Raw genomic sequence first — 922,746 nt, 5'->3', positions numbered from 1 at the left:
GATATTGGTCAAGGAAATAATACCGGTTATCCGCTTCGTTACGGCTTCGTGAAAAATGAGAAACACAGTGATTTTAGATTTGTTCAATATTTTTATGGCACTGGAAATGAATCTGGCAGTTACATTGATAGTACTGGTACATGGATACGGCACTGGTGGAGTGGGTCAGGCTGGACAGCTTGGCATAAAATTTCTGGATTTGCTCATGCAAATATAGGAACTACAGGCATACAGTATTTGGATAAAAAAGCCCACACAAAAATTCAATTTAACCGCAAAAGAAAAGATAGTCACAATGCATTTGATACAAAAAATAGTAGATTCGTTGCTCCTAATGATGGAATGTTTTTAGTAGGAGTGGGGCTGTATATGATAAATACACCGGCTTACATCAATTTTCATCTGAAACTCTATCTAAATGGATCATTGTATAAACCAATTGACCATTTGAGGGGGATTTTAATGATAAGGAAAGTGAAATGAACCTTGACTTAAATGGTACTGTAACCGTTCCTATGAACAAAGGTGATTATATAGAAATCTATTGCTATTGCAATTATAGCGGTGATGATAGAAGAGGTGTATCCGATTATAACGAGGCATACAACTATATAGACATTCAAGAACTTGGAGGGCTTAACTATCCTACAGTATAAGTATAGGAGGAAAAACGATGATCGCAGAAGCAATCATGTATAAATACCCCAATGCAGATCCAACAAAAGATTTTATCGTTCAGAATGACGGGGAAGGGTCTTATATAGCTGAATGGAACCTGCGCTCGCCAATCCCAACACAAAAAGAACTCGAAACCTGGTGGGAAGAGCTGCAAAAAAACCCGCCGTACGAGCCGCCTGATCAGGTGGAGCTTCTCGCTCAAGAATTGTCACAAGAAAAGCTGGCACGCAAGCAGCTTGAAGAATTGAACAAAACTTTGGGAAACGAGCTGGCAGGTATAAAGCTTTCACTACTTTCTTTGAAAGGAGATTACTCTGAATGAATTATTGGGTGCTTGCCCTCTATTATGAGTGGGCGACAGCAGATATGGTAAAACAAGCATTAGCATATAAAGACTGTTCAATTGAGGATCTGGCAGAGGGTGTGAACAAAAAGCTGATCACAGCTGACCAGTATAAAGAAATTACCGGTAAAGCCATGTAAGGCTTTTTTATTTTGCCTGTTTTTAGATCAAAGGAGGATGAAGATATTGAAGTATCAATATGAATTTCCTCTCGATAAGGCTGGAAAAGCCGGCGCTGTAAAGCCCTATCGAGGAGGAAAAAATGATTTTGTGACACCTGTTTCGAATTTGTCAGGCGTAGCGGAGATTTTAACAAATGCTGCTTTAAAGGCTACTGAGGCATACAGTCAGCTCGGGCAGGATAGGCTTGGCGCAGTTCTGATTTCGAAAGTGAAGGGCTGGGCGTATGCAGATCGTGAAGGTACGCTCTTTATAGAAGAAAGTGACAATAACAATGTTTGGACAACGACAGCAGCAGTTAATGTCGCAGCAGGTGTCCTGACAGCGACGGACTGGGTATATCTTTCTAAACGCTATTACCGTTTCCGCTATGTGAACGGGAATCTTCAGCAATCTGAGTTTGTATTATACCAATCAGTCGGTGCGGGTGAGATGGATGTGCGTGTCAATGGAAAAACGCCTTTACAGATTGACTTTGCGGAGAATCAAACACACGATGGACGGCTGAAAGTCGAGGCTCGCAAAACATTTGACTTTGTCTTTCATGAAAATGCAGAGTCCGCCGGCGAGGGGGCAGCTTTACCTGTTGACGGTGCCGCGCATTTACTCGTTGAAATCTACGGCACAGCGGAAATGAGCGAAGTCAAATTTTGGGGCAAATCGGTGTCAGGACAGAAACTGCCGATCAGAGGCGTGAAAACTGATGATGCCACCTCTGCTTTGAGTACATTAGGAAAAGCTGAGACATGGGCCTTCGATATTAAAGGGTTTAAGGAGATCATCATGGAGATCGTCAGTATCACCGGCGGTACTCTCTCGGTAAAAGGGACCGCTGTTTCATAACAGTTTTGGCCCTCGGAAGGGAGGTGATCTGCATGTAAAGGAGGAGTGAATAATGCAGCAAGAGGCAGATGTGAATGTGTTTCAGCAGGACTTAGCAGACATAAAAGGCGAGCACAAAGCACTTGAGCAGAGGGTTTCCGCATTAGAACGCGTGTCTGACCGTCAAGACCAGCAAATCATGACGCTGAATGAGAAATTAAACAAAATTGAAGAAAACACAACGTGGATTAAACGCACCATCACAGGTGCCATCATTACAGCAGTGTCTACAGGCATCATTGGCGGAGCCATCGCCATTATGTACAGCCTGCTGCAGCATTAAAGGGGGATTTTCATGAACACGTTTGACAAGGGCACGGTCATCAGGACGGTGCTTCTTTTAATTGCTTTAATCAACCAGACCATGCTGATGCTCGGCAAATCACCATTGGACATTCAGGAGGAGCAGGTCAATCAGCTCGCTGACGCTCTTTATTCAGCCGGTTCCATCGCATTTACAATTGGAACGACACTTGCCGCTTGGTTTAAAAACAACTATATAACAGAAAAAGGGAAAAAACAGCGCGACTTGTTAAGGGACAATAATCTGACGAAATAAGGAGAGATGAAAATGATTAACATTATTCAAGACTTTATTCCGGTTGGCGCAAATAACCGTCCAGGCTACGCAATGACGCCGCTTTACATTACGGTGCACAACACAGCGAATACCGCAGTAGGAGCAGATGCTGCAGCGCATGCCCGCTATTTGAAAAATCCTGGTACGACGACAAGCTGGCATTTTACAGTTGATGATACAGAAATTTATCAGCATCTGCCTTTAAATGAAAACGGCTGGCATGCGGGAGACGGAAATGGCAGCGGCAACCGGGCTTCTATTGGAATTGAAATTTGCGAAAATGCCGATGGCGATTTTGCAAAAGCAACAGCAAATGCCCAGTGGCTCATCAAAACATTAATGGCTGAACATAATATCAGTCTCGCCAATGTCGTCCCTCATAAGTATTGGTCAGGGAAGGAATGTCCACGAAAATTGTTAGATACGTGGGATTCGTTCAAAGCAGGAATTGGGGGAGGCGGCAGCCAAACTTACGTCGTGAAACAGGGCGACACACTTACATCTATAGCGAGAGCATTTGGTGTTACGGTTGCTCAGCTGCAAGAGTGGAACAATATCGAAGACCCGAATCTTATTCGCGTTGGTCAAGTATTAATTGTAAGTGCTCCATCGTCCGCTGAAGAACCCGAGCTCTATCCGCTCCCTGATGGTATCATTCAATTGACAACACCTTATACCTCAGGAGAACACGTCTTTCAGGTGCAACGAGCACTTGCGGCTCTGTATTTTTACCCTGATAAAGGCGCTGTTAACAACGGAATTGACGGCGTTTACGGACCGAAAACAGCTGACGCAGTTGCCCGTTTTCAGTCTGTTAACGGTCTAACTGCTGACGGTATCTACGGGCCTGCGACGAAAGCGAAGATCGCAGCGCAATTAAGCTGATCACAGACCATAAAAATCCCGGAGCTGCTCCGGGATTTATTTTTTCTTCTTCAACTTTTTAATAATTCCAGCACTGCGCTCCCTCACCCGAAGCGAGTACCCGGAAAGCCCAAACCTTCCGTAAGCAACAAACTTCACACGCCTCACCAATTTTTTCACTGTATCACCTGACATTATCCTCTGTTTGTATTTATTATATGTAACCCTTTAAGAAAAGGAATAAGGACAAGAGCTGTTTTCCCTTGTCCTTTTAGTGTGATCATGCTTTTTTTCGTTTATACTCGTCAATCAGCCGTTCGTTTTCTTTGAAGATTCTTGCTGTATGCGGACTGACTTGATAGCTTGCGACACTGGTGGTTGAACGTTTTTTCAGGATTTTAAACGGCTTCGCCGCTCTGGGCTCGCATCTGTTTTGAAACGCACGTTCCATTATCCTTCACCTTCCTCCTCAATTGGCAGCACCAAATCATATATGCTCGTTAATGACGTAAATAGCAAATAATCAAATTCCGTGACAATGCTGTCAGACGTCAGCTTGATGACATAGTTCTGTGTCTCGATGGTAAAAGGGATGAGAACCACTTTTCCGTATTGGTCGTAATAAACATCCTTTCGATCGAGCCGTGTTTGTACATCTGCCGGATCATCCATATGCTCGGTTAACCGGTCTTTATCAGCCTGTGTCGAATAGTGGCAAAGAGAAGCCGTTAAGTTCATTTTATCAGCATAGGTTTTCAGCAGCTTATCAATACCTTCAGCATAAGCATCTATACTTCCATAATAAACATGGATCGGCTCGTTTTTCAATAGGTATTGGTATGTTTTCAGCCGATTGAGATACATGTGGAGCATTTCGTTGTTTTCTTCAAGAATTTCTCTTGTGTCTGTTTCAAGCTCGCTGCCGGCCAGTTTTTTGACGTATGCACTTAAGAAGATAAAAGCATCAATCAAAGCAAAACTGACTGCGACAATGAGATACCGTTCCCAGTGGGTAAATAGGGAAGTGGGCTCATATGTCCAGTATACCATAGCGCCTAGAACAAACAGCAAATACCAAGTTTTCCGGATGGCGGACATTTTTTCTTTGACCTTCGCTTCGAAACGCCACGTGGCATATACGTATAACCCCAGTCCGGCCACGATGCACCAGACCATGATCTGAAAGAATAAAACCATATTCGAATCCCTCACATTTGAAATAGGTTCTGCTTATTGTATTCGAGAGATCCGGATGGTTTTCCTGTTCCATCAAAAAAACCGCTCCTTTGACAGAAGCGGTGTGACATTAAAATATCATATTTAAAATAAAGTAGGCGATGGCACCAAGTGTCGCTGAAATCGGAAGCGTGATGACCCATGTAATGAGCATTCGCTTGGCCGTACCCCAGTTTACGCCTTTTACGCGGTGGGACGCACCGACGCCAAGAATTGATGAAGAAATGACGTGGGTTGTACTGACCGGCAAATGAATAAACGTGGCGCCGAAAATAATGGCTGCTCCGGTTAAGTCAGCGGAAACACCGTTTACCGGACGGATTTTCATGATCTTTCCGCCAACGGTTTTGATGATTTTCCAGCCGCCGATTGATGTTCCGAGACCCATGGCTGTCGCGCAGGCGAATTGCACCCAGGTAGGAATATCATTAGCAGAAGTATGTAAATTCGCTGTGATGAGAGCCATTGTGATAATTCCCATTGCTTTTTGCGCATCGTTTGTTCCGTGTGTATACGATTGCAGGGCAGCTGTTACAATCTGCACTCTGCGGAATTGCTTATTCGTTTTCGCCAAGTTGCTGTCTTTGAAAATCAGCTTAACGATGCTATAAAGAATAAAACCAAGGACAAAGGCAATAATTGGTGATAGGATCAGTGCTTCAATGATTTTAATGAAGCCCTTATAGTTTAACGCTGCAAATCCGGCTGCCGCAATGGCTGCACCGGCAATAGCGCCGATGATGGCATGGGATGAGCTGCTTGGGATACCGTAGTACCATGTGATAAGGTTCCAGGCAATTGCAGCGAGTAGCGCAGCCAAAATGACAACAGAGCCATTTTCCAGCGTATAAGGATCTACGATGTCTTTCGTAATGGTTTTGGCAACACCTGTAAACGTCATTGCTCCGACAAAGTTCATCACAGCCGCCAATATAATGGCATGGCGCGGTTTTAACGCTTTTGTTGATACCGAAGTCGCAATTGCGTTTGCCGTATCATGAAACCCGTTGATGAAATCAAACGCCAGAGCACAAATGACTATTAGTATCGTTAATATTAATAGAATATCCATTTTTACCCCTCGTTACGCGTTTTTCATAATGATGGTTTCAAGATTATTGGCAACACTTTGACAAGAGTCGGCGATTTCTTCAAGCGTTTCGTATATTTCACGATATTGAATGACTTTGATTGGATCTGTTTCATTTCCGAAAAGATTCTTTAATGATTTTCTGTGCAAGTTGTCACAACTGTGCTCATACTCTTTAATTTTGATTGCGTGAGGCTGAATATCCTTTAAGCGATTTTCTGCCAGCAGCTCGATCGTAATCAAAATCTCTTTCGCACATTCTCTGATGTATCCGCTGAATTTATCGATATGCTCGTCTGATGAAGTAATTGAGAAAATCTCCATCATGGCAGAGAAATGTTCGATTCCGTCAAGCACATCATCCAAGCTGTTTGTCAGCTGAAGGATATCTTCGCGCTCAATAGGAGTGATGAACGCTTTGTTAAGCTCTTTAATCATGACATGAACATGATTGTCACCTTTTGTTTCATATTCCTTTAACGTATCTGCAAATTCTTTAAGAGTCGTTTGGTTAGTGACCTTAAAATTCACAAAATATTCTGCAGTTTCGTCTATGTTCTTTGCAATTTCTGTTAAAAGGAGTGAGAACTTATCTTTTTTTCTTCTTATCATTAAAAACCCTCCATAGTTTGAATGAACAATGCACACATCAAATTATTATATAGCCTTTTGTCGAAAAAAAACAGGTAAAGTCGAAAAAAACGTATCTTGACTTTTTTGATAAATCGTGTCTCCTTATTTTGACCTACTTCGCTTTAAAAAAACGACCCAAGTTTGCAAAAACTTTCTGCTTAACGTAAAAAGTATATCAAAAGTTGTGTTTTTCCTGTCAACTTTTATCTTCTGTTTCACCAAAAAACGGTTCCCTAAACAAGGGAACCGTTTTATCAGCTTGCTTTTCGTTTTTTCATCCCGTAATAGACAGGCAGTCCGGCAAGGCCGATGAGGATGGATAATCCGCAGCTCATTGTATCTGTAATGAGTGTGCTGCCTAGCACAAAGAAGGAGCCCGCGATTGCCAGAATTGGCATAAATGGATAAAGCGGAACACTGTAGGCGCGCTTTTTTCCCTTTGCTCGCTTGCGGAGAATAAACACTGCAAAAAAGGCCATCACATAAAAGATGTAGATCATGAAAATGGAGATTTCTGAGAGCTTATCAGGGTTGCTGATCAGCATCATAATCAAAGCTAAAGCAATTTGAAAAGAAATTGCAATCCATGGTGTGCGGAACGACGGGTGTACATGTGACAGTTTTTCAGCAAATGGAAGCTGTTTGCGTTCCGCCATTGCAAATGAAACACGCGGGAAAGAAAGCACCTTTCCATTTAAGCACCCAAAGATGCTGACGATAATCCCTACACTGATCAGCTTTCCGCCAATTGACCCGAACAGCATGGTTGCAGCGGTGCTTGTCGCATTTTCACCAAGCGTGACAATTTCGTTCGCTGACAGGATGTGAAGCAATGCAAAATTAATGAAAATATAGATCGCCGTTACAATTAATAATCCGCCCGTCATAGCGCGTGGAAGCAGCTTTTCGGGATTTTTCATTTCTCCGCCGAGAGCGGCAAGGAGAATCCATCCGTCATAAGCAAACAACGTAGCTAAAATAGCCGCCCCGAAGTTCATATCGGAAATGCTTTCGTTTACTGCTGTGAAGATGTGCTGATCGCCTTTCCAAAGGCCAAAGATGATGATGCAGGCAATCGGAATCAGTTTTCCGATCGTTGTCAGCGTTTGGACAAAACCGCCATATTTTGTACCAATAATATTAATGACGCATAAAAAGAGAACTGCTATGATTCCAATGACTTTTGATAGTCCAGATCCCCAGCCGAAAAGATTCGCCATTAAAGATCCAAAATATAAACCCAGCGCGCCGATAATCGCCGGACCGTAAATGATAATCTGCACCCAGCCGCACAAAAATCCCCAAAACTCGCCGTACACTTCTTCAAGGTACGTATAAAGCCCGCCGGTTTTTGGAATCTGCGTTCCGATTTCCGCGATTGTCAAACCGCCCGCCAGTGTTAAAATACCGCCTAACAGCCAGGCGAAAAGCGCCGTTTTTGAATCACCTGAATAAGCAAGCACAGCGCCGGGCTTCATAAAAACACCAGAACCGATAATGGTTCCAATGACAAGAGTAAGGGCAAACAAGAGGCCTATCTCTTTTTTCAAACCGTTGTCTTCAGTATGCATGTCTTTAACCTCCTATGATGTTGAAGCTTCATGTTGAAGAATCTATTTTTTCATATTGTAAACCCTATTTTAGAAAAGTGAAATAAAATAAATTTTCTGATTTCCGAAATTTGCTTTGTGTACAGCAGATAAAACTGTAAAAACGCCTGTTTTAACGATCTATAAACGAATGAACTTCATGATTTTAATTTGTAAAGTTCGTGTTTTATGTTTTGGATTTTAGCTGGTACGGAGGGGAGATGAGAATTCAGAAAATGAACGAACCTTCGGTGAAGCTGATATGTTGACTTTCTCATGCGAATAAAATACTTTGTTATTAGAACAATAAATATACAATTATGATATGATATCTCGAAATCGAGATAAAATAACCTGGAGGGACAGCATATGAAAGTTAACGGCATTCACCACGTATCGGCATTAACGGCCGACGCACAAAAAAACTTGGATTTCTATAAGAAAGTATTAGGATTAAAGCTCGTCAAAAAATCCGTCAATCAGGATGAACCGACCATGTACCATCTGTTCTACGGAGATGAAGTGGCAAACCCGGGAACTGAGCTGACATTTTTCGAGATTCCCCGCATTGCACCGTTTCATGCGGGAACAAACAGTATTTCTTCTATTGGATTGCGCGTTCCAGGTACAGAAGCCCTGCATTACTGGAAAGAACGTTTTGAAGAGCAGCAAGTAACGCACAGCGGCATCTCCAAAAGAGCCGGACGTGACATATTGGCATTTCAAGATCATGAAGGGCAGCGACTTGTGCTGACTGCTGATGAGGAAGGAAAAGGATATGGCCTGCCTGTTGAGCAGAGCGGCATTCCGGAAGAATTTTCGTTTCGCGGGTTAGGGCCGGTTGAACTGACTGTGCCATATGCTGAACCAACTTTACACGTATTGACGAATATTCTTGGATTTACAGAAATCAGCCGTGAACCAGTCGAAGGGCAAGGAACCGCCGTTATTCTGGAATCAGGAGAAGGCGGTGCTGCAACGGAAATCCATTTAATAGAAAGAAACGATCTTCCGCGCGAGCGTCAAGGCAAAGGGAGTGTTCACCACGTCGCATTTCGGGTAAGAGATGAAGAAGAACTTGCCGGGTGGCACCGGATCATCAGCCGCGAAGGCTTTAGCAATTCAGGCATAGTTGAGCGCTACTATTTCAAGGCGCTGTATTTCAGAGAACCGAACGGCATTTTGTTCGAGTTATCAACAGACGGACCGGGCTTTATGGTAGATGAAAATCTTGATGAGCTTGGCCAAACGATTGCTCTTCCGCCATATCTAGAGCATCGAAGAGCAGAAATTGAAGCGAAATTGAAACCGATCCAATAAATTGTGATTCATTTGCCTTCCGGCGCGCCGGAGGGCTTTTTTATTTTGGGAAAACGCATCGCCGATTACGATTTGGAGAAAGGGCTAGAAACCAGCTGTATATAGGATGATTGGCATGAAATGGTCTCGGCAAAAATATTGTCTTTGTTTATTAATAGTTTATTCATATTTGCTTGTTACACTATTTCCAAGTTAGCCAAAAGGAGTGAAAAACACGTGGAAAAGAAAAAACGCGAGCTGGATATTTTCCTCATCCTCATTTTGCTCGCATCTGCATTCTTAAATATCTATAACATCTGGAATGATGATACGGTGAATCCTTATTACACCGCTGCAGTCACAAGTATGATGCAAAGCTTTCATAATTTTTTCTATGCCTCATTCGACGCGGCGGGGTTTATAACGGTTGATAAACCGCCTATTACGTTCCAGATACAAACCATCAGCGCACTTATATTCGGTATGCACGGCTGGAGCGTCATCCTGCCTCAGGCACTTGCTGGTGTAGGTTCTGTCCTTTTAATGTATCTGTTAATAAAACCGACATTCGGTAAGACAGCAGCAAGAATTGCCTCTTTCATCATGGCATGTACACCGATTGCTGTAGCTGTAGCACGTACAAACAATGTTGATGCATTACTGGTATTTTTCTTATTGCTTGCTACATGGCTTCTCTTTAAAGCGATCAGAAAAGGAAAGCTGATCTGGCTGTTAGCGGCGTTTTTCGTTGTTGGAGTAGGTTTTAATACAAAAATGCTGCAGGCTTACATGATTTTACCGGCTTTCTTATTGTTCTATCTGATTGCGGCAAACGCCACAATCAAGAAAAAAATCGTTTCATTGGTAAGTGCGTTAGCCGTATTAGCAGCCGTTTCGTTATCGTGGCCGCTCATTGTCGACAATATCCCTGCAAGCAAGCGGCCTTATATCGGAAGCAGCCAGACCAACTCTGTTTTGGAATTGGCTTTCGGCTATAACGGAATCCAGCGGCTGACAGGCCAAAATTCAGGCGGCGGCCAGGGTGCGCCAAACAAAGACGCTTCAAAAGAAATGTCTTCTTCTGATAACACTCAAGCACCGCCTAATCAGTCATCAGGCAGCAGCTCATCAAGCGATGGTAAATCCTCAAATGGCAATATGGAGGCGCCTCCATCCAATGGCCAAATGCCAAGCGGCGGTCAAGGAGGCCCTCCAAGCGGCGGAGATGGCGGCCAAGGCGGACCCGGCGGAGACGGAGGGAAAGGCGGTACAGGAACCGGTTCGAAAATGCAATCAGGTTCAGGGATGTTTGGAACGGGAACACCTGGTCCACTGCGGCTTTTCCAACAAGAGTTATCTGATCAAATCAGCTGGCTTCTGCCATTTGCGATATTTGGAATCGCAGGCTTACTGATCGCTGGCGCAAGAGAAAGAAGAAGATTATCTGCAGAGCAGAAGGAAACGGTGTTCTGGGTTGCGTGGCTTGTACCGATTGCCGGATTCTTCAGTGTCGCAGAATTTTTCCATCATTATTATCTCATCATGCTGGCACCGCCAATTGCGGCTCTTGTCGGTGCGGGGTGGGTTGCTCTTGTTCATCTGTATCGCAATCAGACAGGCTGGAAAGCATGGCTTTTGCCGGGAGCAATTATTGCGACAACTGGATTTGAATTGTTTATTCTCAGAAACTACAACGATCAAATCGGTGTTGGATGGAGTATCGGGGTAGGTGTTATCGGCGTGTTGTCAGCGATTGCTTTGCTGCTGTTTAAACAGCGCCAAAAACCGTTCAGTTATTATGTTTCACTTGCAGCTCTCCTCGCATTGCTGGTGATGCCGATTTATTGGGCAAGTACGCCACTTCTATACGGAGGCAACAGCTCACTGCCTGAAACAGGCCCTCAGCTCGCATCAATGGGCGGAAAAGGCATGGGAATGTCTGATGCGACTGTAAATGAAAAACTGATCAAATATCTAGAGGAGAATAACTCCGGAGCTGAATACCTATTCGCCACAACCGATTCGAACACAGCGGCACCATATATCATTAAAACGAAAAAAGCTGTCATGGCTATTGGCGGATACAGCGGTTCTGACCCGGCGATCACACTGACTCAATTCAAAAAACTTGTAAAAGAAGGAAAAGTGAAATACTTCTTGGCTTCTGGAATGGGAAGAGGCGGAAACAATGACATTGTTGAATGGGTTGAGAAAAATGGAAAAGAAGTAGCATCAGAAAAATGGCAATCAAGTTCTGATCAAAAAACAGAAAATACTGATTCGGCTGATACATCAAGCAGCAAGGCTTCAGGTGAAAACGGCAAAATGGGCGGACCTGGCGGAATGAATCAGTCAGCAACATTATACGAACTACATGCTGATGAATAGGAGGCAAAAACATGAGCAGACATATTCAATATTCAATTGTTGTACCTGTGTATAATGAAGAGCTTGTCATTCATGAAACCTATCAGCGCTTAAAAGAGGTCATGGATCAAACGAAGGAAAACTACGAGCTGCTTTTTGTCAACGATGGCAGCAAAGACCGCAGTATTGAGATTTTAAGAGAGCATAGCCTGATCGATCCGAGAGTGAAAATTATTGATTTTTCAAGGAATTTTGGACACCAGATCGCCATTACGGCGGGTATGGATTATGCACAGGGGAATGCAATCGTCGTCATTGACGCCGATTTGCAGGACCCTCCTGAACTGATTTTAGATATGATTGAAAAGTGGAAGGAAGGCTACGAGGTCGTGTACGCCGTGCGGACTAAACGAAAAGGGGAAACCTTTTTCAAAAAACAAACCGCGGCTATGTTTTACCGGCTTCTCAGCGGTATGACAGATATTGATATCCCGATTGATACGGGGGATTTTCGTCTCATGGACAGAAAAGTCTGTGATGAAATGAAAAGATTAAAAGAAAAAAATCCATTTGTCAGAGGGCTAGTCAGCTGGGTGGGTTTCAAACAGACAGCGGTCGAGTATGTACGTGATGAAAGGCTCGCCGGAGAAACAAAGTACCCGCTCAAGAAAATGCTGAAGCTGTCAATGGACGGCATCACGACATTTTCACATAAACCGTTGAAGCTGGCAAGCTATGCGGGGATTTTAATGTCAGGTGCTGGATTTCTGTATATGTTTATCGTGCTGTATCTGAAACTATTCACAGACAGCACGATTACCGGCTGGTCATCACTTATTGTGATCCAGCTCCTGTTCAGCGGCATTGTCCTTCTGATTTTGGGCGTGATCGGCGAATATATCGGCAGAATCTACGATGAAGCCAAAGACAGGCCGCTTTACATCGTCCAAAAATCGTATGGAATTGAAAATAAAAGACTCTATAGAGACCAGCATATGTCATAACCTCAAACCCCCTGTCCGTAATGGACAGGGGGTTTTTATGCTCTGAGCCCGATCTAAAGCAAAAGATGCTGATAGATATATGGAAATTGGGTAAAGAAGAGATTGTGAGCTTGTACTGCGGTTCAGTCATGCCGAAATAAAAACAGCAAAACTTAAAGATTTCGTCATCGGCTTTGCTGCATGTCAGCTGTTATATTGGGGGGCTTTTAAGAAACGCATGATTAGAGCCGTACCAGTTATGTTTAATAGAATACTGGTACCCAATACAATTCTCCACGTCAACGTCGATTCAGAGAGAAGAAAGCTCAGCAAAAGAAAAGCCAATCCTGCGCAGATCATACTAAGTCCCACGGTTTTCATGTTCATGCCTCCTAGCAAACGATGTTTCTAACATCTGATGAGAATGATGTCAATCTGTATGATATACGGATATCTCGTCAGAAAGTTTCATAGAACAATTAGGTCTTTTATCTAATAAAAAGCCTCAGACCGCTTTTGCGGCCTGAGGCATTATGTCTTACGAAGTTTTCTCTTCTTTTTGATCAAGTTTAATTTTTTTCGTCATTTCTTTGCCGTTTCGGAGAATTTTCACTTCAACGGTATCACCGATCTTTGCGTCTTTATATAAGATATTGCGCAATTCACTGCCTGTATCAATTTCTTTACCTTTTAGGCCGATGATAATATCCTCCGCTTTTAATCCGGCCTTTTCAGCAGGAGAGCCTGAAGCGACCTCACGGATGTAAACACCTTTATTCAGCTGGCTGCCGAACAGGCCGAGTGTGCCTTCTTGGTAATTTTGCGGCACTTGTTCCAGATCAAGCATGCTGACACCGATATATGGACGTTCAATTTGGCCTTTAGACAGCAGTTCTTCAGCAATCGGTTTTACGTCATTGCTTGGAATGGCAAATCCGATACCCTCAACATCATCCTCACTGATTTTCATACTGTTAATGCCGACAATTTTGCCGTCTGTATTTAACAAAGGACCGCCGCTGTTACCTGGATTAATTGCTGCGTCTGTCTGAATGACGTTAATGCTCGTTTCGCCGGCTGATGTAGACATTGAAACCGTTCTGTCCACGCCGCTTACAATTCCTTGTGTTACTGTGCGGGACAGGTCTTTTCCAAGCGGATCCCCAATCGCAATAACGGTCTCGCCTGTTCTAAGATCAGATGAATCACCGAAGTTTGCCACTTTTGTGACGTGGTCATCACTGATTTGGAGGACGGCTAAATCAGTTAACGAGTCACTGCCTACCAGCTTTGCAGTAACCTCAGTGCCGTCATATAAAGATACCTTCAGTGATGATGCCCCTTCTACGACGTGGTTATTTGTAATGATATAAGCCTTGCCATTCTCTTTTTTGAAAATGACACCTGACCCTGAACCGCTTTCTGTATCTTCGCTGGAATCAGAAGAACTAGAGCCGAACAAAGAGCTGTTTGATTGTGCCTGAAGATTTGTAATACCGACAATCGCTGGTGAAAGGTCTTCTACCATATCTGAGATTTTAGAAGAGTCCTCGCTCTTGAATGCAGATGAGCTGCTTGAGCTTGATGAGCTTTTTTTAGATTCAGAGGAGGTGCTTGTTGCTGTAACAGATTGCGTTTGCTGCTGGCTGGATGATTGTTTTGCAGTGTCCTGAGAATCATGGTCGCCAAGCGGTGTAAACGTGTAAATGCCAAGGGCAAGACTGCCGCCGATCACTCCGCCAAGCAACGGTCTGAACCATCCGAAGCCTCGTTTTTTCTTCTCCTGATCATGAATGACATTGCGGGCCGAGTAGGAGGTGCTCTGATCGTTCTCTTTCGTTAAAAAGACCTCATTCTCATTACCTTTCGTTCTGTTTTCATCACGATAGTTATCCATCATGTTCACTCCGTTTCTCTATTTTCACATGTCTATTTATATTGATAGGTTTATGACTTGAGTTTATCATAAACAAAAACTGTGGGATAAAAATGAAAAGATTATGGGAAATTGTGAAAAAGTGCGGAAAACGGTACACTTCATATTGTATATGAAAGGACTGAGTCGATGGAACAGATTGGATTGATTGGATATGGCAGCATGGCGGATATGATCGCCAGACAGCTGTTGAAACATGAACAAATAAAAGAGAATGAGCTATTTATTGAGACGAGAACGAAGGGGGAGCGGCTGCGGGCACTCATGTCAGATTATCCAAACGTATCGGCTGATCCGTTGGAGAATTGGGCAAATACGTGCCAATTGATTTTGATATGCGTCCCGCCGCTCCATGTCATCGAAACAATGCGCCGTCTGCACCCGTATGTGAACAGAAATACTCACATCGTATCCATAGCTGCCGGTGTGCCGCTGCGTCTTTTGGAGGCAGAAACAGAAGCCGGTATCTCACGTGTTATTCCTGCCATTACGTCCGAAGCAGAAGCTGGCATCTCACTTGTCGTTCACAGTGAAGCACTGGCTGCAGAGAAAAAAGAACGTCTGAATGAATTGTTATCGGTTTTCAGCCGTGTACGAGAAATCAAAGAATCGAATTTAGATGCGGCCAGCAATTTAACGAGCTCGGCACCGGGATTCATAGCGGCAATCTTCGAAGAGCTGGCACTGTCTGCGGTCAGAAGCAGCAGCTTGTCCAAAGAAGAAGCCTTTGATTTTCTGATTCATTCGCTATACGGAACTGGCAAGATGCTGATCGAAAAAAATATGTCTTTCGAGGAGACGCTGGAACGTGTCGCAACCAAAGGCGGAATAACGGGAGAGGGAGCTGAGGTGATACGCGCCTCTGTGCCAGACGTTTTTGATGAGGTGTTTGAAAGAACCCTGAAAAAATATGAACTGCTTACAGAACAGGTTGGTAAACAGACATGAATCCTTGAAAGAGGATTCTTTTTTTATCACTGAATGGTTGAGATTTTCCCCAGTTATATTGCATTTTTCCTCTTTTTTTAATATAATTTGTTGGAATATTCATAATTTAGTAAAAAAGGAGGAGCGTTATGAAATTGTACATGTCAGTAGATATGGAAGGTATTTCGGGTCTTCCGGACGATACCTTTGTGGATTCCGGCAAGCGGAATTATGAACGCGGACGGCTTATCATGACTGAAGAAGCAAACTACTGTATTGCTGAAGCGTTTAACAGCGGGTGTACCGAGGTGCTGGTCAATGACAGTCATTCGAAGATGAATAATCTGATGGTTGAAAAGCTTCACCCTGAAGCAGACTTGATTTCTGGTGACGTCAAACCATTTTCAATGGTGGAGGGACTGGATGATACGTTTACAGGCGCTTTGTTTCTCGGTTATCATGCGAGAGCCTCGACTCCCGGTGTCATGTCACACAGCATGATTTTCGGCGTCCGTCATTTTTACATAAACGATCGGCCTGTCGGTGAGCTTGGATTAAATGCATACGTTGCCGGTTATTATGATGTCCCGGTATTAATGGTAGCCGGGGATGACCGGGCGGCGAAGGAAGCGGAAGAGCTTATCCCGAACGTGACGACAGCCGCAGTCAAACAAACCATTTCAAGATCCGCAGTGAAGTGCTTGTCCCCTGCGAAAGCCGGACGGCTGTTGACAGAAAAAACTGCGTTTGCCCTGCAAAACAAGGACAAAGTCAAGCCGCTCACCCCGCCTGACAGGCCAGTTCTGAGCATTGAATTCGCCAATTATGGCCAAGCAGAATGGGCGAATCTGATGCCGGGAACGGAAATCAAGACGGGAACTACAACCGTTCAATTTCAGGCGAAGGACATGCTTGAAGCCTATCAGGCGATGCTTGTCATGACTGAGCTTGCGATGCGGACATCATTCTGCTAAAGGGGTGTTTTAGGCTTTGGCGCGATACATGATAAAGCGTTTTTGGGCAATGGCAGCTACAATTTTGGTGATTACCACCCTGACTTTTGTTCTCATGAAGGTCATTCCCGGATCTCCTTTTAACGAGGAGAGAGGCACAAATGAAGCCGTTCAAAAAAATCTCGAAGCCTACTATCACTTAGACGATCCTCTCATTTTCCAATACATTTTCTACTTAAAATCCATCATTACATTCGATTTCGGACCTTCAATTAAAAAACCGTCGGACAGCGTAAATGATATGCTGGAACGCGGATTTCCCGTTTCCTTTGAGCTTGGGATGACAGCGATTGTCATTGCTGTGATTTCTGGGCTGGTGCTGGGCGTAATCGCTGCACTCCGCCGCAATGGCTTTTTGGACTACGCCGCGATGAGTCTTGCAGTACTCGGCATCTCCATCCCGAATTTTATTCTGGCAACATTGCTCATTCAGCAATTTGCTGTCAATCTCAAACTATTTCCTGCTGCGACATGGACGAGCCCGATTCATATGGTGCTTCCGACCGCAGCGCTTGCTGTAGGGCCAATGGCGATCATTGCCAGGCTGACACGGTCGAGCATGGTCGAAGTTCTGACACAGGATTATATCCGCACAGCAAAAGCAAAAGGGCTTTCTCCATTCAAAATTATCGTAAAACACGCACTCAGAAATGCACTCATGCCCGTCATTACCGTCCTGGGCACACTCGTCGCCAGCATCTTAACAGGAAGCTTTGTCATTGAAAAAATCTTTGCCATTCCGGGAATGGGAAAATATTTTGTTGAAAGCATTAATCAGCGGGACTATCCCGTGATTATGGGAACGACCGTTTTTTACAGCGTCATTCTGATTATCATGCTGTTTTTGGTCGATTTGGCCTACGGTCTCTTAGACCCGCGCATTAAACTGCATAAGAAAGGGTGAAGCGTGTGAATCTCCCTGTACAAACGGATGAACGCCAGCCAGAACAGCACAATCAGGTGCCTGATGAGTGGTTTGTCTTGAATCAGGAAAAAAATCGGGAAGCCGATTCGGTCAAGCGGCCGAGTTTGTCATACACGCAGGATGCCTGGAGGAGGCTGAAAAAAAATAAATTAGCGATGGCCGGACTCTTTATTCTTTTATTTCTTTTTGTCATGGCAGTTATCGGGCCCTTTTTATCGCCCCATAGTGTCGTACGCCAATCGCTGACAGAACAAAATCTTCCGCCCTCAGCCGATCATTGGTTCGGCACCGATGAACTCGGCCGGGATGTGTTTACCCGAACATGGTATGGCGCGAGAATCTCGTTGTTTGTCGGCGTGATGGCAGCACTGATTGATTTTTTGATCGGTGTCATTTACGGAGGCGTTGCCGGCTATAAAGGCGGCAGGGTTGACAGCATTATGATGCGGATTATCGAAGTACTGTACGGCCTGCCGTACCTGCTTGTTGTCATTTTGCTGATGGTGCTCATGGGACCGGGACTGGGCACGATTATTGTGGCGCTGACTGTGACCGGGTGGGTCGGCATGGCGAGAATTGTAAGAGGCCAGGTGCTTCAGATTAAAAATTATGAATATGTACTCGCCTCGAAAACCTTTGGCGCGAAAACCTTTCGCATCATCCGAAAGAATTTGCTGCCGAATACTATGGGGGCGATCATCGTACAAATGACATTAACCGTACCTGCCGCCATATTCGCAGAATCATTTTTAAGCTTTCTCGGCCTCGGCATACAGGCTCCGTTTGCAAGTTGGGGCGTGATGGCGAATGACGGCCTGCCCACGATTTTATCTGGGCATTGGTGGCGCCTGTTTTTTCCGGCCTTTTTCATATCTCTGACGATGTACGCGTTTAATGTGCTGGGGGACGGATTGCAGGATGCGCTTGACCCTAAGCTGAGGAGGTAGCTGTATGGAAAAAGTTCTGTCAGTCCAAAATCTGCACGTGTCTTTTACGACTTACGGCGGGACGGTTCAGGCGGTCAGAGGGGTGAGCTTTGATTTGTATAAAGGAGAAACCTTTGCGATCGTCGGCGAATCCGGCTGCGGCAAAAGCGTTACCTCCCAAAGCATCATGGGCCTGCTTCCGCCTTATTCGGCGAAGGTGACAGACGGCAGCATTCTATTTAAAAACAAAGACCTTTGCCGTCTCTCTGACAAAGAAATGAGAGGTATAAGGGGAGCCGACATTTCTATGATTTTTCAAGACCCGATGACGGCGTTAAACCCTACGCTGACTGTCGGCGACCAGCTGGGGGAAGCGCTATTGCGCCACAAAAAAATGAGCAAAAAAGCGGCACGGAAAGAGGTGCTTTCCATGCTGTCATTGGTTGGTATTCCAGATCCCGAAGAGCGCCTAAAGCAATATCCCCACCAATTCAGCGGCGGCATGAGACAGCGGATTGTCATTGCGATGGCGCTGATTTGCGAGCCTGACATCTTAATTGCGGATGAACCGACCACCGCCCTGGATGTAACCATTCAGGCACAGATTTTAGAGCTGTTTAAAGAGATTCAGAGAAAAACGAATGTGTCTGTCATCCTGATTACACATGATTTAGGGGTCGTTGCCCAGGTAGCTGACAGAGTCGCAGTCATGTATGCCGGGAAAATGGCGGAAATCGGCACGAGAAAAGATATTTTTTATCAGCCGCAGCACCCTTATACAAAAGGACTGCTGGCTTCTGTCCCGCGGCTGGATTTAGATGGAGCGGAGCTGATCCCGATCGACGGAACGCCGCCGGATTTATTTTCGCCTCCGCCGGGCTGCCCGTTTGCCGCCCGCTGTCCGAACAGGATGGTTGTGTGTGACAGGGTGTACCCGGGCCAGACGATCAGATCTGACTCGCACACCGTCAACTGCTGGCTGCAGGATCAACGAGCAGAGCATGCGGTGCTGTCAGGAGATGCGAAGGATTGAACATGAAAAGGGGGAAGAGGATGAAACGAGTGAAAAAGCTATGGGGCATGGGTCTTGCATTAGGACTTTCGTTTGCGCTGATGGGGTGCACAGCAAATGAACAGGCCGGAAAAGAAGGCAGTCATGACAAGGCAAAAACCAGCGGAGAAAAGGTGCTGTATGTAAATAATGAAAATGAACCGACTTCATTCGATCCGCCGATCGGCTTTAATAATGTGTCATGGCAGCCGTTAAATAACATCATGGAGGGGCTGACGCGTCTTGGCAAAGATCATGAGCCCGAGCCGGCAATGGCGGAGAAATGGTCTGTTTCGAAAGATAATAAAACTTACACATTTACGATTCGGGAAAATGCGAAATGGACAAACGGAGATCCTGTAACAGCCGGAGACTTCGAATACGCGTGGAAGCGGATGCTTGATCCGAAAAAAGGCGCTTCATCGGCATTCCTAGGTTATTTTATTGAAGGCGGCGAAGCATATAACAGCGGGAAAGGGAAAAAAGACGATGTGAAGGTGACGGCAAAGGATGATCGAACCCTTGAAGTTACACTGGAAGCACCGCAAAAATATTTTCTGAGCGTTGTGTCCAATCCTGCGTATTTTCCGGTAAATGAAAAGGTCGATAAAGACAATCCGAAGTGGTTTGCTGAGGCAGATACATTTGTCGGAAACGGCCCGTTTAAGCTGACGGAATGGAAGCATGATGACAGCATCACAATGGAGAAAAGCGACACGTATTGGGATAAAGATACAGTGAAGCTTGATAAGGTGAAATGGGCGATGGTCAGTGACAGAAATACAGATTACCAGATGTTTCAATCAGGGGAACTTGATACCGCTTATGTCCCTGCTGAGCTGAGTGATCAGCTGCTTGATCAGGATAACGTCAATATTGTTGACCAGGCGGGTCTCTATTTCTATCGATTTAATGTCAACATGGAGCCATTCCAAAATGAAAACATCAGAAAAGCCTTTGCGATGGCTGTGGATCAAGAGGAAATTGTAAAGTACGTCACGAAAAATAATGAAAAACCGGCGCGCGCCTTTGTATCGCCTGGGTTTACGCAGCCTGACGGCAAAGATTTCCGTGAAGCAGGCGGAGACTTGATCAAGCCTAACGAAAGCAAAGCGAAGCAGCTGCTAGAAAAGGGCATGAAGGAAGAAAACTATAATAAGCTTCCTGCGATCACGCTTACTTACAGCACAAAGCCGGAGCATAAAAAGATTGCCGAAGCTATTCAGCAAAAATTGAAAAATAGCCTTGGAGTCGATGTAAAGCTGGCCAATATGGAATGGAACGTATTTTTAGAGGATCAAAAAGCGCTGAAATTCCAATTCTCTCAAAGCTCATTTTTGCCTGATTATGCGGACCCTATCAGTTTTCTGGAAGCCTTTCAAACGGGTAATTCGATGAACCGCACAGGCTGGGCCAATAAAGAATACGATCAGCTGATCAAACAGGCGAAAAATGAAGCCGATGAAAAAACACGGTTCTCTCTTATGCATCAAGCTGAAGAGCTGCTCATCAATGAAGCGCCGATCATCCCGGTTTATTTTTATAATCAGGTTCACCTGCAAAATGAACAAGTAAAGGGAATTGTCCGTCACCCTGTCGGCTATATCGACTTAAAATGGGCAGATAAAAACTGATGGCGGTGATTGAGGAAATACTGCTTCTTTATGCGAAGGAGCGGTATTTTTTCTCTTTCTTGCACGTATACGTAGGGTGCAGAGCAAATGAAAGGAGTGTTTTCGTTGAATTACAAGCCGAAAGCGTTGAACAAGGGTGATACAGTCGGAGTGATCGCGCCCGCAAGTCCGCCGGATCCAAAAAAGCTTGACACCGCGCTTTTATATTTAGAAGAGCTCGGTCTTCAGGTGAAGTTGGGCAAGGCGCTGAAAAACCAGCACGGCTATTTAGCGGGACAGGATGATGAGCGGCTGGCGGATCTCCATGAGATGTTCAGAGACGATGAGGTAAAAGCAGTGTTGTGCGCATGCGGGGGTTTTGGGACAGGACGTATCGCCGCGGGCATTGATTTCAGCTTGATCCGCAAACACCCTAAAATCTTTTGGGGATACAGCGATATTACGTTTTTACATACTGCCATTCATCAAAACACAGGTCTTGTCACTTTCCATGGCCCGATGCTCAGCACGGATATTGGCCTTGACGACGTTCACCCGCTGACAAAAGCGTCATATAAGCAGCTCTTCCAGGAGACGGAATTCACCTATACAGAAGAGCTTTCTCCGCTGACCGAGCTTGTTCCTGGAAAAGCGGAAGGCGAGCTTGTCGGGGGAAATCTGTCTTTGCTGACGTCTACACTGGGCACGCCATTTGAAATTGATACGAGAGGAAAGCTTCTGTTTATTGAAGATATTGACGAGGAGCCTTATCAAATCGACCGGATGCTGAATCAGCTGAAAATGGGGGGGAAGCTGACGGACGCGGCGGGAATTCTAGTTTGTGATTTTCACAATTGTGTCCCGGTGAAGCGAGAGAAGTCTCTCTCGCTTGAGCAGGTGCTGGAAGACTATATTATTTCTGCGGGCAGGCCTGCTCTGAGAGGATTTAAAATCGGCCACTGCTCGCCAAGTATTGCCGTTCCGATCGGTGCGAAAGCTGCTATGAATACAGCAGAAAAAACAGCCGTAATAGAGGCGGGCGTTTCAGAAGGGGCGCTGAAGACATGAAAATCATTCGAATCGAAACAAGCCGAATCGCTGTCCCGCTGACAAAGCCGTTTAAAACCGCACTTCGCACTGTGTATACGGCTGAATCAGTCATAGTAAGGATTACTTATGACAGCGGTGCAGTCGGATGGGGAGAAGCACCCCCGACGTTAGTGATTACAGGAGACAGCATGGATAGCATTGAAAGTGCCATCCACCATGTGTTGAAGCCGGCATTGCTTGGAAAAAGCCTGGCGGGCTATGAGGCCATTCTGCACGACATCCAGCATCTTCTTACAGGAAATATGAGCGCGAAGGCTGCTGTAGAAATGGCTCTATACGACGGCTGGGCGCAGATGTGCGGGCTGCCGCTTTATCAAATGCTTGGCGGATATCGAGATACGCTGGAAACAGATTATACTGTCAGTGTCAACTCACCTGAAGAGATGGCAGCTGATGCCGAGAATTATCTCAAACAAGGCTTTCAAACGCTGAAAATAAAGGTCGGAAAAGATGATATTGCAACAGATATCGCCCGTATCCAGGAAATCAGAAAACGTGTCGGATCAGCTGTGAAACTGCGTTTAGACGCTAATCAGGGGTGGAGGCCGAAGGAAGCGGTAACTGCCATTCGGAAAATGGAGGATGCGGGTCTAGGCATTGAGCTTGTCGAGCAGCCTGTCCATAAAGATGATCTCGCTGGGCTTAAAAAGGTGACAGATGCAACAGATACGCCGATTATGGCTGATGAAAGTGTTTTTACACCGCGCCAGGCGTTCGAAGTTCTGCAAACCCGGAGCGCAGACTTGATCAATATTAAATTGATGAAAGCGGGCGGCATCAGCGGAGCAGAGAAAATTAATGCCATGGCGGAGGCCTGCGGGGTGGAGTGTATGGTCGGCAGCATGATCGAAACGAAGCTGGGCATTACGGCCGCGGCGCATTTTGCGGCAAGCAAGAGAAACATCACACGCTTTGATTTTGACGCGCCGTTGATGCTGAAAACAGATGTATTCAAAGGCGGCATAACATATAGCGGCAGCACGGTTTCGATGCCTGGCAAACCGGGCCTCGGAATCACCGGGACTGCGCTTTTGAAAGGGGAAAAAGAGCAATGATGCACACTGTCATATCAGCAGTGGCCAACATCTGGACAGCGCCTGTTTCACCGCGTCCGTCTGATCAATTCATGCTTCAACCGACTGTAAGGATCAGAGACTGGCTGGAGCGCATGACGTATGATGAACGGCTTGGATTATGTACAGACAATGTAATCCAAACTCAGGTTCTCTTTGGCGAAAAGGTACTTGTGACAGCGGAACAGGAGGAATGGGTTTCTGTGATCGTGCCTAGCCAGCCATCCCGAAAGGATCCGCGCGGATACCCGGGCTGGATGAAAAAGAACCAGCTGGAAAAAACAAAGCCCATCCATACACAACACGATGTGATGATCAGCAAACCTGCTGCCTTTTTGTACAGAAGCAATGGGGAAAAGGAGATCGAATTAAGCTTTTTGACGGTTCTCCCCTTCATTGCAAAAGAAAACGGATATTTTAAGGTTTCGACTGTTTTGGGAGAAAGGTTTGTGAAGCAAAGTGATGCAGTGCCTGTCAGCCAACAGAAAGGGACTGCTGAAGACATCATTCAAACGGGTGCGTTTTTCCTTGGCCTTCCCTACCTGTGGGGAGGGATCAGCGGGTTTGGGTTTGATTGCTCCGGATTTATGTACAGTATATTTAAGGCGAATGGATACAGCATCCCCCGTGATGCGGGAGATCAGGCTAAGGCGGGGAAGGGTGTCCCGCTTGATGATATGAAAGCCGGTGACCTGCTGTTTTTTGCTTATGAGGAAGGAAAAGGAGCGATTCATCACGTCGGTCTGTATGTAGGCGGCGGGAAAATGCTTCATTCTCCAAAGACAGGAAAATCAATCGAAATCCTCACATTAAAAGAGACAATCTATGAAAAAGAACTTTGTGCGGTGCGCCGCTGTTTTTCAGAATAAGGAGGGAGACAAATGACGCCACTGCCTTTGTTAGAGGTCAGCCAGCTGAAAATGCATTTTGACGCAGGGAAAAAGCGGACAGTCAAAGCCGTCGACGGGGTCACCTTTCAGATTCGTGAAGGAGAAACGTTCGGGCTAGTCGGGGAATCAGGGTGCGGGAAATCAACCTTGGGGAGAGTGCTGATGCGCCTTTATCAGCCGACAGAAGGAAGCGTGACATACCGCGGCACAAATCTTCATGCACTAAGTGAAAAAGAGCAGTTTGCCTTCAACCGCAAACTGCAGATGATTTTTCAGGACCCTTATGCTTCACTTAACCCGCGCATGACCGTTCGAGAAATTATTTTGGAGCCGATGGAGATTCACAATCTCTACAATACCCATAAAGCGCGGCTTCTCGTCGTGGACGAGCTGCTTGAGGCAGTTGGGCTTCATCCCGATTTTGGCAGCCGTTATCCGCATGAATTCAGCGGCGGGCAAAGGCAAAGAATCGGGATTGCGAGAGCACTGTCGCTGAATCCTGAATTTATCGTGGCGGACGAACCGATTTCTGCACTTGATGTCTCTGTTCAAGCGCAGGTGGTCAACCTGCTGAAGCGGCTTCAAAAAGAGAAAGGGCTAACGTTTTTATTCATTGCCCATGATCTTTCGATGGTGAAGCATATCAGTGACAGGATCGGTGTTATGTACTTAGGGCACATGATGGAAATTACAGAGAGCGGCACCTTGTATCGTGAACCGCTTCATCCCTATACAAAGGCGCTTTTGTCCTCGATTCCGATTCCGGATCCTGAATTGGAGGACAAGCGTGAGCGTATTCTCTTGAAAGGGGAGCTGCCGAGCCCAGTGAATCCGCCGAGCGGCTGCGTGTTTCGGACCCGCTGTCCGGAGGCGATGCCTGAATGTGGAGAATCTCGTCCCCAGCTTCAAGAAATCGAACCCGGCCGTTTTGTCGCTTGCCATCTGTATCGAAATGCTGAAACGAAGGAAAAAGTGAGATAAATAAAAAGAGTGGCTCCTTTTTACTAGAGCCACTCCATTTGTTTATACTTGATGTAAAAACTTTACACAAACCGGGTAAGGGACAGAAACCGTTGATGGGAGGAGTGTCAATCGGCCGGTTTCTTTGTCTCTTTCAAACAAGACAAGGTTGCCTGTTTCTTCATTTGAAGCAACGAGGAACCCTTCCGTTGGGTCAAATACAAAGTCACGAGGCCAGTTTCCTTCTGTCGACACTCTTTCTACGAAAGCCAGCTCTCCTGAATATTGATTCACTTCAAATACGGCGATACTGTCATGGCCGCGGTTTGCGACATAAACAAAACGTCCGTCCTGCGTGACATGAATTGCGCTTCCCTGGCTGTTATCTGTAAAATCATCAGGGATGGCAGAAACGACTTGGATTTCTCTAAATTCGCCGGCTGTCGGGTTGTATTCAAGCGCAATCACTTCATTGCTTAATTCTGTCACGACATAAGCGTATTTTTCTTTCGGATGAAAAGCGATATGGCGAGGTCCTGCACCGGGAGCGAAGGAATGGCTTCCGGATTCAGTCAATACGCCGCCTTTCAGCTTATAGGTGTACAGCTTATCTATACCTAAATCAACCGCTACCACATAATTGTGTTCAGGTGTGAACCCTGCGTAGTGTGTATGCGGTTTTTCTTGTCTTTCGTGCGGCCCTTTTCCTGTGTGAGCGGCCTCTGAAACAGGTGATTGCAAGCTGCCGTCTTCCTGAACCGGAAAAACGTGTACCTTCCCGCTGTGATAATTGGCAGTCAGGACGAATTGATTTTGATCATCAATGCTTACGTGGCATGGCGAAGGGCCATCAATTAACTGATGATTCAGAAATGTCAACTCGCCGCTGTTTTTATCGATTTGATAGGCAGCAACTCCGCCTTGGCCGTCTGCTTTTTCGATGGAATAAAGGATGGTGTTGTTTTTATTCGGCGCCACATATGTCGGGTTGCCCAGCTTAGCGGCCAGCTTTGGCTCGCTGAGTGCTTTTTTCTCAGTATCAAGCTCAAATGAATAAATTCCTTCGCTTCCGCCTTTTGTATATGTTCCCACATATCCTATGTATTTTGTCATGCGATTTCCCCCTTAAAAATGATGTCACCTCTATATTAACGTATCTTGATAAAATAAGCTGTTCAAAACATGAAAAAGGGGAAGATTCTTCATTCGCCTCGAATCAGCGGCATTGTGCAGCACCTGAAGGAGCCGCCTGATTTAATAATTTCTGACAGGTCAATTTCGATAATGTGATAGCCTCTTTTCGATAGCTGTTGATTGACATGGCGGTTGCCAGGGAGACTGATGATCGTTTTTTTTCCGATTGAAAGGACGTTGGTGCCAAGCGTAAATTGTTCGTCCTCGGGCACCTCAATAAGATCATAACGTTTTGCCAGCATATCGGCTGCATCTGGCTCAATGGCCTGTGGATAAATTAACGCTTCGCTTTCAGATACAATGTTAAATACGCAGTCCAAATGCAAAAATTTTTCATGAAGCTTCACTGGAACGATCGTATATTCAGGAAGTGCCTCTTCCAGCTGGCCGATAGCTGAAATGTCGGTGCGCTGGCTGATTCCGACATAGACAATGTCATCATCGATAATGACGTCTCCGCCTTCAATACTCGTATCAAGCATGCGGGTGTAAGAGATACCTTGGCTGTGAAAAAAATCTTTTATAACGGCTTCTTCTCCTTGGCGAATCGGTTCAGTCATGCTTGACAGAAAGGCTTTTTCTCCGATGACAAATCCTATATCCCTAGTAAAAACCTGCTCTGGTAGTCCGTCGCGAACGGGCAAAAGGACGACCTCAACGTTGTGTGACCTAAGTGCCTCCACTAAGCGGCTGTGCTGGTCGTTAGCGGTTTTTACATGAATATTGTCATCTTCAAAATGTTTTTGTGTTTCGTTTATAACATCTTTTATGGTCATGTGCTCAGGTTTGCATAAGATCACTTTTTGAAGTGTGCCGTATTCCGTTCGGCATACCGTTTTGTGCTGAGATTTCGGGATGGATACGTCCATTTGTTTTTCCTCCTAAAGTGTGAAGAATACATTTATTATTCCCTCATCATGAAAATCATTAAACCATTTTAAATTTTAGACAAATGGAAGAGAATATTGTTTAATAGGAGAATATAAGTGCATTTAGCTAAAAGATCAGACATCAAAGGGGAGAAAGGTATGGAAACACCGGAAACAAGATTTTGTAAAGAGTCAAAGGTTGTGAAAACCAGCAGGGTGTTCCCGCTTGACACGAACAACCATAATACGCTGTTTGGCGGAAAATTAATGAGCTACATAGACGACATTGCCTCTATTTCAGCGGCGCGCCATTGCAGACGTGAAACGGTAACAGCTTCAATGGATTCTGTAGATTTTTTAAAGCCGATCGGGCAAAAGGATTCTGTCTGCCTAGAGTCATATGTGACATGGGTCGGCACATCTTCCATGGAAGTATTTGTGAAAGTTATTAAGGAGCATTTGATGACTGGCGAACGGGAACTCGCTGCCACATCCTTTTTGACATTTGTCGCATTAGATTCAAATGGCAAGCCGGTGCCTGTACCGAGGATTGTACCGGAAACAGAAGAAGAAATCATGCTGCATAATACAGCTGTACAGCGTGCTAATGAACGTAAGAACCGCAAGAAACACAGCCAGGCGCTTGCGAATGCGCTTGGAACTGATAAGCCTTGGTGAACGTTAAACCCAAAACATAAGTTGTTTTGGGTTTTTTTTTGTACTTTTCAATGGTGATTATTGCAATGGTTAGTCCGTTTTTGCTAGGGGATTCTATAAAAAAGCAACAAATGTCATGTTAAATTGATAATTTTGTGACAACTTTATTAAAGATTCATTTTAGATATATCTTTTATTCGTAAGATCATGTATTTTAAAGATATATTATGAATACATCTTTTCGAAAGGATTGTTTATAAAATGTTAGATAACAAAACAATCGAAATTATTAAAAGCACTGTACCCGTATTGCAACAGCATGGAGAAACAATCACTGGCCGTTTTTACGATCGGATGTTTCAAGACCATCCAGAGCTTTTGAACATTTTTAATCAAACAAACCAAAAGAAAAAAACACAGCGAACTGCACTGGCAAATGCCGTTATTGCAGCTGCGGCAAACATTGACCAATTAGGAAACATCATTCCGGTTGTCAAACAAATCGGCCACAAGCACCGCAGTATCGGAATTAAGCCTGAGCACTACCCAATCGTCGGTAAATATTTGCTGATTGCGATTAAAGATGTATTGGGAGACGCTGCAACTCCTGACATTATGCAGGCATGGGAAAAAGCGTACGGAGTCATTGCTGACGCGTTCATCGGAATTGAAAAAGACATGTATGAACAGGCTGAAGAGCAAGCCGGCGGCTGGAAGGAGTATAAGCCATTCGTTATCGCAAAAAAAGAGCGGGAAAGCAAAGAAATTACATCCTTCTATTTGAAACCGGAAGACGGCAAGCCGTTACCTGAATTCCAAGCAGGGCAATATATCAGCATCAAAGTGCGGATTCCTGATTCTGAATATACGCATATCCGCCAGTACAGCCTGTCTGATATGCCGGGAAAAGACTATTATCGAATTTCAGTGAAGAAAGATGGTGTCGTGTCTTCCTACTTACACGATGGGCAGCAGGAGGGAGATTCAATAGAGATCAGCGCACCGGCAGGGGACTTTGTTTTAGATCATGCATCACAAAAAGATCTCGTTTTGATCAGTGCCGGAGTTGGCATTACACCAATGATCAGCATGCTGAAAACATCTGTTTCCAAACAGCCTGAACGGCAAATTCTGTTCATTCATGCGGCGAAAAACAGTGAATATCATGCATTGCGCCATGAAGTAGAAGAAGCAGCAGCAAAACATTCTGCTGTTAAAACAGCATTTGTGTATCGCGAGCCGGCAGAGGAAGACCGTGCAGGTGATCTGCATTTTCATGAAGGACAGATTGATCAGCAATTCCTCAAAGAACTGATTGCCAACACAGATGCGGATTACTATATTTGCGGTTCACCGTCGTTTATTACGGCAATGCATAAGCTTGTATCAGAGCTCGGATCAGCGCCGGAATCTATCCATTACGAGCTATTCGGCCCGCAATTAAGTTTGGCCCAGTCCGTTTGAACACATACATGAAACTCTTCTCCTTTCAGAGAAGAGTGTTTTATTGAGATATAAGAAGGTAGACAAGCGCCGGTTTCTACATCCGGACAATCACAGACCCGCCGCCATTTGTGCATACACGGTTTTGCTGTTCTTGCATTGTTCTCAGCAATTCATTGTTTACCTCAATTGCTCTAATTAGTTGCTCCATCCTTAGCTCTAAAGCGGCCAGCCTGTCGATTGTTTGCTGCTGGTAGCCCTCGGGTTGGGGAGCCAATGGCAGATCAAAGGGTATTCGACTTCTGATTTTTCATATTGCGTATTGCGCCTCCAATCGGTGTCACTTTCTATTGTGTTATGTTCAGTCGATGTGCACGTTCGCCTAGACACTGATGCATAGAGGGCCTGCCACGGGGCACAATAGGCTCAATATGACCAGCGGATGGAGGTATAGATCGGTGTTATGGATGATATGGGTATTTTTACTGAAGCCAGTTATCGTATTTTCGATTGCATATATTTTATTTCGGCTTGCCGGTAAAAAAGCTGTGTCACAAATGAACAATTTTGATCTGCTTTTGACCTTCGCAATCGGAACCATTATCAGTGAGCCGATCCTTACATCCAAGCTGCCGATGTCAATTTATTATGCGGGTGCTTTTTTGGTGCTTTATCTTATCATGAGCAAGCTCTCTTTATCTAATAAATGGCGATGGCTCCTAGTCGTGAGCCCGACTGTCCTAATCCGAAACGGGGATATTGATGAACGCGGCCTTCGTAAAGAAAGGCTGACTGTTAATGAACTGCTCGGAAAGCTGAGGGAAAAGGGCTATGCCGACCCGGCTGACATTGATCTTGCTATCATTGAAGAAACGGGAGAAGTAAGCGTCATCCCGAAAGAGGAAGCGAGAGCGGTGCAGGTGCGGGATTTGAATATGGAAGCTGAACGGAATTTTATCCCGATTCCGCTCATACTGGATGGCGAAATCCTTGATCATAATTTGAAATATCTCCAAAAAAACCGATCCTGGCTGTTTGAGAAGCTTGAGGAAAAAGGGTACAGCCCCAAACTGCTGTCTTCGGTTACCCTTGGCACGATGAATGCACGGGGTGATATATCCCTTGATTTAAATACCGCTAATGAACCGCAGCATGATCCTTACTTATATAAACCGGGAAATAACAATTAAGATGGCTCTCTCTTGTAATGAGAGCTTTTTTCTTTTTTAAAGGGAATTTTTGTTTGGTGTCAAATGTACCTAGTTAGGAGGGGAACTGAACATGAAGGACTTATCCATAAGAAACGACATGGCGCCAACGGTCAGTTTGCTGTATTCCGCAGTGGAAGAAAACAGTCTCCGTCTGGCTTCCATCGTAAGCCATATGACACACAGTGAACTTTACTATAAGGGGCGCTGCCAAACAAAAAACAGCACGGCTCAGCTTTTGCACCATATCACAAATGTTGATATCAGATGGGTCTGGCGTATCAAGGAAAATCGGATACCGGACCATATTGAACAGGCATACGGCCCGATGACAGATGAAAGCGGACGGCTGCCTGAACCGGTGAATCAGCCAGACTTAGATGAACTCCTGAAAAGACATCAGCATGTAGTAGACGAGCTGAAATCGGTATGCTTCACTTTAACTGAAAATGCTTTGAACCAGCCGCTTTCCTTCGAAGGTGACACCGCGACGATACGATGGGGAATTTGGCATATGGCAGATCATAACCGCTATCATCAGGCACATATTGAAGCTCTCAAAAAAGAATGGAAGCAGGATGTGGCGAAGTATGAATGCTAAAACGAAGCTTGTGACTGATCGAATTCGTTTGCGCTGTATGGAAGATCGGGATCAAGCCACTTTGTTTGGGCTGCTTTTTAATGATCCTGACGTCATGACATATTATTCCGGTTTAAAAGATAAGAGGCAAATCCGCGAGTGGGTCAATTGGAACCAACGAAATGAAAAAGGGTACGGCGTTAGTCTGTGGATCGCCGAAGATAAGCGGACAGGGGAGTTTTTGGGGCAATGCGGCATCGTTCCCCAGCAGATCGAAAATCAAACCGTAATGGAAATTGGATATATGTTTGCCCGCCGCCACTGGGGGAACGGCTATGCGCAAGAAGCGGCTCGGGCTTGTCTGGACTATGGCTTTAACGAGCGGCAGTTCGGCAAAATGACGGCTTTGATTGATCCGGGTAACAAAGCGTCCATACGGGTAGCGGAGAAAATCGGCATGCATTACAGCAAAACGATCAGAAAATGGAATAAACCGATCGCGGTATATGAAAGAAAATCTTACAATTGAAAGATAGAGCTCAGTTTAGTATCATGATATCATGTAAAGTTTTCTAGGGTTCCGCATGTCAATTGACATGGACTGGTCCGAGAGAAAACACATACGCGTAAATAGAAGCGCGTATGCACACGGAGGGAAAAAAGCCCGGGAGAGTCAATCTCATGTGAGACGACTGTCCGGGGTTTTTTTGTTTTCGGAGAATCTTAATAGATAGAAAGGAATGACTCAAAATGAAATGGGGATTGGTCGTGCTTGCCGCTGTTTTCGAGGTTGTTTGGGTGATAGGCTTAAAGCACGCTGACTCAGCCTTAACATGGAGCGGCACTGCCATCGGCATCATATTTAGCTTTTACCTTCTAATGAAGGCGACTCACAGTCTGCCTGTTGGTACCGTGTATGCCGTCTTTACCGGGCTCGGCACAGCGGGAACAGTACTTAGTGAAATCGTTCTTTTTCATGAACCGGTTGGATGGCCGAAGCTATTGTTAATTGGCGTGCTCTTAATCGGTGTAATCGGGTTGAAGCTTGTGACACAGGATGAGACAGAGGAAAAAGGAGGCGAGGCATAATGCTGCACTGGATCAGTTTATTGTGCGCGGGCTGTTTAGAAATGGCCGGCGTGGCCCTTATGAATCAATATGCGAAAGAAAAAAGCGTGAAATGGGTGCTGTTGATCATTGTTGGTTTTGCCGCTTCATTTTCCTTGCTGTCGTACGCAATGGAAACCATTCCGATGGGAACGGCTTACGCGGTCTGGACAGGAATTGGCACCGCCGGAGGGGCGCTTATCGGCATCCTCTTTTACAAGGAGCAGAAAGACGCCAAACGGATCTTCTTTATCGCGTTGATTTTATGCTCAGCAGTTGGTTTAAAAATTCTGTCATAAATTGATTTTTATCAAATCTTCAGTATAATGGATAAATAGTTTAGACTTACAAAGATAAGAGGGATTATTCATGAAATCATATATGACTCAGCGGTTGGACGAATACCGTGACGGAAATGAGGATAAAGGTCGGCTCTTGGTCAGCTGCCCCGATCAGCCGGGTATCGTCTCTGCAGTTTCCGCGTTTTTATTTGAACACGGTGCCAATATTATAGAATCAAATCAATATACGACAGACCCTGAAGGCGGCCGGTTCTTCCTGAGAATCGAATTCGACTGCGCAGGCATTCGTGAGAAAAAAACATCTCTTCAGGCGGCGTTTGCCTCTGTAGCGGAAAAATTCGACATGACATGGAGCTTAACTTTGGCAAGTGAATTGAAGCGTGTCGCCATTTTTGTTTCAAAGGAGCTTCATTGCCTGCATGAGCTGATTTGGGAATGGCAAACCGGCAACCTGATGGCGGAGATCGCTGTTGTCATCAGTAACCATGAGGAAGCGAGAGAGCTGGTTGAGCGCCTGAACATTCCATTCCACTATATGAAAACGAACAAAGACATCAGAGCGGAAGTCGAAAAGAAGCAGCTTGAACTGCTGGAGCAGTACGATGTTGATGTCATCGTTCTCGCACGCTATATGCAGATTCTAACTCCTGATTTTGTTTCGGCTCATCCGAATCGCATCATCAATATCCACCATTCATTCCTGCCAGCTTTTATCGGTGCGAATCCGTACAAACGGGCCTACGAGCGCGGCGTGAAACTGATCGGTGCGACATCTCATTATGTGACAAACGATCTTGATGAAGGGCCGATCATTGAACAGGATATTGAGCGTGTGGACCACCGCGATAATGCGGAAGCGCTGAAAAACATCGGAAGAACAATTGAGCGCAGCGTGCTTGCCCGTGCTGTGAAATGGCATTTGGAAGACCGTGTCATCGTTCATGAAAATAAAACAATCGTCTTTAACTAGACTGCAAGAGGCCCGCGCAATGCGGGCTATTTTTGATGACAAAAAACCTTGACAAGTGTCTTTTTTCTTTGCATAATATAAAAAAATCATTGAGCGTTGAAGAGGATTAGTAAGCAGACCTTTCTGTGACAGAGAGCAAAATGAATCGCTGAAACATTTTGCCGCATGAAACCTGCCGAACCTGCCTTGGAGTCCTAGGGGGAAAACCTAGGCGCATAACCTGGCGTTACAGGAGAGCGGAGCGTGCACAAGCGCGTTCAATCAAGGTGGTACCACGGAAACCCATTTCGTCCTTATGAATCAGGATGAAATGGGTTTTTTTATTGTAGAAGAGCCGCGGAGGAGAATAAATGAAAAAACAAAGAATAGTAGTGAAAATAGGAAGCAGTTCGCTCACGAATAGCAAAGGAAGCATTGATGAGGCAAAAATCAGAGAGCATGTTCAGGCGATTTCCGTGTTAAAAAAAGCGGGGCATGAAATGATTCTGATTACCTCGGGTGCCGTAGCGGCGGGGTTTTCCAGCCTCGGTTATCCGTCCCGTCCCGTTACCATCAAAGGAAAACAGGCGGCTGCCGCGGTCGGACAAACACTGTTAATGCAGCAATATATGAATCAATTTAAACAATACTCACTGACTCCGGGACAAATCCTTTTAACGAGAAATGATTTTTCGAAAAGAGAACGGTATCGAAACGCGTATGCTACGATAATGGAATTATTGGAACGCGGCGTCATTCCGATTATCAACGAGAACGATTCTACATCTGTTGAAGAATTGACATTCGGAGATAATGATATGCTTTCTGCGTTAGTCAGCGGATTGATTCACGCAGACCAGCTCATGATTCTCACCGACATTAACGGACTGTATGATGCCAATCCAAATGAAAATCCTGAGGCGAAACGATTTGATTATTTGCCTGAGATCACGCCTGAATTGCTTGGATATGCAGGTTCAGCCGGATCAAAGGTCGGAACCGGCGGAATGAAATCAAAGCTGTTAGCCGCACAAACCGCGCTGTCTCTGGGAGTGAAAGTATTCATTGGAACTGGCAGCGGAGAGCAAAAACTTGCGGACATTTTGGACGGCAGGGGAGACGGCACTTATATCGGAGACAAAGAACTATCTTCGGTTAACAACACAAGGCAGTGGATTCAGTTCCACTCGCCGATATCGGGAGAAATTATCATTGATGCGGGTGCCGAAGAGGCGATGATCCATAATGGAAGCAGCCTTTTGCCCGCTGGCGTTGTGGGTGTGAACGGAAGCTTTCCGAAAGGGGCGGTTGTGGAAGTCAGGGGACCGGGCGGCGTGATCGGCAAAGGCCAAACCCATTACTCCTCTGAGGAGATTATGGAGGCCAAGGGCAAACGCAGTGACGAACTTGATTTTGAGAAAACGTTTGAGGTTATTCATAGGAATGACTGGGTCAATGTAAAAGACTAGGAGGCGGAAAAATGAGTGAAGTTTCTGTAAAAGCGAAGCTGGCGAAAGAAGCAGCAGCCGAAATGATCATGAAAACAACAGCCGAGAAGGATGAGGCGCTCAGCCTCATTGCAAACGGACTCCGCAAAGAACTGGATTTTCTCTTGGCGGAGAATGCAAAAGACATTGTGAACGGAAAAGAGAATGGTTTAACACCGGACATCATTGACCGTCTCACATTGGATGAGAAACGTATACGCGATATCGCGGACGCGGTGGAGCTCTTAATCGACTTAGCGGACCCGGTCGGCGACTCTCTTGAAACGATTGAAAAAGAAAACGGCCTGTTTATTGAAAAAATCCGTGTGCCGCTCGGTGTCGTAGGAATGATTTATGAGGCGAGGCCAAACGTCACAGTTGATGCGGCTACCCTTTGCCTGAAGACAGGGAACGCGGTTGTGCTGCGGGGAAGCTCCTCAGCCATCCACAGCAACAAAGCGCTCGTCAGTGTCATTCACAGAGCACTTGAGCAATCAGCGCTTCCGATTCACGCTGTGCAACTGATTGAGGATACGAGCAGAGAGACAGCAAAAGAGCTCTTTACGTTAAATGATGGCTTAGACGTATTGATTCCGCGCGGAGGCAAGAAACTGATTGATCTCGTTGTGAGAGAATCAACAGTTCCTGTATTAGAAACGGGAGCAGGAAACTGCCACATATTCATTGACGAAACAGCCAAACCGCAAATGGCAGAAAAGGTTGTCGTAAATGCCAAAACGCAGCGCCCTTCCGTATGCAACGCGATTGAATCATTGCTGATTCACAAGGCTTGGGCAAGACAGCACGGGAAAGAATTGCTGGACCAGCTGGAAAACGCGGGAGTTGAAATTCGCGGTGATGAATTGGTATGTGAACTCCATCCTTCAAGCAAACAAGCATCAAAAGAAGATTGGGAAACCGAATTTTTAGCGCCTGTCCTCAGCGTAAAGACGGTTGAAAACGTCCAAGAAGCTGTGAAGCATATCCAACAATACGGCACCAATCATTCGGAAGCGATTTTAACTGAAAATGACAAAAACGCGGTATATTTTCAAACGGCTGTCGATGCTGCCGCTGTCTATCATAACGCGTCAACCCGTTTTACCGACGGCTTTGAATTCGGCTACGGAGCCGAAATCGGCATCAGCACGCAAAAGCTTCATGCAAGAGGACCGATGGGGCTTCCTGCACTGACTTCTACAAAATACATCATTAAAGGAACTGGGCAAATCCGTGAATAGCAGGGCAATGTTCAATGAAAAAGCTTATCTCATTACGAGATAAGCTTTTTTATACGAGAAAAATTGACATTTCAAATTTAATTGTGTACAATTTAATTGTATAAAATATATTGGGGGAATGAAAAATGAGTCAGCCATTATTTACAGCAACTGTTTCAGCGGTAGGAGGAAGAGAAGGAAAGGTCATTTCATCAGACCGCGTTCTTGAGCTTGATGTCGCAATGCCGGGGACACCGAGAGCCAAGAAATTAGAAAAAGCGACAAATCCAGAGCAGCTGTTTGCAGCAGGTTATGCAGCTTGCTTTGACAGCGCCCTGCAGCTTGTCGCAAGAACAGAACGGGTAAAAGTAGAGACAGAGGTTACAGCGAATGTTAGCCTGTTAAAGGATGAAGCGGACCAGGGCTATAAGCTGGGTGTGACGCTGCAAGTAAAAGGAGAAGGAGTCAGTGCATCAGAATTGGAGGCGCTTGTGAAAAAAGCGCACGGCGTCTGCCCGTACTCAAAAGCAACCTCCGGAAATATTGATGTGACACTTGAAGTTGCTGAATAAATAAAAAGAGGATGCCTGTACAAGGCATCCTCAATTTTTTTGATGAAGTGTTTCCAGCAATGTATATAGAGCGGATTTTAACTGTTTGAGATCCTCCCCAGACTGCTTTGAGAGCCCCAGAATTGTCTCTGGAATGTCAACCGCTTTTTCTTTTAATAACGCTCCGTCCTCTGTCAGGCTGATCAACACGGACCGCTCATCCTCTTCAGATCTTTTTCTCGTAATCAAACCCTGATGTTCCATTCGTTTAAGCATCGGAGTGAGCGTCCCTGAATCTAAATACAGCTGTTCGCCCATTTTTTTGACAGTAAGCGTTTCATGTTCCCATAACAAAAGCAAAGCCAAATATTGAGGGTATGTTATATTCAGCTTATCAAGCAGCGGCTTGTATTGCTTTGTCATTTCCCGCGAACTCGCATATAGCAAAAAACAAAGCTGATTCTCCAATTTCATATGATCAAATTTATTTTCCATTTTGTTCACCAACTCTTTTTTGTCATTCGATTCTATTGTATCTGAAAAACCTCACTTTTCCTATTCTCGGCAAACATAGCATGTTTAAAAAGATCAGAAAGGGAAATATAACAACTAGATACAAATAAGGAGGTTGGGAAATATGGCACTATTTACAGCAAAAGTAACCGCGCGAGGCGGACGGGCAGGACATATTACATCAGATGACGGTGTTCTTGATTTTGATATTGTCATGCCAAATGCCAAAAAAGAAGGACAAACCGGCACAAATCCGGAACAGCTCTTTGCGGCAGGGTATGCTGCATGCTTTGGCGGCGCGCTCGAACACGTAGCCAAAGAGCAGAATATCGAAATTGATTCGGAGATTGAAGGGCAGGTCAGCCTCATGAAGGATGAGAGCGACGGCGGCTTTAAAATCGGTGTCACACTTGTTGTGAACACGAAAGATTTAGATCGGGAAAAGGCACAAGAGCTTGTCAACGCCGCTCATGAATTCTGTCCTTACTCAAAGGCAACCAGAGGAAATGTTGATGTAAAACTAGAATTAAAATAATGATCGGCATCCTGAGTGTTCTCAGGATGTTTTTTGGTGTCGGAGCGGGTCGAGGTGTGAAAACTGTAGTATAGATGGATTCAGAATTTGGAGAATATTAAAAGGATCAGGCCGTGCATGCCTGATCCTTTTAATATTCTTTCTTATTGGCGAAGTTCCGCCATGCTTGAAACGGGGATAAATGCTCTGTTAGTGTCACTTGATAAAAGGGGATCGTTCTTTCTTCAGCAGGTTTATCAATTTCTTTATAAATGAATGAATCATCAAACCCGGCTTCGGCAGCGTCTGTGTGCTCAGCTGCATAGAAAACGGCTTTAGGCCGGGCCCAGTAGATGGCGCCCAAGCACATTGGGCATGGTTCACAGCTCGTATACAAAATGCAGTCATCAAGCTGGTAGGCTCCTAGCACCTTACAGGCTTTCCGAATAGCTGTGACTTCCGCGTGGGCAGTCGGATCATTGCTTGTTGTGACGTTGTTCTGTCCCTCTGCAATAATGGCTCCGTCTTTCACGATAACGGCTCCAAAAGGCCCGCCGATTCCTGCATTCACTCCTTCACATGCGAGAGTGACAGCCCGTTTTAAGAACGTTTCATGATTCATCCCAATCCCTCCTGTCAATAGAGTGTTATTAGTATAGCCGAAAAGAATGCAAAGAACATTCTTAAAAAAGTGCAAAATAAACAAAGTAATTGGGGGATTTGCTAAATAAGAAACCGATTGTGGCTGTATTATAGAAAAAAACCATCTGCCAAATGCAGATGGTTTTTTCAAATTATACTAGCTGTGTCTGCTGTGCTCTTGCCTGTTTTGCGGCTTCAACCATGTTTTTCAATGCTGCAACCGTTTCTTCCTGCTGTCTTGTTTTCAATCCGCAGTCCGGATTTACCCAGAAGCGGTCAGTCGGACAGACGGCAAGCGCATCAACGATAATATTGTACATTTCTTCAGTTGACGGCACACGAGGGCTGTGAATGTCATATACACCAAGGCCAAGCCCTTTCAAATACGGGTGGTTTTTTAAGTAATCTAAAAATCCTCCGTGGCTTCTGCTATGTTCGATTGTAATCACATCGGCATCAAGATCATTGATTGTATCAACGATATCTTCGAAGTTGCTGTAGCACATATGTGTATGAATTTGTGTATCGTTTTTCACGGAAGAAGTGGTTAATCTGAAAGCTTCTGCCGCCCAAGTCAAATACTCATCCCAATCGCGGGTTTTCAATGGAAGGCCTTCACGCAGCGCTGGTTCATCGACTTGAATGATTTGAATGCCTGCGTCTTCAAGCGCTTTAACTTCTTTGCGAAGGGCAAGCCCGATTTGGAAGGCGATTTCTTTCCTCGAGATGTCGTTTCGAGGGAAAGACCAGTTTAAGATTGTAACCGGGCCCGTCAGCATTCCTTTCACATGCTTGGAAGTCAATGACTGTGCGTAGACTGTGTCTTTCACTGTCATCGGTTCAATAAATTCAACATCTCCGTAAATGACTGGCGGGCGGACACAGCGTGAGCCGTATGATTGAACCCAGGCATATTTAGTGAAGGCGAAACCGGCCAGCTTTTCACCGAAGTATTCGACCATGTCTGTCCGTTCAAATTCGCCGTGAACAAGGACATCAAGCTCCAATTCTTCCTGAATATCAATCCATCTTTTTGTTTCCGCATTGATAAAGTTTTGATACTGTTCATCGGACCACTCAGCTTTCCGCCATTTTTGGCGTGCGCTCCGCACTTCAGCAGACTGCGGGAAGCTGCCGATCGTTGTCGTCGGCAAAAGCGGAAGGCCGAGAGATTCATTTTGCAGGGCTAAACGTTCTTCAAACGGAATCGGACGCTTGAAGTCTTTATCAGTTAATTGCTCAAGCTCTTTCTTTTGTTCAGAATTGGCGCCTGTTGCAAACTGTTTAAGCGCCTGGATATCAGCCTTAGCCTGCTGAATCTCTTCGCTGATCGCCGCTTTTCCTGATACTAAACCTTCTTTCAAAGCTGTCAGCTCGGCCAGCTTCTCTTTTGCGTAGGATAATCCGTTCAATAGGTCTTTTTCCAAATGCTCATCAGGGTGTTTCGCTACTGGAACATGCAGCAGGCTGCTGGAAGGCTGAATCCACAGTTCATCAACTTTTGCAATGCTGAGAATATCAAGAACGGCATCGAGACGCTCTTCAAGGTCCGCTTTCCAAATGTTGCGTCCGTCGATAACGCCGGCTGCCAGCACTTTGTCTGTCGGAAAGCCATGTGTTTTAAGCTGTTCCAGGTTTCTGCCTTTGTCGTGAACGAAATCAAGGCCAATTCCCTGAACCGGGTAAGAGATCAGCTCTTCATAAGCATCAACAGAATCAAAATACGTCTGCAAAAGCACATTCAAGGATGAAAGCTCACTTGTAATGCTTTCAAATAATTCTTTTGCGCCGCGGACATCTTCACTAGAGGCAGTAACGAGCGCCGGCTCATCGATTTGAACCCATTTTACGCCTTCTTCTTCAAGCTCTTTCAAAAGCTGTACATATAATGGCACAAGGCGTTTTTGGATCGCTTTTGCTTCAGACGGTTCATAGCCTTTAGCAAGCGTAACGAACGTATAAGGGCCGACAATCACAGGCTTTGTTTCCACACCGTACTCCTGTTTGATCCGGCGATAATCTTCGAGTTGTTTGTTTCTTGTCAGACGGAACTCAATGCTCTCGTCATATTCCGGAACGATGTAATGGTAATTTGTATTAAACCATTTTGTCATTTCACTAGATACAGCGTCTTTGATTCCGCGGGCGATAGCGAAGTATGTATCGGTAGCGTCAGTCAAATGTCTGAACCGTTTCGGGATCCAGTTGAAGCTGACTGCTGTGTCGAGTACATGGTCATACTGTGTGAAATCAGAAACAGGCACAACATCAATCTGCTGGTCAATTTGTGTTTTTACTGCGGATAAAAATAGTTCGTCGATATGCTTCAAAAACGTATCTTTATCAGTACTGCCTTTCCAATACGCTTCAAGTGCTTTTTTCCATTCCCGGTTCAGTCCGATTCTCGGAAATCCTAAATTCGATGTTTTGATGGTTGTCATTGTTTCTCCTCCTTTATATGTAAAACACTCTCTTTCACCCGCGGATACAGGCTGCTAAGAGGTTTTCTCACAACAAAAAGCCTCTTTCCCATGAGAGAAAGAGGCTTTTCTACGTAAAACACTGCCTCTCTCATCTCTCAGACACAATCTGATGGAATTAGCACCGTGCCCTATGAGACATCAGTCTCGGCGCGAAAAGCAGTGCGCCCCATTTCACAATGGTATTACGGTCGGTTGCTGTTGGGGTCAAAAGGCCAATCCCTCGCCCAACTCTCGATAAGAGAAAATGTTATTAATTTTTTGAAAAGTTGAATCATTTGTTGGTAATCTTAACAGTAATTCAAATTCATTGTCAACATAGAATTTGAAATTTTTATTTACATGATGTGGCGTATATTATATAAGAAAAATAATCTTATAGGGTCAACAAATGTGATTGCTCTGCTTTTTCTGCGAGCTCATCAGGAGCTGTTAAATACAGGAATCCATTGCCTGCCAGCGTTTTTGCAATATCAAGAGGAAGTGTCCTGCGGATTAGCTGTGCGAAAACCTCAGATTCAGAAAGCTTTCTTTGAAATGATTCTTCTTCATAGCTTTTGATTAAAGCAAGCGCACCGCTGACATGAGGGGCAGCCATTGAAGTGCCGGTCAGCTTACCGTACTTCTTGTTGGGAAGGGTGGATAAGATGTTTTCTCCTGGTGCCACAAGGTCAATCTCTTTATTTGCGTTAGAAAATTCTGATAATTCTCGTGCTACTGAAACAGATCCAACTGCAATGACTTCGTTATAAGCTGCGGGGTAGGAAAGCTCTTCTGTGCGTTCGTCGCCGTCACCCTCATTTCCCGCTGCACAAACGACAAGCACTCCGTTTTTGACTGCGTTTTTCACTGCTTCTTCCAGCTCTGGCACATCGCTTGGCCCTCCAAGGGACATTGAGATGATGTCGACTTTCTGTTCCACCGCGTAGTTGATGCCGTTGATTATCCATTCGTATTGTCCGCTGCCGTTCTCGCCGCCAAGAACCTTCACAATCAATAGGCTTGCCTCAGGCGCGACTCCGGCAATGCCTCCGTTTGAATCATTAGCTGCAATCGTTCCGGCGACGTGTGTGCCGTGTCCGTTGTAGTCGGAAATCGCATCTTCCTTGCCGCCGTCGTCATCCGTGAAGTTCTTTCCGCCGATGATTTGATTTTTTAAATCAGGGTGGCTTGTGTCGCAGCCCGTGTCTAATACAGCAACTTTAATATTTTTGCCTTTTACCCCTTTTGCCCACATTTCTGGCGCCTTAATCACTTTAATGCCCTCAGGAAGCTCGTTTACATCCATGATCTTCTCATTCGTCACATACGGGATCAAGCGGATTTCACCATTCATAAAAAAGCCCTCCTTTTTTATGCTTGCAAGTGGATTCAAGGGTGTTGCCTCATATTATATGAAAAAAACAAGCGCTCGGACAGAGCCATTTGAAGCATTTTGAAAAAATAGGATACACACCAAAGAATTAGTAATTTTCAAAATATTGGATGGCTTCGGCGTGTATGACTGGGATTCAACTGTAAGTCAAGTTATAATAGTGTTGGGGAAAGGAGCAGTGTCATGAAACTGAATGAAAAATTATATGCATTTTTTTCAGAGCATGTGGAACAAATGGCCGAGGAATGGATTGAAACGATGGAGGAAAGTGATCCGAATTCGCTTTACGCCCTACATAATGCAACAGTAACGGAAGAATTGAAAGAGCAGGACAGAGAATTTTACCGGCATCTGAATTACATGTATGTTTTACCGGAAAAACAATTTCTCGAAGAGTTTCAAGAGTGGGTCATTGAGCTGACCAACGATCAAAAACATCTCGACACACCGGTTCAGTATGTCATTCGGGAGTTTATGAGAAACAGGAGATTATATACGAAGTATTTTGAGAAGTTCGCAGAAGAAAATGAATCAGCGTTTGAACCGGGAGAGAAGCAAAAATGGGCAGATTTGATTGTAAAAGTATTTGATTTCACCATTTATACATTCGTTGATCACGCTGAAATGAATGCCAAGCAGCAATTAAACGCCCAAAGAGAAATGATATTGGAATTAAGCTCACCTGTCATTACCCTGAGCAAATCAACAGCTTTGCTGCCCCTTGTCGGTGACATTGATACCGAACGGGCGAAGTTTATTCTGGAAAACACGCTTCAAGCTTGTGCGAAAAGACGTGTGGAGCATCTGTTAATCGATCTGTCAGGTGTTGTTGTGGTGGATACGATGGTGGCGCACCAGATCTTTAAATTGATTGAGGCGCTTAATCTGATCGGTGTCCGGTCAACCCTGTCAGGAATCAGGCCTGAAATTGCGCAAACTGCTGTACAGCTGGGGATTGACTTTTCGAATATTACCATTAAAACCAACCTTGCCCAAGCATTAAACTATCATCAATAAAAAAATCCGCTATCTGTGATAGCGGATTTTTTATGATGCGAAACATAAAGATACGAGAAAGGATCCCGCGAATAATAAGAGGACGAGGCAAAAGAACACCCAGTCGCGCCGGTTCACGCTCAATTTCCTATAATATGTCCGGTTTCTGCTTCCTGTAAAACCTTTCGATTCCATCGCAAGCGCTGTCCGTTCCGCTTTTCTGATGGCGCTTGCCAATAGCGGTATGGTATATCGTTTTAACGCACTGATTTTATTCATGATGCCGCTCTCCGCCGCTCCTCCTCTGATTTTATGAGCCTGCTGAATCAGCTGGATCTCATCCTTTAACAGCGGAAGAAAGCGAAAGCCTGCAATGACACCGTACGCGAGCTTTGGTGAGAGCCTGCACTGCTGGACAAGGCTCAGCATAAATAAAATCGGATCGGTTGTAAAAACAAACATCATCGATAAGGCGGAAAAGCATAAAATACGAAACCCGAGAGAGATGCCGACAGACACATTATCGCTGTTAATTGAGATAGGGCCTGCTTGAAACAAAAAATTATCCGGTGTTGTCGGCACTTTTCCAAAAACTGCGGCTGTCCACACGCATCCGAATGCTAAAATCAAAAACGGAATCGTAAACAACAACCATTTTTTCAATGGGATTCCGGCCGCCAGTAGAACGCCCGCAACGATGATGATATAAAAACATGCCGGAGTGTATGGGTTGTAAATAAACGACAGCATGACGACACAACAAAAAACCGCCGCCGCTTTCACAGTCGGATTAATGAGATGTAACGGCTGCTTCATCACGCACCTCCTCTTGAAATGCCATCCATTCATATAGAAGGGGAAGGGTGAGCTTTGCTTTTTGAACAAGCCCTGTTTCTTGAGAAAACAACTGCGCTGGAGATCCGTCAAAGGCCAGGCCTGTATCGTGAAGCACAAGCACGCTGTCAGCATACGAAGAGACTAGCTCCATATCGTGTGTAATCATAAGGACAGCGGTTCCCTCTGCCTTGATACGCTGAATCATTTCCATGCATTCAGCCGCCGTGCGGGCATCCTGGCCAAAGGTTGGTTCGTCTAATAATAAAACCTTTACGTCATGCATGAGCATAGTAGCAACGCTCAGTCGCCGTTTTTGCCCTTGGCTGATCGCAAACGGATGATGATCAGCCAAATGCGCAAGACCAAAACGCTGCAGCAGGTGTTGCGCTTTTTTCTCAGTTTCAGCATTTGCTTTCTGGCCGAACAGAAGCTCGTCATACACCGTATCGGTGACGAATTGATGCTCAGGGTTTTGAAAAACAAATCCCATCCGTTTACGCAATTCTTTTTCTTTATATTTCTGCAGCGGCTGGTCATAAAGAAGGATTTTGCCGCTTTGCGGTTTCATGAGACGGGCCAGAACTGATAAGAGCGTCGATTTTCCAGTGCCGTTCGGACCGACAAGCGCCGTTAAGGAGCCTTCGCGCAACGAAAAGCTGATGTCATTGAAAATCGCCTGCTGTCCTCTCGCGAACGAAAGGCTGCTGACTTCAAGCACACTCTCCCCAGAAGGGGCTTTCTTCTTTTTGACATGCCCGGCAGGAATAGGCTCTTTGAACAGCATCTCTTTTGATAAAGTAAACGGCATCCTCAGCTTTTTCTGCAGATGACAGACCTTTGGAATGGGGATGCCCAATTTCTTTAGTGTTTCCGCTTCATGCTGAAATAGATTTTTCGTCAGGCCATCCAGCGCCTTTTTGCCTGATTTGTCGAGTACGATCGTTCTCTCAATCCAAGGCGCCCATTCATCAAGCTGGTGCTCAATGACGAGGAGGCTGAAACCTTTTTCCCGCTGAAGATCTTTCATCAGATGAACGAACTCCCGCGCTGAGAAAGGGTCTAAAAGAGAGGTCGGCTCATCTAAAATAATAAGCTCAGGCTCCATCGCCAAAATACAGGCGAGAGCCACTTTCTGCTTTTGTCCTCCTGAAAGGGTTGAGATCATTTTTTCTTTTAAATGGGTAATGCGTAATTTTTCTAATACGGCGTTGATTTTCTCTGTCATTGCTTCTTTTGGAATTTGCAGATTTTCCAGCCCGAACGCAATTTCGTCCTCCACCGTCAGCATGCAGAACTGCTGATCAGGATCCTGAAAAACGACCCCGGCATGCTGAGCAATCGTTTCGGAGGTTTCAGCATCTGTGACCGGCTTTTGAAATAGAAAGACATGTCCGGACTGAATGCCGTCGCAAGCCTCCGGATATAGACCGTTTAAACAAAGGGCGAGCGAGCTTTTACCGCATCCGCTCGGTCCTAATAATAAAACACATTCTCCTTTTTGAAGCCCAAACGAAATGTCTTGAAAAACCGGTTTCTCGTCTTCTTCATAAGAGAAGCTGAGCTGCTCAACCGTCAGAAGCTCATCAAAGGCTTGCATGTTCTGACGCCCGCTTCCGTTTCTTTTTCAGTTCCTTTCCGAGTGCCATTCCGTTTAACACACCTGTATAAGCGAGAGAGTCGCTGACAGCTTTTCCGAGAAGCCCCGCCAAAAGCGCGCCGGAAATGAGACGGATCACAAGCATAATGAGCAGATAACCTGGTGAATAGGCTGCATAGCCAGAAACAAAGAGATCATAGATAAAGCTGGCTACTGAAGACCCCATACCGGCCAGCATAAGGACAGGGAGAGAGTATGCTTTCCAGCGTGTTGCAAGAAATACAGCCTCAGCCCCGAGCCCTTGAACAATGCCAATGACGATGACCATCGGGCCAGACGGATTTCCCAGCAGGCACTCAACGAGAGCGGCAATGATTTCAGAAACGAGCGCCGCACCCGGTTTTCGAATCATGTACGCGGCGATTACAGAAACGATAAACCAAATGCCGTAAATCGGTTCATAGGCGATTGGCCCAAACATACCTGCAAGCACGTTTCCGAAATGTGTAAATAATAAATAAACAACGGCAAATACGATACTGATAACGGACATGATGACAATTTCTTTTACTTTCCAGCTTTTCATTTTATCCCTGCTTTCTGTTTTTTCTTGATGGACTGTTAGCCGAAAGATTCACAGTCATGGTGATGTGGTTTGTTTGCTGCTCAGCCATGCGGAAAACGGCTTCCAATGTGCTGAATACGTCATGCGCATCCCCGTCAAGCTCGCTCGTGTAATGGACACCCTGTACGAAAGTGCCTCGGGCTTTTGCAATGTCGACCGCCTTTTTAATCAATCCCATATAATCCGGCTCGTTCATTGGATAAAGGGCAAATTGGCACGGCGCTTCCGCCTTCAAGCCTCGGACAGCATCTTCATTGACACGCTTATCACCTTTGGAAAGATATGTATCCCCCTGTGTGTCACCCGGGCATCCAATGGAAAACGTGCCGTTCATGACGATGTGTTTTTCGCTGTTTGCTGCATGAAGGTAAATGGCTTTTGCAGCATCGAATACATGATCAATCGATCCGCGTAACACCGTGCTGATATGGTCGGTTTTCGTCCATACCTTGGATGTATCTGTTTTTTTCAGCGCAGACTTGATCACACTGATAAAATCATCCGTCATCGGATATAAAGAGAAGCGAAAACCGGCGATTCTGCTTGTACCGCAAATATGCTCCATTTCTCCGACCTCCTGTTTTTTTGGTAAAATAAAAAACTGCATATCCTAAGGGAATATGCAGTCATAGATCGATTAAGCGCACAAAAAATACACCATTCGGTCAACCTGCACTTCCCCACGCTGGTATTATCCAGATCGGGTCATAAGGGATCAAAGCGCGTTTCTTTCGCGCTTTATCTCAGCCAAAACAGCACCCCTAGTGCTTTCCGTATACAATTTTTTATTTTGACATCATAATAGATGATAAGAATCATTTTGTAAACAACGAAATCATTTTTTTCAAATAGGGACGGGAGAGGATGATCAAATTTGGAAAAAGGACACATATTAATTGTGGAAGATGAAGAAAAAATCGCCAGGGTTCTTCAGCTTGAATTGGAATATGAAGGATACAGCGTCACCATCAAACAAAATGGCACAGAAGGTCTGGATGCGGCAGCGGAGGGCGGGTATTCCTTGGTGCTTCTTGATGTCATGCTTCCGGGGCTTAGCGGACTGGAAGTGCTGCGCCGCTTGAGAAAAACGGATTCGCAGACACCGGTCATATTATTAACGGCGCGAGACAGTATTCCTGATAAGGTAACAGGTCTGGACATCGGTGCAAATGACTATGTCACCAAGCCGTTTGAAATCGAGGAATTGCTTGCGAGAATCAGGGCGGCGCTGCGACAAAATGGAACAAAAACTGAAGATATCGGCACCTTTCTTACATATGACGATTTGCGGGTGAACGAAAAAACCCGTGAAGTGAGACGCGGAGACAAAGAGGTGGAATTAACGCCGCGGGAATTTGATCTGCTCGTCTATATGCTAAAGCATCCGCAGCAAGTGCTGACACGGGAGCAAATTCTAAGCTCGGTATGGGGATTTGATTATATCGGTGATACCAATGTCGTGGACGTCTACATAAGATACATCAGAAAAAAACTGGACTATCCTTACGAAAAACAGCTGATCCATACGATTCGCGGGGTCGGCTATGCCATTAAGGGGTAAACGATGAAGCTGAAGACCAAGATTCATCTATACACTTCGCTATCACTGTTGATTTTATTAATTTTGGTTCATACCGCAGTATATCTCATTTTTTCGTCTGCGCTGACATCAAAGGATGCGGCCCGGCTTGCTGATGAGACGGATAACATTGCCGAAGCGCTGCGTGCCGCTGAAACAGAAGGAGTGGCTTTGCAGGATATGCTGCAGGCCTATCTTCCGGCAAATGGCATGGTGCGTGTAGTGAATGGTGATCAAAAAGCCGTTATGACGATCACAAAAGAAAAAGCCTATAAAGATTTTCCTCTCTCTTTTCATAGCGGAGAAACGGCAGATGTGAGGAAACATGACGGCAAGCTGTTTGCCGAGGCTGCTGTTCCGGTGATTTGGACCGATGGACAAGTGGTGTCTCTTCAGCTGGTTGAAAGGCTGGAGAACACAGAAGAGAGTCTGTTTCTGCTGAAAATCATCTTAATCGCTGCAAGTGCTGCTGTCTGCATTGCTTCTTTTTTTGCAGGCAGCTTGCTTGCCCGCCGTATCATCAATCCGATCAGACGATTAATGATCACAATGAAAGACATACAGCGAGACAAAGAATTTAAAACGATTTCTTTAGAAGGACAGTCCAATGATGAATTGTATCAAATGGGGCTGACATTTAATGAAATGGCAATGATGCTGAAGGAGCACTATGATAAACAGCAGCAATTTGTTCAAGATGCTTCACACGAATTGAAAACGCCGCTCACCATTATAGAAAGCTACAGCAGCCTGATGAAGCGGTGGGGGGCAAAAAAGCCGGAAGTGCTTGATGAGTCGATAGAAGCCATTCACTCAGAAGCGGTGCATATGAAAAAACTGACCAATCAGCTTTTGGCGCTGGCCAAAAGCCATCAAGGACTCGAGGTTGATCTGAAAACAATCGATCTGATTAAAGCGGCGCGCGCGGTTATGCAAACGCTCCAGTCCGTTTATCAGCGTGACATATTGCTTGAAACAGATAAAGAGAGCCTGCTTGTAAAGGCTGATGAAGAACGCATCAAGCAGCTGTTGACCATTTTGCTTGATAATGCAATAAAGTATAGTGAAAAGCCTATTGAGATGTCAGCCGGAACGAGGAATGGACGGCCATTTCTGTCAGTGAGGGATGAAGGCATCGGAATACCTGAGGAGCATATCCCGCATTTGTTCGAACGGTTCTACCGGGCAGATGAGGCACGAAACAGAAAAACAGGCGGAACGGGTTTAGGCCTTTCCATTGCCAAGCAAATCGCCGATGAGCATGGCATTGAGCTGTCTGTCAAAAGCAAGCCGGGACGAGGAACAGCTGTCACCATGCAATTCAGCGAACAGAATGGGGGAGGCCGATGACTAAAACAATAAAAACAGTATCTTTTGCCGCAGCAGCCATTTTAGTTGTCATCATCTGTACGTTTCTCATCATTCGGCAAACCCATGAGAACGTATTGTCAAAGGAGACTGTCGTAAAAAAAGTCGAATCTTCTTATGAAGGCAAGGTCACGAAAGCAACACAATCAAAGGATAAAAAAACATATGATATAACGCTTGAAAATCAAAAGGGAACTTACTTTGTAAAAGCAGACGCAATATCGGCTGACATTCTTTCAATGAATAGAGTAAAAGCAGTGAATCCATCTGCCATGACAGAAAAAGAAGCCGAGCATCTCGCGCTTGAGCGGGTGCCGGGAACGGTCAAAAAACAAACACGACAAAGTCGAGTTGCCACTTATACCATACAAAAAGAAGACGGGAAAACATACGAAGTGAAGGTAGACATGCAGGCAAAAACAGTCTTGTCTGCCGATCAAATCAGCAGCAAAGATCAACAAAAAACGCCGATTACGAAAAAAGAAGCCAAAACAATTGCTGAGCGAGAAACGGGAGGAACAGCGGATGACGCAGATCTCGAAGAAAGTGAGGGCACTCTCATCTTTGAAGTGGACGTTGATCTTCCTGATAATAAGGAAGCGACAGTGAAAATCAATGCCTACACAGGAAAGGTAGCTAACATTGTGTATGAAGACTGACGGTTTCTCATCAAATTCTCATCTTGCTCTCGTTTTCCTTTCATGTTGAGTGTGTAAACTGTACTCATACAAAACAAAGGAGGACTCACAAATGCTCAAGAAAAAATGGATGGTCGGTCTTTTAGCAGGGTGCCTAGCGGCCGGAGGATTCAGCTACAACGCGTTTGCCAAAGAAAACAATGAAAACAGACAGGCTTCTTCTAAGACGGATGCACTCACTGAACAAGAAGCAGAAGCAATTGCTAAAACAGTTGTTGATGGCACAGTAGAAGACATTGACAGAGACCTTTACAACGGCAAAGAAGTCTATGAAGTGGAGATTGAAAAAGAAGGTGAAGACTACGACGTTTATGTAGATATTCATACAAAACAAGCGCTTAATGACCCGTTAAAGGAGAAAGCAGAACAAGTCGCCATAACCAAAGAAGAAGCTGAAGAAATTGCTTTAAAGCAAACAGGTGGAACCGTAACAGAAAGTAAGCTTGACGAAGATGACGGTGCTTACATCTATGAAATGGAAATCCAAACGAAGCAAGGAACTGAGACAGAATTTGAAATTTCCGCAAAAGATGGACGCATTATCAAACAGGAGATAGATGACTAATCAAAACCCCCGCTGCAGCGGGGGTTTTTCATGATAAGAAACCTTCTTTTGGACAATCTAAGTAGAAAAGGAGGCGAAACGCATGGAAAAGAAAGAGGAGCAATACATCAATCAGGCTGAATATGTCCCTCATCCGACGAAGGAAGGAGAGTACGCCTTATTTCTTCATGAAACGTATCATTTGCTTTCTGAAGATGACGAGACACAAACAACAGAATAAGGGCTTAGGCCCTTGTTTTGTTCCGTAATTGTGATGTAAGCGCATTTATTACTTTTTTGAGTTGACACAGCTTGTTTTTTTCTGTAATCTCAGTGTGTCAATTCAATTAGGAACTTCGTTAGGTGAGGCTCCTGTATGGAGATACGCTGCTGCCCAAAAATGTCCAAAGACGCCAATGGGTCAACAGAAATCATCGACATAAGGTGATTTTTAATGCAGCTGGATGCTTGTCCTATGCCATACAGTGCTAAAGCTCTACGATTGAAGGCGCCCGCACGCTTTTTTTGCCGTGCTTCTTTCACCTTCAATCCCGAAGGCTTTTTTTATGCCTTTAAAACGAAACCAATCAAAGGAGGTGCGGAGTATGGATTCTCCCCATTCGAGTCAATCTGAAGAAGTACCCATATACTATGACAGCAAGACAATTGATTACACGATGAGGAGACGAACTGCCGCACCTTCTGGTGGGGCCGGCACGTCTCCGTAGAGGAGGTACGAGTCCCGATGGTTCAAAACATGACCTATGACGAACTCATTTTACGCATCATTATTTTACTGCGAGACGGGAAAATCAGGGATTTCAGAAATGTTATTGATGAGCTTCAGCCCTATGACATGGCATTTATTTTTAAAGAAATGCCGGAAAAACACCGTGCCCGCTATTTATCTTATTTAACTGTAGACGATATCACTGATATGATCGGGGAGCTGGAACGCGAATTTCAGCTTGTCGTCTTAAATAAAGTCGGAAAAACAAAAGCAACACTGGCGATGAATAAAATGGACAACGATGACCTCGCTCAATTGCTTGAAGAAATGGACGAAGAACTGAAGGAACAGCTTTTGTCCAGCATGGAAGCGTCAGAGTCAAAAGCTGTACAGCTCTTGATGAATTACCCGGCTGATTCAGCGGGACGCATGATGACAAACCGGTATGTGTGGATCCCTCAGCATTACACGGTAAAAGACGCGGTCGTCAAACTGAAAAGCTTCGCTGAAATAGCTGAATCGATCAACTACTTATATGTTATTAATGAAAGCAAACAGCTGGTTGGGGTTCTTTCCTACCGCGATTTGATTCTGGGTGAACCTGAAGAAAAGGTGCAGGATTTAATGTTTACCCGCGTCATATCAGCAGATGCTCTTCAGGACCAGGAAGAAGTTGCCCGCCTGATAGAACGTTACGATTTTTTGGCAATACCGGTTGTAGAAGAAAACAACGTGCTTGTCGGCATTGTGACGGTCGATGATATTATCGACGTCGTTATTCGGGAAGCTGATGAGGATTACGAAAAATTTGCCGCTTCCGGTAAAGACATCACCTTTGACACAAAAGCTTACGTGGCGGCATACCGGCGCCTGCCATGGCTGATTTTACTCTTGTTTATCGGACTGATTTCAGGAAGCATTATCAGCTATTTTGAAGATGCGCTGAAGCAGGTTGTCGCGCTTGCGTTTTTCATGCCGATGGTGTCAGGGATGACAGGAAATACGGGAACACAATCTCTCGCGGTTGTCATCAGAGGTTTGTCTAAAGAAGAAATGAACAAAAAAACGATTGTGCGCCTGATCTTCCGGGAGTTCAGAACAAGCATTTTTATCGGAGCGGTTTGTTCTGTGCTGATTGCGATTGTCTCCATCATATGGCAGGGGAATGCGCTTTTGGGATTTGTTGTCGCCTCTTCACTGTTCTTAACCTTAATCATCGGCACGATGTCAGGAACGATTATCCCTATTATTTTGCACAAACTGAAAGTAGACCCGGCGATTGCTTCTGGACCGCTGATTACAACGTTAAACGATATTTTATCTTTATTAATCTACTTTGGCATTGCCACTGCATTCATTCACTCATTATAAACGTAAAAAGTCCGTCTCAACTGCGAGCCGGACTTTTATTATTTAACGGTTTTTGTACCGAAAGTGAGCATTAAGCTGCCCCTCCAGCATTTTTTTCCGCACTTGCGGATCGTTTTTTAACATCTGTTCTTTTTTGCGCATATCCTTTAAAATCTCTGCCGTCTGTACGCCGTCTTCACGTTTATTGGCGATATCCATCAGCCGCTCTACATCAGCAAAGGAGTATTTTCTTGTCCCCCTTGAAGAACGCTGCGGGTAAATGAGCTTTCGTTCCTCATAATACCTGATCTGTCTTACGGACAATCCTGTCAATTCACTCACAATTCCGATTGAAATCACTTTTTTGTCTTTATAAGAATGATCTTCTGTGGTCATTTTTCCACCCCTGGATGTCTTTTGATAATAGTATATAAAAAACAAAGAGAAAAAACCTGACGCTTGTCATATTTTCTAACATCAAATAGAAGATTTTTGAAAAAATACGGAAGAAAAATTAACAAGAATAATGCGTAACACCCAAGCGCGTTTTATCCTTTATGTAACGAATCAAACGAGGAGGAAGGATAATCATGGAGGAAGAAAAAGCAGTCTCACTGGCAAAAGAAATTATAGAGTTGGATATCAAGCGTGATGAAATGCTGGAGACGTTTATGCAGCTTGCCGGAGAACAGGCTTTTCAATTATTAAGATCGGTTCAAAACGGACAATACCGAAAATCTTCGTAAACATAAATTCTTTACATTAGATTCATACCACGTTCATTTAAAAAGAGTATCTTTTGTATAGGATACCTCAAAATGAAGGAGGACGCTATGAGTAATTTATTGAAATCCGCTTTAGAAAAAGAACGACGCCATTATTCTGAAAAACTCTATCAGATAGGGGTTTATAATAAAGAGGTCATGAACAAAATGACGATTTCTGAGCTTCGGAAAGAATACGCTTATTTCTTTCGAAGCATTACAAATCATAAAAATTATCCTTATACAAGATAATGTATAAGGATTTTTTTGCTTTTAGAAGGAATTTCTCGAATTATAGCGAATACGTATAGTAAGGGACTGAACTCTTATTATATGTAAGGGTTTTCATTATTTTTTTATAAAAATCCTATATACGAGGTAGATATGATGAGATTATCGTTTAACGAAGAAGAAGTTGAGCGTGCGATGAATTTGTACAGAGTTTTTGCAAGGGCTTTCAAAAGTGTGTCCGAACATAGTATCCGTGATAGCAAAGAGCACGGTTTTAATCCCACTGAATTTGCTGTACTGGAACTCCTGTACACAAGAGGCCCGCAAAAATTACAGCAAATTGGGTCGAGACTTCTGCTTGTAAGCGGAAACGTCACATATGTTATTGACAAACTAGAAAGAAACGGGTTTTTAGTAAGGGAGCAGGACCCGAAAGATAAACGCTCTGTTTACGCACATTTAACTGACAAGGGAAATGAGTATTTGGATAAAATTTATCCGATTCATGCACTGCGTATTGCGAGAGCGTTTTCAGGTCTTTCGCCTGATGAACAGGACCAGCTGATCGTCCTGCTCAAGAAAGCAGGCATACACAGCCAGCATTTGCTGTTTCGTTAACTATTCTACACTCTCTATTTCAGGAGAGTGTTTTTTTGTTTCCATATGATTCTTTTTAAAACATCTTTAATCTTCCTATCAGACATTTCGCCAAGGTATCCATTGACGTGTTTTTTATACTCCTTCATCTGTTCGTTCGATTGAAAAAATGCCGCGATATACTCTTCTGCTTTCTGCATGTCCCAGTTTCTCATATCTGTGACGAGTTTCCTTTCATGTAGAAGGTTTAAATTCATTTCCTCCTGTCCCGGCAGTGCATGATAAATAAATACCGGAAGCCGTTTCTGTAAGCATTCACTGATGGTCACGCCTCCGGGTTTAGTCATGATGCCTGTCGCCTGTTCGTACAAACGGTTCATCTCTGCTTTGCTGTGAAGGTAAGGAATCGCCTCAATCAAGGGGTGGTGTAAACTTTTGACATAGGAGTAGAGCTTTTCGTTTCTGCCGCATAATATTTTGTATAAGATCTTTCCGCCTGGCGACAGTTCCTGCACCCATTTTAAAATCCCACCGACCCCCATACTGCCCCCTGTGATGATGATGGTATATGGCGGGTGGTGCTGCAAGGTATCTGCTGATTCCATTTCAAAATTTTGGTGAACTGGAATGCCGGTCAAGTATATGTTGTTCTGATCGATACCCTCTGATATTAGCTGCTTCTTTACTTCCGTGCTCGGAACAAAATGGTAATCAATGTTCTTCCGTCCCCATAATTGATTCACGAAAAAATCAGTGTATACATTCACAACCGTCAGATTCGGATATTCAGGCTTTAGTCGGTTCAGCAGATAAGAAGGCAGCGCATGTGTGCAGAAGGCGATATCAGGCTGTTTTTCTTGGAGGATGTGCCTCATTTGCTGTGTGAACAGCCATTCGTACATGAAATAGCGTTTGTCATGCTGAAATTCTCCGCAGGCGAGGAGCCTGTAAATGCCGCTGTACGTTTTCGGGAAATATTGAATCCATTTTAAATAAGCCACGGAGGACAATTTTTCTAACCGCCTATACGAATGTGAAAAGATATCAATCTTTTCAGCTGCCAGCCCTTGAGACTCTAATTCAGCCTGCAATGCATCAGCCACATGATGATGGCCGGTGGAAATGCTTAAAAAAGGAAAAATGAGAATGTTTTTCATGACAGTCCTCCTAAAAAAATATGGCAACTATATTTTGAGGAGAACGTTCACAAAATATAAGGGTGTTTTTGATCATAAGGAAGGTGAAAAGATGAAAACTTGTTTCCTTTCCATATGGAGAGTGGTTGATCCGATTTATTTCTTTTTTTCAAGGCTAAGCTTGATTGACAACGATCAAAAAAGCGTTTTTCGAGTCAGGCTGACGAAGTACAAAGGACATCATGTCGTGCTTAGCGACGGAACGCATATAAGAAAAAATGATGTGCTCGTTAAAATCCACCTGCATAACATAAAGCTGATCAGGGAGCTGCAAAGCATTGAGAGCGCGGTCAGAAAGGGAATCATTATTTATCAGAAAGTATATCAATCGATGCCGCTTCTTCTTGACTATATCAACAATCATAAAAAAAGCGAGAAAATCAAAGGAATCATTGGGATTACAATGCTTGACAAAGGTGTGGAAAGGCTCGGCTTTGATGTGATCACCCCGGTGAACCCTTTTTACAGATGCTTTAAAAAAGTGTCTCATGTGCCGATTTTATATTTGACTTCAAAGCCTGTGAGCTTGCGGCATTTACCGAATTCATCCTATTTGTTTATCTCAAAAGAAAAGCTGCAGAAAACCTATCAAAAAAAAGACTGATGCCTCGGTCAGCACAGTCTTTTTTGATTAAATCTGATGAAATGTCACTTCAGGGCGGCTTCCGACACGGATATTTACGCCGGTTTGTCCCAAGCCCTCGCTGATATAAAATGGTTTATCGTGATGATAATGAAGGCCTTTAATCATGTTCATTCGCACGAGCTTTCCCATTTTCACCAAATGATACGGTTTTGGCCAGTGAATTTGCCCGCCGTGAAAATGCCCTGACAGCAGGTAATCATAATGAACATCTTTCATATCCAGAATAATATTTGGGTCATGTGTTAAGACAAGATGATAGCCATTTTCCAGACTTTGATAAGAGCCGGTGATATTACTCCGATTCGTACTGTAATCATCAATGCCGATAATATTGACTGGTCCTGCAGCCGTCTCGATTCGAACATGTTCATTTTGCAGCGTGATACAGCCGTTTTCCTCTAAAACTCGCTTCAATCTCTGAAAGTCCTCTTCTTTCAATACATAATCGTGGTTACCGAACACCGCGTACATTCCATATGCAGGCTTTAGCTTTTGCAAGGCGTTCAAGTAACCTGCCAGTTTCGGAATATTACGTTTCCGATCAAGAAAATCCCCGGTAAGAGCAATGATGTCCACAGGCTGATCTTTTGTTAAATGATACAGCTCCTCAGGTGAGACTGAAATGTTTTCCAAGTGAAGATCAGATAAATGAAGGATATTTAATTTTTTTCTGGCTGGAAGGCCGTCTTTTTGGTCGATTGAAATGGTGTTGACTTTCACATCTTTTGTATTGCGGTTCGCTTTATATAGAAATGGCACAAATACGAGTATGGCCAATGAAAGTAAGATTGTAAACAAAATATATCCCCTCCCTTCTATCAGTATAGTAAGTGATCAAGCCCTATGGATAGCGGGAATTAATGGGTAGAGACAGGTTGAAAAACGGATTGTCATATGATGAATGATTTGGAAGGGAAAAGGGATAATAAATTTTGACACATGAGGCAGAACATGCCGACGGAGTCAGAATAACAAATGGATGTGTAAGCAATGTTACGATTGATGAGACAACAAAAAAAAGAAACATATTATCTCTGGATCGCATTATTTCTTCTTTTATTGTATGTATCCCCGCTTTTTATTTTAAAGGAAGATGCCCATATCCGGGTCCACGATAATTTAGATTCCAACATCGCTTGGTACAAGGTTCTGGCCGATAGCGGAGAAATCGTCGGCAAGGTTGACGCTGCCATTCCGCAAATCATTAACGGGCTGCCCCGGGATGCCTTTGGCACCGAGTGGAGCGGAATTGTTTGGCTCCATGCTTTCTTTTCTTCCATGACCGCCTATGCAATAAGCCAGACGGTTACAAGAGTTGTCGCTTTTTTTGGAATGTATGTGCTGCTGAAGAAACATATAATCCCGGAACCAAAAGCGGCTTTCATCCGAATTGGCGTATCGCTTGCATTTGCCTTAACACCTTTCTGGCCCTCGGGAATGCTGAGTACGCTTGGGTACCCTTTGGCACTGTGGGCTTTTTTAAATATCCGAAAAGGGGATATCTCATGGAGAGAGTGGCTGACGCTGGGCTTGCTCCCTCTATACTCAAGCTTTGTTCTAGGCTTCTTCTTTTTCCTGGCAGGGATGGCGTGTTTTTGGCTGTATGATGCCATTACAAAAAGAAGATGGAATTTGATGTTCTTAGGCAGTATTGCATTTATGACGAGTATCTATCTTTTCGTTGAATATCGGCTTGTCTATTCGATGCTGTTTGAGCACGCACCGATGCATCGTATCGAATTTATCTCATCTAGGCATGACGTTTGGCATTCTCTTCGACTATCCATAAAAAACTTTGTCTATGGCCATAATCATGTGATGACCGTTCATACCGTTGTCATCCTTCCGATCCTGATGGTCGTATTTGCTGCTCTGCTGTTCAAACGAAATCGGACAAAGCCAGAAAATGTTTATCTGTTTTTATGTGTGCTTAATTACGGGTTGTCATTATGGTATGCGTTTTGGTTCAACAAAATTTGGGCTGTTCCAAAGCAGAAATTTGCTTTTTTAGCAGAATTTAATTTTGCCCGTTTTCATTTTCTTCGGCCGCTTGTTATATACGTGAGCTTTGCGCTTGCTTTATATCTCATTTGGCGGATGGGGAAAGGATGGAAATGGCTTGTGTACGCCGCAGTCGCTGCACAGCTGATGGTGTTGGCGCCTTTTAATGAAGAATATACGTATGGTGTTCATTACAACGCGCCGACATTCAGGGAGTTTTATGCATCAGAGCAATTCAAAGAGATTAAGGAATATATCGGACGTCCGCAAGATTCGTATAGGGTGGCGAGCATCGGACTGCATCCGTCTATCGCCCAATATAACGGGTTTTATACGTTAGATACGTATAACAATCTGTATCCGCTCTCATATAAATATGAATTTAGAAAAATCATCGAAAAAGAGCTGGAAAAAAATTCTCGGCTGAAACAATACTTTGATGAATGGGGCAGCCGCTGCTACCTTTTTGTCGATGAACTCGGTAAACGATATGATTTCAAAAAGAACTCGAAGAAAACGATCAACAACCTTCAATTAAATACAGATGTATTTAAAAAAATGGGTGGACGGTACATTTTTTCTTCAGTTCCGATCATGAATGCTGAACAAAACCATCTCGCGCTCGTAAAGACGTTTGACCATAAAGATTCCGCCTGGCGCATTTATTTATATGAAACAAGATAAGGAGGATATCGATTGAAACAGTCACAGCCAGTATTAACCATCGTCGTCCCGTGTTTCAATGAAGAGGAAGTGTTTCAAGAAACAAGCCATCAGCTGACAGAGGTTGTAGATGATTTAATTGAAGAAAAATTAATTGCTGAAGACAGTAAAATTCTGTTTGTCGATGATGGCAGCAAAGACCGCACTTGGGCTTTGATTGCTATGGAGAGCATAAGAAACAAGAAGGTTACCGGCTTAAAATTAGCCTGCAATGTCGGCCACCAAAAAGCGCTTTTAGCCGGATTGCATAAAGCGAAGAATAGGTCAGACTGCGTCATTTCGATCGATGCTGATCTTCAGGACGACATCTCTGTGATCCGGGATTTTATGCTGAAATATCATGAGGGCTGCGAGATCGTTTACGGTGTACGCCGGAGCAGAAAAACCGATACCTTTTTCAAGCGCACGACCGCGTTAGGGTTTTATCGTCTCATGAATAAACTTGGGATTAAATTAATTTATAATCATGCTGATTTTCGTTTAATGAATAAAAGGTCCCTTGAAGAGCTTGAGCGTTATCCGGAAGCGAATCTGTTTTTAAGAGGTATTGTCCCCATGATCGGCTTTAAATCGGCCGAAGTTTTGTATGACCGCAAGGAACGCTTTGCCGGCAAAACGAAATATCCGCTGAAAAAGATGCTATCCTTCGCTTTTAACGGGATTACTTCATTCAGTGTCGCACCAATTCGATTCTTTACGCTTTTAGGGTTTGTTTTGTTTTTCCTCAGCGCTGTGGCAGGGATTGGCGCGTTTATTCAAAAGCTGCTCGGCCATACGAATGCAGGCTGGGCGTCTCTTATCATATCCATTTGGTTTTTGGGCGGGCTGCAATTGATGGGAATTGGAATCATCGGAGAGTATATTGGAACGATTTTTTCTGAAGTGAAAAGACGGCCGAAATACGCGATTGATATTGATTTGTATAATGAACAGCTGAGCCCGCTTCAGCGCCAGGAAAAAGAGCGGTTAGAAAAAAAGTACAGTTAAACACGGAAAGAGCTGACTTCATTAGTCAGCTCTTTTTCTTCAACTGATGCAATATAGCGCTAAGCGGTTCGTCTTGCGGGTTGCGGTAAAAATCAAAAAATGGGCAGCCCTGCTTCTTAATTCGATCGATGACCGTATCAATTGTAAACAGAGCGGGTGTTAAAGATGATTGCACCTCATGCCAGTAGAGCGGGGCTGCAACAGTCCCAAGCTCATTTCCTCTCGTTGAATAGGGACAGATAATCGTTTTTCCTTCTGCATGCTGCAAATAATCAAGATACAATTTGCAGTGTCTGTTTTTAATCAAGCGTTCAGTGGTAAAGAGCTCGGGAAATGCATTGGTGCAGTACTCTGCGATCAGCTGCGTAAATTGGCGTGTTTCTTCATACGTAAATGCCTCGGGAGACAAGGGAATATAAAGCTGGATGCCTTTGTTGCCGGACAGCTTCGGGTACGATGTGATGCCAAAGGAATCCAACAGCCGCTTCAGTTCATTTGCGGCCTGCACGGCCATAAGAAAGTCATCTCGCGAAGGCGGGTCTAAATCAATGACAATCTCAGCCGGACGCCTGCTTTTAATGGTTTGAAAAGGAACGTGAAACTCCAAAGCAAGCTGGTTGCAAAGCCATAGCAATGTAGACATATCCTCACAGACAATATGTTCATGGCTTCCATCATAGAAAGACTGAACAAAATCCGGCGCATAGTCCGGCTTGTTTTTTTGGAAAAATGATTCGCTCCTAGATCCATGCGGATAGCGGATGACGGTGACAGCCCGGTTTTTCAGAAATGGGAGCAGGTAGTCACTGACTTCAATCATATACTGAATAAAATCTTCTTTTGTTTTTTTATTCTTTTCAAATATGATTTTATCCAGGCTTGTGAACTGGAGCTTTGGGTGAACCGGTTTGGAGTGTCGTATGACTTGCGCATACGTGCATTCGGTCCAGTCCATTTGGAATTCGAAACCGATAAACGATACCTCTCTTAATGTGCCTTGGAGAATTGTTAAGTATTGAACAGCTGCACAAATCGAAGGTTCAAGCGTAAATTCGCCTGAGGGTGTTTGATGTCCGTGCTGTTCCATAATCTCGCGTATAGCGCTTTTTTCCTCATCACGCATTCCGTGCGAGACAGAGGCAATCGGTGTCATTATTCCGTTTTTTAACACCGATACCGTCAGAAACCCGTTGTTAGGGTTGAACCCTGTTATGCAAACATAAGCTTGTTTAAAGTTTTTATATTTGAGCCAATCGGACGACCGCTTCTTTTCAAGCCATTTGCTGTTTGTTTTCTTCGCTACAATTCCTTCTCCGTCATATTTTATTACCATCTCCCAGAGTTGATCAAAATGATCATAACAGGGAATGGATTGAATGGTTTCTTTTGCGTAAGGATCTGGAGATGCAGGAAGCTTTGCTGCGGATATGAGTTCACGCAGCGATTTTTTGCGGTCCAAATACGAAAGAAGCGTTACATCTTCTCCGCTTCGCTCTAACAAATCAAAGGCGAGAAAGCAGCACGGCCGCGCGTTTGCCGATTCCTGAATCTTGTCTGGCCTTTTCAAACGCCCCCGCACTTGAAGGTGTTCAAAATCTGCACGACAGGGATTCACCAAACATACGATTTCACCGTCAAGTGTCAGCGGAAGCTCTTTTTCTAGGTGCTGAAAGGCAGTTTTGGCGAATTGTGTGATTTCAGGGAAGGTGCTGCTGAGCTCCACACCATTTCTGCTGGTTAAGGTCACACCTGAAGAATGGATGCGGAGAATACAGCGGTACCCATCATATTTTACTTCGTAACGCCATTCTGCTCCGATTGGCGGTGACGAAGTTAAGACCGGCTGCATGGTAAACGCCATGCGCTATGATGTGCCGGAGGCTTTTTTTCTAGTTGTTTTTTGTTTTTTATCTCCGGCTCCTTTCGGTTCAGCGGCTTGTGCAGGTGCGGCAGCCGGTGTCTCCCGGTTCGGCCTTCTGGTTCTGTCGATGCTGGCTTGCAGAGCGCTTACCAGGTCAATGACATCTTCACGAGGTGGCGCTTTATCAGGAGTGACAGCCGTTTCTTTATTTTCTAGCTTGTCGTTGACTCTTTGCAGCAGCGCCTGTCGGTACGTGTCTTCATATTTCTCAGGCTCAAACTTAGCAGTCAGTTCATCTATTAATGTGATAGCAGTTTGCAGTTCCTTATCGTTTACATTCGATTGATCAGGTACACCTGGGACTTGAGCGGCGCTTCTGACCTCATCGGGATAATGGATAGACTCCATGACGATACAATTTTCATAAACGCGGAGAATCGCCAGCTGCTGCTTTGACCTGATTGTCATATTGGCGATACCGATCTTTCCGGTTGAGCGCAGCGCCTCACGCAGCAGGGTATAGGCCTTCGTCCCATTATCCCCGGGGCCGACAAAGTAGGAGCGGTTAAAATAAATCGGATCAATTTCCTGAAGCTGAACAAAGTCAACAATCTCAACTGCTTTCTCCTCATGCTCCTGTTTTAAGCTTTTTAAATCTTCGTCTGTCAGCACTACATATTTTCCTTTTACATATTCATATCCCTTCACAATTTCATCAGGACTAAGAGTTTTTTCGCAATTTGTGCAAACTTTCTCGTATTTGATTGGTGCGTGATCCTCTTTATGGAGGCTGCGCAGTTTAATATCTTTATCTTCTGTGGCCGCATATAGCTTGATGGGGATGTTTACTAATCCGAAGCTGATCGATCCCTTCCACATTGTATGCATATCGATAAACCCCTTTTTTTCTTTAGTGTGAAGAGAAGGAGTACGATTCATGTGTAGTAACTTATGGGTGAAAAAAAGCCGGCGCTGTTATTGCGACGGCTGTTCAATAATGAATTGTTCGAATTGTTCCGGAGGTATTGGCCTGCTGAAAAAGAAGCCCTGCAAATGGTCGCAGCCTTTTTCAAAAAGAAGCTGCTTTTGAGCTGCATTTTCCACACCTTCGGCAATCACCTGCAAAGACAGCTGATGTCCCATGGCAATAATAGCTCCGGTAATTTGCTCTGATTTAGGATGGGTCTGAATATCGTCAATAAATGATTTGTCAATCTTCAGCCTGTGAATCGGGAAGTCCTTCAAATAGCTAAGAGAGCTGTGACCAGTACCGAAATCGTCAATACTGATTCTGATTCCTAATTCTGTTAGGGATGACAAAACCTTTTTGGAGTGATCGAGATTGTCCATTGTCATGCTTTCCGTCACCTCCACTTCAAGAAGCTGCGGAGGAAGCTGGTACTTATTAAGCGTATCCTTGATGAGGGGAATCAGATCTTTAGATTGAAACTGTCTGGCGGAAATATTAATGGCGACAGAAAGATCATAGCCTTTGTCATGCCAAATCCTTGCCTGCTTGCATGCTTCATCTATAATCCACTTTCCGATATCAATAATAAGTCCCGTTTCTTCTGCAACACCGATGAATTCTCCGGGCGGACGCAGTTGCCCGTCTGGTGTCACAAGGCGTATCAGTGCTTCTGCTCCTGTCATTTTTTGTTTTTTCACACTGAATTGCGGCTGATAATGCAAGACAAATCTATCGTTTTCGATTGCTTCTCTGAGTACCATCTCTTGGTTAAGCTTAACGGTTTCTTTGTTGCCGATTGAAAAAGAATAGTATCTGTATTTGCTTTTGTTTCGTTCTTTAGCCGCATACATCGCCATATCAGCCTTTTTCATCAATTCAAGGCCATCCGTCCCGTCTTTTGGAGATATCGCAATCCCGATACTGACAGATGTGACAAGGGTGTGATCTTGAATTTTGAAAGGTTTTTTGAATTTTTGGATAATTTTTCTTGCTAAAACATCTGCTTCGCCTGTTCCTGTATTGGCGTCTGTTAATATAATAATAAATTCATCACCGCCAAGACGGGCGATAAATCCGTTATCAGGGACTACAGATGACAGGCGTTTAGCTGCAAACTGAAGCAATTGATCACCGACATTATGCCCTAATGCATCGTTAATCACTTTAAACCGGTTTAAGTCAAGAAAGAATACAACAGTGTTATAATGCAAGGAATGCTCGCGATTCAGCACCTTTGTTAGATGAGAGATGGCATGCCTTCTGTTAGGTAAGTCTGTAAGCGAATCATAATGAGCCATTCTATGGATTTCTTTTTCTGCTTTGTACTGCTTCGTCATGTCTTTACAAATGACATAAATGCTGTCTAGTTCCTGATTGACCTCAACAGGTATAAGCGTAATATTTAAGTGAAACTGGCCTTTTTCAGTGATAAGATCGCTATCGCTGTTCATCGCTTGTTTATCTTTTTTAACTTGCTCAAAAAGGCGCTTAATCTTCTGTGATGTGTAATTCCTCCAGTCATGCATGCTGAAGCCAAATTTGCTGATCATTTCCTCACCAGCGTGATTGGAAGATATTATGTCTCCTTCTAATGATAAAATAAAGATTGCATCAATATTGTGGACGATTAAAGACTGAAATCGCTGTTCGTTATCCTTTATGCGTTCGCTCTGTTTAATAAACTTTCGATCTGCATGGGAACTGAATAACAATAACGTTTGGATACAAAAAATAATTAAAGTAACAAAAATTGACCAATGAAACGTTTGCACCTCCATATGGCTTCCGGGCGGAGCCATGTCCTTATGGAAAGTTGCCGCAAGCATCCCTGTGTAGTGCATGCCCGAAATCCCAATACCCATTACAATTGAACTGACGACTTTATAGAATATAAGATGCTCAGAATGTTTTTTCACGGCCAAGTCAAAGAATATTTTTAACGAGACGAAAGAGGCTGCAATCGCAATGATAATTGAAACTGTAAATAAAATCGGTTCGTAAACAATCATTACCCGGGAAATGGCAGACATTCCGATATAGTGCATAGAAGCAATAGATGCGCCAAGCACAACTGATCCGGTAAGCAGTCTGTAATATGTAAGAATGTATCGGCTGACAAAATATAATGACACAAATGATCCCGAAACAGATGCGCCAATGGCTGCCATTAATGGCATGAATTCATATTCCATCGGCATTTCCATATGGACGGCCATCATCCCTACAAAATGCATTGACCAAATACCGAATCCCATAATAAGTGAGCCGCCGATCAGCCAAATTTTACTTTTTAATCCTGTATTGATGGTGACTTTCCTTGATAGTTCAAGGGAAATATACGAGGCGGTACAGGCAATTAGAATAGATAAACATATGAGCGTCGTATTATATGTAACGTGTATTTCCAAATGGAGATTCCCCCCGTATCGTGTGTTCCAGTCTTGTTGACTCTCTTTATTATCGGCTGCTTAACCGCAGAGTTTCAGCCTTCAAAACGATAGAAATACGAGGGAGATCTATTTTTAGTTCAACTGACCGTGAAAAATGTGTTAAAATCATCTTGACGTTTTCCGAAAAAACAAAAATGTATAATACATAAACATGAAACAAGGGAGTTGGTGGCTATCGAAGAGCTGGTTATGTCATGGATAGAAGCATTTAAAAGCTTATCTTATTTTGGAATATTTCTAGCGCTCAGTATTGAGTTTATCCCGGCCGAAGTCGTCTTGCCGCTTGCGGGCTATTGGGTATCTAAAGGCGATATGACACTTGCCGGCGTTGTTTTGGCAGGATCGCTTGGAGGAGTGGCCGGTCCGCTTACGCTGTATTGGATAGGCCGGTACGGAGGAAGGCCGTTTCTTGAACGTTTTGGGAAGTATCTCTTTATTAAACCTGAAGCGCTTGATAAGTCAGATAAATTTTTCAAAAAACATGGTGGCTTTGTCGCGTTCAGCGGCCGTTTCTTGCCTGGCATCAGGACATTGATTTCCATACCGTGCGGAATTGCAAAAATGAATGTTTGGGTGTTTTCGCTTTATACATTCATTGCTATGCTTCCGATTACATTTGTATATGTTTATCTCGGTGTGAAGCTCGGTGAAAATTGGAAGGAAGTCGGCTCTATTCTTGATCAATATATGCTTCCGATCGGGATAGCCATTTTGGCGCTTTTCCTGCTCTACTTACTGATGAAAAAGAGGAAGAAACGCACGCACTCCGAACAATTATCTGTATTTTTGAAAAATAAACGTTGACAAATCATTGCGCTGCGCATATCATTGACGTATAAAATCATATTTCTTGAAATCCCAAAGGGGAGTAGCGTCCGGAATGTATTCCGGAAACAAAGTCGTCATTTCATGGATTGTATCCATCGGCTTTGTTGGCATGCCTGAATTCATGTCTAGCAAGACCTTTGCCTTATGTCGGCAAAGGTCTTTTTTGCATGGTCCGGCCGGCATAAGATCGGATGAAGAGAAAGAAAACAACTTTTTTGGGAGGGTATCATTTATGGATGCAGCATTATTATTAGAGTATGGTTGGGTTCTTCTCGTCTTGATCGGGCTGGAAGGGATTTTAGCCGCCGATAACGCGCTGGTTATGGCGGTAATGGTAAAACATTTGCCGGAGGAAAAAAGAAAAAAAGCGTTATTTTATGGATTGGCAGGGGCTTTTGTTCTGCGATTTGGCTCTTTATTTGCAATTTCTTTCTTGGTCAACGTATGGCAGGTTCAAGCGATTGGCGCGATCTATTTGCTGTATATCTCAGCAAGCCACTTATTGAAAAGATATGTATTTAAGAAAGAAGACACACATAAAGAGACGAAGCAAAGCGGTTTTTGGCCGACTGTTTTAAAAGTTGAGCTGGCAGATATCGCGTTTGCTGTTGATTCCATCTTAGCAGCAGTAGCGCTGGCGGTTACACTTCCTGGGACATCACTCCCGAAGATCGGCGGACTTGACGGAGGACAATTTCTCGTCATTTTGGCCGGCGGTATCATCGGACTGGTGATCATGCGGTTTGCGGCTTCCATGTTTGTGAAGTTATTAAAGGAACGTCCAAGCCTAGAAACAGCAGCCTTTGTGATTGTCGGCTGGGTCGGAGTGAAGCTTGCTTTATATACGCTTGCCCATCGCGACATAGCGGTTGTTTCTGAGCACTTTATTCATTCTGGAACATGGAAGCTAATATTCTGGGGTGTCTTAGCAGCAATCGCGGTTTGCGGCTGGTTTATGTCAGGTGGGAAAAAACAGCCGGAGGGCGCACAAAACGAACAAAGAAACAGCACCCGTGAACGGGCGTAATCTGAAAGACTCTGCTTAAAAGCAGAGTCTTTTTGTGTTTGAAGCGTTTTCATAAGCGAAATAAAATAACATTTTTATAACATCTTTGTTACAAAAAACACGCATAAAACCCCCTTAATTCTATAGAAAGGCACGAAATCATGTATAGGACGTCAGAATGGTTTGTCATAATTGAGACATTGGAAATCAATATTTCTTTTTCTCCTTTGCGAATCCCTATCAAATTAGCTATCATTAATGAGTAGTTATAGGGAGGAACTGAGGTGAAACCAGTGCTTAGCCTTTTGTTTAAATTGGGAAAAAAGAAGCAAACACTTGAAAAAGCTGTTGAGAGTATACAAAAAGGCAATAAAGATCTGCAAAATGAATTAATACAGCAATATAAGCCATTTATCGCAAAGACGGTTTCATCCGTTTGTAAACGATATATAGATGAAAAAGACGATGAGTTCAGTATTGGACTGATCGCGTTTAATGAAGCTATAGAAAAATATTCACCTGAAAAAGGAAATTCTCTGCTCGCATTTGCTGAGCTTATTATAAAAAGAAAAGTCATTGATTACATTAGAAAAGAAGCCAGAAGCGCACAAAATATAAATATCGATTTACAGGAAGGAGACGATCAGGAGTCATCACAAAGCCTGATTGAAGCCGAGCTTTCCATTGATGAATACCGCCGTCAGATTGAACAGGAGCAGAGGCGGGAGGAAATCCTCTATTTTCAAAAGCAGCTCAAGGATTATGGTTTATCGTTTAAAGAACTGCTTGAAAATTCTCCAAAGCACACGGATGCAAGGCAAAACGCCATAAAGGTGGCAATGACGCTTGTTGAACATGAAGAATTGGCCGCTATCCTGTATACAAAGAAGCAGCTTCCGGTCAAACAGCTTGAACAGCTTGTCTCTGTAAGCCGAAAAACGATTGAGAGAAACAGAAAATATATTATTGCGATGTGTATTATCATTACGGGTGATTATATTTATTTAAAAGATTATCTTAAAGGGGTGCTGCACTCATGAGAAGAGGGATTATAGTAGAGAAAAATAAAAAATTCGTCACGTTGCTGACCCCTGACGGACAATTTTTAAAAGCCAAAAATGATCGACACAGCTATGAAATCGGAGAAGAAATCATGCTTCCGAGTGAAACACGCATGGGCAGAAGGGCCAGCTTTTTTGATTTTTTTAAACTGCGCCCTTTCAAAATGGGGATTTTTACGATGACTGCTATTATGCTCTTTATTTTTATAGTTCTCCCCGTTTTTTCTAATAATAAGGCCTATGCGTATATGACAATCGATATCAATCCAAGCGTCGAAATGGCGTTAAACAGCGATTATGAAGTGATTGAACTGACGCCTCTAAACGATGAGGGACAGAAAGTCGTGAATGATATAGATGATTGGGAGAAGACTGATTTTAAAAAGGTGATTGACGATATTATAACCGACTGCAGTGAACACGGGTATGTAAAAAAATCGAAAGAAATATTGATTTCCACTGTTTATGAAAACACAGAAGACAATACATATAAAAAGGCTGTGAAAAAACAGCTGAATGATGTGACTGAAAAATATAAAACGACATACCGCATGGAATCTCTCGAGTCAGATATGCAAACGAGGGAAAAAGCGAAGAAAGAAGGCGTCTCAACAGGCAGCTACATCAAATCAAATGAAAAGAATGACAATAAAGATTTAAAAGATGACTCCAGCAAACCATCCGGGGAAGAGGATCAAAAGAGTGATGAAAATGAGGATGAAAACACCGATCAAACTGACACCCAGGACAGCAAGCAAGGAGATAATGAACAGCTGAATGATGCGGATTCCGGAGACCAGAAAGAAGAGAAAGCGGATGACCAGATTGATGATAGTGACAAAGATAAAAAAATAAAGGAATCAGATGAAAACACAAATACCGAAAAAGATGGGGACCATGAGCAAACCCCAATACAAGATCCTCAAGATAAAGGAAATGAAAATAACGGCGCTGACAAGGGCCAAAGCCAATATCACAGGGACTGGAACAATGGTGAACAAGGCAAGAACCGTTCTTCGTCCAGAAGGGATAACGCTTCAGACCGACGTAATCCAAACGGCTACAGCAGTGATAATAATTCAGCTAAAAATGAAGATTCGCCGAGTGCCCCCGGCGAATAAAGACCTGAATTTATTTAGTTGTGCCATTTAATTGTGATTGTGCTTGCTGTACCAGCCGCTTTGTCATTTCTCCGCCTACAGAGCCGTTAGCGCGTGCGACTGTATCAGAACCAAGGTTCACACCGAATTCTTGAGCCACTTCGAGTTTAAATTGGTCTAGTGCCTGCTCCACCCCTGGAACAACGAGTTTATTTCTGCTCGCCATCTTTTTCATCTCCTTTTTCGATAAAGAAATTCTTAACGCGTATTTAGTTTGAAATATACGGGGTTTATTTATGCTGGCAATTGTTGTGGAGAAAAATAAAACCCCGGCCTCTGAGCCGGGGTGGCGCAGACTATAGAATGTCTGCTGTCATTTTATGTGCGGTTGCCTGAATATGGAATGTCAAAATGGAGAGGACTGTAATGGCGATAATCTGTCTGATTTTAAGCCATTGGCTGTCATTCAGTTCTTCAAAACGGTGACGGAGACGCTCTGTCTCCTGTTCGGCGATCTCCTGCAGATTTGATTCTTTCATAGAAGGAGTATCTTGGTGATGGATGGCATCAAGCACATATGCGCAGCTTTCATAATAAGCAATCGGGCTGATGACATCATCAGATCTGTCTGAGATTGTGTTAAAGGCCACTTTTAAAATAGCCCGTATGTGTTCAAAGTCATAAATGGATTTTAAATCACGTACAATTAAAAGAATAACTGCCTGTTCAATTGAGTATTTTTTGCCTAGCTCAGGGTGTCCGATCAGATCTTTGATATCACGCTTTACCCAGTTTTGAATCGCGGTTGACTTTAACGAAGTCAGCTCGCATAAGTTGCCAAGCTCTACGATTTCATTTGTAGACAGTCCGTATTCTTTTTTCTGTTTTTTTCGTTCATATCTTGTAAGAAATTCAGGAATTTCTAGATGATTGGCTGCTTTTTCTGCTGACATGTTCGCTGATTGGACGAGAATGTCGAGCGGGCTATGTTCTCCTTGTCCTTTTAGGGAATAGAGCAGCCGCACCATATCGGTTCGAGAGAGTTTAAAAATGTTCATTGTTCACCTCTTTAAACAATTTGACGCGGATATAGGTCTATGTATAAGTTCAAAATTCAAGCGTCAGCAAATTACATTAACATCATACGTCGAATTCCTTGCATTTTCAAATGGATGTTTTATAATTTAAATATACAGGTTCTTTTGAACTTAAAATAACGGAGGTTGTTATGGCGAAAAGAATTTTTCTGTTTATTCTAACGAATATTTTGGTGCTTACAACAATCGGGATCGTTTTGTCTGTTTTAAGCTCTGTTACAGGAGTCGGGACGTACTTTACAGCTGATGGCGGTATCGATCCAATGGCGCTTCTTGTGTTCAGTTTAGTCGTTGGATTTGTCGGTTCCTTTACGTCTCTTGCGATGTCCAGATGGATGGCAAAGACGATGATGGGTGTCAGAGTGCTGAATCCGAAAAAACACTCGCTCAGCTATGAGGAACAGCAATTGGTTGATCGTGTTCACAGATTAAGCCGCTCTGCCGGTTTAACGAAAATGCCGGAAGTCGGGATTTACCGTTCACCTGAAGTAAACGCGTTTGCGACTGGACCGTCAAAACGCCGTTCACTTGTCGCAGTATCGTCAGGGCTGCTGGAGCAGATGGATGACGCAGCAGTTGAAGGTGTGCTTGCCCACGAGGTCGCGCATATTACAAATGGTGATATGGTAACAATGACGCTTTTACAAGGCATCGTTAATACCTTTGTCTTCTTTTTATCGCGTATCGCCGCTTGGATAGCAAGCCGTTTTGTCAAAGAAGATCTAGCGCCGATCGTTCATTTTATTGCAATAATTATTTTTCAGATTGTCTTTTCGATACTTGGCAGCCTGGTTGTGTTTGCGTATTCACGCCATCGTGAATTCCATGCTGACAGGGGAGGAGCGGATCTTGCCGGCAAGGACAAGATGATTCATGCGCTGCGGACGCTTAAAAGCTATTCTTCCCGGATTATGGAAGACGATCAGACAGCTGTCCAAACGTTAAAGATTAATGGCAAGAAGCGCTCTTCGCTTTTCTCTACTCACCCTGATTTAGATGAGCGAATCAGGCGGCTGGAAGCTAAATAATACAAACACATTGTTCCTCTGAGAGAATTCTCAGAGGTTTTTTATTTTATCCATTGACTAAAATCATAAAAAAATAAGCAAGTTAAGAAAATGTTTCGTAAAAGCCTTTAAAAATGGACCTAATATCTTTAGAATAATTACCGTACTTAAAAAGAGAGGCAGAAGGATTTTACATGAGATTAAAGTTTGGAAAATTGATACAGGCCTTGTCACCGGCCCAGCTGATCGCATTATATTATTTTCTTGCAGTTACTGTGGCCGTTATATTGCTGAGTTTGCCGGCGGCCCATAAACCGGGGGCGGATTGGACGTTTATTGATGCGCTTTTTACAGCTGTCAGTTCAGTCAGTGTAACAGGGCTGACAGTTGTTGATACAGCTGATACATTCAGCACAATAGGGATTTTTATATTAGCATTTGTTCTGCAATTTGGCGGAATCGGAATTATGACGCTCGGAACATTCATTTGGCTGATCATGGGAAAACGTATCGGGCTGAAAGAACGGAAGCTGATCATGGTTGATCAAAACCAATCCCAGTTTTCAGGAATTGTCAATCTGATGAAGCAGGTACTGTTTCTGGTCTTGTGGATTGAATTTTTTGGCGGGCTGATTCTCGGCACATATTTCTTAACCTACTATGACTCCTATCAGGAAGCTTATTTACACGGATTTTTTGCCAGTATCAGTGCAACGACAAACGGCGGATTTGATATTACCGGTAATTCGATGATTCCATTTCGCCACGATTACTTTGTGCAGTTTATTACAATGCTTTTAATTATATTTGGAGCGATTGGATTTCCCGTGCTTGTTGAAGTAAAGGATTTCCTGTTTTCAAAGCATCGGCGTTATCCATTTACGCTTTTTACAAAGATCACGACGATTACGTTCGGCTCACTTGTCTTGTTTGGAGCCATTGGCATCTTTGCCCTGGAAGCAAACCATGCGTTCGCAGGAAAATCATGGCATGATATTTTGTTTTTGTCCCTGTTTCAATCAACGGCAACCCGAAGCGGGGGACTGGCAACAATCGATATCAGCCAATTATCAGATTCCACACTCTTTTTTATTTGTGCGCTGATGTTTATCGGAGCGTCGCCAAGCTCAGTCGGGGGAGGCATACGGACAACGACTTTTGCTTTGAACCTTCTTGCGCTGTTTCATTTTGCCCGCGGCAATAAGGCCGTAAAGGTATTCAAACGGGAGCTTCACCCTGCTGACTTGATGAAGTCGCTTGTTGTCACGATGATGGCGATCCTGCTCGTTTTTGGCGCGACACTCATTCTGACCATTACAGAAAAACATTCCCTGCTGGAGCTTTTGTTTGAAGTGTGCTCGGCATTCGGTACAACCGGCCTGTCGCTTGGAATTACGGCAGATTTGAGCAGTGTTGGAAAATGCGTCATTATGATTGTCATGTTTATCGGGCGAATCGGCATCCTAACCTTCCTGTATCTGATCGGAAGAAAGGAAATTGAAGCGAACTATCACTATCCGAAAGAAAGAGTGATTATCGGATAGGCAAAACACCGCATACTTTGCGGTGTTTTTTGATTGCCAAAAAAAAGATGTGTGCCTCCTGTTCAGTTGGAGAACCTAACTTCGACAGGTGCAATTTACGCTCCTGCATCTTAAAATGTCTGAAAACTGGCGAGGAGGATTCGTATGAAGCGTAAAGCTGAAGTGAATGAAGCCATTAAAAATAACAATACACCTACCGAGAGCATGGACCCCAATTCATATAAGACACAATATCATGACGACCCCAATTTTAGAGGGGCAAACCGCAATTCCAAACAGGGCCAGCAGGGAGGCATGTAGTTGTGAAGAAAAACCGTCATAGCAGAGACATGCAAAATCATAAAAAGCCTATGAATAAAAAGGTGCTGGAGGAAGAGTTCTCAAGTGAACTTGGGGATTACAATGCCGGGAAGATCATCGAAACGCTGGAAGTCACCAAGCCTGAAAAGAAAAAAGAAAAAAACAAAAATAAAAAACAAAAATAAAAAAGACCTCTTAGGCGGCGTCCGCTTAAGAGGTGCTTTTTCTATTTTAAATAAGCATTTTTGCCCGTTCCTCTGACAAATTGCAATAAGCTGGTCATCCTCAGCTCAATGAAGGGCTGAGCGACTGTCTTAACAAAGTTGCTGGAGAGGACTGATGTCAGGGCTGCTGTTAAAAGCAAGAGGATCACTAAGCTTTGATAGTCAGTAAGCCAATCCTCAAGCCCGACCTGTCGTAATGTCTTAATAATAAACCCGTGAAGCAGATACACGTAAAATGTCCGGGTTCCCCATTTGGTAAAGAAATACCGTTTTTGCGGAACAAGCGCTAAAAAGCTGAAGGTTGCCCCAAAGGCGAGTACATACCAGCCGATTCGGGATAGTCCGCTTACCAGGGTAACGTCTCCAAATGAAGAATACGGTTTTGAACCAAACAGAAAAGAATAGTCAAAATCGATGCCCCAGCAGATGACGAATACTGCGGCAAGCACTCCGAGCGCAATTTGTTTGCCGCGTTTTGATCTCAATAAATCAAAATGATGTTTATTTAAATAAAAACCGACAAGGAACATCGGTAAGAATACGAATGTCCGTGACAAGCTCAGCGTGCTGCTGACAAAGTCCAGATAACCGATCAGCACGGCGATTCCGCAGCTGACAAACAGCGCCCACTGCTTTGAAAGCTTTGAAAAAGGATATAGGAGCAGGTTCCAAAAGAATAAGCTTACAAGAAACCATAACGACCATTGCGGATCAATCGGGTTCACATTTGCCATGCTTTCATCTTGCATAATGTAATAAAAGACGGAATAAATGATTTGGAAAATCAAATACGGAATAATCAGCTTGACCGCCAGCTTTTTTACATATCCCGCCCGTTTAAAGCCTTTCGCGAAATAACCGGATACAAGAATAAATGCAGGCATATGGAATGTGTAAATGAACTTGTAGAGGTAGAGCATAAAATGATTATCATTAATAAAGGAACGAAGGATATGACCGAATACAACAAGGAATATCAATAAAAATTTTGCGTTATCGAAATAACTGTCCCGCGATTTACTCATAGCATCACCTTCTCTTTCATCAGTCACTAAGAGATTATTCCCTGCTGGTACATATTTTAAAATAAAAGATGAAAAAGGAATCTAAAAAAATGCTGATTGTTAGGTCGATGTAAAGTGATGGTAAGGATCGTAGAAAATGTCTTCGTAATGTAATGGCGCTGAAATTTTCTGAAATTTATAGGGCAAATGAAGGAAGTTCCCGCATTTTGTAGAAATATTGAGGGATAGGTTTTGAAGAAGGAGTGTACATGCATGGAAACTCTTGGTGTCCAGACAAACTCGGAGCTGCGAGAGGAACTGAATCGCCTCAAAGAAGAAAACGCGCGACTGAAAAAGGAATTGAATCAGCATCAAGTGATTGTCAACAATACGCTCGATGCTATTTTTATTTGTGATAACGAAATGCGGATTGTTCAGGCAAATGAAGCAACAGAAAGGATGCTTCAAGTTGACTCGGAGGATTTGAAAAAGCGTTCTGTTTTGGATTTTTTGTTTTCAATCCCAAAGGATGAACTGAATCTTTCCGTAAAGAAGTTTTTTAAAAAAGGCTTTCTGTGGAAGGAGGTTCCGATCAGGCTTGATTGCGGGGCAACAAAATACATAGAGTTTCTGGCCAAAAGAGGCATTGGTGAGGATTTCTTTTTTGTTGTCATGAGGGACATATCTTCTAAGAAGATTCTGGAGCGGGAATTCTCTATGAATGAACAGCTTTTTAAGGACTTGTTTGACAGAGCAGTTGACGGAATCGTCCTGTTTGATAAAGATGGCGGTTTTATTGATGCCAATTTGTCCTTTTGTAAAAGCTTTGAAATCAATCATAATGAGCTGTCTCATTTATCTTTGTATGAGTTCATAGACAGCGGCTCACGAAAAGATTTCGACAATATCTGGAAGGCGCTCAACCGCAAGGGAAAAGCGAAGGGGGAGCTGCCTGTCAAGCTTCGTTCAGGAGTTCAAAAACTATTTGAATTCACGATTACATCAAACATCATCAGCGGTTTTTATATGTCCATTATGAGGGATATCACAGAGAAGCGGTCTATGGAGCTGCAGCTCTTTAAAAGTGAGGAGCGCTTCAGAGAAATCTTTGAAAATGCAATGGACGCCATCATCATCTGGTCGAATGACGGAAGAATCGTAAAAGCGAATCAATCAGCCTGTAAAATTTTTGAGCTGCCGATGAATTTGCTGTTGAAAAGAAAGCTGTGTGATTTTCTCGTTGACTCGCAGCAGAAATACAGCATAACGAAGAGGAAATACGCAAAATACGGAGAGATCAGAGAAGAGCTGCTGTTTCAAATGGGGAACGGCCAATTCAAAGAGCTTGAATTTACTTCAAAACGGACAATCCTTGAAAATCAGCATTTGACGATCTTAAGAAATGTAAGCGACAGAAAGCGGATGGAAAAGGAGCTTCGGGAAAGCGAGCTGAAATTCAGAAAAGTGTTCAACGGCTCAATGGACGGCAATGTATTGTTCGACAATCAATACAGGATCATTGACGCCAACCCGTTAGCAAGCCATATTTTGGGACTGTCACATGAAGAGATAAAACAGCACAGCTTGTTAGATATTATTTCTGCTTATGAAATAGAAAATCTGGCATCACCGGCAAGGCAGATTAATTTTGATGAAATGGACAACGAAATTCCATTTTTGCTGAGCAGCGGTGATAACAGAAAACTCGAATTCTCATTTAAACGGAATATTATTCAAAATATGAACTTGGCTATCTTTAAAGACGTAACAGAGCGAAAAGAATTGGAGGAACGCCTGCGCAAATCAGATACCCTTCATGTTGTCGGCGAACTCGCAGCCGGCATTGCTCATGAAATCAGAAATCCGATGACTGCTCTTAAAGGCTTCATTCAGCTTCTGAAAGGGAGTGTCGAGGGAGACTACGCCCTTTACTTCAACGTGATCACCTCAGAACTAAAGCGCATCGAATCCATTATCACCGAATTCTTGATTTTAGCTAAGCCCCAAGCCATTATGTATGAGGAAAAACATGTTACCCAAATTATGAGGGACACGATAGACCTTCTAAATGCGCAAGCCAATCTCAGCAATGTACAAATGCAACTTGATTTAATTGACGACATTCCCCCGATTTACTGTGAACCGAATCAGCTGAAACAGGTTTTTATCAATATATTAAAAAACGCCATCGAAGTGATGCCTGACGGCGGAAATATTTTTGTAACGATAAAGGCATTGGATCAAGATCATGTTCTAATCTCCTTAAAAGACGAGGGAATCGGAATGACAGAAGATAAATTAAAGCGACTTGGTGAACCGTTTTATACGACAAAGGAACGGGGAACTGGACTTGGGCTTATGGTAAGCTATAAAATTATTGAAGAACATCAAGGCGAAATTATGGTAGAAAGTGAAGAAGGGAAGGGCACCGTTTTCCATATTACGCTTCCTGTCAGACAGAATGCTGAAGAAAGAAGGAATGATGAATGAACTACTATACGACAGCCGAAACGCCGCTCGGTGAACTTATCATTGCCGAAGAGGATGACCGGATCACTCGTCTATTTCTCAGTCAGGAAGATTGGGTGGATTGGAAAGAAACGGTTCAGAATACTGAGCACAAGGAAACATCTAATCTTGCAGAAGCGAAACAACAGCTTCAAGAATATTTCGCAGGCGAAAGGAAGACATTCTCCCTGCCGCTCAGCCAAAAGGGCACTCCTTTTCAGCAAAAAGTGTGGAAGGCGCTGGAGAGGATTCCATATGGTGAATCCCGAAGCTATGCAGATATTGCCGCTGCGGTCGGCAGTCCGAAAGCGGTGCGCGCTGTCGGACAGGCTAATAAACGGAACGACCTGCCGATTTTTGTCCCGTGCCACAGAGTGATCGGCAAAAACAGTGCGTTAACAGGATACGCCGGAAGCAAAACGGAGATCAAAGCATTTTTGCTAAACATCGAGCGAATCTCCTATAAAGAAAAATAAAACATATGGCACGTTCCCTTTTTTCACGGCCGACATATCATTTTATTAAGTTAAAAAAGTTGGTCTGATGAAAAAGGAGGACAAAGCAATTGAAGCCGAGCCGCTCTGAGAAACTTGCCGTTTTTGCCGAACTGTTTGTGAAACTGCATATCTTATCAAGCGCTCAAAAAGATGAAATCATCAATGTTAACAAAAAGAAACAAAAAAACCGCTGACTCGGCCCAAATGAGCAAAGTCCAGCGGTTTTTTAATGCACCTTTTCTCCTTTAAACAGCTGTTCAATCTCTTCTTCATAGTTTCCGGTCATAATCCCTTTTTCTGTGATGATTCCTGAAATGAGATCATGAGGTGTAATGTCGAAAGCGGGATTAAAGACAGGCACATTGGATGGAGCGGTCCGAACTCCGGAAATCTGCCTGACTTCCTCGGGATCCCGTTCCTCTATCGGGATATCAGCGCCGCATTTGACCTTTGTATCAAATGTAGATAAAGGTGCGGCGACAAAAAACGGAATGTCAAAGGCGTTTGCTAAAATAGCAAGACCGTATGTGCCGATTTTATTTGCCGTATCACCGTTCTTTGCAATTCGGTCGGCTCCGACGATAACAGCGGAAATTTGTTTTTCCTTCATCGTATGGGCGGCCATGCTGTCTGTGATCAGAGTGACATCAATGCCCCCCTGCATCAGCTCCCAAGCAGTAAGGCGTGAACCTTGCAGGACAGGCCTTGTTTCACAGGCATAAATGTGCAATCCCAAATCTTTTTGTTTGGCCAAGTAAAACGGAGCTAGCGCCGTTCCATAGCGGCTTGTCGCGATTGAGCCGGCATTGCAGATCGTCATGATCCTGTCGCCTTTTTTGAAAAGCTGCAGGGCGTTTTGGCCGATCAACCGGCACGTTTCCTCATCCTCGACCTGAATCTGAATTGCTTCATGGACAAGGTTTGTTTTTGCTTCATTTACGGAAATCGCGTTTTCGACCGAATGACTCAGTCTCTCAAGCGCCCATGACAAATTAATGGCGGTAGGCCGTGAGCTGTTTAAATATTGTTTGATGTCTTCCAGTCTGCGGCGGAATTCCGTGACATTATCTGTTTCAATGTTTTTGGCAGCAAGCGCCAGTCCGAAGGCAGCCGTAATGCCGATCGCCGGAGCGCCCCTTACTTTGAGCGTGACAATCGCATCAAATACATCCTCTTTCGTCGTCAGCTCCAAATATTCCGTCTCATCAGGAAGCTTTTGCTGATTTAAAATGGTAATAGCTGTTTCTTTCCATTCAACAGAACGTGGAACAGCAAATGAATGGGTCATGAATGGATCATTCCTTTACAAGTAACTTAAATAATTCAATAACATCTGTTATCGTTTTGAATTCCGAACGTTTTTCGATAAAGGCTGTGCCGGTTTCGAGCGCCAAGCGTTTTCTGCCGATTCGTTTATCAAACGGCACGATCGTATCCAGGTCAGCTACATGGGCAAGGCCGATCGTGCGTCGTATCAGCTCACAGCCCGCAAATCCGATTGCTTCTTCAAAAATATGGCTGAGCGTATCAGTGAGGTAACCGTCGATATTGGCGTAAACATCCAGACTGTCCTTCTGCCAGGCTTCACTAAACGTCTCTTCAAACGTTTCCCAGACCTGGTTGACATGTTCATATAACGGCTCTCTGTCAGCCCCGTCACGGCTGAGTGCGTTCAAAAATAAGTTGGCGATAAATTGCCCTACATCAAAGCCGATCGGTCCGTAAAAAGCAAACTCAGGATCAATCACCTTTGTTTCGTGCTCACTTGCGAAAATGCTTCCTGTATGCAAATCACCATGAATCAACGTTTCTGCAGACGTTAAAAATGACTTTTTCAGCTTAGCGGCTTCGATTTTAACGCTGTCATTATTCCAAAGCTTTTCGACAAAAGGACGAAGCTCTTCTTCAAAATCATTTGTGTCATGGTCGAAGAAAGGATCTGTAAAAACAAGTCTTTCCGTAATGTCGCATAGCTCTGGATTTGTAAACTGTTTAACAAGCTGTTTTTTTACCTTAGGTTCAAGCGCGTAATCTGATGAGTAGAAAAGTGTTTTTCCTAAAAATTCACCGATGTGCTGCGACAGATGAGGATAGTTTTCACCCTCAATGAGTCCTTTTCTTGCGATCTTGAGGTGAGAGAGATCCTCCATGACGGTAACCGCCATTTCCGTATCAGAATAAAACACTCTTGGAACCAGGTGAGGCACATGCTCGCCCTGACGGATGAGAGCGCTGCTTTCGATTCTTGCACGGTCGATTGTCAGCGGCCAGCTTTCTCCCACCACTTTTGCATACGGAACCGCCTGTTTAATGATCAATGCTCTGTCATGTTCTTGATCATAAATATGAAAAACGTAATTTAAGTTGCCGTCTCCGATCTCCTGGCATGTCAGCGTGCTTTTGCTTGGAAATAGGCCAAGCTTCACCGCCAACGCCACAGCGGAGCTTTCATTTAATGTTTCGTATAAAGGTGTTTTTGTGACTCCCATCATCATAACCTCCAATTATGTAATCACTTAATATGTGGCCGTAAAAAAGCCTCCTTCTCAGAGAGAAGGAGGCTTAACATCTATGTCCGCCTCTCTTATCTCTCAGATCAGATCTGAATGGAATTAGCACCGTGCCTTAAGAGACCAGCGTCTCGGCGCGAAAAAGATGCGCCCCATTTCACAATGGAATTACGGTCGGTTGCTGTTGGGGTCAAAAGGCCAAATCCCTCGCCCAACTCTCGATAAGAGAATATATTCACTTGTTTGACAATTCTAATTTATCAGTTGATGAACATGGTAACAGGTAATTTAGTTAGTTGTCAATATTTTTTTAATATAAATCTTTTCTGATATCATCGAAAACAGGAATGCTCTCCCGAACTTCTGCGCTTTCTTGAAGGTCGATTTCCGCTCGGACTATGCCTTCTTCCCGGCCGCCTTCAGCAAGTACACGTCCCCATGGATCAATAATCAGGCTATGTCCTGCAAATTCATTATCCGGATTTGAACCGGTACAATTGCAGGCTGCGACAAAGCATTGGTTTTCAATGGCCCGCGCAATAAGCAGGCTTTTCCAATGATCAAGGCGGGGAAGAGGCCATTCCGCAGAAATAAACAGCACGTTGGCGCCTTTTGTCGTATGTTTTCTGATCCATTCCGGAAAACGGATATCGTAACAGATCAATCCAGAGCTTTTGACGCCGTCAAGCTCAAAGTATCCGTCTTCGGAACCGGCTGATAAATACAGATGCTCATCCATCAGCTGAAAAAGATGGGCTTTTCTGTACTCTTTAATGATTTGCCCTTCCTTATCCGCAATGTACATTGTATTATAAACATCAGAATTCTTCCTGACAGCGACCGACCCGGCGACAATATGAACACCATGTTTTTTTGCCGTTTTCTTCAGCCAGCTCTGAGCGGAGCGCCCGTCTTCGTCAGCGAGTTCATCAAGATTGGCCAGATCATATCCGGTCGTCCATAATTCAGGCAGAACAAGAACATCAGCATGTTTGCTTTCTTTTTCGATGAAAAATTCAGCCTTTTTTATATTTTCCGAAGGTTTGCCGTATGAAATATCAAATTGAAGACAAGATATCGTCCATTTCATCTTTTTAACACCCCAAATTTTTCTTTACTTTTTTCATTTAACCATATATGATGATGGACTATCATTTCAAGATTTTTTTAGAAGGTGAGAATAGATGAAATTTGAACAGTCTCATGTATTGAAGGAATTGCCTAAACAATTCTTCGCTTCTCTGGTGCAGAAAGTGAACCGAAAGCTCGCAGAAGGACATGACGTTATCAATCTAGGACAGGGAAATCCAGATCAGCCGACTCCTGAACATATTGTCGAGGAGATGAAACGAGCTGTTGCTGATCCTGAGAATCATAAATATTCTTCTTTTCGCGGCTCATACCGTCTGAAGTCAGCGGCTGCTGCATTTTACAAAAGAGAATACGGCATTGATCTGGATCCGGAAACCGAAGTCGCTGTATTATTCGGCGGAAAAGCCGGTCTAGTCGAGCTCCCGCAATGCTTGTTGAATCCCGGTGATACGATTTTAGTTCCCGATCCGGGTTATCCTGATTACTGGTCGGGTGTCACACTTGCAAAAGCAAAGATGGAAATGATGCCGCTCGTAAAGGACAGGGCGTTTCTCCCTGATTACAGCAGCATAACCGCTGAAGTAAGGGAACAGGCGAAATTGATGTATTTGAATTATCCGAATAATCCGACCGGAGCTGTTGCTACTTCCGAGTTCTTTGAAGATACCGTGCGTTTTGCGACTGAAAACGGAATCTGCGTCGTTCACGATTTTGCTTACGGCGCTGTAGGATTTGACGGCTGCAAGCCTTTAAGCTTTTTGCAGACTGAAGGTGCGAAGGATATCGGAATTGAAATTTACACGCTGTCAAAAACGTATAATATGGCAGGATGGCGGGTTGGCTTTGCCGTCGGAAACGCTTCGGTCATTGAAGCGATCAATCTTTATCAAGACCATATGTTTGTCAGTCTTTTCAGAGCGACTCAGGAGGCTGCAGCAGAGGCACTGTTAGCCGATCAGACGTGTGTGGCAGAGCAAAATGCCAGGTATGAGAGCAGGAGAAACGCTTGGATCACGGCATGCCGGGAAATCGGCTGGGATGTAACAGCTCCCGCAGGTTCTTTTTTTGCATGGCTGCCTGTGCCTGAAGGCTATACTTCTGAGCAGTTCTCAGATCTTTTGCTGGAAAAAGCGAATGTGGCGGTTGCGGCTGGAAACGGCTTCGGTAAATATGGCGAGGGCTACGTCAGAGTCGGACTTTTAACAAGTGAAGAAAGACTTAAGGAAGCCGCTTATCGAATTGGCAAACTGAACCTGTTTACCCAAAAAAGCATTGACAAGACCTTATAACGATGGGATAATTCAAAATAATTTATAAAATCTATATTTTCTTATCAAGAGCAGGCAGAGGGACGAGCCCGATGAAGCCCGGCAACCGACTTATAAAGCACGGTGCTAATTCTTGCAGCTAGCGGCTGAGAGATAAGATTCGGACGAGAAACGAAACCTCTTTAGACGCGATTGCAGTTTGAAGAGGTTTTTTGATATGGATGAAAATGAAAGGAGCTCTGGCATGAGTGAGTTATTAGCGACATATCTCCTGACCGAACCGGGAGCCGATACAGAGAAGAAAGCAGAACAAATCGCAACAGGATTGACAGTAGGCTCCTGGACTGATCTGCCCCTTGTAAAACAGGAGCAAATGCAAAAGCATAAGGGGCGGGTGATAAAAGTTGAGGAGAGAGAGGGAACTCCTGCATCAGCAAAACAAGCGGTCATCACAATTGCCTATCCTGAAATCAATTTTTCTCAGGATATTCCGGCTTTGCTGACAACAGTGTTTGGCAAGCTGTCCCTGGACGGAAAAATCAAATTAATCGATCTTCACTTCTCTGAAGCATTTAAGCGTGCACTGCCGGGACCGAAGTTTGGCGTATACGGCATCCGAAAGCTGCTGGGAGAGTTTGAGAGACCGCTGTTAATGAGCATATTTAAAGGCGTAATCGGAAGGGACCTGAGTGATATTAAAGAACAGCTCCGGCAGCAGGCGCTTGGCGGAGTTGACTTGATTAAAGACGATGAAATTTTCTTTGAGACTGGTCTAGCGCCTTTTGAAACAAGAATTGCAGAAGGAAAGCAAATATTGAAAGAAACGTATGAACAAACCGGTCATAAAACGCTGTATGCGGTGAATTTGACCGGACGTACGGCTGATCTGAAAGACAAAGCGAGACGCGCCGCCGAGTTGGGAGCGGATGCGCTTTTGTTTAATGTCTTCGCTTACGGCTTGGACGTTATGCAAGGCCTTGCAGAAGATCCTGAAATCCCAGTTCCGATTATGGCGCATCCAGCAGTGAGCGGAGCGTTTACGTCTTCTCCGTTTTACGGTTTTTCTCACGCTCTTTTACTCGGAAAATTAAACCGATATTGCGGTGCTGACTTCAGCCTCTTTCCGTCTCCATATGGTTCGGTTGCGCTTCCAAGAGCAGATGCACTGGCGATTCATGAAGAATGTGTGAGAGAGGATGCTTTTAACCAAACATTTGCTGTTCCGTCAGCAGGCATTCATCCCGGCATGGTTCCGCTATTAATGCGTGATTTCGGCATAGACCACATTATTAACGCCGGAGGAGGCGTACATGGACATCCGAACGGTGCCCAAGGCGGGGGGCGAGCGTTCAGAGCCATTATTGATGCGGTCCTAGAGGCCCAGCCGATTGATGAAAAAGCCGAACAATGCAAGGATCTTAAGCTTGCGCTAGATAAATGGGGAAAGGTTGAAGCCGTATGACGACTCGAAAACCTTTTATTATTTGTGATTTTGACGGAACAATCACGATGAACGACAACATTATAAATATCATGAAAACATTTGCTCCCCCAGAGTGGGTGGCATTAAAAGACGGCGTACTTTCCAAAACGCTGTCGATCAAGGAAGGTGTCGGGCGGATGTTCGGCCTTCTGCCCAGCCGTTTAAAAGAAGAGATTACAAGTTTTGTATTGGAAGATGCAAAAATCAGGGAAGGCTTTCGGGAATTTGTAGCATTTATCAATGAGCACGAGATTCCGTTTTATGTCATAAGCGGTGGAATGGACTTTTTTGTATATCCTTTGCTTGAAGGCATTGTGGAGAAAGACCGCATTTATTGCAACCATGCTTCATTTGACAATGACTATATCCATATTGACTGGCCTCATTCCTGCAAGGGCACATGCAGCAATCAATGCGGGTGCTGTAAGCCGTCGGTCATCCATGAACTTTCTGAACCGAACCAATATATCATCATGATCGGTGATTCGGTTACAGATGTGGAGGCAGCAAAGCTGTCTGACCTATGCTTTGCAAGGGATTATTTATTAAACGAATGTCGGGAGCAAAACCTCAATCATCTTCCGTATCAAGATTTTTATGAGATCAGAAAGGAAATTGAGAATGTAAAGGAGGTACAGGAATGGCTGCAAAACAAGAACGCTGGCGAGAGCTCGCTGAAGTAAAACGGGAATTGGCAGAGAGAGATTGGTTTCCGGCGACTAGCGGTAATCTATCAATTAAGGTTACAGATGAGCCTTTAACATTTCTCGTCACTGCAAGCGGAAAAGATAAACGTAAAGAGACGGTTGAAGATTTTCTGCTGGTCGATCAAAACGGAGAGCCTGCTGAAAGCGGGCATTCTCTGAAACCGTCAGCAGAAACGCTTTTGCATACACATTTGTACAATAAAACCAATGCCGGATGCTGCCTGCATGTCCATACGGTAAACAATAATGTGATTTCAGAGTTATACGGAGACCAAAAGAAAATCACATTCAAAGGCCAGGAAATTATAAAAGCACTCGGCTTGTGGGAAGAGAACGCAGAAGTGACCATTCCGATTATAGAAAATCCGGCACATATCCCGACGCTTGCGGCACTGTTTGCGGAAGAGATTTCAGAAGATTCAGGAGCTGTTCTGATCCGAAATCATGGTATTACGGCTTGGGGGAAAACAGCATTTGAGGCAAAAAGAGTGCTTGAAGCGTATGAATTTTTGTTCAGCTACCATTTGAAATTGAAAACACTCCAGCATCAGCTGGTTAAATAAAAGGAGGAATTGAAATGGCTACAATTCGAATTCATGATGAGGCAAATACAACGATTGAAAATCAAGAGGAAGTGGCAAGCTTTCTGGACAGTCAAGAGGTTATTTATGAGCAATGGGATATCACGAAGCTTCCGGAACATCTCTCAGAGAAATATGACCTGACAGAAGAAGAAAAACAGCAAATTCTTGATACCTTCGAAACTGAAATTAAAGATATCTCAACCCGCCGCGGCTATAAAGCCCAGGATGTTATTTCATTGTCAGACAGCAATCCGAAACTTGATGAACTGCTTGAAAACTTTAAAAGAGAGCATCACCATACAGACGATGAGGTTCGTTTTATTGTAAGCGGACACGGTATTTTTGTCATTCAAGGCAAGGACGGCACGTTTTTTGATGTCCGTTTAAACCCTGGAGATTTAATCTCCGTGCCTGAGAATATCCGCCATTACTTCACGCTTCAGGAGGACCGCAAAGTTGTCGCGGTGAGAATTTTTGTCACAACTGAAGGCTGGGTTCCGATTTATGAAAAAGACAGCGTGAATCAATAAGCATGAGATAGCCCCGTTCATCGAACGGGGCTTTTTATATTTATTGCAAACGCCACTTTTCATATTGTGACAGTTCTTTTTTAATCAGTGTCCAAATCAAACCTAAAACAGCTGCATCGTCAATGAATCCAAGACCGAGGATTACGTCTGGAATGATATCGAGCGGCATGACGATATACAGGATTGCGGCAGTTAACAGCAAAAGTGTTTTAACCTGTGAACGAGGGTAGTCGCCATTTCGCCAATCGCGAAGCATCTGAAAAAAAATAGTGATGTGCTGAATACATTTTTTTCGGTTTTTCCTCTTCAAAATTGCTTTTCCGCCTGCCGCTCCGAGCATAATTGCTTTCTTTTTCTTCATTGGGCATTCCTCCTGCCTGGCGGCGTGTTTAAGATATTCTTCACCTGGGTATTGTTCTTCTAATCCTATCAATATATCTATTATACCTGAAAAATTAACTTATTTAATGAAAATATGTTTACAAATAAAGTATAATCTGTAATAATGCACAATAACCCAATCAAACTTGTTTCCTATTTCTTAGCGGCGAGGGGTGAAGTGAATGGGCGGTTCTTCTGAACAAGAAAGATTGTTGGTGTCTATTGATGAAAAAAGAAAGTTAATGATAGATGCCGCTAGAAAGCAGGGATTTACAGGGCATGACACGATCAGGCACAGTCAGGAGCTGGATTGTTTAATAAATGAATATCACCAGCTTATGCAAGAAAACGAACATTCCCAAGGGATTCAAGGCCTTGTAAAGAAATTAGGCTTGTGGCCCCGCAGAGATGTTATGCCAGCATATGATGCAAATAAATAGCGGCCTATCAGATGCATATATAAAGAGAGAGCTTTTCGGAAGCGCTCTTTTTTTCTGGGAAAAATTCATATGAAAGAGGGAACTAATGAAAGAACTGGCGATTCTCATTACCGAAATGGTCAATCAATTTCATGATGCTTTTATTTCCTTATGCGGAATATTTGGCATTCATTTAACTGACAAAGAAATGCATTTTTGGGTGATCGGCATTTTTGGCATATTCTTTTTCGGCGTCACTCACGCTGTGTTTACATGGCTTTCTAAATGGAGTATGACAGCCTTGTCCTTTATCTATACCGTTACAGTCATCATTGTCATCGTATTTGCGATTGAGATTCAGCAAAAGGTGACGGGGAGAGGGAATATGGAGTTTTTAGATGCCACGGAAGGTATAAAGGGTTTTTTAGTATTTTTTATGTTTTTTTTACTTTTGAAAATGCTGTTGCGTTTCATCAAAGTCCTTTTTTCTGGAAGACCAGCAAGCAAATCGAATGGCAATGCCCGATCACGAAGATAAAAAACCCTCCTGACATGGTCAGGGGGGCTATGAAGCGGATACAGGGAGGGTGATTGTCACCTCTGTGCCTCTTCGAACTTCACTTTCAATATGAATAGAGCCTCCGTACATCAGTACGATCCGTTTACAAACAACAAGGCCGAGCCCGGTTCCTTTTTCTTTAGAAGTAACAAAGGGGAGGAAAATGTGATCCAGCATTTCCTGAGAAATCCCTTCACCGTTATCCACAACTTTGATTATGGCTTTTTTATCTAAAGCTCCCAGGGAGATCGTCAGTTTGCCTCCTTCAGGCATTGACTCGAGGCCATTTTTTGCTACATTTAAAATCACTTGTTTAATATGATCTTTTGTACATTTTACGAGTAAGGGCTGCTCGGTTAAATACTGTAATTCGACTTCAACATTGTATAGATTGCCCTCAGAATAAATGATCGGCATAATTTCTCCGATAATGTCCTGAAGTGAGTTCAGCTCCCATTTTTCAGCTGTCGGCTTGCCGAGAACAAGAAACTCACTCACTATTTGATTGATGCGCTTTATCTCCTGTTCGATAATGGAGAAGTAAAGCTGATCTTCCTCACCTTTATATTTCTTTTGCAACAGCTGAATAAAGCCGCTTATGCCGGTGAGGGGGTTACGGATTTCATGGGCTGTGCTGGCAGCAAGCGTCCCGATCAGCTCTAATTTTTGCGCCTCATTTTCTGAGCGCTCCAGCTGGGTCTGCCGCTTCAGCAAATAATACAGCACGAGAATAAATAGGATATTCAGCAGAACAATAATACATGAAAGCGGAAGCACTAGGCTTTTCGTCAGTTCTTCTATGGTGACCGGGTTCGGATAGACTTTCATATTCCAGCTGATATCATCCAGATATCCGCTGACAGGTTTCTGATCCTCTGCATGAGAGGCTTGTCCGCTCGCAAAAATCATTTTCCCGTCTTGGTTCACAACTTCAATATAAACATCAGGGCTTAGTAAGTTAATGAGATTTTTCAAATAATCAATTTGAATAGCTGCGACAAGATAATCTGTCACATTACGTTTTGAGTCCAAAACAGGGACACAAATTGTGAAAATTGGCTGACCAGTAATTCTGCTCGAATAACTATCTGAAATGACTGTCTTTTTAGTTTCCTTTGCTTTTGTAAAAAAAGATCTGTCGGCCAGGTTTACTTTCGTTTTTAATTCGGTTGTGCTTGCGGTGACGTCTCCTTTGGCATTGAGAAAATAGAGACCGGAAAATCTCGGCTCTGAATCAAAGGTCTTTTCCAAAATTGATTGCATTTTCTTTATATCAACCGGTCTGTCGATGGCGATGGACAAGGAGGTCATTCTCGCCATTGTTTCTCCGATTAAATAATTGATTTTGTTGCGGTGAAGGTTTAGCAGGACACTTGCTTCTTGTTTATGTTCTGCAGCTATTGTATCTTTTTCTTTTTCATATACGAAAAAGCTGATGACGATTGCCGGAATCACGACCAGTATGATATAAAGTTTGACTCTCCCGCAGGCGCCTTTTAGTATTTTCAATTTGCATCGCTCCAACATACACCTGATTAGAGGTATTATATCATTGTTTCTTCTTCTTTAATAAGAAAAAATAACCAAAAAAATTAGAAAAAGGTGTTGGCAAGCTTACATTTTAAAAAAGAAGAGAAATATTGGAAAGATTTTTATTGACATTTTGGTCTTTGTTTATTAATGTTTCTCTGTAACGGTTTCTAAAAGGATGATTGAGACATGACAGAAAAATCACTGAAGTTATTTATCGTGCTGTCGCGTGCGTATCGGTCTATTAACGATCATATGAATAAGCATATTCATAAGCATGGGCTGAATCCGACTGAATTTGCTGTGCTAGAGCTTTTGTACCATAAAGGCGATCAGCCGCTGCAGCAGATAGGAGATAAAATTCTCTTGGCTAGCGGGAGCATCACATACGTTGTAGATAAGCTGGAGCAAAAAGAACTTCTCATTCGGAAAGCGTCTCCTACAGACAGACGAGTGACATTTGCGCAAATTACTGAAAAAGGCATCGGTCTTTTGAACGATATTTTCCCTGATCACGCTGCTGAAATTGATGAAATGATCAGCGTATTAAGCGAAGAAGAGGTAGAGATGTGCACCGAAATGTTAAAAAGAGTAGGGTTAAACGCAAAACAGTTTCATAATAAGTAAAAAAAGGAAGCCTGATATGTCACAAGGCTTCCTTTTTTGCTATTTTTCATTTGTTTCCGCTGCGCCTCTCGGCAAAATGAGAACTTCAACCCGCCGGTTTTTGCTTCGGCCTTCCGCAGTTTTATTGGAAGCCACCGGTTTATACTCGCCATAACCCTTGGCGCTGAACACTTTTGCATCGAGCTTGGGGTTTTCAATCAGGAGCCCCATAAAGTTTACCGCTCTCATGACGCTTAAATGCCAGTTTGATTGGAATTCAGAATTTTTAATTGGCATATTATCAGTATGTCCGCTGATAATGATATTTCTTGGCGGGTTAATCACAAGAAGATTTGAAATCTCTTTTGCAAGCGGCACATCTTCCTTACGGATGGTCGCTTTTCCAGAATCAAAGAAGATGCTGTCTTTAATCGTAATCAGAAGGCCTTCACTAGTCATCTTCGTCTCCAGCTGATGTTCCAGCTTTTTATCTTTGATAAACTTTTCCACCTGGCTCTTCACATTTTCAAGTTCTTCTTGATCAGCTGCTTTTTCTTTTTCTTTCTTGTTTTTCTCTTTCTCTTCTTTTTCCTTTTTCACTTCATCGATGCCGTCTGACTCGTTTTCAGGAGGAGTGACACTGGAGTAGTCCAGTACACCGGTGCCGCCTGTAAAGACTTCATTAAATGATTTTGAGAGCATTTGAAACTTAGCTGCGTCAATCGAGCTGCTCGCGTACAGCACAATAAACAATGCCAGGAGAAGAGTAAGGATGTCGGCGTAAGGAACGAGCCATGATTCATCAACGTGCTCGTCCTCATGCTTCTTCTTCTTTTTTCTCGCCATTTTGCGCCTCTCCTTGTTCTGCAAATTTCAAGCGGTCCTTCGCAGGAAGATACATTAAAAGCTTTTGTTCGATGACTTTCGGTGCCTGTCCTTCTAAAACGGATAAAACACCTTCAATCATGACCTCACGCAGTTTTACTTCTTGTTTTGATTTTCGTTTTAATTTATTTGCGAAAGGATGCCATAACACATACCCTGTAAAGATACCGAGAAGTGTGGCAACAAAGGCGGCACTGATGGCGTGTCCAAGCTCATCTGTATTGTCCATATGAGAGAGAGCGGCAATCAGCCCGATTACAGCGCCGAGTACTCCAAGTGTCGGAGCGTACGTTCCTGCTTGTGTAAAAATAGCGGCTCCGGCTTGGTGCCTGTCCTCCATTGCTTCGACTTCCTCTGTCATAATATCTCTGATAAATTCCGCGCTTTGCCCGTCAACAGCCATGCTGAGCCCGTTTTTCAAGAAAGCATCATCTACATCCTCAATGCTTGCTTCTAAAGCAAGCAGACCTTCGCGGCGTGCAAGCTGAGCCCATTCAGAGAACATAGGAATGAGTTCCTCTATTGTGAGCTGTTTATTTTCCTTAAATAACACTCGAAACAGCGCAGGCACTTTTTTAATTTCTTTTGTTGGGAACGCAATAACGACTGCTGATATTGTCCCGGCGATAATAATTAAAATGGCAGCGGGGTTTGCAAGGGCGCTGAAACTGACGCCTTTCAGAACCATCCCGACGCTCAATGCCACAAAAGCAAGAATAATACCGATTAACGAAGTTTTATCCATAGTTTTTCACCAAATCCTTTTTTACTAGCTTGTCTATGGTTAATATCGGTTTTGGTGCCCGGAACTTTAGGGAGATTGTGAATTTGTTCATGAAATATTCAAGGAAGAGGCATAGAAGGGAGAAATAAACAAAAACGGGCTCTCCAAAATTGAAAAGCCCGGGTGTCTACTGAAATTAGCAGCTTGCTTGCAAGCTGTCCTTCAGATGGTATTCATATAATAGTAGAAATACATATTCACTGTATATAAACATGTTCCATCCCTCCTTAAAAAAAGTGTAAAGGATGAAGGGAAATAGCGCTTCAGGGGAAGGGACGGTATTTTCTAAGTCAAGAGTATGAAAGCATAAAAAAAGCGGCTTCCTAAAAGGAAACCGCTGATTGTTATTTCGCTCGCACTTTGATTTTATCATCTTCTAAAATCACGTGAAAACTTGTGATCTCGCCATTATCAAGCAGCAGATCAGTCATTTCATCCTCAACCCATTCTTGGATGGTTCTTCTTAGCGGACGTGCACCGAATGAAGGGTGGTAGCCCAGCTCAGCGATTTTTTCTTTCGCTTCATCTGTCACATTCAAGCTAATGCCCCGTTCAGCCAATGTTTCTTCAAGTTCTCCAAGAAGAAGGCTGACGATTTTTACAAGATGTTCTTTTTCCAATGAGCGGAACTCAATAATGCTGTCAAAACGGTTGAGGAACTCAGGTTTAAAGAACATGCTCAGTGAATCAATCAATGTTTGTTCTTCGATGACACTGTCATCTGATTGGAAACCGACTTTCGTTTGTTTCTCACCAGCACCCGCATTACTTGTCATGATGATCACAGTGTCTTTGAAGCTTACGGTTCTGCCTTGGCTGTCTGTCAGACGGCCATCTTCCATAATTTGCAGGAACATATGCTGAACGTCTGGGTGTGCTTTTTCAATCTCATCCAGCAACACAATGCTGTAAGGATTGCGGCGCACTTTCTCAGTTAATTGTCCAGCTTCCTCATGGCCGACATATCCAGGCGGTGAACCGATAATTTTAGATACGGCGTGTTTCTCCATGTATTCGCTCATATCGAGTCGGATAATAGCGTCTTTTGTGCCGAATAATTCATCTGCCAGTGTTTTAGAAAGCTCTGTTTTCCCTACGCCGGTAGGACCGACGAAGAGGAAGGAGCCGACTGGTCTGTTTTTGGATTTTAATCCGGCGCGGCTTCGTCTTACCGCTTTTGCCACTTTTTGAACAGCGGCTTCTTGTCCGATCACGCGTTCATGAAGTTTTGCTTCGAGTTCTTTCATTTTCGTTTGTTCGTCTGCCTGCAGTTTGCCGACAGGGATGCCTGTTTTTTGTTCAACAATTTCCTGAATGTGCTCAGCTTCCACAGTGACAGCGGTATGAGCGGAGGAGCTGTTCAGTTTTTTCTCCAATGCGAGTTCTTCATCACGGAGTTTTGCCGCCAGTTCGTAATTTTCTTCTTCCAGGGCTTTTGTTTTTGCGGCTTCAATTGCAGTTAAGCGTTCAGCGGCATCCTCATCATTCAGTTCATCAATTAACAGGTTGGCTTTTGAACCTGCTTCATCTAATAAATCAATTGCTTTATCCGGCAGGTGTCTGTCCTGAATGTAGCGGGATGATAAAGTGACACACGCTTTGATTGCTTCATCACTGAATGTTACGCCATGGTACGCCTCGTATTTGTTTTTAATCCCTTGCAGAATGAGGATAGCCTGTTCAATTGAAGGCTCCTGCACCATGACAGGCTGAAAACGTCTTTCCAGCGCGGCATCTTTTTCGATTTGACGATATTCTTTCAGTGTTGTCGCGCCAATGACTTGCAGTTCGCCTCTGGCTAGGGCCGGTTTGAGAATGTTGCCGGCGTCCATTGATCCTTCTGCAGAGCCTGCGCCGACGAGAAGGTGAATTTCATCAATGAACAGAATGACATTTTTTCGTTCTTTCAGCTCAGTGATCAGCTGTTTCATTCTCTCCTCAAATTGGCCTCTGATCCCTGTGTTTGCAACAAGGGATGCAACATCAAGCAAATATAGCTCTTTGTTTTTCAGTTTGTTTGGAACATCACCTTCAGCAATTTTTAAAGCGAGTCCTTCAGCGATGGCAGTTTTCCCTACACCCGGCTCACCAATGAGAACCGGATTGTTTTTGTTTCGGCGGTTTAGAATTTCGATCACTCGCGCCACTTCATCATCACGGCCGATGACGGGGTCAATGAGACCAGCTTTTGCACCGTTTGTAATATTTTGAGCCAGCTCATCAAGCAACCCTTTTTTTCCGCTTTGTTTTGCTGCGCTTTGTTCTTTCGGCTGGAATGCCTGTTCAAACGGAAATCCAAAAGATTGAGGACCCATACTCATTGAAGGTTTACGGGTCAGTTCGTTATAGCAAGTTTCACAAAGAACCATCTGTTTATGAATTGAATTTATTTGCATGTTAAGGCGAATCGTCGCCTCGTTTTGATGACAATGTTGACAACGCATTTGCCAAAACCTCCTTAATAATTTGATCTTCTTTGACCAATGAAAGTGAATAAAAAGGTCTATTGGATTTGACCTTCTTTGACTATTAGTATACGGCAAACTTAGCGGCATTCAAACCAATATGCTCAAAGCAGACTGAATATTTGACTATCTTTGACCAATTGATTTTTAAAAAAGGCCGGTTTGTTTGACCAACTTTGATTAATAGTATACTCTGACTATCTTTGACTTTCAAGTCTTATGCACAAAAAAATTTTGATTTGTTACAAAGTAAAACATGTTTTCTTCGTCTTTTCAAGGAACTTGTCTCATAGGTTATAAAAAGGCATATATGGACAAAACTGCGGTTCGTTCGGAGGGAAGAAATGGAACAATCAAAAGGGTCTGCAAGTCAGCTTGCTTTTGTGTATGTCGGCACAGTAGTCGGAGCTGGATTTGCGACTGGGAGGGAAATTGTTGAGTTTTTTCTGAAGTTCGGCTGGTTCGGTTTATTCGGCATTCTCGTCAGCGGCGGAATGTTTACGTTTCTGGGCGCCAAGCTGATGATCATTTCAAAGCGAATCAATGCCAAGTCATATCAAGAAATGAACATCTTTTTGTTCGGGGCGGCGGCTGGGCGGATTATCAATGTATTTATGCTGTTTGTTCTCCTCGGAGTTACATCTGTCATGCTTTCAGGGGCAGGGGCGCTTTTTGAGGAACAGCTGGGGATGTCCGCTCAGATTGGGATGCTTATTACAATCGGTCTGAGCTTAATTGTGATGACTAGAGGAGTAAAAGGCATTTTCGGTGTCAATGTGTTTGTTGTTCCCCTTTTAATCCTCTTTTCAATGATTGTAGTGGCCGACTCTTTTATATTCAGCGAATCACGAAACGCAGCTCAGTGGGTCTGGCCGCATCGCTGGGATTGGCTGTTATCAGCCTTTTCTTACGGGGCTTTGAATTTATCGCTTGCCCAAGCAGTTTTGGTTCCGCTGGCGAATGAAATGTCCTCGGAGAAAGTGATCAAAAAAGGCGCTTTAATCGGAGGGACGATGCTGACGATTGTGCTGTCCGCGAGTTTTCTGTCTTTGTCAACTCTTCCGGATGTATTTTTGTATGATATACCGATGGCACAAGTGGTTTATCTCTTTGCACGATCTGTCCATTTGATTTATTTACTCATTATTTTCGGAGAAGTGTTCACATCAGTTATCGGTAATCTATATGGATTAGAAAAACAAGTGCAAAGCTTTCTTCCAGTGAAAAGCAAATATATCTTTGCGGCCATTATGATCACGGCTTATATTACGAGCCAAATAGGGTACGGCAGGCTTATTTCAACGATTTATCCCTTGTTTGGCTATGTGAGCCTGGCCTTCATAGGCGCTTTGCTTTGCAAAAAAGCTCCTCGGCGGCGCAGTTTATAAATATATATAATGAAACGAACCGTCACTATAGAGCGATAATTGATCTAGGAACCGGGGACTGACTTTTTTATTGTCAAGAAAAACATCATTATGGTAAGATAGCAGAAGTGAAAAAATTGAAGAAAATCCGTGCGATATGCGGGAGAGGTTCTAGCTACACCCTCTATAAAAAACTAAGGACGAGCTGTATCCTTGGATACGGCCTTTTTTATGTTTTTCTAGAGCACCTTCCGAAAAAAGGTGTTTTTTTGCGTGAATTAGCTGTAGCGATGTCTCTCGCCGGCGTTTTTATTGCGGAGAAGGAGAGGAATCATGAAAAAAGAAAAAGCAATTGTCGTATTTAGCGGCGGCCAAGACAGCACAACATGCTTACTGTGGGCCTTAAAAGAATTCGAAGAAGTCGAAACGGTGACTTTTCATTATAATCAGCGACATTCGCAGGAAATTGAAGTGGCAAAATCCATTGCGGAAAAGCTTGGTGTGAAAAATCATTTGCTTGATATGTCACTTTTAAATCAGCTTGCACCGAATGCCCTGACTAGAAATGATATTGAGATAGAAGTAAAAGACGGCGAACTGCCATCCACATTCGTTCCAGGCCGCAATTTGGTATTCTTATCCTTTGCGTCTATCCTGGCTTACCAAATTGGCGCGCGCCACATTATTACAGGAGTTTGCGAGACAGACTTCAGCGGTTATCCTGACTGCCGTGACGAATTCGTGAAATCTTGCAATGTCACGGTAAATCTGGCAATGGAGAAGCCGTTTGTGATCCACACGCCTCTCATGTGGCTCAATAAGGCGGAAACGTGGAAGCTTGCAGATGAGCTTGGCGCGCTGGATTTTGTGAAAAACAACACGCTGACATGCTATAACGGCATCATCGCAGACGGCTGCGGCGAATGTCCGGCATGTCACCTTCGTTCAAAAGGTTATGAAGAATATATGGTGATGAAAGGAGAGCGTGCATAAATTGTTATCTCAAATTTATCCGCAGGCCCAGCATCCTTATTCGTTTGAACTGAATAAGGACATGCATATCTCAGCCGCTCATTTTATCCCTCGGGAAAGTGCGGGAGCGTGCAGCAGGGTTCACGGGCATACGTATACCGTAAATATAACCGTTGCCGGCGACGAACTTGACGATTCAGGCTTTCTTGTCAATTTCAGCGTACTCAAAAAACTGGTGCACGGAAACTATGATCACACGCTATTAAATGATCATGAAGATTTTTCTCAGGACGACCGGTATTCGCTGCCGACAACTGAAGTCGTGGCGAAAACGATTTATGACAACGTACAGGCTTATTTAGACACTTTGGAGAATAAGCCGACCTGTGTACAGGTGTTTGTCCGTGAAACACCGACAAGCTACTGTGTCTACCGTCCGAAAAAGGGTGGTTTGAATGGCTAAAGGAATTCCTGTATTAGAAATTTTCGGCCCGACGATTCAAGGAGAAGGCATGGTGATCGGACAGAAAACGATGTTCGTCCGGACAGCCGGCTGCGATTATTCCTGCAGCTGGTGTGACTCCGCTTTCACTTGGGACGGGTCTGCTAAAAAAGATATTCGCTGGATGACGGCGGAGGAGATTTTTGCGGAGCTTAAGGACATTGGGGGAGATGCGTTTTCTCATGTGACGATCTCAGGCGGCAACCCGGCTCTGTTAAAACAGCTGGATGCTTTTATTGAACTGCTGAAGGAAAATAACATCCGTGCAGCGCTTGAAACTCAAGGGACCGTTTATCAGGATTGGTTTACGCTGATTGATGACCTGACAATTTCTCCAAAACCGCCAAGCTCAAAAATGGTAACGAACTTTCAAAAGCTTGACCACATTTTAACTTTACTTCAAGAGAATGATAGACAGCATGCTGTCAGCTTGAAGGTTGTCATCTTTAATGATGAAGATCTGGAATTTGCCAAAACTGTGCACAAGCGGTATCCGGGAATCCCGTTTTATTTACAAGTCGGAAATGATGACGTGCATACGACAGATGATCAGTCACTGATTGCACATTTGCTTGGAAAATATGAAGCGCTTGTTGATAAGGTAGCTGTCGATGCGGAGATGAATCTCGTCAGAGTGCTCCCGCAGCTGCACACCCTGTTATGGGGCAACAAACGCGGAGTATAATAGAAAGGAAGATGAACATGACGACAAGAAAAGAATCAGAATTAGAAGGTGTAACATTGCTAGGCAATCAAGGTACAAATTATTTGTTCGAATATGCACCGGACGTGCTGGAATCCTTCCCGAATAAACATGTAAACCGTGATTACTTTGTAAAATTCAATTGCCCGGAATTCACATCTTTATGTCCTAAAACAGGCCAGCCTGACTTTGCGACAATCTACATCAGCTACATTCCTGATGAAAAAATGGTTGAAAGCAAATCATTAAAGCTGTATCTATTCAGCTTCAGAAACCATGGTGACTTCCACGAGGACTGCATGAATATCATCATGAATGACTTGATTGAATTAATGGACCCGCGCTACATTGAAGTATGGGGCAAATTCACGCCAAGAGGCGGAATTTCCATTGACCCGTACACAAACTACGGAAAGCCTGGCACGAAGTATGAGAAAATGGCCGAATACCGTATGATGAACCATGATTTGTATCCGGAGACAATTGATAATCGTTAATTATTCCGTTGTGTGATACGGAGTGTGAAACGAAGTGGAGTCACAGTAAAATCCGAACATTCAGCGTTAATTTTCAGCGGAATTGTAACCGAGTCACAGCGAAGTGTGACCCGCACTAAGCTCAATAAAAGTGTGACCTGAGGTGCAACCTGAACTGTGACTTTTATGCAGTGAAAAATTGATAGTACAGAAGCAGATTAAGGCGTACAATTTGTACGTCTTTTCTTTTTTATCCGAAAGAAAAAATGCCTATCTAGAGATCATAGGCATTAAATATTATTATCAATATCTTCATTATTTTTTGGCTAAGTTTCTGAACCTTCTCTTTAACATTTGAAACAGCTCTTTTTTGAATTTCATCAAAGTTCTCCTGAATATAGTCGATGACACTTCTTATTAGAACTTCACTTTCAAAATTGAATATCTCATTTATTTCTGACTGTTCTTCATCTGTTAGGTGATGGTATTGAAGTTGTTTAGCATTTACTTCAGCAGCTACATCAATCCTAACTTAGTTGTTCTGGTTGTACAATTTCATATTCACCTTCTGCATACTCTTGCTCCGCATAATGGCCTCCCCATTGACAGAGCTCCTGCAAGATAGGTTTAAGAGATTCTCCAAGTTCAGTGGATGAATATTCAACCTTCGGCGGTACTTGATTATACATCTTTCTGCTCACAAGTCCACTGGCTTCAAGCTCTCTAAGTGTTTGAATCAGCATTTTCTGAGTTATATTTGGGATAATGCGCTTTAATTCACTCGTTCTCTTTGGTCCATTCATTAAAAAGTATAATACAAGGCCTTTCCATTTTCCTCCAATAACTTCCTTTGTCACTTCAAACCCACAGCTAAATTTTTTCATGTCTAAAGCTCTCCATTCCACATTTATTACTTTTTAGTTACTATATCACAAAAAAGTGGGTACTTCCGATAATGTGCTTACTGAAGGATACTATATCTTGTAAGTTGTTCTTCAAGTACTTAAAGGTACTAGACATAAAATAATATTAATTCTAAAGGAGTGTTAAGTATGGGTAAATTTGAAGGTAAAATAGCGCTTGTAACGGGTGGAACAAGTGGGATTGGTCTTGCTACAGCACAAAAATTTGTAAACGAAGGTGCATATGTTTATATCACGGGACGTAGACAAAACGAACTTGATAAAGCTGTTAACCAAATTGGCAAGAACGTAACCGGTGTTCAAGGTGATATTTCTAAGCTTGAAGACTTAGACAAACTATATGACATTATAAAGCAGGAAAAAGGTAAGTTGGACATTCTTTTTGCTAATGCAGGCATCGGCAACTTCCTTCCATTAGGTGAAATTACTGAAGAGCAGGTTGATAGAACGTTCGACATTAACGTTAAAGGAACCATCTTTACTGTTCAAAAAGCGTTATCACTATTCCCGGACAAAGTAGGTTCTATTATTGTAACGGGCTCTACTGCTGGATCAATTGGCAACCCAGCGTTTAGTGTATATGGAGCATCTAAAGCAGCATTAAGAGCACTGGTTCGCAACTGGATTCTTGACCTAAAAGGTACTGAAATCCGTGTAAATGTGGTTAGTCCAGGAGGTATTCTTACACCTGCCTACGATGAGCTTTTTGGTGATGCACTTGAAGAGGTACTGGAAAATAGCAGAAATACTGTTCCAACTGGAAAAGTTGGGACACCTGAAGAAGTAGCAAACGCTGTATCTTTCCTTGCTTCAGACGAAAGCAGTTACTTGACGGGTGTTGAATTGTTCGTAGATGGTGGGCTAGCACAGGTATAATTTCACTGCGCAGAGATTACAAATAGTCCCCAAAAAAGGTTAATGGGGATTTACTTGAAGAAGTCGTATAAAAAAGTCGTTTTCCTTAAAGGACAGGGAATTCGACTTTTTTATATTTGAATTTGATTAACGTTGTAAATTCGCATTTTCCTGGGGCTACTACTAAATGACCTGTAAAAAAGATTACACTGTGAATAAATGTACTTAAAGTAACGGGGGCTCTTGACTTTTAATAAAAAATAATATCCCTGTCCTTGTATTCTAATACTTTTAAAAATATTTAAAGGAATCCTTATGTCCTGAATAACCACATAGGAAAATATGTTGTAGGTTGCTTTCTTTTTTTGTGGGGCATCCCACACAAGCTATCTCGTGATCTCACACCTGAACGTTTTTTATAGACTAGTACCGCGACAAGTTATATTACATATACATACCAATAAAGTAGACATTAAAAAGTGAAAGAGAGGATGGAAATGTGTGAAAATTCTTTTCCTTGAGAGTCATCCCATGTGGCTCTATGGTTTACCGAATGGGTTTAGGGAAGCAGGACATACCGTAATGATTTCCGGTCCTGTAAGTCGGGAAAATATAACTGAAATGATAGACGAATTTAAACCAGATCTAATAGTATCTATGGGATGGACACCAGAGCATTCAAGGGAAAAGCAGGCCTGGATTCGCAACGCTACTAAAAAGGTGAATATCCCTCTCGTTTATTGGGCAACTGAAGACCCGCTGCACACTCAAAACTTTACTATCCCGTTAATTAAAAAGATGAAACCGGATTTTGTTTTCACGGTTACGCCTTCTCTGTGTAAAACTTATGAAAGCATGGGGATTAAAGCAGCTCACTTAGACTTTGCATTTCACGAAAGTATACATCACCAGATTAAACCATTAGCGAAATACAGTTGTGATATAGCAGTGGTGGCTAATGCTTACCCTAATTTTCTTGAAGAACATCCGGAAGTGTTCCGTTCGTCCTCTTTAAAAACGCTTATTCGTCCTCTTATACGGAAAGGTATTCGCATTGATTTTTGGGGGAGAAACTGGGAAAAAATGAGTAAATATATAGGAAGAGAAATTCCCCCCAATTGGATCCATGGATACCTTGATTATACTGAAGCATATAAAGTTTACAGTTCAGCAAAAGTCGTTATCGGTTTGCAAAACTGTGAAAGCCAACTTACGCAACGCACCTATGAGATTCTTGGTTCCGGGGGGTTTTTATTGACATCGGATACACCAGCAGTTCGAGGTAAATTCAAACCTGGCCGCGATCTCATCGTTTCTTCCTCCCCAAAAGAAACATTGGAAAAGGTTAAATACTATTTGAATCATGATAGCGAGAGAAAAAAGATTCAGATAAACGGTAAAAAGGCTGTAAAGAATGATTCCTATCGGCATAGAGCCGAGAGAATGCTTGAGGTGCTAAAAAGCAGAGGAATTATAAGAAACTTAGGGGAAACCATTCATTATGTAGATGTTCTCAAAGAAAAATACCTGATCCATCATGTTACTCCCGGTGAAACATTATCAATAATTGCCAGGAAGTATAATGTTTCCCTGCAGCAACTCATGGAGCTTAATCATTTCAAATCAGATCAAATATATGCTGGACAAATCATTAAGATTAGAGAGAAACTGTTTAGAAATATTAATAACAAATTTTTCTAAAGGAGAGTAATATGAATGAAGGAGAGAATACCAAAAAAAGGAAATAGAGCGAATAAAGTAAAAAGAACGCCTCGTTATATGGAATTTCCCGTGACATACGAAGTATATCATGTGGAATCCGGCGATACATTATGGACGATTGCCAAATCCTTTAAAATTCCGGTACAACAACTTATGAATCTTAATAAGCTTTCTTCAGATAGAATTTATCCTGGACAAATTATAAAGATAAGAGAAAGATAATCTTTGAGGTTTCGGAAACGAATCAAATTGAAATGACAATCCTTATTTTTTTATTTGTGGGGAACTTGATATTTTTGGGGATGAAGGGGTTATGAGATGTTTCAAATGAGCTATTTCTATTCTGGATTAGGATGGGATTTTATTCAACACGTTGATCAAACGAACGGAGTATTAAATGTTGTGTCTCCTGATTTTTTCTATATCAGAAAAGATGGATCATTACTTCTCCGTTCAGCTAATCCCGATGTGATTAAAGCTCTTCATAGAAGAAAATTAAAAGTAGTTCCTTTTCTAAGCAATCATTGGGATCAGGATTTGGGACGATTTGCATTAATGAACCGAGTTCGTTTAGCTAAACAAATTTCTCATGCAATAGAAGAACTGGATTTGGACGGAATTAATATCGATATAGAAAACCTTACAGAAAAAGATCGGAATCTATTTACAGATTTTGTTAGATTGGTAAGGGAAAGTATTCCTAGACATAAAGAAGTATCAGTTGCAGTGGCGGCAAATCCTTTTGGCTGGACGAAGGGCTGGCACGGATCATATGATTACGAGTATTTAGCTAAATATGCAGATTATCTTATGGTTATGGCCTATGATGAAAGCCGCCTTGCTGGGCCTACCGCAAGTGTAGGATGGGTGGAAAAGTCCATTCAATATGTTCTGACCCAAAAAATCTCTCCTCAAAAACTAGTTTTAGGATTGCCATTCTATGGCCGCTGCTGGATGGAAGGCCAATCTGCCTCTCAAGCCATTCCCCTTTACCTTGTTGACTCATTAGTAAAAAGGCATAGCGGAACAATTATTTTTGACACCAAGAGTCAATCTCCAAAAGCTATTTTTACTGTCAATCACGATAACAAGGGGCCGTTGCCTTCGGGAACATATACATTATGGTTTGAAAATGAACAGTCACTCAGAGCAAAAATAAAACTCGCTCAAAAATATAATCTGAAAGGTCTTGGCAGCTGGAGTCTTGGACAAGAAGATGCGTCAGTCTGGAATACAGTGTTTAAAAATATATAATGATTTATAGTTCAGAACAAAATTCGAAGATAATTGCAATGAATCTCTAAATGGACATACTGAAAGGAGTTTATTACGAGTGTGGGTAAAACAGTGTGGGCATTCCATAGGCCCTTCTCCCGGAATGTTCTATACGAGGCATTACATTGGGCTTGAAATCCCCATTCAAACTTATGTTATAGTACGCATTTCAAGTAATTACGGATGTGTTGAATTTATTCTGCTTCCATGATTTAAGTCATACACATGCTACCTTAATAGCAGGATTATTGCATTTCATTCAGAATTGTTCAGGATCGATATGGAAGCGCACGACTAACTAGAACTTTAAAAACATACACTCATATACTTCCTGAATGGATGCTGGTTTATCTAAAAAACATGATGAGAATTGATTGGCCGCTCTCATTAAAGGATGGGGAAATTCAAGGCGCCAAGGTACGCATGGTGAAACATGACTTGTTGATAATCGACCATATAGTTTCTCCTTAGAAATGAGGGGGTTTTTACATAAAAAAGACGAGCGAATCCGGGGGGGAATTCCACTCGCCGCTTTCTAATGAAAAGACGGGATGCTGGATGGCAGCTCGTCTGTTTTATTATAATTTAACGAACGTATGTTTGTGAAGATGTCTTTTCGAATGAATTGGTTCATATAACCGTTAAGAACAGATTCATTGTAAACATTCGCTAAGGTATGCTAAGATGCATGGACTATAAAGGAGTGATATGAAGTGAAGACATTGCGGTTAAACAATGTAACGTTAGAAATGGCTGCATATCAAGAGGAGAGCGAGCCGAAGCGAAAAATTGCATTTACCTTAAACGTTACGAGTGAGACTTACCATGATATCGCTGTCCTGTTGTATGAAAAAACGTTTAATGTCGAGGTTCCGGAACGCGATCTTGCCTTCCGGGGGGAAATGACAAATTATTCAACATCATTGACCAACCTGTACGAACCAGGGGCCGTCAGCGCGTTCTATATAGAAATAACGGAAATAGACAAAAACGCCGATTCATGATCGGTGTTTTTTATGTAAAAAAGCTGCCGGCCGGCAGCTTTTGAGAAAGCGAATTTCATATGTAAGGTGTTAAATTGTCCGTCTTGCAGTTTTTTGAATAAATGTGGAAATAAGGAGGTTTTAATAGGAGTCTCTGATGATCTTATAATTTTTATGATTAACAACTGTCAATGAATCTAACTCAAGATCCCGATAGTTATCCATGATCGTCACATCAACGATAACAGAATTCTCATTTACTTTTTCAACAACACCGGTTAATCCGTTTTTAAATTCAATGACATTCCCAACCTTAGCGATTTTCACAAGCTTCCTCTCCTTTAAACATAATAATGCCTTTTGAAAGTATTTTGCAGTATTTTCATTGAGAAGTAAAGCGATAAGGAGTTTTATCTCCCTTATGAATTGTTCTGTCGCTATAAAGATGATATATTGATTTTCGTCAATAGAAAGAAAAGGGGGGAATTTTTGTTGCGTCCCGAAGAAATAACAGAAATGATTGAACAGCTGCGCACCGGCGCCATAAACGAACTGAGAGTCCAGAAAGAGCATTTTCTTGATTTCAGGGCCGTGTTATCTAAACAAGATGATTTTAAACATTTCCGAGGAATTGCCCAGCAAGGCGGAGATGTTATCTTTCAATACTTAGAACAGCCAAGAAGCTGAAGGTTTCTCATACGTGAGAAGCCTTTTTATCATATATGACAGAACACAAGCCTTTTATTACAGCTGTCTGTAACAGGTGTAAATAAAATGTAAAGTGTCAAAAATGGATAAACATGTTTTAATTTGACAATATTTATAGAATTTCAAACTGTTTTTTTGCCATTAAGCAGTGAGTCATCCTCTTTATTCCATCCTGATACCTCCTTGGGAGAGTTGGAAAATCTTTTTCCGTGAAAATGAATGGATCTCTTGTTAAGGTTATGAAGTGTTTTTTGGAGCACTTTAAGGAGGAAACTGTATGACAACGAAATTCACTGCTCTGGCTGTTTTTCTTCTTTGTTTCATGCCTGCAGCCAAAATTGAGCATACACAAGCTTCACTACTGAGCGCAAAGAAGACAAAACATGAAGAAGCGAAATGGCTTACACATATAGATCGAAATACGAATGAATCTTTCCCTTCACTGTCTGCTGATAAAGACAAGAAAATAAAACCGATTAAGCTATCAGCACACACCGAAAAGAAAGAGAAAGATAAACCGGACAAAACAAATGATGAGAAAGAAACATATACACAGTCTGAAAAAGAGTTGCTGTCCCGTCTCGTTCACGCAGAGGCCAAAGGAGAATCATATAAAGGCAAGGTCGCTGTAGCAAGCGTTGTACTGAACAGAACGGAGAAAAAAGGTTTTCCTGATACGATAAGAGGAGTTATTTATCAGAAAAACGCCTTTGAACCGGTCGCAAACGGGAGCATTAACCAAAAGCCTGATAAAGAATCGATTGAAGCTGCCGAAGAAGCGCTGTCCTCAAAAAATAGAGAAACAGATGCCATATTCTTTTATAATCCGAAAACAGCGTCAGATAATTGGATTCGTTCAAGAAAAATTGTAGAAAAAATCGGCAGACACGTTTTTGCCGTCTAAGCATAGAAGAGACAATTTGTCTCAGCTGTGCTTTTTTTCATATAAAGAGTAAAAATAAAATAATTTTTGAACTTGTCTCATATGATGTTGGTAGTACAAGAGACAAGGAGAGACATCATGAATCGATTTGTGAAAGGGATCATTCTTTTATCCATTGCCGCCTTTTTCGCTGAATGCCTTGAATTTGTCGTCAATATGATTTTGGCGCGGGAGCTTGGCGAGCATGGGATGGGGCTTTACATGAGTATTTTGCCCACGATCTTTTTAATTATTGTCATCGCGAGCCTGGAACTGCCGATATCCATTTCTAAATTCATTGCCGAGTCAAATCCTAAGCTTCATGAAAGCATGCTGAGGCACGCTTTCAGAATGACAGCCATTTTTACTGCTTTTTCTACTGCCGCCGCTAGTATTGCGCTTCCGTTTATTCCGGTATTTGATACATACCACCCGTTTATTAAAGGGATTGTCATCGGCTTAATTCCTGTTGTCGCCTTTACTTCAATCGCCAGGGGCTACTTTATGGGTGTGCAGAAAATGGGGAAGATCGCAATTGCCAATGTGCTGAAAAAAATCATTCAGCTCTTGTGCTTATTCCTCTTTTTTCAATGGTACTCATTTGAATTGGACATGGCTGTGCTGATTTCCTTGTTTGTTCTAGTCGTGAGTGATGTGGTCGTGCTTGTTTATTTATATTCACAATTTATCATGGCAAGGCGGGCGTTATCCGGCCAGCAGCACATTCATTTGCGCGGAAAGGATGTAAGGAAAAGACTGCTTGCTGTTTCAATTCCTACAACAGGACTGCGCATTTTTCATGCGGTTGTCAATGCAATTGAACCCTTTTTAGTAAAAGGAGCTCTTTTGGCTGCGGGCGTTGCCGGGACAGCGGCGATCGATCAATACGGAATGCTGGCAGGAGTGGCTGTGACGATAGGGTCGTTCCCTGCTTTTATTGCCCATTCGTTAATGGTCGTCATGATACCGAGTATTTCGGAAGCTTATGCACTTTCTCAGTATGACATCGTGTTAAAAAGGCTGAAGCAGTCGATTTTCATTACATTAGGTTACGGTATACCTGCCGTCTGGGTCATGTTCCAGTTTGCGGGACCTCTCACGCATTTGTTTTTTCACTCTCCTGAAGCGCAGTATTATTTGCAGCTGTTGTGGCCTTACTTTCTCTTTCATCTGTTTGTCATGCCGCTGCAGGCGTGCTTAATCGGGATGGGTTTTGTGAAAGAGGCTTTTTATCACAATGTATGGAGCTATATCGTTGCGCTAAGTATGATGTATGTACTGGGATCAATGGAGAATCTGCAAATGCTCGGGATTATCCTTGGAATGAACACTGGCATGATTCTTTTGACGAGCCTGCACTATGCCACGATCTGCAAAACATTGAAGGTATCCGTATTCCTTACGGGAGGGACCAGAACGCCGCGAATTGAAGGATGATATAGGAACTGCAGGGGCAAGCTAATTGAAAAGCATGAAAGGAAGATTCCATGTTGACGAAGCGCTTGCTTACTATATACATTATGTTATTAGGGTTGATTGCATGGTTTCCATGTGCGGCACAAGCTGAGGAAAAACAGCCTGCTGTTCCCGCTGTTTTTCTTATGAAAACGATAGAAGGGGAGGACATCTCGATTCCGAATAAAGGGCAAAAAACAATTCTCCATTTTTGGACGTCATGGTGTCCGCCCTGCAAAAAGGAGCTTCCCCAGTTTCAATCGTTTTATGATGCCCATCCATCAGACAGTGTAAAGCTGGTAACGGTGAATTTAGTGAATTCGGAACAAAATCAACAAGTCGTTGAAGATTTTATTAAAGTAAACAAGCTGACGTTCCCGATTGTCCTTGACTCAAAAGGGGAATTGATGAAGGAGTATCATATCATTACGATCCCAACATCATTTTTGCTGAATGAAAAGGGAGAAATTGAAAAAACAAAAATTGGCCCGATGACAGCGGAACAACTGAAGGAATGGACGGAAGAATAGCTGAGAGCATAGACTCTCAGCTTTTTTCATATAGAGAAGAAGTGAATAAACATTAATGATAATTATTATCAAAAAGAAATTAAAATAATTATAATTGAAATTCTCTTCGTGCGTGCTATAATAAAGGAAGACATCAAGAAATAACTGACGATAAAGCTGCCTTTTGGGCAGCGATTTTGTTTTTATAAGAGAAATGAAGATGATTTACGTTCTCAATTAGAGAGGAGAATTCGATATGAATGAACAAGTTATCGTTCAACGCGACCCGCATGAGCCATTGAAAACAGACAAGAGGGAAAAAAACTGGGCACAGCACGCGGAGCTTATTGCAGCACTTGTATCAGGCGCTCTTATTTTGGCAGGCTGGCTCTTATCCGGATATCAGGTATTATCCATAATACTTTTCTTGCTGGCTTTTGTGATCGGCGGATTTGCTAAAGCAAAGGAAGGAATCGAAGAAACACTCGAATCCAAAACGCTGAATGTAGAACTTTTAATGATTTTCGCTGCCGTTGGTTCCGCCTTGATCGGATACTGGGCAGAGGGTGCTATTTTAATATTTATTTTTTCCTTAAGCGGAGCTTTAGAAACATACACGATGAATAAAAGCAGCAGAGATTTAACGTCTTTAATGCAGCTTGAGCCTGAAGAAGCGACATTGATGGTCAATGGTGAAACCAAAAGAGTTCCGGTTTCAGACTTGCAGGCCGGTGATATGATCGTGATCAAACCTGGAGAACGCGTAGCGGCAGACGGTATCATTGAATCGGGCTCGACAAGTCTTGACGAGTCGGCTTTAACAGGTGAATCAATGCCTGTAGAAAAAAACACAGGCGACACTGTATTCACAGGAACGGTGAATCGCAATGGCTCCTTGACTGTCCGTGTCACGAAAGCAAATGAAGATTCGTTATTCAGAAAAATTATCAAACTGGTTGAATCAGCGCAAAATAGTGTTTCACCCGCTCAGGCTTTCATCGAACGATTTGAAAATGCTTATGTGAAAGGTGTGCTAATTGCGGTGGCGCTCCTTTTATTCGTCCCGCACTTTGCGCTGGGCTGGAGCTGGAGTGAAACCTTCTACCGCGCAATGGTGTTTATGGTTGTCGCGTCACCTTGTGCGCTTGTCGCCTCTATTATGCCAGCGGCGCTGTCCCTGATTTCAAATGGCGCCCGCAACGGTATGCTTGTGAAAGGAAGCGTCTTTCTTGAACAGCTGGGCTCAGTGCAAATGATCGCCTTTGATAAAACCGGCACTGTAACAAAAGGCCAGCCTGCCGTAGAGACGATCAGAATAGCAGAAGGATTCAGTGAAGCGGAAGTTCTTGAGGCTGTCTATGCCATCGAAACGCAATCAAGCCATCCGCTCGCCCAAGCCATAACGGCGTACGCTGAAAGCCGCGGCGTGAATCAGTCCGGCTACATATCTATAGAAGAAACCTCAGGGTTTGGCGTTATGGCAGAAGTGTCGGGTGCGAAATGGAAGGTCGGTAAAGCAGGTTTTATCGGCGAGGAAATGGCAGCACAATTTTTGAAACAAACAGCATCAGATGTCATTCAAAGCGGTCATACAATTGTATTTGTGAAAAAGGATGATCAAATAGCAGGCTGTATCGCACTGAAGGACCAAATCAGGCCTGAAGCAAAAGAGGTCATGGAAGAACTGAACCGACTTGGGATTAAAACGGCCATGCTGACAGGAGATCACGAAGACACGGCTCAAGCGATTGCCAAGGAAGCAGGCATGACAACTGTCGTGGCAGAATGCCTGCCGGACCAAAAAGTGAATGAAATCAAACGGTTAAAAGAAGAATTCGGAACGATTGCAATGGTGGGTGACGGAATCAATGATGCGCCGGCACTCAAAGCGGCGGATGTCGGCATTGCGATGGGCGGCGGAACAGATGTAGCACTTGAAACCGCTGATATGGTCCTCATGAAAAACGATTTGAAAAAGCTCGTAAACATGTGCCGCTTGTCTCGGAAAATGAACAAGATCATCAAACAAAATATCGTGTTTTCTCTAGCTGTAATCTGTCTGCTGATTTGTGCAAACTTTTTGCAGGTGATGGAATTGCCATTTGGCGTGATTGGTCATGAGGGCAGCACGATTTTGGTCATACTAAACTGTTTAAGACTCCTAAAATAAAACCAGCAGCCCTAATCAGGCTGCTGGCTTTTTATGTATCAAGCTTTCCCTTCATTTTTGTCTTTTTCAGATCTTTTCATAACCAGGATGAGAGCGAGGATGCAGCAAAGGAAACCCGCTGCACAGCCTATGATAGAGCTGTAATAATAAAAGCCCACCATCTTCATCCCGATAAAAGGAGCGGAAATTCCCAAAACCGTTAAGAGCATAACTGCTTTTCGTCTGAAAAAATTCATCAGCAAACGGAACAACCCCCTGCGATTGAACGTTACTGTCAGTATACAGGAAGAGGAGCAGGAAATAAAATGCATTAGAAAATGAAGGCGTCGTGAAAGGCAAACACCGGTAAAACCTGTTACAATGGAAGACAGAACAATGCATTGCAAATGGCAGGGAGGAACAAGAAGTGAATAGAATACAACGCGTCTCTTCATGGCTGAAGGAAGCGGGGCATACTGCCGCATTTATTCATACAAAAGAAAATGTTTTTTACTTAACCGGTTTTTACACAGAGCCGCATGAAAGATTAATGGGGTTATTTATTTTTCAAGAAGAGGAGCCTTTCTTTGTTTGTCCAGGAATGGAAGCAGGACAGGCCCGCAACGCAGGCTGGAATCAAGAAATCATTGGCTATGCGGATCACGAAAATCCGTGGGAGCTGATAGAGAAGGCCTTGAAAAAGCGAAATATCAGCATACATACGCTTGCGGTAGAAAAGGATTCAATCTCGCTATCACGTGCAGAACAGCTGAAGCATGCGACTGGCGGGGCTCAATTTGTTTCAGCAGAAGAAACACTCAATCAATTTCGCCTGATTAAAGATGACAATGAGATTCGTTTGCTGAAAGAGGCGGCAAAGCTTGCAGATTACGGTGTTGAAGTCGGCACAGCCGCTTTGCGTGAAGGCATCAGTGAAGTGGAAGTGCTCGCTCAAATTGAGTATGAGCTGAAGAAAAAAGGAATTCAGGGCATGTCTTTCTCTACAATGGTTTTATTCGGAGAAAAATCTGGCCAGCCTCATGGAAATCCTGGTACAGCCACGTTGAAGAAAGGTGATTTTGTTTTATTTGATCTCGGTGTTATTCTTGATGGCTATTGCTCTGATATTACAAGAACGTTTGCATACAAAACCATCAATCCGAAGCAGGAAGCCATTTACGAGACTGTGCTTCAAGCGGAAAAAGCCGCGATTGAGGCAAGCAAACCCGGTGTGAGAATCGGAGATCTGGATTTAACTGCCCGCGGAATCATTGAAAAAGCGGGATACGGTGACTATTTTCCTCACCGGCTTGGGCATGGACTCGGAATTTCTGTCCATGAGTATCCATCAATGAGCCAGGCCAACGATACACTGCTGCAGGAAGGCATGGTCTACACGATCGAACCGGGGATTTATGTGCCTGAAATCGGCGGCGTGCGCATTGAAGATGACGTTCACGTAACAAAGGACGGAGCAGTTGCTCTGACCCAATATCCAAAGGAATTAATCATACTGCCGTAATAGAAATAAAAAAGGACTTTGTTCTCGACATCGTCCTTTTTTATCTGCATTAAATAAAAAAATCATCAAATGTTCGAAAGGGTTTAATTTCATGTTTTTGGTTGAGAGGTTTTACAGCAAGACAGCTGCCACCGAGAACAGTGAGACATAACCCAATTAAAATGAAGAAACCCATGTGATCTTCTCCTTTCAGCTTAAAACACAAAAAGATATCTGGTACGTCCATATCATATTGTATGAAACGCATTCCAGATCAAGGGGATTTAGAAAGAAGGGAATCTATGGCTAATATTAAAGACATTGCAGAAAAAGCCGGTGTCTCTGTTACAACGGTTTCCCGAGTCATAAACAATCATCCATACGTCAGTGAAGACAAACGAAAAAGAGTGTTTGAGGCAATGGAATCATTGGAGTACACGAGAAATATTCACGCTGTACATTTGTCGAAAGGATTTTCAAACATGATTGGTGTTGTCTTGCCAACGGTTAATCTGCCATATTTTGCAGAGCAGATTGCAGGAATAGCCGACGCAGCCGCGGAATCCGGGGTTCACCTCTCTTTATTCCAAACAAACTATGAGGTACAAAAAGAAATCTTTGCGCTGTCCCAATTAAAGCAGCGCCAGGTTGACGGCCTGATTTTTTGCTCAAAGACGCTTGCTGATGAGAAACTCATGGAATGGGAGGGCCCGATTTTGCTTTGCCAGAATTCAGATAATGCCCGCTTCCCAACCATCAGCATTCCTCACCAAGAAGCATTTCGGAACGGCTTGGACTATTTAATTGCCAAAGGGCACAAAAAAATAGCCATCTGTTTGGCAAGAAAAAAAGGCATGAACAGCCATTTTCGAATCAAAGCCTATAAAGAGGCATTGGAAGAGATCGGTGAGGCATTTCGTGAAGACTGGGTAGTTGAGAAAGCGATTACAATCAATGATGGGAAGGCGCTTTTTCATAAATGGAATACGTGGAAGGAAAAGCCGACGGCTATTTTTGTTGCCAATGACCAAGTCTCAGCAGGGCTTTTTCTTGAAGCAAAGAACCAGCGGGTGTCAGTACCGGGTGAGCTTGCAATCTTAAGCGTTGATAACCACGAAATCAGCCAAGCGCTTGGAATCACAACGATCGATATTCAGACAAGGGAAATGGGAAAGCAGGCATTTGCCATACTGGAAAAAAGAATTCAAGGACAGCCGATTGAAAGGAAAGTTCTGGATTACCGTCTCATCGAAAGATCGACTGTTTAGTGAATGCATTGAAAAAAGGTTTGACGTGCATTCTGTTCGTTATGTACGATATGAGGTATTGAATGACAAAGGAGCTGAGGATCGTGAATGGGTCCTTCACAGTGAAAAAGGTACTGAATAATAACGTATTAATTGCTTCTCATCATAAATACAGCGAAGTCGTTTTAATCGGAAAAGGTATTGGTTTCGGAAAAAAACAAGATGATGTCATTGAAGATAAAGGCTACGATAAAATGTTCATTTTAAAAGACGAGAAGGAACAAAAGCAGTTTAAAAAGCTCCTTGACTATGTTGATGAAAAGCTCGTTGATATTTCAAACGATGTCATCTATCACATAAGCAATAGGACTAATCACTCATTAAATGAACATATTCACATTGCGTTGACAGACCATATCGCATTTGCGATCAAAAGGCAGCAGCAGGGATTTGATATGAAAAATCCATTTCTAATGGAGACTCAGTCACTATATCCTGAGGAGTACCAAATTGCCAAAGAAGTCATAGATATGATCAATGAAAAAGCGGGAATCTGCCTTCCGGAAGGGGAGATTGGTTTTATCGCTCTGCATATCCATTCAGCGTTGACAAACCGTCCGCTGTCCGAGGTCAATCAGCACTCTCAGCTCATGGCGCAGCTTGTCGAGGTGATTGAAGACTCATTTCAAATGAAAGTAAATAAGGAAAGTGTCAACTATTTGCGGCTGATCAGGCATATCAGATTTACAATAGAAAGAATTAAAAAAGAAGAACCGACTAAAGAACCAGAAAAATTAATGTTGTTATTGAAAAATGAATATCCGCTATGCTACAATACAGCTTGGAAATTGATTAAAATCTTGCAGCAAACATTGAAGAAACCAGTTCATGAGGCGGAAGCGGTTTATCTGACGCTTCATCTGTACCGATTAACCAATAAAATTTCATAAATTCAGTTTATCCTTATAACGTGTTACTGATTCGATCAGGCATGAGTGATTGAGGGAAAAAAACGGGAAGTTCATTCTCGTTCTTTTGCGCACCCAATTTTGCTCATGCCTTTTTGTTGTGTAAAAGGGCAAATGTAAACGGTTAAACTGGAAGACTTACGCCTGTGAATTCGTTGTCATGATTTTTAGCTGTAAGGTCAGACTAGTAAAAAGAGGAGGTCAATTCTTATGTTTAAAGCATTATTCGGCGTTCTTCAAAAAATTGGGCGTGCGCTTATGCTTCCAGTTGCGATCCTTCCGGCTGCGGGTATTTTGCTTGCGATCGGGAATGCGATGCAAAATAAGGACATGATTCAGGTCCTGCATTTCTTGAGCAATGACAATGTTCAGCTTGTAGCAGGTGTGATGGAAAGCGCTGGGCAGATTGTTTTCGATAACCTTCCGCTTCTTTTCGCAGTAGGTGTAGCCATCGGGCTTGCCAATGGTGATGGAGTTGCAGGGATTGCAGCAATTATCGGTTATCTTGTAATGAATGTATCCATGAGTGCGGTTCTTCTTGCAAACGGAACCATTCCTTCGGATTCAGTTGAAAGAGCCAAGTTCTTTACGGAAAACCATCCTGCATATGTAAACATGCTTGGTATACCTACCTTGGCGACAGGGGTGTTCGGCGGTATTATCGTCGGTGTGTTAGCTGCATTATTGTTTAACAGATTTTACACAATTGAACTGCCGCAATACCTTGGTTTCTTTGCGGGTAAACGTTTCGTTCCAATTGTTACGTCAATTTCTGCACTGATTCTGGGTCTTATTATGTTAGTGATCTGGCCTCCGATCCAGCATGGATTGAATGCCTTTTCAACAGGATTAGTGGAAGCGAATCCAACCCTTGCTGCATTTATCTTCGGGGTGATTGAACGTTCGCTTATCCCATTCGGATTGCACCACATTTTCTATTCGCCGTTCTGGTATGAATTCTTCAGCTATAAGAGTGCAGCAGGAGAAATCATCCGCGGGGATCAGCGTATCTTTATGGCGCAGATTAAAGACGGCGTACAGTTAACGGCAGGTACGTTCATGACAGGTAAATATCCATTTATGATGTTCGGTCTGCCTGCTGCGGCGCTTGCCATTTATCATGAAGCAAAACCGCAAAACAAAAAACTCGTTGCAGGTATTATGGGTTCAGCGGCCTTGACATCCTTCTTAACGGGGATCACAGAGCCATTGGAATTTTCTTTCTTATTCGTTGCTCCAGTCCTGTTTGCGATTCACTGTTTGTTTGCGGGACTTTCATTCATGGTCATGCAGCTGTTGAATGTTAAGATTGGTATGACATTCTCCGGCGGTTTAATTGACTACTTCCTATTCGGTATTTTACCGAACCGGACGGCATGGTGGCTAGTCATCCCTGTCGGCTTAGGGTTAGCGGTCATTTACTACTTCGGATTCCGATTTGCCATCCGCAAATTTAATCTGAAAACACCTGGACGCGAGGATGCTGCGGAAGAAACAGCAGCACCTGGGAAAACAGGTGAAGCAGGGGATCTTCCTTATGAGATTCTGCAGGCAATGGGTGACCAGGAAAACATCAAACACCTTGATGCTTGTATCACTCGTCTGCGTGTGACTGTAAACGATCAGAAAAAGGTTGATAAAGACCGTCTGAAACAGCTTGGCGCTTCCGGAGTGCTGGAAGTCGGCAACAACATTCAGGCTATTTTCGGACCGCGTTCTGACGGGTTAAAAACACAAATGCAAGACATTATTGCGGGACGCAAGCCTAGACCTGAACCGAAAACATCTGCTCAAGAGGAAGTAGGACAGCAGGTTGAGGAAGTGATTGCAGAACCGCTGCAAAATGAAATCGGCGAGGAAGTTTTCGTTTCTCCGATTAGCGGGGAAATTCACCCGATTACGGATGTTCCTGACCAAGTCTTCTCAGGGAAAATGATGGGTGACGGTTTTGCGATTCTCCCTTCTGAAGGAATTGTCGTATCACCGGTTCGCGGAAAAATTCTCAATGTGTTCCCGACGAAACATGCGATCGGCCTGCAATCCGACGGCGGAAGAGAAATTTTAATCCACTTTGGTATTGATACCGTCAGCCTGAAGGGCGAAGGATTTACGTCTTTCGTATCAGAAGGAGACCGCGTTGAGCCTGGACAAAAACTTCTTGAAGTTGATCTGGATGCAGTCAAACCGAATGTACCATCTCTCATGACACCGATTGTATTTACAAACCTTGCTGAAGGAGAAACAGTCAGCATTAAAGCAAGCGGTTCAGTCAACAGAGAACAAGAAGATATTGTGAAGATTGAAAAATAAGGGTGTTAGTACGCCGTGCTTGTCAGATGACAAGTACGGTTGTATGATATAATATTGTGAAGTAATTAAGCTTTAAGTTAAAAGGAGAATGATAAAAATGGCACAAAAAACATTTAAAGTAACTGCAGATTCTGGAATCCATGCTCGTCCTGCGACAGTTCTTGTACAAACTGCTAGCAAATACGACGCTGACGTTAATTTAGAATATAACGGCAAAACAGTTAACCTTAAATCTATTATGGGTGTTATGTCTTTAGGTATCGCTAAAGGCGCTGAGATCACAATCTCTGCTTCCGGAGCTGACGAAAACGATGCTCTTAACGCTTTAGAAGAAACAATGAAAAGCGAAGGACTCGGCGAGTAATGCAAGAATTAAAAGGGATTGGTGCTTCAGCCGGCATCGCGATTGCAAAAGCATACCGGCTTGAAGAGCCAGATTTAACGGTTGAAAAGAAAAACATCTCTGATTCTGAAGCGGAAGTAAGCCGTTTTGATGAAGCGATTGCACGTTCAAAAGAAGAGCTCGAAAAAATCAAAGAGCACGCTTTGAAAGAACTGGGTCAGGATAAAGCTGATATTTTTTCTGCTCACCTTTTAGTTCTCAGTGACCCTGAGCTTCTGAACCCTGTGAAAGAAAAAATCAGCACTGATTCAGTGAACGCTGAATTCGCTTTAAAAGAAACGTCTTCTATGTTCGTTACCATGTTTGAATCTATGGACAACGAATATATGAAAGAGCGTGCGGCAGATATCCGCGATGTAACAAAACGCGTAACCGGCCACCTGCTTGGCGTTGAAATTCCAAACCCAAGCATGATCTCAGAAGAGGTTATTATTGTAGCTGAAGACTTAACACCGTCTGACACAGCCCAATTAAACCGTGAGTTCGTAAAAGGATTCACTACTGATATCGGCGGACGCACATCTCACTCTGCCATCATGGCACGTTCTCTTGAGATTCCAGCAGTTGTTGGAACGAAAGCGGCTACAGGCACGATCCAAAACGGCGTGACTGTTATCGTTGACGGTATCAATGGCGATGTCATTATTGACCCATCTGCGGAAACTGTAAAAGAGTATGAAGAAAAACATAATGCTTATTTGGCTCAAAAAGCTGAGTGGGCGAAGCTTGTCAATGAACCGACTGTCTCAAAAGATGGACATCATGTAGAGCTTGCAGCGAACATCGGTACTCCTGATGATGTAAAAGGTGTTCTTGAAAACGGCGGAGAAGCAGTTGGCCTTTACCGTACAGAATTCCTTTACATGGGAAGAGATCAGCTGCCTACAGAAGATGAGCAGTTTGATGCTTACAAAACGGTTCTTGAGCGTATGGAAGGAAAATCAGTCGTCGTGCGGACACTTGATATCGGCGGAGACAAAGAGCTTCCTTACCTGCAGCTTCCTAAAGAAATGAACCCGTTCCTGGGATATAGAGCGATTCGTCTTTGCCTTGAAGAGCAAGAAATCTTCAGAACACAGCTTCGCGCGCTGCTTCGTGCAAGTACATACGGAAACTTGAAAATCATGTTCCCTATGATTGCGACAGTTAACGAATTCAAAGAAGCAAAAGCGATCCTTCTTGAAGAGAAAGAAAAGCTCGTAAAAGCGGGACAGGCTGTATCTGACGATATTGAAGTCGGAATGATGGTTGAGATTCCGTCAACTGCAGTCATCGCTGATCAGTTTGCTAAAGAGGTTGATTTCTTCAGTATCGGAACAAACGATTTGATCCAATACACAATGGCAGCTGACCGTATGAATGAACGTGTATCTTACCTGTATCAGCCATACAACCCGGCAATCCTTCGCTTAATTACACTCGTAATTGAAGCAGCACACAAAGAAGGAAAATGGGTTGGCATGTGCGGAGAAATGGCAGGAGACGAGATTGCGATTCCGATCCTTCTCGGCTTAGGCTTAGATGAGTTCTCAATGAGCGCAACGTCTATCCTTCCGGCAAGAACACAAATCAGCAAATTGTCTAAACAAGAAGCTGAGTCATTCAAAGAGAAAATCTTATCTATGAGCACGACAGAAGAAGTTGTCGCGTTCGTAAAAGAAACCTTCAAGTAATGTACAAAAACCAGACGGCCTCCGGCCTGTCTGGTTTTTTTCATAAGTAAGGGCATAGAAGGACACAATAACATGGCTAGGAGGGATAGTATGTCAAACCAATTTAACGCAGGAGATACTGTTTATGTGATCTACAGAAATCCGCACGCTGCCAATGTAGCTCACATAAAGGAAGCCGAAATTGTGCACCATCCATACCATGAAGGCGAGCTTTCCCTGTTTATTTATGAAACCTATCATCCGTTCGCAGAGGACGATGCTGTGTTTGCAAGCTATGAAGAAGCTAAATCGCTTTACAAAGAACTGTTTGATATTGATCCGTATGAGTAACAAGGAAATCATTACAACTCATATCCTTTCCGCCTAGTGAGAAAAGTAACGTTAGTAAAGGAAAAGGATGTGGCATCATGCAGAACCCATTTGTTCCGCAGCTTGTGTATATAGAACCGAGGGCGCTGGAATATCCGCTGGGCCAAGAATTACAAGATAAATTTGAGAATATGGGTATTGAAATCAGAGAAACGACATCCCACAATCAGGTGCGTAATATCCCTGGGAAAAATCATCTTCAGCAATATCGCAATGCGAAATCAACTTTAGTTATCGGTGTCCGGAAAACATTAAAGTTTGATTCATCCAAACCCTCGGCCGAATATGCCATTCCGTTTGCAACAGGCTGCATGGGGCATTGTCATTACTGCTACCTGCAAACAACCATGGGATCAAAGCCGTATATCAGAACTTATGTAAACGTCGAAGAGATTTTAGATCAGGCAGATAAGTATATGAAGGAGCGCGCACCAGAGTTCACAAGGTTCGAAGCATCATGTACGTCAGACATTGTAGGAATTGATCATCTGACACACACGCTGAAGCGCGCCATTGAACATTTTGGCCAAAGTGATCTCGGAAAGCTCCGATTTGTAACGAAATTTCATCATGTCGATCACCTATTAGACGCAAAGCATAACGGGAAAACGAGATTCAGATTCAGTATTAATGCCGACTATGTGATTAAAAACTTTGAGCCGGGAACTTCACCTCTTGATAAGCGGATAGAAGCGGCAGTAAAAGTTGCAAAAGCAGGCTACCCGCTAGGCTTTATTGTTGCTCCGATTTATATTCATGAAGGCTGGGAAGAAGGATACAGACATCTGTTTGAAAAGCTAGATGCTGCTTTGCCGCAGGACGTTAGACATGACATTACGTTTGAATTAATTCAACACCGTTTTACAAAACCGGCCAAACGAGTGATAGAGAAAAATTATCCGAAGACGAAGCTCGAATTAGATGAAGAAAAGCGCCGTTATAAATGGGGCCGTTACGGGATCGGAAAATATATTTATCAGAAAGATGAAGAGCATGCACTTCGAGAGGCACTTGAATCCTATATTGATACCTTTTTCCCTAACGCAAAAATTGAATATTTCACTTAAACGGGCTGTTGTGATCAACAGCTCGCTTTTTTATAAAAAGGATTTTTCCATTCCATCAAAACGCCGTAATTCAATGATTCTTTATCCTCCAAATAATTGCTGACTACACGAATAGGTGAACGCCCGCAACGGAGGAGAAAGGACAGCACAGGGTCGTTTTTCCTGCCTTCCATCACATCTTCAACGTACTGAACAGCGCTGATCTCGTGTGCGTATTTATAATACAAAGGAATGCGGCCGCCGCCGAGAAGGCGTTCCAGTCTTTTATCAACAGTCAGCTCATACATCGTATTCATCAGCCATTTTCCGATTCCAAGCTTTCGATAATGAGGAGAAACAGAAATATCCACTACATATAAAGTATTTCCATGAGGTTCATGATTTTTAATCGATCCGTTGTCAGTTGCTTGTGCCCATGTATGATCAGGAGATTCAGGCTCAAATTGTACAATAAGAGCAGTCATGGAACCGATAATTCTGTCATTGATGAGCGCGCATAAAGCGCCTTCCGGAAAGGTTTTGATATGGCTGGCAAGCTGGTCCTCTGACCACAGCAATTCCTGGGGAAACGGAGGAGGGAAACATTCTTCTTGAAGAGAAATCAGCCTCTCGATGTCAGTCTCAGTGTAGTTTCTAATGGTCAGAGCCTCAAATTTTCTGCCGTCATGCACATACATTTGTTTTAGTATGATCATCACTCTCCTTATGTTGTTTCATTATAACGAAGATTGAATTTTCAGTAAATATATTCCGATTTTCTTATAATTTATTTTTTGATTATTCATTTTTCAAACGAAAGGGCCGATATAGAAATTAGGAGGGGATTGGTTTGTTTAAAAAACTTCACATGAAGATTGCTGTTTTTGTTTCGATTATGTTAATCATCACAGTTGTTCTTTTAATGCTGTCTTCTTATTTGACGCTAAAACCGATGATTACAGAGGATGGGAAAAATACAACTCAAAACGTGACGCAGTCACTTGAACAAAATATTGAATTGCAATTAAAGAGTTATGCCATTTCGTTATCAAGATTGGCTAATGGGGAATTAACGCATACATTTGTAACGAAACCAAGTAAAGAAGCTTCTCGGCTGTTTCACGATGACATTAAGCAAATCAAAGATAACGATGATTATGTTGCGATGGCTTACATAGGCACCGCAAAAAAAGAAATGTTTACATATCCAAAAGCGGATTTCGCTGAGGATTACGATCCAACATCAAGACCATGGTATAAGCTTGCAGCTGAAACCCCGGATCAAGTTGTTTGGACGGAACCTTATAAAGATGTCGTGACAGGAGACATGATTGTTACTGCATCGAAAGCGATCTTAGACGGGCAAAAAGTGATAGGGGTTGCCAGCTATGACTTGAAACTCTCTGCTATCCAGAGTATGGTCAATAAACAAAAGGTGCCTTACAATGGATTTGCCTTTTTAGCTGATGCGAGCGGCAATCTTTTAGCCCATCCGTCAAATCAAGGAAAAAATATATCAAAGGATCAAACACTGCAAACCATCGCATCCGAGAAAAAAGGGATACAAGATGTGAATGGGAAAATGGTTGTGTACCAAACGATTGGCGAAACGGGCTGGAAGGTCGGAACGCAGTTTGATACCGATCAATTAATGTGGATTTCAGATAAAATGAATCGGGCAAATCTTTGGATATCATTGATTGCGCTTATCATAACAATTATTCTCAGCTACTTCCTGGCCAAAACGATAACCGGCCCGATACAGCAGCTGATCGCAAAAACGAAAGCTGTTTCCGCAGGCGATTTAACAGTGCGCGCGGAATCAAAATCCAAGGATGAAGTCGGTATTTTAACAAGAGACTTTAATCTGATGGTTGAAAATATGAAGGAAATGGTTGAGCAAGTCAGACTCTCTTCAGGGAAAGTATCTGACACCTCTGAACAATTAACGGCTGTCTCTGCCGAAACAAATGAAACAAGCGGACAAATTGCAAAAGCGATTGAAGAAGTAGCCGCAGGGGCATCGGAACAGGCTTCTAAAGTTGAAACCATTAATGAAAAATCGGAAAGCCTGTCAACGAAAATCAGGCAAATCGCTGAGGAGGCAGGCGGAATTAAAGAACGATCAAAATCGTCCGAGGATGCAAGCTATAAAGGACTTGACGCGCTCGGCCAGCTGCTGATGAAATCAAACGAAGCCAATATGGAAACGAAAAAGGTTGAAACGATGCTGCTGGATTTGGAAAATCAAACTAAGAATATTGAAGAAGTCGTTACAGCGATTTCAAACATATCTGATCAAACCAACTTGCTTGCCTTAAATGCCAGTATTGAGGCAGCCAGAGCCGGAGAAAGCGGGCGCGGTTTTGCCGTCGTAGCCGATGAAGTGCGGAAGTTAGCTGAGCAATCAGCCCTTTCTACAAAGCATATCAGCGAGACTGTGAAGCTTATCCAGCTTGAGACAAAAGAGGCCTCTCACGCGATGGTTGAGGCAAGCAGAATGAATGATGAACAAAACAGTGCCATTCACGAAACTGGAGAGGTATTAAATACGATAACTGCAGAAATGCAGTCACTGGTACAAGGTATTGATCACATTTACGCGGAAATTCAAAGAATGAGTGAAGAACAGCTTGCGATATCTGAAGCTATTCAAAGCATTTCAGCCATATCACAGGAATCAGCTGCCGCAGCAGAGGAAGTGAACGCATCAACCGATGAACAGCTTGTCACCCTTGAGAAAGTCAAACACTCAACGGAAACACTAAAACATGCAAGCCAAGAGCTTATGAACACAATTGCAAAATTCACATTGTAATCCAATTACATCCCCAAACATCATTTGTTTTGGGGATTTTTTATTTTATAAGATGAATAGATATGGTAGTCTAGAAAATGAAGGAAAAATGATAAATTTTAACTAAAATCTAAACGAAACATCTGGGAGGAATGACCTTGAAAAAAACAATTGGTTTTATCGGTCTTGGAGTAATGGGAAAAAGCATGGCATCACATATTCTCAATGACGGCCACCCTGTTTTGGTGTACACCCGGACAAAAGAAAAAGCAGAAAGCATACTTCAAAAAGGCGCGATCTGGAAAGATACGGTCAAAGATCTTTCGAAAGAAGCGGATGTTATCATCACAATGGTCGGCTATCCCAGTGATGTTGAAGAAGTGTATTTCGGAAGCAATGGAATTATTGAAAACGCAAAAGAAGGCGCATATCTTATTGATATGACGACATCTAAGCCTTCGCTTGCGAAGAAGATTGCTGAAGCGGCCAAAGAAAAAGCATTGTTCGCTTTAGACGCTCCTGTTTCCGGTGGAGACGTCGGTGCACAAAACGGAACACTCGCAATTATGGTCGGTGGAGAAAAAGAAGCTTTTGAAGCCTGCATGCCGATTTTCTCTTTAATGGGAGAGAATATTCAGTATCAAGGACCGGCTGGAAGCGGACAGCATACCAAGATGTGCAATCAGATTGCAATTGCAGCCGGTATGATCGGTGTTGCTGAAGCGATGGCTTATGCCCAAAAATCAGGCCTAGAGCCGGAAAATGTTCTGAAAAGCATCACAACGGGCGCAGCCGGAAGCTGGTCATTGTCAAATCTTGCTCCCCGTATGCTGCAAGGCAACTTTGAACCGGGATTTTATGTGAAGCATTTTATTAAGGATATGGGAATTGCACTAGAGGAAGCAGAATTAATGGGGGAAGAAATGCCAGGCTTGTCGCTCGCAAAATCCTTATATGACAAGCTAGCTGCTCAAGGTGAAGAAAACAGCGGAACACAGAGTATATATAAGCTTTGGGTGAAATAAAAAAAGATTGCCTGTACGAAACAGGCAATCTTTTTTTATTATTTTCCGATGAATTGTTGTGTCCAGATGCTTCCAGACTCAACGTAGCCAACACCGATGTGAGTAAAGTTAGGGTTTAGAATGTTTTTTCTGTGTCCTTCACTGTTCATCCAAGCTTTTACTACTTCTTCTGGTGTCTTTTGGCCCTTCGCAATGTTTTCACCTGCTGTTTTGTAGCTGATTCCGAAAGATTTCATCATATCAAACGGTGAGCCGTATGTTGGGCTTTGGTGATCAAAGTAGTTTTTGTCCTTCATATCCTGAGATTTTGCGCGTGCAGATTTGCTTAACGTTTCATCAATTTGAAGCGGCTTTAATCCTTGTTTTTGTCTTTCTGCATTTGTAAGTTCAACAACTTTTTTCTCATATGCACTTACAGATGAAGGTGCAGATGTTGTTGTGTTTGTTTTTTCAGCAGTTGCAGGTGCTTTAGAAGCAGTGTTTTGATCAGCAGCTGCTTTTTCAGTAGTCTTTTGTGCAGGTTTTGCCGTTTCTGTCTTTTGAACATCCTGAACTTTCACGTTAGATTGCTTCGCATGTTTTTGAAGAAGCTGCTTAATCTCTTCTTCGTTTGCAGCGTTTAACGTTTTGATATTTGTGTTAATATGCAGTTTTTTCACTGCATCGTTAAGTGACATGTTTTGTACTGTGTTCCCCGTTTTTACTGTAACCACAGCCTGGCAGGAGAGTTCTTTCGCTGATGCTTGCTGTACGCCCCCGAATGTGAATAATCCAACCGCAGCGGCAGCAGATAAAATAAATGCTTTCTTCATTAGTTCGTAACCTCCTAGAGTTGTTTGTTTCTACAGAAAAATCATAACATAGCTTTTTTGTCATAAAGATTCCAGCACTTTCCTTTGACAAATAGAGATTGTCATTTTCGTAAAGTAAATCCGTTGAATCACTAAGAATAAGGGAATCAGCGGTATATATGATTTTATCGTACCGTTACATAGCTTCCTTTTTTTTGAACCGTTAGTTATATTTTAATGTGTTTTTATATTGACAGCTTTTTTTACTCCTTTTCGCTGTAACAACTATTACAAAGGTGTTACAATTAATCTCAGTATATGTAAATATATTGAATGATTTGAGAGGGGTAACCAGAAGTGACTGAAATAGGACGTGAACCAAAGAAAAAGAGCAAAGGAAACAGAGCAATCAGAATGAACCTTTTTTTCCTAGCTGTCTTTGTTCTATTCACTGCATTAATTTTTAAGCTCGGGGTTGTTCAAATTGTTGAAGGCGAACAGCATGAAGAAGACGCTGAGAAATCAAATGCAAAAACAGCTTACTATCCTGCGCCTCGCGGGAAGATGTACGACAGAAACCAGAAAGTTGCTGTCGACAACCAGAGCGTTCCAGAAATTGTGTATGTATCAACATCTAGCACAAAAACAGAAGATAAAATCAAAACAGCGAAGCGTCTTGCTTCTTTCATTCATATTGATACCGAATTTTTGAAGGAAAGGGATCTTCGTGATTATTGGATCGCAGCTCATCCGAAAAAAGCCGCCGCTCTGCTTAAGGAATCAGAAAGCAATCTGAAAGGAGACCAGGCTTACAAGCTTCAAATAGAGCGTGTTCCAGATCAAGAATTAAAGGCTATTCAGCAAGATGACGATGAAATGGAAACTGCTGCGATATATACAAGGTTTTCAAGCGGGAATGCTTACGAACCTCAAATCGTAAAGGCAATGAATCCAAATAAGAGCAATAGCAATGGAAAAAACGGAGCGCTGCTTGATGAGAAGAAAAACTCCTCGCAAAGACCAAAAAATGACTTAACATATGATGAAATTTCCATTGTTTCTGAGCATTTAGAAGAACTTCCGGGAATCGATATCGTAAACGATTGGACACGAAAATATCCTTATGACAAAACCCTTTATTCTGTTTTCGGGGGCGTCACGACACCTGATCAGGGCCTGCTGAGCGACCGGAAAGATTTCTACTTAACAAGAGGCTATGCGAATAATGACAGGGTGGGAAAAAGTTATTTAGAGTATCAATATGAAGAATATTTAAATTCGCATAAAGAAAAAGTGGAATACGTAGAAGATAATAAAGGAAATGTCGTCAGCCAAAAAACCATTGATAAAGGCAGCAGGGGATACGATCTTCAGCTTTCTTTTGACATGGAGCTTCAGGCAAAGGTAGAAAAGATCATTGAAGAAGAAGTAAGAAACAGCCGTGCACGCGGAAATTACATGCTTGACAGAGCCTTTGCCGTGATGATGGACCCGAACAACGGCGATATTTTATCGATGGCAGGGAAAAAGATAGATCTAGAAACAAACAAAATTCAGGATTATGCGATAGGGGCATTTACAACCCAATATGAAATGGGTTCAGCAGTAAAGGGTGCCACCGTACTTGCCGGCTATCAGGACGGAATCCCGCATTATAAATATTTTGTTGACATGCCACTGTATTTTGCAGGAAACGGTAATAAGCCTAAGAAGTCCTATATGAATATGGGAACTATTAATGAATTAACGGCATTGCAAAAAAGCTCAAACGTATACATGTTTAATGTCGCCATGCACATTGCCGGTGTCACATACAAGCCGCATGGACCTCTTCCTGCTGACCAGAAGGATTTAAACAAAATGAGAAATTACTACAGCCAATTTGGCCTGGGAGTAAAGACAGGTATCGATCTGCCGCAGGAATCAGCCGGTATGCAAACTACACCTGATGCGGTAGGGGGGTTAATTTTAGACTTGGCCATTGGACAATACGATACATATACACCGCTTCAAATGGCTCAGTACATCTCATCAATTGCCAATGGGGGGTACCGCATTCAACCAAGAATTGTTACAAGTGTTCATGAGCCCAGCAAAAAAGAAGGCCTTGGGAAGACCATTGAACAAAGAAAGCCAAACATTCTCAACAAAATTAACAACTCAGAAAGTGACATTCAGCAGGTGAAGACTGGAATGAAGCTAGTTACCACTTCGGGAACAGCTAGAAATACGTTTGCAGAGGATGTTTCCGGAAAAACAGGAACTGCTCAAACATTTTATTACGGAACAAATCGTAATTGGTGGGGAAAAAGCACGTACAATCTAACTTTTGTCGGCTATTATCCGTCAAAAAATCCAAAAGTGGCTTTCAGTGTTGTTGTTCCTTCTGTAGCGAACGACCACGACCCGATCAACAAACTCATTGCCAAAAGAGCTATCCACGCCTACGCAGAGCTCGAAAAAAAACACAGTAAAAAATAAAAAACAGGGTGCACAACGAAAAGATTGTGTGCCCTTTCTTTTATTCAAAAATTGACGTTCACCATAAGAATAGAAGGAGAATACTCATTTTCTAGCGAATCATACTAGGTAAAAGTCAATCTGTATATGTCGAAACACGATGATCATGCAAAGGAGGGATTCTGTGGAACAGGATACGCAGCATGTTAAACCACTTCAAACAAAAACCGATATTCATGCAGTCTTGGCCTCTAATGGACGCATCATTTATATATCTGCCAACTCCAAACTGCATTTGGGCTATCTCCAAGGAGAGATGATCGGATCATTCCTCAAAACGTTTCTGCATGAGGAAGACCAATTTTTGGTTGAAAGCTATTTTTATAATGAACATCATCTGATGCCGTGCACCTTTCGTTTTATTAAAAAAGATCATACGATTGTGTGGGTGGAGGCTGCGGTAGAAATTGTTACGACAAGAGCTGAGCGGACAGAACGGGAAATCATTTTGAAAATGAAGGTTCTTGAAGAAGAAACAGGCCATCAATCCCTAAACTGCGAAAAACATGAAATCGAACCTGCAAGCCCGGAATCGACTACATATATAACGGATGATTATGAACGGTTGGTTGAAAATCTCCCGAGTCCGCTATGCATCAGTGTCAAAGGCAAGATCGTCTATGTAAACAGCGCGATGCTCTCAATGCTGGGAGCCAAAAGCAAGGATGCTATTATTGGTAAATGGTCCTATGAATTTATTGAAGAAGAATATCATGATATCGTGAAAAACAGGATTATACGAATGCAAAAAGGAATGGAAGTCGGAATGATTGAACAGACGTGGAAAAGGCTTGATGGCACACCTGTTCATTTAGAAGTGAAAGCATCCCCGACCGTCTACAAAAACCAGCAGGCTGAGCTGCTGCTGCTGATCGATATCTCTTCAAGGAAGAAATTCCAAACCATCCTGCAAAAAAGCCGTGAACGATATCAGCTGCTGATTCAAAATTCCATTGATACCATTGCGGTGATTCACAATGGAAAATGGGTGTTTATGAATGAATCGGGAATTTCCCTGTTTGAAGCGGCTACCTATGAGGACTTAATTGGCAAAAACATATACGATCAGCTGCATCCTTGCGATCACGAGGATGTAAAAGAGAGAATCCAAAACATCGCCGAGCAAAAAACAGAATCTGAAATTGTCAAGCAATCCTGGTTCACCTTTCAGAACAGGGTCATTTATACGGAGATGGTCTGCATTCCGACGACCTTTTTTGGTGAAGCGGCCGTCCAGGTCATTCTTCGGGACATCTCAGAGAGAAAACAAACAGAAGAATTGATGCTGAAATCGGAAAAATTATCAATCGCAGGGCAGCTCGCGGCGGGAATCGCCCATGAGATCCGCAACCCTCTTACAGCGATCAAAGGATTTTTACAGCTGATGAAACCGACAATGGAAGGCAACGAACATTACTTTGATATTGTGTTTTCTGAACTCAGCCGTATCGAATTAATACTCAGTGAATTGCTCATGCTGGCGAAACCTCAGCAAAATGCTGTCAAAGAATATTTGAACTTGAAAAAATTAATTGGTGAGGTTTCAGCCCTGTTAGAAACGCAGGCGAATTTAAATGGCATTTTTATCAGAACAAGTTATGAAAAAGACAGCATTTATATAAACGGGGATCAAAACCAATTAAAGCAGGTATTCATTAATTTAATCAAAAATGCAGTTGAATCAATGCCTGATGGGGGAACAGTAGACATTATTATAACCGAAGATGAGCATTCTGTTCATGTTACTGTCAAAGACGAAGGGGAAGGTATACCTGAAAAGGTACTAAACCGGATTGGAGAACCATTTTTAACAACAAAAGAAAAAGGTACGGGGCTTGGATTAATGGTGACATTTAATATCATTGAAAACCATCAGGGAGTTATACATGTGGATAGCCATCCTGAAAAAGGCACAGCGTTTAAAATTTCATTTCCAAAAAAATAAAACAACGGCTTAAACGCCGTTGTTTATCGTCTGCATTGCTTCACGTTTTTTTAATACAAATAATTCTAAACGGTCCAGGCCTTCTCTCAGCGTGTCCAGCGAGTACGCAAAAGACAATCTTACATATCCTTCACCATATGTTGAGAACGAGCTGCCCGGCACGAGTGCCACACCAGCGTCTTCCAAAAGAGCCATACTAAAATCAAATGAAGTCATTCCAAATGATTTAATAGAAGGGAAGATATAAAACGCACCGGACGGTTTAACTACGTCAAGTCCCATGGAAACAAGACGGTCATAAACATAGTCGAGACGTTTTTTATATTGTTCTCTCATAATTAGTGCATCGTCAAAGCCGTTTGTGACAGCTTCAAGCGCGGCTTTTTGAGAAATGGATGAGGCGCACGACACATTGTATTGATGAACCTTTAAAATGTGCTTTGCAATGTCTTTCGGTGCAAATAAAAATCCAATTCTCCAACCGGTCATGCTGTGTGATTTTGACAACCCGTTAATGACAATTGTTTGATCCCGCAAATGGTTTGCGATGGAGTAATGCGGTCTGTCATATGTTAATTCACTGTATATTTCATCGGACAATACGAAGACATTTCTGCCTTTTAAAAGGGCTGCGATGCTTTTCAGTTCTTCTTCAGATAAAGTCACGCCGGTAGGGTTTGACGGATAAGGAAGCACGACACACTTGGTGTTGGGTGTCAGAGCATCTTCAATCAGCCGGGCGGTAAGCTTAAAGCCGTGTGACGTAGTATCAACAATGACAGGCTTGGCCCCGCACAAATTGATAATAGGTTCATAGCCCGGATAAATAGGCCCTGGCATAATGACTTCATCACCGGGAGATAAAATCGTCCGGAATGCAGCATCAATGGCTTGGCTTGCGCCTGTTGTGATGATAATTTCAGATTCAGCATCATAGTTGAAATCCGCTTTTTTCTTCATATAAAGCTGCACAGCTTGTCTCAGCTCCAGGTAGCCGGCATTCGGAGTATATGACGTCACGTTTTCATCAATGGCTTTTTTTGCGGCAGCTTTCACATGATGCGGTGTGAAAAAATCAGGCTGGCCGATTGTAAGTGAAATGACGTCTTCGTGTTGGGCTACAAGATTCGAGAATTTGCGTATTCCTGAAATTTCGATCTCTCTTGCTTTCGGATTCAGCAAATGTTCCATAATTCATCACCTTAACAAATATAATGAGTTTATCCTATTTTACCACTAGCTGATCATTTGTCACCTTTTTAACTGATATATTTCGATTGTATGCGCCTTTTTTCTAAACATACCTTTCTTTTCAGAAAAAAAGAAGACAACCAGCGATTTGATTGTCTTTATTGTATCATGTTCTATTATTGTTTATATGTGCCAATTTCATTAATAGCCATAATCAAAATGAAGGTCTTCGTGCCAAATCAGATACGGAGGATGCTCTTCTTGAAGGTCAGCTGATTCTTTCTTCATATTCAGGTAAGTTTCTTCACTGATATCCTCTAAAACAGTCATTTCGTTTTCTTTAAATATTACTAAGGTACCCATTATTTACACCCTTCTTTGGAAAAATCCTTGACTATTTTATCACTGTTAGTTGGAAAGTCAATGGTTATTAGGAAAAAAGTTTCTTTTTTGAGGAACGCGGCTTGTTGCCTTCGGAATTCGATTTTGAAGAGCTGCCATTCACTTTTTACAAATTACGCCGATATATACAGTACAATACTGAATGCGAATAGCGAGGGATTGAATTGTCGTTACAACAATACGAAATTTTATTGGATTCTGGTACAAATGAATTAGAAATTGTGAAGTTTGGCGTGGGTGAAAATGCTTTCGGAATTAACGTCATGAAGGTAAGAGAAATTATTCAGCCTGTCGAGGTGACATCAGTGCCTCACTCCCATCAGCATGTAGAAGGAATGATTAAACTCAGAGGAGAAATCCTCCCTGTGATCAGTCTCTTCTCATTTTTTGGAGTAGAGCCTGAAGGATCAAAAGATGAGAAATATATCGTGACTGAATTTAATAAACGGAAAATTGTTTTTCATGTCGGCTGTGTTTCTCAAATTCACAGAGTATCCTGGGAAGCGATTGAAAAGCCGACATCGTTAAATCAAGGAATGGAGCGGCACCTTACCGGGATTATTAAGCTCGAAGACCTGATGATCTTTTTGCCTGACTATGAAAAAATTATTTATGACATTGAATCAGATTCAGGTGTAGACACGTATAATATGCATACCGAGGGCTTCGATGAAAGAAGAACTGATAAAAAGCTTATCATTGTAGAGGACTCACCGCTTTTGATGCGCCTCTTGCAGGATGAACTAAAAGAAGCAGGGTACAACAATATCGCTTCGTTTGAAAATGGAAAAGAGGCATATGAATACATTATGAACCTTGCTGAAAACGAAACTGATTTATCAGAACAGATTGATATGATCATCACTGATATTGAAATGCCAAAAATGGACGGACACAGGCTCACAAAGCTGCTGAAGGAAAATCCGAAAAGCTCAGATGTGCCGGTTATGATTTTCTCATCGTTAATTACGGATGATCTGCGTCACCGCGGCGAAGTTGTAGGCGCAGATGAGCAAATCAGCAAGCCTGAGATCAGTGATTTGATTAAAAAAGTGGATACGTATGTTATTGAATAAATAAAAACAGCCGTTGCCAGAAAGAGGCACGGCTGTTTTTATTTTAAAAGTAACTCTCGCCAAGTTTTTTAAAGACCGGTTTATGGTAAGCTGGCTGCTGGCGATTTGGCACTAGCGGCTTTTCTTTCATGCCGACATATTCTTGCAATAGGTGTTTCGCTTTTGTTAAAGACATTTGAGCTTTAGGATTTCGGTACGATTGATTAAGTGTACCTAAATGCGGAAGATGTTCGAAGTCTTCTTTAGTTGGAGGCATGTGAAAATAGTAGTCTCCGATTGAGATAAGCACGTCCGATTGCTGTTGGCTGAACCTTGGATTTTTTGAAAAATGAAGCCCTATTTTCTTTCCTTTACCTTCTTTGACAAGCTTTTGCAAAGCCCGTTTTTTCAGCAGATATAGGTATTTAGGGTTGGGGGCGGTTTTTGCATGGCGGTTCACAGTGTAAACTGCTTTTGAAAGATTTTCTACGGTTGGCTGCAGATCTTTCGTATATGCATGGTCGTCCATTATTTCTCTCCTTTGCTCTTATCAATTTCTATATGTTTAGATTATACTTTTTTAAAGTTGAAATGCAAATATTGAATGTAAAAATGCGCTTTTTTCTAAGAAAAAAAGCGCATTTTTAACCTGCATTATACAGATCTTGCCTTCTTTTTCGGCTGTTCTTGAAATGCTTCCTGAACATTCACTTCCACAGCCTGAGCACTGTATTTTGGCAGTGCAATAAAATAAAAAATAAAAACGAGCAGGATAATAACACCCATCCCGTAATAAAGATAATCAATGTTTGAAACAAACTTAGGGAATAACAGTGCGACTAAGCCGAGTGTCAAAGACTGTGCAAACATCATAAAAGGGTCCTGCATGCCGCTTACACGTCCCATCAGTTTTGGATGAACAATTTTTGGCATCCACCCTCCGATTGCAATGTTGATCGGTCCGATGCACATTCCCAGTGCAAAAGCTGCCGCGTAATACACCCATAAAATATTGGTGTAGCCGAGGACGAAGATCAGCAAACCTGCAATGAAAATCGGTATCGACATTAAAAAGTGCGGCTTCACTTTTTTAGAGATGATCGTGCCGATTACGCTGCCTGCCAGCAGCCCAAACCCGAGTGCGATCGTAAATACAGACGTATGCCACTCATAACGGTCAGGCGCCAATCCATATTTCATTGTAAACATCGGCAAAACGGCGAATCCTCCATTGACAAATCCAAAAATGAAGAAGCCAAAAATAAGAGATGCCAGCAATTTGTTTTTTAAAATATAGAGGATGCCTTCTCTAAAGTCATTTATTGAATCCTTAACAGAAGTCTTTCTCCAGCTGAATGCACCGTTTGGCTGTCGGGCTTCTTTTGGAATCCGGCAGCTGCGGATCAGCAGCCCGGAAATGATAAAGCTGACAAAATCAAGAATAATGGCGCCTTCAATACCGATGGTGTTGTACATAAACGCGCCTATACCGACCCCAAACACCATAAAAATGCTAAAAAGCATCTGATTAAGTCCTGCCGCTTTCACATAATGCTCCTTCGGCAGAATGGCTTGTACCAAACTGTTTTCTGCCGGAAAGAAAAACTTTGTTACAGCGCTTCTGATAAATAAGATACAAAAAACAAGAGGAATATTGCCGGTAAATAAAGTGAAAAAAAGCACGACAGTCAGGCCTGCTCTGATCCAATCACAATTTTCTGCCACCTTTTTTCTGTCAAACCGGTCCGCGACGACTCCCACGATCAGAAATACAAATATGGTCGGAAGAGAATACATCAGCTCCGCCAAGGTCGTATATGAAGGCTGGCTGCTGAATCGGTCCAGCAAAAAAAAAGCAAAGGCCATGTTGCCTACTGTCGTGCCCATTTGAGAAGCGAGTGCTGCGAAAAATAGACGAACAAAATTACGATTTTTAAATATATCCATAAAAACGCTCCTTACCCTAAAGGTCCCACTTTATCATATTATAAACCGCCTGTTTTTGAAACAAATAAGAAAACATTACCGGTTAATCGTGACTCTCGTTCCGTTTGGCACAATTGAAGCAAGTTCGATCACGTCTTTGTTATGCATGCGAATGCAGCCTTTAGAAACAGCCTTACCAATCGAAGCGGGATTATTCGTCCCATGTATTCCGTAGTGCTGCTTTGAAAGGCTCAGCCAATAAGCGCCAAATGGGCCGCCGGGATTGCGCTGGCGGTTAATAATGTAAAACTCGCCAGTAGGCGTTTGCGTTAGTATTTTACCAACGGCGATGGGATAGGTTTTCATTACCCGATTATTTAGGAACAGCGTAAGGGTCTTCGCTCCGATTGAGACTGCGATATGATACGGAATTGTATAAGGGTCCGGCAGTCCGGGGATGACTATGGACTGTCCTGCGGTGAGCCCTGCCTGCAGTGACGGATTAGCCTGGAGTAATGCAGCCGTGCTGATTCTGAAATCAGCCGCGATGCTGTTCAGTGTATCACCTTGCTTCACCTGGTACGTAAGCAGTTTCCTCATCCTCCTTTTTTACTTATAAGTATTGATGGGGAGCCCATCCTGCTACATTAATTTGCTTTTTAAGGTGAAGACAGTGATTTCAGGCTTGGCCAGAAACCGCAAAGGCAGCCTGGTCATCCCGAGGCCTCGGTTTACGTAAATATGAGTGCTGCCCGTTTGATACATTCCCTCTGTGTAGACTTTTCCATATGGAGGCGTAATAATCGGTCCGTAAAAAGGCAGCTGAATCTGGCCGCCGTGTGTATGGCCGGAAAGCTGAAGGTTCACGGGATAATCTGTTGTTTTCAAGGCCGCATCAGGTTCATGGACGAGAAGAATGGAAAAAAGTCTGTCGCTCAGCCTTGAAAGGGTGCCTTCATAATCTGGGTTTCCCAGCATTAAGTCATCAAGCGAAGCAATCTCGATTTTGCTGCCATCTGCGAGTGACAATGTTTGATAGCCATTGCGATATACCGTGAAACCTCCGGCCGTCATCAGGCTTTTGTAAACGGCAGTTCCATAGCCTCCGTGATCATGATTGCCGTAAATACAAAGCTTGCCGAAGGGAGCATTAAGCTTTCTCAATAATGGAATGACTGCCTGGTGGTGCTGATACGTATCAGGATTATCAATAATATCACCTGTAAAAACAATGAGATCAGGTTTAGATTCATTAATTGTAAGAATGACAGTTTTTAAATCTTCGAGAGTAAAGTAATCACTCAAGTGTGCATCGCTGAACTGCACGATTTTAAAACCGTCAAATCCGTGCGGGATGAGAGAGCTTTTTATTGTGTGTTCGGTTGTCTCGATCATATGCGGCTCGAGATACCTGGCATAGCCATATCCCCCGCCGGCCGTTAAAGCCCCGGCAGCAAGAGCGCCGAACATTCCTTTTAGAAATTGTCTTCTGGACATCTTTTTCATTTCAAACCAACCTTTAATAGAGTTTTTCTATTATATCATCTGTATCTGATAAAAATCTCATATGAGCATGTGCTGACAGAGGCAGGGATATAATGATAGAATATTATTGAATGAATACTCATTCACAATTGGAGGGATAAACATGGAAAAAAAGGCGGTAATTATTACCGGCGGGTCAAGCGGAATGGGAAAAGCGATGGCAAAAAAACAGGCTGAATTAGGGTGGCACGTTATGGTGACAGGGAGGAACCATGAAGCACTTGAGGAAACAAAAAAAGAAATTGAGACCTTTGAGGGGCAGGTCGCTTGTTTTCAAATGGATGTCCGTTCCGATTCCGCCGCTTCAGACATGATAAAAGAAGCGATAAAAGCCTTTGGCCAGCTTGACGCGCTAATTAACAACGCGGCCGGAAACTTTATTTGTCCGGCAGAAAAGCTGACGCCCAATGGATGGAAAGCCGTTATTGAGATTGTTTTAAACGGCACATTTTTTTGCAGCCAAGCAGCGGCAAGGCATTGGATTGACCAGAAGCAGCAGGGTGTCATTTTAAATATGGCAGCCACGTACGCTTGGGGAGCGGGAGCGGGGGTCGTTCATTCCGCTGCAGCCAAAGCGGGGGTATTGTCATTGACAAGAACGCTGGCCGTTGAATGGGGGAGCAAATACGGCATTCGCACAAACGCGATAGCCCCCGGACCGATTGAACGAACAGGCGGTGCGGAGAAGCTATTTGAATCGGAAAAAGGGATGGCCCGCACGATGAACAGTGTGCCGCTCGGCCGATTGGGCACACCGGAGGAAATCGCCGCTTTGGCAGCGTTTTTGCTTTCTGATGAATCATCCTATATAAACGGGGATTGTATCACAATGGACGGAGGGCAATGGCTGAATCCTTATCCGTTTTAAAGAATATTAATCTTTGGATTCAATGTGGTATAATCAGACAAAGATAGAGAAGCAGGTGATAACATGTTGGATCCACTTGATATTTTAACGAACATTGATGATGTCCTTCCATATTACCAGGCGATTTTTAGTGCCGAGGAGCAGAAGGTTGTCGGATATGAGGTGCTTGGACGAATTTTGGCAGATTCAGAAATCCAAAGTCTCGGGCCCTTCTTTTTAGATGCGGGGATACCCGAAGAATATAAATTAGAGGTTGATAACAGAATTATCCGCCAGGCTCTTGACCGCTTTTTAGAGTCGGATTCTGATCTGCTGATTTTTATGAATCAGGATGCCAATCTGCTGATGCTGGATCATGGTGAAAGCTTTCTGGAGCTTCTGAAAGAATATGAAGCGAAGGGAATCGAACTCCACCGTTTTGTGCTTGAAATTACAGAGCACAATTTTGAAGGGGATATTGAGCAGCTCTACCATATGCTTGCATACTATCGTACATACGGAATTAAAATCGCAGTTGACAACATCGGAAAAGAAAGCAGCAACTTGGACAGAATCGCGCTGCTCTCACCAGATCTGTTAAAAATCGATTTGCAGGCGCTGAAAGTGTCACAGCCGTCACCGTCATATGAGCATGTGCTGTACAGCATATCTTTATTAGCAAGAAAAATCGGTGCGGCGCTGCTGTATGAAGACATTGAGGCGAACTTCCAGCTTCAGTACGCCTGGAGAAACGGAGGCCGCTATTTTCAGGGCTATTACTTGGTGTCTCCATCTGAAACGTTTCTAGAGAGAGATGTATTGAAACATAGACTTAAAACTGAATTTCACCAATTTATCACACATGAGAAAAAGAAACTGGAAACCGTCTATGAGCACTCTGAACAGTTTTACAAACGAGTGCATCAGGCTGTGACCTCTTTGAGAAAAAACAATCTGTCTTCTGATGATGACTTTATTAAAAAGCTGGCGGAAGAGCTGACAGATTGCAGCTTCAGGATTTACATGTGTGATGAAGAAGGCGATCAGCTGACGGGAAATGTGTTTAAGCAAGACGGAGAATGGATTTATCAGCCGGAATATGCGGAAAAGAACTGGAGCTGGCGCCCTTATTTTCTGGAGAACATTATGAGAATGAGAAATCTCAGAAAAGGTTTTTTCAGTGATCTGTACAGTGATTTGGAAACAGGTGAAATGATCAGAACGTTTTCGTATCCGATGGATGATCAGATGTATTTATTTATAGACTTGCCTTATTCTTATTTATATGAGCAGGACGGACTGATTTAACGGCTGAAAGGCCGTTTTTTTTTATGAATTGAAAAAAATATCAAAAAACGATTGACATTGATACTGAGAATCATTATCATTTAATTATAGAGAGAAGCTACTCTCTGTTCCCCAACCCCTCTATCAGATCAAGATCCGAAAAAACTTGGCGCTACCCCCGCCAAGTTTTTTATTTGTCAAAGCATAGGACAATCCAATGAAACAATAAACCTAACTAGTGGTAAACGTTTAACACTGGGAGAAACATTCAGTGCCGAACACCCCTGACACTGCTGCACGGGTGAGGAGGAAAATTCGTTCTGAAATGTTTATTTCAGTTCCGTTGTTTGCCTCTATCCAGCATGACTCCCATTGATTATGGCCACGCGGGACTTCACCATAAAATTCAAAAGAAGGTTTTGACAAAGTTGCAAAAAGGCATTCTTAATGCTGCCAAAGATTCGAAAAAAATTATAATTGTGTGCATGACATTCAAAAAAAGCCTCAAACTAAAGAAAAATAGTTTTTTTCACTTTTTTTCTTTGCTTAAATTCAGCAGTGAAAATGCCATCCTGTCCGACTTTATGGTATGATGCTCAATAGAACTTGTATTATAATAAATACTTGTTGATTTGAAGTTGCTTTTTGAAAGGAGTCTTTTTTTAGAATGTCACAATTAATGGGTATCATCACACGGCTGCAAAGTCTGCAAGAAACAGCGGAAGCGGCTAACGAGCCAATGCAGCGCTATTTCGAAGTGAATGGTGAGAAAATATGCAGTGTTAAATATTTCGAAAAAAATCAAACGTTTGAACTGACGGTTTTCCAAAAGGGTGAAAAACCTAACACATATCCGTTTGATAATATCGACATGGTTTCCATCGAAATCTTTGAACTTCTTCAGTAAGATTCCTGAAATAGGGGGAACAAGCTTCCGCCTTTGCAAAAGTAATCGAAATAAACGGTAAGGAACATACTTGTTTCATGGTTGTAAATCCTTGAAAAGGAGTGTCGTGATGGCTGATTCTTTTCTGTTTTATAATCTTTCAGAAGCACAGATGACCTTTCAAGATGTGATGGAACGGCTTAAAGCCTTTGTTCAAAAGGACCCCCGTTCTTCTTATGTGTTATCGATCGGAACCGATTCACAGGTTTACCGCGACTACACAAAGTTTATTACCGCATTGCATTTGCATCGTACAGGCAAGGGAGCTTGGGGCTGCTTGAAAAATCATACAGTCGACAGACCCATACATAGCCTTCGGGAGAAGATTTCGTTAGAAACGGCGTACAGCCAAGAAACGGCCGCTCATATTCTTGATGGACACTTAATGGATATTACCGATCTGCTCCTGCCCTTTACCGGTGAGGGGGCGGATCTTACCTTTGAAGTTCACTTGGATATTGGGAAAAAAGGGCTTACAAAAGATCTGATCCAAGAAATGACTGGACGTATTACCTCCATGGGGATTGAGGCCAAAATAAAGCCGGATTCATACACTGCCTTCAGCTATGCAAATCGTTTCACAAAATAATTTGGCTGAAAAAGCCAAGGTAAATGTCGAATTATGCGGTTGACGTTTGTTATCTGATTACTTATTCTAGCGGTAGAGCTGAAAGTAAGTTGTCTTGCTTTCAGAGGTATTCAGTATAAAACAGGGGGCCTGATTGCGAATGAGTCTTATCGGTGAACGATTTACAGAAGAAGAACAAAAACTTCTGCTGAATATCCTGATCAACCATGAGTATGCCATCGAGCTATTAAGCAGTGAGATCAACGATATAGAGACAGGGACCAAAAACGTTGACGGAACCACCTATAAAAAACTTGTAACGCTATACGACCGATTTCGATTTGAAAATTAATGGGACACCCTATAATTGATACTCCACAAAGAGTATCTTTTTTATTGAAAGGAAACTTTTCGACAAATACTGATAAAGTTTATATTATTGCAATATAGGGAATGTATTGATGATGAAAATGAAAAGGGGTCGAAAACATGATAAGCTTACAATCAGATCAACTTCTTGAGGCAACAGTCGGACAATTTATGATTGAGGCGGACAAAGTAGCGCACGTGCAAGTCGGAAATAACCTTGAGCACGCATTATTAGTATTGACAAAAACCGGATACACAGCCATCCCGGTTCTGGATCCTTCCTACCGTTTACATGGCTTAATCGGGACAAATATGATCATGAACAGTATTTTTGGACTTGAGCGAATTGAGTTTGAAAAGCTTGACCAAATCACTGTTGAGGAAGTCATGCTGACCGACATTCCGCGCCTTCATATCAATGATCCGATTATGAAGGGATTCGGCATGGTCATTAATAACGGATTTGTCTGTGTTGAAAATGACGAGCAGGTATTTGAAGGGATTTTTACGAGAAGAGTCGTTTTAAAGGAATTGAATAAGCATATACGCTCGTTGAATAAGTAGGCTGTACGGCCTATTTTTATTATAGCTAGAGCGAAAAAGAAAGCGCATACATAATTTAAACGAGAATAGGGCTTGAATAAGAAACTAAGATTTTATTAGAATGGGAGATAAGAAAAACTTATTGATAACAAAAAGGAGGACGACATGCAGCTTCAAGAGCTTCATATGCTCGTAGTTTTAGCTGAGGAATTAAATATGAGAAAGGCGGCAGAACGGCTTTTTGTATCTCAGCCGGCTTTATCTCAGCGCTTACAAACCATTGAAAAGGCGTGGGGAACAAAAATCTTTTTAAGATCCCAAAAAGGATTAACGGTAACGCCCGCCGGTGAGAAAATCATTCAGTTTGCGAATGATGTGACATTAGAGCAGGAAAGAATAAGAGAAAATATTGACGAGCTTGAAGGTGAAATTCACGGCACATTGAAGCTTGCCGTCGCCTCCATAATCGGTCAGCATTGGCTCCCTAAAGTCCTGAAGACGTATGTTGAAAAGTATCCGAATGCAAAGATCTCGCTCATAACCGGGTGGAGCAGCGAAATGCTGAAAAGCTTGTATGAGGATCAGGTTCATATCGGCATTATAAGAGGCAACCCTGAGTGGAAGGGGCGCAAAGATTACTTAATGACAGATCATCTGTATTTAGTGGATACTGAAATTTCCTGCATCGAAGATATTGCCCATACAGAACGGCCGTTTATCCAGTTTAAAAGTGACAGCACTTATTTTCAGGAAATTCAGCACTGGTGGCATCAAAAATTTAAAACGTCGCCGAAACAGACGATATTGGTTGATCAGATTGAAACGTGCAAACAGATGGCACTGCACGGAATCGGTTATGCCATTTTGCCGTCTGTTACCCTTCAAAATGAAGATAAAGTGAATAAAATGCCTCTTTTAGACATGAAAGGGCATCCGATCGGTCGGGATACATGGTTATTAGGTTATGAGCCTGCCTTTGAACTGAAACAAGTTCAAGCTTTTGTACAAGTGATAAAGGATATGCTGGACCAGGAAAATCCATTTTAAAGACAGCGAGGTGCTGTCTTTTTTTTTATTTATCTGTTGACAATGAAAATCATTATCATTTAAAGTGATACATATGATATTGAAAATCATTATCAATTAATGGGGTGATAACATGGCTAAAGCCTTGATTACATATGCCAGCATGTCAGGAAATACAGAAGACATTGCCTTCATAATAAAAGATACGCTTCAGGAATATGAGTTGGATATCGATTGTGTCGAGATAGATGATGTGGATGTGTCTTGCTTAACCTCCTATGATTATGTACTGATTGGCACCTATACATGGGGGGACGGCGATTTGCCCTACGAAGCGGAGGATTTTTTCGAAGAGGTCAAACAGCTTCAGCTTCATGGTTTAAAAACAGCCTGCTTCGGGTCTGGCGATTATTCTTATCCAAAGTTTTGCGAAGCGGTGAATTTGTTCAATGCCATGCTGCAAGAGGCGGGAGCTGCTGTTTACCAGGAAACACTAAAAATTGAATTAGCGCCTGAAACAGATGAAGATGTGGAAAGCTGCCGAGCGTTTGCGAGAGGTTTTCTTGCATGGGCAGATTATATGAACAAGGAAAAAAGCCATGTTTCATAAAGGGGCAACTGCTGTTACGGCATCGGCGTTTTCTGGATATTTTGTGGCGGTACAAAGAGAAGGCATTTTTCATTACTCTTTGGAGCAGGGCTGGAGAAAGCTTTTTCGTTTGAAAAGTAAGATACACTGTATCAGCTACATAGGGCCTTACTTATTTGGCGTTGGTGAAAAGGGAACAGTCATTCGTTCGGCTGATGAAGGGAAAACCTGGACGATGTCGAGCTTTCCGACAAATGCAACAGTGTGGGCGATTACCGGCAGAAACAACGGGTTTGTCTGCGCCCACGGTAAGCATTGTATTTATGTATCGGATGATTTTGGTGTCTCATGGCGCGTAGCCAAACCTTTTGCCGAGTTTCATAATCCCCCTGTTATCCGGTCGTTATGCCTTCACGGGGGCAATCTTTTTATCGGCACGCAAATACACGAATATTTTGGCGGCATTTGGGCTTACGACATTAAGCGTGACACTGTCCAAGTTGTCAAAAAAGAAAAAAACCGGATGACGGCATCCATGCTCGTGTTTAATGAAAATTGGCTGGTGGCGGCGATGGGTTCTGTGAAAGGAAAGCACGGTGCTGTCACTGTAAGGAATCTTTTGAATGGTGAAGAATTTATCATTCAATCCAGCATGATCAGAAATGAAGAATCATTTCTTGATCTTTCAGAGGATGATGGCATTATATATGTCACTACAACACAAGATGAAAATGGTTTTTCGAGAATTTACCAGGTTGATCTCGAAGCCCGGTCGTTAAAATGGTTCGATACCATTAAGGGACATGGATGGAGAGTGGCCAATCAGAAAGAGAATTTCTTTTGCGCAGGCTTGTATGAATGTAAATTTGTCCAGCCGTACGAAGTTTCAGCAATGATTCATTAGAGGAGGAACAAGGAATTGGCGAAGATTTTGCTCGTTTATGCAACAATGTCAGGCAACACTGAAGCTATGGCAGATTTGATTGAAAAGGGGCTTCAGGAGGCGTTAGCAGAAGTAGACCGTTTCGAAGCAATGGATATTGATGATGCCCAGCTGTTTACCGATTATGACCATATCATAATGGGAACCTATACGTGGGGAGACGGAGATCTGCCTGATGAATTTTTAGATCTGGCTGAAGACATGGAGGAGATTGATTTTTCCGGTAAAACATGCGCTGTATTCGGTTCTGGTGATACAGCATATGAATTTTTCTGCGGAGCGGTTGATACGCTCGAAGCAAAAATAAAAGAATGCGGTGGCGACATTGTGCTGCCTTCGGTAAAAATCGAAAATAATCCAGAAGGTGACGAAGAGGAAGAATTAATAAACTTTGGGAGACAATTCGCAAAGAAAAGCGGATGCGCTGTCTGATCACTCACTGGGAACTGCTAAAACGGCTGTTCCTTTTTTTCTTGTCTTTGTATCTTTCCTTTGATACAGTAATGAGGTAGAAAATCAGGAGGAGGACTATACATATGAAAATGATGGACGCAAATGAAATTATTTCATTTATTCAAAATAGTACAAAATCTACACCTGTAAAGGTTTACGTGAAAGGTGAGCTGGAAGGAATCAATTTCGGCGAATCTGCGAAAGCTTTTATCAACGGAAACACTGGTGTCGTTTTCGGTGAGTGGAGCGAAATCCAAACAGCAATCGAAGAAAACCAAAGCAAAATCGAAGACTATGTGGTTGAAAATGACCGCCGCAATTCTGCGATCCCAATGCTTGATCTTAAAAACATCAAAGCGCGTATCGAGCCGGGCGCGATCATCCGCGACCAAGTTGAAATCGGTGATAACGCAGTCATCATGATGGGTGCTTCTATTAATATCGGTTCAGTCATCGGCGAAGGCACAATGATTGATATGAACGTTGTGCTTGGCGGACGAGCTACTGTCGGAAAAAACTGCCATATCGGCGCGGGTTCTGTACTTGCGGGCGTTATTGAGCCGCCATCCGCTAAACCGGTTGTGATTGAAGACGACGTCGTAATCGGCGCAAATGCTGTTGTGCTTGAAGGTGTAACAGTAGGTAAAGGAGCTGTTGTTGCTGCGGGAGCGATCGTGGTAAACGACGTTGAGCCATACACTGTCGTTGCAGGCACACCAGCTAAAAAAATCAAAGACATTGATGAAAAAACAAAAGGCAAAACTGAAATCAAGCAGGAATTACGCCAGCTGTAAGGAAAAGTTTGATAAAAAAGGCGTGGATAATATATCCACGCCTTATTCGTATAGGCAGGAGGAATAGAAATGAAGAAAGAGGAGCTCATCGCAATTCGCAGAGATCTGCATCGTATACCGGAGCTTGGATTTCAGGAGTTCAAAACCCAGCAGTATTTATTAAATGTCTTGGAACAATATCCGCAAGACAGAATTGAAATTGAGAAATGGCGAACAGGGCTTTTTGTAAAAGTGAACGGGACGGCGCCGGAAAAAATGCTGGCGTACAGAGCGGATATCGATGCGCTTTCTATAGAAGAGCAAACTGGTCTTCCATTCGCATCAGAGCATCACGGCAACATGCACGCCTGCGGTCACGATTTGCATATGACGATTGCACTCGGCATTATTGATCATTTTGTTCACCACCCAGTCAAACATGATTTGCTTTTTCTGTTTCAGCCGGCAGAGGAAGGGCCTGGCGGTGCGGAACCAATGCTTGAGAGCGATGTATTAAAAAAGTGGCAGCCTGATTTCATCACTGCGCTTCATATTGCTCCAGAGCTTCCGGTAGGCACCATTGCGACAAAAAGCGGCCTTCTATTTGCGAATACATCAGAGCTAGTCATCGATCTGGAAGGCAAAGGGGGACATGCGGCATATCCGCATTTGGCTGAGGATATGGTTGTAGCAGCAAGTACACTTGTCACCCAGCTGCAAACGATTATCTCTAGAAACACAGATCCGCTAGACAGTGCTGTTATTACAGTTGGTACCATTACCGGAGGCTCGGCACAAAATATCATTGCAGAAACGGCCCACCTGGAAGGCACGATCCGCACGCTTTCTGAAGAATCGATGAAACAAGTAAAGGAACGGATTGAAGATGTAGTGAAAGGAATCGAAATCGGATTCCGCTGCAAAGGAAAAGTGACATATCCGTCTGTATATCACCAAGTTTACAATACGAGCGGATTAACAGAAGAATTTATGTCTTTTGTTGCTGAACATCAACTGGCGACAGTAATTGAAGCAAAAGAAGCAATGACTGGAGAGGATTTTGGCTACATGCTGAAAAAATATCCCGGCTTCATGTTCTGGCTCGGCGCTGATTCTGAACATGGGCTTCATCATGCTAAGCTGAATCCCGATGAAAATGCGATAGAAACAGCGGTTAATGTCATGACAGGTTATTTTTCTGTTTATGCCAATTAAGTACAAATGAAAGAATAAAATTCCATAAAATGAGCACTCTAGTAAACGGAGGTGTTCAAAAATGGCTAAAAAAATAGGAATTGAACAATCATTATCAGATGTAGAAGCTGCTTTAAAAGAAAAAGGATATGACGTTGTAATGATGAAAAGCCCTGCTGATGCTCAAGGCTGTGACTGCTGTGTCGTAACAGGTCTTGATAATAATGTGCAAGGGATAGCCGATACGGTAACACAAGCACCTGTCATTACAGCTTCCGGGATGACGGCTGAAGAAATTTGCAGCGAAGTTGAAAGCAGAATTCAGTAATATAAAAACCGAAGCAAAAAGCTTCGGTTCTTTTATTTATTCTGTTTCTTTAGGGAAAGCGCGGTCGAACGCGTTCTTTATTTCTTTTCTCAACACTCGTTCGACTCGCCACTGTTCCATATTTTCTGTTTTGGCAATGACCCTGATTACAATTTCAGAAGTCCCCAGTTCTTGAATCCCGATGACATTTGGTCCTTCTTTTATTTGTGGAAGAGCCGCTGCCGTTTCATCACAAACCTGCTGTAAAATATGAATCATTTCATCAATATTTCTTTCAGCCGGCACTTTAATGTCAACAAGAGCCTGCATGGTACCACGAGAATGATTGCTTACGTTTGTGATGTTTCTGTTGGGGATGTAATGCAGTGTTCCGTCAAAGCTGCGGATTTGAGTTGTCCTTAAGCCAACCTGCTCGACAATTCCGTCAAAGGTGGAAACGGTAATATAATCTCCGACATCCAATTGTTTCTCAAGCAAAATAAAAAAACCTGTCACGATATCACTGACAAGCCCTTGGGCGCCAAATCCGACAGCCAGGCCGACGATTCCTGCCCCCGCTAAAAGAGCGCTTGGATCATAATGAAACAAATCTAGAACCATGACGAAAAATATGAAAATCAATGTATAAGCAAATATGTTAAGAGTCAGGCTTCGGAGCGTATGTGCACGTCCGATAGACAAGCTATTCTGCTCCTCGAATTTTGCAAACAGATGTTTAATGATTTTCATGCCTAATGATCGAACGATAAAATAGAGCAATATCATAATGGCGAGTTTAATGAGCAGAACACCGGCATTTGTAATCAGTCCCGCCCAATCATATTGTTTAATAAAGTCCATGTTGAGCTCCTTTTCTAATTGATTGCTGCACATTGAGACTAGTTACCCTGTACATGACCATGTTAAACGTTTTATTCAAAAATGTCGAAGCCAAAGACATACATGATTTGTTAAAAATTGACTCAGGAAATCTGCTTTTATATAATGGCATTGCAATATAACTAAAAATGGTTAATCACCCTTTATTTTCATGCGATTTTGACCTTTAAGCCAAACAATAAATTGGAGGGATACATATGGCAGAACGTATGGTAGGTAAACAAGCTCCTCGTTTTGAAATGGAAGCAGTCCTTGCAAGCAAAGAATTCGGCAAAGTAAGTCTTGAGGAAAACATGAAAAACGACAAATGGACAGTGCTATTCTTCTATCCAATGGACTTCACTTTTGTTTGTCCGACAGAAATTACAGCAATGTCTGACCGCTATGACGAGTTCGAAGATCTTGATGCAGAAGTCATCGGGGTTTCAACTGATACCATCCATACTCATTTAGCTTGGATCAATACAGACCGCAAAGAAAACGGTCTTGGCCAGCTGAAATACCCGCTTGCTGCTGATACAAACCATGAGGTATCCCGGGAATATGGCGTTTTAATCGAAGAAGAAGGTGTGGCTTTGCGCGGATTGTTTATTATTAATCCTGAAGGGGAGCTTCAATATCAAACTGTTTTCCATAACAACATTGGGCGTGATGTTGATGAAACGCTTCGTGTTCTCCAGGCGCTGCAAACTGGCGGACTCTGTCCGGCTAACTGGAAACCAGGCCAAAAAACACTTTAATTCTTTCCAAGAACGAAAAGCGGTCTAGCATATTCGTTAGGCCTCTCTTTTAAAATAGGAGGGAAAAAGCAATGAAATTACGTCAGCCCATGCCGGAATTGACGGGAGAAAAAGCTTGGTTAAATGGTGAAGTGACGAGAGAGCAATTGATTGGGGAAAAGCCGACGCTTATTCATTTCTGGTCCATCAGCTGCCACTTGTGCAAAGAAGCGATGCCGCAAGTGAATGAATTTCGTGATAAATATCAAGATCAACTGAATGTTGTAGCTGTACACATGCCCCGTTCCGAAGATGATCTTGATCTTGGTAAAATTAAAGAAACAGCTGCTGAACACGATATCACCCAGCCGATTTTTGTTGACAGTGACCATGCTTTAACCGATGCATTTGAAAATGAATACGTACCTGCGTATTATGTGTTTGATAAAACAGGACAGCTCCGTCACTTCCAAGCCGGCGGGAGCGGTATGAAAATGCTTGAAAAACGTGTGAACCGCGTTCTGGCTGAAACGGAATAGGTATCTGACTAAATAGTATTTCCTAAAAACCTGATCACATCAGGTTTTTTATTTGTGCAAAAAGCAATGGAAGAAGAGTAAGAAGCTTATTTTTCCAAATTTGGGTATAGGAATTGATGGTTTGTTTGATTGATACGCTAGAAAACACAGCTAATTTTTGATGTTTTTCCTCAATTTTAGATAAATCTCATATCTCATAACTCGAAAATTGTAGATATTACACTAAATTTCTTTAAAGAAGTAAGTAAAATATATATTTTCAACATTATACCAAATAAACTAGAAAGCCCCTTAATCCCTTGAGAATAAAGGACTCTTTTGAAAAATAAAACATTTTCAGAAAATAAGGAATTTTTCATAGAGTAAATATAATAGTAAAATGCTAAAATAATAGTTGATAAAATTACTTTTGTAATCTAATATCTTAATTAAAGATGTTAATTTTGATAGGGGGTACATTGAGGAATGTTTAATGAAAGAGAAGCTTTGCGCTTGCGGTTAGAACAATTAAATGAAGCTGAAGTGAAAGTCATTCGTGAATATCAAATTGAACGTGATAAAATATACGCAAAATTAAGAGAGCTGGACAGAAATGGAAGCCCTTCCGAAATCAAAAAGGATTTCCGTTCTGAAAAAAAACCTGACTCTCTGCCGGTTCTCGCTGAGCTTGCGGCTCAGGAAATCAGAAGCTATCAGCCGCAATCACAGCAGCAGTCTGTCCAGCCTCAGCTTCAATCTATTTCCTCTCTTCCTGCCGGTATACCAGACGGAACAACACGAAGAAGAAGAGGAACGGCAAGACCGGGATCAAAAGCAGCTAAGCTGCGTGAAGCTGCTATTAAAACATTAAAACGCCACAACGCGGCGATTAAGAGCTCGGAGCTTCAAAAAGAGATTGAAAAAGAAAGCGGTCTTGAAATCCCTAATATGACAACGTTTATGCAAAGCTTAATTAAAATGTACCCGGAAGTGAAAAAGCCATATCGCGGGCAGTACATTTTAGAGGGTGAAATCGAATCTGCAGAATCAGCAAATGAATAAATATAAAGAAAAACTGCTTGGCATCGCTCAAGCAGTTTTTTTATTGAGGTTTTTTCTGTGAAGGTTTGTTTTCTTTTTCAAGATTAAGCTTATACACCCACTTTTGATAAGGCTTTTCTTCAGCGGCTCTGTTTCTCAGCTCTTCGATTGTATGGCTCTTGGCCTGGTCTGATGATTGGGCGTGGGCAAGCTGTTTTTGAAGCACATGTATCTGTTTGGTGACATCTTCAAGGATAGTCTCTACATGATTTGGCTGCGCGTAGGCCGCTGGAGCTTCTTCTTCCGTTTTTTCTTTTTGTTTCGTGCCGCCATCAATATCGGCAAAATGAGAAGCAATCCAGGCATCGCTTTCATCAAGTTGCCGTTTATACGATATAATAGTTTCGTGAAATAATTTTTCTTTCGTTTTTTCTATGTCTAGCAGTCTTTCTTTCGTTTCTATGATTCGATCTTTCATATGATCAACTTCTATTTTAATATGTTTTAGCTGATATTCTTTTTCTACCATTTGCTCTTTTAGACGCCCGTTTTCGGCTTTTATCAATTCGGCTTGCTGTTTTGCCTGAAGCAGTGCATTTTGTTCCTGCTCAATCGAGGCTTGAAGTTCGCTGATCCGTTTATGAAGATTTTTATTTTCTTCTTCGATTTTGACTTTAGCAATATGAAGTTTATGTTTTTCTTCGATTTCGGCTCTGCGTTTATAGGTTTCAGCAGATAGAAGCTCCTGCAAAACAACGATTTTATCAAGCAGTTCAGCTCTTATTTGATGCAGGGTTTGGCTGGTGTGGGAGGCATGTTTTTCTTTTGTTGACATATGTGTTAATTCGGCAGACAGCTGCTGGAGTTTTTCTTTCATATCGGTATTTTCTTTGAGCAGTTTGTTATTTTTCTGATGAAAGTAGCTTGCTTCAAGTTCAGCAATCAGCTTATGGCACCTTGAAAGCTCGGATTTTAAATAAAGGTTCTCCTGAGACACGTCGTGGAAAAAAGGACCTGATCTTTTCATTCGAACCATCTCCCTCATGATGTTAACACTACAATATGCAAATACTGAACAGCTATTCCTCTTTAATAAACAGACAAGCAGTAGCGTTGAGCCTTTGCTTTTGCTATGCTTTTAACGAAACTAGAGGTGAGATGATATGAAGCATGTAAACGTACTGTTGGCAGGGGGAGCCTCACGTCGCTTTGGAGAACCGAAGGCGTTTGTCAAATGGAAGGGCAGGATGCTTTACGAATGCGCTAAAGAGGCACTTGGAGAACAAACGGTTATCATCAGCCGTCCCGAATTTATTGATAGATTTCAAGAAAACGGTGAAAATGAAGTGTATCAAGATGCTGAGCCATTTCAAGGCATGGGGCCATTGGCTGGTATATATACCGCTTTTAAAAAGACAGACGGTGATCTTTATACTGTTCTTTCCTGTGACACACCGCTGATACAAAGAAGGACGATACTGGAGCTCAAACGTCTGATGACTGCCGGTGCTGACGCGGTAGTCCCAATTTCAGACGGACAAGTGCAGCCATTGATTGCGATTTACCACAAACGTATCATGCCAGTTCTATACGATCAGCTTTCTGAGAAGAGGTTGAGAATATCAGATTTATTAGGCAGAATTTCGGTTTGTTACGTACAGGCTGAAAATATCGGAGCAAACCCGGCAGAGTTTATCAACATTAATACACGTGATGATTTTAGCTGTTTGGAAGAAAAATCGAACTCCCTCAAGCGGGACTGACGGGGCAATAACATGATAAGATGACATAAAAGATAAGGAGAACAGGTTTGATGGAGGAACGTTATTCACGGCAAATCAGATTTAAGCAAATTGGGGAAGAGGGTCAGAAAAGACTGGCAGACAGCCATGTGCTGATTGTCGGAGCGGGAGCGCTCGGCACTGCAGGAGCTGAAGGGCTTTCGAGAGCGGGAGTCGGTACGATTACCATTATTGACCGTGACTATGTGGAGTGGAGCAATCTTCAAAGGCAGCAGCTTTATACAGAAAGCGATGCCAAACTCCGCATGCCGAAAGCCATGGCTGCCAAAGAGCATCTATCAGCGATTAACAGCGAGATACATATTGAGGCGTATGTTACCGAAGGAACAGCCGAAACGCTTGAGCCGCTGATTGAAAAAGCAGATGTCGTGATCGACGCGACAGATAATTTTGAAACCCGCATGCTGATAAACGATCTTGCCCAGAAAACAAAGACACCTTGGGTCTATGGCGCCTGTGTAAGCAGCCAGGGAATGTTCATGACTGTCATTCCCGGAGAAACCCCTTGTCTGTCTTGTTTGTTTGAGCAAATTCCTGTCGGCGGGGCGACGTGTGATACTGCCGGCATTATTCCGCCTGCTGTGCATATCGTTTCAGCATATCAGCAGGCTGAGGCATTTAAGCTGTTAACCGGCCAAATAGAAGCAATACAGCGGGGTTTTGTGACATTTGATGTCTGGAACAATTCGCATATGAAGATTAACGTTAATCATGTACGCCGTGAGGATTGTCCATCTTGCGGAGCAAATGCGGTATATCCTTATCTTCAGGATTGGAATACACCAAAAGCTGCTGTATTATGCGGCCGTGATACAGTGCAGGTAAGGTCAGAATCATTAAAAAGAATCCCGAAACAGGAACTCATTAAGCGGCTGAAAACAATCGGCAAGGTCGAGGCTAATGCGTTTTTGCTGCATATTTTTTACGAGGATTTCAGAATTGTCATTTTCAATGACGGACGGGCACTGGTGCATGGAACAAATGATGTGAAAGAAGCCAACTCCGTGTTGGCAAGAGTGATTGGACTGTAACAACAGGAGGGGTCAGAATGCTGGAGAAAAGAACACCGATACCGGTAGACGAGGCAGTTCGGCGTGTCTGCCATTTTCAAAAACAAGGTGAAACAGAATGGGTGGCGCTTGAAGACAGCCTTCATCGGTTTTTAGCCGAAGATATAACTGCGGATCACCACGTCCCTGCGTTTGACCGTTCGCCATACGATGGTTTTGCTGTCAGAGCGTGCGATACGGCATATGCATCACGTGAAAACCCAGTTCGGTTTGAAGTTATTGACCATATTGGAGCGGGAGCAGTATCTGAAAAAAAACTTGGCCCGTTTCAGGCCGTGCGGATTATGACTGGCGCGCAAATCCCTGTAGGGGCAGATGCAGTCGTCATGATTGAACTGACTCAAACCTTTGAGGAGAATGGGAAGTCATTTATGTCTTTAAAACGCCGCTTTCAGACGGGGGATAATATTTCAAAAACAGGTGAGGACGCTCAAAAAGGGAGTGTTTTACTGACAAAGGGCACCCGGGTGACACCAGGAGTGACGGCTCTTTTGGCAACATTCGGATACGCATCTGTGCCTGTCGTGAGAAAGCCTGTAGTCGGGATTATCGCAACCGGTACCGAATTGCTGAATGTCAGTGATCCGCTGGAACCGGGAAAAATCCGCAACAGCAATGCGAGTATGGTATATGCGCAAGCGATAGAAGCAGGCGCAACACCGCTTTATTTAGGGAAAATCTCTGATGAACTGGATAAAAGCTTTGCTGCAGTTAAAGAAGCGATGAAAAAAGTGGATTTCCTGATCACAACTGGCGGTGTGTCAGTCGGTGACTTTGACTTTTTGCCTGCGATCTATGAAAAACTCGGAGCGGACGTGCTGTTTAATAAAGTTGCCATGCGCCCGGGCAGCGTGACAACGGTGGCGCATGCAAACGATATGCTGCTGTTTGGCCTTTCAGGTAATCCGTCGGCATGCTATGTCGGTTTTGAACTGTTTGTCAAACCGATAATCCAGACATGGCTGCTCAATGAAACACCGCATTCAATTTGTGCGGAAGCAGTTTTGACCAAGGATTTTCCGAAGCCGAACCCATTTACCCGATTTGTTCGTGCGCTCGTGCACCATCAGGAAGGGAAGCTGTTGGCGACACCCGTTGGTTTAGATAAGTCGAGCTCTGTCACATCACTTGCAGATGCCAATGCATTTATTATCCTGCCGGGCGGCACGCGAGGCTACGAATCTGGCAGAACGGTTCAAGTGCTGCTCATCAGAGAAGAGAATGGAAGTGAATGGCCTTGGTCCGTCCTTTCCCGATCGTCCAAGTTGTAGGATTTCAAAACAGCGGGAAAACAACGTTTATTGAGCGCATTCTTGAAAAAGCCTCTGAACAGGGAGTCCATTTGGGCTGCCTGAAGCACCATGGTCACGGCGGTGAACCGCAAACGCTCACGGAAGGAAAAGACACGGACCGTTACAAGGCGGCAGGTGCTGATGTAACAGCGGTAGAAGGTGCTGGTGTGTTACAGCTGACTGCCCGCCGCAATTGGGATTTGGCACGGCTGGTCGAGTTATACCAATTTCTCGAAACAGACTGTCTTCTGATTGAAGGCTTTAAAAAAGCCCCTTATCCTAAAGTGGTTATCCTAAGTGAAAAGGAAGATCTGGAAGCGCTGCAAGCAGTAAATATAATCGCCATCATCTATAGAAAAAAAGAGCATATGACAGAGCATCAGGGATTACCCGTTTTTCATGCGGATGATCCGGTTGCCGTGGATTTTGTGCTTTCACAGCTGAAGGGGGAATCTGCATAATGGAACGGTTTGAGATTACGAAAACACCCATTAATACTGAAGACATCATTAAAAAAGTGGAGAAACGGGAAGCAGGAGCCATTACGACATTTATTGGTACGGTTCGGGAATGGACAAACGGAAAAAGAACGGTTCGGCTTGAATATGAGGCATATGAACCGATGGCCGTGCAAATGCTTGCTCAAATCGGCGCTGAAATCGAAGAAAAATGGGAAGGTGCCTCAGCTGCGATCACGCACCGTATAGGTGTGCTCGATATCGGTGAAGCAGCGGTAGTGATTGCTGTATCTTCTCCCCATCGAAAAGCCGCATATGAAGCCAATGAGTATGCGATTGAACGCATTAAACAGATTGTGCCGATTTGGAAAAAAGAAATTTGGGAAGACGGTGAGCAATGGATCGGTGACCAGCTAGAAACAACAGCTTATCCGAACGGAAAACCAGACCTAAGCGAGGGAGAGCAGCATGATTAAAATTCTTTTATTTGCAGGACTGGCTGAACAGGCCGGTACACAAGCAATAGAAATAGATGTGGAACAAGCAACCACAGATGAAATAAAAGCGAGTCTAAAAGAACAATACGGTCTTGAATCTATTGATACGGCTATGATTGCCGTTAACGAAAGCTATGTAAAAGAAAATACCTCTGTATCTTCGGGTGACACGGTAGCCATCATACCGCCGGTCAGCGGGGGATGAAAACCGGACGGCATTTCAGCCGTCTGGTTTTTCTGTATTTCATTGGCATATCCCCAAGTATCCTCAGCATACAATGATTTTCTGTAAGCGTTTATTCTACATATGTTACTCCCTATAAAGTAAGAGACTCACTCCATAATTAGACTGAAATTTTGAAAAATAATAGAAATTTATTTCGGGTATCGATATAGTGAAGATGATAAATGTTGGAAAGGTGCTGGATATGGAGACATTTAAAAGATTAAAAATGTATTATTGGCCGTACAGAAAAGTGTTTATGTGGTCGCTTCTAGCCATGCTTTTGATGACTGCAATTACTGTCGTTTATCCGATTATCCTGCAAATTACGATTGATGAGATCGTGCTTGGAAGGCAGTATCAGCTTGCGGCGTGGGTCAGCTTAGGATTTATTGCGGTAATGGTTTTGAAAGGAACGGCTACCTTTTTTCATCAGTATTTAGGTGATATGTTCGGGATCAAATCCGTTTATCGGCTGAGAAATGGTCTGTATGAAAAACTGCAGCGGCTTTCTTTTTCTTACTATGATAACGCGAAAACAGGAGATTTGATGTCCAGGCTGACTGCTGATGTTGAAGGGCTTCGTTTTTTCTTATCGTACGGTCTCGCTGAGCTCATTCGCTTCGGCCTGCTGGTAGCCATCAGCCTGTCGGTTATGTTTTACTATTCTGTTCCTCTCACGCTTGTGACAATAGCTGTTCTGCCATTTCTCGCGGTTGCGGTATACCGGTTTGACAAAAGAGTCCATCCCGCCTTCAGAGGCATCCGCAAATCGTTTGCGAAACTCAATACAAAAGTTCAGGAAAATATCAGCGGCATTAATACGGTTAAATCTCTTTCCAGGGAAGATTTTCAGATCAGCACTTTCAATAAAGCCAATGCAGAATACAGGGCGCAGTATTTACAAACATCATCCATCTGGTCTGCGTATTTCCCTTTAATGGAGTTCATTGGTAACATTTGTATTGTAGCTCTCCTCTCATACGGCGGTTACTTGGTTATGCAAAATCAGCTCAATCCCGGCGAGCTCGTTGCTTTCTTCAGCCTTGTCAATTATATGATGTGGCCCATTATGAACTTAGGTTTTGTCATCAATATGTTCTCTCAAGCAAAAGCGTCAGGGGAACGCCTGCTCGACATTCTGGAAAAAGAAGAAGACATTACAGATCATCCTCATGCTTTGCATAAACAAAAATTAACCGGAGATGTCCATTTCAAAAATGTTTCTCTTGCATACGGGAAAGAACAAACAAACGCGCTGTGCAATGTAAGCTTTGAGGCAAACAGCGGGAAGGTAATCGGACTGTTGGGCCCGACAGGTTCAGGCAAAAGCTCAGTGACACAGCTTCTCACCAGATTTTACAGTCCTGTTGGCGGAATGATTACCATTGATCACAAACCAATCACGGATTATTCGTTAAAAACCCTTCGCTCCAATATCGGGGTCGTACTTCAAGAATCCTTCCTGTTTTCATCTACGATTAGATCAAATATTTCGTATGGGCGGCCGGATGCCTCAATGGACGACGTCATCGAAGCGGCAAAAAGGGCACAGGCTCATAACTTTATTGTGGAGCTTCCTGATGGGTATGACACCATGCTGGGAGAGAGGGGAATGGGGCTTTCCGGCGGGCAGAAACAGCGTATTGCCATTGCGAGAGCCATCTGCTTGAACCCGAGCATTTTAATATTGGATGATGCCACAAGCGCAGTAGATATGCAAACGGAGCACAGCATACAGCTTGCCTTAAAAGAAGTCATGAAAAACCGCACAACCTTTATCGTCGCTCACCGCATTTCTTCACTGAAACACGCTGATGAAATTCTCGTTTTTAATAAAGGACGCATTCGTGAAAGGGGAACACATCATGAGCTTCTTAAAAAAGGCGGCTACTATAAAAAGATTTACGATTTGCAATACCGTGATGTCAAAATGATTAATGAGCCGCATGAGGTCGGATAGGGAGGGGCCAAATGAAACAAGCGAAAAAACAGGGGATTTTAGAGCGTTTCTATTACTCTTCAGATGAAATCATTGAAAAGCCGTTTAACTGGGCTCAAATGTGGCGGCTGCTGAGCTATGTCAAACCATATCGAAAAACAATTTTGCCGCTTTCTTTTCTCACCGTATTAATTGGCACTGCTGTGAAGCTTGTGATCCCCATTTTGATCGGCGTTTATGTTCTTGATCAAGCGATTACAGGGAGAAACTCGGAGCTGCTGATTCAGCTCATTTTTATTATTAGCGGTTTATATGTCCTCAATTACGCCGCCAATGTGTTAAGAATCAGGTGGATGAATCAGCTTGGCCAGCATGTCATTTACGATTTGCGACAGCATTTATTTACCCATGTGCAGCGCTTATCCCATCGATTTTTTGATCAGCGGTCGGCGGGATCGATCTTAGTCAGGATCATGAATGATATTAACTCTCTTCAGGAGCTCTTTACAAGCGGAGTCATCAATTTGTTGACCGACTTGCTGCTTCTGGCCGGCGTGATTATCATTTTGTTTACGCTGAGCCCTGAGCTGACTATAGCCATCATGGTGACATTGCCGATTATGTTTTTTATTTCAACAAGTCTCAGAAAAAAAATACGCCGATCCTGGCAAACGGTACGGCTGAAGCAATCGAAGCTCAACTCTCATCTAAACGAAAGCATTCAGGGCATCCGGGTCACGCAGGCATTTACGCAGGAAGAAGAAAACATGGCGTATTTTGACGGTGTCAATCAGGAGAACTACGAATCATGGCGGGAAGCAACTAGAAAAAATGCCATGTTCCGTCCGCTTGTAGAAATGACGAATGCGATTGGGACGGCTGTCTTGATTTGGTATGGAGCCACACTCATCATGAATGAAACCATTACGATTGGCGTCTTCGTTTCTTTTGCTTTCTATCTGGGAATGTTTTGGGAACCTATTTCGAGACTGGGTCAGGTCTATAATCAGCTGTTAATGGGGATGGCATCATCAGAACGGATTTTTGAGTTTCTGGACGAACAGCCAAATGTCAAGGAGAAGCCGAATGCCATTCAAAATGAAAAGATAAATGGGGAGATCAGTTTTGAAGAGGTTGAATTTTCGTATGATGAAAAACGAAAAGCCCTTCACGCCGTTTCTTTCTCTATTCCTGCGGGCTCGACGCTTGCGCTTGTCGGGCATACAGGGAGCGGGAAGACGACGATTGCCAATTTAATCAGCCGTTTTTATGATGCGACCGGAGGCACCATTAAAATAGACGGTATACCGATTAAGGATCTTTCCCTTGCCAGTCTGCGCTCTCAAATCAGCATTGTCCTGCAAGATACATTTATTTTCTCTGGGACCATCATGGAAAATATTCGTTTTGGAAGGCCAAATGCTTCGGATGAAGAAGTGATGAAAGCCTCCCAAGCGGTCGGAGCGGATGAGTTTATTTCCGATTTAGCGGAAGGATACGCAACAGAGGTAGAGGAAAGGGGCAGCGTACTGTCTGCCGGTCAGCGTCAGCTTATTTCATTTGCAAGAGCATTGCTCGCCGATCCGGCTATTATCATCCTTGACGAAGCAACGGCAAGCATTGATACAGAGACAGAAGTAAAAATTCAGCAAGCGTTAAAAACGCTTCTGAAAGGGCGTACAGCAGTGATGATCGCTCACAGATTGTCTACGATCCGCGACGCCGACCGCATCATTGTTCTTGATCACGGCAGGAAAATAGAAGAAGGGAACCATGATCAGCTGCTCGCTAAAGGAGGCATTTATGCCGGGCTTGTGAAAGCGCAATACAGCACAGCGATAGAATAATATGAAAAGCCTTCAATATTGAAGGCTTTTGGAAATTTATTAGAAAAACATGAAACTTTTTGATATCCTTCCCGTACTATTTGTTAGATATTCTCAAGGAGGTTTTGAAATGGAAACGAATGTAGAAAAAAACAGCGGAACAGCGACTGAAAAGCCTTCACTTTTCGGAGTAATCACAAGTCCGTCCGTTCAATTTGAAAGAATAAGAGAAAGGCCGGCTGTATGGGGACCGCTTTTGATTGTTGCAACAATTATCATCGTCGGTGCCGTGCTGCAATCACTCGGTACGGATTATAGTGAGCTTTTGAAAAGCCAGGATACGCAAGGGCTATCTGCTGAACAAATGGAAACTGTCGCAACAATAACCAAATTTGGCGGAATGGCAGGCGCTATTATCGGCGGTATCGCAGCATTATTTATTGCCCCTCTTATTTATTGGCTCTGTGTAAAAATATCAGGCGGAGTTACGACATATAAAAAAATGCTTTCTCTCGGTCTGTTTGTCTCTTTGATTAGCAGTCTCGGATTATTGGTTAATGGAATCGTTGCTTTTACGACTGACGTGAATCCTCTTTACAGCACGACGTCACTGGCAGGGATTATCCCATCTGACGGGGCTCTTGCCAGCGTGTTAAATACCTTTGAAATTTTCAGCATCTGGAGCTTTGTATTATTAGCAATCGGACTTCACAAAACGGGAGGCATCTCCAAAAAAGCCGGGTGGATTTCAGCAATCATTCTATTCGGAATTTTAGTTGTATTTTCGCTTTTTTCAGGTTTAATCAATTCTGTGGCGGGTGCATAAGCTCATGAAAAAAGTCTGGATCGGAATTGGAATCGCAGTTATAGTCGCTCTTTTTGTTGGAATCAATATATATCGGTCTGCCGCTCCAACAAGCGGCAGCGCCGGCAAGGAGATACAGACGGGGAGCGTTGAAGAAAATGAAATCTCATCAACGGTTATGGTTCCTGGCACGCTAAAATTTTCAAATGAACAGTATGTCTTTTATGAAGCGGATAAAGGGACATTAGAAGACATTAAAGTTAAGGAAGGCGATAAAGTTAAAAAGGGCACGCCTTTAGTCACCTATACAAATGAGCAGCTGAGCCTGGAAAAAGAACAGAACCAGTTAACGTCTGAATCCAACCGGCTTCAAATTGACCAAATTCAAGAAAAGTTAAAAGCCTTAGACAGCAAAGAAAGAGAACTGGAAAAACAGGTAGGAAAGAAAGAAGCAGAAAAACAAATCGAATCTGAACGGACAGAGCTTCAAATGCAGAAAAAAACAGCGGAGATCGAATTAAAACAAACCGAGCTTCAGCGGCAGTCACTTGCCAACCGGGTATCAGATCTTGAAGTGAAAAGCGAAATTGAAGGCACCGTTATTTCTGTCAACCAAGAGGCGGCATCCAAAAAGTCAGATATTCAAGAGCCTGTCATACATATCGGCAACCCAAAAGACCTTGTCGTCTCAGGGAAATTGTCTGAATACGATACATTGAAAGTCAAAAAAGGCCAGAAGGTCACACTCACTTCAGATGTAATACAGGGTAAAACATGGAAAGGCACGGTTTCCGCAGTCGGGCTTGTTCCGGATCAGCAGGAGAGCGCTGCGGCACAAGGAACAGAACAGGCGGTCCAATACCCGCTTCAAGTGAAAATAAAAGGAAATCTTCCAGAAGGAAAGCCAGGCTTTAAATTTATCATGAATATTGAAACAGATAAACGGAAAGCAAATACGCTTCCTTCAAAGGCAGTCAAAAAAGAAGATGACCAATATTATGTGTATACAGTAAAAGACGGAAAAGCAAAGCGAATTGATGTCAAAATCGGCGAAGTGACAGATGACCTGACAGAAATTAAAGAGGGGCTTACCCAAGATGATCAAGTCATTTTGAATCCATCTGATCAGGTGACTGACGGAATGGAAGTGAAATCCTAAATGATTCAGCTTTCTAATGTGCGAAAAAGCTACCAGATCGGAAAGGAAACGTTTGATGTTCTCCATTCTATTGATTTGGACATTCATCAAGGTGAATATGTCTCGATTATGGGGCCGTCAGGATCAGGAAAATCGACGATCATGAATATTATCGGCTGTCTTGATCGGCCGACTTCCGGTACATATCAATTGGACGGCGAAGACATTTCTTCATATAAAGATAAAGAACTGGCGGCAGTCCGTAACCGGTCCATCGGTTTTGTATTTCAGCAATTTCAGCTTCTTCCGCGGCTGAACGCAAAAAAAAATGTCGAGCTGCCGATGATTTATTCCGGGATAGGCAAAAAGGAACGTCAAGAGCGGGCTGAGAGAGCATTGGAAAAGGTCGGGTTAGCCGATCGAATGCTCCACATGCCCAACGAGCTGTCGGGCGGGCAGAAGCAGCGGGTGGCGATTGCGAGGGCGATCGTGAATGAGCCGAAATTGATTTTAGCTGATGAACCGACCGGCGCCCTGGATACGAAAACAAGCGAGGCGATTATGGATCAGTTTACAGCATTAAATGCCGAGGGAACGACAATCGTTCTGGTTACTCACGAGTCTGAAGTAGCAGATTGCACGAATCGGATAATCATGGTGCGTGACGGAAACATTGTTCCTGCCAGCTCCGGACAAAGGAGTGTGGGAGAATGAGCCTGTTGGAAAACATCAGAATGGCTCTAAGCTCTGTCCTTGCCCATAAAATGCGTTCGATCTTAACGATGCTCGGCATTATCATTGGTGTAGGCTCTGTCATTGTTGTCGTTGCGGTAGGACAGGGCGGCGAGCAAATGCTGAAGCAGTCGATCAGCGGCCCGGGAAATACTGTGGAGCTGTACTATATGCCTAGCGACGAGGAGCTTGCAAGCAACCCGAACGCCGCAGCTGAATCTACGTTTACAGAAAACGATATTAAAGGTTTAAAAGGAATAGAAGGCATTAAACAAGTCGTTGCTTCGACTTCTGAAAGTATGAAAGCGCGTTATCACGAAGAAGAAACCGATGCTACGGTTAACGGAATAAATGATGGATACATGAATGTCAATTCTTTAGAAATCGAAAGCGGCAGAACATTTACCGACAATGACTTTCTTGCGGGGAATAGAGCCGGAATCATCTCTCAAAAGATGGCTGAAGAACTGTTCGATAAAACCTCTCCTTTAGGTGAAGTTGTCTGGATAAACGGACAGCCCGTTGAAATTATCGGCGTGCTGAAAAAAGAAACAGGCTTGCTTTCTTTCGGTTTAAGTGAAATGTATGTGCCATTTAATATGATGAAATCCTCTTTTGGCACAAGTGATTTCAGTAACGTATCATTGCAGGTCGAATCAGCAGACGACATAAAATCGGCTGGAAAAGAAGCGGCACAGCTGGTAAATGACAATCATGGCACAGAGGATTCGTATCAAGTGATGAACATGGAAGAGATTGCGGCCGGAATTGGCAAAGTAACTGCAATTATGACGACGATTATCGGCTCAATTGCAGGTATTTCCCTTTTGGTCGGCGGAATCGGTGTCATGAATATTATGCTCGTATCAGTCACAGAACGGACGCGGGAAATCGGAATCAGAAAATCACTTGGTGCGACGAGGGGACAGATTCTGACTCAGTTTTTAATTGAATCAGTCGTATTGACGCTGATTGGCGGTCTGGTCGGGATTGGTATTGGATACGGAGGGGCCGCGCTTGTTTCAGCCATTGCGGGCTGGCCGTCACTCATATCCTGGCAGGTTGTATGCGGGGGCGTGCTGTTCAGTATGCTCATTGGTGTTATTTTCGGCATGCTTCCTGCAAATAAAGCCGCAAAGCTTGATCCCATTGAAGCGCTGCGTTATGAGTAGCCTCATGCAACATGCATGAGGTTTTTTTATGTTTAGTGATTTCTACTATGAATATAAAAGACTTTTTTCATTAAAATAAGAAGAAAATGTCGTACAATTGTCCTTATTTTTGTCGAATTTACAGTTTACAAACCCTATAGACATACGTTAATATGGAGAAACGTGAAAGATTTTGATAGTTATTGAATGAATTTGAATGATTTTAGTTGCCTAAACCGAAAATAGCGTTTACAATGAAATTGTATTCAAAATGAATACGTTTTCATTAGGAGGTGAAGCATGCTAACTCCTGAACGGCATCAATTGATTATTGATCAAATAGAAAAGCATGATGTGGTAAAGATTCAAGAGCTTATAAATCTGACTAATGCTTCTGAATCAACAATCAGAAGAGATTTATCGACACTTGAAGAACGCGGTTTTTTAAAGCGCGTTCATGGTGGAGCGGCCAAGCTTTCCGATATCAGACTTGAACCCGATATGCTTGAAAAATCATCCAAAAACCTTCACGATAAATTGAAGATTGCTGAAAAAGCAGCTTCTCTTTTAGAAGAAGGGGATTGCATTTACCTTGATGCAGGCACGACGACATTGCACATGATTGATTTTATGGATAAAACCAAAGATATTGTCGTTGTCACAAACGGGGTAATGCATATCGATGCATTAATAAGGAAAGAAATTTCTTTTTATCTGCTTGGAGGATACGTAAAGCACAGAACGGGCGCGATTATTGGAGGCGCTTCATTGATTGCCATGGACCAGTACAGATTTGACAAGAGTTTTCTGGGGACAAACGGTGTCCATACAGAGGCTGGATTCACAACGCCGGACCCTGATGAGGCCCTTTTAAAACAGAAAGCGATCAAACAGGCAAAACACGCATACGTCTTAGCAGACCCTTCGAAGTTCGGAGAAATTTCATTTTCGGCATTCGCCGGAATAGGCGACGCAACAATCATTACGACTGACGCTGAAGAGCTTACATTCGATAATTACCAAGAAAAAACTGTCGTAAAGGTAGTGAAACCATGATTTACACTGTAACACTTAATCCATCTGTCGATTATATTGTTCACGTTGAAGATTTTACTGTAGGAGGCCTGAACCGTTCTTCGTATGATACCAAGTATCCAGGGGGCAAAGGCATCAACGTATCGAGACTGCTGAAAAGACACCATGTGGCGTCTAAAGCGCTCGGATTCGTCGGCGGATTTACCGGAGAATATATCAAAACATTTTTACGGGAAGAAAACCTGGAAACAGCTTTTTCTGAAGTAAAAGGGGATACCCGTATCAATGTAAAGCTGAAAACGGGTGATGAAACTGAAATTAACGGGCAGGGACCGACAATTTCGGATGAAGATTTCAAAGCCTTTTTAGAACAGTTCCAATCTTTGCAAGAGGGAGATATCGTCGTTCTTGCAGGAAGCATTCCATCTTCACTCCCTCACGATACTTATGAAAAAATCGCAGAGGCCTGCAAACAGCAGAACGCACGAGTTGTTCTGGATATCTCAGGCGAGGCTCTTTTGAAAGCAACAGAAATGAAACCATTTTTGATGAAGCCAAATCATCATGAGCTTGGAGAAATGTTCGGCACGGCCATTACATCTGTTGAGGAAGCCGTTCCTTATGGGAAAAAGCTTGTAGAACAAGGCGCTGAACATGTAATCGTATCAATGGCCGGAGACGGAGCGCTTCTGTTTACGAACGAAGCTGTTTATTTTGCTAACGTGCCAAAGGGGAAATTGGTAAACTCAGTCGGAGCAGGGGATTCCGTTGTTGCAGGTTTCCTTGCCGGAATTTCCAAACAGTTGCCGCTTGAAGAAGCATTCCGCTTAGGAGTTACTTCAGGCAGTGCTACCGCGTTCTCTGAAGAACTTGGAACAGAAGAATTTGTCCAGCAGCTTCTTCCTGAAGTTAAGGTCACACGTCTATAGAGGAGGAAACACAAGTGAAAATAACTGAGCTTTTAACGAAGCATACGATAAAGCTTAATATTGAGAGCAAAGAAAAAGAAAATGTTATTGACGAAATGGTCACTGTTCTTGATAAGGCTGGAAAGTTAAATGACCGACAAGCCTATAAAGAAGCCATTTTAAATCGCGAAAGCCAAAGCTCCACGGGTATCGGTGAAGGAATCGCTATCCCCCATGCGAAAACGGCAAGCGTTATCAACCCGGCGATCGCGTTCGGACGTTCAAAAGACGGCGTCGATTATGAATCATTAGACGGCCAGCCGGCTCACTTAGTGTTCATGATTGCGGCGACTGAAGGCGCAAACAACACTCACCTTGAAGCATTGTCAAGACTTTCAACGCTGTTAATGCGTGAAGAAATCCGTAAGCAGCTCCTTGAAGCTGAGTCTGAAGATGCCATCATCGACATTATTAATCAGCACGATAAAGATGATGACGAAGAGGAAGAAGAAGAAGCGGCACCAGCACCTGCCGGAAAAGGAAAAATTTTAGCGGTTACTGCATGCCCGACAGGTATTGCCCATACATTCATGGCTGCGGATGCCCTTAAAGAAAAAGCGAAAGAGCTTGGTGTGGAAATTAAGGTCGAAACAAATGGGTCAAGCGGCATTAAGCACAAGCTCACTGCCCAAGAAATCGAAGATGCACCTGCAATCATTGTCGCAGCGGACAAGCAGGTTGAAATGGAACGTTTTAAAGGCAAGCGCGTACTTCAAGTTCCTGTAACGGCGGGTATCAGACGTCCGCAAGAGCTTATCGAAAAAGCGATGAATCAAGATGCGCCGATTTATCAAGGCAGCGGCGGCGGTTCAGCAGCTTCAAACGATGATGAAGAAGCGAAAGGCAAGTCTGGAAGCGGTATCGGAAACACGTTTTATAAGCACCTGATGAGCGGTGTCAGCAACATGCTTCCGTTCGTAGTCGGCGGCGGTATTCTCGTTGCGATTTCATTCTTCTGGGGAATTCACTCTGCTGATCCGAATGATCCTAGCTACAACACGTTTGCAGCAGCATTAAACTTTATCGGCGGCGACAATGCATTAAAACTGATTGTTGCAGTTCTGGCCGGTTTCATTGCGATGAGTATTGCAGATCGTCCTGGTTTTGCGCCTGGTATGGTCGGCGGATTTATGGCAACTCAAGCGAATGCTGGATTCTTAGGCGGCTTAATTGCCGGATTCCTTGCCGGTTATGTCGTGATTTTACTGAAAAAAGTATTTACGTTTATCCCTCAGTCACTTGATGGATTAAAACCTGTTTTGATTTACCCGCTGTTCGGTATTTTTATCACTGGTGTATTAATGCAATTTGTCGTCAATACACCTGTAGCAGCTTTTATGAATTTCTTAACAAACTGGCTTGAAAGCCTTGGTACTGGAAACCTTGTGTTAATGGGTATTATCTTGGGCGGCATGATGGCGATCGATATGGGTGGCCCGCTTAATAAAGCAGCCTTTACGTTCGGTATCGCCATGATCGATGCAGGCAACTATGCGCCTCATGCAGCAATCATGGCCGGCGGTATGGTTCCTCCGCTTGGTATCGCACTTGCAACAACCATTTTCAGAAACAAATTCACTCAGCGTGACCGTGAAGCTGGTATTACATGCTATTTCATGGGAGCTGCTTTCGTAACAGAGGGAGCGATCCCATTTGCTGCGGCTGATCCGCTTCGCGTCATACCAGCTGCTGTAGTCGGTGCAGCTGTTGCCGGCGGATTAACTGAATTCTTCCGAGTAACGCTTCCGGCGCCTCATGGAGGAGTATTCGTAGCTTTCATTACAAACCATCCGATGCTTTACCTTTTAAGTATCGTGATCGGTGCTGTCGTGATGGCAATTATCCTCGGTATCGTCAAAAAACCTGTTACAGAAAAATAAGAAAAAAAGCGTCCTTGGTTCGAAAGGACGCTTTTTCTTATCCGGCCGGCAGGGAGCGCGGTTAAGTTATGTATTTTATTCTTTTTTATGATAAAGTAAAAGAAGAGAAACAACTGACATAGCAATTGTCTAGGAGGAAACACTTTGACCGAGGAAAAAAATACGAATACTGAGAAAACGGCGAAGAAAAAAACCAATACGTACCTGGAATGGGGTAAAGCGATTGTCATCGCTGTTCTGCTGGCTCTCCTGATCCGTCACTTTTTGTTTGAACCGTATTTAGTTGAAGGTTCATCTATGTATCCCACATTACATGACGGAGAAAGGCTGTTTGTGAATAAAACAGTCAACTATATCGGCGAGCTGAAGCGCGGAGATATCGTTATTATCAACGGTGAAACTTCTAAAATCCATTATGTAAAAAGATTGATCGGAAAGCCTGGAGAAACCGTTCAAATGAAGGATGACACGCTTTATATAAACGGTAAAAAAGTAGCCGAGCCTTACTTGTCTAAAAACAAGAAGGAAGCAGAAAAACTTGGTGTCAGTCTGACAGGAGACTTTGGACCGGTTAAGGTTCCGAAAGGCAAATACTTTGTCATGGGAGATAACCGGCTGAATTCTATGGACAGCCGAAACGGGCTGGGACTGATCGCGGAAGATCGAATTGTCGGCACATCGAAGTTTGTCTTTTTCCCGTTTAACGAAATGCGTCAAACAAAATAAAAACGCCTTGCTGGCCTAGGACAGCAGGCGTTTTTATTTTGAAAAAGAAGCGACCAATGCAATGCATAAAACCGTGATGAACACTGAACCGATAATAGCTAGCACACTGAAGAAAAGGTGAACCTGTTTGTTCTCTTTTCCGCGCTTTTCTAAAAGCCGTTTAGAAAAAATGTGCGAAAATATGTAAATAAGGGCTATGCCTATATATAAGCCGATATCTTTGGCGGTAAAGCCTGTTACGGCAAGGTAAAAGCCCGTAAAAAAGATCAGTAAGCAATATTCAGTAAGTGTTAAAAGCCTCAACGTGTTCCTCCATGAGAGTGTGTAATTTTCCGAGCGGATGCATTCTCTCTCTTTAATTGTAACACAGCTGGCTGGTTTGGGTGTATAAGTGTTTTCTCTCTGTTTTATCAGGGAATCATTTCTCTTGCCCTGCTTTCATGGTATACTTTTATTGATGATAGACATGATGGAGGATAATAAATGATTGCTGTAAATAATGTAAGCTTGCGGTTTGCGGATCGCAAGTTATTTGAAGATGTTAATATTAAATTTACCCCAGGCAACTGCTATGGGTTAATTGGTGCAAACGGTGCCGGTAAATCAACGTTTCTAAAGGTGCTGTCAGGCGAAATCGAGCCTCAGACAGGCGACGTGCATATGAGTCCTGGTGAGCGTCTTGCCGTCTTGAAGCAGAACCATTTTGAGTACGAAGAGTATGAAGTGCTGAAAGTGGTCATTATGGGCCACAAACGCCTGTATGAAGTCATGCAGGAGAAAGACGCTATTTACATGAAGCCTGATTTCTCAGATGAGGATGGGATTCGTGCTGCTGAGCTAGAAGGTGAATTCGCGGAACTGAACGGTTGGGAAGCGGAAAGTGAAGCTGCGATCCTGTTAAAAGGCCTTGGTATCTCAGAAGATCTGCACACAAAAAAGATGGCAGACCTCGGCGGTTCGGAGAAGGTAAAAGTTCTCTTGGCACAGGCATTATTCGGCAAGCCGGATGTTCTGCTGCTCGATGAGCCGACGAACCACTTGGACCTTCAGGCAATCCAGTGGCTTGAAGAGTTTCTGATTAACTTTGAAAACACAGTTATTGTCGTATCCCATGACCGTCACTTCTTAAATAAAGTATGTACGCACATTGCCGACCTTGATTTTAACAAAATTCAAATCTATGTAGGAAACTATGATTTCTGGTACGAGTCAAGCCAGCTGGCGTTAAAGCTTTCTCAAGAAGCGAACAAGAAAAAAGAAGAGCAGATTAAACAGCTTCAAGAGTTTGTCGCTAGATTCAGCGCCAATGCGTCTAAATCTAAGCAGGCTACATCAAGAAAGAAACTTCTCGAAAAAATCACGCTGGATGATATTAAACCGTCTTCCCGCCGCTATCCTTATGTTAACTTCACGCCGGAACGGGAAATCGGAAATGATGTTCTTCGCGTGGAAGGCTTAACAAAAACAATCGATGGCGTAAAAGTGCTTGACAATGTCAGCTTTATTATGAGTCGAGAAGATAAAATTGCTTTCACTGGCCGAAACGAACTTGCTGTTACTACGCTGTTTAAAATCATTTCCGGGGAAATGGAAGCTGACAGCGGAACGTTTAAATGGGGTGTTACCACATCTCAAGCGTATTTTCCAAAAGACAACAGCGAATATTTCGAAGGCAGTGATCTGAACCTTGTAGACTGGCTTCGCCAATATTCTCCGCACGACCAAAGTGAGAGCTTTTTACGCGGTTTCTTAGGACGCATGCTGTTCTCTGGAGAAGAAGTCCACAAAAAAGCAAATGTACTTTCCGGGGGAGAAAAGGTCCGCTGTATGCTGTCGAAAGCGATGCTTTCTGGCGCCAATATTTTAATTTTGGATGAGCCGACTAACCATTTAGACCTGGAGTCCATTACAGCGCTCAATAACGGCTTAATCAGCTTTAAAGGCGCTATGCTGTTTACTTCTCATGACCATCAGTTTGTGCAGACCATTGCCAACAGAATTATAGAAATTACACCTAACGGCATCGTCGATAAGCAAATGAGCTATGACGAGTTCCTTGAAAATGCTGATGTGCAGAAAAAATTGACTGAACTATACGCGGAATAAAAAAGCAGAGATTTCTCTGCTTTTTTTGATACCTAAATATGAAAGGAGATCACAACATGAAATTTTTGGTTGTCGGAGCAGGTGGAGTAGGTGGGTATATTGGCGGACGGCTTTCGGAGAAAGGAAATGATGTGACATTTCTCGTGCGCCAAAAACGAGCTGAGCAGCTTAAAAAAACCGGGCTTGTCATCCATAGTGAAAAAGGGAATGTATCATTTCAGCCCGAACTAATCAGTGCCGGAGAAACAGGGCAATTTGATGTCGTTATCATTGCTTCTAAAGCATACTCGCTTGGTCAAGTGATAGAGGATGTCAAACCATTTATCCATCAGGAATCTGTCATTATCCCTTTTTTAAATGGGTACCGCCACTATGAGCAGCTATTTGCGGCATTTTCAAAAGAACAGGTGCTGGGCGGCCTGTGTTTTATAGAAAGTGCTTTAGACAACAAAGGAGAAATTCATCATACGAGCGCATCGCATCGTTTTGTATTTGGAGAATGGAACGGCGAGCGTACGGAGCGGATAAGAGCGCTTGAAGAGGCATTTTCAGGTGTGAAGGCTGAAGTCATCATTAGCGGGCATATCGAGAAGGACATTTGGAAAAAGTATCTCTTTATTGCAGCGCAAGCGGGGATCACAACGTTATTTCAACGACCGCTTGGCCCAATCCTCGCCACAGAAGCCGGACGTCACACGGCCCAAACTCTTATTGGGGAAATTTGCGCTGTTTTACGAAAAGAAGGTGTTCCGGCTGATCCGGATCTTGAGGAAGAGAGCTTTCGTACGATGACCAGCATGTCTTACCATATGAAGTCCTCCATGCTTCGGGATATGGAAAACGGCCAAACGACTGAAGGAGACCACCTGCATGGATTTTTGCTTGAAAAAGCAAAACGTTTATCTCTCGCTGCACCAGTATTAGAAACCGTTTATGCGAATCTGCAAATGTATGAAGCAGAAAAATAAAAAAAGGAGGCGAAAAAGCCTCCTTTTATTTACTTAAAAAGCCCAATTTCCGTTTCTGAAGATAGGCTCTCTTTTCCCGTCTGCCGTAATTCCGTCAATATTCATATCCTTAGAACCGATCATAAAGTCCACGTGTGTAATGCTTTCATTTAGGCCTTCTTTGACAAGCTCTTCACGAGACATCTGCTTTCCGCCTTCAATATTAAAGGCATAGGCGCTTCCGATCGCCAAATGATTTGACGCGTTTTCATCAAACAGCGTGTTATAGAAAAGAATGTTTGATTGTGATATAGGTGAATCGTAAGGAACAAGTGCCACTTCACCTAAATAGTGAGAACCTTCATCTGTTTCCACCAGTTCTTTTAAAATATCCTCACCTTTTTCAGCTTTAATGTCGACTATACGGCCATTTTCAAACGTCAGGGTGAAATTTTCAATAATATTTCCGCCGTAGCTTAATGGTTTTGTGCTTGATACCACTCCGTCAACCCCGTCTTTTTGCGGCAGCGTGAACACTTCTTCTGTCGGCATATTGGCCATAAACTCATGGCCGCTTTCATTCACGCTTCCCGCACCTGCCCAAACATGCTTCCTAGGCAGCTTAATTGTTAAATCAGTTCCTTCAGCTTGATAATGTAAGGCAGCGTAATGTCTCTCGTTCAAATGGTCAACTTTTTCATGAAGATTCTGGTCATGATTGATCCACGCCTGAACCGGGTTGTCTTCATTTACGCGCGTCGCTTTAAAAATTTCTTCCCACAGAAGGTGGATCGCTTCCTCCTCTGATTTGCCAGGAAACACCTTGTGAGCCCAGCCTGCTGATGCCGCACCTACGACAGTCCAGCTGACTTTGTCTGATTGAATATATTGTCTGTATGTATGTAATGCTTTGCCTGCTGCTTTTTGGAATGCCGCAATCCGTTTGGAATCTATACCTTTTAGCAAGTCTGGGTTTGACGACACAACAGAAATGAAAGCAGCTCCATTTTTGGCAAGCTCTTCTCTGCCTTTTGCTTCCCATTCAGGATATTCTTCAAATGCTTCAAACGGCGCAAGTTCGTATTTTAATTTGGCTACTTCGTCATCCTGCCAATTCACGGTGACGTTTTTTGCGCCCTTTTCATATGCGTGTTTTACAATTAAACGGACAAAATCCCGAACGTCTGTTGAAGCATTTACGACTACATACTGGCCTTTTTGGACATTAACGCCGACTTCTACCGCCAGCTGTGCATATGTATTTAATTTCTGTGAAAATGAATCCATGAATCATTCCTCCAAGCTTTTTTCTCATCATATCAAATATGATCCTATAAAGGAAAGAAGGAGCCCAAAGTGAAAAACCCAAAACGACACGTCTTGGGTTTTTCAATATTATGGATGATTCAGTTTTACAGTGCCGCCTGCAGGCGAATGGGGCATATTTGCCAAAGAAATGCTCATGCCTCCAAGAATAATTCCGCTTAAAATGGCTGCGATCGCTACTCTTCTTCCTAAATCTCTTAGCATCTGTTTCCTCCTTAACGTTTCTCCATTTCCCACAATATGAAGGAAGTGAGGAAAAAAGAAGCAAGAAATTTGCCGCGTGTGAGAATTTTGCGGGTAAAGACTATTTAATTGCCTTTTGCAGCTTATCAATCACTTCTAAAGAACGGCCTGTGCCGATTGCTACAGATTCAAGCGGGTTTTGCGCCACGTGTACAGGCACGACAATCTCTTCTGCGAGCCATTCTTTAATTCCATTAAGGAGCGCACCGCCGCCTGTTAAAATAACGCCGCGATCAACAATATCTCCGCTCAATTCAGGCGGACAGTCCTCAAGTGTCGCTCTGATGGCTTCAAGAATATGCAGGAGGGATTCACGCATTGCATCTTGAATTTCGTTGGATTGAAGCATAATGGTTTTTGGAAGACCTGTCACGAGGTCGCGTCCCCGAATTTCCATTGCCTCTGGTATATGTTCAATCAGAGCATGGCCAATTTCCATTTTTACCTGCTCAGCTGTGCGTTCGCCGATCAGCAAATTGTATTTTTTACGGACGAAAGAAACGATATCCTCATCAAGCTGGTCTCCGCCGATCCTGATAGAATGGCAGGAAACAACGCCACCGAAGGAAATAATAGCGACCTCTGTCGTCCCTCCGCCGATATCTACTACCACATTGGCAACCGGCTCATCAACCGGTAAATCCGCTCCGATGGCGGCTGCAACTGGCTCTTCGATTAAATGAACGTTTTTCGCGCCGCAATTTTTCACCGCATCACTGATGGCGCGGCGTTCTACTGCTGTTGAGCCTGATGGTGTGCAAACGACTACGTTCGGTTTTCTGAACGACATGCCGATGCTTTTTGCTGCTTTTTTCATAATGTGCTTTAGCAGGTCAGTTGTCATATCATAGTCTGCGATCACGCCATCTTTCATCGGTCTGACAGCGACAATTTTTCCCGGTGTTTTACCGATCATGTTTTTCGCGTCAGCTCCGATTGCAAGCACTGCTTTTGTCGTCGTATCCACTGCGACAACAGATGGTTCATTTAGGATAATCCCTTTATTTTTGCTGTAAACAAGTATATTAGCTGTTCCTAAGTCAATCCCGATTTCAGTTGATTGAAACATGTTTTCACCCAATCTCTATCCTAATTTAATATGATTCTACATTTAAAGTTTCTCAGAAATACTGCGATTTTTGGGGGTGTGCGTCGGTAAAGAAATGTTTTTGTAAAAAATCAAGGAACTGTGTAACAGAAGTAATACATTTTTCGGTTTTATGGAAAAAATATCTTGTAATTCTTATAGAAAGCGGGAAACTTTTTCAAAGTTTCATTCGTCTACGATATATTGAGGTACATCCTTAAAACATTACATGAGAAAAGAAACATTTAAAGGAAGAAGGGTTTTTATGAAATCAATAGGTGTTGTGAGAAAAGTAGATGAATTAGGCCGCATTGTCATGCCGATTGAGTTGAGACGGGCATTGGATATTGCCATAAAAGACAGCATTGAGTTTTTTGTTGACGGAGATAAAATTATCTTGAAAAAGTACAAACCTCATGGCGTTTGTTTAATGACTGGAGAAATCACTTCAGAAAATAAAGAATACGGCAACGGTAAAATTACGCTAAGCCCTGAGGGTGCACAGCTGCTTCTCGAAGAAATTCAAGCCGCTTTAAAAGAATAAAATTATGCTAAAAAAGGCGGAGTGATATCATCTCCGCCTTTTTTGCGTGCCAATTTTTGATTACCGCCGCCTAAGATAAGACATCAAGATATTTGGTAATGAATGATTTGGGATACTTTACATATTTTACTCAATTATTTGTCGAAGAATGGTACAATAAGTAGAGAAACACAAGCGGCAGGTGGTCATATGAGAAAATATCAAGCTCGTATCATTTCCATCATTTTGGCAATGATTTTTATAATGTTTTGGGATTATTTATTTTATTTTATAGGCAAAAACCCGATTAATTGGCCTGTTGATATTGTGTATACTGCAGTCACGCTGGTAAGTGTCTGGATGTTGGCTTATTATATTGATGAGAAACAGCAGCTGGTTAAGAAAATGAAGGATAACGAATGGAAGTATAAACAGCTTTCTGAAGAAAAAAACCGCATCATGGATAATTTGCAGGAAATCGTATTTCAAACAAATGCAAAAGGCGAAATTACATATTTAAACCAAGCGTGGGCATCTATAACCGGGTTTTCAATCAGTGAATGTATGGGAACAATGTATAACGATTACTTCATAAAAGAAAAGCACGTAGCCGACCACATTAACACCCAAATCCAAAACAAAGCGTCTTCTGGCATGTTTACGGCAAAATACGTGACAAAGAACGGCACGATTTTTTGGGGAGAAGTTCATTATAAACTTTACTATGACCGGGATGACCAATTTACAGGCAGCCTGGGTACAATGTCAGATATCACTGAGCGGAAAGAGGCTGAAGATGAGCTCATTGAGATTAATGAACGGCTGGCGAGGGAATCCCAGAAACTATCAATCACAAGTGAACTTGCCGCAGGTATTGCTCATGAGGTCAGAAACCCTTTAACATCTGTCAGCGGTTTCCTCCAGATTATGAAAACACAATATCCGGACAGAAAAGACTATTTTGACATCATCTTTTCAGAGATTAAAAGAATCGATTTAGTGCTCAGCGAGCTGCTGCTGCTTGCAAAACCGCAGGCAATCACATTTAAAACACACCAGCTTAATGAGATCTTGAAACAAGTCACGACATTGCTTGATACCAATGCCATTCTGTCCAATATCGTCATAGAGAAAAATTTCAAAGAGACAGATGGCTGTATGATTAATGGAGACGAAAATCAGCTGAAGCAGGTCTTTATCAACATCATTAAAAACGGAATTGAGGCAATGCCAAAGGGCGGTGTCGTCACCATTTCAACTGCTAAAACCGCCTCTCATGCAGTGATAAGCGTAAAGGATGAAGGAAACGGCATGCCGCAGGAAAAGCTGAAGCAGATTGGCAAACCTTTTTATTCAACAAAAGAAAAGGGCACTGGACTGGGACTTCCCATTTGTTTGAGAATCCTGAAGGAACATGACGGGGAATTGAAAATCGAAAGTGAAGCTGGAAAAGGCAGCGTCTTTCAAGTGGTTTTGCCTTTAAAATCAGACAGCTGAGAGGAGAAAAATAAAGTGAACTCGCTTCTGTTTGTATACGGGACATTAAGAAAGCATGAAAAAAACCATCATTTGCTGGCACAATCGGCATGTATCAATGAGCAGGCGAGAACAAAGGGAAGTTTGTTTGCTGCAAAAGAGGAGCCCACAGCTGTTTTAAATAGTGAAGGCTATATATACGGCGAAGTATATGAAGCAGATGAATTGTGTATACATAAGCTCGATCAATTTTTTCAAGGATATCATAAACAAACGGTGTTTGTAGAAACGGATGTCGGGATTAAAAATGCGCTTATTTATTTTATGAACAAAGACGGGTGTGCCGGTTTTACGAAAATAAGCAGCGGCGACTGGAAAGAACATCAGATGATCAGCAAATCGAAAAATCCCATTTATTATTTTGCCTACGGATCATGCATGGATAATGCCCGCTTTCAAAAAGCGGGAGTCGATCACTATTTTCAAGATCCAGTAGGAAGAGGTGTTTTAAAAGGATACACAACTCGCTTCACGCTAAAAAGGGATGACGGTTCAAGAGCGGACATGTTGGAAGACGGAGGAACAACAGAAGGCGTTTTATACCGTATTCCTTATTCTGCTCTCTCCTATCTATATAAAAGGGAGGGTGTCGAATCTCTTACGTATCGGCCGGCATTTGTAGACGTTGAAGCTGGCGGAAGGCACTACAAAGACTGCTTAACCTTTCTCGTCCTCCAAAAAGAAGCGGAAATTGCCCCGCCTCAGCACTATCAGATTGAAATCGAACGCGGAGCGGAGCTGTATTTGTCGCCTGAGTTTACTGAAAAGCTCAAGCGGCATATGAATTCGCTGCCAAAAGGATAACACTGTAACAAAAGAATATGATAAAATTTGATCAATATCATGTCATATAAAGGAGCACCACGATGAAAAAAGAATTTGCGGTAATTGGGCTGGGCCGTTTTGGTGGCAGTATTTGCAAAGCATTAAGCGAAGAAGGCGTCGAGGTTATGGCAATGGATATCGATGAAGATAAAGTCAACGAGTATGCCAAGATTGCATCTCACGCAGTTATCGGTGATTCGACAGACGAATCTGTCCTGAAAAATTTAGGCCTGCGAAATTTTGACCACGTTATTGTAGCAATCGGGGAAAATATTCAAGCGAGTATTTTAACGACACTCATTCTGAAAGAACTTGGCGTCCATACGATTACAGTTAAAGCGCAGAACGATTATCACGAAAAAGTGCTGTCTAAAATTGGCGCGGATCACATCGTCCACCCAGAACGCGATATGGCAAAACGAATTGCGCATAATATCGTGTCCAACAATGTACTTGACTATTTGGAGCTGTCTGAAGAGCATAGTCTTGTTGAAATCGTAGCTAACAGCCGCCTGGCTGGAAATACACTTCTCGATTTAGATATTCGCGCAAAATACGGTATTAATATCGTAGCCATAAAAAGGGGCAAGGAAGTCATCGTATCACCGCTTGCAACCGAAGTCATCCACCAAGAAGATATACTCATTGTTATTGGATCAGTTACAGACATCTCCCGTTTTGAAAAAAGAGTTCTTCATACTAAATAGCAGTCAAATAAGCCGTCCTCAAAGGGCGGTTTTTCGTATTATCAGAATATAACAACTTTAATGAACTGAGCGCCAATTTCTTAAAATTTCATTGACTAAGCACAGGCGTTCCGATAGCATATTGTACCATATAATAAAAAAGAGGAGGGGCCTATTTGAATAAAGAAGCGCTAGTCAATAGGCTGAATGCTTCAGCCAAAAGACAAAAAGCTGATATCGTCATTAGGAACGGAAAAATCATGGACGTATATAATCAAGAATGGATATATGAAGATATTGCGATTACAGATGGAGTTATTGTAGGCCTCGGTGAGTATGAAGGTGAAAATACCATTGATGCAGAGGGACAAATGATTGTTCCGGGTTTTATTGATGGACATGTACATATTGAGTCGTCAATGGTTACACCGATTGAGTTCGCTAAAGCAGTGTTGCCTCATGGCGTGACGACGGTTGTTACAGATCCGCATGAGATCGCGAATGTGTCTGGTGAAAAAGGGATTGTGTTTATGCTTGAACAAGCTCAGCATACACCGCTGAATATCCATTTTATGCTTCCTTCCAGTGTGCCTGCCGCAAGTTTTGAGCGATCAGGCGCAATTCTCAAAGCTGCCGATCTCAAGCCTTTTTATGAAGAAGAAGAAGTATTAGGGCTGGCTGAAGTTATGGATTATGTGTCGGTTCAGCAGGCTGAAGAAGACATGGTTCAGAAACTGCTCGATGCCCGTGTGGCAGGAAAACGGATAGACGGTCATTTAGCTGGTTTATCAACAGACCTCATTAACATTTACAGAACCGCCTTTGTCTTAAACGACCATGAAGTAACATCGAAGGAAGAAGCCCTTGATCGTATCAGAAGAGGCATGTATGTCATGATGCGTGAAGGATCAGTCGCCAAAAACACGCTCAATGTGCTGCCGGCGGTAAATGAAAAGAACGCACGCCGGTTCTTTTTCTGTACGGATGATAAGCATGTGGATGATTTATTGTCAGAGGGAAGTGTAAACCATCAGGTGAAAATGGCGATTCAAGCCGGACTTGATCCGTTTTTAGCCTATCAATTAGGAAGCCTCAATGCGGCCGAATGCTACGGATTAGATACAAAGGGAGCGATTGCCCCGGGTTTTGACGCTGATTTGCTCTTTGTATCTGATCTGGAAAATGTCACTGTCACAATGACGATGGTAAAAGGGCAGACTGTTGCTGAAGACAGCAAAGCGGTCTATCAGGATCATGCTTCAACTGCAGCACCAGATCAGGCACTGCTTGATTCTGTTAAGCTTGCTGCTCCTCTTAACAAACAGGATTTTCATATGCCAATCGATTCAGAGCAGCAAATCAATGTCATTCAAATCATACCAAATCAGCTTGAAACACGATTAGTACAAGTTCCGGCTCCTGTTGCCCGCGAATTTGAGCCTGACACTGAGTTTGATTTGTTAAAGATTGCAGTTGTCGAGCGGCATAAAGGATTAAAAGAAACCGGACTTGGTGTTGTGAAAGGTTTTGGATTCAAGAGCGGAGCGATTGCCACAACCATTTCACACGACTCCCATAATATTATTGCTGTCGGAACGAATGATGAGGATATCGCGGCGGCAGTTAATAAGCTGCAGGAAATTGGCGGAGGATTAACGATTATAAAAAATGGGGAAGAGCTCCATTCAGTACCGTTGCCGATTGCAGGGTTATTATCCGACCAATCTGCAGAGCAAGTGAATCAAAGCTTGCTGACGCTTCATGATAAATTGCCGTTAATCGGTTTCACAGGCGGATTTAATCCATTTTTGACATTGTCGTTTTTAGCTTTGCCTGTCATTCCTGATATTAAAATGACGACTACGGGATTATTCGATGTAAAATCATTTCAACACATATCACTGCAATAAAAAGAGGCACTCCCTTAGGGAGTGCCTCTTTTTTTAAACCTCCATAATGATCGGCAGGATCATTGGACGGCGCTTTGTTTTTTCGTACAAGAAAGGCGCAAGAGTGTCTGTAATCTCGTTTTTGATTTCAGACCATTGAGTCGTTTTTCGTTCCATTACTTTTTGTAAGTGATTTGAAATGAGCTCTTGAGCGTCGTTGATCAAGTCGCCAGATTCTCTCATGTACACAAATCCTCTGGAAATCAAATCTGGACCCGCTGAAATCTTGAAGTCGTCCATGTCAATGCTGACAACAACGATGACAAGTCCTTCTTCAGAGAGAATTCTGCGATCACGAAGTACGATATTGCCAATATCACCGATACCGCTTCCGTCAATGTACACTGAACCGGACGGGATTTTTCCTGCAACTGAAGCCTCATCGCCTTTAAGCGCTAATACTTCACCATTATCCATGATAAAGCAGTTTTCCTCTGGGATGCCACAATCTGTTGCAAGCTTGACATGCATCTTTTGCATTCTGTACTCACCGTGAATCGGCATGAAGAATTTAGGCTTGATTAAACGAAGCATCAGCTTCTGTTCTTCCTGTCCGCCGTGACCGGATGTATGGATATCGTTAAGAGGGCCGTGAATAACCTCAGCACCCGCACGATACAGCTGGTTGATTGTTCGACTCACGCTGATTGTGTTGCCTGGGATAGGGGATGAAGAAAATACGACCGTATCCCCAGGATTGATTGAAATTTGGCGGTGTGTGCCGTTTGCAATTCTTGATAACGCCGCCATTGGTTCCCCTTGGCTTCCTGTACATAAAATTGTTACTTTATTAGCAGGCATACGATTGATTTCGTTATGCTCAATAAACGTATTTTTAGGACAGTTAATATAACCGAGTGTCTGTCCAATTTCGATAGCCGATTCCATACTGCGTCCAAATACGGCAACTTTTCTTCCATTTTGTACAGCAGCTTCAATTACCTGCTGCAAGCGGTGAATATTCGACGCAAATGTAGCAAAGATAATTCGGCCGTCCACCTTGCGGAAAATGTCATGAATGCTTTCTCCTACACGACGCTCAGACATGGTAAACTCCGGATTTTCACTGTTTGTGCTGTCTGAAAGAAGGCACAAAACGCCTTCTTTACCGATTTCGGCCATTTTCGTTAAGTTTGCCGGCTCGCCGACTGGAGTAAAGTCGAATTTGAAATCCCCAGTATGTACAATGTTTCCGGGCGGCGTTTTTACAACAATGCCGTAGGAATCCGGAATACTGTGTGTTGTTCTGAAGAATGACACAGCCGTTTTGCGGAACTTTACAATATCATCCTCGCCGATAATGTTCAGTTTCGTCTGTCTCAATAATCCATGCTCTTCAAGTTTATTCCGAAGTAAGCCGATCGCGAGTTTTCCGCCGTATACAGGAATATTCACTTGTCTGAGCAGGTATGGAATACCGCCGATGTGGTCTTCGTGCCCGTGGGTGATAAAAAGCCCTTTAATTTTATCTTCGTTTTTGACTAAATACGTATAATCAGGGATGACGTAGTCAATTCCGAGCAGTTCGTCCTCGGGAAACTTGATCCCCGCATCAATCAGTACAATTTCATCCTGGAATTGCACCGCGTACGTATTTTTACCGATTTCGCCCAAACCTCCGAGGGCGAAAACAGCAGTCTGATCATTTTTTACAAATTTCATACCGCTCATAACTCCAATACTTTAAAATTTTCGCTCTGTTGTTCATATTCTAAGAATGCACCATCAACAGGTGTAATAAACTCAATATTAAATTTCTTTTCTTTCAGCTTTGTTCTGACGTCACGCTCAGATACGCCTTCAATATAAAGTGAATCTGTCTTTTCCCGAACAGGTACTTCGTCAGCCTTCTCTTGATAAAATACCTTATAAATCATTCCAAATCTCTCCTTAAATGCCGTATGTTAGACTCGCTCATTCTATTATATTCGAAAACGGAATATAAGGAAAGCCTTGAGCAAAATAAGGATCTCTCAAAAAGTGAAAGATCCCTTGTCAGGCAATTGCTTTCTTACGGAGCATTCCGTTCCATTGTCTTCTGAGTTTCTTTCTTAATTTACGCAGCATTAGCCAGTCCCTCCTTTAATGAAAAATTTGTCCCAGAGTTCTTTTATACAAATAGTATACGGAGATTGAGGAAGACTTTTCGTGGTTATTAATGGAATTTAATATGATTTTTGAACGAAATTGTTTGCTGAATGACAATCTTTTTGTATGATGAGGGTGGGAATTGCAGACCAAGACGATAAAGGGGAAGTTGCGATGGATTCTAAATTAATCTTTTTTGATATTGACGGCACAATATATGATCATGATAAGAATATACCGGAAAGTACGAGAAAAACCGTGGCGGAGCTGCAGCGCCAAGGGCATCATGTGTTTATTGCCAGCGGCCGGTCTCCATTTTTGGTTAAGCCGATTTTGGAGGAGCTGGGCATCCACTCATTTATTTCCTACAATGGACAGTTTGTTGTCTTTGAAAATCAAGTGATTTATAAAAATCCGCTGCCTAAAGATGCAATCAGGCGATTATTAAAGCAGGCGGATGAAGGCAAGCATCCTGTTGTGTTTATGGCTGAGGACACGATGAAAGCGACTGTTGCGGATCACCCTCATGTTCTCGAGGGAATCGGCAGCCTTAAAACCGATTACCCAGAGACCGATGACCTTTTTTATGAAGGAAAAGAAATTTTTCAGCTTCTTTTATTTTGTCAGGATGAAGAAGAAAAAGCTTATGCCGCTTTTCCTGAGTTTGATCTAGTTCGCTGGCATGAGCTATCGACTGATGTTCTGCCGCACGGAGGTTCGAAGGCAGAAGGAATCAAAAAAGTGATTGAGCGTCTTCCGTTTGATATCGGCGATACATATGCTTTCGGCGACGGATTAAATGATCTGCAAATGATTGAATATGTTGGGACAGGCGTTGCTATGGGAAATGCTGTTCCCGAACTGAAAGAAATCGCGGACTTTGTAACAAAACCGGTGGACGAGGATGGAATTGCATACGCTGTCAAAGAATTGGGCCTTTTAAAATAAAGAAACGGCTGGCATTGTGCCAGCCGCTTTTTCTATTAGCGCTCAATTGCGAGTGCATTTTCAGGTTCTTTGAAAGGATTTTCCTTATCAATATGATCATAGAACATAACGCCGTTCAAATGATCGATCTCATGCTGAAACACAATAGCCGGAAATCCTTTTAAACGAATATCAATATTTTCGCCTTCTAGTGTTGTTCCTTTTACTCTGATACGAGAATAGCGGGGAACATAACCGGGAATCGCTTCATCCACAGAGAGGCAGCCCTCGCCGCTTGTTAAGTAGCTTTTTTCAACTGAATGGCTGACGATCTTAGGATTAAACAGAGCATAGCTGTATAATTTACCGGAAGCATCTTCCGCATGAACGGCGATCATTCGTTTTTTGATATTAATTTGAGGAGCTGCGAGCCCTACGCCAGGGCGCAGCTTGTATTTTTCGGCTAATTCAGGATTTTGGCTGTTTTTAACAAATTCGATCATGTCGGCCAGCTGCTGTTTTTCTGCATCAGTTGGAGGCAGCTCAACAGGTTCGGCAGTCTCTCTGAGGGCTGGATGGCCGTCACGTACGATGTTTTCCATAGTAATCAAGAAACTTCACTCCTAAAGCTTAATATGTAAATTATATCGGATTTCTTCACAAAGGTGCAACGAAACGAATGACCAGCCGTATATGGCTGGTCAATTTCATGCTGTGTGGTTAGCAACAGCCTCCGCCTAAATAAGCAGCTCCGACAATGATTAACAGAATGAATAAAACAACGATTAGCGCAAAGGTGCGGCCGTATCCATATCCGCAGCCACCATATCCGTAACCACCATAACTGCAGCAGCCTCCGCCGTAACCATATCCATACATATTACATAACCTCCTCTTTTAATTACGCCAGAGCCTTTATAAGTAGGCATAGCGTCTAATATAACCTATGTAAAAACAAAAAAGTTGTATGGTCATCTGTCCTGATTTTTCACTTTTTTGATTTAATTTCAGTATTGCATTAATACAGCACGACTATTGCCAAATGTCCCCATGGATTCTATAGTGGAAATTGTCAAGATTGGGGGATTTAACGTGAAAGACGCAATAAAACGGCGGCCTGGAATGAAGATCGGAGCTTTTTGTGCCATGGCACTGATATTAACAGGATGCATGGGACAGGACCCGGTTGATTCACTTCATCATTCGTTAGAAAAAGCCGCGGAATCGGAAAAGCCGTTTCAAGAAGAACAAAAAACACTCAAAGAATTAGAGGCCAAAGAAAATCAGCTTTACGATAGTGTTATGAAGCTCAATATGGATGATTATAAAAAAATTGTTGCTTTATCTAATAAGGCGCTTGAAAATGTCAGCAAGCGCGAAGAACACCTAAAGCTTGAAAATGACAGCATGAAAAAATCGGAAACAGAATTTGAGGAAGCAAAAACGTCAGCGGAACATATTAAGGAAAAAGACATAAAAGAAAAGGCCGATGCTGCAGCAAACCATATGGAGAAAAGATATACATCATATGGCACTATGTATAAAGAGTATAAAAAAGCGCTTGAGCTTAATAAAAAACTGTATATGCAGCTGAAAGACAAAGACTTGACAAGAGATGATCTGGATCAGCAGATCGATAAAGTCAATGCTTCTTATGAAAAGATCCTTAAATATAGCGGAGAATTTAATGAACAAACCGAAAAATACAATAAAGCCCGGGAAGATTTATATGATGCTGCAGGCTATCGTGTGAAAAAGAGCTGACTCGATCAGCTCTTTTTTGAATGAAATGCGATTCGGATTTCATTCAAAATTTTCATTTCTATTGTAGTACAGCATAGTAAGGTATACTAGTACAGTTTTGGGCGCGGTTGGCATCTGTTTTTTTGTTGAAAATGTAAAGCGAATACATTTATTGAAAATCAGCGATGAAAACGATTGACGGTTCTTCTTTATTTGGTGTAAACTAATCCATGTTAAGCGGTGTTGTATTAGTTTTTTACAACTTCGAAATAATACAGTTCAAAGCAGAGTGTAACTATCCTACATAAAAGGTTTTGGCAAACTGGGGATCGGCTAAAATATAATACGACTTACTGCTGATACTTTAGGGTACCCTAAGTTTGTATGTATAAAAGGAATGCACGTCTAATGACTGTTTAAAAGAAAGGAAGAGGTGACTTAGTATGGCTGCAAAAACGAAAAAAGCTATCGTTGACAGTAAGAAGCAATTTGATGCCATTAAAAAGCAGTTCGAAACGTTCCAAATTTTAAATGAAAAGGGAGAAGTCGTGAATGAAGCGGCGATGCCTGATTTAACTGATGATCAATTAAAAGAGCTAATGCGCCGCATGGTATTTACGCGTGTGCTTGACCAACGCTCTATCTCATTAAACCGTCAAGGACGTCTCGGATTTTACGCTCCTACTGCGGGTCAAGAAGCTTCTCAGATTGCAACGCATTTCGCGCTTGAAAAAGAAGACTTTGTTCTTCCTGGATACCGTGATGTGCCTCAGTTAATTTGGCACGGCCTTCCATTATATCAAGCGTTTCTTTTCTCTCGCGGACATTTCAGAGGAAACCAAATGCCTGATGATGTGAATGCCCTTTCTCCACAAATCATTATCGGTGCTCAATACATTCAAACGGCCGGTGTTGCGCTAGGTCTTAAAAAACGCGGTAAGAAAGCTGTCGCAATCACTTACACTGGTGACGGCGGAGCTTCTCAAGGGGACTTCTACGAAGGAATTAACTTTGCCGGAGCTTATAAAGCACCTGCAATCTTCGTGGTACAAAACAACCGTTACGCGATTTCAACTCCTGTTGAAAAACAATCTGCAGCTGAAACAATTGCACAAAAAGCTGTAGCTGCCGGTATTGTCGGCGTACAAGTAGACGGAATGGATCCGCTTGCTGTATACGCAGCAACTGCTGAAGCACGCGAGCGCGCAATCAACGGCGAAGGTCCAACACTAATTGAAACACTTACATTCCGTTATGGCCCGCACACAATGGCTGGTGACGATCCTACTAAATATCGTACAAAAGAAATCGAAAATGAGTGGGAACAAAAAGATCCGCTTGTACGCTTCCGTGCGTTCCTTGAAAACAAAGGCTTATGGTCTGAAGAAGAAGAAGCAAAAGTAATTGAGGATGCGAAAGAAGAAATTAAGCAAGCGATCAAAAAAGCTGATGCTGAACCGAAGCAAAAAGTAACTGATTTAATGAAAATCATGTACGAAAAAATGCCTCACAACCTTGAGGAGCAATTTGAAATTTATACACAGAAGGAGTCGAAGTAAGCCATGGCGCAAATGACAATGATTCAAGCAATCACGGATGCGTTACGCACAGAACTGAAAAATGACGAAAATGTCTTAGTTTTCGGAGAAGACGTTGGTGTAAACGGCGGCGTATTCCGTGCGACAGAAGGATTGCAAAAAGAATTCGGTGAAGACCGTGTGTTTGACACGCCACTTGCTGAATCTGGTATCGGCGGTCTTGCCCTTGGTTTAGGCTTAAACGGCTTCCGTCCGGTAATGGAAATCCAATTCTTCGGATTTGTTTATGAAGTAATGGATTCAGTTTCTGGCCAAATGGCTCGTATGCGCTACCGTTCTGGCGGACGCTGGACTTCACCTGTAACAATTCGTTCTCCATTCGGCGGCGGTGTTCATACTCCTGAACTTCACGCTGACAGCTTGGAAGGTCTTGTTGCACAACAGCCTGGTATCAAAGTTGTGATTCCATCAACTCCTTACGATGCCAAAGGACTTTTAATTTCTGCGATCAGAGACAATGATCCTGTTGTCTTCTTAGAGCATATGAAGCTTTACCGTTCTTTCCGTCAGGAAGTTCCTGAAGAAGAATACACAATTGAGCTTGGAAAAGCTGACGTGAAACGTGAAGGTACTGATCTTTCAATCATCACTTACGGCGCAATGGTTCATGAATCATTAAAAGCTGCTGATGAGCTTGAAAAAGACGGCATTTCTGCTGAAGTTGTCGACCTTCGTACAGTAAGCCCACTTGATATCGATACAATTATCGCCTCTGTAGAAAAAACAGGACGCGCGATTGTCGTTCAAGAGGCACAAAAACAAGCCGGTATTGCTGCAAACGTAGTAGCAGAAATTAATGACCGTGCGATCCTGAGCTTGGAAGCACCTGTACTTCGCGTTGCAGCGCCAGATACAGTATTTCCTTTCTCTCAAGCGGAGAGCGTATGGCTTCCAAACCATAAAGACGTTCTTGAAACAGCAAGAAAAGTGCTTGAATTTTAATCAAACTGAATAATCGAGAGGGAAGATGAACGTTTTCCCTCTATTATATATCTGTTTTCAATGCTTACGATGTAAACTTTAAAATTGCTTAATCAAACTAGGAGGTCGAGAACTGTGGCATTTGAATTTAAACTTCCAGATATCGGGGAAGGTATCCACGAAGGCGAAATCGTAAAATGGTTTGTCAAGCCTAACGACGAGGTAGACGAAGATGATGTACTGGCTGAAGTCCAAAATGATAAAGCAGTAGTAGAAATTCCTTCACCTGTTAAAGGAAAAGTATTAGAATTAAAAGTTGAAGAGGGAACGGTTGCAACGGTTGGACAAACGATTATTACGTTTGATGCACCTGGTTACGAAGATCTTCAATTTAAAGGCAGCGACGAGTCTGACGATGCGAAAACTGAAGCACAAGTTCAGTCAACTGCAGAAGCTGGACAAGACGTTGCGAAAGAAGAGCAAGCTCAAGAGCCTGCAAAAGCTACTGGCGCAGGACAGCAGGATCAAGCTGAAGTTGACCCGAACAAACGCGTGATCGCTATGCCTTCCGTACGTAAATATGCTCGTGAAAAAGGCGTAGACATCCGTAAGGTTACTGGTTCAGGCAACAACGGACGTGTTGTAAAAGAAGATATCGACAGCTTTGTAAACGGAGGAGCGCAAGAAGCTGCACCGCAAGAAACAGCTGCACCACAAGAAACAGCTGCTAAACCGGCTGCTGCACCAGCTCCAGAGGGCGAATTCCCAGAAACACGCGAAAAAATGAGCGGTATCCGTAAAGCAATTGCAAAAGCGATGGTTAACTCTAAACACACTGCTCCTCACGTAACGTTAATGGACGAAGTGGACGTAACAAACCTTGTTGCACATCGTAAACAGTTCAAACAAGTTGCTGCTGATCAAGGAATCAAGCTGACTTACTTGCCTTACGTTGTAAAAGCTCTTACATCTGCACTGAAAAAATTCCCTGTTTTAAACACGTCAATTGACGATAAAACAGATGAAGTCATCCAAAAACATTACTTCAACATCGGTATCGCTGCTGACACTGAAAAAGGCTTGCTTGTACCGGTTGTGAAAAATGCAGATCGTAAATCTGTCTTTGAAATTTCTGATGAGATCAATGGCCTTGCAACAAAAGCTCGTGAAGGCAAGCTTGCTCCAGCTGAAATGAAAGGCGCATCTTGCACAATTACAAACATCGGTTCTGCCGGCGGACAATGGTTCACTCCGGTTATCAACCATCCAGAAGTTGCGATTCTTGGTATCGGACGCATTGCAGAAAAAGCGATTGTTCGTGATGGCGAAATCGTAGCAGCTCCAGTCTTAGCTCTTTCTCTCAGCTTCGACCACCGTATGATCGACGGAGCAACTGCGCAAAATGCATTAAATCACATCAAGCGTTTACTGAACGATCCACAATTAATTTTAATGGAGGCGTAATGTTATGGTAGTAGGAGATTTCCCTATTGAAACAGATACTCTTGTAATTGGTGCGGGACCTGGCGGCTATGTAGCTGCCATCCGCGCTGCACAGCTTGGACAAAAAGTAACAGTCGTTGAAAAAGCAACTCTTGGAGGCGTTTGTCTGAACGTTGGATGTATCCCTTCAAAAGCGCTGATCAATGCAGGTCACCGTTATGAGAATGCAAAACATTCTGATGACATGGGAATCACTGCTGAGAATGTAACAGTTGATTTCACAAAAGTTCAAGAATGGAAAGCTTCTGTTGTCAACAAGCTTACTGGCGGTGTAGCAGGTCTTCTTAAAGGCAACAAAGTAGATGTTGTAAAAGGTGAAGCTTACTTTGTAGACAGCAATTCAGTTCGTGTTATGGATGAGAACTCTGCTCAAACATACACGTTCAAAAACGCAATCATTGCTACTGGATCTCGTCCTATCGAATTGCCAAACTTCAAATATAGTGAGCGTGTGCTGAATTCAACTGGCGCTTTGGCTCTTAAAGAAATTCCTAAAAAGCTCGTTGTTATCGGCGGCGGATACATCGGAACTGAACTTGGAACTGCGTATGCTAACTTCGGTACTGAACTTGTTATTCTTGAAGGCGGAGATGAAATTCTTCCTGGCTTCGAAAAACAAATGAGTTCTCTCGTTACACGCAGACTGAAGAAAAAAGGCAACGTTGAAATCCATACAAACGCGATGGCTAAAGGCGTTGAAGAAAGACCAGACGGCGTAACAGTTACTTTCGAAGTAAAAGGCGAAGAAAAAACTGTTGATGCTGATTACGTATTGATTACAGTAGGACGCCGTCCAAACACTGATGAGCTTGGTCTTGAGCAAGTCGGTATCGAAATGACGGACCGCGGTATCGTGAAAACTGACAAACAGTGCCGCACAAACATACCTAACATTTATGCAATCGGTGATATCATCGAAGGACCGCCTCTTGCTCATAAAGCATCTTACGAAGGTAAAATCGCTGCAGAAGCTATCGCTGGAGAGCCTGCAGAAATCGATTACCTTGGTATTCCTGCGGTTGTTTTCTCTGAGCCTGAACTTGCATCAGTTGGTTACACTGAAGCACAGGCGAAAGAAGAAGGTCTTGACATTGTTGCTGCTAAATTCCCATTTGCAGCAAACGGCCGCGCTCTTTCTCTTAACGAAACAGACGGCTTCATGAAGCTGATCACTCGTAAAGAGGACGGTCTTGTAATTGGTGCGCAAATCGCCGGAGCAAGTGCTTCTGATATGATTTCTGAATTAAGCTTAGCGATTGAAGGCGGCATGACTGCTGAAGATATCGCGATGACAATTCACGCTCACCCAACATTGGGCGAAATCACAATGGAAGCTGCTGAAGTGGCAATCGGAAGTCCGATTCACATCGTAAAATAATTTTCATATCAAAAACAGCCCTCTCTCAAAGCGGGGCTGTTTTTTTATTTTGACAGCACATGCTGTAATGGTTTAATGATGTCTTCTTTCTTTTTCACACATCCCTCGATTTTCACCACGACATGGCGCTGATCAACAACCATAAGGGTAGGGACAGTTTCAATCTCATCTTCCCAGCCTTCTTTTTTATCATAGACCTTCATTTTATCTATTTGCTCGGGATAATCTTTTTCTAAATCAAGCAGTGCATCGTAATAAGGCGCTTCCTGATCTATTTGGTTCTCATCAGAAAAAAACAGGATTTGTGTATGGTGAATGTTGTCAATCCGGCTTTTTTTCATCGGATTGATGGTGGAAAGCGTACAGCCCGATAAAGCAAATACTATTATCAGCATGGGGAATACCGCGCGATATCGCATCTATCTTCTCCTCTGTATAAACAGTAGTTAACTAGCTTTAGTTTATCACGAGAGGCGGCTTAATCTGCTTCTTGTTACCTAATTGTTATATAATTGAAACCGTTTTTAAAGTGAGATTACATATTATATCAATCGTTTAAAATAGCAACCTGGGGTATATTGAATTTTTTGCTGCATTCTTGGATGAAAGTTCAAGAAAACGTGAAATTACATTATGTGCTGTGGCATATATATCGAGTAAAGCTTCTGTATGAAGAAGATATTGTATGAGGGAAAATGGAAAAGCACGGTCTATATGACGATCTAAAATTAAATGTGTTATACAGTTTATTGTTGACATTTTAAATGTGACATATTAATATAATAACAACAAAAGAAATTAAGCGTTTTCAAATTTCAAAGAAATGGGGAATAAGAGATGGGTACGATTGTTTGCCAAGATTGCAACGAAGCCATTCATTACTTTGAAGATGAGAAAGTGACAACATTATATGGAACTTGCTGCGGACAATGTCAATGTCCTGTTGATGAAGAGTAAAAAAAAGCATGCGGCTTAAAGCCGCATGCTTTTTATTTTTTATTGAATTGCTTTTTGTTCTTTGATGACCCGGATCATATGTAAAGTCGAGTCCTCAGGTCCTTGAACAGGGAGGCCTGCGTCAAGGTTTTTAAAAATGTAGCTGATGTTTTCTTCTGTAATAATTTCTCCTGGAATGAAGATTGGAATACCAGGCGGATATACCATGACAAATTCAGCAATAATCCGTCCGGATGCTTCTTTTAATGGGATGACTTCCGTATTTGCATAAAAAGCATCACGCGGAGTCATTGCCAATAAAGGTATTTCTGGAAGCAGAACCTCAGTTTGCTGATGTGTTACATCTTGTTCTGACATTTGCTGTGCGATCTCAGTTAAAGCCTCTACAAGCCGGTCTGCATCATTTTGGCTGTCACCAGGAGTGAAAATACACAAAATATTGTACAGATCAGAAAGCTCAACCTCAATATTAAAGGATTCACGAAGCCATTTTTCCACGTCATGCCCTGTCAGGCCAAGACTTTTCACAGAGATAATCAATTTTGTCGGATCATAGCTGTAAGCTGCTTTCGAACCAAGAATCTCAGAACCGACACAATAAATGCCTTCAATCTGGTTGAGGCGATCTCTCGTCTGATTGGCAAGCTTGAGTGTTTCCTCAGCAAGCTGGTGGCCTTCTGTTGCAAGGCGTTTTCTGGCAACATCCAAAGAAACGAGAAGCAAGTAAGAAGTTGACGTAGTTGTCAGCATGCTCAGGATGGATTGCACTCTGTCTTTTGATACAAGGCCCTCTCTCATGTTTAAAATCGAACTTTGCGTCAGTGATCCGCCCAGCTTGTGTACACTTGTCGCTGCTATGTCCGCTCCTGCCTGCATAGCCGATAGCGGCAATTCGTCGTGAAAATGAATGTGAACGCCGTGTGCTTCATCCACAAGCACTGGCACATCAAACGAATGAGCGAGTTCTACGATGCTTTTTAAGTCGGCTGCAACACCGAAATATGTCGGGTTGATGACGAGAAGCCCTTTTGCATCCGGATGCTCGGTAAGCGCCCGTTTAGCAGATTCAAGTGTAATTCCGTGGGAGATGCCCAATTCATTGTCAATTTCAGGATGAATAAAAATTGGAACCGCTCCGGAAAATACAATAGCTGTCATAATTGATTTATGAACATTTCTTGGAATAATAATTTTATCGCCAGGTCCGCAAACAGCCATTACCATTGTCATAATGGCGCCGCTTGTTCCTTGAACAGAAAAAAATGTATGATCCGCTCCAAATGCTTCAGCAGCCAGATCTTGTGCTTGTTTAATAATGCCTTTTGGCGCGTGCAGATCGTCTAATGGTTCAATATTAATCAAATCTATGCTTAACGCGTTTTCACCGATAAATTGTCTGAATTCTGGGTCCATTCCTGCCCCTTTTTTATGGCCGGGAATGTGGAATTGAACAGGCTGTCTGCTTGCATGCTTTTTCAGTCCTGTGTATAAGGGTGTTTCATGTTGCGACAATTGTTTTCCCACCTTTGTAATCATACCTATGCATAATAGTGTGTATTAAAATCAGTTTCTCAACCGTTTTTTAGACGTAAAACAAATGAATTATATTATGAACTTGAAAGAATGTAAAGAACAATTTATGATCAAATGAAGATGCTTTCTCTTAAGGGAATTAAATCTACAAGGAGTGAAGAAAATGGAGTATCAATATCCGATGAATGAAGATTGGACAACCGAAGAAGCAGTGGATGTGATTGCATTTTTCCAGCAGGTTGAGCTTGCATATGAAAAAGGGGCGGATCGTGAAGAACTGCTTAAAGCTTACCGCCGTTTCAAGGAAATTGTACCGGGGAAGGCCGAAGAAAAAAAGCTATGCGGCGAGTTTGAGGAACAAAGTACATATTCTCCTTATCGCACGGTCAAACAGGCGAGAGAATCTGATCACGCGAAGATTAAGATGTAAGAAAAAGAGCCGGGGGATATCCCGGCTCTTTTTTATGCTTGTGATACTTTTTGGGTGAGACGGTACAGAAAAGCAAGCTGCTTAAAGGCATCGTCGATACGCTGAAGGAATTCCTGGTTATTCATATTCAGCACTTCTTCTTTTTGGAGCTGGATGCCGCATAACAGCTCAGCTTTCTTTACAGTCTGCAAACGCTCAAACAGTGTCTTCAGCTGTTCCTTGTCCATTTCAGACTGTTTATGTACTCCCGGTTTTGTGTGATCTGCAGACCAAACGAAGCTGTCAGGGATATTTTTCGTAATGGTTTCTTGGTTCATTTCAAGCAATTTGCCGTATTCTTCTTTGATAGGGGATTCATAAATAATCGCAAACCACACAAAGACGTAGCTTTCCCATAAACCAATTTGGAAATGTGGCAGTTTTTTATAGCCTCTTTTGCTGTTTGCGAACGCCACCCAGCTGTCAGCAGGGGGATTGACGGATCTTCTTGCATGCTTTGCCACATGCGGAAATATTTCATCTCCGGTTAAAGCTGATAAAGTTGGGGCAAAATGTTCGCCTAGAGCTGTAAGCTTCGGACGGACCGTCTCTTTTAATACTTCCATGCGCGCGTCTAAGCCTTCTATTGTAAATGTGTTAAAGTCCTCTTCAGTGAAACGCATTTGTGTCATGATTTTCCTCCTTCATGCTAAGTATACATATTTTATCACAGTTCATACGAGCTTCAAAAAGATTGAGCGCGTTTGAAGTAAGGGGAAATGTGGTAATAAACGAGTAGGTAAACACACAATTTTCAGAATCATGTTGCGCGTAAATAGAACAATCATACGATATAAGAAGTAATCATTGTTGAATGGCAAAATGGGATGCTTTTTTACAAACAAATGATCTCTGGAAGGGGCGAAAGACAATGAGGCAAGTTGTAAAAGAGGGATTTAAGGAAGAGAAAAACAATCGTGTTGCTGTCTGGAGACTAGAGGTTGATTATGAATTGGCAACCCTATATGAAGCAATGCAGAAAGAAAATGAAGAGCAGATTGAACAAAGCAAAAACAAACTTGAGCGACTTAGAAAAGAATGGATTCGTCTTAACGGGTAAAAAAGCGATAGTGAAAACGAACCGCATGAATGGTTCGTTTTTACGTGAGAAGGGATATTTTTCATTTTCCTTGCTTTTTCATTGCCGTTATCAGTATCCTATAAAATAAAAGGTCTACATAGAAGAGAGGTACGAACGAATGACAAATTGGACGGAAATTGATGAGATTGCAAAGAAGTGGATAAGAGAAGCAGGCGCGAGAATTACACAATCCATGCATGAAAGCCTGACAATTGAAACGAAATCAAATCCGAATGATTTAGTCACCAATATTGACAAAGAAACCGAAAAGTTTTTCATTGATCGAATTCAAGAAACATTTCCGGGACATCGGATACTCGGTGAAGAGGGGCAAGGAGACAAAATCCACTCACTTGAGGGAGTCGTATGGATTATTGATCCGATTGATGGGACGATGAATTTTGTGCACCAGCAAAGAAATTTTGCGATTTCCATTGGGATTTTTGAAAACGGTGAAGGGAAAATCGGTTTAATTTATGATGTGGTGCACGATGAGCTGTATCACGCATTTAGCGGCAGAGGGGCTTATATGAATGAAACGAAGCTGGCTCCTTTAAAAGAAACCGTCATTGAAGAAGCGATTCTTGCCATTAATGCAACATGGGTAACGGAAAACAGAAGAATTGATCAAAGTGTGTTAGCGCCACTTGTGAAAAGAGTCAGAGGCACACGCTCCTACGGTTCTGCCGCTTTAGAGCTGGCAAATGTCGCGGCAGGAAGAATAGATGCTTACATCACGATGCGGCTTGCGCCATGGGACTACGCAGCCGGCTGTGTGCTGTTAAATGAAGTAGGAGGCACCTATACGACCATTGAAGGAGAGCCGTTTACCTTTTTAGAAAACCACAGTGTGCTAGCCGGAAACCCATCTATACATAAAACGATATTTGAAGAGTATCTTCATGCTCGGAAGTAGGCCATTTGAGCAGGATGATCTCAGCTTGTTAGAAAAGCTCGCGGAGGCTCATCCTGTATGGAAAGAGGAGGAGTTTGGAGATAAAGATGCAGAAGACTATATCATTTCCTACTCCATGTACAACGGTTCATGGCTTGTATGGGAAAAAGACGGTATGCCTGTTGCCGCCAGCTACCATCTCGAGTGGTCTCCTTCAAACGGTAAGCCGTGGCTCGGAACGGTCCTGATTGACCCGGCTGAAGAAAAAAAGGGACATGCGAAGATGATCATTGAACAGATCAGCAAATTGCTTAGAGCGAAACATAAAGCGATGTTTGCGGGAGTTCCCATTGAGCGCAGGGAATGGATACTGTTTTTAAGCCAATGCGGCTTTGAACAGCTGAAAACGGAAAAAGATGAGAAAGGCAAATCATTTATGATCTTGGTGAAGCCTTTAGCAGAAGCTGCCGTATGATAACGACAGCTTATTTGCTGCATGCGGGTTCAAATAAAAAGCCTCTCAAACATTGAGAGGCTTCTGATGATTTGAAAATTATTTTTTTACCGCATGAATATAATGAATCGTTTCAAACGCTGACAAATTGTCTTTTCGATTACTAAAGAAAAGGTCATTGATGTCGTCTGGTGATAGATGTTCATAGATCAGTAAACCAGATGACTCTAACAGATGTTCAATCTCTTGATAAGTGAAACATGATTTCATCGGTTCCCCGCTTGCGGCAGCCATCTTCACCATATGTTCAACTCGATTCGACGTCCCTTTTGCTGTAAAAAGTGTTTCGTCCGCATAATCAAAAACAATAGAGCTTCCAGGCGGGACATCAGAAAATAAATTGCTGATCAAACTTGCATTTTCTTCCCGTGTTACATAATAAGACACTCCGAGAAGGCTGAAGAATGTTTTTGTGTTCTTAAATCCTTCATCTAAGAGAGGGTCATACGAAAACGTTTTGGTGAAATCCATAGGAACAAAATGAAGATGACCCGGAATTGTCAAATTTGCATCCTTCAGCTTATTTTTTTTGAATTGCTGTGTAGCCGGATGATCAACCTCGAAAACCTGTAAGCTATTTTCTAATTCTGGATGCCGAAAGCAGAAAGTATCAAGCCCCGCGCCAAGAATGACATACTGTTTTGCTCCCAGGATTAATTCGTTGTGCAAGACTTTTTCACAATAAGAAGCACGTGCTAGGGGCGTGGGAGACAGCTGGATTTGTGCAACCCATTTTAATATTTTTTCAGGATCATTTTGAAGACGTTCGCCGATCTCTTTGTTGAAAAACGATATTCCTTGAATCATATTTTTACTGATGTCGATAAACTCTTTTTCGTTAATGAGATCTTTTGCGATAAAATCATCAAAAATAAGAGGTGTGTCATATTTGCTGTGATAAGCACGGGCAAAAGCTGAAATCAAAGACGTTAAGCTGGACTCATTTTTCCTCATGAAATGATCCTCCACAAAAAATAAGATTCTCCTGGCCAGGAGAATCTTATTATACATACAAATATATTAATAGTAAATTTTAGCATAAATAATTTTTTTTGTCAATGTTTTTGCTCTTAACTGGACGCGCGATCCTTCACATAGCCACGTGACCTGTAGCAGAATTCGTCTATCAATTATGTGGACTGAATCATTAGCTTTTATAAAATGCGCACTTGCGGCTGCATCCCTCTTTTTGCAAATCAGAAGCCGTTTCTGTCTCATGGCAGCATCTTTTCGTCATTGCTGCTGAAGAGAGTAATCAAGATATGTAACGAAAAAAAAGCCTGAGATTTCTCAGGCTTTTTCTAATATTACAATCCAACAGCATTCCAGGCTGCTTCAACTTTAGCGGCATCAGTTGAGCCGTAGAGGTCACGGGCAGACTGAATGAGAGCTGCCTTGGCATCTTTGAACGTGGAAGAAGGCGTGAGGTACGTTGTTAACGCACGGTAATAGATTTGCTGTGATTTAGATACACCAAGTTTTGTGATGGTGTTGTAAGCGGCTTTGTTTGGAATTCCGCTGTTTGTGTGTACACCGCCATAATCGCCTTCATCTGTGTTTGGAAGGTTTCGGTAATTGGCGTAATTGTCAGGCTGGTTGTATTTTGTAGGGTTGGACAGGCTGCGAAGAGCAGGCTGGCTGACCGTAATGTCTTCACCGATGTCCCAGTCTTCTGTATCGTTAAAATACCCGAATACGTCAGAGAAAGACTCGTTTAATGCACCTGGCTGATTTTCATAAATCAAGTTGGCTGTTTCTTGGGTGACGCCATGTGTCATTTCATGCGCTGTCACATCTAATGAGCCGGAAAGCGGAGAGAAGAATGAACCGTCGCCATCACCGTAAATCATCTGGTCTCCTGTCCATGCAGCGTTATTGTATTGAGTGCCGTAGTGAACGGAAGAAACGATTTTACTGCCTTTGTTATCATAGCTGTTTCGTTTAAAGTTTGAATAAAAATAATCGTACACTTTACCGAGGTTATAGTGTGCGTCAACGGCTGCCCGCTGTGATGAAGATGTAAATGTTTTCGTTGTGCTTGAGACAAGCGTGCCCGGAAGGCGGCTTTGTCTGTTTTGCAAATCATATGTGATGATTTGGGTGCCTGTTGGTTTTGAAAGATCTCTTAGAACATATTTTCCGCCTTCATAAGAGATGTTCAAAGGAACAGTTGCGCCCTTTAGAGTTGTTCCGCTTCCAGTGGCGGCGGCATGTTCTACTTTATTTTGCTGTTTTAAAATGCTGCCTGTTTCGGCGTCAACTAAGACTTCCCAGTTTGCAGGTTCAGGCTCGACATAGCGAATCGTCACGTCGTAAGCAAGACGATAGCTGCCGTCTTTTGTTTCTATCGCTTTTAATTCGGCTTTATTGCTGTTTTTGGCCGCTCCGTTAGAAACAGCGTCTGGTGATTTGCCGATAGCTTTGAAAGCGAGTGCCAGCGCTTTTTCAGAAGAGACTTTTTGGCTGTTATCTGTTTTTGCAGCAGATTGATTGTGTAATTCACCATTGACCGCATAGACATTATCGGATTTATCGACGTGAACGATCACTTGCGAATCTTTAATTGGCACTCCGTTAACGACAGGCGCATATCGAAAGTGCTTGTATCCAAGGGCATCAGTCGTGCTTTCAACAAGCTTCAGCCTTTTGGAAGGGTCACCTTTAAAAATGTTGCTGTTCTTTTTCAAAAACTGCTTGACAGCCTTGTCATTTGGTGCGGAGAGTTCTGATTGCGCAATTGCATTTTTGGAGAGGAAATTTGTTTGATTCTCTTTAAGCTGATGACCTTCAGCAGCCTGAACACCTGGCAGGCTGATTGATAAACTCATAAACGAAGCAGCGACAGCAACAGACAATTTCTTACCTAAACCCACAATAAATCCCCCTTTTTGAAAATACTGAAAACTTTATATTGTTATATTAAACTAGCATTCTGGAATACTCAACAAAAACTAACATAACTAGACAAAATTGATAGTATTGTCCTGTGTTTGTTTTTGTTGAATAATATCAAGATGAGTCAAGTGTCATGTGATGGTTCACTCAAGAGTTATGTTTTTTACATATCAAGGGGAAGATGAGATATTTTTGTTTCATCTTGAAACTTTTTGAAAAGTCCGCTGTCTAACCGAATGAGGCCTTAATAAGAAGTAAAGGATTGTTGTTCGTGTTGGAGTTATTCAGTCATTATGTATTGCATTTCGAACGTTATTTAATATTAAGCAGACAAAGCACCCTGCTGATTCAATGGTCAATTGTTGTTCTGGCGGGCTTATATCTTTTGGTGCATCATCCCAAAATAAACCGGCAGCGCACAATGTTCTTGGCGGGTGTTATATTGCGGATTGTGCTGCTGGCGGGAGTGTCTGTTGAACTTATTCACCAGGTGCAATCAACAAACTTCACCAGCGCTTACTTAAGAGAGGACGGAAAAGAACTGCTGCCGCTGCTGCATTTTTTGTTATACGGATATGTGCTGCTGACGGCTTTTCACTATATGCTGATGCCGCGTGATCATGGCGGAAAGGGTAAGTTTTATACGTTCGACCTTGCCGTTGTCAGTTTGCCGATCGTACAAATGATTTTTAGTTTCTTTTCGTATTGGAAGGAATACCCGGATGGGATGGAGCCGATTGCATTCGTGTTTCTGTTTTTCATCATCACTCTTCCCATTGCGTTGAATGTAGTGTTTTTCAAGCTGTATTGGAGAACGGATAAGATCTTACTAGGCTTATTTTATACGCTGATTATCGGACTGCTTGTCTTGCTGCTTGCGCCATATCCCAATCAAATCTCAAAAGATTATGGTGCAGTAATGCCATATACGATTTATTTGGCAATGGCGGGATTTTTGATGAGCTATCATCTGTTCCAAAAGTCAGGAAAGGTTTATGTGCGTGTGAATAAGTGGGTGACGATGGCTGTCCTGGTGTTTTTTGTCCTGCTGTTAAATCCGATATATAACATAGGAACGGCTGCTTTCGCTGTATCAAAGCCAGCAAATGTCCATGATTCATTCAATTTTGTCGGGGAGCACATTTCATCAGAAAAAGCGGAACAGATACTAAAGTCATTTTTTCCTACGGATGAAACACTTTATTTGCATGATACAAACATGGATGTGCATTATTTCTACTCATTTGAAAGCAAAGGTTACAAAGCTGAGGTAGATGAAGTATCGCAGCTGATTCGTAATTATGAATACTTACAAAAAGCACATGGGAAAAAGCTAACGAATCAGGAGTACAAGCGGAAGTCCATCGCTTTCCTTGAGCGACACGGACGTGTGTTACATAAGGATCATATCGAAACAAAGGTATCAAATGAGGACGGCCAGACAGTCGTACGTATATACCTGAAAAACCAGCTTCATAAAAAAGATCATGCTGATGATGGCGCGGTATTTTATTGGGAAAAGGAAACCTTAATGGGTTTTAGTGAAGATCCATCGATTTACCAGCTTGACTCTCTTCTGCATGTTCATATAACGGAACAAGACATTCAAGACAAAGTGGAACAAATGTTTACAGCGCTGAACATCTCAAAACAGCCTTATCAGATCACTGATATTGAAAGCAATAGCCTGCTCGGAAGCATGGTGAGAGTGGAAACAAAAGGTGGAATTGTTTTGGAATTTGAGGGCGAATCAGGTTGTTTACATAGTCTTTCGCTTCCGATGAAAAAGAATATCTCAATGGCTAACAGCCGGATGCAGCATCAGATATTATCGATCTTCGATGCTCGTGGATCAGAAAAGAAGAAAAAAAGCAGTCAGGGTGACATGGTGATGTATACTGATTCTTCTAAAACATATGAGTTTTTTGAAGATCAAGGTCAGCTAAACGTTTATGTATACAGCGATACACCTGATCAGTCATTCCCTTATACGTATCGTAATGGAACATTGGCTTATGAAAAGGTAGCTTCTCTATATCAGGATGTTATTTACAAAAAGCGTATGCGTCCGATTATCGTTCAAAGAGGGGATGAACGGCATTATGCATGGCTGATCATTATTCAGCCGTTTGGTTCAAATCGCCATGATGCCTATGTAGTGGATGGAGAAACACAAGAGGTGAAAAGTCTTTATGAATCATAAAGAAAAAGAGTCTGTTTTTGTAGACTTATACGACCTGTATAAAGAAGGAGAGCTAGAGGATGAATCAATGGAATGGATGAAACAGCATGAATCCCTATTTCAAAAGAATGCGGAAGACTTAAAGAGTAAAACTTGTTTAAAGAGAAGTCCCGGTGCTGAAGAAGAAAGCCAAATCAGATATATGAAAGTATACCTGTCTTCCATGTATATCTGTTTCATTTTATTGGCCATTTGGATGACGGTGTGGTTTTACTTTTAATGAAGCATAGGGATTCCATTGAGGACTTGTATCGGCAGTATTATCAAGAAATTTTAAATTATTTATTCAGAAGGACTCATCATCTTGAAACAGCCAAGGACTTAGCGCAGGACACGTTTGTAAAAGCTCTTAACGGTCTGGCTTCGTTTAGGGGGCATTCTTCCATCAGAACATGGCTCTACACCATTGCGCATCATACCTTTATCAATTGGTACCGAAGGGATGTCAAATACCAATTTACTGAAATCAGCAAAAATGAAGGGTTAACGCAAACAACTTATGAGCAGCCTGAACAGTATCTGTCACGAACGGTGAAAAGCGAAACACTGCGGCAGGAGCTCCTGAAGTTAAAAGATCAGCATCAATCCGTTTTGATTTTAAGAGAATTCCAAGAGCTTTCTTATGAAGAAATCGCTGAGATATTGGGATGGAGTCTTTCTAAGGTGAAAACCACATTGCACCGGGCTAGATTAGAACTTAAGAAACACATGACGAAAAGTAGAGAGGAGGAGCGGATATGACCTGCTTTCTAGTAAGAGACCTGCTTCCTCTGTATCTTGAAGGTGATTGTAAAAGAGAAACGGAACACGTTATAGAAGAGCATTTAAAAATGTGCAGCAGCTGCAAAGACATGTATGACACGATGGCTGAGCCATTTGAATTGGAAAGCGAGCAGGCCGTTGAGGAGGCTTATCTGCCGGAAGAAGAACTGCGTTTTAAACAGAGGTACTATGGATTACTGATCATGAAAGCTGCCTGCTGGTTTGGAGCGGTGGTTGCCATGATGCTGATCATCAAACTGCTGATATAAAAAAAGCGCTTGTCCGATTCCGGCAAGCGCTTTTTTACATTAAGCCTGGGGATGAATCATATCGTAAATAGCGGCAAGCTGTTCTTGTGACAGGGCACTGAAGAGTTTTTCATAAACGTCAGCTTGCAGTGGCGTTGCACCTGCTTGTAGCGCTGCGTCTTTATCATAGCTGTACACATCATCTTGTAGCACAATGGCTGCTTGAAGAATGTGAATCTTGAGAGAAACAGCGGAGAAAAATTGTTCAAGTGCAAGTGCTTCTTTTTCTGTGAAGCCAAGTTCAACTGCTTTTTCTGTATCAAATTTGTAATTTCCATCCTCGAGATACACACATTGTGAAACAATGCTGAAAAATTCTGATGTCGATTCCCAGAGTGTAGCAATTACCTGAGCCTCTTCTTTTGTCATTCCTAACTCGACAGCTTTTTCGCTGTCAAAATAATATACACCGTCTTGTTCGTAAATACATTGATTTAATATATCAATGAATGTATTGAGATCTTCGTTAGTGCTCGCCTGATGCTGGAGTTGAACAGCAGTGTTATCAACCGGTGTTTTTGCGCTGGCTGCATCAGGACCGAACGTTAATAGAGCAGCTGAGGTCATTGCGGCAGTCGTTAACATAGCTTTTTTTACAAATGTTTTCTTCATGTTTCTTCTCTCCCTTTTATGAATTGTGCTACAAATTCCATTATAGGGAGTAGTTTCCGGTGGAGGAATAGGCGCTATGGTATTTTATGTGTATCGTTGCCGAACTACTTTTTGAAGGCTGCACGTGTGATCGTTAGAACGATTGTCTATGTATGAAGGCTGTTTTGCATCTTCCTGACTAAGAAACAGGGGAGATAAGGCTTAAAGAAATGAAAAACACCGCTTTCTTTGCGGTGTTTTTTGATTACAATGTCGCCGGCGGGGCAATGCTTTTAATCAAGCAAGCCTTGTTCGCGCATTTTCTTTTTTAATGTAAATCCCCCGCCCATGACAGCGCAAACAAGTACAATGCTGGCGATAATGCCTGCAGGGCTTTTTTCAGCGATAAAGACGCCGATCAGCATAATGCTGAAAACCGCTGCAAATGCAAATAATAGTAAAAGCCAATTCATTTTTTTCATAATTTCCATCCCCTTTTACGTCTTATATTAAGTTTACAGAAAAACGTGACGCTTTTAAAGAGGATGTGTGATATAATATGAAAGTTATCTAATTTTTTTAGGAGATGAAAAAGTGAAACTTCGAAATGATCTTCGCAACATCGCGATTATTGCCCACGTTGACCATGGGAAAACGACTCTAGTCGATCAGCTTTTACATCAGGCTGGTACGTTCCGTGCCAACGAACAGGTTGCTGAACGCGCAATGGACTCTAATGATCTTGAACGCGAACGCGGCATTACAATATTGGCGAAAAATACTGCGATTAACTATAAAGATACACGTATCAATATTTTGGACACCCCTGGACATGCAGACTTTGGGGGAGAAGTAGAACGGATTATGAAAATGGTTGACGGCGTAGTGCTTGTCGTTGACGCATATGAAGGCTGTATGCCTCAAACTCGTTTTGTTCTGAAAAAAGCTCTTGAGCAAAACCTGAACCCTGTTGTTGTTGTAAACAAAATTGACCGTGACTTTGCTCGTCCAGAGGAAGTTATCGATGAAGTTCTGGATCTGTTCATTGAGCTTGATGCCAATGAAGAGCAGCTCGAGTTCCCAGTGGTATATGCTTCCGCGATTAATGGAACAGCGAGTCTTGATCCGAAACAACAGGATGAAAACATGGAAGCTTTATATGAAACCATTATTAAGCATGTTCCGGCACCTGTTGATAATGCAGAGGAGCCGCTTCAATTCCAAGTTGCCCTTCTTGACTACAACGACTATGTAGGCCGTATCGGAATCGGACGCGTATTCCGCGGCACAATGAAAGTCGGACAGCAGGTTTCTCTTATGAAGCTTGACGGAACGGCAAAGTCATTCCGTGTTACAAAGATTTTTGGTTTCCAAGGCTTAAAGCGTGTGGAAATTGAAGAAGCAAAAGCGGGAGACCTCGTTGCGGTTTCCGGGATGGAAGATATCAACGTTGGTGAAACAGTATGTCCTGTAGACCATCAAGATCCGCTTCCGGTGCTTCGCATTGATGAGCCGACACTTCAAATGACATTTGTCGTGAATAACAGTCCGTTTGCAGGCCGTGAAGGCAAATATGTAACGGCCCGCAAAATCGAAGAGCGTCTTCAATCACAGCTTCAGACGGATGTGAGCTTGCGTGTTGAGCCAACAGCTTCTCCTGATGCTTGGGTTGTTTCAGGACGCGGTGAGCTGCACTTGTCAATTTTAATTGAAAATATGCGTCGTGAGGGCTATGAGCTTCAAGTGTCAAAACCTGAAGTTATTATCAAAGAAATCGACGGCGTACGCTGTGAGCCTGTTGAACGTGTGCAAATTGATGTTCCTGAAGAGCATACTGGCTCTGTCATGGAATCAATGGGTGCCCGCAAAGGCGAAATGGTTGATATGATCAACAACGGAAACGGCCAAGTCCGTCTCATCTTTACAGTTCCTTCCCGCGGATTGATCGGTTACTCTACAGAATTCCTATCATTAACACGCGGATTCGGTATTTTGAACCATACGTTTGACAGCTACCAGCCGATGCAGGCGGGCCAAGTCGGCGGACGCCGTCAAGGTGTACTTGTGTCAATGGAAAACGGAAAAGCAACATCATACGGTATTCAAGGAATTGAAGACCGCGGTGTCATCTTCGTTGAGCCGGGTACTGAAGTATACGAAGGAATGATCGTTGGAGAGCATAACCGTGACAATGACCTTGTTGTTAACGTCAGCAAAATGAAACAGCAAACAAACGTCCGTTCTGCGACAAAGGATCAGACAACTACAATTAAAAAAGCGCGCATCATGTCTCTTGAGGAGTCTCTAGAGTACTTAAACGAAGATGAATATTGTGAAGTAACACCTGAATCCATCCGTTTAAGAAAGAAGATCCTCAATAAGAACGAACGTGAAAAAGCAGCTAAAAAGAAAAAAACAGCAGGATTGTCTTAATCTCGTGCAGAATTTGAAAAGATAGAACCCGTACGTTTACAGGGGAGGGAATCTTTTTGAATGACGTAAGCGAACGTCTGTCGTTCTTCGCCGCTCTATATCAAGTAGACCGGCAGCCTGCGGCAGGCATGTGGCTGCTGTACGGCACGATTTTTGTGTTGGCCGTTATTGTATTTAAGCTTGGATTTGCTAAACGGCTTCCTGTATTAAAATCTGCAGTGGTGTATGTATTTTTGGCTTTGGGCTGCACTGTTTTGACTTTTTTAGGGGTGTTTTTGCCCGTGGCAGAAGGATTGGTCGTCGCTGCGCTGATTTTAATCATTTACAAAATCCGGCTGTATCAGTCGAAAAAAGGACAGTCTGCAAAATCATAAAAGACTCAGCTGAAAGCTGAGTCTTTTTTGTGTTCTGTATGGTTAAGCGGCCGCTTTATTTTTTGACTTTTTCTTTTTTCTGCTGTCCCGGGTGAAAAGTAAATTTTCCCGTTTTCAGCCGTTCCTCTGTTTTTTTGGCAATCCGATCGTGGCATTCCTGGCACATATATGTATGGATCGGGCGGTTTCGAAGCCGTTTCGCGATCAGGGTATCATCATCAATTGTTTCAATTTTATCGCAAATAGAACATTTGACCCTCATCATATCACCTCTTTCACTAACATGTATTATAGCACGGATCAGAAGCTGTCCAAAATAAGAAAAAGCTAAAGCGCAAGGCTATAGCTTAGTCATTGTTGTTCTTTTTCATATGATGATCAGATTGATCGTTTTGCTCCTTCTCCATTTCCTGCTGCTGTTTTCTATTTAATTGGTCATTTTGCTGCTTTGTTTGCGGTTCGTCTTCATTGTCAATCACGTCGTTAGGCACTTCGGGAAGCACTCGGCCGACAATTGCAGCTAATTCATCCAGTATGCCTGTTACCGGATGGCCCTCGCTGATTTCTCTGCTCATCTCACGAAGGCGGCTGACCGTATCGGGATCAGCAATGACCACTGCGTTAGCGCCATATCGATCATTCTTTAGCGCCTGAGCTACAGAATATTTAATGGTTTCCACTTTGCTTCTGTCCAAAGTATCATCGACATCAATCCCAACAACAGCATAACCTCCCAGCACAACGGCTGTTGCATCCTTGACGTCGGGGTTTTTTTCAGCAACGCTGACAAGATGCTTGGCAATATCCGTTCTTGTTCCATTGTCTTTTGTTTCTTGAGTTGTGTCCTTTACGTGAATCGGTTTAGTCTCCTGCTGTCTTGTTGATTCTTTTTCAACATTCTGGCCCTGTTTTCCTTGTTGATAGGCACAAGCGGACAGGATAAGTGTCAGCTGTATGATAATGAAAAGAATTCGCACTTGCGGGTTCCCTCCTTAAAATGCTTTCATTAATTTTATTGTTGAATTAACCTTCTATCTTTATGCACAAAAACATATATTTTAGCAGGCATTCACCTTTTTCATCAAAAGAGAAGCAGGAAGAACTTTGACCCTTATATCAGGAGGCTGAGACTTGAGTAAAATTTATGTGTTAGATACGAATGTGTTATTACAGGATCCTAACGCGATATTTTCTTTTGAAGAAAATGAGGTTGTCATCCCTGCTGTCGTTTTAGAAGAGGTTGATTCAAAAAAACGGTATATGGACGAAGTTGGGAGGAATGCAAGGCACGTATCTAAGCTAATCGATGCGCTAAGACAAAAGGGCAGGCTGCATGAGCATGTACCGCTTGACACCGGCGGCACACTGAGAATTGAACTGAATCATCGTTCGTTTCACCAGCTGCAAGAGATCTTTATTGAAAAGACGAACGATAATCGCATATTAGCCGTTGCGAAAAACTTAAGCCTCGAGGAAGAAACCAAGGAAAATGGCAGGCCGGTTATCCTTGTCAGTAAGGATGTACTGGTCAGGGTTAAAGCCGACGCAATCGGACTGCTTGCTGAAGATTTCTTGAATGACCGTGTTGTGGACAATGATGAAATGTACAGCGGCTATAAAGATTTATATATCAGCCAGCAGCTGTTCAGCTCTTTTTACGGGAAAAATCAAATTTCAGTAAACGATGTGAAACAGCATGCGTTTTATCCGAATCAGTTTGCTTTAATGAAGGATGAGCTAGGAGGGTCCTCCTCGGCAGTCGGAATTGCAGACAAAACCGGAACGGTATTAAAAAGACTCGTATTTGATGATGAACATATATGGGGAATCAGGCCGAAAAATGTACAGCAGACAATGGCATTAGAGCTTTTGCTACGGGAAGATATTCCGCTTGTCACTCTAATCGGCAAAGCGGGAACCGGCAAAACGCTCTTAGCTTTGGCGGCAGGGCTATTACAGACAGAAGACTTGGGAATATACAAAAAGCTGGTCGTCGCAAGGCCGATTGTTCCTGTTGGCAAGGACATCGGGTATTTGCCAGGCGAAAAAGAGGAAAAGCTAAAGCCTTGGATGCAGCCGATTTTTGACAACTTAGAGTTTCTGTTTAATGCGAAAAAACCAGGGGAGCTTGATGCTATTTTGGCGGGAATTGGCTCAATTCAGGTAGAGGCGCTGACTTATATCAGAGGGAGAAGCATTCCAGATCAATTTATTATCATTGATGAAGCGCAAAATTTGACCAGGCATGAGGTGAAAACTTTGCTGACGAGAGTCGGTGAAGGCAGTAAAATTGTCTTAATGGGTGACCCTGAACAAATTGATCACCCATATTTAGACAGTCTGAACAATGGTTTGGCCTATGTGGTTGAGCGGTTTAAAGGACAACCCATCTCAGGCAGCGTGAAGCTATTAAAAGGTGAGAGATCAGGTCTCGCCCAGCTCGCAGCTGATTTGCTGTAACATTTAAATGATTTCGATCTCTTTTACATCGGTAATCGGCTGTTTGTGATGGACCGGACCTTCAAAGTAAATATGCACGGGGCCGCCTTCTTGAATCGGCTTGCCTGCCTCACTGAAATGGACAATACTGTTCAGAGCGGTTTCCAGAGAAACGGCGGCCTTTCCCGAACTTGTGACAAATACACATTGTGTCGCAGAGCTGTTCGGCTCAGCATTTTTCAGGACAGTCCCAAGTCTCATTGCGAAACTGCCGTTCATCAGTTTTTGCTTCTCATATTGTTTTTCCGTCTTTAATGTAGGCGGCGCAATTCGCCCCTCTCTGATGACGCGTTCCGGATCAAGGTCGGATTCATCCCCGGCTGATTGTAAATATGTGTCTTGACTGTCCCCTTTGCGGTCAAACGAAAATTTGCGATCATCAAAAATCCATACGCTTGGATCAATGGTAATTGGATATGTAACATTGCCTTTTACTTGGATAACGCTCATGATATGACCCCCTTCTCTCAAAATTATAAAAGTTTTCGCATGAATTGTCACTTTGTGTACAAATTATGTGTATTGAAATGCTGAGGGAACGAGGGTGTTTGCATGGTATGCCGGCATAATGATGAGCTTGAAGCCTTAGTGAAAAAGGCGAAAAAAGTAACGGACAAGGGGGAGGTAGCCAGCTATATTCCCGCCTTGGCAAAAGCTGATAAACACGACCTGTCAGTGGCGATTTATTATTCCAATAATGTTTGTCTGTCAGCAGGTGACGTAGAAAAAACATTTACGCTTCAAAGTATATCGAAAGTCCTTTCCCTTGCTTTGGTGTTAATGGAATACGGCAAAGATAAGGTCTTCAGTTATGTTGGACAGGAGCCGACCGGTGATCCGTTTAATTCAATTATCAAGCTCGAAACAGTGAATCCGAGCAAGCCGTTAAACCCTATGATTAATGCCGGGGCATTGGTAGTGACAAGTCTGATAAGAGGAAGAACGGTAAAAGAGAGACTTGATTATTTGCTTTCTTTTATCAGAAGGCTGACAAACAACCAAGAGATTACATACTGCCGGGAAGTGGCTGAATCTGAATACAGCACTTCAATGATTAATCGGGCGATGTGTTATTATATGAAGCAGTACGGCATTTTTGAAGATGATGTAGAGGCAGTAATGGATTTATACACGAAGCAATGCGCGATTGAGATGAACAGCTTGGATTTAGCGAAAATCGGATCTGTATTTGCATTGAACGGCAGACATCCAGAGACTGGGGAGCAAGTCATCTCAAAAGATGTCGCTAGAATTTGCAAAACATTTATGGTGACGTGCGGAATGTATAATGCAAGCGGGGAATTCGCAATTAAGGTCGGAATTCCTGCGAAAAGCGGCGTATCCGGCGGGATTATGGGCATTTCGCCTTACGATTTCGGGATCGGCATATTCGGCCCCGCATTAGACGAAAAAGGGAACAGCATTGCAGGTGTAAAGCTTTTGGAAATAATGTCTGAGATGTACAGGCTGAGTATTTTTTAATTTATGTCATATGCTTAAATCCTCTTGCATTTTCTGTTGATACCCTTTATGATAAATAGAAGAATTAGGTACTCGCCTGGGGAACGGAGGGATACTTTTGGCTTCAGAGATGATAGTTGACCATCGGCAAAAAGCTTTTGAACTCTTAAAAGTGGACGCTGAGAAGATTTTGAAGCTGATCCGAGTACAAATGGATAACTTAACGATGCCTCAATGTCCTCTATATGAAGAGGTTTTAGATACTCAAATGTTCGGGCTTTCGAGGGAAATCGATTTTGCTGTCCGCCTGGGATTGGTTAATGAAAAAGACGGTAAAGACCTTTTATACACATTGGAGCGCGAATTGTCTGCTTTGCATGACGCGTTTACAGCTAAATAAATGATAAAACTCAAACTTATTAACAGTTTGGGTTTTTTTATAACCGCTATTTTTCTCTCATCTCATAAAAGACGGTCTTTTTTTACACATTCCTTCCGAATCGTATAGAGATTCTTCGTCTCGTTTGATAAATTGTAGTAAAATAAAAAAGATAAATACATAAAAACCATAGATAATGGAAGTTAGAAGCAGGGAAGAGGATGTTATGTTAAAAAAAATGCTAAAATCTTATGATTACTCACTGATATTCGCAATCGTTTTATTATGCGGATTCGGTTTAGTGATGGTATACAGCTCAAGCATGATTACGGCTGTCTCCCGGTATGGAGTAAGCAGTAATTTTTTCTTCATGCGGCAGCTGTTTGCTTTAATTGCGGGTGGCGCTCTATTTATTCTCATGGCGTTGTTTCCTTATAAAGCACTGGCCCATCAAAAGTTTCAGAAGGGGATACTGCTTGTATCTGTTCTTGCGCTTATCTCACTGTTTGTTTTCGGGCATGTTGCCGGAAACGCGCAGAGCTGGTTTAAAATCGGCGGAATGAGTATTCAGCCGGGGGAGTTTGTGAAACTGGTCGTGATTTTATACCTTGCAGCCGTATATGCCAAAAAACAAAGCTATATTGACCATCTATTAACAGGTGTGGCTCCTCCCGTAGTCATGACGCTTGTGATTTGCGGGTTAATTGCCATGCAGCCTGATTTCGGTACAGCCATGATTATAGGGCTGATTGCGACGTGCATGATCTTGTGCTCCGGCTTCAGCGGAAAGACGCTGGTGAGGCTGCTTTTGCTCGGCGGAATTGTTTTCATTTTAGTCAGCCCGATTCTCTATTTAAATCAGGATCAAATTTTAACCAAGGGCCGTTTGGCGCGTTTTGAGAGTCTTGAAGACCCATTTAAGTATGCAAATTCATCAGGTTTGCAAGTGATCAATTCTTATTATGCGATCAGCTCAGGCGGCATTTTCGGCCTGGGGCTCGGTGAAAGTATCCAAAAATACGGATATCTGCCTGAATCACACACTGACTTTATTATGGCTGTCATTGCAGAAGAGCTCGGCATTTTTGGGGTATTGTTTGTGATTTTCTTATTGGGTTTTGTCGTCATAAAAGGTTTTTATATTGCCAGAAAATGCGAGGACCCCTTTGGAAGTCTTCTGGCGATCGGCATTTCAAGCATGATTGCCATACAATCGTTTATTAACCTTGGCGGTGTCAGCGGATTAATTCCGATTACAGGGGTTACGCTGCCATTTATCAGTTACGGGGGCTCTTCTTTGGTGCTGCTGCTGGGAAGTATGGGGATATTAGCGAATATCAGCATGTTTGTGAAATATTCAGAGAATAAGAAAAAGAAAGAGCCCTTGGCGCCGAAGGGAATGAAAAAGAAACAGCTCAAAAAAACTGTTTATCAGTAAAAAACAAGTGTGTACAGGGGAAGGATATTCCGCTATGATAGATTATATTCCATTCGGGTAAGGGGGAGAAAAGTTTGTCTCAGCAATCGATACAAAAAGTATTAGTAGCAAACAGGGGAGAAATTGCAATCCGAATATTCCGGGCGTGTACCGAGTTGAATATTCGTACAGTTGCGGTCTATTCAAAAGAAGATTCCGGTTCCTACCATCGGTACAAAGCGGATGAAGCATACTTGGTCGGTGAAGGGAAAAAACCGATTGATGCTTACCTGGATATTGAAGGTATCATTGATATTGCGAAAAGAAACAAAGTCGATGCAATTCATCCGGGATACGGTTTCTTATCTGAAAATATTCATTTTGCGAGACGATGTGAAGAAGAAGGCATCGTATTCATAGGGCCAAAATCCGAGCATCTCGATATGTTTGGTGACAAGGTAAAAGCGCGTGAGCAGGCAGAAAAAGCGGGAATCCCCGTGATTCCGGGAAGCGACGGTCCTGCCGAAACGCTTGAAGCCGTCGAACAATTTGGACAAGCTAACGGTTATCCGATCATCATTAAAGCCTCGCTTGGCGGCGGCGGCCGCGGTATGCGGATTGTCAGATCTGAAAGTGAAGTCAAAGAAGCATATGAGCGTGCTAAATCAGAGGCGAAAGCAGCCTTTGGCAATGATGAAGTTTATGTAGAAAAATTAATTGAGAATCCGAAACATATTGAGGTTCAGGTCATTGGAGACAAGCAGGGAAATGTCGTCCATCTTTTTGAGAGGGATTGTTCCGTTCAAAGACGCCATCAAAAGGTCATTGAAGTGGCGCCGAGTGTCTCGCTGTCACCTGAATTAAGGGATCAAATTTGTGAGGCGGCAGTTGCGCTTGCTAAAAATGTAAACTATATAAATGCGGGGACGGTCGAATTCCTTGTTGCAAACAACGAGTTCTACTTTATTGAAGTAAATCCTCGCGTACAAGTTGAACACACGATAACAGAAATGATTACTGGTGTCGATATTGTTCAAACTCAGATCCTTGTTGCCCAAGGGCATAGCCTTCACAGCAAAAAAGTAAATATTCCTGAGCAAAAGGACATTTTTACAATCGGCTATGCCATTCAGTCACGGGTTACGACTGAGGATCCGCAAAATGACTTCATGCCTGATACAGGAAAAATCATGGCTTACCGCTCAGGCGGCGGTTTTGGTGTCCGTCTTGATACCGGAAACAGCTTCCAGGGCGCCGTGATCACACCATACTATGATTCACTTCTCGTTAAGCTTTCAACTTGGGCTTTAACGTTTGAACAGGCAGCTGCCAAAATGGTACGAAACCTTCAGGAGTTTAGAATCAGAGGCATAAAAACGAACATTCCGTTCCTTGAGAACGTTGCAAAACATGAGAAGTTCCTGACAGGGCAATATGATACGTCTTTCATTGATACAACGCCTGAATTATTTAAATTCCCTAAACAAAAAGACCGCGGAACGAAAATGCTCACTTACATCGGCAATGTGACAGTGAACGGCTTCCCTGGAATCGGGAAAAAAGAAAAACCGGCGTTTGACAAACCGTTAAGCGTAAAGGTAGACGTTGATCAGCAACCTGCCAGAGGAACAAAGCAAATTCTTGATGAAAAAGGTGCAGAAGGGCTTGCAAATTGGGTTAAGGAGCAGAAATCTGTCCTTTTAACTGATACGACATTCAGGGATGCCCACCAATCGTTATTGGCAACTAGAATCAGATCGCATGATTTGAAAAAAATCGCAAATCCGACGGCTGCGTTATGGCCTGAACTATTCAGTATGGAAATGTGGGGAGGCGCGACCTTCGATGTAGCCTACCGATTCCTGAAAGAAGATCCGTGGAAGCGTTTGGAAGATCTTCGCAAAGAAGTGCCGAATACCTTATTCCAGATGCTGCTTCGCTCATCAAATGCGGTCGGCTATACGAATTATCCGGACAATGTGATTAAAGAATTTGTGAAGCAATCAGCTCAATCCGGTATTGATGTGTTTCGTATTTTCGACAGCTTAAACTGGGTAAAAGGGATGACGTTAGCCATTGATGCTGTTAGGGATACCGGCAAAGTGGCAGAAGCTGCGATTTGTTATACGGGAGATATCCTTGACAAGAACCGGACGAAGTACGACCTTGCATATTATACATCGATGGCGAAGGAGCTTGAGGCGGCCGGAGCCCATATTCTCGGGATTAAAGATATGGCAGGGCTGTTAAAACCGCAGGCTGCATATGAACTCGTTTCTGCGTTGAAAGAAACGATCGACATTCCGGTTCACCTTCATACGCATGATACGAGCGGAAACGGTATTTATATGTATGCGAAAGCTGTTGAAGCCGGCGTTGATATCATAGACGTGGCGGTCAGCTCAATGGCGGGATTAACGTCACAGCCTAGCGCGAGCGGATTTTATCATGCGATGGAAGGCAACGACCGCCGTCCGGAAATGAATGTCCAAGGCGTTGAATTGCTGTCCCAATATTGGGAGTCGGTGCGTAAATATTATAGTGAATTTGAAAGCGGAATGAAGTCTCCGCATACTGAAATTTATGAACACGAAATGCCAGGGGGCCAATACAGCAACCTGCAGCAGCAGGCCAAGGGAGTAGGCCTTGGCGACCGATGGAACGAAGTCAAGGAAATGTACAGACGCGTGAACGATATGTTCGGTGACATCGTCAAGGTAACGCCTTCCTCAAAAGTTGTCGGAGATATGGCACTTTACATGGTGCAAAACAATCTGACTGAAAAAGACGTTTACGAAAAAGGCGAATCTTTAGATTTCCCTGATTCTGTCGTGGAGCTTTTCAAAGGAAATATCGGCCAGCCTCATGGCGGATTCCCGGAAAAACTGCAAAAGCTAATCTTAAAAGGGCAGGAGCCGATTACAGTCAGACCGGGCGAACTGCTTGAGCCGGTGTCATTTGAAGCGATCAAACAGGAATTTAAAGAGCAGCATAACTTGGAAATTTCAGATCAGGATGCTGTGGCATATGCCCTTTATCCTAAAGTCTTCACTGATTATGTGAAAACGACAGAAAGCTATGGAGACATCTCGGTATTAGATACACCGACATTCTTCTACGGCATGACATTAGGTGAAGAGATAGAAGTTGAAATTGAGCGCGGCAAAACGCTGATCGTTAAGCTGATTTCAATCGGTGAGCCTCAGCCTGATGCCACCCGCGTCGTTTATTTCGAACTCAACGGGCAGCCGCGTGAAGTAGTCATTAAAGATGAAAGCATTAAGTCTTCCGTTCAGGAAAGGCTGAAAGCAGACCGGACAAATCCAAGCCACATCGCAGCTTCCATGCCTGGAACAGTTATTAAGGTATTGGCTGAAGCAGGCACAAAAGTCAATAAAGGTGATCATTTGATGATTAATGAAGCGATGAAAATGGAAACAACGGTTCAGGCGCCTTTCTCAGGAACAATCAAGCAGGTTCATGTGAAAAATGGTGAGCCGATCCAAACGGGAGATCTGCTCCTTGAAATTGAAAAAGCATAATAAACAAAGAGTGTATATCATTTGATATACACTCTTGTTTTTTTATATAGAAAATGTGGAGTGAAACAGATGGTTAGAAGAGATATAAGGGGACTTCAGAGATTATACAATACTGTCACAAGCCCAAAATAAATAGAGGCTTATACAGCCAATATTTTAGATGCTTTGTAGTATGCCGTGCATATTTCTTTAAGCACTATCTGATTTAAAAGGCTTTAATACTTATGTTCGCGGGCTATAGATGCATATGAAATTTCTATAATCACGATGAGAAAGGGGACAGCCCGAAGTGAGCCGCTCACTGATCATCAAGTTCAGCGAAGGCTGGCGATTGAAACAATAAAGCGCCAAAACAAGACCTGAAAAAAGACCAAAGCCGCCTAAGGCTTTGGTCTTTAGTCCTTATGATTGACTAGATTCGTAACGGAAACGAGCAATCAATAATAAGAAGTAGCATAGAACGCCAAACAGACAGGCAATAAAGAACGAGTGGGCAAGTGCAAAGCCCAGAGCCAGTTCAGAGTATACGATCATAATCCCGGACAGTGCCTGTAATGTAATGAAAATAAGACATGAGATCCATCCCCAAAAGATCTGTTTTTGATCTTTATAGGAGATAATAGCATGAACAGCGGCAACAATAATCCATACAAATAACAGTAAGGCTGCTGCTCTGTGGCCCATTTGCACCCATTCATGGAATTGGGTCGGAAGCCCATTGTTCAGCGGGCTGCACAGCGGCACATCAGGACATGCCAGACTTGATTCAGTGTGTCTTACATATGCGCCTGTATACACAACGATATAGGAATATATTAAAATTCCTATCATGTGAAATTGCATCTTTTTGCCGATTTGAAGCGGCTTAACCAGTGTTCTGACTGATTTATCAGCTTCAAATATGAGCAATGTTAAAATAAGCACTGAAGCAAAAGAAATTAATGAGATGCCGAAGTGAAGCGCCATAATCAGCGCGTTCGAACCGAATACGACAGCCAATGCGCCAAGCAATGCCTGAAGAAATAAAAAGATAATTGACATGATCGCGAGAAACGTTGTTTCACGAAAAATCGGCGTGATTTTTCTCCATGACCAAAACGCAAGGCTTAACACAAGGACAATAGAGATTCCGCTTGCGAATCGGTGGCTCCATTCAATAATTGAAGCCGGATTCAGTTCAGGGAAAAAACGGCCGTGACACAGCGGCCACTGTCTGCCGCATCCTTGGCCGGAACCTGTTTTTGTAACGAGGGCACCCCCGATTAAAACAATTAGCATGACAAATGTCGTCAGAACACCGAGAGCTTTTAATGCTTTATTCATACAATATTCACCTTCTTAACATACTGCTGCAATTTTATATACGTTCCAAGTGTAAGCGAATATGTGTTTTGTGGCAATTCCCAGAGCCTTTTGTTCACAAAAATATAATAGAATGACGGCTTCTGGAAAATGTACACTTGATTATTCATGCCGGGTCTGATAGAAATAAGGTAAACGCAATGCCGATTTGGAGATTGCCTTCATCTTTGGTAAAATTCATAAAAAGTTCACAAATAAATTCCTGTTTGTCGTTTAATATTTAATAGGATGTTTTTTTACAAGATGTTATCTTGTATGATAGAGTTGCAGGTTATTTTATTCTCCTGCGTTAGGTTTGTAAGGGAGGTTTACGTTATGGCTAACTCCAGAATCTTAAATGATACAGCTATAGACGGACAAATTGAAGAAACAACGGCATGGAAAGATTTTCTGTCCCTTATTAAAATAGGGATCGTCAATTCTAACCTCATCACGACTTTCACTGGAATGTGGCTTGCACTGCATATATCCGGTTTAAGTTTTTTAGGCAATATAAACACCGTTCTTCTTACGTTAATCGGGTCTTCACTGATTATTGCGGGCTCCTGCGCGATCAATAACTGGTATGACCGGGACATTGACCATCTTATGGAGCGTACGAAAGTAAGACCGACGGTTACGGGTAAAATTCAGCCGAGTCAGGCGTTATGGTCTGGAATTTTGCTGGTTGCTTTAGGATTGATCATGCTGCTGATGACAACTGTCATGGCTGCTGTTATCGGTTTTATCGGAGTCTTTACGTATGTTGTATTGTACACAATGTGGACGAAACGCCGCTATACGATTAACACAGTAGTAGGAAGCGTTTCCGGTGCAGTGCCGCCGCTTATTGGATGGACGGCAGTGGAAGGGAATATCGGTGTCGTAGCATGGGTGTTATTCATGATTTTATTTATTTGGCAGATTCCTCACTTCTTAGCATTGGCTATTAAGAAAACAGAGGATTACAGAGCTGCAAATATTCCGATGCTTCCTGTCGTATACGGATTTGAAGTGACAAAAAGACAAATTATTGTGTGGGTTGCGTGCCTGATGCCGCTTCCGTTTTTCCTTGGTAGCCTGGGTCTTCCGATTGTGATTCTCGGCTTGCTGTTAAATATCGGCTGGCTGATTCTTGGCTTAATGGGATTCCGCTCCAAGAATATCATGAAGTGGGCAACACAAATGTTCGTTTACTCGCTTAACTACATGACAATCTATTTCGTTGCCATGGTTGTCTTGACGCTTTTCTAAAAAATAGATATGATGCTTGTTTTATCGCTTCAAAATAAACGATGACAACTAGTAAATGCCGCCTTGACCTCTTGTTTAATCAGGCGGCTTTACTTTTATACATAGATGGCATTTTGAGTAAAAAAACTCATAATTTAAGAGAAGAGGAAATGTAAGTGCTTTATTGGTGATAGGTTGGATGGCGATAGATTTCGATCCGCTTTCCGCCTTTGTATTGACCAGAAAAGGGGTTGGGTGAAATGGTAAAGCATTGGCGTCTTATTTTATTATTAGCCTTAGTGCCGCTTCTATTAAGCGGATGTGGAAAACCTTTTTTATCCACGCTCAAGCCTGCTGGCGAGGTGGCTGATAAACAGTATGACCTGACAGTGCTCAGCACATTGATTATGGTGGTTGTTGTTGCAGTAGTATCTGTTATCTTCTTTTATGTGATTGTGAGATTCAGAAGATCACGGGTCGGTGAGAACACGATACCGAAACAGGTAGAGGGGAATAAATTTTTAGAAATCACATGGACCGTGATCCCGATTTTGCTGCTCATTATTCTTGTGATTCCTGTTGTATTATATACGCTGGAGCTAGCGGACACATCACCAATGGATAAAAAAGGCCGCAAAGCTGAGGATGCTCTTGTAGTCAATGTTAGGGCAAATTTATACTGGTGGGAGTTTGAGTACCCTGATTACGGCATTATCACAAGCCAGGAGCTGATTGTACCGACAGATCAGCGTGTATATTTTAATTTAAAAGCCTCTGATGTAAAACATTCCTTCTGGATTCCTTCAGTTGGAGGAAAACTTGATACGAATACGGATAATGAAAATAAGTTCTTCCTGACATTTGATTCAAAACGAAGCAAAGAGGCAGGAGATATGTTTTTTGGGAAGTGTGCAGAGCTTTGCGGCCCTTCACATGCGCTGATGGATTTTAAGGTGAAGACAATGTCTGCAAAGGAATTTCAGGGCTGGACAAAAGAAATGAAAAACTATAAATCTACAGCAGAGAGCGATTTGGCTAAGCAGGGTGAAGAACTGTTTAAAGAGAAAAACTGCCTGAGCTGCCATGCGGTAGAGCCGAATGATAAGCGTGCAGAAGCCGCTAGAACGGCACCCAACCTGGCGACCTTCGGTGAAAGGACAAAAGTGGCAGGGGTGAAAGAGGCCAACAAAGAAAATGTGAAGGCTTGGCTGAAGGACCCTGACAGCATAAAGCCGGGGAACAAAATGACAGGCACATATCCAAAGCTCTCAGACAGCGAAACAGATGCGCTTTATGAATACTTAAAAGGCTTAAAAGCGGAAAGCAAGTAGGGAAGAAAGGGAGATATTGGGGGAGGTCACATATGTTGAATGCGCTTACAGAAAAGCGGACGCGCGGATCTATGCTTTGGGATTATTTGACGACGGTGGACCATAAAAAAATCGCGATTCTTTATTTAGTGGCAGGGGGATTCTTCTTTCTTGTCGGGGGAATTGAAGCGATGTTTATCAGAATTCAGCTTGCAAAGCCGGAAAATGCGTTTCTCAGTGCTCAAGCGTACAATGAAGTAATGACTATGCACGGAACGACGATGATCTTTCTGGCTGCGATGCCGCTCTTATTTGCCTTGATGAATGCGGTTGTGCCTTTGCAGATCGGGGCTCGGGACGTTTCGTTTCCATTTTTAAACGCGCTTGGTTTTTGGCTCTTCTTTTTCGGGGGCATTTTCTTAAATCTAAGCTGGTTTTTGGGCGGAGCGCCAGATGCGGGCTGGACGTCATATGCCTCACTTTCGCTTCATTCTAAAGGACACGGCATAGACTTTTTCGTCCTCGGACTCCAAATATCGGGGCTCGGGACGCTGATAGCCGGGATTAACTTTTTGGCTACGATTATCAACATGAGGGCTCCGGGCATGACGTATATGAGGCTGCCTTTGTTTACATGGACGACATTTGTGGCCTCGGCATTGATTTTGTTCGCGTTTCCGCCGCTTACGGTTGGATTGGCTCTCATGATGCTGGATCGGCTGTTCGGAACCAATTTCTTTAATCCGGAGCTTGGCGGAAATACGGTCATTTGGGAACATTTATTTTGGATCTTCGGCCACCCGGAGGTTTATATCCTAATTTTGCCTGCATTCGGTATTTTTTCTGAGGTCATCCCTGTGTTCGCCAGAAAGCGTTTGTTTGGCTATTCTTCAATGGTTTTTGCAATCGTGCTCATCGGCTTTCTGGGCTTTATGGTTTGGGTGCACCACATGTTCACGACTGGTCTCGGCCCGATTGCAAATGCGATTTTTGCGGTTGCAACAATGGCTATCGCGATTCCGACCGGGATTAAGATTTTTAACTGGCTGTTGACGATTTGGGGAGGAAATGTGAAGTATACAACCGCTATGCTGTATGCTGTCTCATTTATTCCATCCTTTGTGCTCGGCGGTGTGACGGGAGTCATGCTGGCAGCTGCTGCGGCTGATTATCAGTTCCATGATACGTATTTTGTGGTTGCGCACTTCCACTACGTCATTATTGGCGGCGTTGTATTCGGCCTTTTAGCCGGTGTTCATTTCTGGTGGCCGAAAATGTTCGGTAAAATTCTGCATGAAACGATGGGGAAAATTTCATTTGTATTGTTTTTTATTGGCTTTCACCTCACGTTTTTCATTCAGCATTTTGTCGGCTTAATGGGGATGCCGCGCCGGGTTTATACGTTTTTGCCAGGACAGGGTCTGGAAACCGGCAACTTGATCAGTACAATCGGGGCGTTTTTTATGGCGGCAGCTGTTATTCTTCTGCTGGTCAATGTCATATGGACATCGGTAAAAGGTGAATATGTAGGTGCTGATCCATGGCATGACGGACGTACGCTGGAATGGACCGTTTCTTCACCGCCGCCGGAGTATAACTTTAAACAGCTTCCTTTTGTCAGAGGACTTGATCCGTTTTGGATTGAGAAGCAGGCAGGGCACAAATCAATGACGCCGGCGGAACCGGTTGATGATATTCATATGCCAAACGGCTCGATCCTGCCGCTCGTCATTTCCTTCGGCCTTTTTGTCGCAGCGTTCGGGCTGCTGTACAGAAGTGATTACGCTTGGGGCCTGCCGGTGATCTTTATCGGGCTCGGCATCACATTTATTACGATGCTGCTTCGTTCAGTAATTGATGATCACGGCTATCATATTCATAAAGAGGAACTGCCGAACGATGATAAAGGGGTGAAGGCATAATGCAAGTTCAAGAAAAATTCACCGCAGAAACCTTTCCAGCTTCTCCTGAAAAAGTAACCCTGGAAGGGAAAAATAAATTTTTAGGCTTTTGGCTTTTTCTTGGCGGAGAGACTGTTCTGTTTGCGTCTCTCTTCGCCACGTTTCTTGCGCTTCGGAATTCAAATGCCGGTGATCCGCCTACGACGGAAATGTTCGATGTGACACTTGTATTCATTGCCACAATGCTTCTATTAACGAGCAGTTTAACGAGTGTGTACGCGATGTACCACATGAAGAACTTTTCCTTCGGCAAGATGCAGCTTTGGCTGGGAATTACGATTTTATTGGGGGCGGGCTTTTTAGGACTGGAAATCTATGAGTTCAAGCATTACACCCATGAATTTGGCTTTACCATCACAAGCTCTGCCCTTGGTTCTGCGTTTTACACGCTTGTCGGTACACACGGCGCCCACGTGGCATTTGGGCTTATGTGGATCAGCACGCTTATGATCCGCAATGCCAAGAGAGGGCTGAATCTGTATACGGCGCCTAAGTTTTACGTTGCCAGCCTTTATTGGCACTTTATTGATGTCGTGTGGGTCTTCATCTTTACCGTTGTATATTTAATGGGGATGGTGGGATAAACATGGTCGATAAAAAAAGCAGAGGGCATATCAATAGCGACCTTGAATTTAAGAAAAAAAAGCATGCCCGGGAGATGAAATATCAAGTCCTGTCTTTTGGTTTAATGATCGGTCTTACGATTGTTGCATTTCTGACTGTGGCCACGGACGGTGTCGGCAGCTGGTTTACGATTCCTTTCATTATTTTGCTAGCTGCAATTCAAGTCATTTTTCAGCTGTATTATTTCATGCATATGAATCAGAAAGGGCATGAGGCGCCTGCACTGTTTTTGTATTCAGGAGTGTTTGTCGCGTTTATCACTGTGCTTGCGTTTGTGACAATTATATGGTGGTAATTTGAAACAGCCGCCGGAGGTGAAGAAATGAATCAGTTGGAGATATTCGGGTTTCGCGCGATGTGGAGCCCTTATCTTTTTTGTATCCTGTTAGGCATTACGGCGCTTTATCTCTATTTTTACAGGCGAATGTCTTCAAAGCCAAATCGAATAACTGGTAAAGAGATGGTGTGCTTTCTGTCGGCGATGCTGTTTTTATATGCAGCCGAGGGAAGCCCGGTTGATCTGCTCGGACATATTATGTTCAGCGCACATATGGTGCAGATGGCCGTCCTGTATTTGGTTGTCCCGCCGCTGTTAATCGCGGGAATTCCTGCATGGCTCTGGGAAAAAATCATTTTCAGGCCTTCAATCAAACCGGTTTTTTCCTTTTTTACGACGCCTTTAATTGCTTTGCTTTTGTTTAACGGCATTTTTTCTTTATATCATGTACCGCTTATATTTGATACTGTCAAAACGGATCCGTTTTACCATACATTAATCACTTGGCTTATCTTTGTGCTTGCGTTCTTCATGTGGTGGCCGCTTGTTCATAAGGTTGAGCGTCTACGGCAGCTCAGCGGCTTGATGAAGCTGGGTTATATTATGGCGGACGGTATGCTGCTCACACCTGCTTGCGCCTTGATCATGTTCAGCGGTGCACCGTTATATGCCACCTATACAGATCCGGCTGTATGGGCTGAGGCAATGAGGCTTTGTGTGCCAGCGGATATGATGGGGCAGGTCCCATTAACAGGGCCAGAGATGTTGAATACACTGCCTTTGTTAGAGGATCAGCAGCTCGGAGCAGTCATGATGAAAATCATTCAGGAAATTGTGTACGGTACTTTTTTGGCCATTATTTTTTTCCAATGGGTGAAGAAAGAAAGGGAAAAGGACGGGCAGGAGGAGCCGCCGTATATTCAGCAGACGATATCATAAAAGGTACAGCGAAATATGCTGTACCTTTTCGTTACATTTGAACTGTTTTTAACATGTTGGCTATGTCCTGAATCAGTGCCTTGCTTTTTGTCACAACCTGTACGGGAAACTCTTCCGTTTCTCCATATTCTACTCCATGAGGGTAGTAATGCTTTCCTAGGAGAGGGGACATTAATTGAATCACGGCGCGCCCGCTTCCGACATCGCCTTCTGCCGCAATACCTTGTATCCGCAGGTAAAACGTACCCTCAATCGTCGAAAACTTCTTGTCATAGGTGACTCTCTCGTAATCCCATTGACCCGCTCTGATAAGACCTTTGCTTTCCATTAAGTCGTCTAGCCAGCTGAGCTCAGCCTTAACCCCTTCAAGTCCGCTTTCAGTAAACTTCAACACTGACCCCTCCTTATAAAAATAACCTTTCCTGACAATCATAGTATGAAAGCGTTAAACTTTCAATGAATCTTCTTCTTTTGAAAGTATGCAAAAATTAAATTTTGACGACAATAGCACTAGACTAAAGGAGGTTAAACGGATGACAAAAATAAAAGATCTGATGACAGCCGACTTGCAATATTGCACGGTATTAGATAATGTATATGAAGCTGCAGTAAAGATGAAGGACGCAAATGTAGGAGCGATACCGGTAGTTGATGAGGACGGGGAAACATTGGTCGGCATCGTAACCGACCGCGATCTCGTATTAAGAGGAATCGCCATCAAAAAACCGAACTCGCAAAAAATCACTGACGCGATGACTGAAAAACCTGTCAGTGTGGAGGAAGATGCTTCAGTCGATGAGGTTCTTCATTTGATGGCATCGCATCAGCTCAGAAGGATACCAGTTACAAAAAATAAAAAACTGACTGGAATTGTCACGCTTGGTGATCTTTCTTTATCTGAGCAAACGAATGAACGTGCCGGCAGCGCCTTATCGGATATTTCCGAAGGGGATAATAGAGAAGAAGGCTTTTTTCATTAACACATAAATCTTTGACATGTTAAATAGGCTGTATTGTAATGGGATGTAAACAAGAGATTGTGAATCGCCACGGGGGTGATAGATTGAAAAATATATTGAGAGCAATGGTTATCCTTTTGATTATCTGCGGAACCTATGTTCTGTTTATTCAATATGGATCTGTTCCTGAAAAGAAATCAAATGACAGCGAGCCTCAGGTGTCGAATGAGGAAGCGCAAAGCGGCAAACGAATACATATGCCGACTTCAGGGTTATTGTCCTTCATGGGCAAGCCCGCCGATGAAGTAACGAAAAAGCTTGGGGAACCTGAACGTATTGACCCTTCGGCTTATGATTACGATTGGTGGGTATACAATCAAGGTAAGGATCAATATATCCAAATCGGGGTATTAAACAATAAAGTGGTCACATTATTCGCGTCGGGTAATGATATTAACGCCAAGCCTTTCAAAATTGGAGAATCAACTGGCGAAGTATTTAAGACCACCCAGGTGGCACCATTTGTGAATGTAGAGTATAAAGGAAATTCCTATCGGTTTGAATTTTCTGAAGAAGATATCAATACAAGACCGACTGTAAAGGTAGGAAAGATGTATGTCCAGCTGTATATGGACAAATTTGAGGGGAAGCTATCCAGCATCAGGGCGTTTGATGCGCAGACCTTTGTAAAGCAAAGACCTTATGAGGTAGTGTACCGCGGGGAATTAATTAAACCGAAAGCCGTTTCAGATGAGAAATGGAAAAAGATCCAAACAACGAGCGAAAAGCAAATCCTTGATTTGACGAATGTCATACGCGTTAAACATGGACTTGCGAAGCTTGAGTGGGATCAGCCAACGGCGGAAGTGGCATTTGGGCATAGTGAGGATATGAAGGAAAATAATTATTTCTCCCATGTCTCTAAAAAATACGGCTCGCTGAAAGACCGCTTAGAAGAAGGGCATGTTGATTTTCAGCAAGCGGGAGAAAATATCGCATACAATTATGTGGACGGTCCGGCTGCTGTAGAAGGCTGGCTGAATAGCGAAGGCCATCGAAAAGCGCTTCTGAATTCAGATTATACGCATCTTGGTGTCGGAGTAGACCGGAAATATTACACCCAAAACTTTATTAAGCGATGGTAATGAAAGCCGCGGACGAATGGTTCCCGGCTTTTTCTATTTCCATACAAGCCGGTCTGAATGAATGTGCTGATAGCTTACAGATAAGGCCGTTTCCCATCCCTTCAGTCAGGCTTTTTCACCAGTGTATAGGGATATCGCTAAAAATTCATTTGGGAATGAATATAGGCGAACACAATGCCCGACAAAACGATACATTGTAGTAGGTAACGATTTTCGGAGGGGGTGAGGATTGTGGCGAATCAACATGCCAATCATTCAATCAATGACTTTAAACAATTCGTCAAAAAGCATCCCAAGCTGATAAAAGAAGTGCGCAAAGAACAAAGAAGCTGGCAGGACGTATATGAAAATTGGGTCCTCTTCGGGGAGAGCGACCCGATTTGGGATCCATATCGGGAACCGGAAGAAGCTTCTGAAGCTGTGCCTGAAACACCGCAAAAAAATGATTTTGTCTCGAAAATGGTGACAGCGGTGAAAAAGATGGATGTCAATCAAATGAACGAACAAATCAATAAAATGAGCCAGTCGATCTCATCGTTGCAAAGCCTTCTTAATACATTTTCCGGAAGCGGACAGAAGCATTCTCAGCCAGGCTCTGGACAGCATCCTTTTTCTTTTCGAAAGGATTAAAAAAGGGGAGCTCATATGCGCAAAGAGGTTCAGGAATATATTTTAGCAAACGAAGAACGGAAACGATTCATCAGAGAACAGCCGATATGGTACCGCAGGCTTTCAAGAAAACCGGATGATCTGTCCTCCTTTCAGCTTGAAATGATGAATTTTTATGAAAAAACCATTCCGCATCGGGTGAATCAGTTTACGAACGGGATTCAAATGGCGCAAATGATGATGCAAATGTTTCAAGCGATGCGGACAAAAGATTAAAAGGCCCCGAAAAAGGGTCTTTTTTCATGCGGACATAAGGTTTTGTATACGGCTGCGGTTAAGCATTTTCCAATTGGCTGGTTTCATGGTAAACTAACAACTGGAGGTGCATGTTATGTATGCGACGATGGAATCCGTGCGGCTTCAAAGTGAAGCTCAGCAGCTTGCCGAGATGATTCTGCAGTCGGAGACGGCTGAGAACTACCGCAATTGTTACAAGCGTCTCCAGGAAGATGAAGAGGCAGGTCGGATTATTCGTTCTTTTATCAAAATAAAAGAGCAGTATGAGGATGTACAGCGTTTTGGCAAATATCATCCTGACTATAGAGAAATATCCCGGAAAATGAGGGAGATCAAACGTGAGCTGGACCTGAACGATAAGGTGGCTGACTTCAAGAGAGCTGAAAATGAGCTCCAGTCCATTCTTGATGAGGTCAGCGTTGAGATTGGGACAGCTGTTTCGGAGCATGTGAAAGTTCCGACTGGGAACCCTTATTTTGACGGTTTGTCTTCATGCGGAGGCGGTTGCGGTTCAGGCGGAAGCTGCGGATGTAAAGTGTCCTGACGAGACTGGCCGTCTCGTCTTTTACATATAAGAGAAAACAGGCAGGTGATTGTATTGGAGAATAGGCGCCAGGGCATGGTTGTGTATCTGCACTCCCTAAAGCAGAGCAAAATGCTGAGGAAGTTCGGGAATGTGCACTATGTATCAAAACGATTAAAATATGTCGTACTGTACTGTGATATGAACCAAATTGAAAAAACAATGGACAAGATTGCGTCTTACTCATTTGTGAAAAAAGTGGAGCCTTCTTATAAACCGTTTTTAAAATTGGAATTCGAGTCAAAGCTTGATAAGGCAAAAGAATACGATTATAAAATCGGCATATAGCTATAAAAAAATCCCCGCAGGCATCTGCGGGGTCCTTCTATTCCTTAATATGTTAAGGAGAAGGCAAAGGGAGAGGAGAAACCGGAGGAAGAACTTATGGGGAAACGTAAGTCTTCTCCGCGGTTGGCAACAACATCCTCTAGATGCTGTTGCTTATAGTATGGACAAGGATCATGCTGCCTATACACCTGTTTATCAAGATTAGCGTTCATTGTTTGGAAGAATGCTTTATGTTAAGATAGGATTGATTTTTTTCTATGTACATAGCGGCGTCCGGCCGAATAAAGAAACAAAATAGCTTTTAGAAAAAGTGGTGTGGAACATGAGAGTAATTTCTGGATCAAAAAAAGGCCGTTCACTAAAGGCTGTACCCGGAACATCAACAAGACCGACAACCGACAAAGTGAAGGAATCCATTTTTAATATGATCGGCCCTTATTTTGACGGGGGCAGGGGACTTGACTTATTCGCAGGGAGCGGAGGTCTTGGAATCGAAGCGCTTTCACGCGGGTTTGAGCATTGTATATTCGTTGACCGTGATTTTAAAGCGATTCAAACGGTAAAATCTAATTTGAAAACGCTGGAGCTTACAAAACATGCACAGGTATACCGCAATGATGCGGAACGTGCTTTGCACGCTGCTGCTAAAAGAGAAAGCGGCTTTCGCGGAATTTTTCTCGATCCGCCGTATAAGGAACAAAAGCTGAAAGCACTTTTAACGCTGATTGACGAATATCAAATGCTGGAAGAAGACGGCTTTATCGTCGCTGAGCATGACAGAGAGGTCGAGCTTCCCGAAACCGTAGGAGATCTTGTGATGACAAGAAAAGAAACCTATGGGTTAACAGGTGTGGCGATTTATAAAAAGAGGGGGTAGTGAGGTGGCGAGTATAGCTGTCTGTCCCGGCAGTTTTGATCCGGTGACCTACGGGCATCTGGACATCATCAAACGCGGGGCGCATATTTTTGAACAAGTGTATGTATGTGTGCTGAATAATTCTTCAAAAAAGCCTTTGTTCAGTGTGGAAGAACGGTGTGAGCTTCTGAGAGAAGTGACAAAAGACATTCCGAACATAACAGTTGAAACATCGCAAGGCCTGTTAATTGATTATGCAAAAAGAAAAAATGCGAAAGCGATTTTAAGAGGCTTGAGAGCTGTATCTGATTTTGAATACGAGATGCAGGGGACATCAGTAAACCGGGTGCTTGATGAATCTATTGAGACGTTTTTTATGATGACAAACAATCAATATTCGTTTCTAAGTTCAAGCATCGTAAAAGAAGTGGCAAGATACAACGGCTCGGTATCAGAGTTTGTACCGCCGGAAGTAGAGTTGGCGCTTCAGCAAAAATTCAGACAAGGATGAGGGTTTTGACTCATCCTTTTTTTGTTCCGTTTGTCAGTCTGTAAGAAAAAATGATAATGTACGTAAACAGCGCGCATAGTGTGACAGCAGGTCCGATCTGCACAAGCAGATTCCAGCCGTTTATAAAGGCAGTTGACATGTCACTGCTGTTAAGAGATTTAAATACATACTGATACGGATCATGCCATGCCGTGTAAAGAGGTTTCCATAAAAACATGACGAAGACAGCTGCATAAACGCCCTGCAGCAAACGTGCGATAAAGAATGGTTTAAATCTAATGTCGGTTTCCGATAAAATACCTGCCACCTGAGCTTGTACGGAAAAGCCGCTAAACCCGAGAATAAAGCTGACGATAATGGCTTTTTGCAGAAGAGAAACATCTGTCTCGCTGACAAGCTTGCTGCCTAATGTAATTTCAAACATCCCTGATAAAAGCGGAATGTCCAATTGAGTCGGAAGCTGAAACAAAGTCAGTGCTCCTTTTGTGAAAACAGACAAAACATCAGTCAGCTGGACCACTGACAACAGCCGATTGAAGACAGAAAATAAAATAATAAAGCCGCCTACCATAAGAAGCGTTTGAACAGAAGACGTCACGGCGTCGCCTAAAATTTTACCCAAGGGCCGTTTTTCTGCAAGTCTGGCGGTATGAAGAGCGTGTAAAGCATCTTTGACTGAAGGGAAAGGTATCGTTTTCTTTCTTCTGAGATGCTGCTCTTCCTTGCGGCCATAGGAACGCATTGTTAAACCGACAGCCAGATTCCCCAAATAGTGTGCAGAAGCTAATAAAATGCCTAGTGACGCGTTTTGAAAGAAACCGACGGCAACAGCGCCGAAAATAAAGAGCGGGTTTGAAGAATTGGTAAACGACGCGAGCCGTTCTGCTTCTACTCTTGAAATCTGATTTTCCTGCCGCAGACGGGCAGTGAGTTTTGCGCCCGCTGGGTTTCCTGATGCCATTCCCATAGCGAGAACGAAGCCGCCGACACCCGGGACGCGAAAGATCGGCCGCATAAAAGGCTCAAGCAAAACACCGACAAACCGCACAATGCCAAAGCCGATTAAGAGTTCGGACAGAATAAAAAATGGCAGCAATGACGGAAACACAACCTCCCACCACATAGACAGCCCGGTTTTAGAGGCTTCGAATGAGGCCTGTGGATGTGAGATGACAGTCGCTGTTAAAAAAAGAAAAAACGAGGCAATCAAAAGTGTATTAATCTTCGACAAGTTCATTCTTACCTCCCCGATGCTAAAAATGCCCAATGACATGTATATCATGATAAAATAATGTATGATGTAAAACGGCCAAGCAGTACCTGTCCTCTTGATTCTTTGTACTAATATACGAGCATAGGGGTTCAGTTTAGACCATAGAATTCGGTATACAGGGAATTCAGGCAGGAGGTTAACGCTTTGGCCAAACCTAAAATCGGGTTAGCGTTAGGATCGGGAGGGGCCAGAGGGCTCGCTCATCTCGGTGTGCTTTCCAGTTTACATAAGCACCAAATTGAAGTGGATATGATTGCAGGAAGCAGCATGGGCGCTTTGGTGGGCAGTTTTTATGCCGCCGGACATGACGTGGCAACGATGAAAAAAGTAGCCAAAGCCTTTAAACGAAGGCTTTATGCTGATTATACGGTGCCGAAGCTCGGTTTTTTAAAAGGTGACCGCGTCAGACAGCTTGTGCATGCTTATACATTCGGAAAACCGATTGAAGAGCTCCAAATCCCGCTGGGCATTGTTGCGTGTGATTTACAGACGGGAGAAAAGGTTGTGTTCCGAAAAGGATCAGTGTCAGATGCAGTGAGGGCCAGCATCAGCATCCCGGGTATCTTTATTCCGCAGCGGCTGGACGGACGCCTTCTTGTAGACGGCGCGGTCGTCGATCGAATTCCGGTTTCTGTTGTGAAAGACATGGGAGCTGATATTATCATCGCTTCGGATGTTTCCAGGGTTCGAAAAACTGAAACAGCAGTGCATATTTTTGATGTGATTATGCAAAGTATGGATATACTGCAAAATGAATTAGTGCGGCATCAAACAATTGCCGCAGATATCATGATTCGCCCTTCCCTTGAAACATACAGCTCAAGCTCGTTTGCCAATATTGAAGAAATGATATCGGCAGGCGAAGAGGCGACAAACCGAATGATCAGCAAGATAAGAAAAGAAATAGAGAATTGGGAGGGCTCATAATTTGCTACGTAAAAAACATTTTAGCTGGATGCTCGTCATCCTCATACTGATCGCCGTTTTATCATTTATAAAACTTCCATACTATATTACAAAACCGGGAGAAGCGACAGAGCTTGCTTCATTGATAAAAGTGGAGGGAGGCTACCCGGAAAAAGGAAGCCTGTCCTTAATGACTGTTAAAGTGGGACCGGCTAATCCGTTTACATATGTGTGGGCAAAGATGCACCCTTATTATGAAATTGTTCCCGATGAGAGCATTAAGGAGGAAGGCGAGTCAGATAAGGAGTATATGAAAAGACAGCTCCAAATGATGAAAAGCTCGCAAGAAAATGCGGTTATAGCCGCCTATCAAAAGGCAGGAAAAAAAGTCAGCTATTCCTTTAACGGCATATACGCAAGCTCTGTTGTAGAAAACATGCCGGCAAAAGGGAAAATAGAAGTCGGTGATAAAATCATCAGCGCAGACGGCAAAAACTATCAGTCTGCTGAAAAGCTGATTGATTTTATCAGCAGCAAAAAAGCGGGAGATAAAGTCACGTTAAAGATCGAAAGAGAAGAAAAAGAAAAGCGTGTCACCCTTACGTTAAAACAATTTCCTGATGAGCCGGATCGGGCAGGAATCGGAGTTTCGCTTTATACAGACAGAAACGTGAAGGTAGAGCCTGATATTGATTTTGAAATTGAAAATATTGGCGGCCCATCAGCAGGGTTAATGATGTCCCTTGAAATCTATAATCAGCTGACAAAACCAGACGAAACAAAAGGCTACGATATTGCGGGAACAGGTACCATTGATGTTGATGGGAAAGTAGGCCCGATCGGCGGCATTGATCAAAAAGTCGTCGCCGCAGACAAAGCCGGAAAAGACATTTTCTTCGCGCCAAATCAAAACGGCGCCAGCAATTCCGATTATAAGAACGCAGTAAAAACAGCAAAAGATATTGATTCAAATATGAAGATTGTGCCTGTTGATACCATGCAGGATGCGATTGATTATTTGAATAAGCTGAAAGCGAAAAGCACCTGATTCTCAGGTGCTTTTTCTATACATTTAAAAAGTGTTGTTCATCTTCGTCATATCGAATCGGTGCATGTCCGTATTCCTGTAGGTCAAACTCAGTTCTCAGCGGCTCTTCTATCGGCAGGCTGTAAATCCTGCTTGCTTTTACGTCCAGATCGAGAGCTGGATGGGAGAAAGAGGACAGTTTGCTGACAAGCGGAACAGACAGTGCTTTTTTCTTTTCGGATAAATAAGCCTGTCCTTTTTTCGTCATGCCGAGAAGCCTGATATACGGCGCCTTATCGTTGTCAAGCAGCTTTTGCATATCCTGTTTTTTTGTTCTGGTTAAAATGTGTGTATTCATCCGCTGGAGCCTTGTCCACGTATAGCGTTTTGTTTTCAGCAGTTCCATAAATTCCTGATAGGAGCTGGATTTTCTGATCGAACGAATAATTCTGTGCTCTAAACCTTCCTCCACCTCGTATACTTGCTGTAATTCCCGTGCCGTTACAGTTGAAAGGCTGTATTTTAAGTAAGAAAAGTAGCTTTCAGGTGTATGCCACAATCCGAAAGATTTGCGGTAAGCTGCTAATTCACGTGCAGATGCAGCAGGGAGAAAACGAAGGCAGGCTTCGAGATTCTGGCCAATCATCGCTTTTCTAATGCTTGTGGCACTTGCTATATGGTTTTCGCCTTCAGGGAGATCGGCATCATGATAGTCCGAAGAGATTCGTGCCGTAGTATAAGGTTTCATAGGATATCCCCCGGTTAGAATCGAGGTCACATACTGGTATCCCAAAATGTTATTTGGTTTTGACAAGTCAAGTGCACTTTCAGTATGCAAAATGGAGCTGAAGGCGATAGCCGCCGCTGCTGGGTAACTGGCCCCCTTTTTAAGTTCTTCTTTAATTCGGTCATTCAATATATGTTTATGCTCATCAATAAGCTGTGCTGTTTCTAAAAAAGGCTTGATATCCCCATTTTCACTCCCGAAAAACAGCGCCTCACATTCAAGTTCGTTCAGGATGGAAACACTGCCGCGTGCAAAAATGTCTGCTTTTTGCACGGCATAAAGATAAGGCAGCTCAATGACAAGATCAACTCCGCTTTGCAGCGCCATTTTTGTTCGGGCCCATTTTGATACAACAGCGGGTTCCCCGCGCTGTAAAAAATGTCCGCTCATGACCGCGACAGCCGTGTCACATCCGGTTTGCAGCTTTGCTGTTTGGGCATGATAAAGGTGACCGTTATGAAAGGGATTATATTCAACCACCAATCCGACAGCTTTCATATTTTTTCCGCCTTTCTTGCTATGTTTAAAAACGTATGGTACATTTGCAAATGAAAACTCTTACGCCTTATTTTTGTTTTAAGTGTATGCATAGCATATTCCGCTGTCAACGATACTTCAATGGCAGCATTATGCTGTAAAGAAAAAATATTGACAAAAACAATCTTAAAAGCTATAATCATGTTTGTTGCTTTCCTGAGGTGATACAAATGAAATGGACGATTTATCAGCTGCATCAAATGCCAAAACAAAGTTTTGAGTTTGATGAAACAGTTGAGTTAAATGAGCTGACAAAGCTGAATTCTGACATTCGCCGCATTTCTCCCGTCCGGGTGAAGGGCAGAGCGGATATCAAATCCAAACAGGTTTCGTTTGATTTTACAATTTCAGGCGAAATGATTTTGCCATGCTCAAGAACACTCGTTGATGTCCCGTATCCATTTGAAATTTCAACAAAAGAACTGTTTATATTTCATCACACGGATGATATAGAAGATGATGACGTTCACATTGTTGAGGACGATACTATCGACTTAACTCCGATCGTGAAAGAAGAAATTCTTTTAGAAATCCCTATGCAAATCTTTTGTGAATCTGAACAAGAAAAAGGAGCTGCTCCTCAAGAAGGAAAGGATTGGCAAGTCATTTCGGAAGAAGACAAGAAGAATCAAGTTGATCCGAGACTTGCAGCCCTCGAAAAGCTCTTAAAACAAGATGATGAATCTTAACTCTTTAAGGAGGTGGGAATAATGGCTGTACCTTTTAGAAGAACTTCTAAAATGAAGAAAAGATTGCGCCGTACACATTTCAAACTTAATGTACCTGGTATGACAGAATGTCCGTCATGCGGAGAGATGAAGTTGTCTCACCGTGTATGCAAAGCATGCGGATCATACAACGGCAAAGACATAAATGTAAAAAGTAACTAATAAGAAAAGCGCGGGGTGAAAGCCCTGCGCTTTTTCTTTTTCTCTTCCTGTCAGCTTGCGGAAAATTTGTGAGTGCAAATAGTCTATCTAATCTATTACCGGCATATGTATGAGATAAATAAGCTGACATGGAGGGAGATTGAATTTGACCATTACAAGACAAGATGCTTGGACTCAGGATGAGGATTTGCTGCTGGCAGAAGTGGTGCTTCGTCATATTCGAGAGGGAGGAACACAGCTTTCAGCCTTTGAGGAGGTTGGAAGGGCGCTGACCAGAACCGCGGCAGCCTGTGGTTTCAGGTGGAACTCGTATGTGAGAAAACAATACCAGTCAGGTATAGAGCTTGCAAAAAAGCAAAGGAAAGAACTGAGAAAGCAAATCGGCGTTCATTCGGTCAATATGCCGAATTCCATGAAGCAGACTGCCTCGGCATCGTCGGAAGGAAAACGAGATTTGTCCATTCAGGATGTCATCCAATTTCTCGAACAATTCAAAGAAGCGCCGTCTGCACAAGAATTTCAGCTTGAAAGGGAAAAATTGAAGGAGCAAATCCAATCGCTGCAAAAAGAGCTTGAGGATTTGCGGAGTGAAAATCAGACATTGCGGAATCAGCTAGAGATGACAGAAGAGGATTACAAGGCACTGATCGATATCATGGATCGGGCCAGAAAAATGGTTGTTTCGAAGGAAGACGGAAGAATGAAAAAAGCGGCTCAAGAAACGTAAAGAAACGCCTGAAATGAACCGGCCCTATAGTAAGAATAGGCCGGTTGTTTTGATTTCTATGCAGACTCTCCTGGTGTCATTTCGTGATCCATATCAGGATGCCAGATGAGCGGGTTTTCCCCTTTGTCCCTCGCCATATCATACTTAACAGTTTTAAAGTTCATTTTGTTCCAAAATTCCGCTGATTTCATTCTCGGATTTGTCCGGATCGGCATTTTGAATGATTTTGCAAATTCAACCAAGGCTCTCCCGTATCCCCTGTTCTGGTAGCCCGGAAGAACCTCAAGCTTCCACAGCTCCAAATAATCCTGGCGGTTGTCAAAATAGGGATTCGATTTGCCGTTAACTTGATACAGACTCATTCGTGCTACAAGTTTATCGCCAAAATAAATCCCGTAAAAAGGCGAGGTGCTGTCATTTTCAATAATATTATCCTGTAGTTCTTCAAGCATTGAAAGCTCCTGAATGCCGTATTCTTTGAATTTCTTGAATTCTTCCAGCGTTTTATAGTTGATAAGCAGACGTTCTACCTTTGTCAAACAAATCTCCCCCTTTGTTGTTTCTACATATATTGTAAACGCTTTATTTAAAAAATCCAAATATTTAAACTTTAATTTTAAGCACATGGGATCTTTGAGAAGTAATTTCTTCTTACTTCTGCTATGATAATACGTAAATGCTAAATTGGGTGTGACATCATGAAAATTGGAATTATCGGCGGAGGCTCCGTCGGTCTTTTATGCGCCTATTATTTGTCACTTTATCACGACGTGACTGTTGTGACGAGGCGGCAAGAACAGGCTGCGGCCATTCAGTCTGAAGGAATCCGGCTTTATAAAGGCGGGGAGGAATTCAGGGCTGATTGCAGTGCGGACACGAGTATCAATTCGGACTTTGACCTGCTTGTCGTGACAGTGAAGCAGCATCAGCTTCAATCTGTTTTTTCGTCGCTTGAACGGATCGGGAAAACGCATATATTATTTTTGCAAAACGGCATGGGGCATATCCACGACCTAAAAGACTGGCACGTTGGCCATTCCATTTATGTTGGAATCGTTGAGCACGGAGCTGTAAGAAAATCGGATACAGCTGTTGATCATACAGGCCTAGGTGCGATAAAATGGAGCGCGTTCGACGATGCTGAACCAGACTGGCTGAACATCTTGTTTCAGCATAACCATTCGGATTTTCCGATTTATTATGAGACGGATTGGTACCGTCTGCTGACGGGCAAGCTGATTGTAAATGCGTGTATTAATCCTTTAACTGCGTTATTGCAGGTGAAAAATGGAGAACTGCTGACAACGCCAGCCTACCTGGCTTTTATGAAGCTGGTATTTCAGGAGGCATGCCGCATTTTAAAACTTGAAAATGAAGAAAAGGCTTGGGAGCAGGTTCAGGCCGTTTGTGGACAAACGAAAGAGAATCGTTCATCCATGCTGGTTGACGTCATTGGAGGCCGGCAGACGGAAGCTGACGCCATTATCGGATACTTATTGAAGGAAGCAAGTCTTCAAGGTCTTGATGCAGTCCACCTAGAGTTTTTATATGGCAGCATCAAAGCATTGGAGCGAAATACAAACAAAGTCTTTTGAGCTTTTTCGGTAACATGCTATACTCATTTCGGATCACTAACTATTTATTGGAGAAAGGAAGTTCTAGAAGATGCAGCTAACTGAACTTTCCATCAAAAATCAGAATGTGTTTGTACAGCACTATATAGATGGCAAAGAAGAAATGTCTTCTTTTTTTGATTACAGTATTCATCATAAGGACATGTGGCGAGAAAGACTGGAAGACTTATCTTCTCGGTTTTTCGCAAGAGAGGAATTGGCGGCGTACTTAACCTCTTACCATAATAAATTCGGTTCAAGTGCGATGCAGTCTGCTATTGAGAAGCTGAAGGACCCGTCAAGTGCCGCTGTAGTCGGCGGACAGCAGGCAGGACTTTTAACAGGACCGCTTTACACCATACATAAAATCATTTCAATCATTGTTTTAGCAAAGCAACAAGAAAAGGAACTGCAAGTGCCTGTCATACCAATCTTCTGGGTGGCTGGAGAAGACCACGATTTGGATGAGATTAATTTTGTTCACACATCTGAAGAGAATGGGCCTGTGAAAAAAAAGCTGCCTCAGTCTTATTGGAAGAAATCATCAGCAGCGAGTACATCGCTTGATCAGGAAAAGTGTGCCGCGTGGATAGATGATGTTTTTGCCGCTTTTGAAGAAACAGACCATACGAATACACTTCTCGACAATGTGAAACGATGTTTAAGGGAATCTGTTACGTTTACTGACTTCTTTGAGCTGTTGATCGCGGATTTGTTCCAAGAAGAGGGCTTAGTTTTATTAAATTCTGGAGATCCGGGGATTAAAAAGCTGGAAACGGCCATGTTCCAAAAGATTCTTCGAGAAAATGATGAACTCGCCCGCGCTGTATCAGATCAGCAGGCCTTCATGCGTCAAGCAGGCTACAAACCGATTATCGAGTCCGGAAAAGAGCAGGCGAATCTGTTTTATGAATACGAAGAAGAGCGTTTTTTAATTGAAAAAGATAACGACCGATTTGTCATCAAAGAGCTTGATCTAGGATGGACGATGGATGAACTTCATACACATATGGAAGAACATCCAGAGCGTTTCAGCAACAATGTTGTAACGAGACCTTTAATGCAGGAATTTCTCATTCCGACTTTAGCATTTATTGCAGGGCCTGGAGAAATCAATTATTGGGGCGAACTCAAACAGGCTTTTGCGGTGATGGGCTTCAAAATGCCTCCTGTCATGCCAAGGCTGAACATTACGATACTTGAGCGGCATATTGAGAAAAAACTGGCTGAACGGAATATCTCATTACAAGACGCGATTGAGCGCGGAACGGAGAATCAAAGAGAGTCATACTTCGAGCGCCAAATTCCGGAAGAGTTTACAGCGGTGATGGATCAGGCGAAAAGCCAAATTGAAGCGATACACAAAACGGTCAGGCAGGAGGCGTTAAAGGTTGATCAAAGCATGGAACCTTTACTCCTGAAAAATGCCGCTTTTATTCAGGATCAGCTTCAATTCTTAGAGCGCACGGTGATGAAGCGAATTGAAGAAAAAGAAGGCTACGTCTTGAAGGATTATGAAAGAATTCAAAATAGCATTAAGCCGCTTCTTGCGCCGCAGGAACGGATTTGGAATATCATGTATTATTTGAACAGGTACGGTCCAAAATTCTTCACGACATTCAAGAATCTGCCATTTTCTTTTCAAAATCAACATCAAGTTGTCAAACTTTGAAATAAAGTTTTAAAGAACCCTGACTAGTTCAGGGTTTTTTTTTATGGGTAAACAGTGTAAAATGAAGTTGTGGAGCGAAGTGGTGAATAGTGGTGAGTTAAGGAGAGAAAGTGGGGCAAGAGATCATGTTTATGGGTGAATATCAGCATACCATCGATGCGAAAGGCCGCATGATCGTACCCGCTAAATTCAGAGAAGGCCTAGGTGAGCAATTTGTGCTGACTAGAGGACTTGACCAATGTCTCTTCGGCTACCCTATGCACGAATGGAAACAAATTGAAGAAAAACTAAAAGCTCTTCCTCTCACAAAGAAAGATGCCCGCGCGTTTACCCGTTTCTTCTTTTCAGGGGCGACTGAATGCGAACTGGACAAGCAAGGCAGGGTAAATATTGCATCATCTCTATTGAATTACGCCAAACTGGAAAAAGAATGTGTTGTTATCGGGGTTTCTAATCGAATTGAATTGTGGAGTAAAGTAATTTGGGAACAATACACAGAAGAGCAAGAAGATTCATTTGCTGAAATTGCTGAAAACATGATTGGGTTTGATATATAATGATTCTTCGTGTATAACACTCTAAAAACAATTTCAATTCATCCTGATAAAAGGTGGGACCAACACAATATGTTTCAACACAAGACAGTACTTCTTCGTGAAACCGTAGACGGACTCAATATTAAACCAGACGGTACATATGTAGACTGCACACTCGGCGGAGCTGGGCATAGTACATACTTATTGCAGCAGTTATCCGAGAAGGGGCGTTTAATCGCTTTTGACCAAGATGATACGGCATTACAGCATGCTAAAGAAGTGTTGTCCGATTATAAAGGACAGCTCATTCTGATTAAAAGCAATTTCAGGTATTTAAAAGAATGTTTGAATGAACAAGGCATTACAGAAGTAGACGGCATTTTATTTGATTTAGGGGTGTCCTCTCCGCAGCTGGATACACCGGAGCGCGGATTCAGTTACCATCATGACGCACCGTTGGACATGAGGATGGACCAGTCGGCTACGCTTTCGGCGAAAGAAGTCGTTAATGAGTGGCGCTATGAGGATCTCGTCCGTATTTTCTTTAAATACGGAGAAGAGAAGTTCAGTAAACAGATCGCCAGAAAAATTGAGGAGGCAAGAATGAAGTCTCCTATTCAAACTACGGGCCAACTGGTCGATCTAATAAAAGACGCGATTCCCGCTCCAGCGAGAAGGAGCGGCGGACATCCCGCTAAACGCGTGTTTCAGGCAATCAGAATTGCCGTAAACGATGAACTTAGGGTGTTTGAAGAAGCTTTGGAGCAGGCAATTGAGGTTCTGAAGCCAGGGGGCAGGGTATCAGTCATTACCTTCCACTCGCTAGAAGACAGAATTTGCAAAACCACTTTTAAAGAAAAGTCGTCGCTTCCGGAACTTCCTCCGGGGCTTCCTGTTATACCGGAAGAGTTTGAACCGGAGCTGAAGCTCATCACACGAAAACCGATTACGGCATCTCAAGAAGAGCTTGAAGAGAACAACCGGGCTCGTTCTGCCAAGCTTCGGATTGCTGAAAAAAGAAAATAACGAAACGCGAACGCAAAATTAAAAGGAGGTCATCAGCCTATGAGCAATTTAGCTTACCAACCAGAGAAACAGCAGCGGCATGCGATCAGTCCTGAGAAAAAAGTGATTGTCAAGAAAAGGGCTTCCATTACTCTCGGAGAAAAAGTGCTTCTTGTCCTCTTTGCTGCGGCGGTGCTCAGCGTATCGCTTTTGATCGTATCGAAGGCGTATGCGGCATATCAAACCAATATTGAGGTGCAAAAGCTTGAGGAGCAAATTTCATCCGAAAATAAGCAAATTGGTGACCTCGAAAAAAGCGTTGCTGATTTAAGCAAACCGCAGCGCATTATGGACATTGCGAAAAAGAACGGCTTGAATTTAAAAGATAAAAAAGTGAAAAACATACAGGAATGATTCAAATGCCAAAAAAGAATAAATTTATGAATAGAGGAGCAGCGATTCTAAGTATTTGTTTCGCTCTCTTTTTCTTTGTCATCCTGGGGAGAATGGCATATATTCAAATAACCGGAAAAGCGAATGGCGAAGTGCTTGCGACAAAAGCGACAGAGCAGCATGAAAAGAAACGGACCATCGAAGCGAGCCGCGGCTCGATTTTAGACCGAAAAGGAAAAGTCATTGCAGAGGACACAGCGACGTATAAACTGATTGCGATTCTCGATAAAAAAATGACCACTGATGTCAAGCATCCTCAGCATGTTGTAAACAAAGAAAAAACGGCAGAAGCATTGTCTAAAGTGATAAACTTGGACAAGGCCGACATCCTTGATATCTTAAATAAGGAGAATGCAAAACAAGTCGAGTTTGGCTCAGCTGGCCGGGATATTACGTATTCACAAAAGCAAAAAATTGAAAAAATGAAACTCCCGGGCATTTCATTTTTGCGGGATACAAAACGCTACTATCCAAATGGTATTTTCGCATCCAATTTAATCGGCTATGCCGAGGTTGATGAAGAAACAAATGAAATTTCCGGCGCGATGGGATTAGAAAAAGTGCTGGATAAGTATTTGAAGGAGCGCGACGGATATGTGACATATGAAAGCGACAAATCCGGCTGGGAGCTCCCGAACAGCAAAAATAAAATTACAGCGCCAAAAAATGGTGACAATGTATATTTAACCATTGACCAGAAAATTCAAACCTTTTTGGAAGACAGCATGACAAAAGTAGCGCAAAAGTATAATCCGAAAAAAATCATGGCCGCAGTTGTCGATCCGAAAACAGGCAAAGTCCTTGCCATGGGACAGCGACCAAGCTTTGATCCGAACAAGCGCGATGTGACAAACTACTATAATGATTTGATTTCATATGCGTATGAACCCGGATCAACGATGAAGATCTTTACACTCGCTGCTGCGATGCAGGAAAACGTGTTTAATGCGAACGAACAATACAAATCAGGTACGTTTGAAGTTGGCGGAGCACCTGTTAGGGATCACAATAACGGTGTTGGCTGGGGTCCGACAACATATCATGACGGCGTCCTAAGGTCATCGAATGTCGCTTTTGCGAAACTGGCGAAAGAAAAGCTGGGATATGACCGTCTCAATCAATATTTGCACAAGTTCAATTTTTACCAGAAAACAGGTATTGATTTGCCAGGAGAAGTCTCCAGTAAAATCAACTTTAAATATGAATTTGATAAGGCGTCAACTGCATACGGACAAGCGTCTGCGGTCACACCAATTCAGCAGCTTCAGGCCGCGACAGCAATTGCAAATGACGGCAAAATGATGAAACCTTATGTCATTGACCATATCGTTGACCCAGATAAAGATAAAACTATTTATCAAAATAAGCCGGAATCAGCCGGAACTCCAATTTCTGCAAGTACTGCGAAAAAGGTGCGGGATATATTGGGAGAAGTCGTTACATCGAAGATCGGAACAGGGCAAGCTTATAAAATCGAAGGTTTTGATGTTGCCGGGAAAACAGGTACTGCGCAAATAGCCGGTAAAGGCGGATATTTAGACGGCACAGATAACTATATCTTTTCGTTTATGGGTATGGCACCAAAAGATGATCCTGAGCTTTTAATTTATGTTGCTGTACAGCAGCCGCAGCTAAAAGCAGGTCAGAGCAGTTCAGAACCAGTATCTGAAATCTTCAACCCAACAATGAAAAATAGCCTGCACTACCTGAACATTGAACCAACTGAAAAATCTGACTCAGATAAGGAAGAAACAAAAGCGCAGACAATGCCTGATTTAACAGATCAAACGGTAGCTGCTGCTCAAAAGAAAGCAAAAGAGGAGAATCTCACACCAATTGTCATCGGCAGTGATGTCGCTGTAAAAGAACAGTATCCGAAAGCGGATGAGGAAGTTCTCACCAATCAAAAGGTCTTCCTGAAAACGGGCGGCAAAATCAAAATGCCTGATATGACAGGCTGGTCGAGAAGAGAGGTTCTGCAGTACGGCGAGCTCGCGGGAATTCATATTGAAGTAAACGGGCAAGGCTACGCTGTCAGCCAAAGTGTTAAGAAAGACAAAGAAATCAAAGACAAAACCGTAATCAAGGTTAAGTTTAAAAATCCTGATTAAAAAGAAAGCTTGCGTTATGCAGGCTTTCTTTTTTTATGCCTTCAGAGGAGCATCGTTCTACCTGTCCAATTTCAGGCATAAAATGAAACAAGCCTAAATAAGGAGTGAACGGTCTCTTGCGCGTCTCGAATGTAACGGTTAGAAAACGTTTATTATTTGTTTTGCTTTTTGGCGTGATCGTGTTTCTGATCATTGATACAAGGCTGGGGTATGTTCAGTTTGTGATGGGCGAAAAACTGACTTCGCTGGCGAAAGATTCCTGGAGCCGTAACTTGCCGTTTGAGCCGGAGAGAGGCGAGATTCTGGATCGGAATGGTGTGAAGCTCGCAACAAATAAAAGTGCGCCGACCGTATTCGTCGTGCCACGCCAAGTTCAGAATCCGATGAAAACGAGCAAGCAGCTTGCGGCGGTGCTCAATATGTCAGAAGAAAAAGTATATAAACATGTGACAAAAAAAGCGTCAATCGAAAAGATCACTCCTGAAGGGAGAAAAATTTCAAATGAGAAGGCGAAAGAAATCAAAGCGCTTGATTTAAAAGGTGTGTATGTTGCGGAGGACAGTATCCGTCATTACCCGTTCGGCAGCTTTTTATCTCATGTGCTTGGATTTGCAGGAATTGACAACCAAGGGCTCCTTGGACTTGAAGCCTATTACGACGATGATTTAAAAGGGGAAAAAGGTTCTGTTAAGTTTTATACAGATGCCAAGGGGAAGAAGATGCCTGATGAAGCGGATGACTATACGCCGCCTAAGGATGGGCTTGATATGAAGCTGACAGTTGATTCAAAGGTTCAGACGATAATGGAAAGAGAGCTTGATAACGCTGAGGCCAAATATCATCCGGACGGCATGATTGCCGTAGCCATGAATCCGAAAAACGGAGAAATTTTGGGGATGTCTAGCAGGCCTGACTTCGACCCTGCTGATTACCAATCTGTTGATCCGTCCGTCTACAATCGAAATCTGCCAGTATGGAGCACGTATGAACCGGGATCTACCTTTAAAATTATTACACTTGCAGCAGCCCTTGAAGAGCAAAAAGTAAATTTGAAACGGGATCAATTTTATGATAAAGGGCATGCTGAAGTGGACGGAGCGAGACTGCGGTGCTGGAAAAGAGGCGGGCACGGGCTGCAGACGTATCTGGAAGTTGTGCAGAACTCCTGCAACCCGGGGTTTGTTGAATTAGGCGAGCGCTTAGGAAAGGAAAAGCTTTTCAAATATATCAAAGACTTTGGTTTTGGACAAAAAACGGGGATTGATCTCCAAGGCGAGGGAACAGGCATCTTATTCCCGCTTGAGAGAGTGGGCCCGGTGGAGCAAGCAACTACGGCTTTCGGACAGGGAGTATCCGTCACGCCGATTCAGCAAGTTGCAGCAGTATCCGCCGCTGTAAACGGAGGAACGCTCTATACACCTTATATTGCAAAGGAATGGATCGATCCTGTTACGAAGAAAACGGTCAAAAAACAATCACCAATCGCAAAGAAACAAGTCATTTCTGAGGAAACATCCAAACAAATCCGCTATGCTCTAGAAAGCGTCGTCGCAGAAGGAACCGGCCGCAATGCATTTGTAGAAGGATATCGTGTCGGAGGAAAAACTGGAACTGCACAAAAGGTTAAAGATGGAAAATATCTTGAAAACAACCATATTGTATCATTTATCGGTTTCGCGCCAGCTGATGATCCGAGTCTAGTCGTCTACGTTGCGGTGGATAACCCGAAAGGCACGATTCAGTTTGGCGGAACGGTGGCAGCGCCTATTGTCGGAAATATTATGAGAGACAGTCTGCCGGAACTTGGTGTGAAGCCCCGGAAAAATCAAATCGAGAAAAAATACCAATGGAACGACACAAAAACAATAGAAGTTCCGAATGTTGTAGGGATGTCTGTCTCAGATCTTGAGTCACTATTGGTGAATCTCAATGTGGATGCTTCCGGGAAAGGGAGCAAAATCGTTAAACAATCGCCAGCTGCCGGAACGAAAGTAAAAGAAGGCTCAAAGATACGCGTGTATTTGACTGAAGAAGATGAAAAGGAGGCAGCCGATTGATTCGGGCTGCCTATTCTTTTATTGCAGAAAAAATGCTGATATCTTTCAAGATTAGCTGGATGTATCCTTTTATTTACGCTAAAATATGAACTGTATGCTTAAAATCATTACCACATCATTTGATGTGACTTCAATGATAAAAAGAACGAATTAGAATGTTGAGAGGTTTGATACGATGAAACTTACAAAGCTGCTTACATACTTAACAACCGAACCTTCTGTAAACGACTCACAAGACCCTGAAATAACTTCAATTGAGATGGACTCCAGGGAAGTAAAGAAAGGGAGTCTTTTTGTATGTGTAAAAGGGTATACGGTGGATGGCCACGATTTTGCGCAAAAAGCAGTAGAAAACGGTGCAGCGGCTATTGTGGCAGAAAGAGAGGTCGATGTGAATGTTCCTGTTATTATTGTCCGGCAGTCACTTCGCGCGCTCAGCGTTTTGTCTGATGCGTTTTACGGACAGCCGACGAAGAAGCTTCAGCTGATTGGGATAACAGGGACAAACGGCAAAACATCAACGACCCACATGGTCGATGAGATTCTGAAAAAAGCGGGAAAACGCACAGGCTTGATCGGTACAATGTATATGAAAATCGGAGACGAAACACTTCCTGTTAAAAACACGACTCCGGAAAGCGTCACGCTGCAGAAAACGTTTAAGAAAATGAATGACAAGCACGTTGACACTGCAATCATGGAGGTTTCTTCCCACGCTTTGTCTTTAGGACGCGTCCATGGCTGTGATTATGATATTGCCGTGTTTACGAATTTAACACAGGACCATCTGGACTATCATAAAACGATGGATGAGTACCGGCATGCAAAAAGCTTGCTCTTTTCCCAACTTGGCGGGGCTTTCAACCATGAACATCCAAAGCGTGCCGTCCTGAATGCTGACGATGAGGCGAGCGTTTATTTTGAAAAGGTAACAGCTGCGCATATCTCTACATACGGAATTAAAAACGATGCTGATGTGATGGCGAAGAACATCAGTATCACTGCACAGGGCACAAGCTTTGATCTCGTGACAAACAAAGGCACGAAGCACATCACGATGTCTCTCGTCGGACAATTTAATGTGTATAACGTGCTGGCCGCTGTTGCGACATGTATTGCAGCAGGCATACCGTTTGAAATCATCACTGAGGCTGTTGAAGAATTGCATGGTGTAAGAGGCCGTTTTGAATTGGTCAATCAGCAGCAGGAGTTTCCTGTCATTGTAGACTACGCGCACACACCGGACAGCCTTGAAAATGTGCTGGAGACATGCAGAGACATGACGGAAGGAAAGCTATTTGTCGTTGTCGGCTGCGGAGGAGACAGAGATAAGACGAAGCGCCCGAAAATGGCTAAAATTGCTGTGGAGCTGGCTGACGAGCCGATTTTCACGTCAGATAACCCGAGAAGCGAAGATCCTCGCGCGATTTTAAGAGATATGGAAGCCGGAGTAGAGAACGCATACTATCACAGTATTGCAAACCGCGAGCAGGCGATCTTTTTCGCAATTGCCAATGCCAAAAAAGGCGACGTTGTCCTCATTGCCGGAAAAGGACATGAAACCTATCAGCAGATCGGAAATGAAACTTTCGATTTTGATGATGCTGAAGTAGCGGCGAGAGCCATTGTTGAACTCAATAAGAATAAGACGAATTCATAGGAAAGAGATGTTACTGAATAATGGAGCTTGAAAAGATTTTTCATATGGAAAAAAATCATGAATATGATAACTACGTATGTCGTTTGAAAGAAACAGGAGGAGAAAAGGACAATGCTTGAGCAAGTCATTCTGTTTACAATTTTAATGGGGTTTTTAATTAGTGTTCTGCTCTCTCCGATTCTTATTCCGTTTTTAAGAAGATTAAAATTCGGCCAGAGTATTAGAGAAGAAGGACCGAAATCACATCAGAAAAAATCAGGGACACCGACAATGGGCGGGGTCATGATCATACTTTCTATCATAGTGACAACAATTGTTATGACACAGAAGTTTTCAGAAATAAGCCCCGAAATGGTGCTGCTTCTGTTTGTTACGCTAGGCTACGGTTTGCTTGGCTTTTTAGATGATTACATCAAGGTTGTCATGAAGCGCAATCTTGGATTGACATCAAAGCAAAAGCTGATCGGACAAATTATTATTGCAGTTGTATTTTACGCCGTGTATCATTACTACAATTTTGCGACGGATATTCGCATTCCTGGAACTGACTTATCATTTGATCTTGGCTGGGCTTACTTTATCCTTGTGCTCTTTATGCTTGTCGGCGGATCAAACGCAGTTAACCTGACTGACGGCCTTGACGGGTTATTATCCGGTACTGCGGCGATTGCCTTTGGCGCCTTTGCCATTCTGGCATGGAATCAGTCTCAATATGACGTAGCGATTTTCTCAGTTGCCGTTGTCGGTGCAGTTCTGGGCTTCCTTGTATTTAATGCTCATCCGGCCAAAGTTTTTATGGGAGATACGGGATCGCTTGCATTGGGAGGAGCAATCGTTACCATTGCCATTTTAACGAAATTAGAGATCCTGCTGGTTATCATCGGCGGTGTATTCGTTATCGAGACATTATCTGTTATTTTGCAGGTCATCAGCTTTAAAACGACAGGTAAACGAATCTTTAAAATGAGTCCGCTTCATCACCATTATGAGCTTGTCGGCTGGTCTGAATGGAGAGTAGTCGTGACGTTTTGGGCTGCGGGACTTTTGCTTGCCGTTTTAGGAATTTACATCGAGGTGTGGTTATAAGTGGAAAATGATCAATTTTTACAGAAACAGCATTTTTTAATCCTTGGGCTTGCGAAAAGCGGATATGCGGCGGCCTCCATTCTTCATGAAAAAGGCATTTATGTTGCAGTCAATGACCAAAAGCCTTTTGAAGAAAATGAACCGGCACAAAAGCTTTCTGAAAAAGGAATCGAAGTTGTTTGCGGAGAGCATCCAGTTTCTCTGTTCGATCAGCATCAAATCACGATTCTGATCAAAAACCCGGGAATTCCTTATGAAAATATTATGGTTCAGGAAGCGGAGAAAAGAGGCATTCCGGTTTGGACGGAAATTGAGCTCGCTTACTACCTGACCAGCGCCAAGTTTATCGGGATTACCGGATCGAACGGTAAAACGACCACGACAACGCTAATTTACGAAATGCTCAAAGCTGGCTCGCAAAAAGCACTGATTGCCGGAAACATCGGCACAGTCGCAAGTGAGGTTGCCTATCATGCTGATGGAGATGAATGGATCGTTACTGAACTGTCTTCGTTTCAGCTGATGGGAACACACGCTTTCAGACCGGAAATCAGCCTGATTTTAAATGTATTTGACGCCCATCTGGATTATCACCATACGCGCGAAAACTATGAAAAAGCGAAACAGAAAGTATACCTTCATCAGACTGCTTCAGATAAAGCTATTGTCAACCAGGATGATGAAACCGTCGTGCGTCTTGCTGAAGCCGGAAAAGCCGAAATCGTCCCGTTTTCAGTCAGCAAAACGCTTGAACAGGGCGCATATGTAAAAGACAGTATGATTATGTTTAACGGCGAAGCCATTCTTCCTCTGGAAGAGGTTGTACTGCCCGGTGCTCATAACCTGGAGAACATTTTAGCAGCTATTGCAGTTGTGAAAACGGCAGGAGCATCCAATGAGGCGGTTAAAAAGGTGCTGACAAGCTTTACTGGTGTGAAGCACCGCCTCCAATATGTCACAACTGTGAATGGCCGCAAATTTTATAACGACAGTAAAGCAACAAACATTCTGGCGACAAGCAAGGCGCTTTCAGCTTTTGATAAGCCGGTCATTCTGCTTGCGGGCGGACTGGATCGCGGAAATGGTTTTGATGACTTGAAACCTTATATGAAGCATGTCAAAGCAGTGCTTACATTTGGCCAGACGGCGCCAAAACTCGAGAAACTCGGCAATGAACTGGGAATACAACATGTCAAACGTGTCGATAATGTTGAACAAGCAGTATCTGCGGCGTTTGCGCTCTCAAATGAAGGAGATGTCATCCTGCTGTCACCCGCGTGTGCGAGCTGGGATCAATTCAAAACATTTGAAGAACGCGGTGACATGTTTATAGATGCCGTGCATATGCTTAAGTAAGGGCTTGTCTTGAAGTAAATCGGCAGCCCTAATGACTTTAAGCTTGGGGTGTCGATTGCTTTGACTACTAAAAAAACATCGCCTGATTTGTTATTGGTCATCATTACGTTATTATTATTAACAATCGGATTAATTATGGTGTACAGTGCGAGTGCGGTATGGGCGGATTATAAATTTGACGACTCATTCTTTTTCGCGAAACGGCAGCTTTTGTTTGCGGGAATCGGCGTCATTGCTATGTTTTTTATCATGAATGTTGATTATTGGACTTGGAGGACATGGTCCAAATTGCTGATGGTTATCTGCTTTTTCCTTCTGGTGCTTGTTTTGATACCGGGCGTCGGAATGGTGCGGAACGGTTCAAGAAGCTGGATCGGAGTCGGAGCATTCAGCATACAGCCTTCAGAGTTTATGAAGCTTGCGATGATTGCATTCCTTGCTAAATTTCTCTCTGAAAAACAAAAAAACATCACATCGTTCAGACGGGGGTTCGTCCCTGCACTTGGCATCGTGTTTTCAGCATTTTTGATTATCATGTGCCAGCCTGACCTCGGAACGGGGACAGTAATGGTCGGAACTTGTATTGTCATGATTTTTGTAGCCGGCGCACGGATCGCCCATTTCGTCTTTCTCGGGCTGATCGGCCTCAGCGGATTTGTCGGGCTCGTACTATCGGCTCCATATCGGATAAAGCGGATTACCTCATACTTAAATCCATGGGAAGACCCGCTCGGAAGCGGATTTCAGATCATTCAATCGCTTTATGCAGTGGGGCCCGGCGGGTTGTTCGGAATGGGGCTCGGACAAAGCAGACAGAAGTTCTTTTATCTGCCTGAGCCGCAAACAGACTTTATTTTCGCCATCTTGTCAGAGGAACTGGGCTTTATCGGGGGAACACTTATTTTGCTCCTCTTCAGCGTCCTGCTGTGGAGAGGAATCAGAATTGCGCTTGGTGCCCCTGATCTGTACGGAAGCTTTGTCGCAGTCGGCATTATTTCAATGATTGCCATTCAAGTCATGATCAATATCGGCGTAGTCACGGGCCTGATTCCTGTAACAGGCATCACGCTCCCGTTTCTGAGCTACGGAGGCTCTTCATTGACTCTAATGCTGATGGCAGTTGGTGTGCTGCTGAATGTAAGCCGCTACTCGAGGTATTAACGAATGTATGTCCAAGCTTCCTGTCTAACATGAAGCTTGGAAACAATTGATGCGATAACCCTGTCCAACAAAACAGGGTTATCGTTATGTTATAGAGAAACTTAGACTGGGGGAAAAGAAATGCGAATTGCAATAAGCGGAGGCGGTACAGGGGGACATATTTATCCTGCGCTTGCTTTTATTAAAGAAGTGCAAAGACGTCATCCTAATGTGGAATTTTTATATATCGGAACAGAAAACGGGCTGGAGAAAAAAATTGTTGAGCGGGAGAATATACCGTTTCGTTCAATTGAAATTACAGGATTTAAAAGAAAATTGTCATTTGAAAATGTCAAGACTGTGATGCGTTTTCTGAAGGGCGTCAAAAAGAGTAAATCGTATTTAGCGGAATTTAAGCCCGATGCCGTAATTGGAACGGGCGGTTATGTATGCGGGCCGGTTGTCTATGCCGCTGCGAAAATGGGAATTCCGACTATTGTCCATGAACAAAACAGCCTGCCGGGCATCACGAATAAGTTTCTTTCAAAATATGTTAATAAAGTAGCGATTTGTTTTGAAGAAGCGAAATCACATTTTCCTAGCGAGAAAGTTGTATTTACGGGAAACCCGAGAGCCTCTGAAGTCGTCTCAATAAAGACGGGACGATCAATGGCTGAATTTGGGCTTTCTGAAGACAAAAAAACGGTCTTAATTTTCGGCGGAAGCCGAGGCGCTGCACCGATTAACCGCGCTGTCATTGACATGCAGGATGCGCTGAAAACAAGAGACTATCAAGTGCTGTATATCACCGGTGAAGTTCACTATGAAAAAGTAATGAATGAGCTGAAAAGCAAGGGTGCCGCTGATAATATGGTCACAAAGCCGTTTCTTCATCAAATGCCTGAGTATTTAAAGGCCATTGATGTCATTGTGGCCAGAGCCGGTGCGACAACGATTGCCGAAATTACTGCTCTCGGAATCCCAAGTGTTCTGATCCCAAGTCCATATGTGACAGCGAATCACCAGGAGGTCAATGCGAGATCTCTTGGCCAGCATAATGCGGCGATTGTACTGAAAGAAACAGAGCTCAGCGGGGAGAAGCTGATTGAAGCGCTAGACCGGATTGTACTGAATGAGCAAACGTTAAAGGAAATGAGCGAACGAACAAAGTCACTCGGTGTTCCTGACGCGGCTGCCCGTTTATACAGCGTACTCGAGGAATTAAAAAAATTGTAGAAAAGCAAATGGAATGCGGAGGTTTACGATGGAGAAAGTGATACAGGAATTAAAAGAACGCGAAGTCGGCAAGGTTCTTGCAAATGAACCGCTCGCGAATCATACAACGATGAAAATCGGCGGACCTGCGGATGTATTGGTCATTCCAAGCAGTGTAGATGCTGTTAAAGACATCATGGACGTGATTAAAAAATATGATGTGAAGTGGACAGTCATCGGCCGCGGATCAAATCTTCTTGTTTTAGATGAAGGAATTAGAGGCGTAGTAATCAAGCTGGGTGCGGGTCTTGACCACTTGGAGCTTGAAGGGGAGCAAGTAACAGTCGGAGGCGGTTATTCAGTGGTCCGCCTTGCTACATCATTGAGCAAAAAAGGCCTGTCCGGTTTGGAATTTGCTGCCGGCATTCCAGGATCAGTCGGCGGAGCGGTTTATATGAATGCCGGCGCTCACGGTTCTGATATGAGCGAGATCCTCGTCAAAGCGCATATTTTATTTGAAGACGGAACGATTGAGTGGCTGACAAATGAGCAGATGGATTTCAGCTACAGGACATCTGTACTGCAAAAGAAACGCCCGGGCGTTTGCCTTGAAGCTGTTTTGCAGCTGGAGCAGAAGGATAAGGAATCAATCGTTCAGCAAATGCAAAGCAATAAAGACTATAGAAAAAATACACAGCCGTATTCAAGCCCTTGTGCGGGAAGCATATTCAGAAATCCGCTTCCGAATCATGCCGGGAACCTTGTAGAAAAAGCAGGCTTGAAAGGATATCAAATCGGCGGTGCAAAGATATCGGAGATGCACGGAAACTTCATCGTCAATGCGGGAGGAGCATCAGCAAAAGATGTGCTTGATCTCATTGACCATGTGAAAAAGACAATCCGTGAAAAATACGAGATTGATATGCACACAGAGGTTGAAATCATCGGCGGAAATCGCTGATTCAAGTTCTGACTGAAGCTGTTCATATGATATACTGTAAGCAAACGACAAACGGCATCATAGTATGCCGTTTGTTTTGGAATAGACAGACTTTTAACAGCTGTTTCATTTGAATGAGGTGAACAGGCAATGAACCCGGGTCAAGACCGAGAAAAAATCGTTAACATTGAAGAGCGGATCCCTAAAATTAAAGAGCAGAGGAAACAAAAGGCAAACCGCCGTCTCATTTCATTTATTATGCTCTTTTTTATTATGGTGCTGATCATTGTGTACCTGCAAACACCAATCAGTAAAGTATCAACAATCTCTGTTACAGGGAATGAAAATGTATCAAAAAAGGAAATTATCGACCTTTCCGATATTAACAGCGGGGATACTGAGTTTTGGAGTTTGGACAAGCAAAAAACAGAAAAGAAGATTCAGCAAAATAAATTAGTGAAAAAAGCGGAGATCAGCAAATCGCTTCCTAATAAAATCAACATTGCAATCGAAGAATATAAAGCGATTGCTTATTTAGAAAAAGACGATGTGTACTATGAAGTGCTTGAAAACGGCTCAGTTCTGCCAAACGAAGTAACGCCAGATGATGCCGGACCGATTTTAGTGAATTGGACAAACGCGAAGAAGCGGTCTCAAATGGCCAAGCAGCTCGATGCGTTGTCAAATTCGTTAAAACAGTCGATTTCAGAAATTTATTATACGCCTGTAAAAATGGATGAAAACCGTATTAAGTTGTACATGAACGACGGTTATGTTGTCACTGCATCTATTAAAACGTTTGCAGACCGAATGAAGACGTATCCTTCTATCATTTCTCAGCTAAGCAGCAATAAAAAAGGAATCATTCATTTAGAAGTTGCCACCTATTTTGAAGAGTTTGGGAAAAACGATAAGGCTGCTAAAAAGGAAGATGAAAATTGAGGGGCAAATCAGCAGTCCTTCTTTCCTTGATTATGCTTATCGCAGGCTTTTTGATTTCATTTTCTTTTCAAATGACAAAAGAAAACAACAAAAGCGCGGCTGAGACGGAAGAGTGGAAAAAAGAATATGCGCTGAGAGATGAACTTCTGAAACAAGAGAAAGAAAATAAGAAGCTTGAAAAAGAATTATATCAAAAGCAAAACAAAGTCCGCCAGGCGGAAAATAAGCTGAAGAAAGAGAAGTCGGAATACTATAATGTCCTCGAAGATACAGAAAAATACAGGATGTATATTGGGGAAGTCGGTGTGCAGGGAGAAGGCGTTGAGGTGACATTGGAAGATGCGTCATACATACCGGAAGGGGAGAATGTGAATAGTTACATCGTTCACGAAAGCCATATCTTCCAAGTAGTAAACGAAATGTATATCTCAGGAGCGGCAGCTGTCGCCGTTAATGGACAGCGTTTGACGCATGATTCGTATATCAAATGCAATGGTCCTGTGGTAACGGTAGACGGGGTGCAGCATCCCGCTCCATTTACGGTATCCGCTATTGGAGATCCAGATGTCCTGCTGCCCTCGTTAAATATCGCTGGAGGCCTAATTGATCAGCTGTCAATGGATCATATTTCTGTGTCGGCAGAAAAAGAGAAAAACGTACAAATGAAACCGATTCTGAAAACGAAGGAATGACTGAAAAAGCGGGTGAAATAGATTGAAAATAAAGCGTTCCTTCATAAGCATCAGTGTGCTTATGGTCATCTTCGGCCTGATGATATCTGTTCAGTTTAATTCGTTAAAGCACCCCAAAGTCCGGGATACAAGAGATATGTGGGATATTAGGGAAGAGCTGACATCAGAGCAGAAGAAGCAGGAAAAGCTGCTGTCTGAAATAAACAAATATGACAAACTTCTGAATAGCTATTCGCAAACGAAAGAAATGACAAAAGAAACCGCGCTAAATAATACCTTGCAATCCTTAAAAAAAACAGCCGGCATGACCGATATAACAGGTAGCGGAATTGTCATTACGATTTCCCCGCTTTTTTCTGAAAGCTTAACAGGAGAGCCGGTCGAAAATCCGCCTCCGGATTTGCTGAAAAAGCTGATTAATGAACTCAACTCATACGGTGCAGAGCATATCTCGATTAACGAGCGAAGAGTTGTGAATCATACAGTCATCAGAGATATAAACGGCACTACAAAAATAGACGGATACGCCCTTGACGATTATCCTTTAACAGTAAAAGTGCTTGCCAAAGATCCGGACATGTTACACAGCAGAGTGAAGGGGTCAGGCCTTGAGGATCTTTTTGCATCTGAAAATTTAGCATTAAAAGCCGGTAAATCTGAAAGCAAACTAACATTAAAAGCATATGACAGACCACTGGACGTACAACAGCTGAAACTGCTTAAAGACTGAAAAGGAGGAGAATTGTCATGTGGCTGCCCGTGTTGGGACTGGTGCTCGGAATAGCGATTGGACTAATGACAAACTTAACGATACCGAGTGAATACTCAAACTATTTATCGCTTGCGGTGCTTGCCGCACTTGATACATTAATCGGCGGAATCAGGGCGCATTTACAAGGTACATATGATGAAATGGTATTTGTTTCCGGTTTCTTTTTTAATATTATATTGGCAATAAGTTTAGCTTTTCTGGGAGTCCATCTTGGTGTAGACTTGTATTTAGCAGGTATATTCGCATTTGGAGTCAGATTATTTCAGAATATAGCCGTTATCAGAAGAAATCTACTAACAAAGTGGACTCTTTCTAAAAAAAATAAAAAAAATGTGATATAAAAGAGGATATACATAGGATATAACGAATATTTTCAATAAACATAAAATGTGAAAAACACATAAAAATATTCTGTTGTTATTTTTTGTTACACACTTGTAAAGCCACATTCATTGTATTGTTGTTCCGCAAATAATAGAATAGAAATGATCGAAATGTGAGGAGGTGCCATAGAATGAACAACAATGAACTTTACGTCAGTCTTGACATCGGTACGTCCAATACAAAAGTGATCGTCGGAGAAATGACAGATGATTCCCTTAATATTATCGGTGTGGGAAATGTACCGTCTGAAGGGTTGAAAAAAGGCTCAATCGTTGATATAGATGAGACCGTTCATTCTATAAGAAAAGCGTTTGACCAAGCTGAAAGAATGGTAGGTTTTCCGCTTAGAAAAGCTATTGTCGGCGTTAATGGAAATTATATCAATATTCAAGATACAAACGGTGTTGTAGCAGTTTCCAGTGAAAATAAAGAAATTCAGGTTGAAGATGTACGCCGTGTCATGGAGGCGGCACAGGTTGTTTCAGTACCGCACGAACAGCTGATTGTTGACGTCATTCCTAAACAGTTTATCGTAGATGGAAGAGATGAAATCACCGACCCGAAAAAAATGCTGGGTGTGCGTTTAGAAGTAGAGGGCACCTTGATCACCGGTTCAAAAACAATCTTACATAACTTACTCCGCTGCGTTGAAAGAGCTGGTATTGAAATAACTGATATTTGCCTTCAGCCGCTGGCAGCCGGTTCTGCTGCATTATCAAAGGACGAGAAAAACCTTGGTGTGGCTCTCATTGATATAGGGGGAGGGTCAACAACCATTGCCGTATTCCAGAACGGACATCTCACTTCTACCCGTGTCATTCCTCTCGGAGGCGAAAATATCACCAAAGATATCTCCATCGGATTGAGAACGTCAACAGAAGAAGCAGAACGCGTGAAAAAGCAATTTGGACATGCCTACTATGACGAAGCCTCGGAAGATGAAATATTTGAGGTAACCGTTATAGGCACCAATCAAAAACAAACATTTACACAGCAAGAAGCAGCGAATATCATTGAAGCGAGAGTAGAAGAAATTCTTGAAATTGTTTCAGAAGAGCTTCGCAGTATGGGAATTACCGATCTGCCGGGAGGCTTCGTGCTGACAGGAGGACAAGCAGCTATGCCGGGTGTCATGTCTTTGGCACAGGATGTGCTGCAAAACAATGTCAGAGTGGCAAGCCCGAATTATATCGGTGTAAGAGATCCTCAATATATGACGGGAGTGGGCCTGATCCAATTCGCCTGCCGGAATGCAAGAATCCAAGGCAGAAAAATAGGCTTTAAGATGCCTGAAGAAGCGATACAGGAAATCGCAGTCTCATCATCTGAGGAACAAGAGCAGCATCATCACCAAAATGAGGTGCAGCAGCGGCCAAAAGGAAAACAAAAAACACAAGCCGAACATAATAAACAGAGCAAAATGAAAAAACTATTAAGCATGTTTTGGGAATAGATAGATAGTCATTCGGCAGATTAGGAGGATTTAGCATGTTGGAGTTCGAAACAAACATAGACGGCTTAGCATCAATTAAAGTAATCGGAGTAGGAGGCGGTGGTAACAACGCCGTTAACCGAATGATTGAAAATGAAGTGCAAGGAGTAGAGTATATCGCGGTAAACACGGACGCTCAAGCTCTTAACCTGTCAAAAGCAGAAGTGAAAATGCAAATCGGCGCAAAGCTGACTAGAGGATTGGGAGCAGGTGCGAATCCAGAAGTCGGGAAAAAAGCCGCTGAAGAAAGCAAAGAGCAGATTGAAGAAGCACTTAAAGGTGCTGACATGGTATTCGTGACAGCTGGTATGGGCGGCGGAACAGGAACAGGTGCCGCACCGGTTATCGCACAAATCGCGAAAGACTTAGGCGCATTAACTGTCGGCGTTGTGACAAGACCGTTTACCTTCGAAGGACGCAAAAGACAGCTTCAGGCTGCAGGCGGAATCTCGGCAATGAAAGAAGCGGTGGATACACTGATCGTGATCCCGAACGACCGTATCCTTGAAATTGTTGATAAAAACACACCGATGCTTGAAGCATTCCGTGAAGCGGATAACGTACTTCGCCAAGGGGTTCAAGGTATTTCTGACTTGATTGCTACACCTGGTCTTATCAACCTTGACTTTGCTGATGTGAAAACAATCATGTCAAACAAAGGATCTGCTTTGATGGGTATTGGTATTGCTACTGGGGAAAATCGCGCGGCAGAGGCAGCAAAAAAAGCAATTTCCAGCCCGCTTCTTGAAGCGGCCATTGACGGTGCGCAAGGCGTCCTCATGAACATCACTGGAGGAACAAACCTCAGCCTATATGAGGTTCAGGAAGCAGCAGACATTGTCGCTTCGGCGTCTGATCAAGACGTAAACATGATTTTCGGTTCTGTTATTAATGAAAATCTAAAAGATGAGATTGTGGTGACAGTGATTGCAACCGGCTTTATCGAACAAGAGAAGGACGTGACGAAGCCTCAGCGTCCAAGCTTAAATCAAAGCATCAAAACACACAATCAAAGTGTTCCGAAGCGTGAGCCAAAACGTGAGGAGCCTCAGCAGCAGAACACAGTAAGCCGTCATACTTCACAGCCGGCTGATGATACGCTTGACATCCCGACATTCTTAAGAAACCGTAATAAACGCGGCTAAAGTAAAGGACAAAATCGTTTTCGATTTTGTCCTTTTTTGTTTTTCTCTTCACACTTTCCTTCTTATAAAGTCTTTTTCCCTATTGCTTCCTTCGCTTAGTAACAAAACAGATAATTAGACCTATTTATTTTTGTGACATTTCTATCATTTTCATATATATGGAAATTGAATGACATGAAACGACAATATCTGTAATTCAGATTGTCTACAGTTAATATACAGCGATGTTCTGACAAACCATTCATTATTAAAAGGAGGGACGACACTTTTTTTAAAAAGCATGTTGAAAAAGGGGGATGAAAATGAAGAAAAAAACGAAAAACAGACTCATCAGCTCTGTTTTAAGTACAGTTGTCATCAGTTCACTGCTGTTTCCGGGAGCAGCCGGGGCAAGCAGTAAAGTCACCTCACCTTCTGTTAAAAAGGAGCTTCAATCTGCGGAATCCATTCAAAACAAGATTTCGAGTTCATTAAAGAAAAGCTTTAAAAAGAAAGAAAAAACGACTTTTCTGATTAAATTTAAAGATCAGGCTAACACAGAAAAAGCGGCAAAAGCGGCTGTTAAAAAAGCGAAATCGAAGAAGCTGTCTGCTGCTAAGACGGAATATCAAAAGCGTTCTGCTGTTGTGTCATCTTTAAAAGTCACAGCCGATGAATCCCAGCAAGATGTCCTAAAATACTTGAACACCCAGAAAGATAAAGGAAATGCAGACCAAATTCATTCTTATTATGTGGTGAACGGGATTGCTGTTCATGCCTCAAAAGAGGTTATGGAAAAAGTGGCGCAGTTTCCCGAAGTGGAGAAGGTGCTTCCTAATGAGAAACGGCAGCTTTTTAAGTCATCCTCCCCATTTAATATGAAAAAAGCACAGAAAGCTATTAAAGCAACTGACGGTGTGGAATGGAATGTAGACCAAATCGATGCCCCAAAAGCTTGGGCACTTGGATATGATGGAACTGGCACGGTTGTTGCGTCCATTGATACCGGTGTGGAATGGAATCATCCGGCATTAAAAGAGAAATATCGCGGGTATAATCCGGAAAATCCTAATGAGCCTGAAAATGAAATGAACTGGTATGATGCCGTAGCAGGCGAGGCAAGCCCTTATGATGATTTGGCTCATGGAACCCATGTGACAGGCACGATGGTGGGCTCTGAACCTGATGGAACAAATCAAATCGGTGTAGCGCCTGGCGCAAAATGGATTGCTGTTAAAGCGTTCTCTGAAGATGGCGGCACTGATGCTGACATTTTGGAAGCTGGTGAATGGGTTTTAGCACCAAAGGACGCGGAAGGAAATCCCCACCCGGAAATGGCTCCTGATGTTGTCAATAACTCATGGGGAGGGGGCTCTGGACTTGATGAATGGTACAGAGACATGGTCAATGCCTGGCGTGCGGCCGATATTTTCCCAGAGTTTTCAGCGGGGAATACGGATCTCTTTATTCCCGGCGGGCCTGGTTCTATCGCAAATCCGGCAAACTATCCAGAATCGTTTGCAACTGGAGCGACTGATATCAATAAAAAGCTCGCTGACTTTTCTCTTCAAGGGCCATCTCCATATGATGAAACAAAGCCGGAAATATCTGCACCGGGCGTAAATATTCGTTCATCCGTTCCCGGTCAGACATATGAGGATGGATGGGACGGCACATCAATGGCAGGGCCGCATGTATCCGCTGTTGCTGCACTGCTAAAACAGGCGAATGCCTCACTTTCTGTTGATGAGATGGAGGATATATTAACCAGCACGGCTGAACCGCTCACGGATTCAACATTTCCTGATTCACCGAATAACGGATATGGCCATGGTCTGGTGAATGCTTTTGATGCTGTATCCGCTGTTACAGATGGTTTAGGGAAAGCGGAAGGACAAGTTTCTGTAGAGGGGGATGACCAAGAGCCTCCTGTCTATCAGCATGAGAAAGTAACTGAAGCTTATGAAGGTGGCAGCCTGCCATTGACTTTGACAGCTGAAGACAATGTGAGTGTGACATCTGTAAAGCTGTCCTACAAGCTTGATCAAGGTGAATGGACAGAAATAACGGCTAAACGAATCAGCGGTGATCATCTAAAAGGAACGTATCAGGCAGAGATCCCAGATATAAAAGGAACTAAACTAAGCTATAAGTGGATGATTCACGATTTTGGCGGTCATGTCGTTTCGTCTGACGTATACGATGTAACAGTGAAACCAAGCATCACGGCGGGATATAAGCAGGACTTTGAAACTGCACCCGGCGGCTGGGTTGCGAGCGGAACAAATAATAACTGGGAATGGGGAGTTCCGTCAACTGGCCCAAATACAGCAGCATCTGGAGAAAAAGTATATGGAACGAATTTGACAGGAAATTATGCCAACTCAGCAAACATGAACCTTGTTATGCCTCCTGTTAAAGCACCTGATTCAGGAAGTCTGTTCCTTCAATTTAAAAGCTGGCACAATTTAGAGGATGATTTTGATTACGGCTACGTTTTTGTTCTTCCGGAAGGTGAAAAGAATTGGGAGCAGGCTGGTGTCTATAACGGAAAGACATCAAGCTGGACGGACGAAGAAATTGATTTATCGGCTTATAAAGGCCAAAACATTCAAGTGATGTTTAACCTTCAATCTGATGAAAGCATTGCAAAAGAGGGCTGGTATATTGATGATGTAGTGCTTTCTGACAAATCAGCCGGAAAAACAGTCAAAAAGAATAAGCTGGGCGTCGAAAAGCCGTCTGGAAAGCAAAAGAAAAAGCCAGTAAATCCGAAAAAGGCTAAGCCATCTGCAAACACAGCGGTAAAACATCAGAACAAGGCTATACAGCCTCAAGTTTTGCCGCTCAGGGCACAAGTCAGTGTAGTGGAAACAGGAAAATCAACATATTCAGATCAATCCACAGGGCAGTACACGCTGAAGCACAAAGCGGGAGACTATACGCTTATGGCAGAAGCATATGGTTATCAGTCGAAAACACAAAAAGTATCTTTAAAGACGGATCAGACGACACAAGCTAATTTTACGTTAGAAGAGATGAAGAAGGGCACATTAAAAGGCACGGTCATCAATAAAACGACAGGAGAGCCGGTAACAGGCGCTTCCGTTTATGTTGTAGAGGATGCTGCGGTGGAACCGGCTATGACAAACGACAAAGGTGAATATACGCTGGAGGCCTATGAAGGCGCTTATACGATTAAAGTCGCTGCACCGGGTTATTACAGTGATGAATTTTCCGTTGAGTTAAAAGGTGATGTTACAAAAGAAACTGCATTGAAGCCTTTCGTCGGTTATCCGGGTGAAATTGCATATGATGACGGAACAGCGGAGAATGCCAATTCCTATTTTGCTGCCGGTAACGGATGGGCGGTAAAAATGACGCTCGCTGACGGCAAGGACAAAGGCATGCTTACAGGAGGGCTGTTTAGATTCTGGGATACAGAGTTCCCAGATCCGGGCGGCACAGAGTTTAAGGTTGAGGTATACGATGCCACAGGAAAAGACGGAGCACCGGGCAAGAAAATTGCCGGGCCATTTAACGCTGAAGCTCTTCGCAATGGCGAGTGGACTAAGGTAGATCTCAGTTCAAAAGGGATTATGGTCGATAAAGACTTTTATCTCGTATATATCCAGTCGAAACCTGACCCGTATTCACCTGGACTGGCAATGGATGAAACCGGCAAGAATTCCGGCCGCAACTGGCAGTATATAGGTGGACAATGGGAGCCGGGTGACAAAGCAGACGGCAACTATATGATTCGCGCATTAGTTGATTACGAAGCTGCTGTACCTGAGATTACTTCACCGACAGACAAATCATACACAAATAAGGATAGCGTCACTGTAAAAGGAAAAGCTTCTCCTGGTACAACGGTACACATTTATAATGGAGAGAAAGAGGCAGGAGAAACGAAAGCCGCTGCGGATGGCACGTTCCATGCAGGCATCACACTCAACAAGGGTGAAAATGAGCTGACGGCAACTGCATCAACTGACAACGGAACAACAGATGCCTCCAGCCCAATCACGGTCACGCTTGATCAAGAAAAGCCTGAGTTAACGCTGGACAATCCAAAGGATGGCGGGAAAACAAATAAAGAAACGCTGACTGTCAAAGGGGCTGTATCCGATGACAATCTGAAAGACGTCAAGGTGAATGGCAAAAAAGCAACAGTAGCTGATGGTTCATACTCAGCCCGTATTCTTTTGGAAAATGGAAGAAATGAAATCAAGGTGATTGCTACAGACTTGGCAGGCAACAAAACGACGAAAAAGACAGTCATTGATGTGAACTTTGACAAGCCTGTCATTTCCGGCTTAATTCCGGGAGAGGATAAAAACTTAAAAGTCGGTGAATCTGTGAAAATCGCTTTCTCAAGCGCTGAGGATTTGGATGCAACGTTTATCATTCGTATGCCGCTGACGAATGCAAGAGCGAGTGTGCAAAACGCCACCGAACTCCCGTTAAGAGAAATCTCTCCGGGGAGATATGAAGGCTATTGGACAGCCACTTCTTCTATTAAAGCAAAAGGAGCAAAAGTAGAAGTGATCGTACGAGATGATTATGGAAATGAAACTAGAAAAACTGCGAATGGAAAACTTAATATCAACACAGAAAATTAAGTGGAAAAAAGCTGCCGTCATTGGCAGCTTTTTTATATATCCTCTCATTACACTTCCTCGACAAATTAAGCAGATTTCCCTGAAAAATTGTATTTTCCTCTCAACATTAATTGACAGACTTTCCCACAGAGCTTGCTTTATACTTATGAAGCAAGAAGGGGAACAGCGTGAGGCAAGAAAGAAAGGAGTCAGATGTGAAAATCTATTTAGATGTCATTTGGCTGTTAAACTTTTGTTTTGATGCACTTTTGCTTTTGCTCACGGCATTTATTTTAAAACGGCATGTAAAAAAAAGAAGACTGGTAGGCGGAGCGTTCATCGGTTCCAGTATTGTCCTTTTGATGTTTACTCCTTTTTCGCCGATTGTTGAACATCCGGCTGGGAAGCTAGCTTTTTCAGTTGTGATTGTGGTGGTGACATTTGGCTTTAAAAGATTTCGGTTTTTCTTTCAAAATTTGTTTTCCTTTTATTTTGCCACTTTTTTAATGGGGGAGGAATTATCGGAGCCCATTCTTTGCTGCAGTCAAATTCTATTGTTCAAAACGGTGTCATGATTACCAATCAAACAGGGTTTGGAGACCCGATCAGCTGGTTGTTTATTGTTGGTGGCTTTCCAGCATTATGGTTTTTTTCTAAAAGAAGAATTGAAGATATTGAAACAAAAAACATTCAATATGAGGAACGAGTCAGCGTGCAGGCAGATTTGGGCAGCCAAACACTTCATGTCAGAGGCCTGATTGATTCCGGTAATCAGCTGTACGATCCTCTTACAAAAACACCGGTAATGATCATTTACATTGATAAACTGGAGCCGATTTTCGGAACAGCCGAAACGATGATCATTCGAAACACAGACCCATTGGAAGCCATCGAACAGCTCGATGATTCCTTTCGCTTTTTAGATAAAATGAGATTGATTCCATACAGGGGAGTTGGTCAGCAAAATCAATTTTTATTATGCGTTAAACCGGATCACGTAACGATTATGACAAAAGAAGAAATGATTTCTGCAGATAAATGTTTAATCGGCATCAGCACAACAAAGCTGTCGGCAGATGGAGAGTTTGACGCGATTATTCATCCGAAAATGCTTTCGGGCAAGGCTGTCAAACACGTTTCATAATGTTCGCAAATGTCCGTTACTTATCATACTCAAACGGCGTGACATTTAGAAGGGAGAGGAAGATGAAAAAACTGAAATTACGGTTGACGCACCTCTGGTATAAGCTGCTGATGAAACTTGGGCTGAAAAGTGATGAAGTCTATTACATAGGCGGGAGTGAAGCCCTGCCGCCTCCATTATCTAAAGATGAGGAGCAGGTTTTGTTAATGAAGCTCCCAAACGGCGATCAGGCGGCGCGCGCCATTCTAATTGAACGCAATTTGCGTCTGGTCGTATATATCGCCCGTAAATTTGAAAATACGGGAATTAATATAGAGGATTTAATCAGCATCGGTACCATCGGTCTAATCAAAGCTGTGAATACATTCAATCCAGAAAAGAAAATCAAGCTTGCTACCTATGCCTCCCGGTGTATAGAAAATGAAATCCTGATGTATTTAAGAAGAAATAACAAAATCCGTTCAGAGGTTTCCTTTGATGAACCGCTTAATATTGATTGGGACGGCAATGAGCTTTTGCTTTCTGATGTGCTCGGCACTGACGATGACATCATCACTAAAGACATAGAAGCTAACGTCGATAAAAAGCTTTTGAAAAAAGCGCTTGAACAGCTTAATGAGAGAGAAAAGCAAATCATGGAGCTGCGGTTTGGGCTTGTCGGTGAAGAAGAAAAAACCCAAAAGGATGTAGCGGATATGATGGGGATTTCTCAGTCTTATATTTCGCGGCTTGAGAAAAGAATTATAAAAAGGTTGAGAAAAGAGTTCAACAAAATGGTGTAAAAAATTTTATGGTTAGAACCCCTTGATTTTACAGGGATTTCCTGATTTCGACAGTTTTTCGGTCTGAGTGCAGTGCATATTTTTCCCACCCAAGGAGATACTTAACGTTGTACAGCAGCTCCTGTAGGGAGGGAAAAAAGTGTCGAGAAATAAAGTCGAAATCTGCGGGGTGGATACCTCCAAATTACCAGTACTCAAGAATGAAGAGATGAGAAGGCTGTTTAGGCAGCTGCAGGATGAAGGCGATGATTCAGCAAGAGAAAAGCTTGTAAACGGGAACTTGCGTCTTGTCTTAAGTGTCATTCAACGATTTAATAACAGAGGGGAGTATGTTGATGACTTATTTCAAGTCGGCTGCATCGGACTAATGAAATCCATTGATAATTTTGACCTAAGCCACAATGTTAAGTTTTCAACATACGCTGTACCTATGATTATCGGAGAGATCCGCAGGTATTTACGCGATAATAACCCGATCCGTGTCTCAAGATCACTCCGGGACATCGCTTACAAGGCGCTTCAGGTAAGAGAGCGGTTAATCAGTGAGACAAGCAAGGAGCCGACTGCAGAAGACATCGCAAAAGTTCTTGAAGTACCGCATGAGGAAATTGTATTTGCGCTTGATGCCATCCAGGATCCGGTTTCTCTATTTGAACCGATCTATAACGACGGCGGAGACCCGATCTATGTGATGGACCAAATCAGTGATGAGCGTAATACAGATTCACAATGGATTGAAGAGCTGGCTTTAAAAGAGGGCATGAGAAGGCTGAACGATAGGGAAAAAATGATTTTGAGAAAGCGATTCTTCCAAGGGAAAACCCAAATGGAAGTCGCCGAGGAAATCGGAATTTCTCAGGCGCAGGTGTCCAGACTTGAAAAAGCGGCTATCAAACAAATGAATAAAAATATTCATCAATAATGAAAAGCCTTTAAAACGATGTTGTTTTAAAGGCTTTTCTATTGATTACGGATGGTTTACGTTTTGGAAAAAGTAAGGTATCCTAGTTCGTACAAAGTTTTATGAAAATTAAAACAATTATAAAAGGCAATAAAGAGGAGGACCACGATGATTTTGCAGCTTGACAATGTCTCACTAAAACGGAATGGGAAATGGATACTGAGAGATATTCATTGGAAGGTGGAAGAAAAGGAAAATTGGGTGCTTTACGGCCTAAATGGCGCCGGGAAGACGGCGCTGTTAAATATGCTTTGCTCTTATTATTTTCCAACATCAGGCGAGATGCAGGTGCTTGGCCATGAATTTGGCAAAACAGAGCTTGGGGAAAAGCTCAGACGTAAAATTGGCCTCGTCTCAGCAGCTCTTCAGCAAAAATTGTATCCGGCAGATTCAGCCTTTGAAATTGCTTTGAGCGGAGCTTACGCTTCGATTGGGTTATATGAAACGCCAAGTAAGGAAACCAGGGAAAAAGCGATTGGTTTGTTAGAGGACTTGGGAGCAATTGAATATGCCGATCGCCGCTATGAAACCCTTTCTCAAGGGGAAAAACAAAGAGCGTTGATTGCTAGAGCACTAATGGCCGATCCGGAGTTGCTGATACTGGATGAACCAGTCACAGGACTGGATTTTATTGCCCGGGAAAAGCTGTTAGATACGATTACATACATTGCAAACAAAGAAAATGCACCATCTATCCTTTATGTGACTCATCATGCTGAAGAAATTTTGCCTGTCTTTGATAAAGCCCTTTTATTAAAACAGGGAGAGGTCTTTGAATCCGGAGAAATAAAGGAAATGCTTACTGATCAAATACTTTCCGCTTTTTTTGATACGCCAATCCATGTATTATGGAATCAGGATCGGCCGTTTTTAACAAGAGCTGAGCCGATAACGAATGCCTGACAAACATATATAGATTCATCCTAGGGGTGCTTTGCGAAGCTGAGAGAGACTTTGTCTCAACCCTTTTGACCTGATCTGGATCATGCCAGCGGAGGGAAGCGGTGAAAAGCGGAGTACATCGGACTCCGTTTGTTTTTATTAAGCCGTTTCATCACATTTGAAACGGCTTTTTTGATTTTAAAGAATAGGAGCGGATTTACATTGGATCAACAAATAGACTCTTTGCAAAAAAAAGTGGAAGAACATAAGGAGGAGCTTATTCAGCTTGCGAAAACGCTGATTTCTTATCAAACACCTGCTCCGCCTGCAAGAAATACAGAGGGCATTCAGTCTTGGATTGCGGGATATTTAAATGAATTGGGATTCTCGATCGACAAATGGGATGTGTACCCTGGAGATCCCAATGTTGTAGGGAAGCTAAAAGGAACAGATTCAGCTGATTATTATAGCCTGATTATCAATGGCCATGTAGATGTGGCAGAGGTAAAAGAGGATGAAGAATGGGAGCATGATCCATTTCATCCCATTGAAAAAAACGGTCTCTTAATCGGTCGAGGCGCTTCCGATATGAAGGGCGGAATGGCGTGTGTGTTGTTTGCTGTCAAATTGATTCGTGAAGCAGGCATTGAACTTCCAGGTGATCTGATTCTGCAATCGGTTATTGGGGAGGAAGTTGGAGAAGCCGGCACACTTGAATGCTGCAAGAGGGGCAACCACGCTGATTTTGCAATTGTCGCGGATACGAGCGATATGCATATTCAAGGCCAAGGGGGTGTCATTACAGGCTGGATCGAAATCAAAAGCAGTCAAACATTTCATGATGGAACGAGACGGAATATGATTCACGCAGGCGGAGGAACATTCGGAGCAAGCGCAATTGAAAAAATGGCAAAAATCATTGCGGGGCTCGGTGAACTTGAGCGCCACTGGTCTATTATGAAAAGTTATCCCGGTTTTAAACCAGGCACAAATACGATTAACCCGGCAGTTATAGAAGGCGGCAGACATGCGGCTTTTATAGCGGACGAATGCCGGCTGTGGATCACAGTCCATTTTTATCCGAATGAAACCCATGACCAAGTGGCAGCGGAAATAGAGGATTACGTCAATCGGCTGAGTGACAGTGATATTTGGCTTAGGGAAAACCGCCCTGTATTCAAGTGGGGAGGCTCATCTATGATAGAAGACAGAGGAGAAATTTTTCCGGCATTGGAAGTTGACCCTGGCCACCCAGGCGTCTTAGCGCTAACTGCCTCTCATCAGAAAGTGAAACGGGAGTGTCCAATTATTGACGTTTCTCAATCAGTTACAGATGGCGGATGGCTGTATGATGCCGGTATTCCATGCGTAATATACGGTCCTGGAGATCTGCACAATGCACACTCTGTGAACGAGAAGGTATCGATTGAGCAGCTAGTAGAGTATACAAAAATTATACTCGATTTTATCATCAGCTGGTGCAGCCGGAAAAAAGAACAATGACATGAAAATTTCTTCTTGCTGACAAGGTTCAGCCTGCCCGTTCATATACTTGAACAAAAGGACGGAAAAAGGACGTGATGGAATGATCAGCATTTCAGAATTTCAGGTAAAAGATGTTGTCAATGTCTCAAACGGAAAAAAGCTGGGGAGTATTGGTGATATTGATATCAATGTGACTACTGGAAAAATTCAGGCGATCATACTCGGAGGAAATGGGAAAGTTCTCGGATTTTTTGGAAAAGAAGAGGAATTGGTCATTCCATGGCGAAATATAGTAAAAATCGGGGAAGATGTAATCTTAGTCCGATTAAGTGAACCACATGCATAAACCTGCTTGTCTGCCGCAGATTGGCAAATGCCGGAAGTCTCGATTCTTCCGGCACATTTCATTTAGAAATATGCAAATCGGCGCTCAACGAATGCAGTAAGATGTGGTAAAATAAGTGGGAAATTCCGCTTTTTTAAATGTTTGTCGAAAGGTTGGATCATCATGAATACATATCACCCATTCAGTCTTACCACACCCTCGACACTCATGATACAAGACTGGGTTCAAACGAATCAAAACAACAAAAAAGTCATTGCCGGATTTACGACAAAAAACGGCGGTGTCAGCCAAAAGCCTTTTGAATCGTTAAATACAGGATTGCACGTTCATGACAAAGATGCAGATGTAGTTAAAAATCGTGAATATATTGCCGATATGTTTAATACTGATTTGCAGTCTTGGGTATTCGCTGATCAGACACATGATAATCGCGTTCAGAAAGTGACGCAGAGGGATAGGGGAAAAGGCGCCCGTGAGTATCACACGGCTCTAAAAGCAACGGACGGGCTATATACAAATGAAAAAAATGTATTTTTAGCATTATGCTTTGCTGATTGTGTGCCTCTTTTCTTTTATGATCCGGTTAAGTCGCTTGTCGGAGTCGCCCATGCCGGGTGGAAAGGCACCGTCAAACAGATTGGCAGAGAAATGGTGAAGCAATGGATTGAGAAGGAAGGTTCAAATCCCTCAGATATTTACGCTGTTATTGGCCCGTCTATCAGCGGTGCATGCTATACGGTAGACGACCGCGTCATGGATGCTGTCCGCGCATTGCCGGTTTCAGCAGACCTTGCCGTTAATCAGACGGCAAAGGCACAATATCAGCTTGATCTGAAAGAGCTGAACCGTCTTATACTGATGGACAGCGGTTTGGCAAGTGAACAAATTTCTGTCAGCGGTTTATGCACGGAAAGCGAGCCGTCTCTTTTCTATTCTCACCGCCGCGATCAGGGGAAAACTGGACGGATGATGTCCTTTATCGGAATAAAGGAGGCATAAAAGATCTTGCGTGTTGTTGATAATTTACGACATATAAACGAACGAATAAACGAAGCATGTAACAGATCGGGCCGCAGCTCCGATGAAGTTACGGTTATTGCAGTCACTAAATATGTATCACCTGAAAGAGCACAGGAGGCAGTAGATGCTGGCATCACCTGCCTCGGAGAGAATCGGGATGCGGAACTGCTCCGCAAACAGGAATTGATGAAAGGGAATCCGGAATGGCATTTTATCGGCAGTCTGCAATCAAGAAAAGCAAAATCTGTCGTCAATGCGGTTTCCTATATCCATTCCCTAGACCGGCTCTCATTAGCGAAAGAAATTGAAAAACGGGCTGAAGGTACTGTACGATGCTTTGTGCAGGTCAATACCTCTCTTGAGCCTTCTAAACACGGCATGAAAAAAGAAGAAGTCATTCCATTCATACAGGAGCTTTCCGGTTTCGAACATATCCTTGTTGCCGGGCTGATGACAATGGCTCCGCTGACTGATGATCAAGATCAGATCAGAAGCTGTTTCAGGTCGCTGAGAGAACTCCGTGACCAGGTTCAGAAGCTGAACCAGCCGAACGCTCCGTGTACTGAACTGTCGATGGGCATGTCAAATGATTTTGAAATTGCAATTGAAGAAGGAGCTACTTATATTAGAATCGGCTCATCGTTAGTCGGAAATGAAACAGGGGGTGTACAGCAATGAGTATGAAAAATAAACTGAAAAACTTTTTCTCAATGGAAGATGAAGAATACGAATATGAATATATTGAGACAGAGCGGGAATCTCATGAGGAGCATGAGCAAAAAGAAAAGCCGGCTTATACGGGGAATAAACCTGCAGGCAAACAGAATGTAGTGAGCTTGCAAAGTGTTCAGAAATCCTCTAAAGTGGTGTTGAGTGAGCCGCGCGTTTATGCGGAGGCGCAGGAAATAGCCGACCATTTGAAGAACCGGCGGGCAGTTGTCGTCAATCTTCAGCGGATACAGCATGACCAGGCGAAGCGGATTGTTGACTTTTTAAGCGGAACCGTTTATGCCATCGGCGGCGATATTCAAAGAATCGGCTCAGATATTTTCCTCTGCACGCCTGACAACGTAGATGTATCAGGCACAATTTCTGAGCTCATATCTGAAGACGAACATCAGAGGTGGTAAAGCGAGATGATCCTTTATCAAGTTTTTTCGGTTTTAAACTTATTAATCACAATATACTCATTTGCCCTGATCATATATATTTTTATGTCATGGGTGCCGAGTACGAGGGAAACAGCAGTCGGACGTTTTTTAGCTTCGATTTGTGAACCATATCTCGAACCATTCAGAAAAATCATCCCTCCGATTGCAATGCTGGATATTTCACCAATCGTAGCAATACTTGTGCTTCGGTTTGCGACAACCGGCTTGTGGGGGCTTTATCGCATGATTGCGTTTTAATGTGACAGTTTGATAGGGGCTTGGCAGCAGCCAAGCCTCTTTACATAGAAGGGAAAGACGATGAGCGATATATATCAGCACTTCAGAAAAGACGAGCGGGCCTTTATTGATCAGGCGCTCGAATGGAAAAGAATTGTCCAGGAGCAGTACCGGATGAAGCTGACCGACTTTTTAGACCCCCGAGAGCAGGTCATCCTCTCTGCTGTTACGGGACAGGCAGATGTCGGGCTTGCCTTTTCCGGCGGCTATGACAGAGCGGAGCGGAAACGGGCGATTCTGTTTCCAGAGTACATTACTCCGGAAGAATCGGATTTTGAATTGCAGGCGTTTAACGTCCGTTATGCTGACAAGTTTGTCTCAGTAGATCATCGTTCTCTGCTTGGTGCATTAATGGGCATAGGATTAAAGCGGCAAAAATTCGGTGACATCGTGTTTTCTGAGACAGCAGTGCAATTGATTGTCTCAGCCGATACCGCTGATTTTGTGGCTGCACAGCTGACCCAAGCAGGCAAAGCGGCGGTCAGCCTAGAGAAAATTGACTTGTCAGACCTTAACATTCCAGCAGTTGATGTCGAAATAAGAGATGACACGGTTTCTTCTTTAAGGCTTGACGCCGTCTGCGCCTCTATGAGCAGGCAATCCCGCCAGAAATCACAGACGCTTGTGAAAAACGGCCTTGTGAAAGTGAACTGGAAGGTGGTTGAAGATCCTTCATACATAGTCGCGGAAGGGGACATGCTGTCAATCAGAGGTTTTGGCCGGTGCAGCTTAACAAAAATCGAAGGAAAAACCAAAAAAGACAAATGGAGAGTGACGTTTGAACGACAAAAATAGTCGGTTTTTCAGTTTTTTTCTCCATCTGTGCGAAATTTGTTTTATAATGTGAACTAGATAACCGTACTGAAATGTAAAAATGGAGGTGGCATCATGCCATTAACGCCAAATGATATTCACAACAAGACGTTTACAAAAAGTTTTCGCGGATATGATGAAGATGAAGTAAATGAATTCCTAGCCCAAGTCAGAAAAGATTACGAAATTGTTCTCCGCAAGAAAACTGAGCTTGAAGCGAAAGTCAATGAGCTTGATGAAAGAATCGGACACTTTGCCAATATTGAGGAAACATTGAATAAATCAATTTTAGTTGCTCAAGAAGCGGCTGAAGACGTAAAACGCAATTCTCAAAAAGAAGCAAAGCTGATCGTTCGGGAAGCGGAGAAAAACGCTGATCGCATTATCAACGAATCGTTATCAAAATCAAGAAAAATTGCAATGGAAATTGAAGAGCTGAAAAAACAGTCTAAAGTGTTCAGAACACGTTTCCAAATGCTGATTGAAGCTCAGCTTGATCTTCTGAAAAATGACGATTGGGATCATCTCCTTGAGTATGAAGTCGACGCTGTATTTGAGGAAAAGGAATAAATTCTTTGATTATCTTGACATTTTCTTAGCTTGTCGAATATAATACGTTCATAAATTCAGATGAAAAAACGGTTGAAAGGGACAGTCATGTTTCCTTCAGGCCTTCATAGCGACCCGGAGATGGTGAGAGTCCGGGATGGCCGGAATCATGTAGATCAGCCCTTTAGTTTCCTTGCTGAACTCACAGTAGGTTAGGACGTTCATCACGTTACGATGCTCAAGAGGAAAAAGTGTATGCTTGCTTTTTCTAAAAGGGTGGTACCGCGAGATAAGCTTTCTCGTCCCTTATGGGATGAGAGGGCTTTTTTTATTTTCTGAAAAAATGCAGTGGAGGAATGAAAATGGATTTTAAAGACACGCTCTTAATGCCGAAAACAGATTTCCCGATGCGTGGAAATTTGCCAAACCGTGAGCCTGACATTCAAAAAAAATGGGAGGAAGAAGATATCTACCGTCTTGTTCAGGAACGGACGAAAGACCGCCCGAAATTTGTTTTACATGACGGACCTCCGTATGCAAACGGCGACATCCATATGGGCCATGCACTTAACAAGATTTTGAAAGACTTCATTGTCCGCTATAAATCAATGAGCGGCTACAACGCACCGTATGTGCCGGGCTGGGATACACACGGATTGCCAATTGAAACAGCTCTGACAAAAAACAAAAAGGTCAACCGCAAAGAAATGTCAGTAGCGGAATTCCGCAAACTGTGCGAAGAGTACGCTTGGAAGCAAATCGAGGGACAGCGTGAGCAATTCAAACGTCTTGGTGTCCGCGGTGACTGGGAAAACCCATATGTGACATTAAAACCGGAATACGAAGCGCAGCAAATCCGCGTATTTGGTGAAATGGCAAAACGAGGCTACATTTACAAAGGCCTTAAACCGGTTAACTGGTCGCCTTCAAGTGAGTCTGCTCTGGCTGAAGCCGAGATCGAATATCAAGACAAACGTTCAGCATCTATTTACGTCGCTTTTGGTGTAAAAGACGGAAAAGGCGTTCTTGAAAACGGCGAGCGCATCATCATTTGGACAACAACGCCTTGGACAATTCCGGCGAACCTCGGAATCTCAGTGCACCCTGATCTTGAGTACAGCGTGATTGCAGTAGGTGAAGACCGCTTTGTCGTAGCAAGTGCCTTAGTCGAAAATGTTGCATCGGCATGCGGATTTGATCAGTATGAAGTGACAAGAACGGTCAAAGGAAAAGACCTTGAGAACATTATCGCTGAACACCCGCTATATGGCAGAGACTCTCTCGTTATGCTTGGTGAACACGTAACAACTGATGCCGGAACAGGCTGTGTTCATACAGCGCCTGGACATGGGGAAGATGACTTTATCATCGGCCAAAAATACGGTTTAGATGTGCTTTGCCCGGTCGATGAAAAAGGTGTAATGACAAGCGAAGCTCCTGGCTTTGAAGGCATGTTCTATGATGATGCAAACAAAGCGATCACACAGCAGCTTGATGAAAAAGGCGCACTTGTGAAGCTTGAATTCATTACTCATTCTTATCCGCATGATTGGAGAACAAAAAAACCAACCATTTTCAGAGCGACAGCGCAATGGTTTGCGTCTATTAAAGATTTCAGATCAGACCTGCTGGATGCCATTAAAGAAACCAAATGGGTTCCTGAATGGGGCGAGCAGCGTTTGCACAACATGGTTCGGGACCGCGGAGACTGGTGTATTTCCAGACAGCGTGCGTGGGGTGTACCGATTCCGGTATTTTATGCTGAAAACGGAGAACCGGTTATTACAGATGAAACCATTGAACATGTTTCTGAATTGTTCAGACAGCACGGATCAAACATTTGGTTTGAAAAAGAAGCAAAGGATCTTCTTCCGGAAGGCTTTACGCATCCTGGCAGCCCGAACGGCACATTTACAAAAGAACAGGATATCATGGATGTTTGGTTTGATTCAGGCTCTTCACATCAAGCAGTGCTTGAAGAACGTGATGACCTCGTTCGCCCGGCTGATTTATACCTAGAGGGATCTGACCAATATCGCGGCTGGTTTAACTCTTCTCTTTCTACAGCAGTAGCCGTAACAGGGAAAGCGCCGTATAAAGGTGTGCTCAGCCATGGGTTCGCACTGGATGGAGAAGGACGCAAGATGAGTAAATCAATCGGTAACGTTGTTGTTCCGGCTAAAGTCATGAAACAGCTTGGTGCCGACATCTTAAGATTATGGGTATCTTCAGTGGATTATCAGGCGGACGTTCGCGTGTCTGACGCCATTCTGAAGCAGGTTGCGGAAGTATATCGTAAAATCCGCAACACGTTCCGTTTCCTTCACGGCAACCTTTTCGATTTTGATCCAAAAACAAATGCGGTGGCTGTCGAAGATCTTCGTGAAGTGGATCAGTATATGCTGATTAAGCTGAACAAGCTGATTGATAAAGTGAAAAAAGCGTATGATGAGTACGAATTTGCGGTTGTGTATCACAGCATTCATAATTTCTGCACAATCGAATTGAGCTCATTCTACCTTGATTTTGCAAAAGATATTGTCTACATCGAGCATGCGGATCATCCGGATAGACGCAGCATGCAGACAGTATTCTACGAAACGCTTCTTGCTTTAGTGAAGCTTTCAGCGCCTATCCTTCCACATACGGCAGACGAATTGTGGTCTCATTTAACATTTGTTGAAGAGCAGAGCGTTCAGCTGACCGATATGCCGGAAACAATCGCGGTTCCAAACAGTGAAGCGACTGAAGAAAAATTTGACCGCTTTATGGCTCTTCGTGATGACGTGCTAAAAGCATTAGAAACTGCGAGAAATGAAAAAATTATCGGTAAATCTTTGGAAGCAAACCTGAAGTTGTATCCAAACAAAGAAAACAAGGAGCTCTTGGCTTCCATAAAAGAAAACCTTTCTCAGCTGTTTATTGTGTCTGAACTGACAATCAGCGAAGAAAATGAAGCGCCGAACGATGCGCAAAGCTTTGCGACGGGTAAAATCGCTGTCGAGAAAGCGGAAGGCGAAATGTGTGAGAGATCTCGTGTGATTTCAAAAGATGTAGGGGCAAATCCGAAATATCCTACACTTTCATTACGCAACGCTGAAATCGTTGAAAAATACTATCAAAAATAATGCAAAAGAGCCCGGCTTAAAAGCCGGGCTTTTTTTGTGCCAAGAGTGACATCCTTTAGAACGACAGGAAAAATCTTATGGGCTTTAGATCATCATTCACAGGCAACAATAAAGATACTACGTTAAGAGCAGGAGTTGTGAAGAATGAATGATCAACTGACCGCAATTTATACGGAACTTCTTCTGATGAAAGAAGAATTACAGTCCAGATTATTTGAGTATTCTTGCTTTCAGGTTTCTACAAGCCCGCAAGCAGCAATCAATCAAAAACAAAAAGCAACTCTGATCTATCATATTAAAGAAGAACTTCAAGACGTTCTCCTTGCATTGTCCAAAATCGAAAACGGCACATTCGGATACTGTGAAGACACCGGGGCTCCCATTCCTCTTGCAAAGCTGGCAGTGCTGCCGACGGCCCGAACAGCAAACGATTTTCTTTATTCTGTCCAATTTGAGAAAAAAACGCTTCCGATATGGAAATCAACGGATATCGAATATGGTCAGGCACTGTATGAATAACAGTGTCTGGCCGGTTAATATGCCTGATATTTCTTTACTCCAGTGCTTTTTATTGATAAAATGCATAATGGATTAAAGTAACCGTAAACTGGAGGAACGTTTGTGCTGTATTATATGATTGCACTACTTATTATTGCAGCCGATCAATTGACAAAATGGCTAGTTGTTAAGAACATGGAACTTGGCCAAAGCATTCCGATCATTGATCAGGTATTCTATATCACCTCCCATCGCAATACGGGTGCTGCATGGGGGATATTAGCGGGTCAAATGTGGTTTTTCTACCTCATAACAACCGCTGTTATTATTGGTATTGTTTATTACATACAGCGTTATACAAAGGGACAAAGGCTTCTTGGCGTTGCCCTCGGACTTATGCTTGGCGGTGCCATCGGCAACTTTATCGATCGGGCTGTCAGACAGGAAGTTGTGGATTTTATCCATGTTATTATTGTCAATTACAATTACCCGATATTTAACATCGCGGACTCTTCACTATGTGTCGGCGTAATGCTTTTATTTATACAAATGCTGTTTGACAGCGGGAAAAAGAAAAAGGAGCAATAGCATGAATCAAATTGATATAACCGCTTCAGAAGAACAAAAAAGTGAGCGGATTGATAAATTTTTGGCATCGACTGAGAATGATTGGTCAAGAACCCAAGTTCAGCAATGGGTAAAAGACGGACAGGTTGTCGTGAACGGAAGCGCGGTGAAAGCGAATTATAAAATTCAGCCGGGTGATCAGGTGACCGTCACTGTACCCGAACCGGAAGCGCTCGACGTCTTGGCAGAACCTATGGATCTGGATATTTATTATGAGGACCAGGATGTGCTGGTCGTCAACAAACCTCGCGGAATGGTTGTTCACCCAGCACCCGGGCATCTTACGGGCACACTTGTAAACGGCCTTATGGCTCATTGCACAGACCTTTCCGGAATAAATGGTGTGATGCGTCCGGGTATTGTTCACAGAATCGATAAGGACACGTCCGGGTTATTAATGGTGGCGAAAAATGATATGGCGCACGAGTCACTCGTAAACCAATTGGTCAACAAAACGGTCACCCGAAAATATACGGCCGTTGTCCACGGGCTTATTTCTCACGATGACGGAACAATTGACGCGCCGATCGGACGAGATAAGAAAGACCGTCAAAGCATGACTGTGACACGTGATGGCAAAAACGCTGTCACTCATTTTCATGTACTAGAGCGTTTTCAGGATTTTACGTTAGTGGAATGCCAGCTTGAAACAGGGAGAACCCATCAAATTCGTGTTCATATGAAATATATCGGATTCCCATTAGCAGGCGATCCGAAATACGGCCCAAGAAAAACAATCGACTTTAATGGCCAAGCGCTTCACGCGGGAGTTTTAGGTTTTGACCATCCACGAACAGGAGAATATGTCGAATTTGAAGCGCCGCTTCCTGAGGATATGGCAGAATTAATCGAAAACCTCAGAAAAAACGGTTGACAGAGGGTTTCTTTTCTGAAATAATAAACGAAGCTGAATAGATTCTTTAAAACAGTCCAGAGAGGCTGAGAAGGATAACGGATAGACGGGATGCGTGTACAGGCGCGCACCTTGTCCTAAAACCCCTCTATGCTCTGGCAGGAGGGGTTTTTTCTTCTATATGAACTGTGAGGTGTCACACATTGAATCAAAAAGCTGTCATTCTCGACGAACAGGCAATCAGACGGGCGCTGACCAGGATTGCTCACGAAATGATCGAACGCAATAAAGGAATGAATAACTGCATTCTTGTCGGTATTAAGACAAGAGGGATTTACCTGGCAAAACGCCTTGCGGAACGCATTGAACAGATTGAGGGAAATCCTGTTACAGTCGGTGAAATTGATATTACTCTTTACAGAGACGATCTTTCTAAAAAAACGAGCAACGATGAACCGCTTGTAAAAGGTGCAGATATTCCGGTAGATATTACAGATCAAAAAGTCATTCTCGTTGATGATGTTCTGTATACCGGAAGAACAGTCAGAGCAGGAATGGATGCGCTTGTTGATGTAGGCAGACCTTCCTCCATTCAGCTTGCAGTGCTTGTGGACAGAGGACACCGGGAGCTGCCGATCCGAGCGGATTATATCGGGAAAAACATCCCGACATCAAAGTCTGAAAAGGTTATGGTTCAGCTTGATGAGGTAGACCAAAACGATCTCGTCGCCATTTATGAAAACGAATAATAGATCACCTTTTTAAGGGCAATCCAGAGAGGTTGCAAAGAGGTGCACAACAAAGGCCCAAAAAGCATTCGGCAGGTCTTTGTATGCCTCTTTGCGTAAAAAAGCAAAGAGGTTTTTTTATACAGTCATTGAGTCATCCTAAAATGAAAGTCAACAATCAGGGGGAAATCATCATGAGTAAGAAAAAAGTAAATTTAGGGGTCAGGGATGTCCCGACACCTTTCTCTTGGGTTTCATTCAGCCTTCAGCATTTGTTTGCCATGTTTGGCTCAACCATTTTGGTTCCGAAGCTCGTCGGAATGAGTCCTGCTGTGGCGTTGGTGACAAGCGGCATCGGAACACTGGCGTACCTTCTTATTACCAAAGGACAAATTCCGGCGTATCTCGGTTCATCCTTCGCCTTTATTTCTCCGATCATTCTGGTAAAAGCGACCGGCGGGCCGGGAGCGGCAATGGTTGGAGCATTTCTTGCAGGGCTGGTGTACGGGCTGATTGCCTTATTGATCAGGCAGCTTGGAACAGGATGGGTGATGAAGATTCTCCCGCCTGTAGTCGTAGGGCCTGTTATTATCGTCATCGGGCTGGGACTGGCAAGCACTGCGGTAAACATGGCGATGTATGCTGATCCAAACGCGAGTGAGTTGGTCTACAGCTTAAAGCACTTTAGTGTCGCAGGAGTTACGCTGGCAATCACGATTATTTGTGCGATTTTCTTACGAGGATTTTTAAGCCTGATTCCGGTTCTGATCGGAATCATCGGCGGATACCTGTTTGCCCTTACTCAAGGGATTGTCAACTTCCAGCCGGTGCTTAACGCGAAATGGTTCGCAGTGCCTGAATTTATCATTCCGTTCAAAGATTATTCACCGTCAGTTACACTCGGCATCGCAGCCGCAATGGTTCCTGTCGCATTTGTCACAATGTCAGAGCATATCGGCCACCAAATGGTGCTGAGTAAGGTTGTTGGACAAGATTTCATTAAAAAGCCGGGACTGCATCGCTCCATTATGGGTGACAGCGTGGCGACAATTCTTGCTTCCCTGATCGGCGGCCCGCCGACAACGACTTACGGAGAAAACATTGGCGTGCTGGCCATCACAAGAGTATTCAGCGTCTTTGTCATAGGAGGCGCGGCAGTGATTGCCCTTTGCTTCGGCTTTATCGGCAAAATTTCAGCGCTGATCAGTTCAGTGCCGTCAGCGGTCATGGGAGGCGTCTCCTTCCTGCTGTTCGGAATCATTGCTTCAAGTGGCCTGAGAATGCTGATTGACAACAAAATTGATTATGAAAACAACAGAAACCTCATTATTACATCAGTTATCCTTGTCATCGGTGTAGGAGGCGCTTTTATCCAAGTGTCTCAAGGCGGATTCCAAGTGTCAGGAATGGCGCTTGCCGCAATTGTCGGTGTCATCTTAAACCTGATTCTTCCGCAGGCGAAGGAAGAGCAGGCAGACACATCTGAACAACATCATATCTAAAACCTTTTAATGAAAGTCCAGAGAGGCTTGGAAGGGTTATGAAGAGAAGGAAGCTTCAATGCTGCCCTCTATTTAACCGTACCCCGAGTCTATCTTAGACCGGGGTTTTTTTCAGCCTTAAGTTGAAAAGAGAGGGGAAAGAACATGAAGCATTTAACGACGATGAGTGAACTCAGCACTGAGGAAATCAAAGATTTGCTTCAAACAGCACAAGAGCTCAAAAGCGGAAAAACAGACAATCAGCTTACAGGAAAGTTTGCCGCAAACCTGTTTTTCGAACCGAGCACGAGAACGCGGTTCAGCTTTGAGGTCGCAGAAAAAAAGCTGGGCATGAATGTGCTAAACCTTGATGGAACAAGCACAAGCGTGCAAAAAGGCGAAACCTTATATGACACGATCCGGACGCTCGAATCAATCGGTGTGGACGTCTGCGTCATCAGGCACAGTGAGGATGAGTATTATGAAGAGCTTGTCAGCCAGGTGAACATTCCGATTCTGAATGCGGGAGACGGATGCGGCCAGCATCCGACACAATCACTGCTTGATTTAATGACGATTTATGAAGAGTTCAATACGTTCAAAGGGCTTACCGTCTCCATTCACGGTGACATCAAGCATAGCAGAGTGGCAAGGTCAAATGCGGAAGTGTTGACAAGATTGGGTGCCCGGGTCCTATTTTCCGGCCCTTCGGAATGGCAGGATGAAGAAAATACATTCGGCACGTATGTCTCAATGGATGAAGCAGTTGAGTCTTCCGATGTTGTCATGCTGCTGCGCATTCAAAATGAACGACATCAATCCGCTGTCAGACAGGAAGGCTATTTAAACAAATACGGCTTGACCGTAGAACGGGCTGAGCGTATGAAGCGGCATGCGATCATCATGCATCCTGCTCCGGTAAACAGAGGAGTGGAGATTGATGACAGCTTAGTAGAAAGCGAAAAATCAAGAATCTTCAAGCAAATGCAAAATGGCGTATTTATCAGAATGGCAGTGATACAGCGTGCCTTACAAACCAATGTGAAAAGAGGAGAAGCAGCGTATGTCATATCTCATTAAAAACGGCTGGATACTAAACGAAAATGGTGAAAAAACAGAAGCGGATATCCGAGTGACTGGAGAAACCATCACCGCAATCGGCAAGCTTGATGCAACGGATAATGAAACGGTAATTGATGCAAAAGGTTTGCTCGTTTCACCTGGGTTTGTTGATCTCCACGTGCATTTCAGAGAGCCGGGCGGAGAGAAAAAAGAAACTATTGAAACCGGGGCCAAAGCGGCGGCACGCGGCGGCTATACTACAGTAGCAGCAATGCCGAATACGCGGCCGGTTCCTGATACAAAGGAGCAGATGGAATGGGTGCAAAACAGAATTAAAGAAACTTCATGCGTCAGAGTTCTTCCATATGCATCCATTACGATCAGGCAAATCGGCGATGAAATGACAAACTTTGAAGCGTTAAAAGAAGCCGGGGCATTTGCTTTTACAGATGACGGTGTTGGTATACAGACAGCAGGAATGATGTATGAAGCGATGAAACGGGCAGCTGCAATTGACAAAGCAATTGTTGCACATTGCGAGGACAACTCCTTAATTTACGGAGGAAGCGTACATGAGGGGACATTCTCCAAAGCGAACGGGCTAAACGGCATTCCTTCTGTGTGTGAATCGGTTCATATTGCCCGCGATGTGCTGCTGGCTGAGGCGGCAAACTGCCATTATCATGTATGCCATATCAGCACGAAAGAATCTGTCAGAGTTGTACGCGATGCGAAAAAAGCGGGAATCAGAGTGACAGCAGAAGTGTCGCCGCATCATTTGCTGCTTTGTGATGAGGACATCCCGGGGCTGGACACAAACTATAAAATGAATCCGCCGCTCCGCAGTGCAGAAGACAGAGCTGCTTTAATTGAAGGTCTTTTAGACGGAACAATTGATTTTATCGCAACAGACCATGCACCGCATACGGAAGAAGAGAAAAACACAGAAATGAAACTGGCGCCATTCGGAATTGTCGGCTTAGAAACAGCATTCCCGCTTCTTTACACACACTTTGTCAAAAATGGCAGCTGGTCGCTGAAGCAGTTGATTGACTACATGACAATCAAGCCATGCGAAGCGTTCGGTCTCCCATATGGAACATTACAAACGGGGCAAGCTGCGGACATTACGTTAATCGATTTAGAAAAAGAAGCAGTTATAGACAAAGAGACATTTTTATCAAAAGGAAAAAATACACCATTCAACGGCATCAGCTGCACCGGCTGGCCGGTCGCTACAATTGCGGCAGGGAAGCTTGCTTATGAAGAGGGGAGACTTGTCAAATGAAGAGACGATTAGTACTGGAAAACGGAGCGGTATTCGAGGGAGAAGCCTTCGGAAGCTTAGAACACAACATGGGAGAAGTCGTTTTTAATACTGGGATGACAGGCTATCAGGAAATTTTATCTGATCCTTCTTACTGCGGACAGATCGTAACATTAACATACCCGCTTATCGGAAATTACGGCATTAACCGTGATGATTTTGAATCCATTACCCCTTTTGTCAAAGGGCTGATCATCAAAGAATTATGTGAGCTGCCTTCCAACTGGCGTTCAGCATACACCTTAGACGAGTATTTAAAAATGAAAAACATTCCCGGACTCCAGGGAATTGATACAAGGAAGCTGACAAGAATGATCCGCACGGCAGGCGCGCTAAAAGGAACATTCGCTTCATCTGATGAAGATATCGAAGCAGTGCTGAAAAGACTGAACGAAACGGAATTGCCAAGAAATCAAGTATCCCAAGTATCAGCAAAAACAGCATATCCGAGCCCGGGAAGAGGCAAACGCATTGTCTTGGTTGACTTCGGCATGAAACACGGGATTCTAAGAGAGCTGAACAAACGGAAATGTGACGTCATCGTTGTGCCTTACAACATTACAGCGGAAGAGGTGCTTCAGCTGAAACCGGACGGTATCATGCTTTCTAACGGACCTGGAGACCCGAAGGATGTGCCTGAAGCGATTGAAATGATTAAAGGTGTTCTTGGAAAAGTGCCATTATTCGGAATATGTCTCGGCCACCAATTATTCGCGCTGGCGTGCGGGGCGAATACTGAAAAAATGAAATTCGGCCACAGGGGCTCAAACCACCCGGTAAAAGAGCTGGCTACAGGAAAAGTTGCCTTAACATCTCAAAACCATGGATATACAGTTTCGTCTATCAGTAAAACAGAACTGGAAGTGACGCATATCGCAATTAACGACGATACGATTGAAGGGCTGAAGCATAAAACATTGCCGGCATTTACGGTTCAATATCATCCCGAAGCCTCACCTGGTCCTGAGGATGCCAACCATCTATTTGACAGATTCATCGAAATGATCGAAACAACAGAGAAAGAAGGGGAAGCGGTATGCCAAAACGCGTAGACATTAACAAAATTTTAGTAATCGGATCTGGACCGATCATCATCGGTCAAGCAGCAGAATTTGACTATGCGGGAACACAAGCCTGTCTTGCTTTGAAAGAAGAAGGCTATGAAGTCATCCTTGTCAACTCAAACCCTGCCACGATCATGACAGATACAGAAATGGCTGACCGGGTTTATATCGAACCGCTCACACCTGAATTCCTGACACGAATTATCAGAAAAGAGCGCCCGGATGCTATTCTTCCTACACTCGGAGGCCAAACCGGTTTGAATCTTGCGGTTGAGCTTTCTGAAAGAGGTGTTCTGGCAGAATGCGGCGTCGAAGTGCTTGGCACAAAACTGTCTGCGATTCAGCAAGCTGAAGACCGTGACTTGTTCAGAACATTAATGAATGAACTGAACGAACCGGTGCCTGAAAGTGAGATTATCCACTCCCTTGAAGAAGCAGAAAAATTCGTCAGTCAAATTGGATTCCCTGTCATTGTCCGCCCGGCATATACATTAGGCGGAACAGGCGGAGGCATCTGCTCGAATGAAACAGAGCTAAAAGAAATCGTTGAGAACGGCTTGAAATTAAGCCCGGTACACCAATGTCTGCTTGAAAAAAGCATCGCCGGCTATAAAGAAATCGAGTATGAAGTCATGAGAGACAGCCAAGATCACGCCATTGTCGTTTGTAACATGGAAAACATTGATCCGGTTGGAATCCATACTGGAGACAGTATTGTTGTCGCGCCAAGCCAAACGCTCAGCGATCGCGAATATCAGCTCTTGCGGAATGTATCGTTAAAACTGATTCGCGCGCTTGGAATCGAAGGCGGATGTAACGTCCAGCTTGCCTTAGATCCAGACAGCTTCCAATATTACATTATTGAAGTAAATCCGCGTGTCAGCCGTTCATCTGCCCTTGCATCAAAAGCAACGGGATACCCGATAGCAAAGCTCGCTGCTAAAATTGCAGTCGGCCTTTCATTAGATGAAATGATGAACCCGGTAACAGGAAAAACATATGCAGCTTTTGAACCTGCTCTTGACTATGTCGTATCCAAAATTCCGCGCTGGCCGTTTGATAAATTTGAATCAGCAAACAGAAAGCTTGGCACGCAAATGAAAGCGACAGGTGAGGTCATGGCAATCGGCCGCACGCTTGAAGAGTCATTGCTGAAGGCAGTGCGATCACTGGAAGCGGATGTGTATCATCTTGAATTGAAGGACGCCGCTGACATTTCAAATGAGCTTCTTGAAAAGCGAATTAAAAAGGCCGGTGATGAACGCTTATTCTACTTAGCTGAAGCGTACAGAAGAGGCTACACGGTAGAAGACCTCCATGAATTTTCCGCTATCGATGTCTTCTTCTTGCATAAGCTGTTCGGAATCGTACAGTTTGAAAAAGAACTGAAGGCGAATGCGGGCGATACAGATGTGCTGAGACGGGCAAAAGAACTCGGCTTCTCTGATCAGTACATCAGCCGCGAGTGGAAAATGAAAGAATCCGAGCTTTACAGCTTGAGAAAACAAGCGGGGATTGCTCCTGTATTCAAAATGGTAGATACATGTGCGGCGGAATTCGAGTCAGAAACGCCATACTTCTATAGCACATACGAAGAAGAAAATGAATCTGTCGTTACAGATAAGAAAAGTGTGATGGTGCTTGGTTCGGGTCCGATTCGAATCGGTCAGGGTGTCGAGTTCGACTATGCGACGGTTCACTCTGTATGGGCAATTAAACAAGCAGGCTATGAAGCCATTATTGTCAACAACAACCCGGAAACCGTTTCAACAGACTTCAGCATCTCAGACAAGCTGTATTTTGAACCGCTTACGATTGAAGATGTTATGCACATCATTGACCTTGAACAGCCAATGGGCGTTGTCGTACAGTTCGGCGGACAAACTGCGATTAACCTTGCTGACGAGCTTTCTGCACGCGGAGTGAAAATCCTTGGAACTTCATTAGAAGATTTAGACCGTGCAGAAGACCGGGATAAATTTGAACAAGCGCTTGGAGAACTTGGTGTTCCTCAGCCGCTTGGCAAAACAGCGACATCAGTTGATCAGGCGGTAAGCATCGCGAGTGATATCGGTTATCCAGTACTGGTGCGTCCTTCCTATGTACTTGGCGGCCGGGCGATGGAGATTGTGTATCATGAAGAAGAGCTGCTTCATTACATGAAAAACGCAGTTAAAATCAATCCACAGCACCCTGTATTAATTGACAGATACTTGACAGGAAAAGAAATTGAAGTCGATGCAGTATCCGACGGTGAAACAGTCGTCATTCCGGGAATTATGGAGCACATTGAACGTGCGGGCGTTCACTCCGGAGACTCGATCGCTGTTTATCCGCCTCAGTCTCTCACAGAGGACATTAAGAAAAAAATTGAACAATACACGATCGCATTGGCTAAAGGGCTGAATATTGTCGGTTTGCTCAATATTCAATTCGTCTTGTCGCAAGGCGAGGTGTACGTGCTAGAAGTGAATCCGAGATCAAGCAGAACCGTACCGTTTTTAAGCAAAATTACGGGTATCCCAATGGCGAATCTCGCAACAAAAATCATTCTTGGTCAAAAGCTGGCTGCGTTTGGCTATACAGAGGGCCTTCAGCCTGAACAGCAAGGTGTATTTGTAAAAGCGCCGGTTTTCTCCTTTGCCAAGCTGAGAAGAGTGGACATTACGTTAGGGCCTGAAATGAAATCAACCGGTGAAGTCATGGGGAAAGATTCGACACTTGAAAAGGCGCTCTACAAAGCCTTGATTGCTTCAGGTATTCAAATCCCGAACTACGGTTCCGTGCTTTTAACAGTAGCTGATAAGGACAAAGAAGAAGGGCTTGCCATTGCTAAGCGGTTCCACGCGATCGGCTACAACATTTTAGCGACGGAAGGAACGGCAGGCTACTTGAAAGAAGCTTCCATTCCAGCGAAGGTCGTCGGAAAAATCGGTCAGGATGGCCCGAACTTGCTTGACGTCATCAGAAACGGAGAAGCGCAGTTTGTCATCAATACGCTGACAAAAGGAAAGCAGCCGGCAAGAGACGGTTTTAGAATCAGACGTGAATCAGTAGAAAATGGTGTTGCCTGCCTAACATCTTTAGATACGGCAGAGGCGATATTGCGAGTGCTGGAAAGCATGACATTCCGTGCTGATCAAATGCCGGCAGTCAACACAAATCAGGAGGCGGCAGTCACTATATGAAAAAAGCGTATTTGACAGTATGTTCTAACCAGCAAATTGCAGACCGGGTGTTTCAAATGGTTCTGAAAGGGGAGCTTGTCCAAGGGTTTACAACCCCTGGACAGTTCCTTCATCTTAAAGTGAGCGAAGCGGTTACGCCTCTTTTGAGAAGGCCGATCAGCATCGCAGACGTCAACTTTGAAAAAAATGAAGTCACCATCATTTATCGGGTAGATGGGGAAGGGACAAGACTCTTGTCACTGAAGCAGCAGGGAGAACTTGTGGATGTCCTCGGGCCTTTGGGAAATGGCTTTCCTGTTAATGAAGTTCAACCCGGAAAGACGGCTTTGCTGGTAGGAGGCGGAGTAGGTGTGCCGCCTCTCCAAGAGCTGTCGAAACGCTTGATTGAAAAAGGGGTAAATGTCATCCACGTTTTAGGATTCCAATCGGCAAAGGATGTTTTTTACGAGGAAGAATGCCGGCAGTACGGAGACACGTATGTGGCAACAGCTGACGGAAGCTACGGGGAAACCGGATTTGTCACAGATGTGATTAAACGGAAAAATCTAGAGTTTGATATCCTCCTCAGCTGCGGGCCGACACCGATGCTCAAGGCGTTAAAACAGGAATATGCCCATAAAGAAGTATATCTGTCCATGGAGGAACGAATGGGCTGCGGAATCGGCGCATGCTTCGCGTGTGTGTGCCATACAAACGAAAGTGAGACGTCCTATGTAAAAGTATGTCTCGACGGGCCTGTATTTAAAGCTCAGGAGGTGGCGCTGTAATGCTAGAGGTGAAATTGCCGGGACTTGATTTGAAAAACCCAATCATTCCTGCATCAGGCTGCTTCGGTTTTGGAAAAGAATTTTCACGTTTTTATGATTTGTCTTGTCTTGGAGCCATCATGATTAAGGCTACGACAAAGGAGCCACGCTTTGGGAATCCGACGCCGCGGGTAGCTGAGACTGGTGCTGGAATGCTCAATGCGATCGGTCTCCAAAATCCGGGGCTGGATAGTGTGTTGCATAATGAGCTGCCGTGGCTTGAGCAGTTTGATACGCCGATCATTGCCAATGTCGCAGGTTCTCAAGTCGAGGATTATGTTGAAGTCGCAGAGCATATCAGCAAAGCGCCTAATGTTCATGCTCTTGAATTGAATATTTCCTGCCCGAATGTGAAAACAGGCGGAATCGCTTTTGGCACGAATCCTGAAATGGCTGCCGATTTGACAAAAGCGGTGAAAGAGGTTTCGAATGTACCCGTTTATGTGAAGCTTTCTCCGAACGTGGCCAATATCACAGAAATTGCCTTAGCGATCGAGGAAGCGGGAGCGGACGGTCTTACGATGATCAACACACTAATCGGCATGAGACTCGATTTAAAAACCGGCAAACCGATATTAGCGAATAAAACAGGGGGACTTTCAGGCCCTGCTGTGAAGCCGGTTGCCATTCGCATGGTGTATGAAGTCAGCCAGATGGTCAACATCCCGATTATTGGAATGGGAGGCGTGCGAACGGCTGAAGATGCCCTGGAATTTCTTCTCGCGGGAGCAAGCGCAGTCGCTGTCGGAACAGCAAATTTTGTGAATCCTTTTGCATGTCCAGAGATTATTGAACAGCTCCCATCTGTTTTGCGCCAATACGGCTATCAATCAATTGAAGAATGCATCGGAAGGAGCTGGAATCATGAAAAACAACCTGCCCATCATCGCGCTTGATTTTGCATCAGCTGAAGAAACACTCGCGTTCTTAGCTCCTTTTCAGCAAGAACCGTTATTTGTAAAGGTTGGAATGGAGCTTTTTTATCAAGAAGGGCCATCGATCGTGAAACAATTAAAAGAAAGAAACTGCGAGCTGTTTTTAGATCTAAAGCTTCATGACATCCCGACTACTGTAAACAAAGCGATGAAGCGCCTTGCCAGTCTCGGAGTAGATCTCGTCAATGTTCATGCTGCTGGGGGCAAAAAAATGATGCAGGCAGCTCTCGAAGGCTTAGAAGAAGGTACGCCGGCTGGAAAAAAACGTCCGTCACTGATCGCGGTAACCCAGCTGACAAGCACATCTGAACAAATCATGAAAGATGAACTGCTAATCGAAAAATCTCTGATTGATACGGTTGTGCACTACAGCAAACAGGCGGAAGAGAGCGGACTGGATGGAGTGGTCTGCTCTGTTCATGAAGCAAAAGCCATTTACCAAGCGGTGTCGCCTTCATTTCTGACTGTCACTCCGGGGATCAGAATGTCTGAGGACGCTGCGAATGACCAAGTCCGCGTAGCGACGCCTGCTATTGCAAGAGAGAAAGGTTCATCAGCGATTGTAGTAGGACGCTCGATTACAAAAGCGGAAGACCCGGTAAAAGCCTATAAGGCTGTCAGACTTGAATGGGAGGGAATCAAATCTTGAAACAAATCATCGCAAAACATCTATTAGACATCCAAGCTGTATTTTTACGCCCGAACGAGCCGTTCACATGGGCAAGCGGCATTTTATCACCAATCTACTGTGACAACCGCCTTACGCTATCTTTCCCAGAGGTCAGAAACGATGTCGCCTCAGGTATCAGCAAGCTTGTCAAAGAGCATTTTCCTGAAGCTGAAATGATTGCGGGAACAGCAACTGCCGGTATTCCTCATGCTGCTCTTGCGGCTGACCGTTTGAATCTTCCGATGTGTTATGTGAGGAGCAAGCCGAAGTCGCACGGAAAAGGCAATCAGATTGAGGGAGCTGTGCAAGAAGGGCAAAAAACAGTCGTCATTGAAGACTTAATCTCCACAGGAGGCAGCGTGCTTGAAGCTTGTGCAGCTTTACAAGCGGCCGGCTGTGAGGTGCTTGGTGTCGTCTCAATCTTTACGTACGGACTTCCTAAAGCGGAGGAAGCCTTCGCAAAGGCAGAACTGCCATACTACTCATTAACCGATTATGATACGCTCACAGAGGTCGCGCTTGAAAATGGAAATATTCATTCAGATGATCTAAAAAAGCTGCAAACATGGAAACGAAATCCCGAGTCGAAAGATTGGTTTAAAAAATAAAAAATAAATTCAAATGATGTAAAGAGGCTTCAAAGCCTTGATGTACTTGAAAACAGGCTGTGAGGCCTGTTTTTTTATTAATCCTATAAAAAAAGTCGGGTTGACTTATGTTAGAATTGTGCTAAAATTTACTACAAATCTAAAAACTTATCAAGAGCGGCTGAGGGACTGGACCTATGAAGCCCGGCAACCTGCATAGTTTGTAAGGTGCTACTTCCAGCAAAATGAATTCCATTTTGAAAGATAAGGGCTACATGCTGTTCCTGTCTTTCTTTCCGCCGGATTGAAAGTTTTTTATTTTAAGAGGTAAAAAGGCTATCTGTATATCAGCAGCCGCGAATCACATTACATGGGAAAAGACAACCGGCAGAAAGCTACTGTTTGTTTGTCTCCGAAAGGAGGAAAGAAGAAATGTTAACGTATGATAATTGGGAAGAACCAACGATTACATTTCCGGAAGACGATCCTTATAAAGGAGCGCTGTCAGTTTTAAAATGGGCATACGGCCATTACGGCAATCAACTTGTTTATGCCTGCAGTTTCGGAATTGAGGGAATCGTTCTGATTGACTTAATTTATAAAGTGAAAAAAGACGCAGAGATTGTGTTTCTTGATACAGGACTTCATTTTAAAGAAACCTATGAAACAATTGAACGAGTGAAAGAGCGTTATCCGGGTCTTAATATCATCCTGAAAAAACCAGACCTCACCCTTGAGGAACAAGCCGAAGAACATGGTGACAAACTGTGGGAAAGAGAGCCGAATCAGTGCTGCTATCTTAGAAAGGTCGTTCCTTTAAGAGAGGCGCTTTCAGGACATCCAGCCTGGCTTTCCGGCCTGCGTCGTGATCAAGGGCCAAGCCGTGCCAATACGAATTTCTTAAACAAAGATGAAAAATTCAAGTCAGTAAAAGTTTGCCCGCTTATCCATTGGACTTGGAAAGACATTTGGAGATACACATCCCGGAATGAACTGGACTACAATCCGCTTCATGACCAAGGATATCCAAGTATTGGATGTGCGCCTTGCACTGCTCCCGCTTTTACAGCAGAGGATTTGCGCTCAGGCAGATGGAATGGTATGGCGAAAACAGAATGCGGACTGCATGAATAAGGAGCTGCAAAATGGAATTAGCCGCTATTTTATTTAGCTTGTTTTTCGCGATGAATATTGGTGCAAGCGGCGCTGCAGCTTCGATGGGGGTTGCTTACGGCTCCGGAGCCATCAAAAAGAAAACCTACGCTTTGATCCTATGCGCAGTCGGTGTCTTTGCCGGGGCGGTCATTGGCGGAGGCGAGGTTGTAAAAACAATCAGCTCCGGCATTATTCCTGAGCAGACGATTACACTGACGATTGTTTGCATCATTATTGGAGCTGCTGCCCTGTCGCTCTTTACTGCTAATCTGCTCGGCATTCCTTTGTCGACAAGTGAAGTAACAGTCGGCGCGGTTGTCGGCGTGGGAGTGGCTTATAAAGTATTGTTTGTGAACAATCTTCTGATCATTGTGTCATTTTGGGTTTTTGTCCCGCTGTTCGCTTTCGGCTTCACCTATTTCGTATCTAAGCTGTTTCGTTATTTTAAGATTGAAGTAAAATCTTCTAAAAAGCAAAAAATCCTCGGCGTTGTTTTGTTAGTTGCCGGATTTTTCGAAGCATTCTCTGCCGGCATGAATAACGTGGCGAATGCTGTTGGCCCGTTAGTAGCTGCCGGTGTGCTTGATGTCGGAAAAGGAACCTTGTATGGAGGAGCTTTTGTTGCTCTTGGCGCACTGTTATTAGGCCGGCGTGTGCTAGAAACAAACGGGAAGAAAATTACGAGATTCTCCAAAGGGGAAGGCATTCTCTTATCCGGTACAGGAGCCGGACTGGTGATCATCAGTTCTGTATTTGGGATGCCGGTGCCCTTGGCGCAAGTCACGTCATCGTCTATTATCGGAATAGGCATGGCAAAAAACGGTCCGAACGTGTTCCATAAACAAGTTGTTCAAACGATGCTGAAGGTATGGATCGTATCGCCGTTTTTATCTTTATCGATTTCTTATCTGCTTGTATCCTTGTTTTTAAAAGCAGATTATTATTCGATCTTTATCATGGTAAGTGTGCTTTTAGCGGCGGGCGGTGCCGTCAGCCTGACAAAGACCATTCGTAAAGAGAGACGCTCAGTCCACGAACAAGGCGGGGGAATCTGATCATTAATCTGAGTAATTTTATAAGTTAACTAGGAGGAGATGGCTATTATGAGCTTAGCACCACACGGAGGAACATTAGTAAACAGAGTAGATGAATCATATGATGTGAGCGGCATTCAAAAAGAAATTGAACTTGATTTAATTTCTTTCGCGGATTTGGAATTGATCGGTATCGGTGCATACAGCCCGATTGAAGGTTTCTTTAATGAAAAAGATTACGTATCTGTAGTCGAAAACATGCGTCTTTCTTCCGGCGTTGTCTGGTCTCTTCCAATCACGCTTCCGGTCGATGCGCAAAAAGCAGCGGAACTGTCACTTGGTGAAACGGTAAAGTTAACGTATGAAGGAGAAACATACGGCGTTATCCAAATCGAAGACCTGTACGTGCCTGACAAACAAAAAGAAGCTGTCAATGTGTACAAAACAGATGAACAGGAGCATCCTGGTGTTAAAAAGCTGTTCAGCCGCGGCAATACATATGTCGGCGGGCCGATTACGTTGATTAAAAAAGCTTCAAAACAGTTCCCTGAATTTACATTTGAACCGTTAGAAACGAGACGCCAGTTTGCGGAAAAAGGCTGGGAAACCATTGTCGGTTTCCAAACAAGAAACCCTGTTCACAGAGCGCATGAATACATTCAAAAAACGGCTCTTGAAACAGTAGACGGCTTGTTCTTGAATCCGTTAGTAGGTGAAACAAAATCTGATGACATTCCAGCTGATGTACGGATGGAAAGCTACCAAGTGCTTCTTGATCATTATTACCCGAAAGATCGCGTTTTCCTTGGTGTCTTTTTAGCGGCGATGCGTTATGCAGGCCCGAGAGAAGCAATTTTCCACGCGCTTGTCAGAAAGAACTACGGCTGCACACATTTCATCGTCGGCCGTGATCATGCAGGTGTAGGCGACTATTACGGAACATACGAAGCACAGGAGCTGTTTGACACATTTAAACCTGAAGAACTCGGAATTACACCGCTGAAATTTGAGCACAGCTTCTTCTGTAAAAAATGCGGAAATATGGGAACAGCGAAAACTTGCCCTCATGGCAGAGAGCATCACGTCATTTTATCAGGCACTAAGGTAAGAGGTATGCTGAGAGACGGTGTGCTGCCGCCTGCTGAATTCAGTCGAAAAGAAGTCGTAGAAGTGTTAATCAAAGGGATGAAGAAAAAAGAAGAAGTAGGCGTATCTTAAGGAGGACTGGCAGTGACAAATCGCGATATTGTATGGCATGAAGCCTCTATCACAAAAGAAGAGTACCAGCAAAAAAACAAGCATAAAAGCTCCATTCTCTGGCTGACAGGGTTAAGCGGCTCAGGCAAATCAACGATTGCCAACGCCGCTGCGAGAGAATTGTTTGAGCAAGGCTACCAAGTGATTGTGCTTGACGGGGATAATATCCGTCACGGCTTAAATAAGGATCTTGGTTTTTCTGATGAAGACCGAAAAGAAAACATCCGCCGAATCGGAGAGGTGGCAAAGCTTTTTGTTCAGCAGGGAACCATTGTGATTACTGCTTTTATCTCTCCTTTCCGCGAGGACAGGCAACAGGTTCGCGAGCTTGTGGAAGCGGGCGAATTTAATGAAGTCTACATTAAATGCGACCTTGATATTTGTGAACAAAGAGATCCGAAAGGGCTTTACAAAAAAGCAAGAAACGGCGAGATTCCGTTCTTTACAGGAATTGATTCTCCTTATGAAGAACCGGAAGCTCCAGAGCTCGTTCTTGAATCAGGACAGCATGACCGTGAAGCGTGTAAAAATCAGCTGATCGAGTTTGTTAAACAAAAATTGAGCTGAATATGATCTGCTGCGTTCTTCTCAGATGCCGGAATGCAAGCGAGAACATCATCACAGCGAATGCTCTGGAAGAACTCGAATAGATCGGGGGAAATACGATGGGGAAAGTATATATTGTAGGAGCGGGTCCCGGTGACCCTGATCTGCTGACAATTAAAGCGCTGAAAGCCATTGAAAAAGCTGATGTCATCTTATATGACAGATTAGTAAATAAAGAGATTTTACAATATGCCAAAGAGCAAGCAGACCTGATCTACTGCGGGAAGCTTCCAGATTTTCATACGATGAAGCAAGAAACCATCAATCGGTTTCTTGTAAAGTATGCGCAAAAAGGGAAAACCGTTGTCAGGCTGAAAGGCGGAGACCCTTTTGTGTTCGGCAGGGGGGGAGAAGAAGCGGAATGTCTCTCTGAAAACGGAATTCCGTTTGAAATCATCCCCGGCATTACGTCTGGAATCGCGGCAGCCGCTTATGCCGGGATTCCTGTTACTCATCGGGAGGCGGGCTCTAACGTCGCTTTTGTAACGGGTCATTATAAAAAAGAAGAAGATTTTGAGGAAAAGTGGAAAGCGCTGGCTACAGGAATTGATACACTTGTCATCTATATGGGTATCAAAAACGTGCAGCAGATTGAAAGAAAACTCCTTGAAAACGGCCGGGACGGTTCTACGCCGGCAGCCTTTATTCATTGGGGAACAACGGACAAGCAAAAATCTGTTTTTTGTACAGTTGACACCCTTTCAGAAACGGTGATAAAAGAAAACATTACAAATCCGAGTTTAATTGTCATTGGAAATGTTGTAAATTATCACTATAAGCTGGAATGGTTTGAATCTGAACTGAAAAAACAAGATTTAAGCGAGGCGTTGTAAAAATGAAACAAGCAATTTTATATGTCGGCCACGGCAGCCGGGTCAAAAAAGCACAGCAAGAAGCCGCAGCCTTTTTGGAAGGATGCAAGGCCCACATCTCTGTGCCAGTACAAGAAATCAGCTTTTTAGAGCTTCAGGAGCCCACAATTGAGACAGGATTTGAAGCATGTGTGAAGCAAGGCGCCACTCATATCGCAGTGGTGCCTCTGCTTCTTTTAACAGCTGCGCATGCAAAACATGATATTCCGGAAGAAATTGCCCGTGTTGCATCCCGATATCCGTCAGTCCGCATTTCATACGGAAAGCCGATCGGGATTGACGAAGAAGTAGTCAAGGCTGTATATCACCGAATGAAAGACATAGGTGTTCCATATGAAAATGCCAGAGTGGTACTCATCGGAAGGGGAAGTTCAGATCCAGATGTCAAAAGAGACGTAACCGGTATTGCTAATCTTCTTCAGGAAATAATTCCAGTCAAGGAAGTCATTCCGTGCTTTTTGACAGCATGCGGCCCTAATTACAAAGAGGTTTTTTCAGAACTTAAAAAAGATGACGGCATAACAACCTTTATCGTTCCATATTTGCTTTTTACGGGTATGCTGATGAATGAAATCGAACGAGAGGTTCAGAAATTAAAAGCCCATAATCCGAACGTCTACCTCTCTTCCTATATCGGTTTTCATCCTCATGTGAAAAACGCATTTTTGAACCGTGTGAGAGAAACTGCGGCAAATTCTGAGGGACAATTTGATTTTGATGGAGGTTCATATGCTTCCGCTGCACATTAGCCTGGAAAAGAAGAAGGTTGTGATTGCGGGGGGCGGAAGCATCGCTCTCAGAAGGCTGAAAACGGTGATTTCTGAGGGAGCTGATATAACGCTTGTCAGTCCGGATGTGGAACCGGAAATCAAGCAAATGGCAGAAGAGCGGCGTATCAAATGGGAAAAACGGACAATTGAAAAAGAAGATTATCTCAATGCTTTCTTCATTATTGCTGCGACGGATAATGCGGCAGTGAACAAAGAAATTGCCCAATCCGCTTCGCCTTTTCAGCTTGTCAATTGTGTCAGTGACGCTGAGCTTGGCAATGTATATATGCCGAAAATCGTAATAAGAGGGCATGTCACTGTGTCTGTTTCTACAAGCGGAGCCAGTCCAAAGCACACGAAAGAGCTTGCTGAAAACGTGGATAAGCTGATTGACGGCGATTTTGTTGCTGAAGTGAACAGGCTTTATCAGGTGAGAAGAAAGAAATAAGCCAGAGCACAAATGCTCTGGCTTTTCTTTATGCGGCTCAGCTTTTTTTGAGCTTGATGACAGTATCAGCATCAGGCGTGACAAAGACGGTATGCTGGCTGTCATAAGTGACGAAACCGGGTTTCGCGCCGTTTGGTTTTTTGACATGCCTGATTTTTGTATAATCTACAGGCACTGAACTTGAATCTTTAGCTTTTGAAAAATAAGCTGCAATTGTCGCGGCTTCCATGATTGTTTGCTCATCAGGTTCGCTGCTCCTGATCACAACATGGGAGCCGGGAATGTCCTTCGTGTGAAGCCAGATATCGTCTCTGGCCGCCGCTCTGGTCGTTAAATATTCATTTTGGCGATTGTTCTTACCCACTAAAATAGTCAGGCCTGAGGTGGATTCATATGTTTCTAACACCGGATTGTGCGGTTTTTGCTTTTTCTGGCCTTTTTGCTGCTTAGGGCGTAAATATTTGCCCTCTACAAGCTCTTCCCTGATTTCGCTGATATCCCGGGGAGAAGCGGACGAAAGCTGCTGAATCAGCTGATCAAAATATTCGATCTCTTCCTGTGCCAGCCTGATTTGCTCCTCGACAACTGCGACCGAATTTTTCGCTTTCTGATACTTCGTGAAATAGGCCTGTGCGTTTTCAGAAGGCGTTTTGTTTGGGTTTAAAGGAATCGTGATTGTCGGGCTTTCTTCATCATAATAATTGATGACCTCAGCCTGTTTATCACCTTTTTTTAGCATATATAAATTAGCGGTTAAAAGCTCTCCGTAAAGCTGAAATTCCTTCGCGTTTTCCGAATACTCCAGGGTTTTCTCTAATTTTTTGATTTTGTTGGCATTCTTCTTCCGTTCGTTCACAACAAAACGCTCAAGATCCTGAGCCTGTTGCTTGACCCGGTCTCGTTCAGCTTTTCCGAAATAAAAACGGTCGAGCAGTTCGCTTAATGAATCAAAACGGCGCGCTTCGCCCTTTAGATGAGTCAGCTCCAGCAGATAAAAATATTCCTTTCCGTTTACAGTCGTAATGTTGGGAATGAAACGGTGCTCTTTCACTTCGGCAAACAGTGCCAGCAACGCTTTTGGCAGTGTGACTTTGTTGGCAAGGCCTGCTCTGTGAACCGCTTCTTTGGCGAAAAGCGGAGACACGCCTGAAAAGTGGTCGACAATTTGTTTATCAAGCCTTCCTTCTTGAAAGCTGAGGTGACGCAAAATATCATCTTCTGACGCCTCAAGAGGCGATATTTTGTCCTGAGCAGGCGGAAGCTTATAATCTTGGCCGGGCAGTACTGTACGGTAGCTGTTCATTGACGGTGATAAATGCTTAAGTCCGTCGATGATCACATTTTCTGCTGCGTCAGTCAAAATGATATTGCTGTGGCGGCCCATAATTTCTACATAAAGCTTTCGTACGGTTTCATCGCCAATTTCGTTTCGGCTTTTGATATGAAAAATCATAATGCGGTCTAAGCCCGCTTGTTCAATTTTCTCAATGAATCCGCCTTCGATATGCTTTCTCAGCAACATGCAAAACATTGGCGGTTCGCTTGGATTTTCATAAGCTTGTGCCGTGATATGCACCCGTGAATAGCTCGGATGTGCCGATAATAATAGTTTTTGGTTTTTTCCCTTGGCACGGATGTGGAAAATCACATCGTGCTTATATGGCTGATGGATTTTTGTAATTCGTCCGCCCATTATTTTATCGTTAAGTTCGTGTGTCATTCCGTATGTAAACATGCCATCAAACGACATATGCAATACACCCTCTCATTCTTCCTGCATTCGATAATTATAGCATGAAATGGGACGAGTCAGAATAAGCATGCTTATAGAGTGATATCTCTATAAGAGAGCAGGGGAGTGGACGAGCGGAATGAAGTTTCATGAAATGGGACAAACAGATTTACTAGAGGCAACCAATACGTCCATGAAACAAGGATTAACAGAAAAAGAGGTAAAAAAACGCCTTGACAAGCATGGACCAAACGAGCTGCAAGAAGGGAAAAAAACTTCAGCGCTTCTCTTGTTTTTCGCGCAGTTCAAAGATTTTATGGTGCTTGTGCTTCTGGCGGCAACGTTAATCTCAGGATTTCTTGGTGAATATGTAGATGCGGTTGCGATTATTGCGATTGTGTTTGTGAATGGCATACTCGGTTTCTTTCAAGAAAGGCGTGCTGAGCAATCTCTTCAGGCTTTAAAAGAGCTTTCAACACCGCACGTCATGGCACTCAGGGAAGGAAGCTGGACAAAGATTCCTTCTAAGGAACTGGTGCCGGGTGATATTGTGAAATTTACGAGCGGGGACAGAATTGGCGCAGACGTTCGAATTGTTGAAGCGAGAAGCCTTGAAATAGAAGAATCAGCGCTAACCGGGGAATCAATCCCGGTTGTGAAGCATGCTGATAAATTGAAAAAACCGGATGTTTCACTCGGCGATATTACCAATATGGCATTTATGGGTACGATTGTGACCCGCGGCAGCGGTGTCGGGGTTGTCGTCGGGACAGGAATGAATACGGCTATGGGGAAAATTGCCGACATGCTTGAATCGGCAGGGACATTGTCAACCCCGCTGCAAAGAAGACTGGAGCAGCTCGGGAAGATTTTGATTGTTGTTGCATTGCTTCTGACCGTACTTGTCGTTGCTGTCGGTGTTATTCAGGGTCATGATCTGTACAGTATGTTTTTAGCAGGTGTCTCGTTAGCGGTAGCCGCTATTCCGGAGGGGCTGCCGGCGATTGTGACAGTGGCGCTTTCGCTTGGTGTACAGAGGATGATTAAACAAAAATCCATTGTTAGAAAGCTTCCTGCTGTTGAAACGCTTGGGTGTGCGTCTATCATTTGTTCAGATAAAACAGGGACAATGACCCAAAACAAAATGACGGTGACACATGTCTGGTCCGGAGGGAAAACATGGAGAGTGGCAGGGGCCGGCTATGAACCGAAAGGAAGCTTCACACTAAACGAAAAAGAGATCAGTGTCAATGAACATAAGCCGCTTCAGCAGATGCTTCTGTTCGGAGCGCTTTGTAACAACTCCAATATTGAGAAAAGAGACGGCGAATATGTGCTTGACGGAGATCCGACAGAGGGAGCGCTGCTCACCGCGGCAAGAAAAGGCGGTTTTTCAAAGGAGTTTGTTGAATCAAACTACCGGGTGGTCGAAGAATTTCCGTTTGATTCTGCACGGAAAATGATGACTGTCATCGTAGAGGATCAAGACAGAAAGCGCTATATCATTACAAAAGGTGCACCGGATGTACTGATGCAGCGATCTTCCCGTATTTATTATGACGGCTCAGCGGCTCTTTTTTCAAATGAAAGAAAAGCAGAAACAGAGGCGGTATTAAGACATTTGGCATCACAGGCACTCAGAACGATAGCGGTCGCCTACAGGCCGATAAAAGCAGGCGAAACACCGTCAATGGAGCAGGCGGAAAAAGATCTGACCATGCTTGGCCTTTCAGGTATCATTGATCCCCGCGGCCGGAAGTCAGGCAGGCGATAAAAGAATGCCGTGAAGCAGGAATTAAGACCGTTATGATTACAGGTGATCATGTAGAAACCGCTAAAGCGATAGCGAAAGACTTGCGCCTCCTTCCGAAAAGCGGCAAAATCATGGACGGCAAGATGCTGAATGAACTTTCTGAAGAAGAGCTTTCTCATGTGGTGGAGGATGTATATGTATTTGCCCGCGTTTCCCCTGAACATAAACTAAAAATTGTAAAAGCCTATCAGGAGAACGGGCATATTGTGGCGATGACGGGAGACGGCGTCAATGATGCTCCTGCCATTAAACAAGCTGATATCGGCGTCTCTATGGGCATTACCGGGACAGATGTGGCCAAAGAAGCATCATCTCTTGTTCTCGTGGATGATAATTTTGCGACGATTAAATCGGCGATAAAAGAAGGCAGGAACATCTACGAAAATATCAGGAAGTTTATCAGATACCTGCTGGCGTCTAACGTCGGAGAAATCCTTGTCATGCTGTTTGCGATGCTGCTCGCCCTTCCTTTACCGCTCGTTCCGATTCAGATTTTGTGGGTCAACTTGGTGACGGACGGATTGCCGGCGATGGCGCTCGGCATGGATCAGCCGGAAGGAGACGTCATGAAGCGCAAGCCCCGTCATCCGAAAGAAGGGGTATTTGCCCGCAAGCTAGGATGGAAGGTCGTTTCCAGAGGATTTTTAATCGGAGTTGCCACTATTTTAGCGTTTATCATTGTGTACCACCGCAATCCGGAAAACTTAGCTTATGCCCAGACGATCGCGTTTGCCACATTGGTGCTCGCTCAGCTTATTCACGTGTTTGACTGCCGCAGCGAAACTTCTGTTTTCTCTAGAAATCCGTTTCAAAACCTGTATTTAATCGGCGCGGTATTGTCATCCATTTTGCTGATGCTTGTAGTAATCTACTATCCGCCGCTTCAGCCGATTTTCCATACTGTAGCCATCACGCCGGGGGACTGGATGCTCGTCATCGGTATGTCCGCCATCCCTACTTTTTTGCTGGCGGGGTCACTTTTAACAAGAAAAAAATAAATTCATATGATATAATCTTAGGGGTAATAGCGTGTCTATTGCCCTTTTATTATGAGAACAGGGAAGAATTGGGTGTTTTAAAATGATACGAAGTATGACAGGCTTCGGCAGTGCAAGCAAAACACAAGACGATCTCTCTGTAAGCGTTGAACTTAAATCTGTGAACTACAGATTTAAAGAAGTGAACGCTCGTTTGCCAAGGCCTTTGCTATATTTTGAAGATAAGCTGAAACAGACCATTCTGCAGCATATTCAGCGCGGAAGAATTGAGCTTTTCGTATCCGTTGACAGCGATATGCTTGTTGAGAAAAGGCTTGAAATTGATTGGCCGCTGCTCGATGAGTTTGTCGCAGCCGCGAGAGATATGAAGAAGCGGTATCAATTGTCTGCAGAGCCCGATGTAATGGATTTCTTTAAGCTTGATCATGTCGTCCAGGTTCATGAAGAACAGACGCAAAATGACAAGCTGGAGGCGTTGATCATCGATGCTGCAGAAGAAGCGGTAAAAGGTCTCTGTGAAATGCGTGAAAAAGAGGGGCTGCTCTTAGCGAAAGACTGCCTGATGCATATTGATCAGCTTGAAGAGCTGGTGAGAGAAACTGAATTGCTGGCTGCAGATGTCGTATCTCGTTACCGGGAACGGCTGTACGCCAGAATCAAAGAATGGACTGAAGACGTATTAGACGAGAGCCGGCTTGTAACAGAATGCGCTATTTTTGCAGACCGCTCTGATATCACTGAAGAGATTACAAGGCTGAAGAGCCACTTCGCCCAGTTTCGTGATATATTAGCTAGTGGCGGAGCTGTCGGGCGCAAACTCGACTTTCTTGTTCAGGAGCTCAATCGGGAAGCAAATACGATTGGCTCAAAAGCAAATGATCATCAGATCACAAAGCTTGTCGTTGAAATGAAAAGTTCTATTGAAAAAATAAAAGAACAAGTGCAAAATATAGAATAGTGACTGTGCGTATTGTTTACAGACGGTCTTACTAGGCTAAACTAGAGACGTCTATTTTACAGGGGGAACGTAGAAGATGACGATTAAACTGATTAATATCGGATTTGGCAATATCATCTCCGCCAATCGGATGATTTCGATTGTCAGCCCGGAGTCTGCGCCAATCAAACGGATGATTCAGGATGCAAGAGACCGCGGAATGCTAATTGACGCTACATACGGACGAAGAACCCGTGCAGTTGTCGTCATGGATAGTGATCACATTATCTTATCTGCCGTCCAGCCTGAGACAGTTGCACACAGACTTTCTGTTAAAGAAGAAATTATGGATGAAGGGCAGGGGTAATTGCCGCATGAAAGAAAGAGGGTTATTAATCGTTCTCTCAGGTCCCTCAGGAGTTGGTAAAGGAACGGTTCGACAAGCGATCTTTTCGCAGGAAGACACAAAATTTGAATATTCGATTTCAGTAACCACAAGAAGTCCAAGAGAGGGCGAAGTGAACGGAGTCGATTATTTTTTCAAAACAAGAGACGAATTCGAGCAAATGATTGCGGACAACAAGCTGCTTGAATGGGCAGAGTATGTCGGCAATTATTACGGCACGCCAGTCGATTATGTTGAACAGACGCTTCAAGATGGAAAAGACGTCTTTTTAGAAATTGAAGTTCAAGGGGCTCTTCAAGTGAGAAATGCTTTCCCGGAAGGCCTATTTATTTTCCTTGCGCCTCCAAGCCTTTCTGAACTGAAAAACAGAATCGTGACACGAGGCACAGAAACAGACGCTCTGATTGAAAATCGAATGAAAGCCGCAAAAGCTGAGATCGAAATGATGGATGCTTATGACTATGTCGTTGAAAACGATAATGTCGAAACGGCTTGCGATAAAATCAAAGCAATCGTTCTTGCTGAACATTTGAAGCGTGAACGCGTTGCACCAAGATATAAGAAAATGCTGGAGGTTGAATAATCAATGTTAGATCCGTCAATTGATTCTTTAATGAATAAATTAGATTCAAAATATACGCTGGTGACTGTTTCTGCGAGACGCGCACGTGAAATGCAAATCAAAAAAGACCAAATGATTGAACATACGATTTCACACAAATATGTAGGCAAAGCTTTAGAAGAAATTGATGCAGGCCTGCTTTCGTTTGAAAAGGAAGACCGCGAATAGTAGCACAAGTAGCAACCTATATCAGATGTAGGTTGTTATTTTTTTCCGTGCGGTTTTGTAAAGTGCAGAGGGGGAGAATTCATTGCTAAACAATCGAAATGTGTTACTTTGCGTGAGCGGAGGCATCGCTGTTTATAAAGCCTGTGCGTTAACGAGCAAGCTGGTTCAGGCAGGAGCAAATGTCAAAGTGATTATGACTGAATCCGCTTGCCGATTCGTTTCACCGCTGACATTTCAGGCATTGAGCCGCCACGAAGTCTATACAGATACATTTAAAGAACAAAATCCAAGCGTTATTTCTCATATTGATGCCGCAGACTGGGCCGACTTGATTATTGTAGCGCCGGCTACGGCTAATGTGATTGGAAAACTGGCAAACGGCATCGCTGATGATATGCTGACGACAACATTGTTGGCAGCAACGGCTCCCGTTTGGATCGCGCCGGCGATGAACGTTCATATGTATGACCACCCGGCAGTCAAACGAAACATTTCTGTTCTTTATCAGGACGGTTATCGTTTTATTGAGCCAAGTGAGGGCTATTTAGCATGCGGTTACGTAGGAAAAGGCAGATTGGAAGAGCCGGAAAACATCGTAAAGCTGGCCGAAAAACATTTTGCTGAAGAAACATCCGCTCCTTTAGAAGGCAAGCATGTGGTCATTACAGCCGGTCCAACGCGGGAAGCGATTGATCCTGTCCGGTTTTTTACCAATAAATCGACGGGCAAAATGGGCTACGCACTAGCGGAGGCTGCTGTTCAGCTCGGCGCACGGGTAACCTTAATTTCTGGGCCTGTTTCACTTGATCAGCCTAAAGGCCTTGCTGAGTTTATCCCTGTTCAATCGGCTGCGGATATGCGCGAAGCTGTGCTCTCTGTGTATGACGCAAGCGATATAGTCATTAAAACAGCTGCGGTAGCCGATTTTACGCCGAAAACAGTATTTGACCATAAAATGAAAAAACAAGACGGCGGCATGACCTTAGAACTGAAAAGAACAGTCGATATTTTGAAAGAATTGGGCGAGAAAAAGAAAGAGCAGATTTTGGTCGGATTTGCCGCCGAAACACAAGACATTGAACACTATGCACGTAAAAAGCTCGCCGCTAAAAACCTTGATTTGATTGTGGCAAATGATGTGAAAGCAAATGGGGCCGGTTTTGGTGCTGATACGAATATCGTGACAATCTTTTTCAAAGACGGGCATAAACGCGAACTCCCGATCATGTCTAAGCTCGATGTTTCTTTTGAGGTCCTTCAGGAGATCGCAGCCCTCTCAAAACAAACCGGAGAGCGCTCATGAATTTTGCAGAAGTCATCGTTGATGTCAGCACCAAAAATATAGACAGGCCTTTTGATTATAAAATCCCAGACCATCTCAAGGGCATGATCAAAACGGGGATGCGGGTCATTGTTCCGTTTGGCCCCCGTAAGATTCAAGGGTTTGTGACAGCAGTCAAAGAAGCATCTGACCTATCGGGAAAATCTGTCAAGGAAGTAGAGGATTTATTAGATCTTACACCTGTTCTGACAGAGGAGCTTATGATTCTGTCATCATGGCTGTCAGACAAAACGCTGTCTTTTAAAATAACGGCGCTTCAAGCAATGCTGCCTGCCGCCTTAAAGGCGAAATATGAAAAAGAATTAAAAATTGCACACGGAGCCGATCTTCCGCCGCAAGTGGAACGGCTGTTTTCTGAAACAAAGACGCTGCTGTATTCAGATATACCCGATCATGAGACGCTGAAACTGATTCAAAGGCATGTTCAAAAAGGGGACATTGACGTGACGTATAAAGTCGCGCAAAAAACCAATAAAAAAATGGTCAGGCATATTCAGGCAAATGCGAGTAAAGAAGAGCTTGCTAAGCAGGCTGAGGGATTGTCCCGCCAAGCAGCAAAACAGCAGGCGATTCTTCACTTTCTCATCTCTGAGCCGGAAGGTGTGAAAATTCCTGCGGCGGAATTGTGCAAAAAAACGGATACGAGCTCTGCAACCATTAAAACCCTTATCCAAAAAGGGCTTTTGAAGGAAAGCTATGAAGAGGTTTACAGAGATCCCTATCAGGACAAAATGTTCAAAAAAACAGAGCCCCTGCCGCTGACAGACGAACAGAGGGCTGCCTTCGAGCCCATACGCGAGACATTGGACAGCGATGAGCATAAAGTGTTCCTCCTTCACGGCGTGACAGGAAGCGGAAAAACCGAAATTTATCTGCAATCAATTGAAAAAGTACTGGCGAAAGGAAAAGAAGCCATCGTCCTCGTACCGGAAATATCGCTGACGCCGCAAATGGTCAACCGCTTCAAGGGCCGCTTCGGCTCCCAGGTGGCAGTCATGCACAGCGGTTTATCCACAGGAGAAAAATATGACGAGTGGCGTAAAATCCACCGGAAGGAAGTACGGCTTGTCGTCGGTGCCAGATCCGCCATTTTTGCTCCGTTTGAAAATCTCGGAATGATAATCATCGATGAAGAGCACGAGTCTTCCTATAAACAGGAAGAAATGCCGCGCTATCATGCGAAAGAGGTGGCAATCAAGCGGGCTGAGCATCACAGCTGCCCGGTTGTATTAGGGAGTGCTACGCCGACATTAGAATCATATGCTAGAGCGCAAAAGGGCGTATACGAGCTTCTTTCACTGAAGCACCGTGTTAACCATCGGGTGATGCCCGAGGTTTCGCTTGTCGATATGAGAGAGGAGCTTAGAAACGGCAATCGCTCGATGTTTTCAGTTGAATTGATGGAAAAGCTTGAAGAAACGATTGCCAAGGGTGAGCAGGCGGTGCTGTTTTTAAATAAGAGGGGCTACTCTTCCTTTGTGATGTGCAGGGATTGCGGCTATGTCCCGCAATGCCCGCACTGCGACATTTCCATGACGTATCATCGTTACGGCCAAAGGCTGAAATGCCATTATTGCGGACATGAAGAGCCTGTTCCGCACACTTGTCCTGAATGCGCAAGCGAGCATATCCGCTTTTTCGGAACGGGAACACAGCGAGTGGAGGAAGAGCTGACAAAAGTGCTGCCAAGTGCGAGAGTGATTCGGATGGATGTTGACACGACATCACGGAAAGGCGCCCATGAAAAATTACTGTCAGCTTTCGGAGAAGGAAAAGCGGATATTCTTCTCGGAACGCAAATGATCGCGAAAGGGCTTGATTTTCCGAATGTCACGCTTGTCGGAGTGTTAAGTGCTGATACAACACTTCATATTCCTGATTTCAGATCGGCTGAAAAAACATTTCAGCTGTTAACGCAAGTCAGCGGCCGGGCAGGCAGGCATGAAAAGCCCGGCCATGTCATCATTCAAACGTATACACCGTCTCATTACAGTATCCAGCTGACGAAAACACACGATTATGAAACGTTCTATCAGCATGAAATGGCGCACAGGAGAGAGCAATCCTATCCGCCATACTACTATTTGGCTCTTGTGACTGTTTCTCATGAGGAAGTGGCGAAAGCAGCGGTTACAGCTGAAAAAATCGCTCATTTTTTGAAAGTAAACTGCGGAGCTGACACGAAAATTCTCGGACCAAGCGCGTCGCCGATAGCCAGGATCAAAGATAGATATCGCTATCAATGCGTGATAAAATACAAACAGGAAACCCAGTTATCCGCTTTATTGAAGAAGATACTGGAACATTATAAACGCGAAATTGAACAAAAACATGTAATGATTTCAATTGATATGAATCCTTATATGATGATGTAAGATCTCACGTCTTGGAGGGTAACAAATTGGCAGTAAAAAAGGTCGTCACACATCCTGCGGAGGTTTTGGAAACACCTGCGGAAACCGTGACTGTTTTTGATAAAAAGCTAAAAAAACTGCTTGATGATATGTACGACACCATGCTTGAAATGGATGGTGTCGGACTGGCAGCGCCGCAAATCGGCATTTTAAAAAGAGCGGCCGTCGTAGATATCGGGGATGACAGAGGGAGAATTGATCTCGTTAATCCTGAAATTTTAGAAAAAAGCGGCGAGCAAACCGGAATTGAAGGATGCTTGAGCTTTCCTAACGTCTATGGTGATGTCACACGTGCCGATTATGTCAAAGTGCGTGCGTTTAACCGTCAGGGAAAACCGTTCATTCTGGAAGCGCGAGGCTTTTTAGCAAGAGCCGTGCAGCATGAAATGGACCACTTAGACGGTGTGCTGTTTACATCTAAAATAAGTAAATACTATACAGAAGATGAACTAGCGGATATGGAAGGATGATTTGATGACGAGAATCGTATTTATGGGAACGCCGGATTTTTCAGTTCCTGTTTTAAGAACCCTGATAGAGGACGGATATGAAGTAGTGGGGGTCGTCACACAGCCGGACCGTCCGAAGGGCAGAAAAAAAGTACTGACACCTCCTCCGGTAAAGGAAGAGGCATTGCGCCACGGCATCCCGGTTCTTCAGCCGGAAAAAGTCAGATTGACAGAAGAAATTGAAAAAGTGCTGGCATTAAAGCCTGACCTGATTGTAACGGCGGCATTCGGACAAATTTTGCCTAAAGAGCTTCTCGACAGTCCAAAATACGGCTGCATTAACGTTCACGCATCCCTTTTGCCGGAACTGCGCGGCGGTGCTCCGATCCATTATTCCATTCTGCAGGGAAAGAAGAAAACCGGGATTACCATTATGTATATGGTAGAAAAATTGGATGCGGGCGATATGATCTCAAAAGTGGAAGTGGACATTGAAGAAACCGACAATGTCGGAACACTGCACGATAAATTAAGCGTTGCTGGCGCGAAGCTATTGTCTGAAACGGTTCCAAACGTTATTGCCGGCAGCATATCACCTGAAAAGCAGGATGAAGAGAAAGCGACGTACGCGCCTAACATTAAAAGAGAGCAAGAGCTGCTCGACTGGTCCAGAACGGGCGAAGAGCTTTACAACCAGATCCGCGGCTTAAATCCATGGCCTGTTGCTTATACGACTCTAAACGGACAAAACTTGAAAATATGGGCGTCGAAAAAAATAGCGGCACCAACAACAGCTGAGCCCGGCACAGTCGTTGCAGTTGAAAAGGAAGGAATTATCGTTGCCTCAGGTAACGAGACGGCTCTGTTATTAACCGAACTCCAGCCGGCAGGCAAAAAACGAATGAAAGGCGAAGACTTTGTGCGAGGCGCTCATGTTGAAGCCGGTGATGTGTTAGGAGTAAACAATGAAAAAAACTAGTGTTCGTGACATCGCCCTTGAGGCGCTGATCAAATTAGAACAAAACCAGGCATACAGCAACCTGCTGCTGAAATCGGTCATTAAATCAAATGAACTGAGTGATCAGGACAGAGGGCTTTTGACTGAACTTGTCTATGGTACATTACAAAATAAGATCGCGCTTGATTATATGCTTAAACCGTTTATCAATAAGCCTCAAAAGGTAAAGCCGTGGGTGATTCAGCTTCTTCGCCTATCCTTATATCAAATGGAGTATTTGGAGAAGATTCCAGACAGGGCAGCCATTCATGAAGCGGTTGAGATTGCTAAAATCCGTGGACACAAAGGCATTGCTTCATTTGTCAACGGCGTGCTCCGTTCTATTCAGCGCGAAGGTGTTCCATCCTTTGACGCGATCGAAGATCCTGTCCGCCGGCTGGCGACAGAAACAAGCCATCCGGAATGGCTTGTGAAAGAGTGGGCGGATGCGTATGGATTTGAAGCTGCGGAAAAGATTTGCCGCATCCATCTCATTCCGCCGAAACAGACGCTGCGTGTCAATCAAATGAAAGCAGACAGAGCTGAGCTGCTTGACCAAATGGCTGCTGAGGGAATCGAAGTTGAAAAAGGCGACCTCGCTGAAGATGCTGTGAAGCTCTTAAAGGGAACAATTGCCGGAACTCATTTCTTCCAAAACGGCGAAGTTTCTATCCAGGATGAGAGCTCCATGCTCGTCGCCCGCGCCCTTGATCCTAAGTCAGATGAAACAGTGCTTGACGCGTGTGCGGCGCCTGGCGGAAAATCGGCTCATATCGCAGAATTAATGAAGAACAAGGGGAGCGTTACGTCGCTTGATCTTCACAAACATAAAGTGAAGCTGATCAAAGAAGCGGCAGATCGGCTTGGCCTGACAATCATTCATGCGGAAACAATGGATGCTAGAAAAGCGGGGGAAACGTTTGAAAACGAACAGTTTGACCGAATATTGGTCGATGCCCCGTGCTCAGGTTTCGGTGTTATCAGAAGAAAGCCGGACATGAAATACACGAAAAAACCTGACGACAGCGCCCGTCTAGCTGAAATCCAGCTGTCGATCTTGAGGGAAATCGCACCATTAGTAAAAAAAGGTGGCACTCTTGTCTACAGTACGTGTACAATGGACCGGACAGAAAATGATGAAGTAATACATGCGTTTATACAAGAACATCCTGATTTTGAACCCGATTTGTCTCTTGAAAAGCGGCTGCCTGAAAAGGTGAGACCCTTTGTTCGGGATGGAAGGCTTCAAATCCTTCCTCATTATTTCGGAACAGATGGTTTCTTTATTTGCAGCATGAGAAAGAAGGGATAAGCAATGGCAGAACTTAATAAAACAAAAGTAAGAAAAGAATTGCGGACAGAGCGTCCGTCTATTTATTCTTTTGAATTAGATGAAATCAAACAATGGCTGACAGACAATGGAGAGAAACCGTTCCGTGCAGCCCAGATCTTTGAATGGCTATATGAAAAACGCGTATCTTCTTTTGAAGATATGACAAACCTCTCAAAGGATCTGCGTGAGAAATTAAACACTCACTTTGTGTTAACAACGCTGAAAACGGCTGTTAAACAAACCTCTCAAGACGGTACGATGAAGTTTTTGTTTGAGCTTCATGACGGTTATACCATCGAAACCGTTTTAATGAGACACGAGTATGGCAATTCTGTATGTGTAACGACACAAGTCGGCTGCCGTATTGGCTGCACATTCTGCGCGTCAACGCTTGGAGGCTTAAAACGAAACCTTGAAGCAGGGGAAATTGTCGCTCAAGTAGTCAAAGTGCAAAAAGCTCTTGATGAAACGGATGAACGCGTCAGCTCTGTCGTGATCATGGGAATCGGCGAACCTTTTGATAACTTTAACGAAATGCTCGCTTTCTTGAAAATCATTAACCATGACAAGGGCCTGAATATCGGTGCTCGCCATATTACGGTCTCTACGAGTGGGATCATCCCGAAAATTTACGAATTTGCTGATCAGCAAATGCAGATTAACTTTGCAATTTCTCTGCACGCGCCGAACACAGAAATCAGAAGCCGTTTGATGCCGATTAACAGAGCATATAAACTGCCTGATCTAATGGAAGCCGTTAAATATTATATTAATAAAACGGGACGCCGCATCAGCTTTGAATACGGGCTGTTCGGAGGCGTAAACGACCAGGTGGAACACGCCGAAGAGCTTGCCGACTTGCTGGAAGGAGTCAAATGCCACGTGAACTTGATTCCGGTAAACTACGTGCCTGAACGGGACTATGTGCGCACACCGCGTGATCAGATTTTTGCTTTTGAAAAAACGCTGAAATCCCGCGGAGTAAATGTCACAATCCGAAGAGAGCAAGGACATGACATTGACGCAGCCTGCGGTCAGCTTCGCGCGAAGGAGCGTCAAGACGAGACGAGGTGATGAGGGTTGTTAACAGCCTTAAAAACAGATACAGGAAAAATCCGCCAGCATAATGAAGATGATGCGGGGATATTCAAGGGGAAAGATGAATTTATATTAGCGGTTGTCGCTGATGGCATGGGCGGCCATCTTGCTGGAGATGTTGCGAGCAAGATGGCTGTGAAAGCCATGGGGGAGAAATGGAATGAAGCAGAGACTATTCCAACTGCGCCCTCGGAATGTGAAAAATGGCTCATTGAACAGATTCTTTCGGTAAACAGCAAAATATACGATCACGCTCAAGCCCACGAAGAATGCCAAGGCATGGGGACGACGATTGTATGTGCGCTTTTTACGGGGAAAACGGTTTCTGTTGCCCATATCGGAGACAGCAGATGCTATTTGCTTCAGGACGATGATTTCGTTCAAGTGACAGAAGACCATTCGCTTGTAAATGAACTGGTTCGCACTGGAGAGATTTCCAGAGAAGACGCTGAACATCATCCGCGAAAAAATGTGTTGACGAAGGCGCTTGGAACAGACCAGTCAGTCAGCATTGACACCCGTTCCTTTGATATAGAACCCGGAGACAAACTGCTTCTATGTTCTGACGGACTGACGAATAAAGTGGAAGGCACTGAGTTAAAAGACATCCTGCAAAGCGATTCAGCTCCTCAGGAAAAAGTAAACCTGCTTGTGGACAAAGCCAATCAGAATGGCGGAGAAGACAACATAACAGCAGTTTTGCTTGAGCTTGCTTTACAAGTTGAAGAGGGTGAAGATCAGTGCTAATCGGCAAGCGGATCAGCGGGCGTTACCAAATTCTCCGCGTTATAGGCGGCGGGGGAATGGCCAACGTGTATTTAGCTGAGGATATCATTCTAGACCGTGAAGTCGCAATTAAAATCCTGCGGTTTGACTATGCAAATGACAATGAATTTATCAGGCGTTTCCGCAGAGAAGCCCAATCCGCATCAAGCCTCGATCACCCGAATATTGTCAGCATTTATGATTTGGGCGAGGAAGATGATATTTATTATATTGTCATGGAATACGTTGAAGGCATGACGCTTAAAGAATACATAACAGCAAATGGGCCGCTTCACCCTAAAGAAGCGCTGAACATCATGGAGCAAATTGTCTCAGCCATCGCTCATGCCCATCAAAACCAGATTGTTCACAGAGACATCAAGCCGCATAACATTTTGATTGATCATATGGGAAATATCAAAGTAACGGATTTTGGAATTGCGACGGCACTAAGTTCGACCACAATCACCCATACCAATTCAGTTCTGGGCTCGGTCCATTACTTATCACCTGAACAGGCCCGGGGCGGCTTAGCCACAAAAAAATCGGATATTTATGCGCTTGGAATCGTTCTATTTGAGCTTTTAACCGGCCGTATTCCGTTTGATGGAGAGTCAGCAGTCAGCATCGCCTTGAAGCATCTTCAAGCGGAAACTCCTTCGGCAAAAAGGTGGAATCCATCGGTCCCCCAAAGCGTTGAAAACATCATACTCAAGGCAACTGCCAAAGATCCTTTTCATCGCTACGAAACGGCTGAAGACATGGAAGCAGACATAAAAACAGCTTTTGATGCCGACAGACTCAATGAAAAGAGATTTACGATTCAAGAAGATGAAGAAATGACAAAAGCGATACCTATCATTAAAGATGAAGAACTTGCTAAAGCTGCTGGCGAAAAAGAAGCTGAAGTGACAACCGCACAAGAAAACAAAACAAAGAAGAACGGCAAAAGAAAAAAGTGGCCGTGGGTTTTGCTCACGATATGCCTCGTTTTTATCACAGCTGGAATTCTTGCTGTCACTGTTTTTCCGTCGCTTTTCATGCCTAAGGATGTCAAAATACCTGATGTCTCCGGAATGGAATACGAAAAAGCCGCAGGGCTCTTGGAAAAAGAAGGTTTACAGGTTGATTCCGAGGTGTTGGAAATCTCAGATGAAAAAATTGAAGAGGGCCTGATGGTAAAAACGGATCCTAAAGCGGATACCACAGTCAAAGAAGGCGCCACGGTCACCCTTTATAAGAGCACCGGAAAAGCAAAAACGGAGATCGGTGATGTGACAGGCCAAACGGTCGACCAGGCAAAAAAAGCGTTGAAGGACCAAGGGTTTAAACATGTAACGGTAAATGAAGTGAATGACGAGAAAAACGCGGGCACTGTCATTGACCAAAATCCTTCAGCAGGGACTGAGCTTGTCCCGAGTGAAGATCAAGTCAAACTTACAGTCAGTATCGGACCCGAAGACATTACGCTTAGAGACTTGAAAACCTACAGTAAAGAAGCAGCGTCTGGATATCTGGAAGACAACGGATTGAAGCTTGTAGAAAAAGAAGCATACTCAGATGATGTTCCAGAAGGACAGGTTGTCAAACAAAAACCAGCAGCAGGTACGGCAGTAAAGCCGGGAAACGAAGTTGAAGTGACATTCTCTCTCGGACCAGAGAAAAAACCTGCGAAAACAGTGAAAGAAAAGGTCAAGATCCCCTACGAACCAGAAAATGAAGGGGACGAGCTTCAAGTGCAAATCGCGGTTGACGATGCGGATCACAGCATCTCTGACACTTACGAAGAATTTAAGATAAAAGAGCCGACTGAACGAACGATCGAACTAAAGATTGAACCCGGCCAAAAAGGGTACTATCAAGTAATGGTAAACAATAAAGTTGTCAGCTACAAAACCATTGAGTATCCAAAAGATGAATAACAAGGAGGGAAAATATGCCTGAGGGCAAAATTATTAAGGCGCTAAGCGGCTTTTACTATGTACTGGATGAATCAGAGGATTCAGATAAAGTAATACAATGCAGAGGAAGAGGCATTTTCAGAAAAAACAAAATTACCCCTCTTGTCGGTGATTACGTTGTGTATCAAGCTGAAAATGACAAAGAAGGATATCTAATGGAAATTAAAGAAAGAACCAACGAGCTTATCAGGCCGCCAATTTGCAACGTTGATCAAGCGGTCCTGGTTTTCTCAGCGGTTCAGCCTTCTTTCAGCACGGCATTGCTCGACCGCTTCCTGGTTCTCGTTGAGGCCAATGATATTCAGCCGATTATATGCATTACTAAAATGGATCTGATTGAAGATCAAGATACAGAAGATACGATACAAGCCTATGCAGAAGACTATCGGAATATTGGTTATGACGTATACCTTACCTCCTCTAAGGACCAAGACAGTTTAACGGACATCATCCCGCATTTTCAGGATAAAACAACGGTATTTGCCGGTCAGTCCGGTGTTGGGAAATCCTCGCTTCTCAACGCGATCAGTCCGGAGCTTGGATTAAGAACAAACGAGATTTCTGAGCATTTGGGCCGCGGGAAACACACAACCCGCCACGTGGAGCTGATTCATACGTCCGGAGGTTTGGTTGCAGATACACCAGGATTCAGCTCGCTTGAATTTACAGACATTGAGGAAGAAGAGCTGGGCTATACCTTCCCTGATATCAGAGAAAAAAGCTCTTCATGCAAATTTAGAGGCTGTTTACATCTGAAAGAGCCGAAATGCGCGGTGAAACAAGCTGTTGAAGACGGAGAATTAAAGCAGTATCGCTATGACCATTATGTTGAATTTATGACGGAGATTAAAGACAGAAAGCCGAGGTATTAGCATAATGATAAAGGTTGCACCATCTATTCTTTCCGCTGATTTTGCCGCTTTAGGCAATGAGATTAAAGATGTAGAAAAAGGCGGAGCCGATTGTATTCATATTGATGTTATGGACGGCCGTTTTGTCCCGAATATCACAATCGGTCCGCTGATTGTAGAAGCGGTCCGGCCGGTAACGGATCTGCCGCTTGATGTCCATTTAATGATAGAAGAGCCGGATCGTTATATCCCGGCTTTTGCGAAAGCAGGCGCAGATATCCTGTCTGTGCATGCTGAGGCATGTCCGCACCTGCACCGTACCATCCAGCTCATTAAAGAGCAAGGAGTGAAGGCCGGAGTAGTTCTAAACCCGCATACCCCTGTACAAGTCATCGAACATGTTTTCGACGATCTTGATCTTGTTCTTTTAATGACGGTGAACCCGGGCTTCGGCGGGCAGAAATTTATTCATTCAGTCCTTCCTAAAATAAAAGAGGTTAAGCGAATGGCGGATGAAAAAGGAAAAAAAGATCTGTTCATTGAAGTAGACGGCGGCGTCAACAAAGAAACCGCTCCGCTCGTCATTGAAGCGGGCGCAAATTTACTCGTTGCCGGTTCAGCTGTTTATGGCCAGTCTGACCGCAAAAAAGCAATTTCTGAAATCAGAGGAAGTAAATAAGCAGCTTTAGAAAAGAGCTGGGCATACAATAGCCTAAGCTCTTTTTCCTGTATGCAGAGAAAGGAATCAGAGATGAAAACAATTAATATCGTTGCGGGAGGCCCGAAAAATCTCATTCCCGATCTAACCGGCTATACGGATGAACACACGCTTTGGATCGGTGTTGACAAAGGCACCGTCACTCTCTTAGATGCCGGGATCATTCCTGTTGAAGCCTTCGGAGATTTTGACAGCATAACGGAGCAAGAACGCCGGCGAATAGAAAAAGCCGCTCCCGCCCTTCATGTGTATCAAGCAGAAAAAGATCAAACAGATTTAGACCTCGCCCTTGATTGGGCGCTGGAAAAGCAGCCGGATATTATTCAGATTTTCGGCATTACAGGCGGCAGAGCTGATCATTTTTTAGGAAACATTCAGCTACTGTATAGAGGTGTAAAAACGAACATAAAAATTAGGCTGATAGACAAACAAAATCATATTCAAATGTTCCCTCCTGGTGAATATGATATTGAGAAGGATGAAAATAAGCGATATATCTCCTTCATACCGTTTTCCGAAGACATACATGAGCTGACCCTGACCGGTTTTAAATATCCTCTAAATAATTGTCATATTACGCTCGGTTCAACACTATGTATTAGTAACGAACTCATTCATTCACGAGGTACTTTTTCGTTTGCAAAAGGCATATTAATAATGATAAGAAGCACGGATTAAGCATGTGCTTTCATTCAATTGCTAAAAACAATGAACAAGGCGGTTACGGGACGTTATAGGAGGGGACAAAAATGAAATTTTACACCATTAAATTGCCGAAGTTTTTAGGAGGAATTGTCCGGGCGATGCTGGGCTCATTTAGAAAAGATTAATGCCCAGGGGTTCAAAGCCCTCTTTCACCACATAAAAACGCCTGCCACATATCGGGGCAGGCGTTCATTTTGTTATACACGCTCAACTTTACCGGATTTCAAAGCTCGAGCAGATACATATACTTTTTTAGGTTTTCCGTTCACAAGGATACGAACCTTTTGAAGATTCGCGCCCCAAGTGCGCTTAGAAGCGTTCATTGCGTGAGAACGGTTATTCCCAGCTGTTGTTTTTTTACCTGTGATAACGCATTTACGTGCCATTTGTTTCCCTCCTCACTTGCACAAAACATCTACTTTTTAACATTCATATAATCTTAGATGCTTTCGATATGGATACTTTAAATAATTTACCACAGCTAAAAAACGTTTGCAACTATTGTTTCATCATCTTTCAAGAAAATTCACTTGACATCTTGCGGAAACAGCAGCGCTATAGTATATGTAGAGGTACGGCCAGCGATTATTGCCTGGTCTTTTCATAATGGAAACCATATAGTAGAATAGCTGTAACTCTATGCATTCGAAGGAGGAACTAGTGTGTCCATTGAATTAAGAACGAAGTACGGACAGATTGATATATCTAATGAAGTCATCGCGATGGTTGCAGGAGGCGCGGCGGTTGACTGTTACGGCATTGTCGGTATGGCCTCTAAAAACCAGATTAAAGACGGACTGACTGAAATCCTTCGGAAAGAGAATTTCAGCAGGGGTGTCCAAGTTCGCCAAGAAGGAGAACAGATACATATCGACATGTATATCATTGTCAGCTACGGCACGAAAATTTCTGAAGTGGCACATAATGTCCAAACAAAAGTAAAGTACACAGTAAATCAAACCATCGGACTGGCAGTGGATTCTGTCAATATTTATGTCCAAGGCGTACGAGTGACGAACCCGTAGTTAGGAGGAGTAGGATTGTCTATCAGAACATTAGACGGCAGAACCTTTGCCGAGATGATTCTTGCGGGAGCGCAGAATCTGTCTCAAAACGCCAGTGCAGTTGATGCACTGAACGTGTTTCCGGTGCCGGACGGTGATACGGGAACAAATATGAACCTGTCGATGACTTCCGGAGCAAGAGAAGTTGAACAAATGGATACGGATGATATCGGGAAGGTGGGCTCCGCGTTATCTAAAGGGCTGCTCATGGGAGCACGCGGAAATTCAGGAGTTATCCTATCCCAATTGTTCCGCGGATTTAGCAAAAGCATTGAAACGAAAAAAGAAATTAATGCACTTGAGTTTGCCGCTGCGCTGCAAGCAGGTGTAGACATGGCGTATAAAGCTGTCATGAAACCTGTAGAGGGCACCATTTTAACAGTTGCAAAAGACGCTGCAAAAAAAGCGATGATCTTAGCAGAAAAAGAAACCGATATCACTGCGCTGATGATTGCAGTGACAGAAGAAGCAGAGGCGTCTTTAAACCGCACCCCTGAATTGCTACCTGTCCTAAAGGAAGTAGGAGTTGTCGATAGCGGGGGCAAAGGCCTGCTCTGTGTGTATGAAGGTTTCCTTGCTTCATTAAAAGGTGAAACTGTACCTCAGAAAGCAGTTCTTCCGTCACTTGACGACATGGTCAGCGCAGAGCATCACAAGAGCGCGCAAAGCATGATGAATACCGAAGATATTGAATTTGGATTCTGTACCGAAGTGATGGTTAGGCTTGATCAGACAAAAAGAGAGTTCGACGAAGGCACGTTCAGGCAAGACCTCAGCCAGTTCGGAGATTCTCTGCTTGTGATTGCGGATGAATCGCTGGCGAAGGTTCATATTCATGCTGAAGAGCCGGGAAACGTGTTAAACTACGCCCAGCATTACGGTGAATTGATCAAAATAAAAATAGAAAATATGAGAGAACAGCATACCTCTATCATCAGTCAAGAAAGCAAACCTGCAGACAACGAAATACCGCCGGCAAAGCAGCCGTATGGCATTGTGACTGTGGCGATGGGAGAAGGAATTTCAGACCTATTCAAAAGCATTGGCGCTTCTGTTGTGATTGAAGGCGGCCAGACCATGAACCCAAGCACTGAGGATATTGTTGATGCCGTGAAGTCTGTAAATGCAGATACGGTATTTATCCTGCCTAACAACTCCAACATTATCATGGCTGCTAACCAAGCGGCCAGCGTAGTGGATGAACAGGTTTTTGTCATTCCTGCTAAAACGGTTCCGCAAGGGATGTCAGCCCTGCTGGCTTTTAACCCGGATCAAGAAGCTGAAGCGAACGAGGCCAATATGCTAAGCGCCATTCAGCAAGTAAAAAGCGGACAGGTGACGTTCTCAGTCAGAGATACTCATATTGACGGTAAAGATATTAAAAAAGGCGACTTTATGGGCATTCTGAATGGAACGATTATCGGCACTTCTGAAAATCAGCTGTCAGCCGCGAAAATGCTGCTGTCAGAAATGATCGGAGAAGATGATGAAATCGTGACCATTCTATATGGTGAGGATGCGTCTCAGGAAGAAGCTGAGCAGCTTGAAGCGTTTCTCAGTGAAAAGTACGAGGAGATTGAGGTTGAGATCCACAATGGGAAACAGCCTCTGTATTCGTATATAGTTTCTGCAGAATAGAAGGGCAATTTGCCCTTCTATTCTTATGTCTGCTTTTAAGTGCGGCAGCGCTGTAACGCGCCCGCTTGCCATTTTATATCTGATCAATTAGTCTAGAAGCAAAGCGCTAATAAGCTCTGGTTCATAAGGAGGAATAGCATGAAATACAGAAGCGTTTTTGATATTATCGGCCCGGTTATGATCGGTCCGTCCAGCTCTCATACAGCGGGAGCTGCTAGAATCGGGAGAGTGGCCAGAAGTTTATTTGGCAGAGAGCCTGAGCGCATCATTGTATCTTTTTACGGCTCGTTTGCGGAAACGTATAAGGGCCACGGCACAGATGTCGCGATTATCGGCGGATTGCTTGATTTTGATACATTCGATGAACGGATTAAAACCGCTATACAAATTGCAGAAGCTAAAGGAATTGATATAGAGTTTCGGGTAGAAGACGCAGTCCCGGTCCATCCGAACACAGCAAAAATCACCATTTCTGATGAAAAGGGTGAGCTTGAACTGACGGGTATTTCGATTGGCGGAGGAAAGATTGAAATCACAGAATTGAATGGTTTTGAGCTCCGGCTGTCAGGAAATCATCCGGCCATATTAGTTGTTCATAATGACAAGTTTGGCACAATTGCCGGTGTTGCCAATGTTCTGGCGAAATTTTCAATCAACGTAGGACATATGGAAGTAGCCCGGAAAGATATCGGCCAGCTTGCGCTGATGACAATAGAGGTCGACCAAAATATTGACGACCACATTCTCGACGAGCTGTCGAAACTGCCGAATATTATTCAAGTGACAAAGATTGCTGACTAGCGAAAAGGGTCAGGAGGAGCCAGTTATGTTTCGTAATGTAAAAGAATTAATTGAGATTACTAAAGAAAAACAAATATTGATCTCTGATGTGATGATAGCTCAAGAGATGGAAGTAACAGAAAAAACAAAAGAGGACATTTTTCAGCAGATGGATCATAACCTGTCTGTTATGGAAGCGGCGGTTCAGAAAGGACTCGAGGGAGTTACGAGCCAAACGGGCTTAACAGGCGGAGATGCCGTTAAATTGCAGGCCTATATTCGATCAGGAAAAAGCCTGTCTGGCCCGCTGATTTTAGATGCTGTATCGAAAGCCGTTGCAACAAATGAAGTAAATGCAGCCATGGGAACCATCTGTGCGACACCGACTGCAGGTTCTGCCGGTGTGGTGCCCGGTACGTTATTTGCTGTAAAAGAAAAGCTGAATCCAACAAGAGAACAAATGATCCGCTTTTTGTTTACAGCCGGGGCTTTCGGATTTGTCGTGGCCAATAACGCAAGCATTTCCGGCGCCGCCGGAGGATGTCAGGCAGAGGTTGGATCAGCTTCAGGCATGGCGGCTGCGGCTATTGTTGAAATGGCAGGAGGAACACCCGAACAAAGCGCGGAAGCCATGGCCATTACATTAAAAAATATGCTAGGCCTCGTGTGCGACCCTGTTGCAGGGCTTGTTGAGGTGCCTTGCGTGAAACGGAATGCGATGGGCGCGTCAAATGCAATGATTGCCGCTGATATGGCATTGGCGGGCATTACAAGCCGTATTCCATGTGATGAGGTTATCGATGCCATGTATAAAATAGGCCAAACGATGCCAACTGCACTTAGAGAAACAGGCCAGGGCGGTTTAGCGGCAACACCGACAGGAAGAGAATTAGAGAAAAAAATTTTCGGAGGAGCGCTAGGTTCACGTGAAACAACATCAGCAAACTAGTATAGCTAACATTAAGGGTATTGGGCCGGAAACAGAAAAAACATTACACGAACTCGGTATTTATGACATTTCTGATCTTCTGAATTATTTCCCTTATCGCTATGATGACTACGAGCTGAGGGATTTAGAAGAAGTAAAGCATGATGAAAGAGTCACAGTCGAAGGGAAGGTTCATTCAGAGCCTTCTCTTACCTATTACGGAAAAAAACGAAACAGGCTGACATTCAGGCTTCTGGTCGGCCACTATTTAATCACAGCCGTATGTTTTAACCGGCCTTATTTGAAGAAGAAGCTTTCGCTCGGCTCTGTGGTGACGGTTTCAGGTAAATGGGACAAGCACCGCCAAAACATCTCTGTTCAGGAGTTGAAAAACGGGCCGCATCAAGAAGACAAAAGCATTGAACCAGTGTATTCTGTGAAAGAAAATGTTACCGTCAAAATGATGAGGCGCTTTATTCAGCAGGCGCTGACCCAATATGCAGACTCACTTCCTGATCCTCTTCCGGAAAAGCTAAGAAAAAGCTATAAACTGCCTGACTATTATCAAGCGTTAAAAGCAATGCACCAGCCTGAAACAAGGGAAGCATTAAAGCTTGCCAGACGGCGGTTTGTTTATGAAGAATTTTTGTTGTTTCAGTTGAAAATGCAGGCGTTCCGAAAGGCGGAAAGAGAGCAGACACAAGGGATACGGCAGCGTTTTTCAAACGAAGAACTCATGAGATTTATCAAAAGCCTCCCGTTTCCCCTCACAAACGCCCAGTCACGCGTTCTTCGCGAAATAACAGCAGACATGTCTTCTCCATACAGAATGAACCGCCTTCTTCAAGGGGACGTTGGATCAGGAAAAACGGCAGTCGCCGCCATTGCACTGTATGCCGCGATCCTATCCGGATACCAAGGAGCGCTCATGGTGCCGACAGAAATTCTGGCCGAGCAGCATGCTGATTCGCTCGTTTCGCTATTTGAAAAATGGGACGTCAGCGTTGCTCTTTTGACAAGCTCTGTTAAAGGGAAGCGGCGAAAAGAACTGCTTGAGCGTCTTGCGGCGGGTGAGATTGATATTCTTGTAGGAACCCACGCTTTAATCCAAGACGAGGTGGAGTTTAAGGCGCTGAGTCTCGTTATTACAGATGAACAGCACAGATTTGGAGTTGAGCAGCGCAAAAAGCTTCGGAACAAAGGGCAGGATCCCGATGTTCTCTTTATGACAGCCACTCCAATCCCAAGAACATTAGCGATCACAGTGTTCGGTGAAATGGATGTATCTGTCATTGATGAGATGCCGGCTGGACGAAAGAGAATCGAAACCTATTGGGTAAAACATGACATGCTGGATCGTATATTGGCATTTGTCGAAAAAGAATTAAAGCAAGGCAGGCAGGCTTATATCATCTGTCCGCTGATTGAAGAATCAGACAAGCTTGATGTGCAAAACGCTATTGACGTGTACAATATGCTTTCTGATATTTTTCGGGGAAAATGGAATGTCGGCCTTATGCATGGAAAGCTGCATTCCGATGAAAAAGACCAGGTCATGAGAGAATTCAGCGCAAATCACTGTCAAATTCTCGTATCAACCACTGTTGTGGAGGTTGGCGTGAATGTTCCGAATGCAACAATTATGGTGATTTATGACGCCGACCGTTTCGGGCTATCACAGCTTCACCAGCTGCGCGGCCGTGTTGGACGGGGTGAGCATCAATCTTTCTGTATTCTGATGGCTGATCCAAAATCAGAAACAGGGAAAGAACGGATGAGGATCATGTCGGAGACCAATGACGGTTTCGAGCTGTCTGAAAAGGATCTGGAACTGAGAGGTCCCGGTGATTTCTTCGGGAAAAAACAAAGCGGAATGCCGGAATTTAAAGTGGCGGACATGGTTCATGATTACAGAGCGCTTGAAACGGCAAGGCAGGATGCTGCGAATCTTGTGGCTTCTGACGCGTTCTGGAAGGAGCCGGAATACGCTGTGTTAAGAGATGAATTGCTGAAGAGCGGAGTAATGGACGGGGAAAAATTAAGCTGAGTATCAGAAGTTTTTGGTGTTCAGCCAGAAACAATCGTTGCATTCCAATCTATGAAATTATATACTACTATTAGTACCTAGTCTTAATTGTCCGGATGGTGTTTAGATATGAGAAGAAATAAGAGAGAACGCCAGGAATTACTTCAGCAGACGATTCAAGCAACCCCCTTTATTACAGATGAAGAATTAGCGGGTAAATTTGGGGTGAGCATCCAGACGATACGTTTGGACCGCTTAGAGCTTTCCATACCTGAACTGAGAGAAAGAATTAAGAACGTGGCAGAGAAAACACTTGAGGACGAAGTGAAGTCCCTGTCACTTGATGAAGTTATCGGAGAAATTATTGACCTTGAGCTGGATGATCAGGCGATATCCATTTTAGAAATAAAACAGGAGCACGTGTTCAGCCGGAATCAGATTGCGAGAGGACACCATTTATTTGCACAGGCGAATTCTTTGGCCGTTGCAGTCATTGATGACGAGCTGGCGCTGACTGCAAGTGCAGACATCCGCTTTACAAGACAGGTAAAGCAGGGTGAACGTGTCGTAGCAAAAGCGAAAGTGACGGCTGTCGAAAAAGAAAAAGGAAGAACGGTTGTCGAAGTGAACAGCTACGTTGGCGAAGAAATTGTTTTTTCTGGACGCTTTGACATGTATCGTTCAAAACATTCATAAAGGTGGAGCATGCATGAGAATAGCTGTAGATGCAATGGGAGGAGACCACGCTCCCAAAGCTGTTATTGACGGAGTTATAAAAGGTATAGAGGCATTTGATGATCTCCATATCACACTTGTCGGTGACAAAACAACGATAGAATCACATTTAACAACTACATCAGATCGCATCACGGTGCTGCACGCAGATGAAGTGATTGAGCCTACGGATGAACCGGTCCGTGCCGTGCGAAGAAAAAAGAACTCATCTATGGTTCTTATGGCGCAGGAGGTTGCGGAAAACAGAGCTGACGCCTGCATTTCAGCAGGAAATACCGGTGCATTAATGACAGCCGGTCTCTTTATTGTCGGAAGAATTAAAGGAATTGACCGTCCGGCGCTTGCCCCGACACTTCCGACTGTTTCGGGAGACGGATTTCTTCTCCTTGATGTCGGCGCCAATGTCGATGCCAAACCGGAGCACCTTGTTCAATATGCCATCATGGGTTCTGTTTATTCTCAGCAAGTGCGCGGTGTCACTTCACCGAGAGTCGGACTTTTAAATGTCGGAACAGAAGATAAAAAAGGAAACGAACTGACGAAGCAGACGTTTCAAATTTTAAAAGAAACAGCAAACATCAATTTTATCGGAAACGTGGAAGCGCGAGACCTTTTAGATGATGTGGCGGATGTTGTAGTAACAGACGGCTTTACTGGGAATGTTACACTCAAAACGCTGGAAGGCTCTGCGTTGTCAATTTTTAAAATGATGAGAGACGTAATGACGTCTACTTTGACATCCAAGCTTGCAGCAGCTGTGCTGAAACCAAAATTGAAAGAAATGAAAATGAAAATGGAGTATTCGAATTATGGCGGAGCAAGTCTTTTTGGCTTAAAAGCGCCTGTGATCAAAGCGCACGGCTCTTCAGATTCAAATGCTGTATTCCATGCGATTCGGCAAGCAAGAGAGATGGTCAGCCAAAATGTGGCTGCGCTCATTCAGGAAGAAGTGAAAGAAGAAAAAACAGATGAGTAGTCTGGAGGTTTTTACATCATGAGTAAGATTGCATTTTTGTTCCCGGGTCAGGGATCACAATTTATCGGCATGGGAAAAGAGCTTTATGAGCAGGTGCCTGCTGCAAAGCGTCTGTTTGATGAAGCCGATGAAACATTAGAAACAAAACTCAGCTCGCTTATTTTTGAGGGTGCTGCTGAAGAATTAACACTTACATACAATGCGCAGCCTGCTTTGCTTACGACAAGCATCGCTGTTCTTGAGAAATTTAAAGAATCTGGCATTACACCTGATTTCACAGCAGGACACAGCCTTGGTGAATATTCTGCACTGGTTGCGGCTGGCGCTCTGTCTTTCAAAGATGCTGTTTATACCGTCAGAAAACGCGGAGAGTTTATGAATGAAGCGGTACCGGCTGGCGAAGGAGCAATGGCTGCGATTCTCGGCATGGATGCTGAAGCATTAAAGCAAGTAACCGATAAAGTCACAGAGGAAGGCAACCTTGTACAGCTTGCGAATCTCAACTGTCCTGGCCAAATCGTCATTTCCGGAACAGCTAAAGGGGTTGAGCTTGCATCTGAACTGGCAAAAGAGAACGGCGCAAAACGCGCAATTCCGCTTGAAGTAAGCGGTCCGTTCCATTCTGAACTGATGAAACCGGCTGCTGAAAAGCTGAAAGAGGTATTGGACGCCTGTGACATAAAAGACGCTGACGTTCCGGTCATCTCAAATGTTTCTGCTGGCGTGATGACTGAAAAAGCAGATATCAAAGAAAAACTTATTGAGCAGCTTTACTCTCCGGTTCGTTTTGAGGAAAGCATTAACAAGCTGATCGCAGAGGGTGTTACGACTTTTATTGAAATCGGTCCCGGAAAAGTGCTTTCAGGCCTTGTGAAAAAAGTAAATAGACGGTTAAAAACAATTGCTGTATCAGATCCGGAAACGATCGAGCTGGCAATTCAAACGCTTAAGGAGGAGAATGATAATGCTTAATGATAAAACGGCTATTGTCACTGGCGCATCCCGCGGAATCGGCCGCTCAATCGCCCTTGATCTGGCAAAAAGCGGAGCAAATGTTGTCGTGAACTACTCCGGCAATGAAGCGAAAGCAAATGAAGTGGTAGATGAAATCAAATCAATGGGCAGAAAAGCAATTGCTGTCAAAGCGGATGTATCAAATCCCGAAGATGTACAAAACATGATAAAAGAAACGCTATCAGTTTTTTCTACGATTGACATTCTGGTTAATAATGCCGGGATTACAAGAGACAATCTCATCATGAGAATGAAAGAAGACGAATGGGATGACGTTATTAACATTAACCTGAAGGGTGTTTTCAACTGCACGAAAGCTGTTACAAGACAAATGATGAAACAGCGTTCAGGCCGCATTATTAACGTATCGTCTATCGTCGGCGTCAGCGGAAACCCTGGACAAGCCAACTATGTGGCTGCAAAAGCCGGCGTCATCGGTTTAACCAAGTCTTCTGCTAAAGAGCTCGCCAGCCGAAATATTACGGTAAACGCAATAGCGCCAGGATTTATCTCAACTGATATGACAGATAAACTTGCAAAAGACGTTCAAGACGAAATGCTGAAACAAATTCCGCTTGCGCGCTTTGGTGAACCTAGCGATGTCAGCAGTGTTGTCACGTTCCTAGCTTCAGAGGGAGCTCGTTATATGACAGGCCAAACGCTTCATATTGACGGCGGAATGGTGATGTAAGTTTTTTCTCGAAAATTTCATCGTAGTTTCTCTAGTTTTTTAAAAACGAATCCACTATAATACTTGAGGGGAGGTGAATTGCTATGGCAGACACATTAGAGCGTGTAACGAAAATCATCGTAGATCGCCTTGGCGTTGATGAAGCAGACGTCAAACTTGAAGCTTCTTTCAAGGAAGACTTAGGTGCTGATTCCCTAGATGTAGTTGAGCTTGTTATGGAACTTGAAGACGAGTTTGATATGGAGATTTCTGACGAAGATGCTGAAAAGATTGCAACAGTCGGCGACGCTGTGAACTACATACAAAACCAGCAATAAGCTGATGCTAAAAGTCCCGCCGAAACGCGGGGCTTTAGCCCTTTATTCGTGCAGTTATTACAGCATGCCGCTTTTACGCGCGCTGTATCCGGTTTAGTCAGAGAAGCGCGGTGAACCTGATGTGCCTATGGAGGTTACTATGTCAAAACACTCACATTATAAAGATAAAAAAAAGTTCTATAAAAAAGTAGAACAATTTAAAGAGTTTCAAGAACGGATTTCGGTTCACTTTCAAAATGAAAAGCTTTTGTATCAAGCATTTACACATTCATCTTATGTGAATGAGCATCGGAAAAAGCCGTATGAAGATAATGAAAGGCTTGAATTTTTAGGTGACGCTGTTTTGGAACTGACGATCTCCAGATTCTTATTTGCCAAATACCCGGCTATGAGTGAAGGAGATTTGACGAAATTGAGAGCCGCAATTGTTTGCGAACCGTCTCTCGTTTCATTGGCTCACGAGCTGTCATTCGGCGATCTTGTCCTGTTGGGTAAAGGCGAGGAAATGACAGGCGGAAGAAAGCGTCCTGCTCTATTGGCGGATGTTTTTGAGGCATTTATCGGAGCCTTGTACCTTGACCAAGGATTAGAGCCGGTCGAAAGTTTCTTAAAAGTTTATGTGTTCCCTAAAATTAACGATGGTGCTTTTTCTCATGTGATGGATTTCAAAAGCCAGCTGCAGGAATACGTGCAGCGGGACGGCAAAGGCTCTCTGGAGTATAAAATCTCCAACGAAAAAGGACCTGCGCACAACCGTGAATTTGAAGCCATCGTATCTCTAAAAGGTGAACCACTCGGAGTCGGAAACGGCCGTTCAAAGAAAGAAGCCGAACAGCACGCTGCTCAGGAAGCTTTAGCTAAATTGCAAAAACACCATACGAAACAATAAAATCCCCCTTATGACTCAGGGGGATTTCAGTATGTATGCCGTCTTATTTGACCAATGTTTATGATAGAATTGAAATACTTATTACATAAGGAGGATCGCTATGTTCCTCAAACGTTTAGACGTTATAGGATTTAAATCATTTGCAGAACGGATTTCCGTAGACTTCGTTAAAGGCGTGACAGCAGTTGTCGGGCCGAACGGAAGCGGAAAAAGCAACATCACGGATGCCATTCGCTGGGTTCTCGGCGAACAATCGGCACGCTCTCTTCGCGGCGGAAAAATGGAAGACATCATTTTTGCCGGGAGTGATTCAAGAAAGCGATTAAATCTAGCTGAAGTTACGCTTACTCTTGATAATGATGATCATTTCTTGCCAATTGACTTCCACGAGGTGAGTGTCACAAGACGTGTGTACAGATCAGGTGAGAGTGAGTTTCTGATTAACAATCAGCCATGCCGCTTGAAAGATATTATTGATTTATTTATGGACTCTGGGCTTGGTAAAGAAGCATTTTCTATTATCAGCCAAGGGAAAGTGGAAGAGATCCTGAGCAGTAAAGCGGAGGATCGCCGCAGTATCTTTGAAGAAGCGGCCGGGGTGCTTAAATATAAAACGAGAAAGAAAAAAGCAGAAAATAAACTGTTTGAGACACAGGACAATCTAAATCGGGTAGAAGATATATTACATGAGCTTGAAGGGCAGGTTGAACCTCTTAAAATTCAAGCTTCAATAGCGAAAGACTACCTTGAGAAAAAGAAAGAGCTGGAGCATGTTGAAATTGCGCTGACTGCCTATGATATCGAAGAGCTGCATGGTAAATGGTCGACTCTTAAAGAGAAAGTGCAGATGGCAAAAGAAGAAGAGCTTGCTGAATCGTCTGCTATTTCTGCGAAAGAAGCAAAGATTGAGGATACAAGGGACAAAATACAAGCGCTTGATGAGTCAGTAGATGAGCTCCAGCAAGTTTTACTGGTAACTAGTGAAGAGCTGGAAAAGCTTGAAGGCCGTAAAGAAGTCCTGAAAGAACGAAAGAAAAACGCTGTGCAAAACCAAGAACAGCTTGAAGAAGCCATCGTTCAGTTCCAGCAAAAAGAAACGGTTCTGAAAGAAGAGCTTTCGAAGCAGGAAGCTGTCTTCGAAACGCTTCAGGCTGAGGTGAAGCAGTTAAGGGCGCAAGTAAAAGAAAAACAGCAGGCTCTCAGTCTTCACAATGAAAATGTCGAAGAGAAAATCGAGCAGCTGAAAAGTGATTATTTTGAGCTGTTAAACAGCCAGGCTTCGATACGCAACGAACTCCAGCTTCTTGATGACCAGATGTCCCAATCCGCTGTCACATTGCAGAGACTCGCGGACAACAATGAAAAGCACCTGCAGGAACGGCGTGATATTTCTGCGCGTAAAGCCGCATGTGAAACGGAATTTGCCCGAATTGAGCAGGAGATTCACAGTCAAGTCGGTGCATATCGTGATATGCAGACAAAATATGAGCAGAAAAAGCGCCAATACGAAAAAAATGAATCCGCTCTGTATCAGGCATACCAATACGTTCAGCAAGCGAGATCAAAAAAGGACATGCTTGAGACGATGCAGGGAGATTTCTCCGGCTTTTATCAAGGTGTTAAAGAAGTGCTAAAAGCGAAAGAGCGCCTTGGTGGAATTCGCGGAGCGGTTCTTGAGCTGATTTCTACAGAACAAAAGTATGAAACGGCCATTGAAATAGCGCTCGGCGCTTCTGCTCAGCATGTCGTGACCGACGATGAACAATCTGCCCGAAAAGCGATTCAATATTTAAAGCAGAATTCCTTCGGCCGGGCGACGTTTCTGCCTCTTTCTGTTATTAGAGACCGCCAGCTTCAAAGCCGTGACGCGGAAACAGCCGCCCGGCATTCATCATTTCTCGGGGTTGCCAGTGAACTTGTCACATTTGATCCTGCGTATCGAAGCGTCATCCAGAATCTTCTTGGAACCGTTCTGATCACAGAGGACTTAAAGAGCGCAAACGAGCTTGCGAAGCTTCTCGGGCACCGGTACCGCATCGTAACCCTTGAGGGAGATGTTGTGAACCCCGGTGGTTCAATGACGGGCGGCGCGGTTAAAAAGAAAAATAACTCCCTCCTCGGAAGAAGCCGGGAGCTAGAAGATGTGACGAAACGGCTCGCTGAAATGGAAGAGAAAACAGCTCTGCTTGAACAAGAGGTCAAAACCCTTAAGCACTCCATTCAGGATATGGAGAAAAAACTGGCTGACTTAAGAGAAACCGGGGAAGGCTTAAGGTTAAAGCAGCAGGATGTGAAAGGCCAGCTGTACGAACTTCAAGTTGCCGAGAAAAATATCAATACCCATTTAGAGCTCTATGACCAAGAAAAATCTGCTCTGTCAGAAAGCGATGAAGAGAGAAAAGTGCGCAAACGCAAGCTTGAAGAAGAGCTCTCTGCCGTATCTGAAAAGATGAAACAGCTTGAAGAGGACATAGACAAACTGACAAAACAAAAACAAACGCAATCCTCAACGAAAGAGTCTCTCTCCAACGAGCTGACTGAGCTGAAGATCGCTGCGGCCAAAAAAGAGCAGGCATGCAAGGGGGAAGAGGACAACCTTGCCAGATTAAAGAAAGAGCTCACTGAAACAGAGCTTGCGTTAAAAGAAGCAAAAGAAGACTTAAGCTTCTTAACGTCAGAGATGTCATCTAGCACCAGCGGCGAAGAAAAGCTGGAAGAAGCAGCAAAACATAAATTGAATGACAAAACGAAAACGATCGAACTGATTGCATTAAGGCGCGATCAGCGCATCAAGCTTCAGCATGGGCTTGATACGTATGAGCGTGAGCTGAAAGAAATGAAACGCCTGTATAAACAAAAAACAACGCTCTTAAAAGACGAAGAAGTCAAACTTGGACGAATGGAAGTCGAGCTTGATAATTTACTCCAATACTTACGGGAGGAATACAGCTTGTCCTTTGAGGGGGCAAAAGAGAAATATCAGCTTGAAACTGATCCAGAGGAAGCCAGAAAGCGCGTGAAGCTGATTAAACTCGCAATTGAAGAGCTGGGTACCGTGAATCTCGGAAGCATAGATGAGTTTGAGAGGGTCAACGAACGGTACAAGTTTCTGTCGGAACAAAAAGAAGATTTAACAGAAGCGAAAAATACCTTGTTTCAAGTGATTGAAGAAATGGATGAAGAAATGACGAAGCGCTTTAACGACACATTCGTCCAAATCCGCTCACACTTTGATCAAGTTTTCCGCTCCTTATTCGGAGGAGGGCGAGCTGAACTGAGGCTCACCGATCCTAACGATCTGCTTCATTCAGGAGTCGAGATTATCGCTCAGCCGCCGGGGAAAAAGCTGCAAAACTTAAATCTCCTGTCAGGCGGAGAGCGTGCGCTTACTGCTATAGCGCTCTTATTCTCAATCCTAAAGGTTCGTCCAGTGCCGTTTTGCGTCCTTGACGAAGTTGAGGCTGCGCTCGACGAAGCGAATGTGTTCCGATTTGCGCAGTATTTAAAAAAATACAGCAGTGATACCCAGTTTATTGTGATTACCCACAGAAAAGGAACGATGGAGGAAGCGGATGTGCTTTATGGCGTAACCATGCAGGAATCCGGTGTTTCCAAGGTAATCTCCGTTAAGCTGGAAGAAACAAAAGAATTCGTTCAGTAACGAGGAAAGAGGTTAAAAGATGAGCTTTTTTAAAAAATTAAAAGAGAAAATCACAAAACAGACAGATTCCGTATCTGAAAAGTTTAAGGATGGCCTTGAAAAAACAAGAAACTCCTTTCAAAACAAAGTGAATGATCTTGTATCCCGTTACCGTAAAGTGGATGAGGATTTCTTCGAAGAGCTTGAAGAGGTTCTTATCAGCGCGGATGTCGGTTTTACAACCGTTATGGAATTAATAGATGAGCTGAAAAAAGAAGTCAAACGCAGAAATATTCAAGATCCAAAGGAAGTCCAGTCAGTGATTTCTGAGAAACTGGTCGAGATTTATAACAGCGGAGATGAGCAAATTTCAGAACTGAACATCCAGGATGGGCGTTTAAACGTAATCCTTCTGGTAGGTGTAAACGGTGTCGGGAAAACAACAACGATCGGAAAGCTTGCTCATAAAATGAAACAAGAAGGAAAATCTGTCGTACTTGCCGCCGGAGACACTTTCAGAGCGGGAGCCATTGAACAGCTGGAAGTATGGGGAGAGCGTACAGGAGTGCCTGTCATTAAGCAGACGGCCGGAAGCGATCCGGCAGCTGTCATCTACGATGCTGTTCATGCTGCGAAAGCAAGAAATGCCGATGTATTAATTTGTGATACGGCAGGGCGTCTCCAAAACAAAGTAAATCTCATGAAAGAGCTTGAAAAAGTAAAACGTGTTATCGAAAGAGAAGTTCCTGAAGCTCCGCATGAGGTGCTGCTTGCCCTTGATGCCACGACCGGCCAAAATGCAATGGCTCAGGCAAAAGAATTCTCTAAAGCAACAAATGTTACCGGCATTGCTTTAACGAAGCTTGACGGTACGGCAAAAGGCGGTATCGTCCTTGCGATTCGCAACGAGCTTCACATCCCGGTTAAACTAGTCGGTTTAGGAGAAAAAGTTGATGACCTTCAGGAATTTGATCCAGAATCCTATGTGTACGGACTCTTTTCAGATTTAGTGGAAAAAGCCGACGATTAAGAAAAAGGCCCCAACATCTTGGGGCCTTTTTCTTTTTTATCTTCTTACTTGATAGGCGAAATGATAAAGGCTGTTATCAGTGGATACCAGTCTTGACTCACCAGAAAAAACTCTGAATGGGATGATGTCATAGTAATGAACGGAAACAGATGTGTAATACGTATAGTAACCAGCAGCTGGCCCCAAATACATTGGAACCTCAAATGTTCCGTTTGCATCAGTCGTTCCTGAAGCAGTTTGTGTTGTGTTTCCGACCTTCGTGTCCGCTTCAAATCTTACGGGCGCGTTTGGCACTGGCTGTCCGTTTTGGTCGAGTAATTTGCCGCTTACTGTAATATTGTACTTGACTCGCCAATATTGACCTTGTCCGTAATTGATTTTACCGTATACCCCTCCATCTGTGCTGATATTTGTGATTGAGGCCTTATAAGGTGCCTCAGCAGCGTCTGCTTGCTGTGCCGGGAAACCTATTGTAAACAGGGCTGCCAGACATAACATAAACAATAAACCGATTTTTTTCATAAAAATCCTCCTTAAAATAGGGTTCATATACAATATCGGAATAAATTGGATGATATTTAGCGTATTTTGGAAAAGTTAATCGCGGCTTTGACAAGATAAAAACTTGACAGTGTCATTAAAACCGTGTAAACTAAGTTATCGTAAAGGGATTTGACTTAACAAAGGGGAGAGCTCAAATGTCACTCGAAAAGACAACGAGAATGAATTATCTGTTTGATTTTTATCAGTCGTTGTTGACGTCAAAACAGAAGAGCTATATGTCGCTTTATTATTTGGACGATTTCTCCCTAGGCGAAATAGCCGAAGAATATGAGGTTTCAAGACAAGCTGTTTATGATAACATCAAACGAACAGAAGCAATGCTTGAACAATATGAAGAAAAGCTGCTCCTTTTGAAAAAGTTTCAGGAGCGTAAAGAGATGTTTAATAAGCTGAAGGAGCTTGCTTCCGGTTCAAAAGAAGAGGAAGAAATTACAGCTCTGATTGAAGCGCTTGAGAAATTAGATTAGGAGGCGGCAAACTATGGCATTTGAAGGATTAGCCGACCGACTGCAGCAGACGATTTCTAAAATCCGCGGAAAAGGGAAAGTCAGCGAACAAGATGTAAAAGAGATGATGCGTGAGGTCCGTCTTGCGCTGCTTGAGGCTGACGTTAACTTTAAAGTAGTCAAGGATTTTGTCAAAAAAGTAAGTGAACGCGCTGTAGGCCAAGACGTCATGAAAAGTCTGACGCCCGGCCAGCAGGTCATTAAAGTTGTTCAAGAGGAACTGACTGAGCTGATGGGCGGCGAAGAGAGCAAAATCGCCGTCGCAAAAAGGCCGCCGACTGTTATTATGATGGTCGGTCTCCAAGGTGCCGGTAAAACGACAACAAGCGGTAAGCTTGCGAATCTGCTGCGCAAAAAGCATAATCGCAAACCGATGCTGGTTGCTGCCGATATTTACCGCCCAGCCGCAATTAAGCAGCTGGAAACACTCGGCAAACAGCTTGATATGCCTGTTTTCTCTCTTGGCGATCAGGTCAGTCCTGTAGAAATAGCTAAACAGGCTATTGAGAAAGCCAAGGAAGAACATTATGACTACGTCATTTTGGATACGGCAGGGCGCTTGCATATCGACCATGAACTGATGGATGAACTGACCAACGTCAAAGAAATCGCGAATCCGGAAGAAATTTTCCTGGTTGTCGATTCAATGACCGGTCAGGACGCTGTGAATGTTGCCAAAAGCTTTAATGAACAGCTCGGTTTAACCGGTGTTGTGTTGACTAAGCTGGATGGAGACACACGCGGCGGGGCTGCGCTTTCTATTCGCGCTGTCACAAACACGCCAATTAAGTTCGCAGGTTTGGGCGAAAAGCTTGATGCGTTAGAGCCGTTCCATCCTGAACGCATGGCATCAAGGATTCTCGGCATGGGCGACGTGCTGACATTGATTGAAAAAGCACAGGCCAGCGTTGATGAAGACAAAGCCAAAGAGCTGGAACAAAAAATGAGAACGATGAGCTTCACATTGGACGATTTTCTGGAGCAGCTCGGGCAAGTCAGAAACATGGGGCCGCTTGATGAGCTTCTGCAAATGATGCCGGGTGCAGGTAAAATGAAAGGCCTGAAAAACATCCAAGTTGATGAAAAACAGCTGAATCATGTGGAAGCAATCATTAAATCAATGACTGTTCTTGAAAAAGAACAGCCGGATATCATCAATGCCAGCCGGCGGAAGCGGATTGCAAAAGGAAGCGGGACATCCGTACAGGAAGTCAACCGTCTGCTTAAGCAGTTTGATGAAATGAAAAAAATGATGAAGCAGATGACAAACATGTCAAAAGGCAAGAAAAAAGGGTTTAAGCTACCTTTTATGTAATCGGTTATACATGATAAAACCGTTGTTAAGAAAAAACACTTTACAAACACTTTTATCATTGTTAATATACTATCTTGTTGAAATATTTTCGGAGGTGCTAGTAAAATGGCAGTAAAAATTCGTTTAAAACGTATGGGAGCAAAAAAATCTCCTTTCTATCGTATTGTTGTAGCAGATTCTCGTTCACCACGTGACGGCCGTTTCATCGAAACAGTCGGAACTTACAACCCGGTTGCAAAACCAGCGGAAGTAAAAATTGACGAAGAGCTTGCTCTTAAATGGCTTCAAACTGGAGCGAAACCATCTGATACAGTTCGCAACTTGTTCTCTAGCCAAGGAATCATGGAAAAATTCCACAACGCTAAACAAGGCAAGTAATGACTGATCAACACTTGGAAGATTTGATTGTCCACATTGTGACGCCGCTTGTTGATCATCCAGATGACATTCGCGTCATAAGAGAAGAAACCGATCAAAAGATTGCGCTGCGCTTATCTGTCCATAAGTCAGATACCGGTAAAGTTATCGGAAAGCAAGGCCGGACTGCAAAAGCGATTCGAACAGCTGTATTTGCAGCTGGCGCACAGTCTTCTAAGAAAGTTCAATTTGAAATATTTGACTAAAAGGGAGAGGGCCGGCACCTCCCCTTTTTTTACACGCAAAAAAAGGGTAAACTGATAGAAGCTTAGGCAAAATAGAAAAGCCTGGGCGAGTAAAAGTTTTAAAAGCGGGGAGCTTGGTGCGATGCAAATTATTCACCGTGTAGCCGTTATGCAAGTCTTAACCGAGCGCAGTAAAGAAAAGCTTTTAGCTTCTTTTGCCGAAAAGAAACAAATGCTTGAACGAGAATGCAGCCAGCTCTATTTTCAGCTTAGAAAACATGAGAAAGAACAGCAAAACCCTGATATGATTGAACAATTTAAAAAGGCAATAGAAAAGCGAAAAGATGATATAAAAATCATTGATTTTCAAATTGCTCAAGTACATACATTGCCGCTTGGCAGTGAGTTGAAAGAAAAGGAAGTCGATGCGCTGCTGACGATTGAAGCCGGGGATGACTGGCATGAGAAAACAGCAGCGAACACCATCGTCATAAAAGACGGAAAAGTAATTGAAATTCGCCAGAGGTGATCATATGACAAAGCGATGGTTTAATGTAGGCAAAATCGTAAATACCCACGGAATCAAAGGCGAAGTGCGGGTGATTTCAAAAACAGATTTTGCCGAAGAACGATACAAGCCGGGAAACACGCTGTATTTGTTTATGGACGGCCGTAACGAACCAGTGGAGGTAACGGTAAACACACATAGACTGCATAAGCAATTTCATCTCCTGCAGTTTAAAGAAAGACAAAACCTAAATGAAGTAGAAGAGCTGAAAAACGCAATCATTAAAGTTCCTGAAGAAGAATTAGGAGAGCTGAATGAGGGTGAATTTTATTTCCACGAAATTATTGGGTGTGAAGTATTTACTGAAGAAGGCGAACTCATCGGAAAGGTCAAAGAAATTTTGACGCCTGGAGCCAATGACGTTTGGGTCATCGGAAGAAAAGGAAAAAAAGACGCACTCATTCCTTACATTGAATCAGTGGTCAAACATATCGATGTCAGGGAAAAGAAAATTGAGATTGAACTGATGGAAGGGTTAATAGACGAATGAAAATCGACTTTTTGACGCTGTTTCCCGAAATGTTTGAAGGCGTGCTCGGCTCATCGATTCTTCAAAAAGCCCAGGAAAAAGATGCGGTGCAGTTTCAAGTCGTAAATTTCCGGGAGTACTCTGATAACAAGCACAATACTGTTGATGATTATCCTTATGGCGGAGGGGCAGGCATGGTTCTCAAGCCCCAGCCTGTTTTTGACGCGGTCGAGGACCTGACATCAAAGGCAGCCGCTGCTCCGCGTATTATCCTCGTATGCCCGCAAGGTGAGCGTTTTACCCAAAAAAAAGCCGAGCAATTAGCTAAGGAAGAGCATTTGCTGTTCATTTGCGGCCACTATGAAGGCTATGATGAACGCATTCGCGAGCACTTGGTAACGGATGAAATATCAATTGGCGACTTTGTTCTGACGGGCGGTGAGCTCCCTGCAATGATGATCGCAGACAGTGTGGTCAGACTGCTTCCGGGTGTACTGGGTAAAGAGGCTTCCCATATTGAGGATTCCTTCAGCACCGGACTTTTAGAGCACCCGCATTATACAAGACCGGCAGATTACAAAGGTTTAAAAGTGCCTGAAACACTCTTGTCAGGAAACCATGCAAAAATTGAAGAATGGCGGAATAAAGAATCGATCAGAAGGACCTACCTAAGACGTCCGGATCTGTTGAAAGACTACCCGCTTACAGAGCAGCAAAGAAAGTGGATTTCTGAATGGGAAAAAGAATAGATTTTATTGCATAGGCTATGAAATTGTGATAAGATACTACTTGTGGCTTAAGCGGGCTTATCCGCTGCAAGCTTGAAAACGATGTTCCGCTGTGCCGGTTTTTGTGGCCAAGAGCATCTGTTGGAAGGAGTTGAAAACGATGCAAAAACTAATTGAAGATATCACAAAAGAACAGCTTCGTACTGATCTTCCTGCGTTCCGTCCTGGTGACACTTTACGTGTACACGTTAAAGTTGTTGAGGGTAACCGTGAGCGTATCCAGATCTTTGAAGGTGTTGTGATTAAGCGTCGTGGTGGTGGAATCAGCGAAACGTTCACAGTTCGTAAGATTTCTTACGGTGTTGGCGTTGAACGTACTTTCCCAGTACACACACCAAAAATCGCGAAAATCGAAGTTGTACGTTACGGTAAAGTACGCCGTGCTAAACTTTACTACCTGCGTGAACTTCGCGGAAAAGCGGCTCGTATTAAAGAGATCAGACGATAATGATAACGAACGAAAAGAGCTTGTTACCTGTAACAAGCTCTTTTTTTATACAGAATTTGAAAATGCCGGACAGGCATCGTAAAATACATAAAGGACAACAATGAATCATGCATACTGAAGATAAAGGCGGTGTTCGTGTCACATGACAATTCAATGGTTCCCGGGCCATATGGCAAAAGCAAGAAGGGAAGTAACCGAAAAATTAAAATTAATCGATATCGTATATGAATTGGTAGATGCCAGAATTCCAATGTCATCAAGAAACCCAATGATTGAAGATATTCTAAAAAACAAGCCGCGAATTATGCTGTTAAACAAGGCTGACAAAGCAGATGCGGCAGTTACACAGCAGTGGAAAGAGCACTTTGAGAACCAGGGGATCCGCTCTCTGTCTATTAATTCTGTAAATGGACAAGGGTTAAATCAAATTGTGCCTGCATCAAAAGAGATTCTCCAAGAAAAATTTGACCGGATGCGTGCGAAAGGTGTGAAACCGAGAGCGATTCGCGCTTTGATTATCGGCATTCCAAACGTCGGAAAATCAACGCTCATCAACCGGCTTGCAAAGAAAAACATAGCAAAAACGGGAGACAGACCTGGCATTACGACTTCTCAACAGTGGGTCAAAGTTGGGAAAGAATTAGAGCTATTAGATACACCGGGGATTTTGTGGCCTAAATTTGAGGATGAGCTTGTCGGTTTGAGACTTGCAGTCACTGGGGCTATTAAAGACTCGATTATCAATTTGCAGGACGTGGCCGTGTTTGGTCTTCGTTTTCTCGAAGAACATTACCCAGAACGGCTTAAAGAGCGTTATGGCCTTGAGGAGATCCCAGAGGACATTGCTGAGCTGTTTGATGCAATAGGTGAAAAGCGGGGCTGTCTCATGAGCGGTGGGCTCATTAACTACGATAAGACGACTGAAGTCATCATTCGCGATATTCGCACTGAAAAGTTCGGCAGGCTGTCATTTGAACAGCCGACGATGTAAAGGCGCGCAGAAATGCGGGTCTTTATTTTTTCTTGGCTGAACCGATACATATAGTAAGGGAGAAGAGAAAGTGAATACATTAACCGTAAAGGACATTAAAGACCGTTTGCAGGAAGTGAAGGATGCACAAGACCCATTTATTGCCCAATGCGAAAACGACCCGAGAAAAAGCGTTCAAACGCTTGTAGAGCAATGGCTTAAAAAGCAAGCGAAAGAAAAAGCGCTGAAAGAACAATGGGTGAATATGACTTCCTATGAAAGGCTGGCAAGAAACAAAGGATTTCGCTTGATTGCAGGTGTTGACGAGGTCGGCCGGGGGCCATTGGCAGGACCAGTTGTCGCCAGCGCAGTCATCCTTCCAGAGGAATGTGAAATACTTGGGCTGACAGACTCCAAAAAGCTTTCAGAGAAAAAACGCGAGGAATATTACGAGCTTATTATGAAGGAAGCACTGGCGGTCGGGATAGGAATTGTAGAAGCTACTGTGATTGATGAGATCAATATATATGAAGCTTCAAAAATGGCAATGGTGAGAGCGATACAGGATTTGTCGGATACACCTGATTATTTGCTTGTTGACGCAATGACACTTCCGCTCGACACGGCTCAGGCGTCAATTATAAAAGGCGATGCCAAAAGCGTGTCTATTGCGGCAGGTGCGTGTATCGCAAAAGTGACGAGGGACCGAATGATGAGCGCTTATGCCGAAACGTATCCCATGTACGGCTTTGAAAAAAATAAAGGCTATGGGACAAAAGAACATTTGGAAGCTCTCGCTGCATACGGCCCAACTGAATTGCACCGCAAAACTTTCGCTCCTGTTCAATCTTTCAGATAAATCACCATGGACAAGGAGGCACCTTTTTAAAATGAACATACGAAATGATGTGCAAAAGGCGCTGCAGCAGCTTTTCGGGCGTACAGCCGTCCCGCAGGAAACATCAAAAGTAAACGAAGCGCTAAACGGGGAGAAGCGTCTCCTCTTAGGAAAAGTGCTTCGTTTACTAGGAGATCAGCATGCCCTGATCCAAGTCGGCAATCAAACTGTTCAGGGAAAACTTGAAACTCAGCTTCGTCCTCAGGCATACTATTGGTTTTCCTACGAAAAAAAAACGGCAGAGCAAACAGGCCGTCTTCAGGTCGTTCAAAGCTTTGATCAAAATCCTAAAACCATTCAGGATGCAGCTGGCAAACTTTTAAATGCTATTTCAGTGAAGACGTCAAACGCAGCTCTCATGATGACAGGAGCGATGCTGAAAAGCAAAACACCCGTAACAGAAAATGATATCAAAACAGCTGTCCGCTGGATGGACACGCTGCCTTCGCAAGACACAAAAAAAGCAGTTGAAACGGTTCTCTTCGCTTTAAAGCGTGATCTTCCCATTCACTCCGAGATTTTGAATGGTGTTCACGCTGTGAAATCGCCTGTTCCGTTGCATCAGCACGTATCCCAGCTGCTACAGGCAATCGACCAAAACCCTCAGCAGAGCCAAATGATGTCAAAGCTAAAGGAAGCAGTTAAGGTGCTTTTAAATAGTGAAATCGATGTCCATGCAGAACGGCTGATTGATAAGCTTATTTCTTTAACCGACAATACGAAAGCACCTTCTCCGACGAATACAGCTGGAAGTAGGGAGCTTAGCACACCAGCTGGCTCCCCCGGAAAAGCCAGCCTGCCGATTGCAAATCACACAGCAGAACAGGGAAGCATACAAGAAGAGCCTGTTAAAACAGCAGCAGACATTCCAATTAAAGAAGCCCGCCAGCTGCTCGTGAAGCTGACGGAATCTGCTGAAAAAAACAGTCTCCAAATTGTGAAAGAAGCAGCAAATTGGATTAAAGCGGCTGCTTCATCGGGTGATAGTAAGTCACTTGCAGCTTCAGCTGTTTTACAAGCGGCACAAGTCACAGACCAGGAAGCCGAAGTCTTTTTAAAGGCTGTTCAGCAGACAGCACCCCATTTGGCGGATAAGGCAGATGTTCTTTCTTTCTTATCCAAAGTGAAAACGGCAATCGGCGCAAGGGACGAGGTTGGGTTCATTAAAGCGTTTGAACAAGGAAGCGCAGTCACATCTGGCGAAATGCAATCCATCAAGCTGGCTCTTTCTGCCTTAAGAGCATCGCATGAGGTAGCCGAACCAGTCAAACAAGAAGCCGATCAGCTTTTTCATAAATTAAATGGCCAGCTTTTCATGCAGCAGGACCATCCATCATACAGCCAAATTGTAATGTCATTTCCGATGTTTTCGAAGTCAGGGGTTCAGGACATGACTGTTCTGTTTAAAGGAAAGAAAGAAGCGGATGGAAAGCTTGATCCTTCCCATTGCCGCCTTTTGTTTTTGCTGCAGCTTGATACACTAAAAGAAACCGTCGTTGATTGCTTGGTACAACAAAAAGTCATGACCATTACAATAGAGACTGATTTCGAGCTGCAGGCTGCGATCGATCCGATGGTGCCCGCGCTTAAACAGGGGCTAAAGGAAATGGGGTACAGCCTTTCAGGGGTAAACGCTAAAAAAAGGGTTCACACCGAAGAAAAGGCTTCAATCGATCAATATATAACAAGTATCAGTGATCAGGAAGTGGATGTGAAAATATGAAAGAGCAGACACCGATCAGAAAAGCTGTTGCTCTCCATTATGACGAACAAAAAGACAAGGCGCCGAGAGTGATTGCCACAGGGAAGGGCCATGTAGCTGACAACATTATCAAAGAAGCGAAAAAAGCAGGGGTCCCGATTCAAGAAGATCGGACCCTTGTCGAATTAATGCGCCATTTGACGGTAGATGATCAAATTCCTGAAGCTCTTTATGAAACGGTAGCCGAGATTTTTTCATTCATTTACAAATTGGACGAAAGCGTAAAAAACAAAAAATAGCTAAAATATTCCCCATCCTCCTTTGAAATTTATGTTTTTAATAAAGTAAAAGTTTGAATGTTTAGAAGGATTAAAAGATTTTGCATCGAACTGTAGACAATTCTTCCAGTATTATTATAGAATGAAAGCGCAGTCTATTTTAGTTTTGTTACATAAGTTAGGAGGATGGGAAATGAATATCCATGAGTACCAGGGAAAAGAAGTCCTCAGAAAATATGGGGTATCTGTTCCTGAAGGTAAAGTGGCTTTTACAGCAGAAGAAGCAGTTGAGAGTGCAAAGAGCTTATCCAGCTCGGTTTATGTCGTAAAGGCTCAAATTCATGCTGGCGGTCGAGGCAAAGCTGGTGGGGTAAAAATAGCAAAATCATTAGACGAAGTAAAAGCGTATGCCGAAGAACTATTAGGGAAGACCCTAGTTACACATCAGACGGGTCCGGACGGCCAAGTAATAAAACGCTTACTTATTGAAGAAGGCTGCGATATTAAAAAAGAATATTACATCGGTCTAGTGCTTGACCGCGCCACTTCAAGAATCGTTTTGATGGCTTCTGAAGAAGGCGGAACGGAAATTGAAGAGGTTGCGGAGAAAACACCGGAAAAAATCAAAAAAGCTGTCATTGATCCGGCTGTTGGCCTTCAAGGCTATCAAGCCAGAGAAATTGCATTCGCTATTAATATTCCAAAAGAGCTCGTGGGAAAAGCTGCTAAATTTATGCTTGGACTATATAAAGCGTTTGTTGAGAAAGACTGCTCAATCGCCGAAATCAATCCGCTTGTTGTTACCGGCGACGGAAATGTGATGGCGCTTGATGCAAAATTGAATTTTGACAGCAATGCGTTGTACCGACAAAAGGACATTATGGAATACAGAGATTTGGATGAAGAAGATCCGAAAGAAATTGAAGCGTCCAAATATGATCTAAGCTACATTTCCCTTGATGGAAATATCGGCTGTATGGTAAACGGCGCGGGGCTTGCGATGTCCACGATGGATATTATCAAGCATTATGGAGGAGAACCGGCCAACTTCCTTGATGTGGGCGGCGGTGCAACCGCTGAAAAAGTCACGGAAGCATTTAAAATCATTCTTTCTGATCAAAACGTTAAAGGGATTTTTGTCAACATTTTCGGCGGCATTATGAAATGTGATGTCATCGCAGAAGGGGTTGTTGAAGCGACTAGACAAGTTGGTTTGACATTGCCGCTTGTCGTCCGTCTTGAAGGCACAAACGTGGATCTAGGGAAGAAAATCCTTAGTGAATCAGGATTAAACATTACATCTGCGGAATCAATGGCTGACGGCGCGCAGAAAATCGTATCCTTAGTTTAAGAAAGAATGAAAGGCAGGGGACCAAATAATGAGTGTTTTCATTAATAAAGATACAAGAGTTATTGTGCAAGGGATTACAGGTTCTACCGCTTTATTTCATACGAAGCAGATGCTTGAGTACGGCACAAATATCGTTGGCGGTGTAACACCTGGAAAAGGCGGAACAGAAGCGGAAGGTGTTCCTGTATTTAATACAGTGGCTGAAGCAGTTCAAACGACCGGCGCTAACGCGTCTGTTATATATGTGCCCGCACCGTTTGCAGCTGATGCGATTATGGAAGCGGTAGATGCGGAGCTTGATCTCGTGATTTGTATCACAGAACATATCCCGGTTTTGGATATGGTGAAGGTCAAACGCTTCATGGAAGGCAAGAAAACGAGACTGATAGGGCCGAACTGTCCTGGTGTCATTACGCCTGAAGAATGTAAAATCGGCATTATGCCCGGATACATCCATAAAAAGGGTCATGTAGGCGTTGTATCACGTTCAGGAACATTAACATACGAAGCGGTGCACCAGCTCTCAGAAGCGGGTGTAGGGCAATCTACAGCTGTTGGAATCGGCGGCGACCCTGTAAATGGAACAAACTTTATTGACGTTTTAAAAGCGTTTAACGAAGATCCTGACACACACGCAGTCATCATGATTGGCGAAATCGGCGGTACGGCCGAAGAGGAAGCGGCAGAGTGGGTAAAAGCCAACATGACAAAACCGGTAGTCGGTTTTATCGGCGGTAAAACAGCACCTCCTGGGAAGCGCATGGGGCATGCAGGCGCCATTATTTCCGGCGGGAAAGGGACAGCTGATGAAAAAATCAAAACCCTTAATGCATGCGGAATCGAAGTTGCAGAGACACCTTCTGTCATGGGTGAAACCTTAATCAAGGTGCTGAAAGAGAAGAACTTGTTCGAAACTTGTAAAACGCATTAATAAAAAAGGGACAGCCGTCAAGGCTGTTCCTGCTTTTTCTAACAAAAGGAGGTCAATCTATTGGATCAGGCCGCTGCCTGCCTAACGATTTGCAGAATCAATCAATTATTATCCCCATCCCTTCTATTAAAATGGTGGAAAGCCGATCCGTCTATGTCGCTGACATCACCCGTGTTACAAACGGTTACTCGTGATCAAATAAAAGCAGCTGCATTAAAAAACGAAATAGAACAATTTTATCCAAAGCTCCCGCGTGTACTTGCTGCTTATCGTGAGCAAGGCATTAACACCATCCCTATTTCTTCAAAGCAATATCCTTTCTGGCTTAAAAGCATTTATGATCCCCCCGCCGTACTGTTTGCAAAAGGTGATATGACTCTTCTTTCGAAAGGGAGAAAAATTGGAATTGTAGGGACAAGAAATCCAACAGCTTATGGGAAACAAGTTGTCAATCATCTTACAAAAGAGATCTGTCGTAAAGGTTGGGTGATTGTCAGCGGACTGGCGTCTGGGATAGACGGAATGTCCCATGCTGCAAGTATTAAGGCGAAGGGGCGGACAATTGGCGTCATTGCAGGCGGATTTCAACACATTTATCCCCGAGAAAACCTTCAGTTAGCAGATCACATGGCTAAACACCATATCCTGCTGTCAGAGCACCCACCTGAAACTAAACCCCAAAAATGGCATTTCCCTATGAGAAACCGTATTATCAGCGGACTAAGTGAAGGCGTTATTGTCGTTCAGGGCAAAGAAAAAAGCGGTTCGCTGATTACTGCCTATCAAGCATTGGAACAAGGGAGAGAGGTATTTGCCGTACCCGGTTCATTGTTTGACCCTTACGCCGGAGGTCCTATAAAACTGATCCAGCAGGGGGCTAAAGCCATATGGTCAGCAGAGGATATTTTCGAGGAACTTCCTGAGAGAAACGTTCAATATACGGAACCCTTTTGAATTATCGTTTGACAAACGGTATTGTAATATTTAATAATAGTGAGGATTTAAAGTTGCATATTGTTTTCTATTTAATTAATGACGTTCATGATAAAGAATGAAATGTTGAAAGCCAAATAAAGACAGCTGCAAAAATAAAATTGAAATATCTTGAAAAGAGAGAGAACACCTCTTGAGGGGGATGAAAATGTCTGATTATCTAGTCATCGTGGAATCGCCCGCTAAGGCGAAAACGATTGAACGTTACTTAGGTAAAAAATATAAAGTAAAAGCATCAATGGGACATGTCCGGGATCTTCCAAAAAGTCAAATGGGAGTTGACATAGAACAGAATTTTGAACCGAAATATATTACCATTCGAGGTAAAGGCCCGGTATTAAAAGAGCTGAAAACGGCTGCGAAAAAAGCCAAAAAAGTGTATCTCGCAGCCGACCCCGACAGAGAAGGGGAAGCGATTGCATGGCATTTGGCACACAGTCTTGATTTAGATCTCAACTCAGACTGCCGTGTGGTGTTTAACGAAATTACAAAAGACGCTATTAAGGAATCGTTTAAGCATCCCCGCATGATCAATATGGATTTAGTGGATGCACAGCAAGCGAGACGTATTTTAGACAGGCTTGTCGGATATAAAATCAGTCCAATCTTATGGAAAAAAGTCAAAAAAGGGCTTAGCGCAGGACGCGTGCAATCCGTTGCCCTCCGTTTGATTATTGACCGTGAAAAAGAGATTAACGACTTTAAGCCTGAGGAATATTGGACAATTGACGGTACGTTCTTAAAAGGTCAAGAAACCTTTGAAGCGAGCTTTTTCGGGAAAAACGGCAAAAAACTTCCTTTAAATAGTGAAGCTGATGTAAAAGAGATTCTTTCTCAGCTCAAAGGGAATCAATATACAGTTGAAAAAGTAACCAAAAAGGAACGCAAACGTAATCCCGCTTTGCCTTTTACCACTTCTACCCTGCAGCAGGAAGCGGCTCGCAAGCTCAATTTCAGAGCGAAGAAAACGATGATGATTGCACAGCAATTATATGAAGGAATTGATTTAGGAAGAGAAGGAACGGTTGGTCTGATCACGTATATGAGAACGGATTCAACCCGTATTTCAAATACGGCTGTTGATGAAGCAGCTGCATTTATTGATCAGACATATGGAAAAGAGTTCCTAGGCGGAAAACGGAAGCCTGCGAAAAAGAATGAAAATGCCCAGGATGCCCACGAAGCAATTCGGCCGACATCAGTTCTTAGAAAACCAAGTGAATTAAAAGCAGTCCTCGGCAGAGACCAAATGAGACTGTATAAATTAATTTGGGAGCGTTTTGTTGCCAGCCAAATGGCACCGGCTGTTCTCGATACAATGAGTGTCGACCTGACAAACAACGGTTTGACATTTCGTGCAAATGGAAGTAAAGTCAAGTTTTCCGGGTTTATGAAGGTGTATGTTGAAGGAAAAGACGATCAAATGGAAGAAAAAGACCGGATGCTGCCTGACTTACAAGAAGGCGACACGGTATTATCAAAAGATATAGAACCTGAGCAGCATTTTACCCAGCCGCCTCCGCGATATACTGAGGCCCGGCTTGTTAAAACCCTTGAAGAACGCGGTATCGGCCGTCCATCCACATATGCTCCGACACTTGATACTATTCAGCGGCGCGGCTACGTGGCATTGGATAATAAACGTTTCGTTCCGACTGAATTAGGTCAGATCGTTCTTGACTTGATCATGGAGTTTTTCCCTGAGATCATTAACGTTGAGTTTACAGCTAAAATGGAGAGAGATCTTGATCATGTTGAAGAAGGAAATACCGAATGGGTCAAGATTATCGATAATTTCTACACCGATTTTGAAAAACGCGTGAAAAAAGCCGAATCGGAAATGAAGGAAGTTGAGATTGAACCAGAGTATGCTGGAGAAGATTGTGAATTGTGCAGTTCTCCAATGGTATATAAAATGGGACGGTACGGTAAATTCTTAGCTTGCTCCAACTTCCCTGACTGCCGGAACACGAAACCGATTGTGAAACAAATTGGTGTGAAGTGCCCGAGCTGCGGAGAAGGAAACATTGTTGAGCGAAAATCGAAAAAGAAACGGGTGTTTTACGGCTGTGACCGTTATCCGGACTGTGAATTCGTATCATGGGACAAACCAATTGAACGAAAATGCCCGAAATGCGAAAAAATGCTCGTCGAGAAAAAACTCAAAAAAGGTATACAAGTCCAATGCGTGGAATGCGATTATAAGGAAGAACCACAGAAGTAGCGGTGAGCAGGGTCTTGCTCACCTTCTTTGTGTGTTAAAAGAAGGCCTTGAATAATAAACTAGGAGATGTGAAAGATGAACCAACAAACAGTGAATGTAATCGGAGCCGGACTCGCAGGAAGTGAAGCAGCATGGCAGCTTGCCAAACGTGGGATTCAAGTCAAATTGTATGAAATGCGGCCAGTTAAACAAACGCCTGCGCACCATACAGATAAATTTGCTGAGCTTGTCTGCAGCAACTCTCTTCGCTCTAATACACTTGCTAACGCTGTCGGTGTATTAAAGGAAGAAATGCGTGCGCTTGATTCAGCCATTATCGCTGCGGCTGACGAATGTTCGGTGCCTGCCGGGGGCGCTCTTGCAGTAGACCGTCATGAATTTGCCGCAAGTGTGACAAATCGGGTGAAAAATCATCCAAACGTAACCGTTATTAATGAAGAAGTGACTGAAATTCCTGAAGGCCCTACTATCATCGCAACGGGTCCGTTAACATCTGAATCGCTGTCTGCCCAGCTGAAGGAGCTGACTGGAGAGGACTATTTATATTTTTATGACGCAGCGGCGCCAATTGTAGAAAAAGACAGCCTTGATATGGATAAAGTGTACCTAAAATCCCGTTATGATAAAGGTGAAGCAGCATATTTGAACTGCCCGATGACAGAAGAAGAGTTTGACCGTTTTCATGAAGCATTAACATCAGCAGAAACAGTGCCGTTAAAAGAATTTGAAAAAGAGATTTTCTTTGAAGGCTGCATGCCGATTGAAGTTATGGCAAAACGGGGTAAGAAAACAATGCTTTTCGGTCCGATGAAACCGGTTGGTCTAGAGCATCCTGTTACAGGAAAACGCCCTTATGCCGTCGTTCAGCTCAGACAGGATGATGCTGCGGGAACACTTTATAATATTGTAGGATTCCAGACTCATTTAAAATGGGGAGACCAAAAGGAAGTTCTCAAGTTGATTCCAGGACTTGAAAATGTAGAAATCGTCAGATATGGCGTGATGCACAGAAACACATTTATTAACTCTCCAAGCCTGTTAAAGCCGACTTATCAATTTAAAAACCGCAGTGATCTGTTCTTTGCAGGCCAAATGACGGGAGTAGAAGGATATGTGGAATCAGCTGCCTCAGGACTTGTAGCAGGCATTAATGCGGCGAAGCTTGTATTGGGAGAAGAGCTTGTGATCTTCCCTCAGGAAACAGCAATTGGCAGTATGGCACATTATATTACAACAACAAACCAGAAGAACTTCCAGCCGATGAATGCAAACTTTGGGCTTTTGAAAGAATTGCCAGTTAAAATTAAAAATAAAAAAGAACGAAATGAACAATACGCGAACCGTGCGATTGAAACAATTCAAACAATTTCGAAAACAATATAGGTATTGATTGCAACCCGAGCGCGATTTGTGATACCATTTAAAAGCCCTTCCTGGGGAGGTATTAGGCATGGAGAATGTTAAGAATTTCGTAAAGTTATTCGTTGAATATTTACAAATTGAAAAAAATTATTCACAATATACTATTGTGAATTATGTGGATTCAATTGAAGAATTCGAGACTTTCCTGCGCGTTCAAGGTATAAATGGATTTGAAGAAGCTGCATATCAAGATACTAGGATTTTTTTGACAGAAGCCTATGAAAAAGGTTTATCGAGAAGAACAATAAGCAAAAAGATATCTGCATTAAGAAGCTTTTATAAGTTTCTGATGCGGGAAAAGCTTATTGAAGAAAATCCGTTTCAGCTTGTTCATCTGCCAAAACAGGAGAAACGGATACCGAAGTTTCTATATCAAAAAGAGCTTGAGGAGCTGTTTGAAGTTTCAGATATAAGCCAGCCGGCCGGAATGAGGGATCAAGCGCTGTTAGAGCTGCTCTATGCCACTGGAATGAGGGTCAGTGAATGCTGTTCCATAACTATTAACGATGTTGATTTATTTATGGACACTGTGCTTGTTCACGGTAAAGGCAAGAAGCAGCGCTATATCCCCTTTGGGTCTTATGCCCGCGAAGCGTTGAAGGTATACATGAATAGCGGAAGACAGTGCTTGCTGATGAAGGCAAAAGAACCTCATGATCTATTATTCGTAAATCAAAGAGGCGGACCGCTTACAGCCCGTGGCATCAGACATATTTTAAGCGGGCTTGTTCAAAAAGCGTCAAGCACTTTACATATCCATCCGCATATGCTTCGACATACGTTCGCCACGCATCTGTTAAATGAAGGAGCGGATTTGAGAAGCGTTCAAGAACTGCTCGGGCATTCCAATCTGTCTTCTACACAGATATACACGCACGTTTCGAAGGAAATGTTGAGAAACACATATATGTCTCACCATCCAAGAGCATTTAAGAAAAATTAAAGGAGGCCCTTTATGTCATCTTTTCATGCGACCACAATATTTGCCGTACAGCATAAAGGACGAAGCGCTATGTCCGGAGACGGCCAAGTAACATTTGGTCAGGCTGTTGTCATGAAACACACGGCACGGAAAGTGAGAAAACTGTTTAACGGCAAAGTTCTTGCTGGTTTTGCGGGATCTGTTGCAGACGCTTTCACTTTATTCGAAAAGTTTGAAGCTAAGCTTGAAGAATATAACGGCAACTTAAAACGGGCGGCTGTTGAGCTTGCGAAGGAATGGCGCAGTGATAAAGTGCTAAGAAAGCTCGAAGCCATGCTGATTGTTATGAATCAGGATACTTTGCTTCTCGTATCGGGAACAGGCGAGGTGATCGAACCAGATGACGGCATTCTCGCGATTGGATCAGGAGGCAATTACGCTTTGGCAGCGGGAAGAGCACTGAAAAAGCATGCCGGTGAAAGCATGTCTGCAAGTGAGATTGCCAGAGCCGCGTTAGAAACAGCAGGCGAAATTTGTGTTTACACGAACGATCAAATCATACTGGAAGAGCTTGAATAGAAAGGACTTGAGGCGCATGGAAAAAAAACCGTTAACTCCTAGACAGATTGTAGATCGGTTAGACCAATATATTGTCGGTCAGCAAAATGCGAAAAAAGCTGTCGCCGTGGCATTAAGAAACCGCTATAGAAGAAGTCTTCTGGATGAAAAGCTGAAGGACGAGGTCGTTCCGAAAAACATTTTAATGATGGGTCCTACCGGCGTCGGGAAAACTGAAATTGCCAGACGAATCGCTAAGCTTTCAGGTGCGCCATTTATCAAAATTGAAGCTACTAAATTTACCGAAGTCGGCTATGTAGGCAGAGATGTTGAATCAATGGTCAGAGATCTTGTGGAGACTTCTGTTCGGCTTATAAAAGAAGAGAAAATGAATGAAGTAAAGGAACAGGCAGAAGAAAATGCAAACAAACGCATTGTTCGTCTGTTAGTTCCTGGGAAGAAAAAACAATCTGGCGTTAAAAATCCGTTTGAAATGTTTTTTGGAGGCAGCCAGCCGAATGGTGAAGATGAGGCGGAGAGCCAGGAAGAAGCAAACATCGAAGAAAAAAGAAAACGAATGGCGCATCAGCTGGCTTTAGGAGAGCTCGAAGACTACTATGTAACAGTAGAAGTCGAAGAACAGCAGCCTTCTATGTTTGACATGCTGCAGGGCTCAGGTATGGAGCAGATGGGTATGAACATGCAGGATGCGCTGAGCGGATTAATGCCAAAGAAAAAGAAGCGGCGCAAAATGACAGTCAGAGAAGCCAGAAAAGTCCTGACGAATGAAGAAGCAAGCAAACTCATCGATATGGATGAAGTCGGCCAGGAAGCTGTTCAGAGAGCAGAAGAGAGCGGGATTATCTTTATTGATGAGATTGATAAAATCGCAAAGAACGGCGGTGCATCTTCTTCTGCCGATGTTTCAAGAGAAGGCGTTCAGCGGGATATCCTGCCGATTGTTGAGGGTTCAACCGTTGTCACAAAATATGGTTCTGTAAAAACAGACCATGTATTATTTATTGCAGCAGGAGCGTTTCATATGGCCAAACCGTCTGATTTGATTCCTGAGCTGCAGGGGCGTTTCCCGATTCGTGTAGAACTGAACAAACTCACGGTAGACGACTTCGTGAGAATTTTGGTTGAGCCGGATAATGCGCTGCTGAAACAATATCAGGCATTATTGCAGACAGAAGGTATATCTCTTGAATTTTCTGACGAAGCTATTCATAAGATTGCTGAAGTTGCTTATCATGTGAACCAGGACACAGATAATATCGGTGCGAGACGCCTTCATACAATACTTGAACGCCTATTAGAAGATTTGTCGTTTGAAGCTCCAGATGTAACGATGGAGAAAATAACGATTACACCACAGTATGTCGAAGAAAAGCTCGGAACGATAGCCAAAAACAAAGATTTAAGTCAATTTATATTGTGAAAAATTTAATATGAGGAATGTTTAGGAGGATTATTTATCATGGCTTTATTACAAAAAACAAGAATTATTAACTCCATGCTGCAAGCTGCGGCAGGGAAACCGGTAAACTTCAAGGAAATGGCGGAGACGCTGCGGGATGTAATTGATTCCAATATTTTCGTTGTAAGCCGCAGAGGGAAACTCCTTGGGTATTCTATTAACCAGCAAATTGAAAATGATCGTATGAAAAAAATGCTTGAGGATCGTCAATTCCCTGAAGAATATACGAAAAATCTGTTTAATGTCCCTGAAACATCTTCTAACTTGGATATTAATAGTGAATATACTGCTTTCCCTGTTGAGAACAGAGACCTGTTTCAAGCTGGTTTAACAACAATTGTGCCGATCATCGGAGGCGGGGAAAGATTAGGAACACTTATTCTTTCACGTTTACAAGATCAATTCAATGACGATGACTTAATTCTAGCTGAATACGGCGCAACAGTTGTCGGAATGGAAATCCTAAGAGAAAAAGCAGAAGAAATTGAAGAGGAAGCAAGAAGCAAAGCTGTCGTACAAATGGCTATCAGCTCGCTTTCTTACAGTGAGCTTGAAGCAATTGAGCACATTTTTGAGGAGCTTGACGGAAACGAAGGTCTTCTTGTTGCAAGTAAAATTGCTGACCGTGTAGGCATTACCCGTTCTGTTATTGTGAACGCACTCAGAAAGCTGGAGAGCGCCGGTGTTATCGAGTCTAGATCATTAGGAATGAAAGGTACTTATATCAAGGTACTAAACAACAAATTCCTAATTGAATTAGAAAATCTAAAATCTCATTAATCACAAAAAGAACCCTTTTTGAGGGTTCTTTTTTTATTTCAAATAAAGGAAATCAATAAGCTTTATTTCCTGGGTTGAAAGTCTTTCTATGTAATACTTTTAATAAATTTTGCATTTTTCTTCAAAAAGTTTCAAAAATGCCGAAAAGAAAGGAGAAAAAACAGAAATTCTGTTATTTTCAGGCTTATATCAAGGCGAGAAATGTAGTTCTAACAATCTAGGACTTTATACCTAGTTGCAAAATAGATAATTGTGAGGACATTTTTTTACACGAACTTCATAGACTTTATGCCTGTTATTTCTTACAATAAGCATATAGTTTTACAATTCTCGACAAGGATATTGAGGGTGAAAAAAACTGAAATGGAGGTAAGTGGATTTGAGCTTATTTTCTGGAACGATACAAAATCTTGAAAATGCCTTGAGTAGAGCGGATATTAAGCAAAAAGTCATAACTAATAATATCGCCAATATAGATACACCGAACTATAAGGCGAAAAAAGTCTCTTTCCAAAATTTATTAGATCAAGAATCCTCGCGTCTTGAAGCGATAAAAACAGACTATCGTCATGTTGATTTTTCTGATACTGATTCGAATTATTCAATTGTTGCGAGAGGAGATACATCGTATCAGCAAAACGGAAACAATGTTGATGTTGACAAAGAGATGACAGAATTGGCGCAAAATCAAATCAACTATCAAGCTTTGGTTGAAAGAATGAACGGTAAATTTAATTCGCTGAAGACCGTATTAACAGGAGGAAAATGATGACAGCTTTTCATAGCTTAAATGTTTCAGCATCGGCTTTAACAGCTCAGCGAGTCAGAATGGACGTTGTATCATCTAACTTAGCAAATATGGATACGACAAGAGCTAAGCAGGTGAATGGAGAGTGGGTGCCTTACAGAAGAAAAATGGTCTCCCTTCAGTCAAAAGGTGAATCGTTCTCTTCCATTCTCAATTCTCAAATGAGCGGAAGCGGGAATGCTGGAAACGGTGTGAAGGTTTCAAAAATTACGGAGGATGATTCGGATTTTAATCTTGTCTATGATCCGACAGACCCTGATGCAAACGCTGAAGGATATGTACAAAAGCCTAATGTTGATCCATTAAAGGAAATGGTTGATCTTGTCAGCAGCACCAGATCATACGAGGCGAATGTCACGGCGATGAATGCCACAAAGGGAATGCTGATGAAGGCGTTAGAAATCGGAAAGTAGGTGAATGAATGTGATTAATGCAATTTCTCCTTTTCAGGTTCAAAATACTCAAAACACTCAAAATGCAACAAATCAAGTAAACAATAGCCAAAAAACAGATTCTTCAAATCAAACAAGCTTTTCGGAGCTTTTAAAAAACTCTATTAGTTCGTTAAATGAGTCCCAAGTAGCTTCTGACAACATGACTAATGCCTTGGCTGCAGGAAAAGATGTAAATCTTGATGAGGTCATGATCGCTGCTCAAAAAGCCAGCATCTCTCTAACTGCAGCAACAGAGTTCCGCAATAAAGCTGTGGAAGCTTATCAGGAGATTATGAGAATGCAAATGTAGGGGGTCTGACGATTTAGAGAAAGAGTGGAATGACCGGGGGTTAACATGAATCGTACTCTAATGCAAATGAAAAACAAAACGAGTGAGTTTTGGAAAAATAGATCTAAATTACAAAAGATTTTAATGGTTAGTGCTTTAGCGGCAATTATTATTATTGGAATTATTATTAGTGTTTTTGCTTCGAATTCTAAAATGGCGCCGCTGTACAAAGATTTGTCTGCCGAAGAAGCAGGACAAATCAAAGAAGAATTGGATGCAAAAAAAGTGCCAAACGAACTTTCGAATGGCGGTACAGTGATTAGTGTTCCGGAGGATCAGGTTGATTCTTTGAAAGTGCAGATGGCTGCAGAAGGACTTCCTAAAACGGGATCAATTGATTATTCGTTTTTTGGACAGAATGCCGGCTTTGGTTTGACAGACAATGAGTTTGATATGGTGAAAGTGAAAGCTACACAGACAGAACTGTCAAACTTGATCAATGAAATGGACGGTATTAAAAATTCAAAAGTAATGATTAATCTCCCGAAAGACGCTGTGTTTGTCGGTGAGGAGCAATCTGCAGCATCTGCATCAATCGTTTTGCAGATTCAACCGGGTTATACACTTGATCAAAGCCAAATCAACGGATTATATCATCTGGTATCTAAAAGCGTGCCAAACCTAAAAGAAGATAACATCGTCATCATGGACCAAAATTCTACATACTACGACAAATCAGACAGCGATGCAGGGTCCTACGCGGATAGTTATTCTTCTCAGCAAGGAATTAAGTCTCAAGTTGAAAAAGACATTCAAAAACATGTACAGTCATTGCTGGGTACGATGATGGGCCAAGATAAAGTCGTTGTCTCCGTTACAGCAGACATTGATTTCACAAAAGAAAATCGGACAGAAGACATTGTCGAGCCTGTGGATAAAGAAAACATGGAAGGTATTGCAGTCAGCGCTGAAAAGGTATCTGAAACATATCAGGGCGACGGTGCAGCCAACGGCGGAACTGCCGGAACCGGCGAGGAAGATGTTACAAATTATAAGGCTGACGGTGAAAATACCGAAAGCGGGAACTACGAAAAAAACAGCAACAAAATCAATTACGAGGTTAACCGAATTCATAAAGAAATCGCTGAAAGTCCTTATAAGGTCAGAGATTTAGGGATTCAAGTAATGGTAGAGCCGCCTGATGCCAAAAACACTGCGTCGCTATCAACTGAAAGACAGGATGATATACAAAAAATCCTTTCAACTGTAGTCAGAACATCTTTGGATAAAGATGAAACGCAAAATCAGAATTTATCTGATGCTGATATCAATAATAAGATTGTTGTTTCCGTTCAGCCATTCGACGGAAAAGTCAATTTGGATACAAATACGGAAGAATCCTCAGGTATCCCGCTGTGGGCATATATTGTAGGCGGTGTTTTAATCGCAGCGATCATTGTTCTGATCATTATGCTTATCAGAAAGAAACGGGCGCAAGAGGATGAATTTGAGGAATATGAGTATGAGGTTCCTCAAGAACCAATCAATTTGCCTGATATCAACGAAGAGGAAAATGAAACAGCGGAATCAGTCAGACGAAAACAGCTTGAAAAGATGGCGAAAGACAAGCCGGAAGATTTTGCAAAACTGCTGAGAAGCTGGCTGGCCGAGGATTAGGAGGAATTAGAAATGGCGAGACGTGATCAAGATAAGCTTACAGGAAAACAAAAAGCAGCCATTCTCATGATTTCCTTGGGGTTAGATGTGTCAGCTTCTGTCTATAAGCACTTAACCGATGAAGAAATTGAAAGGCTTACTCTGGAAATATCAGGTGTTCGAAGCGTCGATCATCAAAAAAAGGATGAAATCATAGAAGAATTTCATAATATAGCCATTGCGCAAGATTATATTTCTCAAGGCGGTTTAAGCTATGCAAGACAAGTTCTGGAAAAGGCGCTTGGAGAGGATAAGGCGGAGAACATTCTAAACAGGCTGACTTCTTCTTTGCAGGTTAAACCATTTGATTTTGCCAGAAAAGCGGAGCCTGAACAAATTTTGAATTTTATCCAGCAAGAGCATCCGCAGACGATGGCGTTAATCTTGTCTTATTTGGATCCAGTGCAGGCTGGGCAAATTTTATCCGAGCTGAATCCTGAAGTACAGGCTGAGGTTGCGAGAAGAATCGCGGTCATGGATAGAACGTCTCCAGAAATAATTAATGAGGTAGAACGGATTCTGGAACAAAAATTATCTTCTGCATTTACTCAGGATTATACACAAACAGGCGGAATTGAAGCTGTTGTGGAAGTGTTAAACGGGGTAGACAGAGGGACAGAGAAGACGATCTTGGATTCATTGGAAATTCAGGATCCCGATCTTGCTGAAGAGATTAAAAAGCGGATGTTTGTCTTCGAAGATATTGTCACACTTGATAACCGTGCCATTCAGAGAGTCATTCGCGATGTTGAGAACGACGATTTGCTCCTTTCATTAAAGGTTGCAAGCGAGGAAGTCAAAGAAATTGTATTCAACAATATGTCACAGCGTATGGTTGAAACCTTCAAAGAAGAAATGGAATTTATGGGCCCTGTACGCTTGAAAGATGTAGAAGAAGCTCAATCGAGAATTGTAAGCATCGTCAGAAAGCTTGAAGAAGCCGGTGAAATTGTGATAGCAAGAGGCGGAGGGGATGATATTATTGTCTAATATCATTAAACAAGAATCATCTATTTCTCCACAAAAGGAAAAAAGAAAACTTTCTATACAAGAGGTGCGTATTGATCATTCTCACCTTTTGCAGGCTGAAGAGAACCCGGAGGCGCTTATGGCCCGAGTGAAAGAGGAAGCTGATCGGATTTCTGAGCAGGCAAACAGTCATATAGAAAATATTCGCCGTCAAATTGAACAGGAGAAAAACGATTGGGCGGCTGAAAAACAGAAGCTTATTGAAGAAGCAAAAGCCGAGGGCTTTGAACAAGGAGTAGCGCTGGGCAAAGCTGAGGCAATGAAACAGTATGCAGAACTGATCGGCCAAGCAAACAGTATAACTGAAATGTCCAGAAAAGCTGTTGAGGACAAGCTTGAAGACGCTAATGAAGAAATCGTTGAGCTTGCCGTTGCCCTAGCAAAAAAAGTTTGGCAGCAAAAGTCTGATGATAAAGAGGCTTTCCTCCTGCTTGTACAACAGGTTATAAACGAAGTGAAGGAATATGACGATATATCAATTTATGTTGATCCATATTACTATGAGACAATCTTTCAGCAAAAAGATGAAATCCAGCAGCTTCTTTATAAAGAATGCCGGCTTGGCATATATGCTGATGAAAAAGCTCAAAAAGGAACCTGTTATATTGAAACTCCTTTTGGCAGGGTAGATGCGAGTGTTGACACACAATTGATGCAATTGAAAGATAAACTTCTGACAGCGCTGGAAGCAGGTGCAGCTGAATGAAGACACAGAGTCTGATAGATTGTATAGAAATGACAGACTCGTATAAACGGTACGGAAAAGTCAAGCGGGTCATCGGCCTGATGATTGAATCAAAAGGGCCAGCAAGCTCAATTGGCGACGTGTGCCTGATTTATGCAAAAGGACAATCTGGGAAAGTCATTAAAGCTGAGGTAGTCGGCTTCCAGGAAGAAAATATTTTGCTTATGCCTTATTTAGAGGCTGCGAGCATTGCACCTGGCAGCATTGTAGAAGCTACTGGGGAATCACTTCGGGTTAAAGTTGGAACCGGACTGATTGGACAAGTCATCGATGCTTTTGGAGAACCGCTTGACGGAAAACTTCTGCCTAAAGGGCTTTCGCCTGTATCAACGGAGCAATCACCGCCCAACCCGATGAAACGGCCGCCTATCCGTGAAAAGATGGGTGTTGGAGTCAGATCAATTGACAGCTTGCTGACAGTCGGTAAAGGCCAGCGGATTGGAATTTTTGCAGGAAGCGGTGTCGGAAAAAGCACCTTAATGGGGATGATCGCCAAGCAGACAGAGGCTGACTTAAACGTCATTGCACTTGTCGGAGAACGCGGACGAGAGGTTCGGGAGTTTATTGAAAAAGATCTGGGGAAAGAGGGGCTGAAACGATCGATTGTAGTCGTTGCCACCTCAGACCAGCCAGCATTAATGAGATTGAAAGCGGCATATACAGCGACTGCAATTGCCGAGTATTTCCGAGATAAAGGCCAAAATGTCATGTTTATGATGGATTCTGTTACAAGGGTGGCAATGGCGCAGCGAGAGATTGGACTGGCTGCAGGAGAGCCTCCGACGACAAAAGGTTATACACCTTCAGTGTTCGCTATTTTACCTCGTTTACTAGAACGAACAGGTGCAAACGAGCATGGAACCATTACGGCATTTTATACAGTGTTGGTAGACGGGGATGACATGAATGAGCCGATTGCCGATACCGTACGCGGAATTTTAGACGGACATATTGTGTTGGACAGGGCGCTTGCCAATAAAGGCCAGTTTCCTGCAGTTAACGTACTAAAAAGCATCAGCAGGGTGATGTCAAACATTTCAACAAAACAGCATCTGGATGCGGCAAATAAATTCCGTGAACTTTTATCGACATATCAAAATTCGGAAGATCTCATTAATATCGGAGCTTACAAAAGAGGATCATCCAGAGAAATTGATGAAGCGATACAATTTTATCCGCAGCTTATTCAATTTTTAAAGCAGGGAACAGACGAACCGGCTTTATTGGAAGAAAGCATTGCTGCATTAACTAGTTTGACAGGAAATGAGGAATAAACGTGGCTTATCAATTTAGATTCCAAAAGCTGCTGGAACTAAAAGAAAATGAAAAAGACCAATCCTTATCCGAGTATCAGCAATCAGTTTCTGAATTTGAAAACGTTGCTGAAAAATTATATGAGAATATGAGCAAAAAAGAATTGCTGGAACAAAATAAGGAAAAGAAATTAAAAAGCGGCATGAGTGTACAAGAAATGAGGCACTACCAACAATTTGTCTCAAATCTTGATAATACGATCTATCACTATCAAAAGCTTGTCATTATGAAAAGAAATCAAATGAATCAAAAACAAGAAATTTTGACAGAGAAAAACATTGAAGTGAAAAAGTTTGAAAAAATGCGTGAAAAACAGTTTAAAATGTTTGCTCTTGAAGATAAAGCTGCAGAAATGAAAGAAATGGACGATATTTCGATTAAGCAGTTTATGATTCAAGGCCATTAGGAGCGAATGTAATGTCCGGCAAAAAGAAAGAATCAGGTAAGTTCCGTTCGGTTTTGCTTATCATTATCCTCCCGCTGATGTTTCTATTAATCGCAGGGGGGATTGTTCTTTGGGCTGCTGGTATCAATGTCTTAAAGCCGATACAGGATGCTGCGGCAAAAACGCCGGTTCTTAAAGAATTGGTCCCTGAAACCGAAAATAAAAAAGGCGCAGCATCAAGTAAGGATAGCAGTAATACGGCAGCTCTGGAAAAGACCATTAAGGATCAAAAAAGTGAAATCAGTATATTGAATAAAGATTTAGAAACAAGTAAATCAGAAATCGATAGGCTCAATCAAAAGATCCGTTCACTTGAAAAGACGGCTGAGGATCAAAAAAAGTCATCAGAAGATCATACTGAAGGATCAGCAGACTCGAAAGCTTCTTCTGAAAATGACAAAGTGATCAGTGTGTACAAAAGCATGGACAGCGGAAAGGCTGCTAAAATTATTGCCCAATTAAAGGAGCAAGAAGCACTGAAAATATTGAATGGCCTAAGCAAAAAGCAGCTTGCTGACATATTGGCGAAAATGACTCCTGAGCAAGCAGCAACCTATACAGAAAAAATTGCTGCCAGCCAAGAATAGGGGGAATGAAAGGTGAAGCTGCTTGAATTAGCCGGACCTTTGCTGCAAACCACAACGGGTTCTGCCGCTAAAAACATGAAAAGTAGCCAAGGAGTTTTTCAAAACTGGCTTATGTCTGAGGCTGGATTGAAGGAACTTTCAGAACAAGGAAAGGGTACTCCTAATTCCGAAGATCAGCTTTTAGCAGATGCGCTTAAAAAGATCGGTGACTGGCTAAATGCAAGTCCTGAAGATCAAGACAAACAAAATGCGGATCTTTTGCAAACATTAAGCAAACTGACAGGGAAGCAATTGGATGCGAATGCTCTGCAAATGTTGCAAAATCTTTTGCAAGCAGTTGAATCAAAAATGTCAGGCGGGACGGATCAATTGCTCACAGAAACGGAGAAAATCTTTTCAGAAGCTAAAACGGCTCTGAGTGCCAATGCTTCTGCTTCTGACATTAATGGAGCACTGAAGTCTGATACAGAGCAATCAAATCAGGAAAATGAAGTATCCGAGCCTGCTAAAGAGCTTATCTATATCCAGATGTTCATTAGCCAGCTCGTAGAAGGGAATAAGCTGACTGATCGCGGGAATGGCAATGAAGCTCATGCCATTTACCAAAATGGAGATCAATTCCTTTCTGCATTAGAAAAGAAGGGTGTATCTCAACAACTAATTCAGGATCTTAAACAGCAAATATTCACTAAAGCTGAGTCAAGTTCAAAACTTTACTCGATGACAGCGTCAGAGCTGAAAAGTTTTCAAAGCTTAATGGATCAAATGTCTATGCTTCCTCAAAAAGGGACCAAAGAATGGAGTTTAGCTGAAAGCCAGCTGAAAGCCTTCTTGTTATCGAAATCATCCGAATCATCACAAGACTTTGGGAAGAGTGTTCTCACACCGCTCTCGCAGAGTTCATCCAGCAAAAATGCATCGGATGTTTCTGGAAGTATTCAGCCTGTAGATAGTAAATCAGGACTCCAAATGCTGTTTTCGGGGTATCGGGGCATAGGAGGAGTTCAAACACTTGATCTGCAGCAGATGTCATCTGATATACCAAATGCCGAAACAAAAACGGTGGCTGATCAAGTGATTAATGCGTGGAAGCAGATGAAATATACGCCTTTCGGCAGATCGACGGGAAGTTTCACTATTCGGCTGAACCCTGAACATTTAGGATTTGTCACAATCAAGCTGACAAATGAAAATGGAATGTTTCAGAGTAAAATCATAGCATCTAGCCAATCAGCAAAAGAATTGCTTGAACAGCATCTTCCTCAGCTGAAGCAATCATTGCCGAATATGGCCGTCCAAATTGACCGTTTTACTCTTCCGGTCCAAAGCGGGGATCAGCCGATATACGGCCAGCTTGCTGATGAACAGAAACAGCAGCAAGAGGGGCAGAGACAGCAAAGACAGAAAAAGCAATCAAATGATTTTGGCGATCTGCTCGATGAAGTGTCGATGGTTGAAATGGAGGAAGAAGAATGACTTCTATAAGTTCAGAATATAAACTGCCTGAAAAAACGAACACTGTGTCGACGAACAACAGCAGCTTGGGGAAAGACGAGTTTTTAAAAATATTAATGACTCAAGTTCAAAACCAAGATCCGCTTAACCCGATTGACGATAAAGAATTTATCAGCCAGATGGCGACTTTTTCAAGCTTGGAGCAAATGATGAATCTGAATACGACAATGACTCAATTCGTTGAAAACCAAGATCCGTTTACAACGTATGTTGATTGGATGGGAAAAGAAGTATCTTGGACTGATGGTAAAAGTGCAACAGATAAAACAGGCACAGTAAGCTCTGTTAAACATTTTAAAGGAAATTATTATCTCGTTCTTGATGATGGGACCGAGATCAGTCCTGCGAATGTCATGTCTGTGGGACAATCATCTAAATAAAAACATCTGGGGGAATATATTATGTTACGTTCACTTTATTCTGGAATCAGCGGTATGAAGAACTTTCAAACAAAGCTTGACGTAATCGGTAACAACATTGCCAACGTAAATACAGTAGGATTCAAAAAGAGCCGTGTGACCTTTAAAGATATGGTAAGCCAAACCATTGCCGGCGGTTCTGCTGCTGGTGCAACAATCGGCGGAACAAACTCTAAGCAAATCGGTTTAGGTTCATCATCTGGCACAATTGATACAATTCATTCAACAAGCGCGACACAAAGCACAGGAAGAACACTTGATTTAGCAATTGACGGCGACGGTTACTTCCGAATTGATACAGGTGACGGGACAGCTTATACAAGAGCAGGGAACTTCTATTTAGATAATACTGGAACACTGGTTACAGGTGATGGCTACCATGTACTAAATATGAATGGCGGAACAATTAAAATTCCTACTGATGCTCAAAGCTTTAGCATTGGTTCTGATGGAAAGGTGTCAATTGTTGATGCTGAGGGGAAAACACAAGACGGGGGACAAATCGGGATTGTTACTTTTGCCAACAGTGATGGATTGGATAAAATCGGAAGCAACCTATACCGTGAATCTTTAAACTCTGGAACGGCCAGTGCAGCGAACCAGCCTGGTGACGGCGGAACTGGTGCTCTTAAATCAGGATTTCTCGAAATGTCTAACGTCGATTTAACTGACGAATTTACTGAAATGATCGTAGCCCAGCGCGGATTCCAATCAAACTCAAAAATTATTACAACATCTGATGAAATCCTTCAAGAACTGGTTAACCTTAAACGTTAAGGAGGGAGGGGAGGCGAGTAATCGCTTCTCCGCTGTTTTATGATTAAAGTAACCCGTTTGAACGGGCAGCCCTTTACACTGAATGCGCTATTTATTGAACAGATTGAATGTTTTCCGGATACTACAATTACTCTGTCAAATGGTAAGAAGTTTGTAGTAAAAGAAGATGAAGAAGCTGTTCTGGAAAAGATCGCAGCTTTCTACCGAAAAATACAAATATTTGCAATGGATCAAGGAATAGAGGAACCGGAATGAAGAAAAAGTTAATGATCATATTACTAATTATTCTTATCGTAATTGGTGCTCTCGGGGCGGCGGCTTATTTTGTTTTAGGCGGAAAGTCCGAAAAAAGTGAAGCGAAAAAAAGTATTGATGAAATCGTTGCGTCTTCTGTTGATGTAGAAGAGATCACAACAAATTTAAAGTCTGATAACATTATCCGTCTTGCTATTAAACTTGAAACCGATTCTGATAAATCAAAAGAAGAACTTGAGAAACGTGATTTCCAAGTGAAAGACGCTGTTATATCACTGCTGGCTGATACGAATGCTGATCAGATTGAGGGAGACAAGGGAAAAGAAACCTTTAAGAAGGAACTAAAAGATAAAATAAATAGCTACCTCCAAGAAGGAAAAGTAGAAAAAGTGTATATTACCTCCTTTAATCTGCAATAAAGCATAATTTGACAGAATACGGAGGTGAGGAAAATGTCAGGAGAAGTTCTCTCCCAAAATGAAATAGATGCACTGCTTTCTGCAATATCAACTGGTGAAATGGACGCTGAAGAGCTGAAAAAAGAAGAAAAAGAGAAGAAAGTCAAGGTTTATGATTTCAAACGTGCGCTGCGGTTTTCTAAGGATCAGATTCGCAGTTTAACGAGAATTCATGACAATTTTGCAAGACTTCTTACCACTCATTTTTCTGCTCAGCTCAGAACCTATATTCACATATCTGTCAGTTCTGTTGATCAGGTTCCGTATGAGGAATTTATCAGATCGATCCCGAACATGACGATTCTAAATCTATTTGATGTTCATCCGATGGAAGGAAGAATTATGATGGAGGTCAACCCCACGATAGCTTATACGATGATGGATCGAGTCATGGGCGGGATTGGAATCAGTCATAACAAGGTTGACAGTTTGACAGAAATTGAAACAAAAATCATTTCTAATTTATTTGAAAATGCACTGGGTAATTATAAAGAAGCTTGGCAGTCAATTGCTGATATTGAACCGGAAATGACTGAGTTTGAAGTGAATCCGCAATTTGTTCAGATGGTATCTCCTAATGAAACAGTCGTGGTGATCTCGCTCAATACTCAAATTGGTGAAATCAGCGGTGTCATTAATCTCTGTATCCCGCATATTGTACTCGAGCCGCTCATACCGAAGCTTTCAGTCCACTATTGGATGCAATCAGACCGAAATGAGCCAAAGCCTGAGGAAACAAAGTCGCTTGAAAAACGTATCATGACAGCACAAATACCTGTCGTGGCCGAGCTCGGCACATCTGAACTGACGATAGAAGAGTTTTTAAGTTTAGAAGTCGGAGACTGCATAACTTTGGACAAATCAGTCACGGATCCTCTTACTGTATTGGTCGGAGATAAGCCGAAATTTTTAGGACAAGCCGGCCGGGTGAATCGAAAACAGGCAGTGCAAATTTTAGATCACGACATAAGAGGTGAACAAGATGGAGAATAATAGATTATCTCAAGATGAGATTGACGCGCTTCTTAACGGTACTGGCAGCACGCTTGATGAGCCAGAGGTTCCGGAAGTAGATGACTTATCGGAAATGGAGCGTGATGCGATCGGTGAAATCGGTAATATTTCATTCGGCAGTTCTGCGACAGCACTGTCAACGCTTTTAAATCAAAAGGTCGATATTACGACTCCAAGCGTAACGGTCATTCCAAGAAGTAAAATCAGCGATGCGTTTCCTGAACCGTATGTAGCGATTGAAGTGAATTATACGGAGGGCTTCAGCGGAAGCAACCTGTTAGTCGTGGAACAAAGTGACGCGGCGATCATTGCTGACTTAATGATCGGGGGAGACGGAAAAGGTGCGGACCCTTCACTGGGTGAAATCCATTTAAGTGCGGTTCAAGAAGCAATGAACCAAATGATGGGATCGGCTGCCACATCAATGTCTACTGTATTCAGTAAAAAAATTGATATTTCACCTCCTCGGGTTGAATTGCTGGATGTTACTGAAGAAAAGGGTACAGACCGTATACCTGATGATGAAATGCTGGTGAAAGTTTCTTTCAACTTAAAGGTGGGAGAATTAATAGACTCCAGCATTATGCAGCTTTACCCATTGACATTTGCGAAAGATTTAATTTCAAGCCTTATGAACTCAGAAAGTGCAGAGGAAGAAGAAACGGTGCAGCCTGAAGTTACATACGAACAGCCGAAAGAGCCTGTGACGCCAGAGCCGCGTATTGAACCGAAGCAACAGCAGCAGCCGCCAAAAAGGCAGGGAACAGCAAAAAAAGCAGCGCCAGTTCAGGTTTCACCGGTGGAATTTTCAGCGTTTGATCCAAACGAAGCTGTACAAGCCCCTATTCATAATCTGGATATGCTTTTGGATATCCCGCTTTCGATTACTGTTGAGCTTGGCAGAACGAAGAGAAGCGTAAAAGAGATTTTAGAGCTTTCTGCCGGAAGTATTATCGAGCTTGATAAATTAGCCGGTGAGCCTGTAGATATTTTAGTTAATCAGCGTATCGTTGCCAAAGGCGAGGTCGTTGTCATTGAAGAAAACTTCGGAGTGAGAGTCACTGACATTTTAAGCCAGGCAGAGCGCATTAATAATTTAAAATAACGAAACACAAGGAGAGAGATAGATTATGGCACATAGAATTTTAATTGTAGATGACGCAGCATTTATGCGAATGATGATTAAAGATATTTTGGTTAAAAATGGTTTTGAAGTTGTGGCGGAAGCTGAAAATGGAGCACAAGCGGTAGAGAAATATAAAGAGCATTCACCTGACCTTGTTACTATGGATATCACGATGCCAGAAATGGATGGTATTACAGCATTAAAAGAAATTAAACAAATTGATGCGCAGGCAAGAATCATCATGTGTTCTGCTATGGGACAGCAATCAATGGTTATTGATGCCATTCAGGCTGGCGCTAAGGATTTCATTGTGAAACCTTTCCAGGCTGACCGTGTGCTTGAAGCAATCAACAAAACATTAAGTTAAAGGGTGTACGACTGTTGAAAAAGAGTCAATATTTTATTGTTTTTATTTGTTTTTTCGTTTTATTCAGTGTACATCCGATTGCTGCTGCCGCGGCAGACTCTGATAATTCAACTGTAAACGAATGGTTTCAAAAGAAAGATGAAAAAACTGCAGATCAATCAGAGCAAAAGAAAGAAAAAACAACAAAAACTGCTGATGAGACGGAGGGAGCGGCTGCTCCTTCTGTCTCAGCTTTTGATTTTGTAAAGATGATTTTCGCTTTACTGTTTGTTATCGCGCTGATTTACGGGCTGGTTAAGCTCATGAACAAAAGAAATCGGCTCTTAAAGCCTTTTCAATATGTTGAAAATATTGGCGGCACATCGGTCGGCCAGAACAGATCCATACAATTGATCAAGGTCGGGAAAAGTGTGCTCGTCGTCGGTGTAGGAGAGACGATCCAGCTGCTGAAAGAAATTGAGGATGAAAAAGAGATTGAAGTCATTCTCAGTCAGCATGAAGAGGCAATGTCAAGCAAAATAGAGTGGCAAAAGTTTGTGAAGCCGCTTAAGAGTTCTGAACATCAGCCGCAGCAAAAACTGCCTTCATTTTCAAAAGCATTAAAAGAGCAACTTGAAGAGTTAAAACAAAACCGTTCTGAAGGAAAGAAGAAAGGCCCACGTCATCATGAATGAGTTTATAAATATTTTCAGTTCAAGCGATCCGGAAAACGTAAGTTCGACTGTTAAATTACTATTATTGTTAACTGTATTTTCAGTGGCGCCTGGAATATTGATTCTTATGACTTGTTTTACTCGCATCGTCATTGTTCTGTCATTTGTCAGAACTTCACTTGCGACGCAATCTATGCCCCCAAACCAGGTTCTAATCGGGCTTGCGCTGTTTTTAACATTTTTTATTATGGCTCCTACTTTTTCAGAAATTAATAAAGAAGCGCTGACCCCATTAATGGACAACAAAATCAGCTTGGATGAAGCGTATACGAAAGCTGAGGAACCGATTAAAGAATTTATGAGTAAACACACAAGGCAGAAGGATCTGGCGCTGTTTATGAATTACGCGAAAATGGATAAACCTGAATCATTAAAGGATATTCCGTTAACAACAATGGTTCCGGCTTTTGCCATATCGGAGCTTAAAACAGCATTTCAAATAGGTTTTATGATTTTTATCCCTTTTTTAATTATAGATATGGTAGTGGCGAGCGTCTTGATGTCAATGGGAATGATGATGCTGCCTCCAGTTATGATTTCTCTGCCCTTTAAAATATTACTTTTTGTTTTGGTAGACGGCTGGTATTTAATTGTGAAATCTTTGCTTCAGAGCTTTTAGGGTAGGTGCTAAACGTGAGTTCAGAATTTGTAATTTCTATGGCGGAAAAAGCCGTATACGTAACGCTGATGATCAGCGGGCCATTATTGGCTATTGCTTTACTGGTCGGTTTAATTGTCAGCATATTTCAGGCGACAACTCAAATCCAGGAACAGACTTTGGCGTTTATTCCGAAAATCGTGGCGGTTCTCCTGGCTCTCATTTTTTTTGGTCCGTGGATGCTGTCGACGATTCTTTCATTTACAACAGAGCTGTTTTCTAATTTAAATCGTTTTGCAGGGTAATGTAGAGATGAATTCAATTATTGACTTATTTCCTGCTTTTTTATTGGTTTTTATTAGAATCTCTGCTTTTTTTGTAACGATTCCGTTATTTGGACATCGAAATGTGCCAGCTGTTCATCGCATAGGTTTTGCTTTTTTTCTTGCGGTCATTTGTTTCAGCACCATTGATAAACCGCCCTCTTTGGAGATAGATGAGCACTATATGCTTTTGGCGTTTAAAGAAGCTTTGGTCGGCCTATGTCTGGGTTTAATTGCTTATATGATGATTGCCGCAGTGCAGATTGCCGGCTCGTTTATTGATTTTCAAATGGGATTTTCAATAGCAAACGTTATTGATCCGCAAACCGGTGCACAAAGTCCGTTGATTGGCCAGTTTATCTATACCATGGCACTTTTGTTTATGCTGAGTGTCAATGCCCACCATTTGTTGCTGGATGGTATTTACTACAGCTTTCAGTATATTTCAGTTGATCAGGCATTTCCGAATTTCGGCGATGAAAAGTTTGCCTATTTTATTGCGAAAAGCTTTAATGCAATGTTTATTATCGCTTTTCAAATGTCAGCTCCGGTTGTGGCCAGCTTGTTTCTAGTTGATTTAGCATTAGGTATCGTGGCTCGAACTGTTCCGCAGTTAAATGTATTTGTGGTCGGTCTGCCTTTAAAGATCGCTGTCAGTTTCATCATGCTCATTGTATGTATGTCCGTTATCTTCGTCGTTGTCCGGAATGTTTTCAGCTTAACGATTGAAACGATGCGGAATCTTTTAGCATTGGTCGGTGTTTCTTAATGAAGCTTAGAGTTGACCTGCAGTTTTTTGCGGGAGAGAAGACAGAAAAAGCCACTCCGAAAAAACGGAAGGATACGCGAAAAAAGGGGCAGGTAGCCAAAAGCTCGGATGTCAATACTGCCGTTTCTTTACTGGTAATATTCCTTTCGCTTATTGCAATTGGTCCGTATATGAGAGACAGGCTGCTGTCATTCATAGAAACATTTTATACCGAATCGCTCACAATGAAGCTCTCAGAATCAAATGTGCATACATTGTTTGTCAGCTTATTAAAGGATATGGGCATGATACTCGCACCGATCTTGCTTGTTGCTCTTGTTGCAGGAGTCGTAAGCAACTATATGCAGGTTGGGTTCTTATTTTCTGCTGAAGTGATACAGCCTAAGCTTGAAAAACTGGATCCGATCAAAGGCTTTAAACGAATATACAGTATGAGGGCGATTGTAGAGCTGATTAAATCAATTTTGAAAATCGTAGTCGTTGGTTTTGCGGCTTTTGCTGTGCTTTGGCTGCATTATGGAGAAATTCTCCGGCTTCCTCTCCTGACACCCGAAGAGGCACTTTCTTTCGTTTCAAAACTCACTTTGTGGATGGGACTAAGCGGTGCAGGTGCATTGTTGATTCTTGCTGGTCTTGACTATTTATATCAGAGATTTGATTATGAGAAAAATATCAAAATGTCAAAACAAGATATAAAAGACGAGTACAAAAAATCTGAAGGTGACCCGATTATTAAGTCTAAAATTAAACAAAGACAGCGGGAAATGGCGATGAGGCGGATGATGCAGGAAGTTCCAAAAGCAGATGTCATTATCACAAACCCGACTCACTATGCGATTGCTTTGAAATATGATGAAGAAAAAATGGACGCACCTTATATTGTTGCAAAAGGCGTCGACCACCTTGCGTTAAAAATCAGGAAAATTGCTAAAGAGCATGATGTCATGATGGTAGAAAACAGACCGCTTGCCCGTGCGTTATATGATCAGGTGGAAATTGACCAGGCAGTGCCGGAAGAATTTTTTAAAGTTTTAGCAGAAATTCTGGCTTACGTATATAAAACAAAACAAAAAGTATATTGAATTTTTCGATTTAAAAGGAGAGAAAAAACAGCATGTCAACAAGAGATTTATCCGTTTTAATAAGTGTTGTCCTCATTGTGGCGATGCTGGTGATTCCATTTCCTCCATGGCTGTTAAGTATTTTGATCATTATTAATATTTCTCTTGCGTTGATCGTGCTTCTCACCACAATGAATATGCAGGAAGCGCTTCAGTTTTCGATTTTTCCGTCACTGTTGCTGCTTTTGACCCTATTTCGTTTGGGCTTGAACGTCTCAACTACCCGTTCAATTCTTTCACACGGTGAAGGAGGTAAAGTCGTCGAGACTTTCGGAAATTTCGTTGTCGGCGGAAATGTATTAGTTGGACTCGTTGTATTTATCATCCTTATTATTATTCAGTTTATCGTCATTACAAAAGGTGCTGAACGTGTTTCCGAGGTTGCAGCAAGGTTTACGCTGGACGCAATGCCTGGGAAGCAGATGAGTATTGATGCTGATTTAAACGCAGGGATGATTACCGAACAGGAAGCGAAGCATCGCCGCGAAAAAGTGGCAAGAGAAGCAGACTTTTATGGAGCAATGGACGGTGCCAGTAAATTTGTAAAAGGTGACGCCATTGCCGGAATCATCATTGTGATGATCAATATTATTTTCGGAATCGTGATCGGGATGCTTCAGCAGGGCATGTCCATTCAAGAGGCTGCTTCACACTTTACGATGCTGACTGTAGGGGATGGAATTGTTTCGCAAATCCCGGCACTGTTAATTTCTACGGCTACGGGTATTGTGGTCACAAGAGCTGCCTCTGAAGGAAACTTAGGGCATGACATTACAGGCCAGCTGTTTGCGTATCCAAAGCTTTTATACGTCGCAGCAGCTACGATCATGCTTTTAGGTATTTTCACTCCGATCGGCATCCTTCTGACGGGGCCGCTTGCGGGATTGCTTGCTTTTGGCGCATATACACTATCTAAATCAGGTAAGGAAAAAGAAGAAGTGGATGAGATTCTTGAGGAAGAGGCTGAGGTGGACGAGCTTAAAAGCCCTGAAAGTGTTGTTCAGCTTCTGCATATAGATCCGATAGAATTTGAGTTTGGATATGGCCTGATACCGCTTGCTGATGCCAATCAAGGCGGTGATTTATTAGACCGAATTGTTATGATACGCCGTCAGTTGGCTTTGGAACTCGGGCTTGTCATTCCTGTCGTGCGAATCAGAGATAATATAGCGTTGCAGCCTAATGAATACCGATTGAAAATTAAAGGAAACGAAGTAGCAAAAGGCGAGTTGTTGCTTGATCATTATTTAGCGATGTCGCCTACTCCTGAGGACGATCTCATTGAAGGGATTGAAACAGTGGAGCCTTCATTCGGGCTGCCGGCTAAATGGATTAGCGAAGCGGTAAAGGATGAAGCCGACATGCTTGGTTATACAGTAGTTGATCCTGCATCAGTCGTTTCAACGCATATTACGGAGAAAATTAAGCAGCATGCCCACGAATTGATCGGAAGGCAGGAGACAAAACAGCTGATCGATCACTTGAAAGAATCGTATCCAGTCCTGGTTGAAGAGGTTACGCCGAATCCATTGTCTGTCGGTGATATTCAGAAAGTGCTTGCTAAGCTTTTAAAAGAAAAAGTTTCAATTCGAAACTTAGTAACGATTTTTGAAACACTTGCTGACTATGGGAAATTAACAACAGATTCTGATCTTTTGACAGAGTATACAAGACAAGCGCTTGCTAAACAAATTACAGCCCAGTTTGCCAAAGAAAATGAAGTGTTGAAGGTTGTTACTTGTTCCGGCCGTGTAGAAAAAGCAATAGCAGACGGTGTGCAGCAGACGGAACACGGGAACTATTTATCACTTGAACCAGATATTTCAGAAAGTATAGTGCGCTCTGTCGCCAAAGAAGCTGAACAGCTCTCATTACGTCAGGAAACCGCGATTCTTCTTTGCTCGCCGCCTGTCAGAATGTATGTGAAGCAGCTTCTGGAACGGTACTTCCCTGATCTTCCGGTACTCTCTTATAACGAACTTGAGGCGAATGTTGAGGTACAAAGCATTGGAGTGGTGGATATTTAATGAAAATAAAAAAATTTACTGCTGCTTCAATGCAAGAAGCGGCACTTCTCATCAGAAAAGAGTTAGGTAATGAAGCGGTCATATTAAATTCGAAAAAAATTAAAAAGCGAAAATGGTTTGGCCTCGTCAACAAGCCTGCTGTTGAAGTAATCGCCGTATTGGATCAGGACTTTCTTGAGAAAAAAACGCCTCAGAAGGCAGCTGAACCGAAACAAACATTAAAAACTCCGGTCAGCAGTCCAAAAATAGAGGAGAGAACATATCCCCCTCAAATTCCGGCGCAACAGGAGCTAGGTGATTTTTCAGCATATCAATCTGTACTTCCTGAGCCGCTGCGAAAAGCAGAAAAGCTTTTGCAAGAAACAGGGATCAAAGAGTCTACGAAAACGAACACTCTGAAAAAATTGCTTCGCTTCTCTGTTGAAGCAGGCGGCTTGACTGAAGAAAATGTTGTCGGCAAACTTCAGGAAATACTATGCGATATGCTGCCCTCAGCAGACAAGTGGCAGGAGCCAATTCATTCAAAATATATCGTTCTCTTTGGTTCAACAGGGGCTGGTAAAACAACTACACTGGCTAAACTCGCAGCCATATCTATGCTTGAAAAACATAAAAAAATCGCTTTTATTACAACAGATACGTATCGTATTGCAGCTGTTGAACAGTTGAAAACATACGCTGAACTGCTGCAGGCTCCTCTGGAAGTTTGCTATACAAAAGAAGAATTTCAGCAGGCGAAGGAGCTATTTTCTGAGTATGATCATGTGTTTGTTGATACAGCTGGAAGAAACTTCAAAGACCCGCAATACATTGATGAACTGAAAGAAACGATTCCTTTTGAGAGCAGCATTCAGTCATTTCTTGTTTTATCCGCGACTGCAAAATATGAAGATATGAAGCATATTGTCAAACGGTTTTCATCCGTCCCTGTCAATCAGTATATTTTTACGAAAATAGATGAAACGACTTCCTTAGGTTCTGTATTTAATATACTGGCAGAATCAAAAATAGGTGTCGGGTTTATGACTAACGGCCAGAATGTGCCTGAGGATATACAGACTGTATCTCCACTTGGTTTTGTGAGGATGCTGTGCAGATGAACAGATATGACCAAGCAGCAACTTTACGGGCGAAAATGGAAAAACGTGAGCGCGTTCTGCCAATGGTTTATTCACAAAAAGCGAAGACACTTGCTGTCATCAGCGGCAAGGGCGGTGTCGGAAAATCCAATATTACCTTAAATATGGCACTTGCGCTGCAGGATAAAGGTAAGAAGGTGCTGCTCATCGACCTTGATATCGGGATGGGGAACATTGATATATTAATAGGAAATTCATCGTCTGCCACGATAATCGATGTTTTAACCGATCGTAAGCCTTTGCTGCAGTCATTATCCGTTGGCCCAAAGGGTTTGCGGTATATATCAGGGGGAACCGGTCTTGATGTGATGTTTCAGCTCGATCAGAGAAAATGGACGTTTTTTGCCAATGAACTTTCTCATGCATTAAGCCAGTTCGATTATGTGCTGTTTGACATGGGAGCAGGCTTATCAAAAGATCAACTGCCTTTTATTTTATCAGCAGAAGATATTTTGATTATTACAACTCCCGAGCCGACGGCCATTATGGACGCATACAGCGCTGTCAAGCACTTGGTTTTGACAGAAAATAAGCTTTCAATGAAGGTGGCTGTCAATCGGTGCCGTGACCAAAAGGAAGGGCTTGACGCTTTTGCCCGCCTCTCCCGTACAATTCATATGTTTTTGGATGTTCAGGTTCAGTTTGCCGGTTCCGTTTCTGACGATGTGATCGTGAGCAAAGCGGTTGTCGAACAGGTTCCTTTTTTCATAAAAAGCCCTCAGGCAAAAGCCAGCCGGTCAGTCCGTATTTTAGCGGACGCCTTGTTTGAAAGAGAAGAAACGAGACACAAAGAAGACAAACAGACATTTATTGAGAAATTATCTTCTTTTTTAATGAGGAGGGCTTAATTTGATTCGTGTGCTTGTAGTTGATGATTCAGCTTTTATGAGAAAAATGATAAGTGATTTTCTGACCGAAGAAAAGCAGATAGAAGTAATCGGAACTGCGAGAAACGGAGAAGAAGCGCTTAAGAAGATTGAATTATTAAAACCGGATGTTATTACTCTTGATGTTGAAATGCCGGTCATGAATGGGACAGATACGCTCCGCAAAATTATTGAGATTTATAACTTGCCGGTCATTATGGTGTCTAGCCAGACCGAGAAAGGTAAAGAATGCACAATTAATTGTTTGGAGATCGGTGCCTTTGACTTTATCACAAAGCCATCAGGCTCAATATCTCTGGATCTATACAAAATTAAAGAACAACTAGTTGAGCGTGTCGTCGCGGCAGGACTTTCCGGCAAGCGGAAACGTCCTGTTTCCCAGACAGTTCGGCCCGAACCTATTGTGCGTGCTGTCGTTAAGCCTGAATTAAGCAAACCGAAACCTGGCACGGGCAGACAAATTGTGTGTATCGGCACATCAACAGGCGGTCCACGGGCGTTACAAAAGGTGATACCGAAGCTCCCTAAGGATTTGAACGCACCAGTGGTTGTCGTACAGCACATGCCTGAAGGGTTTACTGCTTCTTTGGCTGATCGGCTGAATCATTTATCTGACATTCAGGTAAAAGAAGCAAAAGATGGTGAAGCAGCTCTTAACGGCTGTGTTTACATAGCACCGGGCGGAAAAAACATATCCGTTATTAAAAACAGCGAAGGACTCCAGATTGTGCTTGATAACCATGACACACCAAGCCGTCATAAACCATCTGCTGATTATTTATTCCGTTCTGTCGGGAAACTGACAGATTATGAAAAAGTAGCGGTTATCATGACCGGCATGGGCAGTGACGGCACTGCTGGGCTAAAGGACATGCTAACAGCCGGCAATGTGAAAGCCATTGCGGAGTCTGAAGAATCTTGTGTCGTATACGGGATGCCAAAAGCTGCTGTTAAAGCGGGTCTCATTCATGAGATTAAACATGTGGAAGATATCGCAGCATCCATCACAAGCTGTGTGAAAAAAGAGAGGGTGTGATTCAAATGGATATGAATCAGTATTTAGATGTCTTTATTGATGAGAGTAAAGAACATTTACAAACATGTAATGAAAAGCTTCTTCTTTTAGAGAAAGACCCGACTGATCTTCAGCTCGTACATGATATATTCAGGGCTGCCCATACATTAAAAGGAATGAGCGCAACGATGGGCTACACGGATTTAGCACATCTTACCCATCTGCTTGAAAACGTGCTGGATGCAATCCGAAACGGAGACATGGAAGTCACCTCAGACTGGCTGGATATTTTGTTTGAAGCTCTGGATCACCTGGAAGCAATGGTTCAGTCTATTATTGATGGCGGGGATGGTAAAAGAGATATCTCAGAAGTGAGTGCCAAGCTTGATGTGAATGGTGCGCACGCTGAATCCGCTGCCTCCGCTGAACCTGCAGAAGCACAGAGTTCAGCATCTGATTGGGAATATGATGAATTTGAACGCACAGTTATACAAGAAGCGGAGGAGCAAGGCTTCAAACGATATGAAATCAAGATTTCTCTGAACGAAAACTGTATGTTAAAAGCAGTTCGTGTCTATATGGTGTTTGAAAAACTAAATGAAGTCGGAGAAGTAGCCAAAACAATTCCAAGTGCTGAAGTGCTTGAAACAGAAGATTTTGGAACTGACTTTCAAGTTTGTTTCTTAACACATCAATCAGCGGAAGACATTGAACAATTAATCAATGGCGTGTCGGAAATTGAGCATGTTGAAGTCATTCAAGGGGCTCCTTTAACATCAGCTGAAAAGCCTGAAGAATCTAAGCAAGAAGATTCACCAGCAGCAGCTGTACCTGCGAAGCAGGAGAAACAAAAACAGCCTGCTAAAAACGATGAACAGGCGAAGCATTCAGCCGGCGGATCTAAAACAATTCGTGTCAACATTGACAGGCTTGATTCTTTAATGAACTTATTTGAAGAGCTTGTCATTGACCGCGGGCGTCTCGAGCAGATTGCGAAAGAGCTTGAGCATAATGAACTGACTGAAACGGTTGAACGAATGACGAGAATTTCCGGAGATTTGCAATCGATTATTCTGAATATGAGAATGGTCCCGGTTGAAACTGTTTTTAACAGATTCCCGAGAATGATTCGCCAGCTTCAGAAAGAGCTGAATAAAAAAATTGAACTCTCGATCATCGGTGCGGAAACTGAACTGGATCGTACAGTAATTGATGAAATCGGAGATCCACTCGTTCACTTGATCAGAAACAGTATTGACCATGGTATCGAGGCGCCGGAAACACGTTTGCAAAAGGGAAAACCGGAATCAGGAAAAGTTGTGCTTAAAGCTTATCACAGCGGCAACCATGTCTTTATCGAAGTAGAGGATGACGGCGCAGGCCTTAATCGAAAAAAAATTCTGGAAAAAGCGCTTGAGCGCGGGGTCATAACGGAAAAAGAAGCTGAAACCTTAGAAGACAACCAAATTTACGAATTGATTTTTGCTCCGGGGTTCTCAACTGCTGACCAAATTTCTGATATTTCCGGCCGCGGTGTAGGACTTGACGTTGTAAAAAACAAACTGGAGTCTCTTGGCGGTTCAGTCAGTGTGAAATCAGCCGAGGGTCAAGGCTCTCTATTCAGCATCCAGCTGCCGCTTACCTTGTCTATTATTTCAGTTCTGCTGATTAAGTTGGAAGAAGAGACATTTGCCATTCCGATTTCTTCAATCATTGAGACAGCAGTTATTGACAGAAAAGACATTTTGCAAACGCATGACCGTGAAGTGATTGACTTTAGAGGGCATATTGTCCCTGTCGTTTATTTAAAAGAAGAGTTTAAAATAGAAGATACAAGAAAAGATGCGGAACAGCTCCATATCATTGTCGTGAAAAAAGGCGACAAACCTACTGCATTTGTGGTGGACTCCTTTATTGGCCAGCAGGAAGTTGTGCTGAAATCACTCGGAGATTATTTAACAAACGTCTTTGCAATTTCCGGAGCTACTATTTTAGGAGACGGAGAAGTAGCGCTCATTATTGATTGTAATGCACTGATTATTTAACCATTCGAGGAGGTGTCTCACATGACTGCAGAAATTAAAACAGGCGAAAAAATGATAGTCTTTATGGTAAATGGCAAAGAATATGCCATTTCCGTCACTCAGGTGAAATCAATTGAAAAATGGCAAAAGCCAACGAGGGTACCTGGCGTCGAACCATATATTTGCGGGGTAATCAATTTACGCGGGGTGGTGACTCCGGTTATTGATTTAAGAAAACGCCTGAATTTGCCAGAGTATGAAATTACAGATGAAACACGAATTATCATTATTGCTTATCGTGATATTGAAGTCGGCTGGATTGTGGATGAAGCGAATGATGTGATTACCGTACACGAAAGTGAAATAGAATCTGCTCCAGAAGGCGTTCAGAAAGATACGGATGTGTCGATCGAACAGATTGTGAAACAAGAGAACAGACTCTTAAATATTATTGATGCGAACGCGGTTTTGGATAAAGAATCATCTCAGTCCGCTGTGCCCGATCAAGCTTAATCTTAAAGGGGTTATGACATGAGTATTTTTAATGGAATCAAAGAAGAGCAGATGGACATTTTGCGGGAAGTCGGCAATATAGGCGCCGGCCACTCCGCCTCTGCAATGGCCCAGCTGTTAAATAGAAAGATAGATATGGAAGTCCCATTTGCAAAGCTGCTGTCTTTTGATGAGCTTGTTGATTTTTTCGGCGGCGCCGATGTCCCGGTTGCCAGCATCTTTTTAAGAATGGAAGGCGATTTAACGGGTTCAATGTTCTTTATAATGCCTTTTTTTCAGGCGGAGCAGTTTATCAGAGAGCTGATTGGAAACCCCGATTTTGACATAGAGGACTTAGGTGAAGACCACATGAGCTCATCCGCTTTGCATGAACTGGGCAATATTTTAGCGGGGTCATATTTAACAGCTTTGGCGGATTTGACGAAACTCCAGCTCTATCCAAGTGTTCCTGAAGTCTCTTTGGACATGTTCGGAGCAGTGATCAGCGAAGGGCTGATGGAGCTCAGTCAGGTTGGAGAACACGCCATTGTTGTCGACACGTCAATTTTTGACCAAAGCCATCAGCAGGAGCTGAAAGCGCATATGTTTATGCTGCCGGACTATGATTCATTTGAAAAGCTCTTTGTCGCCTTAGGTGCATCATTATGAGTACAACTGAGGCTGTTGTTATAAAGGTTGGGATTGCTGACGTGAAGATCGCCCGCTTCCCGGATACCATCCGGACCTCTGGTTTGGGCTCATGTGTGGGGCTGGTGCTTTATGATAAAGAAAAGCAAACGGCGGGTCTTGTTCATGTCATGCTTCCGGATTCGACGTTATCGAAAACTGCCGAGCTCAACCGGGCTAAGTACGCTGACACCGCCGTACAGACCACGATTGATATGCTGATAGAAGCGGGATGCCGGAAATTTGCATTAAAAGCAAAGCTGGCCGGCGGATCAGAGATGTTTAAATTTAAATCGACAAATGATTTGATGAAGATCGGACCGAGAAATGTATTAGCGATAAAAGAACAGCTGTCTTTATTTAATATTCCTATTATTAGTGAAGATACGGGCGGCTCAAGCGGCCGGACGATAGAATTTGAACCGAAGTCCTGCATGCTGCATATTCGAACTGTTAAACAAGGTGAAAAAACGATTTAATTAAGGTATTAGGGGGATAACAATGCAATCCTTGAATTATGAAGATCAGGTGCTTTGGACGCGCTGGAAAGAGTGGAAAGATCCTAAAGCCGGTGACGACTTAATGCGCCGTTACATGCCGCTTGTCACATATCATGTAGGCAGAATTTCTGTCGGACTGCCGAAATCAGTGCATAAAGACGATCTTATGAGCCTTGGTATGCTTGGTTTATATGATGCCCTTGAAAAATTTGACCCCAGCCGGGACTTAAAATTTGATACCTACGCCTCGTTTAGAATTCGCGGCGCAATCATAGACGGGCTTCGTAAAGAAGATTGGCTGCCCAGAACCTCGCGCGAAAAAACAAAAAAGGTTGAAGCAGCAATTGAAAAGCTTGAACAGCGGTATCTTCGGAATGTATCGCCCGCGGAAATTGCAGAGGAACTCGGAATGACGGTACAGGATGTCGTGTCAACAATGAATGAAGGTTTTTTTGCAAATCTGCTGTCAATTGATGAAAAGCTCCATGATCAAGATGATGGGGAAAACATTCAAGTCATGATCAGAGATGACAAAAATGTTCCGCCTGAAGAAAAGATTATGAAGGATGAACTGATTGCACAGCTTGCGGAAAAAATTCACGAACTCTCTGAAAAAGAACAGCTGGTTGTGAGTTTGTTCTACAAAGAGGAGTTGACACTGACAGAAATCGGACAAGTATTAAATCTTTCTACGTCCCGCATATCTCAGATCCATTCAAAGGCATTATTTAAATTAAAGAATCTGCTGGAAAAAGTGATACAATAATGAATTTCATGGTTAGCGAGTGAAAAACATGTCAACACTATTATGGCTTTTAAGCTTTACGCTCCACGGCGTTCTTCTGTACGCTGTCATTATCCTGTATACGAGGCTCGCTGCAGTGAAAGAAACAGAAAAACAGCAAAAACAGATACTTGAAGAGACGGAAAACACCTTGGCGGCATTTCTGCTTGAATTAAAAGAAGAAAATGAGAAACTGATAGAAAATAAAGCTTCATCTGCAAGTCAATCAGATGAAGAATCCCAAAAGCCAGGCCTTCAGCACTCTGAAACATATCAAGAGCGGGATCCAGTTCAAGAGGCAGAGAATCTTCCTGAACATATTGAAGGTCTGATTACAGAGGTTGACCGTCGGGAAGAGATCGTAAACAGTGAGGTCCAATCATTTGAAGACCAGGTCATAGAATTATATGAACAGGGATATTCGGCAAGTCAAATTGCCCAGAAAATGAAGAGCGGAAAGACAGAAATCGAGCTATTTTTAAAATTTCGCTCCAAAGGTGTAAAGGATTCTTGATTGTCGGATAAAGCTGTGTTATATTATGTCTTGGTGTTAAATACACACGCTTAACGATTTATGCAGAGGGTGCTGCAGGCGGCAGTTCTGCACAAAAATGACCTAAGCGGAGGAAAAAAACCATTATATTAGGAGGAAATAACATGTCAGTCATTTCTATGAAGCAATTGCTTGAAGCTGGTGTTCACTTCGGTCACCAAACACGCCGTTGGAACCCCAAAATGAAGCGTTACATTTTCACGGAGCGTAACGGAATCTACATCATTGACCTTCAAAAAACAGTCAAAAAAGTAGAGGAAGCTTACAACTTCACTAAAAATCTTGCTGCTGAAGGCGGAAAAATCCTTTTCGTCGGAACAAAAAAACAAGCTCAAGATTCTGTTAAAGAAGAAGCTCAACGCTCTGGCATGTACTATGTCAACCAACGCTGGTTGGGCGGTACATTAACAAACTTTGAAACAATCCAAAAACGTATTAAACGTCTTAAAGACATTGAAAAAATGCAAGAAAACGGTACGTTTGATGTACTTCCTAAAAAAGAAGTCGTTCAATTGAAAAAAGAATTAGAGCGTCTTGAAAAATTCCTAGGCGGAATTAAAGATATGAAGGATCTTCCTGATGCATTATTCATCATCGATCCTCGCAAAGAGCGCATCGCTGTTGCGGAAGCTCGCAAATTAAACATCCCTATCATCGGTATCGTAGATACTAACTGTGATCCAGATGAAATCGATGTTGTTATCCCAGCGAACGATGACGCTATCCGCGCTGTTAAACTTCTAACTTCTAAAATGGCAGATGCAATCTTAGAAGCGAAGCAAGGCGAAGAAGAAGCGGAAGTTGCTGAAGAAACTGCACCAGAAACAGAAACAACAACTGCGTAACCTATTCAAAAGGTGATAAGAGGGACTGCCTTTTATCACCTTTTTTCAAGAAAAATGTGTAATATACATACTCTTGTTTAAACATATAAGGAGGAATACAAATGGCAATTACTGCACAGCAAGTAAAAGAACTGCGTGAAAAAACTGGCGCGGGCATGATGGATTGTAAAAAAGCGTTAACTGAAACTGACGGAGATATGGACAAAGCAATTGACCTTTTAAGAGAAAAAGGAATTGCAAAAGCAGCGAAAAAAGCTGACCGTATCGCAGCAGAAGGTTCTACTCTTATTAAAACTGACGGCAACAAAGGCGTTATCCTAGAAGTAAACTCTGAAACTGATTTCGTTGCGAAAAACGAAGGTTTTAAAGAGCTTCTTAACACTTTAGCTGACCACCTTCTTGCAAACACGCCAGCTGATGTTGAAGAAGCAATGGGCCAAAAAATGGAAAATGGCTCAACTGTTGAAGAGTACATCACAAGCGCAGTTGCTAAAATCGGTGAGAAAATCACTCTTCGCCGCTTTACAGTTCTTACAAAAGACGACAGCTCTGCATTCGGTGCGTACCTTCACATGGGCGGCCGCATCGGTGTATTAACTGTTCTCAACGGTACAACTGATGAAGAAACTGCGAAAGATATCGCAATGCACGTTGCTGCAGTTAACCCTCGTTACATTTCTCGTGATCAAGTATCTGAAGAAGAAACAAATCATGAGCGTCAAATCTTAACTCAGCAAGCCCTCCAAGAAGGCAAACCTGAAAACATCGTAGCGAAAATGGTTGAAGGCCGTCTGAACAAATTCTTCGAAGAAATTTGTCTATTAGACCAAGCGTTCGTTAAAAACCCAGATGAAAAAGTGAAACAAGTTATTGCAGCGAAAAACGCTACTGTTCAAACTTTTGTCCGCTATGAAGTTGGAGAAGGCATCGAAAAACGTCAAGAAAACTTTGCTGAAGAAGTAATGAACCAAGTGAAAAAATAATGGTGAAAAGATTTCGCGGCTAAGTCGCGTCTTTTCAGGCAGTATAGGGGACACATTTTGTGTTCCCTATTTTTAAAACTATATTTACAAACCTTTTTTTCTCTTGCATAATAGAAAACGGCAATGTTTACACTTGGAGGTTATCATGGAAAAACCAAAATACAAACGTATCGTATTAAAGCTTAGCGGGGAAGCATTGGCAGGAGAACAGGGAAATGGAATTAACCCGACTGTCATTCAATCCATTGCAAAGCAAGTGAAGGAAATCGCTGAGCTTGAAGTCGAAGTGGCTGTTGTTGTAGGCGGCGGCAACTTATGGCGCGGAAAAACAGGAAGTGACCTGGGCATGGACCGCGCGACTGCTGACTATATGGGAATGCTGGCGACAGTAATGAATTCGCTTGCTCTTCAAGACAGCTTGGAAACACTCGGAATCCAGTCCAGAGTGCAAACATCCATTGAAATGAGACAAGTTGCTGAACCGTACATAAGAAGAAAAGCGATACGCCACTTAGAGAAAAAACGTGTCGTTATTTTCGCTGCGGGCACAGGAAACCCATATTTCTCAACTGATACGACAGCTGCACTGCGGGCTGCTGAAATTGAGGCAGACGTTATTTTAATGGCTAAAAATAACGTTGACGGTGTGTATAATGCTGATCCTAGAAAAGATGAATCAGCTGTTAAGTATGAATCACTTTCTTATCTTGACGTTCTTAAAGACGGCCTGGAAGTCATGGATTCAACAGCTTCCTCTTTATGCATGGACAATGACATTCCGCTTATCGTCTTTTCTATTATGGAAGAAGGAAATATCAAACGTGCCGTTATCGGTGAATCAATCGGAACGATCGTGAGGGGGAAATAACGTGTCAAAAGAAGTATTAACTCAAACAAAAGAAAAAATGGAAAAAGCAATTGCTGCTTATCAGCGCGAATTGGCTACTGTACGCGCAGGCCGTGCAAATCCATCATTATTAGATAAAGTAACGGTTGAATATTACGGAGCGCAGACACCTTTAAATCAGTTGTCTTCTATTAACGTGCCTGAAGCTCGTATGCTCGTTATCACACCATACGATAAAACAGCAATCGGCGATATCGAAAAAGCGATTTTAAAAGCTGATTTAGGTCTTACACCAACAAGTGACGGCAATATGATTCGAATTGCAATTCCGGCACTAACAGAAGAGAGACGGAAAGAATTAGTGAAAGTTGTAAAAAAATATGCTGAAGAAGCAAAAGTAGCTGTTCGTAACGTTCGCCGTGATGCTAACGATGATCTCAAAAAACTTGAGAAAAACGGAGACATTACTGAGGATGAACTGCGTGCTTCCACTGAAGACGTTCAAAAACTGACAGATGAATATGTGTCAAAAATTGACAGTGTCACAAAAGACAAAGAAAAAGAAATCATGGAAGTTTAATGAAAAACTATGTACAATAGATAATAGTGAAAAGACCCTCTCATGTTTACAGGGGGTTTTTTTGTTAATACTGTTGATTACATTGATTATCAGCAGGGAATGTAACCTTTTTGGGTGACGGAGGAATCTCATGCTCAACATACTCAAAAATTGGAAGAATCAGCAAACTGCGGCTTCCAACTTAGAACGTTATACAAAAGAAGACATACTTAAGGGAGAAATTCCCGAACACATCGCCATTATCATGGATGGAAATGGCCGTTGGGCTAAAAAACGCTCTCTTCCCAGAATTGCAGGCCACCATGAAGGGATGAAGGTGGTAAAAAGGACCACGAAGCTCGCAAACGAATTAGGTGTCAAAGTACTGACATTGTATGCATTTTCAACAGAAAACTGGAAAAGACCGAAAATGGAGGTCGATTTTTTAATGAAGCTTCCGGAAGAATTTTTGAATACGTATCTTCCAGAGCTTGTTGAGGAAAATGTACAGGTTCGGATCATTGGGGATGAAACGGCTTTGCCGGCGCACACATTACGTGCGATTGAAAAAGCTGTACAGGACACGGCGCAAAACGACGGAATGATCCTTAATTTTGCTCTTAACTATGGAGGCCGTACTGAAATTGTCAGTGCTGCAAAATCACTCGCGGAAAAAGTGAAGGAAGGCTCTTTGAATATTGAAGACATTGATGAATCGCTTTTTTCTACTTATTTGATGACTGAATCTTTGCAGGATCCTGAACTTTTAATTCGAACGAGCGGCGAGATAAGGCTGAGTAATTTTATGCTATGGCAGGTTGCCTACAGTGAATTTGTCTTTACTGACGTCTTGTGGCCTGACTTTAAAGAAGATCACTTCTTGCAGGCGTTAGGAGAGTTTCAGCAGAGAGGCCGGAGGTTTGGCGGAATTTAGAGGATGGTGGACATGAAACAAAGAATTTTGACAGGTGTTCTGGCAGCAATTGTATTTTTATTTTTGGTTATTGTCGGGAAATTGCCGTTCACCATATTAATTTATGCTATGGGCAGTGTGGCGCTTTTTGAACTTTTACGGATGAAAAAGCTGAAGCTGGTTTCACTGCCGGGTTTGATCGGTCTTTTATTATTGTGGATGTTCTTATTGCCAAGCCAGTATTCGTTTTTTGAAGCGGACGGAATTTCCAAAATGGAAATCGCTTTATTTGCGGTACTGCTATTGCTGACTTACACAGTGTTGGTCAAGAACACCTTTACTTTTGATGAAGTCGGGTTTATTACGCTTGCAGCAATTTACATCGGAATGTGTTTTCATTATTTTATCGAAATCAGAAATCTTGACCAATACGGATTAACATACATTTTTTATGCGTGTGTTGTCATTTGGTCCACCGATTCCGGTGCCTATTTTGTCGGTAAATCGCTTGGGAAGCGGAAACTGTGGCCTGAAATCAGTCCGAATAAAACAGTGGAAGGGTTTGCCGGCGGAATTGTCATCGCACTTGTATTGGCGACGATTTTTCAGCTTGTTGCACAACTTCCGATCCCGTATATCTATCTGCTGTTGATCACGCTGTTTTTGTCTGTTTTTGGACAACTGGGAGATTTAGTGGAATCCGCGTTGAAAAGACATTACGATGTAAAGGATTCTGGGAATATTCTTCCCGGGCATGGCGGTATATTAGACCGTTTTGACAGTTTCTTGTTTGTCATGCCTTTCTTGTACTTTCTGCTTGCCCTTTTTTCATAAAAAAGTCTAATATGAATATGAGACTGATCATGCAGCAATAAGAATAGGAGTAGTGGCAACTTTGAAAAATATTTGTCTTTTAGGAGCAACAGGATCAATCGGCGAACAGACTCTTGATGTGCTGCGTGCACATCAAGATCAATTTCAGCTGGTATCTATGTCGTTTGGCAGAAATATTGATAAGGCCGTTCCAATGATTGAGGTCTTTCAGCCGAAGTTTGTCTCTGTCGGTGATCTGGATACATATCATAAATTAAAACAAATGTCTTTTTCTTTTGAATGCCAAATCGGGCTGGGAGAAGAAGGACTGATAGAAGCAGCAGTGATGGAGGAGGTTGACATTGTTGTCAACGCTTTACTTGGAAGCGTCGGTCTTATCCCGACATTAAAGGCAATTGAACAGAAAAAAACAATTGCGCTTGCAAATAAGGAAACTCTTGTCACTGCAGGGCATATAGTAAAAGAACATGCTAAGAAATATGATGTTCCGCTGCTGCCTGTTGACAGTGAGCATTCAGCCATTTTTCAAGCTCTTCAAGGCGAACAGGCTAAAAACATTGAACGCCTCATCATTACGGCATCCGGCGGAAGTTTTCGGGACAAGACGCGGGAGGAGCTCGAATCAGTAACAGTTGAAGATGCATTAAAACATCCAAACTGGTCAATGGGTGCAAAAATTACAATTGATTCGGCTACAATGATGAATAAGGGATTAGAGGTGATCGAGGCACACTGGCTTTTCGATATACCTTATGAACAAATTGATGTGGTTTTACATAAGGAGAGCATCATCCATTCAATGGTTGAGTTCCATGATAAAAGTGTGATCGCACAGCTCGGAACTCCGGATATGAGAGTCCCCATTCAATATGCGCTCACTTATCCTGACCGATTGCCATTACCAGATGCGAAAAGGCTTGAATTATGGGAAATCGGCAGCCTTCATTTTGAGAAAGCTGATTTTGACAGGTTCCGATGCTTACAATTTGCTTTTGAATCAGGTAAAATAGGAGGAACAATGCCGACAGTGCTAAATGCGGCAAACGAAGTAGCTGTCGCTGCCTTTTTAGCTGGCAAGATACCGTTTTTGGCTATTGAAGACTGTATCGAAAAGGCACTAACCCGCCATCAATTACTGAAAAAACCGAGCCTGGCGGACATTCAAGAAGTGGACAAAGATACCCGGGGATACGTCAATTCAATACTCACATAAGGTGGTATGTTCGTGAATACAGTTATAGCGTTTATCATTATTTTCGGAACGCTCGTTTTCTTCCATGAACTGGGCCATTTATTGCTAGCCCAAAGAGCGGGAATTCTCTGCCGTGAATTTGCGATCGGCTTCGGTCCAAAGATTTTTTCTTTCAAAAAAAATGAAACAGTTTATACGATCAGGCTGCTTCCGGTCGGCGGATTTGTTCGTATGGCCGGCGAAGATCCGGAAATGATTGAGGTGAAACCCGGATACACGGTCGGGCTTCTGTTTAATAAGGAAGATCAAGTTGAGAAAGTCATCATCAATCAAAAGGAAAAATATCCGGATGCATTAGTCATTGAAGTGGAAACAGCGGATCTAGAGCATGACATGAAGATCACCGGTTATGAACAGGGGAAAGAGGACGAACTTTCCAGCTTTACTGTCAGCGAAACATCCTTTTTTATTGTAGACGGAGAAGAAGTGCAGATTGCGCCGTATAATCGCCAATTTGGTTCCAAACCTGTATGGCAGCGGATTAAAGCAATTGCTGCAGGGCCGATTATGAACTTTATTTTAGCTTACGTCATTTTAGTGATGCTTGGGCTGATTCAAGGCGTACCGTCAAATGAACCTATGCTCGGGCAGCTGACAGACAATGGACGGGCGGCTGAAGCAGGGCTAAAAGAAGGGGATTATATCCAAAGCATTAACGGAGAGAAAATGAGGTCTTGGACTGACATTGTCTCCGCTGTAAAAGAAAACCCGGAGAAAGAAATGGACGTTGCAGTAAAAAGAGATAACAAAACGCTTCATATTTCGGTGACTCCGGAAGCTGTTAAAGATGAGAACAAAAAAACAATCGGACGTTTCGGTTCCTATGCGCCGACTGAAAAAGGCGTACTCTCAGCGGTTGCTTACGGCGCGACATCAACAGTTGATGTCACCAAAGCCATTTTAACCAATCTGAGCAAATTAGTAACAGGCCAATTTAAACTCGATATGCTGTCAGGTCCTGTCGGCATATATGACATGACAGACCAAGTGGCGAAAACAGGGATAGTGAACTTATTTCAGTTTGCGGCGTTTTTAAGCATTAACCTTGGGATTGTCAACCTGCTTCCGATTCCGGCACTTGACGGAGGAAGACTGTTGTTTCTATTTATTGAAGCGATTCGGGGCAAACCGATTAACAGGGAAAAAGAAGCATTTGTTGTGTTTATCGGCGTAGCTTTCTTAATGCTTCTTATGCTGGTTGTCACATGGAACGATATCCAGCGGCTGTTTTTGTAAACGAAAAGTAAATCAATCAGAGGTGCGAAGAAATGAGACAAAGCTTGACGCTTATTCCTACGCTCCGTGAAGTTCCAGCTGATGCCGAAGCAAAAAGTCATCAGCTTCTTCTGAGAGCAGGATTTATCAGACAGAATACGAGCGGGGTATACAGCTATATGCCTCTTGCGTATAAGGTGATTCAAAACATTCAGCAGATTGTTCGAGAGGAAATGGAGAAAATTGATGCCGTAGAAATGCTCATGCCCGCATTGCAGCAGGCAGAGACATGGCAGGAATCAGGCAGATGGTATACGTATGGTCCCGAACTGATGAGACTAAAAGACCGTCATGGCCGTGAATTTGCTTTAGGGGCAACGCATGAAGAGGTTATCACTTCGCTTGTTCGCGATGAGGTTAAATCTTATAAGCGTCTCCCTCTGACTCTTTATCAAATTCAGTCTAAGTTCAGAGATGAAAAACGTCCTCGCTTCGGTTTGTTAAGAGGCCGCGAATTTATTATGAAGGATGCGTACTCTTTCCATGCATCTGCAGAGAGCCTGGATGAAACGTATCAAAAAATGTACGAGGCCTATTCTAATATTTTTGCCCGCTGCGGCATTAATGTAAGACCTGTTATCGCTGATTCAGGCGCAATGGGAGGAAAGGATACGCACGAATTTATGGCACTTTCTGCGATCGGAGAGGATACGATTGCGTATTCTGATGAATCACAGTACGCGGCTAATATCGAGATGGCTGAAGTTCTTCACCAGGAAGTTCCTTCAGATGAAGAGCCTAAAGCTCTAGAGAAGGTTCATACGCCTAACGTGAAAACAATCGAAGAACTGACTGCGTTCTTACAGGTTTCGGCTGAAGCGTGCATTAAGTCAGTATTGTTTAAAGCTGATGACCGTTTTGTCTTAGTGCTTGTAAGAGGGGATCATGAAGTTAACGATATTAAAGTGAAAAACTTGCTTCATGCAGAAGTTGTAGAGCTTGCTACACATGAAGAGGTCATTCAGCAGCTCGGAACAGAGCCAGGCTTTGTAGGCCCTGTCGGTATTCATCAGGATGTGGAAGTATATGCCGATCAAGCTGTGAAAGCAATGGTTAATGCTGTTGCCGGGGCAAATGAAGGAGATCATCATTATAAAAATGTCAATGTGAATCGTGACGCGCAAATTAAAGAATTTGCTGATCTTCGTTTTATTAAAGAAGGTGATCCTTCACCAGACGGCAAGGGAACGATCCGTTTTGCTGAGGGAATCGAAGTCGGACAAGTCTTTAAGCTCGGAACACGCTATTCAGAAGCGATGAATGCGACATATTTAGATGAAAACGGACGCGCGCAGCCAATGCTGATGGGCTGTTACGGAATCGGTGTGTCAAGAACGCTTTCTGCTATTGCTGAACAGCATCACGACGAAAAAGGCTTAATATGGCCAAAAAGCGTTGCGCCGTACGATCTTCATATTCTTGCTTTGAACATGAAAAACGATGGGCAAAGAGAGCTTGCTGAAAAGCTGTATGCCGATTTAAAAGCGGAAGGCTATGAAGTGCTCTATGATGACCGTGCTGAGCGTGCCGGCGTAAAATTCGCTGATTCAGATTTAATCGGCCTTCCAATCCGCATCACTGTCGGAAAACGAGCTGACGAAGGAATCGTCGAAGTGAAAATTCGTCAAACTGGTGAGTCAACTGAGATTTCAGTAGACGAATTATCTGCGTTTATCAGCAAGCAGTAATCACCATAACGATTTATCAAAAAACATGTTAAAATAGAAATAATAGAAGGTACCTCATTGCCTGAGGTACCTTCACTTATGATGTTTTTAGGGAGGGATACTGTCTTAATGGAACAGTTATCAGTAAACAGAAGGCAGTTTCAAATTCTTCTGCAGCAGATTAATATGACAGATGATACCTTCATGACATACTTTGAACATGGCGAGATTAAAAAGCTGACAATTCACAAAGCTTCTAAGTCTTGGCATTTTCATTTTCAATTTAAATCTTTGCTGCCTTTTCAAATATATGACACATTAACAACGAGGCTGACGCAATCGTTTGCCCACATAGCAAAAGTGACATCTTCAATTGAAGTTCAGGATGCCGAGGTCAGTGAAAGTATCGTTCAAGACTACTGGTCACGCTGCATTGAAGAACTGCAGGGCATTTCGCCGCCGATTATCAGTCTTTTAAACCAGCAAAAACCGAAGCTGAAGGGCAATAAACTGATTGTCAAAACCAAAACGGATACAGAAGCGGCTGCGCTAAAAAACAAATACAGTTCCATGATTCAAGCAGGCTACCGTCAATTTGGCTTTCCGGATCTTCAGCTTGATGCTGAAATATTTGTATCCGAGCAGGAAGTTCAAAAGTTTCGGGAACAAAAGCTTGCGGAAGACCAAGAGCGGGCGATGCAGGCCTTGATTGAAATGGAGAAGAAAGATAAAGAAAGTGATGAAGACCAAGCACCATCTGGTCCTCTTGTTATCGGTTATCAAATTAAAGATAACGAGGAAATCCGGACACTTGACAGCATCATGGACGAAGAACGGAGAATTACGGTCCAAGGTTATGTGTTTGATGTGGAGACGCGCGAGCTGAAGAGCGGGCGCACGCTGTGTATCTTCAAAATTACAGACTATACAAATAGTATTTTGATCAAAATGTTTGCACGTGAAAAAGAAGATGCGGCACTGATGAAGTCTCTGAAAAAAGGAATGTGGGTAAAAGCACGCGGAAGCATTCAAAATGATACATTTGTCAGAGACCTTGTCATGATCGCAAATGACGTAAACGAAATAAAAGCAAAAACCCGTGAAGATTCAGCACCTGAAGGAGAAAAAAGAGTGGAATTGCATCTTCATTCCCCAATGAGCCAAATGGATGCTGTTACGGGTATCGGAAAGCTTGTCGAACAGGCGAAAAAATGGGGGCATGAGGCCATCGCTTTGACTGACCATGCTGTCGTTCAATCCTTTCCTGATGCGTATTCTGCGGCAAAAAAGCATGGAATTAAAATGATTTACGGGATGGAAGCGAATCTCGTGGATGATGGCGTGCCAATTGCTTATAATGCCGCACATCGTCTGCTCGAAGAAGAAACATATGTTGTTTTTGACGTTGAGACGACAGGATTGTCTGCTGTATACGATACCATTATTGAGCTGGCTGCAGTAAAAGTAAAAGGCGGAGAAATTATTGATAAATTTGAGGCGTTTGCGAACCCGCATCGTCCGCTTTCCGCCACAATCATAGAGCTGACAGGGATCACTGATGATATGCTACAAGACGCTCCGGATGTCGTAGATGTAATAAGAGATTTCAGAGAATGGATTGGCGATGATATCCTTGTCGCTCATAATGCAAGCTTTGATATGGGATTCTTAAATGTAGCCTATAAAAAGCTTCTTGAAGTCGATAAAGCTAAAAACCCAGTCATTGATACGCTTGAACTTGGACGTTTTCTCTATCCGGAATTTAAGAACCACCGGTTGAACACACTTTGTAAAAAGTTTGATATCGAACTCACACAGCATCACCGTGCGATCTATGATACTGAGGCAACCGCTTATTTGCTTCTGAAAATGCTGAAAGACGCAGCTGAAAAAGGCATTCAGTACCATGATGAGTTGAATGAAAATATGGGTCAGTCCAATGCTTATCAAAGATCAAGACCGTATCATGCAACATTACTTGCCGTGAACAGCACGGGACTTAAAAATTTATTTAAGCTTGTGTCACTTTCTCATATTCATTATTTTTACAGAGTGCCGCGTATTCCGAGATCTCAGCTTGAGAAATACAGGGAAGGGCTGCTGATCGGTTCTGCCTGTGACAGGGGAGAGGTTTTTGAGGGAATGATGCAAAAATCGCCTGAAGAGGTGGAAGATATCGCGTCATTCTATGATTACCTTGAGGTTCAGCCGCCTGAAGTGTATCGTCACTTGCTGGAGCTTGAACTGGTCCGTGATGAAAAAGCGCTGAAAGAAATTATTGCGAATATCACGAAGCTGGGGGAAAAGCTTAATAAACCGGTTGTTGCTACGGGAAATGTTCATTACTTGAATGATGAGGATAAAATCTACAGAAAGATTTTAATATCCTCACAAGGCGGGGCAAATCCGCTGAATAGGCATGAACTGCCGAAAGTGCATTTCAGAACGACAGACGAAATGCTTGAAGCTTTTTCTTTCTTAGGTGAAGAAAAAGCGAAGGAGATCGTAGTCACCAATACCCAAAAGGTTGCTTCTTTAGTTGATGACATCAAGCCGATTAAAGATGATTTATATACGCCGAAAATCGAAGGCGCCGATGAAGAGATCAGAGAAATGAGCTATCAGCGTGCAAGAAGCATTTACGGGGAAGAGCTGCCTGAAATTGTCGAAGCGCGGATTGAAAAAGAGTTAAAGAGTATTATTGGCCACGGATTTGCTGTTATTTACTTGATCTCTCACAAACTTGTAAAACGTTCACTAGATGACGGGTATCTCGTTGGTTCCCGTGGTTCCGTAGGATCTTCATTAGTTGCGACACTTACTGAGATTACTGAGGTAAACCCGCTGCCGCCGCACTATGTTTGTCCTGAGTGTCAGCATTCTGAGTTCTTTAATGACGGTTCTGTCGGTTCTGGTTTTGACCTGCCTGACAAGACATGTCCTCATTGCGGAACGCCTTTGAAAAAAGACGGCCATGATATTCCATTTGAAACGTTCTTAGGATTTAAAGGGGACAAAGTACCTGATATCGATTTGAACTTCTCAGGGGAATATCAGCCGCAAGCACACAATTACACAAAAGTATTGTTCGGAGAAGACAATGTATATCGTGCGGGAACAATAGGCACGGTGGCAGAAAAAACAGCCTACGGTTATGTAAAAGGCTATGCCGGAGACAACAATCTTCATATGCGCGGTGCCGAAATAGATCGGCTCGTACAGGGATGCACAGGTGTAAAACGTACAACTGGACAACACCCTGGCGGTATTATCGTAGTTCCGGATTATATGGATATTTATGATTTTTCACCGATCCAGTTCCCGGCAGATGCCACAGGTTCAGAGTGGAAAACGACTCATTTTGATTTCCACTCCATCCATGACAACCTGTTAAAACTTGATATTCTCGGACACGATGACCCGACTGTTATTCGGATGCTTCAAGACTTAAGCGGAATAGATCCGAAAACAATTCCGACGGATGATCCTGAAGTGATGAAGATCTTCCAGGGAACCGAATCACTCGGTGTGACTGAAGAACAGATTGGCTGTAAAACGGGCACTCTTGGAATTCCTGAATTCGGAACCCGATTTGTCCGGCAGATGCTTGAAGATACAAAGCCGACCACTTTTTCTGAGCTCGTTCAGATTTCAGGCTTGTCTCACGGAACTGATGTATGGCTTGGCAATGCACAGGAGCTCATCCACAATAATATTTGTGAGCTGAGTGAGGTTATCGGCTGCCGTGATGACATTATGGTTTATTTAATCTATCAAGGCCTTGAACCGTCCCTTGCCTTTAAAATCATGGAATTCGTGCGTAAAGGAAAAGGATTAACGCCTGAATGGGAAGAAGAAATGAAAAATAACAATGTCCCAGACTGGTATATTGATTCCTGTAAAAAGATTAAATACATGTTCCCGAAAGCCCACGCCGCGGCATATGTCTTAATGGCAGTCCGCATTGCTTACTTTAAAGTGCATCATGCTCTTTTGTATTATGCGGCTTATTTTACCGTTCGTGCAGATGACTTTGATATCGATACAATGATCAAGGGCTCTACAGCAATCAGAGCGGTAATGGAGGATATAAACTCTAAAGGACTTGATGCTTCACCGAAGGAAAAGAACCTTCTGACTGTTTTAGAATTAGCGCTTGAGATGTGTGAGAGAGGCTATTCATTCCAAAAAGTCGATTTATATCGCTCCAGCGCCACAGAGTTTATTATTGACGGCAACAGTCTAATTCCGCCGTTTAACTCTATTCCAGGGTTAGGGACGAACGCTGCTTTGAACATTGTAAAAGCTCGCGAAGAAGGCGAATTCCTCTCAAAAGAAGATTTGCAAAAGAGAGGGAAAGTATCAAAAACGATTTTAGAGTACTTAGATCGCCACGGCTGTCTGGAATCACTGCCTGATCAAAACCAATTGTCACTGTTCTAATATGGAATGCAGAATTTCTCAGAAATTCTGCTTCTATGCATACATAAGCGCAAAAAGTGCCATCGTAATATTAGAGTTTCTGTCACTTGCTTAGGTATGAAGGTAAGCGTATATCCATTTGCAATAAAAATATGGTTATGGTATAGTTTTATTGGAAATGCTAACGATTACCGAGGCAAAGAGTGGGGAAACCCGCTCTTTTGTATTGAACAGGAGAATTTTGTCTCGACATGTTCATCGTTTACTTTTTAGCCCCTGCTCTTTTGAAGCAGGGTTTTTATGCAGAGTGACGAGACGAATATGAGATCGACAGCACAAGGAGGAAGAACATGAGCAAAAAAGTGACTGACACCGTTCAAGAAATGGCTCAGCCAATCGTAGACAGCCTTCAGCTGGAACTCGTTGACATTGAATTTGTCAAAGAGGGCCAAAGCTGGTTCCTTCGCGTGTTTATTGATTCCGATGACGGTGTGGATATTGAGGAATGTGCCAAAGTAAGCGAAGCTTTAAGCGAAAAGCTTGATGAGGCAGACCCAATCAGCCAAAATTACTTTCTTGAAGTCTCATCTCCAGGAGCTGAGCGTCCGCTAAAGAAAAAAGCCGATTTCGAAAAATCACTAGGAAAAAACGTATACATTAAGACGTATGAGCCTATTGACGGCGTAAAAGTGTTTGAAGGTGAACTGGCTGAATTTGATGGACAAACAGTGACAGTTGAGATCACGATCAAAACAAGAAAGAAACGGATCAATATTCCGTATGAAAAGATAGCTAATGCAAGATTAGCTGTTACATTCTAATGAATACAAATGTTTTAAGGGGGGAGACCGTTAAATGAGCAGTGAATTATTAGATGCTCTCACGATTCTTGAAAAAGAAAAAGGCATCAGTAAAGAAATTATCATCGAAGCAATCGAAGCTGCGTTAATTTCTGCTTATAAGCGGAATTTTAATCAAGCGCAAAATGTACGGGTGGATCTAAACCGTGAAACTGGCTCCATCCGTGTATTTGCAAGAAAAGATGTCGTTGACGAAGTATACGACCAGAGATTAGAGATCTCAATTGAAGAGGCACAGGGCATCCATCCGGAATATATGGTCGGCGATGTCGTCGAAATCGAAGTTACACCTAAGGATTTCGGGCGCATAGCTGCTCAAACAGCGAAGCAGGTCGTCACACAGCGTGTGCGCGAAGCTGAGCGCGGCGTGATCTATTCTGAATTTATCGACCGTGAAGAAGACATCATGACAGGGATCGTCCAGCGTCTGGACAATAAATTTATCTACGTGTCTTTAGGCAAAATAGAAGCCTTGCTGCCGGTTAATGAGCAAATGCCGAATGAAAGCTACAAGCCCCATGACCGCATTAAGGTATATATCACAAAAGTAGAAAAAACAACGAAGGGCCCGCAGATTTATGTGTCAAGAACACATCCAGGCCTGTTAAAGCGTTTGTTTGAAATTGAAGTGCCTGAAATTTATGATGGAACTGTCGAGCTAAAATCTGTTGCCAGAGAAGCCGGCGACCGTTCAAAAATTTCTGTTCGCACAGATGATCCTGACGTGGATCCTGTCGGTTCATGCGTAGGGCCTAAAGGCCAGCGTGTGCAAGCAATCGTCAATGAATTAAAAGGTGAAAAAATTGATATTGTCAACTGGTCCAGTGATCCTGTAGAATTTGTCGCGAATGCGCTCAGCCCTTCCAAAGTGCTTGATGTCATCGTTAATGAAGAAGAAAAAGCGACAACTGTTATTGTTCCTGATTACCAGCTGTCTCTGGCAATTGGCAAAAGAGGACAAAACGCACGCTTAGCTGCTAAACTGACAGGCTGGAAGATTGATATTAAGAGCGAAACGGACGCAAGAGAACTTGGAATCTATCCGAGAGAACTTGAAGAAGATGATGAGCCGCTCTTTACGGAGCCTGAAACTGCTGAATCGGATGAATAAGAGGTGACTTTAGGTGAATAAACACAAAAAGATCCCATTACGCAAATGTGTAGTGACTGGTGAAATGAAGCCTAAAAAGGAACTGATCCGAGTTGTACGGTCGAAAGAAGGCGAAATCACAGTAGACCCGACCGGAAAAAAGAATGGGCGGGGTGCTTATTTAACGCTGGATAAAGAGTGCATCTTAGCAGCAAAAAAGAAAAACACTTTGCAAAATCAATTTCAATCACAAATCGATGACCAGATTTTCGATGAATTGCTGGAACTGGCGGAAAAGGTGAAAAAATAAAATGTCTGGAATGGAATGGTTTCCCTTGCTGGGTCTGGCCAATCGAGCTCGTAAGGTCGTGTCAGGCGAAGACTTGGTAATAAAAGAAATCAGGAATGCGCGTGCAAAGCTTGTCCTGCTTACAGAGGATGCATCATCTAACACAGCAAAAAAAGTAACTGACAAGTGCAATTATTATAAAGTCCCTTATAAAAAAGTCGAGAGTCGCGCGGTTCTTGGACGCTCTATCGGTAAAGAAGCCCGTGTCGTTGTCGCCGTCACTGACCAAGGTTTTGCGAATAAGCTGATCAGCTTGCTCGATTAATATTTTTGGGGGTGAACGAATGGCTAAAATGAGAGTATACGAATATGCAAAAGCGTTAAATGTTTCAAGTAAGGAAATTTTGACCGCACTGAAGAACATGGATTTAGAAGTGAATAATCACATGGCCATGCTTGAAGAAAAGGCCATTAAAAAGCTTGATGCCAAATATAAAAAAGGCGGCGCAGCTGCTAAATCTCAAAAGCCAGCAGAAACGAACAAAAACAAACAGCCACAAGGGGTTAATCAGCAATCAGCTGGAAATCAACCAAATAAAATTCGAGACGGAAAGAAGAATGACGTGCAGAATAATCAATTTAACAAAAACAAGAAGAATAACAACAACAAAAAAAATAAACGCAACAACAACAATAATAAAAACCAACATCAGCAAAAGCCTGTAAAGCCGAAAAAAGAGCTTCCTGAGAAAATTACATTCTCTGGCACTTTAACAGTTGGCGCACTTGCTGAAGAGCTTGGCAAAGAGCCTTCAGAACTCATTAAAAAGCTGATGCTTCTTGGCGTAATGGCTACCATTAACCAAGAGCTTGATAAAGACACAATCGAACTCATTGCATCAGAATATGGTGTTGAAACAGAAGAGGTCATTGTGCTTGAAGAAACAGAGCTGGAAAAATACGAAGAGCCTGATAATGAAGAGGATCTTGAAATTCGTCCTCCTGTCGTGACAATCATGGGCCACGTTGACCATGGGAAAACAACGCTTCTTGACAGCATCCGTAAAACAAAGGTTGTTGAAGGAGAAGCAGGCGGAATCACTCAGCATATCGGCGCTTATCAAATTGAAGAGAACGGCAAGAAAATCACGTTCTTGGATACACCGGGCCACGCCGCATTTACAACAATGCGTGCACGCGGTGCAGAAGTAACTGATATTACGATTCTTGTCGTAGCTGCCGATGACGGTGTCATGCCGCAAACAGTTGAAGCGATTAACCATGCAAAAGCAGCAGAGGTTCCAATCATCGTAGCTGTGAATAAAATAGATAAAGAATCCGCAAACCCTGACCGTGTGATGCAAGAACTGACGGAATACGGTCTTGTCCCTGAAGCATGGGGCGGAGAAACCATTTTTGTGCCGCTTTCCGCTTTAACTGGAAAAGGCATTGATGAGCTCGTTGAAATGATTTTGCTTGTCAGTGAGGTAGAGGAACTGAAAGCGAATCCGAACCGTCAGGCAAAAGGAACGGTTATTGAAGCTGAACTCGATAAAGGCAGAGGGTCAGTTGCGACGTTGCTCGTACAGACTGGAACACTGCATGTCGGTGATCCGATCGTAGTCGGCAATACATTTGGCCGTGTCCGTGCAATGGTCAACGACATTGGCCGCCGTGTGAAAACTGCCGGCCCGTCAACTCCGGTTGAAATTACCGGTTTGAATGATGTCCCTCAAGCGGGAGACCAATTCCTTGTCTTTAAGGATGAAAAAACAGCTCGTTCTGTCGGTGAAGCCCGTGCTTCAAAACAGCTTGAAGAGCAGCGCAGCGATAAAGCGAAGCTCAGTCTTGATGATTTATTCGAGCAAATTAAGCAAGGTGATGTAAAAGACATCAACCTCATCGTAAAAGCTGACGTTCAAGGATCTGCTGAAGCTTTAACGGCTGCGCTTCAAAAAATTGAAGTAGAAGGCGTTAAAGTGAAAATCATCCATACAGGCGTTGGTGCGATTACTGAATCTGACATTATCTTGGCATCTGCTTCCAATGCAATTGTTATCGGGTTTAATGTGAGACCGGACGGAAATGCTAAGAGTACGGCTGAAGCTGAAAATGTAGATATTCGACTTCACCGTATCATTTACAAAGTAATCGACGAGATTGAAGCTGCCATGAAAGGTATGCTTGATCCTGAATATGAAGAAAAAGTAATTGGTCAAGTAGAAGTACGCCAAACATTCAAAGTATCTAAAATCGGTACAATTGCCGGCGGATATGTTACTGAAGGAACCATTACGCGCGACAGCGGCCTCCGTTTAATTCGTGACGGCGTCGTCATCTTTGAGGGCGAAGTAGATGTTCTGAAACGCTTTAAAGACGATGTGAAAGAAGTTTCACAAGGCTATGAATGTGGTATTACAATTAAGAAATACAATGACATTCGTGAAGGTGACATCCTTGAAGCGTTTGTCATGCAAGAAATTGAAAGAACGTGATCGGATTTGCGGAGTGTGAATGCATCATTTATGATGCAGGATCGCTAAAAGAAAAGCGTGCCGTTCTGAAGCGGGTTTTAACTAGGGTTCAAAACAAGTTCAATGTTTCGATTTCGGAGATTGGCTATCAGGACACCTGGCAAAGAACCAGCTTCGGAATCGCCGCTGTTTCTTCCTCTCGCGTTCAAACAGAAAAAGAACTGCAGCGCGTCCTAGCGTTTATCGATTCTTTTCCTGAAATTGAACGGACGATCACTAGGACAGAGTGGTTTTAACTTAGAGGTGATTGAATTGAGTATGAGAGCAAACCGTGTCGGCGAGCAAATGAAAAAAGAACTCGGTGATATTATCAGCCGCAAGCTGAAAGACCCGAGAATTGGTTTTCTGACAGTAACGGATGTACGTGTATCAGGTGATTTGCAAATTGCAAAGGTGTATATCTCGGTTCTCGGTGACGAGAAAAAACGGGAGGAAGCGCTGAAAGGGCTGGCAAAAGCGAAAGGATTTATCCGATCCGAAATCGGCAGCCGCATCAGACTTCGAAAAACGCCTGAAATTGAATTTGAGTTCGATGAATCAATCGATTACGGAAATCGGATCGAAACACTGATTCACGAATTACATTCAGAGAAACCATCTGAATAAAAAAAGAGAGGATAGGCGTATATCGTCTGTCCTCTTTCTTCGTTTATAAGAAAAAAACTCAAAAGAAGGAGTGAAAGGCAAATGGTTAACGGAGTTCTCCTTTTACATAAACCTGTTGGCATGACATCGCACGACTGTGTCATGAAGATCCGAAAGCTTTTAAAAACAAAAAAAGTAGGACATACAGGAACGCTCGATCCGGAAGTATCAGGCGTGCTTCCGATTTGTGTAGGAAGAGCGACAAAAATAGTCGAATACTTAACTGAAAAATCTAAAACGTATGATGCAGAAATAACATTGGGCTTTTCAACCACAACAGAGGATCAAACCGGAGAAACGGTGGAAACAAAGCCTGTCAATCACGACATTGATAAAGCGGATGTAGAAAAGGTTTTAAACAGTTTAAAGGGGAAACAAGAACAAATTCCGCCCATGTATTCCGCTGTAAAAGTAAACGGCAAAAAATTATACGAATACGCAAGAGCAGGGATTGAAGTAGAACGTCCGAAACGTATGATAACCATTGAAGACATTGCCCTGACAACAGAGATTAAACATCATGGAGAAACCGCAAGCTTCCGGTTTACAGTGACTTGCTCCAAAGGGACCTATGTAAGGACGCTGGCGGTCATGATCGGAGAAAAGCTCGGATATCCGGCCCATATGTCTCATTTAATCCGTACGGCATCCGGAGATTTTTCTCTCGACGAATGCTTTACTTTTGATGAACTCGAAGCACAGGCCCAATCCGGAACCGTGGAAGAGCATACAGTTCCTATTGAACGTGCGCTCAATCATTTGCCGAAATGGATCATAAGTGATACATTAGCTAAGAAAGTAGAAAATGGGGCTTTGCTTGAGACGCCCGAGCAGTTTTCTGAAATGACAAGTGAAGACCGTATTGCCGTCTTTACTGAATCCGGAACCTGCTTGGCGATCTATTTCCCTCATCCTGCAAAAAAAGGGCTGTTAAAGCCGGCAAAAGTATTGATGCAAAAAAGCGAACAATAGAAAAAAGGTGACCGTTCTGTGAAGACGATACATATTACACATCCTCATCATTTAATAAAAGAGGAGCAGGCAAAATCAGTGATGGCGTTAGGTTATTTTGACGGCGTTCATCTCGGGCATCAAAAGGTAATCGGCACAGCGAAGCAAATAGCCGAAGAAAAAGGTCTGACATTAGCTGTGATGACCTTTCATCCCCATCCTTCTCACGTGTTGGGCAGAGATAAGGAACCAAAGGATCTGATTACGCCTCTTGAAGACAAAATAAACCAAATTGAACAATTAGGCACAGAAGTTCTGTATGTCGTTAAATTTAATGAAGTGTTTGCTTCTCTTTCTCCTAAGCAGTTTATAGACCAGTATATTATCGGCCTTAATGTGCAGCACGCAGTGGCAGGCTTTGACTTTACGTACGGCAAATACGGCAAGGGAACAATGAAGACCATGCCGGATGATTTAGACGGAAAAGCTGGGTGCACAATGGTAGAAAAATTAACGGAGCAGGATAAAAAAATCAGTTCTTCGTATATCCGTACCGCGCTTCAAAACGGAGATATTGAATTGGCGAATGTCTTGCTTGGACAACCTTATTTTATTAAAGGAATTGTCATTCATGGTGATAAAAGAGGGCGGACCATCGGGTTTCCGACAGCGAATGTCGGTTTAAATAACAGCTATATCGTTCCGCCCACAGGTGTATATGCCGTAAAAGCGGAAGTGAACGGCGAAGTTTACAATGGCGTTTGCAATATTGGCTATAAGCCAACGTTTTATGAAAAGCGCCCTGAACAGCCTTCCATCGAGGTCAATCTGTTTGATTTCGATCAAGAGGTATATGGAGCCGCTATAAAAATCGAATGGTACAAACGGATTCGGAGCGAGCGGAAATTCAATGGCATCAAAGAATTAACAGAGCAAATTGAGAAAGATAAGCAGGAAGCCATCCGTTATTTCAGCAATTTGCGGAAATAACTTGCAACGCACGCAAATTTTATTCTAAAATATTTGCATATAGGCACGATTTTTAGTATGATAGTTTTCGTAGTCTTAAAACCATTGCTTGGCAATCCGAAGTCACCGACGGTTGCTAGGTAACTGGGGCTAAATATGATTTGGAGGTGAAACAGGATGGCAATTACTCAAGAGCGTAAAAACCAACTCATCAATGAGTTCAAAACACACGAATCTGATACTGGATCTCCAGAAGTTCAGATCGCTATCCTAACTGACTCAATTAACAACTTGAACGAGCATTTACGTACTCACAAGAAAGACCACCACTCACGTCGCGGTCTTCTTAAAATGGTAGGTAAGCGTCGTAATCTTCTTACGTATCTGCGTAATAAAGACGTAACTCGTTACCGTGAGTTAATTAACAAACTAGGCTTACGTCGATAATCGTAAAAAGCGGGAGGATTCCCGCTTTTTTATCGTATTAAAGCGAAATTTCTTATAACAAATCATTGAAATCCTTTTACATACTACTTTGACATTGATATGTTCAATTCATTTCGTTCATAATAGGAGTAATTGATTATTTCACACAACGAAGAGAGGAGTTCGTAATTGTATGGGACAAGAAAAACATGTCTTTACCATAGATTGGGCCGGAAGAACGCTTACCGTTGAAACCGGCCAGCTTGCCAAACAGGCAAATGGTGCTGTGATGATCCGCTACGGTGATACAGCAGTACTTAGTACAGCAACCGCTTCAAAAGAACCTAAACCGCTTGATTTCTTCCCTCTTACTGTAAACTATGAAGAAAGATTATATGCGGTAGGGAAAATTCCGGGCGGATTTATTAAAAGAGAAGGACGTCCAAGTGAAAAAGCGGTTCTTGCCAGCCGTTTAATTGACCGTCCGATCCGTCCTTTGTTTGCCGATGGATTCCGTAATGAAGTTCAAGTCATCAGCATTGTCATGAGTGTTGACCAAAACTGCTCTTCAGAAATGGCTGCCATGTTCGGTTCATCTCTTGCACTTTCTGTATCGGATATTCCGTTTGAAGGACCGATTGCAGGGGTTACTGTCGGACGCATTGATGATCAATTTATCATTAACCCGACAGTCGATCAGCTTGAAAAAAGCGATATCAATCTTGTCGTTGCCGGCACGAAAGATGCGATTAACATGGTAGAAGCGGGAGCGGACGAAGTTCCTGAGGAAATCATGCTTGAGGCCATTATGTTCGGCCATGAAGAGATTAAACGCCTGATTGCATTCCAAGAAGAAATTGTTGCAGCAGTCGGCAAAGAGAAATCTGAAATTAAGCTCTTTGAAATTGATGAAGAGCTTAATGAAAAAGTAAAAGCTTTGGCAGAAGAGGATCTGCTGAAAGCCATCCAAGTTCATGAAAAGCATGCCCGTGAAGATGCCATTAACGAAGTGAAGAACGCAGTTGTGGCAAAATTCGAGGATGAAGAACATGATGAAGACACAATCAAGCAAGTGAAGCAGATTTTATCCAAGCTTGTGAAAAATGAAGTTCGCCGCCTGATTACTGAAGAGAAAGTAAGACCGGACGGCCGCGGTGTCGATCAAATCCGTCCGCTCTCTTCAGAGGTTGGCCTCTTGCCAAGAACGCACGGTTCAGGTCTATTTACAAGGGGACAAACTCAGGCCCTCAGCGTATGTACGCTAGGTGCTCTGGGAGATGTGCAAATCCTTGACGGCTTAGGTGTCGAAGAGTCGAAACGGTTTATGCATCATTACAACTTCCCGCAATTCAGCGTTGGGGAAACAGGACCGATGCGCGGACCGGGACGTCGTGAAATCGGACACGGAGCACTGGGTGAGCGTGCGCTTGAGCCAGTTATTCCGTCTGAAAAAGACTTCCCTTATACTGTCCGTCTTGTTTCAGAAGTGCTTGAATCAAACGGTTCTACATCTCAAGCAAGCATTTGCGCAAGCACACTTGCAATGATGGATGCCGGTGTACCGATTAAAGCGCCAGTTGCTGGTATTGCGATGGGTCTTGTCAAATCAGGCGAACATTACACTGTCTTGACTGACATCCAAGGCATGGAAGACGCGCTCGGAGATATGGACTTTAAAGTAGCGGGAACTGAAAAAGGCGTAACGGCCCTGCAAATGGACATTAAAATTGAAGGCCTTTCCAGAGAGATTCTTGAAGAAGCGCTTCAGCAGGCGAAAAAGGGCAGGATGGAAATCCTTAACAGCATGCTTGCAACATTAAGCGAATCAAGAAAAGAGCTTTCTCGATATGCGCCTAAGATCTTAACAATGACCATTAATCCTGATAAAATCCGCGATGTCATCGGACCAAGCGGAAAACAAATCAATAAGATCATCGAAGAAACCGGTGTTAAAATTGATATTGAGCAGGACGGTACAATCTTTATTTCCTCTACAGATGAAAGTGGCAACCAAAAAGCGAAAAAAATCATCGAAGACCTTGTGAGAGAGGTTGAAGTCGGCCAACTTTACCTAGGTAAAGTGAAACGGATTGAAAAATTCGGGGCTTTCGTTGAAATTTTCAGCGGAAAAGACGGTTTGGTGCACATTTCAGAGCTTGCGCTTGAACGCGTAGGGAAAGTTGAAGATGTTGTAAAAATCGGAGACGAGATTCTTGTCAAAGTCACTGAAATTGATAAACAAGGACGAGTGAATTTATCCCGCAAAGCGGTGCTCCGTGAAGAGAAAGAAAAAGAAGAACAACAATCTTAAATGAAAACATAAAAGGAGCCTGGGAGACCCGGCTTCTTTATTTTGAAGCTTTTCAAAAGCAGGCGGGTTCTACCTTGTCCCTCTCCTTCATAATGTGAAATGAGGGGGGACAGAACATGTACAAAAAATTTGTACCGTTTGCCGTTTTTTTATTTCTTTTTTTTGTCTCATTTGAGATGATGGAAAATCCGCATGCACTTGATTATATAGGGGCAATGAAAAAAGATACGGTGACTGTCACGGCGTCAAAAGACCAATTATATGAAGAATTGCTTCAAAAAGCGCCGGAGTACGAAGTTAAGCCCCAGAATGCAAGAATTGATAAAGTGTGGAAAAGCATTCCAGGCTACAATGGATTAAAGGTCAATATTGAACAATCATATAAAAAAATGAAAAAGCATGGTGAGTTTCGGGAAAAAGATTTGGTGTACAGTCAAGTAAAACCAAGTGTTCATCTTGAGTCACTTCAGCCTGAGCCTATTTATAAAGGAAATCCTGACAAACCGATGGTGGCTTTTTTAATCAATGTGGCATGGGGAAATGAGTATTTGGAAAAAATGCTCCCTATTCTGCAAAAGCACCAGGTTAAAGCTACGTTCTTTTTAGAAGGCAATTGGGTGAGAAACAATGTACAGCTCGCTAAGAAGATTGCAAAAGACGGACATGAAATCGGAAATCATTCATACAATCATCCGGATATGAGCAAACTGACTACAGGAAGAATTTCCGAGCAGCTCGACAAGACTAATGAACAAATAGAACAAACGATCGGCGTTAAGCCAAAGTGGTTCGCTCCGCCAAGCGGAAGTTTCAGAAAAGCGGTTATCGACATTGCAGCAGAGAAACAGATGGGAACAGTCATGTGGACAGTTGATACAATCGATTGGCAAAAGCCGGCTCCGTCTGTACTTCAGACGAGAGTGTTAAGCAAGATACATAATGGTGCCATGATTTTAATGCATCCGACTGACCCTACGGCGGAAAGTCTTGAAGCGCTGATTACAAAGATAAAAGACAAAGGATATGCGCTTGGAACAGTCACTGAACTAATGGATGAAACAAGACTATTGAAGTAACAGATGAAGGCAGCTTGTCTTTGAATAGGAGGAACAAATTTGATTAAACGATATACGTGTCAAAATGGTGTAAGAATTGTGCTGGAAAATAACCCGACAGTCCGTTCTGTTGCGATCGGCGTATGGATCGGCACAGGTTCGAGACATGAAACGCCGGAGATAAACGGAATTTCTCACTTTTTAGAGCACATGTTCTTTAAAGGGACGAGCACAAAATCTGCACGCGAGATAGCAGAATCTTTTGATCGTATTGGCGGCCAGGTCAATGCGTTTACTTCAAAGGAATATACCTGCTACTATGCAAAGGTGCTTGACGAGCATGCGAATTACGCGCTGGACGTATTAGCAGATATGTTCTTTCATTCAACGTTTGATGAAAACGAGCTGAAAAAAGAGAAAAATGTAGTATATGAAGAAATTAAAATGTACGAAGATGCGCCGGACGACATTGTACATGATTTACTGAGCAAAGCCACTTACGGCAATCATTCTTTAGGCTACCCAATTCTTGGCACGGAAGAAACGCTTGCTTCCTTTAACGGTGACTCTCTCAGACAATACATGCATGATTATTATACGCCGGACCGAGTGGTGATTTCGGTAGCGGGCAATATATCTGACAGTTTTATCAAAGATGTAGAAAAATGGTTCGGGTCATACGAGGCGAAAGGTAAAGCGACAGGCCTTGAGAAGCCTGAGTTCCACACGGAAAAACTGACGAGAAAAAAAGAAACAGAGCAGGCTCATTTGTGCCTTGGATTTAAAGGCTTAGAGGTTGGCCATGAACGTATTTATGATTTAATCGTCCTCAACAATGTGCTCGGAGGCAGCATGAGCAGCCGGCTGTTCCAAGATGTGCGTGAAGATAAAGGACTTGCTTATTCTGTTTACAGCTATCACAGCTCATATGAGGACAGCGGAATGCTCACTATTTACGGCGGAACGGGTGCAAATCAGCTTCAGCAGCTGTCGGAAACAATTCAAGAAACCCTTGCCACATTAAAACGTGACGGCATTACCTCGAAAGAACTGGAAAACAGCAAAGAGCAAATGAAGGGAAGCTTAATGCTGAGCTTAGAAAGCACAAACAGCAAAATGAGCCGAAACGGAAAAAATGAACTGCTGCTCGGCAAACATAAAACATTAGATGAAATCATCAATGAATTAAACGCCGTGAACTTAGAGCGTGTTAACGGCCTTGCCAGACAATTGTTTACTGAAGACTATGCATTAGCACTTATCAGCCCTTCCGGCAATATGCCGTCTTAAAAAGGAAAGCCTGCTCCATAATGGAGCAGGCATTTTTTAATCCCTTTCATCATACATAGTACAAGGGGGTGACAGACATGCGGCTCAGTGAATTATCAGGAAAGGAAATTGTAGACATCAAAAGAGCTGAACGGCTCGGAGTGCTCGGCCAGACCGATTTGGAAATCAATGAACAGGATGGACAGATTACAGCACTCCTCATTCCCACAGTTAAGTGGTTTGGTTTGAGAAAGCAAGGTCATGACATTCGTGTCCCATGGCACCATATTCAAAAGATCGGTTCAGATATGATTATATTAGATGTACCTGAGGAAATGCCTCCTCGACAAGAGTAAATAGCCCAATTGACTGTGAAGCGGGCTCTAAAGAAAACATCTGAAACATCGGCTGCCGGAGCCGATGTTTTTTTATATGGAAAAAGCGCATCTTTTATATTCACCGGTATTTCCTTTTGATCATAAGATGAAGGGGAGCTTAACAACTAGAGATCCAGTATATACAAAGAAGGTGAACGTTTAGAATGTTAACCGGATTGAAAATTGCAGTTATCGGCGGTGACGCAAGACAGCTCGAAATTATAAGAAAGCTCACTGAACAGCAGGCTGACATCTATCTTGTCGGTTTTGACCAATTGGATCACGGTTTTACCGGGGCAGTAAAATGCAATATTGATGAAATTCCTTTTCAGCAAATAGACAGCATCATTCTTCCAGTATCCGCGACAACAGGAGAAGGTGTCGTATCAACTGTATTTTCTAATGAAGAAGTTGTGTTAAAACAGGACCATCTCGACAGAACGCCTGCACATTGTGTCATTTTCTCAGGAATTTCTAACGCCTATTTAGAAAACATTGCAGCTCAGGCAAAAAGAAAACTTGTAAAACTGTTTGAGCGGGATGACATTGCGATATACAACTCTATTCCGACAGTAGAAGGAACGATAATGCTGGCTATTCAGCACACGGATTATACGATACACGGATCACAGGTGGCCGTTCTCGGTCTGGGGCGCACCGGGATGACGATTGCCCGTACATTTGCCGCGCTCGGGGCGAATGTAAAAGTGGGGGCAAGAAGTTCAGCGCATCTGGCACGTATCACTGAAATGGGGCTCGTTCCTTTTCATACCGATGAGCTGAAAGAGCATGTAAAAGATATAGATATTTGCATTAATACCATACCGAGTATGATTTTAAATCAAACGGTACTTTCTAGCATGACACCAAAAACCTTAATATTGGATCTGGCCTCACGTCCCGGGGGAACGGATTTTAAATATGCCGAGAAACAAGGGATTAAAGCACTTCTTGCTCCCGGGCTTCCAGGGATTGTCGCTCCTAAAACAGCTGGGCAAATCCTTGCAAACGTCTTGAGCAAGCTTTTGGCTGAAATACAAGCTGAGGAGGGGAAATAAAGATGTCGTCATTAAAAGGAAAAAGAATCGGGTTTGGGCTGACCGGGTCGCATTGCACATATGAAGCGGTTTTCCCGCAAATTGAGGCGTTGGTCAACGAAGGAGCTGAAGTCCGTCCGGTTGTCACATTTAATGTGAAATCCACAAATACCCGATTTGGAGAGGGCGCAGAATGGGTTAAAAAAATTGAAGACCTGACTGGATATGAGGCCATTGATTCGATTGTAAAGGCAGAACCTCTTGGGCCGAAGCTGCCCCTTGACTGCATGGTCATTGCGCCTTTAACAGGCAATTCAATGAGCAAGCTGGCAAATGCCATGACGGACAGCCCGGTGCTGATGGCGGCAAAAGCGACAATCCGGAACAATCGGCCTGTCGTTCTGGGTATCTCGACAAATGATGCTCTTGGTTTAAACGGAACAAATTTAATGAGGCTCATGTCAACAAAAAATATCTTTTTTATTCCATTCGGGCAAGATGATCCATTTAAAAAACCGAATTCAATGGTAGCCAAAATGGATCTGCTTCCGCAAACGATTGAAAAGGCACTCATGCACCAGCAGCTTCAGCCGATTCTAGTTGAGAATTATCAGGGAAATGACTAAATTTACAGAAAATCTTTCCCAAACTAAAAAATTCGGTCATCACCCGCATATTCTATGGTAAAATAAAACGTAAAATCATAGTCAAATCAATTCAATGAAGCTGATTGGCGGAAGGAGTTTTACAGATGGGAAGAGGTTTACACGTAGCTGTTGTCGGAGCGACAGGGGCTGTGGGACAACAAATGCTTAAAACACTTGAAGACAGAAACTTTGAAATGGACACACTTACATTGCTATCTTCAAAACGCTCTGCGGGGACAAAAGTCACGTTTAAAGGCCAAGAGCTGACTGTTCAGGAAGCTTCTCCTGAGAGCTTTGAAGGGGTAAATATTGCTTTGTTCAGCGCCGGCGGAAGCGTATCACAAACATTGGCACCAGAAGCTGTAAAACGCGGCGCTATTGTTATAGATAATACGAGTGCGTTCCGCATGGATGAAAATACACCGCTTGTTGTGCCAGAAGTGAATGAGGCAGACTTGCATGAACACAACGGCATTATTGCCAATCCAAACTGCTCTACAATCCAAATGGTTGCGGCACTTGAACCGATCCGCAAAGCATATGGCTTAAACAAGGTCATCGTATCAACTTACCAGGCAGTATCAGGAGCGGGTAATGAAGCTGTAAAAGAGCTTTACAGCCAAACACAGGCGATTTTAAATAAAGAAGAAATAGAGCCTGAGATCATGCCTGTAAAAGGTGACAAAAAACACTATCAAATCGCCTTCAACGCGATTCCGCAAATCGATAAATTCCAAGATAACGGCTATACGTTTGAGGAAATGAAAATGATAAATGAAACGAAAAAAATCATGCACATGCCTGACCTTCAAGTAGCGGCTACATGTGTGAGACTGCCAATCCAAACTGGGCACTCAGAGTCCGTCTACATCGAAATAGACCGTGATGACGCTACAGTTGAAGATATTAAAAATCTATTGAAAGAAGCTCCGGGCGTGACACTTCAGGATGATCCAAGCCAGCAGCTTTATCCGATGCCTGCTGATGCTGTCGGCAAAAACGATGTGTTTGTAGGCCGCATCCGCAAAGACTTGGACAGAGCAAACGGTTTTCATTTATGGGTTGTTTCTGATAACCTATTAAAAGGCGCGGCATGGAACTCTGTTCAAATTGCAGAAAGCCTGAAAAAACTAAACCTCGTATAAAAGAGAGAATTTTCTAAAGACGAATAGAAGAGAGTAAGGCGCTATCAGCCTGCTCTCTTCTGTTACGTCCGAATAATTTGGAGTGAAAACAGTGAAGATAATTGTTCAAAAGTTCGGCGGAACATCAGTAAAAGATGATAAAGGCCGCAAACTGGCTTTAGGGCATATTAAAGAAGCAATCAGTGAAGGATATAAGGTTGTCGTTGTCGTTTCAGCGATGGGCCGAAAAGGAGACCCGTATGCAACAGATTCTTTGCTCGGGCTGCTTTACGGCGATCAGTCAGCGATTTCTCCTAGGGAACAGGATTTGCTTTTATCTTGCGGAGAGACTATTTCCTCTGTCGTCTTTACAAGCATGCTGCTTGATAACGGTGTGAAAGCAGCTGCGCTGACAGGGGCTCAGGCTGGCTTTTTAACGAATGATCAGCATACCAATGCGAAAATCATTGAAATGAAACCGGAGCGTTTATTCAGTGTGCTCGCCAATCATGATGCGGTAGTCGTCGCAGGCTTCCAGGGCGCAACTGAAAAGGGTGATACAACTACAATCGGCAGAGGGGGCAGCGATACGTCTGCAGCCGCACTCGGAGCAGCTGTTGATGCGGAATACATCGATATTTTCACCGATGTAGAAGGCGTGATGACTGCTGACCCAAGAGTGGTGGAAAATGCAAAACCGCTTCCTGTTGTGACGTATACGGAAATCTGCAACCTGGCGTATCAGGGGGCCAAGGTCATTCATCCGCGTGCTGTGGAAATCGCAATGCAGGCCAAGGTTCCGATCCGCGTCCGTTCGACTTATTCGAATGATAAAGGTACATTGGTGACATCACATCACTCTTCCAAGGTCGGCAGTGATGTTTTTGAAAGGCTGATTACGGGAATCGCCCATGTCAAAGATGTCACGCAGTTCAAAGTGCCTGCGAAAATCGGCCAGTATAACGTTCAGACTGAAGTGTTCAAGGCTATGGCAAACGCTGGAATCAGTGTCGATTTCTTTAACATTACACCTAGTGAAATCGTCTATACGGTAGCCGGAAATAAAACAGAAACAGCTCAGCGTATTTTAATGGATATGGGCTATGATCCAATGGTGACGAGAAACTGCGCGAAGGTATCGGCGGTCGGCGCGGGCATTATGGGTGTTCCCGGTGTTACGTCCAAAATTGTATCGGCTCTTTCAGAAAAAGAAATTCCGATCCTTCAGTCGGCTGACAGCCATACGACGATATGGGTGCTCGTCCATGAAGCGGATATGGTTCCTGCTGTAAACGCTTTGCATGAAGTGTTTGAACTTTCGAAGTAAATGTGATTGAATCATGATGAGGTGAATAAAATGAATTTCGGAAATGTGTCTACAGCGATGATTACACCCTTTGACAATAAAGGGAACGTAGACTTTCAAAAACTGTCTACACTGATTGATTACTTGTTGAAAAACGGAACGGATTCTTTAGTAGTAGCGGGAACAACTGGAGAATCTCCGACCCTTTCAACTGAAGAAAAAATTGCGCTTTTTGAATATACAGTAAAAGAAGTAAACGGACGGGTGCCCGTTATCGCTGGTACTGGAAGCAACAACACGAAAGATTCCATTAAGCTGACAAAAAAAGCTGAGGAAGCGGGCGTGGACGCTGTTATGCTTGTTACCCCGTATTACAATAAACCTTCTCAAGAAGGAATCTACCAGCATTTTAAAGCAATTGCGGCAGAGACATCTCTTCCGGTTATGCTCTATAATGTTCCTGGCCGTACGGTTGCTTCTCTTGCTCCTGAAACGACGATCCGTTTGGCGGCAGACATTCCGAATGTGGTTGCGATTAAAGAAGCGAGCGGAGACCTCGAAGCGATTACAAAAATTATTGCTGAAACACCTGAAGACTTCTATGTCTATTCAGGGGATGACGCTCTGACGCTTCCAATTCTTTCAGTTGGAGGAAGAGGAGTTGTGTCAGTGGCGAGCCATATTGCAGGCACTGATATGCAGCAAATGATCAAAAATTATACGAATGGGCAAACAGCTAATGCGGCACTGATTCATCAGAAACTGCTGCCGATTATGAAGGAACTGTTTAAAGCGCCTAATCCTGCTCCAGTCAAAACAGCGCTTCAGCTGAGAGGTCTTGATGTCGGTTCTGTGCGTCTGCCTCTAGTCCCGTTAACTGAGGATGAACGTCTGAGCTTAAGCAGCACGATCAGCGAACTGTAAGAAAATTTCATACAGTGAAACAAACGCGGTCATTCTCACATTCAGCTGAGTTTGACCGTTTCTTTTACATATTGGTTTTCCCTAAACCTTCTGCTTTATCTTGTTTTCTAAATTTACTTTCAGTTATAATAGGAACAAGTGATGATGGACGGGTATGAGACTAGGAGGATATAGATTTTGAAAAAGAAAAATACAGAAAACGTTAGAATTATCGCCCTTGGCGGTGTCGGAGAGATTGGGAAGAACCTTTATGTCATTGAAATTGACTCAGACATATTTGTCGTTGATGCCGGTCTTATGCATCCAGAAAACGAAATGCTCGGTATTGATGTAGTGATTCCTGACATATCATATTTGATTGAACGGGCTGACCGCGTCAAGGCAATCTTTTTAACGCACGGGCACGATGAAAATATCGGCGGCGTTTTTTACTTATTAAACAAGCTGTCCGTTCCAGTGTACGGAACAAAATTGACGCTTGCACTGTTAAGAGAGAAATTAAAACAATACGGACATAACCGAAAAACTGATTTAAGAGAAATTCACTCCAAATCTGTCATTACATTTGAATCAACAAAGGTATCGTTCTTTAGAACGATTCACAGCATTCCTGATTCTGTAGGTGTGAGCTTTAAAACATCACTTGGATCTATTGTATGCACGGGAGACTTCAAATTTGACCAAACACCTGCACTTAATCAGACGTGCGACATTGGCGAGATCGCCAAGATCGGCAATAGCGGCGTGCTCGCTCTGCTTTCTGACAGTGCAAATGCGGAACGGCCGGGTTACACCCCTTCGGAAGCGGCTGTCAGCGGAGAAATTTCGGATGCGCTGTATAATTCACAGAACCGGGTGATTATTGCTGTTTTCGCATCCAATATTAACCGGATTCAGCAAGTCATTCATGCAGCGGCTCAAAATGGCAGAAAGATTGCCGTAGCCGGAAAAAATCTTCAATCTGTCCTGCAGCTCGCGAGAAAGTTAGGATACATTGAAGCAGATGATGAATTGTTTATTTCTGTACAGGATGTCAAAAAATATCCGAAGCGCGAAGTGGCCATTATTACAGCCGGAAGCCAAGGTGAACCATTAGCTGCTTTGACAAGAATGGCAAACAAAGCTCACAAACAGCTGAACATTGAAGAAGGGGATACGGTGGTCATTGCGTCAACTCCGATTCCCGGGCAGGAACTCATTTACTCTAAAACAGTAGATCTTCTTGCGAGAGCCGGTGCACAAGTCATCTTTGCCCAAAAGCGTGTTCATGTATCAGGCCACGGCTCACAAGAAGAGTTAAAGCTGATGATCAACCTGCTTAAACCAAAATATTTGATTCCTGTAAACGGCGAATACAGAATGCAAAAAGCTCATTCAAAAATCGCTGAAGAAACCGGCATGAAGCGCAGTGACATCTTCTTAATTGAAAAAGGCGACGTCGTTGAATTCCGCGGCCAAAACGTAAAAATTGGGGATAAAGTTCCTTACGGCAATATTTTAATTGATGGTTTAGGTGTCGGTGATATCGGCAATATCGTATTGAGAGACCGTCGCTTGCTTTCACAGGACGGAATTTTAATCGTTGTCATTACACTTGATAAACAAAAGAAACATCTTGTATCAGGACCAGAAATTATCACTCGCGGCTTTGTTTATGTAAGAGAGTCTGAAGGTCTTATCGTACAGGCTACTGAGCTTGTCCGGTCCATCGTGACAGAAGCGACTGAAACATCAAATGTCGAATGGTCAACGTTGAAGCAGGCAATGCGGGATGCTTTGAACCAATTCCTTTATGAAAAAACGAAACGTAAACCGATGATCATCCCAATTATTATGGAAGTATAATGACTGACTAAAGACCGGAGCTGCTCCGGTCTTTATTTTTTGTCCTTCAAGCCGGGATTGAATGAAGTATCTTTGTTCATAATACAAAGAGAAACTCGGAAAGGATGAAAGCGTGATGGATCATCGTATGGAAAACACAGAAGAAGAGCGTCCTGAAAAAAATGATGCGAAGGACAGCATTATGAATAAAATACAGCAGCTTGGTGAAACGACGCTTCCTCAGCTGCCCCAAGATACAAATATTCATTGTCTGACCATTATCGGACAAATTGAAGGCCATGTTCAGCTTCCTCCGCAAAACAAAACAACAAAATATGAACATGTCATCCCGCAGATTGTGGCAATTGAACAAAATCCCAAAATTGAAGGCTTGCTGATCATATTAAATACTGTCGGAGGAGATGTTGAAGCTGGTCTTGCCATAGCGGAAATGCTTGCATCTTTATCGAAACCGACCGTTTCTATCGTGCTTGGCGGGGGGCATTCAATCGGCGTTCCGATTGCTGTATCCTGTGATTACAGCTATATCGCCGAAACAGCAACGATGACGATTCATCCAGTTAGGCTCACCGGGCTGGTCATCGGGGTGCCGCAAACGTTTGAATACCTGGATAAGATGCAAGAAAGAGTTGTTAAATTTGTGACAAGCCATTCCAATATAACCGAAGAGAAGTTTAAAGAGCTAATGTTTTCAAAAGGAAACTTAACACGCGATATCGGAACAAATGTAGTCGGTAAGGATGCAGTTAAATACGGATTGATCGATCACGCAGGCGGTGTCGGACAGGCAATCAATAAACTGAATGAGCTCATCGATGAAGCAAGGAAAGAAGAAGGACGGATGATTCAATGATTCTTTATACCGTGATGCCGCAGGAAATTGTGTTTGCAGAACAGAACCAAGAGACAAGCGCACATGAGCAAATTGAATATAAAGGTGTACCGCTTCTAGTCGAAATGAAAGGGAATGAAGCGGAAGTCATTCAAATCATGAGCACCAATCCAATGCATTTTCTGCATCCGGACATTTCACCGGGACAAAAGCTGAAATTAAACGTATAAGAATCCAACCCTTTTTTAAGGGCAAAATATGCTATAATAGGGGAATCCTACAGAAAAAATGCAGCCTGTAAACGGCTGCTTTCTTCATTATGTATGAACTTACATTTTTTAACGCAGTAAGGTGATGAGTGTGGCAAAGAAAAAACGAAAATCAAGAAAAAAACAGGCGAAACAGCTCAATATAAAATACGAGCTCAACGGATTGCTGTGTATAGCCATTTCAATTATCGCAATCTTGCAGCTGGGGGTAGTCGGGCAAACGTTTATCTATTTGTTCCGCTTTTTTGCTGGAGAGTGGTTTATTTTATGCTTGTTAGGTTTATTGGTGTTAGGAGTCTCACTGTTTTGGAAGAAAAAAACCCCAAGCCTTTTAACGAGACGAAAGGCCGGGTTGTACTGTATCATCGCAAGCATATTGCTGCTTTCTCACGTGCAGCTATTTAAAAATTTGACGCACAAAGGGTCTATTGAGTCCGCAAGCGTGGTGCGCAATACGTGGGAATTGTTTTTAATGGACATGAATGGCAGCTCTGCTTCACCTGATTTAGGCGGAGGGATGATCGGTGCGCTGCTGTTTGCGGCTTCACACTTTTTGTTTGCGTCGACTGGTTCTCAGATCATGGCAATTGTCATGATTTTGATCGGAATGATTTTAGTAACTGGACGCTCGCTGCAAGAAACGCTAAAAAAGTGGATGAGCCCGATTGGACGTTTTATAAAAGAACAATGGTTAGCATTTATTGATGATATGAAATCCTTCAAATCAAATATGCAGTCATCGAAAAAAACGAAAGCGCCGAGCAAAAAACAAAAACCGGCCCGCAAAAAACAGCAAATGGAACCGGAGCCTCCTGATGAAGAGGGGGATTATGAAACAGTATCGCCTCTTATTCATTCAGAGCCGATTATCTCAAGCTTTTCTGATCGTAATGAAGAGGAAGAGTCTCCAGTTATAGAAAAGCGCGCCGAACCTGTGTCGAAGCCGCTTCAGGACATCCAACCGGAGACAGGTGATCAGGAAACTGTTTCTGCTCCTCCTATGACCTTTACAGAGCTCGAAAATAAGGATTACGAGATGCCGTCACTGGATTTGCTGGCAGATCCGAAGCATACCGGCCAGCAGGCTGATAAAAAGAATATTTATGAAAATGCGAGAAAGCTTGAACGCACATTCCAAAGCTTTGGCGTAAAGGCGAAAGTCACACAGGTTCATCTCGGACCGGCCGTAACAAAATATGAAGTATATCCTGATGTCGGAGTGAAGGTTAGCAAAATTGTCAATTTAAGCGATGATTTAGCGCTTGCGCTTGCTGCGAAGGATATCAGGATCGAAGCGCCTATACCAGGCAAATCAGCAATCGGAATTGAAGTTCCAAACGCAGAAGTGGCAATGGTTTCGCTGAAAGAAGTGCTGGAGTCTAAATTGAATGACAGACCGGATGCGAAGCTGTTAATTGGACTCGGCCGCAATATTTCAGGTGAAGCTGTATTGGCTGAGTTAAACAAGATGCCCCACCTTTTGGTCGCAGGCGCAACCGGTAGCGGGAAAAGTGTCTGTGTCAACGGCATTATTACAAGTATTTTAATGCGGGCGAAACCGCATGAAGTGAAAATGATGATGATCGATCCTAAAATGGTAGAGCTAAATGTCTACAACGGGATTCCGCATTTGCTTGCTCCTGTTGTAACCGATCCGAAAAAAGCGTCGCAGGCTTTGAAAAAGGTTGTCAATGAAATGGAGCGGCGGTACGAATTATTTTCTCATACGGGTACAAGAAATATTGAAGGATACAATGATTATATAAAACGCGCCAACAATGAAGAAGGAGCGAAACAGCCAGAGCTGCCTTATATTGTTGTCATTGTGGACGAGCTAGCCGATCTCATGATGGTCGCTTCATCTGATGTGGAAGATTCGATTACGAGATTGTCCCAAATGGCGCGGGCTGCCGGCATCCATCTTATTATTGCGACACAGCGGCCATCGGTGGATGTTATCACAGGGGTGATCAAAGCGAACATTCCGTCACGAATCGCGTTCAGCGTATCTTCACAGACGGATTCAAGGACCATTCTTGACATGGGTGGCGCTGAGAAGCTTCTTGGCCGCGGCGATATGCTGTTTTTACCTGTAGGGGCTAACAAACCTGTCCGTGTGCAGGGAGCATTTTTGTCGGATGACGAAGTGGAGAAGGTCGTCGACCATGTGATTACACAGCAGAAAGCGCAATATCAAGAAGAAATGATTCCTGAGGAGACGACGGAAACTCATTCCGAGGTTACTGATGAACTTTATGATGAAGCTGTTGAATTAATCGTCGGCATGCAGACGGCATCTGTTTCAATGCTGCAAAGAAGATTCAGAATCGGCTATACGAGAGCGGCGCGCCTGATTGACGCAATGGAGGAACGCGGTGTTGTCGGACCGTATGAAGGCAGCAAACCTAGGGAAGTATTATTATCAAAAGAGAAATATGATGAGCTCTCTTCTTAATGAAGGGAGTTCCGCTTTCTATAGTTGTCAATAATAACATTATGTAAACTGATCACCTTTCTATTTATTTTTTCGACAAAACATGATATAGTTGTCCCAATTGTTCAATAATTTTTATCGAAAGTGGTTTACGGAGGGGAAACATGTCTACAAAAGCTGATAATCGGCACTTGTATTTGAAAGTAATTGAACGAATTAAAGAGGATATAAAAAATGGGATCTACACTGAGAAGGAAAAGCTGCCTTCTGAATTTGAGCTTTCCAAAAAGCTTGGTGTCAGCAGAGCGACGCTAAGAGAAGCCTTGCGGATACTGGAAGAAGAGCATGTGATTATCAGAAGGCATGGTGTAGGCACTTTTGTCCATTCTAAGCCGTTATTTCTTTCGGGCATTGAACAGCTGAACAGTGTAACCAAGATGATAGAACAGGCGAATATGACCCCTGGCACGATTTTTCTATCATCACAAGTGCTTATGCCGTCTGAAGATGATACGAAGAGATTTCATTTGGCAGAAGGGCAAGAACTTTTTTACCTTGAACGAGTCAGGACAGCTGACGGACAGCCGATTGTGTATTGTATAGACAAAATTCCGATGAATATTTTGCCGAATTCTTTTTCTCATCAGCAAGAATCTATGTTTGACCTTCTTGAGAAAAATTCAGGCTCCGTAATCAGCTATGCAGTAACTGATATAGAACCGATCGGCTATCACGATACCATTTCTCCAGTGCTTGAATGCGATCCTGAAACAGCCCTTTTGCTGTTAAAACAAACCCATTACGATCAGCACGATAAACCGGTGCTTTATTCTTTAAATTATTTTAGAGCAGATAAATTCAGATTTCATGTTTTGCGTAAACGATTCTAAAAACGGACGCCTGTATGTGTCTGTTTTTTTATTTGCACTGATTCATGTTTCTTTGTACATACTTTCATTCCGGTTAACGCAATATATAAGGGATGACAAGAAAGTGAATGGGTGAAAATGTTGAGAGAGAAAAATGGAATGAAAAATATTATTGCATTGTCTTCTGTCCCGCTTGTGATGACACTCGGGAACTCCATGCTGATTCCTGTTCTTCCGATGATGGAGAAAAAGCTGTCTGTGACTTCATTTCAAGTATCTTTAATCATTACTGTATATTCAGTAGTAGCAATTATTTGCATTCCGATTGCCGGATATTTGTCGGATCGTTTTGGGAGAAAAAAAATATTGCTTCCATGCCTCCTTATTGCAGGATTGGGGGGAGCGGTAGCTGCTTTTGCCTCGACCTATATGAAAAATCCTTATGCTATGATCTTGGCGGGGCGGGTTCTTCAAGGCATCGGTTCTGCAGGTGCCGCTCCGATTGTCATGCCGTTTATCGGCGACCTGTTTAAAGGAGACGATGAAAAGGTCAGCGCCGGTCTTGGCGATATTGAAACCGCCAACACGTCAGGGAAGGTACTGAGTCCCATACTTGGAGCCTTACTGGCTTCTTGGTATTGGTTTGTACCATTTTGGTTTATTCCGTTTTTCTGTTTGATCAGCTTTTTGCTCGTATTGTTTTTGGTGGCCAAGCCTGAAGAAGATGAAGATGCGCCTGCTGTTTCTGAGTTTATTAAGAGTGTGAAGAAAATTTTTAAACAGGATGGTCGCTGGCTTTATACGGTCTTCATTATCGGGTGTGTCATTATGTTTTTGTTATTTGGCGTATTATTTTATTTATCAGATACGCTGGAGAACAAGTATGCTATTGACGGAGTAGCTAAAGGCGGATTACTGGCAATCCCACTTTTGTTTTTGTCAACCAGTTCTTTTATAGCTGGCAAAAAGATCGGTAAAGATAAAGGCCGAATGAAATTTTGCGTTGTTACAGGAATGATTCTGTTAACCCTTTCGTTTATTGCCTTGTGGTGGAACCACAGTTTTTATTTTTTATTTGTCTTTTTAAGCTTTGGCGGGATTGGGATTGGAATGGCTCTTCCTGCTTTAGATGCATTGATAACCGAAGGGATTGAAAGTGAACAATGCGGAACCATTTCCTCCTTTTACAATAGCATGCGCTTTATAGGAGTAGCTCTCGGTCCACCTGTTTTTGCTGCATTAATGTCTAATGCAAACTGGATTATTTTCATACTCTCGGCGTTTTGCAGCATCGTTTCTTTATTTTTAGTGCTCTTTACTGTAGATGCTAAAAAAAGTGAAGAAGAAGAAAAAAACTTAGGGACGGTCTAGCCAGCCGTCTTTTTTTGCGCTTCCTTGCACAGTTTACAACTGTACCTATACAGCATGCGGAGGTTATTGTTTCCTTATAAATCCTACAGTTGCTATAATTACATGAAAGAGTGTTTCTGCGGATGCTGAAAATTGGTCATAATACATACTAATTAAGAAATGAACGAAGGAGGTTCCATATGTCATATGTTAATGAACTCAAATCAAAGCACGGCGGTTTAACCGCACACATTGTAAAAACAGAAAAATTCAAAACCGTCTCGCTTATTTTTAAGATGCTTGCGCCGCTGACAAAGGATCAAGTCACCAAAAGAGCGCTGCTCCCGCATGTGCTTCTTCGCGGAACGAAAAGCCATCCGAAAACCGCAGAATTGCGTTCATACCTGGATGAGCTGTACGGCACGTCAGTATCGGCTGACCTTACGAAAAAAGGAGAGCGGCACGTCATTACGTTCAGGCTTGAAATTCCGAATGAAAAATATTTAAAAGACCAAACGCCGCTACTTGAGAAAGGGCTCCAGCTTCTCGCAGAAATCGTCTTTTCACCTGCTTTGGAGGGAGACGCTTTTCAGTCACAATATGTGGCTCAAGAAAAACGGACGCTTAAGCAAAGAATCCAAGCCGTCTATGATGATAAAATGCGCTATTCGAATTTAAGGCTGATACAGGAAATGTGCAAAAATGAGCCTTACGCGCTTCATGTCAATGGTGAAATCGACGATGTCGATGACATTACGGCAGAGCAATTATACGAAACATACCAAAGCGCTATCCAAAAAGACCAGCTTGATTTATATGTAGTTGGCGATGTGGACAGTAACCAGGTACATTCGGCAATTGATAAGTATTTCAAAACAGAAGAGCGAACTCTTGGCACGATTGAAAACAATCACGCTGATGAAAAAGTTCAGCCAAAAGAAGTAATTGATGAAGAGGATGTCAAGCAAGGAAAACTGAATATCGGCTACCGCACCAGCATCACTTATACAGATCAGGATTATCCTGCTTTACAAGTGTTTAACGGATTGTTCGGCGGATTCTCTCATTCTAAACTTTTCATTAATGTTCGGGAAAAAGCCAGTCTTGCTTACTACGCGGCTTCGCGTATAGAAAGTTTTAAAGGCTTGTTAATGGTGATGTCAGGCATTGAAGTGAAAAATTTTGAACAGGCGGTTTCGATTATTGCTGAGCAATTCCAGGCAATGAAAAATGGCGATTTCAGTGAGCAGGATATAGCACAGACAAAGGCCGTCATTCGAAATCAAGTGCTGGAAACGATTGATACAGCATACGGTTTATCTGAATTTTTATATCAGCAGGCTGCTGCTCAAGTCGAGATTCCTATCGAAGACTTTCTTGCCAATATTGAGAATGTCACAAAAGAGGATATCATTAAAGCCGGCGAAAAGATTCAGCTTGATACGACTTATTTCTTAAAAGGGACGGAGGGTGCATCTTGATCAAACCAATCGAATATGAACAGCTTCAGGAGACGCTGTATCATGAAAAAATGTCCAACGGCCTTGATGTTTACGTTTTGCCGAAAAAAGGCTTCAACAAGACATATGCAGTCTTTACAACAAAGTACGGCTCGATAGATAACCGGTTTGTCCCTTTAGGTAAAAACGAGATGGTTCACGTGCCGGACGGGATTGCTCACTTTCTTGAGCACAAGCTGTTTGAAAAAGCGGACGGAGACGTTTTTCAAGATTTCAGCAAACAGGGGGCTTCTGCCAATGCGTTTACGTCATTTACAAGAACAGCTTACCTTTTCTCAAGCACATCAAATGTTGAACGCAATTTAGAGACGCTTATCGATTTCGTACAGGACCCATATTTTACTGAAAAAACGGTTGAAAAGGAAAAAGGGATTATCGGGCAGGAGATTAATATGTACGACGATAACCCTGATTGGAGGCTTTACTTCGGGGTCATTGAAAACATGTACAAAGAGCATCCTGTCAGAATTGACATAGCGGGAACAGTGGAAAGCATTTCACATATTACAAAAGACCTTCTTTATGAATGCTATGAAACGTTTTATCACCCGAGTAACATGCTCCTTTTCATTGTCGGCCCTGTAGATCCTGAAGCGATTATTTCTCAGGTAAGAGAAAACCAGGGGAAAAAGCCGTATACTGATCAGCCGGAGATCAAACGGAAAGAAGTGAAAGAGCAAGAAGCGGTTTTCCGAAAAGAAAAAGAGATCAAAATGAACGTGCAGGGACCGAAATGCCTTGTTGGGCTGAAATCCAAAAATCCGTTTAAATTAGGCAAAGAGCTCTTAAAGCATGAACTTTCAATGAACTTATTGCTTGAAGCTCTTTTTGGCAAAAGCTCTGCCCAGTATGAATCACTTTATGAAAAAGGATATATTGACGAAACGTTTAGCTTTGATTTTACTGCTGAATATGGGTTCGGTTTTGCGGCGATCGGCGGAGATACGCCTGAGCCTGATCAATTAGCTGAAGACATTTCAAGCATGCTTTTGCGCGCCGGTGAACTGATTACTGCTGAAAAGATTGAACTTGCCAGAAAGAAAAAGATCGGCACATTCTTAAAAGCGCTGAATTCCCCTGAATACATCGCCAATCAATTTACCCGTTATGCGTTCTTGGATATGAGCCTGTTTGACGTTGTAACGGTACTCGAGCAGATTACCCTCGAGGATGTCCAGAACGTAATACAAGAGGAAATCGCTGCAGACAGGCTGACTGTCTGCAAGGTTGTTCCTAAATCATAAACAAAACATCCCTCCAGTGTGAGGGGTGTTTTTCTGCGGAAAGAAGGAAAGAGAATGAACAAAACAGCACTAATCACCGGAGCAAGCGGCGGCATTGGCAAAAGCATCAGCGAAACCCTTGCGGCTAAGGGGTACAATCTGCTGCTGCATTACAATACAAATCAAAATGCGGCAGCGGAGCTTGCTGAAAAACTAAGTCAGATGTTTGGCGTAAATACGGAGATATTACAAGCTGATCTGTCCGCGCAAGATGGAGCAGATAAGCTGACAAGTTCAATTGTTCAGCCGGTTGATGCGATTGTTTTAAACAGCGGACGAAGCCATTTTGGGCTGATTACGGATGTAGATAACGCAACGGTTCAGGAAATGGTTCAGCTTCATGTAGCGAGTCCGTATATGCTGACGAGAAACCTTCTGCCAGGCATGATTCGGAATAAATCGGGAGCGATTGTGGCTGTCAGCTCGATTTGGGGAGAGACTGGGGCATCCTGTGAAGTGCTGTACAGCATGGCAAAAGGAGCTCAGCATTCGTTTGTAAAAGGATTGGCTAAGGAGCTGGCGCCAAGCGGAATCAGAGTAAACGCCGTAGCGCCGGGCGCAGTTGATACAAATATGATGAATCAATTTACCCCGGCTGAAAAAGAAGAGATCGCTGATGAGATTCCGATCGGCCGGCTGGCCCGGCCGCAAGAAATTGCGGATGCAACAGCTTTTCTCCTGTCTGAAAAAGCGTCATATATCACCGGCCAAATTCTGTCGGTGAATGGCGGCTGGCACTGCTGATCCGAAAATATTCGGTGTATAGTTTCTTTTGCGAAGGACACAATAATCTTGTAACTTCACATGAAATGGAGGAAACAAGCATGTCAGTATTAGAAAACTGGGATAGCTGGAAAAACTTCCTTGGCGACCGTCTAAACTATGCGCAAGATAAAGGTATGAGCCAGGATACGATTACAGATCTTGCGACAGAAATCGGCAGCTACTTGGCTAATGAAGTGGAATCTAAGAACGAGCAGGAAAAAGTGCTGGCAGATCTTTGGAGTGTAGCATCAAAAGATGAACAGCACGCCATTGCCAATATGATGGTTAAGCTTGTTGAAAATAACAGCACTCACTAGGAAGAGAGGGGATTTTTCCTCTCTTTTTTATGTTTTCCTCATCACAGCAACATTCTTCTTTCTAATTAGAGAAAAATGCTTTATGATAAAGGAAGGTAAAATTTTGCCACAATGAAGGGGGTATATCATTTGGCAAAGCTCGAATGGTATTTTGAATATGAAATTCAAGTGAACCGCCCCGGACTGCTCGGGGATATTTCATCTCTTCTTGGGATGCTTTCTATCAACATCGTAACGATAAACGGCGTCGATCTTTCCAGAAGGGGAATGCTCCTCAGGTGCCGCCATATAGATCAAATTAAACGATTAGAATCAATCTTAAAAACGATGGAAACAATTAAAGTAACGAAGCTTAGAGAACCGAGGCTTCGCGACCGTCTTGCCGTACGCCACGGCCGTTATATTCAACGGGATGCCGATGACAAGAAAACGTTCCGCTTTGAACGGGACGAGCTTGGCTTATTAGTCGATTTTATGGCCGAATTGTTCAAAAAAGAAGGCCATAAATTAATCGGAATCAGAGGTATGCCACGAGTCGGGAAAACGGAATCGATTGTAGCCTCTAGTGTGTGTGCAAGCAAAAGGTGGCTGTTTGTGTCATCAACCTTGCTGAAGCAGACGATAAGAAGCCAGCTGATTGCCGATGAATACAGCACTGAAAATGTCTTTATCGTTGACGGAATTGTGTCAACACGAAGAGGATCAGAACGCCATCTCCAGCTGGTCCGAGAAATCATGCGGCTGCCTGCAACAAAAGTGGTGGAGCATCCGGACATATTCGTTCAAAATACAGAGTATACACTAGATGACTTTGATTATATTATTGAACTGAGAAATGACCCTGATGAGGTTATTACATATGAACATGCCGAGGAACCCCAAATGTTTGATCAATCCGGGTTTTCAAGCTTTGATTTTTAAAATTGGAAGGTGTTTGTTGTGACTGAACTAGGAATCCGGCTCAAAGAAGCCAGAGAGGAAAAAGCAATGTCATTGGATGATCTCCAAGCGGCAACAAAGATTCAAAAAAGGTATTTAACCGCCTTGGAGGAAGGAAACTATGACATTATTCCGGGGAAGTTTTATGTTCGGGCATTCATCAAGCAATATGCAGAAGCCGTTGGGCTTGATGCGGATCAGCTGTTTGAGGAGCATAAAAAAGATATCCCTAATACGTATCATGATGATGTGTCTGAAAAGATCTCCGGCATGAATCTTCAAAAGGAAATGCCAAAGCCAGCATCTAAGGCGCTGGAGCTGCTGCCAACAATACTTGTTATTCTCGGCGTGATTGTCGTGATTGCCATTGTGTACGCGATCATTCAATTTGCCAATCACAAAAACAGTGATGATCACAATGCGGCATCAGAAAAAGCAATTACGCAAAGTGAGAGCAAATACGAAATCCCTAAAGATTCAACGCTGAAAGAGAATCAAAATAACAGCTCTGAAAAAGAGACAGACACTAAAAAAGAAACGAAAGAAAACGAAGATAAGAAAAAAGAAAATGACAGTGAGAAGCTGGAGATTAAAGCTGCTGGCACTGAAGGATCGTTAACGACTTATGAAGTGTCCGGCGCTGATAAAATCGAGCTGGAACTGAAGGCATCAGACAGCTCGTGGATTCGAGTGCGCGATGAAAACAGCAGCTCTTTAAAAGAAGGAACGCTGAAAAAAGACGAAACCTATAAAAAAGACATAACTGATCAGAAACAAGTTGATATCCGCACCGGATATGCACCTAATCTGAAAATAAAAATCAACGGTAAGGTTCTTTCATATGAACTTGATCCGAAAAAAGTGATGGCACAAACCATAAAGATTGTAAATAAAAAGGAAGAAAAGTCATCTTAATTATCAGATGACTTTTCTTCACGTCCGAGTATGAAATTGGAGGGGCTTTATGTTTAACTTACCAAATAAAATCACACTAGCTAGAATCGCATTAATCCCAATCTTCATGATTATCATGCTGGCGCCGTTTGACTGGGGCAGGCTCGAAGTTGGAGACGAATCAATCCCGGTCGCACATTTGGCGGGGGCCATTCTATTTATTATTGCATCTACAACAGACTGGGTGGACGGGTATTATGCCCGAAAATTGAATCTCGTAACAAACTTCGGGAAATTTCTTGATCCGCTTGCGGACAAACTGCTCGTATCCGCAGCGTTAATTATCCTTGTTCAATTTGATCTCGCTCCAGCTTGGATGGTCATTGTGATTATCAGCAGGGAGTTTGCCGTGACAGGTTTAAGGCTTGTTTTGGCCGGAACAGGAGAAGTCGTAGCTGCTAACATGCTTGGTAAAATCAAAACCTGGGCACAGATTATTGCGGTATCCGCATTGCTTCTTCATAATCTTCCATTTGAACTTGTGTCATTCCCGTTTGCGGACTTGGCGCTGTGGGTAGCCGTCTTCTTTACTGTCGTTTCAGGCTGGGAATATTTCTCTAAAAACTGGGAAGCGTTAAAAACATCTAACTAAGAAAGAAGGACTTCGTCATGGAATTTCCAAAAAAAGCAGAAATAATTGCAGTCGGTTCAGAGCTGCTGCTTGGCCAAATCGCCAATACAAATGCTCAATTTATCAGCAAACAGCTCGCTGAAATCGGGGTCAACGTATTTTATCATACAGCGGTCGGAGATAACCCGGAGCGGCTGAAGCAGGTCATCCGCATTGCTGAAGAACGCTCTGACTTCATTATTTTTTCAGGAGGGCTTGGACCCACAAAAGATGATCTGACGAAAGAAACGATTGCAAATACGCTGGGACGTCCGCTTGTGTTAAATGATGAGGCATTCCAATCCATTGAGGACTATTTCAAACGAACAAAACGCACGATGTCACCTAATAACCGAAAACAGGCGCTTGTGATCGAAGGCTCTGACGTGCTGGCGAATCACTTTGGAATGGCCCCGGGAATGCTCACAGAGCATGAATCGCGCTATTATATGCTTCTTCCTGGACCGCCGAGCGAATTGCGTCCAATGTTTGAAAACGAGGCAAAGCCTCTTCTGCTGAAAAAGATGGGTTCAAATGAAAAAATTGTGTCAACTGTTCTTCGCTTTTTCGGTATCGGTGAATCTCAGCTTGAAGCCGATTTGGAAGATATTATTGATGCACAAACCAATCCGACAATTGCGCCTTTGGCGGCTGATGGAGAGGTGACGCTGCGTCTGACAGCCAAACACGCCGATGAAAAGGAAACAGAGCGTCTGTTAAAAGAAACAGAGGCCGTTATCTTAGAGCGTGTCGGTGAATTTTTCTATGGTTACGATGATACTTCTCTTGTAAAAGAGCTATCTATAGCGTGTAAGGAAAAAGGCATTACAATTTCTGCGGCAGAAAGCTTTACCGGAGGGCTGTTTTCTGAATGGCTGACGGATCATAGCGGTGCCTCAAAATTATTTGCCGGGGGCGTTGTTTGCTATACAAACGACGTGAAGCAGAATGTGCTTGGTGTCAAGAAGGAAACATTAGATCGTTTTGGGGCGGTCAGCAAGGAATGCGCATCAGAACTGGCTAAGGGTGTTCAAAAACTCACTGGCAGCGATATCGGCATTAGCTTTACTGGTGTAGCAGGACCTGATGCTCAAGAAGGGCATGAGCCTGGGCATGTGTTTATCGGCATTTCCGCAAACGGTAAAGAAGAGGTTCACGAGTTTCACTTTGCGGGCTACAGAACGGGGATCAGAAAACGCGGCGCTAAATACGGCTGCCATTTAATCTTAAAGCTTTTAGAGCAAAAATAATATTTTCAGCACATTATCCTCCTAAGAAAACATGATTTCTCTGATACATTATGATATTTTGATAGGAATCACGCTAAGAAAAAATCCGAATATGCGTTCGCTTTTTTCTTGGCAAATCCCTTCAAACAGGGTATAGTATATGTAGTGGTAACATAAAGGAGGAAAAAATAGAATGAGTGATCGTCAGGCAGCCTTAGATATGGCTCTTAAACAAATAGAAAAACAGTTCGGCAAAGGTTCCATTATGAAACTGGGAGAAAAGACAGATACAAGAATTTCTACTGTCCCAAGCGGCTCCCTAGCCCTTGATACAGCACTGGGAATTGGCGGATATCCTCGCGGACGGATTATTGAAGTATACGGTCCTGAAAGCTCAGGTAAAACAACTGTGGCGCTTCATGCGATTGCTGAAGTTCAGCAGCAGGGCGGACAAGCCGCGTTTATCGATGCGGAGCATGCGTTAGATCCGGTATACGCGCAAAAGCTCGGTGTTAACATCGAAGAGCTTTTACTGTCTCAGCCTGACACAGGCGAGCAGGCGCTTGAAATTGCGGAAGCATTGGTTCGAAGCGGGGCAGTTGACATTGTCGTTGTCGACTCTGTAGCCGCTCTCGTTCCGAAAGCGGAAATTGAAGGCGACATGGGAGATTCTCATGTCGGTTTACAAGCACGCTTAATGTCTCAAGCGCTTCGTAAGCTTTCAGGGGCCATTAACAAATCGAAGACAATCGCGATTTTCATTAACCAAATTCGTGAAAAAGTCGGCGTTATGTTCGGGAACCCGGAAACAACTCCTGGAGGCCGTGCGTTGAAATTCTACTCTTCCGTGCGTCTTGAAGTGCGCCGTGCTGAACAGCTGAAACAAGGCAACGACGTAATGGGGAACAAAACGAAAATCAAAGTCGTGAAAAACAAGGTGGCTCCGCCGTTCCGTACAGCCGAGGTTGACATTATGTACGGAGAAGGCATTTCAAAAGAAGGCGAAATCATTGATCTAGGAACTGAACTTGATATCGTGCAAAAAAGCGGTTCATGGTACTCTTATGAAGAAGAGCGTCTTGGCCAAGGCCGTGAAAATGCAAAACAATTCCTGAAAGAAAATAAAGATATCATGCTGATGATCCAGGAGCAAATTCGCGAACATTACGGCTTGGATAATAACGGAGTAGTGCAGCAGCAAGCTGAAGAGACACAAGAAGAACTCGAATTTGAAGAATAAAAATAAAATAAGTTTCAAATGATACAAAAGGCTGAGTGAAAAACTCAGCTTTTTTGTATTTTGCAAAAAAATGATAAAAATATTGCTTTTTTTGACAACTTTTTTAGGGCTTTATTCGTCTAACAAAACGTGTGCAAAATGGAATTTATTTTGGGAGGAAAAAATGAATGACAAGCCCAACCCGCAGAAGAACTGCGAAACGCAGACGGAGAAAACTAAATAAAAGAGGAAAACTGTTGCTTGGTCTTTTAGCAGTGATGGTTTGCATTACGATTTGGAATGCTCTTCATCGAAATAGTGAAGAAAACGAGCCATCTCAAGAAACTGCAGCGGTTTCAAATACCGATCAGAAAAAAGAGGTCAAAAAGAAAACTGCCAAAAAATCAGAGGAACAAATCAAAACAGTGGATCGAAATCAAAAAATCAGCAATTATTTAGAAGAGATCGGTTTCAGCGGAACAGCCATGATTGTCAGAAATGGAGAAATCGTAACAAATAAAGGTTTTGGCTATGCTGACCGTAAACACTATATTCAAAATAATCCATTGACATCTTTTTATGTCGGTTCATCACAAAAAGCGCTGATTGCAACTGCTATTTTGCAGCTTGAGGAAAAGGGGAAACTTCAGACAAGTGATCCGGTAAGCACGTATTTACCTCATTTTCCCAACGGACAAACGATTACTTTGAAGAATCTGCTTACACATACATCGGGGATAAACGGACATATTGAAGGAAACGGCGCCATTACTCCGGACGATTTAATAAAAGACATAGAACTTCAGGGAATCAAACGTCAGCCGGGCGTATGGGACTACAAGGATTCCAACTATTCTGTTCTCGCTTATATTATTGCTGAAGTAAGCGGTGAGCCCTATGAACAGTACATAAAGAATCATATTTTTAAACCTGCGGGAATGACGCATGCAGGCTTTTACAAAACATATGAAAAAGAACCTTATCCTGCTGTCGGGTATAAGATGGAGGGCAGCAAAACAGTTACACCGTATATACCTGATCTATCCCAGCTGTATGGAGCCGGTGATATTTATATGAGCGCTATAGATATGTACAAATTTGACCAAGCGCTGATAGACGGAAAACTGTATTCGCAAAAAAGCTATGAAAAGATGTTTACGCCAGGGAGCAGCTCCACATACGGCATGGGATTTTATGTTGCTCCCGGAAGCTATTCAAACCATGGTGTTATGCCGGGCTTCAATATCTTGAACAGCTTTAGCAAATCTGGGCAAACCATTGTTATTTTGTTCTCAAACATTCAAAATAATGCTAAATTGGGCCAAGTGAACAATAAAATATACCAGCTTCTAAATCAAGAATGATTGGCGATCTTCTTTTGGATGAATTGCATTCGGCACGTGAAAAGACGAATGGCCTGCAAACGTTAAGATGGCAAGCTTGACAAGTATTTCCGACACATTTACAATGAAGTTGTAACATTTGTTTTTTTAACATGATTGTTAAACCATTTAAACTTGACAAGGGCGATGAACACTCTCATTCCCTGTGAAGGTTCTGTATGTTGAGAAAACTAGACAATGTACATGCCGACACTTTTTAAGCAACAACCAAGTTCATAGCAAGAGGAGGTGAAAGTATGACCCCAATTATGATGGTTCTCATCTCCATTTTGCTGATTCTACTCGGTTTAGTTGTTGGCTACTTTGTTCGTAAAACCATTGCCGAAGCGAAAATTGCGGGCGCACGCGGTGCAGCCGAGCAAATTCTTGAAGATGCGAAGCGTGATGCTGAAGCACTGAAAAAAGAAGCTCTGCTTGAAGCAAAGGATGAAATCCACAAACTTCGAATAGATGCTGAACAGGAAGTTCGTGAAAGACGAAATGAGCTTCAAAAACAAGAAAACCGTTTACTCCAAAAGGAGGAAAACCTTGATCGCAAACATGAGGGAATTGATAAACGGGAAGCGATGTTGGAGAAGAAAGATCATTCTCTGAATGAACGACAACAACATATTGAAGAGATGGAAAGCAAAGTGGATGAGATGATTCGTATGCAGCAGTCTGAGTTGGAACGAATTTCGAGTCTGACTCGTGATGAAGCGAAACAAATCATTCTTGAGCGGGTTGAAAACGAGCTTTCACATGACATCGCCATCATGACAAAAGAAACTGAAAACCGTGCGAAAGAAGAGGCGGATAAGAAAGCGAAAAACATTCTTTCACTCGCCTTACAGCGCTGCGCAGCGGACCACGTTGCCGAAACAACGGTATCAGTTGTCAATCTTCCAAATGATGAGATGAAAGGACGTATCATCGGACGGGAAGGGCGTAACATTCGTACGCTTGAAACGCTGACAGGAATTGACCTGATTATTGATGATACGCCTGAAGCTGTCATTCTTTCCGGATTTGATCCGATCAGACGTGAGACAGCCAGAATTGCTCTTGATAAACTCGTTCAGGATGGCCGTATTCATCCGGCACGGATTGAAGAAATGGTTGAAAAATCTCGCCGCGAGGTCGATGACTATATTCGTGAGATGGGTGAGCAAACGACATTTGAGGTTGGCGTTCACGGCCTCCACCCAGATCTCATCAAGATCCTCGGCCGCTTAAAGTTCCGTACAAGCTACGGTCAAAATGTGCTTAAGCATTCCATGGAAGTCGCATTCTTGGCCGGTCTAATGGCATCGGAGCTTGGTGAAGACGCAAAGCTTGCTAAACGTGCGGGTCTTCTTCACGACATCGGGAAAGCAATTGACCATGAAGTAGAAGGAAGCCACGTTGAAATCGGGGTAGAGCTTGCGACCAAATATAAAGAGCACCCAGTCGTGATTAACAGTATTGCATCACACCACGGGGATGAGGAGCCGACTTCCATTATTGCTGTACTGGTAGCTGCAGCAGATGCGCTTTCCGCTGCAAGACCTGGCGCAAGAAGTGAGACGCTCGAGAATTATATTCGAAGACTTGAAAAACTCGAAGAAATTTCTGAGTCCTACGAAGGTGTTGAAAAATCATTTGCCATTCAGGCTGGACGCGAAGTGCGTATTATGGTGAAGCCGGATTCAATTAATGATCTTGAGGCTCATCGACTGGCGCGAGATATCCGCAAGCGAATTGAGGACGAGCTCGATTATCCAGGTCATATTAAGGTGACAGTAATCAGAGAGACTCGAGCCGTAGAGTATGCAAAATAAAGTGATGCGCTAAGCATCACTTTATTTTTTTGACGGCAAGGAATTTTCAAGAAGAAAGGATTTACAAAATGAGAATTTTATTTATCGGAGATGTTGTCGGTTCACCGGGCCGTGACATGGTCAAAGAATATGTACCAAAGCTAAAAACAAAATATAAGCCTCACTTTACCATTATTAATGGTGAAAACGCCGCACATGGAAAAGGCCTGACGGAAAAAATTTATCACAGCTTAATCCAGTCCGGCGCAGATGCAATCACAATGGGGAACCACACATGGGACAAAAAAGAAATATTTGATTTTATAGATGACGTTCCGAACTTGGTTCGCCCGGCAAACTTTCCTGAAGGAACACCGGGGAAAGGGATCACATATGTGAAAGCAAACGGCAAAGAACTAGCAGTCATTAATTTGCAGGGACGTACGTTTTTGCCGCCGCTTGATGACCCGTTTTTAAAAGCGGATGAATTGATCGCAGAAGCTGCGAAAAGAACACCGTACATTTTTATCGACTTTCATGCCGAAGCGACAAGTGAAAAGCTCGCACTTGGCTGGTATGCGGATGGAAGGGCGTCGGCTGTAGTAGGAACTCATACACATGTGCAAACAGCGGATAACCGCATTTTGCCGAAGGGAACGGCATATATTACTGATGTGGGAATGACTGGCCCGTATGACGGTATACTGGGGATGGACAGAGAGACGATTATTAAGCGATTCAAAACGAACCTTCCAGTCCGGTTTACTGTCGCTGAAGGAAAAACAACGCTCAGCGGAGTTGTCATTGACATTGACGATCAAACGAAAAAAGCCGTGAAAATTGAGCGTATTTTAATCAACGATGATCACATGTTCTTTGAATAGTTGAACATATGGTTATTTTATAAAAATATTAAAAAGAAAAGCAGGAATATAGCAACTCCTTAGTGAATATAGTAAAAATGGAAGGTAGCCCGCTATTTTTGAAAAGCATTGTGGGGATGGCTTTTTGGATAGCAACATCTAATAATGATTGTTCTAATGAACACTCACTTATCCATTGTAAAACTAAGGGGGAGCAGAAATGGAAATCTTAAAAGTTTCAGCAAAATCGAGTCCAAATTCAGTGGCAGGTGCGCTTGCAGGCGTGTTGAGAGAGCGAGGAGCCGCCGAGATTCAAGCGATCGGAGCGGGTGCATTAAACCAGGCTGTAAAAGCTGTGGCGATTGCCAGGGGATTTGTGGCGCCTAGCGGCGTTGATTTGATTTGTATTCCGGCTTTTACAGATATTCAAATCGATGGGGAAGAAAGAACAGCGATTAAATTAATCGTGGAGCCTCGCTAAAAACAAATAAAGCATTCTCAACCTGTTTGCGTAATGCAAACAGGTTGTTTTTCATTTATTGTGATATTTTCTCCCGATAGTATTTTTAGCACATAAATGAGCGAATATACAAAATCAGAAATGAGCTAAAACGTTTCAAAAAAAATTTCCGCCCATTTTTCAAGACAGATACTTTTGTCCTTCTGGAAAAGACAGTGCTGTTTACGCTTATTCCATATCATGGTACAATCCGAATATAACAAGAATTTTTCAAGGAGGATTGTACATGCAGAGTGGAAAGATGAAAGCTCTAATGAAAAAGGACGGGGCGTTCGGTGCTGTGCTTACTGAAGTTCCCATTCCTGAGATTGATAAACATGAAGTCCTCATAAAAGTGAAAGCCGCTTCCATATGCGGCACGGATGTCCACATTTATAATTGGGATCAATGGGCACGTCAGAGAATCAAAACACCCTATGTTTTCGGCCATGAGTTCAGCGGCATCGTAGAGGGCGTGGGAGAGAATGTCAGCAGTGTAAAAGTGGGAGAGTATGTGTCTGCGGAAACACACATTGTCTGTGGTGAATGTGTCCCTTGCCTAACAGGAAAATCTCATGTGTGTACCAATACTGCTATAATCGGAGTGGACACGGCAGGCTGTTTTGCGGAGTATGTAAAAGTTCCAGCTGATAATATTTGGAGAAATCCCGCTGATATGGACCCGTCGATTGCTTCCATTCAAGAGCCTTTAGGAAATGCAGTTCATACCGTACTCGAGAGCCAGCCTGCAGGAGGAACGACTGCAGTGATTGGATGCGGACCGATTGGTCTTATGGCTGTTGCGGTTGCAAAAGCAGCAGGAGCTTCTCAGGTGATAGCGATTGATAAGAATGAATACAGGCTGAGGCTTGCAAAACAAATGGGAGCGACTTGTACTGTTTCTATTGAAAAAGAAGACCCGCTCAAAATTGTAAGCGCTTTAACGAGTGGGGAAGGAGCAGATCTTGTTTGTGAGATGTCGGGACATCCCTCAGCGATTGCCCAAGGTCTTGCGATGGCTGCAAATGGCGGAAGATTTCATATTCTCAGCTTGCCGGAACATCCGGTGACAATTGATTTGACGAATAAAGTGGTATTTAAAGGGCTTACCATCCAAGGAATCACAGGAAGAAAAATGTTTTCAACATGGCGCCAGGTGTCTCAGTTGATCAGTTCAAACGTGATCGATCTTGAACCTGTTATTACCCATCAGTTTCCGTTAGAGGAGTTTGAAAAAGGTTTCGAACTGATGAGAAGCGGGCAGTGCGGAAAAGTAATTTTAATTCCATAAAGGGGGATAAACATGACGAAGGAATTTGAGTTTTTAAAAGCAGAGCTTGATAGTATGAAAGAAAACCATACATGGCAAGACATAAAACAGCTTGAATCTATGCAGGGCCCCTCTGTCACAGTGAATCACCAAAAAGTCATTCAGCTATCTTCTAATAATTACCTCGGATTCACTTCACATCCTAGACTCATCAACGCCGCACAGGAGGCCGTTCAGCAGTATGGAGCCGGCACCGGATCAGTGAGAACGATTGCCGGTACATTTACAATGCATCAAGAGCTTGAGAAAAAGCTGGCAGCCTTTAAAAAAACGGAGGCGGCACTTGTATTCCAATCAGGCTTCACAACAAACCAAGGCGTACTTTCAAGTATTCTATCAAAAGAGGACATTGTCATCTCAGATGAATTGAACCATGCCTCTATTATTGACGGAATTCGACTGACAAAGGCGGATAAAAAGGTGTATCAGCACGTCAATATGAGTGATTTAGAGCGGGTGCTGAGAAAGTCAATGAATTATCGGATGCGTCTGATTGTGACAGACGGCGTATTTTCCATGGATGGCAACATAGCTCCTCTGCCTGATATTGTAGAGCTCGCTGAGAAATATGACGCATTTGTGATGGTGGATGACGCCCATGCATCCGGAGTACTTGGCGAAAACGGCAGGGGAACGGTGAATCACTTCGGTCTTGACGGCAGAGTGCATATTCAGGTCGGAACATTAAGCAAGGCAATCGGAGTGCTCGGCGGCTACGCTGCAGGTTCAAAGGTGCTGATCGATTATTTGCGCCATAAAGGCCGTCCATTTTTATTCAGCACATCTCATCCGCCGGCTGTCACTGCAGCTTGTATGGAAGCGATTGATGTCTTGCTTGAAGAGCCGGAGCATATGGAGCGCTTGTGGGAGAATACTGCCTATTTTAAAGCAATGCTTGTGAAAATGGGCCTGACTCTCACGAAGAGTGAAACGCCGATTCTTCCTATTTTAATAGGTGATGAAGGTGTGGCAAAGCAATTTTCAGATCAGCTCCTTTCTCACGGTGTTTTTGCCCAAAGTATCGTTTTCCCGACTGTAGCAAAGGGAAAAGCCAGAATTCGCACGATTATAACAGCAGAGCACACTAAAGATGAACTGGATCAGGCGCTTGATGTCATCGAAAAGACGGCAAAGGAGCTCCAGCTATTGTAACAAGAGGAAGAGTTTACTCTTCCTCTTTTGATTCCTTATTGATTATTATTCTCAATGAGTGTACAATGATAGGTTGCCAGTTGTGCAGAGCTTCAATAACCTTTATACTGAAGGGTGGAAGTTTGGTTTGAAAGGAGAAAATATGACATGAATGAAAAACAAAAATTAGAGAGCGGACAAGTTAATCCATCGGACAAAAAATCCGAGAAGGATTACAGCAAGTACTTTGAAGCTGTTTACATTCCGCCTTCTTTAAAAGACGCGAAAAAACGAGGCAAGGAAGCCGTTACTTATCATAATGACTTTAAAATTTCTGAACAATTTAAAGGATTGGGAGACGGAAGAAAGTTCTATATCCGTACGTACGGCTGCCAAATGAATGAACACGATACAGAGGTTATGGCAGGGATCTTTATGGCGCTCGGTTACGAAGCGACAAACTCTGTTGACGACGCCAATGTCATTTTGTTAAATACATGTGCAATCCGTGAAAATGCTGAAAACAAGGTGTTTGGTGAGCTTGGGCACTTAAAAGCACTGAAAAAAAACAATCCCGATCTGATTTTAGGCGTGTGCGGCTGTATGTCCCAAGAGGAATCAGTCGTGAACCGTATTTTGAAAAAACATCCGTTTGTCGATATGATTTTCGGAACGCATAACATTCATCGCCTGCCGGAGCTTTTGTCAGAAGCATACCTTTCAAAAGAAATGGTTGTAGAAGTTTGGTCTAAGGAAGGGGACGTTATTGAAAACCTTCCAAAAGTCCGAAATGGAAAAATTAAGGGCTGGGTCAATATCATGTACGGCTGTGACAAATTCTGTACGTATTGCATTGTGCCTTACACACGCGGGAAAGAAAGAAGCCGCCGCCCTGAAGATATCATTCAGGAAGTGAGAAGGCTCGCAAGTGAAGGCTATAAGGAAATTACTCTGTTAGGCCAAAACGTAAACGCGTATGGAAAAGACTTTGAAGATATGACGTACGGACTTGGTGATTTGATGGATGAACTGAGAAAAATCGATATCCCGAGAATCCGTTTTACAACGAGTCATCCGCGCGACTTTGACGACCGCCTCATTGAAGTGCTGGCAAAAGGCGGAAATCTGCTTGATCACATTCATCTTCCGGTTCAATCAGGAAGCTCAGAAGTTCTGAAGCTGATGGCCCGCAAATATGACAGAGAGCGTTACATGGAGCTGGTGCGAAAAATAAAGACAGCGATGCCAAACGCTTCTTTGACAACGGACATTATCGTCGGATTTCCAAATGAAACGGACGAACAGTTTGAAGAAACGCTTTCTCTATACCGTGAAGTGGAGTTTGACAGCGCCTATACGTTCATTTACTCTCCGCGTGAGGGCACTCCGGCTGCTAAGATGAAAGATAATGTACCGATGCGTGTGAAAAAAGAACGCCTGCAGCGTCTAAACGCACTGGTGAATGAAATTTCTGCTAAAAAAATGAAGGAATACGAAGGCAAGGTTGTCGAAGTATTAGTTGAGGGTGAAAGCAAAAATAACCCTGATATTCTTGCCGGCTATACGGAAAAAAGCAAGCTTGTCAATTTCAAAGGGCCGAAGGAAGCCATCGGCAAAATCGTCCGCGTGAAAATCCAGCAAGCGAAAACATGGTCGCTTGACGGAGAAATGGTAGGAGAAGCAATCGAGGTGAAATAAGATGACGCTCTACTCAAAAAAAGACATTGTGCAGCAGGCACGAAACCTTGCAAAAATGATTTCTGAAACAGAAGAGGTTGATTTTTTCAAACGGGCTGAAGCGCAAATCAATGAGAATGACAAAGTGTCCACAATCGTTAATCAGATTAAAGCCCTGCAAAAGCAGGCTGTCAATCTGAAGCATTATGAAAAGCATGAAGCGCTCAAACAAGTAGAAGCAAAAATTGACGCGCTGCAAGAAGAGCTTGAAGAGATTCCTGTTATCCAGGAATTCAGAGACTCGCAGATGGAAGTAAATGACCTACTGCAGCTCGTTGCACACACCATTTCCAACCAAGTCACAAATGAAATCATCACATCAACCGGAGGCGACCTGCTGAAAGGGGAAACCGGTTCAAAGGTGAAGCATTCAAATAACAGCTGTTCTCTCTAAACACGGTGCCTTAACAGGCCCGTGTTTTTTCATCATTTGTGCGGTTATAAATGAACTAAATAATCTATGTACTAAATATTCAATTGGTTTTTCTGTGCTCAGCCGCGTGTAAACTTTATCGCACTTATAAGTAAAGTTTCTAGGCACACCTGCATACAATGGAACAGAAACTTTGTATTTTTATATTTTATTTATAAAAATGCACACTAGACAAATGCCCAGCATAAGATAACACGAAGAAGAACAAGGAGGCATGCCGGAATGTCTGAATACAGGGAAATTATTACGAAGGCAGTAGTAGCGAAAGGCCGAAAATTCACCCAATGCACCAACACCATCTCGCCTGAGAAAAAACCGAGCAGCATTTTGGGTGGTTGGATTATTAACCACAAGTATGACGCTGAAAAAATTGGAAAAACGGTAGAAATTGAAGGGTATTATGATATAAACGTATGGTACTCTTACGCGGACAACACAAAGACAGAGGTTGTCACAGAACGGGTAAAATATGTAGATGTCATTAAACTCAGATACAGAGACAATAATTACTTAGATGATGAGCATGAAGTGATTGCCAAAGTGCTTCAGCAGCCAAACTGCCTTGAAGTGACCATTTCGCCGAATGGAAATAAAATCGTTGTGCAGGCAGAAAGAGAATTTTTGGCGGAAGTGGTAGGGGAAACAAAGGTAGTTGTTGAGGTCAATCCTGACTGGGAAGAGGATGACGAGGAAGATTGGGAAGATGAGCTTGATGAAGAGCTTGAAGACATCAACCCGGAGTTTTTAGTGGGAGATCCTGAAGAATAAAAAAGGGACTAGGGGAGACAGTACCCCCAAGTCTCTTTTTTATATTGATATATCATTCTTTTATCACTTTTTGTTTATGTTATAATGAAGGTTGGAAAATAGAAACGTTGATACATAGTGAGGGATTAAACAATGGCCGGTTATACGCCTATGATACAGCAATATTTAAAAATAAAGGCAGAGCACCAGGATGCCTTTTTATTTTTTCGCCTGGGTGATTTTTACGAAATGTTTTTTGAGGACGCCAAAAAAGCGTCACAAGAGCTGGAAATTACGTTAACGAGCAGAGATGGCGGTGCGGCTGAAAAAATACCGATGTGCGGTGTGCCGTATCATTCTGCTTCCGCGTATATCGAACAGCTTATTAAAAAAGGATACAAAGTGGCGATCTGTGAACAGACGGAAGATCCGAAAGCCGCAAAGGGCGTTGTGAAAAGAGAAGTGGTTCAGCTGATTACGCCCGGAACTGTAATGGACGGCAAAGGCATCCATGAATCGGAAAATAACTTTATCGCATCTGTTTCAGCCTGCTCGAACGGATACGGACTTGCGCTGTCTGATTTAACAACGGGAGAAAATTTGGCTGTTTTGATTGAACGGCTTGAAGACGTCATATCAGAAATTTATTCAGTCGGCGCACGGGAAATCGTGGTTTCAGGAAGCTTGGATGCCGATACAGTGGCACAGCTGAGAGAGCGGTGCGGTGCAACAATTTCAATTGAAGACGGAGAAACAGACGAACACGTAACGATCATTGAGCACTTAAATAATGAAGATATAACAAAAACATTTCTGCGCTTATATACGTATTTGAAAAGAACCCAAAAGCGCAGCCTTGATCATCTTCAGCCCGTGCAGGTGTATGAGCTTGAGGAAGCGATGAAAATTGACTTGTACTCAAAGCGTAATCTGGAGCTGACCGAAACGATTCGTTCGAAAAATAAAAAAGGCTCCCTTTTGTGGCTGCTGGATGAAACAAAAACGGCAATGGGAGGCCGGCTGCTTAAACAGTGGATTGACCGGCCGCTTATCAGAGTCAATCAAATCGAAGAGCGCCAAGAAATGGTGGAAACATTAATGTCCCATTTCTTTGAACGGGAAGATCTGCGTGAACGTTTAAAAGAAGTATATGACTTAGAACGCCTTGCCGGCCGCGTTGCATTCGGAAATGTCAATGCCCGGGATTTGATTCAGCTGAAGGAATCGTTAAAGCAAGTTCCTGGCATCAAACAGCTGGTTGCTTCACTGGCTCATGACAAGGCCAAGGAACGTGCAGAGCGCATTGACCCTTGCGGGGATGTACTTGAACTGCTGGAAGAAGCGCTGTACGAAAACCCTCCTTTATCGGTAAAAGAAGGGAATCTGATTAAAGATGGTTATAATCAAAAGCTTGATGAATATCGTGATGCAAGCAGAAACGGAAAAGACTGGATTGCCCGCCTGGAACAGCAGGAGCGGGAATACACAGGCATTCGTTCTTTAAAGGTTGGCTTTAATAAAGTTTTCGGTTATTACATTGAAGTGACAAAAGCAAATTTGCATTTGCTTGAGGAAGGGCGTTATGAGCGGAAACAGACGTTAACCAATGCAGAGCGCTACATTACACCTGAATTAAAAGAAAAAGAAGCGCTCATTTTAGAGGCGGAAAATAACATCTGTGAGCTGGAGTACGAGCTGTTTACCGAGCTGCGCGAGAAAGTGAAGCAGTATATTCCGCGGCTACAGTTGCTTGCAAAACAGATGAGCGAGCTGGACGCACTGCAATGCTTTGCGACAATCAGTGAAAATCGCCACTACACGAAACCGGAGTTCTCTAAAGATGAAGTCGAAGTGATTGAAGGCAGACACCCGGTTGTTGAAAAAGTCATGGACAGCCAGGAATATGTCCCGAACAACTGTATGATGGGCGATAACAGACAAATGCTTCTCATTACAGGTCCAAACATGTCAGGGAAAAGCACGTATATGAGACAAATCGCGCTCATTTCCATTATGGCGCAAATCGGCTGCTTTGTACCCGCGAAAAAAGCGGTGCTTCCGATTTTTGATCAAATTTTCACACGAATCGGCGCTGCAGATGATTTGATTTCCGGACAAAGTACATTTATGGTAGAAATGCTTGAAGCGAAAAATGCGATTGTCAACGCGACGAAAAACAGCCTCATTCTGTTTGATGAAATCGGGCGGGGAACGTCCACTTATGACGGCATGGCGCTGGCACAGGCGATTATTGAATATGTTCACGATCATATCGGCGCCAAGACGCTGTTCAGCACACACTATCACGAGCTGACCGTTCTTGAGGACAAGCTGCCCCAGCTGAAAAACGTTCATGTTCGCGCTGAAGAATATAACGGAACGGTTGTCTTTCTTCATCAAATCAAAGAAGGTGCCGCTGATAAAAGCTATGGTATCCATGTAGCTCAGCTTGCCGAACTGCCGGGAGATCTGATTGCCCGCGCCCAAGATATTTTAAAAGAGCTTGAACATTCAGGAAACAAACCGGAAGTGCCGGTGCAGAAACCTCAGGTGAAAGAAGAGCCGGCACAGCTGTCCTTTTTTGACGAAGCGGAAAAGCCGGCTGAAACACCAAAGCTTTCAAAAAAAGAAAAGCAAGTGATCGATGCTTTCAAATCACTTAATATACTTGATATGACACCGCTTGAAGCGATGAATGAAATGTACAAGCTGCAAAAGAAATTACATTAAAACGGGGTGATGAATGTGGCAAAAGTCATCCAGCTGTCAGATGAGCTTTCAAATAAAATAGCGGCGGGCGAGGTTGTGGAACGGCCCGCCTCAGTCGTCAAAGAATTGGTGGAAAATGCGATCGACGCTGACAGCACAGTCATTGAAATCGATATTGAGGAAGCAGGCCTTGCATCCATTCGGGTCTTGGATAACGGCGAAGGAATGGAGAATGAAGATTGCAAGCGAGCTTTCCGCCGCCACGCAACGAGTAAAATAAAAGATGAAAATGATTTATTCAGGGTGAGAACGCTCGGTTTCAGGGGAGAAGCCCTGCCGAGTATCGCGTCAGTCTCTCATCTGGAGATTAAAACAAGCACTGGTGAAGGAGCTGGGACGAAGCTCGTCCTCCAAGGAGGAAACATCATTTCCGAATCGCGTTCCTCAAGCAGGAAGGGAACTGAAATTGTCGTTTCCAACCTGTTTTTTAACACACCGGCCCGTTTGAAATATATGAAAACCGTTCATACAGAGCTTGGAAACATTACGGATGTGGTTAACCGTATTGCTCTGGCGCATCCAGAGGTATCGATCCGCCTGCGCCATCATGGGAAAAACCTGCTTCAAACGAACGGAAACGGAGATGTGCGCCATGTACTGGCAGCGATTTACGGCACGGCTGTCGCCAAAAAAATGCTTCCGCTGCATGTGAGCTCCTTGGATTTTGAAGTAAAGGGATATATCGCCCTCCCAGAGATTACACGGGCGTCGAGGAACTATATGTCGTCTGTGGTCAATGGCCGTTACATTAAAAATTTCCCGCTCGTCAAAGCGGTTCATGAAGGCTATCATACGCTTCTGCCGATCGGACGCCATCCGATTACTTTTATAGAAATTACGATGGACCCGATTTTAGTCGATGTCAACGTGCATCCATCGAAGCTTGAGGTCCGGCTCAGCAAGGAAACAGAGCTTCATGACTTAATTCGTGACGGAATTAAAGATGTATTTAAACAGCAGCAGCTGATTCCGAGTGCCCAGCTTCCGAAAAAATCGGCACCTGTTATCAAAAATGAGCAGCAGTTCATAACCTTTGATGAAAAGCCTCCGGAAAGAAAAGTACCGGAAAAAGCGCATGCGCCATCTTATTCACCAATGAAGCTCAGCTCAGTCGTGAAAGAGCCGATTGATGCGGAGGAAGAATTGCCTCCTCTCCAATTTGATGCTCCTCCTATCGTTGATCAGGAACAAACCCTTGAGGTGTCCGATGTTTCAGAAGAACTGCCTGAAACATTTGAGCAGGAATGCCATGAGGAACAGCAGCAGCCAGCGTCTGAGCGGGTTCCGATTATGTACCCGATCGGCCAGATGCACGGGACTTATATATTGGCACAAAACGAAAACGGCCTGTATATTATCGACCAGCACGCCGCCCAAGAACGTATTAAATATGAGTACTTTCGTGAAAAGGTGGGGGAGGTTGAGCCTGAGGTGCAGGAGATGATTGTACCGCTGACGTTCCACTACTCCACAAATGAGGCTTTGATTATTGAACAGCACAAACAAGAGCTCGAAAGCGTCGGTGTCTTTTTAGAGTCATTCGGCTCTAACAGCTACATCGTCCGCTGCCACCCGGCCTGGTTTCCAAAGGGAGAAGAAGCAGAGCTTATAGAAGAAATCATTCAGCAGGTGCTCGACTCCAAAAATATAGATATTAAAAAACTCCGCGAGGAAGCGGCGATTATGATGAGCTGCAAAGGCTCCATCAAAGCAAATCGCCACCTCAGAAACGATGAAATCAAAGCGCTTCTGGACGACCTCCGAAGCACATCAGACCCATTTACATGCCCGCACGGCCGCCCGATCATCATACACCATTCCACTTATGAGATGGAAAAGATGTTCAAACGCGTGATGTAGCGGGGGTGGTAAGCATTGATCCATTCTCTGAATGGATCAATGCTTTTTTTGTACTCCTTCGAGTGTCAGATTATAAGAAACGGTTGTAAACGTGTGAGCAGTGTTAACGCATTATACTTCATGGTTCCTCTGTATAACAAAATTTCCATTTACAGGCAATTGGGATTAATGTATATTTTGGGTGAGGGGGTGGAAGCACATGGCATGTGGTCCGAAGATCATTATCTTTTTGGATGAACTTGATGATCCGAATGTAAGAATCATTTTAGAATGCAGAATTTAATTACAACATTGTGTTTTGCTCCCTGTTCGTGTGAACAGGGAGTTTTTTTCGTTTATATAACTGGTGATGTCCAAATATAGGGTGTTATGAATTTCCCATATCTGCCATCGGCATTTTAAGCTGCTTCTCTATTAGGCTGGTTATCAAAAGCAAGTTCAATGAAAGCCATGAAAGCTGATATCACAACAAGCAAGACATCTGGAATATAAATAGACTGCATAAAGTAATCTGCAAAACAGATCGTTATAAGATTGCTGATAAAATACAGTATAAAAGCAAAAAGTGCAGTCTTTTTCAATGAAAGTGATTTTGCCAAAATGATAGAGATAATCTTTGTGAGTGGGTCTATGATTAAACCTACAGCAAAGCAGGCTAAAATAAATAAAGCTAATGTTTGATTGGAAGCGTATGTGATGCCAAGTATGGAGAATAAGCCTTTCATCCCGAAGAAAAAGCCGCCGAAGATGACTGCAAGCGCGATGGCCGCGATAAAAGTAATAGATACAATTCCGATTAATTTTGATCTCAGGTTAAAATCTTTAGAGTGCTCGTTCTGTTCTTTTTGGTTCATGTATGACACTCCCTTCACCTGCTTACTCGTACAAACAGTTACCCTTGAATCAGCCCAAAATATCTATAAGTCTGTTTTCTAACGAAAATAGTATAGCATATTTTAACAAAACCAAAAAAGGTCCTTTCCACTGGGGAAGGGCCTTTTTCATCATGTTAACTCCTGAGATTCGCCGAAGCTTTCTCTTTTTTTGGCCAAATAAAATAGCTGGCTGTAATGAGAAAGTCAATGCCTATAATGACAGTCCACAGTTTAAGAATGCCGCTCAACGCCTCGGTTCGGGAAGAGTCATTGATAAAATAGATCATCCCTGCCAATAGTCCCGCACCAATTAAGTAGGCCAGCACATGTCTTAGCCAGCCTTTCGCACCGTGCTTGGCATGGTTCATTCCAAAACGTTTCAGCGGTTTTGTTCCTTTTTTTGTCACATAATATTGAAACTTTTCATCTGCCCATTGAATCATTTGTTTCCCATAAGCGATCGATATACCGATGTAAACAGCTGCAATCCCATGGGCTGCGGTCGCTGAGGCTCCGCGGTAAAGGTCCACACCAGTTGCCGCTAACAAGATCAAATCGATAACTGGAGTTAAGGCAAGGAATAGCAGTCCTAATGTATGTCGTTTGAATACGTAGCGTACAGCAAGCCCCAAAACAATGACAACCCAAAACGCAATTTCACAGAAAACAATCATCCATGCGATACCGTTCAATCCATTCCCTCTTTTCAATACAGTTGTATTATTTAAATAATATGTTACCATCTTTGTTTTTGTAACACAACTGTATTATAAAAATTGCCCTCTCATTTTTTTCTTGTTACAATAAAGCTATGCCAAAACAAATTGACCATGAGAAAAGAAGAAAACAAATTGCAGAAGCAACGTGGCGCGTCATTTTAGAACGAGGGATGGAGGGAGCATCAGCCAGAAATATTGCAAAGGAAGCAGGATTGTCATTAGGTGCGCTGCGCCATTATTTCTCTACACAGGATGAATTGCTTGCTTTTGCAATGAAACTTGTCCAAGAAAAGGTGACGGACCGAATTAAGGACATTGCAGTGAGGGATTTGCTCCCTAAGGAAAAAGTGTTGCAAATTTTGCTTGAAATGGTCCCGACGAATGAAGAAACGATTAGAGAGATGGAGGTTTGGTTTGCTTTTACTGCTTACGCCAGACATAAAAAGGATATGTTTGATGCGAATCATGACGGGATTTTCAGCGGCATGCGGAATCTGATTGCCTATTTAGATGAATCCGATTTACTGAAGCCGAATGCTGATAAAGACATTGAAGCTGAGAGACTTTACGCGCTTGTTGACGGCTTGGCTTTACATGCCATGCTTGACCCTGTGCGAGTGAATAAAGACCGAATCAAGCGGGTCATTATGCAGCATGTAGAGTCAATTTGCGTGGAAGATACACGTGAGACACAAAAACGTCATCCTTAAGGCACTAGTGCGAAAAGCGATTCTTGTTGGGCATGCGTCCAAAAGAGTCGCTTTTTTATATTCAAAGAACAAGGATCTCTGAAAAAAATGGAAAACGATCATGCTGTTTGGTAAAGTGGAATGAAAGACGGACTGAGGAGTGAACACTGGTCCATCGTTTAAGAACTTTACATGATAGGGATGGTATAAATGAATCTTACTTACAAGGTGCATCCAATTAAAACAAGGTATCAGGGCTGGACGAATTATTGCTATATCATTGAAGATATTGTAAGCAGATCTGCAATTGTTGTTGATCCCTCATGGGAATTGAGTAAAATAACCACTACACTTTCTGAACTCGAAGCGGAATTAAAGGCAGTCGCATTGACACACTCTCATTATGATCATGTAAATCTGGTAGACCCGCTGACGAAGATGTTTAACGCTCAAGTTTATATGTCAAAAAAAGAAATTGATTATTATCAATTCCGATGCAGAAATTTAATTAGCCTAGATGATCATCAGACAATCAGCATAGGAAACACAAGAGCACAATGCCTTCTCACACCGGGGCATACAGCCGGCGGAATGTGTTATTTGTTTTCTGAGAGTATTTTTACCGGAGATACGGTGTTTACAGAAGGGTGCGGCATATGTGAGGATGATGGCAGCTCTGCGGAAGAGATGTTTGATAGTATTCAAAGAATAAAGTCGGAGGTTTCACCCCATGTACGGGTGTATCCTGGTCACTCATTTGGCAAATTGCCCGGCCATTCGATAAAGGATCTTTATCAGCATAATATTTACTTTCAAATTGATAAGAAAGAATATTTTGTGAAATTTCGCACTCGTAAAAACCAAAAAGGTATTTTTGATTTTAAATAATCCTTCTGAATCTATTATCCTATTTTTCTTCGAATATCTAAATGATTTTTATTTTCGAAAATGATTACATAGAAGGTGTTATTTATTTTGAAAACTCATTTGAAAGGAAATGAAGCGCATTATCATGATATGGTGCCCTATACGTGATCCGGGTCTTTTTTCTTATGTTCTGTTATATCTCCTGATCCTTTATTCCTCAATGGAAAAAAGCAGAAAAACAATCGAGCAAACTGTAGGAAAAATTAACTTGACGGATAATATTTACAGAGGTTACCATCAACATGAACATGCTACTATTTATCCGGTCATCACTATTATAAAATCATACAGAAGTGAAATACATCTACTAATCGGAAGGGTGGCTTTGAGAGAATGATCACATATGTTTTTCCAGGTCAGGGTTCACAAAAACAGGGAATGGGCAGCGGCCTATTCGATGAATTTAAAGAACTGACGGATCAGGCAGATGAGATCTTAGGATATTCTATCAAACGTCTTTGCCTGGAAAATCCTTATTCCAATTTAAACAAAACGCAATTTACTCAGCCGGCATTATATGTGGTAAACGCACTAAGCTATCTGAAAAAAATCAAGGATGAAGAAGTTAAGCCTGACTTTGTCGCCGGGCACAGCTTGGGTGAATACAATGCGTTATTTGCAGCTGAAGCCTTTGATTTTAAGACAGGTTTACAGCTTGTCAGAAAAAGAGGCGAGCTGATGAGTCTGATAAGCAACGGCGGTATGGCAGCTGTTATGGGACTAAATGAAGAGCAGGTTGCAAAGGCTCTGAAAGAATATCATTTACATGATGTTGATATCGCTAATGTGAATGCCCCATATCAAATTGTAATTTCAGGAAAAAAAGATGAGATTGAAAAAGCCGCATCTCTTTTTGAAACGATGACTGAAGTTACAATGGTACTCCCCTTAAACGTAAGCGGCGCGTTTCATTCCAGATACATGAATAAGGCAAAAGAAGAATTCGAGGAGTTCCTTCATGCCTTTTATTTTTCGCCTCCGTCTATCCCGGTTATTTCTAATGTGTATGCCAAACCGTATACATACGAATTCATGAAACAGACGCTGGCTGATCAAATTAATCACTCAGTGAAATGGACTGACAGCATAAGCTACTTAATGAAAAAAGGCCATATGGAGTTTGAGGAGGTAGGGCCTGGAAATGTTTTAACTGGGTTAATTCATCGCATAAAGAAAGATGCGGAAGCAATGCCCCGCTAAAGCATTTGCCCCTATGGCCGTGCACCTCATCAATCAGGTCTAAACACAGATTTCCTTTCATTTAAGGTATAAAGTTTTAAAGATTCAATCGTTCGATTGCCACTGTTTCTAATTGAATAACTTTATATACTGTTACATAAAGAGGCTGATAAATTAAGTTAGACATTTGAACTATGTCAGCCGGTCTGTCAAACCATCGCTCCCACATCTAGATGGTCCATTTTTTAACCGTACCCACCAATCATAGAGTCGATGTTCTTTGCTGATCCTGTTATTATGTTACATCAATTTTGAGATATCAACATACATCTACGATCACGTCATAAATGAACCGCATCCAGAGCACCAATAGCAATCCTTCCAAGTTGAATCTCCTTTACTTTTTCACATATGTCTTTTCCATTTATTAATTTCATTTCAATCGCTGCTATGTGCTTTACAACATACATGGAAATGAGAAATCCAATAGCCGTTATAAATATAAAAAAAGAAGGTTATACACATGAAAGAACCGCTTGTTTTTATGTTTTCCGGGCAAGGTTCCCAATACTATCACATGGGGAAAGAACTATTTAAGGAAAATACCGTGTTTCGCCAATCTATGCTTGAAATGGATGACATTGCAGCACGGCGAATCGGCACATCCATTGTTGAAGAAATCTACCATCCAGGTAAACGTATGTCAGATCCGTTTGACAGTATTCTTTTTTCCCACCCCGCCATTTTTATGATTGAGTATTCCTTATATAAGGTTTTGGAAGACAGGGGAATCTATCCTGATTACGTATTGGGATCAAGTCTGGGAGAATTCGCAGCAGCGGCAGTTTCTGGTGTGTCAGACGCAGAGGATATACTGGATTGCATACTTGAACAGGCTATTATCATCCAAAATTCCTGCGATAAAGGAAAAATGCTGGCCATTCTGGACAAACCGCAATTGCTGAATGATTATCCGCAACTGTTTGGAAATAGTGAACTCATTTCTATCAATTATGATTCGCACTTCGTCATTTCTGGTGAAGAAGATCATATAAGGAAGATTATGGAGGATTTAAAGGAGAAGCAGATTCTTTGCCAGCTGCTTCCTGTGTCCTATGCCTTTCATTCTTCGCTTATTGATCCGGCAGAGAGTGCCTATGCAGAATTTTTAAGATCAAAATCTTTTCAAAAACCGTCAATACCGATTGTATCGAGCTTAACGGGAAGCTGCCTTCACGTAATGGACGAGAATTTCTTTTGGAATGCGGTCAGAAAGCCAATGATGTTTCGTGAAGCGATTCGATATTTGGAAAGCCAGCATACATGCAAGTTTATCGATTTAGGGCCATCCGGCACCTTAGCTGCTTTTGTGAAACAGCTGATTCCGGGTGATGCAGCTGACCGTTGCTGCTCAATCATAACACCATTTCATCAGGAGCTGAAAAATCTGAATACGGTTGAGTATTACCGTACACCAGAAAGGAAGTTTACAAGATGATTACATATGTCTTTCCAGGGCAAGGCTCCCAGCAAAAGGGGATGGGACAAGGGCTATTTGAACAGTATCAGCATTTGACAGATCAAGCAGATCAAATATTGGGCTATTCAATAGAGAAGCTATGTACCGAAAAATCATATCTGGATGTAAATCATACTGAATACACGCAGCCGGCTTTGTATGTTGTTAATGCACTCAATTACTTGAAGAGAGTGGAGGAGACCGGCAGAAAACCTGATTTTGCGGCAGGACATAGCTTAGGAGAATACAATGCGCTGATGGCAGCCGGTGCCTTTGATTTTGAAACCGGATTAAGGCTCGTCAAAAAAAGAGGAGAATTGATGGGACGAATTACAGGGGGCGGAATGGCTGCTGTGATCGGCCTGAGTAAGGAACAAGTTACAGCCGTTTTAGAAGAGCACCGTCTTCATGACATTGATGTGGCAAATGAAAATACGCCCCGGCAAATTGTGATTTCTGGCCCGAAAAAAGAGATTGAAAAAGCTCGGGCTGTTTTTGAAAGCACCAAGGATGTAAAGCTGTTTCATCCATTAAATGTGAGCGGAGCTTTTCATTCCAGATATATGAATGAAGCCAAACAGGTATTTAAGCAATATATTGACTCATTCCAGTTTGCACCTTTGGCGATCCCGGTTATCTCCAATGTCTACGCAGAGCCATACCATCAAGACAGATTAAAAGATACATTATCTGAACAGATGGACAACACAGTGAAATGGACGGACAGCATTCGTTTCCTGATGGGAAGAGGAGAAATGGAGTTTGAAGAGATTGGGCCTGGAACTGTTTTAACCGGTCTCATTCATCGGATTAAAAATGAAGCTGAACCATTGACATATATACCGAAAAAGAACCCCGCGATCAGTGCGCATCTAAAGGAGAAACGCAATGTTCAAGCTGGGATTACGGCAGAATCTTTAGGAAGTGCTGAATTTAAACAAGATTATCATCTTACATATGCTTATCTTGCAGGAGGAATGTACCGCGGCATTGCTTCGAAAGAAATGGTAGTAAAGCTGTCAAGAGCGGGAATGATGGGGTTCTTTGGCACAGGAGGTCTGAGCCTGAAAGAGGTTGAAGATGCGATCCATGCTATACAAGGTGAATTAGGGAAAGGACAGGCCTATGGCATCAATCTGGTCCACAATATGAAACATACTGAATCAGAAGAAAAAATGATCGATCTTTTATTGACGAATCAAGTGAGCATTGTGGAGGCTTCAGCATTTCTAAGTGTCACTCCTGCATTAGTAAGGTACCGCGCAAAAGGAGTGAAACGAAATCAAAATGGTGACGTTATATGCTCAAATCGTCTCATAGCAAAAATATCACGGCCGGAAGTTGCAGAATCATTTCTGAGTCCTGCGCCTGAGAATATGCTGCAAAAGCTTTTAGGAGAAAATAAAATCACTATGAACGAAGCTGAGTTGTTGCGGTGCATTCCGATGGCTGACGATATTTGTGTAGAAGCTGATTCAGGCGGTCATACAGATGGCGGTGTGGCATACAGCCTGATGCCGGCGATGACATCTTTAAGAGATGAAATGATGAAAAAATATCAATTTCGGAAAAAAATAAGAGTTGGTGCAGCTGGAGGGATTGGAACACCTGAGGCAGCGATGGCGGCTTTTATGCTAGGGGCTGATTTTATTCTAACAGGCTCAATCAATCAATGTACGGTTGAGGCGGCAACAAGTGATAAAGTAAAGGATTTGCTTCAGCAGATGAATGTACAAGATACAGCCTATGCGCCTGCAGGTGATATGTTTGAATCGGGCAGTAAAGTGCAGGTGCTAAAGAAAGGCGTGTTCTTTCCCGCGCGGGCAAACAAGTTATATGAACTGTACCAGCGGTATGGGTCTATACGTGAGCTGGATGCAAAGATGCTGGCCCAGCTTGAGGAGAAATACTTTAAACGCAGTATAGAAGACATATATAAAGATATTGCATTGCATTATCCCGCGGCAGACATTGAGAAGGCTGAACAAAACCCGAAACATAAAATGGCTTTGATTTTCCGATGGTACTTCAGATACAGCTCAAAATTGGCAATCAGCGGAAGCGAACATTCGAAGGTCGATTATCAAATTCACTGCGGTCCCGCGCTGGGAGCCTTTAATCAATGGGTCAAAGGATCGCAATTAGAAAATTGGCGAAACCGCCATGTGGATGAAATCGGGAAAAAATTAATGACAGAAACGGCAGTATTGCTTCATGAACGGATGCAATCGATGTATCAGCCGTCGCATGAAACAGACAACATAAAAATAAAAGTTTGAATATTATGAAAATATACCTATAAAAATCATTAAAATAATCCCTTGAAGGAGAGAGCGCATTATGGATAAACAGAGAATCTTTGAAGTACTAATCACCAATATTTGCGAGGTGCTTCCTGAATTAGACGGACACAGATTTGAGCCTGAAGATCAGTTAGTTGAGCTAGGAGCTGACTCTGTAGACAGAGCTGAAATTATCACGATGGTGCTAGAGGATTTATCGCTAAAAATCCCTCGCATTGAGCTATCCGGGGTGAAAAACATCGGTGAATTAGCTGAGGTGCTTTATGACAAAGTGCAATCTGCCTGAGGTGGTGGTGACCGGTGTAGGCGTTACGGCCTCTATCGGTCAAGGGAAAGAGGACTTTGCTTCCTCGCTGCTGTCCGGCAGACATGCCTTTGATGTCATGAAGCGTTCAGGCAGACAAAAAGACAGCCGGTTTATCGGAGCCGAAATTGCGTCATTGTCTTATCCTGACCGACTCTCTAAAAAAATGTTGCGAAAAGCATCATTCTCCAGCCGCGCTGCATTGGTAACTCTCACAGAGGCTTGGGAGGAGGCTGAATTGGACGATGCAGATTCCTCACGTATCGGACTGGTTGTTGGCGGGTCAAATTTTCAGCAGAGAGAAAACTTTGAAGTTTATGAAAGGTATCAAGACCGCTCCGGTTTTATTTCTCCGGCGTATGGCCTGTCTTTCATGGACAGCGATCTTTGCGGGATATGTACAGATCAGTTTGGCATCACGGGATTAGCATATACGGTGGGAGGAGCCTCGGCCAGCGGCCAGTTAGCAGTCATTCATGCGATTCAGCAAGTCCTGTCAGGCGAAGTTGATACTTGCATTGCACTTGGTGCTTTAATGGATCTTTCTTATATGGAATGCGAGGCGCTAAGAGCTTTAGGCGCTATGGGGACGGACAAATATGCTGATGAACCTGAAAAAGCGTGCCGTCCCTTCGATCAAAACAGAGACGGGTTTATCTATGGAGAATCGTGCGGTGCATTGGTAATAGAACGAAAGGAGACGGCTTTACGAAGAGGTCTCAAACCTTATGCAGCATTGTCTGGCTGGTCAATCAAACTGGACGGAAACCGGAATCCTGATCCTTCATTAGAAGGAGAGATTCATGTCATCCAGAAGGCACTGGAGCGTGCCAGGCTTTTACCAGAAGATATTGATTATATTAATCCTCATGGAACAGGCTCTTTTATTGGAGATGAAATAGAATTAAAGGCGCTCCGTGCATGCCGGCTTTCCCATGCTTATATCAATGCAACAAAATCGATAACCGGACACGGGCTTAGTGCGGCGGGCATCGTAGAGATTATTTCTGTTTTGCTGCAAATGAAAAAATCTGCCCTGCATCCGAGCAGGAATTTGGATCATCCAATCGATGATTCCTTTCATTGGGTAAATGAGAAATCGATTTCATACCGCATCAAAAATGCGCTGAGTTTAAGCATGGGGTTTGGCGGAATGAACACCGCGGTTTGTATACAAAACATTGAGAAATGTGGAGGCGAATCATAAATGGTTTCAGCCGGAATAGAAGCGATGAATGTCTTTGGCGGAACGGCATACCTTGATGTCATGGAGCTGGCCAAATACAGACACTTAGATACTGCGAGATTTGAAAACTTATTAATGAAAGAAAAAGCGGTAGCACTGCCTTATGAAGATCCCGTGACCTTCGGAGTCAATGCAGCTAAGCCGATTATTGATGCTTTATCTGAAGCAGAGAAGGACCGGATTGAATTGCTGATCACTTGCTCTGAATCCGGGATCGACTTTGGGAAATCGTTAAGTACATATATCCATGAATATTTAGGTCTCAACCGCAACTGCCGTTTGTTTGAGGTTAAACAGGCGTGTTATTCAGGGACAGCGGGATTTCAGATGGCGGTGAATTTTATATTATCCCAAACTTCTCCGGGTGCCAAAGCACTGGTTATCGCCAGTGATATTTCACGTTTTTTAATCGCTGAGGGCGGAGACGCTTTAAGCGAAGATTGGTCTTATGCGGAACCGAGCGCCGGAGCGGGAGCGGTGGCCGTTTTAGTTGGCGAAAATCCCGAGGTGTTTCAAATAGATCCCGGAGCAAATGGTTATTACGGCTATGAAGTGATGGACACGTGCCGCCCCATTCCCGACAGTGAAGCGGGAGATTCTGATCTGTCTTTAATGTCATATTTGGATTGCTGCGAACAGACCTTTCTGGAATATCAAAAGCGTGTACCGGGTGCCAATTATCAGGACACGTTTCAATATCTTGCTTACCATACGCCCTTTGGCGGGATGGTGAAAGGTGCGCACCGGACAATGATGCGTAAGGTGGCGAAGGTGAAAACATCCGGGATTGAGACGGATTTTTTAACTCGGGTAAAACCAGGTTTAAACTACTGTCAACGAGTTGGAAATATTATGGGGGCAGCCTTGTTTCTGGCATTGGCCAGCACGATAGACCAAGGGAGATTTGATACGCCTAAACGAATTGGCTGTTTTTCCTACGGATCCGGCTGCTGTTCTGAATTTTACAGCGGAATTACAACTCCGCAAGGCCAGGAGCGTCAGCGAACATTTGGTATTGAGAAGCATTTGGATCGCCGGTATCAGCTCTCCATGGAAGAGTATGAGCTATTGTTTAAGGGGAGCGGGATGGTGCGGTTTGGGACGCGCAATGTAAAGCTGGACTTTGAGATGATACCGGGCATCATGCAGTCCACTCAAGAGAAGCCGCGCTTGTTTTTAGAAGAAATTTCTGAGTTTCATCGGAAGTACAGGTGGATCTCGTGACCTATCAAACGATAAAGGTCCGCTTTCAAGCGTCGGTTTGCTATATTACCTTTCACCGTCCTGAAGCGAATAATACGATTAATGATACGCTGATAGAAGAATGCTTGCAAGTGTTAAACCAATGTGAAACATCAACGGTGACGGTTGTCGTTTTAGAGGGGCTTCCCGAGGTGTTTTGTTTCGGAGCGGATTTTCAAGAAATCTATCAGGAAATGAAAAGGGGCAGAAAACAGGCAAGCTCCCAAGAGCCTCTCTATGATTTGTGGATGAAATTGCAGACCGGCCCTTATGTCACGATTTCGCATGTCAGGGGAAAAGTGAATGCCGGCGGTCTTGGATTTGTATCTGCCACAGATATTGCCATTGCTGATCAGACGGCGTCATTCAGTCTCTCTGAGCTGCTATTCGGCCTGTACCCTGCTTGTGTTTTACCGTTTCTGATCCGCCGTATCGGCCGGCAGAAAGCGCATTATATGACGCTTATGACAAAGCCGATTTCCGTTCAGGAAGCCAGTGAATGGGGGTTAATAGATGCTTTTGATGCTGAAAGTGACGTGCTGCTGAGAAAGCATTTATTGCGTTTGCGGAGGCTGAATAAAAAAGGAATCGCACATTATAAACAGTTTATGAGCTCACTTGATCATCAAGTCAGTCGTGCGAAAGCCACCGCTTTAACTGCAAATCAAAACATGTTTTCTGATCCTCAAAACCAAATGGGAATCATCAGGTATGTTGAAACAGGACAATTCCCATGGGAGGATCAGTAACCGTTTCAATCAGAACCGTTAGGAGGACATCATGACGCATTCTGTTGTAGAGCTTATCGAAATTGAATCCGCCATTATTCAGGTAAAGATGCAAGATCGCACTCATAAAAACGCTTTTTCACAAGAACTTACAGATGGTTTAATTCAAGCGTTTAAATACATACGGCAGAACCCCAAATACAAAGCGGTCATTTTGACAGGATATGATAATTATTTTGCTTCAGGAGGAACGCAAGAAGGACTGCTACGAATTCAACAGGGATTGACCAAGTTCACTGATGACAATCTTTATTCTCTGGCGCTGGATTGTGAGATTCCAGTTATTGCGGCAATGCAGGGCCATGGAATTGGAGGCGGCTTTGTCATGGGGCTCTTTGCTGACCTAGTCATTCTGAGCAGAGAAAGCGTGTATACGGCTAATTTTATGAAATACGGATTTACGCCTGGAATGGGCGCTACCTTTATCGTTCCTAAAAAACTGGGTTTCAGCCTAGCCCAGGAAATATTATTGAATGCGGGCAGCTACCGCGGAGCTGATCTTGAAAAAAGAGGGGTTCCCTTTAAGGTGCTGCCCCGTGCAGAAGTGTTAGATTATGCAGTGGAGCTGGCGCAAGAACTGGCGGAAAAGCCGAGAAACTCACTGGTTACACTGAAAGATCATTTGGTTGCCCCGCTTCGCAATCAGCTGCCGCGCGTCATTGAACAGGAACTGATGATGCATGAGGAAACATTTCATCATGAAGAAGTCAAAAGTAGAATCAAAGGCTTATATGGTAATTAACTGAAAATATATATAAAATTTTGCAGGTGAAATGGAGGCAGCGTGATGAGAAATAATGATAATATCCGCATATTAGCTAATCCTTCTGTCAGTCATGGTGAGCCTTTACATATATCTGAAAAGCAGCCGGCAACAATACCTGAAGTTTTATACAGAACGGCGGCGGAGCTTGGGGATACAAAGGGAATCATTTATTTGCAGCCGGATGGGACTGAAGTTTACCAATCATACAGACGATTATGGGATGATGGACTGCGTATTGCGAAGGGGCTTCGCCAATCAGGCCTGAAAGCAAAACAAAGCGTGATTTTGCAGCTTGGTGACAATTCACAGCTTCTCCCTGCGTTCTGGGGGTGTGTGTTAACAGGGGTGGTTCCGGCTCCATTAGCCGTTCCACCAACGTATGCTGAATCGAGCAGCGGCACTCAAAAGCTGAAAGACGCATGGACGCTTCTTGACAAGCCAGCGGTGATTACGGACCGAGGGATGCACCAGGAAATGCTCGATTGGGCAAAAGAACAAGAGCTTGAAGGGTTCAGGGCAATTGCTGTAGAGGATCTGCTCAGCGCTGAAGCGGACACAGATTGGCATCAATCCAGTCCTGAAGACTTAGCGCTTTTATTGCTGACTTCAGGCAGTACGGGAACGCCCAAAGCAGTTATGCTTAATCATCGTAACATTATGAGCATGGTGAAAGGGATTATTCAAATGCAAGGCTTCACCAGAGAGGATATTACGTTTAACTGGATGCCGTTTGACCATGTCGGAGGGATCGGAATGCTGCATTTGCGGGATGTTTATCTTGGCTGTCAGGAAATTAACGTCTCAAGCGAAACAATCTTAATGGAGCCGTTGAAATGGCTGGATTGGATTGATCATTACCGAGCTTCTGTTACGTGGGCGCCGAATTTTGCGTTTGGTCTGGTCACTGATTTTGCAGAAGAAATAAAAGATAGGAAATGGGATCTGTCTTCAATGCGATACATGCTCAATGGCGGTGAAGCAATGGTAGCCAAGGTAGGGCGCAGAATACTTGAGCTTTTAGAACCACATGGACTGCCTGCTGACGCCATCCGACCTGCCTGGGGAATGTCCGAAACTTCATCGGGCGTTATTTTTTCTCATGAATTTACCCGGGCTGGAACAAGTGATGATGATCATTTTGTTGAAATAGGCTCTCCAATCCCCGGCTTCTCTATGAGAATTGTGAATGACCATAATGAATTGGTTGAAGAGGGCGAGATCGGCCGTTTTCAAGTCTCGGGTCTTTCTGTTACTAGCGGTTATTACCAGCGGCCTGATTTGAATGAGAGTGTGTTTACAGAAGACGGCTGGTTTGAAACCGGAGATCTTGGCTTTTTGCGAAACGGGCGCTTAACCATAACAGGCCGTACGAAAGATGCAATTATCATTAACGGCATTAATTATTACAGTCATGCAATTGAGTCTGCAGTTGAAGAATTATCTGAAATTGAAACTTCTTATACTGCTGCTTGCGCTGTCCGTCTGGGCCAGAATTCAACAGATCAGCTGGCTATCTTCTTTGTTACTTCCGCAAAATTAAATAATGAGCAGATGTCTCAGCTTCTTAGAAACATACAATCCCATGTCTCACAGGTGATCGGAGTCACCCCGGAATATTTGCTGCCTGTACAAAAAGAAGAGATTCCAAAAACGGCTATCGGAAAGATCCAGCGCACCCAGCTAAAAACTTCATTTGAAAATGGAGAGTTCGACCACTTGCTACATAAACCCAATCGGATGAACGATGCGGTCCAGGATGAGGAGATGCAGCAAGCAGACCATGTGAAAAGAGTAAGGGAAGAAATACAGGAGCATCTGCTCACCTGTTTGACTGAGGAGCTGCATGTTTCCCGCGATTGGGTGGAGCCAAATGCAAATATCCAAAGTCTTGGTGTGAATTCTATCAAGATGATGAAGCTCATTCGATCGATCGAGAAAAACTACCATATCAAACTAACAGCCAGAGAGATACATCAATATCCTACAATTGAACGCTTAGCCAGCTATCTATCAGAACATGAAGACCTCAGCAGCTCGTCTGCTGACAAAAAGGGCACGGACACATATAAAACCGAACCGGAAAGGAGTCAGGCAACTTTTCAACCTCTTTCTGAGGTTCAAAAAGGATTATGGACATTGCAAAAAATGTCACCCGAAAAAAGTGCATATCACGTACCTCTCTGTTTTAAATTTTCGTCAGGGCTTCACCATGAAACATTCCAGCAGGCTTTTGGCCTTGTATTGAATCAGCACCCAATCTTAAAGCACGTCATCCAAGAGAAAGACGGAGTGCCATTTCTTAAAAATGAGCCAGCACTTTCAATTGAAATCAAGACAGAAAATATCTCAAGTTTGAAAGAGTCTGATATTCCTGCTTTTCTTAGAAAGAAAGTAAAGGAACCGTATGTAAAGGAAAACAGCCCGTTAGTGCGTGTCATGAGCTTTTCCAGATCTGAACAAGAGCATTTTTTATTAGTTGTCATTCACCATTTGATTTTTGACGGAGTTTCGTCTGTCACATTTATACGCAGTCTGTTTGATACCTATCAGCTTCTTTTAAAAGGACAGCAGCCGGAAAAAGCTGTTTCTCCTGCTATTTATCATGATTTTGCGGCATGGGAGAAAAACATGCTTGCTGGCAAAGACGGTGTGAAGCACCGTACATATTGGCAGAAACAGCTATCGGGAACTTTGCCGAATCTTCAGCTGCCTAATGTCAGCGCAAGTTCAGTCGATTCTGAGTTTAGAGAGGATACATACACCAGGCGGCTGTCCAGCGGCTTCATGAATCAGGTCAGAACGTTTGCGAAAGAGCATTCTGTAAATGTCACGACGGTATTCTTAAGCTGCTATATGATGCTGCTTGGCCGTTACGCCGGCCAAAAGGAACAGATCGTCGGCATGCCGGCCATGGTGAGGCCGGAAGAAAGATTTGATGATGCCATTGGACATTTTCTCAATATGCTCCCGATTCGGAGTGAGCTGAACCCGGCAGACACTTTTTCTAGCTTTATATCAAAATTGCAATTAACGATATTGGATGGGCTTGATCATGCAGCATATCCTTTTCCAAAAATGGTGAGGGATCTGAATATTCCTCGCAGTCAAGCAGGTTCACCGGTATTTCAAACCGCTTTTTTCTATCAGAATTTTCTTCAATCCGGAAGCTATCAAAGCTTGCTGAGCCGCTATGCTGACTTCTTTTCTGTCGATTTCGTTGAGTATATTCACCAAGAGGGCGAATACGAATTAGTATTTGAACTGTGGGAAACAGAAGAAAAAATGGAGCTGAACATCAAGTACAATACTGGGCTGTTTGATGCGGCTTCTATATCCGCCATGTTCGACCATTTTGTTTATGTAACAGAGCAGGCGATGTTGAATCCTTCTCAGCCTTTAAGAGAGTATTCTTTATTACCTGAGGCAGAGAAGCAGATGATTCTCAAAACATGGAACGCCACAGGAAAAACGTATCCATATATAACTTTTCATGAGTTGTTTGAGCAGCAGGCGAAAAAGACGCCTGATAGAGCGGCTGTCAGCTATGAAGGTCAAACATTGACGTATCGGGAGCTTGATGAGAAAAGCACACAGCTGGCCATTTATTTGCAGGCGCATGGAGTGGGTCCTGACCGTCTGGCGGGGATCTATGTGGATCGATCGCTGGACATGCTAGTGGGTTTATTAGCGATCCTCAAGGCTGGGGGAGCCTATGTGCCGCTAGACCCGTCCTATCCGGCTGAACGATTAGAATACATGCTTGAGGACAGTGAAGTTTTCATTACACTGACGACATCGGAATTAGTAAATACGTTGAGTTGGAACGGTGTCACAACAGCTCTTTTAGATCAAGATTGGGATGAAATTGCTCAAACAGCCTCTGATCGAAAAGTGCTTACACGCACTGTCACGCAAGAGAACTTGGCATATGTCATTTATACATCCGGCAGCACAGGAAAGCCAAAAGGTGTCATGATACCGCATAAAGCTTTGACAAACTTTCTCGTTTCGATGGGGGAAACACCAGGTCTTACGGCAGAGGATAAAATGCTTGCTGTCACAACCTACTGTTTTGATATTGCAGCTCTGGAATTATTTTTGCCTTTAATAAAGGGCGCACACTGCTATATTTGTCAAACGGAGCATACAAAAGACGTTGAAAAACTGAAACGGGACATCCGCACGATCAAACCGACAGTGATGCAGGCAACCCCCGCTACGTGGAAGATGCTCTTTTATTCAGGCTGGGAAAATGAAGAGAGCGTGAAAATTTTATGCGGTGGCGAAGCATTGCCTGAGACATTAAAACGATATTTCTTAGATACGGGCAGCGAAGCCTGGAATATGTTCGGGCCAACCGAAACAACTATCTGGTCAGCGGTTCAGCGCATTAACGATGAATGCTCTCATGCCACGATAGGAAGGCCAATCGCCAATACACAAATCTATATTACGGATTCTCAGCTCGCGCCAGTGCCGGCAGGTGTCCCGGGTGAGCTGTGCATTGCAGGAGACGGTGTGGCGAAGGGCTACTACAAAAAGGAAGAATTAACGGATTCGAGATTCATTGACAACCCTTTTGAGCCTGGGTCTAAGCTTTATAGAACGGGAGACATGGCCCGCTGGCTTACGGGAGGGCGAATTGAATATATAGGCCGCATCGATAATCAAGTAAAAATCCGCGGATTCCGTATTGAACTTGGTGATATTGAAAGCAGGCTTAGTGAGCATCCCGGCATTCTGGAATGCGTTGTGGTCGCAGATATGGATAACCTAGCTGCCTATTATACAGCTAAACATGCAAATGCTTCTCTCACAGCGAGAGAGCTGCGTCATTTTGTGAAAAACGCTTTGCCTGCCTATATGGTGCCTTCTTATTTTATTCAGCTTGATCATATGCCGTTAACTCCGAACGGAAAGATAGATAGAAACAGCCTTAAGAATATCGATTTATCAGGGGAGCAGCTAAAGCAAAGGCAGACCTCTCCTAAGAACATTCAGGATACTGTTTTTACCATTTGGCAGGAAGTGCTGAAAACGAGTGACATTGAATGGGATGACGGATTTTTCGATGTGGGCGGGGATTCGCTTCTCGCGGTCACTGTGGCTGATCGTATCAAACATGAACTATCCTGTGAGTTTTCTGTCACAGACCTGTTTGAGTATTCAACGATTAAAAATATCAGCCAGTACATCACTGAACAGCGAATGGGCGATGCAAGTGACCATATGCCGACAGACCCGGCAGCTCATATAGAAGATCAGTCTACCGAGATGAGTGATCTCCCAGACTATTATGACGATAGTGTAGCGATTATTGGCATATCGTGTGAATTTCCAGGGGCAAAAAATCATGATGAATTTTGGGAGAACCTCAGAGACGGCAAGGAAAGCATAGCGTTTTTCAATAAAGAAGAGCTTCAGCGCTTTGGCATTTCAAAGGAGATAGCGGAGAATGCCGACTATGTCCCTGCTAAAGCTTCAATTGAGGGGAAAGACAGATTTGATCCAAGCTTCTTTCAAATCTCTCCTAAAGACGCTGAATTTATGGACCCTCAGCTTCGGATGCTGCTGACTCATTCATGGAAAGCAATAGAAGATGCCGGTTATGCTGCGAGGCAGATTCCGCAAACCAGTGTTTTTATGTCGGCAAGCAATAATTCTTATCGCGCGCTGCTGCCGTCAGATACAACAGAGAGCTTGGAGACGCCGGACGGCTATGTTTCGTGGGTGCTTGCACAGAGCGGGACGATTCCGACAATGATTTCTCATAAGCTCGGGCTGAGAGGGCCAAGCTATTTCGTTCATGCCAACTGCTCATCATCTCTGATTGGATTGCATTCTGCCTATAAGAGCCTCCTGTCGGGTGAATCTGATTATGCTTTAGTTGGCGGTGCAACGCTGCATACCGAGTCAAATATCGGATATGTGCATCAGCCGGGGCTGAACTTTTCGAGTGATGGACATATTAAAGCTTTTGACGCTTCAGCTGACGGAATGATAGGCGGTGAGGGCGTTGCTGTTGTATTGCTGAAAAAAGCAGCTGATGCAGTAAAGGACGGGGATCATATCTATGCCTTGCTGAGAGGCATTGGTGTAAATAACGACGGCGCTGACAAAGTCGGCTTTTATGCTCCAAGCGTTAAAGGCCAGGCTGACGTGGTCCAACAGGTCATGAATCAAACGAAGGTACAGCCTGAATCCATCTGCTATGTAGAAGCACACGGGACCGGAACGAAGCTGGGGGACCCGATCGAGCTGGCGGCTTTAACAAACGTTTACAGGCAATATACAAATAAAACGCAATTTTGCGGCATTGGGTCGGTGAAAACCAATATCGGACATTTAGATACAGCCGCCGGTCTTGCGGGCTGCATTAAGGTCGTGATGAGTCTTTATCATCAAGAGCTTGCACCGAGTATTAATTATAGGGAGCCGAATCCAAATACAGACTTAGCCAGCTCTCCTTTTTACGTCGTCGATCAAAAGAAAACGTTAAGCCGTGAGATCAAAACGCACAGGGCTGCACTTAGCTCGTTCGGGCTTGGCGGGACAAATACCCATGCCATTTTTGAACAATTCAAAAGGGATTCAGATAAGAGAAAGATAGACGGAACCTGCATCGTCCCGATCTCGGCGAAAAATAAAGAGAGGCTGCAAGAGTATGCAGAAGACATTCTGGCCTATTTGGAAAGAAGAGGGCTTGAGAACAGCCAGCTGCCTGATTTTGCGTATACCCTTCAGGTGGGGCGCGAAGCGATGGAGCATCGCGTTGTCTTTATTGCCGATCATGTAAATGAGTTAAAACAGAGGCTCACAGATTTTATCAATGGAAAAACAGCGATTGAAGGCTGTTTTCAAGGAAGTAAGCACAATGCCAGGGAGGTTTCATGGCTGACGGAGGATGAGGACAGCGCTGAACTCATACGTAAGTGGATGGCCAAAGGAAAAGTAAACAAGCTTGCAGAAATGTGGAGCAAGGGAGCGCATATAGATTGGATGCAGCTTTACAAGGGTGAGCGCCCAAACAGAATGAGTCTGCCGACTTATCCATTTGCAAAGGAACGATACTGGCCGTCGCAGGATGACCGCAAACCGGTGGCGCAGATATCCGGAAATCAGACAGGGATCGGCTCTATTCATCCATTGCTTCATCAGAATACATCTGATTTTTCTGAACAGAAATTCAGTTCGGTTTTCACTGGTGACGAATTCTTCCTGAGAGACCATGTGGTAAGAGGAAAGCCTGTGCTTCCTGGTGTTGCGTACCTTGAAATGGTGTACGCGGCTATAAACCAGGCGGCAGGAAGTGAAATTGGCCAAGATGTCAGAATCAGATTGAATCATACAGTCTGGGTTCAGCCTGTTGTGGTTGACAGACATTCAGCTCAAGTGGATATCAGTCTCTTTCCTGAAGAAGATGGAAAAATCACCTTTGACATTTACAGTATACAGGAAGACGGGGACGACCCTGTTATTCATAGTCAAGGCAGTGCGGAGCTGGCATCTGCTGCCGAAACGCCAGTCGCAGATCTCATTGAAATATCACGCCGCTGCGGCAAAGGAAAGATGTCGCCTGATCAATTTTACGAAGAAGGCAGAAGCAGAGGAATGTTCCATGGCCCGGCCTTTCAAGGAATTAAGAATGTGAATATAGGAAACAGAGAGGTTTTGGCGCAGCTGCAGCTTCCAGAAATCGTTTCTGGAACGAATGAACAGTTTGTGCTGCACCCAAGTATCATGGATTCCGCCTTGCAGACAGCAACAATATGTATCATGCAGGAATTGACGGATCAAAAGCTGATTTTGCCATTTGCGCTTGAGGAGCTTGAAGTGATCAAAGGGTGTTCTTCTTCTATGTGGGCTTATGCTCGCTTAAGTGACAGCGATCACTCCGGAGGGGTTGTTCAGAAAGCGGATATCGATGTCATTGACGAGAGTGGAAGCGTATGTGTCAGGATCAAAGGATTTTCAACGAGAGTATTAGAAGGGGAGGTTCATCCTTCAAAGCCTTCAACACGGCACGAACGCTTAATGCTTGAACCGGTGTGGGAAAAACAGAATGAAGAACGAGAGGACGAAGATCTTTCGTACACGGAGCATATCATTGTTCTCTTCGAAACTGAACGAAGTGTCACAGACAGCATTGCCTCCCACATGAAAGATGCCCGTGTGATTACTCTAAACGAAGCTGTAGGACATATTGCTGAACGTTATCAATGTTACATGCAGAACATTTTTGAACTCCTGCAAAGCAAGGTCCGTGAGCTTTCTGCAGGCCGTATCATCATTCAAGCGATTGTTCCACTGGAAAAAGAGAAGCAATTGTTTGCCGGCGTTTCCGGTCTGCTTAAAACAGCAGAAATAGAGTTCAGCAAACTGACTGCTCAGGTCATCGAAATTGAGAAACCTGAAGAGATGATAGACCTTCACCTCAAGCTGAAAGACGACAGCCAGAGACCATTTGACAAACAGATTCGATATGAGGCTGGACACCGTTTTGTGAAAGGCTGGAGGGAGATGGTGCTTCCTTCAGCTGATACGCTTCACATGCCGTGGAGAGACGAAGGTGTTTATCTAATCACAGGCGGAGCAGGAAGCTTAGGCCTTCTGTTTGCAAAGGAAATTGCCAATCGAACTGGCCGGTCTACTATTGTGCTGACGGGACGATCTGTTTTAAGTGAGGATAAGGAAAACGAACTGGAGGCTCTTCGAAGCATCGGAGCGGAGGTTGTCTATCGAGAGGCTGATGTAAGTGATCAGCATGCGGTTCGTCATCTTTTTGAGGAAATCAAAGAAAGATATGGCACTCTCAATGGAATTATTCACGGTGCAGGCAGCATTAAAGATCACTTCATCATTCATAAAACGAATGAAGAGTTTCAAGAAGTATTGCAGCCAAAAGTGAGCGGGTTGTTACATGTAGACGAATGCAGCAAGGATTTCCCATTGGACTTTTTCATTTTCTTCTCATCTGTTTCGGGATGTTTAGGAAACGCTGGACAAGCCGATTATGCGGCAGCCAATTCGTTTATGGATGCATTTGCTGAATACCGCCGTTCTCTTGCGGCATCAAAAAAGAGATTTGGCTCCACCATTTCCTTCAATTGGCCGTTATGGGAAGAAGGCGGTATGCAAGTCGGCGCTGAAGATGAAAAGAGAATGCTGAAAACGACGGGAATGGTCCCGATGCCGACAGATAGTGGCTTGAAAGCATTTTATCAAGGGATAGCATCTGATAAGCCGCAAGTTTTTGTGATGGAAGGACAGCTTCAGAAAATGAAACAAAAACTGCTTTCCGCAGGATCGAAAGCCAAGCGGAACGATCAGAGAAAGGCGGATCAGGATCAAGGACAAACTAGAAAATTGGAAGCAGCCTTAATCCAGATGGTTGGCGCAATTTTGAAAGTAAACACAGACGATATCGATGTCAACACAGAGCTGAGTGAGTACGGATTCGACTCAGTTACATTCACTGTCTTTACAAACAAGATCAACGAAAAATTTCAGTTGGAGCTAACACCGACCATTTTCTTTGAATATGGCAGCGTCCAAAGCCTGGCTGAATATGTAGTTGCTGCGTATCAGGGCGAATGGAATCAAGATGCTACTGCTAAAGGCATAGATGAAAGAACAAACTTAGTGCACAGTTTAAGCAGCCTGGAGGCATCATTAAGCAACATGGTCAGTGCAATTTTAAAAGTAAATAGTGAAGATATTGATGTCAATACAGAGCTGAGTGAATACGGATTTGATTCCGTTACATTTACGGTCTTTACAAACAAGATAAACGAAGAATTTCAGTTGGAGCTAACGCCGACCATTTTCTTTGAATATGGAAGCATCCAAAGCCTGGCTGAGTATTTGACTGCTGAACATGAGGACACCCTGGTTCAGGAGCGCGAAAAACCAGAGGGACAGGAAGAGTTACAGACAAAATCCCCTGAAGCGCCGAAAATCACATCACGTAGAAAGCGCCGCTTTACACAGCCTGTTATTGCAAAAGCAGAAAGAAACAAAAAGCAGGCTGCCGATTTTGAGCCGGTTGCAATTGTCGGCATCAGCGGCCGATTCCCTGGCGCTATGGATATAGACGAATTTTGGAAAAACCTAGAAGAAGAAAAAGACAGCATCACAGAAGTACCAAAAGATCGATGGGATTGGCGGGAGCATTATGGAAACCCAGACACTGACGTCAATAAAACTGACATCAAATGGGGCGGGTTTATTGATGGTGTCGCAGAGTTTGATCCGTTGTTTTTTGGTATTTCGCCGCGAGAAGCTGATTATGTAGACCCTCAGCAGCGCTTGTTAATGACATACGTGTGGAAGGCACTGGAAGATGCGGGTTGCTCGCCGCAAAGCCTTTCGGGTACAGGGACTGGTATCTTTATCGGTACGGGAAACACCGGTTATAAAGATCTATTCCATAGAGCGAATCTTCCAATTGAAGGCCATGCTGCTACAGGTCATATGATTCCTTCGGTAGGCCCGAATAGAATGAGTTATTTTTTAAATATTCATGGTCCGAGCGAGCCAGTAGAGACGGCTTGTTCCAGTTCTCTTGTAGCCATTCACCGTGCTGTGACTGCGATGCAAAACGGTGATTGTGAGATGGCGATCGCTGGAGGCGTGAATACGATCTTAACCGAGGAGGCGCATATTAGCTACAGCAAGGCGGGGATGCTCAGCAAAGACGGCAGGTGTAAAACCTTCTCTGCCGATGCGAATGGCTATGTCAGAGGCGAAGGGGTCGGAATGGTCATGTTGAAAAAGCTGGAAGATGCCGAGCGCGACGGAAATCATATTTACGGCGTTATTCGGGGGACGGCGGAAAATCACGGCGGAAGAGCCAATACCCTGACATCGCCTAATCCGAAAGCACAAGCTGATTTGTTGGTGCGTGCATATCGCCAAGCAGGCATAGATCCAAGCACTGTCACATATATCGAAGCACATGGAACAGGGACGGAATTGGGCGATCCGATTGAAATAAATGGGCTGAAAGCCGCGTTTAAGGAACTATCCAATATGAGAGGCGAGAGCCAGCCGGATGTTCCGGATCACCGTTGCGGCATCGGCTCAGTTAAAAGCAATATCGGTCATTTAGAGCTAGCAGCCGGTATTTCCGGTTTGATCAAGGTGCTTTTGCAAATGAAGCATAAAACGTTAGTGAAAAGCCTGCATTGCGAGACGCTTAATCCTTATCTTCAGCTGACTGACAGTCCGTTTTACATCGTTCAGGAAAAACAGGAATGGAAGTCTGTCACAGATCGTGACGGAAACGAGCTTCCGCGCCGTGCCGGAATCAGTTCGTTTGGGATTGGCGGAGTAAACGCGCATATTGTGATTGAAGAATATATGCCAAAAGCCAATTCAGAACACACGGCTACAGAACAGCCAAACGTAATTGTGCTGTCGGCTAAAAATAAAAGCAGGCTGATAGATCGTGCTTCGCAATTGCTTGAGGTGATTCGCAATAAAAAATATACAGATCAGGATTTGCACCGCATCGCTTACACCCTGCAGGTCGGGCGCGAAGAAATGGATGAGCGTCTGGCGTGTGTTGCGGGGACAATGCAGGAGCTTGAAGAGAAACTGCAGGCGTTTGTTGACGGTAAGGAAGAAACAGACGAATTTTTCCGGGGACAGTCTCATCGAAATAAAGAGACCCAGACTATTTTTACAGCAGATGAAGATATGGCGTTGGCACTTGATGCTTGGATCAGAAAAAGAAAATACGCCAAACTTGCTGATTTATGGGTCAAAGGGGTCTCAATCCAGTGGAACACATTATACGGAGAGACCAAACCGCGCCTGATCAGCCTCCCTTCATATCCGTTTGCGAAGGATTACTATTGGGTGCCGGCAAAGGAACATTCAGAAAGAGACAAAAAAGAACTGGTTAATGCGATTGAAGATCGGGCTGCATGCTTTTTGACGAAACAATGGAGTTTGAGTCCAATTGGCTCAGCAGTGCCGGGGACAAGAACCGTTGCCATCCTGTGCAATCAAGAGACAGCAGATTTAGCAGCAGAATTGTCTTCGTATTTTCCGAATCATCTCTTATTAGATGTGAGCCGGATAGAAAATGATCAGTCAGACATTGATTGGAAAGAGTTTGACGGCCTAGTGGATGTCATCGGATGCGGTAGGGATGATGAGGGCCGGCTGGATTGGATTGAATGGGTGCAAAGACTGGTTGAATTCGGGCATAAAGAGGGGCTCAGGCTGCTTTGTGTGACGAAGGGGCTCGAATCGTTTCAAAACACATCTGTCCGGATGGCTGGCGCCTCACGGGCTGGGTTGTATCGAATGCTCCAATGCGAGTACAGCCATCTTATATCAAGGCATATGGATGCTGAGGAGGTTACTGATCATCCCCGTCTCGCGAAGTTGATCGCTGATGAGTTTTATTCCGAATCTTATGATGCGGAGGTTTGCTACAGGGATGGTTTACGGTACCAAGCTTTTCTAAAAGCTCATCCGGAAACAGGTAAGGCCACGGAACAAAGCACGGTCTTCCCGAATGATCATGTACTTCTCATTACAGGCGGCACACGAGGCATCGGACTATTATGCGCCCGTCATTTTGCAGAGTGCTATGGAGTGAAAAAACTGGTGCTGACCGGACGAGAACAGCTTCCTCCGCGAGAGGAGTGGGCTCGTTTTGACACCTCGAACACATCAGTTGCCCAGAAAATCCAGGCAGTGCGGGAGCTGGAAGCGAAGGGTGCACAGGTGGAGATGCTGTCGCTGACGTTATCTGATGAAGCTCAGGTTGAGCAAACGCTGCAACATATCAAGCGAACATTAGGACCGATTGGCGGTGTTATTCATTGTGCAGGTTTGACGGATATGGATACGCTGGCATTTATCCGAAAAACTTCAGATGATATTCAGCGGGTGCTGGAACCTAAGGTGTCAGGTCTTACAACGTTATATCGCCATGTGTGTAACGAGCCTTTACAGTTTTTTGTCTTATTTTCTTCTGTTTCAGCCATTATTCCGGAGCTTTCGGCGGGACAAGCTGACTATGCGATGGCCAATAGCTATATGGATTATTTTGCAGAAGCACATCAGAAACATGTGCCGATCATCAGTGTTCAGTGGCCGAACTGGGAAGAAACCGGTATGGGTGAAGTGACAAATCAAGCGTATCGGGAAAGCGGCTTGTTGAGCATTACGAATTCAGAAGGCTTACGTTTTCTAGATCAAATTGTATCGAAAATGTTCGGACCGGTTGTTCTCCCTGCAATGGCGAATCAAACAAACTGGGAGCCGGAACTGCTGATGAAGAGGAGGAAACCGCATGAGGGCGGTTTGCAGGAAGCTGCTTTACAGAGCCCGCCAGCCAGAGACATTGAAGAGGCCGATGAAGTTTCCAAATGTGATGGATTATTATCTGAAACACAGTCCTGGCTTGTTGATCTGTTTACCGAAGAGCTGAGAATAGATCGTGAAGACTTCGAGATTGACGGGTTGTTTCAGGATTATGGCGTGGATTCAATCATTTTGGCACAGGTGCTCCAGCGTATAAACCGCAAATTAGAGGCAGCGCTCGATCCATCGATTCTATATGAATACCCGACAATTCAAAGATTCACAGATTGGCTGATCGGTTCTTATTCCGAAAGGCTGTCCGCTTTATTCGGAGGCAGGATATCGGATGCATCAGCACCTTTGGAGAACAAAATAGAGGTGGAGGCACCTGTTCCTGCGAAGGATCGAGCTCTTACACCTCAGATTCAGGCACCAGCGATTTTGTCACCGGACTCTCATGCAGAAGGTATTGCCGTTGTCGGACTCTCTTGCCGATTCCCTGGGGCAGAGACATTGGAGTCATATTGGTCGTTACTATCCGAGGGGCGTTCGTCAATCGGCCCGATTCCGGCAGAGCGTTGGGGCTGTAAGACACCATATTATGCCGGCGTGATTGATGGCGTCAGCTATTTTGATCCTGATTTCTTTTTGCTTCACGAAGAAGACGTAAGGGCGATGGATCCGCAAGCACTGCTCGTGTTGGAAGAGTGTCTGAAGCTCTTGTATCACGCCGGTTATACACCTGAGGAAATAAAGGGCAAGCCCGTCGGTGTTTATATCGGAGGCAGAAGCCAGCACAAACCTGATGAAGACAGCCTTGATCATGCCAAGAATCCGATCGTGACAGTCGGCCAAAATTATTTAGCGGCTAATCTTTCACAATTTTTTGATGTCCGCGGCCCGAGTGTTGTAGTTGACACCGCATGCTCGTCAGCTTTGGTCGGCATGAATATGGCCATTCAGGCGCTGCGTGGCGGAGATATTCAATCCGCCATAGTCGGCGGTGTCAGCTTACTGAGCTCAGATGCCTCTCACAGGCTGTTTGACCGGCGCGGCATTTTAAGCAAGCATTCATCCTTCCATGTGTTTGATGAGCGTGCTGACGGAGTTGTGTTAGGTGAAGGCGTCGGAATGGTCATGCTAAAAACGGTAAAACAGGCACTGGAAGACGGAGATACCATATATGCTGTTGTGAAAGCGGCCTCGGTCAATAATGACGGAAGAACGGCGGGGCCTGCAACACCTAATCTGGAGGCGCAAAAGGAAGTCATGAAAGATGCGCTTTCCAAAAGCGGAAAAAAACCAGAGGACATCAGCTATCTTGAGGCAAACGGGTCAGGTTCAATCGTAACCGATCTCCTTGAGCTAAAAGCGATCCAATCAGTGTACCGTTCTGGGCACTCATCGCCTCTTTCTCTTGGCTCAATCAAGCCGAACATCGGGCATCCGCTATGTGCTGAAGGGATCGCCAGCTTCATTAAGGTTGTGCTGATGCTGAAAGAGCGCCGCTTTGTCCCATTTTTATCAGGTGAAAAAGAGATGGCGCATTTCGATCAACAGAAAGCGAACATCACGTTCAGCCGAGCCCTGGAAAAATGGACAGATTCGCAGCCTACTGCGGCTATTAACTGCTTTGCCGATGGGGGGACGAATGTCCATGTCATCGTAGAGGCGTGGGAAAAAGATGAAAAACACGCCATCAAGCGCAGTCCAAAATCGCCTCCTCAATTAAAGAAACGAATGCTTTCGCCAGGCGAGACAAAGCTGGAAGCGGAGACTTCGAAAATGACTGCGGCAAACATATGGGATACTTATGAGGTGGAGGTCTAACGTGAAAAAGATAACGAAACAACTCACATTATCGTTAAAAAATCCGTTTATTTATCACCATGTGGTTTACGGACAAAATGTCCTGCCGGGATTGGCTTATATCGATATAATCTACCAGATATTCAGAGAACACGGCTTCTCCTGCTCAGAGCTTCAGCTGCGGAATTTATCTATCTATCAGCCATTGACGGCGGAACAGGATGCAGTAATTGTTCTGAATATCCAATGCGCGGAGAAAAAAGAAGGAAAGTGGCAAATCACAGCCAAGGGAATTGAAAAACGTGACGGGAAAGAAGCTTCGGAAGAAAAGCTCTATATGAAGGCTGACATGCACGCAGACTCCCCAGCCATATTTGAAGAAACACTGGATTTCAGTCAAATCAAAGCATCTGCACAGAACGTTGTTCAGCTTGATGATGTATATGAACAATGCAGACGTCAGGAATTGGTGCACAGCGAATATATGAAAGCAAAAGGCTACATCTATGAAGAGGAAGACGGCGTTCTTCTTGAGCTTTCTCTCGGTTCGGAAGCCATGCTTCACGCAGAAGGCTTTATGTTTCACCCGACTCTCATAGACGGGAGCGGGGTGGGTGCCAATCATTTGCTCACATCTTTGCTTAAAGGAGAACAGAGGCTGTATTTGCCTCTGTTCTATGAATCCTTTTCCGCTTCTGCACTTTTGCAGTCGGATTGCATGACAAGAATTAAGCGCTCCTCCGTCCGGCGGGAAAAAGAGCTGATTTATGTAACACTTGAATTTTTTAATGCGTCGGGAGAAAAAGTGGCTGAGTTGAAAAACTTTACAAGCAAATTGGTGCGAGAAGCGGAGCTGATTAGCGGAAAACATCAAGATGCACAGGAGACACAGATGACAAGAGCGGACACTGCTGAGCGTGATAAACCTGCTGACATGGTATCTTCTCCCGTTAATTCCTATAGTGAGGCTGAACAGTTCGTAAGCCAATTAATCGCAGAGAAAATCAATAAGCCGGTAGAACAAGTTGAAAAACAGGTCGGTTATTACCAAATGGGACTGAATTCATCGGGCTTGCTTGAGGTGGTAGAAACGATCAGTGATAAGATCGGTGAGAGCCTTTCGCCGACTCTTCTGTTTGAGCATACCACCATAGCGGAACTGTCAGCGTTTCTTGCCGAGGAATATGCTGAGCATTTTAGTGCCGCTGGTTCCCTTGGCCAGAATGAAAGAGCACGCGTTTCCGACAGCATAAACGACCGTAAGACTGTTGAAGCTTCTCGTCCTGCACCTGTTAAGGCAGCAGGCGATATTGCGATTATCGGCTTGGCGGGCAGGTATCCGAAGGCAGCCAATATTCATGAATTTTGGAACAATCTGAAAGAGGGGAAGGACTGCGTTAGCGAGATTCCTGAGTCGCGCTGGGATTGGCAGCGACTTGAAGGAATCACATCTCCTTCGGGTAAGGACATTTCGAAATGGGGAGGATTTATTAATGATCCCGACTGCTTCGATCCCCAATTTTTCAGAATCACGCCAAGAGAAGCGGAGACAATGGACCCTCAAGAGCGGCTGTTTTTAGAAACATGCTGGGAAACGATTGAGGATGCGGGCTATACGCCAAAGACGTTGGCCAAGCCTAAAGGACGAAATAAAAGGCAGCATGTAGGAGTTTTTGCCGGTGTCATGCACAAGGATTATACATTAGTCGGAGCTGAAGAAGCATCAGCAGAAAATGTGTTTCCTCTTTCGCTCAACTATGCGCAAATCGCCAACCGTGTTTCTTACTTTTGTAATTTCCACGGTCCGAGTATGGCTGTCGATACGGTATGTTCATCCTCTTTGACCGCAGTGCACTTGGCGTTGGAAAGCATACGTCACGGTGAGTGCGATGTTGCGTTAGCAGGCGGAGTGAACCTGTCTTTGCACCCGAATAAATATATGACATACGGGGTCTGGGATATGTTTTCCACTGATGGACACTGCCGTACGTTTGGAAAGGATGGGGACGGTTATGTGCCGGCCGAGGGTATAGGCGCGGTTTTATTAAAGCCTTTGCGCCAGGCGGAAGAAGACGGAGATCGCATTTATGCGGTTATTAAAGGAAGTGCTGTGAATCATGTGGGCACTGTAAGCGGCATTTCAGTGCCGAGCCCTGTTTCTCAAGCTGATCTGATTGAGACATGCTTGGAGAAAACGGGAATCGACCCGCGGACGATCAGTTATGTGGAAGCCCATGGAACCGGCACGTCCTTAGGAGATCCGATCGAAATACAGGGATTAGTGAAAGCGTTCCGCCAATATACGCAGGATCGGCAGTTCTGTTCAATCGGTTCTGTAAAGTCAAACATTGGGCACGCCGAATCCGCCGCGGGGATCAGCGGTTTAAGCAAGGTTGCTCTTCAGCTTCACCATCAAAAACTTGTGCCTTCTTTGCATTCGGAAGAACTGAATCCGTACGTTGATTTTGAAAAGTCTCCATTTTATGTACAGCATGAAACAGAAACGTGGAAGCAGCCTGTTATCAAGGAGAATGGGGAAGACGTCCCTTATCCGCGACGGGCGGGGATCAGTTCTTTTGGCGCAACAGGTTCAAACGCACATATTATCCTTGAGGAACATATTCCTCAAGCAGCGGAGCAGGACGTTTCTTTGTCCTCAGATTCTGACATATCCGCAGTTATTCCGCTTTCTGCCCGTAATCAAGAACGTCTCCGTGTATATGCAAAACGTCTCTTGGATTTTCTTCATGATGGGATTCAGATTAGAGATTTGGCGTATACATTGCAGGTAGGCCGTGAACCGATGGAAGAACGGGTTTCTTTCTTAGCATCCGGAATTCAAGAATTGAGCGACCAATTGAAGGCTTTTATAGAAGGACGAAAAGCCATTCAGCATTGCTGGAAGGGCCGCGTGTCAAGAGGAAGCGAACCATCGCGTCCCGCCGAATCGGTACATAAATTGCTGGAGCAAAGAAAACTCGATCAGATTGCGGAGCAGTGGGCGAACGGATCTGGTGTTGACTGGAAGCTGCTTTACGAGGGAAGCAAACCAAAGCGGATCAGCCTGCCGACTTACCCATTTGAGAGGGTGCGTTATTGGGTGCCGAAAGCGGAGAAAAAGACTGATCGTTCAAAACAGGAGCGGCACATCCTGCATCCTCTTCTGCATCAAAATGTGTCCGACATATCGGGTGTCCGCTTCCGTTCAGCGTTTACAGGACGTGAATTTTTCTTGAAGGATCATTTCATAAAGGGCGAACACGTTTTACCTGGCGCAGCTTTATTGGAGATGGTTCGGGCAGCTGTGGAAAGGGCAGCTGCGGATCAGTTCCCGACAGGATTCCGACTCCGGAATATCGTCTGGGTCCGGCCGTTCGCCGTCACGGAACAGCAGAAAGATATAGATGTACGTCTATATCCTGAGGAAAATGGTGAGATTACATTTGAAATCTGCCGGGACCCTGAAAGCGCAGAGGAGTCGCCGATTGTATATGGGCAAGGGAGTGCAGTGCTTTGTGAGGCTGGTGAAAATCCGGTTATCAACATTGAAGAATTGAAGGCAAGCTATAATGGCCGGACGCTGTCACCTTTTGATTGCTACGAGGCTTATACAGAAATGGGTATTCATTATGGTGACAGCCACAGAGCGATCGACAGCCTATATGCCGGCGAAAACGGAGTTCTAGTGAAATTGACGATGCCTCCTGTAATCTCTGATACAAAAGACTGTTATATTCTGCATCCGAGCATGATAGATTCGGCATTTCAAGCATCTATCGGTTTGAGGCTGGGAGGAGCTGCGAGTTTAGAAGACAGAAAGGCAATGCTGCCTTTTGCCATACAGGATGTCCAAATCTTCAAAGGCTGCGAGGCATCTATGTGGGCGCGGATCACATATAGCGAGGGCAGTACAGCTGGGAATCGTATCCAGAAGCTTGATATCGATTTATGCAATGAAGAGGGGCAGGTTTGCGTGCGATTGACGGGCTATTCTGCAAGAGTGTTAGAAACAGATCAAGAAGATCCTTCTGAAGCGACTGACACGCTATTGTTCGAACATATTTGGGAAGAACGTGCTGCAGAGAGGCAAGAGCTCATAGAGTACGGCACACATAAAGTCGTTATCTGTGATGTTGGAGAACAAATGGAAAGCCTCCAAAATCATCTTGACTGTACAGTTCTGCAGCATGATACAGAGACAATTGATGAACGGTTTGAAGGTTATGCCATACAGTTATTTGAAGAAATCAAACAGCTAATGCACTCAAAAACAGGGGGACATACATTCATTCAAGTGGCGGTGCCTGCGTTGGACGACCCTCAGCTATTAAGCGGCTTAACTGGATTGCTCAAAACGGCTGAACTGGAAAATCCAAAATTGACAGGACAGTTGATCGAAATAGAGACCGGGATGTCAGCTGGTGACCTATTCGAAATATTGGAGGAAAACAGACGCTATCCGCGTGACACGCATATCCGCCACTGGCAAGGGAAGCGATTTGTAAGCAAGTGGAAAGAAGTGTCTGGTGAGCACCTAAGTGCTGACATGCCATGGAAGGATAAAGGCGTGTATCTGATCACAGGCGGTGCGGGCGGTCTTGGATTCATCTTTGCAACTGAAATTGCGAACCAAACGAATGACGCGGTTGTGATCCTGACAGGACGCTCTCCGCTTGATGAAAGGAAGAAGAAGAAGCTTCAAACCTTACAGAAACTTGGCATCCAAGCGATTTACAGGCAAGCTGATCTGGCTGACAAACAAACGGTTGATGCCTTATTAAAAGAAACCCAAAACGTTTACGGAGACTTAGATGGCATCATTCACAGCGCCGGTTTAATAAAAGATAATTTCATTATGAAGAAAAAGAAAGAAGAGGTTCAAACCGTTCTTGCTCCAAAGGTAGCAGGACTGATTCACCTTGACGAAGCAACGAAAGATATTCCGCTCGATTTCTTTATCCTTTTTTCCTCAGGTGCCGGAGCAGTAGGAAGCGCGGGACAGGCTGATTATGCAATGGCCAATGCATTTATGAATGCATTCAGCGAATATCGCAATGGCCAAGCAGAGCTGCACAAGCGTTACGGAAAAACTCTTTCAGTGTGCTGGCCGCTGTGGAAAGACGGGGGCATGCAAATTGATGCGGAAACTGCAAGGATGCTGAAAAGAGAAACAGGCATGGTGGCCATGGAAACAGATCGTGGGATTCAGGCGCTATATCATGGCTGGACGTCAGGAAAGCCGCAAGTGTTAGTTGCTTCCGGTGTTACTGATCGGATTCGTGCATTTTTACATGAAACGGGACATGGCAAAGGCCAATCTCACGATATCAAAAAAAGCAGTCTCAATCAGGAGGCAGAAAAAGCAGACATGATCGGGGAAATTGATGAAGAGATACTAAGAGAAAAAGCGGAGAACTATTTTAAACAGGTGCTTTCTTCGGTGATTAAGCTGCCAGCCGGCCAGATTGATGCTGAAGCTCCTCTCGAGGATTACGGGATCGATTCTATCATGATCATGCATGTAACGGGTCAATTAGAAAAAGTATTCGGTTCTTTGTCCAAGACGTTGTTCTTTGAATATCAGGATATTCGCTCATTAACACGGTATTTTATTGATTCCCGCAGAGAAAAACTGCTGGACATCTTGGGAATTGAAACAGGAAAACCTTCTGTTGAAAGAAAATCAGAACCTGAAAAACAAGAAATCCCAGTTACCCTAAGAAAGTCTGGATTTCTTCCTTTGCGAGATAAAGAGCAGAAGCAGTTAAGAGAGAAGGAAACGGAAGAAATCGCGATCATCGGTATCTCAGGTCGCTATCCACAGGCAGACAACATTGATGAATTGTGGGAAAACCTGAGAGACGGTCGAGACTGTATTACTGAAATTCCTGCAGACCGCTGGGATCACAGTCTTTATTATGATGAAGATAAAGACAAGCCTGGAAAAACCTACAGCAAGTGGGGAGGCTTCTTGAAGGATGTAGACAAGTTTGATCCTCAGTTTTTCCATATTTCGCCGCGTGAGGCAAAATTAATGGACCCGCAAGAGCGTTTATTTTTGCAGTGCGTGTATGAAACGATGGAAGACGCAGGCTATACAAGAGAGCACCTCGGCCGTAAGCGTGATGCTGAGCTTGGCGGAAGCGTCGGTGTTTACGTCGGTGTCATGTACGAAGAATATCAGCTGTACGGGGCACAAGAGCAGGTGCGGGGAAGGTCTCTGGCTTTAACGGGAAATCCATCATCCATCGCGAACCGGGTATCTTATTATTTTGATTTTCACGGACCGAGTATTGCATTAGACACCATGTGTTCTTCTTCTTTAACGGCTATCCACTTGGCCTGCCAAAGCCTGCAGCGCGGAGAGTGTGAGGCGGCATTCGCGGGCGGCGTGAATGTGTCAATCCATCCAAATAAATATTTGATGCTCGGGCAGAACAAATTTATGTCCAGCAAAGGCCGGTGTGAAAGCTTCGGACAGGGCGGAGACGGCTATGTGCCGGGGGAAGGCGTTGGAGCAGTGCTTCTGAAGCCATTGTCTAAAGCAGTTGAAGATGGTGATCACATTTATGGAATCATTAAGGGGACTGCCATTAACCACGGGGGAAAAACAAACGGGTACTCAGTGCCCAATCCGAATGCCCAAGCAGATGTCATCAAAAAGGCGTTTGTGGAAGCGAAGGTTGATCCGCGGACAGTCAGTTACATCGAAGCCCACGGCACGGGAACCTCTCTCGGTGATCCTATTGAAATCACAGGGCTGTCCAAAGTGTTTACGCAAGAAACCGATGACAAACAATTTTGTGCAATAGGGTCAGCCAAATCAAATATCGGGCACTGTGAGAGTGCGGCAGGTATCGCAGGAGTAACGAAGGTATTGCTCCAAATGAAATACAGGCAGCTTGCGCCTTCCCTGCATTCAAACGTGCTGAACCCGAATATTGATTTCCTTAACTCGCCGTTTAAAGTACAGCAAGAGCTAGAAGAGTGGAAGAGGCCGATCATCAGTGTCAATGGCAAAGACATCGAATTACCGAGAATCGCAGGAGTCTCTTCATTTGGTGCCGGGGGTGTGAACGCCCATATTTTAATAGAAGAGTATGCTCCGGAACCTGTGGAGGAACGTTTACCAGCGAGGAAACAGCCGGCTGTCATTGTGCTCTCAGCAAAAAATGAGGAAAGACTTCAGAAACGCGCGGAGCGATTGCTGCATGCCATTCGTGAACAAACATATGTTGAAGCAGATTTACACCGAATTGCCTATACGCTGCAAGTCGGCCGGGAAGCGATGAACGAACGGCTGGCGTTCGTTGCGGAAACGATGCAGGAGCTTGAAGAAAAGCTGTATGAATGTATCTCCGGAACAGAAAATCGTGAATATGTCTATCGCGGACAAGTAAAGAGCAACAAAGAAGCCATTGCTGCTTTTGCTGCTGATGAGGATATGTCAAAAACAATTGAGGCATGGCTGCAAAAAGGAAAATATGCGAAGGTTTTAGACCTGTGGGTAAGAGGTTTGCGAATCGACTGGAGCACGCTATATCAGGATCAAAAACCGCGGCGCATCAGTTTACCTGCCTATCCTTTCTCAAGAGATCGCTATTGGATAGACGTAAATGCAAAGGCTGAGGTAAAAAGAACGGAGGAGCCATTCGCTCCAGTACAGCCCGTTATTCCAAAGCCGTCTGTAGACAGAGAAGCCAGTGGCAAGCCTGCCAATATTACGTTACAGCCTTTAATGACCAATCAGGATCGTTTGGAGCGGACAGCATCTCTGGTTCCATCAGATACAGAAACAGAGACGATCACGGCGGAGACCTTGTGCGATGAACTGACAGCGAGCTTAGCGGAAGTGCTGTACATGGACCAAAACGAGATTGATCCAGACGAAGCATTCATAGATATCGGTATGGACTCGATTACCGGGCTCGAATGGATAAAAGCAATAAATAAACAGTATGGCACATCACTAAATGTCACAAAGGTATATGATTATCCGACAACACGTGATTTCGCTGTTTACTTAGCACACGAGTTAAGCACACAGGCTGGGGAGAAAAAACAAACGGAGACGTACACGCCGATAAGACAAAAAACAGCGGTACCTGCTGCTAAACCGGCTAATATATCTCTGCAGCCGTTAGAACATCATCAGCCAGTGCAAGAGGAGGCTGAAGAAACGATTCAATATGCAGCGGCAGAAATATCTGCATCAAGACAATATACTGTAGCAATTGAAACGCTGCATGAAAACTTGAGGGAAAGCATAGCAGACGTGTTATACATGGAGCCATACGAGGTGGATATTGACGAAGCGTTCATAGATATCGGAATGGACTCGATTACCGGACTCGAATGGATAAAAGCGGTGAACAAGCAATACGGAACGTCTTTTACGGTAACCAGGGTATATGATTATCCAACGATACGTGATTTTGCCGAAATGCTAAAGTCCGAGCTTGGAACTCATCATGATAGAGAGGTAGAGCATACTGTTCCTATCGAAGCAGCCCAGCAAAAGCCAGCAGCACCATCTCATCCAAAGCCGGCAGAACGGCCCCTTCAGCCTGTTCAACATCCAATAAAGAAAGAACATGTGAAGAAAACGGTTCCTGTTCATCAAGACCGCCCGGAGGATGCGATAGCGATTGTCGGGATATCGGGAAGATACCCGGGCGCTCGTAATGTAAGAGAGTACTGGGATAACCTGGTTCATGCGAGAAATGCCATTCGGGACATTCCAACATCACGGTGGGATGTAGACAAATACTATGATCCTGTCCTCAACAAAAAAGGGAAAGTCTACTGCAAATCAATGGGGATGCTGGATGATATTGAACATTTTGATCCATTGTTTTTTAATATTCCGCCATCAGAAGCGGAACTGATGGACCCGCAGCATCGAATCTTTTTGCAGGAAGGCTATAAAGCCTTTGAGGACGCTGGGTACAACGCCCGAACATTAAATGAGAAAAGATGCGGCGTTTATCTTGGGATTATGAGCAATGAATATGGAGTTATGCTGAACCGGCAGGCAAGAGCAAATGCCACCGGGAACAGCTTTGCGATCGCTGCGGCGCGTATTCCGTATTTTCTTAATTTAAAAGGGCCAGCGATTCCTATTGATACCGCATGTTCATCTTCATTGGTCGGCACACATTTAGCGCGGCAGGCACTTATAAACAAAGAAATTGATATGGCGCTGGTCGGCGGGGTCAGCTTATACCTGACGCCGGAATCTTACATCAGTATGTGTGAGGCCGGCATGCTTTCACCTGATGGACAATGTAAAGCATTTGACAATGGCGCGAATGGTTTTGTGCCCGGCGAGGGTGCGGGTGCGCTGGTATTGAAAAGGCTGAAAGATGCGGAAGCGGACCGTGACCATATTTATGGCATCATCATTGGCTCGGGTATTAATCAGGACGGGAAAACAAACGGAATCACGGCACCGAGTGCGAAAAGCCAAATGGATCTGGAAAGAGACATATATGAAACATACGGTATACATCCTGAGAGTATCAGTTATGTCGAGATGCACGGTACAGGAACAAAACAAGGCGATCCAATTGAATTAGAAGCTCTGTCCACCGTATTTCAAGAAAAAACAGACAAAAAGCAGTTTTGCGCAATCGGTTCCGTCAAAAGCAATATTGGCCATACATCCGCGGCGGCAGGAGTAGCCGGGGTTCAAAAAGTGTTATTGTGCATGAATCATAAAACACTTGTGCCGACATTGAACTTCACGACACCGAATGAGCATTTTGAATTTGAGCATTCTCCTTTATACGTAAATACGGAGCTTAAGCCTTGGGAAACGGGTGATGGAAAACCGCGGAGAGCATGTGTGAGCTCTTTCGGATATAGCGGAACGAATGCCCATATTGTGATAGAGGAATATCAGCCTGAAAAGAGGTACGATCGATTAACAAAGCAGCACCGCTCAGCATTATTTGCACTCTCAGCGAAAAAAGAGAAGCAATTGAAGGCCTATGCGGAAGCAATGAAAGATTTCGTAACTTCCAATGAAGATATCGATCTGGAGGATATGGCATACACACTTCAGACGGGCCGGGAAGCAATGGATTATCGCATGGCGTTTTTGGCGGATTCGAGAGAAATGCTGATCAAAGCTTTAGATGATTATTTGGCTGAAATGCCGAACGGCAGCATATTTGCTGCTCACGTGAAAACGAAGAAGAGCGAAATCAAGCTGTTTGAAACGGATCATGATGCCAAAGCATTGCTGCAAACATGGATAGAGAAAAAAAGGCTGGAGAAAGTAGCAGAGCTATGGGTGAAAGGGCTGCAGATAGATTGGAACAAGCTTTATGGGGAATACACGCCTCGCCGAATCAGCCTGCCTGCTTATCCGTTCGCGGAAGACTATTACTGGCTGCCAACTCAAGAAGATGAACCCGAAACCATTGCTACAGCACTCCCTCATTCCGAACTGATGCCAAAGCGCTGCTTTCTGCGTAAACAGTGGCAGCCTTGTCCGATTGAACCGGCAGAAATGACGAATCAAACCGTCGCCATTTTGGCAAATGAGGAGACAATGGCATTAGCGGAAGAGCTTTCGACGTATTTCTCGACATACCGTATATTTGACAGCCAAGAGCTGGATCGGGTATCTGCTGCTGACTATGAACACGTTGCTGGAGCAATCGATCTGATCGGGTGCGGAACGAGCCATGAGCATTCTATGGGCTGGATAAACTGGCTCCAAAAGCTGATCGAGCAAGGACGTGCAAGCAAGCATCATTTGACGGTCTTGGGTGTAACAAAGGGGCTGGAGGCCTACGCAAATGAGGGTGTTATTTTGTCTGGTGCTTCACGGGCCGGTTTATACCGCATGCTTCAAAGTGAGTACAGCCATCTTACTTCAAGACATGCAGATATGGAATGCGAAGCCTCTCATGAGGAGCTGGCCAGACTGATTGCAGTTGAATATTATGCCAAGAGCACAGAATCAGAAGTCTGTTATCGAAACGGACAGCGATATCGAGCATATTTGGCAGAGCAGCCAGCAGAAGCCGCTCTAAGTCATAAGCAAGTATCGTTTTCAACAGACAAAGTCCTGCTCATTACAGGCGGGACAAGAGGTCTCGGCTTGCTGTGTGCGCGGCATTTTGTGAAAACATACGGCGTTAAGCGGCTGGTCCTTATCGGCCGTGAAGAGCTTCCGCCGCGTGACCAGTGGAATTCGGTAAAAATTTCCTCGCTTGCCGAGAAAATAAAAGCCGTTCAAGAGCTAGAAGACATGGGTGCGCAAGTTCAGGTGCTGTCTCTGGATCTCACAGACAGGGTTGCTGTCGAACAGAGCCTGAAGACAATACACGAAACAATGGGGGCGATTGGCGGAGTCATCCATTGTGCCGGGATGGTGAACAAACAAAACCCGGCTTTTATCAGAAAATCACTAGAAGAGATCGGACAGGTGCTTGAACCGAAAGTCGAAGGTCTGCAAACGTTGTTTGACCTGCTTCAAGATGAACCATTGGCGTTTTTCACCTTGTTTTCATCAGTATCAGCGGCCATCCCTGCACTAGCAGCAGGACAAGCTGATTACGCGATGGCAAATGCTTTTATGGATTATTTTGCGGAGGCTCATCAAGATAAATGTCCCATTGTAAGCATTCAGTGGCCTAACTGGAAGGAGACCGGTTTAGGCGAGGTTCGAAGCAAAGCTTTAGAACAAACTGGATTGATCAGTTTGACAAACGACGAGGGATTACAGCTGCTTGACCAGATTCTATCAGACAGACAGTATGCTGTCGTGCTGCCGGCAGTACCAGATACAAACGTTTGGAAGCCGGATAAGCTGATGCAGCCGTCACTGCCTGTCGAAGCTCTCTCGCATCCTGAGACGAAAGAGCAAACCGGCACTCGCAACCTGTTCCCTGAAACAGTCGACTGGCTCGTAACTCTTTTTTCAGATGAACTGAAAATAGCTGCAGAAGACTTTGAAACGGATGAACCTTTCCAAGAATACGGAATCGACTCGATTATATTGGCCCAGCTGGTACAGCAGATGAACCAACAATTAAATGGAGATATTGATCCGTCAATTTTGTTTGAATACCCGACAATAGAATCCTTTGCACACTGGCTCATTTCGAAATATGACATATCAGCTGTTTTACAGCCATCTGTTCCTGAGAAACAGACACCTTTCAAGCCGCAATCAGCAATGAAACAGAAGCCGGTGCCAGAACAGCGGCCGCAACAGATAAGCCATGAAAAAACGGCACTTCTTGCTGAGGACATCGCTATCATCGGTCTTAGTTGCAGGTTCCCAGGAGCGGGAACCCTAGAGGAATACTGGGATTTAATACGTGATGGACGGTCTGCGATTGCGCCTGTTCCGCCTGAACGATTCGGGAACTCCAGCTCGAATTACGCGGGCCTCATTGATGAAATGAACCGATTTGATCATGATTTCTTCATGATGTCCGAAAACGATGTCAGAGCGATGGACCCTCAAGCTTTGGCTGTATTGGAGGAAAGCTTGAAGCTGTGGTATCACGCCGGTTATACAGAGAAAGAAGTGAAAGGCATGAGGGCTGGTGTTTATATAGGAGGCCGCAGCCAGCACAAGCCTGATCCGGCCAGTCTTTCAAAAGCAAGAAATCCGATAGTCGCTGGCGGACAAAACTATTTAGCGGCTAACATCTCACAATTTTTTGACTTGAAGGGACCGAGTATTGTCCTGGATACCGCTTGTTCCTCTGCGCTGGTGGGGCTGAATATGGCCATTCAGGCTCTGCGAAGCGGAGATATTGAGGCAGCGGTTGTAGGCGGCGTCAGTTTGCTTGATGCTGATGCGCATCGAATGTTTCATGAGCGCGGACTTTTATGTGACAAACCGTCATTCCATATTTTTGATAAGCGGGCAGACGGTGTCATTTTAGGAGAAGGCGTGGGCATGGTTCTCGTCAAAACCGTCAGCCAAGCGCTTGAAGACGGAGATTCCATATATGCAGTCATTAAAGCCGCTGCGATTAATAATGACGGAAGAACGGCTGGCCCATCATCTCCGAATCTCGAGGCACAAAAGGACGTCATGCTGTCAGCGCTTGAAAAAAGCGGCAAAAAGACTGAAGAGATCAGCTATCTCGAAGCGAACGGATCGGGGTCGGCAGTAACAGATTTACTTGAATTAAAGGCAATCCAGTCCATTTACCGTTCTGAATCAAAGGCTCCGTTAGGGCTGGGATCGGTGAAACCTAACATCGGCCATCCATTATGTGCAGAGGGGATTGCGAGCCTGATTAAAGTAGCTTTAATGCTGAAGCATAGACAATTGGTTCCGTTCCTGTCAGGTAATGAAAATATGCTGTATTTTGATATAGAAAAAACAGATTTGTATTTCAGCAGATCGCAAGCCGAGTGGAAGGAGACAACGCCGGCTGCGGCAATTAATTGTTTTGCAGATGGCGGAACGAACGCCCATCTCATTATAGAAGCCTGGAATGAATCGGTTGCTCGTCCAATTAGAAGAAAACCTCTGCCTTTGCCGGAATTAAATAGGCAGCCCGTTTTAATCAAACCATCAGCTCAAAACGTGCAGGAAAAAGTGCATTCAGACACAGGGGCTTCTAAAGATATGTTTTGGAAAACTTTCAAATAAGAGAGGAGTGGGAAAATGATAACTGAACAACTGCACATTTCATTAAATAATCCAATCATGTCCAACCACAAGGTATATGGACAAGCGTTATTACCCGGCCTTGCTTATATAGATTTAATCTACCAAGTATTCCAGGAACATGGTTATGCATACCAAGAGCTTGAATTAAAAAACCTGACCATTTTTTACCCTTTGATCGCAGATGAGTCATATGACATTGCCCTGACCATTCACGTGTCTGAAAGAAAGGAAGGGACATGGTCCATCATCATCGACGGACAAAAACAGCATGGAGAATCACTATCTGACAAGAGACAATATGTGACTGCTGACATGCATCGTAAAGAGCAAACCGCTTTTGCCGAATCAATAGACCTTAATCAGTGGAAAAATACAGCTGACAGGATTCTGAATTTAGATGAAATCTATGAACAATGCCGATCTCAAGAGTTAGTGCATACCGGCATGATGAAGGCGGAAGGACAGATTTATGAAGCCAAAGAGGGGGCTTTAATTGATTTAGCAGTCGGACAGGAAGCGTTGCGTCATTCTGATGCTTTTCTGTTTCATCCGACGCTTATTGACGGCAGCGGCATAGGTTCAAGCTGCCTGATCTCAGATCAAACGATGTACCTGCCATTGTATTATGAATCGTTTTCTGCTTCAGAACGATTGCAAAAAGGATGTACAGCACGGATCCTCTCCTCATCTGTGCGCCAAAAGAAAGAACTCACTTATATGACGATTGAATATTTTAATTCATCAGGACAAAAAGTGGCCGAGCTGAAACAATTTGCAGGCAAGTCTGTACGGAATATGTCAGCCTTTCATTCTCCAAAAGAAATTCAAGAAAAAAGAGCTGCTGTCTCTCAGAACATCAGTCGGGACTATCCCGCATTTGAAATGTATTTGCGTCAGCTGCTTGCTAAGCAGCTTGAAAGGCCGGCAGAACAAATGGATATCCACGCTGGGTACTATGAGCTAGGCTTGGATTCTCCGTCATTGCTTACCGTGGTTCAGGAAATTGGAGATAAGGTTGGAGCGGATCTTGCTCCGACACTGCTGTTTGAATTTACAACAATTGCAGAACTAGCTGCTCATCTTGCTGATCAATATTCAATTGGAGAGGCGGACGATGCTGTCCGCCAATCTCCTTCACCAATGAAGGATTCTCCTGATGGTGTTACCTCTTCACCAGAGATCGGTGAGGACATTGCCATTATCGGAATGGCGGGACGCTATCCTAAGGCAAAAAACATACAGGAATTTTGGGAACATCTTAAAGCGGGTACCGACTGCATCACAGAGATTCCAAACTCACGCTGGGAATGGAAAGAAAACAATGGACTGGATTCACCTGCAGGCAAGCCACTCTCGAAATGGGGCGGGTTTATCGAGGAGGCTGATTGCTTTGATCCTCAATTTTTCAGAATCTCTCCGCGTGAAGCGGAAATGATGGACCCTCAGGAACGGTTATTTTTAGAGACATGCTGGGAAGCTATTGAAGATGCGGGTTATACACCAGAGACAATTGCTGCACCGCAGGGAGAAAATAAAAGACAGCATGTCGGTGTGTTTGCCGGCGTAATGCATAAGGACTATTCCCTTATAGGGGCTGAAGCTCTATCAGAACACAATCCATTTCCTTTATCGCTGAATTATGCGCAAATCGCCAACAGGGTCTCTTACTATTGTAATTTCCACGGCCCAAGCATGGCGGTGGACACGGTCTGCTCTTCCTCATTAACTGCGGTTCATCTGGCAATAGAGAGCATCCGGAATGGAGAATGCGAGGCCGCGCTTGCCGGAGGCGTCAATTTGTCACTGCATCCGGCTAAATATATCAGCTATGGCAGTGTAGGGATGCACTCAAGTGACGGCTATTGCCATACTTTCGGCAAAGGCGGGGATGGCTACGTATCTGGAGAAGGTGTCGGCACAGTATTGCTAAAACCGCTGCGAAAAGCTGAACAGGACGGTGACCGAATCTATGCTGTCATCAAAGGCAGTGCGATAAATCATGTAGGAAAAGTAAGCGGAATTACAGTACCGAGCCCGGTAGCTCAAGCTGATGTAATCGAAGCATGTCTAGAAAAAACAGGAATTGATCCGCGCACCATCAGCTATGTTGAAGCCCATGGCACTGGCACCTCATTGGGAGATCCGATTGAAGTACAGGGGTTAGTAAAAGCTTTCAGCCGCAATACGCAGGACAAGCAATTCTGTTCAATCGGTTCTGTGAAATCAAATATTGGCCATGCTGAAGCTGCAGCCGGCATTAGCGGCTTAACGAAGACTGTCCTGCAGCTGCATCATAAAACCTTGGTGCCGTCATTACATTCAGAAGAGCTGAATCCTTATTTGAAGCTTGATCAAACCCCATTTTTTGTCCAGCATGAAACAAAGGAATGGGAGCAGCCATCTTTTACAGAAAACGGGGTGGACGTCACATATCCCCGCCGTGCCGGTTTAAGTTCGTTTGGCGCTTCAGGATCAAATGCGCATCTTATTTTGGAAGAATATATTCCAGCAGAGAGCCATTCAGAGACGATTTTAACGAAAAATGAAGAAATAGTGATACCTTTGTCTGCGAGAAACAAAGATCGTCTGCAGGCTTACGCTCTTAAACTTCTTGATTTTCTTAGCGAGGACGTCAATCTTTTAGCGTTAGCTTATACCATGCAGGCAGGACGGGTTGAAATGGAGGAGCGTGCGGCCTTCATTGTAAAAGACATAAAAGATTTAACGGCTAAACTTCGGGCGTTTGCCAATGGAGAAGAAGAGATCGAGGGCTGCTGGACCGGACAAGCCAAGGAGAATCAGGAGGCGGCTGGGCTAGCATCGGTAAATGCGCTGAATAACAATTTGACAACAGACAGTGAAATGATGGAAATGGCGAAAGCATGGGTTCAAGGACAGCGGGTCACCTGGGACGACCTATACGGCGATCGCAAGCCGCTTAAAATCAGTGTTCCGACCTATCCGTTTGCAAGGGAGCGCTACTGGATCCCGGTTCCTGAAATGAAAACCAGCACTGTGAATCATATCTTACATCCGCTGGTGCACCGCAATACATCAGACTTTACTGAGCAGCGCTTTAGCTCTGTATTTACAGGCACGGAATTTTTTCTTTCTGATCATGTTGTACAGGGACAGAAGATTTTGCCGGGCGTTGCCTATTTAGAAATGGCAAGGGAAGCAGCGGAAAAAGCTGCAGGCGATCTGGACGGCGAACAAAGAGTGGTGTCGCTTAAAGACATTGTGTGGGTGCGTCCTATCACGATTGAAAGTGAACCAAAAGAAATACATATTGGCCTTTTTCCTGAGGATAACGGGGAAATCTCCTTTGACATTTATAGCAGCTCTGAACATAAAGAAGAAGCCCTGACGATACACTGCCAAGGCCGCGCTGTCATTTCAGATGAAGCGGACACTTCCATTTTAAACCTTTCATCAATACAGACAGAATGCAGTTTGGACACAGTGACGTCAGAACAATGCTATGCAGCGTTTCGAAAGATTGGGCTTGACTATGGAGAGGGCTATCAAGGGATTGAAAAAGTCTATGTCGGCAAAGATCAATTGCTTGCAAAAATCTCGTTACCCGCTTTTCTAAAAAACGACAAGCAGCATTTTGCGCTCCACCCGAGTTTGATGGATTCCGCGTTCCATGCCACAGTCGGTTTTATCGTTAGCTCAGTCAATGCCGCTGGACAAGCTCAGACGCTGTCTCTTCCATTTGCGTTGCAGGAGGTTGATATTTTCAGCCCATGTCCAGAGAAGATATGGTCTTATATTCGATACAGTTCAGACAGTAAAGCGGAGGACAAAGTCAGAAAGTATGATATTGATTTATGTGATGAGAACGGACACGTTTGTGTGCGAATGAAGGGTGCCTCGATGCGGGCACTTGATGGAGAGCGGCATTCAAGGTCTCAACTAGTAACTGATTCTCAGCTGACCGGGCATACGATGATGATCCCCGTCTGGGAACCAGTCTCTCTAGAAGCGGAGGATAATGCTTCGTTTGCTGGTAAAAGAGCTGTTTTATGCGGAGCTGCTGAAGCTGATCGGACTTTCATAAAGCATCATTATCCGCAAATTTCCTTTGTCGATATCCGCCCTGCAGATGACATTGAGGCAATAGCGGACAAACTGCAAGCGTACGGAAGCATTGACCATGTCTTGTGGATTGCCCCGTCAGACCTGGAGAATAGTGATAGACAAGGAGAAGCTGTTCTTAACTTATTTAAGTTCGTGAAAGCTTGCCTGCAATTAGGCTATGGCGAGAAACAACTTGAATGGTCTCTTGTGACAATCCAAGCGCAGCCGGTTACGCAACATGAGGCAGTACAACCCGCTCATGCAAGCAATCATGGACTTGCCGGCACAATGGCAAAGGAATATCCACACTGGAAAATCCGTCTTCTCGATCTTGAAAAAGGCTGCACATGGCCGGTAAATCACATGTTTGCGCTCCCAGCTGACCGCCTTGGCCATGCTTGGGCCTATCGTAATCAGCAATGGCATCAGCAGCAATTGATCCCATATCGGCACTCACTGTCTGGCGACACGCTATATCGGAAAGGCGGAGTCTATGTGGTCATCGGAGGAGCCGGGTATATCGGAGAGGCATGGAGTGAGTACATGATCCGCCGCTACCAGGCGCAAATCGTTTGGATTGGGCGAAGTCAACTTAATGCTGCCATCCAGTCAAAAATAGACCGACTTTCGGCGCTTGGCCCTGAGCCTTTCTACATTGCAGCCGATGCAGCCGATAAGCATTCATTGCAGCAGGCTTATGATCAAGTGAAAAAACGTCATCCTCATATTCACGGGATTGTTCACTCTGCGATGGTTTTATTTGAGCAAAGCCTGGAAAAAATGAAGCCGGAAGAATTCACCGCTGGACTGGCGGCGAAGATCGATGTCAGTATGCGGATGGCCCAAGTGTTCCGTCAGGAGAATGTAGATTTTGTTTTATTCTTCTCTTCGCTTGTAGCCCATATCAAAAATGTGAAGCAAAGCCATTATGCCTCTGGCTGTACATTTGCAGATGCTTTTGCTCACCAGCTTTCTCAGAGCTGGGCATGCCCTGTAAAAGTCATGAACTGGGGATATTGGGGGAATAGTGAAGCGGCTGAGGATGAACATTATGTACAGCTCATGAATCAAATCGGCTTAGGTTTAATTGAGCCTGAGGAGGCTATGAAGGCGCTGGAAGCCCTGCTTTCTGGGCCAGTCAGCCAAACAGCTTTCATTCATACGACAAAGCCTGTAGCAGTCGAAGGCGTGAATCAGAATGAATTCATCACTCTTTATCCAGAGCAACCTTCAGCAGATGCAGAGAGCCTGATGGAGCGTCTGCCGACTACGGCACGATTTCAAAGAGTGACACATGAAGAGCTTGATGATCTTCTTTACAGGCTGTTGTTAGGACAGCTGCAAACGGCCGGGCTGTTTGAAGGTTATACATTATCGGTTGAACGTCTTCAACAATATAAGACTCGTGAATTTTATGGAAAATGGATTCGGCAAAGCAGCGAATTTCTCTTGCAGCATGGCTATCTTAAGAAAGTTGGAGATTCATTGGTGAGGAAGGACCAAGCAGAGGATATCGAGCTGCTTTGGCAAGAATGGAATGCGAAAAAAGAAAAGTGGCTTAAAGACAGCGAGACAAAGGCGATGGTTGTATTAGCAGAGGCCATGCTGAAAGCATTACCGGATATTTTGACAGGGAAAGTCCCTGCAACAGATATCATGTTCCCGCATTCCTCGATGGAACTGGTGGAAGGCATTTATAAGCATAACCAAGTGGCAGACTATTTTAATAAAGTGCTTGCCGATACATTATTAGCTTATCTGGATGAACGTCTGAAGCACGACCCTGAGGCATCGATTCGCATTATGGAAATAGGCGCAGGCACAGGCGGCACGAGTGCCGGAATCTTTGAAAAACTGAAACCATATCAAAAGCACATCAATGAATATTGCTATACAGATCTGTCTAAAGCATTTTTGCTGCATGCAGAAAAGGAATATGGGGCGGAAAATCCGTACCTGACATATCAGCTTTTTGATGTGGAAAAACCGATTGACCAGCAGGAATTTGAAGCGGGAGGCTATGATGTCGTCATTGCCGCTAATGTCCTTCACGCAACAAAAAATATCCGTCAAACACTGCGGCATACAAAAGCGGTAATGAAAAACAACGGAATGCTGCTGCTGAATGAAATGGCGGGAAACAGCCTGTTCCCTCACATCACCTTTGGTCTTTTGGAAGGCTGGTGGCTGTATGAAGATCCTGCAGTGCGGATTCCCGGCTGTCCAGGCTTACATCCTGACAGCTGGAAAGCGGCACTTGAAAGCGAAGGCTTTGAATCTGTCTTTTTCCCGGCCGAGGCGGCACATGATCTGAGTCACCAAATCGTCGCAGCCTCAAGCAACGGGCTGGTTCGCCGTATGATGAAAAATGTGATCTTGCCGGAGAAGGTTGTTTTACAAGCGTCTAATCAGGAGCCAGCCTACATTCATACCATAGATTCAGAGGAAGCTGGACAATCAAAACATGCTCTCCTAAGAGAAAAAAGCACAGAATATATGAAAAAACTAATCGGGGAAACGTTGAAAATTCCTGCAAGCAAAATTGAGTCATCTGAACCGCTTGAAAAGTACGGGATTGATTCTATCGTCGTTGTCCAGCTGACAAATACATTGCGTAAAGAATTTGACCATGTAAGCAGCACTTTATTTTTCGAGTACCAGACCATTGACGCATTAGTGGATCATTTCATCAAAACAAAAACAGAAGCGCTGATGAAATTAACAGGTCTTGACCGTCAAGTTCAACAACAGACACCGGCCGAAAGCAGAACCCAATCCTCACAGAAACCTGATCAGGCCGCTAAAAGAACACGGCGCTATCGCAAGCTTGGCTTCAGCGGGGAGAAAGAAACACCGACTAACACTCTTGCAAGCCGTGACGTTGCCATTATCGGCATTTCTGGACGCTATCCTCAGGCGGAAACAGCAGAAGACTTTTGGAACAACCTAAAAGAAGGAAGAAATTGTATTGAGGAAATTCCGAAAGATCGCTGGGATTGGAAAGCTTATTACGATAAAGAAAAAGGAAAAGAAGGATCAATTTATACGAAATGGGGCGGATTTATCAAGGATATGGACAAGTTTGACCCATTATTCTTTCAGATTTCTCCGCTTGAGGCAGAAAGAATGGACCCTCAGGAGCGATTATTTCTGCAAACCGCTTATGCAAGTATTGAAGACGCGGGATACACGCCTGACTCGCTCTGTTCAAGCAGAAAAATCGGCGTCTTTGCCGGAGTCATGAACAAAAATTATTCGACCGGCTACGGCTATTGGTCTATCGCCAACAGAATATCCTATTTACTGAATTTCCAAGGTCCGAGTCTTGCAGTCGATACAGCCTGCTCATCCTCCCTGACAGCGATTCATTTAGCGCTGGAAAGCATTTATAGCGGATCGAGTGATTGTGCCATTGCCGGCGGTGTCAATTTAGTTGTCGACCCGGTTCACTATCAGAATTTATCTGTCATGAATATGCTCTCCGCTAGTGATACATGTAAATCATTCGGCGATGATGCAGATGGATTTGTCGACGGTGAAGGCGTAGGCGCCATTGTGTTAAAGCCGCTGCAGCAAGCAATAGCAGACGGTGACCATATTTACGGTGTGATAAAGGCAAGTGCCATTAATAGCGGAGGAAAAACAAATGGATACACGGTTCCAAATCCTCATGCACAGGCACAGGTAATTAAAGAAGCAATGGAGCGCGCCGACATTCCTGCCCGAACCATCAGTTATTTAGAGGCGCATGGAACAGGCACTGCATTAGGAGATCCGATTGAGATAGCGGGGTTAACAAAAGCATTTGAGAAAGATACGCAGGAGAAACAGTTTTGTGCGATCGGCTCCAGCAAATCAAATATCGGTCATTGTGAAAGTGCAGCCGGAATTGCAGGGCTGACAAAAATACTTTTTCAGTTTAAATATGGCCAAATTGCACCATCATTGCATGCTCAGCGGTTGAATCCGAACATCGAGTTCAGCCATACGCCATTTGTCGTTCAGCAGCAACTTGGTGAATGGAAACGCCCGGTGATTGGCGGGCAAGAGGTGCCTAGGCGCGCTGGCTTGAGCAGTTTTGGCGCCGGAGGGTCCAATGCCCATATCATCCTGGAAGAATATATTCCAAGGACGGGGGCGCAAACGCCGAAAGACCATCCTCCAGCGCTGATTGTGCTGTCGGCCAAAAACATGGAACGCTTGCAAGAAAAAGCGGAACAGCTGCTTACAGCCATCAAACAAAAAAGGTACCGCGAAACAGACCTGATCAGGATTGCCTATACCTTGCAAACAGGCCGTGAAGCAATGGAGGAACGGCTGGCCTTTATAGCGGAATCACTAGAGGATCTTGAGAGAAAGCTGAACGATTTTATCGAAAACAAAGCAGACAGCCTGTATCTGGATCGCATCGATGATAACAAAAAAGCGTTAGCAGTCTTATCAGCGGATGAGGATACGGAAAAAATCATAGAAGCATGGATAAGCAAAGGGAAATACACGAAACTGCTGGATCTTTGGGTGAAAGGCTTGTCTTTCGACTGGGGCATGCTGTACGGCACCCAAACGCCTGTCCGGATCAGTCTTCCGGCATATCCATTTGCAAAAGAACGTTACTGGGCACCAGGCGCGGCAAAGGCTCCGGCGTCTATAGAACAGGATCATGATCAGCAAACAGAAGAACCTTTCAAGGTTATGACTTTTCAAGAAGTGTGGAAAGAAGAGCCGGCGACTCTCACATCGAAACGTATCAAAACGCTCATCTGTTTTCTGACTGAAAGAGAAAAGCAAAACGCATTTGCTTCAGTCCTGAAAAACGTTGATCAAGACACCAAGGTCATTTTTATATCACAGGGCGAAGTGTACAGCAAACAGTCTGAATATAGCTACCAGGTTGTGCGGCAAGAACCCGTTACTTTTGAAAAGGCCTTCCAAAGCATTAAAGAAGAACTTGGAGAGCCAGAAGCATTCCTCTATATGTGGCCTATGGAAGACAAGCGCTGTATAAAGGACCATTCCTGTATTGTTTACCTATTACAAGGTATGTCCGCAGCAAAGCTTCATCCTTCACGGCTGCTGCTGGCAGGATGTTTTGAAGATGGTCTTGACAGAAGCTATCTGGAATCATGGATTGGCTTCGAACGTTCACTCGGGCTTGTCCTTCCGCACACAAAAGTGACTGGAATCTTTCAGCCGGCGGAACAAGGATCGATGGATGATTGGACACGTAATATATGGGCAGAATTACAGGCTTCAACTGAACAAACGGTTTTGTATCAGAATGCGAAACGATATGTAAATCACATTGAACAGACAACGATACAACCGGACGACAGCAAATTGAAGTCTGGCGGTACTTACCTGATTACAGGCGGTGTAGGAGGGCTTGGTTATTTATTTGCCAAGCATTTGGCCAAAAACTATGCCGCAAACCTGATTTTGACAGGGCGGTCGCCTTTTAATGATGAGAAGCAAAAGCAAATAAAAGAATTAAATGATCTAGGCGGCGAAGCGATGTATGCAGAAGCCGATGTGTCTGATCCTATCGCAATGGGAGACTGCGTAAAAAGAGGGAAAGACCGATTCGGTGCCATCAACGGTGTCATTCATGCAGCCGGAATCGAAAGCGACTCTGCTATTTTTGACAAAAAGATCGAAAGCTTCCAGCGCATCATTGAACCGAAAATCAACGGCACGATAGCGCTTGATGAATGGCTTAAAAATGAAGTCCTTGATTTTATGTGTTATTTTTCTTCTTCTTCTGCGGTTTTAGGGGATTTTGGATGTTGTGATTATGCGATTGGCAACAGGTTTCAGATGGCTTACGCACAATACAGAAATGAGCTGCATAACGGTAAAACGTTTGTCATCAACTGGCCTGTATGGAAGGATGGCGGAATGAAGATCGGTGATGAGGAAACAACGGATATGTACCTGAAATCAAGCGGCCAACGCTTCCTAGAAGCCGAGGAAGGCATCCATATGTTTGAGCACATCCTAGCTCAGCAGGATGCTCAGCATCTCGTCATAGCCGGTCAGCCCAGCCGTGTCAGCCGATTTTTAGGAATGACTGAACCAGCTATTCCAGAACCGGCCACTCAAGCCCCTCTAGCACAAGAAAACAAGGATGAGGTAAAAACATTAAGCGTTGAAAAGCGTTTAGAACACGACTTGAAAGAGCATATTCACACATTGCTTAAGATTTCAAAGGACAAGCTGAATTTGAACAAAAATTGGGCCGACTTCGGATTTGATTCAATCTACTTGGCTAAATTCTCGAACGTGTTATCAAAGCATTTCAACATCGAAGTGACACCGGCTTTATTTTTCGGCTATTCGACTTTACAAGAATTGATCGGCTTTTTCTTAACCGATCATAAAGAGCTGATTGAAGCATTTTACCGGGATGATGCATCAGAGGCGCAAAAGTCCCCTGAAGCTTATGCAGCAATTCCTGTAGCTTTAGAACCAGAAGCCAGTAAAAAAAGCATTCGGCAGGTTCACGATGAGCCTATTGCCATTATCGGCATGAGCGGCAGGTTCCCTCAAGCTGATTCGGTCCATGAGCTGTGGGATAATCTGAAAAACGGTAAATCGTGTATCTCTGACATCCCGGGCGAACGCCGGGACTGGGGGAGAGCTAACAGAGATCCAGAAAAAGCAGTGCCAAGGTGGGGTGCATTTTTGAAGGACATAGACCGGTTTGATCCGCTGTTTTTTCAAATATCGCCTAAAGAAGCCGAAAGCATGGATCCGCGCCAGCGCATTTTTCTAGAGGAAGCATGGCACACGTTTGAAGACGCCGGCTATATGGGAGATCGGATAAAAGGAAAATCCTGCGGTGTTTATGTAGGTGTGGAAGAAGGGGAATATGCGCACCTAACCGGAGATTCGGATTACATTAACGGAACACAAAACGCCACATTGTCTGCGAGAATCGCATACGCATTGGATTTAAAAGGGCCTAATATGGCTTTGACAGCAGCATGTTCATCTGGACTGGTGGCGATTCACCAGGCATGTGCAGCTCTGCGTCAGGGGGATTGTGAAATGGCTTTAGCGGGCGGCGTCAGCTTGAATATTTCTCACATGTCTTTTGAGGCGCTGACAAGGGCCGAAATGCTGTCTCCGAACGGACAATGCAAAGTGTTTGACCAGGATGCCAATGGTCTTGTGCCAGGTGAAGCGGTGGCTGCTGTTCTCTTGAAACCATTATCAAAGGCAATTGAAGATAAAGATCATATTTATGGCTGCATCAAAGCCAGCGGCGTGAATTACGATGGCAAAACCAACGGCATTACTGCGCCAAATCCTTTTAGCCAAGCAGAATTGATCGAAAACATTTATGAAAAAAATGAAATCAATCCGCTCGATATTCAATATGTGATGGCGCACAGTACCGGCTCGAATCTTGGTGATCCGCTTGAGGTCCAAGCGTTAACGAGCGTGTTCAGCAAATATACGAAGCAGAAGCAATTCTGTATGATCAGCTCAATTAAACCTTTAATCGGACATACATTTGCAGCGTCAGGAACGGTTGCTTTAATCAGTATGCTGATGGCTATGAAAAACCAGATCATTCCGGCCACTCATCACTGTGAATCGGAAAACCCGTATATTCCGTTTAAAGAAAGCCCATTTGTGCTTTGCAAAGAAAACCGTTCGTGGATCAGGAAAAATCAGAAGCCGAGGATGGGAACGATCAGCACGACTGGAATCAGCGGCACCAATGCACATGCAGTCATTGAAGAATACATTCCGGATGATCAGCCGTCCACACAGCGGCATCAAGGGTCACCGCAGGTCATCGTGCTTTCAGCCCAAAATGACGATCGGCTTCAGGATGCTGCCTGCCGCATGATTGCGTATCTGGAGCAGAATCATAACCTTTCTTTACCTGATGTGGCATATACGCTTCAGGTTGGGAGAAAAGCCATGGAAGCAAGGCTCGCGATCGTTGCAAACAATCAGAAGCAATTGGTGCGAAAATTGAAGGAATATGTGGAAGCAATGAAGAATGGTGGGGTATCAGGCCAACAGAGATCCCTTTATACAGGATATACAGAAGGGATTTTAGAAGAACAAGATGAAGCAGTTCTGCAAGCTCTCGCAAAAGAAAGAAATTTGGAAAACATCGCGGAATGCTGGGTGAAAGGATATCAGATTCCTTGGGAACTCCTTCATGATGGCGATCACGTTCGGATGGTTTCTTTACCTGGTTATCCATTTGCAAGGGAGCGGTATTGGATTTCGTCAGGCACTCAGCAATCAAAGGCCGTTAAACAGCATTCACAAGATATGAAAACAGAGATTGACGAGCCGAATGGCAAAACCCACATTCAAAAGATCATTGTTCAATTTTTAGCACGAGAATTGGGCATATCTGAGGAGCGAATCAATTTCAAAAGAAACTTCCTGGATTATGGGATGGATTCAATTCTTGGCCGAAAATTGATGCGGCATATCGAAAAAACCACGCAGCTGAAGATGGCCGGTCGGGAAATCCTTGAATGTCAGACAGTCCAAGCTCTATCTGACCATTTGGCCTTAAAAGCGGAAAAACAAAATCATAGCGCAGCAGCACATCAAATAAAGGACACGTATACAGACGAGCAAATCATCGGATTAATGCAAGAGGTGGCGCTAGGGAAATTGGATTTTAAGAGTGTGCAAAACATCATAGAAGGGAGTAAATCGTATGAATCATAAAGAAATTCTCGATGCCTTCAGATCAGGAGAATTAACCATTTCTGAGGTGGAAGAACATCTTAAAGGCATGAAGCGGCAGTTGAAAAGCCCGCTTTCAGAAGGGCAAAAAGGGCTGTGGATGCTTCAAAAAATGTCTCCTGGGATGAGTGCATATCATATTCCTTTATGCTTTCGCTTCAGCAAACCAATACATGCAGAGACGTTCAAGAAAGCCCTTCTGTTTGTACAGAAACAATATCCGGTCTTAGCCAGTGTGATTCAAGAAGAGAATGGCGTTCCATTTCAATCGGTTCAGTTATCAAAGGATCTTTGTTTTGTGGAAGAGGATATATCAGCAATGAAATCAGCAGATATCTTTCCTTTTCTAAAAGAAAAAGCAAAAGAACCTTTCCAGTTGGATGCTGGTCCGTTATGGCGCACACACCTTTTTCATCGGTTAGAAGAATGCATTGTTCTTATAACAATTCACCATATCATATTTGATGGTGTGTCGATGCTGACATTGATATCGGCGCTATTCGAAGCGTATCAACAATTGCTGAATGGGATTGAACCCTTGCAGCAGCCATCAACAGCTGATTATTACGATTTTGTCGATTGGGAAAATCGAATGCTGACTGGCAGAGAAGGGGAAGAGCATCTCGCTTACTGGAAAGAACAGTTGTCTGGGAGTCTGCCAGTTCTTGATTTGCCTGCTGACCGTCCGCGGTCTTCAGCACGAAAATTTAAGGGGCAAGCTTATAAAAGCTTGCTCCCTCATCACCTGAGAAATCAAATTAAATCGTTTGCCCGCACCAATCATGTGAATGAATCGGTTGTGTTTCTCTCCATTTACAAAGTACTGCTGCATCATTATACAAAACAAAAGGATATCATTGTTGGCGTTCCGACAATGGGTCGGCAAGAAGACAGATTTGAAACCCTAATCGGTTATTTTATCAATATGATGGCTGTTCGGAGCAAGAATATCGGATCTCAGCCATTAACAGCATTTATTCGGGAACTGCAGCTGACAGTGGCTGACGGCCTGGATCATGCGGCGTTTCCGTTCCCTGCATTGGTAAGAGAGCTGAATGTAGACCGCTCGGCCGCGGATTCTCCGGTTTTTCAAACAGCTTTTCTGTACCAAAACTTTTTTCAGGCAACAGGCTTGCAAAAAGTGCTTGAACCGTATCAAACGCTTGGCATCGAATATATTGAAGACATTCGGCAAGAGGGTGAATTTGAGCTGGCGCTCGAAATATATGAGCAAGAAAATGAAACAGTGCTTCATCTTCTGTACAACCCTGATTTGTACGAACTGTCCTCCATTGAAAGCATGATGGAGAACTATATGAAGCTCGCGCAGCACATGATGGAGGACCCGTCTTTGCCGCTTGAAGCCTACTCTTTGCAATTAAATCAAGAACAAACTAGTTTGCTGGAACAATGGAATGCGACAGGGACAAACATCGCAAATGACAAGTGTATACATGAGGTGTTTGAGGAAAAAGCGAAACAAACCCCCGATGCGGTTGCTGTGATGTTTGAAGACAGATCACTTACATATAAAGAAGTAGATGAAAAAAGCACATCTGTTGCAGTCTACCTTCAACATCAGGGTGTTGGACCTGAACAGCCCGTTGGCATTTGTGCAGAGCGTTCGTTTGATATGATCATCGGAATTTTAGGAATACTGAAAGCTGGCGGAGCGTATGTGCCGTTAGATCCAAGTTTTCCGCAAGAACGATTAGAGTACATGCTCAAAGACAGTCAGGCATCCATTGTCCTCACCCAACCTAACGTTCATGATAGGATCAGCGGATTAACTGGCAGCCATGTAAAAGCGATCAATATCGAGTTAGCTTGCCGAAACGATTATACAGACCAGCAAAGCAGCGGTTTAAAGCGGGAAGTAAAACCGGAACACCTCGCTTATATTATTTATACATCGGGAAGCACTGGAGAGCCTAAAGGGGTTATGGTAGAGCATCGGAGCATTATGAATACCCTGAATTTTCTTGAATCTCACTATCCTGTAACGGCTGAGGATGCATATTTATTGAAGACGAACTATGTGTTTGATGTATCGATCTCAGAATTATTCGGATGGTTTATTGGAGACGGCCGTCTTGTGATTCTTCCGCCTAATGGGGAGAAATCACCGCAGCTTTGCATGGATTATATTGAAACATATAAAGTGACTCACATTAATTTTGTGCCGGCCATGCTGCATGTTTTTTTAGAAATGGCGAAAGACAACAAGCGATTCACAGAGGATGGTCCGCTGAAGTATATGATGGTTGCAGGTGAAGCCTTCCCTAAAGAATTAGTGAAAAAGGCGGTATCACTCTTTACAAACTGCCGTGTTGAAAATATATACGGACCGACGGAAGCCTCCATTTACGCTGCGTATTTCGGATGCGGAAAAGGAGATATCGCAAGTCACCATACACCGATTGGAAAGCCTGTCTCCAACACGAAAATTTATATTGTGGACCAGCATTTAAAGCCTGTCCCGATCGGAAAGCCTGGTGAGCTATGCATCGCTGGAGCCGGCTTAGCAAGAGGCTACTTTAAAAAGCCGGGGCTTACGGCTGAAAAATTTATTGATAATCCCTTTGAACCAGGGACGAAGCTATATAAATCGGGTGATTCAGCAAGGTGGCTTCCTGACGGCAACATAGAATACTTGGGACGGATTGACAGCCAAGTCAAAATACGCGGTTTTCGCGTCGAGCTGGGCGCAATAGAAACAAAGCTGAGTGAATTTCCGGGCATTTTAGATCAGGCCGTAGTGGTGAAGCAGCTGGAAGGCCATCAACAGCTCGCTGCTTATTATACAGAGGAAAGCGGACATGCCTCTGCCAATCCAAAAGATTTGCGCCTTCATCTAAAATCGAGTCTGCCCGAATATATGATACCTTCACACTTTATCCGCTTAGATGAGCTTCCATTATCGCCCAGCGGAAAAGTGAACCGTAAAGAATTAGAAAAACGCGAGATCGTGTTCAACAGAAGGAAACCAAATCACTTGCAATTAACGGAAATAGAGGATCAGGTGCTGCGTATTTGGGAGGAAACGCTCAAGGTCAGCGGATTTGGGCCGGAAGACGGATTTTTCGATGCGGGCGGCGATTCGCTTCTGGCTGTAGCTGTGGCTGAACGAATCAAAAAAGAATTCGATTGTGAGTTTCATGTTACTGAGCTGTTTGAGTTTTCCACGATCCGTGCAATCAGTGAATATATTTTGGAGATGAAAAACTCAGATCTAGCCGGGACACAAAATGAAGATCATTATGATATCAAAAAAGATAGAAAACACCTAGAACAGAAGATTCCCCCTTATTTTGATGACAGTGTTGCGATTGTGGGGATATCTTGCCAGTTCCCGGGTGCGAAAAATCATCATGACTTCTGGAACCACATCAAAGAAGGCAAAGAAAGCATACGATTCTTTTCTGAAGAAGAGCTTCGCGCAAATGGAGTTCCCGAAGAATTGATACAGCATCCTGACTATGTGCCTGTGCAATCTGTGATCGAAGGGAAAGACTTATTCGATCCCGGTTTCTTTCAAATCTCGCCAAAAGATGCTGAGTATATGGACCCTCAGCTCCGCCTCTTATTGCTGCACTCCTGGAAAGCGATTGAAGATGCAGGATATGTGGCTAAGGAGATTCCGGCAACAAGTGTATATATGTCTGCAAGCAGCAATTCATATAGAACGTTATTGCCGAAGGAGACAACAGAAGGACATGAATCACCGGATGGCTATGTCTCATGGGTTTTAGCCCAAAGCGGAACCATTCCCACAATGATCTCACATAAGCTCGGATTAAAAGGGCCAAGCTATTTTGTTCATTCTAACTGTTCTTCATCACTAGTCGGTTTATATCAAGCATACAAAAGCCTGACATCGGGCGAATCACAATATGCGCTTGTCGGAGGCGCAACATTGCACGCACAATCAGCGATCGGCTACGTGCACCAAAACGGGTTGAATTTTTCAAGCGACGGGCATGTAAAGGCGTTCGATGCTTCGGCGGACGGAATGGCCGGGGGCGAAGGCGTAGCGGTCATCCTGCTGAAAAAAGCTGTGGATGCCGTAAAAGACGGAGACCATATTTATGCGATTATGCGCGGAATAGGCATCAATAATGATGGGGCAGAAAAAGCCGGCTTCTATGCGCCAAGTGTAAAAGGCCAAACAGAGGTGATACAGCATGTATTGGATACAACCAAGGTTCATCCTGAAACGGTCAGTTATATTGAAGCGCACGGGACGGGAACGAAATTAGGCGATCCTATTGAAATGTCTGCGCTAAATAAAGTGTACAAGCAATACACAGACAAAACACAATTTTGCGGAATTGGTTCAGTGAAAACGAATATTGGCCATTTGGATACAGCTGCGGGGTTAGCCGGATGTATTAAAGTTGCGATGAGTTTATACCATAATGAACTTGCACCGACCATCAACTGTACGGAGCCGAATCCGGATATAAAGTTTGAAAGCTCTCCTTTTTATGTTGTCCGTGAACGAAAATCGTTAGAGAAACACGCAGGTGTCCATCGGGCGGCTCTGAGCTCATTCGGCCTTGGCGGAACTAACGCCCATGCAATATTTGAGCAATATGAAAACATTTCTGATGCAGGTACCGAAAACGAAGGCAATCAGCCTTACATCATTCCTATATCAGCAAAAAATAGTGAACGGCTCCAAGTATACGCGAAGGAAATGCTGTCCTATATCAGTCAAGACGAGCAAAGGCATTTCTCTTTAAGAGATATTGCATATACCTTCCAAGTCGGCCGTGAAGCAATGGATAACAGGATCGTTTTTATAGTGAACGATCTGGAAGAATGGAAACATCAGCTGGAAGCTTTTGTGACTGGAAAGCCGCTCGCAGAAGGCTGTATTCAAGGAGAAAAAACGAGAATGACATCCGCTGAACAGCTGCTTGGAAATGCTGAAGCAGATGATATGGCTTCATCGCGGATATCAAAAGAAGAATTGAGAAAGCTTGCCGAGATGTGGGCAAATGGCTTTCACGTTGAATGGCGCAGGCTCTATCCAAATATAAAGCCACGCCGCATCAGCTTGCCGACATACCCTTTTGCCGAAGAACGATACTGGCCTGAAAGCAGCACCGGCGCTATCACAACAATTGAACCATCTCGTTTGCATCCTTTGGTGCACCATAATACATCGGTTCTGTCAGAGCAGCGTTTCAGCTCCATTTTCACAGGACAAGAGTATTTTATTGCCGAGCATATCATTAAAGGCATGGCGATTTTGCCGGCGGCGGTCACGCTTGAAATGGCAAGAGCCGCTATAGAACAAGGAATTGGCGGATTGGAGGATCATGAAACTGGAATCAGGCTGAAAAATGTCGTGTGGGTTCGCCCGGTTGTAGCAGGAAGTGAGCCGGTTCAGGTAAATATCGGACTTTACGATGAAGATGGCGGACACTTTCCTTACCGGATGTATGGCGAGCCGGAATCCGCTGATGCAGAACCAGTTGTATATAACCAAGGTATAGCGGAATTGATTCAGTTAAAGCGAGAAAAAGCACTGGATCTTTCTAAGATCAAGAAACAATGTGATCAAAGCAGAATGGATGCTGCCTCGTTTTATGAAGGGATGATCGGCGCCGATTACGGTCCAGGTTACAAGAGTGTAGAGGCCGTATATAAAGGCGACGGCCAGCTGCTTGCAAAATTATCACTGCCGGAATCTGTTGCACATACGTTGGGCGATTATGTTCTTCATCCAAGTGTAATGGACGGGGCGTTACAGGCGGCTGAATATTTGCAAAATGTCGTCAGAGCGGAACTTTCAGACACTGAAGACTTTAAGGCAGCACTGCCATTTGCCCTGGAGGAACTTGAGGTCTTTCGTCAGTGCGTTTCTGACATGTGGGTTTATGTTCAATTCAACTCGAAAAACAAACCAGGAGATTTGATACAGAAAGTCGATATTCACCTATGTGATGAGCATGGCATGATCTGCGTGCGGCTGAAAGGATTTTCGACGAGAGTGATGGAGGCAGATATACAAACCGAACCATCAAAAATCAACGCTGAAACTTTATTGCTTCAGCCCGTTTGGCAAGAACAAAAGGCTGCTGACAGCTTAGCTGCAAAAAAATATGCAGAGCATCTCGTATTCCTATGTGAATATGATCATGAGACGAGAAAACAAATTGAAGCAGCTATCGAGGATGTCCATGTATACAGCCTGGAAGCAAGGCCTTCTTCAGTAGATGGGCGTTTCCATTCTTATACAGAACAAGTGTTTAAAAAGGTACAAGAGATCATTCGTACGAAACCGAAAGACGGCATTCTCGTTCAGATCGTAACCTCTGCAGAGGGAGAACAGCAATTGTTTTCAGGATTGACAGGACTGCTGAAAACAGCTTGTCAGGAAAATGCCAAACTAACCGGCCAAATGATTGAAGTCAGCAGTGAAGAAAGTGGAGAAAGCATTACTGGCAAACTGTTAGAAAATCAAATGAGCAGCGATTCATATGTCAAATATCAAAACGGGACACGGTATATTGCTGATTGGCGTGAAATCAAACAGGCAAAAGGAGACGCCAGCAAACCGTGGAAAGACAATGGCGTTTATCTCATTACAGGAGGTGCCGGCGGACTAGGTCATATTTTTGCAAAGGAAATTGCGGAACAAACGAAAAATGCGACAGTCATTCTGGCGGGCCGCTCACCTCTTAGCGAAAGCAAAAGCAAAAAGCTGAAAGAGCTTCATAGCAAGGGGGCTGACATCACCTACCGGCAAACAGATGTTACCAATAAAATTGAAGTCTATCAGCTCATTGACGACATTCAAAAAAGATATGGCCGTCTGAACGGTATTCTTCATAGTGCCGGAATCATCAAGGACAGCTACATGGTTAATAAACAGGCAAAAGATCTGCACGATGTACTGGCGCCTAAAGTAAAAGGGCTTGTTTATCTAGACGAAGCGAGCAAGGATTTGCCTTTAGACTTCTTTGTTCTCTTTTCATCTCTTTCAGGAAGTTTGGGGAGCATTGGCCAGTCTGACTATGCGGCAGCCAATGTATTTATGGATATGTATGCAGGCTATCGAAATAGGCTTGCCGGCCTCAGCCAGCGGCATGGGAAGACGCTTTCTGTAAACTGGCCTTTATGGAGAGATGGAGGCATGCAGGTTGATCAAGAAACTGAGAAAAGGCTTGTGCAACTTGCCGGTATTGTTCCTATGAGGGCGGAAAAAGGAATTCAGGCATTATATCAAGCACTTCATTCAGAGGCAAACCAAGTAATGGTGATCGAAGGCGATGTGCAGAAAATAAAACAAAACATGCTGGCCAAAAATGCCTCAGCACCTATGGAAAAGAAGGAAGCAGAACACATGACTGAACAAATAAATAGCATTGATACAGACAGTTTGCTGGATAAAGTAAAGGCGATGTTAAAGCGAGAGATCGCCAAGCTGTTAAAGGTCAAGCTTGAAACGATTGACGATCATGCAGAGATGACGGTGTATGGTTTTGATTCTATCTCCATGACTGAATTCACCAACCATATCAATCGCGCCTATCAGTTAGAGCTGACGCCAACCGTATTTTTTGACCACCCGACGATTCATGCGTTTGGCAAGCATTTGTCAGAAGAATATCAATCGGTATTTGCGAAGACATTTGCTGTGCGCGCTGTATCGGCTCAGCTTCAGCCTGCTGCGAAACAGGAACAAGCCGTGCGTGCCAAAGCTAAAAGACGCAGAAAGCAGCAAGTCATGCTGCCAAACGCCATACAGAGTGATGCTGGGCCTGAGCCAATTGCCATTGTGGGCATAAGCGGGATTTTCCCTATGGCGAAAGACGTTGAGGCGTACTGGAACATCTTAAAAGAGGGCAAAGACTGCATGACGGAAATCCCGAAAGATCGCTGGGATTGGCGTGAATATGAAGGTGATCCGGCGAAGGAAGTCAATAAAACGAACGTGAAATGGGGCGGTTTTATTGACGGTATTGCAGATTTTGATCCATTATTCTTTGGCATTTCCCCGCGTGAAGCTGAACAAATGGAACCTCAGCAGCGCTTACTGCTGACTTACGCCTGGAAAGCGATCGAAGATGCAGGATATTCGGCGAAAAGGTTGTCAGGCACAAAAACCGGCGTCTTCATCGGAACGGGAAATACAGGATACAGCTCTCTTCTATCTAAAGCGAACTCGGCAATAGAAGGATCAGCGGCAGCCAATACGAGCCCATCGGTCGGTCCGAACCGGGTCAGTTATTTCCTTAATCTGCATGGGCCGAGCGAACCGGTTGATACAGCGTGCTCAAGTTCACTAGTGGCGATCCACCATGCCATCTCTTCAATTGAGGAAGGCACTTGTGACATGGCATTAGCCGGCGGTGTAAATACGATTATCCTTCCTGAGGTGTATATCAGCTTTGATAAGGCGGGAGCACTGAGCAAAGAAGGAAAATGCAAGACGTTTTCAAATCAAGCCGATGGTTTTGCACATGGGGAAGGTGCCGGCATACTGTTCCTGAAAAAATTAAAAGCGGCTGAAGAAGCGGGAGACCATATTTACGGAGTCATAAAAGGCAGTGCAATCAATCACGGCGGCCGTGCAGCCTCTTTAACGACTCCCAATCCGAAGGCGCAGGCAGATGTTATTCAGTCGGCATATCAAAAAGCGGGAATCGACCCGAAAACCGTGACCTACATTGAAGCCCACGGAACCGGAACGGAGCTTGGAGACCCGGTTGAAATTAACGGTTTGAAATCAGCTTTTAAAGCATTGGGTGTAAATGAAGGAGACACATCAGCCAATCCTTACTGCGGATTAGGGTCTGTAAAGACAAACATCGGCCACTTATCGCTGGCAGCCGGTGCAGCAGGAGTTATTAAAATATTATTGCAGCTTAAGCATAAAACCTTAGTGAAAAGTCTGCATTGCGAAAACGTGAATCCATACATTCAGCTGAAAAACAGTCCGTTCTATATCGTACGGGAAACGGAAGAATGGAAAGCGCTGAAAAATGAACAGGGAGAAGAGCTTCCTCGACGGGCAGGTGTCAGTTCATTTGGAATCGGCGGAGTAAACGCCCACGTGATTATCGAGGAATATATTCCGGAAGCATCCGATGAGAATATACCATCCATCGCGCCGGAACATCCGGGTATCTTCGTTTTATCGGCTAAAAATGAAGCGCGGCTAAAAGAACATGCACAGCAGCTGGCAGATGCGCTTGATAAGCAAACATATAGTGACGTAAATCTCGCCCGAATCGCTTATACACTGCAAGCCGGACGGGATGCGATGGAAGAACGTCTCGGGATTATTTCCGGTTCCATTGAGGATTTACAGAAAAAGTTAAAAGACTTTGCAGCGGAGAAAAGCGGTGTGGAGGATGTATTTAAAGGCAGGATTGATAAAGGCACACTCCAAATGCTGACAGAGGACGAAGAGATTCAAGAAGCCGTCGAGAAATGGATGGAACGGGGAAAGTATGCAAAATTGCTTGAATTATGGGTAAAAGGGCTTGATGTAGACTGGACGAAATTGTATGGCGAGAATCTGCCAAAGCGCATCAGCTTGCCGACGTATCCTTTCGCAAAAGACCGTTATTGGATCTCTGATCATATTGAAAAAAGCGGCAGCATTGATGCAAATCAAGCAGCCTCCCGCCTTGGCGGAGCCGTGCTGCATCCATTAATGCATCAAAACACATCCAATCTCTCGGAACAAAGGTTTAGCTCTATTTATACGGGAGAAGAGTTTTTCCTTGCTGATCATGTTGTGAAAGGCCAACGGATTTTGCCGGGAGTGGCTCATCTTGAATTGGCGCGGGCAGCTGTTGAGCAGGCCGCAGAGGTACAAGGTGTACCGCGCATCATGAAGCTAAAGAATGCGGTGTGGGTGCGGCCTATTGTTGTAGAGGATCAGCCGCAGCAAGTACACATTAGGCTTTTACCGGGAGAAAATGGTGAGATCTCTTATGAAATCTATGGTCATTCAGACGTTACTGGCGAACAGTCAATCGTCTACAGTCAAGGCAGCGCGGTATTGAATCCTGCTGAAAATTTGCCGGCGGTTGATTTGCAATCTCTGCGGGAGCAGTGTCAGGAAAGTCATTTCAGCGTAAACGAAGTATACGACACCTATCGAATGATTGGATTTGAATATGGTCCTGCTTATCGCGGAGTGAAAAAAATCTATACAGCTGAACAATTTGTTTTGGCAAAATTGTCATTGCATCCGTCAGCTGCAGATACGCTCAGCCAATACAAAATGCACCCTGGGCTGATGGATTCTGCTTTGCAGGCGTCAAGCATTTTGACAGGAGCCGGGGATAACCAGCTGACACTGCCTTTTGCGGTCCAGGAGCTTGAAGTCTTCGGAGCATGTTCGTCAGAAATGTGGGTATACGCAAGATACAGCCAAGGCAGCAAGGCAACTGATAAGGTGCAAAAGCGCGATATGGATATTTTAGATGAGAGCGGCAATGTTTGCGTACGGATGAAAGGATTATCTTTCAGAGCAGCAGAAGGCGGCTCTGGATCGGCGGAATCTGATCAAACGCTGGCAACCCTGATGTTTGAAGAAAAATGGGTGCCCAAGGATTTTAAAAAAGAAAGTCCTGAGCCTCATTACGAACGGCACATTGTCATGCTTTGCGACATGAATGGCCTCTCAAAAGATCGCATTGAATCAAGAATGACAGGAGCGGAATGCATCGTTTTGGAGTCATTCCGCGAAGGACTTGCAGAGAGGTTCCAAGATTATGCCGAACAAGCGCTTGAGACGGTCCAGGGTCTTCTCAAAAGCAGACCTCAGGGCAATGTTCTGATCCAGCTGCTTACCTCTGCACAAAGAAAGCAGTACTCATTCTCAGGGCTATCGGCGCTCCTTAAAACCGCCGGCCTGGAGAATAAAAAACTAATCGGCCAGACGATTGAAATCGATTCACATGAAAATGTTGAAAGTGTAATAGAAAAACTGAAAGAGAATAAAAGGCACACAGAAGATCAGCACATCAAATATGAAAAAGGCAAACGGTACATCAATGATCTGGATGAAATGCAAATAGATGATCGGGAAATAAGCATGCCGTGGAGAGATAAAGGTGTATACCTCATCACGGGCGGCGCAGGAGGACTTGGGTTTATTTTTGCAAAAGAGATTGCTCGCCAAGCCGAACAGCCTGTGCTCATTCTGACAGGCAGATCCGCGTTGAATGCGGATCAGCAGGCGGAGCTTAACGAACTTCAGCAATTAGGGGCTCGCGCAGAATACAGGCAGGTTGACGTGACACAAACGGAAGCAGCCTCCGAGCTTATCACAAGCATTACGTCTGATTACGAAGACTTGAATGGTGTCATTCACAGCGCTGGGCTGATTAAAGATAACTATCTTATGAGCAAAACCAATGAAGAGCTGACACAAGTTCTCGCTCCTAAGGTGAAAGGGCTTGTGAATGTGGATGAGGCAACCGAGCATCTTGCGTTAGATTTCTTTATCCTCTTTTCTTCAATATCAAGTGTTGCCGGCAGCGCGGGACAGGCCGATTATGCAATGGCTAATGCATTTATGGACAGTTATGCAGCTTATCGAAATGCGCTTGTAACCGCCATGTACAGGCACGGACAAACGTTGTCAATCAATTGGCCGCTCTGGAAAGAAGGCGGCATGCGCGCGAATAAAGAAATTGAAAACATGACGTTGAAAAACACAGGTGTGACTCCAATGCGGACCGAGACCGGCATTCAAGCGCTGTATAAAGCTTTGGCATTTGGCAAAGATCAAGTCATCGTCATGGAAGGAATCAAAGACATGATGAGGGAAAAGCTGACTCAAAAGCCGTCTTCTGATGATGTACCAATGAAAACAGTGCAAGTACCGGTGACATCTGAAGCAAGAATGGATCAAGGAAATATGTGCGACCACATTCAAGAAGTTTTAAAGCAAACAATCTCTCAATTGCTCAAAATCAAACCTGAAGAGATTGACCCGGACATGGAGTTTAATCAATATGGATTTGATTCGATTACGTTAACTGAATTCGCAAATACACTGAATGAGAAGTACAAGCTGGATCTTACGCCTACGATCTTCTTTGAGCACGCAACTGTTTATGCATTTGCAGGGTATCTGTCAGAAGAATATCCAAATGCTTTTACAGCTCAAACGCCTGCCAAAGCTGGGGTGCTAATGCAGCCTGTCGAACAGAATATAAAAAATATGACGTTTTCGACTGAAAACCGCTTTGTAAAACCTTCGGTAACACCAATGCAAAAGGAAGCTGATCCCAAGCCTGAGCCTATTGCGATTGTGGGAATGAGCGGCGTTTTCCCAAAGGCAAAAGACGTTGAGGAATATTGGAAGAACCTGTCATCGGGCACAGATTGTATTACAGAGGTTCCAAAAGACCGCTGGGATTGGCAGGAGTATTACGGAGACCCTCTGAAAGAAGCGAATAAAACAAACGTCAAATGGGGCGGTTTTATTGATGAAGTAGCTGACTTTGATCCATTGTTCTTCGGCATATCTCCGCTGGAGGCTGAGCAGATGGAGCCTCAGCAGCGCCTGTTAATGACCTATGCGTGGAAGGCGGTAGAAGAAGCGGGACACTCAGCGAGAAGCCTGGCAGGAACCAAAACGGGCATCTTCATCGGGACAGGAAACACAGGGTACAGTTCACTTCTGTCAAATGTAGACATCGAAGGCTCAGCGGCTGCGAATATGAGTCCTTCTGCAGGACCGAATAGAGTCAGTTATTTCCTGAACATTCATGGACCGAGTGAACCGATCGACACTGCGTGCTCAAGCTCTTTGGTCGCCATTCATCATGCGGTTTGCGCCATTGAAAATGGAAACTGTGAAATGGCGATTGCGGGAGGGGTCAACACGGTCGTAACTCCGCAAGGCCATATCGCCTATGATAAAGCCGGGGCGCTGAGCAAAGAAGGAAGATGCAAAACATTTTCTGACAAAGCCGATGGATTCGCAGTCAGTGAAGGTGCCGGCATTCTCTTTCTGAAAAAGCTGACAGCGGCTGAACGAGACGGTGATCATATTTACGGTGTCATTAAAGGAAGTGCGGTAAACCACGGTGGCCGCGCAAATTCTCTAACGACTCCTAATCCGAAAGCTCAGGCGGATGTCGTAAAAACAGCATATGAAAAAGCGGGAATTGATCCAAGAACCGTAACTTATATTGAAGCGCATGGGACTGGAACCAAGCTGGGCGATCCAGTAGAAATCAACGGCTTAAAAGCGGCATTTAAAGAGCTGTATGAAAAAACGGGGGACCCGGCTGTTCATGGCAGCCATTGCGGACTTGGATCAGCGAAAACAAACATCGGTCACTTATCACTGGCGGCCGGTGTGGCGGGTGTCATTAAAGTGTTATTGCAGCTCAAGCATAAAACGCTTGTCAAAAGTCTGTACAGTGAAACTGTTAATCCATATATCAAACTGGATGACAGCCCGTTTTATATTGTGCAGGAATCGAGAGAGTGGCAGGCGCTTCGGGATGAAGCCGGCCGAGAGCTGCCGCGCCGCGCAGGCATCAGTTCGTTCGGGATAGGCGGCGTCAATGCCCACGTGGTCATTGAGGAATATATTCCGAAAGAAACAACCCATCCTGCAACAGCACCAGCTGTGACAGCACAGCACCCGGGCATCTTTATTTTGTCGGCAAAGGATGAAGATCGTCTGAAAGACCAAGCCCGGCAATTAGCAGACTTTATCAGCAAGCGATCTATCACTGCTCGTGACCTCACTGATATTGCTTATACACTCCAAGAGGGGCGTGATGCAATGGAGGAGAGATTAGGGATTATCGCTGTCTCGACTGGGGACTTGCTGGAAAAACTGAACCTCTTTATAGAAGGGGGCACCAATGCGAAGTACATGTACAGAGGCAGAGCAGAAAAAGGTATCGCACAAACATTGAGATCAGATGACGAAGTACAGAAAACGCTCAACAATAGCTGGGAGCCTCACATATATGAAAGACTGCTTGATTTATGGGTAAAAGGCATGGAAATAGGCTGGAGTAAACTGTATGACGGCAAACAGCCGAAACGCATCAGCCTCCCTACCTATCCATTTGCGAAAGAACGCTACTGGATAACGGATACGAAAGAGGAGGCAGCCGCCCATCAAACAGCTTTAAAAACAGTCGAATCAGCAGCTTTGCATCCAATGATACATGTCAACACATCTGATTTGTCAGAGCAGCGTTTCAGCTCGGCCTTTACAGGTGCTGAGTTCTTTTTCGCCGATCATAAGGTGAAGGGAAAACCGGTTATGCCGGGCGTGGCATATCTTGAGATGGTTCATGCTGCCGTTACAAGAGCAGTGAGAAGAACCGAAGATCAACAATCTGTTATTCACATCAAAAATGTTGCGTGGGTGCAGCCGATTGTGGCGGATGGCCAGCCTGTGCAAGTGGATATCAGTCTAAATCCCCAGCAGGACGGCGAGATTGCTTTTAACGTCTATACAGAGGCTGCACACAATGATCGAAAGATACATTGTCAAGGCAGTGCTTCAATCCGTGGGGCAGGAGACATTCCAGTCCAGGATATCAGCGCGCTTCAAGACCAATGCAGTTTAAGCACACTCTCACACGACCAGTGTTATGAATTGTTTAAGGCGATCGGCATTGACTACGGACCTGGTTTTCAAGGGATAGATCGGCTTTACATCGGCCGCAATCAAGCCTTGGCAGAGCTTTCTCTGCCTGCTGGTGTAACTCACACACTGAATGAATTCGTTCTTCATCCAAGTATGGCCGACTCTGCTTTACAAGCGTCGATCGGGCTAAAGCTGAATTCCGGTGACGAGCAGCTTTCTCTGCCTTTTGCGCTGCAAGAGCTAGAAATATTCAGCCCGTGTACAAATAAAATGTGGGTGTCTGTGACATCTCGTCCTAATGAGGACAAAATACAGAGACTGGATATTGATTTGTGTGATGAACAAGGCCGAGTGTGTGTAAGAATCAAGGGGATTACCTCAAGGCTGCTGGAAGAAGGCATACAACCGCCAGACGGGCCGACATCACTAGGAAACTCCAAAGCAACTCTTAACGGAGCGCTTCTTATGGCGCCGATATGGGATCGAGTGCAGCTGGAGAAGAGGATCATTTCGCCTGCTGATGAGCGTGTTGTCATCCTCGGAGGGGATGACAACAGCAGAAAAGCTGTTCAAAGGCAGATCCCATTTGCCAAGGAGCTGTACATTGAGCCGAACGCATCAATTCATAGAATTGCAGGCCAGCTTGAAGCACTCGGATCGTTTGATCACATCGTGTGGATGTCTCCTTCTCGTGTGACAGAGTGCGAAGTCGGCGATGAAATGATTGAAGCCCAAGATCAAGGCGTCATTCAAATGTATAGGCTCATTAAGGCAATGCTCTCTTTAGGCTATGGACAGAAGGAGATAAGCTGGACGGTCATGACGGTGAACACACAATATGTTGATCAGCATGATATTGTCGACCCGGTCGATGCCGGGGTGCACGGCCTGATCGGTTCAATGTCAAAAGAATATCCAAATTGGCAGACAAAGCTGATCGATGTTAAAAAATACGAAGACCTGCCGTTATCTCAACTCCTTTCCTTGCCTGCCGATCAAGAAGGGAATACGTGGGCCTATCGAAACAAGATTTGGCATAAGCTTCGTCTAATTCCAGTACACAACAATCAACCGGTGCACACGAAGTATAAGCACGGAGGCGTTTATGTTGTCATAGGCGGAGCTGGCGGTATTGGTGAGGCGTGGAGTGAATATATGATCAGAACATATCAGGCGCAGATCGTTTGGATTGGCAGAAGGAAAAAGGATGCAGCCATTCAAAGCAAGCTGGACAGACTTGCGCGTCTAGGGCCAGCCCCGTATTACATTCAAGCAGATGCGGCTAACCGAGAGGAATTAGAACGCGCGTATGAAACAATGAAACAAACGCATCGTGAAATCAACGGCATCATCCATTCTGCGATTGTCTTACAAGACCGAAGCCTGATGAATATGAGTGAGGAATGTTTCAGAAACGTTCTTGCTGCAAAGGTTGATGTAAGCGTGCGAATGGCCCAAGTTTTCCGGCATGAACCACTGGATTTTGTTTTGTTTTTCTCTTCCGTACAATCGTTTGCAAGAGCTTCCGGACAAAGCAACTACGCTGCGGGCTGCAGTTTTAAGGATGCTTTTGCACAGCGGCTGTCTCAAGTATGGCCTTGTACAGTAGCCGTGATGAATTGGAGTTATTGGGGAAGCATTGGTGTTGTTTCATCACCGGATTACCAAAAGAGAATGGCTCAGGCAGGCATAGGCTCAATTGAAGCCCCTGAAGCAATGGAAGCTTTGGAATTGCTGCTCGGGGGACCGCTGAAGCAGCTAGTAATGATGAAAATGGCAAACGAAACGAATGATGAAGCGGAACAGACAGAAGAAACGATTGAAGTGTACCCGGAAACTCACGGCTCCGCCATGCAAAAGCTGCGAAGCTATCACCCGGGTGACAGCACAAAGATTCAACAACTGTTATAGGAGGAGAAGCGCCAATGCTGAACACAGAAGACATTCTCTGTAAAATGCTTTTCGCACAATTACAGTCCATAGGGTTTTTCACAGAAAGTAAATCCCAGCCGGTATTGGAGAATTTCTATGGCAGATGGTTTGAAGAAAGCCAATCGATTTTAGAACGGCATCAATTTCTCAAGCGAACGGAGAACGGACATGTTCCAACACGCTCAATAGGCACCATGAGCGAGCTGTGGAAAGAATGGAATGAACAAAAATCTGACCTGCTTCAAGACAATAATATGAAAGCCATGGTGACATTGGTGGAGACAGCACTTAAAGCCTTGCCGGAGATTCTGACCGGCAAGGCGTCAGCCACCGATATCCTGTTTCCGAATTCATCTATGGATTTAGTAGAAGGGGTCTATAAAAACAATCAAGTCGCAGACTATTTTAATGATGTGCTTGCAGATACGTTAACAGCCTATCTGCAAGAACGTCTGAAGCAAGAGCCTGAGGCGAAGATTCGAATATTAGAAATCGGAGCTGGGACCGGCGGGACAAGCGCGGCTGTTTTTCAAAAATTGAAAGCATGGCAGACACATATAAAAGAATATTGCTATACAGATCTGTCTAAAGCTTTTTTAATGCATGCAGAAAATAAGTATGGTCCTGACAATCCATATTTGACATATAAACGGTTTAATGTCGAGGAGCCGGCGTCTGAACAGCATATTGATGCGGGAGGCTACGACGCGGTCATCGCGGCAAATGTGCTTCATGCCACAAAAAATATCCGGCAGACATTGCGAAATGCAAAAGCAGTTTTGAAAAAAAACGGGCTGCTCCTTTTAAATGAAATTAGTGATCATAATATATATTCGCATTTGACGTTCGGCCTTTTAGAGGGCTGGTGGCTGTATGAGGATCCTGATCTCCGCATTCCGGGCTGCCCGGGCCTGTATCCGGATACTTGGAAAACGGTGCTTGAGAGTGAAGGATTTCGCTATGTTTCCTTTATGGCTGAACAATCGCATCAGCTCGGCCAGCAGATCATTGCCGCTGAAAGTAACGGAGTCGTCCGTCAAAAGAAGAGAACGGGGGCAGAAGAAGATCCAAGCCATATACAAATGAATGCTGAAATCGATCATTCACAGGAAAGCGATTCTCTCATCGAACAAACGGCACAGTTTGTGAAGCATACGCTGGCAAAATCAATCAAACTATCACCAGAACGTATTCACGAAGATACGACATTTGAGAAGTATGGAATTGATTCGATTTTGCAGGTGAATTTCATTCGTGAATTAGAAAAAGTGACGGGAGAGCTTCCAAAAACCATTTTATTTGAACATAACAACACAAAAGAACTCGTCGAATATTTAGTAAAGGGGCATGAAAATAAGCTCCGGACAGCATTGTTAAAGGAAAAAACGAAGCCTGCAAAAAATGAAGCTCCACTTCAAACAGAGCGTACAGATCCTAATAAGCCATTTACTTTTCATACACGCCGCTTTGTTACAGAGCAGGAAGTCACTGAAACTCAGCTAGCAAATACCGAACCACCAAAAAAAGAAAAGACAAGTAATTTGCAAGGAACACATTTTAATGATTCTAGTACAGAAGATATCGCAATAATCGGGGTAAGCGGGCGCTATCCGATGTCTAACAGTTTAGAAGAGCTTTGGGGGCATTTAATCGCCGGAGACAATTGTATTACAGAGGCACCGGAATCCAGATGGCGCACATCTTTATTGAAAACATTATCAAAAGATCCAAAAAAGCCGGCAAATAAGAAACGCTATGGCGGATTTTTACAAGATATAGAGGCATTTGACCATCAGCTTTTTGAGGTGGAGCAAAACCGGGTGATGGAAATGACACCGGAACTCCGTTTATGTTTAGAAACCGTCTGGGAAACGTTTGAGGACGGCGGCTATACGCGAACCCGGCTGGATAAATTGCGGGATGATGACGGAGTAGGTGTTTTTATAGGGAATATGTATAACCAGTATTTTTGGAATATCCCATCTTTAGAGCAGGCAGTCCTCAGCTCAAATGGGGGAGACTGGCACATTGCAAATCGCGTTTCCCACTTTTTTAACCTGACCGGACCGAGTATCGCTGTCAGCTCAGCATGCTCTAGTTCATTAAACGCCATACATCTTGCGTGTGAAAGCCTGAAATTGAAAAACTGCTCAATGGCGATTGCTGGGGGTGTCAATTTAACACTCGATCTCTCTAAATATGATTCTTTGGAGCGTGCCAATCTGCTGGGAAGCGGCAATCAAAGCAAAAGTTTTGGCACCGGAAACGGGCTTATTCCCGGGGAAGGCGTCGGAGCTGTCCTGTTAAAACCACTTTCGAAGGCGATGGAAGATCAGGATCATATTTACGCTGTGATCAAAAGCAGTTTTGCTAACCATAGCGGCGGAAGACAGATGTATACAGCTCCGGACCCGAAGCAGCAAGCAAAGTTAATTGTCAAGTCGATTCAGCAGTCGGGCATTGATCCAGAGACTATCGGCTATATTGAATCGGCGGCAAATGGTTCGGCGCTGGGCGATCCTATTGAAGTAATTGCCTTAACAAACGCGTTTCAACAATATACAAACAAGAAACAGTTTTGTGCGATAGGCTCTGTCAAATCCAATCTGGGGCATTTAGAGGCGGCTTCCGGTATTTCTCAGCTGACAAAAGTGCTGCTGCAGATGAAGAAAGGGACGCTGGTGCCGACAATTAACGCGATGCCTGTCAATCCAAATATTAAGCTGGAACACACGGCTTTCTATCTTCAGGAACAAACAGAGCCATGGCATCGCTTGAATGATCCTGAAACTGGAAAACAATTGCCGCGCAGAAGCATGATCAATTCCTTCGGAGCGGGGGGAGCCTATGCCAATCTTATTATAGAAGAATATATGGAGACGGCCCCTGAGAAAGAACATATCGCTCCCCGCCAGCAGGAATTCACTGCCGTTTTTTCAGCCAAAACAAAATGGAGCCTGCTTAGCTATCTAGAAAATATGCAATTGTTTTTAGAGAAGGAAGCTTCTCTGGATATTGAACCCGTTGTACAGGCTTTACACAGGAGAAACCATAATTTAGAGCATAGGACTGCATTTACAGTGGCATCGACTCAAGAGCTGATCGAAAAACTAAAGGTGTTCCGAACATCAAGAGAAAGCTCACTCCAGCAAGGCATCTATACATCATTCGATTTACAGCCATGTGCGGAATCAGCATCTAGGGATAGAGAAATAAACGCAGCAGAGCAATGGGCACAAGGGGCATTGATTGCTTTTAAAGAAGCTGATATAGGGAACCGAACAGGCTGGGTTCATCTGCCTCACTATGCATTTGACCATAATACATCATTTCATTTCGATGTATCGTCTATCAATGAGAAATCGTCAGATGTTGAAGACAATATCAATCAGCCGGTCATTCAAGATCAATTCACTTATGATGAGCCTTACGTTCAAGGACACGTCTTCAACAATGAACGGGTGCTTGTCGGTGCCACATATGGCAGTCTGGCCATTGAAGCATTTTTTAACCTGTTCCCTGAGGAAAACAGCGGCCGTATCAGCAAATTAAGTTATATCAGTCCAATTGTCATCAAACAAGGCGAGACCATTGAACTTCAGGCAAAGCCGCTGCAAAAAGATCAAGTCATAGAACTGCAAATCATGTATCGCGAGCCGTCCTCTGGTTTGTGGAAGCCTGCCGCAATCGGACAATGCGGAATCGGTTCTTTTGAGCCCAAAAAAGTCAATATCGAGAACGTTAAGCATTCATTAACTAAGCTTCATCACATCGATCAGATGTATAAAACCGGAAACGGTCCTGAATGGGGAGAGTTATTTAAGACAATTACTCATCTCTACAGAGATCACAAGTCTATACTGGCAAAAATTCGCCTGCCCCAAAGCGGGCTGGCAAACGGGCACCATTACACTGTAAGCCCATTGATGACAAACAGCGCGTACTTGGCTATCCTCAGTTTCTTAGAGCAGTTTGACATGACAGGCGGCTTCCTGCCGTTTGGAATCAATGATATCCAGTTTACAAAGCAAACGATAAAAGGGGATTGCTGGCTTTTGATTACATTGGTTAAGAATACAGGTGACATGTTGCTGTTTGATGTAGATGTGATCAATGAGTCGTCAGAAACAGTGCTGCACTACTCGGGCTACTCGCTTAAACAGCTTCGTATTTCGAATCAAAGAGGAAATCAAAATAAGGCCATCAAAGCCAGCAATCTGAAAGCTCGTATCAGAAGCTATGTAACAGATAAACTGGCAGTAAACATGGCCGATCCGTCAAAATTGTCAATTGCAAAAGCGCATATCATGGATTTTGGAATTGATTCTTCTCAATTGGTTGCACTGACAAGGGAGATGGAAGCAGAGACAAAGATCGAATTAAATCCGACTCTGTTTTTTGAATATCCGACTATTCAAGAGTTAATCGACTTTTTTGCGGACAAACATGAAGCATCTTTTGCTCAGCTGTTTGGTGAAGCTCATCAGCAGGAAGAACGCCCAGCTCAAATCGAAAACCAAATGAAACAGATTCCGGCATACGAGACGAACACGGATAAAACAATCGAACACGCGGCAGACGGCATAGCCATTATCGGCATGTCGGGACAGTTTCCGAAAGCAAACAGCGTAACGGAATTTTGGGATAACCTTGTCCAAGGAAAGAACTGTGTCTCTGAAGTGCCGAAAGAACGCTGGGACTGGCGCAAATATGCCGCAGCCGATAAGGAAGGGCAATCAAGCCTTCAATGGGGCGGTTTTATAGAAGGAATAGGTGAGTTTGATCCCCTGTTTTTTGGCATATCGCCTAAAGAAGCGGCGAATATGGACCCACAGGAGTTTCTGCTCTTGATACATGCATGGAAGGCGATGGAAGATGCAGGCTTAACAGGGCAGGTTTTATCCAGCCGCCCGACAGGAGTATTTGTCGCAGCCGGCAATACGGATACAGCTGTGGTTCCTTCCCTAATTCCAAACCGTATATCCTATGCACTTGATGTAAAAGGGCCAAGTGAATATTATGAAGCTGCCTGTTCCTCAGCTCTAGTGGCTTTGCACAGAGCTATACAATCCATTCGAAACGGCGAATGTGAGCAAGCCATTGTCGGGGCTGTGAATTTGCTGCTTTCACCAAAAGGCTTTATTGGCTTCGACTCAATGGGCTATTTGAGTGAGAAAGGACAGGCCAAATCCTTTCAAGCAGATGCAAATGGCTTTGTCAGAAGTGAAGGAGCAGGAGTTCTCATCATTAAACCATTGCAAAAAGCCATTGAAGATTCTGATCATATTTATTCGGTTATTAAAGGTTCAGGTGTATCGCATGGCGGCAGGGGAATGTCACTTCACGCGCCAAATCCGGCCGGCATGAAGGATGCAATGCTGAAGGCTTATCAAGGAGCGCAAATTGATCCCAAAACGGTGACCTATATAGAAGCGCATGGGATCGCCTCTCCATTGGCAGACGCGATAGAAATAGAGGCGTTAAAGTCAGGCTGCAGTCAGCTCGAATTGGAACTTCCACAGGAAGTACGGGAGGAAGCGCCATGTTATATCAGCAGCTTAAAGCCGAGCATCGGACACGGTGAACTCGTCTCAGGCATGGCTGCTCTTATGAAGGTCAGCATGGCGATGAAGCATCAAACAATACCAGGCATATCCGGATTTTCGTCTTTGAATGACCAGGTGTCATTAAAGGGCACCCGTTTCCGAGTGACTGCCGAGAATCAGCAATGGAGGGATTTAAGTGACGATGCAGGCAAAAAAATTCCGCGCAGAGCGAGTATCAACAGCTATAGCTTTGGAGGCGTAAATGCGCACGTCATTTTAGAAGAATATATTCCTTTACCAAAACCACCGGTTAGTATGAGTGAGAATGGTGCCCACATTGTAGTTCTTTCTGCAAAGAATCAAGACAGGCTAAAAGCAATTGTTCAACAGCAGCTTGACTATCTGAATAAACAACAAGAACTGTCATTACAAGATTATGCTTATACACTCCAAACCGGCCGAGAGGAAATGGAAGACCGCCTGGCGCTCGTCGTCCGCAGTAAAGAAGAACTGGTAATCGGCTTGCAAGCCTGCTTAGCTGCGGAAAAAGGCGATAAGCCGAAGAGTTCTGTACCTGTCTTTAGCGGAAATGCAGAAAATGGCTCGTCAGATCTCGAAGCCTTGCTGGATGGTCCATTAAGAGAAATGGTGATCGAGACTTTGTTGTCTGAAAACAACCTTGAAAAGATCGCGTTTTGCTGGACAAAAGGGGTGCAAATCCCATGGGAGAAGCTTTATCAAGGAAAAGGTGCCCGCAGAATACCGTTGCCAACCTATCCATTTGAAAAGAGAAGCTGCTGGAACGGCTTTCAAGCAGTAGAGAATACGCCTTCTGTTTCACAGGATGAGCGTATCAACAACAGCAGCGATCATCACATATTAGCAAATGTACTAGGGATGGTTCCGGGTGAACTGCAGCCTCATAAGCCATTGCAGCAGTATGGATTTGATTCAATTTCTTGCATACAGTTATTACAGCAATTGCAATCAAAGGTGGACCCTCTCATTGCCTTGACGGAGCTTCAAGCATGCCATACTGTTCAGGACATGATGGACTTGATCGCAAAGAAAAAGGAGGATACATCCTTACAAAATGATCAAGCTCGCACGTTTCCGGAATTAATACCGTTAAATGACGGCAAGCGGGGGCGCCCTGTCTTTTGGTTCCATGGCGGAGTAGGAGGAGTTGAAATCTATCAGCAATTTGCACAAAAGAGCCAGCGCCCTTTTTACGGCATTCAAGCCAGAGGATTCATGACTGATTATGCTCCTTTGCACGGAATTGAACAAATGGCTTCCTATTATATAGAGATCATTCGATCCATACAGCCTGAAGGTCCTTATGATGTAGGCGGATATTCCTTAGGCGGGATGATTGCATATGAAGTCACACGCCAGCTGCAAAGCCAAGGCCTTGCTGTCAAAAGCATGGTGATGATTGACTCCCCATATCGTTCTGAGACAAAAGAGAATGAGGCATCTATGAAAACGTCAATGCTGCAAACAATTAATACGATGCTGGCATCGATTGCGAAACGGGAAAAGCTTACGGATGTTCTCATCAGCCGTGAAGAGGTGGACATAAGCTTAGAGGATGAAGAATTCCTGTCTGAGTTGATTGACTTGGCAAAAGAACGAGGGCTAAACAAACCAGATAAGCAAATACGTGCGCAGGCTCAGCAAATGATGAAAACACAGCGCGCCTATGATTTGGAGTCGTACACTGTTAAGCCTCTCCCTGATCCTGAGACGGTAAAATGTTATTATTTCCGCAACAAAAGCAGGTCTTTCTTTGGTGATTTAGACACTTATTTCACTTTATCAAATGAAAAAGAACCGTTTGATCAAGCTGCCTATTGGGAGGAATGGGAGCGGCAAATTCCTCATTTCCACCTGGTGGATGTCGATTCAAGCAACCACTTCATGATATTAACCGAACCGAAAGCGTCAACAGCCATGTTAGAATTTTGCGAAAAGCTCTATTCAAACAGGGGAGTAGTGAATGCGAATTTCCTTAAGGCTTTCCGGAAGAAACATGAAGCGAGGGAAGAAAAAGAAACAGATGAATTGGTGAAGCGCTGAGAAAACACAAACGCCCCCTCTTTTAAAAGGGGGCGTTTTGAATGTTATTTTGAAAGTGAAACAGGGAGACTTTCTAATCCTCTTAAAAAGACATTTTTTCTCCATTGAATGTCATCAGGTGCAACCGCAAGTTGAATATCAGGAAATCTCTTCAAAAGTGCGTTAAATGCAATGTGGCCTTCCAGCCTGGCAAGAGGCGCTCCTAAGCAGAAATGAATGCCAAAACCGAAAGAAATATGTCTGTTAGGCGACCGGTTTATATTTAATATTTCGGGGTTCTCGAAAAAATTCGGGTCGCGATTGGCAGATACGATGCCTATAAAAATCATGTCTCCTCTTTTGATCGAATGCCCCTTATATGTAAAGTCTTCGATGGCCCACCGATTTGCCATCATAACGACAGGTGAGGTGTATCGCAGCAATTCTTCAACCGCTGTAGCGATCATTTCAGGATACTGCTTGAGCTTCTCACATTCCTTCTTGTGCTGCAGCAATGCGAGTGTGCCTGAGCCGAGTAAGTTAACAGTCGTCTCAAGGCCGGCTACAACGAGCAAGAACAGCATCGAATAGAGCTCTTTTTCGCTTAACTTGCTGCCGTTTTCCTCAGCATGCACAAGTTTGCTGATTAAATCGTCTTTTGGCTTTATTCTTCTGTCATGGATCAGCTTAGCGATATAATCTTTAAATTCACGAAGGGCCTGATTTGTCAGCTCTCTATTACCTTCAGAGGTATCAACCATCGCATTGGTCCAGATTTGAAACTGTGACCGATCTTCTTTTGGGATTCCCATCAATTCAGATATAACAATAAAAGGCAAAGGGGAAGCGAAGGATTTCATGATATCCGCTTTATTTTCTTTTTCCATTTCATCTAAAAGCTGTTCAGCAATTTGTTCAATGCTGCCGCGCAGATTTTCAATGGTTCGGGGAGTAAATGCTTGATGAACAAGTGATCTCAGGCGGGTATGGTCAGGTGTGTCTTTTGCCAGCATATGATCGGATACAAAATCGATATCTTCACTAACGTTGAGCATTTTGATTTGTTCTTGGTTCATCACATTTTTTACGTCTCTTGTAATTCGATTGTCTTTTAAAAAGGCCATACAATCATCGTATCGGGTAATTAACCAGGCCGGATATGTGGCTCCGAACCGTTTTAATTCAAATCGGTGAATGGGCTCTTCCTCTCTAAATCGTCCTAAAACTGAAAAAGGATTGTGATGAAACTCTTTACCATGCGGATGAAACATCAATTTTTCCATTTGCATTCTCCTCGCCTAATAGGGTAAATAGATGAATCAAATTGCTGAATTAGTTTACAAAAAACAGAATGATTTGAAATGTAATCCTGTCTCTAAAACTATATATCTATCTTAGGCGTCATTCAATAGGGAGAAGAACGAAAAAAGTGAAAAAACGGCTCGATATAAAGCAGCGCCTTTGAACGAAAGCTCAAAGGCGCTACGCTGTATTATTTTGATGAAAGTGGCTGTCAGCTGTGCTGGATATCAATTGTATATACTGCACGATCTGTTACGACCTTCAATCCTTCGTTTTCTTGGTGAATATGAATTTCACCTAATAAAGGAATCTCATAGGCATTTTGCGGAAGCGGTACGTTTCCGTCCTCAGTGAATGTTGTTCCTTCGCCTTCTAAAACAAGCTCTTCTTTCGCAACATAATCATCAGGATGATTCGTACTGCGTATAGCCACTTTTTGAAGGTGGAGAACAATCTGATCCAAGTCTGATATCTCTTCATCATGGGTCAATTCACCTTTTCTAATATCAAGCGTCTGGCCGACTTTTGATTCCAGCCATTGAGAAAGCTGTGTATTCGTGTGTGCCATCAATATTCCTCCTTTTGATCTACACGATACTATTCCCAATTGCTGCATCTTTTACACGGAAAAGAGCCGCCTCACTCTTTATGTATGAAACAATTCCCTGTTGAGAGCCTTGATATAGCGTACGGCAGAACGCTGGACCGCTTCGCCGGCATTTTCTTTGACAACTTTAGAAAAAGCATTGTAAAGCCGGTTGAATTGAAGCGGTTTTACTTTGGCTGCTATTTCTTCTACTTTGAAGGCGGGAAGGGGAATGAGGTTTGGGTAGCTGTACATAAAGCTGACCCAGTTTCGGTCCGCCGCAACCGTAATGATATCTCCGGTCAATAGACAGCCTTTCCCTTCATTTCCCTTGCTCCAATGCAAAACAGCACCGCCTTTAAAATGTCCGCCCAGTCGGTAAAGGTCCAGTCCCGGCTTCACGTTGAGCGTTTCCCCTGACCAGAAGTGAATGTGATTGCTTGGCCTTGTCACCCATTCTTTATCATCCTCATGGATATAGATCGGCGCCTGAAACGCTTCAGCCCACTCAACCTGAGTAGAGTAATAATGTGGATGAGACAAGGCGATGGCTTGAATACCGCCTAATTCGTTGATTTGGTCAATTGTCTTTTGGTCAAGATATGTCATGCAATCCCACAGCACATTGAAGCCTTTATGCTGGATAAGATGGGCTGTTTGTCCGATCGCAAACTCTGGTTCAGTTTTGATGCTGTAAAGATGCTCTTCTTCCTTTTGGAGGATGTTTTGAAGGTTTCCTTTCTCACGCATGTCTTCAAGGGTTGTCCAAGTTTGTCCATCGGGATGAATATACTGTCTTTCATCCTCGCAAATCAGACACGAGTTGGGCGGATCTACAGTATGTGCATGTTGCACACCGCATGTATTGCAGATATAATATGGCACTTTCTTCACTTCCCTCATCTATTTTCCATTATTTTACCTTATGATTATGAATATTCAAACACAAAACCGGCAGTTCTGCTGAGAGAGAATTGCCGGCTTTTTGGTGCTTTCTATTGGCCGGGGACGGAATTTTCTGCGTTGACAGCGCCCGCTCCGTAGATATTCGGATCTTCATCTTTCCATTTGTCCGTGCCGTTTTTCAAAAGCTCTTTTACTTCATCAGGGGTAAGATCCGGGTTTTGCTGAAGAATTAAAGCTGCGATTCCTGCGCAAATCGGTGTTGCCATCGAGGTTCCTGACATTGTAAAGTACTGAGACCCTACACGGCTTGACTTTTGGAGCTTATCAATATAAGAATTCGGAGAGCGAAGGGAAATAATATTAACACCCGGCGCTAAAATATCGGGCTTTTCTTTCCCATATACTGTCGGGCCGCGGCTTGAGAAGGAAGCGACAGTATCATCATCGCTGCTTGCAGTATTGTTATCGTCAAGCGCACCTACTGTAATCACCTTTTCGCTCACGCCCGGGCTTGCAATGGTCTGCGAATCAGGGCCTGAGTTTCCGGCAGCGACACAGACGACAATCCCTGCGCTCCACGCTTCTTCAACCGCTCTGACTAACGGATCTTCCTGTTCATGATCATATCTAAGGGCATCGCCCCCGAGCGACATACTAATAATATCAATCGGTTCATCGGGGTTGTCCTCATTGTATTGAATACACCACTCAACACCCTCTATAATATCTGCTAACGTTCCTGAACCCTGCTTGTTTAATACCTTTACGCCGATGAGATTGACTTCCGGTGCAGGTCCGCGGTATTGACCGGAAGAGGATGCACCGCTGCTTGCGACATCACCTGCACAGTGTGTGCCATGACCATTATCATCGTACGGCTCTGTTTTTTGATTGACCATGTCCGCGAATCCGATAATTCTTCCTTCTAGATCAGGATGCGGGTAGATTCCTGTATCGACAACAGCGACAGTAACACCTTTTCCTGTCAGGGTTTGCCCGTTTCTGACGACTTCCTTCGCATGGCTTGCTTCGGTTGCCGTGTCTAAAAGCGCTTTGACTTCGCGGTTTAAATACACTTTACGGATATTGCTGCATTCAGAGAGAAGGGAATGTAATGCTGAAGGAGTAACCTCGGCGCTGCAGCAGTTGATTTTGTTGAAGCGGCTTTTTAGCTTGCTGCGTTTTTCTTTTTGCAGCACCTCTCCAGCCATTTGAAGGCCGGTCTCGTGACAGCCTTCCTCAAATTCGATAATGACTGACATTTTTTTTCTGTTTTGCAATTTGGTTTCGAAAAATTTATGCAAGAAGCAAGGAGTCCATTTGAAGGGCTTGTAAAGCTGCAATACGGTTTCCCGTAACGGCCAATCTAGCTTGTGAGCATTTGCTCTCACCATTTGTACCATAGAGTACCCAAACATGTATTTTCCTCCTATTATAAGGTTCTCTGTATACTCTATGAACAGATGATAGGTTTGGTAAGTTTGTTTGTCCTCTGTAAGAGACAGACAAGAGTTTGTTTTTCTGAATCTTTCGCATTAGATACGATAGATTCAGAAGTTGAGGAAATCATTGGGGATTGAAAAAGAACGTTTGTTCGTACTATAATGTGGTCATATCAAACTGGGAAGGGGAGAGCAACCGTATGAATTTCTACTTGCACCGATCTTTGGAAAGCCAAATGCCAATCAGCATTATATATATGAAGAAAGACGGAACGATTAGTAAAAGAACGATTATTGTGAGACAGAAAAGCAAAACGAAAATCAAAGCATTTTGTTTTTCGAAACAACAGATCAGAACATTTTTATTGGACTCTATCCTCTCCTGTGATTTTGTGAGAACAAATAAGCAAAATCTCTATTCTGCAGGCCGGTAACAGCTGTCCGTCTCAGCAACCGGGCAGCCTGTTACTAAAACCCTCCTTAAACCTATATACATTTATTTGCCAAGTGAGGTTGTTCCTACCTTTTTTGTCTTTCCTCTCAACCTTTTTTCACTCTTATTTGAAATGAACCGCTAATAACCGTGACAATCAATTGATTTTTTGAAACCGGGAACTTTTTCACTGATGATATTGTGTATACAATGGTAAGATAAAACCTATTGGCTAAACCTCATATAATGAACCGCGCCATTCTTATGAAAGGAGTTAAACATGAGAAGATTTTTACTAAATGTCATATTAGTCTTAGCCATTGTCTTGTTCTTGAGATATGTTCATTACTCATTGGAACCAGAACCATCAAATCAGCCAGATACATATTCAAATTTCAGCAGCTTGGCAGAGAATGAGAGCCCAGCCGATTACGATATTTCATATAATGAGAAAAAAGGAAGCAAAGTCTTAATTATGTCTCCGCATGGCGGAAGAATTGAAGGCGGAGTAAGTGAGCTTGTGCGTTATTTCAATAATGAATACTCTACATACCTATTTGAAGGGTTGAAGTCCCATGATAACCAAACACTGCACATTACAAGCACCAACTTTGATGAGCCATTGGCAAAAAAGAAAATCAAGGAGCATCAATATGTGGTGGCTTTTCACGGATATAAAGGAGAGAACAAGAATACCCTTGTAGGGGGAACAGACCGAAAGCGGGCGAAAATGATTGTGAGAGCCCTTGAGCGGAGAGGGTTTTCCGCTGAGTTAGCGTCGTCTAAAAGCGGTCTTGCTGGATTGAATGCCGAAAACATTAATAACCAAGGGGAAACGGGGCTAAGTATCCAGCTGGAAATCAGCCGTGAGCAGAGAGAAGCATTTTTTGATGATTTTTATTATAAAAATAGAAAATACACAAAGAACAGTGAATTTTATGCTTATGTCAGTGCGATCAAAGGTGTCCTGGAAAAAGAGTATTCGTAACAAGCAGATCAGAAGACAAAATAAGAGAAGATCAGTAGACTGAAATAGGATAAAAAAGGAGGCAAAACAATGGCAGATCATCATTTTTATTTAAAAGCGAACTGGCCGGGTAACCGTAATGATGTCGGTACGATCGAAAGCGGAAACCTGATCACATCGATTTCCATTCCTAAAGAAATGGATGGCCCGGGAGAAGGGACCAACCCAGATGAAATGCTTCTCGGGGCGGCAGCGACCTGTTACATTATTACACTTGCAGCGATGATGGAGAGAAGCGGGCTGGAAAAAGAAGACTTACAGATGGAGTCAGAAGGCATTGTCAACGTTACAAAAGGAGTCTTTACATACAAAAAGATCATTCACCGTCCCTCTGTCGTGCTTAAACATGATGCTTCACAAGACGACGTCGCATTGGCGCACAAACTTTGTAAAAAAGCGGAGTCGTCATGCATGATTTCGCGTGCAATTCAAGGAAATGTCGAGCTGCAGCTTGAAGCCTCTGTGAAACTGGGTGGAGAATAAAGAAAACAGACGGTCACTCACAGGCCGTCTGTTTTTTATCTTCAGCGTGGGCTTTCGATTGATTTAGCACGACCACGCCTGCAATGACAAGCGTGAGACCGAATACACCTTTTAAACTGATGGTTTCGCCAAAAAGCAAAAACCCGACAATTGCTGTAAGCGCGGTACCAACGCCCGACCATGTTGCATACGCGCTTGATAAGTCAATTGTTTTTAAAGAAAAGCTTAGAAACGTAAAAGCAGAAAGAAATCCGACTATGACTCCGGCAATGGGCCAGGCTTGTGTAAATCCTTCTGAAAGCTTCAACATCGTGCTCCCAAACACTTCAGATACAATGGCGAGAGCCAAATAAAGCAATCCTCTCATCTTCATCACTCCTTTACGGCCAATTAAGTAACACGACCCCTGATAGTAATAAAAGAATCCCGATAAGCCCTTTGGCATTCAGATCTTCCTTGAACCATTTTACTCCGATCACTGTCGTCAGCACCGTGCCTGCCCCGCTCCAAGTCGCATAGGAGAGGCTCAGGGGAATATGGTTTAAAGTCAGGGACAGCATATAAAAGGCGAGGGAATAGCCAATAACGACCAAAGCACTTGGCTTCCACTTTTTGAAGCCATCAGATACTTTCAGCATGGCTGCTCCTATCGATTCCGAACATATGGCAATCGTGAGGAATATATATCCTATCAACATCATGAATTCTCCTCACTATATTTTTAGATTAGAAAAAAACTTCAGCTAGAAAAATATTAGTGTATGCCTATGTATGAGTCAAGAGATTCATTTTCACACACTTAAAAAGACCCCTTTTTAAGGGGCCTTTTGCGTTTAATAATAATAAGGGAACGGGGCATACGGATAATAGGGGTATCCGCCATAAAAATAAGGATTAAATAAAGCGCTTCCTATAAGCCCGCCTGCAAGGCCGCCGATAAACGGTCCTCCAAAAAATCCGAATGGCCGGCCAAACCCATAACCAAATCCGGGTCTTCCAAACCCGTAACCGAACCCGAACGGTCTTCCAAACCCAAATGGTCTCCCGAATCCGAACGGTCTTCCAAATATTCTTGTATCTTCAGGGCTGAAATGCTCTAACTCGTTCATGTTTTCTTTCCTCCTGTAATAAAGTGTAGATGATGCAGTGTATTCACCCTGCCCGGATTTGATTGGGCGAATCGAGAAAAAGGAGGATGTGAACACATTGGGCCTGTATCAGTCTGACTGGTCAAAAGCACCGCCCCACGCACATGCCTATCATGTCAAAACAACGAGAGAACAGGGCCATTATCATCTCATTGAAGGGTTTACTCAGCCGGCAAACGGATCAAATACCGATCAGCATACACATTACTATACAGGGATCACTTCATTTGAAAACGGCCATTTTCATCGGTATTACGGAATCTCAGGGCCGGCGATTCCCTTAGCAGATGGCACACATTATCATGAAATCGAAGAAACGACATATCTGGCCTATAACGAGCCGATTGAGATCCAGTACGGAGGGGTTGTGTACGATCCCGGAGATGATAGAAGAAAAACGCATCGTCATACCCTGAAAGGAAAGACAAGGGAAATTGTCGGCAATGAGCCGCTCGGCTGGTAGAAGGATGTTTACCGATGCAAAAAAAGGGCAAAATGGATAGGTGGTTGTCCATGTTGAATGCTATAATGGGGGGAGATTTATAAAAGAGAGTGATACATATTGAATAATACGAAGCAGCCCGTTGTCATTTTAGTCGGACCGACGGCAGTGGGGAAAACCAATTTAAGTATTCAGCTAGCCAAATCCTTAAACGCGGAAATTATCAGCGGAGATTCGATGCAGATTTATAAAGGGATGGATATTGGAACAGCTAAAATTACCGAACAGGAGATGGAGGGAGTGCCCCATCATCTGATTGACATTTTAGATCCCCAAGACTCTTTCTCTACTGCCGATTATCAAAGCTTAGTAAGAAATAAAATCAGCGAGATTGCAAATAGAGGAAAGCTTCCGATGATTGTCGGTGGTACAGGGCTTTATATACAATCTGTGCTTTACGATTATACATTTACGGAAGAGGCAAATGATCCCGTGTTTCGAGAGAGCATGCAAATGGCCGCTGAGCGGGAAGGCGTTGACTTTCTTCATGCCAAACTTGCTGCAGCAGATCCCGAGGCAGCAGCTGCGATTCATCCGAATAATACAAGAAGAGTCATTCGCGCACTGGAAATTTTACATACGTCCGGAAAAACGATGTCCCAGCATTTGAAGGAACAAAAACGAGAACTTCTGTACAATGCAGTGTTAATTGGCCTGACAATGGATAGAGACACGCTTTACGAAAGAATTAATCAGCGGGTCGATATGATGATGCAGTCAGGCCTTCTTCCGGAAGTGAAACGCTTATACGACAAGAACGTGAGAGACTGTCAATCAATACAGGCGATAGGCTATAAAGAGCTGTATGCATATTTTGACGGTTTTGTGACACTTTCCGATGCTGTCGAACAGCTAAAGCAGAACTCGAGGCGGTATGCGAAACGCCAGCTGACGTGGTTTCGCAACAAAATGCAGGTCACATGGTTCGATATGACACCGCCTGTTGATATGGAGCTGAAAAAAAAGGAAATTTTCACACATATAGCAGGAAAACTCGAACTTTAATCGAAAATGTATGATATAGAGAATCAAGGAGGACGAAACATGAAACCGATTAATATTCAGGATCAGTTTTTGAATCAAATCCGGAAAGAAAATACGTATGTCACTGTTTTTTTGCTGAACGGCTTTCAGTTGCGGGGCCAGGTGAAAGGCTTTGATAACTTTACCGTATTGTTGGAATCGGAAGGTAAGCAGCAGCTTATATATAAACATGCGATCTCAACGTTTGCGCCGCAAAAAAACGTCCAGCTTGAACTCGAATAGATCAAAAAATGCCATGTCAAGACATGAGGAAAGGCTGCCGGGGGTTCCCGGCGGCCATTTTTAACATGAATCCACTTTTGCTCCAAGCTTTTTGTGTAAGCTGACCATGCCAAGGCACGGTCTTTTTTTATGAGAACAACATACGGAAGTAAAAATGGTATATTATGTATAAAATGAATTTGGGGGTGATCGACCTTGTTTGAAAGTGAAGCAGAACTGAGACGAATCAGGATTGCACTTGTATGGATAGCTGTCTTTTTACTGTTCGGGGCGTGCGGGAATCAAGATACCATTATTGAAACAAACAGCGGCAATTCAGACTATGAAACGCCTCAGCCCATCTCGTTTCCACTTGAACATAACCATTTTGGCGTGATGGAGGACGGCTATATCAAAATTTATGAGTATAATGAGTCCCGCAATGAGGTAAAGCTGAAGAAAGAATACGCGGATGATGAGCTTGAATAAAATTCACAAGCATTCGAATTTACAAAGCGGATGCCAGCCGCTAAACTAAATACAGACACAGATCAAACAGAGGGTGAAAACATGAAGCATAAAGTGATCGTGAATCATTGGGAAGAAATTTGCGAAGATGATTCTTGCTATGAATACGGAACAAGTATCATTGTGAACGGAAAAGAATTAATCAGAGAAGCGTCAATTATCACTGCTTTGAAGGCGGTTTTAGAAGAGATCGGCGCGGATGTTGAAATAGAAGAAACAGTAGAGAGCGAAAAATGCTGTGATAGCTTAAGAAAAAAAAATCTAGACTACTAAGCAGTTTTTTTTCATGTTATGATATACATCGGCTAAAAAACGACACCCCGAGTAGGACGAGAGATGATTCTCGTTCTGCTCTCTTTTTTGGGCCCTAATGAGTCTGCCCATTTGCCTGATTTGATCAAAATATGAATTTTTCATAAAAACGAATCTATATATTGTGTTTTTGCTAGAGGGTAGTATACTATATATAGTGTTAGTGATGAGAGATTCATATTTTTTGATAGGTCGTGATAAAACGTGGTACAAATCATATTTGATTCGAAAACAGGGAATGTTCAGCGGTTTGTGAATAAAACAGGCTTTCAGCAGATACGCAAGGTGGACGAAATGGACCACGTGGACACTCCGTTTGTTTTGGTCACCTACACGACAAACTTCGGCCAGGTACCGGCATCAACACAATCATTTCTCGAAAAATACGCCCATCTCTTATTAGGAGTCGCTGCGAGCGGCAACAAAGTATGGGGCGATAACTTTGCAAAAAGCGCCGATACCATTTCAAGACAATATCAGGTGCCGATCTTGCACAAATTTGAACTCAGCGGCACATCTAAAGACGTTGAATTGTTTACTCAGGAGGTAGAAAGAGTTGTCACAAAATCAAGTGCCAAAATGGATCCAGTTAAATAACGAAATCATGATCCAAAAAGATGGAAAATTCCAGTTTGATAAGGATAAAGAGGCTGTACATAGCTATTTTGTAGATTATATCAATCAAAACACAGTCTTCTTTCACGATTTAAAAGAGAAGCTGGATTATTTGGTTGAAAACCAATACTACGAAGAGGAACTCTTAAGCCTTTATTCTTTTGAAGACATTAAAGAAGTGTTTAAGACAGCTTACGCTAAGAAGTTTCGTTTTCCTTCCTTCATGAGTGCGTTTAAATTCTATAATGACTATGCTTTGAAAACGAATGACAAGAAAAAAATCCTCGAGCGTTATGAGGACCGGATCTCAATTGTTGCGCTGTTCTTCGCTAACGGCGACACTGAGAAAGCAAAAGAATATGTAAACCTGATGATCAATCAAGAATATCAGCCGAGCACACCGACATTTCTGAACGCCGGCAGAAAACGCCGCGGTGAACTTGTGAGCTGCTTCTTGCTGGAAGTCAATGATTCCTTAAATGACATTTCAAGAGCGATCGATATCTCCATGCAGCTTTCTAAGCTTGGCGGCGGGGTTTCTCTTAACCTGTCCAAGCTTCGCGCGAAAGGTGAAGCCATTAAAGATGTTGAGAATGCGACAAAAGGCGTTGTAGGCGTCATGAAGCTTCTTGATAACGCGTTCCGTTACGCTGACCAAATGGGACAAAGACAAGGGTCCGGCGCGGCGTATTTAAACATTTTCCACCGCGATATCAATGATTTTCTTGATACGAAAAAGATTTCTGCGGATGAAGATGTGCGCGTCAAAACGCTTTCGATCGGTGTTGTCATTCCGGATAAGTTCGTTGAGCTTGCACGCGAGGACAAAGCGGCTTATGTATTCTATCCGCACACGATTTATAAAGAGTACGGCCAGCACATGGATGAGATGGACATGAACGAAATGTACGACAAGTTTGTCGACAACCCTCGGGTGAAAAAGGAAAAAATCAACCCGCGGAAACTGCTTGAAAAATTGGCGATGCTTCGTTCTGAATCAGGCTATCCATACATCATGTTCCAAGATAACGTCAATAAAGTGCATGCGAATAACCATATTTCCAAGGTCAAATTTTCTAACCTTTGCTCTGAAGTGCTGCAGGCATCTCAAGTTTCTTCATACACAGACTATGATGAAGAAGATGAAATCGGTCTGGATATTTCCTGCAACCTGGGTTCGCTTAACATTCTCAATGTCATGGAGCATAAATCAATCGAAAAGACAGTCAAGCTTGCGACAGACTCTTTAACACACGTTTCTGAAACAACTGACATCCGTAATGCGCCTGCTGTAAGACGGGCAAACAAAGCGATGAAGTCAATCGGCCTCGGTGCTATGAACCTTCACGGCTACCTTGCGCAAAACGGCATTGCGTATGAAAGTCCGGAAGCGCGTGACTTTGCAAACACGTTCTTTATGATGGTGAACTTCTACTCCATCCAGCGTTCTGCGGAAATCGCAAAAGAGAAGGGTGAAACGTTTGATCAATATGAAGGCTCAACCTATGCGACAGGTGAATACTTTGACAAATACGTTTCTACTGATTTCTCACCGAAATATGAAAAAATCGCTAATCTGTTTGAGGGTATGCATATCCCGACGACAGAGGACTGGAAAAAGCTAAAAGCATTTGTGGCTGAACACGGTATGTATCACAGCTACAGATTATGCATTGCGCCGACAGGCTCTATCTCATACGTCCAATCAAGTACGGCGTCTGTTATGCCGATTATGGAACGGATTGAAGAACGAACATACGGCAACTCAAAAACGTACTACCCAATGCCTGGGCTTGCATCTAATAACTGGTTCTTCTATAAAGAAGCCTACGATATGGACATGTTCAAGGTTGTTGATATGATCGCCACTATCCAGCAGCACATTGATCAGGGAATCAGCTTTACATTGTTCTTAAAAGACACAATGACGACCCGTGATTTAAACCGAATCGATCTGTATGCACATCATAGAGGTATTAAAACCATTTACTATGCAAGAACGAAAGATACTGGGCAAGACAGCTGCCTTTCTTGTGTTGTTTGATTAAAGGAGAGTTTATAGTGACAAAAATTTATGACGCAGCAAACTGGTCAAAGCATGAAGACGATTTTACCCAAATGTTCTATAACCAAAACGTGAAACAGTTCTGGCTTCCTGAAGAGATTGCTTTAAACGGCGATCTCCTCACATGGAAGTACCTCGGAAAAAATGAGCAGGATACTTATATGAAGGTACTGGCCGGACTTACGCTTCTTGATACAGAGCAGGGGAATACGGGGATGCCGATCGTGGCTGAACACGTAGATGGCCACCAGCGGAAAGCGGTGCTGAACTTCATGGCGATGATGGAGAACGCTGTCCATGCGAAGTCGTACTCTAATATTTTCATGACCCTTGCACCGACTGAAACGATCAATGAAGTATTTGAATGGGTTAAACAAAATAAATATTTGCAGAAAAAAGCGCAAATGATTGTCGGGCTTTACAAAGCCATTCAAAAAGATGATGAAATTTCACTGTTCAAAGCGATGGTTGCTTCCGTTTATCTGGAAAGCTTCCTTTTCTACAGCGGTTTCTATTATCCGTTATATTTCTACGGACAAGGAAAACTGATGCAAAGCGGTGAGATCATTAACCTGATCCTTCGTGACGAAGCGATTCACGGCGTGTATGTCGGTCTCCTTGCTCAGGAAATTTATAATAAACAGACAGAAGAGAAAAAAGCAGAGCTTCGTGAATTTGCGATTGACCTTCTGAATCAGTTATATGAAAATGAGCTTGAATATACAGAGGATTTGTACGATCAAGTCGGACTCTCACACGATGTAAAGAAATTCATCCGCTATAATGCGAATAAAGCGCTGATGAATCTTGGATTTGATCCATACTTCGAAGAGGAAGATATTAATCCGATCGTATTAAACGGATTAAACACAAAAACAAAATCGCATGACTTCTTCTCTATGAAGGGGAATGGCTATAAAAAAGCGACAGTTGAGCCGCTCAAAGATGATGACTTTTATTTTGAAGATGAAAAAGAGCAGATATAATATCTGCTCTTTTCGGCTTGAAGGTTCAAATGAGGAGGACGCAGTACCCATGGGAAAAATGGACGAAATGATTTTAGTTGCCCCGCGCGATGATGTGTTTAAGAAAGAAAGCTTAACCTTCCAGGGCGTATACAGTGAAGATAGCAGAGTAGCAGAAATCATGGCTCAGATTGAAGCGGCCTATCGTGAAATGAGAAGAGGGGACGCAGAAGAAGATACGCGTTTCAAGCAGCCGATACCTTATGTCGTCATTAAGCGTGAAGATGAAGTTTTTCTTTACGAGCGGCTGGCTGGCGGCGGTGAATCGCGTCTGCACAACAAGCTTTCTCTCGGCTTTGGCGGCCATATGAACGCCATCGAAGGGGCAGCTTCATTTGCTGAAGTCTTAAAGCTGAACACAGACCGTGAGCTTGAGGAAGAACTGCAAATAAATGAAGAAGATAAACAGGCGATTGTCACACTGGGATTGATCAATGATGATGAAAACAGTGTTGGCAAAGTGCATATTGGTATTCTTTCTGCGCTTCAATTAAAGCCTGGGGCACAAGTGGAAGTGAAGGAGAAAGAACAAATTGCGGGTAAATGGATGAAAGTTTCTGAATTAAAACAGGAAGACATCTACAACCGTCTGGAAACATGGTCACAGTTTGTTGTTGATATTCTTGAATAAAAAAACCCGGTTTCTCGCGATGAGGAGCCGGGTTTTTTTATGAGACGCTCGTCCCCGTCTCGGCTATGATTCTAGGATCACAATAGCGTCAAAGCCGGCATTTTTCGCTCTGGCAGCGAGGGTGTCTGCATTGTCTTTGGATGAAAATGCGCCAATCTGCACTTTGTATAATCCGTCCTTTAAAAGGACAATCGAGTCAAAACCTTTGGCTTCGGCTTTACTTGCAAGCGAGTCGGCATTCGCTTTGACTTTAAATGCGCCGCTTTGAACCTTATATAACCCTGAGCTGGAAGTCTTTTTAAGGTTAAAGGCTTGCTCCAGCCCCTTTGCATGTCCTCTCGCTAAGCTTTGAATAAAACTGCTCGTTTTCAGCTTATTTGCATCGGCAACGGTATCAATGAAGCCGTTCTCGGTCAAGAGGGCAGGCATTGCCGACTCCCTTAGGACGTGGAAGTTCGCTGTTTTTTTGCCGCGATCGGCAAAGTCGACAGCTTGTATCACTTCAGAGTGAATTGTCGATTGATAAGTCGTCGTCGGAGCTCCTACACCTGGATAAATATAGCTTTCAAAACCTGTGCCTCCCCCGGAATTAACGTGAATGGACAAAAAGAAATCTGCTCCCCAGTTATTTGCGGCATTTGTCCGGTCGTTTAAGCTGACATATTGGTCGCTTGTCCGGCTCAGCAGCAAAGAAACGTCTTCATATTCATTAGTTAATATCGTACGTAAGGCTAAAGCGATTTGCAGGGTTAACGTTTTTTCCTGAAGGCCATTACCTGTTGCGCCTGGATCAGACCCGCCATGGCCAGGATCAATAAAAATTTTAACCATTTTTCATCACCTCATTACAGGATATGAAAAAACACGGCTTCTGCTTGTACGATTATCATTCAACTGAAAAATGAGGAAATAACCCTTTCACATCCGGAAATTATTTCTCGGGAAAGCGCACAATTCAACATGAAGCGACAACAGATACGGTCTGAAATGAAATCTGTGCATACGCCATATGTTTGTATGTACTATGGGTTCGGTTAACCTGCACTGATTCCTGCTGGTTTTAAGCTTTGCGTTCATATTAAATCAAGCATTTAAAACGTAAATTGATGAGAAAAGCTCCTTTCAATAAAGACACCACTTTATAAATCGAAAAAAAGAAAAACACTTCAGGTATCTTAGGGCGGGTAATACGCTTCGTACAAAAAACAGCCCGTTGCATGAAAAAGAAATAATGAGAAAGAAGCTCACCATAATACTCTGACAAAATGATTAAAAACAAAATCTCATGGTTTGTCCACCCCATGTCCGTGAATACAATAAGAAATAAAGTATTTCTCGGGAAAGCGCAGGATTCCTTATTGTTCCCGAAAAAAGCAATTGTTTCGACACATGATAGGCGTTTGTCACAATCGGCATCCGCTTGAATATCATATAGAGAGAACAGAGAGGTGAAGATGTTGGAGCGCGCTGTGACTTATAAAAACAACGGACAGATCAACATTATTCTGAACGGGCAAAAGCAGGTGCTGACGAATGCTGAGGCAGAGGCGGAATATCAGGCTGCATTGCAAAAAAACGAAGCAAAGCACGGCATTTTGAAGGAAATCGAAAAAGAGATGAGCGCATTAGTTGGGATGGAGGAAATGAAACGCAACATCAAGGAAATATACGCCTGGATTTTTGTGAACCAAAAACGCGCGGAGCAAGGCTTGAAGGTTGGAAAGCAAGCGTTGCACATGATGTTTAAAGGAAATCCGGGAACGGGAAAAACGACGGTTGCACGGCTCATCGGCAAGCTGTTCTTTGAAATGAATGTCCTGTCAAAAGGCCACTTAATAGAAGCGGAGCGGGCTGACCTGGTCGGGGAGTATATCGGACACACCGCCCAAAAGACGAGAGATTTAATCAAAAAGTCATTAGGTGGCATTTTGTTTATAGACGAAGCCTACTCGCTGGCAAGAGGCGGCGAAAAGGACTTTGGGAAAGAAGCGATCGACACACTTGTCAAGCATATGGAAGACAAACAGCATGAGTTTATTTTGATACTCGCCGGATATTCACGGGAAATGGATCATTTTCTCTCGTTAAATCCCGGTCTCCAATCAAGATTTCCCATCTCCATTGATTTTCCGGATTACTCTGTGACACAGCTCATGGAGATTGCGAAACGAATGATCGATGAAAGGGAATACCAGCTCAGTCAAGAAGCTGAATGGAAATTGAAAGATTACTTAATGACAGTGAAAAGCACGACAAGTCCCATTAAATTCAGCAATGGACGTTTTGTCAGAAATGTGATCGAAAAATCGATCAGAGCACAAGCCATGAGGCTTTTAATGGGAGACCAATACTTAAAAAGCGACTTGATGACCATCAAAAGCCAAGATCTTTCCATTAAAGAAGAAGCATCTGGATCTGCATAGACCTCTCAGTTTGTGAGAGGTCTGTTTTTTGCTCGTATTTCCGCTTTTCAAAGCAATCGATTTGTGGTATACACATGCAGGGTTTGGTATGATAATACTACTGCCCAATATGCAAAAGAAAGGAACATCCATTTGAACGAACAAGAAACGATTCAGGAGAAAGCCATTTTAGTCGGATGTCAGCTGCCGCATATCACGGATGAGCATTTTGAAAATTCTATGGAAGAGCTAGCATCTCTGACAAAAACAGCAGACGGAAAAGTACTGACCAGCGTCACACAAAAACGGAACAGGGCTGACGCCGCTACATATATAGGAAAAGGGAAGGTAGAAGAGCTGAAGGCACTGGTGGAAGAGCTTGAAGCTGATCTCCTCATCTTTAATGATGAACTGTCGCCAAGTCAGCTGAAGTCATTGGCAACAGCAATTGAAGTGAAGATGATTGACCGCACGCAATTGATATTAGATATTTTTGCAAAGCGGGCGAGAACGAGAGAAGGCAAACTTCAAATTGAGCTGGCTCAGCTGCAATATGCACTGCCGCGTCTGACGGGACAAGGGATCAACCTTTCCCGGCAAGGCGGAGGAATTGGGGCAAGAGGTCCCGGGGAAACGAAACTGGAAACCGACCGCCGCCATATCAGAAATCGCATTCATGAAATCAACACACAGCTTTCCACTGTCATTCGCCATAGAAGCCGATACCGTGAAAGAAGAAAGAAAAACGGTGTGCTTCAAATTGCGCTTGTCGGCTATACAAACGCAGGGAAATCAACATGGTTCAACCGCCTGACGAGTGCCGACAGCTATGAAGAAGATCTCCTGTTTGCCACGCTGGACCCGATGACCAGAAAAATGGTCCTGCCAAGCGGCTACAGTGTTCTTCTTACAGATACAGTAGGATTTATTCAGGATCTTCCGACGACATTGATTGCTGCATTCCGCTCAACGCTTGAGGAAGTAAAAGAAGCGGATTTGATCCTGCATTTAATTGATTCTTCAAATGAGGATTATGCGGGACATGAAAAAACAGTGCTTCGGCTTCTCGAGGAGCTTGAAGCAGATGATATCCCGATGCTGACGGCTTACAATAAACGTGATCAAAAACTGCCTGATTTTATACCGTCCGCCGGAAGGGATCACATTATGGTCAGTGCGAAATTTGAGGACGACGCTGCAGCCTTTAAAGAAGCGATTCAGCGCTATTTGCGCCAAGAACTGTTAACGTCTTTTGAAGCACATGTGCCGGCAAGTGAAGGGAAGCTCCTTTCCAGAATCAAATCGGAAACGATGGTAGACCGCTTCTATTTTAATGAAGAAAATGAACAGTATGACATATCCGGCTATGTCCAAGAAGAGCAAAGTATCATCGGTGAATTAAAGAAGTATATGTAGGAAGGAAATATAAAGACATGTTTGACACATTAACACACGGAGAATTATTGAAGAAAACGGCAATGGAAGTGGAAGCGGACATTGCCGGCATTCATAAACAAATAGAAGAAATCAGCGAGCGAAATGAGTGGAGAGTGCTTCAAAGCTATAGAAAACACAAAGTAAGCGACACTCATTTCACGCCGTCTACTGGATACGGCTATGATGATATCGGAAGAGACACGCTTGAAAGCATATATGCGGATGTGTTTGGCGGAGAAGCGGGGCTTGTAAGGCCGCAAATCATTTCAGGCACACATGCCATCTCAATTGCTTTGTTCGGTGTCCTCAGACCGGGGGACGAGCTCCTTTATATCACGGGCAAGCCGTATGATACGCTAGAGGAAATTGTGGGCGTCAGGGGTGGAGAAAACGCTGGTTCGTTAAAGGATTTTCAAATCGGCTATAATGCGGTTGATCTGACGAAAGACGGAAAGATAGACTATGATGCAGTCGCCGCTGCGATCAATCCGAAGACAAAAGTAATCGGCATTCAGCGCTCAAAAGGATATGCGAATCGCCCTTCTTTCTTAATTAGTGAAATAAAAGAAATGATCCGTTTTGTAAAAGAAATCAATGAAAATCTGATCGTCTTTGTGGACAACTGTTACGGAGAATTTGTGGAAGAGCTTGAGCCTTGCCATGTCGGAGCCGACCTGATGGCGGGATCTCTCATTAAAAATCCCGGCGGCGGCCTTGCGAAAACAGGCGGCTACCTCGTCGGAAAAGCGAAATGGATTGAAGCTTGCTCATACCGTATGACGTCACCCGGCATCGGCAGAGAAGCGGGGGCATCTCTTTACTCGCTCCAAGAAATGTACCAAGGCTTCTTTTTGGCGCCTCATGTTGTGTCTCAAAGTCTAAAGGGAGCGGTGTTTGCAGCGAGATTCCTTGAAAAACTCGGCTTCACTTCAAACCCGAAATGGGATGCGAAAAGAACGGATTTAATACAATCCGTTGAGTTTTCTGACAGAGAAAAGATGATTGCTTTTTGCCAGGCTATTCAATTTGCATCGCCAATCAATGCTCATGTGACGCCTTATCCAGCCTACATGCCTGGATACGAGGATGATGTCATTATGGCAGCAGGGACGTTTATTCAAGGAGCAAGCATCGAATTATCAGCTGATGGCCCTATCCGCCCGCCGTATGTAGCGTATGTTCAGGGAGGATTAACCTATTCGCATGTGAAGAATGCCATATGCAGTGCAGTGGATTCATTGATGGAAAAGCAATTAATTTAAATTTTTTAAAAATTTCTCTGGATTTGATGTTAAGAATCCTTACATCGTATTGACACATAATATAACATCACCTATAATGAAACTAAGTTAAGAAAAGGAGGAAATTGAGATGAGTGATAATATTCGCCGCTCAATGCCTTTATTTCCAATAGGAATTGTCATGCAGTTAACTGAGTTATCAGCAAGACAAATTCGATATTATGAGGAAAATGGACTGATATTTCCAGCCAGAAGTGAAGGAAATAGACGATTATTTTCATTTCATGATGTAGATAAACTGTTAGAAATCAAGCACCTGATAGAACAAGGTGTAAACATGGCAGGAATTAAACAGATTCTGGCGAAAGCCGAAGCCGAGCCAGAACAAAAACAAAACGAGAAGACGAAAAAACCAATGAAACATGATCTGTCCGATGACGAACTGAGACAGCTCCTGAAAAACGAGCTCATGCAAGCCGGCCGTTTTCAAAGAGGGAATACATTCCGTCAAGGCGACATGTCCCGCTTCTTTCATTAATCCGTTAGCAACTGTTTTGCTATATACATTTACCTTTTAAGAGGAGGAATTTTACCAAATGGCAAAGTACACTAGAGAAGATATCGAAAAATTAGTAAAAGAAGAAAACGTGAAGTATATCCGCCTTCAATTTACTGACATTCTTGGAACAATCAAGAATGTTGAGATTCCTGTAAGCCAGCTTGGAAAAGCGCTTGATAATAAAGTCATGTTTGACGGTTCTTCTATTGAGGGATTCGTTCGTATCGAGGAGTCAGACATGTACCTGTATCCAGATCTAAATACATTTGTTATCTTCCCATGGACAGCTGAAAAAGGTAAAGTAGCACGTTTCATCTGTGATATTTACAATCCGGATGGCACACCTTTTGAAGGTGACCCGCGAAACAACTTAAAACGGATTTTGAAAGAAATGGAAGACCTCGGATTTAGTGATTTTAACCTTGGGCCTGAGCCTGAATTCTTCCTATTCAAATTGGACGAAAAAGGCGAGCCGACGCTTGAACTAAACGACAAAGGCGGGTATTTCGACTTAGCTCCAACTGATTTAGGAGAAAACTGCCGCCGCGATATCGTGCTTGAACTTGAAGAGATGGGCTTTGAAATCGAAGCATCTCACCACGAAGTAGCACCTGGTCAGCACGAAATTGACTTTAAATATGCTGGAGCAGTCCGCTCTTGTGATGACATCCAAACATTTAAACTAGTTGTCAAAACAATTGCCCGCAAACACGGCCTGCATGCGACATTTATGCCAAAACCATTGTTCGGCGTGAACGGTTCAGGTATGCACTGCAATCTATCACTCTTCAAAAATGGTGTTAACGCATTCTTTGACGAAAACGCAGATCTTCAGTTAAGTGAAACAGCGAAACACTTCATTGCAGGTATCGTGAAGCACGCAACAAGCTTTACAGCAGTAACAAACCCGACAGTAAACTCTTACAAACGTCTTGTTCCTGGCTATGAAGCACCTTGCTATGTAGCATGGAGCGCGCAAAACAGAAGCCCGCTTATCCGTATCCCGGCTTCCCGCGGCATCAGCACACGTGTTGAAGTACGCAGCGTAGACCCAGCTGCAAACCCGTACCTTGCACTTAGCGTATTGCTTGCTGCAGGATTAGACGGAATCAAAAACAAACTGGAAGCGCCGGCTCCAATCGACCGCAACATCTATGTGATGAGCAAAGAAGAGCGCATGGAAAACGGAATCGTTGACCTTCCAGCAACACTTGCGGAAGCACTAGAAGAATTCAAATCAAACGAAGTCATGGTCAAAGCGCTGGGCGAGCACCTATTCGAACACTTCATCGAAGCAAAAGAAATCGAATGGGATATGTTCCGCACACAAGTTCATCCTTGGGAGCGCGAACAGTATATGTCTCAGTATTAATCTTTCAACCCCTTGGCACTATTGGTGTCAGGGGATTTTTTGATTGGTTAACAATTTTGATAACTTAATATAAATCATAGAGCGCCCACAAAACACCCACAAAAAAACAATAAAAAATTACTCCATAATAGTGGAGATATAATTTTCGTACTTATTCATTGAATCCCTATCAATCTTTTTGCTGATATGTGAGTAAATATCTGACGTAACTTGAATACTTTTATGACCCAGTCGTTCTTCTACATATTTCATTGAAGCACCTGACTCAAGGAACAAAACAGCATGTGTGTCATGAAGGGCGTGAATAGGGAGTTTCTAGACCAGCTTTATTTAGTATACGGACAAAAGCATTATAATGTGAACCATCTTTGCGAGTGAAGACTAAGTTAAGGTCATGGTGATAGATCCCGTTAAGCTGAAGTTTATCTTTGTTTTGTCGTTTTCTAAGTTCGTGAAGTTCATTTACCAACCTTTGATCAATAGTAATAATACGCCTGGATGTATAAGTCTTAGGGTCGCCAAATAATTCATCTTTTGAAGCTGCTTTAAAATCTAGAGTTTTAGAAATTGAGCTGGTTTTATTTTTTAAATCAATATCTGACCACTGTAAAGCAGCAGTCTCGCCTTTGTGCATGCCAGTATTTCCGAGTGTTTTAAAGAAAATATAGTACATATAACCATATTCATATGCTACACGTAAAAAAAGAGGTATGTCATCGCAATTGATAAACTCCATATAGTATTCTCATTTTTTATTTGTTTTAATCTCGATACCATAACAAGGATTTTTTTGAGCTTTCCTAATATTGCTGCTTTCTCCATTGCATTTCGCATTGTTATGTGGATAATTTTGGTGGTTCATATAAGAATTGGTTATCGTTGCCGCTCGGCCGTCTGTCGGGAAAACTGCTTTTTGCTTAAACGTTGCGGCAAATTCTATGGGTAGTTCAGTAAATCAATATAGCGGCGGTGCAGTAGGTATTTTCTCTCTTGAAATGTCACGTAAGCAGCTCTTAAAAAGAATGGCGTCCATTCTCGGAAATATCAATGCAGATGCAATGAGAACAGGAAATTTGACAGCTAATGATTGGAACAAGCTTTCACAAGCAAATGATATTCTCGGTTCCGCTGATCTAAGAATATTTGACCGCCCGGGCGTCACAGTAAATGAGATATGGTCAAAGGCAAGGAAAATGAAACGGGAGTATGCGGGCAAGGATATCTTGATCATTATTGATTATTTGCAACTGATTACAGGTTCAGCAAAGCACAGGGGGAACAGAACACAGGAAATAGGCGAAATAAGCCGTATGCTCAAGCATATGGCTCGAGAGTTAGACATTTGTGTGATTGCTCTTAGTCAGCTTTCAAGGGGCGTTGAACAGCGGCAGGATAAGCGCCCGATGATGTCTGATATTAGGGAATCAGGGCAAATTGAGCAGGACGCGGATGTCATTGGGTTTCTTTATCGGGACGATTATTATGACAAGGAAAGCGAAAGTAAAAACATAATTGAAATCATTATTGCTAAACAGAGAAACGGTCCTGTTGGTACTGTCTCATTGGCGTTCATTAAAGAATATGGATTGTTCTTAAATTTGGAGCGCAGGTTTGAAAGTTAGAGATTGGTATCGAGAAGCGCTGCGGCATAATTATTATTCTCTCATTCTGCTGATAGAGTTTTTGGTTTATGAGAAGAAAACCATAAACCTGCAGGATCCGGAACAGGCGCTAAATTTTTATTTACAGGAAAGATTTAAGGATAAAATGAACGCTTATTTGTTGGCATACGAGCAGCGGGTTAAGGAAGGAAACAAGAGATTTGGGGATTGAATATTGAAATCTAATTTGGTTGGGAATTATTGAAACTATCTTCCATTCAGATCGTAAGATTAGTTGGAGGAGGGATAATATGAATATAGATAAAGAAATATTTAAGATGGCACTAGAGATAAAACGTGCTAAGAGTTTCAAAAATGTGTTTTGGATATCATCTTTTTTAAAATCTAAAGAAGACCGAAGGAAAAAGAGGCTTTTCTTCTTTCTGGGGGCTGTTGGTATAATAGCTTACTTTCTAATCGGAAGGGAATTTTTATTTAAAAATTTATATTATTTATTTGAAGAATTAACTGCTATATTAAATATCTCAAAGTCTAACGCTATTATATTCACTATAAGCCTTTCAATCTTTCCAATTATGGCGATAATTGCGATTACTTTAAGGAAATACGCAATGTTGGTTGACCCTGAATGGGAGATTGGTGATTTATATTATTCACTTTCATATAGGGCCATAAAAAAACATTTAAACAGAAAAAAATATAATGATAAAGTTATTGAACAACGCATTTTACCTTATATAATTTCGAAAAACTCCAATCTTGAGTTATATTCAATTGGTTCATTTCTTAAAGTTGTTATACCATCTATTGTAGTAGCTATACCTGTTAGTATTTTTGGGATAGGCTTTACAACAAGTATTAATGATAACACAGCCAATCTAGGAGATTTTAAGAGCTTTTTATTAGCCCTTGGAGTTATTACAGGTATGTTATGGTTTATTGGAGCAGCATCATTTAAAGCACTACCTTCTTTAAATATTTTTAGTGAAAAAAAAGCATATAAGGAACTTGAGCTAATTTTACAAGGATATTTATTAGAGAAAGAAGTTAAACTTGATAGTAGAAAGAAGATAAAGAGAAAAGTTTAAATTATGTCCAAGACGGAAAGCCTGCGGACACTGAGCCTACAGCTATAACGCTGTTTGTTTCGGTGTTCTTTTTTTTACTAAAGAACTCCCTACTGACAACAGATTGATATGTGGGGTTAGCACGTTGAGGGGGAGATTGTAAATTGATAAAATAGGATGATAAAGAAAAAGAAGGTGTTAATTGATGAATTTAGTAGATAGCTTTAAAACGCTTTTGGCCTCCTTTGGAGTGCCTACTATCGTTATTACAAGTATATTCATTGCTGCGAATCTTTTTAAGGTTTTTCAGCCTATTACTATGTTTTCTTCAGTTGTTTTTGAACAAAAGCTGTTCTCTAAGGAAAAAATGTTCATTGTTAAATTATGCAAGTACATTTTTTATACATTAGCCTGGATGGTTATTTTTGCCTCCTTAGGGGAGACATTAAGAGAAAAACTCAATTGGGATTATAATAGAAACTGGTCTGTTACAGCTGAAGTCATAATAGGGATAATAATTATTGTCCTTGTATCTTTAAATGAAATAAGAAACCCTGAGCATAAAATGTATAAGATAAAATCTAATGGTTTTTTTAAAATTTTTATGGTTTGTTTATATTTGTTGCTTTTATTCATTTTCTACATTCAGGTATATTTATTGCTCGCTTTTCCTCAATTCAAAGAATTTGATATGTTAACTGCTGCTATATTGATGTTTTTTATAACTTGTACTGCGATTCCTGTTATAACAGGTATTGTATTTAAGTCGATTAATTTAACATACGAGAAACATGTTTTTATAGAAGATGAAGATAAAAATGAGTGGTTCATATTACATCCAATAAGTAAGGAAGTCATTTTATTGGGAGATAAATATGACCCTAGATTATGCACAAAAACTATGGTAGTGAAATTAGAAGACTTATATAAAAAGCCGATAAAAGTCTATAAAAATTAAGTCCAAGACGGAAAGCCTGCGGACACTGAACCTACAGCATTAGCGCTGTTTGTTCGATGTCCTTTTTATTTTGAAGAATCAGGAGGTTAAATATGAATCAAATGAGATTAAACCTTCCTCAGATTGACGAAGAAGCCACTAAAGCAAAAGCAGAGAAGCTACTTGATCAATACCGGCTATATCTCTTACAGGTGCCAGATGATTTTTTACCAAAGGTTACACCAACTTATAGCATTGTTCCGCCGAGCATTACGAATGAATTTCATTCATCGACAGAAGATGCAGCATTAAAACGTCTTGATTGGGAGATTCAGCGTGATAAATTTTTAAAAAGGATTCAAAGGGCTGTTAACCGGCTTGCTCAAAGAGAACGGCAGATCATTGTCATGCTCTATATGCAGCCGGAAGAAATGTATGATTATGAAGTGTATGGTGAAATGGACCTAAGCGCGCGCAGCTATTATCGTGTTAAAGCAAAAGCTCTCTACAGACTGGCATTTGCTCTAAGGGAAGAGGTTTACAAAAATGTAAACAGTTAAAGAATGATTTTAAGGCTTATCTATATGGGAGTATGGTAATATATTCTTAAAGGAGGTTGGATATGTTTTCTGATAAATGGATAAATATATTAAATGAAGTTGAATCTTTCCATGGGGGGAATAACGCTGTATGGTTTAGAGGTCAAAATAATGAAAAGTATACGTTGAATTCTGGTCTATATCGGTTAAATCTAAATGATCCAGATGATTATTTAGAAAAGGAGAGAGGGATTTACAAAAGTTTCATGAGAAGAGCTTATACTCTTACTCAAGCTAGAAGCTGGGAACTTCTTTTTATAATGCAACATCATGGGGTAAGGACAAGATTATTAGATTGGACAGAGTCTTTTGCTGTTGCATTATTTTTCGCTGCCTTAAATTGGGAGAAAGATAGTAATTGTGCAGTTTGGCTGTTAAATCCTATAGGATTAAATTATAGGGTCTTGGGTAGGGAAGGTTATTTTACACCAAATGGCGAATACTTAACTTATATTAATCCTAAAAATGTAAAACTTAGGGATAAATCTTTAGCACTTTATCCATTTAAGAATAGTCCTAGAATTATAGCTCAACAGGGTATGTTTACTATTCAAGGTGTTGGTAATAGACCTCTTGAAGATGAATACGGGGGGGAATTGTTAGATACAGGGATACTTAAGAAAATAGTCATTACTAACGAGTTAAGAAATGATGTTTTTCGTTATTTAAAACTAAATGGCATAAGTAATTTTTCTATGTTTCCAGATCTCGATGGTTTAGCTTTGGATATTAATAGAAGTTTAGAAAATAGAATTGATAAGCAATTAATTCAAAATGAATCTTTAAGTCAAAATATTGGAATAGCAGGGAGTAATACATAATTTTTTGGCACAAACTTGACAGAATAACGGCACACCATTTTGTTTTAAGTAAGGTATTATGGTAATAGGTAATAAATTAAAAGCACTCTCCCAATAGGGCGGGTGCTTTTTCTGTGAAAAAAGAGCAACCAGTTGGCTGCTCGATAAATAATTATTTTTTGCGTGCGTTACGTTAAATTTCAATGGTTTTGTTTAAGTTAACTTAACTTAAGGCAATTAAGACCTTGGATTTTTATAAATTCCAAGATGTTCTTTAATTGCATCTTGAAGTAGATGAGAATAATTGATCTTATGCTCCTTTGCAATCTCATCCATCCAACGTGGAATTGTTAATGTTTTCTTAACTGCTGCGTTTTCCATTTCATGACGGAAAGGCGGCATCCAGGTTTCAATTAGTACGATGCTTTGACTATTTTCTGTTTTGATTTCCTTGGTTGGTGTTGCTGCAGGAATCTCATCACCATCTTGCTCAAGTCCATATAGGTGTAATGCCATTGCTTCTTTTGCCATGGTAAGAGCTTCTTCGTCTGTATTGCCACATGTTATGCAACCTGGTAAATCAGGAAATGTAACTGTGATTCCGTCATCGTCATAATCGAAAAGGGCTGGATAAATGTAACGATCTTTTTTCATTTGATGCAAAACCCCTTTTTCATTTTATTATATCATTATTTATTTCATTAACTCCTTTGGCAAAGGAAGGCTTATTCTAGCCCTGCCTGCTCATGGATTGATTTTACTGTTCTTTTTGGTAAGTCTTTCTTTGGATGTGGGATAGTCACAAGTCCTTTTTTATGAGGATGTCTAAACAGATGATGACTGCCTTTTACTCGGACTTCGTACCATCCATCATTTTTAATCAGTTTGATTATTTCTCTGGAACTCATTAGATGTTTACCATCTCCTTTCTATACCCTTATTATAACACGTATAAAAATACGTGTAAATTTTCATTTTGGGAACTTTTTTCGACAGATTATGTAAATAGGAAAAATCATCTGGAAAATACGAGTTAAATTGGTATATTTTAATTAAAATTATATAAAGGAGATGGGAAAAGTGCTTAAGAAATTAGCCGTGTTTGGACTGTTAATTAGTATGTTGGTTGTAGGATCGGGAGGTGCTTTAGCAGCAGGAAAAGAATCCAAAAGTGTAAATGCGCCTGGAGAAGCTACCATTAATGGTATTGGTCAGTATGTCAGGTGGACTATTCAAACGGGAGTAAATGGTGGGTACGTACAGGGGTTTTTATATGAAGACTGTGGAAATGGTTTTAAAACAATAGATGAAATGAGTACTGGTTTAGGCTATATCTTTGATGAACTTACAAATAATGTTTATATGTCATATGGTTGTAAGTACACTATTGATGTTAGACAACACGCAGGAACAGGTGGCAAAGGCTTTATCAGAAACTGGGACTAAAGATATTAATAAACAAAGAGCATCCTTTAAGGATGCTCTTTTGTCTTACGACTGCCACTATTTATAAGGGTGCTTTTGTTCGACAAATTCTGCAAATAGTTCCTTTAATTACTGCTTTCACCGATAATAAGGGGGAGGTGAAACAGTGTGGACGAACTTATAAAAACTTTCGGTGTACTACCCACCGCATTAACAGCTGCAGCAGCTATTATAGTACCATTTATTACTTTTATTTTAGGTAGAATCAATGAAGATCATAAAGTTAAGTTTGAATACAGAACTTTTATGGTGATGGATGAGATAACAGGAAAATACCATCTTAAAAATGCTCCTTTTGTAAAGAAGGGGTCCAAGTTATTATTGCCAAAGAGCTACGAGAGTTTAGAGAAATTTATAATAGGAAAAAGACTAGATCAAGATGAGAATTTCACTGATGTATCTAGATTTAACTATTTACAGGTAAGGACTGTTGGGAAAAGTATTATTACAGGTGGATACATTAAAATAAAATTAGGTAACGATGATGAGAGTATAATAGAAACATCTTTGCCATTTATGCTTCCCGATGATGAGGTTTATATCCCACTGGATATAACTCATGAGAATGTTACTAATCGCAAATATGGAATTAAAAGAATAGATGTTTGGTATCAATTGCAAACAGGACAACGGATGAAATATAAAAGTGTAAGATCATTTAAAGAGGAAGAAAACGAGACAATCATTAAAGATAGTCATAGTGTAAAAAAATTTCATTTATATTACTGGAAGATTCAAAATTTAAGAGGAAAGAACATGGGATGGTATTATCTGAATTTAAATAAAAGCGAACAAAAGAACCCTTCTAACTGAAGGGTTTTTATATTCTCTGTAAACTCTGCGTCCAGTAAATCTTGGGTAAAACAATTGGCGGCTGACACTCTCTAAGCGTAGAATAACCAGATGTAAAAAAGATATTATGGTTATATTTGTAAATTGACTATGCACCTGTCTAGATTCTTGTCATAAAATAAAACGAATTAATTAATTGAGGAGTGACAATGATGCATTTAAATCAAAATTATAGTTCAGGAGCAAATTATGTTCCTAATTATGGGTACCCGGTTTATCAACCACTCATACAGCATCAGGAGAACCGAGGACAAAGGCAAGTTGTAGATGGAGGAACATTATATACATCTGATCACACACGTCATGAAGATCTTGGAGATGGTTTTGACCTTTGGCTGTGGCGAGATAGAACGCAAGTTCCTGGAAATACGTATCTTGCAATACGTTTAGATGGGTCAGGTAGCAGAGCTATAAGCGCAGGGTGGTCTATTTCAGACTATTTGCCTGCTTATGCAATGGAAAGTTTCAATGATATTATACACAACCGCAGTGATCAATGGATAATCACTATTCACAACCCTACACCTAATCCTAGATTACTATCCTTTTATTTAATAACTAAGAGAAAAAGATAAACATGAATAGATATTAAAACATTGTGCATGTAACTATATGTATGTTGATATTAAATAACATTGTAATAAAGGTGAAATTATTTACTATATAAATTAGTAGACGCTTCCAAATGAAGGAAGTGTTTTTTGTTGAGGAGAAATTGTCGTGAAACTGCTGTTGATAAGGGCAAAAGGGCACGTGGGTAAAGAGGTTAAGAGAGAGCCATAGAGAATGATGTGCGTCAGGCGATTAACCAAGGATTCTCTGTGTATGAGGAAGATCTTGACCTGTCTTTGCTAATGTGGATGTATCAGAGATAACACGAGGGGAAGAAACTCTTTGGGTAGATGGAAGAAGAATGGAGGCATCTGATTTCAATGGAGATATTGATGAGAAAGATTTGGGAAAAGATTACGACAATCATTGATGATTTTATTGGAGAAACTTACATCAATTCAACAAAAGAAGAAATAGAGGATAAGGTTTATGCCCCTTAAGCCCCTGAGAGTATGCGCTGCCCCTGGGTGCCCCAGCCTCACCCGTGGTCGGTACTGTGATACACACCAGACACAGCAACAAGAAGAAACGAAACATTACAACAAATATTCAAGAAATAAAACAATAACAAGTTTTTATAAATCAATAGATTGGAAACGAACAAGACAACTTGCATTGATACGAGACAATTATCTTTGTCGGCATTGTTTGAAAGATCATTGCTTCACTCCGGCTGACATGGTGCATCACATAGTGGAAGTAAAAGAAGATTGGGCGAAAAGATTAGATTTGGACAACCTTGTCAGCCTGTGTAATGCCTGTCACAACAAGGTTCATGGCAGCAAGGGCAAGTGACACTCCCCCCCTATCCAAATCTCTGGAAAGGAAACGTTTGGAGAACGGCGCCCTCTCTTCTGCAAACAAACACCGCTTTTCAAAGTTCCGGAAAAACAAATTACCCTCCCGGCGAAATTGCCGAGAGGGCTTGGTACGACTGGTTTTGTTATTACTTCCATCGTATCACGATTGGTGAAAAAAACAAGCAAAAAATGCAATTTTTTTGATGTGAAATGAGGTGAGAACATGCCGAGGCCTGCAAAATCCGCGACGCTTCAATTGATACAGGGCAACCCAAATAAAAAGAATACGGAAGAGCTGGCCGCCCGGGCTGAGCACGAGAAGAAAATGAAAATGCGATCCGATAATATAAAACCGCCAACGTGGTTGGATAAGGTCGGGAAAAAAGAATTCAAACGGGTTGCTGCTCTATTAACAGAAGTTGAAATCATCACGGAAGCGGACATCAGCATGTTGGCTGCCTATTGTAATGCCTATTCGCAGTATGTATCAATTTCTAAAATTATCGAAGAAGACGGGATCATGGTCCATACGGAAGGAAAAGACGAAGACGGCAAACCAATAAAGCTTGTTGGTGAAGAGCATCCGTTATTAAAGCGGCAAAAGAATTATTTTGATCAAATGAAATCAGCAGCGAATGACTTTGGCCTTACACCGTCTGCCCGGGCAAAACTTGCTATCACCCGTACCCAGGAAGAGCGGGAAAAGACGGCTGCGGAGAAGGAGTTTAGAAACGTATGAAGACAATCAAACAATTTCTCATTGATTACTCGCGCGATGTGATATCGGGTGAGATTGTGGCGTGTGAAAAACACATTTGGGCCTGCGAGCGTTTTTTAAATGATGTGAGTCGGGAAGGCACAAGGGAGTTTCCTTATGTGTTTGATGATGAAAAAGCCCGCCGGTTTCTTTATTGGATGACCCAGTTTAAACACACGAAAGGACCTTTGCTGGGAGCTCAAAGGGGATGACGTAAGGCAGATTCAAAAAGCGCTGGCTGCGCTTTATTTCTACCTGGATAAAAGGGGCGAAGAATAACGGTATTGATGGCGTGTATGTCCCGAAAACAGCAAATGCAGTCAAACGTTTCCAGCCAGTAAACAGTCTGACTGCTGACGGCATTTATGGTCCGAAAACGAAAGCAAAACTTGAAGCACTATTAAAATAATATAATAATCCTCCCTTGCTAATTGTGACATTACGTATCAAAAATAGCCCTTTAGTAGCTGACTTTTTTTGTTACAATGATGGAAATAGTAAGGGGGGATAATATGGCTTTACTTCGCTTTATAAGTTTGTACGGAATAGCCATCATTATATTGGCGGTCATAGCGAATTTTGCTCCATTTTTGGCGATGCCGTTATACTATATTGCCGTAGCTGCATTAGTCTTTCTGATTGTTTATCTGATATATCATTATACCCGAAAAAACAGTGGGAGGAAAAAGTAAAATTGTAAAGAAATGTATATAAGAGGGCGAGGTGACTGATAAATAGGAGGAGATTATCGTGAAAAAGATATTGCTTTTTTGCCTGACTTTCTCTTTGGTATTTAGTATCTTCGGTGAAGCAGCGAGCGCAGCACCTAAACAAAAGTCACAGCAAGATATTACTGACATTAGAAATTACGTTGAAAAAACAGTTCCTTTGTTGAAATCTAGCCTAGAAAATCTACCCAAAAACTCTTTTTTGGAAAAAATCGAAAAAGTAATTTCGAATCACTACAAAAACAATCCAGCACCTAAAGCATTTAGCAATCCAGACATATCGCTTTATGATGTTTTCCCAGAAATGAAATCAGAACTAGAAAAATTCAACGGTAAAGCTTTCAATATGAACAGCTTTATGGCTGAACAAGAAAAAAGCAAATCCTATGGGGATGTGCTTACTTTTGAAACACAAAACAGTACGGTTAAGGTTTATCTAGGTGATCTGGGGGATATCCAGATACTTGAGCAAAAAACTTTAACTGACTCTCCAGACTCTGATGCAAGCGTCCAAGGCACTACAAAAACAGAAAGGACCACTGGTATTGCTTATGGACTTGGTGGACCGAAGCTCTTCACACTTTGGGCCGAAGGAAGATTTAAATATGACGGCAAAAAAGTTTGGGCTACTTATAAAGATGGCGACTATCAGCGCCACCCGATGGGGACAGCTTTGGCAATCTCTCCTAGGGTATTAGGACAAGACCGGGACACCAGCCATGGAGGATATGCCTATAGAGAGGTTTATTCACGTATATATGTTGAATCCATTGTAGGTTTTAAATGGGCCGGCATCGTTTTAAACTCAGCTCTTGTTGAGGCGTTTATAGGGTCTACTGCAAAAGGAAGTGTTTACGGAGGCGTGAAGAAAGTGTAAAGGTAATAACCTCGCCCGAAAAGCCCGTCTCATAAGGCGGGCTTTAAATAATCCATAATTTCTTTTCTTTATCCCAAGAAAGAGCACCTTAACGAATTAAGCTTTTTGTAGTCTCACGTATTTCCTGTTCACTTTATCCGGTCTTTCTTTTTAATTCTGGCAAAGTCGGGTTCTTTCCATATAAACGCATGTTAACGATATGATCCGATATAACTTACGTTCAAAATCATTCATGTTACAAGCCTACTTAATAATTTTTCTCAATAATTTGTTAGTGGCTTTACCAGCAGCACGGCGAGCAATTCTTTTCCCGAGCGTTCCTTTTATTGCGGCTTGCACATTACCCAAGATGCGTGCTAAAGTATATAAAAATCCGCGGCTTTGTAAAGACTCAAAATGGTTACTCCCTTATCAAGTTCATACATTAATTATAACAGAAGAGAAATGCCCATATTGCCCACGGTTTGCCCACACTTTTTTATAAACCATTGCAAACCAGTTCAAATAGACATATAATGATGCCTTGCAAAAAGCCTGACGTAATAGGATTTAGTTATAAATGGGTTGTATTCTAAACCCTAGAGGAACAATTGATCTGATGGTCACTAAAGTTAAGATATATTCTAAGTTTATGACCAAAATCAAGACCAAAATTTGACCGAAAAATATAACTAATCATACATACTGTATTACAATTTTATACGAATGAACTTACTGAAACGTGTGATAAATAAGGGTTTTCATTGTTATACATTATGTATATTATCTAAAGAATCATGTTCCGCACGCAAGTATATTCTTTAGAACGCGAACAGTATATGTCTCAGTATTAATCTTTCAACCCCTTGGCCTATTGGTGTTAAGGGATTTTTTATGTTAATAGGTAATAAATCATGGAGCGGCACTGCTAAAAAGCAGGGTCACTTTTATCTATGTCACTAATAAGTCTATGTACTAAATTTTCAATTAGGAAAATAATTCTATGCTTAAGGAAAGTAATACGCATAAATAATTCGACAAACTCTATGATAATTCCATTGTTCAATACTTCTACCAGCAATAATAAGATGAGTAAGGTAGATGTTTATCATTGACATCATAACCAAATGAATCCATAATTACGTTGAAATCTAAATCAATTTTCAAAAAGGAGATTTCTATGAAAAAATTGACTATCTTCTCCGGGGGATTAGGAGCGGTTTTTTCTGTACTGGCTCAACTGTTTGCGGTTATAGATGACTCTTACACTTTGGGGAATTTATGGTTTTTAGGTGCTTTGGCGGGAATTATAACCATGCTTGCTTCAATCCAGACAAATAATAAACCAATCTTCAGCATTTTATTAATTTCTAGTTCAGTAATAGGTCTACTTGGAACTGGTCTTGTATACATCATACCAACACTGTTCAATATAATAATAATTTATAAATTTTCAAAAGTAAGCCAATAAGCCAATGGGAAAATTAAGGTTCTTTTTTTATTTAACATCCCTTTGACAAGGTCGGTAATGAATCGCAGAATGTTGCAACTGGTCCACACAGTTGGGGCAATCGTGGGCATGATTATCGAACGCCATGTTTCTAGGATACCGGAATTGAAACATTTGCTGAGGGGTTTCGTGAAGCTATCACCAAATGTCCATTTCAATAGTTGCATGTCTAAAGAAGCTATCATAGGAGGACAATACTGTGTGGAAAGCTTTAAGTCAATTACTCAAGAAACAGAAAAATCAAAGTCCACTCGATGAGGGTTATATACAGATTCCTGAAAAGGATATAAATCAAGAATTAAAGCAAGTGATATTTGAGTTGGAGAGCCTGGGGGAAGTAGTATCGAAAAAGCTGCAGAATAAGTATGCAGGTGTTTTTGAAGCTCAGGATAAACCAAATCTCAGTATCAAAGTTTGTAGAGACATAGATGGAGATGTGCTAAATGATTTTACAGCTGAGAGATGTTTTGAAAAAGAATACCGTTCACAAATAGCAATTAATTACTATCAACCTGCAATAGTCTGTGATGAAGAATTAGACTGTTTCACAATGGATTTGTGGTATTACTACGGTGGATATAAAGGGACGGGTTGTGGAACATTATTCGATTTAAATAATAATGACTTAGAAAAAGAAATTGAAGAGACGCTAATATTTTTGCTCAATGACAAACAATTCGAGAAATAAAAAAGAAGGCCGCAAAGCGCTTTCAATCAACTGATGAAGCTAAGAAAAGCGTTTAAGAATTAGCTGACTTGGGTGACAGCGAGTTTTCCGGGAAGGGTGCAGACAACATTAAAGCATTTTATCATGATCATGCCGGCATTACAGATCAATGTATCAATCGGATTGACATGGAAATTGCTTTCTTAAGCATCATTCTGCAAAACTTGTAGATGCAAAGATGTAAGATACTTACATAGAAGAGTCATTTTTAAAACATGAGCTGGCCAACGATTACACAAAATCAAAATTCATATGTCTGAACAAAAGAAAACGATGAAAGATTTGAATAAATATCTTAAGAGGATAAAAAAGTGAATTGGTCAAAGGAATTGAAATATTTAAAAGGGCTATTAGGCTCCAAAACGCTTGCAAAAGATTTAAAAATCCAAATGAATGTTTAAGTATTTGTTTTCAGGTTTAGTGATAACTATGTCTATACTTAAAATTATATCCATTTGATAATCCAGAGAGAAAAACCTTAATGTCCCGTTTAATAGGGGAAAGAACTATGATATCTCCTAGTCACCAATATATAAGAAATGGGACAAGCAAAGATTTGTTAGGCGCAACTTTAATTAAATAAATAAAATAGCAATCTTGTGATAATAGTAGCTAAGCTGTTGGTACCCTTGCCAGCAGCTTTTATAAAACGTTTTTTTGACTTTGAGTTGCTCTTTCTTAGTCTGATAAAACTTCTTCATTAGCGTCCGCTTCTCAATCTAGGATATGTGAAATCCTCAATCGCATTGCAAATTCCCGAAAAGCTTTTTCTGTCTTTAAATCAAGTCCAAACTTCATTCTCTCGGCCGTCTAAGAAGCTAATTTACTGCTTCTTCTTTTCAGGTTCCATGTACCGGTCTTTACAGTGTCTGGGAGAAAAAGTGATTTGGGGCATTCATCTTTTTTTATTTCAGCTAGCGAAGTGAAAGACCGATGGCATTTTTCCTGCATATAATAGCTGGAACTATTCAAAAAGGCAGGGAATGAAGTTGAGTGAATGATGTGATTGTAAATGGAGGTTTTGAAACAGGCAATCTGACGGGCTGGGCTTCTGCAAATACGTCCGTTATTAATACTTTTGCCCATTCTGGAAGATATTCCGCACAGTTTTTCAGTAACCAGCCGTATGCTTTTTTAGGGCAGATCGTGCCTGTCGTTTCTGGACAATCTCTGATATTCATCGTTTCGCTTGGGAGAATTGGAAACAATTCAAGTCCCCAAGTAACTATACAAATTTTATTTGTTAACAGTGAAGGCGAAGAGATTGAAGGCGGACAGGAAATTATCATTGCTTCCGGAAATTTGCCAAATGTCTCATTTAATACATGGAATGAAATATATAGAACAATTGAAACCCCCGCTGAAGCAGTAAACGCAGTAGTGGTAATAAGCAAAACTACTTTTGGGTCTGTTCTAATTGATGATGTTTCTTTAATAGAGTCTGCTGGGGGAATTGGACCGACTGGACCAACAGGTGCAACGGGATCAACAGGAGCAACAGGAGCAACAGGCGCAACCGGAGTAACAGGCGCAACCGGTCCAACAGGAGTAACGGGAGTAACTGGTGCAACTGGAGATACAGGACCAACAGGCGCAACAGGATCAACTGGTGCGACAGGAGAAACTGGTGCGACGGGAGTAACCGGAGCCACTGGAGTAACAGGTGCAACCGGATCAACCGGACCAACCGGAGAAACTGGAGCAACAGGCGCAACAGGATCAACTGGAGTAACCGGAGCCACTGGATCAACAGGCGCAACAGGAGTTACTGGAGCAACTGGAGCAACTGGAGTAACAGGATTAACAGGACCAACCGGAGAAACTGGTGCGACCGGATCAACCGGATCAACGGGAGCCACTGGAGTAACAGGATCAACGGGAGTTACTGGAGCCACTGGATTAACAGGACCAACCGGAGCAACCGGAGCAACCGGAGCAACAGGAGCAACAGGAGAAACAGGAGCTACAGGAGTAACAGGTGCAACTGGAGATACAGGACCAACCGGTCCAACAGGAGTTACTGGATCAACAGGCGCAACAGGATCAACTGGTGCAACGGGAGTAACTGGGTCAACCGGAGCAACAGGAGTAACTGGTGCAACTGGAGATACAGGACCAACCGGTCCAACAGGAGAAACAGGAGAAACTGGATCAACCGGAGTAACCGGTCCAACCGGAGCAACCGGAGCAACAGGAGTAACTGGTGCAACTGGAGATACAGGACCAACCGGTCCAACAGGAGTTACTGGAGCAACTGGCGCAACAGGAGTAACTGGTGCAACGGGAGTAACTGGGTCAACCGGAGCAACAGGAGTAACTGGTGCAACTGGAGATACAGGACCAACCGGTCCAACAGGAGTTACTGGATCAACAGGCGCAACAGGAGTAACTGGTGCAACGGGAGTAACTGGGTCAACCGGAGCAACCGGAGCAACCGGAGCAACCGGACCAACCGGATCAACGGGAGCAACAGGAGTAACAGGTGTAACAGGATCAACTGGAGTAACAGGCGCAACAGGATCAACAGGACCAACCGGATCAACGGGAGCAACCGGACCAACCGGAGAAACTGGAGCAACAGGCGCAACAGGATCAACTGGAGTAACCGGAGCAACTGGAGTAACAGGATTAACTGGACCAACCGGAGAAACTGGTGCGACGGGAGTAACCGGAGCCACTGGAGTAACAGGAGCAACAGGATCAACTGGAGTAACAGGTGCAACCGGATCAACAGGACCAACCGGATCAACGGGAGCAACAGGAGTAACAGGAGTAACAGGATCAACCGGAGAAACAGGTCCAACAGGACCAACAGGAGAAACAGGAGCAACAGGAGTAACTGGCGCAACCGGTCCAACCGGATCAACCGGAGCAACAGGATCAACCGGAGTAACCGGAGTAACAGGTGCAACAGGACCAACAGGAGAAACTGGTGCGACGGGAGTAACTGGTGCAACGGGAATAACCGGAGCCACTGGAGTAACAGGTGCAACCGGATTAACAGGACCAACCGGAGAAACTGGTGCGACCGGAGAAACTGGTGCGACCGGAGAAACTGGTGCGACGGGAGTAACTGGTGCAACGGGAGTAACCGGAGCCACTGGAGTAACAGGTGCAACCGGATCAACTGGAGCAACAGGAGCAACCGGAGTAACCGGTCCAACCGGAGCAACCGGAGCAACAGGAGTAACTGGTGCAACTGGAGATACAGGACCAACCGGTCCAACAGGAGTTACTGGATCAACAGGCGCAACAGGAGTAACTGGTGCAACGGGAGTAACTGGGTCAACCGGAGCAACCGGAGCAACAGGAGCAACAGGAGAAACAGGAGCTACAGGAGTAACAGGTGCAACCGGATCAACCGGACCAACCGGATCAACCGGACCAACCGGATCAACGGGAGCAACAGGAGTAACAGGTGTAACAGGATCAACTGGAGTAACAGGCGCAACAGGATCAACAGGACCAACCGGATCAACGGGAGCAACCGGACCAACCGGAGAAACTGGAGCAACAGGCGCAACAGGATCAACTGGAGTAACCGGAGCAACAGGAGTAACAGGTGCAACTGGAGATACAGGACCAACCGGTCCAACAGGAGTTACTGGATCAACAGGCGCAACAGGATCAACTGGTGCAACGGGAGTAACTGGGTCAACCGGAGCAACAGGAGCAACAGGAGTAACTGGTGCAACTGGAGATACAGGACCAACCGGTCCAACAGGAGTTACTGGAGCAACTGGCGCAACAGGAGTAACTGGTGCAACGGGAGTAACTGGGTCAACCGGAGCAACAGGATTAACAGGATCAACTGGAGTAACAGGTGCAACAGGATCAACAGGACCAACCGGAGAAACTGGTGCGACCGGATCAACCGGATCAACGGGAGCCACTGGAGTAACAGGATCAACGGGAGTTACTGGAGCCACTGGATTAACAGGAGAAACAGGAGCAACAGGAGTAACCGGTCCAACAGGACCAACCGGAGAAACTGGTGCGACCGGATCAACCGGATCAACGGGAGCCACTGGAGTAACAGGATCAACGGGAGTTACTGGAGCCACTGGATTAACAGGAGAAACAGGAGCAACAGGAGTAACCGGTCCAACAGGACCAACCGGAGAAACTGGTGCGACCGGAGAAACTGGTGCGACGGGAGTAACTGGTGCAACGGGAGTAACCGGAGCCACTGGAGTAACAGGTGCAACCGGATCAACTGGAGCAACAGGAGCAACCGGAGTAACCGGTCCAACCGGAGCAACAGGAGTAACTGGTGCAACTGGAGATACAGGACCAACCGGTCCAACAGGAGTTACTGGATCAACAGGCGCAACAGGAGTAACTGGTGCAACGGGAGTAACTGGGTCAACCGGAGCAACCGGAGCAACAGGAGCAACAGGAGAAACAGGAGCTACAGGAGTAACAGGTGCAACCGGATCAACCGGACCAACCGGATCAACGGGAGCAACAGGAGTAACAGGAGTAACAGGATCAACCGGAGAAACAGGTCCAACAGGACCAACCGGAGCAACAGGAGCAACAGGAGTAACTGGCGCAACCGGTCCAACCGGATCAACCGGAGCAACAGGATCAACCGGAGTAACCGGTGCAACAGGACCAACAGGAGAAACTGGTGCGACGGGAGTAACTGGTGCAACGGGAATAACCGGAGCAACAGGAGTAACAGGTGCAACCGGATTAACAGGACCAACCGGAGAAACTGGTGCGACGGGAGTAACTGGTGCAACGGGAGTAACCGGAGCCACTGGAGTAACAGGTGCAACCGGATCAACTGGAGCAACAGGAGCAACCGGAGTAACCGGTCCAACCGGAGCAACAGGAGTAACAGGTGCAACTGGAGATACAGGACCAACCGGTCCAACAGGAGTTACTGGATCAACAGGCGCAACAGGATCAACTGGTGCAACGGGAGTAACTGGGTCAACCGGAGCAACCGGAGCAACCGGAGTAACAGGTGCAACTGGAGATACAGGACCAACCGGTCCAACAGGAGTTACTGGATCAACAGGCGCAACAGGAGTAACTGGTGCAACGGGAGTAACTGGGTCAACCGGAGCAACAGGATTAACAGGATCAACTGGAGTAACAGGTGCAACAGGATCAACAGGACCAACCGGATCAACGGGAGCAACAGGAGTAACAGGAGTAACAGGATCAACCGGAGAAACAGGTCCAACAGGAGAAACAGGTGCAACAGGAGTAACCGGTCCAACAGGACCAACCGGAGTAACAGGTGCAACAGGACCAACAGGAGAAACTGGAGCAACCGGACCAACAGGAGCAACCGGACCAACCGGATCAACGGGAGCAACAGGAGTAACAGGTGTAACAGGATCAACTGGAGTAACAGGTGCAACAGGATCAACAGGACCAACCGGATCAACCGGAGAAACAGGTCCAACAGGACCAACCGGACCAACCGGAGAAACTGGAGCAACAGGCGCAACAGGATCAACTGGAGTAACCGGAGCCACTGGAGTAACAGGATTAACTGGACCAACCGGAGAAACTGGTGCGACGGGAGTAACTGGTGCCACGGGAGTAACCGGAGCCACTGGAGTAACAGGAGCAACAGGATCAACTGGAGTAACAGGTGCAACAGGATCAACAGGACCAACCGGATCAACGGGAGCAACAGGAGTAACAGGAGTAACAGGATCAACCGGAGAAACAGGACCAACAGGACCAACAGGAGAAACAGGAGCAACAGGAGTAACTGGCGCAACCGGTCCAACCGGATCAACCGGAGCAACAGGATCAACCGGAGTAACCGGAGTAACAGGTGCAACAGGACCAACAGGAGAAACTGGTGCGACGGGAGTAACTGGTGCAACGGGAATAACCGGAGCCACTGGAGTAACAGGTGCAACCGGATTAACAGGACCAACCGGAGAAACTGGTGCGACCGGATCAACCGGATCAACGGGAGCCACTGGAGTAACAGGATCAACGGGAGTTACTGGAGCCACTGGATTAACAGGAGAAACAGGTGCAACAGGAGTAACTGGTCCAACAGGACCAACCGGAGAAACAGGTGCGACCGGAGAAACTGGTGTGACCGGAGAAACTGGTGCGACGGGAGTAACTGGTGCAACGGGAGTAACCGGAGCAACAGGAGTAACAGGTGCAACCGGATCAACTGGAGCAACAGGAGCAACCGGAGTAACCGGTCCAACAGGAGTTACTGGATCAACAGGCGCAACAGGAGTAACTGGTGCAACGGGAGTAACTGGGTCAACCGGAGCAACCGGAGCAACAGGAGCAACAGGAGAAACAGGAGCTACAGGAGTAACAGGTGCAACCGGATCAACCGGACCAACCGGATCAACGGGAGCAACAGGAGTAACAGGTGTAACAGGATCAACTGGAGTAACAGGCGCAACAGGATCAACAGGACCAACCGGATCAACGGGAGCAACCGGACCAACCGGAGAAACTGGAGCAACAGGCGCAACAGGATCAACTGGAGTAACCGGAGCAACAGGAGTAACAGGTGCAACTGGAGATACAGGACCAACCGGTCCAACAGGAGTTACTGGATCAACAGGCGCAACAGGATCAACTGGTGCAACGGGAGTAACTGGGTCAACCGGAGCAACAGGAGCAACAGGAGTAACTGGTGCAACTGGAGATACAGGACCAACCGGTCCAACAGGAGTTACTGGAGCAACTGGCGCAACAGGAGTAACTGGTGCAACGGGAGTAACTGGGTCAACCGGAGCAACAGGATTAACAGGATCAACTGGAGTAACAGGTGCAACAGGATCAACAGGACCAACCGGAGAAACTGGTGCGACCGGATCAACCGGATCAACGGGAGCCACTGGAGTAACAGGATCAACGGGAGTAACTGGAGCCACTGGATTAACAGGAGAAACAGGAGCAACAGGAGTAACCGGTCCAACAGGACCAACCGGAGAAACTGGTGCGACCGGAGAAACTGGTGCGACGGGAGTAACTGGTGCAACGGGAGTAACCGGAGCCACTGGAGTAACAGGTGCAACCGGATTAACAGGACCAACCGGAGAAACTGGTGCGACGGGAGTAACTGGTGCAACGGGAGTAACCGGAGCCACTGGAGTAACAGGTGCAACCGGATCAACTGGAGCAACAGGAGCAACCGGAGTAACCGGTCCAACCGGAGCAACAGGAGTAACAGGTGCAACTGGAGATACAGGACCAACCGGTCCAACAGGAGTTACTGGATCAACAGGCGCAACAGGAGTAACTGGTGCAACGGGAGTAACTGGGTCAACCGGAGCAACCGGAGCAACAGGAGCAACAGGAGAAACAGGAGCTACAGGAGTAACAGGTGCAACCGGATCAACCGGACCAACCGGATCAACGGGAGCAACAGGAGTAACAGGTGTAACAGGATCAACTGGAGTAACAGGCGCAACAGGATCAACAGGACCAACAGGACCAACCGGATCAACGGGAGCAACCGGACCAACCGGAGAAACTGGAGCAACAGGCGCAACAGGATCAACTGGAGTAACCGGAGCAACAGGAGTAACAGGTGCAACTGGAGATACAGGACCAACCGGTCCAACAGGAGTTACTGGATCAACAGGCGCAACAGGATCAACTGGTGCAACGGGAGTAACTGGGTCAACCGGAGCAACAGGAGCAACAGGAGTAACTGGTGCAACTGGAGATACAGGACCAACCGGTCCAACAGGAGTTACTGGATCAACAGGCGCAACAGGAGTAACTGGTGCAACGGGAGTAACTGGGTCAACCGGAGCAACAGGATTAACAGGATCAACTGGAGTAACAGGTGCAACAGGATCAACAGGACCAACCGGATCAACGGGAGCAACAGGATTAACAGGATCAACAGGATCAACCGGAGAAACAGGTCCAACAGGACCAACAGGAGAAACAGGTGCAACAGGAGTAACCGGTCCAACAGGACCAACCGGAGAAACTGGTGCGACGGGAGTAACTGGTGCAACGGGAATAACCGGAGCCACTGGAGTAACAGGTGCAACAGGATCAACTGGACCAACCGGAGAAACTGGAGCAACCGGACCAACAGGAGCAACCGGACCAACCGGATCAACGGGAGCAACAGGAGTAACAGGTGTAACAGGATCAACTGGAGTAACAGGTGCAACAGGATCAACAGGACCAACCGGATCAACCGGAGAAACAGGTCCAACAGGACCAACCGGACCAACCGGAGAAACTGGAGCAACAGGCGCAACAGGATCAACTGGAGTAACCGGAGCCACTGGATCAACAGGCGCAACAGGAGTTACTGGAGCAACTGGAGCCACTGGAGTAACAGGATTAACTGGACCAACCGGAGAAACTGGTGCGACGGGAGTAACTGGTGCAACGGGAGTAACCGGAGCCACTGGAGTAACAGGAGCAACAGGATCAACAGGACCAACCGGATCAACGGGAGCAACAGGAGTAACAGGAGTAACAGGATCAACCGGAGAAACAGGTCCAACAGGACCAACAGGACCAACAGGAGCAACAGGAGCAACAGGAGTAACTGGCGCAACCGGTCCAACCGGATCAACCGGAGCAACCGGAGTAACAGGTGCAACAGGACCAACAGGACCAACCGGTTCAACCGGGGCAAATCCACAGCTGTTTTACAGTGAAATAGCAGGCCCCGTTCCGCTTGCTATTAACGGTACTGAAACGTCGATTGGTACTTTAAGTGTGCCAACAGTCGCAGGACAATTAATAAAATTAGACCTTGCCATTTCTGTAGATGTTACAACGACAGCTAACTCAAACTTTACTTTTCAAACCAGAATTTATAGAAATGGAGTATTAGTAGATACACGCTCCGTCCAAAGAAATGTCAACGCTGCAATTACGTCAAGATTTCCAATTGCTACAACGTATGTAGATGCTACAACGGTCACAGGCACGACTTCTTATGAGATTAGGATAATCTTCACAACAGTAAGTAATGTGAGTGGCAGCAACGCACTAAACCTAGATATAAATGCTATTAGGTTCCCTTAATAATAGAGAATTAAAAAATCACTTTTTTAAAAAAATTCAAGCATATGAAACAAGAAACCTACTTTTAAACAGTAGGTTTCTTTATCGCGGTATTGAAACCTTATCATGTCTCGGAATATTCCTCCAAAAATTTTTTAAGGTAATAAGAATACTGGTCTGTATCAAACTCGTTGCCGCATGCATGTAAGACCCAAGGCTCTTTCTGATGAGGGATGCCCACTATATATCCTTTTTTTCTGAACTCAAAACATTGAGAAGTATCATATAAATGCCATCCGTTAAAAATATCTTTTCGCCATGGAACATCGTACTGAGTCGCCAGTAATAAACCGTCTAATGCTTGAACTGCTTTCACAGTTTCATCAATTTCATCAAATAATAAATAGTTGTACGTGCTGCGGTATTCAATGACTTTTCCGGCTTTTTTAGAAGCCTCCCACCAAATCCCGCTTTGCGGCACTTCTTCAGCTCCTATAACGCCTATCATGCCAAGCTGATCATTGTGCTGAAAGACATGGAGAATATCATAAATAAAGGAACGATTGATGATAAATGTGTCCTGATGTAAATACACTTTATATTTTGAGTCAGAGTCCTCCATTGCCGCCTGGTAGCCGGACGCCATACTGTCTGCGTCTCGGATATTGATTAATTCTACCTTCATATGCGGCGGTACAGAAAGAGACTGAAGATGTCTTAGACAGAGATCATAAAGGGTATCGTCATTCACACATGTAATAAAGCTAATTGAATTTTCGTTTGTATGCTGATTCATCTTTTCTCTGCCTTTATGACATATTGATAGGCTCTGGCCTCCTCCTCAAGATCTGCATGGTGAATTCCCATGCATGATCTGACATAAGCAAGTTTGCTGATCATTTTTTCATAATAATGAGTCGTAAAAACAATAGGCTCGATTTGGATGATCTTGTAGCCTGTTTCATGAAACATCTTTTTCATTTCCTCCAAGGTGAAAAAACGGAAGTGTGTTTTATCGAGCAGCCCTGCCTGTATATACGTCCATTTGCCGGACAGCAGACTTTCGAAAATCGAGATATGTCCGATATTCGGGATGCTTGCCAAGATACTCCCTGTTTCTTTTACATAAGGCTTGATGTTACCTAAAACTGCCCACGGGTCTATTAAGTGCTCCAGAACATCACCGAAGATAATGTGATCAAATGTGTTTTTTTGAAAAGGCAGCTTCAGTGTTTCAATGTCTCCCGTTATTACTTCGTCAATATAATGTGTTGCTTTTTCGGCAGCTGGTGGATAAGACTCGATCCCATAATAGGAGCAATTCGTTTTTTCCTTCACAGCTGCGCCAAACAAGCCTTCAGCACATCCGACTTCAAGAATGGTTTTCGCATGCGGTTCTATCAGATCAAATAGCTGCCAGTTGATGCCTTTGTAATACTCTTTATCTTTTAGCTCATACTCTTTCATAGAATCAGCAAGTGAATTTTTATTGATTTCCATGATGTTCACCCCCGGAGCCGGTCTGCATCTTTAGAATATCTTCAAAATATTTTTTGTTAGCTAGCATTCTTGAATCATGGGGACGGTATTGCAATGCCGATTCATTATGCTGATAGGCAAGCTGATGCTGGCCGAGTTTATCGTAGCAGACGGCTAATTGCAGGTGGGGAAGCCAGGTCGCGCAGGCGCGGTTTTGAAAAGCCAGGTTTTCTGCTCCTTTGTTTTCTATTGCTTTTTCATACCAATAGACCGCACTCTGAAAATCGTTTTTTTCTAAAAAAGAGTATCCCAGCCTGCAGCAGGTTTCTGCTCTAGGCGGTCCATAGACGAGCGTGTGGAGCACCCAGCTTAATTCTTTTTCCTTCAGCCCCAGTGAATGGTAGCAGTCTGCTAATTTATTGCACGCTCTGATATTATCCTCGACCCATCCCTGCTTCGTTTGTAAAAAACGTAAATAGTACTCAATCGCTTGCTCCATTTTTCCGTGATCACACAATTCGTTCGCATAGTAAAATAAATCTCTTGGAGAAAAATCCTTTCCTGACGAGGCCATTTTTTCATAAATTCGGAGGTTGCGATCTGCGTCATGACTAAGTGGCAGGTGAGAAACCGCTGCATCACTGTGGTGAAGTTTCCCATATACTTCTAGGTATTCATGAACCGCGCCGATCCATTTAAAGCTCTTTTCCCGTTTTACGAGCCGGTATCTCCTTAAGCTGGATGTGACGTTATTTTCTTCATCAAAAGCCAAATGGTATTTCATTGAGACCGCGTCTATATCCGGATCAAGCGTTCTTTTTATATCCAATAACAGCTCTTGATCTTTCTTGGTAAACACGTCGTCCGCGTCAAGCCATAAGATATAGTCGGATGTCGCCTGCTGAAACGAAAAATTTCGGGCTGCCGCAAAATCGTCAATCCATTTAAAATCAAAGATTCGGTCTGTATAGCGAGCAGCAATGTCTTTCGTCTTGTCAACTGACCCGGTATCCACAATATTGATCTCATCAGCTATCTCCTGCACAGAATCTAAGCATCGGCCAATAACAGCCTCTTCATTTTTTACAATCATGCATAAACTGATTGAAATCACATCGCCACCTCCGTTTTATTCTGTTTTTTCTTTATGGCATGGACAAACATGTAATCAATATGGGCATGTTTTGACAAGTGATCCAAAGACAAACCAAATTGCCCGGCAAGGAATTGAAGTTCTTGTAAAAAGAGCTGTATGTTTGATTCAGTATCGGAGGAATGGGAGGTGATGGATTTTATGTCATAAAGATATTCAGGAAATAGGGTATTTACGTTGCGAGGTGTGATGAAATGTGTGTACGTCGATGCACCACATAATAAAGAGAAAAATGTATCTGCATAGGCAGTATTTGGGATGCTGCAAATCAGCGAGCCAGAAGGCTTTAGATAAACGGCAAGAGTCTCAATTGTATGTCTGGGATTTTTTGAGCAGTTTAAAAGGTCACCGATCAAAATGACATCGAAAAAGGACTCAGGGTAAGGGAGGTCGCATGTTTCCACATCTGCCGAAATGACTTGTTCGTAATAGGGGCTTGCAATGGTCTGTAATAACTCATCCATTTCAATCCCATACAATAAACAGGATTGCCGGTTCAAAAGCTCTGTCCCCGCAGCTCCCGTGCCGCAACCGACATGTAAGATAGAGTCGGCTTCCGCTGGCACAAGTGCTGTCAGCTGGGGCTGGGAGTCAAAGAATGTTGTTACATCCACCTTCCATTTATCGATGAAGCGTTGCCGGTTTTCTTCATATAATTGACTGATGCTTAAATCTGGATTGCCTGTAAACGTTGCATGACCGTGATGGTGGACAAACGAATCAAGAGCGATTTTTAGCTGATACCCCGCTTGCAGTACGCGGAGGCTTAAATCATCATCCTCAAATGAACCGCCTACAAAACGTTCATCAAAACCGCCGACTTGATCCAACACCTTCTTTTTGACAAGCAGGCAAAATCCGACCAGTCTCAATACAGCTTTTGACCTGCCTCGCTGCTGCAAACAGTAAAGACGAGAAAAATCTTCAATTTCTTCAACGTTTGTGTAGTTAACGGGAACTTGCTGCGGACCGCTGACATAATTGCTTACAGGCCCGACCATGCCGATTTTATCATCCTGATAAAGCAGCTTGATCATTGGCTCCAGCCATTGATTTGTTACAACAGTATCATTGTTTAAAAAAAGAATATTGTCCCCTGAGGCAACTTCAAGACCCTGATTACAGGCTTTTGCGAAACCTTCGTTCGTTTTATTAAAAATCGCCTTAATTAAAGTTATCTGTTTGAGGTAGTCACGTGTACCGTCATGAGAGCCGTTATCTATAACAATTACTTCTATACAGTCATTATTCGTATGCTTCCATATGCTCTCCAAGCATTGTTTTGTTAAAGCTAATTGATTATAAGTCAGAACAATAATACTCGTTTTCACTATAACCTCCGCCCTTCGCCATATCATTCGGATACTATATGTATATCGTAATGTTCAGACGGAATGATTCTTTCCTGTAAAAAGGAGAATGCTGCTTAAACGTAAAAATGTGAATGGTTTTTTAAAGAAAAAGTCGATGAATTTGTTTTACATTTAGTTTTCCCTTAAGGGGATCAACAAGGTTGGGGAATTCAGGGGAATAGGGATGAGAAGTTGCCTTAACCAGTTTGTATGAAAGTTATATTTAATTCTTTCTGTATTAAATGGTGAATTAGGAGTTATATATTTAAAGGAGAATACCGATGAGGGTATTATTTTATTTAATACGTTTATAGCAGGGGAGAAGGACGAAATATCGGTCAGATAGAAATTTTTATATAGGTTTCGTGACTTTAAAGGGATCAATTATGATTTATAGAATGTTTTTTGTAACTGAAACTAGTTGAGTACTACTTTAGAAAGAATCATCGTGTACATATAAACAATGAGACAACATAATTTAATGAAATGGACATCAATGATGTTTCCAGAACATTTAACGTAGTTTAAATAAGATTTGATTGAAGTATCAGAAATTGAAAAACCATCCTTAGATGAGCAACATATTGAAGAGATGGATCTTCTAGTCTATGAGGCACTTGAATTTAACAAAGAATTGCTATCGAGACTATTTGAGATGCGTCGTAAATCCACAAATAAAATCTGTTTTTGAGAAATGTTTAATTCTTAAAATGGTTAATCAATTTAAGTGCTTCATTTAAGTCTCTTATAAGCCGGTAAAGCTTACTGGAGGACACAAATCATAAAAATCCCCCAAAAAAAACTTTTGAGGGGGATAATACATATTTAAGAAGTGTGACCTCTACTTGCAACTTCAAATGAGCCTTTCTCAATAAAATATCCAATATTTTTACTCCGACTTTAGAAAAAGAGATCATTTGCTCCAACACAAGCCCTCTATATTAAATGTGTAATATTTTATCATATTTAAATGAATAAGGAAGATTAATGTTATCTTAAAAAACAAAAAAGCCTCCTGCAAATTATGAGAAGGGTAAGGGAATTATTTTTGAGAATCATATTCCATTGCTTGTTCACAGTCAGAAATCCTTGAGTTGTTCTAGCAAGAGGCAATATTGTTGAATAAGAATAGTTTTAAAGAGGTTATTGTTGTCTTCATATTGAAATAAAGATTAAGTATATTAGAGGGGAGTTACTTTAATGCATATCACAACAAAAAGGTTATTGATACGTGAATTTGAATTCAAAGATTGGCAGGCTGTATATGAGTATACATCTGATAGTAATGTAATGAAGTATATACCTGAAGGGGTTTTTACTGAAGAAGATGCAAAGGCATTTGTAAATAAAAACAAAGGTGATAACGCTGAAAAATACCCTGTCATACTAAGAGATGAAGACTGTCTTATAGGCCATATTGTTTTTTATAAGTATTTTGGTGAACATACATATGAAATTGGGTGGGTGTTTAATCCCAATTATCAAAATAAAGGGTATGCTTCTGAGGCAGCCCAAGCTATCTTGGAATATGGATTTAAAGAAATGAACTTACATAGGATTATAGCTACGTGTCAACCTGAGAATATTCCTTCATACCGAGTTATGGAGAAGATCGGAATGAGAAGAGAAGGATTTTTTAAAAAATGTATTCCGAAAGGCAATGAATGGTGGGATGAATATTATTACGCTATTTTAGAGGAAGAGTGGAATTGTAAGAGGGGGAATGCAGGAATTTGAAACCATAACAGCTATAGAACGTATAGTGATAGTAGGGCTTATAGTGCTTAATATGAATGATGTGAGAGGGGTATCCAAATGCAAATTCATCTCACCAAAAGCGGAAAACAAGACAATCATCATAAATGGTTAGGAACTGTCTTGCTCAGTTGGGGAACATTCGTATTTGCTTTGTTTTTTGCTACTTTAGTCGGTTCAATGGCTAGCCAAGCAGGAGCTTCCAAGCTTTTGAAGCAAGGCATCCAAGCAGGTTTAGTCACATTAATAACTGTCCCGTTGCTCTACATTCTTCTTAAACGGATGTCTAGTAGACCCTTTTATTCTATAGGACTGTCTGGGTGGCGGCAAGCCATTCCGAAAGCCATAATAGGAGCAATATATGTGATTGTACTATCCGGGTCTGGTTTCGCTATCGCCCATTTATTAGGCTGGATCAAAGTTACACAATTTCACTTCTCTGTCCATTTAGTGACAGCATTGCTCTTAAATATGATTATCGCTTTCTTTTATGAAGCTTTTCCAGAGGAATTAACTTTTCGGGGGACGGTGTACTATGCTCTAAATAAGCGTTGGAACTGTTTTATGGCCTTACTCCTACAGCCGATCCTGTTTGTGCTTGCACCAATAACTGTAAGTGGCTTGCAATATATAGTTGGAATTGAATCATCTGCTATCACATTAGATTACATTGTTTTATTGTTGGGTTTTGGATTCATCCTTCAACTCCTGCGTATTGTAACAGGAAGCTTATGGACGTCTATCGCTTTTCATCTATCCTTTCTTGAAAATTCTCGGTTCTTCGTCCTGCAGGGGAAGGAGCGCTTTATTACCTATGAAGAAATTGTTCCGGGAACAGGTTCGCTGTTTGTGATCTTTTTTATGTTGCTTATTGTCGGTACTCTACTATTAATATCTGTTGCAATAACTCGCCGAAATACTATTCAATGGCGGAAGAATGAGAAATGCGACCAAGATGTTTAATTTCTAAGTAGAACAGTAGTTTTAAGGAGGATCTAGACAATGTTGAAGAAGCATTCATTAAGAAAGAGGTTATAAACATGCAAGTTTTAAGGATCATATTTGTTCATGTCTTGTCCGCGTTATCAGCTGCTGTTGTTTATGTTTTTGGCATTGGTTATGACGGCTACATACCATACTTCCTAATAAGTGTTCTTCTCTTTATCTTTTATTTAATCTTTGCTGTACCTGTTCAATATTTCTTAAATCGCAATCCAAAAAGGTTTAACACGAAATATTTACTCATATACATATTCTTTTCCTTCTTAGTATGGTTATTCTTCGCTTTCATTACTGATCCAAAAAACACCTTAAACTTTCTGATGGGATATGAAATTTACTTGTTTAGCGTCTCATTTGCCGTAATATTTTGGATCTGGGACTCGGTTTTCCTGCAAAACATTGGGAGGGTAGCAGCGTAGCTTAAATCATCACAATCCTTTTCCTTATGCACGGTCAAAAAGCCCTTTTATTTACCGAATTATGCCATAAATGGGTAAGGGAGAGAGGGATGAAAAGGGTTAATCGTTTAACTTTGGTTTGCTTAGGCTTAGTCTCAAGTTTTACTCTTCCGAATGCTGAAGCAAAGCTAACGGTGGATTAAACAAATGTAGACTTTGTTTTGATCGACCGGAATTTTGACCTCACTTGGTTATAAATTCACAATACACAATAATAAAGACTGTACTCTAAATATGAAACTTAGCAGAATAGCTCTAACTGATGGATATTATCAAGGAGCGAGAAAGAATTCACAGGAAGTTATTTGGACTACAGTGCAGCAGACCGAGTAGAAGGTGATCAGTTGGAAATAACAAAAAGTCCAGGCTACGGCGATGTGTGGATAAAAGGTACTTATGGATTTGAACATGAAGAGCGGGATTATTAAATTCAGCGAGGTCAAGGATCCATTATAAACTTAATGATCATTTTAAGTGATCAAAAATAACTAAAAGGTGAGAATATGATTAAATCAAAGTTAAAAACGATTATAGACCAAAGAAAGATCAGTATCCGGAAACTTTCCAGAGATATTGATCATGAGTATCCAACTGTCAGAAAGCTATATAATAACGAAATGGAGCGGTATCCGAGAGAGCTGTTTGATAAAGTCTGGCCCTATCAAAACATCGAACTGCATGAGTTGTTGATATTCCAAAAAGATCATATTCCTAAAGTGAGAATGTCTAAATGAAGATAATGAAGTATATGGAGGAAAGGTTTCAAAACCTCGAATTCATTCCTAGCATCTATAATCAATGGGGCATAGGAATCCATTTTTGTCTTGGGGAAAATATCTATCAACTCAAAGAGAAAGAAGAATTGAATCTTAAGAGGTTCCAAGTTGTATATGAGCAAATAACAATCATTTTTAATGAATTATTTGAACAAAACGATGACATATTTCTTGTGACGAATATGTATAAGCACAAGAAAGAGAAATGTATAAGAAAATTAAAGGTCTATCAACCGTTTCTAAAGTGTAAAAATCATTTGAATCAAATTCTGGTGAAGACATATCCCTACCCTTTCGAAATCAATAAAGCTGAAGAATACGAGATGCAACAATTTTCCTTGTTATGCAAACCTCGAGACTTACGTGTAACTGAATTACTTAAAGCAGCCAGTAACGAGGATTTTCCATTAAAACCGAAATTCGGAGGTTACTCTATTGATTACCCTGATGTTTTCTTTGTGAACATTACAAAAGACATTATTTTCTTTATCTATGATGATCGCGGATGTGAAGTCATAGCTCTTGATTTCAAACGAATACGTCACCTTTATGAAAAATATCACGACTGGGTAGAAGAGTATAAGTACATGTAATACTCTTTTTTAATAGAAACTGAAAAAATCTAAGTTTTATATGGCTCTAGTTCAGTTCGACAAGCCATGGGACAACAGCTAAAATGGTTTTACGTAATTAGGGAAGGATTCTAAAGGTCGGGCTGAGAAATGAATGATTCAATTAGTTGTCCATTTCAAAAAAACATATGCTGATGATGGGGATTGGATTAAATTAAGTGTCAACAGAAAGGGATGGGAAATTTCAGAATTGCTTGGCTTTACTTTATGTTGAAAGGGGTCGAGTAAGGTGGATAGGAAAAAGGATGAAATACAAAGAAAATATAGGGAACAAATGAGGGAGAAGAAAGAACGAGAAAAAGAAGATGGCAGTTCACATACTTTTGAAATTGTTGTTGTGCTAGCCATTATCATTTTGATGTTTTTCTTTAATTCAGTTTTCAAGGCTTTTTAGATATTGTACAGATGACTTTCAGGATGTTTGAAAAAATAACCCTTTGAGATATATACCACATGAAAGTATTGAAGGACTTATGAAAATTCAAGAACTAGTTGAATCTTAATAATTAATCACCAAATAATGGGGATGTAAAATGAAATTGTATAATGAATTTATCAATATAGCTAAAACGTTTAATAAAGAGTTAGACATCATTCCATTATTATATGGATCTTTAGGTCTTGAAAAGGTAACTGGGTTAGACTTTTCCCCAGAAGATATTGATATCCTTATTCCTTTAATTTTTTTAGAGGAAAAGTGGGAAAAACTAAAAAAAGTGATGGAACTGCATGGATACAAAATGGTTGATTTACATGAGCATGAATTTAAGAAAACTAATACAAAAATAGGCATTGCTTACATTGAGGATTTAAAACCATTTGCAGATGTAGACTATAATAATCTAGAGGTTTTTGAAGATGGCGGAGCGAAATATCATTTGCTAACGATTGATGATTACCTCAAGGTTTATAAAAAGTCTTTATTAGATGGTTATAGAAGAAGGAAGAAGAATCATAAAGACCAAAGTAAAATTAACATATTGAATAAATTAATACGGAATTAATTTCTGTATTCTCTTTTGTTTCCAGTCTCAATTAAAATTTTTAAGATTAAAATAAGTTTGAAAGGATAAATCATAGTGTTTAACACAACCATTAATCCTCAGACAGTCAAAAAGCCATTTCTACTCCGGTTGAAAGCTTTTCAATTTTTGCTTCTTATTTATCTTTCCTGTATTGATATATGTATGTAGGGTTGGACTTATAACATAAACTATTCTGGCCATTCCTGTTCTTTCAATTCATGACCGGGCTTGCCATCAGCATAAATCTAGGCTAACAGTCTCCATACATCCTGTGATCACCTTTATCAAACTCTTAAATGCAACTTACCACTAACCAATTCTTTATTTCGCATAGATCATCTTTGTCATGTGTTTACACAAGAATCTGTTTTCGGACTGATCGTCGTTAACTGATACATGACATTCGCAAATATTTGAGACACTGAATATAACGAAACAGTCAAAAATCAATATTTAATTCATTCTGTTTAAACTATCTGAAAAAGATGTTGAAAAAGTTGAAAGGATTTTATAATATTAAATCAAGTTAGTTTGTTCGATCAACAAACTAATAAGATAAAATTTCATTGTCCACAAGATAAGGTCTTACTGAATATGGATGGAAGGGGGATAAGAGGATCGATTTAATGGAGCTAAACAATATAAGAAACGAAAGAATGAGGCTTTTATCCTTTTCCAGGTATATAAGGTATGACGAAAAAAGATGAATTTTCTGCTTGCTGATCACCATATTTTTTCGCACTGTTTTGAAAGCGCTTTTATAAAAGTTTACTGACCGTAAATTCGAGAAATTGTTATACCGTTTCACACTGTTCCATATTAAAGGATCGAAAAGGGGAGAAATCATGCTCAGTGAAAATGTAAAGAAGATTAGCATGGTTGAAAAAGTTGGATATGCGTCTGGAGATTTTGCTTGTAATTTAATTTATGCAACAGTGTCTACGTATCTTTTGTTCTTCTATACAGATGTTTTTGGTTTATCGGCAGCAGCAGCCGGTACTATGTTTTTAGTGGTTAGAATAATCGACGCTCTCGCTGATCCTTTTATTGGAACAATAGTTGACAGAACGAACAGCAGATTTGGACGTTTTAGACCGTATCTTTTATTCGGAGCTTTTCCATTTGTCATACTGGCAATACTCTGTTTTACAACACCAGACTTTACGGATATGGGGAAATTAATATATGCCTATATAACCTATGTTGGCTTGTCGCTTACATACACAACGATAAACGTTCCATATGGCGCGTTAACTTCTGCAATGACTAGAAATAATCAAGAAGTGGTTAGTATAACTTCTGTTCGCATGTTATTTGCGAATCTTGGGGGACTTGTCGTTGCATTTTTTGTTCCCTTACTGGCTGCTTATTTAAGCGATACTTCCGGCAACGAGTCTCTTGGCTGGCAACTAACCATGGGTATTTTGGGAATGATAGGCGGGTGCCTTTTAATCTTTTGTTTTAAAAGCACAAAAGAGCGGGTCACTCTTCAAAAATCCGAAGAAAAAATTAAATTTACGGATATATTTGAGCAGTTTCGTGTTAATCGTCCACTTGTTGTATTAAGTATTTTCTTTATTATTATTTTTGGAGTGAATTCCATCAGTAATTCGGTTGGCATTTATTACGTAACGTATAACTTAGAAAGAGAGGATTTGGTGAAGTGGTACGGTTTGATAGGAAGTTTGCCCGCTTTGGTCATTTTACCGTTTATTCCAAGGCTTCATCAATTTTTGGGGAAAAAGAAATTACTAAACTATGCATTATTACTGAATATTATCGGCCTCTTAGCTTTACTGTTTGTTCCGCCAAGTAATGTTTACCTCATACTTTTCTGTCGATTAATCGCTGCTGCTGGAAGTCTCACTGCCGGGGGATATATGTGGGCGCTTATTCCTGAAACAATAGAATATGGAGAGTACAGGACTGGGAAAAGAATGGGTGGGCTCATTTACGCTATAATCGGATTTTTCTTTAAGTTTGGTATGGCCTTAGGAGGAGTTGTTCCGGGTCTGGTTCTTGATAAGTTTGGATATGTGGCAAATCAGGCACAAACCCCGGCGGCATTAACGGGGATTTTAATTACAACAACCATTATTCCCGTGTTCTTGCTGGTTCTAGCTTTAATTGATATTAATTTCTATAACTTAGATGAGAAAAAATATAAAAACATGGTTCGAGAATTAGAGAATAGAGACAAAGTTTATTTGGATCATATTGATGATTTCAAAGCTTAAAAAAGAAAATAAACTGAGGAGGAGTCCCAAATGAAGATTACCAATCCAGTACTTAAAGGATTCAATCCCGATCCAAGTATTTGTAGGGTAGGAGAGGATTATTATATCGCTGTATCTACATTTGAGTGGTTTCCGGGAGTCCAGATACACCACTCAAAAGATTTAGTAAATTGGCACTTAGTTGCACATCCATTACAGAGAGTTTCACAATTAGACATGAAAGGAAATCCAAATTCAGGTGGGGTTTGGGCACCATGTTTAAGCTATAGTGATGGGAAGTTTTGGCTTATCTATACGGATGTTAAGGTAGTAGATGGTGCATGGAAAGATTGTCACAATTATTTAGTTACTTGTGAAACGATTAATGGTGATTGGAGTGAGCCGATTACATTAAATAGCTCGGGATTTGATGCTTCTTTGTTCCATGATAAGGATGGAAAAAAGTATTTATTAAATATGTTATGGGATCACCGTATTGATCGGCACTCATTTGGAGGAATTGTTATACAGGAATATTCTGATAAAGAGCAAAAATTAATCGGTAAACCAAAAGTTATATTTGAAGGAACGGATAGAAAACTGACAGAAGCTCCGCACCTTTATCATATCGGGAACTATTATTATTTATTAACTGCAGAAGGAGGAACACGGTACGAACATGCTGCTACAATTGCCCGTTCTGCAAATATTGAGGGGCCATATGAAGTTCATCCCGATAATCCAATCTTAACGTCATGGCATGACCCAGGAAATCCATTGCAAAAATGTGGTCATGCATCCATTGTTCAAACACATACAGATGAGTGGTATTTAGCTCATTTAACGGGACGTCCTATTCATCCTGACGATGATTCAATTTTTCAGCAGAGAGGATACTGTCCTTTGGGCAGAGAAACAGCTATTCAAAAACTTTACTGGAAAGATGAATGGCCCTATGTAGTAGGTGGAAAAGAAGGAAGCTTGGAGGTAGATGCACCTTCTATACCCGAAACAATATTTGAAGCAACGTACCCGGAAGTTGATGAATTTGAAGATTCAACATTAAATATAAATTTTCAAACTTTAAGGATTCCATTCACGAATGAATTAGGTTCATTGACTCAAGCGCCAAATCATTTACGATTATTCGGTCATGAATCATTGACCTCGACATTTACTCAGGCATTTGTAGCCAGACGCTGGCAAAGTCTCCATTTTGAAGCCGAAACTGCTGTTGAGTTTTATCCGGAAAATTTTCAACAAGCCGCTGGATTGGTGAATTACTACAATACAGAGAACTGGACGGCTCTTCAAGTCACGCATGATGAAGAACTTGGCCGCATTCTTGAATTAACAATATGTGACAACTTTTCTTTTTCACAGCCATTACACAATAAAATTGTTATTCCTCGTGAAGTAAAGTATGTATATTTAAGAGTAAATATTGAAAAGGACAAATATTATTATTTCTATTCTTTTAACAAAGAAGATTGGCACAAAATTGACATTGCACTGGAATCGAAAAAATTATCAGATGATTACATCCGTGGGGGAGGATTCTTCACAGGGGCCTTTGTAGGGATGCAATGCCAAGATACCAGTGGTAATCATATTCCGGCCGACTTTAGATATTTTCGTTATAAAGAAAAATAATTTGCACATGAAAAAGGAGATTTCTATTTTAGAACTCCTTTTTCATATGAGAAGGTGCCTATGTCACTATTGCTTCAGAAATACCCCTAGAATAAAAAAACTCATCTTTAAAGATGAGCTGTCCATTCCATAAAAAATTACATTGTAATCATGTCCAGAAAATGATCAATCACAATGGAGGACATTCCTAATGCCGGTGCATTCTGTCCTAAGGAAGATGGCAATAATTCATAGCTATTGCCTAATTGGGAATAAACCCTTGATGATACTTCACTTCTCATTGAATTTAAAACCATAGGATGCGATTCAATTATGCTATTTCTTAAAATTACGGCCTGTGGGTTGAAAGTATTCAAAATATTGGTAAGGCCTATTCCTAAATAGAATCCAAAATTCTGTAATGCGTTTAAGGTTCCGATATCATTCAGATGGGCGAGGTCTATGATATCTTGATAGGACAGTTTTTTCGCTTTAGTCTGAAGAGATTTTAATAAAGCCTTCTCTGAAGCATACAATTCCCAGCAGCCTCGGTTTCCGCAACTGCATTTAGGACCATTAAAGTCTATTGTCATATGTCCCATTTCTCCAGAGAAGCCGCTTACTCCTCTATATAAATGATTGTTGATAATAACACCGATCCCTATCCCTGTGCTGATACTTACGTAAATAATGTTATCGTGATTTTTTGCAGCTCCAAATACTTTCTCTCCATATGCGCCAGCATTTGCCTCATTTTCAATAAAAACAGGCACATTGTACTTCTGTTGTATCGAAGATTTTAAGTCAATATCTCTCCAGTTGGAGTTCGGAGTGAAAACAATTTTTTGATCTTTATCAATGAGTCCAGGCACGCAAATACCTATACCAATAAGCCCGTACGGAGATTGGGGCATATGCGTAATAAAGTGATGAATCATATCAATCAAAATGTCTTTCGTTATTTCTGGAGAATTGGATTCCAAATGGCAGTATTGATCAAGAACGATCGTTCCTTCAAGGTCTGTTAAAATGCCATTGATATAATCCACACCAACATCTATTCCTACGGAGTATCCTGCCTTTTTATTAAAAACAAGCATGACAGGTCTTCTTCCGCCACTTGATTGTCCTTGACCTATTTCAAATACCAGATTTTCTTTCATTAACGTGTTTACCTGTGATGAAACAGTTGATTTATTTAATCCAGTCATTTCAGATAATTTTGCTCTTGAAATAGGTGAATTTTTAAGAATTTCTTTTAATAATAACTTTTGATTTACTTTTTTGACAAAGGTTTGATCAGCGATATCCACTTCATCCACTCCATTTGTTTAATCTTTAAATTAAGTATGAACATAGTACATAGCGAATCTTCCCTTTATTATATCTAATGTGTTCATAAAAAACTAAAAAAAATATTGAAAATACTGATGAGGTTATATAAGATGAAAATAAGTTAGTTTGTTTAAACAACAAACTAATAGGTAACTTACAATATGAAATAAAATGCATTTGTATTTGAATGATCATGTTTTGAATTTATTTTTAAGGGGGAAATCACATGGCTCAATCTCATTCCAGTTCAACCAACTATTTTGGAAGCGCAAACAAAGTGGTTTACGAAGGGAAAGATTCGACTAATCCTTTAGCATTTAAATATTATAATCCTCAAGAAGTAATCGGCGGAAAAACGATGAAAGAGCATTTGCGATTTTCTATTGCCTATTGGCATACATTTACTGCTGATGGTACAGACGTTTTTGGAGCAGCTACGATGCAAAGACCATGGGATCACTATAAAGGCATGGATCTAGCGAAGATGAGAGTAGAAGCAGCATTTGAGATGTTAGAAAAAATAGATGCACCATTCTTTGCTTTTCATGACCGGGATATTGCACCAGAAGGCAGTACGCTAAAAGAGACAAACCAAAATTTAGATATGATCGTGGGCATGATTAAAGATTACATGAGAAATAGCGGCGTTAAGCTATTATGGAATACCGCAAACATGTTTACGAATCCCCGTTTCGTCCATGGTGCCGCGACTTCTTGCAATGCAGATGTGTTTGCGTATGCTGCAGCACAAGTGAAAAAAGGGTTAGAAACAGCAAAAGAGCTTGGCGCTGAGAACTATGTATTTTGGGGCGGCCGTGAAGGATATGAAACATTGTTAAATACCGATTTAAAATTTGAGCTTGATAATTTGGCTAGATTTATGCATATGGCAGTGGATTATGCGAAGGAAATCGGGTACACAGGGCAGTTTTTGATTGAGCCAAAACCAAAAGAGCCGACCACCCATCAATACGATACAGATGCAGCAACAACCATTGCCTTTTTGAAGCAATATGGCTTAGACAATCATTTTAAATTAAATCTTGAAGCCAATCATGCCACATTAGCCGGGCATACATTCGAACATGAATTGCGCATGGCAAGAGTACATGGTCTGCTTGGCTCTGTTGACGCAAACCAGGGTCATCCTCTTTTAGGCTGGGACACGGATGAATTTCCGACGGATTTATATTCTACGACATTAGCAATGTACGAAATCCTGCAAAATGGCGGCCTAGGAAGCGGCGGATTAAACTTTGACGCGAAGGTCAGAAGATCTTCTTTTGAGCCTGATGATCTAATATATGCCCATATTGCAGGGATGGATGCATTTGCAAGAGGATTGAAAGTTGCCCACAAATTAATCGAAGATCGTGTGTTTGAAGATGTGATTCAACATCGTTACCGCAGCTTTACTGAAGGGATTGGTCTTGAAATTATAGAAGGAAGAGCTAATTTCCACACACTTGAGCAATATGCGCTAAATCATAAATTAATTAAAAATGAATCTGGAAGACAGGAGAAATTAAAAGCGATATTGAACCAATACATCTTGGAAGTATAACAGGATAAGCTCCAGATCCTGCTATCAATACCAAGTCACTGAATTACCCGTCATGATTCCTTTCCTTTTGCTTGTTGTTATGACGGGTAACTTCTATAATTAGGATTTATTTAGAGTGAATGGTTTTTTAAAAGGGCAAGGAGTGAAAAAATGAAGTATGTCATTGGAATAGATCTTGGAACGAGTGCTGTTAAAACCATTTTAGTTAACCAAAACGGCAAGGTTTGTGCAGAAACGTCCAAAAGGTATCCGCTCATCCAAGAGAAGGCGGGATATAGTGAGCAAAATCCTGAAGACTGGGTGCAGCAAACAATTGAAGCATTGGCTGAATTGGTTTCTATATCCAATGTTCAAGCCAAGGATATTGACGGGATAAGCTATTCGGGACAAATGCATGGATTAGTACTGCTTGATAAAGATTGTCAGGTGTTACGTAATGCAATTCTTTGGAATGATACTAGAACAACGCCTCAATGTATAAGGATGACCGAGAAATTTGGCGATCATCTTCTTGACATCACAAAAAACCGTGTTTTAGAAGGGTTTACATTACCTAAAATGTTATGGGTAAAGGAACATGAACCTGAACTTTTTAAAAAAACTGCTGTGTTTTTGCTTCCGAAAGACTACGTGCGATTCCGTATGACCGGTGCCATTCACACCGAATACTCCGATGCAGCAGGAACTTTACTTTTACATATTACTCGCAAGGAGTGGAGCAATGATATTTGCAATCAAATTGGTATTTCTGCAGATATTTGTCCTCCGCTTGTTGAATCTCATGATTGTGTAGGATCGCTGCTTCCGCACGTTGCCGCGAAGACCGGGCTATTAGAAAAAACAAAAGTGTACGCTGGGGGAGCAGATAATGCTTGCGGCGCTATTGGAGCAGGTATCCTTTCTTCCGGAAAAACTTTATGCAGTATTGGGACCTCAGGGGTCATACTTTCCTACGAAGAAGAAAAAGAAAGAGACTTTAAAGGGAAAGTCCACTTTTTTAACCATGGAAAAAAGGATTCTTTTTATACGATGGGCGTCACGCTCGCTGCAGGATACAGCTTGGACTGGTTTAAAAGAACGTTTGCACCAAACGAATCGTTTGAGCAATTATTGCAGGGGGTGGAAGCTATTCCGATAGGAGCCAATGGACTGCTATACACTCCTTATTTGGTTGGTGAAAGAACGCCGCATGCTGATTCTTCTATTCGGGGAAGCTTGATCGGAATGGATGGAGCCCACAATAGAAAGCACTTTTTGAGGGCAATAATGGAAGGTATCACATTCTCTTTACATGAATCAATTGAGCTATTCCGCGAAGCGGGAAAATCAGTTCATACTGTTGTTTCTATTGGTGGGGGAGCTAAAAATGATACGTGGCTGCAAATGCAAGCTGATATTTTCAATACGAGGGTAATTAAGTTAGAAAATGAACAAGGGCCAGCTATGGGGGCTGCAATGCTGGCTGCCTTTGGAAGCGGTTGGTTTGAATCACTTGAAGAATGTGCAGAGCAGTTCATTCGTGAGGCTGCTGCATTTTATCCAAAGGCACAAAATGTTCAAAAATATAAAACACTATTTGATTTGTATAAGAACATTTACACTCACACAAAGGATCTCAATACAGCTTTGAAGAGCTTTCGAAAAAACTAATGATGTTATTGTCTGGAGATCAACCGAAGAACAATTAATGATCAATCATCATCAAAGGCCTTTGATGACATGGCTGCCTTCTTTTGAAAAGATGGTGAGAATAAGGTATCGCAACCTTTAAACAGTATTGGAGTGTCCAGCAGACAAAACGAACGAGCGGAACCGTATTCTGTCAGCGAACACTTCAAGAAGTGAGAAAGCTTAGGAATGCCAATGGGTAAGATGTATGAAACCGCGCTAACGACGGTAGAGGGATCTCTTGATTTATGATGAAATAGGAAAGATGTTTACACACAAATAACCCCCTCACATTGACGTGAAGGGGTGTTTTTTATTGTTACTATACAGCGGAAATTTTACAAGTATAGTTGCATGATTTTAGCTTGATAAGCAGAATGGAAACTAGACACGCCATCATCTCTTTCTCATTCTTTGGAAACTGCATTCTGCTAGGTTTGCTGCTTTTTTTAACAAACAGTGTTTTTCTATTTCACACAGCCATTAAATCCTCTGTTCGTCACATAACCGCTCTTACTCCAAATTGACAGTTTATCTGATTTTGCTTCTTGCTCATCTAGTCTGAATTGGTCTATGTATTTTGTGTTAGGCTCATATACATATGCTACTCTGGCCAATCCCTCTTTCAATAATGTCTCTTGAACAGATTTGCCGTCAACATAAACGTATGCTAACAGTCTTCCATACTTATCTCTGCGATCGCCTTTATCAAATTCCAGCTGTAGCTTACCGCTGTTGACCAATTCTTTATTTCGTTTCGACGCATCCTCACCGTATGGTTGAACACAAGAATTTGGTTTCTTCGTCTCAGGTGTATCAACGAGCAAGTAGCGCACTGTGTCTTCCTTTCCGTTGTAAATAACCTTAATCGTATCTCCATCTATTGCTCTATCTAATGTAACATCGATCAATTTCTTGTGATTTTTTGAATGAGGCGTGCCAGCCTTTTGTTCTGTCTGACTATATTCATTAGATTGAGTATCTTGAGAGACTTGCTCCGTCCCATTAGAATCTGAATGGTTTTTGGCTGCGTGATTTGATCCGCAAGCTGCCAAAGTAATACTTAAAACGATTGCGATCATACTGATCAAAATCTTCTTCATATTGATTCCCTCTTTATCATTTTCTCTTTTTGCGATTAAACATCATCATTATAACGATATGGACATTTTTTGTGAATGGAAAACTTCAAGGGAACTTATAACACTCCAAATTGCCAATAGTTAACTTCACAACGAGGTGATCAAAACATCACCATCACATAGCGGAAATAAATAATCCTGAAAATAATATTGACTGAAAATGCTTTTGGAATTATGATAATATGAGAAATGACAATAATGTGACAAAAACATTACTACAACATAACAACTAATAGCTTAGGTTTATTCTATTGGTTAAAAATGTAAACGGTTACAAATCCAGAGGCGAAAATCTAAGATAGAGATGACTTTAGTTTTGACTCAATATCCACACTGAAAGAGCTTATTAAGTATTCTTAATAAAGGCAGGGGAAATGGATATGAATGAACATCGAAATCGAAGGTTGAAATTAATAATGATTTCAGCAACTTTTGGAGGGCTTCTCTTTGGATATGATACCGGAGTTATAAATGGAGCTTTACCTTTTATGGCAAGGCCAGATCAGCTTGATTTAACACCGGTTACAGAAGGGCTTGTTACGAGTATTCTTTTATTAGGTGCCGCGTTTGGAGCGTTGTTATGCGGAAGATTGGCTGATCGATATGGCCGCCGTAAAATGATCCTTAATCTTTCCTTTTTATTTTTCCTGGCATCACTGGGAACAGCGTTAGCACCTAACGTTTTCGTCATGGTGGCCTTTCGTTTTTTACTGGGGCTGGCTGTTGGAGGAGCCTCGGCGATGGTGCCGGCCTTTTTAGCAGAAATGGCACCGCATGAAAAGAGAGGGCGTATGGTAACCCAAAATGAACTAATGATTGTTGGCGGGCAATTTTTAGCATATGTTTTTAATGCGATCCTCGGTGTAACAATGGCAAATACGGGACATGTTTGGAGATACATGCTTGTCATTTGTGCTGTACCGGCTATCATGTTATTTGCCAGTATGCTTAAGGTACCAGAAAGCCCCCGATGGCTAATCTCCAAAGGCAAAAACAGTGAGGCGCTGCGAGTTCTTAAACAAATTCGAGAAGATAAACGTGCAGTAGCTGAATGTAGAGAAATTCAAGAAGCGGTAGAAAAAGATACAGCACTAGAAAAGGCATCACTCAAGGACTTTTCTACACCATGGCTGCGCCGTCTTTTATGGATTGGAATCGGTGTTGCCATAGTGAATCAAATTACAGGTGTGAACTCGATTATGTATTATGGCACACAAATCCTTAAAGAATCTGGTTTTGGTACAAAAGCGGCTTTAATCGCTAATATTGGAAATGGGCTGATATCAGTTATTGCAGTTATATTTGGGATTTGGCTGGTCGGAAAAGTGAGACGGCGTCCAATATTATTGATTGGTTTGGCAGGGACGACTACAGCGCTCCTATTGATTGCGATTTTCTCAATTGTGCTTGATGGATCTATGGCACTTCCTTATGTAGTGCTTTCTTTGACCGTTTTATTTCTTGCCTTTATGCAAGGGTGTGTAGGACCTGTGACTTGGCTTGTCATAGCGGAAATATTCCCTCAAAGGTTAAGAGGACTTGGTTCTGGGATAAGTGTTTTTTTCCTTTGGATATTAAACTTTGTGATCGGTTTTGCTTTCCCGATCTTGCTTAGCTCTGTAGGTTTGTCTTTTACATTCTTTATATTTGTGGCTTTAGGTGTATTGGCAATCGGTTTTGTGTACAAATTCATGCCGGAAACAAAAGGGCGTACACTTGAAGAATTAGAAGAGCATTTTCGTTCTCGAGACGATCATAATACTCCTGAACAATCAGTTATTGAGGTATAAATATGTTGAAAATCTCTCTTCTTATAGGAGGGATTTTTTAAGTTTCAGAAAAAACAAAATCCCTCTGGTAGAGGGATTTTGATTCAGCATTTTAAGATGTTCTACACATATAATACTGGAGTTGATACTTTAAAAATCTCGCCATCTCTTATATAAAAACGAGGGATGCGTCGGCTTAATGTAGACACGACTTCATAGTTAATCGTATTGAGCATTTCAGCCACTTCATCAACGGAAATCTCGGCTCCTTTTTGCTTACCGTAAATCACGACTTCGTCTCCTTGTTTACCTTCACCGTTTTCTCCTAAACTGACCATGATCATATCCATTGTTACTCTTCCCGCCACTGGCACTCGTTTTCCGCGATGAAGAACAAACCCGCTATTGGAAAGGGCACGAGAATAGCCGTCAGCATAGCCAATCGGGAGTGTAGCAATTACTTCATTAGGCTCTGCGACGTATGTAGCACCATAGCTAACGGTTCGGGGTTCTGTCCGCATGGTTTTCACATAAGCGATGCGCGCCTTTAAACTTAACGCAGGTTCAAGCTTAACGAGATTTAGTTGTTTAATATAGGCTGAAGGATATAAACCATATAAGCCGATACCTAAACGGATCATATCAGCGCTAAATTCCGGAAAAGCGATAGCTGCAGCCGTGTTGCACATATGCACGGTGGGCAGCTCAATCCCCTGTTTTTTTAAAAAGCTGAGAAAACTGATGAATTTTTCGTGCTGCAGCTTTGTGAGTGTTGTGTCCGGTTCATCAGCTGTCGAAAAATGTGTGAAAATCCCTGTCCATCTGAGGAATTTACTTGCCTTTAAGGCTTTCACTACTTCTAAAAGTTCTTCCTTTGTGCGTACACCTAATCGTCCCATGCCGGTATCCACGTTAATATGAATGGCCAGCCGGTTAGCACTCGCTTCTTTTTCCAATATCTCGTTTGCTTCTTTCATCCAATCAACCTGAAATGCTGATAATGTTATATTCCAAGCTGCTGACTTCTTTACACAACTAAGGGATGTAAAACCAAGCACAAGGATAGGTGCTGTAATCCCAGCTTTTCGTAAAACGATTCCTTCCTCCACACTGGCAACAGCGAGCTCACTCGCCCCGTGTTCCAGTGCATGGCGTGCCACTTCGATAGACCCGTGACCATAACCGTTCGCTTTTACGACAGCCATAATTTTGCTCTTATGTGGAATATGACGGCGGATCGCTCGCAAATTCTTTTTAACGGCATCAAGATTGACTTCGATCCAAACTTCTCGGCAAAGCTTTATCATCAACGCTTCCTTCCTTCTTATGGATTGTAAATACCACCTATTGCCGCAAGAATAAATGTTAATTGTTGGATGATTCGATCTTATTTTATTCAACTTTATTTGAAATCATTCAACAGCAAATCCATGTGATACGAGAAGGTGCCTATCAATGTTCGAATAATAGCAAGTACGGGATACATGAGGCTTGTAAGTGGGGTGTTAATGGATACGGCGACCGAGGATTACAAAAATGATTATTTGTTTTGGGACATTTTTTTCTAAGGGTAGATGATAACGAGAAATCTAATCAGGAAAATACTTACCGTTGTTATGAACATTGGAAGAACCTTTTAAATGAGAAGGGATGAGAAAATTCTGTAAAAGATAATCGGTTGAAAAGGCAGTCGATTCCTTGTTCCATAAACCTAACATTAGAGTATATAATTAAACTCGTATTCACAAAAATCGTTTAAGTAAGGGGTATACATGAATAGGGGAGTTAGTTTTCAAATACCGAATGAATATGGAAATTTTCTATGGAGAATACTGCAGCCGGTAGAAATAGCTAATTATAGGTGGCAAACGAGTGGGGAATCTTATTTTGTTGTAGAAGGAGAGCTCGATGATGAGGAGCTTTTTCATGACTACGCAATTGTTGAAGGGGCAGTTTTTGAGCAACAATTAAAAACGAATCAGTACTATACCATTTTCGTTGAACTGAAAGCATTTCCATATGGAAAAATGGTTAATCAAGTCAATACATATGAAGAGTTTGCTGACAGTGATTGCGAACTTGTCCTTTTGATAGCAGATAATAGTTACGTTTCGATTTACTGTAAAAACAAAAAAATCATTGAAAAACTGTACTTCAATGCTTTACAGAATGATTTTGAAGACGTTCAATTTATAACTGATGAAAATGATACAAGAACAAGCCTTACTGTATGATACTCAATAAAAATTAAAGGAGCTAGTACATGACAATGCAAATTAAAATCAAGTATCTAGATGAAACACAAACAAGAATCAGCAAAATTGAGCAGGGAGACTGGATTGATCTTCGGGCAGCTGAAGATGTAACAATCAAAAAAGATGAATTTAAGCTTGTCCCATTAGGTGTTGCAATGGAGCTGCCTGAAGGTTACGAAGCACATGTCGTCCCTCGTTCAAGTACATATAAGAACTTTGGCGTTATTCAAACAAATTCAATGGGTGTTATCGATGAGTCATATAAGGGAGACAACGATTTCTGGTTCTTTCCTGCTTATGCATTGCGTGATACTGAAATTAAGAAGGGTGATCGTATCTGCCAGTTTAGAATCATGAAGAAAATGCCGGCGGTTGAATTGGTTGAAGTCGAGCATTTGGGAAACGAGGATAGAGGAGGACTCGGTTCAACAGGTACGAAGTAAACAAAATAAATCCTTGGCTGTCTTCATGCTGTGTGATTGATCAATGGAGGTTTCAGCCAAGGTACATATAAATATTATGTATAAAATGAATATTTTAATACGAAGGATTTAATTAAAAACAAAGTTTAAAAAGGGAAGTTTTGAAAAAGTGAAATAGTAATAACTAAAGTCGATAAAGAACCTAAAGATGTCAAAGAAACAATTTTTCTGGTGCTTTGCTTTTTTGAAGGTTTACTTAGCTCGTGGATAACTGCCCCCCATAAAAGCATGGATGCTAAAATTATAATACTTATATACATAAAGATGCTCCTTTTATTATATTTACAGTTTTTACATTTTTATCGATTTTACCACATTTAGGATTGAGTTGTCGATGAAACAAGCATCTCTATAAAGAAATACTTTTATCTAAATTTTTATAAATAGGGGAAGGCAACTAAAAACTAGTAATGCCACTAATAATAAGCCAAGTTAAATGACATGTGTTCATTAATAATTGAATTTACAGCAGCCTTGAGACAAGTTCAAAATATAAGATGAAATGAGACATAAGACTTCACAAAAAAATCTGAGTATCGTCGATAAATATCATAAAAAAGCCCCCGGTATGTCGCCGGGGAATTAATAGACGTTTAAGAGATTTAGTGATGTTTTTTATATGATTCGACAAAATCATAATAATGATCATCGTCATCATAATACTTTTTTTCGTAATGATAATCGTGATCATCGTAATACTTTTTATCATGGTCATCATACTTTTTGTCGTAATCATAATGTTTTTTATCATGATCATAATACTTGTCGCAATCATAATGCTTCTTATCATTGTCGTAATACTTTTTGTAATATGTTTTTTTCCAAGTGTAATACTCTTCTTTATATTTTTTATAATAACCCAATTAAATTCCTCCTTTATGTTATTCGAATTTAATTTATGAAGTTTAAATGATATGGTATGGTCAAATGAAATAAGAATAGTAAAAAGAGGCTGTTTAAAACACTTTCTGAAAAACAAAACGGATAGCTGTTTATTAAAACAAGAGCGAGAGAAAGCACTCAACCACTGTAAAATAATAGTAAAGTGTATAGAGAAGATTAATATACGTAAAAAGGGACTTTCTCATTGAAGAATATTTGAACGTTATGGTTAAGATTCAGAGCTCTATGATGTGATTTTTAATACTGCTTTTGAAGGATTTAGAGTTAGACATCAAAAACAAACAGCAAAACCGGTTAGAAACAGATCATATAAGGAATGAACCGCTGCCAAATATCATAAAAAAGTTGTTAATGATCAAATGAATGAAATTAGAGAGAATTTATTTTAAAGAAAGCCCAATTGCACATGGACAAATGACAATTGATATTGAGGTAAAATACAATGCATTAAATCAGAAAAAGCTATTGGAGGATTTAATGTGTTTAGACAATTTCCAATTTGGTATACACAAACACCTAACTATTTGAATTTTTATGTGCCGCAATATCAAACCATTTCTTATAATCCTCAACAATGTTATCAACGGTGTATGTACCAAACTGGCGGTAACTATGAGCTATGTGACAGACTATGTTATGGAGAAATACAGGTGTAAAAGAGGGGGGATTAACTCCTCTTTAAACACACAGTGATTGGAATAAGAATCTCATTTTATCTGCGAGTGCTTAGTATTTGCGATAATATTGCATTCGTAATAAATTATGCTTAGCAACTGAAAATGAAAGAAGGATATGAATAGTCATGACGCAATTCGATAAACAATACAATTCAATTATAAAGGATATCATCAATAATGGAATCTCAGACGAAGAGTTTGATGTAAGAACCAAGTGGGACTCAGATGGAACACCGGCACATACTCTAAGTGTAATGAGTAAGCAAATGAGATTCGACAACTCAGAGGTTCCGATTTTAACGACAAAAAAGGTTGCCTGGAAAACAGCCATTAAAGAGTTGCTCTGGATTTGGCAGCTGAAATCTAATGATGTTAATGATTTAAACAAGATGGGCGTACATATTTGGGATCAGTGGAAACAAGAAGACGGAACCATCGGACATGCATATGGATTTCAGCTGGGGAAGAAAAACAGAAGTCTAAATGGAGAAAAAGTGGATCAGGTTGATTATCTTCTTCATCAATTGCAAAACAATCCGTCTTCACGCAGACACATTACAATGCTGTGGAATCCTGATGATTTAGACGCAATGGCCTTAACGCCATGTGTATACGAAACTCAATGGTATGTGAAGCAAGGTAAGCTCCACCTCGAGGTAAGAGCACGGAGCAATGATATGGCGTTGGGGAATCCATTCAATGTATTCCAGTACAATGTGTTGCAGCGCATGATTGCTCAAGTGACTGGTTATGAACTTGGTGAATATATCTTTAACATTGGGGATTGCCATGTGTACACACGTCATATAGACAATTTGAAAATTCAAATGGAAAGAGAACAGTTTGAAGCACCTGAACTATGGATCAATCCTGAAGTGAAAGATTTTTATGACTTTTCCATTGATGATTTCAAGTTAATCAACTATAAACATGGGGACAAGCTTTTATTTGAGGTAGCGGTTTAATGCTGCCTTTTTATTGTTATTTTTCAGAATATAAGCTGGCATTAGGCTAAAAATGAAGAAATTTCTTCTTCATATTTCTATAAACAAATAGTAAACAAAATTGGAGCCCAACGCGAAACAAAAGGATTGTTAGAAGCGTTGGGTTCTCTTAGTACAAGTGAACAACGATTGCGTGGTCTGAAAAATTAAACGAACGATATGAAAAGGCCATTGGTTTTATAAGGTGTTAATTCCTCCTATTAATATCATAAGGCTCAAGAAAATTGTAATGAAAAGAAAAGCCCATACTATAGCTGTAAAAGGATTGTTGAGTCCCATCCTTTCTTTCCAATTTATATTAGTGGATCGATTGGTTTTGTATTTTATTAACTGGATACATAAGATCACATTAAAAAAAACTGAAATAACAAGAGCTATAACTAAATAAAGGTTCATTTTCATCAACCTTTCTAGGTTTTTTAAACACTTGAATAGCTTAATTGTAAACCTAATATTAACATATACATATTTCACCTTAAAAGACCAGCATCGTGCAATGAATACAATTACTTTGTGCAGTTCTAGGTTATTTGTTTTTATTATGAAACTTTTTGATCCCTGGCTAAAATTCAACTTAAAAATGAAAAGATTGATGTTCGTAAATCTATATAGGGAGTGGATTCCGACACGGTTTTTTATGGAGATGGAAAATTAATTATAAAACCGCCAGACAATGCTGGCGGCTTTTTGCTGCTTCGTTTATTTATTAACAGAGATCGTAACGTTATTTCCTGCAACAGAAACCTTTGCGAAATCCTGTGTATCTACCACAGGAGTGACGGCTTTATTGTCGATTGTGATGTTGTTAAAAGATGTCGAAAAGGTTGCTTTGATCGCATCACGCTGGCTTTCATACGAAACAGCCGCGGTAGCAAGGGTTTTCCATTTTGAAATCGTGCCGATGTTGGTTCCTTGAATTTCTGTGATAATCCGTCCGGTGTAGCCGTCATTGTTCGTTCCCCAAAGGGTCATGCGCGTATTGCCGCTTAAATTTTTATAGATTGTCATTTGGACTGTGCTTCCAGGGCGGAAGCCTTTATTGTATGTGAATTTGTCTTTTCCTTCGATGTACGTTTCTTCATTTTTGGACCCAACCTTCATGAGGGGCTTCCAGACGTTGTATTGTTTGCTGTACTGAAGCCCGATATCGGCTTCAGTTCCGCTTGTTGCTCTAAAGCCAGAATAAATATAGGGAGTAGAGACCGAGTCGCTGTTTTTGACAGTTTCAGGAAGCGTGATTTTAGCTGTAAAAATGGCGCCCGTACTGTTCAGGTAGACACGGCCGCCGATTCCGTTAGGCAGCTGGGATGCTGCTTTTGCGACTTGAGCGTCTGCCGCGGGTAAACCTGGTATACCTGATGAAAGGGTTCCGAAAAGAACTGCTGTTCCTACTGCACCTGCAATCAATACTTTTTTCACCAAAATTCCCCCTTTTGATAGTGATTTCGTCATTTATTATACCTTATTTTGGAACTGGATTGATGTATATAAATAAACAAAATATTTCATTTTGAGTGATGTAAGGGACGAAACGCTTCTCCAATCTGAAAGCTGTATACCTTTAACAAAGGAAATAATAAGATCACAATCGTTTTAACCGATTTGAAATTTTCCCCAAAATAAAAGTACAAATGCTTAAAGAAACGATCATTAAAAGAATGCCCGCTATCGTTTCCCAGCCTGTAAAAAAGAGGTGACGTTTCATCAATGTCTGTCCTTGTAAAATGATAAAAGCACAGATACCGACTAAGAAAAGAAAACAAATACTTAGGATTGCTAACGCTTTACGTGAGTATGTTTTCATTTCATCTTTAAAATACAGCAATACGAAAACAAAGCAGATAACATTGGCTATTGTGCTTATCACCTCAAAGCTTTTCATGACAACTGATATAAATAGACAAAGTAAAATGAGATAAAATACGATGTTTCTATACAAAAAACCTCTCCTTTTATGTATGATCCACAAAGAGTTTATAAAAGTTTCTTTGTAACTGCAATAAACTGAATGCGCTCACTTATGAACTAACTAAACTATGTACTAAATATTCACTATTCTTTTTCAGATTCAGTCACCAAGGTTTTCATAGAAAGGGAAGCTTCAGAAATATACATATAGTGCACAAACAAAAAAGACCCGGCAATAGCCGGGGGAAAGTAAAAACGAGGAGATGTGAATGGCGTTTAGTAGTGTTTTTTATGCTTTTTATACTCTACAACATAATCATAGTCTTTTTTATCGTGATCATAATATTTTTTATCATAGTCATCATATTTTTTGTCGTAATCACAGTCATAATATTTTTTATCATATTCGTAATACTTCTTATAATACGTTTTTTTGACCGTATAATACTCTTCTTTGTATTTTTTGTAATAGCCCATATATACTCCTCCTTTATTTTTACTACGCTTTATTATACGGCGAGTAGATTTTGCGGCTTGGACAGTTAAAATCATAGAAGGAAAAAAGGGCTGTCCAAATGATAGAAAAAGACAGATGACACAAAAACAAATCAAAATAAAGAGCCGATTTTTCATCGGCCCAAACGATTTATCCTACATTTGTTTGTCTTCTTTGTTTTCTGAGTCATTTTTTCTGATATCCTGAGTCAGTCCGCTTGTTGCTTGTTTAAATTCTGATAAGGCTTTTCCTGCTGCACGGCCAAGCGCCGGCAGTTTATCAGGCCCAAATACTAAAAAACCCACAAACAAAATAACGAGTATTTTTGTGAAGCTTAATTCCATATCCTTTTCCCCCTGATTGAAGTACAACCTTTTAAACAAATTATAAGAGATAGCAGTACAAATGGGAATGCATTTATTTTGAACATTTTAAAACCAGACAAAGACGGATTCATAAAACGGCTGCTGCTGAATATAATGTCCAATGCCACCTGCCTAAGAAGCAGGGAGGCAGGCTGGATCAATTATGTAGCTCTGCCGGAAATGATACAAACGTATCTGCGGCTATCATTGAAATAGAGGAGTGGTGTAGCTGATGAGATTCACTAAGGTAGTTGGATTTTTGTCTGTTTTAGGGTTGGCTGCGGTTTTTCCATTAACGGCACAAGCAGAAAAAGCCGGAACTGCGGGGGCTGGAGAGTGGGATAAGTTGGGGACTTACACATATACTTACTCAAGTCCGACGGTATACTCGACCGGAGGAGATTTTAGAGTGTGCCTTTCAGGAAGCACTCCTTTTTCTGTTTCACTGCACTTATATGAGGATGATCCCGGTGACAATCCTGATGATTATGTAGGGGCAAACTACTTTTCACCCGGAGAATGCCACACCTTTGGCAGTATTGGAAAATTTGTAGATGGGAGCAATAACAAGGCCGAGTTCTTTGTTACCGATTACTCTGGTAAATCTAAAACTGTTACGTTTTATGATTGATGGACTCAAATTGTGAAGTATAACCCTTGGAAAAAAACAAAAAAGAGAGATACCTCTCTCTTTTTTATTCTTCGACAGCCTTACGAAGCCGTTCATTTACAATGCCAGTCCAGCCGCCATCCATCTTACCGCGAACGACGGAGCTTTTCTCGTTTGCTTTGCCGATCACTTCATTCGGCTCTTTCCAGCCGCTGTGAATAAGGGTAAACCCTGTCTTTTCCCCCAAGTCTTCTAATTGAAAGGTAACGACCCATCCTTCTGTATCCCATTCAAAAGAAAGTTCAGTTGGAGCTTGAACAGCCAAAACTTTACACGGGGACGGCCCAAACGGCGATTGTAAGTGAAATTCTTGTCCTTCTTTGAGCTGAAAGTCATTGGGCATAAACCACTTGGCAATGCCTTCTGAAGTAGAGACTGTCTCCCAGACTTTCTGAATGGGAGCCTCCAGAGTAATGCTTTTTGTAATATCCGGTAATGCATTTTCGTTGTTTTGAGCCATTTCGTTTACCTCTTGACATATGATGTTTTTTTCAATTCAATCATATAATAACTAATAAGATCATGTCCATAGCGTGCATTAATTATGCTAGAGCTGCTGTTGAACAGCGTGTCAGTCGCCAGTCTGATCTGTGAATGGGAGAATTCTGCATGCACGAAAAAGAGAGAGATGTGTATATTGTCATTTCGTTCATTCTTGTTTGCAGCCGCAACTGCTATGTTTGAACCGGAATTCCTGTTCAGCCAATTTATTTTGCGATTTTTGTTTTAATAGTAAATGTGCCATTTTCTAAAACAGGAGGTTTTTTATGCTTGGAAAAATCAAAGCAGCCATTGATAACAGTCCAGGGAAGCCGGCCAGAATTTTAGTTAGTGAAAAAGCGTTTCAGCAAATAGTGGAGGAAATGCGCTTTGTTTACGTTTCCAAACCGAAAACGATAATGGGGATTCCTGTGGAAGTTTCAGATCAGGCAGAAAGCTTCAAGCTGGAATTTTAGTTTATCCCAGACTGCTAAAAGGCTCATTTTGTGTTTAATAATGCAAAATGGTCAGGTTGATTTCTTTAAAAGCATGATGAACTGTTCATCATGCTTTTTTTATTGAGAAAAAAGACGAACATAAAAAATAGGTATACGGGAAAAATAATCCTATTAGAGAGAGGGGAAATGACAGATGGATAACATGATATCAACACTTACTGATTGGAATGTGTGGTTTCAAGCGTTAGTAGTATTTCTCGTTCCATATGTAATCTATAAAGTGTTTACTTGGATTCATGTATAAGAAGGTGCAATGATGAGGTGGCGGAGCAATCAGTACAAAACACAGAAGCAGCATAAATCAGATCATTCAACAGCTGAAAAGGATCAGGATGTGTTAACCGGTAACATCGGATACGATTTAGGACATGTAAAAAGAAAAATAGGACATAACGGGGACGTTCACTTCCGTGAGCTTGAAATCACTCATTTACATGTAAAAGCGGCATTGATCTTTGTTGAAGGACTGTCTGATCAGGAATTGATTAATAAAGGTCTATCAGAGAATGCCTCTTTTAGTCATGAAGCGCCGGCCTAAAATGATGAATACAGATAATACAAAACGGGTGAAGTGATGAACTCGACAGGATGGTGATAAAGTCTCATGTTCAGTCCAACCAGTAAAATTACAACCGCTCAGGCAACGATTATCATCATTAATTATATGCTTGCTGCCGGAGTTCTTACGCTCCCTCGGACAGTAACAGAACAAATACAATCTCCTGATGGATGGATTTCAATTTTATTAGGCGGGGTCCTAGCGGTAATAGCCGGGATGATTATAGTTAAATTAAGCCAGCAGTATCCTAAGGAGACCTTTTATGAATACTCCCGACATATTGTAGGAAAATGGCTCGGGCATCTGATCAGTATTGTTTTTATTACTTATTTTCTGGCACTCGGTGCATTTGAAGTCAGAGTCACGTCCGAAATCGTGGATTTTTTTCTCCTCGAAGGGACACCGTCTTGGGCCATCATTATGACAGTTCTTTGGATTGGGCTTTATTCAATTACACAAGGCCTAGATCCGATTGCACGGCTTTTTGAAATGATTTTTCCGATTACGGTCATCATCTTTTTAACGATAGCCCTCATGAGTTTAGGCATATTTGAGATCAACAATTTGCGCCCTGTATTAGGTGATGGAATCATGCCGGTTCTCAGAGGAGTAAAGACAACAAACCTTTCATTTACATGTTCAGAAATTATGTTCATTTTAGTAGCATTTATGAAAAAGCCGAAAAATGCGGTGAAAGCGGTTGTGATTGGGACAGGCGTTGTGACCAGTTTTTATATGATTACGCTGATTATGGTCATCGGTGCACTATCAGTTTAGGGAGTTGTGACGAGAACATGGCCGGGGCTTGACCTGATGAGAAGTTTTGAAATACCTGGTTTAATATTTGAACGGTTTGAATCATTTCTGCTTGTGATTTGGATTATGCAGCTTTTTGCCACGTTTATTATCACTTTTTATGCAGCTTCCCTGGGAGTCTCACAAGTTTTTAAAAAGAAACCCCTTTCATGTATGTTTGGACTGCTTCCTGTTATTTATATCCTCTCTTGCATGCCGAAAAATGAAAATGACGTCTTTATATTGGGCGATACGGTCAGTCATATCGCTTTGTATATATTTGGCGCTTTGCCGATTTTGCTGTTAGTCATTTCGAAATGGAGGAAAAGAGGTGAAAAGTAAACTAAAACGTCAATTGCCTGCTATGGTCATAGTATGTCTGCTGATGATTTGCGTAACAGGATGCTGGAGCAGTCGGGAAATAGAAGATCTGGGTCTCACATTCGCTATCGCAATTGATAAAGGAAAAGAAACGAACACTGAAAAAGAGTTAAAAGAAGAGGGCGGGAGCTATCCGAAAAAAGACAACATTACGCTGACCTATCAATTTGTTAATGAAAAAGCGGCAGGCGCGGGCACAAGCGGGGGAGGCGGTAGCGGACAAGGAGCGCAAAAAGCGTATATTAATATAAGTGAAACAGGGGATTCATTACAGCAGATCGGAAGTGAGGTTGCATTAAGACGGGACCGAGAAGTGTTTAGCCCGCATTTAAAAGTTGTTGTCATGAGTGAAGATGTGCTGCACACATTTCCTATCGACGAAATGCTGGATCAATTTTTTCGTGATAATGAAATTAGGCTGAGCTGTCTTGTTTTATCTGCTAAAGGGGAAGCAAGAGACGCTCTCCAGCTGAAAGAGAACGGAGAAATTCCGGCATTTCGGCTGATTGGATTAGGTGAAAATGAACATAAAGTTTCCAGAATTCTTCCCCCTATGACACTCGCGAAACTAATTGGAAAACTGCATTCTGGCAGCAGCTTTTTACTGCAAAATGTGGTTGCGGCCAATGGAGCGGTCAAATATTCCGGAGCAGCTGTAATCAACGGAAAATCGAAAAAAATGATAGGCACTTTAAATGAATATGAAACTGAGGGGATTACATGGATTAGAGGAGAAGGGAAAGGCGGAGTTGTCAAAAGCCATGATAAAAAGAGCCAACAGACACTAGCGTACGATATCAATAAAATCAAAAGCAAAATTCAGCCAATCGTAAAAGGGAAAGATATTTCATTCCATGTCGATATTGAATCAGAAGGCGATTTGGTTGAAAACTGGAACACAAAAGAGGCGTTGGACACCCAGTTTATAGATCGTCTCGAAACGACTATTGAAAACGAGGTAAAGAAAATAGTTGGTCAGGTATTAAAAAAAATTCAACATGATTATAAAGCAGATGTTGCGGGTTTTGATGAATCTTTTAGACTTACATATCCTCACTTATGGAAAAGGGTGAAAAATAACTGGGATGACACCTTCAGTAAAGCCGACATCACATACAGTGTGAACGTCACAATTACTCATTATGGCACGGTTAAAACTCAGTAATGAATCCCAAGGAAGAGAAGGAAACCTCTCTTCTCTTTTTTATGCATTTTTTAGGATAAAGATACTTTTTTTGGAGAGATATACACTTAACGAATCGACCAATATGCTAATATAGGAATTGCTTGAAATAGAAGGGAGAAGGGGCTGTGAGGCAGAAACCGATTTATGTAGAAATCGAAATGAAATCTGATCTGGATACACTCTGGGAATATACACAAAACCCATCACTGCATAAGGAATGGGATCTCCGGTTTTCAAATATTACGTATTTGAATAGTCAGCCATGCGAAAAACAGAAGTTTCTTTACGAAACAAGGGTAGGCTTTGGATTAAAGGTGTCAGGTACAGGAGAAACCGTCGGTGTTTTCAACAAATGTTCATCTGAAAGGTCTTCTTCACTGGCTTTTGGCTCTGATCATCCATTATCTCTGATTCGGCATGGAAGCGGCTACTGGAAGTATATAGAGAGAGAAAATGGGAAAATGACGTTTTTAACACAGTACCAATACAAAACAGCCTACGGACTGCTGGGAAGATGGATTGATCGTTTATTATTTCGGCCGCTGCTTGGCTGGGCGACTGCCTGGAGCTTTGATGCATTAAGGCTTTGGGTAGAGCAAAATAAACATCCGAAGCGCTTCATTCGATCCGCTATCATCTATGTGTTCATGTGTCTGTTTTTCAGCCTGTTTTGGTTCTATCAAGGCTTTGCAGGTGTTGAGACAAGCATATTGGCAGGAACAGCGGAGATAGGCTTAGCTATTTTGTGGCTGATTCCTTTAAAAAGAAAATGGATCATTCATGGTGTCCAGGCTTGTATTTTTGCTGGGTTTGCTTGTCTAGGTTCCGAAATATTCATGTGGGTTCTATTGAGTGTGTTTTCCGCTGCAAGCGGCGCTCTTAGCCTGCAGCTCCCCAGTGCCAGGCGCACAAAACGAAAGAGAAAGAAGTGACATTGTGAGTTCGATTTATGAAAAATCAATTATTAACTATCATTTGCTGCATCCCAAGCTGCAGAAACGGTACCAATTAGACGGGTCTCATACATTCAGCGGGACGGGAACGATGTCAGAAATAAGCGGAGGCTCTTTTCTGGTTAGAATGCTGTTAAAGCTAGGTGTTTTTTTCAGATGCTTCTTTTCAGAAAGAGGCAAAGACATTCCATTTACAATACAAAATAGAACTTGTCTTTTGAAATCACAACATACAGGGATAGAATGGAATCGTACATTTTTCTTTAAAGGCAAAAAACGTTTCTTTGACGCGATAATGATATATGACGAGAAAGAAAATAGAATACTTGATTTCTTCGGCAAACCTCATCTGCTGTTGTCTGTTTTGACGTTCGAGGCATCTCTTGACGGCTCTCTTACAATCACATCGGGAAAGCAATGGCTATTGATATTTGGAAAAAGAATCCCGTTGCCGAAATGGCTGACCGGTACATCCGTAGTTTGCGAAACGTTTGATGAAAAAAAGAATTGTTTCACCATTGAAGTGCATGTGCAAAATACAATTCTTGGCACTCTTTTCTTTTATAAAGGAACGTTTCAGGAGGAAGAGAGAGAATCATGAAACGAAATGGCATAGTCAGTGCGCTTTGTTTTATAGGATTTCTTGCAGCAGAAGCACCGGATATTTCAGTGGCAGAGGCACTCGTTTTGTTATCCATTCTATTTTTCGTGCCGGGAATTTTCCCTTTTGTTTTTCGTCAATCTCCGGTTCGTGCTGCTCAGTTTATGGAAAACGGGCTAATCCAGTGCTATCCTGTAGCCGCATTCTTTGCGGTGCTGGCTCTAGTGACGGAGGTTGGAGGTTTCGCGCTTATCTGGTGGATGTACACAGTTTTTATTGCATTGTATGCGATCTTCCGCCTTTGGGAAACAAAGATACATAGAATCGAAGAGACATCAGTTTTGTTCGGCCTTATTTATTTGGCGGGAGGAGGATTTTGGTTTTTTGCTTATGCTGCCCATTTGCAGATCATGCAATTTGGCCCTCTCATCATTTTGCTGACTGCTGTCCACTTTCACTATTCTGCTTTTCTGATCCCGATCTTTAACGGTTTACTCGGCAGAACCATTAGAAAACATCGGATGTTGTACAGTTGGATAACATGGGTGATTTTGCTTTCGCCCCTCCTTATCGCACTGGGCATCACATATTCAAAAACACTTGATGTCATTGCGGTTAGCATTTATATGGCGGCGATTTATCTTCATGCATTTTTGGTGTTCACGGCAGCTTTTCGCACCAAGACGGGGACATTTCTTATTCGGCTTTCTTCCGCTGTTTTAATGATAACGATTGCTTTCTCGATGATTTATTCTTTTGGTGTATTTCGGCAAGAAGTTACATTGACCATCAATCAGATGATTTGGATTCACGGTTTTGTCAATGCGTTTGGTGTTATCTTGCCCGCTCTCATAGGGTGGAGAATAGAGGATGCGAAACCTTTTGATGCAGACAGTGTAAAGACATTCAGCCGTATCTACGGAAAAAGAAAGATTGGAGAAGAATTTTTAGCTAGTATTCAAGCTGAAAATAACGCTCGGTACAGCGGACTTGTGGATGATATGGGCAGCTTGCGTTCAAAAGATTTTTCACCAGAAAAACTGGCGCCGCTCATTCTTTCGTTTTATGAACTAACCATCGAATACAATATTAAAGCAAAAGTAACATGGAGCACGTGGTTTCGGCCGCTTGCAATTATTTACGAATGGTTCAGCAGAAGAATCGGCCAAATACATCTTTCGACGAACCCTGACTGGTATAGGATGTACAGCAAGATAAAAGGTGTTCATTCGAAAAAAGACGGAAGGGAAAGAGTACGTGCCTGGATTAGAACAAATGAAAAAAACGAAACCATTTTTACCGCTCTTTATTCAGTGTATCGTTCAAATGGAGAGGGGTATATGAATATTTCTTTACCGCTTCCATTCAGCAGCATGACAGGTATTTTAAAACCATATCATCATCAGGAGAAGCTGGTTTTAACAAGCAGGCGGAGAAAAAGCAGAGCGGGGGATGAGGGGATTTATCTGCAAACAAGAGCGGGAACTTGTCCGCTTCCTTTATCTGAAACCTTTCTGATAGAAGCTGTACATGACAACAAATTAACCGCTGTTCATCATATGTGGCTGTTTGGATTAAAATTTCTAACTGTTCATTACAGCATTACACATATTAACCAGCCTATTGAAAGAACCTAACACAAAGAAGAAGCTTCGTCTGCCAGTTGCTGCATTTCAAAATTCTGCACCGCATCAAGACAGGAAAGGAAGGGTTTATGGTGTTTTATATCAGTTTATTTCTGATTCTTTGGCTGGCTGCGGGGTTTGCAGTGGGAATGAAACAAGTGTATGTCGATCAGCTGTTTGATAAAGCTGTGATCGAAAGACTGGAAAAAGAAGCGAATGATCATGGACACGCTGACCGGATGATCAAACAGCGCGTCCTTTATATTTCAGCAGTGACAGTAAGCGGGTTTATTTCTGTTTATTATGAAATGAAAACAATCCCGCAAAGGCGAAACATAAGAAAAATTGAAAAAAACATCATGAAATTAAATCAAGCAAAAAAACGAAGAATGAAGAGAAAATAAAAAATGCACAGGCCAAAGGGCAGGTGCATTTTTGTTTTGTATGGAAATGGGAGAGGTGGTGCCAGCTTACTTTTCATAAATTCAAAAATGAGAAGAACAGCGCCCGGGCTAATGGTATATAATATTGTGAATTTAACAAAAATTTAACAAGGAGGACGAGAGAATTCGTGCTAAAGCCTCAAAGAGACCTACATCCTGTTGATTTGGACTTAGAGGCGGAGTAGATGAAACCGGCCAAAGTATCCCTGCTCCGCCGTTTGCTCCATTCCTTGAAGCATGTTGATTGTAACATAGCCAAACGTTTTCCATCAACTATTAAAATTGTAAAATTATTGTTGATTTTTATGGTGTTTACTCCGATTTCTTCAATTTATGCTGAAGATGTATATCAGAATTTTGAGGAATTAAAAAGCAATGAAGATCCTTCTGATTACGGCGTTGTTACGAAAGAAACCGGAAGCCCTGTTCTTGTTTTAGCCATTCACGGAGGAGGTATTGAAGGCGGGACAAGTGAAGTAGCGAGAGAGCTCAGCAAAGAGTACTCGATGTATTTATTTGAAGGCTTAAAATCGGCAGGAAACTCAGTCCTGCACATTACGAGCACGCACTTTGATGAACCTCGGGCCCTTAAAATGACGGGAAATCATGAATATGTCATTTCATTACACGGGTACGCAGAAGAAGATCAGCAGATCGAAGTCGGCGGTACAGATCGCGTAAGAGCGGCAGATTTAGTTGAGAAATTGCAGCATGCCGGTTTTCCTGCTGTATTGCTCAATACGGACCATCCACATGCGGGCGTTAGTCCGAATAACATTGCAAATAAATCAAAAACAGGTTTAAGTATTCAGATAGAAATGAGCACAGGGTTTCGAAAGTCTTTGTTCGGCATCTTTTCTTTAAAAAGCAGAGCTGTTACTCAAAATGAGAGGTTTTATGAGTTTACAGAAGTGATGTTCCGTTTTCTCAAAAATAGCTACTGAAAAATAGGAGGCGATAAGACAGCCTCCTATTCCTTATGCTTCTCTTTCGTTTCGGGAAACAGCTCGTCCGCGGCTTCCGTTTGATACTGCAACGTGTTATCTCTCGCTGACAGTTCATTTCGGAAATTTTCATCAAGCACATTTTTCAGTAAATACCGATGAAAAAAGTATTCAAAAACAGTAAGACAGGCAGCGGAAAGGAGAGCCGCTCCAAATGGTGAGAAATCGTTTCTTGTTTGGGTTAAAACAAATACCCAAAGAATAACGAATGAAAGGCCAAAGTCAGCCAATGAAGCTGTAATATTGTTTGTTCTGGGTAAGACGAGCATGTCACCAGAAAGATAGGAAACAAAACCTAAGAAAAGTGCAATAAACATCACACTTAAGAAGGATGCGTGATAGACTCTGTCCAAAATCACATATAAAAGGGCGAGAGTGAAAGCAATCTTTGAAGCAAGCGCAATGATATGTTTCATTTGACCACCTAAATTGTTATTTTTTGAAGAAAATTCTTGGGCGTAAACAAATGATAAATAATGCAATTCAAAACCATTCATAATGGTCATGTTACTATTTTAAACAGTCCGTTTTTGTTTACACTGGTATTTTTTTCAGCTGTATGAAACTTTCTTATGAAAAAAGTCGTATATGTGGATGATCAGCTTTCAAGGGGGGAATGATTTGTGGAGATAAAAGGAATCAATCACTTGCTATTTTCAGTTTCGCATTTGGATACATCGATTGATTTTTATCAAAAAGTGTTTGGTGCAAAGCTTTTGGTAAAGGGAAGAACAACTGCATATTTTGATATGAACGGCATCTGGCTAGCGCTTAATGAAGAACCAGACATCCCGAGAAATGACATTAAGCTTTCTTATACCCATATTGCTTTTACAATTGAAGATCATGAATTTGAGGAGATGTCAGCTAAATTAAAAAGACTTCATGTCAATATTCTGCCTGGCAGAGAACGAGATGAACGCGATCGAAAATCAATTTATTTTACCGACCCTGACGGCCACAAATTTGAATTTCATACCGGAACCCTTCAAGACAGGCTTCGATATTACAAACAAGAAAAAACGCATATGCACTTTTATGATGAAACGGCCTTTTGATATCACAACCATATTTCATATAAGGTTAAATTTAAAGAAGGGTGTTGGTGGAGACTTTATGTTTGGGGAAGGTTTCTACCCGACTTGTTCAACGATGCCATATCTTTTGAACTGTACAAGTGATTGGGTGAAGGTGAAATTGAAATACATATTACATTTTATATGAAGAAAGCAAGCTGTTTTAACAGAGTGTTGAACTACCTAAACTATGCACTAAATTTTCAGTTATTTCAATTGCCTCGCCCCTTAATAAATATGAAACCGCATCCTTCCACGACCTAAAAAATGAAACGTTTTTAAGAAGATAGCGTCTAATATTCTAAACGTTCATATTTTGATCAAAGTTTCCTGAAGGAAAGAAAATTTCTTGACTTCAACAATCTTTTGGTGGATAATTATGGTGTAAACATGATGTTCTTTTTCCTCCTATTCAGGCTCGCACCCAAAAGTCAGGGCGAGCCTGCTTTTTTTGAACAACAAACCCCCTCTCCGTAAAGGAAGAGGGGGTTATTTCATGCATCTGATAGATCAATAGATTAATGGACGGTTCTGAACACGCCAATCACTTTCCCTAGAATGCTGACATTCTGCAAAATGATAGGTTCCATCGTTGGGTTCTCAGGCTGCAAGCGAATGTGGGTATCCTCTTTATAGAATCGTTTTACAGTTGCTTCATCATCTTCTGTCATCGCAACTACAATTTCCCCATTGTTCGCTGTGTTTTGCTGTTTAACGATGACATAGTCCTTATCGAGAATACCAGCATCTATCATACTGTCTCCCATAATCTCCAGCATAAATACATGCTCGTCTGGAGGAACCATGCGGTCTGGGAGCGGAAAATATTCTTCAATATTTTCTACTGCTGTAATAGGAGATCCCGCCGTGACTTTCCCGATGACCGGTACATTAACGACCTGGCTTTGCGGAATGTCTACTTCTTCATCAAGAATTTCTATTGCTCTTGGTTTTGTCGGATCCCGTCTGATCAGTCCTTTTGTTTCCAAGCGGGCCAAATGGCCGTGGACAGTAGAGCTGGACGCAAGCCCGACAGCCTCTCCGATCTCTCTCACGGAAGGCGGATATCCTTTTGATTTAACCTCTGCTTTAATAAAACGGAGGATATCAAGTTGCCTTTTTGATAGCTTCGTCATTTTTCGCACCTCAAAACGTCGATTTTAAGAAGATTATAGCATGATTTTCCTTACAGTACAAACATAGGTTCGAAAAAACAATTGACAGAAACGTTTGTTCGTATATACTGAAATTATAAAAATGCGAACAAACATTCCTGTTGGAGGTTATGATCATGAGTAAAGAATCTATTATTTTTGTCGGTCTGTTCACAGTGATTTTGAGCGCGGTTATCCTTATGCTGTCATATACAAGCAGCGGCCAGGAGCTTAATCAGTATGTTAAAATAGAAGTCCAGCAAGGCGACACACTTTGGTCAATTGCTGATCAGGTAGCAGATACAAAAAAGATAAACAAAAATGATTTTATTGAATGGGTAGCTGATAAAAATCAACTACAAACATCTGATATCCAGCCGGGTGATGAGTTAGTGATCCCATTGAAAAAGAAGCATCAGGATGCATATGAATTGGCAACTGTAAGATAGAGAGGAAAGAGAGATAAAATGAAAGCACTCATTTATGCCCGTGTAAGCACAAATAAAGAACAGCAGGAAACGTCATTAAAGCGGCAGGAGGAGGAGCTTACGGCCATTGCAGCGGAGAACGGCATGGAAGTGGTCAAAGTGATTTCAGAAAAAGCCAGCGGATATGAAATGGATCGGGATGGTGTATTTGAGCTGCTTGATGAGATTAAGAACGCTGGAATTGATGTCATTTTGGTTCAGGATGAGACAAGGCTCGGACGGGGAAACGCAAAAATCGCACTGCTTCATTGTATTTATAGAGAAGGTGTGAAAGTCTATACAACGGCTCATAGAGGTGAACTGGAGTTATCGGAGGCTGACTCAATGGTCTTGGAAATCGTCAGCATTGTGGAAGAGTATCAGCGAAAGATTCACAACATGAAAATCAGACGGGGAATGAAACGTGCAGTAAAAAACGGTTTTAAACCGCAAAAAAACTTAAAAAACCAACATGGGAACAGTGGAAAAGAAAAAATAGAGGTGCCAATCTCAGAGATCGTCCGCCTGAGAGCGAATAAACTGACGTTTGCTGAAATCGCGGCTACCCTAAGAGGGTTTGGCTATGATGTCTCTAAAGCAACCGTTCACCGGCGTTTTCAGGAATACATAGAGAATGAAGAGACAGCAGAGTGAATCAGTTGTAAAACTTTTTTTGATCTAGTACTATATAGACAAAATGCAATAAAGGAGTTTAACATGATTTCAAACGCGAAAATTGCCAGAATTAATGAGCTTGCTGCCAAAGCTAAAGCTGGCGTTATTACAGAAGAAGAAAAAGCCGAACAGCAAAAGCTCCGTCAAGAGTACTTGAAAGGTTTTCGTTCTTCTATGAAGAACACGTTAAAAAGTGTGAAAATCATTGACCCAGAAGGCAATGATGTAACACCAGAAAAGCTAAAAAGAGAACAAAGAAATAACAAACTTCACTAATACAAGAGGAATACGGCAATATCGTATTCCTCTTTTGCATATACTATAATCAAAACTCTTATGTGACAAAATTCAACAAGTTTCTCTCAAATTTAAGCTGAAACAGTTGAGAAAAAGTCGTCAGACATTTATGATGTAAGGGTACAACACATAAGGAAGGGGATTTTTATGGATACAATTGAAAAGAAATCAGTTGCTACCATTCGCACACTGTCAATAGACGCTATTGAAAAAGCAAATTCTGGTCACCCAGGGATGCCGATGGGAGCCGCTCCAATGGCATACACGCTGTGGACAAAATTTATGAACGTAAGTCCGGCAAACCCTGGCTGGTTTAACCGTGACCGTTTTGTTTTATCTGCTGGACACGGGTCAGCACTATTATACAGCATGCTTCATTTAAGCGGGTTTGATCTTAGTATTGAAGATCTTAAGGGATTCCGCCAGTGGGGCAGCAAAACACCTGGACATCCGGAATTCGGACATACTGCCGGTGTTGATGCTACAACAGGTCCGCTTGGCCAAGGAATTGCCATGGCAGTCGGTATGGCAATTGCTGAACGCCATTTAGCGGAAACATACAACCGCGATTCATTTAACGTAGTCGATCATTATACATACAGTATTTGCGGTGATGGTGATTTAATGGAAGGTATTTCTTCTGAAGCCGCTTCACTCGCAGGCCATCTTCAGCTTGGCCGTCTGATTGTACTATACGATTCTAATGACATCTCTCTTGATGGAGACCTCGACCGTTCATTCTCTGAAAACGTGAAACAGCGTTTTGAAGCAATGAATTGGGAAGTTCTTTATGTTGAGGATGGAAACAATATTGAAGAATTAACAGCGGCTATCGAAAAAGCACGCCAAAATGAAAAGAAACCTACATTAATTGAAGTGAAAACGACAATCGGATTCGGTTCACCTAACCGTGCCGGTACATCCGGTGTTCACGGTGCGCCGCTTGGTAAAGAGGAAAGCAAATTAACAAAAGAAGCTTACGCGTGGACATATGAAGAAGACTTCTACGTTCCGTCAGAAGTTTATGAGCATTTCGCTGCAGCTGTTAAAGAATCAGGTGAGAAAAAAGAACAAGAATGGAATGCTCAATTCGCTAAATATAAAGAAGTTTATCCTGAACTTGCTGAACAGCTTGAACTGGCAATCAAAGGAGAGCTTCCAAAGGACTGGGATCAAGAGGTTCCTGTGTATGAAAAAGGAAGCAGCCTGGCATCCCGTGCATCTTCCGGTGAAGTTCTCAACGGACTTGCGAAAAAAATTCCTTTCTTTGTCGGAGGTTCTGCTGACCTAGCGGGATCGAACAAAACGACTATTAAAAATGCCGGTGATTTTACAGCGGTTGATTACTCAGGCAAAAACTTCTGGTTTGGTGTACGTGAATTTGCGATGGGTGCAGCCTTAAACGGTATGGCGCTTCATGGCGGTCTTCGTGTATTCGGCGGAACTTTCTTTGTCTTCTCTGATTACCTGCGTCCTGCGATTCGCCTTGCAGCGTTAATGGGCCTTCCTGTGACATATGTCTTCACACATGACAGTATTGCGGTTGGTGAAGACGGTCCGACGCACGAGCCTGTTGAACAGCTTGCTTCACTCCGTGCGATGCCTAACCTTTCTTTGATCCGTCCAGCAGACGGCAATGAGACAGCAGCAGCATGGAAGCTTGCAGTGCAAAGCACTGACCACCCAACAGCGCTAGTGCTTACACGTCAAAACCTTCCTACCATCGATCAAACAGCTGAAGAAGCATTGGCAGGAGTAGAAAAAGGTGCATATGTCGTTTCTAAATCTAAAAACGAAACACCTGACGCTCTTCTCATCGCCTCCGGATCAGAGGTAGGTCTTGCAATTGAAGCGCAGGCTGAATTGGCAAAAGAAAATATCGATGTTTCTGTTGTCAGCATGCCTTCAATGGACCGTTTTGAGAAACAATCTGATGAATACAAAAACGAAGTCCTTCCTGCAGATGTGAAAAAACGTCTTGCAATTGAAATGGGCTCATCATTTGGATGGGGCAAATACACGGGGCTTGAAGGTGACGTTCTCGGCATAGACCGATTCGGTGCATCTGCTCCTGGTGAAACCATCATTAACGAATACGGCTTCTCAGTTCCGAACGTAGTGAATCGAGTTAAGGCATTAATCAATAAGTAAGCTTTTGAAAGAGGATGAGTCAAATCATCCTCTTTTTCTTGTTTATCCGACAAAAATAGTATTGGCTGTTTAACAGTAATAGACAATTCTTTCTTTTCTTCTTTTGTATAATAGAGAGCAAATGAAATGCTGCTGGAAAAGGGGATGAAAAGATGGAACGTCACTACTATACGTACCTGATCAAAGAGGAATTTGCCAATCACTATTTCGGCCGGGAATCGGTTATGTTTGAGCTGTTTCAAGACTATCATTGGACAAGCCTTGAAAAGCAGCAGTATGAAATGACAGAGAAACAGATTCAATATATTACACAACCAATCCCGATTTTACATATGCATCAGCGGTTAAAAATGAATTTAAACAAGACGGATTACAGGCAGCTGGATTATATTTATAGAATAGCTTTGCCGAAAGCAAAAGGCCACGCGACGTTTATGATGAAGGAGCACATGATAGAAATTGTGGCTTCGGGAGATTACGAGGCAGAAACGATATTCTTTGAAGTGTTAAGAAAAGTAAGCCCTTGCTTTTTAGCAATGGATTTCAATTCGAAGCGTTACGGATGGCTAAATCCGGTGAAAGAAAGAAATTTTGTCTAAAACCGAAGAAAAAGAGATGTAAATGTTGTATAATAGCTTTTGGTTTAGTACACTTTAAACTAGACAACATGAAGGAGGAAATAAAATGACTTTATGGGTTGGCATCCTAGTGGGCGTTGTTGCATTGCTCATAGGTGTTGCACTCGGGTTTTTTATTGCTCGTAAATATATGATGAGCTACCTGAAAAAGAATCCGCCTATTAATGAACAAATGTTACGCATGATGATGATGCAAATGGGAATGAAACCTTCTCAAAAGAAAATCAATCAAATGATGAAAGCCATGAATAATCAAACGAAATAATACGTAAAGATTATGATATAGAGAAACATGGTTATAAAATAAAAAACCCTTATACGGGTTTTTTATTTTGCAATCATTCATCACCCGCTACTGCTCGAAGGCGCTGCTTTTGATATTGTATGAGAAGATGGTCAAGCTCCTGACTGAGCTCTATCGTAATATGAGATGTCATTCCGTTCGCCATGACAATTTGCAGCAGCTCTGCTCTTTTTTTTTCAATTTCTTTTAATAGATGCTCTCTAATCACAGGGATGTATCCTTTCATACATTAGATCTTCAAAGTGAATGTTTATATTATATCCATATTTATACTAATTTTCAAATGAGAAGGAGTATAATGTCTCAATGTCAAATTAAATTATATAAGTTTTTTCTGAAAATAGAAATCTTTCAAGTGAAAGTGTTAAAAAAATGAAATGATTTTGTCATAACTTGAAGGAATGTCAAATCATGAAGGGATGATGACATGGGAGACGTGAATTATTTTTTGACATTCGGAGCGGGGTTTTTATCCTTTATTTCGCCTTGCTGCCTGCCGCTTTACCCAGCTTTTTTGTCATATATTACAGGGGTCAGCATGGACGATGTAAAAACTGAAAAGCTGCTGCTGCAGAAAAGAAGCCTGTTTCATACTTTGTGTTTTTTGCTTGGCTTTTCAGTCATTTTTATTGCTTTAGGCTATGGAACATCTTTTATTGGCAGCCTGTTTAGGGATTATCACGATGCGATTCGGCAAATTGGCGCGTTGCTTATTATTTTGTTCGGTTTCATTACACTCGGTGTGTTCCGGCCTGAGGCTATGATGAAAGAGCGGAGAATCCATTTTAAGCATAAACCAAGCGGGTTTTTAGGGTCGGTCTTAATCGGAATGGCATTTGCAGCTGGATGGACACCATGTACCGGTCCGATATTAGCTGCTGTTATCACACTTGCAGGCACCAATCCGGGCTCAGCGGTGCCATACATGATGTTATATGTACTCGGTTTTGCGGTACCGTTTCTTTTATTGTCTTTTTTTATCACAAAGCTGAAGTGGATAAGGAAGAACCAGCTTTTCATTATGAAAGCTGGCGGCGTTTTGATGATTGTGATTGGTGTGCTGTTATTCTTTAATTGGATGAGCCTGATCATTATTTTGCTGTCAGATCTTTTTGGAGGCTTTACTGGTTTTTGACGGTAAATTACTTTCGTACTACTACTAATCCTTTTGTTTTTGGTACAATAAGACTATTATCTGTGGAAATCGATTGTTGGAGGGGAATATGACAAGAGTTTTAGTTGTAGACGACGCCAAGTTCATGAGAGTGAAAATCAGAGAGATCTTGGAAGAGGCAAATTACATAATCGCAGGCGAAGCGGCGGACGGTGAACAAGCAGCGGACCTGTATAAAAAACTGCGCCCGGACCTTGTGACAATGGATATTACAATGCCGGTGAAAAACGGCATAAAAGCGCTTCGTGATATCTTAACCTTTGATCCTAAAGCGAAGGTCATCATGTGCACCGCCATGCGCCAGCAAAGAATTGTAACGGAAGCAATTGAGCTGGGGGCAAAGGATTTTATTGTTAAGCCGTTTGAGGAAACAAAAGTGCTGGAAGCTGTAAGCCGCGTTATGGGACATTAAAGTCATTTCTTTTCAAAATGGTTTTTTTTATTGTTTTGGAGTATAGTATATAGTATCAACACTCCGAGAAACAAAGGAATGATAAGTATGATGATTATAGTTTCATCGATTATTGCTGTGTTAATGGCTGTAGCTGTGATGGTGGTCAGAATAAAGTCCTCTGACAAGCCTGTTTCACCAAAAAAAATCATTCTTCCGCCGATTTTTATGAGTACGGGAGCGTTAATGTTTTTATTTCCGGTATTTTGGGTAACTGGTGCAGAGTTTTTGGAAGCATTCACTTTAGGTGTGATTTTCTCTATTTTTCTAATCAAAACTTCTAAGTTCGAAATTAAAAATAATGAAATTTACATGAAACGCTCTAAAGCATTTGTTTTTATATTAGTCGGTCTTTTGGTGATCAGAATCGTGATGAAATCGATCTTGAGCACATCAATTGATTATGGTGCACTGAGCGGAATGTTTTGGATTCTGGCTTTCGGTATGATTGTGCCTTGGAGAATCGCCATGTATTTATCATATCGAAAACTTCATAACGAGCTGCAGTCATCTAATATTCAAATGAATTAAAAAACCTTTCCTCTTGTCAGGAAAGGTTTTTTATTTGAGAAGGGTCTGATAAGGTTCCAAATCGATTTTTTTGTCCCGCAGATGCCTTTTTAAGAAGGTATGGTCTCTTTTAGGAGTTGCGAGAATATAGCCTTTGATCATAAGTTGCTGATCAATCTTTGCTACCTTTTCTTTTAATGCAAGCTCACCGATTTTGCCTGCGATTTTGGCTTTTGCTGCATCTCTGAACAGTTCTGGCACCGGCGCAGTCAATTCATCTAGAAACTGTTTGTTTTCATCGTTCCATAAATGTCTGCTGTTTTCAATATAGTAATCCTGCCAATCAAGCTCTGATCTGCCGTCCTCTTTTGGTAAACGCTTTAAAAACTTTCGAAACATGAAAAAACCGCCGATTGATAATAAGACTACCATCATGATCACCCAAAACAGAATAAACCATAAAAACCATCCTTCCAGCATCAATCATTCCTCCTTATTCTAACCATATTGTATACGAAGAGAGATTAGAAGAACACAGTAAAAAAAGAATAGAAAAAAGTGATAGACGTCTAGTCAAAAGAGATAGTAGATCATATTCTATTGTATAGTGAATCTGCTATTTGGCCATGGGAGAGTCACTAGAGGGTATTTGACGATAAATGGACGGAAAAAAAGTCACTTTCATAATAGGGGATGAAAGTGACTTTTTATGTTTAGCTGAGAGGAAATTGAAGAGAAAAAGAAGAGCCATCTTCTGTTTCTTTATTGACGGCGACTGTGAGTATTTGATTTTCGCATTCGGCTTGAATGGTTTTGTCATTAAAATAAAAAGGAAGCATCATTTGTTTTTCAAAAGTCTGTCCTGACGATTTGACAGTTAAGATGAACTCGCATCCAGAAAGGGTAACTGTTACTTGTGTAGGCTGTAAAAAAGTCAGATCCGCTTCTATAATATACTGCTGACTAGTTTCATATAAATCAATAGGCAATGTTTCGTCGTACCAGGCGAAGGGATCTTCAAAAAATTGCCGAAGCCATTCATCCATACTATCGAAATCATTTGCATCGTTGCGTTTTGAATGGTCCATGGAAGCATTCCTCCACATATCAACCTTGCTTTACATCATATGCGGTGGATTATAATGGGTGAACGCATAAAAAAACAGACACTAAGGTCTGCTTTTCTTACATATCATGGCTTGAGTTGTGCTTTTGTCTTGTATGGTTTCGGTTTTTTACTTTTTTGCTTCCGCTTAGAGGCTCGGGTTGGCCGGGATTGTGTCCTTTAGGGGCGTTTTTATGCATATCTTTACTTGTATTCTTATTGGTCATAAAATGAGAACCTCCTTAAAAGAGTTCGGTGTTATTGATTGGTTTTTCTTTTTTTGTTATTTTGGCGTTCTGCTTCAGTCAGTACAAGCTGGTCGTTTTCAATATAGCCGGCGCCTTTGCCTTGGCTTTTTGCGTCATTCATTCCGTTAATGACGTGATTCGCTTTTCTTTTGACCATCATTATCACCTCAATCATAATATGGCTTCTTTTATTGTGTTATATGAGAGAGCGTAAACAGTAAAAATTACCGGTACATTTTTCTCATAAGTCGAACTTATTGTATTTAATAAAAACATTGATATTTACTTATGTATGATTTTGTTTTAATATGAAATTGTGAGAAAATTGTGATGGAATGTAATGTTCATCTGAGAATGATCTGATCTGAAGGGGGATTTTGGAGAATGGCAAACGAGCAAAAAACTGCAGCAAAAGACGTTTTCCAAGCGAGAAAAACGTTTACTACAAATGGGAAAACATATCATTACTACTCTTTAAAAGCGTTAGAAGATTCAGGTATAGGAAAGGTTTCGAAGCTTCCTTATTCCATCAAAGTTCTTTTAGAATCAGTATTGCGTCAAGTTGACGGCTTCGTTATCAAAAAAGAACACGTGGAAAATTTGGCAAAATGGGGAACTGCCGAATTAAAGGATATCGACGTTCCGTTCAAACCGTCTCGTGTTATTTTACAAGACTTCACAGGGGTTCCGGCAGTAGTAGATCTGGCTTCACTGCGTAAAGCAATGGCAGCTGTCGGCGGAGATCCTGATAAAATCAACCCTGAAATTCCTGTTGATCTCGTTATCGATCACTCTGTACAGGTAGATAAAGCGGGTACAGAAGATGCATTAGCAGTAAATATGGACTTGGAATTCGAAAGAAATGCAGAGCGCTACAAATTTTTAAGCTGGGCAAAGAAAGCGTTTAACAATTATCAGGCAGTACCGCCTGCAACAGGTATTGTGCACCAGGTCAACCTTGAGTTCTTGGCAAGTGTTGTCCATGCCATTGAAGAAGACGGCGAGCTTGTAACGTATCCTGATACGCTTGTCGGAACAGACTCACACACAACAATGATTAACGGTATCGGTGTTCTCGGCTGGGGTGTCGGTGGAATTGAAGCTGAAGCGGGAATGCTTGGACAGCCTTCTTACTTCCCAGTTCCAGAGGTAATCGGCGCGAAACTTGTCGGCAAGCTTCCAAACGGAACAACAGCTACTGACTTGGCGTTAAAAGTAACACAAGTGCTGCGTGAAAAAGGCGTTGTCGGTAAATTTGTTGAATTCTTCGGACCGGGAATTGCTGAACTGCCGCTTGCAGATCGCGCAACAATTGCGAATATGGCTCCGGAATACGGTGCTACATGCGGATTCTTCCCAGTAGATGAAGAAGCGCTTAACTACCTGCGCCTGACTGGCCGTGATCCTGAACATATTGATGTTGTTGAAGCATACTGCAGAAGCAATGGCTTGTTCTACACTCCAGATGCGGAAGACCCTCAATTTACTGATGTGGTTGAAATTGACCTGTCTCAAATTGAAGCAAACTTATCGGGTCCAAAGCGTCCTCAGGATTTGATCCCGCTATCTGCTATGCAGGAAACGTTTAAAAAGCACTTAGTCAGCCCTGCAGGTAACCAAGGATTCGGTTTAAATGCTGAGGAAGAAAATAAAGAAATTAAGTTTAAACTCCTTAACGGTGAAGAAACAGTTATGAAAACGGGTGCGATCGCCATTGCTGCGATTACAAGCTGTACAAATACATCAAACCCATACGTTCTGATCGGCGCCGGACTGGTAGCGAAAAAAGCGGTTGAGTTAGGGCTTAAGGTGCCTAATTACGTGAAAACGTCACTTGCACCGGGTTCTAAAGTTGTTACAGGATATCTTGTGAATTCAGGCCTTCTTCCATACATGAAAGAGCTTGGCTTTAACCTCGTTGGGTACGGCTGTACAACATGTATCGGGAACTCAGGCCCGCTTTCACCGGAAATTGAAGAAGCGGTTGCGAAAAATGATCTTCTGATTACGTCTGTCCTTTCCGGAAACCGTAACTTTGAAGGACGTATTCACCCGCTTGTTAAAGGCAACTATCTTGCTTCACCGCCGCTTGTTGTGGCATATGCGCTGGCTGGAACGGTAAACATTAACTTGAAAACCGATCCAATCGGTGTGGGCAAGGATGGTCAAAACGTATACTTTAATGATATTTGGCCGTCAATGGACGAAATCAATGCACTTGTTAAGCAAACTGTTACGCCAGAGCTATTCCGCAAAGAGTATGAAACAGTATTTGATGACAACAAGCGCTGGAACGAAATTGAAACAACAGATGAAGCTTTATATAAATGGGATAGCGAGTCAACTTACATTCAAAATCCGCCATTCTTCGAAGAAATGTCTGTTGAGCCAGGCAAGGTTGAACCATTAAAAGGTTTGCGTGTTGTCGGTAAATTCGGTGATTCAGTCACAACTGACCATATTTCTCCTGCGGGGGCAATCGGAAAAGATACGCCTGCCGGAAAGTACTTGCAAGAAAAAGGTGTTTCTCCTCGTGACTTTAACTCCTACGGTTCCCGCCGCGGAAACCATGAAGTCATGATGAGAGGAACATTTGCAAACATTCGCATCAAAAACCAAATTGCACCGGGTACAGAAGGCGGATTTACAACGTACTGGCCGACTGGTGAAGTAACATCCATCTATGATGCGTGCATGAAATACAAAGAAGATAAAACTGGTCTTGTTGTATTAGCAGGAAAAGACTATGGTATGGGATCTTCACGTGACTGGGCTGCAAAAGGAACAAACCTTCTCGGCATCAGAACGGTCATTGCAGAGAGCTTCGAAAGAATTCACAGAAGCAACCTTGTATTCATGGGTGTGCTGCCGCTTCAGTTTAAACAAGGTGAAAATGCGGATACACTCGGCTTAACGGGTAAAGAAGTCATTGAGGTAGATGTTGATGAAACAGTTCGTCCTCGTGACCTTGTAACTGTAAGAGCAATCAATGAAGACGGCAATGTAACAACTTTTGAAGCAGTCGTCCGCTTTGATAGTGAAGTTGAAATTGATTACTACCGCCATGGCGGCATCCTTCAAATGGTGCTTCGTGAAAAAATGAAGCAGTCCTGATGAATCAATAGGAAGAGAAGGCATTTCGCTTTCTCTTCTTTTTATGACACAATGTGCTGCGGAGGTGGCATATGCTGAAAAAATGGCTCGCAGGGATCCTGCTTATCATGCTTGCCGGTTATACGGGATGGAATTTATATCAAACATACAGCAAAAAAGAAGTCGGAATTCAAGAGGGGAAACAAGCACCTGATTTTTCTTTGAAAACGCTGTCAGGAGAGAAAAGCTCTTTACAGGATGCAAAAGGCAAAAAAGTGCTGCTCAATTTTTGGGCAACTTGGTGTAAACCGTGCCGTCAGGAAATGCCTGCGATGGAAAAGCTGCAAAAAGAGTACGCCGACAAACTTGCGGTTGTTGCGGTAAATTTCACTTCAGCTGAGAAAAGTGAGAAACAGGTCCGAGCGTTTGCTGATACGTATGATTTAACATTCCCCATTCTGATTGATAAAAAAGGGATCAATGCTGACTATAACGTGATGTCATATCCAACGACATATATCTTAGATGAAAAAGGTGTTATCCAAGACATACACGTTGGCACCATGACAAAAAAAGAAATGGAACGAAAACTGGATCTTGATTAGATTCAGTTTTTTTTATGCTCAGATATGCTTACAAGTTTTCAGAATTGGAAAAAATAAAAGAATATGCGGAGGTGAGAAGCGTGAAGAAGATGAGAAAACGTTCTTTTCATGAGCTCGTCATGGAAAACAAAAAAGAGCTGATGACCAATACAGAGTATTTAAATCAGCTTGAGGAAAAGCTTGAACAGCGATTTAAGCAAAAATAACCTTTAATTTGTATTCATGTTTACCCCTCCTTTTGAGAAACCTATCTGTTGAGGAGGGATAAACATGGGAAACAACAAGAAAAACGGTCAGCCTCAATATGCTCCAAGCCACTTGGGTACAAAGCCTGTAAAATATAAAGCCAATAAAGGGGAAAAAATGCATGATACTTCAGGACAGCGGCCGATTATCATGCAGACAAAAGGCGAGTAGCGAAAATTCGAGTTTATTTCTAGGAGGTACATCCGAATGACAAAGAACCAAAATCAATATCAGCAGCCTAATCCTGATGATCGCTCTGACAATGTGGAAAAATTGCAGGATATGGTTCAAAATACAATTGAAAATATAGAAGAAGCAGAAGCATCAATGGAGTTTGCTTCAGGAGAAGATAAACAGCGTATCAAAGAAAAAAATGCAAGACGCGAACAGAGCATTGAAGCGTTTCGTAATGAAATACAGGACGAATCTGCAGCGAGACAAAACGGATACCGTTCTTAAAAAACCAGGGAAACCTGGTTTTTTTCTTTCTGATTTGATTATGGTAAAATGGGGCTAAATTGACGTTAAGGGAGCAGAGTAATCTTGCATGTATCAATAAAAGAAATAGAAGTGCGTTATGCAGAAACAGATCAAATGGGAATTGTCTATCACGCAAATTATCTTGTGTGGATGGAGGTCGGCAGAACGGCCTTGATTAAGGACTTAGGCTTTTTATATAGTGATATGGAAAAAAGAGGCGTTCTGTCCCCAGTCGTTGATATCAACATTTCCTATAAAAAGCCGCTTCATTACGGAGAAACCGCGGTTGTACATACATGGATAGAGGAATATAACGGCTTTAAAACCGTCTATGGTTATCACATTTATAATCCGGCCGGTGAGCTTTCCATCAAAGCCACCTCATCTCATATTTGTGTGGATAAAGAAAGCTTTAAGCCAATTCAATTCCGCAAAGCTTTTCCAGATTGGCACACATCATATGAAAAGGCCAAAAAATAGGGAAGTGAATGGGATATGGCGTTTGGTGTGAAACGGGAGGAACTTAACCGGTGGAAACAAGCAGTGAAAAGAGGAGAAATCGCATTTTTAACACATTACTGGCTGGATGACCGATTTCCGGGAGCAAGGACTGTAACAAAAGCCGGTTGTGCAGACATTGATAAGCTGGTTCAGTGGGGAGCGGCGTACGGGTTAAAAAAAGAATGGATCCATAAGAAAAGTGAATTTCCTCACTTCGATCTGCTGGGTGAAACGCAAAAATATGTTTTGGAACAAGAAAACCTAACCGATCATCTTATACGATTTCATTTGTAAAAAAAGAACGCACATGATGTGCGTTCTTTTTTATTGGTATTCAAAAACCGGTTCATCAGCGTCTTCTGAATAGCTGACGAGAAGGTCGTGGTTATCAAAGTACCATAAATCACTTTCTTCAATAAAGAAGGTAATGCCGTCAGCTTCTGCAGTAACTCCAGCCTCTTGTGGGGCATCTTTCGCTACACCGAGAGAAAAACCCTTTTGAACGTTGCTGCAGCCTCCATAGCGGACGAAAAAGCGAACCTGGTCTCCGCTTTCCAAATCGAGTTCTTCTTTATACCAGTTCAATGCGTCTTCGTTAATTGTCATATTCATAACAGAACACCCCTTTGTTCTTCATTTGAATTTTCTCTATTATAAACGTATTAGGCTATTCTGTGTCAAAAGAGAAGTTTTTTAAGCTTATAACCATTTTACTTTAGGTTCTGTTTTATTGATAATTCGTTTAATGTTCGCTCGGTGTCTGTATATCACAAAAATAGTGAGCAGGGTAACGACAATCAATAAATACGTATCATGGACAAAGAAACTATATATAACAGTATAGATCCCTGTTAACATCGATGAGAGAGAAACAAATTTAGTCAAGTATAAAAAGATGAAGAATACCGCAACCATCGTGATAAATAACAGGGGTGCGTAAAATAGCAAAACGCCTCCTGATGTCGCCACGGCTTTACCGCCTTTAAATTTGGCGAAGATGGGAAACACGTGGCCTAAAACCGCAAAGACTCCTGCAAGAAGCGGGTGAATATCAACATGCATGAGAAAAGGCAATGCAGTTGCCAGTGTCCCTTTCAAAATATCTCCGGCTATGACGACCGAACCAGCTTTTACACCCAATGTACGGAATGCATTGGTAGCGCCTAAGTTGCCGCTTCCGTGCTCCCGAATATCAATTCCCTTGGCAAGCTTGCCCACAATTAAGCCAGATGGAATGCTGCCTATCAAGTAGGCCAAAATAATCAATAAAGCAATTAACATCTACATTTCTCCTTTTTCAAATTCCCTTCTTTTTATTTTAACATGAGATGTCATGATCTGATGATAAGTTTTTTTGTAAAGTTTGCTTACAAATCCAATCAAACATGCATCATATTTTGATTTCTCCTGTTTTGATCGTGTAAAATAAGTGAAAAAGGAGTGACACACGATGCAAAACCCTTCTAAAGCGGAAATTAAAGAGATTCTTCAAAGAAGCAAACGTATAGCGGTAGTAGGGCTTTCAGACCGTCCGGATAGAACGTCACATATGGTTTCAAAAGCAATGCAGGACGCGGGTTATGAAATTATCCCTGTGAATCCTACAATTGATGAGGCGCTAGGTGTCAAAGCCGTTTCATCTTTAAAAGAGATAGACGGTCCGATTGACATCGTAAATGTATTCCGGCGCTCAGAACAGCTTCCTGGAGTGGCGGAAGAGTTTTTAGAGACAGATGCGCCAGTATTTTGGGCACAGCAAGGGCTAGTTAATGAGGAAGCATACCAGATGCTAAAAGAAAAAGGCAGAACGGTTATCATGGATCTGTGCATAAAAGTGGCACACGCTGTAACAAAATAGGTGCAGAACTGCAAAAATCCTTGTAAATTCAAGGATTTTTGCTTTTTAATTTTAAGATATTGTTTGCGTATTACGGTGAAACAGATACAATAAAGCTTGAACAGCTTTTTTTGAATACCTTGTCCAGCTGGGTTTCGGCCGTTCGATTTGCGAAGGTCTGCTGCTTTATATATAATAAACAAACATACGTTCTCATAGTGTGAAAACAGCACTAGCCGATGTTTTGAGAAGAACTGATTCGTTAGCTCTATGTTGCGATTGCAAACATATTGGTTATAATGAGGAGTCCAAGGCAGTACTGGCTCGAGGCGAGGTTTATAAAAAATATCTTATATACAAATGATGTGTAACACTGAAAAAGAGAAAGACAATGTTAGTTTTTGAAAGGGGTTTGTACGTTTGGCTAGAAAACAGCAATTTGATTACAACGAAGATGCCATACAGGTGCTCGAAGGCCTTGAGGCTGTCAGGAAAAGGCCGGGTATGTATATTGGCTCTACTGACGCGCGGGGTTTGCACCACTTGGTTTATGAAATTGTAGATAACTCTGTCGACGAGGTGCTTGCCGGCCATGGAGATCACATAATCGTCAAAATACATAAAGACAATAGTATTTCTGTACAGGATAGAGGCCGCGGCATGCCGACCGGAATGCATAAGCTCGGCAAACCAACCCCTGAAGTGATTTTAACGGTGCTTCATGCCGGAGGAAAATTCGGCCAAGGCGGCTATAAGACAAGCGGCGGGCTCCACGGAGTTGGTGCATCAGTCGTGAATGCTTTATCTGAATGGCTGACGGTTACCATTGAGCGGGACGGTTTTGTCTATCAGCAGCGATTTGAAAATGGAGGAAAACCGGTTACATCTCTCGAAAAGATCGGCAAAACAAAAAAGACGGGAACTCTTACTCACTTTAAGCCAGATCCAACGATGTTCAGCACAACCACTTATAATTTTGAAACGCTCTCTGAGCGCTTAAGAGAGTCTGCGTTTTTGTTAAAAGGACTGAAAATTGAGCTGATTGATGAACGCAATGACCTGCGTGAGGTCTTTTATTATGAAAACGGCATAGAAGCGTTTGTTGCTTACTTAAATGAAGAAAAAGACGTCTTGTCTGAAGTGGTCTCGTTTGAGGGTGAGCATCATTCTATAGAAGTGGACTTTGCGTTCCAGTTTAACGATGGTTATTCTGAAAATATTTTGTCGTTTGTCAACAATGTCAGAACAAAAGACGGCGGGACGCATGAGTCAGGTGCAAAAACTGCGATGACGCGTGCTTTTAATGAATATGCGCGAAAAGTGGCTTTGCTGAAAGAAAAGGATAAGAACCTTGAAGGCACCGATATAAGGGAAGGGCTTTCAGCCATTATTTCTGTCCGCATTCCTGAGGAGCTTCTTCAATTTGAGGGACAAACAAAAGGAAAGCTCGGTACCAGTGAAGCAAGATCAGCGGTTGATGCGATTGTTTCAGAGCAGCTTGCTTACTTTTTAGAGGAAAATCGGGACACCGCAACGCTTCTTGTCAAAAAAGCAATCAAGGCGAGCCAGGCGCGCGAAGCGGCACGCAAAGCCCGTGAAGAAGCAAGAAGCGGCAAAAAACGAAAAAAATCAGAAGCGACTTTAAGCGGAAAGCTGACGCCTGCGGGTTCAAGAAACCCGGCAAAAAATGAATTGTATCTCGTTGAGGGAGATTCAGCAGGCGGGTCAGCCAAGCAGGGACGAGACCGCAGATTCCAGGCGGTTCTGCCTTTACGCGGTAAAGTCATTAATACAGAAAAAGCTAAGCTTGCTGATATCTTTAAAAATGAAGAGATCAATACGATCATTCATGCGATCGGCGGGGGAGTCGGGGCAGATTTCTCAATCGATGACATCAACTACGACAAAATCATCATTATGACCGATGCCGATACTGACGGCGCCCATATTCAAGTGCTGCTTCTTACCTTTTTCTATCGCTATATGAAACCACTCATTGAGCATGGCAAGGTGTTCATTGCGCTGCCACCTTTATATAAGGTCAGTAAAGGAAGCGGGAAGAAGGAAATCATTGAATATGCATGGTCTGATGAAGAGATGGGTGATGTCCTGAAAAAAGTCGGCAAAGGCTATACCATTCAACGATATAAGGGTCTTGGAGAGATGAACGCAGACCAGCTGTGGGAAACGACGATGAATCCGGAGTCCCGCACACTTGTTAGGGTCAAAATTGACGATGCGGCACGTGTAGAAAGACGTGTGACGACGTTAATGGGAGACAAAGTAGAGCCGCGCAGAAAGTGGATTGAGAAAAACGTCGCTTTCGGCTTAGATGAAGAAAGCAATATTTTAGAAAATGAAAACTTATCGGTCGCTGAGGAGGTTTAATGATTGTCACAGCCAGAATTATTTCATGATTTACCATTAGAAGAGGTGATCGGCGACCGTTTTGGACGCTACAGTAAATATATTATTCAAGACAGGGCGCTGCCCGATGCGAGAGACGGATTAAAGCCGGTACAGCGCAGAATTCTGTATGCAATGCATACAGATGGAAACACGTTTGATAAAAACTTCAGAAAAGCGGCCAAAACGGTCGGTAACGTCATCGGTAACTATCATCCGCACGGTGACAGCTCGGTTTATGAAGCAATGGTGCGGATGAGCCAGGATTGGAAAGTTCGTAATGTGTTAATCGAAATGCATGGAAACAATGGAAGTATCGACGGAGATCCCCCGGCAGCCATGCGTTATACAGAGGCACGATTATCTCCGATTGCATCTGAGCTTCTTCGGGATATTGACAAAAACACGGTTGAATTTGTGCCGAACTTCGATGACACAAGCAAGGAGCCTGTCGTACTCCCGGCGATGTTTCCTAACCTATTGGTCAACGGATCTACCGGTATTTCAGCAGGATACGCGACCGACATTCCCCCTCATCATCTGGGAGAAGTCATTGATGCTGTCATTAAGCGTATTCAAATGCCATCTTGCTCTGTTGATGAACTCATGGAAGTCATTAAAGGGCCTGATTTTCCGACAGGCGGTATTATTCAGGGCGTTGACGGGATAAGAAAAGCTTACGAAACCGGAAAAGGAAAAATCATTATCCGCGGAAAGGCTGAAATTGAAACAATCAGAGGCGGACGAGAACAAATTGTCATTACTGAAATTCCATTTGAAGTAAATAAAGCAAACCTTGTAAAAAAAATGGACGAGTTCCGTATTGATAAAAAGGTTGAAGGCATCTCAGAGGTTCGTGATGAAACGGATCGAACAGGGCTGAGAGTGGTCATTGAACTGAAAAAAGAAGCTGATGCCAAAGGCATTTTGAATTTCTTATATAAAAATACTGATTTGCAGATCACATATAACTTCAATATGGTGGCTATCCATAACCGCCGTCCGATGCTGATGAGCCTGCCGTCTATTTTGGATGCATATATCGGACACCAAAAGGAAGTTGTCACAAACCGGTCCGTTTACGAGCTTCAAAAAGCAAAAGACAGACATCATATCGTAGAAGGGCTCATGAAAGCTTTGTCTATTTTGGATGAAGTGATTGCAACAATCCGTTCTTCTAGCGATAAACGTGACGCTAAAAACAATTTGATCGCCAAATATGAATTTACGGAGCCTCAGGCTGAAGCCATTGTGTCATTGCAGCTATATCGTTTAACCAATACAGATATTACAGCGCTTAAGGAAGAGGCAGAAGAGCTCGGTAAAAAAATTGAAGAGCTCGAATCTATTCTGAGCAATGATAAAAAACTGCTAAAAGTGATTACAAACAGCTTAAAAGCACTGAAAAAGAAATATGCAGATACGAGACGCTCCGTGATTGAAGAAAAAATTGAAGAAATTAAAATCAATCTCGAAGTCATGGTTGCATCTGAGGATGTATATGTAACCGTTACGAAGGATGGTTACCTAAAACGGACGAGCCAGCGCTCATTTGCCGCTTCCAACGGTCAGGACTTCGGAATGAAAGATACGGATAGGATGCTGCATCAGTTTGAAATGAATACGACAGACGTGCTGCTGCTCTTTACGAACAAAGGAAGCTACATCTATTGTCCTGTTCACCAGCTGCCTGATATCAGATGGAAGGACATGGGCCAGCATTTTTCAAATCTGATCACTATTGACCGTGATGAAACGATTGTAAAGGCCATACCGATAAAAGAATTTGATCCGTCGGCATATCTTCTATTCTTTACGAAAAACGGCATGGTGAAAAAGACAGAGCTCACCCATTATAAAGCACAGCGTTATTCTAAGGCGCTTGTAGCCTTAAATCTGAAGGGTGAAGATGAACTGATTGATGTACATGTAACAAATGGGGAAAGCCAGATCTTTATGGCCACTCACTTAGGGTACGGTCTATGGTTTGGAGAAGATGAAGTGAATGTAGTTGGCGCGCGTGCGGCAGGTGTCAAAGGGATTAACTTAAAAGAGGATGACTTTGTTGTCTCCGGTGAGATCCTTCAGCAATCTGATTCAATTGTCTTGTTCACACAGCGGGGAGCGGTAAAACGCATGAGTCTTTCTGAGTTCGAGAAGACATCCCGCGCAAAACGCGGTGTCGTAATGCTAAGGGAACTGAAAAAGAATCCTCACCGAGTTGTAGCACTGTTCGCTTGCGGTCTTGAACAGCGACTAGTGGCAGAAACAGAAAAAGGCGACAGAAAAGAACTGCAGGCAAAAGAGTTGCGGACAAACGACAGATACAGCAATGGCTCTTTCTTTTTTGATGAAGAGGAATCAGGGAAGGTTACAGCTGTTTGGCGCCTTCATACAGAACAATAATAAAAAAACCCGCTCATACTATATGAGCGGGTTTCGTTTGTTTTTATCAGCTTTCATGGTTGGTGAATAGATCTGTTACAGCATGAATGACTTCAATCCCCTGCCATACAAATAAATTCAGCGCTGTGAAAGAAAATAAGCCTAAAATCACCATTCTTAAGATAAACAACATGTTTAACAGCCTCCTCATATTTTCGTTACATAATCGGGTGATGTTGAACATGAAGTTTGCCGAAATAAGACGATTGATAAAATTTGGCCAGTATAAAGCTTTTTTTCCGCTGACGTCTGCGGGAGTATCCCGTACTTTTGCTTTCAGCGGTCAGCAGCAGAACAGCCATTGCCCATAAAGCGGTCAGCGTAAATGCCCCTGTGATGGATTTCTTCTCATCATCAGCATTTTGGCCGGCTTTCATCTCATGCATTTCCTGCTGGTCGGCTACGGCTTTATAATGATGGCCGATATCAAAGGCGTGGGGAATTGAGAACAAATGAAAACTGGCAATCGCCAAGAATAAGATGGATGCTTTCAATATCGTTACTTTTTTCAAATGATCTCCCCCTCCTTTAATATTACTGAATATTTTTATAATAATACCCCAATCCATCCTAAAAGTAAACCTGATTTATTAAATTTAAAAATAAATTTAACCTTGTTAAGTATATATCTTTTTGCTTATTTTTGAAAGAGAAAACTTCTTTTATTAGCGTATGTATACCCGGTTTATGGTGTGAATAAAAACATATTTTAAATGATATGTTTGTTGTTTAGGGTTTATTACTTTATTTATGTGCTAAATCAAAGAGAAAGGCAAGAGAATGGGAAGAAATGATTACATTGTTAAGAGGGTACTCTTTTTTTAAAGCCAGCTTGCAAGGAATGTTTTTATTCGTAGGAAAATAATAGAGAAGGGGTCGACAGAGTAACATCTGGCTATGACAATATTCTTCTCGAAAAAACTTCCTAATTCGTCATATTGTGATATAATAAAACTCGTTGTGTTAAAAAATCTAACATCAAAATCGAATTCGTGTTGAATTGATGAAAACGGGAGGTAAATATGGAGTCTTTTTTCAATAGTTTAATTAATATTCCAAGTGATTTCATCTGGAATTACCTATTTTATATTTTAATAGGGCTTGGATTATTTTTTACCATACGTTTTGGTTTTATCCAATTCCGTTATTTTATTGAAATGTTCAGAATAGTAGGGGAGAAGCCGGAAGGAAATAAAGGTGTTTCATCTATGCAGGCATTCTTTATTTCGGCCGCATCCCGAGTCGGCACAGGGAATTTGACTGGTGTAGCCTTAGCAATTGCGACAGGCGGACCAGGCGCTGTATTTTGGATGTGGGTAGTAGCTGCAGTAGGTATGGCTTCAAGTTTTGTTGAGAGTACGTTAGCGCAGCTTTATAAGGTGAGAGACGGGGAGGATTTCCGCGGAGGCCCGGCTTACTACATTCAAAAGGGTCTTGGAGCCAGATGGCTTGGCATCGTTTTTGCAATCTTAATTACCGTCTCATTCGGCTTGATTTTTAACGCTGTTCAAACAAATACAATTGCTGGAGCATTGGATGGCGCATTCCATGTGAATAAAATAGTTGTAGCCATAGTTCTGGCGGTTTTAACTGCGTTTATCATTTTCGGCGGTTTAAAACGTGTTGTCGCTGTTTCACAGTTAATTGTGCCGGTTATGGCAGGCATTTATATCCTTATCGCTTTATTTGTTGTCATCACGAATATTACAGCTTTCCCTGGCGTTATCGCTACAATTGTTAAAAATGCTTTAGGTTTTGAACAAGTCGTCGGCGGCGGAATAGGCGGCATCATCGTTATCGGTGCGCAGCGCGGACTTTTTTCAAACGAAGCAGGAATGGGGAGCGCACCAAACGCGGCTGCGACGGCTCATGTATCCCATCCGGCAAAGCAAGGCTTTATTCAAACATTAGGCGTATTTTTTGATACATTTATCATATGTACGTCCACAGCATTTATTATTTTGCTGTACAGTGTAACGCCAAAAGGCGACGGCATCCAAGTCACACAGGCTGCTCTTAACCATCATATTGGAGGCTGGGCGCCGACTTTCATCGCAGTCGCAATGTTCTTGTTTGCATTCAGTTCAGTTGTCGGCAACTATTATTATGGCGAGACAAACATTGAATTTATTAAAACAAGCAAAACATGGCTGAACATTTACCGTATCGCTGTAATTGCTATGGTTGTGTATGGATCTTTATCAGGCTTCCAAATCGTTTGGGATATGGCGGACCTCTTTATGGGTATCATGGCGCTGATCAACTTAATTGTGATTACGCTGCTGTCAAACGTTGCTTACAAAGTGTATAAAGATTACGCGAAACAGCGAAAGCAAGGACTTGATCCTGTGTTTAAAGCGAAAAACATCCCAGGGCTGAAAAACGCTGAAACATGGGAAGATGAGAAACAAGAAGCATAATTTAAATATAAAACAAAGCTGCATTCAATAGTTGAATGCAGCTTTTTCATTATTGGAAATAAATTTAATTTTTCGACTCGAATGAAAAATGACGTGTAAAGTCCCAATTCAGTTCGGTTTTCTTTGTTCTATATGTATCATGTGTGTCTTATTCAATGGAGATAGACAAATTGACAGACTTTTAAACCTCCCAAAAACAAGAAATTAGGTTGATAGACAATCATGAGAAAGATTTTTACAATGAGTTCGTGCTCATAAGAAGTGTAGAGCCAAAATGATGCGAAGGAGGAAAAGATCAGATATGAAACGGTCAATCTCTATTTTTATTACGTGTTTATTGATTACGTTATTGACAATGGGCGGCATGCTGGCTTCGCCGGCATCAGCAGCAGGGACAAAAACGCCAGTAGCCAAGAATGGCCAGCTTAGCATAAAAGGTACACAGCTCGTTAACCGAGACGGTAAAGCGGTACAGCTGAAGGGGATCAGTTCACACGGATTGCAATGGTATGGAGAATATGTCAATAAAGACAGCTTAAAATGGCTGAGGGACGATTGGGGTATCACCGTTTTCCGTGCAGCGATGTATACGGCAGATGGCGGTTATATTGACAACCCGTCCGTGAAAAATAAAGTGAAAGAAGCGGTTGAAGCGGCAAAAGAGCTTGGGATATATGTCATCATTGACTGGCATATCTTAAATGACGGTAATCCAAACCAAAATAAAGAGAAGGCAAAAGAATTCTTCAAGGAAATGTCAAGCCTTTACGGAAACACGCCAAACGTCATTTATGAAATTGCAAACGAACCAAACGGTGATGTGAACTGGAAGCGTGATATTAAACCGTATGCGGAAGAAGTGATTTCCGTTATCCGCAAAAATGATCCAGACAACATCATCATTGTCGGAACCGGTACATGGAGCCAGGATGTGAATGATGCTGCCGATGACCAGCTAAAAGATGCAAACGTTATGTACGCACTTCATTTTTATGCCGGCACACACGGCCAATTTTTACGGGATAAAGCAAACTATGCACTCAGCAAAGGAGCACCTATTTTTGTGACAGAGTGGGGAACAAGCGACGCGTCTGGCAATGGCGGTGTATTCCTTGATCAATCGAGGGAATGGCTGAAATATCTCGACAGCAAGACCATCAGCTGGGTGAACTGGAATCTTTCTGATAAGCAGGAATCATCCTCAGCTTTAAAGCCGGGGGCATCTAAAACAGGCGGCTGGCGGTTGTCAGATTTATCTGCTTCAGGAACATTCGTTAGAGAAAACATTCTCGGCACCAAAGATTCGACGAAGGACATTCCTGAAACGCCAGCAAAAGATAAACCCACACAGGAAAACGGTATTTCTGTACAATACAGAGCAGGGGATGGGAGTATGAACAGCAACCAAATCCGTCCGCAGCTTCAAATAAAAAATAACGGCAATACCACGGTTGATTTAAAAGATGTCACTGCCCGTTACTGGTATAACGCGAAAAACAAAGGCCAAAACGTTGACTGTGACTACGCGCAGCTTGGATGCGGCAATGTGACATACAAGTTTGTGACGTTGCATAAACCAAAGCAAGGTGCAGATACCTATCTGGAACTTGGATTTAAAAACGGAACGCTGGCACCGGGAGCAAGCACAGGGAATATTCAGCTTCGTCTTCACAATGATGACTGGAGCAATTATGCACAAAGCGGCGATTATTCCTTTTTCAAATCAAATACGTTTAAAACAACGAAAAAAATCACATTATATGATCAAGGAAAACTGATTTGGGGAACAGAACCAAATTAGTTAAGCTTTTTTTGGCGGACATCAGTAACGATGTCCGTTTTTATCATCTAATAGGAGGTTTGCGTTGTGGATGAAATACTGAAACAGTATATGGTGCTGTACAAAAAAATGAGTAATATGATAAATGGTCCGGACTATCCAGGTAAGGAAAAAGACATCCAGCATCAAAAAGATCAGATCGAAGTTTACGAAAAACAGCTGCAGCAAGATTTTTCTACAGATTATGACTACGATATATTTGCTGACTCGGTTATCAAATGCGCATATGGCGATATGACGCTGGAAGATTTAGAAGCAGTTTATTATGGATTGACAACACCATTTTTTTGATTTGTCATTCAGCAGTAAAATTTCAAAATTTCAATTTCTGTCTCACTAACTTAAGTATACTTTGATATTGAGACAGAAATTTATTTATTTTGTTTACTTCCTAGAATATATATTATGTAAACTAGAAAAGATGAAGATTAAAGCTATGCTGTTTTTATGTCATCCTTTCTTCTTCCTGTAATTCAGCAACAAAATAAAAAAGCGATTTCCCAATCGGAAAAATCGCCAATTCAGACACTCTATTATTTATGTATGTGTGTCTTTGTGCTCTTAACGATTTACAACAAATGTTGTCACGCTTTGAGCTGGAAGATGGGCCCAAAAATGATTGCCTGATACAGTGAGATTCGTTCCAGGTTGTAGATTGCTGCTGCTGCTCGTGATCCATCTAGATACGTTTGAAGCAGATCCATTCTGCAAAACAAAGTTTTGGTTGACTCCTGTGTTGCTTTTATTGATGGCAACAATAACGACCTTGTTGTCACCTTTATAGGCTGATACGTAAACGTTCGCATTAGGGTTTTTCGTTGCATCAATCCTTACATAGCCGGGACGCACAAACTTTGAGAAATGAGCCATATTGTAGCCGCGTTTGCTGATCGTACCATCTTCTTTCATAGGTCCATATGATCTTCGGATGTACCACCATACATAAGCTTGAAAGTCCCCCTCTACCATCGCATTGTGAATATGCTGTGAAACATCCAATGCCTCGGGCCATCGATCCGCCGAGTTGTTATCACTGTTTGGATAGTATACTTCCGTCATCCAAAGGTCCTTCCCCGCTCCTTTTTGTTTGAAAAGAGGATAAGGGAATTGGCTGACCTGGGTGCCGTACAGGTGGGTTCCGAGAATATCCATATTGGCAAGAGCCTGCGGATCGTTCAAAATCGGGTCCGACAAATTCTTCAAGTATTGAAATGACTCAGGCGCAATGACGCGGGCATTGATCGAGCCGGCGTTTTCTCTCATAAAGCGAAGTATTTCTTGCGGCGTCCACCACGTCCACTCGTGAGCGTAATCAGGCTCGTTTTGTACCGAAATCGCGTAAAGATTCACACCATTATTCTTCATGAAGGTAACAAAATCGTTAAGATGCTGCGCGTATGCTGCGTACTTGTTGTATTTCAGCCGTTTAGCCGATGTGTCACCATTACGATTAAAGGTCTCAACCATATCACTTGGAGGATTCCAAGGAGAAGCAAAAACAATTGCTCCATGTTTGACCGCACTCTTTGCAGTCTCCACCTCTTTATACCAATTATTTCGATTTTCATCTACATGAATTCTTAAGATTGAAAATCCTAACTGGTTCTGTCCATTGCCAAAAGCAGTTTCTCTTTGAGCTGCTGTAAGATCCCCAGCCCAAGCGGGATGATTCATCCCTCCAAAACCGCGAATCACTTGTTTCTCTGCAGATACATTAACTGTTACATCACTTGCTGCCAAAACTTCAGTAGCGCCTGGCCCTAACATGACTGACAGCATAGTGAAACATACTAATAGTACACAAATTGTTTTTTTTATGCGTGGAATCATTTATTCCTCTCCTTCGTCATGTGTCTTTTACGGTATTAAAAAATCTGCATGGCATATCCATAATGGCGGGCTGTTCCGGTGCCCGCCCGTACTTCACCCGCCTCGTTTTTAAGCGGTCCCATTACGAGTACTATCTTTGCGTAAACTGCCAGTAATCAAAATTAAACAAGTTTCCTGTACCTGTTCCGGTAAATACAAAGAATACTTTGTGCACACCGGTTGCCCCGCTTACTGCAGTTTCTATTTCTCTCCACGTTTGCGCTCCACCTGTGGAAGGTACATTCAGAGTTCCAACAAGCTTACCATCAGCACTGTCGAGGCGCACTTCTATTTTCCCGCCTGAAGTGGATGCTACATTTGCTTTAAATGACCTGGCACCGCCCGCTCCGAAGTCTGCATTTCCTACAGCAATCCAGTCTCCATTTTGAATGCTTGTTACATGCTGATTATTTACTGGCCCGCCGGGTGCTGTGGACTTCTCTGTCAAAATGCGTCCATTCCAAGCAAACGTTTCAGCTTCTACCCGGTTATAAGGATTCAAATTGGAAAGCTGTGTTACACCTGCATAATTTGCTGCTACCTCTTGGATGGATCCATCTGGGTTATGCACCAGCTTATTAATATGGGGAGAACGGTATCCTTTGCCGGCCCCGAACAGAGCGGAACTGACAGTTTGCGCGTGGTACACCACATACCACTCGTTTTTAAAATTGAAAACAGCATGATGGTTGTTTCCGCCACCTCCGAAAAATGCACCCGGATTTTTCAGGAAGTGCCCTCTATATGTAAAGGGGCCCATGGGACTTGAACTGGTCATGTAGCCGATCTCACCCGGGGGTTTATCGGCCGGGTGCGTGCCGCCGAAATTGATGCAATAGGAGTAATAATATGTTCCGTTATACTTGTGCAATCCCGAATCTTCAAACATGAAAGGCGCATCAATTGTAGATGCACTTCCAACAACACTCGTCATATCAGGCCCTAATTTTATGACCCTTGCCGTTTTAGGATTGGCCCATTGTCCCTGCGTTGGATTTGAACCGCCAGGAACGCCTCCGCCGGCATACAGATAACCGGTTCCGTCGTCATCTACAAATACTGCCGGATCAAAAAGCCATACAACACCAGACATTCCTGGCGTACTTGGCGTTACGAGCGGTTTTCCGATTGGGTCGGTCCATGGACCAATCGGGCTGTCTGCGGTGAGAACCCCGATACCTCCGCCGCTGTTTGCGAAATAAAGGAAGAATTTATCCTTGCCATTCATTTTTTTAACTGCGATTGACGGTGCCCATGACGCACCTGCCCATTTTGCAATTCCACGGCCTCCATTAGCTCCATTGGCACCTGCTACCGGAATGGCTCCGTGGTCTGTCCAGTTCACCATATCCGCTGAAGATATGACGAATACTCTATTCAAATTGGCAAATGAATTATCTTTAATTGTTCCGTTGCTATTATATTCATAGTCATCACTTGACATATAGATGTAGACTCTTCCGTTATAGGTCAGCGCAACCGGATCCGCTCCCAAATGATGGTCGATAAGCGGATTTGAATTCCCTATATGTTTTGCAATTGTAGTACTAGTGGCAGCATACGCAGACTTCCCAGATAAGCAGCTCAAAAGTAAAGCAAGAATCCATAAACATACGCTACACTTTTTCCTCATCACTTCACATCCTCCTTTTTCCTTAAAATGGGGGATTTTCTTTTGGAATTTGATAACAACAGGTCACGAAGATTGCACGCATAAAGTAGCCGGAAGCTGTTTAGCAATGTTCCCAGTTGTTCTGAAAGCTCATCTTCATGTGTCTCCATTCTCTCTTTTCTTCGAGGAGATCGCACCACTCCTTCAAAATTGTTCAAAAAAACTTCCCCATTCCTAGCGACCATTGTCCAGAAAATAAAAAGACAGGATTGTTCATGGCCTCCCACTAATCACATTGAACGGAGATTACATCATTATCCAAGATATCCCTTTATCTAACATCCTACATCATTAAAAAAATTGTGTATAGAAACTTTTGGAGGAGTTAGTGTTCGATTCTACAAAGGAACTGGATACATTTATTCATTGATAAGATGGGGCTAACACTCCGTTTATATTTGTATGTTTTCAGACACAAAAAACAGCCGTTCAATGCGGCTGTTTTTTTCAAGTGTATAAGAATTATTGAGCGGTATACCCGCTTTTTCATGTTTTGTTCATATTTTATTAATTGTTTATTCAACACTGTCCGCTATAGTAATCCATATCAACAAATATGACTGCCACTCACATCTTTTATGAAGGGAGGTTCGTTACGCTGAAAGAAAAAATAAAGACATTAGGCCGTTTTTGCACCGTAGGCGTCGGCAATACGCTGATAGATTTTGGTGTCTTCTTTCTTCTTACCAATTGTCATGTCTCTTATCTGCCGGCGCAGATCTGCTCCTATACTGCAGGTATCGTCAACAGCTATGTGTGGAACCGGAATTGGACGTTTTGTGTGAAAGGTAAGGCTGACGGGAAAGAGATCGTGCGTTTTCTCATGATTAATATTGCCGCGTCGGGGATCACCTTTTTGCTGCTTTATTTGTTTCAAAATTGCGGCTGCTCGCTTTTGGTGAGTAAGCTCGCCGCCACTATCGGCGGAATGATGATGAATTTTATCGGAAACCGAATCTGGGTATTTGGAGATTCGCTGAAAAACATACAGGATCAGGAGTGAAGATGAATGAGAAAAAAAGTGAGAAAAGCGGTTATACCCGCAGCGGGTTTAGGAACGAGATTTCTGCCGGCGACAAAGGCGCAGCCTAAAGAAATGCTCCCAATCGTCGACAAACCAGCAATCCAATATATTGTAGAAGAGGCCGCAGAGTCAGGAATTGAAGATATACTGATTATTACAGGGAGAAACAAACGCTCGATTGAAGATCATTTTGATCGGTCGGCGGAATTGGAATTCAATCTCCGGGAAAAAGGCAAGACGGAGACACTTAAGGAAATGCAGCAGATTGCCGATTTGGCCAACATTCATTACATCCGCCAGAAAGAACCGCTCGGATTAGGCCATGCGGTGCTGTGTGCGGAGCATTTTATCGGAGATGAGCCTTTTGCCGTTCTCTTAGGTGATGATATTATGGTGTCTGAAACACCGGCTCTTCGGCAATTAATGGATGTATATGACGTTTATGGCACAGAGGTTGTCGGTGTACAGTCAGTTCTCCCTGAGGATGTCAGCAAATATGGTATTATAAATACATCAGGGTCTCAAGGGCATGTATACGAAGTGAACGATTTAGTGGAAAAGCCTTCTCTTGAAGAAGCACCTTCGGAAATCGCAGTAATGGGACGTTATGTGCTGAATTCTTCGATCTTCTCCGTTTTGAAGACAATTGGCAGAGGCGCGGGCAACGAAATTCAGCTGACAGATGCGCTTCGTGAGGTTTGCCGTAAGGAGCCGATCCATGCCCGGTTGCTGGAAGGAAATCGATATGACATTGGCGATAAGCTGGGCTGTTTTAAAGCGAGCACCGAAATCGGCTTAATACGTCCCGAAATGAGATCTCAGCTTTTGGCCTATTTAGAAGATGTGATCAAACGGGAAACGAAAGAAATGCTGCGGTAAAAAAATTGTAACCATCTTGCTCGTCAATCAGTCATATAATAGTGAAAAAGATTAGGACAGGTTGTGAAGAATGTGGGCAGTTTGATAAGCGAAATTTTAACATGGCTGACGAACATGGGATATGCGGGTATTGCGATTGGGTTAATGATTGAAATCATTCCGAGTGAGATTGTATTAGCTTATGGCGGCTATATGGTATCGGAGGGCACGATTGGATTTATTGGCGCAATTATTGCGGGTGTTATCGGGGGCACCATTGCCCAGATCTTTATTTACTGGATCGGTCGCTATGGCGGCAGGCCATTTCTGGACAAATACGGGAAGTATTTATTGATTAAAAAGCATCATATCGACATGTCGGAAAACTGGTTTCAGAAATACGGCGCCGGAGTTGTCTTCTCGGCTCGTTTTATACCGGTTGTCAGACATGCCATATCCATTCCGGCAGGTATTGCCAGAATGCCTTTTCTCAAATTTGTGGTACTGACTGTGCTTGCTATCATTCCATGGTCTATTCTGTTTGTTTATTTAGGCATACAGCTAGGAAGCCAGTGGGATGATGTTGAGAATATAGCGGGCACTTATACAACACCGATTATGATATTGGCTGTTGTCGTGATAGCCCTTTATTTTGTGATTAAGAAACGTACAGCCATATTTAAACGATAGCTAGCGGATATGCATAGGGGTGACTGACGCTCCCCTATGCATATATTTTTACTTCCGATGTTGATTTGCCAGCTTCAGATTCTCCGCTAAAAATGCGACAAACACTTCATCCCGCACGAGCGATGCGGCATAATTTCTCTTAATAAACCATTCTGCCTCTTCAAACGCTGCGAATGTTTCGTCTTGGGTTTCTCCGTTAATTTGAATATTCCATTCGTTGTCTAAAGGGAAAAGAAAAAATCTCATTTGTGCGCGATTTTCATATAATGATCCATTCGCAGATCCCTTTAGATTATAGATGTTACGGAAGGCATCCGGCCGTACAGGATCAATACGGAAAGCTTCAGCTACAAACAACTCGTATACTTCATCGGTTATTGAACAGCCGGACGCTTTTGCATGCCCTCCGCCGCCATATCGGCCGGCGATTTCTGACACATCGATGTAATCATGAATGGTGCGGAGACTGACTCGTTTTGACCCCATGCTCAAAATCGCAATGTAATCGAGGTGCGGGTTATCTTTCCCTAGCCTGTTCCCCAGCTCTGAATGGTACGATTCAGCGTGAACGATGCCTACACAGTGTTCGTGAACAAAGGTTTGTACCATTTCCCTTTTCTTTCTGCGGAGGTAGCGCTCGATTTTTTCGTCTTCTAAATCAAGCAGTTTTTCTTCAAAATCATCGAAGAAAAATTCGTCATGCGCGGAAAGGCGCTGGATCATTTTTGCTTCAAATTCATCGATTGACAGCAAAAAGAAAAGATCATTAAGCCGCTTCGCCTGTTTTTGATCGTACCGCTCCCACTCCCATGTATCGTATTGGCGGACGAGCTCTGTGAATTGATCTAAGGCATTTGTCGGTTTCATGAAGCCATTTTCAACGAGATAGCCATATAAAAGCGATGTCGCGGATGTGAGCCTTCCATCATCGTATTCCACCTGGACAAATCCCCATTCATGCTCATTCAAATGAAGGGCTGTTTTATGATGGTCAATGAGCTTCACTTTGCCCCCTGCATGAACATACTCATTCAATCTCTCTTCGTTTTCTTCATTGACTGCGAGATCGGTGATGAATAACGCGTCCTGTCTGTTGCTCTCCTTCGCTTTTTCTAAAAAGTACTGCACCTGTGCGTTTAAGCCATTGACAGAGTTATATCGGACCTCTACGTCTTTTCCGAACGCTAATTTTGCTACGATTCCGCACCCTACTCCGTCCAAGTCGTTATGTGAATATAAATGATACATAATGTAGGCCCCTTTTTATGATAAACTGACAATTGCCGCTAGAGGTGCGGCAGCCTTTATTTACTATTCTAAAAAACCAACCGTTTTATGCAATGGTAATTAGTTTACATAATGTTGTTATTGTAAATATATAAAGGAGCGCTTTTTTTGCGCTCCTAAGTTCTTGCTTTTACACCGGATAAACCGGATGCTTTCGATTGGTAAATGTCATTTCCTTTGTCATGTATGCCTTGAGCCGTTTGGCCAGCTCATCACGCAGCGAATTGGCTGGGATAACAGCATCAATGATCATTTCTGAAGCCAGACGGTAGATATTGATGTCCTCTTTGTATTCCTCCCGTTTGCTGCTGATAAATGCGGCTCTCTCTTCTTCTGGCAGCTCGGCGATTTTTTTAGCGTAGACAGCGTTTACAGCGGCCTCAGGGCCCATGACGGCGATTTGGGCGGTTGGGAGCGCTAGACAGCAATCCGGTTCAAATGCCGGTCCTGCCATTGCATACAACCCCGCCCCGTAAGCTTTTCGGACAATGACAGAGAGTTTTGGAACAGTTGCCTCTGACATCGCAGAAATCATTTTCGCTCCGTGTCTGATAATCCCAGCCTGTTCTACTTTTGTGCCAATCATAAAACCGGGGATATCGGCTAAGAACAGCAATGGGATATGAAAAGCGTCACATAAGGTAATAAACTTAGCCGCTTTGTCTGCTGAATCGTGGAATAAGACGCCTCCTTTTACCTTCGGCTGGTTTGCAACAATGCCGACAGGCTGTCCGAGGATTCGTGCGAGGCCCGTCAATAATTCCGGTGCAAATAAGGCTTTGATCTCAAAAAATGAGTCTTCATCTATGACCCGCTCAATCAGCTCATGCATATCAAAAGGTGCGTTTTGATTTTGCGGAATGACATCGGCAAGCGGGGTGTCGAAGTGTTTTGGCGGGCGTTTCTCATGAATGGGCGCTTTTTCTTGAAAATTTGCCGGAAAGTAAGACAAATAAGCCCGCGCCAGCTGTATGGCTTCTTCTTCAGTTTCTGCAAGAATATCTCCGCAGCCGGAGATTGAGCAATGCATACGGGCGCCACCCATTTCTTCAAGAGACACTTTTTCGCCAATAACCATTTCCGCCATCCTTGGCGAGCCTAAATACATGGAGGCGTTACCGTCTACCATAACGACGATATCACAGAAGGCCGGAATATAAGCGCCACCTGCTGCAGATGGTCCGAAAAGCAGACAGATTTGCGGAATGCGTCCCGATAATTTGACTTGATTGTAAAAAATTCTTCCTGCACCGCGTCTCCCTGGAAAGACATTGATTTGGTCGGTAATTCGGGCGCCTGCCGAATCGACTAAATAAATGAGCGGACAGTTTAATTTTTCGGCGGTTTCTTGAATTCTGATGATTTTTTCAACTGTTTTTGCTCCCCATGACCCCGCTTTCACTGTTGAATCATTCGCCATGACGCAAACGGTTTGGCCGCCGATTTTGCCAATAGCGGTTACAACTCCGTCAGCGGGAAGCCCGTCTGACATACATTCCGCAAAAAAAGCGTCTTCTAGCTCAATGTCATCGTCAAAGAGAAGGAAAAGCCGCTCTCTGACAAAGAGCTTGCCTTTTTCCCGATTGCTTTGATGATACTTTTCCGCTCCGCCTTTTCGAATCCGTTCAGCCCGTTCTGTTCGTTCCTTTTCATAATCCATGAGCATTGCCTCCCTTTTATATTCCCTTGTATACGGCCCGTCTTTTTTCTTGAAAGGCCTGAAGCCCTTCTCTCCTGTCTTTTGTCGGGATGGTTTGTTCATACGCTTTTTGTTCAATCGCAAGGCCTGTAGCGAGATCTGTCTCCAATCCTTTATTGATTGCAAATTTAGCCTGACGGACAGCGATCGGTCCGTTGGCAGAAATGGCTGCGGCCAGTTCCTCTGCTTTTGGCATAAGGTCACAAGGAGCCGTGACATGCTCTACAAGGCCGATTTCTTTTGCTTCGTGTGCGGTCACGCGTCTGCCTGTATAAATGAATTCTTTTGCTTTTCCTCTGCCAATCAGCCGGGGCAGCCTTTGGGTCCCTCCAGCGCCCGGGATAATAGCTAACCCTGTTTCCGGAAGTCCCAGCACAGCTGATTCAGTTGCGATTCGAAGGTCGCATGCCAATGCCAATTCTAGTCCGCCGCCTAATGCGCTTCCATTTATCGCAGCTATGACCGGCTGCGGCAAGGCATCAAGTAAAGCCGCCGTTCTTTGAATGAGAGATACACTTTCCAGAACCTGATCTTCTTTCAGTTTTATCCGTTCCTTCAGGTCTGCCCCTGCACAAAACGCTTTTTCACCGGTGCCTGTGAGGATGACACAGCGGATGTTTGAGTTGAATTCAATTTCCTGAAGAATAATTTGCAGGTTTCTAAGCATTTCCGCTGAAAGAGCATTTGCTGCCTGAGGCCTGTTTAAGGTGATCAACGCAATATGTTCATTTTTAACAGTAAAAAGAATAGAGTCTCCCATTGTATGCGTTCTCCCTTTTATCAAGATGATTTAAACACCTGTAAATTTCTGCTCGGCAGCGGTTTGCCCATCTTTTCTTCAATCCATTTGGCCGCAGATAGCAGTTTTTCGAGCTTTACATTTGTTTTGATATCCATCTGTTCAAGCATGTACACGATATCCTCAGTTGCGGCGTTTCCTGATGAACCTGGCGCATATGGGCATCCCCCAAGCCCGCCTGCCGAGCCGTCGAACACCGTTATGCCCATTTGGAGTGCTGTGACCATGTTGGCCAGAGCGGTTCCTCTCGTATCATGAAAATGCAAGGCAATTTGATTAGCCGGGAATCGTGCCAAAAGAGCTTCAAGTACAGTTTCCACTTGGGCGGGATTAGCCGCTCCAATCGTATCTCCAAGCGACAGTTCAGAAATTCCAAATTCAAATAGAGCTTCTGAAAGGCGAATGACTTGTTCAATGGGGACATCTTTTTCGTACGGACAGCCGAATACAGTCGAGAGGTAGGCTCTTGTTGTGAGGTTTGCTTTTTGTGCGTCGTTGTTTACTTGTTTGAGTATATGAAGGGATTCAGAAGTGGATTTATTGATGTTTTTTCTGTTGTGCGTCTCGCTGGCGGACATAAAAACGCAAGCTTCGTCAATGCCTCCTTCAAGCGCATTCTCCAGTCCTCTTTGATTCGGGACAAGTGCCGCGTACGTTACCCCTTTTTCACGGTTGATGCCTTTTGCTACGTCGATAGCATCTCGAAGCGCCGGAATCCATTTCGGGTGAACGAAGGATGTGATTTCAATATACGAAAGCCCTGTCCGGGAAAGCTGGTTGATCCAGGTTATTTTATCCTCTGTTGCGATCCATACGGGCTCGTTTTGTAAGCCGTCACGCGGGCCGACTTCTTTGATTGTCACTTTTTTAGGATATGACATGGTCTTCCTCCAAATTATTGAGTGGAATCGCTCAGTTCGAGCAGTACGTCTCCTTCATTTACAAAGTCGCCTTCATTTTTTTTGACTTCTTTTACGATTCCGCTTATATCTGCAACGATCGGGATTTCCATTTTCATCGATTCCAAAATGGCTACCTCCTGGCCCTTTTCGATTTGGTCGCCGGCTTTGACGTGGACTTTCCACAGGTTTCCTGCCATTTGTATGCTAACCGTCATGACAACTGCCTCCTTTATAGGTGTTGTTTCAAAAAGTCAGTCGTGACATCCCCTTCTTTAAATGCCTTTGTTGCCGCAGCCTGTATGAGAAGCGGAAGATTTGTTTTGATTCCCTCTACACAATAGTCGCGAAGCGCTGTCTCTAGTTTTTCAATTGCTTCTGTTCTGGTTTGGCCTTTGACAATCATCTTAGCGATCATCGGGTCATAAAAAGGGGTAACGGTGCTGTCTTTTGCTACCGCACATTCGTGTCTGACTCCTTTTTGGTCAGGAAGTGAAAACGCAGTGATCGTACCTGGTGACGGGAAGAAGGTCTTGGGATCTTCCGCGTATATTCGAACCTCTATCGCATGCCCGTTCCGTTGGATGTCTTTTTGGGAGAATGTGAGTGTATGGCCCGCAGCAATCCGCAGCTGCTGCTCAACTAAGTCCAGGCCTGTTATTTCTTCAGTCACGGGGTGTTCAACTTGCAGTCTCGTATTCATTTCGAGGAAATAAAAATTTTGCTTCTGGTCAACTATAAATTCGATGGTGCCTGCGTTCGTATAGCCGATTGCCTTCGCTGCTTTTACCGCTGTTTGCCCGATCTTCATTCTTAGTTCATCGTCTACAAATGGAGACGGTGCTTCTTCAATGACTTTTTGGTGGCGCCTCTGAACAGAGCAATCACGTTCAAACAGATGTACTGTATGGCCGTGTTGATCGGCCAAAAGCTGAACCTCGATGTGACGCGCATGTTCAATAACTTTTTCTATATACATCGACCCGTCACCGAAAAAATCTGCTGCGCGCTTTTTGTTTCCCTCGTACGCTTTTTTTAATGCTTCTTCATTTTCAACACGCTGCATTCCGATGCCCCCTCCGCCCGCTGAAGCTTTCAGCATGACAGGATAGCCGATTTGACTTGCGGTGCGGCAGGCTGCCTCTATATCTCCGAGGGATTCAGAAACGCCCGGCACCACAGGGACACCTGCAGCCTCCATTGCTTTTCGCGCTTCAATTTTGCTGCCCATCTTTGCGATGATATCAGGGGAAGGTCCGATAAACACGATGTTTTCTTGCTTGCAGCGTTCAGCGAACCGGCTGTTTTCTGATAACAATCCATATCCCGGGTGGATCGCGTCGGCTTTTGCTTTTTTCGCCGTCCTTATGATTCTCTCTATATTTAAATAACTTTCACTGACTCTCGATTCCCCGATCAAATATGCCTCTGTAGCGGCTTTTGTATGGGGCGCGTCCTTGTCTGCTTCTGAATAAACAGCGACCGTTTTAATGCCGAGACGGCTGCATGTTCGGATAATTCTCATTGCAATTTCTCCGCGGTTGGCGATCAGTACTTTTGTAAACATGATTTCACCTCATTGACTTGATGATAGGTTGAACATTTCAATCGTTTTTTCTCGCAGTTTATATTTTTGAATTTTGCCTGAGGCCGTCATCGGATAGTCATCCGTAAAAATAACATAACGCGGAATTTTGTGGCGGGCGATTTTCCCTTTGCAATAGGCTTTAAGCTCATCAGGTGAAACGCTTTTACCGTCTTTCAGTTTAATCCAGGCTGCAGCTTCCTCCCCGAATTTGGCGTCAGGCACACCAACGACCTGTACATCTAAAATAGCGGGATGCCGGTATAAAAATTCTTCAATTTCCCGCGGATAAATGTTCTCGCCGCCTCTGATGAGCATATCTTTTAATCTTCCGGTGATGCGGCAGTACCCGTCTTCATCCATGACAGCAAGATCTCCGGTAAACAGCCATCCGTCATGATTGATTGCTTTTCTGGTCGCATCTTTGTCTTTATAATAGCCTTTCATGACGTGATAGCCACGGGTGCACAGTTCTCCCTGCATGCCTCTTTGAACTTCTTGACATGTCCCAGGTTCTACAATTTTCACCTCAGTATGTGGCAGGGCGCGGCCGGTTGTTTCGACTCTTCTTATGAAGGAATCATTTGCTCTCGTTTGCGTAATGACTGGCGAGGCTTCGGTTTGTCCATAGGCGATCGTAATGTCTTTCATGCCCATTCTTTCAATCACAGCTTTCATCACTTCACTTGGACAGGGAGAGCCGGCCATGATTCCTGTTCGGAGCGTCGATAGATCATATGCATCAAAATCCGGATGATGCAGCTCGGCGATAAACATGGTAGGCACACCATGGAGCGCTGTGCATTTCTCTTTTTCTACCGTTTTAAGGACGGTAACGGGATCAAATTCTTGCACGGGTATCATGGCTGCCCCGACGGATACACATGCCAAAACCCCAAGGACGCATCCAAAGCAGTGAAAAAACGGAACCGGGATACACATGCGGTCTTGAGAGGTTAAAGCCATACATTCAGCGATATTAGCAGCGTTATTGATGACATTGAAATGGGTCAGCATCACGCCTTTTGGAAACCCTGTCGTTCCTGATGTGTATTGCATATTAATCACATCGTCTTTATCCAGGCTGTTCATTCTCTCTTCAAGCTCAGCATCTGTCACTGTTTTCGCCAATATCTCTGTATCGTCCCAATGATACATGCCAGGCAACCGTTTATTGCCAATATAGATTAGCGTTTTTAAAAAGGGATAGCGTTCAGATTTCAGTTGGCCGGGCTTTGCTTCTTGCAGTTCTGGAATTAAACTGCTCACGATGTCTGGATAAGAAGTGCCCCTGTATGAATCCATGATAATAAGCGCGGCGGCATCCGATTGCTTTAACAAGTAATCAAGCTCGTGTGCTTGATAATTGGTATTGACGGTCACGAGCACGGCTCCGATCTTCGCAGTTGCGAACTGGACGGCAAGCCATTCAGGGATATTAGAAGCCCATATGGCGACGTGGTCTCCTTTTCCAATCCTCATCCGCATGAGACCTTTAGCGGTTTGACGGCACAGACTGTCAAATTGAGCGTACGTATAGCGGATATTTCGGTCTGGATACACAACAGCATCTCGATCGGGATACGCATCAGCTGTTTGTTCCAGCAGCCTGCCGATTGTGGAATGGATGAGTTCAGCCATTCATTGTTCCTCCTTTCTTAATGATAGGAAAGCGTTTACATTTTTATTTTAAAAGCTGTCTGGCGATCACGAGACGCTGAATTTCAGATGTGCCTTCACCGATTTCCATTAATTTTGCGTCCCGCAGCATCCGTTCCACCCCATACTCTTTCATATAGCCTGAACCTCCATGGATTTGAATGGCTTGATTGCAAGCTCTTGTCGCCATTTCAGATGCGAATAGCTTGGCGTACGCCGCTTCTTTGGTGAACGGGTGGTTATGGTCTTTCAGCCAGGCGGCTTTTAACACCATTTGCCGTGCCAGATCAATTTCCATCGCCATGTCAGCAAGCTTAAATTGAATCGCTTGAAAGGAAGAAATCGGCTGTCCAAACTGCTTTCGTTCTTTCGCATATGCCAATGATGCGTCAAGGGCCGCTTGGGCAATGCCGACTGCAAGAGCAGCGATGGAGATTCGCCCTCCGTCCAGCGTATATAGAAACTGTTTAAACCCTTTTGTTGGATCGCCAAGTAAGTTGGCCGCAGGCACTCTTACATCCTCAAGCAAAATTTCCGCTGTATTCGAACCGCGGACGCCCATTTTATCGTACGGGCTCGTAATCGTAAGTCCTGGTGTGTCAGTTGGCACGATTAATGCGGAGATGATGTTTATTCCGTCTTTGTTTTTGCCTGTTACGGCGGTTACAATAACTGTGCGTGCGTAGCTTGCATTAGTGATCCAGCACTTTTCGCCGTTGATTACATACTCGTCACCATTTGAAATCGCTTTTGTTTGAGTGCCTCCTGCATCTGAGCCGGCATTTGGCTCCGTCAGGCCGAATGATCCGAGTGCTGTGCCTGAAGCCAGCGGCGTCAAATGCGTCTGTTTTTGCTCTTCTGTTCCGAAGTAGTAAAGAGGGCTTGCGCCTAGCGAGACCGCTGCAGCATAGCTTAATCCAGTACTGCCGCAGGCTTTGCCGACTTCTTCAACCGCTAAGGCATATGAAATCGTATCACCGCCAGATCCGCCGTATTCTTCTGGAAATGGAATACCCATCAGGCCGAGTTCACCCATTTTTTCAAATGTTTGCATCGGGAACTCGCCTGTTTGATCTACATGTTCAGCGTGAGGAGCAATTTCTTTTTTCGCAAAATCTTTTACCATTTCACGCACCATTTGTTGTTCTTTTGTCAGCTCAAAATTCACATCGTTTCCTCCTTCACATCTTTGTAACATCCTATTAGGCGAGTTCTATAATCATTCCCTGACAAGAAAAGTCTGAAAATTAAAACTGGATCATTTTTTATGTGATAATTTCAGCGGAATGAGCAAATACATGCAGTAAGCGCATACCATCCATATCGCAAACGCAAAAACTTGGCCCTTTGATAAAGCCGGGAAGATGAGGGGAGATTCCAAAGGGAAATCGTATCAATCAATAAACCGACCGCTGATCCCCATATACCTAGCTTGATCACCGCGAACTGTGATTGATCGAGTTTTTAATAGAGAAGAACACAAGGCATAAAACAAGAGCGGTGCCCGCTTCCAAGAGAAGAAAGTTCGTCAAAAAGGCTTCTTCAGCCGGATCAGTCAACACAGCATCTTCGAACAGCACAAAAAATAATGTGGCACCTAACCAGACTAGAAATGAAAACGTAAAACACGTCCTGTACGTGTTTCTCTTCGATTTTACTTAGTACTAGCTTCTCAGATTCCAATAATGGAAAATGTCCAAACACCGCCTACAGCGGTTTACCATCGTTTCCTGTCTCCAAAATCACTTTTAAAAAAAGACGACTTAGAAAGCCGTCCTTCTCATTTCTTATTTTGTTGTTCGTTTGGAAGCTTTGCTTTCGTTATGAAGCCGGTCTGCTGAAGTGACATAATACGTATATTTCTTGTTAGGATCTGCCGTGTTATCTAAGAAGGTTTGCTGCTCATGTGTTTTTCTTTGCGTTGCCAGCAATGTTCTCTGCTTTTTCCCTTCGGCTCTGTATATCGCATAATAGGCTGTTTCTTTCGTTTTTTGATTTGATGGGTGATCTTTAATCTGCAGAAGATTGCCGTTTTTGTCTTCGGTGACTTTCGTAAGCTTCGGTTTTTTTGGGGCGGTACTGTCCAGCCAAGGCATTTGCGGAACCAGTGCAGGCTTGCTGTAAAGATCAGTGCTGAGCCTTTCTTTGATGCCAAGCGGATTTTTGTTGAGGTCCTTGAGGCTGAAATGCATGCTTCCTTTCACCAGTTCAAGCTGGCGGTTCAAAGTGATTTGCCGCACATATTCCTCAGGGTCGGACCAAGGCGGATCAAAATTGTTATTGATTTTATATGCTGCCTGGCCAATATATAAGTGAACAGGCCTATTTTTGACTTCATTGCTCCACCAATCAGCCAGCACGTCGTAAGCCGCTGCGTTAAAGCCGATACTCCAATAAATTTGCGGAGCAATATAATCGATGTCGCCTTCTTGGATCCAATGTCTTGTGTCTGCATATAGATCGTCATAATTTCTGACGCCTGCTTTTGTATTCGATCCGGTCGGGTCATCTGCTGCGTTTCTCCATACTCCAAAGGGACTGATGCCGAATTTGACATACGGTTTTGCAGCTTTAATTGTTTGGTTGATTTGTTTGACAAGCTGGTTCACATTGTCCCGCCGCCAGTCATCGATATTAGAAAAAGCGTCTTTTCCGTATTGTTCGTACTGTGCTTGATCAGGAAATTCCTGTCCTGCTATTTTATAAGGGTAAAAATAATCATCCATATGAACAGCATCGATATCATAATGTTTTACGACTTCTTCAATGCCTTTGACGATAAAATCTCTCGTTTCTGGAATGCCTGGATGATAATACAGCTGGTTTCCGTAGGCGGCAACCCAATCTGGATGTTTTCTTGCCGGGTGACTCTCAGACAATTTATTAAGATCTGTATGATTCATTGTAATACGGTAAGGGTTAAACCACGCGTGAAATTCCAAATTTCGTTTATGGGTTTCTTCAATCATAAATGCAAGAGGATCATAGCCCGGGTCCTTCCCTTGGACACCGGTTAAGTATTCCGACCAAGGCCCGTAAGCTGACGGATAAAAGGCATCAGCCGTCGGTTTAATCTGAACAATAACGGCATTCATTCCCATTTTCTGCACATCGTCCAGCAGTTTGATATACTCCTGTTTTTGCTCTTTCACAGATAACCCTTTTTTGGACGGCCAATCAATATTTAATACGGAAGCAATCCATACGGCTCTCAGCTCCCTGTCAGACTGCGCATTGGCCATAAACGGAACGGAAATGACAAACGTTCCGATGATCAAGCTGACAAGGAAACGGACAATCGACTTTTGGCAAACCTTCATTCTGTTTCTTCTCCCCCATTACATCACTTTCACTATTCGCTATTACGGTATTCCCGGGCTATAAAAGGGTGATTAACAGAATGTCTATCTCACTAAATAAACGAAAAAAGTCCTAAAGCATGTTGTGAACCGCTTCTAGGACTTTTTATCATTCATCATGGTTTGCAGACTTTTTAACACGTCAATAAGTTTTACGCCGACACCGACAGCCGTTTCAAGGATCGCTTGTGCCCCAGCGATGGCTAAAATAAAGATCAGCGGTATTGCAATACGAGGCAAAAAAAGATAGCCAAGTCCGATCAAGATGGCACACCAAACACCGGCACACCAGTAGCAATTGAGCATGTATCCAAAGTTAGAAGCCGGCACGCTTTTTTCATCTACATGCCCGTTTTGATCAACAATCCTTTTCTTTTTCATAAAAGGTTTTCGGATAAATTCTGTGATTTTGTCGAATACAATCAAATGTGTCAGCCTGTAACTGGCTAGAATCAGCATGATAAACGTAAGAAAAGATAGATGATCCATGACAAGCCTCCAAGAAAAAGGATGATGTTATCATTCCCTAGTGTCATCGATCCATTCTTTGATACAAAAAGAAGCGGACAGAGAGTGCCTCTGTCCGCGAATCCGCTCTATTGTTTGTGCAGTATTACTTGATTTGAAGTGATCTTTTCTAAAATGTCGAGGATGATGTCAGCATTCTTTTCAGCATATGTTCCTTCCAGCATGTCTTTATGAGCGCCAAAACCCGTGTACTCACTATAATTTCCACAGGCGCCTTCCCATTTCGTTAAGCCTGTATTCTCGCTGGTTTCGGGGTGGATTCCAGCTTCGATGAAATGAATGCTTGCTTTGATGTGCCCTTCATTCAGCAATTGTGCCCAATATTCCTGATAGTTTCTTTTTTTCTTCATCACCTTTTCTCTGACTGCTTCAGGCAGATATGCTGCAGATTCGTCATTCCCGGTATCGATAGGCAAAGGCTGTTCTTTTAGATAAGCGTCCACGATAATGAAGTCACTGACTTCTAATCCTTTGCGCTCCATAGCCTGTGCCACTTCAAAAGCCAGGTTTCCGCCTGCAGAGTAGCCTAATAAAACGTATGGGCCCTCAGGCTGTATGTCCGTCATGCAATTAACATATTGTTCAATGCGGGTGTCTTGTTCAATAAAGTGAAACCCGTATACGGCTGCCTTCTCATTCAGCAATAAAGCAAGGTCTTTAAAATAAATGCCAAATCCCGATATCGGCGGGAAGCAGAAAAGATTTTGCGCGCCGTGCTGGTTCAGTTTGATCACATGCTGTTCATTTGCTGCTGTCAGCTGTTTAGAATAAAGTTTTTCGGCAAGCTGAGCGATTGTCGGATGTTCGAACAAGAAATCAATCGGTATGTCAATGTTCTGCTGATGTTTTAGTGTATGTATGACTTGCAGTGCTTTTAGTGAATGTCCGCCAATAGCAAAGAAGTCATCATCAATACTGATTGTGTTAACACCGAGGACTTGCTTCCAAATGTTCGCCAATTCTTCTTCAACCAAGTTTCTTGGCAATATGATGTTCTGTCGTTTGGCAGGCTTATTTTCTGGAATAGGCAGCGCGCTGCGGTCTATTTTTCCGTTTCCGGTAAGCGGCATCCGCTCCACACGCACCCAGTGCTGCGGGATCATATAGTCTGGAAGCACACGCGCCAAATCGGCGCGAAAATCCGTATCTGTTTTTTTGTGATCACCGACGTAATGAGTGTACAGCTGCGCCTCTCCATCTTTTTCTCTCAATGTCACTGCTGCTTCTTGAACGCCTTCCATTTCTAACAGGCGCGCTTCTATTTCGGCAGGCTCAATTCGTTTTCCGCGGATTTTCATTTGCCTGTCAATTCTGCTGATGTATTCTAAGTTTCCATCAGGCAGCCAGCGCGCCAAATCACCAGTACGGTATATTCTTTCTCCAGGCAAGAAAGGATGAGGAGAAAACACAGCATTTGTCAGGTCATCTCTGTTCAAATAGCCTTTAGCGACACCATCACCGCCAACACAAAGCTCGCCGGGAACGCCTATTGGCAAAAGACGTCCTTTTGTATCTAAGATGTAAGCGGTGCTATTGCTGATTGGTTTTCCAATCGGAATCGGCCCCGCATAGTCTCTCTTCATTTCAAAAAAGGTTGAAAAAGTCGTGTTTTCCGTAGGCCCGTAAATATTATGAAGCGCGAGATCTGGACAGGCATGTCTGACAGCATTCATCAGAGCAGGAGAGAGTGCTTCTCCTCCGACATATAACGTATGGAGCCCGCGAAACATGTCAGCTCGTACCTGTGCCAGCTGATTAAAAAGAGCTGTCGTTAAAAATAGCACTGTGATGTCATTTTCAAGCAAATACGCTCCAAACCGATCAGGTGTCAGCATTGTCGATTTATCAATGATATGAAGGCTTGCGCCATTTAAAAGTGCCCCGAACATTTCAAAGGTGACGGCGTCAAAGCTGATAGATCCAGTCATAATAAACCGGTCATCACCGGACGCAGACGTGTAATTGCTGTTTCTGACCAGGGACACGACATTGCGATTCGTGATCATGACCCCTTTCGGCCGGCCTGTTGATCCTGAGGTATACATGATATATGCAAGATCGTCTGGACTGGAGATGGTGTTGATAGGAAAATGGTTCTCTCCCATCAATGCCTGCGCATCTGCAATCATACATGTTCCTGAGAACGCAGCATTTTGCTCCAGCCCCTTTTGAACAATCAGCATTTTTGCTTGCGTTTCCTCAAGCATAAAGCTGACTCGTTCAGGCGGAAGCTCCGCATCAAGCGGGAGGTATGCTCCCCCTGCTTTTAATACGGCAAGCACACTGATCATGAATTCGGGAGAATGTGCAGCCAATATTCCGGCTGTCTCGTTTTTCCGAAATCCCTTTTGAATTAATTCTCTGGCGAGCGCATTAGAGCGTTTATCAAGCTCTTTATACGAAATAGACATATTGCCATACACAAGTGCGGTATGGTCTGGCGTCTTTTCTGCTTGTTCGCGAAATAAATCGATAATTGTATGATTCTTTGGATACTCCGTTTTTGTATTGTTGAACTGTGTGACAATCTGCTCTTTTTCTGTTGCATCAAGAAAAGAAAAATCAGCAATTGGCATATGAGGGTGCTGTGCAGCTGTGCTAAGCGCTTGCGTAAATTGCCTCTTGATACAGCTGATCCAGGCAGCATCGTAAACGAATGCATTATAGCTGAACTTGATGACAAGCTCTTCGCCGGGAGCAACGACAAGATTAAAGTTATATCCTGATTGCTCGGATACTTGAACTTGATCGATTTGCAGCGGTGAATCGGTTTGATCAGCGGAATCGGCGATTTTCTGCTGTAACGGATAGTTTTCAAAGACGATAATGTGATCAATCAGTTCCTGTTTTAATGCGGTGTTTGCCTGAATATCAAATAAAGGCTGGCAGGTAAACGGCTCAGCTTCCAGCATTTCTTTCTGGCAGCGTATGAGCAGCTCGTGAAACGTTTCGTCTTGATGTGTTTTAATTCGAATCGGTATGGTATTGATAAACAACCCTATCATTTGCTCCACGCCCGGGATTTCTGACGGTCTTCCTGATACAACTGCGCCAAACACAACGTCGTCTGTGCGGTTATATTGCTGCAGCATCACACCCCAGACCGCCTGAATAAGGGTAGCGAGCGTGACGCCGTGTTGTTTGGCAGTCTCTTTCAGCTTGTCTGTCAGTGGTTTATTTAATGAAAATATCAAATCTTCACGGTGATAACCTTCTTTTGTTTCTTTATCAGACACACGAGGCAGAGATGATGGAGTGCTGTAGTTTTTTAAATAGGTATCCCAGTAGGCCGCTGCTTTTTCTTTGTCTCGGTTTGTCAGCCAGGAAATATAGGTGCTGTACGGACGGACAGGGTCTAATGAAAGCGGTTTTCCTGCATGAATCGATTGATAAATTTGCATAAATTCCTGCATAACAATACCTAGGCACCATCCGTCCATTAAAATGTGATGGTGACTCCAAAGACAGACATGCTCATCTTCAGCTGTTTTGAACAGAGAAATCCGCATCAGCATGTCTTTTTGCAGATCAAAGCCTTTTTGCTTGTCCTTCTCTTTAAAGCGTTCAATATACTCATTCTGGTCGTTTGTTGGCAGATGAGAAATGTCTTCGCTGTACAAATGGAATTCACGTTCTGTCATCACGACTTGCCGAGGTCCCGACAAATGCGGGACGTGCGGCAAAAACACGGTTCTGAAAATATCATGGCGGTCGATAATGGCTTGAATGCTGCGCTGAAACCATTTATAGCTGAGGCTTCCTTTAATGGTGAAGAGCGACTGCTCAACGTATGCCCCCTCCTCTTTACGGAGGAAGGAATGATAGAGCATTCCCTCCTGCATGTGACTCAGAGGATAAATGTTCTTGATTTTTTTAATGGTATCCATAGTGTCTGCACCTTTCTTCACGGTTTCATTAGTGAAAACTGAGCATATCAGCAATCTCTTGCAGGGCGTCCTCGGTCAGTTCTTGATCATCATAATCGCTGATCGTTTTTTCTGTTTCGCTTTTGTTCTGGCAGTGTTCGATCAGCTGTAATAAAAATTGACGGCATGTTTCGCTAAGCTGTTCGATGGTTTTGCGCTGAAAGCGGGCATTGTCATAAGTCATATTGACAGTCAATTTTCCTTCTGCAGCGATTGCGCTGATATCCAGCGACTGTTCACGGTTCCATGTTGTGCTGATATCACCTCCGGCACCCAGCGGAGAGAATGAGAAGGCGTCCTCCTCAGGTACTTCAGCTGTGCGGCCGCTTTCAAATTGACCAAGATAATTAAAGCTGATTTCTGGTGCACCTGTGAAATTGATGTCTTTTTTGCCAGGCGGAGTCAAATATTTGATGACACCGTAGCCGAATCCTTTGTCAGGTACACGTCTCAGTGTATCTTTTGTTGTTTTTAGCACATGAACCATGCTTTCTTCCGAATCTGGCAAGTCTGCGTTCAGTTTAATCAATAACGGATAAATGGCGGTAAACCATCCAATCGTCCGGCTCACATCTATTCCTTTTAATACATCCTCTCGCCCGTGGCCCTCTAATGATAGTTTGAAGGCGGATTGATTGGTCCAATGGCGCAGCGCAAGAATGACAGAAGCGAGCAGCATGTCCTGCGTATCAGTGTTATATGCGCTGTTGGCGTCTTTTAAGAGTGCTGCTGTCTCTTTATCGTTTAAGGTAAACGAAATTGTGGACCGTTGTCCCTCGTGTGCTCTAGTTCCATCGATTTGATCAAAAGGCAATGCCTCTGTTTGATACTCTTCGGCTTCGCGCCAATACTTGAGCTGTTTCATTAGCTGCTGGCTTTCAGCGTAGTCAGAGAGCTTTTTCGCATACGCTTTAAACGAGCTTGTTTTAGGCGGCAGTTTGATATCCTCCCCGCCAGCAGCTTGGCGATACCCTAAAGCCAAATCTTCAAGCAGAACCCGCCATGAAATGCCGTCAACGACGAGGTGATGAGCAGATAAAAATAAGAAATCACCGTCAATTGTGTGGAAAAGACCGGCTTGCAGCAGCGGACCATTCTTCAAATCCATTTTCTGCTGAATATCAAGTACATGGCGTTTGATAATAGGCTCATACGCTCTATTTCCATCAGTGCATAAATCAATCATCTCAAGGCCGTACAACGCGTCGTCCGAATGACTGAGCGGCCGATTATATTGATCCCACTTTCCTTGTTCATTCTGTGTAAACACCATTCGCAGCGCATCATGATGACACGTTATTGCTTTTAACGTTTTGCGCAGTGCGTCTTCTTGTACAAAGGTACTTCGATGCAGCATTACGGACTGATTAAAATGGTGTTTTTCTTTTATATCTTGAGAAAGAAACCATTTTTGAACAGGCGACCATTGTACGTCTCCCTCAACCGCAGCTTGGCTGGAACTTGTATCTGAATCACGGATATAAGCTGCCAATTCTTGAATGGTCGGATGGCTAAACAAATCTTTCACTGCCATTTGCTTGCCTATCCGGTGAAGCCGCGCAGATACCTGTAACGCTTTGATTGAATCTCCGCCAAGTTCAAAGAACGAATCAGCTGTTCCGATCTTTTCTGCCCCCAGTACTTCTTTCCATATATCTGCCAGTATTTGCTCCATTTTGCTGGCTGGCGGGAGGAATGGACGTTCACCTTCGTGGTTGTATACAGGTTTTGGAAGTGCTCCGCGATCCAGCTTGCCGTTTGGTGACAATGGAAGTGAGTCCAGTTTTTCAATAAACGCAGGGTGCATAAACACCGGCAGCTTGTTTTGTAATTCTGAGCGTACAGCATTTGTGCTCAACTCTGGTTTTGTCACCACATAAGCACTTAATTCGGTTTGTCCTGACGCTGTTTCATGAGCAACTACTGCGGCGTCTTTTACACCATTTATACACCGGATGACCGATTCAATTTCTTTCGTTTCTACACGGTATCCTCTGATTTTGACTTGATCATCGATTCTTCCGAGATATTCGAGTGTACCGTCGGCCATCCATCTGGCGGCGTCTCCTGTTCGGTACATTCGTGTTTCGGGTTTAAATGGATTCTGCGTGAATGCTCTCTCTGTCAGTTCTGGAAGATTGACGTACCCTCTTGCAAGCCCTGATCCTGCTATACAAAGCTCTCCCGCAACACCGATTGGCTGAAGCTGATGATTGCTATTTAAAATCAGCACTTGAGTTCCGTCAATCGGCTGGCCGATGCTTACGTATGCCTGCTTTTCCATATGTCTCATGACGGTAGTCGCCACGCTGTTTTCTGTCGGTCCATATTCGTTGGCGAGTTCGGTATGCGGACATATAGCTAAGCTGCGGGCGATCAATTCGCGGTCAGCCGCTTCTCCCGCCAGTGTGACGACTCTAAGCGTCTTTACATCTTCCGGCTGCACTACGTCCAAAAGCGCTCGATATAAAACAGGCACAATAATCATATGTGTAATCCGTTGACGAGACAGCTGATGCTTAATGGCCAGAATATCCTTCGCTTCCTCTTCATGAAGCAAAACGGCTTTTGCACCTGACAAAAGCGGTGTAAACATACTAGTTATAAAGCCGTCAAATGAGAAAGAAAAGAGCTGCAGAATGGTATCTGTCTCGTTGAATGCATAAGCGTTTCGCCGCCACTGTAGAGTGTTGGCAATCCCTTTATGCTCGACCATTACCCCTTTTGGACGGCCCGTCGTTCCAGAGGTATAAATGATATAAGCCAAATGATGGGCAGACGACATTTGCGGCAGCGGCGATTTGTCGTCTTCCTCTACGCTTTCTATCGTCAAGATCTCTCCTTCAAAGTCAGCAAGTACTCCCCGATCCGCTTCATTTATTGTCATCAGCAGTTTCGTTCCGCTGTCGCTAAGGATATAGCGTTTGCGTTCTGTCGGGTATTCAGGATCAATGGGAACGTAACAGCCGCCTGCTTTCCACACACCAAGTATGGCTGCTATCATACTGAACGAACGATGCATCATGATGCCTACTGTTGTGTCCGGCTTAACACCTCTGTTGCGCAATGCACGTGCGATTCCATTGGACCACTCGTCCAACTCTTGATACGTCAGTGTTTTGTCTCCGCTGACAAGTGCAGAAGCTTTTGGTGTTCGTGCAGCTTGCTGCTCAAACAATTGACTGATTGTTTGAACTCCGTATTGATTCGCTTGCCCGGTGTTAAACTCATTAAGCAGCTGGTGCCGCTCTTCTTGGGTCAGGATGTCGATATGGTTGAGTGTCACCTCCGGGTTTTTACCAATGATGCTAAGTACATTTGTTAAATGCGATGCCCAGCGTTCAATGGTGGTTTTCTCGAACAATGCGGTTGAATATTCAAAAAGGAAATGAATGTTTCCGTCGCCCTCAGATGCCTGTAGTGTCAAATCGAATTTAGAAACGAGATGAGAAACTTGTGCCGGCTTCATTTGCAAATCATGAAGATACAATGGCTCGTAATCATTATTTTGAACAACTAACATCGCGTCAAACACTGGATTCCGGCTCATATCCCGTGTCAATTCAAGCTTATCGACAAGTTCTTCGAACGGGTAATCCTGGTGCTCAAAGGCTTCCAATGCTGTCTCGCGCACTTCCTGCAAGTACTGTACAAACGGCTTCCCGCCCTCCGGGCGCGTCCGAAGCGCCAGCGTGTTCACAAACATGCCGAGTATCGTCTCAAGATCCTTGTGCGGCCGGCCGGCGATTGGCGAGCCGACGATGATATCCTCCTGTCCGCTTAAGCGTGACAAGAACGCGGTGTAAGCCGCAAGGAGCACCATGTACAGTGTGCTTCCGTTTTCTCGTGCCAGCTTGTGAAGGCCTGATGCAACCTCTTGATCCAGCGTAAATGAGACCTTGTCACCAGCGAAACTTCGCACCGGCGGGCGGGCATGATCAGCCGGAAGATCCAGCACAGGCAGCTCGCCCTCGAGCTGCTTCAGCCAGTACGCCTCTTGCGTTTTGTACGCATCTCCTGTTTTAAATCCTTCTTGCCATACGGCATAATCTTTATATTGAATGCGCAGTGCCGGAAGCTTCCAATTATTGTACAGCTCGCCGAATTCCCGAATCAGAATGTTGACGGAAACACCGTCTGAAATGATGTGATGCATATCAACCAGCAACAGGTGCCGCTCATCTGATACCTTTACGATTTGGGCACGGAACAGCGGCGCTTGGCTGAGATCAAACGGTTTGATAAATGCGGCTGCGGCCTCCTGTTCGGTTCGTTCGCCTAGAACTGTAGTCTGTAACGTAAACGGCACCTCGTCATGGATGCGCTGCACCGGATCGCCTCCTGCGTCCTGTTCGAAGGAGGTACGAAGCGACTCGTGGCGCTTGATCAGCTCTTTGAAAGCTCTGTCCATCCTTTCAGGGTTGAGCTCCCCTTCGAGCTCTAACACAGCCGGCATATTGTAGCCTGTCCCTCCGTCCTCCAGCTGCTGAAGGACATAAATCCGCTTTTGGGCAGAGGAAACCGGATAGGTTTCCTGTTTTTCAACGGGCTTAATCGCTTCATATGGACTGTCCGTTCCTTCACGGATAACGGTAGCCAGTCCTTCTACCGTCGGATGGGCAAACACATCTTTTAGCGGCACCTGTACATCGAATTCTTTGGTGATCCGTGAGACAAGCGCCGTTGCTTTTAAGGAATGTCCCCCGCGGTCAAAAAAGTTGTCGTGAATCCCGACAGGGCCATTTTTCAGCACGTCCTCCCACAGCTGAGAAAGCTTCATCTCAGTCACGTTTCTCGGCGCTGTGTAGGTCTCCGCATCTGCCGCTCCGCCAGGAGCTGGCAGGGCGTTTCGGTCGAGCTTTCCGCTTGGCGTAACCGGCCACTGTTTCATTTCTATCATATAGGCTGGGACCATGTAGCCCGGCAACAGTCTCTCAAGCTGTGCACGCACTTCGTTTCTTTGGAGCCCTTCTATATAAGCGCATAATTCCGGCTCCCCGCTGTCTGTCCGTACGGTAACAGCCGCCTCTCTTACACCTTCTATATTTCTTAGTGCCGCTTCAATTTCTCCCGGCTCAATCCGGTAGCCGCGGATTTTTACCTGATCATCCGTGCGCCCGAGGAATTCAACATTCCCGTCAGGGAGCCAGCGCGCCACATCCCCGGTTTTGTACATGCGTTCCCCCGGGTAAAACGGGTCTTCAAGAAAACGCTCCTCCGTTAATGCCGGCCGATTCAAATAACCTCTGGCAACACCCGCTCCGGCAATGTATAGTTCACCGATACATCCAACAGGCAGCATCCGCTGATTCTGATTCAGGATATACAATCTGACATGATGAACAGGTTTTCCAATTGGAATCCGTTCAAGTTTTTCTTGCGGCGGACAATCAAAGAATGCAGCTTCTACGGTTGCTTCCGTTGGCCCATAGGAATTGGTTATTGAAACATTTGGAAGCAACACGTGAAATCGGGAGACAAGATGGGTCCCCAGCTGTTCTCCCCCAGAAAACACTCGCTTGAGTCTGTTTGTCTTAATCGGTACAGAGCGATATTTTATATGTTCTAAAAATGCATGGAGCATTGAAGGCACAAAATGCATAGCTGTGATCTTTTGTTCTTCTATGGCCTTCGCGATCACTTCAGGTTCTTTTTCGCCTCCCTGAGGAAGCAGATAAACAGAAGCTCCGGCATAAGGCCACCAAAACAGCTCCCATATTGAAGCATCGAATGAATATGATGTTTTGTGCATAATCATATCTGAATGCTTTAGCTGATAGCGGGACTGTAGGGAATTCAAAAAATTCACCGCTGATCGATGTTCAATTTCAACACCCTTAGGCATCCCGGTAGAACCGGATGTATAGATGACATAGGCTAAAGATTGCGGGAGAACATCCACATTCGGATTGGACAAACGATGTGCCAGTCCGCTATTTGTCTGATTGAGATAGACAATCTCTCCTGCAAATGCCTGAACATGAAGACCGGCAGACTGAAGCAGGAGAATGTTTGTACCGCTGTCCTTCAGCAGAAAGCTGATTCGTTCTTCCGGATAATCCGGGTCAATGGGCAGATAAGCGCCGCCAGCTTTAAGAATGCCATAAATGCCGATCAGCATTTCAGGCGAACGCCGGCCTATAATGGCAACAGTCGTTTCAGATTTTACTCCTCGTCCGATCAGCTCCCAGGCGATACGGTTAGCCTGTTCGTTCAATTCTTTATAGGTCATCACTCCATCTTCGAAGATAACGGCCGCCTGATCAGGCGTTTTTGCTGCCTGCTGTTCGAGTGCATAGTGTAGCGTTTGATTCATTGAATAGCCCGTCTCCTCAAACAGATGGCATGATTCAATGAAATCTCTCTCTTCTTCTTTTGTTAAGATTGGAATATCGTCCAATTCTGTTTCAGGACTGGCAGCTGTATGTTCCACAAGCGTGGTGAAAAGGCTGGCCCACCTTTGGATGGTTTCTTTCTCAAACAAAGCTGTACTGTATTCAAACTGACAGAAAAGCTCGGAATCATGCTCTGTAACGTATAGGGAAATATCAAATTTTGATATTGGGTGCTCCAAGTCGTTCCACTGAAGCTGTACATCATTCATTTTTAGCTTTTGCTGTTCCATATTCTGAAGGACTAGCGTTGTGTCAAACAAAGGATTCCGGCTCATTTCCCGCTGCACACCGAGTTTGTCCACAAGCTCTTCAAACGGGTAATCCTGATGCTCATACGCTTCTAGTGCCGTCTGTCTGACTTCTTTCAGAAATTCCTCAAATGTCTTATTACCCGCTGGGCGTGTGCGGAGAGCCAGTGTATTGACGAACATCCCAAGAACAGCTTCAAGGTCGGCATGGGGCCGTCCGGCGATTGGTGAACCAATCACGATATCATCCTGACCGCTTAACCGAGACAAAAAGGCTGAATACAAAGCGAGAAGCGTCATATAAAGCGTGCTTCTGTTTTTATGGGCGAGCCGCTTTATGCGGGCCGTGATCTCTTTGTCCAATTGAAAGGTTACTTTTCCGCCTATGAATTGCCGTTCTGCCGGACGTCGTTTATCTGTTGGAAGCTCCAGTATAGGAAGATCCCCGCTAAACTGCTGCTGCCAGTAAGTCTCCTGCTTTTGGTACGAGTCTCCCTTTTTAAATTTCTGCTGCCATACGGCGTAATCTTTATATTGGATCCGCAATGGCTTAAGCTGCCGGTTTGCATAAAGATCGGTAAATTCTCGGATTAGGAGCTGAACGGATACGCCATCTGAAATGATATGGTGCATATCCACCAGCAATACATGCTTCTCGTTTGACACTTCTATAAGGCCTGCTCTAAATAATGGCGCCTGGCTGAGACAAAAGGGACGGACAAATCCCTCGATAGTGGTCTCTTTACTTAACGTAAACGGCACTTCGGTGTGGATACGCTGAACCGGCTCGTCATCAGCTCCGGATACAAAGGAAGTTCGAAGCGGCTCATGCCGGCTGATCAGTTCTTTACATACAGCAGACAGTTTGGCGACATCCAGTGCACCTTCCAGTTCTAAGACCGCAGGCATGTTATAGGCGACACCCTCATCAAGCTGTTGAAGCACATAGATTCGTTTTTGGGCCGAAGATACAGGATATGTATCCCTTTCTTCTGCTGGTTCAATTGCTGCATACAGATTTTGTTCAGCCTCTCGAATAATTAAAGCTAATCCTTCAACAGTCGGATGAGCAAAGATGTCCTTAAGTGAAACTTGCACATGGAATTCCTTTGCGATCCGTGACATAAGCACTGTTGCTTTTAACGAGTGGCCGCCATTGTCAAAAAAGTTGTCTTGGATGCCTATATGTCCATTCTTTAGCACATCTTCAAATAGTTGCGAAAGCTTTGCCTCTAACAGATTTCGAGGGGCAGTATATGGGTTTCCGCTGATTGAAGCATCTGGCTCCGGAAGTGCTGCGCGATCTACTTTTCCGTTTGGGGTAAGAGGTATGCTGTCAACCCATATCCATTTCGACGGAATCATGTATTCTGGGAGCTCACTAGCCATATAACTGCGTAAATCTATTGCATTCAGCTTTTGTACACTGCAATAGTAAGCGCATAATTCATGTTCACCGTTTTGATCTTGCCAGATGAGAATGGCAGCCTCACTAATGTCCGGATGATTCATTAGCGTGACTTCGATTTCTTGCGGCTCAATTCGATAACCTCTGATTTTCACTTGATTGTCTGCCCGTCCGATATATTCGATGTTGCCGTCTTCAAGCCGTCTGGCCAAATCACCTGTACGGTACATGATCACACCAGGCCTGAATGGGTCGGATGAAAATTTGTCGCGTGTCAGTTTATCGTGATTGACATATCCTCTGGCAACACTTGCGCCGGAAATATAGAGTTCACCTGGTACGCCGCAGGGCTGCAGTTGTTTTTGATGATTCATAATATATAGATCAGTACAGCCTATCGGTTTACCGATTGGCGGAAACTCCGGAATAGGGTCTCCCGGATGAATGGTATACGTTGATATGACATGAGTTTCTGAAGGTCCGTAATGATTGTGCAGGTGTATGCCGCGTTCACGTAACATCTCTTGGAAAAGGTCTGAAATCATTAATTGTTCCCCGGCTGCGATCAGGTGTTTGACGCCATCAGGAAACGAGTTCGCAAGTTCTCGCTCGCTGAAAATCATTTTGATAAAAGCAGTTGGGAGAAACACAATATTCGTCTGATGCTTGTTTATAAATGCAAACAGCTGAGGCACATCTCTTTTTATGGCTTCTGGCACGATGTGCAGTGTGCCGCCTTTCAGAAGCGCAGAAAAAATTTCTTGATAGCAGACGTCGAAGGAAGGTGTCGCAAATTGCAGAACATCTGCTTCAAAGTCAATGCCGGAGTGAGTATATTCGAATTTCAGCAAGTTAGCCATGTTTCGATGCTCAAATTGAACACCCTTTGGTTTACCTGTTGTGCCTGATGTATAAATCATATACAGCAGATCGTCAGCATTGTTGACTGACTTTATGTTACTGCCGTCTACTTTGCTTTCGATATCTTCTGGATGAGTGATAATGTAATTGTCTTCTAACGATGAGGAAAGATGCGCTTGTGAAACAACATGTGAACAGCCGCAATCATGCAGAATATAACGGATTCTGTCAGCAGGGTAATGCGGATCAACCGGAACAATGGCGCCGCCTGCTTTCAAGATACCAAGAACACCTGTGATAAACGCCGCTGAGCGTTCCATCATAATCGCAACGGGTTCCTGTCTCACAACGCCTTTCATTCGTAAATGCCGTGCCAATCTGTTAGCCGCTTTATTCAGTTCTCTGTATGTTAATGAGCAGGCTTGATCAATTACAGCATGAGCATCTGGTGTCTTTTCCGCTTGCTTTTCAAACATGGCATGGATGGTTTCGTAAACTGGTGTTTGATCTGTAATTTCTCCAATCAGCTGCCGCTTTTCAGTATCTGTCGTGATATCGATTTCTCCAGGTGGAAGATTCGGATTATTTAAGATTTGTGATACAGCATTCAGAAGATGCTCTTTGACAGAGAGCACAAAAGACCGATCGTGCTGCTCCGCATCATAGTTCATTTTGATATGAATTTCTTCCCCTGGCGCCACCATAAGATAAAAGCTGTAGTTGGTTTCATCTGCGACAGTGAAATTATGAATTTGAAAAAGATCAGAAGCATGTTCCTGTTTGTTCAGCATTTGAATCTCTTGCTGCACCGGATAGTTTTCAAATACGAGAATATGATCAATCAGCCCTTGCTTAACAGCTGAGCGGGATTGAATCTCATACAAAGGGTGGTAGCTGTACGCTTCAGCGGCAAGACGGTCTTTTTGCATATCTTTTATAAGTTGAAGAAATGGCGTTTTTGCCCCATGCACCCGAACCGGCATCGTATTAATGAAAAGACCTACCATATGTTCAATGCCTTCGATTTCCGCAGGCCTTCCTGAAATGACAGAACCGAATACGGCGTCATCGTTATTATTATATTTTTGTAGCAGAATGCCCCAAATGGTATGGAAAATCGTACTGAGTGTCACTTCTTCTCTAGCAGCAAGCTCTGAAAGCCTGCTGCTTTCTTCCTTAGAGAATGAAAATGTAACGTGTTCCTGCCTGCTTTTTCCCTTTGTTTTTTTCTGCTTAGGGAGCACGGTTTGCTGTTCGTGGCCGGAAAGATAATGGTCCCAATAAGAAACCGCCTGCTCTTTGTCTTGCTCCATCAGCCATTTGATATACTTTCCGTATGGCTGGACCGGCTCCAATGTTATAGGGGATGCATTTACATAAGATGCGTAAATATGCAGAAACTCCTTTAGCACAATGCTGAGGCACCAACCGTCCATCATGATATGATGAAAGGTCCAAATGCAAGTGTACTGGCTCTCTCCTGTTTGAATAAGAGCGATGCGCATGAGCACATCCTTTTGCAAATGAAACCCCCGGTCCCGGTCTTTTTCTTTCCATTGCTCAATAAACTGTGATTGCTCCGCCTCGTTTAATTGAGTAATGTCTTCTTCCAGCACGATGACATTTCGTTCTCTTAGAACAACCTGCTGGGGGGAGGAAACATTTTGGCTGATAAAAATGGTTCTGAAAATATCATGTCTTTCTACAAGAGCGTTGATGCTGTTTTGAAAAAACTGCGGGTTGACTTTTCCTTCAATTGTAAAAGAAGCTTGCTCAACATACGCCTGTGAATCTTTTTGCAGGAGGGAATGGAAAAGCATCCCTTCCTGCATGTAAGACAGCGGATAAATATCCTGAATTGAATTCGCTTTTGTCATGTTCATGTCTCCCTGTCACGATTTTCTACAATTCTTCCACCAAGCTGGATATGCTGTCCAAGTCCTCAGCCGTTAATGATTGACTGCTGAAATCGCTCAGTGTCTTTTCTGTTTTCTGTTGACCGGCGCAGTGTTTCATAATGTCCAGCAAAAAGTGTTCAATCCTGTTAATAAGCTGCTCCATTGTGTTTCTGTGAAAGCGGGCTGGCGGATAACTAAGATTGAAATGGAGCTTTTTGTCTGCTGCCATTGCGCTCATCTCGATGATTTGCTCACGCTTCCATGTATGAGTGATATCCTTTCCGCTCCCAAGGCTTGATGGGCGGAAGGTGTCCTGTCTTTCGATGTCGTTGAACTGGCCCAAATAGTTAAAGCTGATTTCAGGTGTTTTTGAAAACGTAATGCTTTTATTTTCAGGGTGTGTAAGGTATTTCAGCATACCGTAACCTACCCCTTTGTTTGGTATCCGGCCCAGTGTATCTTTAACGGTTTTTAATGCGGTTCCGAGCTCATACCTATGATTTTCAAAGCTTATGAGGGCCGGATACATGGATGTAAACCAGCCGACCGTCCTGCTGATATCTAACTCTGGCAGAATATGTTCTCTCCCGTGTCCTTCCATAGCGATACGGAGCATACTTCCTCCTGTCCATTCACAAATCGCCAAGGATGCTGCGGTTAACAGAATATCTTGTGTATCTGTGCCATAGGCGTGATTGATGTTTTGCAGCAAGACGGCGGTGTCTGCTTCAGTCAGTGAAAAGCTTAATGAGTCCCTTTTGCTGAAGTCGATGTTCACATGATGCGGTATTTCATAGGGCAGTTCTGCGTCTTGCTGTTCTTCTACAGTTCGCCAATACGCCTCTTCGCGAATCAGCTTACTGCTTTGGGCATATTCCTGTATGCGTCTTGCGTATTCCTGATAGGAATCCGTTTTAGGCGGAAGCTGGATCGTCTGGCCTGCAGCAGCTTGTTGATATCCGGCTGACAAATCCTCAAGCAAAATCCGCCATGAGACACCATCAACGACAAGGTGATGGATCGCAAGGAACAAGTAATCTCCGGTCAGTGTTTTAAACAAAGCGGCGTGCAACAATGGTCCTTCCTGCAAATTGATGCTTTGCTGAAGATCTGCAACTTCTTGTTTGATTTGCGTCTCCCAGCCGCTTTCTGACTGTGAAAGATCAAAGGTTCTTAAGCTGTATAGCTGTGACTCATGAATGCCTTGGTTGATTTGAATCCATCGCCTATCATCGTTGCGATAAACCATCCGAAGCGCATCATGATGCTCCGCCAGTTTTTTCAAGGCTGGTCTAAGGGCGTTTTCAGACAAATGTCCAGAATGGAATAGCATGACAGACTGATTGAAATGGTGTCTTTCTTCAATATCTTGTGAAAAAAACCATTGCTGAACAGGCGTCCAAGGAACGTCTCCCTGAACGGGTCCTTGCTCTATGATTCTCTCTGACTTACGGATAAATGGTGATAAGTCCTTTATCTTTGGATGACGGAATAAATCACTTACCTGCAAGCTTAGCCCATAGCGTCCAAGGCGTGCAGAAACTTGAAGGGCTTTGATTGAATCTCCGCCCAATTCAAAAAACGAATCCTCTATTCCGATCCTCTGGATGCCGAGAACCTCCTGCCAGATCAACACAAGTTGGTCTTCAAGGTCATTTCGAGGCGGAGCGTACGTTTGTGATGTGAAATTTGGTTCAGGAAGTGCTTTTCGGTTCAATTTGCCGTTTGATGTGAGCGGAAGAGTCTCCATTTCAATAATGTACGCCGGGATCATATAGTTTGGCAGCGAACGCGCGAGAAGTGAACGCACTTGTTCAGCATTCGTGCCTGCTTTTACGCTGATATAGCCAAACAGCTCTTTGCTCCCGGTCTGGGCTGTACGTGCTAACACTGCGGCTTCTTTGACCCCGTCTATTTGACGAAGTGCTGATTCGATCTCACCCAGCTCCACACGATAGCCTCTGACTTTTACTTGATCATCAATACGGCCAACGTACTCAATTGTGCCGTCAGGAAGCCAGCGCGCCAGATCACCTGTGCGATACAGTCGATCGCCAGGTGCAAATGGATGTGGGACAAATTTCTCTTTCGTTAAATCAGGACGGCCCAAATATCCTCTGGCGACGCCATCTCCGCCGACACAAAGTTCACCGACAGCTCCGACCGGCTGCAGCACTCCCCATTGATTTAAGATATAAGCGGTGGAATTACCAACCGGCCGCCCAATCGGAATGGAAAGTTCATATGTTTTTTGAATGTGAAGGCATGTCGAAAAAGTTGTATTTTCGGTAGGGCCATATCCATTCCATATAGATACTTCAGGGCAGACATTTCTGATTCGATTGACGTGGCTCGGCGACAAAGCTTCTCCGCCAATAATCAAATGTTTCAGCTGTGAAAATGTTTGTTCATTTTGTTCTGTCAAATGATTGAATAGAGAAGATGTCAGCCAAATCGTTGTGATTCCTTGATGTTCTATGTACCTCTTAAGCTGATGGGAATCGAGAAATGTTTGTTGATCGGACAGATGCAAAGCGGCACCATTTAGCAGCGGTCCGAAAATTTCAAATGACCCAACGTCGAAACCGATTGATGATGTCATCAGAAGGCGGTCTTCAGGTGTAAATGTAATATAATTGCTGTTTTTAACAAGACGAATTACACTTCGCTGCTCAATCATGACACCCTTTGGTTTACCGGTTGATCCAGAGGTATAAATGATATATGCGAGTGAATGTGGCCCTGCTGAAGAATCAACGTTCTTCGTTTTTCCTTGCTTTTGAATATCTTCGATTATGATTTGTTCACATTCAATGTCTAATAGCTGTTTTTCTGTTTTCTCAGATTGAAGGAGTAATGCCGCCCCGCTGTCTGACAGCATATAAGCTATTCGTTCAACAGGCAGATCAGAAGCAATAGGCAGATAGGCTCCCCCGGCTTTCAGAATGCCCAGGATTCCTGCAATGAGTTCTGGTGTTCTGCCTGTCAACAAGGCTACAACACTATCAGGCCCTACGCCCTTTATCTGTAGAACTGAGGCAATTTGATTTGCCCAGCTGTTCAGGTCCTCGTAAGTGAATACTTGGGTGTCGCTGACAATTGCTACAGCATTAGGTGTTTGTTCTGCCTGCATTTCAAAGAGTCTGCTGATGGTTTCATTTCTTGGATAATCTATTTTTGTACGATTGAGCTCGTGGATAAGGTAATGGGTCTCATCCTCATTCAGGATATTTATTGTTCCGAGAGCGGCTTTGTTGTCTTTGATGATGGAGAGTAACATATTGATAAAATATTGAAGCCACTTTTCTATCGTTTTTTTCTTATATAAGTCAGTACTAAACTCCATTTGGAACGTCAGCAAACCGTGGGGCTGTTCCTGGGCATATAGGGTTAAATCAAATTTGGACGTTTGATGCCCATTGTTTGCTGCAGGTTTGAGACAAAGTTCATCCAGCTCCAACGATTCCTGATCCATATTTTGAAGGACAAACATTACGTCAAACAGCGGATTTCTGCTCATATCTCGTGTCAATTCAAGCTTATCAACAAGCTCTTCGAACGGGTAATCTTGGTGCTCAAAGGCTTCCAATGCTGTCTCACGCACTTCCTGCAAATACTGTACGAATGGCTTCCCGCCCTCCGGGCGCGTCCGAAGCGCCAGCGTGTTCACAAACATGCCGAGTATCGGCTCAAGATCCTTGTGCGGCCGGCCGGCAATTGGCGAGCCGACGATGATATCTTCCTGTCCGCTTAAGCGTGACAAGAACGCGGTGTAAGCCGCAAGGAGCACCATGTACAGTGTGCTTCCGTTTTCTCGTGCCAGCTTGTGAAGGCCTGATGCAACCTCTTGATCCAGCGTAAATGAGACCTTGTCACCCGCGAAGCTTCGCACCGGCGGGCGGGCATGATCAGCCGGAAGATCCAGCACAGGCAGCTCGCCCTCGAGCTGCTTCAGCCAGTACGCCTCCTGCGTTTTGTACGCGTCTCCTGTTTTGAATCCTTCTTGCCATACGGCATAATCTTTATATTGAATGCGCAGCGCCGGAAGCTTCCGATTATTGTACAGCTCGCCGAATTCTTGAATCAGAATGTTGACGGAAACACCGTCTGAAATGATGTGATGCATATCAACCAGCAACAGGTGCCGCTCATCTGATACCTTTACGATTTGGGCACGGAACAGCGGCGCTTGGCTGAGATCAAACGGTTTGATAAATGCGGCTGCGGTCTCCTGTTCGGTTCGTTCGCCGAGAACTGTAGTCTGTAACGTAAACGGCACCTCGTCATGGATGCGCTGCACCGGATCGCCTCCTTCGTCCTGTTCGAAGGCGGTTCGAAGCGACTCGTGGCGCTTGATCAGCTCTTTGAAAGCTCTGTCCATCCTTTCAGGGTTGAGCTTCCCTTCGAGCTCTAACACAGCCGGCATATTGTAGCCTGTCCCTCCGTCCTCCAGCTGCTGAAGGACATAAATCCGCTTTTGGGCAGAGGAAACCGGATAGGTTTCCTGTTTTTCAGCGGGCTTAATCGCTTCATATGGACTGTCCGTTCCTTCACGGATAACGGCAGCCAGTCCTTCTACTGTCGGATGGGCAAACACATCTTTTAGCGGCACCTGTACATCGAATTCTTTGGCGATCCGTGAGACAAGCGCCGTTGCTTTTAAGGAATGTCCCCCGCGGTCAAAAAAGTTGTCGTGAATCCCGACAGGGCCATTTTTCAGTACGTCCTCCCACAGCTGAGAAAGCTTCATCTCAGTCACGTTTCTCGGCGCCGTGTAGGTCTCCGCATCTGCCGCTCCGCCAGGAGCTGGCAGGGCGTTTCGGTCGAGCTTTCCGCTTGGTGTAACCGGCCACTGTTCCATCTCTATCATATAGGCTGGGACCATGTAGCCCGGCAACAGTCTTTCAAGCTGTGCCCGCACTTCGTTTCTTTCGAGCCCTTCTACATAAGCGCATAATTCCGGCTCGCCGCTGTCTGTCCGTACGGTAACAGCCGCCTCCCTTACGCCTTCTATGCTTCTTAGTGCCGCTTCAATTTCTCCCGGTTCAATCCGGTAGCCGCGGATTTTCACCTGATCATCCGTGCGCCCGAGGAATTCAATATTCCCGTCAGGGAGCCAGCGCGCCACATCCCCGGTTTTGTACATGCGTTCACCCGGGTAAAACGGGTCCTTAAGAAAACGCTCCTCCGTTAATGCCGGCCGATTCAAATAACCTCTGGCAACACCCGCTCCGGCAATGTACAGTTCGCCGGCGACACCAGAAGGCTGTACGGCTAAATGTGGATCTAAAACATACAAACGCGCACCGGGTACGGGCTTCCCAATCGGAATCCGCAAACGGTCCCTGTCCCGTTCTGGGTCCAACACGTAAAATGCCGCGTCTACCGTTGCTTCTGTCGGCCCGTAACCATGGATTAATGATACCTGTGGCAAGATAGAAGCAAAACGGGCTGCCGTACGCGGCGCAAGCGGTTCACCTCCGGCGAATACACGCTTTAGGTTTGTCCCGTCACCGAGCGCTAACATTTCCGCTTGATCTAGAAAGCTGTTCAGCATAGCCGGAATAAAATGAGCCGTTGTCACGTTTTCCTGATGAATGGCTTGTACGATCAACGCGGGGTCTTTTTCCCAACCGGGCGGAAGCAGATACGCCGAAGCACCGGAAAGAGTCCACCAAAACAGCTGCCACACAGACGCATCAAAGGAAAAAGAGGTTTTCACCATGACAATGTCATCTTCCGAAAGCGGAAACTGGTGCTGCATGCCGGTCAGAAAGGAAACAGCCTGACGGTGCTCAACGGCCACTCCTTTCGGCTGCCCGGTAGAGCCCGATGTATAGATGACATAGGCGAGAGATCCGTCGCTAACAGAAGCAGACACATGACGTTTTACTTCTTCACGCTCAAGAGATGTCATGTCAACTTCAAGCGTCTCTCCAGAAAAGTTCGGTGCGGAGCATCCCGGCTGTGTCAGCAAGAGCGATGCCCCGCTGTCTTTCAGCATGTAGCTCAGCCGCTCCTTTGGATACGCAGGATCAAGCGGCAAATACGCCCCTCCGGCCTTCAATACAGCAAGGACAGCGATCAGCATGTCAGGTGAGCGTTCAGACAGGACACCGACGATACTTTTGTTTGTGACGCCGCGTGCCGCAAGGTGCGCAGCCAGCCGGCTGGCGTACATATCAAGCTCAGCGTATGTCAGCGAACCGCCTGAAAAGCGAATCGCTGGCCGCTCCGGTGTGACTGCCGCCTGTCGCTCAAACAGCCCATGCAGGGTTGGGGCTTCAGGTGAAACAGATACTGTCCTGTTATTTTGAGAAACGATTTTCCGTGTTTTGTCCTCATCTAGCAACGTCATCTTTGACACAGGAAGAGATGGATCAGAGATGACGTCAGAGATCATGTGCAGTAAATAATCTTTTATCTCAGACATCATATTTGGTTGATAAGCGCCTGTATGAAAATGAATCCGAACGTACAAAGTACGCCCTGGAATCACTTTGACACTGCATCTATAATTAGTTACCTCTTCCATCTCAAAATCTTTTACGGAGAAATCAAATGATCCAGCTTGATTCAGCTCTTCAATCTCTTGTTGAGTAGGTGTATTTTCAAAGACGATAATATGATCAATCAGCTCTTGTTTAAGAGCGCTCTGCGCCTGAATGTCATATAAAGGGAAGTAACTATACGCTTCTGCTTCAGTCATGTCCTTTTGCATTCCGCTGACTAGGTCAGAAAAAGACAGAAAATCACTTTGGACTCGAATAGGAATGGTATTGATAAAAAGTCCGACCATGTTTTCCACATCTTTTAGCTCAGAAGGTCTGCCTGATATAACTGATCCGAACACAGCATCGTCGCGGCGATTGAACTTTTGGAGCATGATTCCCCATAAAGCTTGGAACACAGTGTTAAGTGTCGCACCACATGCTGCAGCGATTTTCTGTAATTCGGAGGTTTCTTTTTCAGGAATGGTAAACGTGATCTGCTGTAATGTCCCGTCCGACATTTGATCTGTTCTTTTAGGCAGAGGCGAAGCTTTTTCGAAATGCTGAAGCCTCTTTTTCCAATACTCAGCTGCTTCTTCCCGGTCTTGCTGCATCAGCCATTTAATATACGTCCCGTACGGCTGTACGGGAGGCAAATCAGGAAACTGCCCTTTTCCAAGCGCTTGATAAATATGGAGAAAGTCTTTAATGACGATGCCTAAACACCAGCCATCCATTAAAATATGATGGTGGCTCCAGATACAGACATAATGATCAGGCGCCCATTTTAAAATAGATATTCTCATCAGCACATCCGTTTGGAGATCAAAGCCTTTGGATTTGTCCTGCTCTTTGAATGCCTCTGTACAATGTTCTTTATCTTTTTCATTGAGATGAGAAATATCTTCAACATGAACAGGGCAAGGACGTTGCTTGAGCACGACTTGACGAGGCTTGGCTACATTTTTATAGATGAATGCTGTTCGAAAGATATCGTACCTGTCAAAAACAGCATCCATACTTTTCTCGAAACGCTCCAAGTCGAGCTGTCCATGGATTGTAAAAGAAGCCTGTTCAAAATAAGCTCTCGACTGTTCATCATACAATGAGTGAAAAAGCATCCCTTCCTGCATAAATGACAAAGGGTATATATCCTGTATTTCAGGTTGCTGCGGCATCAGTGAATCTCCTCTCCTATAGTTTGTTGACGGCTCCCATGATCTCACTCAATTCATCAAGCGTTAAGTCTTCATCAGTGAAATCAGATGCGCTCCACTCTTGGTTTTCTTTGCCGGTACAATGCTCAATGATGTTTTCCAGAGTCTGTTTAAAATGCCTGGAAAATGTTTGGATTGTTTTTTCCTCAAATTGAAACCTGTTATAGATGATGTGCATGTTCAGGCACCCCGAAGAAACGGCGCCGCTGATATCCAGTGCATAAGGACGCTCCCAGTTCGGGCTGATCTCATTTCCTGGCTTGATGTCAGACACCTCAAAGGCATTTGATTGAATATCCTGATCAAACTGGCCTAAATAATTAAAGCTGATTTCTGGGCTGTTTTTCTGAGAGCCCCATCTTTTGCTGATATATTTCAGCACGCCGTAGCCCGCGCCTTTATGCGGTATACGGTGCAGCATATCTTTTGTCTGTTTAATAAGGTGGCCCAGCCGCTCTTCTTTGTCCTTATGATCGGAATCTCTCATATCAAGCCACACAGGATAAATGGAGGTGAACCAGCCAACAGTTCTGCTAATATCGATGTCCTCAAGATATGATTCCCTTCCATGGCCCTCCATGCTGATTTTAAATTGGTTATTTCCCGTCCATTTCTGCAAAGCAAGACCTAAAGCTGTCAGAAGGATATCATTCATCTCCGTGCTGTAAGCTTTATGTGCAGCCGTTAATAGTAATTCTGTGTGATGGCGAGATAGCTCAAAATCAATCACTTCTGTATCTTTGAATGTGTTAGATGCTGCGTCATTGTCTTTTGGAATAGGCTGGATTTGACGGTTCTCGCACTCATCCCAGTACGCTGCTTCGCGCTGCACCTGGCGGCTTTTAGAGTAGTCAGCTATTCTTTGTGAATACGTTAAATATGAATCTGTTTTTTTCGGCAATTTAATAGATTCTCCTGAGACTGCCTGTTTGTAAGCAGCTGAAAAATCCTCGAACAAAATGCGCCAGGAAACCGCATCAACAACTAAGTGATGAATCGTCAGAAATAAATGGTCACCATTCTCGGTTCTAAACAATCCAGCGTGAAGTAAGGGGCCGGTTTCCAAACGAATATGTTCTTGCATCCGGCTGGCTGCTTCCTCAATCGTGTACCGTGCTTCTGTTAGGCTATCCTTTACATCAAACAGTTCAAGTGCATATAGCTCCTCATCTGAAAGATCTATCCCTCTGTTTATCTGCACGTGCCTGCCATCTTCATGCCGGCATACGATTCTCAGTGCATCATGATGAGTCACAAGGCTTTTTAGTACTTTTCTAAGCGCAGCCTCATCAAATCGTTCAGCCCGGTAGATCATAACGGACTGGTTAAAATGATGGCTTTCCAGAGATTGCGAGAAAAACCACTGCTGGATAGGTGTCCAAGTAATCTCGCCTTCGACCGGGCCTTGGTCAATGGCGCGTACGTCTTTTCGAACCCAGGCGGACAGTTCACCAAGAGTCTGATGTTCAAACATCTCACGTACTGTCGTTTCAAATCCGCGCTGCTTCAGTCTGGCACAAACCTGCAGCGCTTTAATAGAGTCTCCGCCAAGCTCAAAGAAATTGGCGCTTACACCCAGCTCATCTACATTAAGAAGCTCCTCCCAAATTTCAGCCATCACCGTTTCAATCTCATTTCTAGGACTGATATCATCAGCTGTATAAGCGTGTTTTTCAGGCTCTGGCAGGGCTTTCTGATCGAGCTTTCCATTAACAGTCACCGGGATGCTGTCAATTTGTATCATACGGGCAGGCAGCATAAAGTCAGGCAAGGCGTTTTTTAGGTAAGTTCGGATGTCTGATATATTCGCAGCCTGTTGATCTTTTATCACCATATATGCATATATAGCTGTTTGCCCTTGCTCGTCTGCTCTGGTAATGACAGCCGCCTCTTTAATCATTGGATACTGAAGAAGTGCCGCTTGGATTTCGCCTAACTCAATACGGTGCCCTCTGACTTTCACCTGCTCATCAATGCGGCCTAAGTATTCCAGCTCGCCATTTGACAGGCGCCTAGCAAGATCTCCTGTTCGGTATAATCTGTCTCCCGGAAGATAAGGATTGGATACAAAACGGTCAGAGGTCAGCTCATCTCTGTTGAGATATCCCCGTGCCACACCTTCGCCGCCTATATACAGCTCCCCTGGAACTCCGATCGGCTGCAGATTCATATGAGCATCCATCACATAAGCCTGCAGAGTTGAAAGCGGCCGTCCGATATTGCTTTTATTTTTTACAATGTCTGCTGCGGACAATTTTTTGAATGTTACATGGACCGTTGTTTCTGTAATACCGTACATATTAATCAAATCAGTATGAGGATATTTTTTATTCCAGCTTTGAAGCATGCCGGGCTGTAAGGCTTCGCCGCCAAAAATCACGTATCGGACGTTTAATCGATCCGGATGGTTTTGATCTTCATGCATCAGGCCGTAAAAAGCTGTCGGGGTCTGATTGAGTACAGTGACGCGTTCTTTTTTTAACAATAATCGGAATGCATGGGGGTCACGGGCTGTTTCTTTAGAGACCACGACTAATGTACTTCCGTTCAATAACGCACCGAACATCTCCCATACAGAGAAATCAAAGCAATAAGAATGAAATAACGTCCAGATGTCTTCATGGTTAAATTCAAAAGGCAGGTTTTGATGCTTCAAGAGACTGATCACATTGCGGTGCTCGACAATGACTCCCTTTGGCTGGCCAGTCGTTCCAGATGTGTATATCACGTATGCGGGCTGATCTGTTACTATTTCTTGAATGTTTGCATCAGCCGGAATTGAGTCGTTTTCACATTCATCGATATACAAAATATGCCCGGTGTAGTCTGCAGGTTTGTTTTGACCGCGCTCTGTCAGCAGCAGTTTTGCTCCGCTGTCATTGAGCATAAAGCTAATACGCTCCTGAGGATATTCAGGATCAATCGGCAAATAGGCCCCGCCAGCTTTTAAAATCGATAAAATGCCAATGATCATATCAGGTGACCGATCGAGCATCAGACCGACGATATCGCCAGTTCTGACCCCTTGTTTGATCAGCATAGCAGCTGCCCGCTCGGCTTTTTCATTCAGGTCTCGATACGTAAGCTGAGAATGGCCGCACACCACTGCGATATGCTCCGGATATTTAGCGGCTTGCTTTTCAAATAAGCTTACTATGTTTTCATTTCTCGGATAAGCCGCATACTGCCCCATTTTTTCAAGGAGCAACCTACGCTCTGCAGCAGGAAGCAATTGCATGTCCGAAATTCTCATCTCGGTATCCGCCGTTACCCCTTTCACCAATTCAATAAAATAGGATGCCCACTGCGTAATGGTTTCTTCTTCAAAAAGAGCAGTGCTGTATTCAAAACGGCAGCGTATTCCACTCGGATGCTCCTCAGCGTGTAATGTTAAATCGAATTTAGATATATCATGTTTAGGAGTGACAGACGAAATCGACAGACCAGGCACTTCGAACCGGAAATCTTCACTGCTCTGAAGCACAAGCATCGCATCGAACAGCGGGTTGCGATTTACCTCTCGATTTGTATCGAGCTTATCTGCCAGCTCCTCAAAAGGATAATCCTGATGCTCGTAAGCGGTCAGAGCCAGGTGGCGAATGTCCTGCAAATAGGAGCTGAACGTTTTGTGGCCCTCGGGCTTGCTGCGCATCGCCAATGTATTGACGAACATTCCGATGACGCGCTCCAGATCAGCGTGCGGTCTTCCGGCAGCAGGCGAACCGACAACAATATCCTCTTGCCCGCTTAGCTTAGATAACAAAATAGAATAGACAGCCAGAAGAATCATATACAATGTTGTTCCCGTTTCAGCCATTAAACGGTGCAGCTCATCAGCCATGTCTTTATCAATGTTGACTTCAATTGTTCCACCGCTGAAATCAGGGAGACGCGGCCTTGTTTTATCAAGTGGTAATTCTAGTGTAGGAAGACTCCCGCCAAGCTGACCGAGCCAGTAGGACTCCTGTTTTTTGTATAGCTCTTTCGGGTAGTTCTCTTGCTGCCAAACAGCAAAATCCTTATAATGCAGGTTTAAAGCTGGCAGCTCTTTTCCGCAATATAAGTCAGTAAATTCTTGGACAAGAGTGCTCATCGAGACACCGTCGGCAATAATATGGTGCATATCGAGCAGCAAAAATCCGCGATTATTGCCCATTGTAATGACACATGCTCTAAAAAGCGGACCGGATGATAGATCAAACGGTTTGATAAAGGTCTCGATTGCAGACTCAAGCATTTGTTCTGACTCCATTTCAAGCTCTTTTAGATCAAAAGCCATCTCTGGATAAATGATCTGCACAGGCTCGTCTCTGTTAAGCACAAAAACAGTCCGTAATGCTTCATGCCGATTCACAAGTTCTGTGAGAACGCTTCTCAACCGCTGGCGATTCAGATTTCCGCGTAATTCAAGTACAGCTGGCATGTTGTAGCCTGTGCTGTCATCTGCCAGCTGATGAAGAGCATATAATCGTTTTTGCGAGAAAGACAGCGGATAGACATCTCTTTGATCCGCAGGTTCAATCTGTGTAAAAGCGTGTTCTTTTAAGCTCATCAATTTGACCGCCATGCTTTCAACCGTCGGATAAGAAAACACCTCACTGAGCGGCAGCTCGACATTAAGCTTTTTATGTATTCTTGATACCAGTGCGGCCGCTTTTAAGGACTGTCCGCCTAACTGAAAGAAATCATCACGAATGCCGATGTGCTGTTTATTCAGCACATCTTCCCAAATATGTGCGAGATCAGCTTCGATTAAGGTTCGGGGCGCCATATATGTGACACTCGTATTGTTTTCTGGTTCAGGAAGCGCAAACCTGTCAAGCTTGCCGCTGGATGTTAATGGCATCCGGCTGATGTTGATAATACTTGCTGGGATCATATAGGACGGCAATGTCCCGGCAAGATGCTGATACAAATCTGGGAGGCTGTTTCCCTTTTCCGGAACGATATAAGCAACGAGCTCCTTTTCCTCAGCAGAAACATCACGGGCCAGTACCGCTGCTTCTTTTACCCCCGGTGCTTGTCGAAGAACTGTTTCAATCTCTCTCAGTTCAATACGATAACCCCTAATTTTCACTTGATCATCAAAACGTCCAATATATTCAATCGTTCCATCAGGCAAAAAGCGGCCTGCATCACCTGTTCGGTATAAACGCTCCCCTTCAAGGAATGGATGATCGGAGAATGCTTTCTGTGTCAGCTCTTGCTGTTTGTAGTATCCTCTCGCAAGACCCGCGCCGGAAATACACAGTTCACCCGCCGCGCCGATCGGCTGCATTTGATTTCCGTGCAAAACAAATACTTTTGTGTTTCTGATCGGGTGTCCGATTGTGATCCTCTCTTTTTCATTCAGATGCCGCAATATTGTTGTTGCCACACTGTTTTCTGTGGGCCCGTATTCATTTGCCAGTTCAGCATAAGGACAAATCATTTGACTCAACTCAAGCAGATCAGGCGTGACCGCTTCACCCGCAAATGTAACAATACGAAGACTTTTTGCATCGTCAGCAGTCATCACTTCCAATAACACCCTGTACAGGGAAGGAACAATGATCATGTGGCTGACCTTATAACGGGCTATTTTTCGCTTAAGGGCCAGCACATCCTTCGCTTCGTCATCTGTTGTCAGCAGTACGCACGCACCAGATAAAAGCGGGGTAAATAAGCTCGTTACACAGCCGTCAAACACGTACGAAAACAAATGGAGGGATATATCCTGTTCGGCCATGCCATACTCTTCCCGTCTCCATTGCAATGTATTGGCAATACCGTGATGATCTACTAAAACCCCTTTAGGGCGCCCCGTCGTTCCCGACGTATAGATCAAGTAGGCTAGGTCACCTGGCGGCATATTTGGAGCTTCTGTTTGGTAACTTTCTGTATGTTCTATCGTTATCGTATTTCCTTCATAGGACGGAGGGATCAAGGAAATAAGGTCTTCTTCTATCAGCAATTGAGCCGCTTGACTGTCCTTCAGCAGGAAAGAAAGACGTTCTGCTGGAAAATGTGGATCAAGCGGCATATAAGCGCCGCCTGCTTTCCAAATCCCAAGCAAAGCTGCAGGCATTTCCATTGACCGGCCCATCATTACAGCAACGATATCTCCAGATCCAACGCCTTTTTCTATCAGAGCGTGCGCAATCTGATTGGCTCTTATATTTAATTGGTGATAGGTCCAGCAATCGTCTCCCATTTTTAATGCAGCCGCTTCAGGTGTTTTGCGGGCTTGTTCCTCGAACAATTGGGGTATCGTTTTGTTCACATAAGGACGCTCAGTTTCGTTAAACGATTGGATAACCTGTTGCTCCTCCGGCGGCACGATATTGATGTCACTGACGGCAACATCGGGATTTGTCAAAATGCAATCCAGTGCTTGCTTTAGATGCCCCTGAATCCTCAGCATCTCCTCCCGCTCGTAAACGTCTGCGTTGTAGCTGAATTTGATATAAAATGATTCTCCCGGAACGATAACGATATTAAAGTCGTAATTGGTTTGTTCCGACATTGAAATGTCACTCAGCTTCAGAGCGCCTTCGTCATTTTCACTCTCCACGCTTAATGCCTGATGAAGCTGTACAGGGTAATTTTCAAAAACAAAAATATGATCGATCAACCCTTGCTTCAATGGACTATGGTTTTGAATCTCATAAAGCGGATAATACCCATGCTGTTCAGATGATAAAATATCCTCCTGCACGGCTTTGACCAGCGAAGAAAACGTTATGCCTTCCGCAGATCGGATTCGCACTGGAACAGTATTGATAAACAAGCCGACCATTGATTCAATCCCGTCAATCGCTGACGGGCGTCCCGAAATGACGGAGCCAAAAACGGCATCATCTGCAGCATTATATCGATGGAGCAGCACGCCCCAAATACTCATAAACAGCGTGTTTAATGTCACTCCCCAGTTTTGGGCAGCCTCTGTCAGTTTCTCAACCATATCCGGCGCTAATGAAAAGCTGACCTGGTCGGCTTTATAATTCCCGTCTGCCGTGCGGCGCTTTATTCGGGGAATAGAAGCAGTATTGCCGTACTCCTTCAAATATTCGCTCCAGTAGGCAGCAGTCTCTTCTTGATCTTGTTCTCCGAGCCATTCAATATAACGGCTGTACGGCACCGTGCTGCCAAGCTGTACAGGTGAGTTATTTTTGAGCGAATCATACATGCTGAAAAACTCTTTAAGAATAATGCCGAGACACCACCCATCCATGATGATATGGTGATGTGTCCAGACACATGTATATTGGCTGTCTCCTCTATCAAAAAGGGCAAGACGCATTAAAGGATCTTTTTGCAAATCAAATCCTTTTTCCCGATCCTTAGTCATAAAAGCATCAATCAGCGTCTGCTGTTCTTGATCAGCCAGGCGAGAAATATCTTCTCTATATACTGTCAATTCCCGGTTTGATAGAACTACCTGCTGCGGACCTGTAAGATCTGGTACTTCTTTAATGAAAATCGTTCTGAAAATATCATATCTAGAAACAAGAAGGTTTAAGCTCTTTTGAAACGAGTCGACGCATAGATTCCCTGTGATCGTAAACGAGGTCTGTTCGATATATGCTTTCGAGCTGAAATCCATTAGTGAATGAAACAGCATTCCTTCCTGCATGTGCGATAACGGATAAATATCTTGAATTTGTGCCGATTGTGCCATCAATTCCACACACCTTTTCAAAAGTTAAAGATCTTTCACGAGATCTTCGATGCTAGATAATGCAGACAACGTTAATTCCTTATTGCTGAAATCGCTCAATGTTTTTTCGCGTGCTTTTTTCTGCGAACAATGCTCAATCGTCTCGATAAGATGCCTGTGAAAACGATCCATAAAACACTCAATTGAGTGTTTGCTGAACACCTGGGTGTATACCGCTTTTACTTGAAGCCGTCCGTCCGTAATGAGAGCATTGATGTCCAGCTCATACTCTCGTTCTCTCTCACCCGCTATTTCGTAACGGGGCTGGTAATATGATAATTGAAACGTTTCAGCTTCCTTCTCTTCGCTAAATTGACCGAGATAATTAAAGCTGACCTCAGGCTCTTTATGCCGCAGTTCTCCTATGTGTGTTAACAATCCGTATCCAGTTCCTTTGTTCGGTACTCTTCTCAGCATATCTTTTGTCGTCTTAATTCGGTATGCGAGCTGATCCTCGAAAGGCTCGGGAGTACCCATGTCTAGCAGAATAGGATAAATGGAAGTAAACCATCCAACTGTCCTTGAAATATCAATGTTTGGCACATGCCCTTCTCTGCCGTGTCCCTCAGTGCTGATCACGATTTGGTCATGCCCTGTCCATTCAGAAAGCGCCATTCCTAAAGCCGTAAGCAAAAGTTCGTTGGCATCAGTACCATAGGTTTGCTGGGTTTCAAACAGCAATTTTTCAGTCCAGTCCCCGGATAGTACAAACGCAGCTGCGTCGCTGTTCATTTGGAGTCTGTCCGGCACATTTTCTATGTCCTTAGGAAGAAAAGCAGTGTGAGCGTCTAAAATCGTTTGCCAATACGGTTTCTCTGAAAGCAATTGTTTACTTTCAGCTATTTGGGTAAGACCATCGGCGTAGGATAAATAAGAATCCGTTTTTGGCGGTAATTGGATTTCTTTCTTTTCTAAAGCCTGTTGATATGCTGCAGCTAAATCTTCAAGCAGAATTCTCCAAGAAACGCCATCTATCACAAGATGATGAAGTGCAATCAGCAAATGATCCCCTTCTGCCGTTTTAAACAAACCTGCTTGCAGCAAAGGCCCTTTTTCTACATTCATTTTGCTTTGAATGACGGTTTCCTCAGCGGCAAGTTTTTCATCAAGATGAGCCCTTTCCAGCGATGCTTTTGTCCAATCTGAAATATAAAGGCCAAACAGTTCATGATCCTTGTGATTGATTCCGCGATTAAACTGAATGACATGGCCGTTTTTGTCACGTTGGAAAATCATGCGAATGGCATCATGATGCTCGGTTATTTTACGCAGCGCTAGATGAAGCGCGTTAGCATTGAATCCTTTTTCACTGAAAAGCATGACGGACTGGTTGTAATGATAGTGAAAAGCATGTACCTGTCCGAAAAATCTTCGCTGAATCGGGGTGAGTTCAGCTTCACCTTCCGCAGGCCCCTGATCCGCTTGATATGCCAATGGTGTGATATGTCCGCATAGTTCCTGAATCGTTGAATAACGGAATAAGTCGCGTATTGTCATGCTCCAGCCTTCAGCTGCCAGACGTGCTGCCACTTGTAATGCTTTAATTGAGTCTCCGCCAAGCTCAAAAAAGGAATCGTGAATGCCGACTCGTGGCATGCTCAGTACATCTTCCCATATATACGCCATCGTTTTTTGTATGTCGTTAACTGGTGCGGTATATGGACGCGATAACACATTATTTGGAGCCGGCAAGGCATTTCTGTCCAGCTTTCCGTTTAGGGTCAGCGGCATGTTTTCTAAAGGAATCAGATGTGCAGGAATCATATACGCTGGCAGCTCCTTTGTTAAAGCAGCCCGTAGAGCATTCGTATTGACGTCTGAAGGCACAATATATGTTGCCAAACCAGCCTGTCCATTTTTATCATGCTGAACGGCAACAGCAGCTTCTCTGACAAGCCCTGTTTGAAGCAGAACACTTTCAATTTCTTCTGTCTCAATTCTGTATCCATTTATCTTTACTTGATAATCCATTCGGCCAAGAAGCAGGATCGACCCGTTTGGAAGCCAGCATGCTCGATCACCGGTTCTGTACAGCCTTTCTCCAGAGACAAATGGATTTTCTGTAAATTTCATTTGCGTTAAGTCAGGTTTATGATGATAGCCTTTCGCAACACCTGCCCCGCCGATGCACAGCTCGCCGGCAACACCGATCGGCTGAATTTGATCAGTCTGGCTGAGTACGTACATGTGTACATTCGGCAGCGGGCTGCCGATTGGCACGTTATCTCCCGTACACTCTCCACCCATACTGGTTTCATAGAAACTCGAATCAATGGTTGCCTCTGTGACACCATAGCTATTAATGATGCGCATGCTTTGGCCAAAGCGATCTGTCAATGTTTTGAAATCTTGAGCTTTCACCATGTCGGAACCAAGAATCAGTATGTCTAAGTCAGGAAGCTTGAATTGGTTACGGTATACATACTCCATCACCGGGATAATGAGAGCCGGTGTCGACTCCATCACCGTGATTCTCTGAGAGTTCAAGATTTTATATATTTCAGCAGGTTCCAGCCTCTTTTCATCTGAACAAACGATTAGCGTCCCGCCATTTGTCAATGATCTCGCCAAATCTCCTGAAAAGACATCGAATGAAAAGCTCGCGATTTGAAGCAGTCTGACAGGCTTCCGATCCAGTTCATAAATTTGACGCCAAGCAAGAGCAGCATGAGTAAAGTTCTGATAGGTGACAATAACACCTTTAGGCGCACCCGTCGTTCCTGACGTATAAATGATATATACCGGCTCTTCAGGAGCAGGAGATAGGTTAAGGTTGCAGTTACTTTCTTCAAAAGAGCCCTCATCGTCAAGGAAGATGTGAGACATTTTAGATTCAGGCGAGTTCGAAATCAAATGCTTCAACTCTCTCTGTAAAAGAAGAATATCTGCCCCGCTATCACGAAGAATGTATTCAATACGGGCTTTTGGATAATGTGAATCGATTGGGATATACACTCCGCCAGCTTTCATCACTGCCAGCACCCCAACAATTGCATCAATGGACCGCTTGGCTAAAACAGCCACAGTTGGCTTCGGTCCTTTTCTGTTTTGCAATGTTCGTGCCAGACTATTGGCTCTTTCATTTAGAAGGCGATAGCTAATCTCTGTTTCGTTATCAATAACAGCTATATGTTCTGGAATTTCTTCAGCTTTCGCTTCAAATATGCGATGAAAAGGAACATCTTTTTGAGCAAATTCAACCTGAGTTTTGTTAAATTCAAAGACTATTTTTTGTTTTTCTTTATCACTAAGTATGTTTATTTGTGCAAGGCTTGTTTCAGGGGTTGAAAGTGCCGCATGCAGAAATTCGATAAAATGATCAGCCCACCGTTCAATCGTAGCTTTTAGGAATACTTCTGTACTAAATTCCATTTCGCAGCAAATAGATCCACTTATTTCCGTAGCTATTAATGTGATATCAAATAAAGAAATGTGATGTGCGAAATTGGCAGGCCGGACTTTTATTTCTCTCAGATCTATGTCCTGTTTTTCCACATTTTGAAGAATAAACATCGCATCAAACACTGGGTTCCGGCTCATATCCCGTGTCAATTCAAGCTTATCGACAAGCTCTTCGAACGGGTAATCCTGGTGCTCAAAGGCTTCCAATGCTGTCTCACGCACTTCCTGCAAATACTGTACGAATGGCTTCCCGCCCTCCGGGCGCGTCCGAAGCGCCAGCGTGTTCACAAACATGCCGAGTATCGGCTCAAGATCCTTGTGCGGCCGGCCGGCAATTGGCGAGCCGACGATGATATCTTCCTGTCCGCTTAAGCGTGACAAGAACGCGGTGTAAGCCGCAAGGAGCACCATGTACAGGGTGCTTCCGTTTTCTCGTGCCAGCTTGTGAAGGCCTGATGCAACCTCTGGTTCCAGCGTAAATGAGACCTTGTCACCCGCGAAGCTTCGCACCGGCGGGCGGGTATGATCAGCCGGAAGATCCAGCACAGGCAGCTCGCCCTCGAGCTGCTTCAGCCAGTACGCCTCTTGCGTTTTGTACGCGTCTCCTGTTTTGAATCCTTCTTGCCATACGGCATAATCTTTATATTGAATGCGCAGTGCCGGAAGCTTCCGATTATTGTACAGCTCGCCGAATTCCCGAATCAGAATGTTGACGGAAACACCGTCTGAAATGATGTGATGCATATCAACCAGCAACAGGTGCCGATCATCTGATACCTTTACGATTTGGGCACGGAACAGCGGCGCTTGGCTGAGATCAAACGGTTTGATAAATGCGGCTGCGGCCTCCTGTTCGGTTCGTTCGCCGAGAACTGTAGTCTGTAACGTAAACGGCACCTCGTCATGGATGCGCTGCACCGGATCGCCTCCTGCGTCCTGTTCGAAGGCGGTTCGAAGCGACTCGTGGCGCTTGATCAGCTCTTTGAAAGCTCTGTCCATCCTTTCAGGGTTGAGCTTCCCTTCGAGCTCTAACACAGCCGGCATATTGTAGCCTGTCCCTCCGTCCTCCAGCTGCTGAAGGACATAAATCCGCTTTTGGGCAGAGGAAACCGGATAGGTTTCCTGTTTTTCAGCGGGCTTAATCGCTTCATATGGACTGTCCGTTCCTTCACGGATAACGGTAGCCAGTCCTTCTACCGTCGGATGGGCAAACACATCTTTTAGCGGCACCTGTACATCGAATTCTTTGGCGATCCGTGAGACAAGCGCTGTTGCTTTTAAGGAATGCCCCCCGCGGTCAAAAAAGTTGTCGTGAATCCCGACAGGGCCATTTTTCAGCACGTCCTCCCACAGCTGAGAAAGCTTCATCTCAGTCACGTTTCTCGGCGCCGTGTAGGTCTCCGCATCTGCCGCTCCGCCAGGAGCTGGCAGGGCGTTTCGGTCGAGCTTTCCGCTTGGCGTAACCGGCCACTGTTCCATCTCTATCATATAGGCTGGGACCATGTAGCCCGGCAACAGTCTCTCAAGCTGTGCACGCACTTCGTTTCTTTGGAGCCCTTCTATATAAGCGCATAATTCCGGCTCCCCGCTGTCTGTCCGTACGGTAACAGCCGCCTCTCTTACACCTTCTATATTTCTTAGTGCCGCTTCAATTTCTCCCGGCTCAATCCGGTAGCCGCGGATTTTTACCTGATCATCCGTGCGCCCGAGGAATTCAACATTCCCGTCAGGGAGCCAGCGCGCCACATCCCCGGTTTTGTACATGCGTTCACCCGGGTAAAACGGGTCTTCAAGAAAACGCTCCTCCGTTAATGCCGGCCGATTCAAATAACCTCTGGCAACACCCGCTCCGGCAATGTACAGTTCGCCGGCGACACCGGAAGGCTGTACGGCTAAATGCGGATCTAAAACATACAAACGCGCACCAGGTACGGGCTTCCCAATCGGAATCCGCAAACGATCCCTGTCCCGTTCTGGATGCAATACGTAAAATGCCGCGTCTACCGTTGCTTCTGTCGGCCCGTAACCATGGATTAATGATACCTGCGGCAATACAGAAGCAAAACGGGCTGCCGTACGCGGCGCAAGCGGTTCACCTCCGGCGAATACACGCTTCAGGCTTGTCCTGTCACTCAGCCTTTCGATTTCCGCTTGATCGAGAAAGCTGTTCAGCATAGCCGGAATAAAATGAGCCATTGTCACGTTTTCCTGATGAATGGCTTGTACGATCAATGCGGGGTCTTTTTCCCAGCCGGGCGGAAGCAGATACGCCGAAGCACCGGAAAGAGTCCACCAAAACAGCTGCCACACAGACGCATCAAAGGAAAAAGAGGTTTTCACCATGACAATGTCATCTTCCGAAAGCGGAAACTGGTGCTGCATGCCGGTCAGAAAGGAAACAGCCTGGCGGTGCTCAACGGCCACTCCTTTCGGCTGCCCGGTAGAGCCCGATGTATAGATGACATAGGCGAGAGATCCGCCGTCAGCAGGAGTAAACTCATGGTTTTCTGCTTTTTCGCTCGCAAGAGATGTCATGTCCACTTCAAGCGTTTCGCCAGAAAAGTTTGGTGCGGAGCATCCTGGCTGTGTCAGCAAGAGCGATGCCCCGCTGTCTTTCAGCATGTAGCTCAGCCGCTCCTTTGGATACGCAGGATCAAGCGGCAAATACGCCCCTCCGGCCTTCAATACAGCAAGGACAGCGACCAGCATGTCAGGTGAGCGTTCAGACAGGACACCGACGATACTCTCGTTTGTGACGCCGCGTGCCGCAAGGTGCGCAGCCAGCCGGCTGGCATACATATCAAGCTCAGCGTATGTCAGCGAACCGCCTGAAAAGCGAATGGCCAGCCGCTCAGGTGTGAAAGCTGCCTGTCGCTCAAACAGCCCATGCAGGGTGAAAGCTTTAGGCGAAACAGCTTCCGTCTTGTTAAACTCATACAACAATTTTTGCTTTTCTCTTGTATTCGTCATATCTAATTCTCTTATAAAGCTGTGCGGATGTTGAAGGGCGTTTTCCAGTATGGTAAGCAGATGAGATTGTATTCGTTTAATATCCTCAAGAGAAAACAAGGTATTTTGATAGTCGAAATTTAATTGAATGGTTCCATTGTCTATCCGTTCTTGTATTTGAACTGAAAGCTCGTTCGCGGTGTATCCGCTGAAGTAAAGCGCTGTTTCATAGTCAAAATCATCTGCATTATGCCACTGAAGTGGCTGATACTGCATAGATATACCGATAAGGTTGTGTAAATCCTTCTGTTCATTTCTTAATTCATTTACAAGCAAATTATAAGGAAACCGTTGATGACGCATAACAGAAAGCTGTTCCCTGCCTATTGTGCGGACAAAGGAAAGAAAATCTGTGTCAGGATCAACCGTTATTCTGATTGGAAGAGAACTAACGAACATGCCGAGCATTTCTTTTTCAGCCTTTGACCCTCTGTTGCCATAGTAGGTGCCAATGGCAAGATCTTTTTTAGAAGTGATTCGGCTGATGCATATGTAAAATGAAGCCATAAATAAGGAAATGATATTGATCTTGTGTTCTTCGCAGAAGATTCGAATCGTTTGCTCTAGATCAGGTGAAAGAATGATGGTGTCTCTGGATGCAGATGTGCTCTGTTTTTGTAAGGACGTCTGGTCGGCTAACGAGTGGTATTCCAACGGGTGCTCAAAGGTTTGCGTCCAAAATAAACGGTCCTTTGCAAACCGCGGAGATTGTAGATATTGACTCTCTTTTTCGATGTAACTCAAGTAAGAAGGTTCCGGCTGATCAGGTAAAGGATCTTTCTTTTTCATTTTTTGATAAAGATCTATAATTTGATTTCCCATCACATTTAAAGAGATTCCATCCATTATGATATGATGGAATTTCGCAAATAGCCAAACTTCATGAGAGTCAATTCTAAGGAGGTAAAATTGATAAAGAGGCGAGTTGAACAGTTTAAATGGAATGCTCGCTTGATCCTGAATCCATTGCTCTATTTCTATCATTTCAACATTTGAAAAATCAATTATTCTAAGTGGATAATATTTATATTCAGTAAGGTGCAATCGCGGCTCAAGCTCTTCTCCTTCTAACAGCTGAAATCTAATGGCGTCGTTGCGGGAGATGGAATGATTCAGCGCTCCCTCCAGAGTATCAAGCTTAATATTGCCTTTGAATTTCACACAGGCTGTGAGATTGCAAATGCTGGTATCTGGCTCCAGCAGTTCGGTAAACCACACTCTCCTTTGGGCATGGGTTAAAGAATAAGTATGTTCGCTCAACGGATTCCCTCCAGTTCTCATAATAAGAGGATAAGAAAAAGCAGAAAAATGTCAATAAAAGAAATTATATGACTATATAATCCATATATGCACTATATTAACGGATATTTTTTAAAGTACAATAAAAAACATTAAATTTTTATAACATTTTTTTGAATATAGTATTATTTCTTTATTTTTCGTTTCTTTTTTTATCAAATTTCCGGATATAAAGTGATAAAAGTATTGTTTTACATAAGGTCTTATACACTACTTTTTAATCGAACTAATTTTCTTTTGTGCATCATTCTTCTAATTGTTGGAAGGTTCGACAAAGCATTATTACAGACATAAAAAAACCTGTTTTCTCTTGGAAAACAGGTCTGCCGCTATTATTGATTCGCCAAAATGACAGCGATTTGATCCTCAATATCTTTTCCATCCTCTTCATCAATCAATCCATTTAGAAGAATAGAGAAAACAAGTTTTTTTCCGCTCTTTGTTTCTGCGTACCCCGATAGAGAGCTTACCGTACTGAGCGATCCGGTTTTTGCTCTTACTTTTCCTTGTGCAGGAGTGCCTTTCATGCGGTTTCTCAGCGTTCCGCCCACCATTCTGTCAGGATTGCCCGCAACAGGTAAAGAATTTAGATAAGCCGAGAACCAACTCTGATCCTGAATGTCATATAACAGCTGTGAAAGTTGATCTGAGGATACAGCATCAATATGTGAGATTCCTGATCCGTCCCTTAAGACGAGTGATTTAGAATCAACACCAAATTCCGGAAGCGTACTGTTTAACACTTCGAGCCCCTTTTCCCAGCTCCCTTCTCCTTTTTTCACTTTCCCCATCTCTTTTACGAGCACTTCGGCATGTCCGTTATTACTTAATTTCATGAACGGCACAAAAAGTTTCGATAAAGGCATTGAGCGATGAGAGAGCAGCACATCTGAAGAACTAGGTGCTTCACCCGTCTTGATGTCCCCTTTCACAGTAATACCTTGTTTTTTTAGTGACTGCTTAAATAAATCTAAGGCATATCCGGCAGGCTCCCAGACAGAAATCCATTCCTTTGTCTTGTTTGCGTCAACCGGTACGCTCCCTTCAATTATAATCGTGTTTGTTCCATGTTCTCTTTCGATTGTGAGGTCTTTCTCTGAACCGGCAGCAGTCGTTTTAGCATCGTTCTTTATCGTTATATAATCGGTTTTCGGAGAGACAGACACGGCAGGCTCTTCCCCTTCTTTTTGATTTGGGGTGACCTCAACAATCACAGTGCCTGCATCATAGTCTTCATTCGGAGACGCTGTTAGAGCGGAGATTGGCGCGCCATAATATGTGTATTCATCGCTCCAAGGCATATCAGGTGATAATCGCATGTCATCATGCCACGTATCATCACCGATCAGATTGCCTTTAATTACTTTTACGCCGGAATGTTTCAATTTCTCAGCCATTTTGTCAAAATCAGATGGTAAAAGTGTCGGATCGCCTTTCCCTTTCAAATAAAGGTTACCATTCAGCTTTTTCCCTTTCAGTGTTCCATCCGTCCGGACCTCGGTTGTAAAAGAATAGTTCTCGCCAAGGACAGAAAGTGCCGCGGCCGCTGTCAAAAGCTTTAGAGAAGAGGCAGGCCTCATTCGGGTTTCTCCTGAATGTTCATATAGAACAGCACCTGTTTCCGCAGAGCGAACGGTGATGCCGGCCATTGCGCCTTCGAGGGCAGGATGATCAGCTAAAATCTTATCGATCTGCCCGGAAAGTGCATCTTGTTTTTCAGCGGCAAGCGCAGCCTGATGCATATAAGGCACCGAAGCAACGACGAAAAGCAGTAAAACAGCAACATAAAGCTTTATGCTTTTTTTCATTAATTTCCCCGCCTCTCTGCGCTTCATCATTGGCTATTGATGATTCAGTTCAATGGTGATACTGCTTTTAGCTGTCGTTTCTTCTCCCGGCTCCAGCACTTGTAAACCAGTGAGTGACGAAGGTAAATCAAGATTCACAGCGTTTGTCACCCATGTGTAAGGTTCAGGGCATAAGTACCCTTGTTTTCCGTCCGCATTGTATACAACCCAATGTTTAAACTGTTCATCTGCCTTATAAATAATGCTGATATGTGCATGCTGATGATAAATGACTGCCTGGTTTTCTCCGCCCCTCTTCTGATAAGAAGATAAAAAGACATCATCCAGCTGCTTGTGGCGCAAATCCATTCCTTCATGCAAAGCTTCTTTATTCGGTACATCCATCAGTTTCCCGGTCGGCAGCAGGCGTTCATCCAACTCCCATTGCTGATCTGCTGTCAGGGAGAATAACGAGCTTTCTGCCGGAAACACAAATGTAGTATGATAACCAATTCCCCAAGGAAACGCTTCCTTTCCTTTGTTCATGACCGTCGCATGTTTAAATAGAGTATTCCCCTTTACCGTGTATGTCATCCGAACGACGGCATGGTGAGGAAATTGCTTATACACATGGGGGAGCCCAGAAAGATCAATTTCTGTTTCAACAATCACTTCTTCATCAGTTTTCTTCGCGGTCACTACGTTCCACTTTTCATGGTAAAGAAACCCATGAAGATGGTTGTGTTTATCCTTCTCGTTGATATCAAAATGATACGTTCTGCCCCGGAAACTGAATGTACCGTCACTTATGCGGTTAGGCGGGAACAGGATTGGAATGCCATACAATGTTGGTGTGTCGTGAAAACTTTCTGCTGTTTCCGGTTCACGCAAAAGCTGGACTTTTGTTGTTTTGTCCACGAGAGAAATGACGTTGCTCCCCCACTCAGGGACAACAATCATTTCTAGATATTCGTTGCCCGCTTTGATGGCCGGCGTTCCCAAATACGTGATTTTCTCAATAAAGTTTGCCATGTTTACTCAACCTCTCCTTGATTCATTGCTAGTATAAGAATTCAATGTACTGTACCATATTTCCTCCATTTTATATTTTCCCCTATCAAATAAAAAAACACCGTTCAAACTTATGAACGGTGTGATTCGGAGGCTATTGGATGAGACGTGTGATTTGTTTCTTTTTCCAGACGAATTGATAATACCCATAAATCAACAGCAAGCTGACGGCAAACGCAGCTGGATAACCAACCCAGACGCCGAGTATTTCAAGCTTTGTATAGTGAGAAAGGACGAAAGCGACAGGCACCTCTACTCCCCAGATTGCAAAAATACTGATGACGGTCGGCCATAAAACTGTTCCGCTTGCCCGCATCGTTGCAGAAATAATTTGGGCATTTCCAAACAGCAAATAACTCCACAATGTAATCATCAAAAGACGGTGTGCAATGTAAAGCGTCTCTTGCTCGGTTAAAAATAACGACAAAATCTGATGTGAAAAAACATAGATCAGTATGATCAGTACGCCGCCAATGATATAATTCAGCCAAATCCCCACGCGAATGACCTGCTTTAAGCGGTCAAACTCGTTTGCCCCAATCGATTGCGCAGCGAAAATAGAAACCGCAATACCAAGGCTGACGGCCGGCATCTGTACATAGCTGGCCACCTGGTTGACCACTCCGTATGCAGCTGTTGCATTAGAGCCGTAATGATTGACGAATGAAATAACCGCTATCTCTGATAATGAGACAAGAATCATATTGATGCTTGCTGGGACCCCAAGACGCAGCAGGAGAACCAGCAGTTCCTTATCCATTTTCAAATAACGACGCACTGTTTTATCAAATTGCAGCGGGTGTTTTCGCTTTCGTAAATACACCATTAACACGAGAAAAGTCGCAATCGTGGAAATGACAGTTGCATATGCCGAGCCGTATATGCCCAGTTTCGGAAAACCAAACATGCCAAGGATTAAAACAGGCAAAAGCGCGATGTTGATGACCGTGCTCACAATCAGCGTATAAAACGGTGTCTTGGAATCTCCTGTTCCGCGCAAAAAGGTAGTATATGCAAAATATAAAAACATAAATGGCATAGCATAAAATAAAATACGTGCATAGTTAGCGCTGACATGAATGACATTTTCAGGTGTTCCCATTAAACGAAGGATATCCAGGGTGAAAATACTGCCGATAACGGCTAACACAACGCCTAATAAAAATGTAAACGTGAGCGTCGTCCCGACAACAGCCTTTAGCCGTTCCTCATTTTTCGCTCCGTAAGCTTGTCCGATCAGAATCGAACTTCCTGAACCGATCCCAATTGTAAATGAGATTAAAAGAAAAAATAACGGGAAAAAGGATGATACAGCTGCCACTGCATCAACACCGAGCCATCTGCCTACAGCCATCATCCCGACTAGCTGGCCGACTGATTGCAGCACATTGCTCAGCAGAAGCGGCACTAAAAAGAGTGACATCGACCGCCAAACTGATGGTTTGCTTTTCTTTTGAGTTACAAGAGGTTCTTGTGATGTTTCCATATTAAAGGACTCCTTTATTTGAAATCGTTTTTAAACATGCCCTCTTTTTGACAAAAACAGGATATGTAACATGTTATTATTCATCACTGCACATATGAAACCCTTCCCGATTCTTCTAATTTTACACATCTTTTTAGCTTATGAAGAATAAACTAGCAAGTAATGGCGTATTTTTTGTGAGTAAAAGAATAAAAAATAATTTATGCAAAAGTATTGTAATCTATCCGTAATTATTGTAACATTTGTAACATAAGAGAAAGAGATTTTGAAGGAGAGAGCGATAATGAAAAAATGTCTTCTATTTCTAACAACCATTGCACTTATTCTGTCATTAAGCACAAATGCATTTGCGAAAAATACATCAGGCGATTTATCACAAAAACAAGCATTACAGTTGGCATTATCCGCTAGAGAACATTTTTGGAACACCATGAGCGGCCACAATCCGAAGGTGAAAAAAGCAGTTTGCCCATCAGGCACATTCGAGTATCAAAATCTTCAATATGTATACATGTGCAGCGATCTAGGCACTAAAGCAAAAGCGGTGAATTATTTAACTCCTATTTTTACAAAAACAGCAATCGAAAAAGGCTTTAAAGATTATCATTTCACTGTTTCAAAAGGAAAACTTGCTGTTCCAATCGGTGACGGAGACAATCTTTTGAATTGGAAAAAATCAACTGCTAAACTGATCTCTAAAAAAGGCAGCACAATCACATACGAATTTACCGTCCCTACATTAGATGGATCCCCTTCTGCAAAACGGAAAGTGACATTTGTGAAAGAAAATAAAAAATGGAAAGTCAATCAATTTGACGCAGTTATATAAGAATAACGCCCGGTATAAGCGGGCGTTTTTTATTTGGTCTGCATAAAGAAAGACAACAGGCGAAAAGTGCCTGTTGTCTTTTTGTGAATATAACGCTCTAGGAGAGATTCGAACTCCCGACCTGCAGTTTAGGAAACTGCTGCACTATCCGCTGTGCTACTAGAGCTTTTGGTATTTATATAGTAGCTCTGATGATCAATATTTTCAAGCGATTTGTATTAAAGCCCTCCAAAAACCTTATATGCGGCTCTTGTCGTATCTTCATCAATACCGATATACCGCATTGTAATTGATGGTGATGAATGATTCAGTATTCTCTGCAGCTCGGCGATGTCTTTCGTTCGCTGATAAAAATGATAGCCAAACGTTTTCCGGAGTGTATGCGTCCCTATCTCCTCAAGTCCGCACGCCGCAGCGGCCTCTCTTAAAATTCTGTAGGCCTGAATGCGGGAAATCGGCTTCCTGGTCCGCACTGATTTAAAAAGATATTCGTTTTCCTTCATGTCTTTCGTATACTCGTATATTTCCTGTTTCAGCGATTCTAAAATAAGAATCTTTCTTTTCTTTTTCGTTTTGCTTTCAGTCGCCCATAAATGATCTTTATTTTGAACGTCCTTCACTTGCAGCGGCAGAATATCAGAAATGCGGAGCGCGCTGTTGATGCCGAAAATAAACAGAAAATAATCCCGCTTGTTTTTGTTAAGCAAATACTGTTTGACTTCTTGGATTTTCTCTAGACTGCGAATCGGCTGTACAATATGCATCAAAAAACTCCTTAAAAACCGTTATGTAACGTTTTGAGGTCTATGTTACTATTATAGCTGAAAAACGTTGAATGTCAAAGTGCGGCGGCATTTATGTAACATAATATACATAGTGTTACATAAGCTTTTAAAAAAGCTTCTTCCAACCTTCACCCTATTAAATAAGCTTTAAAGCCTCTTATTAAGCTTTTAACATCTTGGATACTTATCCCCCTGCCATTCCTCGAAAATCCTCTTAAAACGAAATCTGACGCTCCCAATTTTATGGAGCTTCCGCAAAAACATACAAAAAAAGACACAATTTCAAATTGTGTCCTAATCCTCATCCTTTACATCAATATCTTCCGGGATTGGTTCATTTAATATTTCCTGCACAAGTGCTTTGTAATTCTCCAGCTGTTCGAGATGCGTTTTGAACTGCTCCTTATAAATCAAAAATTGCTCCCCGTCATGAACGGCTCTGATTCTTCCTTCGAGCACCAAGCTTTTAATATAATCCTCTGAAAGATTTGTATATTCTGCTGTTTCTTCAATCGTTAAATACATATAGCAGTCCCTTCTTAATCCGTATGCTGATTCTAATATAGCACATGGCTCATATCAATATAATCAATTTTGCACAGAAAAACGGCTTTATGTACTATATAATATACCATTTGTCACTTGTGAAAACGCTGTAATTTTTTTACGCTAAGATTGTAACAATACAGCTTCATATAGGAGGGAGAACATGAAAAGAACGTGGAACGTCTGTTTAACAGCTCTGCTTAGTGTTCTGTTAGTCGCTGGAAGTGTCCCTTTTCACGCGGAAGCTAAAAAACCGCCCAAAAGCTACGATGAGTACAAACAAGTAGATGTTGGAAAAGACGGCATGGTTGCCACCGCACATCCTCTTGCTTCTGAAATCGGTGCTGATGTGCTGAAAAAAGGAGGAAATGCTATTGACGCAGCGGTTGCCATTCAATTTGCACTCAATGTAACAGAGCCGATGATGTCAGGTATTGGCGGCGGCGGTTTTATGATGGTGTATGACGGAAAAACGAAGGATACAACGATAATCGACAGCCGTGAGCGTGCTCCAGCAGGCGCAACTCCTGATATGTTTCTGGACGAAAACGGCAAAGCAATTCCTTTCTCTGAACGTGTAACAAAAGGTACTGCCGTTGGTGTTCCAGGCACTCTGAAAGGGCTGGAAGAAGCCTTGGATAAATGGGGAACCCGTTCGATGAAGCAATTAATTACCCCTTCTATTAAACTCGCTGAAAAAGGCTTTCCGATTGATTCGGTGTTGGCAGATGCCATTTCTGATTATCAGGAAAAACTTTCACGGACTGCCGCAAAAGATGTATTTTTACCAAATGGCGAACCGCTTAAAGAAGGAGATACCCTTATTCAAAAGGATTTGGCTAAAACATTTAAGCTTATTCGCTCCAAAGGCACTGACGCTTTTTATAAAGGAAAATTCGCCAAGACGCTTTCTGACACTGTCCAGGATTTCGGCGGATCAATGACAGAAAAAGATTTAGAAAATTACGACATTACAATTGATGAACCGATTTGGGGAGACTATCAAGGCTATCAAATCGCTACTACTCCTCCTCCAAGCTCCGGCGGTATTTTCTTATTGCAAATGCTGAAAATCCTTGATGATTTTAACCTTTCACAATATGATGTCCGCTCATGGGAAAAATATCAGCTGCTTGCTGAAACGATGCATTTGTCATATGCCGACCGTGCGTCTTACGCAGGTGATCCCGAATTTGTAAATGTTCCTCTCAAAGGCCTGCTTCATCCCGATTATATTAAAGAACGCCAGCAATTAATCAACCTAGATCAAGTGAATAAAAAACCGAAAGCCGGTGACCCTTGGAAATACCAAGAAGGATCAGCAAACTATAAACAAGTTGAACAGCCGAAAGACAAAGTAGAAGGCCAAACAACCCACTTTACAGTTGCTGATCGATGGGGAAATGTTGTTTCTTACACAACAACAATCGAACAGCTATTCGGAACGGGTATTATGGTCCCTGATTACGGTGTTATTTTAAACAATGAATTAACGGATTTTGATGCGATACCAGGCGGAGCTAACGAAGTACAGCCAAACAAACGGCCTTTAAGCAGCATGACCCCGACGATTTTATTTAAGGATGACAAGCCTGTCCTCACGGTTGGATCTCCTGGCGGGGCGACAATTATTTCATCCGTTTTGCAAACCATTCTCTACCACATTGAATATGGTATGGAATTAAAAGCAGCTGTTGAAGAGCCGAGAATTTACACAAACAGCATGAGCTCTTACCGTTACGAAGACGGAGTTCCTAAAGATGTCCTCAGCAAGCTAATCGGGATGGGCCACAAATTCGGCACAAGTCCGGTGGATATCGGAAACGTGCAAAGCATATCGATCGACCATGAAAACGGCACCTTTAAAGGTGTAGCTGATTCAAGCAGAAACGGAGCGGCGATCGGCATTAATTTAAAACGTAAATAAATAAAAAAACTGTACTCGCTTCAAATGAGTACAGTTTTTTCATGCAGATCTTTAATAACAACGGGCATTGCTGATGCTCTGTATCCCTGATTGCAATCCAAAATGACAGAATATGATGACTGCTTCTTTGACAAAATCTTTATTCTGCTAATGCACGTCTATCTTCATCTTTTCATTTCGTTTATCTCATCAAGAAATGTCTGAAACGCACTCGTAATAAAAAAGTCTTTCCTGTATATAAAGACGATCTCTAAGTCTTGATATGCTGGTGGCAGCTGATGAATCCATACATTTGTACGATGCTCGGAGCAGTCAACAGCGGACTTTGGGAGCAGCGCCGTACCCATCCCGGCGGAAACACCTTTTATAATAGCCTCCAATGTGCCAAACTCTATGATTTTTTGATTGTGTATGCCTGCTTCCTCTAGTAATCTTTTGACCCTGTCACGATGAGAACAGCCAGCCCCAAAAAAGAGCATCGGCTGCTGAAGCATGTCTTCTGCCGTCCCTTCTCGTGATGAAATCAAAACTAATTCATCATGGGAGACATGGAGTTGTCTAACTGCAGCGTGTTCAACCGGCCCATATACAAAAGCGCCATCAACTTTATGATCAAGAACCTGTTGAATCAAATGATGCGTATCAGCTGTGTTCACTGATAAATCCACTTCAGGAAAACGCCTGAGGAAGGATGCTGCATGCTCAGGCAGATGCGTTACCGCCGTCGTTTCCAGTGATCCGATCCGCAAAGGCCCTTTTGGTTGCCTGCTCATTCGGGTCGATTTTTCAGCTTGGTCTAACAGCGATAATACTTGATCTGCATATTGTAAAAGATTTTCTCCTGCAGCAGTAAGCTTCATTCCCCGATTCGTTCGATGAAAAAGCCTGATATTCAAATCTTCCTCAAGGTTATGCACTCTGGCTGTCACATTCGACTGAACATAATTCAGCATTTGGGCTGCTTTCGTTATGCTTCCTTCGCGAGCAACAGCCTGAAAAATTTTTAAATCTCCGCTTTCCACGCGCTCTCACCTGCTTGCTATGATGAAAAGTGATATTGGCTATCATATTTGTTCATTTTACTCGAAGAAAACCGCTATGTAAAATATGTAAAGATATGAAAATACAATTCAATGAGGAGGCAGACAGCATGAAAGCTGTAATTCACAACGGAAAAGCCGGTCTTCTGGGGTTATCAGTTCAGGACGTTCCATCAACAAAGCCTGGATACGGAGAGGTAAAGGTTAAATTAAAATCTGCAGGCCTGAATCATCGTGACTTGTTTCTTATGAAAAACAAATCTGAACAAGATCCTCACATGATACTGGGTTCTGACGGCGCGGGTATCATCGAAGAGATTGGTGAAGGCGTGAAAAATGTTACTGTTCAGACAGAAGTAGTCATTTTCCCGACATTGAACTGGGATTTGACAGAGAATGTACCACCTGTACCTGAGATTCTGGGAGGTCCTTCGGACGGAACACTTGCTGAATATGTGATCATTCCTTCACAAAATGCAATCAAAAAACCTGCTTATTTATCATGGGAAGAAGCGGGCGTTTTACCTTTATCCGCTTTAACTGCATATCGGGCTCTGTTTACAAAGGGGCAATTAAAAAAAGGCGAGCATCTATTGATACCCGGCATCGGCAGCGGTGTGGCAACCTACGCTTTATTTATGGCTAAGGCGATTGGGGCAACAGTAAGCGTGACCTCCCGCAGTGAGGAGAAAAGAAAAAAGGCGCTGAAATTAGGTGCTGATTACGCATTTGACAGCTACAGCAATTGGGATGAGCAGTTGCAGGGAAAAAAGGCGGATGTTGTTCTTGACAGCATAGGACCTGCCCTCTTTTCGGAATACTTCCGCCATGTAAAACCAAATGGCCGTATTGTCAGCTTTGGGGCAAGCTCAGGGGATAATCTCAGTTTTCCGGTGCGTTCTCTATTCTTTCCTCAGGTCAATGTTTTGGGAACCTCGATGGGAAGCGGTGAGGAATTTCAAGCTATGCTCGCTTTCATTGACAAACATAAGCTGCGGCCTGTAATTGACCGGATATATCCTTTAGAAAAAGCATGTGAAGCATATAAAAGAATGCAGGAAGGCAGACAGTTTGGAAACATCGGGATCGTAATGGAATAAAAAAAGAAACCGGCTGGCAGCCAGACCGGTTTCTCTTATATGATAATCCCCTTTATTTACGGAAGAACTGAACTCCCCATCAAATATCGATCCACTTCACGCGCCACTTCTCGGCCTTCATTAATCGCCCATACGATTAAGCTTTGGCCTCTTCTTGCATCCCCTGCGGCGAATACACCATCGATATTTGTTTGATAATCCCCATATGCTGCACTGATTTTGTTATTTACAGAATCAACACCGAACTGTTTCAACAGCGGCTGTTCTGTGCCTTCAAAGCCGATAGCGATAAAGACAAGCTGAGCAGGCCATACTTTTTCCGTTCCAGGCAGCTCGCGGAACTCGTATTTCCCATGCTCATTTTTCACTTTTTCCATTTGGATGGTATGAAGCTCTTTCAGCTTTCCGTTTTTATCCGCAACCATTTTTGTCGTTTGAATGGAGTATTCTCTCGGATCTCTTCCGAATTTTGCTTCTGCTTCCTCGTATGCATATTCAAGCGTAAAGACGTGTGGCTGTTCAGGCCACATATTGTCATTCGTGCGGGCTGGCGGAAGTTTCGGGTGTTTGCCGAATTGGTGCACGCTTTTGGCTTTTTGACGCAGAGCAGTAGCCACACAGTCAGCTCCTGTATCTCCGCCTCCGATTACGATGACATCTTTCCCTTTGGCATCAATGAATTGCTTGTCTTTAAAATTAGAATCTAAATAGCTTTTTGTTGCAAGTGTCAGGTAGTCCATCGCGTAATGGACTCCTTTTGAGTCGCGTCCTTCAATTAAGAGGTCCCGCTGTTTTTGAGCGCCTGTGCATAAGATCACAGCATCAAATTGCTCCTTTAGCTCATCAGCTGTAATGTCAACACCGATTTCTGTGTTCGTGACAAAATCAATTCCCTCTTGCGTCAGCAATTTAATTCGGCGTTCTACAATGCCCTTCTCAAGCTTCATGTTTGGAATGCCGTATGTTAAAAGGCCGCCCGCTCTGTCTGAGCGCTCAAAAACAGTGACAGAATGCCCTGCTTGATTCAGCTGGTCAGCACTCGCCAGTCCGGCTGGGCCCGACCCGACGATGGCGACTTTTTTGCCTGTTCGTTTTTTTGGAATTCTAGGTTGAATCCAGCCATTCTCAAATCCTTTATCGATAATGGTCCGCTCGATGTTTTTAATTGATACGGCCGGATCTGAAATCGCTAAAGTGCATGATCCTTCACAAGGAGCGGGGCATACCCGCCCTGTGAATTCAGGAAAGTTGTTTGTTTTCAACAGACGTTCCAATGCTTCCTTCCATCTGCCCCGGTAGACAAGATCGTTCCATTCAGGAATTAAGTTGTAAATCGGACATCCGGATGTAAATCCGTTAATGTCCGCACCGATCTGGCAAAACGGTGTACCGCAATCCATGCACCGCGCCCCTTGCCGTTTCGATGCTTCTTCTGAAAAAGGAGCAGAATATTCTTTCCAATCCTTTAAGCGAGTGAGAGGGTCCCGCTCCGCAGGTTTTTCTCGTTTGATCTCCATAAATCCAGTTGGTTTCCCCATGTTCCTCTCCCCTTCCTTACTGTACTACCGCTTGTTTTTGTCCCGATGCTGCTGTATTCTGCTTTGGCTTCGTGTTGGCCTCAAAAGCGAACATGATGGCTTCTTCATCTGATAAACCTGCAGCTTTTTGCTCTTGGATGCTTGCGAGCATTTGTTTATAGTTTTTCGGAATGACTTTGACGAATTTCTTCACACTGTCTTCCCATTGATCAAGCAGATCTTCTGCTTTTTGGCTGTTTGTATACGCAGTATGTCTTTCAAGCATTGCTTTGATTTGCTGGATTTCTTTCTCATCCTCTAATGATTCAAATAAAATCATCTCAAGGTTGCATTTGCGTTTAAACGCTTTGACATCTTCGGCCAGTACATAAGCGATTCCGCCGGACATACCTGCCGCAAAGTTTTTGCCTACATCACCGAGAACGACAACGCTGCCGCCAGTCATGTATTCACAGCCGTGGTCGCCAATACCTTCTACAACTACATTCACACCGCTGTTTCGAACGGCAAAGCGTTCACCAGCACGTCCGTTAATATATGCTTCTCCGCTTGTCGCGCCGTAAAAAGCCACGTTGCCGATAATGACATTGTCATCCGAAGCAGAGTTGAATCCTTCTGGTGACTTGACGATGATTTTTCCGCCAGAAAGCCCTTTTCCGACGTAATCATTTGAGTCTCCGTCCAAATAAAGCGTCATCCCTTTAGGAACGAAAGCTCCAAAGCTTTGGCCGGCTGATCCGGTAAAGTGCAGCTTGATTGTATCTTCAGGAAGACCTTCTTCTCCGTAACGCTTTGAGATTTCACTGCCGGTTATCGTTCCGGCTACACGATTTGTATTATTGATTTCAATCGAAATATCAGCTTCTTTTCCAGATTCGATGGCTTCTTGTACAGCCGGGAGAATTGTTGTGATATCAAGCGATTGATCAATTTTATGATTTTGCGGAGCTTGGAATGTCCGCACCCCTTCAGGCTGATAAAGAAGGGTAGACAAATCAAGCTGGCCTGCTTTCCAGTGCCCCTTCGCCCGTTCACTTACATGAAGTACATCAGTGCGGCCGATCATTTCATCAAATGTCTTGAAGCCTAACGCAGCCATGTACTCACGAACTTCTTCGGCAATGAACAGCATATAGTTCACAATATGGTCAGGATCTCCCATGAACTTTTTGCGAAGCTCTGGATTTTGTGTCGCTACACCGACAGGGCATGTATCCAAATGGCAGGCACGCATCATGACACAACCGAGTACAACTAACGGAGCTGTTGCAAAACCAAATTCTTCGGCGCCGAGCAAGGCAGCCATCACAACGTCGCGGCCCGTCATAAGCTTTCCATCTGTTTCTAATACAACACGGTCACGAAGTCCGTTCAGCATTAGTGTTTGATGTGCTTCTGCAAGGCCAAGCTCCCACGGAAGCCCTGTATGTTTAATACTGGTTTTCGGAGAAGCGCCTGTACCTCCGTCATAGCCGCTGATCACAATGACATCTGCAGTCGCTTTGGCAACACCTGCAGCGATTGTTCCTACACCTGCTTTTGACACCAGCTTTACGCTGATTCTTGCGTCACGGTTGGCATTTTTCAAATCGTGGATCAGCTGGGCTAAATCCTCAATCGAATAAATGTCATGGTGTGGCGGAGGTGAGATTAATCCGACACCTGGCGTTGACCCGCGGACATCGGCAACCCATGGATATACCTTGTTGCCAGGAAGCTGCCCGCCTTCACCCGGCTTAGCACCTTGAGCCATTTTAATCTGCAGTTCATCAGCATTGACGAGGTAATGGCTTTTGACACCAAACCGTCCGGATGCAATTTGTTTGATCGCACTTCTTCTATCATCGCCGTTCTCATCTGGAACAAAGCGTTTGGGATCTTCTCCGCCTTCACCGCTGTTGCTTTTTCCTCCAAGACGGTTCATTGCGATTGCTAAAGCTTCGTGCGCTTCCTTACTCAAGGACCCGAATGACATCGCACCCGTTTTAAAACGTTTGACAATCGATTCAGCGGATTCAACCTCCTCCAACTTCAAAGGCTTGCGGTTTCCGTCAAATGCGAACAAGTTCCGCAAAAATCCGATGCGTTCTTCATCAGCCGCTTTTGTATACTGTTTAAACAGATTGTAATCATTTCTGCGGCACGCCCATTGCAAAGTATGAATCGTTTTCGGATTAAACGCATGATGCTCTCCGCCATTTCTCCATTGGAAGTCACTTCCCGGTTCAAGCGTTTTGCTGTAATCATCCTGATACGCTTCCCGGTGGCGGCGCTGTGCCTCTTCTGCAATTGTTTGTAAATCGATGCCGCCTAGCTGTGATGCCGTACCTGTGAAATAGCGGTCGATCACATCGCGGCTGATTCCTACCGCTTCAAAGATTTGGGCGCCTCTGTAGCTTTGCACAGTTGAAATTCCCATCTTGGACATCACTTTTACGACGCCCTCAGTAATGCTTTTTCCATATTTGCTGACCGCTTCTTCATAGCTGATATCCAAACGGCCTTCATCAATTTCCTGCTTGTAGGTCGCATAAGCGAGATAAGGGTTAATCGCATCTGCGCCATAACCGATTAACGCTGCAAAGTGATGCACTTCACGTGCTTCTCCCGATTCCACAATAATGCTGACCTTCGTACGCAGCCCTTTGCGGATTAAGTGCTGGTGCAGCGCGCTTACTGCCAGAAGCGGCGGAATTGGTGTCAGTCGTTCGTTCATCTTTTTGTCTGATAAAATTAACAAACTTACGCCTTGGCTGATGGCTTTCTCTGCCTGTGTGAACATGTCCTTTAAACCGCGTTCAAGATCCTCTGAAAACAGCACATCAATTTTTTGGCTTTTTAAATCAGGATGAACAATCGTTTTCAATGCGTAAAACTGTTCATTGGATAAAACAGGTGTATACAGTTTAATCCGGCGAACATTTCGTTCACTTGGATGAAGAAGATCGCCTTCCGCACCGAGCCAAGTCATCGTTGAAGTGACAAGCTGCTCACGAATCGCGTCGATTGGCGGGTTCGTTACTTGTGCAAACAGCTGTTTAAAGTAGTTAAACAGCGATTGCGCTCGGTCAGAAAGTACAGCAAGCGGAGCGTCATTCCCCATTGAACCAAGGGGATCTTTGCCTTCTTTAATAACAGGAATTAGATACTTTTGGATATCCTCATATGTGTATCCGAATGCCTTCTGGCGAGTAAGAAGATCACTAAATTGTTCTTCTTCTCTTGACTCCGGATCAGGATTTACTTGTACAAGCTCTTCTTCAAGCCATTTTTGGTACGGATACTCAGTTGCAATTTGTGTTTTGACTTCCTCATCGGAGATAATACGGCCTTCTTCCAGGTCGATTAAAAGCATTTTCCCAGGCTCAAGGCGGTTTTTATATAAAACGTTCTCCTGTTCAACTTCAATAACGCCTACTTCAGATGAGAAAATAATATAATCATCTTTTGTGACATAATAACGGGCCGGACGGAGACCGTTCCGGTCAAGGATCGCCCCGATTTGTTTACCGTCAGTAAATGAAATAGCTGTCGGTCCGTCCCAAGGCTCCATCAGGGAGCTATGGTACTCGTAGAACGCCCTTTTTTCCTTGGACATATGCGTATTTTCCGTCCAAGGCTCTGGAATGAGCATCATTGCCGTATGTGCCGGTTTGCGTCCAGCCATCACAAAAAACTCAAATGCGTTATCCAAAATGGAAGAGTCACTGCCATCAGCATTGAGAATCGGCAAAATCTTGTTTAAGTCCTCACCGAAGCTTTCAGAAACAAATTGCTGCTCACGTGCTCTCATCCAGTTGATATTTCCGCGAAGGGTGTTAATTTCACCGTTGTGAACCAAATAGCGGTTAGGATGCGCTCTTTCCCATGTAGGGAATGTATTGGTACTGAAGCGTGAATGAACAAGCGCAAAAGCAGAAACGAATGCTTCGTCTTGCAGATCAGAATAAAATGCATCAACCTGTTCAGGTGTTAAAAGGCCTTTGTAAACAATGGTCTGGCTTGAAAGACTGGCAAAATAAAAATCAAGACCTTCCGTTACTCCCCAATTTTCAGCCTGTTTACGAATGACATACAATTTTCGTTCAAAAGATAAATTGTCCTTTAGATCAGAACTTGCGCCGATAAATACCTGACGGACAAACGGACAGCTTTTTTGCGCCACTGTTCCGATTTTTCCGACATTTACAGGTACAGTTCTCCATCCAAGAACGACTTGGCCTTCTTGTTCAATTAGTGCATTGATTTGCTTTTCGATTTTTTTTCTTTCATCTTCTTTCTGTGAGAAAAAGACCATTCCTACCCCGTAACGTTCTTTTTCTGGCAGATTGATGTCTTTGCACTCTTTTCTAAAGAAAGCATCAGGGATTTGAACCAGTAAGCCGGCTCCGTCTCCTGTATCCGGATCACTGCCTTGCCCTCCTCTATGATCTAGCTGGCAAAGCATCTTAAGTCCTTGTTTGACAATGTCGTGAGTCTGCTTGCCCTTTAAGTGTGCATATAGGCCGATTCCGCATGCATCATGTTCAAATTCAGGACGGTAGAGACCTTGAGCTTTTGGCATTTGATTGTACGTCATAATTCCTCTCCCCCGATCAATTTCCGATAATACCGGTCATAAAATCTAACAACTCTATAATCATTGTAGGTTTTCAAAACGATATAAACAATATATAATTTAGATCAAAAGAATCTCAAAATGAGATAGATGGATGTGAGACAAACATGGAGCTGCGCCAACTGCGTTATTTCATGGAGGTGGCTGAAAGAGAACACGTTTCAGAAGCCGCTGATCATTTGCATGTGGCCCAATCAGCAATCAGCAGACAAATTGCCAATCTTGAAGAAGAATTAAATGTGACCTTATTTGAGCGTGAAGGGAGAAATATCAAACTCACGCCAATCGGAAAAGAATTTTTGATTCATGTGAAAACGGCGATGAAAGCCATTGATTATGCGAAAGAACAAATTGATGAGTATCTTGACCCGCATCGCGGAACGGTAAAGATCGGCTTTCCTACAAGCCTCGCCAGCCAGCTTTTGCCGACTGTCATTTCAGCGTTTAAAGAAGAATATCCGCACGTCGAATTTTTGCTGCGCCAAGGCTCCTATAAGTTTCTGATTGAAGCTGTCAGAAACCGCGATATTGATCTGGCCTTATTAGGACCGGTGCCGACGAATTTCTCTGACATAACGGGAAAAATATTATTTACTGAAAAAATTTACGCGCTTGTTCCATTAAATCATCCGCTTGCTAAACAAAAAACGGTTCATTTAATCGATTTGCGCAACGACCAATTTGTATTGTTCCCGGAAGGATTTGTACTTAGAGAGATGGCAATTGATACTTGCAAACAAGCAGGCTTTGCTCCTCTCGTTTCCACGGAGGGTGAGGATTTGGATGCTATCAAAGGGTTAGTGTCCGCAGGAATGGGCGTTACCCTTCTGCCTGAAAGTACTTTTGCTGAAACAACACCTCGTTTTACTGTGAAAATTCCAATTGAGTTCCCTCAAGTAAAACGGACTGTTGGAATCATTAAACCGAAAAATAGAGAGCTTGCGCCTTCTGCGAATGATTTTTATGAGTTTGTCATTCAATTTTTCTCTAAGCTGGAGCAGTATCAATAAAAAAATGAACCCGAGCTTCTATATAGAAGCTTCGGGTTTTTTTCTGCAAATTAATTTACAGGTAAAGAAAAATCCACATGGCAAACAAAGGCTTCTTGATCAATTAGAGCTCTGTTTGTCAGTTCCTTGTTCTTTTCCGGTTCTTGAAGCTGTACAGAAGAGTAATTGACGATTCCAAGGCCGATTTCCGTCCCTTTTGAATCCATTAGCCGAACAACTGAACCGCTTTTAAATTTCCCTTTAATCTTCTGTACACCGTCTAGGTATAAACTCGATTGGCCGTTTGTTATTTTTCGTGAACAATCATCTGATAAAATCATTTCACCTTCCGGACCGGAATTAAAAGCGATCCATTGCTCCTTTTGATTCAACGGAAGCGTTCCTTCTGCTTCAAAATAGGTGCCTTCCGCCTGTTCATGAACGGCGTGATATAAAATATCGCCGACATCTGCCTGACCTAGGAAACCTTTAATGCCAGACGCCATTACGATTTTAAACGCATCAAGCTTAGAGCGCATGCCGCCGGTGCCAACGATGCTTCCAGTGTCACCTGCGCATGCTTCGATGTCAGGTGTTATTTCACTCACCCGCTGTATCCTTTTCGCTTCTGGATTTGTGCGCGGATTGCCGTCATATAATCCGTCGATATCTGATAAAATCACAAGCATATCTGCATCAATCAATCCTGCGACTTTTGCTGCGAGCGTATCATTGTCGCCAAACTTGAGCCGATTGACGGTAACTGTGTCATTTTCGTTTATGATCGGGATGATGCCGCGCTCGAGCAGTACATTCATTGTATTCCTGACATTGTTGTATCGATATTCATCAGAAAAATCGCTTCTCGTAATTAAAATTTGGGATGCGACATAGCCGTGTGCCAAAAACAGCTTTGAATAAGCCTCCATCAGCAATCCCTGGCCGATTGAAGCTGATGCTTGTTTTTCTGGAAGCTTCTCGGGCCTTTGGATAAATCCGAGCTTCCGATATCCCGCCGCCACTGCGCCTGAGGAAACCAAAATCACTTCATAACCGGCGTCTTTGAGTTTGACGACCTGGTCGACCAGCGCTTCTAATTTACGAATGCTGATTTCTCCATGAAGGCTTGTTAATGAACTGCTTCCAATCTTCACAACGACTCTTTTCATGCTTGTATCAGGCGTCACTTTATCACTCCTGATAGCGGCGCTGCAGTTTTTTCGATATCTTCGCTGATTTCCTTTGAACGCTTAGCCGCATGCTTTATCGCTTGAGAAATCGCTTCTCCGCCGCCGCTTTTTTTCAAGGCTTGCAGCCCCGCTGCTGTCGTTCCGTTAGGTGACGTGATATTATCTCTTAAGATCTCAGGATGTTCTCCTGTTTCCATGAGCATTTTTGCGGCACCTAAAAGTGTCTGTGCGCCGATGCTTCGAGATAACTGTTTATCGAGGCCCGCTTCCTCGCCTGTCTTTTCAATGAATTCCATTAAATAATAAAAATACGCGGGGCCGCTGCCTGCAATTCCGGTGAATATATCCATTTGATTTTCTTGGATTGTATAGACTTCGCCCATGCATCCGAGCAATGCTTCGGCCAGCTTCTTCAGGTCTTCCGACACATATTTGCCAAGGGCAATAGCTGTTGCAGAAGCGCCAATCATACTGGAAGTGTTGGGCATCACTCTGACAACCGGCTGTTCATTAAGCAATGATTGTTCAATAAAAGAGGTGGTTATGCCGGCAAGGACCGACAATATTAATTGATGGGGTTGAATACGTGATTTTAGTGATGACAGAGCGTTTTCGGCGTCTTTTGGCTTCATTGCCAAAATGAGTACATCCATGTCTTCAATACATAGCTGGTTCGGCAAGGCGCCTTTGATTCCATATTGAAGTTCAAGTTCAGTTAATCGCTCTGTATTGCTGCGGTTTGTAACGCAGATGTTTTGTTCCGGGATTTTGTTGGCACGAACGATACCTGATATCATTCCTTCCGCCATAGATCCTGCTCCTATAAAGGCTACTTTCTTTTGATCAAAGATCGGTAACATCTCCTTTGTTCGCTTTTTTGTTCGCATTTTCACACGTTTAAAATGTTACCACGTGAGGAAATGATGTCAAGTTTGAAGGTCATCATTGATTTGTATTGTTTCTTTTCGACAAATATGTATAATGAAAAGCAGGAAACACCCGGTTCATACTGCTGCGCCGGGTGTTTGTTTCTATTAAAAATTATCTGAGAGAGCTTTTTCAATCAGTTTTTTACAGCGATCCAGCTCTACCTTCAGCTGTTTTTTATATAGCTTGGCAGCTTCGTAATCTTTAAATTGATAGAGGACGACTTCCTGGAGCTTAGCCCCTTCTTTTTTTACTTTAATTTGTTTTAATATCCCGTCATCAAGCAGCTCATGCAAAGACCGGTATACTTCTGTATGATTTGGTTTAAAACCAATCTCTTTAAATTCAGACCGAAGTACTTCAAGCAGCTTTAACCCATAGAGTCTCTCTTGCTCTGTCATCGTTATCATATAAAGCTTCAAAAATGCGCGCTGTTTCACTAAAAATCCTGTTGAACTCCTTTTTTCTTCTTTCATCATATGCACTCCTTCTTCTGTCACTGACAACACTATGTACTAAATATTCAATTTTCTTTTATTGTTTTCCTCCTTAATATTAAAGACTTATCGTCCAGTTATCTCATGGCTGCTGATTATAGGTGCAGTGGAAAAATAAATAGGATATTGAACATTTGGTACATAGTTTTCTTAGTTCTATTATAACCTACATTCACTGCCAGCTTCAATTTAAAACGATTGTCAGATTTGCATATGCCGGTATGAATTTCATTCAAATAAAAAAACCTGTCGAAAGACAGGTTTTCATTTTTACGGATTTGTTGACCATAATCCCGCTGTTTTGATGAAAATACGAGGATCTAATTTCAATTGTGCCACCATGTATTCAGCAAGATCCTCAGGCTGCATCACTTTTTCAGGATTACCGTCTGTCAAGTTCAATTCGATAGACATATCACTAGCGACAGTGCTCGGCGTTAACGCGCTGACTCTGATATTATGTTTTCTCACTTCTTGCATAAGAGACTCTGTTAACCCTAGAACGGCAAATTTAGAAGCGCTGTAAGCACTTGTTACAGCAGCTCCTCTTTGGCCCGCTGTAGACGAAATATTAATGATATCTCCGGCTTTGCGTTCGATCATTTCCGGAAGCACCGCGCGAGTCACATGATACACACCCATTAGGTTGACTTGTATAATATTTTCCCATTCATCGGCTGACAGATCTAAGAAACCGCCAAATTTGCTGATTCCCGCGTTATTAATGAGAATATCGATATCACCAAGCTGTTCTTTCACTTGAGCGACGGCTTGGTTAACCTGCTCGGCATCTTTTACATCTGCAGCAGCAAATGCAGCTTTTACACCAAGCGCTTTGACTTCTTCTGCCACTTTTTCAACATTAGCGGCAGTCCGGCCGATTAACCCAATATTTACGCCTTCTTTCGCAAGAGCAAGAGCTGTAGCACGGCCGATCCCCCTGCCTCCGCCTGTGATTAGTGCAGTTTTATGTTGTAAACTTTGCAATTGAAGCACCCTTTCTTTGTTTACCTATGTACGATATCACATTATAAGTAGAATACATCCAATACGCAAATCAAACGAACTGTGCAATCATCATTTCTTTGGATTAAAAAAGCGGAAACAGGGTAATGACAAAAGAAAAAAGGAGTGAACATATGGTTATTGTTTATATCAGCCTGGCAGTATTGGCTATTTCAATCATATTTTTAGGGTTTAATGTGATCCAAAACAAGAAAAAAATAGACCCCGCACTAAAGGAGCTCACTTCTGTTACGCAGGCTATGCAAAAACAAATCGAGGGATTAAAAACAGAAGCAGAGCTGCTGACGCAAAAACAAAAGAAGATTCAGCAGGATGTCCAAATAAAAAAATACACGTTTCAGCAGACCGCAGCTGAAGTGAAAAAAGTTCCTAAAGCTGTTAAAGAGGTGTGGCAGGCTGGTCATTTAAATAGCAGGTCATGATGAATGATATCCCGTTGTTTCGATCAGAATGGACAATGGGATATCATTTTTTGAGGAGGCTTTCGCATGATTGTAAACCGCAGTTGCTTAAAGGAGTTCGCAGAAAAACTACATTCTCTTCCCTCTTCACTTACAAAGTCGGATTTACTTATTTCTCCATTTCATCTCCATCAAGAAAATGAACTTGACATCTACTATTCACCTCATAATGAATATATCAATCGGACTGCTACGATTGTGATTGCCGGGATCACGCCGGGTTTTTCCCAGATGAAAACAGCGTACGAAACAGCAGTCGAAAGTCTGCGGCAAGGCCGCACTCTTGAGCAAATGGCGGTAGATACAAAAATAGCAGCGGGTTTCTCCGGGTCGATGAGACATAACCTTATCACCATGCTGGATTTATGCGGGCTGCCGCAAGCTTTTGGCATTCAAAGCGCCGCAAAGCTTTTTGGAGAATTACGGCATATGCTCCATACAACTTCCGTTATTAAATATCCTGTCTTTATCCAGCAAAAAAACTATACCGGATACAAACCGGCTATCACTCATTCTCCTATCCTAAGCACCTATGCTTTTGGGCACTTCCCTGCGGAGCTTAATCATGTGACGGGACCAGCTCTTCTCATTCCGTTAGGAAAAGCGGCCGAAACAGTGTGTGAAACATTGATCAGACAGCACAGCCTCCAGAATTTGATTTGCCTTAACGGCTTTCCCCATCCATCAGGCGCGAACGGCCATCGTTTGAAACAATTCAACAAAAACAAAGAGCAACTAGAAACACAAATTCGTTCCTTTGCTGCATTGGTTGATTTCGCTATAGAAAAGAGGAAATAAAAGGGATATGATAAACAAAAACACAAACGTGGGGAGTGGTTGAATGTTTCCTATATTAGAAACGGATCGGCTTATACTTAGGCAAATCACAGATCAGGACGCGGAAGCCATTTTTGCTTGTTTCTCAAACGATGAGGTGACACGCTATTATGGGCTTGAAAACATGGAATCTATAGAACAGGCCATTTCAATGATTCAAACGTTTGCTGCCCTCTATCAAGAAAAACGCGGTATACGGTGGGGAATTGAAAGACGGGACACTAAAGAACTGATCGGAACAATAGGCTTTCACGCTCTGGCCCAAAAGCATAGGCGCGCGGAAATCGGTTATGAAATCATCCCGGAGCATTGGCGAAACGGTTTTGCATCAGAAGTCATTTCAAAGGTCGTATCTTACGGATTTTCTGCCCTTGGACTGACGCGTATTGGCGCAGTTGTATTTACTGCTAATGAAGCATCAAATCGTCTGCTTCTAAAAATGGGGTATCAAAAAGAAGGTGTTTTAAGACAGTACATGTATCAAAATGGGACTCCATATGATACAAATGTGTACTCTATTGTGAAACCAAGAGAATGACGGTATTCTCTTGGTCTGTGCGCACATCCCTTTTCCTTTAAAAAGATAAAAAAGCGCCCCTCAAACAGGGCGCTTTCTAATTAAGATGCATATTGAGGAGATGTTTCCTCCTTAACTGCTTTTTCTTCAGGTATATGAATACATTTCGTCAAGACCGCACTTGCAAGGTAAAGGGCCGCAAAGATCCAGACGACACCTTGCGCGCCGACGAGACCGATGAACAGCCAAGCGAGTGCGGGGCCGACAAACGCTGATAAACCTGCAGCCAAATTCAATACAGACATGGCTGCCCCTTTATCATTTCCTGCCACCGTCGGCACAATTGCACCAATAGGCACATAGCCTGCCAGCAAACCGCCCCAAATAAAGCCGATCACGCTGACAACCGCTAAGCTTCCGCCGGAGAAAACAGGTGCGTAGTATAATAAGAGGGTGAAAATGCCGCAGCCGACTCCGCCGAACCAAATAACAGTATTTTTCCAGCCGAATTTATCGCCGACAATACCAAAGATAAGGTTAAACACAATGTTCCCCAGGAAAATCGTTCCCCAAATTTGCAGCCACACATTGGTTGAAATTCCATGCTGGGCCATGTGCATCGGCAAAAAGACTGGAAAACCATATGTACCAATGCTGTTGATGATTCTGATGATTCCGCCTGTAAGCACGCGCGGATTTGTAAATAGAATCGTAACCCCTTTTAAAAGCTCCTCGGCTGTTTCTGATCTTTTTCTTTTCTTCTTTTCAAAACGGTCTTTATTGATAAACAATGCAAAAAATGCACCGAGACATACCCAGAAAATAGAGCTCCAAAGCGTATTCAAATAACCGAACGCTTTGATCGCGTAGCTTGAGTACCAAGCGCCGAACACAAACATGCCGAGGCAATATGCAATCCAAAACCAGCCGACAGCAGTGCTCAGTTTACTTTGCGGTGTTCTGTAAATGACCCATGTCAAGAAAGAGTAAGCAAAAAGCGGGTAACCTAACCCTTTTACGAAGTAAGTCACATACATCACTGGCAGGTTCAGCTGTTCAAATCCAAATACGATAAAAGCAGCTGTACCGATCACATAAAACAACAGCCCCATAAACATCGTTCGTTTTGCGCCAAATGCTTCGAGACATACACCCGAAAACCAGGAAGCTATGGCAAGCGCAATTCCGTATATACTAAAAATGGAAGCGGACTGCTGAACGGTGAGCCCGTTTTCGATCAAAAAAGGACTGAGCCAGCCTTGTTCAAGGCCATCTCCCATCATAAACAAAACAACCCCTAAAAATCCCCAGGCAAGCCGCTTCGGTATTCCTATTTTATCCAACATATCTGTCTCCTCCTTAGATGCTTATATTCATTACCGTATTACCTTATTAAAGTTGAAAATTAAATGATTCCTCAAAACAGCAAAAATGCCGCCTTAAATCAATACTTTGCTTTCTGAACCTGAAAAAAAGCGCTGTGTTTGCTTCCATTTCTCATATAAAGCCAATTCTGTCTGACAGTCCTTCGGTTCGATCACCCGGACATTTGCTGACATCTCCTCCGTTAATTGAAAGGTTTCATTGCAAATGACTGCAGCTCCAACAACAGATGCCTGATGATATCCCTCTTGGACATAGACCTTTTTTTGAAGAAGATCCGCGATATATTGAGTGAGCGCTTTGCTTTGGAATCCCCCTCCGCACACCCAAACATAGTCACGTTCAAACGGAGTAACCTCTGTTAAAATGTCAAAGTTCCATTTAATTGAAAATGCGATCTCTTCTAGCGCTGCACGTACAAAATGTGCCCTCTTTAAATGTGCTGACAGCGGGGCATCAAAAAGAAAACCGCCTCTCGTTAACGCATTCTTTTCAGCCGATAAATAAGAGCCGAGAGCCGCTACACATGCATGGTCTTCTTTTGCAAGTGCAGAAATCTCCTCCTCCATTACTTCGTACGTTTCATTCGGATAAAAAATCTGTTTTAATTTTTGATAATTCAAGCCGGTAATTCCCGGATTCGTTTCCACAAGCCAATGCCCTTGATCCGTATGACAGTTCAGCCAGGCTTTATGTTTTGTATCGCCATGATCCGCAGTAATTTTGGTTATTGGCGTTGTTGTCCCTGATACAATGACAATGTCCTCAAGTCCAGCTCCGGTGCTTTTGACAGCTAGCTGTGTATCCCCGCCCCCTGCTATAACCTTAGCATTTATTGAAAGGCCTAATTCGGATGTATATTCATTTGCTATCGTTCCAATTGCTGTTCCCGCTCTTACAAGAGGCGGAAGGATAGATGGAGAAAAGCCGAAAATGTCGCACATCTCTTCTGACCAAGTGTTTTGCTTCACATCAAATAGCAGGGTTTCTGTTGCCTGTGATGGTTCATATGTTAATATTCCGCTCAGTTGGTACGTCACCCAATCACTGATGCTTGTAAAGCTTGCAGTCTTTTCCCATAAAGAGGGCTGGCGCTGTTTTAATCCATAAAGCTTGAGCGCAGAAAAAAGTGCAGTTGGCAGGCGGCCTGTGCGGCTGTATATCTCTTCCCGATCGGGAATGCCCGCCTCCCACTCTCGGCCGCGATTATCGATGTTCGGCAGCCCGAGAAAAGGATTGCCGTTTTGATCAATCAAAACAATCCCCTGTCTTTGGCTCGTCGATGTCAAACCAATGATGTCAATATCACGCGAACGGGATAGCGCACGTTTTGCCAAATTCATCACCTGCTTCCACAGCACCTGAGGAGAAAAATAACGGCTGTCCGGGTAAAGCGTCTCTGTGGAATACTCGATGTCCTCCCGTTCAACTGTTAGAACACTGCCAGTTACACTCACGACCGCTACCCTCGCATTGCCTGTGCCAATATCAAAAACGAGATAGCCTTTTTGTTTTTTCATTCTCTTAGCCTCCTTTCTTATACCCCTGTTTTCAGTTCGTCCTTGTTATACATTGTCGGAATATTAAGAGTTTTTTCACCCTTCCACTTTTTGAGGGCTTTATTCAGTATCGTCACGTGATGATCCTCCACTTCAAATGTTGCTCCAGCGAGATGCGGTGTTGCCAGAACATTAGGCAATGAAATCAATTCATAATCTGATTCCTCTGGAGGTTCATGATAAAAAACGTCTAATATCGCACCTCTGATTTTATGTTCTTTTAATACAGATAAAAGATCTTCACGGTTTACAACAACTGCTCTTGAAGTATTGACGAAAATCGCACTCTGTTTCATCAGATCAAAATGCTTCCGATCAATAAGTCCAAGTGTTTCCTCAGTACGAGGCAGATGTACAGAAACGATATCACTGTCTGAAAACACCGTTTTAAGAGATACTTTTTCATACAGCGGATGATCGTCTTGAATGTATGGATCGTAATACTTTATTTTACAGTCAAACGCAGTCAGCAGTTTTGCAATCCTTTGGCCAACCGCCCCGAACCCAATCATGCCAACCGTTTTTCCTGTTAATTCATTTCCTTTAAATTTGACATAAGCCTGCAGGTAATCACTGTTCCACTTTCCATCCTTCAGCCATTGATTCGAGGCGCTGGTATGGCGCAGAAAGGAAATCACATTTCCAATAAACATTTCAGCAACGGCTTGTGCATTCCGCCCTGGTGTATAAAAAACAGGTATGCCTCTTTTTGAGGCAGCTGCCACATCCACATTAGAGGGCATTCCCCTGCAAACACCGACAAATGAAAGTTCGGGAACAGAAGCAAATACGCTGTCTGTTACCTGATCAAGTTCAGTAATCAAGCCTGTCGCATTTGTTGCTTTTAGCAGCTGAATGAGTTCATCTTCCCGATATGCCCTACCTTGTTCCTTCCAAGATTGATAAGTAACTGAGCCAAATAAGTTTTCAAGCTCTTTTCGTCCTTCTTCGTTGTACGGTGCTGTAACCAAAACCGTCATGGTGCAAAACATCCTTTTCATTGTATTTTTCATAAAAAAAATCTCTTTCCGAAGATGGAAAGAGATTCATATATAGGCGCGCTCTGTTACAGGCAGACGCCGGTATAAACCTTGCTTTCCTATCTTTCAAGCTGACGCTTGCTGGAATTGGCACAATAATGTTGCCGAGGTTTCATAGGGCCAGTCCCTCCACCTCTCTGGATAGAAAATGTTGAGTATGTAATTTTCAGAATAAAGAATACATTTATCATAAAGAAGTCTCAGATTGATGTCAATCTCTTTTTTCAGAATTGACGTTATCATCCGAAATGTTATAATTCTTACAAAATATCTAACTAGAGAGAGGAACTGGGCCATGAAATCTTTTGCCACACAACAAAACGGCATTTTCAAATCCGTTTGCTCGCTGGACTGCCCGGATCAGTGCGGATTGTTAATACATAAAAAAGACGGGAAAATCGTAAAAGTGCAAGGAGACCCTGATCATCCTGTCACAGCCGGAAACATATGCAACAAAGTCCGGAATATGACGGAGCGCATATATGATGAAAAGCGGCTGACTACACCGCTCAAACGAACAGGTGCTAAAGGCCAAGCGATATTTGAACCGATTTCTTGGGAAGAGGCAATCGATACGATCACCTCCCGCTGGAAAGAGCTGATTGATGAAGAGGGAGCTGAAAGCATACTTCCTTACAGCTTTTACGGAAATATGGGGAAATTGACAGCTGAAGGAATGGACCGCCGCTTTTTTTACCGCATGGGGTCAAGCCAGCTTGAACGGACGATTTGCAGCAAAGCGGGATCTGAAGGCTATAAATATACAATGGGCATAAGCGCGGGAATCGATCCTGAGGAAACCGTTCATACAAAACTATTTATTTTTTGGGGAATCAACGCGGTCAGCACAAATATGCACCAAATTACGATCGCCCAAAAAGCGCGAAAAAAAGGTGCCAAAATTGTCGTGATCGATGTGCATAAAAATCAAACAGGACGTCTTGCAGATTGGTTTATCCCAATAAAACCGGGAACCGACAGTGCACTTGCTCTTGGCATCATGCACATTTTATTTAAAGAAAACCTTCATGATGAAGCATTTCTGTCCGAGTACACGGTTGGCTATGAAGAGCTCCGTGAACACGTGAAACAATATGATCCTGAAAAGGTATCGACGATCACCGGTGTCAGTACCGAAGATATTTACCGACTGGCAAAAATGTACGGGGAAACCTCCCCTTCTTTTATCAGAATCGGAAACGGACCCCAGCATCACGATAACGGGGGGATGATTGTAAGGACGATTGCCTGTCTTCCGGCGATCACCGGCCAATGGCTGCACACAGGGGGCGGCGCAATTAAGCATAACAGCGGAATTTTAGAATATAACACAAATGCCTTGCAGCGGCCCGACTTATTGAAAGGGCGCACCCCGAGGTCGTTTAATATGAATCAGCTTGGCAGGGTGCTTTTGGAAACAGACCCGCCGATTCGCTCTCTATTTATTTACGGAACGAACCCTGCCGTCGTCGCGCCCGAAGCAAACAAAGTCAGACAGGGCTTGCTGCGGGAAGACTTGTTTACTGTGGTTCATGATTTGTTTTTAACGGAAACGGCTGCATATGCGGACATTGTACTGCCTGCAACATCCGCTTTTGAAAATACTGATTTTTACACCTCCTACTGGCACCATTACATTCAGCTTCAGCAGCCGGTGATTGAGAGATATGGGGAAAGCAAGTCTAACACTGAGGTTTTCCGATTACTGGCTGAAGCCATGGGATTCACAGACCAGGAGCTTAAAGATTCAGATGAAGTATTAATCCGCCAGGCGCTTGACCATCCAGATAATCCGCATTTGGCAGAGATTGATTACGATGCACTTGCTAAGCATTCATTTATGAAAGCAAAACGCGAAAAGCCGCTGTTTCCGGGCGAACTTCCAACGCCAAGCGGAAAAATAGAATTATATTCAGAAAAAATGAAACAAGACGGCTTCCCTGCTTTACCGACATATACACCTCTTGTAACCGATAATGAACATCCGTTTATGTATGTTCCGGGGCCAAACCATAATTTCTTAAACTCAACATTTTCCAATAATGAAAAACACATCAAGCTTGAAAAGACGCCAAAGCTCTTTATCAACACAAAAGATGCTGAAGAACACGGAATCGTTGATGGGGCACCTGTACGAATTTGGAACAGCCGGGGAGAATGCCAACTGACCGCTGCAGTTGGAGAACAAGTGCTGCCAGGTGTCGTTGTCAGCCAAGGATTATGGGCGGATGAACAAGGAAAAAAACAGCTTGTAAACGCGCTAACCCCAGACCGATTGTCCGATATGGGCGGCGGCGCCACCTTTTTTTCAGGCCGTGTACAGATTGAAAAGGTTTGAAAAATAATGAAACCCGGAGTATGCCAAGCCCGTATAACATAACATTGACATAATGGAGGCATACACATGGACGTTTTTTTAGGAATTGGTATTGCTTTGGCAGGATATTTTATCGGTGAAGGCTTAAAGCAGATGAACCATACAAAAGGTAGTGAACAAAATGATATCTTGCTTATAAAAGAACGGGATATTTACTTTTACATCGGACTTTTTTTAGGAATAACAACGACTGAAGCAAAACAGTTAGCTGGAGACATGGCAGACCTGCCTTACATTGAAATAAACGGAAAAAAATATGTACAGAAACATATGTTAAAAGATTGGACATTCACATTAGTTGAAAAACATCAGGGTGAATAAAACAAATCTGAGGAGAGCGAGATTCATTGTCACGCTCTCCTCTGTTTAGCTGTATGGATCCTGCCACCAAAACTTTGTTCTATAAGCGCTGATAAAACGATAAACCACCATCTATGTTCTTTCCTCAAACAACTCAAGATACCCGTTCCACAACAATAGTTTTTATATTCCATTGATGACGTGATGATCTTGATGAACGTATGTATCGTAAAACACTTAGAAAACCTATTCGGTTCGAATGTGTGCTCTCATTATGCCCTCATACTGCGCCTTTATCCGCGGAGGATTTTTTAAAAAAAATATGAAACCTAAAGCTTTTAGATTCACGCAGCAATGTTAGTGCAATACCCTTTATTTTTATTGACCTCCATATATCTCCGATTGGTAAAACTACGTTAGCCTGATTTGCTTTATACACCGGAAGCTGTACGTTTATAAAGGATCAGAGAATCCCATAACCAGTAAATCACTGCAGCCGCAATACTTAACATATAATAAAAGTACGATTGCAATGTCCATGCTATTGACGCAGGTTCATTGATAACAAAAAACAGGAAAGCTGCGATAAAAGCAACCACACTGTAAATCAATAGGTACATGACATTGAATGTTCTCGCTTTTTTCTGCAACTTCATTTGGAGCGGAACAGCAAAAAGGCCATACACCACAAAACCGTATAATAAGCAATTGCTGCCGTAAACAATGCAATTATCATATCGCCATACATAACGAAAGAATAAAACCCTAAAAACAAACCAAATGTAAGGCTGGATAGCCCTAATGTCATTAAATAATATGATGCGATTTTTTTCATTTTTTCACCCCCCTTGTTTGATTTATTCACAGTGCTGTTAGTATAAATTCACAACCTTTGTATTTCTTTTATCGAGATGTCTTCCCCAACGGGCTATACGCAATGCGCTAATAAAAGGTTTCAAAAATGACGTTCTTTTATTAGATAATACGCTGGCATGAAAACGCCTCTCCTGATTGGCGAAAGCGCGAATGAAAAAAGTGAATGAATACCTGATCAACAGACAAAATAAGAAGAGTTGATATTCAACACTTTTCGTAAAGGAGTGAAACCAATGAGTAAAAAGGGAATTCAAAATTCAAGTATTGAACAAATGAGAAATGACCATGAGACTGAAACAGCTTTTAAAGCAGATGATCCTAAAAAACATGGTTCTGATCCTAAAAGAACGAAATAAGTTCTTACCCCCACTAAAATATCAATAATCTGGAGGAAGTAAAGTGACTCAAAAAAACGGTGCAGACAGACCTGATGATTATAAAAGATTTTCTTCATTAGACAAGGAATATGATTTTCAGCAATCTATAAGCAGCAATACTGAGACAGAAAGTGTAAACACTGAAACACAAACTCATAACAAAGAAAACAAAAATGACACAACAGATGTTGCCGGGAAATACTTTGAGCCCTCAGATTATAAAGGAAGCACGCAATTAGAAAAAGGGTTGGCTGAAACTCATGAACAGGTCAGCGATGACTATTTTGAAGGGACAATCGATCAAAATTTGGACTAGCCATACAAACGGAACTAACTTAAAAGAAGTCAGTTAACTCTGTTTTTAGAAACAACCACAGTAAAAGTAGCCAACCCCCACCGAATAAGATGGGGGTTGCACGTAAGTAGCCTATTTAATATTTAAAACGATTAATGACGGTTTGAAGTTCTTCTGCCAACTGAGATAGAGATTCTGCGGCATAGGAGATTTCCCCCATTGAATGAAGCTGTTCCTGTGATGAATTTGCAACCGCTTCTGTATTAGCAGACGTTTCTTTTGTTCCAGCGGCCAATGTATGAACTGTGTGCTGAATCACTTCAACGCCTGAAGTAAGCTGTTGAGTTGCTGCTGCAACTTCTTGTATTTGAGAAGTGACCTGTTCCACCAGGTTCAGTATTTCATTGAAATTTCCTGCTGTCTCTTGAGAAAGAACAATACCTGAGCTCACATTTTCTTGAACAACTTTAATATTATTTACCGTTTCTATCGATTCGTTTTGGATGGTCGCTACCACCGATTGGATGTGGTTTGCTGATTTATTTGTTTCATCCGCTAATTTCCGAACTTCTTCAGCCACCACGGCAAATCCTTTTCCTTGTTCTCCGGCTCTGGCCGCCTCGATCGCTGCATTTAGTGCCAACAAATTTGTCTGCTCTGAAATCGTCGTGATAAGCGAAGAGATATCGCTGATTTCTGCTGTGCTCGCTACCAATGTTTGCAATCCATTGCCGGCTGAATCTACAGATTTATCAATGAATTTCATCTGGTCTAACATCTTGTTGACGGACTTAGAGCCTATTTCAGCCTTGTCTCTCATCGAAGAAGAAAGATCCGCTATGTTCCCTGTATTTGAAGCGACTGATGATATACTGTCTAATAATTCAGTGATGGATTCTGCGCTCTTTTCTGTCATTGAGCTTTGCTTCACATTGCTGTCGGCAGCCATCTGCATGGCTCGTGAAATATGTTCAGATGTTGATTTCGATTCTTCCGCGCTTGCCGATAATTCTTCAGAGGAAGCGGCGACTTGTTCAGATGAGCTGCTGATCTGCTTCACAATTTGAGTTAATGAATGAGTAAAAGAATTAAAAGATTGGGCAAGCTGGCCAAATTCATCTTTATTTTTCACAATGACTTTTTTGGTTAAATCAGCGTCGCCGTGTGCAATTTCCTCCAGCTGCTTATTTATGCTTCTTAGGGGCACCATTATGGACTTTAACAGCATTATGCTTAAAACAACGCCTAATATAACTGATATCCCGGTGACAATGATGATGAGCCATTGACTCATTTTCCCATTGTCTCGTATTTCATCTTTTAGATCCTCCACCTCTTGATCCAGGTGATCAGACAGCTTATTGACAGCCGGATCTACGCCTTCTTTTCTTATTGTTCTTTCTTCTCCAAAATGGATGGTTTCTGCTTTTTTCGGATTTGAAGAGTAGGCTGTTACTACTTGCTGATTCAAAGCTCTATACTGAGTAAAACTTGTCTTAATGTCTTCGATATTTGATTGATATCTCTCTTCATCAATCAAGTCATTAACCCGGTCAAGGCTCTTTAAGACATCGTCTGCTTTTTCCTTCATACCCTCGTCGTATTCTTTGTCTCCGGTAATCAAGAAGCCTCTTTCATCATTTGATAACCCGGTCAATTCATATTGGATGTGTTTTATCTCTTTTTGGAATTCCATTTTGTCTTTAAGTTCTTCATTCTTTTTCACAGTAGAAGAAATCATAAATACTGAGGAGCCTCCAATTCCAATAATTGAAACAACTAATATTGATATAATCCCCAGCAATTTTGTTTTCACTTTCATGTGTCGTTTTCCCTTTCCGCACAATGTAATGGCTGAAATAAAATATGTTCAAGCGCGTTTGAATCCAATTCGCTTACGCTCATGTCCATAATATCGACACGGGTTTCAAGTTTTACAGTGCTATTTTCATATGAATAAGCAAATTCTTTACGTCTCTGAACTTACAGAAAAACCTTAAGTAAAATTTGCAGTCTTTTGCGGTATGTAAGTCACTCTTATTCGTTTTTCTAAAAAAGGCTTTTCCCACCTCAAATTGGCTGAACCGGCTGTTTTCTCGAAAATATAATACAATACGCAGCATAATATGAAGGAGCGAAACTTAAATGGGGATCATCAATGGTAAAGAATTCATTGACCGATTGAATAAACTAGAAAACGAAATATGGTATGATGGCGAAAAAATAAAGGGTAACATTTCTGAGCATCCTGCATTTAAAGGAATAATCAAAACAAAAAGCTCACTTTATGAATTGCAAACAAAGGATGAGTTAATACATGAAATGACTTATTGCCTTCCTGGAGATCATAATCGAATCGGCCTTTCCTATCTCCAGCCTAAAACAAAAAATGATTTGAAAAAAAGAAGGACCATGATTGAACATTGGGCTAGACATACTCATGGAATGATGGGGAGAAGTCCGGATTACATGAATACGGTTATGATGAGCTTTGCTTCGTCAGCGGAGCTTCTAAAAGATAAAGAGAATTGCTTTCCTGAACATATACTAGATATGTATGAACAAGCTGCTAAGCATGACCTTTCTTTTACCCATACATTCATTACTCCGCAAGTGAACCGGTCACAGTCCTATTTTGGGCTAAGTGAAAAACCGATATCTGCTAAAGTCATTGATAGAACTGAAAAAGGTTTAATGATCCATGGCGCACGACTGCTTGCAACACAAGGCGGGTTGACCGATGAAATCTTGGTTTTTTCAGCGCCTAAATTTTTCTTTGAAACAGATGAAGCTTATGCTTTTTCAATCCCTTCTAATACAAAAGGCGTAAAATTCATCACAAGAGAATCATTTGTATTAAGCGACTCTTCCTTTAATCATCCCTTAAGCTCCAGGTATGAAGAAATGGATTCAATTGTGGTTTTTGATCATGTGTTAGTGCCGTGGAATCGTGTGTTTTTTTACGATAATGTGGAAGTAGCTAAAGATTTTATGACAAAAAGCTCTTTTCATGCCTTTACCTTTCACCAGGTTGTCATTAGGCAAATGATAAAAATTGAATTTCTATTAGGTGTTGCACAGCTTCTTGTCGACACCATTAATGTTTCCGAATACCAGCACATACAAGAAAAACTCTCAGAAATCATTGTGGGATTGGAAACAATCAAAGCGCTCATTGACAAATCGGAAAATGATGCTCAGTTAGATGAATTCGGCTATATGCGCCCCTCTTTAATTCCTCTTCAAGTCATCAGTACGATCATTCCTAAGTTATATCCTCGATTTACTGAAGTCATACAATTAATTGGAGCTAGCGGAATGGTGACATTGCCTACCGAAAATGCATTTGACTCAGAGATACGGGAAGATCTTGACCAATATCTTCAAGCAACCAATACAAATGCTGAAGAACGTGTGAAAATTTTCCGTTTGGCATGGGATTTAACAATGAGTTCATTCGGAACTAGACAAACTCACTATGAAAGATACTTTTTCGGAGATCCTATTCGGATTTCAAGCAGGCTGTATACCAGTTATCCAAAGCAGGAGCAGTTGAACATGATTAAAACATTTTTACATGCAGATGCAGAACAATGAAAAAACAGCGGGAAAAGATCCGCTGTTTCGTATTTTTTATTCAGGAAACTGAACATGGCCCGGTACAGTATAGGCTTTGGACGTTCCGCTTTCAGGCAGCTTGGGAATGGTGTCTTTCACAACTTTTCCGCGGATGTCAGTCATTCTGACTTTGAGAGAACCTGTCCCTAAATTCGTACTCACAAAATGGTTATAGTCCATTTTCTCCATGTTGATCCACTTACCATCCTTTTCATATTGCATTTTCATAACAGGATACTTGTGATTTCTGACTTGGATTGCTGCCCACCACCTGCTGCTGCCTTCTTTGATCCGGTACGTGAAATTGCCGGTGATTGGGGCTTTGACAACACGCCATTTAATATTGATTTTTCCGTCTTTCATATTGCCGATTTTACGGAAGGCATTAGGTGACAGATCAAGAGCTCCCCGAGCGCCTTCGGGATAAAGATCAGTAACATATACGGTTGTTTTCCCTTTTGGCCCTTCAACTTCTAAATAAGAGCCGGCAAGTGCTGCTTTTACTCCTCTGTAATTGAGATCCGCCGGATTTATTGCAGTAATCTCCATATCGGAAGGAATGGGATCCAGCAGGAAAGCTCCTCCTGAATAACCTGACCCTGTATACGTTGCATAACCTTCATGCAGGTCGTCATATGCTGCCGAAGCTTGCGGGGAAAAACAGAAGATCGTCAACAAAACCATACCAACAAATGCACTCATGATCTTTTTCATATTTGGTCCTCCTCAAACCAGACTTTAAATGAGAATCATTATCATTATAAGACTCAATCCATCTGGTTTGAAAGAGGAAATAGATTCATAGATGATTTTAAGGCAAATTCACTATCATTCATATATCAAATGTAGGTACTTATGAAAAAGCCAATACAAATGAACGAATGTGCACTTCAGCCGAATGTCTTATTTTTCCCTCTCAAAATTCGCATTTCAATAACGAAATGAAACAGGCTGTTGGCCTGATAACAGCTATACAGGAAAAGCTATTTTTCCCCGCTCAGTTTCAACTTAGCTGTCATCATGATGCCAAAGATCAGCACAATCGGAACCCAAATAATGAAGTGATAAAAATCAGGCTCAGCCAGAGCAACAATAATAGCCCCTACACAATACAAAATAATAGCCAGTGCTCTTAACACAGTATCTCTTAAGAAAGTCTTCTTTTGCTTCTTAAAAAACAAACGGCCGGATATATCCTCTAAAAGAGAAGCCAAAGTGCCGGTCAACACAGTTGAAGAAATACCTGCAATCCCCAGTTTTTTTGCTGCTGTAGTTTGAATCCCCATAGAAATGCTCATGAGTATAATTAGAATGTGCACAGGAACAAATGCCCGGTAAAAAGAAAGACAAGCAAAGACAAACAAAATGAATGCTTCAAGTGCGAGGGCTTTTGTCACAGCAGAAGGCCAAAGGGTATTTTCCGCCTTTCCGACCATCAATGTAGCAATGATCACGCCGCATATAAATCCGATTAGCGCAGTCAAGGAATTAAAAACAGTGACCTGAATGGATTTGCCGATAGCTAACCCCAATAATACAATGTTTCCAGTCATATTAGCTGTGAACACATGTCCCAGGCTTAAATACCCGATTACATCCACGATTCCAGCTGTTAAACATAAAAGTGATAGCAAGGTGTTTCGATAAGCTGCTGCAGTCAACGGTGTATCAATCCTTTCTTCTATTTCAATTGTTAGTATGTCTTTTGGCGCAATCTCTATTTTTTAAGTAACCCAACATTAATTAGGAAGATAGAACCTATCATTCCTTTCCATTAACTGTAATAATAATCCCCGCAAGGAAATGATTAAAATTGAAAGGAAGCATATTGTGATGAAACGACTTTGTTTATGGTTCACCGTCTTTAGCTTGTTTTTGGTTCTCTTGCCTGGAAAAGCATTAGGTGCAGTCGATTTTCCGAATACCTCAACAAATGGCCTTTTAGGTTTTGCCGGAAATGCCAAAAATGAAAAAGGCATCTCTAAAACGGGCACAACGGGTGGAAAAAACGGGCAGATTGTTTACATTCAAAGCGTAAATGATTTAAAAACCCATCTAGGAGGATCCACTCCGAAAATTTTAGTGCTTCAAAATGATCTTTCCGCATCTGCGAAAACAACAGTTACCATTGGCTCAAATAAAACACTCGTGGGCTCTTACGCGAAAAAAACGCTGAAAAATATTTATTTAACAACTTCATCAGCTTCTGGAAATGTCATTTTTCAAAATTTAACGTTTGAACACAGTCCGCAGATTAACGGAAATAATGATATCCAGCTTTATTTAGATTCCGGTATGAACTATTGGATTGATCATGTCACATTCTCAGGTCATAGCTATAATGCAAGCGGAACCGATTTGGACAAACTCGTGTATATCGGAAAATCCGCAGATTATATCACGATCAGCAACTCAAAATTTGCGAATCATAAATACGGTTTGATTTTAGGATACCCGGATGATTCTCAGCATCAATATGACGGCTACCCCCACATGACAATCGCCAATAATTATTTTGAGAACTTGTATGTTAGAGGCCCAGGTCTGATGAGATACGGTTACTTTCATGTTAAAAACAATTACAGCAATAATTTTAACCAGGCGATTACAATTGCTACAAAAGCAAAAATATATTCCGAATATAATTACTTTGGGAAAGGCAGTGAAAAAGGCGGCATCCTTGACGACAAGGGCACTGGTTATTTCAAAGACATAGGCAGCTATCCATCACTCAACAAGCAAACCTCTCCGCTGACTTCTTGGAATCCCGGGTCAAACTATAGCTATCGTGTCCAAACGCCGGAATATACAAAAGAATTTGTCACGAAATATGCCGGATCACAAAGTACAACTCTGGTATTTGGCTACTGATATAAAAGAGGCCCTGCGTTAAAAACGCTGTGCCTCATTTTATACTTATAGGCTATTTTTAAGCGATCCTTGTAACTCCTTCAAGATCCAGCGTCGGTCAAACTAAAAAGCATATGTTTTTTTCTACATAACTTCTTAAATGGCTTTCTTATTATACCAGTTTATCGCAAGTAAAAAGAAATCATTGTTCTGAACCTGTATTAAATGAACGTTCGTCCCACAAACTATTCAAAAACCCCTAAAAAGGATGATGGATATGTGCGGCAGGTTTACTTTGTACTCTGCATTTGATGATATTATTGACCAGTTTGACATCGATCAATTTTTTCCTAAAGGTGAATACCAGCCAAGCTATAATGTCGCACCATCACAAAACATCCTTGCAATCATCAATGATGGATCAAATAATCGCTTAGGCAAGCTTAGATGGGGACTTATTCCACCTTGGGCAAAAGATGAAAAGATCGGTTATAAAATGATCAATGCTCGAGCCGAAACAATTACCGAGAAACCGGCCTTTCGAAGACCGCTTGTCAGCAAACGCTGCATCATACCAGCAGACAGTTTTTATGAATGGAAACGGCTTGATTCCAAAACCAAAATCCCAATGCGGATCAAATTGAAATCATCTGCTCTTTTTGCGTTTGCTGGCTTATATGAAAAGTGGAGCACACATCAAGGATACCCTCTTTATACCTGCACCATCATAACAACTGAGCCTAATGAGTTCATGAAAGATATACACGACCGAATGCCGGTTATATTGGCCCATGATCATGAAAAGGAGTGGCTTAACCCCCAAAATACAAGCCCTGATTATCTGCAAAGTTTGCTGCTACCTTATGATGCTGATGACATGGAAGCATACCAGGTTTCATCATTAGTAAATTCACCTAAAAATAATTCAGCTGAGCTTCTTGATGCAGAAAATCATATGTAGTGATTGAAATTCTCTAGCAAGAACTTGTCAAATAGCTTTGTCCTTAGGTGCCAATCCCTTTAGTAATTATGAATATTTAGTACATAGATCAATTAGTTATTTTCGATATCAGTTTGAAATAATTTTATTATGTAAACTTAAATAAGCAATGTTATCCCTTTCATATAAAATAGTTTACATTTTTATAAAATCGCTTCACTTTTCTATTTTGTCAGCAAAAAAACTGAACCACATTAAACTTATGAAACCTGCCGCACCTGTGATTGTAAATATGATATAAGCCCATAGAGGTAAATCCATACACTTTCCCTCCTAAGAATTAAATGAAATTTCTTTCATCTTACATGGAGGTCTTCTTTCTTTTGTTTATCCAGTGTACTACTTAATAATATGTTGATGAATGCAGCTGGGAAATATATAAATCCCACTCCAAGAATGCCTAGTATCGTACTTAAACTTACTATGTAATTCTTTGTCATCGTTTGACTATCAATCAATATTAGAAGTGAAATCAATCCAGCTAAAACACCTATAAACCAAGCATCGCCAACAGCATAAGAATCATCCAGCATCCCTAACCATCGCCCCAATATAGAGCTCCCAATGGCAGTCAAACTGGATAAAAATATGAGTGCTTTCATTTCTTCTCCTCCTTTAAAGCCAATCAAACTGGTAGAAATCGGCCATTGAATTCCCATTATCGAATGGTTATCATTTCTACATTAACATTTTAAAGCTCATTACAATACGATTCAAGCAGAAAAACCCTACATAACATATATATAGGGATTTGATAAAACACAGGCCAACACCCAGCTCTAGTTACTTTAAGACCACTGTGTGATCGGTTCAGTCTTTACGTACCGGGATATTTCACAACAGGCACTTTCTTCTTGCGCAGAGAATCAAGCATGACTGATCCAGCATTCAAGTTGCTTTGCACTAATTCTTTAGGCGTCAATGCCATCCACTGATTGAGTGACACATCTGCATAGCGGTCACTTTTGAACATTTCTAAAAACCATAATGTTTCTGTACCAGTATTTTGTATATAGTGGCCAGCATTAGAAGGCACGTATCCAACGTCGCCTGCTCTATAATCAAATGTGCGGGCAGTCCCATTTCCGATAAATACCGTCATTCGTCCCTGTCCTGTTAGATAATATTGCCACTCATCGCTATTGGGATGCCAATGAAGCTCTCTCATCGCGCCAGGCTCAATCTGAACAAGTGCAGCGGCTATCGTTTTTGAAATTGGGAAGTTAGAAGAATCCACAATTCGTACACTCCCCCCTGGCATTTGAATTGGGGGTTGATTTAACAACTCGTGTTTAAAGGTCATGGGGACTTTTCCATATGGTGACTGAATGTCTTCACTGGCGACTGATCCCGGCACATTCCCTTGGTAGATATAGACTTGCTCAGACGGAAGAGAGTTGAAAGCATTCTCCGGGACACCGAAATTTGCAGACAGAACATCTTTTGGTGTGTGTGCAAGCCAATCTGAAATGGTTAACGTTGAAAACTCAGAAAAGTTCCCATCATCGAAAACGAGCAGAAACTCGCAGTGTTCCAATCCCTGTATGGAATGCGGAATTCCTGCCGGGAAGTACCAAAGGTCGCCGGGACCAACATCAGCAATGAAATTTCGTCCGTCTTGGTCAACAGCGGTGATACGTGCCCGTCCCAAAAGCATATAAGCCCACTCCGCTTGCTTATGCCAATGAAGCTCACGGACACCTCCCGCAGTTAAGCTCATGTTTACACCTGCAATCGCAGTCGAAATCGGAAGCTGTCTTACAGTGATTTCTCTTGACCAGCCGCCATGATCTAATTTCATGGGAGCGTCTGAGAATGAAAATCTCAAGTTAGGAATCATACCCTCATCTGTAACAGGCGGAACAAGTATATTCGGATTTTGAATATCCCGCATCATATTTCGCGGGCCTGCATCAATAGCTCCAGCTCCATCACTTCGAATAGGCTGCGGCACGTTTCTGTCTTCATGATTGATTGGTTGTTGTTCCAACAGCATGCACCTCGTTTTAGAAATGAACAAGATTTTATTTCAGCCTATGCAGAATCTTAGATTGCTGTGCCTAGGAATCCGCAAATAAAAAAGTGACCACCAATGTGATCACAAATACATCAAATAAACTATTTTTTATACCATGGCTTCTTATGTAATTTGATTGCTTCTGTCTGTTTTTTCTGGCCTGTCCTCCACTCCACTTTTACTAATACATCATGTCCTATCACTTCATCTTCAGGCATATAATCAAAGGTGGAAATATGGTCCTCCATGCGTCCCCCACCCGGCATTTCATCACCTGTGTATTCTGACAAATCATAATTTTCCCTGTCATCATACATTTTACCATCTATGTATAAGGTGATTTTTTCTATGACAGTCCTCTTTTCGTCCTTCTTACTCCCCTGCCAATATAGATTTAGAAAATAATTAGGTCCAATTGAAGTTTTGTCTGATTTTTCAAGGTTAGACATCCACAGTCCGCTTTTCCCGCTGCCCTCATATTTCACTTTGTTTCCTGACACCATTACAAATAATGTGGTGATGCAGATGATCAAGAATCCAGCAATGATCAATAGCCATTTCTTAACATTGTTCTTTTTTCTCATGTTTTTCCCCACTTTCCTAACTCGTTAGTAGGAAAATATGATCAAAATGTTACTGAAAAGAAAATTAAAAACTTCGAATTTAAATTAAAGCTCTTTCAGAGACAAAATTTAAACGTATATCACGCCTTACATACAATTTTGTTTTAAACTGGGCTTTTTATTTTTAAAAATCAAGCTAACAAGAGTTTATTAAGTAACTTTTCAAATTTATTTATACTCATGATCTCGTGAGTCACAAATCTCCCATCAAAAAAAACGCTAAAAGTTGTCCAAATAGCTGGTGACTTTTGTGCCTCTTCTTTCGATGATAACTGAATTGACTGAAATTGAACCCCTTTCTTTTCAGTCAATTCCCGCAAATCATTTATCATGCCCACTGCAAACGGACACTGAGCTGTATAGTATATCGTAATCCCCTTTTCATTGATAGAATCACTTTTCACCTGGCTCTTAAATGCAGGAGAAGCTGCAAGGCCATTCCAAGTCAAAGCCATTAATTGAAAATAAGGGGCAGCTTCATCTTGTAGAGTAAACCCCATATGCTCAAAGAAATGCTTATCACTTAAATAGGGCAGTTTTTTCTTGCCTGCGATATGGATAATGCCATCCATGCCGCACGCTTTCGCATCTGCTATACATTTGTCCAACAATCGTTTCGCATGACCGTTATTTTTATATCTGCCAGACACCCACAGACAATTAATGTACATAAAATTAGGCGCATTGACAGGCACCCATGCCTCATTCGCAGGTAGGTATTCAATAAAGACTTTTGCCCGTTCATGTAAGCGATAGAACACCAATCCTTCATCCATTCGAGCTTTGAGCCATCTCTTCTTTTCATTAACTGCATGCTCATATTGTTTCGCGCCTAATGCACAGCAAATATGATTGTCTTCAATATTGTCCTTTGTGATTTCAATGTAGCACATCTCCTCTTTTCCCCCTTTAACATAATTTCATGGAATTCAACTTTCGCTGGCACACTTTACATGCCTAATAGAATAAATACCCGTTCCAACTTAAATACTTTTTCTTTTCCATTTTGCCAATTAACTGAAAAACCCTTCTTCTATTCAGATATTATCTTGATTCCTATATCACCCATTTCAAATCCAAAGTGTGTTCATCTTTGAGGATTAGATGCACTGCTTATGCTATAAATACAGTACACGAAGTTTATATTTGAAGTAATATTTGTTACGGGACAGCAATAGTAAATAAGTGATAAAAGGGGAATTAAACTTGGTGGAAAAATGTTATTCTTGTTTAATTTGCGGATACAAAGGATTAATTCAAAATCCTTTGTATAAAGGCGAGTACCAAAAAACGTTTGACATTTGTCCATGTTGCGGTTTTGAATTTGGCTACAGTGAGGATCATGATGTGAGGTTAGGTTTTATTGTAACTCCTGATCATTTAGTTGAGGCTGCATTTCAATTGTATCGCAAACAATGGATTGAGAGCGGGATGGTAATTGCTCATCCGGAAGATATTCCAGAAGAATTGAAAAATGGCAATTGCTTAAAATTTGAAGTTTTGTTGAAACAATTGAAAAAACTAAATCTTGACATAGAAAATTTTGAAATTAGTGGTTTTTAATGATGAAACGGATTGCACTTATTTAGGTGTCACTTACATTATCAGTAAAATGTTAAGTTGAAATGCGCAGTCAGTCACAAAGTCTCTATTCGTATTCAATAAAGACTTTGTGATCATCAACAAACATTTCACTCCCATCGGATAATGTATCCAAAAGGCCTCTGGTTCTTCTCTATAGTCATAAATCACAGTCACTTTAACATTTAACTCAGCTATGATTGGTTTTCCAACAATTATTTTCGTTTTTTCCTCAGGCAAAGTAAGAGATCGAATCACCAAAGCCATTCCATCTTTACTGTCTAATTAACGCCATCTTCAGTGAATTTAAAGGTCTGTTTTAAATTGCGTCCTTCTTGCCCCTTCTGTGTCCAAATTATAACAACCTCTAATTCAGAGGCCTTATCTGCCAGCATAAAATGATTGAACTTCAGCTGTGAGCCATCATTTAAACTTTCAGCTAACATTTTAGAATCTTCTTTTGGTTTGACACAATTTTCATCGGGACATCCAAAAAGCGAAAACCTTGTGATTGAATTAGGGTCATTTCTATACAATTGCACATCCACTGTAGCTGCTTTTTCCCCTATATTTTTGACTTCCAAGGAATATACTTGATATTCTCCTTTTTGAGGTCTCGTAAATTCCTTTACATTTTTTGCTTCACTTACTTTTACTGACCACTGGTCTGTTTTTTGTGTAATAGGCAACACCGTAAAAGTCAGGGCATGCGCTTTTGCTTGGCAAAACGTAAATCCAACTGCTGTAAAAACAATTACAGAAAATAATACCCTTTTCACTTCATTTATCCCTCCTTCCTTTCACTGGCCGCTCCTTAAAGAATTGATTTTGAGCAATCCACAAGCTCTCTTAACCAAAACCTTACCTGAGGTTTTGTCTTTACTGCTCTGCATTTATTTCTTTCGGTATCCGAGATGGAGCTTTGGGGATTTTTCTTAATTTGCTGTTAATCACATCAGAAGAGTATAGCGTAATAATCATACTTCCCCCATACCTTTTTGCCCGAATTAAGATTGGTTGGTTATATTGGTTTTGAAAGCGAAAGTCAGGACCTCCCCAGCTTACCGTCGCATCCCGTCCGGGCGGTACATATGGTACACTTCTAGTATGAGAATAGCGCTGAACGATCTGCAGTCCTGCACGATCGACTGCATTAAATAGAGTTGAGGACACCTGACAAATTCCTCCTCCTACACCTTCAGACAACTCCCCTTTTACAATAATGGGTGCACTTTTATATCCTTTGTTCCGAGTTCTCATTCCCACAACTTGGTTAAACGAAAACGTCTCATTAGGGAAAACAACGTGATTGTCGATTGCTTTTGCAGAAAGAGAAATATTGTGTGAACGGCTTTTATTGCTTGAGTTAAAATACGTCACGTACTGACCAAGCTGCTGCGTACTGATGTGAGCTAGCAGCTCGCTGTCAACTTTCGGATAAATGTTCATTTCCGGCACTTCTATCTTGGAGGGACCTTGCCCATAAAAATACGCATAAAACTTTTCCATAAACGCCTGTTGATACAGTTTGTAGCCAACCCTGCCCGGGACGATGCTTCCATGATCGTTAAGGACAGCATTTATCGGCTCACGGTACACTTTCTGATCAAGCTGTTTGATGAATTTACTGTATTTTTCATAGTCAACCATTGGAGTGCCGGGAAGAGGCATTGTAAAGTCTTCACGGTTAACAGTGGCAATCGTCCGTCCTTGCTGTGTGACCGTTAAACTGTCCTGCGGCTCACTCGGCTGAGCCAATAAAAAAAGACCAGTGATCAAAATTTGTATCATAAGTCGGTTTACCTCCCGATCATTAGTATGAACAGCCGCTTATCCTTTGATGTATTTCTTCCCATCGTTTGTTTGAATCTTTAGACGTTGATAAAAACCTTCATAAAAGAGCTTAGCTTTATGTTCACACCGATCCCTGAGCTCACTGAGGGACACGGTTCATTCAGTCGGCAAGTTTGAAGTAGTTCAGCATCTCCCAATGATGAGGGATGCTTTTTTGTCTTGTCAAAAATGAAAAGGGTCTCCTATAACAATAACAAATCAATACATTTCAATATTTTTTTATTGAGAAACGATAAATTTTTTGTTACATTCAATTAGACAACAAATAAATGAGGTGCTTGTTATGAATCGAATGTCGACAATTTTTTTAAAGATAGCTTTGGTTCTTATTGGAATTCCAATTCTTGCTTTATGCATTTTTTTAGTGCCTAAGATTTCCAACTATTCAGCAGAATTATTTCCAAATATCGCTTATATAAAATATCTCGTTTTCATCTATTTGTATGTAACGGCGATACCTTTTTACTTTGCTCTTTATCAAGCGTTCAAACTTTTAAGCTATATTGACAAAAACAAAGCTTTCTCGGGTTTGTCTGTAAGAGCTTTGAAGAATATAAAATATTGCGCAGTCACTATCAGTATCTTTTACGCAGCAGGCATGCCTGTCTTTTATCTGATCGCCGAGATAGACGACGCCCCGGGTATCATTGTGATCGGATTGGTTATTATTTTTGCTTCAATGGTGATTGCGGTCTTTGCTGCTGTTCTTCAAAAACTGTTAAAAGAAGCGATAGATATAAAATCAGAAAATGACTTAACGGTCTGAGGTGATGACATGGCGATTATTATCAACATCGATGTGATGCTTGCTAAGAGGAAAATGAGCGTAACAGAGCTTTCAGAGAGAGTTGGCATCACCATGGCTAATCTTTCGATATTGAAAAACGGAAAAGCAAAGGCTATTCGATTATCAACTTTAGAAGCGATTTGCAAGGCTTTAGAATGTCAGCCCGGTGATATATTGGAATACCGAAGTGATGAAGACACAGGATTCGCAAAGAAAAAATATGAAGGATCAACAGAAAAATAAAGTGATTGGCGGTGAGCTTATGGACATAAACTTATATCCATCTAGCTGCTATACTAAGCGTCCCTTCCATAAACGAAGAACACAACTATGGAGGAGGCATACATCATGAGAGCAATAAAACAAATCGTTCATTTTGGCTGGGAACAAGCCCTTTCATGTTTGTTTCCTGCCGTTATTTTTGCCTCTTTGGCTATTACGCAAATCATCCCACTGCCCTTCTTGCCGCGATATGACTGGCTGCTCATTATCTGCGTTCTCATGCAATTGTGGATGGTGCGTTCCGGTCTTGAAACACTTGATGAATTAAAAGTGATCACATTATTCCACCTTATTGGGCTTGCTCTGGAACTTTTTAAAGTCCATATGGGCTCCTGGTCTTATCCAGAAGAAGGATACTCCAAAATATTTGGAGTACCTTTGTATAGCGGTTTTATGTACGCAAGTGTAGCCAGTTATTTGTGCCAGGCATGGAGAAGGCTTAAGGTTGAACTGATTAAGTGGCCGCCTTTTTTTGCAGTTGTTCCGCTTGCCGCAGCGATTTATTTGAATTTTTTCACCCACCATTTTTCTATAGACATTCGATGGTGGTTATCTGGGCTTGTCATCATTGTCTTTTGGCAAACATGGGTTACATACGAGGTGAATGGAGCTCGTTACCGTATGCCGCTCGCACTTTCTTTTGTACTCATCGGATTTTTTATATGGATAGCGGAAAATATCGCTACGTTTTTTGGAGCTTGGAAATATCCAAACCAAATCGATACATGGAGTCTTGTACACCTTGGAAAGGTAAGTTCATGGCTCTTGCTAGTGATTGTTAGCTTTCTTATAGTAGCATCATTAAAACAAGTTAAGGAGCAGAGTCCCACAAAGGCAGAGATGGATGAATCTTTTTCTTAGCATACAAGGTCCCAAATAGAGTGAAAAGCAACGTTCAAATGGTTGCTTTTTTCTTTTATGTAACTCTGCCGGTGAGTATTCATCTTCTTCAATTTCATCGCAACACGATAACTGATTCAGATTACAACTGCTTTCAACACCTTGATAAACTCATGCGCCGCCGGCGTTATCTCTTCAAATGAATGTACGATGACGCCAATATCGCGTGTGACCCTAGGAAAGATGTCCTTTTTAATCAATTGATGCGGGACGGATGAAAGTGTAAAGTTTGAAATGATGCCGATACCCAAGTTATTTTTGACCATATTAATCAAGGTTTCGGCATTTTGCACAGTTAAGTTTTCCTTTAATTCGATGTTGTATTGCGAAAATGCGTTTGACATCGCGATTTCATGACCGCCTTTACAAAAAATGAGGTCATCTTGATATGTTTCAAGGTCGACATGCTTTTCAAGTTTTAATTCGTCACGCTGCGGCGGGATGACGGCCACCATATAGTCGTTACACAATAGCTGATTTTCAAACGGTTCAAATGGAGATGCTGCGATCCCGATATCAACCGTCCGATCCTCAACCCATCCTTTTATTTGGTCAGAGGTTCCTTCGATCAATTCTATGCGGATCAGCGGGTAGTTTGATCTGAATGCAGCAATCGCCTGTGGCATGATATTTGTTGAAACTGCAGGAAATGAACCGATTTTCACCTTCCCGTTTAACAGCTTGTTTTCCCGGTTGGCTACTTGATATATTTTGCTTTCAATTCCCTTCATTTGCCTCGCAAGCAGCAATATTTCTTTTCCGATGTCAGTCAGCATTAAACCATGATGTTTATCCCTGATCAATAATTTGAGCTGCAGTGAGCTCTCCAGGTTTTTTATCGCTTTGCTTACCGCCGGCTGAGAGATGAACAATTCTTTTGCCGCTTCTGTAATATTCAATTTCTCCCCGACTTTTACAAATATGTGAAGATGGTTCATATTCATAACCATTTGGTTATACCCCCAATAATAAAAATGTATTTCAGTTATACATAAATGTAACATATCATAGAAACCAGCACGATATTTAAACAAGAAAGGCGGCTTCATTATGGTAAAAGTTATGCTGGGAATCATATCTGTCACACTTATTTGGGGTTATACTTGGGTTGCGATGAAAGTAGGAATTCATGACATCCCCCCGCTTTTATTTTCGGGTTTGCGCCTGTTCATCGGAGCGGTTCCTTTATTTCTCATTCTCTTCATCCAAAGAAAAAAGCTTACAATTCAAAAAGAACATCTCAAAAGCTATATCATCATGAGCCTCTTGATGGGGCTGGGCTATATGGGGATCTTGACGTATGGAATGCAGTTTGTCGATTCAGGGAAAACCTCTGTTTTGGTATATACAATGCCTATATTTGTTACGGTGATCAGCCATTTTACATTAAACGAGAAAATGAATGTGTATAAAACGATGGGACTGGTCTGCGGCCTCTTCGGACTGTTATTTATATTTGGAAAGGAAATGCTCAATATCGATCAAAGCGCTTTATTTGGGGAGCTGTGTGTCCTTGCAGCAGCGCTTAGCTGGGGAATCGCGAATGTGTTCAGCAAGCTACAATTCAAGCATATCGATATTATTCACATGAATGCCTGGCACCTTATGATGGGAGCCGTCATGTTATTGGTGTTTTCCTTTATATTTGAGCCGGTCCCTTCAGCCGAGTGGACATATCAGGCGGTGTGGTCATTGCTGTTTAATGGCTTGCTTTCCACCGGCTTTACCTTTGTCGTATGGTTTTGGGTGCTCAATCAAATCCAAGCGTCAAAAGCATCCATGGCATTAATGTTTGTTCCCGTATTGGCCCTATTCTTTGGATGGCTGCAATTGCACGAACAGATCACCATCAATATTATCCTCGGCGCACTGCTGATATGTTGCGGGATTTTTATGAATACATTTACATTTTCACGACGGAAAGTGTGAATGATATACATTTCCCCTGTCATTTGGGCTTCATGTGACAGGAGACGACTATTACGAGAAAGTCTTCTAGAATCCTGGCGACAGCCTATTAAACAATGAAAAAAGCTAATGTCTGCATGTAGACATTAGCTTGGCTGGTGTTTAGGCTGGTGAGAATCCAGATTCTTTTTTATTACCATTCTGGCTGATCAAACTGAAAACCGTATAGACCTTTTACTTTAACATCTCCGCAATCTGGATCTTTTGTCAAAATCAAATAATGGGTCTTATAAGGCATCGTCTCAACTCGATCAGTTGCACTCAAATCAAAATGATCCCCTGAGAAGTTTTTTTCACTAACGGTTATTTCATATCCTGACAAAGTCATTCGCATGATTCTTGCGTTAATTGTACATCCTTCAGTATCGAAAATGGTGAATCTGTACCCAAAGTGAGATGTCCAATGGTTTGAATTTAGGTCATCAGACTTCATAAACCATTTTTCATTTTCTGTCATTGTAAAACTCACTTTCTCCTCATCTTTCACGATAACAGCCGAAGCTTCCCCTACATGGATAGTGAAAGCCAAAAGAATTGTAAAAGCTAACATCAACATCTTTTTCAAAAGAGTTCCTCCCGATATCTTTTACTTCAATATATTGGAAGGGTCTTTTCTGATCAAGACAGTCTTCTCCAAATGAATCTTTAGCACCATGAAATGAGCCTTAATAAGAACAGTTTTAACCCAAATCAAACTCTATTCGAAATAAGGCTTACCAATCTATATTCTTTTTAAAAGTTTCTGCATTTCTTTATATAGCTCCTAGACACATATAAAAAATGCTCCCATAAGTTCAGGAGCACTACAAAAAACTGCTAAAGTGTTTTCTATCGATTTATTGTATTCATTAGCTCAAAGAAGTATTCAGGCTTTTGAGTCTTATTTAGCTTATACCATGAACGCAATGTATCTGGTGTAAATACATCTAATTTTTTCAATACTTCTACCGCAAATTCCAGAGGAGCAATTCCTGATGCAGTAACCAAATTTTTATCAGATACTGCAGGCCCCTTTTCATATAGTGTTTCTCCTTTGTAATTAGGGCATACCATTTTCATATACTCTAGGTCATTGCTTGTGTGCTTTCTCGAATTTAAGTATCCTTCATTCGCGAGGCCCAAGGTTGCCCCACAAATTGCAGCAATAGTCGTGCCGAGCTTTAAAGCGTCGCCAACTTTTTTCAAGATCGGCTGATGAATATCTTCTCCCCAAGTGTTTCCTCCGGGTAAAATGATAAGATCTTGACTCCCAAGAATACATTCGTCAAGAGAAATATCTGGTTTTATTCTTAATCCTCCCAACGTAGTTATCATTTCTTTATTAGCCCCTACTGTAACTACTTTTAAAGATGCTGCATCTTGTCTAAAATATCTCCCTGAGTTTAGTTCAGCAATTAAATATCCATATTCCCAGTCTGACATTGTGTGAAATACGTAGAGATAAACTTTTCTCGTTTGCATCCAATAACACTCCAATCACAATTGATAAAGCTTTCTAATAGATGACTTCGCTGACAGCCATTGTCAGCTTTTTTGTTGATTCTATTCTTATGCCCTTGTTCTCCCTACTTATTAAAAATATAAGATCAATTGATTCTATGTTTACTAGCGCAAAGGGGTTTGTTACACTAACTGTCATGGGAAACATTTCAAAGGTAATACAAAATCATTTGAATGAGGAGGCTTGATGAAGTTGAAAAATAAAGCGTCAATAAAATTCGGAATATGTGTTGGGCTTTTATGTTTAAGCATTACTGGTTTCACACCTTTTTTCAACTCAACACATGCCGAAGCAAAATCCATAGAAGACACAAACATGGCAAGCTGTATAACGAATAAAAAATTTGTTCAACTTGAGAAAAAATTTGATGCCAGGCTTGGTGTTTATGCAATTGATACAGGTTCAAACAAGACAATCGCCTATCGGCCGAATGAACGATTTGCTTACGCATCAACCTATAAAGTTCTAGCCGCAGCTGCTGTCCTGAAGAAAAACTCAATTGAAAAACTTAATGAAGTCATCCACTACAGCAAGGACGATCTTGTTACATATTCTCCAATCACAGAGAAACACCTAGATACAGGCATGAGTCTAAAAGAAATCTCAGAAGCGGCAATCCGTTACAGCGATAATACCGCTGGGAACATCTTGCTGCAACAGCTTGGCGGCCCTAAAGGTTTTGAAAAGTCACTGAAACAGATTGGGGATCATGTAACGAAAGCTAAACGATTCGAGACGGATCTAAACTCTGCGATTCCTGGTGATATTCGTGACACTAGCACCGCAAAAGCACTGGCAACCGATCTTAAAGCTTTCACTTTAGATAACACTCTCACGACTGACAAACGCACGATCTTAACCGATTGGATGCGAGGCAATGCTACTGGTGACGAACTGATTCGGGCAGGTGCTCCAATAGGATGGGAAGTCGGCGATAAATCCGGAGCCGGAAGTTACGGGACACGAAACGACATTGCTATCGTTTGGCCGCCTAACAGAGCTCCTATTGTTTTGGCAATTCTGTCAAACCGCTTTACGAAAGATGCTAATTATGATAATGCTCTTATCGCTGAGGCTGCAAAAATCGTCCTTAACGATCTCAAATAATATGTTTAGCCTTTTGCCACAAAGGAAAAGACATTACTTTTTTAACTCCTACCGTTCATTTTTTGATGAACGGTTCTTTCATAAGACCTCTAGAATCATATATTTAAACGCCACAAAATTAAACGTTATTATAATTAACGGCAAGTTTTCATTTTATGGAACAAGTAAAGTTTGACCTGACAAGAATTAAGACTAAGCACCCTAAAATCCGTTTTCTTCTCCTTCAAGTAAACATACAATGCAGACAACTCTCTTAAGTCTCTTATTCTGTGACCAATTTGTAATACTCATTGATATTCGGACTCTCTTCCCAATATTTCGTCTCGTTCGAAGACACTAACATATCAAACCACTTGAATTAACATAACTGAACTTGATATTGGTCACTGGCAGTTTCAATGCAATAGAACAACATTTGTTGTCTCAGAGGTTATCTATATGAGAATTCAACAATTTTTTTTATAATAATTCATATTTTTGTATCGTTGCACTTGGTGGATTTGACTCTTTTAGTGTATGGAACCACACTTTTATTTTTTCACCTCTTTTGAGATCATCTGTGTTATCAATCTCACTTAATCCTACAATTACTATGTTATTTTTAAACTTGTTCATAAGTTGTCCTTCAGAAAGATCGTAATCTTCTTTTACTGGAGTTTCTGTAGTGGTAATGAGAATTGCCCTATTATTGTCTTTAAGCACGACATAGCCTACTAGGCTCTGCATCTTTGTTTCGTCTCCGTTTTGTTCATTTTTATTGCAGCCTGCAAGGAAAATAATGAGCACTATCAAGCTTACTCCGATTTTCGGCAACCTTTCTCCCTCCCGTCATGTTTAACAATCTCACTCCATAACTACATATCAATAAACTGTAGTGTAAATCTATCCAGAAACTTCTTCATTTTCTCATATTGAATCTTTTACAAGCTGGTAATACACAGACTAAATCGGGTAAAAATTCGTAGAGGTGATTTCATTGAATGATGATCATAAAGTAACTCATTACTCTTCATTTATTTTTTCAACAATCATGGTATTGGCGGTCGCCATTTTTCCACAATACACTTCTTGGTTTGTAACAGTTTTCTTCTTTGGTTTTGCACTTATCTATACATTCCAAAAACATAAAACAAGTTCTTCAAAAGCAATATCTTATATTTCGTATTTTTTATTCATTGTTTCATTGATTTACACTTTAGTTAATATGTAATAGTAATCCTCCCTTTGTGGGAGGATTTTTTGTTTAAGCTTATTTCTAGGCTGCTTTTGGGCCACCTCTATCTATAATGATAAAACTATCTGAACCATTTTTTTCTTCCGATCTTTGTCTTCGTAAATAGCAACATTTTGGCGTGTCATTAATGTAATACCGGCCATTTTAAACTCTTTTTGATCTTTAAAATAAACAACAGGGACATTCACCAAACGGATCTACTTCTTTTTGTTCTTTCTCAAATGTTTGTATGTGGTTTCCTTCGAACCATACCCTTACTCTTATTCCGCTAAAATCGAGATTTTTACTTTTTATGATCCATTATTCACTTTCAAAATAACTTCCAATTACAACATAATATGTGTATAAATTGTAAATGGAGTTGATGTAATTGAAGATTAGGAAAATCTTATTGAGTTCTGCTTTATCCTTTGGCATGCTCATATCCACGGTTCCCGCATTGGCTGCTGGCACTTCGTCTGCGGTTGCAGTAAAAAGTGGTGAATATGATTATGACACTATATACCGCATTAGTCCTCTGCCAATGGACTTCCAGCCAACAATAGAATACAACGGTTATACTTATAAGCTTACACGTCATTATTTTGATTACTCAATCGGGTTTTACACGGCTATTTATACAAAAGTTGTTTAAATTTATAAAGGAGCTTTTTAGCTCCTTTTTCTCTTGTTTTAAGCACAAATACAAGTTTAAATGCTGGTAATAAAAAATTCACTTTAAAGAAGCGCCGCCCGCAAAATACGGCTTTTGCACACTACGCCAATTTTATATAGAAAAGCCAGACCTCCTCCAAGAGGTTCCAGCTTTTCTTAATGTGCTATCGATCTTCGTTAGTTCAACGGGAACTTAATCATTCGGTACAAATGCAGCCTCCCAACTTCTAGTTAGGGCTGATGGCGGAATATCTGATGGCTCTCTACACATCAGACATTATAAGATTTCAATGTAGCCTTCTGTACCATGAACGCGAATTCGTTGCCCATCTTTTATCAGCTTGGCAGCATTTTCAACGCCAACAACTGCAGGTAAGCCATATTCACGGGCTATCACAGCTCCATGGGTCATCAGTCCCCCAACTTCGGTGACTAGGCCTTTTATGGATACAAACAATGGTGTCCAGCTTGGATCGGTAAAGGAGGTAACTAATATATCTCCATCTTCTAAATCAGCATCTTCCATGTTTAAAATGACACGCGCTCGCCCCTCTATCACTCCGGAGGAAACAGGTAGACCTACAATCGCTCCGGCTGGGAGATTTTCTCGTTTATACTCACCTGTAACGATTTCACCATCAGACGTGATAACACGTGGTGGAGATAGTTTTTCATATAATGTGTACTCGTCTTTTCGTGCGCTGATGATTTGATAATCCAGTTTATGTGTGCGTACGACTTCGTGAAGTTCTTCAAAAGTGAGATAGTATATATCTTCTTTTTCATGAATAACGCCCGCTTCTATGAGTTGTTCGGCTTCTTTCAGTAAAGCCTGCTTATAAACGAAGTATCGATTAACCATGCCGTATTTTGGATATTCCCTAAGCCGCTGAAATTCCGGATGATATCTATCATTCGTTTAGTTTCTTTGGCTTTTTGTTCACCATCCGGTAATTGCTTCAATCGATCTAATAACTCTTGCTCTTTCTTCAAAGCTTCCTGTCGCCCTTGCTCAAATTTCCGATGGCTGGCATTAGGCCCACTGTTATTGATATTATTAAGAATCATTGGGATAAGTGTAGTTGGTTTTTCGCTCCATCGAGTTCTTGTAATATCAATTTCTCCGGTACATCGCATTCCGTATTTGCTGAGATAATCATAGATCGCGTCTCGGGTTTTGCTTCCGCCATCAAACTTAGCCAGTTCATCCAAAAAGTTATCATCTTTTACATGTTGTAAGTAATCAATTACCTCTGGATAAGGACGAATCACATCTGCGACGTCTAATAACGCAAGACCCATTTCTGAAGTAATATTATGGGGTACAGATTGAGAGAGTGTATCTGCTGCGTTTTTTTCACCTAACCACTCGTTCATTTTTTCGTTAATCCATAATGAAGCATTCATAGCAGTTCGAATCACAACCGAACTTTCTGGGTTAAATAAAATCTTCTTTAATTCCTGGATATCTTCCAGAATAAAACGAAATAAATCTGATCCTGATTTCGTTTGGATGTTTTGTTTTAACTCTTCTATCGATGTTTGACTGCTCTCAATCAAATCAGACACGATTGTCGGATCGTTTTCAACTTGAGCCGGCATATCTGCATTGCCTCTGATGGGATTTGGTGCTGTTTTATCATTTGGTATCGACATTATGAAATCTCGTCGCTTTATTATGGTCATAAGTGCGTCTTTTAAAAGCTGATCGTGCTGCCCCATGCCTTTTAAGAAAACTTCTCTGCTGTCAGGGGATGCCAGATGATGTGTGACATCAACAAATAGCCTTCCACCGGCTTTACGCATAGGTGCAGCAGTCGTCAACAGAAAAAAAGACAATCCTAGTGGTTTTATGGGATCCGTCATCATTTGTTGATGACCAACAGAAATATAGACGTGATTTTCTTGGTCACTCGCTTCAGGGATGGGGAATAAAGTAGTGATTGGACGACTCTGTACAATATAAAAAGTATCGCGGGCCAAACACCATTCGATATCTTGCGGCTGGCCGAAATGAGCTTCGATCTGTCTTCCAATGCGTGCCAGCTGTAAAATTTGTTCATCAGTCAGTGTTTGAGCCTTTTGCTGATCAGAATCGATCTGATGTGTTTCTGTTCCGCCTTCTTTTCGTCCGTAGATAGCCAATTTTTTAGTTGCTATTCTCTTATCGATGATTTGCCCATCCTGTACTTTATAACAATCGGCAGATACCAAGCCGGAAACCAGTGCTTCACCAAGTCCAAAACCGGCATCGATGGATAACACCTTTCGGCTTGAGGTAATCGGATCAGCGGTAAATAAAATCCCCGAAGCCTGAGGGAAAACCATCCTTTGAACGATAACGGATAAATAGACTTGGCTGTGGTCAAATCCATTTTGCATACGGTAAATAACCGCGCGATCCGTAAATAGGGACGCCCAGCATTTACTGATATGCTGCAAGATTGCATCGACGCCGATAATATTTAAATAGGTGTCTTGTTGACCGGCAAAAGAAGCATGTGGTAAATCTTCAGCAGTCGCACTAGAACGCACGGCATAGGCATGTTCCTCGCCAAACTGGGAGATATATTGAGCCACAGCTTTCACAACATCAGAAGGGATGTCTACTTCCATAATGATTTGCCGAATCTTTCTGCTGATGTTACCAATCTGATCTCGGTCCTCAACTTTTAGCATCGCCAACTGGTCCAACAACTCTTGTAACGTTTCGTTTTGTTCGATGGCTTTTTGATATCCTACTGTTGTGACACAAAATCCTTCTGGTACTTGTATACCTTGAATTTTTGATAATTCCCCTAAATGTAACCCTTTTCCTCCAACGAGCGAAAACTGTGTTTTTTCAATTTCATGTAAACCGAGAACCAAAGAACTCATTCTACATCTCCCCTTCAAAAAAAAATATTGACAAGAGCTTCCTAGCAGGATATAATAAAATTATAAGATGGATATCTATAACTTTTTAACTAGAAAGCGCACGTAGTGTGATTATATCACCGTGTCTGTTTTTGTGCAATATAAAAAGAACCTGGGCAATTTCACCAGGTTCTTTTCTTAATTTCCATAGCTAGTCGCATTAAAAAACTTGGTTCGAGCTGATACAATCCTCTAAGGAAATCCTAAAGTTGGGTTCTTTTCGAACTAACCTGTCTTGTTCCGTAGAGTCCCCATTTATAAATTAGACTTTTTGTTCTTAACAGTCCCACCTTTAACTAGTATAAAGTTATGAGGATCTGGTTAACTACTAGATATTTTTATTTTGAATAAGGCTTATGTTTGATAAAGAAGGGTTATGTAAAGGTGTCTGTTGTGAGCAAGCGCTGACTACAAAAAATTGATAGCATTCTCATTTAAATACCATTCTATTAACCTATAGGAAAAGTTATAAAACCAGATGGAGAATACCCTACCTCCAGTAATTCCAAGGCCGTTCACCTAGTAGAAAACAACCTTTAACCATTACTAACGATTTTAATAATCATTGATTATAAAACTTCTCAAGGAACGATCATCAGCCCGTTAGCTACCCCTGATTAAAGATGATCTGCTACCACACTGTTACGTTAGAACTTCCACTACTTTGATATCCTTCTGTCGCCATGACTTGGTAAGCCCAATTACTGCCCAGATTCATTCCATGGCTCTTCCATGCGTTCACATGATTGCTGAAAGTGATTGTAGCGTTGCTTCCAGTTGGTCTCTTCGTCTGACGAACACTCCAGTACTGCGTAAAAGTAGTGCGATCGCCATCAATGGAAGGTGCGTTATAACGTGTAGTTGTATATATGTCATATGTACCCCCATCACTTTTTACAGTACCTTTATACGTTCCAGTAGGTCTATAAGTACCCCATGAATCCACTACATAATATTCTATGAGAGGTGATCTCGTCCAACCATATAAAGTTAAATATCCATTGCCATTTGGTGCCCAAACTCCGGCATTATAGTTTATCGTCCTAAATGGCGAACCTGTAGTCCAACCTTTACCAACAACAAAATTTCCGGTATTAGACCAATTAACACTGTAATTCCCGCCAGACCCATTAACAGCGTTTACTATACCGCCCCCATCAGTCCAATTTTGCCAGTAGTCTGTGCTAGCTGCAGAGGCGGTTGCCGAAAACAAGCTAATACTCATTAAAGCTGCCGATAATCCAACTAAGAAATTCTTTTTAAACTTAAACATATGTTACCTCCTATAATATTTTTTCCGACTTTGAGGTAGCACTCGTATACATTTAAAACATTCTTAATTACTAATGCCAAAGCTTTTGATCGTCCCCTTCAGTATAATACCACGAATTCATGAGCAAATATTAAAAGTATTTGTAATTTAATTACAAATACCTAGAAACACATTATAAGTGGTCTTCTTCCACCATATCCTGATCCTTTTTTCGTAGGATCACAATTCTTGTTTCTAATTCAGATGGAGTAATATCTGCAATGAATTCCCATTGAACCATTTCTATAAAGGAGATATACAGTAGAGATTGTGAAATTATTGTGCTGCCGCTTGTCTAATGAAGGGAAGCAAATCTATGAAGAATATGAAGAACTGAAGAAGAAAACAATTAAGGTTATACTAAGAAAGAACTGCTCAATTAGAATTATTGACCAAAAATTTGAGGATGATAGCTTAGATCAGTTTTACAAAGAAGTTGCAAGATTGTTATTTGAAAGGACTCTGAAAAAGAAAAATAAGAATTGACAATCGTGGTAACTGTGGAATGTAACCGAGCCTCCAATTCAAAATAAATTTCTTTAAAATACTTATTTTATTTAAAGAGGGACTGTATATCCCTCTTTAAAATTAAGCTTTAGATTGCTGCTGAAAGTAATAAAAATTGTACTTTTGATCAAACCCTTCTTCGCTACCACAAAGAAAAATAATGAATTCAATAAATGCGATAATAGAGGGGATACCAGTCCAGCAAAACAAAATATATAGAATACCTTGTCCTACTCTTCCCAAATAAAACTTATGTATTCCCAGACCCCCGAAGAAAAATGCTAATAATGCCGCTACAATTTTGTTCTTCTTGCTTACCATGACTTCCTCCTAGTTCATTGCTACCATTTTTAAAGTAATGCTTTCACATTATAATGCATTTTCCGCCAGAAATCGTGAAAATTTTGAAATTCTTTTGAGATTTTTTATTTTATTGAGAAATGAAAGCTCATATAATTGAACTAGATGGTTTTGGGAGGCGTTTATTCAAAATGTATGGCCAAAGATTACGTCAATTACGAAAGGCACACAAATTAACAATGGAACAGTTAGCTGAGAAAATTGGAATTGCAAAATCAAGTTACGGCGCGGTATAAAACTGAAAGAAAAAAACACCATTGGACAAGTTGATTATTTTAGCTAGGCTATATGATGTTACAGTTGATTACATACTTGGGTTAACGGATGATCTTGATCCTAAAGTGGAAAGAAAAAATCTAAAAGAGTTTTTAGAAAAACCCGATATTCACTGGGATGGATATAAACTTACCCCTGAGATATTAGATCCTATCCGGAAAATTTTGAAGATGGTTACTACAAACAACAATTAAAAAGAGCCCTTATGTGAGCATTTGCATAAAACAATTATTTTATCTAAATCTAAAAATTTGGATTCCAAGCAAATTCAATGTTACCTTCTGTTCTTACGACTAAATCTTTGCTTAATCTCTCTTTGTTAACCTTATATTCTTTGCAGCTAAAATATTGAGCTTGTGCAATGAAGTTATCATTACTTGACATTATGTATCTTTTGCGATCACTTTTCCTTCCATACTCTTTAAAAATATCCATAAATATAACATCTGCTGGCATCTTACCATACTTTTTATCATGCGTTATCTCTGGAAAGTTTTCTAAATGTCTAACCTTGTCTATGATTCGTACAATTTCCTTCTTCACATGACTTCTACGCTTTGAATTCTTCATGTAGATCTCAATTTTAAAACGTTTTAAATTGTTTGTACTTGTGTCTCTGATATTTTTAACGATATACTCTTCTTCCTTAATATCGTGATAATGACAATGCAAAGTATAATTTCCGCTAACTGTATCATCATCTTGAAAATTCGCACCAAAAAGACTATTCCTACTTATTTTATCAACTAAGTATTGGGCATCTATACCGTTTTGAATATATGCAATAATATCAGCTGTATCAGTTAATAAGAAAGAATTAATTTGTTTGTCGTTATTAAATGTAAGGAAAAGCCTATCGGACTCAGGAAACAAAAAAACTAATTTAACAAAGGTAAATATACCAAACTGAATCAATTCATTATTAGAAGGAACTTCATATGTAGAAAAATAGAGGTTGACTTGGTTGTTTATTTCATCCACATTCAAAAGATTACATCTTAAATTATAAGTTGACATCTCGAGTTTTATCCAGGATTGATAAACAATATCGGTTGTATTCGAACAAATTGACTGAGCAATGCTCTTATAATTCTTTACATTAAATTTTACAATACCGGCTAGCAATCCGTTAACCAGATCAATTATTTTATATATCTGTCTCTTAAATTGAGAAACACTTACTTCCTTACTTTTAGGTTTTCCTCTGTTAGTGAAGTTAAAGATAATTTTATCTTTCTCTTTTAGATAAGTTCCCCCATGGTTAATAGCATTTCTAATATCTACATCAATTTCCTTTGTTAAAATTGTACACCCTTTTGAATTAAGCAAATTGACTAAAGGGCCTAGATTATTTTGACTTAACAAGTCTTTATCATCTATGGTGTTAAGCAAATTCCTCAAAAATTTATATAGATTGCTAACTACTCCTTCAACTAACGAATTATATAAAGGCAAATACTTGACTTGAATTTCAGTGTCTCTCGGAATTATAGTTTTATTAAATAAATTCAATGTACTCAGTACACGATCATATGATGAAAGGGCTAAAAAAAAGTTGTCTAGACTGTCTCTGAAGTTCTCAAAAAACAAATCAGTGTTAACGTTCTTGCATTTTACTTCATCAATTAAGTTGTAAATAAAATCTTTAATATCTTTATTCCAAAACTGTTTCTCCTCATCAAATATTAAATCATAAATTAACGGAAGCCATGTCTTAGGTATATATTGTATCCCCTCAATATTTTGGTCTATTCTCTCTTTGTACCCCTTCATAACTAATTCACTATCAAACCCCATGAAATCTAATGATCCAAATGCAGCTTCAACGTAATCACTGTTCAATTATTCCCTCTCCTAGCTCCTCATTTAATAAAAGGATTCTTTTATCTTAATGGCTCTCCCGAAGCTATATGCCAATGTAGATGTTTCGAATCCTGATATTCTCCCAAGTTTGTAAGTACTCTACAAGAACCGTTTTCTTTTGTTACCATAGCTGCAACCTTTTTTATCACACCAAGCAACTCAAGTAGTAGCTCGTTATCCCCTTGAAGAAATATGCTTTTTTGGAATTGCAACTATATGGACTGGCCAAAAAGGTCTTGTATGATGATACGCTAAGACATTCTCGGTTTCAAAGACTTTATTTACTTTTGTTTTTCCACTTAATACTTCATCGCAATAAAAATCTTCAGTCATTATTAATCCTCCCAACAGCCTTTAGCTTCGATCCTCATAGTCAATATATAAATTAATCCAATGCTCTTCTCGAGGATTTGGCTCTTTGTTAGTTCTGTACCAGCCGTTAAAGTGGGCAATCAAATGAATCATTATTTTTCTGCTTGGTCCTTTAGAATCCATCCCTAATTGGGTAAAGCCACTTTTAGTGCTTAACGGATCTCCATCTCGGGGGTATCAAATTGTATAAGAGCATATAGTATTTCCTAAGTCTGTACCAAAAGGTTATAGAGCCACCAAAGTGATCTCGATAGTGACTAACTTAAATTTTTGGTTTATAACTCTTTGATTTTAAATAGTCGGCAATTTCTTCCGCGCCAAATTCTTGACCTATTTGTCCTCTTTCTTTAAGCACCCTCTAAACCTCACAATAAAATGATTATTTTATTACTATTATACTACAATTTTCCATAGATACACTAAACAAAAAGCAGTCTATTCAGATCTGCTTTTTATTGTTTTCTTCTTTTAACTTTTTATTTAGTTTGAACCCAATTAAGATATTGACAATAGCTGCTGGAAGATATAAAACTCCTGCACCTATTATTCCTAATGCAGCACTTGAGCTCACTATAAATGTCTGCATTTCTGTGTTTCTTGATTTTAAGCAAAGTAATACTAGGAGGCCAGCTAAAACCCCCATAAGCCGTGCAATACCTGGAATAAAGAAATCTGTTAGGACTCCAAATAATTGCCCTATAATTGATAGCATAATCCCTAAAAAACTGGACAATAAAACTAAATTTTTAATGTCATTTCACCCCTTTTCAAAGTATATCATCGGGCTCGTCATGGTCAATCCCATATTTGCCTTTAATTTTTACGTCCCCACAACCGGGATTCTTTTCGACTCATAACGAGCTTCACTAGCTGCGCTCAATGTTTTTCGTAATAATAGGATTTGACCCAATGATAATTTCTACCCTTATATTCACACCATTCAATAAATCCCTTTGATTGTTTTTCTGTAAACAACACCCAATCATTCAACAGATCTTGATAATAGTTAAGTGCTTCGTTATAGTTATTTCTTGTTTGTTGACATTCTACCTTGTTGTTTAGCTGCAGCGACTTAATAATAAGTGCTGTATCTTCTTTAATATCGCCAAGATACAAATCTTCGGATATATGATGAAATGAATACCAAAGGGCGTTCAAATTAATATCGATTAGCGTTAATAAGGATAATTGTTCATTGCTGCCACCAAGTCTAAGCGCATTGTGTAAGTAATCGACACGTTTTTCGGTATTTAAAAACACGCCATACCACCTATATGGCCTTGGATCTTCCGGATTATTCTTCATCCATCCCTCAAGTAAAGGCTTTAAAAGTTCCTCTTCCAAAGGATGAACGAGTACATGGTGAATATCATCTGATGTTTCAAATAAAGCAAATAGCCAACAAGCAAACTTCTGTTGGGCATTATTATCCCACGTCTTTGCTTCATCAATAAAGGAAGATAATGCTTTAAAGGATTCCTTACGTAACCCTTTTTCTTTGAGGGAGCAGAACTTTTGAAGTAATGGATATTCATCCAATCTGTCACTTTTCAAGATATTAGTTAAGATATTTACCATTGCTCACATCTCTCTTCGTTAAGAATAAAGTCCATGTTTTATTTAGGTTTTGTACCTTGCTATATCACTAAGAATAACTTGATTTCCATTTTCCTTTTTCTACACCTGAATGCTTTTCAAAATGCTATAGTTGCATTATTTAATTTGCTTCACTGAAAGTAATATGAACAATAAACTGAGTTGTTATCTTCAACTATAAAGTATGTATCCTGGATTAAGAAATTTGTAAAGCCAGCTGTTTTAAGTATCGCTTTACTCATCTTGAGCATATCCATCTGGATATCATAATCAGTTTGAAGATCCAAATTAGTAGTAAACGCTGCATGTAATTCAAAGAAAGAATTATCAAATTTAAAGTTTAAGATTTTCATAACGATCCCCACCTTACCGTTTCCTTTATTATACACAGTGAGAGCTTAACTAATTAAAACTGCTGTTTTATTCAAAACTTAATGTCCTTTGTTCCTTTCCCTCTTCCGACCATTGCGGATGCTAGCCACTTCATAGTTTCTTTAATATAGTTTTAATATAATAAAAGCTTCATGAGAAAAGGTCATTTTTTGCCCGCTTGCACACCTCCCAACATTTTTAGTTATAATTATTATAAAAATCAATAGGAACTATAAATATATTAAAGAGGGATTGCTATGACTAAATTATATACATGTTTAATTTGCGGATATAAAGGATTAAGTGAAAACCCATTAAACAATGATGGTGAGTATCAAAAAACATTTGAAATCTGCCCTTGTTGCGATTTTGAATACGGCTACAGTGAAGATCATGACGTAAGCTTAGGTTTTATTGTAACTCCAGATTATTTAATTGACGCTGCAATTCAGTTATACCGAAAACAGTGGATTGAGAATGGAATGAAAATTGCAAATCCTGAAGATATTCCAGAAGAATTAAGAAACGGTGACTGCTTAAAATTTGAGGTGTTGTTAAAGCAATTGAATAGCCTAAATCTCGATACAGAAAACTTTGAAATCAAGGGATTTAATGGTTATTAGGCAGCTTCAAGCCCCCGGTATGGGGGCTTTCTTATTATTGTAAAGACTATCAGAAGACTGTTTAAGTATTAATATCATTGATTATTCTTTCTCCATATTCCCCTGACCAACACTTCAACTTCTTTAACCTCAACTGTTTGCTGCATCACATCCCTCCTTTTTGTTTTTCGTGTATCAAGCTTGTACAATGACATCATCAAGCAATTCAACATAGATCAATTCTTACCTGAAGGTGAATATCACCCAAACTATAATGTCGCTCCTTCACAAAACATCCTGACAATCATTAACGATGGATCCAATAACCGTCTGGGCAAGCTTAGATGGGGCCTTATCCCTCCTTGGGCTAAAGATGAAAAGATCGGATACAAGATGATTAATGCTCGTGCCGAAACACTGGCCGAGAAACCAAGCTTTCGAAAGCGAATTGTCAGCAAACGTTGTATCATACCCGCTGGCAGGTATACAGAATACCGTTCTGCATTTTCTTCCCGAGCTTCCACCCACTCATAGTCACCCACCGTCCAGAAACGCGGTGAAGCTTGACCGTCGCTGTCTTGATATTTCAACTCTTGCTGAAGTTCTTTTAAAAACTGAATATCTTGATTCATTCATTTCCTCCTATCTGTTTAAAATCTCGATTTTAAGTTAACTTTAAAGTACATGAAAGTACATGGTCTTGAGAAATTCCCCTTTAATTGGTAAGCTGGCACCTAGGATCATACAAAGCAGGTGATACCTTGAAAAAAATAATCGGAATAATTGGATTAATTGCTTCCTTAATTGTGCAAGGATTTTCAGCAAGCGGTTCGTTGACTCATGAGATTGCTATGGCTTGTCTATTTGTATTTCTAATAATTTATAATTTTGAACATGCTAAGGATTTCTCTAAAAAATCTCTAATTGTTTTAGGAGCAATCTTTATAGCTCTAATGCTAGGTATTTATCAACTCATTTCCTTTAGCGGTGATTACTTTGATAGGCTTGACTTAAATATTGGACTTATCATCTTACTTGAGATCGCTTTGATCATTGTTTTGGTATCTATTGCAGTAAATTTAATGAAACTTATTGCGAATTGGTTAAGGAAAACACCTGATGGTAAAGAGTTTTAACTCTTTGCCTTGTGGTCTCTTATATATGAAATCAAATGCTTTCCCTAATTCATTCTCTTCTGTTACCGCTGAGTAATAATAATTACTTTGGCCATATCTTATATTGCATATAAGGGTTAATCAGTCGAGATCATTGAGGGATTAAAATATGGCCAAATAAAAAACGATGGATGCTCCATTTCCATTAAAAAGACAAGGTTGAATATGTAGTACTTCACTCAGAACATTTGGCTTATTAAGGATATAATAAGTGTTCTTATTAATTTTTCCTGTTACGATAACGATCAAAAACAGAGTTATCTATCCCATTTCAAGCCAGAAATTATTCTGCTTTTTTAAAAATGTTCTTGATTTTCACTTTTGTATATATCCATAAAGCATTCGGACATAACCATTATATGTAACTGAAATGCAGGTATAAGACTTATTATATAGAGATTTAAACCAATATGTGGGGTCTATTAACATCCAAATACTCAAAATCAAGAACAAATGTACTCATAGCACTTCCATTTCCACACCCTATCCAAATTTTCATTTTCCTAATTTCACTTTAAATCGCCCTATTTCACATCGTAATCGTTATCGTAAAAGCCTATATTATCAACGTTTTTCCTTCTGAAAATTTTCCCTTTTTATCAATATCTCCTTAAAACAACCACTTTTCCCTACTCCCACTTACGTTTTATCGTTAACCCCCTATTCACTAATTAAAGTATCAAAAATCCTTATGTTTACTGTCTTTTTTTAACTCATTATAAATTTTTACGATAAGCATGTTATTCGTGTACGTTATACGACTTGACTGTATTTGGTGACGATTTAACATAGAAATTTAATGCACTTCTAACTTTTTTAACTGCAATGGGTATCATTGTTGACTCAACAACTCAAGGTATTTCTGATAGTAAACAAGCAATGGATTATGATTCACCGAGATAAAACCCCGCCCTTCTCTTAATTGAAGAGGGTATTTTTTTCGCTTTTTAAGAAAATGTTAATCTTCCTTAAACACTTAAATATGATAAAATATTACATATTTAGTCTATTGGATACATAGAGGGAGGGATTTCAATGGAGCAATTAATTCCGTCATCCACGGTTGGAGTTAAAATCAATGAGTGGTATAAATACATACGGATGTTCGCCGTTCCAGATGCTGAGATATTAAAAGCAGAAGTTGAAGAAGAAATAAAACATATGAAGGAAGATCAAGACTTATTGTTGTATTATTCTCTAATGTGTTTTCGTCATCAGCTAATGCTGGATTACCTTGAACCTAAGTCATTGAATGAAGAACGCCCTAAAATTTCAGACTTATTAGAAAAGATCGAAAGCAGTCAAACAAAGCTTAAAGGTGTCCTGGAATATTACTGCAATTTCTTTAGAGGAATGTACGAATTTGATAAGAAGGATTATATAAAAGCAATAAGGTCATATAAAATTGCTGAGAAAAAGCTCGCTTTAGTAACAGACGAAATTGAACGAGCTGAGTTTTATTTCAAAATGGCTGAAGTGTATTATCACATGAAACAAACCCATGTATCAATGCACTATGCTGAAGCAGCACTTAACATTTATAAAGACCAAAAAACTTATACTGTTCGCCGAATACAATGTGCTTTTGTTGTAGCAGGCAACTTTGATGATCTGGAAAGTCATGAAAAAGCAGTTCCGCATCTTCAAAGAGCATTAAAAGATTCGAAAGCTATAAACAAGCACAAACTAATTGGTGCATCGTTATATAATTTGGGGAACTGTTATTATAAGATGAAAAAGTATGACAAAGCTGCTGAATATATTGAACAAGCAGTCTCATTGTACGAAAACGATAAAAGTGACCTTCTCCCTCATACGTTATTTACACTGACACAAATTTACTTCAAAATGAAGGATATTGAAAAAGCCTTTATTCTTTATAAAAAAGGAATCAAGAAAGCACAAGCCATTAACGATGATGTCTTAGTTGCTGAGTTTAATTACTTAAAGGCTTTATATATCGACTCTATAGATAAACGCACAGTTTTCCGAACTTTTTCTGTACTTAAAGATAATGTAATGTATCCAGATTTAGAGGAATTAGCACTCGACACGGCTAATTATTGTAAGGAGATAGGGCAATTTGAAAACTCAACCACCTTTTTTGACGTCATGGTGGATGCCCGAATCCAAATACAAAGAGGAGAGTGTTTATATGAAATTTAAACTTGCATTAGCCACCTTGTCAGTTGTCGTTGGATTAGCAATTTTTAGTGGCTTTTCATCCTCGAATGACAAAGAGTTCCATGAAGCTAAAAGGAATATTACTTCTATTCAACCGACCAAGTTTTTTGTTTAATATTTAACCCATTAGAAACATTACCGAGCAATGGGTGCTACTAATTTGTCAACTCTTGATTAATCATTAGCTAATTAAACTAAAAAGACCGCACTACGAAATACAGTCAGTGTGGTCTTTTGTCTTCAAAATAAAATTTTAATGGAAAGTTTGTTACCACATATGCAAAGCAAGAAACGAAAGCCCCCATGCTAATATGCCGAACATTACGAAGAACCTAAGAAAAGTTTCATATTTTGTAAGTCTTCGTTCTCTTTTTATTTTACTCAATCTCCAATAAAAGGCGTAGCCGGAGAACAATAAAATTATTTGTCCCAGTTGTGACACAGATTCTAAAAATTCTATCCCATTCATTGATTTTCACCTCGTTTATTTATGAGAAAAGTAGGTTTTATTATCTCAGATGAAAAAACCATTTCCAACTGTTTAAGTAAAAATAAGTAAGCCATACTGTGTCTAATGGTATAAGAAAAGATGTCCTCTGTGTCTAGTAAAACCATAGGTATGGTGGCAGAATACGTTATGTTTCTCTATTAAAATAAGCAAATTAACATTGTAGTTTTATCATCTTAACTTTATGATGTATGTCCACCAGTCAGCCCTGCTCTGTGAAGCGCAGTACCAGCAGATGTATAAGAAACTACTCTAAGAATCGCTTTCGATCTGTATTACTTCTAAACCCAAGTTTCCTTCTCTTATCATTATCCACTTCAAATAAACTCAACTGATGATTAACATCATCCTCAATATTTGATAAGGTAACTGAGATACTTCTCACTGTTTTACCCGAGTAAAACTTATTAAGCAACATCTATATATGTCCATCGTGATATTTGTGGGAAGATCTATTGTTTTGGCTCGGTGAAATCCACCACCAAGATCATCTTTACTGTATCCAATACCCAGGCTGATTGTTCGACCAACTTTGTTGTCAGCACCCTTGCCTGAAAACTCACTGTCATCTAGGTCAGCTACTTCCTTAAACGCTTTTTTAAGCTCACCATTTGCGACCTTAGTCCCTTGTACTCTTTGGCTCTTTTATCCGCTTCAGAGAGCAATGAATCAGCTTCAAATACCTTCATTTCATTCTCCTTTCAAGCCTACTCTATGTAAATTTCACCACAATTATTTGCTTGAATAACAGAAAAAGACAGCCAGAACTGACTGTCTTATACATCGTGCGATCGTGTTCTATAATAATTTTCTGCGGTATAGTAGCACCATTCCCAAAAAGTTGCCCCATTGGATTCTATATACCGATCTAGAAATATCTCGAAATTTAAATTTAATGGTGTATATTCCCCTATTTCTAATATAAAAAGATAGTTGGGATCCCCTTTATCCAATTTATCTTTGTCGATCATCAAATGGCACCCTTCTAATAAGTGACCAATTGGAATACCATTGATGCCTTCAAACAAATCCTCATATTTTAACTCCTCTTCAATCTCTTCAAGGCTAAATAAATAAAGTCCTCCACCTATATTCTCCCCATCAGAAAGAATCTCAAAAATTTTCGCACCGTTATGCAGTGTCATGAACTTCTGATAATCCTCTGGAAGGGTAATCTGATGTTTAGCTTCAAAGCTTTGAATGTCGTTAAGGGTTGCTTTGTCCTGTGAAAATGTAACAAGGAACTCCATGATATCCCCTTCAGAACAAAACAATTGAATGGCTCCTTTTTCGTCTAAAAGACTTTTCAAGCCATTTACCGTCTTATGAACAAAGTTAGTCACATACATCACCCCTTTATTTCCTTTTAACAATAACCTTTCAAATTCCAAAAGATGTGAACAGATCGTGATAGGTGCTCTTTTCAGTGAATATAATGCAATAAATTCTAAAAAGAGGTGCTTCCAAAAAATTGAATTCTCTAATGAATGATGACATGGTAAAGATCATTAGAAATGGCCTTAGCGCGTCACAGCATCCAAAGCACATTCTTGTTATAGGAGCTGGATTGTCCGGGCTTGTATCAGCATCTTTGTTGAAAAATGCCGGTCACAGAGTAACGATTCTCGAAGCGAGCGGCAGAGCGGGCGGCCGTGTCTGCACTTTGAGATCTCCCTTTAGTGATGATTTGTATTTCAACGCTGGCCCGATGCGCATACCGAATAACCATTCGTTAACCTTAGAATATATCAAAAAATTCAAATTGCCAACAAATGTATTTATCAACAGAACCCCGATGGACATCATTTATGCAAATGGAATCAAAACACGTCTCCAAGTTTTTGAACGAGCTACTGGAATATTGAGATATCCAGTTGCACCAAATGAACAAGGGAAAACGTCTGAAGAGCTGTTGCTTTCTTTACTGCAGCCTATTCTAAATTTTATCAATCAAAATCCAGCGAGAAATTGGCGGATTGTCGAAGAACAATACAAAAATCATTCGTTAAGCTCTTTTTTAAACACGTATTTTTCATATGGCGCGATCGATATGATCGGTGTACTTTTGGATATGGAAGCGTATATGGGGATGTCCCTTGTTGAAGTATTGCGGGAATCTATCTTTTTTTCATCGCCCGCTCACTTCTATGAGATAACTGGCGGTATGGATCTGCTGCCTCACGCGTTTCTTCCTCAATTAAAAACAAACATTCTATACCATCAAAAAATGATGAAAATGTCTCAGGGTGAAAATAGTGTTACGATCCATTGTCAGCATCAACAAACGGCAGAATTTGCATCGTTCACAGCAGATCTCGCTATTGTAACCATTCCTTTTTCAACATTGCGATTTGTAAAAGTCGAACCATACCATTCATTCTCTTACTATAAACGGAGGGCCATCCGTGAGCTAAACTATATCAGTGCAACAAAAATCGGCATAGAGTTTAAAAGCCGATTTTGGGAAAAAGCCGGTCAGCGCGGCGGCAAATCTATTACTGATCTTCCGATTCGTTTTTCATATTATCCAAGCAGAAATATTGGAGCAAATGGACATGCCGTCATTCTGGCGAGTTATACTTGGGCTGATGAGGCACTAATATGGGACAGTCTTTCAGAAGGAGAGCGTATCCAGTATACTTTACTGGATTTATCTGAAATCTATGGTGATATTGTGTGGTCTGAATTTGTGTCTGGCACTTCTTTTAGCTGGAGCCAGTACCCGTATTCTGCGGGAGGTTTTACAGCTTTCGAACCAGGACAAGAATTAGAGCTGTATCCCTATATTCCTGTCCCTGAGGGCAGAATTCATTTCGCCGGAGAACACGCCTCACTCACTCATGCGTGGATGCAAGGCGCGATTGAATCTGGAATACGTGTTGCTTATGAGGTCAATCGCTTACCTTAGTTCATGCTCACCTTCTGTACTAAAAGATTATTACATTTCATATAATAAGATCTTGATTAGACGGACAAATTCAATCACAATAACAAAGTAATCCTTGCATTCCTTCGCCCTCCATGCTATATTCATATAGCGATGAGCTGAATTGTGTAAGCCGATGTACATGCCTTACGGCACACACGAATGTGGCGTGTGGTGCATCGCCTCAATACGCAAAAGACGTTTGCCTTAGGCAAACGTCTTTTTTTGCGTTATCCGATTTTTGTGCCGTTTGGGACAGGCTGATCCGGCTGCAAAAGGACGACGTCGGCCTGGCCGGGTATGCCGCCGAGGACCAAGACTTCCGATTTAAATCCGGCGATCCGGCGGGGCGGAAAGTTCACGACTGCTATGACTTGCTTGTTGATGAGATTTTCCGGCTTATAACGCTTCGTGATTTGTGCGCTCGATTGTTTTATGCCGATTTCAGTCCCAAAATCTATCACAAGCTTGATTGCCGGTACTCTTGCTTCAGGAAATTCTTCCGCTTTTACAATTGTTCCCGTTCTGATATCCAATTTCTCAAAGTCTTCAATAACTGCCATATCAATAACTCCTTTTTCTCCTATTGTAAAGGAGATATACAATATTCTTTTAACTAAAGAGCCATCATTTTTTATCCGAATATAAGGTGTTTCGATACAGGCGGGGCGGCATTCCTGTGCTTTTCGTGAACCATCTTGTAAAAGAAGAAAGGTTTTGAAAGCCCAGCGCCTCGCTCACGACGGTAAGAGTTTCATTTCTCTCCATCAGCATTCGTTTTGCTTCCTCAAGGCGAAGGTCGGCAATATAGTTCTGCGGGGACTTCCCTGTCTGTTTTTTGAACCAGCTTGAATAGTAAGCTGGGTGATAATGCTCGATTTCTGCCAGCTTCTTAATCGTCAGCCGCTCAAATAAATGGCTGTGAATGTATGCAATTGAGGCATAGCTATGGGATTGAAGCTTTTCTTTTATGTATTGTACTAGCATATGAAGCGAGTTGGCTGTTCCGGCCTTTGCTTCCTCTGTCAGCAAGTACCTGATCGAAGACCAGAAAGGATCGAGTGCAGCTTCAATTCCCGATCCTGCACGATACTCATCAATTTTCATTGCATGAAGCGGAACATCCAGTACAAGACATTCATTTCTTCCGATAGAACGGAAACGATGCTCACACTCCGGAGGAATATATAAAAAATGATCTGGCTTTAATTTCACCTGGCGCTCTTCAGTCTCAAGATCAATACTCCCTTCAAGCGGAAAAAGAAATTGGCTGTACGCGTGCTTATGTGAATGATAAAGGCGTGTGTATGTCCGTTTTTCGCAAATCATCTCTTGAAGCGAATCCATCAGCAACCTCCTTCCTTTGGTCAGCTTTTAATCCGGTAATGGTGTTCCGATATAGGCGAAAATCCGATTTTTTCATATAAAGAAACTGCCGCCAGATTTTCTTTCATCACTTGTAAAAACATGCGTTCCGCTCCGTTGTTTTTTGCCCATTCAGTCAACACCCTGATCACTTGGGTTCCTGCCCCTTTTCCTCTGTGCTCCTCAGCTACAACGATATTACTAAGTCCGCCATAACCATCAATGACAGAAACCGTGCCAAGCGCTGTAAGGCTTTCTTTGTCATACATCTTGAAAAAAGTTTTACACGGTGGCATGCGTTCGAATATGTGTTTGTAACCTTTGTGACGTTCGGGTGAAAACCCTTCTAATTGAATAAATTCATCTATCCAAACAGATGATGGCTCTTGTTCCCACTTGTATGTAAATCGGCTGTTGTCATTTGTTCGGCTCATAATTGACCGGCACAACGCTGTCATCTGGAAACACTCGTCTACCTTTTCATAACGGCTGTCTGCCAATGCGTCATCAAGCCCTTTCGGTGATGCGTTGCTAATATGAAAACAAACAGGTAAGCCTAAACTTTGATAAAAAAGTTCGGCCTCTAGCTGAAAATCCCCTTCAGGCATATCCGCAGACGTCCATACGCTATTTGCCCTTTTGGTTACGCCAAAATTCGCTCTGAGAAGCCATTTCCCTATGTTTTTTTGAAAATAAGCCGGCCATGAAGCTGCCGCTAACCGTTCAATCTTGTGAATGTCATCCATTGCATAATGCCTCTCCCCTATGTATACTCCCTTGATATTATACAATATTCAGAAATATAAGACATCCATTTGTTTGTTTACATAATATTTTTATTGTTTATTAATAATCCTGACAAAAATGTCCTAATTGAAAATGACAGGCTTTCTAAAATGTCCTCCTCACGTTCAAATGCTTCTTTTGCGATTAAAGCAGTAAAGCCATGCAGCAGGCTTCTGAGCCCCCTTGTCGCATGAATGGCAGTCTTTTCACTTGCATAGCCGTTTTCAATGAGCAGCTTCGTCACAAGACAGACAATTTGGTCAGAGACGATTTCCGTCCGTTTGTCCTGAACCTTAAGCAGAGCCGCTTCATAATATCCGGGATTTTCAATTGCAAAATCAACATATGCATGAGCTAAAGAAAGCATAGCGGAATCTCCCTTTCGTTCGGTTACGGAGTCCGCCATTTGATCAAAAAGCTTTGTCAGTCCTCTGACAGCAAGTTCTGCTCTGATCGCTTGCAGCCCGTTGATATGGTTATACAATGACGGGGGGCGCACATTCATTTTTTTAGAAAGTGCCGCAAGTGAGACACCATTTACCCCTTCCTGATCGGCAATCTCCGCTGCAGCGTCTACAATCATTTTTTGGGTCAAACCTATTCTCGGTGACATGCTCATCATCCTTTCTTTGCTTTTTGGATCGACTGTCTCATCCGCTCTGAAGGTGATCGCAGGAATTTTCCATGTCCGACAGCGAGACAGGAAGGCGCCTTATCTGCGAGCAATTGTGCACTTTTGATGGCCTCCTCCTTATTCCATGTGGCGAAAGCGGGAAAAGGAAACGCCCATTTTATCTGGCCTGATACAGCGATTCCTCCGCGCAACTGAAACGCATCTCCTGCTATTAAAGTGCCGTTTCTTGTATCAAGAAATGACATGCTGCCCGGTGTATGGCCCGGTGTTGGAATGGCAAGCAGAGAACCAATTATTTCACCGCCCGTCAGCAGTTGGTGAGGCTTTGTTTGTATGTGTTTCGGAATACCTCCTTTTATAGGCGTCTGCGGCTCATCTTGCCGCAAGGATGTGTCACCTTGGAGCAAGAATGAATCCCGTTCCGAGATCATGACCTTTGCATGCGGAAATGTTTGTGCCAATGTATCCAGTGATCCGACATGGTCCCCATGTGCATGAGTCAGTAAAATATGCTGAAGCGGTTTTCCAAGCTGATTCACAGCTTGAATAATCCCTTTATAGCTGCCTGGCAGTGCGGCATCAATAAGGGTGACTTCGTTTTCTTCCTCTACTAAATAGCAATTAACCGGAAACAATGCTGGAAAAAAAGTCAGCTGCCAAACCGTTTGGTACTGAGTCATTCTCATCTTTTTATTCCTCCTAACAAAAACTAATGGCGTTAGTTTTATTATTAACTAACACCATTAGTTTTTCAAGAGTTTATTATTTTTTTATCGCTACATAAATGTTAACTTGTGCTCGCTGTGGCACTGCGGCACTTTGATCATACATCTCAAAATCACCTGTAAACGTGCGCAGATGCCGCTTATCCCAAGTCCAAATTTCCTTCCACGTTTCAAGCACAATCTCTTCAATAGGACCGATTCTGGAAGTGAAAACGGCGTAAGCGGAAGCCGGCAAATCAATGTTTTCATATGGTCCCGGAAGAATGTCGTCGTATTCCTGAAACGTTCCGACTGAAAACGTATAAAACCCATTCGTCTCTTGTTCATAATTCGAATATAAGGCAATAATGCTTTTGTCTTTTTCAGCCTGTGATAAAAGAGCGCTCATATCCTGCTTCCAGAATTGGTCCCACAGTGCCGGAATCCTCCTTTCTTCCGTCATTTCCAGTGCGTTGCTTGTCCGTTGTGACAGTCCGGCAAATCGTTTCCGGTCTAAGTGTGTTATATGTGAAAAGCCCATACGATCTCCTCCTTTTTTTAAGATTATAGACAAAGAAACCTGACAGCAGTGTGTCAGGTTTCATATATTTTTTGCATGTGATGAATGGTTTCTTTTACTTTATCCCGTATATGAAGAGGCTGCAGAACCTCAATATCCTTTCCGAACTGGAGCAAAAAACCGATCAGCCATGGATCTTCTGGAAGTGAAATCACTGCCCGGCAGATTTCATCTTCCTCACAACAGTGAAGGACATCATATCCGAACCATTCACCTATGCGCTGACGTGCTGACGGCTGAACAAGAATAACCAATTCAGTTAAACGGTCCTTTTGGTACCAACTCTTATCCCATGGCAAAGTGTCCAGCTGAATGTCTTTTCTGATAAATGTCTGATGTAAGATAGCCAGATCTTTCATCCGGTTCAGTTTAAAAAAGCGAAAATCATTTCTTACCAGGCAGTAGGCATATAAATACCAGTGCCCCGCCTTGCAAACCAATGTATAAGGTTCAGTTTCCCGAAGTAGTGTTTCCCCGCTTGCGCTTGTATATGTAAAAGATATCGTTGACAACCGATCGATGGCAGCGCTGATTTTCTCGCGCAGCGTCTTTTGATCCTCAGTATGGCCCCAAGCCGTCATGTCAATAAACCATTTTTCTGTTTGGTGCTTAAATGCTTGAGCAGAGTGCTCCGGTATAAGGTGTTTGATTTTTTGATAGGCTGTGCTGTGAGAAACGGGTTCATACATAGATGAAACGCTTTGCAAAGCGGAAGCAATTGCAAACAATTCCTCCTCCTTCAGCCACTCTCTTTCAAGCCGATACGTTTCCATGATGCCAATTCCGCCCCCGGAACCCTGTGAGGTCACAATCGGAATACCAGCCCTATTGATCGTCTCAATATCACGGTAAATTGTTCTGACAGATACTTCAAACAGCTCAGCAAGCTCTGCAGCCTGCACTTGTTTTTTGCTGATCAATAACACAACCATCGCTAACAAACGTTCCAGTTTCATTCTGCGCACCTTTTCTTCTTGTATTTTCCAACAAAACAATCATAACATTTTGATAAAGCTTGGGCATATCTATTATGCGGCGGAATACACCTCGCATATGCTATGAAAACAGGGGTTTCCCCTTCTTTTTTGTGTTCAGTATTTATTTCAGCTACTATTTCCGACCGGATAAGCATACACTTCTCAACGGAGGGGATTTCACATCATGCATCTTACACTTCAGAGCGTTTATCCTGCCATGATCATCATCTTTTTTCTGTATAAAAAAATTAAAAGGTCCATCGGATACCAGCCGCTGAAGCCCCGCTGGCTGTTCACCCGTATCATTCTTTTCTCGCTGTTTGCTTTTGGCCTTTCAATCTTCAGCGCCATTCACCCTTTTTTATATGGATATCTCATTTTGGGCATTCTTGGCGGATGGCTCCTTGTCTTTTTCGCTAAGAAAAACATCTCTTTTGAAAAACGCAGAGGAAAGATCTATTTTCGGACTCATATTTGGGTAGAAATGATTCTCCTAACCTTATTCCTGTCAAGATTTCTATATCGAGTGACAGAGCTTTATCTTACCTCGCCTGATCTAAACAGCCTTGGATCTTACGGTCAGTCAATCGGAACGGACCCTCTGACAATAGGCGTCTTTTTTCTGATAGCCGTTTATTATATCGGTTTTTCTTCTTTTGTCATCAAGCTCAGCAGAAACGAACTCGAACAGCACGAATACAATAAAGAAAAAGACATCCTTGCCCGCTAACAGCGAGTTAAGCAAGGATGTCTTTTTCAATCATGCTGTGTATGATGGATCATTTGCTGAAGAACATCTAAAACATGTTCATCCTCCGGAGAGTAATAAATCGATGTTCCTTCTCTGCGCGATTTGACAAGCCGAAGATTTTTCAAAAATCTAAGCTGGTGGGACACGGTGGATTGCAGTAAATTCAGCTTTTCTGCAATTCCGTTTACAGCATGCTCACCCTGGGACAATAAATGGAGAATCCTGATTCGGGTTGGATCAGAAAGCGCTTTGAATGTTTGCGCGACTAGAAACAGCGTCTCCTCGTCCAGATCAGCAGCCGATTGTTCCGTTTCTCTAAATTCAGTCATATGTTATCACCTTTCTTTATTCATAGTTTTATCTTATAACAAATGCGCTTGAGTGCAAACCAGCCTGCTTGTATTCCATTTCAATCTCATAGTTTAAATTTATGTTTCAAATCAGGTTTTTACTTGGTCTGATATACCGTCTTATGTCATAATAAAAAAGGTCATACTGCTCCAAACATTGAGGGTGAAACACAGTGAAGAAAAAGAGAAAAGGCTGTTTCGCTGCTGCGGGTTTTATGATGATTTTTGTCTTTGTCATCGCCTCTTTTTTATTGGTCCTGCTTTTTTTCAACCGGGATTTAGTCAAAAAACTTCCGATCGATACGAAAACGATTGTTTTGGAACGTTTAACCGATTACAAACCCTTGGTGGAAGAAGAGCTTGAAAGCCAAGGACTCTCTAATTATACATCACTCATATTAGGCATGATGTATCAGGAGTCAAAAGGAAAAGGCAATGATCCCATGCAGTCCTCTGAATCTCTGGGGTTAAAACGCAATGAGATAACAGACCCTCAACTCAGTGTTAAACAAGGCATCAAGCAATTTACCCTCATGTACAAGACCGGTAAGGAAAAAGGCGTGGATTTGGATACCATTATTCAAAGCTACAACATGGGGGCAGGTTACATTGATTTTGTAGCTGAACATGGAGGAACGCATACTGAGGAATTGGCAAAACAATACTCCGAGCAGCAAGTCAAAAAAAATCCTGATCTGTATACTTGCGGGGGAAATGCGAAAAATTTCCGCTATCCGTATTGCTACGGTGATTATACGTATGCAGAAAAAGTAAAAGAAAAAACAAAAACTGTTGAAGAATCTTTGCAGGTTGCAACACTTGAAACCATGGAATCCAAGGCTCATGAATAAGAGTCTATCAATTTACTGACAAAAGCCCAAAAATGATTTTGGGCTTTTGCCATGTTTACACGTGAAAAAAGCCATACTGAGTATGGCTTTTAATAATACGGTGAAATCATCAAATATACAATAACGCCTGTAAGGCTTACATACAGCCATAGAGGCATTGTCCATCTCGCAATTTTTTTGTGGCGCTCTACCTGCATGCTGAAGCCTCTGATCAGCGTAAACAGCGCAAGCGGCACAATAATTGCAGAAAGGCAGATATGTGTAATTAAAATAAAGAAATAAATCGGGCGCATAATACCTTCTCCGCCATAGAGCGTGTTTTCCGCAATCGAGTGGTACGTCACATAGCAAATCAAAAATAGTAATGTTGTTGTGAATGCGGCCAAAATAAAGCGTTTGTGAGCTTTGATATTTTTCTGTTTAATCATAATCAGCGCGGCCAATAAGAAGATAAACGTAAAGCTGTTGAATATCGCATTCAGCATTGGCAAAATGTGAATATTCGCATGGCTGAACTGATCTAATTTAGGCATAAAAAACAGCACTGCGATTAAACCGTTAATCAGAACTGTCAGCGTAAGGACAATCCCCGTGTAATTTTTCGGTTTATTTTCTGTTTGGTTCATTTGGTGACCTCTCCTAATTTGTACTGGCTATCCAAATCGTATGCAAATTCAAAGAAGATGTCAACGGTTTCGATTGCTTCGTCAGAAATTAGACACACTTCAAAGGCCGGAGGCTATTAGCCCCGGCCTGTTAGGTTTACGCCTCTTTTATCAAATGTTCAATGACCTTATGTTCATTTTCATTCAGCAGGTTCTTTTGAATTTTCGAATGAATGGGTTTATTCATATGCTGATCCAAGATATCGGCCGTTTCTTTATCCCCGGCAATAACCATTCGTTCCCATCTTTTCGCGGCAGCTTTTTGATCAAGGCTGGCAGCCAGCCGCTTATACAGTCTCGATTGGTTCTCTGTTACATGTTCCCTCATCCGGTTCTCTTCAAATGGTGGCGCTTTGTCTACAGCGGAATGGCTATTCTTCCAAGACTCATTGATCATATCATACTCATAACGCTCCACCGCCTCAATTTTTCCTAAAACAGTTTCAATAATTTTTACTTCATGCTGCTGAGTTAAAATAAACGCCGTACTTGGGTATGCCTGGCGCAAACCCTTCAGCTGATCCAGGACAGCTGTTTCTTCCCAGTAAAATCTTGTATCTACAGGGACTTGAAGCTTAATAGGTTCCCATATGCCGCTGTCGGAAACAAAAAACACGAGACTGCGGGGCATGTCTTTTCCCATTGCATTCAAGTATTGATTCATTTTAGCCCTGATTCCATCCAGACACTTTTCCTCCTCTGGATCACTAGCTGCCAAATACTCTTTTAATCGGCTGAATCCTGACTTTAGGGCAATCTTCCATTCTCCCCCCTGCTGCTCTGGATCTCTCATGTCTGTATTGAGATACAGAGAGAGAATTTTATCCGGCGGTTCCAATTGGACATACTGTAATTTGTTAATCAATGAATCAATCGCCATTCTGATTCCTCCTTTTTCACAGGTTAGTTTTCTTTTTCCTCTCTTAAAAACGATCAAACCTGACTTTCCGCTAATTTCTAGTAATAATGGAATTGTTGTTTACAATACGCCTCTCTTCTAATACAATTGGTAACTGTGTTTCTAAGCTGATTTTTGAAAGGAGTTTGATCTTGTTTACTATTAAAGAAAAAAATCGTCAAGAGCTTGAAGAAGAACTAAATGATTTAGAATTTCAAATTTATCGCATGCAGGAGAATATGAAGGATTTATCTAAAGATGCCAAAGTGCTTGGTATTGATCAATCGAAACATGATGAGTGGATGATTGTTTCCTCGATTGATGATGGCCAAACATGCAAAATTATGCTAACTGATTGTAAAACGGCATACCGAGGAAAAGGCTGTTTTTCACTTGTAGCGTCTTACAAGGACGATGCCATTCATATAGGGGACATCAAAGGCCCTCCGAATCACGGGTTTGGCTCCATTTGCATGAAATATTTAAAAGATATTGCAAGAGACCACAATATACCGAAAGTCACCGGAGACATCGCCAAACGGGATTGGAATCATGTAGACCGGCTGATTCACTTTTATGAAAAACATCAATTCAAAGTATGTATCGATCATGATACCCAATCCGGCAGCATTAAGTGGGTTGATTTGTAAAAAAGTCTGGAAGAAAGAGCCAAGATATGCTGTAATGGTATAAAACCATTGATGGAGGGTTCTATGTACGCCTCAAAACTGAAAAAGGGAGACGAAATCCGGATCGTGTCTCCCGCGACCAGCATGTCTATATTAACAAATGAAGCAAAAATCCAAGCAAAAACGGCGTTAGAACGCTTAGGTTATCGGGTAACCATCGCTGAACACGCAAATGAATGTAACGAATTTGATTCATCCTCTATCGAGTCAAGAGTCCATGATCTGCACGCTGCCTTTTTTGATCCAGGCGTCAAAGCGATTTTAACGACACTCGGAGGGTTTAATTCAAATCAGCTGCTGCGTTATCTTGATTACGAGCAAATCAAACGACATCCAAAAATTCTGTGCGGCTATTCCGATATAACCGCTCTTTGCAACGCTATTTATCAAAAAACGGGTCTTGTTACGTATTCAGGTCCCCACTTCTCAACATTTGCAATGAAAAAAGGGCTTGATTATACACAAGAGTATTTTCTTTCTTGCTGCGCTTCGGACGACCCGTTTGAAATTCTTCCTTCAAGTGAGTGGAGCGATGATCGCTGGTTTTTGGATCAAGAAAACAGGCGTTTTTATCCTAATAAGGGCCCTGTAGTAATCCAAGAAGGTTATGCGGAAGGCACTTTAATTGGCGGAAACTTATGCACGCTTAATTTGCTGCAGGGTACGGAGTATTTTCCTGAAACAGAACATACTATTTTATTGATTGAAGATGATTATATGTCAGACATCCACATGTTTGACCGCGATCTGCAATCACTCATCCACCTCCCCGCTTTTTCACATGTAAAGGCGATTTTGATCGGCAGATTTCAGAAAGCATCAAACGTATCAATGGATCTTGTAAAAGCCATGATCGAAACAAAAAAAGAATTATCCGGCATCCCGATCATCGCAAATATAAATGCCGGACATACCTCGCCAATTGCCACGTTCCCTATAGGAGGAACATGCAGGATTGAAGCTATTTCGGGTACATCACGCATATGGATTGATAAACATTAATTAGCTTGTAAATTTTTTTACAAGCTTTTTTAGCGCATGCATGCCGCACGAGACATGACAAATGTCATATAGGAGGCATGATGTGTGCTACTACAAAAGACTTCTCTCATTAGCGTATACTGAACCGAGACACACAATGAGAGGATACTTACTATGACTGAACAAACCATTGCACATAAACAAAAACAGCTGACAAAGCAAGTCGCTGCATTTGCTCAGCCTGAAACAAAAAACAGCCTGATTCAGCTTTTAAACACGTTTATCCCATTCTTCGGCCTGTGGTTTCTTGCTTATCTCAGCCTCGATGTCTCCTATCTTCTTACGTTAGCATTAACGGTGATTGCCGCAGGTTTTCTAACAAGAATTTTTATCATCTTCCATGACTGCTGCCATCAATCTTTTTTCAAACAAAAACGCTATAACCACATTCTCGGTTTTCTGACAGGTGTCCTGACTTTATTCCCGTATCTTCAATGGCAGCACAGCCATTCGATTCATCATGCAACTAGCAGCAATCTGGATAAACGCGGAACAGGAGACATCTGGATGTTAACAGTAAACGAATATAAAGCTGCATCCAGACGAACAAAGCTTGCATACAGACTTTATAGAAACCCGTTTATCATGTTTATTCTCGGACCGATTTATGTTTTTCTGATCACGAACCGTTTTAACAAAAAAGGCGCAAGACGCAAGGAACGTGTAAACACATACCTTACGAATCTGGCAATTGTCGCGTTGGCTGCCGCTTGCTGTCTGATCTTTGGCTGGCAATCGTTTTTACTGGTGCAAGGCCCGATATTTCTGATTTCAGGTTCAATCGGTGTTTGGCTGTTTTATGTGCAGCATACCTTTGAAGATTCTTATTTTGAAGCGGATGAAAACTGGAGCTACGTTCAGGCTGCTGTTGAAGGCAGTTCATTTTATAAACTCCCGAAACTGCTTCAATGGCTAACAGGCAATATTGGTTACCACCACGTTCATCATTTGAGTCCAAAGGTGCCTAACTATAAGCTTGAAATTGCTCATGAACATCACGAACCATTAAAAAACGTACCGACAATCACCTTAAAAACAAGCCTGCAATCACTCGCGTTCCGTCTATGGGATGAAGATAACAAACAGTTTGTGTCATTTCGGGCTATAAAACATATACCTGTAAGCCTTCCGCCTGATTCACCAGAAAAACAGAAACTGCGGAAGAATGCCTGATGATAAAGGAGGTCTTCTAATATACTAGAAGGCTTCCTTTTTATTGTTGGAGGGTGCATTCTGGCTTTCACAATGATAAAGTTACAAGTAAGATGAAAAGCTGAAAATGAGGTAAGATCATGATTAAAAATCATTTTACATTTCAAAAACTAAACGGGATTACGCCCTATATATGGACGATATTTTTCATCCTCCCCTTCTACTTTATATGGAAATCATCATCTACATTTGTTATTATTGTCGGCATCATTTTGACGCTTTTATTTTTTTCGGTATATCGATTTGCTTTTGTCTCAAAAGGCTGGACCATTTATTTGTGGGGATTTTTATTAATTGGCATTTCAACCGCCTCCATTACTCTGTTCAGTTATATTTATTTTGCTTTTTTTATCGCCTATTTTATAGGAAACATTAAGGAACGCGTCCCTTTTCATATTTTATATTATGTCCATTTAATAAGCGCAGCCGTCGCAGCCAATTTCAGTCTCGTATTAAAGAAGGAATTCTTTCTGACACAAATTCCTTTTGTCGTCATAACCCTCATCAGCGCAATTTTATTGCCCTTCAGTATAAGAAGCCGCAAGGAGCGCGAACGGCTTGAAGAAAAGCTCGAGGATGCAAATGAACGGATTGCAGAACTGGTAAAATTAGAAGAACGTCAGCGAATTGCCCGCGATCTCCATGATACGCTTGGGCAAAAGCTTTCTCTTATTGGTTTAAAAAGCGACTTAGCAAGAAAATTGATATACAAAGATCCCGAACAAGCAGCTCGTGAACTGAAAAGTGTTCAGCAAACAGCGCGAACTTCTTTAAATGAAGTAAGAAAAATCGTTTCCTCTATGAAGGGCATCCGGCTCAAGGATGAATTGATCAACATCAAACAAATTCTCGAAGCAGCTGACATTATGTTTATCTATGAAGAAGAGAAATGGCCCGAAAATATCTCATTGCTGAATGAAAACATTTTGAGCATGTGCTTAAAGGAAGCTGTCACAAATGTCGTCAAACACAGCCAGGCTAAAACTTGCCGAGTTGACATTCAGCAGCTCTGGAAGGAAGTTGTGATAACAGTGTCTGACGATGGAACATTCAAAGGAGAAGAAAATTCCTTTTCTAAAGGACATGGCTTACTCGGGATGAGAGAACGGCTTGAGTTTGCAAACGGAAGCCTTCACATCGATACCGAAAACGGAACCAAGCTTACCATGGCAATTCCTAATAATTCAAAATAAACATAAAGGATGGCTTATATGATTAGTATATTTATTGCAGAAGATCAGCAAATGCTGCTGGGCGCTTTAGGATCACTTCTAAACCTAGAAGACGATATGGAAGTCGTAGGCAAAGGTACAACCGGCCAAGATGCTGTTGATTTTGTCAAAAAACGCCAGCCTGATGTATGTATTATGGACATTGAAATGCCCGGAAAAACAGGGCTTGAAGCTGCTGAGGAGCTAAAAGATACAGGCTGCAAAATTATCATCTTAACCACCTTCGCCAGACCCGGTTACTTTCAGAGAGCTATTAAAGCTGGCGTTAAAGGCTATTTGTTAAAAGACAGTCCGAGTGAAGAGCTGGCAAACGCCATCCGTAGCGTCATGAATGGAAAACGCATCTATGCACCTGAGCTGATGGAGGACTTATACAGCGAAGCTAACCCTCTTACAGATAGAGAAAAAGAAGTGCTTGAACTTGTGGCTGACGGTAAAAACACAAAAGAAATCGCTCAGGAACTCAGCATCAAAAGCGGGACGGTGCGGAATTATATCTCAATGATTCTAGAAAAGCTTGAAGTGAAAAATCGAATTGAAGCCATTACCCGGTCAAAAGAAAAAGGCTGGTTTAAATAAAAAAGGATCTTGGCATCTGCCAGGATCCTTTTTGTTAACCTGAAATTCCCGTTTGAGAACCTCGTCGCAACCAGAATTAAATTGATCCATATCCTCGCTCCTACGCCCGCTGAACGATTGCTTGGTTAACAGCCCGATAAAAGACTGGATTGAATGATATCCCTGTTAAAATGGTCGGCCATTGCACATCAGCAGAATTTCTGATATTGATTATTTTGTATTTTCAGTATGACAAAGTTGTGCCACTTCGCTCCCGAAGCTGCCATGCCCAACTGCAAGAGCCTAATATCACAATAAAAAACCGTCTGAAATCAATCCGATTCCATAAATGGCATCTGCTACATCCAACTGCTTATTATCTGCCAAAAAAGATACAACACCAGCTCGTTTCGCTGATCAAAGAACCAGCTATAAATGTCATGATGCCGAATGTCTCTGTAATGTGGAACCAATCTTTTAACCCGAGAGCCCCTGAATCGCACATAAAGAGAAAAACGGGACCACTTTCTTTTATCAGCATATGATATAAACAGCTCTAAGCAGAACAAAAAAAGACACAAGCCAAAAGCTCATGTCTTTTATCACAATCTATATTATTAGTTTAAGACTTTAACACTTACAGTTTTGACGCCCCAATTAGAAGCATCACTTTTACTTGGTACAAATACGTCGATTTTATTTCCTTTAATAGCGCCGCCAGTGTCTGCTGCTGTTGCTTCCCCGTAGCCTTCAACATAGACTTTAGAACCTAGCGGAATTACATTAGGATCAACCGCAATAACTTTCGCGTTTGGGTTCTTATTTAAGTCAATGCCTGTAGCTGTAACGCCGGAAATGCCGCCGTCGTTAGCAGTGTAAGCAGTAGCAGTAACTGTTAGTTCTTTTGAAGCTTCTTGATTATTTGTATTTGATTGAACAGCCTTCTCCTCTGTGTTAACAGAAGTTTCTGCCTCAGCCTTTGTTTCTTGTTTAGGTTGCTGTTGTACAGCTTCTTGTTTAGGTTGCTCTTTTTGCACAGCCTCTTGTTTTGGCGCAGCTTGAGGTGCGTTTGTTTGCGCATTCTCAGTTGCTGTGTTTGCTGCTGTTGCCTGACCTTTTACTGAAAGAGTTGATCCAGCATAGATCATGTCAGAGCTTAAGTTATTCCAAACTTTCAGGTTGTTGACTGTCGTGCCGAATTTTTGAGCAATCTTAGAAAGCGTATCTCCCGCTTTAATTGTATATTGCCCAGTCGTGGTTGTTTCTTCTGAAGAAATGGTCAGTTTTTCTCCTGCAATGATTTTATCAGAAGTTAACTTGTTCCATTCTTTTAAGTCCTTTAGGTTCACTCCATTTTTCTGAGAGATTCCCCAGAGCGTATCACCCTTTTGCACCGTAATTTCTTTTGCAGAAGCGTGAGCTCCGAATGCAGTTGTTGAAAGTGCAGCAACTGCCACAAAGGACATAATCGTCTTCTTCATAAGTAAATCCTCCCTTGTTAGCTTTTTATTGGCGGCTAACAGGTGATATCGTAACACACGTAAATGTCAAATCAATAACAAAAAGATATGATTTAGATTACAGTTCCTTTACATGAAGGATTTCTCTCTGATGGAAAGACTTGCTGAACCCTTGATATAATAGGCTTCGCAGGTCTTTTTATTTTGAGGCGAAACAGAGAAAATAAAATGTGTTTTTTATAGAAAAAAAGATTGTTTTTCTGTTTTTTTAGTCTGTCATCCTTGCATAAGCTTGTATTTCTTGTAAAAAAAGCCGGCCGTATTTTGCTCTTTTTTGTTCTCCGACTCCTTTTATAGACAAAAGTTCATCATCATTTACGGGCTGTTTTCCTGACATTTCTTTTAACGTTTGGTCAGAGAAAACAACAAATGGCGGAACACCCTGCTCAGCCGCAATTTCTTTCCGAACCATGCGCAATCGTTCAAATAGCTCGTCATTTTCAGTAATCGCTGCCGCTTTTAACGCTTCTTTTCTCGCTACTGATAATTCTCCTTTCAGCACATTCCTTCCTTTACTGCTGACAAAAAGAGTCGGAAACGTTCCGTCTGACATCCTGATGAAGTCGTCAGAAATAAGAAATTCGATAAAATCACTGATTTCGCCAACGGATTGGTGTTTTAATATCCCGTATGTTGAAAGGTCGGAAAAGCCGTTTTCAAGAACTTTTTTATTTTTGGAGCCGGCAAGCACCTGTGCAACCATCGTCTTGCCAAACCGTTCTTTCATGCGAATGATACAAGATAAGACCATTTGCGCCTCCCGCGTCACGTCATGGGCCGCTCTTGTATCGGTACAGTTTCCGCACTGTCCGCACGCATCAGGCTCCTTTTCTCCGAAATACATAAGGATAAAACGCTGCAGACAATCTTCCGTATGACAGTAGTCGACCATTTGTCTCAGCTTTTTTAAATCCTGCTTTTGTTTCTCTTCATGTTCTGATTGCTCAATTAAGAAACGCTGCACCATAATATCCTGCGGTGAAAACAGGAGAACACATTCACTGGCAAGACCGTCCCGTCCAGCTCGTCCTGCCTCTTGATAATAGCTTTCCATATCTTTCGGGATTTGTGCATGCAGAACAAATCTGATATTTGATTTATCAATACCCATTCCAAAAGCAGAGGTTGCCACCATCACTTGAAGCTCATCATTAAGAAACCTTTCCTGCTGCTCTTTTCTCACATCATCAGCCAAACCTCCGTGATACCGACCTGCCCTGACTTGATTTCGTTTCAATCTCTCATATATCCGATCAGCTTCTTTTCTGGTCGCGGTATAGACAATTCCTGCTTCATGCCTGTTGTTTTGCACATATTCGTCTATAAACCGATCTTTATTTTCTCCTTTTACTACTTTAAAGGTTAAATTCTCTCGGGAAAATCCGGTATATACCGTGTTTTCTTTTTGAATATGCAGCTGTTTGCAAATATCATCATGAACCTCGGGTGTGGCTGTTGCTGTTAACGCCATGATGACAGGCTTGTCGTGTAATTCACGGAACAAGATTTCAATATTCCTGTAGCTTGGCCTGAAATCATGGCCCCATTGAGAAATACAGTGCGCCTCGTCTATTGCGACCAAAGGAACATCTATCCCCTGCAAAATCCGGATAAACTCTGTGGACGTTAGTCGCTCTGGTGTAATGTAAAAAAGCTTATAAGCTCCTTCTTTGAGTCCGTTCAGCCTCTCATATATTTCCTGATTGGATTGTGTGCTGTTAATGTAGGCGGCGTTAATCCCCGCTTCTTCTAACGCATCAACTTGATCCTTCATCAAGGAAATCAACGGTGAAATGACGATCGTCGTCCCTTCAAACATTAATGCCGGAATCTGATAGCAAACCGATTTGCCGCCTCCCGTCGGCATAATGCAGGCCGTATTTTGCCTCGCTTCCGTCACCAAGCGGATCGCTTCATCTTGGCCGCTCCGAAACTTCTCATAACCAAAATAATGAGCCAGAAGGGATTGGGCTCTATGTAACATAACGTGTAAACCTCGCTTTTCCTTGAATTTCTCCCATCATATCATAAAAAAGCGGCCTTCATTTCTTTCACACAAAAATGGAATATTCACTATGCCAAACCTTTTTAGATAAAATAAAAAGCCATTTCCGAAAAGGAAATGGCTTTCGCTACGTCTTGCCGTATGCAAGTAAGAAAGTTTTAAACCACCACTCCTCAAAGTGGGTGTTTGCAGAAACGTTCCTGTCGTCCTCTGCAATGGAGGCATGACATTCCGGCTTCGATATAAAACTCCCTATTACAGCTTAAAGGTTAAAACTTAATTAACAATACGCACAAAGTAGCTTCTTTAATATAGTACACCATCAGGCGGTTTTAATCAAGAGGTCAGAACAATTGTTTAGAAAAACTTTTTCCAGTGAATAAAACTGTTTTTTCTCCAAAATACCTGACAATTCGACAAACAAAAAATATATTACAATAAAAAAATAGCCTTTATTGCTAAAAGCGAATGATTATTTTCTTCTATATTAATGTGTATATACAAAAAGACTCCTATTTGTAACGATAGGAGTCTTGGCTTTATTAGAATTTTGCAGCAAGATCTTTTGCTTCTTGTAAACCTTTTTCAACGATTTCTTGCGCTTGATCAGGTGCTGCGTTATGTCCTTCGATGACAACTGTGTGCAAGTCTTGAACACCCCAGAAACCAAGAACTGTTTTCATGAAGTTTAATGACATTTCAAGTGCAGCCATTGGTCCTTCTGAGTAGACACCGCCGCGAGCGTTAAGAAGCGCAACTTTTTTGCCTCCCATTAAACCGACTGGTCCTTCTTGTGTGTATTTGAATGTAACGCCTGCGCGAGACAGATAATCAACATAAGTATGAAGCACTGCTGGCACTGTGAAGTTCCAAAGCGGGAATGCGAAAACAACTTTGTCAGCTTTTACAAACTGGTTCAGATATTTGTCAGCAATTGCTGCTTGTTTTTTCTCATCTTCTGTCATTTCCATTCCTTGACCTGCTTTAAATGTTCCGTTAATCATATCTCTGCCAAGGTAAGGAAGGTTTTCCTTATGAAGATCTAATTCAACCACTTCATCATTAGGGTTGTTTTCTTTATAAGCAGCTAAGAAAGCTTCGTAAAGTTTAGTTGAAACGCCTTCTTCAGCTGTACGGTCGCTTGATTTTACAAATAAAACTGTAGACATTTGTATTCCTCCCGGTAAACTTTTTATATTTACTTACAAATAGTATGTTACTTTCTTTTTTACGCAAAGTCAATCACTTTATTTTGAATATGAGATTTTTTTTCAAAAAAAAGCAAGTACATCTAATATCGGTGTACTTGCTTGCCATTTTTACTTCGAATCTTGTTCACGATCTAAGATTTCATACGTCTGCGAGCTTTTTTGATCAATTGTTTCTTTGTTGGATAAGTCTTTTACCTGTTCATGAAACTCTCTTTCATAAGAAGGAGCATCTGTCTCCAGATCATCCTCCACATCAGCTTGGGCCTCAACTGTCATTCTTGCATAAGGAACAGCTTCAAGTCTTTCGTAAGGAATCTCTTGACCGGTTTTTTCACACACGCCATAAGTTCCATCTTTCATCTTTTGTAATGCACGGTTGACCTCCTCTAACAGCTCCCGGTCAATCTCTTTCACTGTTTGGTCTGTCATCCGGTCTGTGACGAGCGTCCCGTGGTCTGCCATATGGTTGTCAACCCCATTGGAAAGCTCCCCCACTTCTTCCGTCATTGATTCTGTTTCCTTTTTCTCGCCAGACAATTCTTTTTGCATATCGAGCAATTTATGATAGAGATGCTGTGTTTGTTCTTTTGTCAGTGCCATGTATATCCTCTCCTTTCTATCCTGTTTCCCGTTTTGCCTTCTGTCAAACATGGAAACATCGATGGAAAGATGAGCTACTGCCTTTTTGAACGGATCGTGACCGCTGGCGTCGATGGTGCTTCGGGTTTTCGTTGGCACTTTTTGTCCTTCTCTTCTGGCGGTATATAATAGGTTGCGCCTATATTTAATCTGCCGCTCAGTTCATCAATGGTCAGCTCGCCGAATTCAAGATGATAGTCAACTTTTTCGACATTCAGCGTTTCAATATGTATATAGGTTTCTTCAGACTCTTGTTTGCTGCTTTGTTTTTGTTTCTCAATCACTGAGAGTCTTTCTTCACATTCACGCAGTTTGTCAAGTTCTGGTTTCAAGCAATGCCTGATCAGCGACCGGAACATTTTTTTCATGACATCACGACCCTTTGCATACTCCTCTTTCGTCTACATATATAATGAGGTATATCCCATAGAAAGGAGAGGTTTTCATGCTTCCGACTAACATCAATATTTCTCATCTCAAGACTAACTCGATAGGCACCGGCTCATCCCTTACCTTTGGTTCTGCGGAGTTAAGGAACAGGTGCTCTGCTATCAAAAGAAATAACGGTTTTGGGGAACAAAATGCAGATGTTATTGTTATGGTCATTCCGATTGAATCAATTGATGACCGTGATGGGGCAGATGCACTCAGTATGAAAATCAATCATCAATAACAATGGTTTTCGCTTGACCTTCGTCTTTTTGAATGGTGATGTATAGGATTCCGTCTTTAAAAATGGCATTCATCTTTCCATGAAGATGATCGGAAAGCGGAATTTTCTTTTCAAAACTTCCGTATTTCCCTTCTTTTTGGCGAAAGTCCTGTTCATTAAAATAGGAAAAGCGCTGCCCCTTCACCACTAAATAATCTCCGTACGATAATATGTGAACGTCTTGTTTACGGTAGCCTGGAAGATAAATTAAAAACTGCACTTCCGCAACGGTATCTACAATATCCATGCTCGGAAATGAAGCATCTCCTTTCCCTCGCTGATCTTGCTGCGCAAACGGAAACGGAGATTGGCCATTTGTCATAAAAGGGGTTTTTTGGTCTTCATCAAATACCTGTTTCCAAAAGTCACCGCCGTACATCTGCTGTGCGAATTCCATCCACTGCTTCATCTTTTCGAAATCCATTTGAAGCCCCCTGTCTTAACATACTTTATAACCGCCAGCATACAACTATAGAAAGGAGGTTTGCCTGTGGTTCAACCAACTCCGTATATCAATATTAATATTTTCATGCTGAAAATTAATTCCTTTGAAAATGCTTCAGCGGTTAACGTAGGACAAAATTTATTGGCAGAATGGCAAAATTCAGATAAAAAAAATCAAGGCTACGGACAGAATTTTGGAGATGCGAGCGGATTTATGGGCACGAGAAGCCATGTGGATGACAGAGACCAAATTGATTCTCCGGCCTCTTTTGAAAGTGAAGCGGTTAACTCCTCAATCAAAAGGAAGTGATGAGATGTTCTTTTCTCCCTCCGTCGTGAATGTCGGCGGATTTAAAATCAATACGATGGACCGTGGTTCCTCTTTAACACTCGGTCCGTATCAGCAGGTCGATTACTTTTTATCAGCTAAAATAAATCAAGGGTTTGGAGAAGAAAATGGCGACTTTACTCCTCTTGTCGTACCGATTTCAAATGTATTAGATGCAGATCTTGTTGATTCGAACTCAGCGAAAAACAGTATAGTGTAATAAGAACAGGGCGCACATGCCCTGTTCTTTTTTTTATATATAAAAAAAAGCCTAACCATTTTTTGAACGGCTGGCTCATCAAATATTCAGCTGCACAAATGCTTTGTCAGCACCGCCTGAACCTCGCTTAAATCGGTGTCTTTCGCAAATTCTAATTCGAACGTTTTGCTTCTTGTCATCAATAAAAGCCCAGTGTCCGGATCAAACATTCCCGCTTCTTGGATGGCAAAGCTTTCAATTGTTTTATATGGAAGAAATACACGAACCTTCTTTTTGGAAAACATTTTATTGTCAAAGAAAATGATCCGCTTATTTGTAAAGCAAATTTGGTCCACTCGGAGCTTATAAATCGATTCTATTCTTTCCCCTTCAACGAGCAAAGCCTCAAGCTTCTTTGCGTCCGTTGATCTGCTAACAGAAAAAATACCCAATGAAGAACCCCTCTTTCTGCATTTATCTATTTGTTTTATCATTCACTACATAAAAATAAGTCCTTTATCCCTATATAAGAATACGACATAGAAGACATTTAAACCATTACGAACAGATTACATTTTTCAAATTTTTGATTTGTTTTTTGGCTTTTAAGCTGTTGTCATCAAGTAATACGCACAGATAGAGAAAAAAGTTTCAATATTCAGCAATGTTTTTATAAAAAAGCGGTTTTTAATGATTTTTTTAATTTTGTTTTATATTTCCTGTTTTAACCACAAAAAAACCGCAGCTGAGCTGCGGATTATGTATCGATGTTTTAACAAAATCTGTCTGATGCTTCAAGGAAGCATTACATCTCTTCGAAGTATTCTTTATAATAGCCGCCTACTTTATTCGTATTGTCGACCACAAAGAGAAACTCCTCTGTTTCATTTTTTACTTCATATTCTTTTCCCGGCGTTAAAACGCGGTTTACGATATATTTTTTTGCGTTTGTCTGCACACACTTTACTTTTTTAATTGTTTCTTTTTCAAGCCAATTTTTATGAATCATGATGAAATCTCCTTTTCTTATCTATAAGCTTATTGTAGCTTTTTTCTTTTGTAAATTGCAATATCGGTTATTCATTGATTTTGCCTTGATTTCTATTATAGAATGTTTGTATACGCTTACGTTTGAAGCAACTATCACAGCTTATTTCTGCTATTCAATCCAGGAATCAATGTGCTATCACCAAGAATCTCAGAACAGACCATAAAAAATGACTGGAGGTTTGTTACGGATGAGTTCTTTAACGATGCAAGTGACGAAAAGGCTGGAGACATTTTTACAGGGAACAAAGAAGCTTTATATTGACGGAAAGTTTGTTCCGAGTGCCTCAGGGGCAACCTTTGACACTCCAAACCCGGCGACCGGCGAAACCTTGATGACGCTGTATGAAGCCCAGGCTGCGGATGTGGACAAAGCGGTTAAAGCTGCCCGGAAAGCCTTTGACCAAGGTGAATGGAGAACAATGTCTCCAGCTTCGAGAAGCAGACTGATGTATAAGCTGGCGGACTTAATGGAAGAGCATAAAACTGAGCTTGCTCAGCTTGAAACACTTGATAATGGGAAACCGATCAATGAAACGACTAATGGAGATATTCCGCTGGCTATTGAGCATATGCGCTATTACGCCGGCTGGTGTACAAAAATAACAGGACAGACGATTCCGGTTTCCGGCGCTTATTTTAATTATACGCGTCATGAACCTGTCGGTGTTGTCGGCCAGATCATTCCATGGAATTTCCCGCTCCTGATGGCGATGTGGAAAATGGGCGCGGCACTTGCAACAGGCTGTACAATCGTCCTCAAACCGGCTGAACAAACACCGCTTTCAGCTCTTTATTTGGCAGAATTAATTGACCAAGTCGGTTTCCCTGCCGGTGTAATCAACATCATCCCAGGATTCGGTGAAGATGCGGGAGAAGCGCTGACGAACCACGAAGCGGTTGATAAAATTGCCTTTACCGGTTCCACTGAAATCGGAAAGAAAATCATGTCCACCGCAGCGAAAAGCATTAAGCGTGTGACATTGGAGCTGGGCGGAAAATCGCCTAATATTCTTCTGCCGGATGCGAATTTGAAAAAAGCCATCCCGGGCGCTTTAAACGGTGTGATGTTTAACCAGGGCCAAGTCTGCTGTGCGGGCTCACGTGTCTTCATTCATAAAGACCAATATGATGAAGTTGTTGATGAAATGGCGTCCTATGCTGAGTCACTCCGCCAAGGAGCGGGACTTCATAAAGATACTCAAATCGGGCCTCTCGTAAGCAAGGAACAGCATGAGCGCGTTCTTTCCTATATTCAAAAAGGAAAAGATGAAGGAGCAAAAGCAGTGACCGGCGGAAGCTGTCCTTTTGAAGCAGGATATTTTGTCGCACCGACTGTGTTTGCGAATGTTGAAGACGAAATGACCATCGCAAAAGAAGAAATTTTCGGACCCGTGCTGACTGCAATTCCGTACGAAACTGTCGATGAAGTTATTGAACGGGCAAACCATTCAGAATATGGGCTTGCGGCCGGACTATGGACAGAAAACGTCAAGCAGGCTCACTATATCGCGGACCGACTTCAAGCCGGAACCGTTTGGGTGAACTGCTATAATGTGTTTGACGCGGCGTCTCCATTTGGCGGTTATAAACAGTCAGGACTCGGACGAGAAATGGGATCATATGCCTTGGATAATTACACAGAAGTCAAAAGTGTATGGATAAACCTTGAAGACTAACATGTATGTTTAAAAAACTGCTGCCTGCCAGCAGTTTTTTTCTTTCTGTAATGGCAGTAAAAGACGCTGAATATATATGCTTCTGAAGGAGTTGAGCGTGATGGGCACACTTCAGGAGAAAGTGAGGCGTTTTCAAAAGAAAACCATTACCGAGTTAAGAGACAGGCAAAATGCTGATGGTTCATGGACATTTTGCTTTGAAGGACCAATCATGACAAATTCCTTTTTTATTTTGCTCCTTACCTCACTAGGTGAAGGCAAAAATGAAAAAGAACTGATATCATCCCTTGCAGCCGGCATTCATGCAAAACAGCAGCCAGACGGCACATTTATCAACTATCCCGATGAAACGCGCGGAAATCTAACGGCTACCGTCCAAGGATATGTCGGGATGGTGGCTTCAGGATGTTTTCACAGATCTGAGCCTCACATGAAGAAAGCTGAACAATTTATCATCTCACATGGCGGTTTGAGACATGTTCATTTTATGACAAAATGGATGCTTGCCGCGAACGGGCTTTATCCTTGGCCTGCTTTGTATTTACCATTATCACTCATGGCGCTCCCCCCAACATTGCCGATTCATTTCTATCAGTTCAGCTCATATGCCCGTATTCATTTTGCTCCTATGGCTGTAACACTCAATCAGCGATTTGTCCTTATTAACCGCAATATTTCATCTCTTCACCATCTCGATCCGCACATGACAAAAAATCCTTTCACTTGGCTTCGGTCTGATGCTTTCGAAGAAAGAGATCTCACGTCTATTTTGTCACATTGGAAACGCGTTTTTCATGCACCATTTGCTTTTCAGCAGCTGGGCCTACAGACAGCTAAAACGTATATGCTGGACCGGATTGAAAAAGATGGAACATTATACAGCTATGCGAGCGCAACCATATATATGGTTTACAGCCTTCTGTCACTTGGTGTGTCACGCTATTCTCCTATTATCAGGAGGGCGATTACCGGCATTAAATCACTGGTGACTAAATGCAACGGGATTCCTTATCTGGAAAACTCTACTTCAACTGTTTGGGATACAGCTTTAATAAGCTATGCCCTTCAAAAAAATGGTGTGACCGAAACGGATGGCTCTGTTACAAAAGCAGCCGACTTTTTGCTAGAACGCCAGCATACCAAAATAGCAGATTGGTCTGTCAAAAATCCAAATTCAGTTCCTGGCGGCTGGGGGTTTTCAAACATTAATACAAATAACCCTGACTGTGACGACACTGCAGCCGTTTTAAAGGCGATTTCCCGCAATCATTCTCCTGCAGCATGGGAGCGGGGGGTATCTTGGCTTTTATCGATGCAAAACAATGACGGCGGATTTTCTGCTTTCGAAAAAAACGTGAACCACCCACTGATCCGCCTTCTGCCGCTTGAATCCGCCGAGGACGCTGCAGTTGACCCTTCAACCGCCGACCTCACCGGACGTGTACTGCACTTTTTAGGCGAGAAAGTTGGCTTCAAAAAAAAACATCAACATATTCAACGCGCAGTGAAGTGGCTTTTCGAACATCAGGAACAAAATGGGTCTTGGTACGGCAGATGGGGTGTTTGCTACATTTACGGCACTTGGGCTGCTCTTACTGGTATGCATGCATGCGGGGTTGACCGAAAGCATCCCGGTATACAAAAGGCTCTGCGTTGGCTCAAATCTATACAAAATGATGACGGAAGCTGGGGAGAATCCTGCAAAAGCGCCGAAATCAAAACATATGTACCGCTTCATAGAGGAACCATTGTACAAACGGCCTGGGCTTTAGACGCTTTGCTCACATATGAAAATTCCGAACATCCGTCAGTTGTGAAAGGCTTGCAATACCTTACCGACAGCAGTTCGCATAGCGCCAATAGCCTCGCGTATCCAGCAGGGATCGGATTGCCGAAGCAATTTTATATTCGCTACCACAGTTATCCATATGTATTCTCTTTGCTGGCTGTCGGAAAGTATTTAGATTCTATTGAAAAGGAGACAGCAAATGAAACGTGAATCTTATCAAACAGAGATGTTCAATTGGTGTGAAGCCCTGAAAGATCAGATTCAAAAGCGAGGTCAGCTTGACCAGTTTGAAGATCAAATCGACAAGATGATTGAGGCTCTGGAAGATGACCAAACAACAGAAGAAGATTGGTATAAACAGGCCGCTGCCCTTTATCGGGATATAACAGAATCAGATGATACAAGTGAAAGGCGCGCTTATGTCCCTATAGGGAAACACGTGCTGCCAAAGCTTCCCTACAAATACTCCGCCTTAGAACCTTATATTTCACGCGATATTATGGTCCTTCATCATACAAAACATCATCAAAGCTATGTCGATGGCCTGAACAAAGCAGAATCAGAGCTTAAAAAAGCGAGAGCGACAAAGAATTATGACTTAATCACTCATTGGGAAAGAGAGCTTGCGTTCCATGGAGCAGGCCATTATTTGCATAGTATTTTTTGGTTTTCTATGCATCCAAACGGAAAACGGCGTCCTACAGGGGCATTGTTCCAAATGATAGACCTTTCATTTGGAAGCTATTCCGCTTTTAAAGAACATTTTACCCAAGCCGCTAAAAAAGTGGAAGGCGTCGGCTGGGCCATTCTGGTCTGGGCACCTCGATCAGGACGGCTGGAGATTTTAACGGCAGAAAAACACCAGCTCTTAAGCCAATGGGATGTAATCCCCCTTTTACCGCTTGACGTATGGGAGCATGCCTACTATTTGCAATACAAAAATGACCGGGCCAGCTATGTCGATCACTGGTGGAATGTCGTGGATTGGCGCGAGGCTGAAAAACGTTTTGAGCAGGCAAAAGAAGTCGTTTGGAAGCTCTATTAAAAAAAGCCCCCTTTCCTCGGGGGCTCCGTGTTTTAAAAAATCCCTACCACATGCAAAAACACGATGATGATGGCAACAGGAGATAGATATCGAATGAGCAGCAGCCAAACCGCAAACCACTTTCGTTTGAGATTGGAACCGCTTTTCAGCTCGTCAAACAAATCCTGTTTCGGTATTTTAAGCGGGACAAAAATCGAAATCAGTAACGCACCTAACGGCATTAAAATATTGCTCACAAGATAGTCGGCCGCATCAAAAATAGACAGATGAAATATAGTGACGTCACTTAAGACACCGTATGATAATGCAGACGGCACACCGACAATAAAAATAGCAATTCCGCCTAACCAAGCGAATCGTTTTCTCTTATTGACATCGCCTTTCGACAGTACTGCGACCAAAATTTCCAGCATTGAAAAAGCAGATGTCAATGCAGCAAATAAAAATAGAAGTAAAAATGCTAATAAAAAGATAATTCCGAACGGCATTTGATTAAACACAGTCGGCAGCACGTTAAATAACAGAACCGGGCCTTGGTCTGGTTTGAGGCCGAATGAAAAGACAGCTGGAAAAATCGCAATTCCGGCCATTACAGCAACAAGCATGTTCATAACAGTTACAGATACAGCGGACTGTACCAGATTTTCCTGTTTCTCTAAATAAGCGCTATACGTTACCATGACAGATACACCGACACTTAATAAGAAAAAGGATTGTCCCATTGCATATAAAATGGTATTGGCATCAATTGCAGTTAAATCAGGCATCAGGAAAAATTTGATTCCTTCCATCGCGCCATCAAGTGTAACCGAACGCACCATTAAAATGATGAATAATAGAAAAAGCGCCGGCATTAATACTTGGCTTGCTTTTTCAATTCCGCTGCTTACCCCTTTTGCAACAACTAAAATTGTTACCACCATAAAGAGCAGCTGGCCTCCTACAGCCAAATAAGGATTTGAAATGGTACTTGCAAATATCGTATCAAAACCAGATGTTTGCGATAAACCGCCAGTGAAGCCTTTTATAATATAAATTAAAATCCATCCGCCTACGACACTGTAGAAAGATAGAAGAATAAAGCACGTCACCATACCTAAATAACCGATCCAATGCCACTTCGTTCCTGGAGCAAGTGTTTTATAGGACTGAACGGCATCTTTCTGTGTTCTTCTGCCTATGATGAATTCACCTAACAATAAAGGCAGTCCGATTAAAACCGTAAATAAAATAAAAATAAGTAAAAATGCGCCTCCTCCGCTGGTTCCGGCAACATATGGGAATTTCCATATCGCACCAAGCCCGATAGCTGATCCTGCCGCGGCTAAAATAAAGCCGAGCTTCGAAGACCATTGATTTGCTTCCTTCACCGTATCACTCCTATTTGATCTAACCATTATAAAGGTTCATTGTAAGAATATCTTCCTATATAGTCAAGAACATTTTAATTAGTTTACATTATATATCTATAGACATCTGCTAAAAACTAATATTGAATTATTCAGAAAATTATTTATAATAAGAGAATGTTATGAAATTTGTAAGAATTTCTGCTGAAGTTCTTGATAAGTGTGTTAGGAGTGTTTTTATGGACATCATTAGAAAAATAAGTCATTTTGCAGGACAAACCTTTGGCATATGGGTCATTGTTTTTGCAGTGCTGGGATTTTCTTTCCCATCTTTATTTACGTGGATCAGTTCTTATATTACGATTTTTCTTGGCATTATCATGTTTGGGATGGGCCTTACACTGCAAGCCGATGATTTCAAAGAGCTGGTCAGAAAGCCTTGGCAAGTTATTATTGGAGTAATAGCCCAGTATACGATCATGCCGCTCGTTGCTTTCGGCCTCGCATTTGGGCTTCATCTTCCAGCTCAAATCGCAGTTGGTGTTATTCTTGTCGGCTGCTGTCCCGGGGGAACTGCATCTAATGTTATGACATTCTTAGCAAAAGGAAATACTGCCCTTTCTGTTGCGGTTACGACAATTTCTACCTTATTGGCACCTGTTGTAACACCGTTGTTGATTATGCTGTTTGCCAAAGAATGGCTTCCTGTCTCACCGGGGTCTTTGTTTATCTCAATCTTACAGGCGGTTTTATTTCCGATCATTGCAGGTTTGATTGTCAAAATGTTTTTCAGAAAACAAGTAGCAAAAGCCGTACATGCCCTTCCGCTTGTTTCTGTCATTGGCATCGTTGCGATTGTCTCAGCTGTCGTCAGCGGCAATCGGGAAAATCTGCTTCAATCGGGGTTGCTCATTTTTTCAGTTGTTATCCTGCATAACGGTATCGGTTATTTACTTGGGTTTCTTTGTGCAAAGCTTTTAAAAATGGATTACCCGTCTCAAAAAGCGATCGCAATCGAAGTCGGCATGCAAAACTCCGGACTTGGGGCTGCACTTGCCACGGCTCATTTCTCACCGCTATCTGCCGTACCAAGCGCAATATTCAGTGTGTGGCATAACCTTTCAGGTTCTATGCTTGCAACATATTGGTCGAAAAAAGTGAAAAAGAAACGAGCTGGATCCAAAAGCAGCAATCTATCACTTTAAATATGCAAAAAAGGTACATCACTTTATCGTGATGTACCCTTTTTTATTATCCTTCTAATAAAAGCTGTTCAGGATCTTCCAGTAAATTTTTGATTGTCACGAGGAAGCCAACCGCTTCTTTACCGTCTACAATTCGGTGATCATAAGATAAAGCGATATACATCATCGGACGGTTTTCGAAACGCTCTTCATCAATGGCTACAGGGCGCAGCTGAATCTTATGCATGCCCAGTATACCGACTTGCGGGCTGTTTAAAATTGGAGTTGACATCAATGAACCGAAAGTCCCTCCGTTTGTAATCGTGAAAGAGCCTCCCTGAAGCTCGCTAAGGGTTAATTTATTGTTTCTTGCTTTTTTCGCAAGCTCGCCGATCTCTTTTTCGATTCCTGCAAATGTCAGGCGATCCGCATCCCGCACAACCGGAACGACAAGGCCTTCATCAGCAGCAACAGCGATTCCGATATCGTAGAATTTTTTAACGATCAACTCATCGCCTTGAATTTCTGCATTCAACAACGGATATTTTTTCAATGCAGCTACGACCGCTTTCGTGAAGAAAGACATAAAGCCGAGCTTCACTTCATTTTGCTCAAAGAATTGATCTTTGCGGCGTTTTCTGAGATTCATGACAGCCGTCATGTCCACTTCATTAAATGTGGTCAGCATCGCTGATGTTTGCTGTACCTCTACAAGGCGTTTTGCAATCGTTTGTCTGCGGCGTGACATTTTTTGCACTTCGACAGGTTTTTCAAAGCTTTGCTGTGCTTTTTGAGCCTGAGGCTGCTGCTTTTGCTGAGGAGCCGGTTTTGATGCCGGTTTTTCGTACGCTTCGACATCCTGCTTGCGCACTCTTCCAAGCGGATCTCCAGTTGGAACTTGAGACAGGTCAATTCCTTTTTCTCTCGCCAGCTTACGGGCCGACGGAGAAGCGATCGTTCTTGATTTTGCTTCAGATTGTGCTTCCTCGCTCACCTCTTGTGCAGCTGGTTCAGCCTGTTTCTCTTCTTTTACGCTTTCCTTGCTTTCTGCTTTCTCTGTAGGAGCAGGGGCAGAACTTTCACCCGCGCCTTCTGAAATCGTACCGATAATTTCTCCGACCTGGACGGTATCACCCGAATCTTTCAATACCTCTTGAAGTACACCCGATTCTTCTGCTGTCAATTCAACATTCACTTTATCCGTTTCTAGTTCAAGCAGATATTCACCCTGTTCTACATAGTCACCAGGCTGCTTTAACCATTGGGCTATTGTTCCTTCTGAGATTGATTCTGCTAATTCAGGTACCTTAATTTCCGCCATTTTTTCATTTCCCCCTTAGTTTTTGCGAGTCAAGCTATCAGATACAATACGTTCCTGTTCTTTTTTATGAACTGTCGGATCTCCCTCTGCAGGACTGGATCGTCTTCTTCGTCCAATATATTGAACGCTTACTCCCTCTGGTGCAATCTCTGTCAAATACGGGCTGATATAACCCCAAGCCCCCATGTTCTGCGGCTCTTCCTGCACCCAAACGATTTCTTTCAGGTTCGGAAGTTTTGCAAATAATTCTTTGACTCCTTTTGCCGGGAATGGATACAGCTGTTCGATTCTCGCAATGTGAAGCCACTCTTTACCGTCTTCTAACTTATTAAAATGATCACTGATGTCTATAGACACTTTACCGCTGGATAATACAAGTCTGGTTACTTTTTCATAGTCATGAGAAAGTCCCGACTGTTCATAAACAGGCTGGAAGCGGCTTTCGCTGAGCTCCTGCACTTCCGACACCGTATTTGGGTTGCGAAGAAGGCTCTTCGGCGTCATAATGACGAGCGGTCTGATTTCTTCACGAAGCAGCATTTTAGCCTGTCTTCTTAAAATATGGAAATACTGTGCCGCGCTTGTCAGGTTGGCAACCGTCCAGTTGTTTTCCGCTGCAAGCTGCAGGAATCGCTCGATTCTTCCGCTTGAGTGCTCAGGCCCCTGTCCTTCGTAACCGTGCGGAAGCAGCATGACTAATCCGGATTTTTGGCCCCATTTCGCGCGTCCGGCAGAAATAAATTGGTCAAAATACACTTGAGCAGCGTTGGCAAAATCTCCGTACTGTGCTTCCCACAAAACAAGCGTTTCCGGTGAATGCACGTTATAGCCGTATTCAAAACCGAGAACCGATCCTTCAGACAGCGGGCTGTTATGAACAGCAAATGATGTGCTGCAGTCAGATAAGTGATGAAGCGGCACAAATTCTTTGCCCGTCTCACTGTCATGAAGCACAAGGTTTCTTTGGGCGAACGTTCCGCGCTCGGAATCCTGTCCTGTTAAACGAATCGGTGTTCCGTCTTTCAAAATTGAAGCAAACGCGAGTGATTCTGCCAAAGACCATTCCACTTTTCTATCATCATCGAACGCCTTGGCGCGTCTTTCTAAAATGCGTTTTAGCTTGCCGAAAACATTAAATGACTCCGGCCAGTTGATCAATTCGCCATTCAGCTTGCGGAGCACATCAAAATCAATCGAAGTGTCCACATCTGGGAAACCGTTTGATACAGGCTCTGGAAGTTCAATTTCACAGGCAGTGTGTTCCTTTTTAGACGGAACTTTCTGATATGCATCCTCAATGCGCTTCGTTACCGATTTTTCGATGTTTTGAACGACTTCCTCGGTAAGCACGCCTTCTTTTACCAGCTTTTCAGCGAAAATTTGTTTGACGGTCGGATGCTTTCTGACAGCATCATACAGCATTGGCTGAGTGGTTGACGGTTCATCCATTTCGTTGTGTCCATAGCGTCTGTACCCGATCAAATCAATCAGAAAATCCTTGTTGAATGTTTTTCGGTATTCGACCGCAAACTTAACAGCTGAAAGACAAGCTTCAGGATCGTCCGCATTCACGTGAACAATCGGAATTTCATAACCCTTGGCCAGGTCGCTGGCATATTTTGTCGATCTGGATTCAGCGCTTTCTGTTGTGAATCCGATCATGTTATTGGCGATAATATGAATCGCACCGCCTACTTGATACCCTTTTAAAGAGCTTAAATTCAATGTTTCAGCTACAATTCCTTCCCCAGGGAATGCAGCGTCTCCATGGATTAAAATGGCCAGCGATTTTGTTTCATCTTGTACCGGGTACCCGCTTTGTGTTCGCGTTTCCTGTGCTGCTCTTGTGCTGCCTTCAACAATCGGATTGATAAATTCCAAGTGGCTCGGGTTGTTCGCTAACGTAATGCGCGCTGATTTTGTTTCAGCGTCTTGAAGCTCCCGATTCGCCCCCAAATGGTATTTGACATCCCCTGTCCATCCGTAGCTGATTCCAATTGATCCCTCAGACGGGACAAGATCTTTATTCGGCGCATGCTGGAATTCAGAGAAGATGATTTCATACGGTTTGCCAAGCACATGTGCCAAGACATTCAGGCGTCCCCTGTGCGCCATCCCGATGTTGACGCTTGTCGTGCCTGATTTGACAGATTGTGCAATAATGTCATCAAGCACTGGAACAAGAGCGTCCAGACCCTCAATGGAAAAGCGCTTCTGCCCGACGAATGTGCGGTGTAAAAACTGCTCAAATCCCTCTACTTCTGTCAGTCTTTCCAGCACAGCCGACAGCTTTTCAGCTGAGTTCTTCTGGAACAGCTCGCCAGATTCAATCTTTCTTGTCAGCCACTCGCGCTCTTTGAAGTCATGCACATGGTCAAATTCAAAAGAGATGGTTCTTTTATACGTATTTCGTAAATACTGAATGGCTTCTAAACCGTTCGTAATGTTTTTAGGAGCGTCTTTGCAGATGACAGACGCAGGTATTGCTTTTATTTCCTCTTCTGTTAGCCCGTAATCGGATAATGGAAAAAGTTCGCTCTTTTTCTCATCCTTTCTGAGCGGATTGACGGAAGCGTTCAAATGGCCATAGGTTCGGATATCTTCTGCAAGTCTGACTGCGGATGCGATCTTTTGAATCAGATCGGCTGTAACACGTCCCTTTTCTTTTGTTCCCGAGGCCTCTTTTATATCGCTTGGCGGAGCACCGAGCTCGTCGAACATTTCCTTCAAATCCGGGTCAATGCTGTTCGGATCCTGGGTATACTGATCGTAAAGCTCCAGCGCATAGCCGAGGTTCGGACCGTAAAAATCTTCCCAATTCATTCGTTGTTTCATACTATTTTGAAACATTTGAATATTACCCCCAACTTAAATAATCAAGTGATTGATTCACTATCTTGAAATAACTTTCGAACGCTGTGTCCAAAATTATGTAATAAAAACGCTTCCAACGATATTTTACCACTGTTTGCAATTTGATTCTACCTTGATTGTTCACAAAATAGTAAAAAACCTTTATAAAAAACAAAAAATTTAATCATTCGAAAAAACAAACGCCAAAAAGCATAGGATTAAGGGCTATCCTATGCTTTTATGAAGCAGTTTTTTCAAAAGCGGATATAAAACATCCGGTAGCTGATCAACATCCGGGACAAATATACTGAATTTTCCGTACATATCCTGAATCGTCTTCATTTGCGATTCTTCTATTTCTGAGTTGGAGAGAAAAACATTTATCACTTCTATTCCTCTTTTTCGGGCTTCGATAACCGCCTCACTTGTATCGACGATCCCATTTTGTTCGTAGCCAAATGCGGCCGGCTCTCCATCTGAGAAAACAATTAAGAACTTTTGCGCCTCGCTGCGATGCAGCATTTTTTTCGTCATCTGCCTAATTGCGTACCCGTCACGGTTATCTTCTTCTGGCTCAAGCTGCATAATGGCCGGTCCAGAATCTTGTCTTAATGATGATTGGAAGGGAATAACCGTATTGAAATAGTTTGGCTGGCTTGTTTCGGTTGCATCATTTGTGTCCTCCCAGAAACCGACAATCTGATGCGGAACCGCTACCGATTTCAGCGCTTCGTGAAACAGCACGATTCCTCGTTTTGTTTCGTCCATTTTGTCGAACATGCTGGCGGAACAATCGACCAGCAATGTAAAAACTGCGTCAATTTCTGAAGACGGTTCTTGCTTTTTGTAGAACAGGCGCGGATTTCGCTCAGTGAAGTAACGAAGAAGCTTATTGTTCAGTCTCCCGGCATGAAGATCTGTTCTCGGCAATGTTTTTTTATGTTCAAGTGTTTTTTGAATCATTTGTTTCAAACGCTTTTGATACGATTCAATCGTTTTTGCCTGCTGTTTATAAGAAAGCTCTTCTTCACTGGTTGCCGGCTGCGGTTCTTTATAAATTGGAAATGCATATTTATTTTCTTTGCCGTCAGCCGTACCCGCTCCGTTCGGCTGGTCTTTTTGGGACTCCAGCGCTTCCAGCTTGGAATAGTCTTTCCGTTTCGTTTGTCTGGCTGATCCTTGAACAGAGCCAAGGGCCTGATCTCCATCGTCGCCTTCCCTTGAAGCATCTTTTCCTAAATCTGATTTTGCGCCGTGTTCAATATCAAATTGAAGGAAGCTTTTAGACGGTGCTTCTGTTTCCCGGTGCCATGTCGGCATTTCTTCTTCATGGATATCCTCATCACCGTCTGATTTTTTTGGAAGCGTGATGTCATCACTCAGCTTCGGCGCTTTTTTCTCCTCTTCAAATAACGGCTGTTCTGCAGCTTTTGCGTAGTCAAGCTCAGGCAAGAAGAAGTAGGTGTTCAACATGTCTTTATCGAGCACCTCTTCAAGCCCATCCATGAGGTCCTCAACAATTTTCAGAACCTGCCGTGTCGAATCTGCTTCATACACACGCAAGAGCTGCTGCTCAATAAACGGGCGCATCAAATCGATATCTTCACGCATGGACGGAAGGGTCTCAAGCGGCGATTCCGCTGTGAGCTTGACATAGATCGCGCAAAAGAGCGCATCGGTAAAAATGCTTCGTTCCAAATTTAAGGTCAGCTGGGTTGAGAAATGTTTTCTGTACATGTCTTTTCGCTTCGCAAATACATGTTTCGTACCCGGGCGCTCACGTTTGATGCATTCTTCGATCCTAATGTCTTCAAGCAGCATAAAGAGCTGCTTGGCAAAACTTTTAAACGTAAGATGGCGATGGATATCATTCAAAAAGTTCGCAAACTCATGCAGCGAGCTATATCTTGTTCCGACTGAACGCAGGTAGACGTCGCTTTTCAGACCCGCTTCCATGTCCTCAGCTGCCCTGTCTTTCCAAAAGTGGCTCATATAGATTTTCTTTTCAAATGGATTGTAATAGGACTGAACGCCATACTCCACTTCTACCGCTTCACTCTTGGTGAGTGTTTTGGCCAAATCAGTCAGCATCATAAATAAAAATGAATCAATCGTGCTGTCGTTAAATTTGATAAATTTCATCGCAGCCCCCTCATTCAAATAGAGTTTCTGCAATATTTCGGACGGCCGCTTTTTCCCGATCATCATCAAGCTTTTCTACAATTCCCCGCTCAATGGCACGACGCGGCGGAATATAAGCAGCTAAATCACATGTATCGAGTAAAGCTCTGATGGATGCCGCTTCTTCAGACACCTGTCCGTTATTGGCCTGAACGATCAAGTCAGAGGAAAGCGTGATAAATCTGTCAATCAATTTCTCGTCTTTCAGGGCTGACTGAGACATGAGCACTTGTTTCAGCAGCTCGCCTTTAATATAAGGCACATCAATGATGACAAAACGGTTTTTCAACGCTTCATTCAGAGGAACAGTTCCGACATAGCCTTCATTGATGGCTGCAATGACTCCGAAACCGCTTTTAGCCCGTATGACCTCGCCTGTAAACGGATTTGTCATCATTTTTCTGTAATCTAATACACCGTTTAAAATAGGCAGTGTTTCTGGCTTCGCCATATTGATTTCATCTATATAAAGAAAATGGCCTTCCTTCATTGCCTTTGTAACAGGTCCTGAAACAAACTCGATTGTCGCCTGGCCAGATTGATTTTCAATCGTTTTATAACCGACCAATGCCTCAGCATCCAAGTCGACTGAACAGTTGACGCTGTGCATCGGTTTATGAAAATAGCTGGACAATGTTTCTGCCAACTTTGTTTTTCCTGAACCTGTAGGCCCTTTCAGCAGGACATTTTTCCCCATGGCTAATGCAATAATGGCGTCAAATAGAATGGCTTCATCCTCCGCCTCATAGCCTGATGTTCCTATAAGCGATTGAAACTCCGGGGAAATAGGCTGCTCTTTATATGATAAAAGCTTTTGTTGTATATCTTCCGGCAATGTTAAGTGCTGTAGTTGAGTTGTCATAGACAGATTCCCTTTCCTATTCATATTCCATTAACGAGTATACTAAAAAAGCCCCTGTATGCTCAATACAAAAGGGCTTGGATGATATTACTGCTTCTCGTTATTTCCCAAAAGGGCTCCGCAGACAATACGCGCACCGGAATTGCCGCTTGGGTTTGTCAGATAATCGTCCGCTTGTTCATGAATAATAAATGCACTTCCGTCCTCGTCGAGAATATTTAGTTTACTTCCTTTTTTCAGTGAAGTGTCAGGCGCATTCATTATGACATCTACCTTTCCATCAGCACCGACTTCAAGGTTCGGCAGATCTCCGGCATGATGCCCCATCGGATTATTGAAGCCGTGTTCTTTGTTCAGCGGATTAAAGGGACCGCCCGCTGATTCAAAATCCGGCCTGACACAAGAACCTTTCTCATAAATATGAAAACCGAGAGAAGCACCTGGACGCAGGCTGTTTGCGGAAATATGAATATCGAGGCCTTCATCATCTGATTCTTTGATCTCTATAAAGCCGACTGCTTTCCCTTCACGATTGACCAACTGGACATGATGACCAAACGCTGACGTTTCAACCACTTTTTTTTCCGGCACCCGGTTAGGAGGGTCTGGAGGTTTTTTTTGTCCGCATCCGGCAACTCCCAGTGCCGTCAGCATCATCAACAGCAAGAGACGGTACATACTGTCTCCCCCTTGTTTTTTCTAACAGTGTGGTCAATCATTGTCTGGTATAAACAAAAAAGCCTATAAAAGGCTTTTTGTCATACTCATTTTTAAAAATAACTTCTTGCGCCCAAGTACCGCTGTTTCCAATACGAATTGCTGAGATTGGAAATGTCGACGCCCGATGAGCTTGCATGAATAAAATCACCGCCGCCTAGATAAATCCCCATGTGAGACGGGCCGGATTTATATGTGGTAAAGAAGACAAAGTCTCCTACTGACGGCTGGCTGACTTTCTGCATGACATTCCAATACCCTGCCGTACTCAATCTTGATATAGATGATACATTATTAATGAGGTAATAAATGAAGCCGCTGCAATCAAAACCGGCAGGCGTGTTTCCGCCCCATCGGTAAGGCACTCCGACATATTTTTTCGCTTCCGTTATCATTCTGTCAATCTTCGAACCTATTTGAATGTTTGACCCTGAGTTATCTTTTGGCTTTGTTGGCTTTGTCGGATTTGAAGGATTAGATTTTGATGCTCCCGAAATAGTCAGAACCTGCCCGATTTGCAGCACATCCGATGATAAATTGTTTTTATCACGGATGCTTTGGACAGTGACTCCGAGCCGATTTGCAATTTTCCACAGTGAATCGCCTGCTTTTACCTTGTACGTCGTTGTTTTTGAGGGATTGGAGTTTGACGGCTTTTTGGAACCGCTGTTTCCGTTCTTAGGTGAACTGCTTCCTTTTATTTTGAGCACCTGTTTAGGATAAAGTGTATCTGATGTTAAGCCATTTAAGGTTTTTAATTCGGCTACAGTCATATTTAAGCTGTTTGCGATTTTCCACAGTGAGTCACCAAGCTTGACCGTATATGTACTTTTTGAAGAACCTGAAGAATTGGAACCGCTGTTTTTCTTTGGTCCATTTGATCCGCTTGAACTGCTTGTCCCTTTGATCTTAAGCTTTTGCCCCGGACGAATCAGGTCACTGCTCAGGCTGTTTAAGCTTTTAAGCTCAGAAACACTCATTTTATGATTTTTAGCAATCATCCATAGGGAATCACCATATGCAACTGTGTATGTTGATGTTTTGCTTGAGTTAGATGGGGATGTCGTGCTTTTTTTGCTGCTTTCAGGAACCTTAAGGCTTTGTCCGACATAAAGCACCGTTGATTTCAATTTGTTTTCGGATTTCAGAGCTGATATTGTCGTATCATACTGGCGGGAAAGTTTCCAAAGAGAGTCACCGCTTTTTACTTTTATCGTTTTTGCTTCCGCGGGTGCTGCGGCCATCGACGACCCAACAACTGCAGAAACAGCCAAGCCGGCTACAATCTTCTTTTTCATTCATTCAACCTCCTAAACTGTTTTTTTGTAAAAACAGCTAGTATTTTGTTTCCAAAAATGGCACACAACTGTTTTATCGTCAATTTTTCAGCAAGTTAAACCCTTTTCAAACATTTGGCGCAGCATTTTCAGCATCGTTCGACCTTTAAACCTTCAAATAAACATCTAACATTTTACATAAGCACGATATGTTTTTCGAAAGTCTAAGGAACTATTTAAGTGAGGGTAAAAATGATGGTTTTCTATCGATGAACGAAGCAGTTTCTCCTCCTTTCTTGTCTATTTTTCTAATCAATTCTCTATCGGCGTGTCAAATCCCTTCCTCTGCATTCTTATGAAATGGCAAAAAGCCTGTTCTTTCGATAAGAACAGGCTTTTACACTATGCATTTGCTGATTGAGTTTTTTGTTTTACAGCTTCAAGAATGCTGTCGGCTGCTTTTTTAGAGCCGCCTGCCGCTTTCAGTGATTGTCCAATTTCTTTTGCCTTTTCAGCATACGAACGATTATTCATTACTTCTTGTATCGTCTCTTTCAGTAGGCTTTCAGACAATTCTTCCTTTTTAATTACTTTTCCTGCGCCGACTTTTTCTACCTGATCTGCGACAACAAATTGGTCGCCTCCCATCGGAATGACAACGAGCGGGGTTTCAAAATACAAACCTTCACTTGTGCTGTTCATTCCGCCGTGGGTCACAAATAAGCTGGCTCTTTTCAAGATCTCAAGCTGAGGGACATACGGGCGTACAATGAAATTCTCCGGAATGTCGTTTAACTCACTTGTTTTAATATGCTTGCCGATGGAAAGCACAACTTTACCGTCAAAGTCCTTACACACTTCAAGGCATTGATTAAAAAACTGCTTTTGATTATTAAAAATGGTTCCCATTGAAATAAACAGCACGTTTTCATTGTCAATCTGATCAAATGGGAAATCATTGTTTCCGGCTCTTTCTGTAATGGAAGGACCGACAAATACATATCGCTCGCCAAATTGCTCAGCCAGTGGCTGAAATCCCCTTGATGTAAAGACGATTGTCAAGTCACCATCAGCTAAAAAAACATCAAATGGCTTCTTGATCTCTGCTTGAAAATCAGCATTTAACGTTTCTGCAAGCTGCTGGTATGATTCATAATGAGGTGAATCTTCAAGTGATCCTTTCATGTACGCTCCCATCATTTCCTTCGCAAATTCCTCATTCATCGCAAAGGTTGTACACAATGAAAATCTTGGCAGCTTCAGCATGTTGGCAATGACTTTACCCGCGAGAAGATGGTGATCATATATGACATAATCATACGATTCATGTTTGACTTCCTCATAAATATGAGTCGCGATATCCTTACAGGCTTTCAAAAAAGCGCAGAGCATTTCTGTGAAATCTCTTTCTTCATCGCCGGTTGCGTTTTTCCCGAAGTAATCTCCCCTGAAATCATGATACTCACGAAACTCTATATCAAGAGCTGTGATTTTTTCTTTATATTCCTTCACTGCGTAGTACGTAATGTTTTCTCCCCGGGATTTCAGCTCCTTCATCACACCGATAGAGGGATTAATATGCCCTTCACCGGGGAAACCGATCATTAATACATTTGCCATGCGGCAGCACCCTTCCTTTGAAAATTTATATAATATTTTATACGGTACTATAAATACATAAACAGGTAAAGTATTTCACTTTATTAATATTCATTACATATAACTTTTCTACCAGCTTATATTCCCTGTCTTCAAGACAAAAAGCATTCAGCTTGAAGCGAATGCTTTAATAAAGATACGAATTCAGTCATTTTGTCTCATGATAGGATTCTTAATCAGGCCCTTTTTATTATTTTTACGTTCTTGGTGAAATTAACGGATATAATACACCGTCTTTGGCAAACGACATCTTCCCTGTTTCCTCTGAAACCACGAGCACCAGTGCATCCGTATAGCCCGACATACCGAGAGCCGCCCGGTGCCGGGTTCCCAAATGGATATCCACTTCCTTCGTCGTCAGCGGGAGCACATTGGCTGCTGACACGAGTTTGTTTTCCCTCACTAATAAAGCGCCGTCATGAAGAGGGTTTCCGGGAAAAAAGATGCTTTCAATTAATGAAGAGCTGATCTCGGCGTGTAGGGAGGTGCCTTTTTGAATAAAATGTTCAACCGGGTCTGCTCTTTCAATCACAATTAAAGCTCCATGCTTATGTTCCGATAAGGCTTTAATCGCCTTGGCCAGCTCAATAAATGCCGGCGTAAATTCCTCAATGTATGATTGCAAATAAAAGGAGGATGCAATCCCCTGCATGTCCTGAAATATGTGCCCCAAATCATCTAATTCACAAAGGAGACACTGGTCTTTTTCGTGAAGCGTTTTCAAGATTAGAGATGCATCACCTAATATTTGCTCTAGGTACACCTGTATTTTCCCCTTGAACGCATTTTCTGATATCTGCTCATAGCGCATAATCTTCATCTCCTGTTCAAATTTCCAACTTTTCACGAATGCTTATCTTATTGATGCACATTCTATTGGTAAAGGAGGGATGTAAAGAATGGAAATCGAAAGAATCATTCAGTATATTTGCACCTTTTTAGGCGTGATTTCGCTTTCTTTTATTTATGCCCAAATGTTTAGAAAAACGAAACCAACAAAAAAAGAATAGGCCCGGCGTTCATTGCTTTTTATACATAAAATGTTATAATTTCTCTCGTTATGAAAAAGAAACGGAGATCAATGTATGAAAGAAACTCAAAACGCCCGGGAAAAAATCAAACAGCTCTTGCACATTTTAATACCGATATTCATTACCCAGGCGGGGCTTTCTCTTATGACTTTTCTAGATACGGTGATGTCAGGGAAAGTCAGCCCCGCTGATTTAGCGGGTGTCGCGATTGGCTCAAGCCTTTGGACCCCTGTTTACACAGGACTTGCAGGTATATTAATGGCGGTCACCCCGATTGTCGCTCAGCTATTAGGCGCAGAGAAAAAACAGAAGATCCCCTTTACTGTTTTACAGGCTGTATACGTGGCCGCGCTACTTAGCATCGCCGTTTTATTGATTGGATATGCTGCAGTTGACCTTATTCTTGGCCGATTGAACCTTGATATTCACGTGCATCAGATTGCTAAACACTTTTTAGGCTTTTTATCACTGGGAATTTTCCCTTTATTTGTTTACACCGTGTTGAGATCATTCATCGACTCATTAGGAAAAACGAGAGTCACCATGATGATTACACTCAGTTCTCTTCCAATCAATTTTGTATTGAATTATGTATTTATCTTCGGGAAGTTCGGAATGCCGGGACTTGGGGGTGTAGGCGCGGGGCTGGCATCCGCGTTAACTTACTGGTGTATCTGCATCATCAGTTTTTTCATTATTCATAAAAACGCACCGTTTTCTGAATACGGGATTTTCCTTACCATGTATAAGTTCTCTTGGAAAGCATGCAAAAATTTGCTCAAAATCGGGCTGCCTATTGGGTTCGCCGTGTTTTTTGAAACGAGCATTTTCGCAGCTGTCACGCTTCTCATGAGCCATTTTCATACAGTGACCATCGCGTCCCACCAGGCAGCCATGAATTTTGCGTCTCTGTTATATATGCTGCCGCTTAGCGTGTCCATGGCTCTAACAATTGTTGTCGGGTTTGAAGCGGGTGCAGCCCGTTTTAAGGATGCACGCTCATATAGCTTAATCGGCATCATGATGGCGATCGGCTTTTCTTTGTTCACTGCCGCCTGTATCCTTTTATTCAGAGAGCAAATTGCGGGCATGTACACTTCTGACCCCGATGTGCTCCGGCTGACACAGCACTTTTTAATTTATGCGCTATTTTTTCAGCTTTCCGATGCTGTTGCCGCACCGATCCAGGGAGCACTCAGAGGGTACAAAGATGTGAACTATACGCTTGCGGCCGCTTTTGTCTCTTACTGGGTCATTGGCCTTCCGGTCGGTTATATGGTCGGTACGTTTACAAGCCTCGGTGCATTCGGCTATTGGATTGGATTAATAGCAGGACTCGCCGCCGGAGCAGTTGGGCTGTTTTTCAGGCTGGCAAAACTGCAAAAACGTTATACGCAAAAACAACACATTTAAAAGAGGTGATCAATCATGGCAAAAAACAAAAAATTATTCGAGTATCTTTCCCAGCATGCGGAAACCATCAGTTCAACGTGGTATGAAACAATCGAGGAGACTGACCCCAATTCTATTTATGCCTCAACAGACCCTGTTGTCATTCACAATTTAAAGAGCCAGAATCTTGCCTTTAACTATAAAATAAACCGTATTTTTATAGATGATGAGGACGTATACTTGCCTATACTGAAAGAATGGGCCTTTGAAGTCACACAGGATCAAGAGCATTTAAAAACTCCTATCCACTATATTATTCGGGAGTTTGTCAGAGTGAGAGATTTATATGTTTCCTATGTGAAAGAATTTGTCCATCTCAATCAGGATACTGTGAAAAGCGAAGAAGCCGAAGACCTGTATCACGCCCTTATAAAAGCGTTTGATCTTGTGATTCATATTTTTATAGAAGAAATGTACAAAAACACAAGCCTTCAGCTTCAGGCCCAAAAAGATATGATTACTGAATTGAGCGCTCCGGTCATCGTGCTGTTTCACAGCGTCGGACTGCTGCCTTTAATCGGAGATATTGATACAGTCCGCGCCAAGCTGATTATGGAAAACACACTGCATCAATGTGCGAAAAAAAAGGTGACACAACTGTATATTGATTTGTCAGGAGTAGCTGTGATTGATACGATGGTTGCCCATCAGCTGTTCAGTCTGATTGAGGCGCTTCGTTTAATCGGTGTTTCTTCAACTTTGTCTGGAATCCGTCCGGAAATCGCGCAAACAGCGGTTCAGCTAGGTTTGTCTTTCGAAGGTATTTCCTTGAGATCCACTCTCGCTTCAGCAATTGCATCGGACTTAAAATTAAAAAAGGTATAAGGCTTAAGGCCTTATACCTTTTTGATTAATCATTCCATTGATACGTCCAATATATTTCTTCTTCAAACCATGTTGCCATAACAGGTTCATTATTTTTCAATTTCTCTTCAAGCTCTCTGAGCATGCCTTCTGTTTGTGTGCGGTGAGCTCTTAACGCATTCATTTTAATATCAGCTACTTCTTTGATATCAAGCACGACATCAGCTTCGCCGAGAACCTCTTCTCTGTTGCGGGTAATGGCCATGCAGATTGTACGCGGACGGTCTTCTTTCTTTTTGCGGTACAATGCACGGATCACCGCTTCCCCGCATGCATCATGGTCAGGGTGCACACCGTGTCCGGGATAAAATGTGACAATTAAACTTGGTTTTACATCATCTATGATCTCTTCCATGATATCAGCTAAATACTCATCATCTTCAAATTCGAGCGTTTTGTCACGGAGTCCAAGCATACGAAGGTCATTGATATCCATTTCTTTGCAGGCATTGATGAGCTCTTGTTTTCTTAATAGCGGCAACGTTTCCCGATTCGCGAAAAATGGATCGCCCATATTTCTGCCCATTTCACCTAAAGTGGCGCAGGCATACGTAACGGGAATGTCTTTTTTTCTGTTTAAGGCAATGAGGCCTGCCACTCCATATGATTCATCATCAGGGTGAGGCAGGATTACTAGTACATGTTCTTTCATTATTATTCACCCTTTTCTTTAAACTGTGAACGGTTTTTCGCTGATTTGCAGAGAAATAGCCAGTTTACCGCCCGGCAGATGTCCCGCCATTAATAAACGGTTTTCTTCATCTACCGTGTATTCAGTCAAGCCTTCAGCATAAATCCAGCCTTCTTCTGTTTTCAAGCCAACGCGGTAAGGTCCGTTGCCTTTGATTTTTGCCTGATGATAAGTGACTTTTGCATTGCGGATATACGCAACAACCGTCATGTTCTTTTCATTTAAGTGCGCTGAATAAGAACCTGTGGTGGTTTCTAAATGGATATATACAGGGCGGTCCGCATATCGTTCTAAAGATGCTTGCACATCTTCTTTTATGATCGCTTTCATGATTGCTCCCCTCTTTCTTCTTTTAAATACTCTGCACGTTCTGTATGTAATTTGACCAGCTGATATTTCACAGCCGGTTCGAGCTGTGAATTCACAATGCGCTGAATCGCGGCAAAATATTTTTCCAGCATCGGTTTTCGGAGTCTTGGATGTGTTCGTTTATCCAAGAGCTCAAGATCAATCGCCTCTGCTACCGCTTCTGCGTCATCATGTGCGAGAGATCGGTTATTCCAAAGTGAAGTATAGGCTTTCACTATCTCTTTATCATTGTCCATCGTCTTGCTCCTTTATGTCTTACATACATGAAATGATTATACATAATATATGCATCGGCTGAAAAGCCAAAGGCCTCAATGGCTTTTTGACGCCCGTTTCCACTTCACTTGTGAAAACGTAAACAAGATCAGCGCAGCCCATATACAGCTGAATGTAAAAGCCTTCGAGCTGGAAAATGGCTCATTGTAAACAAACAGCCCGATCAGAAGGGTAATGGTCGGCGCAATATATTGTAAGATACCGACTTGATACAGCGGCAGCCGTTTCGCTCCTTCCGCAAACAATAAGAGCGGCAAAGCCGTAAACACACCGGCCAAAAAGAGAAGCAGCCACGTCCCTCCGCTTTCTGCACCCGCTGGCTGAACATGTCCGCTGAACAGCAAATACCCTAATGCAATCGGCATAATCATGAATGTTTCCAGCGTTAAGCCGATGGCACTCGGCAGGCTTGTTCTTTTTTTGCTTAACCCGTACAGCCCAAAGCTGAATGCAAGGAGAAGCGCAACATAAGGAATGGAGCCGTATTGGAACGCCGAGATGATGACACCGGCTGCCGCAATCGAAACGGCCACTAATTGCAGGCGATTCAGTTTTTCCTTTAAAAATAAAATCCCAAGGAGCACTGATACAAGCGGATTAATGTAATAGCCAAGACTAGCCTCAAGCAAAAAGCCATGGTTGACAGCCCATATGTATACAAACCAGTTGATCGAAATCAGGATAGAAGCAAGAAATAAAGAGAGGATCCCTCCGTTCTTTTTCAGAGAGCGCAACTCCTGCCATCCTATTTTCCATTGCCGCAAGAAAAAAAGTACGATACACATAAAAACAAAAGACCATATAATACGATGAGCCAAAATATCAAGAGCCGGCAGCTGTTCGAGAAGCTTCCAATAGAGCGGAAACAGGCCCCACATGATAAAGGAAACGGCTGTGTAAATAACGCCTTTTTTTGTTTCTGCATGTTGCATTGATATCCCTGCCTTTCTTTAGAGCATCTTATATTATATCACGTGAAAGATCTGGCGGGCATATACTATTTTGTCCGTGAAGAAAGGATGTGAAGACAATGTTTGAGTGGAACAAGTACTTTCCTTTCCACAATCAATTTTCTAAAGAAGCATTAAAAAAAGCTGATCCGAAAGAAGTTGAAACGTATGTCAATCGTGTGATGGAAAGTGTGTTCGGCAGTGATTATGCGGCTCAATTTCCTTTCCGCGATCCTCTCCCCCAAAAAGAACAGCCCGCAAAACCTGATGCAAAACCTGATGTCAAACCTGATATTGATATATTCGAAACAGCAGACCATGTGTTTGTAAAGGTACCAATCGGCGAAGAACAGCTGGAACATGTGAGAATTAAACACACATCTCACGAATTATGGTTGGAAAACTTCCCAAGGTCAGATCATCCGAAAAAAGTAAATCTTCCTTGTTTAGTCAAACGCAAAGGAACAAAAGCCGTCTATAAGGATGGCCTTCTGGAAGTCATGTTTCAAAAACAGCAAGACTACAATATGTCCGAGGTAGAAATCATCCGATAAAAAACGGCCTGCAATCGATGCAGGCCGTTTTTATTAATAGAAGCCAGGATATCCCCCGTATGGCACACCGGCACCAAAACCGTACGGTCCGCCTCCGTATCCATAAGGGCCAGGAGGATAGGCATAGGGACGAGAATAGTTAAACAGCGCACTCCCGAGAAAACCGCCTAATAAACCGCCGACTAGAGGAGCGCCAAACAAAAAAGGACTACGCGCCGGATATCCGGCTGGACCTGGGATTCCGCGATAATACGAATGATGAGGGTACATGATTTTTTCCTCCTTTATGTCTGCCTATACGTAAAGTATTCAGCAAGGAAGAAAAACGATTGGGCTACGGACTGTCTATGATTGTTACATCACAAGCCCTGCCAATAACACACAGCCGAGCCCTGTAACCGAAAGAACTGTTGTAAGCAACGTCCAGGTTTGAAATGTTTCTTTCATGCTCAAGCCGAAAAATTCCTTTACCATCCAAAATCCTGCATCATTTACATGACACGCAATGACACTGCCGGCTCCTGTTGCAAGCACCATTAACGCGGGGTTTACACTGCCAGCCTCCATAAGCGGAGCTGCCATTCCCGCTGTGGTAAGCGCAGCCACGGTAGCAGAGCCTAGACACAGACGCAGAACCGCGGCGATGGTCCATGCAACGAATAGCGGCGACATGTTTGTTTGACGGAAAAAATCAGCGACATAATCGCCGACCCCGCCGTCAATCAGCACCTGTTTAAACGCTCCTCCCCCTCCTATGATGAGCAGCATCATCGCAATTTGGGAAATTGATTCTGAAATAGATCTGCTGATTTCCTGCATAGATATTTTACGGGCATATCCCATCGTATAGAGTGCAAGCAACAGCGAAATGAGCATTGCCGTTCCCGGAGTGCCGATAAATTCTATAATGTCTTTTCCTTTTGAATGTTCACTCAATAATAAAGAAAAAACTGTTGCCATTGCCATAAAGATAACCGGGAATAAAGACGTGACAGCACTGATCGCAAAGCCCGGTGTTTCATCCAGCTGAAATTCTTTCCTCGGTCCTAACCCCGATAAGTTTCCATGCTTTTGATACGCACCAGGAAACCGTTTCATCGCAAATTTATTAAATAAAGGCCCGGCAATCACAGTTGTCGGAACAGCGATGATGATTCCAAAAAGCAGCACCTGGCCAATATGGGCACCGTATGCAACTGAGATAGCAGTTGGAGCAGGATGCGGGGGCAAAAATCCGTGAGTAACATTTAAGGCGGCGGCCATCGGGATTCCCAGATACAGAAAAGGCATTTTTAATTCTTTAGCAATCGCGTAAACAATCGGTATCAACAGAACAAGACCGACTTCAAAAAATAGGGCAATCCCGATGATAAAAGAGGCAACCACAACCGCCGCCTGTATTCGTTTCCTCCCGAATTTGTCAATCAGCGTAATGGCAATCCGGTAGCCGCCCCCAGCATCTGAGACAAGCCTCCCAAGCATCGCGCCAAGTCCAAACACTAAAGCTAAATGCCCCAGCTGCCCGCCAATTCCAGCCTCAATTGAAAGAACAATTTTATTGATATCCATTCCAAGTCCGATGGCTACTAAAAATGAAACGACAATCAGTGAGACAAAGGTATTTAATTTTACTTTAATAATGAGAAATAACAGAATCAGCACTCCGACAGCTACAATTAAAATCGGCATGGTACCCCTCCAAAAGTGTTTTATATGATTCTCGCGACAATGTTTTGGAGCTTTTCATGCCTAGATGAACAGAAAGCGCTTTCATTAATCACTAAAAACGTCTTGGTTATATGATTGTTATCTTTTGATCAACTAATATGTTCATACTAATCTCCTAATCAATGACTGTCAAGCGTTTTTATGAGCTTATCTCGATTACCTACCGCCTAACCCAATGATTTATTAGTTATATGTTGATTAACTTTTGGTTATATGTTATGTTTTTTAAAGTTGACTGCCAATCATTATATCTATCCATTGTCTGGAAGCAAATGAGACAATATGAGAACAGACGGATAACAACTTCACAAAAGGAGGAGTACACATGCCATTATTGCGTTTTGATGTAATTGAAGGCCGTGACGAAAAATCGCTGCAATTGTTATTAGATACTGCTCACCAAGCGATGGTTGAAGCGTTTGGTGTTCCGGAAAGAGACCGTTATCAAATTGTCCATCAGCATCCCGCAAACGAGCTTATAATCCAGGATACGGGATTAGGGTTTCAGAGAACCAAGGATATGGTCATCATTAGCATGACAAGCAAAGCAAGAACCGAAAGCCAAAAGGAAAAATTGTATGCTCTGCTTGCTGAAAGGCTAGAAGAAAAATGCGGAATTTCCCCTGAAGACCTCATGGTATCTATTACTGAGAATGGTGACGCAGACTGGAGTTTCGGTCTCGGTGAGGCGCAATTTTTGAATGGAAAACTATAAGATTTCGTCTCCCCACAAAAAAAAGAAGAGAGAGCTCCAAAGAAGCTCTCTCTTTTTTCATAAATGCGAAAGTCATCAGTATAGAAGCATCCAGCAATACGAAAAACCTGGATTTCCTTTTATATCCGGTTTAAATGCCAATTGGAAGCTGACTGGGTTTTGGCCGAAAATATAAAATTTTGCTGATTTGCATAATAAGATACATCATAATCCCCATTTACAACAGGTTGGATGTTATAGCTTATTGATCATTTCCTATTTTATATATCCCCTTCATATGCACATGACACTTTTGCCAATCCGGAAATGTCAGTCTGACAAATATAAAAAGTCATGTAAACGGGTGTGGGTGTGAACCGTACTTACATGACTCACCATGGAAACAAGAGCGCTTTTTCAGACGCCGCTTTCCTTATTTCTCTTCTTCACACACTGTGTCACCAGGCTCGCAAAATTGATCGGCCCATGCCTGCATCTCTTGAAATACAGCTTGAAGCGCTGTTCCTTTTTCAGTCAGCGTGTAGATGACTTTGACCGGCGTTTCAGGGAGAACCTGCCGTTCGACAATCTCGTTTTGTTCAAGCTCCTTCAAGCGCTCTGCCAACATTTTTTGGCTGATCATAGGTATTGTTTCCGTTATCTCTTTAAACCGTTTCGGCCCATCCATTAGCACATGGATGATCAGACCGTTCCATCGTTTTCCCAGCAATGAGAATGCGGATTCCATTTTAGGGCACATCGTATTTCCCACAAGCCTTCATCCCTTCATCTATTGATTGACATGTATTCAATGATCCATTACAATAATCTTTCAAGTTACATTTAGTAAGCTTCTAACTTTTCTATTATCATACCACGTTTATCCGAAGGAGGAAACACTATGACGAATACTCTGGATGTTTTAAAAGCACGTGCATCTGTAAAGGAATATGATACAAATGCCCCGATCTCTAAGGAGGAGCTGACTGAGCTATTAGACCTTGCCGCTAAAGCGCCTTCCGCTTGGAACCTTCAGCATTGGCATTTTACAGTATTCCACAGCGATGAATCAAAAGCGGAGCTTCTTCCTGTAGCGTATAATCAAAAACAAATCGTTGAGTCTTCTGCTGTTGTTGCCATTTTAGGCGATTTAAAGGCAAATGAAAACGGTGAAGAAGTTTATGCTGAATTAGCAAGCCAAGGCTATATTACGGATGAAATCAAACAAACATTGCTCGGCCAAATCAACGGTGCTTACCAAAGCGAGCAATTCGCACGTGATTCCGCTTTCTTAAATGCTTCTTTAGCTGCTATGCAGCTTATGATTGCCGCAAAAGCAAAAGGTTATGACACTTGCGCAATCGGCGGATTTAACAAAGAGCAGTTCCAAAAGCAATTTGATATCAGTGAGCGCTATGTTCCGGTTATGCTTATTTCAATCGGCAAAGCAGTGAAGCCTGCGCATCAAAGCAACCGTCTGCCGCTTTCAAAAGTATCAACTTGGCTGTAAGGATATGAAAAACCTTAGTCCGAAATCCGGACTAAGGTTTTTTTATACAATCGCCTCTTTGTACCATTTACGAGCCTGTTCAGCTTCATGCTGAGTCAGCTGATGGCCCCCGTCCTGCCAGAAAACGGAGGCTGATGCCCCGCTGTCACGTAAATAGCGGTAAAGCTCTTCTGATTCTTCCTTCGTGCAGAGAGGATCGTATTTCCCGGCACCGATAAAAACAGGGAGCCCCGCCATATCAGGCAGCTCGATACCCCGAATCGGAACCATTGGATGATGCAGAATAGCCCCTTTTAACACATCTTTATAATGAAAAAGCAGGCTTGCCGCAATGTTTGCGCCGTTTGAATAACCGACTGCAATCACTTTGCCGCGATCAAACTGATGCGTTTCTGCAGCCTCGTCGATAAAATCTTTCAATTCTCTTGTCCGCACCACAAGATCTTTTTCATCAAAAACTCCTTCACTCAGACGTTTGAAAAATCGCGGCATTCCATTTTCAAGCACCGATCCTCTGACACCAAGCAAATGGGCATCAGGGTCTATAAACCGCCCCAATGAAAGCAGATCGTGTTCATTACCGCCCGTGCCATGCAACAGCAAAAGTACGTTGTCAGATGTTCCTTTTTCATAAATATGCTTCATTATAAATTCCCCCTTTTAAAGTTCAGGTAAAATGTCTGTAATTTGGTGTCTATGTTTCTCCAGCCATTCAGGCAGTTTTAAGGAAGTCCCTAGCTCAGAAAACGTTTCATCTGTCATAAAGCCCGGTTCATCTGTGGCAATTTCAAATAAGATACCGCCTTTCTCCCTGAAATAAACTGATGTAAAGTATTCCCTGTCGAGAATTTCTGACGAAGGCAGATGGTTTTCAGCAATAATCGGCAGCCATTTCGCCTGTTCGTTTTTCTTTGTCCGAAACGCTACATGGTGTACCGTACCATATCCTCCGACTCCTCTTTTTTCAGGGTGTAAATGGACATCAATGACACCGCCGACGGCCGCTGAGGTTGCCAGTCTGACAATCTGGTCTTCTTCGGCCACTTTGGTGTATCCAAAGCTTTCCGTTAACAATTGTATGGTCGCCTGCGGGTCGTAGGAATATAGCAGCACACCTTTCATTCCCGTAATTGCTTCATTTGTTGTGATCCCGTCAGGCGTCCACTCGCTTTTGCCGCTTTTCGCATCCTCCATGATCGCCAGCGGAAGGTCTTCTGTATCATCAAAAATAAGACCTTTTTCACCAAACAACGTTTTTTCCTCTAGGCTCAGCCCGCTTTTCTCAAGACGCTCCTTCCAAAAAGACAGGGAGCCTGAGGGAACTGAAAAGTACACCCGGCCCGCTTGGCCTTTTCCTACCGTTCCCTGTCCGCTTCCTTGGAACGGAAAAAAGGTCATTATTGTACCGGGATCTCCGTTTTGATTCCCAAAGTAAAAATGATACGTTCCGGGATCATCAAAGTTTACTGTTTTTTTAACAAGCCTGAGCCCAAGCACTTCTGTATAAAATCGCAAGTTTTCTTGCGGATCTCTGGCGAATGCTGTGACATGGTGCAATCCTTCTGTTTTCATTTTCTCACTCCTATTTATCTCGATTTCAAGATATTTATTATTTTAAACCTTTATTGAAAAGGATGCAAACCATGTGTTTTGATTAAATAATTGAAAAAATCATTTTTTTCTAATAATTATCTTGTGATCTTTTCTTACAACTGCTATTATAGTGAGCATTATCATGTTTCAGGAGGAAAGTAAATGGTTAAAAAAGCACTTATTGTTATTCTCATTCTTTTGCCATTCGTTCAGCTCGCGCTTTTGCCGCTTGTGAATCGAATAGAACCGATTATGTTCGGCCTGCCGTTTTTCCACTTTTGGCTGCTGCTGTGGATTATTGTTACGCCGTTATGCTCGTTTGGCATTTATCAGATGCAAAAAAAAGATGGAGGACTTGAATAATGCAAGGGAATCTGACTGCACTTCTCATTACTGCTATTATTGTTTTAACCGTTGTCTGTATCGGCTTTCTCGCCGGAAGAGACAAATCCTCACGCACTTCTGTGGAAGAATGGTCTGTCGGCGGCAGACGCTTCGGCGGTCTTCTCGTCTGGTTTTTAGTAGGCGCTGACCTTTATACGGCCTATACTTTCTTAGGGTTGACCAGTACTGCTTTTACAGGCGGAAGTGTTGCATTTTTCGCCATTCCTTATTCTGTGTTGGCCTACTTTATCGCCTACTTCTTCTTGCCAAAACTTTGGAAAGTTGCGAAAATTCATAAATTAACAACACTCGCGGATTATGCCCGGGAACGTTTTAACAGTAAGCTTTTGGCAAGCCTCGTTGCCATCGTTGGGGTACTCATGCTTATTCCGTACATATGCCTTCAGCTGAGCGGCATTCAAGACACGCTTCAGGTTGCCGGCACTGGCTATATTAACGTAAAATTCGTTGTGATCATTTCATTTATTCTTGTTGCTCTTTACACATTCTTCAGCGGGATTAAAGGGCCCACATATACAGCCATCATTAAGGACATTTTAGTATGGGTCATTATGCTGTTTATGGTGGTGTCCCTCCCTCTCATTCATTTTAACGGCTGGACGCCAATGATTGACACGTTAGTGAAGGAAGCGCCGCAAATGCTGACGATACCGGCAGAAGGGCCAAAAGGCATCCCTTGGTTTATCACAGCATCTATTGTTTCCGCTCTGGCACTTTTTATGTGGGCACATGCCGCTACAGGTGTTTTCACGGCGAAAAGCGCTGATGCAGTAAGAAAAAACAGCATGTTTTTGCCGCTTTATAATATCGTGTTAATTTTGGTTATTTTTCTTGGCTTTATCGCCTTTCTTGTTCTGCCGGAAGATACAAATCCAAGACTGGCGCTGCTGCATTTGATTCAAACATCTTACGGCGGCGTGGCACAAGGCTTTGCATATGCCACTATCGCTCTTGCTTCATTAATACCTTGTTCCATCATGGCAATCGGGGCATCGAATTTGTTCGCCAATAACTTGTACCGCGACTTGATTCACCCGACTGTGTCGCAAAGCAAGCTGACCCTTGTCACACGTTCAATGGTGTTTGTTGTCATCGGTCTTGCGCTGCTGTTTGGAATGCTGTTCCCGACTGCCTTAGTGACACTCCAGCTATTAGGTGTATCCGGCATGGTGCAAATCTTTCCTGCGATTGCTGTCAGCCTGTTCTGGAAGCGTCAAACGAAAGAAGCGACAGTTATTGGATTATTAGTCGGCCTTGCGGTAACGTTTATTGTGTATACCACTCAATCCGCACATGGCATTTATGAAGGATTCTGGGGATTTGCCGCCAACATGATCGCTGTGGTGATCCTGAATCCGCTGTTCGTTAAAAACGCGGAATCCAATCCTGTCATTGAAGGTTTATTTGGCAAAAAACAAGACGCTAATCCAAATCAAAAGGGCGCATAAAAAAACCATACGCGGCAGCCGCGTATGGTTTTTTTACATTTCTTTTTTCAGTGTTTCAATTGCCTTTTCCATTTGCGTATCATTATCAGACAGCTTCTTTTGAAGTTCTATCATTAATTTCGTTGTTGTATCGCCAGTCAGTATGCCTGTTTCATTCAGCTTCTCTTTTTTCTGGAACTGTTTGACGACAGATACAAAATCCTGGTCATACGTACTGTTAACCTTTACCTTGTAACCAAGTGCTTTGAGCATTTTCTGAGCCACTTTGACGTTTGTGCCTGTATCACCTGATTTGTACGTTTTATCTGCGTCCAAATACGGCAGCTTCGCGTAATCAGGCAGCTCTGCTTTCACTTGAGGCTTGATGCCTTTTTTGTGAATCCATTCGCCGTCAGCAGTCAGCCATTTGGCAACTGTCAGTTTGACGGTAGAGCCATCATCATATTCTTTTGCCGTTTGTACTGTACCTTTGCCGAATGTCGTCTCGCCGATTAACGGTACGTCTGACGATTCATGAAGGGCAGCGGCCATAATCTCGGCTGCGCTTGCTGTACCGTCATTTACTAAAACGACGGTCGGCTTGGTCACTTTCCGTTCTTTTTCGGCCTTCATGACTTCTTTTGAACCGTTTTTGTATTCAACCTGCATGATGTTTTTCCCTTTATCAATGAACAGGTTGCTCATCGTAATCGCCTGTTCCATTAAGCCGCCCGGGTTGCCTCTCAAGTCTAAAATATAGCCTTTGGCGCCTTTTTTCTCTAAACTGTCAATCGCACCTGTCAGTTCTTTAGCTGTTGTTTCAGAGAAAGAAGTGATTTGAATTTCTCCAATGTTGTTATCTTTCATCTCTGAATAGACAGTCTCTACAGGAATGGTATCGCGCTTAATGGAAAGATCGATATTCCCCACTCCCGCTCTGTTCAGTTCAAGCTTCACCTTTGTGCCCTTTTTGCCCCGGATTAAAGCGACGGCTTCATTTACATTCATGCCTTTTACGCTTTTTCCATTCACCTTAATAATTTGGTCTCTCGGTTTGATACCGGCTTTTTCAGCAGGTGAACCTTTAATTGGGGATACAATAAGGATTTCTCCGTCTTTCTCCTCTACTTGGGCTCCGATTCCTTCAAAAGATGCTGAAATCGTCTCGTCGAATGATTTCGCTTGCTCTTGATCCATATATGTAGAGTACGGATCATCCAGTGATTGAATCATTCCTTTAATTGCTCCGTCTACTAATTTGTCATCATCTGTTTTTTGGTAATAATCACTTTTGATTTGCTCATACGCTTTATTTAATTTGTCGAACTTACTGTCTCCTGTGCTTGCTGATTTTTGGCCCAGGATACTGGAATTGCCCGTAATAAATAAAGTAAGCGCCGAAGCGACAACTGCAGTGATCAGCACAATAAAAAACAGTTTTAATTGCCGTTTCAATTAAACACCACCTTTTTCTTCTTACATTATTATCATGGACGAATTCTTATTCGTCAACTCGGAGCAGAAATGAAAGAGAAACGCCCTTCTTTTGCTTTTCATAAACCTATGTCTTTATACGACATATGATAAGGAAAAAGGAGGATTCGATATTGAGCCGATATTTAGAAATGCTGTCCTTATTCGGTGTCGCAGGGGCGCACCCAGGCGGGCTGGCTTTTTCAAAAGCGGTCTTGCAAAAGGCTGCGCCCTCCCCGGATCAGCCGATTCTTGATGCCGGATGCGGAACAGGGCAAACGGCGGCTTATTTAGGACATTTGCTGTATCCTGTAACAGTCGTTGATAAAGATCCTATTATGCTTGAGAAAGCGAAAAAAAGATTTGCGAATGAAGGGCTTGCCATCCCTGCATATCAGGCGGAGCTGGAACATCTCCCGTTTTCTTCTGAGTCCTTTTCCTGCGTCCTGTCAGAATCGGTCCTCAGTTTTTCACGCCTGACATCCTCTCTTCAAGAAATTTCAAGAGTTTTAAAACCCGGCGGGATGCTGATTGGTATCGAAGCTGCTTTAAAAAAACCGATGCCCCCTGCAGAAAAGAAGCAAATGATGGATTTTTACGGATTTACTTGCTTACATGAAGAAAGCGAATGGCATAAACTCCTAAGATCCTATGGATTTCAAAAAACAGAAGCGATGACACTTCTTCCGGAAGACATGGAATTTGAACCAACCACAGAAATGGATTTATCGCAAACGATTGATCCCATCTATTACGATACGCTTCAAACACATTATCAGCTCATGCAGTTATATAGTGAGTACATGGGTCATTGTATTTTTATCGCGTACAAGTAAAACGGCGTATCGCCCCCTGTTTTCGTCCAACCTTTTTTTCCTATCTATCATATGCTGATAGAAAGTCAGGATAGGAGGGGAACAATATTGGAGAGATATTATCATCTTTGCAAAAACCATCAAGGTAAAGTCGTCAGAATTACAGAGAGAGGCGGGAGAGTTCACGTCGGCAGAATTACCCGTGTAACAAGAGACAGAGTTTTTATAGCTCCGGTCGGCGGAGGGCCAAGAGGTTTCGGTTACGGATATTGGGGCGGTTATTGGGGATACGGAGCAGCTTACGGTATTTCCCTCGGTTTAATTACAGGGGTCGCTCTTGCTGGTTTATTCTTCTGGTAAGCATAGAACAAATGCTAGATTCACCAGACACAATGAAGCCCGCTTATCTAGTGTAAGCGGGCTTTTCATTTTAAATTTTCTTCACTTTTTCAAAGTACTCTTCAAGCGTTAAATCATTATCTTGGATGACCTTTGCGGCTTTTTTGCCTACATAGCGCAGATGCCATGGCTCATATTCATATTTCGTGATATCTTCTTTATTTTTCGGATAGCGAATGATAAAGCCATATTTATAAGCATTGTCCTGCACCCATTTCCCGTCTGCCGTGCTTCCGAACGCTTCATTTAGCTCAAAGCCATTGCTCCGGCTCGAAATGTCCATCGCGAGACCTGTTTGGTGCTCGCTTTCACCCGGGTAAGCAACCGCTTCCTTTGCCTTCTTTTCCCCTTTTAGGCTTACTTCATTGTCAAAAATAACTTTCTGTCTGTCATACGAACGGTACCCTGAGACAGCTGCCAGTTCATAGCCTTCCTTTTTGGCAGCATCGAACATTGTTTTTAATGCGTCGGCCGCTTCTTTTCTGATGTAACGTTTTTGAATCTTTTCTTCAAAAGAAAACTCTACATCTGGTATGACAAGATCGCTAGGTTCATAGTTTCCGGGCAGTGCATATTGTTTATTGACAAGCGCGAGTATATTTTCTGGATTTTGAATGGTTTCCAGACCATCGACTTTTTTAATATCATTGAAATACTGGCTTTCCAATGAAAACTCACTGTTTTGAGTGTTTGATTTTTTGCTGTCAGCTGTTTTTTGTTCTGTTTGCTTTGTTTCTGCTGTGGTTTTCGTATCCTTTTGAGCATCTCCGTTCGACATGCTGCAGCCGGCTCCGACTATTGCCGTTACACTCAGAGCGGCAGCCAGTGAGAACCATTTACCGGACTTTTTCATATTACATTACCTTCCTTTTATCAATCGTTTCCGCATTCATAAAGAAGAGGCTGCCGGCACCCAGCACGCCTCTTGATATATTTTATTGTGATACGGAATGTAAAGCCACTTCTATCATATCATGAAATGTCGTTTGACGCTCTTCCGCTGTCGTTTCTTCTCCTGTTAATACGTGATCACTCACGGTGAGAATTGACAGGGCTTTTCTTCCGTGCTTCGCTGCTAATGTATACAATGCAGTTGTTTCCATTTCAACGCCAAGCACACCGTATTTTGCAAGTTTTTCAATTTGCGAATCGTCATTGTAGAACTGGTCAGCTGTAAATACGCTTCCTACAGTCACCGGCACACCTTTATCCTTTGCGGCATCATAGGCATTTTTTAAAAGCTCGAAATCTGCGCAAGGCGCAAAATCAACGCTTCCGAAAGCAACTCTGTTCATTTGTGAATCAGTTGAGGAGGTCATCGCCAAAATGACGTCTCGCACTTTGACATCTTTACGAATAGCGCCGCAGGAACCGACTCTTATTAGATTTTGCACATCGTAGCTTTGAATTAATTCATTCACATAAATTGAAATAGACGGAACGCCCATTCCCGTGCCTTGTACTGAGATTTTTTTACCTTTATATGTACCCGTAAATCCATACATGCCTCTGACTTCATTGTAGCATTCTACATTTTCAAGATACGTTTCTGCAATAAATTTTGCTCTGAGAGGATCTCCCGGCAAAAGCACAGTATCCGCAATTTGTCCTTTTTCAGCACCTATATGTACACTCATCTCATATCCTCCTGTAAATCTAAATTATCATCCAGCCCGTCCATTTTACAACGAATGTCATGATGAAACAAACTTCAGCATTGATTATAAAGGAATATGTCGAAAAAAGAAATGTTCGGGGATCTGTTAGGCACTTCCTCAGAAAAACGGATAATCGGAGTGTTAATTTGAAAACCTAATCGCAGGAAGGAGGGGTGGGACATGGGTAAAAAACATCGCAACCGGATCACCGGCCAAAAAAAGAACAATCATATACCTGAAAAAGATATCATTGCAGCTGAAGAAGCACACGGGAAAGAATATTCTGCTGCCAAACGCAAGCCTTAAAACTGCAGAAAACTGCGGGTTTCCGCAGTTTTCTTTTCATTATGTCGTTTGTACAATCAGACGATTGATTTTCCTCCAGCCGGCGGGAAGCAGTTGATAATATGTTTTCCCTTTTCTGCCTTCATCAATCAGGATCACGTCCCCTGTGGCCATGAATCTTGCATCATAATCACTCGGAACAGTGTCGAATACATTAAACAAAGAGAATGCTCTTTTCAGCACGTCTTGATGATCGCTCCCGTTCAGTTCAGTTCGATAGACGGCTCTGTAGCCCTTTTTTTCGCCAAACCGGGGTGTCTGAAATATTGTCACGTCATAGGAACAAGACTTCTTTTTAAACACGGATAACATCATCAAGATCCCCTCCCTTTTATTTCTTTAACATATTGGCGTTTTTGCTGTGTTTTCCTCTCTCTATTTTTGTCGAAACCGCTTAATCTTTTCGTCAAAACCTTTTACTAGGAAAAACAGAAGCAAGCCGAGACTGAAGCCTCCTAACACATCCGTCAAAAAATGAACCCCCAGATAGACTCTGCTTATGCCGACCAAAACAGTAATTACACCGGCTATGATATATACCATTTTTTTATGATTGGACAAAAACGGGAGGTGTTTCACTAAAAAGTAAGCAATAACAGGATAGACACAAGCAGCATTCATGGAATGGCCGCTCGGAAAACTGAAGGATGATTCATGAACCAGCGGTGCAAAATCAGGCCTCACTCTTTCGATCCATTCTTTTAAGACTTTGTTTAACAGCCGATCTGTGCCGAATACTAAGAGCATCAACAGGCCGACCCATGTTTTTCTGTAGAAAAACATGCCTGCTCCAATGATGACAATTAGAGGGAGCAGAAAAGAAGAAGCACCAAGATGCGTGATCCCCGTCATGACTTCATTAAGCCATGGCTGACGGATCAAAACAGCTGCCTTGCTTATTGCTTCATCTGCAGATTGAACAGCATTTGTATGAATGGCCGCAGCTAGAATGAGAAAGAAAAGAAACAAACTAACAGGCTTGTACAATTTAACCACCTCAATTTTCACAGAAGTCATAGAACATGAATAATAAAACCGGAGCTGACCGCTCCGGTTTTAAGCCTCACTCATCTTCATCCAGCTCTTCATCTATCATACATTTTTCTATCAAATAATCAAAGGTAATATCAGCGATTTCAAACAGCTCATCCTCACTCGGTATGTAGCCCCGTCTTGCAAGCTCTCTGTAAAAAAATTCAGCGATTTCTTCCGTATCAATCACAAGATCTATTTCTTTCATCTCCGTACCGCCTCCTTTTTTATGTTTTATGAAAAAACAGGCTGAATTATACCCGGTGTTCTAAACAATTCTTTCAGTCATATATTGAATAAAAAACGAGCCATGGGAGGCTGACGCTATGATTGCTAAAATGATGGAAGCACTGGACGGAGAAAGATTTGATATCATAATGGAAAAAACGCTCAAAGGAATGACGCGTGTGATGATTTGGGGCTGTCTGCCATATTTTTTATATGTCTTGATCCGTATGTTCACAAATTAACTGAAATGCTCTTTTAAACTTTCCAAAACAAACATCATCATGTCTTTATATTCTTCATCCTGAAACATTTCGTACAGAATTTTGTAGTCATTATAAATATCCAGAAGCTCATCAACAATTGACACAGCAAGGATGTGAAGGGTATCTTGATCTTCATCATCGCCTTCAAACTGAAGAAGAGCAGACGATGCGATATCTTCGCCGATCTCATGGCCAGTTTCTCCGACATAATGGACAAACAACAGCTGATGCACAAACTGGTCCATTTCATATTTTCTAAGCACCAGCGTGAGATCCTCTTCCTCCGTTTCAAGCCACTCTCCATCCTTTAAACGGGTCAGCTCATAAATGATATCTTCCCAGCCATCTTCTAAATATCTCCAAATTTCTGTTCTATGGCCGATAATGCGAAAGAGTTCTTTTCCATAATCTTTAACATAAACAACGTCCCCAATAAGGAATTCATACTCAATATCAAGCTTCTCCATGTCGACAATGACACCCTCATAATCTTTATAAAGCTGAATAGATGATTCAAAGTATAAAACTTCGTTATGATTGACTTCATAAAGATAGTGTTTATCAATTTGGTGTACTTTTGTGATGGTGCCGACTGTTCCATACATAATGACGACTACGATATCCCCTACTTGGAATTTCGGTTTATTTTGCTTCATGGTGTCTCCCCTCGCCGCAACATTTCTCATACGCTATCGTATGCCGGGTGAAGCCAATTCGCATGGGCATGAAAACCAAAGGAAATATCCAATTATGGTATGGGTATGGACATAAAAAAATCCGCAGTGATCTGCGGATGAAACAGCTATTATCTGCCGTGCACTTCAGACTCGTATTGATCCCAAGCTTCATCAAACGTCGCCATCGTGTGAAGGTAATCAGCATTCAGCTCCAAATATGAACTGATTTCATGATAATCGGTTGATGTTTTTGGAAAGCTGTGATCCTCATACGCCTGATTGGCAAATTCACTGATGCTGTCCTTCGGCTTAGGGTGTCTGTATTTCAATAAATAGTGATAAAAGGATTTCATGGGTTTCCCCTCCTGGTGTCTGTCTTTTGTTGTTCTATTATACAGTTCAAGTGTAAAATTACAACAAAAGAATACTGAAACATGACTCAGGAGAAGTCAAAATAGTTGCGTTTCAAAATTCTTTCTGTCTCCATGAGCTGCTGATATGTCAGGCTTTCAGGCAGTTTTTTTGTTTGAATTAAAAGCAGCTGATCCTCAATCTCCTTAACCGTGTTTTCCTCTTGATAGGTCATACCGCAGGAAGAACATACCATGGCAGGGGTGTCTGTCAGTTCTATAGCCCTCGTTCCATCAGGGAGCTCCCAGTACACCGTGTTCCTGCCGGGCACCGCTTCAAGCTTGCCGCACCATTCGCATGTTTTCATGAAGAATCCCCTCCGCATTCAGTCTCTTTCTGTTTTTTCTGCTGCGCCAAAAATTTCTTTTCTTTGAGCTGATCTCTTTTCTCACGCCGATTTTTTAATGTTTCATGCTCCGGATTTGCGATGTATGCCTCTCTCCTTTTGATTCTGTCTACATTTTCAGGTGTAAACGAAACTTCTTTGTCAGCAAAAATGGCACTCAGCCCGATCGGCTCCTTTTTGTCAGCGGTTTCAGGGAAAACGGACTCAAAATAGGCGTCTGCCTGATTGGGGATATAATTCTCTGGTTCCGGATATGACGTAATCACACCTTCAAAATTTCTTAAGATCACTTTGTCAGGACTTTGTGACAGTACATAGTTTGGCTGCAGGGCGATTTTACCTCCGCCGCCTGGTGCGTCAACGACAAAGGTAGGAACCGCATAGCCTGAGGTATGACCTCTCAGCCCTTCAATGATCTCCAAACCTTTGGAAACAGGAGCTCTGAAATGTCCTATTCCTTCTGACAGATCACATTGGTAAATATAATAAGGACGGACTCTGATTTTTACCAAGTCATGCATGAGCTTTTTCATAATTGGAACCGAATCATTAATACCTGCTAATACGACAGCCTGATTTCCGACCGGCACTCCCGCGTTCACCAGCTTTTCACATGCCTCAACGGATTCTTCTGTCATTTCGATGCTTGTGTTAAAATGGGTGTTCAGCCAGACCGGATGATATTTTTTCAATATCTCGCACAGATGATCGGTAATGCGCTGCGGAAAGACGACGGGCGCTCTTGTTCCGATTCTGATGACTTCCAGATGCGGAATGCTGCGCAGCTCTTTTAAAATATATTCTAAAATTTGGTCGTTGATGAGCAGCCCATCACCGCCTGAAATTAAACAATCGCGGATTTCGGGTGTTTCCCGGATATAAGCAATTGCAGCATCAAGCTGTTTTTTGGGGACTCCCATTCCGATTTGTCCGGAAAAGCGCCTTCTTGTGCAGTAGCGGCAGTACATGGAACATTGATTCGTGACAAGAAACAGCACACGGTCGGGATAGCGGTGTGTCAGACCGGGTACCGGTGAATCTTCATCCTCATGAAGCGGGTCTTCCAGATCGTATTTTGTTTTGTGCATTTCTTCAGAAAGCGGCACAGACTGCATGCGTACCGGGCATCTCGGATTGTCGGGGTCCATTAAAGAAGCATAGTAAGGTGTAATATTTAAGGGGATCGTTTTGGTAGAAATTCTGACGCCTTCCTCTTCATCCTCGGTCAGATTGATGACTTTCTTTAAATCATCTAACGTTCTTACAGTGTGTGTCAGCTGCCAAAGCCAATCGTTCCATTTCTCTTCCGGAACGTCCTTCCATAACTCGATCTCCTTCCAATGCCGTTTCGGTTTATACCATTTGTTTTTCAAACGAACTCCTCCTCGCGCATATTTTGACTTACAGTTGCTTGCACCAAATATTCATGTTTTCAAGGCCTTCGGCTATAAAGCAATTATTGATCAGCCTTCCGCCATACTGATAACCTGAATGGTACAACACAGCATTCATCCCAAAAGACGAAGCACGGGCGAGAGAAAATACATGAAAGATATCCTTTCCAGCCATTTCTTTTTCTAACGCCTCGATTAAAAAGCTTGTTAACGAATGGCCGCGATATTCCGGCAGCACAGCGCAATCGGTTATTTCTGCATGCCCAAGCTCTGGATTGATTTCTGCGCTTGCTGCGCTGATCAGGCGGTCATGATCAAGCATGATATAATACACCGTATTTGCATTCATCGTCTTTTCAATATAAGCGGGGTCAAATACCGGGGTTGGGTACGTGCGGAATACTTTTTTATACAGCATCGATAGCTGGTACATGTCGTTTGTTTCTGCTTTTCTCATCGTAAAAACGGGTGTACTGTCGTTGCGAAGACGGGGCGCTGTGCGATATATGGCTTCGATGATCTCCTGTTCCTCTGTATAAGAATCTGTTTGTCTCCGGCTTTCTGAAAGGTAACGTACCATGACACAAGCCGAATGGCCGAGATAATAGCCCTTTAGATAGCCCTCCGGCGCAAATAATTGTTTGGCAAGCATTGGCTCATCATGCTGCTTCGCATAGACGATGATTTTTTCTGCATTCTCTTCTTTTGCCGCTGCCACGATATCCGGCAGGGCCTTCTCAATGGCTCCGTCATAACGGACCACTCTGATTCGTTTATTAAAGCCGTCATGGTCCAAAACTGCTGTGACACCGCTACTCTTTATTGACTTGAGCATCCGCATCCTCCCCATCTGTATGAAGCCCGCACCAATCCATGACAAAAAGTGCAATAATTTTAGCAGATTCTATCATGGCTTCAACCTCAATGTATTCATTGGCCTGATGAGCCGTTTTTGTTTCCCCCGGCCCGAAAACGATCACTGGTGTATCTCCTGCATGGTACAAAAGCCCTCCATCCGTTCCCCACGGGGAAGCCTCAATAATCGGCTCTGTCTGTTTCATTTTTTGATAGGCTGATTGCAGCACAGAAATTAAAGGGTGATCATCAGGTAAATCATTCGGCAGCCATTGAGCGCCAAACCATTCGACTTGTACGGGATGGCGTTTAAACCATTCGTCATGGTATTCTAAATCCTTCAGCCAGTTTTCCAATTCAAGTTTTACAGCTTCTGGTTTCTCATGGGGAGCAATTCCGCATCTCCCTTCTATAACGACACGGTCTGCAACTGAAGATGGCCAGGCACCGCCCGAGATCGTGCCGATATTCATCGGTACCGGTATTGGGATATTGTCATACAGCGGATCTGAAATTCTCGCATTGCGGACTTTCTCCAGCTCTTGTATCGCTGTGATAACGTGCATGCTTTTTTCAATCGCGCTTACCCCTTCATAGCGTGTGCCCCCATGTGCGGCTAATCCCTTCACAGTGATCCGAAACCACATCGAACCCTGCTGCTTAATAAATAGTTTCATATTCGTCGGTTCAGGAATCAACGCCCCGTCAGCACGATAGCCTCTCATGATGGCGGACAGTGTACCGGCGCCGCCGCACTCTTCATCTACAACACTCTGAAACAATACATCTCCCTTCAATTTGACATCGCAAGCGTGCAGGGCTTCTAAAGCAAAAAGAAGGGCTATATTGCCTCCCTTCATATCCGTTGAGCCGCGGCCGTATATTTTACCGTTTTCTTCGACAGCTTGATACGGTTCATACTTCCAATCCTTTACGCTTCCTTCAGGCACAACATCGATATGGCCGTTCAAAATCAGGGACCTGCCTCCGCCGGCTCCCGTTTTTTTAGCCACGATATTCGGGCTCTCATGAAAATCGGATCGGTTAGATTTAAAGTAGGGATGCTGTTTTAATTGCTTTATACTTGGCTCCCATACATCAATGTCCATATGAAATTGCCGCAGCTTTTCAAGCACAACAGCTTGGGCGTTAAACTCTGACCCCAATGTGCTTTTTTCCCCAATCAGCCTTTTGAGAAGACGAATGGCTTTGGCCGAATGCTGATCAAGCCACCCGATTACTTTTCTTTCAATGTCTTGCATCCTCATTCCCCCTCTTAAGAAAAAGGCATATCTATTTTGATTTCAGCATCTGTCAGCCTCGTCACCTCATCGATTGTCGAGCCATTCATCAGCTCTTTTAAAATGAAGTGATGGCTATCGACCTCAAGAACCGCTTTTTCGGTAATAATCAAATCTACACAGCCTGCAGCAGTTAATGGCAGCGTGCATCTTTCTGTTAATTTAGGCCTTCCCTTTTGATCTGTATGACTCATGACGACAACCACTTTTTTCGCTTTTTGGGCAAGCTCCATCGCCCCGCCCATACCAGGCACCTTTTTTCCCGGAACAAGCCAATTTGCCAAATCTCCTGATTGGCTCACCTGCAGGGCGCCTAAAATCGTAATGTCAATTTTGCCTTTTCTGATCATCGCAAAAGACATGGTTGTATCAAAATAAGAAGCCCCTTTTACAGCGCGGACAGGATAGCCCGCGGCGTTGCATAAATGCGCATCCTCTTCTCCCTTTTCGGGACTTTCTCCAATGCCAAGGACACCGTTTTCCGCTTGAAACATGACCTGCATGTCAGGCTTCAAAAAGTTCGGTACCAAGGATGGGATACCGATACCGAGATTCACAATCATGCCCTGCTTAATTTCAGTAGCAGCCCGTTTTGCAATCTGTTCTCTTTCTGCTACTCCCAAGCCCATTTCCACTTCACTCCCTCGCTTCTTACAACTCCCTCAACAAAAACCCCCGGTGTGACAATCATTTCTTCAGAAATCTCACCTATCGGAACGATACGCTCAGCTTCGGCAAAGGTTCTCCTGGCGGCCATTGCCATAAGCGGATTCATATTGCGCGCGGTTTTGTCATACGTTAGATTGCCGAATTCATCTGCAATGTAAGCATTGATGAAAGCAAAATCAGCCGTCAGCGCCTCTTCAATCAAGTATCGTTTTCCCGCCACTGTTACGATGTCCTTTTTTTCGCAAACCATTTGATTATCAATGCCCACGTCGGTTAAAATACCGCCAAGCCCCGCTCCGCCGGCGCGAATCCGTTCCGCAAGCGTTCCCTGAGGTGAAAATTGAACCTCTAACGTCCCCTCTGTCATCTGTTTTCCGGCTACAGGATTGGAACCGATATGCGAGGCGATCAGGGTTTTGACCCGTTGATTAACAATAAGCGGGCCGATCCCTATATCCGGGAAACCGGCGTCATTGCAGATCACAGTTAAATCCGTTACACCGCTGTCCAATATCGCTTCAATCAATGAAGGAGGCGACCCGACTCCCCCAAAACCGCCAAACATCAGAACCGATCCATCCCGAACATCTGCAATTGCTGTGTCAATGCTGATTGCTTTTTGAAATGACGCCATTTAATGTCAATCCTTTTTTAAGTTTTTTTCGACCGCTGCAACTGTTTCTGAAAAAATAGAGATAAGCTCTTCCATTTCACCGTCTGAAATGGTAAAAGGAGGAGCAATAATGACAGCATCTCCTTCTCCACTGTCTATTCCAGCTTTGGAAGGATAAACAATCAGCCCGCGTTTTTTCGCCTCGCTGACAATAATCTGAGTTATCGTCTGCTCTTGCGGAAACACTTTCTTCGTTTTTTGGTCTGCCACAAATTCAACGCCTAATAGCAGTCCTTTTCCGCGCACATCACCTATAATGCCGCTTTGAGATGCCGCCTCATCAAGCTTTTTCTTCAGCACAGCGCCCTTTTTTTCTGATTGTTTGATCAAGCCGTGCTTTAACACATATCGCAAAACTTCAAGAGCAGCTTTGGCTGAATAGGGATGTGCACTATATGTGTGACCGCTCATAATCACACCTGACCCTTGTTTTATCGTTTCAATAATAGAATCAGATACGACGGCAGCAGCAATAGGCGCATAACCGGCACCGAGTCCCTTCCCCAGTACAGCAATATCAGGTACGGTGTCCCAATGCTCTGTCGCGAGCATCCTTCCTGTTCTCCCAAGCCCCGTCATCACTTCATCTGCAATAAAAAGCACATCGTGTGTGCGGCATACCTCACTTAATCTCTCATAATATCCCGGAGGCGGAGTAATCGCTGCTCCTGCAGCACCAATAATAGGCTCAGCCACAAAGCCGGCGATGAATTGGCTTCCGATTCTTTTGATCATAGTGTCCAGTTCATCAGCTGCAGTCTGAACAAAGTCTTCTTCTGTCTCGTGATTCAGCCGATAAATATGTGGAGCTGAGATAGCTGGATACCGTTCAATGAGATGGGTGAACCGGTATCTCCTTTCATAAAAACCAGATAATGAAAGCGCTCCCAAAGTTATTCCGTGGTAACTGCTCCATCGAGACAAAAAGATGGATTTTTGTGTTTGCTTTTTTTCCTGCCAATACTGAATGGCGATTTTCATAGCTGTTTCTATCGCTTCTGATCCGCTGTTGACAAAAAAAGACCAATTCACATCTCCGGGCAGCTCCTGTGCCAAGAGCGCGGCTAATTGCTCGGCGGGCTCACTCGTAAACTGTGAGCGGTAAGCAAAAGACACCTGATCAAGCTGTTCTTTCAGCTTCTCAGTCACATCACGAACTCCGTGGCCGATATTACATGTCACCGCTCCTGACGAGCCGTCGAGATATTTTTTTCCGGTCTGATCATAAACATATGAACCCTTCGCATAACTGACAACCGGATAGGCCGAGCTAAGCTCTGGCTTAATCAAATAACTGCTCATGCTCCCACCTCAAAACCCCTTTTACCATATTGTATGAGTGTCCAAATGGCGGCATGACGTTCCCCGCAAAAACTTTTTCACATAAAAAGAGCCTTCCTAATAGGGAAGGCTCTTTTGGAATTTCAGCATCTAGCAAATAAAAGCGGCTCCAACAATAATTAATAAAATGAACAAGACAACAATTAACACAAATGTATTTGTCCCGCAGCCAAATCCGTAACCGTACCCAGAGTATCCATACATGCTGTTTTCATCCTTTCTTATCACGATATACGGCATTTTATGCGGGCCAAGTCCCAAATGGTTTGTGCAAACGCCTATTTCATGTTAGGAAATAATGAAATACAGTATGCATCCGCTCATATTTTTTAAACGTCAGCTTTTCGTAAAACTGAGTTGCACCGTCAGTGCTTGCAGCAACTAAGTAGGCTGCTTCCATTCCTAGTGATTTGGCGATGGACAGCATTTCTTTCACTAAGATACTGCCGTAGCCCTTCCTTTGAAACTGATCTAAAATTGCCACTTCTTCGATTTTAGCCGTTTTCTCTTGATGATCGATAAACAGCTCGCCGCACCCAATGGGAACTTTCTGTGCCTGGTCGCTGTAACAAACAACAAGAATGATTATACCTGCTTCATAGAAAGGATATTTTCTTTTTAATTTTTGTTCAGCGATTGCTTCTCCAATATAAATGGAATCGTAAATTTTCATAATAGAAGATCCGTCGCTAAGACTTTTCGCCGTCCCCCATGCGGTTAAAGGATGTCCCATCTGCCCCTTCCAGTCACTAAGCTTCATGTCATATAGTAGCTCATCCTCGACGACAAAACCGCTTTTTACAAGCGACTGCTTCAAGCCGAGCGGAAAAACATGCTGCGGCGACGCTTTTAAATGGAGATAATTCGCATCAAGCAGCTTTGGTACGGAGGGTAAAAAGTTAAGTAACCGCTCCAATGGAAACGTATCATGGAGCTGAACAAAGTTATGAGAAAAAATTTGCGGAAGCTGCGGATCTCTGTATACGCTGTAATGATCAAACGATGCCGATTCAGACGTTAACAATATATATTGATGTTCCGTTTTTGAATAATGTCCTGTCATGAACGTCTCCTTTTTATGACCTATACCTTTACTCTGTTGCAATATTCAATTTCTTTATAATCTCATCGTACACCGGATAAAACGGCTTTCCAATTGGAAATTGCTGAATATTTCGGAAAGAAGCGGAGATTGGCTTCTGATGTAAAAAAAATTTCCTTGTTACTTGTTCACTAATCGGGTGAAAGACGCCGTTTAGAAACAAAAACGGCTCGCGTTCGATGAAAAACAGACGTCGGCCAGGTGGATTTTTGATCAATTCAGATCGTTTCCACGTAATCGGCGGCCCTTCCGGAAGCATCTCCATCTCTTCTTTTCCAATTGTCACTATGTCTTTTCTTTGAAATTGATAAAATTGAAACGCATACTGGTCCACAATTCGCCTTTTTTTTCCGGCTTCGATATAAAATATTGCAGGATGGTCAGCTTCCTTTACTAAAATATAATTCGGAATGTTTAAAATTTTGCCAATCCTATATTGGAATAAATATGGGTCTGGAACAGCGACAGTCCGATTTAGATACAAAAAACCCCACTTTTCTCCAACAGGATGCCTCACACCCTGATCATAAAAATACACATTTTGATCTGAACCTTTTACAAAAGAGCCGTCAATCAAATCGGCGGGCAGAAACCGATATGCATTTTGAAATGAATCTGGGGTTTTATAGGTTGTGTCTAATACTTCATTTATCGGCAGAAATGGGGTAAAGTTGTTGAGTCTCGCCCAAAAAATTGCGTCTCCATGATTCCAATGCTTCATATCATCATCCCAGTAGCCTCCAAATTTATGGTGGATGAGATTAAGTAACGAACGGCGATGCATAACGGAGCAATGATCAACTTGAAAAGCGGCCTGATCAAGCACTGCATTGGCATTTCTGTAGAAATGTGAGATTTCCTCTCCCCTTTCGTTTACATGTACAACTTTTTGTTTTGAATAGACCGCCTGCGCTTCAGGCTTATGTGAAAACTCTTGCACCATACGGCTCAGCCGCTCAGGATGATAAACAGTGTCGTCAGTAAGATAGGAAATGTAATCGCCGTCTGCAAATGGGAGCGCACTGTTAATTAATGTGGCATAACGGGCTGTTTTTAATCGATCTGCAGGATGCACGAAACTGTTATGATATTGAATGCGCCGGTCATGGAGATACTTGTGAATCACCGCAGTTGTTTCTGCATTCGAATGATCATCCATGATAAAAAGCTCCCAAAGATCATGCGTTTGCTGTATCACGCTTTCGATCGCTTTTTGCAAATAATCGGGTTTGTTGTAACTTGTTAAAATAATAGACACTTTCTCTCCCATCTATACCGCCTCCCGCCGTCAAACATAAAAACGGCTCCGCAGCAAGCAGAGCCTCTGTCATCATTTAAAAAGCACCCCAGCTTACAACACTTGAGAGTGAAACATGAGATCTCGTGTTATTTAACGGGTTTTGGAAAATAACCAAATCAGTCAGAACTTCTTTTACGATGACATTTTGAAGTGTATCTCCGTTGATCAAATTGACTTTTGAAACCGGTACGCCCAGCTCTTTTGCAAAAACAAGCTGGCGTCTGAGGTCAGATGGATTTCCTTCAGAAGACGATTGACGTATAAGCAGAATCAGCAAAAGCAAAATAAAATGCAGATCATCTTGGTTTTCTTCTCGATCCACTTGTTTCTCTAAATCCAAATCATCCCTCTCCCTTATCATTATCTCTGTTTCACAATATGTGCGACTTCGATTTATGGTATAGGCTATGTCCACTCCATTAAAAAATCAGCATTTTCCTTAAATAGATGAAAAATAGATCAGGTACGGCGTTCGACTCATACCAAATAACAGCCGGAAGAATATGAATAACGTGAGTTCACTATCGAATAGGAGGTGTGTGTAATGAGCTCTGAAAATGCACAGTTAAAAAAGGATTTAATTAAAGCCGTTTTAAGCCCTTTATTTCCAACTGCAACAGAAGGAGGAGAAAATATGGATAGTAATCTTAAAGCCTTGCTTGATGCTGCCATCGATCAAAAAGTAGATGAAAGTGAAACGGTTACGGCAGAATCTCTTTTAGACCCTTCTCTTCCGGCAAGATGGATTTTTGCCAGAATTACGCCAGGCACTACAATCAGCATTGTGACTGATTCAGGTGACATGATCGGACCGGTTGTTTTCGTTGCTTTCGATCAGGTTCACGGGATCGTATTTGTAACACAGGAAAGCTCCGTCACTCCGGCAGGCCAAGCTACAACATTAATTGATGTAGACAAAGTAGAAAGCGTTACGTTCTTTTCATAACATCCGATGAAAGTCTTGTATATCCAGTCGGGATACGGAGGAATATACAGTTATTTTGATCGCTGGGCTGAAGAATGTTTTCAGAACACTCATACAGAGTATATGATTGCAGATAAACCTGAAGCAGAATCTTTGATGAAGATCGAAGCGTTTCAGCCGGATTTCACACTTATGATGGTTGGAGACCGCGTTCCTCACGACTGGCTGACCTGGTTAAAGGGTAAGGATATCCCCGTGTATGTTTGGCTGACCGAAGACCCATTTTATATGGATATCAGCCTTCAGGTAATTAAGCTTGCTGACGCCATATTAACGATAGAACAAAATGCAGCTCTCTACTATCAAGAGCTCGGCTACCAGAACGTCTATTATGTTCCGATACCAGTTAACCATCGGCTGTTTAAAAAAATGGGCACTGAACATTCCTATCATTCAAATCTGTTAATCATCGGCTATCCTTACCCTAATCGGGTTCAGCTTATGAAAGAAGCGGTCCATCTGCCATTCACGGTTCGGGTAATCGGCAAGGAATGGGGAAAATATCTGCCTAAAAAAGTGCTCAAACAGCCGCATATTGATGTCGTCAGCACATGGGTTCCACCCGAACAGGCCGTTCATTATTATAATGGGGCAGACATCGTAATTAATGCGCATCGTCCCTATCATTTTGCTTTCAACCAAAATACTATGCGCATCAAAAATACCAGTTTTAATAACCGAACGTTTGATATCGCTGCATGCGAAGCATTTCAATTAACAGATTTACCCGCGGCACATCCTTTTTCATCCTTTATTTCTTATCACGGCATGAACGACTTTAAGGAAAAAGCCGCTTTCTATATCTACCACCCTGAAGAACGGCAAAAAGCTGCAGCAGCCAATTATAAAGAGACCGTACCCGCATTTACGTTTGATGAGCTTCCTGCAAAACTAAAAGCGATTCATCTGGCGCTTTCTTGAAAAATCGTTCATTGCTATGAACGATTTTTTTATTCATAGAAAAAAGCAGCTGCACAAGCTGCTTTCTATTCTAGCCGTCAGAACGGTCTTTCAGCTTCCTCGGATTTACCTGTTTATGAAGATCAGGCATTTCGCCGAGATGCTGTGCAATTTGTTCCCACGATACAATTTTGAAATTTTGATTGACGGCTTGTCCGTTATCGATATTTTCGCCATCCTGCGCCACAAAAATCCCGTACGGATATTTTGGGCCAAGTCCGAAACCGAGAACATCAATACCATCCGTGTCACTAGTACCGTCTATCTTCTCGCCATCTGTAATCTCAAAGTTGGCTACATAACGATTTTTCCCCTGCCGTTCATACATTGCATAGCTGTTATTTCCTTGACTTGAAGCCATGAGATATCCTTTGCCATTTGGTGCATAATAGATTGTCAGTCCTTCAATATCAGCTGTCAAATGATCTCCTGTCGCACGGTCAACTACCTGCCCCTTTGATCCTCCGCCGGGCTCAGCGTTAAATTTCCAGATGGCCTCATCTTCCTCTGCTATGTATAGGTTTCCGTACTCATCATCCGCAACAAGGCCTTCGGTCTGAGTATTCAACTTAAATTCACGCACCTTTTTCCCTGTTACATAACCTTTTCCACCATCAACAATTTCATACTGCTCAAATTCCCCTTGTTTGCCTGTCACTAATGCGTAAAATGCTCCTGTTTTCTGGCTGTGATACAAGCTGAATCCATAAACCTCAGAAATATTGGTGGAAATAGGATGTTTCGGATCTGTAATGCTTTTCAATTTTCCTTTATCCCCATCTATTGCATATACTTCAATTGTATTTTTTCCTTCGGACCGATTGGATGCGGCAGCAATATCAATTTTTTCGCCGTTCAATGGAAAATCATAGCGCAGATCGACATTATTGAGCTTGCCAAACTCATAAGAATGAAGCTGTTTTCCGTCTAAATCATACACGACGAGCCCTGACTTCTTATTTGTCGTAATCAACTTGCTTTTTTCCGGGTGTTTTTCATGAACCCAAATGGCCGGGTCATCTGCTGCGTCATCGCCAGATGCGACCGGATCTGTCTCCGTGTGTGCAGTCACTTTGAAATGATGTTCCTCATTCACATAATGAGCCGACACCGAGGTTGCTGTCAGGCTAAGCAATAAACCCGCGGCAGTGCTTAGCAGCATTGTTTTTGAAACCTTCATTTGGTATCCTCCTCTTTTATCACTATCACTACTATTGTAAAATATATACAGGTGATTACCGTGAGGAAAATGAACCTTTTTTTATAGGGTTTCTGACTCATAAACAACTTTTCCCCAAAGAGGTAGGTGAGATGGACTTTGCCAGATTTGCTTTTGCGGAGCGAAAAAAATATGTTGAATATTTAGTACATTGTTTATTTAGTTTTGTTGTTCCCTAGTTACGTCCGTTTTTCCATTTTCTATTAAAAAAGAACACTTTGTGACATGATCATTCCCCTAAATTTTGTTTTATTGGTTGCTTTCATTAATTCGATTACAAAGTTGAACATATGATGCATGGTAGAGAAACGAGAGTTGGAGGATAAGCCATGCCTAAACAGCAAACAGCAGAACTAAAACCATTTTTCCATAACAAAACAGTTTTAGTCACTGGCGGAACGGGTTCAATCGGGAGTCAAATTGTCAAACGCCTTTTGCTGCTTACACCTAAACAGGTGATTGTATTCAGCAAAGACGACAGTAAACAGTATGTCATGAGCCAAAAGTATGCGGAGGATAAGCGGCTATTATTTGTACTCGGAGATGTACGCGATCACAGAAGGATGAATCAGGTGATGAAAGGCGTCGATATCGTATTTCACGCGGCTGCGCTGAAACAGGTTCCGACATGTGAGGACCATCCATTTGAAGCGATCCAGACCAATCTCATCGGCGGACAAAATGTGGTGGAAGCTGCCCTTTCACACCGAGTGCAGCATGTCATTAATATCAGTACAGATAAAGCTGTATCTCCTGTGAACACAATGGGTGCCACCAAGCTGTTATCTGAAAAGCTGTTTCATCAAGCAAACCGCCACGTCCAAAACAAAGGAACCTTGTTTTGTTCGGTCCGCTTTGGAAATGTTCTCGGTTCCAGAGGTTCGGTCATCCCCATATTATTTGAACAGATGATGGAGGGTGAACCTCTGACCATCACAGACAAAAACATGACCAGATTTTTCATGTCAATAGACGATGCAGCTACATTGACATTACAATCGGCTGCTATTACAAAAGGCGGAGAAACCTTTATTTTCAAAATGGAATCACTGAAACTTGAAGAACTGATTCATGGGTTTGAAGAATATGCATCGCAGCACGGGCTCCCGCGGCCGGCTGCAGTAGAAGTGGGCAAGCGTCCAGGTGAAAAGCTTCACGAAGAATTAACATCTCCACATGAAATTGAATCACTGTATGAATGGGGCAACCTTTATGCGATCCTTCCAGAGCCGGAAAAACATCCTGACTTTCGCAAAGTCAATCTGCCTGGGTATCAATCAGATCAAGCCCCGCTCATTACGAAAGAAAGAATTGCTCAGATTATTGAAGAATTGCATCAAGAGAAAAAGGCATAAAAACAAGCCTGTCTATCCATTAGGCAGGCCTGTTTTTAACACTTTATTTATTAAAGAGATGCAGATAGCTTTCGTATCCTTCTTCTTTTAGCTTATGCTTCGGAACAAACCGCAGCGCTGCTGAATTTATGCAATAACGAAGTCCGTTTGGCCCCGGTCCGTCATTAAATACGTGGCCAAGATGAGAATCAGCAGTTCGGCTTCTTACTTCTGTGCGAATCATGCCGTGGCTCGTGTCCAGTTTTTCTTCCACTTCTTCTTCTTCAATCGGCTTTGTAAAGCTTGGCCAGCCGCAGTGGGAATCAAATTTATCCTTGGATGTAAACAATGGCTTGCCTGACACAATGTCTACATACAACCCTTCTTCCTTATGATCCCAATATTCATTTTGAAATGGCGGCTCCGTGCCGTTATTTTGCGTTACTTCATATTGCATGCGATTTAATGACTTTATTTTTTCTTCTTTATTGTACGCCATTTATTTAGCCCCCCAATGCTCGCTGATAAATCCCGCTCGTCCGGAACCTGTCCGGTAGCGCTGATAATGTGCTGGATTCTTTTTATAAAAATGCTGATGGTAGCCTTCCGCTTCATAGAAAGGTTCAGCTTTGAAAATGTCCGTTACAATCGGATCTTTAAAGATGCCGCTTTCCGCCAGACGTTGCTTGGAAGCTTCCGCAAGCTCCTTTTGTTTATCATTATGATAAAAAATGGCTGCGCGATAGGAACTGCCGCGATCAGCAAACTGCCCCCCGGCATCTGTCGGATCGATTTGCTGCCAAAATAATTCAAGCAGTTTTTCATAAGGGAATACATCAGGATTAAACGTGATTTGAACGGCTTCACGATGTCCCGTCGTTTCACTGCACACCTCTTCGTACGTAGGGTTTTCAGTATGGCCGCCTGTATACCCGGACACCACTTTTTCAATTCCCGGCTGTTCGTCAAAAGGTTTAACCATACACCAAAAACAGCCTCCTGCAAATGTGGCGATTTCTTTTTTTTCAGACATACTGGTGCCTCCTTTGTTAATACGTGGTATTATTATATTATAGCATGTAAAAATAGAATGAAAATGATTCTGCTTTTCAATAAAATCTATAGGTTTTAAGCAATATGCTTATGTAATGGAGGTTCACAAATTTGAAAGTAAGAACACAGATGATGTACGATATGGAAACTTTACTCCGTAAAGTCTTTAAACAAATACGCAATGAAATCAATGAAATTTTAGATAAAGAGCTGTCGCGGAATGAATTCACCATTCTTCGAATCCTTAGTGAACAAGGGCCTAAAAAAGTCACTGAATTTGCGCCTATTTTAGAGGTATCGGCAAGCCACATTACGGCTGTGACCGATGCGCTGGTAGAAAAGGAATGGATTACGAGAATCAGATCGAAGGAAGACAGACGCATCATCCGCATTCATATCACTGAAGCAGGCGAAAAAGTCCTTCAGCACTTTAACGAGAAAAAAACGGAATATTTCTTTAAACGCTTTGACTGCTACACTGATGCTGAACTTGCCACGTTAATCGAGCTCTTCAGCAAACTTGATAAAAAACGGTGAAAAAAAGCACATACCGATATATAGGTATGTGCTTTTCGCAGTGCTTCACTTATTTTTCAGTAAACAGCTTCATTGCTTTCCAGCGGCCATATCTATAATACAAAAATGCCGCGCAGCTGCTAAATAAAAAACTCATTCCGATTCCAAGCCCGATTCCTTTTTGTCCAAGCCAAGCTGAAAATAGAGCTGTGAAAGGATATCTCAACACCCAAAACGAGATTAAATTTAATACCAGAACCTGCAGCATCGCTCCCGCGGCCCTGACGATTCCGTTCAGCACAAAATTAATCCCAATAAAAGGGTAGAAAAACGCGATCCACTTCAAATATTGTTCACCAAATGCGACCGCATCGGGCTCACTGATAAATAACCTTATGAGATATTTACCAAATACCCAAATCATAACCGCAATCACCAGCATGCAGGAAATAACAGCTATCACACCTAGCCTTGCAATTGTTCCCACTCTTTTTTCGTTTCCGATTCCAATATTTTGTCCTGCCATACTATTGACGGCCGTACCGGCAGCCATTGCTGGAAGCGTGATGATGCTATCAAGCCGCTGCACCGCGCCAAAGCCTGATACCACGTGATCCCCGTATGAGTTAACAACACTCATAATCGCCATCATACCGCCTGTAATCACCATCATCTGCAGACCTGCCGGAATCCCGAGTTTCAAAATCAGCGCGGACTCTTCCCACTTGGGCATTCTCGGAATTGAGAATGGCACAAGCTTGTGTTTGACGACATAAAACAACCCATACAAAAACGCAATGCCCTGTGACAAAATCGTTGAATAAGCCGCTCCCGCTATTCCCATGCGGAACACAGAAATAAAGAGCGGCGCAAGCACTGTATTCAGTACAACAGCAAACGCAATAAACCGGAGAGGTGTCTTGCTGTCGCCCAGCGCACGAAGCACAGTACTGATAAAGTTATAACCAAACAAAAATAAAATGCCGATAAATTGAATCTGTAAATACGTCTCAGCAAGCGGTATCATTGACTCCGGCGTTTTTAGAAGACGCAGCAAAAGCTCTGAGAGAAAAAAACCGGCCGCGCCGAATCCGATGCTTAGGCCTGTTAATAAAACAACAAAAGCGTTAATATACGACGCCATTCCTTTTACATCATCTTTTCCTTTTTGCTGAGATAAAATTGTTAATGTTGCATTGTTAAGGCCCAAAATAAAAGACAGCACGGTCAAAACAACCGTGCTTGATACCGCGGCTGCCCCAAGGGCCTTTGCCCCCAGTAAATTGCCGATCCACAAGCTGTCTATAAATTGAAAGGAAACCTGCAATGCGTTTCCGAGCATAATAGGCATTGAAAACAGTACAAGCTGTTTCAGCACGTTCCCCTGTGTAAAATCGTATGCTTTCATCTTTTCTCCTTGTGTTCTCAAATTTTCTTCGGACCACACGAAAAAAGAGACGTTGTTTCATGTCTCTTTTTTCATGACTTATCGGTTTTTTTTCGGTCTCGCATACCGAATGTAAACACCATCACACTTAGGAACAAGGCACAATAGGAAACATTCAAATACATTTGATCCATATCTTCAGCAGCCAGATGATGATAAGCAAGCCAGCCGAAGTACAGGGAAAATGTAAAGGATAATAAACTGAAATACTGGTAAATCCGTTTCATTTTCAGTCACCTCTATTGTTTAGGATGGTAATAGGAAAACTCAATTTCATCTTTTTCTAAATTTATCTTATCCGCTTTGACATACATTCCATTCGTTAAAGGCATTTCTGACAAACGCACTTCAATGCTTTTATCTCCGGGGTGAACATGGACAAATGACGGCAATTCATAAAAGCTGTCCATATAATTTAACACAAAGCTAATTGGTATACTCAATTTCCCTAACGAAAATTTCGTGACATTCAGCTCTACATCACCGTTTTTTTTCACGGTCGGCTCAAAAGCGATAAACGCATCAATAGACGTGGAAAATGCCTTGATTTTCCCTGCGACATGAACATCATCATCAATCTCTACTTTATAATCAAGCTTGTTTGATGCTTTGTCGTTTAAATATGAGTTAACAAACGCAGCTAATGATTCTTTTGTGCTTGTCACTTGAAATCCATACTCGCTCTCAGATGCATCTTTCACCTGAGCCTGTTCCCCCGGAAGCAAAACAAGTGCCACAAACCCGGCGGCGAGGATAAAATTGATTGCAAGCAATATAAAAAACAGTCGCTTCCACTTATTCATGCTGTCACCCTACTCTTTCGGTAATCCTTCTTTTTTAATGGCTTGATAGACGCGCTTTGCGATAAGAGAATAACCCGTACCATTAGGATGAAAATCATCTTCCTCAGAAATTCGGCTGCTGTCACTTTTTTGATTAAACAAATCTTCGATATGGACGATTTTTGCATGTTTATCTTTTTTCAGCTCTTTTTCAGCAATATGGTTCCAATCCGTGACGACACCATTTATTTCATTTAGTTCTGATAATGTAAACGTAAACGGATTGTACATGCTGACATAAATCAGCTCAGCGTGATCATTCAGCTCGCGAATTTCAGAAATGATTTTTTCAAAGCGCTTTTCGTACGGTTTTTCCGCTTCCTGAAACGGTTCAACGGTTAATTGCAGAAAGTTTTGGCGAAGGATTTTCATCAAATCATTACCGCCAATTGTAAAAAAGACATAATCTGCGTCCTTTATGCCTTTTTGAACCTTTTTATCTTTTAGTTTTTCTAATAAATCATCCGAACGGTTCCCTTTTACAGCATAATTTTTCACGTCGACCGTTTTGACTTGTTTATCTGACCGGATAGAATCCGCCACCTTGCCGACATATCCCTTTCCGTCGGGATCTCCGACTCCTTCTGTCAGCGAATCTCCGACAGCCGCTATGACAATGTGTTCTTTTGTTTTCGTTTCATGGGCTTTTTGTTTTCCCTCAGATGATGTACGTATGCTCGTACACGCAGTAAGAAGCAAAATCAAACTGGCCATGATTGAAAAAATGCGCAGCTTCAATCTTGTTGCTCCTTCCCATTCTACTAGTGGAAAGTGTATCATGTTTTAGAAGATTTGCAAATGCCTAGTCTCTTAGCTTACTTGAGTGTACTGGCTGACTTCACATCGGAAATGATATCATCGTACGGTGTATTCTCCACTCCATTGTAATCTTTCAGCACCTTACCGTCCGGACCTACCAAATAAAAAGAAGATTGATGAATCACTTGGTCCTCTCCCTCCGGCTTCTTTACGATCGCTTTAAAGCTCTTAAGTGCGAACTCCTCAATCTCACTCTGGCTGTATCCCGTGAGAAAATCCCAGTTATCAAAAGATAATGGATAATTTGCGGCAAATTTCTTCAGCTGTTTCGGCTTATCGTTTTCTGGATCAACACTAAATGATATGATGCGGACATCTATATTTTCGGCTTTCAGTTTTTTTTGCAGATCGGTCATATGAGCGGTCATTGGCGGACATATAGTTTCACAATTGGTAAAAATAAAATCCGCCAGCCATACTTCTCCTTTTAAACTCTCTAAAGAAACGTTCTTGCCGTCTTGGTTTTGAAATGTAAAAGGCTCCACCTCGTAATTGAGCGGATCTTTAATCTGCTGTCCTCCGCATGCACACAAAAACAGAAAAATCAGCCCAGCCGTTAACCCCTTGATAACCTTCATGACATCCATCCTTTCCAGCCAGCATAAAAACGCTTTCTAAAACCGTCCTTACTGTCCCATGTTTGTATTCGATACTGAGCAAAAAAAATCCTGCATGCCTCCCCATTAACGATTACAAAGGAGGGCATGCAGGTAAAAAACGGCATGTTACGCGTTGTGCTTTAACACCTCTTGATGAAATACAGCCTGATAATCTGCCCACTTCATCCGCCGCTTCATATAATGTCGGAAAGAATACACTTTTGCCCTGCTGTTTGATGAAAACACTTCTTTTAAGTAGAATTGCAAATGGTGATGTAACATAAAGAAATAGTGCTCATCTTCCTTTAATACAGGTATTTCTGTCACTTTCACCTGAATCCCGTCACCGCGTTTGAACTCTAGGCTTTTGAGTAACAAGCTATCAATCCTCTTTTTTGTTTTTCTTCTATTATATATGATGCCAGCCGGGCTGTCTGTCATTTTGCGCGGTTGTGTAAAAAAATTAGATTAGCAAATGGAACAAGTCCTCATCCTTGTTCACCTCTACATAATGAAACGGTTTTTTGTTCATCCGTTCAATCAGCGGCCCATAATCGGCTTTGTTCTGCAGCTCGATGCCGACAAGAGCAGGTCCATTGCTTTTATTATTTTTCTTCGTATATTCAAACCTTGTAATGTCATCATTCGGCCCGAGGACTTCGTCAAGAAATTCGCGGAGCGCCCCCGCTCTTTGTGGAAAATTGACGATAAAATAATGCTGAAGGCCTTCAAAAATCAAGGAACGCTCCTTCATTTCCTGCATTCTTCCGATATCGTTATTGCCCCCGCTTACCACACACACCACGTTTTTCCCTTTAATTTGATCCTTGTACAAATCAAGCGCTGCGACAGAAAGAGCTCCAGCCGGTTCAGCAACAACCGCACATTCGTTATATAATTCAAGAATGGATGTACATACTTTTCCTTCAGGCACAAGGAGAATGTCATCAACGACAGTTTCCAGCGTCCGGAAGGTTTCCTCGCCAATTTTTTTAACAGCCGCCCCATCTACAAACTTATCAATTTTATCAAGTGTGACGACATGCCCAGCTTTGTTTGATTCAAAGTAGGATGCCGCTCCCGCCGGCTCAACAGCAATTACCTTTGTATCAGGAGACACGTTTTTCAAATATGTACCTACCCCAGAGAGAAGGCCGCCGCCTCCGACACTTGCAAAAAGAAAATGCGGTTCTGTATCAATGTCGTTTAAAATCTCGACTGCGAGCGTTCCCTGTCCGGCCATCACATCCGGATCATCGAACGGATGGATAAACGTCCGAGATTCCGCCTCACAGCATTCAGCAGCGCTTTTATACGCGTCGTCAAACGTATCGCCTGTCAAAATAATATCGATAAATCCTTTTCCGAATAGTTCAACTTGAGATACTTTTTGTCTCGGTGTAGTAGACGGCATAAAAATTTTCCCGTGAATGCCAAGATGTTTACACGAAAATGCCACACCTTGAGCGTGGTTTCCGGCACTTGCACACACAACTCCGTTCTCTGTCTGCTCGCTGGAAAGCTGTTTCATTTTATGATAAGCCCCTCTGAGCTTAAAAGATCTGACAACTTGCAAGTCTTCGCGTTTTAAATAGATATTGCATTCATATCTCTCAGAAAGTCTGTCATTCCTCTGCAAAGGTGTGTGAATGACAACGTCCTTTACGTTTTGGTGAGCCTTCAAAATGTCTTTCACTTGGATGAGAGAGTTTTCTTTAAGCAACGGTTTCATGTACAGATTCCTTTCTTGTTTTAAATCCCTATTTAATATGCCATTATAACATGAATATTCAAAAAATAAGACAATTATTTTTATTTAATAATTAAAAAAATACAGACTATGTCCACCACATCTTGTGGTAACTTCTGTTCAACCATTATCCTGCAGAGCCAAGAAAAAAGATGATCGTAAAATAAAGGGTGTTTTCAACCAAAAGGCATGATATAATGAAACCAATTAGAACCAAAAGGAGCCAATTGATGAATAGTGCACCAAAACTCAATACATTTCAACATCTAATCGGAGAACATCAAACTTTCCTGGAAGCGAAGCGAATCGCCAAGCAGTTCTCGTTATCGGAGCTTCCTGTCTTAATAACAGGAAAAATCGGAACAGGCAAAAATCACTTCGCACATGCCATACACTTGGAATCTTCGAGAAGCAATGAACCGTTTATAAGCGTCAATTGCAGCACCCATTCGGAAGAAACCCTTATTCATGAGCTTTTTGGCCCTAACGGAAACACAGGTGTTTTTCAAAAAGCGGTACGAGGAACCCTTTTTCTTGATGATGTATGGCGCATGCCTGCTTCTGTACAAGCTCAGCTGTTAAAAGCGCTTGATTCAGACACGGAGAAACCGCGAATGATCTGTGCTTCTGCAGACCGATCCGTGGAACATACATTCAGGCAAGACTTATTCTACAGACTGAACATTTTAACGCTCACACTGCCCGAATTATCGGAACGAAAAAGCGATATTCCGCTTTTGACACAGCATTTTCTCTCAAATTCCGGTCAGCAATTGTTAATCGATCCCTCCGTTTTTCCCGTGCTTGAGAAGCATGCATTTGAAGGCAATGTCAGGGAATTAAAAAACGCTGCAGATTATATGGCGGCAGTATCAAGCGGAGGAACGATCCAGCCATATGACCTGCCGCCATATATTAGAGGCGCGATAGACGGAAAAACGTCGAAGAAAAAAGCGAAGCTGCTGACTTTAATGGAAAAAGCTGAGTTTTTGTTTATTTTGGAAACAATAAAAGTATTGAACGAAAAAGGAGAACCTGCCAGCAGACGGATCATTTCTGAACACAGCAAAAATACCCAAACCTCGTTAACTCCTCAGCAGGTCAGAAGCCGTCTCGACTATTTGGAGAAAAAAGATTATGTCACCAAAAGCCGCGGACGCGCAGGCACAAAAATTACCTTTGAGGGCTTGAGCTTTATAGAGACGTTAAAAAATCAAATGATCTAGCGATCGAAAGGAGAATGCACTTGTTTACAATCAAAGAAGAGATCGCCAATGCGATTACACACGGCATCGGTGTCCTCTTATCCATCCCAGCATTAGTGTTTCTAATCATATTTGCGGCTAATTACGGGTCTGCATGGGACATTGTCAGCTTTACAATATTCGGTGTCTCTATGCTGCTGTTATATTTGAGCTCCACCCTGCTTCACAGCATCACACATAAAAAAACGAAGGACATTTTGGAGATTATTGATCATAGCGCGATTTACGTACTCATCGCCGGAACCTACACGCCTTTTTTGCTTGGGCCGCTGAAAGGCACACTCGGCTTTACCCTGTTGGTTATCGTATGGTCACTTGCCCTAGGCGGAATCGTTTTTAAAATTTTCTTTGTGAAACGGTTTATCCTATTGTCAACCTTCGTGTATTTAGTCATGGGGTGGCTGATGATTATTGCAGTTAAACCTTTATATGCTTCACTGAGCGGAGCGGGATTCAGCCTCCTTTTTCTCGGCGGCATTTTATACTCTGTCGGAACCATCTTTTACATTTGGAAAAAGATCCCCTTCCATCACGCCATTTGGCACAGCTTTGTATTGGGCGGGAGCGCTGCTATGTTTTTCTGCGTGCTCTTCTATTGTGTAAAGGTGCCGTTCCTTTCGTAACAGTAACAGAAAAGCGCAGTCTTCACGACTGCGCTTTTTTTATGCACGTAATTGTTTTTCATTGGCAGGTATATAAGCTTTTGAAAAGGACAATTCAATGTCTGCCGGTTTTAAGCGTTTAAAAAACGAGCCCTTTTGCATGTTATCTGTTCCTTTCGTTTCCACCATCACCAACGGAAGATGATAGCGGGCCGCAAGTTCTACAGGATCAATAGAACCATCTAGTGAAAGAATCAGGCTTTGTCCCTTTTCCAGCTGTTTTGTCACATCTTCATATACCTTTTCTGAATCCCCGTCTGAAATCACATCCATCCGATCCAGCCATTGCCCGATAAAAGGCAAGCGGAACACTTTTGGGTTGGCGATAAAGCCGGCCGGTTCCTCAATATATCCAGCAATTAAGGCCAGTTCAGCCAAACGCAAACGGGGATGCACATACAAAACAGGACCGTGTGGTATTGGCTCTGGCTGATGGATCGTCACAACTGAACCGGAGATGCCGATACAGCCTTCCAAAAACGCCTTTGGCTGTTCGTACACAAGAGTCATCTGTTTTTTGTATGACAGACGGGGATCGAGCATTGTTTGATTAAATAATTGTTTCATATTTTTTAACAGCATATACACAATATAAACCACTAGAAGGCTGTAGCGAACCAATTAAAATCCTCCCGCTTTAGAAGAATTCTTTTTTTCATACATTAGAAATTCGTAATCATACGGGTTTTTTTCGTCTTTGGTCCCCTGCTCAGAAGAAACCAACTTCCAATTGGATTCATCAAATTCAGGAAAGTGACGGTCACCCTCAAACTCGTGATGAATTTTCGTCATATACAGTCTGTCCGCATAAGGGAACAGGTCCGTATAGAGCTGAGCCCCTCCGATCACAAAGCATTCTTCAGGGCCTGAACAAATGTCCAGTACATCCTTTAATGAACCGACAACCGTGCATCCCGGAAATTCTGAAGCCGGCGCTGAGGTAACGACAATATTTTTCCGATTTGGAAGCGGACGTCCGATCGATTCAAATGTTTTTCGGCCCATAATGATTGAATGGCCCGATGTTACTTTCTTAAAGTATGCAAGATCATTGGGCAAATGCCACGGCAAATCATTATCTTTGCCGATAAGCCTGTTGGCATCCATCGCAAAAATGAATGAAATCATACGCTGACCGCCCCTTTTATATGAGGATGCGGATCATAATCCTCGATGATAAAGTCCTCAAATGCAAAGTTAAAAATAGAATCAACCTTTCTGGCGAAACGAAGCTGCGGAAGCGGTCTAACATCTCTTTCAAGCTGCAAATTGACTTGTTCAATATGATTTTGATAGATATGAACATCACCAAATGTATGGATGAACTCGCCCGGTTCAAGCCCAGTCACATGAGCAATCATCATGGTTAGCAGGGCATAAGATGCAATATTAAACGGCACACCTAAGAAAACATCGGCAGAGCGCTGATACAGCTGACAGGACAGCTTGCCGTCAGACACATAGAATTGGTACAGGCAATGGCACGGCGGCAACGCCATTTTATCAATTTCACCAACATTCCAGGCGCTGACGATTAAGCGTCTGGAGTTCGGATTTGTCTTAATATCTTCAATAAGACGGGAAATTTGATCAATGGTTTCTCCATCAGCTCCCCGCCAAGAACGCCATTGGGAGCCATATACAGGTCCAAGTTCACCGTTTTCATCAGCCCACTCATTCCAAATTCGCACTCCGTTTTCCTGCAGATAGCGTACATTCGTATCTCCTTTTAAGAACCACAGCAGTTCATGCGCAATTGATTTAAAGTGGAGTTTTTTAGTGGTGAGCATCGGAAAGCCTTCCCGTAAATTAAATCTCATTTGATATCCAAAAGTGCTGATTGTTCCGGTCCCTGTCCGGTCTCCCTTTTTCTCACCATGCTCTAAAACATGTCTGCATAAATCCTTATACTGTTTCATTTTTTTCATCCTTTAAAAGTAGTCTTCTAGTAGTGTAACACAATAAAAAATCATTTCTGAACCCAGAAATGATTTTTTTATAGTCAGCTGACGACAGGCTTTTCATCCTGTTCTTTTTCTTCATCTTGCAGATCCTGATGCGTATGTGCAATTCTGCTCGCCGCTGCTGCAGCAAGTGCTGCCACAATATCATCCAAAAAGGTGTGAATACCGTCTGGACTTTCATCAAGTTCCTTAATAATTCCAATCTTCTCTTTATCCAAATAACCGAAATTGGTCAAACCGATCGACCCGTACACATTAACGATTGAAAGCGGGATAATTTCATCTATGCCGTAAAGCGGTTCATCCGTTTCAACAAGGTGCTGCAGCGGTTCGGGGAGAAGCTTCTGTTCTGCAAGCTGATCGAGTGCAAGGCCTGTCAAAACAGCATGAATAATTTCACGTTTGTTCAGGACTTTTTCTACATTCTCCATGCAAACACTGAGCGGCAGATTTGGATTGTATTTTTCCTGAAGTTTTTGAACAATCCGTGCAATATCTTCTATCATAACGCCCCGTTTGTTCAGCATATCCTTTGTTATATCGACCATTTCATTCATTGTGTACTTTTTCATGTCTAATGGCATCTCCTTTAGGCACTCATCCAGTTGGGAGGCGTGTTGCGGTCCCAGTAAATGCTCCCAAGCTCATGATGTGATTGAAATCCATCTTCTGCTGTATGATAATGAAAATTAAACCAGTAGCCGTCATGAGGCGGGTGGTCTCTTCGCACATGGAATCTGAGAAGATCTTCTCCAGTTGTCCGATTGTAAACGTTGAAAATTTTTTCCGTTTTGCCCGCTGAAGGCATGCTTGAGATCACAACATCTTGGTACGCCTCATCATCTTGCAATGTCGCTAAATAATCACTAATCACATTTTCGATTTTTGGCAGGATCTCTTTCCGATAGTCATCCTCAATGACAGGAGCGATTCTGCTGCCGAATTTTAAAAAGGACTGATCCTCAGCGCTGTCAAGGAGCTGTTCCTTGTACGATTGAAAAAGCAGTTCAGGATCTCGCCTGTCATCCGACTCATCATCGTACAGGTCATGCTCATCATAAAAAGCGGTGTAATCATTCTGCTCAAGACTGCTCGGCTGTCCGGAAGGCTTGTCCGCCATAAGGGCAGCCGGAGGAGATACGAGCCCGAACGTTACAATGGTAAATAAAACCACAAGGGTCTTTCTCATCCACAATTTCATGACTGCTTATTCCTCTCTATTTTATTGTCATGTTTCTCTTATTTTAGCACATCCAAAACATGCAAGTCATGTACTATATGAAACTGATATGCAAATTAGGAGATTCGTTGCTATGCACTTTGTGTAAAAACGCTTACAATATTCCATGAAAGGAGGCTTTCCGCATGATTGACGCTCTGTTTGCCACAGTTTCACTCTTAACATTATTATACTTTGTCGTCATGGAGGTCACCGATTAACAGAAAGCCCGTGATATGAATCACGGGCTTGTTTGAATGACGCCATAATGGAACAGTGCTGTTTTTCTTTTCATGACGTTAAAACCAAACTGTTCAAACCGCGGACTTTTCCAGTGGTCTTTTAGCACAACGCTTTTTCTGGCGACTCGTACCGCTTCATTGATACATCCTTCGTGTAAAACTGAATCCTCTGCCAAATCACGTAAAGGCGCGATGCCGTCAGAGGTCTCTACAGGTTCATGAAACATTGGATCGAAATAAACCACATCAACAGAGTTGTCAGGAAGCTGTTTGATGTATTCTAAGCAATCACCATTCTTCACCTGGATTCTTCTCATCGCAGCTTGAAGCTCTTCTATACCCGTTTCCCATGAATGCAGCCCCGTCCCCACTAAAACAGACACAAGATGGTTTTTTTCAATCCCAACAACAGAACCCGTTTCGCCTACTGCCATACTTGCGATAATGGCATCTGACCCCAGCCCGAGTGTGCAATCTAAAAACGTATCCCCTTCAGATAATCCGGCAGCCCGAAGCATAGGCTCTTGCTCTCCCTGTAAGAAGCGTTTGGCTCTGAACATCGCTGTATTCGGATGAAAAAAGAATTTGGCACCTTGTTTCGTATACAGCTCAAACCGCTCTTTGCCGACCACAAGCAAATCACGTTCAGCTGATTTCAGCAGGTGTTCAACCGTTTGTTTATTCCGGCCGCAGTATGGCATATTTAGCTCTTTAGAAAGCTGCTTTGCAGTTTTTATGGTGTGTTCAGACGGTCTATAGCTTGTTGTTATCATCTTCTGTACTCCCAAAAAGAAAATGCCCGGAGAACGGGCATTTAGCAGTGCGCATCGAAGGCAGCAGTCAGATTTTTCATGATTTCTTCCATATCGTGTCCTTCAATTTCATGACGCGGAATAAAATGTACGACTTCTTTGCCTTTCAAAAGAGCCATTGATGGTGAAGAAGGCTCCTGGCCAGTAAAATACTCACGCATTTTCGCAGTAGCTTCTTTATCTTGGCCCGCAAATACAGTCACCGTATTGTCAGGTGTTTTGTCATTCTGGAGGACTGCCTGTGTAGCCGCAGGACGCGCAAGGCCTGCCGCGCAGCCGCATACAGAGTTAACGACTACAAGAGTTGTGCCCTCTGCCTTTTCCATAAAGTTTTCTACTTCTTCCGCTGTTGTTAACTCTTCAAAACCTGCTCCAGTCAGCTCGCGGCGCATCGGTACGACAAGCTGGCGCATGTATTCTTCATAAGCCATTGACATAAAAAAAGCCCCCTCTAGTATCCTTCATCTGAAGTAAAGGATACTATAGAGAGGGCCGGATTTCAAATGTTCACGCCTTAAAATAAAAGAAAGTGTCCCCAGCTATCTAGATTTTCATAATACCGCCGGTGTTGGCACTTGTCACAAGTTTAGAATAACGTGCCAGGTAGCCGGTTTTCACTTTCGGTTCAAAACCTTTCCAGTTCGCTTTTCGTTTTTCCCACTCTTCTTCTGGCACTTGTACATCCAAGATGCGTTTTTCAATATCAACGATAATATGGTCTCCGTTTTCAACAAAGGCAAGCGGCCCGCCCTCAGCGGCCTCAGGTGATACGTGGCCGATTGAGAGGCCACGGGAGGCTCCGGAAAAACGTCCGTCCGTAATCAATGCCACTTTTGGCCCGAGTCCCATTCCAACGATTTGGGATGTTGGCGCCAGCATTTCCGGCATGCCAGGTCCGCCTTTTGGCCCTTCGTATCTGATGATGACAACGTCGCCTTCTTTTACTTTTCGGTTGATAATGCCGTCAAGCGCCTCGTCCTGAGAATCGAATACGACAGCCGGCCCTTCGTGTCTTGTAATCCCATTCTGTACGCCGCCTGTTTTAATGATAGCGCCGTCCGGAGCTAGATTACCGAATAAAACAGCAAGGCCTCCCTTTTCAGTGAATGGTTGATCCAGCGGGTGAATGACGTCATAATCCTTTACTTCATGTCCGGCAATGGTTTCTCCAAGAGTTTTTCCTGTAACAGTCAGCGCATCTAAATGAAGCGCTCCTTCTTTCTTCGAAAGCTCATTCAGAGCCGCTGAAACGCCGCCCGCTTCGTGAAGATCTTCAATAAACACATCCGATGCAGGCGCAAGCTTAGCCAAGTGCGGCACGCGCTCAGCGACTTCGTTAATGCGTTCTAAAGAGTATTCAACGCCGGCTTCGTTTGCAAGGGCAAGGGTATGAAGAACGGTATTTGTAGAACCTCCGAGCGCCATATCGAGTGCAAACGCGTTATCAATCGCTTTTACTGTAACAATATCACGCGGTTTGATATCTTTGCGAATCGTTTCCATTAATTGCGCAGCCGATTTTCTCACAAACTCTTTGCGTTCCGGAGATGTTGCCAGAATGGTTCCATTACCCGGCAAAGCAAGACCAAGTGCTTCTGACAGACAGTTCATTGAGTTCGCCGTAAACATGCCTGAGCAAGACCCGCACGTTGGGCATCCGAACTGCTCTAGTTCTTGAAGCTCGTTTTCGTTGATTTTCCCTGCTTGGTAGGCGCCTACCCCTTCGAATACTGAGGAAAGGGAGATTTTTCGCCCGTCACTTGTTCTTCCTGCCGCCATCGGTCCGCCGCTGACAAAAATCGTCGGAATGTTGATGCGCATTGCCGCCATAAGCATTCCCGGTGTGATTTTATCGCAGTTCGGAATACAGACCATTCCGTCAAACCAGTGTGCGGATACAACCGTTTCCACAGAGTCTGCGATAATTTCACGGCTTGGCAGCGAATATCTCATACCGATATGCCCCATTGCGATGCCATCATCTACCCCAATGGTATTAAATTCAAACGGAACGCCCCCTGCTTCTCTGATTGCTTCTTTTACGATTTTCCCAAACTCCTGCAAGTGAACATGACCGGGAACGATATCAATGTATGAATTACACACCGCAATAAACGGCTTGCCGAAATCCTCTTCTTTTACCCCTGCTGCACGAAGCAAACTGCGGTGCGGAGCTCTATCGATTCCTTGTGTGATCATATTACTGCGTAATTCTGCCATGGTGATCCTCCTAAATTCTTTCAATTGTTTGATTGGATTTTATTTTGAAAATTTTCAGTTTATTTATGGGCTGTTTTTGCAAATAAGATAAATACAGGCCGCCCTCACCTTGTTTTGTTCTTTCGTGTTTTTATATTTATATAGCTTTCTTTCGATTTGAACCCTCCAACTATTAATATTGTTACTTACTATAAATAGTTTTCAGATATTTTTCAACAATATTCGAAATAATTTTTATAAAAAGTGAATTCACATAAAAAAGGTGCATGATCTGCACCTTTTTTATTTCTATTCGCCTTTTTTTCTGCTTTCCGTCATTTGTTTCCAAACAGAACCTTTTGCTTCTTCTCCATGCTCAATACGTTCAAGCGCCATTTTGACTTGAAGGCTGACCTCAAATTCAGGGTCATCTTCGGCAGCGCGCAAAGCTTCAATTGCACTTTCATCGCCGACTTCGTACAGGAACATGGCCGCACGCCAGCGAACAAGCTTGCTGGAGTCGCTTAACGACTTGATCATAGCGGGAATGGCTTGAGGATCGCCGATATCAGACAGGCAGTCTCCGGCCGTTCTTCTGACTGATACAGCTTTGTCCTCAAGTGCTTTATACAATAGAGGAAGAACATCAGGTGTTTCAATCATCCCTAAGTACACAACAGCCTGTCTTCTGATGGACACCTTTGGATCATCCAATGCCTTCTGTAAAACCGGGATATCCTCTTCTTTCGGATCCATCTGTTCCAAGTGTGCATAACGCTTTTTCCAGTCCTCATCATCTAGCATGTCAAGCGTTACTTTATACGCTTTGCGCTGTACAGCTTGTTTTGCTTCGCCCTTTCCTTGAGCGGCTGCTTCAGTCAGTCGTTTCAGCCGTTCATCACTGTATGCCGCTTGAAGCTCTTCTGTCACATCATGGCCGATTTCATCAAAGTCACCGAATCTGACACCTTGTTCTTTCCAAGCCCGCTCAAACACAACATTGGAAGCTTCAGATCTAAGTTTTAAGATCGCCTGCTGAAAGCGTTCAGGTAAGCCGAAGCGTTCTTCCCGCTCTCCATCGGTTAATTTAACTTGCATAGGAATGCCGCTGAACATCTGCACAAAAACTTTTACCTCTCCAAAAGATTCTTGATCAGAACGATTTTCTTCTGCGCTTTCAGCACTTTCCATCCCAAATGCAGTGCGGACTTGCGGTAAAATGTCTTTCCAGTCGTATCTTGCATTCCGTTCAACAGCAAGAAAATCTGCGACGTGATATACCCCTTTAACTCCATCTATTTTAAGGATTTCCGCTATAACAAGCGGTGCGCCTTCTGCTTGCTCAGGTTTATAGTTATTGCTTTTGCCCGCCGGAAGCTCTTCCGTTAAGATGACTTTCATTGTATTCGGGCTTGGTGTAGGTTCAATTGATTTTATCTTCATGATCGTCCTCCTATAGCATATCTGTGACTTATTCTATCATAGTCGCTCCAAGCCTTCTATTACGACGTTTCGGCATCAATCCCGGGTATGTCTTTTTCTAATTGGCGGACAAATTGAAGCATAAAATTGTGTCTTTCTTCTGCCAGTTCCCGTGCAGTGTCTGTATTCATCATATCTTTCAGCCGCAGCAGCTTATGAAAAAAATGAGCGTAGGCGCTTTGCTCATCTCCATAAAGGCCATGCCCTTTTGCGCCCGCAAACATGAAAGCTCTCGCAATGCCGACAGCACCAATCGCATCAAGTCTGTCAGCATCCTGTACAGCTTTTCCTTCAATTGAGAGCGGCTCCTTCGCCAATTTCCCCCTGTCCCGAAAGGACATCCTTGTTATAATATGAATCACCCTGTCAGCATTCTCTTTTCCTACTCCGAAAAAAACGAGCTGATCATATACTTCGCTCACAGAAAGCCTGACCGTGTCAGGCAGCTTCACATCAATTAAATCATGAACCAAAGCCGCCGTTTCAACAATGAACAAATCCGCTTTTTCCTTTTCTCCAATATACGCTGCAAGATCTGCTACTCTTGATACATGATGCCAGTCATGTCCAGAGCTTTCGTCAGTCAGGATAGATTGAACCCATGTCCTGATTTGCTCTGCCTGCTTCAATTCCTTCACAAAAACACCCTCTTTTTATTGCTCTAATAGCTTCACGATATCGTCTTCCAACTCTTTCGGATTTGTATTTGGTGAATAACGGCCAACGATTTCTCCATTTCTATCCACTATAAATTTCGTGAAATTCCACTTGATCGCCTTAGTTCCCAGCATCCCTTTCGCATGTTCTGTCAAATACACAAACAGCGGGTGGGCGTTTTTCCCGTTTACATCCACTTTTGAAAACATAGGAAATGTAACACCGTAATTTGTTTCACAAAATTCCTGTATGTCAGCCTCTTCACCAGGCTCTTGGTTCATGAATTGATTGCAGGGGAACCCTAAGATCTCCAGCCCCTCCTGCTGATATGTATCATATAATTCCTGCAGCTGCTTCAATTGGGAAGTAAAACCGCACTTACTTGCTGTATTCACGATCATCAGTACCTTTCCCGCGAAAGGCTGAAGTGTCATGTCTTTCCCTGTGATTGTACGTACCTTCATATGATAAATAGACATGTAAGTCCCTCCTATGTCCCTGGTGCTGATTATTTTACCTTTTTTAAATCGCAATTCAAAATGTAAACATCAATTAAGAACTCATAAGAAACCTAACGATATAAGCGTCCGTTCATTATCAATTCATATGGCTCGTTTTTTATCTTATCATTCTATAAAACATTACAATTCCCTCTGACATCTTTGAAAATCATTTTACTGTGAAACCAAAAGGCGTGTCAGTGCGTTTTATTTAAAGAGTTTTCTGTTGTTTCCCCCTCAACACGTATAGATAGATTGAAAATTGGCGTGAAAATTCCTATAATGAAGAAAATTAAACGGGGAAATAATGGAGGTGGCACGTTGCCTATTAATATACCAACACACCTGCCGGCAAAACAGGTGCTTGAAAGTGAACATATATTTGTAATGGATGAAAGCAGAGCATTTCATCAGGATATCCGGCCGCAAAAAATTATTATATTAAATTTGATGCCGAAAAAAATCCAAACAGAGACTCAGCTTCTCAGATTGCTTGGAAATTCGCCTTTACAGGTTCATTTCACATTTTTAATCCCAAGCACACACACGCCGAAAAATACTGCGAGAGAACACCTTGACGAATTTTACACGACTTTTTCCAATATCCGTCACAAGAGGTTTGACGGCATGATTATCACCGGTGCGCCGATCGAGCATTTGGCGTTTGAAGAGGTTTCATATTGGGAAGAGCTCAAGGAAATCATGGAGTGGAGCAAAACAAATGTCACTTCAACCTTGCATATTTGCTGGGGTGCTCAAGCAGGTTTGTACTACCATTACGGTGTGGAAAAAATTCAAATGCCGAAAAAAATCTTCGGTGTGTTCGAACATACCGTTCTTTCAAAACACGAAAGATTGGTAAGAGGTTTTGACGAGCTATACTACGTGCCGCATTCCCGGCATACAGATATAAATATGGAACAGCTTCAAGCAGTGCCCGAGTTAAACATTCTTACCGCATCAAAGGAAGCCGGGGTGTGCTTAATTGTGTCCAAAGACGAAAAACAAGTCTTTTTGACAGGGCACCCTGAATATGATACAAATACGCTTCTTCAAGAGTATGAAAGAGATTTGGAACGAAACCTTTCTACTGTCGAGGAGCCTAAACATTATTTTGCAAAAGGCAGCAACGAGCCAGTGAATCGCTGGAAAGCGCATGCCACATTATTGTTTATGAATTGGCTGAATTATTACGTTTACCAAGAAACTCCTTATGAATGGGACTAATTTTTCTTTTTTTAGTGATACGCTGAGCAAAAAATATGATAAAATACATCTGATTCAGTCTGCGTATAACAAAAATTTAAAATACTGGAATCCAAATCATTTAAAATTAGCTTAACTTTTTCACTGCATTAATAATTCGATTATGTATTTGTGTTATGTTTATGTATAGACAATAACTCCTTACGATGCATGAAGCTTGCTTGTTGTTGATTACATTGAGGTGAATTTACTTGAATACCAATAAAAGAGTATTAATTTTGACTGCAAATTACGGAAATGGACATGTGCAGGTAGCCAAAACACTTTATGAACAATGTGTACGGCTCGGCTTTCAGCATGTAACAGTTTCTAATTTGTACCAAGAGTCAAATCCGATTGTTTCAGAGGTAACTCAATACCTTTATTTAAAAAGCTTCTCAATCGGGAAACAGTTTTATCGTTTGTTTTATTACGGAGTTGACAAAATCTATAATAAACGTAAATTCAATATTTACTTTAAAATGGGTAATAAAAGATTGGGCGAACTTGTCGATGAACATCAGCCCGATATTATTATTAATACATTTCCGATGATCGTCGTGCCGGAATACAGACGCCGAACTGGAAGAGTCATTCCTACCTTCAACGTTATGACTGATTTTTGTCTTCATAAAATTTGGGTTCACGAAAACGTGGATAAATATTATGTGGCGACAGATTACGTGAAGGAAAAACTGCTGGAGATCGGCACTCATCCAAGCAACGTAAAAATCACAGGAATTCCAATCAGGCCGCAATTTGAAGAATCCATGCCGGTTGGCCCGATATATAAAAAGTACAATCTTTCACCAAACAAAAAAGTGCTTCTGATCATGGCAGGTGCTCACGGTGTATTAAAGAACGTAAAAGAGCTGTGCGAAAACCTTGTCAAGGATGACCAAGTGCAAGTAGTTGTCGTGTGCGGGAAAAATACGGCTTTAAAAGAATCTTTGAGTGCGCTTGAAGCGGAAAATGGTGACAAATTAAAAGTTCTGGGCTATGTGGAGCGTATTGATGAGCTATTTCGGATCACAGATTGCATGATTACCAAGCCCGGCGGCATTACTTTGACAGAAGCCACAGCCATTGGAGTGCCTGTCATTCTGTACAAACCCGTGCCTGGCCAGGAAAAAGAAAATGCAAACTTCTTTGAAGACCGCGGAGCTGCCATCGTTGTGAACCGTCATGAAGAGATTCTCGAATCAGTCACTTCCCTTCTTGCAGATGAAGATACCTTGCATCGCATGAAGAAAAACATTAAGGACCTTCATTTAGCAAACTCCTCTGAAGTGATTTTAGAGGATATCCTGAAGGAATCAGAAATGATGACTGCCAAACAAAAAGCCAAAGTGCTATCGTAATGGCGTACTTGAGAGCATACGAAGATCGTGTGCTCTTTTTATTTATATTCAGCCATTAATAAAAGCGGTTACATTTTTTTATGAAACTTGCCCTTCTTTTGAAAAATAAGCCGTTTCGAAACTTGACGGGTGCTCCCAGATGGTGTATAGTTGAACCATCATTTAACAATGAATCAAAGTTAGATGATGACAAAATTTTTTTTAGCACATGAGTGCTACAGTACTAGGAGGAATTAAGCAATATGCAAAACGGTAAAGTAAAATGGTTCAACAACGAAAAAGGATTCGGCTTCATTGAAGTTGAAGGCGGAGACGATGTATTTGTTCACTTCACAGCTATCGAAGGAGATGGATACAAATCATTAGAAGAAGGACAAGAAGTTTCTTTTGAAATTGTCGAAGGTAATCGTGGACCTCAAGCTTCTAATGTTGTAAAACTCTAAACTCAATACATGATGATGAGATGACAAATAGAGGAGAGGCATTCGCCTCTCCTATTTGATTTTCATCTGGATTTCAATCGCCAAAATGTTTTGTTTACACCTCTGTTCAATCTCTTCAACATACTTTTCCATTGATGGTTTTCCTTTTTTCGCGATATCGGCCAGTTCTTCTAAATCACTGTATATTTCTATAAATGTTTTGTGAAGGATCAACTTCAAGTCTTTATCATCCATAGCTGCGTTCCCCTTCTCTATCAAGATACCTCAAATAGTAAAACGGTCCTATTTATTCTGGTTCAATAGTTATATCGGCTTATTTTTATTTTCTTTTCTATTTTGGTACATAAATTTCAAAAAAACTCTGCAAAATAATGGCGGAGGTGTTTTTTGTGACTTCAGAATTTCATAATGAGGATCAGACCGGCTTTACGGATAAGCGGCAGCTGGAACTAGCGGTGGAAACAGCGCAGAAAACAACAGGAGCCGCGACGAGAGGCCAAAGCAAAACATTAGTCGACTCTGCATACCAAGCCATTGAGGATGCTAGAGAACTGTCACAATCTGAAGAGCTGGCAGCTCTCGATGATCCTGAATTTGTAAAGCAGCAACAGCAGCTGCTAGATGACAGCGAGCATCAGCTGGATGAATTCAAAGAATAAAAACCGCAGCTTCTGCGGTTTTTATTTTTAGTGATTGGTTAAGACATCTCCGTATTGTTTCAACTTTTCACCAACCGTACATTTATTGATACAAAATGAATGCGCATAAGTTTTGCCAAATTCTTTGCGAAACTGCTTCTTAATAAAACAGTCCTTGCAATATTCATCGTGCAGTTCTGTCAGTTCTTTAAAGATCATTTTCTTATCCAATATCGTCATCTCCGTTACGGTCTAATTTCGTGTGGCTTTCTACGAATTGATGGGATAGAATTTTTTTAGCGAGGCCGTCAGCTTCCTGATTGTCTTTTCGTTGTATTGTTTCGTAGGTTGGAGTAAGCTTCAGCGATTCAAGGAGTGCTTCTATTTTGTCCAGCCATTCATTATGAGATGGATCATAACAAGGCCAGCTGCCGTCAAGCTGATTCAGCACAACAAGCGAGTCCCCTTTGATTGTAATTGAATTTCTGCTTGCCCCAAGCTCTCTTACTTCTCTTATTGCTTCATAAAGCGCTGCGTATTCAGCTTCATTATTGGTTTTCAGCCGGAAGCTTTTATTTTTTCTCAAGCGATGCCGGGTTCCTCCCAATGAATAATAGATGACGATCCCGAGACCGGCCAGTTCGCTCTCTTTATCGAAACTGCCGTCAAAATAAACAGTAATGTCATCAGGCTCTTGAGCAAGCTCCTCTGTCAGCTTTTCCAATTCCTTCAGCGTCCAGCTGCCGCCTTTCTCGTCTTCGAACTCTAGCTCCTTCATGTATGGAAAACGGCCAAGTTCTCTGGCGAACGTACGTGCCTGCTGTGCTGTCAGCCAGTCTTCGCTAAAAAATGAGACGGATCCCGTTCCTTTTGCTTCTATTTTCAAATGCGGTCTGAGCTTCATTACAATCACCTTACCATTCATTAGTTGCCGGGCTTATGCTATAATCAAACCAATCTTACCCCGGAAAGGAAGCTTTTTCATCTTGTTTAATAATTCGTTTTGGATCTTTTTTGCGATCATTCATTTTATCATTGTTCTTTTATTTTATAAAGGATTTGGCAAAATGGGACTGTTTGTTTGGATCGGTTTTGCGACAGTCTGCGCCAACCTCCAAGTCGTCAAAACAGTCGAACTGTTTGGCTTAACAGCGACACTCGGGAATGTGATGTATGGCACAATCTTTTTTGCGACAGATGTGCTGAATGAAAAATACGGACCAGCTGAAGCCAGAAAAGCGGTATGGCTCGGATTCTCAACGCTCCTGACGCTGACATTTGTCATGCAGGGCGTGCTGCTTTTCGAACCGGCTTCCAGCGACATATCACAAACAGCGCTGGAAACGATCTTCGGATTCCTTCCGCGAGTTGCGTTAGGAAGTCTGCTTGCCTTTATCTTCAGCCAAACGCTGGATGTTTATGTATATTCGGCAATTAGAAGGATATTTCCTTCTGATCGGCTTTTATGGCTCAGAAACGGCGGCAGTACAGCAGTCAGCCAGTTGTTTGATACATTCATATTCACTGCAGTCGCCTTTCTCGGCATTTATCCGGCAGACGTGTGGCTTCATATTTTTATTTCTACATATTTGATTAAGTTTGCGGTATCTTTAATTTCATTGCCTTATGCCTATGCAGCCAAAAAAATGATACCTAATGATGAAAGGAGTTCATAATGCCTACAGAAATATATGTAGACGGCGCAAGCGCCGGTAATCCAGGGCCTTCCGGTATCGGCATTTTTATCAAACATGAGGGAAAAGCAGAATCTTTCTCTATTCCAATCGGAGTGCATACAAACCAGGAAGCGGAATTTCTTGCATTAATTGAAGGGATGAAGCTATGTGCAACGCGCGGGTATCAATCAGTTTCCTTTCGAACCGATTCAGATATTGTGGAACGCGCCACTGAGCTTGAAATGGTTAAAAATATAACGTTTCAACCGTTTGTAGAAGAGATCATCCGATTAAAAGCGGCATTCCCTCTTTTTTTCATCAAATGGATACCGGGCAAGCAAAACCAAAAAGCCGATCTTCTGGCAAAAGAAGCGATTCGGCTGAATGAAAAGAATTAAATCTTGATCATTGGTTCATCCTAATGGCGAGGTGAACTAACATGAAAAAGAAAGATAAAGGCCGGCTGACCGGCGGTGTTACTCCGCAAGGCGACCTGGAAGGCAATACACATAATGACCCTAAAACAGAGCTTGAGGAGAGAGCAAAAAAAAGCAATACAAAACGCTAGAGAAGATCTAAACGATCTCTCTAGCGTTCAGCTTTTCAAGCATACGCTCAATTCCTTTGATTTGGTGGCGGCGAAGCATGTCAGCCGCCTGCTTCATTTGCAAAGTAAATAAAGCGTCTTTCAGTGTGCAGGCCAGCGGCACTGAGCAATGAATTTCCGCCAGCTTCCTCGACATCTCCAAATCGCTTAAACCTTGCTGAATTTTTCCCTGCTGTCCTTTTGGAAGAAGAGAAAGATTTTCCAATAAACGGTCAATCGTTTCATATTCACGAATCAGTTTGTAGGCTGTTTTTTCTCCAATGCCTTTGACTCCGGGATAGTTATCACTGGAATCACCCATAAGCGCTTTAATATCAATCAAAGCCTTCGGCATTACGCCTGTTTCTTCATAAAAAGTCTCTTTTGTATAGACTTTATAATTTCCGATTCCTTTTTGAAGCAAAGCAACGCTTACTTTATCCGTTAACAGCTGAAGTAAATCTCTGTCCCCTGTTACGACCGTAATGTCCGCTTCATTCGCAAATAAATCGGCAAGAGTACCGATACAGTCATCCGCTTCATAGCCGGCAAAGCCAATATTCATGATTCCAAGCTCTGCGGCTGCTTCCTTTGCCAAATCAAACTGCGGAATCAGCTCCACAGGCGGCGCGCTGCGGTTGGCCTTATAATCTTGGAACAAGTCATTTCGGTACGTTTTGCTCCCCATGTCCCAGCAGCAGACGACGTGTGTCGGCTGGAATGTTTCCACAGCTGTAATCAAATGCTTTAAAAAGCCGTTGACGCCGTTCGTCGGCACCCCGCTGTCATTTATCATAAAGTTGCGATGTACGGCCGTGGCAAAAAAGGCCCGGAATAAAAGAGCCATGCCGTCAACCAGCAATAGTTTATTATTATTCATCAAATAACTCCCTTTTCTTTCATTCCTTCTATTTTATCATAAAGCAGCCCAAAAATAAAAAACAGTATCTCTTTAATTAGAGATACTGTTTGGATATTTATCAATCGTTGTGTCTTTTGTTGCTGGCGATCAGCTTTTCAGCTTCGCGTCCTGCGTAAGAGTCAAAATGGGTTTGAAATCCGTTTTTCTTTTTGGCATTGTTATTCGCCTGTGCATTTCTGTTTCCGAGCTTTGTTCTGCCCAACATGAATCCCCCCCTTACGTCGGATGCATATAGTATATGCTTCCGGCAGGAGGTTCACTCGCGACAGGATCATCCAGCTTACATGCGGCTTACGTATTCTCTGACCATTTCTTTTGATACAAGCCGTCTTGTCGGGACGATGCCTTTTTTAGCGAGCTGATTCATTTGCTCGGTAATTTCATTAATTGCATCTGTAGTATAAGGCTCATCGTTTCTGCATTTAGCAACAGCTTCTTCAATCGCCAATTCACGCATATTTTCAAGACGCATAAATGCTTTGATATGCTCGTGCTGTTTTGATGAATGTGCTGAAATTGCTTTATGTACCTCTGACATTAATCGTTCATCTCGCTTTTTTCTATTTAGTCTATCATGACTTGAAATACAAGCCAACTGAATTTTACATTTTTATTGTATTGTCTGAATTTTTCCAGGAGATGCAAGCCTGATACGCCATTTCAATCTCTTTCGCATGTTCCCCTTCCGCATATCCTCTTAAATATGTCTCTTTTTGATCCGTTATTTGCGCGATTGCTTTTTCGCCCATATCTTCCTGTAAGCGTCTGAGGTGAGCTGTGTAATGAGAGATCAGGCTTTCTTCTTCATTTTTTATCCATGCCTCTGTGATTTTCGTAAGTTTCATCCGCACAGCTTCGATAAAGGCCGCTTTTCCTTTCTGCTCAAAAAACTGCTTCGGTGATTTGATCTCTTTTAGTTCCTGCTCAAAAGCACGTTCTTCTATTTCCGGTTCAACTTCCTTCAACTGTATGCCGTTCGAATGCTGATCACCCGCATAAACGGAAAAATAACCGTCCTCGTTTAATGTTTTTTGAAAATGATCCAGCCATTCTTCATTGATATGCCGTTCGATGAAACCGCTCATGCGAACATCAAGCGTTTTGATTTCCTGAATATATTCAAATTGATATTCATGTAAGGCTGTTGTCATCGCCTTACTGACGTTCTTTTTCCAATCCCCGTTTTGCAGCCCGGGATGAAATGCGGATTTTAATAAATCATTTGCAAAATATGATAATCGCTGTGTAATGTGATATAGCTGCTCTCTTGTATCTTTTTTTACTTTTTCAATGATGGTTTTTGAGTTCCGCCGTTTCTCGATATCGGCGGCTGTCCGCTCAAATGACAGCATAAGGCGCTGTTTCTGCGCTTCCTTCTCTTCTCGGGACTGATGCTGGGATTGGTGAAGCTGAAAAACGGTTTCGCATAGTTTGTCTGCCTCCGAACTGAGCTGCGCTGCTGACGCTTTTTTTACATCCACTTCGATAAAACGGTCTAAGTGTTTTCTTACTTTCGAGAACTGATTATAAAATGACTCCGGTTTTCCCACCAGTTCCTCCTTACTTGATACGGTAAAGAGCTGCGGCTCATAAACCCCTTCTTTTACAAGCTCTGTGCTGACATAATCGGTCACTGTTTCGAGTTCTGTTTTATCTTTTGCAAGGTCTGCAGCATTAATAATAAAAAACATTTTATCCATGCTGAGCGATTCTTTCACAAGTCCAAGCTTTCGCAAAAATGAACGGTCTCCTTTTGAAAAAGAGTGCTGATAATAAGTCATATAAAAAAATGCATCAGCATCTTTGATATATTGGAATGCCAGTTCTGTATGCCGTTTATTCATGCTGCTCGCGCCGGGTGTATCAACGATCGTAATCCCTTTTTCAGTGAGCGGGCATGTATAGTAGACCGTTACCTCTTTCACAGCACAGGCCGTTGTTTCCTCTGCTACATACGGCTTTAATTCAGAGAGCGGAATCGTTAATTTCTTCTGTTCCTGTATATACTGCTGATACTTCTCGTATGCAAGCAGGAAATTGCTGATCAATTTCACGTGTTCTTCCTGCAGCCTGTTTTTTTTGACTGCCTTTTCCCACTTCTCTGTGAAGGAACAGCCTGCCGGCTCCTTTGGTATTCCGGTGAGCTGCAAAATTTCAGCCGTTATGTCATCCTCTGTCTTAAACACTACATCCGCTGTTTTGTTTAAGTTGCCATTGATTGGCTTTGTGATCTTGTTAATTGTCGCTGTGGTTGGCGTTGGTGAGGATGGCAGCACTCTTTCGCCGACAAGCGCATTGGCAAATGATGATTTCCCCGAGCTAAAGCCTCCAAAAAGAGCGAGTGTAAATTTACGTTCCTCAAGCCTTTTCACCCTTTCACGAAACGCTGAAGTTTGCTTTAACAACATGCTGCATTCGCCTAAAATGTCAGACAAAGTGTAAAAGCGTTTGATTTGGTCTTGAAGCGGCATTTCTTGTTCCATTTTGATTTCTGATTTCGGCATCGGCTGCGCCGTCAGCTGGCTTCGGCCTTGTTTCTGCTCTGGAGCCGCCACTCTTGTTTTCTTCGATTTAAACCATTCTGTGTCTATATGCATTGGGCATGCGGACTCTTCTTCCCAAATGGCCCACAGGCGATCGGTTTTCTCTCGGGCATTATTCTCTAAACGTGCCTGTTCTTGAAGAAAGACAAGTTTTTCTGATTCTTGGACGAGCCGGTCGTTAATTGTTTGCACATCTTTGGAAACACGCTCTTTCACCATAGCGGAGAGCACCTTTATGATGTCTGCGGCTTCTCTTTTCGCCTCTTTCCGGATGAGCTCTGCCAAGTCTTTTGTATATTGCAATACATATTCAGAGGAAAAGGCTGCACCATGCTTGACCGCGCGTTCAATGATGCTTATATCAAGCGGTGTGCGATAGGCCTGAATCAGCTTTTCACTTTCAGCGGTATAGACATCAAATGCCTTGGCGAGTTTATGAAGCGTGTCTATCATATGCCAATCCGCTTCGGCCTCTGTTCGTTTTGCCACATCAGAGAAAAAAGCATTCCGCCTTTTATCTCTTTCCTGTGCAGTTTTCGCTTTAGAAAAGAAAAAGCCGGTTTTAAAGGAAGGCTCTAGTGATTCTAAAAATGCAGCCGCCAATTCACGCATTTCAAAAGGCGTCAGGTTGGCGTTTTTTAAAATAAGATTGATTTCTTCCTGCATCCTCTTCTCTGCCTCAGTCGTTTGTTTTTCGGCCTCATCCAATTGATCACGCAGCGATTGGACCAGTCCAGTTTGGATATTAAGCTGTTCAGCGAAACTCGGAGCGCCTGTTTCGTCTTTCTTCAGCATTTCCGTATGTTCCTTTAGCAGATTACGGACTTTTTGTTCCGTTAAAGCTTGCATATTGCTTTTTGATTGCTGTTCTATTCTTCTTAACTCTTCTCTCAGGGCCCCCATCTGATTGAACGGGTGATCCGGTTCTGTTACTGATGTAAAATAGAGCGCTTCCCTTGAAATCCCTTCATTGCAAAGCATCTCCTCTACCTGCGCTTGATAGTCTCCAAATTTCGTCTCCGTCTCATCATGGCGGTCAATTTGATTGACGATAAAATACACATTCGGAATGCTTTCTTTTATTGATCTGAGAAACTTTACATTTTCCTCAGCGTGCACGTGATTATAGTGAACGACGTAAAACAGCGCATCCGCTTGGTGAAGAATAGAAGCAGCCGATAGAAAATGAGCATCATCTGTTGAATCTATCCCTGGAGTATCAATATACGCAACCCCGGGATCGATCTCAGTATACCTGTCAAAAATTTCGACGCTTTCAATCTGTTCCCCGTCTTTACAATATTGCTGCACCTTGTCTTTCTGGTAAGCCCCTTCCAGCTCAGCACACGCTCCGTCTGTTGTATGAAGCCGAACTCGCTTTTCCCCGTTTCTGATCACAACAAGGTTAGCGCTTGTCGGAATCGGGCTTGTCGGCAAAATATTCTCCATTAACAGGCAGTTCAGCAGTGACGATTTTCCCGCTGAATAATGCCCGGTAAACGCGATATAAACCTCTTCATCAGCCGCTTTTTTCATGACCGCAGCCAGTTTAGCAGCCCTTTGTTCATCTTGATTCTCAATAAATTGCTTATAAATTTCCCCAGTTTTATGCAAAAGCTCTTTTCTGTTTTGATCTGTCATAAGTCTGAACCCCTTTGTGCCGTTTCAATTGTGAACCTTTTTCGAAAGATCTGAATTCATTCCCTTTTCATTTTACACAAGAATAAACCAAATTTCTTTAGGAGAATAGAAAAAAGCCGCCATTACGGCAGCTTCTATAAAAGAAAATCTGCAACTTTTACAAGTTCCAGATTCATCAAACAGATTTATTAGAGATTCCTTTTAATACAAAACCAATTAATACACTATATGTACAAACCGCTCCAAGCAAAAACAGCATTGTCATTTGCTTCACCATCCTGATTGAGAATCTTTTTCAAATTCATTTTAACATGGTTGAGAATGATTTTCAATCGCTATTTTACGCTGTATTCCTGTAATGCTTTGTCTTCTGCGCGAATTCTGATGCTTAACAACACGGCATTGAAAATGGAAAACAGACACATGGTGACGTATGCTTGATAAAGCAGCGGAATCAGCAAAATTTCGAGTATAACAACGGCATAGTTTGGATGTTTCATCCATTTATATGGACCTTTTTTTACAAGCTCTACACCTGGAACAACAAGGATTTTCGTATTCCAATATGCCCCTAAGGAACAAAGCGCCCAATACCGTACGATCTGTACGCTTAAAATCACTGCAGCGATACCGAGCCACCAGCTGGACGGCTGTTTATTCATCAGCAGCACCTCGGCAATTAAGGACAGGAAAAAAAGGATATGCATCGTAATGATATACGGATAGTGGCTCTCGCCAAATTCAATTGCTCCTTGCTTCTTTACCTTTTGTTCGTTTTGCCTGGCCACTGCCATTTCTGCTGCTCTTTGAACAATGAGAATGGCGATCAACAACCAAAACATGAGTCAGGCCCCCTTTTCCCAGCTGAATAACAGCAACTCTGATGAGAAACCCGGCCCTAAAGCGCCAATCAGTCCTCGTTCAGCTTCCTTTTTATGTCCGTTCTGCAGATGGTCTTTGATCACATACAAGATTGTGGCTGAAGACATATTTCCGTGCTTTTGCAAAATGCTTAGCGCAGATGAAAGCTTTTCTGACGACAGCCCGAGACTTTTGATGTATGCATCGATCACTTTTTTTCCGCCTGGATGCGCCAAAAAAACACAGATATCATGGAATGACAGCTTATGTTTGTCCAAAAAAATCTGTACATTTGTTTTGAGCCATTTTTCCACCAAGGTCGGAATGTCTCGTGAGAAAATGACTTTGAATCCTTGATCGGTAAAGTCCCAGCCCATGACATCTTCTGATTGTTTCATCAAAACAGATTGGGCGTCCATTATCTTCGGCGCAAGCTTCAGCTTTGACATCCTGCGGTCCGCCTTCTCTCCGCATAATAAAGCTGCGGCAATGCCGTCACCAAAAAGCGAGGTGCCGATCAGATTGCTTTTCGTTTTATCTTCCGGCTGGAATGTCAGGCTGCACAGCTCGGCAGCAATGACAAGCACAAAAGCCTCAGGATACGCTTTGCAGTATTCGGCTGCACGCGCAAGTCCGCTGGCTCCTCCTGCACAGCCAAGCCCCCAAATCGGAATCCGCTTCGTATATGGAGAAAACGGAAGTTCATTCATAAGCCGCGCCTCGATACTCGGTGTGGAAAGACCTGTACTGGAGACGAAAAAAACAGCTTCCACTTTCTCATAAGGAATGGCTTCTTGAAAAAATTCCGGATGAGAGAGGCACTCACGAACAGCCGCTCTGCTGTGTTTAAGTGTTTCTTCTATGTATATTTGATTTTTTTCTTCAAAGCTGTGCCCCTCTTTATACCATTCAATCGGCTTAACAAACTGTCTCGAATGGATTTGCCCGTTTTTAAAGGAGGATAACAGCCGGTCAATATCCTTAAAAGAATGCTGAAACATATAGCGGGCGAACTCGGCCGCTTTCTCTTGGTTTACATTATACGCAGGAAGACTTGTTCCAATGGATAAAATAAACGCCATGCGATCACCTCTTTGCATACATTGTGCCGCAACAATCTTTTTTATATGCAAAAAAACTCCGCCGCGGCGGAGTTAGACTGCTGTTTTTTGTTCAGCGAGGTCAGCTTCTTGTTCTATTTTTTTAGCTTTAGAAAAAACGTTATATACAATATTTAAGACGACTGCAGTAAAGCTGCCCACCACAATGCCATTCGTTGTAAGCAGCGTTAAGGCACTCGGAAGCTGTTTGAAAATATCCGGCACAACGGTCACACCGAGCCCCAATCCCACTGAGCAAGCAACAATCAGCAGATTTTCCTGTTTCGCAAAATCAATGCGGCTGAGCATTTTAATTCCGTAAGCAATCACCATTCCAAACATCGCCACCATTGCACCGCCCAAAACAGCGGATGGAATAATAGTCGTGAAAGCAGCGATCTTTGGAAACAGCCCAAATGCCATTAGGATCACACCTGTGACCACAATGACGGCATTTTTTTTGATCCCTGTGAGCTGAACAAGCCCGACATTTTGAGAGAATGCCGTGTAAGGAAAAGCGTTAAAAATACCGCCCAGAAGCACAGCCAGTCCTTCAGCTCGATAGCCTTTAGACAAATCTTTCTCTGTCAAACGGCGGTTTGTCAGGTCACCTAAAGCAAAGTAAACACCAGTTGACTCCACAAGGCTGACAATTGCAACGATGGACATCGTAATGATAGGCGCTGCGTGAAAAGACGGCGCTCCGAAGTAAAATGGCTGAATCATTTGAACAACTGCCGCGTCCGAAACATTATCAAATTGAACTTTTCCCATAAAATATGCGATGAAGGTGCCAATCAAAATACCGATCAAAATCGAGACGGACTTGATAAAGCCTTTTGTAAAACGGTATAGAAGCACAATGATACTCAACACGGTAAAAGCAAGCGCAAGATTGGAGAGATCTCCGAAATCTGCACTTCCTTCTCCGCCGGCCATGTTATTCATGGCAACCGGCATCAGTGTAATACCGATAATCGTAACAACAGAGCCTGTCACGACCGGCGGAAAAAACGATACGAGCTTTCCAAAGAAAAATGAAATAAGAATGACAAGAATGCCTGAAGCGATAATGCTGCCGTAAACTGTTGAAACCCCATATTCAGATCCAATCGCTATCATCGGCGATACAGCTGTAAAGGTACAGCCAAGCACTACCGGAAGCCCGATCCCAAAAAATCGGTTGCTCCACACTTGCAGAAGTGTAGCCACACCGCACATAAAAATATCAATCGATACTAAGTAAGTCAGCTGCTCGACAGTCAGTCCCATTGCTTTTCCGACAATCAGAGGAACGACAATGGCGCCGGCATACATGGCAAGAACATGCTGAATCCCTAAAGACAGCGTTTTGCCGAATCCATTTCTCATGAATGAACCTCCTGTACGAAGGACACTTTTCCTTCTTCTAAAGACTGAATTCTTGCCAAAGATTCCACTCGGTAGCCCAGTTTTACAAGTTCATCTCTTCCCGGCTGAAATGACTTTTCAATAACAATGCCGATTCCCGCAATAGAAGCTCCCGCTTGCTTCACAATCGACACAAGCCCGTGCGCTGCCTGTCCATTTGCCAAAAAATCATCGATAATCAGCACATGATCCTGATCCGACAGGTGGGTCCCAGACACTGCGATTTGGCTTTCTGTTTGCTTCGTAAAGGAATAAACAGACGCTGTCAGCAAGTTGTCGGTGAGTGTTAACGATTTATGCTTTCTCGCGAAGACAACTGGCACACCCAGCTTCAAGCCCGTCATTACAGCGGGAGCGATACCTGATGATTCGATTGTCACAATTTTGGTAATACCGTCTTTTGCAAACCTAGACGCAAATTCATCACCAATTCTCTGCATAAGCAGCGGATCAATTTGGTGATTCAAAAAAGAATCCACTTTCAATACCTGATCAGATAATACGACGCCTTCTTCCTCTATTTTCCGTTTCAGTGCTTCCATCTTGTCTTACCTCCGTTATGAGAATAAAAAAAGCATTGCCCGCTCAAATAAAGAGCAAGCAATGCTGATATCACAAAAAACCGTACACGTGCGGTTCCATTGCTCACCCATAGTCGGACATTTACGGTGCCCGGTAGAAACTTGCGTGCCATATCCACGCGATTATATGAGTGTTCCTATTATATTGTAATAAATTATATCAAGATTCTAATCCCTTGCATAGGCTGAAAATAAAAATTCCCGAACTTTATTTTTGTTTTTTTAGATATCATTCGTATTTCAAGGGAATTCGATATAAAAGAGCCTGACGACCGCGCCGCCAGGCTTTTGATTATGACAGATAGAGATTTGAATATTTGTTTGTTAAATAATCAATTAAATAGCGAACATTCAGCTCTTCTCCTGTAGCATCTTTAATAATGTCTAACGGCTTTTTCCGTTTTCCGTGAATGTGCACCTTTTCCGTCAGCCATTGCTTTATCGGATGGAACTCTCCTCTTTCCAAGAGAGCGTCAAATTCAGGGAGATCCTCAAGCATTTTTTGTTTCAGCTGAGCCGCATACATGTAGCCGAGCGCATAGGATGGGAAGTAGCCGAAATCTCCACCTGCCCAATGGACGTCCTGTAAAATCCCCTCTGCGTCGGTCTGCGGTGTAATCCCTAAATAATTCTGGTATTTTTGATTCCAAAGCGACGGCAGATCTTCCACAGACACTTCATTGCTAAAAATCGCTTTTTCAATTTCATAACGGATGATGATATGAAGAGGATACGTTAATTCATCCGCTTCGACCCTGATAAATGAAGGTTTTGATTCATTGATTGCCCGGACAAAATCATCCAGGGAGATGTCCTTGAACTGTTCAGGTGATGCTTCTTGAATCTTCTGATAGTACGGTGTCCAAAAATGCTTGTTGCGACCGATAAAATTCTCGTAAAATAATGATTGCGATTCATGAATTCCCATTGATGCGCCGTCTGACAAGTTCGTGCCACTGAGTGCTTCATCAATATTTTGCTCGTAAATCGCGTGCCCGCACTCATGAATGGTGCCAAAGATCGCCGTCCGGAAATCTTTTTCATCATATCTCGTCGTGACCCGAACGTCTCCCCGATTCAGCGTAGTTGCAAACGGATGAACGGTTTCATCAAGTCTTCCGCCATCAAAATCGTAGCCAAGCTCCTGTAAAAAATACAGACTGAGCTCTTTTTGCTTTTCTTTCGGGAACGCTTTTGTAAGAAAGCTTGTATCTGGTTTATTTCCGGAAGCTGTCACCTGTTTAACAAGAGGGATAATCGCTTCCTTCAGCTCAGCAAACAGCTGATCAAGCACCTTTACCGTGACGCCGGGCTCAAACAAATCAAGCAATGCATCATAAGGATGCTCTTGATATCCCCAATACGTAATAAAACGTTTATTGAATTCAATCAGCTGTTCTAAATAAGGAGAAAACAAGCTGAAATCAGATTTTCCTTTCGCTTCCTCCCACGCTGTTTCTGCCTTTGAACAGAGAATCACGTATTCTTTGTATTCAGCCTCAGGGATTTTCTTATTCTCTTCATACTCTTTTTTCGCCAGTTCCACTGCTTTTTTCGTATCTTCCGACAAGTCATCAAATCGTTCATACAGGACATCGATAAGCTCCTTCATTCGATCTGATGTTTGGATATTGAATATATCTGTTGAAAGCTGGCCGATACTTTCGGCACGATCCTCTGAGCCGTTTTTCGGCGCGCCTGTTCTGGAGTCCCAGTGCATTAACGCAACTGCTTCGCTGTAATGTGAGATTCTTTTTAAAAGATCAAAAAATTCTTTTTCATATGTATGTATCTCCATATCCATTCCCTCCCTATTCTAGCCGTTCCATTACAGGCTAATGGAAGGGGGTATGAAAGTCAAATTGTTTGTATAAAAGGCTGCCGGTATGTTTTGTGGCAGCCTTTTTATTCAGTTGATCGTCATTTGATTTTTTGGCGGAGGTGTTCTCCGCTTTTTCTGCTTGATTTTTTTATCTACCCACACTGTTGCCAGCGGGGTTAAGAGCGAGGTGACAATAACGCTTGTCGCGATAATTGCAGTTGCCGACTCAGCAACTGGCGCAAATGAGGCATTCGCTTCCGCTAATGCATATGGCACGGCTACAGCCGCCCCTGCCGTAGAAGAAGCGGCCACTCCCGCGACACCATCTCCCCGCGCAATAAAACGATCAAGCAAAAACAAAGAACTGCCCGATAAAATGACGACAGAAACTCCGATAAAAATGCCGAGCAGCCCTGATTGGATCAGCATTCCAAAATTCAAGGTATTGCCGAGCGAAAAGGCGAAAAATGGAATGATCGCCGGCACAACCTTGCTGAATAAGTCTCTGAGATCATGATCCAGATTTCCAAGTATACATCCAAGTAAAAACGGGATGACTGTCGCTGCCAGCGTTTCCCATGGGAATGCGGCAAGTCCCGTCACACCAAACGTCACCATGGTCATAAAAGGACCAGATTCTGTACTGATAAAGGCGAAAGCGCCCGCATCCTCTTTTCTTCCCATGTGATTCATGAGCGCCAAATACAGTCCGCCGTTCGTTTCATTCATTACCGCGACAATTGCTAAAACAGAAAGGCCTGCAAAAAAGCCGGATTGTATGCCTTCGTCAGGTATAAATTGCGCTGCGATCACGCCGAGCAGCGCCGCAAATCCGACCTTTCCCAATAATAACGTGATTCCTTTTCTTGCGATATAGCCTGAAGAACGAAAATCAATCGTTGCTCCTACGCAAAAGATAAAAACACCCAGTATCGGCAGCGTTCCGGTAATCAAAGCACCCGTAAACCCTCCAAAGAACTCCGCTGTTCCAGGCGCAAACGTGTTGAGCGCCGCTCCAAGAAATAGCGGAATAATCATCATTCCGCCAGGTACCCGTTCAATTGTCGCCTTGATTTTCATATTGTGGATTCTCCCATCCTCCGGTTATGAAAAAACAATTCCACTTACACTTGGAAAACAGCCTGCAAATCCTCTTTTGAACAGCTGCCCAGCTGGCTGCCGACTCCGACGGCGCCAGCTCCGGCTCTAAGCCAATCCGGCACTTCAGACGGATGTATCCCGCCTGTCGGAATAAAGGTCACCTGCGGGAAAGGACCCGCTAAATTTTTCATAAACGGGATGCCAAACACACCGCTTGGGAACAGCTTTAATGTCGTAAAACCGAATGTCAACGCTTCCATAATTTCGCTCGGAGTCAAGACGCCGGGGATATAATGTGTTTTTACAAAAGATAGATGTTCAGCAAGATCAGCTGAAAAACCCGGACTGACAATAAACTGCGCGCCAGCCTCAGCAGCTTCCCCAGCTTGCTGCGCGGTGATGACCGTGCCCGCGCCAATTAAAATATCTTCCCTATTACGGAAGGATTCGATAATATCTGATGCCCCGGGGGTCGTATACGTCACTTCAACTGCACGAATCCCTTTATCTAACAAACTCTCAATCTGCTGACAGGCCTCCTGCGTATCCTTTGAACGAATGACTGCAATCAGCTTTGCTTCTTTCAGACGGTTTTCAACGACTTTGGACTCCATATTAATAATCCCCTTTCTTTTGGTGAACCGTTCTTTGAGCAGATAAAAAAGAAGCTAATTTCTCCCTGGTCGGCAAACCGTCCATATCCCCCGGTGCCTGCACTTGCAAAGCGCCAATCGCATTTCCCCTTTGCACCGCATCCTTGTACGACAAACCGTCTAGGATACCGCTGATTACACCGACTGCAAATCCGTCTCCGGCGCCGACCGTATCAACCACCCGGTCGACCCGGCAGCCTTCTAGAAATCCTTCACTTGTCCCCGTTTTAAAGTAAGCGCCTTCTTTTCCAAGTTTAATAGCAACAAAGCTGGCACCTTTTTTCAAATAATAGTCGGCAATGCCTTCAGGTGTTTTTTCTCCGGTCAATAGCTCTCCCTCTGCGATACCCGGGAAAAACCAGTCTGCAAGCCCAGCCAGATCATTGATTGTATGTACCATTGTTGCTTGATCAGGCCAAAGCGAAGGTCTTACATTAGGGTCGAATGAAATGGTCTTCCCTGCGTTTCTCATGTCGTTCATGACATGATACGTGAAGTCTTTCATCTCGGCTGACAAGGCAGGCGGAATGCCTGTCACATGCAAATGGCCTGCGCATTGAAAATAATCTCTCGGATATTCAGCTGTAGTTAATGTGCTTGCAGCTGAGTTTTTCCTATAGTAGGTAACTTGCGGGTCGCCTTCTTTCACTTTTGACTTCAGCAGCAGCCCGGTGGGATTTTCGTCCTGCGAGCGGATCACGCGGGACACATCCACTCCCTCTTTTTTAAGCTCTTGTAAAATAAATGTTCCGAGCTGATCATTGCCGACCTTGCTCATCCATCCTATTCGAAATCCGAGTCTGGCAAGGCCGCAGGCGACATTGCTTTCTGCTCCGGCAAGCCCTTTAGAAAAAGTGGATACTTCATGAAGGCCTCCATACTCATTTGCATAAAACATGGCCATTGATTCCCCGAATGTCACCGCATCAAGCTTCATCTCTTCCCAACCTCCTCTTAGTTGAGGGCACCTAGGATTAAAGTGACTTTCTCATGATGACTTTTGCCTCTAATTCAATGGTTTGAGGCGCTCCTTTGTCACCTTCAATCCTTTTTAATACACGTTCCATCGCCGTCCTGCCCATATCATGTGACGGCTGGGCGATCGTTGTAATACCTGGACCGATCAGTTTATACCATTCCGTATCATCGAATCCTGCAATCCCTATATCTTGAGGGATGCGCAGGCCAAGCTCTTCCATACAGCTGATGATTTTCAGCATAATCAAGCCATTCAAAGCCAGAATCGCTTTTTTTTGCTCCGGCATTTCCTTGTGAAAAGAACGAAGCGCCGCCTTAAGCTGCTCCTTGTCCTTTACGTCAATTTCATGCAATCTGACCCCGTTCACATTATGAACCGAAGCCATTTCCTGATACACAGCTGCTCTTTCTGCACGAGGGCTGATAGAGGAAATCGGTTCGGTAAACAGCGCGACATCAGTATACCCTTTGCTGTACACCTTCTGAAGAATCTCTTTTGTGATCCATCTGTTGTCAGTCGTTACGGTATCCAGTTTCAGATCCGGCAGTTTCCGGTCAATTAAGATTGTTGGAATTTGCTGTTCAGCAAAAGCGCGGAGTACATCCTTGTTTTCCCCTGTTGCGTTTAAAATCAAGCCCTCAACCGAATGGGCTTCTAGCTTTAAGAGCATTTCCCGCTCTTTTTCAGGACTGTTATCTGTGTTGCACACCATAATGCTGTAACCATATTGATCACAAACCTCTTCGACTCCCCTGAAAGCAGCGACCGAAAAAGGATTTGTAATGTCAGCTACAACAAATCCGATTAACTTGCTTTTTTTTATTTTCAAACCTTGTGCCATTTTACTCGGCCGATAATTCAATTCTGCGATTGCCTTTTTAATGTTTTTCACTTTTTCAGGAGAAATCGCGTCAATTTTTCCGTTAATATAGCGGGAAACTGTCGATTTCGAAACTCCTGCACATTCAGCTACATCTTTGATGGTTGTATGGCCTGTTGTTTTCTTTTTCATTCAAGTGCTCCTGTATCTCATATATTTGAAACCGATTTCAAAACCGTTACAACAAAAGAATACCATAATTTTAAAATTTGGAAAGAGTTTTTTTAATAATGTGTCAATTCATTATTTTCCGTTGACTCTTTTCACTATTTATCCTAAAATTTTCTTTGAAACCGTTACCAAAATATTTTCATTCAAGTGATGCTGAAATCCTAACCAAGGGGGAAATATAATGGAAAATCGTTATTCTGTACATCCTGAACAAGTAAAACGCTTTACAACAGAGGAGCTTCGCAGTCATTTCTTAATGGATCCTTTATTTACAGAAAATAAACTTTCGATGTATTACTCACATGAAGACCGGGTTGTCATCGGCGGAGCGGCTCCAGGGCAAAGTGAACTGAAGCTTGATGCAGGTGATTTTCTAAAAACAGACTTCTTTTTGGAACGGCGTGAAATCGGGATTATTAATGTCGGCCAGCCTGGTGCCGTTAGAGTCGGCGATGATGAATATGTGCTTCAAACAAAGGATTTTCTCTATATTGGAATGGGCAATCAGGATGTATCGTTTTCAAGCCTGAACGGGGAAAAAGCGAAGTTTTACTTCGTCTCCGCTTGCGCCCACAAAAGCTATCCGACACAAAAAGCCGCCCTATCTGAACTGACACCGGACCGCCTTGGTGATGATGCAGCGTCTAATGTCAGAAGTCTGTACAAAGTCATTCATCAGGATGGCATTAAAAGCTGTCAGCTGATGATGGGAATAACGATGTTAGATCAAAACAACAACTGGAATACCATGCCAGCACACGTTCATGACCGTCGGATGGAGGCTTATCTTTATCTGGATCTTGAAAAGGACTCAAAGGTATTTCATTTCATGGGCCAGCCGGACGAAACACGCCATCTTGTTGTTGGAAATGAGCAGGCTGTCCTTTCTCCCGCTTGGTCTATTCATTCTGGCGCAGGAACATCAAACTATAGCTTTGTGTGGGCGATGGCTGGAGAAAATTACACATTTACGGACATGGATCTCATTCCAATGGATGGGCTGAAATAAGATGGGTTATCTACATGACGCCTTTTCATTAAAAGGAAAAACAGCGCTGGTGACAGGCCCGGGAACAGGGATCGGTCAAGGAATAGCCAAAGCCCTAGCCGGGGCTGGCGCTGATATTATCGGCACATCACATACAAGCAGTCTGTCTGAAACACAGCAGCTTGTGGAACAGGAAGGCCGGATATTTACATCTTTTACATTGGACATGAGCAAGCCGGAAGCGATAAAGGATTCTGCAGCTGAGCTGTTTGAAAACAGGCAGATCGACATCCTTGTCAATAATGCCGGCATTATTCATCGGGAAAAAGCGGAAGATTTTCCAGAAGAGAACTGGCAGCACGTACTGAATGTCAATCTAAACAGCCTGTTTATTCTGACACAGCTTGCTGGCAGGCACATGCTGAAAAGAGGTCATGGAAAGATTATTAATATTGCCTCTCTCCTGTCTTTTCAAGGCGGCATCCTCGTTCCGGCTTACACCGCGAGCAAACACGCTGTTGCCGGTTTGACAAAATCATTTGCAAATGAGTGGGCAGCGTCAGGTATTCAGGTCAACGCAATCGCTCCAGGCTATATTTCTACTGCGAATACAAAGCCTATTCGGGATGACGAAAAGCGAAATGAGGACATTTTAAAGAGAATTCCTGCCGGCCGCTGGGGCCAAGCGGATGATATCGGGGGGACTGCAGTCTTTTTGGCATCACGTGCTTCAGATTATGTAAATGGACATATTTTAGCAGTTGATGGCGGCTGGCTATCCCGCTGACAAATAAAAAAAGCTGACGAACGATCGTCAGCTTTTTTCCATTACATCATGTGCGGTTCAACAGGCAAGACCTTTTTGACCTCATCAATGATGCGTTCATTTTCTCCGCCAGCGTAAATGTGAATCGAGCCGCTGTCTTGATTCGAGCGAATCAGGCGCCCGATGCCCTGCCGTACACGTAACAACATATATGGCAGATCAACTTCTTCGAACGGATCTTTTTTCGCTCCGTTGCGCTTCGCTGTAAATACAGGATCGTGTGGCGGGAACGGTAATGACCAAATGGTAACATTCTTCAATGCGTCACCGGGAATGTCGAGTCCTTCCCATAAGTGAACTGAACAAAGTACTGTTTCTTCTTCCTCTTGGAATTTCTCTACTAAGCTGCTGATTTCCTCATCACCTTCGAAGAAAATTGGATACGGCAGCTCCCATGCCGCCGACAGCTCTTTAAACTCGTTTAATTCTTCAAAAGAAGGGAAAAGCACCAGCGTTCTTCCTTTGTATCGTTTGATTGTTTCAATCGTTTCAGCCGTTTTTTGTTCAGCGGCCATATCTGTTTTTGCGTATAAATTAATACTCATTTGCTCGTCATAATCATAAGGGGAATCAACAGTTAATGACAAATAATCATGAATCCCAAGACTGTCGGCAATATAATCAAACGAACCGCCTTCTGACAGCGTAGCAGAAGAGAAGATATAAGGAATTTTCTTAGAAAACACTTTTTCGCCAAGTACTTCTGCTACCGTTCTCGGCATCACGACAAAAGTTGATTCTGCTTCCTTTTTCTCCAGCCAGCTGATTGCATCCTTTTGATATAGAGATAATGAATACGCCATTTGTTCAACATATTCTTCCACTACTGACAGCTCGTATTGATCAATCGTATACATTTCAGACTCAAATACAAGTGCCTCACCGATTTTATCAAGTAAACGACAAAGCTCGTCCGCCGCCTTTTTGACACGCTGGTCATTTTTTATTTCTAAACGGTGTGAACCGGCTACTTCCTTTGATTCTTCAGAAAGAACATAGAAAAATTCGTCATTTGCGAGAAGCGCATCTTCAATCAATTCTGCAAACTCTTCTCTGATGTCATTTTGCAGCAATCGTTCTAAAAACAATTCAAGAGTAGACTGCTTCACTCTATAGGTTAGCGCTTTTTGCGCAGCAAACTCTAACAAGTGCCCCTCATCAAATACAACTGCACTATGATCAGGCAAGAGCGGCAGCTGGCCCTCTCGTTTGCGTGATTCTTCCGTCCACACATGCTCCATATAAAAATCATGGGAACATATGATTAAGTCCGTTGCCTTGCGATAGTAATCTCTGGAAAGTGTCAGACCGCATCTGTGTCTCATATCACAAGTCAGACAGTCCTGAAACGAGTCGTAGCTTACGTCAGACCACTCTTCATTCGATAGATTTGCGTACTGCTTACGGTCGCCATACGGATAAAAGCGCTGCATCGCCTGTGACTCGTGGACAAATGACGGTAACGACTCATAAAGATCCAGCCATTTATCATCATCAGAACGCTGCATTGTTTTTTCAAGCTTCTTCAAGCATAAATATTGTTCATGTGATTTTGACAGTCTTGTATCAATTTTCAGATCAAGATGCTCAGCCAGCTTAGAAATATCGCCCTCTTTTTTCACCAGCTGTTCAATTAATGTTTCATCTGCACAAGCGATGATGGCGGGTTTGCCGACATACCTTGCATAGCTGATTGCAAAAAGAAGATAAACCAGCGTTTTCCCCGTTCCCACTCCAGCTTCGGCGAACATGACTTTTTTCTCTTTAAACGCCCGCTCCAGCTGAAAAGCCATAAATACTTGCTCGTCCCGAAGATCAAACCCTTTTTCGGGAAGGATATCGTAAAACACGTCACCAATCCAATTGTTCAATTCTTCATAAAAATTCTTTGTTTTCGTTAAAGAAAAAGGCAAACGTGATGTTGTCACCTAGTTCCAACCCCCAACTATTCGACATTCAGACCACCAATAATATCATTTTCCGCTAATGAATACAATAAAAAAACTTGGCAATGCCAAGTTTTTTGCAGTTTACTTACGATTGATCACATGCGACGATAAAAAAGGATGGTCTGTTGAATAAATATGTTCTACCGCTTTTTCTAAATCAGTTTGCGCATGCGAAATCACAGACGGAGACGAATCAGTTCCGAGCTCCTTCAGCTCGTTTGCTGTTGCGTCAAGCGCCCTTTGAATAAGATTAAAATGTTCGCTGTTCAGCATGAGATCACCTCTGATGGAAATAATCATCATTGTATGCGAACTTTTCATTTTATATACATGCTTTACCGCATGTTATCACCGAAACATGCACAAACTACACTTGATATTCCGTCTCCGGATTATCCGTCTTATCAACAATATTCTATCAGGGAGTGATGTTGACATGAGTTATAGAAACCGATTAGATCAGCATTCTGAACTGTTTCATCACAATTGGACGCGGCCTAAACGTTCTAAGTCTCAAGTAAACGGTCACACTGAAATGTCCCAAACCAACATTATATTGAGAAGCAACGCGAAAGCTCACCGTTGGTAACGATAGAATAGGGCTGAAAGATGAAAGAAGACGCATGCAGAGCGTCTTCTTTTTATGCGTTTTCTGTTTTCTTGCGCTGCGGTCTTACTTTTGACCAGTATTGATAATAATCCGTTTTAATAAACCCGTTAAAGAGTTTTCGTTTCTTCGTTGCTTTTCTGCCATATGCTTCCTCAAAGTTTTCATTTGATGTCAGCATATACACAGACCAAGTATCAAGCGGCTCGAACGCCTGCCCCATTTCTTTGTACATCTGCTCAACGGCTTTTTTCTCGCCGAGACGCTCTCCATATGGCGGGTTGCCGACAATTACGCCAAATTCCAGATTTGTGGTAAAGTCTTTGACCTGCATCTGTTTGAACTGGATTAGATCTCCCAATCCTGCTTCCTCTGCATTTTCTTTTGCGATTTGAACCATGCGGTGGTCTATGTCGCTAGCGAAAATTGTAAGCGGCTGATCATAATTTGCCTTTTCTTCGACTTCAAGCCGCGCTTTGTTCCACAGATCTTTACCGATCCATTCCCAATCCTCTGAAACAAAATCGCGATTGAATCCCGGGGCGATGTTTTGGCCAATTAGCGCCGCTTCTATCGCGATTGTTCCGGAGCCACAGAAAGGATCAACAAACGGGCGGTCCGGCGTCCAATTGGTTAATTGCACCAAAGCGGCAGCAAGTGTTTCTTTAATCGGCGCACCGCCCTGATCGACACGGTATCCTCGTTTGTGAAGGCCTGTCCCTGATGAGTCCAGTGTAATCAAAGCCTGATCTTTCAATAAAGAAATTTCGACTTTATACTCGGCACCTGTTTCTTCAATCCAATCATTGGCTTTGCCGGACTGCAGCTTGAGCTTTTCGACAATTGCTTTTTTGACGATCCGCTGACAGTCGGGAACGCTTGCAAGTGTTGATTTTACCGATTTTCCGATGACAGGGAATTTCCCGTTTTCAGGTATAAATGAGCGCCAGTTAATCGCTTTCGTTTTTTCAAACAGTTCATCAAATGTTTTCGCTTTAAAAGAAGCAACCTGAACCTTTATACGGTCGGCTGTTCTAAGCCAAAGGTTCGCACGGCAGATGGCAAGTGCATCACCTTCAAAAATAACTTTCCCGTTATCAACCTTGCATTCGTATCCTAAATCTCGTACTTCCTTTGCGACAACAGCTTCAATGCCCATCGGCGCCGTTGCAATTAGTGTATACTTCTTCATCGTATCACCCTGTCTTTTAAAACTTTTCTCTTTTCAAGATAAAAGCTCTCCTTATACGGGAGAGCTTGTTTTCATCATTTTAAATGTAAGTGGTCTAACGTTCTGTAAGCCATGTTTTGTTCCGTCGTACTGCAAACGGCTCATCACCTCGTACTCAGGCGGCAATCATCTATCTACAGAAAGCATTCTGTCCTTCTCTCCGTTGAATTCCGTTAAGAAGGTTCCCCTACCAAAATTTGGGTTTCTCGCTCGAGGGGTTTACCGCGTTCCACTCTCACCATTTCTAGTGAGACTTCGTCACTGTGGCACTTTCAAGGATACTCAGCCATATCCGAAGACGTAGGCTTTTTTCCTGCCGTCAGCCTCTAAAGACTGCCCTAGCTTATGACTTCGCTAGGCACGAACACTACGGGCATCTCAGCACCGTGCGAGCATGGACTTTCCTCTACAGATTCAAGATCTGCAGCGATTACCCGAACGTTAAGAACATGAATTATTATATAACAACTGATTACAATTTACAAGCGCCATTTTTTTCAAGCGTGATCAATCATAAAGCTTGCTGCCAAAAACGTGTTTTTCTAAGTTAGACAGCCGTTTTAAAATATCAAAGTTTGTTGTGTTAGATTGCACAGGCTGTTTTTTGCTGGCTTCTTCAAGCTGTTTTTTCAGCTGCAGATTTTCCTGCTGCAGTTCTTCAATTTCTTGATGGAAGGTTTCATAATCCTTAATAATCATATCTAAAAATTTGTCAACGTCTTCTTGCTTGTAGCCTCTAACGCCTGTTTTAAATTCTTTTTCCAAAATTTCTTTCGCAGAAAGCTTTACTTTATCAGCAAGCATCTTTTTCACCTCGTATCGTGAATCATCACATATATTTTTTCAGAAATCTGTACGGTTGTCAAATTTCTCTCTCTTTGTTAGTAGCTGTCTTCCTCCACTGTCACTCTCAAGTCATCCATTGTAATAAAGTAGATGGGATAGCTATCCTGTTCGCGCCTTTTTTCCGCTGTCCCAAGCATATACTTAGGGGAGCCTTCCTTTTCCGGGTCATATAAAAGCAGAAGCCCGTCGGACTTATCAATGAAGAACTGATTTTTTTGTTTGAATTGAAGCGGGCTTTCATAAGGACGGTGAGTCAGGCTTGCTTCATAGTCTGCCTGAGCCAGAACTGCTTCATACTGTTCCTTATTCGGTTCTTTCCAGTTCTTTTCCTGCTCGTAAAATGGTGTGATGACAGCTACCTTTAAGTCAGGGTATTCCTCCTGCAAATCATATGCAACTTCTGCCGCCCACAGCTCAACTCCAAGCTGGCCCGAAATTAAAATCCATTCTAATCCTTCATCCAAAAAAGCAATCAGCCGGTTCTTAATGGCTTTTTTTATGTAATACAGCGCCTTGTCATCCTGCTTAAATATCCCCAGTTCAAACGGTTTATAGCCCGTTATTGCCAATACTTTCATCATTTCACCTGCTTTAAAAAATGGGGCTCCCGTGGGCCCCATTTGTTGTGCTGCATTGTTTACACCATCAAGCTGCACGTTTTCCATACTAGTAGTCGCAGCAAGGTTTTCCTGCTTGAAAATGCTGATGCGTAGCCGGGTCAACATTTGAGAAAGTGTGTGGAAAGTAGTGAACGTGCTGAAAATGCTGGTGGTTTACGTTTGTTGTATGCTGTGGGTGAATGTGCGGCACGATAGTCTTCGAAAACGTATGGTGTTCACAGCAATGAGTAGGATGGACAATTGGCGCCATCATATGCGGTCTGCAGTGATGCATGATAAAATCCCCTTTCCATAAACTTTATTACAATACTAAGCTATGAAAAATAAGGGGTACATGTTCTGATGCAAAGACCTATTTTAAAAGTGTGCAATTAAGCTGTCTTTAAAGTTGGAAAACACAAAAGCAATCAAAAATACCACAACAAAGAACAAGTAAAAAACACCCTTATACATACCAACTCTCCCTTTAAAAATAACTAACGTCATTTTACAGGATTCGCCGCTATTCTACAACAAAATCAATGTGAATTCAGCAAAAAAAATTCATGGCGAAACAAGTCGTCTTTTGCGCTTTCCCGGGGAATATTTAAGAGGAATATTTCCTCTTCAGCCGGGCAATTCTCACATGCAGTTTTTCAGTTTCTTTCTCTGATAAGCATGCCGCATCGCTAAGCAATTGCTCTGCTATTTGCAATGCTTTTCCGAATTCTTTTTTCTTATGCTCAAAATATTTCGCGAGCTCTATTACAGCAGCGTACCTGCACTTCTGGTTTTGCGAGCGGGACAGCTTTTCCCAAAGCGGCACTGCTTCTTCCAAGCGATTTTGTTTTTTGTACAGGAGCGATAAATCCAGCCGTGCACTGTCCTGGTCCTCAAACGATTTTTCTATAAGCCTTTCCAACTGCTTGATCGCTTGGTCCGTTTCTTTATGAGCCATAAACCATTTCGCCATAGCATAGGCTTCACTGTGTTCTTTTGGCGCATGTGATTCTGAAAGGATTTTTTTAGACATATGGATGTACAATGAAATGAGTGATAACACATCCATTTCATTATGATGCAGGACACCTTTTAAAAGATCCGGCTCTTGCGCCTTGATAAAATGAAAGTAAAGCATTGGCGCCAAGTAGCCCGGTGTGTCTTCTAGCCTGCGGATGCCGAGCTCCTCTTTTTCAACCGTGCCAAGAGATACACGGTCCATTTTGTGTTTCCACAGGCGTCTAGCTCCATGCAAAAGATCAAAGTGGCCAAACTCCGGAAGCTTCGGAAGTCTGTCACGGATCAAGGTGTGCCTTGTTTTCACCTGCGGCCAATCAAAGGCTTTGCCGTTGTAGGTCACAAGTGATGTAATGTCAACCTCGCTTAAAAAGCTTTGGTACAAGGCGACTTCGTTCCCCGGTTTGGGCAAAAGATGCTGTTTGACTGTCACTCGGTCTTCATATACTCTCGCATGCCCAAGCAAAAAAATGGTATTCCCAGCTCCACCCCCAAGACCGGTTGTTTCTGTATCAAAGAAAAAGAGGTTGTTTTTGTTATACCCTTTTGCTGACAATGTATGCGACAGGCCGCTTTGATTCCACAGTGTGATCACTTCCTCAAGCTCAGAAAAGCTGTATAACCCATGGCGGTGAGAAAGCGGATATTCTACTTCTCTGATGAGGCAATATTCATCTTCGAAGATGAAAGGCTTCATGCCAAAAGCCTCCCACTCTTCTAAAAACGGGATGTCATCAAAGTGGTTTTCTTGTTTGCCTGCTTCTATTTTTTGTTCTCCTTCGTCGAGCGCCATGTGCTTTTTCATCCGTTGGAGTTTCCCTTTTAATGACATATCCGGCCTCCCTCCTTACGACATTTGATCCAACAGCTGCAAAATTCTTTCCTTTGCTTTTATCCCTTCTATTTCCGTACCTATACAAGACGGACAGCCGTCATGACAAGGACAATGTGTAATCAGTTGTTTCGCCGCTTCATTAATGTCTGAAAAACGTTTAAAGACTTCCTCCGCCAAACCGATACCGCCCGGATAATGATCATATAAAAATATGGTTGGCAATCCGGTATGGGCTGCTTTAATTTGAGAAACAACATGAACATCATTTCGATCACACATGATATACACAGGGACAATATGCTGCAGCACATTCGAGATGCCAAGAAGCAGCTGTTCCAGTGTCTTTTCCCCGATGTCTTCATCCGCTGTTTTGATTTCGAGCCAAGCTGCACTTGTATGCAGTTCTTCTTCCGGCAAATGAATAGGTCCAGACCCAATATTTTCAAAAGTGGTCATTTTTATTTTTTTAAAAATGGTCGGCAGGGCATTGACAGTGACGTCTCCGTAGTGCAATGACGTACGGCTTTTTTCTTTCGTTTTATCGATTTCTAATACCTTCAGCTGAACTGCCAGGTTTGCATCCGTATAATATTCGACATCGACTTTTCTGACATACGCCTTTTTATGGTCCCAATCGAGCTTCTCAACTTGATACTGAACGCCTTCATGCAAATAAATCGCTTCATCATGCAAAAGCGTCATCGCACTAAAACGGTCCATTTCACCGATAATCCTTACATTTGCAATATCCGACTGATCAACTATAACGACATTTTCCTGGGAGGCGGAACGCAAACTGATGTTTGAAGCAGGGAACGACTCACTTGCCCAATGGTACCGTTCGCCGTTGCGGTGAAGAACAGCCTCTTCCTCAAGATACTCAAGAATATCACTGACTTCCATGGGTCCAAATTCTTCATCAGCTCTAAAAGGAAGCTCATAAGCCGCACACTTTAAGTGGTCTACTAAAATAATCAAATTCTCCGGATTGATTCTTGCAGATTCAGGCGAACGATTAAAGAAATATTCAGGATGCCGCACAATATATTGGTCAATCGGTGTTGAATTGGCTACCATGATAATCAAAGATTCACCGTGTCTTCTGCCTGCTCGTCCGGCCTGCTGCCAAGCACTTGCAACACTTCCGGGATACCCCGTCATTACACACACTTGCAGCTGTCCGATATCAACACCAAGCTCTAAGGCATTCGTACTGACCACTCCTAAAATGTCGCCTTCTCTCAGGCCTTTTTCGATTTCTCTTCGCTCTTTCGGCAGATAGCCTCCCCGATAGCCTCTGATTGATTTTGTTCCAATCTCTTTTTTCACAAGCTCCTGAATATGGCTTAAAATAATTTCCACCCGAACTCTGCTTCTGGCAAAAACAATGGTCTGCACTTTGTTTTTAAGGAACTCTTTCGCCAGTTCATTCACTTCTGCGGTTGCGCTCCTTCTAATATTGAGCGGTTTATTCACAATTGGCGGATTGTAAAACACAAAATGCTTGCGTCCGCTCGGTGCGCCGTTGTCATCGACCAGCCGCATCGGTTTGCCTGTCAGCTGCTCTCCCAATTCCTTTGGGTTGGCAATTGTTGCGGAAGTACAAATAAAAACCGGATCACTTCCATAAAACCGGCAGATCCGCTTTAGCCGCCGGATCACATTTGCTACATGGCTGCCGAACACACCTCGATACGTATGAAGCTCATCGATGACGATATACTTAAGGTTTTCAAACAAACTGACCCATTTCGTATGATGCGGTAAAATGGCAGAATGCAGCATATCGGGGTTTGTAATGACAATATGACCTGCTTTTCTCACCTTTTGTCTGATTGCCGGAGACGTATCCCCGTCATATGTAAAGCTTTTAATATCAATGCCCATTTCATCAATAATTTCATTTAACTCGCTCTTTTGGTCTTGTGCCAGCGCTTTAGTCGGAAATAAATATAACGCCCGGTTTGTTTCATCTTGGGCGATGGACTGCAGGACTGGGAGGTTGTAGCATAACGTTTTTCCTGATGCTGTTGGCGTTACGGTAACGATGCTCTCTCCTTTTTGCACATATTGAAAAGCGGAATATTGGTGAGTATATAGTTCATCAATGCCCCTTTTCGAAAGGGCCGCTTTAATTCTCTCGTCTATACTTTCGGGCATAGGCCTTGTTTTTGCTTCCCGAGGCTCAATTTCATGCCAATTCACAACGTTTTCATTTCCTTTTAAATCAGAAATGAGTTCAGTCAGTGATTTCTTTTTCATTCTTTACACCTCTTTGTCAAGTACAGTTTACCGAATATTTGTTTGCATGGCTAGGTGCAAATTTTATACAGTTGAATAAAAAAAGCAAGGCATACGCCCTGCTTATTTCGCTTTTATTGTAAGGAGCTTTGATTCGCCTTTACGAGCAGCCTTTTCGCCTGCCGGCACAATTGATCCTACAGCCTCACCATTCATTATAACGATTGGGATGACTGTGCTGCTCGCTTTTTCTTTTATTAATTCCAAATCACATGTAATCAGCGGGTCACCGACCTTCACTTTATCCCCTTCTTTAATGTGGGCAGTAAATCCTTCTCCGTTCATATTGACTGTCTCCAGCCCGACATGAATTAACAGCTCAATTCCCGAGCGAGTCCGAATGCCAACGGCGTGTTTGGTGTGGAAAATCTGAATGACTTCACCTTCAGCGGGAGAAACGATTTCACCGCTAGAAGGTTCCACCGCTATTCCTTCTCCCATCATTTTCTGTGAAAAAACAGGGTCCGGCACATCTGACAGGTCCATTACTGTACCGTCTGCCGGAGAATAAATAACCTCTTCTGTCACCTTTTCCTGAGTTTTGCCCATTCCGAATAATTTTTTCAGCAATGTATTTTCTCCCTTCTCATTCACTTCAACCGTTATCCCTTCATTCACCACTATTTAACCACACTTTCAATTTTGCTTCAATTTATAACAACATCTGGCATAGACGCATAATCTGGTTAAAAAAGGCGGTGGCGAAATTGGAATTCTATGATGACAAAAAGAACGAACTGCAAAAGAAAGAAGAAATCATAACGGAGGCAATCGACACTCTTTTTCAATCCTCAGCGTTCGGCAACCTTATAAACGGATTTCAGAACCTGATCAACTCGAGTTTAAAGGATGTGCAGACGACCATACATGTCAGAGAAAAAGATACTGGGCTGTATATCGATATTACCATTCCGGCGACGTTTCGAGATGGCGAGATCGTCGTTGATGTTAAATCGAGGTATCTCCATGTAACACTCCAAGAAAAACAGAAACACCAAAATGAGGCTACCTTTACAAGCATGACAAGAACGGTTCAGCTGCCTTATGAAGTTCGCCAAGAAGATATGGAAACGTCTTGGAACGAGCAGACAATGACACTTTTCTTTCCAAAAAATAAGCATGAATGAACGATTCATTCATGCTTCTATCATTTAAAAAAGCTGGTAAATCCCTTTATTAAAGATCCGACCTGATTCATTGCACTCATTACTTGACCTGTCGTATCCATCATTTTATTAAAATCAAATTGCCCATTGGCTTTTTTGAACTGCGACATAATGCTTTGAAATTGCGAAGGCTGCTGTTGATTAGGCCTTGGGATAGGATAAGGGTTAGAAAATACAGGCGGCTGCATAGGCATAGGCTGGATCGGAGCATAAGGCTGATAATAATCCTGCTGTCCATAATGCTGCTGAGGCAGTTGTTGCTCTAAATAACCGGGTGCAGCCTGCTGATAATATCCTTGCATTTGCTGAGGATAATAATAGCCCATTTGCCGAGGATAGCTTCGAGAGCTCCCGTTCATTGCGATTCCCCCCTAAACACAACATATTTCTCTTCTATATATGTATGAATGACTTCTATTGTTTGTGTCACAAGTGATGATTAGCATTTGTCAAATTGTGTCGAAAGTTTAAATTTTTTAAAAACAGAAAAAAGTCGAATCATTATGGTACCATATTTTCAATACAGATGAGAGGGGATGCACCATAATGAACGTATCATACTTAAGCAAACGTTTTGCAGAAATGAAGAAATATGAAACAGACTGTATGAATAAACTGATGGACTTTGCCAAGTTCCTCTATATTCAAGGACATCTCAGCATAACTGAGTTTCGTAACAGTATGAAGGTTCTCGAAGCAAATGGAGCAGAAAGCCCGGCATATGAGATGAATTAACGTCCGGCCCCCTATAAAAACAACGAAAAGAAGACAGCCTTTTACCGGCTGTCTTCTCTTGCAATTTCATCCTTTACTGCGTGCAATGTATAAAGGACTGACTCAGTGATGTCCTTGAATCGTTTTTTATGAATATGATGAACATAAGATTGAAGGACCAATTCCAGGAAATTATCCTTTACGGCCTCAATTTGCTCTTTATGCACATATTTTGGCCGGCGGGCTTTTATCAATTCAAGAGCACCCTCTGCCCAGCGTATCGCCAGTTCATCATTCTCTTCAACTGCAGGCTTTATCGTCTCAAAAAAATCATAAGAATGACTACTGTTTTTTCCTTCCTGATACCGATCAGCGCCTTTTTCAGCAACTTCAATCATTTGCTCGGTCATTTCCAGCAATGTTTGTGATAGCAATACCTTTCACCTCAATGCCTATCGTACCAAATTTCACTCACAAATTCAGCCGATGCGGTATACCTTCTCAAACGCATACCTGTGTTCAGGCGATTGATACAGCTCATTTATACAAATATGAAGATCTATGATTTCTTCTTCAAGCATACTTAGGCGATCGTTTTCCGTTTCCCGCATCTCAGCCTCTAATGCATTTACAGAATGATTCAGGCTTTGCTCAGCTCGCGTTAATTCATCTTCTATATCAGAAAGCATACGGAGAATATCTGTCTTGCATACATAACCGGACATTCGTGTACCTCCCTTTCCTTGTCTCTCCCGGTTAACATTCTTTGCTCTCAAGGCTCTTTCCTTCCTCATGACAAAACTAGAAGCAAATCGCCAAACAAACAGGTATTCCACGAAAAGCTGAAGTTTTCGACAAAAACACCCGCAAAAATTGTATGATCCTCCTCCTTAATGCAAACGATACTTGTGAGGAGGTGCCGTATGAAAACAAGACCGAAAAAAGCCGGCCAGCAAAAAAAGACTGAATCAAAGGCAATCGATTCTTTAGATAAAAAATTAGGCGGCCCGAACCGCCCTTCTACGTAAGAAGCAAGGAATTTCCTTGCTTCTTTATTTTTTGAGCCACTGCTCCACCGCAAAAAGCGCATGAAGCTGGCGCTTTTTATGTAAATACCAGTCTGTCAATTCAATCTGCTTCGGCAATTCCTCGCGCCTAAAGAACGTTTTCTTTATCTTTCCATGAAACCAATCTGTTTTCGTTCCGTCTAATGAGTGGATTAACTCAGGGTAGCATGTCCTTAGCATAGGAGATGTTCTTTTTGTAATCCCGATCATCTTTTCCATATCAAAACGGGAACCTGAGTGCGGCACTGTGTGCAAAAAGTGATAAAAAGAGGAGAACAATTCTGGCTTGAACAGCAATTGAGACAGCTGCTTTCCCAGCCTTATCCTTTCCTCCGCCTTTGAAAAGCGTTTCACTGAAATGCCGTAAAGAAACCCATTTGAGGAAGGAAAAATAACGGTGTTAAAATGAAACCAGTCACTTAAATAAAAAGGAATCGTGTCAAAAACATTCTTTTTAAACGAAGGATTTTGTATAATAGGTGTTTGGATAGTGTTTTGTTCATTTATAATGAGGGCATACATTAGCCGCTCCGTATTTCGCTCATGCCAAAAACGGGTCCATTCTTCCGACATAAATTGTGAGACGCCAAACACATGCAGAAGATGAAACAGCGGTTTCCCGACTCTTTTTGACCAGTGGTATAAAAGAAGCTGCGGATAGGCATCCGAAAAAATAAGCCAGTTCGCTCTTTCATAGGCTAAAAAGAACCATTTTTGCTGTCTCTCACGGAGTCCAAGCTGAAACAGACTGCCTTTTAAGTCAGTCATTGACCAGCCGGCATTACGAGAAACGAAAGAAGCCAAGAGTGACCATTTGATTTCCGGATGACGGTCGTAAAATGCTTTATAAGCATTTGTTCTTGAAATGTTATCCGCGTTTTTTATTTTTGTCTGCCGCTCAATCCGGCTCAGAAGCTTTCTAATGGTCTGTTGTTCTTGCACGTTCATTCACTTCCGTCATGATTAGTTTAATAAGGAGGATGAGAAAGTGATTCGGTATCCTAACGGAAAAACATTTCAGCCGAAACATTCGGTTTCATCCCAAAACAGTCAGAAAAGGGCCCCGTCTTACAGTAATCGCGGAATGACCCTCGAAGATGACTTAAACGAAACGAATAAGTATTATCTGACAAACCAAATTGCCGTTATACACAAAAAGCCGACACCTGTTCAAATTGTAAATGTCCATTATCCAAAAAGAAGTGCCGCAGTGATTAAAGAAGCTTACTTTAAACAATCATCGACAACAGACTACAATGGGATTTACAAAGGGCGGTATATTGATTTTGAGGCGAAAGAAACGAAAAACAAGACCTCTTTCCCCCTGCAGAATTTTCATGACCATCAAATCGAGCACATGAAGCAGGTAAAGGCTCAAGACGGTATTTGTTTTGTTATTATATCCGCTTTCGACCAGGTTTATTTTTTGGAAGCCGATAAGCTGTTTTATTTCTGGGACAGAAAAGAAAAAAACGGCAGAAAATCAATTCGAAAAGATGAGTTGGAAGAAACAGCTTATCCGATTTCTCTTGGATACGCACCCAGAATTGATTATATTAGTATTATTGAACAGCTTTATTTTTCGCCATCATCTGGTGCGAAAGGTTGATTAACGAAAGGTTGAGATGTTATGTCAGATCAATTTAACAGCCGTGAAGCTCGACGAAAAGCGAACAGCAAGTCGAGTCCTTCACCGAAAAAAGGCAAGAAACGAAAAAAGGGCGGATTGTTTAAAAAGACCCTTTTCACTTTACTCATTCTGTTTGTTTTAGGCGTAGTCGGCGGTGCTGTTACATTTGCCGTCATGGTTTCTGATGCGCCGTCACTTGATGAAAGCAAATTGAAGACGCCTTATTCATCAACGATTTATGATAAAAATGGAAAAGAGATCGCCGAAGTCGGCGCCGAAAAACGGACCTACGTCTCGATAGATGAAATTCCCGATGTTGTAAAAGAAGCCTTTATCGCGACAGAAGACGCTCGTTTTTATGAGCACCACGGGATTGACCCTGTCCGTATCGGCGGTGCTTTAGTTGCCAACTTTAAAGACGGCTTCGGGGCTGAAGGCGGAAGTACGATCACCCAGCAGGTCGTCAAAAACTCCCTTCTTTCACATCAGAAAACGTTGAAACGGAAGGTGCAGGAAGTATGGCTTTCGATTCAGCTGGAGCGCAATTACTCTAAAGATGAAATTTTAGAAATGTATTTAAACCGGATTTATTTTTCTCCTAGAGCATACGGAATCGGAAAAGCGGCGGAAGAATTTTTCGGCGTTACAGATTTAAGCAAATTGACTGTCGAACAGGCTGCGACGCTTGCAGGAATGCCGCAGAGCCCAACAGCGTACAACCCGGTCAAAAACCCGGATAAAGCGGAAAAACGACGGAACATCGTACTCAGTCTGATGAAAAAACAAGGATTTATTTCTGATTCTCAATATAACAAAGCGAAAAAAGTGGCAGTGAAAGACGAAGGCGTCGTGTCACAGAAGGAATATGAAAAAGCAAGTACAAACAAATACAGCGCATTTGTTGAAGAGGTTATGAAGGAAATTGATGAAAAATCTGATGTCGATCCATCTGCTGACGGATTAAAGATCTATACGACATTAGATACAAAAGCACAAGATAAACTAGATGAATTAATGGACGGAGACACCGTCGGATTTACTGAAGGCATGCAGGGCGGTGTGACGCTTCTCGATACCAAAAACGGAGAAGTCCGAGCGATTGGTGCGGGACGCAATCAGCCTGTCGGAGGCTTTAACTATGCTACTCAAACTAAGGCACAGCCTGGTTCGACCATAAAACCGATTTTGGACTACGGACCAGTTATTGAAAATAAGAAATGGTCCACATACGAACAAATTGATGACTCAGCTTATACGTATTCTAACGGAAAACCGATTCGTGATTGGGACCGCAAATATCTAGGGCCTATCTCAATGCGTTACGCTTTGGCCCAATCAAGAAATATACCTGCTTTAAAAGCATTCCAGGCAGTCGGTAAAGATACTGCTGTAGACTTTGCAAATGGACTCGGGCTTGGTTTAACAAAAGATAATGTAACAGAGGCCTATTCTATTGGCGGTTTCGGTGGGAACGATGGTGTTTCTCCTCTGACAATGGCAGGTGCATACAGCGCGTTTGGAAATAACGGAACGTATAATGAACCGCATTTTGTAAAATCTATCGAATTTAACGATGGCACGAAGCTTGACTTAACACCAAAATCAAAATCAGCCATGAGTGATTATACTGCGTTTATGATTACAGATATGCTGAAAACAGCTGTGAAGACAGGTACTGGACAGCTTGCACAAGTACCTGGTGTAGAAGTTGCAGGAAAAACAGGAACGACTAACTTTGATGATAATGAAGTCAAAAGGTACAATATCGCTAGCGGTGGCGCCCGAGATTCTTGGTTCGTTGGCTACACACCGCAATATACAGCTGCCGTCTGGACGGGAATGGGAGAAAACGAGGCTGGAAAGAAATCACTTTCAGCTGAAGAGCAAAAAGTTGCAAAGCGCATCTTCGCCCAGCTCATCGCCGATGTCGATGACGGAAGCGGATCATTTGAGAAGCCTGACAGCGTAGTGGAAGCCTCTGTAGAAAAAGGCTCAAACCCTGCAAAACTGGCAGGGCCAAATACGCCAAGCGATAAGAAGCTCACAGAGTACTTTGTTAAAGGCACAGCTCCTTCTACTGTTTCTAAAACATATGAGAAAGAAGAAAAAGAGGAAACAGCTAAACTGTCTGGTTTAAACGTGAAATACGATAAAGACAATCAATCTTTAACGTTAAGCTGGAATTATGACGGAGATGCGACCTTTGCTGTAAAGCAATCTGTTGACGGCGGCAGCTACTCGGAAATTCAAAACAGCTCTGCAAAAGAGGCAGTTATTTCGGGTGTGCAGCCAGGATCTGTATACAAATTCGAAGTAACAGCCGTCAGTGATGATGGCAAAAGTACAGCTTCCACATCCTATGAGGTGCCAAAAGCTGAAGACGATGAAGATAAAAAAGACCAGCAACAAACGGATGATGAAAAACAAGATGATGAGAAGACTCAGGATGATACACAAAATGATGATTCTCAAAAAGATGACGGTCAGACGGATCAAGATCAGACAGATGATTCAACAAACGATCAAGACAAAAAACAAGACAATACGAACACCAATCCGTCCGACAACAATAACCAAGACCAATCAAACGATAACGATAACGACAACAGTAACAACCAGGATACGTCGGATGGTGATTCGAACTCTGGTAAGAATGATTCAACAGGTTCTGACATGAATAAAAATAAAACAGACACATCTAATAAAACACAAACAAACTCATCATCCATTGAAAAAACAAATTAAACAAAAAAGCCGTCACCTTTGGGGTGATGGCTTTTTTGGTACACAATAAAAAACCTCCCGTTTTAACAGGAGGTTTTATCGATTCATCGCATGATATTTGTAAAAATGCTTTTTCATTTCGGTAAACAGCTCATCAAGCTGAATAAAGCAATGGTATTGGGTCGGCTTAAGAAGAATAAATTCCACTCGTTCAGCCCAATTAATCGGCTTTGCGGGATATGATTTCTCCCTCAGTTCTTGCCAATCGAGCGATTTCACCGGCTCACCTGCTGTCCAATGTAACGAAGCCAGCAAACACACAATGCCCTTTAACATTTCGTTTTGGTCACATCTCGATTTTCGTGTTTGAAAGACTGGGAGAAGTGATGCTTTGATGTCATCCCACACTTCAAATAAAAGCGGAACGTATTTCCCGCTGTCCTCCCATGGCAAATCGCCTTGTAATTCCGTGCAGAAATCAAAATACACGGGATTGGTCTGCAAGGTTTTCTTCATATCCGAGGAACTCTTCTGGCCAAGACTGCGCAAGTATTGCTCATAGGAAGCCAACACTTCTTTTGCTTGCGTCATCGTTTCACCAGTCCTTTTTTATCCCTCTTCTGCCCTTCTCTGCACAAAGAAAGCAGCGGACACTCCGCACAGCGCGGAGATTGGGCTTTACAGTGATATCTGCCGAAGAAAATAAGCCGGTGATGCGTAACGGACCAGTCTTCTTTGGGAACCTTGCACATCAGCGTCTTTTCAACTTCCAGAACCGAGTCCTTCCACCGGCAAATGCCCAATCGTTTGCTGACTCTCTCCACATGGGTATCTACGGCAATGGCCGGCACGCCAAACGCAACGGATACCACTACGTTTGCAGTCTTTCTCCCGACCCCTGGCAGTTTGACAAGCTCATCGCGGTCTCTCGGCACTTCTCCGCCGTAATCTTCAATAATCATTTTACTCAGCTTTTGAATATTTTTCGCTTTATTACGATATAAACCGATTGATTTAATATCCTGCTGAAGCTCTTCCAGCGGAACAGCCAAATAGTCTTCCGGCCGTTTATATTTTTGGAATAATGTTTTGGTCACTCTGTTTACAAGTGCATCTGTACATTGCGCAGATAAAGCAACAGCCACCACTAATTCAAAAGGATTGGAATGAACCAGTTCACACTCCGCATGAGGAAACATGTCACCTATCTTGTCTAAACAGAATTCAATTTGTTTTAGATTTAACACGATTGTCACCTTTTCACTTTATTGTTCAAGCCAATTGTAAAAAGGAACCTGCCTTTTATACTCTTTTTGCGGTTCATTTTGCTTTGCTTGTACACGCCGGAATTTTTGGCTGTGTATTTTCGCCTGCTCCACAGTTTTAAGCCCGTTTTTCTTCCATTCAAACAAAATCCGGTCAATGTAGCGGAAACTGAGTTTTCCTGATAGTACAGCCTCTTTTAACGCGTGTTTGATCAGTTGTGCGTCATGCTGATCCTGGTCCTGCCAGATCGCCAGCGTTTCACACTCCAAAGGCGATAACGGCCTTGCGAACTCTTCCTCAAAAATGGTATAAAGGCTTTTTTGTTCCCCTTCTGCTTTTCTTTCCTTTGTTTGATTCTGTGCAAGCTGAATATACTCGTACAGTTTCCCCCATAAAGGCTGAAGAGAATATTTCTCAAATTTGATGCCGTTTTGATCCTCGCATTCTTCAATAAACAGAAAGCCTTTTTGAATAAACATCCGCAATCTGTTTGTGCATTCTTCAACAGAAATTGACATACCTTCCTGCAGCTGATTCGGTGTAGGAAAATATGATCCTTTTTCTAAATGCATTTTAATTTTTAACAGCAGAATAAGTTCAGTTTCATTAAGCCCAAGCTGTTTATAATGCGTGAGCAGAAGATTGGGGATGGTTGATGTTCCCTGCTCCTGCATATCAATAAATTGCTGTTTTTTCATCGTCACACCTCTTACTGTAAAGGATTGTGATTGCCCCTTTACTGTAAAAAGTCTCCCTTGCAGGAGACTCTTTTTTGTTTCATTTGAATGTATTACGGATACAGACGGTTTAACAGTCTTGGGAACGGGATCGTTTCACGAACGTGAGGCGCTCCGCTGATCCAAGCTACTGTCCGCTCTAATCCAAGGCCGAAGCCGGAATGAGGAACTGATCCATATTTTCTAAGTTCAGCATACCATTTATATGCGTCAGAATCCAGTCCATGTTCTTTTAGACGCGATTCCAAAAGTTCCATATCGTGAATCCGTTCAGACCCGCCGATGATTTCTCCATAGCCTTCCGGCGCAATCAAGTCAGCGCAAAGCACAACGTCCTCACGGTCAGAAGCCGGCTGCATATAGAACGGTTTTAAGGACGTCGGATAGCGAGTGATGAATACCGGTTTGTCATAATGTTCAGCAATCGCTGTTTCATGAGGCGCTCCGAAATCATCTCCCCACTCGATATCGTCAAAGCCTTTTTCTTTCAGAAATTCAATCGCTTCATCATACGTAATTCTTGGGAACGGAGCTTTGATTTGCTCAAGTTTTGACGTGTCTCTTCCCAATGTGTTTAGTTCAATTTTGCAATTTTTAAGAACTGATTGCACGATGAAAGAAACGTAATTTTCCTGTACTTGAAGGTTTTCTTCAAATTCTACAAACGCCATTTCCGGTTCGATCATCCAGAATTCGATTAAGTGACGCTTTGTTTTAGACTTTTCCGCTCTGAATGTCGGTCCGAAAGAGAATACTTTTCCTAAAGCCATTGCCGCAGCTTCCATGTAGAGCTGGCCGCTTTGAGACAGATATGCATCTTCATCAAAGTACTTTGTCGCAAAGAGTTCTGTTGTTCCTTCAGGTGCGCTTCCAGTCAAAATCGGCGGATCCACTTTTACGAAGCCTTCGTTATTAAAGAATTCGTAAGTCGCGCGAATGATTTCATTACGGATTTTCATGATCGCATGCTGGCGCTTTGAACGCAGCCATAAATGTCTGTGATCCATCAAAAATTCCGTTCCGTGTTCTTTTGGTGTAATTGGATAATCGGTCGCTTCGTGAATGACTTCAATATCTGTCACAGCAAGTTCATATCCAAGCGGAGAACGCTCGTCCTCTTTGACAATCCCTTTTATATAGAGCGACGTTTCCTGCGTCACTGATTTAGCTGTTTGGAAAATGCTTTCTTCCACTTCCGCTTTTACTACGACACCCTGAATAAAACCGGTACCGTCCCGAAGCTGTAAAAACGCAATTTTCCCGCTTGAACGCTTATTAGCGACCCAAGCTCCGATCGTTACTTCCTCACCTACGTGCTTGTACACTTGGTTGATTGTTGTTTTCAACATATTTCCCTCCAAAACAAGAAAGACATTCGGAAGCTCATTGCCCCGCGAACTCTTTTATCATCACTTTATTATACCCGCTCTTAACTAACCGGGTCAATGCAGATAAAAAGCGGCTTTTCTGTCAGCCGCTTTTTGATCTGTTAGCTATGTTTTTCTACAAAACGCTTGATTCTTTCAATGGCTTTTTCAAGAAGATCTAACGATGTTGCATAAGAAAGACGGACATTCTCAGGAGAGCCAAATCCGGATCCTGGAACAATCGCAACTTTTTCCTCCTCGAGAAGCGCTTTAACAAATTCATCTACATCTTTGAAACCGCAAGATTGAGCTGCCTCTTTTGCATTTGGGAACAAGTAAAAAGCACCTTCCGGCTTCACACAGCTGAACCCTGGGATTTCTATGAGCTTTGCATAGATCGTATTTAATCTATGTTCAAATGCTTCTCTCATTTCTTCCAATGGCTCAGAAGGCCCGTTATAAGCAGCAATCGCTCCGTATTGTGCGATTGATGTCGGGTTTGACGTGCTGTGGCTTGCAAGGTTCGTCATCGCTTTAATAATGTCTTCAGAGCCTGCCGCATAACCGATTCTCCAGCCTGTCATGCTGTGGGACTTCGATACGCCGTTTATAATGACCGTTTGCTCTTTCAGTCTGTCTGACAGCTGTGCAATGGAAACATGTTTCTTTCCGCCGTATGTAAGTTTTTCATAAATTTCATCTGACACAATCAAGATATCATGTTCAAGGCACACTTCACCGAGCGCAGATAGTTCTTCTTCCGTATACATGACACCAGTCGGGTTGCTTGGAGAGTTAATAACGATTGCTTTTGTTTTTTCCGTAATTGCATTTTTCAGCTGCTCAGGCGAAATTTTGAAGTGATTTTCCTCAAGCCCTTCTACATAAACAGGCTTTCCGCCAGCGAGTTTCACCTGCTCCGGGTAGCTTACCCAGTAAGGCGTTGGAATAATAACTTCATCTTCTTCATCCAAAATCACTTGGAAAAGGGTATACAGAGCATGTTTGGCACCAGTGCAGACAATAATTTGAGACGGTTTGTATTCAATATTCTGGTCGCGTTTAAATTTCTCTGCAATGCTGTTTTTCAGTTCAGCCAAACCACCGGAAGGCGTGTATTTCGTATGGCCCTCGTTCATCGAACGCACAGCGGCATCAATAATATGCTGCGGTGTATTGAAGTCAGGCTCGCCTGCTCCTAAGCCGATGACATCATGGCCTGCGGCTTTCAGTTCTTTCGCTTTCGCTGTGATTGCCAGTGTGGTTGATGGTGTTAATGCGGATACTCTTTTTGCCAGTTTCAACTTGAACTCCCCCTAATTCGTCTTAAGGCGTGATATTTTTGAGAATCTTTCCAGTTGTAAAGTCCACATAACTTAAACTGTATTGCCCTTCTTTGTCTAAGTACGTCACTTCCCAAAGCAGGACGTTTCCTTCTCTTGCCAGATGAACCTCTTTTTGCTTTGAAACCAGCCCTTCATCCTTTATGATTTTCGCCGCTTTGTCTTCAGAGATTCCCTCTTTCGCTTCTTTTGAGAGAATTTTTGCTTTTTTATCAGCAGGAACCCAGACATATAATGCAGTGCCTTTTTTATCCGTTCCCTTTACAACATAATATTTTTCTTTTCCGACAAATGTTTCGACTTGATCAACATGGGCGAGATCGGTTTCTTTTTTAGCTTCAGCAGCTGCTGCTTCGTGCCCCTCTTCCTTTTGTGCCATGGCTGATTTATAAATGCTTGCCGAGACAAGAAGTACTGCTAAAAAAATAATACCAAAAATGACGGTAAATATTAATGCTTTTTTTCTCATCTTCTCACCTACGTACGATAAATGGTAAAAACGGCTTGGTTTTTGTTTTCTTCATCCAGCGCAAGGCCGAACATCAGATTTTCTCTTTTCAGTGTACGATTCAATGTGTCCACAATTTTATACAGATCATCAGAATGCTCTACATTAATTGTTGAAAGAATTTCGATTTTACTTTCCATTTTTTCATCCTCCAGTTTGAACAAATATTGTTAGTCATACTCCATTTCAGGACACGCCATACTAGTATCACAGAGCGGGAAATCCGCTTTTAAATAAAACACCATCCTACTCCCACACCGCAAAAGCCGCTTTATGCGGCTTTTATTCTTTTTCCCCTGCAACATAAGCTTCAAGCTCGCTGTCAGTCATTTCGGATACTGAGGTTGTCGGCAAGGCATCAAGAAACAGCCGGCCGTAACCAGCGGTTTTAATCCGTCTGTCCAATATAATAATCGTTCCCTTGTCTCCCGCAGAACGCAGCAAGCGTCCAATTCCTTGCCTAAAGGTCAGCACAGCTTCCGGTAATGACACTGTTTGAAACGGATTCTTTCCTTTTTTGCGGGCAAGCTCACATTTTGCAGCATGAAGCGGGTGATCAGGGGACCGGAATGGGAGCCTCACGATCATTACTGTCGTCAGCTCATCACCAGGGAAATCAACGCCTTCCCAAAAATGATTTGTTCCGAGCAGGATCGCCTGATTGGATGTTTTAAAAGTCTTCATCAGCTTGCCGGGACTTCCGCCTGTAATCCCTTGTGCCAAGAGCTGAATGCCGGAAGCACTCATGTTATGCTTAAGCTCCTGGTGAACCTTTTTCAGCATATCATGGGATGTAAACAGCACAAGGATTTTAGGCTGTTTTTCCTTTGCCATCAGTTCGATATAACGGGCTGTATCCTGTATAAATTCAGGTTGCCCTGTATCCTGAATTGATTTCATTTCTTTTGGAATCATCACCTGCATACGCTCATCGTAAGAAAAGGGTGACTCAATTCTCATTGTCCGCGGGAAAAAGTCACTCAGTCCCAGTCGTTCAATCATAAATTGAAAAGAACCTTCGACTGTAAGGGTTGCAGATGTCAGCACCACACTATTTTTGCGCGCGAAAAACTGATCAGCCAGAAGTTCACCAGGTTCAAGAGGCTGTGCGTAAATGGCCACTGCATTTTTCGCACCCTTTGCATCTATTTCAATCCAAACCGCTTCATCGTCATCAGACCCAAAGAAGAGCTTCTGCAACGTCTGACAGTAATGCTGCAAGCCTTTCATGCTTCTTTGGTATTCATCGGCTAAAAAGACGGTTTTGCTCTTCATACCCTTCAAATGTTTTTCCATCAGGGATGACTGTGCCTCAAAAAGCTGCTGCAAATGTGTCAGCATGGAACAAAGCCTCTCCGCACCATCCGTTAAGATCGACCAGCTTTTATCCTGGCTTTCTTTGTTCACCTTAAACACTAGACGGTTTAAGTCTTCTTTAGGTTTTCTTCGTTTGACAAAAGAATGTACAGAGCTGAAGAAAGCATCACTTTCTGCTTGAACGTGCTGAAGCCACTCTTCCAATTCGAAAAATGAATCAACCGGCAGGCTGTTTCGCTGGAATAGCTGTCTCATCTTTTTAAGAAGTCCCTGCTCCTTCAGAGTGCCGATTCTGCTCAATTTCGTATGCAATTCTATGTACGTGGCTCTTTTCCCTAAATGTTCGCTTGCCGCACGTTCAAAATGGTGTGCTTCATCAATAATAAATGTGCCGCTTTCGGGAAGCCTTTTTTTCTGGCTGCCTTCATCGGTCAGCAAAAGGGAATGATTGGTGATCACCAAATCAGAGCGCATAGCAATCTGTTTGGCCCGCTCGTAAAAACCGATCACATGCTCACTGCGACTTCTTTTATAGGAGTCATCGTCATAAGCCAATCTGTCCCACAGCAATTTTCCGCCTGAAGGCAAATTCAGTTCCGCTACATCTCCTGTATTTGTCTCTGTCAGCCAAACAAGAAGCTGTGCCTTTGTCAGTACGGCATCATAATTATCATCTTCTTCATGAAGCACCTGCTCAAATTTATACAGGCATAAATAATGCGATTGCCCTTTTAAAATCGCCGCTGTTACCGGAAATGGAAACAGATCTTGGACAATCGGCAAATCCTTTGTGAGAATCTGCTGCTGTAAAAGCGTCGAATACGTGCTGATTATGACCGGCTTTTTTGATTTCTTGGCAAAAAGCGCAGCCGGAATCAGATAGCCAATCGTTTTTCCAATGCCTGGAGGAGCTTCAATCAGCGCATGCTCACGATTGGCAAACGCATCAGCCACCTCTCTCATCATCATCATTTGGCCGTCTCTTTTTTCATACCCAGGCATTAACTCTGACAGCGCTTTTTCATTTCCCGCTTCCCAGCTTTCGATCTCAAATGAGAAGTTCTCGTCCTCATTTATACGAACAGCGATAGCTTCAGGTTCTCTGACAGAAAACGAAGAAAGGCGCGTATAGCCCGGTATCTCGGTATGTCTGTTTTCATTAATGAACATATCCAACAAATGCGTCAGATCACTGATGAAATGCTGCGAAAGCCTTCTTAACTGCTTTAATGTCGGATAAGGAAGCTGCCGCAGCTTTTCAAGGATTTCCAAAAAAATAAGCCCTGTCACTTCAGCATCGCTGTCAGCCCGGTGCGGCTGATCATGCCGCAGCTGAAGCTCCTCGCTTAATTCCGTCAGCTTATACCCTTCAAATCCCGGAAAAACAATACGTGAGAGCTCGACAGTATCAAGCACTTCACAATCTGGGAGCTGAAAGCCCGCCTTATGTAGCTCATACTTGACAAATCCAAGGTCAAAATGGATATTGTGGGCGACAAAATAAGCGCCGTCAAGCAATTGGAATACTTCTTCAGCAACTGCTTCAAATGGCTGCTCATTCTCGACCATTTGATTAGAGATTCCAGTAAGCTGCTCAATAAAAGCAGGGATTGATTTATTTGGATTAATGTATTTTGAAAACCGCTCAGTAATTTGTCCATTTTCGATTACAACCGCTGCGATTTGTATGATTTTATCGCCTTTCTTCGGCGAATTCCCTGTTGTCTCTACATCTATAACAACGAACCGTTGCTTATTCATTAAAATGGACACCTCAATTCTTGCATACGACAAAAGTGTAACACGTTTTGTACGGAAATGGAGCGGCAAAACCGTTTTACTCTCAAAATCTTAAAAGAAAACCCCGATAAAGGGGGCTTTTCTTCTACAAAATTGTACGGGCTGGTTCGTTCCCCAGCATTTGTTCAATTTTGTTTTGATCATTCAGAACAGCCACTTTCGGCTCATGGCTTGCCGCTTCTTGATCAGACATCATTTTGTAGGAAATAATAATGACCTTATCTCCTTCCTGCACAAGGCGTGCGGCTGCACCGTTTAAGCATATGACGCCGCTTCCCCGTTTACCAGGAATAATATACGTTTCAAGACGTGCTCCATTATTATTATTCACAATTTGTACTTTTTCATTAGGAAGCATTCCCACAGCATCAATGAGATCTTCATCAATTGTAATGCTTCCCACATAGTTCAGGTTTGCTTCCGTAACAGTTGCCCTGTGAAGTTTGCCGCTCATCATTGTTCGATACATATTATATTCTCTCCATTTCTCGAATATCAATAATGATATTATCTATTAAACGCGCTTTTGAAAAAGCAACTGCAACAGCGAGAATCATCTTTCCAGCAATTTCATTCACAGGCTCGAGTTCCGGATAGGAATAAAGCTCTACATAGTCTATAGTTCCGCTTGTCGTTTCAATGATTTCTTTTGCAGATTTTATCACCGCTTCAGGATCTCTTTCACCGGCTTGGATCAGCTCCGCACTTGTTTGAAGGGCCCGATACAGCTTAGGCGCTTCTTTTCTTTCCTCAGCTGTTAAGTATACATTGCGAGAGCTTTTGGCTAAGCCGTCTTCCTCTCTGACCGTATCGACAGGAACCAATTCAATATCCATGAAGAAGTCACTGATTAACCCATCAACAACAGCTACCTGCTGCGCATCCTTTAAACCGAAATAGGCACGAGTCGGCTTGACTAGGTTGAAAAGCTTCGTCAGTACGATCGCGACCCCGTCAAAATGTCCTTCTCTTGAGCGTCCGCATAACACGTCTGTGCGTCTTTCTACATGGATCGTGACATTCTTTTCACCGGGATACATATCCTTAGCATCTGGCGTAAAAAGAATATCGACTCCAGCTTTTTCTGCAAGAGCTGCATCCCGCTCAATATCGCGCGGATATGCTTCAAAATCTTCATTAGGGCCGAATTGTGCAGGATTCACAAAAATACTCATAATAACGGCGTCGTTTTCTTGTCTTGCTTTGTCTGCTAAGGTTAAATGCCCCTCATGCAGAAACCCCATCGTCGGAACAAACCCGATTGACTTGCCCTCTGAATGGTATTGTTTTATGGCTTCTTTCAGCTGTGAAATATCAGTAATCTGTCTCATCTTATTTTCCCCCGTACAAGCCGTCAAGCACTGTCTGGTTCATTTGAAAGGAATGCTTTTGTTCAGGGAAAGCACGATGTCTTACATCCTGAACATATCCGCTGATTGCTGTTTCGATGGTTTCATCAATGCGCGTATATTGCTTTACAAATTTAGGTGTTCTCTCAACACCGTGGCCGATAATATCATGATAAACGAGAACTTGTCCGTCTGCTTTCACACCAGCCCCGATTCCAATGACCGGTATGCTTAGCGTCTCGGCAATTTTGGCTGTGAGTTCTGCCGGCACACATTCCAGCACAAGCATCATAGCTCCTGCTTCTTCGCATTTTATACTGTCTTCTATTAATTTTTTGGCGCTTTGTTCGTCTTTGCCCTGTACTTTATAGCCGCCCAGTACGCCGACTGACTGCGGTGTCAAACCTAAGTGACTGACTACTGGAATGCCTCCAAGCGTTAATGCGCGAATGGATTCAAACACGCCTTCTCCACCCTCAAGCTTCAGTGCGTCAGCTCCGCTTTCCTGAACGATAGCCGCTGCATTTTTCAGCGTATCTTCCTTAGACAGGTGATAAGACATAAACGGCATATCTGTCACAATAAAGGTATTCGGCGCCCCCCTTTTAACGGCTTTTGTATGATGGATCATGTCCGCAACTGTCACACCGACAGTTGAATCAAGGCCGAGGACGACCATCCCGAGTGAATCACCGACTAAAATCATGTCAACTCCCGCTTGTTCAGCAAGTTTAGCTGCCGGATAATCATAAGCGGTCAGCATGACAATCGGTTCTTCAGACTCCTTCATTTTTAGAAAATCCAGTTTTGTTTTCATGTTTTCTCCTCCTTATGTTTAGAGGAGATGATCTGCCGTTTTCTTCTGCAAGCCAAAAAACCTTCCGTTACAACGAGAAGGATTCTTCACTTTCTAAAGTTCGGCGAGTTTCATCCCTCTGTCCCAGTCCTTTTTTGGATCAAGGCAGACTGCTGCAATGTCTATCTATTTTAATAATAGGTGCAGTTCGCAGGCGATACTGCCCAATGGAAGTATACCAAAATCAACGGGCTTGTACCAACACATTAGCCCAATTCGATATCGGCAGAATAGATTTTTTTAATGCCTTCGTTCGTTTCTAAAAGCAGAACGCCTTCATCATCTATACCTAACGCCTTACCGTAAAAGGTTCCGTTTAACGTTCTGGCTCTCATATTAGTGCCAATACCGAGCGCATAGCTTTCCCATAAAAGCTTAATCGGCGTAAATCCGTGCGTCATATAATCCCGGTACCGTTTCTCAAAGCATAGTAAAATATGCTGGATGACGCCGGCCCGATCAATTTTTTCCCCAGCAGCTTGGCTGAGGCTTGTCGCGATGTCCTTCAATTCATCTGGAAAATCATTAGGCTGCTGGTTAACGTTAATGCCGATCCCAATGATCACTGAACGTACGCGGTCTTCTTCAGCCTGCATTTCCGTTAGGATGCCGACTGTTTTTTTTCCGTTAATCAAAATATCATTTGGCCATTTAATATCCGTTTGGATGCCTGCTGCCTCTTCTATTCCCTGCACAACAGCTACTGCAGCAAGCAGAGTCAGCTGCGGTGTTTTTTGGAGCGGAATGTCAGGCCGCAAAATCAGGCTCATCCAAACGCCGTTTCCTTCTTGAGAATGCCATACCCTAGACATTCGGCCCCTTCCGGCAGTTTGTTTGTCAGCCACCACGAGGGTGCCTTCCGGTGCGTTATTATTCGCGAGCTCATGAGCCGTTTTTTGCGTGCTTGAAAGAACGTCATGGTAAATAAGATGCTGGCCCATCACTTCCGTTTTTAATCCAAAACGAATTTCGCTTTCACTGAGTTTTCCGGGCTTTTTGATGAGCCGATATCCTTTTCTTCTAACGGCTTCTACTTCATAACCCTCTTTCCGAAGCTCTTCAATATGCTTCCACACAGCAGTTCTTGAACAGCCGAGAGCATCACTGATTTTTTGGCCGGAAATAAATTCATTGCCGGCCTGAGAAAATAATTCAATAAGGTCTTTTCTTAATGTTGACCGCATGTCTTCAGCCACTCCTCTATGTGTTTCTTTTGATTGGAGAGCTTCCCTGTCACAACAGCCTGCTCGATCCGCTGTAATTCTTCTGACACCCATTTTCCGGCCGGCCGGTTTCGAAGCGCAAGCAAGTCCTTACCCGTGATATCAAGATCCTTAAGGCTTTTGATCGGCAGGTTTTGATAAGCGTACTGAATGTCCTTCAGTTTCTTTTCATCCAGTTTTTCGTTTTGCCGAAGCTGCGATATTTTGGCCGCTGAGAGCAGTGCTTTTTCCCCAGCTCTGTACATTGTCATTACGTCAAGGCTCTGGCCAAACGTATCGGCAATGTGAATGGCTTCCTTGATCACTTTTCCCGGGAGCTTCCAGGCTTTCAGGAAAAGGGGCGCATCTTTCAAGACTATGTCAAGGTTAATTAAAAGAGCAGCCCAAAGTTCCTCACGGGATGTTAAAGAGAAGAATGGAAACTCACTCGTTGAAATCAGGTTTTCTCGTTTATGATAAAAACCAGGAAGCTCTTCATACAATCTCGTTTGAATGAGTGTTTGAAGCGCCTGGCGAGAAGCTCTTCCCTGCAGCAATTTCTCGAACTCTATAGTTTTTCGTTCGACCGAAACATGGGAGAGGAGTGATTTTTCTTTCGCAATGGCTTCTTCTGTTTCCGGTGAAAGCGTAAAGCCAAGCTGGCTCATAAAGCGTACGGCTCTCAGCATACGAAGCGCATCCTCTTGAAATCTATCCTCAGGCTTTCCAACGGTTCGAATCACTTTCTGATCAATATCTTTCTTGCCGCCAAAATAATCAAGCACCTTCCCATCCGCTGTCATGGCCATCGCATTGATCGTTAAATCTCTGCGTTTTAGATCCTCTTCTAATGATGAGATAAATTGTACTTCTGACGGTCTTCTGAAATCAACATAATCAGATTCAGTCCGGAATGTCGTGACTTCATAGGTTTCATCCTCCCAGAGCACAATAATGGTCCCGTGCTCTTTGCCTACATCAACAGTCCGCTGAAACAGCCGTTCTACTTGATCAGGTGCCGCATCTGTCGCGATATCGACATCTCCGATCGTTCGTTTCATATAGCTGTCACGAACTGCGCCCCCGACAAAATAAGCCTGATGGCCTGCTTCGATTAAGATGCGGAGCACGGGAAGTGCTTTGATAAAAACTTTTTCCATGTGATCACTCCGGTTCTGCTAAATCGGCATAAATCTGTTCATACTGGCTGACAATTTTTTTGGAAGAAAATTCATTTTCAAGCATCTCTATTGCCGCCTTTGTAAAACGATTGCTTAGCTGTTCATCTTCTAAAATGCTCATCGCGCGGGCTGTTGCGGCCCCAACATCACCGACGTCCACCAAAAATCCGCTCACATTGTTTTTAATAACCTCAGGGATACCGCCAATATTTGTTCCGATACAAGGCACTCCGCAAGCCATCGCTTCAAGCAGGACAAGTCCAAAGCTTTCTTTTTCAGATAGCAGCAGCTTCAAATCGCTAATAGAATAAAGCTCTTCAACACGGTCTTGATTTCCAAGCATTAAGACTTGGTCTTCCAAGCCATATTTTCTGATAAGCTCGCAGGCTGTCGATTTCTCCGGACCGTCTCCGACTAAAAGCAGCTTCGCTTTCGTTTTGCCAGCGATATTGCGGAACACACGGATGACATCCTGCACGCGTTTAACTTTTCTGAAGTTGGACACATGGATGACGACTTTTTCATCTGGTAAAATTCCATGTTTCTCTTTAATTACCGCTGTGTTTTTCTTCAGATACACGCGCTCGTCTATAAAGTTATAAATCGTTTCAATTTTTTTCTCCGGTTTAATTAAATCGTATGTTTCAGCCGCAAGCGCTGAGGAGACGGCCGTCACCCTGTCTGATGACTCAATGGCAAAACGGATTAGATCTTTTAGAGACGGATCGTAACCTAACACCGTGATATCCGTGCCATGCAAAGTTGTAACAATGCCGATATTGCGTTTCAGCATTTGTTTTGCAAGATAGGCGCAAACGGCATGCGGGAGAGCATAGTGAGCATGGATAATGTCTAAATTCTCCCGTTCCGCCACCTCTGCGATTTTGCTTGCCAATGTCAAATCATACGGAGGATACTTAAAAACAGCATATTGATTAACCTCAACTTCATGAAAATGAATATTGGAATGATATGTATTCAGTCTAAACGGAATGCTTGATGTGATGAAATGGATTTCATGTCCCTTTTCAGCAAGCTGCTTCCCCAGTTCTGTCGCAATGATACCTGAGCCTCCAACGCTCGGATAGCATGTGATTCCTATTTTTAGTTTTCTCATTGTTCGCCCCCAAGCACATCATGATCAAGCATCAGCATCCGTTTGGAAAAGAAACCTTCGGCATACTCCACGCCCGCTTCTTTACCGTAAAGCTTTTCTCTCGCTTCAACGATTTCAATATACCCATTCGTCAGAGGAGTAGAAACGGAATCCTTTGACGGGATAAACTGGCTTTTGTAGGCGTTGAGGCTTTGTTTCTTTGCCTCTATTGTATCCGAGATATCAATAACAAAATCCGGCTGATGAAAACCATTTATCATATAATAGTAAACCTTGCTGACTTTATGCGCCGGAAGGCTTTTTTCGTCTTTATATTTATGGATTCCGGCGGAAAAGATCGCTTCTTCCACCAGTGCAGCCGCATTGCCGTGATCCGGATGGCGATCCTTTTTATACGGCATAAAAACCGCTTTTGGCCGACAGGTTCTGATGACAGTGACAATTGACCGAATTGCCTGATCACTCATTATTAGGCCGCGGTCTGGAAGCGTTAGCTGAATTCTTTTATCTGCGCCTAATATGCGGGCTGCTTCAGCTGCTTCTTCTTTACGCAAACTGACCGTACCGTTAGAAGAGAGTTCCGCTTCTGTCAAATCGCATATCATTACTTTTTTTTCCTGTTTGACAAACTTCGCTATTGTGCCGCCCATTCCGATCTCGACATCATCACTGTGGGCGCCAAAAGCAAGAACGTCAGCATTATACATTCGGCTCTTCTCCCCGAAGAAGGTCACGGAATTCGAAAACACCTTCATCAAGTGTGCGGACGAGAATTTCCGCAGTACCCATATTTGTGGCGAGCGGAATGGAATACACATCACATAACCGGATTAATGCCGAGACATCCGGTTCATGCGGCTGCGCGGTCAGCGGGTCGCGCAAAAAAATGACAAGATCGAGTGCATTGGCAGCGATCAGTGCACCGATTTGCTGGTCTCCCCCTAAAGGGCCGGATTGAAAACGTTCAATTTGAAGACCTGTCGCCTCATGAATTTTCAACCCTGTGGTTCCGGTTGCATATAGATCATGATTCTTTAAAATATCCCGATAGGCAGTCGTAAATTGAACCATATCCTGTTTTTTCTTGTCATGCGCGATCAAAGCAATTTTCATTGTTTATCCCCCCGTCTAATCAATGATATTTTCTAAACCATACACAAGCTGATCAATCTTCATGACTTGTTCGACTGACAGTTTAACGCCTGACATGAAAGAAGCACGGTTATAAGAATCATGGCGTATCTGAAGCGTTTGGCCATCCATGCCGAACATGACCTCCTGATGCGCGATCAGTCCCGGAAGACGGACGCTGTGCAAGCGAATGCCGTTTTGCTCCGCTCCTCTTGCTCCTGGGAGAATTTCTTTTTCATCCGGATGTCCTTGCTGCTTTTCTTTACGGACTTCTGAAATCATTTCCGCTGTTTTAAGCGCAGTCCCGCTTGGTGCGTCAAGCTTCTGGTCATGATGAAGCTCAATAATCTCAACATCCTCAAAATAGTTGGCAGCCATTTTTGAAAATTTCATCATCAGTATCGCACCGAGCGCAAAATTTGGCGCGATGATGGCTCCGATCCCTTTTTCTTCTGTTAAAGATGTGAGCTCTTTTAAATCAGCTTCTGAGAAACCGGTTGTTCCGACAACTGGACGGACTCCGTGCTCTAATGCAATTTTTGTATGTACTTTTCCGATTTCGGGCGTTGTTAAGTCAATCAAGACATCCGGTTGTGTTTCTGTAAAACAGGCATGGATATCTGTGTAAATGTAAGCATCTGACTCAACAGGCATCACATCAGATAATTTTTGCTGATCGTATGTATGGTCTATGGCCCCGACAAGGTCAAAATGAGGTGTTCGTTCTGCCAATTTAACAGCTTCCTGCCCCATTCTTCCACGCGGTCCCGCAATGACTACTTTAATTGTTTCGTTTGACATCTTGATCTCCTCTACTTTCCTTCTTCTTTTCTGGTCCAGCGATCTTTATCTCTTGTATTAAATTTATGCATGACTCGGTCGTGAGCTTCCTCTAAAGAGATATCAAGAGAGTTGGCTAAACAAACCAATACAAATAGCACATCGCCCATTTCCTCTTCCATGCTTTTATCATCTTCAGTCGCTTTTTTTGGTTTTTCTCCATAACGGTGATTCACTTCTCTGGCAAGCTCGCCCAGTTCTTCAGTCAGCCTCGCCATCATGGCCAGCGGGCTAAAATATCCTTCTTTAAATTGGCCGATGTAACGGTCTACTTCAGCCTGTATGTCTTTCATTGTTTTATCACTCACTGAACGAAACCTCCTATCATCCTCTTACATGTTAGCTAATTCAGATACGTTTGACAAATGTTTAAGCACGTTTGCTGTTTTCTTTTTCATCCACTATAATATAAACGCTATCTAATGGAAGGAAAAGGGGTTTTGTGTGATGCTTGGAGAAATTAGATTAAAAAACATATTTTTTATTTTAATCGGAGCGGCAATTTTTTCATTTGGCTTGGTTCATTTCAATATGCAGAACAATCTGGCTGAGGGCGGTTTTACAGGTATTACACTTTTGCTTTATGCCCTTTTCCACATCAGCCCCTCTATCTCGAACCTGGTGTTGAACATTCCGATTTTTTTTATTGGCTGGCGTTTGCTCGGCAGGACAATGTTTGTTTATACCCTTGTCGGCACTGTAGCCTTGTCTTTGTTCCTCAGCATCTTTCAGCGATATGAAATCCATATGCCTCTTCAGCACGACTTAGCGCTCGCCGCTTTATTTGCCGGCGTATTCATCGGAGCCGGACTGGGTATTATTTTTAAGTTCGGCGGTACGACAGGCGGTGTTGATATCATCGCACGTTTAGTGAATAAGTATTTTGGGATCCCGATGGGCAGAACGATGTTTGCTTTCGATGCCTGCGTCATCATTTTGTCTTTGCTTACTTATCTCTCCTATAAAGAAGCGATGTATACGCTGGTAGCTGTATTTGTAGCGGCAAGATTAATCGATTTTATTCAGGAAGGCGGATACGCTGCTAAAGGCGCTACGATCATCTCTTCGAAAAACGACCTGATTCAGAAAAAGATTCTTGAAGAAATGGAACGGGGCGTCACCATTTTGAAAGGACAAGGTTCCTACACAAAAGAGGATATAGATGTACTTTATTGTGTGGTGCCGAAAAACGAATTGGTGATGCTGAAAAGCGTGATTAACTCCATTGATCCCCATGCCTTTGTAGCGGTAAGCGATGTTCACGATGTGCTCGGAGAAGGATTTACGCTTGATGAAAATAAAAATCCGCTTCCGCGCTGACATGTAATAGAAAAAAGGCGGCTGACCGCCGCCCCTCATCCTTATTTAGGGTAGTCCCTTTTTTTCAGCTTGTTTTTTTCCGCCTTGTACTTTCTGTAACCGACATAGGTAAGAGCAGTAATGATGATACTGCCGGTTGTAATGATCACCCAGAGTAAAGACGGATCGGCATCATCCTCCTCCACCCTGTCAAACACATTTTTCAGGTCATGCTGAAGAAGGGAAAGCCGTTCAAGCTTCGTGCTCTCTGTCATTTGCTGAAATTCCTCTTGCTCAATAACATCTATATGTTTTCCGACAGTTTCAAGCTGATCCTCTGATACATCGATTGTAAGACTGGGGTAAATCAAGTCATATAAACTGATAAATTCATTCCATTTTTCATGAAAGCTTGTGCTTCCATTCTTTTGGACATCTCGCTTCAGTTCAGTAAAAGCTTCCATAATCGGTTTTTCCAGTGAGCCCCAAAGCGGGTCAGACTGATTGTCAACCGCATCCATCAGCATTCTGAACTGCGCGGCTGCTCTGAGTTTTTGTGTGTCTGATGTATCAGCTTGCTTTAAACTCCGAACCATATCATTATAGCCCAATGTGATTTGACGAATTTGGGCTCCCGTTAGCATGGGGTCTTGCTGTTTTTTCTCAGCGGATTTTAATGTTTTTTCAAAATACTCCAAGACTTGAAGCGCCTCTTCATATTTCGCCTGTCGGGTCATTTGAAAGACTGTATCGGATAAATCATTCAATTCCTCGAGGCTTCCCCGCTCTGCAGCCTTGGCATTTCCATTATAAAAAATAAGTGCAATCAACAAACAGATCGTCAGCTTTCGTTTCATGCAGGTCCCTCCCACTCTCTCTCCTTACAGAATATGAAGAAAGGGACAAGGATAGACCAACATTGTCTTTACATCGGCTCAAGCTTCGTTTGCTTTTTTGAGACCACAAGAAAGTAAGCAAGCGCGATTGAAAAGATACTTAGCCAAAATGTTCCGTATCCTATTTCAGTCATATAATCAGAAAGCATAGAGTATTGCGGCATCATATCAAACAAGTAGTCAATGACATCGTTATGCAGTGTCCAGACTGCAACAATTGCAAGATGCCAAAATGAAAAACGAAAATACGGACTGTATAATACGCCTTGAACTGCCATTGCAAAATGCGAAGCAATTAGCATGTAGCCCTCCCACGGCAAGTCACCAGTTACTGCAAGCACAAGAAAATTCATAGCCACCGCCCATAGGCCATACTTTACGAGGGTAACTAGCGCAAGCGCCTCAAAGAACGGAGCATTCCGTTTCATGAGAAAAGCAAGCAGCACAAACAGAAAGAAAAACGTTGCTGTCGGACTGTCCGGAACAAAAATCAGGAAACGTGCCGGTGTCTCCAAAAGCTGCGGCAAGTACCAATAGTAGCCGTAAACCGTTCCCAGAAAATTAATGGCTAAGACAAGAATAAGCATCGGCCGCTGCCCTAATACATATTGAAACCATTTCACATCGAATCAACTCTCAGTCTGTAAAAATAATAAGTCCATATAAAAAAGCTGACGCCGGGTCAGCTTTTGATATTAAAAGTATATCCTTCCATTTGACAATTCACAATACGTTATTTTGCGGTTGTTTCAGAAATAAATTTTGCAAGTTCTTCGAGCTGCTTATCATTTCCTTTGAACACACCCGCCGGCATTTTGCCTTTCCCTTCTACAGCGATTTTTTTGATTTCATCCGGTTTCAGCCCGCTGTCAACCAATGAAGGTCCGGCCGCTCCTCCCTGAAGGTTATCCCCATGGCAAGAAATACAGCCCTGTTCCTTAAAAACCTTATATCCTTCTGCATTGGTGTCAATGTCGGCTTCTTTTGTAATTTTCCCCTGTTCCTCTGCCTTGGCCCAATCATGAGTAGCAACTGACTGCCACGTCAAAAATACAGCAGCGGAAATGGCCAGAAGCATCATACCGACAGCGACCGGACGCTTCCACGGCCTTCTTTCTGTCCCTCTGTCCAGGAATGGAGCCAAAAGCAGGGCCCCAAAAGCGAGACCTGGCATAATCATGGCGCCGACCACTGTAAAGCTTCCAGCGGCGTATTCATACTTCAACAGCTGGTATAAGAAAAGAAAATACCAATCCGGCAGCGGAATATAACCAGTATCAGTCGGGTCCGCCATCCGCTCCAAAGGCGGCTGATGCACAATCGTCAAAACGAGAAAACCGATGAGAAAGACAGCTCCAACCATCCATTCCTTTAACAAGAAATTTGGCCAGAAAGCCTCTGTTTTACCGGGATACTCCGAATAATCCTTCGGTATATTCGGCTTTTTTTCAGCCGGTATCCTTGAGTCGCCTACAAATTTCATCCCTTTGCCCCGGTGCATGTCATCCCCTCCCTTTTATTCGCAGATCAAGAGTTTAAAGCGGTCCTGAAATCCCCTGCTTCCGGATCATAATAAAATGTGCAGCCATCAGCCCGAACAATGCGGCAGGAAGAAAAAATACATGGATCGCAAAAAACCTAGTCAGCGTTTGGGCGCCTACAATATCCGGATGCCCTGCAAGGAGCGTTTTAACTTGCGTTCCGATCAAAGGCGTGGCTTCGGCGATCTGCAGCCCGACTTTTGTTGCAAACAGAGCCTTCATATCCCAAGGAAGCAAGTAGCCTGTAAAGCCAAGACCGAGCATAACAAAAAAGATCAGCACACCGACAATCCAGTTCAGCTCGCGCGGTTTTTTATACGCGCCTTGGAAAAAGACCCTCAGCGTATGTAAAAACATCATCACAATGACCAGGCTCGCACCCCAGTGGTGCATCCCCCTGACAATCTGGCCGAATGCCACTTCATTTTGCAAATAATATACCGATTCCCAGGCATTTTTGATATCAGGCACATAATACATCGTTAAAAACATTCCAGATAATACTTGGATAACGGTTACAAAAAACGTCAGTCCCCCAAAGCAATACACAAACGCAGAGAAATGATGGGCGGGATTCACATGTTCCGGTACTTCGTGATCGGCAATATCCCTCCACATCGGTGTAATATCAAGCCGCTCGTCTACCCAGTCATAAATTTTGTTCAGCATGTCACCCTTCCCCCTTAGGCTTTGCTTTTCCAAGATACAGGAAGCCGTCTTTTACTTCTTGCTCATAATGATCAAGAGGCGCAAGCGGCGGCGTGCCAGGGACATTGGTGCCGTCCTTTTCATAGAGTCCGTAATGGCATGGACAAAAGAATTTATTCGGGTTTTTAGGATCACTATTCCAGTTCACCGTACACCCTAAATGTTTACAAATTGGCGAAAGTGCTACAATTTCATCCCCGTTTTTGAAGACCCAGGCTGATCTTGACTCTTCTGACTCATACCAGGCATCGACTTGATTAATTTTAAAATCAAAGCGCTGCGGCTCTTTTGTCAACTCATCAACGCTGACAACCTGAACCATATCCTGCTTCCCTGTCGATTTTAATACCGGGTCGAGTGCGAAGCGAACCATAGGCATGAGCATACTAGCCGCCATAAAACCTCCTACGCCTGTGAGCGTGTAATTCAAAAATTGACGTCTGGATATATCATGTTTTCCGCCCATCTCTTCTCCCCCCTCTAGGTCACCCCTGCAAACTGACTAAAATAGAAAATATTGCAATAACTCTAGACACCCTCATAATATATGAATCTCTCAGCAAGGTCAATATAGCCAAAATATTGTTTATAAGGAAATGTAAGTGTTTTTATGAAGTGCTCCATAACTGTAACAAAACGTTCAAAATTTCAGCAGTGCGTTCATCCAATATTTTTCTTTTTAAAGAGTCATTTAAATGCTCTAATGGAACAGACGGTGTAACAATCATTTTGCCTAACGCCTCCTCAGCTCTCCAACTTTCGTCAGATGTGAGCAGGACAACATGCGGAAATTCCGTTATCAGCTCTTCCCGCAAATCCTTAAGCCCTTGAACGGTTATTTCATTTCTATCAACATATGTATAAGGCGGAAGTAAATATACCCGTCCCTTTAACTGCCTTTCAAGTTCTTCTGAGAGAAGCTGCGTAAACTCGCCTTTCTCCGCCGCCATTTTAAAATGGTTATTAACCCTTATGTTAATTAATGGTATGACAGCGGTATCAATGTAATCCTTAGCTTGTAAATAGTCCTTGGCATCAGTGATTCTCCACCTCATCGTTCTCCCCCTTTACGGCAACAAGCCTTGCAATTCACTGCAAGGCTGGTCATATTATGTGAGCTGATTTAATTGGCGCGATAATTGTTCAAATGCCTCTTTATCATGACGATCTAACGCCTCGTCAATGTCTTTTAATAATTTTTCTCTTTGGAATGTGGAAATAGCGTGCTCTAAAATCTGTTCCGCCAATCCCTGATCTTTTTTATTCTCAAAAAGGTTTTTCGGAATATGCGGGTTGGACTCCAGCACCGCCGCATATTCAGGTGAGCTGTAAGCCGAACGGAAATTAAGCTGGATAAACAAATCCTGCTGTTTATTTAATCTAATATCATGAAAAGATTTTTCCGCGTCGGTAGTCATGACATTCTCTTTATAGAACCGGAACGGAACTTCTTCAACACAATGTGTTGACATTATAATGCCTCTCGGGCAAAATTCAGCCTGCTCCACAAAATGAACCTTCTCCATGAGAGAATCATGGCTCATTAAGTAGTTCAAGATCCAAACGCACTCTCGGCGCTTTAACTGATAATGGTTTAAAAACCAACGGATAAAATCTTTTTTCTCATTGACAGAAACAGGGGTCTGCATGTAATTCCCTCCTCTATCGTTCGTATAATCTATATACTTATATGTTCCACATGAATGGTTAATATTCCTGCTTATCTAGAAAATTCATCCTCGATTCGCAAAATCGTTTCTTCAAGCTCTTCATTGGCTCCGTCCATTTCAAGAACCTTTTTCAAAAGCGGCAGCGCTTCTTTTTGAAGGCCTTCTTCTAATAGGAAGCTTGCGTATTCATATAAGAAATCTCTATCCTCCCGGTAATGAAGATAGGCAGCCTCAAAGGATTGTTTTGCTTCCTCGTATTGCTCTAATTCAGTATATGCGCTTGCAAGATACCAATTGTATTTAGGATCTTCTTCACCGTAGCTTCGAACCTCTTGAATAAGATCAATGATCTGATCATAATCCTCTTCTTTGTGATACACGGCAAGAAGTGTATGAAGCGCCTCGACAAAGCCCGGATCAAGCGCAAGCGCCTCCTGAAGCAGCTTTTTCCCCTCTTCTGACTTCCCGATTTTTAAGGCCATTTTGGCGGCATAAAGGAAAAGTTCTTTGTTATATTCATCATATCTGATCCCCTCTTTTGCCGTTTTTAATGCCTCTTCATACATTCCTTCAGCTTCATAGCTTTTCGAGAGCGGCATATAAAGTGAAGTATAAGATGGATCAAGCTCCTTTAAATCAGACAGCTGCTTAATAGCTGTTTTCACAAGCCCCGCCTGTAAGGCTGTAAAACCATAGCCGAAAATCGTATTAGGATCAGGATTCTCATCGACAGCTTTCTCATACCATGGAATGGCATCCTCAAATTCACCTGAGGCACTTAACGATTCTGCCAGTCTTTGATGGACATTAACGCCTCCGATCTCACTCTGCTCCTCAGCCGTTGTTTTAAAATATTGAACCGCTTTTGCATAGGCTCCCTGAGCAAAGTAAAGTTCTCCCAGTGCAAAATCAATAACAGGTTCATTGTCCAGAATGGACTTTGCCTGTAAAAGCTTTTGTTCACTGACTTCGAATAACCCCTGCATCTGATAAAGATCCGCCATAAGCAGCAAACTTTCCGGATATGATGGATCTGTTTCCGGAATAGTCTCCAGCACAGCGAGGGCTTTTTCTTCTTCGTCAATATCTATTAAAAGTTCAGCGTAGAAATTCGTCAGTTCTGTTTCATTTGGATATAAATCATGTAGATCACTAATCAGTGAAATTGCTTTTTCTACATCGCCCCACTCGTAATAAAGCTGGGCTGCAATGGCTTTATCTTCATCATGCAGCTGTTTTTCAGCCTTCGAGAGCGTGTTGAGGCCTTTTTCTGTTTCACCTGCTTCAACTAATTTTATGGCTTCTTGAATCAATGTATTCAAATCGGACCGGTCCTTTCTTTTCCTATACAACATCAACCATACAAAAAAGCTTTATTTGTTCGGGTTAATCTTATCATAATTCAGACGAATGCCCCCGGCAAATAAGATGCTTCTGTACGGAAGGGAATTATTGAGTCTTATTAGTTTACCAAAAGATCTTGAGATAGAAAATGAAAAAAGGAAGATCGCCCTCTGTACAGTAAAGCAGCTCTTTGACCTGCCGGCTTGTAAGTAAAGCACATCCCCCCTTTTCGTTTTTCTATCCCCTCTATAAGACAAGCTATGTTTTTTCGCCTCGAATTATGATCTGCATAAAAAATCCTGAAGTAAAACTTCAGGATTTTTTCGAAAGCTTATTTAAATGCTCGAAGAAGGTTGGATAAGAAACGTGAATGGCATCCGTGTGCTCGATTTCAATCGGCTCCTCCGTTATACAGGAAGCAATACCAAGCATCATTCCGATTCGATGATCTCCGTGGCTGGACACTGCAGCGCCGCCTTTCAACGTTTGTTTGCCATAAACCTTCATTCCATCTGCTGTCGGTTCAATTTCAGCACCCAGCTTGCGAAGCTCAGAAACAACAGTATCAATACGGTTTGTTTCTTTCACTTTTAGCTCTGCCGCGTCCTTGATAACGGTCGTTCCTTTCGCCTGAGTCGCAAGAAGCGCGATGATAGGGATCTCATCAATTAAACGCGGAATGATATCTCCTCCGATTTCAACTGCCTTTAGAGATGACGTTTCTATAATCAAATCTCCATAAGGCTCTGCACCGCTATCAGCAGATGGTTTGATTTCAAGTTTTGCCCCCATGTTTTGAAGGACATCAATAATACCTGTCCGAGTCGGATTTAAACCTACGTTTTTCAATACAATTCTGCTGTTTGGAACCATCGCGCCAGCAGCAAGGAAAAACGCGGCTGAAGAAATGTCTCCAGGAACAAAAATATCAGCAGCTGTCAGTTTCTGGCCACCAGCAATGGAAACACTCGTTTGATCTTCAGAAAGCTTAACGCCAAAAGCAGAAAGCATCCGCTCAGTGTGGTCCCGAGATTTATGGGGCTCTGTTACAGTTGTTGTGCCCTCAGCCTGTAATCCGGCCAGCAAAACAGCAGATTTAATTTGCGCGCTTGCAACAGGTGATACATAATCAATTCCTTTTAATGAAGCGCCGCTCACTGACAGCGGTGTAAACTCTCCGCCGGCTCTGCCGTCGATTTTAGCCCCCATTTTTTTCAAAGGCTCAGTCACACGCTTCATTGGGCGCTTCGCAATGCTCTCATCTCCGGCTACCGCGCTGTAAAAAGGACGGCCCGCCAATATTCCGAGCATCAGGCGAATCGTTGTACCTGAATTTCCGACATCTAAAAGGCTTTCTGGCTCTTTCAGGGCATCGATTCCTTTTCCATGAATCACGACATCGCTGCCGCTTTGCTCAATGTGAACACCCATTTTTCTAAAGCAATCGATCGTGCTCAGACAATCTGCTCCCGGCAGAAAGTTTTTAACTGTTGTTGTGCCTGCCGCTAGCGCGCCAAACATAACAGAGCGGTGAGAAATGGATTTATCACCGGGAATATGTATTTCTCCATGTAAGGTCTGCACCTTTTCTCGTTTCATTTTTTCCACCTCAATCAGCATAAAAAGTTTCATATTCCGCCCGGGCTTCAATGCATTGTTCTGCCCTTTTGCGGTCGTCATCAGACTGAAAACTGATCCTTAAAATCCCGTTAATATCCTCTCGTGTTTCGATAATGCGGATATTCGTGATACTGATGCGCTCCGCAGCTAAGATCGCTGTTATCTCGGATATTACACCCGGATGATCGGGTACATCCACATATAAATCATAAAATGCAGGTATCGCTCCCTTCTGCCGAAGCGGCAGCCCGTCACGATAATCCTTGGCGGTTTTAAAATAACGAAATAGATTTTCCGCATCTTCTTGTTCTACATATGTACGGATCTTGTCAATTTCACGAATCCACTCATCAAAACGGTCTAAGATTTTATCTTTATTATGTAATAAAATATCCCGCCACATTGCCGGGCTGCTTGATGCAATCCTTGTAATATCTCTGAATCCGCCGGCAGCAAAACGTTTAACAAGCGGATACAGGTTTTCCGAATGATGGGTTTGGTGAACAAGACTAGCTGCTACAATATGCGGAAAATGACTGATTACACTTGTAACACCATCATGCTCCTCTGGCGACATTTCCACAAAATGGGCATTCGTCCCCTTCAGCAGGTTTTTTAACTGTTCCACAGCTTGTTTGTCCGTTTTCTGGCCTGGCGTTAAAATATAAAATGCATTTTCAAACAGGAACTCCTTCGCAGCGGCCACTCCTGATTTATGTGAACCCGCCATCGGATGCCCTCCGACAAATTGATAGCGGCTAGGCAGCACTTGATCAGCGTAATCAACCACTTTTTGCTTTGTGCTTCCTACATCCGTAATCAAAAGCTCATGTTCAATTCCTGAATGAGCCAGCTCTTCAAGCATAACCAGTGTTTGTTCGACAGGTGTCGCAATGATTACTGTAGCTGCCTCTTTCGCACCGCTAATAAACGAATCAGCACGATCGTCTATCACACCTAATTTTAATGCCGCTACCGCCTGTTCATCAGAGATGTCGATTCCGATAATCCATTTGCCGGGATGATTTTTTTTGATGGCTAGGGCAATCGAACCGCCTATCAATCCGAGACCGGCGAGCAATATTGTATCTTTCATTTGATTCATACGTCATCACCTGGTTTATAGACTAAAGAGGTGATATTTGATCACCTCTTATAAAATTTCAGCTAAAATGGCAAGTATTTCTTCATTTTGCTCTTTTGTTCCGATCGTAATCCGGAGTGATGTCGGGAAACCTAATGCGTTTCCTGACCGGACGATATAGCCTTTTTCCAGCAGAGCCTGAAACAGTTCATCAGCAGGACGTTTAAAGTCAATTAACACAAAATTTGTCTGTGAAGGGTAACACTTTAAACCATGAGTTTTCGCAAAATCATAATACTGCTGAAGGCCTGCATTATTTTGCTCGACACAGGAAGCAATAAACGCTTGATCATCAAGTGCTGCAATCGCCGCAGCCTGGCCCAGACGGCTCGTATTAAACGGCTCTCTCGCCGGCTCAATCTGGCGAATCAGGCTCTCGTCAGCAATTCCGTATCCGACTCTGAGCGCTGCCAGACCGTATGCCTTTGAAAATGTGCGCAAAATCATCAAATTGGAATACTTGCTTAAGAGCGGCACGGTTTCCGGGTAATCCTCTGCTGTTACATATTCATAATATGCTTCGTCAAGAACAACAAGGACACGTGAAGGAACGCGCTCCAGAAATGCGAGTAATTCTCCTTCAGATGTATAAGTGCCAGTCGGATTATTCGGGCTGCATATCCAAACGACTTGTGTCTGTTCGTCGATGGCTTCTAACATGGCGTCTAAATCATGTGAGCCGTCGGGACGAAGTGCAATTTCACGCACTTCAGCACCTTCAATAACCGCATTATGTTTATATTGCGGAAAAGTCGGGGCAGCAGTGATCGTATTGGTTTTATTGTTTAGAAATGCCCGGCAGATGATCTGAATGATTTCATCAGAACCGTTGCCGAAAATAAGTGATGTTTCGCTGACATTGAGGTGCTTACTGAGCCTTGTCCGCAAAGCGGCGCTATACCCGTCCGGGTAAAGGGCTAGCTGTTGAATCTCATGATGAAGCGCCTCTTTTGCAGCCTCTGAACAGCCGTAAGGATTCTCGTTTGAAGCAAGCTTCACAACTTTATCCAAGCCATATTCTGATTTCACTGCTTCAATCGGCTTTCCAGGCTGATAAGGCTTCAGCTGTTTTAAATGTTCTTTGATACGCAAATCAGTCACCTCATTTTAAACTGTACAAGCCGCTAAACGCCATTGCATAATCCTCAAACTCCTGCAGCGCCTGATTTCTCGTTTCAGCGCTGATGAGCCGGTCCTTTAATTCTTCTATTTTTCTGACGAGCGCACTTCCCACTACGACACCGTCACTAATTTCATTCATCTTTATGACCTGTTCACGGTTTGATATACCGAACCCTACAGCGACCGGAACAGTGCTGAGATTCTTCACTGTCCGAATGAACGGGTACACGGATGAATTGAACTCATTGCGGACACCGGTCACACCCAGAGAAGACACACAGTAGACGAAGCCCTCGGCTTGTTCAATAATGGTTTTCAAACGGCTTTCGCTTGTCGGCGCAACCAAAGAAATATACGTCACCTCATGGCTTTTACATTCCTCTTGAAGGCTGTTGCTTTCTTCTAGTGGCAGATCCGGAACAAGCAGACCGTCAATATGATTTTCCCGCAGTAAAGCGAAAAAGTATTCTTTGTTCAATTGTAACACAGGATTATAATACGTAAAGAGGATAATCGGAATATTCACTCCGTTTTTTTTCATTTCTCCGCCTAATTCGATTGCCTTTACGATATTCATTCCTTGATCAAGTGCCCGCTTTGAAGCCCTCTGGATCACCGGACCGTCTGCAAGCGGGTCAGAGTATGCAACACCAAGCTCCAATGCAGTGGCGCCTGCTTTTTGGAGTGACTTCGCCAGTTCAATCGAAACCTCAGGAACTGGATCGCCCGCCGTAATAAACGGGATAAACAATTTTTCTGATGGTTGAAGATCCAATTTAAACATGGGCTTTCACCTCTTCTTCCAATACCTTCATTAATGTGTTGACATCCTTGTCTCCCCGGCCTGATAAACAGACGAGAATGAGTTGACCGCGATCCATTCCTTTGGCGAGTTTGAATGCTTTCGCTAACGCATGGGCAGATTCGATTGCCGGCAAAATCCCCTCTTTTTCTGACAAAAGCTTTAATGCATCCACCGCTTCTTCATCAGTGATACTGTCATAAGTGACACGGCCGCTCTTATGCAAGTATGCGTGCTCCGGACCGATTCCAGGATAGTCGAGACCGGCTGAAATAGAGTAGGGCTCAATAATTTGCCCGAATTCATCCTGAATGAGATAAGTCAATGAACCGTGAATAACCCCTACGGTTCCTTTCGAAATAGTGGCGGCATGAAGAGGCGTATCAATTCCTTTTCCTGCTGCTTCAGCGCCGATCAGTTCAACATCTTCATTTAAAAATGCCTGAAACATACCCATCGCATTGCTTCCTCCGCCTACACATGCCACTACTTTATCAGGCAGAGTGCCTTCAATACGTTTCAACTGATCCTTCGCTTCCTCTCCGATCATTTTTTGAAATTCACGGACCACTTGCGGATAAGGATGCGGGCCGACAACTGATCCAATCATATAAAAGTGATCCTCACAATGCTGAACCCAGTACCGGATCGCCTCATTTGTGGCATCCTTCAATGTTCCGTTTCCGCTTGTTACAGGCACTACCTCCGCTCCAAGAAGCTTCATGCGGAAAACGTTCAGAGACTGGCGGGCAACATCCTCTTCACCCATAAACACAGTACAGGAAAAGCCGAATTTGGCTGCAACTGTTGCAGCGGCAACGCCATGCTGGCCGGCACCGGTTTCAGCAATGATTTTCGTTTTGCCCATTTTTTTAGCAAGCAGCGCTTGACCTAGCGCATTATTGATTTTATGAGAACCTGTATGGTTTAAATCTTCTCGTTTCAAATAGATTTTCGCGCCGCCTAAGTATTCAGTGACTCGATCAGCGTATGTTAATGCAGTCGGCCGTCCGGAATAGTCCTTTAACAGCTTATAATACTCTTCACGAAAAGCGGGATCATCCTTGATTTGTTTAAATGCTGTTTCTATTTCATCTAACGGCTGCATGAGTGTTTCCGGAACAAACTTTCCGCCAAAATCACCGTATCTGCCTATTTCATTCGGATATGGATACATATCGGTTCATCCTTTCTTCTAAAAGACTCATCAGATTCTGATCTTTTTGTCCGTTTTTTTCAATTCCGCTGGCAAGGTCAATTCCTTCTGGCTGCCATTTCAATAGGCTGGTGATGCTATCCGGATTCACGCCGCCAGCGATAAAGCAGCGTTTACCAATAGCCGCCTGCTGATATTCCGGCACACATTCCCAAGAAAATGCAACACCATTTCCGCCTCTAGACCCTTTTACAGATGAATCAATCACAAAGCCGTCAACATTATCTTTAAAGCGGGCTATTTCTTGAGTTGTGTTACCTTGATGGTGAAGCGCCTTCCATATTTCACAGCCTGTCAGCTTGCGAAGAGCAGCAGCATCCGCCGGTTTTTCATCACCGTGAAGCTGAATGACGTCGAGCTTCAAGCTCTTGGCAATACGTGACATCGTCTCTATTGATTCATTAACAAAAACACCTGCAACCTGTTTTTCGACACGAGCTTGGTTCAGCCATTTTTTCACATCTTGCGGAGATACTTTTCGTTTGCTTTCAGCAAAAATAAATCCTAGGTAATCAGCCTGTGATTCCGCCGCAAGCTGCAAATCCTTTAGTGACCGAATACCGCAATATTTTAATGCCGGTTTCTTCACAACCTCACTCCCCAAACAAAGCATGGATTTCTTTACGCTGAGAAGTTTGTCTCATCAATGATTCACCGATAAGTACAGCTCGCGCCCCATGTTCATTGACAAATGTTAAATGTTCTAAAGAACCGATTCCGCTTTCGCTGACAAGCAAGGATTCTTTCGGAACGAGAGATGCGATTTGTTCTGTCTGCTTTACAGATGTTTCAAACGTTTTTAGGTTTCGATTATTTACGCCGAGAATGTCGGGTGTGAACACTTTCAATATTTGTTCTAGCGTTGATGCATCATGAACCTCCACTAACACGTCCATCCCCTTTTCACCTGCTTCAAGATATAATTCATGAAGGTGTAAGGGATCAAGCACCTCGCCGATTAACAATATGGCATCCGCTCCGATTCTTCTTGATTCCTCTACTTGAAGAGAATCAATAATAAAATCTTTTCTAAGTACAGGAATCGAAACAGCACGCTTTACGTCTGATAAATAGCTGTTTTCCCCTTGAAAAAACGGGGTGTCTGTTAAAACGGAAATCGCATCTGCCTTCGCAGCCTCATAGTCTTTTGCAATCTGCACAGGCACAAAATTCTCTTTAATAAGCCCTTTTGACGGCGATGCTTTCTTCACTTCGGCAATCAACCCGATAAACCGATTCGGGCTTGCCAGCGCCTCCTTAAATGAACGTTTCTTGAAAGGCTGCTCTACCGGCAGAACCAGTGTTTTCACTTCTTCTTTCTTTTGTTTGATGATTTTTTCAAGCATAGATCTCTTCCTCTTTCTGCTTTAGTCGTTCAAGCTGCGCGGCAGCGCCTCCGCTTGTAATCGTCTCTAACGCCAGCTCCGTTCCTTCCTTCAGTGAGGCGGTAATTCCCGCCGTGTAAATCGCAGCTCCCGCATTAAAAGCCGTAATAGATAAAGCGGAACTGCTGCTTTTATTTTCAAAAATATTCTGAATGAGATAGGCGCTCTCTTTCGGTGACTGCACCTGTAAATCTTCAAGTCTGCCATTTGTGAAACCGAAATCTTCGGGTGAAACGGTATATTCCCGGCGCTCTCCGTCCTTTAATTCAATCACGTCGGTCGGTGCTGTAATTGAAAGCTCATCTAAACCGTCACGGCTTGATACAAACATGACGTGCTTCGGCTGAAACGTCTCCAGTGCGCTTGCCATCAGTCCAGCTTTTTCAACAGAATAGACCCCAATCACCTGACGCTTCGCCTGTAAAGGATTGCTGAGCGGCCCAAGCAGATTAAATACCGTTCTGAAACCTAGCTCTTTTCTAGTACCTGCTACATGTTTCATAGACGAATGGTAAAGCGGCGCAAAAAGAAATCCCATGTTGTTTGTTTCAATGCTGCTTTTGACCTTTTCGGGAGTCGTTTGAATAGAAACCTCTAGCTCCTCTAAAACATCAGCGCTTCCGCTTTTAGAAGAGACAGAGCGATTGCCATGCTTAGCGATTTTCGCGCCAGCTGCCGAGGCAACAATTGCCGAGGCCGTTGAGATATTAAAAGTGGAAATACCGTCTCCCCCTGTTCCGCATGTATCAACAATATCAGGAAGTCCATCGACTGTAAGAGCGTGTGCCCGCATGGCCTTCACAAAACCCGCAAGCTCTTCTGGCGTCTCCCCCGATGAGCAAGAATAGACAATATACCACCCATTTCAGAAGGAGTCATTTCCGCTGCCATCATCATATTCATCAGCGTTTCAGCCTCACCGGCAGTAAGGGTTTTTCCATCAACGCACAATTGTAGAAATCTGTTCATCAGCTTTATCCTCCTTGCTATGAAACATGTCTTCTGCAATATGAATCGTTTTCAGCAACGCACCGGCTTTATTACAGCTTTCTTCGTATTCGGCTTCCGGAACAGAATCAGCAACAATGCCAGCACCTGCCTGTATCGATGCAACGCCGTTCTTTACACTCATCGTGCGAATCGTAATACAAGAGTCGATATTCCCGTCAAACCCAATGTAGGCAATACATCCTCCGTATGTCTCTCTCGGTGTTGGCTCGAGCTCTTGCAAAAGCTGCATGGCACGGATTTTGGGTGCGCCTGTTAAAGTCCCCGCCGGGAAAGCAGACATCAGTGCATCGACAGGATGAACCCCTTTTTTCAATCGGCCTGTAACCACCGAGATAATGTGCATGACATGTGAAAAGGAAACAATTTTTGTGAACTCCGGCACAGAAACAGAACCATACTCTGCTACTCTGCCGATATCGTTTCGGGCAAGATCAACGAGCATGTAATGCTCCGCTTTTTCTTTTTCATCCTTCATGAGTTCAACCTTCAGTCTCTCATCTTCAGCTTTGTCTGCACCGCGTTTTCTCGTACCGGCAATCGGATGGATTTCTAAGTGCCCGTCTTGAACGTGTATTAACCGTTCCGGAGAGCTGCCGACTATTTCTCTGTCTAGCAGTTTCATATAATACATATACGGCGAAGGATTGACGATCCTAAGCACTCGGTATAACTCAAAAGCATCTGCTTTTATCGGCACCTCAAATTTTTGTGATAAAACACCCTGGAAGATATCGCCTGCTTTTATATAGCTTTTGATTTTTTCTACATCAGCCATAAAAGCCGATTTTTCATAATTAGAATATACCGTCTCAAAGCTGGGTGTCTTGTATGAATCAGCAGAGAGAAACAGCTCTTTTATGTTTTTTTGGTCCATCATTTTTTCGATGAGATTTTGGAGCTCCAGATGATTTTGATGGAATACATCCATTTTTTCGTTTTCTGTTTCCTCTCCATTAAGCCTTGCATATTGGATAAAGTGGACGTTTTTGGTTTCATGATCATACGCAATTAATGTCCGGCAAACAAACAGCATGCACTTTTCCATGTCTGTTTCTTTTGTATGCGAAGGAACAGAAGGCTCAATCAGCGGGATCATATCATAGCTTAAGTACCCGACAGCTCCGCCGACAAAAGGAATGCCAAGCTGAGGTGTTTTGATTTTGTATGTGGTATTCATCCAGTTCAGCACTTCTTTTAGTTCATTTCCTGTGTAAAGAGATTTGCTGTCCTGATCAGCGGCCGAAAAACGGCCCTGCTCTTCTTTAATTGTAAGAAATGGATTCAGGCCGATAAATGAATATCTGGACCAAGTGGATGTATCGTCCTTGCTTTCAAGAAGATACGTAATCTCCCTGTCAAGCTTCTCTATCATTTGAATGGGTGTCAGTGTATCGACTGTGAAGGTCTCCACAATCGGTATCGTGTGGTGGGACAAGCTGTCCTCTAAAAATGCGGAAATGTTTGATTGGAAATTCATTGCTCTCACTCCTTATGGCAAGGAGAATGAGAAGATGGCATGAGAGGATAAAATACTATATAACAAATAAACCCAAAAGAAAGACTTCTTTTGGGTAGAATAAACATAATGTCTCAGCTCAACTAAACTCATTCTCTGCTACCCTATTCTCTAACTCAACTCATTCTAATTGCTTTATACACACTCTTGTGTATTTCTAAGCTGTTCTTATCGTATTACAATTCAGTATTTTTTGTCAATGATAAATCGGGCCTTAATACGACGGCTTTTTCTAAATATACATGTCTGATCTGATCCTGAGGGACATCTGTCTGGACCGTCATCATGACTCTTATGCACTTTTTCAGACCGCCTGTTACGTCCATTTCCTGCATACATGTTACCGGTACATACTGCCATCCTGAAAGCTCGCGAACAGCTTTTGCCGGGAAAACAGCGTGCAAATCAGGTGTAGCCGACAGAAGCATTTGAACAACATCTTCCGGTTTTGTATGATTTTCTTCTATGATTTTCTCTAACAGCTGTTTTGTTTTTTGTAAAATTTCTTCTTCAGTATCCCGTTCAACTGTAGTTGCTCCGCGAATTCCGCGAATCATCATGATGTCTCCTCCAATCGCCATTTGTTCAGCCAGCTCTCAAGTTCATTTCTGGAAAATGTATGATCAGCAACTTTTCCTAATTCGTTGAGCACAATAAACTGAATCTTCCCGCCACGGGTTTTCTTATCATTCATCATACGGTCCAAGAGAACCGAAGTTTCCGTCTCTTTTCTGATTTGACTTGGATAACCCAGGCTTTTTAGCCAGCTGACCAAACGTTTTCTGTCCATTTCACAGCCTACAGTCTTTTCGCTTATATATAAAGCAAACTGCATTCCGAGGGCTACGGCATCACCGTGAGTGATCTGCCCGTATCCATATTCCGCCTCAACGGCATGACCGAGCGTGTGCCCGAAGTTTAAGTAAGCTCTTATCCCCTCTTCTTTTTCATCCTGCTGAACGACAGACGCTTTAATTGAAATACCTTTAAAAATCATGTCATTCATCTGATCATTAGTGATATCACGCAGTGAGTGGATATTCAGCAGCTCCTCCAGAAACGCTCTGTCATAGATAAAAGCGTGTTTAATCACTTCTGCCATTCCGGACCTAAGCTCTTTTTCAGGCAGGGAACGCAGGAAATCTGTATCATAGAGCACGGCTTTCGGCTGATAAAACGCACCGATTAGATTTTTTCCAAGCGGATGGTTCACGGCTACTTTTCCTCCGACTGCGCTGTCATGCGCCAAGAGCGTCGTAGGCATTTGGATGAAATCAATGCCGCGCATAAAAGTGGCAGCCACAAAACCGGCAAGATCTCCTACAACACCGCCTCCAAAAGCGATGATGCATGAGGAGCGATCCATATGAAATCGAATCGCTTCACTCTGCAATTTTGTGTACATGTCCATGGATTTTGCCTGCTCTCCACTCGGTACCGTCACTTTTTTCACAGGCCATTTTTCTTGCAGCAAATGGAGCATTTCATCACCATACAGGCGGTCCACTTCTTCATCCGTAACAAGCATAATCCTTGTTAAAGCCCTGTTTAAAGAGGTTAATAGTTCGCAAGCCTTTTTTCTGATACCTTGTCCGATAAAAACAGGATATGACGAGGAAGCAGTTTGAACATGCAGTGTCTTCATTAAAATTCCCTCGACAGTTTTCTCATATTCTCCACATTTTCTCTAATGCGGTCAATTTGATCTAATCCGAATTGTTCAACGACTGCGTTCGCAATTTCCCAAGCGACAGCCGCTTCAGCGACTACACTTGCCGCAGGAACAGCACAGCTGTCTGAACGTTCAATGCTGGCAGAAAACGGTTCTTTCGTTTCAATATCGACACTTTTCAGCGGTTTATACAAAGTCGGAATCGGCTTCATGACTCCGCGGACAACAATCGGCATCCCTGTCGTCATGCCGCCTTCCAGTCCGCCAAGTCTGTTAGTAGCACGGGTGTATCCTTTTTCCTTGTCCCAAATGATCTCGTCATGGACTTCGCTTCCATTTCGGCCTGCCGCCTCAAATCCGATCCCGAATTCCACACCTTTAAATGCATTAATTGACAGTACAGCGGCAGCAAGCTTGCTATCCAGCTTGCGGTCATAATGGACATAGCTGCCCACGCCTACCGGCATTCCCTCGACAATGACTTCTACTATTCCGCCGATGGAATCTCCGTTTGCCTTTGCTTCATCAATGGCAGCCATCATTTTTTTGCCTGCCTCTTCATCGTAGCATCTGACAGGAGACTCTTCCGTTACGCGCTGCAGGTCTTCAATTGACGTATATTCTGTTTTTTCAGCTTTAACAGCGCCAATTTGCAACACGTGGCCCGCCACCTTAATGCCAAGCTCAGAAAGAATCTTTTTAGCTACAGCCCCTGCCGCCACTCTGACAGTTGTTTCCCTTGCTGAAGAACGCTCAAGCACATTTCTCATATCACGATGATTATATTTAATTGCACCGTTTAAGTCAGCGTGCCCAGGTCTAGGTCTGGAAATCTGGCGCTTCATTTCCTTTTCTTCATCTTCTGTAATTGGAGCGGCGCCCATGATTTTTGTCCAATGCTTCCAATCGTTATTTTCAACTACGAGAGCAATTGGTGAACCGAGTGTACGTGCATGGCGCACCCCGCTCATAATTTTGGCCTGGTCTTTTTCGATCTGCATGCGGCGGCCGCGGCCGTGTCCTTTTTGGCGTCTGGCAAGCTCAAAATTGATATCTTCCTCCGTTATGTAAAGCCCGGCAGGTACACCCTCAATAATGGTTGTCAGTTGGGGGCCGTGTGATTCTCCGGCTGTTAAATATCTCATGACTTCTTCTCCCTTCATCGCATTAACGCTTTTAAGTAAGACTACTATAACATATTTTTCAGCAAAAAGTCAGTCTATCTTTTTTGATAAAAGAATGTATCGGCTGGGACTAGGCCAAATTTCTCGGGGTTGAAGATTTGCTCGGTGCTGCCGACAAAAAGAACTCCATTCTTCTTCAAGCTATGTGCCATTTTTAAATACAGCTCTTCCTTCGCGCTTTCTGTAAAATAAATAAATACATTGCGGCACACGATTAAGTCAAAGTCTTGTTCATAACGATCCGCCAGCAAATTGTGCTTTTTGAATGTAATATTCTTTTTGATTTCCGATTTCACTTCATAACTTCTATTTGCGTTTTGCGTAAAATAACGATCTTTCACAGATAGCGGCACTTCCTGTAAAGACCGCTCCTGATAAACGCCTTTTTTAGCTTTTTCCAATGCTTTTTCATCAATATCCGTCGCCAAAATCTGATAGCCCGGAAGCCCTTTTTGCTGGTCCAAAAGCATGGCAAGCGTGTATGGCTCCTCCCCCGTTGAGCAGGCGGCACTCCAAATTTTTAAAGGCCTAGAGGTCTTGATTAACGGCAGAATTGCAGTCTCAAGAACTTCCCATCTTTTATAATTACGATAAAATTCTGAAACATTGATCGTCATTCTGTCCAATGTTTCATTTAAGAGAGCTTGATCCTTTTCCAATGCCGCAGCAAAGTCCTTAAAGCTTTGGAACCCCTTTTTCTCATAGAGTGACGTTAGCCTTCTCTTCATTTGTGCTTCTTTATATAGTGTCAAATCGACTCCGGTTAATTGTTTCCATTTCGTTGTAAATACGCTGTATGTATCCATCTCTACTCTCCCAGTCTCGCTGTCTTTTTGTCCTAGTATAGCTTGTTTTATCAGGAAATTGTATTGTTTCAATAAAAAAATCAGCTTTTCAGCTGATTTTAGATCGTTGGGAAAGGCAGAGGTCTGATGCACACTGCCAATCAACACTTTATTCACTTTAATGTAAACCTTTACAAAACAGATCAAAAACCGGCGGCGTTATATGATGCCGGCTCTGTTGCTTATTTTCACAATGATTAATAGATCCAGCCTGCCATAAGTTGCTGATATGATACTAATTCTTCATTCTTAAAGAAAATGTTAATCTCGCGTTCTGCACTTTCGAGAGAATCAGAGCCGTGGATGATGTTTTTTCCGACAAACATGCCATAATCCCCACGAATCGTACCAGGTAAAGCTTCTTTAGGGTTTGTCTTCCCGATCAGCTGTCTCGTCACTTCAATGACATTTTCGCCTTCCCACACCATTGCGAATACAGGTCCTGAAGTAATAAACTCAACGAGCTCTCCGAAGAAAGGCTTACCTTGATGTTCGGCGTAGTGTTTCTCAGCCATTTGTTCAGTCACTCTCATTAACTTGGCGCCAGCTAATTGTAAGCCCTTACGTTCGAATCTAGATAAAATGTCCCCAATGAGCTGACGTTGGACACCGTCTGGTTTCACCATGATAAAAGTCTTTTCCATCATATTCTCCACCCCATCATTATGTATGTATAGGCTTTCACACTGCACACCGAAATCGTAACATCTTTCTGATAATTAATCAATCCGGGGCGGAGAAATTTCTTAATATCTACAAAAATTAAAATTTTCTTTTACCGATATATTTTGCGATGGCTGCAAGAGACGAGCGTGCGCGCCCTCGAGGAAGCGTGTTTAATTTCTGAAAAGCTTTCTGCAGATACATTTCGCTTACTGCCATAGATGCTTCAATTGCATCTGTTTTTTTGATTTCTTCAATGATTGGTTCAAGCTGTTCCTGCGTTGTCTCACTGTTAATCAATTTAAGCTGGTTTTTTAATGCAGGATTTTTCAGGGCATACAGCACTGGCAATGTGACGTTTCCTTGAAGCAAATCTCCTCCTACGGGTTTACCCAGCTCTTCCTCAGTTGAAGTAAAATCAAGAATATCATCAATAATCTGATAAGACATGCCGACGTAATACCCAAACCAGTACAATGCCTTATGAATCTTCTCATCAGCTCCAGACGCAATGGCACCAAGCTGGCAGCTGACCGCGATCAAGAGAGCTGTTTTTCTTTTGATACGGCGGAGATACGTTCTGAGATTTTGTTCCATGTTGTATTTGTCTTTGATCTGCTCAATTTCCCCTAGACAAACTTCAACGATCGTCTGTGACAAAATCCTATGGGCTTTCGGTTCGTTAATTCTCGTCATCATTTCAAGAGATCCCGCAAGCATATAATCGCCTGTGTACATCGCAATACGATTGTCCCACTTTGCTTTGATTGTCGGTTTTCCTCGGCGAAGCTCTGCATCATCAATGACATCATCATGAACCAAAGATGCCATGTGAATCATTTCCAGAGTGACGGCGACATATTTAATCTTATTAATATCGTAATCGCCAAACATGCCAGAAAGCAGCACGAAAACAGGCCGAATACGTTTCCCTCCGGCCTGCAGCAGGTGAAGACCTGCCTCGCTTAAAAGCGGGTAATCGGAACGTACGGTTTGTTCAAGTTCTCTTTCGATTACATCAATATCGTCATTTAAAAAAGAGTAGGCCATTTTAAATTTCATATCATTCACCCAAACATCTGTGTTTTCATTTCCATCCGATATGCGTGGCAGCGACTCCGCCAGTAAACGAATGATATTTAACATTTTTCAGGCCCGCCTCTTCAAACAGGCCTGCCAGTTCCTTCATTCCAGGGAAATCTCTGGCTGATTCTTGAAGCCAAGAATATTCTTTATAGCTCTTCGCAAACAGTTTCCCGAAAAACGGCATAATATACTTAAAGTACATAAAGTAAGCCTGTCTGAATCCGAACATTTCCGGCTGGGACGTTTCCAGACATACCACCTGCCCGCCCGGCTTCACTACACGTCTCATCTCTTTTAGTACAGTCAAGTAATCAGGGACATTGCGGAGCCCGAAGCCAATGGTGACATAATCAAATGTATCATCATCAAAAGGAAGCTCCATCGCATTTCCGTGCAGCAGTTCAATTTGGCTGAATCCGCCGTCTTTTACTTTCTGCTCGCCGACACTCAGCATATTTTCACTGAAATCCAAGCCCTTGATCTCGCCGTTTTTGCCGGCCGCTTTTGCAAGAGCGATCGTCCAGTCAGCCGTTCCGCAGCAGACATCAAGTGCTTTTGCGCCTTCTTTTACATTCATGATGCGCATCGTTTTGTCGCGCCATTTTTTATGCTGCTGAAAACTGATGACAGAGTTCATTTGGTCATAGTTTTTATATATTTTTTCAAATACTCCGTGTACGCGCTGTTCTTTTGAGTCCTGCATAATGGTTTACCCTTCTTCCACTTTCTGATGATAGGTTTGATCTTGGCTGATTGTCTTCAGACGGTTTATTAAAATGTTCTGAATAGGTGAATTTAGAGGCAGAAGTGACTCAATGCTGTTTTTCGCTTTTTTAAAACAATCTTCTAATATCTCTTCTTTTGTTTTTCCCAGCTGTATAAAACTGCCGATCACATCCAGAAATGCATCATTTCCGTTCATAAGCCGCTTAAATACAAAAAAATCACTCGACAGCTTTTTCCAGCGCGGAAGGTTGAAGTGTTCCGCCACACGATGGAATAAAGCTGATTCAACGATGCCGACACTTTCGAAAAAATCGTTTTCGTCCTTGAAAGAACGGTCATACAGACGAATTTTATGTTCGTTGATTTCTTTAATGGCTGTAGCAAGCGTCCGAATCATGTAGATATCCTTCATTTCAGATAGTAAAGAGTAGTACAGCCCGCTGAAATAATCGCCCGCGAGAACAGTCAATTGGCGGTTTTTGTTTTCGTCTCGTTTTATGACTCTAGCTGTCGTCACTTCATCATGGGTATCAAGGGCGCTTTGTACAAGCATCGCTGTTACAATATAATTTTCTCTGTCGTTGTTTTTTATGTCAGCTTCTTCAAATAAAGCATGAAAAAGAAGAAGCTTATCCTCATCAATTTTCGGCGCGGAAATATGCTTCGCTAAATAAGGATGAGACAGCTTTTGTTTTAATTTCGTGTTCAGATTGGCTAAAGTTCCGTAGATGTCTTGCAAAAATATCACCCTTGTCCCCAAATTCACATTTATTTCTTAATCTATGTATGAGTTTTATCTTTTCATTCGCTTACGCAGGTATCATTATAGCATAAAAAAAAGAAATTGGCTGTATCCTCCCGCTGTTTGCGAGCATTTGCTTTTAACAGCGGGGACAGCCAGCTTATTTTTTTTCGCTTTTCATTTCTCCGTACGCGGTTTGAATCAGTGCCTCTCCTCTGACTTTAATGGCAGAAGTATGCTCTGTAAACTGAGCGATGATCACTTCTCCCTTGTCGAGTTTTTCGGAATGGTGAAACTTTGTGTCTGTTCCTCTTGTCAGGCCGATCACATTCACTCCGTCCTCAACGGCTTTAATGACGACAAAATCACTTGAATGCTTTTGGTTCATTTATAGCACCCTCTTCTTTATTAGTCCTGGCGTTTAATATGTTCCAATACTTCTGCACGGGCAGCGGCATCATCTTTAAAAACGCCTCTGACTGCTGAAGTCACAGTTTTCGCACCCGGTTTTCTTACACCGCGCATCGTCATGCACATGTGTTCCGCTTCAACCACTACCATTACGCCATGCGGATCAAGCGTTTCTACGATGCTTTCTGCAATTGTAGAAGTGATGCGTTCCTGAAGCTGCGGGCGCTTTGCAACGGCTTCAACGGCACGGGCCAGTTTGCTGAGTCCTGTGACCTTTCCGCCTCGCGGGATATATGCAACATGTGCTTTCCCATAAAAGGGAACAAGGTGATGCTCACACATAGAATGAAACGCGATATCTTTTACAAGAACAAGCTCCTCATGGTTTTCACCGAAGATAGTCTGGAAATGTTCTTTTGGATCTTCATTCAAGCCGGAGAATACTTCGGCATACATCTTTGCGACTCTTTTCGGAGTATCAAGAAGCCCTTCTCTATTCGGGTCTTCTCCGATCGCTTCTAAAATTTGACGAACAGCTTGTTCGATTTGCTCTTTATTAACTTCTTTCATGTTCTATGTCCTCCACCAATGAATACATTTAATTTCGATTCTAGCACATATGCCCCGCTAAAAGCAAAGTGAATGCCCTGTCAGGAAGCCCATGCTCTTGAAATATGAAAAGCCCCTTAGAAAGGGGCTTTTCTGTGAAGAAATAAAGTGTATGTAAGCTAGATGCATACACGATCTATATTCACAATTATTTTCCGGCAACTGCGTCTTTAAGCGCTTTACCTGGTTTGAAAGCAGGTACTTTGCTTGCTGGAATTTCGATTTCTTCACCTGTTTGAGGATTGCGTCCTTTACGTGCAGAACGTTCACGCACCTCGAAGTTACCAAAACCGATCAGTTGGATTTTATCACCGTTTTTAAGTGCATCTAAGATCGTATCAAAAACAGAGTCAACTGCTTTTGTAGCGTCTTTTTTAGACAATTCGCTTGCTTCTGCAACCGCATTGATAAGTTCTGTTTTGTTCATGCCTTTCACCTCCTCCCAAAAGGATACATTCAGTTCGTTTATTATCATTTCTTCACAGTTCAGTCTGATTCTAAACCTGTCTCAGAAAAAAATGAGAGCAAGTAAGAGAAAGACAATTAAACGGCTTTTTAAGAAAAACTGCACTCTGAGGAATGTTTGTCCAACAAAGTGAAGAATTTCTGTATGTAGAGTAACACATATAAAAAGCCATATCAAGCATTTTAAAGCGTCAATCCCTTGCTCGTCAAGGATTTAAGGTGATTTACCGAACAAATATTCCTTTTTTTCCTTTTTTCATCCTATTCCTTGATCCTTTTCCATTATTAAGAACAAAGAAAAAAGACCTCCCATTCTATAAAGAGGTCTACCGGTATTACAGGATGATGGCGATTAAGCCGCCAGAGCCTTCGTTTATGATTCTTTCTAATGTTTCTTTTAATTTATACCGTGCGTTTTCAGGCATTAATGACAGCTTTGCCTGAATCCCTTCTCTCACAATTGAGCTCAGCGACCTTCCGAAGATATCGGAATTCCAGATGGAGAGCGGATCATCCTCAAAGTCCTGCATTAAATAGCGTACAAGCTCTTCACTTTGTTTTTCCGTTCCGATAATCGGGGCGAATTCGCTTTCGACATCGACTTTGATCATATGGATCGACGGAGCGACAGCTTTCAGCCTCACACCGAATCGCGAGCCCTGCCTTATAATTTCCGGCTCATCGAGACTCATATCAGCTAAAGCAGGCGCTGCAATGCCGTATCCCGTCTGTTTGACCATTTTTAAGGCATCAGACACTTGATCATATTCTGTTTTCGCATGGGCGAAGTCTTGCATGAGCTCAAGCAGATGGTCTCTTCCTCTGATTTCGACGCCCACAACTTCTTTTAGGATTTGATCATATAGATGATCAGGCGCGTACAAATCAATTTCTGCCACCCCTTGGCCCAGCTCAATTCCGGCTAATCCGGCACTTTCAATGAATTCAAACTCGCTGAATTGGCCGACAACCCTGTCTACGTCCCGGAGCCGTTTAATATCCTTAACCGTTTCCTTCACGGACTCCTGATAGCTTTCACGCAGCCAATGGTTTTCTTTCAGCACCATTACCCAGCTTGGGAGATTGACATTCACTTCTAGCACCGGAAACTCGTAGAGGGCCTCTCTGAGCACACTCAGCACATCTGATTCCCGCATGCTCTCTACACTCATTGCCAATACCGGGATATCATATTTTTCGCTTAAATCCTGGCGCATGGCTTCCGTTTCCGGGTGATACGGCCTGACTGAGTTGATGACCATAATAAAAGGTTTGCCAACCTCTTTCAGCTCTTCAATGACTCTTTCTTCAGCCTCTATATAGTCACTTCTGGCGATATCTCCAATGGTGCCGTCTGTCGTAATGACAACTCCGATGGTCGAGTGTTCTTGAATGACTTTTCGAGTGCCGATTTCAGCAGCCTCATGAAATGGGATCGGTTCTTCGTACCAAGGCGTATTGATCATCCGCGGCCCGTTTTCATCTTCATATCCTTTAGCCCCGGGGACTGTGTAACCTACACAATCTACTAATCTTATATTCACATCGAGTCCGTCTGACACATGAACAGACATCGCCTGATTCGGAACAAATTTAGGCTCTGTAGTCATAATGGTTTTGCCGGCTGCGCTCTGCGGCAGTTCATCCTGCGCTCGGGCCCGGTCTGCTTCGTTACTGATATTCGGGAGCACCACAAGCTCCATAAATTTTTTAATGAACGTGGATTTTCCTGTACGGACAGCACCTACGACTCCTAAGTATATATCGCCTCCTGTTCGTTCAGCGATATCCTTGAAAATATCGACCTTTTCCAAGTGATCCCCTCCCGGACTTCCTATCCTTTTCAATTTTATTAAGCTCTTTCAATCAAACACAGGACACTATATGTGTATGACGTTGTCCTATTTGAATATGACATCTTTAGAAAATTTCTCATCCTCAATCTATTAATATAAAAAAACCTTTCTCCCTATTTGTATGCAAGGGAGAAAGGTTCATTCCTTTTTCATATCATTTTCTAAAAAAACAGGTTCCTGTTTGTCATTTACCGTATATTTTACAGAAAACGCGGGGACAAAGGGGGTTTCCTGCCAAATCATATCCTGGATTTCAGTCCCGGGTTTAAACGTTTTCTTGCTTTTTTTGAGGCAAGAAGCCAGCTCAGTCCGGTAATCGGCATATATTTCTCCGTCTCCGTCAATCATAAGCGGCAAGGAATTCCCTGAGATTGGGCTTGTCACTGTAAGAGAGCTTCCATCCCCAAGCTTCTTCTCATCAAGTGTAAATAAATCACGAGATAGCACATCCTTGTAAGGCGGATATTGATGCTCCTGACGGTACATTTGGATGCGCAATTTCACATCGCGAATTTTTTCTGCCATCTTTAGATCAATTAATTTAACAGTCGGATCGTTCTCTACGTCAACAAGCACGTATTGATAGTCTCCCCCGCTTTCAAATGCCGTACTTGGAGGTTCAGCTATGTATCTGGGCGCTAACCGGTTAAAGTCTATCGGATATTTTTGATATAGCGGTGTCGACATATCTTTGGTTTGAATAGGAAGCAGCCCTCCATTTGCCTTTTGAAATTCATCAACAGCAGATTGAACCTGCTTTAGCTGGTCTTGATAAGGAATGGCATGCACACTGCTTTTCCGTTCATTTGGATATAAACATCCGGATAAAAACACGACTGCCGCAAAAATGATTGCGCACTTCAGTTTACCCATACAGCACTTCCTTTTACAGCTTTATTCATTGACAGGGCCGCTAAAAACCACGACAAACACAATAATTCCAGATATGAGCATACACATGTATGCGAATGATGAAATCGCAATCTTCAAAAAACGGTTTTGGCACTTAAAGCGGCTTAAATAGATGGAAGCTACAGCCAGAAACATCAGACCCATGGACCCTAGAGCAAACCACATTTTCATCAATGCCAGATTCAATGACGTGCGCCTCCCCGATATGTATGATGTAAGCGTTATATTATATTTTAATATACAGCGCCGGAAAAGATCAACCAGATTTTCCATCCTTTGATAGAACGAAAAAAAACTGAAGCAAAGAGGGGGACCTTCGCTTCAGTCAACTTGACTATATTCACCTGCACGTTTAAGAAACACTCTCTTGGACTTCGATGCTATAGTATGCGACTTGGCATACAGATGCATCCTCTATTGCCTAAATCGGCAAAATGTTTCAGGAGATCCCAAGACTTGGATGTTCTTCTGTTTTTCGGGCTTTCGTTCAATTAAGATATGCGTTTCATCATACGATTGACACTTTTACTTCACTTGATTTTCAAACGTATTTACCAAATCCTCCATCTCGTGGGTTTTCCCTCTCGCCATTAAAGATTCAACAGCGGTTTCCACTTTTTGTCCGTTGAATAGGACCTGATGGAGAGCTTCTGTAATCGGCATTTTAACATCATATTTCTTCGAAAGTTGGTAAGCCGCTTTCGTCGTGCGAACGCCTTCGACTACCATTCCCATCTCTTCAAGAACATCTTCAAGCTTGTACCCTTTTCCGAGCAAATTGCCCGCACGCCAGTTTCTGGAATGAACACTTGTGCACGTCACAATCAGATCACCTACTCCTGTCAATCCAGAGAACGTCAAGGGATTTCCGCCCATTTTCGTTCCAAGTCTCGCGATTTCGGCAAGTCCGCGTGTAATCAAAGCAGCTTTGGCATTGTCGCCGTACCCTAAACCATCCGTAATTCCTGCAGCAAGGGCAATAATATTCTTTAAAGCCCCTCCGATTTCAACTCCGATAATGTCAGGATTTGTGTACACCCGAAAATTGTGATTAATAAATAGATCCTGCACATCTTCTGCTGCCCTCATGCTCTTTGAAGATGCAGTAACAGTTGTGGGGTGCCGCAGCCCTACTTCTTCCGCATGACTCGGGCCAGAAAGAACAACGATATCTTTTCTGACATCACTCGGGAGCTCAATTTCCATAATTTCAGAAATGCGCAGAAGTGAATCTGGCTCGATACCCTTGCTGACATGAACAAAGACTGCCTTTTTCGTTATAAAAGGGACAGCCTGTCTCAGCACTTCCCGAATTGCTTTTGTTGGAACAGCAACGATAATGAAATCCGCGTCTGAAACAGCTTCTTTCATATCCGTTGTTGCCTCTATAGATTCTGGAAGCTTGACGTTCGGCAAATAATCTTTATTTTCATGCTGATCATTGATTTGATGGATCAGATCTGCACGGTGCCCCCACATGGTTACATCGTGATGATTATCAGCTAACACTAAAGCCAGTGCTGTTCCCCAGCTCCCCGCTCCGAGCATTGTGACTTTTTTCATATTTGCTTCACACCTTTTTATTTTCTAGCTCTTGCAAATATTTTGATTGGTGTCCCCTCAAAACCGAACGCGTCTCTGATTCGGTTTTCTAAAAACCGTTCGTATGAAAAATGCATCAATTCCGGATCGTTTACAAACACAACGAAGCTTGGCGGCTTTACCGACACTTGAGTCGCATAGTAAATTTTCAAACGAGAACCGTTATGAGTCGGTGTCGGATTCATTGCCACAGCGTCCATGATGACATCATTTAAGACGTTTGTTTGAACTCGTAGTGAATGATTTTCACTAGCTTTGATAATCGCAGGCATCAGCGTATGGATCCGTTTTTTCGTTAAGGCAGACATAAATAGGATTGGCGCATAATCCAGAAATTGAAAATGATCGCGAATATTTTCTTCAAATTCTTTCATCGTGCTCTCATCTTTGTCAACAGCATCCCATTTGTTTACGACGATGACGACGGCCTTGCCCGCTTCGTGTGCATAGCCGGCGATGCGCTTATCCTGTTCAATAATGCCTTCTTCGCCATCCAGCACAACCGCCACGACTTCTGAGCGGTCAATCGCTTTCAGCGCCCGCAGTACACTATACTTCTCAGTCGTTTCATAGACTTTTCCTTTTTTTCGCATACCTGCAGTATCGACAATGACAAACTCCTGCTGGTTGTAAGTAAATGACGTATCAACAGCATCTCTTGTCGTTCCAGCCACGTTGCTGACAATAACGCGTTCTTCGCCGAGCATTGCGTTCACAAGTGAAGACTTTCCGACATTCGGACGTCCGATCAGACAGAATTGAACAACTTCCTCATTGTATTTCGTTTCTGGAATGTTTTTAAAATGCTCTGCAACGGCATCCAGTAAATCACCCAGTCCGAGTCCGTGTGTTCCCGAAATTGGATACGGCTCGCCAAAGCCTAGCGAATAAAAATCATAAATATTCGCTCTCATTTCTGTGTTATCCAGTTTATTAACAGCTAAAACAACAGGCTTTTTTGTGCGGTACAAAATTTTCGCCACTTCTTCATCAGCAGCTGTCACGCCTTCACGGCCGTTCACCATAAAAATAATCACATCCGCTTCATCCATGGCGATTTCAGCCTGCTGGCGAATCTGCGCTAAGAACGGCTCATCACCGATATCAATACCGCCCGTATCAATCAAATTAAAATCATAATTCAGCCATTCAGCCGAGCTGTATATCCGATCCCTTGTCACGCCAGGGGTATCTTCTACTATTGAAATTCTTTCTCCCGCAATCCGGTTAAAGATTGTGGATTTTCCTACATTTGGTCTCCCGACAATGGCTACGACAGGTTTACCCATAGTACCCTTCCTTTCAATCCAGCCGCTTTCATTTTTACATAAATTTTCAACCGGTTATTAAATTCATTTCATTCACTTTTATGAAAAGAAACCCTTCAGAGGAAGGGCTTAACTCATTTATTATATCA

At 42.9% G+C, this 922,746-nt stretch carries 855 protein-coding genes, 1 tRNA gene, 2 other RNA genes, 27 pseudogenes, 12 riboswitches and 2 other annotated features; of the genes and pseudogenes, 548 read left to right on the top strand and 337 right to left on the bottom strand.

Features of this window, described 5'->3' with window-relative positions; translation table 11 throughout:
- Positions 1 to 673 precede the first annotated feature (673 nt).
- Genes BGM23_RS15155 through BGM23_RS15130 form a run of 6 tightly spaced genes read left to right on the top strand, consistent with a single transcriptional unit; the run spans position 674 to position 3,548 of the window.
- The gene (locus BGM23_RS15155; protein ID WP_029727046.1) at positions 674 to 1,000 is read left to right on the top strand and encodes an XkdW family protein; all 327 of its coding nucleotides are present in this window, start codon (positions 674 to 676) and stop codon (positions 998 to 1,000) included.
- Entirely contained in the window at positions 997 to 1,161 is a 165-nt protein-coding gene (locus BGM23_RS15150; protein ID WP_014479563.1) for an XkdX family protein, read from the top strand. Before BGM23_RS15155 ends, BGM23_RS15150 begins: the two co-directional genes overlap by 4 nt.
- 43 nt (positions 1,162 to 1,204) lie before the next feature.
- Positions 1,205 to 2,044 (top strand): phage-like element PBSX protein XepA, encoded by an 840-nt coding sequence (gene xepA / locus BGM23_RS15145; protein WP_029727045.1) that lies wholly within the window; start codon positions 1,205 to 1,207, stop codon positions 2,042 to 2,044.
- Positions 2,045 to 2,096: 52 nt separating this feature from the next.
- Positions 2,097 to 2,366 carry a hemolysin XhlA family protein gene (locus tag BGM23_RS15140; protein ID WP_015252265.1) on the top strand — a complete coding sequence of 90 codons (270 nt, stop codon included), beginning with the start codon at positions 2,097 to 2,099 and terminating at the stop codon, positions 2,364 to 2,366.
- A 12-nt stretch (positions 2,367 to 2,378) separates the two neighbouring features.
- Positions 2,379 to 2,642 (top strand): phage holin, encoded by a 264-nt coding sequence (locus BGM23_RS15135; protein ID WP_014479566.1) that lies wholly within the window; start codon positions 2,379 to 2,381, stop codon positions 2,640 to 2,642.
- Between the two features lie 12 nt (positions 2,643 to 2,654).
- Positions 2,655 to 3,548: an N-acetylmuramoyl-L-alanine amidase gene (locus BGM23_RS15130; RefSeq protein ID WP_029727044.1), complete on the top strand. Its 894-nt coding sequence runs from the start codon at positions 2,655 to 2,657 to the stop codon at positions 3,546 to 3,548.
- A 36-nt stretch (positions 3,549 to 3,584) separates the two neighbouring features.
- Here the strand turns inward: BGM23_RS15130 and spoIISC are convergent, their stop codons facing one another.
- From spoIISC to steT, 6 genes are all read right to left on the bottom strand, one after another.
- Positions 3,585 to 3,722 carry a three component toxin-antitoxin-antitoxin system antitoxin SpoIISC gene (gene spoIISC, locus BGM23_RS21915; protein WP_119899277.1) on the bottom strand — a complete coding sequence of 46 codons (138 nt, stop codon included), beginning with the start codon at positions 3,720 to 3,722 and terminating at the stop codon, positions 3,585 to 3,587.
- An 85-nt stretch (positions 3,723 to 3,807) separates the two neighbouring features.
- Positions 3,808 to 3,978, bottom strand: a complete 171-nt coding sequence (gene spoIISB, locus BGM23_RS15125) for a three component toxin-antitoxin-antitoxin system antitoxin SpoIISB (protein ID WP_003232646.1) — start codon at positions 3,976 to 3,978, stop codon at positions 3,808 to 3,810.
- A complete protein-coding gene (gene spoIISA, locus BGM23_RS15120; protein WP_003244695.1) occupies positions 3,978 to 4,724 on the bottom strand; it encodes a toxin-antitoxin-antitoxin system toxin SpoIISA in 747 nt (248 codons plus the stop codon). The genes spoIISB and spoIISA overlap by 1 nt, the downstream gene beginning before the upstream one ends.
- A gap of 109 nt (positions 4,725 to 4,833) precedes the next feature.
- Positions 4,834 to 5,835 carry an inorganic phosphate transporter gene (locus BGM23_RS15115; RefSeq protein ID WP_003232642.1) on the bottom strand — a complete coding sequence of 334 codons (1,002 nt, stop codon included), beginning with the start codon at positions 5,833 to 5,835 and terminating at the stop codon, positions 4,834 to 4,836.
- A 12-nt stretch (positions 5,836 to 5,847) separates the two neighbouring features.
- Positions 5,848 to 6,465, bottom strand: a complete 618-nt coding sequence (locus BGM23_RS15110; protein WP_003218470.1) for a DUF47 domain-containing protein — start codon at positions 6,463 to 6,465, stop codon at positions 5,848 to 5,850.
- Positions 6,466 to 6,740: 275 nt separating this feature from the next.
- Positions 6,741 to 8,057 (bottom strand): serine/threonine exchanger, encoded by a 1,317-nt coding sequence (gene steT, locus BGM23_RS15105; protein ID WP_015252262.1) that lies wholly within the window; start codon positions 8,055 to 8,057, stop codon positions 6,741 to 6,743.
- Between the two features lie 387 nt (positions 8,058 to 8,444).
- On the opposite strand from steT, the gene BGM23_RS15100 reads away from it, so the two are divergent.
- The 4 genes and pseudogenes from BGM23_RS15100 to BGM23_RS15090 all read left to right on the top strand — a co-directional run bounded on the left by BGM23_RS15100 (position 8,445) and on the right by BGM23_RS15090 (position 12,745).
- Positions 8,445 to 9,395: a ring-cleaving dioxygenase gene (locus tag BGM23_RS15100; RefSeq protein ID WP_003232637.1), complete on the top strand. Its 951-nt coding sequence runs from the start codon at positions 8,445 to 8,447 to the stop codon at positions 9,393 to 9,395.
- A 108-nt stretch (positions 9,396 to 9,503) separates the two neighbouring features.
- Positions 9,504 to 9,599, top strand: a pseudogene (locus BGM23_RS22200) (hypothetical protein); the annotation flags it as partial.
- Between the two features lie 12 nt (positions 9,600 to 9,611).
- Entirely contained in the window at positions 9,612 to 11,762 is a 2,151-nt protein-coding gene (locus BGM23_RS15095; protein WP_029727043.1) for a glycosyltransferase family 39 protein, read from the top strand.
- Between the two features lie 11 nt (positions 11,763 to 11,773).
- Positions 11,774 to 12,745 (top strand): glycosyltransferase family 2 protein, encoded by a 972-nt coding sequence (locus tag BGM23_RS15090; protein WP_015715747.1) that lies wholly within the window; start codon positions 11,774 to 11,776, stop codon positions 12,743 to 12,745.
- Between the two features lie 517 nt (positions 12,746 to 13,262).
- Here BGM23_RS15090 and htrA read toward each other — a convergent pair.
- Positions 13,263 to 14,621 (bottom strand): serine protease HtrA, encoded by a 1,359-nt coding sequence (htrA, locus tag BGM23_RS15080; protein ID WP_015252257.1) that lies wholly within the window; start codon positions 14,619 to 14,621, stop codon positions 13,263 to 13,265.
- A 168-nt stretch (positions 14,622 to 14,789) separates the two neighbouring features.
- Here htrA and proG point away from each other — a divergent pair, with 168 nt between their 5' ends.
- The 10 genes from proG to BGM23_RS15030 all read left to right on the top strand — a co-directional run bounded on the left by proG (position 14,790) and on the right by BGM23_RS15030 (position 25,169).
- Positions 14,790 to 15,608 (top strand): pyrroline-5-carboxylate reductase ProG, encoded by an 819-nt coding sequence (gene proG, locus BGM23_RS15075; protein ID WP_029727042.1) that lies wholly within the window; start codon positions 14,790 to 14,792, stop codon positions 15,606 to 15,608.
- A 128-nt stretch (positions 15,609 to 15,736) separates the two neighbouring features.
- Complete coding sequence (gene dppA / locus BGM23_RS15070; RefSeq protein ID WP_014479576.1) at positions 15,737 to 16,561, top strand: D-aminopeptidase DppA; 825 nt, start codon at positions 15,737 to 15,739, stop codon at positions 16,559 to 16,561.
- 16 nt (positions 16,562 to 16,577) lie between these two features.
- Positions 16,578 to 17,504 carry a dipeptide ABC transporter permease DppB gene (dppB, locus tag BGM23_RS15065; RefSeq protein WP_003245446.1) on the top strand — a complete coding sequence of 309 codons (927 nt, stop codon included), beginning with the start codon at positions 16,578 to 16,580 and terminating at the stop codon, positions 17,502 to 17,504.
- 5 nt (positions 17,505 to 17,509) lie between these two features.
- A complete protein-coding gene (dppC, locus tag BGM23_RS15060) occupies positions 17,510 to 18,472 on the top strand; it encodes a dipeptide ABC transporter permease DppC (RefSeq protein WP_029727041.1) in 963 nt (320 codons plus the stop codon).
- Between the two features lie 4 nt (positions 18,473 to 18,476).
- Positions 18,477 to 19,484 carry a dipeptide ABC transporter ATP-binding subunit DppD gene (gene dppD, locus BGM23_RS15055; RefSeq protein ID WP_029727040.1) on the top strand — a complete coding sequence of 336 codons (1,008 nt, stop codon included), beginning with the start codon at positions 18,477 to 18,479 and terminating at the stop codon, positions 19,482 to 19,484.
- A gap of 2 nt (positions 19,485 to 19,486) precedes the next feature.
- A complete protein-coding gene (gene dppE, locus BGM23_RS15050) occupies positions 19,487 to 21,136 on the top strand; it encodes a dipeptide ABC transporter substrate-binding protein DppE (protein ID WP_072174130.1) in 1,650 nt (549 codons plus the stop codon).
- An 87-nt stretch (positions 21,137 to 21,223) separates the two neighbouring features.
- On the top strand, positions 21,224 to 22,183 hold the full coding sequence (locus BGM23_RS15045; protein ID WP_046664108.1) for a S66 peptidase family protein: 960 nt from the start codon (positions 21,224 to 21,226) through the stop codon (positions 22,181 to 22,183).
- A complete protein-coding gene (gene ykfB, locus BGM23_RS15040) occupies positions 22,180 to 23,280 on the top strand; it encodes an L-Ala-D/L-Glu epimerase (protein WP_029727038.1) in 1,101 nt (366 codons plus the stop codon). The genes BGM23_RS15045 and ykfB overlap by 4 nt, the downstream gene beginning before the upstream one ends.
- Entirely contained in the window at positions 23,277 to 24,167 is an 891-nt protein-coding gene (gene eepC / locus BGM23_RS15035; protein ID WP_019712468.1) for a gamma-D-glutamyl-L-lysine dipeptidyl-peptidase, read from the top strand. The genes ykfB and eepC overlap by 4 nt, the downstream gene beginning before the upstream one ends.
- 12 nt (positions 24,168 to 24,179) lie before the next feature.
- Positions 24,180 to 25,169, top strand: coding sequence for an ABC transporter ATP-binding protein (locus tag BGM23_RS15030; protein WP_003232600.1), 990 nt, complete (start codon positions 24,180 to 24,182; stop codon positions 25,167 to 25,169).
- Between the two features lie 42 nt (positions 25,170 to 25,211).
- Here BGM23_RS15030 and pgl read toward each other — a convergent pair whose 3' ends face one another.
- Positions 25,212 to 26,261: a 6-phosphogluconolactonase gene (gene pgl / locus BGM23_RS15025; RefSeq protein ID WP_046664112.1), complete on the bottom strand. Its 1,050-nt coding sequence runs from the start codon at positions 26,259 to 26,261 to the stop codon at positions 25,212 to 25,214.
- Between the two features lie 89 nt (positions 26,262 to 26,350).
- Positions 26,351 to 27,211, bottom strand: a complete 861-nt coding sequence (locus BGM23_RS15020) for a dimethylarginine dimethylaminohydrolase family protein (RefSeq protein WP_003232597.1) — start codon at positions 27,209 to 27,211, stop codon at positions 26,351 to 26,353.
- A gap of 159 nt (positions 27,212 to 27,370) precedes the next feature.
- On the opposite strand from BGM23_RS15020, the gene BGM23_RS15015 reads away from it, so the two are divergent.
- Both BGM23_RS15015 and hmpA read left to right on the top strand, forming a co-directional pair.
- Entirely contained in the window at positions 27,371 to 27,889 is a 519-nt protein-coding gene (locus BGM23_RS15015; protein WP_029727036.1) for an acyl-CoA thioesterase, read from the top strand.
- A 240-nt stretch (positions 27,890 to 28,129) separates the two neighbouring features.
- A complete protein-coding gene (gene hmpA, locus BGM23_RS15010) occupies positions 28,130 to 29,332 on the top strand; it encodes an NO-inducible flavohemoprotein (RefSeq protein ID WP_029727035.1) in 1,203 nt (400 codons plus the stop codon).
- A gap of 76 nt (positions 29,333 to 29,408) precedes the next feature.
- On the opposite strand, the pseudogene BGM23_RS15005 reads toward hmpA, so the two are convergent.
- Positions 29,409 to 29,625: pseudogene (locus BGM23_RS15005) on the bottom strand (hypothetical protein).
- 144 nt (positions 29,626 to 29,769) lie between these two features.
- Here BGM23_RS15005 and BGM23_RS15000 point away from each other — a divergent pair.
- The 9 genes from BGM23_RS15000 (at position 29,770) to BGM23_RS14960 (ending at position 36,736) form a co-directional block, all read left to right on the top strand.
- Positions 29,770 to 30,501, top strand: coding sequence for a DUF421 domain-containing protein (locus BGM23_RS15000; RefSeq protein WP_029727034.1), 732 nt, complete (start codon positions 29,770 to 29,772; stop codon positions 30,499 to 30,501).
- A gap of 91 nt (positions 30,502 to 30,592) precedes the next feature.
- Positions 30,593 to 31,120, top strand: coding sequence for a DinB family protein (locus BGM23_RS14995; protein WP_029727033.1), 528 nt, complete (start codon positions 30,593 to 30,595; stop codon positions 31,118 to 31,120).
- The gene (locus BGM23_RS14990) at positions 31,110 to 31,628 is read left to right on the top strand and encodes a GNAT family N-acetyltransferase (RefSeq protein ID WP_029727032.1); all 519 of its coding nucleotides are present in this window, start codon (positions 31,110 to 31,112) and stop codon (positions 31,626 to 31,628) included. Before BGM23_RS14995 ends, BGM23_RS14990 begins: the two co-directional genes overlap by 11 nt.
- 32 nt (positions 31,629 to 31,660) lie before the next feature.
- Positions 31,661 to 31,772, top strand: a riboswitch (guanidine-I (ykkC/yxkD leader).
- A gap of 77 nt (positions 31,773 to 31,849) precedes the next feature.
- Positions 31,850 to 32,188 (top strand): multidrug efflux SMR transporter subunit YkkC, encoded by a 339-nt coding sequence (ykkC, locus tag BGM23_RS14985; RefSeq protein ID WP_003232583.1) that lies wholly within the window; start codon positions 31,850 to 31,852, stop codon positions 32,186 to 32,188.
- Entirely contained in the window at positions 32,188 to 32,505 is a 318-nt protein-coding gene (gene ykkD / locus BGM23_RS14980) for a multidrug efflux SMR transporter subunit YkkD (protein ID WP_015252242.1), read from the top strand. Before ykkC ends, ykkD begins: the two co-directional genes overlap by 1 nt.
- Positions 32,506 to 32,575: 70 nt before the next feature.
- Positions 32,576 to 33,478, top strand: coding sequence for a formyltetrahydrofolate deformylase (gene purU / locus BGM23_RS14975; protein ID WP_029727031.1), 903 nt, complete (start codon positions 32,576 to 32,578; stop codon positions 33,476 to 33,478).
- A gap of 87 nt (positions 33,479 to 33,565) precedes the next feature.
- Positions 33,566 to 33,776 (top strand) — a binding site (T-box leader).
- 52 nt (positions 33,777 to 33,828) lie between these two features.
- The gene (proB, locus tag BGM23_RS14970) at positions 33,829 to 34,926 is read left to right on the top strand and encodes a glutamate 5-kinase (RefSeq protein WP_014479591.1); all 1,098 of its coding nucleotides are present in this window, start codon (positions 33,829 to 33,831) and stop codon (positions 34,924 to 34,926) included.
- A gap of 11 nt (positions 34,927 to 34,937) precedes the next feature.
- On the top strand, positions 34,938 to 36,185 hold the full coding sequence (gene proA / locus BGM23_RS14965; RefSeq protein WP_029727030.1) for a glutamate-5-semialdehyde dehydrogenase: 1,248 nt from the start codon (positions 34,938 to 34,940) through the stop codon (positions 36,183 to 36,185).
- 125 nt (positions 36,186 to 36,310) lie between these two features.
- Positions 36,311 to 36,736, top strand: coding sequence for an organic hydroperoxide resistance protein (locus tag BGM23_RS14960; protein ID WP_003232574.1), 426 nt, complete (start codon positions 36,311 to 36,313; stop codon positions 36,734 to 36,736).
- Positions 36,737 to 36,766: 30 nt separating this feature from the next.
- On the opposite strand, the gene ohrR is transcribed toward BGM23_RS14960, so the two are convergent.
- Positions 36,767 to 37,210 carry an organic hydroperoxide resistance transcriptional regulator OhrR gene (gene ohrR / locus BGM23_RS14955; RefSeq protein ID WP_029727029.1) on the bottom strand — a complete coding sequence of 148 codons (444 nt, stop codon included), beginning with the start codon at positions 37,208 to 37,210 and terminating at the stop codon, positions 36,767 to 36,769.
- A 142-nt stretch (positions 37,211 to 37,352) separates the two neighbouring features.
- On the opposite strand from ohrR, the gene BGM23_RS14950 reads away from it, so the two are divergent.
- Positions 37,353 to 37,763, top strand: coding sequence for an organic hydroperoxide resistance protein OhrB (locus BGM23_RS14950; protein ID WP_003232570.1), 411 nt, complete (start codon positions 37,353 to 37,355; stop codon positions 37,761 to 37,763).
- 130 nt (positions 37,764 to 37,893) lie between these two features.
- Here BGM23_RS14950 and guaD read toward each other — a convergent pair whose 3' ends face one another.
- The 3 genes from guaD to isp form a co-directional block, all read right to left on the bottom strand.
- Complete coding sequence (gene guaD / locus BGM23_RS14945) at positions 37,894 to 38,364, bottom strand: guanine deaminase (RefSeq protein WP_003245084.1); 471 nt, start codon at positions 38,362 to 38,364, stop codon at positions 37,894 to 37,896.
- Between the two features lie 172 nt (positions 38,365 to 38,536).
- Complete coding sequence (gene metE, locus BGM23_RS14940) at positions 38,537 to 40,825, bottom strand: 5-methyltetrahydropteroyltriglutamate--homocysteine S-methyltransferase (RefSeq protein ID WP_053581884.1); 2,289 nt, start codon at positions 40,823 to 40,825, stop codon at positions 38,537 to 38,539.
- 127 nt (positions 40,826 to 40,952) lie between these two features.
- Positions 40,953 to 41,108, bottom strand: a riboswitch (SAM riboswitch).
- 132 nt (positions 41,109 to 41,240) lie between these two features.
- On the bottom strand, positions 41,241 to 42,200 hold the full coding sequence (isp, locus tag BGM23_RS14935; protein WP_029946400.1) for a serine protease Isp: 960 nt from the start codon (positions 42,198 to 42,200) through the stop codon (positions 41,241 to 41,243).
- A gap of 222 nt (positions 42,201 to 42,422) precedes the next feature.
- Between isp and rsbRB the strand changes: the two genes are divergently transcribed.
- On the top strand, positions 42,423 to 43,256 hold the full coding sequence (gene rsbRB, locus BGM23_RS14930; protein ID WP_003232560.1) for an RsbT co-antagonist RsbRB: 834 nt from the start codon (positions 42,423 to 42,425) through the stop codon (positions 43,254 to 43,256).
- A gap of 30 nt (positions 43,257 to 43,286) precedes the next feature.
- Here the strand turns inward: rsbRB and thiX are convergent, their stop codons facing one another.
- The 4 genes from thiX to thiU are packed head-to-tail and all read right to left on the bottom strand — an operon-like array spanning position 43,287 to position 46,859.
- Positions 43,287 to 44,051 carry an HMP/thiamine ABC transporter permease ThiX gene (gene thiX / locus BGM23_RS14925; RefSeq protein WP_029727027.1) on the bottom strand — a complete coding sequence of 255 codons (765 nt, stop codon included), beginning with the start codon at positions 44,049 to 44,051 and terminating at the stop codon, positions 43,287 to 43,289.
- Positions 44,026 to 45,669 carry an ABC transporter ATP-binding protein gene (locus tag BGM23_RS14920; RefSeq protein ID WP_029727026.1) on the bottom strand — a complete coding sequence of 548 codons (1,644 nt, stop codon included), beginning with the start codon at positions 45,667 to 45,669 and terminating at the stop codon, positions 44,026 to 44,028. Before BGM23_RS14920 ends, thiX begins: the two co-directional genes overlap by 26 nt.
- Complete coding sequence (locus tag BGM23_RS14915; protein ID WP_003232554.1) at positions 45,656 to 46,255, bottom strand: ECF transporter S component; 600 nt, start codon at positions 46,253 to 46,255, stop codon at positions 45,656 to 45,658. Before BGM23_RS14915 ends, BGM23_RS14920 begins: the two co-directional genes overlap by 14 nt.
- 1 nt (position 46,256) lies before the next feature.
- The gene (gene thiU / locus BGM23_RS14910; RefSeq protein ID WP_019712474.1) at positions 46,257 to 46,859 is read right to left on the bottom strand and encodes an HMP/thiamine ABC transporter substrate-binding protein ThiU; all 603 of its coding nucleotides are present in this window, start codon (positions 46,857 to 46,859) and stop codon (positions 46,257 to 46,259) included.
- A 95-nt stretch (positions 46,860 to 46,954) separates the two neighbouring features.
- Positions 46,955 to 47,067, bottom strand: a riboswitch (TPP riboswitch).
- Positions 47,068 to 47,168: 101 nt separating this feature from the next.
- On the opposite strand from thiU, the gene ykoG reads away from it, so the two are divergent.
- The 7 genes from ykoG (at position 47,169) to mgtE (ending at position 52,584) form a co-directional block, all read left to right on the top strand.
- On the top strand, positions 47,169 to 47,855 hold the full coding sequence (ykoG, locus tag BGM23_RS14905; protein WP_019712475.1) for a two-component system response regulator YkoG: 687 nt from the start codon (positions 47,169 to 47,171) through the stop codon (positions 47,853 to 47,855).
- Positions 47,856 to 47,858: 3 nt separating this feature from the next.
- Positions 47,859 to 49,223 carry a two-component system sensor histidine kinase YkoH gene (gene ykoH, locus BGM23_RS14900; protein ID WP_029727025.1) on the top strand — a complete coding sequence of 455 codons (1,365 nt, stop codon included), beginning with the start codon at positions 47,859 to 47,861 and terminating at the stop codon, positions 49,221 to 49,223.
- Complete coding sequence (locus tag BGM23_RS14895) at positions 49,220 to 49,900, top strand: PepSY domain-containing protein (protein WP_017695084.1); 681 nt, start codon at positions 49,220 to 49,222, stop codon at positions 49,898 to 49,900. The genes ykoH and BGM23_RS14895 overlap by 4 nt, the downstream gene beginning before the upstream one ends.
- Positions 49,901 to 49,991: 91 nt before the next feature.
- The gene (locus BGM23_RS14890; protein ID WP_014479606.1) at positions 49,992 to 50,504 is read left to right on the top strand and encodes a PepSY domain-containing protein; all 513 of its coding nucleotides are present in this window, start codon (positions 49,992 to 49,994) and stop codon (positions 50,502 to 50,504) included.
- Positions 50,505 to 50,586: 82 nt separating this feature from the next.
- The gene (locus BGM23_RS14885) at positions 50,587 to 50,724 is read left to right on the top strand and encodes a transcriptional regulator SplA domain-containing protein (protein ID WP_003218541.1); all 138 of its coding nucleotides are present in this window, start codon (positions 50,587 to 50,589) and stop codon (positions 50,722 to 50,724) included.
- Positions 50,725 to 50,831: 107 nt separating this feature from the next.
- A riboswitch (M-box (ykoK) riboswitch) is annotated at positions 50,832 to 50,997 on the top strand.
- A gap of 91 nt (positions 50,998 to 51,088) precedes the next feature.
- Positions 51,089 to 51,211: a hypothetical protein gene (locus BGM23_RS22310; RefSeq protein WP_032679111.1), complete on the top strand. Its 123-nt coding sequence runs from the start codon at positions 51,089 to 51,091 to the stop codon at positions 51,209 to 51,211.
- A gap of 17 nt (positions 51,212 to 51,228) precedes the next feature.
- A complete protein-coding gene (gene mgtE, locus BGM23_RS14870; protein WP_029726982.1) occupies positions 51,229 to 52,584 on the top strand; it encodes a magnesium transporter in 1,356 nt (451 codons plus the stop codon).
- 42 nt (positions 52,585 to 52,626) lie between these two features.
- Here mgtE and tnrA read toward each other — a convergent pair whose 3' ends face one another.
- Positions 52,627 to 52,959, bottom strand: a complete 333-nt coding sequence (gene tnrA / locus BGM23_RS14865; protein WP_003232541.1) for a MerR family transcriptional regulator — start codon at positions 52,957 to 52,959, stop codon at positions 52,627 to 52,629.
- 194 nt (positions 52,960 to 53,153) lie between these two features.
- On the opposite strand from tnrA, the gene BGM23_RS14860 reads away from it, so the two are divergent.
- The 3 genes from BGM23_RS14860 to BGM23_RS14850 all read left to right on the top strand — a co-directional run bounded on the left by BGM23_RS14860 (position 53,154) and on the right by BGM23_RS14850 (position 54,176).
- Positions 53,154 to 53,309 (top strand): hypothetical protein, encoded by a 156-nt coding sequence (locus BGM23_RS14860; protein WP_003232538.1) that lies wholly within the window; start codon positions 53,154 to 53,156, stop codon positions 53,307 to 53,309.
- A gap of 87 nt (positions 53,310 to 53,396) precedes the next feature.
- On the top strand, positions 53,397 to 53,579 hold the full coding sequence (gene ykoL, locus BGM23_RS14855) for a stress response protein YkoL (RefSeq protein ID WP_003245766.1): 183 nt from the start codon (positions 53,397 to 53,399) through the stop codon (positions 53,577 to 53,579).
- Positions 53,580 to 53,711: 132 nt separating this feature from the next.
- Positions 53,712 to 54,176, top strand: a complete 465-nt coding sequence (locus BGM23_RS14850; RefSeq protein WP_003232536.1) for a MarR family winged helix-turn-helix transcriptional regulator — start codon at positions 53,712 to 53,714, stop codon at positions 54,174 to 54,176.
- A gap of 14 nt (positions 54,177 to 54,190) precedes the next feature.
- On the opposite strand, the gene BGM23_RS14845 is transcribed toward BGM23_RS14850, so the two are convergent.
- Positions 54,191 to 55,312 carry an MGDG synthase family glycosyltransferase gene (locus BGM23_RS14845; protein ID WP_003245161.1) on the bottom strand — a complete coding sequence of 374 codons (1,122 nt, stop codon included), beginning with the start codon at positions 55,310 to 55,312 and terminating at the stop codon, positions 54,191 to 54,193.
- Between the two features lie 91 nt (positions 55,313 to 55,403).
- On the opposite strand from BGM23_RS14845, the gene BGM23_RS14840 reads away from it, so the two are divergent.
- Positions 55,404 to 55,955, top strand: coding sequence for a YkoP family protein (locus tag BGM23_RS14840; RefSeq protein ID WP_003245777.1), 552 nt, complete (start codon positions 55,404 to 55,406; stop codon positions 55,953 to 55,955).
- 27 nt (positions 55,956 to 55,982) lie between these two features.
- Here the strand turns inward: BGM23_RS14840 and BGM23_RS14835 are convergent, their stop codons facing one another.
- On the bottom strand, positions 55,983 to 56,795 hold the full coding sequence (locus BGM23_RS14835) for a metallophosphoesterase (RefSeq protein ID WP_003245342.1): 813 nt from the start codon (positions 56,793 to 56,795) through the stop codon (positions 55,983 to 55,985).
- 192 nt (positions 56,796 to 56,987) lie between these two features.
- Here BGM23_RS14835 and BGM23_RS14830 point away from each other — a divergent pair, with 192 nt between their 5' ends.
- A complete protein-coding gene (locus BGM23_RS14830; RefSeq protein ID WP_003245165.1) occupies positions 56,988 to 58,682 on the top strand; it encodes a DUF6044 family protein in 1,695 nt (564 codons plus the stop codon).
- 12 nt (positions 58,683 to 58,694) lie between these two features.
- Entirely contained in the window at positions 58,695 to 59,708 is a 1,014-nt protein-coding gene (locus BGM23_RS14825; protein WP_003245533.1) for a glycosyltransferase family 2 protein, read from the top strand.
- A gap of 25 nt (positions 59,709 to 59,733) precedes the next feature.
- On the opposite strand, the gene BGM23_RS14820 is transcribed toward BGM23_RS14825, so the two are convergent.
- From BGM23_RS14820 to BGM23_RS14810, 3 genes are all read right to left on the bottom strand, one after another.
- Entirely contained in the window at positions 59,734 to 61,569 is a 1,836-nt protein-coding gene (locus BGM23_RS14820) for a DNA ligase D (RefSeq protein ID WP_010886495.1), read from the bottom strand.
- Positions 61,570 to 61,572: 3 nt separating this feature from the next.
- Positions 61,573 to 62,457: a non-homologous end joining protein Ku gene (ku, locus tag BGM23_RS14815; RefSeq protein WP_003245346.1), complete on the bottom strand. Its 885-nt coding sequence runs from the start codon at positions 62,455 to 62,457 to the stop codon at positions 61,573 to 61,575.
- Between the two features lie 87 nt (positions 62,458 to 62,544).
- On the bottom strand, positions 62,545 to 64,947 hold the full coding sequence (locus BGM23_RS14810) for an EAL domain-containing protein (RefSeq protein ID WP_029726983.1): 2,403 nt from the start codon (positions 64,945 to 64,947) through the stop codon (positions 62,545 to 62,547).
- 180 nt (positions 64,948 to 65,127) lie between these two features.
- Between BGM23_RS14810 and BGM23_RS14805 the strand changes: the two genes are divergently transcribed.
- The 4 genes from BGM23_RS14805 (at position 65,128) to rsgI (ending at position 69,005) form a co-directional block, all read left to right on the top strand.
- Positions 65,128 to 65,793: a DedA family protein gene (locus BGM23_RS14805; protein ID WP_029726984.1), complete on the top strand. Its 666-nt coding sequence runs from the start codon at positions 65,128 to 65,130 to the stop codon at positions 65,791 to 65,793.
- A 47-nt stretch (positions 65,794 to 65,840) separates the two neighbouring features.
- Positions 65,841 to 65,944: riboswitch (yybP-ykoY riboswitch) on the top strand.
- A 105-nt stretch (positions 65,945 to 66,049) separates the two neighbouring features.
- Complete coding sequence (locus BGM23_RS14800) at positions 66,050 to 66,844, top strand: TerC family protein (protein ID WP_032679119.1); 795 nt, start codon at positions 66,050 to 66,052, stop codon at positions 66,842 to 66,844.
- A gap of 263 nt (positions 66,845 to 67,107) precedes the next feature.
- Positions 67,108 to 67,863 carry an RNA polymerase sigma factor SigI gene (gene sigI, locus BGM23_RS14795; RefSeq protein WP_003245855.1) on the top strand — a complete coding sequence of 252 codons (756 nt, stop codon included), beginning with the start codon at positions 67,108 to 67,110 and terminating at the stop codon, positions 67,861 to 67,863.
- Complete coding sequence (gene rsgI, locus BGM23_RS14790) at positions 67,860 to 69,005, top strand: anti-sigma-I factor RsgI (protein ID WP_029726985.1); 1,146 nt, start codon at positions 67,860 to 67,862, stop codon at positions 69,003 to 69,005. The genes sigI and rsgI overlap by 4 nt, the downstream gene beginning before the upstream one ends.
- A 10-nt stretch (positions 69,006 to 69,015) precedes the next feature.
- Here rsgI and sspD read toward each other — a convergent pair whose 3' ends face one another.
- Both sspD and htpK read right to left on the bottom strand, forming a co-directional pair.
- Complete coding sequence (sspD, locus tag BGM23_RS14785; RefSeq protein WP_003218568.1) at positions 69,016 to 69,210, bottom strand: acid-soluble spore protein SspD; 195 nt, start codon at positions 69,208 to 69,210, stop codon at positions 69,016 to 69,018.
- Between the two features lie 130 nt (positions 69,211 to 69,340).
- Positions 69,341 to 70,042 carry a transcriptional regulator HtpK gene (gene htpK / locus BGM23_RS14780; RefSeq protein ID WP_003245220.1) on the bottom strand — a complete coding sequence of 234 codons (702 nt, stop codon included), beginning with the start codon at positions 70,040 to 70,042 and terminating at the stop codon, positions 69,341 to 69,343.
- A gap of 170 nt (positions 70,043 to 70,212) precedes the next feature.
- Here htpK and htpX point away from each other — a divergent pair, with 170 nt between their 5' ends.
- The 4 genes from htpX to BGM23_RS14760 all read left to right on the top strand — a co-directional run bounded on the left by htpX (position 70,213) and on the right by BGM23_RS14760 (position 73,117).
- A complete protein-coding gene (gene htpX / locus BGM23_RS14775) occupies positions 70,213 to 71,109 on the top strand; it encodes a protease HtpX (RefSeq protein ID WP_029726986.1) in 897 nt (298 codons plus the stop codon).
- A gap of 173 nt (positions 71,110 to 71,282) precedes the next feature.
- Complete coding sequence (gene ktrD, locus BGM23_RS14770) at positions 71,283 to 72,632, top strand: Ktr system potassium transporter KtrD (protein ID WP_046664122.1); 1,350 nt, start codon at positions 71,283 to 71,285, stop codon at positions 72,630 to 72,632.
- A gap of 144 nt (positions 72,633 to 72,776) precedes the next feature.
- Positions 72,777 to 72,932, top strand: coding sequence for a hypothetical protein (locus tag BGM23_RS14765; protein WP_003232510.1), 156 nt, complete (start codon positions 72,777 to 72,779; stop codon positions 72,930 to 72,932).
- Positions 72,933 to 72,934: 2 nt separating this feature from the next.
- On the top strand, positions 72,935 to 73,117 hold the full coding sequence (locus BGM23_RS14760) for a hypothetical protein (protein ID WP_015715779.1): 183 nt from the start codon (positions 72,935 to 72,937) through the stop codon (positions 73,115 to 73,117).
- A gap of 41 nt (positions 73,118 to 73,158) precedes the next feature.
- Here BGM23_RS14760 and BGM23_RS14755 read toward each other — a convergent pair whose 3' ends face one another.
- Positions 73,159 to 74,181 (bottom strand): acyltransferase family protein, encoded by a 1,023-nt coding sequence (locus tag BGM23_RS14755; RefSeq protein ID WP_003245573.1) that lies wholly within the window; start codon positions 74,179 to 74,181, stop codon positions 73,159 to 73,161.
- Positions 74,182 to 74,433: 252 nt separating this feature from the next.
- Between BGM23_RS14755 and kinE the strand changes: the two genes are divergently transcribed.
- The 3 genes from kinE to BGM23_RS21910 all read left to right on the top strand — a co-directional run bounded on the left by kinE (position 74,434) and on the right by BGM23_RS21910 (position 77,359).
- Positions 74,434 to 76,650 (top strand): sporulation two-component system sensor histidine kinase KinE, encoded by a 2,217-nt coding sequence (kinE, locus tag BGM23_RS14750; protein ID WP_003232504.1) that lies wholly within the window; start codon positions 74,434 to 74,436, stop codon positions 76,648 to 76,650.
- On the top strand, positions 76,647 to 77,144 hold the full coding sequence (gene ogt / locus BGM23_RS14745) for a methylated-DNA--protein-cysteine methyltransferase (protein ID WP_029726987.1): 498 nt from the start codon (positions 76,647 to 76,649) through the stop codon (positions 77,142 to 77,144). Before kinE ends, ogt begins: the two co-directional genes overlap by 4 nt.
- 89 nt (positions 77,145 to 77,233) lie before the next feature.
- Positions 77,234 to 77,359 (top strand): hypothetical protein, encoded by a 126-nt coding sequence (locus tag BGM23_RS21910; protein WP_003232500.1) that lies wholly within the window; start codon positions 77,234 to 77,236, stop codon positions 77,357 to 77,359.
- A gap of 32 nt (positions 77,360 to 77,391) precedes the next feature.
- Here the strand turns inward: BGM23_RS21910 and mtnA are convergent, their stop codons facing one another.
- From mtnA to BGM23_RS14725, 3 genes are all read right to left on the bottom strand, one after another.
- Positions 77,392 to 78,453: an S-methyl-5-thioribose-1-phosphate isomerase gene (gene mtnA / locus BGM23_RS14735; protein ID WP_029726988.1), complete on the bottom strand. Its 1,062-nt coding sequence runs from the start codon at positions 78,451 to 78,453 to the stop codon at positions 77,392 to 77,394.
- A 7-nt stretch (positions 78,454 to 78,460) separates the two neighbouring features.
- Positions 78,461 to 79,654 carry an S-methyl-5-thioribose kinase gene (gene mtnK / locus BGM23_RS14730; protein ID WP_003244973.1) on the bottom strand — a complete coding sequence of 398 codons (1,194 nt, stop codon included), beginning with the start codon at positions 79,652 to 79,654 and terminating at the stop codon, positions 78,461 to 78,463.
- Between the two features lie 92 nt (positions 79,655 to 79,746).
- A riboswitch (SAM riboswitch) is annotated at positions 79,747 to 79,903 on the bottom strand.
- 82 nt (positions 79,904 to 79,985) lie between these two features.
- Positions 79,986 to 80,765 carry a carbon-nitrogen family hydrolase gene (locus tag BGM23_RS14725; RefSeq protein WP_003232495.1) on the bottom strand — a complete coding sequence of 260 codons (780 nt, stop codon included), beginning with the start codon at positions 80,763 to 80,765 and terminating at the stop codon, positions 79,986 to 79,988.
- Positions 80,766 to 80,859: 94 nt separating this feature from the next.
- Between BGM23_RS14725 and mtnE the strand changes: the two genes are divergently transcribed.
- The 5 genes from mtnE (at position 80,860) to mtnD (ending at position 85,339) form a co-directional block, all read left to right on the top strand.
- A complete protein-coding gene (gene mtnE / locus BGM23_RS14720; RefSeq protein ID WP_046664125.1) occupies positions 80,860 to 82,056 on the top strand; it encodes a methionine-glutamine aminotransferase in 1,197 nt (398 codons plus the stop codon).
- A gap of 38 nt (positions 82,057 to 82,094) precedes the next feature.
- Positions 82,095 to 82,195: riboswitch (SAM riboswitch) on the top strand.
- A gap of 84 nt (positions 82,196 to 82,279) precedes the next feature.
- Complete coding sequence (mtnW, locus tag BGM23_RS14715) at positions 82,280 to 83,497, top strand: 2,3-diketo-5-methylthiopentyl-1-phosphate enolase (protein WP_032677426.1); 1,218 nt, start codon at positions 82,280 to 82,282, stop codon at positions 83,495 to 83,497.
- Entirely contained in the window at positions 83,494 to 84,201 is a 708-nt protein-coding gene (gene mtnX, locus BGM23_RS14710; protein ID WP_003232486.1) for a 2-hydroxy-3-keto-5-methylthiopentenyl-1-phosphate phosphatase, read from the top strand. Before mtnW ends, mtnX begins: the two co-directional genes overlap by 4 nt.
- Positions 84,159 to 84,788, top strand: a complete 630-nt coding sequence (locus BGM23_RS14705; RefSeq protein ID WP_029726989.1) for a methylthioribulose 1-phosphate dehydratase — start codon at positions 84,159 to 84,161, stop codon at positions 84,786 to 84,788. Before mtnX ends, BGM23_RS14705 begins: the two co-directional genes overlap by 43 nt.
- A 14-nt stretch (positions 84,789 to 84,802) precedes the next feature.
- Positions 84,803 to 85,339, top strand: a complete 537-nt coding sequence (gene mtnD, locus BGM23_RS14700; protein ID WP_003232483.1) for an acireductone dioxygenase — start codon at positions 84,803 to 84,805, stop codon at positions 85,337 to 85,339.
- A gap of 40 nt (positions 85,340 to 85,379) precedes the next feature.
- On the opposite strand, the gene BGM23_RS14695 is transcribed toward mtnD, so the two are convergent.
- A complete protein-coding gene (locus BGM23_RS14695) occupies positions 85,380 to 85,700 on the bottom strand; it encodes a YkvA family protein (RefSeq protein WP_014479630.1) in 321 nt (106 codons plus the stop codon).
- A gap of 202 nt (positions 85,701 to 85,902) precedes the next feature.
- Between BGM23_RS14695 and spo0E the strand changes: the two genes are divergently transcribed.
- On the top strand, positions 85,903 to 86,160 hold the full coding sequence (gene spo0E / locus BGM23_RS14690; RefSeq protein ID WP_003218598.1) for an aspartyl-phosphate phosphatase Spo0E: 258 nt from the start codon (positions 85,903 to 85,905) through the stop codon (positions 86,158 to 86,160).
- An 85-nt stretch (positions 86,161 to 86,245) separates the two neighbouring features.
- Entirely contained in the window at positions 86,246 to 86,677 is a 432-nt protein-coding gene (locus BGM23_RS14685; protein WP_029726990.1) for a hypothetical protein, read from the top strand.
- 27 nt (positions 86,678 to 86,704) lie between these two features.
- Here the strand turns inward: BGM23_RS14685 and kinD are convergent, their stop codons facing one another.
- Positions 86,705 to 88,225, bottom strand: coding sequence for a sporulation kinase KinD (gene kinD / locus BGM23_RS14680; RefSeq protein WP_072557174.1), 1,521 nt, complete (start codon positions 88,223 to 88,225; stop codon positions 86,705 to 86,707).
- Positions 88,226 to 88,417: 192 nt separating this feature from the next.
- Between kinD and mhqR the strand changes: the two genes are divergently transcribed.
- Positions 88,418 to 88,855, top strand: coding sequence for a MarR family transcriptional regulator MhqR (mhqR, locus tag BGM23_RS14675; RefSeq protein ID WP_003232475.1), 438 nt, complete (start codon positions 88,418 to 88,420; stop codon positions 88,853 to 88,855).
- A 39-nt stretch (positions 88,856 to 88,894) separates the two neighbouring features.
- Here mhqR and motB read toward each other — a convergent pair whose 3' ends face one another.
- The 3 genes from motB to clpE form a co-directional block, all read right to left on the bottom strand.
- A complete protein-coding gene (gene motB / locus BGM23_RS14670) occupies positions 88,895 to 89,680 on the bottom strand; it encodes a flagellar motor protein MotB (RefSeq protein ID WP_003232473.1) in 786 nt (261 codons plus the stop codon).
- Complete coding sequence (motA, locus tag BGM23_RS14665; protein ID WP_003238984.1) at positions 89,652 to 90,464, bottom strand: flagellar motor stator protein MotA; 813 nt, start codon at positions 90,462 to 90,464, stop codon at positions 89,652 to 89,654. The genes motB and motA overlap by 29 nt, the downstream gene beginning before the upstream one ends.
- 383 nt (positions 90,465 to 90,847) lie before the next feature.
- Positions 90,848 to 92,947 carry an ATP-dependent protease ATP-binding subunit ClpE gene (gene clpE / locus BGM23_RS14660; RefSeq protein WP_029726991.1) on the bottom strand — a complete coding sequence of 700 codons (2,100 nt, stop codon included), beginning with the start codon at positions 92,945 to 92,947 and terminating at the stop codon, positions 90,848 to 90,850.
- A gap of 365 nt (positions 92,948 to 93,312) precedes the next feature.
- On the opposite strand from clpE, the gene BGM23_RS14655 reads away from it, so the two are divergent.
- The 5 genes from BGM23_RS14655 (at position 93,313) to queF (ending at position 97,009) form a co-directional block, all read left to right on the top strand.
- The gene (locus BGM23_RS14655) at positions 93,313 to 94,356 is read left to right on the top strand and encodes a YkvI family membrane protein (protein WP_021479408.1); all 1,044 of its coding nucleotides are present in this window, start codon (positions 93,313 to 93,315) and stop codon (positions 94,354 to 94,356) included.
- Positions 94,357 to 94,494: 138 nt separating this feature from the next.
- Positions 94,495 to 94,539: riboswitch (PreQ1 riboswitch) on the top strand.
- Positions 94,540 to 94,668: 129 nt separating this feature from the next.
- Entirely contained in the window at positions 94,669 to 95,328 is a 660-nt protein-coding gene (gene queC / locus BGM23_RS14650) for a 7-cyano-7-deazaguanine synthase QueC (RefSeq protein ID WP_021479407.1), read from the top strand.
- A complete protein-coding gene (gene queD / locus BGM23_RS14645) occupies positions 95,321 to 95,770 on the top strand; it encodes a 6-carboxytetrahydropterin synthase QueD (RefSeq protein WP_003232462.1) in 450 nt (149 codons plus the stop codon). Before queC ends, queD begins: the two co-directional genes overlap by 8 nt.
- The gene (queE, locus tag BGM23_RS14640; protein ID WP_029317718.1) at positions 95,763 to 96,494 is read left to right on the top strand and encodes a 7-carboxy-7-deazaguanine synthase QueE; all 732 of its coding nucleotides are present in this window, start codon (positions 95,763 to 95,765) and stop codon (positions 96,492 to 96,494) included. Before queD ends, queE begins: the two co-directional genes overlap by 8 nt.
- A 17-nt stretch (positions 96,495 to 96,511) precedes the next feature.
- Positions 96,512 to 97,009 (top strand): preQ(1) synthase, encoded by a 498-nt coding sequence (gene queF, locus BGM23_RS14635; protein ID WP_003218613.1) that lies wholly within the window; start codon positions 96,512 to 96,514, stop codon positions 97,007 to 97,009.
- 506 nt (positions 97,010 to 97,515) lie between these two features.
- Here the strand turns inward: queF and BGM23_RS14630 are convergent.
- Positions 97,516 to 97,872: a winged helix-turn-helix transcriptional regulator gene (locus BGM23_RS14630; protein ID WP_014417586.1), complete on the bottom strand. Its 357-nt coding sequence runs from the start codon at positions 97,870 to 97,872 to the stop codon at positions 97,516 to 97,518.
- Between the two features lie 168 nt (positions 97,873 to 98,040).
- On the opposite strand from BGM23_RS14630, the gene BGM23_RS14625 reads away from it, so the two are divergent.
- From BGM23_RS14625 to BGM23_RS14605, 5 genes are all read left to right on the top strand, one after another.
- Positions 98,041 to 98,787: an SDR family NAD(P)-dependent oxidoreductase gene (locus BGM23_RS14625; RefSeq protein ID WP_029317719.1), complete on the top strand. Its 747-nt coding sequence runs from the start codon at positions 98,041 to 98,043 to the stop codon at positions 98,785 to 98,787.
- 480 nt (positions 98,788 to 99,267) lie between these two features.
- Positions 99,268 to 100,467 carry a spore protein YkvP gene (gene ykvP, locus BGM23_RS14620; RefSeq protein WP_029726993.1) on the top strand — a complete coding sequence of 400 codons (1,200 nt, stop codon included), beginning with the start codon at positions 99,268 to 99,270 and terminating at the stop codon, positions 100,465 to 100,467.
- Positions 100,468 to 100,482: 15 nt separating this feature from the next.
- Positions 100,483 to 100,710, top strand: coding sequence for a LysM peptidoglycan-binding domain-containing protein (locus tag BGM23_RS14615; protein ID WP_029726994.1), 228 nt, complete (start codon positions 100,483 to 100,485; stop codon positions 100,708 to 100,710).
- A gap of 96 nt (positions 100,711 to 100,806) precedes the next feature.
- Positions 100,807 to 101,742 (top strand): glycosyl hydrolase family 18 protein, encoded by a 936-nt coding sequence (locus BGM23_RS14610; RefSeq protein WP_029726995.1) that lies wholly within the window; start codon positions 100,807 to 100,809, stop codon positions 101,740 to 101,742.
- A gap of 734 nt (positions 101,743 to 102,476) precedes the next feature.
- A complete protein-coding gene (locus BGM23_RS14605) occupies positions 102,477 to 102,767 on the top strand; it encodes a YkvR family protein (RefSeq protein WP_029726996.1) in 291 nt (96 codons plus the stop codon).
- Between the two features lie 120 nt (positions 102,768 to 102,887).
- Here BGM23_RS14605 and BGM23_RS14600 read toward each other — a convergent pair whose 3' ends face one another.
- Entirely contained in the window at positions 102,888 to 103,073 is a 186-nt protein-coding gene (locus tag BGM23_RS14600; RefSeq protein WP_003232446.1) for a YkvS family protein, read from the bottom strand.
- A gap of 165 nt (positions 103,074 to 103,238) precedes the next feature.
- Here BGM23_RS14600 and BGM23_RS14595 point away from each other — a divergent pair, with 165 nt between their 5' ends.
- The 5 genes from BGM23_RS14595 to pfeT all read left to right on the top strand — a co-directional run bounded on the left by BGM23_RS14595 (position 103,239) and on the right by pfeT (position 108,510).
- Positions 103,239 to 103,433: a hypothetical protein gene (locus tag BGM23_RS14595; RefSeq protein WP_003218622.1), complete on the top strand. Its 195-nt coding sequence runs from the start codon at positions 103,239 to 103,241 to the stop codon at positions 103,431 to 103,433.
- Between the two features lie 298 nt (positions 103,434 to 103,731).
- Positions 103,732 to 104,358: a cell wall hydrolase gene (locus BGM23_RS14585; RefSeq protein ID WP_003232442.1), complete on the top strand. Its 627-nt coding sequence runs from the start codon at positions 103,732 to 103,734 to the stop codon at positions 104,356 to 104,358.
- A 117-nt stretch (positions 104,359 to 104,475) separates the two neighbouring features.
- Positions 104,476 to 105,813 (top strand): sporulation protein YkvU, encoded by a 1,338-nt coding sequence (gene ykvU / locus BGM23_RS14580; RefSeq protein WP_046664132.1) that lies wholly within the window; start codon positions 104,476 to 104,478, stop codon positions 105,811 to 105,813.
- A gap of 50 nt (positions 105,814 to 105,863) precedes the next feature.
- A complete protein-coding gene (stoA, locus tag BGM23_RS14575) occupies positions 105,864 to 106,361 on the top strand; it encodes a sporulation thiol-disulfide oxidoreductase StoA (RefSeq protein WP_029726997.1) in 498 nt (165 codons plus the stop codon).
- A 235-nt stretch (positions 106,362 to 106,596) separates the two neighbouring features.
- The gene (pfeT, locus tag BGM23_RS14570; protein WP_029726998.1) at positions 106,597 to 108,510 is read left to right on the top strand and encodes a metal-transporting ATPase PfeT; all 1,914 of its coding nucleotides are present in this window, start codon (positions 106,597 to 106,599) and stop codon (positions 108,508 to 108,510) included.
- Positions 108,511 to 108,548: 38 nt separating this feature from the next.
- Here the strand turns inward: pfeT and BGM23_RS14565 are convergent, their stop codons facing one another.
- Positions 108,549 to 108,752, bottom strand: a complete 204-nt coding sequence (locus BGM23_RS14565; protein ID WP_015715796.1) for a hypothetical protein — start codon at positions 108,750 to 108,752, stop codon at positions 108,549 to 108,551.
- Positions 108,753 to 108,916: 164 nt separating this feature from the next.
- On the opposite strand from BGM23_RS14565, the gene papB reads away from it, so the two are divergent.
- The 8 genes from papB to splB all read left to right on the top strand — a co-directional run bounded on the left by papB (position 108,917) and on the right by splB (position 118,027).
- Complete coding sequence (gene papB, locus BGM23_RS14560; protein ID WP_029726999.1) at positions 108,917 to 110,011, top strand: di/tri-peptidase; 1,095 nt, start codon at positions 108,917 to 108,919, stop codon at positions 110,009 to 110,011.
- Between the two features lie 281 nt (positions 110,012 to 110,292).
- Positions 110,293 to 111,258, top strand: coding sequence for a LacI family DNA-binding transcriptional regulator (locus tag BGM23_RS14550; protein ID WP_029727000.1), 966 nt, complete (start codon positions 110,293 to 110,295; stop codon positions 111,256 to 111,258).
- Between the two features lie 62 nt (positions 111,259 to 111,320).
- Positions 111,321 to 112,187: a glucose PTS transporter transcription antiterminator GlcT gene (glcT, locus tag BGM23_RS14545; RefSeq protein ID WP_003218635.1), complete on the top strand. Its 867-nt coding sequence runs from the start codon at positions 111,321 to 111,323 to the stop codon at positions 112,185 to 112,187.
- 228 nt (positions 112,188 to 112,415) lie between these two features.
- Entirely contained in the window at positions 112,416 to 114,515 is a 2,100-nt protein-coding gene (gene ptsG / locus BGM23_RS14540) for a PTS glucose transporter subunit IIABC (RefSeq protein WP_029727001.1), read from the top strand.
- 97 nt (positions 114,516 to 114,612) lie between these two features.
- Positions 114,613 to 114,879, top strand: a complete 267-nt coding sequence (locus BGM23_RS14535; RefSeq protein ID WP_003154654.1) for a phosphocarrier protein HPr — start codon at positions 114,613 to 114,615, stop codon at positions 114,877 to 114,879.
- Positions 114,879 to 116,591 (top strand): phosphoenolpyruvate--protein phosphotransferase, encoded by a 1,713-nt coding sequence (gene ptsP / locus BGM23_RS14530; RefSeq protein ID WP_003218638.1) that lies wholly within the window; start codon positions 114,879 to 114,881, stop codon positions 116,589 to 116,591. Before BGM23_RS14535 ends, ptsP begins: the two co-directional genes overlap by 1 nt.
- A gap of 90 nt (positions 116,592 to 116,681) precedes the next feature.
- Positions 116,682 to 116,921, top strand: a complete 240-nt coding sequence (gene splA, locus BGM23_RS14525; RefSeq protein WP_003218644.1) for a splAB operon transcriptional regulator SplA — start codon at positions 116,682 to 116,684, stop codon at positions 116,919 to 116,921.
- Between the two features lie 77 nt (positions 116,922 to 116,998).
- The gene (splB, locus tag BGM23_RS14520) at positions 116,999 to 118,027 is read left to right on the top strand and encodes a spore photoproduct lyase (protein ID WP_003245173.1); all 1,029 of its coding nucleotides are present in this window, start codon (positions 116,999 to 117,001) and stop codon (positions 118,025 to 118,027) included.
- 14 nt (positions 118,028 to 118,041) lie between these two features.
- Here the strand turns inward: splB and BGM23_RS14515 are convergent, their stop codons facing one another.
- Complete coding sequence (locus BGM23_RS14515; RefSeq protein ID WP_029727002.1) at positions 118,042 to 118,722, bottom strand: GNAT family N-acetyltransferase; 681 nt, start codon at positions 118,720 to 118,722, stop codon at positions 118,042 to 118,044.
- Between the two features lie 134 nt (positions 118,723 to 118,856).
- Between BGM23_RS14515 and mcpC the strand changes: the two genes are divergently transcribed.
- Together mcpC and BGM23_RS14505 are read left to right on the top strand one after the other, a co-directional pair.
- Positions 118,857 to 120,824, top strand: a complete 1,968-nt coding sequence (mcpC, locus tag BGM23_RS14510) for a methyl-accepting chemotaxis protein McpC (RefSeq protein WP_053581883.1) — start codon at positions 118,857 to 118,859, stop codon at positions 120,822 to 120,824.
- A 137-nt stretch (positions 120,825 to 120,961) separates the two neighbouring features.
- Positions 120,962 to 121,828: an NAD(P)-dependent oxidoreductase gene (locus BGM23_RS14505; RefSeq protein ID WP_015715802.1), complete on the top strand. Its 867-nt coding sequence runs from the start codon at positions 120,962 to 120,964 to the stop codon at positions 121,826 to 121,828.
- Between the two features lie 38 nt (positions 121,829 to 121,866).
- Here BGM23_RS14505 and BGM23_RS14500 read toward each other — a convergent pair whose 3' ends face one another.
- A complete protein-coding gene (locus BGM23_RS14500) occupies positions 121,867 to 122,640 on the bottom strand; it encodes a CAP domain-containing protein (RefSeq protein ID WP_029727004.1) in 774 nt (257 codons plus the stop codon).
- A gap of 336 nt (positions 122,641 to 122,976) precedes the next feature.
- On the opposite strand from BGM23_RS14500, the gene BGM23_RS14495 reads away from it, so the two are divergent.
- Positions 122,977 to 125,100, top strand: coding sequence for a peptidoglycan D,D-transpeptidase FtsI family protein (locus BGM23_RS14495; protein ID WP_029727005.1), 2,124 nt, complete (start codon positions 122,977 to 122,979; stop codon positions 125,098 to 125,100).
- Positions 125,101 to 125,263: 163 nt separating this feature from the next.
- Positions 125,264 to 127,084, top strand: a complete 1,821-nt coding sequence (kinA, locus tag BGM23_RS14490) for a sporulation histidine kinase KinA (RefSeq protein ID WP_015252197.1) — start codon at positions 125,264 to 125,266, stop codon at positions 127,082 to 127,084.
- A gap of 9 nt (positions 127,085 to 127,093) precedes the next feature.
- Here kinA and BGM23_RS14485 read toward each other — a convergent pair whose 3' ends face one another.
- Positions 127,094 to 128,275 carry an aminotransferase A gene (locus tag BGM23_RS14485; protein WP_014476653.1) on the bottom strand — a complete coding sequence of 394 codons (1,182 nt, stop codon included), beginning with the start codon at positions 128,273 to 128,275 and terminating at the stop codon, positions 127,094 to 127,096.
- A 201-nt stretch (positions 128,276 to 128,476) separates the two neighbouring features.
- The gene (locus BGM23_RS14480) at positions 128,477 to 128,638 is read right to left on the bottom strand and encodes a hypothetical protein (RefSeq protein ID WP_003245246.1); all 162 of its coding nucleotides are present in this window, start codon (positions 128,636 to 128,638) and stop codon (positions 128,477 to 128,479) included.
- Between the two features lie 203 nt (positions 128,639 to 128,841).
- Here BGM23_RS14480 and cheV point away from each other — a divergent pair, with 203 nt between their 5' ends.
- Positions 128,842 to 129,753, top strand: coding sequence for a chemotaxis protein CheV (cheV, locus tag BGM23_RS14475; protein ID WP_029727006.1), 912 nt, complete (start codon positions 128,842 to 128,844; stop codon positions 129,751 to 129,753).
- 43 nt (positions 129,754 to 129,796) lie between these two features.
- Here cheV and BGM23_RS14470 read toward each other — a convergent pair whose 3' ends face one another.
- The 4 genes from BGM23_RS14470 to BGM23_RS14455 all read right to left on the bottom strand — a co-directional run bounded on the left by BGM23_RS14470 (position 129,797) and on the right by BGM23_RS14455 (position 133,164).
- Complete coding sequence (locus tag BGM23_RS14470) at positions 129,797 to 130,261, bottom strand: YkyB family protein (RefSeq protein WP_003232406.1); 465 nt, start codon at positions 130,259 to 130,261, stop codon at positions 129,797 to 129,799.
- A 125-nt stretch (positions 130,262 to 130,386) separates the two neighbouring features.
- Positions 130,387 to 131,679, bottom strand: a complete 1,293-nt coding sequence (locus tag BGM23_RS14465; RefSeq protein ID WP_029727007.1) for an MFS transporter — start codon at positions 131,677 to 131,679, stop codon at positions 130,387 to 130,389.
- A gap of 75 nt (positions 131,680 to 131,754) precedes the next feature.
- Positions 131,755 to 132,249: a L,D-transpeptidase family protein gene (locus BGM23_RS14460; RefSeq protein ID WP_072174092.1), complete on the bottom strand. Its 495-nt coding sequence runs from the start codon at positions 132,247 to 132,249 to the stop codon at positions 131,755 to 131,757.
- 51 nt (positions 132,250 to 132,300) lie between these two features.
- A complete protein-coding gene (locus tag BGM23_RS14455; protein ID WP_029727008.1) occupies positions 132,301 to 133,164 on the bottom strand; it encodes a metallophosphoesterase in 864 nt (287 codons plus the stop codon).
- A 142-nt stretch (positions 133,165 to 133,306) separates the two neighbouring features.
- On the opposite strand from BGM23_RS14455, the gene fadH reads away from it, so the two are divergent.
- The 13 genes from fadH (at position 133,307) to BGM23_RS14385 (ending at position 143,069) form a co-directional block, all read left to right on the top strand.
- The gene (fadH, locus tag BGM23_RS14450; RefSeq protein WP_029727009.1) at positions 133,307 to 134,071 is read left to right on the top strand and encodes a 2,4-dienoyl-CoA reductase; all 765 of its coding nucleotides are present in this window, start codon (positions 133,307 to 133,309) and stop codon (positions 134,069 to 134,071) included.
- 63 nt (positions 134,072 to 134,134) lie between these two features.
- Positions 134,135 to 135,358, top strand: a complete 1,224-nt coding sequence (locus BGM23_RS14445; RefSeq protein ID WP_029727010.1) for an EAL domain-containing protein — start codon at positions 134,135 to 134,137, stop codon at positions 135,356 to 135,358.
- Between the two features lie 646 nt (positions 135,359 to 136,004).
- Entirely contained in the window at positions 136,005 to 136,244 is a 240-nt protein-coding gene (locus tag BGM23_RS14435) for a YkuJ family protein (RefSeq protein ID WP_003218671.1), read from the top strand.
- A 109-nt stretch (positions 136,245 to 136,353) separates the two neighbouring features.
- Positions 136,354 to 136,872 carry a ribonuclease H-like YkuK family protein gene (locus BGM23_RS14430; RefSeq protein ID WP_003232389.1) on the top strand — a complete coding sequence of 173 codons (519 nt, stop codon included), beginning with the start codon at positions 136,354 to 136,356 and terminating at the stop codon, positions 136,870 to 136,872.
- Positions 136,873 to 137,005: 133 nt separating this feature from the next.
- On the top strand, positions 137,006 to 137,203 hold the full coding sequence (gene abbA / locus BGM23_RS14425) for an AbrB antirepressor AbbA (protein ID WP_010886502.1): 198 nt from the start codon (positions 137,006 to 137,008) through the stop codon (positions 137,201 to 137,203).
- A 137-nt stretch (positions 137,204 to 137,340) separates the two neighbouring features.
- Positions 137,341 to 137,784 carry a cyclic-di-AMP-binding protein CbpB gene (gene cbpB, locus BGM23_RS14420; RefSeq protein WP_003218674.1) on the top strand — a complete coding sequence of 148 codons (444 nt, stop codon included), beginning with the start codon at positions 137,341 to 137,343 and terminating at the stop codon, positions 137,782 to 137,784.
- A 144-nt stretch (positions 137,785 to 137,928) separates the two neighbouring features.
- On the top strand, positions 137,929 to 138,810 hold the full coding sequence (ccpC, locus tag BGM23_RS14415; protein WP_003232387.1) for a transcriptional regulator CcpC: 882 nt from the start codon (positions 137,929 to 137,931) through the stop codon (positions 138,808 to 138,810).
- A gap of 112 nt (positions 138,811 to 138,922) precedes the next feature.
- Positions 138,923 to 139,399, top strand: coding sequence for a flavodoxin (locus BGM23_RS14410; protein ID WP_029727011.1), 477 nt, complete (start codon positions 138,923 to 138,925; stop codon positions 139,397 to 139,399).
- Entirely contained in the window at positions 139,389 to 140,282 is an 894-nt protein-coding gene (locus BGM23_RS14405; protein ID WP_029727013.1) for a hypothetical protein, read from the top strand. Before BGM23_RS14410 ends, BGM23_RS14405 begins: the two co-directional genes overlap by 11 nt.
- A gap of 15 nt (positions 140,283 to 140,297) precedes the next feature.
- Positions 140,298 to 140,753, top strand: a complete 456-nt coding sequence (locus BGM23_RS14400) for a flavodoxin (RefSeq protein WP_029727014.1) — start codon at positions 140,298 to 140,300, stop codon at positions 140,751 to 140,753.
- A 104-nt stretch (positions 140,754 to 140,857) separates the two neighbouring features.
- Complete coding sequence (gene dapD, locus BGM23_RS14395; protein ID WP_003218680.1) at positions 140,858 to 141,568, top strand: 2,3,4,5-tetrahydropyridine-2,6-dicarboxylate N-acetyltransferase; 711 nt, start codon at positions 140,858 to 140,860, stop codon at positions 141,566 to 141,568.
- Between the two features lie 69 nt (positions 141,569 to 141,637).
- Positions 141,638 to 142,762, top strand: coding sequence for an N-acetyldiaminopimelate deacetylase (locus tag BGM23_RS14390; protein ID WP_021479383.1), 1,125 nt, complete (start codon positions 141,638 to 141,640; stop codon positions 142,760 to 142,762).
- A gap of 61 nt (positions 142,763 to 142,823) precedes the next feature.
- Complete coding sequence (locus tag BGM23_RS14385; RefSeq protein ID WP_003232382.1) at positions 142,824 to 143,069, top strand: YkuS family protein; 246 nt, start codon at positions 142,824 to 142,826, stop codon at positions 143,067 to 143,069.
- A 36-nt stretch (positions 143,070 to 143,105) separates the two neighbouring features.
- Here BGM23_RS14385 and mscT read toward each other — a convergent pair whose 3' ends face one another.
- Positions 143,106 to 143,909, bottom strand: a complete 804-nt coding sequence (gene mscT, locus BGM23_RS14380; RefSeq protein ID WP_003244994.1) for a small-conductance mechanosensitive channel protein MscT — start codon at positions 143,907 to 143,909, stop codon at positions 143,106 to 143,108.
- Between the two features lie 236 nt (positions 143,910 to 144,145).
- On the opposite strand from mscT, the gene ahpA reads away from it, so the two are divergent.
- The 3 genes from ahpA (at position 144,146) to rok (ending at position 146,247) form a co-directional block, all read left to right on the top strand.
- Positions 144,146 to 144,688: a biofilm-specific peroxidase AhpA gene (gene ahpA / locus BGM23_RS14375; protein ID WP_003245371.1), complete on the top strand. Its 543-nt coding sequence runs from the start codon at positions 144,146 to 144,148 to the stop codon at positions 144,686 to 144,688.
- 71 nt (positions 144,689 to 144,759) lie between these two features.
- Complete coding sequence (gene ykuV, locus BGM23_RS14370) at positions 144,760 to 145,206, top strand: thiol-disulfide oxidoreductase YkuV (protein ID WP_015252187.1); 447 nt, start codon at positions 144,760 to 144,762, stop codon at positions 145,204 to 145,206.
- A 465-nt stretch (positions 145,207 to 145,671) separates the two neighbouring features.
- Positions 145,672 to 146,247: a transcriptional regulator Rok gene (gene rok / locus BGM23_RS14365; RefSeq protein ID WP_003232378.1), complete on the top strand. Its 576-nt coding sequence runs from the start codon at positions 145,672 to 145,674 to the stop codon at positions 146,245 to 146,247.
- Positions 146,248 to 146,287: 40 nt separating this feature from the next.
- Here the strand turns inward: rok and cse15 are convergent, their stop codons facing one another.
- The gene (gene cse15, locus BGM23_RS14360) at positions 146,288 to 147,253 is read right to left on the bottom strand and encodes a spore protein Cse15 (protein WP_029727015.1); all 966 of its coding nucleotides are present in this window, start codon (positions 147,251 to 147,253) and stop codon (positions 146,288 to 146,290) included.
- Positions 147,254 to 147,389: 136 nt separating this feature from the next.
- On the opposite strand from cse15, the gene BGM23_RS14355 reads away from it, so the two are divergent.
- From BGM23_RS14355 to sipT, 16 genes are all read left to right on the top strand, one after another.
- The gene (locus BGM23_RS14355) at positions 147,390 to 147,989 is read left to right on the top strand and encodes a molybdenum cofactor guanylyltransferase (protein ID WP_021479380.1); all 600 of its coding nucleotides are present in this window, start codon (positions 147,390 to 147,392) and stop codon (positions 147,987 to 147,989) included.
- 50 nt (positions 147,990 to 148,039) lie between these two features.
- A complete protein-coding gene (locus BGM23_RS14350; protein ID WP_017696813.1) occupies positions 148,040 to 149,059 on the top strand; it encodes a molybdopterin-synthase adenylyltransferase MoeB in 1,020 nt (339 codons plus the stop codon).
- 17 nt (positions 149,060 to 149,076) lie between these two features.
- Positions 149,077 to 150,369 carry a molybdopterin molybdotransferase MoeA gene (locus BGM23_RS14345; protein ID WP_038427631.1) on the top strand — a complete coding sequence of 431 codons (1,293 nt, stop codon included), beginning with the start codon at positions 149,077 to 149,079 and terminating at the stop codon, positions 150,367 to 150,369.
- Positions 150,330 to 150,851 carry a molybdopterin-guanine dinucleotide biosynthesis protein B gene (mobB, locus tag BGM23_RS14340; protein ID WP_029725925.1) on the top strand — a complete coding sequence of 174 codons (522 nt, stop codon included), beginning with the start codon at positions 150,330 to 150,332 and terminating at the stop codon, positions 150,849 to 150,851. Before BGM23_RS14345 ends, mobB begins: the two co-directional genes overlap by 40 nt.
- On the top strand, positions 150,851 to 151,324 hold the full coding sequence (locus BGM23_RS14335; protein ID WP_015715811.1) for a molybdenum cofactor biosynthesis protein MoaE: 474 nt from the start codon (positions 150,851 to 150,853) through the stop codon (positions 151,322 to 151,324). The genes mobB and BGM23_RS14335 overlap by 1 nt, the downstream gene beginning before the upstream one ends.
- Positions 151,317 to 151,550, top strand: a complete 234-nt coding sequence (moaD, locus tag BGM23_RS14330; RefSeq protein ID WP_014476678.1) for a molybdopterin converting factor subunit 1 — start codon at positions 151,317 to 151,319, stop codon at positions 151,548 to 151,550. Before BGM23_RS14335 ends, moaD begins: the two co-directional genes overlap by 8 nt.
- Positions 151,551 to 151,773: 223 nt before the next feature.
- Entirely contained in the window at positions 151,774 to 153,531 is a 1,758-nt protein-coding gene (locus BGM23_RS14325) for an ABC transporter ATP-binding protein (protein WP_038427632.1), read from the top strand.
- A gap of 11 nt (positions 153,532 to 153,542) precedes the next feature.
- Positions 153,543 to 155,357 (top strand): ABC transporter ATP-binding protein, encoded by a 1,815-nt coding sequence (locus BGM23_RS14320; protein WP_029725927.1) that lies wholly within the window; start codon positions 153,543 to 153,545, stop codon positions 155,355 to 155,357.
- A gap of 109 nt (positions 155,358 to 155,466) precedes the next feature.
- Positions 155,467 to 156,162, top strand: coding sequence for a YknW family membrane protein (gene yknW / locus BGM23_RS14315; RefSeq protein ID WP_029725928.1), 696 nt, complete (start codon positions 155,467 to 155,469; stop codon positions 156,160 to 156,162).
- Between the two features lie 4 nt (positions 156,163 to 156,166).
- Positions 156,167 to 157,300: an efflux RND transporter periplasmic adaptor subunit gene (locus tag BGM23_RS14310; protein WP_029725929.1), complete on the top strand. Its 1,134-nt coding sequence runs from the start codon at positions 156,167 to 156,169 to the stop codon at positions 157,298 to 157,300.
- Positions 157,301 to 157,993, top strand: coding sequence for an ABC transporter ATP-binding protein YknY (yknY, locus tag BGM23_RS14305; RefSeq protein ID WP_029725930.1), 693 nt, complete (start codon positions 157,301 to 157,303; stop codon positions 157,991 to 157,993).
- The gene (gene skiZ / locus BGM23_RS14300; RefSeq protein WP_015252177.1) at positions 157,990 to 159,183 is read left to right on the top strand and encodes a sporulation-delaying-protein transporter subunit SkiZ; all 1,194 of its coding nucleotides are present in this window, start codon (positions 157,990 to 157,992) and stop codon (positions 159,181 to 159,183) included. Before yknY ends, skiZ begins: the two co-directional genes overlap by 4 nt.
- Before the next feature lie 279 nt (positions 159,184 to 159,462).
- Entirely contained in the window at positions 159,463 to 160,218 is a 756-nt protein-coding gene (locus BGM23_RS14295; protein ID WP_014476685.1) for a DeoR/GlpR family DNA-binding transcription regulator, read from the top strand.
- Positions 160,215 to 161,126 (top strand): 1-phosphofructokinase, encoded by a 912-nt coding sequence (pfkB, locus tag BGM23_RS14290; RefSeq protein WP_003244923.1) that lies wholly within the window; start codon positions 160,215 to 160,217, stop codon positions 161,124 to 161,126. Before BGM23_RS14295 ends, pfkB begins: the two co-directional genes overlap by 4 nt.
- A 14-nt stretch (positions 161,127 to 161,140) precedes the next feature.
- Positions 161,141 to 163,045 carry a PTS fructose transporter subunit IIABC gene (locus BGM23_RS14285; protein ID WP_029317743.1) on the top strand — a complete coding sequence of 635 codons (1,905 nt, stop codon included), beginning with the start codon at positions 161,141 to 161,143 and terminating at the stop codon, positions 163,043 to 163,045.
- A gap of 144 nt (positions 163,046 to 163,189) precedes the next feature.
- Positions 163,190 to 163,771, top strand: a complete 582-nt coding sequence (sipT, locus tag BGM23_RS14280; RefSeq protein WP_003232348.1) for a signal peptidase I sipT — start codon at positions 163,190 to 163,192, stop codon at positions 163,769 to 163,771.
- Between the two features lie 33 nt (positions 163,772 to 163,804).
- Here the strand turns inward: sipT and BGM23_RS14275 are convergent, their stop codons facing one another.
- Positions 163,805 to 164,074 carry a hypothetical protein gene (locus BGM23_RS14275; protein ID WP_003232345.1) on the bottom strand — a complete coding sequence of 90 codons (270 nt, stop codon included), beginning with the start codon at positions 164,072 to 164,074 and terminating at the stop codon, positions 163,805 to 163,807.
- 180 nt (positions 164,075 to 164,254) lie between these two features.
- Here BGM23_RS14275 and BGM23_RS14270 point away from each other — a divergent pair, with 180 nt between their 5' ends.
- On the top strand, positions 164,255 to 165,877 hold the full coding sequence (locus BGM23_RS14270; protein ID WP_029725931.1) for an ABC-F family ATP-binding cassette domain-containing protein: 1,623 nt from the start codon (positions 164,255 to 164,257) through the stop codon (positions 165,875 to 165,877).
- A gap of 56 nt (positions 165,878 to 165,933) precedes the next feature.
- Complete coding sequence (locus BGM23_RS14265; protein WP_038427635.1) at positions 165,934 to 166,845, top strand: ketopantoate reductase family protein; 912 nt, start codon at positions 165,934 to 165,936, stop codon at positions 166,843 to 166,845.
- A 33-nt stretch (positions 166,846 to 166,878) separates the two neighbouring features.
- Here BGM23_RS14265 and BGM23_RS14260 read toward each other — a convergent pair whose 3' ends face one another.
- From BGM23_RS14260 to mreBH, 3 genes are all read right to left on the bottom strand, one after another.
- Complete coding sequence (locus tag BGM23_RS14260; RefSeq protein ID WP_003232341.1) at positions 166,879 to 168,111, bottom strand: aminopeptidase; 1,233 nt, start codon at positions 168,109 to 168,111, stop codon at positions 166,879 to 166,881.
- A gap of 108 nt (positions 168,112 to 168,219) precedes the next feature.
- The gene (locus BGM23_RS14255) at positions 168,220 to 168,354 is read right to left on the bottom strand and encodes a protein YkpC (protein ID WP_003238865.1); all 135 of its coding nucleotides are present in this window, start codon (positions 168,352 to 168,354) and stop codon (positions 168,220 to 168,222) included.
- A gap of 100 nt (positions 168,355 to 168,454) precedes the next feature.
- Positions 168,455 to 169,462: a cell shape-determining protein MreBH gene (gene mreBH / locus BGM23_RS14250; RefSeq protein ID WP_029727190.1), complete on the bottom strand. Its 1,008-nt coding sequence runs from the start codon at positions 169,460 to 169,462 to the stop codon at positions 168,455 to 168,457.
- Between the two features lie 283 nt (positions 169,463 to 169,745).
- On the opposite strand from mreBH, the gene abhA reads away from it, so the two are divergent.
- The 5 genes from abhA (at position 169,746) to ade (ending at position 174,960) form a co-directional block, all read left to right on the top strand.
- Entirely contained in the window at positions 169,746 to 170,024 is a 279-nt protein-coding gene (abhA, locus tag BGM23_RS14245; RefSeq protein ID WP_003244728.1) for a transcriptional regulator AbhA, read from the top strand.
- Positions 170,025 to 170,213: 189 nt separating this feature from the next.
- A complete protein-coding gene (kinC, locus tag BGM23_RS14240; protein ID WP_003232333.1) occupies positions 170,214 to 171,500 on the top strand; it encodes a two-component sensor histidine kinase KinC in 1,287 nt (428 codons plus the stop codon).
- A gap of 15 nt (positions 171,501 to 171,515) precedes the next feature.
- Positions 171,516 to 172,343: a gamma-glutamylcyclotransferase family protein gene (locus BGM23_RS14235; RefSeq protein WP_003232330.1), complete on the top strand. Its 828-nt coding sequence runs from the start codon at positions 171,516 to 171,518 to the stop codon at positions 172,341 to 172,343.
- A 62-nt stretch (positions 172,344 to 172,405) separates the two neighbouring features.
- Positions 172,406 to 173,071: a Ktr system potassium transporter KtrC gene (gene ktrC / locus BGM23_RS14230; RefSeq protein ID WP_003222311.1), complete on the top strand. Its 666-nt coding sequence runs from the start codon at positions 172,406 to 172,408 to the stop codon at positions 173,069 to 173,071.
- A gap of 155 nt (positions 173,072 to 173,226) precedes the next feature.
- The gene (gene ade, locus BGM23_RS14225) at positions 173,227 to 174,960 is read left to right on the top strand and encodes an adenine deaminase (protein WP_032721495.1); all 1,734 of its coding nucleotides are present in this window, start codon (positions 173,227 to 173,229) and stop codon (positions 174,958 to 174,960) included.
- 33 nt (positions 174,961 to 174,993) lie between these two features.
- Here ade and rnjA read toward each other — a convergent pair whose 3' ends face one another.
- Together rnjA and rnpZA are read right to left on the bottom strand one after the other, a co-directional pair.
- Positions 174,994 to 176,661, bottom strand: coding sequence for a ribonuclease J1 (gene rnjA / locus BGM23_RS14220; protein WP_003245660.1), 1,668 nt, complete (start codon positions 176,659 to 176,661; stop codon positions 174,994 to 174,996).
- Between the two features lie 5 nt (positions 176,662 to 176,666).
- Positions 176,667 to 176,876 carry an RNA polymerase subunit omega 1 gene (rnpZA, locus tag BGM23_RS14215; protein WP_003222303.1) on the bottom strand — a complete coding sequence of 70 codons (210 nt, stop codon included), beginning with the start codon at positions 176,874 to 176,876 and terminating at the stop codon, positions 176,667 to 176,669.
- A gap of 385 nt (positions 176,877 to 177,261) precedes the next feature.
- Here rnpZA and BGM23_RS14210 point away from each other — a divergent pair, with 385 nt between their 5' ends.
- Positions 177,262 to 178,035 carry a Cof-type HAD-IIB family hydrolase gene (locus BGM23_RS14210; RefSeq protein ID WP_015715823.1) on the top strand — a complete coding sequence of 258 codons (774 nt, stop codon included), beginning with the start codon at positions 177,262 to 177,264 and terminating at the stop codon, positions 178,033 to 178,035.
- A 35-nt stretch (positions 178,036 to 178,070) separates the two neighbouring features.
- Here the strand turns inward: BGM23_RS14210 and def (BGM23_RS14205) are convergent, their stop codons facing one another.
- Both def (BGM23_RS14205) and BGM23_RS14200 read right to left on the bottom strand, forming a co-directional pair.
- Positions 178,071 to 178,625: a peptide deformylase gene (gene def, locus BGM23_RS14205; RefSeq protein ID WP_029726528.1), complete on the bottom strand. Its 555-nt coding sequence runs from the start codon at positions 178,623 to 178,625 to the stop codon at positions 178,071 to 178,073.
- A gap of 109 nt (positions 178,626 to 178,734) precedes the next feature.
- On the bottom strand, positions 178,735 to 178,893 hold the full coding sequence (locus BGM23_RS14200; protein ID WP_003232317.1) for a YjcZ family sporulation protein: 159 nt from the start codon (positions 178,891 to 178,893) through the stop codon (positions 178,735 to 178,737).
- A gap of 213 nt (positions 178,894 to 179,106) precedes the next feature.
- Between BGM23_RS14200 and BGM23_RS14195 the strand changes: the two genes are divergently transcribed.
- The 5 genes from BGM23_RS14195 (at position 179,107) to lpdA (ending at position 185,157) form a co-directional block, all read left to right on the top strand.
- Positions 179,107 to 179,778 (top strand): YkyA family protein, encoded by a 672-nt coding sequence (locus BGM23_RS14195; RefSeq protein WP_014476698.1) that lies wholly within the window; start codon positions 179,107 to 179,109, stop codon positions 179,776 to 179,778.
- A gap of 422 nt (positions 179,779 to 180,200) precedes the next feature.
- On the top strand, positions 180,201 to 181,316 hold the full coding sequence (pdhA, locus tag BGM23_RS14190; protein WP_003222294.1) for a pyruvate dehydrogenase (acetyl-transferring) E1 component subunit alpha: 1,116 nt from the start codon (positions 180,201 to 180,203) through the stop codon (positions 181,314 to 181,316).
- Positions 181,317 to 181,319: 3 nt separating this feature from the next.
- Complete coding sequence (gene pdhB, locus BGM23_RS14185) at positions 181,320 to 182,297, top strand: pyruvate dehydrogenase complex E1 component subunit beta (RefSeq protein WP_003232313.1); 978 nt, start codon at positions 181,320 to 181,322, stop codon at positions 182,295 to 182,297.
- Positions 182,298 to 182,411: 114 nt separating this feature from the next.
- Positions 182,412 to 183,740, top strand: a complete 1,329-nt coding sequence (gene pdhC / locus BGM23_RS14180) for a pyruvate dehydrogenase complex dihydrolipoyllysine-residue acetyltransferase (RefSeq protein WP_003232311.1) — start codon at positions 182,412 to 182,414, stop codon at positions 183,738 to 183,740.
- A gap of 4 nt (positions 183,741 to 183,744) precedes the next feature.
- Positions 183,745 to 185,157, top strand: coding sequence for a dihydrolipoyl dehydrogenase (gene lpdA, locus BGM23_RS14175; protein ID WP_029726527.1), 1,413 nt, complete (start codon positions 183,745 to 183,747; stop codon positions 185,155 to 185,157).
- Between the two features lie 44 nt (positions 185,158 to 185,201).
- On the opposite strand, the gene slp is transcribed toward lpdA, so the two are convergent.
- Positions 185,202 to 185,576, bottom strand: a complete 375-nt coding sequence (gene slp / locus BGM23_RS14170) for a peptidoglycan-associated lipoprotein Slp (protein ID WP_003245672.1) — start codon at positions 185,574 to 185,576, stop codon at positions 185,202 to 185,204.
- 418 nt (positions 185,577 to 185,994) lie between these two features.
- On the opposite strand from slp, the gene BGM23_RS21505 reads away from it, so the two are divergent.
- Positions 185,995 to 186,114, top strand: coding sequence for a GapA-binding peptide SR1P (locus BGM23_RS21505; RefSeq protein WP_003232305.1), 120 nt, complete (start codon positions 185,995 to 185,997; stop codon positions 186,112 to 186,114).
- Between the two features lie 39 nt (positions 186,115 to 186,153).
- Here BGM23_RS21505 and speA read toward each other — a convergent pair whose 3' ends face one another.
- The gene (speA, locus tag BGM23_RS14165) at positions 186,154 to 187,626 is read right to left on the bottom strand and encodes an arginine decarboxylase (RefSeq protein WP_046160351.1); all 1,473 of its coding nucleotides are present in this window, start codon (positions 187,624 to 187,626) and stop codon (positions 186,154 to 186,156) included.
- A 184-nt stretch (positions 187,627 to 187,810) separates the two neighbouring features.
- On the opposite strand from speA, the gene BGM23_RS14160 reads away from it, so the two are divergent.
- A complete protein-coding gene (locus BGM23_RS14160; protein ID WP_003245382.1) occupies positions 187,811 to 188,077 on the top strand; it encodes a UPF0223 family protein in 267 nt (88 codons plus the stop codon).
- A 32-nt stretch (positions 188,078 to 188,109) separates the two neighbouring features.
- On the opposite strand, the gene BGM23_RS14155 is transcribed toward BGM23_RS14160, so the two are convergent.
- Entirely contained in the window at positions 188,110 to 188,748 is a 639-nt protein-coding gene (locus BGM23_RS14155) for a YktB family protein (protein ID WP_038427637.1), read from the bottom strand.
- 239 nt (positions 188,749 to 188,987) lie between these two features.
- On the opposite strand from BGM23_RS14155, the gene BGM23_RS14150 reads away from it, so the two are divergent.
- From BGM23_RS14150 to BGM23_RS14140, 3 genes are all read left to right on the top strand, one after another.
- On the top strand, positions 188,988 to 189,176 hold the full coding sequence (locus tag BGM23_RS14150) for a hypothetical protein (RefSeq protein WP_009967148.1): 189 nt from the start codon (positions 188,988 to 188,990) through the stop codon (positions 189,174 to 189,176).
- A gap of 139 nt (positions 189,177 to 189,315) precedes the next feature.
- Positions 189,316 to 190,113 carry an inositol-1-monophosphatase gene (gene suhB / locus BGM23_RS14145; RefSeq protein WP_003232297.1) on the top strand — a complete coding sequence of 266 codons (798 nt, stop codon included), beginning with the start codon at positions 189,316 to 189,318 and terminating at the stop codon, positions 190,111 to 190,113.
- A 25-nt stretch (positions 190,114 to 190,138) separates the two neighbouring features.
- On the top strand, positions 190,139 to 190,567 hold the full coding sequence (locus tag BGM23_RS14140; RefSeq protein WP_072692649.1) for a GNAT family N-acetyltransferase: 429 nt from the start codon (positions 190,139 to 190,141) through the stop codon (positions 190,565 to 190,567).
- Between the two features lie 78 nt (positions 190,568 to 190,645).
- Here the strand turns inward: BGM23_RS14140 and BGM23_RS14135 are convergent, their stop codons facing one another.
- Positions 190,646 to 191,560, bottom strand: coding sequence for a class I SAM-dependent methyltransferase (locus BGM23_RS14135; RefSeq protein ID WP_046664148.1), 915 nt, complete (start codon positions 191,558 to 191,560; stop codon positions 190,646 to 190,648).
- Positions 191,561 to 191,913: 353 nt separating this feature from the next.
- Entirely contained in the window at positions 191,914 to 193,479 is a 1,566-nt protein-coding gene (nprE, locus tag BGM23_RS14130; protein WP_003245026.1) for a neutral metalloprotease NprE, read from the bottom strand.
- Between the two features lie 284 nt (positions 193,480 to 193,763).
- Here nprE and BGM23_RS14125 point away from each other — a divergent pair, with 284 nt between their 5' ends.
- Genes BGM23_RS14125 through sigQ form a run of 4 tightly spaced genes read left to right on the top strand, consistent with a single transcriptional unit; the run spans position 193,764 to position 196,774 of the window.
- Positions 193,764 to 195,704, top strand: coding sequence for a hypothetical protein (locus BGM23_RS14125; protein WP_082359948.1), 1,941 nt, complete (start codon positions 193,764 to 193,766; stop codon positions 195,702 to 195,704).
- Positions 195,694 to 195,963 (top strand): hypothetical protein, encoded by a 270-nt coding sequence (locus tag BGM23_RS14120; protein ID WP_003232287.1) that lies wholly within the window; start codon positions 195,694 to 195,696, stop codon positions 195,961 to 195,963. The genes BGM23_RS14125 and BGM23_RS14120 overlap by 11 nt, the downstream gene beginning before the upstream one ends.
- A complete protein-coding gene (gene ylaC, locus BGM23_RS14115) occupies positions 195,963 to 196,484 on the top strand; it encodes an RNA polymerase sigma factor YlaC (RefSeq protein ID WP_015252163.1) in 522 nt (173 codons plus the stop codon). The genes BGM23_RS14120 and ylaC overlap by 1 nt, the downstream gene beginning before the upstream one ends.
- Positions 196,481 to 196,774, top strand: coding sequence for an anti-YlaC sigma factor ylaD (gene sigQ, locus BGM23_RS14110; protein WP_046664155.1), 294 nt, complete (start codon positions 196,481 to 196,483; stop codon positions 196,772 to 196,774). Before ylaC ends, sigQ begins: the two co-directional genes overlap by 4 nt.
- A 39-nt stretch (positions 196,775 to 196,813) precedes the next feature.
- Here sigQ and BGM23_RS14105 read toward each other — a convergent pair whose 3' ends face one another.
- Positions 196,814 to 197,425, bottom strand: coding sequence for a hypothetical protein (locus tag BGM23_RS14105; RefSeq protein ID WP_003232282.1), 612 nt, complete (start codon positions 197,423 to 197,425; stop codon positions 196,814 to 196,816).
- 272 nt (positions 197,426 to 197,697) lie between these two features.
- Complete coding sequence (locus BGM23_RS14100) at positions 197,698 to 197,886, bottom strand: YlaF family protein (RefSeq protein ID WP_003245500.1); 189 nt, start codon at positions 197,884 to 197,886, stop codon at positions 197,698 to 197,700.
- Between the two features lie 112 nt (positions 197,887 to 197,998).
- Here BGM23_RS14100 and typA point away from each other — a divergent pair, with 112 nt between their 5' ends.
- On the top strand, positions 197,999 to 199,837 hold the full coding sequence (gene typA / locus BGM23_RS14095) for a translational GTPase TypA (RefSeq protein WP_003232278.1): 1,839 nt from the start codon (positions 197,999 to 198,001) through the stop codon (positions 199,835 to 199,837).
- Between the two features lie 56 nt (positions 199,838 to 199,893).
- Complete coding sequence (locus tag BGM23_RS14090) at positions 199,894 to 200,211, top strand: YlaH-like family protein (protein ID WP_003232274.1); 318 nt, start codon at positions 199,894 to 199,896, stop codon at positions 200,209 to 200,211.
- Positions 200,212 to 200,266: 55 nt separating this feature from the next.
- Here the strand turns inward: BGM23_RS14090 and BGM23_RS14085 are convergent, their stop codons facing one another.
- On the bottom strand, positions 200,267 to 200,476 hold the full coding sequence (locus BGM23_RS14085) for a YlaI family protein (RefSeq protein ID WP_003232271.1): 210 nt from the start codon (positions 200,474 to 200,476) through the stop codon (positions 200,267 to 200,269).
- 82 nt (positions 200,477 to 200,558) lie between these two features.
- Positions 200,559 to 201,188: a YhcN/YlaJ family sporulation lipoprotein gene (locus BGM23_RS14080; protein ID WP_003232269.1), complete on the bottom strand. Its 630-nt coding sequence runs from the start codon at positions 201,186 to 201,188 to the stop codon at positions 200,559 to 200,561.
- Between the two features lie 154 nt (positions 201,189 to 201,342).
- On the opposite strand from BGM23_RS14080, the gene BGM23_RS14075 reads away from it, so the two are divergent.
- Positions 201,343 to 202,671, top strand: a complete 1,329-nt coding sequence (locus BGM23_RS14075) for a PhoH family protein (protein WP_003245272.1) — start codon at positions 201,343 to 201,345, stop codon at positions 202,669 to 202,671.
- 3 nt (positions 202,672 to 202,674) lie between these two features.
- Here BGM23_RS14075 and BGM23_RS14070 read toward each other — a convergent pair whose 3' ends face one another.
- A complete protein-coding gene (locus BGM23_RS14070; protein ID WP_003232265.1) occupies positions 202,675 to 203,160 on the bottom strand; it encodes a hypothetical protein in 486 nt (161 codons plus the stop codon).
- 102 nt (positions 203,161 to 203,262) lie between these two features.
- Here BGM23_RS14070 and glsA point away from each other — a divergent pair, with 102 nt between their 5' ends.
- The 4 genes from glsA (at position 203,263) to pyc (ending at position 209,509) form a co-directional block, all read left to right on the top strand.
- A complete protein-coding gene (gene glsA, locus BGM23_RS14065) occupies positions 203,263 to 204,192 on the top strand; it encodes a glutaminase A (protein WP_003232263.1) in 930 nt (309 codons plus the stop codon).
- Between the two features lie 97 nt (positions 204,193 to 204,289).
- Positions 204,290 to 204,571, top strand: coding sequence for an Fpa/YlaN family protein (locus BGM23_RS14060; RefSeq protein WP_029726524.1), 282 nt, complete (start codon positions 204,290 to 204,292; stop codon positions 204,569 to 204,571).
- A gap of 205 nt (positions 204,572 to 204,776) precedes the next feature.
- Complete coding sequence (gene ftsW, locus BGM23_RS14055) at positions 204,777 to 205,988, top strand: cell division protein FtsW (RefSeq protein ID WP_029726523.1); 1,212 nt, start codon at positions 204,777 to 204,779, stop codon at positions 205,986 to 205,988.
- A 74-nt stretch (positions 205,989 to 206,062) separates the two neighbouring features.
- Positions 206,063 to 209,509 (top strand): pyruvate carboxylase, encoded by a 3,447-nt coding sequence (gene pyc / locus BGM23_RS14050; protein WP_029726522.1) that lies wholly within the window; start codon positions 206,063 to 206,065, stop codon positions 209,507 to 209,509.
- A gap of 402 nt (positions 209,510 to 209,911) precedes the next feature.
- Here pyc and ctaA read toward each other — a convergent pair whose 3' ends face one another.
- On the bottom strand, positions 209,912 to 210,832 hold the full coding sequence (gene ctaA / locus BGM23_RS14045) for a heme A synthase CtaA (protein WP_029726521.1): 921 nt from the start codon (positions 210,830 to 210,832) through the stop codon (positions 209,912 to 209,914).
- A 354-nt stretch (positions 210,833 to 211,186) separates the two neighbouring features.
- Between ctaA and cyoE the strand changes: the two genes are divergently transcribed.
- The 6 genes from cyoE (at position 211,187) to ctaG (ending at position 217,194) form a co-directional block, all read left to right on the top strand.
- Positions 211,187 to 212,104, top strand: a complete 918-nt coding sequence (gene cyoE / locus BGM23_RS14040) for a heme o synthase (RefSeq protein WP_003232250.1) — start codon at positions 211,187 to 211,189, stop codon at positions 212,102 to 212,104.
- Between the two features lie 239 nt (positions 212,105 to 212,343).
- Complete coding sequence (gene coxB, locus BGM23_RS14035) at positions 212,344 to 213,414, top strand: cytochrome c oxidase subunit II (RefSeq protein ID WP_014663859.1); 1,071 nt, start codon at positions 212,344 to 212,346, stop codon at positions 213,412 to 213,414.
- Positions 213,415 to 213,446: 32 nt separating this feature from the next.
- Positions 213,447 to 215,315: a cytochrome c oxidase subunit I gene (gene ctaD, locus BGM23_RS14030; protein ID WP_032725638.1), complete on the top strand. Its 1,869-nt coding sequence runs from the start codon at positions 213,447 to 213,449 to the stop codon at positions 215,313 to 215,315.
- Complete coding sequence (gene ctaE / locus BGM23_RS14025; RefSeq protein ID WP_003232244.1) at positions 215,315 to 215,938, top strand: cytochrome c oxidase subunit III; 624 nt, start codon at positions 215,315 to 215,317, stop codon at positions 215,936 to 215,938. Before ctaD ends, ctaE begins: the two co-directional genes overlap by 1 nt.
- A gap of 2 nt (positions 215,939 to 215,940) precedes the next feature.
- The gene (gene ctaF / locus BGM23_RS14020; RefSeq protein WP_003232242.1) at positions 215,941 to 216,273 is read left to right on the top strand and encodes a cytochrome c oxidase subunit IVB; all 333 of its coding nucleotides are present in this window, start codon (positions 215,941 to 215,943) and stop codon (positions 216,271 to 216,273) included.
- Between the two features lie 27 nt (positions 216,274 to 216,300).
- Positions 216,301 to 217,194, top strand: a complete 894-nt coding sequence (ctaG, locus tag BGM23_RS14015) for a cytochrome c oxidase assembly factor CtaG (protein ID WP_046664162.1) — start codon at positions 216,301 to 216,303, stop codon at positions 217,192 to 217,194.
- A gap of 31 nt (positions 217,195 to 217,225) precedes the next feature.
- On the opposite strand, the gene BGM23_RS14010 is transcribed toward ctaG, so the two are convergent.
- On the bottom strand, positions 217,226 to 217,588 hold the full coding sequence (locus BGM23_RS14010) for a YugN family protein (RefSeq protein ID WP_003232238.1): 363 nt from the start codon (positions 217,586 to 217,588) through the stop codon (positions 217,226 to 217,228).
- Positions 217,589 to 217,727: 139 nt separating this feature from the next.
- Between BGM23_RS14010 and BGM23_RS14005 the strand changes: the two genes are divergently transcribed.
- From BGM23_RS14005 to coaD, 8 genes are all read left to right on the top strand, one after another.
- A complete protein-coding gene (locus BGM23_RS14005) occupies positions 217,728 to 218,174 on the top strand; it encodes a CBS domain-containing protein (protein ID WP_003221362.1) in 447 nt (148 codons plus the stop codon).
- 83 nt (positions 218,175 to 218,257) lie between these two features.
- Positions 218,258 to 219,298: a CAP domain-containing protein gene (locus tag BGM23_RS14000; RefSeq protein WP_014479713.1), complete on the top strand. Its 1,041-nt coding sequence runs from the start codon at positions 218,258 to 218,260 to the stop codon at positions 219,296 to 219,298.
- Positions 219,299 to 219,529: 231 nt separating this feature from the next.
- The gene (locus tag BGM23_RS13995) at positions 219,530 to 219,928 is read left to right on the top strand and encodes a YlbD family protein (RefSeq protein WP_003232233.1); all 399 of its coding nucleotides are present in this window, start codon (positions 219,530 to 219,532) and stop codon (positions 219,926 to 219,928) included.
- A gap of 15 nt (positions 219,929 to 219,943) precedes the next feature.
- The gene (locus BGM23_RS13990; protein ID WP_003232231.1) at positions 219,944 to 220,183 is read left to right on the top strand and encodes a YlbE-like family protein; all 240 of its coding nucleotides are present in this window, start codon (positions 219,944 to 219,946) and stop codon (positions 220,181 to 220,183) included.
- A gap of 115 nt (positions 220,184 to 220,298) precedes the next feature.
- Positions 220,299 to 220,748, top strand: coding sequence for a regulatory iron-sulfur-containing complex subunit RicF (gene ricF, locus BGM23_RS13985; RefSeq protein WP_003221370.1), 450 nt, complete (start codon positions 220,299 to 220,301; stop codon positions 220,746 to 220,748).
- Positions 220,749 to 220,802: 54 nt separating this feature from the next.
- Positions 220,803 to 221,075: a YlbG family protein gene (locus BGM23_RS13980; protein ID WP_015715839.1), complete on the top strand. Its 273-nt coding sequence runs from the start codon at positions 220,803 to 220,805 to the stop codon at positions 221,073 to 221,075.
- A gap of 322 nt (positions 221,076 to 221,397) precedes the next feature.
- A complete protein-coding gene (gene rsmD, locus BGM23_RS13975; RefSeq protein WP_029317761.1) occupies positions 221,398 to 221,952 on the top strand; it encodes a 16S rRNA (guanine(966)-N(2))-methyltransferase RsmD in 555 nt (184 codons plus the stop codon).
- A gap of 4 nt (positions 221,953 to 221,956) precedes the next feature.
- Entirely contained in the window at positions 221,957 to 222,442 is a 486-nt protein-coding gene (gene coaD, locus BGM23_RS13970; RefSeq protein ID WP_003245283.1) for a pantetheine-phosphate adenylyltransferase, read from the top strand.
- A gap of 10 nt (positions 222,443 to 222,452) precedes the next feature.
- Here coaD and spoVV read toward each other — a convergent pair whose 3' ends face one another.
- On the bottom strand, positions 222,453 to 223,679 hold the full coding sequence (gene spoVV, locus BGM23_RS13965; protein WP_046664166.1) for a dipicolinic acid transporter SpoVV: 1,227 nt from the start codon (positions 223,677 to 223,679) through the stop codon (positions 222,453 to 222,455).
- 180 nt (positions 223,680 to 223,859) lie between these two features.
- Here spoVV and BGM23_RS13960 point away from each other — a divergent pair, with 180 nt between their 5' ends.
- The gene (locus BGM23_RS13960; RefSeq protein ID WP_021479345.1) at positions 223,860 to 224,642 is read left to right on the top strand and encodes a patatin family protein; all 783 of its coding nucleotides are present in this window, start codon (positions 223,860 to 223,862) and stop codon (positions 224,640 to 224,642) included.
- 1 nt (position 224,643) lies between these two features.
- Positions 224,644 to 225,669, top strand: coding sequence for a protease DdcP (ddcP, locus tag BGM23_RS13955; RefSeq protein ID WP_046664167.1), 1,026 nt, complete (start codon positions 224,644 to 224,646; stop codon positions 225,667 to 225,669).
- A 16-nt stretch (positions 225,670 to 225,685) separates the two neighbouring features.
- Here the strand turns inward: ddcP and BGM23_RS13950 are convergent, their stop codons facing one another.
- Entirely contained in the window at positions 225,686 to 226,933 is a 1,248-nt protein-coding gene (locus BGM23_RS13950) for a nucleotidyltransferase (RefSeq protein WP_003244707.1), read from the bottom strand.
- Positions 226,930 to 227,115: a hypothetical protein gene (locus BGM23_RS13945; protein ID WP_003232215.1), complete on the bottom strand. Its 186-nt coding sequence runs from the start codon at positions 227,113 to 227,115 to the stop codon at positions 226,930 to 226,932. Before BGM23_RS13945 ends, BGM23_RS13950 begins: the two co-directional genes overlap by 4 nt.
- A 27-nt stretch (positions 227,116 to 227,142) precedes the next feature.
- On the opposite strand from BGM23_RS13945, the gene BGM23_RS13940 reads away from it, so the two are divergent.
- From BGM23_RS13940 to gerR, 3 genes are all read left to right on the top strand, one after another.
- Complete coding sequence (locus tag BGM23_RS13940; protein ID WP_014479718.1) at positions 227,143 to 227,661, top strand: YceD family protein; 519 nt, start codon at positions 227,143 to 227,145, stop codon at positions 227,659 to 227,661.
- Positions 227,662 to 227,682: 21 nt separating this feature from the next.
- Entirely contained in the window at positions 227,683 to 227,862 is a 180-nt protein-coding gene (gene rpmF / locus BGM23_RS13935) for a 50S ribosomal protein L32 (protein ID WP_003154457.1), read from the top strand.
- Between the two features lie 145 nt (positions 227,863 to 228,007).
- Positions 228,008 to 228,589, top strand: coding sequence for a sporulation-specific transcriptional regulator GerR (gerR, locus tag BGM23_RS13930; protein ID WP_015383592.1), 582 nt, complete (start codon positions 228,008 to 228,010; stop codon positions 228,587 to 228,589).
- 56 nt (positions 228,590 to 228,645) lie between these two features.
- Here gerR and BGM23_RS13925 read toward each other — a convergent pair whose 3' ends face one another.
- A complete protein-coding gene (locus tag BGM23_RS13925; RefSeq protein WP_014476736.1) occupies positions 228,646 to 229,128 on the bottom strand; it encodes an N-acetyltransferase in 483 nt (160 codons plus the stop codon).
- A gap of 159 nt (positions 229,129 to 229,287) precedes the next feature.
- Here BGM23_RS13925 and BGM23_RS13920 point away from each other — a divergent pair, with 159 nt between their 5' ends.
- From BGM23_RS13920 to sirC, 53 genes and pseudogenes are all read left to right on the top strand, one after another.
- Positions 229,288 to 230,184 carry a 2-dehydropantoate 2-reductase gene (locus tag BGM23_RS13920; protein ID WP_046664171.1) on the top strand — a complete coding sequence of 299 codons (897 nt, stop codon included), beginning with the start codon at positions 229,288 to 229,290 and terminating at the stop codon, positions 230,182 to 230,184.
- A 70-nt stretch (positions 230,185 to 230,254) separates the two neighbouring features.
- Positions 230,255 to 231,874: a bacillithiol biosynthesis cysteine-adding enzyme BshC gene (gene bshC, locus BGM23_RS13915; protein ID WP_046664172.1), complete on the top strand. Its 1,620-nt coding sequence runs from the start codon at positions 230,255 to 230,257 to the stop codon at positions 231,872 to 231,874.
- 125 nt (positions 231,875 to 231,999) lie between these two features.
- Positions 232,000 to 232,431: a division/cell wall cluster transcriptional repressor MraZ gene (mraZ, locus tag BGM23_RS13910; RefSeq protein ID WP_003221402.1), complete on the top strand. Its 432-nt coding sequence runs from the start codon at positions 232,000 to 232,002 to the stop codon at positions 232,429 to 232,431.
- A gap of 69 nt (positions 232,432 to 232,500) precedes the next feature.
- Positions 232,501 to 233,436, top strand: a complete 936-nt coding sequence (gene rsmH / locus BGM23_RS13905) for a 16S rRNA (cytosine(1402)-N(4))-methyltransferase RsmH (RefSeq protein ID WP_014479723.1) — start codon at positions 232,501 to 232,503, stop codon at positions 233,434 to 233,436.
- Positions 233,437 to 233,475: 39 nt separating this feature from the next.
- On the top strand, positions 233,476 to 233,829 hold the full coding sequence (gene ftsL, locus BGM23_RS13900; protein WP_003232200.1) for a cell division protein FtsL: 354 nt from the start codon (positions 233,476 to 233,478) through the stop codon (positions 233,827 to 233,829).
- A gap of 5 nt (positions 233,830 to 233,834) precedes the next feature.
- The gene (gene pbpB, locus BGM23_RS13895; protein ID WP_046664173.1) at positions 233,835 to 235,979 is read left to right on the top strand and encodes a penicillin-binding protein 2B; all 2,145 of its coding nucleotides are present in this window, start codon (positions 233,835 to 233,837) and stop codon (positions 235,977 to 235,979) included.
- A gap of 116 nt (positions 235,980 to 236,095) precedes the next feature.
- On the top strand, positions 236,096 to 238,036 hold the full coding sequence (locus BGM23_RS13885) for a stage V sporulation protein D (protein WP_003245048.1): 1,941 nt from the start codon (positions 236,096 to 236,098) through the stop codon (positions 238,034 to 238,036).
- Between the two features lie 175 nt (positions 238,037 to 238,211).
- Positions 238,212 to 239,696: a UDP-N-acetylmuramoyl-L-alanyl-D-glutamate--2,6-diaminopimelate ligase gene (locus BGM23_RS13875; RefSeq protein WP_046664176.1), complete on the top strand. Its 1,485-nt coding sequence runs from the start codon at positions 238,212 to 238,214 to the stop codon at positions 239,694 to 239,696.
- 111 nt (positions 239,697 to 239,807) lie between these two features.
- Positions 239,808 to 240,782, top strand: coding sequence for a phospho-N-acetylmuramoyl-pentapeptide-transferase (mraY, locus tag BGM23_RS13865; protein WP_003232192.1), 975 nt, complete (start codon positions 239,808 to 239,810; stop codon positions 240,780 to 240,782).
- A complete protein-coding gene (gene murD / locus BGM23_RS13860; RefSeq protein WP_029726512.1) occupies positions 240,783 to 242,138 on the top strand; it encodes a UDP-N-acetylmuramoyl-L-alanine--D-glutamate ligase in 1,356 nt (451 codons plus the stop codon).
- 60 nt (positions 242,139 to 242,198) lie between these two features.
- Entirely contained in the window at positions 242,199 to 243,299 is a 1,101-nt protein-coding gene (spoVE, locus tag BGM23_RS13855) for a stage V sporulation protein E (protein ID WP_003244810.1), read from the top strand.
- Between the two features lie 120 nt (positions 243,300 to 243,419).
- Positions 243,420 to 244,514, top strand: a complete 1,095-nt coding sequence (gene murG / locus BGM23_RS13850) for an undecaprenyldiphospho-muramoylpentapeptide beta-N-acetylglucosaminyltransferase (RefSeq protein ID WP_046664177.1) — start codon at positions 243,420 to 243,422, stop codon at positions 244,512 to 244,514.
- 28 nt (positions 244,515 to 244,542) lie between these two features.
- The gene (murB, locus tag BGM23_RS13845) at positions 244,543 to 245,454 is read left to right on the top strand and encodes a UDP-N-acetylmuramate dehydrogenase (RefSeq protein WP_003232182.1); all 912 of its coding nucleotides are present in this window, start codon (positions 244,543 to 244,545) and stop codon (positions 245,452 to 245,454) included.
- 129 nt (positions 245,455 to 245,583) lie between these two features.
- On the top strand, positions 245,584 to 246,375 hold the full coding sequence (gene divIB, locus BGM23_RS13840) for a cell division protein DivIB (RefSeq protein ID WP_003232178.1): 792 nt from the start codon (positions 245,584 to 245,586) through the stop codon (positions 246,373 to 246,375).
- Positions 246,372 to 247,067 (top strand): DUF881 domain-containing protein, encoded by a 696-nt coding sequence (locus BGM23_RS13835; protein ID WP_015252137.1) that lies wholly within the window; start codon positions 246,372 to 246,374, stop codon positions 247,065 to 247,067. Before divIB ends, BGM23_RS13835 begins: the two co-directional genes overlap by 4 nt.
- A gap of 22 nt (positions 247,068 to 247,089) precedes the next feature.
- Positions 247,090 to 247,797, top strand: a complete 708-nt coding sequence (locus BGM23_RS13830; protein WP_015252136.1) for a DUF881 domain-containing protein — start codon at positions 247,090 to 247,092, stop codon at positions 247,795 to 247,797.
- Positions 247,798 to 247,814: 17 nt separating this feature from the next.
- Entirely contained in the window at positions 247,815 to 248,180 is a 366-nt protein-coding gene (locus BGM23_RS13825; RefSeq protein WP_003238683.1) for a small basic family protein, read from the top strand.
- Between the two features lie 173 nt (positions 248,181 to 248,353).
- On the top strand, positions 248,354 to 249,676 hold the full coding sequence (gene ftsA / locus BGM23_RS13820; protein ID WP_003232169.1) for a cell division protein FtsA: 1,323 nt from the start codon (positions 248,354 to 248,356) through the stop codon (positions 249,674 to 249,676).
- Between the two features lie 35 nt (positions 249,677 to 249,711).
- Entirely contained in the window at positions 249,712 to 250,860 is a 1,149-nt protein-coding gene (ftsZ, locus tag BGM23_RS13815) for a cell division protein FtsZ (protein ID WP_003232167.1), read from the top strand.
- 302 nt (positions 250,861 to 251,162) lie between these two features.
- Positions 251,163 to 255,464, top strand: coding sequence for a bacillopeptidase F (locus BGM23_RS13810; protein WP_029726509.1), 4,302 nt, complete (start codon positions 251,163 to 251,165; stop codon positions 255,462 to 255,464).
- A gap of 194 nt (positions 255,465 to 255,658) precedes the next feature.
- Positions 255,659 to 256,587, top strand: a pseudogene (spoIIGA, locus tag BGM23_RS13805) (sigma-E processing peptidase SpoIIGA).
- A 62-nt stretch (positions 256,588 to 256,649) separates the two neighbouring features.
- The gene (gene sigE / locus BGM23_RS13800) at positions 256,650 to 257,369 is read left to right on the top strand and encodes an RNA polymerase sporulation sigma factor SigE (RefSeq protein ID WP_003221446.1); all 720 of its coding nucleotides are present in this window, start codon (positions 256,650 to 256,652) and stop codon (positions 257,367 to 257,369) included.
- A 139-nt stretch (positions 257,370 to 257,508) separates the two neighbouring features.
- Positions 257,509 to 258,291 carry an RNA polymerase sporulation sigma factor SigG gene (gene sigG / locus BGM23_RS13795; RefSeq protein ID WP_029726508.1) on the top strand — a complete coding sequence of 261 codons (783 nt, stop codon included), beginning with the start codon at positions 257,509 to 257,511 and terminating at the stop codon, positions 258,289 to 258,291.
- A 147-nt stretch (positions 258,292 to 258,438) separates the two neighbouring features.
- A complete protein-coding gene (locus BGM23_RS13790; RefSeq protein ID WP_029726507.1) occupies positions 258,439 to 259,233 on the top strand; it encodes an ABC transporter ATP-binding protein in 795 nt (264 codons plus the stop codon).
- 12 nt (positions 259,234 to 259,245) lie between these two features.
- Positions 259,246 to 259,347, top strand: a riboswitch (TPP riboswitch).
- An 87-nt stretch (positions 259,348 to 259,434) separates the two neighbouring features.
- On the top strand, positions 259,435 to 260,715 hold the full coding sequence (ylmB, locus tag BGM23_RS13785) for an N-formyl-4-amino-5-aminomethyl-2-methylpyrimidine deformylase (protein WP_029726506.1): 1,281 nt from the start codon (positions 259,435 to 259,437) through the stop codon (positions 260,713 to 260,715).
- A gap of 82 nt (positions 260,716 to 260,797) precedes the next feature.
- A complete protein-coding gene (locus BGM23_RS13780) occupies positions 260,798 to 261,043 on the top strand; it encodes a YlmC/YmxH family sporulation protein (RefSeq protein ID WP_003232153.1) in 246 nt (81 codons plus the stop codon).
- A gap of 162 nt (positions 261,044 to 261,205) precedes the next feature.
- Positions 261,206 to 262,042 carry a peptidoglycan editing factor PgeF gene (gene pgeF / locus BGM23_RS13775; RefSeq protein WP_029726505.1) on the top strand — a complete coding sequence of 279 codons (837 nt, stop codon included), beginning with the start codon at positions 261,206 to 261,208 and terminating at the stop codon, positions 262,040 to 262,042.
- Between the two features lie 6 nt (positions 262,043 to 262,048).
- On the top strand, positions 262,049 to 262,741 hold the full coding sequence (locus tag BGM23_RS13770; RefSeq protein ID WP_014479734.1) for a YggS family pyridoxal phosphate-dependent enzyme: 693 nt from the start codon (positions 262,049 to 262,051) through the stop codon (positions 262,739 to 262,741).
- Entirely contained in the window at positions 262,738 to 263,193 is a 456-nt protein-coding gene (gene sepF, locus BGM23_RS13765; RefSeq protein WP_014476753.1) for a cell division protein SepF, read from the top strand. The genes BGM23_RS13770 and sepF overlap by 4 nt, the downstream gene beginning before the upstream one ends.
- A 6-nt stretch (positions 263,194 to 263,199) precedes the next feature.
- Entirely contained in the window at positions 263,200 to 263,472 is a 273-nt protein-coding gene (locus tag BGM23_RS13760) for a YggT family protein (RefSeq protein WP_014479736.1), read from the top strand.
- Positions 263,473 to 263,532: 60 nt separating this feature from the next.
- A complete protein-coding gene (locus BGM23_RS13755) occupies positions 263,533 to 264,306 on the top strand; it encodes a YlmH family RNA-binding protein (protein WP_003232140.1) in 774 nt (257 codons plus the stop codon).
- A 93-nt stretch (positions 264,307 to 264,399) separates the two neighbouring features.
- Entirely contained in the window at positions 264,400 to 264,894 is a 495-nt protein-coding gene (gene divIVA, locus BGM23_RS13750) for a septum site-determining protein DivIVA (protein WP_003221468.1), read from the top strand.
- Between the two features lie 62 nt (positions 264,895 to 264,956).
- Positions 264,957 to 265,183 (top strand) — a binding site (T-box leader).
- A gap of 52 nt (positions 265,184 to 265,235) precedes the next feature.
- Positions 265,236 to 268,001 (top strand): isoleucine--tRNA ligase, encoded by a 2,766-nt coding sequence (gene ileS, locus BGM23_RS13745; protein WP_029726504.1) that lies wholly within the window; start codon positions 265,236 to 265,238, stop codon positions 267,999 to 268,001.
- Positions 268,002 to 268,145: 144 nt separating this feature from the next.
- The gene (ylyA, locus tag BGM23_RS13740; protein WP_029726503.1) at positions 268,146 to 268,520 is read left to right on the top strand and encodes a sporulation-related RNA polymerase-binding protein YlyA; all 375 of its coding nucleotides are present in this window, start codon (positions 268,146 to 268,148) and stop codon (positions 268,518 to 268,520) included.
- Positions 268,521 to 268,622: 102 nt separating this feature from the next.
- Positions 268,623 to 269,087, top strand: coding sequence for a signal peptidase II (lspA, locus tag BGM23_RS13735; RefSeq protein ID WP_029726502.1), 465 nt, complete (start codon positions 268,623 to 268,625; stop codon positions 269,085 to 269,087).
- Position 269,088: 1 nt separating this feature from the next.
- Positions 269,089 to 270,000, top strand: coding sequence for an RluA family pseudouridine synthase (locus BGM23_RS13730; protein ID WP_003245307.1), 912 nt, complete (start codon positions 269,089 to 269,091; stop codon positions 269,998 to 270,000).
- A 182-nt stretch (positions 270,001 to 270,182) separates the two neighbouring features.
- On the top strand, positions 270,183 to 270,728 hold the full coding sequence (gene pyrR, locus BGM23_RS13725; protein WP_003232127.1) for a bifunctional pyrimidine operon transcriptional regulator/uracil phosphoribosyltransferase: 546 nt from the start codon (positions 270,183 to 270,185) through the stop codon (positions 270,726 to 270,728).
- A 173-nt stretch (positions 270,729 to 270,901) separates the two neighbouring features.
- On the top strand, positions 270,902 to 272,209 hold the full coding sequence (gene pyrP, locus BGM23_RS13720) for a uracil permease PyrP (RefSeq protein WP_029726501.1): 1,308 nt from the start codon (positions 270,902 to 270,904) through the stop codon (positions 272,207 to 272,209).
- Positions 272,210 to 272,353: 144 nt separating this feature from the next.
- Entirely contained in the window at positions 272,354 to 273,268 is a 915-nt protein-coding gene (locus BGM23_RS13715; protein ID WP_029726500.1) for an aspartate carbamoyltransferase catalytic subunit, read from the top strand.
- A complete protein-coding gene (locus BGM23_RS13710; protein WP_003232117.1) occupies positions 273,252 to 274,538 on the top strand; it encodes a dihydroorotase in 1,287 nt (428 codons plus the stop codon). Before BGM23_RS13715 ends, BGM23_RS13710 begins: the two co-directional genes overlap by 17 nt.
- Positions 274,535 to 275,629, top strand: coding sequence for a carbamoyl phosphate synthase small subunit (locus tag BGM23_RS13705; protein ID WP_003232115.1), 1,095 nt, complete (start codon positions 274,535 to 274,537; stop codon positions 275,627 to 275,629). The genes BGM23_RS13710 and BGM23_RS13705 overlap by 4 nt, the downstream gene beginning before the upstream one ends.
- On the top strand, positions 275,614 to 278,829 hold the full coding sequence (carB, locus tag BGM23_RS13700; RefSeq protein ID WP_029726499.1) for a carbamoyl-phosphate synthase (glutamine-hydrolyzing) large subunit: 3,216 nt from the start codon (positions 275,614 to 275,616) through the stop codon (positions 278,827 to 278,829). Before BGM23_RS13705 ends, carB begins: the two co-directional genes overlap by 16 nt.
- Positions 278,826 to 279,596 carry a dihydroorotate oxidase B electron transfer subunit gene (gene pyrK / locus BGM23_RS13695; RefSeq protein WP_014479746.1) on the top strand — a complete coding sequence of 257 codons (771 nt, stop codon included), beginning with the start codon at positions 278,826 to 278,828 and terminating at the stop codon, positions 279,594 to 279,596. Before carB ends, pyrK begins: the two co-directional genes overlap by 4 nt.
- Entirely contained in the window at positions 279,596 to 280,531 is a 936-nt protein-coding gene (locus tag BGM23_RS13690; RefSeq protein ID WP_029726498.1) for a dihydroorotate dehydrogenase, read from the top strand. Before pyrK ends, BGM23_RS13690 begins: the two co-directional genes overlap by 1 nt.
- A complete protein-coding gene (gene pyrF, locus BGM23_RS13685; protein ID WP_003232107.1) occupies positions 280,500 to 281,219 on the top strand; it encodes an orotidine-5'-phosphate decarboxylase in 720 nt (239 codons plus the stop codon). Before BGM23_RS13690 ends, pyrF begins: the two co-directional genes overlap by 32 nt.
- Positions 281,216 to 281,848, top strand: coding sequence for an orotate phosphoribosyltransferase (pyrE, locus tag BGM23_RS13680; protein WP_029726497.1), 633 nt, complete (start codon positions 281,216 to 281,218; stop codon positions 281,846 to 281,848). Before pyrF ends, pyrE begins: the two co-directional genes overlap by 4 nt.
- Positions 281,849 to 281,992: 144 nt before the next feature.
- Positions 281,993 to 282,098, top strand: a riboswitch (SAM riboswitch).
- 161 nt (positions 282,099 to 282,259) lie between these two features.
- Positions 282,260 to 282,961: a phosphoadenylyl-sulfate reductase gene (locus BGM23_RS13675; protein ID WP_003221498.1), complete on the top strand. Its 702-nt coding sequence runs from the start codon at positions 282,260 to 282,262 to the stop codon at positions 282,959 to 282,961.
- A gap of 11 nt (positions 282,962 to 282,972) precedes the next feature.
- Positions 282,973 to 284,037, top strand: a complete 1,065-nt coding sequence (gene cysP, locus BGM23_RS13670) for a sulfate permease (RefSeq protein WP_015715862.1) — start codon at positions 282,973 to 282,975, stop codon at positions 284,035 to 284,037.
- A 48-nt stretch (positions 284,038 to 284,085) separates the two neighbouring features.
- Entirely contained in the window at positions 284,086 to 285,234 is a 1,149-nt protein-coding gene (sat, locus tag BGM23_RS13665) for a sulfate adenylyltransferase (protein WP_014479751.1), read from the top strand.
- A 12-nt stretch (positions 285,235 to 285,246) separates the two neighbouring features.
- Positions 285,247 to 285,840, top strand: a complete 594-nt coding sequence (gene cysC / locus BGM23_RS13660; protein ID WP_015715863.1) for an adenylyl-sulfate kinase — start codon at positions 285,247 to 285,249, stop codon at positions 285,838 to 285,840.
- Positions 285,841 to 285,938: 98 nt separating this feature from the next.
- Positions 285,939 to 286,712, top strand: a complete 774-nt coding sequence (gene cobA, locus BGM23_RS13655) for a uroporphyrinogen-III C-methyltransferase (protein ID WP_015715864.1) — start codon at positions 285,939 to 285,941, stop codon at positions 286,710 to 286,712.
- 2 nt (positions 286,713 to 286,714) lie between these two features.
- Positions 286,715 to 287,500 carry a sirohydrochlorin chelatase gene (gene sirB, locus BGM23_RS13650; RefSeq protein WP_015715865.1) on the top strand — a complete coding sequence of 262 codons (786 nt, stop codon included), beginning with the start codon at positions 286,715 to 286,717 and terminating at the stop codon, positions 287,498 to 287,500.
- The gene (gene sirC, locus BGM23_RS13645) at positions 287,481 to 287,969 is read left to right on the top strand and encodes a precorrin-2 dehydrogenase (protein ID WP_029726496.1); all 489 of its coding nucleotides are present in this window, start codon (positions 287,481 to 287,483) and stop codon (positions 287,967 to 287,969) included. The genes sirB and sirC overlap by 20 nt, the downstream gene beginning before the upstream one ends.
- Positions 287,970 to 288,006: 37 nt before the next feature.
- Here sirC and rqcH read toward each other — a convergent pair whose 3' ends face one another.
- Positions 288,007 to 289,719: a tRNA modification protein RqcH gene (gene rqcH, locus BGM23_RS13640; protein ID WP_029726495.1), complete on the bottom strand. Its 1,713-nt coding sequence runs from the start codon at positions 289,717 to 289,719 to the stop codon at positions 288,007 to 288,009.
- Between the two features lie 121 nt (positions 289,720 to 289,840).
- Between rqcH and BGM23_RS13635 the strand changes: the two are divergent.
- From BGM23_RS13635 to spoVM, 17 genes and pseudogenes are all read left to right on the top strand, one after another.
- Positions 289,841 to 292,512: pseudogene (locus tag BGM23_RS13635) on the top strand (calcium-translocating P-type ATPase, SERCA-type).
- Positions 292,513 to 292,594: 82 nt separating this feature from the next.
- The gene (locus BGM23_RS13630) at positions 292,595 to 293,470 is read left to right on the top strand and encodes a YicC/YloC family endoribonuclease (RefSeq protein ID WP_009967215.1); all 876 of its coding nucleotides are present in this window, start codon (positions 292,595 to 292,597) and stop codon (positions 293,468 to 293,470) included.
- Positions 293,471 to 293,546: 76 nt separating this feature from the next.
- Entirely contained in the window at positions 293,547 to 293,816 is a 270-nt protein-coding gene (remA, locus tag BGM23_RS13625) for an extracellular matrix/biofilm regulator RemA (RefSeq protein ID WP_003154355.1), read from the top strand.
- A 7-nt stretch (positions 293,817 to 293,823) separates the two neighbouring features.
- Positions 293,824 to 294,438, top strand: a complete 615-nt coding sequence (gmk, locus tag BGM23_RS13620) for a guanylate kinase (RefSeq protein WP_003232083.1) — start codon at positions 293,824 to 293,826, stop codon at positions 294,436 to 294,438.
- A 3-nt stretch (positions 294,439 to 294,441) separates the two neighbouring features.
- Positions 294,442 to 294,645: a DNA-directed RNA polymerase subunit omega gene (rpoZ, locus tag BGM23_RS13615; RefSeq protein WP_003221520.1), complete on the top strand. Its 204-nt coding sequence runs from the start codon at positions 294,442 to 294,444 to the stop codon at positions 294,643 to 294,645.
- A gap of 82 nt (positions 294,646 to 294,727) precedes the next feature.
- Positions 294,728 to 295,948: a bifunctional phosphopantothenoylcysteine decarboxylase/phosphopantothenate--cysteine ligase CoaBC gene (gene coaBC, locus BGM23_RS13610; RefSeq protein ID WP_015715868.1), complete on the top strand. Its 1,221-nt coding sequence runs from the start codon at positions 294,728 to 294,730 to the stop codon at positions 295,946 to 295,948.
- Complete coding sequence (gene priA / locus BGM23_RS13605) at positions 295,945 to 298,362, top strand: primosomal protein N' (protein WP_046664189.1); 2,418 nt, start codon at positions 295,945 to 295,947, stop codon at positions 298,360 to 298,362. Before coaBC ends, priA begins: the two co-directional genes overlap by 4 nt.
- A 26-nt stretch (positions 298,363 to 298,388) precedes the next feature.
- Entirely contained in the window at positions 298,389 to 298,871 is a 483-nt protein-coding gene (gene def / locus BGM23_RS13600; RefSeq protein ID WP_029726494.1) for a peptide deformylase, read from the top strand.
- 4 nt (positions 298,872 to 298,875) lie between these two features.
- Positions 298,876 to 299,829: a methionyl-tRNA formyltransferase gene (fmt, locus tag BGM23_RS13595; protein ID WP_029726493.1), complete on the top strand. Its 954-nt coding sequence runs from the start codon at positions 298,876 to 298,878 to the stop codon at positions 299,827 to 299,829.
- Positions 299,816 to 301,159, top strand: a complete 1,344-nt coding sequence (gene rsmB, locus BGM23_RS13590) for a 16S rRNA (cytosine(967)-C(5))-methyltransferase RsmB (protein WP_015252111.1) — start codon at positions 299,816 to 299,818, stop codon at positions 301,157 to 301,159. The genes fmt and rsmB overlap by 14 nt, the downstream gene beginning before the upstream one ends.
- 3 nt (positions 301,160 to 301,162) lie before the next feature.
- Positions 301,163 to 302,254, top strand: coding sequence for a dual-specificity RNA methyltransferase RlmN (rlmN, locus tag BGM23_RS13585; RefSeq protein ID WP_015252110.1), 1,092 nt, complete (start codon positions 301,163 to 301,165; stop codon positions 302,252 to 302,254).
- Between the two features lie 6 nt (positions 302,255 to 302,260).
- On the top strand, positions 302,261 to 303,025 hold the full coding sequence (gene prpC, locus BGM23_RS13580) for a protein-serine/threonine phosphatase PrpC (protein WP_014479762.1): 765 nt from the start codon (positions 302,261 to 302,263) through the stop codon (positions 303,023 to 303,025).
- Positions 303,019 to 304,965, top strand: a complete 1,947-nt coding sequence (gene prkC / locus BGM23_RS13575; protein WP_015252109.1) for a serine/threonine protein kinase PrkC — start codon at positions 303,019 to 303,021, stop codon at positions 304,963 to 304,965. Before prpC ends, prkC begins: the two co-directional genes overlap by 7 nt.
- A 14-nt stretch (positions 304,966 to 304,979) precedes the next feature.
- The gene (gene rsgA, locus BGM23_RS13570; RefSeq protein ID WP_015715871.1) at positions 304,980 to 305,876 is read left to right on the top strand and encodes a ribosome small subunit-dependent GTPase A; all 897 of its coding nucleotides are present in this window, start codon (positions 304,980 to 304,982) and stop codon (positions 305,874 to 305,876) included.
- A 4-nt stretch (positions 305,877 to 305,880) separates the two neighbouring features.
- Complete coding sequence (rpe, locus tag BGM23_RS13565; RefSeq protein WP_029726492.1) at positions 305,881 to 306,534, top strand: ribulose-phosphate 3-epimerase; 654 nt, start codon at positions 305,881 to 305,883, stop codon at positions 306,532 to 306,534.
- 72 nt (positions 306,535 to 306,606) lie between these two features.
- Complete coding sequence (locus BGM23_RS13560) at positions 306,607 to 307,251, top strand: thiamine diphosphokinase (RefSeq protein ID WP_014479765.1); 645 nt, start codon at positions 306,607 to 306,609, stop codon at positions 307,249 to 307,251.
- A gap of 71 nt (positions 307,252 to 307,322) precedes the next feature.
- Positions 307,323 to 307,403, top strand: coding sequence for a stage V sporulation protein SpoVM (gene spoVM, locus BGM23_RS13555; protein ID WP_003221545.1), 81 nt, complete (start codon positions 307,323 to 307,325; stop codon positions 307,401 to 307,403).
- Between the two features lie 72 nt (positions 307,404 to 307,475).
- Here spoVM and rpmB read toward each other — a convergent pair whose 3' ends face one another.
- The gene (gene rpmB / locus BGM23_RS13550) at positions 307,476 to 307,664 is read right to left on the bottom strand and encodes a 50S ribosomal protein L28 (RefSeq protein ID WP_003221548.1); all 189 of its coding nucleotides are present in this window, start codon (positions 307,662 to 307,664) and stop codon (positions 307,476 to 307,478) included.
- Positions 307,665 to 307,940: 276 nt separating this feature from the next.
- Here rpmB and BGM23_RS13545 point away from each other — a divergent pair, with 276 nt between their 5' ends.
- From BGM23_RS13545 to ftsY, 13 genes are all read left to right on the top strand, one after another.
- The gene (locus BGM23_RS13545) at positions 307,941 to 308,303 is read left to right on the top strand and encodes an Asp23/Gls24 family envelope stress response protein (protein WP_003232054.1); all 363 of its coding nucleotides are present in this window, start codon (positions 307,941 to 307,943) and stop codon (positions 308,301 to 308,303) included.
- 15 nt (positions 308,304 to 308,318) lie between these two features.
- On the top strand, positions 308,319 to 309,980 hold the full coding sequence (locus tag BGM23_RS13540; RefSeq protein WP_015715872.1) for a DAK2 domain-containing protein: 1,662 nt from the start codon (positions 308,319 to 308,321) through the stop codon (positions 309,978 to 309,980).
- A gap of 138 nt (positions 309,981 to 310,118) precedes the next feature.
- Complete coding sequence (gene sdaAB / locus BGM23_RS13535; protein WP_003232050.1) at positions 310,119 to 310,781, top strand: L-serine ammonia-lyase, iron-sulfur-dependent subunit beta; 663 nt, start codon at positions 310,119 to 310,121, stop codon at positions 310,779 to 310,781.
- A 25-nt stretch (positions 310,782 to 310,806) separates the two neighbouring features.
- Complete coding sequence (gene sdaAA, locus BGM23_RS13530) at positions 310,807 to 311,709, top strand: L-serine ammonia-lyase, iron-sulfur-dependent, subunit alpha (protein ID WP_003232049.1); 903 nt, start codon at positions 310,807 to 310,809, stop codon at positions 311,707 to 311,709.
- Entirely contained in the window at positions 311,687 to 313,735 is a 2,049-nt protein-coding gene (gene recG / locus BGM23_RS13525; RefSeq protein ID WP_015715873.1) for an ATP-dependent DNA helicase RecG, read from the top strand. Before sdaAA ends, recG begins: the two co-directional genes overlap by 23 nt.
- Before the next feature lie 108 nt (positions 313,736 to 313,843).
- On the top strand, positions 313,844 to 314,410 hold the full coding sequence (gene fapR, locus BGM23_RS13520; RefSeq protein ID WP_003232044.1) for a transcription factor FapR: 567 nt from the start codon (positions 313,844 to 313,846) through the stop codon (positions 314,408 to 314,410).
- A gap of 13 nt (positions 314,411 to 314,423) precedes the next feature.
- Positions 314,424 to 315,425, top strand: a complete 1,002-nt coding sequence (plsX, locus tag BGM23_RS13515) for a phosphate acyltransferase PlsX (protein WP_003232041.1) — start codon at positions 314,424 to 314,426, stop codon at positions 315,423 to 315,425.
- An 18-nt stretch (positions 315,426 to 315,443) separates the two neighbouring features.
- Positions 315,444 to 316,397: an ACP S-malonyltransferase gene (gene fabD, locus BGM23_RS13510; RefSeq protein WP_029726491.1), complete on the top strand. Its 954-nt coding sequence runs from the start codon at positions 315,444 to 315,446 to the stop codon at positions 316,395 to 316,397.
- Entirely contained in the window at positions 316,390 to 317,130 is a 741-nt protein-coding gene (fabG, locus tag BGM23_RS13505; protein ID WP_003232035.1) for a 3-oxoacyl-[acyl-carrier-protein] reductase, read from the top strand. The genes fabD (BGM23_RS13510) and fabG overlap by 8 nt, the downstream gene beginning before the upstream one ends.
- Before the next feature lie 83 nt (positions 317,131 to 317,213).
- A complete protein-coding gene (gene acpP / locus BGM23_RS13500) occupies positions 317,214 to 317,447 on the top strand; it encodes an acyl carrier protein (RefSeq protein WP_003154310.1) in 234 nt (77 codons plus the stop codon).
- A gap of 139 nt (positions 317,448 to 317,586) precedes the next feature.
- Positions 317,587 to 318,336, top strand: a complete 750-nt coding sequence (rncS, locus tag BGM23_RS13495) for a ribonuclease III (protein ID WP_003232030.1) — start codon at positions 317,587 to 317,589, stop codon at positions 318,334 to 318,336.
- Positions 318,337 to 318,436: 100 nt separating this feature from the next.
- Positions 318,437 to 321,997 carry a chromosome segregation protein SMC gene (smc, locus tag BGM23_RS13490; RefSeq protein WP_015715874.1) on the top strand — a complete coding sequence of 1,187 codons (3,561 nt, stop codon included), beginning with the start codon at positions 318,437 to 318,439 and terminating at the stop codon, positions 321,995 to 321,997.
- Positions 321,998 to 322,016: 19 nt separating this feature from the next.
- Positions 322,017 to 323,006: a signal recognition particle-docking protein FtsY gene (gene ftsY / locus BGM23_RS13485; protein WP_003232026.1), complete on the top strand. Its 990-nt coding sequence runs from the start codon at positions 322,017 to 322,019 to the stop codon at positions 323,004 to 323,006.
- 36 nt (positions 323,007 to 323,042) lie between these two features.
- On the opposite strand, the gene BGM23_RS13480 is transcribed toward ftsY, so the two are convergent.
- The gene (locus tag BGM23_RS13480; protein WP_003245834.1) at positions 323,043 to 323,528 is read right to left on the bottom strand and encodes an Ig-like domain-containing protein; all 486 of its coding nucleotides are present in this window, start codon (positions 323,526 to 323,528) and stop codon (positions 323,043 to 323,045) included.
- A 176-nt stretch (positions 323,529 to 323,704) separates the two neighbouring features.
- Between BGM23_RS13480 and BGM23_RS13475 the strand changes: the two genes are divergently transcribed.
- The 108 genes from BGM23_RS13475 to mutL all read left to right on the top strand — a co-directional run bounded on the left by BGM23_RS13475 (position 323,705) and on the right by mutL (position 432,101).
- Positions 323,705 to 324,037, top strand: coding sequence for a putative DNA-binding protein (locus tag BGM23_RS13475; protein WP_003238590.1), 333 nt, complete (start codon positions 323,705 to 323,707; stop codon positions 324,035 to 324,037).
- Between the two features lie 13 nt (positions 324,038 to 324,050).
- Positions 324,051 to 325,391, top strand: a complete 1,341-nt coding sequence (gene ffh, locus BGM23_RS13470; RefSeq protein ID WP_003232020.1) for a signal recognition particle protein — start codon at positions 324,051 to 324,053, stop codon at positions 325,389 to 325,391.
- Positions 325,392 to 325,496: 105 nt separating this feature from the next.
- Entirely contained in the window at positions 325,497 to 325,769 is a 273-nt protein-coding gene (rpsP, locus tag BGM23_RS13465; protein ID WP_003220815.1) for a 30S ribosomal protein S16, read from the top strand.
- Entirely contained in the window at positions 325,769 to 326,014 is a 246-nt protein-coding gene (locus BGM23_RS13460; protein WP_014476792.1) for a KH domain-containing protein, read from the top strand. Before rpsP ends, BGM23_RS13460 begins: the two co-directional genes overlap by 1 nt.
- Before the next feature lie 121 nt (positions 326,015 to 326,135).
- Positions 326,136 to 326,522 carry a YlqD family protein gene (locus BGM23_RS13455; RefSeq protein ID WP_014476793.1) on the top strand — a complete coding sequence of 129 codons (387 nt, stop codon included), beginning with the start codon at positions 326,136 to 326,138 and terminating at the stop codon, positions 326,520 to 326,522.
- Between the two features lie 4 nt (positions 326,523 to 326,526).
- Entirely contained in the window at positions 326,527 to 327,051 is a 525-nt protein-coding gene (gene rimM, locus BGM23_RS13450; protein ID WP_003232013.1) for a ribosome maturation factor RimM, read from the top strand.
- On the top strand, positions 327,048 to 327,779 hold the full coding sequence (trmD, locus tag BGM23_RS13445; protein ID WP_003232011.1) for a tRNA (guanosine(37)-N1)-methyltransferase TrmD: 732 nt from the start codon (positions 327,048 to 327,050) through the stop codon (positions 327,777 to 327,779). The genes rimM and trmD overlap by 4 nt, the downstream gene beginning before the upstream one ends.
- 139 nt (positions 327,780 to 327,918) lie before the next feature.
- The gene (gene rplS / locus BGM23_RS13440) at positions 327,919 to 328,266 is read left to right on the top strand and encodes a 50S ribosomal protein L19 (protein WP_003220825.1); all 348 of its coding nucleotides are present in this window, start codon (positions 327,919 to 327,921) and stop codon (positions 328,264 to 328,266) included.
- Positions 328,267 to 328,408: 142 nt separating this feature from the next.
- The gene (gene ylqF, locus BGM23_RS13435) at positions 328,409 to 329,257 is read left to right on the top strand and encodes a ribosome biogenesis GTPase YlqF (protein WP_015715878.1); all 849 of its coding nucleotides are present in this window, start codon (positions 328,409 to 328,411) and stop codon (positions 329,255 to 329,257) included.
- Positions 329,258 to 329,327: 70 nt separating this feature from the next.
- A complete protein-coding gene (gene rnhB, locus BGM23_RS13430) occupies positions 329,328 to 330,095 on the top strand; it encodes a ribonuclease HII (protein ID WP_029317794.1) in 768 nt (255 codons plus the stop codon).
- Positions 330,096 to 330,126: 31 nt separating this feature from the next.
- A complete protein-coding gene (locus BGM23_RS13425) occupies positions 330,127 to 331,857 on the top strand; it encodes a hypothetical protein (protein ID WP_029726490.1) in 1,731 nt (576 codons plus the stop codon).
- Positions 331,854 to 332,135 carry a FlhB-like flagellar biosynthesis protein gene (locus BGM23_RS13420; protein WP_003232001.1) on the top strand — a complete coding sequence of 94 codons (282 nt, stop codon included), beginning with the start codon at positions 331,854 to 331,856 and terminating at the stop codon, positions 332,133 to 332,135. The genes BGM23_RS13425 and BGM23_RS13420 overlap by 4 nt, the downstream gene beginning before the upstream one ends.
- 172 nt (positions 332,136 to 332,307) lie before the next feature.
- Positions 332,308 to 333,465, top strand: a complete 1,158-nt coding sequence (sucC, locus tag BGM23_RS13415) for an ADP-forming succinate--CoA ligase subunit beta (RefSeq protein WP_003244732.1) — start codon at positions 332,308 to 332,310, stop codon at positions 333,463 to 333,465.
- A gap of 28 nt (positions 333,466 to 333,493) precedes the next feature.
- Positions 333,494 to 334,396, top strand: coding sequence for a succinate--CoA ligase subunit alpha (gene sucD, locus BGM23_RS13410; RefSeq protein WP_003238566.1), 903 nt, complete (start codon positions 333,494 to 333,496; stop codon positions 334,394 to 334,396).
- Between the two features lie 60 nt (positions 334,397 to 334,456).
- On the top strand, positions 334,457 to 335,350 hold the full coding sequence (gene dprA, locus BGM23_RS13405) for a DNA-processing protein DprA (protein ID WP_014479775.1): 894 nt from the start codon (positions 334,457 to 334,459) through the stop codon (positions 335,348 to 335,350).
- A gap of 187 nt (positions 335,351 to 335,537) precedes the next feature.
- Complete coding sequence (gene topA, locus BGM23_RS13400) at positions 335,538 to 337,613, top strand: type I DNA topoisomerase (protein ID WP_038428950.1); 2,076 nt, start codon at positions 335,538 to 335,540, stop codon at positions 337,611 to 337,613.
- Between the two features lie 75 nt (positions 337,614 to 337,688).
- Positions 337,689 to 338,996 carry an FADH(2)-oxidizing methylenetetrahydrofolate--tRNA-(uracil(54)-C(5))-methyltransferase TrmFO gene (gene trmFO, locus BGM23_RS13395; protein ID WP_003244725.1) on the top strand — a complete coding sequence of 436 codons (1,308 nt, stop codon included), beginning with the start codon at positions 337,689 to 337,691 and terminating at the stop codon, positions 338,994 to 338,996.
- A gap of 67 nt (positions 338,997 to 339,063) precedes the next feature.
- Entirely contained in the window at positions 339,064 to 339,978 is a 915-nt protein-coding gene (gene xerC, locus BGM23_RS13390; protein WP_003231988.1) for a tyrosine recombinase XerC, read from the top strand.
- 12 nt (positions 339,979 to 339,990) lie between these two features.
- On the top strand, positions 339,991 to 340,536 hold the full coding sequence (gene clpQ, locus BGM23_RS13385) for an ATP-dependent protease subunit ClpQ (protein WP_003238555.1): 546 nt from the start codon (positions 339,991 to 339,993) through the stop codon (positions 340,534 to 340,536).
- Positions 340,537 to 340,552: 16 nt separating this feature from the next.
- On the top strand, positions 340,553 to 341,956 hold the full coding sequence (hslU, locus tag BGM23_RS13380; RefSeq protein ID WP_003245556.1) for an ATP-dependent protease ATPase subunit HslU: 1,404 nt from the start codon (positions 340,553 to 340,555) through the stop codon (positions 341,954 to 341,956).
- A 39-nt stretch (positions 341,957 to 341,995) separates the two neighbouring features.
- Positions 341,996 to 342,775: a GTP-sensing pleiotropic transcriptional regulator CodY gene (gene codY, locus BGM23_RS13375; RefSeq protein ID WP_003220850.1), complete on the top strand. Its 780-nt coding sequence runs from the start codon at positions 341,996 to 341,998 to the stop codon at positions 342,773 to 342,775.
- 379 nt (positions 342,776 to 343,154) lie between these two features.
- A complete protein-coding gene (flgB, locus tag BGM23_RS13370; protein ID WP_029726489.1) occupies positions 343,155 to 343,544 on the top strand; it encodes a flagellar basal body rod protein FlgB in 390 nt (129 codons plus the stop codon).
- A complete protein-coding gene (gene flgC / locus BGM23_RS13365; protein WP_003245521.1) occupies positions 343,544 to 343,996 on the top strand; it encodes a flagellar basal body rod protein FlgC in 453 nt (150 codons plus the stop codon). The genes flgB and flgC overlap by 1 nt, the downstream gene beginning before the upstream one ends.
- A gap of 10 nt (positions 343,997 to 344,006) precedes the next feature.
- The gene (gene fliE / locus BGM23_RS13360) at positions 344,007 to 344,327 is read left to right on the top strand and encodes a flagellar hook-basal body complex protein FliE (RefSeq protein ID WP_003238544.1); all 321 of its coding nucleotides are present in this window, start codon (positions 344,007 to 344,009) and stop codon (positions 344,325 to 344,327) included.
- 45 nt (positions 344,328 to 344,372) lie between these two features.
- Positions 344,373 to 345,983 (top strand): flagellar basal-body MS-ring/collar protein FliF, encoded by a 1,611-nt coding sequence (gene fliF, locus BGM23_RS13355; protein ID WP_010886506.1) that lies wholly within the window; start codon positions 344,373 to 344,375, stop codon positions 345,981 to 345,983.
- 12 nt (positions 345,984 to 345,995) lie between these two features.
- On the top strand, positions 345,996 to 347,012 hold the full coding sequence (fliG, locus tag BGM23_RS13350) for a flagellar motor switch protein FliG (protein ID WP_003231981.1): 1,017 nt from the start codon (positions 345,996 to 345,998) through the stop codon (positions 347,010 to 347,012).
- Positions 347,005 to 347,757: a flagellar assembly protein FliH gene (gene fliH / locus BGM23_RS13345; RefSeq protein ID WP_003244804.1), complete on the top strand. Its 753-nt coding sequence runs from the start codon at positions 347,005 to 347,007 to the stop codon at positions 347,755 to 347,757. Before fliG ends, fliH begins: the two co-directional genes overlap by 8 nt.
- Positions 347,754 to 349,070, top strand: a complete 1,317-nt coding sequence (fliI, locus tag BGM23_RS13340) for a flagellar protein export ATPase FliI (protein ID WP_015715886.1) — start codon at positions 347,754 to 347,756, stop codon at positions 349,068 to 349,070. The genes fliH and fliI overlap by 4 nt, the downstream gene beginning before the upstream one ends.
- A 2-nt stretch (positions 349,071 to 349,072) precedes the next feature.
- On the top strand, positions 349,073 to 349,516 hold the full coding sequence (fliJ, locus tag BGM23_RS13335) for a flagellar export protein FliJ (RefSeq protein WP_003231977.1): 444 nt from the start codon (positions 349,073 to 349,075) through the stop codon (positions 349,514 to 349,516).
- 11 nt (positions 349,517 to 349,527) lie between these two features.
- Positions 349,528 to 350,142 (top strand): MotE family protein, encoded by a 615-nt coding sequence (locus BGM23_RS13330; RefSeq protein WP_003231975.1) that lies wholly within the window; start codon positions 349,528 to 349,530, stop codon positions 350,140 to 350,142.
- Positions 350,143 to 350,154: 12 nt separating this feature from the next.
- Entirely contained in the window at positions 350,155 to 351,618 is a 1,464-nt protein-coding gene (locus BGM23_RS13325) for a flagellar hook-length control protein FliK (RefSeq protein ID WP_015715887.1), read from the top strand.
- The gene (flgD, locus tag BGM23_RS13320) at positions 351,615 to 352,037 is read left to right on the top strand and encodes a flagellar hook assembly protein FlgD (protein ID WP_003231970.1); all 423 of its coding nucleotides are present in this window, start codon (positions 351,615 to 351,617) and stop codon (positions 352,035 to 352,037) included. The genes BGM23_RS13325 and flgD overlap by 4 nt, the downstream gene beginning before the upstream one ends.
- Positions 352,038 to 352,058: 21 nt before the next feature.
- Positions 352,059 to 352,853: a flagellar basal body rod protein FlgG gene (gene flgG, locus BGM23_RS13315; protein WP_003231968.1), complete on the top strand. Its 795-nt coding sequence runs from the start codon at positions 352,059 to 352,061 to the stop codon at positions 352,851 to 352,853.
- A gap of 39 nt (positions 352,854 to 352,892) precedes the next feature.
- Complete coding sequence (gene swrD / locus BGM23_RS13310; protein WP_003231966.1) at positions 352,893 to 353,108, top strand: swarming motility protein SwrD; 216 nt, start codon at positions 352,893 to 352,895, stop codon at positions 353,106 to 353,108.
- Positions 353,105 to 353,527, top strand: a complete 423-nt coding sequence (fliL, locus tag BGM23_RS13305) for a flagellar basal body-associated protein FliL (RefSeq protein WP_003231964.1) — start codon at positions 353,105 to 353,107, stop codon at positions 353,525 to 353,527. Before swrD ends, fliL begins: the two co-directional genes overlap by 4 nt.
- Positions 353,528 to 353,560: 33 nt before the next feature.
- A complete protein-coding gene (gene fliM / locus BGM23_RS13300; RefSeq protein WP_003220879.1) occupies positions 353,561 to 354,559 on the top strand; it encodes a flagellar motor switch protein FliM in 999 nt (332 codons plus the stop codon).
- Positions 354,549 to 355,685, top strand: a complete 1,137-nt coding sequence (gene fliY, locus BGM23_RS13295) for a flagellar motor switch phosphatase FliY (RefSeq protein WP_014479788.1) — start codon at positions 354,549 to 354,551, stop codon at positions 355,683 to 355,685. The genes fliM and fliY overlap by 11 nt, the downstream gene beginning before the upstream one ends.
- A gap of 25 nt (positions 355,686 to 355,710) precedes the next feature.
- Complete coding sequence (gene cheY, locus BGM23_RS13290; protein ID WP_014476812.1) at positions 355,711 to 356,073, top strand: chemotaxis protein CheY; 363 nt, start codon at positions 355,711 to 355,713, stop codon at positions 356,071 to 356,073.
- 14 nt (positions 356,074 to 356,087) lie between these two features.
- Complete coding sequence (gene fliZ / locus BGM23_RS13285; RefSeq protein ID WP_014479789.1) at positions 356,088 to 356,747, top strand: flagella biosynthesis regulatory protein FliZ; 660 nt, start codon at positions 356,088 to 356,090, stop codon at positions 356,745 to 356,747.
- A complete protein-coding gene (fliP, locus tag BGM23_RS13280; protein WP_003245692.1) occupies positions 356,740 to 357,405 on the top strand; it encodes a flagellar type III secretion system pore protein FliP in 666 nt (221 codons plus the stop codon). Before fliZ ends, fliP begins: the two co-directional genes overlap by 8 nt.
- A gap of 14 nt (positions 357,406 to 357,419) precedes the next feature.
- Positions 357,420 to 357,689, top strand: coding sequence for a flagellar biosynthesis protein FliQ (gene fliQ / locus BGM23_RS13275; RefSeq protein ID WP_003220888.1), 270 nt, complete (start codon positions 357,420 to 357,422; stop codon positions 357,687 to 357,689).
- Between the two features lie 7 nt (positions 357,690 to 357,696).
- Entirely contained in the window at positions 357,697 to 358,476 is a 780-nt protein-coding gene (fliR, locus tag BGM23_RS13270; protein WP_003245510.1) for a flagellar biosynthetic protein FliR, read from the top strand.
- A complete protein-coding gene (gene flhB, locus BGM23_RS13265; protein WP_003231949.1) occupies positions 358,476 to 359,558 on the top strand; it encodes a flagellar biosynthesis protein FlhB in 1,083 nt (360 codons plus the stop codon). Before fliR ends, flhB begins: the two co-directional genes overlap by 1 nt.
- A gap of 32 nt (positions 359,559 to 359,590) precedes the next feature.
- Entirely contained in the window at positions 359,591 to 361,624 is a 2,034-nt protein-coding gene (gene flhA / locus BGM23_RS13260; protein ID WP_003231947.1) for a flagellar biosynthesis protein FlhA, read from the top strand.
- Positions 361,624 to 362,724, top strand: a complete 1,101-nt coding sequence (gene flhF, locus BGM23_RS13255) for a flagellar biosynthesis GTPase FlhF (protein WP_003231945.1) — start codon at positions 361,624 to 361,626, stop codon at positions 362,722 to 362,724. The genes flhA and flhF overlap by 1 nt, the downstream gene beginning before the upstream one ends.
- Positions 362,715 to 363,611 (top strand): flagellum location/number ATPase FlhG, encoded by an 897-nt coding sequence (gene flhG, locus BGM23_RS13250; RefSeq protein ID WP_010886507.1) that lies wholly within the window; start codon positions 362,715 to 362,717, stop codon positions 363,609 to 363,611. The genes flhF and flhG overlap by 10 nt, the downstream gene beginning before the upstream one ends.
- Position 363,612: 1 nt before the next feature.
- A complete protein-coding gene (cheB, locus tag BGM23_RS13245) occupies positions 363,613 to 364,686 on the top strand; it encodes a protein-glutamate O-methylesterase CheB (protein WP_014476816.1) in 1,074 nt (357 codons plus the stop codon).
- Positions 364,687 to 364,691: 5 nt separating this feature from the next.
- Positions 364,692 to 366,710 carry a chemotaxis protein CheA gene (gene cheA, locus BGM23_RS13240; RefSeq protein WP_014476817.1) on the top strand — a complete coding sequence of 673 codons (2,019 nt, stop codon included), beginning with the start codon at positions 364,692 to 364,694 and terminating at the stop codon, positions 366,708 to 366,710.
- Positions 366,711 to 366,731: 21 nt separating this feature from the next.
- Positions 366,732 to 367,202, top strand: coding sequence for a chemotaxis protein CheW (cheW, locus tag BGM23_RS13235; RefSeq protein WP_003231938.1), 471 nt, complete (start codon positions 366,732 to 366,734; stop codon positions 367,200 to 367,202).
- Between the two features lie 18 nt (positions 367,203 to 367,220).
- A complete protein-coding gene (gene cheC / locus BGM23_RS13230; RefSeq protein ID WP_003231935.1) occupies positions 367,221 to 367,850 on the top strand; it encodes a CheY-P phosphatase CheC in 630 nt (209 codons plus the stop codon).
- Positions 367,847 to 368,347, top strand: a complete 501-nt coding sequence (cheD, locus tag BGM23_RS13225) for a chemoreceptor glutamine deamidase CheD (RefSeq protein WP_003244852.1) — start codon at positions 367,847 to 367,849, stop codon at positions 368,345 to 368,347. The genes cheC and cheD overlap by 4 nt, the downstream gene beginning before the upstream one ends.
- A gap of 22 nt (positions 368,348 to 368,369) precedes the next feature.
- Complete coding sequence (sigD, locus tag BGM23_RS13220; protein ID WP_003220911.1) at positions 368,370 to 369,134, top strand: RNA polymerase sigma-28 factor SigD; 765 nt, start codon at positions 368,370 to 368,372, stop codon at positions 369,132 to 369,134.
- A gap of 28 nt (positions 369,135 to 369,162) precedes the next feature.
- Positions 369,163 to 369,666, top strand: a complete 504-nt coding sequence (swrB, locus tag BGM23_RS13215) for a swarming motility protein SwrB (RefSeq protein WP_015252089.1) — start codon at positions 369,163 to 369,165, stop codon at positions 369,664 to 369,666.
- A 143-nt stretch (positions 369,667 to 369,809) separates the two neighbouring features.
- Complete coding sequence (gene rpsB, locus BGM23_RS13210; protein WP_003220918.1) at positions 369,810 to 370,550, top strand: 30S ribosomal protein S2; 741 nt, start codon at positions 369,810 to 369,812, stop codon at positions 370,548 to 370,550.
- Positions 370,551 to 370,651: 101 nt separating this feature from the next.
- Positions 370,652 to 371,533, top strand: a complete 882-nt coding sequence (tsf, locus tag BGM23_RS13205) for a translation elongation factor Ts (protein ID WP_003231929.1) — start codon at positions 370,652 to 370,654, stop codon at positions 371,531 to 371,533.
- A 145-nt stretch (positions 371,534 to 371,678) separates the two neighbouring features.
- Positions 371,679 to 372,401 carry a UMP kinase gene (gene pyrH, locus BGM23_RS13200; protein WP_003220923.1) on the top strand — a complete coding sequence of 241 codons (723 nt, stop codon included), beginning with the start codon at positions 371,679 to 371,681 and terminating at the stop codon, positions 372,399 to 372,401.
- Position 372,402: 1 nt separating this feature from the next.
- A complete protein-coding gene (gene frr / locus BGM23_RS13195) occupies positions 372,403 to 372,960 on the top strand; it encodes a ribosome recycling factor (protein WP_003231927.1) in 558 nt (185 codons plus the stop codon).
- Positions 372,961 to 373,090: 130 nt separating this feature from the next.
- Positions 373,091 to 373,873: an undecaprenyl pyrophosphate synthase gene (locus BGM23_RS13190; RefSeq protein ID WP_003231925.1), complete on the top strand. Its 783-nt coding sequence runs from the start codon at positions 373,091 to 373,093 to the stop codon at positions 373,871 to 373,873.
- A gap of 3 nt (positions 373,874 to 373,876) precedes the next feature.
- Positions 373,877 to 374,686: a phosphatidate cytidylyltransferase gene (gene cdsA, locus BGM23_RS13185; protein ID WP_003231924.1), complete on the top strand. Its 810-nt coding sequence runs from the start codon at positions 373,877 to 373,879 to the stop codon at positions 374,684 to 374,686.
- 61 nt (positions 374,687 to 374,747) lie between these two features.
- Complete coding sequence (gene dxr / locus BGM23_RS13180; RefSeq protein WP_003245155.1) at positions 374,748 to 375,899, top strand: 1-deoxy-D-xylulose-5-phosphate reductoisomerase; 1,152 nt, start codon at positions 374,748 to 374,750, stop codon at positions 375,897 to 375,899.
- Between the two features lie 6 nt (positions 375,900 to 375,905).
- The gene (rseP, locus tag BGM23_RS13175) at positions 375,906 to 377,174 is read left to right on the top strand and encodes an RIP metalloprotease RseP (RefSeq protein WP_010886508.1); all 1,269 of its coding nucleotides are present in this window, start codon (positions 375,906 to 375,908) and stop codon (positions 377,172 to 377,174) included.
- Between the two features lie 32 nt (positions 377,175 to 377,206).
- Positions 377,207 to 378,901: a proline--tRNA ligase gene (proS, locus tag BGM23_RS13170; protein WP_003231918.1), complete on the top strand. Its 1,695-nt coding sequence runs from the start codon at positions 377,207 to 377,209 to the stop codon at positions 378,899 to 378,901.
- Positions 378,902 to 379,009: 108 nt separating this feature from the next.
- On the top strand, positions 379,010 to 383,323 hold the full coding sequence (locus BGM23_RS13165) for a PolC-type DNA polymerase III (RefSeq protein ID WP_029726487.1): 4,314 nt from the start codon (positions 379,010 to 379,012) through the stop codon (positions 383,321 to 383,323).
- 329 nt (positions 383,324 to 383,652) lie between these two features.
- The gene (gene rimP, locus BGM23_RS13160) at positions 383,653 to 384,123 is read left to right on the top strand and encodes a ribosome maturation factor RimP (RefSeq protein ID WP_003231915.1); all 471 of its coding nucleotides are present in this window, start codon (positions 383,653 to 383,655) and stop codon (positions 384,121 to 384,123) included.
- 34 nt (positions 384,124 to 384,157) lie between these two features.
- Positions 384,158 to 385,273 carry a transcription termination factor NusA gene (gene nusA, locus BGM23_RS13155; protein WP_003231912.1) on the top strand — a complete coding sequence of 372 codons (1,116 nt, stop codon included), beginning with the start codon at positions 384,158 to 384,160 and terminating at the stop codon, positions 385,271 to 385,273.
- Between the two features lie 13 nt (positions 385,274 to 385,286).
- Positions 385,287 to 385,562, top strand: a complete 276-nt coding sequence (rulR, locus tag BGM23_RS13150) for a glucose-induced regulator RulR (protein ID WP_029726486.1) — start codon at positions 385,287 to 385,289, stop codon at positions 385,560 to 385,562.
- 1 nt (position 385,563) lies between these two features.
- Positions 385,564 to 385,866 (top strand): YlxQ family RNA-binding protein, encoded by a 303-nt coding sequence (locus tag BGM23_RS13145; RefSeq protein WP_003220946.1) that lies wholly within the window; start codon positions 385,564 to 385,566, stop codon positions 385,864 to 385,866.
- Between the two features lie 19 nt (positions 385,867 to 385,885).
- Complete coding sequence (infB, locus tag BGM23_RS13140) at positions 385,886 to 388,036, top strand: translation initiation factor IF-2 (protein ID WP_003231906.1); 2,151 nt, start codon at positions 385,886 to 385,888, stop codon at positions 388,034 to 388,036.
- Positions 388,033 to 388,311: a DUF503 domain-containing protein gene (locus BGM23_RS13135; protein WP_003231905.1), complete on the top strand. Its 279-nt coding sequence runs from the start codon at positions 388,033 to 388,035 to the stop codon at positions 388,309 to 388,311. The genes infB and BGM23_RS13135 overlap by 4 nt, the downstream gene beginning before the upstream one ends.
- A 16-nt stretch (positions 388,312 to 388,327) precedes the next feature.
- Positions 388,328 to 388,681, top strand: a complete 354-nt coding sequence (rbfA, locus tag BGM23_RS13130) for a 30S ribosome-binding factor RbfA (RefSeq protein WP_009967251.1) — start codon at positions 388,328 to 388,330, stop codon at positions 388,679 to 388,681.
- A gap of 81 nt (positions 388,682 to 388,762) precedes the next feature.
- The gene (gene truB, locus BGM23_RS13125) at positions 388,763 to 389,692 is read left to right on the top strand and encodes a tRNA pseudouridine(55) synthase TruB (RefSeq protein WP_015252083.1); all 930 of its coding nucleotides are present in this window, start codon (positions 388,763 to 388,765) and stop codon (positions 389,690 to 389,692) included.
- A gap of 18 nt (positions 389,693 to 389,710) precedes the next feature.
- Positions 389,711 to 390,661, top strand: a complete 951-nt coding sequence (gene ribF / locus BGM23_RS13120; protein ID WP_003231899.1) for a bifunctional riboflavin kinase/FAD synthetase — start codon at positions 389,711 to 389,713, stop codon at positions 390,659 to 390,661.
- 156 nt (positions 390,662 to 390,817) lie between these two features.
- Positions 390,818 to 391,087 (top strand): 30S ribosomal protein S15, encoded by a 270-nt coding sequence (gene rpsO, locus BGM23_RS13115; protein WP_003220957.1) that lies wholly within the window; start codon positions 390,818 to 390,820, stop codon positions 391,085 to 391,087.
- 172 nt (positions 391,088 to 391,259) lie between these two features.
- Positions 391,260 to 393,377: a polyribonucleotide nucleotidyltransferase gene (gene pnp, locus BGM23_RS13110; RefSeq protein WP_003231897.1), complete on the top strand. Its 2,118-nt coding sequence runs from the start codon at positions 391,260 to 391,262 to the stop codon at positions 393,375 to 393,377.
- A 116-nt stretch (positions 393,378 to 393,493) separates the two neighbouring features.
- A complete protein-coding gene (locus tag BGM23_RS13105; RefSeq protein ID WP_003231894.1) occupies positions 393,494 to 394,453 on the top strand; it encodes a polysaccharide deacetylase family protein in 960 nt (319 codons plus the stop codon).
- A gap of 39 nt (positions 394,454 to 394,492) precedes the next feature.
- On the top strand, positions 394,493 to 395,722 hold the full coding sequence (locus tag BGM23_RS13100; RefSeq protein ID WP_003245717.1) for a M16 family metallopeptidase: 1,230 nt from the start codon (positions 394,493 to 394,495) through the stop codon (positions 395,720 to 395,722).
- A gap of 77 nt (positions 395,723 to 395,799) precedes the next feature.
- Positions 395,800 to 396,057: a YlmC/YmxH family sporulation protein gene (locus BGM23_RS13095; protein ID WP_003231890.1), complete on the top strand. Its 258-nt coding sequence runs from the start codon at positions 395,800 to 395,802 to the stop codon at positions 396,055 to 396,057.
- A gap of 185 nt (positions 396,058 to 396,242) precedes the next feature.
- Complete coding sequence (dpaA, locus tag BGM23_RS13085) at positions 396,243 to 397,136, top strand: dipicolinic acid synthetase subunit A (RefSeq protein ID WP_003231888.1); 894 nt, start codon at positions 396,243 to 396,245, stop codon at positions 397,134 to 397,136.
- A 2-nt stretch (positions 397,137 to 397,138) separates the two neighbouring features.
- Complete coding sequence (gene dpaB / locus BGM23_RS13080) at positions 397,139 to 397,741, top strand: dipicolinate synthase subunit B (protein ID WP_003231884.1); 603 nt, start codon at positions 397,139 to 397,141, stop codon at positions 397,739 to 397,741.
- 125 nt (positions 397,742 to 397,866) lie between these two features.
- Positions 397,867 to 398,907 (top strand): aspartate-semialdehyde dehydrogenase, encoded by a 1,041-nt coding sequence (asd, locus tag BGM23_RS13075; RefSeq protein WP_003231882.1) that lies wholly within the window; start codon positions 397,867 to 397,869, stop codon positions 398,905 to 398,907.
- A gap of 91 nt (positions 398,908 to 398,998) precedes the next feature.
- On the top strand, positions 398,999 to 400,213 hold the full coding sequence (gene dapG / locus BGM23_RS13070; protein WP_015483233.1) for an aspartate kinase: 1,215 nt from the start codon (positions 398,999 to 399,001) through the stop codon (positions 400,211 to 400,213).
- Between the two features lie 30 nt (positions 400,214 to 400,243).
- Entirely contained in the window at positions 400,244 to 401,116 is an 873-nt protein-coding gene (dapA, locus tag BGM23_RS13065) for a 4-hydroxy-tetrahydrodipicolinate synthase (protein WP_029726485.1), read from the top strand.
- 177 nt (positions 401,117 to 401,293) lie between these two features.
- Positions 401,294 to 402,961: a ribonuclease J2 gene (gene rnjB / locus BGM23_RS13060; protein ID WP_003231875.1), complete on the top strand. Its 1,668-nt coding sequence runs from the start codon at positions 401,294 to 401,296 to the stop codon at positions 402,959 to 402,961.
- A 115-nt stretch (positions 402,962 to 403,076) separates the two neighbouring features.
- Entirely contained in the window at positions 403,077 to 403,814 is a 738-nt protein-coding gene (gene tepA, locus BGM23_RS13055) for a translocation-enhancing protein TepA (RefSeq protein WP_003245712.1), read from the top strand.
- Positions 403,811 to 404,023 carry a YlzJ-like family protein gene (gene tepJ, locus BGM23_RS13050; RefSeq protein WP_003231871.1) on the top strand — a complete coding sequence of 71 codons (213 nt, stop codon included), beginning with the start codon at positions 403,811 to 403,813 and terminating at the stop codon, positions 404,021 to 404,023. Before tepA ends, tepJ begins: the two co-directional genes overlap by 4 nt.
- 130 nt (positions 404,024 to 404,153) lie before the next feature.
- Complete coding sequence (spoIIIE, locus tag BGM23_RS13045; RefSeq protein WP_003245350.1) at positions 404,154 to 406,517, top strand: DNA translocase SpoIIIE; 2,364 nt, start codon at positions 404,154 to 404,156, stop codon at positions 406,515 to 406,517.
- A gap of 143 nt (positions 406,518 to 406,660) precedes the next feature.
- The gene (locus BGM23_RS13040) at positions 406,661 to 407,386 is read left to right on the top strand and encodes a GntR family transcriptional regulator (RefSeq protein ID WP_003245732.1); all 726 of its coding nucleotides are present in this window, start codon (positions 406,661 to 406,663) and stop codon (positions 407,384 to 407,386) included.
- A gap of 138 nt (positions 407,387 to 407,524) precedes the next feature.
- The gene (gene bcbE, locus BGM23_RS13035) at positions 407,525 to 408,736 is read left to right on the top strand and encodes a bacillibactin exporter BcbE (protein ID WP_031600514.1); all 1,212 of its coding nucleotides are present in this window, start codon (positions 407,525 to 407,527) and stop codon (positions 408,734 to 408,736) included.
- A gap of 179 nt (positions 408,737 to 408,915) precedes the next feature.
- A complete protein-coding gene (gene yfmF / locus BGM23_RS13030; protein ID WP_015715896.1) occupies positions 408,916 to 410,196 on the top strand; it encodes an EF-P 5-aminopentanol modification-associated protein YfmF in 1,281 nt (426 codons plus the stop codon).
- The gene (yfmH, locus tag BGM23_RS13025) at positions 410,193 to 411,479 is read left to right on the top strand and encodes an EF-P 5-aminopentanol modification-associated protein YfmH (protein WP_003231858.1); all 1,287 of its coding nucleotides are present in this window, start codon (positions 410,193 to 410,195) and stop codon (positions 411,477 to 411,479) included. The genes yfmF and yfmH overlap by 4 nt, the downstream gene beginning before the upstream one ends.
- 54 nt (positions 411,480 to 411,533) lie before the next feature.
- On the top strand, positions 411,534 to 412,262 hold the full coding sequence (gene ymfI, locus BGM23_RS13020; protein ID WP_015715897.1) for an elongation factor P 5-aminopentanone reductase: 729 nt from the start codon (positions 411,534 to 411,536) through the stop codon (positions 412,260 to 412,262).
- Positions 412,263 to 412,342: 80 nt separating this feature from the next.
- Positions 412,343 to 412,600 carry a DUF3243 domain-containing protein gene (locus BGM23_RS13015; RefSeq protein ID WP_003245199.1) on the top strand — a complete coding sequence of 86 codons (258 nt, stop codon included), beginning with the start codon at positions 412,343 to 412,345 and terminating at the stop codon, positions 412,598 to 412,600.
- A gap of 129 nt (positions 412,601 to 412,729) precedes the next feature.
- Positions 412,730 to 413,521, top strand: a complete 792-nt coding sequence (locus tag BGM23_RS13010) for a DUF3388 domain-containing protein (RefSeq protein ID WP_003220998.1) — start codon at positions 412,730 to 412,732, stop codon at positions 413,519 to 413,521.
- A gap of 18 nt (positions 413,522 to 413,539) precedes the next feature.
- Positions 413,540 to 414,454: a cell shape determination protein RodZ gene (rodZ, locus tag BGM23_RS13005; protein WP_003244699.1), complete on the top strand. Its 915-nt coding sequence runs from the start codon at positions 413,540 to 413,542 to the stop codon at positions 414,452 to 414,454.
- Between the two features lie 49 nt (positions 414,455 to 414,503).
- On the top strand, positions 414,504 to 415,085 hold the full coding sequence (gene pgsA / locus BGM23_RS13000) for a CDP-diacylglycerol--glycerol-3-phosphate 3-phosphatidyltransferase (protein WP_003244753.1): 582 nt from the start codon (positions 414,504 to 414,506) through the stop codon (positions 415,083 to 415,085).
- A 17-nt stretch (positions 415,086 to 415,102) separates the two neighbouring features.
- Positions 415,103 to 416,353 carry a competence/damage-inducible protein A gene (locus BGM23_RS12995; RefSeq protein WP_015715898.1) on the top strand — a complete coding sequence of 417 codons (1,251 nt, stop codon included), beginning with the start codon at positions 415,103 to 415,105 and terminating at the stop codon, positions 416,351 to 416,353.
- 172 nt (positions 416,354 to 416,525) lie between these two features.
- Positions 416,526 to 417,572: a recombinase RecA gene (gene recA / locus BGM23_RS12990; RefSeq protein ID WP_003245789.1), complete on the top strand. Its 1,047-nt coding sequence runs from the start codon at positions 416,526 to 416,528 to the stop codon at positions 417,570 to 417,572.
- A 167-nt stretch (positions 417,573 to 417,739) separates the two neighbouring features.
- On the top strand, positions 417,740 to 418,915 hold the full coding sequence (locus BGM23_RS12985; protein WP_029726484.1) for a serine hydrolase domain-containing protein: 1,176 nt from the start codon (positions 417,740 to 417,742) through the stop codon (positions 418,913 to 418,915).
- Positions 418,916 to 419,190: 275 nt separating this feature from the next.
- Positions 419,191 to 420,753 (top strand): ribonuclease Y, encoded by a 1,563-nt coding sequence (gene rny / locus BGM23_RS12980; RefSeq protein ID WP_003221010.1) that lies wholly within the window; start codon positions 419,191 to 419,193, stop codon positions 420,751 to 420,753.
- Between the two features lie 68 nt (positions 420,754 to 420,821).
- Positions 420,822 to 421,616: a 2',3'-cyclic-nucleotide 2'-phosphodiesterase gene (ymdB, locus tag BGM23_RS12975; RefSeq protein ID WP_029726483.1), complete on the top strand. Its 795-nt coding sequence runs from the start codon at positions 420,822 to 420,824 to the stop codon at positions 421,614 to 421,616.
- A 199-nt stretch (positions 421,617 to 421,815) separates the two neighbouring features.
- Positions 421,816 to 422,076 carry a stage V sporulation protein SpoVS gene (spoVS, locus tag BGM23_RS12970; RefSeq protein WP_003154135.1) on the top strand — a complete coding sequence of 87 codons (261 nt, stop codon included), beginning with the start codon at positions 421,816 to 421,818 and terminating at the stop codon, positions 422,074 to 422,076.
- Positions 422,077 to 422,341: 265 nt separating this feature from the next.
- Entirely contained in the window at positions 422,342 to 423,385 is a 1,044-nt protein-coding gene (gene tdh / locus BGM23_RS12965) for an L-threonine 3-dehydrogenase (protein WP_029726482.1), read from the top strand.
- Between the two features lie 12 nt (positions 423,386 to 423,397).
- Positions 423,398 to 424,576, top strand: a complete 1,179-nt coding sequence (locus BGM23_RS12960) for a glycine C-acetyltransferase (protein ID WP_014664025.1) — start codon at positions 423,398 to 423,400, stop codon at positions 424,574 to 424,576.
- A 147-nt stretch (positions 424,577 to 424,723) separates the two neighbouring features.
- Complete coding sequence (miaB, locus tag BGM23_RS12955) at positions 424,724 to 426,253, top strand: tRNA (N6-isopentenyl adenosine(37)-C2)-methylthiotransferase MiaB (RefSeq protein WP_014479820.1); 1,530 nt, start codon at positions 424,724 to 424,726, stop codon at positions 426,251 to 426,253.
- A gap of 1 nt (position 426,254) precedes the next feature.
- Positions 426,255 to 426,686 carry a regulatory iron-sulfur-containing complex subunit RicA gene (gene ricA, locus BGM23_RS12950; protein ID WP_003231834.1) on the top strand — a complete coding sequence of 144 codons (432 nt, stop codon included), beginning with the start codon at positions 426,255 to 426,257 and terminating at the stop codon, positions 426,684 to 426,686.
- A 261-nt stretch (positions 426,687 to 426,947) separates the two neighbouring features.
- The gene (gene cotE / locus BGM23_RS12945) at positions 426,948 to 427,493 is read left to right on the top strand and encodes an outer spore coat protein CotE (protein ID WP_003231833.1); all 546 of its coding nucleotides are present in this window, start codon (positions 426,948 to 426,950) and stop codon (positions 427,491 to 427,493) included.
- Between the two features lie 132 nt (positions 427,494 to 427,625).
- The gene (gene mutS / locus BGM23_RS12940) at positions 427,626 to 430,202 is read left to right on the top strand and encodes a DNA mismatch repair protein MutS (RefSeq protein ID WP_029726481.1); all 2,577 of its coding nucleotides are present in this window, start codon (positions 427,626 to 427,628) and stop codon (positions 430,200 to 430,202) included.
- A 15-nt stretch (positions 430,203 to 430,217) separates the two neighbouring features.
- Positions 430,218 to 432,101 (top strand): DNA mismatch repair endonuclease MutL, encoded by a 1,884-nt coding sequence (mutL, locus tag BGM23_RS12935; RefSeq protein WP_029726480.1) that lies wholly within the window; start codon positions 430,218 to 430,220, stop codon positions 432,099 to 432,101.
- Between the two features lie 398 nt (positions 432,102 to 432,499).
- Here mutL and BGM23_RS12930 read toward each other — a convergent pair whose 3' ends face one another.
- Complete coding sequence (locus BGM23_RS12930) at positions 432,500 to 432,955, bottom strand: regulatory YrvL family protein (protein WP_015252068.1); 456 nt, start codon at positions 432,953 to 432,955, stop codon at positions 432,500 to 432,502.
- Between the two features lie 155 nt (positions 432,956 to 433,110).
- Positions 433,111 to 433,668, bottom strand: coding sequence for a hypothetical protein (locus tag BGM23_RS12920; RefSeq protein ID WP_029726479.1), 558 nt, complete (start codon positions 433,666 to 433,668; stop codon positions 433,111 to 433,113).
- A gap of 119 nt (positions 433,669 to 433,787) precedes the next feature.
- Between BGM23_RS12920 and BGM23_RS12915 the strand changes: the two genes are divergently transcribed.
- From BGM23_RS12915 to BGM23_RS12840, 16 genes are all read left to right on the top strand, one after another.
- Entirely contained in the window at positions 433,788 to 434,405 is a 618-nt protein-coding gene (locus BGM23_RS12915; RefSeq protein WP_029317807.1) for a TetR/AcrR family transcriptional regulator, read from the top strand.
- A gap of 189 nt (positions 434,406 to 434,594) precedes the next feature.
- Entirely contained in the window at positions 434,595 to 435,272 is a 678-nt protein-coding gene (locus BGM23_RS12910) for an MBL fold metallo-hydrolase (protein ID WP_029726478.1), read from the top strand.
- Positions 435,273 to 435,381: 109 nt separating this feature from the next.
- The gene (locus BGM23_RS12905) at positions 435,382 to 435,648 is read left to right on the top strand and encodes a hypothetical protein (protein ID WP_119899342.1); all 267 of its coding nucleotides are present in this window, start codon (positions 435,382 to 435,384) and stop codon (positions 435,646 to 435,648) included.
- Positions 435,645 to 436,511 carry an ACP S-malonyltransferase gene (gene fabD, locus BGM23_RS12900; protein ID WP_029317809.1) on the top strand — a complete coding sequence of 289 codons (867 nt, stop codon included), beginning with the start codon at positions 435,645 to 435,647 and terminating at the stop codon, positions 436,509 to 436,511. The genes BGM23_RS12905 and fabD (BGM23_RS12900) overlap by 4 nt, the downstream gene beginning before the upstream one ends.
- A gap of 502 nt (positions 436,512 to 437,013) precedes the next feature.
- The gene (locus BGM23_RS12895) at positions 437,014 to 437,988 is read left to right on the top strand and encodes an acyltransferase domain-containing protein (RefSeq protein WP_029726475.1); all 975 of its coding nucleotides are present in this window, start codon (positions 437,014 to 437,016) and stop codon (positions 437,986 to 437,988) included.
- On the top strand, positions 437,985 to 440,288 hold the full coding sequence (gene fabD / locus BGM23_RS12890; protein WP_029726474.1) for an ACP S-malonyltransferase: 2,304 nt from the start codon (positions 437,985 to 437,987) through the stop codon (positions 440,286 to 440,288). Before BGM23_RS12895 ends, fabD (BGM23_RS12890) begins: the two co-directional genes overlap by 4 nt.
- Before the next feature lie 61 nt (positions 440,289 to 440,349).
- Positions 440,350 to 440,598, top strand: coding sequence for an acyl carrier protein (locus BGM23_RS12885; protein ID WP_003231809.1), 249 nt, complete (start codon positions 440,350 to 440,352; stop codon positions 440,596 to 440,598).
- On the top strand, positions 440,576 to 441,823 hold the full coding sequence (gene pksF, locus BGM23_RS12880) for a polyketide biosynthesis malonyl-ACP decarboxylase PksF (RefSeq protein ID WP_029726473.1): 1,248 nt from the start codon (positions 440,576 to 440,578) through the stop codon (positions 441,821 to 441,823). Before BGM23_RS12885 ends, pksF begins: the two co-directional genes overlap by 23 nt.
- Positions 441,824 to 443,086, top strand: coding sequence for a polyketide biosynthesis 3-hydroxy-3-methylglutaryl-ACP synthase PksG (pksG, locus tag BGM23_RS12875; RefSeq protein WP_003231805.1), 1,263 nt, complete (start codon positions 441,824 to 441,826; stop codon positions 443,084 to 443,086). It begins immediately after the preceding gene.
- Entirely contained in the window at positions 443,074 to 443,853 is a 780-nt protein-coding gene (locus BGM23_RS12870; protein ID WP_072692616.1) for an enoyl-CoA hydratase/isomerase, read from the top strand. Before pksG ends, BGM23_RS12870 begins: the two co-directional genes overlap by 13 nt.
- 31 nt (positions 443,854 to 443,884) lie before the next feature.
- Positions 443,885 to 444,634 (top strand): polyketide synthase, encoded by a 750-nt coding sequence (locus tag BGM23_RS12865; RefSeq protein WP_029726471.1) that lies wholly within the window; start codon positions 443,885 to 443,887, stop codon positions 444,632 to 444,634.
- 45 nt (positions 444,635 to 444,679) lie between these two features.
- Positions 444,680 to 459,811: a polyketide synthase PksJ gene (gene pksJ, locus BGM23_RS12860; protein ID WP_053581882.1), complete on the top strand. Its 15,132-nt coding sequence runs from the start codon at positions 444,680 to 444,682 to the stop codon at positions 459,809 to 459,811.
- On the top strand, positions 459,795 to 473,423 hold the full coding sequence (gene pksL / locus BGM23_RS12855) for a polyketide synthase PksL (RefSeq protein ID WP_082359946.1): 13,629 nt from the start codon (positions 459,795 to 459,797) through the stop codon (positions 473,421 to 473,423). Before pksJ ends, pksL begins: the two co-directional genes overlap by 17 nt.
- 15 nt (positions 473,424 to 473,438) lie before the next feature.
- Complete coding sequence (gene pksM / locus BGM23_RS12850; RefSeq protein ID WP_029726468.1) at positions 473,439 to 486,233, top strand: polyketide synthase PksM; 12,795 nt, start codon at positions 473,439 to 473,441, stop codon at positions 486,231 to 486,233.
- 67 nt (positions 486,234 to 486,300) lie between these two features.
- Positions 486,301 to 502,767: a non-ribosomal peptide synthetase gene (locus BGM23_RS12845; protein ID WP_082359952.1), complete on the top strand. Its 16,467-nt coding sequence runs from the start codon at positions 486,301 to 486,303 to the stop codon at positions 502,765 to 502,767.
- A gap of 14 nt (positions 502,768 to 502,781) precedes the next feature.
- Positions 502,782 to 510,416 (top strand): beta-ketoacyl synthase N-terminal-like domain-containing protein, encoded by a 7,635-nt coding sequence (locus tag BGM23_RS12840; RefSeq protein WP_046664224.1) that lies wholly within the window; start codon positions 502,782 to 502,784, stop codon positions 510,414 to 510,416.
- A 44-nt stretch (positions 510,417 to 510,460) separates the two neighbouring features.
- Here BGM23_RS12840 and BGM23_RS12835 read toward each other — a convergent pair whose 3' ends face one another.
- The 4 genes from BGM23_RS12835 to aprX all read right to left on the bottom strand — a co-directional run bounded on the left by BGM23_RS12835 (position 510,461) and on the right by aprX (position 514,607).
- Entirely contained in the window at positions 510,461 to 511,678 is a 1,218-nt protein-coding gene (locus BGM23_RS12835; RefSeq protein WP_029726465.1) for a cytochrome P450 family protein, read from the bottom strand.
- A 230-nt stretch (positions 511,679 to 511,908) separates the two neighbouring features.
- Complete coding sequence (locus BGM23_RS12830) at positions 511,909 to 512,265, bottom strand: protein YmzB (protein ID WP_029726464.1); 357 nt, start codon at positions 512,263 to 512,265, stop codon at positions 511,909 to 511,911.
- A gap of 78 nt (positions 512,266 to 512,343) precedes the next feature.
- Positions 512,344 to 513,168 (bottom strand): MBL fold metallo-hydrolase, encoded by an 825-nt coding sequence (locus tag BGM23_RS12825; RefSeq protein ID WP_029726463.1) that lies wholly within the window; start codon positions 513,166 to 513,168, stop codon positions 512,344 to 512,346.
- Positions 513,169 to 513,278: 110 nt separating this feature from the next.
- Positions 513,279 to 514,607, bottom strand: coding sequence for a serine protease AprX (aprX, locus tag BGM23_RS12820; protein ID WP_029726462.1), 1,329 nt, complete (start codon positions 514,605 to 514,607; stop codon positions 513,279 to 513,281).
- A 224-nt stretch (positions 514,608 to 514,831) separates the two neighbouring features.
- Here aprX and BGM23_RS12815 point away from each other — a divergent pair, with 224 nt between their 5' ends.
- The 3 genes from BGM23_RS12815 to BGM23_RS12805 all read left to right on the top strand — a co-directional run bounded on the left by BGM23_RS12815 (position 514,832) and on the right by BGM23_RS12805 (position 516,574).
- Positions 514,832 to 515,065: a hypothetical protein gene (locus BGM23_RS12815; RefSeq protein WP_014476869.1), complete on the top strand. Its 234-nt coding sequence runs from the start codon at positions 514,832 to 514,834 to the stop codon at positions 515,063 to 515,065.
- A gap of 279 nt (positions 515,066 to 515,344) precedes the next feature.
- Complete coding sequence (locus BGM23_RS12810) at positions 515,345 to 516,052, top strand: poly-gamma-glutamate hydrolase family protein (RefSeq protein WP_003245758.1); 708 nt, start codon at positions 515,345 to 515,347, stop codon at positions 516,050 to 516,052.
- Between the two features lie 69 nt (positions 516,053 to 516,121).
- Positions 516,122 to 516,574: an OsmC family protein gene (locus BGM23_RS12805; RefSeq protein WP_003245175.1), complete on the top strand. Its 453-nt coding sequence runs from the start codon at positions 516,122 to 516,124 to the stop codon at positions 516,572 to 516,574.
- Between the two features lie 13 nt (positions 516,575 to 516,587).
- Here the strand turns inward: BGM23_RS12805 and ebrB are convergent, their stop codons facing one another.
- The 3 genes from ebrB to BGM23_RS12790 form a co-directional block, all read right to left on the bottom strand.
- Positions 516,588 to 516,941 carry a multidrug efflux SMR transporter subunit EbrB gene (ebrB, locus tag BGM23_RS12800; protein ID WP_003245163.1) on the bottom strand — a complete coding sequence of 118 codons (354 nt, stop codon included), beginning with the start codon at positions 516,939 to 516,941 and terminating at the stop codon, positions 516,588 to 516,590.
- A gap of 13 nt (positions 516,942 to 516,954) precedes the next feature.
- Complete coding sequence (ebrA, locus tag BGM23_RS12795; protein WP_009967307.1) at positions 516,955 to 517,272, bottom strand: multidrug efflux SMR transporter subunit EbrA; 318 nt, start codon at positions 517,270 to 517,272, stop codon at positions 516,955 to 516,957.
- A gap of 135 nt (positions 517,273 to 517,407) precedes the next feature.
- Complete coding sequence (locus tag BGM23_RS12790) at positions 517,408 to 517,683, bottom strand: hypothetical protein (RefSeq protein ID WP_029317825.1); 276 nt, start codon at positions 517,681 to 517,683, stop codon at positions 517,408 to 517,410.
- 88 nt (positions 517,684 to 517,771) lie between these two features.
- On the opposite strand from BGM23_RS12790, the gene BGM23_RS12785 reads away from it, so the two are divergent.
- From BGM23_RS12785 to BGM23_RS12745, 9 genes are all read left to right on the top strand, one after another.
- Positions 517,772 to 518,185, top strand: coding sequence for a YmaF family protein (locus BGM23_RS12785; RefSeq protein ID WP_003231769.1), 414 nt, complete (start codon positions 517,772 to 517,774; stop codon positions 518,183 to 518,185).
- A gap of 99 nt (positions 518,186 to 518,284) precedes the next feature.
- Complete coding sequence (gene miaA / locus BGM23_RS12780) at positions 518,285 to 519,229, top strand: tRNA (adenosine(37)-N6)-dimethylallyltransferase MiaA (RefSeq protein WP_029726461.1); 945 nt, start codon at positions 518,285 to 518,287, stop codon at positions 519,227 to 519,229.
- Positions 519,230 to 519,268: 39 nt separating this feature from the next.
- On the top strand, positions 519,269 to 519,490 hold the full coding sequence (gene hfq / locus BGM23_RS12775) for an RNA chaperone Hfq (RefSeq protein WP_003221097.1): 222 nt from the start codon (positions 519,269 to 519,271) through the stop codon (positions 519,488 to 519,490).
- A 195-nt stretch (positions 519,491 to 519,685) separates the two neighbouring features.
- Positions 519,686 to 519,958, top strand: a complete 273-nt coding sequence (locus tag BGM23_RS12770; protein ID WP_003231763.1) for a YmzC family protein — start codon at positions 519,686 to 519,688, stop codon at positions 519,956 to 519,958.
- 81 nt (positions 519,959 to 520,039) lie between these two features.
- Entirely contained in the window at positions 520,040 to 520,270 is a 231-nt protein-coding gene (locus BGM23_RS12765) for a hypothetical protein (RefSeq protein WP_003245262.1), read from the top strand.
- Positions 520,271 to 520,513: 243 nt separating this feature from the next.
- The gene (gene nrdI / locus BGM23_RS12760; protein ID WP_003231758.1) at positions 520,514 to 520,906 is read left to right on the top strand and encodes a class Ib ribonucleoside-diphosphate reductase assembly flavoprotein NrdI; all 393 of its coding nucleotides are present in this window, start codon (positions 520,514 to 520,516) and stop codon (positions 520,904 to 520,906) included.
- The gene (gene nrdE, locus BGM23_RS12755; RefSeq protein WP_046664229.1) at positions 520,866 to 522,968 is read left to right on the top strand and encodes a class 1b ribonucleoside-diphosphate reductase subunit alpha; all 2,103 of its coding nucleotides are present in this window, start codon (positions 520,866 to 520,868) and stop codon (positions 522,966 to 522,968) included. Before nrdI ends, nrdE begins: the two co-directional genes overlap by 41 nt.
- Positions 522,969 to 522,985: 17 nt before the next feature.
- Positions 522,986 to 523,975: a class 1b ribonucleoside-diphosphate reductase subunit beta gene (nrdF, locus tag BGM23_RS12750; protein WP_003231754.1), complete on the top strand. Its 990-nt coding sequence runs from the start codon at positions 522,986 to 522,988 to the stop codon at positions 523,973 to 523,975.
- A 49-nt stretch (positions 523,976 to 524,024) separates the two neighbouring features.
- Positions 524,025 to 524,645: a hypothetical protein gene (locus BGM23_RS12745; protein WP_046664231.1), complete on the top strand. Its 621-nt coding sequence runs from the start codon at positions 524,025 to 524,027 to the stop codon at positions 524,643 to 524,645.
- A 63-nt stretch (positions 524,646 to 524,708) separates the two neighbouring features.
- Here BGM23_RS12745 and cwlC read toward each other — a convergent pair whose 3' ends face one another.
- The gene (gene cwlC, locus BGM23_RS12740; RefSeq protein ID WP_046664233.1) at positions 524,709 to 525,476 is read right to left on the bottom strand and encodes a sporulation-specific N-acetylmuramoyl-L-alanine amidase; all 768 of its coding nucleotides are present in this window, start codon (positions 525,474 to 525,476) and stop codon (positions 524,709 to 524,711) included.
- A gap of 623 nt (positions 525,477 to 526,099) precedes the next feature.
- On the opposite strand from cwlC, the gene spoVK reads away from it, so the two are divergent.
- From spoVK to glnA, 5 genes are all read left to right on the top strand, one after another.
- Positions 526,100 to 527,068 (top strand): stage V sporulation protein K, encoded by a 969-nt coding sequence (spoVK, locus tag BGM23_RS12735; protein ID WP_003231746.1) that lies wholly within the window; start codon positions 526,100 to 526,102, stop codon positions 527,066 to 527,068.
- Between the two features lie 132 nt (positions 527,069 to 527,200).
- Entirely contained in the window at positions 527,201 to 528,463 is a 1,263-nt protein-coding gene (gene hflX, locus BGM23_RS12725) for a GTPase HflX (RefSeq protein WP_003231743.1), read from the top strand.
- Positions 528,464 to 528,480: 17 nt separating this feature from the next.
- Positions 528,481 to 529,746, top strand: a complete 1,266-nt coding sequence (locus BGM23_RS12720; protein ID WP_046664236.1) for a methionine gamma-lyase family protein — start codon at positions 528,481 to 528,483, stop codon at positions 529,744 to 529,746.
- Between the two features lie 109 nt (positions 529,747 to 529,855).
- Positions 529,856 to 530,263, top strand: a complete 408-nt coding sequence (gene glnR, locus BGM23_RS12715; protein WP_003238341.1) for a transcriptional repressor GlnR — start codon at positions 529,856 to 529,858, stop codon at positions 530,261 to 530,263.
- Positions 530,264 to 530,321: 58 nt separating this feature from the next.
- Positions 530,322 to 531,656, top strand: coding sequence for a type I glutamate--ammonia ligase (gene glnA, locus BGM23_RS12710; RefSeq protein ID WP_003231737.1), 1,335 nt, complete (start codon positions 530,322 to 530,324; stop codon positions 531,654 to 531,656).
- A 289-nt stretch (positions 531,657 to 531,945) separates the two neighbouring features.
- Here the strand turns inward: glnA and BGM23_RS12705 are convergent, their stop codons facing one another.
- A complete protein-coding gene (locus tag BGM23_RS12705; protein ID WP_231940252.1) occupies positions 531,946 to 532,392 on the bottom strand; it encodes a site-specific integrase in 447 nt (148 codons plus the stop codon).
- Positions 532,393 to 532,522: 130 nt separating this feature from the next.
- Between BGM23_RS12705 and BGM23_RS12700 the strand changes: the two are divergent.
- From BGM23_RS12700 to BGM23_RS12675, 5 genes and pseudogenes are all read left to right on the top strand, one after another.
- A pseudogene (locus tag BGM23_RS12700) lies at positions 532,523 to 533,278 on the top strand (replicative DNA helicase); the annotation flags it as partial.
- Positions 533,279 to 533,568: 290 nt separating this feature from the next.
- A complete protein-coding gene (locus tag BGM23_RS12690; protein ID WP_029726455.1) occupies positions 533,569 to 534,366 on the top strand; it encodes a hypothetical protein in 798 nt (265 codons plus the stop codon).
- Between the two features lie 184 nt (positions 534,367 to 534,550).
- Entirely contained in the window at positions 534,551 to 535,303 is a 753-nt protein-coding gene (locus BGM23_RS12685; protein WP_029726454.1) for a hypothetical protein, read from the top strand.
- Positions 535,304 to 535,395: 92 nt separating this feature from the next.
- Complete coding sequence (locus tag BGM23_RS12680) at positions 535,396 to 535,842, top strand: ArpU family phage packaging/lysis transcriptional regulator (protein WP_029726453.1); 447 nt, start codon at positions 535,396 to 535,398, stop codon at positions 535,840 to 535,842.
- Positions 535,843 to 535,904: 62 nt separating this feature from the next.
- Positions 535,905 to 536,702, top strand: coding sequence for an FRG domain-containing protein (locus BGM23_RS12675; RefSeq protein WP_029726452.1), 798 nt, complete (start codon positions 535,905 to 535,907; stop codon positions 536,700 to 536,702).
- Positions 536,703 to 536,918: 216 nt separating this feature from the next.
- Here the strand turns inward: BGM23_RS12675 and BGM23_RS12670 are convergent, their stop codons facing one another.
- A complete protein-coding gene (locus BGM23_RS12670) occupies positions 536,919 to 537,335 on the bottom strand; it encodes a type II toxin-antitoxin system HicB family antitoxin (protein WP_029726451.1) in 417 nt (138 codons plus the stop codon).
- A gap of 71 nt (positions 537,336 to 537,406) precedes the next feature.
- Complete coding sequence (locus tag BGM23_RS12665) at positions 537,407 to 537,589, bottom strand: type II toxin-antitoxin system HicA family toxin (protein WP_029726450.1); 183 nt, start codon at positions 537,587 to 537,589, stop codon at positions 537,407 to 537,409.
- A 172-nt stretch (positions 537,590 to 537,761) separates the two neighbouring features.
- Here BGM23_RS12665 and BGM23_RS12660 point away from each other — a divergent pair, with 172 nt between their 5' ends.
- From BGM23_RS12660 to BGM23_RS22405, 12 genes and pseudogenes are all read left to right on the top strand, one after another.
- Positions 537,762 to 538,127 (top strand): hypothetical protein, encoded by a 366-nt coding sequence (locus BGM23_RS12660; protein ID WP_029726449.1) that lies wholly within the window; start codon positions 537,762 to 537,764, stop codon positions 538,125 to 538,127.
- Positions 538,128 to 538,274: 147 nt separating this feature from the next.
- Positions 538,275 to 538,979 (top strand): hypothetical protein, encoded by a 705-nt coding sequence (locus tag BGM23_RS12655; protein WP_029726448.1) that lies wholly within the window; start codon positions 538,275 to 538,277, stop codon positions 538,977 to 538,979.
- A gap of 188 nt (positions 538,980 to 539,167) precedes the next feature.
- Entirely contained in the window at positions 539,168 to 539,593 is a 426-nt protein-coding gene (locus BGM23_RS12650) for a hypothetical protein (RefSeq protein ID WP_128471789.1), read from the top strand.
- Positions 539,594 to 540,059: 466 nt separating this feature from the next.
- Entirely contained in the window at positions 540,060 to 540,425 is a 366-nt protein-coding gene (locus tag BGM23_RS21495; protein ID WP_029726446.1) for an HNH endonuclease, read from the top strand.
- A gap of 228 nt (positions 540,426 to 540,653) precedes the next feature.
- Positions 540,654 to 541,169, top strand: a complete 516-nt coding sequence (locus tag BGM23_RS12645; RefSeq protein WP_029726445.1) for a phage terminase small subunit P27 family — start codon at positions 540,654 to 540,656, stop codon at positions 541,167 to 541,169.
- Positions 541,166 to 541,384: pseudogene (locus BGM23_RS12640) on the top strand (terminase large subunit); the annotation flags it as partial. The gene BGM23_RS12645 and the pseudogene BGM23_RS12640, both read left to right, overlap by 4 nt.
- A gap of 13 nt (positions 541,385 to 541,397) precedes the next feature.
- Positions 541,398 to 541,596, top strand: a pseudogene (locus BGM23_RS21485) (peptidoglycan-binding domain-containing protein); the annotation flags it as partial.
- Positions 541,597 to 541,937: 341 nt separating this feature from the next.
- Positions 541,938 to 542,792 (top strand): hypothetical protein, encoded by an 855-nt coding sequence (locus tag BGM23_RS12630; RefSeq protein WP_029726442.1) that lies wholly within the window; start codon positions 541,938 to 541,940, stop codon positions 542,790 to 542,792.
- A 1,159-nt stretch (positions 542,793 to 543,951) separates the two neighbouring features.
- A complete protein-coding gene (locus BGM23_RS12625; RefSeq protein ID WP_029726441.1) occupies positions 543,952 to 544,242 on the top strand; it encodes a hypothetical protein in 291 nt (96 codons plus the stop codon).
- A 238-nt stretch (positions 544,243 to 544,480) separates the two neighbouring features.
- Positions 544,481 to 544,969, top strand: a complete 489-nt coding sequence (locus BGM23_RS22410; protein WP_029726440.1) for a hypothetical protein — start codon at positions 544,481 to 544,483, stop codon at positions 544,967 to 544,969.
- Positions 544,970 to 544,993: 24 nt separating this feature from the next.
- Positions 544,994 to 545,293 (top strand): annotated as a pseudogene (locus BGM23_RS22190) (T7SS effector LXG polymorphic toxin); the annotation flags it as partial.
- 708 nt (positions 545,294 to 546,001) lie between these two features.
- Positions 546,002 to 554,020 (top strand): NTTRR-F1 domain, encoded by an 8,019-nt coding sequence (locus BGM23_RS22405; RefSeq protein ID WP_069280910.1) that lies wholly within the window; start codon positions 546,002 to 546,004, stop codon positions 554,018 to 554,020.
- A gap of 103 nt (positions 554,021 to 554,123) precedes the next feature.
- Here the strand turns inward: BGM23_RS22405 and BGM23_RS12610 are convergent, their stop codons facing one another.
- The 4 genes from BGM23_RS12610 to BGM23_RS12595 are packed head-to-tail and all read right to left on the bottom strand — an operon-like array spanning position 554,124 to position 557,989.
- On the bottom strand, positions 554,124 to 554,795 hold the full coding sequence (locus BGM23_RS12610) for a glycosyltransferase family protein (RefSeq protein ID WP_029726887.1): 672 nt from the start codon (positions 554,793 to 554,795) through the stop codon (positions 554,124 to 554,126).
- Positions 554,792 to 555,499, bottom strand: coding sequence for a class I SAM-dependent methyltransferase (locus BGM23_RS12605; protein WP_029726888.1), 708 nt, complete (start codon positions 555,497 to 555,499; stop codon positions 554,792 to 554,794). Before BGM23_RS12605 ends, BGM23_RS12610 begins: the two co-directional genes overlap by 4 nt.
- A complete protein-coding gene (locus BGM23_RS12600) occupies positions 555,486 to 556,592 on the bottom strand; it encodes a tetratricopeptide repeat-containing glycosyltransferase family 2 protein (protein WP_046663163.1) in 1,107 nt (368 codons plus the stop codon). The genes BGM23_RS12605 and BGM23_RS12600 overlap by 14 nt, the downstream gene beginning before the upstream one ends.
- On the bottom strand, positions 556,589 to 557,989 hold the full coding sequence (locus BGM23_RS12595; RefSeq protein WP_046663166.1) for a glycosyltransferase: 1,401 nt from the start codon (positions 557,987 to 557,989) through the stop codon (positions 556,589 to 556,591). Before BGM23_RS12595 ends, BGM23_RS12600 begins: the two co-directional genes overlap by 4 nt.
- Positions 557,990 to 558,518: 529 nt before the next feature.
- Here BGM23_RS12595 and BGM23_RS12590 point away from each other — a divergent pair.
- From BGM23_RS12590 to xynB, 10 genes and pseudogenes are all read left to right on the top strand, one after another.
- Positions 558,519 to 558,635: pseudogene (locus tag BGM23_RS12590) on the top strand (YolD-like family protein); the annotation flags it as partial.
- A 548-nt stretch (positions 558,636 to 559,183) separates the two neighbouring features.
- Positions 559,184 to 559,720 carry a GNAT family N-acetyltransferase gene (locus BGM23_RS12585; protein WP_046663169.1) on the top strand — a complete coding sequence of 179 codons (537 nt, stop codon included), beginning with the start codon at positions 559,184 to 559,186 and terminating at the stop codon, positions 559,718 to 559,720.
- Between the two features lie 78 nt (positions 559,721 to 559,798).
- Positions 559,799 to 560,701, top strand: a complete 903-nt coding sequence (locus BGM23_RS12580; RefSeq protein WP_046663171.1) for a CPBP family intramembrane glutamic endopeptidase — start codon at positions 559,799 to 559,801, stop codon at positions 560,699 to 560,701.
- A gap of 77 nt (positions 560,702 to 560,778) precedes the next feature.
- Positions 560,779 to 561,159 (top strand): UPF0715 family protein, encoded by a 381-nt coding sequence (locus tag BGM23_RS12575; protein WP_046663173.1) that lies wholly within the window; start codon positions 560,779 to 560,781, stop codon positions 561,157 to 561,159.
- Between the two features lie 542 nt (positions 561,160 to 561,701).
- Positions 561,702 to 561,932 carry a helix-turn-helix domain-containing protein gene (locus BGM23_RS12570; protein ID WP_003231687.1) on the top strand — a complete coding sequence of 77 codons (231 nt, stop codon included), beginning with the start codon at positions 561,702 to 561,704 and terminating at the stop codon, positions 561,930 to 561,932.
- Complete coding sequence (locus BGM23_RS12565; protein ID WP_046663177.1) at positions 561,929 to 562,567, top strand: DUF3885 domain-containing protein; 639 nt, start codon at positions 561,929 to 561,931, stop codon at positions 562,565 to 562,567. Before BGM23_RS12570 ends, BGM23_RS12565 begins: the two co-directional genes overlap by 4 nt.
- Before the next feature lie 268 nt (positions 562,568 to 562,835).
- Entirely contained in the window at positions 562,836 to 563,000 is a 165-nt protein-coding gene (locus tag BGM23_RS12560; protein WP_003245467.1) for a hypothetical protein, read from the top strand.
- 139 nt (positions 563,001 to 563,139) lie between these two features.
- Positions 563,140 to 563,610: a hypothetical protein gene (locus BGM23_RS12555; protein WP_042975853.1), complete on the top strand. Its 471-nt coding sequence runs from the start codon at positions 563,140 to 563,142 to the stop codon at positions 563,608 to 563,610.
- 866 nt (positions 563,611 to 564,476) lie between these two features.
- Entirely contained in the window at positions 564,477 to 565,868 is a 1,392-nt protein-coding gene (locus BGM23_RS12550) for an MFS transporter (protein WP_046663188.1), read from the top strand.
- Between the two features lie 30 nt (positions 565,869 to 565,898).
- Positions 565,899 to 567,500, top strand: a complete 1,602-nt coding sequence (gene xynB, locus BGM23_RS12545) for a xylan 1,4-beta-xylosidase (protein ID WP_015713982.1) — start codon at positions 565,899 to 565,901, stop codon at positions 567,498 to 567,500.
- Between the two features lie 137 nt (positions 567,501 to 567,637).
- On the opposite strand, the gene xylR is transcribed toward xynB, so the two are convergent.
- Positions 567,638 to 568,792: a transcriptional repressor XylR gene (gene xylR, locus BGM23_RS12540; RefSeq protein WP_015713983.1), complete on the bottom strand. Its 1,155-nt coding sequence runs from the start codon at positions 568,790 to 568,792 to the stop codon at positions 567,638 to 567,640.
- Positions 568,793 to 569,040: 248 nt separating this feature from the next.
- Here xylR and xylA point away from each other — a divergent pair, with 248 nt between their 5' ends.
- From xylA to BGM23_RS21475, 3 genes and pseudogenes are all read left to right on the top strand, one after another.
- On the top strand, positions 569,041 to 570,378 hold the full coding sequence (xylA, locus tag BGM23_RS12535; RefSeq protein WP_015713984.1) for a xylose isomerase: 1,338 nt from the start codon (positions 569,041 to 569,043) through the stop codon (positions 570,376 to 570,378).
- Positions 570,379 to 570,528: 150 nt separating this feature from the next.
- Positions 570,529 to 572,028, top strand: a complete 1,500-nt coding sequence (gene xylB, locus BGM23_RS12530; RefSeq protein WP_015713985.1) for a xylulokinase — start codon at positions 570,529 to 570,531, stop codon at positions 572,026 to 572,028.
- Between the two features lie 104 nt (positions 572,029 to 572,132).
- Positions 572,133 to 572,298, top strand: a pseudogene (locus BGM23_RS21475) (glycoside hydrolase family 11 protein); the annotation flags it as partial.
- A 215-nt stretch (positions 572,299 to 572,513) separates the two neighbouring features.
- On the opposite strand, the gene yncB reads toward BGM23_RS21475, so the two are convergent.
- Complete coding sequence (yncB, locus tag BGM23_RS12525) at positions 572,514 to 573,149, bottom strand: endonuclease YncB (protein ID WP_015713986.1); 636 nt, start codon at positions 573,147 to 573,149, stop codon at positions 572,514 to 572,516.
- 413 nt (positions 573,150 to 573,562) lie between these two features.
- Between yncB and BGM23_RS12520 the strand changes: the two genes are divergently transcribed.
- Positions 573,563 to 574,978 carry a sugar porter family MFS transporter gene (locus BGM23_RS12520; RefSeq protein ID WP_046663196.1) on the top strand — a complete coding sequence of 472 codons (1,416 nt, stop codon included), beginning with the start codon at positions 573,563 to 573,565 and terminating at the stop codon, positions 574,976 to 574,978.
- Positions 574,979 to 575,079: 101 nt separating this feature from the next.
- Here the strand turns inward: BGM23_RS12520 and alr are convergent, their stop codons facing one another.
- The gene (gene alr / locus BGM23_RS12515) at positions 575,080 to 576,264 is read right to left on the bottom strand and encodes an alanine racemase (RefSeq protein WP_033884592.1); all 1,185 of its coding nucleotides are present in this window, start codon (positions 576,262 to 576,264) and stop codon (positions 575,080 to 575,082) included.
- 465 nt (positions 576,265 to 576,729) lie between these two features.
- Between alr and BGM23_RS12510 the strand changes: the two genes are divergently transcribed.
- A complete protein-coding gene (locus tag BGM23_RS12510) occupies positions 576,730 to 577,191 on the top strand; it encodes a DUF2691 family protein (RefSeq protein WP_029726906.1) in 462 nt (153 codons plus the stop codon).
- Positions 577,192 to 577,220: 29 nt separating this feature from the next.
- On the top strand, positions 577,221 to 577,655 hold the full coding sequence (gene dutA / locus BGM23_RS12505; protein WP_003245820.1) for a dUTP diphosphatase DutA: 435 nt from the start codon (positions 577,221 to 577,223) through the stop codon (positions 577,653 to 577,655).
- Positions 577,656 to 578,296: 641 nt separating this feature from the next.
- Here dutA and cotU read toward each other — a convergent pair.
- Positions 578,297 to 578,557, bottom strand: a complete 261-nt coding sequence (gene cotU / locus BGM23_RS12500) for a spore coat protein CotU (protein WP_003231648.1) — start codon at positions 578,555 to 578,557, stop codon at positions 578,297 to 578,299.
- A gap of 403 nt (positions 578,558 to 578,960) precedes the next feature.
- On the opposite strand from cotU, the gene BGM23_RS21900 reads away from it, so the two are divergent.
- The gene (locus BGM23_RS21900; RefSeq protein WP_003231643.1) at positions 578,961 to 579,125 is read left to right on the top strand and encodes a hypothetical protein; all 165 of its coding nucleotides are present in this window, start codon (positions 578,961 to 578,963) and stop codon (positions 579,123 to 579,125) included.
- Between the two features lie 274 nt (positions 579,126 to 579,399).
- Positions 579,400 to 580,239, top strand: a complete 840-nt coding sequence (locus BGM23_RS12495) for a thymidylate synthase (protein ID WP_046663209.1) — start codon at positions 579,400 to 579,402, stop codon at positions 580,237 to 580,239.
- Between the two features lie 738 nt (positions 580,240 to 580,977).
- Here the strand turns inward: BGM23_RS12495 and BGM23_RS12490 are convergent.
- The 4 genes from BGM23_RS12490 to tatAC form a co-directional block, all read right to left on the bottom strand.
- On the bottom strand, positions 580,978 to 581,700 hold the full coding sequence (locus BGM23_RS12490) for a YrpD family protein (RefSeq protein ID WP_121572629.1): 723 nt from the start codon (positions 581,698 to 581,700) through the stop codon (positions 580,978 to 580,980).
- A 160-nt stretch (positions 581,701 to 581,860) separates the two neighbouring features.
- A complete protein-coding gene (locus BGM23_RS12485) occupies positions 581,861 to 582,217 on the bottom strand; it encodes a YoqO family protein (protein WP_029726909.1) in 357 nt (118 codons plus the stop codon).
- 245 nt (positions 582,218 to 582,462) lie between these two features.
- Entirely contained in the window at positions 582,463 to 582,663 is a 201-nt protein-coding gene (locus BGM23_RS12480) for a spore coat protein CotC (RefSeq protein WP_024573164.1), read from the bottom strand.
- A gap of 174 nt (positions 582,664 to 582,837) precedes the next feature.
- Positions 582,838 to 583,026 carry a twin-arginine translocase TatAC gene (gene tatAC, locus BGM23_RS12475; RefSeq protein WP_003231634.1) on the bottom strand — a complete coding sequence of 63 codons (189 nt, stop codon included), beginning with the start codon at positions 583,024 to 583,026 and terminating at the stop codon, positions 582,838 to 582,840.
- 78 nt (positions 583,027 to 583,104) lie between these two features.
- Between tatAC and BGM23_RS22175 the strand changes: the two are divergent.
- Positions 583,105 to 583,263, top strand: a pseudogene (locus BGM23_RS22175) (hypothetical protein).
- Positions 583,264 to 583,279: 16 nt separating this feature from the next.
- Entirely contained in the window at positions 583,280 to 583,678 is a 399-nt protein-coding gene (locus BGM23_RS12465) for a hypothetical protein (RefSeq protein WP_009967329.1), read from the top strand.
- 64 nt (positions 583,679 to 583,742) lie between these two features.
- Here the strand turns inward: BGM23_RS12465 and BGM23_RS12460 are convergent, their stop codons facing one another.
- On the bottom strand, positions 583,743 to 584,177 hold the full coding sequence (locus BGM23_RS12460) for an SRPBCC family protein (RefSeq protein WP_003231627.1): 435 nt from the start codon (positions 584,175 to 584,177) through the stop codon (positions 583,743 to 583,745).
- Positions 584,178 to 584,484: 307 nt separating this feature from the next.
- On the opposite strand from BGM23_RS12460, the gene BGM23_RS12455 reads away from it, so the two are divergent.
- The 9 genes and pseudogenes from BGM23_RS12455 (at position 584,485) to pghL (ending at position 592,202) form a co-directional block, all read left to right on the top strand.
- Positions 584,485 to 584,673, top strand: a complete 189-nt coding sequence (locus tag BGM23_RS12455) for a hypothetical protein (protein WP_029726665.1) — start codon at positions 584,485 to 584,487, stop codon at positions 584,671 to 584,673.
- Between the two features lie 295 nt (positions 584,674 to 584,968).
- A pseudogene (locus BGM23_RS12445) lies at positions 584,969 to 585,217 on the top strand (spore germination protein); the annotation flags it as partial.
- A gap of 102 nt (positions 585,218 to 585,319) precedes the next feature.
- Positions 585,320 to 586,411, top strand: a pseudogene (locus BGM23_RS12440) (spore germination protein).
- Entirely contained in the window at positions 586,401 to 587,615 is a 1,215-nt protein-coding gene (locus tag BGM23_RS12435; protein ID WP_029726667.1) for a Ger(x)C family spore germination protein, read from the top strand. Before BGM23_RS12440 ends, BGM23_RS12435 begins: the two are co-directional and overlap by 11 nt.
- Before the next feature lie 146 nt (positions 587,616 to 587,761).
- Complete coding sequence (locus BGM23_RS12430) at positions 587,762 to 588,568, top strand: hypothetical protein (RefSeq protein WP_029726668.1); 807 nt, start codon at positions 587,762 to 587,764, stop codon at positions 588,566 to 588,568.
- A 4-nt stretch (positions 588,569 to 588,572) separates the two neighbouring features.
- The gene (locus BGM23_RS12425; RefSeq protein ID WP_029726669.1) at positions 588,573 to 589,190 is read left to right on the top strand and encodes a DUF4166 domain-containing protein; all 618 of its coding nucleotides are present in this window, start codon (positions 588,573 to 588,575) and stop codon (positions 589,188 to 589,190) included.
- Positions 589,187 to 590,827: a YndJ family protein gene (locus tag BGM23_RS12420; RefSeq protein ID WP_029726670.1), complete on the top strand. Its 1,641-nt coding sequence runs from the start codon at positions 589,187 to 589,189 to the stop codon at positions 590,825 to 590,827. The genes BGM23_RS12425 and BGM23_RS12420 overlap by 4 nt, the downstream gene beginning before the upstream one ends.
- Positions 590,828 to 590,904: 77 nt before the next feature.
- Positions 590,905 to 591,219, top strand: a complete 315-nt coding sequence (locus tag BGM23_RS12415) for a hypothetical protein (protein ID WP_029726671.1) — start codon at positions 590,905 to 590,907, stop codon at positions 591,217 to 591,219.
- 224 nt (positions 591,220 to 591,443) lie between these two features.
- Complete coding sequence (pghL, locus tag BGM23_RS12410) at positions 591,444 to 592,202, top strand: gamma-polyglutamate hydrolase PghL (protein ID WP_015714006.1); 759 nt, start codon at positions 591,444 to 591,446, stop codon at positions 592,200 to 592,202.
- Positions 592,203 to 592,228: 26 nt separating this feature from the next.
- Here the strand turns inward: pghL and BGM23_RS12405 are convergent, their stop codons facing one another.
- Positions 592,229 to 592,678: a YndM family protein gene (locus tag BGM23_RS12405; protein ID WP_003245454.1), complete on the bottom strand. Its 450-nt coding sequence runs from the start codon at positions 592,676 to 592,678 to the stop codon at positions 592,229 to 592,231.
- Positions 592,679 to 592,885: 207 nt separating this feature from the next.
- Between BGM23_RS12405 and fosM the strand changes: the two genes are divergently transcribed.
- Together fosM and BGM23_RS22170 are read left to right on the top strand one after the other, a co-directional pair.
- The gene (gene fosM / locus BGM23_RS12400; RefSeq protein ID WP_003231604.1) at positions 592,886 to 593,320 is read left to right on the top strand and encodes a FosM family fosfomycin resistance protein; all 435 of its coding nucleotides are present in this window, start codon (positions 592,886 to 592,888) and stop codon (positions 593,318 to 593,320) included.
- A complete protein-coding gene (locus tag BGM23_RS22170; protein ID WP_371929877.1) occupies positions 593,229 to 593,486 on the top strand; it encodes a hypothetical protein in 258 nt (85 codons plus the stop codon). The genes fosM and BGM23_RS22170 overlap by 92 nt, the downstream gene beginning before the upstream one ends.
- 370 nt (positions 593,487 to 593,856) lie before the next feature.
- Here BGM23_RS22170 and lexA read toward each other — a convergent pair whose 3' ends face one another.
- The gene (gene lexA / locus BGM23_RS12390) at positions 593,857 to 594,474 is read right to left on the bottom strand and encodes a transcriptional repressor LexA (protein ID WP_003238209.1); all 618 of its coding nucleotides are present in this window, start codon (positions 594,472 to 594,474) and stop codon (positions 593,857 to 593,859) included.
- Between the two features lie 149 nt (positions 594,475 to 594,623).
- Between lexA and yneA the strand changes: the two genes are divergently transcribed.
- From yneA to BGM23_RS12360, 6 genes are all read left to right on the top strand, one after another.
- The gene (gene yneA / locus BGM23_RS12385; RefSeq protein WP_003231598.1) at positions 594,624 to 594,941 is read left to right on the top strand and encodes a cell division suppressor protein YneA; all 318 of its coding nucleotides are present in this window, start codon (positions 594,624 to 594,626) and stop codon (positions 594,939 to 594,941) included.
- 18 nt (positions 594,942 to 594,959) lie between these two features.
- A complete protein-coding gene (locus BGM23_RS12380) occupies positions 594,960 to 595,613 on the top strand; it encodes a YneB family resolvase-like protein (RefSeq protein ID WP_015714011.1) in 654 nt (217 codons plus the stop codon).
- Between the two features lie 63 nt (positions 595,614 to 595,676).
- On the top strand, positions 595,677 to 595,910 hold the full coding sequence (locus tag BGM23_RS12375) for a DUF896 domain-containing protein (RefSeq protein WP_003231595.1): 234 nt from the start codon (positions 595,677 to 595,679) through the stop codon (positions 595,908 to 595,910).
- Positions 595,911 to 596,078: 168 nt separating this feature from the next.
- Entirely contained in the window at positions 596,079 to 598,082 is a 2,004-nt protein-coding gene (tkt, locus tag BGM23_RS12370; RefSeq protein WP_014476936.1) for a transketolase, read from the top strand.
- A 152-nt stretch (positions 598,083 to 598,234) separates the two neighbouring features.
- On the top strand, positions 598,235 to 598,681 hold the full coding sequence (gene sirA, locus BGM23_RS12365; RefSeq protein ID WP_003231591.1) for a sporulation inhibitor of replication protein SirA: 447 nt from the start codon (positions 598,235 to 598,237) through the stop codon (positions 598,679 to 598,681).
- Between the two features lie 85 nt (positions 598,682 to 598,766).
- Complete coding sequence (locus BGM23_RS12360; RefSeq protein ID WP_003221221.1) at positions 598,767 to 598,985, top strand: YneF family protein; 219 nt, start codon at positions 598,767 to 598,769, stop codon at positions 598,983 to 598,985.
- 73 nt (positions 598,986 to 599,058) lie between these two features.
- Here the strand turns inward: BGM23_RS12360 and ynzD are convergent, their stop codons facing one another.
- Positions 599,059 to 599,232, bottom strand: a complete 174-nt coding sequence (ynzD, locus tag BGM23_RS12355) for an aspartyl-phosphate phosphatase YnzD (RefSeq protein ID WP_010886518.1) — start codon at positions 599,230 to 599,232, stop codon at positions 599,059 to 599,061.
- Positions 599,233 to 599,451: 219 nt separating this feature from the next.
- On the opposite strand from ynzD, the gene ccdA reads away from it, so the two are divergent.
- The 3 genes from ccdA (at position 599,452) to BGM23_RS12340 (ending at position 601,180) form a co-directional block, all read left to right on the top strand.
- A complete protein-coding gene (gene ccdA / locus BGM23_RS12350; RefSeq protein WP_003231585.1) occupies positions 599,452 to 600,159 on the top strand; it encodes a cytochrome c-type biogenesis protein CcdA in 708 nt (235 codons plus the stop codon).
- 88 nt (positions 600,160 to 600,247) lie between these two features.
- On the top strand, positions 600,248 to 600,610 hold the full coding sequence (locus BGM23_RS12345; RefSeq protein ID WP_003245707.1) for a response regulator: 363 nt from the start codon (positions 600,248 to 600,250) through the stop codon (positions 600,608 to 600,610).
- Positions 600,611 to 600,688: 78 nt separating this feature from the next.
- Positions 600,689 to 601,180 (top strand): CcdC family protein, encoded by a 492-nt coding sequence (locus BGM23_RS12340; protein ID WP_010886519.1) that lies wholly within the window; start codon positions 600,689 to 600,691, stop codon positions 601,178 to 601,180.
- 30 nt (positions 601,181 to 601,210) lie between these two features.
- Here BGM23_RS12340 and yneK read toward each other — a convergent pair whose 3' ends face one another.
- The 4 genes from yneK to sspO all read right to left on the bottom strand — a co-directional run bounded on the left by yneK (position 601,211) and on the right by sspO (position 602,669).
- Positions 601,211 to 601,639, bottom strand: a complete 429-nt coding sequence (yneK, locus tag BGM23_RS12335) for a DynA interaction protein YneK (protein WP_003231580.1) — start codon at positions 601,637 to 601,639, stop codon at positions 601,211 to 601,213.
- Between the two features lie 233 nt (positions 601,640 to 601,872).
- A complete protein-coding gene (cotM, locus tag BGM23_RS12330) occupies positions 601,873 to 602,265 on the bottom strand; it encodes an outer spore coat protein CotM (RefSeq protein ID WP_072174018.1) in 393 nt (130 codons plus the stop codon).
- A gap of 79 nt (positions 602,266 to 602,344) precedes the next feature.
- Positions 602,345 to 602,491 (bottom strand): small acid-soluble spore protein P, encoded by a 147-nt coding sequence (locus BGM23_RS12325; protein WP_003221237.1) that lies wholly within the window; start codon positions 602,489 to 602,491, stop codon positions 602,345 to 602,347.
- Between the two features lie 31 nt (positions 602,492 to 602,522).
- On the bottom strand, positions 602,523 to 602,669 hold the full coding sequence (gene sspO, locus BGM23_RS12320; RefSeq protein ID WP_003244839.1) for an acid-soluble spore protein SspO: 147 nt from the start codon (positions 602,667 to 602,669) through the stop codon (positions 602,523 to 602,525).
- 227 nt (positions 602,670 to 602,896) lie between these two features.
- On the opposite strand from sspO, the gene acnA reads away from it, so the two are divergent.
- The 7 genes from acnA to BGM23_RS12285 all read left to right on the top strand — a co-directional run bounded on the left by acnA (position 602,897) and on the right by BGM23_RS12285 (position 607,731).
- Positions 602,897 to 605,626: an aconitate hydratase AcnA gene (gene acnA, locus BGM23_RS12315; RefSeq protein WP_021479772.1), complete on the top strand. Its 2,730-nt coding sequence runs from the start codon at positions 602,897 to 602,899 to the stop codon at positions 605,624 to 605,626.
- 71 nt (positions 605,627 to 605,697) lie between these two features.
- The gene (locus BGM23_RS12310) at positions 605,698 to 606,210 is read left to right on the top strand and encodes a redoxin domain-containing protein (protein WP_029726674.1); all 513 of its coding nucleotides are present in this window, start codon (positions 605,698 to 605,700) and stop codon (positions 606,208 to 606,210) included.
- An 80-nt stretch (positions 606,211 to 606,290) separates the two neighbouring features.
- Positions 606,291 to 606,416 (top strand): FbpB family small basic protein, encoded by a 126-nt coding sequence (locus BGM23_RS12305; RefSeq protein WP_003244964.1) that lies wholly within the window; start codon positions 606,291 to 606,293, stop codon positions 606,414 to 606,416.
- 64 nt (positions 606,417 to 606,480) lie between these two features.
- Positions 606,481 to 606,627, top strand: coding sequence for an acid-soluble spore protein SspN (sspN, locus tag BGM23_RS12300; protein ID WP_003231569.1), 147 nt, complete (start codon positions 606,481 to 606,483; stop codon positions 606,625 to 606,627).
- Between the two features lie 36 nt (positions 606,628 to 606,663).
- Positions 606,664 to 606,915, top strand: a complete 252-nt coding sequence (gene tlp / locus BGM23_RS12295) for a small acid-soluble spore protein Tlp (protein WP_003231568.1) — start codon at positions 606,664 to 606,666, stop codon at positions 606,913 to 606,915.
- An 84-nt stretch (positions 606,916 to 606,999) separates the two neighbouring features.
- A complete protein-coding gene (locus tag BGM23_RS12290; protein WP_029726675.1) occupies positions 607,000 to 607,416 on the top strand; it encodes a YbgC/FadM family acyl-CoA thioesterase in 417 nt (138 codons plus the stop codon).
- A 15-nt stretch (positions 607,417 to 607,431) separates the two neighbouring features.
- Complete coding sequence (locus BGM23_RS12285; protein WP_029726676.1) at positions 607,432 to 607,731, top strand: hypothetical protein; 300 nt, start codon at positions 607,432 to 607,434, stop codon at positions 607,729 to 607,731.
- Between the two features lie 30 nt (positions 607,732 to 607,761).
- Here the strand turns inward: BGM23_RS12285 and BGM23_RS12280 are convergent, their stop codons facing one another.
- Both BGM23_RS12280 and plsY read right to left on the bottom strand, forming a co-directional pair.
- A complete protein-coding gene (locus BGM23_RS12280) occupies positions 607,762 to 608,049 on the bottom strand; it encodes a HesB/YadR/YfhF family protein (RefSeq protein WP_003231562.1) in 288 nt (95 codons plus the stop codon).
- Positions 608,050 to 608,136: 87 nt separating this feature from the next.
- Entirely contained in the window at positions 608,137 to 608,718 is a 582-nt protein-coding gene (gene plsY, locus BGM23_RS12275; RefSeq protein ID WP_003231560.1) for a glycerol-3-phosphate 1-O-acyltransferase PlsY, read from the bottom strand.
- A 169-nt stretch (positions 608,719 to 608,887) separates the two neighbouring features.
- On the opposite strand from plsY, the gene BGM23_RS12270 reads away from it, so the two are divergent.
- The 3 genes from BGM23_RS12270 to parC all read left to right on the top strand — a co-directional run bounded on the left by BGM23_RS12270 (position 608,888) and on the right by parC (position 614,086).
- A complete protein-coding gene (locus BGM23_RS12270) occupies positions 608,888 to 609,295 on the top strand; it encodes a CoA-binding protein (RefSeq protein WP_003245606.1) in 408 nt (135 codons plus the stop codon).
- A 399-nt stretch (positions 609,296 to 609,694) separates the two neighbouring features.
- Entirely contained in the window at positions 609,695 to 611,662 is a 1,968-nt protein-coding gene (gene parE / locus BGM23_RS12265) for a DNA topoisomerase IV subunit B (RefSeq protein ID WP_029726677.1), read from the top strand.
- 3 nt (positions 611,663 to 611,665) lie between these two features.
- Positions 611,666 to 614,086 carry a DNA topoisomerase IV subunit A gene (gene parC / locus BGM23_RS12260; protein WP_029317859.1) on the top strand — a complete coding sequence of 807 codons (2,421 nt, stop codon included), beginning with the start codon at positions 611,666 to 611,668 and terminating at the stop codon, positions 614,084 to 614,086.
- A 46-nt stretch (positions 614,087 to 614,132) separates the two neighbouring features.
- Here parC and BGM23_RS22305 read toward each other — a convergent pair whose 3' ends face one another.
- Together BGM23_RS22305 and BGM23_RS12250 are read right to left on the bottom strand one after the other, a co-directional pair.
- On the bottom strand, positions 614,133 to 614,258 hold the full coding sequence (locus BGM23_RS22305) for a hypothetical protein (protein WP_003231548.1): 126 nt from the start codon (positions 614,256 to 614,258) through the stop codon (positions 614,133 to 614,135).
- Positions 614,259 to 614,283: 25 nt separating this feature from the next.
- Complete coding sequence (locus BGM23_RS12250; protein WP_003245190.1) at positions 614,284 to 614,637, bottom strand: hypothetical protein; 354 nt, start codon at positions 614,635 to 614,637, stop codon at positions 614,284 to 614,286.
- 510 nt (positions 614,638 to 615,147) lie between these two features.
- Between BGM23_RS12250 and BGM23_RS12245 the strand changes: the two genes are divergently transcribed.
- The 3 genes from BGM23_RS12245 to BGM23_RS12235 all read left to right on the top strand — a co-directional run bounded on the left by BGM23_RS12245 (position 615,148) and on the right by BGM23_RS12235 (position 618,676).
- On the top strand, positions 615,148 to 616,545 hold the full coding sequence (locus BGM23_RS12245) for an alanine/glycine:cation symporter family protein (RefSeq protein WP_015383775.1): 1,398 nt from the start codon (positions 615,148 to 615,150) through the stop codon (positions 616,543 to 616,545).
- A gap of 301 nt (positions 616,546 to 616,846) precedes the next feature.
- Positions 616,847 to 618,346 (top strand): endo-1,4-beta-glucanase EglS, encoded by a 1,500-nt coding sequence (eglS, locus tag BGM23_RS12240; protein ID WP_029726678.1) that lies wholly within the window; start codon positions 616,847 to 616,849, stop codon positions 618,344 to 618,346.
- Between the two features lie 66 nt (positions 618,347 to 618,412).
- Complete coding sequence (locus BGM23_RS12235) at positions 618,413 to 618,676, top strand: YnfE family protein (RefSeq protein WP_029726679.1); 264 nt, start codon at positions 618,413 to 618,415, stop codon at positions 618,674 to 618,676.
- 270 nt (positions 618,677 to 618,946) lie between these two features.
- Here the strand turns inward: BGM23_RS12235 and xynC are convergent, their stop codons facing one another.
- Together xynC and xynD are read right to left on the bottom strand one after the other, a co-directional pair.
- Complete coding sequence (gene xynC, locus BGM23_RS12230) at positions 618,947 to 620,215, bottom strand: glucuronoarabinoxylan endo-1,4-beta-xylanase XynC (protein WP_029317861.1); 1,269 nt, start codon at positions 620,213 to 620,215, stop codon at positions 618,947 to 618,949.
- A 130-nt stretch (positions 620,216 to 620,345) separates the two neighbouring features.
- Positions 620,346 to 621,887: an alpha-L-arabinofuranosidase gene (xynD, locus tag BGM23_RS12225; RefSeq protein ID WP_029726681.1), complete on the bottom strand. Its 1,542-nt coding sequence runs from the start codon at positions 621,885 to 621,887 to the stop codon at positions 620,346 to 620,348.
- Between the two features lie 595 nt (positions 621,888 to 622,482).
- On the opposite strand from xynD, the gene BGM23_RS12215 reads away from it, so the two are divergent.
- The 3 genes from BGM23_RS12215 to BGM23_RS12205 all read left to right on the top strand — a co-directional run bounded on the left by BGM23_RS12215 (position 622,483) and on the right by BGM23_RS12205 (position 624,498).
- Positions 622,483 to 622,929 carry a GtrA family protein gene (locus BGM23_RS12215; RefSeq protein ID WP_029726682.1) on the top strand — a complete coding sequence of 149 codons (447 nt, stop codon included), beginning with the start codon at positions 622,483 to 622,485 and terminating at the stop codon, positions 622,927 to 622,929.
- Between the two features lie 6 nt (positions 622,930 to 622,935).
- Complete coding sequence (gene galU / locus BGM23_RS12210) at positions 622,936 to 623,829, top strand: UTP--glucose-1-phosphate uridylyltransferase GalU (RefSeq protein WP_029726683.1); 894 nt, start codon at positions 622,936 to 622,938, stop codon at positions 623,827 to 623,829.
- Between the two features lie 72 nt (positions 623,830 to 623,901).
- Positions 623,902 to 624,498, top strand: a complete 597-nt coding sequence (locus tag BGM23_RS12205) for an undecaprenyl phosphate transporter UptA (RefSeq protein WP_003231529.1) — start codon at positions 623,902 to 623,904, stop codon at positions 624,496 to 624,498.
- A gap of 48 nt (positions 624,499 to 624,546) precedes the next feature.
- Here BGM23_RS12205 and nrnB read toward each other — a convergent pair whose 3' ends face one another.
- From nrnB to BGM23_RS12105, 20 genes and pseudogenes are all read right to left on the bottom strand, one after another.
- Complete coding sequence (gene nrnB / locus BGM23_RS12200) at positions 624,547 to 625,746, bottom strand: oligoribonuclease NrnB (RefSeq protein WP_017696504.1); 1,200 nt, start codon at positions 625,744 to 625,746, stop codon at positions 624,547 to 624,549.
- Between the two features lie 169 nt (positions 625,747 to 625,915).
- Positions 625,916 to 627,451 (bottom strand): acyl-CoA carboxylase subunit beta, encoded by a 1,536-nt coding sequence (locus tag BGM23_RS12195; RefSeq protein ID WP_072692876.1) that lies wholly within the window; start codon positions 627,449 to 627,451, stop codon positions 625,916 to 625,918.
- Positions 627,452 to 627,461: 10 nt separating this feature from the next.
- Positions 627,462 to 628,244 carry an enoyl-CoA hydratase gene (locus BGM23_RS12190; RefSeq protein ID WP_029726685.1) on the bottom strand — a complete coding sequence of 261 codons (783 nt, stop codon included), beginning with the start codon at positions 628,242 to 628,244 and terminating at the stop codon, positions 627,462 to 627,464.
- Positions 628,245 to 628,264: 20 nt separating this feature from the next.
- Positions 628,265 to 629,164: a hydroxymethylglutaryl-CoA lyase gene (gene ldeG, locus BGM23_RS12185; protein WP_017696501.1), complete on the bottom strand. Its 900-nt coding sequence runs from the start codon at positions 629,162 to 629,164 to the stop codon at positions 628,265 to 628,267.
- A 14-nt stretch (positions 629,165 to 629,178) separates the two neighbouring features.
- Positions 629,179 to 629,400 carry an acetyl-CoA carboxylase biotin carboxyl carrier protein subunit gene (locus BGM23_RS12180; protein WP_017696500.1) on the bottom strand — a complete coding sequence of 74 codons (222 nt, stop codon included), beginning with the start codon at positions 629,398 to 629,400 and terminating at the stop codon, positions 629,179 to 629,181.
- 14 nt (positions 629,401 to 629,414) lie between these two features.
- Complete coding sequence (locus BGM23_RS12175) at positions 629,415 to 630,749, bottom strand: acetyl-CoA carboxylase biotin carboxylase subunit (RefSeq protein ID WP_029726687.1); 1,335 nt, start codon at positions 630,747 to 630,749, stop codon at positions 629,415 to 629,417.
- Positions 630,750 to 630,758: 9 nt separating this feature from the next.
- Positions 630,759 to 632,408 carry an AMP-binding protein gene (locus tag BGM23_RS12170; RefSeq protein ID WP_029726688.1) on the bottom strand — a complete coding sequence of 550 codons (1,650 nt, stop codon included), beginning with the start codon at positions 632,406 to 632,408 and terminating at the stop codon, positions 630,759 to 630,761.
- Positions 632,409 to 632,451: 43 nt separating this feature from the next.
- Positions 632,452 to 633,594 (bottom strand): acyl-CoA dehydrogenase, encoded by a 1,143-nt coding sequence (locus BGM23_RS12165; RefSeq protein ID WP_029317870.1) that lies wholly within the window; start codon positions 633,592 to 633,594, stop codon positions 632,452 to 632,454.
- Positions 633,595 to 633,684: 90 nt separating this feature from the next.
- Positions 633,685 to 633,988 (bottom strand): annotated as a pseudogene (locus BGM23_RS22165) (DUF5367 family protein).
- Positions 633,978 to 634,130 carry a hypothetical protein gene (locus BGM23_RS12155; RefSeq protein ID WP_041055511.1) on the bottom strand — a complete coding sequence of 51 codons (153 nt, stop codon included), beginning with the start codon at positions 634,128 to 634,130 and terminating at the stop codon, positions 633,978 to 633,980. Before BGM23_RS12155 ends, BGM23_RS22165 begins: the two are co-directional and overlap by 11 nt.
- Positions 634,131 to 634,213: 83 nt before the next feature.
- A complete protein-coding gene (locus BGM23_RS12150) occupies positions 634,214 to 635,746 on the bottom strand; it encodes a glycoside hydrolase family 10-like protein (protein ID WP_029726689.1) in 1,533 nt (510 codons plus the stop codon).
- A gap of 135 nt (positions 635,747 to 635,881) precedes the next feature.
- Positions 635,882 to 636,274, bottom strand: a complete 393-nt coding sequence (locus tag BGM23_RS12145) for a DUF1360 domain-containing protein (RefSeq protein ID WP_014476970.1) — start codon at positions 636,272 to 636,274, stop codon at positions 635,882 to 635,884.
- A gap of 107 nt (positions 636,275 to 636,381) precedes the next feature.
- Positions 636,382 to 640,221 carry a plipastatin non-ribosomal peptide synthetase PpsE gene (gene ppsE, locus BGM23_RS12140; RefSeq protein WP_082359945.1) on the bottom strand — a complete coding sequence of 1,280 codons (3,840 nt, stop codon included), beginning with the start codon at positions 640,219 to 640,221 and terminating at the stop codon, positions 636,382 to 636,384.
- 7 nt (positions 640,222 to 640,228) lie between these two features.
- Positions 640,229 to 651,028, bottom strand: coding sequence for a plipastatin non-ribosomal peptide synthetase PpsD (ppsD, locus tag BGM23_RS12135; protein ID WP_068947604.1), 10,800 nt, complete (start codon positions 651,026 to 651,028; stop codon positions 640,229 to 640,231).
- A 25-nt stretch (positions 651,029 to 651,053) separates the two neighbouring features.
- Positions 651,054 to 658,718: a plipastatin non-ribosomal peptide synthetase PpsC gene (gene ppsC / locus BGM23_RS12130; protein ID WP_046663264.1), complete on the bottom strand. Its 7,665-nt coding sequence runs from the start codon at positions 658,716 to 658,718 to the stop codon at positions 651,054 to 651,056.
- 16 nt (positions 658,719 to 658,734) lie between these two features.
- Positions 658,735 to 666,417, bottom strand: coding sequence for a plipastatin non-ribosomal peptide synthetase PpsB (gene ppsB, locus BGM23_RS12125; RefSeq protein WP_029727245.1), 7,683 nt, complete (start codon positions 666,415 to 666,417; stop codon positions 658,735 to 658,737).
- A 24-nt stretch (positions 666,418 to 666,441) separates the two neighbouring features.
- Entirely contained in the window at positions 666,442 to 674,127 is a 7,686-nt protein-coding gene (ppsA, locus tag BGM23_RS12120; protein WP_046663267.1) for a plipastatin non-ribosomal peptide synthetase PpsA, read from the bottom strand.
- A 371-nt stretch (positions 674,128 to 674,498) separates the two neighbouring features.
- Positions 674,499 to 675,974: a D-alanyl-D-alanine carboxypeptidase/D-alanyl-D-alanine endopeptidase gene (gene dacB, locus BGM23_RS12115; RefSeq protein WP_046663268.1), complete on the bottom strand. Its 1,476-nt coding sequence runs from the start codon at positions 675,972 to 675,974 to the stop codon at positions 674,499 to 674,501.
- A gap of 33 nt (positions 675,975 to 676,007) precedes the next feature.
- Complete coding sequence (galM, locus tag BGM23_RS12110) at positions 676,008 to 676,985, bottom strand: aldose 1-epimerase (protein ID WP_046663270.1); 978 nt, start codon at positions 676,983 to 676,985, stop codon at positions 676,008 to 676,010.
- Between the two features lie 133 nt (positions 676,986 to 677,118).
- Entirely contained in the window at positions 677,119 to 678,510 is a 1,392-nt protein-coding gene (locus tag BGM23_RS12105) for an MATE family efflux transporter (RefSeq protein ID WP_004399508.1), read from the bottom strand.
- 283 nt (positions 678,511 to 678,793) lie between these two features.
- Here BGM23_RS12105 and iseA point away from each other — a divergent pair, with 283 nt between their 5' ends.
- Entirely contained in the window at positions 678,794 to 679,339 is a 546-nt protein-coding gene (gene iseA, locus BGM23_RS12100) for a DL-endopeptidase inhibitor IseA (RefSeq protein WP_004399558.1), read from the top strand.
- A gap of 93 nt (positions 679,340 to 679,432) precedes the next feature.
- On the opposite strand, the gene BGM23_RS12095 is transcribed toward iseA, so the two are convergent.
- From BGM23_RS12095 to BGM23_RS12085, 3 genes are all read right to left on the bottom strand, one after another.
- Positions 679,433 to 679,505 (bottom strand) — tRNA-Arg (locus BGM23_RS12095).
- 52 nt (positions 679,506 to 679,557) lie between these two features.
- Positions 679,558 to 680,103 (bottom strand): site-specific integrase, encoded by a 546-nt coding sequence (locus BGM23_RS12090; protein WP_003231473.1) that lies wholly within the window; start codon positions 680,101 to 680,103, stop codon positions 679,558 to 679,560.
- Between the two features lie 315 nt (positions 680,104 to 680,418).
- Positions 680,419 to 680,649, bottom strand: coding sequence for an excisionase family DNA-binding protein (locus BGM23_RS12085; RefSeq protein ID WP_029727237.1), 231 nt, complete (start codon positions 680,647 to 680,649; stop codon positions 680,419 to 680,421).
- A gap of 184 nt (positions 680,650 to 680,833) precedes the next feature.
- Here BGM23_RS12085 and ggt point away from each other — a divergent pair, with 184 nt between their 5' ends.
- Positions 680,834 to 682,597 carry a gamma-glutamyltransferase gene (ggt, locus tag BGM23_RS12080; RefSeq protein ID WP_029727236.1) on the top strand — a complete coding sequence of 588 codons (1,764 nt, stop codon included), beginning with the start codon at positions 680,834 to 680,836 and terminating at the stop codon, positions 682,595 to 682,597.
- Positions 682,598 to 682,761: 164 nt separating this feature from the next.
- Here ggt and yofA read toward each other — a convergent pair whose 3' ends face one another.
- Positions 682,762 to 683,619 carry a LysR family transcriptional regulator YofA gene (yofA, locus tag BGM23_RS12075; RefSeq protein WP_029727235.1) on the bottom strand — a complete coding sequence of 286 codons (858 nt, stop codon included), beginning with the start codon at positions 683,617 to 683,619 and terminating at the stop codon, positions 682,762 to 682,764.
- 128 nt (positions 683,620 to 683,747) lie between these two features.
- Here yofA and BGM23_RS12070 point away from each other — a divergent pair, with 128 nt between their 5' ends.
- Positions 683,748 to 684,737 (top strand): zinc-binding dehydrogenase, encoded by a 990-nt coding sequence (locus BGM23_RS12070; protein ID WP_014479971.1) that lies wholly within the window; start codon positions 683,748 to 683,750, stop codon positions 684,735 to 684,737.
- Positions 684,738 to 684,793: 56 nt separating this feature from the next.
- Here the strand turns inward: BGM23_RS12070 and gltD are convergent, their stop codons facing one another.
- Both gltD and gltB read right to left on the bottom strand, forming a co-directional pair.
- Entirely contained in the window at positions 684,794 to 686,275 is a 1,482-nt protein-coding gene (gene gltD, locus BGM23_RS12065) for a glutamate synthase small subunit (RefSeq protein ID WP_014479972.1), read from the bottom strand.
- A 16-nt stretch (positions 686,276 to 686,291) separates the two neighbouring features.
- On the bottom strand, positions 686,292 to 690,854 hold the full coding sequence (gene gltB / locus BGM23_RS12060) for a glutamate synthase large subunit (RefSeq protein ID WP_029727234.1): 4,563 nt from the start codon (positions 690,852 to 690,854) through the stop codon (positions 686,292 to 686,294).
- A 146-nt stretch (positions 690,855 to 691,000) separates the two neighbouring features.
- Between gltB and gltC the strand changes: the two genes are divergently transcribed.
- Entirely contained in the window at positions 691,001 to 691,903 is a 903-nt protein-coding gene (gene gltC / locus BGM23_RS12055; protein WP_004399246.1) for a glutamate biosynthesis transcriptional regulator GltC, read from the top strand.
- Between the two features lie 50 nt (positions 691,904 to 691,953).
- On the opposite strand, the gene proB (BGM23_RS12050) is transcribed toward gltC, so the two are convergent.
- The 4 genes from proB (BGM23_RS12050) to BGM23_RS12035 all read right to left on the bottom strand — a co-directional run bounded on the left by proB (BGM23_RS12050) (position 691,954) and on the right by BGM23_RS12035 (position 695,483).
- A complete protein-coding gene (gene proB / locus BGM23_RS12050; RefSeq protein ID WP_015714042.1) occupies positions 691,954 to 693,069 on the bottom strand; it encodes a glutamate 5-kinase in 1,116 nt (371 codons plus the stop codon).
- The gene (gene proC / locus BGM23_RS12045; protein WP_080282470.1) at positions 693,066 to 693,959 is read right to left on the bottom strand and encodes a pyrroline-5-carboxylate reductase; all 894 of its coding nucleotides are present in this window, start codon (positions 693,957 to 693,959) and stop codon (positions 693,066 to 693,068) included. The genes proB (BGM23_RS12050) and proC overlap by 4 nt, the downstream gene beginning before the upstream one ends.
- A 147-nt stretch (positions 693,960 to 694,106) precedes the next feature.
- The gene (rtp, locus tag BGM23_RS12040) at positions 694,107 to 694,475 is read right to left on the bottom strand and encodes a replication termination protein (protein ID WP_003220337.1); all 369 of its coding nucleotides are present in this window, start codon (positions 694,473 to 694,475) and stop codon (positions 694,107 to 694,109) included.
- 291 nt (positions 694,476 to 694,766) lie between these two features.
- Positions 694,767 to 695,483, bottom strand: a complete 717-nt coding sequence (locus BGM23_RS12035; protein WP_014479980.1) for a 3-ketoacyl-ACP reductase — start codon at positions 695,481 to 695,483, stop codon at positions 694,767 to 694,769.
- Positions 695,484 to 695,635: 152 nt separating this feature from the next.
- On the opposite strand from BGM23_RS12035, the gene BGM23_RS12030 reads away from it, so the two are divergent.
- From BGM23_RS12030 to BGM23_RS12020, 3 genes are all read left to right on the top strand, one after another.
- Complete coding sequence (locus tag BGM23_RS12030) at positions 695,636 to 695,944, top strand: DUF948 domain-containing protein (RefSeq protein WP_046663292.1); 309 nt, start codon at positions 695,636 to 695,638, stop codon at positions 695,942 to 695,944.
- Between the two features lie 66 nt (positions 695,945 to 696,010).
- On the top strand, positions 696,011 to 696,781 hold the full coding sequence (locus BGM23_RS12025) for a hypothetical protein (RefSeq protein WP_046663294.1): 771 nt from the start codon (positions 696,011 to 696,013) through the stop codon (positions 696,779 to 696,781).
- A 43-nt stretch (positions 696,782 to 696,824) separates the two neighbouring features.
- The gene (locus tag BGM23_RS12020) at positions 696,825 to 697,358 is read left to right on the top strand and encodes a GNAT family N-acetyltransferase (protein WP_046663295.1); all 534 of its coding nucleotides are present in this window, start codon (positions 696,825 to 696,827) and stop codon (positions 697,356 to 697,358) included.
- A gap of 80 nt (positions 697,359 to 697,438) precedes the next feature.
- On the opposite strand, the gene BGM23_RS12015 is transcribed toward BGM23_RS12020, so the two are convergent.
- The 3 genes from BGM23_RS12015 to BGM23_RS12005 form a co-directional block, all read right to left on the bottom strand.
- Complete coding sequence (locus BGM23_RS12015; protein ID WP_032725874.1) at positions 697,439 to 698,683, bottom strand: MFS transporter; 1,245 nt, start codon at positions 698,681 to 698,683, stop codon at positions 697,439 to 697,441.
- Between the two features lie 93 nt (positions 698,684 to 698,776).
- The gene (locus tag BGM23_RS12010; protein WP_046663296.1) at positions 698,777 to 700,240 is read right to left on the bottom strand and encodes an FGGY-family carbohydrate kinase; all 1,464 of its coding nucleotides are present in this window, start codon (positions 700,238 to 700,240) and stop codon (positions 698,777 to 698,779) included.
- Between the two features lie 17 nt (positions 700,241 to 700,257).
- A complete protein-coding gene (locus tag BGM23_RS12005) occupies positions 700,258 to 701,292 on the bottom strand; it encodes a 2-hydroxyacid dehydrogenase (RefSeq protein ID WP_029727226.1) in 1,035 nt (344 codons plus the stop codon).
- A gap of 83 nt (positions 701,293 to 701,375) precedes the next feature.
- Positions 701,376 to 701,467: riboswitch (SAM riboswitch) on the bottom strand.
- 147 nt (positions 701,468 to 701,614) lie between these two features.
- On the opposite strand from BGM23_RS12005, the gene BGM23_RS12000 reads away from it, so the two are divergent.
- Both BGM23_RS12000 and BGM23_RS11995 read left to right on the top strand, forming a co-directional pair.
- Positions 701,615 to 703,657, top strand: a complete 2,043-nt coding sequence (locus BGM23_RS12000) for a molybdopterin oxidoreductase family protein (RefSeq protein WP_029727225.1) — start codon at positions 701,615 to 701,617, stop codon at positions 703,655 to 703,657.
- Positions 703,658 to 703,723: 66 nt separating this feature from the next.
- Positions 703,724 to 704,017, top strand: a complete 294-nt coding sequence (locus BGM23_RS11995; protein WP_015251960.1) for a hypothetical protein — start codon at positions 703,724 to 703,726, stop codon at positions 704,015 to 704,017.
- A gap of 410 nt (positions 704,018 to 704,427) precedes the next feature.
- Here the strand turns inward: BGM23_RS11995 and BGM23_RS11990 are convergent.
- Positions 704,428 to 704,831: pseudogene (locus tag BGM23_RS11990) on the bottom strand (UPF0715 family protein).
- Between the two features lie 88 nt (positions 704,832 to 704,919).
- Positions 704,920 to 705,037 (bottom strand): annotated as a pseudogene (locus BGM23_RS21890) (hypothetical protein); the annotation flags it as partial.
- A 68-nt stretch (positions 705,038 to 705,105) separates the two neighbouring features.
- Here BGM23_RS21890 and BGM23_RS11985 point away from each other — a divergent pair.
- Both BGM23_RS11985 and BGM23_RS11980 read left to right on the top strand, forming a co-directional pair.
- Positions 705,106 to 705,228 carry a hypothetical protein gene (locus BGM23_RS11985; protein ID WP_014477000.1) on the top strand — a complete coding sequence of 41 codons (123 nt, stop codon included), beginning with the start codon at positions 705,106 to 705,108 and terminating at the stop codon, positions 705,226 to 705,228.
- A 43-nt stretch (positions 705,229 to 705,271) separates the two neighbouring features.
- Positions 705,272 to 705,565, top strand: coding sequence for a YozQ family protein (locus BGM23_RS11980; protein ID WP_014477001.1), 294 nt, complete (start codon positions 705,272 to 705,274; stop codon positions 705,563 to 705,565).
- Between the two features lie 115 nt (positions 705,566 to 705,680).
- Here the strand turns inward: BGM23_RS11980 and BGM23_RS11975 are convergent, their stop codons facing one another.
- Positions 705,681 to 707,366, bottom strand: coding sequence for a methyl-accepting chemotaxis protein (locus BGM23_RS11975; RefSeq protein ID WP_029727224.1), 1,686 nt, complete (start codon positions 707,364 to 707,366; stop codon positions 705,681 to 705,683).
- A 323-nt stretch (positions 707,367 to 707,689) separates the two neighbouring features.
- Here BGM23_RS11975 and hpaB point away from each other — a divergent pair, with 323 nt between their 5' ends.
- On the top strand, positions 707,690 to 709,141 hold the full coding sequence (hpaB, locus tag BGM23_RS11970) for a 4-hydroxyphenylacetate 3-monooxygenase, oxygenase component (RefSeq protein ID WP_046663302.1): 1,452 nt from the start codon (positions 707,690 to 707,692) through the stop codon (positions 709,139 to 709,141).
- Between the two features lie 36 nt (positions 709,142 to 709,177).
- On the opposite strand, the gene exlX is transcribed toward hpaB, so the two are convergent.
- Complete coding sequence (gene exlX, locus BGM23_RS11965) at positions 709,178 to 709,876, bottom strand: expansin ExlX (RefSeq protein WP_046663304.1); 699 nt, start codon at positions 709,874 to 709,876, stop codon at positions 709,178 to 709,180.
- A gap of 269 nt (positions 709,877 to 710,145) precedes the next feature.
- Entirely contained in the window at positions 710,146 to 710,823 is a 678-nt protein-coding gene (locus tag BGM23_RS11960) for a YoaK family protein (RefSeq protein ID WP_004399503.1), read from the bottom strand.
- Positions 710,824 to 710,995: 172 nt separating this feature from the next.
- On the opposite strand from BGM23_RS11960, the gene BGM23_RS11955 reads away from it, so the two are divergent.
- The gene (locus BGM23_RS11955) at positions 710,996 to 712,033 is read left to right on the top strand and encodes a polysaccharide lyase family 1 protein (RefSeq protein WP_029727222.1); all 1,038 of its coding nucleotides are present in this window, start codon (positions 710,996 to 710,998) and stop codon (positions 712,031 to 712,033) included.
- A 256-nt stretch (positions 712,034 to 712,289) separates the two neighbouring features.
- Positions 712,290 to 712,973: an SOS response-associated peptidase gene (locus BGM23_RS11950; RefSeq protein WP_021481408.1), complete on the top strand. Its 684-nt coding sequence runs from the start codon at positions 712,290 to 712,292 to the stop codon at positions 712,971 to 712,973.
- A gap of 335 nt (positions 712,974 to 713,308) precedes the next feature.
- Here the strand turns inward: BGM23_RS11950 and BGM23_RS11945 are convergent, their stop codons facing one another.
- The 4 genes from BGM23_RS11945 to BGM23_RS11930 all read right to left on the bottom strand — a co-directional run bounded on the left by BGM23_RS11945 (position 713,309) and on the right by BGM23_RS11930 (position 716,545).
- A complete protein-coding gene (locus BGM23_RS11945) occupies positions 713,309 to 713,614 on the bottom strand; it encodes a hypothetical protein (protein ID WP_021481409.1) in 306 nt (101 codons plus the stop codon).
- 215 nt (positions 713,615 to 713,829) lie between these two features.
- Positions 713,830 to 715,008 carry an oxalate decarboxylase gene (gene oxdD / locus BGM23_RS11940; RefSeq protein WP_029727221.1) on the bottom strand — a complete coding sequence of 393 codons (1,179 nt, stop codon included), beginning with the start codon at positions 715,006 to 715,008 and terminating at the stop codon, positions 713,830 to 713,832.
- Between the two features lie 122 nt (positions 715,009 to 715,130).
- Positions 715,131 to 715,613, bottom strand: coding sequence for a DUF4944 domain-containing protein (locus BGM23_RS11935; RefSeq protein ID WP_029727220.1), 483 nt, complete (start codon positions 715,611 to 715,613; stop codon positions 715,131 to 715,133).
- 170 nt (positions 715,614 to 715,783) lie between these two features.
- Positions 715,784 to 716,545 (bottom strand): N-acetyltransferase, encoded by a 762-nt coding sequence (locus BGM23_RS11930; protein ID WP_029727219.1) that lies wholly within the window; start codon positions 716,543 to 716,545, stop codon positions 715,784 to 715,786.
- Positions 716,546 to 716,858: 313 nt separating this feature from the next.
- On the opposite strand from BGM23_RS11930, the gene BGM23_RS11925 reads away from it, so the two are divergent.
- Positions 716,859 to 717,215, top strand: a complete 357-nt coding sequence (locus BGM23_RS11925) for a hypothetical protein (protein ID WP_072692957.1) — start codon at positions 716,859 to 716,861, stop codon at positions 717,213 to 717,215.
- Positions 717,216 to 717,236: 21 nt separating this feature from the next.
- Here the strand turns inward: BGM23_RS11925 and BGM23_RS21460 are convergent.
- The 4 genes and pseudogenes from BGM23_RS21460 to BGM23_RS11910 form a co-directional block, all read right to left on the bottom strand.
- Positions 717,237 to 717,353, bottom strand: a pseudogene (locus BGM23_RS21460) (hypothetical protein); the annotation flags it as partial.
- Positions 717,301 to 717,491: pseudogene (locus BGM23_RS22340) on the bottom strand (hypothetical protein). The pseudogenes BGM23_RS21460 and BGM23_RS22340, both read right to left, overlap by 53 nt.
- A 23-nt stretch (positions 717,492 to 717,514) precedes the next feature.
- Positions 717,515 to 718,012, bottom strand: a complete 498-nt coding sequence (locus tag BGM23_RS11915; protein ID WP_029727217.1) for a hypothetical protein — start codon at positions 718,010 to 718,012, stop codon at positions 717,515 to 717,517.
- 100 nt (positions 718,013 to 718,112) lie between these two features.
- On the bottom strand, positions 718,113 to 719,024 hold the full coding sequence (locus tag BGM23_RS11910) for a VanW family protein (RefSeq protein ID WP_015714063.1): 912 nt from the start codon (positions 719,022 to 719,024) through the stop codon (positions 718,113 to 718,115).
- Between the two features lie 346 nt (positions 719,025 to 719,370).
- Here BGM23_RS11910 and BGM23_RS11905 point away from each other — a divergent pair, with 346 nt between their 5' ends.
- The 3 genes from BGM23_RS11905 (at position 719,371) to BGM23_RS11895 (ending at position 721,017) form a co-directional block, all read left to right on the top strand.
- The gene (locus BGM23_RS11905) at positions 719,371 to 719,853 is read left to right on the top strand and encodes a DUF2975 domain-containing protein (RefSeq protein ID WP_046663309.1); all 483 of its coding nucleotides are present in this window, start codon (positions 719,371 to 719,373) and stop codon (positions 719,851 to 719,853) included.
- A gap of 9 nt (positions 719,854 to 719,862) precedes the next feature.
- Positions 719,863 to 720,117 (top strand): helix-turn-helix domain-containing protein, encoded by a 255-nt coding sequence (locus BGM23_RS11900; RefSeq protein ID WP_033883967.1) that lies wholly within the window; start codon positions 719,863 to 719,865, stop codon positions 720,115 to 720,117.
- A 105-nt stretch (positions 720,118 to 720,222) separates the two neighbouring features.
- On the top strand, positions 720,223 to 721,017 hold the full coding sequence (locus tag BGM23_RS11895) for a DUF817 domain-containing protein (protein WP_029727216.1): 795 nt from the start codon (positions 720,223 to 720,225) through the stop codon (positions 721,015 to 721,017).
- Positions 721,018 to 721,133: 116 nt separating this feature from the next.
- Here the strand turns inward: BGM23_RS11895 and BGM23_RS11890 are convergent, their stop codons facing one another.
- A complete protein-coding gene (locus BGM23_RS11890) occupies positions 721,134 to 722,006 on the bottom strand; it encodes a LysR family transcriptional regulator (RefSeq protein ID WP_015714065.1) in 873 nt (290 codons plus the stop codon).
- A 100-nt stretch (positions 722,007 to 722,106) separates the two neighbouring features.
- Here BGM23_RS11890 and BGM23_RS11885 point away from each other — a divergent pair, with 100 nt between their 5' ends.
- On the top strand, positions 722,107 to 722,985 hold the full coding sequence (locus tag BGM23_RS11885) for a DMT family transporter (RefSeq protein ID WP_015714066.1): 879 nt from the start codon (positions 722,107 to 722,109) through the stop codon (positions 722,983 to 722,985).
- 172 nt (positions 722,986 to 723,157) lie between these two features.
- On the opposite strand, the gene BGM23_RS11880 is transcribed toward BGM23_RS11885, so the two are convergent.
- Together BGM23_RS11880 and BGM23_RS11875 are read right to left on the bottom strand one after the other, a co-directional pair.
- Positions 723,158 to 723,589 carry a hypothetical protein gene (locus BGM23_RS11880; RefSeq protein ID WP_015714067.1) on the bottom strand — a complete coding sequence of 144 codons (432 nt, stop codon included), beginning with the start codon at positions 723,587 to 723,589 and terminating at the stop codon, positions 723,158 to 723,160.
- Positions 723,590 to 723,852: 263 nt separating this feature from the next.
- Complete coding sequence (locus BGM23_RS11875; protein ID WP_046663314.1) at positions 723,853 to 724,485, bottom strand: type 1 glutamine amidotransferase family protein; 633 nt, start codon at positions 724,483 to 724,485, stop codon at positions 723,853 to 723,855.
- Between the two features lie 226 nt (positions 724,486 to 724,711).
- On the opposite strand from BGM23_RS11875, the gene bla reads away from it, so the two are divergent.
- Entirely contained in the window at positions 724,712 to 725,632 is a 921-nt protein-coding gene (bla, locus tag BGM23_RS11870) for a class A beta-lactamase (protein WP_046663315.1), read from the top strand.
- A 262-nt stretch (positions 725,633 to 725,894) separates the two neighbouring features.
- Here bla and BGM23_RS21455 read toward each other — a convergent pair.
- A pseudogene (locus tag BGM23_RS21455) lies at positions 725,895 to 725,984 on the bottom strand (SMI1/KNR4 family protein); the annotation flags it as partial.
- A gap of 107 nt (positions 725,985 to 726,091) precedes the next feature.
- A complete protein-coding gene (locus tag BGM23_RS11865) occupies positions 726,092 to 726,445 on the bottom strand; it encodes a DUF3221 domain-containing protein (protein WP_046663317.1) in 354 nt (117 codons plus the stop codon).
- A gap of 163 nt (positions 726,446 to 726,608) precedes the next feature.
- On the opposite strand from BGM23_RS11865, the gene BGM23_RS22160 reads away from it, so the two are divergent.
- Both BGM23_RS22160 and BGM23_RS11855 read left to right on the top strand, forming a co-directional pair.
- Positions 726,609 to 726,842 (top strand): hypothetical protein, encoded by a 234-nt coding sequence (locus BGM23_RS22160; protein ID WP_046663319.1) that lies wholly within the window; start codon positions 726,609 to 726,611, stop codon positions 726,840 to 726,842.
- A 394-nt stretch (positions 726,843 to 727,236) separates the two neighbouring features.
- Positions 727,237 to 727,500: a hypothetical protein gene (locus BGM23_RS11855; RefSeq protein WP_015714071.1), complete on the top strand. Its 264-nt coding sequence runs from the start codon at positions 727,237 to 727,239 to the stop codon at positions 727,498 to 727,500.
- A gap of 297 nt (positions 727,501 to 727,797) precedes the next feature.
- On the opposite strand, the pseudogene ppsA (BGM23_RS11850) reads toward BGM23_RS11855, so the two are convergent.
- The 3 genes and pseudogenes from ppsA (BGM23_RS11850) to BGM23_RS11835 all read right to left on the bottom strand — a co-directional run bounded on the left by ppsA (BGM23_RS11850) (position 727,798) and on the right by BGM23_RS11835 (position 732,576).
- Positions 727,798 to 730,397 (bottom strand): annotated as a pseudogene (gene ppsA, locus BGM23_RS11850) (phosphoenolpyruvate synthase).
- Positions 730,398 to 731,067: 670 nt separating this feature from the next.
- A complete protein-coding gene (gene xynA / locus BGM23_RS11845; RefSeq protein ID WP_015251938.1) occupies positions 731,068 to 731,709 on the bottom strand; it encodes an endo-1,4-beta-xylanase XynA in 642 nt (213 codons plus the stop codon).
- Positions 731,710 to 732,336: 627 nt separating this feature from the next.
- A complete protein-coding gene (locus tag BGM23_RS11835) occupies positions 732,337 to 732,576 on the bottom strand; it encodes a TM2 domain-containing protein (RefSeq protein WP_003231362.1) in 240 nt (79 codons plus the stop codon).
- 170 nt (positions 732,577 to 732,746) lie between these two features.
- On the opposite strand from BGM23_RS11835, the pseudogene BGM23_RS11830 reads away from it, so the two are divergent.
- Positions 732,747 to 733,085 (top strand): annotated as a pseudogene (locus BGM23_RS11830) (helix-turn-helix domain-containing protein).
- Between the two features lie 49 nt (positions 733,086 to 733,134).
- Here BGM23_RS11830 and BGM23_RS11825 read toward each other — a convergent pair.
- From BGM23_RS11825 to BGM23_RS11810, 4 genes and pseudogenes are all read right to left on the bottom strand, one after another.
- Positions 733,135 to 734,733, bottom strand: a complete 1,599-nt coding sequence (locus tag BGM23_RS11825) for a hypothetical protein (protein ID WP_046663324.1) — start codon at positions 734,731 to 734,733, stop codon at positions 733,135 to 733,137.
- A 41-nt stretch (positions 734,734 to 734,774) separates the two neighbouring features.
- Positions 734,775 to 735,087 (bottom strand): annotated as a pseudogene (locus BGM23_RS11820) (HIT domain-containing protein).
- A gap of 478 nt (positions 735,088 to 735,565) precedes the next feature.
- The gene (locus tag BGM23_RS11815; protein ID WP_046663912.1) at positions 735,566 to 735,838 is read right to left on the bottom strand and encodes a hypothetical protein; all 273 of its coding nucleotides are present in this window, start codon (positions 735,836 to 735,838) and stop codon (positions 735,566 to 735,568) included.
- 164 nt (positions 735,839 to 736,002) lie between these two features.
- Positions 736,003 to 736,704, bottom strand: coding sequence for a hypothetical protein (locus BGM23_RS11810; RefSeq protein WP_046663327.1), 702 nt, complete (start codon positions 736,702 to 736,704; stop codon positions 736,003 to 736,005).
- Positions 736,705 to 737,351: 647 nt separating this feature from the next.
- Between BGM23_RS11810 and BGM23_RS11800 the strand changes: the two genes are divergently transcribed.
- The 6 genes and pseudogenes from BGM23_RS11800 to BGM23_RS21885 all read left to right on the top strand — a co-directional run bounded on the left by BGM23_RS11800 (position 737,352) and on the right by BGM23_RS21885 (position 741,170).
- Positions 737,352 to 737,717 (top strand): hypothetical protein, encoded by a 366-nt coding sequence (locus BGM23_RS11800; protein ID WP_029318057.1) that lies wholly within the window; start codon positions 737,352 to 737,354, stop codon positions 737,715 to 737,717.
- Positions 737,718 to 737,897: 180 nt separating this feature from the next.
- A pseudogene (locus BGM23_RS21440) lies at positions 737,898 to 738,194 on the top strand (SOS response-associated peptidase); the annotation flags it as partial.
- Between the two features lie 263 nt (positions 738,195 to 738,457).
- The gene (locus tag BGM23_RS11790) at positions 738,458 to 738,832 is read left to right on the top strand and encodes a YoqO family protein (protein WP_046663332.1); all 375 of its coding nucleotides are present in this window, start codon (positions 738,458 to 738,460) and stop codon (positions 738,830 to 738,832) included.
- Between the two features lie 849 nt (positions 738,833 to 739,681).
- Positions 739,682 to 739,774: pseudogene (locus tag BGM23_RS22400) on the top strand (phage holin); the annotation flags it as partial.
- A gap of 132 nt (positions 739,775 to 739,906) precedes the next feature.
- On the top strand, positions 739,907 to 741,037 hold the full coding sequence (locus BGM23_RS11785; RefSeq protein ID WP_046663334.1) for a response regulator aspartate phosphatase: 1,131 nt from the start codon (positions 739,907 to 739,909) through the stop codon (positions 741,035 to 741,037).
- Positions 741,027 to 741,170, top strand: coding sequence for a hypothetical protein (locus BGM23_RS21885; protein ID WP_153801665.1), 144 nt, complete (start codon positions 741,027 to 741,029; stop codon positions 741,168 to 741,170). The genes BGM23_RS11785 and BGM23_RS21885 overlap by 11 nt, the downstream gene beginning before the upstream one ends.
- Before the next feature lie 153 nt (positions 741,171 to 741,323).
- Here BGM23_RS21885 and BGM23_RS22150 read toward each other — a convergent pair whose 3' ends face one another.
- The 4 genes and pseudogenes from BGM23_RS22150 to BGM23_RS11775 form a co-directional block, all read right to left on the bottom strand.
- The gene (locus BGM23_RS22150; RefSeq protein ID WP_021481449.1) at positions 741,324 to 741,524 is read right to left on the bottom strand and encodes a hypothetical protein; all 201 of its coding nucleotides are present in this window, start codon (positions 741,522 to 741,524) and stop codon (positions 741,324 to 741,326) included.
- A gap of 221 nt (positions 741,525 to 741,745) precedes the next feature.
- A pseudogene (locus BGM23_RS22145) lies at positions 741,746 to 742,100 on the bottom strand (DinB/UmuC family translesion DNA polymerase); the annotation flags it as partial.
- Positions 742,098 to 742,252: pseudogene (locus BGM23_RS22140) on the bottom strand (T7SS effector LXG polymorphic toxin); the annotation flags it as partial. The pseudogenes BGM23_RS22145 and BGM23_RS22140, both read right to left, overlap by 3 nt.
- Before the next feature lie 87 nt (positions 742,253 to 742,339).
- Complete coding sequence (locus BGM23_RS11775) at positions 742,340 to 742,906, bottom strand: SMI1/KNR4 family protein (RefSeq protein WP_046663338.1); 567 nt, start codon at positions 742,904 to 742,906, stop codon at positions 742,340 to 742,342.
- Between the two features lie 128 nt (positions 742,907 to 743,034).
- Here BGM23_RS11775 and BGM23_RS11770 point away from each other — a divergent pair, with 128 nt between their 5' ends.
- Positions 743,035 to 744,471, top strand: a complete 1,437-nt coding sequence (locus BGM23_RS11770) for a flavin monoamine oxidase family protein (RefSeq protein WP_119899493.1) — start codon at positions 743,035 to 743,037, stop codon at positions 744,469 to 744,471.
- A gap of 248 nt (positions 744,472 to 744,719) precedes the next feature.
- Here BGM23_RS11770 and csaA read toward each other — a convergent pair whose 3' ends face one another.
- The 7 genes from csaA to BGM23_RS11735 all read right to left on the bottom strand — a co-directional run bounded on the left by csaA (position 744,720) and on the right by BGM23_RS11735 (position 749,514).
- Entirely contained in the window at positions 744,720 to 745,052 is a 333-nt protein-coding gene (csaA, locus tag BGM23_RS11765; protein ID WP_029726834.1) for a chaperone CsaA, read from the bottom strand.
- Between the two features lie 64 nt (positions 745,053 to 745,116).
- Complete coding sequence (locus BGM23_RS11760; RefSeq protein WP_072592544.1) at positions 745,117 to 745,842, bottom strand: helix-turn-helix domain-containing protein; 726 nt, start codon at positions 745,840 to 745,842, stop codon at positions 745,117 to 745,119.
- Positions 745,843 to 745,856: 14 nt separating this feature from the next.
- Positions 745,857 to 746,600 (bottom strand): GNAT family N-acetyltransferase, encoded by a 744-nt coding sequence (locus tag BGM23_RS11755; protein ID WP_029726833.1) that lies wholly within the window; start codon positions 746,598 to 746,600, stop codon positions 745,857 to 745,859.
- A gap of 77 nt (positions 746,601 to 746,677) precedes the next feature.
- Entirely contained in the window at positions 746,678 to 747,253 is a 576-nt protein-coding gene (locus BGM23_RS11750) for a TetR/AcrR family transcriptional regulator (RefSeq protein ID WP_017697555.1), read from the bottom strand.
- A gap of 5 nt (positions 747,254 to 747,258) precedes the next feature.
- Positions 747,259 to 747,960: an MBL fold metallo-hydrolase gene (locus BGM23_RS11745; RefSeq protein ID WP_046663343.1), complete on the bottom strand. Its 702-nt coding sequence runs from the start codon at positions 747,958 to 747,960 to the stop codon at positions 747,259 to 747,261.
- A 76-nt stretch (positions 747,961 to 748,036) separates the two neighbouring features.
- Positions 748,037 to 748,519 (bottom strand): GyrI-like domain-containing protein, encoded by a 483-nt coding sequence (locus tag BGM23_RS11740; RefSeq protein WP_014480008.1) that lies wholly within the window; start codon positions 748,517 to 748,519, stop codon positions 748,037 to 748,039.
- A 53-nt stretch (positions 748,520 to 748,572) separates the two neighbouring features.
- Positions 748,573 to 749,514, bottom strand: a complete 942-nt coding sequence (locus BGM23_RS11735) for a helix-turn-helix transcriptional regulator (protein ID WP_046663346.1) — start codon at positions 749,512 to 749,514, stop codon at positions 748,573 to 748,575.
- A gap of 205 nt (positions 749,515 to 749,719) precedes the next feature.
- Between BGM23_RS11735 and csk22 the strand changes: the two genes are divergently transcribed.
- Positions 749,720 to 750,265, top strand: coding sequence for a mother cell-specific sporulation protein Csk22 (gene csk22, locus BGM23_RS11730; RefSeq protein ID WP_029726830.1), 546 nt, complete (start codon positions 749,720 to 749,722; stop codon positions 750,263 to 750,265).
- Positions 750,266 to 750,291: 26 nt separating this feature from the next.
- Here the strand turns inward: csk22 and czrA are convergent, their stop codons facing one another.
- Positions 750,292 to 750,615, bottom strand: a complete 324-nt coding sequence (czrA, locus tag BGM23_RS11725) for a Zn(II)-responsive metalloregulatory transcriptional repressor CzrA (protein WP_003231284.1) — start codon at positions 750,613 to 750,615, stop codon at positions 750,292 to 750,294.
- Positions 750,616 to 750,809: 194 nt separating this feature from the next.
- On the opposite strand from czrA, the gene BGM23_RS11720 reads away from it, so the two are divergent.
- A complete protein-coding gene (locus tag BGM23_RS11720; protein WP_014480011.1) occupies positions 750,810 to 751,487 on the top strand; it encodes a lysozyme family protein in 678 nt (225 codons plus the stop codon).
- 89 nt (positions 751,488 to 751,576) lie between these two features.
- Here BGM23_RS11720 and BGM23_RS11715 read toward each other — a convergent pair whose 3' ends face one another.
- Together BGM23_RS11715 and BGM23_RS11710 are read right to left on the bottom strand one after the other, a co-directional pair.
- Positions 751,577 to 752,113: a DUF420 domain-containing protein gene (locus BGM23_RS11715; protein ID WP_003231280.1), complete on the bottom strand. Its 537-nt coding sequence runs from the start codon at positions 752,111 to 752,113 to the stop codon at positions 751,577 to 751,579.
- A gap of 136 nt (positions 752,114 to 752,249) precedes the next feature.
- Entirely contained in the window at positions 752,250 to 753,032 is a 783-nt protein-coding gene (locus BGM23_RS11710) for a VLRF1 family aeRF1-type release factor (RefSeq protein WP_015251912.1), read from the bottom strand.
- 170 nt (positions 753,033 to 753,202) lie between these two features.
- On the opposite strand from BGM23_RS11710, the gene BGM23_RS11705 reads away from it, so the two are divergent.
- The 5 genes from BGM23_RS11705 (at position 753,203) to desR (ending at position 757,803) form a co-directional block, all read left to right on the top strand.
- Positions 753,203 to 753,700, top strand: a complete 498-nt coding sequence (locus BGM23_RS11705) for an N-acetyltransferase (protein WP_014477061.1) — start codon at positions 753,203 to 753,205, stop codon at positions 753,698 to 753,700.
- 63 nt (positions 753,701 to 753,763) lie between these two features.
- Entirely contained in the window at positions 753,764 to 754,741 is a 978-nt protein-coding gene (locus BGM23_RS11700; protein WP_029726829.1) for a S66 family peptidase, read from the top strand.
- Between the two features lie 153 nt (positions 754,742 to 754,894).
- On the top strand, positions 754,895 to 755,953 hold the full coding sequence (gene desE / locus BGM23_RS11695; protein ID WP_029726828.1) for a Delta(5) desaturase DesA: 1,059 nt from the start codon (positions 754,895 to 754,897) through the stop codon (positions 755,951 to 755,953).
- 119 nt (positions 755,954 to 756,072) lie between these two features.
- On the top strand, positions 756,073 to 757,185 hold the full coding sequence (desK, locus tag BGM23_RS11690) for a two-component sensor histidine kinase DesK (RefSeq protein WP_015251908.1): 1,113 nt from the start codon (positions 756,073 to 756,075) through the stop codon (positions 757,183 to 757,185).
- Between the two features lie 18 nt (positions 757,186 to 757,203).
- The gene (gene desR, locus BGM23_RS11685) at positions 757,204 to 757,803 is read left to right on the top strand and encodes a two-component system response regulator DesR (RefSeq protein ID WP_004399356.1); all 600 of its coding nucleotides are present in this window, start codon (positions 757,204 to 757,206) and stop codon (positions 757,801 to 757,803) included.
- A gap of 596 nt (positions 757,804 to 758,399) precedes the next feature.
- Here the strand turns inward: desR and BGM23_RS11675 are convergent.
- The 6 genes from BGM23_RS11675 to BGM23_RS11645 all read right to left on the bottom strand — a co-directional run bounded on the left by BGM23_RS11675 (position 758,400) and on the right by BGM23_RS11645 (position 763,525).
- Entirely contained in the window at positions 758,400 to 759,263 is an 864-nt protein-coding gene (locus BGM23_RS11675) for a LysM peptidoglycan-binding and 3D domain-containing protein (RefSeq protein WP_003231267.1), read from the bottom strand.
- A 247-nt stretch (positions 759,264 to 759,510) separates the two neighbouring features.
- Positions 759,511 to 761,286, bottom strand: a complete 1,776-nt coding sequence (recQ, locus tag BGM23_RS11670) for a DNA helicase RecQ (RefSeq protein ID WP_029726826.1) — start codon at positions 761,284 to 761,286, stop codon at positions 759,511 to 759,513.
- A 141-nt stretch (positions 761,287 to 761,427) separates the two neighbouring features.
- A non-coding RNA gene (gene ssrS, locus BGM23_RS11665) (6S RNA) lies at positions 761,428 to 761,614 on the bottom strand.
- Positions 761,615 to 761,849: 235 nt separating this feature from the next.
- Entirely contained in the window at positions 761,850 to 762,476 is a 627-nt protein-coding gene (azoJ, locus tag BGM23_RS11655; protein ID WP_003231260.1) for an FMN-dependent NADH-azoreductase AzoJ, read from the bottom strand.
- Positions 762,477 to 762,626: 150 nt separating this feature from the next.
- On the bottom strand, positions 762,627 to 763,118 hold the full coding sequence (locus BGM23_RS11650) for a TraR/DksA family transcriptional regulator (RefSeq protein WP_003231259.1): 492 nt from the start codon (positions 763,116 to 763,118) through the stop codon (positions 762,627 to 762,629).
- 74 nt (positions 763,119 to 763,192) lie between these two features.
- Positions 763,193 to 763,525 carry a hypothetical protein gene (locus BGM23_RS11645; RefSeq protein ID WP_003231257.1) on the bottom strand — a complete coding sequence of 111 codons (333 nt, stop codon included), beginning with the start codon at positions 763,523 to 763,525 and terminating at the stop codon, positions 763,193 to 763,195.
- A gap of 77 nt (positions 763,526 to 763,602) precedes the next feature.
- Between BGM23_RS11645 and BGM23_RS11640 the strand changes: the two genes are divergently transcribed.
- The gene (locus BGM23_RS11640; RefSeq protein WP_015383862.1) at positions 763,603 to 763,830 is read left to right on the top strand and encodes a hypothetical protein; all 228 of its coding nucleotides are present in this window, start codon (positions 763,603 to 763,605) and stop codon (positions 763,828 to 763,830) included.
- Here the strand turns inward: BGM23_RS11640 and yocM are convergent.
- Positions 763,817 to 764,293, bottom strand: a complete 477-nt coding sequence (yocM, locus tag BGM23_RS11635; protein WP_003231255.1) for a salt stress-responsive protein YocM — start codon at positions 764,291 to 764,293, stop codon at positions 763,817 to 763,819. The genes BGM23_RS11640 and yocM overlap by 14 nt on opposite strands.
- Positions 764,294 to 764,359: 66 nt before the next feature.
- On the opposite strand from yocM, the gene BGM23_RS11630 reads away from it, so the two are divergent.
- Together BGM23_RS11630 and BGM23_RS11625 are read left to right on the top strand one after the other, a co-directional pair.
- The gene (locus BGM23_RS11630; RefSeq protein ID WP_004399338.1) at positions 764,360 to 764,623 is read left to right on the top strand and encodes a hypothetical protein; all 264 of its coding nucleotides are present in this window, start codon (positions 764,360 to 764,362) and stop codon (positions 764,621 to 764,623) included.
- A gap of 4 nt (positions 764,624 to 764,627) precedes the next feature.
- Positions 764,628 to 764,861: a hypothetical protein gene (locus BGM23_RS11625; RefSeq protein WP_029726825.1), complete on the top strand. Its 234-nt coding sequence runs from the start codon at positions 764,628 to 764,630 to the stop codon at positions 764,859 to 764,861.
- 86 nt (positions 764,862 to 764,947) lie between these two features.
- Here BGM23_RS11625 and BGM23_RS11620 read toward each other — a convergent pair whose 3' ends face one another.
- Positions 764,948 to 765,292 (bottom strand): PH domain-containing protein, encoded by a 345-nt coding sequence (locus tag BGM23_RS11620; RefSeq protein WP_003220141.1) that lies wholly within the window; start codon positions 765,290 to 765,292, stop codon positions 764,948 to 764,950.
- Positions 765,293 to 765,645: 353 nt separating this feature from the next.
- Positions 765,646 to 765,849, bottom strand: a complete 204-nt coding sequence (locus BGM23_RS11615; protein WP_003231245.1) for a DUF6501 family protein — start codon at positions 765,847 to 765,849, stop codon at positions 765,646 to 765,648.
- 229 nt (positions 765,850 to 766,078) lie between these two features.
- Between BGM23_RS11615 and dhaS the strand changes: the two genes are divergently transcribed.
- The 3 genes from dhaS (at position 766,079) to BGM23_RS11600 (ending at position 770,400) form a co-directional block, all read left to right on the top strand.
- On the top strand, positions 766,079 to 767,566 hold the full coding sequence (gene dhaS / locus BGM23_RS11610) for an aldehyde dehydrogenase DhaS (RefSeq protein WP_029726824.1): 1,488 nt from the start codon (positions 766,079 to 766,081) through the stop codon (positions 767,564 to 767,566).
- Positions 767,567 to 767,666: 100 nt separating this feature from the next.
- Positions 767,667 to 769,565, top strand: a complete 1,899-nt coding sequence (gene sqhC / locus BGM23_RS11605; protein WP_046663357.1) for a sporulenol synthase — start codon at positions 767,667 to 767,669, stop codon at positions 769,563 to 769,565.
- Complete coding sequence (locus tag BGM23_RS11600) at positions 769,555 to 770,400, top strand: superoxide dismutase (protein WP_015714097.1); 846 nt, start codon at positions 769,555 to 769,557, stop codon at positions 770,398 to 770,400. Before sqhC ends, BGM23_RS11600 begins: the two co-directional genes overlap by 11 nt.
- Positions 770,401 to 770,432: 32 nt before the next feature.
- Here BGM23_RS11600 and BGM23_RS11595 read toward each other — a convergent pair whose 3' ends face one another.
- A complete protein-coding gene (locus tag BGM23_RS11595) occupies positions 770,433 to 771,770 on the bottom strand; it encodes a sodium-dependent transporter (RefSeq protein WP_014477075.1) in 1,338 nt (445 codons plus the stop codon).
- A 218-nt stretch (positions 771,771 to 771,988) separates the two neighbouring features.
- Here BGM23_RS11595 and BGM23_RS11590 point away from each other — a divergent pair, with 218 nt between their 5' ends.
- On the top strand, positions 771,989 to 772,954 hold the full coding sequence (locus tag BGM23_RS11590; protein WP_029726822.1) for a bile acid:sodium symporter family transporter: 966 nt from the start codon (positions 771,989 to 771,991) through the stop codon (positions 772,952 to 772,954).
- A gap of 46 nt (positions 772,955 to 773,000) precedes the next feature.
- On the opposite strand, the gene odhB is transcribed toward BGM23_RS11590, so the two are convergent.
- The 8 genes from odhB to cdaS form a co-directional block, all read right to left on the bottom strand.
- Positions 773,001 to 774,254 carry a 2-oxoglutarate dehydrogenase complex dihydrolipoyllysine-residue succinyltransferase gene (gene odhB / locus BGM23_RS11585; protein WP_014480026.1) on the bottom strand — a complete coding sequence of 418 codons (1,254 nt, stop codon included), beginning with the start codon at positions 774,252 to 774,254 and terminating at the stop codon, positions 773,001 to 773,003.
- 15 nt (positions 774,255 to 774,269) lie between these two features.
- The gene (gene sucA, locus BGM23_RS11580) at positions 774,270 to 777,104 is read right to left on the bottom strand and encodes a 2-oxoglutarate dehydrogenase E1 component (RefSeq protein WP_015483337.1); all 2,835 of its coding nucleotides are present in this window, start codon (positions 777,102 to 777,104) and stop codon (positions 774,270 to 774,272) included.
- Between the two features lie 228 nt (positions 777,105 to 777,332).
- Positions 777,333 to 779,249, bottom strand: coding sequence for a nitric oxide reductase activation protein NorD (locus BGM23_RS11575; RefSeq protein WP_029726821.1), 1,917 nt, complete (start codon positions 779,247 to 779,249; stop codon positions 777,333 to 777,335).
- A gap of 10 nt (positions 779,250 to 779,259) precedes the next feature.
- Positions 779,260 to 780,174, bottom strand: a complete 915-nt coding sequence (locus BGM23_RS11570; RefSeq protein ID WP_015251896.1) for an ATP-binding protein — start codon at positions 780,172 to 780,174, stop codon at positions 779,260 to 779,262.
- A 63-nt stretch (positions 780,175 to 780,237) separates the two neighbouring features.
- Complete coding sequence (locus BGM23_RS11565) at positions 780,238 to 780,828, bottom strand: superoxide dismutase family protein (RefSeq protein WP_015251895.1); 591 nt, start codon at positions 780,826 to 780,828, stop codon at positions 780,238 to 780,240.
- 92 nt (positions 780,829 to 780,920) lie between these two features.
- A complete protein-coding gene (gene cwlS, locus BGM23_RS11560) occupies positions 780,921 to 782,165 on the bottom strand; it encodes a D-gamma-glutamyl-meso-diaminopimelic acid endopeptidase CwlS (RefSeq protein WP_046663362.1) in 1,245 nt (414 codons plus the stop codon).
- A gap of 381 nt (positions 782,166 to 782,546) precedes the next feature.
- Positions 782,547 to 783,764, bottom strand: coding sequence for a macrolide family glycosyltransferase (locus BGM23_RS11555; protein WP_004399256.1), 1,218 nt, complete (start codon positions 783,762 to 783,764; stop codon positions 782,547 to 782,549).
- Positions 783,765 to 783,999: 235 nt separating this feature from the next.
- The gene (gene cdaS / locus BGM23_RS11550; protein ID WP_015251893.1) at positions 784,000 to 784,623 is read right to left on the bottom strand and encodes a cyclic di-AMP synthase CdaS; all 624 of its coding nucleotides are present in this window, start codon (positions 784,621 to 784,623) and stop codon (positions 784,000 to 784,002) included.
- Positions 784,624 to 784,888: 265 nt separating this feature from the next.
- Between cdaS and BGM23_RS11545 the strand changes: the two genes are divergently transcribed.
- Both BGM23_RS11545 and rsbRC read left to right on the top strand, forming a co-directional pair.
- The gene (locus tag BGM23_RS11545; protein ID WP_046663365.1) at positions 784,889 to 786,247 is read left to right on the top strand and encodes an MATE family efflux transporter; all 1,359 of its coding nucleotides are present in this window, start codon (positions 784,889 to 784,891) and stop codon (positions 786,245 to 786,247) included.
- 15 nt (positions 786,248 to 786,262) lie between these two features.
- Entirely contained in the window at positions 786,263 to 787,111 is an 849-nt protein-coding gene (rsbRC, locus tag BGM23_RS11540; RefSeq protein ID WP_014480032.1) for an RsbT co-antagonist RsbRC, read from the top strand.
- A gap of 25 nt (positions 787,112 to 787,136) precedes the next feature.
- On the opposite strand, the gene bshB2 is transcribed toward rsbRC, so the two are convergent.
- The 4 genes from bshB2 to rarD form a co-directional block, all read right to left on the bottom strand.
- Positions 787,137 to 787,802: a bacillithiol biosynthesis deacetylase BshB2 gene (bshB2, locus tag BGM23_RS11535; RefSeq protein ID WP_003231215.1), complete on the bottom strand. Its 666-nt coding sequence runs from the start codon at positions 787,800 to 787,802 to the stop codon at positions 787,137 to 787,139.
- Positions 787,803 to 787,820: 18 nt separating this feature from the next.
- On the bottom strand, positions 787,821 to 788,171 hold the full coding sequence (locus BGM23_RS11530; protein WP_003231213.1) for a YojF family protein: 351 nt from the start codon (positions 788,169 to 788,171) through the stop codon (positions 787,821 to 787,823).
- Positions 788,168 to 788,446, bottom strand: coding sequence for a hypothetical protein (locus BGM23_RS11525; RefSeq protein ID WP_029726817.1), 279 nt, complete (start codon positions 788,444 to 788,446; stop codon positions 788,168 to 788,170). Before BGM23_RS11525 ends, BGM23_RS11530 begins: the two co-directional genes overlap by 4 nt.
- Positions 788,447 to 788,521: 75 nt before the next feature.
- Positions 788,522 to 789,418, bottom strand: a complete 897-nt coding sequence (gene rarD, locus BGM23_RS11520; RefSeq protein WP_029726816.1) for an EamA family transporter RarD — start codon at positions 789,416 to 789,418, stop codon at positions 788,522 to 788,524.
- Between the two features lie 98 nt (positions 789,419 to 789,516).
- On the opposite strand from rarD, the gene gerT reads away from it, so the two are divergent.
- Positions 789,517 to 789,990 carry an Hsp20/alpha crystallin family protein gene (gene gerT / locus BGM23_RS11515; RefSeq protein ID WP_046663369.1) on the top strand — a complete coding sequence of 158 codons (474 nt, stop codon included), beginning with the start codon at positions 789,517 to 789,519 and terminating at the stop codon, positions 789,988 to 789,990.
- 33 nt (positions 789,991 to 790,023) lie between these two features.
- On the opposite strand, the gene BGM23_RS11510 is transcribed toward gerT, so the two are convergent.
- Both BGM23_RS11510 and BGM23_RS11505 read right to left on the bottom strand, forming a co-directional pair.
- The gene (locus BGM23_RS11510; protein WP_014480034.1) at positions 790,024 to 790,260 is read right to left on the bottom strand and encodes a hypothetical protein; all 237 of its coding nucleotides are present in this window, start codon (positions 790,258 to 790,260) and stop codon (positions 790,024 to 790,026) included.
- A gap of 84 nt (positions 790,261 to 790,344) precedes the next feature.
- Positions 790,345 to 791,679, bottom strand: coding sequence for a gluconate:H+ symporter (locus BGM23_RS11505; protein ID WP_029726814.1), 1,335 nt, complete (start codon positions 791,677 to 791,679; stop codon positions 790,345 to 790,347).
- Positions 791,680 to 792,043: 364 nt separating this feature from the next.
- Here BGM23_RS11505 and BGM23_RS11500 point away from each other — a divergent pair, with 364 nt between their 5' ends.
- Entirely contained in the window at positions 792,044 to 792,433 is a 390-nt protein-coding gene (locus tag BGM23_RS11500) for a tautomerase family protein (RefSeq protein ID WP_021481482.1), read from the top strand.
- Positions 792,434 to 792,845: 412 nt separating this feature from the next.
- Here BGM23_RS11500 and yodB read toward each other — a convergent pair whose 3' ends face one another.
- Positions 792,846 to 793,184, bottom strand: a complete 339-nt coding sequence (gene yodB / locus BGM23_RS11495; protein WP_004399427.1) for a transcriptional regulator YodB — start codon at positions 793,182 to 793,184, stop codon at positions 792,846 to 792,848.
- Positions 793,185 to 793,313: 129 nt separating this feature from the next.
- Here yodB and BGM23_RS11490 point away from each other — a divergent pair, with 129 nt between their 5' ends.
- On the top strand, positions 793,314 to 793,922 hold the full coding sequence (locus BGM23_RS11490) for a nitroreductase family protein (RefSeq protein ID WP_014477092.1): 609 nt from the start codon (positions 793,314 to 793,316) through the stop codon (positions 793,920 to 793,922).
- 42 nt (positions 793,923 to 793,964) lie between these two features.
- On the opposite strand, the gene BGM23_RS11485 is transcribed toward BGM23_RS11490, so the two are convergent.
- A complete protein-coding gene (locus BGM23_RS11485) occupies positions 793,965 to 794,567 on the bottom strand; it encodes an alpha/beta hydrolase (protein ID WP_029318030.1) in 603 nt (200 codons plus the stop codon).
- 15 nt (positions 794,568 to 794,582) lie between these two features.
- On the bottom strand, positions 794,583 to 795,494 hold the full coding sequence (locus BGM23_RS11480; protein ID WP_029318029.1) for a ring-cleaving dioxygenase: 912 nt from the start codon (positions 795,492 to 795,494) through the stop codon (positions 794,583 to 794,585).
- A 183-nt stretch (positions 795,495 to 795,677) separates the two neighbouring features.
- Here BGM23_RS11480 and BGM23_RS11475 point away from each other — a divergent pair, with 183 nt between their 5' ends.
- Both BGM23_RS11475 and BGM23_RS11470 read left to right on the top strand, forming a co-directional pair.
- Positions 795,678 to 795,878 (top strand): DUF3311 domain-containing protein, encoded by a 201-nt coding sequence (locus BGM23_RS11475; RefSeq protein ID WP_003231189.1) that lies wholly within the window; start codon positions 795,678 to 795,680, stop codon positions 795,876 to 795,878.
- Positions 795,878 to 797,368 (top strand): sodium:solute symporter family protein, encoded by a 1,491-nt coding sequence (locus tag BGM23_RS11470; protein ID WP_029726813.1) that lies wholly within the window; start codon positions 795,878 to 795,880, stop codon positions 797,366 to 797,368. Before BGM23_RS11475 ends, BGM23_RS11470 begins: the two co-directional genes overlap by 1 nt.
- A gap of 33 nt (positions 797,369 to 797,401) precedes the next feature.
- Here the strand turns inward: BGM23_RS11470 and ctpA are convergent, their stop codons facing one another.
- Positions 797,402 to 798,802 (bottom strand): carboxy-terminal processing protease CtpA, encoded by a 1,401-nt coding sequence (gene ctpA / locus BGM23_RS11465; protein ID WP_029726812.1) that lies wholly within the window; start codon positions 798,800 to 798,802, stop codon positions 797,402 to 797,404.
- A 152-nt stretch (positions 798,803 to 798,954) separates the two neighbouring features.
- Here ctpA and BGM23_RS11460 point away from each other — a divergent pair, with 152 nt between their 5' ends.
- Together BGM23_RS11460 and BGM23_RS11455 are read left to right on the top strand one after the other, a co-directional pair.
- The gene (locus BGM23_RS11460; protein WP_015714112.1) at positions 798,955 to 799,656 is read left to right on the top strand and encodes a class I SAM-dependent methyltransferase; all 702 of its coding nucleotides are present in this window, start codon (positions 798,955 to 798,957) and stop codon (positions 799,654 to 799,656) included.
- 87 nt (positions 799,657 to 799,743) lie between these two features.
- The gene (locus tag BGM23_RS11455) at positions 799,744 to 799,995 is read left to right on the top strand and encodes a hypothetical protein (protein ID WP_029726811.1); all 252 of its coding nucleotides are present in this window, start codon (positions 799,744 to 799,746) and stop codon (positions 799,993 to 799,995) included.
- A 70-nt stretch (positions 799,996 to 800,065) separates the two neighbouring features.
- Here BGM23_RS11455 and ldcB read toward each other — a convergent pair whose 3' ends face one another.
- Together ldcB and deoD are read right to left on the bottom strand one after the other, a co-directional pair.
- Positions 800,066 to 800,887: an LD-carboxypeptidase LdcB gene (ldcB, locus tag BGM23_RS11450; RefSeq protein WP_014480046.1), complete on the bottom strand. Its 822-nt coding sequence runs from the start codon at positions 800,885 to 800,887 to the stop codon at positions 800,066 to 800,068.
- Positions 800,888 to 800,969: 82 nt separating this feature from the next.
- On the bottom strand, positions 800,970 to 801,671 hold the full coding sequence (gene deoD / locus BGM23_RS11445; protein ID WP_003231176.1) for a purine-nucleoside phosphorylase: 702 nt from the start codon (positions 801,669 to 801,671) through the stop codon (positions 800,970 to 800,972).
- Positions 801,672 to 801,872: 201 nt separating this feature from the next.
- Here deoD and BGM23_RS11440 point away from each other — a divergent pair, with 201 nt between their 5' ends.
- Positions 801,873 to 801,998, top strand: coding sequence for a hypothetical protein (locus BGM23_RS11440; protein ID WP_003231174.1), 126 nt, complete (start codon positions 801,873 to 801,875; stop codon positions 801,996 to 801,998).
- 39 nt (positions 801,999 to 802,037) lie between these two features.
- Here the strand turns inward: BGM23_RS11440 and yodL are convergent, their stop codons facing one another.
- The 3 genes from yodL to BGM23_RS11425 all read right to left on the bottom strand — a co-directional run bounded on the left by yodL (position 802,038) and on the right by BGM23_RS11425 (position 803,277).
- The gene (yodL, locus tag BGM23_RS11435; protein ID WP_004399431.1) at positions 802,038 to 802,352 is read right to left on the bottom strand and encodes a shape determination protein YodL; all 315 of its coding nucleotides are present in this window, start codon (positions 802,350 to 802,352) and stop codon (positions 802,038 to 802,040) included.
- A 60-nt stretch (positions 802,353 to 802,412) separates the two neighbouring features.
- Complete coding sequence (pgpB, locus tag BGM23_RS11430) at positions 802,413 to 803,024, bottom strand: phosphatidylglycerophosphatase PgpB (protein WP_029726810.1); 612 nt, start codon at positions 803,022 to 803,024, stop codon at positions 802,413 to 802,415.
- 76 nt (positions 803,025 to 803,100) lie between these two features.
- Positions 803,101 to 803,277: a YozD family protein gene (locus tag BGM23_RS11425; RefSeq protein ID WP_003231166.1), complete on the bottom strand. Its 177-nt coding sequence runs from the start codon at positions 803,275 to 803,277 to the stop codon at positions 803,101 to 803,103.
- Between the two features lie 118 nt (positions 803,278 to 803,395).
- Between BGM23_RS11425 and BGM23_RS11420 the strand changes: the two genes are divergently transcribed.
- On the top strand, positions 803,396 to 803,539 hold the full coding sequence (locus BGM23_RS11420) for a hypothetical protein (protein WP_003231164.1): 144 nt from the start codon (positions 803,396 to 803,398) through the stop codon (positions 803,537 to 803,539).
- Here BGM23_RS11420 and BGM23_RS11415 read toward each other — a convergent pair.
- The 14 genes from BGM23_RS11415 to cgeC all read right to left on the bottom strand — a co-directional run bounded on the left by BGM23_RS11415 (position 803,536) and on the right by cgeC (position 813,969).
- Positions 803,536 to 804,216: a hypothetical protein gene (locus BGM23_RS11415; RefSeq protein ID WP_014477102.1), complete on the bottom strand. Its 681-nt coding sequence runs from the start codon at positions 804,214 to 804,216 to the stop codon at positions 803,536 to 803,538. The genes BGM23_RS11420 and BGM23_RS11415 overlap by 4 nt on opposite strands.
- Positions 804,217 to 804,365: 149 nt before the next feature.
- Positions 804,366 to 804,590 (bottom strand): YozE family protein, encoded by a 225-nt coding sequence (locus BGM23_RS11405; protein ID WP_003231160.1) that lies wholly within the window; start codon positions 804,588 to 804,590, stop codon positions 804,366 to 804,368.
- 86 nt (positions 804,591 to 804,676) lie between these two features.
- Positions 804,677 to 804,955, bottom strand: coding sequence for a YokU family protein (locus BGM23_RS11400; protein ID WP_015714114.1), 279 nt, complete (start codon positions 804,953 to 804,955; stop codon positions 804,677 to 804,679).
- On the bottom strand, positions 804,952 to 806,367 hold the full coding sequence (gene ablA, locus BGM23_RS11395) for a lysine 2,3-aminomutase (RefSeq protein ID WP_015714115.1): 1,416 nt from the start codon (positions 806,365 to 806,367) through the stop codon (positions 804,952 to 804,954). Before ablA ends, BGM23_RS11400 begins: the two co-directional genes overlap by 4 nt.
- A 28-nt stretch (positions 806,368 to 806,395) precedes the next feature.
- The gene (gene ablB, locus BGM23_RS11390) at positions 806,396 to 807,223 is read right to left on the bottom strand and encodes a putative beta-lysine N-acetyltransferase (RefSeq protein ID WP_015251880.1); all 828 of its coding nucleotides are present in this window, start codon (positions 807,221 to 807,223) and stop codon (positions 806,396 to 806,398) included.
- Positions 807,201 to 808,511: a peptidase gene (locus BGM23_RS11385; RefSeq protein WP_082090397.1), complete on the bottom strand. Its 1,311-nt coding sequence runs from the start codon at positions 808,509 to 808,511 to the stop codon at positions 807,201 to 807,203. Before BGM23_RS11385 ends, ablB begins: the two co-directional genes overlap by 23 nt.
- Positions 808,512 to 808,519: 8 nt before the next feature.
- Complete coding sequence (locus BGM23_RS11380; protein WP_024572730.1) at positions 808,520 to 809,173, bottom strand: 3-oxoacid CoA-transferase subunit B; 654 nt, start codon at positions 809,171 to 809,173, stop codon at positions 808,520 to 808,522.
- Positions 809,158 to 809,847 carry a CoA transferase subunit A gene (locus tag BGM23_RS11375; RefSeq protein WP_029726808.1) on the bottom strand — a complete coding sequence of 230 codons (690 nt, stop codon included), beginning with the start codon at positions 809,845 to 809,847 and terminating at the stop codon, positions 809,158 to 809,160. The genes BGM23_RS11380 and BGM23_RS11375 overlap by 16 nt, the downstream gene beginning before the upstream one ends.
- Before the next feature lie 6 nt (positions 809,848 to 809,853).
- Positions 809,854 to 811,188 carry an aspartate aminotransferase family protein gene (locus tag BGM23_RS11370; RefSeq protein ID WP_029726807.1) on the bottom strand — a complete coding sequence of 445 codons (1,335 nt, stop codon included), beginning with the start codon at positions 811,186 to 811,188 and terminating at the stop codon, positions 809,854 to 809,856.
- Positions 811,169 to 811,324, bottom strand: coding sequence for a hypothetical protein (locus BGM23_RS21875; protein WP_015714119.1), 156 nt, complete (start codon positions 811,322 to 811,324; stop codon positions 811,169 to 811,171). Before BGM23_RS21875 ends, BGM23_RS11370 begins: the two co-directional genes overlap by 20 nt.
- A complete protein-coding gene (locus tag BGM23_RS11360; protein ID WP_015251877.1) occupies positions 811,318 to 811,467 on the bottom strand; it encodes a YjcZ family sporulation protein in 150 nt (49 codons plus the stop codon). Before BGM23_RS11360 ends, BGM23_RS21875 begins: the two co-directional genes overlap by 7 nt.
- 43 nt (positions 811,468 to 811,510) lie before the next feature.
- Positions 811,511 to 812,290 (bottom strand): spore maturation N-acetyltransferase CgeE, encoded by a 780-nt coding sequence (gene cgeE, locus BGM23_RS11355; protein WP_029726806.1) that lies wholly within the window; start codon positions 812,288 to 812,290, stop codon positions 811,511 to 811,513.
- A gap of 28 nt (positions 812,291 to 812,318) precedes the next feature.
- Positions 812,319 to 813,599: a spore maturation glycosyltransferase CgeD gene (gene cgeD / locus BGM23_RS11350; protein WP_029726805.1), complete on the bottom strand. Its 1,281-nt coding sequence runs from the start codon at positions 813,597 to 813,599 to the stop codon at positions 812,319 to 812,321.
- 64 nt (positions 813,600 to 813,663) lie between these two features.
- The gene (cgeC, locus tag BGM23_RS11345; protein ID WP_003230826.1) at positions 813,664 to 813,969 is read right to left on the bottom strand and encodes a spore maturation protein CgeC; all 306 of its coding nucleotides are present in this window, start codon (positions 813,967 to 813,969) and stop codon (positions 813,664 to 813,666) included.
- 204 nt (positions 813,970 to 814,173) lie between these two features.
- Between cgeC and cgeA the strand changes: the two genes are divergently transcribed.
- Together cgeA and cgeB are read left to right on the top strand one after the other, a co-directional pair.
- On the top strand, positions 814,174 to 814,575 hold the full coding sequence (gene cgeA, locus BGM23_RS11340; RefSeq protein WP_015251873.1) for a spore crust protein CgeA: 402 nt from the start codon (positions 814,174 to 814,176) through the stop codon (positions 814,573 to 814,575).
- A 6-nt stretch (positions 814,576 to 814,581) separates the two neighbouring features.
- Positions 814,582 to 815,535 (top strand): spore maturation protein CgeB, encoded by a 954-nt coding sequence (cgeB, locus tag BGM23_RS11335; protein ID WP_015251872.1) that lies wholly within the window; start codon positions 814,582 to 814,584, stop codon positions 815,533 to 815,535.
- Between the two features lie 70 nt (positions 815,536 to 815,605).
- On the opposite strand, the gene BGM23_RS11330 is transcribed toward cgeB, so the two are convergent.
- Positions 815,606 to 816,754, bottom strand: coding sequence for a phytase (locus tag BGM23_RS11330; RefSeq protein ID WP_024572012.1), 1,149 nt, complete (start codon positions 816,752 to 816,754; stop codon positions 815,606 to 815,608).
- A gap of 368 nt (positions 816,755 to 817,122) precedes the next feature.
- Between BGM23_RS11330 and BGM23_RS11320 the strand changes: the two genes are divergently transcribed.
- Entirely contained in the window at positions 817,123 to 818,148 is a 1,026-nt protein-coding gene (locus tag BGM23_RS11320; protein ID WP_029726803.1) for an SDR family NAD(P)-dependent oxidoreductase, read from the top strand.
- A gap of 43 nt (positions 818,149 to 818,191) precedes the next feature.
- Here BGM23_RS11320 and msrB read toward each other — a convergent pair whose 3' ends face one another.
- Entirely contained in the window at positions 818,192 to 818,626 is a 435-nt protein-coding gene (msrB, locus tag BGM23_RS11315; protein WP_014480061.1) for a peptide-methionine (R)-S-oxide reductase MsrB, read from the bottom strand.
- Entirely contained in the window at positions 818,627 to 819,160 is a 534-nt protein-coding gene (gene msrA / locus BGM23_RS11310) for a peptide-methionine (S)-S-oxide reductase MsrA (RefSeq protein WP_029726802.1), read from the bottom strand.
- Positions 819,161 to 819,291: 131 nt separating this feature from the next.
- On the opposite strand from msrA, the gene BGM23_RS11305 reads away from it, so the two are divergent.
- Positions 819,292 to 819,717: a MarR family transcriptional regulator gene (locus BGM23_RS11305; protein WP_004398634.1), complete on the top strand. Its 426-nt coding sequence runs from the start codon at positions 819,292 to 819,294 to the stop codon at positions 819,715 to 819,717.
- A 49-nt stretch (positions 819,718 to 819,766) separates the two neighbouring features.
- Here the strand turns inward: BGM23_RS11305 and BGM23_RS11300 are convergent, their stop codons facing one another.
- From BGM23_RS11300 to ilvA, 7 genes are all read right to left on the bottom strand, one after another.
- Complete coding sequence (locus BGM23_RS11300) at positions 819,767 to 821,104, bottom strand: MATE family efflux transporter (protein WP_038427776.1); 1,338 nt, start codon at positions 821,102 to 821,104, stop codon at positions 819,767 to 819,769.
- Between the two features lie 71 nt (positions 821,105 to 821,175).
- The gene (gene ypmT / locus BGM23_RS11295) at positions 821,176 to 821,370 is read right to left on the bottom strand and encodes a protein YpmT (RefSeq protein ID WP_003230808.1); all 195 of its coding nucleotides are present in this window, start codon (positions 821,368 to 821,370) and stop codon (positions 821,176 to 821,178) included.
- Positions 821,371 to 821,382: 12 nt separating this feature from the next.
- On the bottom strand, positions 821,383 to 821,946 hold the full coding sequence (locus BGM23_RS11290) for a YpmS family protein (RefSeq protein WP_003230807.1): 564 nt from the start codon (positions 821,944 to 821,946) through the stop codon (positions 821,383 to 821,385).
- Between the two features lie 9 nt (positions 821,947 to 821,955).
- Positions 821,956 to 822,723 carry an SGNH/GDSL hydrolase family protein gene (locus tag BGM23_RS11285; RefSeq protein WP_003245956.1) on the bottom strand — a complete coding sequence of 256 codons (768 nt, stop codon included), beginning with the start codon at positions 822,721 to 822,723 and terminating at the stop codon, positions 821,956 to 821,958.
- Positions 822,724 to 822,800: 77 nt separating this feature from the next.
- Entirely contained in the window at positions 822,801 to 823,382 is a 582-nt protein-coding gene (gene scuA / locus BGM23_RS11280; RefSeq protein WP_003245947.1) for a cytochrome c oxidase assembly accessory protein ScuA, read from the bottom strand.
- A 147-nt stretch (positions 823,383 to 823,529) separates the two neighbouring features.
- Positions 823,530 to 823,781: a YpmP family protein gene (locus BGM23_RS11270; RefSeq protein WP_004399020.1), complete on the bottom strand. Its 252-nt coding sequence runs from the start codon at positions 823,779 to 823,781 to the stop codon at positions 823,530 to 823,532.
- Between the two features lie 85 nt (positions 823,782 to 823,866).
- Positions 823,867 to 825,135: a threonine ammonia-lyase IlvA gene (gene ilvA / locus BGM23_RS11265; RefSeq protein WP_003230803.1), complete on the bottom strand. Its 1,269-nt coding sequence runs from the start codon at positions 825,133 to 825,135 to the stop codon at positions 823,867 to 823,869.
- 248 nt (positions 825,136 to 825,383) lie between these two features.
- Here ilvA and BGM23_RS11260 point away from each other — a divergent pair, with 248 nt between their 5' ends.
- Together BGM23_RS11260 and trhA are read left to right on the top strand one after the other, a co-directional pair.
- On the top strand, positions 825,384 to 826,379 hold the full coding sequence (locus BGM23_RS11260) for a sigma 54-interacting transcriptional regulator (protein WP_033884735.1): 996 nt from the start codon (positions 825,384 to 825,386) through the stop codon (positions 826,377 to 826,379).
- A gap of 20 nt (positions 826,380 to 826,399) precedes the next feature.
- Positions 826,400 to 827,041: a PAQR family membrane homeostasis protein TrhA gene (gene trhA, locus BGM23_RS11255; RefSeq protein WP_004398522.1), complete on the top strand. Its 642-nt coding sequence runs from the start codon at positions 826,400 to 826,402 to the stop codon at positions 827,039 to 827,041.
- A 39-nt stretch (positions 827,042 to 827,080) separates the two neighbouring features.
- Here trhA and BGM23_RS11250 read toward each other — a convergent pair whose 3' ends face one another.
- The 11 genes from BGM23_RS11250 to BGM23_RS11200 form a co-directional block, all read right to left on the bottom strand.
- Positions 827,081 to 827,701 (bottom strand): hypothetical protein, encoded by a 621-nt coding sequence (locus BGM23_RS11250; RefSeq protein WP_015251864.1) that lies wholly within the window; start codon positions 827,699 to 827,701, stop codon positions 827,081 to 827,083.
- Positions 827,702 to 828,208: a dihydrofolate reductase DfrA gene (gene dfrA, locus BGM23_RS11245; protein WP_015251863.1), complete on the bottom strand. Its 507-nt coding sequence runs from the start codon at positions 828,206 to 828,208 to the stop codon at positions 827,702 to 827,704.
- Positions 828,205 to 828,999: a thymidylate synthase gene (locus BGM23_RS11240; protein WP_046663397.1), complete on the bottom strand. Its 795-nt coding sequence runs from the start codon at positions 828,997 to 828,999 to the stop codon at positions 828,205 to 828,207. The genes dfrA and BGM23_RS11240 overlap by 4 nt, the downstream gene beginning before the upstream one ends.
- An 83-nt stretch (positions 829,000 to 829,082) precedes the next feature.
- Positions 829,083 to 829,616 carry a phosphatidylglycerophosphatase A family protein gene (locus BGM23_RS11235; protein WP_003230797.1) on the bottom strand — a complete coding sequence of 178 codons (534 nt, stop codon included), beginning with the start codon at positions 829,614 to 829,616 and terminating at the stop codon, positions 829,083 to 829,085.
- 17 nt (positions 829,617 to 829,633) lie between these two features.
- Positions 829,634 to 830,245 (bottom strand): YpjP family protein, encoded by a 612-nt coding sequence (locus tag BGM23_RS11230; protein WP_009967559.1) that lies wholly within the window; start codon positions 830,243 to 830,245, stop codon positions 829,634 to 829,636.
- Between the two features lie 259 nt (positions 830,246 to 830,504).
- Positions 830,505 to 831,278 (bottom strand): class I SAM-dependent methyltransferase, encoded by a 774-nt coding sequence (locus BGM23_RS11225; protein WP_015714131.1) that lies wholly within the window; start codon positions 831,276 to 831,278, stop codon positions 830,505 to 830,507.
- A gap of 41 nt (positions 831,279 to 831,319) precedes the next feature.
- Positions 831,320 to 831,754: a bacilliredoxin BrxA gene (gene brxA / locus BGM23_RS11220; protein ID WP_003230794.1), complete on the bottom strand. Its 435-nt coding sequence runs from the start codon at positions 831,752 to 831,754 to the stop codon at positions 831,320 to 831,322.
- Between the two features lie 106 nt (positions 831,755 to 831,860).
- Positions 831,861 to 833,537, bottom strand: coding sequence for a dihydroxy-acid dehydratase (ilvD, locus tag BGM23_RS11215; protein WP_009967560.1), 1,677 nt, complete (start codon positions 833,535 to 833,537; stop codon positions 831,861 to 831,863).
- A 288-nt stretch (positions 833,538 to 833,825) separates the two neighbouring features.
- The gene (locus BGM23_RS11210) at positions 833,826 to 834,959 is read right to left on the bottom strand and encodes a conserved virulence factor C family protein (protein ID WP_004398677.1); all 1,134 of its coding nucleotides are present in this window, start codon (positions 834,957 to 834,959) and stop codon (positions 833,826 to 833,828) included.
- Positions 834,960 to 835,018: 59 nt separating this feature from the next.
- Positions 835,019 to 835,636 carry an Mn(2+)-dependent (deoxy)ribonucleoside pyrophosphohydrolase gene (gene hdhQ, locus BGM23_RS11205; protein WP_003230787.1) on the bottom strand — a complete coding sequence of 206 codons (618 nt, stop codon included), beginning with the start codon at positions 835,634 to 835,636 and terminating at the stop codon, positions 835,019 to 835,021.
- 15 nt (positions 835,637 to 835,651) lie between these two features.
- Entirely contained in the window at positions 835,652 to 836,134 is a 483-nt protein-coding gene (locus BGM23_RS11200; protein WP_003230784.1) for a glutathione peroxidase, read from the bottom strand.
- A 342-nt stretch (positions 836,135 to 836,476) separates the two neighbouring features.
- Between BGM23_RS11200 and metA the strand changes: the two genes are divergently transcribed.
- From metA to cspD, 4 genes are all read left to right on the top strand, one after another.
- Positions 836,477 to 837,382, top strand: a complete 906-nt coding sequence (metA, locus tag BGM23_RS11195) for a homoserine O-acetyltransferase MetA (RefSeq protein WP_015714134.1) — start codon at positions 836,477 to 836,479, stop codon at positions 837,380 to 837,382.
- Positions 837,383 to 837,612: 230 nt separating this feature from the next.
- Positions 837,613 to 838,761, top strand: coding sequence for a diglucosyl diacylglycerol synthase (locus tag BGM23_RS11190; RefSeq protein ID WP_003246153.1), 1,149 nt, complete (start codon positions 837,613 to 837,615; stop codon positions 838,759 to 838,761).
- 80 nt (positions 838,762 to 838,841) lie between these two features.
- On the top strand, positions 838,842 to 838,973 hold the full coding sequence (locus BGM23_RS21870) for a hypothetical protein (RefSeq protein ID WP_120363447.1): 132 nt from the start codon (positions 838,842 to 838,844) through the stop codon (positions 838,971 to 838,973).
- Positions 838,974 to 839,003: 30 nt separating this feature from the next.
- Positions 839,004 to 839,204: a cold-shock protein CspD gene (cspD, locus tag BGM23_RS11185; protein WP_003230776.1), complete on the top strand. Its 201-nt coding sequence runs from the start codon at positions 839,004 to 839,006 to the stop codon at positions 839,202 to 839,204.
- A gap of 51 nt (positions 839,205 to 839,255) precedes the next feature.
- Here cspD and degR read toward each other — a convergent pair whose 3' ends face one another.
- Complete coding sequence (gene degR, locus BGM23_RS11180; protein WP_003230774.1) at positions 839,256 to 839,438, bottom strand: transcriptional regulator DegR; 183 nt, start codon at positions 839,436 to 839,438, stop codon at positions 839,256 to 839,258.
- 155 nt (positions 839,439 to 839,593) lie between these two features.
- Between degR and BGM23_RS11175 the strand changes: the two genes are divergently transcribed.
- Positions 839,594 to 839,863 (top strand): DUF2564 family protein, encoded by a 270-nt coding sequence (locus BGM23_RS11175; protein WP_004398863.1) that lies wholly within the window; start codon positions 839,594 to 839,596, stop codon positions 839,861 to 839,863.
- Positions 839,864 to 839,890: 27 nt separating this feature from the next.
- On the opposite strand, the gene BGM23_RS11170 is transcribed toward BGM23_RS11175, so the two are convergent.
- A complete protein-coding gene (locus BGM23_RS11170) occupies positions 839,891 to 840,073 on the bottom strand; it encodes a zinc-finger domain-containing protein (RefSeq protein WP_004399003.1) in 183 nt (60 codons plus the stop codon).
- Positions 840,066 to 840,746 carry a ribonuclease H family protein gene (locus BGM23_RS11165; RefSeq protein ID WP_003230769.1) on the bottom strand — a complete coding sequence of 227 codons (681 nt, stop codon included), beginning with the start codon at positions 840,744 to 840,746 and terminating at the stop codon, positions 840,066 to 840,068. Before BGM23_RS11165 ends, BGM23_RS11170 begins: the two co-directional genes overlap by 8 nt.
- Before the next feature lie 82 nt (positions 840,747 to 840,828).
- On the opposite strand from BGM23_RS11165, the gene BGM23_RS11160 reads away from it, so the two are divergent.
- Genes BGM23_RS11160 through sspL form a run of 3 tightly spaced genes read left to right on the top strand, consistent with a single transcriptional unit; the run spans position 840,829 to position 842,086 of the window.
- A complete protein-coding gene (locus BGM23_RS11160) occupies positions 840,829 to 841,518 on the top strand; it encodes a queuosine precursor transporter (protein WP_003230767.1) in 690 nt (229 codons plus the stop codon).
- On the top strand, positions 841,518 to 841,916 hold the full coding sequence (locus tag BGM23_RS11155) for a reverse transcriptase-like protein (RefSeq protein WP_003230765.1): 399 nt from the start codon (positions 841,518 to 841,520) through the stop codon (positions 841,914 to 841,916). Before BGM23_RS11160 ends, BGM23_RS11155 begins: the two co-directional genes overlap by 1 nt.
- 41 nt (positions 841,917 to 841,957) lie before the next feature.
- A complete protein-coding gene (gene sspL, locus BGM23_RS11150) occupies positions 841,958 to 842,086 on the top strand; it encodes a small, acid-soluble spore protein L (protein WP_003218255.1) in 129 nt (42 codons plus the stop codon).
- Positions 842,087 to 842,093: 7 nt separating this feature from the next.
- Here sspL and exnP read toward each other — a convergent pair whose 3' ends face one another.
- The 14 genes from exnP to kdgR form a co-directional block, all read right to left on the bottom strand.
- Positions 842,094 to 842,984 carry a 5'-3' exonuclease ExnP gene (exnP, locus tag BGM23_RS11145; RefSeq protein WP_046663416.1) on the bottom strand — a complete coding sequence of 297 codons (891 nt, stop codon included), beginning with the start codon at positions 842,982 to 842,984 and terminating at the stop codon, positions 842,094 to 842,096.
- Between the two features lie 100 nt (positions 842,985 to 843,084).
- The gene (locus BGM23_RS11135) at positions 843,085 to 843,231 is read right to left on the bottom strand and encodes a hypothetical protein (protein ID WP_003230761.1); all 147 of its coding nucleotides are present in this window, start codon (positions 843,229 to 843,231) and stop codon (positions 843,085 to 843,087) included.
- 75 nt (positions 843,232 to 843,306) lie between these two features.
- The gene (locus BGM23_RS11130; protein WP_003230757.1) at positions 843,307 to 843,564 is read right to left on the bottom strand and encodes a YpbS family protein; all 258 of its coding nucleotides are present in this window, start codon (positions 843,562 to 843,564) and stop codon (positions 843,307 to 843,309) included.
- Positions 843,565 to 843,628: 64 nt separating this feature from the next.
- Entirely contained in the window at positions 843,629 to 847,210 is a 3,582-nt protein-coding gene (gene dynA / locus BGM23_RS11125; protein ID WP_046663419.1) for a dynamin GTPase, read from the bottom strand.
- A gap of 175 nt (positions 847,211 to 847,385) precedes the next feature.
- Entirely contained in the window at positions 847,386 to 847,475 is a 90-nt protein-coding gene (gene fbpC / locus BGM23_RS21430; protein ID WP_100069434.1) for a Fur-regulated basic protein FbpC, read from the bottom strand.
- A gap of 70 nt (positions 847,476 to 847,545) precedes the next feature.
- Positions 847,546 to 848,052 carry an alkylpyrone methyltransferase gene (gene bpsB / locus BGM23_RS11120; RefSeq protein WP_041336387.1) on the bottom strand — a complete coding sequence of 169 codons (507 nt, stop codon included), beginning with the start codon at positions 848,050 to 848,052 and terminating at the stop codon, positions 847,546 to 847,548.
- A 3-nt stretch (positions 848,053 to 848,055) separates the two neighbouring features.
- Positions 848,056 to 849,153 carry a type III polyketide synthase BpsA gene (gene bpsA, locus BGM23_RS11115; protein ID WP_046663424.1) on the bottom strand — a complete coding sequence of 366 codons (1,098 nt, stop codon included), beginning with the start codon at positions 849,151 to 849,153 and terminating at the stop codon, positions 848,056 to 848,058.
- 72 nt (positions 849,154 to 849,225) lie between these two features.
- A complete protein-coding gene (gene pbuX / locus BGM23_RS11110; protein WP_046663426.1) occupies positions 849,226 to 850,542 on the bottom strand; it encodes a xanthine permease PbuX in 1,317 nt (438 codons plus the stop codon).
- Entirely contained in the window at positions 850,539 to 851,123 is a 585-nt protein-coding gene (gene xpt, locus BGM23_RS11105; RefSeq protein ID WP_003230744.1) for a xanthine phosphoribosyltransferase, read from the bottom strand. The genes pbuX and xpt overlap by 4 nt, the downstream gene beginning before the upstream one ends.
- 90 nt (positions 851,124 to 851,213) lie before the next feature.
- Positions 851,214 to 851,313, bottom strand: a riboswitch (purine riboswitch).
- A 141-nt stretch (positions 851,314 to 851,454) separates the two neighbouring features.
- A complete protein-coding gene (gene ypwA / locus BGM23_RS11100) occupies positions 851,455 to 852,960 on the bottom strand; it encodes a carboxypeptidase (protein ID WP_046663429.1) in 1,506 nt (501 codons plus the stop codon).
- 111 nt (positions 852,961 to 853,071) lie between these two features.
- Positions 853,072 to 854,064 (bottom strand): 2-keto-3-deoxygluconate transporter, encoded by a 993-nt coding sequence (gene kdgT, locus BGM23_RS11095; RefSeq protein ID WP_014477146.1) that lies wholly within the window; start codon positions 854,062 to 854,064, stop codon positions 853,072 to 853,074.
- A 44-nt stretch (positions 854,065 to 854,108) separates the two neighbouring features.
- Positions 854,109 to 854,699, bottom strand: coding sequence for a bifunctional 4-hydroxy-2-oxoglutarate aldolase/2-dehydro-3-deoxy-phosphogluconate aldolase (eda, locus tag BGM23_RS11090; protein ID WP_014480094.1), 591 nt, complete (start codon positions 854,697 to 854,699; stop codon positions 854,109 to 854,111).
- Position 854,700: 1 nt separating this feature from the next.
- Complete coding sequence (gene kdgK / locus BGM23_RS11085) at positions 854,701 to 855,675, bottom strand: 2-dehydro-3-deoxygluconokinase (protein ID WP_046663432.1); 975 nt, start codon at positions 855,673 to 855,675, stop codon at positions 854,701 to 854,703.
- A 37-nt stretch (positions 855,676 to 855,712) separates the two neighbouring features.
- On the bottom strand, positions 855,713 to 856,729 hold the full coding sequence (gene kdgR / locus BGM23_RS11080; RefSeq protein WP_029726794.1) for a pectin utilization transcriptional regulator KdgR: 1,017 nt from the start codon (positions 856,727 to 856,729) through the stop codon (positions 855,713 to 855,715).
- A gap of 220 nt (positions 856,730 to 856,949) precedes the next feature.
- Between kdgR and kduI the strand changes: the two genes are divergently transcribed.
- Both kduI and kduD read left to right on the top strand, forming a co-directional pair.
- Complete coding sequence (kduI, locus tag BGM23_RS11075) at positions 856,950 to 857,777, top strand: 5-dehydro-4-deoxy-D-glucuronate isomerase (protein WP_046663434.1); 828 nt, start codon at positions 856,950 to 856,952, stop codon at positions 857,775 to 857,777.
- A 1-nt stretch (position 857,778) separates the two neighbouring features.
- Entirely contained in the window at positions 857,779 to 858,543 is a 765-nt protein-coding gene (gene kduD, locus BGM23_RS11070) for a 2-dehydro-3-deoxy-D-gluconate 5-dehydrogenase KduD (protein WP_003230720.1), read from the top strand.
- A 41-nt stretch (positions 858,544 to 858,584) separates the two neighbouring features.
- Here kduD and BGM23_RS11065 read toward each other — a convergent pair whose 3' ends face one another.
- Together BGM23_RS11065 and BGM23_RS11060 are read right to left on the bottom strand one after the other, a co-directional pair.
- A complete protein-coding gene (locus BGM23_RS11065) occupies positions 858,585 to 860,510 on the bottom strand; it encodes an ATP-dependent DNA helicase (protein WP_021481519.1) in 1,926 nt (641 codons plus the stop codon).
- 102 nt (positions 860,511 to 860,612) lie between these two features.
- Positions 860,613 to 860,804 (bottom strand): hypothetical protein, encoded by a 192-nt coding sequence (locus BGM23_RS11060; RefSeq protein ID WP_003246090.1) that lies wholly within the window; start codon positions 860,802 to 860,804, stop codon positions 860,613 to 860,615.
- A 163-nt stretch (positions 860,805 to 860,967) separates the two neighbouring features.
- Here BGM23_RS11060 and BGM23_RS21425 point away from each other — a divergent pair, with 163 nt between their 5' ends.
- Positions 860,968 to 861,120, top strand: a complete 153-nt coding sequence (locus tag BGM23_RS21425) for a YpzG family protein (RefSeq protein WP_010327933.1) — start codon at positions 860,968 to 860,970, stop codon at positions 861,118 to 861,120.
- Between the two features lie 52 nt (positions 861,121 to 861,172).
- Here the strand turns inward: BGM23_RS21425 and BGM23_RS11055 are convergent, their stop codons facing one another.
- From BGM23_RS11055 to BGM23_RS11020, 9 genes are all read right to left on the bottom strand, one after another.
- Positions 861,173 to 862,330, bottom strand: a complete 1,158-nt coding sequence (locus BGM23_RS11055; RefSeq protein ID WP_009967571.1) for a THUMP domain-containing class I SAM-dependent RNA methyltransferase — start codon at positions 862,328 to 862,330, stop codon at positions 861,173 to 861,175.
- A 100-nt stretch (positions 862,331 to 862,430) separates the two neighbouring features.
- Positions 862,431 to 862,811: RNase P RNA component class B (gene rnpB, locus BGM23_RS11050), an RNA gene on the bottom strand.
- A 65-nt stretch (positions 862,812 to 862,876) separates the two neighbouring features.
- Positions 862,877 to 863,173, bottom strand: coding sequence for a cell division regulator GpsB (gene gpsB / locus BGM23_RS11045; RefSeq protein ID WP_003225629.1), 297 nt, complete (start codon positions 863,171 to 863,173; stop codon positions 862,877 to 862,879).
- Between the two features lie 77 nt (positions 863,174 to 863,250).
- Entirely contained in the window at positions 863,251 to 863,793 is a 543-nt protein-coding gene (locus BGM23_RS11040; protein WP_029726791.1) for an SLOG family protein, read from the bottom strand.
- An 88-nt stretch (positions 863,794 to 863,881) separates the two neighbouring features.
- Positions 863,882 to 864,109, bottom strand: coding sequence for a spore coat protein CotD (gene cotD / locus BGM23_RS21420; protein WP_010886551.1), 228 nt, complete (start codon positions 864,107 to 864,109; stop codon positions 863,882 to 863,884).
- An 83-nt stretch (positions 864,110 to 864,192) separates the two neighbouring features.
- Positions 864,193 to 864,321, bottom strand: coding sequence for a hypothetical protein (locus BGM23_RS21865; protein ID WP_003230707.1), 129 nt, complete (start codon positions 864,319 to 864,321; stop codon positions 864,193 to 864,195).
- A 100-nt stretch (positions 864,322 to 864,421) separates the two neighbouring features.
- Complete coding sequence (gene mrfB, locus BGM23_RS11030; RefSeq protein WP_003230703.1) at positions 864,422 to 865,663, bottom strand: metal-dependent exonucleaseMrfB; 1,242 nt, start codon at positions 865,661 to 865,663, stop codon at positions 864,422 to 864,424.
- Between the two features lie 15 nt (positions 865,664 to 865,678).
- Positions 865,679 to 867,928: an ATP-dependent helicase MrfA gene (gene mrfA, locus BGM23_RS11025; protein WP_003230697.1), complete on the bottom strand. Its 2,250-nt coding sequence runs from the start codon at positions 867,926 to 867,928 to the stop codon at positions 865,679 to 865,681.
- Between the two features lie 102 nt (positions 867,929 to 868,030).
- Positions 868,031 to 868,537 carry a PTS sugar transporter subunit IIA gene (locus tag BGM23_RS11020; RefSeq protein WP_015483368.1) on the bottom strand — a complete coding sequence of 169 codons (507 nt, stop codon included), beginning with the start codon at positions 868,535 to 868,537 and terminating at the stop codon, positions 868,031 to 868,033.
- 137 nt (positions 868,538 to 868,674) lie between these two features.
- On the opposite strand from BGM23_RS11020, the gene BGM23_RS11015 reads away from it, so the two are divergent.
- On the top strand, positions 868,675 to 869,094 hold the full coding sequence (locus BGM23_RS11015; protein WP_015714150.1) for an Hsp20/alpha crystallin family protein: 420 nt from the start codon (positions 868,675 to 868,677) through the stop codon (positions 869,092 to 869,094).
- Positions 869,095 to 869,114: 20 nt separating this feature from the next.
- Here BGM23_RS11015 and BGM23_RS11010 read toward each other — a convergent pair whose 3' ends face one another.
- Positions 869,115 to 869,492: a YppG family protein gene (locus BGM23_RS11010; RefSeq protein ID WP_015251832.1), complete on the bottom strand. Its 378-nt coding sequence runs from the start codon at positions 869,490 to 869,492 to the stop codon at positions 869,115 to 869,117.
- 187 nt (positions 869,493 to 869,679) lie between these two features.
- On the opposite strand from BGM23_RS11010, the gene BGM23_RS11005 reads away from it, so the two are divergent.
- Positions 869,680 to 869,868, top strand: a complete 189-nt coding sequence (locus BGM23_RS11005; RefSeq protein ID WP_003230690.1) for a YppF family protein — start codon at positions 869,680 to 869,682, stop codon at positions 869,866 to 869,868.
- Positions 869,869 to 869,909: 41 nt separating this feature from the next.
- On the opposite strand, the gene BGM23_RS11000 is transcribed toward BGM23_RS11005, so the two are convergent.
- Positions 869,910 to 870,281 (bottom strand): YppE family protein, encoded by a 372-nt coding sequence (locus tag BGM23_RS11000; RefSeq protein ID WP_029726786.1) that lies wholly within the window; start codon positions 870,279 to 870,281, stop codon positions 869,910 to 869,912.
- Between the two features lie 45 nt (positions 870,282 to 870,326).
- On the bottom strand, positions 870,327 to 870,572 hold the full coding sequence (locus BGM23_RS10995; protein WP_015251831.1) for a YppD family protein: 246 nt from the start codon (positions 870,570 to 870,572) through the stop codon (positions 870,327 to 870,329).
- Between the two features lie 198 nt (positions 870,573 to 870,770).
- Between BGM23_RS10995 and sspM the strand changes: the two genes are divergently transcribed.
- Entirely contained in the window at positions 870,771 to 870,875 is a 105-nt protein-coding gene (gene sspM, locus BGM23_RS10990; RefSeq protein WP_003225606.1) for an acid-soluble spore protein SspM, read from the top strand.
- Between the two features lie 24 nt (positions 870,876 to 870,899).
- Here the strand turns inward: sspM and BGM23_RS10985 are convergent, their stop codons facing one another.
- A complete protein-coding gene (locus tag BGM23_RS10985; RefSeq protein WP_029726785.1) occupies positions 870,900 to 871,862 on the bottom strand; it encodes a DUF2515 domain-containing protein in 963 nt (320 codons plus the stop codon).
- A 40-nt stretch (positions 871,863 to 871,902) separates the two neighbouring features.
- Between BGM23_RS10985 and recU the strand changes: the two genes are divergently transcribed.
- Positions 871,903 to 872,523 carry a Holliday junction resolvase RecU gene (gene recU / locus BGM23_RS10980; protein WP_004399067.1) on the top strand — a complete coding sequence of 207 codons (621 nt, stop codon included), beginning with the start codon at positions 871,903 to 871,905 and terminating at the stop codon, positions 872,521 to 872,523.
- A gap of 21 nt (positions 872,524 to 872,544) precedes the next feature.
- Positions 872,545 to 875,289 carry a transglycosylase domain-containing protein gene (locus BGM23_RS10975; protein ID WP_029726784.1) on the top strand — a complete coding sequence of 915 codons (2,745 nt, stop codon included), beginning with the start codon at positions 872,545 to 872,547 and terminating at the stop codon, positions 875,287 to 875,289.
- 75 nt (positions 875,290 to 875,364) lie between these two features.
- Here the strand turns inward: BGM23_RS10975 and BGM23_RS10970 are convergent, their stop codons facing one another.
- From BGM23_RS10970 to BGM23_RS10885, 18 genes are all read right to left on the bottom strand, one after another.
- On the bottom strand, positions 875,365 to 875,859 hold the full coding sequence (locus BGM23_RS10970; protein WP_029726783.1) for a YpoC family protein: 495 nt from the start codon (positions 875,857 to 875,859) through the stop codon (positions 875,365 to 875,367).
- Positions 875,856 to 876,515 (bottom strand): endonuclease III, encoded by a 660-nt coding sequence (nth, locus tag BGM23_RS10965; protein WP_029726782.1) that lies wholly within the window; start codon positions 876,513 to 876,515, stop codon positions 875,856 to 875,858. Before nth ends, BGM23_RS10970 begins: the two co-directional genes overlap by 4 nt.
- 18 nt (positions 876,516 to 876,533) lie before the next feature.
- A complete protein-coding gene (gene dnaD, locus BGM23_RS10960) occupies positions 876,534 to 877,232 on the bottom strand; it encodes a DNA replication protein DnaD (RefSeq protein ID WP_029726781.1) in 699 nt (232 codons plus the stop codon).
- Between the two features lie 92 nt (positions 877,233 to 877,324).
- Positions 877,325 to 878,617, bottom strand: a complete 1,293-nt coding sequence (gene asnS / locus BGM23_RS10955) for an asparagine--tRNA ligase (RefSeq protein WP_004398777.1) — start codon at positions 878,615 to 878,617, stop codon at positions 877,325 to 877,327.
- 143 nt (positions 878,618 to 878,760) lie between these two features.
- Complete coding sequence (aspB, locus tag BGM23_RS10950) at positions 878,761 to 879,942, bottom strand: aspartate transaminase AspB (RefSeq protein WP_003230667.1); 1,182 nt, start codon at positions 879,940 to 879,942, stop codon at positions 878,761 to 878,763.
- Positions 879,943 to 879,964: 22 nt separating this feature from the next.
- Positions 879,965 to 880,450, bottom strand: a complete 486-nt coding sequence (tseB, locus tag BGM23_RS10945) for a cell wall elongation/penicillin-binding protein regulator TseB (protein WP_003230665.1) — start codon at positions 880,448 to 880,450, stop codon at positions 879,965 to 879,967.
- 8 nt (positions 880,451 to 880,458) lie between these two features.
- Positions 880,459 to 880,629 carry a YpmA family protein gene (locus BGM23_RS10940; RefSeq protein WP_015251828.1) on the bottom strand — a complete coding sequence of 57 codons (171 nt, stop codon included), beginning with the start codon at positions 880,627 to 880,629 and terminating at the stop codon, positions 880,459 to 880,461.
- 142 nt (positions 880,630 to 880,771) lie between these two features.
- Positions 880,772 to 883,567 (bottom strand): ATP-dependent DNA helicase DinG, encoded by a 2,796-nt coding sequence (gene dinG / locus BGM23_RS10935; protein WP_029726779.1) that lies wholly within the window; start codon positions 883,565 to 883,567, stop codon positions 880,772 to 880,774.
- A gap of 124 nt (positions 883,568 to 883,691) precedes the next feature.
- The gene (gene panD / locus BGM23_RS10930) at positions 883,692 to 884,075 is read right to left on the bottom strand and encodes an aspartate 1-decarboxylase (RefSeq protein WP_003225586.1); all 384 of its coding nucleotides are present in this window, start codon (positions 884,073 to 884,075) and stop codon (positions 883,692 to 883,694) included.
- Position 884,076: 1 nt separating this feature from the next.
- Positions 884,077 to 884,937 (bottom strand): pantoate--beta-alanine ligase, encoded by an 861-nt coding sequence (gene panC / locus BGM23_RS10925; protein WP_046663448.1) that lies wholly within the window; start codon positions 884,935 to 884,937, stop codon positions 884,077 to 884,079.
- Position 884,938: 1 nt separating this feature from the next.
- The gene (gene panB / locus BGM23_RS10920) at positions 884,939 to 885,772 is read right to left on the bottom strand and encodes a 3-methyl-2-oxobutanoate hydroxymethyltransferase (protein ID WP_003230652.1); all 834 of its coding nucleotides are present in this window, start codon (positions 885,770 to 885,772) and stop codon (positions 884,939 to 884,941) included.
- Between the two features lie 245 nt (positions 885,773 to 886,017).
- Positions 886,018 to 886,995 carry a bifunctional biotin--[acetyl-CoA-carboxylase] synthetase/biotin operon repressor gene (locus BGM23_RS10915; RefSeq protein ID WP_003230650.1) on the bottom strand — a complete coding sequence of 326 codons (978 nt, stop codon included), beginning with the start codon at positions 886,993 to 886,995 and terminating at the stop codon, positions 886,018 to 886,020.
- Complete coding sequence (locus BGM23_RS10910; RefSeq protein WP_046663449.1) at positions 886,980 to 888,173, bottom strand: CCA tRNA nucleotidyltransferase; 1,194 nt, start codon at positions 888,171 to 888,173, stop codon at positions 886,980 to 886,982. Before BGM23_RS10910 ends, BGM23_RS10915 begins: the two co-directional genes overlap by 16 nt.
- A gap of 4 nt (positions 888,174 to 888,177) precedes the next feature.
- Positions 888,178 to 889,311 carry an N-acetyl-alpha-D-glucosaminyl L-malate synthase BshA gene (bshA, locus tag BGM23_RS10905; protein ID WP_046663450.1) on the bottom strand — a complete coding sequence of 378 codons (1,134 nt, stop codon included), beginning with the start codon at positions 889,309 to 889,311 and terminating at the stop codon, positions 888,178 to 888,180.
- Positions 889,308 to 890,018, bottom strand: a complete 711-nt coding sequence (gene bshB1, locus BGM23_RS10900) for a bacillithiol biosynthesis deacetylase BshB1 (protein WP_015383958.1) — start codon at positions 890,016 to 890,018, stop codon at positions 889,308 to 889,310. The genes bshA and bshB1 overlap by 4 nt, the downstream gene beginning before the upstream one ends.
- Positions 890,011 to 890,424, bottom strand: a complete 414-nt coding sequence (gene mgsA, locus BGM23_RS10895) for a methylglyoxal synthase (protein WP_003230640.1) — start codon at positions 890,422 to 890,424, stop codon at positions 890,011 to 890,013. Before mgsA ends, bshB1 begins: the two co-directional genes overlap by 8 nt.
- A 15-nt stretch (positions 890,425 to 890,439) precedes the next feature.
- Positions 890,440 to 891,243, bottom strand: coding sequence for a 4-hydroxy-tetrahydrodipicolinate reductase (dapB, locus tag BGM23_RS10890; protein ID WP_038429205.1), 804 nt, complete (start codon positions 891,241 to 891,243; stop codon positions 890,440 to 890,442).
- A gap of 11 nt (positions 891,244 to 891,254) precedes the next feature.
- The gene (locus tag BGM23_RS10885; protein ID WP_004398044.1) at positions 891,255 to 891,590 is read right to left on the bottom strand and encodes a nucleotide pyrophosphohydrolase; all 336 of its coding nucleotides are present in this window, start codon (positions 891,588 to 891,590) and stop codon (positions 891,255 to 891,257) included.
- Positions 891,591 to 891,729: 139 nt separating this feature from the next.
- On the opposite strand from BGM23_RS10885, the gene BGM23_RS10880 reads away from it, so the two are divergent.
- Positions 891,730 to 892,602, top strand: coding sequence for a YitT family protein (locus BGM23_RS10880; RefSeq protein WP_003230635.1), 873 nt, complete (start codon positions 891,730 to 891,732; stop codon positions 892,600 to 892,602).
- A 41-nt stretch (positions 892,603 to 892,643) separates the two neighbouring features.
- On the opposite strand, the gene ypjB is transcribed toward BGM23_RS10880, so the two are convergent.
- From ypjB to der, 33 genes and pseudogenes are all read right to left on the bottom strand, one after another.
- The gene (gene ypjB / locus BGM23_RS10875; protein WP_046663456.1) at positions 892,644 to 893,438 is read right to left on the bottom strand and encodes a sporulation protein YpjB; all 795 of its coding nucleotides are present in this window, start codon (positions 893,436 to 893,438) and stop codon (positions 892,644 to 892,646) included.
- A 68-nt stretch (positions 893,439 to 893,506) separates the two neighbouring features.
- Entirely contained in the window at positions 893,507 to 894,100 is a 594-nt protein-coding gene (locus BGM23_RS10870) for a lipoprotein heptaprenylglyceryl N-acetyltransferase LhaT (RefSeq protein ID WP_053581891.1), read from the bottom strand.
- Positions 894,101 to 894,210: 110 nt separating this feature from the next.
- On the bottom strand, positions 894,211 to 894,978 hold the full coding sequence (locus BGM23_RS10865; RefSeq protein ID WP_003225562.1) for a menaquinol-cytochrome c reductase cytochrome b/c subunit: 768 nt from the start codon (positions 894,976 to 894,978) through the stop codon (positions 894,211 to 894,213).
- A 34-nt stretch (positions 894,979 to 895,012) separates the two neighbouring features.
- Complete coding sequence (gene qcrB / locus BGM23_RS10860) at positions 895,013 to 895,687, bottom strand: menaquinol-cytochrome c reductase cytochrome b subunit (RefSeq protein WP_003225560.1); 675 nt, start codon at positions 895,685 to 895,687, stop codon at positions 895,013 to 895,015.
- 1 nt (position 895,688) lies between these two features.
- A complete protein-coding gene (locus BGM23_RS10855; RefSeq protein ID WP_003230627.1) occupies positions 895,689 to 896,192 on the bottom strand; it encodes a Rieske (2Fe-2S) protein in 504 nt (167 codons plus the stop codon).
- 142 nt (positions 896,193 to 896,334) lie between these two features.
- The gene (locus BGM23_RS10850) at positions 896,335 to 896,781 is read right to left on the bottom strand and encodes a YpiF family protein (RefSeq protein ID WP_029726774.1); all 447 of its coding nucleotides are present in this window, start codon (positions 896,779 to 896,781) and stop codon (positions 896,335 to 896,337) included.
- Between the two features lie 54 nt (positions 896,782 to 896,835).
- Complete coding sequence (locus tag BGM23_RS10845) at positions 896,836 to 897,375, bottom strand: ReoY family proteolytic degradation factor (RefSeq protein WP_015251820.1); 540 nt, start codon at positions 897,373 to 897,375, stop codon at positions 896,836 to 896,838.
- Between the two features lie 71 nt (positions 897,376 to 897,446).
- Positions 897,447 to 898,718: a tetratricopeptide repeat protein gene (locus BGM23_RS10840; protein ID WP_021481536.1), complete on the bottom strand. Its 1,272-nt coding sequence runs from the start codon at positions 898,716 to 898,718 to the stop codon at positions 897,447 to 897,449.
- Positions 898,719 to 899,052: 334 nt separating this feature from the next.
- The gene (gene aroA, locus BGM23_RS10835; RefSeq protein ID WP_029726773.1) at positions 899,053 to 900,339 is read right to left on the bottom strand and encodes a 3-phosphoshikimate 1-carboxyvinyltransferase; all 1,287 of its coding nucleotides are present in this window, start codon (positions 900,337 to 900,339) and stop codon (positions 899,053 to 899,055) included.
- A 10-nt stretch (positions 900,340 to 900,349) separates the two neighbouring features.
- Positions 900,350 to 901,465 carry a prephenate dehydrogenase gene (locus BGM23_RS10830; RefSeq protein WP_046663463.1) on the bottom strand — a complete coding sequence of 372 codons (1,116 nt, stop codon included), beginning with the start codon at positions 901,463 to 901,465 and terminating at the stop codon, positions 900,350 to 900,352.
- A gap of 48 nt (positions 901,466 to 901,513) precedes the next feature.
- Positions 901,514 to 902,596 carry a histidinol-phosphate transaminase gene (hisC, locus tag BGM23_RS10825; protein ID WP_046663465.1) on the bottom strand — a complete coding sequence of 361 codons (1,083 nt, stop codon included), beginning with the start codon at positions 902,594 to 902,596 and terminating at the stop codon, positions 901,514 to 901,516.
- Between the two features lie 10 nt (positions 902,597 to 902,606).
- Complete coding sequence (gene trpA, locus BGM23_RS10820) at positions 902,607 to 903,410, bottom strand: tryptophan synthase subunit alpha (RefSeq protein ID WP_003230608.1); 804 nt, start codon at positions 903,408 to 903,410, stop codon at positions 902,607 to 902,609.
- Complete coding sequence (gene trpB / locus BGM23_RS10815; RefSeq protein WP_015383968.1) at positions 903,403 to 904,605, bottom strand: tryptophan synthase subunit beta; 1,203 nt, start codon at positions 904,603 to 904,605, stop codon at positions 903,403 to 903,405. Before trpB ends, trpA begins: the two co-directional genes overlap by 8 nt.
- Positions 904,586 to 905,233, bottom strand: coding sequence for a phosphoribosylanthranilate isomerase (locus BGM23_RS10810; RefSeq protein ID WP_046663469.1), 648 nt, complete (start codon positions 905,231 to 905,233; stop codon positions 904,586 to 904,588). Before BGM23_RS10810 ends, trpB begins: the two co-directional genes overlap by 20 nt.
- Before the next feature lie 4 nt (positions 905,234 to 905,237).
- Positions 905,238 to 905,990: an indole-3-glycerol phosphate synthase TrpC gene (gene trpC / locus BGM23_RS10805; protein ID WP_046663471.1), complete on the bottom strand. Its 753-nt coding sequence runs from the start codon at positions 905,988 to 905,990 to the stop codon at positions 905,238 to 905,240.
- Positions 905,983 to 906,998: pseudogene (trpD, locus tag BGM23_RS10800) on the bottom strand (anthranilate phosphoribosyltransferase). The gene trpC and the pseudogene trpD overlap by 8 nt, the downstream one beginning before the upstream one ends.
- Complete coding sequence (gene trpE, locus BGM23_RS10795) at positions 906,970 to 908,517, bottom strand: anthranilate synthase component I (protein ID WP_046663474.1); 1,548 nt, start codon at positions 908,515 to 908,517, stop codon at positions 906,970 to 906,972. The pseudogene trpD and the gene trpE overlap by 29 nt, the downstream one beginning before the upstream one ends.
- 215 nt (positions 908,518 to 908,732) lie before the next feature.
- Positions 908,733 to 909,116 (bottom strand): chorismate mutase, encoded by a 384-nt coding sequence (gene aroH, locus BGM23_RS10790; protein ID WP_004398675.1) that lies wholly within the window; start codon positions 909,114 to 909,116, stop codon positions 908,733 to 908,735.
- Positions 909,113 to 910,201, bottom strand: coding sequence for a 3-dehydroquinate synthase (gene aroB, locus BGM23_RS10785; protein ID WP_046663477.1), 1,089 nt, complete (start codon positions 910,199 to 910,201; stop codon positions 909,113 to 909,115). Before aroB ends, aroH begins: the two co-directional genes overlap by 4 nt.
- Positions 910,201 to 911,373: a chorismate synthase gene (aroC, locus tag BGM23_RS10780; protein ID WP_029726767.1), complete on the bottom strand. Its 1,173-nt coding sequence runs from the start codon at positions 911,371 to 911,373 to the stop codon at positions 910,201 to 910,203. The genes aroB and aroC overlap by 1 nt, the downstream gene beginning before the upstream one ends.
- 74 nt (positions 911,374 to 911,447) lie before the next feature.
- Complete coding sequence (cheR, locus tag BGM23_RS10775; RefSeq protein WP_029726766.1) at positions 911,448 to 912,218, bottom strand: protein-glutamate O-methyltransferase CheR; 771 nt, start codon at positions 912,216 to 912,218, stop codon at positions 911,448 to 911,450.
- A 236-nt stretch (positions 912,219 to 912,454) separates the two neighbouring features.
- A complete protein-coding gene (gene ndk, locus BGM23_RS10765; protein WP_010886554.1) occupies positions 912,455 to 912,904 on the bottom strand; it encodes a nucleoside-diphosphate kinase in 450 nt (149 codons plus the stop codon).
- 115 nt (positions 912,905 to 913,019) lie between these two features.
- The gene (hepT, locus tag BGM23_RS10760; protein ID WP_003246013.1) at positions 913,020 to 913,982 is read right to left on the bottom strand and encodes a heptaprenyl diphosphate synthase component II; all 963 of its coding nucleotides are present in this window, start codon (positions 913,980 to 913,982) and stop codon (positions 913,020 to 913,022) included.
- Between the two features lie 25 nt (positions 913,983 to 914,007).
- Positions 914,008 to 914,709, bottom strand: coding sequence for a demethylmenaquinone methyltransferase (gene menG / locus BGM23_RS10755; RefSeq protein ID WP_029726765.1), 702 nt, complete (start codon positions 914,707 to 914,709; stop codon positions 914,008 to 914,010).
- 6 nt (positions 914,710 to 914,715) lie between these two features.
- Positions 914,716 to 915,471, bottom strand: coding sequence for a heptaprenyl diphosphate synthase component 1 (hepS, locus tag BGM23_RS10750; RefSeq protein ID WP_004398550.1), 756 nt, complete (start codon positions 915,469 to 915,471; stop codon positions 914,716 to 914,718).
- 163 nt (positions 915,472 to 915,634) lie between these two features.
- Complete coding sequence (gene mtrB / locus BGM23_RS10745; RefSeq protein WP_003230576.1) at positions 915,635 to 915,862, bottom strand: trp RNA-binding attenuation protein MtrB; 228 nt, start codon at positions 915,860 to 915,862, stop codon at positions 915,635 to 915,637.
- A 20-nt stretch (positions 915,863 to 915,882) separates the two neighbouring features.
- Positions 915,883 to 916,455 (bottom strand): GTP cyclohydrolase I FolE, encoded by a 573-nt coding sequence (folE, locus tag BGM23_RS10740; protein WP_003225516.1) that lies wholly within the window; start codon positions 916,453 to 916,455, stop codon positions 915,883 to 915,885.
- A 187-nt stretch (positions 916,456 to 916,642) separates the two neighbouring features.
- Entirely contained in the window at positions 916,643 to 916,921 is a 279-nt protein-coding gene (hbs, locus tag BGM23_RS10735) for a non-specific DNA-binding protein Hbs (RefSeq protein WP_003153447.1), read from the bottom strand.
- Positions 916,922 to 917,294: 373 nt separating this feature from the next.
- Complete coding sequence (spoIVA, locus tag BGM23_RS10730; protein ID WP_003230572.1) at positions 917,295 to 918,773, bottom strand: stage IV sporulation protein A; 1,479 nt, start codon at positions 918,771 to 918,773, stop codon at positions 917,295 to 917,297.
- Positions 918,774 to 918,953: 180 nt separating this feature from the next.
- Positions 918,954 to 919,688, bottom strand: a complete 735-nt coding sequence (locus BGM23_RS10725; RefSeq protein ID WP_015714176.1) for a hypothetical protein — start codon at positions 919,686 to 919,688, stop codon at positions 918,954 to 918,956.
- Between the two features lie 21 nt (positions 919,689 to 919,709).
- Complete coding sequence (locus BGM23_RS10720) at positions 919,710 to 919,913, bottom strand: DUF2768 domain-containing protein (RefSeq protein ID WP_004399143.1); 204 nt, start codon at positions 919,911 to 919,913, stop codon at positions 919,710 to 919,712.
- A 339-nt stretch (positions 919,914 to 920,252) separates the two neighbouring features.
- Positions 920,253 to 921,290, bottom strand: coding sequence for an NAD(P)H-dependent glycerol-3-phosphate dehydrogenase (locus BGM23_RS10715; protein ID WP_029726764.1), 1,038 nt, complete (start codon positions 921,288 to 921,290; stop codon positions 920,253 to 920,255).
- A 17-nt stretch (positions 921,291 to 921,307) separates the two neighbouring features.
- Positions 921,308 to 922,618: a ribosome biogenesis GTPase Der gene (gene der / locus BGM23_RS10710; protein WP_014480134.1), complete on the bottom strand. Its 1,311-nt coding sequence runs from the start codon at positions 922,616 to 922,618 to the stop codon at positions 921,308 to 921,310.
- Positions 922,619 to 922,746: the final 128 nt, after the last annotated feature.

It is taken from the genome of Bacillus sp. FJAT-14266, from assembly GCF_001719225.1.
Classification (GTDB): Bacteria; Bacillota; Bacilli; order Bacillales; family Bacillaceae; genus Bacillus; species Bacillus subtilis.
The sequence above is the reverse complement of the archived record's forward strand: the minus strand, read 5'-3'. Positions and strand labels throughout refer to the sequence as shown.

Bases quoted from the DNA above. Each gene is read 5' to 3' on its own strand.
- pksF (WP_029726473.1), top strand. From the start codon at position 440,576: ATGACAAAGTGCAATCTGCCTGAGGTGGTGGTGACCGGTGTAGGCGTT.
- sdaAB (WP_003232050.1), top strand. From the start codon at position 310,119: ATGAAATACAGAAGCGTTTTTGATATTATCGGCCCGGTTATGATCGGT.
- trpA (WP_003230608.1), bottom strand. From the start codon at position 903,410: ATGTTTAAATTGGATCTTCAACCATCAGAAAAATTGTTTATCCCGTTT.
- BGM23_RS11650 (WP_003231259.1), bottom strand. From the start codon at position 763,118: ATGGCACTGACAAAAGAACAAACACAGCATCTCTATCATAAATTGCTC.
- cheR (WP_029726766.1), bottom strand. From the start codon at position 912,218: ATGGATACATACAGCGTATTTACAACGAAATGGAAACAATTAACCGGA.
- bcbE (WP_031600514.1), top strand. From the start codon at position 407,525: ATGAAAAATATTATTGCATTGTCTTCTGTCCCGCTTGTGATGACACTC.
- BGM23_RS11165 (WP_003230769.1), bottom strand. From the start codon at position 840,746: ATGAAGCTCAGACCGCATTTGAAAATAGAAGCAAAAGGAACGGGATCC.
- BGM23_RS12375 (WP_003231595.1), top strand. From the start codon at position 595,677: ATGATTTCAAACGCGAAAATTGCCAGAATTAATGAGCTTGCTGCCAAA.
- dinG (WP_029726779.1), bottom strand. From the start codon at position 883,567: ATGAATAAGCAACGGTTCGTTGTTATAGATGTAGAGACAACAGGGAAT.
- rarD (WP_029726816.1), bottom strand. From the start codon at position 789,418: ATGCAACATGCAGAAACAAAAAAAGGCGTTATTTACACAGCCGTTTCC.
- BGM23_RS12605 (WP_029726888.1), bottom strand. From the start codon at position 555,499: ATGGAAATCAATAAAAATTCACTTGCTGATTCTATGAAAGAGTATGAG.
- rnjA (WP_003245660.1), bottom strand. From the start codon at position 176,661: ATGAAATTTGTAAAAAATGATCAGACTGCTGTTTTCGCCCTCGGAGGT.
- BGM23_RS10850 (WP_029726774.1), bottom strand. From the start codon at position 896,781: ATGAGGTGGAGAATCACTGATGCCAAGGACTATTTACAAGCTAAGGAT.
- BGM23_RS11060 (WP_003246090.1), bottom strand. From the start codon at position 860,804: ATGCTGAACAGCGAACATTTTAATCTTATTCAAAGGGCGCTTGACGCA.
- suhB (WP_003232297.1), top strand. From the start codon at position 189,316: ATGACAAATTGGACGGAAATTGATGAGATTGCAAAGAAGTGGATAAGA.
- rsgI (WP_029726985.1), top strand. From the start codon at position 67,860: ATGAGAAGAGGGATTATAGTAGAGAAAAATAAAAAATTCGTCACGTTG.
- rlmN (WP_015252110.1), top strand. From the start codon at position 301,163: ATGGCAGAACTTAATAAAACAAAAGTAAGAAAAGAATTGCGGACAGAG.
- BGM23_RS13330 (WP_003231975.1), top strand. From the start codon at position 349,528: ATGTCCGGCAAAAAGAAAGAATCAGGTAAGTTCCGTTCGGTTTTGCTT.
- BGM23_RS14320 (WP_029725927.1), top strand. From the start codon at position 153,543: ATGAAACAAGCGAAAAAACAGGGGATTTTAGAGCGTTTCTATTACTCT.
- BGM23_RS15045 (WP_046664108.1), top strand. From the start codon at position 21,224: ATGAAAGGAGTGTTTTCGTTGAATTACAAGCCGAAAGCGTTGAACAAG.
- sspN (WP_003231569.1), top strand. From the start codon at position 606,481: ATGGGAAACAACAAGAAAAACGGTCAGCCTCAATATGCTCCAAGCCAC.
- slp (WP_003245672.1), bottom strand. From the start codon at position 185,576: ATGCGATATCGCGCGGTATTCCCCATGCTGATAATAGTATTTGCTTTA.
- kinD (WP_072557174.1), bottom strand. From the start codon at position 88,225: ATGTTGGAGCGATGCAAATTGAAAATACTAAAAGGCGCCTGCGGGAGA.
- hpaB (WP_046663302.1), top strand. From the start codon at position 707,690: ATGGGGATCATCAATGGTAAAGAATTCATTGACCGATTGAATAAACTA.
- BGM23_RS12835 (WP_029726465.1), bottom strand. From the start codon at position 511,678: ATGGAAAAATTGATGTTTCATCCGCATGGTAAAGAGTTTCATCACAAT.
- motB (WP_003232473.1), bottom strand. From the start codon at position 89,680: ATGGCGAGAAAAAAGAAGAAGAAGCATGAGGACGAGCACGTTGATGAA.
- yodL (WP_004399431.1), bottom strand. From the start codon at position 802,352: ATGATGTTATCCGTGTTTAAAAAGAAGTCTTGTTCCTATGACGTGACA.
- BGM23_RS11525 (WP_029726817.1), bottom strand. From the start codon at position 788,446: ATGGACAATGATAAAGAGATAGTGAAAGCCTATACTTCACTTTGGAAT.
- rsmD (WP_029317761.1), top strand. From the start codon at position 221,398: ATGAGAGTAATTTCTGGATCAAAAAAAGGCCGTTCACTAAAGGCTGTA.
- BGM23_RS11200 (WP_003230784.1), bottom strand. From the start codon at position 836,134: ATGTCTATTTATCATATGAAGGTACGTACAATCACAGGGAAAGACATG.
- BGM23_RS12550 (WP_046663188.1), top strand. From the start codon at position 564,477: ATGCTCAGTGAAAATGTAAAGAAGATTAGCATGGTTGAAAAAGTTGGA.
- BGM23_RS13095 (WP_003231890.1), top strand. From the start codon at position 395,800: ATGCGGCTCAGTGAATTATCAGGAAAGGAAATTGTAGACATCAAAAGA.
- oxdD (WP_029727221.1), bottom strand. From the start codon at position 715,008: ATGCTGTTGGAACAACAACCAATCAATCATGAAGACAGAAACGTGCCG.
- BGM23_RS13690 (WP_029726498.1), top strand. From the start codon at position 279,596: ATGCTAGAGGTGAAATTGCCGGGACTTGATTTGAAAAACCCAATCATT.
- BGM23_RS11735 (WP_046663346.1), bottom strand. From the start codon at position 749,514: ATGAAACTGGAACGTTTGTTAGCGATGGTTGTGTTATTGATCAGCAAA.
- trpB (WP_015383968.1), bottom strand. From the start codon at position 904,605: ATGTATCCATATCCGAATGAAATAGGCAGATACGGTGATTTTGGCGGA.
- trpC (WP_046663471.1), bottom strand. From the start codon at position 905,990: ATGCTTGAAAAAATCATCAAACAAAAGAAAGAAGAAGTGAAAACACTG.
- BGM23_RS11500 (WP_021481482.1), top strand. From the start codon at position 792,044: ATGCCATTATTGCGTTTTGATGTAATTGAAGGCCGTGACGAAAAATCG.
- cotM (WP_072174018.1), bottom strand. From the start codon at position 602,265: ATGTGGAGGAATGCTTCCATGGACCATTCAAAACGCAACGATGCAAAT.
- BGM23_RS11715 (WP_003231280.1), bottom strand. From the start codon at position 752,113: ATGAACCAAACAGAAAATAAACCGAAAAATTACACGGGGATTGTCCTT.
- BGM23_RS14705 (WP_029726989.1), top strand. From the start codon at position 84,159: ATGGCTGCAAAACAAGAACGCTGGCGAGAGCTCGCTGAAGTAAAACGG.
- BGM23_RS11755 (WP_029726833.1), bottom strand. From the start codon at position 746,600: ATGGATGACATTCACAAGATTGAACGGTTAGCGGCAGCTTCATGGCCG.
- BGM23_RS10725 (WP_015714176.1), bottom strand. From the start codon at position 919,688: ATGGGTAAACTGAAGTGCGCAATCATTTTTGCGGCAGTCGTGTTTTTA.
- fliY (WP_014479788.1), top strand. From the start codon at position 354,549: ATGGAGAATAATAGATTATCTCAAGATGAGATTGACGCGCTTCTTAAC.
- BGM23_RS11415 (WP_014477102.1), bottom strand. From the start codon at position 804,216: ATGAAGCAAAATAAACCGAAATTCCAAGTAGGGGATATCGTAGTCGTC.
- rok (WP_003232378.1), top strand. From the start codon at position 145,672: ATGTTTAATGAAAGAGAAGCTTTGCGCTTGCGGTTAGAACAATTAAAT.
- msrB (WP_014480061.1), bottom strand. From the start codon at position 818,626: ATGGCGTACAATAAAGAAGAAAAAATAAAGTCATTAAATCGCATGCAA.
- BGM23_RS15100 (WP_003232637.1), top strand. From the start codon at position 8,445: ATGAAAGTTAACGGCATTCACCACGTATCGGCATTAACGGCCGACGCA.
- BGM23_RS11470 (WP_029726813.1), top strand. From the start codon at position 795,878: ATGCAAGGGAATCTGACTGCACTTCTCATTACTGCTATTATTGTTTTA.
- BGM23_RS11955 (WP_029727222.1), top strand. From the start codon at position 710,996: ATGAAACGACTTTGTTTATGGTTCACCGTCTTTAGCTTGTTTTTGGTT.
- BGM23_RS11545 (WP_046663365.1), top strand. From the start codon at position 784,889: ATGAAAGAAACTCAAAACGCCCGGGAAAAAATCAAACAGCTCTTGCAC.
- BGM23_RS12995 (WP_015715898.1), top strand. From the start codon at position 415,103: ATGGAATTTCCAAAAAAAGCAGAAATAATTGCAGTCGGTTCAGAGCTG.
- pyrK (WP_014479746.1), top strand. From the start codon at position 278,826: ATGAAAAAAGCGTATTTGACAGTATGTTCTAACCAGCAAATTGCAGAC.
- sucD (WP_003238566.1), top strand. From the start codon at position 333,494: ATGAGTGTTTTCATTAATAAAGATACAAGAGTTATTGTGCAAGGGATT.
- BGM23_RS13425 (WP_029726490.1), top strand. From the start codon at position 330,127: ATGAACATACGAAATGATGTGCAAAAGGCGCTGCAGCAGCTTTTCGGG.
- BGM23_RS12495 (WP_046663209.1), top strand. From the start codon at position 579,400: ATGACGCAATTCGATAAACAATACAATTCAATTATAAAGGATATCATC.
- BGM23_RS10985 (WP_029726785.1), bottom strand. From the start codon at position 871,862: ATGAACGTGCAAGAACAACAGACCATTAGAAAGCTTCTGAGCCGGATT.
- BGM23_RS13715 (WP_029726500.1), top strand. From the start codon at position 272,354: ATGAAGCATTTAACGACGATGAGTGAACTCAGCACTGAGGAAATCAAA.
- sucC (WP_003244732.1), top strand. From the start codon at position 332,308: ATGAATATCCATGAGTACCAGGGAAAAGAAGTCCTCAGAAAATATGGG.
- dpaB (WP_003231884.1), top strand. From the start codon at position 397,139: ATGTCGTCATTAAAAGGAAAAAGAATCGGGTTTGGGCTGACCGGGTCG.
- tseB (WP_003230665.1), bottom strand. From the start codon at position 880,450: ATGAGAAAAAAAGCATTAATATTTACCGTCATTTTTGGTATTATTTTT.
- BGM23_RS14485 (WP_014476653.1), bottom strand. From the start codon at position 128,275: ATGGAACATTTGCTGAATCCGAAAGCAAGAGAGATCGAAATTTCAGGA.
- BGM23_RS11950 (WP_021481408.1), top strand. From the start codon at position 712,290: ATGTGCGGCAGGTTTACTTTGTACTCTGCATTTGATGATATTATTGAC.
- infB (WP_003231906.1), top strand. From the start codon at position 385,886: ATGGCTAAAATGAGAGTATACGAATATGCAAAAGCGTTAAATGTTTCA.
- BGM23_RS14390 (WP_021479383.1), top strand. From the start codon at position 141,638: ATGAAGAAAGAGGAGCTCATCGCAATTCGCAGAGATCTGCATCGTATA.
- tdh (WP_029726482.1), top strand. From the start codon at position 422,342: ATGCAGAGTGGAAAGATGAAAGCTCTAATGAAAAAGGACGGGGCGTTC.
- BGM23_RS13675 (WP_003221498.1), top strand. From the start codon at position 282,260: ATGTTAACGTATGATAATTGGGAAGAACCAACGATTACATTTCCGGAA.
- scuA (WP_003245947.1), bottom strand. From the start codon at position 823,382: ATGAAGGTTATCAAGGGGTTAACGGCTGGGCTGATTTTTCTGTTTTTG.
- BGM23_RS14455 (WP_029727008.1), bottom strand. From the start codon at position 133,164: ATGAAAAAGATGTCCAGAAGACAATTTCTAAAAGGAATGTTCGGCGCT.
- bpsB (WP_041336387.1), bottom strand. From the start codon at position 848,052: ATGTTTTGGTTGTTGATCGCCATTCTCATTGTTCAAAGAGCAGCAGAA.
- clpQ (WP_003238555.1), top strand. From the start codon at position 339,991: ATGTCATCTTTTCATGCGACCACAATATTTGCCGTACAGCATAAAGGA.
- ylqF (WP_015715878.1), top strand. From the start codon at position 328,409: ATGACAATTCAATGGTTCCCGGGCCATATGGCAAAAGCAAGAAGGGAA.
- rsbRC (WP_014480032.1), top strand. From the start codon at position 786,263: ATGGCAAAAAACAAAAAATTATTCGAGTATCTTTCCCAGCATGCGGAA.
- fapR (WP_003232044.1), top strand. From the start codon at position 313,844: ATGAGAAGAAATAAGAGAGAACGCCAGGAATTACTTCAGCAGACGATT.
- BGM23_RS11985 (WP_014477000.1), top strand. From the start codon at position 705,106: ATGAGTAAAAAGGGAATTCAAAATTCAAGTATTGAACAAATGAGAAAT.
- mtnX (WP_003232486.1), top strand. From the start codon at position 83,494: ATGACGACTCGAAAACCTTTTATTATTTGTGATTTTGACGGAACAATC.
- BGM23_RS12665 (WP_029726450.1), bottom strand. From the start codon at position 537,589: ATGAGTTCCAGAGAAATAATCAAACTGATTAAAAATGATGGATGGTAC.
- ggt (WP_029727236.1), top strand. From the start codon at position 680,834: ATGAAAAGAACGTGGAACGTCTGTTTAACAGCTCTGCTTAGTGTTCTG.
- BGM23_RS12170 (WP_029726688.1), bottom strand. From the start codon at position 632,408: ATGGCTGAACTCATCCATTCCACAATCGGCAGGCTGCTGGAACAAACA.
- fliI (WP_015715886.1), top strand. From the start codon at position 347,754: ATGAAGACACAGAGTCTGATAGATTGTATAGAAATGACAGACTCGTAT.
- htrA (WP_015252257.1), bottom strand. From the start codon at position 14,621: ATGGATAACTATCGTGATGAAAACAGAACGAAAGGTAATGAGAATGAG.
- gmk (WP_003232083.1), top strand. From the start codon at position 293,824: ATGAAAGAAAGAGGGTTATTAATCGTTCTCTCAGGTCCCTCAGGAGTT.
- dppE (WP_072174130.1), top strand. From the start codon at position 19,487: ATGAAAAGGGGGAAGAGGATGAAACGAGTGAAAAAGCTATGGGGCATG.
- msrA (WP_029726802.1), bottom strand. From the start codon at position 819,160: ATGTCTGAAAAAAAAGAAATCGCCACATTTGCAGGAGGCTGTTTTTGG.
- bshC (WP_046664172.1), top strand. From the start codon at position 230,255: ATGCAGCTAACTGAACTTTCCATCAAAAATCAGAATGTGTTTGTACAG.
- rseP (WP_010886508.1), top strand. From the start codon at position 375,906: ATGTTCGTGAATACAGTTATAGCGTTTATCATTATTTTCGGAACGCTC.
- yfmF (WP_015715896.1), top strand. From the start codon at position 408,916: ATGTCATATGTTAATGAACTCAAATCAAAGCACGGCGGTTTAACCGCA.
- trmFO (WP_003244725.1), top strand. From the start codon at position 337,689: ATGAACCAACAAACAGTGAATGTAATCGGAGCCGGACTCGCAGGAAGT.
- BGM23_RS10975 (WP_029726784.1), top strand. From the start codon at position 872,545: ATGTCAGATCAATTTAACAGCCGTGAAGCTCGACGAAAAGCGAACAGC.
- BGM23_RS12215 (WP_029726682.1), top strand. From the start codon at position 622,483: ATGACTGCCACTCACATCTTTTATGAAGGGAGGTTCGTTACGCTGAAA.
- BGM23_RS15090 (WP_015715747.1), top strand. From the start codon at position 11,774: ATGAGCAGACATATTCAATATTCAATTGTTGTACCTGTGTATAATGAA.
- degR (WP_003230774.1), bottom strand. From the start codon at position 839,438: ATGGATGATAAAGACTTGAAGTTGATCCTTCACAAAACATTTATAGAA.
- dhaS (WP_029726824.1), top strand. From the start codon at position 766,079: ATGAGTTCTTTAACGATGCAAGTGACGAAAAGGCTGGAGACATTTTTA.
- BGM23_RS12625 (WP_029726441.1), top strand. From the start codon at position 543,952: ATGAAAAAATTGACTATCTTCTCCGGGGGATTAGGAGCGGTTTTTTCT.
- BGM23_RS11910 (WP_015714063.1), bottom strand. From the start codon at position 719,024: ATGATACAAATTTTGATCACTGGTCTTTTTTTATTGGCTCAGCCGAGT.
- BGM23_RS14105 (WP_003232282.1), bottom strand. From the start codon at position 197,425: ATGAAGAAAACATTTGTAAAAAAAGCTATGTTAACGACTGCCGCAATG.
- BGM23_RS12670 (WP_029726451.1), bottom strand. From the start codon at position 537,335: ATGAAAAAAGATCGTTACATTTATCCAGCCCTTTTCGATTATGACGAT.
- BGM23_RS11625 (WP_029726825.1), top strand. From the start codon at position 764,628: ATGTTCTTTTCTCCCTCCGTCGTGAATGTCGGCGGATTTAAAATCAAT.
- BGM23_RS11530 (WP_003231213.1), bottom strand. From the start codon at position 788,171: ATGAAAGCGATCATAAAAGAAGATGTGCAAGCATCTTTAGAACGATAT.
- dapD (WP_003218680.1), top strand. From the start codon at position 140,858: ATGAAAATGATGGACGCAAATGAAATTATTTCATTTATTCAAAATAGT.
- BGM23_RS11225 (WP_015714131.1), bottom strand. From the start codon at position 831,278: ATGATAACAACAAGCTATAGACCGTCTGAACACACCATAAAAACTGCA.
- BGM23_RS11590 (WP_029726822.1), top strand. From the start codon at position 771,989: ATGGACATCATTAGAAAAATAAGTCATTTTGCAGGACAAACCTTTGGC.
- sspO (WP_003244839.1), bottom strand. From the start codon at position 602,669: ATGGTCAAAAGAAAAGCGAATCACGTCATTAACGGAATGAATGACGCA.
- eda (WP_014480094.1), bottom strand. From the start codon at position 854,699: ATGGAGTCCAAAGTCGTTGAAAACCGTCTGAAAGAAGCAAAGCTGATT.
- BGM23_RS14345 (WP_038427631.1), top strand. From the start codon at position 149,077: ATGCTGGAGAAAAGAACACCGATACCGGTAGACGAGGCAGTTCGGCGT.
- guaD (WP_003245084.1), bottom strand. From the start codon at position 38,364: ATGAATCATGAAACGTTCTTAAAACGGGCTGTCACTCTCGCATGTGAA.
- BGM23_RS12915 (WP_029317807.1), top strand. From the start codon at position 433,788: ATGCCAAAACAAATTGACCATGAGAAAAGAAGAAAACAAATTGCAGAA.
- BGM23_RS15155 (WP_029727046.1), top strand. From the start codon at position 674: ATGATCGCAGAAGCAATCATGTATAAATACCCCAATGCAGATCCAACA.
- fmt (WP_029726493.1), top strand. From the start codon at position 298,876: ATGACGAGAATCGTATTTATGGGAACGCCGGATTTTTCAGTTCCTGTT.
- BGM23_RS14070 (WP_003232265.1), bottom strand. From the start codon at position 203,160: ATGAGCGTTATCCAAGTAAAAGGCAATGTTACATATCCAATTACCATT.
- BGM23_RS13990 (WP_003232231.1), top strand. From the start codon at position 219,944: ATGCGCAAAGAGGTTCAGGAATATATTTTAGCAAACGAAGAACGGAAA.
- folE (WP_003225516.1), bottom strand. From the start codon at position 916,455: ATGAAAGAAGTTAATAAAGAGCAAATCGAACAAGCTGTTCGTCAAATT.
- BGM23_RS12585 (WP_046663169.1), top strand. From the start codon at position 559,184: ATGCATATCACAACAAAAAGGTTATTGATACGTGAATTTGAATTCAAA.
- BGM23_RS15030 (WP_003232600.1), top strand. From the start codon at position 24,180: ATGACGCCACTGCCTTTGTTAGAGGTCAGCCAGCTGAAAATGCATTTT.
- plsX (WP_003232041.1), top strand. From the start codon at position 314,424: ATGAGAATAGCTGTAGATGCAATGGGAGGAGACCACGCTCCCAAAGCT.
- BGM23_RS14310 (WP_029725929.1), top strand. From the start codon at position 156,167: ATGAAAAAAGTCTGGATCGGAATTGGAATCGCAGTTATAGTCGCTCTT.
- BGM23_RS14470 (WP_003232406.1), bottom strand. From the start codon at position 130,261: ATGGACGACCATGCATATACGAAAGATCTGCAGCCAACCGTAGAAAAT.
- sirB (WP_015715865.1), top strand. From the start codon at position 286,715: ATGAAACAAGCAATTTTATATGTCGGCCACGGCAGCCGGGTCAAAAAA.
- mraY (WP_003232192.1), top strand. From the start codon at position 239,808: ATGCTTGAGCAAGTCATTCTGTTTACAATTTTAATGGGGTTTTTAATT.
- BGM23_RS14585 (WP_003232442.1), top strand. From the start codon at position 103,732: ATGACAACGAAATTCACTGCTCTGGCTGTTTTTCTTCTTTGTTTCATG.
- BGM23_RS13780 (WP_003232153.1), top strand. From the start codon at position 260,798: ATGATCAGCATTTCAGAATTTCAGGTAAAAGATGTTGTCAATGTCTCA.
- xpt (WP_003230744.1), bottom strand. From the start codon at position 851,123: ATGGAAGCACTGAAACGGAAAATAGAGGAAGAAGGCGTCGTATTATCT.
- BGM23_RS12705 (WP_231940252.1), bottom strand. From the start codon at position 532,392: ATGGAGTTTATCAATTGCGATGACATACCTCTTTTTTTACGTGTAGCA.
- BGM23_RS11240 (WP_046663397.1), bottom strand. From the start codon at position 828,999: ATGAAACAGTATAAGGATTTATGCAGACATGTTTTAGAGCATGGTGAG.
- recQ (WP_029726826.1), bottom strand. From the start codon at position 761,286: ATGTTACATAGAGCCCAATCCCTTCTGGCTCATTATTTTGGTTATGAG.
- mrfB (WP_003230703.1), bottom strand. From the start codon at position 865,663: ATGTCATTAAAAGGGAAACTCCAACGGATGAAAAAGCACATGGCGCTC.
- cdaS (WP_015251893.1), bottom strand. From the start codon at position 784,623: ATGAAGATTATGCGCTATGAGCAGATATCAGAAAATGCGTTCAAGGGG.
- BGM23_RS12415 (WP_029726671.1), top strand. From the start codon at position 590,905: ATGGTGTTTTATATCAGTTTATTTCTGATTCTTTGGCTGGCTGCGGGG.
- spoVK (WP_003231746.1), top strand. From the start codon at position 526,100: ATGTTGGAGCGCGCTGTGACTTATAAAAACAACGGACAGATCAACATT.
- BGM23_RS21900 (WP_003231643.1), top strand. From the start codon at position 578,961: ATGAAATTAGAGAGAATTTATTTTAAAGAAAGCCCAATTGCACATGGA.
- BGM23_RS14265 (WP_038427635.1), top strand. From the start codon at position 165,934: ATGAAATTTTTGGTTGTCGGAGCAGGTGGAGTAGGTGGGTATATTGGC.
- BGM23_RS11675 (WP_003231267.1), bottom strand. From the start codon at position 759,263: ATGAAGAAGACGATTATGTCCTTTGTGGCAGTTGCTGCACTTTCAACA.
- BGM23_RS14120 (WP_003232287.1), top strand. From the start codon at position 195,694: ATGAATCATAAAGAAAAAGAGTCTGTTTTTGTAGACTTATACGACCTG.
- ykvU (WP_046664132.1), top strand. From the start codon at position 104,476: ATGAATCGATTTGTGAAAGGGATCATTCTTTTATCCATTGCCGCCTTT.
- BGM23_RS11130 (WP_003230757.1), bottom strand. From the start codon at position 843,564: ATGTCAGAGGTACATAAAGCAATTTCAGCACATTCATCAAAACAGCAC.
- thiU (WP_019712474.1), bottom strand. From the start codon at position 46,859: ATGGAGCATATTTGCGGTACAAGCAGAATCGCCGGTTTTCGCTTCTCT.
- BGM23_RS12650 (WP_128471789.1), top strand. From the start codon at position 539,168: ATGATGCATTTAAATCAAAATTATAGTTCAGGAGCAAATTATGTTCCT.
- BGM23_RS13190 (WP_003231925.1), top strand. From the start codon at position 373,091: ATGCTCAACATACTCAAAAATTGGAAGAATCAGCAAACTGCGGCTTCC.
- mscT (WP_003244994.1), bottom strand. From the start codon at position 143,909: ATGGACTTTATTAAACAATATGATTGGGCGGGACTGATTACAAATGCC.
- ku (WP_003245346.1), bottom strand. From the start codon at position 62,457: ATGCATACAATGTGGAAGGGATCGATCAGCTTCGGATTAGTAAACATC.
- der (WP_014480134.1), bottom strand. From the start codon at position 922,618: ATGGGTAAACCTGTCGTAGCCATTGTCGGGAGACCAAATGTAGGAAAA.
- flgC (WP_003245521.1), top strand. From the start codon at position 343,544: ATGACAGCTTTTCATAGCTTAAATGTTTCAGCATCGGCTTTAACAGCT.
- BGM23_RS11210 (WP_004398677.1), bottom strand. From the start codon at position 834,959: ATGAAGATAAAATCAATTGAACCTACACCAAGCCCGAATACAATGAAA.
- ptsG (WP_029727001.1), top strand. From the start codon at position 112,416: ATGTTTAAAGCATTATTCGGCGTTCTTCAAAAAATTGGGCGTGCGCTT.
- BGM23_RS14950 (WP_003232570.1), top strand. From the start codon at position 37,353: ATGGCACTATTTACAGCAAAAGTAACCGCGCGAGGCGGACGGGCAGGA.
- mrfA (WP_003230697.1), bottom strand. From the start codon at position 867,928: ATGAAAAAGAAATCACTGACTGAACTCATTTCTGATTTAAAAGGAAAT.
- BGM23_RS14885 (WP_003218541.1), top strand. From the start codon at position 50,587: ATGGAAAAGAAAGAGGAGCAATACATCAATCAGGCTGAATATGTCCCT.
- cse15 (WP_029727015.1), bottom strand. From the start codon at position 147,253: ATGAAAAGATCAGGTCCTTTTTTCCACGACGTGTCTCAGGAGAACCTT.
- BGM23_RS10880 (WP_003230635.1), top strand. From the start codon at position 891,730: ATGCTTGGAGAAATTAGATTAAAAAACATATTTTTTATTTTAATCGGA.
- ppsB (WP_029727245.1), bottom strand. From the start codon at position 666,417: ATGGCACAATCGGCACAAATTCAAGATATTTATCCGTTATCGCACATG.
- pgl (WP_046664112.1), bottom strand. From the start codon at position 26,261: ATGACAAAATACATAGGATATGTGGGAACATATACAAAAGGCGGAAGC.
- spoIISC (WP_119899277.1), bottom strand. From the start codon at position 3,722: ATGTCAGGTGATACAGTGAAAAAATTGGTGAGGCGTGTGAAGTTTGTT.
- cheW (WP_003231938.1), top strand. From the start codon at position 366,732: ATGACTGCAGAAATTAAAACAGGCGAAAAAATGATAGTCTTTATGGTA.
- ymfI (WP_015715897.1), top strand. From the start codon at position 411,534: ATGAACAAAACAGCACTAATCACCGGAGCAAGCGGCGGCATTGGCAAA.
- BGM23_RS13810 (WP_029726509.1), top strand. From the start codon at position 251,163: ATGAAGAAAAAAACGAAAAACAGACTCATCAGCTCTGTTTTAAGTACA.
- swrB (WP_015252089.1), top strand. From the start codon at position 369,163: ATGTCAACACTATTATGGCTTTTAAGCTTTACGCTCCACGGCGTTCTT.
- eepC (WP_019712468.1), top strand. From the start codon at position 23,277: ATGATGCACACTGTCATATCAGCAGTGGCCAACATCTGGACAGCGCCT.
- BGM23_RS12105 (WP_004399508.1), bottom strand. From the start codon at position 678,510: ATGGAAACATCACAAGAACCTCTTGTAACTCAAAAGAAAAGCAAACCA.
- galM (WP_046663270.1), bottom strand. From the start codon at position 676,985: ATGGCAAACTTTATTGAGAAAATCACGTATTTGGGAACGCCGGCCATC.
- mobB (WP_029725925.1), top strand. From the start codon at position 150,330: ATGGCCTTGGTCCGTCCTTTCCCGATCGTCCAAGTTGTAGGATTTCAA.
- asd (WP_003231882.1), top strand. From the start codon at position 397,867: ATGGGAAGAGGTTTACACGTAGCTGTTGTCGGAGCGACAGGGGCTGTG.
- BGM23_RS14685 (WP_029726990.1), top strand. From the start codon at position 86,246: ATGAAAGAACTGGCGATTCTCATTACCGAAATGGTCAATCAATTTCAT.
- ypjB (WP_046663456.1), bottom strand. From the start codon at position 893,438: ATGAAACGAAAGCTGACGATCTGTTTGTTGATTGCACTTATTTTTTAT.
- qcrB (WP_003225560.1), bottom strand. From the start codon at position 895,687: ATGCTGAACAAAATTTATGACTGGGTAGACGAGCGGCTTGATATTACA.
- sirC (WP_029726496.1), top strand. From the start codon at position 287,481: ATGCTTCCGCTGCACATTAGCCTGGAAAAGAAGAAGGTTGTGATTGCG.
- pksG (WP_003231805.1), top strand. From the start codon at position 441,824: ATGGTTTCAGCCGGAATAGAAGCGATGAATGTCTTTGGCGGAACGGCA.
- rny (WP_003221010.1), top strand. From the start codon at position 419,191: ATGACCCCAATTATGATGGTTCTCATCTCCATTTTGCTGATTCTACTC.
- ymdB (WP_029726483.1), top strand. From the start codon at position 420,822: ATGAGAATTTTATTTATCGGAGATGTTGTCGGTTCACCGGGCCGTGAC.
- sigE (WP_003221446.1), top strand. From the start codon at position 256,650: ATGAAAAAACTGAAATTACGGTTGACGCACCTCTGGTATAAGCTGCTG.
- ktrD (WP_046664122.1), top strand. From the start codon at position 71,283: ATGAGATTAAAGTTTGGAAAATTGATACAGGCCTTGTCACCGGCCCAG.
- divIB (WP_003232178.1), top strand. From the start codon at position 245,584: ATGAACCCGGGTCAAGACCGAGAAAAAATCGTTAACATTGAAGAGCGG.
- BGM23_RS14655 (WP_021479408.1), top strand. From the start codon at position 93,313: ATGGAACAATCAAAAGGGTCTGCAAGTCAGCTTGCTTTTGTGTATGTC.
- sspD (WP_003218568.1), bottom strand. From the start codon at position 69,210: ATGGCGAGCAGAAATAAACTCGTTGTTCCAGGGGTGGAGCAGGCACTA.
- ftsA (WP_003232169.1), top strand. From the start codon at position 248,354: ATGAACAACAATGAACTTTACGTCAGTCTTGACATCGGTACGTCCAAT.
- BGM23_RS12090 (WP_003231473.1), bottom strand. From the start codon at position 680,103: ATGCATATTGTACAGCCGATTCGCAGTCTAGAGAAAATCCAAGAAGTC.
- BGM23_RS15115 (WP_003232642.1), bottom strand. From the start codon at position 5,835: ATGGATATTCTATTAATATTAACGATACTAATAGTCATTTGTGCTCTG.
- ykoL (WP_003245766.1), top strand. From the start codon at position 53,397: ATGAGTAATTTATTGAAATCCGCTTTAGAAAAAGAACGACGCCATTAT.
- BGM23_RS12195 (WP_072692876.1), bottom strand. From the start codon at position 627,451: ATGCTCATGGATTATGAAAAGGAACGAACAGAACGGGCTGAACGGATT.
- BGM23_RS11235 (WP_003230797.1), bottom strand. From the start codon at position 829,616: ATGAAAAAGTACACAATGAATGAAATGGTCGATATAACAAAGGATATG.
- tepJ (WP_003231871.1), top strand. From the start codon at position 403,811: ATGATTCTTTATACCGTGATGCCGCAGGAAATTGTGTTTGCAGAACAG.
- BGM23_RS12175 (WP_029726687.1), bottom strand. From the start codon at position 630,749: ATGTTTACAAAAGTACTGATCGCCAACCGCGGAGAAATTGCAATGAGA.
- ldcB (WP_014480046.1), bottom strand. From the start codon at position 800,887: ATGAAAAAGTCCGGTAAATGGTTCTCACTGGCTGCCGCTCTGAGTGTA.
- BGM23_RS14725 (WP_003232495.1), bottom strand. From the start codon at position 80,765: ATGAAATGGACGATATCTTGTCTTCAATTTGATATTTCATACGGCAAA.
- BGM23_RS12460 (WP_003231627.1), bottom strand. From the start codon at position 584,177: ATGGCTCAAAACAACGAAAATGCATTACCGGATATTACAAAAAGCATT.
- spoVS (WP_003154135.1), top strand. From the start codon at position 421,816: ATGGAAATCTTAAAAGTTTCAGCAAAATCGAGTCCAAATTCAGTGGCA.
- BGM23_RS14435 (WP_003218671.1), top strand. From the start codon at position 136,005: ATGTCACAATTAATGGGTATCATCACACGGCTGCAAAGTCTGCAAGAA.
- BGM23_RS14255 (WP_003238865.1), bottom strand. From the start codon at position 168,354: ATGCTAAGAGATTTAGGAAGAAGAGTAGCGATCGCAGCCATTTTAAGC.
- BGM23_RS10940 (WP_015251828.1), bottom strand. From the start codon at position 880,629: ATGGAAAGTAAAATCGAAATTCTTTCAACAATTAATGTAGAGCATTCT.
- trmD (WP_003232011.1), top strand. From the start codon at position 327,048: ATGAAAATCGACTTTTTGACGCTGTTTCCCGAAATGTTTGAAGGCGTG.
- BGM23_RS21865 (WP_003230707.1), bottom strand. From the start codon at position 864,321: ATGACGTTAGTTATTTTTAAAGGGAGAGTTGGTATGTATAAGGGTGTT.
- ilvD (WP_009967560.1), bottom strand. From the start codon at position 833,537: ATGGCAGAATTACGCAGTAATATGATCACACAAGGAATCGATAGAGCT.
- lpdA (WP_029726527.1), top strand. From the start codon at position 183,745: ATGGTAGTAGGAGATTTCCCTATTGAAACAGATACTCTTGTAATTGGT.
- hfq (WP_003221097.1), top strand. From the start codon at position 519,269: ATGAAACCGATTAATATTCAGGATCAGTTTTTGAATCAAATCCGGAAA.
- pksJ (WP_053581882.1), top strand. From the start codon at position 444,680: ATGAGAAATAATGATAATATCCGCATATTAGCTAATCCTTCTGTCAGT.
- gltD (WP_014479972.1), bottom strand. From the start codon at position 686,275: ATGGGGAAACCAACTGGATTTATGGAGATCAAACGAGAAAAACCTGCG.
- BGM23_RS12960 (WP_014664025.1), top strand. From the start codon at position 423,398: ATGACGAAGGAATTTGAGTTTTTAAAAGCAGAGCTTGATAGTATGAAA.
- nusA (WP_003231912.1), top strand. From the start codon at position 384,158: ATGAGCAGTGAATTATTAGATGCTCTCACGATTCTTGAAAAAGAAAAA.
- BGM23_RS12455 (WP_029726665.1), top strand. From the start codon at position 584,485: ATGCTTGGAAAAATCAAAGCAGCCATTGATAACAGTCCAGGGAAGCCG.
- fabD (WP_029726474.1), top strand. From the start codon at position 437,985: ATGATTACATATGTCTTTCCAGGGCAAGGCTCCCAGCAAAAGGGGATG.
- aroH (WP_004398675.1), bottom strand. From the start codon at position 909,116: ATGATGATTCGCGGAATTCGCGGAGCAACTACAGTTGAACGGGATACT.
- pfeT (WP_029726998.1), top strand. From the start codon at position 106,597: ATGAATGAACAAGTTATCGTTCAACGCGACCCGCATGAGCCATTGAAA.
- trpE (WP_046663474.1), bottom strand. From the start codon at position 908,517: ATGAATTTCCAATCAAACATTTCCGCATTTTTAGAGGACAGCTTGTCC.
- BGM23_RS11040 (WP_029726791.1), bottom strand. From the start codon at position 863,793: ATGAAAGTATTGGCAATAACGGGCTATAAACCGTTTGAACTGGGGATA.
- BGM23_RS14610 (WP_029726995.1), top strand. From the start codon at position 100,807: ATGTTTCAAATGAGCTATTTCTATTCTGGATTAGGATGGGATTTTATT.
- skiZ (WP_015252177.1), top strand. From the start codon at position 157,990: ATGAGCCTGTTGGAAAACATCAGAATGGCTCTAAGCTCTGTCCTTGCC.
- BGM23_RS14515 (WP_029727002.1), bottom strand. From the start codon at position 118,722: ATGATCATACTAAAACAAATGTATGTGCATGACGGCAGAAAATTTGAG.
- BGM23_RS11700 (WP_029726829.1), top strand. From the start codon at position 753,764: ATGTACGCCTCAAAACTGAAAAAGGGAGACGAAATCCGGATCGTGTCT.
- ykfB (WP_029727038.1), top strand. From the start codon at position 22,180: ATGAAAATCATTCGAATCGAAACAAGCCGAATCGCTGTCCCGCTGACA.
- BGM23_RS12565 (WP_046663177.1), top strand. From the start codon at position 561,929: ATGAAGATAATGAAGTATATGGAGGAAAGGTTTCAAAACCTCGAATTC.
- BGM23_RS14990 (WP_029727032.1), top strand. From the start codon at position 31,110: ATGAATGCTAAAACGAAGCTTGTGACTGATCGAATTCGTTTGCGCTGT.
- BGM23_RS12895 (WP_029726475.1), top strand. From the start codon at position 437,014: ATGAAAGAACCGCTTGTTTTTATGTTTTCCGGGCAAGGTTCCCAATAC.
- ohrR (WP_029727029.1), bottom strand. From the start codon at position 37,210: ATGGAAAATAAATTTGATCATATGAAATTGGAGAATCAGCTTTGTTTT.
- BGM23_RS12905 (WP_119899342.1), top strand. From the start codon at position 435,382: ATGAAGCGCATTATCATGATATGGTGCCCTATACGTGATCCGGGTCTT.
- BGM23_RS11900 (WP_033883967.1), top strand. From the start codon at position 719,863: ATGGCGATTATTATCAACATCGATGTGATGCTTGCTAAGAGGAAAATG.
- BGM23_RS12145 (WP_014476970.1), bottom strand. From the start codon at position 636,274: ATGGATCATCTATCTTTTCTTACGTTTATCATGCTGATTCTAGCCAGT.
- tatAC (WP_003231634.1), bottom strand. From the start codon at position 583,026: ATGGAATTAAGCTTCACAAAAATACTCGTTATTTTGTTTGTGGGTTTT.
- BGM23_RS11055 (WP_009967571.1), bottom strand. From the start codon at position 862,330: ATGAAGAAGTATACACTAATTGCAACGGCGCCGATGGGCATTGAAGCT.
- pksL (WP_082359946.1), top strand. From the start codon at position 459,795: ATGAGGTGGAGGTCTAACGTGAAAAAGATAACGAAACAACTCACATTA.
- codY (WP_003220850.1), top strand. From the start codon at position 341,996: ATGGCTTTATTACAAAAAACAAGAATTATTAACTCCATGCTGCAAGCT.
- BGM23_RS12480 (WP_024573164.1), bottom strand. From the start codon at position 582,663: ATGGGCTATTACAAAAAATACAAAGAAGAGTATTATACGGTCAAAAAA.
- BGM23_RS11905 (WP_046663309.1), top strand. From the start codon at position 719,371: ATGAATCGAATGTCGACAATTTTTTTAAAGATAGCTTTGGTTCTTATT.
- BGM23_RS12020 (WP_046663295.1), top strand. From the start codon at position 696,825: ATGTTTCCTATATTAGAAACGGATCGGCTTATACTTAGGCAAATCACA.
- BGM23_RS14405 (WP_029727013.1), top strand. From the start codon at position 139,389: ATGTTTCATAAAGGGGCAACTGCTGTTACGGCATCGGCGTTTTCTGGA.
- proC (WP_080282470.1), bottom strand. From the start codon at position 693,959: ATGCGAACAAAAAAGCGAACAAAGGAGATGTTACCGATCTTTGATCAA.
- BGM23_RS10915 (WP_003230650.1), bottom strand. From the start codon at position 886,995: ATGCGGTCAACATTAAGAAAAGACCTTATTGAATTATTTTCTCAGGCC.
- BGM23_RS12405 (WP_003245454.1), bottom strand. From the start codon at position 592,678: ATGAAACATATCATTGCGCTTGCTTCAAAGATTGCTTTCACTCTCGCC.
- BGM23_RS11370 (WP_029726807.1), bottom strand. From the start codon at position 811,188: ATGAGCAGTTATTTGATTAAGCCAGAGCTTAGCTCGGCCTATCCGGTT.
- cdsA (WP_003231924.1), top strand. From the start codon at position 373,877: ATGGTGGACATGAAACAAAGAATTTTGACAGGTGTTCTGGCAGCAATT.
- queE (WP_029317718.1), top strand. From the start codon at position 95,763: ATGGCTAAAGGAATTCCTGTATTAGAAATTTTCGGCCCGACGATTCAA.
- bshB1 (WP_015383958.1), bottom strand. From the start codon at position 890,018: ATGTATAATGCTGACGTTCTTGCTTTTGGCGCCCACAGTGATGATGTC.
- cyoE (WP_003232250.1), top strand. From the start codon at position 211,187: ATGGCTAACTCCAGAATCTTAAATGATACAGCTATAGACGGACAAATT.
- sdaAA (WP_003232049.1), top strand. From the start codon at position 310,807: ATGTTTCGTAATGTAAAAGAATTAATTGAGATTACTAAAGAAAAACAA.
- xynC (WP_029317861.1), bottom strand. From the start codon at position 620,215: ATGATTCCACGCATAAAAAAAACAATTTGTGTACTATTAGTATGTTTC.
- fadH (WP_029727009.1), top strand. From the start codon at position 133,307: ATGGAAAAAAAGGCGGTAATTATTACCGGCGGGTCAAGCGGAATGGGA.
- BGM23_RS13145 (WP_003220946.1), top strand. From the start codon at position 385,564: ATGTCTGGAATGGAATGGTTTCCCTTGCTGGGTCTGGCCAATCGAGCT.
- spoIISB (WP_003232646.1), bottom strand. From the start codon at position 3,978: ATGGAACGTGCGTTTCAAAACAGATGCGAGCCCAGAGCGGCGAAGCCG.
- panC (WP_046663448.1), bottom strand. From the start codon at position 884,937: ATGAGACAGATTACTGATATTTCACAGCTGAAAGAAGCCATAAAACAA.
- sspM (WP_003225606.1), top strand. From the start codon at position 870,771: ATGAAAACAAGACCGAAAAAAGCCGGCCAGCAAAAAAAGACTGAATCA.
- xynA (WP_015251938.1), bottom strand. From the start codon at position 731,709: ATGTTTAAGTTTAAAAAGAATTTCTTAGTTGGATTATCGGCAGCTTTA.
- BGM23_RS12325 (WP_003221237.1), bottom strand. From the start codon at position 602,491: ATGACCAATAAGAATACAAGTAAAGATATGCATAAAAACGCCCCTAAA.
- desE (WP_029726828.1), top strand. From the start codon at position 754,895: ATGACTGAACAAACCATTGCACATAAACAAAAACAGCTGACAAAGCAA.
- ykkD (WP_015252242.1), top strand. From the start codon at position 32,188: ATGCTGCACTGGATCAGTTTATTGTGCGCGGGCTGTTTAGAAATGGCC.
- rtp (WP_003220337.1), bottom strand. From the start codon at position 694,475: ATGAAAGAAGAAAAAAGGAGTTCAACAGGATTTTTAGTGAAACAGCGC.
- ptsP (WP_003218638.1), top strand. From the start codon at position 114,879: ATGCAAGAATTAAAAGGGATTGGTGCTTCAGCCGGCATCGCGATTGCA.
- dppA (WP_014479576.1), top strand. From the start codon at position 15,737: ATGAAATTGTACATGTCAGTAGATATGGAAGGTATTTCGGGTCTTCCG.
- hbs (WP_003153447.1), bottom strand. From the start codon at position 916,921: ATGAACAAAACAGAACTTATCAATGCGGTTGCAGAAGCAAGCGAATTG.
- BGM23_RS12010 (WP_046663296.1), bottom strand. From the start codon at position 700,240: ATGAAAAAACAAAAAGGCTATCTCGTTTTTGATATTGGCACAGGCAAT.
- fabD (WP_029726491.1), top strand. From the start codon at position 315,444: ATGAGTAAGATTGCATTTTTGTTCCCGGGTCAGGGATCACAATTTATC.
- coxB (WP_014663859.1), top strand. From the start codon at position 212,344: ATGGTAAAGCATTGGCGTCTTATTTTATTATTAGCCTTAGTGCCGCTT.
- ebrB (WP_003245163.1), bottom strand. From the start codon at position 516,941: ATGAGAGGATTGCTTTATTTGGCTCTCGCCATTGTATCTGAAGTGTTT.
- dacB (WP_046663268.1), bottom strand. From the start codon at position 675,974: ATGAAAAAAAGCATAAAGCTTTATGTTGCTGTTTTACTGCTTTTCGTC.
- BGM23_RS15140 (WP_015252265.1), top strand. From the start codon at position 2,097: ATGCAGCAAGAGGCAGATGTGAATGTGTTTCAGCAGGACTTAGCAGAC.
- BGM23_RS14430 (WP_003232389.1), top strand. From the start codon at position 136,354: ATGGCTGATTCTTTTCTGTTTTATAATCTTTCAGAAGCACAGATGACC.
- hslU (WP_003245556.1), top strand. From the start codon at position 340,553: ATGGAAAAAAAACCGTTAACTCCTAGACAGATTGTAGATCGGTTAGAC.
- miaB (WP_014479820.1), top strand. From the start codon at position 424,724: ATGAATGAAAAACAAAAATTAGAGAGCGGACAAGTTAATCCATCGGAC.
- dutA (WP_003245820.1), top strand. From the start codon at position 577,221: ATGACAATGCAAATTAAAATCAAGTATCTAGATGAAACACAAACAAGA.
- ypwA (WP_046663429.1), bottom strand. From the start codon at position 852,960: ATGGAGATACATACATATGAAAAAGAATTTTTTGATCTTTTAAAAAGA.
- ctaA (WP_029726521.1), bottom strand. From the start codon at position 210,832: ATGAATAAAGCATTAAAAGCTCTCGGTGTTCTGACGACATTTGTCATG.
- ylyA (WP_029726503.1), top strand. From the start codon at position 268,146: ATGAATGATCAACTGACCGCAATTTATACGGAACTTCTTCTGATGAAA.
- gltB (WP_029727234.1), bottom strand. From the start codon at position 690,854: ATGACGTACAATCAAATGCCAAAAGCTCAAGGTCTCTACCGTCCTGAA.
- kinE (WP_003232504.1), top strand. From the start codon at position 74,434: ATGGAAACTCTTGGTGTCCAGACAAACTCGGAGCTGCGAGAGGAACTG.
- lexA (WP_003238209.1), bottom strand. From the start codon at position 594,474: ATGACGAAGCTATCAAAAAGGCAACTTGATATCCTCCGTTTTATTAAA.
- BGM23_RS14915 (WP_003232554.1), bottom strand. From the start codon at position 46,255: ATGAAAAGCTGGAAAGTAAAAGAAATTGTCATCATGTCCGTTATCAGT.
- BGM23_RS11890 (WP_015714065.1), bottom strand. From the start codon at position 722,006: ATGGTTATGAATATGAACCATCTTCACATATTTGTAAAAGTCGGGGAG.
- BGM23_RS12845 (WP_082359952.1), top strand. From the start codon at position 486,301: ATGAAGCGGCAGTTGAAAAGCCCGCTTTCAGAAGGGCAAAAAGGGCTG.
- BGM23_RS11380 (WP_024572730.1), bottom strand. From the start codon at position 809,173: ATGGGCTTGGGAGTAGCAGAAAGAGAACAGATTGCAAAACGGGCTGCT.
- BGM23_RS21885 (WP_153801665.1), top strand. From the start codon at position 741,027: ATGAAATTTAAACTTGCATTAGCCACCTTGTCAGTTGTCGTTGGATTA.
- rpmB (WP_003221548.1), bottom strand. From the start codon at position 307,664: ATGGCACGTAAATGCGTTATCACAGGTAAAAAAACAACAGCTGGGAAT.
- ricF (WP_003221370.1), top strand. From the start codon at position 220,299: ATGTATGCGACGATGGAATCCGTGCGGCTTCAAAGTGAAGCTCAGCAG.
- kduI (WP_046663434.1), top strand. From the start codon at position 856,950: ATGGAAAATCGTTATTCTGTACATCCTGAACAAGTAAAACGCTTTACA.
- BGM23_RS11785 (WP_046663334.1), top strand. From the start codon at position 739,907: ATGGAGCAATTAATTCCGTCATCCACGGTTGGAGTTAAAATCAATGAG.
- spoVM (WP_003221545.1), top strand. From the start codon at position 307,323: ATGAAATTTTACACCATTAAATTGCCGAAGTTTTTAGGAGGAATTGTC.
- proB (WP_014479591.1), top strand. From the start codon at position 33,829: ATGAAAAAACAAAGAATAGTAGTGAAAATAGGAAGCAGTTCGCTCACG.
- BGM23_RS14260 (WP_003232341.1), bottom strand. From the start codon at position 168,111: ATGGATTCATTTTCACAGAAATTAAATACATATGCACAGCTGGCGGTA.
- BGM23_RS14100 (WP_003245500.1), bottom strand. From the start codon at position 197,886: ATGAAAAAAATGAATTGGCTTTTACTATTATTTGCATTTGCAGCGGTT.
- BGM23_RS12150 (WP_029726689.1), bottom strand. From the start codon at position 635,746: ATGAAGGTTTGCCAAAAGTCGATTGTCCGTTTCCTTGTCAGCTTGATC.
- BGM23_RS14085 (WP_003232271.1), bottom strand. From the start codon at position 200,476: ATGATGAGGGTCAAATGTTCTATTTGCGATAAAATTGAAACAATTGAT.
- BGM23_RS12580 (WP_046663171.1), top strand. From the start codon at position 559,799: ATGCAAATTCATCTCACCAAAAGCGGAAAACAAGACAATCATCATAAA.
- BGM23_RS14755 (WP_003245573.1), bottom strand. From the start codon at position 74,181: ATGAGTAAATCGCGGGACAGTTATTTCGATAACGCAAAATTTTTATTG.
- tepA (WP_003245712.1), top strand. From the start codon at position 403,077: ATGGATCATCGTATGGAAAACACAGAAGAAGAGCGTCCTGAAAAAAAT.
- BGM23_RS13420 (WP_003232001.1), top strand. From the start codon at position 331,854: ATGAAAGAGCAGACACCGATCAGAAAAGCTGTTGCTCTCCATTATGAC.
- dapB (WP_038429205.1), bottom strand. From the start codon at position 891,243: ATGTCAAACGAAACAATTAAAGTAGTCATTGCGGGACCGCGTGGAAGA.
- BGM23_RS11480 (WP_029318029.1), bottom strand. From the start codon at position 795,494: ATGAAAACAGAAGGATTGCACCATGTCACAGCATTCGCCAGAGATCCG.
- BGM23_RS13945 (WP_003232215.1), bottom strand. From the start codon at position 227,115: ATGATTATAGCTTTTAAGATTGTTTTTGTCAATATTTTTTCTTTACAG.
- tnrA (WP_003232541.1), bottom strand. From the start codon at position 52,959: ATGACCACAGAAGATCATTCTTATAAAGACAAAAAAGTGATTTCAATC.
- spoIISA (WP_003244695.1), bottom strand. From the start codon at position 4,724: ATGGTTTTATTCTTTCAGATCATGGTCTGGTGCATCGTGGCCGGACTG.
- proS (WP_003231918.1), top strand. From the start codon at position 377,207: ATGAGACAAAGCTTGACGCTTATTCCTACGCTCCGTGAAGTTCCAGCT.
- BGM23_RS14850 (WP_003232536.1), top strand. From the start codon at position 53,712: ATGATGAGATTATCGTTTAACGAAGAAGAAGTTGAGCGTGCGATGAAT.
- pyrH (WP_003220923.1), top strand. From the start codon at position 371,679: ATGGAAAAACCAAAATACAAACGTATCGTATTAAAGCTTAGCGGGGAA.
- BGM23_RS14155 (WP_038427637.1), bottom strand. From the start codon at position 188,748: ATGACACAAATGCGTTTCACTGAAGAGGACTTTAACACATTTACAATA.
- BGM23_RS15015 (WP_029727036.1), top strand. From the start codon at position 27,371: ATGGAAACACCGGAAACAAGATTTTGTAAAGAGTCAAAGGTTGTGAAA.
- BGM23_RS15110 (WP_003218470.1), bottom strand. From the start codon at position 6,465: ATGATAAGAAGAAAAAAAGATAAGTTCTCACTCCTTTTAACAGAAATT.
- gpsB (WP_003225629.1), bottom strand. From the start codon at position 863,173: ATGCTTGCTGATAAAGTAAAGCTTTCTGCGAAAGAAATTTTGGAAAAA.
- BGM23_RS13480 (WP_003245834.1), bottom strand. From the start codon at position 323,528: ATGAAAAAAATCGGTTTATTGTTTATGTTATGTCTGGCAGCCCTGTTT.
- flhF (WP_003231945.1), top strand. From the start codon at position 361,624: ATGAAAATAAAAAAATTTACTGCTGCTTCAATGCAAGAAGCGGCACTT.
- acnA (WP_021479772.1), top strand. From the start codon at position 602,897: ATGGCAAACGAGCAAAAAACTGCAGCAAAAGACGTTTTCCAAGCGAGA.
- dfrA (WP_015251863.1), bottom strand. From the start codon at position 828,208: ATGATTTCATTCATTTTTGCGATGGATGCCAACAGGCTTATCGGCAAA.
- ftsZ (WP_003232167.1), top strand. From the start codon at position 249,712: ATGTTGGAGTTCGAAACAAACATAGACGGCTTAGCATCAATTAAAGTA.
- rimP (WP_003231915.1), top strand. From the start codon at position 383,653: ATGAGCAAAAAAGTGACTGACACCGTTCAAGAAATGGCTCAGCCAATC.
- BGM23_RS10995 (WP_015251831.1), bottom strand. From the start codon at position 870,572: ATGTCCGGTTATGTATGCAAGACAGATATTCTCCGTATGCTTTCTGAT.
- ykuV (WP_015252187.1), top strand. From the start codon at position 144,760: ATGAAATTACGTCAGCCCATGCCGGAATTGACGGGAGAAAAAGCTTGG.
- brxA (WP_003230794.1), bottom strand. From the start codon at position 831,754: ATGTCAATGGCTTATGAAGAATACATGCGCCAGCTTGTCGTACCGATG.
- BGM23_RS12930 (WP_015252068.1), bottom strand. From the start codon at position 432,955: ATGAACCAAAAAGAACAGAACGAGCACTCTAAAGATTTTAACCTGAGA.
- ypmT (WP_003230808.1), bottom strand. From the start codon at position 821,370: ATGAAACGGATTTACCAGTATTTCAGTTTATTATCCTTTACATTTTCC.
- rncS (WP_003232030.1), top strand. From the start codon at position 317,587: ATGTCAAAACACTCACATTATAAAGATAAAAAAAAGTTCTATAAAAAA.
- BGM23_RS14625 (WP_029317719.1), top strand. From the start codon at position 98,041: ATGGGTAAATTTGAAGGTAAAATAGCGCTTGTAACGGGTGGAACAAGT.
- desK (WP_015251908.1), top strand. From the start codon at position 756,073: ATGATTAAAAATCATTTTACATTTCAAAAACTAAACGGGATTACGCCC.
- pgsA (WP_003244753.1), top strand. From the start codon at position 414,504: ATGTTTAACTTACCAAATAAAATCACACTAGCTAGAATCGCATTAATC.
- BGM23_RS11230 (WP_009967559.1), bottom strand. From the start codon at position 830,245: ATGAAATTGTGGATGAGAAAGACCCTTGTGGTTTTATTTACCATTGTA.
- BGM23_RS11895 (WP_029727216.1), top strand. From the start codon at position 720,223: ATGAGAGCAATAAAACAAATCGTTCATTTTGGCTGGGAACAAGCCCTT.
- sspL (WP_003218255.1), top strand. From the start codon at position 841,958: ATGAAAAAGAAAGATAAAGGCCGGCTGACCGGCGGTGTTACTCCGCAA.
- BGM23_RS13790 (WP_029726507.1), top strand. From the start codon at position 258,439: ATGATTTTGCAGCTTGACAATGTCTCACTAAAACGGAATGGGAAATGG.
- BGM23_RS10845 (WP_015251820.1), bottom strand. From the start codon at position 897,375: ATGCAGACCCCTGTTTCTGTCAATGAGAAAAAAGATTTTATCCGTTGG.
- queF (WP_003218613.1), top strand. From the start codon at position 96,512: ATGACGACAAGAAAAGAATCAGAATTAGAAGGTGTAACATTGCTAGGC.
- BGM23_RS12610 (WP_029726887.1), bottom strand. From the start codon at position 554,795: ATGAATCAGCATACAAACGAAAATTCAATTAGCTTTATTACATGTGTG.
- BGM23_RS11810 (WP_046663327.1), bottom strand. From the start codon at position 736,704: ATGGTAAATATCTTAACTAATATCTTGAAAAGTGACAGATTGGATGAA.
- BGM23_RS12765 (WP_003245262.1), top strand. From the start codon at position 520,040: ATGAAGCATAAAGTGATCGTGAATCATTGGGAAGAAATTTGCGAAGAT.
- BGM23_RS11375 (WP_029726808.1), bottom strand. From the start codon at position 809,847: ATGGCGTCATTTCAAAAAGCAATCAGCATTGACACAGCAATTGCAGAT.
- BGM23_RS11510 (WP_014480034.1), bottom strand. From the start codon at position 790,260: ATGTACCCTCATCATTCGTATTATCGCGGAATCCCAGGTCCAGCCGGA.
- BGM23_RS12270 (WP_003245606.1), top strand. From the start codon at position 608,888: ATGCAAAACCCTTCTAAAGCGGAAATTAAAGAGATTCTTCAAAGAAGC.
- BGM23_RS12380 (WP_015714011.1), top strand. From the start codon at position 594,960: ATGAAAGCACTCATTTATGCCCGTGTAAGCACAAATAAAGAACAGCAG.
- BGM23_RS11300 (WP_038427776.1), bottom strand. From the start codon at position 821,104: ATGAAAGCATACGATTTTACACAGGGGAACGTGCTGAAACAGCTTGTA.
- bla (WP_046663315.1), top strand. From the start codon at position 724,712: ATGAAGTTGAAAAATAAAGCGTCAATAAAATTCGGAATATGTGTTGGG.
- BGM23_RS14550 (WP_029727000.1), top strand. From the start codon at position 110,293: ATGGCTAATATTAAAGACATTGCAGAAAAAGCCGGTGTCTCTGTTACA.
- BGM23_RS12570 (WP_003231687.1), top strand. From the start codon at position 561,702: ATGATTAAATCAAAGTTAAAAACGATTATAGACCAAAGAAAGATCAGT.
- BGM23_RS14695 (WP_014479630.1), bottom strand. From the start codon at position 85,700: ATGAAGAAAAAGAAAGCAATTATGCTCGGAGCGGCAGGCGGAAAAGCA.
- divIVA (WP_003221468.1), top strand. From the start codon at position 264,400: ATGCCATTAACGCCAAATGATATTCACAACAAGACGTTTACAAAAAGT.
- BGM23_RS13475 (WP_003238590.1), top strand. From the start codon at position 323,705: ATGTCACTCGAAAAGACAACGAGAATGAATTATCTGTTTGATTTTTAT.
- BGM23_RS12685 (WP_029726454.1), top strand. From the start codon at position 534,551: ATGAATTTAGTAGATAGCTTTAAAACGCTTTTGGCCTCCTTTGGAGTG.
- BGM23_RS14830 (WP_003245165.1), top strand. From the start codon at position 56,988: ATGTTACGATTGATGAGACAACAAAAAAAAGAAACATATTATCTCTGG.
- dynA (WP_046663419.1), bottom strand. From the start codon at position 847,210: ATGACAGATCAAAACAGAAAAGAGCTTTTGCATAAAACTGGGGAAATT.
- BGM23_RS11640 (WP_015383862.1), top strand. From the start codon at position 763,603: ATGCTTCCGACTAACATCAATATTTCTCATCTCAAGACTAACTCGATA.
- rsmB (WP_015252111.1), top strand. From the start codon at position 299,816: ATGAAAAAAACTAGTGTTCGTGACATCGCCCTTGAGGCGCTGATCAAA.
- BGM23_RS13825 (WP_003238683.1), top strand. From the start codon at position 247,815: ATGTGGCTGCCCGTGTTGGGACTGGTGCTCGGAATAGCGATTGGACTA.
- BGM23_RS13940 (WP_014479718.1), top strand. From the start codon at position 227,143: ATGAAATGGACGATTTATCAGCTGCATCAAATGCCAAAACAAAGTTTT.
- BGM23_RS15150 (WP_014479563.1), top strand. From the start codon at position 997: ATGAATTATTGGGTGCTTGCCCTCTATTATGAGTGGGCGACAGCAGAT.
- BGM23_RS14820 (WP_010886495.1), bottom strand. From the start codon at position 61,569: ATGGCGTTTACCATGCAGCCGGTCTTAACTTCGTCACCGCCAATCGGA.
- BGM23_RS11260 (WP_033884735.1), top strand. From the start codon at position 825,384: ATGAATAGTGCACCAAAACTCAATACATTTCAACATCTAATCGGAGAA.
- ftsY (WP_003232026.1), top strand. From the start codon at position 322,017: ATGAGCTTTTTTAAAAAATTAAAAGAGAAAATCACAAAACAGACAGAT.
- BGM23_RS12025 (WP_046663294.1), top strand. From the start codon at position 696,011: ATGATTGTAAACCGCAGTTGCTTAAAGGAGTTCGCAGAAAAACTACAT.
- abhA (WP_003244728.1), top strand. From the start codon at position 169,746: ATGAAATCAATAGGTGTTGTGAGAAAAGTAGATGAATTAGGCCGCATT.
- plsY (WP_003231560.1), bottom strand. From the start codon at position 608,718: ATGTTAATTGCTTTATTGATTATTTTGGCCTACTTGATAGGCAGCATT.
- BGM23_RS14005 (WP_003221362.1), top strand. From the start codon at position 217,728: ATGACAAAAATAAAAGATCTGATGACAGCCGACTTGCAATATTGCACG.
- BGM23_RS11555 (WP_004399256.1), bottom strand. From the start codon at position 783,764: ATGGCAAATGTATTAATGATCGGTTTCCCCGGTGAAGGGCATATTAAT.
- BGM23_RS14480 (WP_003245246.1), bottom strand. From the start codon at position 128,638: ATGGGTACCTTAGTAATATTTAAAGAAAACGAAATGACTGTTTTAGAG.
- xynD (WP_029726681.1), bottom strand. From the start codon at position 621,887: ATGAGGAAAAAGTGTAGCGTATGTTTATGGATTCTTGCTTTACTTTTG.
- BGM23_RS21495 (WP_029726446.1), top strand. From the start codon at position 540,060: ATGCCCCTTAAGCCCCTGAGAGTATGCGCTGCCCCTGGGTGCCCCAGC.
- BGM23_RS12245 (WP_015383775.1), top strand. From the start codon at position 615,148: ATGGAGTCTTTTTTCAATAGTTTAATTAATATTCCAAGTGATTTCATC.
- BGM23_RS12810 (WP_003245758.1), top strand. From the start codon at position 515,345: ATGAGAAGATTTTTACTAAATGTCATATTAGTCTTAGCCATTGTCTTG.
- BGM23_RS12830 (WP_029726464.1), bottom strand. From the start codon at position 512,265: ATGGCACACACGAATACACAGCTTTCTCAATGGCTGGAATCAAAAGTC.
- BGM23_RS12595 (WP_046663166.1), bottom strand. From the start codon at position 557,989: ATGATATGGCGAAGGGCGGAGGTTATAGTGAAAACGAGTATTATTGTT.
- murG (WP_046664177.1), top strand. From the start codon at position 243,420: ATGCGAATTGCAATAAGCGGAGGCGGTACAGGGGGACATATTTATCCT.
- BGM23_RS14860 (WP_003232538.1), top strand. From the start codon at position 53,154: ATGGAGGAAGAAAAAGCAGTCTCACTGGCAAAAGAAATTATAGAGTTG.
- ftsW (WP_029726523.1), top strand. From the start codon at position 204,777: ATGTTAAAAAAAATGCTAAAATCTTATGATTACTCACTGATATTCGCA.
- sigQ (WP_046664155.1), top strand. From the start codon at position 196,481: ATGACCTGCTTTCTAGTAAGAGACCTGCTTCCTCTGTATCTTGAAGGT.
- mtnA (WP_029726988.1), bottom strand. From the start codon at position 78,453: ATGACCCATTCATTTGCTGTTCCACGTTCTGTTGAATGGAAAGAAACA.
- sepF (WP_014476753.1), top strand. From the start codon at position 262,738: ATGAGTATGAAAAATAAACTGAAAAACTTTTTCTCAATGGAAGATGAA.
- BGM23_RS10830 (WP_046663463.1), bottom strand. From the start codon at position 901,465: ATGAATCAAATGAAAGATACAATATTGCTCGCCGGTCTCGGATTGATA.
- yneK (WP_003231580.1), bottom strand. From the start codon at position 601,639: ATGCTGGAAGGATGGTTTTTATGGTTTATTCTGTTTTGGGTGATCATG.
- ktrC (WP_003222311.1), top strand. From the start codon at position 172,406: ATGAAAAAAGAATTTGCGGTAATTGGGCTGGGCCGTTTTGGTGGCAGT.
- BGM23_RS14160 (WP_003245382.1), top strand. From the start codon at position 187,811: ATGGAGTATCAATATCCGATGAATGAAGATTGGACAACCGAAGAAGCA.
- BGM23_RS11575 (WP_029726821.1), bottom strand. From the start codon at position 779,249: ATGAAATTTATCAAATTTAACGACAGCACGATTGATTCATTTTTATTT.
- BGM23_RS11420 (WP_003231164.1), top strand. From the start codon at position 803,396: ATGATTGCTAAAATGATGGAAGCACTGGACGGAGAAAGATTTGATATC.
- kinC (WP_003232333.1), top strand. From the start codon at position 170,214: ATGAGAAAATATCAAGCTCGTATCATTTCCATCATTTTGGCAATGATT.
- flgD (WP_003231970.1), top strand. From the start codon at position 351,615: ATGACTTCTATAAGTTCAGAATATAAACTGCCTGAAAAAACGAACACT.
- BGM23_RS11745 (WP_046663343.1), bottom strand. From the start codon at position 747,960: ATGAGAATGACTCAGTACCAAACGGTTTGGCAGCTGACTTTTTTTCCA.
- BGM23_RS11615 (WP_003231245.1), bottom strand. From the start codon at position 765,849: ATGATTCATAAAAATTGGCTTGAAAAAGAAACAATTAAAAAAGTAAAG.
- BGM23_RS10715 (WP_029726764.1), bottom strand. From the start codon at position 921,290: ATGAAAAAAGTCACAATGCTCGGAGCGGGGAGCTGGGGAACAGCACTG.
- pbpB (WP_046664173.1), top strand. From the start codon at position 233,835: ATGCCAAAAAAGAATAAATTTATGAATAGAGGAGCAGCGATTCTAAGT.
- fabG (WP_003232035.1), top strand. From the start codon at position 316,390: ATGCTTAATGATAAAACGGCTATTGTCACTGGCGCATCCCGCGGAATC.
- ldeG (WP_017696501.1), bottom strand. From the start codon at position 629,164: ATGTCATATCCTAAAAAAGTGACAATCAAAGAAGTCGGCCCGCGTGAC.
- BGM23_RS12885 (WP_003231809.1), top strand. From the start codon at position 440,350: ATGGATAAACAGAGAATCTTTGAAGTACTAATCACCAATATTTGCGAG.
- mraZ (WP_003221402.1), top strand. From the start codon at position 232,000: ATGTTTATGGGTGAATATCAGCATACCATCGATGCGAAAGGCCGCATG.
- cgeE (WP_029726806.1), bottom strand. From the start codon at position 812,290: ATGACAGGACATTATTCAAAAACGGAACATCAATATATATTGTTAACG.
- ccdA (WP_003231585.1), top strand. From the start codon at position 599,452: ATGGGAGACGTGAATTATTTTTTGACATTCGGAGCGGGGTTTTTATCC.
- BGM23_RS12815 (WP_014476869.1), top strand. From the start codon at position 514,832: ATGAATTTCTACTTGCACCGATCTTTGGAAAGCCAAATGCCAATCAGC.
- sirA (WP_003231591.1), top strand. From the start codon at position 598,235: ATGGAACGTCACTACTATACGTACCTGATCAAAGAGGAATTTGCCAAT.
- BGM23_RS11800 (WP_029318057.1), top strand. From the start codon at position 737,352: ATGACTAAATTATATACATGTTTAATTTGCGGATATAAAGGATTAAGT.
- BGM23_RS11565 (WP_015251895.1), bottom strand. From the start codon at position 780,828: ATGTACCGTCTCTTGCTGTTGATGATGCTGACGGCACTGGGAGTTGCC.
- kdgT (WP_014477146.1), bottom strand. From the start codon at position 854,064: ATGAAAATCAAGGCGACAATTGAACGGGTACCTGGCGGAATGATGATT.
- ahpA (WP_003245371.1), top strand. From the start codon at position 144,146: ATGGCAGAACGTATGGTAGGTAAACAAGCTCCTCGTTTTGAAATGGAA.
- yncB (WP_015713986.1), bottom strand. From the start codon at position 573,149: ATGAAGAAGATTTTGATCAGTATGATCGCAATCGTTTTAAGTATTACT.
- ileS (WP_029726504.1), top strand. From the start codon at position 265,236: ATGGATTTTAAAGACACGCTCTTAATGCCGAAAACAGATTTCCCGATG.
- mhqR (WP_003232475.1), top strand. From the start codon at position 88,418: ATGACAGAAAAATCACTGAAGTTATTTATCGTGCTGTCGCGTGCGTAT.
- priA (WP_046664189.1), top strand. From the start codon at position 295,945: ATGAATTTTGCAGAAGTCATCGTTGATGTCAGCACCAAAAATATAGAC.
- BGM23_RS12720 (WP_046664236.1), top strand. From the start codon at position 528,481: ATGTTTGACACATTAACACACGGAGAATTATTGAAGAAAACGGCAATG.
- aroA (WP_029726773.1), bottom strand. From the start codon at position 900,339: ATGAAACGAGAAAAGGTGCAGACCTTACATGGAGAAATACATATTCCC.
- ykoH (WP_029727025.1), top strand. From the start codon at position 47,859: ATGAAGCTGAAGACCAAGATTCATCTATACACTTCGCTATCACTGTTG.
- sat (WP_014479751.1), top strand. From the start codon at position 284,086: ATGAGCTTAGCACCACACGGAGGAACATTAGTAAACAGAGTAGATGAA.
- pdhA (WP_003222294.1), top strand. From the start codon at position 180,201: ATGGCTGCAAAAACGAAAAAAGCTATCGTTGACAGTAAGAAGCAATTT.
- mtnW (WP_032677426.1), top strand. From the start codon at position 82,280: ATGAGTGAGTTATTAGCGACATATCTCCTGACCGAACCGGGAGCCGAT.
- cotD (WP_010886551.1), bottom strand. From the start codon at position 864,109: ATGCATCACTGCAGACCGCATATGATGGCGCCAATTGTCCATCCTACT.
- sigD (WP_003220911.1), top strand. From the start codon at position 368,370: ATGCAATCCTTGAATTATGAAGATCAGGTGCTTTGGACGCGCTGGAAA.
- cgeD (WP_029726805.1), bottom strand. From the start codon at position 813,599: ATGGGAGAGAAAGTGTCTATTATTTTAACAAGTTACAACAAACCCGAT.
- BGM23_RS10910 (WP_046663449.1), bottom strand. From the start codon at position 888,173: ATGGAAAAAGTTTTTATCAAAGCACTTCCCGTGCTCCGCATCTTAATC.
- hepT (WP_003246013.1), bottom strand. From the start codon at position 913,982: ATGAAATTTAAAATGGCCTACTCTTTTTTAAATGACGATATTGATGTA.
- xylA (WP_015713984.1), top strand. From the start codon at position 569,041: ATGGCTCAATCTCATTCCAGTTCAACCAACTATTTTGGAAGCGCAAAC.
- BGM23_RS14500 (WP_029727004.1), bottom strand. From the start codon at position 122,640: ATGAAGAAAGCATTTATTTTATCTGCTGCCGCTGCGGTTGGATTATTC.
- BGM23_RS15020 (WP_003232597.1), bottom strand. From the start codon at position 27,211: ATGGACGTATCCATCCCGAAATCTCAGCACAAAACGGTATGCCGAACG.
- BGM23_RS12345 (WP_003245707.1), top strand. From the start codon at position 600,248: ATGACAAGAGTTTTAGTTGTAGACGACGCCAAGTTCATGAGAGTGAAA.
- dnaD (WP_029726781.1), bottom strand. From the start codon at position 877,232: ATGAAAAAACAGCAATTTATTGATATGCAGGAGCAGGGAACATCAACC.
- moaD (WP_014476678.1), top strand. From the start codon at position 151,317: ATGATTAAAATTCTTTTATTTGCAGGACTGGCTGAACAGGCCGGTACA.
- pdhB (WP_003232313.1), top strand. From the start codon at position 181,320: ATGGCGCAAATGACAATGATTCAAGCAATCACGGATGCGTTACGCACA.
- aroB (WP_046663477.1), bottom strand. From the start codon at position 910,201: ATGAAGACACTGCATGTTCAAACTGCTTCCTCGTCATATCCTGTTTTT.
- ebrA (WP_009967307.1), bottom strand. From the start codon at position 517,272: ATGTTGATAGGATATATATTCCTCACGATTGCCATATGTTCGGAATCG.
- ricA (WP_003231834.1), top strand. From the start codon at position 426,255: ATGACGCTCTACTCAAAAAAAGACATTGTGCAGCAGGCACGAAACCTT.
- BGM23_RS11600 (WP_015714097.1), top strand. From the start codon at position 769,555: ATGAAACGTGAATCTTATCAAACAGAGATGTTCAATTGGTGTGAAGCC.
- BGM23_RS14630 (WP_014417586.1), bottom strand. From the start codon at position 97,872: ATGAAAAAATTTAGCTGTGGGTTTGAAGTGACAAAGGAAGTTATTGGA.
- cysP (WP_015715862.1), top strand. From the start codon at position 282,973: ATGGAATTAGCCGCTATTTTATTTAGCTTGTTTTTCGCGATGAATATT.
- ylaC (WP_015252163.1), top strand. From the start codon at position 195,963: ATGAAGCATAGGGATTCCATTGAGGACTTGTATCGGCAGTATTATCAA.
- rpsO (WP_003220957.1), top strand. From the start codon at position 390,818: ATGGCAATTACTCAAGAGCGTAAAAACCAACTCATCAATGAGTTCAAA.
- BGM23_RS12180 (WP_017696500.1), bottom strand. From the start codon at position 629,400: ATGACGGTTAGCATACAAATGGCAGGAAACCTGTGGAAAGTCCACGTC.
- rqcH (WP_029726495.1), bottom strand. From the start codon at position 289,719: ATGTCGTTTGATGGCATGTTTACATACGGAATGACACACGAACTTAAC.
- xynB (WP_015713982.1), top strand. From the start codon at position 565,899: ATGAAGATTACCAATCCAGTACTTAAAGGATTCAATCCCGATCCAAGT.
- flgG (WP_003231968.1), top strand. From the start codon at position 352,059: ATGTTACGTTCACTTTATTCTGGAATCAGCGGTATGAAGAACTTTCAA.
- rpe (WP_029726492.1), top strand. From the start codon at position 305,881: ATGATAAAGGTTGCACCATCTATTCTTTCCGCTGATTTTGCCGCTTTA.
- ablB (WP_015251880.1), bottom strand. From the start codon at position 807,223: ATGCTCAAGTCAATAAAGAGTAGCGGTGTCACAGCAGTTTTGGACCAT.
- BGM23_RS13920 (WP_046664171.1), top strand. From the start codon at position 229,288: ATGAAAATTGGAATTATCGGCGGAGGCTCCGTCGGTCTTTTATGCGCC.
- kduD (WP_003230720.1), top strand. From the start codon at position 857,779: ATGGGTTATCTACATGACGCCTTTTCATTAAAAGGAAAAACAGCGCTG.
- BGM23_RS12000 (WP_029727225.1), top strand. From the start codon at position 701,615: ATGAAATCTTTTGCCACACAACAAAACGGCATTTTCAAATCCGTTTGC.
- iseA (WP_004399558.1), top strand. From the start codon at position 678,794: ATGAAAAAATGTCTTCTATTTCTAACAACCATTGCACTTATTCTGTCA.
- yneA (WP_003231598.1), top strand. From the start codon at position 594,624: ATGATCATGAGTAAAGAATCTATTATTTTTGTCGGTCTGTTCACAGTG.
- cgeB (WP_015251872.1), top strand. From the start codon at position 814,582: ATGAAAGTCTTGTATATCCAGTCGGGATACGGAGGAATATACAGTTAT.
- BGM23_RS11505 (WP_029726814.1), bottom strand. From the start codon at position 791,679: ATGCCGATTTTAATTGTAGCTGTCGGAGTGCTGATTCTGTTATTTCTC.
- BGM23_RS11290 (WP_003230807.1), bottom strand. From the start codon at position 821,946: ATGAATAAGTGGAAGCGACTGTTTTTTATATTGCTTGCAATCAATTTT.
- BGM23_RS12285 (WP_029726676.1), top strand. From the start codon at position 607,432: ATGGCGTTTGGTGTGAAACGGGAGGAACTTAACCGGTGGAAACAAGCA.
- ppsC (WP_046663264.1), bottom strand. From the start codon at position 658,718: ATGCCGCAGCAACCTGAAATACAGGATATATACCCTTTGTCATTTATG.
- cotE (WP_003231833.1), top strand. From the start codon at position 426,948: ATGTCTGAATACAGGGAAATTATTACGAAGGCAGTAGTAGCGAAAGGC.
- ctaG (WP_046664162.1), top strand. From the start codon at position 216,301: ATGAATCAGTTGGAGATATTCGGGTTTCGCGCGATGTGGAGCCCTTAT.
- BGM23_RS11485 (WP_029318030.1), bottom strand. From the start codon at position 794,567: ATGAAGCATATTTATGAAAAAGGAACATCTGACAACGTACTTTTGCTG.
- mgsA (WP_003230640.1), bottom strand. From the start codon at position 890,424: ATGAAAATTGCTTTGATCGCGCATGACAAGAAAAAACAGGATATGGTT.
- BGM23_RS11330 (WP_024572012.1), bottom strand. From the start codon at position 816,754: ATGAAGGTTTCAAAAACAATGCTGCTAAGCACTGCCGCGGGTTTATTG.
- BGM23_RS12015 (WP_032725874.1), bottom strand. From the start codon at position 698,683: ATGTTGGATAAAATAGGAATACCGAAGCGGCTTGCCTGGGGATTTTTA.
- fliF (WP_010886506.1), top strand. From the start codon at position 344,373: ATGAATCGTACTCTAATGCAAATGAAAAACAAAACGAGTGAGTTTTGG.
- spoVV (WP_046664166.1), bottom strand. From the start codon at position 223,679: ATGAACTTGTCGAAGATTAATACACTTTTGATTGCCTCGTTTTTTCTT.
- cgeA (WP_015251873.1), top strand. From the start codon at position 814,174: ATGAGCTCTGAAAATGCACAGTTAAAAAAGGATTTAATTAAAGCCGTT.
- murB (WP_003232182.1), top strand. From the start codon at position 244,543: ATGGAGAAAGTGATACAGGAATTAAAAGAACGCGAAGTCGGCAAGGTT.
- BGM23_RS11490 (WP_014477092.1), top strand. From the start codon at position 793,314: ATGACGAATACTCTGGATGTTTTAAAAGCACGTGCATCTGTAAAGGAA.
- csaA (WP_029726834.1), bottom strand. From the start codon at position 745,052: ATGGCAGTTATTGAAGACTTTGAGAAATTGGATATCAGAACGGGAACA.
- fliL (WP_003231964.1), top strand. From the start codon at position 353,105: ATGAAGAAAAAGTTAATGATCATATTACTAATTATTCTTATCGTAATT.
- alr (WP_033884592.1), bottom strand. From the start codon at position 576,264: ATGATAAAGCTTTGCCGAGAAGTTTGGATCGAAGTCAATCTTGATGCC.
- BGM23_RS14200 (WP_003232317.1), bottom strand. From the start codon at position 178,893: ATGTATGGATATGGTTACGGCGGAGGCTGCTGCAGTTATGGTGGTTAC.
- ffh (WP_003232020.1), top strand. From the start codon at position 324,051: ATGGCATTTGAAGGATTAGCCGACCGACTGCAGCAGACGATTTCTAAA.
- cbpB (WP_003218674.1), top strand. From the start codon at position 137,341: ATGATAAGCTTACAATCAGATCAACTTCTTGAGGCAACAGTCGGACAA.
- BGM23_RS14355 (WP_021479380.1), top strand. From the start codon at position 147,390: ATGAAGCATGTAAACGTACTGTTGGCAGGGGGAGCCTCACGTCGCTTT.
- rpoZ (WP_003221520.1), top strand. From the start codon at position 294,442: ATGTTAGATCCGTCAATTGATTCTTTAATGAATAAATTAGATTCAAAA.
- rsmH (WP_014479723.1), top strand. From the start codon at position 232,501: ATGTTTCAACACAAGACAGTACTTCTTCGTGAAACCGTAGACGGACTC.
- cspD (WP_003230776.1), top strand. From the start codon at position 839,004: ATGCAAAACGGTAAAGTAAAATGGTTCAACAACGAAAAAGGATTCGGC.
- fliG (WP_003231981.1), top strand. From the start codon at position 345,996: ATGGCGAGACGTGATCAAGATAAGCTTACAGGAAAACAAAAAGCAGCC.
- rsgA (WP_015715871.1), top strand. From the start codon at position 304,980: ATGCCTGAGGGCAAAATTATTAAGGCGCTAAGCGGCTTTTACTATGTA.
- xylB (WP_015713985.1), top strand. From the start codon at position 570,529: ATGAAGTATGTCATTGGAATAGATCTTGGAACGAGTGCTGTTAAAACC.
- ccpC (WP_003232387.1), top strand. From the start codon at position 137,929: ATGCAGCTTCAAGAGCTTCATATGCTCGTAGTTTTAGCTGAGGAATTA.
- pgeF (WP_029726505.1), top strand. From the start codon at position 261,206: ATGAATACATATCACCCATTCAGTCTTACCACACCCTCGACACTCATG.
- topA (WP_038428950.1), top strand. From the start codon at position 335,538: ATGTCTGATTATCTAGTCATCGTGGAATCGCCCGCTAAGGCGAAAACG.
- csk22 (WP_029726830.1), top strand. From the start codon at position 749,720: ATGCATCTTACACTTCAGAGCGTTTATCCTGCCATGATCATCATCTTT.
- BGM23_RS10855 (WP_003230627.1), bottom strand. From the start codon at position 896,192: ATGGGCGGAAAACATGATATATCCAGACGTCAATTTTTGAATTACACG.
- aroC (WP_029726767.1), bottom strand. From the start codon at position 911,373: ATGAGATATTTAACAGCCGGAGAATCACACGGCCCCCAACTGACAACC.
- BGM23_RS11475 (WP_003231189.1), top strand. From the start codon at position 795,678: ATGGTTAAAAAAGCACTTATTGTTATTCTCATTCTTTTGCCATTCGTT.
- BGM23_RS11385 (WP_082090397.1), bottom strand. From the start codon at position 808,511: ATGAGGATGCAAGACATTGAAAGAAAAGTAATCGGGTGGCTTGATCAG.
- mreBH (WP_029727190.1), bottom strand. From the start codon at position 169,462: ATGTTTCAATCAACTGAAATCGGGATTGACTTAGGAACAGCTAATATA.
- BGM23_RS13105 (WP_003231894.1), top strand. From the start codon at position 393,494: ATGTACAAAAAATTTGTACCGTTTGCCGTTTTTTTATTTCTTTTTTTT.
- truB (WP_015252083.1), top strand. From the start codon at position 388,763: ATGGTTAACGGAGTTCTCCTTTTACATAAACCTGTTGGCATGACATCG.
- BGM23_RS11320 (WP_029726803.1), top strand. From the start codon at position 817,123: ATGCCTAAACAGCAAACAGCAGAACTAAAACCATTTTTCCATAACAAA.
- hmpA (WP_029727035.1), top strand. From the start codon at position 28,130: ATGTTAGATAACAAAACAATCGAAATTATTAAAAGCACTGTACCCGTA.
- spo0E (WP_003218598.1), top strand. From the start codon at position 85,903: ATGGGCGGTTCTTCTGAACAAGAAAGATTGTTGGTGTCTATTGATGAA.
- BGM23_RS12675 (WP_029726452.1), top strand. From the start codon at position 535,905: ATGTTTTCTGATAAATGGATAAATATATTAAATGAAGTTGAATCTTTC.
- remA (WP_003154355.1), top strand. From the start codon at position 293,547: ATGACGATTAAACTGATTAATATCGGATTTGGCAATATCATCTCCGCC.
- mtnE (WP_046664125.1), top strand. From the start codon at position 80,860: ATGAAATTTGAACAGTCTCATGTATTGAAGGAATTGCCTAAACAATTC.
- dppD (WP_029727040.1), top strand. From the start codon at position 18,477: ATGGAAAAAGTTCTGTCAGTCCAAAATCTGCACGTGTCTTTTACGACT.
- yknY (WP_029725930.1), top strand. From the start codon at position 157,301: ATGATTCAGCTTTCTAATGTGCGAAAAAGCTACCAGATCGGAAAGGAA.
- BGM23_RS12310 (WP_029726674.1), top strand. From the start codon at position 605,698: ATGCTGAAAAAATGGCTCGCAGGGATCCTGCTTATCATGCTTGCCGGT.
- rpmF (WP_003154457.1), top strand. From the start codon at position 227,683: ATGGCTGTACCTTTTAGAAGAACTTCTAAAATGAAGAAAAGATTGCGC.
- BGM23_RS11815 (WP_046663912.1), bottom strand. From the start codon at position 735,838: ATGCTATCAATTATAGGGCAATTATTTGGAGTCCTAACAGATTTCTTT.
- BGM23_RS14325 (WP_038427632.1), top strand. From the start codon at position 151,774: ATGGAGACATTTAAAAGATTAAAAATGTATTATTGGCCGTACAGAAAA.
- tlp (WP_003231568.1), top strand. From the start codon at position 606,664: ATGACAAAGAACCAAAATCAATATCAGCAGCCTAATCCTGATGATCGC.
- isp (WP_029946400.1), bottom strand. From the start codon at position 42,200: ATGAATGGTGAAATCCGCTTGATCCCGTATGTGACGAATGAGAAGATC.
- BGM23_RS11400 (WP_015714114.1), bottom strand. From the start codon at position 804,955: ATGAAAACATGCGAATGGTGCGGCAAGCTTGAAGCGGTGCCCGGCAGG.
- BGM23_RS11440 (WP_003231174.1), top strand. From the start codon at position 801,873: ATGGGTAAAAAACATCGCAACCGGATCACCGGCCAAAAAAAGAACAAT.
- desR (WP_004399356.1), top strand. From the start codon at position 757,204: ATGATTAGTATATTTATTGCAGAAGATCAGCAAATGCTGCTGGGCGCT.
- ctaD (WP_032725638.1), top strand. From the start codon at position 213,447: ATGTTGAATGCGCTTACAGAAAAGCGGACGCGCGGATCTATGCTTTGG.
- rnpZA (WP_003222303.1), bottom strand. From the start codon at position 176,876: ATGATTTATAAGGTATTTTATCAAGAGAAGGCTGACGAAGTACCTGTT.
- BGM23_RS12840 (WP_046664224.1), top strand. From the start codon at position 502,782: ATGCTGAACACAGAAGACATTCTCTGTAAAATGCTTTTCGCACAATTA.
- pbuX (WP_046663426.1), bottom strand. From the start codon at position 850,542: ATGAGAAATGGATTCGGCAAAACGCTGTCTTTAGGGATTCAGCATGTT.
- mtnD (WP_003232483.1), top strand. From the start codon at position 84,803: ATGGCTACAATTCGAATTCATGATGAGGCAAATACAACGATTGAAAAT.
- BGM23_RS12005 (WP_029727226.1), bottom strand. From the start codon at position 701,292: ATGAAAAATACAATGAAAAGGATGTTTTGCACCATGACGGTTTTGGTT.
- cwlC (WP_046664233.1), bottom strand. From the start codon at position 525,476: ATGGTTAAAATTTTTATTGATCCTGGCCATGGCGGGTCTGATCCAGGC.
- bshA (WP_046663450.1), bottom strand. From the start codon at position 889,311: ATGAGAAAACTAAAAATAGGAATCACATGCTATCCGAGCGTTGGAGGC.
- BGM23_RS11710 (WP_015251912.1), bottom strand. From the start codon at position 753,032: ATGGCGATTGATTCATTGATTAACAAATTACAGTATGTCCAATTGGAA.
- glnA (WP_003231737.1), top strand. From the start codon at position 530,322: ATGGCAAAGTACACTAGAGAAGATATCGAAAAATTAGTAAAAGAAGAA.
- BGM23_RS12360 (WP_003221221.1), top strand. From the start codon at position 598,767: ATGACTTTATGGGTTGGCATCCTAGTGGGCGTTGTTGCATTGCTCATA.
- sqhC (WP_046663357.1), top strand. From the start codon at position 767,667: ATGGGCACACTTCAGGAGAAAGTGAGGCGTTTTCAAAAGAAAACCATT.
- BGM23_RS14350 (WP_017696813.1), top strand. From the start codon at position 148,040: ATGGAGGAACGTTATTCACGGCAAATCAGATTTAAGCAAATTGGGGAA.
- dpaA (WP_003231888.1), top strand. From the start codon at position 396,243: ATGTTAACCGGATTGAAAATTGCAGTTATCGGCGGTGACGCAAGACAG.
- BGM23_RS14920 (WP_029727026.1), bottom strand. From the start codon at position 45,669: ATGCAAGCCTTTGATGAGCTTCTGACGGTTGAGCAGCTCAGCTTCTCT.
- proA (WP_029727030.1), top strand. From the start codon at position 34,938: ATGAGTGAAGTTTCTGTAAAAGCGAAGCTGGCGAAAGAAGCAGCAGCC.
- flhA (WP_003231947.1), top strand. From the start codon at position 359,591: ATGTCAACAAGAGATTTATCCGTTTTAATAAGTGTTGTCCTCATTGTG.
- BGM23_RS12745 (WP_046664231.1), top strand. From the start codon at position 524,025: ATGGGAAAAATGGACGAAATGATTTTAGTTGCCCCGCGCGATGATGTG.
- BGM23_RS21425 (WP_010327933.1), top strand. From the start codon at position 860,968: ATGAGTTATAGAAACCGATTAGATCAGCATTCTGAACTGTTTCATCAC.
- BGM23_RS14295 (WP_014476685.1), top strand. From the start codon at position 159,463: ATGCTAACTCCTGAACGGCATCAATTGATTATTGATCAAATAGAAAAG.
- galU (WP_029726683.1), top strand. From the start codon at position 622,936: ATGAGAAAAAAAGTGAGAAAAGCGGTTATACCCGCAGCGGGTTTAGGA.
- yocM (WP_003231255.1), bottom strand. From the start codon at position 764,293: ATGGATTTCGAAAAGATGAAGCAGTGGATGGAATTCGCACAGCAGATG.
- BGM23_RS11005 (WP_003230690.1), top strand. From the start codon at position 869,680: ATGAACGTATCATACTTAAGCAAACGTTTTGCAGAAATGAAGAAATAT.
- BGM23_RS11645 (WP_003231257.1), bottom strand. From the start codon at position 763,525: ATGAAAAAAATGTTCCGGTCGCTGATCAGGCATTGCTTGAAACCAGAA.
- gerT (WP_046663369.1), top strand. From the start codon at position 789,517: ATGTTTGAGTGGAACAAGTACTTTCCTTTCCACAATCAATTTTCTAAA.
- BGM23_RS11750 (WP_017697555.1), bottom strand. From the start codon at position 747,253: ATGTCACCGAGAATAGGTTTGACCCAAAAAATGATTGTAGACGCTGCA.
- BGM23_RS15130 (WP_029727044.1), top strand. From the start codon at position 2,655: ATGATTAACATTATTCAAGACTTTATTCCGGTTGGCGCAAATAACCGT.
- htpK (WP_003245220.1), bottom strand. From the start codon at position 70,042: ATGAACATTTTTAAACTCTCTCGAACCGATATGGTGCGGCTGCTCTAT.
- BGM23_RS14150 (WP_009967148.1), top strand. From the start codon at position 188,988: ATGAGGCAAGTTGTAAAAGAGGGATTTAAGGAAGAGAAAAACAATCGT.
- exnP (WP_046663416.1), bottom strand. From the start codon at position 842,984: ATGAATAATAATAAACTATTGCTGGTTGACGGCATGGCTCTTTTATTC.
- BGM23_RS22305 (WP_003231548.1), bottom strand. From the start codon at position 614,258: ATGTTGTTTATCTTAAGAATGGTGATTTTAGGCTTATTTTCTTTCACA.
- BGM23_RS13165 (WP_029726487.1), top strand. From the start codon at position 379,010: ATGGAACAGTTATCAGTAAACAGAAGGCAGTTTCAAATTCTTCTGCAG.
- glcT (WP_003218635.1), top strand. From the start codon at position 111,321: ATGACAAAGGAGCTGAGGATCGTGAATGGGTCCTTCACAGTGAAAAAG.
- kdgK (WP_046663432.1), bottom strand. From the start codon at position 855,675: ATGAAGCTTGATGCGGTGACATTCGGGGAATCAATGGCCATGTTTTAT.
- fliP (WP_003245692.1), top strand. From the start codon at position 356,740: ATGAATGAGTTTATAAATATTTTCAGTTCAAGCGATCCGGAAAACGTA.
- BGM23_RS14410 (WP_029727011.1), top strand. From the start codon at position 138,923: ATGGCTAAAGCCTTGATTACATATGCCAGCATGTCAGGAAATACAGAA.
- BGM23_RS12340 (WP_010886519.1), top strand. From the start codon at position 600,689: ATGATAAGTATGATGATTATAGTTTCATCGATTATTGCTGTGTTAATG.
- BGM23_RS12985 (WP_029726484.1), top strand. From the start codon at position 417,740: ATGACAAGCCCAACCCGCAGAAGAACTGCGAAACGCAGACGGAGAAAA.
- fbpC (WP_100069434.1), bottom strand. From the start codon at position 847,475: ATGACAATGCTGTTTTTGCTTGGAGCGGTTTGTACATATAGTGTATTA.
- BGM23_RS12465 (WP_009967329.1), top strand. From the start codon at position 583,280: ATGAGATTCACTAAGGTAGTTGGATTTTTGTCTGTTTTAGGGTTGGCT.
- rpsP (WP_003220815.1), top strand. From the start codon at position 325,497: ATGGCAGTAAAAATTCGTTTAAAACGTATGGGAGCAAAAAAATCTCCT.
- ilvA (WP_003230803.1), bottom strand. From the start codon at position 825,135: ATGAAACCGTTGCTTAAAGAAAACTCTCTCATCCAAGTGAAAGACATT.
- BGM23_RS12085 (WP_029727237.1), bottom strand. From the start codon at position 680,649: ATGTATTTAACGATTGAAGAAACAGCAGAATATACAAATCTTTCAGAG.
- BGM23_RS14335 (WP_015715811.1), top strand. From the start codon at position 150,851: ATGGAACGGTTTGAGATTACGAAAACACCCATTAATACTGAAGACATC.
- mtnK (WP_003244973.1), bottom strand. From the start codon at position 79,654: ATGGGAGTCACAAAAACACCTTTATACGAAACATTAAATGAAAGCTCC.
- BGM23_RS22150 (WP_021481449.1), bottom strand. From the start codon at position 741,524: ATGAATGGGATAGAATTTTTAGAATCTGTGTCACAACTGGGACAAATA.
- odhB (WP_014480026.1), bottom strand. From the start codon at position 774,254: ATGGCGGAAATTAAGGTACCTGAATTAGCAGAATCAATCTCAGAAGGA.
- BGM23_RS14845 (WP_003245161.1), bottom strand. From the start codon at position 55,312: ATGAAAAACATTCTCATTTTTCCTTTTTTAAGCATTTCCACCGGCCAT.
- BGM23_RS14995 (WP_029727033.1), top strand. From the start codon at position 30,593: ATGAAGGACTTATCCATAAGAAACGACATGGCGCCAACGGTCAGTTTG.
- BGM23_RS13950 (WP_003244707.1), bottom strand. From the start codon at position 226,933: ATGAAAGCTGTCGGATTGGTGGTTGAATATAATCCCTTTCATAACGGT.
- BGM23_RS11405 (WP_003231160.1), bottom strand. From the start codon at position 804,590: ATGAAATCCTTTTATCACTATTTATTGAAATACAGACACCCTAAGCCG.
- rimM (WP_003232013.1), top strand. From the start codon at position 326,527: ATGACAAAGCGATGGTTTAATGTAGGCAAAATCGTAAATACCCACGGA.
- BGM23_RS11930 (WP_029727219.1), bottom strand. From the start codon at position 716,545: ATGTGCTACATTGAAATCACAAAGGACAATATTGAAGACAATCATATT.
- BGM23_RS14210 (WP_015715823.1), top strand. From the start codon at position 177,262: ATGGATTCTAAATTAATCTTTTTTGATATTGACGGCACAATATATGAT.
- purU (WP_029727031.1), top strand. From the start codon at position 32,576: ATGAAATCATATATGACTCAGCGGTTGGACGAATACCGTGACGGAAAT.
- yknW (WP_029725928.1), top strand. From the start codon at position 155,467: ATGGAAACGAATGTAGAAAAAAACAGCGGAACAGCGACTGAAAAGCCT.
- cheC (WP_003231935.1), top strand. From the start codon at position 367,221: ATGAGTATTTTTAATGGAATCAAAGAAGAGCAGATGGACATTTTGCGG.
- cheA (WP_014476817.1), top strand. From the start codon at position 364,692: ATGGATATGAATCAGTATTTAGATGTCTTTATTGATGAGAGTAAAGAA.
- BGM23_RS14765 (WP_003232510.1), top strand. From the start codon at position 72,777: ATGAAGCGTAAAGCTGAAGTGAATGAAGCCATTAAAAATAACAATACA.
- BGM23_RS14890 (WP_014479606.1), top strand. From the start codon at position 49,992: ATGCTCAAGAAAAAATGGATGGTCGGTCTTTTAGCAGGGTGCCTAGCG.
- BGM23_RS11835 (WP_003231362.1), bottom strand. From the start codon at position 732,576: ATGGTAAGCAAGAAGAACAAAATTGTAGCGGCATTATTAGCATTTTTC.
- gltC (WP_004399246.1), top strand. From the start codon at position 691,001: ATGGAGCTGCGCCAACTGCGTTATTTCATGGAGGTGGCTGAAAGAGAA.
- BGM23_RS14385 (WP_003232382.1), top strand. From the start codon at position 142,824: ATGGCTAAAAAAATAGGAATTGAACAATCATTATCAGATGTAGAAGCT.
- pnp (WP_003231897.1), top strand. From the start codon at position 391,260: ATGGGACAAGAAAAACATGTCTTTACCATAGATTGGGCCGGAAGAACG.
- splA (WP_003218644.1), top strand. From the start codon at position 116,682: ATGTCAAACCAATTTAACGCAGGAGATACTGTTTATGTGATCTACAGA.
- motA (WP_003238984.1), bottom strand. From the start codon at position 90,464: ATGGATAAAACTTCGTTAATCGGTATTATTCTTGCTTTTGTGGCATTG.
- BGM23_RS13730 (WP_003245307.1), top strand. From the start codon at position 269,089: ATGAATCAAATTGATATAACCGCTTCAGAAGAACAAAAAAGTGAGCGG.
- metE (WP_053581884.1), bottom strand. From the start codon at position 40,825: ATGACAACCATCAAAACATCGAATTTAGGATTTCCGAGAATCGGACTG.
- ppsD (WP_068947604.1), bottom strand. From the start codon at position 651,028: ATGACAAAAGCGAATTCAATTCAGGATATTTATCCGCTGTCTTACATG.
- BGM23_RS12280 (WP_003231562.1), bottom strand. From the start codon at position 608,049: ATGAATATGACAATTAACGAAGACGCATTGAACTGGTATAAAGAAGAA.
- BGM23_RS12420 (WP_029726670.1), top strand. From the start codon at position 589,187: ATGAAACGAAATGGCATAGTCAGTGCGCTTTGTTTTATAGGATTTCTT.
- htpX (WP_029726986.1), top strand. From the start codon at position 70,213: ATGGCGAAAAGAATTTTTCTGTTTATTCTAACGAATATTTTGGTGCTT.
- carB (WP_029726499.1), top strand. From the start codon at position 275,614: ATGCCAAAACGCGTAGACATTAACAAAATTTTAGTAATCGGATCTGGA.
- xerC (WP_003231988.1), top strand. From the start codon at position 339,064: ATGGAGAATGTTAAGAATTTCGTAAAGTTATTCGTTGAATATTTACAA.
- BGM23_RS11010 (WP_015251832.1), bottom strand. From the start codon at position 869,492: ATGAACGGGAGCTCTCGAAGCTATCCTCGGCAAATGGGCTATTATTAT.
- BGM23_RS11975 (WP_029727224.1), bottom strand. From the start codon at position 707,366: ATGAAAGTGAAAACAAAATTGCTGGGGATTATATCAATATTAGTTGTT.
- BGM23_RS12790 (WP_029317825.1), bottom strand. From the start codon at position 517,683: ATGAACGAGTTAGAGCATTTCAGCCCTGAAGATACAAGAATATTTGGA.
- dapA (WP_029726485.1), top strand. From the start codon at position 400,244: ATGAATTTCGGAAATGTGTCTACAGCGATGATTACACCCTTTGACAAT.
- BGM23_RS13630 (WP_009967215.1), top strand. From the start codon at position 292,595: ATGATACGAAGTATGACAGGCTTCGGCAGTGCAAGCAAAACACAAGAC.
- mtrB (WP_003230576.1), bottom strand. From the start codon at position 915,862: ATGAACCAAAAGCATTCAAGTGATTTTGTCGTCATTAAAGCCGTTGAG.
- BGM23_RS12070 (WP_014479971.1), top strand. From the start codon at position 683,748: ATGAAAGCTGTAATTCACAACGGAAAAGCCGGTCTTCTGGGGTTATCA.
- cheD (WP_003244852.1), top strand. From the start codon at position 367,847: ATGAGTACAACTGAGGCTGTTGTTATAAAGGTTGGGATTGCTGACGTG.
- BGM23_RS13460 (WP_014476792.1), top strand. From the start codon at position 325,769: ATGACTGATCAACACTTGGAAGATTTGATTGTCCACATTGTGACGCCG.
- BGM23_RS11570 (WP_015251896.1), bottom strand. From the start codon at position 780,174: ATGAATAGGAAAGGGAATCTGTCTATGACAACTCAACTACAGCACTTA.
- glsA (WP_003232263.1), top strand. From the start codon at position 203,263: ATGGTATGCCGGCATAATGATGAGCTTGAAGCCTTAGTGAAAAAGGCG.
- BGM23_RS12690 (WP_029726455.1), top strand. From the start codon at position 533,569: ATGAATATAGATAAAGAAATATTTAAGATGGCACTAGAGATAAAACGT.
- BGM23_RS14895 (WP_017695084.1), top strand. From the start codon at position 49,220: ATGACTAAAACAATAAAAACAGTATCTTTTGCCGCAGCAGCCATTTTA.
- pghL (WP_015714006.1), top strand. From the start codon at position 591,444: ATGAAACCGGCCAAAGTATCCCTGCTCCGCCGTTTGCTCCATTCCTTG.
- BGM23_RS12030 (WP_046663292.1), top strand. From the start codon at position 695,636: ATGGTTATTGTTTATATCAGCCTGGCAGTATTGGCTATTTCAATCATA.
- BGM23_RS14615 (WP_029726994.1), top strand. From the start codon at position 100,483: ATGAAGGAGAGAATACCAAAAAAAGGAAATAGAGCGAATAAAGTAAAA.
- nrnB (WP_017696504.1), bottom strand. From the start codon at position 625,746: ATGTATCATTTATATTCACATAACGACTTGGACGGAGTAGGGTGCGGA.
- BGM23_RS14445 (WP_029727010.1), top strand. From the start codon at position 134,135: ATGTTGGATCCACTTGATATTTTAACGAACATTGATGATGTCCTTCCA.
- swrD (WP_003231966.1), top strand. From the start codon at position 352,893: ATGATTAAAGTAACCCGTTTGAACGGGCAGCCCTTTACACTGAATGCG.
- BGM23_RS15135 (WP_014479566.1), top strand. From the start codon at position 2,379: ATGAACACGTTTGACAAGGGCACGGTCATCAGGACGGTGCTTCTTTTA.
- fliR (WP_003245510.1), top strand. From the start codon at position 357,697: ATGAATTCAATTATTGACTTATTTCCTGCTTTTTTATTGGTTTTTATT.
- BGM23_RS14840 (WP_003245777.1), top strand. From the start codon at position 55,404: ATGAAAACTTGTTTCCTTTCCATATGGAGAGTGGTTGATCCGATTTAT.
- cobA (WP_015715864.1), top strand. From the start codon at position 285,939: ATGGGGAAAGTATATATTGTAGGAGCGGGTCCCGGTGACCCTGATCTG.
- BGM23_RS11135 (WP_003230761.1), bottom strand. From the start codon at position 843,231: ATGTTGGGCAGAACAAAGCTCGGAAACAGAAATGCACAGGCGAATAAC.
- menG (WP_029726765.1), bottom strand. From the start codon at position 914,709: ATGCAGGACTCAAAAGAACAGCGCGTACACGGAGTATTTGAAAAAATA.
- bpsA (WP_046663424.1), bottom strand. From the start codon at position 849,153: ATGGCGTTTATTTTATCCATTGGAACAAGTCTTCCTGCGTATAATGTA.
- ndk (WP_010886554.1), bottom strand. From the start codon at position 912,904: ATGATGGAAAAGACTTTTATCATGGTGAAACCAGACGGTGTCCAACGT.
- panB (WP_003230652.1), bottom strand. From the start codon at position 885,772: ATGAAAACAAAACTGGATTTTCTAAAAATGAAGGAGTCTGAAGAACCG.
- acpP (WP_003154310.1), top strand. From the start codon at position 317,214: ATGGCAGACACATTAGAGCGTGTAACGAAAATCATCGTAGATCGCCTT.
- BGM23_RS13705 (WP_003232115.1), top strand. From the start codon at position 274,535: ATGAAGAGACGATTAGTACTGGAAAACGGAGCGGTATTCGAGGGAGAA.
- bshB2 (WP_003231215.1), bottom strand. From the start codon at position 787,802: ATGAAAGAACATGTACTAGTAATCCTGCCTCACCCTGATGATGAATCA.
- aprX (WP_029726462.1), bottom strand. From the start codon at position 514,607: ATGTTTGGGTACTCTATGGTACAAATGGTGAGAGCAAATGCTCACAAG.
- rpsB (WP_003220918.1), top strand. From the start codon at position 369,810: ATGTCAGTCATTTCTATGAAGCAATTGCTTGAAGCTGGTGTTCACTTC.
- BGM23_RS11740 (WP_014480008.1), bottom strand. From the start codon at position 748,519: ATGGGCTTTTCACATATAACACACTTAGACCGGAAACGATTTGCCGGA.
- pksM (WP_029726468.1), top strand. From the start codon at position 473,439: ATGATAACTGAACAACTGCACATTTCATTAAATAATCCAATCATGTCC.
- BGM23_RS21870 (WP_120363447.1), top strand. From the start codon at position 838,842: ATGAAACTTGCCCTTCTTTTGAAAAATAAGCCGTTTCGAAACTTGACG.
- cwlS (WP_046663362.1), bottom strand. From the start codon at position 782,165: ATGAAAAAGAAGATTGTAGCCGGCTTGGCTGTTTCTGCAGTTGTTGGG.
- BGM23_RS12520 (WP_046663196.1), top strand. From the start codon at position 573,563: ATGGATATGAATGAACATCGAAATCGAAGGTTGAAATTAATAATGATT.
- ftsL (WP_003232200.1), top strand. From the start codon at position 233,476: ATGAGCAATTTAGCTTACCAACCAGAGAAACAGCAGCGGCATGCGATC.
- tsf (WP_003231929.1), top strand. From the start codon at position 370,652: ATGGCAATTACTGCACAGCAAGTAAAAGAACTGCGTGAAAAAACTGGC.
- thiX (WP_029727027.1), bottom strand. From the start codon at position 44,051: ATGAAGCAGCCGTTACATCTCATTAATCCGACTGTGAAAGCGGCGGCG.
- BGM23_RS12680 (WP_029726453.1), top strand. From the start codon at position 535,396: ATGAATCAAATGAGATTAAACCTTCCTCAGATTGACGAAGAAGCCACT.
- BGM23_RS12575 (WP_046663173.1), top strand. From the start codon at position 560,779: ATGCAAGTTTTAAGGATCATATTTGTTCATGTCTTGTCCGCGTTATCA.
- recA (WP_003245789.1), top strand. From the start codon at position 416,526: ATGAGTGATCGTCAGGCAGCCTTAGATATGGCTCTTAAACAAATAGAA.
- BGM23_RS13875 (WP_046664176.1), top strand. From the start codon at position 238,212: ATGAAACTTACAAAGCTGCTTACATACTTAACAACCGAACCTTCTGTA.
- ykkC (WP_003232583.1), top strand. From the start codon at position 31,850: ATGAAATGGGGATTGGTCGTGCTTGCCGCTGTTTTCGAGGTTGTTTGG.
- BGM23_RS12805 (WP_003245175.1), top strand. From the start codon at position 516,122: ATGGCAGATCATCATTTTTATTTAAAAGCGAACTGGCCGGGTAACCGT.
- steT (WP_015252262.1), bottom strand. From the start codon at position 8,057: ATGCATACTGAAGACAACGGTTTGAAAAAAGAGATAGGCCTCTTGTTT.
- tkt (WP_014476936.1), top strand. From the start codon at position 596,079: ATGGATACAATTGAAAAGAAATCAGTTGCTACCATTCGCACACTGTCA.
- deoD (WP_003231176.1), bottom strand. From the start codon at position 801,671: ATGAGTGTACATATAGGTGCTGAAAAAGGACAAATTGCGGATACTGTG.
- pfkB (WP_003244923.1), top strand. From the start codon at position 160,215: ATGATTTACACTGTAACACTTAATCCATCTGTCGATTATATTGTTCAC.
- proG (WP_029727042.1), top strand. From the start codon at position 14,790: ATGGAACAGATTGGATTGATTGGATATGGCAGCATGGCGGATATGATC.
- BGM23_RS11935 (WP_029727220.1), bottom strand. From the start codon at position 715,613: ATGAGAAAAAAGAACAATGTTAAGAAATGGCTATTGATCATTGCTGGA.
- BGM23_RS11945 (WP_021481409.1), bottom strand. From the start codon at position 713,614: ATGAAAGCACTCATATTTTTATCCAGTTTGACTGCCATTGGGAGCTCT.
- BGM23_RS14270 (WP_029725931.1), top strand. From the start codon at position 164,255: ATGATTGCTGTAAATAATGTAAGCTTGCGGTTTGCGGATCGCAAGTTA.
- BGM23_RS13560 (WP_014479765.1), top strand. From the start codon at position 306,607: ATGAAAACAATTAATATCGTTGCGGGAGGCCCGAAAAATCTCATTCCC.
- ctaE (WP_003232244.1), top strand. From the start codon at position 215,315: ATGCAAGTTCAAGAAAAATTCACCGCAGAAACCTTTCCAGCTTCTCCT.
- fliM (WP_003220879.1), top strand. From the start codon at position 353,561: ATGTCAGGAGAAGTTCTCTCCCAAAATGAAATAGATGCACTGCTTTCT.
- rplS (WP_003220825.1), top strand. From the start codon at position 327,919: ATGCAAAAACTAATTGAAGATATCACAAAAGAACAGCTTCGTACTGAT.
- BGM23_RS11885 (WP_015714066.1), top strand. From the start codon at position 722,107: ATGGTAAAAGTTATGCTGGGAATCATATCTGTCACACTTATTTGGGGT.
- BGM23_RS13755 (WP_003232140.1), top strand. From the start codon at position 263,533: ATGAGCGATATATATCAGCACTTCAGAAAAGACGAGCGGGCCTTTATT.
- exlX (WP_046663304.1), bottom strand. From the start codon at position 709,876: ATGAAAAAGATCATGAGTGCATTTGTTGGTATGGTTTTGTTGACGATC.
- azoJ (WP_003231260.1), bottom strand. From the start codon at position 762,476: ATGTCTACAGTTTTATTTGTAAAATCAAGCGACCGTACAGCTGAAGAA.
- cheY (WP_014476812.1), top strand. From the start codon at position 355,711: ATGGCACATAGAATTTTAATTGTAGATGACGCAGCATTTATGCGAATG.
- BGM23_RS21505 (WP_003232305.1), top strand. From the start codon at position 185,995: ATGGGTACGATTGTTTGCCAAGATTGCAACGAAGCCATTCATTACTTT.
- BGM23_RS12510 (WP_029726906.1), top strand. From the start codon at position 576,730: ATGAATAGGGGAGTTAGTTTTCAAATACCGAATGAATATGGAAATTTT.
- BGM23_RS14800 (WP_032679119.1), top strand. From the start codon at position 66,050: ATGGATGCAGCATTATTATTAGAGTATGGTTGGGTTCTTCTCGTCTTG.
- BGM23_RS14960 (WP_003232574.1), top strand. From the start codon at position 36,311: ATGAGTCAGCCATTATTTACAGCAACTGTTTCAGCGGTAGGAGGAAGA.
- BGM23_RS11155 (WP_003230765.1), top strand. From the start codon at position 841,518: ATGCCTACAGAAATATATGTAGACGGCGCAAGCGCCGGTAATCCAGGG.
- BGM23_RS13040 (WP_003245732.1), top strand. From the start codon at position 406,661: ATGTCTACAAAAGCTGATAATCGGCACTTGTATTTGAAAGTAATTGAA.
- BGM23_RS11995 (WP_015251960.1), top strand. From the start codon at position 703,724: ATGGACGTTTTTTTAGGAATTGGTATTGCTTTGGCAGGATATTTTATC.
- BGM23_RS11425 (WP_003231166.1), bottom strand. From the start codon at position 803,277: ATGAAAGAAATAGATCTTGTGATTGATACGGAAGAAATCGCTGAATTT.
- rsbRB (WP_003232560.1), top strand. From the start codon at position 42,423: ATGAAACTGAATGAAAAATTATATGCATTTTTTTCAGAGCATGTGGAA.
- ctaF (WP_003232242.1), top strand. From the start codon at position 215,941: ATGGTCGATAAAAAAAGCAGAGGGCATATCAATAGCGACCTTGAATTT.
- BGM23_RS11360 (WP_015251877.1), bottom strand. From the start codon at position 811,467: ATGCCGTATATCGTGATAAGAAAGGATGAAAACAGCATGTATGGATAC.
- BGM23_RS10865 (WP_003225562.1), bottom strand. From the start codon at position 894,978: ATGCACCGGGGCAAAGGGATGAAATTTGTAGGCGACTCAAGGATACCG.
- smc (WP_015715874.1), top strand. From the start codon at position 318,437: ATGTTCCTCAAACGTTTAGACGTTATAGGATTTAAATCATTTGCAGAA.
- pyrP (WP_029726501.1), top strand. From the start codon at position 270,902: ATGAGTAAGAAAAAAGTAAATTTAGGGGTCAGGGATGTCCCGACACCT.
- BGM23_RS14135 (WP_046664148.1), bottom strand. From the start codon at position 191,560: ATGAGGAAAAATGAGTCCAGCTTAACGTCTTTGATTTCAGCTTTTGCC.
- BGM23_RS14535 (WP_003154654.1), top strand. From the start codon at position 114,613: ATGGCACAAAAAACATTTAAAGTAACTGCAGATTCTGGAATCCATGCT.
- clpE (WP_029726991.1), bottom strand. From the start codon at position 92,947: ATGCGTTGTCAACATTGTCATCAAAACGAGGCGACGATTCGCCTTAAC.
- stoA (WP_029726997.1), top strand. From the start codon at position 105,864: ATGTTGACGAAGCGCTTGCTTACTATATACATTATGTTATTAGGGTTG.
- BGM23_RS13455 (WP_014476793.1), top strand. From the start codon at position 326,136: ATGCAAATTATTCACCGTGTAGCCGTTATGCAAGTCTTAACCGAGCGC.
- ogt (WP_029726987.1), top strand. From the start codon at position 76,647: ATGAACTACTATACGACAGCCGAAACGCCGCTCGGTGAACTTATCATT.
- BGM23_RS14465 (WP_029727007.1), bottom strand. From the start codon at position 131,679: ATGGATATATTTAAAAATCGTAATTTTGTTCGTCTATTTTTCGCAGCA.
- BGM23_RS12645 (WP_029726445.1), top strand. From the start codon at position 540,654: ATGCCGAGGCCTGCAAAATCCGCGACGCTTCAATTGATACAGGGCAAC.
- BGM23_RS22310 (WP_032679111.1), top strand. From the start codon at position 51,089: ATGGATTCTCCCCATTCGAGTCAATCTGAAGAAGTACCCATATACTAT.
- kdgR (WP_029726794.1), bottom strand. From the start codon at position 856,729: ATGAAAAAGAAAACAACAGGCCATACAACCATCAAAGATGTAGCTGAA.
- pyrF (WP_003232107.1), top strand. From the start codon at position 280,500: ATGAAAAACAACCTGCCCATCATCGCGCTTGATTTTGCATCAGCTGAA.
- sucA (WP_015483337.1), bottom strand. From the start codon at position 777,104: ATGTTTCAAAATAGTATGAAACAACGAATGAATTGGGAAGATTTTTAC.
- BGM23_RS12190 (WP_029726685.1), bottom strand. From the start codon at position 628,244: ATGGGAGACTCTATTCTTTTTACTGTTAAAAATGAACATATTGCGTTG.
- BGM23_RS13710 (WP_003232117.1), top strand. From the start codon at position 273,252: ATGTCATATCTCATTAAAAACGGCTGGATACTAAACGAAAATGGTGAA.
- queC (WP_021479407.1), top strand. From the start codon at position 94,669: ATGAAAAAAGAAAAAGCAATTGTCGTATTTAGCGGCGGCCAAGACAGC.
- BGM23_RS13015 (WP_003245199.1), top strand. From the start codon at position 412,343: ATGTCAGTATTAGAAAACTGGGATAGCTGGAAAAACTTCCTTGGCGAC.
- BGM23_RS13760 (WP_014479736.1), top strand. From the start codon at position 263,200: ATGATCCTTTATCAAGTTTTTTCGGTTTTAAACTTATTAATCACAATA.
- mgtE (WP_029726982.1), top strand. From the start codon at position 51,229: ATGGTTCAAAACATGACCTATGACGAACTCATTTTACGCATCATTATT.
- BGM23_RS11875 (WP_046663314.1), bottom strand. From the start codon at position 724,485: ATGCAAACGAGAAAAGTTTATCTCTACGTATTTCACACAATGTCAGAC.
- flhB (WP_003231949.1), top strand. From the start codon at position 358,476: ATGAAGCTTAGAGTTGACCTGCAGTTTTTTGCGGGAGAGAAGACAGAA.
- fabD (WP_029317809.1), top strand. From the start codon at position 435,645: ATGATCACATATGTTTTTCCAGGTCAGGGTTCACAAAAACAGGGAATG.
- BGM23_RS12865 (WP_029726471.1), top strand. From the start codon at position 443,885: ATGACGCATTCTGTTGTAGAGCTTATCGAAATTGAATCCGCCATTATT.
- BGM23_RS12555 (WP_042975853.1), top strand. From the start codon at position 563,140: ATGAAATTGTATAATGAATTTATCAATATAGCTAAAACGTTTAATAAA.
- czrA (WP_003231284.1), bottom strand. From the start codon at position 750,615: ATGACTGAATTTAGAGAAACGGAACAATCGGCTGCTGATCTGGACGAG.
- splB (WP_003245173.1), top strand. From the start codon at position 116,999: ATGCAGAACCCATTTGTTCCGCAGCTTGTGTATATAGAACCGAGGGCG.
- eglS (WP_029726678.1), top strand. From the start codon at position 616,847: ATGAAACGGTCAATCTCTATTTTTATTACGTGTTTATTGATTACGTTA.
- mutS (WP_029726481.1), top strand. From the start codon at position 427,626: ATGGCCGGTTATACGCCTATGATACAGCAATATTTAAAAATAAAGGCA.
- BGM23_RS12910 (WP_029726478.1), top strand. From the start codon at position 434,595: ATGAATCTTACTTACAAGGTGCATCCAATTAAAACAAGGTATCAGGGC.
- glnR (WP_003238341.1), top strand. From the start codon at position 529,856: ATGAGTGATAATATTCGCCGCTCAATGCCTTTATTTCCAATAGGAATT.
- panD (WP_003225586.1), bottom strand. From the start codon at position 884,075: ATGTATCGAACAATGATGAGCGGCAAACTTCACAGGGCAACTGTTACG.
- BGM23_RS10970 (WP_029726783.1), bottom strand. From the start codon at position 875,859: ATGACGCAAGCAAAAGAAGTGTTGGCTTCCTATGAGCAATACTTGCGC.